The organism is Micromonospora sp. Llam0, from assembly GCF_003751085.1.
Taxonomy (GTDB): Bacteria; Actinomycetota; Actinomycetes; order Mycobacteriales; family Micromonosporaceae; genus Micromonospora_E.
Map to the genome: position 1 here is coordinate 3046245 of NZ_RJJY01000001.1, position 922746 is coordinate 3968990.

Consider the following 922746-nt stretch of genomic DNA (forward strand, 5'->3'; position numbering starts at 1 on the left):
CCCCGGCCGGCGTCGCCGGAGCGCCGTACCGACCTGGTCTTGTCGACCAGGACCACCGAGGCGCCCGCCTCGGCGGCCCGCACGGCCGCCACGCAGCCGGCGATTCCCCCACCGATGACGAGTACGTCGGACTCGATCACGTTGCCGTCCACCGGTGCCTCCCTCCTATCGTCGGTGACTCGCCGTAACCGGCGGCCACCAGAAATCGATCATGTCATCGTGCCTGGTCAGCGGGGTCCGACGAGCGGACCGGGTCATATCCACGGCGGCGGTGGCGCGACCACGGCACCGGCCGGCCGGACCGTCAAACGGTCCGCCGGCACTCGCCCGATCAGCCAGCCGAGCAGCTGCCAACCGGCTCCGGACAGCTCCACCGGCCGGACCGGTGCGGTATCACCGGACCCGGCCGTACCGGCCGTCGCCACGCTTCCCATGCCGGCGGTCGGCACGCTTCCCGTACCGCTGGTCGGCACGCTTCCCGTACCGGTCCGCCAGACCCGTGGCCGGTCAATCGCCCGCAGCTCGACCGCCGGGCCGGTGCCACGACCGGTGAAGGTGGCGGTCACCTCGTCGAGCAGCGCGTCGGTGAGCGGACCGGGCAGATCGGCCAGGGTGCCGCCGAGGTCGAGGTCGGCCTGGTGCACCCAGACCTCCCGGACCCGCAGCCAGAGCACCTGATCGGCGGGGACCTCGCGGCCCTGGCCGGTACGGACGGTGGCCGACCAGGCGTCGTCGGGCATCGCCCGGACCGCGTGGGCGAGCCGACCCGCCGCGCCGGCCAGATCGGCGCGCAGCTCGCTGGCGCCGCGCCCGGCGCCGGCGTCGATGTCCGCGCCGCGCTTGGCGGCGCTGGCGTACATCGGGGTGACCACCCCGGTCCGTGCCCAGGTCAACAGGTTCACCAGGGCGTCGGCGTTGCGGGCCAGGTGGGTGACCAGGTGGGCACGGGTCCAGCCGGGCAGCCGGCTCGGTGCCGCCGCGTCGGCGTCGGTGAGCTGGTCGACCAGTTCCCGGCACCGCTGTTCCCCGGCGGTCAGCCAGCCGCTGACAGCGTCGGCCCCCGCGCCGGTCACGGTCGCTCCGCCCGGCAGGTGTTGCGGCACTCGCCGACCCCACCGATCCGGGTGACCAGCACGTCACCGTCGGCCAGGTACCGGGGTGGTTTACGGGCGTGGCCCACTCCGCCGGGCGTCCCGGTGGCGATCACGTCGCCGGGACGCAGGGTGCAGATGGTGGACAGGTACGCCACCAGCCGGGGCGGGTCGAAGACCAGCTCGGTGCTGTCGGAACTCTGTACCACCTCGCCGTTGACCAGGCATTCGACGCTGAGCCCGGCGTCGAGGTCGAGTTCGTCCGGGGTGACCAGGCTGGGTCCGAGCGGGGTGGTCGCCTCGAAGGTCTTGCCGGCCAGCCACTGCGGGGTGCGGTACTGCCAGTCCCGGGCGGTGACGTCGTTGAGCACGGTGTAGCCGGCGATCGCGGCGGCGGCCTGATCGGGGTCGGCGTGCCGGACCGTGGTGCCGACGACGACCGCGAGTTCGGCCTCCCAGTCCATCGCGGTCGAGGCGGCCGGCAGTACGACCGGGTCGGTGGCCCCGATCAGCGCCGGCGGGTACTTGGCGAAGATCGTCGGGTGTTCCGGGAGCTGGCGGCCCATCTCCAGGATGTGCCGGCGGTAGTTCAGCCCGACGCAGATGATCTTCTCCGGTCGGCTGACCAGCGGAGCGTGGTCGAGTCCGTCGACCGGATGCCGGGTGCCGTCGGCGGTGGCGGCGCGCTGCGCCCAACCGGGGTCGGTGAGCAGCTCGCCGAGGTCGGCGGCACCGACCTCGACCGCCGCGTCGGCGTCGACCCGGACCGCGGCGGTCCGGTCGCCGGTACGGATGGTGGCCAGCCTCATGCCGGGTCACCCACCTGGTGCCGGTCCAGGTGCAGCGCCTGGTAGCTGGGTGCGTCGCTGAACCGGAACAGGTCAGCGCCGTCCGGTGACCGCAGGCTCACCGGGCACCAGGACGGTACGGCCAACAGATCGCCGGTGCCGACCTGGTGTTCCCGGCCGTCGAGCAGCACGGTGGCCTGCCCGCTGAAGACCTGCCACACCGAGGAGCCGACCTCCCGGCGGGTCGCCGTGGCGGCACCGGCGGCCAGCCGGTGCATCTCCAGGCGCAGCGTCGCCAGGGCGTCGCGGCCGGTGGTCGGGTTGACGAACCGTACCGCCGCGTGGCCGGGCTCGACGAGCGCCGGATGCCCTTCGTCGGCGAGCTCCAGCTGCGCGGTGAGCGCGGCGTCGGTGTGCGTCCAGCGGTACGCCGGCAGCGGCGAGTGGACGGTGTCCGCCTCGGCCGACAGCGGGCGCAGCCCGGGGTGGGCCCAGAGCCGTTCGCCCCGCGAGGCGGCCGGGGTCGACGTGTCGGTGAGCTGGTCCGGGCCGAACTCGAAGAACCCGGCGTCGAGTTGGGCGTTCAGCGGAATGTCGAGTCCGTCCAGCCAGACCATCGCGGTGTCGGCGGTGTTGTGGTGTTCGTGCCAGGCCCAGCCCGGGGTCAGCAGCAGGTCGCCCCGGCGCATGGCGACCGGGTCGCCGTCCACGACCGTCCAGACGCCTTCCCCGTCGAGCACGAAGCGGAACGCGTTCTGGCTGTGCCGGTGGGCCGGGGCGACCTCGCGGGGCCCCAGGTACTGCACCGCCGCCCAGAGGGTCGCGGTGGCGAACGGGTCGCCGGGCAGGCCGGGGTTGGCCAGGGCGATGGCCCGTCGTTCGCCGCCACGGCCGACCGGAACGAGGTCGCCGGCGCGGGCCGCGAGCGGCAGCAGCCGGTCCCACGGCCAGACGTGGGGCACCGCCCGGGGCGTCGGGGCGACCGGCATCAGCCCGTCCCGTACGGTCCACAGCGGTTTGAGTCCAGCGGTGTCGAAGTCGGTGTAGAGCTGCTGCAGAGCGCGGTCCTGCACCGTGCCGGCAGCGGCCTCGGAGTCCAGGTCAACCATGTCGCCAGGTTAGGAACCTTCTTTACGACGGAATGATCACGTGGTCATAATTCTCTGGTGCAGAACGCCGTGCCGTACCCCATCGAGTCCGTCGACAACGCCCTGCGCCTGATCCTGCTGCTGCGGGAGCGGTCCCGGCTCGGGGTGGCCGAGGCCGCCCGCCACCTCGGGGTGGCGCCGTCCACCGCGCACCGGCTGCTCGGCATGTTGAAGCACCACGGCTTCGCCGTCCAGGACGGCCGCCGGGCGTACCTGCCCGGACCGGTCTTCGCCGACCTGGGGCTGCTCGCCGGCCGGTCCGGCCCGGACCTGCGGACCGTGGTGCGGCCGCATCTGGAGCGGCTCAGCGGCGAACTGCAGGAGACGGTGCACCTGGCGGTGCTGCAGGGCACCGCGGTCCGGTTCCTCGACGGGGTGGAGGCCACCCACGGTCTGCGCGTCGGTTCCCGGGCCGGGATGTCGATGCCGGCGCACTGCACCTCGGGCGGCAAGGTGCTGCTCGCCCAGCTCAGCCCGGCGGAGTTGGAGGTGCTCTATCCCCGAGGGCTGCCGGCGGTGTACGGCCCTGCGGTCGAGGATCTGGCCACCCTGCGCCGCCAGTTGACCACCGCACGTCGCCTCGGCTACGCGGTGAACCGCGAGGAGAGCGAGCGGGGCATCACCGGGATCGGGGTCTGCCTGCGCGACTCGACGGGGCGGGTACGCGGCGCGTTGGCGGCCGGGATGCCCACCGCGCGCTGCCCGAACACCCGGATTCCCGAGGTCGCGGCGGCGCTGCGGACCGCCGCCGGGCTGATCGCCGCCGAGCTGGGCGGGAGCTGACCTTCGGCATCGGGCGGCAACATCGGCGCAACGTGCCGTTGACGAAGCAAGCGCTTTGTTGGTAGCTTCCTCGCCTACTCTCGCCGGCGCCGTGCCGTGCCGCACCGCTGGTAGAGCAACTGCCGCCTACCGAAGGTGGGACCGAAAAGTGAGATCCCTGCACCGCACACTCGCGCCGATGCTGGCGTTGTCCCTGCTGCCGCTCGCCGCTTGCAGCACCAGTTCCGACACCGACTCCGACACCACCGACGACAACGCCACCGCCGCGCCCGGCTGCCCGCCGGCGACGTCCAGCACGGTGGCCCACGACCCGACCGCGATCCTCAAGTACGGCAGCGTGCCGGCCAGCTCGCTCGACCCGATCCGGATGGTCGAGGCCAACGAGATCACCGTGCTGCAGACGATCTTCGACCCGCTGGTCAAGCTCGACGCCAACGACCTGCCCATCCCTGGCCTGGCCACCGAGTGGAGCGTCGTCGACGACGGGGTCATGGAGTTCAAACTCCGCGACGGCGTCGTCTTCTCCGACGGCACCCCGTTCGACGCCGAAGCGGTGCGCTTCAACATCGACCGGGCGATGAACGACGAGGAGTCGAACATCAAGGGCGACCTGGCCAACGTCCAGGCCGTCGAGGTGGTCGACGAGCACACCGTACGGTTCGAGCTGGATCCGCCGAACCCGGCTGCCTTCCCGATCGTCCTGTCCGACCGGCCCGGGCTGATGGCCTCACCCACTGCGGTACAGGCCGCCGGCTCCTCCACCGCGTTCAGCGACGCGCCGGTCGGTGCCGGCCCGTACGCTGTCGAAGGCCCCTGGTACGCCCGGGAGAAGGTCAGCGTCCGGGCCTGGGACGGCTACTGGAACGCGCAGGAGCGGCTGCTCGGCGGGATCGACTTCATCGAGACCTCCACCGACGCCAGCCTCGGCGCGCTGCAGGCCGGCGACCTGGACGTGCAGTACATCGAGGACGACAAGGTCGCCGCGGCCTGCGCCGACGACCGGCTGCGGGTGATGTCCTCGTCGACCAACGAGGTCCGCGCGTTGCTGATCAACCAGGCGATGGAGCCGTTCGACGATGTGCGGGTCCGGCAGGCCCTGCAGTACGCCCTGAACCGCGAGGCGATCACCGAGGCGCTGACCGACGGCCGGTCCGAGGCGGCGACCCAGTGGTTCCCGGAGGGATCGGTGCCGTACTCACCCGAGCTGGCCGACGCCTACCCGTACGACCCGGATCGGGCCCGGGAGCTGCTGGCCGAGGCCGGCTACCCGGACGGGGTCACCTTCACCGCCGAGATCGGCGGCACCTTCACCGCGTACGTCCGGATGGGTGAGCTGGTGCAGGCGCAGCTGGAGCAGGCCGGGTTCACCATGGACCTGCAGCTGATCGACCCGGCGCAGATGCTGGCCCGACTGTACGGCACCGCCGACTCGCCGCCGCAGATCGCGGCCGCGCCGCTGGCCATGGCACCGGCCCGGTCACCGTCCAGCCGGTTCCGGGAACGGTTCTTCGAGGACGGCCGGTACAACCCGTCCGGCGAGACCATCCCCGGCCTGCGGGACCTGGTCGTCCAGGCGGACGCCGCCGTCGACCCCGACGAGCGGGCCGACCTGCTGCGCCAGGCGGCCACCCTGGTCTCCGAGGAGGCCGCCGCCGGAGTGCCGCTGTTCTTCGTCGCCGGGCACACCGCGATGGGTGCCCACGTCGGTGGGGGGCAACGCGGCTCCACCCGCTCGAACATGATCTTCGACGGGTTGTACATCACCGAGGGCCGGGTGCCGGTCGGCTGACCACCCGGACCGCCCCGCGCGGGCGGACGCACACTGCGGCGCCGCAGGATCCGTCCGACGGATCCTGCGGCGCCGCGGGTGTGCCGGCGGCACGGATGCGTGCGGGGCCGAGACGGGCGGCCGGTCAGGCCAGCGCGCCGCCGTCGGCGCGCAGCACGCTGCCGGCGACGAACGACGCGTCCGGCGAGGCCAGGAACGCGATGGTACGGGCGATCTCGGCCGGTTCGGCCCGCCGACCGGTCGGCCGCGTCGGGGCCGGGCCGGTGGCCGCACCGCAGGTCGACGCGACGTCGCCAGCGCTCAGCGCGGCCCGCATCCCGTCGGCCAGCCGGGTCCGCACCGCGCCGGGGCAGAGGACGTTGATCCGTACGCCGGCCGGGCCGTACTCGGCTGCCAGCGAGCGCATCAGCGCGATCAGCCCGCCCTTGGACGCCGCGTACACCGCACTGCCGGACCAGCCGCGCAGCCCGGCCACCGAGGAGACCGCCACGACGGTGCCACCGGTGGCCACCAGGTGCGGCATCGCGGCCTGGGCCAGCAGGAACGGTGCCCGCAGGTTGACGTCGAGCACCCGGTCCCAGTCGGCGACGGTGACCGCGTCGGACGGTCCGGCCTGACCCACCCCGGCGACCAGGGCGAGCACGTCGATCCGGCCGTACCGGCGCAGGCAGGTCTCGACGACGGTGGCCGCCGCCGCAGGCCCGGCCAGGTCGGCGGTGAGCGTCCCGACCCGGCCACCAGCGGCTCCCACCTGCTCGCGCAGCGCGGCCAGGCCGTCGGGGTCGACGTCCACCCCGAGTACGGTGTCGCCGAGCGCGGCGAGGTGCTCGGCGGTGGCCCGGCCGATGCCGGCGGCGGCCCCGGTGACCACCGCGACCCGTGGCTCAGCCATTCAGCACCGCCCGCAGCACGGCGAACGCCTGCGCGGTCGCTGTCCGGCCGGTGTCCAGCAGGTGCCACTGGGTGAAGAAGCCATGCGCCACCCCGGGATGGCTGGCCAGGGTCACCGAGACCCCGGCGGCACGCAGCCGGGCGGCGTACGCCTCGTTCTCGCTGCGCAGCGGGCAGTGCTCGGCGGTGACCAGGTAGGTCGGCGGCAGGCCGGCCAGGTCGCCGGCGCGCAGCGGGCAGGCCGCCGGCTGGTCCGGGTCGGCGTCGCCCAGGTACTGGTGCCAGTACCAGCGCAGGTGGTCGACGGTTACCGCGTACCCGTGACCGTTGCGGCGGTAGGAATCGGTGTCGAACCGGTGGTCGAGCATCGGGTAGACCAGCAACTGGTACGCCAGGGCCGGGCCGCCGCGTGCGACGGCGAGCTGGGCGGTGACCGCGGCGAGGTTCCCGCCGGCGCTGTCACCGGCCACCGCGATGCGCGCCGGGTCGACACCCAGCGCGGCGGCGTTGCCGGCGGTCCAGGCGGTCGCGGCGTAGGCGTCCTCGGCGGCGGCCGGGAACCGGTGCTCGGGGGCGAGCCGGTAGTCGACCGACACCACCACCGCTCCGCTGTCCCGGGCCATCAGCCGGCACAGCCCGTCGTGGGTGTCCAGCGAGCAGAACGTGAAGCCGCCGCCGTGGCAGAACACCACCGCCGGCTGCGGCCGCCCGGTCGGCGCCGGGTGGTAGACCCGTACCCGTGGACCAGCCGGACCGGCGCGGTGCTCGGCGATCCGGTGCACCGGCGGGCCGGCCGGCGGGTCACCCGGGCGGGTGGCGAGGATCCGCCGCGCCTCGGCGGCGTCGTGCACCTCGGTGCCGAGCGCCGGCATCCGCCGGGCGGCCGCCGCCACCACGGCGGCGGACTGCGGATCGAGTGCCATGGGTCAGACCACCGGGTCGCTGACCGGGTACGGGTCGGGTGCCGGGTCGTCGAAGCGCAGGCCCGGGTAGCCGGCCGCGGCGATCTCGTCGCACCGCCGCCGGTAGCGGTCCAGCCCGCCGACGTACGGCAGGAAGACCCGGGGTTTGCCGGGCACGTTCGCGCCGATGAACCACGAGTCGGCCTGCGGGTAGAGGGTGGCCTCGGCGAGGTCGGCGACGTGCGCCACCCACGCGTCCTGGTGGCACGGGTCGGCCTCCACCTGGGTCACTCCCCGGTCGCGCAGGTGCCCGAGCAGGTCGGCGAGCCATTCGACATGCTGCTCGATCGCCATGATCACGTTGACCAGGACCGACGGGCTGCCCGGCCCGGTGACGGTGAACATGTTCGGAAAACCGGCCACGGCCAGCCCGAGGTAGCTGCGCGGCCCGTCGGCCCACACCTGGCGCAGCGACCGCCCGCCCCGGCCCCGGATGTCGATGCGGGTCAGCGCTCCGGTCATCGCGTCGTAGCCGGTGGCGAAGACGACCGCGTCGGCCGGGTACTCCCGGCGGTTGGTCCGCACGCCATCCGGGGTCAGTTCGACGATCGGCTCGGACCGTACGTCGACCAGGGTGACGTCGTCCCGGTTGAAGGTCTCGAAGTATCCGGTGTCGCGGCAGATTCGCTTCGTCCCGATCGGGTGGCCCTGCGGGCAGAGCAGTTCGGCGGTGACCGGGTCGGTCACCGTGGCCCGGATCTTCTCCCGGACGAAGTCGGCCACCGCACGGTTGGCGTCGGCGTCGGTCAGCACGTCGGTGAACGCGGTCAGGAAGGACACCTCACCGTCGCGCCAGCGCTGTTCCAGCTCGGCCCGGCGGACCTGCTCGGGGACCTGGAGCACCCCCTTGCCGGTCCGCCGGTGCAGCGCCCGCGGATTCTCCCGCATCATCGCCCGGATCTGCGGGTATCTGGCCTTGACGTCGGCCTGTTCGCCGGGCAGCAGCGGCCGGTTGCGGGCCGGCAGGCTGAAGTTGGCGGTCCGTTGGAAGACCGTCAGGTGTGCCGCCTGCTCGGCGATCGGCGGGATCACCTGGATGCCCGACGAACCGGTGCCGACGACCGCGACCCGCTGGTCGGTGAAGTCGACCTCGTGGTGCGGCCACTGTCCGGTGTGGTAGATCGGGCCGGTGAAGTCGTGCTGGCCGGGCCAGTCCGGGGTCCGGGCGGCGGACAGGCATCCGACGGCGGTGATCAGGAACCGGCCGACGAAGGTACGCCCGCCATCGGCGCGCAGCCGCCACAGTCCAGCCTGTTCGTCGAAGTCGGCGGTCCGGATCCGGGTGTCGAAGGTGATGTTACGGCGCAGGCCGAACCGGTCGGCGACGTGTTCGGCGTACCGCAGGATCTCCGGCTGGGCGGCGAACCGCTCGGTCCATTCCCACTCCTGTTGCAGCGGCTCGGAGAACGAGTAGGAGTACTCCAGGCTCGCCACGTCGCAGCGGGCACCGGGGTACCGGTTCCAGTACCAGGTGCCGCCGACGCCACCGGCCGCCTCGACCGCGTGCACGGTGAAGCCGAGCGTGCGCAGCTTGTGGATCAGGTACATGCCGGCGAACCCGGCCCCGACGACCAGCACGTCGTACCGGTCCGCCGTACCGGCGGGGTCGTCGACCGCGGTGTCCGTCGTCATCCCGGCCGACGCTAGCCAACCGAGCGCTTGCTCGTCAACGCGTTCCCCGTGCCGATATACGGGCGGCCGGACGGACACCCGGGCACCGGTCGACATCGCTCGGCGCCGCCGAGCGTTGACGAACAAGCGCTCGTTAGGTACCTTGCCCGGACAGTCAGATGCTGGTCAGCCAGCGTTCCGGCGGCCAAAGGATCACCCACGAATGGTCACCCTCGTCCTCCGGCGCCTCCTGTCGGCGATCCCGCTCCTGCTGATCGTCTCGCTGGGCGCGTTCTCCCTGGTCGCGTTGCTCCCCGGCGACCAGGCGATGGCGATCGCCGGCGAACACGCCACCCCGGAGCAGCTGGCCGCACTGCGTCAACAGCTACGCCTCGACGATCCCTTCCTGGTCCGCTACGCGCACTGGCTCGGCGGCATCCTGCAGGGCGACCTGGGCGACTCGCTGGTCACCGGCCGGGCGATCAGCGACGAGATCCTGCGCCGCGCACCGCTGACCGCGAGCATCGCCCTGGGCACCCTCCTCGTCGTGCTGCTGATCGGCGTACCGACCGGCATCCTGCAGGGCGTCTACGCCGGCCGCGCCGTCGACCGGCTCGGCCTGCTCGGCAGCGCCGCCGGCCTGGCCGTCCCGAACTTCTGGCTGGCGACCATGCTGATCACCATCTTCGCGGTGCAGCTGCGCTGGCTGCCGGCCACCGGCTACACCCCGCTCAGCGAGGGCGTGCTGCCCTGGGCTCAGCACCTGATCATGCCGTCGATCACCCTCGGCGTGTTCACCGCCGCCGAGATGGCCCGCCAACTACGCACCGGCTTCCTCCACGCGTACTCCCAGCCCTACATCCGTACCGCCTGGTCCAAGGGGTTGCCGGCGCGCACCGTCATCGGCAAACACGCGCTCAAGAACGCGGCGGCGCCGGCGATCACCGTGCTCGGCATCCGGCTCGGGCACCTGCTGTCCGGCGCGGTGATCGTCGAATCCATCTTCGGCATGCCAGGGCTCGGCAAGTTCGCCATCGACGCCATCCTCAACCGGGACTTCACCGTCGTACAGGCCGTCGTCCTGGTCTCCGCGGTGGTCGTGCTCACCGCGAACCTGCTCGTCGACATCGCCTACGGACTCCTCAACCCGAAGGTGCGGATCTCATGAGCCGACCAGTGCGCACCGACGACGCCGCGTCCACCGCCGCGCCCGACGACACCGCCGGGCCCGGCACCGGGCCGGAGCCGGACGGGCTCGACCGCCGCGACCGCGGGGACACCCTCGTCGCCCGGATCCGCAGCCAGCCGATGACCATGGTCGCCCTCGGCTACCTGGTGCTGCTCAGCCTGTTGGCGGTCGCCGCACCGCTGGTCAGCCCGTACGACCCGTACGCCACCGACTTCCGGGCGATCCTCGACCCGCCGTCGGCCGCGCACTGGCTCGGCACCGACGACCTCGGTCGGGACATGCTCAGCCGGCTGCTGTACGCCTCCCGGTCCTCACTGCTGGCCTGTCTGCAGGCCGTCGGACTCGGCCTGCTCGGCGGGGTCCTGCTCGGGGTGACCGCCGGCTACTTCGGCGGCTGGGTGGACCGGCTGGTGATGACGCTGATCGACGCCGTGCTCAGCGTCCCCGGCCTGCTGCTGGCGATGTCCATCGTCGGCGTGCTCGGGCCCGGGTTGCGCAACGCCATGTTCGCCCTCGCGGTCATCTTCGTGCCGATCTTCGCCCGGCTGAGCCGGATCCAGGCACTGGCGGTACGCGAGGAGACCTACCTGGAGGCGGCCCGCTCGATCGGAGTCTCCCACCTACGGTCGGTGCTGCGGCACGTGCTGCCCAACATCGCCGGTCCGCTGGTCGTCCAGGTCTTCATCACGATGGCCGTGGCGATCGTCGCCGAAGGCGCGATGAGCTACCTCGGGCTCAGCATCCAGCCGCCGGAGGCGAGCTGGGGCAACCTGCTGCAACGGGCGTTCTCGTCGGTCGCCTCGGCCCCCTGGTTGATCTTCATCCCCGGCCTCACCATCACCCTGACGGTCGTCGCCTTCCAGGTGCTCGGCGACGGACTCAGCCAGGCCCTGTCCGGCGGGCACCAGCAGAAAGCGGGCAACCGATGACCGTCGCGAGCACCACGACCCGACCACTACTGGAGGTCGACGGCCTGACCGTCAGCGTCGGGTCCGGACGTGACCCGGTGCACCTGGTCGAGCAGGTCGATCTGAGCGTCGCCGCCGGCGAGACCCTCGGTCTGGTCGGCGAGAGCGGCTCCGGCAAGAGCATCACCTGTCTCGCCCTGGCCGGGCTGCTGCCGCCCGGGGCCCGGATCACCGGCGGTTCGATCCGTCTCGCCGGGCAGGAGCTCACCGGCCGCTCCCCCGCCGAACTGACCCGGTTCCGCGGCAACCGGGTGGGCGTGGTCTTCCAGGAGGCGTTGAGCAGCCTGAACCCGGCGTTCACCGTCGGCAACCAGATCGTCGAGAGCCTGCTGCGACACACCGGTATGAACCGCCGGCAGGCCCGGGCCCGCGCGGTGGAACTGCTCGACCTGGTCCGGATCCCGGACCCGCAGCAGCGGGTGGCCAGCTATCCGCACGAGCTGTCCGGCGGGATGGCCCAACGGGCGCTGATCGCGATGGCCATCGCCGGCGAACCGGAGCTGCTGATCGCCGACGAACCGACGACCGCCCTGGACGTGACGGTCCAACTGCAGATCCTGCAGCTGCTCGGCGACCTGCGTGACGCGCTGGGGATGTCGTTGCTGCTGGTGTCGCACGATCTCGGCGTCATCGCCACCATGGCGCAACGGCTCAGCGTCATGTATGCCGGCCAGGTCGTCGAGTCCGGCCCGGTCCGCGACGTGTTCGCCGCACCCCGGCACCCGTACACCTCGGCGCTGATCTCGTCCAGCGCGGAGGTCGCCGAGAAGGCCACCCGGCTGCCGGTCATCCCCGGCCAGGTGCCCCGCCCGGGCCACTTCCCCGCCACCGGCTGCCGGTTCGCCAACCGGTGCGCCCACGCCACGCCGGAGTGGACCCGCACGGACCCGCCGTGGACCGTGCTGGACGGCGGCGACCGGGGCACCAGGTGCGGCCGGCACGCCGAGCTGGAGCTGCCCGGCACCGGCCCGGCACCCGCCACCGGTGTCGAGGACCTGGCCACGGGCGAGGACCTGGCCACGGGCGAGGCGGCCGTCGAGGATGCCGGCACCGGTGATCCGACCGACGACGGTGCTGCAGCCGATGCCGGGGACGGGGCCGTGCTGCGACTGCGCGGCCTCGGCAAACAGTTCCCGGTCCGGCGCGGGGTGCTCGGCCTGCGCCGGGTGGTGGTGCACGCGGTCGACGGCGTCGACCTGACGGTGGCCCGTGGCCGGACCCTCGGCCTGGTCGGCGAGAGCGGATCCGGCAAGTCGACCGTCGGCCGGCTCGCCCTGCGGTTGATCGAACCCAGCAGCGGGGAGGTCTCCTTCCTCGGTCGGGACCTCGCCGCGATGAGCCGGGGCGAGCTGCGGTCACACCGACGCGGCATGCAGATGGTGTTCCAGGACCCGTACGCCTCGCTGGACCCGTCGATGACGGTCGGGCAGAGCATCGCCGAACCGCTGGTGGTGCACTCCCGGCTCACCCCGGCCGAGCGCCGCCGCCGGATCGGCCAGCTGCTGGAACGGGTCGGTCTGAATCCGGCGCTGGCCCGCCGGTCGCCGCGGGCGCTGTCCGGCGGCCAACGACAGCGGATCTCGTTCGCCCGCGCGCTGGCGCTCGAACCTCAGCTGATCATCTGTGACGAGCCGGTGAGCGCGCTGGACGTCTCCACCCGGTCGCAGATCGTCAACCTGGTCCAGGACATCCAGGACGCCGAGGGCATCGCCTTCCTGTTCATCGCCCACGACCTCGCGCTGGTCCACCATGTCAGCCACGAGCTGGCGGTGATGTACCTGGGCCGGGTGGTGGAGAGCGGTCCCGCCAGCCGGGTGTACGCCAGCCCTGCCCACCCGTACACCCGGGCGTTGCTGGCCTCGATGCTGACCCCGGCCAGTCACGGGCTCGCCGGCCGGAGCACCCCGACCGGAGAGATCCCCAGCCCGATCGACCCGCCGTCGGGTTGCCGGTTCCGCACCCGCTGCCCGCACGCGATGTCGGTGTGCGCCGAGGTGACCCCGCAGCCGGTGCCGGTCGCCGGCGGCGGCTGGTCCGCCTGTCACCTCACCGGCTGAGCCGGCGAACCGGGGCCGGGCCATCGCCGGGGGTCACCGCGACCGCCGGGCCGCTTCCTCGCCGGCGACCAGTCCGAAGACCGCCGCCTCGAGCAACCCGCCCGCGTATCCGGCGCGCGGGCCGCCGTGCAGCCCGCCCATGGTCGCGCCGGCCGCGTACAGCCCGCCGATCGGCTGGCCGGCGGCGTCGCGCAGCCGAGCCCGGCCGTCGACCCACAGCCCGCCGAGCGCGAACGTGACCCCGGCCACCAGCGGCACCGCCCGCAGCGGCGGTACGGCCAGCCGCAGTCGGCCGGTGCGCGGCGGCCACGCGTTCTCCGGCGCCGCCCGCAACTGCGCCACTGTGGCGGACAACCCGGCCGGGTCGATGCCAGCTCGTGCCGCCAGGTCCGCCGGACCGGTTCCGGTCAGCACGGTGGCGCCGCAATCGAGCAGGTACGGGTTGGGGGCCGGGTCGCCGATCCGACCTTCGGTGCGCCACCCGTCGTCGTCGACGATCAGCCAGCAGCCGTCCGGCGCCGGGCCGTGGGCCACCGCGTTGGTCGTGGTCACCCCGTGATGGCTCTCGTCAACCAGCCGCCGACCGTCCGGGCCGACGACGATCCCGACCGCCGCCAACGGGTCCAGGATCGGGTACGGCCACAGTCGATGGTCCTGTCGCGCCTCACGGACCAGCAGGTGGCCGTAGAACCCGGCGTCCGGGACCAGCGCCGCGCCGGCCGAGCGGCCCATCCGCAGGCCGTCGCCGGTCGCGGTGCCGGCGCCGCGCAGCAGCACCCGGTCGGTGGCCAGCAGGTCGCGACGTAGGCCCGGGTCGGCCTGGAACCCACCGTCGGCGAGGACCACGGCCCGGCTGGTGATCCACTCGGTGGCACCGCCCGGCAGGTCCAGCCCGACCTGCCAGGCGGCACCGGGCGCGGGCCGCAGCCGTCGGGCCCGGGCCGGCTGACGCAGTGTGCCGCCGGCGGCGGTGAACTCGTCGGCGAGCCCGCGCAGGAAGGCCCAGACGCCGAAGCCGGCGTACCGCCGGCCCGGCTCGGTGCGGCGCACCGGGGCGAACACCCGCGCCCGGTGCGCGGCGTCGCCGTCGGTGACCAGTCGGGCACCGTGTTCGACGAGCCAGTCCAAGGTGGGCAGCAGGCGTTCGCTCCAGGTACGCAGCACCGCCTCGTCGGCCCGGCCGTCGGTCAACTCCCGCACCTGATCCCGCAACTGGTCCGGCGAGGTCCTCGGATCGCGCAGCGCGGCGTGCAGGGCACCGCCGGACAGCACCGAGTTGCCCCAGCCGGGGCGCCGGCGGGACCGTTCGACGACGACCACCGACGCGCCCGCCTGCTGGGCGCGGGCCGCCGCGCACCAGCCGGCCAGGCCGGCACCGACCACCAGCACGTCGACCGGCGGTTCGGAGCTATCGCCGGTCGGCGGCGGACAGCGCGGATCCACACCGGGCTCCTTCCAGCACGGCGTGCGTCAGCCGGCGTGGCGCCAACGCGTCGCCGACCACCTGACATTCGAGGTCCGCCGGCAGCGCGGCGCGCAGGCCGTCGTTCGCGGTACGGCCGTGCGCGAGAACCACCGCACCGGCGTCGAGGATCGACCGGTGCCCGGTGAACAACTGCTCCACCTCGACGGCCCCGCCGGACCACCGGTGCACCCTGCTCATCGGGGCGAACCCCACCGCCCGGCCGTACAGCCGACGCAGCACCGCCGGCCTGGTCCGCTGATCCAGATCAGGTCCGATGTCGACGCATTCGGTGCACACCTGGACCGGCCAGCCCTCCCCGGCCAGCAGGTCGGCGGCGAGCAGCGGCTCGAGGTGCCGCTCGGCCCCGCCGACCACCAGCACCGGTGTGCCCGGCGGCGGCCGACGACCGGCCATCAGATCCATCGTGGTCAGTACCGGTCGGTCGACGGGGAAGCCGACCGGGCCGGGCCGGCCGCCGGTGGCGAGCACCACCAGGTCCGCGCCGATCAGATCAGGATGGTCGGCGGTGGCGGTGGTGCCGGTACGCAGGACCACCCGCCCGCCGGCGGGAGACGGCCGGTCCAGCAGCGGGGCCAGCCGCTGCTCGAGCCGGTGCAGCAGCGGCGCCCAGTCGGCGAGCAGCGGCGTGCCGACCAGGTGGCGCAGTGCCCCGCCGACCGCGTCGGCGGCTTCGATCAGGGTCACCTCGGCTCCGGCCGCCGCGGCACCGACCGCCACCTCCACCCCGGCCGGACCGGCGCCGACGACGGCGATCCGCCGACGGGCCCGCCGGTGCCGGACGGGAGCCGGCCCGGCGGGCGGCGCAGCTGGCCGGGGGTCGAACTCGGCTTCCCGACCGGCGGCCGGGTTCGCCGGGCAGGAGAACGGCACCCGTACGCACTCGTTGCAGGCGACGCAGCGGACGATGCCGGCGTCGTCCCCGCTGACCGCGCGCCGGGGGAAAGTGGGGTCCGCGATCAGCGCCCGGGCCAGTCCCACCAGGTCGGCGGCGCCGTCGGCGACCAGGTTACGGGCGATCGTCGGGTCGGTGATCCGGCCGGAAACCAGGACCGGCACGTCGACCACGGCGCGGACCTGTCGGGCGGTCTGCGCCGCCGGCGCCGGCGGCACCAGCCAGGATCCGGTGTACGCGGTCGCCGGCCGGCCGTCGCGCAGCCCGTCGTGGTTGCCCAGCGACAGGTTGACGTAGTCGACGAGATCGGCGATGCCGGCGGCGATCCCGGCCGCCCCGGCGGCGTCGATGCCGGCCGGCACCTCCTCGCCGGCGGTGAGCCGGACACCGAGCAGCGACCGGTCCCCCAGCTCGGCGCGCGCCACGCGCAGGATCCGGCGGATCAGCCGCAGCCGGCCGGCCGGGGAGCCGCCGTACCGGTCCGTACGCCGGTTGTAGTGCGGGGACAGGAACCGGTTCAGCAGGTATCCGTGGCCGGCGTGCAGTTCGACACCGTCGAACCCGGCGGCGACGATCGCCGTGGCGGTGGCGAGGTAGCCGGTCACCAGGTCGTCGATCTCGGCGGCGGTGAGCGCGTGCGGGACGGCTCCGGTGTCGTCGCCCCGTACCTGCGACGGGGCGAGGGCCGGTTGGAAGTTGTCCCAGCCGCGTTCGGCGCCCGGGTGGTGGATCTGGCCGACGGCGAGCGCTCCGCCGCCGTGCGCCGCGTCCGCGAGCCCGACCAGGTGCTCGTGAGCCGCCGCGAGCAGCACCCGGCGGTGCCGGGGGTCGCGGACGTGAAACGAGACCGCGTCGGGGTCGGCGTAGCCGTCCGGGTCACCGGGGCAGGCGTACAGCGGGTAGACCGGGTTGGCGTACACCCCCTGGCCGGCGGGCAGCACGATCATCGCCACCCCGCCGTCGGCGCGCTCGGCCACGTACCGCCGCAGCCGTCGGGGCGGCAGCCGGCCGAGGTGCGGGGTCATCACCATCCGGTTGCGCAGCCGGTGCCGGCCGACGGTCAGCGGTGCGGCCAGCGGATCACCGCCCGGCCCGCCGGTCATGCCGGCAGCAGGGTCTGCAACGCGACGCCCAGCCCGCCGTCGACGGCGATCACCTGACCCGTGACGTAGCGGGCGGCGTCGCCGAGCAGGAAGACCACGACCGGGGCGATGTCCGTCGCGGACCCGGTGCGACCCAGCGGTACGGCGGCACCGCGGCGCTGGGCGGCCTGCGGGTCGCGGCTGCTGGCCGAGAAGTTGGTGCCGCTGACGATGCCCGGCGCGACGGCGTTCGCCCGGATGCCGTCCGGACCCCATTCCAGCGCCATCTGCCGGGTCAGTGCGATCACCGCAGCCTTGGCGGCGTTGTAGGCGCCGGCGCCGGGAGCGACGTGGATGCCGCACAGCGACGAGATGTTGACGATCGCGCCGCCCGACGTCATCGCGGGCAGTGCGGCCTGGCTGCAGTAGAGCGCGCTGGCGCAGTCGATCCGCATGATCGCGTCCCAGTCGTCCGGGCTGACCGACCGCAGTGCTCCGCCGCGTACCACGCCGACGTTGTTGACCAGACCGGTGAGCCGGCCGAGCCGGTTGACGGCGGCGGCCACCACGGTTGCGGCGGCCCGTGGATCGGCCACGTCCCCGGCGACGGGGTAGGCGGTGCCGCCGACGGCGACGACCGTGTCGGCGGTGACCTGGGCGGCGGCCGGGTCGAGGTCGTTGACGGCGACCGCCGCGCCGGCCGCCGCGACCTGTAGTGCGGTCGCCGCCCCGATCCCCGATCCGGCACCGGTGACCAGCACCGCTCCGTCCACCAGTGGTGTCATCCCGACCCCTCTTTCTCCGCCGCCCGACGGTCCGCCGGACGGACTCATTCGTCGATCGCCAGCAGTACGTTCTTGACCCGGCTGAACTCCAGCAGTCCGGCGAGCCCGCCGACCTTGCCGTAGCCGCTCTGTTTCACCCCGCCGAACGGCGCGAACGGCCCGGCGGGCGCGCCGGCCCCGTTGACCCCGACGTTGCCGACGGCCAGCGCCGAGGCGACCCGCATCGCCCGGTCGACGTCGCGGGTGTGCACGTAGCCGGCGAGCCCGTACCGGCTGGCGTTGGCCGCCTCGACCGCCTCGGCTTCGCCGTCGAACCGGCAGACCGACAGCACCGGGCCGAAGATCTCCTCGGTGGCGAGTTCGCTGTGCGGGTCGACGTCGGAGAAGACGGTCGGGGCGACGTAGTAGCCGTCGGCCAGCTCACCGCCCAGCCGGTGCCCGCCGAGTACCAGGTCACCGGTGTTGTTCTCCCGGGCCCGGTCGATGGTCCCGACGACCCGCTCGCAGGCGGCCGCGTCGATCAGCGGTCCCATCCGGGCGGCCGGGTCGAACGGGTCGCCGACGGTGACCGCCCGCAGGCCGTCCAGCAGCCGGCCGAGCACCTCGTCGTACACGTCGTCGTGGACGAACATCCGGGTCGGGATGGTGCAGCCCTGGCCGCTGTTGGCGGTGATCAGCAGCGCGAACCGGCAGGCCCGGTCGAGGTCGGCGTCCGGGAAGACCAGTGACGCGCTCTTGCCGCCGAGCTCCAGCAGCAGCGGCTTGAGCGTCGGGGCGGCCGCCGCCTGGATCCGACTCGCCGTCGCCGGACCGCCGACGAACCCGATCTTGTCCACCTCGGGGTGGCGGACCAGGGCGTCGCCGACCGCCGGGCCGCCGGGCAGGACGTTCACCACGCCGGGCGGTAGTCCGGCCTCGACGCAGAGTCGACCGAACCGCAACGCCGCGAACGGGGCCTGCTCCGGTGGTTTGACGATGACCGTGCACCCGGCGGCCAGCGCCGGGGCGACGGTGGTCTGGATGTTTGCCAGCGGGTGGTTCCAGGTGAGGATCGCGCCGACCACGCCGACCGGTTCCAGCAGGGTCAGGTCCAACGCCCCGGGCATCCGCAGTGCGTCGCCGGCGGCCTTGTCCAGCCAGCCGGCGTAGTAGTCGAAGAAGGTCTGGCCGGTGGTGTAGCGGCCGTACGACAGGGCCGCCGGGGTGCCGACCTCGAGCGCGTTGATCGCGGCGAGGTCGGCGGCGTTGGCCCGGATCAGGTCGCCGAGGCGGGACAGCACCTGACGACGCCGGTCGGTGGGCCAGTTGCGCCAGCCGGGGGCGGCGGCCCGGGCGGCGGCGACCGCCTCGTCCACCTCGGCGGCCCCGGCCAGGGCGAAGCTCTGCTGGACGCGGCCGGTGCCCGGGTCGACGTGGTCGCGTCGACCGCCGGTGCCGGTGTCGCGCCACTGTCCGTCGATCAGAATGCCGGGGCGTAGCAGGCCGGTCGGGTCGGCCGGTCGGTTGATCACCGTCATCGACGGCCGCCGGGGGCCGGGATCGGCGTCGGGTCGGCTGACAGCATCACGATCACCTCACAAGCGCTTGCTTGGTGGCCCACACTACCGCATCCCGCACCGCCGCGAAACCCGTGCTCAGGCCACAGGTAGACCCACGGTCAGGTCACCGGCCGGTACGCCGTAACGCCGTCCACCCGGTGCGCCGCCACCCGGCCCTGCTCGGCCAGCAGGTCGAGATGCAACGCCGTCTCGTTGACCGCCAGCATCCGGTGGTACGGCGGCAGATCGTCGAGCGCCCGGCGACGTCGTGTCCAGGGCAGGGTCAGCGCCACCTGGTACGCGGTCCGTGCGCCGGCACCGACCGCAACCGCCATCTCGGCCAACCGGTCCCGGTGGTGGGCCAGCAGTTCGTCCACCCGTCGGTGGACGCTGTCGCCCACCGGCCCGTGCGCCGGCAGCAGCAGCGCGTCCGGCAACGCCCGTACCGCCCGCAGCGACTCCAGGTACCGGCCCAGCGGGCGGTGCGCCGCCACCGCCTCGAAGCCGACCGACGGGGTGATACCCGGCAACACGTGGTCACCGGCGAAGAGCAGCCCGGCCTGCGGGTCGCGGAAGACGTAGTGCCCGGCGGTGTGGCCCGGTGTCGGCAACGCCCGCAACCGGCGGCCGGACAACGCCACCTCCCGCTCGCCGGACAGCCACTCGTCCGGCGGTTGCCAGTCGAGTTCCGGCTGCTCCGCGTCGGAGGTCAGCCGCTTCACCTGGTCGGCGAGGTCGGCGGCACCGGCGGCGCGCAACTGGGCCAGCGGGGCGGCGTACGGCTCGTCGGTGCCGGCCGCCATGAACTCCAGGCTCGGCTGCTCTCCCGCCCCGAGCGCGATCGACACCCCGGTCTCCCGCCGGATCGCGACCGCCTGCGAATAGTGGTCCTGGTGAAGGTGAGTGACCAGGAAACGGCGGATCGCGGCGAGGTCGTGCCCACGGTCACCGAGCGCTGCCTCGAGAGCCTTACGGGCGGCCGGCACCGCCCAACCGGCGTCGACCAACACCAGCCCGGCGTCGTCCTCGATCGCGTAGACGTTGACCGCCCGCAGCGCGTCGCCGGGCATCGGCAGCGGAATCCGGTACACCCCGTCCGCGACCGGGTGCGCCCCCGGCGTCATCCAGTCCGACCCCGTCGCCATCGGGCACCCCCTCGTGCTGGCCAACCAGCCACCGAACATACCGGTCGCTTGCTTGGCTGCCGGTGGTACCGCTCACCCGCAGCCGGTGATCGTCCACACATCGCGCGGGCACAACGGGTCAGTAGCCGCGCCACGCCGCCCGACTGTAGGTGAGCACCCGGGGATCCAGCAGCGTCGACGGCTCGACCGGCACCGGGCCCCGGTCCGGTGGAAAGACCTGTGCCGCCCGCAGCACCTCGGGGCCCAGGAAGCGCAGCGCGGGCGCCTCCGCAGATAGCTGCGGCGTCGGCACCGGCCCGTCCCCGTCACCCTCGGCGACCGCGAGCAGGAAACCCCAGTCACCGAACGACGGAACATCGACGTGGTACGGCCGGGTCGTCCAGCCGGCATGCCGCACCGACGCCTCGATGCACCAGAAGGCACGCGGCGCGAAGTACGGGGACCCGGCCTGCACCACCATCCTGCCCTGCGGACCGAGGGCCTGCCGGACCAGCGAGTAGAACTCCACCGAGTAGAGCTTCGCCGTCGCGGTCTGGTCCGGGTCCGGCAGATCGACGACGACCGCGTCGAACACCCCTGGTGCACCGCGCAGCCAGGCGAACGCGTCGGCGTGCACCAGGCGTACCCGCGGATCGTCGAAGGCCGCGCCGTTGAGCGCCCGGATGTCCGGCTCGGCCCGGGCCAACGCGACCACCGCCGGGTCCAGCTCGACGACCGTCACCGAGGCGACGTCGGGGTAGCGCAGCACCTCGCGCAGGGCCAGCCCGTCCCCCCCACCGAGCAGCAGCACCCGGTCCCGCCGCCCGGCCAGCGCCGGATGGACCAACGCCTCGTGGTAGCGGTACTCGTCCACCGAGCTGAACTGCAGATCCCCGTCGAGGTACAGCCGCAGGTCGGAGCCGTCGGCGACCGGCGACACCGCCCGGGTCAGGACGATCTCCTGGTAGCGGCTGCGTTCGGCGTGCACCACCGGATCCCGGTAGAGCTGCTGGCGCGCGGTCACCTCGAAGTCCGCCGCCACCAGATAGGCACCGGCCAGCGTCGCCATCACCACCGTGGCCGCGAGGGCGACCCCGGCCCGGCCCCGGCGGCCGAGATCGCCCCGGAAAACCGTGCCGACCAGCAGGATTCCGGCCAGCGCGTTCACCGCGCCGACCAGCAGCGCCCCACGCAACTGGCCGAAGAACGGGATCAGCAGGAACGGGAAGGCCAGACCGCCCAGCAGGGCACCGACGTAGTCGGCCGCGAACAGGTCGGCGACCGCGCTACCCGCCGCCTGCGCCCGGATCCGCTGCAGCAGGACCATCAGCAGCGGAATCTCCGCCCCGATCAGCAGCCCCAGCACGAACGCGGTCGCCACCAGCGCGGGCGCGTAGAGGTCCAGCCAGGCGAAGGCGGCGTACAGGCCCAGCACCGACAACCCGCCGAGCAGCGCCAGGATGAGCTCGACCGCGGCGAAGGCCACTACCGCGCGGTGCTGCAGCGGCTTGGCCGCCAACGCACCGACGCCCATCGCGAAGACCATCACGCCCAGCACGATCGACGCCTGACCGACGGTGTCACCGATCAGGTAGCTGCCCAGGGCGACCAGCGCCAGCTCGTACACCAGGCCGCAGGCCGCACAGACGAAGACCGCGGCCAGGACCGCCGGCCGGGCCAGCCGGGCGTACCGGCGGCCGGTGCCGGCACCGTCGCCCGGCGTCGGCACCACGACCGCCGACATCAACCGACCGCCGACATCAACTGATCGCCGCCGCAACGATGGCACCGGTGGCAAGGTGGATGGTGGCGCTGACCCAGACCGCCGGGTGCGGCTCCCGGTCCACCAGGATGTCCCCGAGGCGGCCCGGCGTGACCGCGTCCAGCAGCACGAACGAAACCGCCATCACGAGCAGGCCGAGCAGTCCGTACCCGGCGGTGCCGACCAGTCCGGTGACGAAGCTGTTCTCCCCGGCGGCGATCGCGGCCACCACGATGGTGCCCACCGCGAACAGGTTCGAGGCGAGCAGCACGGTCGCGTTGCGGTTGCGCTGCGCCCAGATGAGTTCGTGCAGCTTGCCCGGGGTCACCAGGTCGACCAGCAGGTAGCCGAGCGCCATCAGGACCAGACCGACCCCGGCGTACGCCAGGGTGAGCAGCAGATCAACGAACAGAGTGCGGAACATGTGCCAACTCCAGGTGGTGGGATGGGGGTGGTTACTTGCCGGTGCCGGGACCGCCGCCCCGGATCGTGCTGCCGCGCTGCCAGTTCCACGAGTTACCGACGACGGAGCGGTACCGGGGGTACGCGGTCGTCATACGTTCCAGCAGGATCAGCGAGCCGGCGGCGATCGGCAGGATGACCACCGAGTCGTCGCCGTAGCGCAGGTAGTGGCGGTCACCGACGGTGTACTGGTCGGCCGGGCTGAACGCCCGGGTGAGTTGCTGCGCCACCTGGCGCGGCGGCAGATCGGAGCGGTAACCCTCGGCGTCGGAGCCGATGTCGTCGACCACTGAGCGGGCATAGCTGCGCTCGACGTAGCCGCGGGCGGAGAAGGTGCCGGCGGCCAGCCCACAGCACGACACGATCACGCCCACCAGAGCGAGGACCACGCCACCGACGATCCATTTGCGGGAAGTCACCGTACTGTCACCACCGTCTCGGTCTCGACCAACTCGGCTGTCTGCGGGTACGCATGCCAGGTGCGCCAACTGATCCGCGCACCATCGATCCGGGCGTGCAGCGCGGTGAGCGCGTCCGGGCTGCCCGGAAAGACGCCGACCAGAGCGTGCGGGTCAACGGTCAACTGCCGGCGGAGGCGGTCGGCCCGCCCGGCGAGTTCGCCGGCCGACAGCCGAAGCGCCCGCGCGGCGAACCGGTAGCCGTCATCGGCGTCCACCACCGCCGGCAGGTCGGGCGGGTGACCGGGCAGGCAGGCGAGCGTCTCGACCAGGTCATGGCCGGCGGTACGCAGCACGACCTGGTGTGAGGCCCCGAGCAACCGCAGCCGCAGCAGCCCTGCCGGCTGCGGACCGGGCGGCGGCGGATTGGACCGGGCGCCGCCGCTGGCGCCCGGCAGGGGCAGCTCGAGCACGTGCAGGGCGGGTCGCTCGGCCAGACCGAGCGCGAAGCTGAGCTCCGCCGCACTCGTGTCGACGTACGGTGCGTCCAGGGCGACCAGCATGTCAGGCCTTCCCGGCAGTCGGTGCCTCACCGGCGGAGGGGTAGATCATCACCTCGGCGCGGTGCAGCACCTCGCCGAAGCCGACCTCCCAGCGGCCCGAGTCGCCGAAGCCTTCGAAGGACAGCCGGGCGTTGTCCGGGGCGGTGTAGTCGAAGTAGCGCACGAAGCCGCTGGGGGTCAGCCCGGTCGCCCCGACGCTGGTGAACCGGGCCTGGCCGGACTCGTCGAGCCGGTAACGGCGCCCGGCGACATCCACCGCCGGCGGGCCGGGCTGCAGGTGTTGCAGGTCAGGCCCGGCCGCCCGCCACAGCACCAGCTCCAGGTCGGGATCGGACTCGACAGAGAGCCACAGCTTGTCGCCCCGCGCGTCGTCGAGGAAGTGCTCGCTCCAGGTCCAACTGCCCTCGGCGAAGTGCAGGCTGCCGCGGACCGCGTACGACTGTGCCCGGATCTCCACGATGTCGCCGGGGCCGAGGCGACGCGGATCGCCACGCAACGCGTCGGTGTCACCGGTGTGGAACGGGTCGACCGGTCCCCCACCGGGCCTCTTCCGAGACCCACCGGTCCGGGTCCGGGTCTGCCACACGGCGATCGCCGCCACCACCACACCAGCCGTCGCGATCAGGCATCCCAGCCCGGTCACCAGGTAAGCAATGGTCCCGTTCATCATCGCCGCGTCCTCCGTACGTCGCACCGGTCGACGACCGTAACAAGTGCGCGCACGTCACTCGCAGCTAACGCGACTAAGTGACGGGTCAGCGACGCAACGCAGCGACTTTCACCGCAGATGCGTGTCGAACCAGCCGGCGGCGTCGGCGGCGACCCGGTCCAGCGCGCCCGGCTCGGCGAACAGGTGACCGGCGCCCGGCACCACCCGCAAATCGTGCGGTGCCCGCAGGGCGGCCGCAGCCGCCGCGTTGAGCTCCGCGACCTGCGGATCAAGCTCCCCGACCAGCAGCAGGGTCGGTGCCCGTACCTCGGCCAGGACGGTCCCGGCCAGGTCCGGCCGGCCGCCCCGGGACACCACGGCACCGACCCGTTCCGGCCGGGAGGCGGCGGCACTCAGCGCCGCCGCCGCGCCGGTGCTGGCGCCGAACAGCCCCACCGGCAGTCCGTCGAGTTCCGGCTGCTCGACGACCCAGTCCACCACTGCGGTCAACCGCCGGCTGAGCAGGGCGATGTCGAAGCGCAGTTGGGCGGTGGTCGCGTCGATCTGCTCCTCCTCCTTGGTCAGCAGATCGGCCAGGACGGTCGCCAGGCCGGTCGCGTGCAGCCGGCCGGCCACCGTCCGGTTGCGGGGACTGAGCCGGGAGCTGCCGCTGCCGTGGGCGAACAGCACCACCGCCCGGGTGCGGGCGGGCACCATCACGTCCGCGTCGAGCGCGACGTCGATGGCGGGGACGCGGGTCACTGTGTCCTGGGCCACCGAAGCCGGGTACCCGGCCGACGACCGGTCATGCCTGCGACTGACGCTCAGCCGTGGGCCGGCGGATCGCCCTGGCTGCCGGGGTCCAGCTCACCTGGTCACCGGACCGACCTGGTGGCCGACCGGTACGCGACGAGCAGCGCCCGCGCCTTGAGCATCGTCTCGTCGTACTCGTCGGCCGGGTCGGAGTCCAGCACGATGGCACCGCCGGTGCCGACGGTGAATCCGTCGCCGGTCAGCACCGCGGTGCGGATCACGATGCTGAGGTCGGCACCGCCGCCGAGGCCGAAGTAGCCGAGGGCACCGGAGTAGATCCCCCGAGCCCGCTGCTCCAACCGGTCGATGATCTCCATGGTGCGCAGCTTCGGCGCACCGGTCATCGACCCGCCCGGGAAACACGACCGTACGCAGTCGACCGCGCTGGTCGACGGGCGCAGCCGCCCTTCTACGGTGGACACCAGTTGGTGCAGGGTGGGATAGGTCTCGGTGGCCAGGAACCGGGGGACGCGCACCGAGCCGACCTCGCAGACCCGGCCGAGATCGTTGCGGAGCAGGTCGACGATCATCAGGTTCTCGGCCCGGGTCTTGGGTGAGCTGGCCAGCGTACGACGTAGCCGGTCGTCCTCGTCGGCGTCGTCCGCGCGGGCCGCGGTGCCCTTCACCGGACGGCTGTCGACCCGGCCGTCCGGGCGGATGCGCAGGAACCGTTCCGGTGAGGAGCTGGCCACGACGACGTCGTCCAGCCGCAGGTACGCGGCGTAGGGCGCGGGGTTGATCCGACGCAGCGTCCGGTAGTAGGCCAGCGGATCCGCGACCGGTGGTAGCCACAACTGGTTGGTCAGGCAGATCTCGTAGCTCTCGCCGCGTCGCAGCTGAGTGCGGGCCGCGTCGACGTCGGCGAGGTAGTGGCTGCGGTCGCGGGCGGACGTCACCCACCGCCGCAGGTCCGTCCCGGCGTCCGGTGCCGCCGGCTTCCCGGACGGCCCGGGCCGCGCCGACGACGACATCGCCCGCAGCCGGGTCGCCGTCGCCGCCAGCCAGTCCCGGGCGGCGCGCTGCCCGGCGTCGTCGACGCTCAGCGCCACCAGGTAGGTGCGCCGGTGTAAATGGTCGACGGCGACCAGCCGGTCGGCGAAGATCCAGACCGCGTCGGGGGTGTCGGCCCGGCGGGCGGTGGTGGGCGCGCAGTCGGCCTTCATCTCGTAGCCGAGATAGCCGACGTAGCCGCCGGCGAAGTCGAACGGCAGCCCGGCTGGGGGCAGCCGCCGCCGCGCCAACCGGTGGCGCAGCACGTCGAGTATGCCGCCGGGTTCCTGCCCGACCGGACGGTCCGGCCGGCGCACCTCGACCCGGCCACTGCCGACCCGGTACCTGAGCACCTCGGCCAGCGGTCCGTCGGCGTCACCGAGGAAGGAGAACCGGGAACGCCCGGCCGCGACGTCGGCGCCGTCGAGCCAGTACGCGTACTGTGCGTCGGCGTACAGCTCCAGGAAGGCCGCCTCGGTGTCGATCTCCGCGTCGACGACCGTCACGTCGCGCCGCCAGCCAGGGTCGGGGGCCGCAGGGTCAGGGGCCGGCTGCCGGGTTGTCACCGACGCGGTGGCGGCGCGGCGCGGCCCGGCGGCCACCGGACGGACGGTGGCGGTGGCGGTATCAGTGGCGGTGGCGGGCCCGACGGCCCGGGCCAGGGCCAGGAAGTTGCCGACCAACCGGGCGCCGTGTTCGGTGCCGATCGACTCCGGATGGAACTGCACACCCCAGCGGGGCAACCGACGGTGCGTCACCGCCATCACCGTGCCGTCGGCGGCCCTCGCGCTCACCGTGAGGTCCGCCGGCACCGGCTCGGTCACCTGCAGCGAGTGGTACCGGACCGCCGCGAAACCCTGAGGTATGCCGGCGAACAGTCCGGCACCGGTGTGCCGCACCCGGTCGATCTGGCCGTGCCGGGCCCGCCGCTGGTCGACCCGCGCGCCGGCGTGCAACGCGATCGCCTGGTGACCGAGGCACACCCCGAGCACCGGCAGATCACGCCGGCGGTCGAGCAGTTCCCACCCCCAGCCGAGGTCGGTCACCCGGTGCGGCCGACCTGGGCCGGGCGAGATCACCACGCACTGCGCGGCGATCTGGTCGACGGCGGCGAGCCGGGGGTCGTCGTTGGCCAGCACGGTCGGCTCGCTGCCGGCGACCGCCGCGAGCAGCTGGAAGAGGTTGTACGTGTAGGAGTCGTAGTTGTCGACCAGCAGGATCCGCACCCGCCACCTCCCACCGCGTCACGGCACCGGCCGATTGTCCACCATCTGCCGGGGGCGTGTTTCGCGGTCGCCGACGGCCGCCGGCGTCAGCAGGAACCGGCACGGCTCACCTGTCGGCCTCCGGGGCGGTCTCACCGACCAGTCGTTCGACGGTCGACGGCGCGTACACCCGGGCACGGCCGACCAGCGCGACGATCAGCGGAGCGAGGACCGCGGCGAGGCCGAGGACCGCGGTCTGTTGTGCCTCGGTGAGCGGCAGACCGAACGCGGTCACCACGCCCAGCAGCGCGGTGACCGCGGCGGTGACGCCGCCCACCGACCACAGCGGTTCGGAACTGCCCGGATTGGGGGTGACGGTCACGGGAACCTCCTGGTCGAGCGGATACCGCCAAGACGCGGGACCGGGCCGGGAGGTTGACCGGGGCTGGTCAGATCGCGGTGACACTGAACTCTGCGGTCCGCACCACCTGACCGTGCTGGAATTCGAAGAACAGCTGGTAGGTGCCGGGCGACGGGACCTGGACGGCAAACGCCACCACCGAGCTCGGGCCGGTCGCCGGGGCCGGATGCACGTGCAGGTAGCCGAGGTCGCCGTGGCGCAGCGCGACGAGGTGGCCGTACGAGCCGAGATACGGCTCCAGGTCCGGCACCGGCTCGCCGTCGCGGCCGAGCCAGACCAGTACCTGGGAGGCCTGACCTGGGCGCAGTCCGCCGTCCAGGGTGACTGTGTAGCCGTCGACCAGGACGGTCGCCTCGTCCACCGGGGCGGCCGGGCGGATCGTGTACCCGCCGGTGACCAGCAGGTCCGCGCCGAGCGTCAGCGACGTGTCGGCGCCGGCCGGGACGAAGTCGGCGATCATCCGGTAGGCGCCGCCGCCGGGCAGGGTGATGCCCACCCGCCAGGTGCCGGCCGGGTCCCGCTGCGGGTGCAGATGCTGGTAGCCGGCGAAGTCCCGGCCGACCACGACCAGGTGCAGATCCCGCTCGTGGTTACGCCGGTAGCCGGTCACCGGCGCGCCGTCCGGGCCGAGGATCCGAAAGGCCAGCTCGGCGGCGACACCGGCGGTGGTCGGAGCATCCAGCAGGTCCAGCCGGTATCCGTCCTGGCTGACGCCGAGACCGCCGACCACATGTCCGGCATGGGCGGCGGTGGACCCGCCGACCGTCGGCGTACCGGCAGCCGGGCCGGTCGCCCGGCCGGCGACGAATCCGGCGGCGGCGACCAGCAGGGTCAGCGTCGCGGCCGTGACGATCCGGCCGGTCGGTCGGCGTCCGGTCGGTGCCGGGGCAGCAGCCGGCGACCCCGCCGGCGCGGCGGCCGGCGGGGTCGTGTGTCGGGTGGCGGAGGTCGTCATCAGGCCGGAATCCGGCGGTCGACGGTCACCGGCCGGTCCGCGGCCGACGTGACGGCCGGCAGGTTCGGCCGGAGCACGAACAGCCCTTGCTCGATGCCGCTGACCACCACGGTTCCGCTGGCGAAGTACGGGTACACGCTCCACGCCCCGTTCATCGAGGCGGAGTCGCTCGACGGGTAGACGTCGAAGTACCCGGCCTCGGTCAGCGTCCCGGCGGCGATGCCGCTCAGGTCGAGGATGCGCAGTCCGGCCCGGTAGTTGGCCTGGTAGCTGTAGTTGCCCTTGACGTACTGGTTGTGGTCGGTGGCCGCCGCCGAGGAGATGTGGGTACCGATGTGCCGGGGCGCGTCAAGGTCGTACAGGTCGAAGACGAAGGTCTTCGTCCCGCCACCGGCGCGGGTCTCGTCCAGCTCGTCGTCGAGGACGAAGTACCGGTGGTTGTCGGTGAGCCAGCCCTGATGGGTGTACTGCCGGCCGGAGTACGCGGCCCGGACGATCTGTCGAGGGCTGGCCTTGCTGGTCACATCGACGATGGTGACGGTGTCCTCGTTGGAGCTGACGCAGATCTCCCGGCCGGTGTAGGCGCTGTCCGGGCCCTGGTAGACGACGCACTGGGTGTCGTGGGTGTAGCCGTCCTGGTTGACGCATCCGGCGTAGGCCCAATGCTGTTAACTTAGTGTGGGTGGGGTTATGATCGCTGGTCGTGGCGAGGGTTGCGCGGAGGAGTCGGCGGTTCGGTTGCCGGATCTGGTGGGTGTGGGGGTGTTGACCGCGGCGTTTCCGCCGGAGGTGGTCGATCTGGTGGTGGAGCGGTGGGACGCGCGGGAGCAGCGGTCTCGGTTGTTGCCTGCTCGGTTGGTCGTCTACTACGTGATCGCGTGTGTGTTGTTCATGGACAGCGCGTACGTGGAGGTGTGGAACAGGCTGTTGTCGGGGTTGTCGTGGGCTGGGCGGTACCGGACGCGTCGTGAGGTGGGGATGCAGCCGACGGCGGCGGCGTTGACGAAGGCTCGGGGGCGGTTGGGTCCGGAGGTGCTGGAAGGGGTGTTGGAGACCTCGTTCGGCGGGTCGGTGGTGGGGCCGGAGCGGGCGCCGTGGGGGTACTTCCACGGGTTGCGGAAGGTGGCTGTCGACGGGTTCTGTCTGAACGTGGCGAGGACGCCGGAGAACGTGGCCGCGTTCGGGTCGCCGTCCAACGGGCAGGGACCGGTGGGGTATCCGCAGGTACGGGTGGTGGCGTTGGCCGAGACGGGTACCCGTTGCCTGCGGGGGGTGGCGCTCGGTGGTCTGGGTGAGGGCGAGCAGCCGCTGGCCCGGACGCTGTGGCGGCTGCTCGGGTCCACCGATGTGGTGGTCGGTGACCGTAACTTCCTGTCGTACGAGGACCTGGGGGCGATCGCCGCGACCGGCGCGCACGCGGTGTTTCGGGTCAAGGCGGGGGTGGACCTGCCGGTGTTGCGCCGGCTGGCGGATGGCTCCTGGATCTCGCGGATCGCCGATCCGGTCGCGGCGCGCCGGCTACGGCGGCGGAAGGTGCCGGCCGCGGAGATTCCCGGTATCGAGGTACGGGTGATCGAGTACACCGTCGAGACCGAACCCGACCAGCACGGCGAGTACGAGGTCAGCGAACTGTTCTGCCTGGTCACGACCCTGCTCGATGAGCGGGCCTATCCGCTGGGGGACTTTCCCGACCTCTACCGCGACCGGTGGCGGATCGAGACCGCCATCGGGGAGGTGGAGACCCGGCTGCGCGGTGGAGCCGACGTCGTGCTCCGTTCCCGTAAACCCGACCTCGTCCGCCAGGAGGTGTACGGGTTGCTCTGTCTCTACCAGGCCATCCGACATCTGATCGTGGCCGGCGCGGAACAGGCCGGCCTGGACCCGGACCGGATATCGTTCACCCGCGCCCGCGATGCCGTCGCCCGTCACGTCAGTGACGACGCGGCGTTTTCCCCCCGAACGACTGGTTGAGCTCGTCCACGACGTCATCTACGAGATCACCGACCCGCGTAACCTGCTTCCCGCCGAACGCCGGCCACGCAGCTTCGCCCGCGAGCAGCGCCAACCCGGCCGCCGCTACCCACGCCAGAAAGACGAGTACAAGAAGCCGCTACCACCCCGCACGAAGATCAGGCTCTGGGTCACCACCAGCCAAGACCCGTAAAGTTAACAGCATTGGGCGTAGGCCGGAGACGTAGGCGTCCTGATGTCGATCATGTGCAGGCCGCCCCGGCAGGTGTTCGACCCCACCGCGTACGCGTATCCGGTCTGCTCGTTGATCGCGATGTTGTGCGAGTTGCCGAACCGGTTGTAGTGCGCGTCCGCGGTGAAGGTCTGTGGGCTGCCCACGCTGCGCAGCCGGGTCAGGTCGAACACCTGCATGCCGTGTCCACGGACGTCGGCCACGACGAAGGCGTGGTTGCGGTAGACCTTGATGTCGCGCCAGATCGCGGTCCGGTTCTGGTAGGCCGGCAGGTTGCCGAGATATATCGGCGCGGTGGGATCGGAGATGTCGACGAACGAGGTGCCGTTGCGGCGCCCGACGATCGCGTACTCCCGGCCGGTGCCCGGGTCCGTCCAGCCCCAGATGTCGTTGGCCTGGCTGCCGCCGATCTGGCTCAGCGGCAAAAAGGACAGCAGGTCGACGTTGCGGCACGGGTAGCCGCCGGCCTGACCGTTGCTGCAGCTCACCTGCGCCAGCGCGGTGAGTTGCTGGGTCGGCTCACGCTGAGCCATGAAGGCCACGGCCGAGGACCGGCCGGCGGGTGTGTCGGGGTCGTGCGCCGACGACGCCCCAGGTAGTCCGGCGAGCAGCCCGCCGACCAGAGCCAGTGTGATAGCGGCTGTCGTCCATCGGGTTCGCATCCGGGCCTCCCCTGCCGTCGCTGCGACCGCCGCCGTCGGACGCCCGTCAGGCGGCTCCTGGCCGGCCTTCGGACGCCGGCGCTCGGCTCCTGCGCCAAGCGTGCGGCGTCCGAAGTGTCCGGTCAAGAGCCGGAGAGGATACCGAACCGCTCATACCGGATCGGTTATCCGACGCGGGCCATCCCGCCATAGCCGAGCTGCCGGGACGGAGTCTGTGCGTCCACGTCGAGGCCCGGGTCGGGCCGCCAGTCCGCCATCAGGGTCACGCCGGGCTCGACCAGTTCCATTCCGTCGAACCAGGAGGTGATGGTGGCCTTGTCCCGGACGTAGAGGTTCGCGCCGACGCCGGCCTGGTAGGCGGCGACCATCCGGTCCACCTGCCCGCGGGTTTCCTCGTCCGCCGTGTCCGCGCTGAGGTGCGACATCGCGATGTAGCTGCCCGGTGCCAGCGCGTCCCGGTAGGCAGCGACGAGCCCGGCCGGATCCTCGTCGTCCTGAACGAAGACGAGCAGCCCGCCGAGCACGATGCCCACCGGCTGCGACAGGTCGATCAGCTCGCGAACCGCCGGATGCGACCACACCTGGTCGGGGTACCTGCCGTCGACCTCGGCCATCGCCACCAGCGGCTCCGTGGCGAGGATGTCCTCACCGTGGACGACAGCCGAGTGGTCGTTGTCCACGTAGACCACCCGGGCCTGGGCGTCAAGGGCGTGCGCCACCTCGTGCGTGTTGCCGACCGTCGGCAGCCCCGAGGCGATGTCGATGAACTGCCGCACGCCCTCACCGACCAGGTAGCGCACCGAACGGCGCAGCCAGTCCCGGTTGCCTCGGGCAAGCAGGTCGACACTGGGCAACATCAGCTTGATGCGTTCGGCCCGCTCGCGATCGATCGCGAAGTTGTAGAGTCCACCAAGGTAATAGTCGTAGATCCGCGCGATGTTGGCATTCTCCACATCGGCTCGCACATCGCCCGATTGTCCGATAGTTGCCGTCATTCTAACGACCCTCCAGCGAGATGACGGACACACCGGATAGGCGCGTCCGCGAACACGAACGGTGGCACGGCAACTATAAATGGGATGATCGAGTCCAGACAGTGCCACGGGCCTGATACTCCAACACCTCTTCGGCGCGGACCGCGATGTCGGCGCTGACCTTCCGCCGTACCAGGTGCAGCGCCGTTGTGCGTGGTGCACGGACGCGGCCATTCCGGGTTTTCCGGTACGTATCCAGATGCCAGCCGGCCGGGCCGCAGTCGTTCCACGCCACCGGTGACGGCCGGTCGCGCGCGGCGCTGGCCCGCAACGCGTTGATCTACCTGCACCAGGCCCACGAGTCGGCGTGGCGGCGGCGCCGCTACCACTAACCGGCGCGGCGGGATCCCGGTCAGCGGAGATCGGCGGTGAGCACCAGCAGCAGCTCGAACCGCCGGTCCGGGTCGTCCAAATCGCCGCCGAGCAGCGTCCGCAGCCGCTTGAGCCGGTAGCTGACGGTCTGCGGATGGACGAACAGCTCGGCGGCGACCGCCGACCGGGATCCCCAGTGCCGCAGCCAGCTGTGCAGCGTACGCAGCAGTCCGTCGCGCTGGGCAGGCGGCAGCGCGGCGAACGGCGCCAGCCGGCGGCCGGTCAGCACCACCAGCGCGTCGGGCTGGCCGTGCAGCGCCAGCACGGTGAGGTGGTCCTCGGCGAAGACGGCGGTGCGGTCGACGGGACCGCCCTGGTCGCCTCCGCCGGTCCGGGCGACGGTCGCCGCGAGCTCGGCAAGTCGTACCGCCTGGGGCACCTGCGGCCATGGCAACGCCGGACCCACCGTGGCCCGCCAGCCGTGCAGCGCGTCGGCCAGCACCGGTCGGGTGGTCCGGGGGCCGGCGCGCAGCAGCAGCACGGCGTCGCGGCCCCGGTCGACCACGATCCCGTCGGTACCGAACCGGAACCGTGCGTCGCGGGCCTGCCGGGCCGGCAGCACGACCGGCAGCACGGTGGCCAGATCCCGCCAGCCGGCCCGGGCGGCGGCCGCCGTCACGGTGCCGGCGCCGGCACCGCCGACCAGCAGCAGTTCGCCCAGCTGCCGGCGGGCCCGGTCGCCCTCGCCGGACTGTTCGCGCAACTGGCGGGCGAACCCGTCGGTGCCGGCCGCAGCCAGCTCGTCGACGAAACCGGTGACCGCGTCGGCGCAGTCGGCGAGGGCCTCGGCGTCGACCGGGCGCACCGTGGCGAGCGCCTGACCGACCTGACGCAGCAGCAGTCGCCCGGCCACCCGCAGGGCGGCGAGTAGTGCCTGGGGGCCACGGTCCTCCCGGGCCTCGGCCGCGCCGAGCGCCACGAAGACCTCCCGCACCCGGGGCGGCAACGCCGGCTCGGTGGTGCCGACCAGGTCCAGGAAACGCTGGAGGGCCACGTCGACCGCGGTCCGGACGTCGGCCCGGAACTTCGGGTCGTCGATCCCGACGAACTCAGGGGTCAGTTCGGTCACCGCGGCGGCCACCGTGTCGACCACCGCCGCGAGCCGGGGCCGCATCACCGGGGCCAGCTCGGCGGGCAGCCGCTGCCAGGGGGTGACCGTCACCGGGCGGGCGTGCACCCCGCCATCCTGTCACGTGGTGACAATCTGGTCGGGAGATCCGGCCCAGGGCGGCGGGTCGACGGCGGCGGGCGGAGCCCGAAGTTGTCACGTGGTGACAATCCGGTCGCTGTTTTCCGCTGCCGGCGGGACGGTGTCCCAGCGCCGGTCGGCAACGAGGATAGGTTTCTCGCCGCGTACCCGGAGGACCGGAGGACCCGCCATGGACCACCGCACTTCCCGCCGGCACGTCGTCGACATGTGTCGAACCATGCTGGACCGGGGTTATCTGAAGGCCACCGAGGGCAACGTGTCGGTCCGGGTTCCGGGGCACCGGCTGTACGCCGTCACACCGAGCAACTACGACTACGACCGGATGCGGATCGAGGACATCTGCCTGGTCGACTTCGACGGTACGCACGTACCCGACGGCACCGGCGGTGACCTCGCGCCGTCGATCGAGGCCGGGATGCACGCCAACATCTACCGGCAGCGGCCCGACGTCAACGCGATCGTGCACACCCACCAGCCGTACGCCTCGGCCCTGGCGTTCCTGCGCCGGCCGATCCCGGCGCTCACCGACGAGCAGGTGCGCTTCCTCGGCCGCGCGGTGGCGATCGTCGACTACGCCCCGTCCGGCACCGGGATGCTGGCCCGCAACGTGCAGAAGAAGGTGGCCAGCGGCGACAACGCGTTCATCATCGCCAACCATGGGGTCGTCGCGCTGGGCACCGATCCGGACCGCGCGGTGTTCAACATGGCGCTGCTGGAGAAGGTGTCGATCGCCTATCTCCTGGCGTTGACCAGCGAAGCCGGCAAGGTCTACACCATTCCGACCGCGATCCGGGAGATCGCGTACACCAAGCTGCGCGCCGACGAGAAGCGGATCGCCGCGCAGCTCACCGAGGCGGTCCCGCCGGTGCGGGTGCCCGCCGATGAACAACTGCCCAGCGCGGACGCGGTGGCGGCGGCGATCGCCGCCGCCGGGCCGCCGACCGCCGACACCACCACCGGGCAGACCCCGGGCAGCGAGTCCGCGCGACTCGGCTACGCGATCACCGAGTACCTCGACGTCGACGACACGATGCGCCGGCTCAAGGCCCTGGTCGCCCAGCCGGTACGCGGGCTGCGCCACGACGCGATGCTCGACGTGCTCGGCTACTTCAACGACCGGTGCCGGGCCAGCAAGGAGATCACCGACCGGGCGAAACGCCGCATTCCCGGCGGGGTGCAACACAACCTGGCCTTCAACTACCCGTTCCCGTTGGCGATCGACGCGGCCGACGGCGCCCACCTGACCGACCGCGACGGCAACACCTACATCGACTTCCTGCAGGCCGGTGGCCCGACGATCCTGGGCAGCAACTACGGCCCGGTCAACGAGCAGGTCGCCGCGGTGGTCAAAGAGTCGGGGCCGGTGACCGGGCTGTTCCACGAGTACGAGCTGAAGCTCGCCGAGATCATCCACCGGTTCCTGCCGCACATCGAGATGTACCGGTCGCTCGGCTCGGGCACCGAGGCGGTGATGGCAGCGGTACGTGGTGCCCGTGCATTCACCGGCAGGCACATGGTGATCAAGGTCGGCGGCGCGTACCACGGCTGGTCCGACACGATGGTGTACGGGCTGCGGGTGCCCGGCACGTACCGGATGAACGCCAGGGGCATCCCGTTCGGCGCCACCGCCAACACCCGGGAGACGTTCCCGCACGATCTCCGAGCGTTGCGTCGCAAACTGATCGAGAACCGGGCACGCGGCGGCACGGCGGCGGTGATCGTCGAACCGCTCGGCCCGGAGTCCGGCACCCGCCCGGTGCCGCGCGACTTCAACGCCAGGGTCCGCGCGTTGTGCGACGAGTTCGGCGCGCTGCTGATCTTCGACGAGGTGGTCACCGGGTTCCGGGTCGGCCTCGGCGGGGCGGCCGGCTACTTCGGCGTCACCCCCGACCTGACCGTGTTCGGCAAGGCGGTCTCCGGCGGCTACCCGATGGCCGGCGGCGTCGGCGGGCGGGCCGAGGTGATGGCCGTCTTCGGTGCCGGGCTCGACGGGCGCGGCGGGACGCACATCCAGGTCGGCGGCACCCTGTCGGCGAATCCGCTGTCCTGCGCGGCCGGCTACTTCGCGATCGCCGAGATGGCCCGGACCAACGCCCCGGTGATCGCCGGCCGGGCCGGGGACCGGCTCACCCGGGGACTGCAGCGGCTGATCGACCGGTACGGGCTGCCATACGTCGCGTACAACCAGGGGTCGATCGTGCATCTGGAGTGCAGTGGCGTCATGCTGCTCGACATGCGCAACCCGATCAAGCTGCTCAGGGAGAACAAGGCCCGCAAGCGGCTGATGGAGCAGATGGGTGCGGCGTACACCGCGCACGGCGTCGTCACCCTGGCTGGCTCCCGGATGTACACCTCGATGGCCGACACCGACGAGGTGATCGACACCGCACTGGACCGGTTCGACCGGGTGTTCGCGCAGGTGGAAGGGGTCTGACCCGGTGTCGGCCGTCCCACCGCAGGTGCTGGCGATCGACCTGGGCACCTCCGGAATGAAGGCCGCGCTGGTCGCCGCCGACGGTACGGTGACCGGCTGGGCGCAGCGGCCGGTGCCGCTGCTGGTGCTGCCCGGCGGCGGCGCCGAACAGGACCCACAGGCCTGGTGGACGGCGCTCGCCGAGGTGGTCGCCGACCTCGGCCGGGCCCACCCGGAGCACCTGGGGGCGGTCGCCACGGTCTGTTCGTCCACCCAGGGCGAGGGGACCATCGCGGTGGACGCCGCCGGAGAGCCGTTGACCCGCTGCATCAGCTGGCTGGACATGCGCGGCGCGGCCCACCTGCGGCGGCAGTTCGGCGGCTTTCCGGCGTACGGCGGGATGTCGGTCCGCCGGATCCTGCGCTGGCTGCGACTGACCGGCGGGATGCCGTCCACCACCGGCAAGGACCCGGCCGCGCACATGCTGCTGGTCCGCGACACCATGCCCGAGGTGTACGCGCGGACCGCGACCTTTCTCAACGCGCTGGACTGGATCAACCTCAAGCTCACCGGCCGTACGGTGGCCACGGTCGACTCGATCCTCACCTCGTGGGTGACGGACAACCGCCGACCCGACCGGGTCCGCTACTCTCCCGCCCTGGTCGCCGACTGCGGCATCGACGGGGACAAACTGCCGCCGATCGTGGCCTGCACCGAGGTGATCGGCACGTTGCACCCGGACGCCGCCGCCCACCTCGGTCTGCCGCCGACCGTCCAGGTGGTGGCGGGGGCGATCGACACCACGGCGGCGGCGATCGGCGCCGGCACCACCGCCGACAACGACCCGCACCTGTACCTGGGCACCTCGTCGTGGATCGCGGCGCACGTGCGCCGCAAGAAGACCGACCCGGTCGCGCAGATCGCCGCCGTGCCGTGCGCGATCGGCGACCGGTACCTGATGACCGCGCTGCAGGCCACCGCCGGGGCGAACCTGACCTGGCTGAAGGACAAGATCGTCGAGTACGACGACCCGCTGGTCGGCGCCGGCCACCTCGCGACCGACGAGACGTCGATCTTCGACGCGTTCGACGCGATCCTGCCGACCGTGCCGGCCGGCGCCAACGGGGTGCTCTACCTGCCGTGGCTGTACGGCGAACGCGCCCCGGTCGACGACCCGGACCTGCGCGCCGCGTTCGTCAACATCTCGCTCGACACCAACCGGTCCGATCTGTTGCGGGCCGTCTTCGAAGGCGTCGCGTTGAACACCCGGTGGCTGTCGGCGGCGGTCGACCGGTTCCTCGGCACCCCGGTGACCTCGTTGACCGTCACCGGTGGCGGCGCCCGGTCGACGGCCTGGTGCCAGATCTTCGCCGACGTGCTCGGCGTCGAGGTGCGTCGGGACCCGGACCCGGTCGCGGTCAACGCCCGCGGCGCCGGCTGGATCGGCGCGGTCGGCACCGGGCAGCTGACGTTCGGGCAGATCCCGGCGCTGCTGCGGACCGACCGGGTGTTCGCCCCGACGGCGGCGCACCGCGTCCGCTACGACGAACTCTTCGGCGTCTACCGGGAGCTGCACCGCCGACTCGCCCCGGTGTACCGGCGAATGCCCGGTGGTGCACATCGGACCGATCAGCGAAGATAGCGGGATGGCCCGATCTGTTCCCGCCGCCCGGCACGCGGTCGTCATCGGCGGCAGTCTCGCCGGGCTGTGCGCGGCCCGCGCACTCGCCGAACACGTCGACCGGGTGACCGTGGTCGACCGTGACCGGTTCCCCGAAGCGCCGCAGGTGCGCGCCGGCGTCCCGCAGGCGCACCACCTGCACGTGCTGATCACCGCCGGGCAGCGTGCACTCGATCAGCTTTTCCCCGGTCTGATCGCCGAGCTGCACGCCGCCGGCGCGGTCCGGGTCGACGCGCCGACCGACATCCTGTACCTGGCGCCGACCGGGTGGCGGGAACGGTTCCCGGCGACCCACCAGCTGGTCGGGACCAGCCGGGAGCTGCTCGACTGGACGGTCCGCCAGCGGCTGGCCGCCGATCCACGGATCCGGTTCGAGCCGGCCCACGACGTGGTCGGGCTGCTCGGCGCCGACGGCCGCGACGCGGTCACCGGCGTACGGATGCGTCCCCGCGCGGCGGGCGGCGCCGTCCGGAGCCTGCCGGCCGACCTGGTGGTGGACGCCAGCGGCCGCGGCTCGCACGCGCCGGACTGGTTGGCCGAGCTCGGCTACGGCCGCCCCGACGAGACCCGGGTCGACTCCGGTCTCGGCTACGCGAGTCGGCGCTACCTGCTGCCGCCGGGGGCCAGTGACGGGTGGAAGAACATCGTGGTGATGCCGCAGCCGCCACGGTCGGGGCGGGGCGGGGTGATCTACCCGATCGAGAACGGACGGTGGATGGTGACCCTCGGCGGCCTCGGCGGCGACCACCCGCCGACCGACGAGGCCGGTTTCCTCGATTTCGCCCGTGGGCTGCGCAGCCCGTTGATCCACGAGGCGATCCGCGACGCCACGCCCGACTCACCGATCCACGGGTTCCGCAACACCGCCAACCACCGCCGCCGATACGAGGCGATGCCACGTTGGCCGGACGGGTTCGCGGTGGTCGGCGACGCCTCGTGCACCTTCAATCCGGTCTACGGCCAGGGGATGGCGGTGGCCGCCCGGACGGCGGTGGTGCTGGCCGAACAGCTGCGCGACAGCGGGGGCACGCTGGGCCGCGCGGCGCAGGCCCGGGTGGCCGGCTGCAGCGAGACCGCCTGGCTGATCGCCACCGGTGCCGACCTGCGGTACCCGACGACCGTCGGGCCACGGCCCCGACGCGGCGGCGCGCTGTCCCGCTGGTACCTGGACCGGGCGGCCGACGTCGCCAACCGCGATCCGTACGTGCAGCGCGCCCTGACCGACGTGTTCCACCTGGTCGCGCCGTTGTCCGCGGTGGTCCGCCCAGCCGTCGCGCTGCGGGTGCTGCGCGGTCGCCCCGGCCCGCAACTGGTCGCACCGCCGTCGAGCTGACGCTGCCGACGCGGATGAGACTCCTACGGAGCCGGTGGACGGTGCCGGCCACGGTACTGGTGTGGCTGGTCACCCGGGCCGCACTGATGGCGGTCTACGCACAGGTCGTTCCCGGGTTGGACGCCGGTGAGGTGTTCGCCGACGTCGACCTGTACCGACGGTGGAGCGGGCAGCTGCGCGACGGCCGGGTGCCGGGCACCGACCCGATGTGGCAGTACCCGCCGGGCGCGGCGGCGTTGTTCGTCGCGGTCGGCTGGGTCGCCGAGTCGACGCGGACCGGCTACACCACGGTCTTCGTCATGTTCGCCCTCGGCGCGGACCTGGTGGTCCTGCTGGCGCTGATCCGGCTGTCCCGGGGCGGCAACCGGATCGGCGGCGCGCTGTGCTGGGCGCTCGCCGTGCCGCTGCTGAGCCTGCTGACCTACGCCCGGTACGACGTCTTCGTCACCGCGCCGGCGGTGCTCGCGCTGGCCGCCACGGTCCGTCGGCCGGCGCTGGCCGGTGCGATGCTGGCGGTCGGTGCGCTGGCCAAGGTCTGGCCGGCGATATTGTTGATCACCGCCCGGCCGCTGCGCGGGCTGCGCCCGATGTCGATCGGCTTCGTGACCGCGGCGGCTGTGCTGGGCGCCGTGCTGACGGTCTCCTACGCCGATGCCTGGTCGGGCTTCTCGGACAACCAGGCGGACCGTGGGCTCCAGGTCGAGTCGGTCGCCGCCACCCCGCTGGTCCTGGCCCGGGTCGCCGATCCGGCGATCGTGGTGGAGTACCGCTACGGCGCGATGGAGTTCAGCCACCCGGTCGCCACCTCGGTCGCCGCCGTGCTGCCCGGGTCGACCCTCGCCGGCCTGGGCCTGCTCGGCTGGTGGTGGCTTTTCCGGGGGCGCCGGATCGACTGGACCCCGACGGTCGGCTTCGACCTGGCGCTGCTGGCCGTCGGGGTGGCGGTGGTGACCAGCCGGGTGCTCTCCCCGCAGTACCTGCTCTGGCTGCTCGGACTGGCCGCGGTCTGTCTGACCCGCCGGGACACCACACAACGGGCGCCGGCCCTGCTGATCGTCGTGGCGACCGTACTGACCAGCGCCTACTTCCCGTGGTTCTATCCGGACGTGATCGGCACGCCGGGCTGGCCGGGGGCCGTGCTGCTGGCCGCCCGTAACGCGGTCCTGGTGGCCGCCACCGTGATCGGTCTGCGCCGGCTGCTGGTCGGACACCGGGTCGTGCCGCAGGTGCGCACGGCGACGGTCGGCCACCGGCAGCCGGTCGGCGGGACCGTCGGCCTTGGCAGAACCCGGACATCCGGTTAGGTTAGGCTCACCTCATCGACTAAGGGAGTGGAATGAGCCTCGACCACACGACGGACGCCAGCGCCGCGCGCCACCGGGTGGTGCTCACCGACCAGGTACAGATCGACGATCTCGCGAAGGTGTACCGCCAGGTGCACGCCAAGGACCTGCACCTGACCGACCACACCGAGCCGTCGGTGGAGCAACGGCTGGAGTGGACGGCGCAGGCACCCGGATTCGCCGCCACCGTCGGCTACGTCGGCGACCAGCTGGTCGGGACGGTGATGGGTTGTCCGCTGCCGCCGGAGACACTCTGGTGGCGCGACCTGCGGTCGGCCGCCGACCCGGACCTCGCCCGGGAGTGGCCGGGCCGGACCTTCGCCGTCTGCGAAGCGTTCGTGCTGCCCGAGTTCCAACGCCAGCAGGTCGGCGTGCCGTTGTTCTCCCAGCTGCTCGCCAGCCGCACCGAGGAGCGGGTGTCACTGGCGGTCGCCGATTCCAACACCCGGGTGCTGCGCAGCATGCGGGTGCTGGGCTGGCAGCACGTCGGCGACCTGGTGCCCTTCCCCGGCTGGCGCCAGCACGCCATGTTCGTCCGACCGTTGCCCTGGTGACCCGGTCGGTTCCGGAAACGGCGCCGGGCCGGTCGCCGGCCGGAACCGGCGCTGGTGGCGGACGCCGACGGCGACGCCAGCGAGGATCAGTACGATCGCGGCCACCGCGACCGCCGGGTAGCCGACCCGGGCCGCCGCCGTCAGGCCGAGCGCCGCGGCCAGGTAGGAGCAGACCAGCCCGAACGACGACAGCACCGTGAAATCCGTACCCCCGGTACCCGGCCGGGAGTAGTCCATGTTCACCGTGTACAGCGCGACGTTCGCCACCGTGTACGCGGCCATGAAGCAGCACAACGCGACCGTGGTGAAGCCACCGACGGCCCGTCCGGTGAGCATCGGCAGCAGCAGCACCGTGGCGACGGCCAGCGACCCGCCACCGGCCACCAGCACCCCGGCCCGGCCGATCCGGTCGACCAGACCACCGGCCACCAGCCCGGCGACGACGGCCGGGACACTGGTGACGATCCCGGTCACGAAGCCGATCCGCTGCAACGACCAGCCGGCGTCGACCAGGGCTGGTGACACCAGCCCGTAGGCCGCCCCGGCACCCATGTAGAGCAGCGGCACCACGCCGAGCGCCCAGCGGCGGCAGCCGGGCTGGCCGAGGACGGACAGCAGCGCGCCGTACGCCTGACGCGCCCCGGCCGGCCGGGCGATCCGCTCGGGCTCGCGGAACCGCCACACCACCAGCAGCCCGGTCGCGGTGAGCGCGGCGAGCAGGCCGACCGCCGCCTGCCAGCCGAGCCGGTCGTAGACCACCACGCAGACGCCGCCGCCCAGGATGTTGCCGACGTAGCTCGCCGCCACCTGGATCCCGTTGCCGGTGCCCCGGACCGAGTCGGCCAGCATCCGCACCGCGACCGCGTCGGCGGCGATGTCCTGGGTGGCGGACAGGAACACGAACAGCGCGCAGATCAGCACGATCGGGCCGAGTCGCCCGGTCGCCGGGTCGGCGGCGAGCAGGGCCAGCAGGGCCAGCACCATGCCGCTCTGCAGCACCAGCAGCCAGGAACGGTAGTGGCCGCCACGCCGTGGGCCGTACCGGTCCAGGATCGGTGCCCAGAGGAACTTGACCGGCCAGATCAGACCGATCAGGTTGAGCAGCGCGAGAGTATCCAGCGAGGTGCCGCCGGACCGCAGGATGCTGGCCAGCCCGACGGTGATGAAACCGAATCCCAGGTACTGGGTGACGTACAGCGCGGCCAGGGTCGGCATGGTCCGCCCACGGGCGGCGACCGTGACGGTCATCGGGCCGCCCTCCTGCCGACGCCGAGCGGCCACACCGGAATCCACCGGCTAATCCACCTGGTGGGACGCAGGTCACAAGCGTCCGCTCGGCCTCCGCCGACGGCATGAATCCGCTGGTCACGACGCACGATAGCGGTCCCGCCGAGGAGCGCGGGGCGCGCCTGCCGGCCCCGTGCCCCGTGGAGAAGGGGTGCTGCCCAGTTCCGTTTCACCGGCCCTCCCAGTAGCCTCGCCTAAGTTAGGTTAGGTTACCCTTATGGAGGCGGTGTTGGAGAGACCAATGTACCCGCATCTGTTCGGCCGGCACACGGTGGACACCTACGTGTCCAGCATCGACCGGACCGCAGCGGTTCTCGCCGACCGCGTACGGGCGGTCCGCCAGCCGTACTCCGGCGACGCCGTGGCACCACTGCAGGCCAAGGTCGACGGCGTCGACCTGGACGCGCCGCTCGGCACCACCGACGCCGCGCTGGACGAGATCGCCGGCCTCTACCTGGACCACGCGGTGTGGTTCCACGAACCCACCTACCTGGCCCACCTGAACTGCCCGGTGGCGATCCCCGCGCTCAACGCCGAGCTGCTGCTCGCCGCCGTCAACACCTCGGTCGACACCTGGGACCAGAGCACCACCGGCACGCTGATCGAGCGGCGGCTGATCGCCTGGACGGCCGAGCGGATCGGGTTCGGTCCGACCGCCGACGGCGTCTTCACCAGCGGCGGCACCCAGTCGAACCTGCACGGCCTGCTACTGGCCCGGGAGGACCGCCTGGCCCGCGCCGACACCGACCGGGCCACGACGCTGCCCCGGCTGCGGGTGCTGGCCACGGCGGAGAGCCACTTCAGCGTCGGCAAGTCCGCCGGTCTGCTCGGACTCGCCGCCGACGCGGTCGTCCCGGTCGCCACCGACAGCACCGGCCGGATGGACCCGGTGGCGCTCGACGCCGAGATCGACCGGCTGCTCGACCAGGACTTGGTGCCGATGGCGGTCGTCGCCACCGCCGGCACCACCGACCGGGGCTGCGTCGACCCGCTCGCCGCGATCGGCACCATCTGCCGCGACCGGGCGGTATGGCTGCACGTCGACGCGGCGTACGGCTGCGGTCTGCTGGTCTCCACCCGCCACCGGCACCTGCTCGACGGCATCGCCGCCGCCGACTCGGTGACCGTCGACTTCCACAAGAGCTTCTTCCAGCCGATCAGCTCCAGCGCCATCATCGTCCGGAACGCGCCGACCATGCGGCGGGTCGCGGTGCACGCCGACTACCTGAACCCACGAACCGCGACCGTGCCGAACCAGGTCGACAAGAGCCTGCAGACCACCCGCCGGCTGGACGCGCTGAAGCTGTGGATGACGTTGCGGGCGATCGGCGCCGACCAGCTCGGCGAGATGTTCGACCGGGTCGTCGACCTGGCCCAGCAGGCCCACGGCCTGCTCCGCGAACTCGACGACTTCGAACTGGTCATGCGGCCGGTGCTGAGCACCGTGCTGTTCCGGTACCGGCCGGACTGGCTACCGGTGCAGGACTGCGACCGGTTGCTGCCCCGGCTACGGGCCCGGCTGTTCGCCGACGGCACCGCGATCATCGCCGGCACCGTCGTCGACGGGCACTACTGGCTCAAGTTCACCCTGCTCAACCCGAACACCACCGTCGAAGACCTGCGTATCGTGATCGAGCTGATCCGCCGCGCCGGCCAGGACCTGCTCGACGCCGAATGGGATCCGGCGCTGATCGCCCCGGAGCCGGTCACCCCGGAGGTGTGCGCCAATGCGAACGTATGACTTCGTCGCCGTCGGGCTCGGGCCGTTCAACCTCGGCCTGGCCTGCCTGACCGCGCCGCTCGACGAGTTGGACGGGCTGTTCCTGGAGCAGCGTGACGAGTTCGCCTGGCATCCCGGACTGATGATCGAAGGGGTCACCATCCAGGTGCCGTTCCTGGCCGACCTGGTGACGATGGCCGACCCGACGTCGCCGTACTCGTTCCTCAACTATCTGAAGCAGACCGGCCGGCTGTACCGCTTCTACATCCGGGAGAACTTCTACCCGCTGCGCGCCGAGTACGACGCGTACTGCCGCTGGGCGGCGGCCCAGTTGCCCAACGTCCGGTTCGGCAGCCGGGTCGACCGGGTCGAGCACGACGCCACGACCGGCGACTACCTGGTACGGGTCACCCGGTCCGACGCCGAGGCGACCACGACGCTACGGACCCGGCGGCTGGTGCTCGGCATCGGCACCGTGCCGTACCGCCCGGCGGTGGTCCGGGACCTGCCCGGCCCGGCCGTGCACAGCGCCGACTATCTGGCGAACAAGGCCCGACTGCAGCGCCTCGGGTCGGTCACCGTGGTCGGCAGCGGGCAGAGCGCCGCGGAGATCTACCTCGACCTGCTGGCGGAGATCGACACCCACGGCTACCAGCTCAACTGGATCACCCGGTCACCCCGGTTCTTCCCGATGGAGTACACCAAGCTCACCCTGGAGATGACCTCACCGGAGTACGTCCGCTACTTCCACGGGCTGCCGGCGGCCAGCCGGGACCGGCTCAACCGGGACCAACGCAGCCTCTACAAGGGCATCAGCGGCGACCTGGTGGACACCATCTTCGACACGCTCTACCGCAAGGACGTCGCCGGCCCGGTACCGACCACCATGCTCACCGGCACCGCGCTGACCGGCGCCGACTGGGACCCCGACGCCGGACGGTACCGGCTCGGCCTGCACCACCAGGAGCAGGACCGCGATTTCACCATGGACACCGACGGCCTGGTGCTGGCCACCGGCTACCGGCCGGCCGTGCCGGCGTTCCTGGACCCGGTCCGCGACCGGATCCGGTGGGACGAGCAGGGCCGGTTCGACGTAGCGCTCGGCTACACCGTCGACCACGGCGACCGGGAGATCTTCGTGCAGAACGCCGAGGAGCACACCCACAGCCTCACCGCACCCGACCTGGGCATGGGCCCCTACCGCAACTCGGTGATCATCGCCAACATGCTCGGCCGCGAGGTCTACCCGATCGAGCAGCAGATCGCCTTCCAGCAATTCGGCGCGCCGCCGGACAGCGACGTACCACAGGCACCATCGGCGCCGTCGGCCGCGACCGGTCCGGTGGCCACGCAGCGGCAGGAGGCGCTGATCCGGTGACCGCCGCCACGACGACCATGTTCACCATCGACGACCCGCTCGGCCGGATGACCGTCGAACCGCTCGACGTCGCCGGTCACGCCGACCTGCTGCACGCCTGGATCACCCACCCCCGGTCGGTGTTCTGGGGGATGCCCGACGCCGACCTCGACACCGTACGGCGCGAGTACCAGCGCATCGACGCCAACCCGCACCATCACGCGTGGCTCGGCCGGCTCGACGGCGTACCGCTGTTCCTCACCGAGACCTACGAACCCGCGCACAGCGAACTCGCCGACCACTACCCCGTACAGCCCGGTGACGTCGGGATGCACGTGCTGGTCGCGCCGCCGGGCGGCGAGCCCCGGCACGGGGTGACGTCGGCGGTGATGCGGACGGTGATGACCTTCGTCTTCGCCGACCCGGCGCACCACCGGGTCGTCGTCGAACCCGACGTCCGCAACGAGGCGATCGCCGCGAAGAACGCCGAGGCCGGCTTCGTCGTCGACCGGCTGATCCAACTGTCCGACAAGCAGGCCCGGCTCAGCTTCTGTTCCCGGTCCGCGTTCAGTGCCAGCCGGCTGGGCGGTGCCGGCGGATCCGCTGTGGAGAGCCCGATGACGCCCCCCGCCCACCTCGCGCCGGGCCCGATCGCGGCCGCCCACCGCCAGCTGGTCGCCAAGGCCATCGCCGAGTTCAGCCACGAACGGCTGATCCAGCCCCGACCCGACGGCACGCTCCCGCCCGGTCCCGGCGGCGACGGTTACCGGCTGACGACCGGCGACCGGGTCGCGTACCGGTTCCGGGCCCGCCGGTACGCCCTCGACCACTGGCTGATCGACGCCGCGTCGCTGACCCGCGAGGTCGACGGCGGCCCGGCGGAGCTGGACGCCCTCGACCTGGTCGTCGAGCTGCGGGAGACGCTGGGCATCCCGGCGAAGCTGCTCGGCACCTACCTGGAGGAGATCAGCGCCACCCTGGCCGGTGCCGCCTGGAAGTACCACCACCGGCGGGAACGCGCCGCCGACCTGGTGCACGCCGACTTCCAGACCATCGAGTCGGCGATGACCGAGGGGCACCCGCTGTTCGTCGCCAACAACGGCCGGATCGGCTTCGGCCTGACCGACCACGCGGCCTACGCGCCAGAGGCCGGCGCCCCGGTACGGCTGGTCTGGCTGGCGGTCCGCCGGGACCTGAGCACCTTCACCGCCGGGCGGGGCGTCGACGAGCAGACGCACTACCTGGCCGAGTTGGGCGCAGACACGCTGCACCGGTTCGCCGACCGGCTGTGCGACCTCGGCCTCGACCCGAGCGGCTACCGGTATCTGCCGGTGCACCCGTGGCAGTGGGAACACAAGGTCGGCATCACCTTCGCCGCCGACGTGGCGTCCCGGGCCATCGTCCCGGTCGGCACCGGCCCGGACCGGTACCGGGCGCAACAGTCGATCCGTACCTTCTTCAACCTCGACGCGCCGCACCGGCACTACGTCAAGACCGCGCTGTCCATCCAGAACATGGGCTTCATGCGCGGGCTGTCGCCGGCGTACATGCGGGCCACCCCGCCGATCAACGACTGGGTCGCCGACCTGGTCGCCGCCGACGACACGCTGCGCGACTGCGGGTTCGAGGTGCTACGGGAACTGGCGTCGGTCGGCTACACCGGCGACGCGTACCACCGCAGTGGGGCACCGGTCTCGGCGTACCAGCGGATGCTCGCCGCGTTGTGGCGGGAAAGCCCGGCGCCTCGGATCGCGCCCGGGCAGCGGCTGGCCACCATGGCCAGCCTGCTGCACCGCGACCGCGACGGCGCGCACCTGGCCACCGCGCTGATCGCGGCGTCCGGCCTGCCGGCCGCCGACTGGCTGGCCCGCTACCTGCGGGCCTACCTGCGCCCGCTGCTGCACTGCCTGCTCGGCCACGACCTGGCGTTCATGCCGCACGGGGAGAACCTGATCCTCGTGCTGGAGGATCACGTACCGGTCCGGGTGTTCATGAAGGACATCGGCGAGGAGGTCGTCGCCATGCACGACCGGGAGCTGCCGGCCACGGTCGAGCGGATCCGAATGCCGGTCGACGACGATTTCCGGGTGCTGGCCGTCTTCACCGACGTCTTCGACGGTTTCCTGCGCTTCCTGGCGGCGATCCTGGACGCCGACGACGTGCTGCCGGCGGACCGGTTCTGGCAGCTGGTCGCCGCGTGCGTCCGTCAACACGGCGGCGACCACCCGCAGCTGCGGGACCGGTTGGACCTCTTCGCGCCCACCTTCCGGCACTCCTGCCTGAACCGGTTGCAGCTGCGCAACACGCTGCAGATGGTCGACCTGACCGACCAGGCCGGGTCGTTGATCTTCGTCGGGGTGCAGGACAACCCGATCGCCGCCGTCGCGGCCCCGGCCCCGTGACGGCCCGGTACGCCGTCGGCCGGTCCGGGCGGGTGCACCGGGACGGGTACGGCGTACCGCACCTGTGGGCGGCCGACGTCGACGACCTCGCCTACCTGCAGGGGCACACCGCCGCCACCGACCGGGCCTGGCAGATCGAGGTCGAACGGTGGCGCTCGGAGGGCGCGCTGGCCAGCCGGCTCGGCCCGGCCGAGGTCGGCTGGGACCGGTTCGCCCGCCGGGTCCGGCTCGACGACACCGCCGAACGCTGCTTTCACCGGCTGGACCCGGCGACCCGCCGCTGGGTGGGCGCGTACGTCGACGGCGTCAACCACGGTCTCGCCGAGGGCGCCGGCGCGGCACCCGAGTTCGCCGCCACCGGCACCACCGCCGGCAGCTGGCAGCCGTGGACCCCGCTCGGCGTGTTCCTGGTGCAGCACGTGCTGTTCGGCACCTTCGGCAGCAAGCTGTGGCGGGCGCACGTCACCGCCACCCTCGGCCCGGCCGCGGTCGACCTGTTCGCCATGGAACCGCCCGCGTCGTCGGGCAGCAACGCCTGGGCGGTGACCGGACGGCACAGCGGCACCGGCTCCCCGGTCATCGCCGGCGACCCGCACCGGATCCTGGAGCTGCCCAACGTCTACCAGCAGGTGCAGCTGACCTGCCCCGAGTTCGACGTCTTCGGGTTCGCCTTCCCCGGCGTACCGGGGCTGCCGCACTTCGGCCACGCCGGCGAGGTCGCCTGGGCGATCACCAACGCCATGGCCGACTACCAGGACCTGTACCGCGAACAGCTGCGCCGGGTCGACGGGCAGGTCCTGGTCCGTCAGGCCGACGGCTGGGCCCCGGTGCCGGCGCACACCGAGCTGATCGAGGTACGCGACGCCGACCCGGTGCCGGTCGAGGTGATCGAGACCCCGCGCGGGCCGGTGATCGACGTCGACCGGCGCACTGGTGAGGCGATCAGCCTGCGTACGCCGAGCCGGGTCGGCGGGGCGCTGGGCTTCGACGCGCTGCTTCCGCTGCTGCGCGCCCGCCGGGTCGGCGACGTCGAACGGGCACTGCGGCACTGGGTGGAGCCGGTCAACAGTGTGCTGGTCGCCGACCGCTCCGGCGCGGTGCGCCGGCTGGTCGCTGGCCGGGTGCCGGTGCGCGACGACCGGTGCCGGCAGGTGCCGGTGCCCGGCTGGGCACCCCGGTACACCTGGCGACCCGGCTACACCGCCCTGCCCGCCGCCGAGGTGTCCGATCTGGTGGTCAACGCCAACGACCGGCGCGGCGGCGACACCGCTGACCTCGGCGTCGACTTCGCCCCACCACACCGGGCCCGGCGGATCCGCCAGCTGCTCGACAGCGGGGCCGCACCCGAGTCGGTGCACATGGACACCCTGGTGCCGACGGCCGGGCTGCGCCGGTTGCTGCGCGGCCTGGACCTGACCGACCAGCCCGGGCCGGTCCGGCAGCTACGCGAGAAACTGCTCGGCTGGGACGGCCGGATGGCGGCCGACAGCGCCGACGCCGGTCTGTTCGCCGCCTGGCGGGCCGCGCTGGTCCACCGGCTGTCCGCCGAGCCCTGCCTGCGACCACTGCACGCCGAACCCGGCTTCGACGAACTGTTCGCCCCGTGGACCGACCCGGTGGGTCGGATCGGGCTGGCGCTGGACCGGCTGATCGACGGGCTGCCCCGGCTGGGTGGCGACCCGGGCCGCTGCGCGGTGGCCGCGCTGGTCGAGGTGGCCGACGGGCCGCCGCCGGGTCGGTGGGGCGACCGGCACCTGCTGCACCCGGTACGGGTGCTACCCGGCGCCGCCGACCCGGCCACCGACGCGCTGGGCGGACCGGTCCCGCTCGACGGCGACACCGGCAGCGTCCTGGCCACCTCCAGCGTGCCCGGTGTTTCCGACGTGTGCTGGCGCGGGCCGGTGGCCCGCTACGTGTGGGACCTCGCCGACCCGGCGGCGAGCCGCTGGGTGGTGCCGTTCGGCGCCTCGGGACGGCCCGGTGACCGGCATTTCGCCGACCAGTTGCCCCGCTGGACGGCCGGCCAACTGGTCCCGGTCTCCCCGGTGCAGTGGACCTCCGGCCCTGGCGGGACGGCACGGCCGAGCGTGTACGTCGAGCAACTGCCCGGCATCGGCCGGTTCAGCCTGCTGGTGCTGGACCCCACCGAGGATCTCGACCTGCTGTACGGCTGGGTCACCGAGCCACGGGCCCGGTTCTGGGGAATGACCGGGCACACCCGGGAGCAGGTGGGCGATGTCTACCGGTTCCTCGACGGTCTGGACTCGCACCACGCGTACCTGATGACCGTCGACGACGAGCCGGTCGGCATCTTCCAGACCTACCTGCCGGCCGAGGACCCGCTCGGCGAGCACTACCCGGTACGCGACGGTGACATCGGGATCCATCTGTTCCTCGCTCCGGCCCGGCGGCCGGTCGCCGGGTTCACCGGCGCGGTGGCGGCCGCGTTCACCCGCTACCTGTTCGCCGATCCGGGCCGGCGACGGATCGTCATCGAGCCGGACGTACGCAACGACCGGGCGCTGCGCCGCTGGAAGCGACTGGGCTTCGAGTTCGACGTGGAGCTGACGTTGGCCGACAAGCGCGCCCAGTTGGCGTTCCTGACCCGGGCGGCGTTCACCGTCAGGCAAGCCACCGGCGGCGTACCATCGACCGGTGACCGCCGCTGACCAGCCACGCACCGCGGTGCCGTCCCGGGTGCTGGCCGCCGATCCGCAGCTCGCCGGGCTGCGCCGGTCACTGGAGTTCTACTACGGCGATCCGGGCCGGGACGCCGCGATGGACCTGCTCTACCGGCGCTTCGTCGCGCCGGACGATCTGGTGTTCGACATCGGCGCGCACGTCGGCGACCGGGTGGGCAGCTTCCGGCGGTTGGGCGCACGGGTGGTGGCGGTGGAGCCGCAGCCGTTGTGCGCCCGCGCGGTGCGGCTCGTCTACGCCGACGATCCGGCGGTGACCGTGCTGCCGGCGGCGTGCGGTGACACCGCCGGCCCGGTACGGATGTACATCAACTCGGCCAACCCCACGGTCTCCACCGCGTCGGCCGATTTCGTCGGCGCCGCCGACGGTGCCGACGGCTGGTCGGACCAGGTCTGGGACGGCGAGATCGAGGTGCCGGCGACGACTCTCGACCAACTGGTCGCCGAGTACGGCCGACCGGCGTTCGTCAAGATCGACGTCGAGGGGTTCGAGGAAACCGTACTCGCCGGACTGTCCGGGCCGCTGCCGGCGCTGTCCTTCGAGTTCACCACCATCCAGCGGGACACGGCGCTGCGCTGCCTGCGGCGGTTGGCCGGGCTCGGCGACTACCGGTTCGACGTCGCGCTGGGTGAGAGCCAACGGCTGACCTTCGGCCGGTGGGTGTCGGGTGCGGAGATGGCCGATCATCTGCGGGCGCTGCCACACGCGGCCAACTCCGGCGACGTCTACGCGGTGCTGCCGGGCGGATCAGCCGGCTAGCTCCGCCCGCCACCGGTCGACCTGCGGTTCGCGGCCGCGCCACAGCCAGTGCACATCCCTGCCGAACGACCAGAGCAACGCGGCCAGCACGCCGGCGACCAACGCGGTGACCAGCACCGGCGACGCGATCCCGGCGGCGGCGAGCACCAGCACGGCACCCTGGGTGGCGGCCACCGTCTTGCGGCTGAACCGGGGCGGCAACGGCGCCCGCAGCCAGGGCAGCAACCGGGCGGCGGCGCCGAACACGTAGCGGAACACCCCGATCGCCAGCACCCACCAGCCGACCGACGCGGCCACGAACACGCTGAGCACCAGGACCAACGCCGAGTCGGTCTCCATGTCGAACCGGGCGCCGAGCCGCGAACAGGTGCCGGTACGGCGGGCCACCTGCCCGTCGATGCCGTCGAGCAGCAGGGCCACCGCGGCCAGGACCACCAGCAGCGCGACCGGGGCCGGGCCGACGAACGAGTCGGCCACCAGCGCGGTCACCGCGCCGACCAGGGTCCCCCGGGCCAGGGTGACGCTGTCCGCCGGACCCCAGCCGGTCACCTCGGGCTGCTGCATCGCCCGGGTGAGCAGCGCCCAGGTCGCCAGTCCGTAGGCCAGGCCGGCCGACCAACCGGCCACGCCGAGGCCACTGGTCGCCGCCAGGATCAGCAGGACCGCGATCTGGGCGAGCAGCCCGATGCTCGGCGCATGTACCGACCGAACAGCTTCACTACGTGCACTTACCGTCACTTTTCCTCCGTCACCGAATGGCCACCGGCGTGGTACGCCCCGGTGCCCATATCCCCACCAACGGCGATTCGGTGCGAAGGGTTCACTGGCCGGGCCGGAATTTCAAGTCGGCATCCGGACACCGTGACGACCGACGCAGCCAACCAGCATTTCGTGACGATCAGTAGCCGGTCCAGACGGCTTTTGCCCCCGAGTCGCCGGCCCGCACCACGAAGTAGAGGCTTACCCCGGCCGCGACGACGACCAGACCCTTCACGACCAGGACCAGCATCCCGTTGCCGCGCGCACCGCCGGCGGTCGCGCTGTGCGCGGCGGCGGCGACCCGGGGGCCGACCAGGTACACCAGGGCCAGGGTGGCCAGCGCCAGCACGATCGACGCGAGCAGCGTCAGGTTCCCCAACTGTTCGTGCTCCTCGATCACCGGCCGGAAGCTCTCGGTGATCCGACCGGCCGTGTCCATCCGGTTGAGGAACGCGTCGCCGGACAGCTTGGTGACCAGCGCGGCGATCGGCGTGACGACGGCCAGCACGGCCAGCACCCACCGGGTGTGCGCCCGGATGAGCGGGACCAGGGCGTACCCGACCGCCAGCAGCGCCAGCAGCGGGACGAAGACCACCGCCGCGTGCAGCAGCAGTGGATGGGCGGGGATTCCCGCGACTTCCTCGAACATGTCTACGCCTCCTCGGCGGTTCCACGGCAGTCATGGCGACCAGGGATCGGAGGCTAACCCACCAGGAACCGGTACGGCAGCAGCCACCCGGCGACCGCCGGGCGTCGCGGTACAGCGGAGTCGATCAGGAGTCGTCGCCCTCGTCCGCCGATGGAAGCCGCCACCGTCGTTCCTGCGGACCACGTTGCGCGCCGAGGGTGTTCTCCGGTTCGGTGGTCTGCTCGAAACTGGGCCGACGGACCTGTTCCGGCCGGGGCACCTGGACGGCCCGGGCACCGGACACCGGGTCCGGCACGAAAGTGGCGACGTCGGTCGGCCCCTGCGCCGGACCGCGCGGGACGATCCGGTGGGCGGCCGGGTCACGGTGCAGTTCGTCGACGAGGTGCTGCGGCGGCTCGGTGTCCCGCTGCGGCAGGTCCCGACCGAGGTCCGCGACGAACAGGCCGTACTTGGCCTCGAAGGCCGGGCGTTCGGACCTGATCCGGGGCAACCGGTCGAAGTTGCGCAACGGCGGCGGGCAGGTGGTTGCCCACTCCAGCGAGTTGCCGAACCCCCATGGGTCGTGCACGCTCACCTGCTCGCCGAACCGGTACGACTTCCACACGTTCCAGATGAAGAACAGCGTGGACGCCCCGAGGATGAACGATCCGATGGTGGCGATGGTGTTCAGGACGGTGAACCCGTCGGTCGGCAGATAGTCGGCGTACCGGCGGGGAAAGCCCTCGTTGCCGAGCCAGTGCTGGACCAGAAAGGTGGCATGGAAGCCGATGAACATTGTCCAGAAGTGCGCCTTGCCGAGCGCTTCGTCGAGCAGTCGGCCGGTCATCTTCGGGAACCAGAAATAGATGCCGGCGAACGCCGCGAAAACGATCGTACCGAACAGCACGTAGTGGAAGTGGGCCACGACGAAGTAGCTGTCGGTGACGTGGAAGTCGACCGGTGGACTGGCCAGCAGCACCCCGGTCAGCCCGCCGAGCAGGAAGGTCACCAGGAAGCCGACCGCGAACAGCATCGGCGTATCGAAGGTCAACTGCCCCTTCCACATGGTGCCGAGCCAGTTGAAGAACTTGATCCCGGTGGGCACCGCGATCAGGAAGCTGAGCATGGCGAAGAACGGCAGCAGCACCTGGCCGGTGCCGTACATGTGGTGCGCCCACACGCTCATCGACAGCGCGGCGATCGCGATCGTCGCGGCCACCAGGCCCTTGTAGCCGAAGATCGGCTTGCGGGCGAAAACCGGAATGACCTCGCTGATGATGCCGAAGAACGGCAGCGCGACGATGTACACCTCGGGATGGCCGAAGAACCAGAACAGATGCTGCCACAGCATCGGGCCGCCGGTCTGTGGCGCGTACACGTGCGCGCCGAGCAGCCGGTCCGCCAGCAGCGCCAGCAGCGCCGCCGCCAGCAGCGGGAACACCAGGACCACCAGCAGTGCGGTGATCAGGATGTTCCAGGTGAAGATCGGCATCCGGAACATGGTCATACCTGGTGCGCGCAGGGTGATGATGGTGGCGATCAGGTTGACCGAGCCGAGGATGGTACCGAGGCCGGAGACGACCAGGCCGACGATCCACATGTTGGCGCCGATGCCCGGAGTGTGCTCCATCCGGCTCAACGGGGTGTAGGCGAACCAGCCGAAGTCGGGAGCACCGCCGGGCGTCAGGAATCCCCCCATGACCAGCAGCCCACCGAGCAGATAGAGCCAGTACGCCAGCGCGTTGAGCCGGGGGAACGACACGTCCGGGGCACCGATCTGCAACGGCACCAGATAGTTGGCGAACCCGAACACCAGCGGGGTGGCGAACAGCAGCATCATGATCGTGCCGTGCATGGTGAACAGCTGGTTGTACTGCTCCGGCGAGAGAAGCTGCATGCCGGGCCGGGCCAACTCGGCACGCATCAGCAGGGCCATGACGCCGCCCGCTATGAAATAGCCGAAGGACGTGCCGAGGTACAACAGGCCGATCTGCTTGGCGTCGGTGGTCCGCAGCAGCCGGGTCAGCGAGTTGCCCGGGACCGCCGGGCGGACCGGGCCAGGGGTGGCGCCGTCGGTCCCCAGCGCCACCGGGCGCGGCGGGGCCGTCGGTGGCGTACCCACCGTCGTGGTCTGCTCCGTCATGGCCGCCTCCCGCCCAGCACGTCAACCGACGGTAACTTGATAAATCGTCGGTTGAGGCGGTAAATCTGGATCAGTCGGGTCAAAGCCTGGCTGACCTCTCGACCGGGACGCGGTCCGGCTGCCGTAGCGCTGGCCGGCTGCCGTAGCGCGCCACGGCAGCCGGACCGACAGCTCTTTCGCCGTAGGTCCGGCTGCGACAGGATGGACCTGTCCACCGACCGTCGGACGGGAGCCGCGTGCCATCGACAATGATCGACCAGTCTGGTGACCCGCCGGTCACGGTCATCGACTCCCATCTGCACCTGTGGGACCCACGACTACTCGACTACCCGTGGCTGGCGCAGGTCCCCCGGCTACGGCGCAGCTACCTGCCAGCGGACCTCTCGACCGCCACCGCCGGGCTCGGATCGGGCGGATTCCACCTCGAAGCGGTGGTGTTCGTCGAGGCCGGCCGGGCCGACGCGGACGCCGACGCCGAGGTCGACTGGGTCGAACAGCTCTCCGCCGGATGGCCGATGATCCGGGCGGTGGTGGCCCATGTGCCGCTGGAGCGGGGCGCCGACGCCAGCGCAAGGATCGCCGCGCTACGCCGCCACCGCTTGGTCACCGGGGTGCGCCGCAACCTTCAGGACGAGGCCGACGGCTTCACCGCCACCGACGACTTCGTCGCCGGAGTCCGGCTGCTGGGCGATGCCGGGCTCAGCTTCGACCTCTGCGTGCGGCACCACCAACTGCCCGAGGTGACTGCACTGGCGGCCCGGGTGCCGGAGGTCACCTTCGTCCTGGACCATCTCGGAAAACCACCGGTGGCCGTCGGCGACACCGAGCCATGGCGCGACGACCTGGCCCGCATCGCGCAGTTGCCGAACGTGGTCTGCAAGCTCTCCGGGCTGGCCACCGAGTCGTCCCGCGGCTGGCTCGGTCACGACCTGCTGCCCTACCTCGACCACGCGCTACGCCAATTTGGGCCGGACCGGTGCCTGTTCGGCGGGGACTGGCCGGTGGCCACCCTGGCCACCGGTTACCGTCGCTGGCTCGGGGTGGTCCGGGCCGCCTGCGCCGGCTTGCCCGGACCGCATCAGCAGGCGGTCTTCGCCGACACCGCCCGGCGGGTCTACCGGATCGACTGACCGCGCGGGCCGGCGGGCGGGCGGCCGCCGACCGTGCGGTGACGTCACCGCACGGCGTGGCGCGACGTCACCGCACCGCCCGCCGGGCGAAGGCCCGCAACGCGGCGGCGGTCGCCGCCGCCGCGACCCCCGACAGCACCAGCAGGCACAGACCGATCGGCAGGTGGGTGACGTGTGGCGCCATCGCCGCGCGGAGTGCTTCTGCGGCGTACGTCATCGGGTTCGCCGCGGTGGCCACCTGGAACCATGGCATCTCGGCCAGCCGCTGCCACGGATAGTGCACGCACCCGGTCCAGATGATCGGGGTGACGAACAGCGAGAAGGTGGCCTGGATGCGCTGCAACGGCAGCACCGTCGCCAGGGTCATGCCCAGGGCCGCGCCGACCCAGCCGGCCAGCAGCACCACCACCAGCGACAGCGGCAGCGCCGACCAGCCGCCCGGTGCGGACCCGACGACCAGCGCGCCGAGCGGGTAGACCACGGCCGCCGCGAACAGGCCACGGAGCGTGGCGACCATCAGCTTGCCGACCGCCACCAGCGCCGTCGGTAGCGGCGACAGCAGCCGGTCCTCGATCTCCCGGGTGAAGCCGAACTCCTTGACCAGTGGCACCGCCACACTCTGCAGCGCGGTGGTGAAGGTGGCGAGGGCGACCGTACCGGGCAGCAGGATGTCGGCGAACCCGGCGCCGACGATGCCCTGCATGGTCAGCACCTGGGTGAAGATGAACAGCATGAACAGCGGGGTCATCAGCACCTGCGCGAGGACGAACCAGATGTCCTTGCCGGCGACGAACAGGTCCCGCCACAGGATCGCGCCGAAGGCCCGCGCCACCGGTGGTCGCGGTGGCGCGGCCGGTGCCGACGGTGCGGTGGCGTCCGACGACGGTACGGGGGTGACCTCGGCCAGGCTCAACGGATCTCCTTACCGGTCAGGCTCAGGAAGATGTCCTCCAGGCCGGGCTTGCCGATGTGCACGTCGGTCAGCTGGGCCGCGCGGCCGGTCAGCACCGTCAACGCCGGGCCGAGCACGGCGGCGGGGTCGGCGTCGAGGTGTAGCCGCAGCCGGATCTCGCCCGCCGGTCCGTCGGCCGCGGCGGCCGGTGCGGCGGCGAACAGCGCGGCGAACCGTGGATCGTTGCGGGCCGCGGCGAGCTTCGCGGCCTTCCGGGGATCGGACCTGGCGGCGGCGATCCGGGCCGCGATCCGCGGATCGGCGGCCAGCCCGGCCGGCCCTGGACCGCCGCGACCCGCCGGCCCGGGGGCCCCGGCACCGCCGGCGGTGACCTCCCCGCTACGGACACCGTCGAGCGCGGTGAGCGCGGCGAGCAGATCCGTCGCCCCGTCACCCGGCCCGGGGCGCAGGGACAGATCCAGCACCGCCCGGCCGGCCACCCCGCGTACCAGGTTCGCCGGGGTGTCCAGGGTGAGCAGCCGGCCGTGGTCGACGATCGCCACCCGGTCGGCCAGCTCCGCCACCTCGGTCATCTCGTGGCTGGTCAGCACGACGGTCACCCCACGCTCGCGCAACTGCCGGATCCGGGTGCGGATCAGCAGCCGGGCCTGCGGCTCCAGCCCGTTGGTCGGTTCGTCGAGGAAGACCACCCGGGGGTCGTGCATCAGCGCGCGGGCGATCATCAGGCGCTGGGACATGCCGCCGGAGAAGAAGTCGACCCGCGAGTCGGCCTGCTTGTCCAGGCCGAACTCGGTCAGTAGCCGGTCGGCCCGGCGGCGCCGCTCGGCCCGGGGCACCCCGTGGTACGCGGCGTGGCTGAGCAGGTTCTGCCGGGGAGTCAACGACCGGTCGAGGTTGTTGTACTGCGGCACCACGGCGAACCGGGTCCGGGCCGCCACCGGGTGCCGGACGACGTCGACGCCGTCCACCCGCGCCGTGCCCGAGCTGGCCCGGATCGTCGTGGTGAGCACGCCCACCGTGGTCGACTTGCCGGCACCGTTGGGTCCGAGCAGACCGAAGACCTCACCGGGTCGGACCGCGAACGACAGCGAGTCGATTGCGTTGCGCTCCTGGCCCGGGTACCGCTTGACCAGGTCGACGACCTCGACCGCCGGACCGGAGCCGGGCGGGGCGGCCGGTGCCGGGGCGGCCGATGCCGCGTCGGCGGCCGGACCGTCGACCAACGGGTGGGTGCCGGTACTGGACATCTGCTCTCCTGCTCAGGCGGGTCTGGGATGCGCGGCGAAGAACTGCCAGCTGGTCGCGGTGGCGTCCAGTTCGGTGGCGGGCGGGTCCAGGCCGAGCAGCCGGCCTGCGGCGGTCGTCTCGGAGCCGGGCCACTGGTGCCCGGCACCGTCGATGGTGATGAGGGTGACGCCGCGACCCGCGGCGCAGTCCGCCACCGAGGTGGTGACACTCCCCTCAGTGGCGGTCCGCGCGGCACCGCACTCGTCGACCTGCCGCCACCGGCCGACCAGGTCCGGCGCAGCGGGGCCGTCCGCCTTGTCCGGCACCCGGCCGTTACCGGTGCCGTCGCGGCGACCCGGGCCGCCGGTGTACGGGATCGTCTCGTCGGCGGTGCCGTGGATGTGCAGCACGGAGATCGGCTCCGGGGCCGGGCAGTCGCCGAGCATGGTCGTCGCCACCCCGGTCACCGCAGCGAACGTCGAACTGTCGCAGGCGATCCGGTAGGCGAGCATACCGCCGTTGGACATGCCGACGAGGTAGTGACGGTCGGGGTCGAAGGAGAGCCGCTGCCCGAGCGACTCCACCAGGGTGAGGACGAACCCCACGTCGTCGACACCGTCGCGCGCCGAAGCACCGCAGCACTCCTCGGTCACCGCCCAGGCCCGGTTACGGGAGTCCGGGTAGACCACGACGAAGCCGTGCTGGTCGGCGACGGCGTTCCAGCCGTACCAGGATTCGGCCTGCCGGCCGCTGCCGAGCAGACCGTGCAGCATGACGACGACCGGCACCGGCGTCGTCTCGGCGACCCCGGCCGGGCGGTACACCCGGTAGGTCCGCTCGTAGCCGTCGACGGTGATCGACCCGGCCGACGAGCCGACCGGCGGGGTGTCGACCGGAGCGACCACCCCGCCGTCCGTGGCCGGCGGGGTGGTGCCCGATGTCGGCGGTGCCGGGTCCGGCGCCGACGTGCAGCCTGCGACGAGTGCCCCGAGGACTCCCGTGACAATCAGAACCGCCGACCGGCGCCGGAACCGCGACATCGCTCACCTGCTTCTCTTAGTGGTGGTGGTGTTTCGGAGTCAATTTGATCAACTCCCAGCCGCCCTCAGGGACGTCATCTGTTGGATCTGTCCGCAGATTCATCGGGTTGGCCATACCGAGGTATACCGTGGACCCGTCCACCACCATGCTACGGACGCCGTAATTGAGGTAGTTCCCGAGCCCGGCGTTGTCCACCTTCTTGGCCGACCGGTGCGGCGACTCGAAGACCCAGAGGTCGGCACCGAAGGCCAGGTCCTCTTCCTCATCGTCGTCGTCACCACTGCGGGCGGCATCGGCCGGCGGCACCGGCTCCTCCTGCTGCAGCTCCTTCGCCAGGTAGCTCCAGTCCATCGTGCCGACGTAGAGCCGGCCACCGGCGACGACCATCTTCCAGGTGTAGTTGAGCGTCGGGTTGTCGAACCCGGACGCCCCGTACAGCGGGGTGTACCCGGTCGACGTGCTGGCCCAGACGCCGGCCGCCGGGTCGTAGGCCGGTAGCTCACTGGCACCGTAGAGCAGGTCGACGCGGTCGCCGTGGCCGCCACCACGCTGGCCGTGGCCGTGATGATGGCCGTGGCCGAAGCTGCCCCGGAAGATGCCAATGGCGCGCTGGGTGTTGCGTACCGAGTCCCGGACCCCCTGCTCGTCGGCCGGCGGGTACGCCGCCAGGTGCACCGTCGTCGCCTTGAAGGGCACGTGCATGGTCCCCCAGTAGAGGTAGCCACCGTAGGACGCGAGCCCGCCCAGCCCGTAGGTACGGGCGACGACCGGATCCGGCTCGTACTCCAGCACGCTCCATACCCGGGTCCACCCGTCGGCGTCGCGGCTGTCCAGGCCCGGCCCGTTGTCGGACAGTTTCGGGCTCATCCAGACCCCGGCGACGTTCGGCGGGCTCGGATCGTCAGCCGTCGGCATGTCGGCGATGTCCGCGGAGGGTGACGCCGGACCGGCCGTAGTGGCAACGTCGGCCTCCACACCGACCCAGGTGGTAACGAAAACTCGACCCTGGTGGACCGTCAGGTCCACCGCCTGCGCCGGCAGGTTCGCCACCGGCAGGAAACTGAACGGGTCCGACTTGCTGCCTGTCCAGCGCAGCACGAGGCCGCGTTCACCGCCATTGGGGCCCACCCCGACGCCGGTGTAGAGCTCGCCGTCGGCGACTAGGAAATGCCGGATGTTGCCGTACTCGGTGAAGTTGCGCGAGCCGAGGAAGGCACCCGTGTCAGCGTCGAACGCAAACAGGTTGAGCGTGGCACCGAGCGCGGGACCGCCGAGCAGCACTACGCCGCGGTGGTTACCGGCCGCCCGGATACCGGCGGTGGTGGTCAGCCGGTTCGCGTCGTCCGCCGAGGCGGCGCGGACCGCATCGGTGCGCTCGATCATCTGTCGGCTCTTCGTGTCATACGTGTAGAGCCGGGGAGTGCGGTGGTCGCCGAGGGTCGGTGGCAACTGCGGGTTGCGGCGGGCAATCTCGCTCTGACCGTACTCGCAAACCCAGTCGTCGTTGCGTGTCGGCTCCGTGTTGCGCAGATTGTTGCCGCTGGTCATACAGTTGATGTTGGCGCCGGTGCCGAACCACAGCCGGTGCTTGTACCGGGTGAGCCCCCAGACGTACGACTGGTTGACCTTGGGCTGGCCGGCCTCACACGGCGGCCCGGCCGGGTAGTCGACACCGATGTCGACGAAACACTCGTCGGCCGGTGCCTTGGCCAACAGGGTGCTCTGGTAGCGGGTCCCGCCGTGGTGTCCACCGTGCCTGCCGTCGGTGGTGGCTGCCGATTCGGTACCGGCCACCGGTGCGGCGGCGGCCGGACCGGCAGCCAGAAGCAGCCCGGCGAGCACGGCGGCGGCGACCGGCCGGCTCGCGGATGGGCGCAACCTACGCATCAAACACTCTCTCCCTCTACTGTGGTTTGCTGGTGCGGGATGGCTCCGGGTCACACGGCGGCGGTCTGCCGTACCGCGCCACCCTTGCCCACCCGGCCGGCGACCTGTAGGGCCCAGCCGGACGGGTCGTCGAACTCCAGGAACTCACCGAGCCGGGTCAGCTGCGGCTCCGGGTCGGCGACCAGGTCCTCATAGGTCATGGTGAGCAGGTGCGCCGGCGGATTGTCGGCGAGCGCCTGCTCCGCCTGCGCCGCCATGAACGCGCAGAGCCCGAGGTAGCGGGTGCTGTCCTCGCCCCGCTCGCGCAACAGGTCGGCGGTGATCCGGCCGGGCAGCAGGTGCTCGAGCTCCGCCGGCACCTGCTGGTCCGGGCCCATCCGGAACGGGTCCACGCCGCATCGGGAAACGAACTCCAGCCGCAGCTGGATGAGCTGGAACGACGAGTGCCGGCTCATCGACCGCGCGGTGTCCGCCCAGTTGCGGGTCAGATAGACGATCCGGGTGTCCGGGAACGACCGCAGCAGATGCGGGGCGATCTGGCTGGACCCGCCGGACCGCTCCACCCAGCGTTGCTTGCCGGTCGACCGGGTGAGCAGGTCCAGGAACATCCGGTGATGGTCGACGAAGGGCTGCTCGGGAAAGCTCGGCACCTGCCCGGCGAGCTGGTCGAACAGGCCGTCCGGGTCGTCGGTGAGCTTCGGCAGGGTGATCGCCAGCAACTGCGGCAGCTCGGTCAGGTTACCGGCCCATCTGCCGTCCGCCGGGTAACGCACCTCCTTCGGCGGCAGGCCGATGGCGAACAGGGTGGCAAGCTCCGGCTTCGGGCTGCTCAGCACCTGCCAGTACGCCGCCCCGGTGATCGGCTCGCTGGCCTTCGCCCACGACGGGGTGGCCATGAAGAACTCCTGGACGGACAGGGTCGCCGGCTCCTCGACGATCAGGTCGGACAGCAGGGTGGAACCACACCGCCCGCTGCTGATGATGATCGCCCGTCCGGGCGCCTCGAACTGCATCGAAACCTCCTGGTGAAATCGACGACGTCAGCCGCGCAGGGCGGGCTGACCGGTGTCGGCGAGTTGGCGGGCGAGCCAGGGCAACACCTGGTGCCGGACCTGGTCGCGGGCGGTGACCAGCACCGCGTGCCGGTGCCCGGGGACGACCACCAGCTCGGTCTGCGGCAGCAGTTCCACCAGCGCCGGTGCCAGATCGGCGGCGGACGAGTCACCACCGAAGACGCCGAGCACTGGGCAGGTGATCGCCCGTATCGCAGCCGGGTCAGCGGGTGTGCTGGCTGGCAGGTCCCGGCCGGCGGTGGTGGTGGCGACGAGCCGGCGGACCGCCGCGGTATACCGGGCGCCCCGCTCACCGCCACGGGTGGCCAACAGCGAATCACCGTCGCCGTCCGGCTGCGCGGCCCGGACCAGTTGACGGCCCACCCGGGCGAGCCACTGGGCGGTGGCCGGTGCCGACTCCACCGCGACCAGCGAGGCGACCCGGTCCGGATGCCGGGCCGCGTACCCGAAGGCGATGGAACCGCCCAGCGAGTTGCCCAGCAGATGCACCGGTACGTCGACGCCGAGCCGGTCCAGCAGCGCGGCCAGGTCGTCGACCAGGTCCTCCATCCGGTATCCGGTCGGCGGCCGCTCGGTCCGTCCGTGGCCCCGCAGGTCGTACATGATCACCCGGAACCCGACGTCGGCCAGTGGATGCGCCAGGCTGAGGTACCAGCTGGCCAGGCTGTCCGGCCCGATACCGTGGACCAGAACCGCGACCGGCCGGTCGGCCGAAGACTCGGCCGCCGGGCCGGCGGCCGGCTCGCCGCCTGGGCCGGTACCCGCAGCGGTGGCCACTCCCCCGCCGGCCGACTCGGCGGCCACCGGTGGGAGTTCCTGGACATGCGTCACCAGGCCGTTGACCTGGAGCATCGTCACTGGCCGGCCACCTGCGCCACGCTGGCCGGCGGGCTGTCCAGCGCGGCGGAGATGTGCTCGACCAGTTCGCCGACCCGCAGCGCGCGCAGCGAGTCCACGTCGAGCCCTGCGACGAACTGGGCAAAATTGACCGAGTCGCCGTACCGGGCCTGCAGCCGCCCGGCAAGCGAGATGACGTCGATGCTCTCCATCTCCAGGTCGTCACGGAAGCTGGTGTCCATCGTGATCTCCTCGTCCGGATCGATGCCGGGCAGCACCGCGCGCAGCATCTGCGAGATCTCCGTCAGGATGGTGTCGTGGTCGGCGGGCATGATGCGGGTCTCCTTGTCAGGACGTCGATCGGCTTTTCTCGGCAGGTCGACCGGGCCGGATTCGGGGCTTAGCGGGCGGGTTCCGGACCCCAGGTCCAGCCAACGACGTAGCGCCGCTGCGGCAGGTCGGGCGGGTTCTCCAGGCTCCGGCAAGTGACCCGGTAGGACCTACCCGACGGGACCTCGACCAGCAGGGTGCCGGCGTCAACGGCGACCACCCGTAGCCGGCGGGGCGCTCCGTCCAGCCCGGTCCCCTCTGCCTTGCCGGCGGCCTCCTTGGCCGCCCAGAAACAGGCGAACCAGAACCACCGGTCACTGCCGGCGCTGATTTGGTCGAGCAACGCGACCTCCGCACCGGACAGGGCGTAGTCGACCGTGCTGTCCGGCCGGTCGGTGACCTCGACGATGTCGATACCGACTCCGGGACCGTCCGGCGTCGACCGGCCCGGGCCGGCGATCGCCACGGCGGCCTCGGCGGCATGTGCCAGGGACAGGTCGCACTCCCGCAGGTCCCGGCCGGGCCGCAGGTCGACCCGCGGCCGACCGTTCGGGTCGTTGGCGATGGTCAGCTCGATCGGGTACACGTCGGTGTGCCCGGCGTCCCACTGCCGGAACCTGACCGCGTCCTTCGCCGCGATCCGACCGAGCAGCCACTGCTTGCGGGTCTTCCCCGGCTGCCGCTCGTAGTCGGTGGACGCGGCGGTGCCGAGGATGCCCCGGGCGGCCATCGACTGGGTGACCAGATCGGTCCAGCAGTCGAACACCGCGGTCCAACCTTCCGGCTGACGGATCGACATCGGGTGACGTTCCGGGAACCGTTCAGCCGGCCGCGCCTGCGGATGGCTGTCGAACCGACGGTCGACCGCGCCGTCGATCTGCGCCCAGACCCGGCCGCCGACGGACAGCTGGGTGTCCGCGACCAGTTGAGCGTCGTCGATCGACCGGACCCGGGCGACGCACTCGAACGCTGTGCCGGGCGCGGGCGGCGGGCCGAAGAACCGGACGTGGCCGAGACCCACCGGCAGCGCCACGGTACGCATCGGCTGGGTGGTGATGAGCCAGTTCCCGATCAGCTGCAGGGCATTGTCCAGCAGGGCACCCGGCGGAACGGGCGCGGTGACCACCCCGCGTACGTGCATCTCGCCGAGGGCGTGCACCGTGGTCACCCCGTGGAACTGGGGACCGTGGAACATCAGCCGCTCCGCGTACATCTCCTCGGCGCTGATCCGGGGCGGCGTCTCGGTCGCCGGGTCGTGGGTCCACGGTTCGCTCACCGGGGCCGGATAGTCGGTGGCCACGTCGACCGTCGCCCGGGCGAAGCTACCGAAGTTCACCGCGTACGAGTCCGGACCGGCTGACCGGACGACGATCTCGACGTCCTGCGCCGGCGCCGCGATGGTCCACCGGTTGAACCGGGCGTCGCGCACGCCGATCACCCGCAGACCGGGGACGGCCTGCGCGACCGCGTCCATCATGTGTTGGACGACGGTCGTCGCCGGCACCACCGGCCACCGGTCCTCCGGGTTCGGCCAGTCGTCCGGCTGCACGAAGAAGCAGTGGTCGAGCAGGTACGGCATGGTCTGCACGGAGACCCGCAACGTGGTCCGGGCGATCTCGGTGCGCGGCGGCGGGACGGTCTTCGACGTCGGCGCCGGCGCCGACGTGGTCAGCCCGATTGCGGCCGGTACGGTGACCGGCCGGGCTGTCGGGGCCGGGGACACCGGGGCCGGGGACACCGGGGCCGGGCCTGCGGGTCGGGTGGCGGCGTCCAGCACGGTCACCGCGCCGTCCGCGGTGTCCCGCAGCAGCGCGGCGAGTTCGGCGGCGGCCTTGGACCGGCCGGCGAGCCGGTGCAACGCGGTGAGCGAACCGTCCGACGGCTCGGATTCTGCCGGCGGCTGGGCGACGGCCGACGGCTCGGATTCTGCCGGCGATTCGGTGGCGGCCGGTGGCCGGGGTGCAGCCGGCGACGCGGGTGCGTCCTGCGCCGCGGCGGCGGTGGCCGACGGTTGGGCCTCGACGACCGGCGGACCGGACGGCCGGTGCGACGGCAGGTCGGCCAGACCGAGCAGGGTGTCGGCACCCGGCCCGAGGCGCACCAACGGTCCACCCAGGTCCAGCTGGATCTTCGGCCCCCGGCGCGGTGGTGCCGCCGGGGCGGCCGGTGCCGGGGCGGCCGGTGCGGCGGCCGCAGCGGGTGGCCGCAGCGCCCGCAGGTCCGGTGCCGCGCCCTCCACCCACAGCGCGGTGGCGACTCGGCGCAACTGGTCGAGACCGGTACGGTGACCCACGTTGACCGGCATGGCGAGGTGTTCCCGACCCCGCAGGTTGTCGCTGACCAACGATGCCAGCTGTCCTGCGCCGACCTGCAGGAAGACCCGGAAACCGGCGTCGTACATCGCGGCGGTCAACTGTCGAAACCAGACCGGTTCCATCATGTGCCGGACGAAGATCTGGTTGACCTCCTGCTCGTCGGCGGGGAACGGGGCCGCCAGGGTCGCCGACCAGACCGGGACCGTGGTCGGGTGCACCCGCCAGGACTGCAGGGCGACGCCGATCGACCGCAAACCGTCGGCGAACGCCGGGGTGTGGAAGGCCGACCGGAACGGCAACTTCTGGCACAGCACGTTACGCCGACGCAGTTCGTCGACTAGCCGGTCGACCTGCTCCTCCGGGCCGTTGACCACCGACTGCGCGGGCGCGTTGTCGTGGGACAGGACGACTCCGGGATAGTTGTCGAGCACCGGCGTCACCTGGTCGGCGCCGGCACCGACGGCGGCGAAGACGTAGCCGGAGACCGCCACTGAGTCGGCGTCGAACAGCTTCAGGAAACCGTCCATGTCGGTGGTGCTGACCTGCCCGGTCACCGCCGCGGCGGACCACTCACCGATGCTGTGCCCGGCGACCGCGTCCGGGCGGATGCCGATCCGGCCGAGCACCTCGTCGAGAAACCTGCCCACCTCGATCAAGCCGGCACCGTGCCGGCCCAGGTCGGCGGCGGACCACTCCCGGTCCGCCAGCCCGAAGTGCGCGGCCAGATCCTTGGTACGCGGCGTGAACTCGGCCTCCAGCCCGGGGAAGACGAACGCCAGCTTCCCGCCGGCGGTCAGCAGCGGAGCCGTGGTGAACCAGATGTCCCGGGCACCCCGCCAGGGCTCCCCCCGACTCACCGCGCGCCGGGCGGTGGCCAGCCGCTTGTCGGTCGGATCGACCACACCGATCCGGCACGGCGGCGCGGCGTGGGCCTGCGGGCCGTCAGCGAACGCGGCACCCTCGCGCCGTACCAGCGAATCGTCGCGGTCCAGCAGCGCGGCGAGGCCGGCCGGTTCGTCGGCGGCAAGCCACAGCACCTGGTCCGGTTCCTCGACCTCGACGCTGGCCGAGCGGGCCGGCTGCCCGGCCGCGCCGTTCGGCACGGCCGCCCAGGCGGACGGGGCGGACGGCGGCTGTTCGATGATCAGGTGTGCGTTGATCCCACCGAAGCCGAACGCGTTGACCCCGGCCCGGCGTGGTCCGTCGCTCTCCCACGGCTGGGCGGCGGCGATCGGTGCGAACCGGGTCGCGGCCATTTCCTCCCGGGGCTGCCCGCAGTGCAGGGTGGGCGGCAGGACGCCGCGGTGCACGGCGAGGGTCGCCTTGATCAGGCCGGCGATCCCGGCCGCCGGCATGGTGTGCCCGATCATCGACTTGACCGAGCCGATCACCGGCCGTGGCCCGCCCTGGTAGCCACCGAACACCTCGGCGACGGTGACCAGTTCGGCGGCATCCCCGGTCGGCGTGCCGGTGCCGTGCGCCTCCAGCAGGCCGAGCGCGTCCGGCGCGGTCGGATCCAGGCCGGCGGCCTGCCAGGCCCGTCGGATGGCCAGCGACTGTCCGCTGCTCGCCGGGTTGAACATGCTCGCCGACCGGCCGTCGCTGGACACGCCGCTGCCACGGATGACTGCGTACACCCGGTCACCGGCGTCCAGCGCGTCGGCCAGTCGTTTCAGCACCACGATCCCGGTGCCCTCGCCGATCAGCAGGCCGTCCGCCGATGAGTCGAACGGACGGATCTCACCCTGCCGGGACAAGGCCCGGAGCTGGCTGAACACCGACCAGAAGCTGATGTCGTGCACGTGGTGCACCCCACCGGCGAGCACCGCGTCCAACCGGCCGGCCCGCAGTTCGGTCATGCCCTGGTCGACCGCGATCAGCGACGAGGCACATGCGGCGTCGATGGTGTACGACGGACCGCGCAGGTTCAACCGGTTCGCCACCCGGGAGGCGGCGAGGTTGGGCACCAGCCCGATCGTGCCTTCGGGCTGCTGCGGGCCGAGTCGTTCGTCGAACTTGCGCCGGACCCGGTCGAGGCTCTCCGGCGGCAGATCCGGGATCAGCTCCTTGAGGATGCCGATGACCTGGCTGGACATCCGGACCCGCTGGGCGTAGCGCGCCTGGGCCGGGCTCAGGATCCCGCCCCGGCCGAGCAGGACGCCGATCCGGTCCCGGTCCGGCAGCCGGTCCTGGCCACCGGCGTCGTCGATGGCGGCGGCCGCGACCTGCAGGGTGATCAGCTGGTCCGGCTCGATGTCACCGATCGAGGTCGGCATGATGCCGAAGCGCAGTGGCTCGAAGCTCGCGTGGTCGTCGACGAACCCACCACGCCGGCAGTACATCCGGTCGGGGCGGTGCGCCTGGTCGGGATCGTAGAACTCCTCGTCCCAGCGGTGCGCCGGCACGTCGGTGATGGCGTCGACGCCGTCGACCAGGTTGCGCCAGTAGGCGTCCAGGTCGGGGGCACCGGGCATCAGCGCCGCCATGCCGACGATGGCGATCGTCTGGTGTGGGTCGCTCAGGTCCGACATCTGGTTCACCATCCCGAGGCGGTGTAGACCACGGAGGTGACCGCCGGGTCGCCCCAGGCGAGCTCGCGTAGCAGACTCAGCGCGCCCTCCTCGGGATCGATCAGGTCGATCCCCCGGCGGGCGTACTCCCGGCTCAGTTCGGCGCTGACCATCCCGCCGTGCACCGAGCCCGGCGCCCACGGCCCCCAGTGCACGGTCAGGCAGCGCACCCCGGTGCCGGCCGCCCACCGGCCGCCGATCCGGTCGAGCGCGTCGTTGGCGGCGGCGTAGTCGCTCTGACCCCGGTTGCCGTACGCGGCCGCGATGCTGCCGAACAGCACCACGAAGCGCGGATCGGCGCCGTCGCGCAGTGCGTCGAGTACCGTCACCGCGCCGTGCACCTTCGTCTGAAACACCCGGTCGAACGACGCCGGGTCCTTCTCGGCGATCAGCTTGTCCTCGATCCGGCCGGCCGCGTAGACCAGACCGTCGATCCGTCCGTACTCGCCCTGGATCTCCTTGAGCAGTTGCCGGGTGGCGTCGGCGTCGGTGACGTCGAGGCTGTGGTAGCGCACCTGGCTGCCGAGTTCCCGCAGCTCGTCCAGGGTCGCGCGGACCTCGCGGGCGGCCAGGATCGCGGTGGCCGTGCGGTCGATCTCCGCCGGTGCGCGCATCCCCTGGGCGACCAGCGCGGCTCGCAACGCCGGCTTGTCCGCCGCGGCGGCCAGCGCCGGGGACTCCGCCTCCTGCGGCAGCGGGGTACGGCCGACCAGCTCGATGCGGCATCGGCTGGCGGCGGCCAGGGTACGGGCGAACCACGGGGTGATGCCCCGGGCACCACCGACGAGCACCACCACCGAGTCCTGGTCCAGACCGATCGCCTGGGTCTCGGCGACACCGTCACCGGCCGGTCCGGCACCGCCTGCGGCGAGCGGGCCGAGATCGACCGCGGCCAGGTCGATGGTCTGCCGGCCGGTCGTCGACCAGGTGACGATCGGGGTCTGTCCGCCACTGAGCAGTTCGGTGACCAGGCCGGTGGCAAGCTGGTTGTGGTCGGCGCCGGCCGGTACCTCCAGGTAGGTCACCGAGACCTGCGGGTACTCGCGTTGGATGGTCCGGAACAGGCCGGCGAATCCGTCGGTACGCGGACCGGCAGTGCCGGCGGCGATCAGCCACCGCACGCCCGCCGCGAGGGCCTGCTGGATGAACGGGAAGATGCCGGGCAGCAGCGGTCCGCCGCTGTCACTCAGCCCGTCCAGGATGATCACGCCGTCGTAGCCGGCCGCTTGGTCCGACGCACCGGCGTGGATCGAGCCGGTGGCGCCTGCCGCGCCGTGCTGGGCGAGCTGCTCGGCCAGCGGTGCCAGGGCCGGCGACCCGCCGGTGATCAGGAACCGGGCGCCGGCGAGCGCCTCCGGCGCGACGACCGCGCCGGTGGCGGGAACCGGCCGGCCGACGAGTCGACGTGGGGCCGTGCCGGACCCGGCAGGCTGTGCCGGAGACGCCGGTGCCGCCTCGGGTGCCTGATCGGCCGCCATCTTCTCGGCCAACCACGACACCATCGTGCGCACCGTCCGCGCCCGAACCAACTCCTCCAACTCCGACTCGTCACCATCCACCGACAACCGCAACCGGGTCGCCACCTCACCAGCAACCTCAGCCCGCTTGATCGAATCAATACTCAGATCCGCCTCAAGATCCAGATCCAACTCGATCAAATCCACCGGATACCCGGTCCGCTCACTCAACACCTCCAGGATCGCCTCCTGGAACTGCGCCACCCCCACCGACACAGCCGCCGACACAGCCGCCGACCCGGCGGCCGAAGACGCTGCGGACACCGCAGGCGCGGACGGGGGCGACGCGACGGCCGCTGGGGGTACGGCGGGTGCTGCGGCCGGTGCCGCCTCGGGTGCCTGATCGGCCGCCATCTTCTCGGCCAACCACGACACCATCGTGCGCACCGTCCGCGCCCGAACCAACTCCTCCAACTCCGACTCGTCACCATCCACCGACAACCGCAACCGGGTCGCCACCTCACCAGCAACCTCAGCCCGCTTGATCGAATCAATACTCAGATCCGCCTCAAGATCCAGATCCAACTCGATCAAATCCACCGGATACCCGGTCCGCTCACTCAACACCTCCAGGATCGCCTCCTGGAACTGCGCCGCCCCCACCGATCCGGCAGCCGGGGACGACGCGGGCACAGCAGGCGTCGCAGTAGCAGGCGCGGACGCCGCGGTCGCCGTGACGGCAGGCACCGGGCTCGGGGCGGTCACCGACGCGGCCGGTTCGACGGTCGCGGGGGCGGCCGCCATCTTCTCGGCCAACCACGCCACCATCGTGCGCACCGTCCGCGCCCGAACCAACTCCTCCAACTCCGACTCGTCACCATCCACCGACAACCGCAACCGGGTCGCCACCTCACCAGCAACCTCAGCCCGCTTGATCGAATCAATACTCAGATCCGCCTCAAGATCCAGATCCAACTCGATCAGATCCACCGGATACCCGGTCCGCTCACTCAACACCTCCAGGATCGCCTCCTGGAACTGCGCCGCCCCCACCGACACAGCCGCCGGCCGCACCGCGACCGTCGCGGTCACCGACGCCGCCGTCGACACGGGACCTGCGAGGGCTGGTACCGACGTGGCGGCTGCGGCCGGTGCGGCGGCTTCGTGAACCGTCGTTTCCACTGCCACCTGTTCACGCCTCACCGGTTCGGGCTGGGCAGCCGGAGCCGCCTGGGCAGCCGGAGCAGCCGGTGCCGTCGCCTCGGTGGGCGACGCCGGGATGGCCGCGACGTCGGTCACCGGAGGTGCGCTGTTCGGCACGACCGCCTCCGGGTAGTTGCTCGGCCCGGTGATCGCCGGCTGGGTCACCACCGACGGGTACGCTGCGGGCCCGACCCACCCGTTGCCGGCCGGCGGCCGCTCCCCGAAGTACGCCAACATCACGTCCCGCTGGGAGGCGATCAATTCCCGACTCGTCCGCAGGAACTCGCTGATCAGTTCGTCGCGCCCGTCCCGATAGCCGGCCGCAGGGACGTGCCGGACACTGGCCCCGGCAGCCGGAGGGTGGCCGATCCCGTGGCCGTTGCCGGACGCATGTGCTGCGCCGTTGCCGTGGACATGGCCATGACCGTTGCCGGACACGTGCGCCACGCCGTTGCCGTTGCCGTTGCCGGACACGTGCGCCACGCCGTTGCCGGGACCATGCCCGTTGCCGTTGCCGGACACGTTGCCGTTGCCGGACACGTTGCCGAGACCATGACCGTTTCCGGCCTCGGTGGATGCACTCATCGACAGCTCCTTGATTTGTCGGGGAGGCGTCATGCCGCCGGGCAGCGGCCGGCCATGCTGGTCGCGTACCAGCTGACCGTCGACCGTCCAGACCGGGCGGGACGACGGCGGAGCGGGCGCGATCTCGGCGACTCGCCGGCCGCGGTAGAGCCAGTCGGTCTGCACCGGGACCCCGGCGCAGGCCAGTTCGGCGACGGCGGAGAGGAAACCACGCAGTCCGTCCGCCCGCCGACCGTCGCAGGCGACCGCCACGTGCGGGCGCTCCCCCAGGACGGCGTCAACCAGCCGGGTGAGTACCTGGCCGGGACCGGCTTCGACGAAGACGCGGGCCCCGGCGGCATACATCGCTTCGATCTGGTCGACGAACCGCACCGGGGCGCCGATCTGCGCGGCGAGTTCGTCGCGGATCTGGTCCGCACCACCCGGGTAGGGCTGGGCGGTGCGGTTGGACCAGACGGGGACGCTGGGGGCGGCCACCGGATGGCCGTCGAGGGTGGATCTGAAGGCGGTGACACCGTCGGCGACCACCGGGCTGTGGAAGGCACAGGCCACCGCGATCGGCCGGGCAGACAGACCCTTCTCCTTGAGTACGGAGACCGCGCGTCGCACCGCCGGGGTCGGGCCGGAGATCACCACCTGCCGCGGGCCGTTGTGGTTGGCGAGCACCACCTCACCGGCCAGCCCGGCCCCGGACAGCACCTCACCGATCTGCTCGGCGGTAGCCGCCACTGCGGCCATCGTGCCGGGGTCGTCGCCAGCAGCCGCCAGGATGGCGTCGGCGCGCTGGCGGCTCAGCTCGAGCAGTGTCCGGTCCTCGAAGGCGCCGGCGACGCACAGCGCCACCAGTTCGCCGTAGCTGTGCCCGCCGGCCAGGTCCGGTCGGACGTTCAGCCGACCGAGCAGGTGGTGCACGGCGAGCCCTCCGATGCCGAGCACCGGCTGGGCGATCCGGGTGTCCCGGACCCGGTCCTGTTGACTCCGGTCGTACTCGGTGTCGAACGCGGCCGGCGGGAAGAGCGGCTCGACGTAGTCGCGGCCGATGTCCAGGAACCGCCGCAGCTCGGGAAAACTGACGAACAGGTCGGCCAGCGCGCCCGGGCGCTGGCTGCCCTGGCCCGGGAAGAGGAAGGCGACCTTGCCGTCCGCGCTCGGCGGCTCAGCCGGCTGGAACAGCCCGCGCGCCGGATCGTGCTCACCGGCGATCGCCCGGCGCAGCAGTCCGGCCAGGTCGTCGAGGTCACTGGCGACGATGGCGACCTGCACCGGGCCGGACCGCTTCTCGGCCTGGCGGGACTGGGCGGCGGCGAGGTCGCGTAACCGCCAGCGCCGGCCCAGCGCGTCGCGGGTGTCGATGGTGTCCAGCAGCGCCCGCATCGCCTGATGCGTGCCGGCCCGGTCGCCGGCCCGGAAGCAGAACAGCTCGGCCGGCCATTCGTCGCGGGCGTGTCGCGGTTCGGGTGCGTCGGCGTAGGCGCTGAGCACCGCGTGGAAATTGGTGCCGCCGAACCCGAAGGCGCTGACCCCGGCGACGCGTTCGCTGGCCGGTGCCGCCCACGGCCGCGCCGAGGTCTCGAAGGCGAACGGGCTCCGGTCGGGGTGCCAGGCCGGGTTGGGCCGGGTCACGTGCAGGGTGGGCGGCCGGACCCCGGTGTACAGCGCGAGCGTGGCCTTGATCAGACCGGCCAGACCGGCCACGCACTTGGTGTGCCCGATCTGCGACTTGACCGACCCGAGGGTGCAGCTGCCGGGCGTGGCACCCGCCTCGCTGAACACCGTGGTCAGCGTCTCCAGCTCGGTACGGTCGCCGACCACCGTGCCGGTACCGTGTGCTTCGATCAGGCCGACCTGCGCCGGCGACACCCCGGCCTGCCGGTACGCCCGGTCCAGGGCCCGCCGCTGGCCGGCCGCTCGGGGTGCGGTCAGGCCCAGGGCCCGTCCGTCGCTGGACCCGCCGAGTCCTTTGATCACCGCGTAGACGCGGTCGCCGTCGCGCTGCGCGTCGGACAGTCGCTTGAGTACGACGGCGGCGACGCCCTCGCCGAGCGCGATCCCGTCACCGGCGCTGTCGAACGAACGGCACCGCCCGGTCGGGGACAGCGCGTGCGCCGAGGTGAACATGAGGTAGTCGTTGATGCCGTTGTGCAGGTCGGCGCCACCGCAGATCATCAGGTCGCTGCCGCCGCTGGCGAGTTCCTTGCAGGCGGCGTCCATGGCGGCCAGCGACGAGGCGCAGGCCGCGTCGACGGTGTAGTTGGGGCCGCCCAGGTCGAGCCGGTTGGCGACCCGACCGGCGATGACGTTGGCCAGGATGCCGGGGAACGAGTCCTCGGTGACGGTCGGCAGCTGCTCGTCCAGCTCTCCGGGAACCTCCGGCAGGTAGGCCGGCAGCATGGTCCGCAGCGTCTGTGCGTGCCCCATGTCGCTGCCGGCCTCGGCCCCGAAGATCACCCCGGTACGGGAGTGGTCCACCCCGTCGCGGCCGGGGGTGTACCCGGCGTCGACGAGGGCCCGCTGGGAGACCTCCAGGGCCAGCAGCTGGGTGGGGTCGATGCTGGCCAGGGCGGACGGTGGAATCCCGTACCCGATGGCGTCGAACGGCACCTCGGCGAGGAAGCCGCCCCACTTCGAGACGCTGTACCGGCCGGTCTGACCGGGACCGACCTCGGGCGCGTAGTAGATCTCCGGGTTCCACCGGTGCGGTGGCACCTCGGTGACAGCGTCGGCGCCGTCCAGCACGGTACGCCAGAACCCGGCGAGGTCCGGTGAGTTCGGCAGCATGCACGCCATGCCGACGATGGCGATGTCCAGCGGCTCCGCCGACTCCTCCAGCTCGGCCGGGGTCCAGTCGGACCGCAGCCGCTCGGACCGGGCCGCGTGGAAGGCTACCGCCTGGTCGGTGACCGTACCGTGCAGCGCCGCGACGGTGGTCTCCTGCTCCCGCAGCACCGCGACCTGGCCGGCCATGAACATGCCCTCGCTGAGCTGGGCCGCCTCGTCGACGTCCACCAACGCGTCGCCGTCGCGCCGCTTGCCCTTGCTGGCGATCCGCAGCCGGCCCACGTTGAGCAGTTCGAGGTGTTCCCACACCTGGCGGTTTTCCAGGCCGGCGGACTCGAGTTCGGCCCGCAGCGCGTGGAAGTCGTCCACGAAGTCGCTCTGCAGGCACCGGGTCACGTGCCCCGGTGCGGTCTCCAGCAACGCGGTCCGGGTCGCTTCCCGGGCCATCCGGGCGAAGGTGGGTTGGATCGCGCCGTGCGCGACGGCTTCTGCGGTGAACAGGTAGGCGGTGCCCATCAGCACCCCGACCCGTACGCCTCGCCGGGTCAGCGGGGCGACCATCGCGGCGATCATGGCCGCCGACCGGTCGTCGTGGATGCCGCCGGCGAAGAAGACCTGGATCTCGGCCGCCTCCTCCGGCGTCGCGCCGGCGAGGTGCTCGGCCAGTACGGCGAGCTGCGCCTCCCACAGCGGGAAACTGGCCCGGGGGCCGATGTGGCCGCCGCACTCGGCGCCTTCGAAGATGAACCGGCGGGCACCGGAGCGCAGGAACTGGCGCAGCAGCCCCGGTGACGGCACGTGCAGGAAGGTCCGGATCCCTTCCCGTTCCAGTTCCTTGGCCTGCGGGGGGCGGCCGCCGGCGATGATGGCGAAGTCCGGGCGGATCCGTCGGATCACGTCGAGCTGGGCGGCGCGGATCTCCTCGGGCGCGAAGCCGAGCACACCGACGCCCCAGGGCCGTCCGTCGATGCGGGCGGCGGTGTCGGTGAGCATCTCCTCGGTGCGTTCGGCGGTGGCCAGTGCCAGCGCGATGAACGGCAGCGCCCCGTCGGCGGCGACTGCTGCGGCGAAGCCGGCCTCGTCGCTGACCCGGGTCATCGGGCCCTGCGCGACCGGCACCCGCAGGCCGAGGTCCCGGGCCAACGGACCGCCGGGGCGCAGTACCTCGGCCGCAGCGCCGTCGGTGGCCGCGTCGACGATCGCCTCGCGGATGCCACGGACCGCGGCTGCGGCGTCGGACCAGCGGCCGGCGAACTCGGCGGCCAGCCAGCCGTCCTGGCCGACCGGCAGCAGGTCGGCGCGGGCGGGGGCGCCGGCCGCGCCCGGCCGGCGTGGAGCCCGTGGGATTCCCCGGTATCCGTCGACCAGGACGCTCTCCGAGCCGTCCATCCGCCGGATCGCGGTCAGTACGTCGGCCGGCAGGTCCGACTCGGGCATCAGGGCGAGCTGGTTGTCCAGCACCACACCGGCGGCACCGCCCAGCACACAGGCGGCCGCCGTGTACGGCCCGATCCCACCCAGCGCCCAGACCGGAAGCCTCAGGTCGGCGGAGGTGAGTTGCTGGACGAGGACGAAGGTGCTCAGCTCGCCGACCTCGCCGCCGGACTCCATGCCGCGGGCGATCAGCCCGTGCACGCCCGCCGCCGCCGCGGTCCGGGCCGTGGCGAGGCTGGTCACCTCGGCGAGTACGCGGTACCGGGGCACCAGTTCGGACAGGTTCCACGGCAGCTCGCCGGTGACGACCACCAGCTCCACCCGGCCGGGGGCCAGCCGTTCGACGTCGTCCACCGAGGCCGGACAGCTCGCCGGGACGCGGACCGCGATCGGCCCGTCGGACCAGGCGGCCAGCTGCTCCACGGCGCCCAGGACCTTGGGCCGGGTACCGGCCAGGTCGAGCACGCCGGTGCCGCCGCCCCGGCGAACCGCGCTGGCGATGCGTGGGCTCGGCTCGACCTCGCCGCAAGGGGTGTAGGCGATCACCAGGTCACGCATGTCGACTGCAGTACTCATCAGACTCCCGCTTCGTGAGCAGTGGTCCCGGATTCGATGCTGACCGCCGGAGGATCCACCGTTGCGGCAGCTCAGAGCGAATATTCTGCATCAATCGATGTCACTCTTCGGAGAAACTTAGCGGCAACCAGTTACGGCCGTGTGAACTCTGTCGACCAATAACGCCAACCTGGTGCGGGCAGAACCAGGTCAGCTGCCCGGCTTCCGACGGCAACCGGCAACAATGCCAGTTCCGCCGGAAACAATCTGGTGAGTCAGGTCACATCGGACGGACAGACAGTGGATCCGTACGCTTGGATCCGAACTCCCCGACGTTGCCGGCACCCCGGGGCCGGGTGGACCGGCGGCACCCGGCAGCATGGCGAGGTGGCCCAGCCTTCCCTCCTCGTCGGTGTCCGCGACAACGCGGCCGCCATGCGTGCCGGCGGCGACCTCGCCGGCGCGTGCGAATACCTGCTGCGGGCGCTGGACTCGGCCCGTGGCGCCTTCGGTGTGGACGAACCGGAGGTTTTGTGGACCGCGCACCTGCTGGCCCGGCTCCGACGCGAGGCCGGCGACCCGGCAGCCGCCCGGCGGCTGTTGGAGGAGTCGCTGGCCGCAGGCGAACTGCGGTTGGGTGACCGCGACCCGGTCATGCTGGCCATCGCGTACGAACTCGCGACGCTCGCCGAAGAACTGGGCAACCGGCATGAGGCCCGCCGCAACTTCGCCCGGGTCGCCGCCGCCGGCCCAGCGCAGCTCGGCGACGACCACTGGCAGGTCCGGGCGGCCCGGGAGTACCTGGGCGGCTCACCGGTCACCCCGGTCGATCCGGCTCCCACCGCTACCCAGCGCGAGCCCGACCTGCCGACCCGGCCGGCACCATCCACCCAACCGGCACCATCCACCCAGCCGGCACCATCCACCCAGCCGGCACCACCGGCACTGGCAGCCCCGGTTTCCGGTCACGAGGTAACGACCGCCGCCAATCGGCCGTCACCGCTACCCGTCGCCATGACCGGACCGGCCGCCAGCGTTGCGGCACCGTCGCGGTCCCTACCGGTCGTCGTCGCGGTCGGCGCCGCGGCCGCCGCGGTCATCGCCGCCGTGGTCGTGGTCATCGTGGGCGTCACCGTCCTACTCGACGGACGAACCACCACACCGACCGGACCGGGGCGTCCGGGGTCCGACCCTGCTGCGGCCGGCGACCCGCCGACCGGCCTGCGGCTGACCGACGACACCACGGCCGTGACGCTGGCCTGGTCCGACCCGACCGCGGGAACGGTGCCGTTCATCGTCGCTAGTGGCCGCAGCGGACAACAACTCGGCGCACTCGCCACGGTCAATCCCGGCCAGACCGTATTCACGGTGAACGGGTTGAATCCCGAACTCGACTACTGTTTCGCGGTGCTCGCCGTCTACTCCGCCGACGAGTACGTCCCCTCGGACCAGGTCTGCACCGACCGTCGGACAGCCGACCCGGACTAGGCGACAAACTCCGTGTTGATCAGCGGAAACATGAATTCTCGAGCAGTTCTTCTGGAATCCCGTCCGACGTTGTCCACAGGGGCTGCCAGAGCAGTTTCCCGTCAGCCTGACGGCCCCATAGGATGGCCTCCGGCCGCACGTCGGGGGCGACCCCGGCCGGCGACGATCGACGATACGGATGACGGGCACCATACGACCGACGGGCGGAAGGCGACCTACTGTGGTCACCACGGGCGACGGCAACACAGCTGACGGCGGCACAGGCGACGGCGGCACCCGGCAGGGCACCGGCCCCGACGGCCGACGACGACGCGGCCGCGGCACGCTGGTGACCGTCGGCACGGTCACCGCGCTCGTCGTCGGCATGGGGCTGACCGTGCTCGGGCTCGGCGCGGCCGACCACGCGGCGGCCGGCTACGACGCGAGTTCGTGGTTGTGGAGCTCCGCCCGGAGCGAGCTGGCCAGGGTCAACGGTCTCACCGGGCGGGTCGACACCAGGGTCGAGGTCGCCGACGCCCAGGGCCGCCAGACCCAGGTGGTGCAGACGGACCAGTTCCTGATCCTGCGCGAGCTGGCCACCGGCAAGGTCAGCTCGCTCGATCTCGCCACGTTGCAGGTCGGCGCGACCGTCCGGAGCACGACCGGGCTCGGGGTGAGCGTGGCGATGCAAGGCGACGCGGCCTTCGTCATCGACGCCGTCCAGGGCGTGGTTCGCCAGATCGACCCCAGGTCACTGCAGCCCGTCGGCGACCCGGTGCGCTACCCGCCGGGGATCGCCGGTGGACACTTCGACGGCGCCGGTCGGCTGTGGATCGCAGTGCCGAGTGAGGGCACCGTCTCGGCGATCACCGCCGCGCCGCTGCCGAGCGACCCGGCGCAGGGCGCGGCGGAGGCCGTCTTCGACTCGTCGATCCCGCAGCCGGCCGCCACCGAGCCGGATGCGGGCGCCACCGACGGCACCGCCGGGCCGACCCGGGTCCGGACCGTGGCGGTCGCCCCGCCCAGCAACGAGTTGACCATCTCCGCGCTCGACGACGGCGTCGCGGTGCTCAACCGGACGGCCGGCGCGCTGACCCTGCTGCGCGGCGGGGACCGCCGTGAGGTGCCGCTCGACCTGGACGGTCCGGGCGTCCTGCCGACCCGCACGACCGGCAGCCTGCTCGCGGTCACCGTTCCCGAACGGCGACGCATCGTCCTGGTCGACGACGACGGGGTCCGGCAACTGTCGGTGCCGGGCAGCGGATCCGCGCTACGTCCCGCCGTCAGCTGGGCGGGCCGGGTCTACTGCGCCGACGAACGCAGCCGGGAGATCTTCGCGTTCGACGGGGCGGGGGCGCTGCTCCCGTCGATCGACGTCACCGAGACCACCGGCCCGCTCGACCTGGAGGTCCGGGAGAACCACCTGTTCATCAACGCACCCGACGCGGCCACCGCCCGGGTCGTCACCGACGCCCACGAGGTACGGCAGGTGGACAAGTACGCCAACGACATCCTCGGCGGTGACCCACCGCCGGAGCCGCCACCGCCGCCACCGCCGCCGCCGGAGCCGACGGTCGGCCGGCCGGGTGCGCCACGCGCGGTCAGCGCGGCAGCCGGCGACACCACCGTTCGGGTGAGCTGGCAGGCGGCGGCGGACAACGGCGCGAGCATCCAGCGATACGTGGTCACCGGCGACGGCCGCAGCTTCGAGGTGGGAGCCAACCAGCGGTCGTTCGAGGTCACCGAGCTGGTCAACGGCGACACGTACCGCTTCTCGGTCCACGCGGTCAACGCCGAGGGTGCGGGGCCGAAGCGGGAGTCCAACCCGGTCGTTCCCACCGCCGAGGTGCCCGACGCCCCAGCGAACGTCACCGCGCGGGCCCGCCCGGACGGCTCGGTCGCGGTAAGCTGGCCGGCCGCCGACGGCCAGGGCAACGTCATCGCCGGCTACACGGTCACCGCTGTCTCGGCCGAAGCCACCGCCCCGGTCGGCGACGTCTCCGACACCGAGCTGGTCCTCGCGCCCGGGTCGCTCGACTACGGCAGACAGTACGCATTCACCGTCGTCGCGGTCAGCGACCAGGGAGCCAACTCGACAGCATCGCCGTTGAGCAACTCGGTGGTGCCCTATACGGCCCCGGGCGAGCCGGCGGCGGTCGAGGCGACCACCGTGGCCGACCAGCGGGGAGCGCTGCGGGTCGGCTGGTCGCCGGCGCCGGACAACGGGCGGCCGGTCACCGGGTACGTGGTGACCGCCGGTGACCAGCGCACCGAAGTGTCCAACGGCACCGCCGTCACCCTGACCGGGCTGGGCAACGGTGCCGACGTGACGGTCGCGGTGCATGCGGTCAACGAGGCCGGTGACGGCCCGGCGGTGACCACGACGGCCCGTACCGTCGCCGAGCCGAAGGTCACCGTCACCGGCGCCACCGCCGGCACCAACGCGGTCACCCTGAGCTTCTCGGTGGACGCCGGCGGCGGGAACGTCACCTGCAGCGCGGCGACCGACGGCGCGCCGGCCGTCACCGGCGGCTGCGACAGCATCCGGGTCGGCGGCCTCTACCCGGGACGGTCCTACCGGTTCACCGTCCGGGCCAGCAACGCGGCCGGCACCGGCACCGCCACCCACAGCCGGGCGACCGCGGACCTGTACGGCATCGCCACCTGCGTCAACGGCCCGGACGGCGAGCAACGCACCTACTGCGACGACGACGTTCCCGGTCGCAACGGCAACGAGATCTTCTCCGTACCGGAGCAGGACAACAGCAGCCAGGTCGGCTGGGTGCCCGACGGCACCCGGCTCACCGCGCTGTGCCGCCGCCAGGGCGGGCACGTCGACGCCTGGATCTACAACGGCGGCAAGGCCAGCACCTGGTGGATCCGGGTGGAGTACAGCGGGAAGAACTACATCCCGTGGGCCTGGTTGAACCTGGCCGGCGGCGACGACCTGAACCAGCTGCCCACCTGCTGACACCCGCCCACCCGGGCAGCCACCGATCCACCCCGGCGAGGAGACCAGCCGCAGTGACCACGACCACCCAGTTGACGCCCCACGAGGTGACCGGCTTCGCCTCGACCGCCGCCCGACTGGCCGGGGAGATCTCCACCGTGGTGCTGGGCAAGCCGCAGGTGGTGCGACTGACCCTGACGGCCCTGTTCGCGCAGGGCCACGTCCTGCTGGAGGACGTGCCGGGGGTGGGCAAGACCACCCTGGCCCGGGCCGTCGCCGCGACGGTGCACGGCCACTGGCGTCGAATCCAGTTCACCCCCGACCTGTTACCCGCCGACGTGTCCGGGGTGACCATCTTCAACCAGTCCACCCAGGGTTTCGAGTTCCATCCCGGCCCGGTGTTCGCCAACATCGTCATCGCCGACGAGATCAACCGCGCCTCGCCCAAGACCCAGTCGGCGCTGCTGGAGGTGATGGAGGAACGCACGGTCACGGTGGACGGCGTCCGGCATCCGGTGCCCCGGCCGTTCCTGGTGGTGGCCACCCAGAACCCGGTCGAGATGGACGGCACCTACCGGCTTCCGGAGGCCCAGCTGGACCGGTTCCTGGTCCGGCTGTCGGTCGGCTACCCCGATGAGCAGACCGAGATCGAAGTGCTGCGCGGGGCGACCCTGCGGTCCCCCGAGGCGCTCGACCCGGTAACCGACACAGCCACCGTCGGCCAGCTCATCCAACTGGCGCAGCGGGTGCACATCGCCGACCCGCTGTACGGGTACGCGGTGCGGCTGGCGGCCGGGACCAGGACACACCCGCAGATCCGGGTCGGGGTCAGTCCACGCGGGGTGATCGCGCTGACCCGGGCGGCCTGCGCGTACGCGCTGATCGGCGGCCGGGGGTTCGTGCTGCCCGAGGACCTGAAAGCCCTGCTGGAGCCGGTCTTCGCGCACCGGCTGCTGCTCACCGCGGACGCCCAACTGCGCGGCGTCACCGCGGCCGAGGTGCTCGCCGACGTGGTCCGGTCGGTCCCGGTGCCGCTGCCGGCCGGCCAGCCGGCAGCCGCCGGGGTCTGAGCCGACCGACGATGAACGTCACCGCCCGTTGTCTCGGCCTCGGCATAACCGCCGCGCTGCTCACCGCCGTCGGGTCCGTGCTCGGCTATCCGGAGCTCGCGCTGCTCGGCACCGCCGGTCTGACGGTGGTCGGCTACGCGGCCGGCTACGCGCTGTGGCAGCCCCGGCTGTCGGTACGCCGTACCGTCGAACCCGACCGGGTGAACCGCGGCGACCTGTGCACCGTGACGCTGCAGGTCGGCAACCTGCGGCGGTGGGGCGCGGCGAGCGTCCTCGCCGAGGAGCGGTGCGGCCGGCGGTGGATTCCGGTGCCGCTGGCCCGGTTGCACTCCGGTGCCACGACCACGGTGCGCTATCCGGTACCCACCGATCGCCGGGGCGTGCTCCCGGTCGGCCCGTTGCGGGTGCTCCGCCGCGACCCGTTCGGCCTGGTCGCCGTCGCGCGCGCGGACGGCGAACCGGTCCGGGTGTGGGTCCGGCCGCAGGTGCATCCGCTGCGCGCGGTGCCCGCCGGGATCGCCCGGAGTTTGGACGGCCAGATCGACCGGGTACCGCACGGCAGCATCACCTTCGACTCGTTGCGGGAGTACGTCGTCGGCGACGAACTGCGCCGGGTGCACTGGCGCACCAGCGCCCGGATCGGCCAGCTGATGGTGCGGGAACACGTCGACACCAGTCTGCCCCGGATGGTGGTGCTGCTGGACAACCGGACGGTCGCGTACCAGGACCACGCCGACGGGGCGTCAGCGACGTTCGAGTCGGCTTGTGAGGCGGCGGCATCGGTGGTCGACGCGGCGACCCGGGCCGACCTTCCGCTGCTGCTGCGGATGGTCGTCGAACAGCCGCCGCCGGACGGCACACCGAGTCGGCACCCGCTGGACCGGCTGGCCGAGGTCTCGCTGGCCGGTACCGACCGGCTGACCGGCGGGGACCCGGTCCGACAGGTCTGCGACCAGCTGCGCCAGCAACGACCCGGCGACACGCTGGTCTATCTGGCCGGCACCGGTGATCCGGACGCCGTCACCCGCATCGGTGCGCTGCGCACAGTCTTCGCGACCGTCCTGGTCGGCCGGATCACCGGCGCCGTCGACCCGTCGGCAGGCGGGGCACCGGCGATGGGCGCCCCGACCGGGCTGGCCGGCGTGCTGTTCGTCGAGGCGGCCGACGGTGTCGGCTTCGCCGCCGGGTGGGATGCGGCAGGTGACCGGTGACCAGTGACCGGACGACCGAGCTGGCGCGTCTCGGTGCGGTGGCGGCGGCGCTGATCGCGATGACCGGGTCAGCCGCGGTCCTGCTCGGCCGGATCTACGACGGGTCGGCGGCCGGCTGGCTGACCGCCGGTGCCGGCGCGGCGGCGGTGCTGGTCGGCACGTGCGCCCGGCGGCTGCCGAACTGGCAGGTGGCTCCGCTGTCCGTCCTGCTGATGGGTGGCTACCTGCTGGCGGCCGGATGGTGGGCGGCGGACCGGGCGGAGGTGGCCGGCCCAGTGCCCCGGCTGCTCGCCGACGCCGCCGCGAACGGAGTTCCCCGGCTGCTGACCGCGATGATCCCGATGGAGGCGGTGCCGGACACTGTGGTGGTTCCGGTCGTGGCCAGCTGGCTCGCCGGCTTCACCGCGACCGAGCTCGCGGTACGGGCCCGGCGTATGCTGCTCGGCTGCCTACCGCCGTTGCTGCTGTTCGGCGCGGCGGCGTTCGTGGTCGGGCCGAACGCCGAGCCGGCCCGGTGGCCGGCGCTGCTGTTCGTCGCGGCGGCGGCGGTCGGGCTGCTGGTCACCGCGGCACCGGCGACCGCTGCCCGGCCGGGCCAGCCGGCGGCAACGGTCGACCAACCGGCCAGGCCGGACGACGGTGGCGCTGGCGCGCTGGCGGCGGTACGGCTGCGGACGGCGGCGGTGTCATTGGCCGGCGCGGCCACCGTACTGCTGCTGGTGGCGGTGAGCGCACCGTGGGTGGTGGCCCGGATCGCGACGACCGACGTCGACCCACGCCGCTACGTCGCGCCACCACAGGTGGAGATTCTCGACGAGAATCCCCTGATCAGGATCTCCGGTTGGGCGCTCAATCCCGACCAGCCGCTGTTCGACCTGCGGGTCGGCGCGTCACCGGTCTCGACGGTGGACGGGCGGCGAGCTGCTGGGGCCGGCCCGCGTCCGACCGGAGACGGCGCGCGGCGGTTGACCCTGGCCGTGCTGCACGACTACGACGGCGTCACCTGGCGGGTCGGCGGGACCTATCGCAACGCCGGCCGGGTGCTGCCACCGGCCGAGGACGCTGCGGCGTCCCCGACCGACGCGTCGTCGACGGACGCCGTACGTCAAGAGATCACCGTGGCCGAGCTGTCCGGACGGCTGCTGCCCGCGATCACCGCCCCGGTACGGGTCGACGGCGTCCGGGTGGCGTACGACCGGGCCAGCAGCACCTTGCTGCACCCCGAGGGTCTCACTCCCGGCGTCACGTACGCCGTCGACTCGGTGCCGCGTCGACCACCGCTGAACGCACTGACCACCGCAGACGTACCGGCCGGGGAGTCGGTGGCCCGGACGCTGCGGGTGGCCGACGGGGTGCCGGCGGAGATCCGTCGGCTCGCCCAGCAGCTCGCCCGGGACAACGGTGCGCCGTACCAGCGGGCGCTGGCCGTCGAGCAGTTCCTCGCCGACCACTACCAACTTGTCGCCGACGCGCCGAGCGGCCACGCGTACCCGAACCTGGGATTCTTCCTCTTCGGGCCGCGCGAGGCCGGCGGCCAGCGGGGCACCTCCGAGCAGTTCGCCGCCGCCTACGCGCTGCTCGGCCGGCTGATGGGGCTGCCCACCCGGGTGGTCGTCGGGTTCGTCGTGCCGTCCGGTGACGCGACGGTGCACGGCAGGCACGCGGTGGCCTGGCCGGAGGTGCTCTTCTCCGATGTCGGTTGGGTGCCGTTCGATCCGCTGCCCCGACCGGACAGCACGCCGCGCCCGATCGAGGAGGAGTTCCGGCCGGCGCCGGACGAGCCGACGCCGCCGGCCGAGCCGTCCGCGCTGCCGACGGTCGACCCGCCGCCGTCGACACCGCCCTCGGCGGCCTCCGCACCGCCGGGTGGTCGGCCGTCCGGCTGGCTGCTCGGTGTCGTCGCGGTGACGGTGACCGGGGCCGGCACCGCCGGATGGGCCGGCGTCGTCCTGCTGCTGCGTCGCCGGCTACGCGACCGGCGGCTCGACGGCGGCCCGCCCGCGCAACGGATCTGCGGGGCCTGGCTCGAGGTGGTCGACGCGCTCCGGCTGGCCGGCCACCCGGCCGGGGCGCACCTGTCCGCCAGTGAGGTGGCCGGACACTGCCGGGCCCTGCCGGACGGCGCGGCGCTGCCCCGGCTCGACCCGCTGGCCGAGCTGGTCAACCTCGCCAGCTTCGCCCCGGGGCAGGCCGACGACGGGCAGGCCCGGCGCGCCGGTGGTTACGCCACCGTCTGGGTGGCGGCGCTACGTGCCCGGCGGCCGTGGTGGCAGCGGCTGATCTGGTCGCTGCACCCCGGCCCGCTGCGCTGGGCCGGTCGCCGCCGGGGCATGGCCGCCACCGCCGACACCACGGGAAGCGGTTAGCCTTACCTAAGGACGGCGGCGGGAGGCGGACGGTGACCGGAACATCGGGCGACACCCAGACGGAGTCACTCGCGCAGCTGCTCGGCGGGCGTCGAGGTGCCGTTGACGCCACGCTGCCGGCGGTGGCGTTCGGCGTCGGATGGGTGGCCGGCGGGGAGTCGATCTGGATCGGCGTGTACTGCGCGGTCGCGGTCGGCGTGGTGATCGCCGGAGTACGCCTGTGGCGTAACGATCGGCCCCGGTCGGTGCTGATCGGGTTGCTCGCCGTCTGCGTCGCCGCGGTGATCGCGCTGCGCACCGGGCGGGCCAGCGACTTCTTCCTGCTGCAGTTGCTGTCCAACGCGGCGAGCGCGCTGGCCTGGATGCTCAGCATCGTCGTCCGGTGGCCGTTGCTCGGCGTGGTCGTGGGAGCGGTGCTGGGCCAACGTACCCGGTGGCGCCGGGACCCGGCGCTGCTGCGGGCGTACGGCCGGGCCAGCTGGGTCTGGGTTGGGCAGTACGTCACCCGGGTAGCCGTCTTCGTCCCGCTCTACCTCGCCGACCAGGTGATAGCGCTGGCCGCCCTCCGGGTCGCGCTGGCCTGGCCGCTGGTCGCCGCCTGCCTGGCGGTGAGCTGGTGGGTGCTCCGCCGGTCGCTTCCGGCCGGGCACCCGGGGATACGCCATCCGGTACCGGCCGACCTGCGGTGACGAATCGGCCTCCCGTACGACCCGGGCCGGTGCGGATGTGACTAGAGTGACACGCTGTCCCGACCGCATCCGCACAAGGAGGCAGGCGTTCCCGTGGCCGAGAAACCTGCTGACTCCGCTCGCGGCACCAGACGCAGCGACTCCGCTGCTGACGGTGCCCTCACGCAGCCGACCGTCGAGCTGAACGCCCTGCCTGGCGGTCGGCCGCCGGGCCCGAGGGTTCCGGACGCACCGACGGTCGAGCAGCCGATCGTCGAGCAGCCAACGGTCGAGCAGCCGATCGTCCAGCCGTCGACCGCTGCGGCCCGCCGGAGCCGTCGGGCCGCGAACCGCTCGGCCGACGTGTTCGACGAACCGACGGTCGAGCAGCCGGTGGTCCGCCCTGCGGCCGTCCGTCCCGACACCGCCGACGCGAACCTGCCCGCCGGACCGGCACAACCACCAGCGGGACCAGCCGGCACCGCAGCGGGACCGGCACAACCACCAGCGGGACCGGCAGCGACCGCACCGGGGCCGGCCCGGACCGCGCCACCGGACGAGCCGGACCGGTTCATCGCGCTGGCCCGCCGGTACGGCTGGGTGGTGGCCGCCGGTTCGGTCGCCGCGGTGGCGCTGCTGTGCTCGGCGCCGTTCGTCTCCGGCAACGGACTGTTGTGGAATCCAGCGAGTTCGACCGGCTCGCCGGTCACCCCCACCGTGACGGCGGACAGCGCCCCGACCGCGACGGTCACGCCCGAGGTCACCGACACCTCGCCGGCCGCCGGCAACAGCGGGGAGTCACCCGAGGTGCGCCAGGCCGACCCGCCGGCGGCGCCCCCCGAGCAGCCCGCCTCCGACCCGGCCCCTCCCCCGCCCCCGTCGGAGGACCCGCCGGCATCCAGCGCCGCCCCGCCGGGCGGCGGCGAGCCGGTGCTGCTCGGCCCGGACAACAGCGACGACCTCCGAGGCATGCTGGACAGCTACTGCAAGCAGGAGCACGGCGGCGAGTGGATGGCGTGGCCCCGCGAGTGGCCGGGCAACGGCACCGACTGGGAATGCGTCCGGCCGTGGACCCATCATGACCGGGACCTCGACGTCCGACGCGCCTGCGCCAGTCGGTACGGCGAGCCGGTCATCGCCGAGGCCGGCAGTCGTCGGGACGCGTACAGCTGGCGGTGCTACCGGGGCTGACGTCAGCCGACGAACACAAGGGTGTGGTGGGCCGACCGGGATCGCTGCGTTGGCCAATCCCGGCCGACCCACCACGGGCGGGCCTGACCGTGGGTATCAGGCCGTCTGCGGTGGTTCGGCACCGTCAGGCGGTGCCGAACCGTTTGGTGGGACGGGTGGTACGTCGGTGTCGGTTCAGGTGATGGATCGTGGTGAAGGTGTCCGGGTGGGCGGGGCCGGCCGCCCACCCGGACACCGGTCTCAGTTGTCCGGGAACAGGTGACCGAAGTCGGCGTAGGCCATCGCCAGGTCAGCCTGTGCCCAGAACCGGTGGTAGCGGAACTCCGGCTCCGGCCCACCGTTGAGGTACGCCTCGACCTTCGGCCAGTCCGGGTCGTCCAGGTAGAACGACCGGATGTCCAGGAAGCTCGCGCCCGGCTCGATCACGTCGCCGTTGGGCATGGTGCCCGACCAGCCATTCGGGATGTACAGACCCTGCCCGGTGGAGGCGTCGTAGACGTCGTCGAAGCGACGGTAGTCGCCCCGCGCCTCCACCGTGGAGGAGCCCTGCGCGTCGGCGTTGGCGTACAACGCGTCCAGCAGGCCCTTGGCGGTGTCGCGGGCCTCGGTGTCACCGGAGGCGGCCGCGTACCACATCAGGGTCCGGGCGTAGGCCGAGGCCACGCCGACGTCCTGGCCGGTGCCGACGACCTCGACGTGCAGGTTGTTGTTGGCACCGGGGTTGCTCGCGTTCCAGGTGTCCGGCGCGCCGGTCCACTCCATGGTCGACGGGATCGAGAAGTCCCCGCCGGTGCCGATCTCGGTGTGCGAGATGGCCCACGGCACCCACTTGTCGAGGATCTGCTTGGCCCGGGCGTCACCGGTCACGTAGTAGACCTCGGCCACCCGCTGCAGCGACCAGACCTGCATACCGAACCACTCGTTGCTGCCCGGGTCGTGGTAGACCGGGTGCTCCGTGTAGTACATGCCGTAGAAGGTCGGGGTGCCCGACGGCGGCTGGGCGTAGGAGCCGTTCCAGCTGTTGGTGGCACCGCCGGCGATGGCGCCCTCAGCGGACTGCAGCCACTGGTAGAACTCCATCTGCCGGTCGAAGCTCTCGGTCCAGTCCTGCACGGCGGTGGCACCACTCGGCTGCAGCTCGGGCACGTTGGTCAGCGCCCAGGCCGCGAACGGGTTCTGGTAGCCCATGTGGTTGTGGCTGGAGCCGATCCGCCACGACCAGGCCGCCGAGGTGTCGGTGGCGCCACCCCAGGCGTAGTACCAGGACATCAGGTAGTGCGCGGAGTCCTTGCCGGTACCGGCCGGGCAGCTGGACGCGCCGACGCAGTTGCCGATCCGCTTGAAGTACTTGTCGAACATCGCGTAGCGCAGGTAGTCACCCATCCGGGCGGCCTTCGCGACGGTGGCCGCGACCTCGCTCTCCTTGCCCTGCTCCTCGGCCCAGACCAGCGCCCAGTAGGCCGCCTGGATGGCGCGGGCGTCGGCGTCCGGCGCGTTGGTGTACTTCCACTGCGACGCCGGTGCGTTGTCCTCGGCCACGAACAGGTCGAGGTAGCCGTTCGGGCCGCCGTGTGCCTTGGTGTCGCAGGACGGCTGCGGGACGGTCTCCCAGACCGACTCCTGCGGGCCCCGCTGGAAGGTGTTGATGTACGCGGGACGGGTGGTGCCGTCACCGCAGTGGCCGTAGCCGTAGACGTTGTCCACGTCGAGCAGCCAGTGCATGCCGTAGATCTCGCCGGTGCCGTACGCCGACTGCAGCTCGTTGCGCAGCGGGTCGGTGCCGACCGGGACGTTCTGGTCCAGCCGCGACGGGTACTGGCTGGGTTGCAGGTACTCGGCTGCGTACTGCGGGGTGCCGGCGACGCCGGCCGTGGGCTGGTCGGCGGTGCCCGGGATGATGTACTGCTCCATCACGGTCCACGCGTTGTTGAACGGTGCCCAGTTCTCGGTGACCCGACCGTAGTTGGCCTCCAGCCAGATCCAGAAGCTGAACGCCTCCGAGGTGGTCTCGTGACCGTGGTCCGGGGCCTCCACGATCAGCGTCTCGATGGAGTGGTAGGGCACGCCCTCGGGGCTGAAGTAGCCCGAGTTCTTGATCTTGCCGTACTGCTCCAGGAAGCGCTCGATGTACTCGTTGTCACCGCCGGTCGAGTCGTTGTCGATCTCGGTGACCACGATGGCCAGTGGTGCCAGACCACTCGCCGTGGCGGTGATCGTGGCCGTACCGCTGACCGTGTCGCTGTCCTCGGCGGCGGCGACGGTGACCGTCGCGCCGGTGTTCCAGTTGCTCGGGGTGAGGGTGACCGACGACGGCGACCGGGTGATGCTGTCGTCGCCGGAGATCGCCAGGCTGACCGGCACGTTGCCGGTCGGCTCTTCGCTCAGCCGGAGGTTGAAGGTGTTGCTGCCGCCTTCTTCGACGCTCACCGAGGAGGGCGTGGCGACCAGCGCCGGGCCGGGGTTGGCCTCGTCGACGCTGAACGACCGCTCGGCGGTGGCGCTGGCACCGGCGTTGTCGTACGCCCGGGCCTGCACCGTGTAGTCGCCGGCCGGCAGGTCCTCCATGACGTACTGGTACGGGCTGGTCGTGTCGGTGTTGACCAGCAGCCCGTTGCGGTAGAACTCGACCCGGTCGACGGTGCCGTCGGCGTCGCTGGCGGTCGCGGTCAGCGGGACGTCGGCCGGCGCGATGAACGGCCCCGACGGTACCGTCAGACCGACCGTCGGCGGCTGGTTCTCCACCGCGCCGTTGCAGGTCACACCGTTGATGGAGAACGAGGTAGGCCGGGGGTTCGAGCCGGTGTGCGAGCCGTTGAAGCCGATGTTGGTGGACTGACCGGTGGCCAGGTTGCCGTTCCATGCGGCGTTGGTCGCGGTCACCACGTTGCCGGACTGGGTCCAGTTGGCCGACCAGCCCTGGGTGACCCGCTGGCCGCCCGGGAACTCGAAGCGCAGGGTCCACCCGGTGAGCGGATCACCGAGGTTCTCGATGGTCACGTTGGCGGTGAAGCCGTTGTTCCAGTCGTTGGTCGAATAGACGACGTCGCAGGCGGTGGCCGCGTTGGCGACGCCGGGGACGGCGGCGACACCTCCGACGACCATCACGCCAGCGGCGAGCATTGCCAGCCGCTGTCTCGTCGCGGTCAATCTCATGTGCGGGGTTCTCCTCGCGAACCAGGCCGAGGCAGTGCGGTACACCTCGGCTTGGCGCCTTGGGCGCGGTGGGCGATGTCGTGGAGCAGCGCGTCGGACGCCAGGCGCCGGATGGGTGTGACCCGTCCCGGACCGGGGTCTGCATACGACGGAGGGCGCCGGACCGGCGGCTCCGGTTCACTGCGTGGCGCCGTACCGACACGGAGTCGGATGCCCTCGGCTGCCGCTGTCGCGTGGTCTGCTGGCTCCCACCTGCGATGGTCGACAGTGTTACATGGGAGCGCTCCCGCAGCAAGTGGCAACCTTCGACGACCCACCGGAAAACCCAGACGAACCCACGTTGAGCAGGTGATTCACCGAGGAAGGTCGGGCACGGCCGGACTCACTCACGCCACCAACATGTTTCGATCTCGTTTTGGGTCTTTCACAAACCCGTGACGGAGACTACAGTCCAGAACCAACGTCGATGGGAGCGCTTCCATCGATAGATGTGGCAACAAGTGAGAGTACACCGTACCTGCGGTGCTCCGCCGCCCCGGTGGAGCGCACCACTACCGGTCGTACAGCTGGCGGCGGGCCAGCCCGGACTCCGCCGGCAGTTGCAGACACCACCTGGGAGAGGAGGTGGATCCAGAGCCACTCGCGTGGCCCGGCTCCCGCGCGTCACGCACGATCTGGACGCCAAACCGCTCGTGCGTGAAAGCAACTGATGGTGGGGACGGGGGTTGCCCTCCCCGTCCCCACACTACTTCCCCGCACCCGGCAGGAAATCGGTCGACCCGGCACCCCGTCCGGCCGTCCGGCCGACGCGACCCGGTTCCACCACCCCGATCCCCCATCCGCGCCACCTGACCGGCGTGTCCGCGCGCCCGTGCCGCACCGCAGTGGATCGGACACCACTGTCAGGAGAGCCCGATGGCCGTACTGTCCCGCCGGCACCTGCACCGCCGGGCCGAGCGTTCCGCCGTCCGCGCCGCGAGCGGCGATCCAGGCCGCGCCACCGGCACCGGCCGCACCAGCGGCGCCGACCCCGGCCGAGCCACGGCCGAGCCGGCCGACGCGACCGGGCCCGACCGGGCAGGCGATGGTTCCGCGACCCCGGCCGTCCGCCACCGCACCGATCCCGAACGTCCGATCGGTCTGCACTTTCCCAACAACTTCCGCTGGGGCGCGGCGACCTCCGCGTACCAGATCGAAGGTGCCGCCAAAGAGGACGGCCGGGGTGAATCGGTGTGGGACACCTTCAGCCACACCCCCGGTCGCACCCGCGGCGGCGACACCGGCGACGTCGCGGCCGACCACTACCATCGGTACGGTCACGACCTCGACCTGATGCGTGAGCTCGGACTGCACAGCTACCGGTTCTCCATCTCCTGGCCACGGATCCAGCCCGACGGCACCGGTCGGCCCAACCGACGCGGGCTGGACTTCTACCGCCGGCTGGTCGGCGGGCTCCTGGAGCGGGGCATCGAGCCGATGGCCACCCTGTTCCACTGGGACCTGCCCCAGGCGCTGCAGGACCTCGGCGGTTGGGAGCAGCGCGACGTGGCGTACCGCTTCGCCGAGTACGCCCAGATCATGTTCCGCGCCCTCGGCAGCGAGGTCCCGATCTGGCTGACGATCAACGAGCCGAAGACCGTGGTGCAGAACGGCTACCTCAGTGGGCATCACGCACCGGGCCGGCCGGACGCGGACGCGGCGTACCTGGTGGCCCACCACCTCCAACTCGCGCACGGCCTGGCCGTACAGGCGCTGCGCGCCGAGCGGGCCGCGTGCCGGATCGGACCGGCGCTCAACCTGCATCCCTGCTACCCCGCCGACGGCAGCCCGGCAGCCGCCGCTGCGGCCCGGCTGTACGACGGCTACGAGAACCGGCTGTACCTGGACCCGATCTTCCTCGCCAGCTACCCGGCGGACGTCCTCGCCGATCTCGGCCCGGCCAGCCGGCTGGCCGGTGGGATCCACGACGGTGACCTGGATGTCATCGCCGAGCCGATCGATCTGCTCGCCGTCCAGTACTACACCCCGTTCTACGTCGCCGCAGACGGCAGCACGGTCCCACGCTGGCCGACCTCGGAGGCGGACTGGCAGCAGATCCACCCGGACGGCATGTTCGACGTCCTCACCCGGGTGCACCGGGAGTACGGCACCGTGCCGATCACGATCACCGAGAACGGCCTGCCCACCCCGGACCGGTTGGCGGCGGACGGTTCGGTGGACGACCCCGGCCGGGTCGCCTTCCTGCGGGATCACCTCGCCGCCGTGCATCGGGCGATCAGCACCGGTGTCAACGTGGAGAGCTACCACGTCTGGTCGCTGCTGGACAACTTCGAATGGGCCGAGGGATACCAGCAGCGCTGGGGGCTGATCTACGTCGACTACCCGACGCAACAGCGGATCTTCAAGCGGAGCGCACACTGGTACCGGCGGGTGATCGCGGAGAACGCCATTTGACCCGGGCCGTGCCGGGCGGAAACCACCGGGATTACATCCTCCGGTGGAACCTACCGTCAGTAACCAGGAAACCACACCACACCGAGCGCGCGCCAGGACAGACTGTGGCCATGGTGTTCGGTCCTGGGTTGCGTCTCGACCGGAGATACGTACTGGTCGACCGGATCGGGCTGGGTGGCATGTCCGAGGTGTGGCGGGCCAGCGACGAACTGCTCGACCGGCCGGTCGCCGTGAAGGCGCTCACGCCGCCGATCGCGCCAGCGGTCCGGGCCGCCTGTCGGCAGGAGGCCCGGGCTGCGGCCCGGATCACCCATCCGCACGTCACCCAGGTGTACGACTACGGCGAGGCGGCGATCACCGAGACCGACGTGCTGCCGTTTCTGGTCCTCGAACTTGTCGACGGAGAGAACCTCGCCGCCCGACTGGCCGGCGGGCCGCTGCCCTGGCAGGCTGCGGTCTGGTTGACCGCACAGGTGGCCAGCGGCCTGGCCGCCGCCCACCGGATCGGGGTGGTGCACCGGGACATCAAGCCGGGCAACGTCATGCTCACCGCCAGTGGCGCCAAGATCCTGGACTTCGGCATCGCCGCGCTGGCCGACGGTCGACCCGCACCCGACGCCGGCTGGTTGCTCGGCACCCCGGCGTACGCCGCACCGGAACGGCTGCGCCACTGGCCGGCCCATCCGGCCGCCGACGTCTACGCCCTCGGCGCGCTCTGCTACGAGATGCTGACCGGGACGCCACCCATGCCGGCCGGCAGTTGGCGGGAGGCGGCCGTCCGGCTGCAGCGGCCGGACCCGCCGGCGCGACCCCGCGCCGACGGACTGCCCGCCCCGGCCGCCGACCTCTGCCTCGCCTGTCTGAGCCGGGATCCGGCGCAACGGCCGACCGCCGGTGAGGTCGCCGACGCCCTGCATGCGGTGCTCGGCGTGATGGTCGAGTTCCCGTTGCCCGGCCCGCGCCCGGTCGGCGCTTCGCCCGGCGGCCGGACCTTGGTGGAGCGGCTGCCGACGGCCCGGCCGGCCGGGCCGGTGGGGCGGCGGGCCGCGATGGCGGCACAGCCGGACCAATCAGCACCGCGACGGACCGCGATGGTGGCGCGGCCGGCTGTCCCAGCGGGCACGGCGGACCCGGCCGGCGCGCGACCGCCCACCGACCGGGCCCGGTTGTCCCCGACTGCCGTCGGTCTTGCCGGGGCCGGCGCGGCGGCACTGCTGGCCTTCGCGGTCGTGGCGGCCGCGGTACTCGGCACACCTTTGCCGGCCGCCGAACACGCGGCGGCACCCTCGCCGGTGGCGACCGGGCCGGACGACACACCGCCGGAGCTGCTGGCCACGGCGGCGCGGGTGGTGGAGCAGTTCGATCTGCTCGTGGCCGACGGCTCCACCGACGGACGGATCCGTGCGGATGCCGCAGCTGACCTACGCGACGCGGCCGACCAGTTGCGCGTCTCGGTGGCGGAAGGTGCCACGCCTGAGCAGCTACGGCACCGGGCCGGCGAGCTGAGGTCGAGACTCGCCGGACACCGACAAGAGGGCACAGTGGACAGCAATATCTCCATCCAGCTCGACCTCATGCTCACCGCGCTCATGATGGACGTCGCCGACTGAGAGTTCAGCGCGGCAGCGCCTGCTGCAGTTCGGCGCGCAGCGCCGGAGTCAGCATCTCACCGGCCTGCTTGGCCAACCGCGCCATCTCGTAGCCGACGACACCGATGTCCGCGTCGCTTGCGGCGAGCGTGGCGAGGATCGAACCGTCCCGGATGTTCATGATCAGGAAGTAGCCGCGGCCCATCTCGACCACGGTCTGCTTCACCACGTCGTTGTCGAACATCTGGGCCGCGCCGCTGGTGATGCTCATCAGCCCGGAGGTCACCGCCGACAGCTTGTCGGCGTGGTCCCGGGGCAGATGATCCGAGACCGCGACCAGCAGACCGTCCGACGACACCACGATGGCATGCGCGACACCCGGCACGCGCTCCGCGAACGCGCTCACCAACCAGCTGAGGTCGCGGGCCTCCTTGCTCAAGGTCTTCACTCTTGCTCCTCCTCACCACGGCGGCCGGCCGGCGCCAGGGTCATCTCGCTGGTGTCCTCGGACTCAGCCCGCCGCACACCGCCGTAGAAGCGGGACAGCACGCTGCTGACCGCATCCGGATCCGGCTCGTCGACCGGCGCCGGAACGGGAGCTGCGGGAGATTCGGCGGAAACGGGCAACGAAGCCATCGGCACCCGTACCGGTAGTCCCTTGCTGCTGGTCCCGGCGGTCACCGGAACCACCGGCGGCGCTGGTGTCGGTGGCAGCGGAGCCACCGGTCCGCGCTGCCGTTCCCACCAGACGCTGCCGCCCCCGGCCGCGGCGCCGCCGGCCGAGGCGCCACGGGACGCGGCCCCGCCGGCCGAGGCGAGGATGTCCTCGGCCCGCGTCGGTGTGGGTCGGCGGCCGCCGCGCCGGACCGCCACGGCCCGGTCACCGGCGGCCGGCCCGGCCGGCAGCGCGGTCATCGGACGCAGCGCCAGTACCGCACGCGGCTGCGCGATCACAGCTGGTTGCGCAGGCGCAACCGGACCCGGTTCCTCCGCCGGAGTCGATGGACGAGCGGCCGGGACCGACGGACGAGCGGCCGGCGGGGCGAACGCCGGCCCACGACCAGCCAGCGCGGCCGGTGGCTGGCCGGCCACCGGGTCACCGGCGCTGGCCCGCACCGCCGCTCCGACGGCACGCATCTCCCTGGTCGGGTAGTCGGTGGGACTGCGGCCGGCCGACGCGACGTACGGCGCGTCCTCGTCCGGCGCGGCGAGCACCGTGCCGGGCAGCCACACGTTGGCCACCAGCCCACGTTCGGCCGGCCGCAACTGCACCCGTACCCCGAGTCGGGCGGCCAGGTGGCTGACGACGAACAGCCCCATCCGCTCGGAGGCGGCGACGTCGGCGGCGGGCGGTTCGGCCAGGGTCACGTTGGCCTGCTCGATCGCCTCGGCGGACATCCCCATCCCCTCGTCGGTGATCTCGATGAGAACCGACTGGGGCGCGTACTCGTGTCCGGTGACGTGCACGTTGGTGTACGGCGGGGAGAAGGCGGTGGCGTTCTCCAGCAACTCGGCGAGCAGATGCACCAGGTCGCCGACGGCGTGCCCGACGATGTGCAGCTTGTCCTCGACGTCGTGGCGGATCCGCGGGTACTGCTCGATCTCGGCAGCGGCGGCCAGGGTCACCGCCGACAGCGCCACCGGACGGCTCCACCGGCGGCTCGCCTCGGTGCCGGCCAGCACCAGCAGGCTCTCGTCGTTGCGGCGCATCCGGGCGGCCAGGTGGTCGAGCTTGAACAGGTTATCCAGCTGGTCCGGGTCACCCTCGTCGCGTTCCAGCTCGTCAAGCAGCTCAAGTTGCCGTTCGACCAGCACCTGGCTGCGGCGGGCCAGGTTGACGAACATCGCATTGACGTTGCGGCGCATCACCGCCTGCTCCACCGCGACGGTCACCGCGCTACGGTGCACCGCGACAAACGCCTCGGCGACCTCACCGACCTCGTCGCGGGTGCGTACCGCCGCCGGAGGGATCTCGATCTGCGGGACCCCGGACTCCACCGAACGGAGCCGTTGCAGGGTGTCCGGCAGGTCGAGCTGGGCGACCTGCAACGCCTGGCTCCGCAGGACGCGCAGCGATCGGGCGATCGACCGTCCGATCGCCACCGAGGTGAACAACGCGATGAACAGCACGCCGAGCACCGCCCCGGCGACCAGCACGGTCCGTTGCAGCTGCTGGTCGCTGCGGGCCTCGGCGAGGCTCACCGCGCTGCCCAGCACGCTCGACTCGACCTGGCGCAGCAGCTGGTGCCGGTCCTGGCTGGCGGCCCACCAGGCGTCCGGTTCCAGCACCGCCGGGCTGGCGGCGCCGCCGACGATGGTGGTTTCCTCCAGTTCCACCGCGGCGACGAACCGGGGGTCGGCGGCGGCCTGGCTGTACCGGGCGATCTGGTTGCCGGTCGCGGTCACCCGAAACTCGGCGAGCGCGGTCAGTTGCTGCGCCCGCAGGTCGGTCAGACTGACCTGATCTTCGGGGCCGTACCGGCCGGCCCGGGCGGCGGCGTACAGCTGCGCCCGGATCCGGGAGCCGAGTTCCTTGACCCGGGCCAGCTGGACGCTGCGCAGCACCGCCTGGGTCAGCTCCGGTCGGTCCTGACCCGGCGACGGTTCGGCGAGCAGGTCCAGCAGAGCGTCGATGGCCCGGGTGTAGTTGCCGAACACGGTGTCGGCACCGACCGCGCCGCCGGAGATGGACTCGCGCAGCGGTGGCAGCTGGTCCAGTGACTCGAGCACCCGGCTGTAGGCGGTCTGCCAGGCCGCGTCCCCGCCGGACTGCGGGCCGGCGGCGGCCAGGAAGTCGGCGATCCGGCGGTCGACCGCGTCGTAGTGCGGCTGCAGCACCTCGACGCTGCGCTCCGGGTCGAACCCGACGCCGGCCTGCCGGACCGCGAGTTCGCCGGCGGAGCGGTCGCGCTCCTGCTGCAGCTCGTGTACCAGGGCGGTGACCTGCTCGCCGATCTGGACCTGCCGGGCGAACTCGTTCAGTGCCGTCGCCTGGCCGACCAGTGAGCCGGTCTGCACCGAGGCGACCACCAGGAACGCCACCGACGGGACGACCAGAACCGCGGCGAGCTTCGCGCCCATCCGCCAGTCCCGGGGACGCAGCCGGAGCCGACGACGGTGTGGCGTCACCCCGTCGTCGTCGGTCAGACGGCGGCGGGGGTACGGCACCGCGTTGTCGTACGGGCCACCGGGAGCAACCACCACGCCTCCTCGCAGTTTCCCCGACACCGGCCAAGCCGAGGAGCGGAGTCCATCCAACCAGCCCACGTTCCGCTGTCAACGCGGCGACCTGCGGGAAGACTCACGAAGGATACAGTGGCTGACTGGCCGGTAGCTTACCCGCCGACTCGCCATCGTCCGTCCGGCCGATGTCGCGGGCCGGCCCCGGCCCGTCGAGCCGGCCGAGCGCGACCAGCGCGGCCCCGGTGGCACCGACCTCGGGCTCGGCCATGTAACGCACCTGACGCGGGGCGAGCACCGCGCCGAACGCCCTGCGCCACCAATCGGACGCGGAGAGTGCGCCACCGCCGAGAACGACCTCGGTCACCGGGCCGTCCATCGTCGATTCGATCTCGTCCAGGTCACCGGCCACCTGCCGGCAGACGCCCTCCATCAGCCCGGCGAATATGTCGACCGCCGTGGTGCCGAATCCCAGTCCGCGCAGCTCACCGGAGCCGGCCGGGGCCCGGCCCGGCGGGCGGTCGCCGCCGAACCGGGGATCCGCCGGTACGCCCTCACCCGGCTCGATCAGCTCCAGCGCCCGTTCCAGCTCGGCGCCCTGCGGCAGGCGCAGTTCCCGGTTCGCCCAGCTGTAGAGGTTGCCGCCGGCGGAGTAGGCTCGGCCGGTGACGATCCGGGTGTGGTCGACCCGGTAGCGCCACAGCTGCGCCGGCAACGGCGGCAACGGGACGCCCGGCGCGGCCAGCTGGACCACCCGTACCGCAGCTGAGGTGCCGACGGTGACCGCGGCCCGGCTGGGATCCAGGCATCCGGAGCCGATGTTGGAGGCGGCGCCGTCGCCGATCGTCGGGGTCCACGGCACGCCGGCCAACGCCGGCCAACGCCGGGCGAACTCGGCCCGCAGCTGCCCACGCCAGTCCGCCGGGGCCAGCTCGGGAAGCTCACCGGGCCGCACCCCGGCCAACCGCACGGCCTCGGGGTCCCACTGCATGGTCACCAGGTCGAGCATGCCGGTGCCGGACGCCTGGGACACCGACATCGGCGCAGGCCCGAGCAGACCGGTCAGCACATACTCCGGCAGGCCGACGAAGCGCGCCGGCCGGCCGCCGCAGTGGCGGCGCAGCCACGGCAGTCGCACCGTCCAGTAGAAGCGGTGCCACCAGGTTCCGGTGCGCTCGTGGAAGTCGGCCTCGTCGACGGGCGCGGTCGCACCGGGCAACGCGGCCGGCCGGGTGTCCAACCAGGTCATCAGGGGGCCGATCGGGGCACCGGCGGGATCCAGCGGCAACACCGAGTGCCACTGGGCGGCGGAGGCGACCAGCTCGACACCGTCGAGCCGGCCGGCCGAGTCGAGCTCGTCGACGCAGTCGATGAGTGCGGCCAGGTAGTCGGCCGGGTCGAGGGTGGCGGCGCCGTCCCGGTCGACCGCCAGCGCCACCTTGCGGCGGGCCAACGCGTCCTGCTGCGGCACGGCCGCGTTGTCGAGGACCAGGCCGCGCACCGACGAGGTGCCGAGATCGAGGGCGAGGATGCTCATCGTCGATCACCGTACCCAGCCACGGGCCTGGACCGGTATGCTGTCGCCATGCTCGCGCTCACTCGTTGCTGGTGGCCCGCTGACCTGGCGGCCCCGCCGCGCGTCTAGCGCGCAACCATCCGGCCGCCCGTCGAGGCGGCCACCGGGTTCCCACCCGGGCAGTTCCTCGCCGGGCCGCCCGAAGCCCGAGGGGACCCGATGACCGACCACCTGTCCAGCCTGCTGCGCGCCGTGCACGACGGCGTCGACCCAGGTCCGTTCGCGCTGCTGCGTCGCGACGGCGCCGACGTCGTCGAACTGCTCCGCGGCACACCGCACCGCGCCGACCGGCTGGCGGACATCCCGCTGCCGGCCGGACCGGCCAACCAGCCGGCGACGCTGGCGGTGGTCCCGTACCGGCAGATCGCCGAACGCGGATTCGCCCACGTCGACGACGGGCTTCCGCTGGAATGCATCCGGGTGTCGACCTACCGGCAGGTGCCGGTCGCGACGGCGATTCGCGACCTGCCCGGCACGCCGGTGACGACCGACGGCGGCGGCTTCGACATCGCCGACGACGAGTACGCCGACCTGGTGGCCCAGGTGCTGCGGGACGAGATCGGCAACGGTGCCGGCGCCAACTTCGTGCTGCACCGCACCTACCGTGCCCGGCTGGTGGCACCGGGCGGGTCCGCCGCCGACCGGGTGGCCCGCTCGGCGGCGCTGGTCGCCGGGTTGAGCGCACTTCGCCGGCTGCTGCGCGACGAACGCGGCGCCTACTGGACGTTCCTGGTCTACACCGGCGAGCGGGTGCTGGTCGGCGCGACACCGGAACGGCACGTCAGCGTCAGCGACGGACTGGCCATGATGAACCCGATCAGCGGCACCCTGCGGCATCCGCGGGGCGAGCCGGATCTCGCCACCGTACTGTCGTTCCTCGACGATCCGAAGGAGGTCGAGGAGCTCTACATGGTGCTCGACGAGGAGCTCAAGATGATGGCGACGGTCGCCGAGCACGGTGGCCAGGTGATCGGCCCCTACCTGAAGCGGATGTCCCGGCTGAGCCACACCGAGTACCTGCTCGCCGGACGCAACTGCCACGACGTGCGGGAGGTGCTCCGGCAGACGATGTTCGCGCCGACCGTCACCGGCAGCCCGATCGAGAGCGCCTGCCGGGTGATCGCCCGGTACAGCCCCGGTGGACGCCGCTACTACGCCGGGGTGCTCGCACTGCTCGGCCACGACAGCGACGGCGCGCAGACGCTGGACGCCCCGATCCTGATCCGGGCCGCCGAGATCGATCTGACCGGGGAGATCCGGGTGCCGGTCGGCGCGACCCTGGTGCGTCACTCCACACCGTCCGGTGAGGTGGCCGAGACGCACGCGAAGGCGTCGGCGGTCCTCGCGTCGCTCGGGCTCGCGTCCGGGCCGGTATCCGGACCCACCTCCGGGCCGGTCCCCGGGCTCACCTCCGGACCGGCGGTGCCGTCGGACCGGTCGGCGGCCGACGGGGCCGCCAGCTGCGGAACCGGGCTGCCGGCCGGGACGCCCGGCACCGGCGTCGCCGCCGCGCTCGCCCACCCCGAACACCCTGCGGTGGTACGCGCGTTGGGCGCCCGCAACGACCGGCTGGCCCGCTTCTGGTTGGAGCAGCGGGTTCCCGGTGCGGTGGCCGAGTCCCAGTTGACCGGTCTGGACGTGCTGGTGGTGGACGCCGAGGACAGCTTCACCGGCATGCTCGCCCACCTGCTGCGGGCGCTCGGCGCGGCGGTCCGGCAGGTCCGCTGGGACCAGACCGCGACGGTCGACCCGGCCACCGCGGACGTCCTGGTCGCCGGGCCCGGCCCGGGTGACCCGACCGACCCGGCGCAGCCCCGGATGGCGGTGCTGCGCCGGGTCGTGGACGCCGCGCTGCACCGTGGGCAGCCGCTGCTCGGCATCTGTCTGGGCCACCAGGTGCTGGCCGACCGGCTCGGCCTGGCGGTGACCCGCCGGCCGCTGCCCAGCCAGGGACTGCAGCGGGAGATCGACTTCTTCGGTATCCCGCGCCGGGTCGGCTTCTACTCAAGTTTCACCGCCCGCTGCGACACCGCGAGCCTGCCCACCGCGTACGGGCAGGTCCGGCTGTGCCGCGACGAGACCGACGGCGCGGTGCACGCGCTGGTCGGCCCCCGGTTCGCCGGGGTGCAGTTCCACCCCGAGTCGGTACTCAGCCCGGACGGCCTGGACGTGCTGCGGGACCTGCTGGTCGATCTGGTCGCGGTCAACCGGCGGCCAGACCGCGTTTGACCGCCGCGGCGATATCGACCACCCGCCGGGCGGTCAGGGCGGTCGCGGTCAGCGCCGCCTCGTCCGGCGGGATCTCGCCGTTGTTGCTGGTGTGCGAGGCGCCGTACGGGTTGCCGCCGACGAACTGGCTCGGCTCCACGTAGCCGGGGGTGACCACGATGCCACCCCAGTGGTAGACGACGTTGTACAGCGACAGCAGCGTGGCCTCCTGGCCGCCGTGCGCGGTCGCGGTCGAGCAGAATCCGGAGAACACCTTGTTGACCAGGACGCCCTTGGCCCACAACGGTCCACTGCCGTCGATGAACTGCTTCAGCTGCGCGGCCATCACCCCGTACCGGGTCGGGGTGCCGAAGATGACCGCGTCCGACCAGGCCAGGTCGTCGATCTCGGCCTCCATCACGTCCTCGGTCTCCAGCCGGTGCGCGTGCCAGCCGGAGTTGGACCGGATCGCCTCCTCGGGGGCGAGCTCGCGGACCTTGCGGAGCCGCACCTGCGCGCCGGCCTTCTCCGCGGCCTCCACGGCGGCCTGCGCCATCTTGTAGGTGGTCCCGGTGGCGCTGTAGTAGATCACCGACAGGTTGATCGGGTCGTCCATCGATAGCTCCTTCGGTTCGGCTCGGATCTGCCCCGGTACCGCGCTACCCGTTCGTTGCGCCGGCAAACACCGGTGCCGGCATCGGCTCCGACGGTGCCCGCCGATCCGTCCGACATCGGGAGTGCGGCGCTCGCGCCGCCGGCCCGGCTCACAACACTGGATCCGGGATTGTGAACGAACGGACCCTGGGCGACACGTGAACGGGGTAGGTAGCTTTCGTTACGACTCGGTCGCCGCCGCCGCCGACCCGCTCTTCCCGCCGGTACGCCCGCCGGCAGCCCGGTACGTCCGCCGGCAGCCCGGCGGGCCCCGCCGTCGATCCTTGAGGAGGTCCTGATGCGTGACCGTCAGGCGCTCGCGTTGGCGTTCGATGTCCCGGGCCTGCCGCCACTGAAGAACCAGACACTGTCCATCTTCACCGCCGGCAACCGCCAGGCGGCGCGGGTCCGTACCCTGCTGACCGCGGCGTGCGACGCGGCGCAGCGCAGCGGCTGGACGCCGCTGACCGAGCCGGTTGCGCTGGAGGTCGTGGTACGCCGCCCGAGCGGGCACCAGTTCGGCTATGCGACGAACTTCCTCGGCGGCATCGGCGACGTACTGCAGGACAAGCGCCACGAACCGGTCGGCACCGTCGCCCACCTCGGCGTCCTCGTCGACGTGGCGCTGTTCGTCACCGACCGGCAGATCCAGCGGATCTGCTACCGCGAGGAGTACGCCGACGAACCGTCGTACCAGGTGACGGTCGCCGCGCTCGACCAGCCCGACGTCTGAGGCCGGCCCGACGTCTTGAGCCAGCGCGGCACTGTCACGCCGCTTCGCTGACCAGCGACGCTACTTCGTCGGCACAGCCCCAGCTCAGCGTCACGCCGGCACCGCCGTGGCCGTAGCAGTGGATCAGCCGGGTGACCCCGGCCGGCGGCGCGGGATCAGCCTCCACCCGGGCACCGCCGTGCCGCCCGGGCCGCAGCCCGACCCGCTGGGCGAGGACCGCCGCACCGGCCAGCTCGGGAACGAGGGCGGCGCAGCGGGCCCGGATCGCCCGGCTCGTCGCCGGATCGGGCAGTTCGCCGTCGACGCCCGGCTCGAACGTGCCGCCGAGCACGACGTCGCGCCGCCGGGGGTGCACGTACGTGGAGCCGTCGGGGTGGTGTTCGTCGCGTACCGAGGTGGCGATGCCGGGATTGGCCACCAGCACCACCTGGCCGCGGATCGGATGCACCGCAGGATCGGCGGCCAGCCGACCGGCGGCCAGGCCGGTGGCGTTCACCACCACCGGCGCCAGCTGGCCCGCCTCGGCCAGATCGGACAGGTCACGCTGGCGCAGCACGCCGCCGGCGGAGACGAACCGTCGGGTGAGCCAGTCCAGGTACGGCCGCATCTCCACGGTGGGCACCGTGCACCGCCACTCGGCCACCACCCCACCGGCCGGAGCGGCGCCGGTGGCCGGCACCACCGGGGTGACCGGGCAGTAACGCAGGTCGGGAACGGCCGCTGCCCACCACGGTGGATCGTCGACCGGGGCACGCAGCAGCATCCGGGTCGGTCGCATCACCACCCCCGGCACCGGCTGCCGGGCCTGGTCGGCCAGTTCGTCGAAGGTGCGACGGGCCCAGTCGAGCACCCGGGACGTACCGTCGGTCCGGGTCGGGTACCAGACCGCGGCGGCCACCGCCGACACGGTCTGCTCGACGGGGTGGGCGGTGACCACGGTCACCCGTAGTCCCCGTTGCTGCAGCCGGACGGCACAGCTGAGCCCGATGATGCCGGCTCCGACCACCACCGCGTCAGACACCGTCTCTCCTGTCCGTCCCGTCCGTTCGGCCGGCCCGCTCCGGGCGGTACCCGTACCCGCCGGGCCACATCCTGCCGGACCGGGTCACGGTCCGTGCGACGGCCCCAGCCGCAGCGGTCCCCGCGCCGGTCCCAACCGCAGAGGGTCGGTGGTCAGTACCCGACATCGACGGCGACGACGAACCGGTCGCCGAGGCCGACCTCGGCGACCCGTACCGGCGGCGGCTGGTCCGGCCCGCCGGCCGGGTCGATACCGAGACCGTAGGTGACCCGGCCCTCGTAGTCGCCGGCGAACCCGTAGCCACGCAGGCTGCCCAGCCGCAGCTGCGGGCCCGGCGATCGCTGGACCGACATCCGGCCGTACGCGTCGTGGGCCTGCGCGGAGACGAACCGGATCTGCAGAAAGCAGTCGCCAGCCAGGTCGACCGGCTCGCCGGTGCCGTCGAAGACGATCCGCGGCTGGTAACCGACCTCGTAGGACGGGAATCCGGACCGGAACACGAACGAGATCCGGCTGTACGCCGGGTCGGTGTCGACGTGGTCGGTGGCCTCGATCTCCACCAGGTACGGCAGTGGCGGAGCCGGCCGAGGTGCGACCGGCGGACGGACGTCGTTGCGGATGACGACGGTCTGCGACGGCACCGCCCAGTCGTAGCGCACCCGGTGATCACCCGAGCCGGGGCCATCGGTTCCGTCCGGTCCCCCCGGTCCGCTCCGGCCTGGGTCCACCACCACGGGTGACTCCCGCTGGCCGGCACCGGTTCCCACCGGGTCGGTCGCGGTGCAGCCGGCGGCGGCCAGGAGCATGGCGAGGCTGACGATCGTCGGTACGCGCAGATGGGTCATACCGGACTGACGCGCAGCTGACCACCGGGGTTTACCAGTGGCCGGACCCCGCCCGCGCCGACGGTCCGGTCAGGACCGCCACTTGATCGAGCAGCCCATGCTTGGCTGGTGCGGCTCTGGCACCGGGTGCCCGGCCAGCACCAGTTCGATCGCGGCCCGCAGCGCGGCACCGGTGACCGGCTTGCCGTTGCCCGGGGTGGAGTCGTCGAACGCGCCCCGGTAGGCCAGGGTGCGGTCGGCGCCGTACAGGAAGAAGTCCGGAGTGCACACCGCCTGGTAGGCACGGCCGACCTGCTGGGTGGCGTCGACGAGGTACGGGAAGCTCCAGCCGGCCCGCTGTGCCTGGGCGGCGAGTTGCGCGGGGGCGTCGTCGGGGTACGCCTCGGCGTCGTTGGTGCAGATGCCGACGACGGCCAGGGTCGGAAACTCGGCGAGCACCTTGGCCAGTCCGACCTCGACGTGTTTCACGTACGGGCAGTGGTTGCAGATGAAGGCGACGAGCAGTGCCGGGGCGTCGGCGAAGTCGTCGCGGCGGACCACGTGACCGGTGACGTCCGCCAACGCGAAGTCGGGCGCGGGGGTGCCCAGCGGCACCATCTCTGAGGTGACAGCCATGCCCGCCACCCTACCCGCGCGCTCGGCCAGGGCAGTGGGATGCGACCGCTGGCTACCCTCGGCGCCATGCCGTCACGCGCCGTCGCACTGGACCGGCTGTTGACCGGGTTCGGCCTGGCGATGATCGGCGGCGCAGCGCTGTGGCTGCTCGCCACCGGGCGTACCGAGGTGACGACCTCGGCGGACGTCGAGGCGTCCCCGGTGACGATCCCCACGGTCGTGGTGCCGTTGGTCGCCGGGATGCTGCTGGCCAGGCTGGTGCCGCCGCAGCTGCCGGCGTTGCGCCCGGCGGACGCCGACGCGCGGTCGGCCCTCACCCGGCAGGTGGTCGGCCTGGGCACGGTCGCGGTGGCGTTCGCCGTGCTGGCGTTGCTCCTCGGGCCGGGAAGCGTCTGGTACGGCCCGGTGAAGGTCGCGCTGCTTCTCGGTGGCGCCTGGTGGGTGCTGCGGAACTGGCCGGCGCCACCGCCCGACGGCCGGGAGCATCGGCGGGCGGTCCCGGGGCGGTGGTACTGGCTGGGTCCGCTGCCGGCGGTCGTCGGCTGGGCCTGGCTGGCGTACTACAGCCCGCTGACCGGACCGTCCGACCTGTCCGGCTACCGGGCCTACGAGCCGATGGTCCTGCTCGGGGCGATGCTGCTGACCTTCCTTACCGCGAGTGTGCTGGAGGAGGTCTTCTACCGAGTGCTGCTGCAGACGCGGTTGGAGGCGCTGCTCGGCCGCTGGCCCGCGATCACCGCGACCGCGCTGCTGTACGCGGCGATGCACACCCACCGGATCGGCACCGGCCCGCTGGCCGACATGGTCGCGGTGGTGCTGATGTTCAACGGCGGGCTCGGCCTGTTCCTCGGCTACCTGTGGTCGCGGTACCGCAACGGGTGGGCGATCGTCGCCGTGCACGGCGCGGTCAACTCACTCACTCTGCTGCCGCTGCTCGTCGGCTGACCCGCCCGCGTTCAGTCGGGCGGTGTGGTTGCCCACACCGGTCCGATGGGTCGGACGGATCGCCGCAGTCGCGCTATCGTCGATTTATTCAACGCGTAATGAAATCGATGGAGGTGGTCGTGATGGGCGTTGACACCGCCGACTGTGTGGTCTCCGGTGGTGGACCGGCCGGCATGATGCTCGGCCTGCTGCTGGCCCGCGCCGGGGTGCGGGTGGTCGTCTGTGAGAAGCACGAGGACTTCCTGCGGGACTTCCGTGGCGACACCGTGCACCCGTCGACGTTGCGGCTGCTCGACGAGCTCGGCCTCGGCGACCAGTTCGCCGCTCTGCCGCAGACCCGGATCCACGAGGTCGCCTTTCCGACCGGCGAGGACCGGCAGATCGTCGTCGGGGACCTGCGCCGGTTGCACACCCCGCACCCGTACATCGCGATGGTGCCGCAGTGGGACCTGCTCAACCTGCTGGCCAAGGCGGCGTCGGCCGAACCGACGTTCACCCTGCGGACGGGGACCGAGGTGACCGGCCTGCTGCACGACGGCGACCGGGTCGCCGGGGTGCGCTACCGGACCACGGACGGTGTCACCGGCGAGATCCGGGCGGCGCTGACCGTGGCCTGCGACGGGCGCTGGTCGACCGTGCGACGGGCGGCCGGGCTGCGGCCCCGCGAGTTCCCGGTGCCGATCGACGCCTGGTGGTTCCGGCTGCCCCGGCGCGACACCGACGACCTGCCGGGCCTGGTGCCGGCCGCCGGCCACGGCGCGATGGTCGTGGTGTTTCCCCGGGAGGGCCACCTGCAGGTCGCCTACATCGCCCGCAAGGGGACCGACGCCGAGTTGCGCAGCCGCGGGCTGGCGGCGTTCCAGCGCCAGGTGGCCACCGTCGCACCCCGGCTCGCCGACCGGCTCGACGCGCTGACCAGCATGGACGACGTCAAACATCTGGACGTACGGGTGAACCGGCTGCGCCGCTGGCACCGCGACGGTCTGCTCTGCATCGGCGACGCCGCGCACGCGATGAGCCCGGTGGGCGGGGTCGGCATCAACCTCGCCGTCGCCGATGCCGTCGCGGCGGCGACCCGGCTGGCCGGGCCGCTGCGCCGGGGCCGGATCACCCCGGCGGAGCTGGCCACGGTACGGGCCCGCCGGGCCCTGCCGACCGTCGTGGTGCAGACCCTGCAGCAGAACCTGCACCGCACCATCGTCCAGCCGATCCTGGACGGTCGGCGGGTCGGCCCACCGGCCCCGCTGCTGACCCTGATGCGCCGGTTCCCACCGGCGTCGCTGCTACCCGCCTACCTGATCGGCATCGGACCGCGTCCCGAGCACGCACCGGAGTACGCCCGCCGGCGGGGTCAGCCGGGCTGACCCCGCCGGTCGGCCCGCACGGTCAGGATCAGATCGGCGACCAGCGCCGTCCAGCCGGTCTGGTGCCAGGCGCCCAGGCCGGCGCCGTTGTCGCCGTGGAAGTACTCCGGGAAGGCGATCAGATCCCGCCAGTCGGGGTGCTGCTGGAACGTCTCGGCGGCGCCGTAGATCGGCCGCCGGCCGTACCCGTCGCGCAGGAACAGCGAGATCAGCCGGTGCGACAGGTCGTCGGCGATCGCGTTGAGGGTGCGCTTGGAGCCGGACCGGGTCGGGTACTCGATCAGCAGGTCGTCGCCGAAGAAGGTGGCGAAGTCACGCAACGCGCAGACCAGCAGGTAGTTGGTCGGCATCCAGATCGGGCCCCGCCAGTTGGAGTTACCGCCGAACAGCCCGCTGGCCGACTCGGCCGGCTCGTAGCCGACGGTGAAGTCCTGCCCGCCGAGGGAGACGGTGAACGGCTCGTCGAGGTGCCGCCGGGACAGGGTGCGCAGCCCGTACGGGGAGAGGAACTCGTCCTCGTCGAGCATCGGGGCGAGGATCCGCACGATCTGCTCCGGGCCGACCATGGACAGCAGCCGGTGCTGCCGGCCGTCGCCGGCCAGCCGGCGGGCGCCGATCACGTCGGCGTACTCCGGTTTGTTGGTCAGGAACCAGCGCAGCCGGGCCGCCAGCTCCGGCAGCCGGGCCAGGGTGCCGGAGTGCAGCGTGGTGGTGGCCGCCAGCGGCAGCAGGCCGACCACCGACCGCACCTTCAGCGGCAGCGTGTCACCGTCGGGCAGCCGCAGCTGGTCGTAGAAGAACGAGTCCTCCTCGTCCCACAGCCCCTGGTCGTAGGCGGCGGCGGCGATGTAGGCGAAGTGTTCCAGGAACTTGGTGGCGATGTCGGTGTAGGTGTGGTCGTGCACCGCCAGGGTCAACGCCATGTCCAGCATGTTCAGCGCGTACGTCGCCATCCACCCGGTACCGTCGGACTGTTCCAGCACCCCGGCCACCGGCAGCGCGGCGGACCGGTCGAACGGGCCGACGTTGTCCAGCCCGAGGAAGCCGCCCTCGAAGACGTTGTTGCCGTTGATGTCCTTGCGGTTGACCCACCAGGTGAAGTTGAGCAGCAGCTTGTGCATGATCCGGGCGAGGAACTCGAAGTCGCGCCGGCCGTCGATGTCGAACACCCGCAGCGCCGCCCAGGCGTGCACCGGCGGGTTGACGTCGGCGAACGCCCACTCGTACGCCGGGATCTGCCCGTTGGGGTGCATGTACCACTCGCGTAGCAGCAACAGCAGCTGGTCCTTGGCGAACTGCGGGTCGACCCGGGCCAGCGTGGAGCAGTGGAACGCCAGGTCCCAGGCGGCGTACCAGGGGTATTCCCACGGGTCCGGCATGGAGATGACGTCGAAGCTGTTCATGTGCCACCAGGCGGCGTTGCGGCCGTGGCCACGCCCGTTCGGCGGTGGCGGGCTGGCCGGGTCGCCGGTCAGCCACTGGGCGACGTCGAAGTGGTAGAACTGCTTGCCCCAGAGCACGCCGGCGAATGCCCGGCGGGCGACGAGGCGTTCGTCGTCGGTGGCGGCGGCCGGGATGACGGTGTCGTAGTAGCGGTCCGCCTCGGCGTGCCGGGCGGCCAGCGTCGCCGCGTGCCCGGCGCCGAGGTTGAGCCGGGGCGGCGGGGTGTTGCCCGGCGGCGACGCGGTCAACGTCAGCCGGAGCCGGATCCGGTCCTCGCCGCCGGCCGGCACGTTCAGCACGTAGTGCAGCGCGCCCTTGGTGCCGGTCAGCTCCGGGTTGACCGTGTCGGCGCCGTCGACGACGTGGTCGTTGATGCCGTCCTTCGGGTACGGGGTGCGCGACGGCTGGTCCCAGAGCCGCTCGGCGTTGCTGTCGTTGTCGCAGAGCAGCGGGGTGGGGTCACCGTCGCCCTGCAGCACCAGCTGCCCGAGCACCCAGTGGTGGCCGACCAGGCGGTCGCCGTCGCCGGTGAGCACCGGGATCTGGTCGCGGCCGGGCAGCCCCCACGCCCAGGTGTTGCGGAACCACAGGCTGGGTAGGACGTGCAGTCGGGCATCGGTGTCGCCCCGGTTGGCCACGGTGATCTCGATGCACATGTCGGTCGGCCCCGCCTTGGCGTAGTCGACGGTTACCGCCCAGTACCGGTCGTCGTCGAAGATGCCGGTGTCGACCAGTTCATACTCGGTCTCGTCGCGGCCGCGCATACCGTTGACCGCGACGAGATCGTCGTACGGAAAGGCGGCCTGCGGATAGTGGTAGCGCCAACGCATCCAGGAGTGGGTGGGCGTGGAATCCTCGTACCACCAGTAGTCCTTCGCGTCCTCGCCGTGGTTGCCGCCGTCGCCGCCCAGGCCGAACATGCGCTCCTTGAGGATCGGGTCCTCGCCGTTCCACAGCGCCAGGCCGAAGCAGAACGTCTGCCGGTCGTCACAGACGCCGGCCATGCCATCCTCGTTCCAGCGGTACGCCCGCGATCGGGCATGATCATGCGGGAAGTAGTCCCACGCCGTACCGTGCTCGCTGTAGTCCTCCCGTACCGTGCCCCATGCCCGCTCTGACACGTAGGGCCCCCATGCCCGCCACGGCTGCTCACCCGCGTCGGCTTCCGCCAACCGGGTGCGCTCCGGATCACGATACGTCCGCCTGGAGTTGACCATGACGGTCATTCTTCCTGGGACGTGTTTCCGGCACTTGTCGGACCGTCACCTTGCCGGCACACCAGCGCCGTTTCGCCGGCCAGCCCGGCTCCGTCACCGCCCAGCACCGCCATCGACACCCCACCGCCACGTCCCGCCACCGGCCCGCAGCCCTCTCGCCGGTCGACCAGCCATGGAGGAACATTGCTCGACATCAGCTTCGGACCGCAGGTCTGCGGCGACCTGGCCGCCGGAGCCAGCCGGGAGTGGCTGGTCACCGACGGCCGGGGCGGCTACGCGATGGGCACGGTCAGCGGTCTACGTACCCGGCGTTACCACGGCCTGCTGGTGGTCGCCGGCACCACCTCGGCGGCCCGGCGGGTCGGGCTGGTCAGCCTGGACCCGGCGGTCACCCTGCCGTCCGGCGCGCAGGTCCGCCTCGGCGTGCACGAATGGTCGTCCGGCGTGGTCGACCCGCCCGGCCACACCCTGCTGGAACGGTTCGACCTGACCGACGGGGTGCCGCGCTGGCGGTGGCGGATCGGCGACGTGGTGATCGAACGGGAGATCGCGATGACGCACGGCTCGCCGTGCGTGGCGGTCACCCACCGGCTGGTCAGCGGCGGGCCGGTCACCCTCACCCTGGCCGCGGTGACCACCTGGCGGGACGCGCACGGCGAACGGGACAGGCAGGCTCCCCCGCCGCGGATGGACAACGTCGACGGCGGGACGGTGATCGAGGGCGCGTTCCGGGTGCACGGCCCGGACTGGGTGCCGGCGGGCAACTGGTGGGACGGCGTGTATCACCGCGAGGAGGCGGCGCGTGGGCTGCGGGCCGAGGAGGACCTGTGGTACGCGGGCAGCTTCACCGCCACCCTCGACGGCCCCGGCGCGGTGGCCGAGGTGACCGCGTGGGCGGAACAGCTGGAACAGGTGCCGGCACCGGCGGCCACGATCGTCGCCGCCGCCCGGGCCCGTAACCGGGCGGTGGTGGCGGCCGCGAAACCGGCCGACGCCGTCGACGCCACGCTGGCCCTGGCCGCCGACGCGTTCGTGGTGCGCACCGGTTCCGGGCCGGACGTGGTGGCCGGCTACCCGTGGTTCGGGGCGTGGTCGCGGGACACGATGACGTCGTACGAAGGGCTGTTCCTGGCGACCGGGCGGGCCGACGAGGGCCGTGAGCTGCTGCGCGGCTACGCGGCGACGCTGTCCGATGGGATGCTGGCGAACACCGCCGACACCGGGCACGTGGAGTACAACACCGTCGACGGCACCCTGTGGTTCCTGCACGCGGTGGACCGGCACGTCACCGCGACCAGCGACATCGACCTGGCGGCCGAGCTGCTGCCGGCGCTGCGCGAGGTGGTCGCCGCCCATCTGCGCGGCACCCGGTACGGCATCCGGGTGGACGAGGGCGACGGGCTGCTCACCGGCGGTGCCGGCGGTGAGGCACTGACCTGGATGGACGCCCGGGTGTACGGGGTGCCGATCACCTCCCGGGAAGGCAAGCCGGTCGAGGTGAACGCCCTGTGGGTCAACGGGCTGGCGGCGGTGAGCGAGCTGGCGCAGCTGGTGGACGGTGACCCGGGGGCGGCGACGAGCGTGTACCCGAAGGCGCAGGAGTCGTTCCGGGCCCGCTACCCGGCCCCGTCGGGCTGGCTCTACGACGTGCTGGACACCCCGGCGCAGTACCCGCTGGGCGGGGATCCGCACGCCGACGACGACGCGCTGCGCCCGAACCAGCTGCTCGCCTGGTCGCTGCCGTACGCCCCGTTGGAGCCGGACCCGGCTCCGTTGCGGGCGATCGGCGCGGCGCTGCTGACCCCGCTGGGTCTGCGCAGCCTGGCCCCGGACTCGGCCGGCTACCTCGGGCAGCACCGGGGCGGCCCGGCCCGCCGCGACGGCGCCTACCACCAGGGCACGGTCTGGCCGTGGCTGATCGGACCGTACGTGTCGGCGGCCCGGCGGGCCGGTCTGGACATCTCCGACGTGTTCCTCGGGCTGACCGCCCACCTGAGCGAGTACGGGCTCGGCTCGGTCAGCGAAACGGCTGACGGGGATCCGCCGCACGGCGCCACCGGCTGCCCGTTCCAGGCGTGGTCGGTGGCCGAACTACTCCGGGTCCGACAAGTCTGATCAGTTCCTGTTACATCAGCGCAACGCGAATGTCTTCCCTGGTTATCCCGTTGCCGGCAGTATCGTCGGCAACCCAAAGACGCGTCAGCACCCGCAATAGGTGTCTGATCGCGCATGTCCGGTGCCGATTTGAATTGAGGGGGGTCTGCCGATGTCACCTGCCGCCGACGTGATCGACATCCGCGCACCACGGTCGCAGCGGATTCTGATGCTGTCCTGGGAGTACCCACCCGTCGTGGTGGGCGGACTGGGCCGACACGTGCACGCCCTCTCCGTCGCCCTGGCCAACGCCGGCCACGAGGTCACCGTCGTCACCCGCCACGCCCCCGGCGCCCCCCTCGAGGAATACGCCGACGGCGTCCGCATCATCCGCGCCGCCGAGGACCCACCCCTGTTCCCCCTCGCCACCCCCAGCCTCCTCGCCTGGACCATGGCCTTCAACCACACCCTCACCCGCGCCGCCCTGCGCGCCACCCAGACCGCCGAATACGACGTCATCCACGCCCACGACTGGCTCGTCACCCACACCGCCGTCACCCTCAAGGAACACCTCGACATCCCCCTCGTCGCCACCATCCACGCCACCGAGGCCGGCCGCCACCAGGGCTGGCTCCCCGACGAGATGAACAAGTCCATCCACTCCATCGAACACTGGCTCGGCCACGAGTCGTGCCGGGTGATCGCCTGCTCCGGCTACATGCGCTGGGAGGTCAGCCACCTGTTGGAGCTGCCGGCGTCGCGGGTGGACGTGATCGCCAACGGGGTGAACGACCGGGTGTGGCGATCGTCGACGCGGGCGGTGGCGGCGGCCCGCGAGCGGTACGCCGCCGACGGGCCGCTGATCGGCTTCGCCGGTCGGTTGGTCTACGAGAAGGGCGTCCAGCACCTGATCGCCGCGCTGCCGTGGCTGCGTCAGCGCCATCCCGGGCTGCGGGTGATCGTCGCCGGCGACGGGCCGTACCGGGGTGAACTGCAGGCGCAGGCCGCGCGGCTCGGCGTCGCCGACCTGATCGACTTCGCCGGGTTCATGACCGAGTCGCAGCTGCCGGCGGTGCTGGGCGCGACCGACGCGACCGTGGTGCCGAGCCTCTACGAGCCGTTCGGCATGGTGGCGTTGGAGGCGGCGGCGGCCGGCGCGCCGCTGGCCGTGTCGGCCACCGGCGGGCTCGCCGAGATCGTCGAGAACGGCGTGACCGGTACGACGTTCCGGCCGCAGGATCCGCACGGGCTGGCCCAGGCGGTGCACACGCTGCTCTCCGACGAGCTGTTCGCCCGGCGGGTGGCCCGGTCGGCCCGGCAGCTGGTGACCCGGCGGTACGGCTGGGCGACGATCGCGGCGCAGACCGCCGCCACGTACGCCGCCGCCGTGCGCGAGGCGCCGGGCTTCAACACCCGGCGGGCGGCCGCGCAGCTGGCCGGCGGCGCGGGCAAACTCGTCGTGCCGGACGGCAACCTGCTCGCGGCGGTCGGCGGCGCCGTCTCGTAGACGGCTTCAGCTGCTCGTCGGCACCCTCGGCTGCCCGTTAATGTACTCGGCTGTTAGGTCACCCGGGGCAGCGAAACGGTGGATGATGGCCGCTTCTCCAGCTGATCCGGCATCGTCAGCCCACGACTACTGTATGCAGTCGTGGGCTGACGATGGGAGACGGTGATCGTGTCACCGCAGCTGATCGCGGACCGCTACCGGCTCGTACGTCCGGTCGGCAGCGGCGGGATGGGGCGGGTCTGGCTGGCCCGCGATGAGGTCCTGCACCGCGACGTCGCGGTCAAGGAGGTGCTGCCCCCGGACTGGATGAACGGCGCCGAACGCGAGGCGCTGCGCCGCCGGACGCTGCGGGAGGCGCGCAGCGCCGCCCGGCTCAACCACCCCAACGTGGTCCGCATCTACGACGTACGGCACGTCGCCGGCAGCCCGTTGATCGTGATGGAGTACGTGCGTTCTCGCTCGCTGCACCAGGTCGTCGCCGAGGACGGCCCGCTGCCGCCGGTGCGGGTCGCGGCGATCGGCCGGCGGGTGCTGGCCGCGCTGCGGGCCGCGCACGGCCACGGGGTCCTGCACCGCGACGTCAAGCCGCACAACGTGCTGATCGGCGACCGGGGCCGGGTGGTACTGACCGATTTCGGACTCGCCACCCTGGACGGCGACGGCGCGCTCACCCGGACCGGGATGGTGATCGGCTCGCCGCAGTACATCGCGCCGGAACGCGCCCGGGACGGGGTGTCCACCGTGGCAGCCGACCTGTGGTCGTTCGGCGCCACGCTGTACGCCGCCGTCCAGGGCCGTTCCCCGTACGCCCGGTCGACCCCGATGGCGACGCTGACCGCGCTGGCCACCGCGCCACCGGACCCGGCGACCCGGGCCGGGCCGCTGCGGCCGGTGCTCGCCGGTCTGCTGCGCCGCGACCCGAGACGACGGCTCGACGTGGACGAGACCGACCGGATGCTGCGCCGGGTGACCGCCGGCGCCCCGGCCGGCACCACCGCCGTGACCTGGCCCCGACTGCGCGACGTGGCCGCACGGTTACGGGTCCCCGGCGCCCTGACCCGGTAGGGTCGGCCGCGACGATCATTCACACCCTGGAGTACGCATGGACGCGTCCGCCCTCGCCAGCGCGCCCGGCCTGGGCATCTACCCGGGCGACCCGACGACGCCCCTGCTGACCTGCTACGACGACGCCACCGGCGAGCGGACCGAACTCTCCGCGACCGCGCTGGGTGCCTGGGCGGCCCGGACCGCGGCGGTGCTGCGCGACGGCTGCGGGCTGGTCACCGGCGACCGGGCGGCGATCCTGCTGCCGCCGCACTGGCAGACCGCCGCCGTACTGCTGGGTGCCTGGTCGATCGGGGTGTCGGTGTCGATCCGGCTGGCCGCCACCGCCGGCCTACCGGTGATCGAGCCGGGTGGCGACGAGCCGTTGGACGCGGTGTTCGCCGCCCGTGGCCGGATCGACGACTGGTTGGAGGACGTGCCCGGGGCGCGGCACCGCTTCATGCTCGACATCGGTGCCCGGGCCGCTGCGGGCACCCCGCCGCCGGAGGGCTACCGGGACTTCCTCGCCGAGGCGTGCCGGTACCCCGGTCAGCCACCGGCGTACGGGCTGGTCCGGCCGGGTGATCTGGCCAGCGTGGACGGGACCAGCTACGCCGAGTGGGGTTCGCTGGCGCTGGAGATCGCCGCGCAGCAGGACGTCACCGCCGGCGACCGGGTGCTGGTCGACGGCGGCCAGCACGAGCACCCGCTGTTCTGGCTGCTCGCCCCGCTCGCCGTCGGCGCGAGCGTGGTGCTCTGCGTCAACCTGGACCCGGACCGGCTCGACCCCAGGGTGGACAGCGAAGGAGTCACCCGGGTGCTCTGACCGCCGTACCGGTGTGGACGGTGCCACCACCATCTGACAGAGTGACCTCCGCCGAGAAGTTGACCTTGGAGGAAGCTCGACCATGATGGGTCCGTCCCACGCGCTCTCCGGCGCCGCCGTGTGGCTCGCCGGTTCCTGGGCGCTCGATCAGTTCGCCGGCTACGAGCAGTCGCCACTGATGATCGCGGTCGGCACCGCCGTCTGCGCCGGCGGCGCGCTCTTCCCGGACCTGGACCTGTCCGGCAAGGTCACTCGCAACCAGGGCGGCGCCACCGTCGCCCGGACCTTCGGGGTGGTGTCGCTGTTCGTCGCCGAGGTCATCGAGAAGATCTCCCTCGGCGTCTACCACGCGACGAAGCTCAGCAAGGATCCGAACCGCAAGAACGGGCACCGGACCCTCACCCACACCATCCCGTTCACCGTGCTGGTCGGCTGGGGCACCACCGCGCTGTGCGCCGCGTACGGCAAATGGGCGGTGATCGCCATCCTGTTCTTCATGATCGGCCTGGCGTTGCGGGGCCTGTTCGACGAGTGGGCCAAACGCGCCGGCTGGGTGATCGTCACCCTGCTGTCATTGGGCGCCGCCTACTTCACCTACCTGCATCTGCCCGGTGACCGGGGCTACCCGATGCTCGGCCTGGCGATGGGGGTCGGCTGCTTCGTCCACATTCTCGGTGACCTGATCACCCGGGCCGGCGTACCGATCCTGTGGCCGATCCCGATCGACCGGCGGATGTGGCGGATGATCGGCCCGTCGGACCGGTTCTCCATCAGGGCCGGCAGCAAGTTCGAGGTGGTCGTGCTCCGCGGTGTGTTCAGCGTCGTGTCGGTGCTGGCCATCATCGGGCTGGCCATCCCGGCGGTGCACCGGCACTTCACCGACAGCTGAGCCACCCGTCAGGTTAGAGCGAGCCGCGGGTCGGGTCACGCCGGGGTGCGCTGCACCGGCACCGCCAGCCCCCACGCCGCGACCGACTCCGGGGTGTTCACCTGCCCGCCTTCGGCGACCCCGTCACAGGAGATGTCGATCACCTCGCCGGTGTGCGCGAGCAGGTACGGCCGGGCACCGCCGTCGGCGTTGGCCAGGGTCGCGATCGCCGCCCAGTGCCGCCGGCCGAACACCATCGGGTAGCTGCGCGTGCCGGCGTAGGTGGCGCAGACCAGCACCTCCGGGTACGGCAGCGCGGTCACCCGGCGCAGCGCGTCGGCGGTGATCCCCGGCATGTTGACCGGGAACACCACCACCGCCTCGGCGTCGGAGTCCTTCAACGCGTCCAGGCCGACCCGCAGCGACGAGCCCAGCCCGGTCCCCCAGGCCCGGTTGACCACCACGGTGGCGCCGGTCAGGTCGGCGGTGTCGCGTACCTGGTCGGCGGCGGCACCGAGGACCACCACGACCGGATCACAGCCGGTCTCCCCCACGATCCGCAACGCCCGTTCGACCAGCAGTTGGTCGCCGCGGTACAGCAGGGCCTCCGGCCCGCCGATCCGCCGACCCCCACCGGCCGCGATGATCATCCCCGCGATCCGACTCAGCTGAGCCACCCCCGCAACGTCTGCCCGGCCGGTCCAGCCCGGCCGGCGGTCACAGCGCCCGCCAAACGCTGCCCGATCCGATGGAACGCACAACGGGCCCAACGATCAGGTGGCGATCAGGTGGCGTCCGCGTAGCAGGTGACGGTGGACACCTCGAGCGGCACCCGGACCGGGGTGTCGCCGAACAGCACCGTGGTGGCCCGGCCGGCGCACTCCCGCACGGCGACGGCCACCGCCGCCGCCTGCGTCGCCGGACAGTGCACCACCACCTCGTCGTGCTGGAAGAAGACCAGCTCGGCGGCGGTGCCGGCGATCGCCTGACGAACGGTGGCCAGCAGGATCAGCGCCCACTCGGCGGCGGTCGCCTGGGCGACGAAGTTGCGGGTGAACCGCCCCCGGGCCGGGGTGCCGACGTCCGACGGTGGACAGGTCCGGCCGAGCCAGGAGCGCACCAGGCCACCGGTCTCCCCGGTCCGGGCCGCCGACTCCAGGTACTCGAACGCGACCGGGTAGCTGCGGCGCAGCACGGCGAGGGCCGGCACGGCGGCGCCGCCGGTCTGCCCGTACATGGCGCCGAGCAGCGCCACCTTCGCCCGGGCCCGGTCACCGCCGAACGAGTCGCGGGCCAGCGCGGCGTACAGGTCACCGGCACCGCCGGCGGCGGCCAGCCGGCGGTCACCGGACATCGCGGCGAGCACCCGTGGCTCCAGCTGGGCGGCGTCGGCCACCACGAAGCACCAGCCGGGGTCGGCGACCACCGCCCGGCGGACCGCCTTGGGGATCTGCAGCGCCCCGCCGCCCCGGGTGGCCCACCGGCCGGACACCACCCCGCCCGGCACGTACTCGGGGCGGAACCGGCCGTCGCGTACCCATGCCTGCCGCCACGCCCAGCCGTGCGCGGTCCAGATCCGGTGCAGTTCCTTGTACTCGATGAGCAGCGGAACTGCGGGGTGGTCCACGCCGCGCAGCACCCAGGCCCGGGTGTTCGGCAGGCTGATCCCGACCCGGGCGAAGGCCCGCAGCACCTCGGCCGGTGAGTCGGCGTGCAGCTGCCGGACTCCGAACGCGGCGGCGATCCGGCCGGCGAGCTCGGCCAGGCGGCGCGGCGGCCCGCCGACCGGCGACGGCGCGCCGAGCAGCTCGGTGAGCAGCGCGTCGTGCAGGTCGGCCCGCAACGGCAGCCCGGCGGCACCCATCTCGGCGGCGACCAGCGCGCCGGCGGACTCGGCGGCGACCAGCAGCCGGAACCGTTCCGGCCGGGCGGTGCCCGCGATGCGGCGCTGCTGGTCGGCGTACACCCGGGTGAGCGCGTCGATCGGATCGGCGACCGTCGCCGGGGCCGGCACGTCGTCGAACAGCGCGGTCTGACCGTGCCCGGGCGGCGCGGCACCGGGCGCGGGCGGGTCGGGTGGCACCGGCGCGCCGGTCAGCCGGGCGTACGCGGCGGCGAGCGACCGGGGCTCGCCCCAGCGTCCGTCGTAGCCGAGCAGCAGCGCCTCGGTCAGCTCGACGTCGTGGCACCGCTCGACCCGCACGCCGGCCCGCAGCAGGGCCGGGTAGATCGCCGCGGTCGTCGCCCACAGCCAGCGTGGCTCGGGTACTGGTCGCGCCGCCGGTGGCTGCGACGGTGGCAGCCCAGCCGCCGGTGCCTGCGACGGTGGCGGCCGGTCGACGGCCGCCGCCAGGTCGGGCACGGCCTCGACCGGGCCGGCGGGCCGCCCATCGGCGTGCAGCAGCCGGCGCACCCCGCCGCCGCCCGGACCCGCCGCCACCGCCACCAGCACCCGCTCATTGTCGCCCCGGCGTACGACACCGGACCGGTCTCCCGGTCATTCGGTGCGACAGCCGGCTACCCGGCCGACCCCGCCCTGCGGGCCTGACGCATGTGCTCTCCAGGTCTGATGCATGTGTGGCATCGCGATGCCACACATGCATCAGACCTGCGAACACCAGGTGGGCAACCGTGTCGACGGGCAGTGGTCAGGGTCAGGTCAAGAACGCAGAAATGCGTATGTCGAGAACATGGTGAAACATTTCTGAGAGCCGATCGGTCGGTTAGATTCGAGATCCGCCTCAATCATCGGGAGGACGATTATGAAAGCACTACGCCGTACGCTCGTCGCGTTCAGCGCAATCATCGCCGTCATGTTGCCGGCGAATGCCGCCGAGGCGGCGGTGAGCAACTACATGCGCAACCCCATCGGTGGGGTCCTGTACCAGACGAACTGGTGGTACGCCAGCAGCACCGCGTCCGGCACCGCGCCGGCCGGCGCGCTGATCACCACCGTGCACTGGTCGTACAGCCTGAGCAACCACTCAGGGGTCGAGGCGTACCTGTGCATTCCGGCCGGCTGCTCGAAGCTGCCCGGAGCGTCCGGCGTCACCACCGACTTCGTCAACCAGCCCGCGTCGCAGAGCTGGACGTTCTACTTCGCGGTGCCCGCGTCGACCACCCATCTGCTGTCGCCGCCCCGTACCGGGGGCGCGCACATGGTGGACGTCACCTACGTGTACTGACCGCCGCCGGCTGCCTGGAGATGCTGGCTATTTGGAGACGCTGCCGGTGAGGCCGGACTGCACCTGCCGCTGGAAGACGATGTAGACCAGCAGCACCGGCAGCATCGCCATGGTCACCCCGGCGAACAGGCCCGACCAGTCGGACTTGTAGCCCTGGTTCACCGACAGGTCGATCAGGCCCTGGGCGATCACCTGGTTCTTCGCCTCACCGCCGCTGGGCTGCATCAGCAGGTACGGCAGGTACCACTGGTTCCACTGGCCGATCACGTTGAAGATGCCGATGCTGATCAGCCCTGGTTTCGACATCGGCAGCATCACCCGGAAGAACAGCGTGCTGTGCGAGGCGCCGTCCACCATCGCCGCCTCGGCGACCGTGGACGGCAGCGTCTTGAAGAACGAGTGCATGAAGAAGACCGTGAACGCCAGCGACCAGGCCACGTAGACGAGGATCAGCATCACGTGGCTGTTCGGGCCGAGCAGCGGGATGAACACGCCGGTGTTGTAGACACCCTTGTACAGCGGCACCGCGGCCATGAACACCGGCAGGGTCAGCCCGGACAGGAACATGTAGTAGATGACCCGGTTTCCGGGGAACTCGTACCGGGCCAGCACGTAGGCGGCCATCGAGCCGAGCAGCATGGTCAGGAAGACCCCGCCGCCGACGATGAGGATGGTGTTGACGAAGAAGTCGCCGATGCCGCCGTCGACCCAGGCCCGGGCGAAGTTCTCCCAGTGCAGCTGGTCCGGGATCAGCGACAGCGGCTCCCGGATGATCTGCGCGTCGTCCTTGAACGACGACATGACCACCCACAGCAGCGGCAGCACCACCATCGCGCCCCAGATCAGCAGGAACAGGTGGGAGAAGCCGTTGAAGAAGGAGTCGCTGACCGCGCCGGCCCGCCGGGGCGGCCGCGCCCGGGCGGTACGCCGACCGCCGGCGGTCTTCGACGGCGGTGGCGGCGGGCTGGCCGCGCTGGTCGGTGGGTTGGTGACAGTGCTCATCGCGCGGCCCTCCCTAGAATTCGATCCGCTCACGGCGGGTGATCCGCAACTGCACCGCGGCGAGCAGCAGCGTGAAGATGGCCAGCGCGACCCCGATGGCGCAGGCGTAGCCGAACTGGCCCTTGTTGAAGGCGGTGAAGTTGATGACCGAGGCGAACACCTCACTGGCGTGGTCGGGGCCGCCCTGGTTGGGGGTCATCACGAAGACCAGCGCGTACATGTCCAGGGCGATGAAGCCGAGGTAGACCCAGGCGACCGAGATGCTGTCGCGCAGCAGCGGCAGGGTGATCCGCAGGAAGCTGGTCACCCGGCTGGCCCCGTCGAGCATCGCCGCCTCGAAGATGTCCTTCGGGATCGACTGCATGGCGGCGGAGAACAGCACCATGTAGAAACCGACCCCGCCCCAGACGGCGATCAGCAGCAGCCACCACAGCACCGCCGGTACGCCGAGGAACGGCGTCGGGTCGGAGACGAACTTCAGCGGCTGCTCCGCGTCGACCAGACCGATCCTGATCAGGATGCCGTTGAGCAGCCCCTGACTGTCGCCCCGGTAGATGGCGCCCCACATGATGGCGACCAGCACCAGGGACAGCACCTGCGGGAAGAAGAAGATCACCTTGTAGACGCCGGAGCCGCGTACCCCCCGCACGCCGGCCCTGTCCCCGCGCCCTCCCACATTGAGCAGGAAGGCGAGGAACAGGGCCAGCGCGATGGTGAACAACGGCAGGGTGACCAGGAAGAAGACGTTGTGCCAGAACGCCGTACGGATCAGCTCGTCGCCGAACATCCGGACGTAGTTGGCCAGCCCGACGAACTCCTGGGTGTCGGAGTAGCCGCCCCAGTTGGTCAGCGAGTAGCCGGCCGCCTGGGCGTACGGCCAGACGACGTAGAACACGTACAGCGCCACCGGCAGTGCCAGGAAGCCCGTCACGAACCGGGCCTTTCCGTGCTGCATCGTCAGGTCACTTTCTGCTCGGTCGGGTCAGCGGAGCGACGACTCAGGACCGGGTGAACTTGTTCACCGCGTCGTCCGCCGCGATCTCGTCGGCCGCCTGCTGCAGGGTGTCCTGGAACTCCTTGGCGGTCATCCGGCCGGCCATCAGCTCGCCGATCGCGTTCTGCTCCACCTTGTCCAGGTCGGCGTACCAGTCGGGGTGACGGAACGAGACCAGGTCGCCGGGGGCGTTGGTCATCAGCTCGTTGGCCGAGGTCAGCGCGGTGGAGGTGGTGACGTTGTCGCCGGAGCCCTTGACCGAGGCGAGCGAGCTGGTCAGCTCGGCGAACTTGCCGGCGCCCTCCTTGGAGAGCATGGCCCGCAGGAACTCCATGCCGCCGGGGGCGTTGGCGGCCTTCTTCGGCACGATCCAGCCTTCACCGGAGCCGGCCTGCACGGTGCCGTACGGGGCGGCGTCGGTGGCGCCGACGTTCCACACCGGGGCGATCTTCATCTGGAAGCCGCCCGGGATGGTGGCCCGCATCTCGTTCTCCAGCCAGGTGCCGCAGGGCAGGAACGCCGCCTTGCCGTCCAGCCATGCCTGCTGCGACTCGGTGTGGGTCAGGGTGTCGCTGCCGGTGAGGGTGTAGCCGTCGGCGACCATCTTCTCGACGGCGCTCATCGCGGCGGTGACCGCGTCGGTCTGCCAGGCGCCTTCGGCGAGGTTGTCGATGTCGACGACCGCCTGGCGGCCGCCGGCCAGCCAGATCCAGGTCATGATCGGCCAGCGCATGTAGTACGGGTACTTGCCGGCGAAGGCGAACGGTGCGACACCGGCCGCCTTGATCTGCGGGGCGAGGGTGAAGAACTCGTCGAAGCTGGTCGGCACCGCCCACCCGTTGCGGTCGAACAACGCCTGGTCGAACCAGAGACCGAACACCGTGTACGCGTAGTTGAGCTGGAAGAACTCGCCGTCGAACGTACCGTCGTCGACGGTGCCGGGCAGCAGCGTGTCGCGGACCTTGACGGCCGGGTCGTCCCAGCTCGGCGCGTCCAGCAGCGGGGTCAGCTCGGTCAGCGCGCCCTCGTTGATCAGGGTGTCGATCGCCATCAGGTCGGCACCCGAGTTGTTGATCAGGTCGGCCGGGGTGGTGGAGAACTTGGGCTGCTGCTCGGTCTTGATCTTCTGGGTGGAGCTGAGGTTGACCGTGACGCTGTCGTGCTTGGCCACGAACAGCGTCTTGTCGAACTCCGGGTACTCGTCACCGAGGCCGCCGTTGAACACGACGACGTCGACGCTGCTGCCGTCGGCGACACCGAACGGGTTGTCGGCGCTCTTGGTGCCGGTCTCCGTACCCGTGCCGGGGTCGCTGCCGGCGCAGGCGGAGAGCAGGCCGGCCGCCGGACCGGCCAGCAGCCCGGCGGCGGCCGCGCGGCGCAGCAGGGTCCGCCGACGCACCGAGGCGCCGGCGACGGCGGACGGGATCCGCACGGAATCGGGGTAGATCGACATGATGTGTGCTCCTCAGCTGGGGGTTTCGGCGGGGCGGATCGTGCTCCGGTCGACGGCCTTGTGACCGTCGACGGCTCGGGCGGTGCGGCGGAACGCCGCGTGCGCGCGGTCGTGGGTCCGCTGCGCGACGGCGACGTAGAGCAGGTCGAGGACGACGAGCTGGGGGTGCCGGGCGGAGAGCGCGTCCGGCCGGAAGGTGGTCGCCTGGGGGGCGGTGAGCAGGACGATGTCGGCCAGGTCGGCCAGGGTGGAGCGGGGGAAACTGGTGAGCGCGACGGTGGTCGCGCCGTGGCTGCCGGCCTCGGCGACCATCTCGATGGTCTCCCGGGTCTGGCCGGTGTGTGAGATGCCGAGGGCCACATCGCCGTCGCGCATCAGCGCCGCGCTGGCCAGGCCGTTGTGCAGGTCGGTCCAGGCCCAGGCGGGTACGCCGATGCGGTGCAGGCTGAACTGCATCTCCTCGCCGACCAGGGCGCTGCCGCTGGCGCCGAAGATGTTGACCCGGCTGGCGGCGGCGACCGCGTCGGCGGCCTGCTCGACCTGGGTGAGGTCGAGCAGGGCGGCGGTGTCGTGCATGGCCTGGGTGTCGGCGGCCATGATCTGGCCGAGCACCCGGTCGAGCGGGTCGCCGGGCTGGATCTCCCGGCCGATGTCGACGGTCCAGCCGGCGGCGCGGGCCCGGCCGGTCTCGGCGGCGATGCCGAGCCGCAGGTCGGCGTAGCCGTCGAAGCCGAGCGCCCGGCAGAACCGGGTGACCGTCGCCGGTGAGGTACCGCTGCGTTCGGCCAGCTCGACGATGGTGGCGCGGGCGGCCGCGGCCGGGTCGGTCAACACCTGGTCGGCGACCCGGCGCAGCGCACCGGTGAACTCGGTGAGCCGGATCCGGGCGAGCACCGTGTCGGCCGGCCCCGGGGCGTCGACCACCGCGGTCCCCGCGGGGATCTCCACCTCGCTGTCAGCCATCGGCGTCGACCTTTCGGGAAGGACTGTTAACTGTTAGTGGTAAAAGTTCTTACTAACACCCCCTCCGTGTCAAGACCGTGGGCGAAGTTTTCAAACCGTTACCGGCTGGGAGCGCTACCACCTGGCCAAACCCCTCGATCATGATCAGGACCGCGGCATCGATGCCGCTATGCTCCGGCGGTGGCACACGCACGACTCTGGTTCGGCCAGTACGACACCGAGTCCGTCTTCGCCTCGGCCCTGCGCGCCGTCCGTCACTCGGTCCGCGACACCGACAGCCATTCCGGTTCTGCCGGACCAGGGACGGCATCCGACTCGCCTACACCGTCACCGGCGCCGGTCCCCCGCTGATCTCCACCGCCAACTGGCTGACCCACCTCGGTCTGGACCGACGCGATCCGATGTGGATCCACTGGTACCGGGACCTGATGCGCAACAGCCGACGGGGGCTGCGCTACGACGAGCGGGGCTGCGGGCTGTCCGACTGGTGCCCGCCGTCGGCCTCACCGCAGGTGTGGGTCGAGGACCTCGACACCGTCGCCGACGCCGCCGGATACGGCACCTTCGCGATCATCGGTACGGCGCAGGCCGCCGCCACCGCGATCGCCTACGCGGCGCTGCGCCCGGACCGGGTCACCCGGATGGTCCTGATCAGCAGCCACGCCCGGGGCCGGCAGGCCCGCGCCCGCACCGATCTGGACCGCCGGGTCGCCGACGTCGACCTGGACCTGGCCACGGTCGCCTGGCAGTCCGCCGACCCGAGCTTCCTGCGCGCCTACGCCGCCCAGTTCCTGCCCAACGCCGCCCCGGCCGAGCTGGACGCGTACATCGCCTTCACCCGACGCACCACGTCGCTGGAGAACCTGGTCCGCTTCTTCCAGATGATCACCACTATGGACGTGTTCCCGCTGACGGGGCAGGTCCGCTGCCCCACGCTGATCCTGCACGCCCGCAACGACCCCCGGGTCCCCGCCTCGGACGCCACGGAACTCGCCGCGCTGATCGACGACAGCCGGTTGGTGCTGCTCGACAGCGCCAACCACCTGTTCACCGCGACCGAACCCGCCTGGGCCGAACTGGTCCGCCACGTCGACGACTTCCTCGACGACTGATCCAGCGACACCGGCCGACGGTCACCGGGTGGAGGTCTACTGGGAGCCTCCGCCGACAACCGAAGGTTGAGCAGGGTGGCTCCGGTAGGTGGTGGGGCGGCGACGCACCGGCCCACCACCTACCGGACAGTTCACTGCCGGGCGAGGGCGCCGGCCACGAAGGACCGCCACGCGGTCGGACCGAACGTCAGCACCGGACCATCCTGATCCTTCGAGTCCCGCACCAGCACCCGACCAGGCAGGTTGTCGGCAACCTCCACACAGTCACCGCCCTGGCCGTTGCTACGGCTGGACTTGCGCCAGCGGGGTGCGTCGATCAACTCCACGACTCTGCTACCTCCATGATCAGATCAAGGGATGACCCTCTGGGCAGAGCGTAGCCTCGGACCGCCTCCCAGAGCTCCTCCAGCAGCGCGACATCATCGGGATCCTCGATCACCTGACCGCCCAGCGGTCCGTCCAGGATTGCGACGGTGCGGCCGTCTACGGTTCCGATAGCCACCGGACCATTCAAGCCGGGGTACGACCCTGTCGAAGATGGCACTACCGCTACCTCGACGTTGGACTGCGAGCAAGCCTTGACGATCGTCTGGAGCTGCTCGCGCATTACCGCCGGCCCACCAATCGGGCGTCGTAACACGGTCTCGTCCAGGACAGCGAACAACCGGCATGGAGTGTCGGTGCGGTGGAGTACGTCCGACCGCGCCAAGCGCCCAGCCACCGCCGACTCGATATCCGACACGCGGGTCCCCCCGTCGGACAGGATGGCGCGGGCGTACTCCTCGGTCTGTAGCAGGCCTGGCACGACCAGTGGTTGGAACGAACGGATCATGGTGGCGTTGCGTTCGTGCTCCAGCCACGGCCGGACCCAGATCGGCTGGCCGAAGTTGGCGCGGGCCTCCGCCGCCAACTCCCGGAACATGTCGCCCGAGTCAAAGAGCGCGTCCAGCCGGCGCGCGGTGTCCGGCTTTGGAATGAGTCGGCTGGTCTCGAACTTCGCGATCAGGGACGACGAGACGTTGAGCCGTGCCGCCAACTGCTCCTGCGTCATACCGGCCTGATTCCGAGCGAATTTCAGGATCCGCGCCAGCGCGCTGTAGCCACTCATCTTTCCTCATCCTTCCCCTCAGGTTAGAAGAACAGTCCGATTCGCTGCCCGCTGTCAATCTTTCATAATCCTGCGTCGACGTCCAGGGTGGATCATGACAGGCATGAACGTCCCCGCCGCAAGGGAGATCCACTGTGTTGCGCAACGACGGTATCGGCGGCACGCCACGACTTGCCCGCTACACCTCGATCGGTACGCCGCCGCACTCCGAACCCACCCCGAACCGGCCGCCGCTGCCCCGGCGTACCCCCGGTCAAAACGACGTCGACTCCGACCGCCGGTTCCGCCTGGCCACGGCGCGCGGGGCCGGCGAAGCACCAACCGGCGCACGCGCCGACGCGACCGCCGCGCCCCGCAGCCCGGCCGCCCAGCGGGCACTCACCCGGGCGCTCGACGTGCTCAACGTGCATCTGCCCAGCCGGCTCGGCGAATGCCGCCGGTGCGACGTCGCGGCACCCTGCAAGCCTTTCCTCCGCGCGCTGGTGATCGTGCAACGCTGGGATCCGGCCAAGGCCCGCCGGGTACGGGCCGTCCTGCACCTGTCCGGTCTGTGGTCGCCGGGACAGCAGCCCCGCGAGGACGACGCCAGCGCCTGACGAACTCTTGCGCGTCGGAGACAACCTCCGTCTCGGCAAAGCCGACTGGGTGTACGGCGACCGCGCCATACGGGTCCGCGTCTCCGACATCCGGTACGGCCACGACGACCCGAACTCCCCCGTCATCGGCATCCTGGCGACCGTCACCGGAGCCGGCCGCGACGGCCGGATGGTGTCGATCGCCGTCTACAAGAGCACGCTCACCCGACCAGGTGTCCGCGAACCCCACCGTCGGTCCGCCAACAGTGTCGATCCCGAAATTTGAGCCGCCCGGCACACGTAGGACCCGACCGCCCGGGGCGGGCTGGCCGTCGCAGGTCCCTGCGATGGCCAGCCCGCTCCGGTAGCGACCACCCTGCAAACCACCAGGCGGCTTCACCATCGACCCAGCCTCGGCAAAGAGCAGTTTCTCAAGCTGCGACCCGCATCTACGAGCCGCTGACGCACTCCCCGCTGCCTCAATGAAGGGCAGCTCCCGAGGGAGCTGCGACCGACAACAAGATCCGGCCGCCACCGCATCGGCGTGGAGCCTCAATGAAGGGCAGCTCCCGAGGGAGCTGCGACCGTCGCCGTCAGACAACCTGGCCTACCTGACCCTCACGCCTCAATGAAGGGCAGCTCCCGAGGGAGCTGCGACCTGTCGAACAAGCTCTCGGCGCTGGCCAAGAAGGTCAAGCCTCAATGAAGGGCAGCTCCCGAGGGAGCTGCGACTGGACGTCCGCCACACCAACTGGCTTGGCCGGCTCCTCATGCCTCAATGAAGGGCAGCTCCCGAGGGAGCTGCGACCTTGTCGTCCGGGGTCTCCGCCCGTTCCAGCACGGGCCTCAATGAAGGGCAGCTCCCGAGGGAGCTGCGACCTTGTCGTCCGGGGTCTCCGCCCGTTCCAGCACGGGCCTCAATGAAGGGCAGCTCCCGAGGGAGCTGCGACCATCGCCGCTGTTGCCCTGGTCGCATTCTTGGTCATCAAGCCTCAATGAAGGGCAGCTCCCGAGGGAGCTGCGACCATCGGGATCCAGCGTCGGCACGTCGCCCGGGTCGAAGCCTCAATGAAGGGCAGCTCCCGAGGGAGCTGCGACCCATCGGTGCCACCACCCACCGGCGGCTTGGTCCGGCCTCAATGAAGGGCAGCTCCCGAGGGAGCTGCGACCAAGACGAAGGTGATGCCACGGCCGTTCGTGGCAGGCCTCAATGAAGGGCAGCTCCCGAGGGAGCTGCGACCAGGTGCCGCCGAGCATGGCGTTGATCCAGGCGTGCGCCTCAATGAAGGGCAGCTCCCGAGGGAGCTGCGACACGTGGCGCGCGTGGCGAGGCTGACCGAACAACAGCCTCAATGAAGGGCAGCTCCCGAGGGAGCTGCGACGGACTAGCGGCCCGCCTCGGCACATCGCGCGCCAGCCCGGGCCTCAATGAAGGGCAGCTCCCGAGGGAGCTGCGACTCCGGCCCAACCAGTGAGGAATCAGATGAACCCCCGACAAGCCTCAATGAAGGGCAGCTCCCGAGGGAGCTGCGACCAAGAGCCTGCAGGCGCCGCTGGTGACCGGGGACGAGCCTCAATGAAGGGCAGCTCCCGAGGGAGCTGCGACCTCGAAGAGCGAATGCAGCGCCGCCACGACGTGGGCTAGCCTCAATGAAGGGCAGCTCCCGAGGGAGCTGCGACCGTGACGAGCATGTCGATGTGCGTCTTGCTGACGATGCCTCAATGAAGGGCAGCTCCCGAGGGAGCTGCGACCGTACACCCCTAGTAGCGCCTCGTTGACCTGGCCCGTGCCTCAATGAAGGGCAGCTCCCGAGGGAGCTGCGACCTCAGCCTCGTTCAGCCCGCCGGTGGTCACCTGGCCTCAATGAAGGGCAGCTCCCGAGGGAGCTGCGACGTACGGGGTTCGTGACTCCCACCGCGCCAGGTGGGGCAGCCTCAATGAAGGGCAGCTCCCGAGGGAGCTGCGACAAACCCGCCAAGCACTCGTCGCCGAGGTGCAGACGCCTCAATGAAGGGCAGCTCCCGAGGGAGCTGCGACTCGACGATCGACCGGGCGGTCGACGTTTTGCCGGTGCCGGCGCCTCAATGAAGGGCAGCTCCCGAGGGAGCTGCGACGATCGGCGGCGACGGCAAGACGTACGGGCCGAAGCAGCCTCAATGAAGGGCAGCTCCCGAGGGAGCTGCGACATTGAGCGCTACGGCGAGCAGATTCAGGCCCGACTGGGTGCCTCAATGAAGGGCAGCTCCCGAGGGAGCTGCGACTCCGGCCCGCCTGCCGGGTCGGCGACCGCCGACCTGATGCGCCTCAATGAAGGGCAGCTCCCGAGGGAGCTGCGACTCTATACTCCGCCTACCGGAAATCGCAGAGAAAAGAAGCCTCAATGAAGGGCAGCTCCCGAGGGAGCTGCGACAGGGTCAAAATTTTACCCCTCCTGACCTGCGCCGGAGCGACCGGTCCGCGAAGGGTCCGCCGGCAGAGGGTCTTGCGACGGCCCCACAGCCATCATCGTCCACTACGGAACAGGTGCTGAGCAGGGAAAACAGCTCCGCGAAGGGTCCGCGCTCACGGCCGTCATGACGGACCCTTCGCGGCGGGCGGCGATTGGGCTACCGGATTTGCCAGAGCACGGCTGGCGATCGAGCCACTACAGCCGATCACATCGAGAGACCGACTGGTGCCCTTCCGGTAGCGTACCGAGGTTGCCGGACAAGGATGATCCCTGCCGCCCGCTGTCGTCAGCCCCCGCCACTGCCGAGGTACGGCAGCCGTTGCTCGAGGTCGCGTACATGCGGCAACGCCCATCCCTCCACGACCGCCTTCTTCTCCAGCCGTTCGTTCGCGACGAACCACTCGTAGCTTTCGGCCTGCGGCCGGCGGGTCATCCGGGGGTAGTGCACCTGCTCGGTGACGGGCCTGGCGGCGGCCAGGTACGACTCGGTGGCCTCGCGCAGCACCTCGTTGCCCTTCGCTATCGTGGCGAATCGGTCTGCGAGTTCGGTCAGCCGAGCCGCCTCGACCGGATCGGGGCGGGTCAGCCGCAGCCAGCCGGCCTGGACTCCGGCGGCATCCCACAGTCGCGTCCGGTGCCCGTCGAGCTGGACGTCGACGACACCGAAGCCGTACGGCTTGCCGGCGCCAAGCCGCAACGGCGTGTCGCCGCCACGGGTGACCAGCCACAGCAGGGCACCGAGTTCGGCCTCCGGCGCAGCGTCGAGGAACAGCTCGACCTGGAAGGTCACGCCGGGTCGCACCCAACCTCGGTGACGGGCCAGCTGCGTGGCGTGATCCGTGCGCTGCCTGGGCAGGGCCAGGTAGCCAGGGTCGGGAACGGTGCGGTCGCGGCCGGGCTCCCAGTGGTCCGGGGCTTCCGCCCGCCAGCGGTACATCTTGCGGCCGCGTAGCCCGCCGTCGGCGGAATACCCGTCGGCTTTGCGCACCCCTCGCCGAAGAGGTGTCCCGGCGTTGTCGGAAGCGGCGTAGAAGCGGGACTGGGTGGGTTTGGGGGTGCTCAGCGGAGCGAGGACGACCCCGTCCGGCGGGAACCCGGCGGGTTTCCAGTCGGGGGTGACGCAGGTGACCGACCGGACGCGCAGCCGGCCCCGGTAGCCCGACGCGCCGTCGTTGGCCCCGGAACCGTCGTCGCCGCCACCGGACGGCACCCACCCGAACAAACGGTCCGCCGGGGAGAGCTGAGCGCGGTCCTGCGCCGGGCGCAGGCTGGGATGCAGCAGATCGTCGGGCGCGGCGGCGAACGGCAGCCGACCGATCATGACCGGGTGGACCTCGGTGATCTCGTTCCGCGACTGGTCGTACCTGACATAGACGAGGGTGCCCACCGGGAGTTCCCGCAGCTCTGGGTTGCTGGGTACGTGCCAGGACCGTTCGATGCTCCCGGCTGTCACCGGGTCACGGCGGTAGGTGGCCTGCGGGTCGTTGTACCCGTTGGCCAGGTCGTAGGCCCGCAGCACGGACTGCCAGTAGCGTTTGTGGTCGTCGGTGATCGGCACGTCGAGACCGGGGGTCTCCACGAACAGCCGTTCGTACCGCTTTGTCTTGATGGATTTCCCGGTCGCGGAGAGCCAGCCCCACACGATCCGGTGCCGCCCGTCGGTGGCACGATCCGACGTGACGCCCTGCTCTGCCAGGCCCGCGAGCAGCTCCTTCTCGGTGCGGGCCAGGTGGGTTACCCGCCAGGCACTGGCACCACCCTCGCCGTCGCGCCCGAGGACGACCCGGGCGTGGACCTCGGCTCCGTGGTGCACCGTCAACGGTTTGCCGGCCAGGTCACCGAGGAGGCCGGCGGGTCGGCTGCCGTAGGCGGGCACCAGGGCCGCGTACTGGGTCTGGTTTCCGCTGGTCCGCGCCCAGCCGGTGGCTCCCCGACACAGCCGGAAGGCAGTGGTTCCGTCGGCGAGCTGGTGGACCCGCGCCGGGGTGAGATTCAACGCGGCGTCGGTGGTGGCCCGGTGGGCGAGCCGCTCCTGATGGCCGAAGAAGACCCCGTACCGGCTGGCGGTGACCGTCTCCACGGCACTGCGCAGGGCACCCTTGACGGAGGCGCAGTGGATCAGTGGCAGACCGTCCGGGTCGACCCGGACATCGAAGGTACGGATGCCGTCAGCGGGCTGCGTCGCTGCGCGCACCGGCAGTAGCAGCGGGGTGACGGTCGTCAAGGTCAAGGTCAGGGTGCCGCTGAACTGTCCGTCCGTGTGAAAGGCGTGGCTGGGCGGCGCGGCGTCGTCGAGGCCGGTGTCGGCCAGGCGGGTGCCGTCCCGGTCCGTCCGGGGCAGGGTCGGCACGAACGTGTACGGGTTGACGAAGCCGCCCACGGAGTCGAGCCGCTTTGTCCGATCCGGGTCGGTGGTGACCCTCGCCAGCGGGGCGACACCGACGAGCTGGGCCGTCCGCTTCCCGTTGGCGGCCAGATCGGTGACGACGGTGACGGTGACGGTGTCGCCCTCGGCCATGGTGGCCACATGTTCGGTGAGGGCACCGTCCCACTCGGCCGGGCCGAGGCGTTTCGGCTTTGCCGCCTTGCCTCTACCGCTGCTGTCGATCACCCCTTCGAGGTGGCCGTCCCGCTTGGTCAGCTCGGCCTGGACCCTGCGCTTCAGCTTGTCGTTCGACGTACTCATGCCGTCGTCCTTCCCTGCTCGCGCGCGGCCCTGGCGTCCGCGACCGCGCCCCGCAGCGCGACCGTACGGACGTCGGCGACGTCGAGGTTGCCGTGGATGTCCTCGACGAGGTATTCGACGGTCTCCACGGTGAGCGCCCTGGCACCGACCGCCGTCACCGGCAGGTGCGCGGCGGCGTACCGGTCGCTGGCCAGCGTGGTCCAGCCGGCTCTGGGATGCTGCTGCGGGATTCCGGCCAGCAGCCGCCGGTGGGTGTCACCGCGTCGCGGTGCCGGCTCAGCGGTGACCGGCCGGCCGGGCGGCAGGTGGTCCGGGTCCTCGCCGAGGGCGACCGTGGTGCCGCGTCCATCGGGTTCGCGCAGCCAGCGCAGTTCCCGTTCACCGTCGAACAGCAGCAGCTCGTACGCTTCGGCGAGGACGTCGTCGGCCTCGCTGACATGTTCGACAGCTCCGTCGGGGCCGATCGACAGCCAGGTGGCGGCGCCAGCGGAGAAGGTGTAGCCGAGGGTTTGGCCCGCCCCTGCCGGGCGGGCGGTGAACCAGCTGACCGCGTCGGCGGCGGTGAGCGGGGTGGCGGCACGAACGGCGTGCAGGGTCACGCCGAGGGCGGTTTCTCTCACGCTGGATTCTCCTGGAACTGGTTCTCCCACCTGGCCATCGCGTCGACGATGTCCGTGGGTGGGTCGGCGAGGATGGCGTCGAGGGTGCGGCCGGCCAGCGACTGCCACGCACCGACCAGACCGGCACCCTCGAAGGTCACATCGGTGACCTCGATCTGGCCTCGGCCCCGGGTGCTGCCGTAGCCGAGGGTCAACCAGCCGTCCCGCAGGTCGCGCAGGACGAGCAGCAGCAGCGGCAGCGCGGCCGTGGCAGACGCGTGCCGGGGGTCGGACCGGTCGAGCCGGGCGAAGCGAGCGAGCCGGGCGACGTCGACCTCGATGCGGATCGGCTCCCACCGGACGGTGGGGCCCGGCTCCAGGACGCTGAACAGTCGGTGGTCGCTGGCTCCCCCGGTCCACCGGTCGATGGCGACATGGTCGCTGATCTGGAAGGGCACCTCCGGCGAAATGTCGCCGAGCAGGCCGTACAGCCGGGTGCGGGCCTGGTCGCGGTCGCTGTTGCGGTCCGCGCGTTCCTGGCGGGGCTCGGTGCCCGGTGTCGTCCGGGCGGTCGCGGCCCGCGCCTTCGGACTGACGGTGACCACGCTGTTCCAGCTCTGTGCGCTGAGCTGGCCGAGGCTGTGGCAGTCGGCCACGCTCACCGCGCCCCGCCAGCCGGTGGTGTCCTGGCTGCCGGGTCGGCCCTGCCGGTGCCCATCCGGTGCCGCCCCGAACAGCACGTCGACGCCGACCGGTGGTCGGCGCAGCGTCTCCCCGAAGCTGTCGCCGTCAGCATGGTCAGGGGCGTCCTGTTGCAGCAGGGTACGCATGATCCGTTCGGCGTGGGACCGCACGACACCACGGATCGACGAGCCGGGCAGCAGCAGCCGCACGGTGCCGTCCACATCGGTCGCGGTCAACGGCAGCGTGTCGACCACCGTTCCGCTGAGTGAATCGCGTACCAGGACCGGGGTGGTCGGCCGCCAGGCGACGGTGATCCGCAGCCGGCCGTCCTGCGGCGGCAGCTCCGGGACCAGCGGCCGGGTGGGTTCGGCGGTTCCGGTCAGCCAGGCGACCAGGCCGGCCGGTTCGGACAGGTCGGCGTGCCGGACGGTGACGTCGCGCAGCTGCACCCGCCCGTGGCCACGGCCCCGACCGGCACCGATCGGGACCCGGCCGTGGCTAAGGCCGGCGATGACGGTCTCGACCGCGTCGTGGACCAGCGCCGGCCACCCGCCGGGGTACCCGGGTTCGGGCGCGGTGGTCGGGGTGTCCGCGACCAGACGCAGCGCGAAGGCGGTGCCGGCCGGGAGCACTTCCCGCGTGTAGAGGTAGGCCGCTGCGGCGCTTGCCGACCGGCGGTCGATACCCACACCGTCGCGGACCGCAGGGGTGACCGTTTCGCCGGTCAGCGGGGCGTCGTCGATCCGGATCCAGGACGGTGATCCACTGTGCGAGTACGGCGTGACGTACCCGAAGAGCGCATCCAGCGGCGCGGTTGGTCCCTCGCCACCCGACCGGTCGCCACCGAACCGGTCGACGCTGGCGAGGTACGCCCGGAGGGCTCCGGCGATGGAGGACCCGGGGAGGAAGGGCCGGTCGGTGCCGTCCCGGGCGATACTCAGGTCCGCCAGGGCGGTGGTGTCCCAGCCGCCGACGTGGACCGGGCCGAGGCAGGTCAGGGTCCCGCGCACCTCGATACGGGTGCCGAGCGACTGTCCCATCAGGAAAGCTCCTTCCCAGTGGTGGCGCGGGTGCCGGCGGCCGCCGTGGACCTGGTCCGGCCGAGTGAACGCAGGGCGGTGGTGACCGCAGTCAGCAGCGCCTCCGTGTGCAACTGTTCCCGCAGCGTGTTTTCCCGCCCGGGGGCGAGGACCAGGGCGGGTTGGGCACTGGCCAGCCCGAGCCGCTCCCAGACGAGTCCACGGTCGGTGAGCAGCAACGCGGAGAGGTCATCCAGGACGGGCTCGGTCCAGGTCTCGCGGCGGGCCCGGACCGCCCGGGTGCCCGCCAGCCAGTCGCGGACCATGTCCGCCCCGCCGGTGAGGGTCAGCCGTTCCAGTTGGGCGCGCAGCGACCCGAGCTGTGCCCGCTGGCCGGCCAGCCGGTCGATGCCCTTGATGACCTCTTCTGGCCGCAGCTCGGCGCTGGACCGTCGGATCGCCCGCCGCCACGCCTGGAGTTCGATCGGATGGGCCGGCTCCGCCAGCCCATCCGATCCATCGGACCCGGTCGGCGTGGCCCGCGTCGGCGTGGCCCGCGTCGGCGTGGCCCGCGTCGTCGCGGTCCGCGTCGTCGCGGTCCGCGTCGTCGACGGTGTGGCTCCGGTCGTGAAGTCGACGTCGGGTACGGCGGTCGACAGCTCCGGCGGGTTGAACCGGATCCGGCCGTACCCCTCAACGGTGCGTTCGCCGATGCCGTCGCGTTCCAGCCGGCTGAGCACGGCCGGGTCCAGCTGGCCGGTCACGGTGAGGCGCACGACGCTGCCGGCCCGCAACGCCACCTGGCTGGACCGGGGCCGTCCCCAGGCGACGGCGAATCCTTCCCGCCGAGCCGCATCGGTAGTCGGCCGCCCGGTCACCTCGACCGACGCCGGCGCCAATGCCGCAGACAATGCCCGGGCCAGCCCCTGTGGTGACGGGTCGGGGGCCAGCCGTTCGTCACGCAGCAGGACGTCGGAGACGCACCACACCAGCAGCTGCCCGTCGGTGAGGGTCGGCGGTGGTGGGGTCGGCAGCGGGTCGATCACCCGGACGACCTCGACCAGGCCGAAGTCGTCCTTTCGGGAGCGGCCGAACCGCAACTGCTCTCCCGGCTCCAGTCGCAGCCGCGCCTGCTCCGGCAGCACGATGTCGCTGCAGAGCAGGGTTCCGGCCGCGATGCCGAGATTGGTGAACAGACCACCGCTGGCGACGGTCGGGCGGCGCTGCGCGTCGTCGACGACGGCGTGGGTCGACACCGTCTTCGCCGGGTCGGCCGACCGCCATCCGGTTCCGGCGGGTGCCACCCACCCGGACATGCGTTTGGCCTGTTCCTCCGGTGCCGGTTCACCACAGAGGACGTTGCGGACGGTGCCGCCCCGACCTTTCCCGCTGCGGCGCCACACCGTCGGCACCGGGCGGGCGGGGACCACCGAGGCAGGATCGCCGGGGTCCTCGACCGCCGGTACCGCGTCGCCGACCCGCACGTCGGCCAGGCCGATCCGGGCACGCCCACCACCGTCAGCCGATGGTCCGGGCTGCGTCCGCCGCAGGACCGTGCCGAGCAGCATCGTGCCGGGGATGCTGTCATGGCCACTGATGACGTTTCCCAGCACATCGGCGACGGCCACCACCGGGGTACGGACCCGCAGCACGACCCGCACGACCCGGTGCCGGTCCGGGTGCAGCCGGTCGTACAGGTGCACCTCGACCAGCGGACCGGCCGGCGGTGGCGGTGGCGGGGCGGCGCGCACCCCACCGGCCAGCAGCTCGACCAGCTGGCTGTCGGTCACCGTCGCGTGCGGACCGTCGCCGTCCACCCCGGCACCGGGCAGGAGGAAGGCCGCCCGCCCACCGCCACGGTTGCGTCTGCCGCCGACCGCTTCCACGAGCCGGGCGCCGGCGCGCAACAGCAGCTCCGCCGGCGCGGGAAGCCGATCGGGATCACCTGGGATCGCGGCGGCGACGCTGACCTGGGCGTGTAGCCGCATGCCGCGCAGCGCCCGTTCCTCGACCCGGAGGAACCGGTCGGCCGCCGTACCGGTCTCGTCGTCGATCTTCACCCCGGGACGGAGTACGACAGCGGCCTGCGCCAGCGTCGGCTGACCCCTGACTCCGTCGCGAAGCCAGGCCGGGGCCTGGGCGGGGGTGACCCGCAGGACCGCCGGCGTCGGCTCCTTCCCGGTACGGGCAGAGTCACCTTCCTCGGCCGGTGGGTGGGTACCGAACAGCCAGTCCACCCAGGCCCGCCAGGCCGCCGGCCGGTCGCCGCCCCGGTCGAAGGTGTCCGCCACCGTTTCGCAGGCGTCCCGCCAGATCCCGACGATGGTCTTGGCCGGCACGAACGGCAGGTGGTCGCTGTCGCGGCGGATCTCGGCGTCGATGCTGCCCAACCGGCCCTGGCCGGTGCCGATGTGCCAGTCGCTGAGGAATATCAGGGTGATCTCGAACGTCATGGGCAGCGTCATCGGATGCCTCCCTTGGACGCGGACCGGTCGGTCGACGGGGCCGGGACGAAGGTGTCCAGGCGCAGGCCGTGCAGGTGCATCGCGTCGAACAGCCGCAGGAACGGCGCATCGGTGCCGTCCGTCGGAGGCTGCCGCCCGGTGTCGGTGCCCAGGGTGGGCGGCTGGACGTCGAGAAGGGTGCCGGCCCGGTCCGGGTCGGGTGCGCGGGGCACTGTCAGACCCACCTGGTGGCGGTACTCGGCCAGGCTCCGGTCAGCGGCCTCACGCAGGGCGTGGGCCTGCGCAGTCGATAACCAGCCGGCCCGGTCGAGCCAGCCGTGCACCTCGTCGAGCAGCTCCACACTGCGGTGACGCAGCTCGACGGGCAGGTCCTCGACCGCACCGAGCAGGTAGGGGCCGGCGTAGCGGGCCACCTGTGGGCCGCACTTCGCGGCCGGTTCGGTGTGCTCCCGCAGCAGTGTCAGATCCTGCAGGGTGGCGGCGTGCGCCACGTGCAGGTCGAATGCGGCCAGTGACCGGCCCTGCGGCCTGCGCCGGGTCTCGTCCGCTGATCCGTCCGCTGATCCGTCCGCTGACCGGAACCGTTTGGCTGACACGGTGAGCGCCTCGGCCAGCTCGTACGCGGCCCCGAAGGGGTGATGCGGCTTCACCACCGCCACCCCGGCGGAGGCGGTGAGACCGCCATGGCCGGTGGCCTGCCGGGCGATCGCCGACAGCCTCGGCTGCGCGGCGGTATGCCGGGCGAACCCCTCGGCGAAGGCCCGCACGAACGGCACCGCGAGCGCCGCGTCGCAGATCAGTGTCACGTCGTCTCCGCCGACGACGATCGGCAGCAGCCGCCCGGTCAGCTCCTCCCCCGCCCGCTGGTCCCGCAGGGCGGCGACCGCATCCCGTACCGCGTCCCAGGTCGCCGTCTCCAGCTCCGCGGACACCAACCGCTGGTAGCGCAGATGGGTGGCCAGGTCGACCGGGCCGGTGCCCGCGACCGCCGTGACATGGTCGATGAAGCCACGGAACAGGCCACCGACGCCGTTGCCGTCGGCGTGTACGACCGCCGCCCACCCGCTCTGCCGCAGTACGTCCGTGTTGGCCGGTACGACATCACCGAGTTCGCCGGGCAGCTGCTCCAGGAGCCGCCTGCGGGCCCGATGTCTGGCATCGGATCGGGCCAGCACCCCGGCCGAGGCCGCCACGAGTTCGTCCTCGCCGTACCGTTCCTCGTCGGCGGCCGGTTGGCCACTGTCCCGGCAGAGTCGGTGCCAGGGAAACACCCGGTCCCGCTGCAGGGGATCCCGGCGGGCCGCCCGCACCTCGGCGTGCAGCTCGTACGTCTCACGCCGCGCCGGCTCGTGCGCGGTCGGGTCGGCCGCGTCGAACGGCGGGCCGACCACCCCGGTCACCTGCAGACCGGGGGCCTCCCGCAGCGCCCGGCAGCTGACCTCCCGGATGACGGCCCTGCCGGCGTCGAGCGTGCCGACCAGCAGCAGGGCTTTGCCGGAGGCGGTCATCACCACGGTGGCGTCGGGATCATCGAGTCGCCCGACCGCAGTCGGCACCCACTCGGTGCCGACCTCGTGGACGAGCTGGGACGCCCCGACGACGTGCCGCAGCCGGTTGCTGCCGAAGATGTACCGCTGGTTGCCACCCGTCTCGATCAGCACCCAGTGCCGGCGGCCGGTGTGTTCGGTCGGAGATGGTTCGCCGTTCATGTCCAGAGTCTCGCCATTCGTTCGGTGAAGGGCTGGAAGGTGCGGGTCGCTACCCGCTGGTGCCGTGGCTGGCGATGGCGGCGAGTGTCGTGTGCCAGTCGTGCCACTGGGTGAGCGGCAACCCGCCCACCCACTGATTACTCGGCGTCCGGTCTGCCGACGCCGCTGCGGCGGTGACCCGGTCGAGCAGCGCCACCGCCGCAGCGGCGTCGCGGGGATCCACGGTGCTGCCGTTGGCGGCGGCCACGCACAGCGCCCGCGCCACCACCTGTGCGGTCGAGGCGGACGCCTGCGGCGAGTCACGGCGCACCGTCAGGTCGGACAGCACCGTCCGGGCGTGCCGGACCGCCGTGCCGCAGGCTCGCGCCCGGGCTGTGCGTTCCCGGTCGGGTGTGGCCAGGGCGAGGTCGGTGGCGATCCGGGCCGCGAGCTGGTGGCTGGAGCGGGAGGCGACGGCCTTGGCGGCGTATCCGGCCGTTTCCCGGCGGACGACCTCCGTACGCACCGCCGCCACCCGTTCCTGCACGGCGAGGGCCTGACGAAGGTCGCCACGCCGGCCGGTGCGGGACCGCCAGTCCGCGTAGTGGTGCAGGTGGAACACCTGGGCCTCGCTGAGAGAGTCGATCACGGCGGCCAGATCCGTGTCCGGGTCGATCCCCCGTGCTGTCAACGTGGCCGACCACCACGACCGCATCATCGACGCGGGGACCAGGGCCACAGGCATCTCGGTCCGGTCCACCGGGGAGTCCGGGTCGGGCAGCGCCGCAGGCGGGGAGGTAGCGCCGAGCAGCGCGGTGATGCCGATCTCCAGCAGGTACGCCGCCGCGCCGGGGTCCAGCCGACCGGACCGCCAGGACTCGACGACGTGCTGCTGTGAGGCGATCAGCCGCCGCGCGGAGGACACCCGGTGGGGATCCGGGTCGGCGTCAGGGCCGGGCAGGTCGCGGGTCGAATCCCACACGTCGAGGTAGGCGCCGTAAGCGCGAAGCAGCAACGCCACCGGGTCCGTGGGACCGAGCACCTCGCCACTGCGTACGACGGCGAGGGCGACCAGCTCCCGGGTCTGGTGCCGCAGGTCCGGTCGGGTCGTCAGGAGTTCGTCGCGGTAGCGGAGGTAGTTGGTGGCCACGTGGGCGACCAGCAGGTGGGCGCGGCGGTGCGACAGCGGAAGGCCGGCCAGTTCACCGGCGTCGGGCAACGTCGGCAGCGTCGGTGCCGGGGCGTGGCCGACGCGGGTCACGCCGCCCAGGGTGGCTGCCACGAACGGAGCGACGACGGCACCGACCCGCACCATGGCCTGGACGTGACGGGAGCCCCGGTCGTCCTCGGTCAGCCACACCACTCCCCTGCCGGGCCGCCCGACGTCAAGCAGCCGGTGGCACCAGGCCGAGGCGATGTCGTCGAGCGTCTCCGGGGGCACCGCCGCAGCGCCACCGGCCGGGTCGCCGGACCTGTCCACGGTGAGCCCGATCGCCGGAAGTGTCGCGTCGACCAGATCGAACGACGTCGGCCGCCAGCGGGCGTCGGCCCGCTCCGCGCCGGTGTCGCCGGTGGGCTGCGGTGCCCACGGACGGATCTCCGACGGGGCGTCGTCACCTGCGGCCACCCGTGCCCGGTCGACCTGTCTGCCCCACCGGGCCGACAGCGACCGCTGCACCTGGCGGGCCTGAACCGCCGCGACGACCAGGGCCGGCTGTGCCCGATAGACCTCAAGGACCAGACCCGCCCACACCGCCAAGCGGATCTCACGATCACAGTCGCCGGAGTCGAGCCACTGGGCGGCAGCAGCGACGGCGGCCGTCGCACCACGCAGCAGCCGGTTGGCGGCCGCCAACACCGCTGCTGCCTTGGTGTCAGGGCCGTACCGGTTCAGCGTGGCGTTGCTCAAGCCGCCAGGCAGGGGTGCCTGCGGCGGTGCCCAGACCGCCCGGCCCACCCACGACCAGTCCCGGTCGCCGTCGGTGGCCGGCTCGGCGAACGTGGCCGCGTCCAGACCGGACCGTTGCGCCTTGTCCGGGGCAGGCGCGCCGCGCCCGATCTCGGCCAACGACAGGGTGGTGTAGTCGCACACCCAGGACCGCTGGAACGGGGGGAGGTCTCCGTCCACCCCGAACAGCGAGGCGACCTTGCGGGCCACCCGCACCTCCACCACGTCGGCGCGGCGGGCCTCGGCTGCCGGGATCTCGGCGGGGAAGACGCGCACGGCCGACACCGTACACACAACTACTCTGATCGTTCAACTACTAAAGTAGTTCACGACTCGATACGACTGCGCTGTTCGAGGAGTGTCTGGACAGCAATCCGACACTCCGTGGCGACCCGACCCGTTGTCTTCCACAATGGCCCCATGCGCCTGCTGGTTCACATCACCGGGGAAGCGGACCTCCTTCTTCGCTCGGACGGCCCCACCCCCAAGACCGTCCGCGCCGACCGGGTCCGAGATCGCCGCCGACAACTCACCGCAGCAGCAGCCGGCCCCACCGGGCCGTCCGCAGCCCGGCGACTACTCACCGACGGCACCTGGGAGGACGACCACCCCCGTACTGCCGCACCCAGCCCGCTGCTCGGTGCCTTGACCAGACTCACCGAGACCTCGGACCTCGACGTGATGTTGATCGGCACCCAGCAGCAGCCACCCGACGACCTGGACACGGCGCCGATCGCCCAGACCCTCGCCGAGGTGCTGCACACCGCGGTCGGCGAGGCGGCAACCGTCCACGCCACCACAGCGGCCACGATCAAAGGTCTGGCGGAAGCGGACGTCATCCGCGCCGTCGCCGCCCACCTCGACCGCTCCCCGCGCTACACCGCTGCCATGGTGACCTGGGGTTCCGGTTCCACCACCCTGGCCATGGGCGTGCTCACCGCGCTGTCCCAGGCGGGGCTCCCCTGGCGGCTGATCAACACCAGCGGCCGGAACGCGTACGAAATCGTCGACCCACTGGACGGACTCGACCGTGACCCGGTCGCCGGCGTCCTGGTCCGCTGGCGCATGTTCCCGGCCCTCGCCGACCTCGCCCGCGCCGACCCGCCCATGGTCCAGCTCACCGACGACGGACACGACCTCGTCCGCCGAGCCGCCGAGCGCCACGACCGAGGGTTCACCGCGTACGACACCGAGTCGCTGCGCGCGGTGCTCGCCGACGCCGTCGTCCGCCGCGACGGCACCGCCAGCCTCGCCGTCCGCCGCTACGTCGTCAGCCGCTACGAAGAACTGCTCCGCCACGACCAGATCGACTACTCCTGGGCCGAGGACCTTCTCCACAAGTACGAGGACGGCCGGCGAAGCCTCGGAGTGAAGCTCGGCGTGGTCGCTCACAGCCGCCACGACGACCCGATGATCTGCGCCTCCGTCGACCTGCCGTCCTACCGATGGCTGTACGGATCCGAGGTCGCTTCGCTGCAGAACATCGGAAAGGGCAGTCACAACCTCCGCCCGCCCACCGCCTGCGACGCCACCTTCATCGGTGACTACCTCACCCAGTTCGCCGTCGACGTCGACGGTTGGAGCGACGCCGGCCTGCCTCAGCCGCCGGTCGCCCCGGCAGACACCGTGCTGGCAGTCTGGCAAGCCGGGGTCCCGCGCGGCGGCGGCACCGAAAAGTCCGTCGGAGACCAGCTCAGCAGTGGCATCCCCGTAGCGGTGCGGGACTTCCTCGGCATGCACGAAAACCGGCTGCGCGCCGTCATCCTCGCTGTCGACGACGGCCGAGGCAGCCACGACGTCGCCACGGCCGACGCCGAATCGATCACCAAGATCACGCACCACGTCACGGGCTCGGCCAGAGGCGAAAGCTGGGTCGAGCCGATCACCTTGGCCGACATCGACGAAGCCGCCATCGAGCGCGCCGTCGAGGCCCGACTCACCCGCGAGACCGGCGCGCTGCTGCTCATCCCCACCGGCCACAAGCCGGTGGTCCTCGCCCTGATCCGCGCCATGCGCCTCATCGGTGCCCGACACGGCATCCCGCTGTTCGTCCGGGAAAACGCCGCCCCCGTCGGCCCCGACGGCTACCGCAACGTCCACCTGTGGCCCGCCATCACCGGCGGGGACCTGCCACTGCTCATCGCCGCCGAACGGGCACTGCGGTCGCTTGAACTGGACGTCGCCTGGCGACTGCTGGCCGCATCGGCGATCGGCGGGAACGTCACCGATCAGGCACGACGACTGGCCGACGCCTTCGCGAGCCGACAGCCACCTGACGGCCGCCGACACACTCCGCCCAGCGCCACCGACGCCAGCTGGACCAAGGGACTGGCCGTCCAGCGGCTGGAGCTCGTCCACGCGGCCCTCGACGAGGCGACGACACAGGCTGCCCGCATTCGCCTGCTGGTCCTCGCCGCCGACGCCCTGGAGGCGTCCATCGCCGCCACCAATCCGAAAGACAACAAGGGCGGGACGTACCGAAAGTTCCGCGAGGATCTGCGAGACAACAAGATCAAGGACCGGGACATGGCGCAGGCATGGCCAGCGCACATCCTTCTGCTGCTCAACAGAGCCCGTGATCGCGCTCCGATCACCCACGGCACCGAGACCACCGCAGACGCGGTCACCGCCGAGGCTGCCGACGCGCACGCCCAGGAGCGCGAGCTGAGTACGGCCGACGCCGCGCTGCTTCCCCGCACCCTCCCCGAGCTGCTACGCCAATCCGTCGAGGCAGCCGCCGCCCTGGGCGGGTTGGGCAAGGCAGGTCAAACCGACAGCCTGCTGCACCGTCATCGCCAACTCCATGGCGAGGTCAGCGGTTGCATCCGCAGCCGGCCGCAGCCCACCCGCTGACCGTCCACTACCGCTCAGGGCGTTCGGCGGTTGCGGTGAACCAGTCCTTTCGGCTGCTGACGTCCAGCTGCGTGACGCGCAGCCCCACCTTGCGGCAGAGCACCGCGAAATCGGTCGGCTCGTAGTAACTGAACCAGCGCGGGGCCGGAAAGTCGTCGGTGCTGCGCCACCCGTCACGACCCCCGTACTTCATGCTGATCAGCGCCTTGCCGCCCGGCCGCAGAACCCGACGGATGTTGTCCAACGCGGTGACCGTGTACTGCCGGGGCAGGTGCAGCAGGACCCCGCTGGCGATCACGCCCGCGAAGGTCGCGGAACGCAGCGGCAGGGCGAGCGCGTCGCAGCAGACGGCAGCGTCGACGGCGATCCGTACGGTGGTCGCGCGCAGCAGCTCCGGAGTGACATCGGCGAGGACGACGGCCCGGCCGGTGCCGGCGACCAGGTCGGCGTCGCGACCCGCGCCGCAGCCGAGGTCGAGCACCGGCCCCGGCCCGAGCTCAGCGAGGAAGTCCGTCAACTCCTGCCGCAGCCCAGGAAACCGACGGTAGTCGGCAGTCATCTCCGTGTAATGCTCGACCAGGGCCGCGTAGGAGTGGCGCACCTGGGCGGTGCCGGGCCAGCCGGCGTCGACGGTGGTCACCGGGTCGGGGTCCCGGGAGTGCCGCCCCCGGTGACGAGGGTGCTGATGTCGGTGCTCTGGTGTTTCCAGGCGACGCCGGGCAGGTCGGTTCTGGTGCCGTCGCGGGTGAGCAGGCTGATGCCGTCCTCGGGTGGGGTGGCGCGGCCGATGACGTCGAAGGTGAGGCCGTTGCGGTCGAACGCGTCGCGGCAGGCGTCGAGCCGGTCGTCGGGCACCGTGAAGGCGAGCTGGAAATCGGCAGACGCGCTCATCGCGAGAGTGACATCGTCGGTGCCGGCGAGTTTGGCGACCGCGCTGACGGCCGGGTGGACGGCGATGTCGTCGGCGGTGACGGTGAAGCCGACACCGCTGGCGGCGGCGAGCTGCTCGATGGTGGCGCGCAGGCCGTCGGAGGTGTCCTGGCAGGCGGTGGCGTAGCCGCCGGTCGACAGCAGCCGGCCTTCGGCGACCCGGGCGCGGGGCCGGCGCCAACTGTCGAGCAGGTCGGCTTCGACGCTGTCGGGCAGGGCCCAGCCGTTGACGGCACGCTTCGGGAAGTAGGCGACGGCTGCGCCGAGAACTCCGCAGTGGCCGGTGACGCACAGGTGATCGCCGGGTCGCGCGCCGCGGCGGGTCAGGGCGGTGCCGGTACGGCAGATGCCGATCGCGGACGCGGAGAGCACGATGCGTTCGGCGTTGCCGATGTCGCCGCCGACGTTGACGGTGCCGAAGTCGGTGCAGGCCTGATGGATGCCGGCCATGATGTCGAGGAATCCGGTGTCGTCGAGGTCGTTTGGGTAGCGCACGACGGTCAGTACGCCGATCGGCGCGGCACCCATCGCGGCGATGTCGCTGACGTTGGCGGCGACCACGTAGTAGCCGATGTCGACGTTGGTCAGCAGGCCGTGTTCGTAGAGGGCGAACTTGGGGCCGCGTACGTAGTCGGATCCGACGACGAGGGTGACCGGCCCGTCGAGGTCGTAGACGGCGCAGTCGTCGCGGGTGTCGGCACCGGCGGTGAGGGTGGCGTACGGGCCGTGGCTGTCGCCGAGGACCGAGCCGGACTGGCCGGAGAGGAAGCCGCCGACGAGCGCGGCGACCCGGGTCGGTTCATCGGAGTAGCTGGCGGGCGAGGTCATCGGCGCGCTCCCAGATGGTGTACGACTGCCCGCAGCACGGCAACTGCCGGCAGAAACGTGGTGTCCAGTACCAGGCCGTGTGGCTGGCGGGCGACGTGTTCGCGGATGGTGTCGTCGAGCCGGGTGGGCGGTCCGACGTGGACGGCACGGCCCGGCTGCGCCCGGTGCTGGGCGCGGCGGCGTTCCCGCCGGATCGCGTCGGCTGCGGTGAGGAAGATGTGGCAGTCGGCGTCTGTCATGATCGTCGTCGCGCAGTCGCGGCCGACCGCGATCATCCGCTCGTGGCCTTCGACGATCGTGCGATGGTATTCGGTGATGTCGTGGCGCCATGCCGGGTCGGCCGACACAGCCCGTAGGTGCTGTTCCACTTCCGACGACCAGAGATCGTCGATGATGCTCTCTCGGTGGTAAACGACCGTCGGGGAGACCGGTCGCGTCCCCGGCGTGGCCGGCTCGTGCCGCAGCACCTCGAACAGTTGCCGGCCGGGCGACACCGGCCCGCGCGAGGCGGCGTAGGCGACGGCGCGGTAGGTGAGCCCGGTGTCGAGTACGCGCATGTCCAGCCGCGCCGCGAGCGCGTACGCGAGACTTGTTTTGCCGCTGGCGGTAGGACCGTCGATGGAGATCGCGAGTTGCTTGCGCATCGGCGAGGGTGGCCTTCTGTCGAAGCGGGACTGTCTTCACCATAGATCATTCACGCGAGCACGCACGGACACGTTGGACCCGTCGCGGTGATCAGGGGTGGTGAGTTGCTCCTGCCAGCCAGCAGTGGCGATCATCGTCGCCCGCAGCAGGTGCCTGCGGACCACCAGCGACCAGTCCCATTCGGGTTCCGCGATGCCGAGCAGTGTGCCGGCCACCGAACGCAGATACTGAGAGCGGATGCGACGGTGCGCCTCGAATGCGACATGGTTGTCGCCGTCGGCGCAGTAGAAGTAGGGCTGGTCGGCCTCGGCGAAACGCCGCAGCGCGGTGAGATCGGGCAGTCGGATGGCCGACAGCCCGTCGCGGGTGATCATTTCCGCCAGTTGTGATCCATTTACCGGCAGGATATGCCAGTGGGCGTGGGTGATACACCCGGACGGCGTTGTCGTGGAAGATCCATGCTCCATGATGGCCATCTGGCCGAAAGTGGCGACATAGCGCGTCCGCAACCGCCCGACGACGTCCCGGACCTGACCGATCAGCCCGGCGTCAAAGTGACCGAAGCTGAGATGGTGGCGCTCCGGCAACAGGAGCAGATGCCCCACGACCAGCGGGGAAAGGTCAGCGACGAGCCGCAGCCCCGACAGGGACGCGATCGTCCGACTCGGCGGATCTCCCCGGTATACGGCGGCGAAGCTGCCGCCACCGCCCGGACGGAACTCGTCGCACAGCTCGTCACCATCACACGCCGACAACCGGGCCATACCGACCTCCACGCTGGATGGTGAAGCGTAGACGTTCACGGTATCAGAGACTCGACAGACGTCACTGCCGACAGATTGATCGACACTGTGGAGGTGGCATTACGACTTACCGTTGAGGCATGCGGCCGCTCACGGCAAAGTTCCTTGATCGCACCATCATGCTGACCGCAACTTGCGTACTGGTTGCGGAGCAGTATTCGGTGCCGTCGGCGATGTTCTGGGACGGATTCGCGGGCGGTCGCGGCCACATCGTCGGCGTCGCCGTGACAGCCATCGCGACGTTCGGCGCGCTCACACCGGCCCAGCTGTGGGCGGAGCGGTCCCAGGTGGCCCGCCGCACCGCCGTACGACAGCAGGTCTTGCACCACCTCGGCCGGCTGCTGACGATAGCCGCCAGGACGGCGCCGCCGCTGCCCGCAGCCGATCTCGGCCTGCACGTGTGGCGGGTCTCCTGGTCGCTACGCCGCCCCCACCGCCGGCTGGTCCGGGTGGGCACGTACCGGCTGGGCAGCACACCGACCACCCGGGCGTTCGCGCCAGGGTGCGGCGTCGGAGTCGTCGGGCTCTGCTGGAAACGCAACGAGGAGGTCGCCGTCAACGTCGAGGCTCTCGCCGCGGAGCTGCCGACACAGGCCGCGTACGAGGCGTACGAGGCGTCGCACGGCGGCGATGCGGTCATGAATCTGAGCTGGCTGGACTTCCTCCGGGTCCGCCACCGGGGCGCCGTGTTCGCCAGCCCGATCCGTGACGGCGAGGGCGAGTTCGTCGGCTGCGTCAGCGTGGACAGCAGCCGTGGCTTCGCCACCCTCGTCGGCGACGACCTGTGGCACGAGATCAACTCGCTCTGCGTCCTGCTCGGCGACGACGGCCTGGCCCACGTCTGACCCGGCACGCTGCTGATCCGGCCCAGGCGCAGGTGCGCCGCTCAGCGCAGCAGCGGACCGGGCCGGCCGAGCGCTTCGGCCGTCGCGGCCGCCCAGGTCTGCGGATCGCAGTTCGGCAGAATCTGTCGGATGCCGCCGGCCGGGTCCTCGACGTCGCCGAACCAGCGCGGAATCACATGAATGTGCAGGTGGTCGACGCTGCGCCCGGCCGCGCGACCCTCGTTGACCCCGATCGTGTACCCATCCGGCCGCAGCCTCCCGGTCAGATCGTTGCGCACCATCAAGATCAGCTCGTACGTGTCCTGCAGCTCCTGCGGGGTGAGGTCGAAGAACGACTCGACGTGGCGCTTCGGCACGATCTCGGTGTGCCCTTCCGCCGCCGGGAAGTTGTCCAGCCGGGCGAAACAGGTCGCGTTCTCGTGCGAGATGCGGTTGAGCTGCCCATCATCGCGCCGGCAGAACAGGCAGTCGGCCGGCACGTCCTCGTGAAGATCCATCTTGCCGCCTTCCGTTCGCCCTACCTTCCACCGCCGACCGCAGCCTACGTGCGCCCTCCTGGCTTTCACCCATCCCATCACAACCTCCGTCGAATTCACCATTGTCGCGGCCTGCGTTTCCCTCCCCGATAAGGCAGAATCTGTCGCGTACGCCGGGGTCTGTCTCCACTGTGACGTGGCGATCCGGCGAGCGGCCCGACCAGGTGTTTCATTTTGAAACATTGGCTCGGGTGGTGATTTGTCGCGTGAGAGAGAGGTGAAGCGATGCCGGTCACCGGACCGACTGTGGTGCGCCGCCAGCTGGGGCGGCGGCTGCGCCGGCTACGGCAGGAGGCGGCCCGCACCGAGCAGGAGGTGGAGCGGGCGAAGGTCTGCTCGCGTACGACGTTGTGGCGCATCGAGAACGGCAAGTTCCCGGTCAAGATGAACACGGTACGGGGTCTGTGCTGGTTCTACGGTGCCGACCCGGAGACGACGGATGCGCTGACCCGGCTCGCCGGGGCGTGTGACGAGCAGGGTTGGTGGGAGTCGCACGGCGACGCCGTACCAGATTGGTTCCGCTTGTACCTAGGCCTCGAAGCCGCCGCCACCGAGATCCAGCTATACGATCCGGAGCTGATCCACGGTCTACTCCAGACGCCTGACTACATGCGCGCCGTGTTCCGAGCCGCCAACCGGCAGGCATCCGAGCAGCAGATCGAGCGCCTGGTGTCGCTGCGACTGGACCGGCAGATCTCCTACTACGACCGAGATGAGCCGGCCCGGATCGTCGCGGTCCTCGGAGCCGGCGCCCTCGCCCGTGAGGTGGGCGGCCCGGCGGTGATGGCCGAGCAGCGCGCCCACCTGGCCAACGTCGGTCGACGGGTGCGGGTGGAGATCCGGGTTCTCCCCTGGTCCGCCGGTGCCCACGCCGCCATGGTCAGCCCGTTCATTCTGCTCGACTTCGCCGACCCGGACGACCCCGACATCGCCTACGTCGAGTCCCATGTGGGTGCTCGTTACCTGGAGCGTCCCGAAGAGTTAGCGGAGTACCGTCGGATTTTCCGAGAGGTCCGCGAGCAGTCGATCCCGATCGAGGAGCACCTGCGATGAAGCCCGACACCCCCTGGTTCACCTCCAGCCGCAGCGGCGGCAACGGCGGAGCGTGCGTCGAGGCCCGCCGTTACGCCGGCCGAGCCGAGGTACGCGACAGCAAGGACCGCACCGGCCCCACCCTGACCTTCAGCACCGCCCAGTGGGGCACCTTCACCACCGCCCTGCAGACCTGCGCCCTCCCCCACTGACAACCCAACCCACGGCGGTGGGGGCTGCCTCGGTACACGAGGCAGCCCCCACCGCCCTGCCGACCTGGAGCGGTATCCCGACTGGCCTCAATGAAGGGCAGCTCCCGAGAGAGCTGCGACCCCTTCACCATGACCCGGCCGGCGAGTCGGCTCTGGTGAAGCCTCAATGAAGGGCAGCTCCCGAGAGAGCTGCGACTGGGTGGCCCACACGAACCAGGAGCGGATGGCGCCGTGGCCTCAATGAAGGGCAGCTCCCGAGAGAGCTGCGACCCGGCATCCGCCAGCACCCCGCCCTCCAGCGGCCAGCCTCCATGAAGGGCAGCTCCCGAGAGAGCTGCGACCCGCCCACCACGTCACAGAGGTTCACAACGCGTTCGGCAAGCCTCAATGAAGGGCAGCTCCCGAGAGAGCTGCGACCTCGTCCTCGGTCGGCATCACGGGCGGCCCCCTTCCGCCTCAATGAAGGGCAGCTCCCGAGAGAGCTGCGACTCGTTCCCGGAGGGCTGGAGAATCCGAGAGGCGGCGCCTCAATGAAGGGCAGCTCCCGAGAGAGCTGCGACTTCGCGTCGCCACATTCGCGCCTACCGCCGATGGTGAGAGCCTCAATGAAGGGCAGCTCCCGAGAGAGCTGCGACCCCTGCCGGTACCGGCGGACCGCGGCGGCATATGCCTCAATGAAGGGCAGCTCCCGAGAGAGCTGCGACCTTCCGCCCGGCAACCAGGTCTCGGATGCGCCAGTGCGCCTCAATGAAGGGCAGCTCCCGAGAGAGCTGCGACCGGCTGTCCGACCGATTGCGCCGCCGCAGAATGTGTGGCCTCAATGAAGGGCAGCTCCCGAGAGAGCTGCGACCCGTACGGTCAAGAGCTGTTCATCCGGCGCGGTATCGAGCCTCAATGAAGGGCAGCTCCCGAGAGAGCTGCGACTGGACATCATGTCCCGGTGACCTCCCGGCCTTACCGCCTCAATGAAGGGCAGCTCCCGAGAGAGCTGCGACGTGTCGAATGTGGGCACCAGGCCGGGAGAACCCCCGAAGCCTCAATGAAGGGCAGCTCCCGAGAGAGCTGCGACGAAGAAGATATCCGGGATCGTGATCTGCATCGGGCCTCAATGAAGGGCAGCTCCCGAGAGAGCTGCGACTGTGAGCCAAATGAGCAATCTCGCAATCGACATCATGGCGCCTCAATGAAGGGCAGCTCCCGAGAGAGCTGCGACTACCACGCGCCGAAGCGCACAGAATCCGGAGAGTGAAGCCTCAATGAAGGGCAGCTCCCGAGAGAGCTGCGACCAAATCCAGTTTCATCCTTCACTTTGCTCGGGCCTATGCCTCAATGAAGGGCAGCTCCCGAGAGAGCTGCGACCCCGTAGGCGCGGCCATCGTCACGGCCGGACTCGACCACGCCTCAATGAAGGGCAGCTCCCGAGAGAGCTGCGACCCCGCTGTGACCTGCGGTGGAAACAAACTTCGCGAGGCCTCAATGAAGGGCAGCTCCCGAGAGAGCTGCGACCGGCTCGGGCTCGGGCGGCGAGGGTGCGCCAGCGGCCGATGCCTCAATGAAGGGCAGCTCCCGAGAGAGCTGCGACTAGGGCGCATGCCGGCACGCTCGGCCAGCTCGCGTTGAGCCTCAATGAAGGGCAGCTCCCGAGAGAGCTGCGACCCGTAGGTCCACAGCGACACCCCACCGCTGCCGGCGGTGCCTCAATGAAGGGCAGCTCCCGAGAGAGCTGCGACGACGCCGAGATGTTCGGCTGGGTTGCCAGCAGCAGGCCTCAATGAAGGGCAGCTCCCGAGAGAGCTGCGACTAGGTTGAGCATTCCGGCGCCGTCGACTGTGGCAGCCTCAATGAAGGGCAGCTCCCGAGAGAGCTGCGACTGGGTCCGAATCTTACCCCTCCCGACCTGCGGTGGAGCGAGGGGTCCGCGAAGGGTCCGTCGACGGAGGGCCTCGCGACGCCCCGACAGCCGCTTTTATCCACTATAGAATGGCATCTGAACAGGTAAAACAGCTCCGCGAAGGGTCCGCGCTCACGGCCGTCACGACGGACCCTTCGCGGCGGGTGACGGGCGGGGCTACAGAATCGCGGGGCCGTGGCCGGTGATCGGCCGACCCTGGCCGATCACGTCGAGGGATCGGCTGGCGCGCTCTCGCAGCGTACCCAGGTCGCAGAACAGGATCGAATCCGTACCCTGGTTGATCATGTCGGTCAGCTCGGCCCGTAGCCGCAGGATCTTCGCCGGACGGGCATCCACGACAAACACGCTGTACTGGACGCGGTCGCCGTACGATTCGAGCTTCTTGGCCACCCGCGTGCGGCGGACGTCGTCGGAAACGTCGTAGGCGATCAAATAACGCCGTACGTCGTCCAGGCTCATCGGATCTTGATCCCCTCGTATCGGGGCTGCGTCCCGTCGATCACGCCGAGCACCAGGCGCGCCTGGATCTCCATCGCGCGCCGCCAGCTCACCTCGTAGCCGAAGATCGGGTGGCGGAACGTGCCGGTAACCCGGCGTTCGTAACCGGCGATGAGCGCTTTCCGTCCGTTCGCGCTGATCCGGGTGGTGCCGAGCACCGTTGTGAAGTCCCGGACGCGGAGCTCGCCGTTGTTGAACGCGGTGATGACGACCGAGTCGGCGACGGCTGCCCGGAACTCCTCGACCAGGTCGAGAGCCAACGCCGGCTTGTTGCGGCCGGAGCTGTGCAGGAAGCCAGCGTGCGGGTCGAGCCCGCAGGCGACGACGGCCCGTAGGATGTCGGCGGTCAGCAGCCCGTAGCAGAGGTTCAACGCGGCGTTGATCGGATCGCGGGCTGGGCGTCGGGTCCGTACGGAGAAGGTCAGCTGCTCGGCCTCGACGACCTTCGGCCGGAACATAGTGAGGAACTGGGCGAAGTAACTGGCGGCGGCCTCACCTTCGATGCCGAACAGGTCCGTCAACGACAGCGCGTCGAGGGCTGCGCGTTGTAGCTCGCGCAGCCGGGTCACCGTGTCCGGGGCGTTGCCGTGCCGGCGCAGCAACGTCGCCTGGTTGGCGATCTTCGCGGTGACGAACTGTCGGGCCAGGTCGATGCGCCCGTTGTGGGAGGCGACGTGCTGCAGCAGCCGCGGGCCGCCGTTGGGCCCCTGCGCCGGCCGCGCCCAGCCGGTAACCCGGCCGGTGCTGGTGCACCACACCACGGACAGGCTGCGCCACAGCACCTCCCTGATCAGGCCGCTGGACAGGTCGACGTTGCCGTGCACCACCAGGCCCTGCACGCGTTCGATCGGAAACGACCCAAGCTTCTCGCCGCTCTTGCTGACCTCGATCCGGCCTCGCTCGACGTACGCACGCGACCCCGGCGTGGTCAGGTGCAGGACCTGGGTGTCCGGGTCGGCGACGACGATCCGGCGGGTCACCGGCGCGAGCGGGCGTTCGTCGGGCAGGCAGACGCTGATGTGTGAGCAGCGGGAGCAGCGTCGGTCGTTCTCCAGCGGCGGCGGGGCCTGCTCGGCGTCCAGCGTACGCGCGGTTGCCGCCACCATCTCCCGGGCGGCCGCCACATCGGCCGGCGACAGGGTGATGTCGACCCGTACCCGGTGGTTGGTGAAGTAGACCGCCTGCCCGGCCACCGGGTAACCCATGTCTGCCAGCGCCCGAGCCTGGAGGGCGACCTGGATCCGCATCGGTTCGGTGACTTCCGGCCGGCGGCGCACCGGGGTGGCCTTGTGTTCGACGACGGTCATCGCGGCGTCGTCGTCGAGCTCGACGGTGTCGCAGCGGCCGTACACCCCGAGGTCGTGACTGACCACGTCGACGGCCCGGTAGCGCCGGGACCGCGACCCGGTCGGGTCGTCGGCCGGGGTGTGGGCCTGGACGCCGACCTGCACCTGATGGGTGTCGGTCGACTCGCCGGCTGCTTCCAGCCAGGCCCGGCGTGGGCAGAACGCCTGGTGCGCCACCAGGCTGATCGGAAGCAGTTCCGGCGTCGTCATCGTCATCGTCTCGCGACGAGTGGCTTGTCGATCTTGATCGGCTCGCCGCGCATGGCACGGCGTTCGGGGGCGCTGTCGCTGCCGAACCGCTGCACCGGGAAGCGGATGACAGCGGTGACGCCCCGGGCGGCCAACCATCCTCGGGCGGGCTCGCCATCGACCGGTTTACTCTCCGATGGCATGCCGGGCGCCTTCGGCGACAGTCCGGCCGCCGCGAACCGGGCCAGCTGCCCGCTGGCGAGGACCGTCCGGTGCCGGGCCGTGCGCCACCGCCCGGTCCACACGGGTACGCAGAACCAGCCGCCCGTTGCCCGTCCGAGGTGGCCGGTGGTGGTGGCGGTCGCGTTGACCCGCTGTGCGATCGGAAACTGCGAGATGCCCCAGAGCGCGCACCAGGCCACCGCGTTGTCGGTCGGGCTGGGGGCGGCGAAGCCGGTCGGCGTACGGCTGTCGGGTTTGTCTTTGGCGATCTCGTCGCGGACCCGGCGGCCAGCCAGCCCGTCGGCGACCTCTTCGGCGGTACGGGCGGCGACCGCTGCGGCGAGGGGCCGGAGTCGGTTGCCGACGAACTCGGAGCCCTGGTTGCGGGGCTGCATTTCCAGCCGGCTGGCACCGTCGTCCTGCAGCCGGTCGCCTTTGCCGTTGCGGCTCCAGTAGGCCGGTTCGCCGAGTGCGGCGATCAGCTGCAGGTCGAGCATCGCCCGTGCGTCGGTGAGCTGGTCGAGCACCTGATGCCGGCGGTGCTGCAGGTCACGCCAGCCGTCCCCGGTGGTGATGACGCTGATCCGAGGGCTCATCAGGGCTCGCTGTTCGCCGGCGCGCAGCTGCCGGCTGGGCCAGGCGTCCGGGTCGTCGTGGCGGGCGGCGTGCCGGCGGACGATCTCGCCGATCGCCTCCAGGCTGGCCTCCGGTGCGCTGAGCACCGGGCGAGAGTTCATGCCGGGCGTCCAGGAGAGCCGGACGTCGTCGAGGCCGGCGTCCTCGGCGATGGCGGCGAACCCGTACAGCGTCATGTGCGACAACATCGTGTACGGGTCGGCGTGTGACAGTACGAAGTCGGTCATGATCCCTCCGCGGAGACCTGCCCGTCGGCGGCACGGAGCAGCGCTTCCAGGTAGGCGCAGCCCCACACCCCCCAACGGCGATGGGTGCGTTCGATCAGTTCGTCCCACCGGCCCTCGTCGAACAGGTCCTCGGCGGTAGCGTCGACAGCGCCGACGAGCTGCCCGGCGGTGTGCGGGAAGCCGTGCCGGCCGTGTCCGTGGCTGGTGCCGACCAGCCGGACGATCAGCTCCCGACTTGCATCGTCCTGTGTCGACAGCTGCAGCCATGCTCGGACCACGGAGAGCTGTTCGTGGCGCCATCCGGTCGGCAGTCCTGATTCCTTCAGCAGCTTCCGGTCCCGTCGCGCGTCCCGTAGCGGCTCGGCCGGGTCGGCGTTGAGCCGCCTTTGGAAGCGTTCATCCGATTTGCCGTCGTCGTGGTGCAGGCCGGCCAGCCTCAGCACCGCCACCAGCTCGGCGGGAAGGCCGAGCCGGTCGGCGACTGTTTCGGCGCGGTCGGCGACGGCGTCGGCGTGCCGATGCAACAGCACCCTGCGACGGCGCGGGGTCCAGCTCTGGCGCAACTCGTCGTCATCGGTGGCCTTCCGCAGGTCGACGACGATGAGTCGGGCAAGTTCCGGCTTGCCGTCGTCGGATTCCTGCCAGTGCGGAATCACCTCGGCCCCGGCCCGTTCGGTCTCCGGCCGATCGAGCAGGGCCGCCGCCGCGACCACCATCGGCTGCGGTGTCAGCTTGTCGCGGTGTACCCGCAGCAGCTGGGCGATCTCCGTCGGTTCCAGTTCGGCGGCACCTGGAGTGTCCGGGTCGTCCTGGTCGACGACGGTGGCGGCGACGGCGTCGAGGAACCGGCGGTGCCCGGCGGTGTCCCCTTCGATCCGGAGTACCACCTCGCCGGCTTTCGGCTCGCCGAGGGCGTCGAGCACGTCGTCGACCCGTTCGGTGCCGGCCGGGTCGACGACCTTGGAGGTGAACAGCGCAGTGGTGTCGTCGAGGACGAGTATGTCGCCGGGGCGAATCCGGTCGTCGACGGTCAGCGGGCGCGGCGCGGGATCCGTGGGTCGGACCAGCATCGGTACGGGCACCGGGTCCGGACCGGCCTTGGCCGCTGCCTCCGCCAGTTCCTTCAGCCGGTCCCAGATCCTGGTCGCCAGCCTGATCGACACCGGGAAGACCTCGTGCGGGCGGGGCGGCAGCGCCTCGATCAGCTTGACGGCGTCGGCGGTGTCGGCCGGCAGCGCCCGCCGGACGACGATGCCGAACTCGTGGTCGGCTGCGTCGAGGTCGTCGGAGAGCCACAGGTCGAGGTCGTCCTGCGCGGCGGCAGCGAGGTCGTCGCTGGTCCGAGCAAGGTGCCACGCTTGCGCCAGCTCCAGCCGTTGCAGCAGGTCCCGCCGCAGCGCCGGGGCCGGCGGCCGGGGGTCGCGCAGCGCCCACGGGGCGAGGCCCGCCGGGTCTACGGCCCGCCCGGCCAGCCAGGCGAGCGCCGCCGACAGGTCGTCCCGCTGGTACGGCCCGTACTGGGCCGCGTCGGGCAACTCGTCGGCCGGCACCAGCACGCTGATCTCGGTGACGGGACGGACGCCGAGCCGGTTGACCCGGCCGGCTCGCTGGGCGAGCGCCCCACCGGGTGCCAGCTCGGTCACGGCCGCCGCCAGATCCAGGTCTACACCGACTTCGAGACTCTGGGTGCTGACCAGGACGTCGACCTTCGGATCGCCGCCGAGGCTGAGCAGGTTCGACGCGGGCGGCCGCAACCGGTCCACGTCGTACGGCCGCAGCCGGCCGCAGATCAACTCGACGGTCAGGTCCCGGGCGCGCAGTTCGGCGGCGACGGCGGCGGCGACCGCGACGGTGTTGACGAAACAGCCGACTGTCGTGCCGTACGCGTCACCCGACCGTACTGCCTCACGTAGCCGTACCGCCTCGTCGGCCAGCGCCGCGACGCCCGCCTTGAAGGCCGGGCCGCTGCGTGGGATCGGCCAGGCCGGGATCGGCCGCAGGGTCACCGGCTTCGGGCTGGTCAGCCGCTGCCGCAGCGGCGCGTCCACGGCCAGGTCGTCGGTTTCGACGCCGACGGCCACCCCGGCGTCGGCGTGCGGCGTGGCGGTGGTCTCGACGACCTGCAGCACCGGTACGCCGAGTGGTTCGTCGGTGACGGCGGCCAGTTCGGCGACCCGCCGGGCGGTGGTCACCAACTGCCGGGACAGGTGTGCCTCGTCGACGACGGCGACCGTGTCGTATGCGAGCAGCCCGGCTTCCCGTGGCCGGGCCTGTGCCCGCGATCCGTAGCCGGCGAGCAGCAGCCGTGACCCCCACATGTCGGGGGTGGCACAGAGCACCGCCGCACCGACCGGTTCGTCCAGCCAGGACCGCGACGGTGGCGCGCCGCCGCGCAGCAACGCCACCGTCAGCGGGCTCGCCGCCGGGTCACCGCCCCGCCCGCCGCGCCCGGTGGCCCCGGTACGCAGCGAGTCGAGCGCGGCGGCGACCCGGGCCAGCACGGTCCGGCTGTCGCCTCGGGCGGCCGCCAGCAGCCCGGCGATCGCCGTCGCGTGTTGGTGCTGGTCGTCGACGAGTGCCCGGCGGTCGACGACCAGCGCGAGCCGGCGCGGTACCCGTACCGGGTGGCCGGCGGCCATCATCGCCACCGCGAACACGTGCACGTCGATGACGCTGGTCTTGCCGGCCCCGGTCGGCGCGACCAGCTGGTCCGGCCAGCGGCCGGTGGCCAGCAGGTGGTCGAGCAGCCGCTCCTGCCAGCGGAACGGCTGCTGTCCGGTGCGGACGGCGGCGAAGAAGGCGCCGAAGTCGGCGCGCTCGACGCTCACCGGGCCAGCCGGCGGGCGATGGACTCCGGCAGGTCCCGGGGCACCAGCAGGCCGCCGCCGAGGTGCCGGCTCTGCCCAATGGCGGCGATCGTCCGAGGCCCGGTGAGGTTGCCCAGGTTGAGCACCGCCCGGTACGGCTGGATCAGCGTGTCACTGTGGACCTTGTGCACGTACCGGCCGACGTCGCCGTCCATCACCCGTACCGCTGATTCGACCCGGACCCCGCGCGCGGACGCCGCCCGCGCCAACGCCTGGTAGCGGGCCTCGCCCCGCTCCGGCACCTTCTCGAACTCGTCGCGCCACACCAAAGCGACCGACAACGCTGCGGCGTCGGCGAGGGACCAGTCGCGGACGCGGACGCGCGGCGGCCGGCTGTCGGGTACGGCGACCGGGTCGGTCTGCCACCACCGCTGGGTGCCGGCGGCCGGCTCGGGCCAGAACTCGTCGGCCGCGACCTCGACCGGCGGTTTGACACCGAACGGGCCGGCGGAGACCTTGACCTGCCGCAGGTGGTGCGCGGCCATCCGGATCAGGGTCAGGTCGATGTCGTCGGCGTCGCGGGGCAGCAGCAGCGCCATCGCGCTGCCGTCGACGTGCGGCGCGTCCGGGCCGAGGAACTGGATGGCGCACCGGTTCGCCGGCTGCGGCACGTTGTCGCCGTACGCGCCGGTGAGGATCGCGGGCGCGCCGTCGCCGACGAGCGAGACCAACGCCCGGTGTACGGCGACCGCGTACCGCACCCGCAGCTGTGGCGGGACCGGCCCGGCCATACCGAACAGCAGCACCGACGTCCATGGTGTCGGTGGGGGCGGCTCCTCCGCGCGGGCGTACCGGCCGAGTTCGACGCCGGCGGTCACGATCGGCGGCGCGACCGTCTTCTCGCTGGAGCGGTGCGCGTCGGACTTGAGCGGCGGCACGGCCGTCGACTCCCGGTGCGCCGCTTCCAGAGCGTCGGACCGGCCGGCGACGGCTACCGCCAGGTCGAGGCCGTCGCCGGTGAACAGGTCGGCGTCGGGGTCGAGGCGGTGCGTCGGATCGGCCTCGGCGACGACGAGCCGCACCGGTGACTCGGTCGTGCCGAGGTAGGGCACCTCGGGGCAGAGCGCGGTCAGCGCGGCGGCGACCGGCTCCGGCGGCGGCTGCTCCCACGTCCATGCGTACCGTCCGGTCACCGCGACACCGGTCACCGCCGGCTTGCCGACCAGCTTGTCCGACAGCGGGCCGCGGCCTTCCTTGACGATCAAACCCTCCTGCCGGTACGCCGTCGCGCCACCGCCGTTGGGCAGCGTCTGTGGCACGGCGATGCCGTCCGGCGGGTTGGCCTCCAGCCAGCGCAGCGCCTCCCGGTCGATGTCGCAGGGCTGCAGGCTGTCGCCGTCGGGGACCGCCCGCACGCCTTGGGCGGCAGCGCAGAGCAGGGCGGCGTGCAGCCGGGCCGGCGACGGCAGCGGGTCGAGCTCACCGCTGCCGACGTGCCCCTTGTAGACGCCGAGGACCGGTTCGGCGACGATCGCGAAGCTCACTGGTCGTCACCCGTTTCGAGCGCGCCGGAGACGATGTCCGGGTTGCCGTCGACCCGCATCGCCAGCCCTGACCAGGTGATGTCGGCGACCTTCTCGGCGTGTGCGAGGGCTTCGCCGAGCAGCAGGTCGGCGGCGTCGATGCTCAGCGGCTCGACGTCGGCGAACGATCCGCCGCGCTGGTCGAGCCGGACCTTCGGCTGCTCGGCTTCGACCAGGTCGCAGTTGGCCCGCAGGCACAGTTCGGCGTCGGAGCGGGCGAGGGCGTTGAGCGCCAACGCGGCCAGCAGTGCCCGGCAGGCGGCGTCGCCGTCGACGCCGGCGCCGAAGCGCATCTGCCGCAGCGTCGCGAAGGACAACACATGCGTACGGATGATGGTGTCGCAGGCGACGCCGGCCAGCTGGTCCAACGTCGGCGGGATGCCGCCGAGGCCGAGCGCGGACGCCGACTCCGCGGTGCCGGCCTTGATCGCATTGGCCGCCTTGAGGATCTTGCTATGCGTGGCTGGGCTCAACTCGGCCTGCTGCCGGTTCGCTGTCTCGGTCATCGTCTTCTTGTCGAGGTTGATCTGCATGCCGACCGGGTCGACCCGCGCTCCGCCGCGCAGCGCGGGCCGTGGTGCGCTCAACAAGCCGGTCTCGTCCCGGCTTGCCGCGACGAAACCGACGATCTCCCCGACCAGTGCGCTGCGCCAGCGGCCCTGCCGGCTGCGCCGGCTCGAATCCCAGCCGCCGAGGACCAGGGTCACCGGGCTGGTTTCCAGTAGCGCCCGCGCGTTCGCCGGGCTCGCGTCCCGCACCGCCCGGTACTCGGGAGTCTGCGTGGTCGGCACCCCGTCGATCGTCCCGGCGCGGATGTGACCGTCGAAGACCCGGTGCGGCAGCGTCAGGTCGTAGTAGCGCTCGACCGCGCCGTCTCGCTCGTAGGTGACCTGCACGTGCGGCACCCGCGACAGCAGCGAATGTCCGTCCTCGATGGCCTGAGCGAGGGCCTGCTCGGCCCGGTTGAGCTGGGATTGCTTGCTATCGATGATCGCGGCGTACCGGCTCTCGTCGCCAAGGAACCGCTGCTCGTACGCGTACACCGACCCCTTCCCGCGCTCGGGGGCGAACTTGGCCGGGGCGACCGACGTGTGCCGGCCACCGGCCGGCTCCAAGGTGGTCGTCGACGTCAGGCAACTCGACCCGCCCGGCGACCCGGCGGCCAGCAACACATCAAGATCCAATGAACGCACTCAGAATTCCTTTCGCATTTGCATCGGCGCGGGGGCAGCACTCACCGAGGACGGAAGTACTGAAGCGCCGATAGGGGATTGCTTGGCGGGCGACACCCTATCGTCCGGTGGCGACATTCTTTGGCTGGGTGCGGGCGAGGACGTCTTCGGCGGTCAGTGGGCTGGCCGGGTGGTGGCTGAGGCAGAGCGGCGTACGGGCCTTGCGGAACGGCTGCCCCTCGACCGCGACGTAGAACTGTCCGCTGGTCAGCCGGGAGATGTCCGGCACGTCGCCGCCCTTGAAGCGGGCCATCTCACGGGCCGCCTCGATGTGTACCGGCGCGTTGAGCAGCCCGAAGAACTGCGTCGCCGCGTTGCCGGGGATCTGACTGTGCAGGCCCTTCGGCGCCTGGGTGGCGAAGACCAGGCCGAGCCCGTACTTACGGGCCTGGGAGGCGAGCATCAACGTACTGCGGGTGCAGGGTGTGATCGGCCCGGAGGGCGCGAGGGTCTGCGCCTCGTCCATCACCAGCAGCCCGCCCAGCGGCCGGTCCCCCGCCGGGTTCCGCTTGATCCAACCGAAGAGGGCCAGTTGCAGCTGATTCACGAACCCCTGCCGCTTCTCCTCCCCCGGCAGTCCGACGAAGCTGATCACCGAGACGCGGGCGCGTTTACCCGGGGCCGGGGTCAGCAGCGTGCCCGGGTCGGCCGACTCGCCCGTACCGCCGAACAGCGGGTCGTTGATCCGCGCCGCTTCCAGGTTTTCGGCCAGGTCGGCGGCGATCGCCGCCGCTCCGGCCAGCTCGCTCACCCCGTCGGGCAGATCGCGGAGCAGGGCGATCAGCCCGGCCAGGGTGGCCGTGTCGCTGTGCCGGCCGTAGTGGCGTAACGCCTGCCGCAGGACGGCCTGGCCGCGCATCGCCTTCGCGGTGGTGGCGGCCACCTTGGCGCGTGGGGCCAACGCGTCGACCGCGCTGTCCACCGCCTGGGTGAACTCGTCCGGATCGTCGCGTACGCCGGAGAAGTCCGGCAGCGGCTGGAACGTCAACGGCCGGCCGCCCTCCCGTCCGGGCGTCCACACCACGACGTCGGTCGCGGCGAGGTAGTCGGCGGCGGCCCGCGCGTCGCCGTCGCCCCATGCCGTCGGCGGCTGCGGCCACGGGTCACCGAGCCGGGCCAGGTCGTTGTTGGGGTCCAGCACGATCGCGGACACGCCGAGCAGCGCGCACTCCTCGACCAGTCGCCGGATCAGGACGGTCTTGCCGGATCCGGAGCCGGCGAAGATCGCGACGTGTTTGCGCAGCGCTGCCAGCTCCACCCGTACCGGATCGCCGTTGTCGAACTCGGTGCCGACCCGCAGGTACGGTCCGGGGCCGTCGGCGGCGGCCGACTCGCGACCGGGTCGGTCGGGTGCGGCCGGTTCGCGGGAGACGTCGACGAGCGCGGCCGACAACAACACGGTACGCGAGGCGGGACGCCGGTCGGCCAGCCAGGCCTGCAGTCCGTCCGGTTCCTCGGCGAGCAGTGTCCGCAGCGCGACCAGGCTGCGCAGGTCGTCGTCAGTGACCGGCAGTGTCCGCCCGCCGGCGGCGACGAAATCGTCCGCCGCCTTGCGCACGGCAGGAGTTTGCGGCCACTCGTCGTTGCGCAGGATGAACAGTCGCCGGTCGGCGACGCCGTGGGACAGCCCGGCGGCCACGCAGGCGTTGCGCAGCCGGGCCAGCTCGGCGTTGTAGTGCTGCGCGGCGATGGCCCGGAACGCCCAGTGCGCCTCGTCGCCGGTCGTGTCGTCGAGGGTGCGGCGCAGCCTGGCGTGCAGGGCTGGCCGGCGGGCCGGGATCGTGTCCTGGTCGAAGTCGGTGTCCGCGCTTTCCCACGTCCACGCGCGCAGCCCGGCGGCGAGCAGCTGCGGCACCTGGGTGTCCTCGTTGGCCGGGTCGAGCAGCCCGGCTACCTGGGCCGCAGCGCGCAGTTCGGCGTACCGCTGATCAAGGGTGCCCAACGACGAGCCGGCAGCGGCCGGCGTCGGTGTCCGGATTGACGACGTCTGCGTCGGTGTCGGTGTCGCTTGGGCGGTCGGTGTCGCTTGGGCGGTCGGTGTCGCCTCGGCGGTCGGCTTCTCGGCGGCGGCCGTGGTGAGCGTGGTCATCTCGGTGACCTGGCCGTCGCGGACGCACGCGCGGATGTGTTTCTCGACGTTGATCAGCAGCTGCCGTGGGGTGAAATCGGCGGCGTCGGCGAACGCTTCGGGCCGCACCGGCCAGCTCGGGTACGGCGGCACGAAGCCGACCTCGGCGTAGTGCGCCGCGAGCCGGCGCTCGACCAGTGCCCGGCCGAGGTCGGCGTCGGGGATCGATTCGAGCGGGGCGGTTTCCCGGAACCGGTCCTGGGCGGTGTCGACCGCGTGGCTCTTGATCAACGCCCAGGAGACGGGCAGCAGCGACAGTACGGTCAGCGTCCCCTGGGTCAGTTCCCGCAGCTCCATCAGGCCACTGGCGACCTGGTCGATCGAGACGGCCGCCCGCCAGCCGTCCTCCGCTGCCCCGGTGCTGGGCGGCCCGGAGACGTGGCTGCGGTTGGCGACCTGCGCGATCAGGCCGTCGACCTGGTCGACCGCGATCACCGACGGGCCGGTCAGCGCCAGCAGCCGCGACACGTCGGAGACGATCTCCTGCGGCAGCCGCCGGGCCGGCCGGATGCCCCAGGCGAGGCGTTCACCGGGCTCGGCCTCGTCGCTGGCGAGCAGCCACGAGTTGGCGACGTCCTGTGCTCGCGGGTCGATGCCGGCGAGCAGGGCCAGCGCGCGGGCGGTGTCCCGGCAGCCGATCCCGATCCGGCGGTTCGACCAGCTCAGGGCGGCCACGAACTCGTTGAGCCGGTCCACGGTCATCGGGGCCCGGCCGGTCACCGCCATCCGGGTCACCACGGACAGTTCGAGGCCATCGACGAGCCGGTGCAGGAACATCTGCAGCTGGGTGGTGCCGTCGTCGTCCACCGGCTGGTGCAGGCCGTCGACCATGGACACGGCGACGCTGTGCCAGAAGGCGTTGGCGTCGAGCAGGTTGATCAGGAAGAAGTAGCCGCCGTCGAGCTGGGTCAACTCGCGGACCCGGCTGAGCAGGTGGGTCTTGCCCGCGCCGCGTTGGCCCTGCACGGCGACGCCGATGGGGCTGGTGTCCGGGTTCTTCTTCGCCAGTGCCAGGCCGTCGAGGATGCTCCGGAGCGCGTCGGTGTGCAGCCCGTCGACGTGGGACGCCGCCCGCCGCCAGACGTCGTTCATCGTCGGGGTGTAGCTGAACTGCAGGTGGGTGAGTGCCTTCAGCGCCGCTTCGGTCATGACGCCGCCATGGTGATCATGTGCTTGGGCTGGTCGCCGACCACAACGGCGGCGGCCCGGGTCCGTGGGTCGATGGCCTTCTGGTTGGCTTCCGGCACGAGGGTGACGCCGGGTCGGCGGTGCAGCCGGCGCAGGGCCGCGTCGATGTCGGCCCGGTCGAGGTCGTCGACCAGGTCGCGCAGGTCGGCAAGGTCGACCAGATCGCCGGCCTGGCGGGCGAGTTCGTGGTACGCCGCCCGCACCCGTTCCTCGACGGCCGCCTCGTCCGGCCTGTACCCGGTGCCGGCTACCGGCTCCTCGACCGGCGTTTCGTTGCCGCGCTCCTTGGAGGCGTTCATGAAATCAGCGAGGCTGAGTCCCTGCGCGTTCAGGAAGCGATCCAACCTCAGCAGTACGGCGTAGAGCGCACCGCCCAGGGACCCTGAGCGTGGTGGCGGCGACCCGGCGGCGAACTCGGCGCGGCAGCGCACCCAGCCCGCGTCGCTCAACCGCAGCACGATCCGCCGAGGAGCGCCTTCCACCTCGATCAGTTTCAACCTTTCCAGTTTCTCCCGGGATCTCTTCTCCAGCTTGCAGCCATGCTCCTGGGTCATCTTCACGTTCGACAGTTCGCCGTCCTCGGCGAAGAGGATGAGCAGAGCAGCCGTCTCGACCATGGTCAGCTTCTCGTCCGACATGTTCAAAGGCCTTTCCCGGTGCGTCGACGGTTGGTGAGGAACTGCTGCAGGAGTACGAGCACGTTGTCGATGTCGTCGAGCACCTGCGCGTTGGTGAAGCGGAGTACGGCGTACCCGTTGAGCTGGAGCATCACGTCGCGGTGCCGGTCCTCGGTGAACTTGGCCGGCGTACGGTGGTCGTCTCCGTCGATCTCGACGACGCACCGTTCCCGTTTCCACAGCAGGTCGACCCGGACGGGGTTGACCAGCGGACCGGGCCGGACGGTGTGGTTCCAGGCGCGGCCGGCCGCCCAGGTCCGCCGGGCCAGGGCGGCTTCGAGCGTCACTTCGGCGCGACTGGTCGGGTGCGGCTTGCCGGCGACGCTCGGCGTCCGTCGGGTGCTGACGCGCGGCTGACGGCGCGGGCGGGCCGGCGGTGACGCTGCGACGCGCGGCGGCTCCGTCGCTCGCGGCCGGCTCTCGACGCCGTACGGCGAATCGCTGTCGATCCACACGGTCAGCCGGCCGTGGTCGACCAGCCACTGCGCCGCCTGGGCCAGCGCCAACGTCGCCGCCTCGTCGAGGTGATCGGGCGGCCGCAGCACCAGCGCGCACGCCGGTCGACCGAAGCTGGCCGCGATGACCCGGGCCAGCCCGCGCGCCCGCACCTCGGGCTGGTGCCGGCGGGTGTATGCGGTCGACCCGGTCAGGGCGGCGGCCGCCAGGTCGGCGAGGAACGGGCCGGACTGCGCGGTGGCGGCGGCGTGGGCGACGGCGAGCCTGCGTACGGCGATCGGCGCGGCCCCGGCCGATGTTGTGATCCCTTCGGCTCCCGGCAGCCAGGCGGGGAACAGCTGGCCGGCGGTCGTTTCCATCTCGTCGAGGACGGCGGCGACGGTCGCCTGCTGGCTCGACGACCCGGCGGTACGGTGCACGACGACGGCCGGTGCGTCCGGCGACGTCGCTACCACTCGGTCCCAGTCGCCCATGCGAAGGTGCCTGATCCACACCACCTGACCAGTCGGCATCTGCGAGAGCGAATAGACCAACGACCCGCCTAACGTGAGAAGTCGGCACCCATCCTGGCGAAGCGTTGATCGAATCGGCAATCAGCCGAACGTCGGTGTATCGCCACCGCCCGGCACCCGTCATCAGCTGATCAACGGGTGCCCGAATCAACCCATCGCTCGGATCGATCTTGAGTACGTCGCGGAGTGCCTGCCGGTGTCGTTGCGGGACCGCGATCAGGACGGGGGTGGCCGTGCGCAGCTCTAGCCACCAGTTGACGGCGGCCGCTACCGTTCGAGATGAACCCGTTCCCGACGTTCGGAAGGGACCGTTCGCATGGGGTCGTCGCACTACAGTCGACCACGTTACAAGGTCGGATTCCGGGAGGCCGCAGCCGAGACCGGGGTCCTGGGCTACCTGGGCGGATTTTGCGTCGGCGGCCACTTCTTGATCTTTTTCATGCACTTCACTGATTGGCCTCTGCTGCCGGCCGTCCTCGTGCTGATCGGGTCCGTCCTGGGCGGCTTTCTCATCGGCACGTTCATGGGGATAGAAGCCGACGACGAAGATCACACCCCTTGGAGATCGAGTTCGACGGCGAGCACGGCCACGTCCTGGTCGAGCCTGCCCCCTGCCAGGCCGCAGCTCGTCGACGACGTGCCGTCGCTGCCTTCTGCGTCGTCTCCATCCTCGACGTTCGCCGACGGCGGCGGGTGCGACGGCGGATCAGGCGACTGACGACCTCCCGCCGGCACGGCAGGCTCATGGACTCGTCCCACCACATCCTCTCGCCACCTCCGTCGAATTCACCGTTGTCGCGAACCCCGTCTCCCGCTCCGGTAAGGCAGAATCCATCGCGTACGCCGACTCCGTCCCGAGTGGACGTGGCGATTTCGGCGGCCGACCCGGCACGGTGTTTCATTTTGAAACATTGGCATAGGTGGTGGGTGTGTCAGATGAGAGGAAGGTGAAGCGATGCCGGTCACCGGACCGACTGTGGTGCGCCGTCAGCTGGGGCGGCGGCTGCACCGGCTGCGCGAGGAGGCGGCCCGCACCGAGCAGGAGGTGGAGCGGGCCAAGGTCTGTTCGCGTACGACGTTGTGGCGCATCGAGAACGGCAAGTTCCCGGTCAAGATGAACACCGTTCGCGGTCTCTGCTGGTTCTACGGCGCCGACCCGGAGACGACGGACGCGCTGACCCGACTCGCCGCCGCGTGTGACGAGCAGGGCTGGTGGGAGTCGCACGGCGACGCCGTACCGGATTGGTTTCAGCTGTATGTCGGCCTCGAAGCCGCCGCCACTGAGATCCACAACTACAACCCGGAGTTGGTCCACGGTCTCTTGCAGACCCCGGACTACATGCGGGCGGTGTTCCGTGCCGCCGACCCGCAGGCGTCCGAGCGGCAGGTCGAGCGGCTGGTGTCGCTGCGGCTGGATCGGCAGATCTCCTACTACGACCGAGCCGAGCCGGCCCGGATCGTCGCCGTCCTCGGTGAGGGCGCCCTCGTCCGCGAGGTTGGCGGCCCGGCGGTGATGGCCGAGCAGCGCGCCCACCTGGCCAGCGTCGGTCGACGAGTACGGGTGGAGATTCGAGTCCTACCCTGGTCCGCCGGTGCCCACGCTGCGTTCGCAGGCGCTTTCACCGTCCTGGACTTCGCCGACCCCGACGATCCGGACGTGGTCTACGTCGAGTCCCATATGGGCGCTCGCTACCTGGAACGTCCGGTAGAGCTGGCGGAGTACCGTCGAGTTTTCCGACTGATCCGCCAACAGCCGGTCCCGATCGAGGAGCACCTGCGATGAAGCCCGACACCCCCTGGTTCACCTCCAGCCGCAGCGCCGGCAACGGCGGCGAGTGCGTCGAGGCCCGCCGGTACGCCGGCCGCGCCGAGGTACGCGACAGCAAGGACCGCACCGGCCCCACCTTGACGTTCAGCACTGCCCAGTGGGGCACCTTCACCACCGCCCTGCAGACCGGCGCTCTCCCCCACTGACCCCAAGCCGTGGGGGTGTGGGCCACCGGGTACCCCGGGTAGCCCACACCCCCTGCCTGCACGTCAATCAACGGCAGCTTTCGACCAGGAAGCGTGGACGCTGGTCGGGTAGTACCTGTGGAACCGGCACGGCATCTCCCTATATGCCACCACCCAACATCCGCCCGCCCAGCCAGAATGCCCCTCCCACAGGGCGGGAGTTCATCGCCGTTTCGAAGACCGCCGTCTCCGCCCTCCCTTGATCACTGCAACGAACACACCTACGCACGCAACCGAGCACACTCCCATGGCGACTGCCGCAGACTGACTTTTCTGGTCCACGAAAATCGCGATCGACGCAATTCCAAACATGAAGGCGAGAGCCGGAAAAAAGGTAAGTGCCACGCGACGATGGTGACGCCGATTATGCTCGGCCTCAATACGGCACTCCTCGTCAGTGAGCTCCTTTGCCCACGGCGTACCGAAGGGCCAGTTGGCCATCCAAATAAGGGCAGCCAGTCCCGCAATAATAAATAGCACCGTGACGATGACCACGCCCCCACCCTCTCCCCGATGGCCCCGACATCGCCTACGTCGATTCCCACTTGGCGCTCGCCACCTTGAGCTCTCTCAGTATTTGTCAGTTTGCAGTCGTGTCTTCCGACAGCTCAGCAAGCAGCCGCTCCCAATCGAAGAGCACCATCGACGAGGCCCCTGTTAACCATTGCCTCCGGAGGCGGGAAGCGCGGGGCCCATCTCAAAGCAATCGGCGGCCACAAGGCACGTTGATCGAGGCTCAGGAATTCCGCCCCTCGGCAAGAGCAGCCAAATAGGTTTCGATCTTTTCATGGATCAGTTTCACAAAGGCGGCACCCAGCAGGCGACGTCCTCGAAAGGTGTATACGCGACCGCTGCCCGCATCCACGACAGCAGGTTGAGCCATAGCCGCAAACCCAGAAGTCCCGAGGCGAAAGGATCGCGACATCATTCCGGGTATCTCCTCTCCGATGACAGGCGCCACCAGTATCGGCATCACCAGTACGCCCGACTGGAGGCCGTTCCTCAAGTTCATACTGTCGGCCACCGTCAAGACCTCGAGGGTGAAACCCCGGACATCTTCCTCAGTTGCCACCGCCCTGTCCACCGTAGCAACGAGTACGTGCACTCGACACAGCCATCTCCACTCCGACTTATAGCCGAGCGTGATGGTCTCATCATCGACCTCTTCTTTGAGCACCTCACAGCCGTCGGCAAGCAGCCGCTGCTCAATCAACTCACTGATACGTACCATATGCACACTCCCGACAGCGTAGATGTCTTTGCCGCGACCGACGCCGTCCGCCCAACCAACCGTGGGTGGCTGGCCAAGCAGGGAGCCGTTCGCCATCAGCTCAACTCAGCCGCCGGCTCCGGCAGGTACGCCTCGTACGACTGCTTGATCAGTGAGTTGAACGCGTAGCCCCACAACCGGGTTCCCCGGAAGGTCCACACCCGGCCAGCGGTCACGTCCACCACCGCGGGTTGGGCCATCACCGCGAAGCCGTTGAGGTTCAGCCGGTACGCCTTCTGGGTCAGCGCAGCAGCGGCCGGGTCCACCGCCTCGGCCACCAGGATGGGCAGCACGATCACGCCCGACTGCATGCCGCGCCACTGACCCTTACGCCCCAATCCGAGGTTGACCACATCGTCGACGTACCCGCGCAGGCTCTCCTCGTCGACCCGCTCCACCTTCGCCACTACCGCGAAGCTGTGCATCCTCGTCAATAGTCGAACCTTTGCCCGGTATCCGACGACCACCGGCAACAGACCGATGGCCTCCTCGGTCACCGCACACCCAGCGGCAACGAATCGCCGCCGGACAGCTCCCAAATATTCGTCCGCCGAAATCATGTCAGGCCCTCCCCTTCCCACCTCGCCACTTATCAAGCAATAGAAAATAGGTCGGGGCCCCCACAGACACCCGAAGCAAATAGAGCAAAGACATCAAGATAAAGAAAACACCTAACACTCTACTAAAGATCTGGAAGACTCCGTAGAGCAGCTCCAGTACGCGAGAAACCGGTTTGCCGTACGCGCATTCGTTTTGCCCCGGATCACGGCACGCCTCACGAATAGTGACGACCCTCCCCAGCTCCTTCGGAGTAACGACGGAGCCGCCGACGACCGCCTCGACCGTCCGCCCATTGTCGCGCTCGATCAGGAGCCGGCAGACCCACCAGTACCCCAACCCCTGGTCACTGACAGGGCCTACCCGGCGACACTCTTCGACCTTCACTTGGACCGACTGCTCGATCGGGCCGTACGGACGAACCACGCCGGTGCCCGGGTAGAGAGAAATCACCGTTAAATACAGGAATAAAAACACCGATGCAACAGCAAGAGTCAATATCATGAAAAACAATTGGCGGAGCCGATACAGCACGGGACCATATCTCCGCCAGGCTAGAATCTCGCGTGACCGATAGTCACGCGAGATTCTGTCCGAATTCAACCGACCAGTCAGTCGAAACCCCCTCCCAACAAGCCGCCAACAATCTGCGGCCCTGCGGTTGCCGGGTTGAAGGAGTACCTTCCGCTCCAAAGCTGTACCAGGTCATCCCACGTCGTTGGAGCTACGGCCCCAACAACTCCAGCCCCAAGACCATTCGGTGACACAGTACCTTGTACCATCATACGACCCGTGTCCAAGGCAACCGCTGCATGTCCTCTGAAACCTCCACCAGCTGCGTGCACGTCCGCAGCCCAATGATGGCGACTGCCGGCTATGAACGTGCCGAGGTTGTTGTTCGATGATCCCCCGATCGCCCGGCTCACCGCCGCTGGCGTGCCTTGACGCGCGGCCGTGACCGTACCACGGCCTAATCCGGCGATGGCAGTCCAAGCGCCAGGTAGGAAGCCCCGCACGCCTCCTCCGGCAAGGCCACCGAAGGCACCGCCGAGAGCAGCACCGGCGGCGCCACCCGCAAGTCCCAGGATGGCACCGACGCCTGCGTCTCGAGCGAGACTACCTGCCGAACATCGACTCTTGTGACCACCCGCGCACTTTAGCCCGCCGGTGACGAGCCCAGAGACCGCGCCGCCGAGCGCACCACACAGGAGCGCCCCGCTGCCGCCGGTCACCACCGTGCAGGTGAGCCCGACAGCCACGCCCGCGATCACGCCCACCACATCGGCGTTCTGCACTACGGTATCTACGAGACCCGAGCCGAAGTCCTTGGCTCGTTGACTGTTGCGGCACCAGAAGCTGGCCTGGCATTCGCGATGTTTGCGTTCCGCTTCGACGCGTTCGTCGATCGCCCTGTGAACCGCCTCGCGTCGTTGCTGGCATTCACCGGTGCAGGCAGGCGGCACGTACTTCTTGACGATCTTGGTCGTGCCGTTGGACATGACGTAGCCGCGGTCGCCGGTGTCGTCGCTGTTCTCCGTGTAGTACATGCCGGTCGGATCGGCGTTGTCGACCGGGTTGTTGCCGCCGTACTGGTATGCGTTGTACTGGTCCGGATCGTCGGCGACGAGGACCGGGTCCACGGAGATGAACCGGCCCAACGTCTGGTCGTACTGCCGGGCACCGATGTTGGTCAGACCGGTGGGGTCGATGTCCCCGCCGACGAAACCCTTGTTGTTGGCCCAGGTCGGGCTCGCGCCGCGCGGTACCCCGTACGGGGTCTGTCGACGCACGGATACGGCCTGGGTGCCGGCGTTCACCGCGATCTGCTGCGTGCCCTGATGATCGTTGAACAGCCAGGTCAGGTTGGTAGCCGCCGATCCGCCCGTACGGGAGGCGCAGACGGTGCCGGCGAAGCTGTAGTAGCGGGTGCCGGTGTTGACGCCGCCCTCGCGGCGGATCTCCTGCCCGGGCAGGTAGACAGTGGTGCCGCTGCTGTCGCGGCGGATGATCCTGACCCCGTTGGCGTCGTAGATGTTGGTTTCGATGGTCTGGCCGCCGGCCGAGACCGTGGCCAGCTTGCCCTCGGCGTCCCAGCCCAGGGTCTGACTGTTGGTACCGGTGCCGCAGTTGTTGGCGGCGGTGCCGGTCGGCCGGCAGGTCGTGTTACCGGCCGCGTCGTAGGCGTAGGCGTTGACGACGCCGCTCTGACCTGGTGCCTGGGTGGTCATCGCGGTGACGGCGTGCGGGCGTACCACACCCTGGCCACCCGTCGGCACCGTGTAGCTGCGGGTGGTGTCGCCGCCGGCGGTGTGGCTGGTCTCGGTCAGCCGGGAGCCCGTGGAGTCGAACGTCCAGTCGTGCCAGTACGGGGCCGGACCGCCCAGGTTCGCCACCGTCGGATCGGTCTGGCAGGCCACCCCGGTCTGCGGGGTCCAGGCGCTGGCGAGCCGGCCCAACGGATCCTGCCGGAAGCACTGGGTGTCGGCCTGACCAATCTGCGGCTTCTCCTCGATGGAGGTGATGTTACCGCTGTGGTCGTAGGTGTAGTTGCGGTCGGAGACCGTACCAGCGATGGTCTCCCGCCCCACAGTCGTGCGGGTGATCCGGCGGGTGGCCTCGTCCCGGTAGACGGCGCCCTGGGTCCAGGTGCCGCCGGGCATCTTGTAGATCGCACCGCTGCGTTCGCCGTACGCCGTGTAGGTGCCGGTGGCCATCGTGCCGACGGAACCGGTGATACTGGTGTCCAGCCGGACGGGCATCCCGGTGGTGGCGTCGTAGTCGGTGGTGACTTGCTCGGTGACGAGGCCACCACCTTCCGGATACGAGATGGACGTCGGAGCACCGGTCGCCGGCGCGTATGCGTAGGCGTAGATGTAGGTCCCGCTCAGGCCGGTCTCGCTGCTGGGGATGACGTAGTTGACGCCCTTGGGCTGGTAGCGGTCGTCGAAGCTACGTACCTGCCACCGGTAGGCGTTGCTGCTACCGGCCGGTTCGTAGCGGATCGCCTGGGTGAGCTGGCCCTTGAATCCGCTTTGCCCGGTGTAAAGGGTGTCGTACCTCCACTCGGCGCGCAGTGGCCCGGTTTCGGAATCGTCCCGCAGTTCCTTCTTCCGGCCCAGCGCGTCGTAGCCGTACCACAGCACCTCGCCTCGGGCGTCCGTCGTCTGGACCAGGTCGTTCTCGTCGTTGAAGGTGCTGGTCGTCGCACCTTTGTCGGGGTCCGTCGTGCGCCAGAGGCGGCCCTTGGCATCGTACTCGTTGACCCACCGGTTCCCGGCCGGGTCGAGAGTCCGGACCAGTTGGCCCTTGCGGTTGTAGACGTACTCGGTCTCCTGGTAGGCCCCGTCGACTCCGGCTGTGGTGGTGTGCTGACGTAGCTGGACGACGCGGCCCTCGATGTCGGTCACCGTGGTGGTCGCGGTGCCGCCCTGCGGTGGAGTGACCTTGGTCAGATCGCCCTCGTGATCGGTAACCGTGCGCCACTTCTCGACCAGGTTGGTCACTCCGTCACCGGAAAGAAAGATCGTGTTCGTGGGGCGTGACGCCCGGTCGAATACGGTCTTGGAGACGGCGGGGACGGACCATTCCGGCTCCCACCACAATGTGCCGGACGCGGCCCCGGGTTCGGCGTGTGCCCCGTAGGAAACCGCGGCGCGGCCGAAGCTGTCGTAGATCGTGTCGGTGACCACCCGGTCCCCGGTTCCGTTCACTGCTGGGGTCTGGGTCTGTCGGGGGCGCAGCAACCCGTCGAGGATCTCGTACGAGGTGACGTAGTTTCCGTCTGCGTTGAGCGTCTGTGCCCTGACAGACGGATAGGCGTCCCGGCCCGGGGCGAACGTGTATGTGTACTGGGCCGATGGGGTGGTCGGGTTGGCGGCCTTGGTCCAGCCCAGCCCCCACACCTTGCTGACGCGTCCGAGCGCGTCGTACTCGACGTCCGAGATCGCCCGGTTGTTGGGGTCGATCGCCCTGACCGTGGAGCCCCAGTAGGGGTTGGTGTCGACGGACGACGTCCAGTTGAACGGCGCCGGGCCGGTCGTGGTCACCTTTGTGACCGGGCCGCCGACAGCCGGCGTGTACGCGGTCGTGGTGACGTTGCCTTTGATGTCGGTGGTGCTCACCGGCCGGCCGGTGTGGTCGTAGCCGCCCTGCGACACGACCTGCCAGACGGTGCCGGTACCGGCCACCCAGTCCTTGAGCTGCTCGGTCTTCGTCACCGATCCGAAGGTCGGTGCCGTGTCGACGCTGCCGGCGCCGTCGTAGTAGGTCCGCGCGTCTGAGATCACGTCGTCGACCGTGGACGGGTTCGTGCCGCAGGCCAGCGCGGTGGTGGTGGTCCGCTTCACCGTGGTCGTGAGGTTCTTGACGGTGTTGCGGTTATACTGGTAGGTGATGCACTTTTCATCGCCGGGGACGCTGATGTCGCCGTCGTCCTGCGACCAGTTGACCGTGCCGTACGTGTGATCCAGGTTCTTCCTGCCCCGCGAGGTCCGCCAGCCGCGGCTGCCGTCGACGCCCAGAGCAGTCGCCGTATAGGTGGCCTGGGTCTCGACGAACCGGGCGTCGACGGTGTCACCGTTGATCGTCCGGCTCGCGGTCGGATTCGATCGCCACGGTACGTTGACCGTCTTCGACACCGGTTTGATGTCCACCCCGTTGTAGACGACCTGCTCCCGCACCTGGCCGGCGAACTGGTCCTGGTCGTAGACCGTCTCGGAGCCCAACGAGGCCGGGACCGTCACGCTGCGGGTGCCTCCGCTCGGGCTGGCCTTGTCGCCGTGCATCCCCCGCATGAAGGTGGTGACCGCGAGGGTCCGGGTCGCCGAGTCGTCACCGACCCGGGTCTTGACCTGGGCGTAGCCACGCCATTGGGACCACGTCTTGCGTTCGGGCCGGGTCAGACCGTCGTCGTCGGCGTAGTGCCACGCCGGCGTGCCCACGTACTCGTACCAGGTGTGCTTCGACGGTGCCTGGTGTCCGTCAGTGAGTTGCACGTCGTCCTCGGCCACGTGCTCGACCCGGTGTTTGTGCCACCATTCGGTGATTAGCTGCTGGCCGGTCGGGTCGGCCGGGTCCGGCACCCGTACCGGGTAACACCGTTTGGTGTTCGTGTGCGGGTTCAGGTTCTGGACCATCGCCTCGGTGCACTCCGGCTCCGCATAGTCCACCTTGATCCGGGATCCGGTCTCCGTCACGATGCTGGAGATCCGCAGCCAGTTGTCGGTCGTGCCGTGCGCGGTCAACACCCGGTTGGGCAGCGACACGGCCTCGAACGTGACCGGCGGCAGGTTGATGGTGCCGCCGACGTGCCCCGCGTGATCGATCCTGTCCAACCACAGACCGGTGTGCGTGGAGTCCGCCGTCGCCGCGAACGTGTGCGACAGGGTCCATGACTCGACGTTTTGCCAGGCCGGGGTGGTCTTGGTGGTGTCCCACACCCTGGTGGTGATCTTCTTCAACCGCTTCGTCGTCCAGAACGTGGGCGAGTACTGCTGCGGACACGATGTGGCCGACGCCTCGCACTCTTGGTCCCAGGGAGTGTCCTTCCACGACTCCTCGACCGGATTAGACTCGGTGCCGCAGCTCGAGAAGCACCGCATGTCCGTCTCGAACACCACCTGCGCGTACGGGTTGACGCTGCGCTCGGCGACGCCGTGCGTCGCCAACGTACGGTCGTAGGTGCCGTAGTCGATCCGGGTCAGGTATCCCCCACGATCGTAGGAGACGTCGTCGGAATCGGTGTCGTTGCGGGCGTACTTGTTGGTCTCCTTGCCGTACCACAGCGACATGGTGTTGCCGCGCACGTCGACGATGTAGTCGAGGTTCCACCGCCACGCCTGGTGGCAGTCGGAGTTGGCGAACGTCGTGGCGTGGCAGGGCTCGTTGGCGTGGTTGCCGAACACCGGCACGGCCAACGTCGAGTTGGTCTTCGAGGTGTGGCCCGGCAACGAGTGCAAGCCGAAGAAGTACTGCGTGCCGTCGCTGGTCGTCACCTTCCAGTGCTCGCCGTTGTCGTCACCGTTACCCGTCGCACCGGTCAGCTTCTCGATCTTGGAACCGTCTTCGGAACGCGGATGCCAGCCCTTGCCGTTCTCGAACACGAGCTCGGTGCTACGGCCATTGAGGCTCATCGTCGCGTTGTCCGAGCGCCAGCACTGGTCGCCGCTGTCCTGGGCGTTGTTCGCGCCGGCGACCTTTCGGTCCTCGGCACACGGCACGTACCGGCGCTCGATGAAGCCGGGCGAGTAGTCGAAGCCTTCCCCGATCCACGACGGTTGGTTGTTCGTCACCTCCGATCGGCCGTCGACGGAGGACGAGGAGTAGGCGAGGCCGATCGAAGGCTCCGGACCGGCAGCTGGCAGGGTTCGCAGCGGATAGCTCCACGAGAAGTCACCCGAGGAGCCGCCTGCCGTCCAGGTCGACGACGGGGCCAGCGTGGTCGCGGTGAAGTCGCCGTCCGCACCCGAACCGGCAGCCGCCAGGACGAGGTAGGAGCCGCTCGACCGAGCCGCCACATCGCCCGGCTGCCGACCCCGCTCGGGCAGCGCTGCGGTCGTGGCGGCGACGGGCACCTCGGCGGTGACCACTCCCGCGCCGAGATCGTTCGTCGTGGGAAGTGGCACCGATCGGCAAGCTGGTATCTCGCGTGTGGACAGCATGCAGGCCGGGACTTGCCAGAGGCGCAGCCGCGATGCCCAGGACCCGCCCACGGCGTACCGGAACGAGCTGTAATCCACCGTCACCTTCGCCGTGCCGGCTGCGGCTCCGGCCGGTGCCGCGACCTTGAGCACCAGACCGTCACGCCAGCTTGACGGCAGCGATCCCCGGGCCACCACCTGTACGTTCACGCTGGTGGCCCGGATGCCACCCGGACCGTCGCCGCGGGTGACCCACACCGGCAACGTACCCGCCCTGGTGCCCCGGCCAGCCGGGTTCGGCGAGTCGAGCTCCACCCGAGCGGTGCCGGCCGCCGGCCACAGCGGCTTGGGAACCGGCGATTCCCGTACCAGGTTCTGTGTCCACGCCCGCCCGGTGACCGGACCGCCATGCGAGTCCAGCTTCTCCGCCTGGGGCGGCGCCGGCTCTGCCGCCGGTGCGGCGGCCTGAGCCGGCACTCCGACCAGCAGCGACGCCGCCACGGGCACCACCGTCAGGCCCGCGATCCACCGGCGTAGGCGGCTCGCCCGCTGAGACTTCCGTCGTCGCTGCCACGGAGCTCGGGCAGATTGTGCAGACATCATGTGTTCTCCCCCGGAAGGACAGCCGCACGGCGCAGTGGAGTAGATCGGTCACATCGACATGTACAAGATCCAGCAAGATTCAGGCCTTGCGGCCTAATCCGATCGATGCGGCCGGTCAAGACGGTCGACAGAGGTCGAGACCGGGCCGTGACTCTGGCCACGAACGGGAACTACGACTCGTACAGCATGGACACCGCCGTGTCCGTCAGCGCCCCTTGGAACACGGCGACTTCGTCGATGCCGCCGGTCCATTGATCCATCAGCTCGTCCTTCCACAGAGTGTGACCCACGAGTAGCGGGCCGGTCGAGACCATCGGGGTAAACGAAATGTTCTGCGTAACCCCTTCAAGTTCACCGTTGACATAGAGGCGAATCTGGTTCCGCTCTGCGTCGTAGACCCCGACAAGGTGAGTCCACACGCCCTCCTCAGCAGCCGACGTCGACCTGATGCTGGCCGTCGACGTGGTGATGACATCTTCGTCACTGATGGCAAACTGCCACTTGCCCACATCCGAGCTGTACTTGAGCCAGCCGGCGCTCTCATGTACCCCCCGCTGGGACACCGCTGTCCGCATGCCATCGAGTCGATCGAGCATCACCCAGGCCGACATCGTGAACGACTGGTCAGTACGCAGGACTGCCCGGTCCTGCCACTGGGTGAACTCCAGACCATCGGTGTCCGGCGGCGTGGTGCCCGCCTTCTCCGCACTCCTGGCGTACTCCGCAGTGCTCTCGGTGTAGCCTTCATCTGGGAAGTACTCGTAGTCGAGCCACAGTCCGGAGCCGTTGGCGGAGTAGCCTGTTCCCACGGCAGACCCCCGTGTCAACGCCAGCCACCGGCCCCAGGCCGTCACCGTGTCAGGGGCCTCGCAGGTGTCCTTCAAATCTGCCAGATAGCAGGGGGTCGCAGCCTCGAAGTCCCAGTTTCCTACCTGCACTGGTGTCAGGATCCCGGGCTCATGGAATCCGCTCGACATCGGGTCGTGCGCGAGCATGCCGGTAAAGTCGTGCGGCACCAGCACCCTGTCGAATACCTGGACGTCGGCGATCTCACCGGACCAGAAGTTGACGGGGGAGCCTTTCCAGAGCTCCCGACCAATTACAATCCGTTGTCGGTTCGGCCAAGGCTGCATACCTGTGGCCGCCGCCGAGGTCGGCGCTTGTCCGTTTACATATATCGTCGACGTCCTGCTGGTCGCAGCATACACGCCGGCTAAATGCGTCCAGGAGCCCATGACAACCGGCGATGGAGAATTTACCAAGCCGAACGTCGTCGTCGTTGCAGTATCGTCGCTGTGCATCCACATGGACCACTTCTGGGTGCCTGCGTGATATCCCAGCACGAAGCTGCCGTTCAAGGCTCCGTCCTGGGTCACCCCGATCCGGTTCACGGTGGGAAGGGTGTCACCGGCATTCCCCAGCTTTACCCAGGCGGAGACGGAGAACGAAGCTGCCGGGTCGACAATTGGATCAGTCGTGAACGCATGACTCGATGTGCCGTTGAACGAGGAGGTTTGGCCACCGATGATGCGGACATCGTCGGTCCAGCTGACGTCGGAGGTGCCCAGGCTGGTCTCGCCTGCCAGGCTGGGTTGCTGGTCGGCGAGCGCCTCGGTCTGATCCACGCCCGGGTACTGCTCCAAACCCCATTTGGCGACGGCCGGTGCGGAGCGGGGAGCGGTGAAGGTGGCGGATCCGATGTTGCCGAGGTTGCCCGTTGCGTCGATGCCGCGCACCCAGAAGGTGTTCTGGCCAAAGCTCGGCACGGTGACGTTGACCGTCGCCGTCTTCGGGTTGGTGCCGCTGGCGGCGACCTCGGTCGTCGGCGGGTTGGACCAGCCATAGCGGAACTTGGTCACGTCCGTCGTGGTCGTGCTGAGCGCGAAGGTCATGGTCCTACCCGGCTCCCCCGCTGCACCTGGGGTGATGGTGGGCACTGGCGGCGCGGTGGTGTCCGGGATGAACTGACACCACGACGACCACGGGCCGGTGATCGAGTAGGGGGGTTTGTCGGTTCCCTTGGCCCGGAACGCGTACGTGCGGCCGGATGTGATCGCCACGGCGGAACTCGTGGCACGACTATTCGGGGTGATTCCCGTCTTCGCTGGCGGCGGGCTCTTGCGGGCCGGGGTCGTGTCGGTCACCGCGCCTATGCCCCCAGCCGGTACCTCGATCCATTCGAAGGCGCCGGTCAACGAGTCGCTGCTGTCGCCATCGGGGAAGACCGCAGAGAACGTCGGGCTCAGCGTACCTATCCTCAGCACGCTGGAGCCACAGCTCACACCCGCGACCTGCAAGGTGTGCGGAGCACCGGGCTTGGTGTCGTAGTCGACGAACAGCTTCGCGTTGTTGGGGAAGAACCGCTTCCATCGATCCTGCGTCGACTCCCCCGACCCGTTGGCTGCCCGCGCCGTGAACCCCACGGTGATCGAGTTCCAATTCTTGTTCGCTGCAGCCTGTACCTGGTTGGTGGTGCCTGACCCGCTGAAGTTCATGATCATGTCCGGCTGGATCGACGAACATCCACCTGCCTCATTCGCGTTACCGGTCGCCGAACTCATGAACGATGTCAGCGTCATCGCCGACCAACTCGCCTTCGGCGTCGCGTTGATCGCCGGAGTCAGGTACATCGACGCCACTGTCGGCCCACATGACCACGAGTGGTCCAGCTTCATCTGGACGTACGCGGACTCGATGTGCTTGCCCTTGAGCGACACCCCGTTGGCCGTCGTCGGGAACTGGAAGTATGAGCGGTACAGATCACCGGTGTCTGGCCTACGCCCCACCCGCGCGGCGCTCAGGTCCGAGTTCGACGACCCGTTGTTCGTCCCGTACGCCCACTTGTTCTTGAAGACCGACCACGCCGGGTCCACAAACAGCGGGTACACCGCGTCCGGATCGTCCAGCAGCGTCACATCCGGGCGAAGCACCAGATTGCCCTCGGAAACCTCGACGTCGACCGAGCCGATCCGAGCCGCGTCTCCGGCCTCCGTCGCCGTCGACTGCGTGCTCTCCGCCTGCAGTCCCCGGGCTGAAAGGTCGCCCGGGAGATCCACTCGGGAATCCCACATCACCGCTGGCTCCGCCGAGGCAACTACAACCGACCCCGCCATCGCCCGCAGTCCTCCGTCCTGCCCCGGAACAACATCCACGTCGCCGCCGATTCGGAACCGCGCCGCACGTACGTCCGCAAGCTGCGCGGCCGCTGGGGTCTTCACCACCAGGACGTGTGTGAAACCTGTCCGCGTCGCCCGCACCACTAGGTCCACGTCGTCCAGTACGTTCGGGTACGTCAACGAGTCGTCCGACACCGTCGGTGGGGGCAGTGTCTGCGGCCACGACAGCGTGACCGTTCGCCCGTCCCGCACCAGCGTCACCATCGCGCCGTCACCGCCGTTCGAAAAGGCGACATCCGCGACCGACACCTCGGGCCGCCACAGCCCGTCCCCACCTTGAGCAAGTTCGAGGTCGATGTCGGCCCAGATGCCGCCCCTGCGCGTGCGCTGCGGCACGACCGCCGAAACGAACCGCAACCGACCGTCCGGTAACGCGGTTACCTCGGCGAGCTCTGTTCGCGACCCGTCCACCACAACCGGCTGGCCGCACGCAACCGCGAGCGTTGTCGCCTCGACCTCAGAGCCGGCCACGTCCACGCACTCTGGCGTCTGTGCGGCGACCTGCTCCGGTGTTGGAACAGCGATGATCCCGACAGCGACCAGAGCCGTCACCCCAGCGGACAAACCACGCCGCCACCGAACCCTCAACACACACCCCCCGTGGATAGAGCTATCAGTGGCGGCGACTGTACGGCCCCGAACCGATCTGGGTTACCCCCGCTGCAGCATGACGGAACCGCGAATCTCACAACTGATCTATGTTCATCGATATTGAAGACCTTGGACATGGATCGATCACTCGCGGTAGCAACCATTTGATCGACGTTCATGGATTATGATTTGGATCACATCCGGCGCGATTGCGTCGGCATGCGCCGGTTCCCGACGCGCCGCCGACTCGCCTCGCGATCCTGAAGGCGGCAGCTCTGATACGTAGCAACTTCCCGTAGAGCGGGGCGCTCGCCCCCTGCGTCCCAGCTACTCACCGCGACGCACTCGGACGCCATGACCAACGCGGATGCGCTGACCGTCATCGATCTCGACGACTGCGGGTACGGCTACTACCTCTACGATTTCGGGGCCGCGTTGACGTTCTACGAGCATCGTGCGGAGGCCCGCGAGATGGCGGCGCGGTGGCTGGCCGGCTATCAGGAGCACGTACCGCTGCGCACCGCCGACCTCGACGTGGCCTGCGCCCTGTCGATGCTGCGCCGGCTCACCATGCTGGGCTGGGCCACCACCCATCGCGAGGACGCGTTGCCGGCGGATCTCTGGGCGGAGAACCAGCCCGGCACGGTGGAGGTCGCCGCCCGCTATCTCGCCGACCCGCTGTGGCTGGTACGTCCCCGACGACGGCCCGTCCCGCGCGCAATGTGGGCCGCCCGGTCCGGTGACCCGGTCGGGCGGCCCACAGCCTGGCCACGGCTTGCGGCTCAGCCGATCGCCACGGCGTCACCGAGGATGACGGTCTTGGTCTCCAGGTACGCCCGGATGCCTTCCCGGACGCCCTCCCGCCCGATACCGGATTGCTTGAAGCCGCCGAAGGCGATGCCGAAGTCGGGCTTGAAGCCGTTCTGCCCGACGGTGCCGCTGCGCAACTGCCGGGCCACGGCGAGGGCCCGGTCTGTGTCCGGGGTGAACACGGCGGCGTTGAGGCCGTACATGGAGTCGTTCGCCAGCCGTACGGCGTCCTTCTCGTCCTGCGCCGGGATCACGCTGAGGACCGGCCCGAAGATCTCCTCCTGGGCGATCACCGACGAGTTGTCGACGTTGCCGAACACCGTCGGTTCGACGAACCAGCCACGGTCGAGTTCTTCGGCCGGCCGCCGCCAGCGGCGAGGGTCGCCCCGCTCGCGACGCCCTTGGCGACGTACCCCTCGACCCGCTCCCGCTGCGCGGCGGACGCCAGCGGCCCCATCTGCGTCTGCGGGTCGAACGGCGACCCGACCCGGACCTCCCGGAACACGGCGGCGATGGCCTCGACCATCTCGTCGTGCCGGCTGCGCGGCACGATGATCCGGGTCAGTGAGGCGCACACCTGGCCGGACTGGAAGCATTCGATGCCGGCGAGCGACCGGGCGGCGCCCGCGACGTCGGCGTCGGCGAGGATGACGGCGGCCGACTTGCCGCCGAGTTCCAGGGTCACCCGGGCGACCCGCTGGCCGCCGAGCGCGGCGATCCGCCGGCCCGCCGTGGTCGAGCCGGTGAACGTGATCTTGTCGACCCGAGGGTCGGTGACGAGTTGCTCGCCGACGGTCCGGTCCGCCGTCACGATGTTGAGGACCCCAGGTGGCAGGCCGATCTCGTCGGCGATCTCGGCGACGAGGTACGCCTCGCCCGGGGCCTGGGACGGTGACTTCAACACGACCGTGCAGCCGGCGAGCAGCGCCGGGCCGGCCTTGTGCACGATGTACTCAAGCGCGCCGTTCCACGGGTAGATCGCCCCGACCACGCCGACCGGCTCCCGGATCAGCATCCCGGAGCCGCCCCACATACTGGGCAGCCCCGGTTCCTCGAAGGCGAACGTCTCGGCCAGGTCCGCGTAACCGTTCAGACTGTGCTCGGCCATCGCGCCGATCCGTACGGCGAAGTTGTAGAGCACGCCTGTCTCCCGCGCCCACATGCCTGCGAAGTCCTCGGTCCGGGCCTTGATGCCGGTGGCGAGCTTGCGGAGGTAGTCCGCCCGCTCCCGGTGTGACAGGCGGGGCCAGGGGCCCTCGTCGAACGCCCGGCGGGCGGCGGCGATCGCCCGGTCCATGTCCGGCTGCTGCGCCGCCGCGACCCGGAGGAACGGCTCCTCGGTCCGCCGAGTCGATCACTTCGATCATGGCGTCAGAGCTGGGTTCGACCCACCTGCCGTCGATGTAGAAGCGGTCGTGGACCCGGACGGTCTCTGCTGGTTCGGCCATCACACTCTCCCTGGGTTGCCGATCTTTCGTTAGCTAGCGTCATACATGTCAGCCGCTGACACGAACCGCAGTACATGACAGCTCCAGGTAGGTGCTCTGGTCGACGTGCCACGGCCCAAGGCCCCTGCGTCCCAGCGTTGGGCCCGCCCGGTCGGTTGCTGTGGCCCAGCTGCCGCCGATGGGAACAGCTAGAGCCGGGCACTCGACCGCGCCGGTCTCGGCCCACCGTGGGGCGGGCTGGGAAGGGCCCCCGAGAGAAGGCCCGGCGACGCGCACAAGAGCCGCAATCATCCACCATCGAATTCCGTCTGATCAGAAAATTGCTTTGTGAGGGTCCGCGCTCACGGGCGTCATGACGGAGCCTCTGCGGCGGGCAGCGGCAAGGCTGCAAGCTCGCTGCACCATAGCCGGGTAGCTGACAGCCCTGGCCGATCACGTCAGCCGTAGGATCTTCGGTGCGCGACATTCAGGCGACACGGTACCTAGCCGCGCTCAGAGGTGGTCGAAGTAGCGCGTGAACCACGTGGCCGGGTATGTCGGGTATGCGCGCCGCAAGGCATCGCTCGTGCCGTCGTAGGGACGCGACAAGGCGTCCTCTAACAGGACCACATAGCCATGATTAGTCAGGACTTCCAGGACCTTTCGCCAGTCTGCATATGCGATGAGAATTCGGGTCTCCTCATCGTCGTAGACCCCGGGACGTTCGGCACCGAGCAGAGCCAGCCCACCGAAGTTGCTCACCCGAACGAAGATCTCGGTTTCCGTGGCCGTCGCCGACGCCGGGATCTCCAACTGCCCGAGATAGCTGGCGTCTTGGACATTCATGCCGGCGTCGACCGTGCAGACACAACCGAAGCGAGCCCCCACATCGGCGACGAGCGCCGCGAACCGAGCCTGCTCAGCCGCGTAGTCAAACCCGGCCGGCCGCTCCAGCTGCACCGGATCATCCAGCTGCCATAGCAGCGAATCGATCTCGCCCCGACCGCTCAACGTCATGTCCTCACCCCGCCGGACAGTCACCGTTGCTCCAACCCGCCTGACACCAGGCCACCCCTTCACCTCTCGCCATTTATCAAGCAACAGAAAGTAAGTCGGGGCGCCCACAAAAGCCCGGAACAAGTAAAGTGCAGCCACTACCAGAAAGAAGGCACCAACCGTCCTACCAAAAATTTGAAAGCATCCATAGAGAAGTTCGAGTACGCGAGGGACCGACTTACCGTAGCCGCATTCGGTTCCGTCCGGGTCATGGCATGCCTCTTTAAGGGTGACAACTTTTCCAATCTGCCCCGGATTTGCAATGGATCCTCCGACAACCGCCTCGGCCCCTTGCCCGCCCTCTCGCTCGACCGAGATCCGGCAGACCCACCAGTAGCCCAGTCCATGGTCGCTGACCGGACCTATCCGACGACACTCCTCGACGGCAGCTTGGACGGGCCGCTCGGTCGGGCCGTACGGACGAATTACACCGGTTCCCGGGTAGAAGGAAAGCGCCGTCAGGTAAATGAGCGAAAACACGTACGCCACCGCCAGGGTGACGACCGCGAAGAACAGCAGGCGGAGCCGGTACAGCACCGGTCCGTACCGCTGCCAGATCAAGATCTCGCGTGATCGAGCATCACGTTCGGCCTTGTCCAGATCCTGTCTGTTGCTCAGCGCAAGCCCTCTGTCCGGTCTACTGTCCACGGGTCCGGAGTTGGCCCTGGCTTCGTAGGTGCTCCGCGAACGCCGCCTGGCCGCCCAGTGCGAGGTAGATCGCGTTGCGGTAGGCGACCGAAGCCCACAGGTGCAGCTCGACGTCGTCGATACTGCCGAACGGCTCGGCCAGTGCCTTGCGTTGCCGCCGGTTGAGCACCCGCTCCGGGCGGTCGAGCAGGTCGCCGGTGCGGCGGAGCCTGGCGAGGAAGACGTCCACCGCCGCCACGTAACCGCCGCCGAGCAGGCCGAACTCGAAGACGTGCAGCGCCGCCTCGGACTGCCAGTAGCCGGGCGGTCTGACGGGGCCGACAGGTACGGTGTGGACGTTCATCGTGTGGCGGGCCTCGAACAACAGCAGGACGCCGCGCCCGCGACGGCTCAACGGCGCACTCCCGGTCGGCAACCGCAGCGTACGGATCGGTTCGCCGGACGCCACGTCGAAGGACCCGCCGGAGGTCGGAAACCGGCCCGTCGTCGGCTCGGGGACCAGGCACGCGAAGCGGTGATACCGCTGCCCGGCCAGGGTGGCACCGCTCTGCTTGCGGCCTGCGGCGGCCAGCAGGTCGAGCAGCGTGCTGGTGCCGCAGCGCGAGGACCATCACGTCCGACAGCGGCAGGGCAAGTGGGCAGCGGTCCAGGAACGCCCGGGTCGTCTCGGTCTCGGCTCGCCCGCCGGCGACCTCGTCGACGGCGTCACGCCAGTCCCGGGCCACGCTCAGCCGGGCCGCGACGTCGCGAACGGCCGCCGCCGGGTCGGGATACCGCTGCTGTACTGCCAGCGGCAGCGGGTCGACCATCGCGAGTGGGTCGACGGCCGCGACCGGGTCGTCGGCATCGGCCGGTTGGGACGGTCTCCGGTGGTTGGCGCAGTCGGCGGCCGTGTGCGGGTCACCGTCGGCGGCGTGGCAGTCGCCGGCCCAGCTGGTCGACGGGTCCCACGAGCGCCGGCCGAACGCCAGCGACGGCAGCCGTCCGGTGGACAGCACCGCCTCATACTGGGACTTGGACCGGGCGAGGCGCTGCGCGTCGAGCGGCAGCACCGGTGCCAGCCGCGCGACGCCGTCAATGATCGCGCAGTGCGGGCAGGCCGGCCCGGCCGGGTCAACGACCTGGTAGCGGCGGGGGTGGTCGACGCCCGGCTGCTCCCACTGCACCCAGACCTGGCCGCCGGGCTCCAGGTTGAAGTAGAGGTGGGTGGACGCGTCACGTTGCCGGGTGACCGGGATCAGTTCGTCGAAGAACTCAGCAGTGGTGACCGTGCGTGCGTGCCCCGCCGTCGGCCATCCGATCGCCTCTCACAGCGGCTCATAGGTGAAGCCACATGCTATCGGTGATCGTCAACCCAGGGCGGGGCCAGCGGGTCGGTCAGGTCTGGGTGGGGAAGCCGAGGTTGACACCACCGTGGCGGGGGTCGAGCCAGCGGCTGGTCACCACCTTGCCCCGGGTGAAGAAGTGTACCCCGTCGCGGCCGTGGGCGTGGCTGTCGCCGAACAGTGACGCCTTCCAACCGCCGAACGAGTAGTACGCCATCGGCACCGGGATCGGCACGTTGATGCCGACCATGCCGACCTCCACCTCGTGCTGGAAGCGCCGGGCGGCACCGCCGTCGTTGGTGAAGATCGCCGTACCGTTGCCGTAGGGGTTGGCGTTGACCAGCTCCAACGCGGCGTCGTACGACTCGACCCGCAGCACCGACAGCACCGGGCCGAAGATCTCGTCGGTATAGACGGACATCTGCGGCGTCACCTGGTCCAGTAGGGTGGGGCCGAGCCAGAAACCGGCGGCGTCGCCGTCGACCGGCACGCCCCGGCCGTCGACGACGATCTTGGCGCCGTCGGCGGCACCGGCGGCGACGTAGCCGGCGACCCGGTCGCGGTGCGCGGCAGTGATCAGCGGACCCATGTCGCAGCCGGGCCGGCGGCCGTCGCCGGTGCGGATCCGGCCGAGCCGTTCGACGATCCGGGCGACCAGGTCGTCGCCGACCGGTTCGACCGCCACCAGGGCGGAGATCGCCATGCACCGCTCCCCCGCCGAGCCGAAGCCGGCGTTGACCGCCGCGTCGGCGGCCAGGTCGAGATCGGCGTCGGGCAGCACCACCATGTGGTTCTTCGCCCCGCCGAGGGCCTGGACGCGTTTGCCGGCGGCGGTGCCCCGCTGGTAGACGTGCCGGGCCACCGGGGTCGAGCCGACGAACGACACCGCCCGTACGCCCGGATGGTCCAGCAGTGCGTCGACGGCCTCGCAGTCGCCGTGCACCACGTTGCAGACCCCGGGCGGCAGGCCGGCCTCGGTGAACCACTGCGCGAGCAGCACCGCCGCCGACGGGTCCTTCTCGGACGGTTTGACCACGACCGCGTTGCCGCAGGCGACGGCGATCGGCACGAACCACAGCGGCACCATCGCCGGAAAGTTGAACGGCGAGATGACCGCGACCACGCCGAGCGGCTGACGCAGACTGTACGAGTCGACCTCGGTGGAGACGTTCTCGCTGAAACCGCCGGTGAGCAGCGTGGGGATGCCGCAGGCGTACTCGACGACCTCCAGGCCGCGTTGCACCTCGCCGGCGGCGTCGGCGAGGACCTTGCCGTGCTCGGCGGTGATCACGGCGGCGAGTTCGTCGCGCCGGGCGTTGATGATCTCCCGGAAGGCGAACAGCACGCTGGCGCGCCGGGACAGCGACACGTCCCGCCAGTCGCGGGCGGCCCGCGCCGCCACCTGCACGACGGCGTCGACCTGCGCGGCCGAGGCGAAGCCGACGGTGGCGGCGACCTGGCCGGTCGCCGGGTCGAACACCTCACCGTGCCGACCGTCGCCGCCGGCTTCGATCACAGTGGTACGGGCACCGTCGACGAAGTGCGGGATCCGGTTCATGCCGCACCCCCGACGACAGTGGCCGACACCGAGGCGATCGCGTCGACCAGGATGGTCAGACCTTCGCGGGCCTCGTCCTCGGTGAGGGTCAACGGTGGCCCCATCCGTAGCACGTTGCCGTACAACCCGCCCTTGCCGACCAGCAGGCCGCCGGCCCGGCAGGCCTCGAACACGGCGGTGGTCGCGGCCGGGTCCGGGTCGCGGGTGCCGGGCCGGACGAACTCGACGGCCAGCATCAAACCTTTGCCACGCACCTCGGCGACGATCGGATGCCGCGATGCCGCCTCGGTCAGCCCGCTGCGCAGCAGCGCGCCGGTGCGGGCGGCGTTGGCCTGCAGGTCGTGGTCGCGCAGGTAGTCGAGGACGGCGACCCCGGCGGCGGTGCTGACCGGATTGCCGCCGAAGGTGGAGAACGAGATCGCCGGTACGCAGTTGAGCACGTCGGCGCGGCCGACGACACCGGCCAGGGCGAAGCCGTTGCCGATGCCCTTGGCGAAGGTCAGCAGGTCCGGGACGACGCCGTGGGCCTGGTAGCCCCAGAAGTGTTCGCCGGTGCGGCCCCAGCCGGTCTGCACCTCGTCGGAGATCAGCAGGATGCCGGACTCGTCGAGGACCTTCTTCCATTCGCCGAGCAGCCCGTCGGGGCCGTGCACGAAGCCGCCGACGCCCTGGATCGGTTCGGCGATCAGGCAGGCGACGTCACCGGCGGTCTGGGTGGCGAGGACTTCGCGCAGGTCTTCGACGGCGGCGTCGAGTTGCTCGTCGGGGCCGAGCCGGGCCAGCAGGCCGCGCAGCCGGTCACCGGAGTGCAGCCAGGAGACCTGCAGCGGGTTGAGGGCGCTGGCCGACCAGCTGCGGTGCCCGGTGATGCCCATCGTGGCGTACGACCGGCCGTGGTAGCTGTTGCGGACGGCGAGGATCTGGTGCGATCGGCGGTGGTTGGTGGCGGCCAGCAGTGCCGCCTCGTTCGCTTCGGTGCCGGAGTTGGTGAAGAAGACCCGGGCGTCGGCGATGCCCGACAGTGCGGCGATCCGCTCGGCCAGCTCCACCTGGTGGCGGATCAGGTACAGCGTCGAGGTGTGCACGACGCCGGTGGCGAGTTGGCGTTGCACCGCGTCGCGGATCTCCGGGATGTCGTAGCCGATCATGTTTGTCAGCACGCCGCCGAAGAAGTCGAGGTAGCTGCGCCCGTCGGCGCCGGTGACCCGCCGGCCGGAGCCGGAGACGATCTCCAGGGGTTCGCTGTAGTAGATCGGCATCCAGTCGGGCATCACGGCCCGGTGTCGGGCCAGCAGGTCGTCGGCGGTCATCGGCGGCGCCACCCTTCCCCGGGGTAAGTCGGTGCTTGCACCCTCCCACCGTGTCCGGGTGATGGGCAACTGCCAGCGTGTAGCGGCCGACCCGGCCCGACCTGACACTCCGTCGCAGGCGTCCTACCGGTGCGGTGGGGCCGCCAGTTCGGGGTCGGCGGAAAGGATGCGACGGTGCAGGTCCTGTAGTTGCGGGGTGGGATCCGCGCCGAGCTCCGCGGAGAGGACCTCGCGGACTCGTTGGTAGGCCAAGAGGGCCTCCGCCGAGCGACCGCTGCGGTGCAGCGCGAGCATCAACTGCCACCAGACACGCTCGCATTCCGGCTGCTCGGTTGCCAACGCCCTCAGCTCGGCGATGAGTTCGACGTGTCGACCCAGTAGTAGATCAGCGTCGATTCGATCACTGACGGCCGTTCGGCGCTGCTCCTCCAGACGTGCGCACTCCGCCGCGATGATCGGGGTCACGGGTACACCGGCGAGCGGATCGCCACGCCACAACTCCAACGCCTCACTCAGGTATGCCGCCACGTCCGCGGTACGTCCCAGCCCATCTGCTGCACGAGCCTCTGCAACGAGTCGCCGGAAACGGTGCGCATCCACCTGCTCCGCAGCGATGGCGAGCAGGTAGCCGGATGTATGGCGAGTAAGGACTGGCCCGTCTGCACAGAAAGGCAGGTTTCGCCGGATTCGAGAGATCAGCGAATGCAGCGTCCGCGCGGCCGTCGGCGGGGGCTCGTCCCCCCAGACAGTACGGATCAACTGCCGGTCCGAGACGACCCTGTTGGCCTGGAGTAACAGCCGAGCCAGAACGGCACGCTGCTTCCCGGCATTGATTGATATCAACTGGTCATGCCGCGCCACCAGGAATGGACCCAGCAGGCCGAATCGGATACAGGACATGGCAACTCTCCCCCGCCGAACACAGACCTCGCGCTCAAAGTAGCCACGCCCAGCAACCACCGCGCCCGGACACAGGACGCCTTCCCCGCTCTGCTGGCGCAACCATCACGCAACCGGTACGCACCAAGCCGGGTCTAGCGTGGTCCCTGATCGACTCGACAGTCGTTCGACACACCTGACTGGAGGATGAAATGCGACGAGGCAACACGGGGGAAGGACACCGGGGTCCACGGTGGCGAAATCTGCCGCACTGGGGTCAACTGGTGGCGACACTGTCGGTCGCGATGCTGGTGATTGTCGGCGGATTCGCCGCGCCAGCGAACGCTATCATCGGCGGCGAGACAGTCAGCGGCAGTTCGTACCCTTGGATGGTGGCATTTGTCCGACACAACAACGGTACGCCCGTCGAGCAACGATTCTACTGCTCCGGGGTCCTCATCAAGCCCCAGTGGGTACTTACCGCCGCCCATTGCATGCAAGGATATCGCAGCAATGACACGGTCGTCATCGGCCGAAGTGTTCTTCGTAGCGGCGGTGGCGAGACCCGCTCGATCGCTTATGTTCGGTCGTTGTGGAACAACTCCACCTACTGCCCGTCCGGCCGAACGGACTACTGCGACGCGGCACTGGTCCGGCTGACTACGCCATCCACCCATCCCGATATCGACCTGGCGGACCCAAACGAAGCATCGCAGTGGGGAGTGGGGACCGCAGCGCGAGCATACGGCTACGGCCGGCGGGCAGCATCGAACTCCACTGCTGTGGGGACCCTGAAGCGGGCCCACCTTCAAGTCACCAGTCTCCGGGAAAACCACTACACGATGTTCGCGAGGGACACGACCAGTCCGATCACCGACGCCGTCTGCTTCGGCGACAGCGGCGGACCGCTGATCGTCAGCACCTCGAATGGAGCGCGCGTGGTGGGGATCGTTCGCGCGCCGACGAATCACGACCCCAGCCCTTCTGGCTGCAACCCGGGGTCTGACCAGTCCTACGTGAAGGTGGGGTACCGCGGCGGATCGGTCGACAACCGACCGGTGTTCCGCTGGATCGTCGCGACCGTCTGACCGGTCTGTTCCATAATGATCCCCTGGGAGGTTCGGAACCTCTCAGGGGATCACCTAGCGATCAGTAAGTTTCGGCCCAGGCGGCGAGCCGGTTGCCGGCCTGGTCGGTAGGCCTACCCTCAGTCGCCCGAGCCGCCCGCATCTGCCCCCGCCTCCGACGGCGCCTCCCCGTCAGAGTCCGTGCCGCCGGAGCGTCGCCGTGTCGAACGTCCCCACAGCCAGACACCGGTCAGGGCGCTTACCACGGCGGCGAAGGTGACCACCGACCCCGTCGCCCACGGGATGTCGCTGAACGGCGAGATCCGCTGCACAACCAGCCCGGCGAAAGCGACGGCGAACAGCAGACAGGCGATTACCCGGTCACGAAACATGCCGTCCTATATAGCACCGGTGCCCGGTGTCGTGGTGGCCGGCACTGCGGAGTTGCCGGGTGCGGCGTCCCGGTCGGGTGCGGTGTCGTGGACGGCGGCGGCGAAGACCTCGGAGCGGTGTTCGAAGTTGCGGAAGTGCCCGTAGCTGGGGGCGGCCGGGGACAGCAGCACCACCCCGTCGGCCGGGGTCAGCTCGCGGGCGAGCCGGACCGCCGCCGGGACGTCGGCGGCGCAGGCCGTGCGGACACCGGGCAGCCCGGCCAGGGTGTCGAGGATCCGGGGCCCACTGTCCGGCACGCCGATCACCGTCAACTCCAGGTCGGCGACGTGCTCGCGCAGCGGCGTGTAGTCCAGCCCCCGGTCGGTGCCGCCGACGATGACGGTCAGCGGGCGGCCGACGTACGCGTCGATCGCGTGCATCGCCGAGTACGGGCTGGTGGAGATGCTGTCGTCGACGAAGGTTAGCCCGGACGGGTCGGGGATCTCGGCGAGCCGGTGCGGCAGGCCGGCGAAACCGGCGACGGCGTCGGCGACCGCGTCCCGGTCGGCGACGCAGTCGACGCCGAGTGCTTCGAGCACCGCCAACGCCACGCACAGGTTGCTCTCGTTGTGCCGGCCGGCCAGCGGCAGCACCGCGCGGGCGAACAGCGGCTCGGCGGCCCGGTGCAGGTACGGCCGGCCGGCCGGGCCGGGCGCGACGTGGTAGCCGTCGGGCAGGCCGGCGGCGGTCGCTTCCACGCCGAGCAGCCGCCGCGCGAGCCGGGGATCCGTACCGTTGTAAATAATCGTTTCCGGACCGTGGGCGATGATGTTGAGCTTGTCGGCGTAGTAGCGTTCCTCGCTGCCGTGCGAGTCCAGGTGCTCCGGGAACAGTGAGGTCAGGACGGCGATCCGGGGCGAGTCGGTCAGGTCGCTGCACTGGTACGAGGAGAGCTCCAGCACGTACAGGTCCGCCTCGGGCATCGCCAGCAGCGGTACGCCGATGTTGCCACCGAACGCGTTGGGCCGCCCGAGCGCGGTCAACAGGTGGCTGATCAGGCTGGACGTGGTCGACTTGCCCTTGCTGCCGGTGACGCCGACGGTCCGGGCCGCGTGGTCGGCCATCCACAGCGCAGTGCCGCCGGTGATCGGCACACCGCGTTCGCGCAGCCGCACCACCCACGGGTGGGTCTGCGGCACCCCGGGTGAGCGGACCACGACGTCGGCGGCGGTCAGTCGGGCGAAGCCGTCCTCGCCGGTGTACAGCGGCGCGGTGTCGGTGTCCCAGTCGGCCGGGACGGTCGTCGCACTGTCGTCGACGGCGACCAGCGCGGCCGGGGACTGGGCGGCGATCGCGGTCACCGCGGCCCGTCCCTCGCGGCCGGTGCCCCACACCGCGACGGATCGGCCACGCAGGTCAGCCAGGCGCACCGGTCATCTCCTTCACTGCGAAAGCATGTCATCGGGCGCCGGATCGGGGGCGCAAACCGGGACTAGTATGTCTGGTCGGTGATCAGTGGAGGAGGTACGGGTGACCCGTGACGAGCTAGGACGTTTCACCGTGTTCACCTTCCCCACGCTGGAGTTCGACCCGGTGACCGGGGTGGCCGAGCTGGGCTACGCACTCACCGGCGACGACGGCGCCGAGTTGACTTTCGTCGAGCGGGTCACCTTCCCGATGCCCGACGGCGGCACCCCGCCGCCGAACGGGCCCGGGTCGACGTTCCGCCGGGTGCTGGAGCTGCTGCACCTGGTCGCCGGGGTCAGCTACTTCAAGGCGGCGGCCCCACCGGCGCTGGTGGCGCCGGCACCGCTGGGGGCTGAGGCGGTCGCGCTGGTCACCGCCGTCTACACCAAGGGCCTGGCCGAGTACGCGTACCGCAACGATCTGCCGCACGTGCTCGACCTGGCACCGACCGTGCCGGACGGGGTGCCGGCGCCGCCGGAGCCGGTGGACACCGCCGACCGGCGGCCGTTGTCGGCGGTCGGCGGCGGCAAGGATTCGATCGTCACCCTGGAGGCGCTGCGCCGGGCCGGGTTCGACCCGGTGCCGTTCTCGGTCAACCCGAACCCGGTGATCGTCGCGGTCAACGCGGCCTCCGGGTTGCCGGCGCTGGCCGCCCGCCGGGCGTTGGACCCGCGGCTGTTCGAGCTCAACGCGGCCGGTGCGTACAACGGGCACATTCCGGTGACCGCGATCAACTCGCTGATCGCGGTCGGTACGGCGGTGCTGCACGGCCTCGGCCCGGTGGTGATGTCCAACGAACGCTCGGCCTCGGATCCGAACCTGATCTGGAACGGACACGAGATCAACCACCAGTGGTCCAAGGGTGTCGAGGCCGAGGGGATGCTGCGGGCCACGCTGCGCGGCCACGCCGGGCTGACCGAGCCGTACTTCTCGCTGCTGCGCACCCTGTCCGAGCTGCACATCGCCAAGCTGTACGCCCGCTCGACCGGCTACGACCCGGTGGTGACCAGCTGCAACGCGGCGTTCAAGCTGCGGGACCGCAGCGAACGCTGGTGCGGGGCGTGCCCGAAGTGCCGGTTCGTGTTCCTGGCGTTCGCACCGTTCATGGACCGCGACCGGCTGGTCGGAATCTTCGGCGTCGACCTGCTCGCCGACCCGGCCCAGCTGGCCGGCTACCGGGAACTGCTCGGCGTCGACGGACACAAGCCGTTCGAGTGTGTCGGCGAGGTCGAGGAGTCCCTCGTCGCGTTGCGGATGCTGGCGCAGTCACCGCAGTGGCGCGACGCCCCGCTGGTACGCGAGCTGATGGCGGCGGTGCCGGAGCAGGCCTGGCCGGCGGTCGACGCCTCCGATGTGTTGCTGCCCGGCGGTCCGCACCACGTGCCGGCGGCGTACGCGAAGGTCCTCACCGCGTTGGCCTGAGGTCCGGTTCGCGACGGCGCCGCATGCACGATGGGCAACCGCGCCCGGAACGTACAAGGATGTCGCATTTCGCGGACGGCTGCCGATTCACGATCTTCTTCCTTAACCTTAACAACAGCCGAGCATTGCTCCAGAAGGGACCGGGCATGATCAGGTTCATCCGGAACGCTGTTGTCGTCATGGTGCTGGCCGTCTCCTCCAGTCTCGTCGCCGCCGCACCGGCCCAGGCCTATTTCCCCGCCCCACCGGTCGGTTCGCTGATCGACGTCACCTTCTGGACGAACTCCGGTCATACCACCGAGGTCGGCCGCTGGCTCTACGGAATCTGCGACGGCACCTACACGGACGAGCTCTGGGGCCAACGGACCAAGTACTACAGCTGGCGAGAGTATCCCTGCCACTGATCCCATCGGTTGCCCATACCCGCCTACATGTGGCGGTCGTCGACCAGGTGCGGCTGCCAGCAGCCGGTGCCGCAGCTTCCGGTGTGTACGGCGAGGATCCGCAGGCCGGGCAGCACGTCGGCGAGCCGGTCGGCGGCTCGACGCAGCTGATCGTGGTGCTCGGCCTCGCTGACCGGGTTGCCGGCGCAGTCGGCGTGCCCGGCCAGCACCAGAGTGCCGCTGCCATGCGCGGTCCGGGAGACGCCCACCGCGTCCAGCAGCCGGGTCAGTTCCGCCGGGTCGGCGGTGGCCAGCACCCGGTCCGCGCCCGGCTCGGTGATCAGGTCGAGGTGGTCGACGCCGAGCCGGTCGCGGACCCACTGCCCGAGCGGCCCGTGAATCCGGCCGTCGATGCAGGTCACCACGGTGGCGAACCGGTCCGGCACTTCAGTACACCTCCTGCGGCAGGCGCGGCGGCGCCTCGGCGGCGGCTAACGGCCCACCCAGGGCGTCGACCGCGCCGGCCACCTCCGCGTGCAGCTGGCCGGCTTCCCGCATCGTCGGCCACAGGCCGGAACGGGTGAGCAGGTCCCGGACCGGTCCCCTGACGGTGGACAGGTGCAGCGCGACACCCCGGCTGGCCAGCCGCTCCCGGGCCTGGGCGAGGGCGTGCGCGCCGTCGGCGTCGGCGTCGCCGATCGCGCTGGCGTCGACCACCACCGCCCGTAGCGCTTCGCGGGTCTCGGCCAGCGTCAGCAGCCGGTCGGCGAGGTACTGCGCGTTGGCGAAGTACAGCGGCCCGTCGATGCGCAGCACCACCACCTGCGGATCGGTGACCAGCCCCTGGTAGCGGGCCAGGTTGCGGAAGGTCGAGGTGCCGGGCACCCGGCCCAGTTCGGCGGTGTGCGGACGGGCGGACCGGCGCAGGAACACCGCGAGGCTGAACACCACCCCGGCGGCCAGGCCCGGCTCCACCCCGGCGACCAGGGTGACCGCGAAGGTCAGGGCCAGGGTCAGCCCGTCGACCCGGCGAAGACGCCAGGCCGTCCAGGCGCCCCGGTAGTCGACCAACCCGAGTACGGCGACCACTACGATCGCCCCGAGTACCGCCTTGGGCAGGTAGTGGAAAGCCGGGGTGAGCAGCAACGCGGTCAGCCCCACCACGCCGGCGGTGACCACCGACGCCACCGGGGTACGGGCCCCGGCGGAAAAGTTGACCGCGCTGCGGGAGAACCCGCCGGCCACCGGGAAGGCGTGGAAGGCACCGGCGGCGGCGTTCGCCGCGCCGACCGCGACGAGTTCGGCGTTCGGGTCGACGTGCTGGCGGGACCGGGCGGCCAGCGACTTGGCCACCGCGATGCCCTCCATGTAGGCGACCAGGGCGATGGCGATCGCGGCTGGCAGCAGGGCCGCTACGTCGGCCAGGGCGATCGCCGGCAGGTCCGGGGTGGGCAGCCCGCTCGGCACCTCCCGCAGGATCGGTACGCCGCGGTCGCCGAGGGCCAGCACGGCGCTGACCGTGGTGACGGCGGCGACGACCAGCAGCGCACCGGGCACCTTCGGGGCGTACCGGCGCAGCAGGACCAGCCCGGCGATGCTGGCGGCGGCGACCGCCACGGTCAGCGGGTGGATCGTGGCGGCGCCGTGCCACAGGCTGGCCAGGATGCCGGGCAGGTTCTCGGCCCGCTCGACGCGCATCCCGAGCAGGTCCTTGACCTGGCTGGCGGCGATGACGAGGGCGGCGGCCGAGGTGAACCCGGACAGCACCGAGTGGGACAGGAAGTTGACCAGCGCGCCGAGGCGCAGCACCCCCATCAGGATCTGGATGGCGCCGACCAGCAGGGCGAGCAGGCCAGCGAGGGCGGCGTACCGGCCGGGGTCGCCGTCGGCGAGCGGGGCAAGCGCGGTGGCGGTCATCAGCGCGGTGATCGCCACCGGGCCGACGGCGAGCGAACCGGAGGTGCCGAGCAGGGCGTACACCAGCACCGGCACGATCGCGGCGTACAGGCCGGTGACCGGTGGCATGCCGGCCAGGGCGGCGTACGCCATGCTCTGCGGCACCAGCATCACCGCGACGGTGAGACCGGCGATCAGGTCGTGGCGCAGCACGTGCCGGTCGTAGCCGCGCCGCCAGCCGAGGATGGGCAGGACCCGCGCCGGGCCGGTGCGCTCCTGGCGTGGGTACGCGGTGGTGGTCATTTCGCCGCGCCGGCCCGGCTGATCCGGGTCAGCGAGGTGTTGACGTCACATCCGGCGCCCTGGTTGTACGGCAGGCGGGCCAGCAGCATGCCCATGGCACAGGTGTTGGTGAGCGCCGCGACGGTCAGCCCGGCGCCGATGAGGCCGGCGACGTACCGGGCCGGCGGGTACCAGATGCTGGCCAGCACCGAGACCAGCACGATCGCGCCGGCGACCAGCCGCACCTGACGTTCCAGGCTCCAGCGTTGCCGGCCCCGGTTGACCGGGGCGCCGGCGGAGATCCAGGCGTTCATTCCGCCGTCGAGTACGGTCGCGTCGGCCAGGCCGGCACCGGCGAGTTTCGCGCAGGCCTGGTTGGCCCGGTTGCCGGACTGGCAGATCAGCAGGATCCGCCCACCGGCGTCGGCGACGATCCGGTTGAGGTGCGCGTCGACCTGGTCCAGTGGCAGGTTGATCGCCCCGTCGATGTGGGCGGTCTCGAACTCGGCCGGGGTGCGCACGTCGACGACCAGGGTGTCGGGGTTGTCGGCCAACAGGGCTCGGGCGGCGGGCACCTGGATGTTCGGGTTGGTGGTGGGGGGCATGTCGTTCCTCCGGGCGGTGGTGGTCAGACGTCGTGCGGTGGTGGTCAGGATTTGGTGGCCAGGTCGGCGACGCCGGCACCGTTGAGTACGGCGGGCCGGTGGCCGGCGCGGACCAGCAGGCTGGCGGCGATGGCGGCCCGCCGACCGCTGCCGCAGGCGACCAGGACCGGTCGCTGCGGGTCGAGTTCGGCGGGGATGCCGTCGGTGACCAGGTCGGCGAGGAAGCGTTCGACCGCACCCGGCCAGCGCACCTGTGCCCGCTCGCTCGGCATCCGAACGTCGAGCAGTTGCGCGTCGGGCTGGGCCAGCCGCCGCCGGAAGCTGTCCAGGTCGAGCAGTTCGTAGCCGGGGCCGAGCTGGTCGGTGGTGGTCGGCCGGTGGACGCCCTGGACGGTGTCGAGGCCGATGCGGGCCAGCTGGACGACGGCCTCGGTGACGTCCTGGTCGGGGCCGGCGATCAGCACGACGGGTGCGCCGTACGGCAGCAGCCAGCCGGCCCAGCTGCCGAAGTCGTCGGTGAGTTCGATGCCGACGGAGCCGGGCAGCAGACCGGCGGCCTGGACCGGCCGGGGTCGGATGTCCAGCAGCTGGGTGTCGTCGCTGGCCGGCAGGTCGGCGGCGGTGATCTCCGGGACCTCGACGGCCGGCATCGGCTCGCCGCCACGGATGTTGGCCGGGCCCATGTACTGGTAGAAGGCCGGGATCGGCATCGGCTCGGCGAGCAGCCGGTCGGCGAACGTCTCCGGGTCGCCGATGCCGAGCAGCGGGTTGGTGTCGACCTCGTCGCCGATGGTCGAGGTGAACCGGCCGGCGCCGGTGGCGGTGCAGAACGAGCCTTCGCCGTGGGTCGGGTAGAGCTCGACGGCCCGGGGCAGACCGGCGAGGCGGTGCAGCGAGCCGTGCTGCAGCCGGGCCAGGGTGCGGGCCCGGTCGGGGCCGAGCAGGTCGGGTCGGCCGGCGGAGGCGACGAGCAGGCTGCCGCCGGAGAAGACGGCGACCGGCTCGCCGTCGATCAGCACCAGGTAGCTGGTGTGTTCCGGGGTGTGGCCGGGGGTGTGCACGGGGCGCAGGGTGAGGTTGTCGGCCTTGATGTCCTCGAGGTGGAAGGCGGGGGTGTGCCGGTAGGTGGGTGCCGCGCCAGCCGGCAGGACCAGTTCGGCGCCGGTGCGCCGGGCGAGCTGCGGCCCGCCGGAGACGTAGTCGTTGTGCAGGTGGGTCTCCAGGACGAACCGCAGGTCGACGTCGCGTTCGGCGGCGGCGTCGAGAAACCGGTCGATGTCGCGCTGCGGGTCGACGAGCACCCCCTTGCCCTCGTGGACCAGCAGGTAGGACTGGTCGCCGAGGCCGGGGGTACGGAATGAGATGAGTTCCACGGGTGCTCCTCCGCTCTCGCGTATACCCCTGGGGGTATCTACGAGCCCAGTATGTTCGAATGAACGTACATCTGCAAGTGATACCCCCGGGTGTATCGTGTAAACCCAGTTGGGCAGGCCCGGAAAGCACCAGCGGGAGACCCCGGACCAGGAGGAACTCGCCATGCAGGTCGAGGAGAACACCACGGCGGACGTGGTCAAGCGGCTACGCCGGGCCGAAGGGCAGATCCGCGGCATCATCGCGATGTTGGAGTCCGGCCGGGACTGCGCCGAGGTGGTCACCCAGCTCGCCGCCGTCTCCCGGGCGCTCGACCGGGCCGGCTTCAAGGTCATCGCCAGCGGGCTCGAACAGTGCGTGAGCCCCGACGCCGACGTCACCGAGCGCAAGGCCAACCTGGAGCAGATGGAGAAGCTGTTCCTCTCCCTGGCCTGACACCGGAGCCCGACGGATCGGCCCGACGCCGGGACGCGACGATCCGCCGGGGCCCGGTGGGTCGCCGGGCCCCGGGCAGGGTCGTGCAGTCAGCTCCGGTCCGGTCGGGTGGCCAGGTACCAGTCGGTCAGCTTGACCGTGTCGTCGGCCAGCCGCGCGTCCAGGTCGGCCTCGGTACGCGGCGCACCGAGCACCACGTCGTCACCGGGTCGCCAGTTCGCCGGACAGGACACCCCGTCGCGGTCCGCGGTCTGCAGCGCGTCGACCAGCCGCAGGATCTCCGGGATCATCCGGCCGGCGTTCATCGGGTAGTACAGCACCGCCCGGACGATCTGCTCGGCATCGATGACGAACACGGCCCGTACCGCCGCCGTGCCGGACGTGTTCGGGTGCAGCATCCCGTACGCGTGCGACACCGCCATGTCCAGGTCGGCGATGATCGGGAACGGGATCCGCACGCCGAGCTTGTCGTGGATCGACCGGGTCCAGGCCAGGTGGCTGAAGACCGAGTCCACCGAGTTGCCCAGCAACGCCACGTCGCGCGCGGCGAACTCGTCGGCCAGTTCGGCGAAGCCGACGAACTCGGTGGTGCAGACCGGGGTGAAGTCGGCCGGGTGGCTGAACAGCACCAGCCAGCGGCCGGCGTAGTCGGCCAGCCGGACCGGGCCGTGGGTGCTCTCCGCCGCGAAGTCGGGTGCCCGGTCGCCGATCAGCGGCAGCCGCGCGGCCGGCGCCGACGCTGCGGCCGGTGCCGCTACGGTGGCAGTCTCGCTCATGGTCGTCGATACTCCTTCACTGGTAGGTGGGGGGATGGCCAAGGGCTCAGGCGGTGCCGACCGGCTGCCGCAGGGCACGCCAGGCCTGGTAACCGCCGAGCAGGTCGGAGACGTCCGGGTGGCCGTTGGCTCGCAGCAGGCTGGCAGCGACCGACGAGCGGTAACCGCCGGCGCAGTGCACCACCACCGGCCGGTCGGTCGGCACCTCGGCGATCCGCCGGGACAGTTCGGCCAGCGGGATGTGCAGCGCACCGGCGATGACCCCGGACTCGCGCTCGCCGTCGATGACCCCGGCGGCACGCTCGCCGGCGTTGCGCACGTCGAGCACCACCGGCGGCCGCTCGCCGTCGAGCGCGGCGGCCAACTGCGCCACGGTCAGCCGGCTGGCCCGGGTCAACTGGTCGATCATGTGCAGGAACGCCTGCTCCGGCTCACGCAGGTAGCCGGCGACGGTGTCGAAGCCGATCCGGGCCAGCCGGGTGACGATCTCCTCCTCGCGGTCCTGCGGGGCGACCACCAGGATCTGCGTACCGGGGGCCAGCACGCTGCCGGCGGTCTCGGCGAACCGGCCGTCGGCGGGGACGTTCAGCGCGCCCCGTAGGTGGCCGGCGGCGTACTCCTGCGGGTCGCGGGCGTCGACCACGACGGCGCCGGCGGCCTGCCGGGCGGCGAACTCCGCCGGGCTCAGCGGCGTGGGCGCGGCGGTGACGTCGAACAGGGCGTGGTCGCGGCGGTTGAGCACCGCGTCGTAGCCGAAGTACGCCGGGGCGGCCGGCTGGCCGGCGGTGACGATCGCCAGGAACTGGTCGACGTCCATCGGGGCGCAGGCGTAGTTGGTGGCCCGCTGCTCGCCGATGGTCGACGAGCGCTCGGTGGACAGGTTCTTGCCGCAGGCCGATCCGGCACCGTGGGCCGGGAAGACCCGCACCGGGTCGGGCAGCGTCATCAGCTTGTGCTGCACGCTGTCGTAGAGCATCCGGCCGAGTTCGTCGGCGGTGACGCCGAGCGAGGCGAGCAGATCGGGCCGGCCGACGTCGCCGATGAACAGCGCGTCGCCGGTGAGTACGCCGTACGCGACCGGGTCGTCGGCGTGTTCGTAGACCAGGATGCTGATCGACTCCGGGGTGTGCCCGGGGGTCTCCATGATCTCCAGGGTCACGTCGCCGAGGCTGATCCGGTCCCCGTCGGCCAGCTTGCGGATCGGGTAGTCGGCCTCGGCCCGCCGGCCGTAGCCGATCCACGCGCCGGTGCGCGCGGCCAGTTCGAGGTGGCCGGCGATGAAGTCGGCGTGGAAGTGAGTGTTGACGACGCCTTCGATGGTGAGGCCGTGCGCCTGCGCGTCGGCCAGGTACTCGGTGACGTCGCGACGCGGGTCGACCACGACGGCGCGTTTCGTGGTCTCGTCGGCGATCAGATAGGACGCCTGGGACAGGCAGTCCAGGTAGTACTGGGCGAAGAACATGCCCGGGACCTCCTTCGGCGGTGGTTCACGGCTGCCGGATTCAGTCCCAACATACCCCCGGGGGTATTAACAGATGGCGGCTCAAGGTCCCGAAGATTCAGGACCTTCGACCCGGTAGGGCGCACGCCCCGGCCTGCCTGGTGGGCGGTCAGGCCAGCGGGCGGGCCCGTACCTCGTCCAACGCCAGCACCGCGACGTGCAGCGACAGGCACGCCTGCACCGAGTCCAGGTCGACGCCGAGAATCCGCCCCAACCGGGTCAACCGCTCGTAGAACGCCGGCCGGGACAGGTGCACCGCTGCGGCCGCCGCCGACTTGTTGCGGCCGTGCTCCAGGTACGCCCGCAGCGTGGCCAGCATCCGCTCCCGGGGATGACGCGCCTCGTACGCCAGCAGCGCACCCAGCTCACGCTCGACGAAGACCTGCAACCGGGGCTCCTCCCGCAGCAGGTGCAGCAGTCCGGCCAGGCCGACGTCCGGCAGCCGCAGCACCTGATCGGCGCGGCGATCCCGACGGCCGGCCTCGGCCACCTGGCGGGCCTCGACCAGCGTCCGCCGGGCCTCCCGGACACTGTCCACCCCGCTGCCGGCGGCGACCACCACCGGCACCGGCTCGGATCGGCGCAACCGGTGCAGTGCGGCCAGCAGACCGTCCAGCGCCGGGTCCGCCGCCGCGGCGTCACGGACCGCCAGCAGTACGCCGACCGCGTACTCGTCCAACGGGCTGGCCAGGCCGGTCAACCCGGCTTCCCGCAACGCCAGGCCGACCGTCTCGGCAAGGTCGCGCAGCCGACCCTGGACCGCCTCGGCACTGTCAGCCGCCGGCACCGCGACAGCCGACCCGGCCCCGGCGGCCCCGGCGGCCGCACCGGACTCGGTGTCGGAACCGACGTCCCGGAACCGGACCGCAACGCCGACCAGATGCCGACGGTCCAGACCGACACCGAGCGCCCGGGCCCGCATCGCCACCTCGTCGACCGGCTGCGACCCGTCCAGCAACGCGGTCAGCAGCGTCCGGTGGATCTGCCGCTCCAGCCCTTCGGCATCGCGGCGGATCAGCCGGCCCAACGCCAGGGTTGACGCGGCCCGTTCGAGCAGGATCGACCACCGCAGCGGCGGACCACCCGACCCGGTGGACCCGCTGGACCCACCGGAGACACCCGACCCGCCCGAGCCGCTGAGCGCGGCAGCCGGGCAGCGCAGCAGCAGCCGACCCCAGTCCTGGCCTCGGGCACCGACCATGGTCACCAGCCAACCGGTGTCCGCGTGGTACGCGGTACGCCCGGTCGGCTGGATCCGGCGCGAATGCTGCTCCCAGCCGTCCAGCAGCAGCCGGGGATTCTCTCCGACGGTGTGGTAGGCCAGCACCCGACGGGACAGGTTCTCCAGCACCACCGGTGCACCGGCCAGCTCGGCCGCCTGGCGTACCACCTCGGTGGCCTCCGCGCCCTCCACGGACAGCTCGGTGAACCGCTGGTGGATCTCCTCGGTGGCCCGCAGCTCGGCCAGCTGGGCGTCCACGATCAGGGCGTGCACTGCCTCGGTGACCAGCACGAACGGGGTCTCCCGGCGCAACTCCACCAGCGGCAGGCCGTGCCGGTGCGCCGCCGCGGCCATCGCCTTCGGCACCCCGCCGTGGTAGCGGCGGCCGAGCTCCACCACCAGACCGGCGACACCCACCTCGGCCAGGTCGGCGATGAAGGCCCGCACACCGGCGTCGTCGCCGGGCAGCCCGATCCCGGTGGTCAGCACCAGCTCACCGCCGCGCAGCAAGCTGGCGATGTCCGGCACCTCGGTGACATGCACCCAGCGGACCGGCCGGTCCAGGCCCTCCTCGGCGGCGACCACCCGGGGTCCGCCGTTCCGCACCGGGTCGAGCGCCAGCACCTCACGGACGGTCGGGAACACCCGCAGAACGCTACCCCGGCGACCGGCACAATGCCCGGTGTGCCAACAACGGAGATCATGGACCCGGACGACGAGCGGATCGCCGACTACCGGGCGCTGACCGACGTCGAGCTGCGGACCCGGTGGGAGCCGCCGAACGGTCTGTTCATCGCCGAGGGCGAGCTGGTCATCGGGCGGGCCCTGCGGGCCGGCTACCGGCTACGGTCGGTGCTGGTCGACGCCAAACGGGTCGACCAGCTCGCCGACCTGCCGCCGGACGCGACGGTCTACGCGGCGACCCCGGCGGTGCTGGAGTCGATCACCGGATTCCACGTGCACCGGGGGGTGCTCGCCTCGTTCCACCGCCGGGCCCTGCCGACCCTGGACGAGGTGCTCGACCGGGCCCGCCGACTGGTCGTCTGTGAAGGGATCAACACGCACACCAACCTGGGTGCGCTGTTCCGCAGCGCGGCGGCGCTCGGCATGGACGCCGTGGTCCTCTCCCCCACCTGCGCGGATCCCCTGTACCGGCGGTCGGTGCGGGTCAGCATGGGCGAGGTGTTCGCGGTGCCGTACGCCCGGGCGGCGGCCTGGCCGGCGGCGCTGGCCACCATCCGTACCGCCGGGTTCCGGCTGCTCGCGATGACCCCGGCCCCGGACGCGGTGCCGGTGCAGCGGCTGGACGCCACCGCCCGGGCCCGGCCGGCGCTGCTGCTCGGCGCCGAAGGGCCGGGGCTGAGCACTGCGGCGGTCCAGGCCGCCGACGTACGGGTGGCGGTGCCGATGCGGCGCGGCGTCGACTCGCTCAACGTAGCGACGGCGGCGGCGGTCGCCTTCTGGGAGCTGTGCCGCGACGACCCGGCCTAACGGGAGCCGAGCCAGCCTGGTGGAAGCCGACCCGGCCTAATGGGAGTCGGCCGGGGCGCTCGCCGACACGTGGACGCTGGGCACCATCCGGCCGGCGGACCAGGCCAGACCGATCCCGGCGGTCAGGGTGAGGACCGCGCCGACGGTCTGCAGCGGCCCGGAGAGCAGCCCGACGAGCCCGAGCAGCGGGGACGCGACGATCAGCAGCCAGCCGTCGAGCCGGTTGAACAGCTCCGAGCGCAGCACCGCGGCACCGGCGAGCAGCCAGCCGAAGCTGTACAGGGCGGCGCCGACCAGGGCGATCGACCGGGCCGACGTACCGTAGATCGTCGTGCCGTCGGGCAGCCCGACGAACGGCACCGTCAGCGCCGTACCGGCCAGGCCGACCAGCAGTGCCGAAACGGCGGTGCCCCGGCTGCGGGCGGCGGCGTGGATCCCGGCGATCGCCACCAGCGCGACCAGCCCCAGCCAGCTGGCGATCACCCAGGAGACCAGGTACGCCGGCCGACCGTCGACCAGGTCGGGTGCCGGGCCGCCGCCGCGCAGCCCGCTCAGGCTGCCGATGCCGAAGGCGATCGCGTACAGCGGCAACGTCCAGATGGCGACCCGGCTGAACCGACGGATCGACCATGCCCAGGCGGCGTTGGTGGCCGGGCCGGCCGGGGTGTTCTCCGGCGCGGCGGCGGCCACCACGGCGACCCCGGCGTCGCTCCGCGAGACCACCCGCACCGGGCCGGACCGGCCGGCGTTGGACGCGGTCGTCCGGGGCCGGGTGTTCCTGACGGCACGCGTCACGGTCTCGCCTCCCGCGCTGCGGGGCCGCACCGGGCCCCCGTCGGCTGTGCTCACTGACCGACCGATCGTGACAGCCGACGGCGGCGGTACGCGCGGGTTCCTCGGATTTCCACCGGTCGGGTCAGCTGACCCACGGCCGGGACCGGCGGCCCGGTGCCGGGCCGGATCGGGCCGGATCGGGTCCCGTCCCGGCTGCGGGTCAGCCGCGTTCGGCCTGCGGGCGCTGCTGCTCGGCGTTCAGCTCGCCGAGCAGCTCGGACGCGGGCACCGGCTCGGGCGCCGGCAGCCCGGCCGGCCGGGCCTTGGCGCCGCCGGCCGCCGTACCGCCGCTGGTCACCTGCTCGGCGGCCCGCACCTCGTCGTTGACCCGCTGCGCCTCGGCGGCGGCGGCCTCGGCCGCCTCGGCCGCCTCCCGTTCCACGGCGCTGGAGTCGACCTGCTGCGACGGCGCGTCACCGACCATCTGGCTGAGCCCGCCGAGCGCCCCGCCCAGACCTTCGAGGGCCTTGGTCAGCTCGGCCGGGACGATCCACATCTTGTTGGACTGGCCGTTGGCGATCTGCGGCAGCGCCTGCAGGTACTGGTAGGCGAGCACCTTCTGGCTCGGGTTGGCCTGGTGGATGGCGTCGAAGACGGTCCGGATCGCCTTGGCCTGGCCTTCGGCCTGCAGGATCCGGGCCTGCCGGTCGCCGTCGGCGCGCAGCACCGCGGCCTGCTTCTCGCCCTCGGCGCCGAGGATCTGCGACTGCTTGTGCCCTTCGGCGGTGAGGATCGCGGCGCGGCGGTCCCGCTCGGCGCGCATCTGCTTCTCCATCGAATCGCGGATGCTCGGCGGCGGCTCGATCGCCTTGATCTCCACCCGGGTCACCTTGATGCCCCACCGGCCGGTGGTCTCGTCCAGCACGCCGGACAGGTGCTGGTTGATCTCCTCGCGGCTGGTCAGCGCGCGCTCCAGGTCGAGCGACCCAATGACGTTACGCAGCGTGGTGACGGTGAGCTGCTCGATCGCCTGCAGGAAGTTGGCGATCTCGTAGGTGGCGGCCCGGGGATCGACGACCTTGAAGTAGAGGACGGTGTCGATCGACACCACCAGGTTGTCCGAGGTGATCACCGGTTGGGGCGGAAAGCTGACCACCTGTTCCCGCATGTCGACCTTGGCCCGTACGGTGTCGACGAACGGGACGAGCAGGTTGAGACCGGGAGTCAGGGTGCGCTGGTACCGGCCGAGCCGCTCGACCAGGTCCATCCGCTGCTGCGGGACGATCCGCACCGCCCGGATCAGGGTTAGCACCGTGATCAGGGCGACCGCCCCGACCAGCACAGCGATCACTAAGTCCATCGTCGTTCACCTTCTCGGCTCGGGATGTTGATGCCGGCCCGGGGTGTTCATGCCGGTCCGCCGCCGGTGACGTCGTCCCGCCAGACCAGCGCGGTGACGCCCTTGACCTGGATCACCTGTACCCGTTCGCCGGGGGCGAAGACCTGGGTGCCGTCGTACGAGCGGGCGCTCCACAATTCGCCGTCGATCTTGACTTGGCCGCTGTCGGCGTCCACCCGCTCCAGCACCAGCGCCGAGGCGCCCTCGATCGCCTGCACGCCGAACGGTTCTTCGCCGCCGCTGAGCGCGGACTGCCGGTGCCGCTGGATGACCGGCCGGACGGCGACCACGGTCAGCGCCGAGACGGCGGCGAAGACCAGGGCCTGGGCGGCCACCGGGGCGCCGAGAGCGGCGGCGATCGCCGCGGCGAACGCGCCGGCGGCGAACATGACGAGGAACAGCGTCGCGGTGAACAATTCCGCGACCGCCAGCACGACGCCCAATACGATCCACAGGACGGGTTCCACACACCGATCGTGACATGTATGCGCACCACCGGCGACCCTCAACCCGACAAATCGGGCAGCTATCCGCGAGTCGGAATGACTCGACCACCCTGAGTCAGGATTCCACCCACCTGAGTCACGAGCAAGGAGCATGTACGCGTGTCCGCACCCCTGTCCCCCGACACCATCAGCATGATCGACACCGCGGTCGCCGAGACCCAGTCGTACGGCCGGGCGCCCTCCGTCGTCCTCGGCGTGCTCCTGGACCGGCGGCTGGTACACGTCGCGTCCGCCGGGGACCACCCGTCACCCCACCCCGACCTGCAGTACCGGATCGGCTCGATCACCAAGACCTTCACCGCCACCCTGGTGCTGCGGCTACGCGACGCCGGCCGGCTCGACCTCGACGACCGGCTCCGCGACCACCTGCCCGACGCCCCGTTCGAGCGGATCACCCTGCGCCAGCTCCTCGGCCACGCCGCCGGTCTGCAACGCGAACCGGACGGCGACGCCTGGTGGGAACGCAGCACCGGCACCGACGTCGGCACCCTGCTGGCCGGACTCGGACCGGACAAGGTCGCCTTCCCGCCGCACCGCACGTACCACTACTCGAACCTGGCGTACGGGCTGCTCGGCGCCGCCCTGCAGCGGATCACCGGCACGCCGTGGGCCGAACTGGTCGCCACCGACCTGCTCGACCCGCTCGGCATGACCCGCACCACCTACCACCCCACCGCCCCGTACGCCGCCGGCTACGTGGTGCACCCGTGGCACGGCACGCTGCGCGACGAGCCGCGTACCGACACCCGGGCGATGGCCCCCGCCGGCCAGCTCTGGTCCACCGTCACCGACCTGAGCCGATGGGCGGCGTTCCTCGCCGACCCGGACCCGGCGGTGCTGGACCCCGACACGATGGCGGAGATGTGCCTGCCGGTGGCGATCAACGACCCGCAGCGGTGGACCGGCGGCCACGGGCTCGGCCCCGAGCTGTACCGGGTCGGGGAGCGGGTCTTCGCCGGCCACGGCGGCTCCATGCCCGGCTACGTCGCGCTGCTCGCCGTGCACCGCGACACCGGCAGCGCCGTGGTGGCCTTCGCCAACTCGTACGGCTTCGCCCGGGGCACCATCCGCGAGCTGGGGTTACGGGTGCTGGCCGGGGTGCTCGACCGGGAACCGGCCGCGCCGCGTCCGTGGCGGCCGGGCACCCTGCCGCCGCCGGAGATCGACGCGATCTGCGGCCGGTGGTGGTGGATGGGACGGGAGATGCAGGTCTCCTGGGACGCCGACGCCGCCGAACTGGTCCTCACCCTGCTCGGGCCGGTACAGCCGGTGACGTCGCGGTTCGCCGCGGCGGGCGCGGACCGCTGGCAGGGCCGCAGCGGCGCCCAGCAGGGCGAGTTCCTCACCGTACGGCGTGGACCGACCGGCACCCCGACGGCGCTGGACCTGGCCACCTTCGTCCTCACCCGCGACCCGGACGACCTCGGCTGACCGGCCGCCAGCGCACCCCACTGCGGCGGCACGGTCGGCTCACTGCGACGGTGCGGTCAGCTCACTGCGGCGGCACGGTGACGAAGTCGATCAGCCGCTCCATCGCGTTGATCAGCGGCGTCTCCACGTCCTGGTAGCTGTGCACACTGGACAGGATCCGGCGCCACAGCTGCGCCGGATCGGCCACGCCGACCGCCGCGCAGACGCCTTCCTTCCACGGCTGTCCGGGCGGGATCCGGGGCCACTGCCGCAACCCGATCCGGTCCGGTCTGACCGCCTGCCACACGTCCACGTACGGATGCCCGGTGACCAGCACGTACGGCGAGGTGACCGTGGCGACGACCCGACTCTCCTTGGACCCGGGGACCAGGTGGTCGACCAGCACGCCGAGCCGGCGCTGCGGGCCGGGCGCGAAACCGGCCACCGCGGCGGCCAGCCCGTCGATGCCGTCCAACGGTTCGACGACGACGCCCTCGACGCGCAGGTCGTCGCCCCAGATCCGCTCGATGAGCGCGGCGTCGTGCACCCCCTCCACCCAGATCCGGCTGGCCTGGGCGACCCGGGCCGGCCGCTGGCCGACCGCGACCGACCCGGAGGCGGTGCGCTGCCGCTGCAGGGGCGCCGTCGGTGCCCGGGGCGGCCGGCGCAGCGTCACCGGCTGGCCGTCGAGCAGGAAACCGGCCGGAACCAGCGGGAAGTGCCGCCGGCGGCCGTGCCGGTCCTCCAGGGTGACCGCGCCGGACTCGAAGCCGACGACCGCGCCGCAGAAACCGGAGTCGGCGTCCTCCACCACCAGGTCCGGCTCGGCGTCGACCTCCGGCACCACCCGACGGCGGCGCCAGTTGCCCGCCAACACGTCGTCGCCGTACCGCCGGTCACCGCCCACGTCGGGCAGGCTAGCCGCACCGGCCGGCGGTGGCCCGCCGACGCGCCGACCGGACACCCCCGACGGTGACCTGCCGCCCGGTGTCGAGACAACCGGCAGCGCGGCACGTACCCTAGCGTGCATGTCCCCCGCAGCAGGCGCGGCGACCCTCGCGACGCGCCGCTCCAGCCGGTTCGTGGCCTGGGTGCGCGCGTGGCGCGCCGGCCTGGTGCCGTACGACGAGATAGCCGACGAGATAGCCGGCGACGAGGAGCATCTGGTCGCCGACGCACCCGGTGCCTGGACCGACCTGCCGTTGCGCGACGCGCTGTCCTGCTTCGCGAAGTTGCCGCCGGACGAGATCCGGCTGGCGTTGCCGGCCCCCGGCGACCCGCGTGGCCTGCCCGGTCCGGGTGAGTTCACCGGTGCCGCGCTGCTGGCCGGCGAGGCGGTGGTGGCGCGCGGGCTGGGCGTCATCCCCGAGGTGCGCTCGCACACGTCCGGGTCCGGGGTCACCTTCGAGACGGTGCTGTGGCGGATCTACCCGCTGCCGCAGGAGCTGCCCGCCGCCGGGCACGCCGGGCCGAGCGCCGCCGAGGCCGAGGCCGAGTTGTCCACCGCGCTGGCCGAGACGACCACGGCGCTGACCCGGCTGGACGTCGCTCACTGGCGGCCGGAGCTGGCCGGGGCGTTGGCCGCGCTGCGCCGCCCGGACGGCGGGATGGACCTGCCGCCCGGTTTCGACCCGCGGGCCCGCCGGCTGTTCGCCCGGGCCAGTGTGCTGGACCAGGTGCTGGCGCTCGCCGAGCACGTCGCCCCCGGCGGTGCCGTCAACGGCTACGAGGCCCAGCAGCGCGACGCCGCGCTGCGGCCGCTCACCACCGCCTGCCGCCGGGCGCTGGTCGCCGCCTGCAACGCCCCGCTGCGGCCCTGACTCCCGATCGCGGCCCTCATGGCACCGGCGTGGCGGTGGCGTCAGATCTCGTCGATCAGGTCGGCCACCGACGGGACGATCCGCGACGGCCGGTACGGGTAGCGGTCGATGTCGGTGCGGCTGCTGATCCCGGTGAGCACCAGGATCGTCTGCAGCCCCGCCTCCAGCCCGCAGAGCACGTCGGTGTCCATCCGGTCACCGATCATCGCGGTACTCTCCGAGTGCGCGTCGATCGTGTTCAACGCCGACCGCATCATCATCGGGTTCGGCTTGCCGACGAAGTACGGCTCCACCCCGGTCGCCTTCGAGATCATCGCCGCGACCGAACCCGCCGCCGGCAGCGCGCCCTCGGTCGACGGCCCGGTCGGGTCCGGGTTGGTGCAGATGAACCGGGCGCCGCCGTTGATCAGCCGGACGGCCTTGGTGATCGCCTCGAAGCTGTAGGTGCGGGTCTCCCCCAGCACCACGTAGTCCGGGGCGTAGTCGGACAGGATGTAGCCGACCGCGTGCATCGCCGTGGTCAGCCCGGCCTCACCGATGACGTACGCGGTGCCACCCGGCCGCTGGTCGGCGAGAAACTGCGCGGTGGCCAGCGCCGCCGTCCAGATCGCCTGCTCCGGCACGTCGAAACCCATCCGGGTGAGCCGGGCCTGCAGGTCGCGGGGGGTGTAGATGGAGTTGTTGGTCAACACCAGGAACGGTTTGCCGGAGGAGCGCAGCCGGTTGATGAACTCCGGCGCCCCGGGGACCGGTTGGCCCTCGTGCACCAGCACACCGTCCATGTCGGTCAGCCAACTCTCGACGGGCTTACGGTCGGTCACGAGGATCTCCGGGGGGTGGAAGAGGCAATGCAGCAGTTCACCGGGCAGGTGTCCCAGACCGGCAGCGTACCGAGCCGCGCCCGGGTGAGGGCGCCGTCCGGGCGCAGCCGCTCCGACACCAGGTCCCGGACCATCGACACGAAGGCCGAGTGGGTGCCGGGGCTGGCCGCCCGGGTGTACGCCAGACCGAGCTCCTTGGCGGTCGCCGCCGCCTCGGTGTCCAGGTCCCAGACCACTTCGAGGTGGTCGGAGACGAAGCCGATCGGGCTGACCACCACCGCGTCGACCCCTTGACCGGCGAGTTCACGCAGGTGGTCGTTGACGTCCGGCTCCAGCCAGGGCACCTGCGGTGGGCCGGACCGGCTCTGCCAGACCAGGTCGTACGGCAGGTCCGGCGCGGCGTCGGCGGCGACCAGCCGGGCGGTCTCGGCCAGCTGGGCCTGGTAGCGCCCGCCCTCCGGGCCGGCGGCGGCCGCCGCGCTGGTCGGGACCGAATGGGCGGTGAACACCAGCCGGGTACGCCGACGCAGCGCCGGGTCGAGGGTGCCCAGCGCGGCCCGGACCGCTTCGACGTGCGGGCCGACGAACCCGGGATGGTCGTGGAACTGCCGCAGCTTGTCGATCACCGGGGCGTCCTGGCCAACCGTGGCCCGCGCCGCCGCGATGTCCTCCTGGTACTGCCGGCACGACGAGTAGCCGCCGTAGGCGCTGGTGGCGAAGGCGAGGGCGCGGCGGACCCCGTCGTCGCGCATCCGGGCCACCGTGTCGGCCAGCATCGGATGCCAGTTGCGGTTGCCCCAGTAGACCGGCAGGTCGATTCCGTGGGCGGCGAAGTCGGCGCGGATCGCGGCGAGCAGCTCCCGGCACTGCTGGTTGATCGGCGACACGCCGCCGAAGTGCTGGTAGTGCTCGGCGACCTCGGCCAGCCGCTCCGGCGGCACGTTGCGGCCCCGGGTCACGTTGCGCAGGAAGGGCAGCACGTCCTGCGGACCTTCCGGGCCGCCGAACGACAGCAGAACCAGTGCGTCGTACGCCATGGGCCCTATTGTTCCTGGTCGGGCCGGGCCGGGCGGCGGCGCATCCCGAAGATCAGGCGCCGATGGCGTGGAAGCCGCCGTCGACGTGCACGATCTCACCGGTGGTCGCCGGGAACCAGTCCGACAGCAGCGCCAGGCAGGCCCGCGCCGCCGGCTCCTGGTCGGTCAGCTGCCAGCCCAGCGGCGCCCGCTCGGTCCAGGCCTGCTCGAAGGCCTCGAAGCCGGGGATCGACTTGGCCGCCATGGTGCGCAGCGGGCCGGCGGAGACCAGGTTGCTGCGGATGCCCTTCGGCCCCAGGTGCAGCGCCAGGTAGCGGGACGCGGACTCCAGACCGGCCTTGGCGACCCCCATCCAGTCGTAGACCGGCCAGGCCAGGGTGGCGTCGAAGGTCAGCCCGACGACCGCGCCGCCGGGACGCATCAGCGGCAGCGCCGCCATCGCCAGCGACTTGTACGAGAAGGTGGAGATGTGCAGCGCGGTGGCCACGTCGTCCCAGGGCGCGTCGAGGAACCCGCCACCGAGGCAGCTCTGCGGGGCGAACCCGATCGAGTGCACCACCCCGTCGAGGCCGTCGACGTGACCGGAGACCTTGTCGGCCAGCCCGGCCAGATGCTCCGGGTTGGTCACATCGAGCTCGATCACCGGCGCCTCGGCCGGCAGCCGCTTGGCGATCCGCTCCACCAGCGACATCCGGCCGAACCCGGTGAGCACCACGGTGGCGCCGTTCTCCTGGGCGAGCTTCGCCACCGAGAAGGCGATCGACTGGTCGGTGATGACGCCGGTGACGAGCAGCCGCTTACCGGCCAGCAGTGCGGACACAGATTTTCTCCGTTCGGTCTTCGATTGCCAGGTCGGGTGCGGTCAGTGCCCCATGCCGAGGCCGCCGTCGACGGGAATGACCGCCCCGCAGATGTAACCGGCGGAGTCGCCGGCGAGCCACGTCACCGCCGCGGCCACCTCGTCGGCGGTGGCGAACCGGCCGGCCGGGATCGCCTTGCGGTACTCGGCCTTGCGCTCCTCGGGCAGCGCCGCCGTCATGTCGGTCTCCACGTAGCCGGGGGCGACGACGTTCGCGGTGATGTTGCGTCCACCGAGTTCGCGGGTGATCGAGCGGGCCATGCCGACCAGGCCGGCCTTGCTCGCCGCGTAGTTGACCTGGCCCGGTGAGCCGAGCAGGCCGACCACCGACGAGATGAAGATGAGCCGGCCCCAGCGGGCCCGCAGCATCTTCGTCGAAGCGCGCTTGGCGCAGCGGTACGCACCGGTCAGGTTGGTGTCCAGCACCGAGGTGAACTGCTCCTCGGACATCCGCAGCAGCAGCGTGTCGTCGGTGACGCCGGCGTTGGCGACCAGCACCTCGACCGGCCCGAGCTCGGCTTCGACCGCACCGAAGGCCTGGTCGACCGAGTCGGCGTCGGTGACGTCGCAGCGTACGCCGAACAGGCCGGCCTGCTCGTCGAAGCCGGACCGGTAGGTGACCGCGACCCGGTCGCCCTGCTTCGCGAACGCCTGCGCGATCGCCAGACCGATGCCCCGGTTACCGCCGGTGACCAGTACGGTGCGGGCCACGTTCCCCCCTCGTCATTGATGATCCGGCTTTGGAGACTAGGTGCTACCGCCGGGTAAGCAGTAACCCGGGGGTACTACCCCGGTGGTGTCCTGACACCAGGTCGGTCCGGTCGTAGCCGCACAGTGGTGAACGGCGGCACGGTCCAACAGGTGCGGCAGGCGCTGCGGTGACGGGTCGTCGGGCCGAACTTCCCGACCCGCCGGCCCGGGTGTACGCTCTTGCCCGGTTCAACGGCCGGACGACCTGTGGAGGTGATCGCTGTGCGAGATAGCGATCCTCCTAGTCGTCGCCGGGCCACCGGTCGAGCGCGCTGAGGTCGGCGCGGCTCCCGGTGCGCCCGCGCGATCTGCCCGTGTCGCCCCGTCAGCCCGCCCGCCGGTCACCCTGATCCACAGGTGGCCGGCCCGTCGCCGGAGTCCACCCTCGATGAACCGTTACGTCGCACCGCTGGGGTTCACCCTGGCCGCCGTCTGGATCGCCGTCATCTTCGTACTGGCCAGCGGCGCACGGTGACGGGTCCCGGGCCGGCGGGTATCCGTCACCCGCCGGCCCGGGACCCGCCACCTACCGACCGTCGCCCACTGCCCGACCCGGCACCTGCTGGTCCGGCCGGGCCGTCTCACGGCAGCCGCGAGGTCCACAACAGACTGAGCACCGCCGCGCCCAACGCGAGCAGCAACGCCAGGGCCGCGTACCACTGGGTTATCTCCCGGGGCACGGTCCGCTGCCCGATCGACGAGCCCATGTCCTCGTACACCTGGTTGAGCTCGCCCACCGACGCCGCCTCGTAGAAGAAGCCGTTGGTCGCCTCGGCCAGCTCGGCCAGCGCGAACCGGTCCACCGGCACCCGCTGCACCTGGTTGCCGATCTGCACCTGGCCGTCGTCGGTGCCGAACGCGATCGTCGACACCGGTACGTTGGCCGCCGACGCCGCCGCGGCGGCCTCCTCGACCGACCGGCCCGAGGTGCGGTAGCCGTCCGACAACAGCACGATCCGGGCCGGCGGCGGGCCCTGCGCGCCGTCGGTCGGCACCAGCCGGATCGCCTCCAACGAGGTGAACACGGCCTCGCCGGTGGCGGTCGCCTCGGCCAGCACCAGACCGTCGATCGCCTGGGACACCGCGGCCCGGTCCTTGGTCGGCGAGACCAGCACGTTCGCCGACTTGGCGAACGCGACCAACCCGATGTTGTAGCCCTCCGGCAGCTCCGCGACGAACTCCTTCGCCGCCTGCTGGGCCGCCTCGATCCGGCTGGGCGGCACGTCGTCGGCCTCCATCGACAGCGACACGTCGATGGCGAGCATGACGGTGGCCCGCTCCAGCGACTCCTCGGTGTCGATCGACGGCCGGGCCAGCGCCGACGCCAGCACCAGCAGGCTGAGCAGGAACGCCCCGGCGGCCAGGTGACGGCGCCAGCCGAGACCACGCGGGGCCAGCGTGCGCAGCAGGTCCACATTGGTGAACCGGACCGCGTACGCCTTACGACGGAACTGACGCCAGACGTACATCCCGGCGATCGCCAGGACCGGTAGCAGGGCGAGCAGCCACCAGGGCTGCAGGAAACGGATCATCGAGCTTCGCTTTCCGGGCGCGGGGTGGGGGCCGGGCGGGCGATGCCCCGGGTACGGGCGTGCCGCTGCCCGGCAACGAACCGGACGATGTCCAGCAGCCAGTCCGAGTCGGTCCGCAGCCGCAGGTGGGCCGCGCCGGCACCGCGCAGGGTCTGCGCGATCGCCGCCCGCTGGGCCCCGGCCGCCTCGGCGTACCGCCGGCGCAGCCGTGGATCGGCGGTCTGCACCTCGTGCAGCGTGCCGGTCTCCGGGTCGGCCAGGGTCAGCACGCCGGCGTCGGGCAGCTCCAGCTCACGCGGATCGACCACCTCGACGGCGAGGACGTCGTGGCGGACGGCGAGTTTGCGGACCTGCCGGCCCCACTGCTGCGGCGGGGCCAGGAAATCGGAGATCACCACGGCGACGCCACGGCGACGCGGCGGCCGGTTCAGCATGTCGATCAGGGCGCCGAGGTCGCTGCGGCCGGGCCGGGACTGGGTGCCGGCGATCGCCCGCAGCAGCCCGTGCGCCTCCTTGCGGCCGGTCCGCGCCGGCAGCCGGGTGAGGACGCCGCCCAGCGCCGGATCACCGGTGCCGATCACCGCGCCGACCCGGTTACCGCCCCGCGCGGTCAGGTGCACCATCGCCGCCGCCGCCGAGACGGCCAGATCCCGCTTGAGACAGCGGGCGGTGCCGAAGTCCAGACTGGCCGACAGGTCCACCGCCACCCAGGCTTCCAGCTCCCGGTCGGCCACGGTACGCCGTACGTGCGGCACGGTGGTCCGGGCCGTCACCGGCCAGTCCATCCGGCGTACGTCGTCACCGGGCCGGTACTCGGTCGACTCACCGGCCTCGCTGCCCGGACCGGGCAGCAGCCCCACGTAGTCGCCCTGCAGCAGGCCGTCGAGTTTGCGGGTGACGGTCAGGTAGAGCCGGGACAGCACCGCCTCCGCCCGGCCCGAACTCGGCACCGCAGCGGTCACTGCGACTGCCCGGGCCAGCCGGCGCCGCCGCCGGGCGGGCCGGGCACCGCGGCGGCCGGCGCGGCATGTCCCATCGGTCCCACCGGCTGCGGCGTCGCGTTCTGCCGGGGAGCGACCGACGGCAGCGGCACCGTCTGCATGATCCGCCCGACGACGTGGTCGGCGGGCACGTCGTCGGCGAGCGCGTCGTAGCTGAGCACCAGCCGGTGACGCAGGATGTCCGGGGCGATGTCCTGCACGTCCTGCGGCAACGCGTAGTCGCGTCCACGCAGCAGCGCCAACGCCCGGGTGGCCCGCACGATGCCCAGCGAGGCGCGCGGGCTGGCACCGTACTGGATCAGCTGCGCGACGTCCGGCATGCCGTGCTCGGCCGGTGCCCGGGTGGCCAGCACCAGCCGTACGGTGTAGTCGACCAACGCGTTGTGCACGAACACCCTGTCCGCCTTGCGCTGCAGGTCGACCAGGTCGGTGGGTTTGAAGATGACGCTCGGCTGCGGCGCCTCCACCCCCATCCGGTAGACGATCTCCCGCTCCTCCGCGTCGGTCGGATAGCCCACCACGATCTTCATCAGGAACCGGTCGCGCTGGGCCTCCGGCAGTGGGTAGACGCCCTCCTGCTCGATCGGGTTCTGGGTGGCCATCACCAGGAACGGATCCGGTACCGGGTGTGTCTGCCCGCCCAGCGACACCTGCCGCTCGCTCATCACCTCGAGCAGCGCCGACTGCACCTTGGCCGGCGCGCGGTTGATCTCGTCGGCGAGCAGGAAGTTGACGAACACCGGCCCGAGTTCGATGTCGAACTTCTCGCTGGACTGCCGGTAGATCCGGGTGCCCACCAGGTCGGCGGGGACCAGGTCAGGGGTGAACTGGATCCGGGCGAACGAACCACCCACGACGGTGGCGAGGGTCTCCACGGCGAGTGTCTTCGCCACCCCGGGGACGCCTTCCAGGAGGCAGTGCCCCCGGGCGAGCAGCGCGACGAACATCCGCTCGACCATCCGGTCCTGACCGACGATGACCCGTTTCACCTCGAACATCGCCCGCTCGAGCAGGGTCGCGTCGGTGGCCGGTGTCGCCTCGGGGGGCGACGGCGGCGCGGCGGTCGGTGTCGACGATTCGGGCGTGGTCGGCTGGGCCACCGGTCCTCCACAGCGTGGTTCTGGCGCCGTCAGGGTTCTGGCGTCGTCGGTTGAAAAGGTCGTGCCGCACTAAGCGTCGCACGCCGGTCCGAACCGGCGGGCAGGGGCCGAGAAAGCACCGCCAGGTGGGTAGACACGAGGGGGATCGGCGTGTGTACGATTCAGCCGTCGCCGGGCGGCTTCCCCCGTGGCCGCCCGGCGCTCACACCCTCGGCTCGTGCCGCCTCTGGCCTGGTACCGACCTAGACTCGTGCCGTGGCCACGCCCCCCGATTCCGCCGACACCGCACCGGGTGAGCAGTTGATCTGCTCAGCCAAAGGCTGCCGTGCCCCGGCGATCTGGGCGCTCAACTGGAACAATCCCCGGCTGCACCAGCCCGAACGCCGCAAGACCTGGCTGGCCTGCGCCGACCACCGGGAGCGGCTCGGCGACTTCCTGCACGTACGCGGATTCCTCCGCGACGTGGCACCGCTTGGCTGATCGCCTACGCTCGTAAGGGTGACCGAACAGTCCGCCGCACCGGCAGCCCCGCTCAGCCCGTTGGAGCCCTGGCCGGAGACGGTGCAGTGGCAGCCCGTCTCCCGTGACCTGGTCTGGGTGGAGCTGATCCGGCTCGCCATCGGGATGAGTTTCCTGCTCGTCGGCCTCGGCATCGGCTGGGCGATCACCGGCTTCTGGTTCGTCGGCGTCGGCTTCGCCGCCGCCGTGCTGCTCACCGTGCTGCGGGTGGTGGCGACGGTGCGGGCCGTCTACGCCTGGGGGTACGCCGAGCGCGACGACGACCTGCTGGTGCGACACGGACTGCTGGTACGCCGGCTGTCGATCGTCCCGTACGCCCGGATGCAGTTCGTCGACGTCTCCGCCGGCCCGCTGGAACGGGCCTTCGACCTGGCGACCGTGCAGCTGCACACGGCCGCAGCGGCCAGCGACGCCCGGGTGCCCGGGCTACGACCCGCCGAGGCGTCCCGGCTACGGGACCGGCTCACCGCGCTCGGCGAGATCCGGGCGGAGGGCCTGTGAGCCAGCCGCACGAGCCGGTCCCACCGCCAGTCCCGCCGGCCCAGCCCGGGCCGCCGCCCGGCCAGCCGCCGCCCGGGGCCCCGGCGCCGTACCCGCCGCCCGGCCAGGCCTACCCACTGCCCGGCCAGCCGTACCCGCCGTACCCGCCGTACCCGCCGCACGGTCCGGTCGAGGAGCCCCGCCAGCGGCTGCACCCGCTGAGCCCGATCCTCAAGGGCAGCAGGGCCCTCGTGGTGATCATCGCCGGCCTGTCCTGGCAGACGCTCGGCCGGGTCGGTTTCGGCCGCTTCGCGCTGCTGGTCGTGCTGTGCCTGCTCGGCTACCTGGCGGTGGCGGTGATCAGCTGGTACAACACCGGCTACCACGTGGTCGGCCGTGAGCTGCGAATTCACGAGGGACTGCTGTGGCGGCGGACCCGTGCCATCCCGCTGGAGCGGCTGCAGGCCGTCGAAGTGGTCCGGCCACTGCTTGCCCAGCTGACCGGCCTGGCCGAGCTGCGGCTCGAAGTGGTCGGCGGTGGCCAGACCGAGGCACCGCTGGCGTACTTGACCGTCGCCGACGCCGCCGCGCTGCGGGCCCGGCTGCTGGCGCTCGCCGGCCGCGCCGGCCGCACCGGGGCGGCACCGGACGCGACGGCCCCCGACGGGACGGCACCGCCCGACGGCACCCCGGCCGGCCTGCCCGACCCGTCTGCGCCGCCACCCGGCCGGCTGCTGCACACCGTGGTCAACCGGGACCTGCTGATCAGCCAGCTGCTCACCCCGCAGACCATGTTCCTGCCGTTCGGCGCCGCGTTCGTGATCGCCCAGTTCGCGATGGACGCCACCTGGTCGTTCGTGGCGGTCGCCAGCACCCTGACCGCCACCGCCGGCATCATCCTGCAGCCGATCCGACGGGTGCTCAGCGACTGGAACTTCCGGCTGGCCCGCGACGAGGTGGGGCTGCGGGTCCGGCACGGGCTGACCGAGACCCGGTCGCAGACCGTACCGCTGCACCGGATCCAGGCGATCGGGGTTACCTGGCCGCTGCTGTGGCGGGGGAAGAAGTGGCTGCAGATGCGGCTGCACGTCGCCGGCTACGCCGCACCGGACGGGCAGGGCGGCGGCACCCAGTCCGACCAGTTGCTGCCGGTCGGCGTACTGCCGACCGCGAACCACATCCTCGCTGACGTGCTGCCCGGCATCGCGCTCGACGCGCTGCGAATGACGCCGCCGCCGCGCCGGGCCCGCTGGCTCAACCCGCTGGTGCAGCCGAAGCTCGGCGCCGGGCTGGCCGACGACGTGTTCAGCGTGCGCAGCGGGCTGCTGACCCGGCAAATGATGGTCGTGCCGTACGCGCGGATGCAGAGCGTACGGGTGGTGCGCGGGCCGTTGCAGCGGCTGCTCGGATTGGCCACCGTGTACGCCGACACCGCCGGTGGGCCGAGCGCCGCCGCCAAGGATCGGGACGTAGCCGAGGCGTGGTGGCTGGCGGCGCAGCTCAGCGACCGGGCCCGCGCCGCCCGCAGCACAGCCGATCCGACCTCGCCGCAGCCGTCGATCTAGAAGGATTATGGTCGATATACCGGCCAAATCCTTCTAGATCAACTGGTGGACGAGGGCGGGCAGCACCGTACCGATGGGTTCGCGCAGCACCGCGTCGGCGATCGGGTCGTACGGCGTCGCGGCCTTCAGGATGCCGCCGCACAAGCGGCAGTCCGGGTCGTCCTCACCGGCCGCCACCCGGGCCAGCGCCTCGTCCATGCCGGTCCGGTCGTCGCAGCTTAGGCACTCGACCTCGGACATGGTGCCGTGGATCTCGATCACCTTGTCCGGACTGTTGCCGGCACGCTGGTGCAGGCCGTCGATGTTCTGGGTGACGATCGCGGCCAGCCGACCGGACCGCTCCAGCTCCACCAGACTCGCGTGGCCCTCGTTCGGCTGCGCGGACCAGGCCGGATGATCCCGCCGGCCGAGCCAGGACCGCCGCCGCACCGCCGGGTCGGCGACGTACGCGTCGAGGGTGAACAGCTTGGCGGCCTGCGGGTCCCTCGTCCAGACGCCGTTGGGCCCACTGCGCCACCTCGTCGACAGGTGCCACACTCGATCGGTCGGACATGTCCCCGACGGTAACCGCCGTTCGCGGCGTCGGCCGCCGCGATCCCGGCGGGCGAGGCGAGCCGCGTCCACCGCAGGTGCCGGTCGCCGGGTCACCCGTCACCGTCGTCGTCCGGCTCGCCGGCCGGCATCAGCCCGGACAGGTGCAGCACAGCCCGGATGCGCCGGGTGGAGCTCGCGTCCCATCGGTCCAGAATGGTGAGTGCCCGCAGGAACGGTCGACACGGTGCCGGGATGCCGCCGCACCGGTGACACTCCCCGGTGGTGCGGTTCGGGATGTGGGTCCGGGCGGTGGAGTTCGCATCATGGACGGCTCGGACCAGCTCCGGTGACCAGGTAGGGTCGCCGCCTCGCGCCGGGTCGTCCAGGGCGCCAGCGGGAGTTGGCGCCATGCCGCATCCCCCGGCGAGCTGGAAACGGTCGTCCTGGTCCGGGTCTGTCTCCCCCGGGTTGCGCTTCGGCAGCGGCGGCCGGCCCGGTGTCGGATCGACGTTTCGCGGTGTGCCGATCGAGGTGTAGCGGGCCAGCCTCGGCGTCCCACCGATCCCGTCGTTTCTGATCATCATTACCCCCTCGGATCGATTACGAACAGCGTGTATCTTTCTGCTGAGTTCCAGCCTGGATCGCTGACCATGCTCAATGGAAGAAGGCGTTAAGCCCAGGGAATGTACATGCCGTCCAGGCCAGCAAAAGATCAACAACTTCGAGTGATTTGGGGGATGTGAAGGTCTATGGCTGGGAGCGATTATCTGATATCGGAGCTACGCCGGCTGCGCGAGTCGTTCGGGTTGACCCAGGAAGCGTGGGCCGACCGGATCCACTTCTCGGCGAAGCACGTGGGTGCCATCGAGCGCGGCGAACGGCCCGCGCTGCCGGACTACCTGAAGGCCGTCGACAAGGTGTTCGGCACCGCCCTGGTCAGGTTCTATCGGGAGTTCGTCCGGGGCGACTGGACACCCGTGTGGTACCGGCCGTTCGTCGAGTACGAAGGTCGGGCGACCCTGCTGCGGGTCTACCATCCGACGCTGATCCCCGGACTGCTGCAAACCGAGGCGTACGCACGCGCTCTCCTGCCGGCGATGAACGTCCCGGCCGAGGACGTCGAACAGACGCTCGCGGCAAGGCTGGACCGGCAAGAGATCATCAGCCGAACCACCAGCCCATGCCGCCTGGTCGTGATCCTCGACGAAATGGCGATCCGCCGCACCGTCGGCGGGCCGGAAGTGATGCGCGAGCAACTCAAAGCGCTGACGGAGGTAGGCGATCGGCCGAATGTACAGATCCACGTGGTGCCACTGGCCACCCCGGCGTATGTCGGGATGTACGGCCCGATCGTCCTGGCCTCGGTTGAGGGTCGCACAGTCGGCTTCCTCGAAGGCCACCAGGAGGGCCGAGTGGTGGAGTCACCCGACCGCACCGCGAGCCTGGAGAGCGACTGGGAGTCGATCCGGCAGTACGCTCTACCCTGCGCGCAGTCGCTCGAATTGATCACGAAGGCGGGAGAGACATGGACCTGACCAAGCCTCGTTGGCGTAAGAGCACCAAGTCCGACACAGGGGCCTGCGTCGAGGTGGCCGACAACGTCGCCGGGCGCGTCCTCGTACGGGACACCAAGGACCGCGACGGCGCGATGCTGACCTTCGGACCGACCGCGTGGCAGTCCTTCGTGTCGACGGCTGCCACCCTGAAGCCTTGAGCCATCGGACAGCACCAAGTCAGCCGTAGGCCGGATCGCCCAGCCCCGGCTCCGCTCTCGCGGTTGGAGCCGAGGCTGGGCCGTCCTATTGGGCTGCGGTGCTCTCGATCTCCGGCAGCCGGTACGTTGTCCGCAGCGGCGACAGCAGGGCCGGCAGGAAGGCGGCGGTCATCCCGGCCGTACCGATCCACAGTACGGCCGACGCCCCGAACAGGCCGCCGAGCGTACCGCCGAGCAGCGCCGCGACCGGCATGCTGCCCCACTGGACGAAGCGGACAGTGGCGCTCATCCGGCCCAGCAGCCGGTCCGGGGTGACCCGCTGCTGCAGGCCCGCCTGCGCGATCAGCCGGACCACGCCGCCGAAGGACAGCAGGGCCAACCCGCAGCGATCCTGCTGTTCGCCTCGACCAGGTGGTCCCGGCCGACCAGCGCCGGGATGTAGCTCGTGTAACCGACCTCGAAGAGCACGGTCAGCAGTCCGTGGCCGAGGGCGATCGCGTACAGCAGCCAGATCGTCAGCGCGTCGGCCCACCAGGCCAGCGAAACCGTCATCAGCAGCGCCGCCCGCAGCAGATCGGTGTTGACCAGCACTGGGCGCTTGCGCCACCGGTCGACCCACGCACCCGCAGGCAGCCCGATCAGCAGCGACCCGGCCGTGGTCATCGCGGTCAGCACGCCGACCGCGAACTCGTCCGCGTCCAGCCAGAGGATCGCCACCAGCGGCAGCGCGAGGTAGACGAACCGGTCGGCGAGCTGCCCGGCGACGGTCGCGCCGAAGAACCGCCGGAAGTCTGGCTCCCGGAACAGGCCGAGTCGGACCATCATCGAATCCGATCCTCGCTGTCCACAAGGACCGTGGATACGCAGGAGGCATCTGATCATGGCTACGCGGCCGTCGTATGTGGTCACTGGAGGTGCCCGGGGCATCGGCCGGGCGATCGCCGAACGCCTGACCCGCGACGGTCAGGTCGTCGTCGTGGATGTCACCGGTGAACTCGGCTGGCAGCACGAACGCGTCATTCTGATCACCGGCGACGCTCGTGATGCCAAGACAGTGCGGCGGGCAGCGGCCACCGCCGAGTCCGCTGGTCCGCTGCTCGGCTGGGTCAACAACGCAGCGGTTTTCGGCGACGCAGGGATGGACGACGCGTCGGCGGCCCAGATCCTGGACCTGATCTCCACGAACCTCGCCCTGGCGGTCACCGGCTGCCACGTCGCGGTCAACCACTTCCTGGCACACGGGCGCGGCGGGGCCATCGTCAACGTCTCGTCCCACCAGGCGCAGCGCCCGGTCCGCGGAGCGCTGCCCTACGCGACCGCGAAGGCTGCTGTCGAGGGTCTGACCCGGGCAATGGCGGTGGGTCACGGGCCGGCCGGCATCCGTACCAATGCTGTCGCGCTCGGCTCGATCGCTACCGACCGATTCGAGAGCTACCGTGCCCAGCACCCCGAGGTGGACGCCGAGATGGCCGCGCTGCATCCGCTTGGTCGAGTCGGGACCCCAGGTGAGGTGGCCGACGCTGTCACCTTCCTGCTGTTTCCCGCCGCCGGATTCGTCAACGGCGTCGTCCTCGCCGTCGACGGCGGACGAGCAGTCAACGGACCCGACCCCGAAGCCACCCGGGCCCCAGGTCGGACCCAGCTGGAAGGCCTCCAGCAGCGCGGTGGTTCGTTCGGCGCGACGCCGGGCGTGGGGATGTTCGCCGACGGCGCTGGTTCGTCGCGGCCGTAGCCGGAAACGACCGGTAGTACCGGCGGACCGGCTACGGTCTCCTGCCTCGGCTACCCGTCAGCACGCGGTCACGGGGCCCAGGCGGGGCCGACCTGCCAGGTGGAGTCCGCCGCCCAGCTGGTCGGCGAGTTCCAGCTGGGGCCGTCCGCGCCGTCGCTGAGCCAGATCTCGGCCGCGTAGTGGCGCAGGAACGAACCCGGATAGTTGTACGACTCCAGCGACACACCGCTGCCGGTCAGCCCGCGCCGCGCGCACCAGGTGGCGTCGGCGCGCAGCAGCGCGGTGCCGTCGTCGGGCGAGTTGCGGACCCGGGAGTTGGCGTGCCGCAGGTACTGGCCGGGGAAGTTGACCGACTCGAACGAGAAGCAGTCCGGGTCGGCCAGACCGGGCCGGATCACGTACGTCGCGTCGTCCCTGAGCAGTTGCGGGCTGTCGGCGGTGACCACGTCGGTGTAGGCCAGGCTGTCGCGGTGCCGCAGGTAGCGGTCGGTGAAGCCGGGGGTGGTGACCCGCAGCGACCGGCGGGCGTCCAGCGGCAGGGCGACCGGTGTACGCGACGGCAGCGCCCGGGAGGTGGCGATCAGCGCCAGGTTGGCCGCCCGGACCCGGGCCTCGTCCATCTTGGCCACCTGCCGGTCGTAGGTGAGGAAGCCGTTCAGCTCGCCCTCGACGTCGGTGATCTCGGTGTAGACGGCGGCGCTGAGCCCTCGGCCGATCATCAGGTTGGTGGTGCCCTGGATCAGGCCCACGTAGCGGTCGGTCAACGCGGCCGGGGTCGGCTGCCACTCGTACGCCTGGAAGTTGCCGTTCGGGCTGTATTCGTGGCCCGGCACCCGCAGTCCGGGGCCGCCGAACTCGCCCAGCACGGAGATCCGCCCGCCGGTCGGCGCCGGCGCGCCGGGCCCGACGTAGACGTGCCAGTCGTCCATGTCGCCGTTGCCGGGGTTGCCCAGCGACTGGCAGCAGTTGTATCCGCTGTGGGTGTCGACCAGCCGGGTCGGGTCGAGGTCCTTGACGGCCTGGCCGACCCGGATCGTGTCGGCCAGGGCACGCTCGCCCCAGCCTTCGTTGTAGACGACGTAGGCGACCACCGACGGCGAGTTGCGGTGTTCGGCGACGATCTGGCGCGCCTCGGCCTCGAACTGGGCCTGCTGCGCGTCGGTGGGGTCGATGTCCTGGGCGGTCATCGACGGGATGTCCTGCCACACCAGCAGGCCGAGCCGGTCGGCGTGGTAGAACCAGCGCTGCGGTTCGACCTTGATGTGCTTGCGCACCATGTTGAACCCGAGGCTCTTGTGCTTGCGCAGGTCGAAGGCGAGCGCTTCGTCGGTCGGCGCGGTGTACCCGCCGTCGGGCCAGTAGCCCTGGTCGAGGGTGCCGAGCTGGAAGACGAACTCGCCGTTGAGGGTCGGTCGCGGCACCCCGTCGAGCATCCGTACGCCGATCTCCCGCATGCCGAAGTAGTGGGTGGTCCGGTCGACGACCCGGCCGCGCCGGTCGCGCAGGGTGACCCGCAGGTCGTACAGGTACGGGTCGTCCGGTGACCAGCGGCGGGCGTTCGGCACCGGTACGGCGAACTCGGTGAAGCCGCCGGTGGCGGTGCCGACGACGGTGGCTCCGGCGAGGGCCTCGGCGCGGACGGTGTGGCCGGCAGCGTTGCCTCGTATTGCTGCCCGGACTCGGATGGTGTCGCTGGCCAGGTCGGGGCGCAGGTCGACGTCGCTGATCGAGGTGGCCGGGGTGGGTTCCAGCCAGACGGTCTGCCAGATACCCGAGGCCGGGGTGTAGAAGATCCCGCCCGGGGTCTTGGTCTGTTTGCCGATCGGTGGCAGGCTGCCGTGCTGGCGGCTGTCGGTCGGGTCCCAGGCGGTGACGATCAGTTCGTTGGGGCCGCGACGCAGCGCACTGGTGATGTCGAAGCTGAAGGCGTCGTAGCCGCCGGTGTGGCCGCCGACCCGCCGGCCGTTGACCCAGACGGTGGCCTGCCAGTCGACGGCGCCGAAGTGCAGCTGCACCCGCCGCCCGGCCCAGTTGGCCGGGACGGTGAAGGTGCGCCGGTAGGTCAGGTGGTGCCGGTTGTCGTCGGCGGCCCGGCCGATGCCGGACAGCGCCGACTCGACCGGGAACGGGACGTTGACCCGTTCGGGCAGGTCGACGCCGAACTGTGGGGGGTCGTCGGTGGTGGACTGCCGCAGCTGCCATTCGCCGTTGAGGTTGCGCCAGTCGGGGCGGGTCATCTGCGGCCTGGGGTATTCGGGCAGCGGGGTGCCGGTGAGCGCCTGGGCGGTCCACGGGGTGGTCAGCGGCGCGGGGCGAGCGGGCACCGCGACGGCGGCCGGGGGCGCGACGAGCAGGCCGGCGGCTGCGGTCGCGGTCGCTGCCGCAACAGCGGTCCAACGGGTACGGGGTGATCGCATGTCGTCTCCATCGGTGGACGGGCCGGGGACGGGATCGGATGTGAGCGCATCGAGGTACGTCGAGATTATCTATAACGTTATAAACCTCTGGTCGACCGTCGTCAATCTCCACCCGTCGATGTATGTCAGGATCGACGGATGGGTGCCAGTCTGCGGAGCATCGCCGAGCGCGCGGGCGTCTCACTGGCCACGGTCTCCAACGTGGTCAACGGCTACCGGCCGGTCGCCGAACCCACCCGACGCCGGGTGCAGCAGGCCATCGACGAACTTGGCTACACCCCGAACCTCAGCGCCCGGCACCTGCGGCGCGGCCGGACCGGACTGATCGCGCTGGCCATCCCCGAGCTGACCAACCCGTACTTCGCCGAGCTGGCCGAGATGGCGATCCGGGAGGCCGCAGCGCTCGGTTACACCCTGGTGATGGAGAGCACCGACGCCGACGCCGACATGGAGCTGGCGCTGCTCGGCGGCTCCCGCCGGCACGTGGTCGACGGGCTGATCCTCAGCCCGGTGCGGATCGGCCGCACCGAGGTGCTCGCCCGCCGCGACGCGCTGCCGCTGGTCCTCATCGGCGAGGGCGTCTCCGACGTACCGCATGATCACATCGCCATCGACAACGTCGCGGCCAGCCGCGCGGCGGTGGCGCACCTGGTCGCGCTCGGCCGCCGCCGGATCGCCTTCATCGGGGCCCGGGGCCACGACGACCGACAGTCGGCGCAGCTGCGGCTGCGCGGTTTCCGGGCGGGCATCGCCGCCGCCGGGCTGCCCGACCGACCGGAACTGACCGTGGTCACCGACCGGTTCGGCCGGGCCGACGGCTCGGCCGCGATGCGACGACTGCTCACCCTCGCCGAGCCACCGGACGCGGTCTTCGCGTACAACGACCTGATCGCACTCGGTGCGATGCGCGCCGCCACCGACGCCGGCCGGCGGATCCCGCAGGACGTCGCGGTCGTCGGGATCGACGACATCGAGGAGGGACGGTACGCCAACCCGAGCCTGACCAGCATCTCCCCTGACAAGGCGGAGATCGCCCGGCTGGCGGTCCGACGGCTGGTCGACCGGATCGAAGGGCGTCCGCCCCGGCCGCCGTACGACGTGCAGACCCCGTTCACCATGGCGGTCCGGCAGAGCACCGCCGGCGCGCGGTCCGGCTTTCGTGGTCCGACGCAGGTCGAGCACCTAGGCTGATTGGTCATGGGACAGACGCCGGAGAACAGCTTCCGCCCGGGTGCCACCGCCCGGGTCGAGCTGACCGTGACCGATTCCGACACCGCCCAGGCGGTCGGCTCGGGCGACGTACCGGTCCTCGGTACCCCGCGGCTACTCGCGCTGGCCGAGGCGGCGACGGTCGCCGCCACCGCCACCGGGCTGCCACCCGGCATGACCACCGTCGGCACCCGGGTCGAGCTGGACCACCGGGCGGCGACCCCGGTCGGCCGCACGGTGGCCGCGATGGCCCGGCTGAGCGAGGTCGACGGGCGGCGGCTGGTCTTCGAGGTGGTGGTGTTCGAGGGGAGCACGACCATCGCGCAGGGCCGCATCGAGCGGGCCCTGGTCGACCGGCACCGGTTCGTCGAGCGGGCCTTCGACCGCACGCCGGCGCCACGTGTCGGCGACGACCCCACCGGTGAGCGGGCCGTCTCCGGATGAGCGCCCGGTTCGTCGAGGTCGGCGACCGGGTGTACGTGCTGCGCCGACCGCGGCTCGACGTCAACTCGACGCTGGTCGTCGGCGCGGCCGCCGCCGTGCTCGTCGACACCGGCAGTACCCCGGCCGAGGCCGCCGAGCTGGTCGAGGCGGCCCGGCGGATCACCCACCTGCCATGGTCGGTGGTCAACACCCACCACCACTTCGACCACTGCTTCGGCAACCAGGTGGCCGCCGGGGACCCACCCGCGCCGGTATGGGCCCATCAGGAGGCGGCCCGGCTGCTGGCCCGCCCGGTCGAGGTGGTCCGCGACGAGGCGTACCGCGAAATGATCGGCCACGACCCGCAGCTGGCCGAGCAGCTCAGCCACGCGGTGGTCCACCCACCGGACCGTACGGTGACCCGCGCCGCGACGCTCGACCTCGGCGGCCGGGCGGTCGAGCTGTGGCATCCCGGGCGCGGGCACACCATCGGCGACCTGGTGGTGCACGTCCCGGACGCGGACCTGCTGGTCGCCGGTGACCTGGTCGAGCAGGGTGCCCCACCGTCGTTCGACGACGCCTACCCGCTGGAGTGGCCGGACACCCTCGCGGCGGTGCTGCGGCGGCTCGGGCCGGCCAGTGTCGTGGTCCCCGGCCACGGCGCCTGCGTCGGTGTCGACTTCGTCCGGGCCCAGCACGCCGACCTGGTGGCGTTGGAGTGGCTGATCCGCGACGGGCACGCCGACGGCGCGCCGCCGGCACGGGTGGCCGCGCGGGCGCCGTTCGGGCCGCAGGCGGCGGGCACCGCGGTCGTCCGCGGCTACGCCGAACTGTCCAACCGGGCCTGACTGGCCTCGGCGCGCCTGTCGAGGGCCGGCGACGGTTCTCCAAGGTCGATGGTGAGCAGTGCGGGCAGTGGACCGGTGTCGGCGTCGACGAGGTCACCGAGACGGACCTCGTCGAGCGCGGCGAGGAAGGCCGCCCGGGCCCGGCGCAGCTCGACCCGCAACCGGCAGCCGGCGAGCAGCGGGCAGGCCGGCTGTTCGCAGGAGACGACCTCACCGTCGCCTTCGAAGGCCCGTACCACCTGGGCCACGGTCATCTCGGCGGCGTCCGGGGCGAACGCGCTGCCGCCTGCCCGGCCCCGGACCGTGGCCAGGACGCCGAGCCGCTGCAGCCGCTGCACGACCTTGGCGACGTGGCTGCGCGGCAGGGCGAGCCGGTCGGCCAGGTCGTCCACCGTGGTCCGGGTGCGAGACGCGGCGGTGAGCATGGCGATCCGTAACGCCATGTCCGTGGACCGGTTGAGCTTCACGTCCCGACCTTAACCAGCCACGGCAGGCCGGCACCGGCCCAGCCGCGTTCGGCGCGGCCGGCGCGGCGCGGCGTGAACGCGGCTCGGGACCAATGGCCCTAAAAGAGGAGTCGCAGATTCCTGTTTAGTGACGACGTACCGTCCCGATCCCCTAAGGAGTGACCGTGCTCTCGAAGTCCTCAGCGGCGGTGGTGACCGCGACCCTGCCCGCCGTACAGGCCCACGGCGAGGCCATCACCAGCCGGTTCTACCAGCGGATGTTCGCCGCCCATCCGGAGCTGCTGGAGCTGTTCAACCGAGGCAACCAGGCGACCGGCCGCCAGCAGGCGGCGCTGGCCGCCGCGGTGGTCGCCTACGCCGAGCACCTGACCGGGCGGAGCACAGTGCCCTGGGCGCCGATCCTGGACCGGATCGCGCACAAGCACGCCTCGCTCGGCATCACCGCCACCCAGTATCCGATCGTCGGACGGCATCTGCTCGCCGCCGTCGGTGAGGTGCTCGGCGACGCCGTGACGTCCGAGGTGGCGGCGGCGTGGGACGAGGTCTACTGGCTGCTGGCCTGCGAGCTCATCGCCCGGGAGGCCCGGCTGTACACCGTCGCCGGACTCCCCCTGCAGGCCGACGCCGGCTGGCGGCCCTGGCGGGTCGTCGAAAAGAACCCGGAGACCGCCGACGTCGTGTCGCTGATCCTGGCCCCGGCCGACGGCGACCCGGCCCCCACCTTCACCCCCGGCCAGTACGTCTCGGTCGCAGTCGATCTCTCCGGCGGCCAGGGCCGGCAGATCCGCCAGTACAGTCTGTCCGGCCGGCCCGGTGCCGCCACCTGGCGGATCACCGTCAAACGGCTCCGGGGCAGGGCCGGGTCGCCGGCGCCGGACGGGACAGTCTCCAGCCAGCTGCACGACCGGACCGCCGTCGGTGACGTCCTGCGGCTGAGCCCGGCGTTCGGCGAGGTCAGCTCCATCGGCGAGCTCGGCGTGCCGCTGCTGCTGGTCAGCGCCGGGATCGGCGTCACCCCGGCGATGGCCGCCCTCGCCCAGCTGAGCACGGTCGCGCCGGCCCGCGAGGTGGTGCTGGTACACGCCAACCGGTCCGCGGCCGCGCACCCGTTGCGCCACGAGTTGCCGGAGCTCCAGCAGCGGATGCCCAACCTGTCGGTGCACCTGTGGTACGAAAACGCCACCGACGGCGAACTCCCCGATCTGAAGGCGACGATCCACTCCGGATGGGTCGATCCGGCACGGATCCCGTTCGCGCCGGACACGTACGCGCACCTGTGCGGGCCGGTGCCGTTCATGGCCCAGGTCCGTGGCGAGCTGCTGCTCCGGGGCCTGCCCGCCGAGCGGATCGTCTACGAGGTGTTCGGGCCAGGGATGCTGGCGGGCTGAGCCGCCGACAAGCCGAACCCGGCCCCGCAGCACCAGCAGGGTCGCCTCACCCGGGCTGGCGTGTTCGGCGAGCGCGTGTCCGCCGGTCAGCGCGAGCAGCGTGTGTCGCAGCGACGTACCGGGGCCACCGTGTACGGTCTTGGCGCTGCGCCCGTTGTCGCTGGCCTGGGCCACGGCGAGTTGCTCGTCGGCCAGCGCACGCAGCGAGGACACCGACATGGGACACCTCCGGGACGGTCGGATCGGATGAGGCGGTCGATGCGGATACCTGTCCCGCCTCTCACTCAGCGTCGCCGCTACGCGACCCGATCACCAGGGACGTTGGTCCCGACCCAACCGGGTCACGCCGCTCACCCGAGAGCCGATCACCCCGAGAGCCGCCGCTCAACCCGAGACAAGAGCCGGCAGGACCGTACCGATCGGCCCGCGCACCACCGCGTCGGCGATCGCGTCGTACGGTGTCGGCGCGGCGTTGATGATCACGACGCGGGCGCCGGACTCGGCGGCGATCTCCACCAGCCCGGCAGCCGGCTGCACCGTCAGCGAGGTGCCGACGGCGAGCATCAGGTCGCAGTCGGCGGCGGCCCGCGCCGCCCGCCGCAGGGTCGGTCCGTGCAGCGACTGGCCGAACGAGATCGTCGCCGTCTTGAGGATGCCGGCGCAGTACCGGCAAGCCGGGTCGTCCTCGCCGGCGGCCACCCGGTCCAGGACCTCCTGGATGCCGGTACGGTCGGCGCAGCCGAGGCACTCGACCTCGTACAACGTGCCGTGGATCTCGATCACGGTGTCCGGTGAGTTGCCGGCCCGCTGGTGCAGCCCGTCGATGTTCTGGGTGACGATCGCGGCCAGCCTGCCGGCGCGCTCCAACGCGACCAACGCGGCGTGGCCGACGTTGGGTTCGGCCGTCCAGGCGGCGTGGTCACGGCGTCCCTGCCAGGCCCGGCGGCGGATGGCCGGATCGGCGACGTACGCGTCGAGGGTGAACAGTTTCGCCGCCTCGGGGTCGCGGGTCCAGACGCCGTTCGGTCCCCGGAAGTCGGGTATGCCGGAGTCGGTGGAGATGCCGGCTCCGGTCAGCGCCACGATCCGGCGGGCGTCGGCGACCCAACCGGTGACCTGCCGGATGTCGACGTCGTCGCGTACACCGCTCATGCCTGCGACGGTAGCCGGCGTCACCGCCGGACGACGACTCCCGGCGCACACACCAAGCGCCCCACGACCACCGCCGACTGTGTAAGACCGATGGGCGGTACCCCGTCCCTCGCCGTTGATTCGGGTCGGCTGTGGTCGGCGAAGCAGAAAACTCAACCCGTGAGGGTCGAATCTCCCTGCTTCAGCAGGGAGATGTCAACCAGACACGTCACGGGCGACGGTACGGGGCGGCCCGGAAGACTGGGCCGCCCAGTACCGCAGAGGGACAGACGTCAGGTCTAGCCGCAGGAATGAGCCTCGTACGGCACGTCCAACGTCACCGACACCAGTTCACCGTCGACCTTCGCCGACGCGGTCACCGTCGCCACACCAGCCGGCACGGTCGCCGTCTCCGTCGGGAACGTCCGCACCTTGCTCGTCCCCGGCTGCACGCCGTACTCCTTGGTCCCGTAGTCCGTCGCCACCGACCCGGTGATCCGGGCCGACGCGTCGTTGGTGACGTCGACGACCAGCTGGGCGTTACGCCCGAAGCATCGGACGCTGCCGGTCGCCGAGACCGCCAGGTCCCGCGCGAACGCCCAGGCGTCCAGCTCGAACAGGTCCTCCCCGGCCGGTCCGGCGTAGGTGAAGTACACGTCGTGCACCCCGGTGACGCCGTCCAGGGACGCGGTCACCTCGGTCCACTCGCCCAGCGGCGCGTCGACCGGGATCGTCGCCACCACCGGCGCGGTGACGTCGCCGAGCCGCAGCTCGATCGTCGCGCCGGCCACCAGCGGACGAACCTTCGCCGTCAGGCTCCGCGCACCGGCACCGAAGTCCACCGAGGACAGCGCCGTCCAGTCGCCGTTGTCGACGTCGCGCACCACCAGGTTGGGAGCCGCGTCACCGAACTGTGGGGAACCGCCGTCGACCTTCGCGGTCGCGACCCCCTTGCTCCAGCCGAACGTTTCGGCCTCGAAGACACGGTACGGGTCGAAGTCGCGGACCTGCTCCACGCCGGCGTAGGTGCCGACGACCTGCTGGATGGTGCCGTCGGAGTTGAAGGTCAGTTCCTGGATGTGCGGGCTGCGGTAGCCCTGGGTGGTGTTGCCGTTGATCCGCTTGTTCAGCGTCGGGGCGTGGTAGGTGAAGTAGTACCTGCCCTCGTACTCGAACACGGACTGGTGGTTGTTGCCGCCGGTGCCGGCGCCGAAGAACTGCGACTGGTTGGGGAACAGCACGCCCGCGTACGTCTCCTTCGGCCACGACATCGGGTCGTCGGAGATCAGGTAGCCGATCTGGCCGCCGCCCGGGTAGCCGGGCAGTGGCGTCTGGTCGCCGCCGAAGTCCGGCCCACCGAAGTGCGACGAGTACGACAGGTAGTACTTGCCGTCACGCTTGAACACCTGGGCCGCCTCGAAGGCCACCGGGGCGTCCACCACAGCGGCTGTGCCCTCGGTCGACACCATGTCCGAGCCGAGTTCGATCGCCCGCAGGTTCTTGGGGTTGTTGAACCGCTCCTCCGGCGGCATGCTGGTCGACGCGGGACCGCCACCGAAGTAGAGGTACTCCTCGCCGTCGTCGTCGACGAACGGCGCCGGGTCGAACTTCCAGGCGACGTCCTCGGCGCCGGGGGTACGGCCGTCGATCAGGGTGCTCGTCCGCTCGCTGACCCACGGACCGATCGGCGACGCACCGGTGATCACGTTGCTCGACCCCCCGCCGTTGGCGTAGTAGAGGAAGAACTTCTCCTCACCGTCGACCACCTTGCGGGCCATGCCGGGTGCCCACGAGTTGTTGGTGAACGGCGCGACACCGTCCGGGCCGGCGACCTGGATCTCGCCGTGGTCGGTCCAGTTGACCATGTCGGTCGTCGAGATCACCGTGATCTGGTTGATGTCACCGTAGTTGATGCCGGGCGAAACACCGGTGTTCGGGTCGGGGGCGTACCCCTGGGTGTCGTTGGTCAGGTACAGGTATACCCGGCCGTCGTGGACGAAGCCGTACCCGTCGGCACCGAACTTGTGCCCAATCAACGGGTTGTGCTCGCCGGGCAGCTTGCCGACGACCTCGATGGTCCTCGACGGTGCCGGGGGCGGCGGGGCGCCGACCACCGACACGTCGTCCAGGGTGAAGTCCATCAGGTGCAGGTCCGGGTCCGCCGACGGGTTCGACGTCCACGGCGTCTCGAAGAACAGCCGTGCCGTCGCGACGTTCTGGCTGGCCGGGATCGTGAAGGTCCCGTTGAACTGCGCCCACTGGCCCTTGGTCGCGGTCACGCTGACCAGGTTGGTGTACGTCGCCCCGCCGTAGTGCATCGTGGCGAAGAACTGCTTGGTCGCCGGCGAGGCCTCGTTCTCGTACTTGATCCGGGCGGTCAGGCTGTAGGTCTGACCGGCCTGCACCTTGCCGGACAGGTTCTGCATCGGACCGGATCCGGTCGTCGCCCGGTCGGTGACGAGCACCGCGCTCGCCCCCGAGTAGGCGTCGTCGGTCGGCGTCAGCGTCGCGCTGTCGGTGGCGTTGCCATTGTTGGCGAACCAGCCGTCCAGTCCGGCTTCGAACCCGCCGTTGACGATGAGGTCGGAGTCGGCGGCGTACACCGGCGAGGTCGGGGCGACGAGCCCGGCGGCCGCCAGGGCGCCGACCGCCGCGAGCGCGCCGACCCGTCGCCGGGCCGTCGCTGTCACGTGTCGTCTCACGAGCATCCTCTCTGAGTGGTTCCGGTCGGTGGGTGGAAATTCGGTCACTGGCAGACGCGGGCCTCGTACGGCACCGTCACGGTCGTGCTGACCGGCGTCCCGTCGATGCGTGCCGTGGCGGTCACCGTCACCTCGCCGGCCGGCATCGACGCCGCGCCGGTCGGGAAGGTGCGCACCTTGCTGGCGTCCGGCTGCACCCCGTACTCCTTGGTCCCGTACGGCGAGGTCACCGTGCCGGTCGCCCGCGACGACGCGACACCGGTCAACTCGACGACGAGCTGGACCTTCTTGGCCAGGCAGCGGCTCGACGTGTCGACCGACACCAGCGCCGGCGCGTCGAGCCGGAGCACGCCGAGCCGGGCCAGTTGGTAGCTGAGTGCCCGCTCCGGAGCGTCGATCTGGTTCTGGGTGCCGAACTGGCCGGCCCGCGCGGCCACCGCGTCGTCGAGGGCGGCCCGCATCGCGGCCCAGGCGTCCGCCGGGTAGTCGGCCGCGCGCAGCGTCGCCGCGTACGCGATGGCTGCGTCGAGGTCGGCGGTACGCAGCGGCTGGGCCTGCGCAGTCAGCGTGTCGCTGAGCAGGTAGTGGTCGAAGTCGACGTGTCCGCCGGTGCTCTGGGTGGCGTAGGTGAACAACCCGACCCGGTGACCCATGAAGTGGGCGAGGGAGCCGTCGAGGGTCTGCGGGCCGACCCGGTCCCCGAGTGGGGTCCAGCTGAGCCCGTCGAGGCTGTAGTGGAAGGTGGTCCAGAGCTGCCCGGTCGGCGAAGCGAAGTCCAGGTCGGCCTTGAGGTGGACGTCGGTGGCGTCACCCAGCGACACGGTCGTCCCCGGCAGAAAGCTCTCCAGCGTGGCCTGGTCAAGGTCGACGGTGAACGGCTGGCCCCGGTTCACCACGCCGAGGGTGTTGACTCCGTCGACGCGCTTGACCGCCGCGTACGAGAATCCGCGGTTGTAGGCGGCGAGGCCGGCGACGTCGCCGTCGCGCATCGCGGATATGTCCATCTTGGTCTCGGCCGATTGGCGGGGACCGAACGTCCGCTGCGACAGGGTGTTGCGGGCTTCCTCGAACCAGGCGAGCTCGGCCCGGTTGGACAGCTTTGTGTAGACGTAGTCGCCGGTGACGACCTTGCCGTTGGTCAGGCGCAGCCAGCCGTCCCGGTCGGTGAGCGACCAGTAGCGGTTGTCCGGGGCGTGGTTCCACTCCCAGGCCATGTCGAGCCGGGAGCCGTTGGGGGCGATCTCGGCCTCGGTCGGGTGTTCGATGGTCGACGGCTGCCCGACGATCGACACGTCGTCGAGCAGGTACTCGACGCTCGACGACGGTGGCTGCGGGTTGGCCCACGGTGTCTCGACGGCGAACTTGTAGTTCGCCAGGTTGGCCGAGGCCGGCACGGTGTAGCGGCCGGTGACGGTGGTCCACCGGCCGGCCGGCACGTCATCGGCGGCCATCACCTGCACGCCGCCGCCCCAGTCGGCGACCAGGTTGAACCGCACGCTGGCCGGCCCCGAAGTGTATTTGACCTTCGCCGAGACGGTGTAGGTGACACCGTGCTGCATCTTGCCGTTGAGGAACTGGTTCGGGCCGGACCCGTTGAGGGTCCGGTTGCTCACCCGCAGCGCCGCCGACCCGCTGGCCGGGTCGGTGGAGTCCAGGCTGAGCGTGGCACCGTACTGCGCGCCCCACGGGGTGAGCGTGCCGGATTCGAAGCCGGCGTTGTCGAGCAGTTCGACGCCGATCAGCGAGTCGTCGATGTCGGGCGGCGTCGGGATCGTCCACTGTTCGTCCTGGTACGCCTTGTGCGGGGCGTCGTTGGCGAAGTCGTCGGAGGCCACGATGCTCTTCTGCCGCTGGAACAGTTCCTCGGCCGGGCTGAGCCGGATCGGCTTGTCGAACACCCCGCCGACCGGCACGACGCCGTTGGTGCCGAAGACCGGCCAGCCGTCGGACCAGGTGGCCGGGATCAGCGCCGGGATGCGGCCGATCGGGAACGTGTCGCGGAAGAACATGCCGTGCCAGTCGGTGCCGCCGTCGGCGGCGGCGATCGGTATCAGGCTGCCCTGGGCGAAGCCGTTGGAGTTGAGCACGCCACGGGCTTCGTAGGTGTTGACGCCGCCGGCCGAGGTGTGGCGGCCGAGCAGTTCCGTCGAGCGGAACATGACGACCTGCCGGCCCTGACCGGACGGCCAGGTGATGATCACCGCGTAGTAGTAGCCGTCGATGTAGTAGATCTGGGCGCCCTCGAACAGTCCGCCGATGAACGGCTCGCCGGCGTAGTCGGCGGCGGTGAAGATGTTCGGGTAGTCCTGCTCGATGGCGGTCAGGTCGGCGTTGAGCCGCACCGCGCTGGTGCCACCGGATCCGTAGAAGATGTACGGGGTGCCGTCGACGTCGAAGAACAGCGACGGGTCGTGCAGCCCGCGGCCGAGCGCGGTCCGCTGCCAGGCGCCGTCGTCGATATCATCGGTACGGTAGACGTACGCGCCGCCGAGGTTGTTGGTGTTGAACGCGACGTAGAACGTGCCGTCGTGGTAGCGCAGCGACGACGCCCACTGGCCCTGGCCGTACGAGTTCTCTCCGTTGCGCAGCGAGAACGAGTCGCCGATGTTCGCCCGGTCGAACACGTAGTTGACGATCTCCCAGTTGACCAGGTCGTAGGACTTCATGATCGGCGCACCAGGGCTGAGGTGCATCGTGGTGCTGATCATGTAGTAGATGTCCCGGCCCTCGTCGTTCTCGGCGGCCGGGACCCGCTCGACGCTGATGTCCGGCACGTCGGAGCGCAGCAGCGGTACGGAGTATGTGCCGTCGCCGTTGTCGGTCGATGTGTACGACGAGCGCGGGGACCAGGTCTCGGCGGCGTGCGCCGTCCCGCCGACCGGTGCCAGTACGCCACAGAGGAGCACGCCGGCCGTGACGTACGCGAGGCGGCGTCGAAGGCCGGCTCGGTGAGCGCTAACCATCGCCGGGATCCGGGCCATCGCCGCAACGCACCGTCTGACAATTCTGGCGAGGCGGACCGGTACGAGCCCGGTCCGGACAGGATTGGGCCTGCGTGTGGATGAGCTACGGGGAACGTGGCGGCCGATGGACGCTTGCATGCGAGCTCCAGACGCGAACGTGACGGGAGCCTCATCCTGTTAGCGCTCACATACACCGGTCAAGGTTTCCAGCGATACTCGTCTGAAATGTCCGCGAAACCTGGGTCCCACGTGGATTCCCACCTGGATGGAGCCGACCGTCACCGAGGTCGCCGACCGGGTGCACGTGCTGCGCCAACCCGGTCTCGACGCCAACGTCAGCGACGACCAGGTCAGCCGGGCGCAAAAGGTCAGCCGAAACGTTCGGCGACGGCCGCCCGGGTGGGCATGGAGACCGCACCGCCCGGTGACTCGCACACCAGCCCCGCCACCTGCAGGGCGAAACCGACCCGGGCGGCCCAGCCGGCGGCGTCGGCCGGCAGCCCGGTGTCGAGCAGTTCGGCGATCAGGGCGGCCATCACCGAGTCGCCGGCGCCGGTGGCGTCGATTGCGGCGACCGTCGGGGCGGCCACGGTCAGCACCTCGCGGCCGGCGCTGACCAGGGCGCCGTCCGCACCCCGGGTGACCACCACCGCACCGGCGCCGAGATCGTGCAGCAGCGCGGCGGCGGTCACCGGGTCGGCGCCGTCGTAGAGCACCCCGGCGTCGGCGGCGCTGAGCTTGACCAGATCGGCGGTTGCCGCGAAGCCGGCGACGACCTGCCGGTACGCGGCCAGCGACGCGGCGTCGGGCAGCAGCCGGGGCCGGACGTTGGGGTCGAAGACCCGCAGCCCGCCGGTGCCCGCCCAGGCCTGCCGGGCGGCGGCCAGGGTCGGCTCGCACAGCAGCGCGATGGAGCCGCAGCAGAGCACGGCGGCGTCGCCGACCAGTTTCCCGTCGAGGCTGGCCGGTTCGAGCAGCCCGTACGACGGCGGGTCGCCGTAGAAGCGGAAGTCCGGCTCGGCGCCGGTGAAGGTGGCCACCGCCAGGGTGGTGGGCGCGGGCACGGTGACCATGGCCCGGTCGCCGACCCCGGCGGTACGCAGGAAGTCGCGGATCCGGTCGGCGAGCGGATCGTCGCCGAGGGTCCCGGCGAACTCGACCGCGCCGCCGAGCCGGGCGACGCCGACCGCGACGTTCAGTGGTGCCCCGCCGATCACCTGGCGGTAGACCGGTTGACCGGCGCATTCGCCGTCGAGCAGGTCGATCAGTGCCTCGCCGAGCACCACCGCGTACCGCATGGATCTCCTCCCACCTGCAGTTTTGCCGCTGCGAAGTCTGCCAGGTCGGTGCCGGGACGCCGGTCGCCACCCCGCACCCCGCACCGCACATCGAGAAGCGACTATTGCGCTTCCGATCGATGTATGGTGGGATATCGATTACCAGGACAGTGTGGGGGCAACTCGCTGTCCTTCGGACTCGCCGGGAGCTGCGCGAGCGCGCTAGACGTCCATCGGACGGCACGTCGGTACGCCGTACCTGCGGCACGATCGACCGGTCGCCGTTCCTCCTCATGTTTCCTGACGTTCCGCCATGTCGGAACCCATCGCCCTGTCCACCGGCCCGGGTCCGTCCCGCGCCGTGGACCGGTTCACGAAGGAGTCTCGGTGAAAGCTCTACGCAGAGTGGCGGTAGTCGCCGCCGCTTCCGCGCTCACCGCCGGCCTGCTCACGGTGGTGACCCCCAACGCGGCTTCCGCGCACGGTGCCGCCATGACGCCGGGCAGCCGCACCTACCTCTGCTGGGTCGACGGTCTGACGCAGACCGGCCAGATCATCCCGCAGAACCCGGCCTGCTCGGCCGCCGTCGCCCAGAGCGGCGCCAACTCGCTGTACAACTGGTTCAGCGTGCTGCGCTCCGACGCGGGCGGCCGCACCACCGGCTTCATCCCCGACGGACAGCTGTGCAGCGGCGGCAACTCCGGCTTCTCCGGCTACAACCTGGCCCGCAACGACTGGCCGCTGACCCACCTGACCGCCGGTGCCCGGATGGAGTTCAAGTACAGCAACTGGGCCCACCACCCTGGCACGTTCTACTTCTACGTGACCAAGGACAGCTGGAGCCCGAACCGGGCGCTGGCCTGGAACGACCTGGAGGCGACGCCGTTCCTGACGGTGACCAACCCGCCGCAGCGCGGCGCGGTCGGCACCAACGACGGCCACTACTACTTCAGCGGCAACCTGCCCAGCAACAAGAGCGGCCGGCACATCATCTACTCGCGCTGGGTGCGCTCGGACAGCCAGGAGAACTTCTTCGGCTGCTCGGACGTGACGTTCGACGGTGGTAACGGTGAGGTCACCGGGATCGGCGGAGACAACCCGCCCCCGCCGCCCACCACCGCTCCGCCGCCGCCCACCACGGCTCCCCCGCCCACCACGGCCCCGCCGACCACCGCGCCGCCGACCAGCAACCCGCCGACCGGCGGCTGCTCGGCCGCCTACCGGACCACCAGCTCCTGGTCCGGTGGATTCCAGGGCGAGGTGACGGTCACCAACAACAGTTCCGCGAGCATCGGCGGCTGGACCACGACCCTGAACTTCGGCAGCGGGGTCACCATCAACAGCCTGTGGAGCGGCACCCACACGGTGAGCGGATCGAGTGTCACCGTCCGCAACGCGGACTGGAACGGGTCGCTGTCGCCAAGCGGATCGACCACGTTCGGCTTCGTCGCCAACGGCAGCCCCGGCACACCGTCGACGGCCTGCTCGGCGAGCTGATCCACCGCCACACACGGCAGATTCCCACCTGACCGGGCCCGGCAGCGCGAAACGCTGCCGGGCCCGTTCCGTGCGTGGCTGGGTAGTCCCGGCGACGCGTGACCGCGGTGGGTCAGGCGACCATCGACCCGACCACCGGCTTGGTGAGCAGCGCCGACTGGTTGCGCCGGATGCCGGGATCGAGCGAACGCTCCACGAAGATCGCGTGCCAGATGCAGAACACCAGCACCGTCCACACCTTGCGGGAGTGGTCGGCCTCCTCACGCTTGTGCTCGTCCAGCAGCCGCATCGCGTACGACAGGTCGAGCAGGTCGCCGGCGCCCGAGGTGGCGAAGATGTGCCGGGCCCACTCGTACATCTCACCGCGCAGCCACACCCGGGTCGGGGTCGGGAAGCCCAGCTTGCGGCGGTTCACGATGGCCGGCGGCACCACGCCCTGCAGGGCCTGGCGCATCGCGTACTTGGTGGCGTCGGAACGCGGCGGCAGCCGCAGCTCCACCGGGATCTTCGCGGCGACGTCGAAGACCTCCTTGTCGAGGAACGGCACCCGCACCTCCAGCGAATGCGCCATCGAGATCCGGTCCGCCTTGACCAGAATGTCGCCGCGCAGCCAGGTGTACAGGTCGACGTACTGCATCTTGGTGACGTCGTCGAGCTCGGCGCACTCGGCGTAGATCGGCGCGGTCACGTCGGTGTAGCGCACCGACGGGTCGTAGCGGCGCAGCAGGTGCCGCTTCTCCTCCTCGGTGAACATCCGCGCGTTGCCGTAGTAGCGCTCCTCGATCGGGGTGGTGCCCCGTTCCAGGAAACTCTTGCCCTTGACCCCCTGCGGGATCACCTTGGAGACGGCGCGCAGCCCTTTCTGCATCGGGTCCGGCAGTCCGTGCACCGCGCCCAGCGACAACGGCTCCCGGTAGATGGTGTAGCCGCCGAAGAACTCGTCCGCGCCCTCGCCGGAGAGCACGACGGTGACGTGTTCGGCGGCTTTCTGCGCCACGAAGTACAGCGGCACCAGCGCCGGGTCGGCCACCGGGTCGTCCAGGTGCCAGACGATGCGCGGCAGCGCCTCCATCATGTCCTGCGGCCCGATCTTCGTCGGGATGGTGGTCACGTTCAGGTGCCGGGCCGAGTCCTGGGCCACCTCGATCTCCGAGTAGCCCGACACGTCGTACCCGACGGTGAAGGTCAGGATGTTCGGGTTGAACTCGCGGGCCAGCGCCACCACTGCGGTCGAGTCGATGCCGCTGGACAGGAACGCTCCGACCGGCACGTCGGCCCGCATGTGCATGCGTACGCTCTCCCGCAGCGTTTCGCGGATCTCGTCGTAGAGGCGCTGCGGGTCCGGCGTCGGCGTCGGCCGGAAGATCGGCTGGTACCAGCGTCGGACCTGCACCCCACCGGCCGGGTCCGGTGCCGGACCGCCGGTCGTCGGGTCCAGCGCCGGGGGCGACCAGGTCAGGCACTCCCCGGAGCCGATCCGGCTGATCCCGGAGTGCAGGGTGCGCGGCTCCGGCACATACTGCAGGGTCAGGTAGTGCGACAGGTTCGCGGTGTCCACCCCGGCGTCGCCGGCGCCGGCGGCGGCGGAGAATGGCAGCAGCGCCTTCTTCTCCGAGGCCAGGTAGATGCCGTCCGGGGTCTGCAGGTAGTGCAGCGGCTTGATCCCGAAGTAGTCCCGGGCGCCGAACGCGCGACGCCGCTGCCGGTCCCAGATCACGAAGGCGAACATGCCGCGCAGCTTGTGCAGCACCTTCTCGCCCCAGTAGTGGTACCCGGCGACGATCACCTCACCGTCACCGGCGGTGGCGAACTGCGCGCCGAACTCCCGGACCAGCTGGTCCCGCAGCTCGATGTAGTTGTAGATCTCGCCGTTGAAGGTGAGCAGGTAGCGGCCGTCGGCGTAGGCGAGCGGCTCCTGGCTGGACGCCACGTCGATGATGGCCAGCCGCTTGTGCGCGAACACCGCGTCCGCCCACCGGCCGGTCGGGTCGCCGATCACCTCCACGCCGGTCTCGTCCGGGCCACGGTGGTGCAGGCATTCCAACGCGTGGGCGATCGCGTCGCGGTGTGCGCCGGCGTCGCCGCGGGCGCTGAAAAAGGCCAGGAGTCCGCACATGGCAGACATCTTTTCACGTGCCGGTCACGCGGTACCGTCGAGTACGCCCAACCGTGGGGAGGACGCATGACACACGATCAGACCGAGGGCCCGGTGCCGGACCGGGCCGGAGCCGCCGGCACCGAGATGACCGCCGAGGGCACCGAGACGGCCGCCGAGGGCACCGAGACGGCCGCCGAGGTCGCCGCCGAGCAGCCGCGCACCGAGTCGCACGACCCGGACTTCCCGGAGAAGCTCCTGGAGTTCATGCGCACCGGCTGGCGCGACGACACGTTGCCGCTCGCCCCGCGCGCCGAGGTGCCGAACCACGCCCGCCGCCGCGCCGCCCTCGCCGACGCCTTCCCCGGCGAGACCCTGGTGGTGCCGACCGGCACCGAGAAGACCCGGGCCAACGACACCGACTACCCGTTCCGGCCGGGCAGCGACTTCGTCTATCTGACCGGTGACCACGATCCGGACAGCGTGCTGGTGCTGCACCCGAGCGGGGACGGACACGACGCGGTGCTCTACACCCGGCAGCGGTCGTCGCGGGAGACCGACGAGTTCTTCCGCAGCCGCGACGGCGAGCTGTGGGTGGGCCGGCGGCGCACCCTGGCGGAGAAGTCCGCCGAGCTGGGCCTGCGCACGGCGCCGCTGAGTGAGCTGCCGCAGGCGTTGGCCGGGTGCGCGCCGGCCCGGACCCGGGTGCTGCGCGGCTTCGACCCGCGGGTGGACGCGGCGGTGCTGCCGTACGACAGCGGCGACGACGCCGGGGCCCGCGACCGCGAGCTGGCCACGGCGATCGCCGAGGCGAAGCTGGTCAAGGACGAGTGGGAGGTCGCCCAGCTGCAGGCGGCGATCGACGCGACGGTCCGCGGCTTCGAGGACGTGGCCCGGGTGCTGCCGGCCGACCGGCCGGTCGCCGAACGGCTGCTGGAGGGGATCTTCGCGCTGCGGGCCCGGCACGACGGCAACGACGTCGGTTACGGTTCGATCGTCGGTGCGGGCGCGCACGCGACGATCCTGCACTGGGTACGCAACGACGGCGTCACCCGTCCGGGTGACCTGCTGCTGATGGACATGGGCGTGGAGGGGCACCATCTCTACACCGCCGACGTGACCCGGACCCTGCCGGTGTCCGGCCGGTTCACCGCCCTGCAGCGGCAGGTCTACGACATCGTGTACGCCGCACAGCAGGCCGGCATGGACTACATCAAGCCGGGGGTGAAGTTCAGCGACGTGCACCAGACCTGCATGCGGGTGCTCGCCGAAGGCCTGGCCGAGCTGGGGGTGCTGCCGGTCAGCGTGGACGAGGCGATGGACAAGGAGTCGACCGTCTACCGCCGGTGGACGCTGCACGGCTTCGGCCACATGCTCGGCATCGACGTGCACGACTGCTCGTACGCCCGTAAGGAACGCTACCGCGACGGCGAGCTCGGCGAGGGGTACGTGCTGACCGTCGAGCCCGGCCTGTACTTCCAGCCGGAGGACGAGCTGGTGCCCGAGGAACTGCGCGGCGTCGGCATCCGGATCGAGGACGACGTGCTGGTCACCGCCGCCGGGGCGGTGAACCTGTCGGCCGGGCTGCCCCGGCAGGCCGACGAGGTCGAGGCCTGGCTGGCGGCGCAGCGCGACGCCGGCCCCCGGCTGCCCTGACCCCGACGGCCCGACGTGGTTCACCTGACCCCGGTGCCGATCCGGTGAGGCCGTCAGGTCGGCTGGACGAAGACCGCCACGGTACGCGGCGGCACGGTGAACGTGCCGGTGGCGGTGTCGAAGCCGGCCTGCCGGCTCACCGGGTCGGCCGAGTCGCGCAGCACCGGGTGCAGCTCGACGGTGGCCCGGCGCAGCTCGGGCAGCCGCTGCCGGGCAGTCTGCGGAGTCGCGTTGAAGATCACCGTCACCGACCGCCACCGCCGGTCCAGGCCGGCGGAGCGCAGCCGCATGGTGATCACGCCGGGGGTCTCGGCCGGCCCGGCCAGCGGGAAGCTGACCCGCTGCTGCACCTCGCGGGCGGTGGACAGGGCGAACACCGGTGACGAGGCACGGATCCGCAGCAGTTCGGCGTACCGGGCGGCGGTCAGGCCGATCGTCGCGCAGTCCGGCACCAGGGCCGGGTCGGCGAGCAGCGGCCCGGCGTACGGCCACTTGTCGGCGTTGTCTTCCGCCGGCGGCAGACCGGCGCCGAAGCCGTTGCCGTCGGCGCAGTCCCAACGGATCTGGTTGAACCAGTCCCCCGAGTTGTACGAGTTGCGGTCCAACGACTTGGACCGCAGCCGTTCGCTGCCGGCGGTGACGAACCCGGTGCCCTGGGCAAAGATCACTGTCGACAGGGCGAGCAGCTGGGCCCGGGACCGGTCGGCGGTCGACGTGCCGGCCGGCAGCTTGTACGCCAGCGCGTCGTAGAGGATCTCGTTGTCGTGGGCGTCGACGTAGGTCACCGCCTCCCCGGGTGCCGCCGTGTAGCCGGCCGGTGAACCGTTGTAGTCGACGTCGGCACCGGTCACCCGGTCGCCGCTGGCAGCGGTGAACGTGTAGGCGGCCAGGTTGCCGGTCAGCCCGACCTTGATCAGGTCCTGCTGGTGGCGCAGCCGGGTCTGCTGCTCGGCGCGGCTGCCGTTGACCGGATCCCCGTTCGGGTCGGTGAACAGGCCGGTGGCGAAGCCCTGCACCCGGGGGTTGGCGTCGAACGGGCCGCCGCCGCGTACCGCGTCGCGCAGCCGGTCGGTGAACGTGCCGACCCCGGTGCCGGCCATGTTGGCCTGGGTGGCCTGGACGAAGCGGGCGTCGCCGGCGACCTCGCCGAAGTCCCAGCCCTCGCCGTAGAGCAGGATCGACCGGCCGTCCACCCCGTCCCGGGCCACGGTCAGCCGGTCCAGCGCCGCCCGGACCGCCAGGATGTTGGCCTTCGGGTGGTGACCCATCAGGTCGAACCGGAAACCGTCCACCTTGTACGCCTTGGCCCAGCTGACCACCGAGTCGACGACCAGCCGGCCCATCATGGCGTGTTCCGGTGCGGTGTTGGCGCAGCAGGTGGAGGTGGCCACGCTGCCGTCGTCGAGCAGCCGGTGGTAGTAGCCGGGAACGATCTGGTCCAGCACCGAGTGCCGGTTCACGCCGGACGCCGACGTGTGGTTGTAGACCACGTCGAGCACCACCCGCAGCCCGGCGGCGTTGAGCCCGGCGACCATCGCGCGGAACTCGCCGGTGCGGGCGGCACCGTCCGGGTCGGTGGCGTAGCCGCCCTCGGGCACCGTGTAGTGCAGCGGGTCATAGCCCCAGTTGTAGCCGTCACGGTCGGCGACGGCGGCGACACACTCCTGCTGGCGGGGTGAGTCGGCCGGCAGCGCGGCCAGGTCGCAGTCCGGCTCGGCCTGCTCGGCGCGGCGTTCCGGGATGGTGGCGAAGTCGAAGGTCGGCAGCAGGTGCAGGTGGGTGACGCCGGCGTCGGCCAGCGACCGCAACTGCCGCATCCCGGTGCTGTCCGGGTCGGTGAACGCCAGGTAGGTGCCGCGCCGGGCAGCGGGGACGCTGTCGTCGGCGATGGAGAAGTCGCGGACGGACACCTCCTGGATCTGGGTCCGGCCGGCCGGCACCGCCGCCGGTTTGCGCAGCCGCGCCCAGCCGTCCGGCGCCAGCGCCGGGTCGTCGAGGTCGACGATCAGGCTGTGCGTGGAGTCGGCGGCCAGCGCCACCGCATACGGGTCGGTGACCGAGGCGGTCACCATCCGCCCGGCGGCCGGTTGCCAGGCGTCGACCCGGTAGCGGTAGTAGCGGCCGGTCCAGGACGGTTCACCGCGTACCGACCAGACGCCGGTGCGGTCGTCGCGGCGCATCGTCACGGTCCGCGGCTCGGCGGTCGGCGTGTCGAACAGCTCCAACGCGACGGTCCGGGCGGTCGGTGCCCAGACCGACAGGGTCGGTCGCCGGCCGGCGAAGGTGACCCCGAGCGGGGCTTTCGTCGCGGCGGCGTACAGGTCGTCGAGCACGCCGGGCGACTGCACGCCGGTGACCGCGAGCAGGTTGCCCTCGTGGTCGCGTTCGGTGACCGCGAGCTGGCCGCGCAGCGCGGCGGCGAGCGTCGCCCGGTCCCGCACGTCGACGGTGAAGGCGCTGTGCGCCCACAGGTGCGGGAACGCGGCCCGCTGGGCCTCGGTGAGCCCGTTGCGCCGCGCGGTCAGCGGGATCGACCGGTGGTCGCCGACGAGGTCGTCACCGTCGACCCGCAGCCCGCCGTCGGGTGCCCAGACCAGGTCGTAGCGTCTGCCGTCGGTCGGTCCGGTGGCCCAGGCCACGGTGGACCGGTCGATCCAGTGGGCCCGCTGAGCGGTCAGGTCGAGATCGCGGCCGGCGGCGGCGGGTGCCGGTGGCAGCAGCCGCTGCGGGTCACCGGCGAGCAGCCATACCTCGCGGCCGACGGCGTCGAAGTCGAGCCGCTGGTCGGTCGGCAGGTCCTTGTCGTCTCCCCGGTGGACGATGTAGCTCAGCCCGGTCGCGTCGTCGGTCAGCGGCACCCGGAAGGTGACGCCGTAGCCGTTCCGGTCGGCGGGCGGCAGCGGGTCGGCCCATTCGGTGGGGGTGGCAGCGCCGTCCCAGACGTGCAGCCCCCAGCCGGTGTAGTCGCCGTCGGCGCGGCGGTAGTGCAGCAGCGCGACACCGTCGTCGGCCGGTGGATCGTCCTCGCCGGTGGCGGCGCGGCGGGTCGGGTAGAGCGCCGGGTCGCCCTGCTTGACCCACACCTCGCCGGTGGCGCTCACGTCGACGGTCCGGTCGACGTCGACGTCCTTCGTGCCGTCGGCGTCGACGACGAGGAAGCCGACCGACTTCGCGCCGGGGGCGAGCTTCACCCAGGCGAACCGGCCGTAGCTGTCCTCACCGGCGAACGGTTGGCCGGTCGGCCACGGGGTCTGCCAGTCGGGGTCGATGTCGCCCCAGGTGTACAGGCCCCAGTCGGGGTAGTCGCCGTCGGGTCGCTGGTAGTGCACGACCAGCCAGTCGCGGGCGTCACCGGACGGCGGGGTGCCGACCACGGCGGTGGTCCTCGCGGTGGCGGTCCGGTGTCTGCTGTCGCGCACCACCGCCTGGTACTCGATCCGGGTCCCACCGGCCAACCCGGCGAGGTCGTGGTGCACCTGGTACGGCGCGTGCCCGGCCCGGCCGAGCACGGTCCACTTGCCGCCGGCGACCCGGGCGGCGACGGTGACCTCGGCCAGCGGGTCACCGGTCACCTCGGCGGTGACGGCGGCCCGGGTGGCGACGGCGGCACCGTCGGCCGGGGCGGTGATCGAGATCGACGGTACGCCGGTCGACGTCGGGATCGGGGTGCCGGCCCGGTGCACCAGCGAGGACAGCGCCGGCACGGTGACCGTGATCCGCCCGGCGGCGTCGGCGTGGACCGGCCGGTGCCCGCCGTACACGCCGGTGAACGTGGCACCGGGTGACCAGGTGTCGACGGTGACCTGCTGGGCGGTGGTGGCGTTGTTGACGGCGACGACGTACTCGACGCGCTCGGCAGGGTCGACGCGGGAGAAGGCGAACACCCCGGGGCCGTCGGCGGCGTACCGGGTGACCTGGATGCCGTCGCGCAACGCCGGGTGGGCGGCGCGCAGCGCGCCGAGCGCGGCGATGCCCCGGTAGAGCGGGTGGTCGCGGTCGAACTGGTCGTCGGCGTGGGTGCGGTCGGTGCCGAGCAGGTCGTCGTCGAGGTAGTCGGCGACCCGGGAGCCGAACATGGTCTGCCGGGCGTCCTTGTCGCCGCCGGCGCCGGTAAAGCCCTGTTCGTCGCCGGAGTAGATCACCGGCTGGCCCCGGGTGAGGAACATCAGTTCGTGGGCGAGCAGGTCGCGACGCAGGTGGCTGGCCGGGTCGGTGCCACCGTCGGCGACGAAGGTGCCGATCCGACCCATGTCGTGGTTGCCGAGGAAGGTGGGCAGCCGGCCGGCGTCGGTGTCCCGGGCGGTGTACAGCGGGTCGGCGGCGTACAGCTCGGCCAGGGCGGTCGCGGGCCCGCCGTCGGCGACGTACGACCGAGCCGCCTCCTGGAAGCCGAAGTCCAGGGTGGCCGGTAGCCCACCCCGGCGGACGTAGGTCGAGGTGACCTCGGGGTCGGCGGAGTACACCTCGCCGAACATGAAGAAGTCGGGGCGCCCGGCGCGCCGGGCGGCGGCGTCGATGCCCCGGCTGAACTGCGGCCAGAAGTCGAGGTTGACGTGTTTGACGGTGTCGAGCCGGTAGCCGTCCACCCCGGTGGCACGGATCCAGTCGGCGAAGATCTTCGTCATGCCGCGGACCACCTCCGGCCGTTCGGTCCACAGGTCGTCGAGGCCGAAGAAGTCACCGTACTCGCTGTTCTCGCCGACGAAGGTGCTGTCGCCCCGGTTGTGGTACATCGTCGGGTCGTTCAGCCAGGCCGGGACCTTGACCCGCGCGTCGGCGGGGTCGACAACCGGGGTGTACGGGAACGCGTCGGTGTCGACGTCGGGGAAGGCGCGGCTGCCGTCGGCGTGGTTGCGGTCGTCGAACGGCCGGCCAGCGGCGTCGCGGTACGGCTCGGTGGCCTTGTCGACGTAGCTGTAGCTGTCCTCGGCGTAGGAGATGACGTCGGCGGTGTGGTTGACGATGACGTCGAGATAGATCTTGATGCCGCGCCGGTGGGCGAGGTCAACGAGCCGTTTGAGGTCGGCGGTGCTACCGAAGTGCGGATCGACCTGGGTGAAGTCGGTGACCCAGTATCCGTGGTAGCCGGCCGACACGTCGTCGCCGCTGCCCTGCACCGGTCGGTTGACGAAGACCGGGGCGAGCCAGATGGCGGTGGTGCCCAGGCCCTGGATGTAGTCCAGGTTGTCGATCACACCCTGCAGGTCGCCGCCCTGGTAGAAGCCCTTGTCGGTGGGGTCGTGACCGGTGGTGAGCCGGTCGCCGGTCAGCCCGCCCCGGTCGTTGCCCGGGTCGCCGTTGGCGAACCGGTCCGGCAGCAGGAAGTAGAACTGTTCGGCGCGGCTGGCGGTCCCGGTGGGTACGGTCCCGGTGGGCGCGGCACCGGCCGCCGGTGCCGGGACGCCGGCCAGGGTGGCGGCGAGGAGGGCGGCGAGGGCGTACGGCGCCAGGCGGGTCGCGCGGATGCGGGCGGGTGCGGCTTCCATCGACAGCCTTCCGTTGACGATGAGCGCACGCTAACCCCTGCTGCAAGATTCTGCAATATCTTGCAGGCGTGGTCAGTCCAGGTCGCAGGGTGCGCCGTTGGCCAGGCACCGCTGCGGGGTGGTGCCGCGACCGTGGCGTTCGAAGTGAAACCGCAACGGCACCGACGAACGTGCCCCGACCGGCACCGAACTGGTGAAGACATACTCCCGGCCGGACCGGCGCATGGTCGCCTGCGGCGCGCCTTCCACCCAGGCCGCGTACAGCCGGCCGACGTTGTCCGGGAACCGGACGGTGATGGTCCAGTCACGATCGCGCCGCGAGGTGTTCACCACCAGCACCTCGGCGATGAACCCGTCGCCGAACTGCTGGAGCACCCGGTAGCGGCCGACCACGTCGGGATCGGCCGGCGGCGCCGGGGTGCGGGGCGGTGCGGGCGTGGTAGCGCGCGGCGGCTCGACCGGCTCGTGGGCCGGGCCGGACGGCGACGGCGGCATGGCAGCCGGAGTGGACGGTGCCGGCGAGGAGGGGGCGGGCCGCAGGACCGCCTCGCCGGACGGCGGCGGGGCGGCGGCGACCAACTGGCCGCCGGTGTTCACCGCCGGTGGGGTCGCGGCGACCCGTGGCTCGGGCTCGGGAACGACGGTCGGCGGCGGCTCACCGATCGCCCGGGTCTGCACGGGTACGCAGCCGGCGGCCACCAGAAAGATGACCACCATGACGGCAAGTCCACTCAGGACGACCACCCACGGTGCCAGGACGATCACGGTGGAGGGGGTCCAGGCGGTGCGCGCGGCGTGTCTGCCGTCCACGTTGGCCCCCTTTTTCGCACCGGCGTCCCGCGGAAGAGTAGCGATTCCGACCCGCAGTGCAAAAGGCCCAGTTACTGACTAGTTAGTCGAGTGGGGTAACAGTACAGATACGCACCGCGTCGCGACCGAGCCGCAGCAGATAGTGGAATCGCTGACCGGGCACCGACCGCCCGTACGCGTCGAGGTACTCCCACTCCACCTCGACCGCTACCAACGCCGCGCTCACCTGCTGGACCCGGTGGAAGCGGGCGTGCGACGCGACGATCCGCCGTTGGGCGTAGTCGGGCGCGGCGCCGACGAAGGACAGCGCCACCGCCGCCGGTGAGGAGAACGCGAAGCTGTAGGCATCGGCGACGACCATCGCCGGCGACGCGAAGCAGTCCGCGATACCGGGTACATCGCCGGCGGTGATCGCCGCGCCGTACCGGTCAAAGAAGCCGGCGAGCGTGTCGAGGTCGGTCGAGGTGTCCACCCCGACCGCAGTGCCCGGTGACACCGCTCGGCAAACCCGTCCCGGGAGCCGGTACCCGGGTTGCGACAATAGCAAGACGGACGTACGGTTTTGTTGCGAGCCGCGCTCCGGGTAAGTGTTACCTCACCCCCACACCGCGGTAATCCGTACGAAAGACTGCCAGGACGACCAGGGACACAGCGGTAAGGAGTCCGACGTGGCGAGCCTCGACACCTTCGGTGCGAAGAGCCAGCTGCGCGTCGCCGACGCGAGCTACGAGATTTTCAAGATCAACACAGTGGCGGGTCACGAGCACCTGCCGTACAGCCTGAAGATCCTGCTGGAGAACCTGCTCCGCACCGAGGACGGGGCCAACGTCACCGCCGAGCAGATCCGCGCGCTCGGTTCCTGGGACCCGACCGCCGAGCCGAGCGTCGAGATCCAGTTCACCCCGGCCCGGGTCCTCATGCAGGACTTCACCGGCGTACCGTGCGTGGTCGACCTGGCCACCATGCGGGAGGCCGTCCGCGAGCTCGGCGGCGACCCGACCAAGGTCAACCCGCTCGCCCCGGCCGAGCTGGTCATCGACCACTCGGTCATCGCCGACCTGTTCGGCCGCGAGGACGCCTTCGCCCGCAACGTCGAGCTGGAGTACGGCCGCAACAAGGAGCGCTACCAGTTCCTACGCTGGGGGCAGACCGCGTTCAACGAGTTCAAGGTCGTCCCGCCCGGCACCGGCATCGTCCACCAGGTCAACATCGAGTACCTGGCCCGGACGATCATGGAACGCAACGGGCAGGCCTACCCGGACACCGTCGTCGGCACCGACTCGCACACCACGATGGTCAACGGGCTGGGCGTCGTGGGCTGGGGCGTCGGCGGCATCGAGGCCGAGGCCGCCATGCTCGGCCAGCCGGTCAGCATGCTGATCCCCCGGGTCGTCGGGTTCAAGCTCTCCGGCGAGGCGCCCGCCGGCACCACCGCCACCGACCTGGTGCTCACCATCACCGAGATGCTGCGCCAGCACGGCGTGGTCGGCAAGTTCGTCGAGTTCTACGGACCCGGCGTCAGCGCCGTGCCGCTGGCCAACCGGGCCACCATCGGCAACATGTCGCCCGAGTACGGCTCCACAGTCGCGATCTTCCCGATCGACGCGGAGACCATCAACTACCTGCGGCTCACCGGCCGCGACGACGCCCAGGTCGCGCTGGTCGAGGCGTACGCCAAGGAACAGGGCCTGTGGCACGACCCGGCCGCCGAACCGCACTACTCGGAGCGGCTCGAGCTCGACCTGTCCACCATCGAGCCGTCGCTGGCCGGACCGAAGCGCCCGCAGGACCGGGTCCCGCTGGGCAGCGCCAAGACCATGTTCCGCTCCGCGCTGACCGACTACGTAGCCGACGACCCGACCCCGTCCGTTGCCGGCCCGGCCGACGAGGCCAGCGTCGAGTCCTTCCCGGCCAGCGACCCGCCGGCCGCCGACGGCGCCGACGACCCGGCCGACAAGCCGCACGAGCTGATCAGCGCCTCGATCGGCGCCGGTGGGCGGGCCAGCAAGCCGGTGCAGGTGACCGGTGCCGACGGCGCCCGGTTCGAACTGGACCACGGAGCGGTGGTAATCGCGGCGATCACCTCCTGCACCAACACCTCCAACCCGCAGGTGATGCTCGGTGCCGCGCTGCTGGCCCGCAACGCCGTCGATCGAGGGCTGACCCGCAAGCCGTGGGTGAAGACCACCCTGGCACCGGGTTCCAAGGTCGTCATGGACTACTACGAGCGTGCCGGGCTCACCCCGTACCTGGAAAAGCTCGGCTTCCACCTGGTCGGCTACGGCTGCACCACCTGCATCGGCAACTCCGGCCCGCTGCCCGAGGAAGTCTCCGCGGCGGTCAACGAACACGACCTGACCGTGGTGTCGGTGCTGTCCGGCAACCGCAACTTCGAGGGCCGGATCAACCCGGACGTCAAGATGAACTACCTGGCCTCGCCGCCGCTGGTCGTCGCGTACGCCCTCGCCGGCACGATGGACATCGACCTGGCCAACGAGCCGCTGGGCACCGGATCCGACGGTCGACCGGTGTTCCTGCGCGACATCTGGCCCAGCAACGCGGAGATCGAGCAGGTGCGGGCCAGTGCCATCGGCGCCGCCGGGTTCGGCGCGGCGTACGCCGACGTGTTCGCCGGCGACGAGCGGTGGCAGTCGCTGCCCACCCCGACCGGCGACACGTTCACCTGGGCCGACGAGTCGACCTACGTGCGCAAGCCCCCGTACTTCGAGGGCATGGCACCGACGCCGCGGCCGGTGACCGACATCGCCGGCGCCCGGGTGCTGGCCAAGCTCGGTGACTCGGTGACCACCGACCACATCTCGCCGGCCGGTGCGATCAAGCCCGACTCCCCCGCCGGGCGCTACCTCAGCGAACACGGCGTCCCCCGGCACGAGTTCAACTCGTACGGGTCCCGGCGCGGCAACCACGAGGTGATGATCCGCGGCACCTTCGCCAACATCCGGCTGCGCAACCAGCTGGTGCCGGGCGTCGAGGGCGGCTTCACCGTCAACCATCTGACCGGCGAGCAGACCAGCATCTACGACGCGTCGGTGGGGTACGCGCAGGCCGGCGTGCCGCTGGTGGTGCTGGCCGGCAAGGAGTACGGCTCCGGTTCGTCGCGGGACTGGGCGGCGAAGGGCACCATGCTGCTCGGCGTACGGGCCGTCATCGCCGAATCGTACGAGCGGATCCACCGCTCCAACCTGATCGGCATGGGGGTGCTGCCGTTGCAGTACCCGGCCGGGCAGGACGCCGCCTCCCTCGGGCTCACCGGCACCGAGACGATCGACATCGTCGGGGTGACCGCGCTCAACGACGGCGCCACTCCGCGTACGGTGACCGTGCGCACCGACACCGGTGTCGAGTTCGAGGCCGTGGTCCGGATCGACACGCCGGGCGAGGCCGACTACTACCGGCACGGCGGCATCCTGCAGTTCGTGCTGCGCAAGATGCTGTCCAGCTGACCCAGGTCCGGATGAACGGCGGCGGTGGGTGGTGACCGGTCCGGTCACCACCCACCGCCGTGTTGTGCCAAGCTCGGAACCATGGACGACAGGACCCTGCTGGCCCGGATTCAGGAACTGGTCGACGAGGAGCACGAGCTGCGTGGCAGGTTCGCCGCCGGGCAGCTCTCCGCGGACGAGGAGCACGCCCGACTGGGTGCGCTGGAAGAGGCGCTCGACCAGTGCTGGGACCTGCTGCGTCGCCGCCGGGCCGCCCGGGACGTCGGCGGCGACCCGGACGCCGTCCAGCCACGGCCCACCGGCGAGGTGGAGGGTTACCTGCAGTAGTCGGGATCCTCAGGTCAGCCGGCGAGCACCGCGGCCACGGCCGGGATCACGCCGGACGCTTCCCGGGTCGGCGCGTACCGCTCGTCCAGCCAGTTGCGGCCCCGGTGCAGCCAGACGCTGGGCAGTCCGGTTGCGGCGGCCCCGCCGATGTCGGCCTCCGGGCTGTCACCGACCATCCAGGCGCCGCGTAGCCGCATCCGGACGCTCTGCGCCGCCAACGCGAAGATCCTCGGGTTGGGTTTGCTGACCCCGGCCGCCTCCGATATCACCCAGTCGGCCACGTACCGGTCCAGGCCGGTCCGGCGGATCTTCGCCTCCTGCTGGCGGGCCGTCCCGTTGGTGACTATCACCGGCACCCAGCCGGCGTCCCGGGCGATCGCCAACGAACAGGCGACCAGTGGGTCCAGTCGGGTGTGCCGCACGACGCCGTCGTGCAGCTCCTCGACCAGGTCGACCGACGAAGACCGGAGCCGGTACCGCTCCCGGAGCGCGTCGGCAAGATCCCACCGGTCGGTCAGCCCGTCGGCGTCGACGGAGACCAGCCAGTCGATGTCGTCTCGGGGGGCACCGACCGAGTCCAGGAATTCCTGACCCCACACACGGAACGCCCCCGCCCGGTCGAGCAGGGTGTTGTCCAGATCCAGGAGCAGGAGTGGCACGGGCGCACCTTACGCGACACCGTATGGCGGGGAACAGTCCCAGAATGTAAACGAGTGCCGGTAGCAAGCCGTACGTACGGCTTGCTACCGGTCTGCCCACCTGACACGATCACATCATGCCCCGGGTGAGCCAGATCCAGCTCGACGCACGCCGCCAGGAGATCCTCGCCGCCGCCCGGGTCTGCTTCGCCCGGCACGGGTACGAAGGTGCCACCGTCCGCCGGCTGGAGGAGGCGACCGGCCTGTCCCGGGGAGCCATCTTTCACCATTTCCGGGACAAGGACTCCCTGTTCCTCGCCGTGGCCGAGGACGACGCCGCCGCGATGGTCGAGACGGTGGCCCGCAACGGCCTGGTCCAGGTGATGCGCGACCTGCTCACCCGGGCCGATTCCCCGGACACCGCCGGCTGGCTGGGCAGCCAGCTCGAAGTGTCCCGGCGGCTGCGTACCGACCCAGACTTCGCCCGGCGCTGGGCCGCCCGGTCCTCGGCGATCGCCGAGGCGACCCGGGAGCGGCTCCGCCGCCAACGCGACGCCGGCGTGCTGCGCGACGACGTACCGATCGACGTCCTGGCGCGGTTCCTGGAGCTGGCCTACGACGGGCTGGTGCTGCAGCTGGCGATGGGGCGGCCGGGCAGCGACCTCGGCGCCGTGCTCGACATCGTCGAGGAGGCGGTACGTCGACCTCCGCCACGCTGACCGGTGGCACGGCCGTCCCACAATAGGGACCACCGTCAGCGCGGGACCGTCGGCGACCGACGTCCGCCCAGCAACCAGGAGACCCCATGACGCCCGGTGAAACCTGGGGCATCCCCGGCCCCACCTTCCTCGCCGTCTTCGGACTGACCGCACTGGTGCTCCTCGTCGCCAACCTCGGCTACCGGCGGATCGCGCTCGCCGGGCACGACGGCCGCACCGGATCTCTCGGCGGCGCCGAGGTCGCGTACCTCAACGGCGGGGGCCGGTTGGCTGTGTACGCCAGCCTGGCGGCGTTGCGCTCGGCAGGCAGCGTCGACGTCGGCAGCCGCGGCACGTTGCGGGCGGCCGGTCCACTGCCGGCCGGTGCCGGGCAGCTCGACCAGGCGGTCCACCACGCCGCGCAGCGCCAGGTACGGGTCCGCGACCTGCAGACCGACCAGTGGGTCGTCGACGCGCTGCACCGGATGCGCGACGGGCTGGTCTCCGCCGGCCTGGCCATCGGTGACGGCCAACGCCGTACCGCCCGGCTGCTCGCCGGCACGGTCGGGATCCTCGCCGCCGTCGGTGTGCTGCGGGTGTTCGCCGGCGCCGCGAACAACCGGCCGGTCGGCTACCTGGTGCTGATGCTCGCGGTCACCGTACCGGTGGCACTGGTGCTGTTCTTCTCGGTGCCGCGCCGTACCCGGGCCGCGAAACGCCTCCTCACCGAACTGCGCAGCCAGTACCGTCACCTCTCGCCGACCCTGCGGCCGGCCCCCGCGACGTACGGTGTCGCCGGCGCTGCGATGGGGGTCGGCGTTTTCGGAGCGGCGTCCTTGTGGGCCATGGACCCGGCGTTCGCGGGGACCGCGGAGATCCAGCGGGTGAGCGCCGGCACCGGGTCCTCCGGTTGGGGCGGTGACAGCGGCGGGGGCGGCGGTGACGGAGGCGGCGGCTGCGGCGGCGGCGGCGGCTGCGGCGGCGGCTGCGGCGGATGAGCCCGATGTCCGCCACCGTCTGGCCGCCCAACCCCGACGGTGGCCTCGGGGTCGGCCTCGGCTGGCGGCCGGAGATCTCCGGCTTCGTCGATGAATTGCCCGGATTGCGCTTCTGCGAGGTGATCGCCGAGTCCGTCGACCCCGGCCGGCCACTGGACGACGGGCTTCGCCGGCTCCGTGAGCGGGGGGTGACCGTCGTGCCACACGGCGTACGGCTGTCCCTCGGCAGTGCCGAGCCTGTCGAGCCGGACCGGGTCGATCGGCTCGCGGGCGTCGCCGAGCTGCTGGACGCGCCCCTGGTCAGCGAACACATCGCTTTCGTCCGGGCCGGCGGGGTCGAGGCCGGGCATCTGCTGCCGCTGCCCCGCACCTGGGCGGCGGTCGACACGGTCGTCGGTAACGTCCGGCGGGTGTCCGCTGAGCTGCCGGTGCCGATCGCGCTCGAACCGATCGCCGCAGTGTTCGACTGGCCCGACGACGAGCTCGACGAAGCCGACTTCGTCAGCGAGATCATCGAACGCTCCGGTGCGCTGCTGCTGTTGGATGTCGCGAACGTCTACGCCAACGCCCGCAACCGGGGCGACGACCCGGTCGCTCTGCTCGACCGGCTGCCGCTGGAACGCATCGCGTACGTGCACGTCGCCGGCGGTGCTGCCGACCGGGACGGGATCTACCACGACACGCACACCGACCCGGTCCCGGCCGAGGTGCTGCAGCTGCTCGCCGAGCTGTGCGCCCGGCGGCGGCCACCAGCGGTGCTGCTGGAGCGGGACGGGCACTATCCGCCGGGCGAGGTGCTGCGCGCCGAGTTGGACTCCATCGCGGCGGCTGCCGGGCTGGACCGGATCACGTGACCGGGCGGGTGTCGTCCGGCGCTGGTTCCGACCTCCGTGCCGAGCTCGCCGCCGCCCGACGGGCGGAGCTCGCCGCTGCCCAGCGTGCACTGGTCGCATCTCTCGTCGACGGCGCCGATCCGCCACCCGGATTCGACCAGCACCGGCTGGCGGTCGCCCGTACCGCGTTGGCCCGCAAGCGGGCCGGCGAGGTGGCCCGGCACTGGCCGCTGCTGGCCGCCTCACTGGGTGACGCCTGGCCGGCCGCGTTCGTCCGCTGGGCAACCGGCCGGCGACCGGCGGGCGGGCTGCGTGACGGTTGGGAGTTCGCCCGGGCGCTGGCCGCCGACAACCGTCTGCCTGGCCTGGCCATCGCGGAGCTGGCCGGCCGGGAGGTCGGCTGGTGCTACGACGGGGCGTCGGTTCCCCGCCGACGCCGGCTTCCGGCGGTACGCCGGCTGCCCGGCGGGTGGACGGTCCAGGTCGCCGGTCGGGTACGGACGTTCGGCGGCGTCGCGGCATACGGCAGGATCGGGCCATGGATCTAGGCCTCGAAAACCGGGTGTACGTGCTCACCGGCGCGTCCCGTGGACTCGGCTACGCCACCGCCGCCTGTCTGGTCGCCGACGGGGCGCGGGTGGTGCTCGCAGCCCGGGACGCCGCCGGTCTGACGGCGGCGGCGCAACGCCTCGGCGGCCCACAGCACGCGGTCGCGGTCAGCGCCGACCTGGGCGAGCCGGACTGCGCGGCACGCCTGGTCGCGACGGCCCAGGAGCACTTCGGCCGGCTCGACGGGGCGTTGATCTCGGTCGGCGGGCCGAAACCCGGTCCCAGCCACGCGGTCAGTGACGAACAGTGGCGGGCGGCGTTCGACACGGTTTTCGTCGGCACGGTACGGGCGGTGCGGACCGTCGCCGATGCGCTACCCGCCGGCGGGGCGGTCGCCGTGGTGCTGTCGACGTCGGCCCGGATGCCGCTGCCTGGACTGGGCATCTCGAACGGCCTGCGGCCCGGGCTCGCCGCGGTCGCCAAGGAGCTCGCCGACGGCTACGCCGGCCGGGGCGTTCGAGTGGTCAGTCTGCTGCCCGGCCGGATCATGACCGACCGCAACGTGGAACTCTTCGCCGCGACCGATGATCCGCAACAGGCCCGGGCCGAGGCCGAGGCGGACATCCCGCTCGGCCGGCTGGGCGAGCCGGCGGAGTTCGGCCGGGTGGCGGCGTTCGTGCTGTCCCCGGCGGCGAGCTACCTGACCGGCATCACGCTGCCCGTCGACGGCGGCGCGCTGCCCTGCCCCTGAACGGTTCCCCGGCGTGTCCACCGACCGGGTCACGATGGCGCAGCTGCTGGCCGGCGCTGTCGGCCGTACCCTGCCCGACGTCGTCGGACCCGACCTCGACGTGCTGTTCTGCGGGATCAATCCGAGCCTGTACTCCGCTGCCGTCGGCCACCACTTCGCCCGCCCGGGCAACCGGTTCTGGCCGACACTGCACCGGTCCGGCTTCACGCCCCGGCGGCTCGACCCAAGCGAGGACCATCTGCTGCCCAGGTTCGGGCTGGGTGTGACGAACCTGGTCGCCAGGGCGACGGCGCGGGCCGACGAACTCACGCCGCCGGAGCTGGTCGTCGCAGGCGCGCGGCTCGCCCGGTTGGCCGCCGCGTGCCGACCCCGGTGGATCGCCGTGGTCGGGGTGACCGCGTACCGGCTGGCGTTCGACCAGCCACGGGCGGTCGTCGGGCCCCGACCCGAGGACCTCGGTGGTGCGAGGCTCTGGGTGCTGCCCAACCCGAGCGGGCTCAATGCCCACTACCAGCTCGACCGGCTCGCCGCCGAGTTCGACCGGCTGCGGCAGGCGGTGACGGCCGAACCGCCACAATAGGCGGTTACTGGTGGCGGGCCATCCGCTCGCGGATCAGCTGACCGAACAGGCCAGCCGGTTGTCCGCAGTCGAGACACTGAAGACCTTCGTCGAGACGCGGCCCCCCGCACTGGGCGCACCGGCCCCGGTCGCGGGGATCGTGGTACGACCGCAGGGCGGCGCAGAGCGCCGCAGCCACCGACTCGGTCAGTACGACAGGGTCGGCGTCGCCGGCGCGAACCGCCACGCCAGCCGACCGGGCCGGTGCCGGATCGAGCGGGGCCAGCCGCTGCGCGAACTCGCGCAGTGCCGCCGCGACCGTGGCCTCCGGTTCCATCGGCCCAGCCTAGTCGACGGCGGCGGGACCGCTATCCGGCGGCGCCGCCCGGCGGCAGGGGCAGGTCCTGGTCGGTCGGGAAGGCGCGACCCGACCCGGCCGTCACCGGGTCCAGCCCGGTGTCGTCGAGGTACGGGGTCGGCGAGTCGGCCACCGCGAACTGGGTGCGGTACAGCTCGGCGTACAGCCCGCCGGCGGCGATCAGCTCGGTGTGCCGGCCGCGCTCGACGATCCGGCCCTCGTCGAGCACGAGGATCTGGTCCGCGTCGCGTACCGTCGACAGCCGGTGCGCGATGACCAGGGCGGTACGGCCGGTCAGCGCGACCGACAGGGCGCGCTGCACCGCCGCCTCGGACTCCGAATCGAGGTGGGCGGTGGCCTCGTCGAGGATGACGATCGACGGTGCCTTGAGCAGCAGCCGGGCGATGGCGATCCGCTGTTTCTCACCGCCGGAGAAGCGGTAGCCGCGCTCCCCGACCACCGTGTCCAGCCCGTCCGGCAGAGCCCGGACCAGCTCCTCGACCTGTGCGCCGCGCAGCGCCGCCCACAGTTCGTCGTCGGTGGCGTCCGGCCGGGCGTACCGCAGGTTCTCCGCGATCGTCTCGTGGAACAGATGGGAGTCCTGGGTGACCACCCCGATGGTGTCGCGCAGCGAGTCGAGTGTCGCGTCGCGCACGTCCACCCCGCCCACCCGGATCTCGCCGTCGGTCACGTCGTACACCCGGGAGACCAGCATCGCGGTGGTGCTCTTGCCGGCGCCGGACGGGCCGACCAGGGCGACCAGCTGCCCCGGCTCCACGGCGAACGACACCCCGCGCAGCACCGGTTCGGAGACGGTCCGGTCGAGCGTCGCGACGTCCTCCAGTGAGGCCAGCGAGATCTCGGCGGCGCTGGGGTACCGGAACCGCACGTCGCGAAACTCCAGCCGGCTCGAGCCGGGCGGCACGACGACGGCGTCCGGGCGCTCGGCGATCGACGGGGCGAGATCGAGCACCTCGAACACCCGGTCGAAGGAGACCAACGCGCTCATCACGTCGACCCGTACGTTGCTCAACGCGGTCAGCGGCCCGTAGAGGCGGGTCAGCAGCAGGGCCAGGGTCACCACGGTGCCGGCGCTGACCGCGCCGGTGACCGCCAGCCAGCCGCCGAGTCCGTAGGTGAGCGCCTGGGCCAGCGAGGCCACCAGCAGCATCGCCACGAAGAAGGTACGCGAGTACATTGCCGACTGGATGCCGATCTCCCGGACCCGGTCGGCCCGCTCAGCGAACCGGCGTGCCTCGACCTCAGGCTGGCCGAAAAGCTTGACCAGCAGCGCGCCGGCTACCCCGAACCGCTCGGTCATCGTGGCGTTCATCTTGGCGTCGAGGTCGTACGACTCTCGGGTGATCTCCGCGAGCCGCTTGCCGACCCGGCGGGCCGGCACGATGAAGATCGGCAGTAGCACCAGGGACAGTGCGGTGATCTGCCAGGACAGGGTGAACATCACCGCGGCGGTGAGCACCAGTTGGATGACGTTGCTGACCACACCGGACAGTGTCGAGGTGAAGGCCCGCTGGGCGCCGATCACGTCGTTGTTGAGCCGGCTGACCAGAGCGCCGGTCTGGGTCCGGGTGAAGAACTGCAACGGCATCCGCTGCACGTGGTCGTAGACCCGGGTCCGCAGGTCCAGGATGATGCCCTCACCGATCCGGGCGGCGTACCAGCGTTGGGCCAGGGAGAGCAGGGCGTCCACCACGGCGAGCCCGGCGATCAGCAGAGCCAGCCGGACCACGGTCGCGCCGGCGTCGGCGCGACCGGCGGTGATCGTGTTCACCACGTCGCCGGCGAGGACCGGGGTGGCGACACCGATGCCGGCCGCCAGCACGACGGTGATCAGGAAGACGGTGATGTCCCGCCGGTACGGGCGGGCGAAGGCGACGATCCGCCGGGTGGTTCCCCGGCTGACCCGGTGGGTACGCAGCTGGTCGCCGTCGCGCATCGAACGCAGCATGCCCCAGCCGGCCCCCATGCCACCCATCCCACCGGATCCAGCCATCGGCACCCGCCACCTTCGTCTCGCCGCCGTCGCGGGTACCAGTGTCCCGGACACCTACGACAACAGTTCAGGTAACTGGCGTCTTCCCATTGGGGCCTTACCGCCCGAGCTGGCGGTTACTCGCCGGCTCCGGTCAGATCCCGGATCCGTCGGGTCTGTGCCTCCCGCTCGGCGCGTAGCTGGGCGGCGGGGGTGCGGTCGGTTGCACCGGTGAGCAGGGCCTTGATCTCGACGACCGCGTCGCGGGGCCCGGCCAGCACGGCCGCGACCAGGTCGGCGACGGCCGGGGCCAGCTCCGTCGCGGGCACCACCAGGTTGGCCAGCCCGAGCCGATCGGCCTCGGCTGCGTCGAGCCAGCGACCGGTGACACAGATTTCCAGGGCCCGGGCGTAGCCGACCAGGTCGACGAGTCGCCGGGTGCCGCCGAGGTCCGGCACCAGGCCGAGGGTCACCTCGGCCATCCGCAGCCGGGCGTCGTCGGCCAGGACTCGCAGGTCGCAGCCGAGGGCCAGCTGGAATCCGGCGCCGACGGCCGGCCCGTGCACGGCCGCGACGCTGATCAGGTCGGGACGCGTCAGCCAGGTGAAGGCTTCCTGGTACTCGGCGATCCGGGCAGCGCACTCGTCCGGCGGCAGGGCGGCCAACGGCGGCGCGGCCAGGTGATCCGCCGCGCTGGGGTCGAGCAGTGCCTGGATCGCGCCCCGGTCGAGGCCGGCGGAGAAGGCCCGACCGGCGCCGCGGACCACCACGACGCGAACGTCGCCGCGCAGCTCCCGGCCGATGCCGCGCAGCGCCCGCCACATCTGCGGGGTTTGGGCGTTGAGCACGTCGGGCCGGTCCAACGTCACCGTCGCGACCGGCCCGTCGTAGTCGAGTCGTACGCCACCGGACACGGTCAACGAGGGCTCTGACCGTGGCAGCAGGGTACGGGGCGCGACCGGATGGTCATCCCTTCTTGCGACGCCGAGCGCCGCCACGCTGGCGCAGTTGCACGCCGGACTCGGTGAGCACCCGGTGGACGAACCCGTACGAGCGGCCGGTGGAGGCCGCAAGGGCGCGGATGCTCTCGCCGGATGTGTACCGCTTGACCAGGTCCTTGGCCAGGGTCTGACGCTCGGCTCCGACGATCCGGCGACCCTTCTCGGTGGTGGCGGCTGTGCCGGTGGCTGCCATGTTGATTCCTCACGTCCCAGACTGTGCGGTTCGATGCGGTCCCACCTATTAGACCGCCTCCAACGATCATGCGCCAGATATCAACTGTTCGCCAACCGACACGCACGGCCCTGTCAGTTACCCGATACGGTGCCGCCGAGGAATCCCACCGGCATGCCGGCAGCCCTTCGTCGACCCTCACCGGTGCGCCTTGTTCATACAATTCACGCTATCCGATAATGACGTTCACCGATGCGGCATCGCTCCGAGCCGGGGTGTCGAGCGGACCGCACCCTCATGCAAGTTCCACGAGTTCGAGCAGGTCGTCGCTCCACGCATCCTCGTCTCCGTCGGGCAGGAGAATCGCCCGGTCCGGTTTGAGAGCCAGCACCGCACCCGGATCATGGGTCACCAGGACGATGGCTCCGGGATACCGGGCGATGGCATCGAGAACCTGTTCACGGCTGACCGGATCCAGGTTGTTGGTCGGCTCGTCGAGCAGCAATACGTTCGCCCCCGAACAGACCAGCGTGGCCAACGCGAGCCGCGTCTTCTCCCCACCCGAGAGCACCCCGGCCGGCTTGTTCACGTCCTCACCGCTGAACAGGAACGCACCGAGAATCTTTCGCAGGTCGGTGTCCGCCTGGTCGATCGCCGCACTGCGCATGTGGTCGAGCACCGAACGCTCCACGTCAAGGGTCTCGTGCTCCTGCGCGTAGTAGCCGATCCGCAGCCCGTGCCCGGGCCGCACCGCCCCGGAATCCGGCTCGACCAGGCCACCGAGAATCCGCAGCAACGTCGTCTTGCCGGCGCCGTTCAGCCCGAGGATCGCCACCCGGGAGCCACGGTCGACCGCCACGTCGACCCCGGAGAAGATCTCCAACGATCCGTACGCCTTCGACAGCCCCGCCGCGGTCAACGGCGTCTTTCCGCACGGGGCCGGGCTGGGGAACCGGACCTTGGCCACCTTGTCGGCGACCCGCTCGTCCTCCAGACCGGCGAGCAACTTCTCCGCCCGCCGGGCCATGTTCTGCGCCGCCACCGTCTTGGTGGCCTTGGCCCGCATCTTGTCGGCCTGGGCGAGCAGCGCACCGGCCTTCTTCTCCGCGTTCGCCCGTTCCCGGCGGCGGCGCCGCTCGTCGGTCTCCCGCTGCTGCTGGTACGCCGCCCAGCCGACGTTGTAGACGTCCACCACCGATCGGGTGGCGTCGAGGAACCAGACCTTGTTGACCACAGCCTCCAGCAGGTCCACGTCGTGGCTGATCACCACCAGGCCGCCCTTGTGCCCGGCGAGGAAGCCACGCAGCCAGGTGATCGAGTCGGCGTCCAGGTGGTTGGTCGGCTCGTCGAGCAGCAGGATGCCGCCGCCGTTCTCGGCCGCGTCGCGGAACAGAATCCTGGCCAGCTCGATGCGGCGACGCTGACCGCCGGAGAGCGTCCCGATCGGCTGACTCAGCACCCGGTCCGGCAGACCCAGGTTGGCGCAGATCCGGGCCGCCTCCGCCTCTGCGGCGTACCCGCCGAGGGAGGCGAACTGGTCCTCCAGCGTGCCGTAGCGGCGGACCAGGCGCTCGTCGGTGCCGCCCTGCGCCAACTGCTGCTCGAGTTCGTTCATCTGGGACATCAGCCGGTCCAGGCCGCGAGCCGACAGCACCCGGTCGCGGGCGGTCACGGTCAAATCGCCGGTACGCGGATCCTGCGGGAGGTAACCGACCGCGCTACGCCGGTCGATCTGTCCGGCGTACGGCAGGCCCTCGCCGGCCAGCACCTTCAGGGTGGTGGTCTTGCCGGCACCGTTGCGGCCGACCAGGCCGATCCGGTCGCCGGGCTGCACCCGCAGGGTGGTGTCGGACAGCAGGATCCGCGAGCCCGCACGCAGTTCCAGGCCGGTAGCGGTGATCATTGGTAGCTCACTCCTGAGATCGGAAGCTGACTCGCGGACACGACAAAACGCCGACCGGACGTCCTGTCCGTCGGCGTGGGGCGGTTCAGCCTTCGCAGAGCAGCACGGCCCCATACTACCGGCGGTCGGCGCCGGCACCCAGCCGGTTACCGGGCCAAGATCATCGATAGCGACGGGTGCACCGACAGCATCCGGTGATCCATCCCCGACGGTGTCGCGGGACGCCGGCTGACCAAGCGGTACGCGGCGCACCGCCGGCCCGGTGAACCGGCCTGACCGAATCGGGGAACTTGTCCGCCAACGGGGTGATGCACCGCGTCGACCAGGGATGTTAGGCACATCAGGCGCGCGTAACGCTCACTTGACTCCCTGGAGACGACACTCATGCTGCCCGGTGGGATGATGCCCATAACCCAGCTGATCGCGATGGTCCGCAGCACTTCGCCGCGACAGGCTGTCGGGCTGCTGGCAGCCATGCCGGCCGACCGTATCCCGGTGGCAGTCGCCGAGCTGACGACCTCCGACCTGGTCCGGCTGCTCCCGGCCGCCGGCGACGACCTGCGGTCCCGGTTGATGGGTCTGCTCAGCACCGATCAGCTGGCCGACCTGGCCCGAGCCATGCCGACCGCCGAGGCGGTGGCCATGCTCAGTCGGCTTCCGGCCGAGCAGGTGCACGCGGTGGCCGACCGGCTGCCGCAACCCACCGTCGCTGCCCTGCTCACCGCGATGCCGGCGGACCGGCAGGCCGACCTGCTGTCGGTGATGCGTCCGCAACAGGCACAGGCGGCCTGGGCCGGCACCTACCAACGGGAGGTGGCCGAGGCGCTCGCCCGGGCCAACGCCGAGGTGAGTATCCCGGCGAACGCCCCACCCGGAATCGTGCTGGTCCAGATCTTCGGCTGGCAGATCACCGTGGCCGCCCGCCGCGACGACGACGGACGGGTAGCGGTACGCGACGCCGAGGACGCGGCATACCGGATGCGTGCCAACGCGGCGCTCGCGGTGACCGACTACCAGCCGGCCACCGACGTGCTGGACTACTGCGACGAGGCCCGCCGGCAGGGACGCCCGATCAGCGCGGTCAGCTGGGTCGACGACCGGCACGACGGTTTCCTCAAACGGGCCCTGGTCAGCCTGGTGCACTGACCCGCCACGCCGCCGCCCGAGTTCGCCGCGCCCCCCGAGTTCGCCGCGATCTAGAAGAATCATGGTCGATATACCGGCCAGATCCTTCTAGATCACGGCTAGAGCTGGACGGGCGGCGCGGGTGTGCCGTCAGACGTTGAAGCCGAGCGCCCGCAACTGGTCCCGGCCCTCGTCGGTGATCTTGTCGGGCCCCCACGGCGGCATCCACACCCAGTTGATCCGGATGTCGGACACGAGTCCGCCACCCGGCCCAGTGGTCAACGCGGTACGGGCCTGCTCCTCGATCACGTCGGTCAGCGGGCAGGCCGCGCTGGTCAACGTCATGTCCAGGGTGGCGATGTTGTCATCGTCGACGTGTACGCCGTACACCAGGCCGAGATCGACCACGTTGATGCCCAGCTCCGGGTCGACGACGTCCTTCATCGCCTCCTCGATGTCGGCGATCGCCGGCTGGCCGACGGTCGCCGAGGCGGCCGTACCGCCATCGGTGGGCTCCGTCGCCTGCGTCGCCCCGGTCATGGTCTCTTCGGCACTCACTGCTTCACCTCCGGGCTCGCACCCACACCGGCGCGCGCCGCGGCGTCCTTGAAGGCCATCCACGGCAGCAGCGCACACTTCACCCGGGCCGGATAGCGCGCCACACCGGCGAACGCCACCCCGTCACCGAGCACATCCTCGTCCGGCTCGACCTCGCCGCGGCCGGACACCAGCGCGACGAAGGCGCCGTGCACCGCGAACGCCTCGTCCACCGACCGACCGTCGACCAGCTCGTACAGCACACTTGCCGAGGCCTGGCTGATCGAACAGCCCTGACCGTCGTGCGACACCCCGAGCCGGTTGTCCTCACCCAGACTCACCCGTACGGTGATCTCGTCGCCGCAGGTCGGGTTGACGTGGTGCGCCTCCGCCGCGTACGGCTCGCGCAGACCACGCCCCTGCGGACGCTTGTAGTGGTCCAGGATGATCTCCTGGTACAGCTGGTCGAGCTCCATCAGCCGAAGACCTTCCGCGCCTTCTCCAGACCGCGCACCAGCGCGTCGACCTCGCCGGTCGTGGTGTAGAGGTAGAACGAGGCCCGAGTGGTCGCCGGGACGCCGTAGCGCACGCAGACCGGCCGGGCGCAGTGGTGGCCGACCCTCACCTGCACGCCCTGGGCGTCCAGGATCTGACCCACGTCGTGCGGGTGAATCCCGTCCACCGCGAACGAGACCGTGCCGCCCCGCCCGTGTGGTCCGGGCGGGCCGACGATCCGTAGGCCCGGCACGGTGGCCAGAGCCTCCAGGGCGTACCCGGTGATCCGCTGCTCGTGCGCGGCGACCGCCGGCATGCCGAGCCCGGTGAGATAGTCGACGGCGGTGCCCAGGCCGACCGCCTGGGCGATCGGCGGGGTACCGGCCTCGAACCGGGCCGGCGGGGCGGCGAACGTGGACCCGCTCATCGCCACCGTCTCGATCATCGAGCCGCCGCCGAGCACCGGAGGCATCGCCGCGAGCAGCGCGGCGCGACCCCACAGCACCCCGATCCCGGTCGGTCCGCACATCTTGTGCCCGGTGAAGACGATGAAGTCGGCATCCAGCGCGGCGACGTCGACCGGGCGGTGCGGCACCGACTGCGAGCAGTCCAGCAGCAGCAGCGCACCGACCTCGCGGACCCGCCGGGTGATCGCGGTGAGGTCGTTGACCGTGCCGAGGATGTTCGACATGTGCACCAGGGAGACCAGTTTGGTCCGCTCGGTGACCAGTTCGTTCAGCTGCGACTCGTCCAGCCGACCGTCCTCGGTCAGCCCGAACCAGCGCAGCGTGGCACCGGTGCGTTCGCAGAGCAGCTGCCACGGCACGATGTTCGAGTGGTGCTCCATCTCGGAGATCACCACCTCGTCGCCGGGGCCAAGCCGGAACCGGGGGTCGGCCCCGATCGCGGCACCCGTCGAGGCGTTGGAGAACGCGTACGCGACCAGGTTGATCGCCTCGGTGGAGTTCTTGGTGAAGACCACCTCGTCCGGGCTGCCCGCGTTGACGAACGCGGCCAGCTTGGCCCGGGCACCCTCGTATGCCTCGGTGGACTCGGTGCCGAGGGTGTGCACCGAGCGGGCGACGTTGGCGTTGTGCGACTGGTAGTAGTCGGTCAGCGCGTCGAGCACCTGGCGCGGCTTTTGCGAGGTGTTGGCGCTGTCCAGGTAGACCAGCGGCTGCCCGTTGACTTCCCGACCGAGGATCGGAAAGTCGGCCCGGACGGCCTCGACGTCCAGAGCGGACGGACCGCCCGGCGCCGGCGTGTCCCGGGGGATGGCTATGGTGCTCATCGGCTCGACGCCGCCCTTCTGCACACAGGGTGATAGTGGATCTCAGGCCTAGGCCGCGCCGGCGGCCGCGACGTACCGCTCGTAACCTTCGGCTTCCAGCTTCTCCGCCAGCTCCGGACCGCCTTCCTCGACGATGCGTCCGCCGACGAAGACATGCACGAAGTCCGGCTTGATGTAGCGCAGGATCCGGGTGTAGTGGGTGATCAGCAGCAGACCGGTCTCCCCGGTGGAGCGAACCCGGTTGACTCCTTCGCTGACCACTCGCAGGGCGTCGATGTCCAGACCCGAGTCGGTCTCGTCCAGGATGGCCACCTTCGGCTTGAGCAGCTCCAGCTGCACGATCTCGTGCCGCTTCTTCTCGCCACCGGAGAAGCCCTCGTTGACGTTGCGCTGCGCGAACGCCGGGTCCATCTGCAGCCGCTCCATGGCACCACGCAGCTCGCCGGCCCAGGTCCGCAGCTTCGGCGCGGCGCCGTCGACGGCGGTCTTGGCGGTACGCAGGAAGTTCGCCACCGAGACGCCGGGCACCTCCACCGGGTACTGCATGGCGAGGAACAGCCCGGCGCGGGCCCGCTCGTCGACCGACATGGCCAGTACGTCCTCGCCGTCGAGCAGCACCTCCCCGCCGGTGATCTCGTACTTGGGGTGCCCGGCGATCGAGTACGCCAGCGTCGACTTGCCGGAGCCGTTCGGGCCCATGATGGCGTGTGTCTCCCCCGACCGGATGGTCAGCGTCACCCCGGCCAGGATCGGCTTGAGCTCGCCTTCCGGCAGCTTGACCGAAACCTGCAGGTCACGGATATCCAGAACGCTCATGGTGCGGTCACTCCATTGCTCGGCGTCAGACTGACGTAGATGTCGCCGTCGCGGATCTCGACGGGGAAGACGGGTACGGGTTCGGTGGCGGGCAGCCCGGTCGGCTCGCCGGTGCGCAGGTCGAAGCGCGAACCGTGCAGCCAGCACTCCAACGTGCAGCCGTCCACCTCGCCTTCGGAGAGGGCGACCGCGGCGTGCGAGCACTCGTCGTACACCGCGTGGAAGGAGTCCTCGTCGGTATGCACCAGGGCGATCTGCGTACCGTCGATGTCGGCGCTGACCGCCGTACCCTTCGGGATCTCGGCGGTGGCGCAGACCCGGATCAGGTCGGACATGCTCAGCGGGTCCCCTCGGTGACCACGCCGGGCTGGCCGGGCACGGTCGGCGGCACCGCCGCGGCGGCGGTGCGCGGCGCGCCCGCGACGGCCTCGACGCGGCGCAGCCGCTGCTCGATCGCGTCGCCGAGCCGGTCGCGCAGCTCCGCCACCGGGATCTTGTCGACCAACTCCGCGAAGAACCCACGGACCACCAGCTTGCGCGCCTCGGCCTCCGGGATGCCCCGGGCCATCAGGTAGAACAGCTGCTCGTCGTCGAACCGGCCAGTGGCGCTGGCGTGCCCGGCCCCGGCCACCTCGCCGGTCTCGATCTCCAGGTTGGGCACCGAGTCGGCGCGGGCGCCGTCGGTCAGCACCAGGTTCCGGTTGATCTCGTACGTGTCGGTGCCGGTGGCCTCGGCGCGGATCAGTACGTCGCCGACCCAGACCGTGTGCGCGCTGTCGCCCTGCAGCGCCCCCCGGTAGCCGACGTTGCTGCGGCAGTCCGGCACGGTGTGGTCCACCAGCTGCCGGTGCTCCAGGTGCTGGCCGGCGTCGGCGAAGTAGAGCCCGAACAGCTCGGCGTCGCCGCCCCGGCCGGTGTACTCGACGCTGGTGAACTGGCGTACCAGGTCGCCGCCGAGGGTGACCTGGATGTGCGTGACCCGGGCGTCACGGCCGAGCCGGAACTTCAGATGCTGCGCCTGCACCGCGTCGGGTGCCCAGTCGGCGACGGTGACCAGGGTCAGCGTTGCGCCGTCGCCGACGATCACCTCGACGTTGTCGGCCAGAGTGGTCGAGCCGACCTGGTCGAACACCAGGGTCACCTCGGCGAACCGGCCGACGTCGACCAGGGTGTGCCCGTACGCGATCTGGTCCGCCCCGGCGCCGAGCACCCGGACCACCGCCGGCTCGGCCGGGGTGGCTTCCGGTGCCACCTCCACCAGCAGGACCTCGGCGCACCCGGTGTAGGCCAGGGCGCTGATCCGGTCGAACGGGGTCAGCACGCCACCCACCCGTCGGTCGGTGCGGTCGACCTGGCCCGCCGTCACCCCGGCGGGCAGGTCGGCGTACTCGTACCGGACCGAGCCGTTGGCCGCCGGAGTCCCAGTGGCCAGTCCCCGCATTCGCTTGAGCGGGGTGAAGCGCCACTCCTCCTCCAGGCCGGTCAGGGCCGGGAAGTCGGCGACATCGTACGAGCGCAACGCCTGCGACTTGGTCTTCGGCGGCGCGGAGGCCTGAATAGTCATCTCTTCCTGTTCTCGGCGGTGTCGGTGGGGCGGTGTCTCGGGCGGGTCAGCCAACCGCGCCCTCCATCTGCAGCTCGATCAGCCGGTTCAGCTCGAGGGCGTACTCCATCGGGAGTTCCTTGGCGATCGGCTCGATGAAGCCCCGGACGATCATGGCCATCGCCTCGTCCTCGCTCAGACCCCGGCTCATCAGGTAGAACAGCTGGTCGTCGCTGACCTTGGAGACGGTCGCCTCGTGCCCCATGGTGACGTCGTCCTCGCGGATGTCGACGTAGGGGTAGGTGTCCGACCGGGAGACCGCGTCGACCAGCAGCGCGTCGCACTTCACCGTCGACCGGCTGTGCTGCGAGCCCTCCAGCACCTGGACCAGCCCGCGGTAGGAGGTCCGGCCACCGCCACGGGCGATCGACTTGGAGACGATCGTCGAGGAGGTGTGCGGTGCCGCGTGCACCATCTTCGCGCCGGCGTCCTGGTGCTGCCCCTCGCCGGCCATCGCCACCGAGAGCACCTCGCCCTTGGCGTGCTCACCGGTCATGAACACGGCCGGGTACTTCATGGTGACCTTGGAACCGATGTTGCCGTCGACCCACTCCATGGTGGCGCCGGCGTGGCAGACGGCCCGCTTGGTGACCAGGTTGTAGACGTTGTTCGACCAGTTCTGGATGGTCGTGTAGCGGCACCGGGCGTTCTTCTTCACCACGATCTCGACCACCGCGCTGTGCAGCGAGTCGGAGGAGTAGATCGGCGCGGTGCAGCCCTCGACGTAGTGCACGTAGGCACCCTCGTCGACGATGATCAGCGTCCGCTCGAACTGGCCCATGTTCTCCGTGTTGATCCGGAAGTAGGCCTGCAGCGGGATCTCCACGTGCACGCCCTTCGGCACGTAGATGAACGATCCACCGGACCAGACCGAGGTGTTCAGTGCGGCGAACTTGTTGTCGCCGACCGGGATCACCGTGCCGAAGTACTCCTTGAACAGGTCCTCGTGCTCGCGCAGCGCGGTGTCGGTGTCGAGGAACACCACGCCCTGCTCCTCCAGGTCCTCCCGGATCTTGTGGTAGACCACCTCGGACTCGTACTGGGCCGCGACGCCGGCGATCAGCCGCTGCTTCTCCGCCTCCGGGATGCCCAGCTTGTCGTAGGTGTTCTTGATCTCCTCGGGCAGGTCCTCCCAGCTGGCGGCCTGCTTCTCGGTGGAGCGGACGAAGTACTTGATGTTGTCGAAGTCGATCCCGGTGAGGTCGGCACCCCAGGCCGGCATGGGCTTGCGGCCGAACAGCCGCAGCCCTTTGAGCCGCAGGTCGAGCATCCACTGCGGCTCGTTCTTCTTGGCGGAGATGTCACGCACCACCGCCTCGTTGAGCCCGCGCTGGGCGGCAGCGCCGGCCACGTCGCGGTCGGCCCAGCCGTACTCGTACCGGCCGAGGGCCGCGAGGTGCTCCTCCTGGGAGATGGGCGCGACGGTCTGCTCGGTCATCTATCTGTCCTCACAGTGCTGGTGACGTGGTCGGTGGAAACATTGGTGGCAACGGTCGAGGCGGCGTCGGCCCGTCTCGGGTCCGGAATGTGGGTGGTGCACACCCCGTCGCCGTGGGCGATGGTGGCCAGCCGCTGGACGTGGGTGCCGATCAGCCGGGAGATCACCGCAGTCTCAGCCTCGCACAACTGCGGAAACTCGGCAGCCACATGAGCCACGGGACAGTGGTGCTGGCACAACTGCCCCCCGGACGCGATCGTGGACGCGTTGGCAGCGTAGCCCTCGGCGCTGAGTGCGGCGGCGAGGGCTTCGGCGCGGGCGATCGGGTCCGCACCGGCACCGTCGATCGCCGTCCGGCACCGCGTCTCCAGCCCGGCGACCTGAGCCGCCGCGAACGCCTCCAGCTCCGCCTCGCCGCCGTGGCCAGCGATCCAGCGCAGCGCGGCAGCGGCCATGCTGTCGTAGCGGTAGCGCCCGTGCCGGGACCGGGCGTCGTCGCTGAGCCGGAAGACCTTGGCCGGCCGGCCGCGTCGCCGACGGGCCCGGGTGACCGCGTCCCGGGTCACCACGTCGCCGTCGGCGAGCATCGCGTCCAGGTGTCGGCGGATCGCCGCCGGGCTCAGCCCGAGCTCGTCACCGAGCTGAGCGGCGGTCGCCGCCCCCCGCTCCAGCAGCAGCGCGACCAGCCGGTCCCGGGTACGCCCGTCCGGGCCGGCGGCGACCGCACCGGTCGCCGACCCGCCCTCTGAAAGGCCCACCCTGTTTTTCACAACGCCAACGTTACGTATTTCAGCGGCCGGCCGCAAACGCGCCCCCGGGTGATCCGCCGCACCGAGCGTGACCGCCACCGCGACCAGCACGGCGAGGACTTCGCCGCAGCCGGCCGGCGACGCCGCACGGCTGTGGCACCGGCGGCACCGCACGGCTGTGGTATCCGCCATATCGGTACGATTGCCGCCGTGCCCGTCTCCCCGTCCGGTCGGCTGACCGCCGGCCCTGCCCTGCTCCGGCGGCTCACGCTCGCCTCACTGGTGGCCAACGTCGCGATCGTGCTGACCGGGGGCGGCGTGCGGCTCACCGGATCCGGGCTCGGCTGCCCGACCTGGCCCCGCTGCACCGACGAGTCGTACGTCACCACGCCGGAGATGGGCGTGCTCGGCATCATCGAGTTCGGCAACCGGGTGCTCGGCATCCTGGTCGGCCTGATCGCGCTCGCCACCCTGCTCGCGGTGCTGCGGTCCCGGCCACGCCGGTCGGACCTGCGCGGACTGGCACTCGGCGTACTGGGTCTGGTGGTCCTGCAGGGTCTGATCGGCGGGGCCAGCGTCCGGGTACAGCTCAACCCCTGGGTGGTGGCGCTGCACTTCATGCTGTCGATGGTCGCCCTCGCGGTGGCGTACGGGTTGTGGCGACGGGTACGCGCCGGCGGCCGCACCACCCGCGACGTGGTGGCCCGGCCGCTGCGCCGGCTGGCCCTCGTGATCACCGCCGTGAGCTTCGGGGTGCTGGTGCTCGGCACCGTGGTGACCGGCAGCGGCCCGCACGCCGGCGACCCGGACGCCGGTCGCACCGGGCTGAACCCGCAGGCCATGTCCCAGCTGCACGCCGACTCGGTCGCCCTGCTGATCGGGTTGTCGGTCGCCTGGTGGTTCGCGTTGCGCGCGGTCGGCGCGCCTCGACCGGCAGTACGCGCGGCGGCCGTGCTCGTCGTCGTGGAGCTCGCCCAGGGACTGATCGGCGTGGTCCAGTACCTCACCGACCTGCCGGTCGCGCTGGTCAGCGCGCACATGCTCGGCGCCTGCCTGGTGTGGCTGGCCACCCTCAGCATGCTCTGGTCCACCCGGACCCGGGAGCCGGCCGGGCCGGAATCGGGCACCACCGAGCCGGGATCGGACGCGGCCGGACCGGATTCAGGCGCCACCAGGCCGGTCTCCGACGACGGCGTCGAGCGACCCCTGGTCCGAGCGCAACCGTAAGGTCACCGACCGTTGAAGACGGTTGAAAACGGCAGACCTATCCCAATAGCGGAGAGTACCGGTGAGGCTACGCCTGTGCCGGGGCACAACCACCGGCACGACGAACCGGGCGCGGCAGTGACGGTCCCCCCGTGCCGTGGCTGCCGCGCCCCTGGTCGGTTCCCTGCCTGGACCAGACCCGCGTAGCGGCACCCCGGACGATCCTCCGTCACCGCACGCGTACTCCTGCGTTTTCCTGACTGACCCACTTTCGGAGCTCCCGCGTGTCTACCTTCCGTACGAGCCGGTCCGGCACCGTCGCCGCGACGTTGGCCCGGTCCCGCCTGGGCGTACCCCAGGTGTTGTTCTTCGTTCTCGCCGCCGCCGCGCCGCTGACCGTGGTCGCCGGCGGCGCCAGCACCGGCTACGCCGTCACCGGTACCACCGCGGTGCCGGTCGCCTATCTGCTCATCGCGGTGGTGATGGCGGTCTTCGCCGTCGGTTACGTGGCGATGAGCCGGCACGTCGTCAACGCCGGCGCGATGTACAGCTACGTCGCGCACGGTCTCGGCCGGATCCCCGGCATCGCGTCGGCGTTCGTCGCCGTCGTCGCCTACAACGCGATGCAGATCGGGCTGTACGGCGCCTTCGGCGTGGTTGCCGCCGAGGTGCTCGCCGTCGCCGGTGCCACCGTGCCGTGGTGGCTCTGCGCGCTGGCCGGCTGGGCCCTGGTGACCGTGCTCGGCCTGGCCCGCGTCGACCTCAACGGCCGGATCCTGGCCGGCCTGCTGCTGGCCGAGCTCGCTGTCATCATCGGTTACAGCATCGTCATGGTCGGCCATCCCGTCGACGGCGCCGCCGCAGCGGGTCTCGATCCCCGCCAGCTGCTCACCCCGGGGGTGGCGGCGATGCTGGTCGGCGGCATAGCCGGTTTCGTCGGTGTCGAGGCCGGCACGGTGTTCGCCGAGGAGACCCGGGATCCGCGTCGTACCGTCGCCCGGGCCACCTACCTGGCGGTGGCGATCGCCGGAGTCTGCTACGCGGGCTCCGCCTGGGCGATGTCGGTGGCGGCCGGCCCGAACGACGTCGTCGCCCAGGCCCGCGAGCACGGCACCGAACTGATGTTCGTACTGGTCGGCCCGCACGTCGGCACGACGCTCGTGGACGCCGGCCGATTGTTGTTCCTGACCAGCCTGTTCGCCGCGCTGCTCGCGTTCCACAACACCGTTGCCCGGTACCTGTTCGCTCTCGGACGGGAACGGGTGCTGCCGGCGGCGCTCGGCCGGACGAACCGGCGGACCGGCGCGCCGAAGCTGGGCTCGCTGGTGCAGAGCGGACTGGCCGTCGCGGTGATCGTGGCGTACGCGGCGACCGGTCTGGATCCCATCACCCACCTGTTCTTCTGGGTGACCGTCACCGGTGGGCTCGGCGTGCTGATCCTGATGACCGTGACCTCGCTCGCGGTGATCGGCTACTTCCGCCACGACCCGCGTGGCGAGTCGGCCTGGCGGCGACTGGTCGCGCCGGGCGCGGCCACCGGCGCGCTCGGGCTGATCCTCGTCGGCACCGTCACCAGCTTCGGTGACCTGCTCGGCATCGGCGCGTCCCCGCTGCGCTGGTGGTTCCCGGCCGGGTACGCCCTGGCCGCGCTGGCCGGCGTCGGTTGGGCGCTCTGGCTGCGCGCCAGGCGTCCGCAGACGTACCGGACGATCGGCTGGGGCGCCGACAGCGGCACCGCGCTACCGGTGCCACCGGCACCCGTGCGGCCGCCGGCCCACGTCTAGCCGCCGAACAGCCGGACGTCCAGCCACGGTTGCGGCGGCGGACAACGAGTGAGACCCGGGCTTCGCCCGGGTCTCACTCGGCTCTATTTCTCCAGCTGACGGACCGCTCGTCCAGTCACGCAACTGGTCGTCGTTCGTTGTGCAGGACGGGAACGGGCTGGTCAGCGCGCCAGACTGCGACGCGACATCGACCGCCACAGGTCGTTGCTGGGCCGCATCTGATCCATCAGCTCCCGCTCCCACTCATTCTCGATCTCGACCCCCGCCTTGAGGCAGGCGGCGCGGGCCACGTCGGTGCCGTCAGCGAACTGGTCGCCCCAGGCGCCGTCCTCCCCCACCAGGACGATCCGTGCGCCACGCTTGCCGACATACTCGATGACCGCCTTCGCGCCGCCGTGGCCAGCGGCGAAGGACCGGATGCCGGCGACCAGACCAGAGGGGGCGTCCCCCGGGACGGATTCGGTCGCCAGCGTCGTATCGGAACCATCTGCCATACGCGAAGCGTAAGCAGAGCGACGACGTTTCGCCGATCGGATGTCGGCTTTTTGTGACTCCAATCATCCGTGGGTTTAAGAAGTCCCACAGATGATTGATGGTGATTTCAGCCCCCAAAAAGGGACAAATTTCAACACGAAAAACGGCAAAACCCGACAGAAGTTCGGAGACCTGGACGTGGCCGGGACCCGGCGTCAGATCAGCGCGTCCAACGCCACGGCGACGAAGAGCACCGTGAGGTAGGTCGTCGACCAGTGGAACAGCCGCATCGGCTGGACCGGCAGCCCACGCCCGGACCGACGCTGCAGCCGGTGGGCCTCCAACAGGAAGACGACCCCGACCACGATCGCCGGGACCGCGTAGATCAACGACATGCCCAACAGCCAGACCAGCACCGACGACCCGACCGTCAACCAGCTGAACAGCACGATCTCCACGCCCACCCGACGTTCGGAGGCCACCACCGGCAGCATCGGAATCCCGGCCCGCGCGTAGTCCACCTTGTACCTGATCGCCAACGCGTAGAAGTGCGGCAGCTGCCAGAAGAACACCACGGCGAACAGTGCCCAGGCCACCGGCGCCAGGCCACCGGTCACCGCAGCCCAGCCGATCAGCACCGGGGCGGCGCCGCAGATGCCACCCCAGAACGTGTTCTGCGGCGTCGTGCGCTTCAACCACAGCGTGTAGACGAGGTCGTAGTAGGCGATCGCCGCGAGGGTCAGCCCGGTGGCGAGCCAGTTGGTGAAGACCGCCATCAGGGCCACCGAGCCCACCGCGAGCACCAACCCGAAGATCAGCGCGTGCCTGGGGCTGACCACGTGGTTCGGCAGCGGCCGGCGCTTCGTCCGGCGCATCAGCTGGTCGATGTCCCGGTCGATGAAGCAGTTCAACGCGTTCGCCGCACCAGCGGCCAGGGTACCGCCGACCAGCACCACCGCCACCAGCCCCAACGACGGCAGACCACCGGCCGCGACCATCATCGTCGGTACGGTCGTGACCAGCAGCAGCTCGATGATCCGCGGCTTGGTGAGCGACACGTACGCCCGGACCACGGCCAGCAGGTCGGGGGCGGCCGCCGGTCCCGGATCCACCGCCGCTGTGCCGGGCACCCGGTCCGCTTCGGCGACGGACCTGACCCGCGCCCGGTCATGGGCGGGGCGCTCGGTGACCATGCTCACGGGCTGCACCTTCCGGCGTCGGCGGCGGGTGACCTTCAACTGGCGGCGACCTGCGGGCCGACGCGCCTCCGACAGCGTACGCGCAGGTATTTTGCCTGCCCGGCCGACCCGTCACCGGTGCCCGTCGTCACACCCGGCAGGCTTTTCACCGGCCACGATGCGTATCCCCCGGTGGTCGGTCATCGGGTCCGACGACCGACCACGACCCTGGACGACCATCCGGTTGTCGAGATCGGCGGGCGCACGTTCAACCCTGCTCGATAGGGTCGTGACGAGGGTTCCGCCTACCTGCTGGACGAGGAGCACACCCACCGTGGCTGCAACACCAACCGATGCCCCCCTGAACTGGTCCGACCTCGACCGCCGCGCGGTCGACACCGCACGCGTGCTGGCCGCCGACGCCGTGGAGAAATCCGGCAACGGCCATCCGGGCACCGCGATGAGCCTCGCTCCCGCGGCGTACCTGCTGTTCAACCGGATCATGCGGCACGACCCGAGCGACCCGGACTGGGCCGGCCGGGACCGGTTCGTCCTCTCCGCCGGGCACTCCAGTCTCACCCTGTACATCCAACTCTTCTTCTCCGGTTACGGGCTGAGCCTGGAAGACCTCAAGGCGTTGCGGCAGTGGGGATCGCTGACCCCCGGGCACCCGGAGCACGGCCACACCTGGGGTGTGGAGACCACCACCGGGCCGCTCGGCCAAGGGCTGGCCAACGGGGTCGGCATGGCGATGGCCGCCCGCCGGGAGCGCGGCCTGCTCGACCCGGACGCCGCGCCCGGCGAGTCGGTCTTCGACCACAACATCTGGGTGATCGCCTCCGACGGTGACATCGAAGAGGGCATCACCCACGAGGCCAGCGCCCTGGCCGGGCACCAGAAACTCGGCAACCTGACCGTCGTCTACGACGACAACCAGATCTCCATCGAAGACGACACCCGGATCGCGCTCAGCGAGGACGTCGCCGCCCGCTACGCCGCGTACGGCTGGCACGTGCAGACCGTCGACTGGCGGGCCGGCGCGGCCGGCGACGGCGAGTACCACGAGGACGTCGAGGCGCTGTACGCGGCGCTGACCGCCGCCCGTGCCGAGACCGACCGCCCGTCGTTCATCGCGCTACGCACCATCATCGGCTGGCCGGCGCCGAAGAAGCAGAACACCGGCAAGATCCACGGCTCGGCACTCGGCGCCGACGAGGTCGCCGCCACCAAGGAGGTCCTCGGCTTCGACCCGAACCAGCACTTCGCGGTCGACGACAAGGTCTTCGCCCACATCCGCGAGGTGCTCGACCGGGGTCGGCAGGCGCACGCCAAGTGGACCGAGAAGTACGAGGCGTGGGCGCAGGCCAACCCGGAGCGCAAGGCGCTGCACGACCGGCTCGTCACCCGTACCCTGCCGACCGGCTGGACCGACGCGCTGCCGGACTGGCCGGCGGACCCCAAGGGGGTCGCCACCCGGGCCGCCTCCGGCAAGGTGCTGACCGCGCTCGCCGCCGAGCTGCCGGAGCTGTGGGGCGGCTCGGCCGACCTGGCGGAGAGCAACAACACCACGATGAAGGGCGAGCCGTCGTTCGTCCCGGCCGAGTACGCCACCAAGGAGTTCCCCGGCCACGAGTACGGTCGCACCCTGCACTTCGGCATCCGCGAGCACGCCATGGGGGCGATCCTCAACGGCATCGCGCTGCACGGCGGCACCCGCCCGTACGGCGGCACGTTCCTGGTGTTCAGCGACTACATGCGTCCGGCGGTGCGGCTGGCCGCGCTGATGAAACTGCCGGTGATCTACGTCTGGACGCACGACTCGATCGGTCTCGGCGAGGACGGCCCCACCCACCAGCCGATCGAGCACCTGTCGGCGCTGCGGGCCATCCCCGGCCTGGACGTGGTCCGCCCGGCCGACGCCAACGAGACCGCCTGGGCCTGGCGGGTCGCCCTGGAACACACCGACCGGCCGGCCGCGCTGGCGCTGACCCGGCAGGCGGTGCCGGTCATCGACCGGGACGTCTACGCCTCGGCCGACGGGGTCCGCAAGGGCGGCTACGTGCTGGCCGACGCCGGCAACGCCCAACCGCAGGTGATCCTGATGGGCTCCGGCTCCGAGGTGCAGCTGCTGCTCACCGCCCGGGAACGACTCGAAGCCGAAGGAACCGCCACCCGGGTCGTCTCGATGCCGTGCCAGGAGTGGTTCACCGAGCAGGACGAGGCGTACCGCGAGTCGGTGCTGCCGCGCGGGGTCAAGGCCCGGGTCAGCGTCGAGGCGGGCATCGGCATGTCCTGGCGCGGTCTGGTCGGCGACTGCGGCGAATCGGTCAGCATTGAACACTACGGGGCCAGCGCCCCGTACCAGGTGCTGTTCGAGCAGTTCGGCTTCACCGCCGACGCGGTGGTCGCGGCGGCGCACGCGTCGCTGACCCGGGTCGGCGCCATCACCGGCACCACCACCGGAAACTGAGGAGGCTCCAGATGACGGACCGATTGGGTGAACTCACCGCCGCCGGCGTGGCGGTCTGGCTCGACGACCTGTCCCGGCAACGGCTCAGCACCGGCAACCTGGACCAGCTGCGCCGGGAGAAGCACGTCGCCGGCGTGACCACCAACCCGACCATCTTCGCCGCCGCGCTCGCCGACGCCGACGAGTACAACTGGCAGCTGCGTGACCTGGCCGCCCGGGGCGTCAGCGTGGACGAGGCGGTCCGCATGCTCACCACCTACGACGTGCGGTGGGGCTGCGACGTGATGCGGCCGGCGTACGAGACCAGCGGTGGCGTCGACGGCCGGGTGTCGATCGAGGTCGACCCGCGGCTGGCGTATCGCACCGCGGAGACCGTCGCCGAGGCGAAGGCGCTGTGGTGGCTGGTCGACCGGCCGAACCTGTTCATCAAGATCCCGGCGACCGAGGCCGGGCTGCCGGCGATCACCGCCACCCTGGCCGAGGGAATCAGCGTCAACGTGACCCTGATCTTCTCGCTGGACCGCTACAGCGCGGTGATGGACGCCTTCCTCGCCGGCCTGGAGCAGGCCAAGGCCAACGGCCACGACCTGACCACCATCGGCTCGGTCGCGTCGTTCTTCGTCTCCCGGGTGGACACCGAGATCGACAAGCGGCTCGACAAGATCGGCAGCGACCAGGCCAAGGCGCTCAAGGGCAAGGCCGCCGTCGCGAACGCGCAGCTGGCGTACGAGCGGTACGCGGAGGTCTTCTCCTCGGAGCGCTGGCAGGCCCTGGCCGACGCCGGCGCCCACCCGCAGCGCCCGCTGTGGGCCTCCACCTCGACGAAGAACCCGGCCTACCGGGACGTCATCTACGTCGAGGAGCTGATCGCCCCCGGCACGGTCAACACCATGCCGGAGTCGGTGGTGCACGCCTACGCCGACCACGGCGAGACCCGGGGCGACACGGTCACCGGCTCGTACCCGGCCGCCCGGCAGGTACTCGACGACCTGATCGCCGTCGGCGTCGACCTCGACGACGTGGTCAAGACCCTGGAGTCCGAGGGGGTGAGCAAGTTCGAGGCCAGCTGGCAGGAGCTGCTCGACGGGGTGCGCTCGTCGCTGGACGCGGCGGCGGCCGGTGCCGGTGAGCCGAACGCGGCGGCCAGCGGGCACGCCGCCGCAGCCAAGCAGGCCGGAGGTAACGCATGAGCGACTTCTTCGACGGCGGGGTCGAGGCGGCGGCCGGGCTGAGCGTGTACGGGGCCGAGGCGGTCGACGCCTCGGCCGCCTCGTCGACCCGGGGCGCGCTGGTCGGCGACGGGGTACCCGGCTCGCTCGCCCGCAAGGACCCCACGCTGTGGGGCCCGGACGCCGAGGCCGAGGCGAAGATCCGGCTCGGCTGGCTGGACACCTTCGCCCGCAGCCGGGAACTGCTGCCGCAGCTCGCCGAGCTGCGGGCCGAGCTGGGCGACCTGGACCACGTGGTGCTGGCCGGAATGGGCGGGTCGTCGCTGGCGCCCGAGGTCATCTCGCTCACCGTCGGCAAGCCGGTCACCGTGCTGGACACCACCGACCCGCACCAGGTGCGGGCGGCGCTCGGCGACCGGCTGGACCGTACCGTCGTGGTGGTGGCCAGCAAGTCCGGCGGCACCGTGGAGACCGACAGTCACCGGCGGGCGTACTGGCAGGCGTTCCTCGACTCGGGGCTGAGCGAGGCCGAGGCCGGCCGGCGGTTCGTGATCGTCACCGACCCCGGCTCGCCGCTGGCCACCACCGCCGAGGAGATGGGCGCCACCGTGGTGCTCGCCGACCCGGAGGTCGGCGGACGCTACTCGGCGCTGACCGCGTTCGGTCTGGTCCCGTCGGCGATGGCCGGCGTGGACGTGGTCGAACTGCTCGACCAGGCCGAGCAGCTGTCCACCGCGCTCGGCGGCGACCGGGACAACCCGGGGCTGGCGCTCGGCGCGGCGCTCGGCGCGGCGGCCACCACCGGCCGGGACAAGGTCGCGCTGGTCTCCGACGGCACCGGCATCGAAGGGCTCGGCGACTGGATCGAGCAGCTCATCGCCGAGTCGACCGGCAAGGACGGCATCGGCATCCTGCCGGTGGTCGTCGAGGCACCGGACGCCCCCGGCGCGTCCGGCCCGGACGTGCTCACCGTCACCTACGGCGGCGCCGGCCAGCCGGGCGGGGTGCCCGGCGGCGGGGTCCGCCCCGACCTGGCGGTCAACGGCCCGCTCGGCGCGCAGTTCCTGGTCTGGGAGTACGCCACGGCGATCGCCGGCCGGGTGCTCGGCATCGATCCGTTCAACCAGCCCAACGTCACCGAGTCGAAGGAGAACACCAACCGGATCCTGGCGTCCGGGCCGCCGACCGAGGCGGCGTCGTTCGTCGACGGATCCATCGAGGTGTACGGGCCGGAGGGCGTACCGGGTGAGCTGGCCGGCGCGCTGCGCTGGCTGATCGACGGCGTCGGCACCGACGGCTACCTCGCGGTGATGGCCTACCTGGACCGGTTCGGCGACGCCGACGCCGCCGGGGTACGCCCGCTGCTGGCCGCCACCAGTGGCCGACCGGTCACCTTCGGCTGGGGGCCCCGGTTCCTGCACTCCACCGGGCAGTACCACAAGGGCGGGCCGCAGGTCGGCGCGTTCCTGCAGATCACCGGCGCGGTCACCGACGACCTGCCGGTGCCCGGTCGCCCGTACAGCTTCGGTGAGCTGCAGGCGGCGCAGGCCGCCGGTGACCGCGAGGCGCTCGCCGGACGGGGCCGGCCGTTGCTGCGGCTGCACCTGACCGATCGGGCCGCCGGCGTCGCCCAACTCCTGGACACGATTCGAAACCTGCCCAGCTGACAATTGGTCCGGAGAGAAACGGACTGAGGAGGCGACGTGAACCCCCTGCGCGACCCGCAGGACCGGCGGCTGCCGCGCATCCCGGAGCCCTGCGCTCTGGTGATCTTCGGTGTCACCGGTGATCTGGCTCGCAAGAAACTACTCCCCGGCATCTACGACCTGGCCAACCGGGGGCTGCTGCCGCCCGGCTTCGTGGTGCTCGGCTTCGCCCGGCGGGACTGGACCGACGGCGACTTCGAGTCACTTGCCCACGACTCGGCCAAGGAGTACGCGCGTACCCCGTGGCGTGAGGAGGTCTGGTCCCGACTGGCCGGCAACATCAAGTTCGTCGGCGGCTCGTTCGACGACGACGACGCGTTCGACAAGCTGTCGGCCTGCCTGGACGGGCTGCGCGAATCGCACGGCATCCACGGCAACGCCGCGTTCTACTTCTCCATCCCGCCGTCGGCGTTCCCACAGGTGCTCAAGCAGCTGGCCCGCACCGGGATGGCCGACAACGAGCGGTGCGGCGGCTGGCGCCGGGTGGTGGTGGAGAAGCCGTTCGGCTACGACCTGCCGTCGGCGAAGTCGCTCAACGACCTGGTCGACGACGTGTTCACCCGCGACGACGTGTTCCGCATCGACCACTACCTGGGCAAGGAGACCGTCCAGAACATCATGGCGCTGCGGTTCGCCAACAACCTGTTCGAGCCGCTGTGGAACTCCAAGTACGTCGACTCGGTGCAGATCACCATGGCCGAGGATGTCGGCATCGGCAGCCGGGCCGGCTTCTACGACGCCACCGGCGCCGCCCGTGACGTGGTACAGAACCACCTGCTGCAACTGCTGGCCCTGGTCACCATGGAGGAGCCGACCAGCTTCGACGCCACCGAGATCCGGGCGGAGAAGCTGAAGGTGCTGCGGGCGATCAGCCTGCCCGACGACGTGGCCGCCGGCACCGTACGCGGTCAGTACCTGAAGGGCTGGGTGGCCGGGCAGCGGGCCGTCGGCTACCTGGAGGAGCCGAACGTGCCGGCCGACTCGACCACCGAGACGTACGTGGCGATGCGGCTGGGCATCCAGAACCGCCGGTGGGCCGGGGTGCCGTTCTACCTGCGTGCCGGAAAGCGGTTGCCGCGTCGGGTGACCGAGGTGGCGGTGATGTTCAAGACCGCACCGCACCTGCCGTTCAACCGCACAGACGTGGAGATGCTCAGCAGCAACCAGCTGGTCATCCGGGTGCAGCCCGACGAGGGCGTGGTGCTCAAGTTCGGCGCCAAGGTGCCGGGCACCACGATGGAGGTCCGCGACATCGCCATGGACTTCCAGTACGGCGAGGCGTTCACCGAGGCCAGCCCGGAGGCGTACGAGCGGTTGGTGCTCGACGTGCTGATCGGTGACCGCACCCTGTTCCCCGACGCCGCCGAGGTGGAGCAGAGCTGGCGGGTGATCGACCCTCTCGAAGAGGCCTGGGAGGGCACCCGGCCGGAGCCGTACCGGTCCGGCGAGTGGGGTCCGCGGGCCGCCGACGAGATGCTGGCCCGCGAGGGCCGGTCCTGGAGGAGAGCATGATCAGCCTGTGGGACACCACCGGCAACGAGGTGGTCAAGGCCCTGGCCGCGGAGCGGCGCAGCGCCGGCGGCGTGGCCAGCGGAATGGCGCTGACCCTGATCGTGGTGGTCGGCGAGAAGCGGGTACGCGAGGCGGAGGCGGCGGCCACCATCGCCGCCGCCGCCCACCCGTGCCGACTGCTCGTGGTGGTCCGCTCCGACATCGACCGAAAGGTCAGCCGGCTCGACGCCGAAGTGGTCGTCGGCGGCCGGCTCGGACCGTGCGAGGCGGTCGTGATGCGTACCTCGGGTCGGCTGGCGCTGCACGCCGAGTCCGTGGTGATGCCACTGCTGGTGCCGGACGTACCGGTGGTGACCTGGTGGCACGGCGAGCCGCCGGAGCAGATCGCCAACGACTACCTGGGGGTGGTCGCCGACCGGCGGATCACCGACTCGGCGCAGGCCCCCAACCCGGTGCAGGCGCTGCTGCAGCGGGCGGTCGACTACGCGTCGGGCGACACCGACCTGGCGTGGACCCGGATCACCCCGTGGCGCACCCTGGTCGCCGGGGCGTTCGACACCACCGACGCGCAGATCACCGGCGCCACGGTGACCGCGCCCCGGGCCGACCCGACGGCCGCCTTGATGATCAGCTGGCTGGCGGCCCGGCTCGGCATCACCCCGCGCTGGGAGGAGACCAGCGCGTTCCCCCGGATGCGGTCGGTGGAGCTGCGCTGCGCAAACGGTGACGGGCTGAGCCTGGTCCGCGAGGACAGCTCGGCGATGTTCACCCGGACCGGGCAGCCGGAGCGGCAGATGCCGCTGGTGCGTCGGCCGCTCGGCGAAGAGCTCGCCGAGGAGCTGCGGCGGCTCGACGCCGACCAGGTCTACTCCGAGGCGCTGGGCACCCTGGCCGGGCTGCCGGACCTGTCGGCCCGGCCCGCCAAGCGGGTGCACATCTGGAAGGACCCGGCGAAGGCCACCGAGCCGGCCGTCGGCGGGGACCCGGCGGTCGTCGCGGCCGGGCCGGCGCGGAGCGGCTCGTGAGCGGCCCCGGCATGCTCGTCGTGCATCCGGACGCCACCGTGCTGGCCAGCGCGGTGGCGTCCCGGCTCGTCGTCCGGCTGATCGACGCCCAGGCCGAGCGGGGCGAGGCGGCGGTGGTGCTGACCGGCGGGCGGGTCGCGGCGGCCGTGCTGCGCGCGGTCGGTGACCTGCCGGCCCGGTACGCGGTCGACTGGTCCCGGGTGGACGTCTGGTGGGGTGACGAGCGGTTCCTGCCCGCCGGCGACCCGGACCGTAACGAGACCCAGGCCCGCGAGGCGCTGCTCGACGTACTGCCGCTGGATCCGCAGCGGGTGCACGCGATGCCCGCGTCGGACGGACCGGACGGCGACGACCCGGAGGCGGCCGCCGCCCGGTACGCCGCCGTCCTCGACCGGGTCGCCGGCCCGGGCACCGCCCCGCTGCCCCGGTTCGACGTGCTGATGCTCGGCGTCGGCGAGGACGGGCACGTGGCGTCGGTGTTCCCGGGGCATCCGGTCACCGGCGAGACCCGCCCGGTGGCGGCGGTACGGGACAGCCCGAAGCCGCCGCCGACCCGGATCACGCTGACCCTGTCCACCATCAACACCGCCGACGAGGTGTGGCTGGTCGCCGCCGGGGCGGACAAGGCGGCGGCGGTCGGCGGGGCGTACGGCGGCAGCGACCCGGTCGCGGTGCCGGCCTGCGGCGTACGCGGCGTGCGCCGCACCTGGTGGCTGCTCGACCAGGCAGCGGCCGCCGAGTTGGTCACCGCGCCGAGCTCAGCCGGCTGATCTCGGTGACCCTGTGACGTGGTGGCCGCCGGACGTTCCCGTCCGGCGGCCACTTCTGTTCAGTGCGAGTTGACGGTGGCGAGCAGCCGGGCGAGGGGCTGCGGCAGGGTGTTCCGGGCGACGGCCGCCTCGACGAGCAGCCGGGCGTAGCGCGATTTCCGGCGCGAGCCGCTGCCCATGAACCGGCGCAGCTGCGCTGCGGGTGGCCGGCCGCGCCAGGCGGGCTGACCCTGCAACGTCCGGAACGACCCGAGGTCGCCCTGCGAGTCCAGGACGGTCTTCACCGTCTCGACTCCCAGGGCACGGATCAGTTCGTCCTCCAGGTCGTCGACGCAGACGAAGAACCCGAGCTCGGCGAGGTCGGCCTGAGTCAGTGGCACGCCGACCCCGGCGGCGGCCAGTCCCCGCCGGACGATGTCCACCTCGGCCAGGTCGCACAGCCCGGCGAGCCGCACCTGTGGGTGCAGTGATCCGAGGCTGACCAGGAACCGGCCGATCGCGTGTGCTCCACCGATCGGCACGACCGCCACCCGTTCCGCGTCGAGGTCCCGACCGCGACCCGCTGCGGCCGTCTCCACCGCGATCTGGTCGCTGACGCCCTCGACGAGCACCAGGACGACGGCACGGTCGATCTTCGTCAGGGCGCGGGCGGTCGCCTGGACCGGGGCGTCGGGTCCGCTCGCGTAGCCGTCGAGCACCCGGCGGGCAAGCGCACGGCGACGGGCGGCATCCATCGGCCGTTCGCCCGTCGCCATGACGGCCATCGTCGGTGACGCCCGACCCGGCCGGCAACTGGATATCGACGCCTGCCCCTCAGGTCACCACATCGCCGTACATCTATTGACAAACAGTGTTAACAGTAAGACTCTTCTCGGAGAGCGCTCTCTCACCGTCCGACCGCCGTCCGATCCCGACCAGAGGAGTCCCTCGTGGTTGTCCGAAGAAAGCTGCTGGCCGTCGCAGCCGCCCTGCTCACCGCCGTCCCGACCGGCCTCGTCGCCGCCACGCCCGCCCAGGCCGTCGGCCCGGCACTGCTGCCGGTCACCGTCACCAACAGCACCGGCCGGGCCGGATCCGTCCACCTGTACGTGATCGGCGTGCAGCTCTCCTCCGGCCGCCTCGGGTACGTCAACCAGGCCGGCACGTTCATCCCCTGGTCCGGCGGGCAGATCCCACCGTCACCCGCCCCCGACGCCTCGATCGCCGGACCGGCCAACGGCGCCAGCGCGACGATCCGCTTCCCGCGCGGCTTCTCCGGCCGGGTCTACTTCTCCTTCGGCGAGAAACTGAAGTTCTTCCTCACGCCGACCGGCCTGGTGCAGCCCGCTCCCTGGGCCGGCGGCGACCCCAACCGCGACATCCTGTTCGACTGGAGCGAGTTCACCTACCACGACGCCGGCCTGTGGCTCAACAGCTCCCAGGTGGACATGTTCGCGGTGCCGCACGCGGTCACCGTGACCGGTGCCAACGGCGTCACCAAGCGGACCGGCGACGTCGTCGCGGGCGGCCGCAACGCGATCATCAACGGCGTCCGCGCCCAGTCCGGCTGGGCCAACACCGCGCAGACCCGGGGCGACGGCACCGTGCTGCGGGTGCTCGCACCGGGCAAGGCGGCCGGCGCCGGCCTGTTCAGCCCCACCTACCTGGACTCCTACATCACCTCGGCGTGGAACGCGTACACCAACCGGACGCTCACCGTCGTACCGTTCGGCGACCGCCCCGACATCCGCTACTTCGGCCGGACCTCGGGCCGGGTGATGACCTTCACCAACAGCGCCGGCCAGGTCGTCGCCTCGTTCAACCGACCCTCGTCGGCGAGCGTGTGGGGCTGCGACGGTGACCTGCCCGCCCCCAACGACCAGGTGGTCGGGCCGATCTCCCGTACGCTGTGCGCCGCGCTGAACCGGGGCACCCTCGGCGCCATCCACACCCAGCCCAGCACCAACGCCGCCGACTTCTACCGCAGCAACCCCACCAACCAGTACGCCCGGATCATCCACGCCAACATGCGCGACGGGAAGGCGTACGCGTTCGCCTTCGACGACGTCGGCGCGTTCGAGTCCCTCGTCCACGACGGCGACCCCCGCGCCGCCGGAATGGTACTCAGCCCGTTCTGACCGGCCCTTCCTCACCTCGGTACGGGTGCGCCGGCACGCCACCGGCGCACCCGTCCGGGCCGACGCCGTCGACGGGTCGTCGTGATCCACTGCGCGGCTTGATCCACTGCGCGCCATCGACACGACACGCCGACGGCATGTCCGACCACGCGCATCCGAAAATCTCACTTGTATCGTGGAGGCCTACCGTGAGGATCCGCGTCGCCGGGTACGTCATCCGGACCACCGCCAGCGGTGCGCAGCTCCTGGTCTTCGACCAGATCGATCACCCCGACGCCGGCACTCAGGTGCCTGCTGGAGGCGTTGAGCCCGACGAGGAGCTGTACGACGCGGTACTGCGCGAAGTCGCCGAGGAAACCGGCCTGGTCGACATCACCGTGATCCGCGAAATCGGAACGGAGGACAAGCCGCACCCCGAGACCGCTCAGCCCCGCCGCACCACCTACTTTCATCTGCAGGCCCCCACGCACACACCCGATGCCTGGCACCACACGGCGACGGGTTCCGGGGTGGACAGTGAGTTGCGGGTTGCCTGCCGCTTCGTTCCGCTACCGCTGCTGTCTCACCTGGCCGACGACCAAGACGCCCTACTCGGCAGCATCGACCACCAATGGATGACCCGATCGACCCTGCCCAGCGTCTAGCCCAGGTGACCAAGCCGGTTGAGCTCTGTCTGAAGGCCCGGCAAACACAGCTACGTCCACTATCGTGACTCGCTGTGGACCACGTCGAGGTCGAGGTCACCGTAGAGCTGGTCCGAGGGCTGCTCCGCGATCAGTGTCCCGACCTCGCCGACCGGCCGGTCCGGCTGGGCGCGCGGGGCTGGGACAACCAGATGTGGCGCCTCGGTGACGATCTCGCCGTCCGGCTGCCGTGGGCAACCGGGTCGGCGGACGCGCTGCTGTACAAGGAGTACGCCTGGCTGCCCGGCTTGGCACCGCACCTCCCGTTGCCGGTCCCCGTACCGCAGCGACTCGGCGAGCCGTCCGCACTGCTCCCCCGCCCGTGGCTCGTCACCATCTGGGTCCTGGGTACCCCCGCCGACCGTGCCCCGGTCACCCGAGCCCGCGAGGCAGCTCAGTCCCTGGCGGCGTTCCTGACCGCGCTGCACCGGCCCGCTCCCGACGGCGCCCCCACGGGCAGCGGCAGCGGCCGGGGCGGGCCGTTGACCGACCACGCCGATCGGTTCACTCGCGGACTCGCCGAGGTCACCGGGCGCGGGCTGGTCGACGACCCGGACGCCGTCCACGCTGTCTGGCGAGACGTGGTCAGCGCACCCGGATGGTCAGGCCCGGCGCGGTGGCTGCACGCCGACCTGCATCCGGCCAACGTCCTCACCGCCGACGGCACCATCTGCGGTGTCATCGATTTCGGTGACCTCTGCGTGGGCGATCCGGCGTACGACCTCGCCGCCGGGTGGATGCTACTTCCGGACGACACCATCGACCACTTCTACGCGGCGTACCAGCCGATTCTGGACGCCGCGACGAAGCGCCGCGCTCGTGGCTGGGCGGTGGCCCGCGCCCTCGGCGGCATCCTGATCGGCGACGCCGGGGTCCACGGCCGCCCCGGCGGCAAGCCGACCTGGGGTCCACCGGCTCACGCCGCGCTACGACGCCTCATCGCCACGATCGACTGACCGCAGGTCAATCCTGGCGCAGCAGGGCGTAGGCGATGGCGCGGTCGGGCGCGCTGTGCCACGCCGTGGCACCGGACCCGGACTCCCAGAGCAGGTCCTGCAGGACGCGACCGAGCGTCCAACCGACCGCCCGTTGCCGGTCGACGCCCAGCACCTCGGTCATCAGGTCGAAGCGTCGCCGGACCCCGCGCGGCACATCGCCGGCGGCGATCACGTCGTCCCAGCGGTTGTGCAGGGCGGGAAGCAGCTCGAAGCAGGGATCTCCGGCGAGTGGCTTCGGGTCGATCGCCAGCCACGGCTCCCGACCGTCGGACGCGGGCGGGTCGGCCCGGGACGCGAGGACGTTGTCGTAGTGCAGATCCCAGTGCAGCAGCCGGTCACCGGCCTCCGGCAACAGCTCCTCGACGGCCGCCGCGCACCGCCGGATCAACGGATGGTCGGCTGCCGGTAGCCGTATCAGCGCCTGCGGCACCCGGTCGAGCATGCCGGCGGCCATGTCGGCCAGGCGGCGTACGTCGGGCGGGGCAGCCACCGAGGTCAGCCGGGCGAGCAGCTGACTGAGAATCCGTAGCGCGGCCAGGTCGTCGGGGACGACCGCGAGGGTACGGTCGGCGTCGAGTCGTTCCAGCAGCATCGCGCCGGAGCGCGCGTCGTGCCGTAGGAGTCGGACCGCGCCGTCGCCGCCCCAGGCACGCAGCGCCGCCGGCTCGCCGACGGTCTCCTCGTCGATCGGCTGCAGCTTCAGCATCGCCGGTGGCCCGTCGGCCTGCAGGACGGGTAGCAGCAGGGCGATCGCGCCGCAGCTCGCCGGCCCGTCGGAGCGGAGCCCCCACCGGTCCATGATGGCCGTGGCCAATGGCGGCAGCGCCGCTATCCAGGCCCGCCCGGCTTCGCCGAAGTAGGTGGCGTGGGATGCCGCCAGCTCCGCCGGGATCTCCAGGCCAGCGCCGCTGGCGGTCACGCTCACCGCCGGTCAGCGGGGGTCGGCGGCCTTGAGGGTGGTGAGGAAGCCGGTCCAGGCGGCCTGGTCGAAGGCGAGCGCCGGGCCGCTGCGGTCCTTGGAGTCGCGTACGCCGATGGTGTCTGTGCTGAGGCGGACCTCGACGCAGGCGGCGTTGTTCGCGCTGCGGGAGGACGTGAACCAGCCGCGTGCGGGGGTGTGTTCCGTCATGTCATCTCCTGGGCCACCTGGCGGATCAGGGCGAGGGACTCGTCGAAGCTTAACGCCCGCTCCAGGGTTTCCCCGAAGGTGATCGTGTAGTCGGCGACCCGGGTGGACTGGTCGATGATGTCGCTGGAGGTCAGCACCTCCTGCCAGACCAGGTCCGGCACCCGGGTCGACGGGAACGACAGGATCTGGAACGGCGCACCGAGCGCCGGGTACGCGCCGGCCGAGAACGGGACGATGTGGATCTGGAACTGCTCCGGCTGCCGGGTCATCAGGTCGGCCAGGTGGTCGAGCTGGGCGCGCATCACCGCCGGGCCGCCGACCTGCTGGCGGATCGTGCCCTCGCCGAAGATCGCGGTGATCCGCAGCGGCGGGTCCTCGGCGAGCCGGCGCTGCCGGGCCATCCGTACCTCGATGCGCTGCTCGGTCTCGGTCAGTCGGACGTAGGTGTTGCCGCCGCGCAGGATCGCGCGGGCATACGCCTCGGTCTGCAGCAGGCCGTCGATCAGCTCGCTCTGGTAGGTGCGGACGTGGTCGGCACCGGCCTCGTAGCCGAGGAAGCGCAGGAACTCGGCGGGAAAGAGCTGCTTGTACGTGTGCCACCAGGCGCGGGCCATCGCACCGACCCGCAGCGCTTCCAGCTCGGCGGCCTCCTGGTCGTCGATCTCGTAGATCTTGACGAGTTGGGCGAGTCGGTCGGCGGGGAGTTTGACCTTGCCGATCTCCACTCCGGAGACGTACGCCTGGGTGATGCCGCTGCTGCGGCCGACGCCGACGGCGGTCATGCCGAGCTCCTCGCGGCGCTCGCGCAGCCGGATGCCGAGCTCCATGGCCTGCACGGTGGGCGACATGGCGGGGTTGGCGGGTGCCTTGCGGGTCCTCGGTGCACGTGCCATCGATGGTCTCCCTCGCGATTGGATGGTGATTTGCACATCACACCAGGTGATCATGAACGACACAAGGGGTTGATATAAGCGAGTTTTAGCGCGATGCTTGCTCCATGAACACCGGACAGTTGATCAAGGAGGACACAGTGGCCGGAGAACTGGCGTGGGTGGACGGTGAGCAGCCCGAACGGCACGGATTCTCGCTGTGCCGAGTGGTCGACCCCGGCACCGCCGACGAGCGCTACGACCTGCTCGGCGTTATCGAGGTCCCGCTGGACCCGCGCCACCCCGACCGCGTCGCCGACCAGCTCCACTCGTGGGCGGTCGCCACCCTGCGGACCGGCGGGTACGGCTTCGGCAGCTACCTCGCCGAGCTGACCGGCCTCGACTGCAACGGCGAACCGTGGCACCACATCCGGAACGAGCACATCAGCTGGTCCGGCACCACCGTGCTGGTGCCCGCCCCGACTGATCTCACGCCGCACGGGACGACGCCACCTTCCGCGTGAGAAACGGTAGCGGGAGAATGGAGTCCGCGACGAAGGGATTTCGCCATGGATGAGGATCGGGAGCGGACAGCACCGTCGGCGGACGACGAATTCGATCGGCTGCGGCGCGCCAGGTTCGGCGAGCTACCGGCCCGGGTGGCACCGGAGGACATGTTCGGCGCGGTCGAGGCCGATCCCGGCCATGATGAGCCGGGTCAGCCTCAGGTGCGCCGGGAGTGGGGTTAGGCGCCGGTCAGGACTCGCCGCGTCGGGCGCGGACCGCCGCGAGCGCCTCGGCGAGGATCGCCTCGGCGTCGGCGTCGCTGCGACGCTCCTTGACGTACGCCAGGTGCGACTTGTACGGCTCGGTCCGTGGCCGGGCCGGCGGGTTGTGCCGGTCCTGCCCGGCGGGCAGCCCACAGCGTGGGCACTCCCAGGTCTCCGGGGCCGCCGCGTCCACGGCGAGGCTGATCTCCACCGCGTGCGCATTGGCGCACCAGTAGGTGGTCTGTCGGCGGGGTGCGGGCTCGGCCCGCTCGGTGGGCCGGGCCGCGCTGGCACCGACCCGGCTGCCCCGGATCGTGTTTGCACTCGCCATGTTTGTCGCTCCTGTCGTCGGGGAGGGGGTGTCACCACCGGCACGAGGCGGTGGTGCGACGCCGGTGAAGCGGGCGTACCGAAAAGAAATGCGCGGCCCGTATCAACGGGCCGCGCGAAATCTTACGACGGAATGCGACGGATCACACACCCGCACTCATCGCGACCTTCAGCCACAGGCCGAGGCCGACGATGCAGGCGAACCACACGATGCCGGTCAGCACGGTGTAGCGGTCGAGGTTCTTCTCGGCCACCGAGGATCCGGCCAGGCTGGTGCTCACGCCACCACCGAACATGCTGGACATGCCGCCACCCTTGCCCTTGTGCAGCAGGATCAGCATGGTGAGTATGACGCTCGTGATCACCAGCAAGACGATCAATACGTAGGCGAACTCGATCGGCATGGCAGTGGTCAGTCCTCTCATCACGGTCGCCGGCTCGCGAAGCGGGGCGAACCGGACAAACCCGAGTGGGCCGGCACCCGGGCCACCCCAGGATAGCGGGCCGGCTCGATCCATGCCGACCGGCTCCGACGGTCTCCGCGGCCACCCACCCGTATGGTCCGCCGCGAGAAGGGTAGCCGACCGGATGAGACGACAGGGACAGCCCGCCGAACGGATCCGGGGCCGGCCCACCGGCGTCGGCCGGACGTCGGACCGGGCAGCCGAACAGGTCAGCGACGACCTGCGCCTCGCCGACACACCGACACTACGGCGACGGCGGTGGTCGGCCGGGCTGACCCTGCTCGCGGTCGGCGCCTACGCGGTGGTCGCGACCTACCAGTACGGCCTGGTGCGACACCTGCCGGAGCCGGCGCTGCCCTGGCTGGACGCCGACCGGGTGGACGCCAGCGGCGAAGCGTACGCCGCTGGACACACCCCGGACACCGCGCTCGCGCTGGCCAACGCCGGCGTCACCCTCGCCCTGATCGGGACGGGCGACGCTGACCGGGCGACCCACCAACCGTGGCGGTCACTGCTCGCCACCGGCAAGGCGACCGGTGACGCGGCCGCCGGGGCCTGGCTGTTCGCCGAGCAGCTCAGCCGGCACCGCCGGATCTGCGGCTGGTGCACCCTGGCCGCCGCCGCCACGACCGTGGCGGCGGCGCTCACCGTACCGGAAGCCACCCAGGCGTGGCGCCACCTCCGTGGCCGCCCGGAATGACGGCCCGGCAGCGGCGCACCCGCCGGGTCGTGGTCGTCGGTGGCGGCCACAACGGCCTGGTCGCCGCCTGCTACCTGGCCCGCAGCGGCTGGCAGACGCAGGTGCTGGAGCAGTCCGACAAGCTGGGCGGCGGCGCCCGGACCGAGGAACTGCTGCCGGGCCACCGCTTCAACACCCACTCCGCCGCGCACAACATCATCAACGCCACCGACATCGTCGAGGACCTGCGGCTGCGGGACGCCGGGCTGGTCTACCGCGAAATGGACCCGTTCTCCGTCGCGGCGTTCCGCGACGGCACGATCGTCCGGTTCCACCGCAGCGTCGCGGCCACCGTCGAGTCGATCGCCGAGGTCGACCGGCGGGCCGCGCGACGGTACGCGGCCTGGATGCGCCAGGCGTGGCCGGTCGTCTCCGCGATGCGGACCATGCTGGACCCCGGCACCGGCGTGACGCAGCGACTGCGGCGAATGCCGGGCCTGGTCGCGGCGGGTGGCCGGGCGTTGGCCCGCAACGGCGGGCCGGTCGGGCTGGCCCGTACCCTGCTGGCACCGTACGGGCGGGTGCTGCGGGAACAGTTCGACACCGAGCTGGTCCGGGCGCCGGTGGCGGCGTTCGCCGCGCACGCCTCCGCGTCACCACAGCAGGTCGGCGGGGCCACCTTCGCGTTGTGGCAGGCGTTCTACCACCAGGTCGGTCAGTGGCATCCGGTCGGCGGGTCGCAGGCGTTGACCGACGCGCTCGCCACCCGGCTGGCCAGCTACGGCGGCAGTTGGCGGGTGAACACGCCGGTGGCCCGGATCCTGCGCACCGGCACCGGCACCGACCGGGTCGCCGGGGTCGAGCTGGCCGACGGTACCCGGATCGCCGCCGACGCGGTGCTCACCGCCATCGACCCGCGCAGCGCCCTGCTCGACCTGCTGGATCCGCCGCTGACCGGCCCGGTCGCCGACCGGCTGCGGGCCGCCGGGCGCGGCAACGCCGTACAGAGCCTGGTCCTGCTGGCCACCACCGGGTTGCCCGGCTACCCGCAGGCCCGGCCCGGCGACTGGAACGGACTGCAGTCGTACGTGGACAGCCTCGACTCGCTGTCCGCAGGGTTCGCCCAGGCCGAAGCCCGTCACCTGCCGGACGATCCGGTGCCGACGTACGCGTTCACGCCGACCGCGCTCGACGACAGCCTCGCGCCGCCCGGCCGGCACACCGTCTACCTGGCCTGCCCCTGCGCCCCGTACGAGGTGCGGGGCGGATGGGACGCCGCCCGGGAGGAGTTCGCCGACCGGATGGTCGCCACCGTCGAGGCCCGGGCACCCGGGTTCGCCGCCAGTGTCGTCGACCGGGTGACGCACACCCCGGCCGACATGGCCCGGCAACTGCGCTGGCCGGGCGCGCACCCGATGCACCTGGATATCAGCCTGGACCAGCTGGCGATGCTGCGCCCGACCCCGGACCTGGCCGGCCACCGCACCCCGCTGACCGGGCTGGTGGTGTCCGGGGCGGGCACCGCCCCGGTCGGCGGCATCGCCGGACTGCCGGGCCGCGACGCGGCGTACGCGTTGATCACCCGGCCGCCCGCGCGGGGCGGGCCCGCCGGCCGCCGATGGCCGTGACGAACTGGGCGGCGGCCAGCTGGATCCCGTACGACCAGGTGGGGTAGGCGTGGGTGGCCTGGGCGAGGCGGCCGGCGAACATGCCGGTGGCCATCGCCAGCGCCGGTTCATGGATCATCTCGCCGGCCCGGCCGGCGACGACGGTGGCCCCGAGGATCCGGCCGCCGCCGAGGTTGCCCAGCAGCCGGCGCGGCCCGGCGACCAGGGTGACGAACCCGTCGGTGGCGCCGGCGGTCACCGCCCGGTCCATCTCCGTCATCGGCAGGTACGCCACCCGGCCGCCCCGGCCGACCGACTGCGCCTCGGTCAGCCCGACCCGGGCCACCTCCGGGTCGGTGAAGACCACCCACGGCGTGGCGGTTGGGTCGTAGCGCTGCCGCCGACGCGACAGCGCGTTGCCGGCGGCGATCCGTCCCATGGCGAACGCGGCGTGGGTGAACGGCATCCGGCCGGTGACGTCGCCGGCGGCGTACCCGCCGGGCGCGGTCGTGGCCAGGTGGGCGTCGGTGACCACGTACCCCCGGTCGTCGACGGCGATCCCGGCGGCCGGCAGGTCGAGCCCGTCGGTGGTCGGCCCGCGGCCGGTCGCGACCAGCAGCCGGTCGGCGTGGACCCGGCTGCCGTCGGCCAGCCGCAGCGTCACCCCGCCGGTGGTAGTGGCCGCTTCGACGACCTGCGCGCCCAGGCACAAGGTGATCCCTTCGTGGGCGAACACGTCGGCGATCACCGCCGAGACCGCCGGCTCGTGGCCGGGCAGCAGCCGGCCGGCGGTCTCGACGACGGTCACCCGGGTACCGACGGGACCGCCGGGGCGGCTCCGGTGCCGTCGACGTCGATCCGGACCGGCGCGACGAACCGGGCCCGGCCACGGCGTACCTCGATGCCCTCGGCCCGCAGGGCGGCGGCGTCCTCGGTGGCGGCGATCCGCGCGATCACCGATCGCATCCGTCGTACGGCGTCGTCGAACGCCAGCCCTCGGGCGGCCGCCTCGATCAGCGTCTTCGACGGGACGCAGCCGGTGAACGTGCAGTCGCCGCCGGGCGGCCCGTCGGTGACCAGCAACACCCGGGCACCGGCTCCGGCGGCGGCGCGGGCCGCGCCGAGACCGGCGGCACCGCCACCGATCACCACCAGGTCGTGTCCGCCGGTCACGGTCTGACCGCCACCAGCAGGCCGTAGCCGATGATCTGCTCGGCGATCGCCGCGCGGGCGGCGGCCAGCACCGCCGGTGCCCGGGCGAAGTCCAGCCCGGCCGCCTCGGCCCGGTCGCGGGCGGTCATCCGGACCAGCGTCAGCCGGGCCTCGATCTGGTCGAGCATGGCGGCGACCGCGGCGTCGTGGCGTTCGGTGTACGTCACCCGCAGCCCGGCTGCGGCCAGCAGCTCGGCGTACTCGGCCAGCGGACGGGCGTCGGCGACGCAGGCGATCCAGCCGCCGAGCCCGGCGAGTTCGGCCGGCAGCCGGGCCTGGTCGACGGTGACGTCGGTGAGGCCGAGCCGCCCGCCGGGCCGCAGCACCCGGGCGAACTCGGCGGCGGCGGTGACCTTGTCGGGGAAGGTGCAGAAGGCGCATTCGCAGACCACCGCGTCGAACGCCGCGTCGGGCACCGGCAGCCGCTCGGCGTCGCCGAGCCGGAACCGCACCGAGCCGCAGGCGCCGGCCGTCCCGGTCGCAGTGCCCGCCTGCGTCGCGGCGGACACGTTGGCCGCCGACAGGTCGACGCCGGTGACGTCGGCTTTGTACGACCGGGCCAGCAGCAGCGCGGTGGCGCCGCGCCCGCTTGCCACGTCGAGCACGGCCGCGCCGGGCCGCAACGCGAGCCGGTCGGCGAGCCGCCGGGTCAACGCCAGACCGCCCGGGTGGTACGACTCGCCGAGCAGCAACGCGACGACGTCGGAGCCGTACGCGGCGGCGCAGCACGCCTTCGCATCAGTCGTTGCGTCAGTCTCCGCGTCGGCGGAGACAGTGGGACCGTCCACCGGCCAGGCCCGGCCGGTCACCGGACCCGCCGGCCGACGTTGGTGGTGTCCGGGGCGATCCGACCGGTGCCGGCACGTCCACCGGGCCGGGCCACTTTCGATCCGTACGGTGAATCGGTGAGCACCGGCTGCAGCGGCAGCGCGTTGGGCACCACGTCGGCCACCGCGACACCGGACAGCTGCTCGCGGACCTGTTCCCGGTAGCCGACCGAGTTGTACGCGCAGAACGGAATCATCCGCCCGTCCGGGGTGATCTCCTCGACGCAGCATTTCATCAGCTGTTTGACGTTGAGCGTGTACGGGTCCTGGAAGTCCTGAATGACGATCATGAAAGCCCGGTCGGTGATGTCGGCGATCGCCGCCGGCAGGTTGATCCCGCAGGCGTCGGCGCAGTCCAGCGCCGTCGCGGCGGCCGCCAACTGCTCGCTGGTGGTGCCGGTGCCCATGAACGCCGACGCCGACCACAGCTTCTCCAACGCCTCGCGGATCGCCAGGTCCGGCAGCACCCGGTTGGCGACGTAGTCGAGGTAGTCGGCGACGTTGAGCAGCCGCGGGATCGGCACCACCCCGAAGCCGGGTTCGCCGGGGGTGCCCTCACTCAGCAGGTAGGTGATGGACCGGCAGGTCGGGAAGCAGCACGGCACCGGGAAGAAGTCCGACGCGGTGAACCAGTCGGGGCGCTGCGCCACGATGCCGTGGATGATGTCGGAGTTGGTCAGCCGGTGCAACGGGTCGAACTCGACGTGCCGTCCGGCGTGGGTGACCGGCTGAAACGACACCGACCGTACGGCGGGGTGCGTCAGCCCGTACTCGATGATCGCGCCGAGTTCGTGGTCGTTGAGCCCGCGCTCCACGGCGGCGACCAGGGTGACGGTCAGTCCGGCGTCGGCGCAGTTGTCCAACGCCCGCCGCTTGATCTCGCGCAGGTCGCGGCCGCGGATCTCCCGGTGGGTACGCTCGTCGAAGCCGTCGAACTGCAGGTAGATGTTGATCGCCCGGTCCGGGCTGTGCCGCCGGCCGAGTTCGGCGACGAACCGCCGGTCGGAGGCGAGCCGGATGCCGTTGGTGTTGAGGTTGACCGCCTTGATCGGGCGGGCCTGCGCGGCGTCGACGAACTCCAGGATCTGCTTGTGGATGGTGGGTTCCCCGCCGGAGAACATCACCACCTCGGGTTCGCCCTCGGCGGCGACGAGCGTGTCGAGCATCCGTTCGCACTGGTCGAGGGTGATCGAGTAGCCGTCGGGTTGGTGGCCCGAGTCGGCGAAGCAGATCGGGCAGTCCAGGTTGCAGCCGGTGTTGACCTCGATGATGCCGAGGCAGGCATGCTGTTTGTGCTCGGGGCAGAGCCCGCAGTCGCTGGGGCAGCCGTCGACCACGTCGGTCTGGAACGCCAGCGGGATCGTGCCGGGCTTGTTGAACCGGGCCGAGTCCAGGTACATCTGCGCGTCGCCGTAGACCAACGCCTCGAACTGCCCGTGCTCGCGGCAGCGTTTGCGCAGGAAGACCTTGTCGTCGCGGATGTTTACCTGAGCGTCGACGACGACCTTGCACACCGGGCAGATCGACTTGGTGTACTCGATGAAGATTTCGTCGCGATCCTGTTTGGCGGTCATCCAGCTCCTCGGCGGCGCGGTGGAACCCCAGGGCGACCAGTCCACCATCACCGACCGTGGCCCGGCAAGCACCGAAGCCGCAGGCCGCAGGCCGCAGCCGGCAACGGGCGACGGGCAACGGACGACAGCATGATGCCGCAGAGGCGTGATCGTGCCTCTGCGGCATCAGGGCCCGCGACGGTACACGTGTCGCGGCCGGAACCTCGACGGTGCCGACCGGTCAGCGCTTGACGTGCTCCGGGAACCGGGCGATCTGGGCGAACTCGTCGGCGTCCAGGCTGGCGCCGCCGATCAACGCGCCGTCGACGTCGACCTCGGCCATGATCGCGGCGATGTTCGCCGCCTTGACCGAACCGCCGTACAGGATCCGGGTCTGGTCGGCGGTGGCCTGGTCGTACGACTCGGCCAGCCGGGCCCGGATCGCCCCGCACACCTCCTGCGCGTCGGCCGGGGTGGCGGTCTTGCCGGTGCCGATCGCCCAGACCGGCTCGTACGCGATGACGACCTTGACCACCTGCTCGGCGGTCAACCCGGCCAACGCGGCGTCGACCTGGTCGCGGCAGTGCGCGACGTGGCCGCCGGCCTCCCGCACGTCCAGACCTTCACCGACGCACAGGATCGGGGTGATCCCGTTGGCCAGCGCGGCGGCCACCTTGGCCTTGACCACCGCGTCGTCCTCGTTGTGGTACGCCCGCCGCTCCGAGTGGCCGACGGTGACGTACTGGCAGCCCAGCTTCGCCAGCATCGCCCCGGAGATGTCACCGGTGTAGGCGCCGGAGGCGTGCGGCGACAGGTCCTGCGCGCCGTATCCGATCACCAGCTTGTCGCCGTCGATCAGCGTCTGCACGCTGCGCAGCGCGGTGAACGGCGGCAGCACCGCCACCTCGACGTCGGTCAGCTGCTGCTCGTTCAGGCTGAACGCCAGCTTCTGGACCAGCGCGATGGCTTCCAGGTGGTTGAGGTTCATCTTCCAGTTGCCGGCCATCAGCGGCCGGCGGGCAACGGTCTCAGGCACTGCTCTCACTTCTCCAGGGCGGCGATGCCGGGCAGGGTCTTGCCCTCCAGGTACTCCAGCGAGGCGCCCCCGCCGGTCGAGATGTGCCCGAAGGCGGACTCGTCGAGGCCGAGGGTGCGCACCGCGGCCGCCGAGTCACCGCCGCCGACGACGGTGAAGCCGTCGACCTTGGTGATCGCCTCGGCGACACCCCGGGTGCCGGCGGCGAACGGCGCCAGCTCGAACACGCCCATCGGGCCGTTCCAGAACACCGTCCGCGCCCCGGCGAGGGCCTCGGCGAACGCGGCGACGCTGCGCGGGCCGATGTCCAGGCCGAGCCGGTCGGCCGGGATCGCGGCGGCGTCGACCACGTCGTGGTCGGCGTCGGCGGCGAACGCGGTGGCGGCCACCACGTCCACCGGCAGCACGATCTTGCCGGCACCCCGCTCCAGCAGCTCGCGGCAGGTGTCGACCATCTCGGTCTCCAGCAGCGACTTGCCGACCTCGTGGCCCTGGGCCTTGAGGAAGGTGAAGCACATGCCGCCGCCGACCAGCAGCTTGTCGACGGTCGGCAGCAGCGCCTCGATGACGGCGAGCTTGTCGGAGACCTTCGACCCGCCGAGCACCACCACGTACGGCCGCTCCGGTGCGCCGGTCAGCTTGCCGAGCACCTCGACCTCGCGGTGCACCAGCTTGCCGGCGACGTGCGGCAGCCGCGCCGGCACGTCGTACACGCTGGCGTGCTTGCGGTGCACGGCGCCGAACGCGTCGTCGACGTACGCGTCGGCGAACGCCGCCAGCTGGTCGGCGAAGGCACCCCGCTCGTCGGCGTCCTTGCTGGTCTCCCCCGGGTTGAACCGCAGGTTCTCCAGCAGTGCGACCTGCCCGCCGGTCAGGCCGGCGACGGTGGCCTGCGCCGAGGCACCGACGGTGTCGGTGGCGAACGCGACCGGCGTGCCGAGCAGTTCGCCGAGCCGGGCGGCGACCGGGGCCAGGGTGTACTTCGGGTCCGGGGCGCCCTTGGGCCGGCCCAGGTGGGAGCAGACCACCACGGCCGCGCCGGCGTCACGCAGCGCGGTCAGGGTGGGCAGCACCGCCCGGATCCGGCCGTCGTCGGCGATGACCCCCGGGTTGTCCTTCTCGAACGGGACGTTCAGGTCGGCGCGCAGCAGCACGCGCCGACCCGACACACCCTCGGCGAGAAGGTCGTCGAGAGTGGTTACCTGGCTCACAGGGACGCGCCCACCAGCTTGACCAGGTCCACCAGGCGGTTGGAGTAGCCCCACTCGTTGTCGTACCAGCCGACGACCTTGACCTGGTCGCCGATCACCTTGGTCAGGCCGGCGTCGAAGACGCACGACGCCGGGTCGGTGACGATGTCGGCCGACACGATCGGGTCCTCGGTGTAGGTGAGGACGCCGGCCAGCGGGCCCTGCGCGGCGGCCTTGACCGCGGCGTTGACCTCTTCGACGGTGGTCTCCCGGCCGACGGTGACGGTCAGGTCGGTGGCCGAGCCGGTCGGGATCGGCACCCGCAGCGCGTAGCCGTCCAGCTTGCCCTTGAGCTCCGGCAGCACCAGGCCGATCGCCTTGGCGGCGCCGGTCGAGGTCGGCACGATGTTCAGCGCCGCGGCGCGGGCCCGGCGCAGGTCGGAGTGCGGGCCGTCCTGCAGGTTCTGGTCCTGGGTGTACGCGTGGATGGTGGTCATCAGGCCACGCTCGATGCCGAACGTGTCCTGCAGCACCTTCGCCATCGGGGCGAGGCAGTTGGTGGTGCAGGAGGCGTTCGAGATGATCGTGTGCTTCGCCGGGTCGTACTGGCCGTCGTTGACGCCGAGCACGACGGTGAAGTCCTCGTTCTTGGCCGGAGCCGAGATGATCACCTTCTTGGCGCCGCCGTCGACGTGCGCCTTGGCCTTGGTGGCGTCGGTGAAGAAGCCGGTCGACTCGATCACCACGTCGGCGCCGAGCTCACCCCACGGCAGCTTGGCCGGGTCGCGCTCGGCGAGCGCCTTGATGGTCTGCCCGCCGACGGTGATCTCGTCGCCGCTGGCCTTCACCTCGTGCGGCAGCCGGCCCAGGATGCTGTCGTACTTGAGCAGGTGCGCGGTGGTCGCGGTGTCGCCCAGGTCGTTGAACGCGACGATCTGGATGTCCGCGCCGGAGGCGAGCACCGCCCGCGTGAAGTTACGGCCGATACGGCCGAAGCCGTTGATGCCAACCCGGATGGTCACAGGTCCCATCTCCTTGCTTCTCGCCCGTCCGGGCCGGAGCCGGACGGATTGGTGTGCGCCGACCGCGTGGCGGGCCGGGCGCCGATCAGATGATCCGGCTGGTCACGCCGCAGCCATACGTGGCTCGGGCGGGACACCCGAGGCGGTGGTCGCGGCGGGAGAGCCGGGTGCCGGCCCCGTCGCCGTACACTGCGACCCTATCCGAGAAGCCCGTGCCGTGTTGCGCCGGGGCGTCCGGTCACCCTGGTTCACAACTGGTGTTCACCCGACGAGCATCTCCGCCGTCACCGCATCCTCGGTGTCCGGAATGCCGAGATCGCGGGCCCGCTTGTCGGCCAGCGCCAACAGCCGCCGGATCCGCCCGGCGATCGCGTCCTTGGTCAGCGGTGGATCGGCCAGGGCGCCCAGCTCCTCCAGCGACGCCTGGCGGTGCTCCAGCCGCAGCCGGCCCGCCGACGTCAGATGCCGCGGCGCGTCGTCGGCGAGGATCTCCAACGCCCGGGTCACCCGGGCGGCGGCGGCCACCGCAGCCCGGGCCGAGCGGCGCAGGTTGGCGTCGTCGAAGTTGGCCAGCCGGTTCGCGGTCGCCCGCACCTCCCGGCGTACCCGCCGCTCCTCCCAGGTCAACACGCTGGAGTGCGCACCGATCCGGGTGAGCAGCGCGGCGATCGCGTCACCGTCCTTGACCACCACCCGGTCGACGCCACGCACCTCGCGCGCCTTGGCGGCGATCCCCAGCCGCCGGGCGGCACCGACCAGCGCCAGCGCCGACTCCGGCCCCGGGCAGGTGATCTCCAACGCGCTGGACCGGCCCGGCTCGGTCAACGACCCGTGCGACATGAACGCGCCCCGCCAGGCCGACACGGCGCAGCAGACGTTCGCCGACACCAGGTGCGGGGGCAGGCCACGCACCGGTCGGCCCCGAACGTCCAGCAGGCCGGTCTGCCGGGCCAACGCCTCACCGTCCTTGACCACCCGGATGATGAAGTGGTTGCCCTTGCGCAGCCCGCTCGGGCTCAGCACGTGGATCTCGCTCGAGTAGCCGTAGACGTCGGCCACCTCCCGGCGCAGCCGCCGGGCGACCGCGTTGGTGTCCAGCTCGGCTTCGACGACGACCCGGCCGGCGACGATGTGCAGCCCGCCGGAGAAGCGCAGCAACGCGGCCATCTCGGCGCGACGGCAGCACGGCTTGGGCACGTCGACCCGGCTCAGCTCGTCCTTGACGGCAGCGGTCATCGCCATAGTCATTCACCTCACGGGGGCCGGTTAGACGGCGGGTACCGATACGTACGTGCTTAACGAGCGGACCCCAGGACAGGCACCAGGGCGGCACCCAACGCGACGGGATCGTGCCGGGGGCTGCCGTCGGCGACCGCCAACGGGGCGAGCGTCAAACGCGCACCCAGCGATTCTGCCGCACGCGCCGCCGGGTCGGGATCGCCGACCGCCGTACCGTCGGCGAGCACCGTGTCGACCTGCAGCTGCGGCAGGTACCAGCTGAGCGCGGCGAGGTGGTCGGCGACCGACAGGCCGAGGGTCTCCTTCTCCGCCGCCAGGTTCAGGGTGACCAGCCGGCGGGCCGGGCTGGCGACGATCGCGGCGGCCAGGTCCGGCACCAGCAGATGCGGGATGACGCTGGTGTACCAGCTGCCCGGCCCGAAGATCAGCCAGTCGGCGTCGCGTACCGCCGCCAGCACCGGCCGGCAGGCGGCCGGCGCTTTCGGCTGCAGCCGCACCGACTCGACCCGGCCCCGGGTGACCGCCACCGCGTGCTGGCCCCGGACGGTGACCACGTCGGTCGGTCGACGCGGGTCGCCGCCGCGCACGTCGGCTTCGATCGACACCGGCTCGCAGGACATCGGCAGCACCCGGCCGGTCACGCCGAGCAGCCGGCCGACGTGGTCGAGGGCGGCGACCGGGTCGCCGAGCAGCTCCATCAGCCCGCAGAGCACCAGGTTGCCGACCGCGTGCCCGGTGAGCGGGTCGGGACGGTCGGTGGCCGGTGCCTCCCCCGGCACCGGCACGAACCGATGCTGGAACAACTCGGCGGTCAACTGGTCGGCCGGTGCCGGCCCGGCCAGCGCGGCGAGCGCCTGGCGCAGGTCGCCGGGGGGCAGCGCGCCCCGGTCGGCCCGCAGCCGACCACTCGACCCACCGTCGTCACCGACCGTGACCACCGCGGTGAGGTCCAACGCCAGCTCGGCACCGGCGTGGCGCAGGCCACGCAGTGAGGCGGCCAGCCCGTGCCCGCCACCGAAGGCCACCACCCGCAGTACGCTCACTCGCGCCCCAGGTCACGGTGCTGGGCGTTGACCGACAGCCGGGCCTGACGCAGCCGTACGGCGAGCTCCTCGGCGATCGCCACGCTGCGGTGCTGGCCGCCGGTGCAGCCGACCGCCACGGTCAGATAGCGTTTGCCCTCCCGCTCGAACCCGGCGGTGGTGGCGTTGACCAGCTCGGCGTAGTTGCGGACGAAGTCGTCGGCGCCTTCCTGGCTGAGCACGTACCCGCTGACCGACGCCTCCCGGCCGGTGTACTCGCGCAGGTCCGGGACCCAGTACGGGTTGGGCAGGAACCGCGCGTCGATGACGAAGTCGGCGTCCGGCGGCAGCCCGTACTTGAAGCCGAACGACAGCACGGTGATCCGCAGCCGGCGGGCGTCCTCGCCGCCGAACAGCTCCTCGACCCGGCGCCGGAGCTGGTTCTCGTTCAGATGGCTGGTGTCGATGATCACATCGGCCTGGTCGCGGGCCTCGGCGAGCAGGTCCCGCTCGGCGGCGATGCCGTCGGCCAGCCGGCCGTCACCCTGCAGCGGATGCGAGCGCCGGACACTTTCGAACCGGCGGATCAGCACGTCGGCGGCGGCGTCGACGAAGACCACCTGGGGCTGGTAGCCGCGCTCCTTGAGGGCGCGGATCGCGCCGACCAGGTCGGTGGAGAAGGCGCGGCTACGCACGTCCAGCACCATCGCGGTCCGCCGGGCCGCCCCACCGGCCCGCATCGCCAGCTCGGCCATGTCGAGCAGCAGCGCCTGCGGCAGGTTGTCCACCACGTAGTAGCCGACGTTCTCCAGGGCCCGGGCCACCGTGCTGCGTCCGCCCCCGGACACCCCGGTCACGACGACCAGCCGGGCCTCGTTCTGGTCGGCCGAGGTGCCGGTCGGTTCGCCGTCGTGCACGGCGCTGCTGGCCAGGTCGTCGACCGAGGCCACGGCCGGTGTGTCGTCGGTCGGCCCGGTGATGTCGTCGCCCGGGTTCAGGCTGTTCTGCCTCACGGTCCTCCTGCCTCGGGTACGCGGCGCGCCAGGTGCGCGCAGGTCGGCACCACAGATGGGATTCTAGGTGCGATCCGCGCCGACATCCGGCGACCCGGCGAGCGCAGCGACGATCGTCTCCGCGGTCCGCCGCCCGATGCCGGGCACCTCGGTGATCTCCTCGACGGTCGCCGAGGCGATCCGCCGGACCGAGCCGAAGTGCCGCAGCAGCGCCTTGCGGCGGGTCTCGCCGAGACCGGGCACCTGGTCCAGCCCGGAGGCGGTCATCCGCTTCGACCGGCGCTGCCGGTGAAAGGTGATCGCGAACCGGTGCGCCTCGTCGCGGATCCGCTGCAGCAGGTAGAGCCCTTCGGAGGTGCGCGGCAGAATCACCGGGTAGTCGTCACCCGGCAGCCACACCTCCTCCAGCCGCTTGGCCAGCCCGCACAGCGCCACGTCGTCGACGCCGAGCTCGGCCAGCACCGTCGCGGCGGCCTGCACCTGCGGCGCACCGCCGTCGACCACGACCAACTGCGGCGGGTACGCGAACCGGCGCGGCCGCCCGGTCTGCGGGTCGACACCCGCCGGCGGCTGCCCCACGTCCACCGGCGGCGGCGCCGGCACGTCGTCAGCGGGCCCCAGCGGCGGCGGTTCGTCGGCGGGCTGGCGGTGGCGGGCGAAGCGTCTGCGCAGCACCTCGCTCATCGCGGACAGGTCGTCGGTCGCGCCCCGGACCGCGAACCGGCGGTACTCGGCCTTGCGGGGCAGCCCGTCCTCGAACACCACCAGGCTGGCGACCACGTCGGTGCCCTGGATCTGCGACACGTCGAAACACTCGATGCGCAGCGGCGCGGCGGCCAGCCCGAGCGCCTCGGCGATCTCCTCCAACGCCTGGCTGCGGGTGGTCAGGTCACTGGCCCGGCGCAGCTTGTGCCGGGTCAACGCCTCGCCGGCGTTACGGGCGACGGTCTCCATCAGGGCACGCTTGTCGCCGCGTTGCGGCACCCGCAGGGTCACCCGGCTGCCCCGGCGGACGGTCAGCCAGTCGGCGAGCGCCGGCGCGTCCGCCGGCAGCTCGGGTACCAGCAGCTCCCGGGGCACGTCGGTCTCGCCCTGCTCGGGGCCGTACACCTGGGTGCAGAAGTGGTGCACCAGGTCGGCGGTGGTCAGCTGCTCGACCTTTTCCACCACCCAGCCGCGCTGGCCGCGCACCCGGCCACCGCGGACGTGGAACACCTGCACAGCGGCTTCGAGCGGGTCCTCGGCGAAGGCGACCACGTCGGCGTCGGTGCCGTCACCGAGCACGACGGTCTGTTTCTCCATCGCCTTGCGCAGCGCGGCGACGTCGTCACGCAGCCGGGCGGCCCGTTCGAACTCCAACGCCTCGGCGGCGTCGTGCATGTCCCGCTCCAGCCGGCGCACCATGGTGTCGGTGCGCCCGGCCATGAAGTCGCAGAACTCGTCGACGATCGCCCGGTGCCCGGCGGCGTCGACCCGGCCGACGCACGGCGCCGAACACTTGCCGATGTCGCCGAGCAGACACGGCCGCCCGACCTGGCCGGCCTGCCGGAACACCCCGGCCGAGCAGGTCCGCGCCGGGAAGACCCGCAGCAGCAGGTCGAGGGTCTCGCGGATCGCCCAGGCGTGCGAGTACGGCCCGAAGTAGCGCACCCCTTTGCGTTTCGCCCCGCGCATCACCTGCAGCCGGGGGAACTCCTCGTCCAGCGTCACCGCCAGGTACGGGTAGGACTTGTCGTCCCGGTAGCGGACGTTGAACCGGGGGTCGTACTCCTTGATCCAGAGGTACTCCAGCTGCAGCGCCTCGACCTCGCTGCCGACGGTGACCCAGTCGACCGACGCGGCGGTGGTGACCATCTGCTGGGTCCGCTGGTGCAGCTGCCACAGGTCGCCGAAGTAGGAGTTGAGCCGGCTGCGCAGGCTCTTGGCCTTGCCGACGTAGATGACCCGCCCGGTGGGATCACGGAACCGGTAGACCCCCGGCGAGTCTGGGATCGTGCCGGGGGCGGGGCGGTAGCTGGACGGATCTGGCATCGCCTTGAGCGTAGTCGAGGGCTGTGACAGCTCCGGTCGTCCGCGTCCGCGTGGGCTGCACGCACCCGGCGGACGCGGACGACCGGGTCGTCAGGCCACCGAGATGGTCTCGCCGTCGACGGTGACGGTCTTCTCCTCCAGCGGCGACGGCGCCGGGCCGGAGACCACCGAGCCGTCGGAGATGGAGAAGCTGCTGAAGTGGCAGGTGCAGTTGATGGTGCCGCCGTCGAGGTTGGCCACCGGGCAGCCCCGGTGGGTGCAGACGTTGCTGAACGCCTTGAACTCACCCTCGGCGGGCTGGGTGACCACGACCCCCTGGGCGGCGAGGATGACGCCGCTGCCGACCGGCACCTGGCTGGTGGTGAGCCCGTCGCCGCCGGATCCGGTGTCGCCGCCGTCGTCCGTACCGCCGTCCGTGCCGGCGGACTGGCCAGCGTCGATCGGCGCGTTGGCGCCGTCGCCCAGGTTGTCGTCGGTGCCGGTGCCGCAGGCGGCGAGCGCCACGGTCGCTCCGACCCCGCCCGCGCCGATCAGCAGCGCCCGGCGGCTGGTCGGACCGACGTCGGTCGTCGTCTGGTGCTCAGTCATTCAGCTTGCCTCCTGTCAGTTGCCACGGCTGGTCGTCCGTGGCCACGCCAGTAGAAACGGCGACGCGTCACGAACGGTTCATCCCGTTATGACGGCAGGACCATGATTCATGCGCGGCCGTAGACGCCGCTGTACGGTCGCTGGGTCAATGCTGTGCGACCGCTTCGGCCGCCCGTCGCCCGCCGGAGCCACGCTTGGCCCGGGTCGTCGGGCTGTTCGTCCGGGCGGGCACGCCGTTGGCCTTCGCGGCCCGCGCGGACGCGGCGGCGGCTCCACCGGCGTCGCCGGTGCGGCCCAGGACCGGGCGCAGGAAGGCCCCGGTGTGGCTCTCGGCGACCTCGGCGACCTCCTCCGGTGTGCCGGCGGCGACCACGGTGCCGCCCCGGTGCCCGCCCTCCGGCCCCATGTCGATCAGCCAGTCGGCGGTCTTGATCACGTCGAGGTTGTGCTCGATGACCACCACCGTGTTGCCCTTGTCGACCAGGCCGGCCAGCACGGTCAGCAGCTTGCGGATGTCCTCGAAGTGCAGCCCGGTGGTCGGCTCGTCGAGCACGTAGACGGTCCGGCCCGTGGAGCGCTTCTGCAGCTCGGAGGCGAGCTTGACGCGCTGCGCCTCGCCGCCGGACAGGGTCGGCGCCGGCTGCCCCAGCCGTACGTAGCCCAGACCCACGTCGACCAGGGTCTTCAGGTGCCGGTGGATCGCCGGGATGGCCTCGAAGAAGCCGGCCGCCTCCTCGATCGGCATCTGCAGGATCTCGGCGATGGTCCGGCCCTTGTAGTGGACCTCGAGGGTCTCCCGGTTGTACCGGTCGCCCTTGCAGACCTCGCACGGCACGTAGACGTCCGGCAGGAAGTTCATCTCGATCTTGATCGTGCCGTCGCCCGAGCACGCCTCGCACCGGCCGCCCTTGACGTTGAACGAGAACCGCCCCGGACCGTAGCCGCGCACTTTGGCCTCGGTCGTCTCGGCGAACAACCGGCGGACGTGGTCGAACACCCCGGTGTACGTCGCCGGGTTCGACCGTGGGGTACGGCCGATCGGCGACTGGTCGACACCGACGACCTTGTCCACGTGGTCCAGCCCGGTGATCCGGGTGTGCCGGCCGGGCACCAGCCGGGCGTTGTTGATCTGGTTGGCCAGCACGGTGTAGAGGATGTCGTTGACCAGCGTCGACTTGCCGGAGCCGCTGACCCCGGTGACCGCGATCAGCTGACCGAGCGGGAACGTGACGGTCAGGTTGCGCAGGTTGTGCTCGCGGGCACCGTGCACCACCAGCTCGCGGCCGGGCGTCGCCGGCCGCCGGGTGGCCGGCACCGGAATGACCTTGCGACCGGACAGGTACGCCCCGGTCAACGATTCGTCGCTGGTCAACAGCTCGTCGACCGGCCCGCTGTGCACGATCCGGCCGCCGTGCTCACCGGCGCCCGGGCCGATGTCGACGATCCAGTCGGCGGTCCGGATGGTGTCCTCGTCGTGCTCGACCACGATCAGCGTGTTGCCCAGCCCGCGCAGTCGCACCAGGGTCTCGATCAGCCGGTGGTTGTCCCGCTGGTGCAGCCCGATCGACGGCTCGTCCAGCACGTACAGCACCCCGACCAGGCCGGAGCCGATCTGGGTGGCGAGCCGGATCCGCTGCGCCTCGCCGCCGGAGAGGGTGCCGGCCGGGCGGTCCAGCGACAGGTAGTCCAGGCCGACGTCGACCAGGAACCGCAGCCGGGCGTTGATCTCCTTGAGCACCCGCTCGGCGATCATCTTCTGCCGGTCGGTGAGCACCAGCCCACCCAGCAGGTCGGCGCACTCACCGACGGACAGCCCGGTCACCTCGGCGATGTTGCGTCCGGCCACGGTGACCGCGAGCACCTCGGGCTTGAGCCGGGCGCCGCCGCACGACCCGCACGGCACGTCCCGCATGTAGCCCTCGTACTTCTCCCGGGACCACTCCGACTCGGTGTCGGTGTGCCGCCGCTCGATCCACTGCACCACGCCCTCGAAGCCGGTGTAGTAGGACCGCTCCCGGCCGTACTTGTTGCGGTAGCGGACGTGCACCTGGTCGTCGGAGCCGTACAGAATGGTCTTCTGCGCCCGGCTGGGCAGCTTGCGCCACGGGGTGTCCAGGTCGAAGTGCTCCGCCTCGCCGAGCGCGGCGAGCAGCCGGGCGAAGTACTCCTGGGTCTGCCCGCCGGACCACGGCTGGATGGCGCCGTCGCGCAGCGACCGCTCCTCGTCCGGGACGACCAGCTCCGCGTCGACCTCCTTCTTGGTCCCCAGACCGACACACTCCGGGCAGGCGCCGTACGGCGCGTTGAACGAGAAGACCCGCGGCTCCAGGTCCTCGATCGCCAGCGGATGGTCGTTCGGGCAGGCCAGGTGCTCGGAGAAGCGCCGCTCGCGGGCCGGGTCGTCCTCAGCGAGGTCGACGAAGTCGAGCAGCACGATGCCACCGGTGAGGCCGAGCGCCGACTCCACCGAGTCGGTCAGCCGGCGCCGGGCGCTCTGCTTGACGGTGAGCCGGTCGACGACCACCTCGATGGTGTGCTTCTCCTGCTTCTTGAGCTTCGGCGGCTCGGTCAACGGGTGCACCACCCCATCGACCCGGGCCCGGGCGTACCCCTTGGCCTGCAGATCGGCGAAGAGGTCGAGGTACTCGCCCTTGCGGCCGCGCACCACCGGGGCGAGCACCATGAACCGGGTGCCCTCGGGCATGGCCAGCACCCGGTCGACGATCTGCTGCGGGGTCTGCCGGGAGATCCGTTCGCCGCAGACCGGGCAGTGCGGCTCGCCGACCCGGGCGAAGAGCAGCCGCAGGTAGTCGTAGACCTCGGTGATCGTGCCGACGGTCGACCGTGGGTTGCGCGAGGTGGACTTCTGGTCGATGGAGACCGCCGGCGACAACCCCTCGATGAAGTCGACGTCCGGTTTGTCCATCTGGCCGAGAAACTGCCGGGCGTACGACGACAGTGACTCGACGTACCGTCGCTGTCCCTCGGCGAAGATGGTGTCGAACGCGAGGCTCGACTTGCCCGAGCCGGACAGCCCGGTGAACACGATGAGCGCGTCACGCGGCAGGTCGAGGCTGACGTCGCGGAGGTTGTGCTCACGCGCGCCACGGATGATCAATCGGTCGGCCACGGTCCGCCTGCTCCCGTAGAGGCTCACAAAGGTGTGCGTTATCGGCTGTCTGAATCGTCACGTTTATCGCTTCCGGCCAGTGGTCTGTAGCTGACCTGGCCGACGCCCCGGCAACTGTAGCCCTAGGCTCCGACAACTCTGCCCGACACACGTCGTCACCCGATCGGGGTATCCCGGCACCGGTCCCGCCAATACCGCCCGGAGGCGCCGGATCACCCGGCATACTGCACATACTGGTCAAGTCACCCATTGACCTGGCGTGGAGCAGGGGGTTCCTCCACGTGTCAGCGGGCCGGCCCGTCCGATCGGGGGGTGGGACGGGTCGGCCCCCGCTGCCATCCGGCCGGCAGGACCGACCAAGCCGGCAATGTCGGGCCGGCCAGCGGCGACGTAGCCTCTGATCCCATGTCCGACGCGGTCTCCGACCCGATGGTCGAAGCGAACGCCACACCCGAAGCACCCACACCCGACGACACCGCCGGGTCACCACCCGCTGGTACCGCCGCGTCACCATCCGGGAAGGTCGCGGGGCCGCCACCGGCGAGTGCGGGGCAGCCGACCACCCGCCGCCGCGGTGGCCGCTGGCTGCGTCTCGCGCTGCTCGTCGTAGGGCTGTCGCTGCTCCTGGTGGTCGGCGGTACCGCCACCGCCGGATGGCTGTACGCCCGATCCGTCGAGTCGCACGTCGACAAGGTGGAGATCTTCACCGCACTGCCCGAGGCGCAACGCCCCGTCAAGGCCGTCGAGCAGGCGAGGAACTTCCTGATCGTCGGCAGCGACTCGCGGGATCCGGACACCTCCGGTTCCCGCACCGACACGATCATCCTGGCGCACCTGCCGGCCGACCGCAGCGCCGTACAGATGATCTCCATCCCCCGGGACACCTGGGTCCGGGTGCCGGACCCGGACGGCGGCGACGGCCGTCAGGACAAGATCAACTCCGCGTACGCCACCGGCGGGACGCCGCTGCTGGTGCAGACCGTGGAGGCGTTCACCGGGGTCCGGATCGACCACGTGGTGCTCATCGACTTCGCCGGCTTCGCCGAGATCATCGACGCCGTCGGCGGAATCGAACTCGCCGTCGACGAGTCGTTCACCTCGGTCCACCCGCCGTACCGGCAGTTCACCGCCGGGCTGCAGCAGATGGACGGCGACACCGCGCTGGACTACGCCCGGCAGCGCAAGCAGTTCGCCGACGGCGACTTCACCCGGGTACGGCACCAGCAGGAGATCATCGCGGCGGTGCTGGACCAGGCCAGCGGCAGCGGCCTGCTCACCAGCCCGGGCCGGCTCGACGACTTCCTGCGCGCCACCGCCGACGCGGTCACCGTGGACGAGGGCACCTCGGTGTTCGACACGGTGTGGACGCTGCGGCAGCTGCGCAGCACCGACCTGACCATGCTCACCTCGCCGTCGGCGGGCACCGGTCAGCAGGCCGGGCAGAGTGTCGTCTTCCCCGACGACGCGGCCGCGGCCGACCTGTACGCGGCGGTCCGCGCCGACACCGTCGACGACTGGCTGCGCGAACACCCGACCGGCAGCTGACCCGGCGCGTCACCGCTGCCGGTAACGTGCCCGGTTCTCCTTCGAGATCCGCTTCCACTTGGCCCGCTCGGCGGCGGCCAGCCGCGCGTCCCGGCGACGCATCTCGTGCGCGACCTCCCGCTGCAGGCGCTGCCAGCTCTCCCAGCGGCGCACCGGCAGGTCGCCCGACTCGATGGCGGCCCGCACCGCGCAGCCCGGCTCGCCGCTGTGCGCGCAGTCGGCGAACCGGCAGGCGGCGGCGAGCTCGGCCACGTCGGAGAACGCCTCGTCCAGGCCGTCGGCGGAATCCAGCAGACCCACCGCCCGTACCCCCGGGGTGTCCAGCACCGCACCGCCGCCGGGAATCGGGATCAGCGCCCGGTAGGTGGTGGTGTGCCGGCCCTTGCCGTCGACCCGGCGGATGGCCTGCACCCCCATCACCTCGGCGCCGGCGAGCGCGTTGACCAGCGTCGACTTGCCCGCCCCGGACTGCCCCAGCAGCCCCAGGGTGCGGCCGGGCGCCGCGAGCCGGGACACCTCGTCGATGCCGTCACCGCGTTGCGCGCTGACCGTGATCACCGGTACGCCCGGCGCCACGGCGGACACCTGGTCGGCCACCGCCGCCGGGTCGGCCACCGCGTCGCACTTGGTCAGCAGGACCACCGGCTCGGCGCCGGACTCCCAGGCCAACGCCAGGAAACGTTCGATGCGGCCCAGCTCGGGTGCCGGGTGCATCGGTTCGACGACGGCGGCCGTGTCGACGTTGGCGGCGAGCACCTGCCCGGTGGAGTCCTTGTCGGCGGTACGGCGCACCAGCGCGGTCCGCCGGGGCAGCACCTGCTCGACGGTGGTCCGCTCGTCCGGCCAGGTCCGCACCGTCACCCAGTCGCCGGCGCAGGGCAGGGCCACCGGGTCGGCCGCGGCGGCGGTGAGGACCGCGCCGGCGACACTGGCCCGCACCGGTCCGTCGGCCACCAGTACGGTGCACACCCCGCGGTCCACCCGGGCCACCCGGCCGGGCTGATGATCGGTGTCGAGAGCCGGCAGGGCACGGTCGTGGAAGGCGTCCCAGCCGAGGGACGCGAGATCGTACGTCATTGAGAACCCTTGTCAGGTCGTGGGGCGTCCGCCGGCCGGACCGGCCGGACGACCCCGGTGGGAAGGAGAGGCGGACGAACCGCAGCGGACAGTCACGGTTGTCACCACCTCCCTTCCGGAGAGCTCTGCCTGACGCGTCACGGCAACGGTAGCCTTCTCCCGGCAACCGGGGAAAGCCAATTCCGCCCAGCCGCGACCAGCAGGAGGTTCCCGTGCCCTACCAGGGAGATGTCACCGTCGGTGGCGCGCCGGACGTCCGGGAGCTGACCGGGCTGACCATCACCAAGGTCGCGGTCGGGCCGATGGACAACAATGCCTACCTGCTGCGCTGCACCAGCACCGGCGAGCAGGTGCTGATCGACGCGGCGAACGAGGCACCCCGGCTGCTGGAGCTGATCGGTCCGGCCGGCCTCGCCGCCGTGGTCACCACCCACCAGCACATGGACCACTGGGTGGCGCTGGAGGAGGTGGCCGCCGCGACCGGGGCCGCCGCGCTCGCCCACCCGGCCGACGCCGACGGACTGCCGCTGGTCACCGCCACCATCACCGACGGCGACCGGGTCGCGGTCGGCAACTGTGAGCTGGAGGTCGTCCACCTGGTCGGGCACACGCCCGGCTCGGTCGCCCTGCTCTACCGGGACCCGCACGGGGTGGCGCACCTGTTCACCGGCGACGCGCTGTTTCCCGGCGGGGTCGGCAACACCCGCGGCGACCGGCGCAACTTCTTGTCATTGATCGACGATGTCGAACGCAAGCTGTTCGACCGGCTCCCCGACGACACCTGGTTCTACCCCGGTCACGGAAAGGACTCCACGCTCGGTGCCGAGCGTCCGGCGCTGCCACAGTGGCGGGCCCGCGGTTGGTGACCCGTCACCGGCGACGCGGCGACGGTCAGATCGTGCGGCGACCGCCGGTCACGGCGAGCACCTCGCCGGTCGTGTAGCTGGACTCCTGCGAGGCGAAGAAGACGAACGACGGGGCCAGCTCCGCCGGCTGCGCCGGCCGGCCGATCGGCGAGGTGGTGCCGAACTTGCCCACCGCCTCCGGCGGCATGGTCGCCGGGATCAACGGCGTCCAGACCGGTCCGGGCGCCACCGAGTTGACCCGGATCCCCTGGTCGACCAGGTTCGCCGCGAGCCCTTTGGTGAAGTTGACGATGCCCGCTTTGGTGGTCGCGTAGTCCAGCAACGACGGCGACGGATCGAACGCCTGGATCGACGACGTGTTGATGATGCTGGACCCCGGCGGCATGTGCGGCACGGCCGCCTTGCAGATCCAGAACAACGCGTACAGGTTGGTCTTCAGCACCCGGTCGAACTGCTCGGTGGAGATCTCCGCGATCCCCTTCTCCTGCGCCATCTGGTACCCGGCGTTGTTGACCAGGATGTCGATGCCGCCGAGCTCCTCGACAGCGCGTCGCACCAGCTCGACGCACTGATGCTCGGTGGTGATGTCGCCGGGCACCGGCACCGCCCGCCGGCCGGCCGACTCGACCAGCCGGACCGTCTCCCGGGCGTCGCGCTCCTCCTGCGGCAGGTACGACAGGACGACGTCGGCGCCTTCCCGGGCGAACGCGAGCGCCACCGCGCGGCCGATCCCCGAGTCCCCGCCGGTGATCACCGCCCGCCGGTCGGTCAACCTGCCGGAGCCGCGGTAACTCTCCTCGCCGTGGTCCGGCGGCGGATCCATCCTGGCGCCGGTGCCCGGCGGTGGCTGCTTCTGCACCGGCTGGCCCCGCCGCTGACCGTACTGCTCCGTCGGATCCTGCCGGATGTGCTGGTCGGCCATGATCGTTCGCTCCTCACGGTACGGGCGCAACGGGTGTGAACGCCGCAGCCGTACCCACACCACCCCGGACCGAAACCGGGCGCCGGGCGCCGGGCGCCGGGCAGGTTTGAACCAGCCGGCACCGGGCAGCCTCGCAGGGCATCACCAGACCCGGCACTTCGCGGCCGGCCGGGACAGGACGGGCGGCGGGACTGATGGGCACACGGGACGACGGGACGGACACCGTCGGCGCTTCCCGGGCAGCCGTCGGGCTCGGGCCGCCCCGGCTGTGGCCGCTGGCCGTGCTGACCGTCGGGGCGACCCTGCTGGCGGCCACCGGCGCGCTGCCCCGCTGGCCCGGCCTCGCCCACCTGGTCGCCCTGCCCCCGGTCGACCTGTACACCGACCTGCGGTTGCTGCTGACCAGGGCACCGTCCCGGCCGTGGTTCGCCGCCGGGCTGATCGGGGCGCTGGCGGTACGGGTGAGCGTGCTGGCGCTGATGCTCGGCGGGCTGGACCGGCGACGGTTACGCCTGGCCGCCACCGTCTACCTAACCGTGCTGCCGGTCCTGCTGTTCGCGGCCGAGGCCACCTACATCGCCGCCGCCGTCCTCTACTCCCGGCTGTTCTGGGCCGGCCTCGGGTTGATGGCGCTCGTCGTGGTCGTCGTCGTTGCACTGCCGTGGCAGGGCGCGACGCAGCTGCGCCGGGCATGGCCGCGCGCCTGGCGTCACGGACTGCGGGTCGAGGTGACCGTGCCGTACGCGGCCGCCCTGATCGGCCTCGGCGTGCTCGCCGAACAGTTCCCGGCGCTGCGGCTGGTCGCCGTACCGGTCTCCGGGGCGTTGACCGCGGTCGCGGTCCGGCTGCTCGCCCGCCCGGCCCCGGCGTACCCCCGGCTGCGGCTCGCCGGCGCCACCACGCTGTTCCTGGTCGCGACCGCCGTGTTCATCGCCACCAGGTCGGTGCCGGCCACCGATCCGGCCGCCCCGCGCGCCGGCTCCATCCTGCTGATGAGCGGAATCAACTCCGCCTCCGGCCGGGGCACCATCTTCGGCACCCGCACCGACGTCCTCGGCTACACCTGCGCGCAGACGTTCTACTTCTCCTACGCCGGCCCCGGCGGCGGTCAGCCGCAGGGCCGGGCCCGCTGCCCGATCCGCACCGGTGCCCCGTACGACCGGGCGGACACCCAGCGGCCGTTCGCCGAGCAGGTCGCCATCTTCACCGACCAGGTCCGGGACCTGCCCCGCCCGCTGGTGGTCGCCGCCCACTCGCACGCGGTGTGGGTGGCCTGGGAGGCGTTGACCGGCGGAGCCACCACCCAGGTGGACGAGCTGATCCTGATCGGGCCGTTCCCGGACAGCCCGGCCGGCTACCTCCCACCGGGTCGCGACGGGCCCGGACGGGTCGGCAGCGACCTGTTCCGGCTGCTGGTGCCGATCTCCGACTGGGTGGACTTCCACTTCGAACCGGACGCCCCGGCCGCCCGGGAACTGCTCGCCCCGGCCAACGGCGGGGCCACTGTGCTGACCGATCCGCTGCCACCGCCGGTGCGGGCGGTGGCGGTCACCTCGGCGACCGACCTGCCGCTGATGCCGCACGGCTGGCGGCTGCCGGTCGCCCGCAACGTCTGCCCGGTCCGCGAGGCGCACCCCTACCTGCCGGACACCCCGGCGTTCTACCACGAGGTCAACCGGTTCCTCGACGACGAACCGCCGCTGCCCTGCCCACCGTGGCGGGACTGGGGCCGGCCGATGGCGCTGCCGTTCGGCGTACCCCCGATGACCTGACCCCAGCCCACCGAGACCGGGAGGAAACCCGTGGCCAGACACCTCGACGACAAAGTCGTCGTCGTCACCGGCGCGTCCAGCGGAACCGGCCGCGCCTGCACCCGCCGCTTCGCCGACGCCGGCGCCACCCTGGTGCTGCTGGCCCGCCGCCGGGACGCGCTGGAGACGGTGGCCACCGAATGCCGCGGGCGGGGCGGACAGGTGCTGGTGGTTCCGCTCGACGTGACCGACGCCGACGCCGTCGCCGACGCCGCCCGGCAGACCGTCGCCCGGTTCGGCCGGATCGACGTCTGGGTCAACAACGCGGGGGTGAACCTGTACGGCGCGGTCGAGGAAACCCCCGCGCAGCTGTGGCATCAGGTGGTGCGGACCAACCTGTACGGCACCTACCACGGCATCCGTGCCGCGCTGCCGTGGTTGCGGGACCAGGGACACGGGACCCTGATCACCGTCTCATCGGTGCACGGCTGGGCACCGACGCCGCAGCAGAGCGCGTACGCGGCGAGCGCGCACGCCGTCCGGGCGCTGAGCGACTGCACCCGGCAGGAGGTCCGCGACGTGCCCGGGATCGCGGTCTGCACGGTGCTGGCGGGGCCGGTGGACACCCCGATGTGGCGCAGCGCCGCCAACTGGACCGGCCGGCGGGTGGTGCCGCCGGCCCACCCCTGCCACCCCGACGAGGTGGCCATGGCCGTCGTCAAGCTGGTCCGCAGCCCTCGGCGGGAGGTGCACGTCGGGCCCGGTGCCCGGCTCGGGGTGCTCGCCGCCCGGCTGCTGCCGGCGCTGACCGGGCGGGCCCGCGCCCGGGCCGCGCGGCGGACCCAGGTCGCCGACGTCCCCGTCGGCTACACCGCCGGCAACCTGCTGCGACCCATGCCGCTCGGTGCCCGGGTCGACAGCGGCCGGAGTACGGCGTACCCCGCCTCGCGTGGTGCCCGATGAGTCCGCTGCTGACGCCGTCGCCGCCCGGCTCGCCGACGCCGCAGCCGGCCACCCGGCGGGTCGAGGTGCCGGCCCCGCCGAGCTGGCGGGTCCGGGCCGGCACGCCCTCGGACACCGGGTGGACGATCACCAGCCTGTGCTGGGACCGATCGGTGGTGCCGGCGACGCAGAGCCCGGACCGGCCGCCGATCGTGCTGGTGCACGGGCTCGGAGTCGCCGCCGGACTCTGCGTACCGGTGGCGGGCCGACTCGCCGCCACCGGCACCGTCCTGGCCCCGGACCTGCCCGGCTGCGGCCGCAGCAGCAAGCCGGAGCCGGTGCCGGGCGTCGCCGAACTCGGCACCGCCGTGGCCAGTTGGCTGCCCGCCGTGGTCACCGCCCCGGCCGTACTGGTCGGTGTGTCGCTCGGGTGCCAGGTGGTGCTGGAGGCGGCCGTCCAGGCCCCCGACTGGGTGTCGGCGGTGGTGCTGGCCAGCCCTACTGTGGATCGGGGTCGACGCGCGTGGCGCAGCCAGCTGTGGCGCTGGCAGGTCGAGCAGACCACCCAGTCCGGCCGGCTCAAACGGATCCAGCTGACCGACTACCGCCGGGCGGGCGTGGGGCGGGTACTGCGGACCTTCTCGGCGGCGCTGGCCGACCGGCCCGAGGACAGGATCCGCCGGGTCGGCGCGCCGGTGCTGGTGTGCCGGGGCAGCCGCGACCCGCTGGTGTCCGACCGGTGGGTGGCCGACCTGCGCCGGCAGGCTCCCGACGGCCGGCTGCGCCGGCTGCCCGGCGTGGTGCACGCGATGAGCCACGACAACCCGCTCGAGTTCGCCCGGGTGATCCACGGCTTCCTCGACGAGCTCGCGACGACCGGTGGAGGTGTCGACGGTGCCCGCGCCCACGTTCCTGGCTAGCTTCGACTCGGCCTCGGCGATGCTGCTGGCCACCGCCGCGTACCTACGGGGTGAGTCCTTTCCCGCGCTGGGGCGGTCGACACTGTTGAAGCCGCTGGTGAAGGCGACCGACCTGCTGCCGGGCCGGACCAGGGAGAAGGCGTTCATCGTCGGCGGGCTGACCGAGGCGGTACGGGCCGCGAAAATGGGCCGCATCGACGTGGCGGAGGTTTCCCGGTGGGTGACGCGGGAGTACCCGCAGCGCCGCTATCCGGCGGTGGCGGTCGGTTCGTCCAGCGGCGCGCTGGTGCACCTGTGGGCGGCGTTGGGGGTGCCGTGGCTGCCGCAGACCTTCTTCATCCCGGTCGCCCAGCGGGTGCATCCGGACGATCCGACGACCGCGTTGCGTAAAGGCCTGAAGCCGGGTCGGGCGCTGCTCGACGCCAACCCGGACATCCAGCTGCACCACATGCACGACGCCAACCAGGACCGGCTGATGGTGCGGGCGCTGACCTACTTCCGGTTCAAGCGGCGCACCCTGGGCGCGGAGTACGAGGCGTTCCTCCGGGATCGGCTGGCGCCCGGCGGGACGATCATCATCGCCGACTGCCGCAAGCGGTGGCGGACCACCGCCGTCGGTGAGCGGCAGGTGTTCCAGCACGGTGCGGTCGGCGGTGCCACCCAGAACGAGTTCCACCGGGGTGGCCCCCGGGTGGCGGCGTACCTGCACCGCTACGACTCCCCGGTACGCCAATGGGTCGGCCCGGAACCGGACAGCGTCAGCCCGGAGGCGGAGTGGGGCTTCGCCCCGGAACTGGCCGAAGACATCGACCGGTTCGCCGCCGAGAACGGCTACCAGGTCCGACGGATCGTGTTCGACCGGCCGTCGGCGCCGTCGCCGATGGTCGCCGACCTCTATCAGTGGTGGTACCGGCAGCGGCGCATCCCGGCGCGCCGGCTGCTGATCGAATCGTTCATCGTGCTCGACCCGTGGTGGACGTTGCGGACCGGCTCGGTGCCCTACTGGATGACGTTCACCATGGACCCGAGCCTGCATGACGTCGAACGCTACCTCGACGAGCGGGAACCGTACGCCGACATCCATTTGGCGCTGTTCCAGAACGGTGTCCCGGACGCGGTGGGCTGGCCGCCGCCCGAGCGGTGGCAGGCGGTGCTCGACCGGGCCACCCGCAGCGGGCGCTACCTTGGCCGGAACCTGGCGGACTTCCCCTGTGAGATGTCGCTGTACGCGCGTTACGACGAGGCGTTGCGGGCGATCCCGGCTCGGTATCCGATGCCGGGTCAGCTGACCCTGGCCCAGTTCGACGACTTCTGGCGACAGTCCGCCGGGTACCCGGGCGTCAGCTGGGAGTCCTTGACACCGGCAGGATGAGGCCTGGCCCGCACCGGCCCGGCCCGGACCGCTCAGTTCTGCAGGAAGCCCTGGGCGACCCGGGCCTCGGCCAGCAACCGCGAGCAGGCGGCCGGATCGGACTCGGTGATGGTGGGCACCTCGTCCTCGCCGCTGAGGCTGCGCAGATAGGCGAGTTCGGCGGGCCCGATGTGCCGGACCTTGCCGCTGTCGTGCACGACGTAGATCGGGTTCGGGGTCTGGATGGTGCACTGCACGAGGTACATGACGGTGTCTCCCGGGTCGTCGAGGTCGTCGATAATCCATCGTGGTCGGGGTGGTGCCGGCGGTCGGATCGCGGTGACGATCTGCGCCGCCCGGGCGACGATCGTCGGCTTCTGAGCGACGATCGCCGGGCCGGGACACTGGCTGTGTCCCCAGTCGAAGCCGTTCTCGGCACCCATGCTGTGATGGCCGAGACCGCGTTCGCGCGGGCTGTTCGCGTTGCGCACCGGCACGCCGTGTTCGAGGTGTGATCGGGCCAGCAGTTGGGCGTTCGCCTCCAGTTGCGGTGCGGTGAGCCGGTCCGGCAGGAACCCCTCGTTCTCGATACTGAGCCAGGTGCGGTTGCCGGCCCGCTGTGTCCACGCCCGGATCTCGGTGTCGACCATCTGCGCGATGCGTCCGTCCTTGGCCACGACGAAGTGCGACGACACCCGCGACGCGGGGTTACGCTGCCAGGCGATGGTGCCCTCGAAGTACCCGGCGGCGATGTGCACCACGATGCCGTGGTGGGCGTCAAGGCGGTCCTCCGGCTCGTTCAACGCACCGGTGCCGTTGCCGCTGTTCACGGTGGGACCCCGCCAGGTAGCGAGATCGGTCCAGATTCCCATGTGGTGGTGCCTCCTTTCCCAGCCGGCGGATGGGTAGATGGATCGATCCTGGTCGGGGCCGCCGGCTGTTCGGGTCCGGCCGGACCCGGCCGGCGGGCCGGCCCGACCAGGTGTGATCGACCGGTATCGGGCCGATCGGCGGTCAGCGTCGGAGGGATGTGGGACCGTGGACCGGCTCGGCCGCCGCCTGCCGGGTGGCCCCGCTCACCGAGGTGGTTCCGCTCACCAGTGCGGGCGCCGCCGCGCCACCAGGTCCACTGTGTGCACCGACTGGCCGGGCCGGTGACTCACCTCGACTGGCACGTCCGGCGACAGCTCGACCCCGGTCCTCCCGGTGTCGTCAGTCTTGGTGACCGACGTCCTCCCGACGGTGCCATGTATCGAGAATAGCGTGACCGACAAGCTTCTGACCAGGGCAAATAACTCTGAGTATTGGTCACAGTGCGACTGGCAGCCAGACCACCGACGGCCGCTGCGGATCGTGGAAGATCCACCGTTGGCTGCTCCGTAGCCGGGCGGCGGTACCCAGCGGCTCGCCGGAGCCCGGGTTCCTCGCCCACCGCGGATGCGCGCCACCGCTGACCTGCACCCGTAACCGTTCCCCCGCCGACAGCCGGCAGGCAGTCGGCCAGAGGGTCACCGGCACCCGGACCGCCTCGCCGTCCGTCGCACCATCCACGCGGGACAGTCCATCGCAGATGTTCCAGGACCTGCCGCGCCGGTCGACCCGGCACAGCCGCACGAACACGTCGAAGTACGCGACGCTGCAGCGGACGTACACCTCGGCCGTCACCGGGCCGATCAGCTCCACCGGCCGGTCCAGTGGCCCGCTCGTGTAGGTCAGCACATCCGGGCGGGCCTCCAACTGCCGATTGTCGCGCACCCCGGCGTGCTGGGCGATCAGCATCGGCCCGCCCACCGCCGGCGTCGGTGCCGCCGGGTCGTAGCGGTGCCGGTCCGGCGCCGACCGGGGCGGTACCGCCCGGTCCAACCGAGCGCCGGGCCACAGGTACCACCCGGTGGTCGTCACCGGCGGCGGCCAGTCGGCGAGGTCACGCCAGCCGGCCCCGGCGACGTGCACCCGTACCGGCCGGTGCCCGGACGGCCCACCGCTGCCCCGCGTCGGCGCCCCGGACGCGCCGGGTCCGCCGGACCCGCCGGGCCCCGCGCCGAAACGGGCCGCGAAGAACGCCGCCGCCTCCCGGTACGCCGTGACGAACAGCCCGGGGCTGCCGTGCGTCCACGGCCCGACGGTGAGTCGGGGCCGCCGGCCCGCCGCCCGCAACGCCGCGTAGTCGGCCAGCTGAGCCGGCAGGAAGATGTCATGCCAACCGGTCACCATCGACACCGGGGCCCGGACCTGAGCGACCTCCCGGTGGAAGGTACGGGGCAACCAGTAGGGTGCCGCCGGACGGTGCTGGGTGAGCCACTCCTGGAAGAACGGCACGGTGGCGCCGGTCGCGACCCGGTCGGCCTCGGCCAGTGGCAGGTGCGCCAGGCCGGCGGTCAGCCGGGGCAGGCCACGACGTAGCTCACGCTGGCGGGTCAGCCACGGCACCTGCTGGGCCGACATCAGCTCCGCCCAGGTCAGCACCGTGTCCAGCGAAAACCCCCCGCCGGCGTACGTGGAGTCGCGGGTCTGCGCGGCGGTGACCACCGCGACCATCGCCCGCAGGTCGTCGCCGGCGTGGGCGGCCGTGGCCCACTGCCCGAAGCCCTGATATGAGATGCCGAAGGTGCCGAGCCGCCCGTCGTACCAGGGTTGCCGGCGCAGCCACTCCAGCGTGTCCAGCCCATCGGCCCGCTCGTGCAGCAGCGGCTCGAAGTCGCCGTCGGATCCGAACGTGCCCCGGCAGGACTGGACGACGCAGTGCCAGCCACGGCGGGCGAACAGCAGACCGAGCAGCCGGACCGGACCGCCCCGACCGTACGGGGTCCGGATCAGCACGGTCGGCGCGGTGCCCGCGCCCACCGGCCGATAGTGGTCGGTCCGCAGCCGCAGCCCGTCGCGGGTCCGCACGGCGAGGTCGCGCCGGATCCGGACCCGCCACGGACCCCCGGCGCCGAGCCGCCGCAGGACTGGGACCCCCAACCACCGCAGGCCTGGAGCCCCGAACCGCCGGTCGGGCCGGCCGCCGGGTACGCCGTCAGCGCCCACGGCCGCCGTCCCGGGCGGCGGCGCGCACCTCGTCGCGGTGCGCCCGGGTGGACTCGCCCATCGCGACCAGGAACCGGCGGACCGTCTCCAACTCGTCGTCGGTGAAGTCGGCCATCACGGCGTCGGTACGCCGGCCCAGCGGGGCGAAGAACTCACGGGCCAGGGCGGCGCCCTCGGCCGCGTACCGCAGCCGGACCTTGCGCCGGTCGTCCGGGTCCCGGTCGCGGTACAGGTGTCCGGCCCGCTCCAGCCGGTCCACCAGTGCGGTGACCGAGCCGGACGTCAGGTTGAGGTGTGCGCCCAGGCCGCCCGGGGTGATCGGAACCCCGGTCTGCTCGGCGTCCATCACCGCGATCAGCGCCTGCAGGTCGGTGGCGTGCAGGTCGTGCAGTGCGGCGAAGGCGTGACCGACGTGGCCGGCGTCGACGGTGTAGCTGCGCAGCTGGCGGATGATCTCCGCCACCACCGCTGACCGACCGCTCGGCCGGGTCCCCCATACACCGGCGCCCACCGTGTGCCCTCCGATCCGTGCCCTGACATGACCCTATCCCAGCCTGGCTATAGTCTTGATGAACGAGATACTGGATAGTCGTGAGATTCTGCCCCCGCCCAACCGGCGACGAACGAGGTGCACACATGCCCACACCGCTCGGCACCCGGCTGACCGCGATCATCTGCGGCCGGTGGACCGCCTGGCTGGTCCTGCTCGCCGCGGCGTCCTTCTCCGCCCTGGTCATCGGCTTCGCTGGCGACCCCCGCACCGGCGACGACCCCACCGGGGCGCTGCCCGAGGCCGCCGAGTCCGTCCAGGTCGCCGAACTGCGCCGGCAACTACCCGGCGGGCAGCTCAACCCGGCCCTCGTCGTCTACTCCCGCGACGGCGTCCCGCTGACCGCCGCCGACGACGCCGCGATCACCGCCGACCGCGCGGCCTTCGCCCGCGACGCCGTCGGCGACGTCGGTCCACCGGTGTACGCCCCGGACCGCACCGCCGCCCTGGTCGCCGTCCCACTACCCGCCGAGATCGACATCGAACGCCTCGGCGAGATCGTCGACCGGCTCCGCACCGAAGCCCGGGACGGACTGCCCGCCGGCGCCACCGCCGAACTCACCGGCGGCGCCGGCTTCACCGCCGACGTCGCCGCCGCCTTCGACGGCGCCAACGTCACCCTGCTCGCCGCCACCGTCGCCGTCGTCGCCGCCCTGCTGCTGATCACCTACCGCAGCCCCTGGCTCTGGCTGGTGCCGCTCGCCGTGGTCGGCACCGCCGACGTCGTCAGCAACGGACTCATCGCCATCGTCAGCCGCGCCGTCGACCTGCGGATCGACCCCTCCACCACCGGCATCGTCGACGTGCTCGTCTTCGGCGCCGGCACCAACTACGCCCTGCTGCTGATCGCCCGCTACCGCGAGGAACTGCGCCGCGAAGCCGACCGCCGCCGAGCCCTGCGCCGGGCGCTGGGCTCCGCCGGGCCGGCGATCACCGCCAGCGCCCTGACCGTCGTGCTCAGCCTGCTCACCCTGCTCGCCGCCGTACTCGCCAACGACCGGGCGATCGGCGTCGCCGGCGCCGTCGGCATCACCACCGCCATGCTGTACGGCCTGATCGTGCTGCCCGCCGCCCTGTCCGTCTGCGGACGTGGCCTGTTCTGGCCGTTCGTCCCCCGCCCAGGACAGCCCGACCCCACCCGCAGCGGCATCTGGGCCCGGGCCGGCGCGCTGGTCAGCCGCCGGCCGCGCACCGTGCTCGCCGGATCCCTGCTACTGCTCGCCGTGCTGGCCACCGGCCTGCTCGACGCCCGGATCGGGCTGAGCAAGACCGAACAGTTCCGGGTCAGCGCCGAATCCATCGACGGGCTGGCCACCCTGTCCCGGTCCTTCCCACCCGGCGCCGCCGACCCGGTGATCGTCGTCGCCGACGCCGCCCGGGCCCCGGCGGTGCTCGCCGCCGTCGAAACGGTCGACGGAGTCGCCAGCGCCCGACCCGCTGGCGGCACCGACGACCTCGCCGTCGTCGAGGTGGTGCTACGCGCCGAACCGGACAGCGCGGAAAGCTACCGCGTCATCCGGGACCTGCGGGCCACGCTCGGCTCCGTGCCGGAGGCCGACGCCCTCGTCGGCGGCTCGGTGGCCGAGAACCTGGACACCCGCGACGCCGCCCTGCGTGACCTGCGGGTCGTCGTCCCACTCGTGCTGGTGATGGTGCTGGCGGTGCTGATCGTGCTGCTGCGCTCCATCGTCGCGCCACTGATCCTGGTCGGTACGGTCGTCGCCACCTTCTTCGCCGCCCTCGGCGCGGCCACCACCCTGTTCACCCAGGTGCTCGGCTACCCGGCGCTGGACACCAGCGTGCCGCTGCTGGCGTTCCTGTTCCTGGTCGCCCTCGGCGTCGACTACAACATCTTCCTGACCACCCGGGCCCGGGAGGAGGCGGCGGTCGACGGCACCCGGCAGGGCATGCGGACCGCGCTCGCCGTCACCGGCGGGGTGATCACCAGCGCCGGCGTCCTGCTCGCCGCGGTCTTCACCGTCCTCGGCGTGCTGCCGCTGGTCACCCTGACCGAGATCGGGGTGATCGTCGGGTTCGGCGTACTGCTCGACACGTTGCTGGTCCGGACCCTGCTGGTGCCGGCGATCGCGATGGTCCTCGGCCGGCGGTTCTGGTGGCCCAGCGCGCTCGCCCGCCGCCGCGTCCCGGAGCCGGCACCGGTGCCGGTCGGGGCCGACCCGATGCCGGGCCGGCACGCCGATGCCGGAGGATAGGAGCATGCAGACCCGCTCCGATCTCCGCAACGTGGCCATCATCGCGCATGTCGACCACGGCAAGACCACGCTGGTGGACGCGATGCTGCGCCAAGGCGGCCAGCTGCACACCCGCGCCGAACTGCCCGACCGGGCGCTGGACTCCATGGACCTGGAGCGCGAAAAGGGCATCACCATCCTGGCCAAGAACACCGCGATCAGCTACCTGCCCGACCAGGGCGACCCGGTCGTCATCAACATCATCGACACTCCGGGGCACGCCGACTTCGGCGGCGAGGTGGAACGCGGCCTCACCATGGTCGACGGCGTGGTGCTGCTGGTCGACGCCAGCGAGGGGCCACTGCCGCAGACCCGGTTCGTGCTGCGCAAGGCGCTGCAGGCCCGGCTGCCGATCATCCTGGTGATCAACAAGGTGGACCGGCCGGACGCGCGGATCAAAGAGGTCGTCGACGACACGTACGAACTCTTCCTCGACCTCGACGCTGACGAGACCCAGATCGACTTCCCGATCGTGTACGCCTGCGCCCGCGACGGTGTCGCCTCGCTCACCCAGCCGGCCGGCGGTGCGGTGCCGGACGACAGCGACAATCTGGAACCGCTGTTCCGGACCCTGCTGGAGACGATCCCGGCGCCGGCCTTCGACCCGGACGCACCGCTGCAGGCGCACGTGACGAACCTCGACGCGTCGCCGTTCCTGGGCCGGCTGGCGCTGTGCCGGGTCCGGCAGGGCACCATCCGCAAGGGCCAGACCGTCGCCTGGTGCCGCACCGACGGCAGCCTGCAGAAGGTCCGCATCTCCGAGCTTCTGATGACCGAAGGCCTGGAACGCAAGCCCGCCGAGGCCGCCGGCCCGGGCGACATCATGGCGGTGGCCGGCATCCCGGACATCATGATCGGCGAGACCCTGGCCGACGCGGACGACCCGCGCCCGCTGCCGTTGATCACCGTCGACGAGCCGGCGATCTCGATGACCCTGGGCACCAACACCTCACCGTTGGCCGGCAAGGTCAAGGGGTCGAAGGTGACCGCCCGGCTGGTCAAGGACCGGCTGGACCGGGAACTGATTGGCAACGTGTCGCTGCGGGTGCTGCCCACCGAGCGCCCGGACGCCTGGGAGGTGCAGGGCCGCGGCGAGCTGGCGCTGGCCATCCTGGTCGAGCAGATGCGCCGCGAGCAGTACGAGCTGACCGTCGGCAAACCACAGGTGGTCACCCGGGAGATCGACGGACGGGTCTGCGAGCCGGTGGAGCGGCTGACCATCGACGCCCCCGACGAGTACCTGGGCGCGATCACCCAGCTGCTGGCCACCCGCAAGGGCCGGATGGAGCAGCTGGTCAACCACGGCACCGGCTGGATCCGGATGGAGTGGCTGGTCCCGGCCCGCGCGCTGATCGGATTCCGGACCGAGTTCCTCACCGAGACCCGCGGTACCGGCATCCTGCACCACGTCTTCGAGTCCTACGAGCCGTGGTTCGGCGAGCTGCGGACCCGGCCCACCGGGTCGCTGGTCGCCGACCGCACCGGCGTGGCGACCAGCTTCGCCATGTTCAACCTGCAGGAACGCGGCTCGCTGTTCGTCGAACCGGGCACCCCGGTGTACGAGGGCATGCTGGTCGGCGAGAACTCCCGCGCCGACGACATGGACGTCAACATCACCAAAGAGAAGAAGTTGACCAACATGCGCTCGTCGACCGCCGACGAGTTGGAGCGGCTGGTGCCGCCCCGCAAGCTCTCCCTGGAGCAGGCGCTGGAGTTCTGCCGCGAGGACGAGTGCGTCGAGGTCACCCCCGAGGCGGTACGGCTGCGCAAGGTGGTCCTCGACCAGACCGCCCGGGCTCGGGCGGCGTCCCGCCGCAAGCACCAGAACTGAACCCGCCGCCGATGGGAGGCCCCGCTTGTGGGCTCCCACCGGCGGCGCCGGTCACTTGACGATCTCGGCGAGCTCCCGCTTACGGTCCCGGGACGACTTGACCAGGCTGGCCACCGTGGTGACCAGCAGGGTCACGAAGATGACGGTCAGCGACAGCCAGATCGGGATGTGCGGTGCCCAGCCGACCGGATCGCCACCGTTGACGAAGAACAGGGTGTTGTCGGCCAACGCCTCCAGCACCAGCTTCACCCCGATGAAGCCCAGCACCACCGCCAGGCCGAAGCTGAGGTAGACCAGCCGGTCGAGCAGGCCGCCGAGCAGGAAGTAGAGCTGCCGCAGCCCCATCAACGCGAAAACGTTGGCGGTGAAGACCAGGTACGGCTCCTGGGTGATGCCGAAGATCGCCGGGATCGAGTCCAGCGCGAAGATCAGGTCGGTGACGCCGATCGCGATCATGACGATCAGCATCGGCGTGAACATCCGCCGGCCGGCCTCGGTCACCGTGGTCAGCCGACCACCGTCGTAGGCGCCGGAGACCGGCAGCACCCGCCGGCTCCACCGGACCAGCGCGTTCTCAGAGAACTCGTCGGTCGCCTCGGGCTGGCGTAGCTGACCGATCGCCGTGTAGATGAGGAAGGCGCCGAAAATGTAGAACACCCAGGAGAACTGGGAGATCAGCACGGCGCCCGCCGCGATGAACCCGCCGCGCAGCACCAGCGCCAGCACGACGCCGACCAGCAGCACCTTCTGCTGGTACTTCCGGGGCACCACGAACCGGCCCATGATGATCACGAACACGAAGAGGTTGTCGACGGAGAGGCTCTTCTCCGTGACGTAGCCGGCGAAGAACTCGCCCGCGTACCGCCCGCCGGACGTGGCCCACACGCCGAGGCCGAAGAGCACCGCGAGCACGACGTAGAAGACGGTCCAGCCGGCTGACTCGCGCATGCTCGGTTCATGCGGCCGCCGGACGATGATCAACAGGTCGGCGATCAGCACCGCGGTCAGTACGACCAGGCTGACCAGCCAAACCCAGGCTGGGATGTTCACTCGGACCTCCGGCAGACACAGGGCACCGCCGACCGGAACCGGGACAGGACCGCCCCGGCCTTCGTGGAGATGCGCACAGCAGTGACTGACGGAGGTCTCTTCCGCCATCGTCCACCGAACTGTCTGCCTCGGGGACGACGACCGCAGGTGCCGGGTCGGTCCAATATGCGGGCCAACCGTGCTGACGACACCAACGCGAGGGAATACTCCCCTCCTCTTGCGTCATTGTTGCGCAACCACCGGGCAAACGACACACCGGGGCGGGTCACCGGTGACGACAAGCACAACTTCCAGGCGCGTCCTAGGAGGCTAGATAGTCGTCGGGAGCCGCCGGTACGCCGCCCGACGTCGGCCCGCAGCCGGCCCCCTGGGCCGGTCCGGGCGCGGCCGTGTGGCAGGCTTCCGCCATGGTGCTTGAGATCGCGCTGGTCGATGTCCAGCCCGGCCGGGAAGCCGACTTCGCCGCAGCGTACGCCGCCGGCCGCCACCTGCTCGCCACCACCGACGGCTGCCGGTCGGTGCGGATGACCCGGGGGGTGGAGAGCCCCAGCCGGTTCGTGCTGCTGGTCGAATGGGACTCCGTCGACGCACACCAGCAGAACTTCCGCGCCACCGACCGGTACCTGCGGTGGCGGGAACTGATCGGTCCGTACTTCGCCGCGCCGCCGGTGGTCGAACACTTCGTCGACCTGCCGACGTGACCCGGACCCTGCCGGTGTCCGGCCGGTTCGGACCGAGCCGGAGCCCACGGTGCGGGTAGAGATCGTGACCGCCGGCAGTCGGGGCGACGTCGCACCGTACACCGGGCTGGGACAGGCCCTGCGCACCGCCGGCCACCGGGTCACCGTGACCACCCACGGCACCTTCGAAGCCCTGGTGACCGGCAGTGGTCTCGCCTTCCGTCCGCTGCCCGGTGACCCGTACGCCGCCCAACGCACCCCCGGCGGGCGGCGGCTGCACCGGCTCGGCGGCGGGCTGCGCGGCACCGCCGAGTTCGTCCGGCAGGGCCGGCGCTACCTCGACGATCTCGCAACCGGCCTGGTCGACGTCGGCACCGACGCCGACGTACTGCTGCTGGCCACCACGACCGCGCCGCTGGGCTACTCGGTGGCGCAGCGATACGGGATCCCGAGCATCGGGGTCTTTCTGCAACCGGTCGCACCGACCGGCGACTTCCCGCCGGTGCTGCTCGGCGACCGGTCCTTCGGGCCGGTCGGCAACCGGGCGCTGGGGCGCGGCGCCGAGGCGGCCAGCGCCCGGGCGTACGACCACTCCTCCCGGCGGCTACGCCACCGGCTCGGTCTGCCGCCGGTCCCGCTGGCCGCCCTGCTGCGGCAGGCCAGGCGCTCAGGCTGGCCGGTGCTGCACGGGTTCAGCCCCAGCGTGCTGCCCCGACCGGCCGACTGGCGCCCCGGGCTGGAGGTCATCGGCTACTGGTGGCCGGCCACCGACCCGCACTGGACTCCCCCGCCGGACCTGACCGGATTCCTCAACGCCGGACCGCCGCCGGTGCTGATCACCTTCGGCAGCATGGCGGTGCTCGACGCGTCACTGCCGACGCTGATCGGTACGGCGCTGCGCCGGGCCGGCGTACGCGCGATCGTGCAGGCCGGTTGGGGCGGGCTGCGGGTCGGCGACGAAGGCGTCCTCGCGGTCGGCGACGTACCGCACGACTGGCTGCTGCCCCGGGTGGCGGCGGTGGTCCACCACGCGGGAGCCGGCACCACCGCCGCCGGGCTGCGGGCCGGGGTGCCGGCGGTGACCGTGCCGCTCATCGCCGACCAGCCATTCTGGGCCGCCCGACTGGCGCGGCTCGGGGTCGCCGCCGAACCGCTGCCGGCCCGGCGGCTCACCGCCGACCGACTGGCGCACGCCATCCGCGCGGTGCTCGACCGCCCGACGTACGCCGAACGGGCCCGGCACCTCGCGGCCCGGATCGCCGCCGAGGACGGGCACGCCGCCGTGCTGCGCGCCGTCGACCGGGTCATCCGCCGCTGACCGGATCCGCAGCGGCGGCCGGACCGGCCGCCGCTGCGACCTCCGACGCCGTATCGGGGAAGGCGTGCGGGATGCGTTCCAGGACGCCGCCGGCGAAGACGTCGTACAGCGGCAGTTCCCGCAGATGCACGTAGCCGATGTGGCAGTCGCACGAGACCAGTGGGCAGGGGCGCGGGCGCAGTGCGGCCCGGTAGGAGCCGTCGTAGAGGTTGCCCAGCGGTTCGGCGACGAAGTGGCACCGGCGTACCGTGCCGGACCCGTCGACCGAGACCACCGACTCCCCGGTGCGGCACGACCGCCCGGCCGACGGATGCGGGTGCACGCTGTAGTCGAACAGCGGGTCGAGCTCGGTCCACGCCCCCTGCTGGGCGGCGTCGTAGCGGTGCCCGTCGGCGGCGTTGACCCACAAATAGACCTCGGCCGGCAGCGCGGCCCGCAGCGACCGGGCGGCCGCCAGGTGCTCGGGCAGGCCGACAACCCCCACCGAGAACCGTACCCCGACGGTACGCAGCGTGCCGCAGCGGCGCAGGAAGACCTCCCGGTCGACCTGCCCCGGGTGGTACGTGGCCCAGAACGCCAGCCGACGACGCTGGTCGGTGTCGGCGTCGGCCAGAAAGTCGAGCCGGGCGGCCAGGTTGGTCTGGATCGCCACCCGGCCCACCTGCGGCAGCCCGGCCAGCCGCAGCAGCGCCCGCCGGTACCAGGACCTGGTCAGCGCCTCGCCCCACGGGGTGAACAGCACCGAGATCCGGTCACCGTGCGGATTACGCACGGCCCAGTCGACGAACCGGTCAAGCGCCACCCGGTCGGTGCGCAGCGCCGCCGGGTCGTCGCGGCGCTTGGCGAACGGGCAGTACGGGCAGTCGTAGTTGCAGCTGGCCAGCGGACCCCGGTAGAGGATGCTCAGGTCCATCCGGCTCACCGGGCCGGTAGGCCGGCCATCGCCGCCCGGACCACGGTCGAGACCAGCCACGGGCCGATCGCGTCGCTTCGGGCCAGGCCGGCCGCGGTCAGCGCCAGCCGGTCCGCCGTGACCGCCAACCAGCCCCGATCGACCAGCGTCGCCAGTTGCGGGAAGTCGTCGACGATCCGGGTGGCGAACCGCGCCGCGTACGCCGCCTGGTCGCATCCGTCGGCGCGCAGCAGCGAGGTGATCAGCCAGCGCCGACGCTGTTCGTCGCGGTCCAGCCGGAAACCCACCTCGGCGACGTCGAAGTCGGACTCCGGCCGGCGCAGATAGTCGTCGATGATCGCCCGCACCTGCCCGACGGAGACCGCGTAGTCGAACGAGTAGTGCAGGTCGCTGGTGTAGGAGCGGGCACCGCAGCCCAGGCCGACCATCCCGTCCTCCTGGCAGGAGTATTCCGGGGCGTCGACGACCGGCAGCGACGCGCGGCGGAAGTGCCGCATCGACAGTTGCCGGTAGCCGGCGGCGAGCAGCCGGTCGACGCCGTGCCGGTACAGCACCTGCCGTTGGGCGTCCCACTGTGGATCAGGCAGGTCGGCCGGGGCGCGGCGGGCCAGGCCGGTCAGCGGGCGGACGTAGAGCGGGTAGAGGTAGATCTCCGCCGGCTCCCAGCGCAGCGCCGCGTCGAGCGACTGCGCCCAGGTGGCGTCGGTCTGGCCGGGGATGCCGTAGATCAGGTCGATGTTCAGCTCCGGAATCGGCTGGTCCCGGATGGCTGCCAGGGCACGCTCGACCTCGACGCGACGCTGCGGCCGGCCGGCGGCCCGCGCCTCGGCGTCGAGGAAGCTCTGCACACCGATGCTGATCCGGGTGGTGCCGCGGGCGGCGAGCACCGCCAGCCGGTCCGGCGTGGCGGTGGCCGGTGAGGTCTCCACCGCCGTCGGTACGCCCGCCGGCCGGAACCGGTCGATCAGGTCGAACATCGTCGACAGCTCGTCCGGGTCCAGGTAGGTGGGGGTGCCGCCGCCGACGGCGACCCGGGCGAACCGGGCGTCGTCGCCGAGCGCGGCGGCCACCCGGACCGCCTGGCGGCTCAGCTGGTCGAGGTAGGCGGCCACCTGCCCGGCCGGCGGGTTGGCCCGGGTGAACAGGTTGCAGAAGCCGCAGCGCATCTCGCAGAACGGCAGGTGCAGGTAGCAGAACAGGTCCGTGCGGCGCTGCCCGGACCAGACGTCGGCCAGCGCGGGGCGCGGCCGCAGCGGCCGGTACGCCGTCTTGTGCGGATACCCGTACAGATAGCCCTGGTACGGCGAGGCGTCCAGGGCCGCGACGGTCACGCCGGGTCCGGCGTCGCGGCGTCGGACCAGTCGCCGGGGGCGATCACGAAATCGGCGTACGGGACCGTCCACACCACTTCGTGGCCGACCCGGTGCCCGCTGTGCCCGTCCTCGCCGTACGCGGTGCCGTGGTCGGCGCAGATGATCGTCAGGCAGGGCCGGCCCCGGGAACTGGCCAGCGCGAACAGCCGGCCGATGTGCCGGTCGACGTACTCCAGTGCGGCGGCGTGGCTGTCCCGGTTGTCGCGTTCGGTACCCGGCAGGTAGTGCCGGTTCGGCTGGTGCATCGCGGCCACGTTGACGAACAGAAACAGCGGCTGGTCGGCGGGGACGGCCGGGACGACCTCGGCGATCCGATCCAGCTGGGCCTCGAAGCAGCCCGGCGCGGTCACCCCGAACGCCGACTCCCAGTGCGCCTCGGCGAACAGCCCCGGCAGGGTCGCACCCAACGGCGAGGACCGGTTGAAAAAGCCGACACCGCCCACACACACCGTGTGGTAGCCCTCCTTGCGCAGCGCGGTGACCAGGTCGGGTGCGTCGAAGACCCAGGTGTGCTCGTCGGTGGTGGCGCTGCCGGGGAACGCCGCGGCGAACATCCGGGGATGACGGCCCGGCTCGGCCGGAGTGGGCAGGAAGCCGGTGAAGAACGCCTGATGTGCGGCGTACGTGAAGCTGGCCGGGCTGTGCCGGCGCTGCCACTGCCCGTCCGGCAGCGCGCGGGCCAACTGCGGTGTCCGACCGGCGGCGAGTAGCTCCGCCGCCACGTCGTAGCGCAACGTGTCGAGCGTGACGAACAGCAGGTCGTGGCTGCCGATCAGGTCCTTCATGCCGACCTCCCCATCGCGGCCCTGGTCCGCCAGGCGGCGAATCGGCCGGTACGTATGGCATGCAGTTGGGCAGCGTAGCTGTCCCGCCCGGCGGCGTCGCACACCCCGGGGAGCAGATCCCCGAAGGCGTTCACCTCCGCCACGGCGTGCCGCCGCCAGTCACTGCCGATCATCAGGTCCACTCCGACGTGCAGGCTGCCGGTGAAGCAGCGCGCCGCGCGCACGCAGTCGGCCAGCGCCGCCGCCCACCGGCGCGGGCCGAACGCCGCCCGCACCGCCGCCGGGTCACCACGCCGGTTGCCCAGGTGCAGGTTGGTCAGCGGGCCGTCGCTGCTGCGCCCCACGACGTGGCCCGGCTCACCGGCGATCACCAGCACCCGCACGTCGACGACCCGGCCAAGCAGGCCGGCCTTCGGGAACCAGCGCTGCACCAGCAACCCGTCCGGCGCCAACCGGTCCACGATAGAGGCAACCTCCCGCTCGGTACGGTAGGTGCGCACCCGCAACGAGTTGAACAGCCGCCCGTCGCCGGCCAGCTCGACCGAGGTGACCGCCTGCACCCGCCGGCCGTGCACGTGCAGGGCGAGCACCCCGGACGCCGACGACCCGTGCACCGGCTTGACGAAGACCCGGGCCCAGCCGACGTCGGACAGAGCGGTACGCAGCTGCGCCCAGTCACCGGGCACGGTGTCCAGGATGGCCGGTTGCGCCACCCGGGCGGCGGCCAGCCGCCGATGCCCGGCACGTTTGTCGAACAGTACGGCGATGTCGGCCGGGTCGTTGAGCAGGGTCGCGCCGGCCCGCCGGGCGGCGGCGGTGAGCCGGCCCAGGGCGGTACGCAGTCCGGCGTACCAGGCGGCGCCGCCGCTGATCTCGCCGTGGTCGAGTGGCCGGCCGGCGCCGCGCAGCAGCCGGTCCACCTCGGAGTCCTCGCCCGGCGAGTCGATCCGTACCGTCGCCCCGCCGGGCAGGGCGACCTCCTCCCCGGCGGCGAGTTCCCGCCAGGGCAGCACCCGAACCCGCAGGCCAGCGGCGTGCGCGGCGGTGCGGAACGCCCCGACCCGCCGGTTGCCCGGGTTGCCGACCACGACCAGCGGCGTGGTGTGGCTCATCGGGTGAGGTTAACAACCGGTCATTCGCCGACCGAGACGTACCGCCCCCGGTGCGGGTCGACCTGCTGCTGGTCGCTCAGGTCGACGTCGACGCCGGGCAGCGCGGCCGGCAACCGGACCATCATCGCGTCGGACAGGTAGTGCCGGTGCAGGTCGAGACGGCGCAGGTGGGTCAGCGGCTGCCCGGCGAGCAGGGCGGTGGCCCCGTCGTCGCCGAGGGTGCCCAACGACAGGTCGATGGTTTCCAGGCGGGGCACCACCGCCGCGGCGGTCAGCGCGGCGGCGACCGCGTCGGCGATCTCGGCGTTGCGCAACCCGAGGGTACGCAGCGCGGGCAGCCGGGTGCCGTCGAGGATCGGCGCCAGGTCGTCCACTGAGGTGTCACCTTCGTAGTCGGGGGTGCCCAGCCACAGTTCCAGATGGGTGCAGGCCGGCAGGTCGCTGGCGGCCACGGCGCGGGTGAGGGCGGCCGGCAGCCCGCCGGACTCGATGGCGAACTCCCGCAGCCCGGTGTGCCGGACCGGCTGCAACAGCAGCGACATCGCACCGCGTACCCGCAGCACCTGCAGCGCCGGGTAGGCGGCCAGCAGCGGGGTGACGTCGGGTTGCAGGATCCAGGAGATCTCGCACTCGTCGAAGGTCATCTCGCCGAGAAAGACGGCCCGCAGGCTGGTCAGCCGGGGTGCGGCGTCGACCAGCAGCTCCAGCGGGAACGCGACGTCCCACGGTTCGCCCCAGTCGCCGGTCACCAGCGCCTCGACGCTCGCCGGGTCGACGGTGTCCAGCCAGGTGGCGAAGAGCTGGGCGAATTCGACCTCGTCCTCCTCCGACGCGCTGAGTCGCCAGGCGACCGGGGAGCCGGTGTGCTGCGCCGCCGTCTGCGGGTCGAAGTCGACCACCGGCAGTCCGGCGAAGTGGGTGATGTGCTCGTTGATGGTCATCGACGGTGCTCCGGGGAGGGCGTGGGGCTGCGGACCCGGCACGATAGCAACCCGGTGCGACGCCGCGCTGCCCGTCGCGCCCTACTGCGGCGACCGCAGTTCACTTGATTGCCCGGAGTCGGCCATTGCTGGAAGGGCGGCGGCGATGCAGTCGAGAACCCCCTGAAGTCCGTCTCGGAACTGGTCGTCGCGGCTCAGGTGTGGCTGACGCGCCTGCGTTACGATCTTGGTGAAGATCGGGTACTCGCCACTTTTCACCAGCTGGTCGACGTACGGGTGGCTCCGCGCCATCCACTCCGACTCACTGAGCCCGCTGCGGCGCAGCTCCTTGGCTGAGCCGATCTCCTCGCGGACGGTGCCCTCGATGTAGCCGCTCAGCATGGCTATGAGGCCGAGGTTCTCGTCGATGGGGATGACGTCATCGAGCACGCCCATCAGCCGTTCGATCAGGAACAGCTGGTTAGGGCCGAAGCTGGGCAGTGACCGCTGCACGGTGGCCATCCAGGGATGCCTCAGCCACATGGCCCGAAGCCCGTCGGCGTAGCGCGTCAGGTCCGTGCGCCAGTCGCCCGAAGGCATCCCCGCGACGTCGATCTCGCCCGTCACCTGGTCGGCCATGAGATCGACAAGATTGTCGCGACTCGGGACGTACCGGTAGAGGGACATCGCACCGGCGCCGATCTCGGCGGCGATCCGTCGCATGGTGGCGGCCTCCAGCCCTTCGGCGTCGGCGATCCGGATCGCCGCCTCGGTGATCTGCGCACGGCTGTAGCCCGGTTTCGGCCCGTAGGCCGGGCGCTCGGGTCGCATCAAGATGTTCACGTACTCGCCGTCGGTCACCGTATCCACCCTCTCGTTGCGTACATAGTACCCAGTCTTTTAGAGTGGCACCATGACCGCGTACAACGTACCCAGTAAGGCGACAGGGACGGATCCGATCGTTGTCGCCGACGGGCTGCGCAAGTCCTTCGGCACCGTCCCTGCGCTGCGAGGTCTGAACCTGAGCATTCCGAGGGGAACGGTGTGCGGCGTGCTAGGGCCCAACGGGGCAGGGAAGACGTCGTCCGCGAGGCCGGCAGGGTACGCGAGCGGATCGGGCTCGCAGGCCAGTACGCCGCCGTGGACGAGAAGCTCACCGGCCGTGGCAACCTGCGCATGTTCGGACGCCTCTACCGCCTGTCCCGCCGCGAGGCGCACCGGCGGGCCGACGAACTGCTCGACCGCTTCGACCTGACGCACGCCGCCGACCGCCCGGTCGCCGGCTACTCCGGTGGCATGCGCCGCCGGCTGGACCTGACCACCAGCATCATCCTGCGCCCCGAGGTGCTCTTCCTGGACGAACCGACCACCGGCCTGGACCCACATAGCCGCGTCGAGATCTGGGACAGCATCCGCGAGCTGGTGGCCGAAGGCACCACCGTGCTGCTCACCACGCAGTACCTGGACGAGGCCGATCAGCTGGCCGACGACATCGCCGTCATCGACCACGGACAGGTGATCGCCACCGGCACGCCGGACGAGCTGAAGGCCACAATCGGGGACCGCCTCGACGTCACCGTCGAAGACCCCGCCGCGTTACCTGCGGCGGCGACGGTTCTGACCATCCTGACCGGCGCCGAAACCACGACGGCCGGAGTCGACCGGCTCAGCGTCGCACTGCCCGCCACCGGCCTGCGCCTCGCCGACATCGTGCGCGAGCTCGACCACGCCGGAGTCGCCGCCGCCGACGTGAGCCTGCGCCGCCCCACCCTCGACGAGGTGTTCCTGCGCCTCACCGACCACACGGAGCCCGTCCGATGACCGCCACCAGCACACCACTGGGTCGCCTGGGCTGGACGCTCACCGACGGACTGACCCTGATCGGCCGCGAGCTCGCACGGCTACGGCAGGAGCCCGGCCAGATCATCGCGGCGCTGGTCTTCCCCGCCGTCATGGTGGTGCTGTTCGGCTACGTCTTCGGCAGCGCGATCCAGGTGCCGGGTAGCGGTGACTACCGCGAGTACCTCATGCCCGGCCTGTTCGCGATGGTGACCTTCTCCGCATGGCTGGGGGTCATGACGCGCACGGCCAGCGACGCCACCCGCGGCGTGATGGACCGATTCCGCTCCATGCCGATGGCACGCCTGGCAGTGCCGTTCGGACAGACCGGCGCCGACCTGCTGACCGGCCTGTTGATGCTGACCATCATGGTAGGTGCGGGACTGCTGGTGGGCTGGCAGCCCCACCGTGGCCTGATCCCCACGATTCAGGCGTTCCTGCTGATGATCGTGCTGCGGTACGCGCTGAGCTGGGTCGGCGTCTATGTGGGCCTGGCGGTCAAGAACGACCAGGCCGCCGACGCGATGGTGCCGCTTGGCCTGCCGTTCACGATGCTGTCGAACGCGTTCGTCCCGACCGACGGCATGCCGGGCTGGTTGCGCTTCCTGGCGGACTGGAACCCGGTGAGCGCGCTCACCGCCGCCTCCCGGGAGCTGTTCGGCAATCCGGGCGCCCCCTCGGGAAACGCGGCCTGGCCACTCGCGCATCCGGTGACCACCGTCCTGCTCTGGACGGCCGCCCTGCTGGTGACCTTCGTCCCGCTGTCGTTGCGCGCCTTCACGCGCCGAGGACGTTGAAGGCTCCTGGTTTCCTTATTCTTCTGACGCCAGGCGGGGCGGCTCGTCAGAGTGCGCCCAGCGGCGGTGCCAGCGGGCCGGCGGCCCGCTGCCGGAGCAGACGCCCGGCCTCGATCAGCAGGTCGACGAGGCTCACCGCGACGATGACGGCGACCCAGAACTTGGCTGTACGGTCGGCTTCCGGGCTCAGGTAGACCGGTCCGGCGAACAGCACCCAGGTCAGCACGGCGCAGATGGCCAGTCCGAGGAGCACTCCGGCGGTACGGGTGACCGGCCGCCACCGGCCGTGGATGGTGACCAGGAGGTGGTGCACCAGTGTGGCGATCAGCAGGGCGAGCACGAGTGGGCCACGGAGCTGGGCGAACTCACGGTCGAAGGTGAGGGCCTGCACGGCCTGCGGCGCGGCCCCGAGCTGATCCAGCAGCCAGGCCGCGTTGACCAGCACGACCGTACCGGCGACGTAGAAGGCGAAGGCGGCGATCCGGCCGGACCGGACGACGAAGCCGGCGGCCGACCTGCGCGGCCGCCAGGCGAAGCGGTCCGGCCACCGACGCCGCGCCCAGCCGGCGAGGCCGAACGCCACGACGAGGAACCCGGGCCACCAGAATGCCGGCAGCCCGTACGTCCAGTACCAGTCAACGACGTCGGTCGCGGCGGCCACGCCGAGCAGCCAGATCACCAGCACACCGGCGACGCTGAGCCGGACGAAGCGGCGGGTGTCGGCCGGGTCGACGGCGATCGGCGGCTGCCCGTACCGGGCCGCCACCTCGGCGGGGCGGCCGAAGGCCCGCAGCCGGGCCACCGGATCGTCGCTGTCGGCCAGTTCGTCGCGCAACAACGTCGTCAGTTCGAGAGCCACGTCCCTACGCTGTCGGCGGGGCAGCAACCGCGCCACGTCGGCGACGTACGCATCGATCAGTTCCTCGGTGGTCAGCATCTACCTGTCACCTTTCAGCAGCTGGCCCATGGCCTCGTTCATCCCATGCCACGAGTCCCTGAGCCGGTCGTACAGCTCTTCGCCGGCGGGGCTGCGGCGGTAGTAGCGGCGTGGCTGCCCTTCGGTACGCCACTGGCTGACCAGGACGCCCTGGCTCTCCAGCCGCCGCAGCAGCGGGTAGAGCGTCCCCTCCTCGATCGGCAGGCCGTTGTCGGACAGCGACTGGCGCAGCTCGTAGCCGTAGCGGAACTCGCCCAGCTGTGACAGCACCGCCAGGACGACCACGCCCCGGCGCAGCTCAAGCTCCAGCCTGTCGCCAACCATGTGCCACACAGTACTGTGCGCCACACAGCCCGTCCAGTGCGGGACCGGAGAGGATCGCCTGGGCCTCCGGAGGGTGACACCATTTTTGGGCGTGATCCCCCTGCGGGATCATGATCCCGCAGGGGGATCACGCCCAAACGGAGTTCGGGTTCCGGCCGTCCGCCGTCGATACGACGATTTCCGACGCGTCTCGCCGCGTAGCGTCAGCCGTACAGGCCGTGTACGAAGGAGCGCCAGGCTGCCTAACTGTGGCTGCTCGTACACCACCGCGACAGCTAGCTCCTCAACGGCCTAGTAAACCTGGACGCAGGTTGATCCAAAGCGATGTCGCTGATGGGTCGCAGGGTGCCGAAGCTGTTCGGTCAGCCGCGCAGGCCGTCCACGAAGGAGCGCCAAGCGGTGGCAGGGAAGGCCAACCGTGGACCGGTCGGGTCGGTGGAGTCGCGGACCGCGACCAGTCCGCCGGCCGGGGCGACCTCGACACAGTCGCCGTTGGCGTTGCTGCGGCTGCTCTTGCGCCAGCCCAGGTCGATTTGAGTCGGCTCCACGGCATACTCCCTTCCTGCAGATGATTTGCTCATCTCTCTGCCACCAGCTTAGCCAGCAGATCCCGACTTTCATCGACCGGCAGCGCCGCCTGCTGAAGCCAGCGGCCGATCCGGGCGTAGAGGATCGCGTCTTCGTCGTCGGTGAGGTAGATGTCGCTGGTCAGCGTCTCCAGCACCACGGTGCGGGGATCGGCCGGATCAGGAAACGAGTAGAGCGAGAAGCTCGTGTGCGGCACGAACGAATCGTGCACGACCGCGTCGAGCGGCAGCACCTGGATAGTGACGTTGTCCAGCGCGCTGAGCGCGGTCAGGTGGCGCAGTTGGCCACGCCGGGTCTCGGGCGGCACGCTGGCCCGCAGCAGTGCGCTCTCGTCGATGACCGCCTCGTAGTGCGGCGGGTGCTCGCGGCGCAGCACTTCCTGCCGAGCGGCGCGAGCCAGAGTGTCGGCGTTGACATCAAGGTCGCCGTAGACGTCGCGACCGGAGCGCACCCGCAGCCGGGCGTACTCCGGGGTCTGCAGCAGCCCAGGCACCAGCAGTTGCTGGTACTGAAAGATGGTGGCTGCGCTGGCTTCGAGTTCGGTGTAGCCGCGCTGGCGCTGACCCATCGCGCCGAGCGCCTTCCACCAGCCTCGGGTGGCGGCGGCGTCGCGGGCGATGATGACCAGCTTCTCCCGCTCGGCCGGCACGACGTGGTAGACGTCGAGCAGGTCCAGGATGTCGGCCAGGTCGGGTCGGCTCTGACCGAGCTCCAGCCGGGACAACTTCGACGTTGACGCCCAGCCGAGCTGGTCACAGACCTGCTCCAGGGTCATCGCGGCCGAGCGGCGGAGCCGACGCAGCTCGCCACCGAGCCGCTGCCGTCTGATCGTGGGACTTGCAGGCATCGCCACTTCCGACTCCCTCCGTTCGCGACTGAGGGTAAGCAGAGGTTAGCGAGATTTCAAGACTTGAATGTCCGCCAGTCACCGCCGAACATGGGATTCCCACAGTTTACAACTTGGAGGAACAGTGAAAGTAATTTCACCGCCCGCGCAGTTCGTGCTGATCGAGCCGGTCGACCCAGTGGACGGGGCACCGGAGTTTCCGGCCGTCGGCTGGGGTCTGGAGTACGCCGACGAGGCACTGGTCTACTTCCGGCACCCGCAGCGGGAGATCCGCGAGGTCGGCATCTTCCGCACCGTCGAGGACGCCTGGACGTTCTACCTGCAATGGGGTGAGCTGGAGCTGGTCCGCCCCGGCGAGCCGGGCTGGCCGGCATCGCCGCCGTCACCACCGACCGGCCAAGTCACAACCGACCGGCAAGGCGACGACGAGACAGGACTCGACGACACCTGGGGGCTGCTGTGGCGGGCCAGTCAGCGCCCCGGTGCCGAGCTGGCCCAGCTCTACCCCGGTGATCGGCTCAGCTGACGCCTGCGACGTCCATCGCCCGCAGCTCCTTCTTCAGCTCGGAGATCTCGTCGCGGATCCGGGCGGCCAGCTCGAACTGCAGCTCGCGGGCGGCGTTCAGCATCTGGTCGTTGAGCTCCTGGATCAGTTGGGCCAGGTCGGCGCGGGCCATGCCGGCGCTCGACGGGGTGGCGGTGCCCCGGCCCTTGCTGCGGGTCTCCGGCACCGGGCCCTTACCGCGTGACATCTGCCGGCCGGAGCCGCCGACCGACCGGCCGGCGAGCGCGCCGTCGGTGTCGTCGGCCTCCCGGTAGATGTCGTCGAGGATGTCGTGGATCTTCTTGCGCAGCGGCTCCGGGGAGATGCCGTTGGCCTCGTTGTACGCCACCTGCTTGGCCCGGCGGCGGTTGGTCTCGTCGATCGCGTCCGCCATCGACGGGGTCATCTTGTCGGCGTACATGTGGACCTCGCCGGAGACGTTACGGGCGGCCCGGCCGATGGTCTGGATCAACGACCGGCCGCTGCGCAGGAAGCCCTCCTTGTCGGCGTCGAGGATCGCGACGAGCGACACCTCGGGCAGGTCCAGGCCTTCGCGGAGCAGGTTGATGCCGACCAGTACGTCGTAGTCGCCCTTACGCAGCTCGCGCAGCAGCTCCACCCGGCGCAGCGTGTCGACCTCGGAGTGCAGGTAGCGGACCCGGATGCCGTGCTCCAGCAGGTAGTCGGTGAGGTCCTCGGCCATCTTCTTGGTCAGCGTGGTGACCAGCACCCGCTCGTCGCGGTCGGTGCGCAGCCGGATCTCGTGCATCAGGTCGTCGATCTGGCCCTTGGTCGGCTTGACCTTGACCTGCGGGTCGACCAGGCCGGTGGGGCGGATCACCTGCTCGACGAACTCGCCGGCCGCCTGCTCCAGCTCCCACGGCCCGGGGGTGGCGGACAGGAACACCATCTGGCCGACCCGTTCCAGGAACTCGTCGAAGCGCAGCGGCCGGTTGTCGGCGGCGCTGGGCAGCCGGAACCCGTGGTCGATCAGCATCCGCTTGCGGGAGGCGTCGCCCTCGAACATGCCGCCGATCTGAGGGATCGTCACGTGCGACTCGTCGACGACGGTGACGAAGTCGTCCGGGAAGTAGTCGAGCAGGGTGTGCGGCGGACTGCCGTAGTCGCGGCCGTCGATGTGCATCGAGTAGTTCTCGATGCCGGAACAGAAGCCGACCTGGCGCATCATCTCGATGTCGTACGTGGTGCGCATCCGCAGCCGCTGCGCCTCGAGGAGCTTGCCCTGCCGGTCCAGCTCGGCGAGCCGGTCGGTCAGCTCGGCCTCGATGTCGCGGATCGCCCGCTCCATCCGCGCCGGCCCGGCGGCGTAGTGGGTGGCCGGGAAGATCAGCAGCTGGTCGACCTCGCGCACCACGTCACCGGTCAACGGGTGCAGGTAGTAGAGCCGCTCGATCTCGTCACCGAAGAACTCGATCCGGACCGCCAGCTCCTCGTACGCCGGAATGATCTCCAGGGTGTCGCCGCGGACCCGGAACGTGCCCCGGCTGAACGACAGGTCGTTGCGGGCGTACTGGATGTCGACCAGGCGGCGCAGCAGCGAGTCACGGTCCTGCTCGGCGCCGGCGGTGACCTTGACCGCGCGTTCGAGGTACTCCTGTGGGGTGCCCAGGCCGTAGATCGCCGAGACGGTGGCGACCACGATCACGTCGCGGCGGGTCAGCAGCGACATGGTCGCCGAGTGCCGCAGCCGCTCCACCTCCTCGTTGATCGAGGAGTCCTTCTCGATGTAGGTGTCGGTCTGCGGGATGTACGCCTCGGGCTGGTAGTAGTCGTAGTAGGAGACGAAGTACTCCACCGCGTTGTGCGGCATCAGCTCGCGGAACTCCTTGGCCAGCTGGGCGCAGAGCGTCTTGTTGGGGGCCATCACCAGGGTGGGCCGCTGCAGCCGCTCGACGAGCCAGGCGGTGGTGGCGCTCTTGCCGGTGCCGGTCGCGCCGAGCAGCACCGAATGCCGGTCGCCGCGACGCACCCGACGCTCAAGCTCGTCGATGGCCGCCGGCTGGTCGCCGGCCGGCGAGTAGTCGCTGACGACCTGGAAGCGGCCGTCGAGTCGCGGGATGTCGAGCGCCATGACCCCAACCTACGCCGCAGGTCCGACAGAGTGCCGCCGGTCGCCGATCGGCATCGATATTGTCATTGTGTGGGTTGCCTCACCCGCGATACCGTTGCAGGGTAGGCCGCTCGCGGCGGCCGCGCGGACCACCGGCAGCGCCCATCGCGGCGCGCCACGGGTCCGGGTGTTCGGGTAGCTGCCCTGGCGCCAGCCGGTGAGCGCACCCGGAGTTGTCACGCCCCGCGTGACCCGGCCGCCGCGAGCGCCCCACCTCCCGCCTTCCACCTCCCAGCGGTTGATCCAATTCGCCGCATCGACGCGACACCCCGCAGCGCCGTCCGACGACACGCATCCGATCGTCATTCGCCGGTACGACGGCGCCGGGTACCGGCGACCTGTCACGGCTGCCAGCCGGTCTCCTCGATCCGCCGGAGCAGGCGCGGCCAGACCTGGTCGAACCACGGCTCCTTGGCTTCGGCGTACTCCCGGGTGGTCGGCGCGGTCGCCGCGATCCGCCGCTTGACAGCCAGGTAGCCGGCCCGCTCACCCGGATCGGCGCGCAGCAGGTCCCGGAACGCCAACGCGTAGCGCCAGCCCGGCGAGTCGGCGACCCGCACGTGCAGGTTGACCGGCCGGCCCGGGTCGGCGTTGCCGTGCAGCCGCTTCGGCCACCGCTCACCCGGCCGGCCGGTCGCCGGATCGGGGCGCGGGTTGTCCCACCAGTCGCCGGGAAACCGGGGGAACCCGGCGGCGGCGAGCGCGTCCGCGTAACCGTCGGCATCGTCCAGCGACTCGACGGTGAGCTGAATGTCGATGACGTCCTTGGCCGGCAGACCGGGCACCGAAGTGGAGCCGATGTGGTCGACCCGCCGGTCGGCGCCGACTGCCCGCCGTACCCGGGCGGCCAGCCGGTCGAACTGCTCCGGCCAGGTCGAATCGGGTTCGGCGAGCACCGCCAGCGGCGGACACGGCGCGGGCCGACCGGCCCGCAGGTTCGCCTCGTACGGCACCAGCCGGTCGTGCCAGAGCCGGTCGACGGCGTCGGCGAGGTCGTCGCGGCTGCCGTCGTTGGACAGCAGCACGTCGGCGGCGGCGCGGCGTTGCGCGTCGTCGGCCTGGGCGCGGATCCGGGCCCACGCGTCGTCGGGTGTCATCCCCCGGTCGCGGGTCAGCCGTTCGACGCGCAGTGCCTCGGCCGCCGACACCACGACCACCAGGTGGTACGTGGCGGCCAGCCCGGTCTCCACCAGCAGCGGTACGTCGTTGACCACGACCGAGTCGGCCGGGGCGGCGGCGGTGAGTTCGGCGGTACGGGCCCGGACCAGCGGGTGCACGATCTCCTCCAGCCGGAGCCGGGCGGCCGGGTCGGCGAAGACCCGGGCGCCCAGGGCCGGCCGGTCCAGGGCACCGTCGGCGGCGACGACGTCCGGCCCGAAGGCCGCGACGACCCGGGCCAGCCCGTCGGTGCCAGGTGCCACCACCTCCCGGGCCAGCCGGTCGGCGTCGACGATCACCGCGCCGTGTGTGGCGAGTCGGTTGGCGACGGCACTCTTGCCGGCACCGATGCCGCCGGTGAGACCTACCCTCAGCATGCCGCCCAGTGAACCGGATCGGCTGCCCGGCCGGTCCGCCGGGGGGCTCGTGTCCGCCGGCTCGGGTCAGTGGGTGGTCCCACAGGGTCGGGCCGCACAGTGGGCGCGACAGACAGTGGTAGGCCACGACAGACAGCGGTCCCGCCGGGCAGGATGCCCGGCGGGACCGCTGTCTGTGTCAACCGGTGTTGCTATGGGGCCTCAGCTCTTGCCGCCGGCCAGCTTCTCCCGCAGCGCGGCGAGCGCCTCGTCGGTGGCGAGGGTGCCGGCCGGCTCCTCGCTGGCCCGCGACGGGGTCGAGCTGGAGGTCGCCCCACCGCCACCGCCGCCGCCGCTGCCGCCCGTGGGGGCGGCGACCGGCGGAGCCGGGTTGGCTGCGGCGTCCGCGTCGGCGGCCCGGGCGGTCTGCACCTGCCTGGTGTGCGCTTCCCAGCGGTTGCGGGCCTCGGCGTACTGCTGCTCCCAGGTCTCCCGCTGCTTGTCGAAGCCTTCCAGCCACTCCCCGGTCTCCGGGTCGAAGCCTTCGGGGTAGATGTAGTTGCCCTCGTTGTCGTACGTGGCGGCCATGCCGTAGAGGGTCGGGTCGAAGTGCTCCTCGCCCTCGACGAAGCCCTCGTTGGCCTGCTTGAGCGACAGCGAGATCCGGCGACGCTCCAGGTCGATGTCGATGACCTTGACCATGACGTCGGAGCCGACCTGGACGACCTGCTCGGGGATCTCGACGTGCCGCTCGGCGAGCTCGGAGATGTGCACCAGGCCCTCGATGCCGTCGTCGACACGGACGAACGCACCGAACGGCACCAGCTTGGTCACCTTGCCGGGCACGATCTGCTGGATCGCGTGGGTCCGGGCGAACTGACGCCACGGGTCTTCCTGGGTGGCCTTGAGCGACAGCGAGACCCGCTCGCGGTCCAGGTCGACGTCGAGCACCTCGACCTCGACCTCCTGGCCGACCTCGACCACCTCGGACGGGTGGTCGATGTGCTTCCAGGACAGCTCGGAGACGTGCACCAGGCCGTCCACCCCGCCGAGGTCGACGAAGGCGCCGAAGTTGACGATCGAGGAGACGACGCCCTTGCGGACCTGCCCCTTCTGCAGCTTGTTGAGGAACTCGGTGCGCACCTCGGACTGCGTCTGCTCCAGCCAGGCCCGGCGGGACAGGACCACGTTGTTGCGGTTCTTGTCCAGCTCGATGATCTTGGCTTCGAGCTCGCGGCCGACGTACGGCTGCAGGTCACGGACCCGGCGCATCTCCACCAGCGACGCGGGCAGGAAGCCACGCAGCCCGATGTCCAGGATCAGACCGCCCTTGACCACCTCGATGACCGAGCCGCGGACGACCCCGTCCTCGTCCTTGATCTTCTCGATCGTGCCCCACGCGCGCTCGTACTGGGCGCGCTTCTTCGACAGGATCAGCCGGCCTTCCTTGTCCTCCTTCTGCAGGACAAGGGCTTCGATGTGGTCGCCCACCGAGACAACGTCGGCTGGGTCCACGTCGTGCTTGATCGACAACTCGCGCGAGGGGATGACACCCTCGGTCTTGTAGCCGATGTCGAGCAGGACCTCGTCCCGATCGACCTTGACGACGGTACCTTCCACGATGTCGCCGTCGTTGAAGTACTTGATGGTCTCGTCGATCGCCGCGAGGAAGGCTTCCTCGGTGCCGAGGTCGTCGACGGTGACCTTGGGGGCGCTCGAGGTGGCCTCGATGCTGCTCGTCATGTGGGCGGTTGCTCCGGATCGGATGGGTGTCACTGCTGGCTTGTCGTTGCGGTGACCTGGCGTGGCTCACGGATCCGCCGGCGGGCACACCGCGACGATGACGTCTTCGTCACCGACCGTGACCGAGGGGATCATCGACCGCCGCTGCCATCATCGGATGTAACCGCCGACCGCGGACCTGCTCCCTGCCGAGGCACACGATCCGCGAGCGCATCGACTAGCCTACCGGTTGCATTACCACAGCGTGCAAGCCCTCCCGGGAGCTATCCGGGCGCGCAGGTCGGTGGTTGGGAAAAATCGGACCCACAGGCGGGGATTCCCGCGCTTTCGGAGGCTAGCTGTGACGGAGATCACATCGGTTTCGCGGGCCGACAAGCGTAGCACGCCGGGCCGGTAACGCTCCCACGCGGCGCTGCCCGTACCGTCTGCGCCGTGACCACCGCACCGCCCGCACCCGCCGACGGGCCCGACGTCGGCCCGGATCCAGACCAGCTCCCGGATCCCGACCAACTCAGAGTGACCAGGAACGAGGTCACCGATCAGCAGGCCCGGCAGGCCAACCGACGCTGGTGGGACGCTGACGCCGACGCCTACCAGGCCGAGCACGGCGGGTTCCTCGGCGACGCCGACCTGCGCTGGTGCCCGGAAGGGCTGCGGGAGGCCGACACCGGGCTGCTCGGCGACGTCGCCGGGCGGCGGGTGCTCGAACTGGGCTGCGGGGCCGCCGCCGGCAGCCGGTGGCTCGCCGGGCAGGGTGCCCGCGCCGTCGCGCTGGACCTGTCGGCGGGCATGCTGCGCCAGGCCGTCGCCGGCGCCGACCGCACCGGCGTACGGGTGCCGCTGGTGCAGGCCGACGCGCTGACGCTGCCGTTCGTCGACGCCGCGTTCGACACCGTCTGGACCGCGTTCGGCGCGGTGCCGTTCGTCGCCGACTCGGCGGCCGTGATGCGCGAGGTGCACCGGGTGCTGCGCCCCGGCGGACGCTGGGTCTTCGCCGTCACCCACCCGATGCGCTGGATCTTCCTCGACGACCCCGGCGAGCGCGGCCTGGTCGCGGTGCACTCCTACTTCGACCGGCGACCGTACGTGGAGACCGACGACGACGGCACACCCAGCTACGTCGAGCAGCACCGCACGGTCGGCGACCGGGTCCGGGAGCTCGTCGCCGCCGGGTTCCGGCTGCTCGACGTCGTCGAACCGCCGTGGCCGGACGGGCACGAGCAGATCTGGGGGCAGTGGAGTCCGCTGCGCGGGCGGCTCTTCCCCGGCACCGCGATCTTCGTCGCGGACCGGCCGCCAACGACCGGCTGAGACGGCCGTCGCGCACCGCGCCGGCCCGCCGACGCGCCGCCGGCCCTCGCCAGCACCCCGACGGCGGTACGCTGACCGGGTGGGCGCCGAGCCGATCCATCCTGCCGCAGCGTCCGGCGGGGCGTGGACCGCACCGTGGCAGCCGGACCCGGTCCGGCAGCAGCTGGCTGACTACAGCATCGAAGACGTCCTCGCCCTGCCCGCCGACGCCCCCCGCGTCGAACTCCTCGACGGAGTCCTCACCGTGGTTCCCTCCCCCACTTTCGGTCACCAGAGCATCACGAGCCTGCTGTGGTTGTGGCTACACCGGCACGCGCCGGACGGCTACCGGGCCACCCAGGCGGTCGGGGTCGCTGTCGGGCCACGCAACACCTACGAGCCCGACGTGCTGCTGCACCGCGCCGAGGGCAGCCGCGACCGGCACTACCTGACCCCCGACGAGGTACTGCTGGTCGTCGAGGTGGTCTCCCCGGCGACCCACCGCCGGGACCGGTTCCACCGGCCCGCCGGGTACGCCGCCGTCGGCATTGGTCACTACTGGCGGGTCGAGCAGGACCCGGTGCGGATCTACGCCTACCAGCTCGGCGACCGGCCGGGCGCCAGCGGCGAGCGGGAGTACGCCCTCGTCGCCGAGTCGGCCGACCTGCTCGAACTCGACGCCCCGTTCCCGGTGAAGCTGCCGATCTCCGAGATCACCCCGTAGACCCGGTTCGGGACGGGATTGCCGGCCCGGTCGGTGGGTACCCGGCCGCCATGGCGAGGAACAAACGCCCCCGCGAGGGCGACCGGCCCGATCAGCGGCCCGGCCGACCGGTCGAGCATCCCCGACCCGGCGACCGGGTCAACTGGCGCAGCCACGGGGTGACCGTGCCGGGCACCGTCGAAGAGGAGATCACCACCCGACGGGAGGCCGCCGGCCGTACCGTGGTCGCCGATTCGGAACATCCGCAGTACCGGGTCCGCAGCGACAAGTCCGGCCGCGACGCGGTGCACAAGCCGGAGGCGTTGCGCCGTGCCGAGTGACCGCACCCGCACCGCCGGGCACCGCCCGACCCGCACCGCCGGGCACCGCCCGGGCCGGACCGACGAGTCCGATGGCGCGGCCGCGTACCGGGCGTTCGTCGAAGCGGTCAACATGAGCCCGGGTGAGCTGGAGAAGTGGCTGCGTACCCCGGAGTCGACCGCCGCCGGGCAGCACCACGACGGCGGCGAGTCGGTCGGGCACGCCTCCGGCCGCCGGATCGTGGACCTGCTGCGGACCAAGCGGGAGGCGCTGTCCGACGACGACTACGCGCACATGCGCAAGGTGGTCGGGTACGTGCACCGGCACCTGGCCCAGCGCCCGTCCGGCGACGTCAGCGACACCCGGTGGCGGCACTCACTGATGAACTGGGGCCACGACCCGCTGAAGGCGTGACCGGAGCACTGAAGGCGTGACCCGGCGGACCGGCTGTCGGGTCGGCGGCCGGTCAGTGCCCGGCGGTGTGCCAGTCGGTGCCGACCCCGACGGAGACCTCCAGCGGCACCGACAGGGGGTGGGCGCCGCCCATCTCGCGGCGGACCAGGCTCTCCAGCTCGGCCCGCTCCCCCGGCGCCACCTCGAAGACCAGTTCGTCGTGCACCTGCAGCAGCATCCGTGACCGCAGCGACGAGGTGCGCAGTGCAGTGTCGACGTGCAGCATCGCCACCTTGATCAGGTCGGCGGCGGAGCCCTGGATGGGCGCGTTGAGCGCCATCCGCTCGGCCATCTCCCGGCGCTGCCGGTTGTCGCTGACCAGGTCGGGCAGGTACCGACGGCGGCCGAGGATGGTGGAGGTGTAGCCGTCCTGACGGGCCTGGCCGACCAGCGCCTGCAGGTAGTCACGGACCCCACCGAACCGGCGGAAGTACTCCTCCATCAGCGCCTTCGCCTCGTCGGTGGCGATGCCGAGCTGCTGGGACAGGCCGAAGGCGCTCAGCCCGTACGCCAGCCCGTAGTTCATCGCCTTGATCCGGCGGCGCTGCTCGGCGTCGACCGACTCCAACGGCACCTGGAACACCGACGCCGCGGTGACGGCGTGGAAGTCCTCGCCGGAGTTGAACGCGTCGATCAGCGCCTCGTCGCCGGAAAGGTGCGCCATGATCCGCATCTCGATCTGGCTGTAGTCGGCGGTCAGCAACGACTCGTAGCCGGCCCCGACGACGAACGCCCGCCGGATCCGGCGGCCCTCCTCGGTGCGGATCGGGATGTTCTGCAGGTTGGGGTCGGTGGAGGAGAGCCGGCCGGTGGCGGCCACCGTCTGGTTGAAGGTGGTGTGGATCCGGCCGTCGTCGGAGATCGACTTGAGCAGCCCGTCGACGGTCGACTTGAGCCGGGCCACGTCGCGGTGGCGCAGCAGGTGGGCCAGCAGCGGATGCTCGGTCTGGGCGAACAGCCACTGCAGCGCGTCGGCGTCGGTGGTGTAGCCGGTCTTGATCTTCTTCGTCTTGGGCAGGCCCAGGTCGGTGAAGAGGATCTCCTGCAGCTGCTTGGGCGAGCCGAGGTTGAACTCGCGGCCGATCACCCCGTAGGCGGCCTGGGCGGCGGCCTTGACCTCGGCGGCGAACTGCGCCTCCAGCTCGGTCAGGTACTCGGTGTCGGCGGCGATGCCGGCCTGCTCCATGGCGGCGAGGACCTCGACCAGCGGCAGCTCGACGTCGGCGAGCAGCCGGGTCGAGGCGTCCCCGTCGCGGGCCAGCTCGGCGTCGATCGCCGCCGCCAGGTCGAGGGTGGCCCGGGCGCGCAGCATCAGGTTCTGCTCGACCTCGCTCTGCGGGCCGAGCCCGTCGAGGGTGAGCTGGCCGTCGTCCGGGGCGTCGACCCGCAGCTCCCGGTGCAGGTAGCGCAGGGCCAGGTCGACCAGGTCGTAGGAGCGCTGGTCCGGCCGGGCCAGGTAGGCGGCTAGCGCGGTGTCGCGGTCGATGCCGTCCAGCGACCAGCCGTGGGCGGCGAACGCCAGCCGGGCCGGTTTGCTGTCGTGCAGCACCTTGCGCCGCCGGTCGTCGGCGAGCCAGCCGGCGACCGCCGCCTCATCGGCGGCGTCCAGCGCGGCCGGGTCGAACCACCCGGCGGCTCCGGCGGCGGTGGCCACCGCGATCGCGGTCAGGGCGCCGGTGCCCCGGCCGAAGCTGCCGGCGACCGCGACGCCGACGCTGGCGCCGGCCAGGGCGTGCGCGGCCAGCCAGGGGGCGACCGCCCCGGCGCCGAGCACCTCGCCGGCCAGGTCGAAACCGGCTTCGGCCTCCGGCTCGACAGCGTCGAGGTACTGGTAGAGCCGGTCGCGCAGGATCCGGAACTGCAGGGTGTCGAAGACCTGGTGGACGGCTTCCCGGTCCCACCCGGTCCACCGGGATTCGGCCGGAGTGAGCGGCAGCTCCAGATCGGCCACCAGGCAGTTGAGCTCGTAGTTGCGGATCACGTCGGCGAGCCGTTCCCGCAGGCTCTCCCCCGCCTTGCCTTTGATCTTGTCGGCCTGGGCGATCACCCCGTCCAGGCCGCCGTACTGGCTGATCCACTTGGCGGCGGTCTTCGGACCGACGCCGGGCACCCCGGGCAGGTTGTCGCTGGACTCGCCGACCAGCGCGGCCAGGTCGCGGTAGTGCCCCGGACCGACGCCGTAGCGGGCGGTGATCGCCGGCGGATCCATCCGGGCCAGGTCCGACACGCCCTTACGCGGGTAGAGCACGGTGGTCCGGTCGTCGACCAGCTGGAAGGCGTCCCGGTCGCCGGTGCAGATCAGCACCTGCATGCCGGCGTCGCGTCCCTGGCCGGCCAGGGTGGCGATGACGTCATCGGCCTCGTAGTTGTCCTTGCTGACGTACGGGATACGCAGCGCGGCCAGGACCTCCTGGACCAGGCTGACCTGGCCGGCGAAGTCGGCCGGGCTCTCCGATCGGCCGGCCTTGTACTCGGCGTACCGCTCGGTGCGAAACGACCGACGGGAGACGTCGAAGGCGACCACGATGTGGGTCGGCCGCTCATCGCGCAGCACGTTGATCAGCATCGAGGTGAAGCCGTAGACCGCGTTGGTCGGCTGGCCGGTGCTGGTGGAGAAGTTCTCCACGGGCAGCGCGAAGAACGCCCGGTAGGCCAGCGAATGGCCGTCGAGCAGCAGCAGGCGGGGCGCGTCGTCGGTCACGTCAAGCGACTCTAGTCGTGGGGTACGACACCGTGCCGGGCGGCTCGCGCCGGGCGCGGCGCGGGGTCACAGCACCTTGCTGAGGAAGGCCCGGGTCCGGTCGTGCCGCGGATCGGCCAGGACCTGCCGGGGTACGCCCGACTCGACCACCACCCCGCCGTCCATGAAGACCAGCGAGTCACCGACCTCCCGGGCGAAACCGATCTCGTGGGTCACCACGATCATCGTCATCCCGTCCCGGGCCAGGTCCCGCATCACGTCCAGCACCTCGCCGACGAGCTCCGGGTCCAGCGCGCTGGTCGGCTCGTCGAACAGCATCAGCTTGGGCCGCATGGCCAGCGCTCGGGCGATCGCCACCCGCTGCTGCTGCCCGCCGGACAGCTGCCCCGGGTAGGCGCCCGCGCGGTCCGCCAGACCCACCCGGTCCAGCAGCGCCGCCGCCAGCTCACGGACCGCCGGCCGGGGCTGGCGGCGGACCCGCAGCGGCGCCTCCATCACGTTGTCCAGCGCGGTCATGTGCGGGAACAGGTTGAACCGTTGGAACACCATGCCGATCTGCTGGCGCTGCGCGGCCACCTCCCGGGCCGGCAGCTCGTGCAGTTTGCCGCGCCGCTGCCGGTAGCCGACCAGTTCCCCGTCCACCCGGATCCGCCCGGCGTCGATCTTCTCCAGGTGGTTGATGCAGCGCAGAAAGGTCGACTTGCCGGAGCCGGACGGCCCGATCACGCAGCACACCTCACCGGGCCGGACCGCCAGGTCCACCCCGGTGAGCACGTCAACCGGGCCGAACGACTTGTGCACGTTCTCGGCGTGCACCATCAGGGTGTCCGACCCGGCGGGCGGCTCGGTCATCAGCGGGTCCCTTTCGCGGCGACGGTGCCGAAGCCGCGGGAGAACCGCCGTTCGACGAAGGACTGGCCGACCATCAGCACACTGGTCAGCGCCAGATACCACAGGCAGGCGGCGACCAGCATCGGGAAGACCTGGAAGGTCCGCGAGCCGACCGCCGACAGTTGGAAGAACAGCTCGTTGGTGACCGGCACGAAGGCCAGCAGCGAGGTGTCCTTGAGCATCGCGATGGTCTCGTTGCCGGTCGGTGGCACGATCACCCGCATCGCCTGGGGCAGCACCACCCGGCGCAGGGTCAGGCCCTGGCTCATACCGAGTGCGGCGCAGGCCTCGGCCTGGCCGGGGTCGACCGAGCCGATGCCGGCGCGGACGATCTCCGCCATGTAGGCGGCCTCGGACAGCGCCAGCCCGAGCAGCCCGGCGACGAAACCACTGATCGCGGTCCGGGCGTCGAAGCCCCAGATCCGGGCCTCGAAGTCGGTGACGCCGAACAGCACGCCGAGTTGCCGGTCGAACGGCAGCCCGAACTCCAGCCGCTCCCAGAGGATGCCGAGGTTGCCGAAGAGCACCAGCAGCACCACCCGGGGCACCGCCCGGAAGAACCAGGTGTAGAGCCAGGCGACCCCGGCCAGGACCGGGTTTCCGGACAGCCGCATCACCGCGACCAGCACCCCGAGCGCGACGCCGATCACCATCGCGAGCAGGGTCATCGTGATGGTGGTCCGCACGCCTTCGACGATCGGCGGCCGGAACATGTTGTCGATCATGAAAGTCCACTGGAACCGGTCGTTGGTGACCAGCAGGTGGACGAACATCGCGGCGAGTACGGCGAGCACACCGACCGCCAACCAGCGGCCCGGGCGGCGCACCGGCACCGCCCGGATCGGCTCGGGTCGGCCACGCGCCGGCTCCGGCGGTCTGGCCCCCGTCGCAGCTGGGGGTGCCTCCCCGGACGGCGTCACGCCGTCCGGGGAGGAAGGGTTGTCCGCAGACATCGGCAGCCGGGGCTCAGGGGTTGACGGCCGGGTCGGTGATTCCGCCCGCCTCGACGCCCCAGTTGCTCAGCGCCTGCTCGTAGCCGCCGTCGGCGATGATCGCGTCGAGCGCCTCGGCCAACGCGTCGGCGAACCCGGCCTGGTCCTGGGCGACCACGTAGCCGTACGGCGCCGAGTCGTAGATGTCACCGGACAGTTCCAGCTCGCCGTTGGTCTGCTGGACCGCGTACGCGCAGACCGGCGAGTCGGCCAGCATCGCGTCGTTCTTGCCGGAGACCACCGAGGTGGTCGCCTGATCCTGCCCCTGGAACTGTTCGATGACGATCTCCGGGTCGCCGGCGTCGACGCACGCCGCCGAGCGTGCCTCGATGTCCTCCACCTGCACGGTGCCGGCCTGCACCGCCACCCGCTTGCCGCAGGCGTCGTCCGGGTCGACCGGTTCCCCGGCCCGTGACGCCCACTGGGTGCCGGCCGAGAAGTAGGACACCATGTCGACCTGGGCCTTGCGCTCCTCGTTAATGGTGAACGAGGAGACCCCGATCTCGTACTTGCCGGACATCACCCCGGGGATGATGTCGTCGAACTGGCTGGGCACGTACTCGGAGGTCAGGCCGAGCTTGCCCGCGACGGTGTTGAACAGGTCGACGTCGAACCCGATGACCGTGCTGCCGTCGGTGTCGAGGAACTCCGCCGGGGCGTAGGTCGCGTCGACGCCGACCAGGATCTTGCCGTCGGCCTTGATCTCGTCCGGGACGAGCGCGGCCAGTTCGTCGTCGGCCGACGCGCTCGGCGCGTCGCCGCCGGGCTGTTCGACGCTGTCCTGCTCACCGCATCCGGTGACGGCCAGCAGCAGAGCGAGCGCCCCGGCGGCGCCGGCGGCGGCCCGCCGGATCCGGTGGTGTGAGGTGGTCACGTTTCCTCCGAGGGGGTGGTCGGGTCGTACCGGTGCGCCGGGTCAGGCGACACCGAGGTACGCCTCCTTGACGGCCGGGTCGTGCAGCAGGTCCGCGCCGGTGCCGGACTTGACGATCCGGCCGGTCTCCAGCACGTACGCGCGGTGCGCCCGGGACAGTGCCTGTTGGGCGTTCTGCTCGACCAGCAGGACGGTGGTGCCCTGCTGGTTGATCTCCACGATGATGTCGAAGATCTGCTGGATCAGCATCGGGGCGAGCCCCATCGACGGCTCGTCGAGCAGCAGCAGCTTCGGCCGGCTCATCAGCGCGCGGCCCACGGCGAGCATCTGCTGCTCGCCGCCGGACAGCGTGCCGCCGTGCTGCCTGCGGCGCTCGGCCAACCGGGGAAACAGGCCCAGCACCCGGTCCAGGTCGGCGGCGATACCGGCGCGGTCGCGTCGGGTGTACGCCCCCATGTCGAGGTTCTCCAGCACCGTCATGCCGGGGAAGATGCCCCGGCCCTCCGGCGCCTGGCACAGTCCGCGCCGGACCCGCAGGTCGGCCCGGAGCTTGGAGATGTCCTCGCCGTCGAAGGTGATCCGCCCGGCGGCGATCGGCCGGATGCCGGAGATCGCCCGCATGGTGGTGGACTTGCCGGCACCGTTGGCGCCGATCAGGGCGACGATCTCGCCCTCGTTCACCGTCAGGCTGATGCCGTGCAGCGCCTGGATCCGCCCGTACAGCAGGCTGACGTCCTCGATCTCAAGCAGCATCGTCCGGCACTCCCAGGTAGGCGGCGATCACCCGGTGGTCGTCCCGCACCTCGGCGGGGAGACCTTCGGCGATCTTCTTTCCGAACTCCAGCACCACGATCCGGTCGGTGACCCCCATGACCAGGCGCATGTCGTGCTCGATCAGCAGCACGGTGACGCCCCGGTCGCGGATCTGCCGGATCAGCTGCAGCAGCTCCTCCTTCTCCGCCGGGTTGAACCCGGCCGCCGGCTCGTCGAGGCAGAGCAGCACCGGACTGGTGGCCAGCGCCCGGGCGATCTCCAGCCGCCGCTGTTCGCCGTACGACAGGTTGCGGGCCATCTCGTTGATCCGGTGGCCAATGCCGACGAAGTCCAGCAGCTCGCGGGCCTTCTCCCGGCCGTCACGCTCCTCGCGCCAGTGCCGCGGCAGCCGCAGCATCGCCGACAGGACGCTGGTCTTGTGGTGGGCGTCCGCGCCGACCTGGACGTTTTCCAGGGCGGTCATCTCGGGGAACAGCCGGATGTTCTGGAACGTCCGGGCCATGCCCATCTTGGTGATCTGGTGGCGCTTCTTGCCAGTGATCCGCTCGCCACGAAACCGGATCTCGCCCTCAGTGGGCCGGTAGATGCCGGTCATCGCGTTGAAGCAGGTCGTCTTGCCGGCCCCGTTCGGGCCGATCAGACCGAGGATCTCGCCCTTGTAGAGGGTGAAGTCCACGTCGTCCAGGGCGACCACGCCGCCGAAGCGCAGCGTGACGTGGTCGACCTCGAGCAGGGGTTCGCGGGTCGCGGCGGTCGGGCCGGTCCCGGTCGCTTCGGTGTCAGCCACCGACGGCCACCTCCTTACGGCGGTCCTTGAACTCGGCGGCTCGTCGCCGGTTGGCGATCAGGCCCTGCGGCCGGAAGATCATCATGACGACGAGGGTCAGACCGAAGACCAGGAACCGGTACTCGTAGAGTTCGATGCCGAACAGCTCGATGCCCCGGAAGCGTTCGATCAGGTACGCCACCAGGCCGCCGCCGACGATCGCGCCGACGATGTTGCCGGAGCCGCCGAGGATCACCGCCGCCAGGATGATGATCGAGTTGAGCAGCTCGAAGTTCTGTGAGCTGACGAAGTTCTGCTTGCCGGCGAACAACGCGCCGGCCAGCCCACCGATCGCCGCGCCCATGGCGAACGCCCACAGCTTGAACTTGAAGGTGGGCACCCCCATCAGCTGGGCGGCGTCCTCGTCCTCCCGGATCGAGACCCAGGCCCGGCCGACCCGGCTGCGGTTGAGGTTGCTGACCAGGATCACCACCACGATGATCAGGGTGAGCACCAGCCAGTAGTACGGGCGGGCGTCCAGCACGCCGAAGACGGGTTTGCCGTCGGCGTACTCGCCGGGCGGGTGCGGGATCTGGTTGAGCCCGCGCTGGCCCTTGAGGAACTCGGAGCTGACGGCGGCGATCCGGATCATCTCGGCGAAGCCGAGGGTGACGATCGCCAGGTAGTCGCCGCGCAGCCGCAGCGTCGGGGTGCCGAGCATCAGGCCGGAGATCATCGTGATGCCGATCGCCAGCGGCAAGGCCGCCAACCACGGCCAGAGCGTCTTGAGGTCGCTGCTGGGCGAGGTGAGCACCGCGACCGTGTACGCCCCGACGGCGAAGAAGCCGAAGTAGCCGAGGTCGAGCAGGCCGGCGAAGCCGACCACGATGTTCAGCCCGATTGCCAGCAGCACGTAGATGGAGACGGTGAACAGGACCTGACCGAAGTTGGACTCGGTGGTCGGGATCGGCCCGAGGTGCTGGTAGAAGCCTTCGTTGGGCAGGGCGTAGAAGAACACCACCACGGCGGCGATCAGCACCCAGCGGGTCCACTTGGGCATGTGGTGCCAGCGGTCGGAGAACTGTTCGCGTGCGTCGTGCAGCTTGGTCAACAGACTGGTCATACCCGCGCCCTCCCCAGGGATTCGCCGAGCAGGCCGGTCGGTCGGAACATCAGCAGGACGACCAGCACGGCGAAGGCCACGAAGTCCTTCCACTGCGTACCGAACAGGCCGGAGGCGTAGTTCTCGACCACGCCGAGCAGGAAGCCGCCGAGCAGCGCGCCGCGCAGGTTGCCGATTCCGCCGAGCACGGCCGCGGTGAACGCCTTGAGCCCGAGCAGGAAGCCGACGCTGTAGGTGAGCACCCCGATGCGGACGTTGTAGAGCAGGCCGGCGACGCCGGCCATCAGGCCGCCCATCACGAAGATGATCATGATGATCCGGTCCTTGTTGACCCCCATCAGCGCGGCGGTGTTCGGGTCCTGGGCGACCGCCCGCACGCCCCGGCCCATCCGGCTGCGGTTGATGAAGAAGTCGAGTCCGATCATCATGCCCAGCGCCGCGACGACGGTCAGCACCTGCACGATGCTGACCGGCACGCCGGCGATGGTGAACCACGGCTCGTTGCTGACGATGGTCGGCAGGCCCTGCGGCAACCGCCGGGTGTAGATCCCGAACGCTTCGGCCATCACGATGGACGCGCCGATGGCGGTGATCAGGAAGGCCAGCGGCGGTGCGTTGCGCTTGCGCAACGGCCGGTACGCGACCCGTTCGACCAGGGTCGCGGTCGCTGCCGACGCCAGCGCCGCGGCGACCATCGCGATCAGGAAGTAGAAGACGATCTGGCCCACTCCGCTGACCACCGAGTCCTGGGTCAGGCCGAGCGCGCCCCAGGTCCACAGCGCGGCGAACGCGCCGGCGATGAAGACCTCGGAGTGGGCGAAGTTGATGAGTCTGAGCACGCCGTAGACCAGCGTGTAGCCCAGCGCGACCAGGGCATAGATGGCGCCCTGTGTCAAGCCGGTCGTGGTGAGCTCTCCGAAGTTCGAGAGCAGTCCGTTGACGTCCAAGGAGGGTGCTCCATCGAGGGCTGGGAAAAGAGTCGGGTGCGGCCGGGAGCGTGCTCCCGGCCGCACCCGCTAGACAGCTGATCTCGCCGATCGGGCAGATCAGGGCTTGGGGATCTCCTGGTCCGCCACGACCTCGCCGTCAACGACCTTGAACGCCCAGACGACGACCTGGTTGACGTCCATCTCGCCCTTGTCGTCGAACTTGTAGCTGGCCGCGACGCCCTCACCCTCGTAGCCACGCACCCACTCGAGCAGCGCCTCGCGGGTGGTGTTGCCCTCCTTGATGCCCTCGAGCATGATGTTCGCCGCGTCGTAGGCGGTGTCGCTGTAGGTGCCCGGCGGGCTGCCGTGCAGCGCCTCGTAGTCGGCGGCGAAGCTGCCGCGCGCCTCGGTGGCCGGCTGGCAGGGGCAGGTGAGGATGGTGCCCTCGGCCGCGGCCGCACCGGCCGACTCGACGAACGCCGGGTCGTTGACGCCGTCACCGGCGACCATCGTCGCGGTGATGCCCGCGTCGGTGAGCTGCTTACGGATCAGGCCGGCCTCCTGGTAGTAGCCACCGAAGAAGACCGCGTCCGCCTCCGAGGAACGCACCTTGGTGACGGTCGCGGAGAAGTCGACCTGCTTGCCCTCGCCCTGGACCTTGTCGGAGTCGACGACCAGTTCACCGAGGACGTTCTTGACCTCGTCGGCCAGCCCGGCGCCGTACGCCGACTGGTCGTCGATGACGAAGACCTTCTCCGCGTTCAGCACGTCACGGATGTAGACACCGGCGGCCGGACCCTGGCTCAGGTCGTTGCCGACGCCCCGGAAGAAGGTCGGCCAGTCCTGGTCGGCCAGGCTCGGCCGGGTCGCCGACGGGGTGATGGTGACCAGACCGGCCTCGGCGAACAGCGGACCGGCCGCCTCCGACTCACCGGAGTACGCCGGACCGACGATGCCGAGCATCTTCTCATCGTCGATGGCCCGCTGGGCCAGACCCGGCGCCTGGTCCGGGCTGCCCTGCGAGTCCAGGCCAACCAGCTCGACCTTGCAGTCCGAGTTCTCCTCGTTGTACTGCTCGACCGCGAGCGCCGCGCCGTTGTTCTCGTTGATGCCGAGCGCCGCCGAGGGGCCGGTCAGCGCCCCGAAAAAGGCGATCTTGTAACCACACGCATCGCCGCCAGCTTCCGTAGTGTCGCCGTCGCCGCCGCCGCAGGCAGCGCCGCCCGCGACGAGCGCCATCATGGCGACGCCGCCGAGCACGCGGACAAGATTACGCTTCAAGGCTCGAAACCCTCCTAGATCCAATTGGCCCGAACCACCCACTGCCGATTGGCTCTTGCGGGAAGCACGCACCCAGCCGTTATCCCGGCCTTGGGGCGGGACGCTATCCCACCTGCCGGGCACGCCGTAAGGTTCAGGAAGGGCCGTTGACAAAAACGTTACGTAGCGTGGCCTGACTGCCCGTATGGCTGTAACACGAGCCGACCGTCATCCCCCGACGTCGATGCCGGGGCAGCGCCTCACAGCTACTGCCGGCGTCGCCGCACTGCGGCTGACTGGCGGCCTCGGCTCACTGCTGCTGGCTGGCGGCCTCACCAGGCGTCTCGGCCAGGATCCGGTCGGCCACGTCGCGCATGGTCATCCGGTGGTCCATCGCCATCCGCTGGATCCACTTGAACGCCTGCGGCTCGGTCATGCCGTACGAGGTCATCAACATGCCCTTGGCCCGCTCGACGACCTTGCGGGTCTCCAGCCGGTCGGTCAGGCCGGCGACCTCGGACTCCAGCGCGGCCACCTCGGAGTAGCGGGACAGGGCGATCTCGATCGCCGGCACCAGGTCGCTCTTCTGGAACGGCTTCACCAGGTACGCCATCGCACCCGCCGCCCGGGCCCGCTCCACCAGGTCCCGCTGGCTGAAGGCGGTGAGGATGACCACCGGGGCGATCCGGCCACCGGCGATCCGCTCGGCCGCCGCCAACCCGTCCATGATCGGCATTTTGATGTCAAGGATGACCAGGTCGGGCTTGAGCTCCTCGGCGAGCCGGACGGCCGTCTCGCCGTCCCCGGCCTCGCCGACCACGTCGTAGCCCTCCTCCAGGAGCATCTCCGCCAGATCGAGGCGGATCAACGCCTCATCCTCCGCGATCAGCACCCGCCTGCGCTCGGCACCCGCCTGCGTGTCGGCCACGTACCCCTACCCCCAACGCTTGCCACCCGACACCCACCGGGTTGGGTGTCGCCGCCTTCAGCGTAGTAGGTAGGCTTGGCATAGCCGGGCCCCAGACCCGACAAAGGTCCCCGTACTCCAACCGGTAGAGAGACGGAGCTCAAACCTCCGACAGTGTGGGTTCGAATCCCACCGGGGGCACCACCCGACCGGCCGGGCCGCCGCAGTTGACCCGCCGGCCGCTGCGGATGTCCAAGACGACGGTCACCGAGCACACCGAGGGCGTAGGCTCGGCTGGTTATGGAACTGGTAATCGCGCTCTTTTGCATGATTTCGCTGGTGGTGCTGATCTTCGCCGGGTACGGCGTAGCGGTGTACAACGGACTGATCACCGCCCGTAACGCGTTTCGGAACGCGTTCGCCCAGATCGACGTACAGCTGACCCGACGTCACGATCTCGTCCCCAACCTCGTCGAGGTCGCCAAGGGGTACATGAGACACGAGCGTGAGGCGCTCGAAGCGGTGATCGCCGCCCGCAGCGGTGCGGTGCAGGCGCAGGGTGCCGCCACCGGCAAGCCGGGCGATCCGGCCGCCATGCAGCAGCTCGCCGGCGCGGAGAACCTGCTGACCCAGAGCCTGGGCCGGTTGTTCGCGCTCTCCGAGGCGTACCCGGACCTCAAGGCCAACCAGAACATGATGCAGCTGACCGAGGAGCTGACCTCCACCGAGAACCGGGTGGCCTTCGCCCGCCAGGCCTACAACGACGCGGTGATGGGTTACAACAACAAGCGGGAACGCTTCCCCGGCAGCATCGTGGCGAACATGTTCTCGTTCGGCCCGGCCGCCCCCTTCGAGGTCGACGATCCGCAGCAGCGGCAGCCCCCCCGGGTGACCTTCTGACGGGCATGAACTTCTTCGAGCGCCAGCGTCAGGTCCGGCGGGTCTCCGCCCGGCTGGTCGCGCTGTTCGTACTCGCCGTGGTCGGCATCGTCGCCGTGGTCGACCTCGCCGTGTTCGTCGTCTTCGACGGCGTGTCCCGGCAACCGGCCGCGCTCCTCGGGATGCTGGCGGTGACCAGCCTGGCGACCGTCGCGGTGATCGGCCTGGCGGCGCTGGTCCGCACCGTCGCGCTACGCGGCGGCGGCGGACGGGTGGCCCGGGACCTCGGCGGCGTCCCAGTGCCGCCGGACACCACCGACCCGCAGCTGCGCCGACTGCGCAACGTGGTGGAGGAGATCGCCATCGCGTCGAGCGTGCCGGTGCCGGAGATCTACCTGCTGCCGCGCGAGGAGGGGATCAACGCGTTCGCCGCCGGCTGGTCGACCTCGGACGCGGCGATCGCGGTCACCCGGGGCACGCTGGAGCGGCTCAACCGCGACGAACTGCAGGGCGTCATCGCGCACGAGTTCAGCCACGTCGTCAACGGCGACATGCGACTGAACATCCGGCTGATGGGACTGCTGTTCGGCATCCTGTTCCTGGCGGTAATCGGCCGTGGCCTGCTGCGCACCGGATTCGTCAGCGGCGGCCGCTCCCGCAGCGACAACCGGGGCGGCAACCCGCTGCCGCTGATCGGGCTGGCGATGGTCGCCGCCGGGTACGTCGGTGTGCTGGTCGGCCGGCTGATCAAAGCGTCGGTGTCCCGGCAACGCGAGTACCTGGCCGACGCGTCGGCGGTGCAGTTCACCCGGCAGACCGCCGGGCTGGCCGGTGCGCTCAAGAAGATCGCCGGGCTGCCGGCCGGTTCGAAGCTGGCGAACCCGAAGTCCGAAGAGGTCGGTCACATGCTCTTCGGCTCCGGAGCACGGTTGTCGGCGCTGTTCGCCACCCACCCGCCGCTACCGGAGCGGATCAAGGCACTCGACCCCAGCTTCGACCCCGCCGAGTTGGCCGCACTGTCTCAGCGCTGGGCGGCGGCCCCGCCGTCCGGCCTGGCCGAGGACCAAGCCCTCGGGCTCACCGAAAACCGGGCACCCCGAGCCACCGCAGACGGCCCGACCGGCAACGGTGACCTACCCGACGCCGACGCCCGGGTCCGGGTCGATCCGGCGGAGGTGCTCGACCGGATCGGCGCCGCACCGCCGGCTTCCTACCTGCACGCCACCGACCTGCTCGCCCGGATCCCGTCGGAGCTGCTGGACCAGGCGCGCCGGCCGGACACCGTGGTCCCGTTGATCCTCGGGCTGCTCTTGTCGGCCGATCCACAGGTGCGCGCCCGGCAGCACGCGGAGATCTTCGAACGGCACGGCAAGGCGCTCGCCGACGCGACCTGGCAGGCCGGTCACGCCACCGCCGGGCTGCATCCGCTGCTGCGACTGCCGCTGGCCGAGGTCGCGTTCCCGGCGTTGACTCGCCGCCCGCCGGCTGAGCGGGACGCGGTCGCCGACGCGATGGCCACCCTGGTCAGGGCCGACGGACGGATCAGCGTCTTCGAATACTGCCTGTCCCGGCTCGTCGGCGACGAGCTTCGCGAGTCACTCACGCCATCGTCGCGGTCGGGCAACGGCCGGGGTACGTTGCGCGGCGCGCCACGGGCGGTGGGGACGCTGTTCAGCGTCCTGGCCCAGGCCGGGCACCCGGACCCGGCCACCGCCGAGCGGGCCTTCGCCGCCGGTACGGCGCAGACCCTCCCCCAGTCCGACGTGCGGTTCTCCGCGCCGGCCAACGGTGTGCTGGAGTTGGAGTCGGCCTGGCCGCAGCTCGACGGGCTACGGCCGGCGGAGAAGGCCCGGCTGGTCGCCGGTGCCGTCGCGGTGATCAGCCACGACGGCGTGATGACCGTCCCGGAGATCGAACTGCTGCGGACCATCTGCCTGATCCTGCACAGCCCACTGCCACCACTGCCGGTACCGGCCTGACCAGTGGGTGACTGCTCCCCGCCTTAGAGCTACCGGGCGATTGAGCATTCCGACGGCGGCGCAGTGTCCTGGGTGCCGCGATTGTCGACGCTTTGCGATGAGCCAGGCAGGACCGCCTCTCGGGTGACCCGGTATTCCAGGATCGCTACAACAGCGTCCGTCCTGAGGCCGCCAGCCGTTCGGCGAGCGCGATGACACGGTCGCGGAGTTCGTCCGGGCGTTCGATGACGAAGGGCAGGTCGAGCGCGGCGAGCACGGCGGGCAGCCACTCGAGACTTTCGGCCTGGATCTCCACGGACTGCCAGCCTTCGTCCTCGTCCTGTCGCACCTCGGCGATGCTGGCCGGTAGCCGTGTGCGGATCTGCTCGAGTGTTCCTTGCATCCGCAGCGTCACGGTATGCCGGTGCGGAGCTTGTGCCATTGAGGTGAGAAGGCGCCTTGCGGGATCGTTTCCGGCGGGCGGCGGCTCGAAGGAGCCAGGAAGTGTTCTCGCGTCCGCGATGCGGTCGAGCCGGAAGGTCCGATCCTCGCCGACCTCCGGATCGGCTCCGGTGACGTACCACCGGCCGGCATGGTTGACCAGCCCGAACGGATGCAGCACGCGAGCGCTCCGCCGGCCGTCACGCGAGGTGTATTGGAGCGAGATCGGCCGGTGATGGCGGACCGCGTCGGCGACGGTGAGCAGTACACCTGTCTGCGGTGCGGGGAATTCGCCGGGTTCGGCGGTGAAGGCGAGGGAGTTGAGTACGGCGTCCAGCCGGTCCGCGATCCGTGGCGGCAGGACGCGACGGATCTTCGCGGCGGCCGTCTCGCCCGCCGTACCCGTTGCCGTCGCCAACCCAGCGCGTCGGCCGGCAACCAGGCCGAGCAGGACGGCTAGGGCTTCGTCGTCGCTGAGCATCAGCGGCGGCAGACGATATCCGGCGGCGAGCCGATATCCACCGTAGCGACCTCGCACCGATTCGACCGGCACCTCGAGGTCGACCAAATGACCCACGTAGCGCCGCACCGTGCGCGGTTCGACACCAAGGCGCTCGGCAAGTTCGGCCATCGTCCGGACGCCGCCGGCCTGAAGGAGCTCCAGCAGTGTGAGCACCTGAGCTGTTGGTCGTGCCACGGCCTGGACTTTATCAGCAAATACTGGACTAGTTCTGTCCAGTATTTGTTCTAGCGTGAGTCTCGCCTCTGACACGATCCGTACTGAGCAGGGAGAAGACATGGACTTCGTCTCGATCCGCATCATCACCGGCGACATCGACCGGCTCGTCGGCTTCTACGAGAACATCACAGGCGTGCAGGCGGCCTGGGGCAACGAGGACTTCGCCGAGTTGCGCACCACCCACGGCACGCTGGCGATCGGCAGCACCCGCACGGTCGCGCTGTTCGCACCGGGCTCGGCCCGCCCGGCCGACAACCACACCGTGATCATCGAGTTCCTCGTGGACGACGTGGACATGATCTACGAGAAGCTGAAGGACGCGGTAGAGGACTTCGTGAACGAACCCACGACCATGCCCTGGGGTAACCGCGCCCTGCTCTTCCGCGACCCCGACGGCAATATGGTCAACTTCTTCACCCCGGTGACCCCCGAGGCAATCGAGAAGTTCAGCCGCTGACCGGCGCCCCACCGCTATGCCCGATACGCCGACGCTGCGGCCGGGTCGACCGACCACCCATGGCCGCAGCACTCGACGTCAGGTGAACCATGTCCGTCGCCACTGCATCGAGGAACTCCGGTCGGGTGTCACCAGTTGTGCATGCTGCCGTCGGTGAGGCGGTTGACCGGCAGCGACGCCGGCTGGTACGGGTAGCGCGCCGCCGCGGACTCGTCGATGTCGACGCCGAGTCCGGGTTCCTCGCCGGGGTGCAGGTAGCCGTCGGCGAAGTGGTACGAGTGCGGGAAGACCGCGTCGGTGGCCTCGGTGTGCCGCATGTATTCCTGCAGGCCGAAGTTGGGGATGCTCAGGTCGACGTGCAGCGCGGCGGCCATGCAGACCGGCGACAGGTCGGTGGCACCGTGCGATCCGCTGCGGACGTGGTGCAGCGCGGCCAGGTCGAAGATCCGGCGCAGGTGGCTGATCCCGCCGGCTCGCACCACCGTGGTGCGGACGTAGTCGATCAACTGCTCGGTGATCAGCTGCTGGCAGTCGAAGATGGTGTTGAAGACCTCGCCGACGGCTATCGGGGTGGTGGTGTGCCGGCGGATCAGCCGGAAGCCCTCCTGCAGCTCGGCCGGGACCGGGTCCTCCAGCCAGGTCAGCCGGTACGGTTCCAGGTCCTTGCCGAGCCGGGCCGCCTCGATCGGGGTGAGCCGGTGGTGGGCGTCGTGCAGCAGCTTCAGATGCGGGCCGAACTCGTCGCGTACCGCCGCGAAGACCTGCGGGGTGTGCACCAGGTAGCGCTCGGTGGACCAGGTGGCCTCGGTGGGGATCGCGGCATCGGCCGGCTCGTAGAACATCCGGTCCTTGCCGACCCCGTACGTCGCCGGCAGGCCGGGTACGGCGGTCTGCACCCGCACCGCCCGGTAGCCGAGGTCGACGTAGCGGGCCACCTCGGCGAGCACCTCGGGGACCGTCTCGGCGTTGGCGTGGCCGTAGACGGTGACCCCGTCGCGGCAGCGCCCGCCGAGCAGCTGGTAGACCGGCAGCCCGGCGACCTTGCCCTTGATGTCCCACAGTGCGGTGTCCACCGCGGCGATGGCGCTCATCGTGACCGGTCCACGCCGCCAGTACGCGCCCCGGTACAGGTACTGCCAGGTGTCCTCGATCCGGCTCGCGTCCCGCCCGATCAGCGTCGGCACCACGTGGTCGTTGAGGTAGCTGGCGACGGCCAGCTCGCGGCCGTTGAGGGTGGCGTCGCCGACGCCGGTCACGCCGTCGGAGGTGACGATCTTCAGGGTGACGAAGTTGCGGCCCGGGCAGGTCACGATCACCCGGGCGTCCACGATCCGCATCGACCAGTCTCCTCGCCTGCGCGGCCGGCTGCCGCTCGCCGCCGAGGTTAGCCGAACCGACGACGCGGGGAGATCCGGGCGGCGGGAAGATCCGGGCGGGTCCCCGGGTTGGGCAGGGTTGTGATCGACGTACCGCTCTCCGTTCTCGACGTGGCCCCAGTCGCCGCCGGCAGATCCGCCGGTGAAGCGCTGCGGCACACCACCGAGCTGGCCCGCCGGGTCGAGCAGCTCGGCTACCACCGGTTCTGGGTGGCCGAACACCACAACATGCCCGCCATCGCCAGTTCGGCCCCGGCGGTGCTGCTCGCCCACCTGGCGGCGGCCACCTCGACGATCCGGGTCGGCTCCGGCGGGGTGATGCTGCCCAACCATCCGCCGCTGGTGGTCGCCGAGCAGTTCGGCACATTGGAGGCGCTGCACCCGGGCCGGGTGGATCTCGGCATCGGCCGGGCACCCGGCACCGACCAGGCCACCGCGCTGGCGCTGCGGCGCACCATGGCCGGGCTGGGCGCCGAGACGTTCCCACAGGAGCTGGCGACCCTGATCGGCTACCTGCGCGGCGACGCCGGGCCGATCGCCGCGACCCCGCACGGCGGGCAGTCACCGGCGATCTGGCTGCTCGGTTCCAGCGGATTCAGCGCCCAGCTCGCCGGCACCCTGGGCCTGCCGTTCTCCTTCGCCCACCATTTCAGTGCGGCCAACACGCTGCCGGCGCTCGCGCTGTACCGGCAGCATTTCCGCCCGTCGGCGTGGTTGGACCGGCCGTACGCGATGGTGGCGGTCAACGTCGTCTGCGCCGAGTCGGACGAGCGGGCCGAGTGGCTGTCCGGCCCGGCCGCGCTGGCGTTCCTGCGGCTACGCGCCGGGCGGCCGGAGGCACTGGTCAGCCCGGAGGAGGCGGCCGCCTATCCGTACACGGATCTCGAGTTGGAGTTCGTCCGCCAACGCAACGACGGGCAGGCGGTCGGCTCCCCCGACACGGTCCGGCGGGCGCTGCGCGAGCTGCGTGAGCGCACCGGCGCCGACGAGCTGATGCTGACCACGATGGTGTACGACGTCGCCGACCGGATGCGCTCGTTCGAGCTGGTGGCCGGTGACCCGGGTCACCCCACGGACGGCGATCAATAGCCGGAAACAGGAGCTTCATCAGCTGGTCACCGCCGCGCGACGGTCCGCTGGCTATTGTCTTCCGCAGGTGATGGTTCGACGCACGAGATCACGCGTGGGGTGGATGTCGTCGCGTCCGCCAACGGGGGACCGGGTTCCGGTCCCCCGTTGGCGCGTCTACGGCCAGCGGCTCGCTCGCTCAGTCCGCCGCCGGACTCACCAGTTCCGCCGCAGACAGACCTTCCGCCGCAGACAGACCTTCCGCCGCAGACAGACCTTCCGCCGCAGACAGACCTTCCGCCGCAGACAGACCTTCCGCCGCAGACAGACGTTCAGCGCAGGTAGACGTTCGGCGTCGGTGGTGCCGGCATGTTGGCACCGATGAAGAACGACGGGTGTGGCGGCTGGTTGTAGGCGGTGTTCTGCCAGGCGACCGCCACCCGGTACTGCGGGTCGTGCATCAGGGTGTGGATTCGTCGGTCGGTGGTGTGCGGTGTGGCGTAGATCCGCAACGCGCGGGAGTCGCTGGTCCGCCAGATGACCTCCTCCCGCCAGTCGCCGAACAGGTCGGCCGACAACGCCGGGGTCGCCTTGGTGCCGTTGTTGGACGCCACCCCGGAACCGGTCAGCAGCCGGGTGTCGCCGGAGGTGCCGTACTTGTCGATCCGGGTCTGGTCGAGCAACTCCCGGACCGGGTCGCCGTCCCACCAGCTGAGGAAGTTGGCCGACGACGGCTTGCGTCCCACGTTGCCACCGGTCGGTGAGCGCAGCCCGTCCACCGCCGACGACCAGGACTCGGCACCGGCGCTGCCGGCCCAGATGTCCGCCGACACGCCCCGGCCGTTGTCCCCGCCGGTCGGGGTCTGCCAGATGATCTGCCCGGTGCGGGCGTCGATCAGCGCCGACGACGGCTTCGAGCCGTCCTCCTGGACCTTGAAGTACTCCAGTCCGGCCCGGCCCGGGTCGAGGTCACCGACGTGGCCGGCGTCGCCGTGGTTGAGGGCGGTGTTCCACAGCCCTCGGCCGTTGTCGTCGATGGTGGCACCGCCGAAGACGATCTCGTCGCGGCCGTCGCGGTCGACGTCGGCGATGGACAGCGAGTGGTTGCCCTGCCCGGCGTAGCTGCCGTTGCCCGACGAGTTGGAGTCGAAGACCCACCGTTGGGTGAGGCTGCCGTTGCGGAAGTCCCAGGCGGCGATGACGGTGCGGGTGTAGTAGCCGCGTGACATGATCAGCGACGGCCGCTGGCCGTCCAGGTAGGCGGTGCCGGCGAGGAACCGGTCCACCCGGTTGCCGTACGAGTCGCCCCAGGACGACACGTTGCCCCGGGCCGGTACGTAGTTGACGGTGGACATCGCCGCACCGGTCTGGCCGTTGAACATGGTCAGGAACTCCGGACCGGACAGCACGTAACCGGACGAGTTGCGGTAGTCGGCGCCGGAGTTGCCGATCACGGTGCCCCGGCCGTCGCGGGTGCCGTCGGCGGTCTTCATCGCCACCTCGGCCCGGCCGTCGCCGTCGTAGTCGTACACCTGGAACTGGGTGTAGTGGGCCCCGGCCCGGATGTTGCGGCCCAGGTCGACGCGCCACAGCCGGGTCCCGTCGAGCTGGTACGCGTCGACGTAGACGTTTCCGGTGTAGCCGGACTGGGAGTTGTCCTTGGCGTTGGACGGGTCCCACTTGAGCACGATCTCGTACTGTCCGTCACCGTCGAGGTCGCCGACGCTGGCGTCGTTCGCCGAGTAGCTGTACCACTCCCCGGACGGGGTGGTGCCGCCCGGCGGCACCTGCAGCGGCACGTCCAGGTAGCCGTCGGCGAAGGTCAGCGACGCCGGGGACGCGGGCTGCTCGACGCCGCCGACCACCGCCCGAACCGTGTAGCTGGCGTTGGACGCGGCACCGGCGTCGTAGTAGTTGGTCGACGCGGTGACCGGTGACGAGGTGATCCGGGTGGAGCCACGGTAGACGTGGAAGCCGGTGTCGGCGGCCTCGGTACCGAGCAGCCGCCAGGAGACCAGGTTGCCGGATCCGGACCGGACGCTGATCAGCCCACGGTCGAGGTCCTCCATCTGCTTGGCGCCGGGCCCCGGCGTCGGGGGCGGCGTGGTGGGCGGCGGTGCCGTGGTCGGCGGGGGTCCGGTGGTCGGGGGCGGCGCGGTGGTCGGGGCGACGCCGCCGGTGCAGGTGGTCCCGTTGAGCGCGAAGGTCGCCGGGACCGGATTGCCGCTGTTGTTCCAGGATCCGTTGAAGCCGAACTCGGTGCTGGCGTTGGTGGCCAGGTTCCCGTTGTAGCCGACGTTGTCGGCGGCGACCTGGGCACCGCTCTGCATCACCGCCGCGTTCCACGCCTGGGTGATTGTCTGCCCGGCGCCGAACGACCAGGTCAGCTGCCAGGAGGTGACGGGGTCACCGAGGTTGGTCACGGACACGCTGGCGCCGAAGCCACCGGGCCACTGGCTGGTGACGCGGTAGTCGACCGTACAACCAGCGGCTGCGGCGGCCGGCAACGCGAGGATCGTGGTGGCCACGCCGGCACCGGCCGCGGTGGCCACTGCGGTCGCGACGGCGAGCAGGGCTCGGCGGGGGTTCCCGGGCTGGGGCCGGGAGCTGCTGGGAGGGACATTGCGCATGAGGGTCTCCGGGAGCAGAGGGCGGGCGGCGCCGTACGGACGGCTACGGCCCCGGCTGCCCGGCCGGGGGCGTACGCCCGGTGACGCTGCGCTGGATCGGTCGACCGCGGTGCGGCGGTCGTCGTTCGGCTCCCGTGCAGGCCAATGCTAGCCCGCCGGATGGTCCGGCTCCCGCAGCACCAGCAGCCCGCCCGGCGGAACCCGAACCCGACGAGCGCCCCGGCCACGTCCCGGTGTGCCGGAGACACCAGCCGGGCCGACCGGCCATCGGCCGGTCGGCCGGCCGGAGCCGGGCGTACCGGCGCCGACCGCCAGCAGGATTTCGCCAGCGGGCAGGGCGTCGCCGGCCACCAGGATCTCCCCGGACGGCAGGACAGCGCCGCAGACCAGCACCTCACCGGTGGCCGCCACCACCGTCTCCTCCCGGCCGTGGTTGAACAGGAACAGCCACCGGGTGGTGCCGTCCACCCGGCGTACCGCCTCCACCCCGGCGGACGCGGCGGGCAGCACCGGCGCCACCCCGGCCTCGGCGGCGACCACCGCCAGCAGCTCCCGGTAGCCGTCGTCGTCCAGTCTGGTGGACAGGTACCAGGCGGCCCCGGCACCGACCGACCGGCGGGTCACCGCCGGGTGACCGGCCAGCACCCCGCCGGCGTAGTCGAGCACCGGCTCGGCGCCGCGGGCTTCCACCCGTTCCCGCCACAGCCGGCCGGTGCGCCCGCCGGACAGCGGCTCGGTGCCGTCCGGACCGAGTGGCAGGAACTCCTCACTGCGTACGCCGAGCAACTCGCGCAGGGCACCCGGATACCCGCCCAGCCGGACCCGGGCGTCGGGGTCGGCGACCCCGGACAGGTAGCTGACCACCAGATGACCGCCGGCCCGTACCCAGTCGCCGAGGGTGTCCGCGACGGCGTCGTCCATCAGGTACAGCGCGGGCAGCACCAGCATCCGGTAGCCGGTCAGGTCCAGCGGCCCGGCCGCCGGGCAGACGAAGTCGGTGGTGATCCCGCACCGCCACAGCGCCCGGTGCGCGGCGGCCACCTCGTCGGCGTACGAGATGTGCTCCGACGGCAGCCCGGGATGCTGCAGCGCCCACCCGCTGGCGGCGTCCCAGCCGATCGCGGCCCGGGCCGCCACCGTGGCGGTGTCGGTCGCGGCGAGCAGCCGCAGCGCCTCGCCGAGCTGTACCGCCGACCGGAAGGTCCGGGAGTCGGCACCGGCGTGCGGCACCATCGCCGAGTGGAACGCCTCGGCACCGCCGCGCGGCGCCCGCCACTGGAAGAACATCGCGCCCCGGGAGCCGCGTGCGACGTGGGCGACGCTGTGCCGCAGCATCCGGCCGGGCTCCTTGGCGTAGGCGGTCCCCTCGGCGTACCGGTAGATCAGGTTGGGCGCGCTCTCCATCAGCAGCCAGGGCCGGAGCCGTCCGGCCGGTGGCTGCGCCCCGTCCCCGTCGACCGGGCGTGACCAGGACCGGGCGAGGTCGGCGGCGAGCGCGGTCTGTTCCTCGGCCCGGCCGTCGATTTCGGTCGGGTAGTGGTCGACGGCGACCAGGTCGGCCTCCCGCGCCCACCGGGCGTGGTCCACCGGAACCCAGTCGCCGAACACGTAGTTGGTGGTGACCGGCACGTCCGGGGTGTGCTCGCGGAGCAGGTCGCGCTGGTCGCGGTAGGCGGCGAGCAGTTCGTCGGACCAGAACCGGCGGAAGTCCAGCACCTGCGTAGGGTTGGACAGGTACTGGGTGGCGCGCGGCGGGTCGATCTGCGTCCAGTCGGAGTAGCCCTGGCTCCAGAACGCGCCGGTCCACGCCTCGTTGAGCCGGTCCAGGTCACCGTAGCGCTGCCGCAGCCACCGCCGGAACGCGTCGGCCGCGTGCGGGCAGTGGCAGACCGTGCCGTACTCGTTGTGCACGTGCCACATCGCCAGCGCCGGATGGTCGCGGTAGCGGTCGGCGAGCATCGCGGCGATCCGCCGGGCCGCGGCGCGGTACGCGGGGGCCGCCGCGCAGTAGGTGTCCCGGCTGCCGTGCCGCAGCCGTACCCCGTCGGCGGTGACCGGCAGGGCGTCGGGGTGGGCGAGGGAGAACCACGGCGGCGGCGAGGCGGTCGGGGTGGCCAGGACGACCCGGATCCCGCCCCGGTGCAGCAGGTCGAGCGCCCGGTCGAGCCAGTCGACAGTGTACTCGCCGGGGCGCGGCTCGAGCCGGGACCAGGCGAACACCCCGACGGTGACCAGGTTGACCCGGGCGCGGCGCATCAGCTCGACGTCCTCGACCCAGGTCGTCTCCGGCCACTGCTCGGGGTTGTAGTCCCCGCCGTAGCAGAGCCCGTCGAGTCCTTTCGGCCAGCGCATCGGCGCTCCCTCCGACGTTGACAGTTTGTTGGGTTAGCAAAGAAACTAATTTAGTCGCCCCCAGGCCGCTGGTTCCACCAGGGAGCGTCGAGCGCCGGACCCGACGGGGGTCGAGCGCCGGACCCGACGAGGAGATCCCATGCCGTACCGTCCGCCCCTGGTCCCCCATGAGACGTTCGTGGCCGACCCGCCCGACCTGCCGGTCCGCGCGCCCGGCGAGGAGGGGCTGTCCGCGCTGGTCCGCGCCGAGCTGCTGGGCACCGACGCGGCCGGGATCACCTGCAAGGGCGGCACCGCCGACGGCGAGACGCTGACGGTAACGGTCAGCGCCGCCGGAGAGGGGGTGATCCGGGTCCGGCTGAGCGCCACACCCGACGCCCGCAGCCGGTCGGCCCGGGCGCTGCCGCTGGTCGATCCGCGCCCGTACCCGGCCACGGTCACCGTGGCCGGCGACACGGTACGCGTCGACGCCGGGACGGTCGTCGCCGAGCTGCGGCTCGACCCCTGGCATCTGCGCTTCCTCGACCGACAGGGCCGGGTGCTGCTCAACCAGAACCGGGGCGAGCGCGACATCAGCGGCCGGCTGCGCACCCTGCCGTTCGGCCGGTCCCTGGTCGACGGGTCCGTCGCCGCGTACCACGAAAGCTTCGACGCGCCCGGCGACGAACGCTTCGTCGGGCTCGGCGAGAAGTTCACCCGGCTGGACAAGCGCGGCCAGCGGGCGCTGATGTGGAACTTCGACGCCTTCGGCAGCGAATCGGACCGGTCGCACAAGAACGTCCCGCTGTACCTGTCCGACCGTGGCTACGGGGTGCTGGTCGACAGCGGCATGCCGGTGGAGTTCGACATCTGCTCCTCCACGCACAGCTGCGTGCAGATCCTGGTGCCGGACGACCTGATCGACTACTACGTGATCGCCGGCCCCAGCCCCGCCGAGATCCTGGACCGCTACGACGGGCTGACCGGCCGACCGGTGCTGCCACCGAAGTGGGCGTTCGGCACCTGGATCTCGTCCGGCTTCTTCGTGGACAGCCAGGAGAAGGTCCTGGACCGGGCCCGGCGGATCCGTGCCGACGGCATCCCCTGCGACGTGCTGCACCTGGACTGCTACTGGCAGGCCGACGGCGCCTGGTCCGACCTGGCCTGGGACGCCACCAACTTCCCCGACCCGGCCGGCATGCTGGCCACTCTCGCCGAGCAGGGGTTCAAGGTGAGCCTCTGGATGAACCCGTACATCATGACCGGCAGCCCGGTCTTCGCGCAGGCCGACGCGGCCGGCTACTTCCTGCGCCGCCCGGACGGCTCCACCTACATCGCCGACGTCTGGCACGGCTCCTACCCGGTCTGCGGGATCGTCGACTTCACCAACCCGGCGGCCACCGAGTGGTTCACCGGTCTGCTGCGCGACCTGCTGCGACAGGGCGCGATGGTGTTCAAGACCGACTTCGCCGAAGGGGTGCCGGCCGACGCGGTGGCGCACAACGGGATGACCGGCGTCGAGCTGCACAACGTCTACACGCTGTTGTTCAACGACGCGGTCGCGGCGGTCACCCGGGAGGTCGCCGGGCACGGCATGGTGTGGGCCCGGTCGTCGTTCCTCGGCGGGCAGCGGCATCCGGCACAGTGGAGCGGCGACGTCAACGCCACGTACCCGGGGATGGCCAGCACGTTGCGTGGCGGGCTGTCGCACGGGCTGTCCGGCGTACCGTTCTGGAGTCACGACGCCGGTGGCTTCCACGGCACCCCGACCCCGGACCTGTACGTGCGGTGGGCGCAGTTCGGGGCGTTCTCGCCGCTGGTGCGCTTCCACGGCACCACCAGCCGGCTGCCGTGGGACTTCCCCGACGACGCCGCGCGCGACGCGGTCGAGGCGATCCGGCTGCGCTACCGGATGATGCCCTACCTCTACTCGGCGGCGGTCACCGCCGCCCGCACCGGTGCCCCGATGATGCGGGCGCTGCTGGTCGACTCGCCGGACGATCCGGCCGCGTGGGGCGCCGAGTTGGAGTACCGGCTCGGCACCGACCTGCTGGTCGCGCCGATGGTCAACCCGGACGGGCGGCGGCACGTCTACCTGCCGGCCGGTGACTGGGTCGACCACTGGACCGGACGGACCCACGTCGGCGGACGGCACCTGCCGGTCGAGACGCCGCTGGACCGGATCCCGTTGTTCGTCCGGCACGGCGCGCTGATCCCGACGACCGAACCGCAGGACACCGTCGGCGACGGTCCGTTCACCGACGTGACCCTGGTCAGTTGGGGCGGCGTCAGCGCCGAGACGGTCGTCTGTGACGTCGACGGTGACACCACGGTCCGGGCGGTACGCGACGGCGACACGTTGCGGGTCGACGTCGACGGGCCGCTGCCGGTCCGCCGGGTCGAGGTCGTCGCGGTGACCGGCACCGAGCCACCGGCCACCGTGCTGCTCGACGGCGTACCGCTCTGACCAGCGGTGCCGGCCGGTCAACCCTTGATCGCGCCGGTGATGACGCCCTTGGTGAAGTGCCGCTGCACGAACGGGAAGATCACCACCGCCGGCAGTACGGTGATCACCACCACCGCCATCTTGACCGCCAGGGTCGGCGGGTACGCGGTGACCCCGGGGATGTTCACCGGCGCGCCGGTGACCGACGGCGACTGGCCGGCCAGGATGTAGCTCTGCAGCACCCGCTGGATCGGCCACTTGTCGTTGTCGTCGATGTAGAGCACCGCGTTGAAGTACGCGTTCCAGTAGCCGACGGCGTAGAACAGGCCGACGACGGCGATCACCGCCCGGGACAGCGGCAGCATGATCCGCCACAGGATCCGGAACTCCCCGGCGCCGTCGATGCGGGCCGCGTCGATCAGCTCGGCCGGCACGTTCATGAAGAACGCCCGGATCACCACCAGGTTGAACACGCTGATCGCGGTGGGCAGGATCAGCGCCCACAGGCTGTTCTTCAGGCCCAGCCCGGTCACCACCAGGTAGCTCGGCACCATGCCGGGGTAGATCAGGAAGGTGAGCAGGAACAGGAACAGCAGCGGGCGGTGCGCGAGCGAGTCCTTGCGGGACAGCCCGTACGCCGCCAGCACCGTCAGCACCAGGCTGAACGTCGTGCCGACCACGGTGACCAGGGTGCTGACCCACACCGCCCGGCTGATCTGACCGCCGGAGAAGATGTTCACGTACGCCGACAGGTCGATCTCCCGGGGGATCACCACCATGCCGCCGGTGGCGTTGATGGTCTCCCGCGACGCCAGGCTGGTCACCAGGACCGACCACAGCGGGAAGATCACGGCCAGCACCATCGTGGCGAGGACGAGCCCTTTCACGCCCTGGCCGACCGGGCTCGGCGGCTCCTCCCAGACCGGCCGGCCGACGCCGGGGCGCCGCCCTCGGGGCGGCTGGTTCACCGGGTCGAGCCGGGGTCGCCGCCCGGCGGTCAGCGTACGTGCGATGCTCACCTGGAATACACTCCCTGCTCGCCGAGGCGGTGGGCGAACTTGTTCGCGGCGATGATCAGCACCAGCCCGATGACGCCCTTGAACAGGCCGGCGGCGGCACCCATCCCCCACTGCTGCGGGATGATCGCCTGGTAGTAGACGTAGGTGTCGAGCACTTCGGCGGCCTGCCGGCCGACCGCCTCACGTTGCAGGATGAACTGCTCGAACCCGACGGTGAGCGCGTCACCGAGCCGCAGGATGAGCAGTAGGACGATCACCGGACGCAGCCCGGGCAGGGTGATGTGCCACAGCCGCCGCCAGCGCCCGGCGCCGTCGGCCGCCGCCGCCTCGTAGAGGTTCTGGTCGATGGCGCTGAGCGCGGCCAGGAAGATGATCGCGCCCCAGCCGACGTCCTTCCACACGGACTCGGCGGTGACCAGCACGATGAACGTGTCCGGGTTGCCCATCACGTTGAGCGGGTCGAGCCCGGCGTCGCGCATCCGCTGGGCGAGCAGGCCGGCCCCGCCGAGCATCTGCATGAAGAAGGTGACCACCAGCACCCAGCTGAAGAAGTGCGGCAGGTAGACGACGCTCTGGATGAACCCGCGCACCCGGGTCGACATTATGCTGTGCAGCAGGATCGCCAGCAGGATCGGCAGCGGGAAGAAGAAGACCAACTGGAACGCGGTGATGGTCAGGGTGTTGACCACCGCGTCCCAGAACCCCGGGTCACGGAACAGAGTCTCGAAGTTGCCGAATCCGATCCATTCGCTGTAGACGAACGCCTCGAACGCGTTGTCACCGACCCACGGGTTGTAGTCCTGGAAGGCGATCACGTTGCCCAGGGTGGGCAGGTAGTGGAAGACCAGCAGCAGCAGCGCGGCCGGCGCGGCCATCGCCAGCAGCGGCCAGTCGCGGCGCAGCCGGGCCCGCAACGGCACGGTCCGTCGGCGGGTGCGCCGGCCATCCGGGGTACGGCGTGACCGGCGGTCGCCGTCCGGGGTGGGCTGGTCCGGCGACCGCCGGCTCCGGTCGTCACCGGATCCGGCGGTCACGGACGTCTCGACCGAGGTCATCGATCGTTGTCTTCGAGCGCCTTGAGGAAGAAGTCGCGCCCCTCGTCACCGCCGCCGCTGCGCCACTCCTGCGTGATCTGCTCGAGGTCGCTGGTCGGCCGCCGACCGCGCAGCACGTCGAGGATCTTGTCCTCGGTCGGCTGCTGCACCCGCGACAGGTTGGCCGGCAGCTCGAACTTGATCCCGGCCCACGGGTTCGGCTCCAGGTACTTCACCGTCTCGTTGGAGTAGCCGAGCAGGGCCTCGACGAAGCCGGGGACGTCGGCGGTCTGCACGATGGTCGGGTAACGCCCGACGATGAAGGTGTACTGGTCGGCGATCTCCTGCCGGCCCAGCTCGGTCAGCTCCGGGCTGCCGTCGGCGCTGACCGTGTGGTGCTGGTCGACGACGCCGTACTGGCGCAGGTGGTACTCCTCGGTGCCCAACGGCGCGGCGCACCAGTCGAGCACCCGCAGAATCTCCTCGACGCGCTCCTTGCCCAGCCCTTTCTTGATGAACGTGTAGAAGATCGGCTTTTCCTCGCCCCAGGCGGCCGGGGTGCTCTGCCCGTCGGCGGAGAAGATCGGCACCGGCCGCATGTCGAACGTCGGGGTGATCTGCCGCTGCTCCGAGTACATCCCGCGCCAGGCGCCGACGCCGTCCTCGTAGCAGACCATCTTGCCGCTGTTGAACAGCTGCTTGGCGTCGGCGGCGCCCTTGCTCTCCACGATGTCCGGGTGCACCAGCCCTTCGGCGAACAGCTTGGTGGTGAACTCCAGGGCCGCCCGGTACTCCTCGGTCTCGTACTTGAACTCCAGACCGCCGCCGTCGGTGCGGCGCCAGCCGCCCTGCGAACCGGGTACGCCGTAGAACATCTGCACCATGTTGAAGATCGAGCCGAAGGCCCAGACGCCGTTGGCCGGATCGGTCATCGCCTTACCGAACTCGTACAGCTCGTCGATGTTCTTCGGAGCCTGCACGCCGGCGGTGTCGGTGAGGTCCTTGCGGTAGAACAGCGCGTACGGGAACGGGCCGTCGGTCGGCCACGGCACCGCCGCCAGCCGGCCGCCCCAGACCGCGTACTGCCAGGCCCCGGTCGGGAAGCTGGCCAGATGCGGATAGGCCAGCGCGGCGTCACCGGCCAGATGGTCGGTCAGGTCCTCGAACAGCGCCGAGACCGCGTCGGAGAACCTCGGAATCTTGTCGATCTCCCAGTTCGGCGCGCAGAGCAGGTCCGGCACGTCGCGGGCACCGAGGATGGCGCTCAGCTTGTCGGCGTACGTGTTGCCGTCCTGGACGCTGAAGTCGATCGGCACGCCGAGCCGCTCGTTGACCGCCTGCAGGTAGGCGTTGCGGTCGATGCCGGGCGGGGTCGGCCCCCACCAGGGAGTCATCGCGGTGAGCGGTTCACCGCTGCTGCCGGGCGTCTCGGTGACCGCCCTGACCAGGTCGGTCGGGTACGTCAGGTAGCCGTCGGCGATCGGGCGTACCCCGGCGATGTCCGGGGTGATCAGCTCGACCGGCTGGTATCTGGGCAGGACCGCGCTTACCGCGTCGACGTCGGTCGCCGTGCCCTGGGTGCCGGCCGGCCGGCTGCAGCCGGAGACAAAACCGCCGCCGGCCATCGCGGTGGCACCCAGGCCGACCAGGCCCAGGAACCGACGTCGATTGGTGGCCGCGCCCGCGAGGGATCGATCCACGGCGCGCTCCCTTCGTATCGGCGAGCCAGGCATCCCGGTGACGGTGGGACGAACCAGCTCGAAATGGGGGTGTGGGGGTACGGTTTGCACGCTAGAGTTAGTTCGTCTGGTGACTAAACAAAGTAGCCGACGGTGACAGGTGCCACAAGGGAGGCCGACATGACGCGAACCGCCGGTGGCGGCCCAGCCCGCGGTGACCGCCGCGGCACGCCGGCCCGCCGGGCATCCGGCCCGAGCCACCCGGCCGGGACCCGGGGCGTAACGTGATCACCATGCGGAGCGGCCCGCAGCCAGCGGACCTGACCGACGTACGCGCCACCAACCTCGCGGTCGTGCTGCGCTACGTCCGGGCCAACGTGCCCTGCTCCCGGGCGGACATCGCCGGTGCCACCGGGCTCAACAAGGCCACCGTCTCCAGCCTGGTCGCCGACCTGATCGACCGCCGGCTGATCCGGGAGACCGGCCTCACCGAACACCGCATCGGACGCCCGGCCACCATGCTGGTCGTCGACGGTGACGCGTACGCCGCGATCGGCATCGAGATCAGCGCCGACCACCTGACCGCGGTCGCGCTCGACCTGGCCGGCGGCGAACTGCTGTCCTGGCGACGCGCCTTCACCGGGCTGGCCGCCACCCCGGGCAGGGCGGCCAGCACGGTGGCCGCACTGGCCGGCCGGGCGGTGACCCGGGTGACCCGGCAGGGGCGGGAGGTGCTCGGGCTGACCGTCGGGGTACCCGGCCTGGTCGACCAGCAGGGCCGGGTCAGCCTCTCCCCCGAGCTGGGCTGGCGCGACGTCGACCTGCACGCCGACCTTCTCCGGGCGCTGCGCGGGCCGGCGTACGAGGTGGTGGTGGACAACGACGCCCAGCTGGCCGCGCTCGCCGAGCACCGGCACGGGCCGTACGCCGGTACCGCGAACCTGGCGCACCTGACCGGCGGCGCCGGCATCGGCGCGGGGCTGGTGGTGGACGGGCGGCTGCTGCACGGCGCCCGCGGGTTCACCGGCGAGGTCGGGCACATCCAACTGGATCCGCAGGGTCCGCCGTGCCGCTGCGGGGCGAACGGCTGCCTGGAGGCGTTGGCCGCCGTACCGGCGCTGATCCGCCGGGTGCTGCCGGACGCCGAGGTCGACGGGCCGGTCACCGACTTCGCGCCGGAGATCGACCGGGTACGGGCGGCGGCTCGCGCCGGGGATCCGGCGGCGCTCGACGCGCTCGCCGAGGTCGGCCGGCACCTCGGCACCGGAGTGTCCATCCTGGCCAACCTGATCAACCCCGAGGTGGTGCTGCTCGGCGGCTACTACGTCCCGCTCGCCCAGTGGCTGCTGCCGGCGGCCCGGCAACAGCTCGCCGACCGTACGGTGGCTCCGGCGGCCGGCGGCACCGAGCTGGCGGCCTCCGACCTGGCCGGCGGCGCGGCGGCGATCGGCGGCGCGGCCCGGGCGATCGCCGCGATCGACAACGGCCGGATGCCGGTCCGTCCGGCCGGCTGACCGCACCGCCGGGTCTACGGCGGGGCGACCGACCCCACCGCCGGCGGCCCCGGGTGCCTGCCGGCCCGACCATCCGTGCCGGCTGGCACCCGGGTCGCACACTGGGAGGCATGCCCGCCACGACGACCGGGTCCGACCAGGCCGCCGACGCGCCGCCCACGCTGCCGGTGATGGAGACGTACGTGCTGCTCGACGGCACGTTCCGCGACTCGGGGCGGGCGCTGGCCGCCGCCGTTTTCGAGCTCGCGCAGCAGGGCCGGCTGCGCATCGACGCGGACCCGGACGCCCGGACGGTCACCCTGACCCGGACCGCGGCGCCCGGTGCCGAGCTGCCAGTCGGGCAGCAGGACGTGCTGGTGGCGGTCTTCACCGAGCTGGACTGTCCCGGCGAGCAGTTGACCGTCAGTTCCCGGGGCGAGTGGCCGGTCGCTCCGGTGGTGATGGCCCGGGCCCGGACGAGGTTGCTGGCGCAGGGCCGGGTGTCGCCGGTACGGCCCCGGACGGTCCGTCGCGTGGTAGCCGCCGCGCTGGCCGGGCTCGGGCTGCTCGGCCTGGGGGCGGTCGCGCTGGTCACCCGGGCGGCGGGGCCGGTGTTCTACACCGGCTGCCTGCTGCTCGCCGCCGCCGTGGTGCTGCCGGGCCTGGACGTGACCCGACGCCGCCAGGTGGTACGCACCCGTGCGGGCCGGGCCGCGGTACGTCGGGCCCGCCGGATCCGGCGGCGTTGCCGGGGAACGAGAGGTCCACGCCGACGCGCCGGGGTGCCGTCCGTCGAGCTCGCCCACGAGCTGCTCTGGTCGACCGTGCCGGGCCACGGGCTGCCCAGCGTCCGAGGCATGCGCGAGCGGCCGTCCTGGTGGGAGGGACAGTGGCCGGACGTGGCGGTGCCCGGTTCGTCGTTCCACCGGGCGTACCGGACCCTCGGCCGGGCGCTCGCGCCGAGCCCGCAGGACCTCGCCGCGCTGCGGGCCGGCCCGGCCCCGGCCGACCGGGACCGGGAGCTGCCGGACGATCTGATCGACCCGATCGCCTGGTGGGGGCTGGTGCAGGACGTTCGGTCGCTGGACCTCAGCGACTGGGGCGGCGGCAGCGGGGAGGGCAGTGGCGACGGGGACGGCGACGGGGACGGGGACGGGGACGGCGGCTGACATCAATTTGTGGCGGGCAGACCCTTGACCGTCCGTACTGATGGATGTCAACCTCAAAGGGCTCCACGGTTAACACGGTTGAAATCGTGTCGACAGTGGAGCGTTTTTGGGACGGTCGTCGAAGCGCTTCGAGCCAGCGCTTCCCGGGCTGGCGGCCAACCTCCACCGCGTACCGACGCCTGCCCGTGATCCGGTGACCGCGGCGGTGCCCGCACCGCCGCGGCGACCCACACGGGTGCCCTTGCCGATCCCGGAAGGCGATCCACGTTATGAGCGACAGCACGTTCCGCGACCCCGACCAGCCCGTGGCCGCCCGGGTCACCGACCTGCTCCGCCGGCTCACCCTCGACGAGAAGATCGCCCTGTTGCACCAGCATCAGCCCGCGGTGCCCCGACTCGGCCTGCCCGCCTTCCGCACCGGGACCGAGGCGCTGCACGGAGTGGCGTGGCTCGGCCCGGCGACCGTCTTCCCGCAGGCGATCGGGCTGGGTTCCAGCTGGAACCCGGACCTGCTGCGGCGGATCGGCGAAGCGGTCGGCGACGAGGTACGCGCGTTCCACCACAAGGACCCTGTCGGCGTCGGACTGAATGTGTGGGCGCCGGTGGTCAACCCGCTGCGGGATCCACGGTGGGGCCGCAACGAGGAGGGCTACGCCGAGGACCCGTGGCTGACCGGGGTGCTGGCCACCGGGTACGCCAGTGGGCTGCGCGGCGACCATCCCTACTACCTGCGGACCGCGCCGACCCTGAAACACTTCCTCGGCTACAACAACGAGACCGACCGGGCCACCACCAGCAGCAACCTGCCGCCCCGGGTACTGCACGAGTACGAACTACCGGCGTTTCGCGCCCCGATCGCCGCCGGTGCCGCAGTTGCGGTGATGGCCGCGTACAACCTGGTCAACGGCCGGCCGGCGCACCTGAGCCCGCTGATCGACGAACAGTTGCGCCGGTGGACCGACGGTGACGTCCTGGTCGTCGGCGACGCGGGAGCGGCCACCAACATCGCCGGTGTCCAGGGCTACCACCCGGACCACGTCACAGGCTACGCGGCGGCGCTGCACGCCGGAATCGACAGCTTCACCGAGGACGACACCGACTCGCTGCCGACCGTCGCGCGGATCACCGAGGCGGTGGCGCGCGGGCTGCTCACCGAACCGGACATCGACCGCGCGGTACGCCGGATCCTCTCCGTCCGGATCCGGCTCGGTGAGCTGGATCCGCCGGAACGCAACCCGTTCGCGACGACCGGCACCGACGTGATCAACTGCCCGGCCCACCAGGACCTGGCCCGGATCGCGGTACGCGAGTCGGTGGTGCTGCTGCGCAACGAACCGACGGAGTCCGGATCCGACCCGGTGCTGCCGCTGAACCCGGACCGGATCCGGCGGGTCGCGGTGCTCGGCCCGCTCGCCGACACCGTCCACACCGACTGGTACGCCGGATCGATGCCGTACGCGGTCACCGCCCGCGCCGGGCTGACCGCACGGCTGCCGACGGCGGCCGTGACCCACCACGAGGGAGTGGACCGGATCGCGTTGCGACTCGGCACATCGGCGACCTACCTGCGGGCCAGCGGCGCGGCCGCCGGTGGACCGCTGCAGGCCGACAGCACCGCGGGCGGACCGCCGCGCGCCACCGCGCCGGAGGCGGCGCCGCAGTGCTGCTTCGACGTGTTCGACTGGGGCGACGGGGTGGTCGCGCTGCGCAGCGTCGCCAACGGCCGCTACCTGGCCGCTGGCGACGACGGGGTGCTGGTCAACGACCGGTCCGGCCCGGGCGGTTGGGTGGTGAACGAGACCTTCCGGCTGGTCCGCGCCGCCGACGGCCGCACGGCACTGCACCACCTGGCCCGGGACCGTTACGTCACCGTCGGCCCGGACGGGCTGCTGCGGGCCGAGGCCGCCAGCCTCGACACCGCCGCCAGGTTCGCCGTCGAGCTGGTCACCGATGGCGCCCGGGAAGCGGCGGCGCTGGCCCGCGACACCGACGTGGCGGTGGTGGTGCTCGGCAACCATCCGATGGTGTGCGGGCGGGAGACCGAGGACCGGGTCGACCTGGCGCTGCCCACCGCCCAGGCAGCGCTGCTGCGGGCGGTACGGGCCGCGAATCCGCGCACCGTGCTGGTGCTGGCCAGCAGCTACCCGTACGCGGTGGAGTGGGCCGACCGGCACGTCCCGGCGATCGTCTGGTCCGCGCACGGCGGCCAGGAGTACGGCACCGGGCTGGCCGAGGTGCTCTGCGGGGACGCCGATCCGGGCGGCCGGCTCACCCAGACCTGGTACCGGCGTACCGCTGACCTGCCCGACCTGTTCGACTACGACGTGATCGCCTCGGACGCGACCTACCTCTACTTCCGGGGGGAACCGCTGTACCCGTTCGGCCACGGCCTGAGCTACACCTCCTTCGACTACCGCGACCTGCGGTTGTCGGCCACCGAGGTGGGTGCCGACGGCACGGTCGAGGCCAGCGTCACGGTGCGTAACAGCGGGGCGCGGGCCGGGACCGAGGTGGTGCAGCTCTACACCCGCCAGCGGCACTCCCGGGTCAAGCAGCCGCTGCGCCAACTGCGCGACTTCCGCAAGATCAGGCTCGCGGCGGGGGCGCAGACCACACTCCGGTTCCGCCTGGCCGCCGCCGACCTGGCGACCTGGGACGTCACCCGGGACCGGCCGGTGGTGGAGAGCGCCCGGCACACCGTGTCGGTCGGCCGGTCCAGCGCCGACCTGGTGGCGACCGCCACCCTGACCGTACGCGGTGAACGGATCGGGCCCCGCGATCCGCTGGCCGGACCGTTGTGGGCCGCTGACAACGACGACTACGCCGGTACGGCACCGGCCGACCATCCCGAGGGCCGGGACGCGGTGGGCGCGGCGGAGGACGGCGGTTGGATCGCGTTCACCGACGTCGACTTCGACTCCGAACCCACCGCGGTCACCGCCCGCGTCACCCACCGGCCGCTCCCGGAGAGAGCCGGGGCCGACCCAGGCACCGTCGGCCGGCCGGCGGACGGGTCGACGGTCACCCTGCGGCTGGACGATCCGCTGGCCGGCCCGGTCGCCGGTAGGCTTCCGGTACCGGCGACCGGCGGCCGCGACGACTGGGCCGAGGTACGGACGGAGCTGCACGGACTGTCCGGAACCCGAGACCTGTATCTGCTTTTCAGTACGGCAGGCGCTACGGTGAGCTACCTGAGTTTTGCCGGGACCGCCACTGACGGTCCAGCCAGGGACATGGATGGAGGAGCCTAGTGTCAACTCCGTCACAGCCGACCGGCACCGGGCCGGACCCCGCCGGGCCCGGCCCGGCGCGGGACCGGGCCGGGAAGCGGGCCGACATGGTGACGATCGCCGACGTGGCCCGGCACGCCGGCGTCGCGGTCAGCACGGTGTCCTATGTGCTCAGCGGCAAGCGGGCGATCTCGGCGACCACCCGGGAGCGCGTCCTGGCCAGCATCCACGCCCTCGGCTACCACCCGCACGCCGGCGCCCGGGCGCTGGCCAGCCGCCGGGCGAACGTGATCGCGCTGGTGCTGCCGCTGCGCTCCGGGATGCACCTGCCGGTGCTGATGCAGTTCGCCACCAGCGTGGTCACCACCGCCCGGCAGTTCGACCACGACGTACTGCTGGTCACCGCCGATGAGGGGCCGGCCGGGCTGCGCCGGATCGCGGTCAGCGCCATGGTCGACGGCATCGTGGTGATGGACGTCGAGATGCACGACCCACGGGTACCGCTGCTGCGTGAGCTCGAACGGCCCAGCGTGCTGATCGGTTTTCCGGCCGAGTCCGCCGGTCTGACCTGCGTCGACCTCGACTTCTACCGGGCCGGCGAGGCCTGCGTCGAACATCTCGTCACGCTCGGCCACCGGCAGCTCGCGCTGCTCGGTGCCCCGGCGGTGGTCTACGAACGGGAGACCGGCTTCGCCCACCGGACCCGGGCCGGCTTCACCGAGACGGCGGCCCGCTGCGGCGTCACGGCGGTCGCCCAGCCGTGCGAGGAGAACTACGACGCGGTACGCCGCGAACTGGCCGGGCTGCTGCACCGGCACCCGGGGCTCACCGCGCTGGTGGTGCACAACGAGGCGGCGGTCGGGCACGTGCTGGCCGCGTTGCCGACCCTGGGCCGACGGGTTCCCGATGACATCTCGGTGGTGGCGATCTGCCCGGACGAGGTCGCCGAGCGGTCCGGTCCGGCGCTGACCTCGGTGCTGATTCCGGCCGAGGAGGTCGGCCGGCAGGCGGTCAGTCTGCTGATGCGCAAGGTCCAGGGCGACGCGGTGCCGGCCGCCACGCTGCTCGACCCGCGGTTGACCGTCCGGGCCAGCACCGCAACCGGCCCCGCCGGTGCCGGGCACGGAGCCGAGGCCGGTGCCGCTGGCGTCGGAGGCAGCGGGCCGGAGGCGATGGTGGCGCTTGCCCGCCGTACCGATTCCTGATCAACTCGGCCGCATGGCAGGCGACGCATCCGCGCCGGGCGCCACGCCCGGCGCAGACACCACCACCGGCGCAGACCCCACGGCCGGCGGGCACATGTCGGCGGACGAATTCCGCCGGGCCGGGCACGCGGTGGTCGACTGGATCGCCGACTACTGGCAGACGCTGGAGAAACATCCGGTACGGCCGTCGAGCCCGCCCGGCGCGGTGGCCCGGGCGCTGCCGGTGACGCCACCGGAGCACGGCGAGCCGTTCGACCGGATCCTCACCGACCTGGACCGGGTGGTCGTCGGCGGGCTCACCCACTGGCAGCACCCCGGCTTCTTCGGCTACTTCCCGGCCAACACCTCGGCGCCGAGCGTGCTCGGCGACCTGGTCAGCGCCGGCCTCGGCGTCCAGGGCATGCTCTGGGCCACCAGTCCGGCCTGCACCGAGGTGGAGACCGTGATGCTCGACTGGCTGGCCCAGCTGCTCGACCTGCCGCAACGGTTCCGGTCGGGGTCCACCGGTGGCGGCGTCATCCAGGACTCGGCGTCGTCGGCGACGCTGGTGGCCACCCTGGTGGCGCTGCACCGGGCCAGTGGCGGTGCCTGGCGCACGGCGGGCACCGGCGCCGGCTACACCGTCTACACCTCGACCGAGGGCCATTCGTCGATCGAGAAGGCGGCCCGGATCGCCGGGGTCGGTGATCAGGGCGTCCGGCTGGTCGACGTCGATCCGGTCACGCTGGCGATGCGGCCGGACGCGTTGCGCCGGGCCCTCGACGACGATCTGGCCGCCGGGCGGCGACCGGCGATCGTGGTCGCGACCGTGGGCACCACCTCGACCACCGCCGTCGATCCGGTCGAACAGATCGGCGCGATCTGCGCCGAGTACGGGGTGTGGCTGCACGTGGACGCCGCGTACGCCGGCGCGGCGGCGGTCTGCCCGGAGCTGCGCTGGACGCACGCCGGGCTGGAACGGGCCGACTCGTACTGCTTCGACCCGCACAAGTGGCTGCTGACCGGGTTCGACTGCGACGCGTTCTGGGTAGCGGACCGGGCCGAGCTGGTCGAGGCGTTGACGGTGATGCCGGAGTACCTGCGCAACGCGCTCAGCGACGCGGGCACGGTGATCGACTACCGGGACTGGCAGGTGCCGCTGGGTCGCCGGTTCCGGGCGCTGAAGCTGTGGTTCGTGCTGCGCTGGTACGGCGCACAGGGGCTGCGGGCGCACGTCCGTTCGGCGGTGGCGCACGCGGCCTGGTTCGCCGACCAGGTACGCGCCGACGACCGGTTCGAGATCGTCACGCCGGGGCCGTTCTCACTGGTCTGTTTCCGGTTGCGCGGGCAGCCCGACGAGGTCAACTCCGCTCTGCTGGCCGGGGTGAACGCCAGCGGTACGGTGCTGCTGACCCACACCCGGGTGGCGGGCCGGTTCACCTTGCGGCTGGCGGTCGGCGCGCCGCGTACCGAGCGACGGCACGTCGCCGCCGCCTGGGAGCTGATCGCGGACACCGCCACCGGTCTGCTCGCCGACCAGCGCTGACCGCCGCTGGGCAGGTGGCGGTCAGGTCCAGGCGCGCGGGTTGGCGGCGAGATCCCGGACCCGCTCGGGGAGTTTGCCGGTGGCGACGTCGGCCACGGTGACCGACTCGAGGATCTCCCGCTCACTGGCCCGCAACGCGATCCAGACGTCCTGCAGCGCGACCGCCGCACCCTGGTAGCCGAGCTCCTCCGGCCGGTGGCCCCGCACGTGGGCGAGCGGGCCGTCGATGACCCGGATGAGCTCCGCGAGGCTGATCTGCTCGGCGGGCCGGGCCAGCCAGTAGCCGCCGTCCGGGCCGCGCTGGGCCTGCACCACGCCGGCCCGGCGCAACTGCAGCAGGATGCCTTCGAGGAACTTCGGCGGGATGCCCTGGGCCCGGGCCACCTGCTCGGCGGTCAGCACGACCCGCGCCGACGCCGCGGCCGCGACCGCCAGCTCGGCAGCGGCCCGCAGTGCGTAGTCGACCCGGGCAGAGAGACGCATACCTCTCAGGTTACGGCACTGTTTCCATTATCGGACCGGCCGACCGACGTCGGTCATCGACCTTGATCGCGGCCGCCCGAGCGCCGGCCAGAAAGTCGGCCCCGCAGCCGGCCCGGTCACCCGCCGACCCGCCGGACCAGTCCTTCCTGTACAGCGCTGGCGATGTGCCGGCCGTCGCGGGTGAACATCCGGCCGGTGGCCAGCCCGCGCCCGCCGGCGGCCGACGGACTCCAGCAGTCGTAGAGGAACCATTCGTCGGCCCGGAACGGCCGGTGGAACCACAACGCGTGGTCCAGGCTGGCCCCGATCACCCCGCCCGGACCCCAGACCTCGCCGTGCACGGACAGCACTGAGTCGAGCAACGTCAGGTCGGAGGCGTAGGTGAGTACGCAGGCGTGCAGCAGCGGATCGTCGGGCAGCTTGCCGTCGGCGCGGATCCAGACCCGCTGGTACGGGTCGGCCGGCCGGTCCCCGGGGGCGACCAGACCCGGTTCGCCGACGTACCGCACGTCCATCGGCCGGGGGATCACCGCCCAGACACCGAGCCGCTCCGGATAGCGGGCAAGCCGCTCCACCATGGTCGGCACCGCGTCCGGCGGCGGGACGTCCGGTGGCTGCGGGGCCTGGTGGTCCAGCCCGTCCTCGGGCCGGTGAAACGACGCCGACATGAAAAAGATCGGTTTGCCGTGCTGGTACGCCACCGAACGGCGGACCGAGAAGGACCGGCCGTCGCGGATGTTCTCCACCTCGTAGTCGATCGGCTCGGCACCGTCGCCGGGGCGGACGAAGTAGCCGTGCAGCGAGTGCACCAGCCGCTGCGGGTCGACGGTCCGCCCGGCGGCGACCAGCGCCTGACCGGCGACCTGGCCGCCGAAGACCCGCTGCGGCCCCACCTTGGGGCTCATCCCACGGAACGCCGACGGCCCGGTCCGGCTCAGGTCGAGCACCTCAAGCAGCTGGTCGACGGCGGCCTGCCCGCCGACCGGATCACCGGTCACTGCAACGCCCGGGCCGCTGCGGCGTCGACGAGGCTGCCGAGCTGGTGCACCCGCAGCGTGTTGGTGGAGCCCGGGGTGCCGACCGGGCTACCGGCGACGATCACCACGTACTCGCCGGGGTTAGCCCGGCCGAGGCCGAGCAGCGCCTGGTCGACCTGGCGGAACATGTCGTCGGTGTGCTGCACGAACGGCATCAGGAAGGTCTCCACCCCCCAGGAGAGGGCGAGCTGGTCGCGTACCTCGGCGACCGGGGTGAAGGCGAGCAGCGGCAGCTCGCACTGCAACCGGGAAAGCCGGCGCACGGTGTCACCGGTCTGGGTGAAGGCGACCATCGCCTTGGCGCCGATCGCCCGGGCGATCTGCGACGCGGCCGAGGTGAGCGCACCGCCGTGGGTACGGGGGTCGTGCTGCAACCGGGGCACCGAGATCGAGCCCTGCTCGGTCGTCACGACGATCTTGGCCATGGTGCTGACCGTCAGCACTGGGTACTTGCCGACGCTGGTCTCGCCGGAGAGCATCACCGCGTCGGTGCCGTCGAGCACCGCGTTGGCCACGTCGGAGGCCTCCGCACGGGTCGGCCGCGAATTCTCGATCATCGAGTCGAGCATCTGGGTGGCGACGATGACCGGCTTGGCGTTCTCCCGGCACAACTGCACCGCCCGCTTCTGCACCAGCGGCACCTCGTCGAGCGGCAGCTCGACGCCGAGGTCGCCCCGGGCCACCATCACCCCGTCGAAGGCGTCGACGATCGCCTCCAGGTGGGTGACCGCCTCCGGCTTCTCGACCTTGGCCAGGACGGGTCGGCGGATCCCCTCCTCGTCCATGATCGCGTGGACCAGCTTGATGTCCTCGGGCGACCGGACGAACGACAGGGCGACGAAGTCGGCGCCCAGGCCGAGCGCGAACCGCAGGTCGTCGATGTCCTTGTCCGACAGGGCCGGGACGCTGACCGCGACGTTCGGCAGCGAGATGCCCTTGTTGTTGGAGACCGGCCCGCCCTCGACGACCAGCACCCGGATGTCGTTGCCGTCCACCGCGCTGACCTCGACGGCCACCTTGCCGTCGTCAATCAGCAGCCGGTCCCCGGGGCGAACCTCCTGGGGCAGCTTGCGGTAGGTGCAGGAGACCCGTTCCCGGCTGCCGAGGATGTCGTCGCTGGTGATGACGACCGAGTCGCCGGTGCGCCACTCGTGCGGCCCGTCGGCGAACCGGCCGAGACGGATCTTGGGGCCCTGCAGGTCGGCCAGCACGGCGACCGCCCGGCCGGAAGCCTGGGCTGCCTCCCGGACCAGCTGGTACACCTGCTGGTGGTCCTCGTGGCTGCCGTGGCTGAAGTTCAGCCGGGCCACGTCCATGCCCGCCTCGACGAGCCCACGGATACGCTCCGGGGACGCGGTCGCGGGGCCAAGCGTACAAACGATCTTTGCGCGGCGTGTCACGCCCATGAGGCTAGTCTCTCCCCTGAACCGGCCGATCGGCCGACCCTGTCTGATGTCCGAACGGAAGTGCCCACCAGCGCTCGGCGCTCCGCGAGACATCGTACTGGTGGGTGGAACCGTGACGGTGAACCGGCGGGCATCGACGACCGCGCCCTCAGGGTAGCGCGGTAGTTGACCATCGCGGTACGCCCGGACGGCCGACGCCCGGACGTTCGGAGATCATTCGCCGAACCGTCACATAGATCCGGTTAACTGGTCACCACACGACCGGAGGGTGGCACGGTGACACAGCGGGTACGGACACGAACAGTGACCGCTCTGATGGCGATGATCGCCACCGGTCTGGCGGCAGGCCTGGCACCCGGGACGGCGACGGCTGGCGGCCCACCGGCCGGTGGGCACGGCGGCGTCCGGTTCGCCACCTTCAACGCCTCGCTCAACCGGGGCGTCGACGGCGGCCTGGTGGCCGACCTGTCCACCCTGGGCGACCGGCAGGCCGCCAACGTCGCCGAGATCATCCAGCGGGTCCGCCCCGACGTGCTGCTGATCAACGAGTTCGACCACGACGCCGAGGGGCGGGCCGTCGAGCTGTTCCAGCGCAACTACCTGTCCCGCGGCCAGGGCGGGGCCAGGCCGATCCACTACCCGTACCGGTTCAGCGCCCCGTCGAACACCGGCGTGCCGTCCGGGCACGACCTCAACCGCGACGGTACGGTCGGCGGCCCGGACGACGCGTACGGCTTCGGGCTGTTCCCCGGCCAGTACGGCATGGCGGTCTACTCGCGTCACCCGATCGACCGGCGATCGCTGCGCACCTTCCAGACGTTCCGCTGGCGCGACATGCCGGGGGCGCTGCTGCCGGACGACCCGGACACCCCGGAGCCCGCCGACTGGTACTCCCCCGAGGCCCTCGCGGACGTCCGGCTGTCGTCGAAGAGCCACTGGGACGTGCCGGTGCGGATCGGCCGGCACACCGTGCATCTGCTGGCCAGCCACCCCACGCCGCCGGTGTTCGACGGCCCGGAGGACCGCAACGGCCGGCGCAACCACGACGAGATCCGGTTCTGGGCCGACTACGTCTCGCCGGCCCGGTCCGGCTACATCTACGACGACCGGGGCCGCCGTGGCGGGCTGCGCCCGGGTGCCCGGTTCGTCATCGCCGGTGACCTCAACTCCGACCCGTACGACGGCGACAGCATCCCGGGATCGGCCCAGCAGGTCACCGGGCATCCGTTGGTCGACGACCGGCGGCCGCCGACCAGCGCCGGCGGGCCGGCGGCCAGCCAGCGCCAGGGCGGGGCGAACCTGACCCACGAGAGCGACCCCCGCTACGACACCGCCGACTTCGCCGACGGTACGCCCGGCAACCTGCGGGTCGACTACCTGCTGCCCAGCCGCCGACTGCGCACGGCGGGCAGCGGGGTGTTCTGGCCGACGCCGGACGATCCACTGTTCCGGCTGGTCGGCGACTACGACCCGACGCTGCCCGGCGGGTTCCCGACCTCGGACCACCGGCTGGTCTGGCTCGATTTGCGCTGCTGAGCGGGCGGTTCCACACGATCAGTCGGTGCCGGTGGCGGCGAGCGATCCCGGTGGGCGGGCGTCGCGGGAGGCGGTCGCGTTCATTGGGATCTGCGCCGAGCGCACCCCCATGTCGAGCCGGGCCACCTGGTAGAACTGCGCCCGGGCACGGCGGTAGTCGGCGAACCCGGCCCGCCAGGTCTGTTCGTCGACCGGTTCGTCACCGGTGGCAAAGGCCTCAAGCCTCCACAACGTCTCCGTGAGGGCCTGCGCGGCAGCGATGGTCGGCCCGTCGGCGGATGGTCGGCAGGTGTTCCAGCAGAGACATCGCACTCTCCGTCGCATGGCCGGACTTCAGGGTAGGAAGCCGTCACAAGGCCGCCTGCCGGCCCCACGCCCCGGTCCCCCGACAACCTCCGCTTGCCCCACCTTACGCCGTAAGTTAACCTGCCTTACAGCGTAAGACTGCCGGTCGCGGCTACGGACGCCCGGAGGACAAGGAGTGGAATTCTCATGAGCGATCTGGTCCGCGCGGCGCGACTGACCGGCGTGTTCTACCTGGGTCTCGCAACAACCGCCATGCTCGGCTTTCTGATCGTCCGACCCCAGCTGTTCATCGCTGGCGACCCCGCAGCGACACAGGGCAACCTGGTCGGACACGAAACACTCGCCCGCGTCGGCGTCGCGCTCGAGTTGGGCGTTGTCGTCACCCAGGCGCTCGCCGCCGTCTGGTTCTACCGCCTCTTCCGTACCGCCGACCCGCTCGCCGCCGGCAGCATCGGCGCGTTCGGTCTCGTCAACGCGGTGGCGATCATGGGCAGCGCGGCGATGCTCGCCACGGCGGTCGAGGTCGCGGGCGAGCCGGGCGGCGACGTCGCGGCCACCGTCCAGACCCTCTACCTGGTCAGCGGCAACCTGTGGGGGTGGGCAACCTGTTCTTCGGGCTGTGGCTCATCCCGATGGGCACCTGTGTGCTCCGGTCACGTTTGATGCCCCGACCGCTCGGCTGGGTGCTCGTCGTCGGCGGCATCTGCTACCTCGCCAGCGGCTTCCTGCTCTACCTCGCGCCCGACGCCCAGGTCGTCGCCGACCTGCTCGTGGTGCCGGCCACCGTCGGCGAGCTCTGGATGATCGGCTACCTGCTGACCGTCGGCGTCCGCCAGGACCTGTCCCGCACCACCCCGACGACGTCCGGCACCTCCACCGCCGCTGCCTGAAGGCTTGGCACCGCAGGCCCGGCAACCCCACTCCAGCGAAGGGCCGGGCAGGGCCGTACTTGAAATCGATTCATCACTGTCCCTTGTAAGGGCCGACGGACGGTCGATAGACTGCGGACTATCCGGTGTGGTTACCGCACAAGCGACCGGAACACGACGGCCGGCGGGCCACTCAAGACACTTGAGCCTCCGGGAGACAGCCATGAAGAAGCGACTCTCGGGCACCCGACGCGGCCTCCTCGCGCTCGCCACAGCCGCTACGGTCGGCCTCGCGTCGGTTGCCACCACCAGCGCGCCTGCGGCTGCGGCACCGATGCGCGCAGACCGCACCGGCGAGGCGGTGGCGCTGGTGGAACGCCTCGGTGACCGATCCGCTGGCGCCTACCTCGACCCGGCGAGTGGACGGGTGGTGGTGGCGGTGACCGACGAGGCGTCCGCAGCCCGGGTCCGCGCCGTCGGCGCGCTGCCGAAACTGGTGCGCTACAGCACGGCGGAACTGAAGGCGGTAGAGACCGGACTCGTCGACCGTGCCTTGGTGCCGGGCAGCGCGGTCTCCGTCGATCCGGTCACCAACCAGGTCGTGATCGAGATCGACACCGGCGTCACCGGTGCCCGGCTGGCGCAGGTCCGCAGCGCCGTCGCACGAGCCGGCGCCGCGGCCCGGATCGAACGGCTGTCCGGCCCGCTCACCACCTACGATCTGCGCGGCGGCGAGCGGATCAGCGCCGGCAGCAGCTACTGCTCCGCCGGGATCATGATGGCCGACTACTTCACCGGTGATCAGCACGTGGTCACCGCAGGTCACTGCACTGCCGCAGCCTCCACCTGGTCGGTCGGCGGCTCGCCGCTCGGGACCTCCTGGGGGACCCACTATCCGGGCGACGACTTCGGCTTCATCCGAAGCAGCGGCACCGTGCCGCTGGTCGGTGAGATAAAGGTGCATTCCGGCACGGCAGACGTGCAAAACATCGGGTCGGTGAGCCAGCTACTGCTGAACTCGTACATCAACCGCAGCGGGGCCACCACCGGCGCGAGGCAGGGCCGGCTCACCGCCGTGAACGTCAGCGTTCGATACACCAGCGGACACGTCATGACCGGCATGTTCAAGACGACAGCCTGCGCCGAACCGGGCGACAGTGGCGGACCGTTCTACGTGTCGATCCCGTTCATCGGCACCACCGCCTACGGCCTGACCTCCGGCGGCTCCGGCAACTGCAGCTCCGGCGGGGTGACCTACGCGCAGCCGCTGGACGAGGTGCGCGACAGCTACCCCAACCTGTACGTCATTTGACATCCTCGCCGCCCTAATCGGCGGCGATTCCAGCCACGCTGCGCGTGACACGCGCAGTGTTCTGGTGGGTTACCGTTTCACCGCGCGGTGCCGGGACGGGTCCCGGTCCTACCCGCGCTCCACGGTCGTTGAAGTCCGCCTGCCCGGCGGCCTTGATGTTGATCGCCGCGTTGACGTCCCGGTCGTGGAGACCGCCACACGGACACACCCACGACCGCACGTCCAGCGCCATCTTCTCGTTGATCCGGCCGCAGTCCGAGCACATCCGGGTGGACGGGAGCCACCGGTCCACCCGGGCGAACGTGCGCCCGTACCTCGCCGATTTGTACTCCAGCATGGCGACGAACGACGACCATCCGGCGTCGTGCACGGACTTCGCCAGCCGGGTCCGGCCGAGACCGGCGACACACAGGTCCTCGACGTACACCGCTTGATTCTCGCGGATGATCGTCGTGGACAGCTTGTGCTGCCAGTCCCGCCGGGTGTCGGCCACCCGGGCGTGCGCCCTGGCGACCTTCACGACAGCCTTCCCGCGGCGGTTGCTGCCCCGCTGTTTACGCGACAGGGCCTGCTGCAGCCGCTTGAGCCTGCGGGCCGCGCGGCGCAGGAACCTCGGCGCGGCCACCTTCGTGCCGTCCGACATGACCGCGAAGTGCGTCAGCCCCAGATCGATCCCCACCTCGGCGTCGGTCGGCGGCAACGGCTCGTCCTCGCTGGTCTGCACGACGAACGAGGCGAAGTACCGACCGGCCGCGTCCCGGATGACCGTCACGGACGACGGGTCCGACGGCAACGACCGGGACCAGCGGACCGTGAGGTCGCCGATCTTCGGCAGCCGCAGACGGCCGTTGTCCAGCACCGTGAACCGGGAGTTACGGGTGAAACGGATGGCCTGCCGGTTGTCCTTACGGGACCGGAACCTCGGCGGCGCCACCGTGCGGCCTTCACGCCCGCCCGTGATCGAGGCGAAGAAGTTGCGGTACGCGGTGTTCAGGTCCGCGAGGGCCTGCTGCAACACCACCGCCGACACCTCGCCCAGCCACGCCCGCTCCGGAGTCGTCCTGGCCCGCGTGATGACCCGCCTGGACAGCTCGGCGTCCGACACGTACGGCAGACCCTGCTCGTGGGCGGTCTGCCGGAGGCGCAGCCCGTCGTTGAACACCACCCGGGCGCATCCGAACGCCTTCGCCAGCTCGATCTGCTGGCCGGGTGTCGGATAGACCCGGAACTGGTACCGGAGCTGCACGAACCACACGATATCACGTTGGTCTATGGCAAAACTCGAGGTTATCCGTACCGACAGGCACTGCGTCTTCGCGATGCACGTCCACTTGGTTTTCGTGACGAAGTTCCGGCACACGGTGTTCGACGACCGGCACCTGACCCGCATGGAACCCATCATGCGGGACGTGCGCCGCGACTTCGAGGCCGAACTGGTCGAGTTCAACGGCGGCCACGACCACGTCCACCTGCTGGTCGACCACCCACCCAAAGTCGCCGTTTCCCGCCTGGTCAACTCACTCAAGGGCGTCTCGTCGCGCCGCCTGCGGCAGGAATTTCCCGACCTCGCACGCCACTACCACCGGGCCAACAAACTCTGGTCGGGCTCGTACTTCGCCGGCTCCGTCGGCGGCGCGCCACTGAGCATCGTGAAGCAGTACATCGAACAGGAAACCGGCCAGGTTAGAGCACTGCTCGGGCCCTGGCGGCCTCCCAGCGCGGGTCTTCACCCCCGGGCCTGAAGGCCGGAGCACTGGCGCGCATTCCGGTAGCGGCGACGGCGCCCCGACCCGGCGTCCGCGCCGCGCCGCGCTCCGGACGTTTCCGCGCCAACGGCAGGGGTATGCGAAGTCGCGGCGGTCCGCCCGATCGGGTGGACCGCCGCGACCGCTCGTAGCCATGCGGAAGGAACCAGGTATGAACCGGAGCTACCTGCGGCTGGGCGCCGCGTTGATGCTGAGTTTCGTGGTGATGCTGCTGCTGACGTACTCGATGATCTGGACCATCGACGATTTCTACCTCAACCTCAGCAACACCTACATGGCGTTGATGATGGTCGCCCCGATGGGGGCGATCATGCTCGGGGTGATGTGGATGATGTTCGGCAACCGTACGCTGAACGTGATCCTGGCGGTCGGGTTCGTCGTCCTGTTCGGGGTGGCGTTCTACTTCGGCCGGCAGGAGAGCTTCATCGGCAACGAACAGTTCCTCAAGTCGATGATCCCGCACCACTCGCGGGCGATCCTGGTCTGCGAGCGGTCGGACATCACCGACCCGGAGATCATCGAGCTGTGTGGACAGATTGTCGAGACGCAGCAGGAGGAGATCGACCAGATGAAGCAGATCCTACAGCGGTACGAATGAGTCACCTCCGCGCGGCGCTCGGCGTCGTCCTCGCTGTCGTCGCCATCGGGACGGGCACCCTGGCGGCCTGCACCGCCGACCCGCCGGAAGCCGGCACCGGCCCGCCCGCCACCAGCGCCGACCCGGTCGACCAGCGGTCAGCGGCACCGCCGCCGGTCGCGCCCGCTCCGACGATCGCGCCGCTGCCCGGCCCAATGGCCGATGCCCGGCCCGTCGCCTCGGTGGCCGCCACCAGCGGCCCGGTGTCGGTCGGCACGGTCGAGGTCCCGCCCGGCCGGTTGTCGGTCAGCCTCGATTGCATCAGCGGCGGCCGTGGGGATGCCGCCGCCGCCAGCGGCGCTGCCGACCTCGCGGTGTTCCTCGACCCGGGGATGCGGTTCGAGTTGCAGTGCCCCGCCGACGAGGTGACGATGACCCGCAACGTCGACCGGGACCACCCGGGCGGCCCGGTCACCATCCGGGTCGAGGCCGGCGCGGACGTGCGGTGGAACCTGCTGGTCGAGCATCAGCCGGGCTAGGCTGCGCCGGTGAACGGGTGCGTGTTCTGCCGGATCATCGCCGGGGAGTCCCCCGCGTGGCGGGTCGCCGACTCCCCCGCCGGGGTGGCCTTCCTGGACACCCGGCCGGTGTTCCCGGGCCACGTGCTGATCAGCCCGCGCCCGCATGTGGTCACCCTGACCGACCTGCCGCCGGCCGACCTGGCCGGGTACTTCTCACTGGTGCAGCGGGTCGCGGCGGCGGTCGAGGCCGGGCTCGACGCGGGCGGCACCTTCGTCGCGATCAACAACCGGGTGTCCCAGTCGGTGCCGCACCTGCACACCCATGTGGTGCCCCGGACCAGGGGCGACGGGCTGCGCGGCTTCTTCTGGCCGCGTCGGCGCTACGCCGACGACGTCGAGGCCCGACGGCACGCCGAACGGGTCGCCGCCGCGTTACCTCCCGAGCCCGATCTGCCGTGAAAACAAATTGATAGACAAAAGTCAGTGACATGATAGCTACTGTCGGCATCAGCAGCTACCGTCAGCAACGATGGCTCGACTGAATGGTCCCTACCGGCTGGCACCGGTGGCGCTCGCACTCGCCGTACTTGTCGGCGGGTGCGGCGGTGGATCGTCCCTGCCGGAGCTGTCACCCCCGGCGTTCCGGACGACAACGGCCGAGCCGACGCCGACGCCGACCGGTCCCCGGTACGGCGCCGACGGCCTCGACCTGTGCCAACTGGTCGATCTCGACCCGCTGGCGGCCCTCGCCGTCACCGTGGAGTCCACGGATCCCACGCCACCACGGGCGACACCCGGCGCGGCGTGCCTGTTCAAGCTCGTCACCCGCAGTGGGCACCTCGGCAGCCTGCGGGTGGAGGCGGCGACGCCGGCGACAGTGGCCGATGCCGAGAGGCTGTACCGCGACCGGGGTGAGTTCACCGTCATGTTGCCGGAGGGCGGTGTGCCGGGCCTCGGCGACCAGGCGGCGGCGTTCGCCCGGCGGACGGAGCCGGGCTTCAAGTACGCCGAGTACATGATCCACGTGCGGCTCGCCAACCTGATGCTCCTGGTCTGGCTGGCCGTCGGTGGAAACGAGTTCGTCCCCACCGACCAGCTCGCGGCCCCGGCCAGGACCATCGCCGGGGCGGCATTGGCCCTGGTACCGCACACCTGACCAGCTGGCGCACCGGTGACCCGGCTGCCGCCCGTCCGCCGACGGCTAACTGTTGCGTACCGCCTGCGGCCACGAGCCGTTCGGCAGCCGCGAATGGTCACCGGCCTGGGCGGCAAGGTCGCGTTTCTCGCCGATCGATCCGACGAACCGCTCCCCGATCGCCAGCAGGTTGTCCAGACTGGCGGTCACCAGGTCGCCGACCGCCCCGGCGAGCGCGTCGATCGCCCACGGGATATTGATGACGGCCGCCGTGTCGACCGCAGCCTGGGCCAGATGGCCAGCGAGTTCCGTAACGACCCGCGCCAGCTCGACGGCGTACTCGATGTTCGACCGCGCCACGCCGAACAGCCACTGGCTGACAAACTCGGTCTTGACCACCGTCTCGTCGACAGCCCGCTGCTGGTGGCCGAGCTTGGACTGGTAGGCGGTCGCCGCCTCACCCGTCCAGCGGTGCAGGTTCTGGTCGAGCGGATCGACCACCTGGAAGGACAGCTCGGACACCGGGGTCCGGACCTCGTCGAGCCACCGGAAACTGGTGGAGATGAGCGACAGTACCGGCAGTTGGTGGTCGACGGCGTGATCAACTCTGTCGAGGATCGTCTCGAGGTGTCCCCGGACCTGCTGCGACCGGTCGTGGATCCACCACTGCGCGCCGGCGCCGAGCATCCACTGCCAGCGGTTGATGTTGTCCATTGTCTCGTTGAACTTCTCCACCGCGATCTCGACGCCGGAGTGGATCTGCTCGAACGCCTCGTTGAACGGCGGGCCGTACTCCTGGTCCGGCGGTGGCATGGCCGGCTCTCCTCCCTGGCCGGCTACCGGCGGTAGACGTCGTTGAGGTCAAGTGCGATGACCGCGTCGGCCTCGTCGTAGCGGTCGGCCAAATCGCGCAGCACCGCGCCGATCTCATCGAACTCGGTAGCGGCTTCGCCGAGCACCTTGGTCAGGAAGGCATGGAATTCGTCGTACGCGACGGAGTGCACGTCGCCGCTGACCTGGCCGATGTAGAACGCGGTCGGAGCGAGCGTCAACCGCTCGGCGGCGAGCTTGACACTCATCATGCTGTCGGACAGACGGTGCCACTTGCGGCTCTCGACCCGCAGCGCGTCGGTGACAACGTTCAGCTCGTCGGCCATTTCGCTCTCCTCATCCGCTGAGGTGATGGGGATGCCCGGCGAGACCGGCGGCCCGCATCGCGGCCAGGGCTTCGCCGCGTAGTTGCGCGGCGTCGGCACCGGCGACGCGTCGCACGTCGCCGATGACGCCGACGAGGCCACGGCCACGCAGCCGCAGGGTCAGATAGCCGTGCGGGCCCGGCACGCCACGTTCGTCCGCGGCGGGCGGCGTTTGCCTGCGGGACAGCCGCCGCAGTGCCGCGCCGTTGCGGTCCAGGGTCGCCCGCAGCCTGCCGGACCAGCCGGGATCGTCCGAAGTCGGCGGCGGCTCGTCCGAAGCCGGCATTGGATCGTCCAGCGCTGGCTCGTTGCGTCTGCGGTGGCCGGCGTCGACACGCAACGCGGCGAGCGCGGCGGATTCGAACGACGCCCGCACCGCACTGACGTACGCCTCGTACAACGCCGCCGCGAAAGCCGATGGCGGCAGGCGTTCGCGCCAACGGCGGGCGACCGTGACGTCGAGGACCCGTGCGCGGTCGTCAACCGTCACGCTGACCGTGCCGGTCGTGTCCGTGGCGTGGTGCGGCCCAATGGACCGGTGGTCGTGGTCGGCGGTGAGTGCGAACGCCTCGGCGCGCTCGCGCAGCCCGTCGGGGTCCGCGACGCCGACGAGGTGGGCAAGCCGGCGTCGGCCAGGTCCGCTGGGGGCCATCGGCACCCTCCTTGGCCCGGACCACGTAGGGCGCGGTCCGTACTCGGGTAGTCGCCGCCATCAACGACGATACGCAGAGTCAGCCAGATTGGGTGTCAGATAACATACAGCAGCATCAATTACATCGGGTCGGTGCGCGGACCTGCGGCTCAGCCGCGGACCTGTGGTGGGATCCAGTCGGACCGTCCGGCCCCCGCACCCGTGGTGTGGGGGCCGGACGGCGGATCGTCACCAGAGAGCGGTTATCCGGACCACCGTGTACGGCAGCACCGGGTCGGTCGCCCCGTACTGGAAGTTGACCACCAGCAGGTCGCGGCCGTCGAACGCGGCCGTCGACGGGCCGTGCAGCCGGGGGTCGGTGACCCGGGCCAGCAGCGTGGCCCGGGTGGCCTGGCGGTGCAGCCGCAGCACATTGACCGTGTCGCCGTTACCGTCGACGTTGCTGACCGCGTACAGCAGGCCGCCCCGGATCAGCAGACCGTCGCCGTGTACCGCCACGCCGCCCAGGTCGATCGCGGAGACGGTACGCCGCCGCAGGTCGACGCGGTGCAGCGCGCCGTCGTTGTAGTCCGCGACGATCAGATACCGCTGGTCCGGGGTGACCACCAGTCCGTTGAGGTTGAACCCGTCGTCGTAGTCGATGCCGGTGCCCCGCAGGTCGACGAACGGCCGCAGCGGTGCGGTCGCCCCGACGCCGCCACGCAGCTGCCCGGCAGGGATCCGGTACAGAGTTGGCTGGAACGAGTCGGTCACGTAGACGTCGCCATTGGCGGCCAGCGCGACGTCGTTGAGCATCGAGTTCGGGATGCCGGTGGCGAAGCGGTGCAGCAGGTCGCCGCTGCGGGTGTCGTACACCCAGACGTAGCCGGTGCCGCCGCCGGCAACGATCAGCCGGCCTGCCCGGTCGACCTTCATGCCACCGGCGGTGGTCCGGCCGTCGGCGGCGTTGCCGGGCAGCCAGACGGTGGTACGTGGGGAGCGGACGTCGCCCCGGTAGATCCGCCCGTCGGTGAGGCTGCTGACGTAGAAGTACGGGCCGCGTGGGTCGCGGGCGATGCCTTCCGGGTAGGCGTCGTCGCCGGCCAGCACGTAGCTGCCCGGCCGCTGGTGGTGCTGGTGGTGGTGCGCCTGTGCTGAGGCGGCGTGGAACGCGATCGGCGCGGCCACAGCGGGAGCCGCCGGTGCCGCCGGCCCAGCGGCGAGTACGCCGGACGTCGCGGCGACGGCGGCCACGACGAGCAGTCGAGATGTGTGCACTGTGTCCCTTCCGGTGGTGGGTCGATTCGAGCCTGACCGGCGGGAACGACCCACAACAAGATCACCTGGGTATGTCGGGATACCGTGCCGGTATGTCGGTCGATCTGCGCGTCATGCGGTACGTCGTCGCCGTCGCCGAGGAGGGCAGCTTCGAGGGCGCGGCGCGCCGGCTGCACATGGCGCAGCCGCCGCTGAGCCGGCAGATCCGTGACCTGGAGCGGCAGCTCGGCGTACCACTGTTCGAGCGGCGGCCGACCAGGCTGACCGACGCGGGCGTGGCGTTCGTGGCGTCCGCCCGGCGGCTGCTCGACGACGCCGACTCGGTGGTCCGGGCGGCCAGGGCCGCCGGGCAGGGTCGGACCGGCACGGTACGGATCGGGTTGGTCGCCAGCGCCGCCGCCGAGGTGCTGCCGCGTCTGCTGGCGGCAGTACGGGCGGCCCATCCGCAGATCACCGTACGGACACGGGAGGCGTGGCCGGCCGAGCTGGACGCCGGGCTGCGGGCCGGCCATTTCGACCTGGTGCTGTCCCGGGGGATGCCGGTCCACCCGGACCTGGACCGGCAGACGGTACGCCGGGAGCCGCTGGTCGCGGTGGTCGACGCCGGGCATCCGCTGGCCGGGCGTACCGCTATCGGATCGAACGCGGTCGGGTCGGACGCGGTCGGGTCGGACGCGGTCGGGTTGGCCGACCTGGCCGGCGGCCGGCTGAGTCTGCCGCCGGAGGAACTGACGCCCGGCTACCGGTCGGCGATCCTGGCCGCCTGCGCCCGCGCCGGGGTGGCCGTCGAGGTGGTCGACTGCGAGCAGGTGGGGTGGCGCCGGATCGGGCTGGCCGACGTCGACGGTTTCGCCCTGGTGCCCCGCTCACTCGCCCATCTGCCAACAATGGATGGAGTGGTGCTCCGGCTGACCGACGAGCTGCCCGCCCCCGATCTGGAGCTGGTGTGGCGGCGGGACGCGACGTCACCGGCCGGGCTGGCCGTCGCCCGGGTCGCAGGACGACTCACTCACGACCGGCGCCGGTGAGCCCACACCAAGGACGTCACCCGGCAACAGCCTCAAGTTCGTCGACGAAACGTTTCCACCTCCATCGATCGATGCTCTCCTATTTCAGGAAGGTTTCCGGTCATCCTGTGAGGAGTGAACCGATGGTGTCGACACGAGCAGGAGTGCTGGTGGCGGCGACGCTGCTGGCCCTGACCCCGGCTGCCCCGGCGGCGGCCGCCGTACCCGAGGCGACGGTGCACGACGTCGGCGGCCCGACCGCCGTCGCCGACTCGTACATCGTCGTGCTGGCCGAAACGGCGGCCACCGCCGACACGGTCGAACGCACCGCGTACGCGGTCGCCGGCCGGCACGGCGGCGACGTCGCCCAAGTCTACCGGCACGCCCTGCACGGCTTCGAGGTCCGCCTGTCACTACGCCAGGCCCGCCGGCTGGCCGCCGACCCACGGGTGGCGTCGGTGACCCAGAACCACACCGTGACGGCGGCAGACATCCAGACCCCGGTGCCGTCCTGGGGCCTGGACCGCATCGACCAGCGGACCCGGCCGCTCGACGACAGCTACACCTACCCGGACGTCGACCCGGTCGTGCAGGCGTACATCATCGACACCGGCGTGCGGCTGACCCATCAGGAGTTCGCCGGGCGGGTACGCGCCGGGCGGGACATCATCGACAACGACGCCGACCCGAGCGACTGCCGGGGGCACGGCACCCATGTCGCCGGCACGGTCAGCGGCACCACGTACGGCGTGGCCAAGAACGTGGAACTGGTCGCCGTCCGGGTGCTCAACTGCGACGGCCAGGGCACCGTCGCGAACGTGGTCGGCGGCATCGACTGGGTCACCGCCGACCACCGCCCCGGCGTACCGGCGGTCGCCAACGTCAGCCTCGGCGGCAGCGGCAGCATCCCGATCGACCAGGCCGTGGCCAACTCCACCGCCGACGGCGTCACCTACATCGTCTCCGCCGGCAACGGTAGCGGCGCCGACGCCTGCGCCAACTCCCCCGCCCGATCCCCGCACGCGATCACCGTCGCCGCCACCGGCCCCGACGACGCCCGCGCGCCCTTCTCCAACGTTGGCAAATGCGTCGATATCTTCGCCCCCGGCGTCGACATCGTGTCGGCCGGCATCGCCGACGACACCGCACAAGCACCGGCGAGCGGCACCTCGATGGCCGCCCCGCACGTCACCGGCGCAGCCGCACTGATCCTCGCCGCACACCCCGACTACACGCCGGCCCAGGTCACCGACGCGTTGCTCACCGAGGCGACCCCCGACATCGTCACCGACGCCGGGGTCGGGCCGAACCGGCTGCTGTACGTCGACGCCGGCACCCCCGCCGACGACTTCTCGCTCACCGTCGGCCCGGCCGACGCCACCGCCCCGGCCGGTGACACCGTCACCATCACTGTCACGTCGACGGTCACCGCCGGCGGCACGCAGTCCGTGGCCCTGTCCGCCGTCGGGCTGCCGACCGGCGCGACCGCCACCTTCACCCCGTCAACGATCGGCGCGGACGGCGGCACCAGCACCTTGACCGTCACCACCGCCACCCTGACCACCCCCGGCACGTACTCTTTGCTGATCCTCGGCACCGGCGCGAGCGCCACCCGGGCGGTACGGTTCGCCCTGACCGTCGAGGCGGCACCGGGCTGCGTCGGCGTCAACGACAACGACGCGCCGCTGCCGTTGAGCACCACCGTCGACATCCCGATCACGGTGTCCGGCTGCGCGGGCAACGCCGCCGCCAACAGCACCATCCGGGTCGTGCTCGACCACACCGCGATCGCCGACCTCACGGTGGACCTGATCGCCCCCGACGGCACCCGCTACTTCCTGATCTACCGCACCGGGCACGGGGCGGACAGCCACGTCGACTACACCTTCACCCACGACCTGTCCGACAAGGTCGCCGACGGGATCTGGAACCTGCGGATCCGCGACAACGGCCCGGTCGGCACCGGGTTCTTCGACTCGTGGACGCTGGACCTGGCCGGCACCGAGCTGCCCGTCGGGGTCTGCGGCGGTCGGGCCACCACCGACCTGCCGATCGGTGACCGGGAAACCGTCGAGAGCCCGATCACGGTGGCCGGCTGTGACCGGGCCCCGGGCCGCAGCGTCGTCGTGGAGATCCGGGTCGTGCACCCGTGGTCACGCCACCTCAGCTTCGACCTGGTCGCCCCGGATGGCCGCAGGTTCGTACTGCAGGGCGTCAACGGGATGGGCCTGCCGAACATGTTCCGGACCTTCGTCGTCGACCTCTCCGGCTACGGCGATCCGAACGGCACCTGGAAGCTGCGGGTCGAGGACCACTTCTGGGGTGGCTCCGGGCCGGCGTACATCGACCATTGGAAGCTGACCCTCTGATCCGGGCCACCGCCTGAGGTACGCGGGCTGCGGTGGTCACCGGATCAGCGGCGGAAGATCGTCATCGAGTGGCCGACCTGGTCGATCGGCTCACTGCTGTCGATCAGCTCACGCAACTCACCGCCGGTGGTCGCCACCCAGGTGTTCGACACCACCAGCAGACCGCGTACCTCCTCGGGCGGCACCTCGCGCGGATCGGTGGCGGTGATGCCGTAGTACTCCGGCACGCCGGCACCCTTGTAGGCCAGCCACACCCGCTCGTCCGGGTACCGCTCCCGCAGCCGGTCGGCCAGCCGGCCCAGGTCCTGTCCCCAGTCCACGTTCGAGTCGTGCAGGTGGTGGTAGGTGCGGGCCGGGCCGCCGAACGCCTCGTTGGCGTACGGCAGGTAGAACGGGAACGCGCGGGCCGAGCTGACCGCGACCAGCGCGACCAGCGCCACCGCGGCCGGCCGGGCGTACCGGGCGGCGGCGGCCGGCCACCGTACGACGGTCACGGCCGCCGCCGCCACGGCCAGGAAGATCGGGACGACGATCGCGTACCGCACGCCGAGGTCGCGGGAACCGGTCATCGCGACGGCCAGCAGTACGCCTGCCGGCAGCAGCAGGTACCCGGCGGCCGGGCGCAGCCGGGGCACCGACAGCATCGCTGCCGCGCCGACCAGCCACAGCACCAGCGCTCCGATCGGCGTCTTCACCAGCAACGCGGCCGGCAGGTAGTACCACCGGTGGCCGGAGTACGTCTCCCCGAACAGGTACCCGCCCCATTTCCAGTCCTCGAAGCCGAACTGGATCCGCATGCCGTCGCGGAACGACTCCGGAAACGGCAGCCAGTCGATCGCTGTCCCGCGTAGCCCGTCGATCGCCGGCACCGAGCCAGCCGGCACCGTCTGCAGCCGCGGGTCGACGACGAGGTAGCTGACCCACACGGTCAGCAACGCGAGGAGTCCGATCGCGGTCGCGGCCCCACCGGCGACGACGAACCGCCGGGCCCGGGGCGACGACGGCCGGGCCGGCCAGGCCGGACGGGCGTGCCAGACCGACCAGGCGGCCAGCGGCAGCAGCACCGGGACCGCCGCCAACGCGCTCATCTTGGTGGCCAGCGCCGCGCCGAGCGCCAGGCCGGCCAACGGCAGGTAGACCCACAGCCGCCGCCGGGCCCGCCACAGCAGCCAGGCCGAGGTCAGCAGGAACCCGGCGGCGGGTAGGTCCAGAGTGGCCAAAGAGCCGTGCGCGATCACGTCGGGCGTGAACGCGTACACCGCCAGAGCGATCAGGGCGCCGGCCGGTCCGGTGATGTCGCGGGCGAACGCGAGGACCACCAGCCCGAACGCGAGAGTCAGCAGGATCATCGGCAACCGGGCCAGCAACAGCAGCCGGTCGGCGTCGTTGCCCGCTTCGTACAGCACGTGCCGCCCGAGGTCCGTCTGGTTGCCCTGGAAGGACGGCTGGATGTCCGGGTCGGCGAACGCCAGGCCGGCCCCGATGATCAGTTTGCCCAGCGGCGGATGTTCCGGGTTGACCTGCAGACCGCCGCCCTGCAGGTAGAGCGCCGCCGCACCTACGTACACCGGCTCGTCGATGGTCGGCGCCTGCGCCACCGCGGTGGTGACCATCGCGACCGCCATCTGCCCCAGCAGCAACGCCACGACCAGCGGATACCACCAACGCCGGTGCCGTCGCAGCCAGCCGGGCCGATCCGATTTCTCCGTCACCGTGCTCGGATGGTCATCCGAGGTGACGGGTACATCCCGGTCGAGGACTCCCGACTTGCGCAAAAGGCTCACGGGCCGGCAGCCTACCCCGTCGCCCGGCTGCGACCGTCACCTCGCTTGGGTGATGCGCCGTAGATTCGGCATCGCCCCGATCGGCCAGCGCAGGAACATGCGCTCCTCGCCGTCAACTGACCGGCGGTCCAGCAGCTCGGCGCCCAACAGCAGGTACGGACGCAGCCGCCGACGGTCTGAGGTGACGCTGAGGAAAACATGAGGGATCCCTGGTGGGCCGCAGGTGGCGGATGCCTCCTGCGGCCCATCGGTTCGGTTCGTTCGGTGAGACTGGTCGGCTCCGCCGGCCCCGGGGTCACCGTGGCCGTCGGGTCAGGCGCAGATCGCCTGGATCGCCAGACCATCGGTGGGCACACCGGTCAGCGTGAGGTTGACGGTGCTGAGACCGGCGTTCGGGTAGAGCGAGCTCAGGAAGGTCTGCCCGGAGGCGCCGGGTCCGGTGGCCGCGCCGACCGAGTGCACGTCCTCGCCGGACGGGCAGGAGTCACTGGCCGAGGCGACCCCGGTCTGCACCGACCCTTCGGCCGCCGCCCCCACCGGGTTCGCGCAGATGGCGTACGCGGTGACCCGCCAGTTGCCCGAGTAGGCGCCGTCCTCGGCGGCGGCGGCCCGGGCGATGTCCAACGGCCCGGAGGCACGGGACATCTGCAGGCCGACGTTGCCGAATCCGCCTCCGGTGACGCTCGCCCCGGTGCCGATCACCCGCTGGCTGCCCGAGCAGCCCGCAGCGGTGCTGCGGGTCGGCGACGAGGAGTAGGTGGAGTTGCCGGGGACGATGATGTAGCCGGGCACCGAGCCCGCCGGTGCGCAGATGGCGTACCCCTCCAGCGCCCAGTTGCCGCTGACGCCGCCCGGCGGTTCGTCCGCCCACACTTCGTACCGGTCGGTCTGGCCGGGGCCGCTGACCGGCTGTAGGGCGCTGAGTCGGATCGACCCGGCGGCCGGGCCGGTCACCCGGGCCCCGCCACCGATCACCCGGGTGTCGCCCGGGCACTCGGCGGCCCGGAACTTCGGTGACTGTGAGTTCGTCGCGGTGGCCAGGTGGGTGGTCCGGAACAGGCCGCTGACCGCAGCCGCCGGCGCGGTCGCGACGAGTTGGGCGGCCGCACCGATGGTCAGGGTGGCGAGCAGCGCCGCCACGCGCAGACCGGTGCGACGGTGTTTCGTGTTCATCGCTCCTCTTTTCGGATTGATCGGGATGACTGGCGTGTGCCGTCGATCCAGACAGTGACCGGTGGACCTTCGGAGATGTTTCGGCAGTCGTTAAATAGGCTGCTCAGCCGCGAAACGCGGAGCATCCTGCAGAGGTGGACACTGCGCGGGTGCGAGTCGAGCTGCTGGTCCTCGGTGAGGTGACGGTGCGGGTCGACGGGGTCGACCTCGACCTGGGGCACGCCCGGCAGCGCTGCGTGCTGGCCGCGCTGCTGGTCGACGCGAACCGGCTGGTGCCCACCGACCGGCTGCTGGACCGGGTCTGGGGCGACCGGCAACCGCAGCGGGCCCGCAACGCGCTCGCCGGCTACCTGTCCCGGCTGCGGCAGGTGCTGGCCCCGGCCGAGCCGGTGCGGATCGTCCGCCGGTCCGGCGGCTACCTGCTGCAGGTCGACCCGGCCCTGGTCGATCTGCAGCTGTTCGGTCAGCTGGTCCGGCGGGCCAGGGCCGGCACGACCGCCGCGCGGACCGGCGGGACGTCGGCGACCGTCGACGATCCGACGGCGCTGCTGGCCCGGGCGTTGTCGCTGTGGCGCGGTACGCCGTTCGGCACCTTGGAGTCGGCCTGGCTCGACACGGTACGCACCGCGCTGGCCGCCGACCGGCTCGCCGCCCGACTGGACCTGGTCGACCTGCGGTTGGCCGCCGGTGGGCACGGCGATCTGCTCGGCGAGTTGACCTCGCTGGCCGCCGAGCATCCGCTGGACGAGCGGATCGCCGGTCAGTTGATGCGGGCGCTGTACGGGGCCGGCCGGCAGGCCGAGGCGCTGCGGCACTACCAGGTGGTCCGTACTCGGCTCGCCGATGAACTGGGCACCGACCCGGCGGCGGCGCTGCGGCAGACGTACCACCGGATCCTGACCGCGGACCCGGCACTGGGGACGGCGGCCGCACTCCCGGAGGCCGCCGCACCCCCGGAGGCGGCTCTGACTCCGGCCCCGCGCGCAGCGCCGGCGGCGGCCGACGTACCGCGTCAACTGCCGGCCGCACCGATTGCCTTCACCGGCCGGGTCGCCGCGCTGGTCGAGTTGGACGCGTTGCCGGTCGACGACCCGGGTCAGCCGCCGCTGGCGGTGGTGTCCGGCACCGCCGGGGTCGGCAAGAGCAGCCTGGTGCTGCACTGGGCGCGCCGCAGCGTCGACCGGTTCCCCGATGGACAGTTGTACGTGAATCTGCGCGGCTTCGATCCGGCCGGCGCGGCGCTAGACCCCGCCGAGGTGGTACGCGGGTTCCTGGCCACGCTCGGGGTCGCGCCGCAGCGGGTGCCGATCGGGCTGGCCGCGCAGACCGCCCACTACCGCAGCCTGGTCGCCGGCCGGCGGATGCTGATCGTGTTGGACAACGCCCGCGACGCCGAACAGGTCCGCCCGTTGCTGCCCGGCGCGCCGGGCTGCGTCACCGTGGTGACCAGCCGGGGCCAGCTGGGCGGTCTGGTCGCCGTGGACGGGGCCCGGCCGGTCGCCCTCGACCTGTTCACCGACGCCGAGGCGCGGCGGTTCCTCGCCCGGCGGCTGGGGCCGGCGAGGGTGCGGGCGGAGCCGGCCGCCGCACAGCAGATCGTCGACCGGTGTGCCCGGCTGCCGCTGGCACTGGCGGTCGCGGCGGCGCGGGTGGTGGTGAACCGGACGGTCACCCTCACCGACCTGGCCGGTGAGCTGACCGAGGTTGGTGCCGGACTCGACGCGTTCGACGGTGGCGACCCGGCGGCCGACGTACGGGCGGTGTTCTCCTGGTCGTACCGGGCGCTCGACCCGGCCGCCGCCGGACTGTTCCGGCTGATCGGGCTGCATCCCGGGCCGGAGCTGACGGTGCCGGCGGTGGCGAGCCTGGCCGGTGAAACGGTGCCTGCCGCCCGGCGGCTGCTGGCCGTGCTGACCCGCGCCAGCCTGGTCAGCGAGCACTCGCCGGGACGGTACGTGCTGCACGACCTGCTGCGGGCGTACGCTGCCGAGCTGGCCGAGGCGCAGGAGCCGGCGGCGCGGCGGCGGGCCGCGACCCGGCGGCTGCTCGACCACCTGCTGCACACCGCGTACGCCGCCGACCGGCTGCTCTACCCGCACCGGGACCCGATCCTGCTGGACTGCCCGGTGTCCGGGGTGGTGGTGCCGGCGTTGGCCGACGGCGCGGCGGCGATGCGGTGGCTGGTGGCCGAGCACCGGGTACTGCTCGGTGCGGTCGATCTGGCGGCCTGCGAGCGCTGGGACCGGCACGCCTGGGAGCTGGCCTGGAGCCTGACCAGCTACGTCAACCTGCGGGCGCTGTGGCACGACCAGCTGACCGTGCAGGGTGCCGCGTTGCCGTCGGCGGTGCGACTGGGCGACCGGGCGGCGCAGGCGCATCTGCACCGCAACCTGGGTCGGGCGTTGACCCAGTTGGACCGCACCGGCGAGGCCGCCGGGCACCTGACGCAGGCCCTGGAGCTGTTCGTCGCCGTCGGGGACCGGGCCAACCAGGCGCAGACCAACGTCAACTTCGCCCGGGTACGGGAGCGGCAGGGCCGCGACGCCGACGCCCTCGACTACGATCTGCGGTCGCTGGAGCTGTACCGGCAGGCCGGTCACCTGACCGGGCAGGCGCGGGCGATGAACAACATCGCCTGGACCCGGATCCGGCTCGGCGAGCCCGACCAGGCCCGCGAGCTGTGCCGGCAGGCCCTGGCCATCAACACCGAGCTCGGCAACCGGCACGGGGCGGCCACCAACTGGCGTACCGCCGGTTGCGCCGAGGCGGCGGCGGCTGAGCATCGCGCGGCGGTCGACTGCCACGAGCGGGCGTTGCGGCTGTTCCGCGCGATCGGTGACCGGGGCGGTGAGGCGGAGACCCTGGTCGGCCTCGGCGACGCCCGGTACGCCTGCGGCGAGGTCGACGCGGCCCGGGGCGACTGGGCGGCGGCACTGGTGCTGTTGGAGCGGGCCGGCCACCCGGACGCCGCCGCCGTCCGCACCCGGCTGGCGCATCCGGCAACGTCGCTGCGCTGAACCGCAGGGACGGGTGCGCCCGCCATCGCTCCGCACGAAGCGGGTCGTTGACACCGGGCTGCCGCGAAAGTTAGCGTTAACAACGATCTGTTTCGATGGAATATCGGCGGCCGGGGCAACGTGCCCGAGGCCAACCGCCCGGTACGGACCCCTCTGGAGAACCGCGATGTCTGAAGTGACCAGACGAAAACTCCTCACCGCCGGAGCGGCCGGTGCGGGTGCCGTCCTGTTGCCCGCCGGGTGGACCGCCATCGCCCGCGCCCAACCGGCGACGCCACCGCAGGTCTTCGCAGCCGACGACATGGCGCTCTGGTACGACGAACCCGCCGGCACCGACTGGCTGCGCGCGTTGCCGGTGGGCAACGGCCGACTCGGTGCCATGGTCTTCGGCAACGTCGACACCGACCGGCTCCAGCTCAACGAGGACACCGTCTGGGCCGGCGGCCCCTACGACTCCGCCAACCCGCGCGGCGCCGGCGCGCTGGCCGAGATCCGCCGGCTGGTCTTCGCCGAGCAGTGGAGCCAGGCGCAGAACCTGATCAACCAGACGATGATGGGCTCGCCGGGCGGACAGCTGGCCTACCAGCCGGTCGGCAACCTGCGGCTCGCCTTCGGCTCGGCCAGCGGCATGTCCCAGTACGACCGTACGCTCGACCTCACCACGGCCACCGTCACCACCACGTACCTGCTGGGTGGCGTGCGGTACCGACGGGAGGTGTTCGCCAGCGCACCGGACCAGGTGATCGTGGTACGGCTGACCGCCGACCGGGCCAACGCGATCACGTTCGACGCCACCTTCGACAGCCCGCAGCGCAGCTCCGTCTCCAGCCCGAACGCGACGACGATCGCGCTCGACGGCATCTCCGGCAACATGGAGGGGGTCACCGGCTCGGTGCGTTTCCTCGCCCTGACCACCGCCGTCGCCACCGGCGGCACGGTCAGCAGCTCCGGGGGCACCCTGCGGGTGTCCGGCGCGACCAGCGTCACGCTGCTGATCTCGATCGGATCCAGTTACGTCGACTTCCGCTCCGTCGACGGCGACTATCAGGGCATCGCCCGCCGCCACCTCGACGCCGCCCGTACCGTCGGTTTCGATCAGCTGCGCAGCCGGCACCTGGCCGACTACCAGGCGCTGTTCGACCGGGTGTCGATCGACCTGGGCCGCACGGCGGCGGCGGACCAGCCGACCGACGTGCGGATCGCCCAGCACGCGAGCGTCGACGACCCGCAGTTCTCCGCGCTGCTGTTCCAGTACGGCCGCTACCTGCTGATCTCGTCGTCGCGGCCGGGCAGTCAGCCGGCGAACCTGCAGGGCGTCTGGAACGACTCGATGACCCCGCCGTGGGACTCGAAGTACACGATCAACGCCAACCTGCCGATGAACTACTGGCCGGCCGACACGACGAACCTCTCCGAGTGTTTCCTGCCGGTCTTCGACATGGTCCGGGACCTGGCGGTCAGCGGCGCGCGGACCGCGCAGGCCCAGTACGGCGCGGGTGGCTGGGTGACGCACCACAACACCGACGGGTGGCGGGGCTCCTCGGTGGTCGACGGCGCGTTCTGGGGCATGTGGCCCACCGGTGGCGCGTGGCTGGCCACCCTCGTCTGGGAGCACTACCGGTTCACCGGCGACGTCACGTTCCTGCAGACCAACTACCCGGCGATGAAGGGTGCCGCCCAGTTCTTCCTCGACACCCTGGTCACCCATCCGAACCTGGGTTACCTGGTCACCAACCCGTCGAACTCCCCCGAGATCGCCCACCACGGCGACGCCAGCGTCTGCGCCGGACCCACCATGGACAATCAGATCCTGCGGGACCTGTTCGAGGGGGTCGCCCGGGCCAGCGAGGTCCTCGGCGTGGATCCGAGTCTGCGGACCCAGGTCCGGGCGGCCCGCGACCGGCTGGCGCCGATGCGGATCGGCTCCCGGGGCAACGTCCAGGAGTGGCTGGCCGACTGGGTCGAGCCGGAGCGCAACCACCGGCACGTCTCGCACCTCTACGGACTGCACCCCAGCAACCAGATCACCCGGCGGGACACACCCCAGTTGTTCGAGGCCGCCCGCCGGACCCTGGAGATCCGGGGCGACGACGGCACCGGCTGGTCACTGGCCTGGAAAATCAACTTCTGGGCCCGGTTGGAGGACGCCGCCCGCGCCCACAAGCTGCTGCGCGACCTGGTCCGCACCGACCGGCTGGCGCCGAACATGTTCGACCTGCACCCGCCGTTCCAGATCGACGGGAACTTCGGCGCCACCTCCGGGATCGCCGAGATGCTGCTGCAGAGCCACAACGGGGAGCTGTACCTGCTGCCGGCGCTGCCCACCGCCTGGCCGACCGGGCAGGTCACCGGGCTGCGGGGTCGCGGCGGCTACACCGTGGCGATGGTGTGGCGCGACGGCCGGGCCGACGAGTTCCACGTCCGTGCAGACCGCGACGGCACCGTACGGCTGCGGGCCCGGCTGTTCACCGGCAGCTTCACCGTCACCGACGTCGACGACGGCAGCACGCCGGGCACCACCCGGCCGGAGACCGACGTCGTCCAGTTCGCCGGCCGCGCCGGACGCACCTACCGCCTCGCCCGTCCCGGCGTGTCGCCGACACCGACACCGACCCTGTCGGCCAGCCCGTCCCCGTCGATCTCGCCGACTCCGACCCTGTCCCCGACCCCGAGTCCGAGCAGTTCTCCCCCGCCGTCCGGGGCCCGGGCGACCTACGCGGTCACCGGGTCGTGGCCCGGCGGTTTCCAGGGCGAGGTGACCGTGACCGCCGGCGCCGCGCCGATCCAGGGCTGGACCGTCACCTGGACCTTCCCCAACGGTCAGGTCATCAACCAGATGTGGAGCGGCGCCCACACCCAGAGCGGAGCGGCCGTACGGGTCACCAACGTGTCCTACAACGGATCGCTGCCGGCCGGCGGCTCGACCACCTTCGGGTTCCTCGCCAGCGTCGGCGGGACGAACAACCCACCGACCGACCTGGTCTGCACGACCACCTGAGGTCATCCGCCGGTGCGTCGCCAGGTGCGCCTGGCGACGCACCGGGCGGCCATGCCGGTCAGCGCAGCGGCTGGGCGCCGATGACGGACAACAGGTGCAGCTTGTCGTGGCTTTCGCTGCCGGGGATGGCGGTGTAGACCAGCAGCGAGTGGGCCTGGCCGGGGTCGACCAGCCGTGCCGAGCGCTGGGGCATCACCAGCAACCTGTCCCACCCCGGGGTGGCCCCGACCAGCCTGCTCGCCGCCCGCCCGGAGGTCGGTCGCAGCAAGGACACCCCGCAGGTACGGCTGATCCGTGCCCTGTCGGCCCGGGGCGTCCTGCTCGGCACCGTCGAGACGGCGGCCCTGCCGGCGCTGCTCGCGGCGACGGCCCCGGACGCGAAAGGCGGTGTGCTGTACGGGCCCAGCGGCCCGGGCAACCTGGTCGGCCCGCCGGTCGAGCACCGGACCTTCACCCCGCTGCTCACCGAGGACGCCGCCCGGGTGTGGCAGGTCTCGGAGCAGCTCACCCGGACCTCGATCCCGGCCGACAGTCTGACGTGAATCCTCAGATCGAAGCTGGTCGGTCAGAGTTCGTCGGTGGTGATCAGCCCGTCCTGCAGGGCCCGGGCCACCAGGGCGGCCTTGGTCGGCGCGTCCCGGCCGACGTTGGCGTACTTGACGCGGACCCGTTCCAGGCAGGAGTTGACCCGGTGCACGGTCAGGCGCAGCCGGTTGGCGACCATCTCCTTGGACTCGGAGTGAAACCACTCGATCAGCACCTGCTGCTCACGCGGGGACAGCCGGGGACGTTGGGAACCCTCGTCGGTGCCGAAGGCGCCGGCCAGGGCCGGCGGGGTGTACGGCGTACCGGCCGCGGCGGCGGTGATCGCGGCCACCAGGTGTTCCTCGCCCTCGGCCTTGGTCAGATAGGTGAAAGCACCGACGTCGAGGGCGGTGAGGGCGCTGTCCCGGTCGTCACGCATGCTGTAGACGACGACCTGACGGCCCGCGTCGACGAGCCGCTTGAGATCGCCGTAGGCCGGGCCGGTGACGTCGAGCTGCAGGTCAAGGACGACGACGTCGGCGCTCGCCCCTGGGTCGAGCCAGGCGACGGCGACGGTCGGGCCGGCGGCGACGACCGTGATCGGCGGATCGGCCAGGGCACACCAGGCGCGCACCCCGGCGACGACGACGGGGTGGTCGTCTACGACTACCGCAGTGATCATCGCTCTCCTTGCCAGATGGCTTGAACCCACAGCCGACCACCGGAGACCACGGTGGACTGCCGGACCCCGTCGCCGTCCGGCACCGGCGGCGGTGGCTGGCAGGCTGCGACGAGGCTGACGGTCACCGTCCCGCCGGTGCTGACGACCGTCAGCCGGGCCTTGCCGCTGGCCGTGGCGAGGGCGGCGATCGCCGGCTCGACGAGCCGCCGGCGCACCGGCGGCGACAGCTCGGGCCGGGTGCCACGCTCGGCGAAGGAGACCGTGACGCCGTTGCGCTCGGCCAGCTCGATGCAGGCCCGCAGCTCGTGGGACAGGGAATCGGCGGTGCCGGCGTCCTCGGCGATGAGCCGGCGCATCCGGGCCGCCTCGGCCGCGCACGACCGGCGTACCGCCTCGTCGCCGGGGTCCAGCTCGCCGCTGGCCAGACCCTCCAGCAGCGGTACGGTGGTGGCCGCCAGCGCCGACATCCGGTCGGCCCGGTCGGCGTGCAGGTGCCGGGCGACCGCCTCGGCGGTGCGTACCCGCTCGGCGGCGCCCATCGCCCGGGCCGACGACGTCGCCATCTGGCGCAGTACGGCGGCGATCATCGCGATCGCGAACTGGAAGGCGAGCACCGCCCAGCTGGCGCTCACCGCGCCGGCGACGCTCAACGCCGCCTCACCGGCGACGGCGGCCGGGCCGAACGTCATCAGGTACTGGGCGACGAGGACGGCCGCGAAGGCGGCGATCCGGGCGTCCATCATGAGCAGGACGACCTGCCAGCCGGCGTCGCCCTCCGACCAGTGCGCCGGGCCGAGCAGGTACTCCGGCCGCATCGACGAGGTCGCCAGGGCGGACAGCCCGAAGACCAGCGCGAGCAGCGGCAGCCGCCATCGGCCGAGCCGGCGGTCGCGCCAGGCGGCGACGCCCACGGCGAGAGTCACCGCCAGCAGGCCGGACCAGGCGACGAGCTGCGGCCAGAGCGAGGTGTACGCCTCGCGGCTGGTCAGCAGCCGGGCCAGGTCGAGCAGCAGCAGGATCGCCAGGCTCAGCACGACGACGGCCCAGCGCAGGCCCCGCTGGAACGAGGCCGCGATGACGCCCTGGTCGCTGCCGGTGACCTCGGGAACGGCCCGGGGGCAGGTCAGGGTGACGGTGGTGCCGTGGCCGGGCCGGCTGTCGATCCGGGCCTGACCGCCGACGCGGATCATCCGCTCGACCAGCGAGCGGGTCACCCCGTACCGCCCGGTGCCGACCTGTGCCGCGTCGAAGCCGACGCCGCGGTCGGTGATCGTCACCGTGACCTGCTCGTCGTCGTACGTCACCCGGATCTCGGCGGCGACGGTCCCGGCGTGCCGGGCCACGTTGGTCACCGCCTCGCGGACGCCGCGGCTGAGGGCCATCGCGTCGGCGGCCGGCAGCGGCAGTCTGTCGGGGGTGTGCCAGGTGAGGTGCAGGGCGTCGGCGGTGCCGGCGGCGTCACGCAGCAGCGCGACAAGGTCGGTCTCGCCCTGGGCGGCCTCGGCGGACCGGTGCAGTTCCCGCAGATCCCGGCGGGCCTGCTCGGCGAGCCACGGCTCGTGGCGGGCCAGCACGCCGCCGCCGACCATCAGCAGGGTCGCGGCGGCGGTGTCGTGCAGCGCCGCGAGGTACTCCCGTTCGTCACGCCGCCGGGCCGCCGCGACCGCCGCCGCCCGCCGCAGCTGCGCGGCCCGCTCGACGGCCCGGTCGGCGGCGCGGGCACCGCGCCGGACGAACCGGTACAGCCCCCAGGAGAGCGCCGCCTGCGCGGCCGTCCACGGCCCGATAGCCGGGTCGGCAAGCCAGCCGCCCGGGTCGGCCAGGGTCGCGCCGACGAAGTACGCGGTCACGATCGCGGCGGTGGCCCCGGTGAGCAGCGGCCAGTCGATCTGCCACGGGTAGGTGACGACGACCAGGTTGACGACGACGAGGATCCAGGTCGACCCCCCGCGCGGGTCCGACACGACGGTCCAGCTCTGGGTCAGGCAGGCTCCGCACACCGCCGCGACGTCGACCAGCGGCAGCCAGCGGCGGGTACGCCGGGAGCCCCGCGCCAGGGCGACGGCGTAGCCCAGGCTCCACGCGTTGAACACCACCACGACCACCATGGCGACCGTCCGGTCGGGTGCGGTGCCGAGGACCAGATAGACCGAGCTGGACAGTCCGATCACGACGGTACGCAGGCCGAGCGCGTACCGCAGCCCCTGGCGGAGAAGTCGCTGTTCCACCGCGCCCGGCACGGAGCTGATCGTATCGAGGCCGCGCCACGTCCCGGGCCCACGATGGGGGTCAAACGACCATCACCGGGCCCCCACCAGCGCCGATACGCTCGATCACGCAGACGGGACGGTGGGTAGGTCTCATGGGGGTGCCATGGCAACGCGCGTGCTGCGCTGGGCTGCCGCGACGGGCGTCACGGCCGCGCTGATCGCGCTCGCGGCGGTCGTCGGCGTCCAGGCGGGGCAGATCGACCAACTGCGGGAGGATCTGGCCGGGGCGCAGCGCAGCCAGCAGGAGGCCGCCGACGGCACCGATCAGCGCCTGGACAGCCTGGACGGCCGGCTCGCCGCGGTCGAGGACGACGCTGAGCAGGCCTTCGACCCGCCGGCGGTGGCGGCCGCCGTCCTGCCCAGCGTCTTCCAGGTGATCGCGGACGACTTCTCGGGCAGTGCGTTCGCCGTCACGATGTCCGGCGACAGTCCCTCCGACGGGACCAGACGCACCAACGTGCTGACCGCCTTCCATGTGGTCGAGGCGGTCTGGACGAGCGACGGCAGGTCGGTGCAGCTGGAACGGGACGGCAAGCGGTACACGGCGGTGATCGCCGACGTGGACCAGTCGCGGGACATCGCCCTGCTGAAGGTCGACACCGGGTTCGCCGGCCTGCCCGCCGCCGCAGATCCCCCCGGCGCCGGCGAGAGCGTCCTGGTCGTCGGCGCGCCGCTCGGGCTCACCCAGACGATCACGACCGGCGTGGTCAGCGCGGTCCGGGACCGGACCGACGGCCCCGGATCGGTGATCCAGTTCGACGCGCCTGTCAACCCCGGCAACTCCGGCGGCCCGGTGATCAACACGCGTAAGGAGGTCGTGGGGATCGCCAACGCGAAGGCGCGGGACGCGGAGGGCATCGGGCTCGCGGTACCGATCCAGACCGCCTGCGAGACCTTCCACGTCTGCTGATCGATCTCATCGGAGGAACCATGTCGTACCCGTACGGGTCGGAGGACGCCCAGTACCGTCCCCCAGCGACCCCGACCCCGACCCCGACCCCGACCCCGGCCCCTGCCCCTGCTCCGGCCCCACCGATCTCCGGCCCACCGACTCAGGCCTTCCCGGCGCAGCCGGCGTACGGGCCGCCGCCGTACCCGCCGACATCGCCGCCGTACCCACCGACATCGCCGCCCGCGTCGGGCTACCCGCCGCCGACCGGATCGCCACCGGCTGCCTCGCCACCGACGCCGCCGGCCGCCCCGAATGGGCGCGCCACCGTCGTGCTCGCCGTCGTGTCGGTGCTGCTGCTCGCCCTCGGCGCGGTCGGCTTCGGCCTGTACTTCAACGAACGCGGCGAACTGCGCGAGACCCGGTCCGACCTCACCAGCCAGCTGCAGGAACAACGCGACATCGTCACCGAACGGGACGAGAAGATCACCGAGACCGAGACGCGGGTCGGCGAACTGACCAGCGAACTCGACACCACCAAGGAGAACCTGGCCGGCGTCACCGAGGAACGCGACGTCCTGCTGCCCTGCATGCGGCGGGCGCAGGAGATGTTCGACGCCGCCCGCGCCGGCGACGAGGACAAGTTGGACACCGCGCTGCGTCAGGCCGACACCGCCTGCAGCAGGGCCCAGGCCGGAGTGGACTCCTGAGCGACGACCATGGGTGAACGGCGTCGTTCGCCGGTGACGGTCGGCGGCGTCCGCCACACCGGGTGAGGAGGCGACAACCGGCAGAACCATGGCTGCGCGCTGACTAGTCGGACACCTTAGGCCGATTCCTAGGCTAGCCGGCTGCACATCGGCTGGCCCGGTACGTTGTCGACGGCAGATCCCCGAACCACTCCGGAGTCCAGTCGTGAACCTGCGTCCCGTTGCCGTCCGTCTCGCCGTCGGTGCCGTGTTCGTCGCCGCCGCTGCCGTCGCCACGGCCGCTGGTGCAGCCAGCTCCGATGTCGCCCTGCCGCCGGTCGACGCCCGGTTCGACTACCAGATCGGCGAGCCGTACGCGCCACCTGACGGCGTCACGGTGGTCAGCCGCGACCGTGAGGCAACCCCGGCCGCCGGGCTCTACAACATCTGCTACGTCAACGCCTTCCAGGTCCAGCCGCACGAGGTCACCTGGTGGCAGCGCAACCACGACGACCTGCTGCTGCGCGACGCCGACGGCGAGTACGTCGTCGACGGCGACTGGAACGAGATCCTGCTCGACATCTCCACCGCCGCGAAACGCACCGCGATCGCCGACATCGTCAACGACTGGATCGACGGCTGTGCCGCCGACGGCTTCCAGGCCGTCGAGCCCGACAACATCGACTCGTACGACCGCTCCGACGACCTGCTCACCCTCGACGACGCCGTCGAATACCTGAAACTGCTGGCCCCGCACGCGCACGCCGCCGGGCTGGCGATCGGCCAGAAGAACACCACCGAACTCGGCACCCGGGGCAGAGCCGCCGGCCTCGACTTCGCCATCGCCGAGGAATGCGGCCGCTACGACGAATGCGGCGACTACACCAGGGTGTACGGCGACCACGTCATCGACATCGAGTACACCGACAACGCTTACACCAAGGCGTGCGCGGCAGTCGGCGCGGACGTGTCCGTGGTCCGCCGCGACGTCGACGTCACCGCGCCCGGCAGTCGCACCTACGTCTACCGGGCCTGCTAGCCGGACCGGGAGTCCCGGGTGCCGGCAGCGGTGGCCGGGCGGGCGGCGCTGCGGGTGACGCGGCGGCGGCGGGTCGGCAGCCGCAGCGTCGGGTTGGCGACGCCCCAGGCGGCACCCTTGCAGACCAGTTCCTTGTAGCCGGCGGCGAGCCGTCCGGTCAGCACGGCCGGTTTGGCGCGGTCGTCGGCGGTGACGTACTGGATCAGGCCCTCGCGGCGGCCCAGCGAGATGCACTGGTTGACGTAGCGCAGCGGCGCGTTCGGCAGTTTCCCGCCGGTCAGCCGGGCCGCGATCGAGTCGGCTGCCTGCCACGCCATCGGGGTGCCCGAGGCGCACGACATCCGCAGCGGCCTGCCGCCGGGGCCGATCGCCCGGGCCGCGTCGCCGACGGCGTACACGTCCGGATGCGACACCGAGCGCATGGTGCCGTCGACGACGATCTGGCCGCTGTCGGCAAGCTCCAATCCGGTGGTACGGGCGATCGGGTGGACGGCGAACCCGGCGGTCCAGACGGTGACCGCGGCCGGGACGGTGTCGCCGTCGGCGGTGGTGACCCGGTCGGCGGCGACGGCGGTGACGGCGGTGTGCTCGTACACGGCGATGTTGAGCCCGGCGAGGACCTTGCGCAGATGGGCACGACCCTTCGGCGAGAGGGTGTCGCCGAGGCCGTCGCGGACGGCGAGGGCGACGTCGAGATCCGGGCGGGCCTCGGCGATCTCGGTCGCGGCCTCCAGTCCGGTCAGGCCGCCGCCGACCACGACGACCGGCTGCCCGGCGGCGAGGCGGGCAAGGCGGTCCCGCAGCCGCCGTGCTCCGGGCCGGCTGGCGATCTCGTCGGCGTGTTCGACGACGCCGGGGACGGCACCGGGGTTCCAGCCGCTGCCGAGGGCGTAGACGAGCGTGTCGTAGCCGAGCACCTCGGTGCCGTCGCCCGCGACTCCGCTCCCGGCCGCGTCCGCGACCGTGACCGTCTTGGCGTCGACGTCGACACCGGTGACCGTGGCGATCCGCAGCTCGACGCCGGTGCCGGCGAACATGTCGCGCAGCGGCCGGGGCTTGAGGTCCTGGCCGGTCGCCAGCTGGTGCATCCGTACGCGTTCGACGAAGTCGGGTTCGGCGTTGACGACGGTGATGGCGACGTCTGCGGGGTCGAGCCGCCGGGCGAGGCGGCCGGCGGCGGTGGCTCCGGCGTAGCCGGCGCCGAGGACGATGATGCGGTGCCGCATGTCCTGCTCCTGTCTGTCTGCACGGGGTGTGATGCCACTTGAACCGGGCAGCCCCGCGGTTGCTGACGCGACAGCGACGTGAAGCAGCTCACACAGTGTGGTCAGAAGACGGTGAACAGCGGTTCCCCGTGCTCGGCAGCGGCCCAGGACGCGGTGGCCCGGTGCAGCTTGTCGGGGTTGACCTGGCTGCGGATCACGGCGACGCCGTCGGCGGTGACCTGCAGACACATGACGCCGATGACCCGACCGTCGATGACGACCACGACCGCCGGGTCACCGTTGGCGGTCCAGACGTACAGCTCTGCTGAGCCGCCGAGCAGGGCGCGTTTGGCCGCACCGGGGGTGAACAGGCCGCGTAGGAACTTCGCGACCGCGACGGCACCGACGACCGGCGTGACGCGGGCCGGGACGTGTCCGCCGCCGTCGCCGATCGACACGGCGTCGCCGGTGAGCAGGCGTACCAGCGGTTCGATCCGACCGCTGGTCGCGGCGGACAGGAACTCTTCGACGACCCGGCGGGCGGCGGCCCGGTCGACCTCGGTACGGGCCCGGCCGTCGGCGAGGTGCCGCCGGGCCCGGTGCAGGAGCTGCTGGCTGGCGGCCTCGGAGACGCCGAGGATGCCGGCGATGTCGCGGTGCGGGTAGTCGAACGCCTCCCGCAGGACGTAGACGGCCCGCTCCTGCGGCGTCAGGCGTTCCATCAGGGCGAGGACGGCGTACGACACGGATTCGCGCTGTTCGGCGGTGTCGGCCGGGCCGAGCATCGGGTCGCCGGCCAGCAGCGGCTCGGGCAGCCACTGACCGACGTACGTCTCCCGGCGGGCCCGCGCGGAGGTCAACTGGGTGAGGCACAGGTTGGTGAGGACCTTGGTCAGCCACGCCTCGGGGACCTCGATCCGGTCGACGTCGGCGGCCTGCCAGCGCAGGAACGTCTCCTGTACGGCGTCCTCAGCTTCGCTGGCCGAGCCGAGCAGGCGGTAGGCGATCGCCGCCAGGCGCGGCCTGGCCGCCTCGAACCGGTCGACGTCGTCCGCCGTCAAAGCCATGACCCCGATGGTAAGCATGGCGGGACCCGAGTCGGGTCCCGCCTGGCCAGCACCTCCCGTCTGGGCTATCGACCTGCGTCGACCAGGAACAGGCTCGCCGGGTCGACGCCGGGTGCGGTGCGGAGAGTCAGCAGCTCCGCGTCGGAAAACCCGCTCATCTCAAGACCGACCCTGGACAGCGCCAGAGCGCTGGCGACCGACTGTCCCTCGGCCAGGGCGGCGTAGAAGCGGGCGGCGAACGCGATCGCTGCTTTGTCGCTGATCCGATCGCTCATCCCGACGGCGGCGGAGACCACCGTCGTCAGCACCTCCAGTTGTGCCGCCGAGTGGCACGAGTTCAGCACCACCAGGCGGGGCGGCCGGTCGACGGCGTTCAGCGCGTTCAGGAACGTCCCGGCGCTCATCGCCGAGCTGGAGGCAGGCGAGCCGCTGCCGCCGTCGAATTCCAGCATGGATCTGCTGCCATGTCCGGAGAAGTGGACGACGTGCGGGCGACAGCGCGCCAGCCCGTCCAGCAGATCGGTACCGGTGGCGGCGGTCATCGGTTCGACGGCGACCATTTCCCGGTACGTGGCTGCCCGCACCGCTTCCCGGACGATCCGGAGGTCCTGGTCCACCCGCAGGTCGCCGTGCGGGGCAGCGGTCAGGTACAGGATTCGGAGCGATCCGGCCGCTTGTGGGACACCGGTCGTGGGCACTGCGTCGATCGGCGCGGACGGTGCCTGGCCGTCGCCGGATGGTGCGTTCTTTTCGGCCTTCGCCGCGCTTCTTTCGGCCTTCGCGTTGTTGCCGATGGCCACCGCCGACTCGTCGACGTTCATGTTGCTGATGTTGAAGTTGTCACCGCCCATTGTTCGGCCACACCTCTCAGTTGCTTGCCGACGATTGAGAGCCGACAGCCACCGCACTGTTGACGAACGTGCTCTCCGAGATCGTCGTACTGTTGTTCTGGATGTAGGTCATCCGGGTCCGATACTCGGAGGTGTCGACGTGGTGTTCCTCGAGGTAGTCGATCAGGGCCTCGGACACCGCCTTCTCGACCAGCTTCAGGTACTTCTCGGCGTCCAGGGACTGGAGGAACTTCTGTGGGGTCTCCTCGCTCGCCAGTTCCCGCACGCTGACCCGCGCACCGTAGTCGTGGATGAGGTTCTGCTGGCTGTCCTCACGTGCCCGGTCCATCCGGTTCGACAGCGTCATGATCTGCCAGAGTGACCGCGCCGCGTGCAGTGGCGCCTTGATGGTGTCCGGCCAGAGTTTCACCGCGCTCGACACCGCCTCGCCGAGGCGCAGTGCCGCCGACTTCCGCAGGCGGTCGGCGATGTGGTACTCCTCGACGATCGGCGGCAACATCATGCCGAGAAACTCGGCGTACAGTCGGCCACCTTCGACCGCCACATGCACGAAGGCGGATATGACGACTTCCTGGTTCTGCGCCGGCAGCACCAGGCGTCCGTCGCCGGTGACGACCGGTTTGCCCTCGACGCCGATGGTGATGCGCTGGTAGTAGCGCAGCCCTCCCTGCGGGTGGCGGATGATCGCGGCGATGGCTTCGGGTGAGGCCACCGAGTGCGGCCGGCGGGCCGGGTCCAGGAGCGGGTCGCCCTCGCGGCGCTCGCCGTCGGCGACGATGTGGTCCGCTACCCGTACGCCGGGCACCCGCTGGTGCTCGGGCAGCGCGGAATCGGTGAGCGCCCAGACCCGCTTGCGGATCGCGACGTGGATCTCGTACGGGTCGACCGAGTCGTGGACGCTGACGCGCGGCTGGGGCGTCGAATCCGTAGGGGGCAGCAGGGTCGGGTCGGACCGTAGGCTCAGGGCCATCGTCCACGAGGCGTTGCCGACCGAGGCGCCCGCTCCGAGTAGCGGGTTGCGGGCGTGCACGGTGACGTTGCCGTTCTGCGTCCCGCGTACCCAGTGCAGCCGCTGGGCGATCCGCTCGTTGGGCAGCTGCGGAGCGCTGCCCGGCACATCCGCGCCGAACGCCTGCAGAATCGTCCGGAAGGCCATCATCCGGTGCACGGCGAGAGCAGCCAGGGTGCCGACCGCGAACGTCAGCGGCAGGGCCAGCGCGAACGTGAAGAACGCATCGATCACCGGCAGGGCACCACTCAACGGGTCATCGCCGGCCAGCCCCGTCGGATCGTTGTTTTCGGGCGCCAAACTGGCGAACAGGAGCAGGAGCGGCGAATAGATGCCGAGGCAGCAGAAGACGATGGCCGCTGCGACGAAGTACGCCGTGCCACGAGGCCCCCTCGTGTACTTGGGGGCTCCGCGGTACTTACTCCGGTGGAGGAGCCCCGCCGCCACCAGAATCCAGGCGAGCGTCACGAACGGGAAGGTGATGAGGCCGATCAGCAGCAGCCCGGTCAGGACGGAATCCCTGATGACCAGCATCTTCCGGGCCTGGAAGGAGTGCCGGACCACCGGATCGAGGTCGAAGTCGACGGAGTTCGCGACGGCGCGTTGCTCGTCTCCGACCACCTCGTCGATGACGGTACGGGCGAAGTCGTTGTTGAGATAGGCCGCGCTGCACAGCATGCGGGTGATCGGGCTGTACGTGGGCGGAGGCTGGAGAGGCGGTGGCGTGTAGAAGAACGGGACAGGCTGCTCTCCCGGCTTCGATCCATCGGTCTCCGTACTATCGATCATGAAAGCGTCCCAAGGTTGGTGACTACACGAAGGACGGTCAGATTAGAGCCGAGTGCGACACCTCAGGATCAAGAGATCAGGCGCAGTTGTCGTCCACTCGGGAAGATCGACTTGGCCGAAGGTACCAGGATGCCATGATCCGGTCCGATCCACTTCGATCTCGAACGTGCGCGCTTCAAGGTCCAACTCGCCAGCCATCAGGCATAATCGTCACCCATCGATCAGTTCACGTTCCGACAACATGGCGATGCTCTATCAGCTTTCCGACAAGGACAAATCAAGATCATAAAGACGCGCCCTCACCCGTCAGGACACGGAAAGCCTCAAGGCGTACCGTGGCGTTAGACTCGCCGGCCATGGGCCTGCTCACCTTCAGCTTCAACGTCACCCTGGACGGTTGCGTCGACCACCAGGAAGGTATCGCCGACGATGAGACGCGCGCCCTCTTCACCCGTCTCATGGACGCCAGCGGGGCGATGCTGTGGGGTCGCGTCACCTACGAGATGATGGAGAGCTACTGGCCGGCCGTCGCCCGCGGCGACCAGGCCGCGCCGCCGGCCATGCGCGAGTGGGCGGCCAAGCTGGAGGCCAAACCCAAGTACGTGGTGTCGTCGACGCGCACCGACTTCCCGTGGACCAACAGCCGCCACATCGCCGGCGATCTGCGTGAGGGCGTGCAGAAGCTCAAGGACGCGACCCCTGCCGGGGTCCTGCTCGGCAGCGGCACGCTCGCAACCGAGCTCGACCGGCTGGACCTGATCGACGAGTACCAGCTCCTCGTCCATCCCAGGATCGCCGGCCACGGGCCGACGCTGTACCAGGGCGGGCTGCCCGGCACCCGTCAGCTCGAACTGCTGTCGGCGCAGCCGCTGCGCAACGGCGCGGTGGCCGTGCACTACCGCCGCACGCGCTGAATCACCGGGTACGGTATCGACGACAATGTGGTTGATCGACCGATCAGGGCGACGCCGCCACTGGTCCGATCATCGCCGAAGACGAGGTGGTCCACCTGTTCGAGCCGTTCTTCCGCGGTGCCGAGCGGACCGGCCAGACCGACGGAGCGGGCCTCGGGCTGTCCATCATCTGAGCCATCGCAACGTCGCATGGTGGCCGGATCGCCGCCCGCCCGCTGAGCGCCGGCGGCCTCGTGGTCGAGGTATGGCCTTCCCACACGGATTCAACCGTCCGACCCTGCGCTTGTGCGGGCGGGGTGAGGGGTTTGGGGCCGTCACACCCGGTCGGTGCTGCCGTCGTGGTTGGCGCGGGCCAGCCCGGTCTGATAGGCGATGACAACGAGTTGCGCGCGGTCGCGTGCCTCGAGCTTGGTCATGGCGCGCTGCACGTGGGCGCGGACGGTGAAGGGGCTGAGGTACATCCGGTCAGCGATCTCCAGGTTGGACAGACCGGTTGCCACCAGAGCGACCATCTCGCGTTCGCGCGGGGTGAGTGCGGCGAGTTGTTGCGGATGGCGTGGTGGGGTTTCGGCCGGTGTGGCGAGGAAACGGGCGACCAGAGAGCGGGTCGCGGCTGGGGATAAGAGGGTGTCACCGGCGGCTATCGTGCGTACGGCGTTCAGCAGGTCCGGTGCCTCGATGCCCTTGCCGATGAAGCCGCTGGCCCCGGCGCGCAGGGCTTGAGCGATGTACTCGTCGGTCTCGTAAGTGGTGAGAATCAGTACGCGGGTGGCACGCAGGTCCGGGTCGGCGCAAATCATCAAGGTGGCGGTAAGGCCGTCCATGGCGGGCATCCGGATGTCCATGATCACGACGTCTGGGCGTAGCTCGTGGGTCAGGGCTACCGCCTGCCGGCCGTGGCTTGCCTCGCCAACCACGGTGATGTCGTCGGCGCTGTCGAGGAGGGTGCGGAAAGCACCGCGTAGCAGCGCCTGGTCATCGGCGAGGAGGACCCGGAGCGGCACCGCGCGTCCCTGGCCTGGTGCGTCGTGGATCATCGGCCCGCACTCTTGGCTGCCGCTTCAGCCGTCCGTGCTGTGTTCTCAGCAGATCGAAGAGGTAGGTCGGCGGAGACCAGGAAGCCTCCCTGGGGGCGCGCGCCCGCGGTGAGGGTTCCGCCGACCGCAGTTGCCCGTTCATGCATGCCGATCAGACCGTAACCGGGTGGGCGCCTCGGCGTAGCGGAGCCCTTGCCGTCGTCGGTGACGGTGATGGTCAGGTGGTCGCGGTGCCAGGTGAGGCGTACCTGGGCGCTACCGGTGGGTGCGTGCTTGGTCACGTTGGTCAGGGCTTCCTGGATGATGCGGTAGGCGGTGAGGTCCATTGCCGGTGGTAGTGGCCTGGCTGTGCCGTCCTCGTGCATCCACACTTCCAGGCCCGCGCGGCGGAAGGCGTTCAGCAGGGCGGAGACCTGCGATAGCCCGGGGGCTGGATCGGTGGGCGTGGATGTGTCGTCGGGCTGGCGCAGCAGGCCGACTGTAGCCCGCAGGTCGTCGAGGGCGTGGCGGGTGGTCTTGACCAGTTCCTCCAGGCTGACGCGGGTCTGCTCTGGGCGGGTGTCGAAGAGGTGGGCGGCGACGGCGGCCTGCGCGTTGGCCAGGGTGATCTGGTGGGCTACCAGGTCGTGCAGTTCGCGGGCGATGCGGACCCGTTCCTCGGCTACCTTCCGGCGGGCCTCGCTGTCCCGGGTTTCCTCGGCCCGGCGTGCCCGCTCCTGCACGACCGTCAGGTAGGCCCGCCGGTGCTGCGCCGAGCGGCCGAACACGGCGGCTATGAGCGGGGACGCGGCCACGGTCACCAGCCTGCTTGTGTCCTCCCACGAGAAGTCGGTCTCGAAAAACGGGGTGAAGGCGACCAGCAGCGCGGCCGATGGGAGCAGGATCGCGACCATTACCCGCAGTTCGCTGCGTACGGCGAGCGAGTAAGCGCTGATGAGTGCTGGGGCAATGACGAGTGGGCTGGGCAACAGGCCCAAGGGCGCCACAAGCATGCCGCACACGGTCGTGGCCATCATGGTGGCCACGGGCACGCGGTGCCGCGCCAGGAGCATCGCCGACGACACCGCGGCGATGAGGTAGGTCGGCGCCTGCGGCGGCGCCAACGTGTCGTCGTCGTGCAGCAAACCTCCGAGCAGGCAGAGCACGAACGCCACCGCGACGACCGCTGCCTCCCGCCACCACCGCGTGCCGGGTCGTCTCGCCCGCGATGTCCACTTACGCGACACACGGTCAGGCTACGGGACGTCCACCCCCGGACACGGGCCATGCGTGTAGTGCATCTGCACCAGAAGCGGTTCCGGTCTGGTCCGCGCGCACCAGGCGGAGACGGTGTGGGCAAACGATGTGCGGCGCCGCGGTGGACGGCAGGTTGGGTACTGAATCGTCCGGCACCGGGCCGGACGGCTGTCCGGCGGGAAGAAGTGTTGGATAACACCGGAGACACCACTGATGCGGTGCGGCTGACGGTTGTGCGCAAGGTCTACGGACGGCGCGACAATCAGGTGGTGGCGCTCGATGGCGTGACGACGCGGTTCGTTCGAGGAACGTTTACGGCGATCATGGGGCCTTCGGGCTCCGGCAAAAGCACTCTGCTGCAGTGCGCGGCCGGGTTGGATCAGCCGACGTCGGGTTCGGTTCTGATCGAGGAGCATGAGCTCAGCGAGATGAACGAGAGCGAGTTGACGAAGCTGCGGCGGGACCGGATCGGCTTCGTCTTCCAGGCGTTCAACCTGCTGCCGGTCCTGACCGTGCGGCAGAACGTGACGTTGCCGCTGCGGCTCGCCGGCCGCAAGCCGGCTCGGGGCCGGGTTTCGAACATCCTGGAACAGGTTGGCCTGGCTGATCGAAGCAACCACCGTCCGGCGGAGCTGTCCGGTGGGCAGCAGCAGCGGGTCGCCATCGCTCGGGCGTTGGTCAGTGACCCCGCGGTCATCTTCGCCGACGAGCCGACCGGCGCGCTGGACACCAGGACCGCACGCGACATTCTCACGCTGCTGCGGCAGGCGTCGCAGACGGCCGGCCAGACGATCGTGATGGTGACCCACGATCCGGTCGCCGCGTCGTACGCCGATCGTGTCCTGTTTCTCGCCGACGGGCGCCTGGCCGGTGAGCTGCGCTCGCCGACACCTCAATCCGTGGCCGACCGGATGACCCACCTGGGTGCGTTCGCCGACGAAGACCCCCTCCCGCGGTTGGCTATGAGCCGAGGAGGGCAGCGCTGATGCTGGCGTTCGCATTGCGCACCCTGCGGTTTCGCGCGGGCATGTTCGTGGCGGCGTTTTTGGCCATGTTCCTCGCGGCGGCCATCATGATGGCTTGTGGCGGCCTGATCGAGACCAGCATTCGCACAGCTGTTCCTCCGCGACAGCTGGCCTCGGCCGACGTCGTCGTCGCCGGCGACCAGGAGTACCACGACTCCGGTGGCGACCCCGACGAACCTCCGATCCTGCCCGAGCGGGTCCGTATCGACGCGGGGCTGGCGGACACGATCGCGGCGCTGCCTGGTGTGCGAAAGACCGAGAGATTCGTCTTCGAGGGTGTCCCGCGGGCGGGCACGGTCGACGCGATCGGTGTGGTGGCCGATCCGGGAGTGGACATCAGCGAGCTCCGGAAGCGGATCGACGCCGAGTTGGATGCCACGACCGTCACCCTGGTTGGTGACCAACGGGGGCAGGCCGAACTACGCGAGGCCAGGGAGAGCGGCGTCACGGTGATGGGCCTGGCCGGAATCCTCACCGCCTTCGCGATCCTGGTGTCCATCTTCGGGGTGGCTTCCATGCTCGCCCTCTCGATCGCCCAGCGCCAGCAGGACCTGGCGCTGCTGCGAGCCGTGGGCGCGACACCTCGCCAACTGCGCCGGCTGATCCTTCGCGAGACGCTGCTGCTGTCCCTACTCGCCACCGCACTAGCCTCCTTCCCAGGCCGGTTCCTGGGCGAGTTCGTGTTCCAGCAGCTCGCTGAGCGCGGGATCGCCGCGGACGGCGTGGCCTTCCACCAGGGCTGGATCCCCACCGTGGCCGCCATGGCGGTGGCGATCCTCGCGGCCGTGGCCGGTGCCTTGGGTGCCGGCAGAAGGGCGTCGCGCGTCAAGCCGACCCAGGCGCTCGCGGAGGTCTCTGTCGAAGGCAAGCTGATCGGCACCGGACGCTTGCTGCTGGCGGTGATCGTCCTCGCCGGTGGGATGGCCCTGACCATCGTGACAATCGCCGTGATGAGTGGACCGCTCTCGCCGGCCACCGCCGCACCTGCCGTGATCCTGCTCGCTGTCGGGTTCGCGTTACTGGCACCCGTGCTGACGAAGGTCACGACCTTTGCCGTGCAGTGGCCCGTGCGGGCGTTGGGTGGTGTGACCGGCCAGCTCGCTGTGCTCAACGCACGTGGGCGCAGCGGCCGGCTGGCGGCCGTCATGGGGCCGGTCATCCTGCTCACCGCGGTGTCGACCGGCATGCTGTACCTCCAGGCGACGAACGACGAGGCTGATCGGCAGAGTTTCGCCGACAACCTGGTCGCCGACGCCGTGGTGATCGCTCAGGACCGCTTCGACGCGGGTCTGCTGGAACGGATCAGCGACCTGCCGAGCGTCGCCGACGCCTCGGAGTACATCGACAGTGTCGGCTTCATCGAGAGTCCGAAGGACCGCTCGCCGATGAACGAGGGCTGGACCCTGCAGGGCGTCACCGCCGCTGGCGCCGACGCCACCACGCCGGTCAAGGTCACCGCGGGCCGCATCTCCGACCTGCACGACGAAACGATCGCGATCGAGGACCAGCACGCCGACAAGCTCGGCGTCGACGTCGGCGACACGATCAAGTTGCGGATGGGCGACAACACCGCTCTCGACCTGCGGGTGGCCGCGCTGTTCTCCGCCCCGGACGACTACGACACCCTGTTGCTCCCCGCCGACACCCTGGCCGCCCACACCACCGAGGGACACGCGTCGCGCATCCTGGTCAAATCTGACGGGAACATCACCCCCGAGCAGTTGGTGGCGGAGCTGACCGAGGTGGCCTCCGCCGAGGCGGGACTGGCCGTGGCTGGCCGCGACGTCCTGTTGACGGAGTTTGACGAGCAGAAGAAGACCGCCAACTTCGCGATCTACATCATGGTGCTCATGATCGCGGGGTACGCGGCGATCACGGTGATCAACACTTTGGTGTCGAGTACGGCGGCGAGGCGGCGGGAGTTCGGGCTGCAGCGGCTCGCCGGCTCGACTCGTGGCCAGGTGATGCGGATGGTCGGCCTGGAGGGCGCGATCCTGGCCGTCGGCGGCATCGCGCTGGGCACCGCTGCCGTGACCGTGATCCTGGTGCCGGTCAGCCTCAAGCGCCTCGACTCCGCCCTACCCGCCGGATCCCCGTGGATCTACCTGTCGACAGCCACACTTGCCGCACTGCTGACGCTCGGAGCCATGCTCCTGCCCGCATGGCAGGTGACGCGTAACCGGCCAGCCGAGGCGGCACTCGCCCTCGAATAGTCCTCGGTGGAGCGGTTCGTATCAGCGATCGTTGTACCCGAACGCCATGGATTATGGTTTCTCTTATCTGAGATAGCTCTCCTATTCGATATGTAACTCAGGATGTCATTGTTGCCGCTACGTACAGCGTGCTGATGGCTCCGGGCTGGGATCGCCCTATGGTTCGGCCCCCCCTCGCAGGGCTTATGTGAAATGTCCTCTCAACTAAGATCTGTCCCTCATTATTTGACAGGGAGTCGGCAGTGGCTGGGGCAACAGGTAGACCGCGGCACGGCGGACCGGCTGGCACCGTACAGCCGCGCCATCTTGATAGAGCAACGGATTCCCGACGCCCGACTGCGTTCGATCGAGGGTGGGCGACACCCGATCGCGCTGGAGTTCCCGGACACGATCGCCCTCTGGGTGCGCGAGTTCCTCGAAATGGCCTCACGGTGAGCAGCGCGACGCATGCCCACGGCCGGCGGGCCTTGCTGTCAGGCGCGTGCGGGCGATGACTGACGTCGTCCGCGAGGTCGCGAGCCGGATGGCCGAGGCGGCCCAGGCGTGGCTGGACTCCTTGGACGCGGATCAGCGCATGGTGGCGGTCGGACCGGTGCCGGGCGCTGACGGCGTGGCCGAGGCTGAACGTACCCGCTGGTTCTACACGCCCACCGATCACGGCGGGCTCACCTTCCACCAGCAGCACCCCGTCCAGCACCGGCTGGTGATGCAGCTTGTCGCGAGTGGATTGTCCGAAGCCGGATACACCACCGTCGCCACCGTGCTCGGCCTGGAGAACGTACTCGACCGCGTCGAGGGCTTCTCGGTGAACTGGGGCCGGGAACGCACCCGCGACCCGGGCATGTACTACCTGCGGGTCTTCGGCGAGCCCGGCGGAACCCAACCGTGGGGATGGCGGTTCGGCGGCCACCACGTCTCGCTCAACTACCTCGTGGTCGACGGGCGCGTCGTCGCGACCACGCCGTGCTTCCTCGGTGCCGACCCGGCCGTTTCCCCGCTCCTGGGCGGGGCGACGCTGCGTCCGCTGGGGACGGCCGAGGACCTGGCCCGCGAGCTGGTCCGCTCCCTGCGCCCCGACCACGCCCGCGCGGTGCTGCTGGCGCGCGCCCCGAACGATGTCGTGGCGGGCAACAGCACCCGGATCGGCGACCACGTGGTGAAGCGCCGCGAACTCTGGCGCCCCGGCCAGCACGTCCCGGACCGTGCCGACGAACCGACCACCGGCCTCGAGGATGCCGACCAGAGGGCGCTGTCCATCACCCCCACGCCCAAGGGCGTGCCGGGCGCCGAGCTCGACACCGCTCAGCGAGGACTGTTGCGGGCACTGCTCGGCACGTACCTCGATCGCGTCCAGAACGGGGTCTCGCCATTGTCCCGCTACGACGCCCCGGGGGCGTTGGACGCCGTGCACCTCGCCTGGGCCGGCTCGACCACGGCGGGCCAGCCGCACTACTACCGCCTGCAGGGCCCGCGGCTCCTCATCGAGTGGACCAACGTCCATCGCGGGGTCAACCACGCGCACGCGGTGTGGCGGGACCCGGAGACAGACTTCGGCGGCGACGTCCTGGCCGCCCATCACGCCGCCCACCACGCGCGATGAGGAACGGTAGGTGACGGAGATGGCCGACAAGACCCGGCCCACGCTGCGGGGATCCTTCGGCATGTGCGCGTCGACGCACTGGCTGGCCTCCGCCACGGCCCAGTCCGTGCTGGAGCGGGGCGGCAATGCGTTCGACGCGGCGACCGCTGGCGCCTTCGTGCTGCACGTGGCCGAACCCCATCTCAACGGGCCGGGCGGCGATCTCGTCGCCGTCTTCGCAACCGCGGCGGGAACGTCCCCGCTGGTGCTGGCCGGACAGGGCCACGCTCCGCGGGCAGCGACGATAGAGCACTTCCGGGCCGAAGGACTCGACCATGTCCCGGGCGCGGGCGCCCTGGCCGCCGCAGTCCCGGGCGCCGTCGACTCCTGGCTGTGGCTGCTCGCCGAGTTCGGTACCTGGGAGTTCACCGACATCCTGGCCTACGCGATCGACTACGCGGAGCACGGAGTTCCGGTCGTACCCCAATTGGCACGCGTCCTGGCCACAGTCGAGGATCTTTTCCGGACGCACTGGCCGACGTCGTACGCGCTGTGGATGCCCGAAGGGCGAGTCCCGCAACCGCACGATAGTGTCGTCAACCCGGTCTACGCACGGACCCTGCGCCGGCTTTGCGCAGAGGGCGCCGGCGACACCCGGACCGCCCGGATCGACGCCGCCCGGCGCGCCTGGCGAACCGGCTTCGTGGCCACCACCGTGGCCGAGTTCGCGGCGACGCCGCATCGGCACTCCTCGGGCACCGACCACGCCGGCGTGCTCAGCGCCGCCGACTTCGCCGACTTCAAGCCGTCGGTCGAGCCCCCGGTCACCGCACAGTTCCGGGGTGTCACGGTGGCGAAGGCCGGTCTGTGGTCCCAGGGTCCCGTGCTGCTGCAGGCCCTCACCATTCTCGACCACTTCGACGACGCACAGATCGATCCGTCGACCGCCGGAGGGGTCCACACGATCATCGAGGCTTTGAAGCTGGCGATGGCTGACCGGGAGGCGTTCTACGGGCATCGGGATCCGGCGGAAGCGGAGGCCGTGGCGCGCCGGCTGCTGTCCTCCCGGTACAGCCAGGAGCGCGCCGGCCTGATCGGCCCGGCCGCATCGACCGCGTTCCGGCCCGGTGACATCGGCGTCACACCGTACGCTCCGCCGTTGATCGCCCGGCAGCCCTCGGTCCGGACCGAGGGCGTGGGCGAACCGACCGTGCAGGAGACCGGCGAGACCCGCGGCGACACCTGTCACATCGACATCGTCGACCGCTGGGGCAACATCATCTCCGCCACCCCGTCGGGCGGGTGGCTGCAGTCCTCCCCGGCGGTGCCGGAACTCGGTTTCGCGCTCGGCACGCGGCTCCAGATGACATGGCTGGACCCGGCCGCCCCGGCGCGCCTGGCGCCGGGTCGGCGGCCGCGGACGACCCTGTCGCCGACGCTGCTGCTGCGGGACGGCAGTCCCGTCGCCGCGCTCGGCACACCGGGCGGCGACCAGCAGGACCAATGGCAACTGCTCTACCTCGTACGCACCCTCGCCCTGGGGATGGACCCGCAGGAGGCGATCGACGCGCCCGCGTTCCACACCACCGCGATGCCGAGCTCGTTCTGGCCGCGGACCTGGACGCCGGGCGGACTGGTGATCGAGGAGCGAGCGGGCCGAGCGGTCATCGACGCACTGCGCGAACGCGGCCACGACGTGACCGTCTCCGGACCGTGGAGCCTCGGCCGGCTGTCCGTGGTCACCCGTGATCCGCACAGCGGCCTCCTGCAGGCAGGGGCGAACCCGCGCGGCGCCCAGGGTTACGCGGCGGGCCGATGAGACGGCTCGTCACGCCGGTGGGCCTGATGCTCGCCCTCACCTTCGCGACCGGCGTCGTCGACGCGGTCGGGCGCCTGAGCGCCGGCGCGGCGCTGTGCCAGCTGCACGAAGGCCTCGCGGTGGCCGCCGCAGCGCTGGTCGTGCTGGCGGTGACCGTCCTCGGCCACGCCTCCGCCGGCCACCCGACCAGCACGACCGGGCTGGCTGTCCCGGGCCTCGCCGCGATCACGGCCGACATCCCCCGAAAGAAGGCAGGACGTCCATGACCGCACCCGCAGCTCCTCCGATTCGCATCGTCGGCAACTCCGCCGTCGCTGCCGTAGGTATCCTCGCTGGCGCCCTCGGCACGCTGGAATCGGTGGTGTCACCGACGCTGCCGCTGTTGCAGCGCGAACTGTCGATCGATCCCGCCCAGGGCGCACTGCTGAGCATCGCGATGCTCATCACCGGCGCCCTCACCGCGCCCATCGCCGGCGTCCTCGGCGACCGCCACGGCGGAAAACGGGTGTTGATCTGGCTGATGGTGGTGGTGACGGCCGGCGGTCTGGTGTCCTCGCTGGCGCCGAACCTCCTGGTGCTGCTGCTCGGACAGGGCCTGGAGGGCGCGATGGTGGGCGCGATGCCGCTCTCCTTCATCCTGATGCGCAAGCTCCTCCCGGCCGACAGGTCCCCGGTGGCCATCGGCGTGGTCAGCGGATTCTTCGTCGGCGGCGGCATGCTGGGGACGCTGATCGCCGGTCCCATCGCCGAAGGGCTGTCGCGGCACTGGATGTTCGCGATCCCGACCATGGCGATCGTCGCAGCGACCGTACTCGTCCACCGGCTGTTGCCGGACGATCGACCGAGCCGTACCGACGCCAGGATCGACTGGCCCGGCATGCTGCTGCTGAGCGGCATCGTGCTGACGTTCATGGCCGGGCTCGCGACGGCGCCCGACATGGGCTCCCAGCCCCTCCTGCTCGTCGGCGTCGTCGTGCTCCTGGCCGTCTTCGTGACCGGCTGGGTTGCCGTGGAGCGCCGCGCGGCCACGCCGATGTTCGACCTGCGCCTGCTGGCCCGGCCGGCGATCTGGCGATCCTATGTGGTCACCTTCGCCGCCTGTATCGGCGCCGCGCTGTCAATCTACCTGGTTCCGCAGCTGTTCGCGGTGTCCGGCGACGGGTACGGCTTCGGAGCCAGTCCCACCGACATCGGGCGATACCTATTGCCCGCCGCCGCGATGGCGGCGATCAGCGGACCCCTGGGCGGGCTCGGGGTGCGGCGCTTCGGCTCGACCGCCGTGGTCGCCGCTGGCATCGTGCTTATGACGGCCGGCCTGATCGGCATGGCCCTCGTCCACACCGAGGTCTGGCATCTGGTCGTCGGCAAGGCGCTGATCAGCCTGGCCAACGGCGTCTGCATCACGGCGCTGGTCATCAAGACCGCCACCTCGGTCGACCAGGGCAACACCGGCACCGCCACCAGCATGGTTCTGGTCATCCGGGTGCTCGGCTTCGCCACCGGCGCACAGATCGGCGGCGCCGTCCTCACCGCCGGAACTTCGGCCGGGTCGGACATCCCGGCCGAGTCGGCTTACGTCACCGCCCTGGTCATCGCCAGCGTCGTGACGACACTGTCCCTGCTTGCCCTCCGCACCATGAGCAAAGGAGCCAGAAATTGATTCCTGCTGAGCCGACCAGCGGTACCAGCACCACGTCGAAACGCACGGTGCTGATATCCGGAGCCAGCGTCGCGGGGCCCGCCCTCGCGTTCTGGCTGAACCGCTACGGGTATGCGGTCACGGTGGTGGAGAAGGCGGGCACGGTCCGCAGCGGTGGTTATCCCATCGACGTCCGCGGCACCGCGCTGGAGGTCGTCCGCCGGATGGGCCTCCTCGATCGCCTGCAAGAGGCGCACATCGACGTGCGCCGGTTGACCTTCCTGGACGGAGACGGCAGCGAGGTGGTCTCGCTGCACCCGCATGCCGTCACCGGCGGTGTCGGGGGACGAGATCTGGAGGTACGGCGGGGCGATCTCACCGACGCCCTCTACGCAGCGGTCCGGGATGATGTGGAGTTCCTGTTCGGCGACTCCATCGACACCCTCGACGAACACGCCCACGGCGTCGATGTCACCTTCCGCGCACGCGGCCGGCGGACCTTCGACGTCGTGGTCGGGGCCGACGGTGTGCATTCACACACCCGGCAGTTGGTCCTCGGCCCCGAACAACAGTTCCACCGCTACCTCGGCTACTGCTTCGCCGTGTTCACCATGCCCAACACCTTCGGGCTCTGCGACGAGACGGTGATGTGGAACAGCCCCGGCCGGGCCGCCGCGCTCTACGCCGCCGGCGACGGTGACGTGCACGCCTTCCTGAACTTCGCCCGGCCGGAACCACCGTTCGAGGCCTTCTCCGACCCGGATACCCAGCGGAAGCTGCTCACCTCGGTCTTCGCCGACGCCGGATGGGAGGTCCCCGGCATGCTGGCCGCCATGCACAAGGCCGACGACGTGTTCTTCGACGGGGTCAGCCAGATCCACCTGCCCCGCTGGTCCAACGGCCGGGTGGCTTTGCTGGGCGATGCGGCGTACGCGCCCTCGTTCCTCACCGGGCAGGGCACCAGCCTCGCGCTCGTCGGCGCCTACATGCTCGCAGCGTCTCTGGCCGACCGGGATCACGCCGCCGGCTTCGCCGCCTACGAGCGCGACACCCGTGACTTCGTAACCGCGAACCAAGGGCTAGCCGGCCGGGGCGGCGCCACTCTCTTCCCGACCACCACCGAGGAACTGCGGCAGCGCAACAACCGACTGCGCAGTCTCAGCGTCATGCCCCCCGCGGGCGGACGACCGGCGCATTCGGCGCTCACGCTGCCCGAGGTCATGCCCTTGAGGTGAATCGGTGGTGTTGGAATGCGCCCTGCGGGCGCACATCATCGCGCCGGAGTTCGCGGTACGACACCGATCGCGCGCGGGCCGTAGCGACCGTCTTCGGTTGCTTCGGATCTCTCGGGTCCGCCGGTGCGTTGCAGGAACGGGTGTGTGAGTCGGTCACGGCGACAGCACGGATTTCGTCGGGACTGCGGCTCACCGAGATCGAGAAACTCAAGCCCAACTGATCTAGCCGCAATTTCCCGTGAGCACCGGTGGGCAGCGCTCGCGGCTCCTCGGTTGGTCGGAGATCGGAGTGATACGCGTACTCGCCCGGGTCAGCGGCCGGGCTGCACGGTCACCTTGATCGATCCCGGTGCCGCAGGCGACCAGGGCGACCAGCGTGATCTGGGGGTAGCCGCTGGCCTGGGTGTACTGGTTGGAGCGTTTGCCGAGCCCGGTGCGGGTGGCCGGGTTGTCGGGCACGTCCAGGCAGGTGCCGTCGATCTCGACGACCAGCAGGCCCGCCCAGCGGGCACCGGCGGTGCGGATCGCGGCGGTGTGCCCCCGCAGCAGATCGCCAGACCGCGAGCCCGTCGGCGACAGCGATCTGGCGGGTGATGGCAGTCTGAAGGGACAGCGGAGCTCCCTCGGCAACGGATGTCTTTGGTCGGACAACCCGTTTCTACCGGAGCTCCGCTTCCTACATGCATGGGGCATACACCAGGTCAGACCGGATGTTGACGACCAGCCCGTACGCCTAACTTCACGGCCTTGGCCTTCAGCTCCGCGAAGGTGGCCGGTGGATCGCCGCGTCATCCAGCCGCCTAGCGTCGCCCGAAGGGGTCAGACGCCGTGGGTCCAGAACTCCTCGGCCGAGCCCGTGAACGCCCCTGGATCGCCGGCGAGGAAGAATTCGTCCCACGTCGGTCCGTCGGAGAGCTCCCAGTGCTCGACGGCCACGCCGTCCTTGAAGCGCCACGCGCCCATGCCGACGCGGGTCCATTTCCAGTCGCCGCGCGACGTGCGGAACGTCCCGTGGACGACGCCGTAGTGGTCGTCGGCGAGGATCTGGTCGAACTCGAGGGGTTCGACGTTGGCGTCGGCCAGGCTCGCTCGCCGCTTGGTGTAGCGGCGCATGAATTCCATGCCGCCGGTCGCCGCCAAGCGTACGCCACCGGTGTGGATCACGAAGTCTGGTGACATCCGCTCCATCACTTCCTTGACATGCTCCTGTTGCCGCCGGAGACGCTCGTCCTCGCTCAGGCTCCGGTCGGAGGTGATCGCCGCGCCTCCCCGATAGAGATCGGCCAGCCACAGGGCATTGGGATGGGTGTCGGACAGCACGAGGGCTCCTCCCGGGTGATGAACCCGATCTCGTTGGGTTCTCTCATATGAGAGTCTCATATCGGTGAGGTACTTGTACATGGGCATGGCAACCGGTCGGTAGTTGTCGAGTCAAATTGAGACGGTTTGTGCCTGCTGGGTTTGGCTGGTTGATCCAGGCCCGGTCGGGCAGTTTCGGTGCGCGCGGCCGGTGGTTGAACCGGTCCGGGTGGGCGGCTTCGACACCAGGTCGGCCATGCTGCCGGAGGTCGGTTGCTTGCCGGATGAGGTGGACACGTACACAAGGATCTCCGATCCCCGTCCTCAGGTCAGCGCCCCACTCGGGTGTCTCACACCATCTTGACCAAGAGGGTGCTACGGTGGGAACATATGAGAGACATATCTTACTTAAGATCGGAATCTATCGTGTTCATCGGTACAGCAACCGACAGCGTGCGCATCGCTCCGTCCTGGGAGCGCGTGGCAGAGGCGGAGTCCCACCGTCTGAGGGAGGCGCCGGCGGCCAACGTCGGCGACGCGCTCCAGCGGATGACCGTCATGGACGGCGGCATCCGGCTGTTCACCGAGGGCGCCACGCTTCTGGGGAACGCGCTGACGGTGGACGTCCGGTCAGGTGACAACCTGGCCATCCACCGGGCGCTCGACGAGGCCCGCCCGGGTGACGTCCTGGTCATCAACGGCCACGGGGACATGACCCGTGCGCTGATAGGCGACCTCATCGGCGAGATCATGGTGAACACCGGCGTGGTCGGCGCGGTGATCGACGGCGCCGTCCGCGACGTCCAGGCGCTGTCCGGGATGAGCCTGGCCGTCTACGCGCGTGCGGTCACCCCGGCCGGGCCCTTCAAGGACGGGCCCGGCGCCATCGGTGTCCCCGTGGCGGTCGGCGGCGTGGTCGTAGCCCCGGGTGACGTGCTCGTCGGCGACGCCGACGGTGTTGTCGTCGTTCCTCAGCACCGCGTCCACGAGGTCGTGGACGCGGTCGACCGGATCAGCGAGAAGGAGAACCGGCTCCGGCAGCGCATCCTTTCGGCGCGCACCGGCAGTCCGACGGTGAACCGATGACCACCATGCCGCCCGCCTTCCGGATCGCGGAGCTGCGCCGCTGCTCGCGACGTCCGGCCCTCGCACCGGCGCCGCCGGGCGCCGTATCGCTGGCCATGGGTGAGCCGGATCTCCCGACGCCGGCACCGGTGATCGAGGCCGCGGCGGCCGCCTTGCGCCGGGGGGAGACCCACTACGCCGACCAGCGGGGCCTGCGGCAGCTGCGCGCCGCGCTCGCTTCCCGGCTGCCGGCGCGTCCGGGCCGGCCGTGGACCGCGGAGGACGTCGTGGTCACCCATGGCGCCACCGCGGCGCTGGCGGCCGTCGTGCTGGCGATGATCGGCCCCGGCGACCGCGTCGTCATACCGGAGCCTGCCTACTCTCTCTACGCCGACCTGGTCGTCCTTGCCGGGGGAACCGTGGATTTCGTCCCGCTTGCCCCGGACCTCCATTGGGACCTAGACGCGCTGGCCTCCGCACTTCCCGGCGCCGCGATGATCATCTTCTCGAATCCGTCCAACCCGACCGGCATCGTGCACCGCGAGGATGAGCTCGATGCCCTCGGGAAGCTCCTCGACGGCTCCGACACCCTGGTCGTCAGCGACGAGGCGTACCACCGGCTGGTCTACCCCGCGCATGCGCAGACCTCCGCGCTGGAGATCGCCTCGCTGCGGGACCGGACGGCGTACGTGCAGACGTTCTCCAAGACGTACGCGATGACGGGCTGGCGGGTGGGGTACCTGGCGGGGCCGCGGGAGGTGGTGGACGCGGCGGCGCACGTGCACCGCACCTTCAACGGCTCGGTGAACACGGCGGTCCAGCATGCGGCCCTCGCCGCACTCGAGCTGCCCGACACCGTCGTCGATGCCATGGTCAACACGTACGGGCGGCGCCGCGAGACCGTGGTGGCGAAGCTCTCTGGCGTTCCCGGCGTGCACCTGGTTCCGCCGGAGGGAGCGTTCTACGGGTTCCTCCGCTACGACGCCGACCTGCCCTCCGAGGTGGTCGCCCGGGAGCTCGCTGAGCGGAAGGTGATGGTGCGGGCCGGCGCCGAGTACGGCCCGTCGGGCGAGGGGTACGTCCGGATCTCGTTCGCGGCATCCGATGACGACCTGCGAACCGGGCTGGACCGTATCGTCTCCCATCTCCGCGGTGCGTGCTTCTGAAGGCGACGTCAGGTGAGGGTAATGTGTACCGCGTCGGCACATGCGGCGTCATCCGGGTCGCTGAGGGGGCGATATCCTTCGGCTGTTCTTGCACAGGGCGGAGGGGGCCGATGTCCGATCAGCAGGTCTCGCCACGTGGGGGACGCAAGCCACGGAGTGACACCCGCCGCAACCATCGGCAGCTGCTGAAGGCCGTCGGTGAGCTTGCCCGGGAGGCTCCCGATCAGCTCACCATGCAGGCCGTCGCATCCCGGGCGGAGATCGGGCCGGCCACCGCCTACCGCTACTACTCCTCGCTGGACGACGTGCTCGCGGCTTACGTACTCAGCGTCGTCGAGCAGCTCCGCGACTTCAGCGCGACGTCGACGGCGAAAGGGCGGCCGCTGTTCGACTCGGTCGTGAACAAGTGGGTGGATCTGCTGGCCGAGCACGGCCCGGCGTTGGTGCAGCTTCGGTCCCGGCTGGGCTACCTGGAGCGGCTCAGGAGCGGGAACGCGATCATCGTGGCCCTGCGGGATGCCTGGAGTGAGCCGGTGCGGGGGCTGCTCGACGACATCGGCCTCCCGGACACGATGGTCGAATACGCGCTGTTTCTGGCCAACATGATGTTCGATCCGCGGGAGATCCAGGACCTGCTGCGGCAGACGGAGATGTCGCGCCAGGAAATCATCACGCGGCTGACCGAGGCGTACGGCGGCGCCGTACGCGGGTGGGCGCGCGCGGGCTGATGCCTCCCGGGCGGCCGGCGGTTGCCGGCCCGGATCGACGAATTCGGCGCATCGATCGTGCGGAGCTCAGCATTGGCATCAGCGCGAGACAGCCCGTAACGCCGCCGACCGTGCCACAGGGCCACACGGTCGCCGAGAACGGCACGCTCTCCTCGACCGGCATCACTCGGCCATGGTGGCAGTCTGCCCGCCGCCACGCCCGCCCCCCGAGTTGACGGGGCAGCGGCAGCAGGGTTGGTAGTTGCCGAGCGGCCTCACGCCGCAGCGTCCGGTGCCGGGTCCGCGGCTGGAGTCAGCAGAACTCGACCGGGTCACCGGAGCGGATGACGCCGAACTCCAGCGGGCGCGCGTACACCCCGGCGCACGGCAGAAAGCCGACGTCCGCCAAATGCAGACGGTTGTGCCGGCTCAGCACCCGCAGCAGCGCGACATCCGGCTCGACGTCACCATGCCGCAACGCCGGCACCACACACCGTGGGGTCGAGATGACGACCTCGGCGACCACCTCGGAGCCGATCCGCAGCCGCCGCCCCGGCCAGAGGTTCTCGACGAAGCCGGCACCCGGGTCGGGCACCTCGACGACGATGTTGGGCCGGAAGCGCTGGCCGTCGACCGGCCGTCCCGTGTGGGCCGCGAGGCCGGCCAGCGTCGCGGTCGTGATCAGGTGCAGAGGCGCGAAGTCGAAGAACGTGCCGGGCGGGGAGCCGGCAGCCAACATGGATTCGGCGGTCTCCGCGATGCGCAGGTCGTCGTCGGTGCGTACCTGGTCCGGGTCCATCCGTTCGATGCTCGCGCCCGGCGCGGCCCGGTCGAGCAGGCGCACGTCCCGGCCCAGCAGCGTGGACAGCGCCGGATCGGCGTGGCCGGTGACCGTCACGGTCCCGGTCGTACCGTCCGCCATGGTCAGCCGGACCGCCGGGGCGCCGTCGGAGCCAGGGGACGTCAGCGTGGACCGGACGGTCAGCATGTCCCGCCACAGGCGCGGGTTCTTGGCGCTGGCCACCTTGCCGGTGACACAGTCGAGCACCGCGAAGGACCGGTCCCCGGCGATGCCCGCCTCGTCCACGTACGCCTGGTCCAGCTCCTCTCCCAGCATCGACTTGACCGGGTAGCGCGACAGCTGCCGAACCCTGCCCACCTGACGATCGTGACCCACGCCCAGGGAACCTAGCTGACGCTACGGTGGTCCGGTGCAGGCGGAGGCGGCCCAGCGGGCGACGCAGGCGGCCGTGTCGATCGCCGCATCGCTCGGCTTGACCGTCGACGACGCCGCCGTCCTGCACAACTCGAACAAGCTCACCCTGCGGCTGCAGCCCTGCGACGTGCTGGCGCAGGTGGCACCGGCGGCGCACCAGTGCGCCCAGCGTGAAGTGGATGTCGCTCAGCGCCTGTTCGAGGTCGGCAGCCCGGTGGCCGCACTGACAACGCCCGAGGTCTTCACCTGGGACGACCACGTGGTCACGCTATGGACCTACTACGAACCGATAACTGAGGCGATCTCACCTGCGGACTACGCCGACGCGCTCGGACGGCTGCACGCCGGAATGCGCCGGGTCGACCTGCCCACCCCGCACCTCACGGACCGGGTCTCCGAGGCCCAGGCACTCGTGGCGGACCACGACCGGACCCTGATGCTGGCCGACGCGGACCGGATCTTCCTGGCTGGCACGTTGGACCGGCTGCGCCGAGTGGTCTGCGACAGCGGCCGGCCCGAACAGCTCCTGCACGGCGAGCCGCACCTGGGCAACCTGCTCTCCACCCCGACCGGCCTGCTCTTCATCGACTTTGAGACGTGCTGCCGGGGGCCGGTCGAGTTCGACCTGGCCCACGCGCCCGACGAGGTCGCAGACCGGTACCCGGGCGTCGATCACCACCTGCTCCGAGATTGCCGGGCCCTCGTCCTGGCGATGATCACGACGTGGCGCTGGGATCGCGACGACCAGTTCCCCGACGGCCACCGGCTCGGCGTCGAGTGGCTGAGCCGACTCCGGACGTCCTGACGCCCGCCGGTTGTCTGCGCGACTTCCCCTACCAGGTGAAGCCGACCGTGAACGGGGTGTTGACCGGGGTGCCGACGCTGTTCACACAGGTCACGCCGACCGTCATGTCGGCGGCCCCGACCGGGTGCCAGTACTGCACGTGGCAGTGCGCGTCCTGGTAGCCCAGCGCGTACGCCACGGCGTGCCCGGAGTAGTCGATGATCTGTGGGAAGTGCACCGCGTACCGTCCGGTCCCGGTGCGGGTCACGGCGTAGTCGCCGCTCACCGAGCTGTCGTTGGTCCAGGTGATCGCCGGTGCCGGCCCACCCGACGGGTAGGTGTCGCCGACCGTCGCCAGCGCCGTCGGCGCGATCTGCTGCAGCAGGTTGTGCACGGTCCAGGTGATGGTGAACCGGGAGTCGACGAAGGCTCCGGAGGCGTTGCGGCACCGTACCCGGGCGATCCCGTCGGCGAGGTACGAGTCCACCTTGCACTTCACGGCCGCCGACGTGTAGGCGGTGATCTGATAGAACGTGGTCTGCGTCTGGGCGGCCGAGGCGGGCAGCTCCACCGCGTACGAGCCGGGCGCGTCCCGCGCCACCCACGGTGAGCCGCCGCCGGAGTCGAAGCGGTACCAGGCGCTCGGGGTGTACATCGGCGAGGTCGGGTTGTTCGACCAGAGGTACGACACGCCGTCGGCGGCGAGCGTGGAGCCGCTGGCCTCGACGAAGTTCGCCACGAAGGTCGCGTCCTGCCGGGCGCCGCTGGCCCCGAAGCAGTAGACGTTGACCAGCAGATCGGTGCCGGACGGATACCAGGAGCCGACGGTGCAGAACCGGGCCGCCGCGCCGTACGCCTGGGCGTGCACCACTCCCCCGCCGCCGGAGACCAGCGACCCGAGCCCGCCGAACCGCACCTGGTAGATGCCGGCACCGGACCGGGTCACGGTGATCGGCCCGCCGCCGGGATTCTTGGCGTACGAGTAGTAGGTGTGGCCGCCGGCGGTCCACATCGGCACCGTGTGACTGGCGGCGGTGGGGTTGCTGGCCCACACGTAGCTGGTGACGGCCGGGGTGACGGCCGCCGCAGCCGGCGCTGCCGCCGTGACGACGGCGGCGGCCAGGCCGACCGCCGCAGCACCGAGGACGGCCGAGATCCGCCGAAGAAGCCTGCTGGTCATGCGCCGACGCTAACCACCGCCGTCAACCGTACGCTCCGGCTACGTCGCCTACGACGAGTTCCCGGATCACCCGTCGCGGCGGTGCACTCTCGACTGTCAGCCGGTCGGCCCATACCGGGCTGCGCCGCTTGCCGAGCAAGATGACCGGGTGAAGGCGTTCGTGGGGGTCACCGACGGCGAGTGGCGCAGCTTCCTCGCCGCCCGGCCGCAGATCAACGAGGTCAACTTCTGGCGTCCCGGCGGCGGCAGCTTCAAGACCCTCACCCCGGGCGAGCCGTTCTTCTTCAAGAGCCGCTACCCGCACAACCGGATTGTCGGCGGCGGCTTCTTCAGCGGGTTCGCGAAGCTGCGGCTCTCGGAAGCGTGGGGGCTGTTCGGGGAGGCCAACGGGGCGGGTTCCCTCGTCGACATGGCCCGCGACATCGGCAAGTACCGCAGGGATCCGATCGGCCCCGGCGAGGACCCGGTGATCGGCTGCATCTTCATCCGCGACACCGTCTTCTTCCCCGACGGCCGGCAGCCGGAGCCGCCGCCGGAGTTCCCGTCGAACCTCACCCAGGGCAAGACCTACGACCTGTCGTCGGGCACGCACTTCGACTACTTCGAGCAGTTGACGAAACTGCTGCTCGGCGGCGAGGTGCGGGTCGACCCGGAAGGCACCTGGCACCGACCGGGTCCGGTGTTCGGCGACCCCCGGCTCCGGCCGCAGCGCCTCGGGCAGCAGTCGTTCAAGGCGGTCGTGCTCGACACGTACTCCCGGCGCTGCGCGATCACCGACAGCAAGCTCCGGCCGGCGCTACAGGCCGCGCACATCCGCCCGGTGGCCGCCGGCGGCGAGCACCGCATCCACAACGGCATGCTGCTACGGGCCGACGTACACATCCTCTTCGACCAGGGCTACCTGGGCGTCGACCCGAAGTACCGGCTGCTGGTCAGCCGACGCCTGCGCGACGACTTCGGCAACGGCGAACAGTTCTACGCCCGCGCCGGCACCCAGATCGCCGTACCCGAGCAGAAGGCCCGCCGCCCCGATCACGACCTGCTCGAATGGCACACCGACGCGGTCTTCAAGCGCTGACGGTCAGGTGCGCATGGCGTCGGTTCGTTGGCACGTCGAGCTACTCAGCAGCCGCCGCTACTGACCGTCGAAGTCGGTCACAGCGCTGTGTCGTCGACCTTGCGCATCGGCTAGGCCGTTCCTAGGCCAACCAGCTTCGCACCGGCTGGCCCGGTACGGTATCGACGACAATGTGGTTGATCGACCGATCAGGGGCGACGCCACTGCACATCGGATCAGTGTGACCGTCAGCAACCATCGAGGCGGGCAGATCCCGAGCCACACCGGAGTCCAGCCGTGGTCCTGCGTAACGTTGCCGTCCATCTCGCCGCCGGTGCGGTGCTCGTCGCCGCCACCATCGGCTTCGGCACGGCCATGGCCGCCGAAGGAGACGCCACCCCAGGCCCGACGCCGACGGCCGCCGACGGAGATGCCACGACCGCAGCCACAGGTGCGCCCGCTGGCACAGCCAGCGCCGCGGTCACCCTGCCGCCGGTCGACGCCCGGTTCGACTACCAGATCGGCCAGGCGTACGCCCCGCCGAGCGGCGTCACAGTGGTCAGCCGTGACCGCGAGGCAGCCCCGGCCGCCGGCCTCTACAACATCTGCTACGTCAACGCCTTCCAGGTGCAGCCTCACGAGGTCACCTGGTGGCAGCGCAACCACGACGACCTGCTGCTGCGCGACGCCGACGGCGAGTACGTCGTCGACGGCGACTGGAACGAGATCCTGCTCGACATCTCCACCGCCGCGAAGCGCACCGCGATCGCCGGCATCGTCAACGACTGGATCGACGGCTGCGCCGCCGACGGCTTCCAGGCGGTCGAGCCCGACAACATCGACTCGTACTACCGCTCCGACGACCTGCTCACCCTCGACGACGCCGTCGAATACCTGAAACTGCTCGCCCCGCACACGCACGCAGCCGGGCTAGCCATCGGCCAGAAGAACACCACCGAACTCGGCACGCGAGGCAAAGCCGCCGGCCTCGACTTCGCGATCGCCGAGGAATGCGGCCGCTACGACGAATGCGGCGACTACACCAGGGTGTACGGCGACAACGTCATCGACATCGAGTACACCGACGACGCCTACACCAAGGCGTGCGCGGCAGTCGGCGCGAGAGTCTCCGTGGTCCGCCGCGACGTCGATGTCACCGCGCCTGGCAGTCGCACCTACGTCTACCGGGCCTGCTGAGCACGCCCGGAGACCCTTTGGGTGAAAGGTCGACGACAGTCAGAACTGCGGTTGTACGGGTGGCCGGCCCTTCAGCTCGTGAAAGCCGGACACCGTGGCGACGAGCACGACCCCGTCCCAGAGCCGGCCGGCCTCCTCGCCACGCGGGATCCGGGAGATCACCGGCCCGAAGAAGGCGAACCGGTTGCCGGCACCGTCGTCGGTGACGACGATCGGGGTGCCGACGTGCTCACCGACGAGCCGGATGCCGGCGGCGTGCGAGGCCCGTACCGCCTCGTCGTACTCCGCCGTCTCGGCCGCCGCAGCCAACTCCGTGGGCAGTCCGGCGTCCGCCAGGACCTCACCGAAGGGCACCCACTCGCCGCCTTCGTGGACCCGCCGACCGTACGCGGTGAAGAACCGCTCCAGCCCGGACTGGCCGTACCGCTGCTCGACCGCGACACACACGCGGACCGGGCCCCACAGGTATCCCTGCGTGTCACCTTCGGGGTCGACCTCACGATGCTCGTTGAGGACCGACAGGCTCAGCACGTGCCAGCGGATGTCGAGCGGCCGTACCGTCGCGGCCTCGACCATCCACCGCGACGTCACCCACGTGTACGGGCAACTCGGGTCGAACCAGAAGTCCACTGTCCGCGCCATCGGCCGGCCTACCCTCCCTCTTCGCTTCGTACGCTACGCCCGAGTGTCGGCCACCGGGCCGGTAGCGGTGCCGGGTCGGCAGGAGAGGTACTGGGCAGACCATCGCGACGGCCCCGCGAGATCGGTAGAACAAGGCTGAGGCCGTCACGCGGAGGTGAGCAACCAGACCTCGGCGAGGACAAGCAGGCCGATACCGTACAGGTCCAACCTGATCCGCCGCCGCCGCCGGGACCAGCCGTCGATGCCCAGCATCACCTTCAGGGGCGACGAGTCCGCCGGCTCGATGATGCTCAGCCGATAGAAGATGTCGTTCACGAGGAACACCTGTAGCGCGATCGCGAGCAGGCCTAGGCTCATGCGCGCCGACGGCGGCCAGCCGGGCCCGACAACGCCGGTCAAGACCAGCCCATCGATCGCCAGCAGACCGAGACAAAGTAGATAGCAGATCAGCTTCTCGCCGAGGAACAGTGCCTTGAGCGCGTCCCTGACGAAGATGTAGCCGGCAACGTAGATGACCGCAAGCTGGGAGACGACCAGCGACAACCAACCCGTCCACGCCATAGCGGCCTCCCACCTGGTCCTATGCGGAACATGGTGTCAGAGGGAGCCCTCCCAAGCAACGAGTGTCGACTATGAGTGATCATTCCGTGCGGCCATATCGAGCGGGAGTGGGACCGGGGGCCGTCAGGTCAGGTAGTCGACCGTACGGCCTGCCAGCGGGGCGGCCAGGCGCACCAGGACAACCGATTCCACGGCGATGGCCGGGCATTCCTGGTCGGCTGCCTCCGGCAGCAGGCCCACCCGGATCCGGACCCGGACCGCCGTCTCGCTCTCCGCCACCTCCGGCTCGGCGCCGTAGCAGGCGGGGGGCCCGGCGGTCAGCACGGTCTTCGTCCGGGTGCCGTTACGGGAGTTCCCGGTGCCCTTGCCGGCCGGGTCGTGCTTGTCGTAGCCGACGTGGTCGGTGATCTCGCCCTCCAGAGCGGACTCCAGGACCCGCTTGGTCAGCTGCTGCAGCAGACCGCCCTCACCGGTCAGCTTCAGCCCGTCACCGCGTGCCCGGTCCACCAGCAGCGCGATCAACTGCTCATCCGTGGTCGTACCCACCGACCCGCCTGCGGGCTCCTGCTCGATGGTGGTCTCGGTCGTCATCTGGCGCATCTCCCTTGATCAGCAGATCCGCCGTTAGTTGTACACACCCAGCACCGGCAGACACGCGTTGATGAGCTCTACGCCACGGCGAACTTCGTGTGGTGAATTGCCGTGGTCATGGTTCTCCGTTCGTCAGGTCGGGGTGAGGGTGCCGCGTTGCCGGCGGGTGCGGCGGAGCGCGACGACCACGAGAGTGGCCAGCAGGATTGCCGGCAACCCCGCGACCGACCAGCTCAACGCCAGCGGCGGCCCGGGCTGGGCGAGAACCGGAAGACCCGCGAGCGAGCCCTTCCCTTCACCTGCGGGACCGTTCACGGTGAAGTGGAAGGTCCAGGTGCCCTCGGCCGGCAGGGCTTGGATGTTGAGACCCCAGACGTCGAGTTTGCGAGGGTGCCGGGCGAGGTCCCAGCGATCTTCGTCGGATCTGGGCCGCCCGGGCAGTTCTGCGTCGACGTGTCCGGACTTTCCCGCGTACCCGCCGTCGATGTCGAAGGTGAAGTCGAGCGACTGCATGGCCCGCATCGGCCATCGGCTGAAGCCGACCGTCATCGCGTACGGCCCGATCGTCACCCGCTCGGTGTGCACGATCGTCACCGGCTCGTACGCGACCGCCGGGGCCATGGTGACGACCTGCACGACGCCTATCGTCAGCAGCAGTGCCAACAGCCGCCTCATGCCGCCACCCCCAGAGTCGACGTGTCCAGCAACCTCAGCATCAGCCCCACGCGCCGGGCGAGGATCCCGGTGGCCGCCCCCACCGCTGCGGCGACCAGGACGGTCGGGGTGATGTAGACGACGATCTCCACGAAGCCCGGCAGCTGGACACCGTAGAGAACGGCCTGTTGCAAGGGGATCAGGACGGCCAGTAGACCGGCTCCGACCGCCGCGAAGAGCGGAATCACCGGCTTGGCCGACACACTGCGGGCCCGGGCGATCAGCCACGCCAGCTCCACCAGCAGCGCTGCGCCCACGGTGCTCAGCGGTATCCAGCTGGGCATGACCGGCTGCGGCGACGTGAAGTCGCGCATCGGCAGTCCGACCGCGTCGGCGTAGGTGCTCGTCGCCCACGGGGTGATCAACCACAGCAGCGACTGGATCGCGGCCAGGGTCACCGCGACCATCAGGGCCGCCCCCGGCCGCCGCGTCAGGACCGTGGCCGTGATCAGCGTCAGCACGGTGAGGCAGGCGATGCACACCGCTACGAGGTCGACCGGGCCGCTGGCCTGCTGGAAGGCATCGGCCAGTACGGGTGCGAAGGCGACCAGCATCGCCAGTGAGATGTACACACCGGCCCGGCCCCAACGCTCGTGCCGGGCGGCGGCGAACGTCACCATCGAGCCGATGATGGTCGCGAAGTTGCCCTGCAACAGCCCGATGTGCGGCGGCGAGTTGAGTTGGGCGTCGAACCCGTACAGGCTGTGCCACCACTGGTCCCAGAGCCCGTAGAGCAGGAACGTTGCGGTGGCCAGCCCGACGATCAGGTATCCGAGGGGTGCCGCGAACGCGCCGCGGAGCACCCGGACGGATCGGCCGCCGACGGCCGGATCGATCGGTCGGCCGGATCGCTGGGCCGCGGTGGTGCGAAGAACGACGACCAGCGCAGTGATACCGCACAGCGCGCTGCCGCTGTACAGCAAAAGATGCGGCAGGGTGAAGAAGGTGTCCGGGCCGACATCGTTGTGCCACTGGATGTCCCAGCTCCAGCCGACCAGGGACAGCATCGCTCCGGCCAGGACCAGCCCGGCGGGCAACAACGCCGCCGATCCGGCTCGCGGTTCCTCGGTATGTGTCCGGGTCATCGTCCGTCCCTTCGGGGTCATGTCACTCACGGTGTTACGGAGAACGGGAGTACGGCCCGTTCCGTCCCGGCGTCGTCGTCGACGACGACGGTCAGCTCCCAGCGGCCGGCCATGTCGAAGTGCGTCTCGGCGCGATACCGGCCGGTCCCTCGGTCGACGGCGGTGGCGGTCAGCGGCGGGTAGGCGTGGCCCATTTCGGTCATCGCGGGTTCCAGCCGCACCTCGGTCACCCCGGCCGGATCGCTCAGCTGGATCTCCACGCTCCGGTCGCCGACCGTCGCAGTGACAACGACTTCGACGTCGCGGTGCCCTGCCGTCCCCCGCAAGGCGGTCTGCTCGTCCGACCCGGTGGTGCGGGCGAACCAGACGGTGGAGATGATCACCACTGCGGCGACGGCCAATGTGACCAGTGCTTGCCGCCGAGGGCTCATCGGGGTGCTCCGACATCGAGCATCACCGGCACGGTGATCAGCGTGTAGTTGCGCTGGACCTGCATCCATAGCTGGTAGCGGCCGGGCAACGGAAAGGTGTGGGTGAAGGACACTTCGGGCCCCAGGTCGGCCACCGACTCGTCCGGTGGCTGGGCGCCGATGTCCGGTCGCGGCCCCATCGCGTGGACGTGGGCCCACACCTGCGCATCCTGCACCGCCGTTGCCGGGGCGTCGGGCGGGAGCGGGCCGACGGCGATGAGGTGCCCCACCATGCCCAGCCACGGTTGCAGGTCGGCCTCGCCGAAGTTCGCGACGATCGTGGTCGGTTCGCCGGCCCTGCGGCCCGAGATCGTCACCGGCACCGGAGCCTGCGCGGTGTTCGACACCCGAGCCTGCGCGGTGTCCGGGACGGTCGCCACAGCGGACCCGGCGACCTCGAAGCCGACCGGTGAGCGGAGGAGCTGTGGGCCTCCTCCGCTGCGGGCGACCTCGGCGGTGAGCGTGTAGTGACCGGGCCGGGGCGTGGCCAGGTGGACCTCGTACTCGCCGGGTCGGGTCCGCACCGGATGGACGTGGCGCAAGGTCCGGTCAGGCGTGACCACCAGCAGATGTACGAAGGCCGCGTCGTGGACGACCAGGTCGTCGACGGGCCGGCCGCTGGCACTGTCGGTGAAGGAGAGCTGTACGAGGGTCACGCCGTCGCCGGCGGGCTCGGAGGAGGTCAGCAGGGTGACCGGTGGCCTGGGGACCGGCGCCGGCGCCGGGACCGGCCTGGAGAGCGTGGCCGCGGTGACGGCGACCCCGAGTGCCGCTGCGAGGCCGGACGTCGCGACGTGGGCCGGCCAGGCCCGGCGGGCGAGCAGGCTCGCGCCCAGCGCACCGAGAAGCAGCAGGCCGGCCGCCGCGAAGCCGTAGTAGGTGAGGGTCTCGGCGGTGGTGAGCACGACCGCCGGCACGACGAACGGGATCGAGGCGACGGTCGACCCGTCGTCGAGCAGCAGTTCCTGCGTACCCGGGCGATCGACCCGTAGGGTGGCTCCATAGGTCCCCGGGGTGGCGCCCAGCCGGACGGTGGCCACGCCTGTCCCCAGGCGGAGTGTCAGCGTGCCCGCAGGGCTGCCGGCGTGCGTCACCACGTCCACCCGCAGGGGCCCCGGGACGACGTCGACCCGGCGCAGGACCACGGTGAGCTCCCGCTCGCCGAGGCTCTGGGAGACGTGGATGTCGGTGCCGGCCGGAGCGCCGTCCGCGTGCGCAGGGGAGGCACCCAGAGCCAGCAGCGTCACCACGGCGGCAAGAAGCGTCGCGATCCACCTGATGTCCCGCACTGGCAAGCCCCCGTCTCGTCAGTCGTATACAACGTACTCGACTGGTCGAGTACACCGTACACGACGCATATGATCTGACCAACGAGAGGAACTCAGTGACACAGTCAGAACCCCGGCCGGTGATCTGGGCCCGTCTCTCCGGACAGGGCCGGGGACCGGCACGCACCCTGGACCACGAGACGATCACCAACGCCGCGATCGCGATCGCCGACGCGGACGGCCTCGACGCGGTGACCATGCGCGCGGTGGCCGGCAAGGTCGGGCACAGCCCGATGGCGCTCTACCGGCACGTCGGCGGACGGGACGACCTGACCGAGCTCATGTACGACGCGGTTCTCGGCGAGCTCGAGCTGACCCGCGCGCCCTCCGGTGACTGGCGCGCCGGCCTGACCGGGCTCGCCCGCAGCACCCGTCGCCTGCAGCACCGTCATCCGTGGGCGACCCGCCTCGGCCACCGGCCGACGCTGGGTCCCAACTACATCCGGATGATGGAGTATGCGATGGCCTGCGTGGACGCTCCCGGCCGGCCGATCGACGAGATGCTCGACATGGTGGGCACGGTTCTGCAGTTCACGAACGGATTCGTCCGCGAGGAGCTGGGCGTCGCCGAAGCGCACCGGCGCACCGGGCTGGACCGGGCCGGCTGGCAGCAGCACATGACGCCGTTCGTCACCGAGTTGCTCGGCACGGGCGATCATCCTTACCTGGCCAAGATAATTCTCGACGCGGACGACTCTCCCGACCACGACACCGTCTTCGAACGACGACTCGGCATGGTCCTGGCCGGGCTGGCGACGGCGACGGATCGGGACGCCTGACCTGCCCGCCGCGTATGCCCCTCCGTCGGTCAGCAGGCCCCAAGACACTCACTCGGGTGGAGACGTACGGGCAGCTCGGGTCGAACCAGAAGTCCACGCACCATCGACCGGCCTCCCACTCCCCCCAATTGACTCGCACGTCACGCGCGAGTGGCGACCCCCGAGCCGGGTGTGGTGACATCTCACCAGGTGAAGCCGACCGTGAACGGGGTGTTGACCAGGCTGCCGGCGCTGTTCACACAGGTCACGCCGACCTCCATGTCGGCGCTGCCGACCGGGTGCCAGAACTGCACGTGACAGTGCGCCTCCTGATAGCCCGACGCGTGGGCCACGGCGTGGCCGGAGTAGTCGATGATCTGCGGGGAACACCATCTCGTACCGCCCGGTGCCGGTCCGGGTCACGGCGTAGTCGCCGCTCACCGAGCTGCCGTTGGTCCAGGTGATCGCCGGTGCCGACCCACCCGACGGGTACGTGTCGCCGACCGTCGCCAACGCCGTCGGCGCGATCTGCTGCAACAGGTTGTGCACCGTCCAGGTGATCGTGAACCGGGAGTCGACGAAGGCCCCGGAAGCGTCCCGGCACCGCACCCGGGCGATCCCGCCCGCCAGGTACGAGTCCACCTTGCACTTCACAGCCGCCGACGTGTAGGCGGTGATCTGGTAGAACGTGGTCTGCGTCTGGGCGGCCGAGGCGGGCAGCTCCACCGCGTACGAACCGGGCGCGTCCCGCGCCACCCACGGTGAGCCGCCGCCGGAGTCGAAGCGGTACCAGGCGCGCCCGCTGGCGTGGTCGTCATCGACGAGCAGGCCAGCTGGGGCGGCAGCCTGATCCAACCGCGCACGCCCCGCGCCGGCAAGGTGCACTCTCGACTGTCAGCCGGTCGGCGTCTCTACGTCAGCTTCATGATGTGGTCAGTTCCCAACGATCAATTGCCGGAACGAAGTGCGGGTAGGCACGCCTGAGCAGGCGGAACATCCAAAATCTGCGCACTCGCCCATCCTGTGTCCGAAATATCAATTACGAAGTTCCCTCGACGTTGACTCGACAGACCGCCGGCATCTAGAGTCCAAGGTGGCCTCAGCGTTTCCCGAGGCCGCGCAGTCCCGATCTGAGAGAATGTCATGCGTACAACCACGAGTCGGCCCAAGTCACGCCTACGCGTACAACTCGCGCAAGCAGCGGTGTTGGGAGTGCTCGCCGCCGGAGCGATCGGTCTCACCGTCGGTCCTGCATCAGCAGCAGGCACGTCCAGCAAGGCCGGAAACTGTTACACCCAGTGGTGGAACACCGCGTGGGCACAGAAGTGCGATCCCCCGTCCGGAGCTTCCTACAGCACGATCTACCAGTCGGTGATGGAATGTAGTTTCCAGGGCCTCAGGTCACTTCCCGTCTACCGCACGCAGGGCAACATGACGACTCACAGTGGCGCTGACTGCACTTTCAGCGCAGTCAGGGGAACGATCAACGTTCACTGACAAACCAGATCAATGGCGGGGAGTGCGTTGATTCGCACTCCCCGCCTTAGTGGGGTTAAGGATCTACATATTGTGACTACGGTTCTCGATTCACTGGTGCAGGGGTATGACAGGAAGACCGTCATCGACAGCCTTGACCTGACACTACGACCGGGTATAACAGCCCTACTCGGCCCGAACGGTGCCGGAAAGACGACCTTGCTCCGGACCCTCGCGACCATCATGCCACCGCGCTCGGGAACCATCCGCATCGACGAAGTCCTGATCGACTCCGAACGAACGGCCCGCACCGTCCGTGATCGAATTGGGTACCTGCCTCAGGACTTTGGTTTCGATCCTCAGATGACCGTCACTGATTTTGTGACCTATGCTGCGTGGCTTCGCGGTGTTTCCACAACTGATCTACGCCGACATGTTGATCAAGCGCTAGCACAGGTTGACCTGACCGACCAGCGGCGGAGCCGGATGCGAAAACTGTCGGGTGGGATGCGACAGCGGGCCGGCATCGCATGGGCAATCGTCGGGCAACCACGCCTTGTTTTGCTCGACGAGCCCACCGTCGGACTCGACCCACGCCAACGGTTGCACTTCAGAAAGATCATCACCGGACTTAGCAATACCATCGTGCTACTGAGCACTCATCTGATTGATGACGTTGCCGCAACGGCCGACCGAGTTGTCGTGCTCTATGCCGGGGCAGCCAGGTTCGATGGCACAGTTGCCGAACTCGAACGTATGGACTGTGCGGATCTCCCAGGACATACCGCGCTTGAACGCGCATACATACACCTGCTGCCAGAGGGAGAGCAGCGGATATGAGAATCCTGTGGCTCCATATTCGCAACTCACCGATCCGGGTGGCTATGCCCATTCTGATTGCACTAGACCTGGCGGTGCTGTTTCTGCGTAGCAACTTCTGGATTGGCTCCTGGCCGGAGACCGGCGCCGCAGCACAGGTGCCCGCTTATCTCGTCGGCATACTTGGCGCAGGTGCCGCAGCATGGGCAGCGAGCGCAACGAACAGGCACGGGCTAGACGAACAAATTTCGACCGCTTCAGTTCGCACCCATAGGTTGGAGGCATACCGACTTGGATCGACCACGATCATCCTGCTAACCCCCTATTTAACCGGGCAGGCAGTTGCATTTGCAATAACCGCCCGATCATTTCCACCTGGCGTACAAGTCTGGGCCGGATACTTCCTTCTTGGCGTTTTCGTCACCCTGTTTGCCACAGCGATAGGCTGGCTGATCGGCAAGCTCTTCACCCCAGTCTTCGCAGCCATGACCGCCTCTGTTGGTTTCCTGTTCCTTCTCGCCCTGTTGGATCGAGCGGGCGGCTTCATCGTGGTAAGCGGGCATCCGAATACCATGATCGACCCCCTCGGTATCACATTTCGGATGCTGACCATAGCAGCACTCATTGTTGGGTTGGCCTGGATTCCAACCAAGCCTTCCCGCACTCGCCTTCCCGTCGCCGCAGCACTACTCACCACAATTCTTATGGTCATCGGCGTGGCAGCAGCAAGACCGTTGGTTGTCGACCGCGAGCCGATAGGGAGGAACGCCCTCTGCACCAACGGAACGGTCACGATATGCATCTGGCCCGAACACAGGAAGTATTTATCATCGATTACTGATATCAGCGCTAGAATCGATCAGTTGCCGGCGGAGTTTGAGCGACCGGAACGTATCATCCAATTCGGGGTGGAGCGCACAGTCCGCATCGACGACGGAGTGATATACGAAATCGAGGAGGCTTCGCCCCACTTCTACATACTCGAAGGCAGCCCGTGGTCATATGCAAGCGACATCGCAAATGCCATCGTCACGGCCACTTTCCCGGGCCACTCCGGGGCAGCCTGCATCTGGGACTCATTGACCTCCGCAGACCAGGCCCGCCTCTCCACTCTGAACGCCTGGCTGGAAACCTACCTAGCAGGAAACGGACAGCCCGATTATCAAACCAACGCCCCTGACCACATGCAGGAGGCATTCGCGGCCGGACGCGCGATCGCTAACGATCTCAGACAGGATCAGCAGTTCGACTGGGCTCGGCGGGAGGTAGGTGAAATCCATGGAAGATACTGCGACAAGAGTTCGTGAAAAATTCACGACCGCAGCACCTGAACGCGCTTTCCTCGCCGCTCGACGTCTCAGCCATGTCCTTACAGCTACGACGATACTAGCCGCACTTGCTGCTACTTTCGGCGACTACGAGACAGCGCTACCAACGGCCACGCGGGATGGAAGCATCACCGTACCGATTTGGCGTTTCTTGGCCATGGCAGCCGCGACACTTCCCGTTCTCGGCCTGCATAGCCACCTCTCCACGCTAGAAGCGGTCGCGACCAGACGCTTTCGGCGCTGGCAGCGCGGATATCTCTGCGGCACCACGATCACATGCGCAATTGCCTATCTTGGGATCTCAGCACTGACGACAAGCCCAGTCGTTCTACTGATGATCGCACGGTCCTGGCTCGCCTGGACCGGCCTGGCCCTTCTATCCGGCTTGTGGCTCGGCTGGCGGTTGGCATGGACAGGGCCGGCGCTGGTAGCCGTAATCCTCTTCTACTGGGGCACCTCCCGGCAGGGCGAGTACTTCTGGTGGGAGTTCACCGCACGCCCAGGAGATGACCTTGCATCGCTCCTACTCAGCGCGGCCATACTCGCCATCGGGTTGGGAGCCTACGCGGCGACGCCGTGGCGGCGGCGGCTGAACTCGTGGCGACGGTCCCGGTGATACCCGAAGGCGTCACGTTTCGTGTGCTATGTCCGGGTGTCGACGGCCGAACCGGCTGTAGCACCGTAGCTTGTGACGCGTCGGCGATGAGTCGCAACCGGTCTCTGTGGTCCGCCGCGACCTCGACGTCACCGCGCTCGGCTGTCGCACCTACGTCTACCGGGCCTGCTACAACGCCCCGGGCTCACCGAACCGTTCGGTGCCCGGGTGGCGGGGGTGCCGTCGTCGCCGCCGAGCTCGGCCGCCGAGCCGCAGTCGCTCACCGCAACCATCGGCCCCGACCAGCAGCAAACTGCCAGTCGAGGCGACTATCGCATCAGCATCGACCCAGGTTACCGGTCCCCGTTGGCGGCCTGCGCTTCATGAGGACCGCGTGCCGAAGGACAGCGTATCGATGGACGGCGTGTGGGTGCTTGCTGCGGTCTACAACCGACGATGCGTGGACCGCCTCGGTTTCTGCCTCACGGCATGGCGCACTACGCCCTGGTGCCGCGCTACGCCACGATCTGACGGACGAGTTCGGCGAGGCCGGCCGCGACTGCGCCACCGGCGAGGACCACCACCGCGCAGCCGCTGTTGCGCGTCGCCGACGCGGCCCTGGCCTGCCGTTCGCGGAGCTCCGCCATGTCGACCTGGTGTACGTACGGCTCGTTCCAACTCCGGTCCCGCGCCACGAACGTCTGGTGGTACTGGGTGTCGGTCAGCTCGTACTTGCGCCAGGACCCGTGCCACTCGGGTCGGGACTGTCGACCTACTTTGGCCCGTTCGGCCGCGATCCGTTGGGCGACCTGCTCACCGGCCTGGTCAGCAAAGAGCCCGGTCGCGCGTTTCGCGGCCTCGTCTTCCAACAGCTTGCGAGCATGCTCAGGCGCAAGAACGTCGACACCGGCCGCAGCCGGCTTCGCCAGCCGAGGATCGTCAGCCAGCGGGTCGTCGCAGACGACCAGGCGTACCGTCTTGGTGAAGCTGACAGCGGCCTTCGCACCGTGCTCCACGGCGTAGTCGATCACCTCGGTAACGGCGGGCGAGTCGCCGACCGGCAGGATCCGCCAGCCCTTGAGCGGACCGTTGGCCCTGGCCCGATTGGCGGCTGCCGCTTCCTCCAGGTCGCTGATCAGGTGCGACGATGCGAGTTCCCGACCAGCCCGCTGCAGTTCCCGGAGCTCCGCCGGGGTGACCACGCCGTCGGCCTCGGCTCGGGCTCGGGCGTCCGACAGGAACTCCTCGTGCACCTGGCGGGCGGTGGTCTGGGTCAGTCCGGCGTTGGTGGCCGCGACCGCCAGTTGGTTGGCTTCCTCCCCAACGATCCGACCATCGGCCAGGGCGTGGCCGAGCAACGCCCGATAGTCGGCCAGTCCGCCCGGCCGGGGCTGCGGCGGGTACGCCATGCGCGGCAGTCGCGCGGTGAGGGTGGCCAGCCATCCTTCGGTGCCTCTGCGCAGCCCGGCAGCTCTGGGTGCGACGATGCCGGTGCGGGGTAGCGCCGGAATCGGTGCGGGTTGCGGCCCGATCCAGGAGAGCCGCTGCGGCGCCTCGTTGATGAACTTCGTCAGGGTCACGGCAAGTGCCCTTGCGTCGCCGAGCGCCGAGTGCACCGCGTCGAGCCACTCCCCCGTGACCAGATGGTGCACGTTCTCGAGCTTGTAGCCCCAACTGTCAATCTGGGTCCGGGCGGTGACCAACGAACACAGCCCGGGAAGACCACTGAGGTTGACGCCGAGCCGCCCGAACTCGGCGATCAGGAACTTCTCCTCGTGGTCGAGGTTGTGACTGACCACGACGGCGTCGCGAAGGTAGGCCAGCACGTCGCCGGCGGCCTGTTGAAAGGTAGGAGCATGTTTGACGTCGGCGTTGGTTATGCCGTGGTACTCGTCGTTGTTGATCCGCATGCCTGGGTTGATCAGGGTCGAGTACTCGTCGAGGACGACGCCGTCGCCCCGCATCCGCACGATCGCCAGCTCGCACACGCGGGATCCCTTGTTGGGGTGCAGCCCGGTGGTCTCCAGGTCGATGACGGCGTACGTCAGGGCACGCGGGTCGGCGCCACTTCGGCGAGTTAGTTCACCACGAGTGAACATAAATACGACCTCCATCAAAATCATGTCGATAGCGTCTGCCTCCGCGTGATCAGCAGAGGACGGCGTTTCCGAGCCGACGCACGGCGATTCACAACCTCAGCCGACCGGCGAGCACGGATCAGGTCCAAGGCGGTCGAAACACTTCTCTGTGGATCACTTCCACTGGCTCAGACCGGCACCTTACGTCACTGGATTCCGCGTCTGGTTCCACCGAAGGGTTCATGTTCACGGTCTATGGTTCAGCCGCAGTCAGCCGGAGAAGTTCCTTCCAACGCCATGCGGGCTGTCCATCCGGCAAGATCGTTTCCCGAGGATCGTTCGCGAAGCCAACAGTATGAAGCCGACCGATCAACTACCTCATCCGGTACGGTCGAAGCTACTGCGATTGTCCGATGGGGAGGATGTCGGCGTGAGTTCGGTTGAAGAGGTCAAGGCGGGCGTCGCTCGTTTCGGGCACGAGGTCGGCCAGCAGGTCGGCGCGATCCGGGCCAGCACGGAAGCCCTCGACCGCAGTACGGCGGCGCTGCGCGGCATCACCAGCGGGTCCAGCCACTCGCAGGTGTCCGAGACGATCGCCAAGGTCGAGCAGGCGAAGCAGAAGCTGGCAGAGGCGGCGGCGCTTACGCAGAGCGCGATCGAGTCCAGCCGTGGCTACGCGGCGAGCTTCTGACCGGCTGGGAGGATCACCTGATGTCGACTGTGATCGTGCCCGCCGGGCTGAGCATGGGTCCCCGCTACTGGTACGTCCGCCCGCCGGACCCGACGCCGGAGTGCTACGAGGTGCATCTCGGTGACGACCTGGTCGAGCTGACCGAAACCGAGGCCGCCGTCTGGGCCGCCGCCTTCCTCTACCCGGACCAGCACGCGAAGCTCACAGTCACCCGCGATTCCCTGGTACGGATGCTGGAAACCGCGCCGAAGCCAGAGCCGCACGCCGCACGCTACGTCGACGACCTCATCGCCCGTGGCCTGCTCGTCGAGTTCGACCCCGACGGCGACCTGCAACCAGTCTTCAGCCGCCACAAGCTGCTCCCCCTCGCCCAGGGCCTCGGCACCACGCCCGAGGAACCCGACCTGCACCGGATCGGCATCGGCGACAAGGCGGCGGTCGCGGTACCCATCCAGGTCTACACCCAGTGGTCGTACGCCTTCCTGCACGCCAACTTGTGGGACGCGTGCGCCTTCTACGCCGACCAGTCGGAGGAGGAAGCCGCCGGCGAGAAGCTCCTGGAGCTGACGGCGGCGGGGGTAGCCCGCGACATCGCAATCAACCTCCCAATGATGGTCGTCACCGGATGCGCATTCTTTGACCCGGTCGTCCAGACATGAGGTACGGCCGGAAACAGCGCAAAGGTCAGCAGCAGGCCGAGACCTTCGGCCAGCAGTTCCGCCGGGAGCTGTCGAAGGAATCACTCGGCAAGTTAGCCGAGCTGGGCGGAGCCGCCGTCGGCATGCTGCTCGGGTTGGCGTCGACGAAGGCCGGTCTTCCCGTGCCGCCGTCGACAGCAGCGACCGGAGGTGCGATAGCGGGCGCAATGCTCGGCGTGGTGGGCAAGTCAGCCGCCGGTACGGCCGTCGACCGCTTGATGAGCCGGAAGCCCGGTGGTGGCGGGCAGGAGCCATCGGATGGCAAGCCCCCAGTGGCGATCCCGAGTACCGGTGAGCCAAAGCCGGTGCTTCGGGCGGTCGATCCGACGAGACGGGAACCGCGACGAGCGCCACCACACCGGCCACGCCGGCTCACCCAGTCCCGAGCTGGATCGGCGACAGGGTCAACCGGTGGGTACATCGGAAGGCTCCAGCAGATCCTCGACGAGATTGAGACCCAGCAGGCCAAACTGGCGAACGTGGCCAACGCGATGCGGGCGAGCCAGCTCGGCCTAGCGCAGCTGCTTGCCGGCGGCCGGCAGGACCGTACGCAGGAGATCTACACCTGGGCCGAACTGTCCCGCGCCAACATCGAAGACGCCGCCATCCTCACCCACCAAGCCATGCAGAGCCTCAAGGCATACCTGTCTAACCTGTAACTTGCTGGACCGAGCAGTGCTCCGAGCACGGCAAATCTATGGCAACTCATGGCAATATCAGCAGAGAGGAGCCCCAGGTGGAGGCAGCCGATCTCATGCGTGGGTAAACTCGCGATGTGGCTTCCAATGATCTCCCAGAGTGGTCAGCACTGGTTGCAGCCGGCCTAGCGAGAGTGGACGAGATCCCAGAATGGGAGGGGCTGGGAATATCGCCAGCTGCATTCAGGAGAATCAACCGCACAGTCGGCACCGCCATGCCAACCCCCGCCCGCTGCAAAGAATGGATCGAAGCGGGAATACCAGCAGAACACATTCGGGTATACGAGTACGCCCAGGCGTCGCCAGCAGCCATCGCGCCACACGGTTCACAGTTGGCCGATCACAATCCATGGGAAATCGTTAGGGCGCTGGGCCTCTTGGCCGACTCCGAGGCACAAGTGCCAATTGAAATTATTGCCAGATACGTGGAGGACGGCTATCCGCCATGCTCTCCAGTTTATCTGGAAGGCGACCGATACCCAATGACCGAGTTAGCGCTACGTCGGGCGGTCGATTCGCCCCACGCTCGCTTTGAAAAAGTAACCGCTCCGCCAATCTCATGGCCGGTCGCGGCGGCGGTTATCCGATCTGGCCGATCCACTGACTCACTCTTCACACTGCCGTCCCTCCTCGCCGCTCCCAATGCGCCAGTGATGGGTGCATGTCACAATCGACAACGTATCAATCGACTTCTCGCAAAGACGCCCCCCGGCCATGACGAGGCAGGAATTCCCTGGCACGTCGGCGCCCTCTACCCAGCACCCTACGATCCAGTCTACGACTATGACGAATTGATTGGCATTGTAACACAAGAGGGACACGTCGCGTGTCTAATGCCGGGATATTTCTACCTCAGATCGCTCATTGAGGCACTAACCGACAATGGCATTTACTTCGTCGTGCCGATTGTCGGTGAATCTGACCTTCGCTCTGACCTCGATTCAGAACCCGATCTTGGCGTCCGGTTTCATCGATACCGCGAGCTCAAACCGCTGCTCGAAAACTCGACACCACCCGGGATCAATTGGAGGTGGCCCGCGTGGCGCGGCCGTCGATGATGGTTGCCGCCGCATCGATACTCAACCCCGCTTGAGTATCGTCCGAGCTATGCACGGACAGCAGATGCGGATGCGCTGACCAACCTGCTACACATCTCAGTTGAAGGGTCCGTTAGCGCGCGCTTTCCAAAGCTCCTGGCGTGCTTCCTTGGTATCCAAGGACTCTAGTCCGCGAACCGCCCAGGAGCGCAGCGAAGGATCATCCCCATACATCTGATCCACCAGGATCGGCAACGCCTTCGCCGATCGCGCCTGCCCTATAAGCTCCAAGAGCCAACATCGCAAACCATGATCATCCCGCTCGGCCACAAACTCAGCGATCAACTCGTCGACATGCTCAGCAGCGTGCTGCAGGAGAAGATGGAAGCCCTCTTCCCGAGCCTGCGGATCGCGACGACGCATCAACCGCATCGCCTGGCGAAATCGAGCCGTCACGCACTGAAGACTATCGCCTACCGGCTTTCGGAGCGGGCGGCTCACTCGTGGCAGACCTCCACGCAGGAAGCGTTCGTTCCGGTCGGTGACGAAGACACAACGCCGGGCACGCCGACGACCAGGCCCCCGGCCTGAGCGCGATCATGGCGTTGCGGACGACGTTCGCCGATACGTTGTGCTCAGGGCAGAGCTGCGACGTCGACGGCAGCTCGGCGGCAGGTCGCCGGGCGCAATCAGCCTGCGGGTGTGGGCGACAAGCTCGACCCACCTGGCGCTCGGCGGCACCGTCGATACCCCCTAATCAGCACTGTCGCCAACTCGGCTCAGGTACCGGACGCACAACCTGGTGTCGGGCCGCGTAGAGGACTTGGCCGACCCAGGGTGCGCGCTCCTTCCTCGGCAGGAGCAGGAGCGACAGGCTTATAGCAGGCCAAAGATCAGGCCTCTTCCGATCGGCCTGCGACGAACACGCCGAGGCCCTGCCTGCCGACGAGTTCGCCGCACTCGATCATCGAGTCGACGGCACGGCGCACGGTTGCCGAGGTCGTCGAGTGTTGCTCCATCAGCTTCCGGGTGGTCGGAATCCGGTCGCCCGGCTTCAACTGCCCTGCCTTGACCTGCGCACGGAGGTCATCACGGATCGATTTCCAAAGTGGCACGGCGTAAGGCATGATCCGAGGTCACCACTCCAAGCACCTGAGTAGATGGGCAACGAACCCAGCGTAGCCAAGACCACGGCCAGTCGAGCCGTTCGCAGGTACAAAAATGCAAGCTTCCACCTACGACCCACCGGTGGCCTCGTTGGCGTCGACGACGAAGACGCCGACACCGGGCACGCCGACGACCAGGCCTTCGGCCTTGAGCGCGATCATCACGTTGCGGACGACAATCGCCGACACGTTGTGCTCGGCGCAGAGCTGCGACGTGGATGGCAACTTCGCGCCGGGCGACAGCTCGCCGGTCGCGATCTGCTTGCGGATGTGGGCGGCGAGTTCCATCCACTTGGCGCTCGGCGGCATCGCCGGCCCTCCCCCCTGATCAGCGAGCGGCTGACTCGCCAGGTCACCGTCAATGTCCGCCGAGCCACCAGGGCGTCCGAACGTCTACCCTGCCGGCCAGCAGGGGTTCAGCCCTGCTGGTCGTTTGGGTCGACGACAAACACGCCGACGCCCTGCACGCCCTCGATCAGCCCTTCGGTCCGCAGCTTGAAGATGGCTTGGCGCACGACGATCGCTGACACGTCGTGCTCCTTGCACAGCTGTGCGGTGGACGGAAGCTTGTCGCCTGGTGCCAGCTCACCGGAGACGATCTGGCTCCGGAGGTGGTCGGCGATCTTCTCCCACTTGGGCTTGGCGGGCATGGGCGGCTCCCTGATCTGCGCACCCATTTGATCACGCGCCAGCTTTGTATGGCAAGAAATCGGCGCTCATGGGTTGCTTCGTATGGGCGCATATGTAAAGCTGTCTCCGCGCCGCTCCCTGGTCTGCAAACCGGAGTGGTTGCCCCGCAAGGAGCCCGGTCGGCCGACGCCGCCTGTCGGTCGACCGGGTGCGTCAACCTGCCCGCCACCTGCGACAACAGTCGCATCAGCGGCGGGTGCCATCTCCACGCGTACGGGAGGCAACGTCCGGTGACACCCGACCCCCGCCCCACCCCGACCGTCCCACCACCACCCACCCGGCTGCGCCCGGCCGGCGACCAGCGCTCCGCGACCTCCTACACCCGGTACGCCCGTGCACGTGTCGTCGAGGCGCAACGGACCATCGACAGTCACACCACCTCGGCGTACACCGGCTGTTGTCTCGGCTGTGGACGGCCCGGACCGTGCGCGGACCTTACCGAAGCCGAAACGACGATGCACCGCTACCACCGACTGCCGTTCCGCCGGCCCGGCGCGACCCTGCTCGACCCGAGCCGGGTCGCCGACGCCCCCGACCGGCCCCGCTTCTCCTGGCTGAGCAGGTCGGCATGAGCACCCGGGAGTACGCCGCCGACGCCGCAGCCCTGCAGGTCGCCGCCGACACGATCGGCGCGCTGCGGGCGGTCTGCCTGGCCCTGGAGACCGCCGTCACCCACGTCACCGAGCAGCTCGGCGACGCCCACACGCTCGCCCCGGACGCCCGGCTCGCCGTCGACCGCTACGAGGAAGCCCTGCACCAGGCGTGGGAGGCGTACGGCGAAGTCTTCGACGCCGTCACCGTCGCCCGGCCGCAGCTGCCGGGCAGCCGCCCGGTCGGCGTCGCCGCCATCATGCGGGGCCTGCGGATCGCCCGCGAGCACGCCGTCCACGCCGCCGGCGCCACCGGCGACGCCCGGCCCCGGGTGCTGGCCGCCGCCGACCGCCTGGCCCGCAGCGACGACCCGTACGCCCAGGTCGCCGCCGCCCGGCTGCGCACCGCCCTGGCCCGCCTCGACCAGCTCGGCGGCAGCCTCGGCGTCGGCACCGGCGCCCTCGACCGCTACTTCAACGCCCTCGCCAACGGCGACGACCCGCCGCAGCAGCGGCTACGCCGGCTGGCCGCCCGACGCCCACTCACCCGCACCCGACCGGCCACCGCCGACACCGACGACGGCGATCCGCCCGGCGACGGTGCCAGCTCCCCCGGGCATCAGCCACTGACCGAGGTACGCGGCCTCGCCGCCCGTACCGCCGCGTCCCTGGTCGCCGCCGGCCGGCACCACGTCAGGTTCCGCACCTTCTGGCAGCTCGTCCGCCACCACATCTGGGAAGACGCCTTTCGCACCTGGAGGAGCCGGTGACCAGCGCACCCACCGCCGCCCTGACCTACCTGGTCGCCGGGCAGACCGGCGCACACGAACGCCAGCTCGCCCGCTTCGACGACGACCAGTGGCAGGAATACCTCGACCTGCTCAGCGGACTGTTCGTGCTCACCGTGGACCGACGCTTCCGGCCCGGCGAACCGGCCGCGGTGATCCGCTTCGTGGCCAGCGTCCGGGAACGTTTCGACCCCGCCGGCACCGCCATCGACCCGACCGTGGCGGAAACCCTGATGTACGCCGCCCTCGGCCAGCACGACACCCTGCCCGCCACCGCCGAGACCATCACCGCGCAGACCCTGCTGGTCGTCGCCCTGGTCACCGACGAAGGGCTCAGCCCGGCCGGCCTGACCGACCTGATCGACGACACCACCACGATGATCGCCCTGCACTCCGAACCGGCCGAGCTGGAGAAACCGCCGGAGGCCGCCGACCCCGCGCCCGTCGAGGAAGCCGATCTGCCGGCACCCGACACCACAGCAGACGACGACCGCGCAGCACAGCAGTGACCCGTCGCGGGCGCAGTAGGCGGCCAGCTGGCCGCCTACTGCGCTTTGCCCTAAATTTACTAGTGAAAACCTAGGCGACGCTTGAAACCGACGGCGACGACCGAGCCGATATCGTCGACCACGGAAGCTGCCAACCATTTTTCGCATCAATCTTCGACCGAATCGGATTCCCCGCAACCACGGCACGTGACCGCGCCGGAGCCATACGCAATCATGGCCTCGCTCCAAAAGGGCCGCACCCGAAGCGCGTGGCATCATGTCGGCATGCAGGCGCTACTCGTGGACAGCCCCCGGTCTGATGACGTTCGATTGCAAGTCACCGACCGATTCCACCCGGCAACGATTCTGACCGCGCTGTGCGTCATACTGGGCGTCCTATACAGATTCTTTGCACTGTTGTGGAGTTCGCCGCCCACCAATAGCGATGAAGCGATCATGGGATTGGCCGCGATCCACATATCGAAGGCCGAGAACTTTCCGGCATTCTTTTACGGACAAGACTACATGGGGGTGCTCGAAGCCTACCTAGCCGCGCCGATCTTTGCGCTATTCGGCCCCTCGGTAATTGCGCTGCGAATCCCGAACCTGCTACTCTTCGGCGCTTTCATTGTTATTATGTGGCGACTCGTCAGCGAGCTGTACGACAGCCGTTGGTTTACGCTACTGGTGGTCGGGATTCTAGCCCTCGGCTCGGACCGGTTGATGCAAAATCAAATGGTGTCCAATGGCGGCTACCCCGAGATGAATCCGGCGGGCGCCGGGTTGATGTTGCTTGCGGTTGGGCTCGGGGCAAATCGGTACCGCAATCGCGGCGTCGCCTTCGCGGCATGGGGACTGATCGCCGGAGTGATGATCTGGGTCGACCAGCTTGTCCTGCCATATGTTCTTTGCGCAGGCGTCGTCCTGGCTGTCTTCACAAGGAAGGAGCTCATCGGGAGATCCGGGGCACTTCTCGTTGGCGGCACCCTCGTAGGCGCAGCGCCCCTCATTGCGCACTCGATTGCCTTCCGCATCAACCCAATTTCCGTGCTGCTTAATCTGAGCAGAGGCAGCGAGGCAGCGCCATGGACGGATCACCTGTATGGCGGCCTGATTTTCGGCGTCCCGATGGGTATGGGATTTTGTGCGCCTGGTGATTGTGCGCCGTGGCAGCTCTGGTGGGGGTTTGCTTTTCCGCTACTTCTCCTGGTTGGGGCAGTAACTGCATTGGCTTCGATTCGGCAACAGGAGGGTAACTGGAGGGTCGCCTCGGTAGCGCACCTTGGCTTGCTGATCGGCGCAGCATTGACGGTTGTCGCCTATGTTCGCAGTAGCGCCGCAGCGAACACCCCAGTCGAGTGCTCCAGGTACCTCTCGTGTCTACTCATTTCCCTGCCAGCCGCGTTGTGGCCACTTTGGCAATTGCCGCAACATCGCGCAGGAGTCTGGCGCATGACAGCAGCCACCGTTCTCGCCGCCACGGCGACATCGGCTTTTGTTGCCACTGCCAGTTTCGTAGCGGCTGCCCCTGACATGAGGGATCTTGCCCGACAACGGGATAACATGAATGCACAGCTCGACCAGCTCGGCGTAACCCATGTTTATAGCGAGTACTGGACATGCAACAACATCACCTTCGCAACAAACGAGCGCATCAAGTGCGCCGTCATCGACGAGGGCGACCTGCGACCGCGCGTCAACCGATACTTGCCGTATCTGGAGGCGGTGCAGGCTTCGAGCGATCCAGCATATGTCCTTCCTGTCGAGTCTGCTGCTAATCCGCTAGTTTTTGAACTCCTGTCGACGAGTCAAACCGCACCCACTGTCGTGAGCATACCCGGCTACCGCATCTACTTGCCGGGCAGCTGAGCCGTTCATACCGTACTCGACCATCTGGCCGGACCGTCCGGAATCCGCACGCCGAACCGGTCAGCCTCAATCCGTCAGAGGGTGTTGATCCCTGGTAGTCCGGTTCGACTGACCGTTCAGCCCCGCCGGGCTGGCCGACCTGATCAGGGCGGCGAGCGACGATTCGACGGCGGCGGTGTCCAGCGGCTCACCGATGGCGAAGTGTTGCAGCAGGACACCGTCGACGAAGACGGCGACCGCGTACGCCGCGCGGTCGCCGGTCAGCGGCGTCAGGATCTCGCAGAGACGGTCCCGCCAGGCGCGGGCCAGTGGCCGCAGCTCGGGGCTGCGGGCTGCGGCCAGGTAGAGCTCCAACTCGGTCAGCGCCCGGCCCTGGTCGGCCAGGTACTCGCCGATCAGCCCGGTGAGCCGGGCTGGCAGGTCGGTGCCGTCGCCGAACTGCTCGGCCCAGCGGCGCAGCTCGGCCTCGACGTCCGTCTGCGCCTGCCGCAGCCCGGCCACGATCAGATCGGCCAAGGTCGGAAAGTAGTAGGTCGTCGCCCCGAGCGGGACACCGGCGCGGGCGGCGACCGCCCGGTGCGTGGTCCGCCCGATCCCGACCTCGGCGACCACCTCCAGGGTGGCGGCGGCCAACGCCCGGCGGCGGCCCTCCGGATCCCGGGGCCGCGCTGGACGGCGGTCCCGGCCGCTGGCCGCGCTGCCCGGGTCGGCGGTCAATGGGCACCGCCCAGGTTGAGCACCACCACGCCGGCGATGACCAGTCCGATCCCGGTCACCTTCGCCAGAGTCAACGGCTCACCCAGGAACGTCGCGCCGATCGCGGCGATGGCCGCCGTGCCGAGCCCGGCCCACAGCGCGTACGCGACACCGACCGGGATCGTCTTCACCGCCTGGGCGAGGCAGGCGAACGCGGTGACGTACGCCGCGACCAGGGCGAGCGTCGGCCACAGCCGGGTGAACCCGTGGGTCGACTTGAGCAGACTCGTCCCGATCACCTCAGCGGTGATCGCGGCAGCGAGGAACACGTACGCCATGATCGTCTCCGTTCTTGTACAAACGTACATGTACAAGCGTACAAGAAACGGTCTGGGCCGGCAGCGGATATCCCCGGCCGACCACCGGGTGAGTAGCCGCCGTACGGATTTGAGCGCCACGCTACTCACGCCAACCTCCGGGATCCGGTGCTGGACTGTGCCTGGTTTCGCCACCTTCAGCCCCACGAGGATGATCGATGTTCACCACTGCGTTAGCCCGAATCCGGAGCCTGCTGGCCGCCGGGATCGTCACCGGAGTGATCGCGACGGCGGGTACGGTGACCCTCGCGGCACCGCCGGCCACCGCAGGCGGCCCCACCCTGGTCCCGCTCGTCACCTTCTTCAGCCCCGCCCGGGGCGACTACTTCACCACCAGCCAGTCGGCGTGGACCTGCAAGTACTTCCGCCTCGCCGGCTGCGCGCCCGACCCGCTCTACCACAGCGTCGGCATCCAAGGGCACGTCTTCAACCCCGACAACCCCCGGCCGGCCGGCACCACCCCGCTCTACCACTGGTGGAGCCCCGACCGCGCGGACAACTTCCTCACCACCGACCCCAACTGGGCCGGCAACGTCGGCGACCGCAAGACATCCGGCCACGAGTACACGCTGTTCCGGATCGAGGGGTACGTGCCGATCGCGCTGCCAGCCGGCGGCGGGATGGCCTTCTACAGCTACTGGAACCCGGCCACCGAGGACAACGCCGCCCTGGCGACGTGGAACCGCGTCACGGGTTACAGCTCGCCCGCAGCCGGTTGGGGCCTGTACCGCCGCGAAACCGGCTACCTGCTGCCCCCGGAGTCGTCGACCCTGCGGAGATGCCAGCCGCCCATGACCACGCCGAACCACACGTCCGACCCCTGGTCCGCCGCCGGCAACCACGTGACCCCCTGGTTGGCGGAGCATGGCCTGGAGGACGGCGACGCCCTGCGCGTCGACGCGACCGGTGAGATCAGGACCGACTTCTGGGGCAACGTCAAGCCGGTGCACGGGTACTCCTGGCAGCACGCCGTACCCGGCTACCCGGCACCCGGCGAGCCTCCCTATTCGCTGATCGGCTCGGTGACGGCCGGCGCGACCTTCGTCAGCGGGCGCGGATGGTACGAGGCCGGCAGCTGGTTCCCGATCGTCGGCACCCGGGACACCGGCACGCCGTCGACCTCGCCGTGCCTGCTCTACGAAGCAGCCGGGCTGGTCGGCGGCAGGTTCCAGGTCACCATCAACGACAACAACCTCAGCGACAACGGCGGGGCCGCGACCGTGACCGTACGCCAGTGGTGGTGAGCCGCTGCTGGTGAGCATCCTCGACGTAGTGGGCGGCCAACTCGGCCGCCCGATCAGGCGATCAGCGGCGGCTGACCGGTGGCCTCCAGGACCGACAGCCACAGGTCGCCGTACGGGTCGACCTGGTTACGGGCGCTCACCGCCAGCGGCATCGGCACATGCACGAACCTGCCCCGCCAACGACCCACCACCAGGTCCGTCCGACCGGCCATCGCCGCGTGCACCGCCGCGTGCGCCAGCCGAATACAGTAGACACTGTCGTACGGGTTCGCCGGCACGCCACGGATCGTGTAGCTCGGGTCGATGTACTTCGCGTGCCCCCGGTCGGCGACCCGCCGGCGCAGGTGCGCCAGGAAACCACCCGGGCCGTCCAGGGCGATCGGCACCTCAGGCACCAGGACGAAATCGGCGTCGTGGGTGGCCAAGGCCGCGTAGCAGGCGATGAAGCCGCTGTGCCGGCCCATCAGTTGTACGAGCCCGATCCCGCCGGGGAACGCGGTGGCTTCCACATGGGCGGCCGGGGTCAACGGCACCACCGGATGGCCGTGCCGGGCGACCAGCCCTTGATAGCCGTTGCCTAAGCCGCGGCGAGTCGAACAGACACCCGCCCAGCGTCCGGATCTCCAGTCGTACCGGCTCGTCGACCATTCACCCATGGTCCCGGCCGTACGGCGACCGCGTACGCCGCGCGGTCGCCGGTCAGCGGCGTCAGGAACAACTCCAGCTCGGTCAGCGCCCCGCCCCGGTCGGCCAGGTACTCCCTGATCAAGAAACGGGACGAGTCGGCAACGAATGTCCCAGGCCGAGCAGCCCCCACGGATTTGAGCGCCACGCTACTCACGCCAACCTCCGGGATCCGGTGCTGGACTGTGCCTGGCTCGCCACCCGCAGCCCACGAGGATGATCGATGTTCACCACAGCGTTAGCCCGGATGAAAAGCCGGCTGGCCGCCGGGATTGTCACCGGAGTGATCGCGACGGCGGGTACGTGACACTTCCTCTCCGCCGACTTGCACACCCGGGCCCCGACCGGCTGACACCCGCACCCCACCACCACGTCGCCGCCGCACCCAGCCACGCCGACCACCAGTATGCCCACGAGACCTGGGATTACCTACGATCTGAGGGCGTATGACATCATCTGGGCATGGCAGCGCTCACCGTGGACAGTGCCCGGTCGGATGACGCTCGATCGCGAGCCATCGGTAGATTTCACCCAGCAACGATTTTGACCGCCCTGTGTGTCACACTTGGCGTCCTATACAGATTCCTTGCACTGCTGTGGAGTGTACCGCCCACCAATAGCGATGAAGCGACTATGGGACTGGCCGCGATCCACATATCGAAGGCCGAAAACTTCCCGGCATTCTTCTATGGGCAGAACTACATGGGGACACTCGAAGCCTACTTGGCTGCGCCGATATTTGCACTATTCGGACCATCGGTTATTTCACTGCGAATCCCGAACCTGCTCCTCTTTGGCTCCTTTCTGGTCATAATGTGGCGGCTCATCGACCAGCTTTACCGCAGCTGTTGGTTTACTTTGCTGGTAGTCGGAATTCTGGCCCTCGGCTCGGACCGGATACTGAAGAATCAAATGATTTCCGGTGGCGGCTATCCTGAAATCAATCCGGCGGGCGCCGGGTTGATGTTGCTCGCAGTTGGGCTCGCAGCAAACCGGTATCGCCATCGCAGCGCCGCCTTCGCAGCATGGGGATTCATCGCGGGATTGATGATCTGGGTTGATCCACTCGTCCTGCCATATATTCTTTGCGCAGGTGCGGTCCTAGCTATCTTTGCAAAGAAGGAGATTATCTGGAGCGGTGGCGCCCTTCTCGCTGGGGGCACCCTCATAGGCGCAGCACCCCTCATCGCGCACTCAATCAGCTCACGCATCAATCCGATCTCCGTGCTGCTGAATTTGAGCGGAAGCAGTGAGGCATCACCATGGGTGGACCATCTATATGGCGGTGTAATATTCGGTATCCCAATGGGGATGGGATTCTGCGCGCCAAGCGAGTGCACGCCGTGGCAGCTCTGGTGGGGACTTTCTTTTCCGCTGCTTCTCCTAGTTGCCGCAATAGCCACATTGGCTTCGATTCGACACCAGGAGGGAATTCAAAAAGTCGCCTCCGTAGCCCACCTAGGTTTATTGATCGGCGCGGCGTTGACGATTCTCGCGTATGTTCGGAGTAGTGCCGCAGCAGACACTCCAGTCGAAAGTGCCAGGTACCTCTCGTGCCTACTAATCTCGCTACCAGCCGCGTTGTGGCCACTTTGGCAATCACTGCAGCGTCGCGCGATAGTTTGGCGCGTAGCATCAGCAACCATTCTCGCCGCCACTGCAATATCGACCTTGGTCGCCACTGCTGGTGTCGTGGCGATTGCGCCCGACATGAGAGATCTTGCCCAACAACGGGATAACATGATTGCACAACTCGAACAACTCGATGTAACCCACGTGTATAGCGAGTACTGGACGTGTAATAACATCACCTTCGCGACAAACGAGAACATCGTGTGTGCCGTCATTGACGAGGGCAACTTGAGTCCAGGCTTAAACCGATATTTGCCGCATCTGGAGGCGGTGCAGGATTCGAGCGATCCAGCATATGTTCTCCCTGTCGATTCACCCGCCAATCCGCTAGTTACCCAACTCATGTCAACGAGTCAAGCCGTACCAACTGTTGTAAACGTACCCGGCTATCACATCTACTTGTCGAGTAACTGAGTCGTGTCGACATCCCACCCGGACCAGCAAGGAAGGACCCGGAGCGTGACGCTCCGAATCCTTCCGACCTCCTATCGGGACAAATCTCAGGCCCGCCCGCCCCAACTCGAAACCGCCTCGGTTCCGCTCGGGCAGTAGGCCCATGCGCCATTCCGGTCACCGAACCAGGGAGTGCTGGAACTCTTGTACACTCCGCTGTTGCTGCAAAGAATGTAGATTGCGTAGCGCTGCGGACCAGTGCCATCGCACCAACCCCAAGCGCTCGTGCTGTATGTGTTCGTCTGGCAGTACCCGTTCCAGTCGTTCGGAACCACCACTGCGTCGCCAGATGCTGGCGGGGCGGCCATTGCGGATGGCGCTACTGCCACTGCGGACATCAACGCGAACGCCGCTCCCACCACCCCAGCTCGCCCAATCAAGCGGCGAATCCACGAATTCGAGAACATCTGCGCCTCCTGTAGCTCTACACGAGGGCGAAACAATTGTTATTCATCGCCTTCCCCTCGTATGCATGGCGATGACACCATCAAGGATGGCACTTGCAGTCGTCGATGTCCATATCCGTTCGGGGTCGACTCTTCGCCGATTCTCGGTCCCAACAGCGCTATCTTCATGACGAGTTAATAGTCTTTTCGCTACGTCGCGAGCGTTCGCAAACGCTTCGAAACGGCCGGCATCGGCAAGCACTGGACGACCACGGTGCTATGCGCCTCGCTCAGTTGGCATGCGGGGCCATCAGGACATCGACGGCAAGCTCGATGCCGGTCAACAGCCCGGGGATGCGCTCGCCGTGCAGATACTAGGCCCGCGTCCGGTAGCCGGTCGAGATGGGCCCGGAGATCCTGGATCATCGTCTCGTCGGCGACCTCGACCACGAGCAGCACATCGGCGGCGCCCCAGAGCGACAACCGCGATCCGACCGTCCCGATCGGACCAGCATCGACCCGGCGCACCCGACAGTCCGGGTCGGGAAGCGACTCGCCGGTCGGCAGGGTCGCGGTCGTCACCCACACCCCGTCTCACGGCAGCATCGCCAGCAACTGGCCCGGACACTCAGAACTCGTCGAGCTGGAGGAAGACCAGCAGCAGGAGCATCGAGGCGGCGGCACCGGCGAAGCTGATCAGGAACCCCAGCTTCGGGAACCGGGGGCCGCCGTCGGTTTCCAGCCGGGCGGTGCCCCACTTGCTGATCACGAAGTACGCGGCGAAGAAGCCGGTCGCCGGGAAGCCGGCGCAGGACCAGATCCACTTGGTGCTGTAGTCGACGCCGGCGGTCACCGGGTTCAGGAAGAACCCGAACTGCAGGACGGCGACGGCGACGGCGAACCCCAGGTAGACGGTGACCGCCCGGGCCAGCGGTGACCAGCCGGGCAGCAGCGGCGGGCGGCCGGCGGCCTGCTCGGCCTCGGTGGCGGCGGCGTCGGCCTCGTCGAGCTGTCGGCGGGCCGCTTCCAGCTCCTGCTCCGCGTCCGGCGGGAACCCGCCTGCCGCAGCCGGGTCACCGGAGACCGGGGCACCGGACATCGGGGCGGCCGAGACCGGGCCGGCCGCGCCCGCGCCGCCGCCGTACGGCTGCAACGAACCGGCCTGGGAAGGCGGCCCGGAAGCCCCGGCGGGCAGCGGCACCGGCTGCTCGCCGGTGGCCAGCTCGGGGCGGCGTGGCGGTGGCGGAAGCCCGACCGGCCCCGGCATCGCCTGACCCGGCATCGCCCGGCCCGGCGGTGGCGGTGGCGGCGGTGGCCACGGGACACCGGCCGGCGAGGCGCCGTACCCGCCGGACTGTTGCTGGCCCGGTGCGCTGCCGGCGGCCGGGGTCGCGGCGATCGGTGGCGGCGCGGTCGGTGCCGGCACACCGGCGGCCTGGGCGATCGCCGCCAGCCGCTGCCACTGGGCGTGCAGCCGCTGGCCGAGCTGGTCGGCGTAGCCGGTGAGCCGCTGCCGGCGCGTCTGGTGCTGCGCCGCACCGGCCTGGCCGGTGCGGTGCAGGTCGTGCAGGTGCCGGGCCAGGGCGGCGTACTCGTCGAACCCGTCGCTCACCGCGCTCAGCCCTCCTCGTCCAGCTCGCGGCCGGGCAACGCGAACGGCACGATCAGCCGGGTCCGCTGGTCGTGCCGGTCGATCAGCAGCGCCCGGTTCGGCCGCGGCCGGTACGCCACGTCGTGGGTGCCCAGGTAGGAGCCCAGCTCGCCGCCGGGCACGTTCATCGCCACCAGGCAGGCCAGGTCGTCGCGGTTGTGTGAGCCGCCCAGGTCGTCGGCGAGCCGGCGCAGCCCACGCCACCAACCCAACAGGTGTACGCCGTGGCCGGGCCCCTGGCGCAGCACCACCTGCAGGTCGTCCAGCCCGGACCGGAACATGTCGTCCTTCGCGCCGAGCACCCCGGCGGCGGCGTCCATCCCGAACACCACCAGGTACGTCCGCCCGCCGTCGGCCGGCGTCGCCGCGTCCGGGGTGGCCAGTCGGCGCAGCTCCTCGCGCAGCTCGGCGGCGGTCAACCGGGTGATCGAATGCCCGAAGGCGTGCAGCGCCTCAGCGGTTTCATCGGCGACCTCGTCGGCGGAGGCGACCAGCGGGGCGAACAGGAACCGGGCGTGGCCGGGCGGCTCCTGCCGGGCCAGGCTGACCGTGGCGGCGTGCAGCACGTCGGCGGCGTGGCCGGTGGTGCCGACCACCGCGATGTGCCGGCCCGGGGTGGCGTCCAGCGGAAACACCGCCGACGTCAGATCCACGTCGACCTGCCGGCCGACCAGCGCCAGCGGGCGCCGTCCGCCGGGGGCCAGTGAGCGGTACGTCGGGTCGCCGTCGAGGTGCGCCGCCTCGTACCCCTTGAAGATCGCCGGTGGCCGGGAGCCGGCGGCGCGGGCCTGCCACAGCTCGTGGCGCAGCGCGGCGATCCGGCGGGCCCCGCCGTGCGCGTCCGGGAACCGGACGACCGTGTTGGCGCCGGCGATGCCGGCCGAGGCGTTGACGATCGCCTGCCCGACCGGCAGCCCACCGGCGGTGTGGTTGAGCGGGTCGAGGACGCCGTTGCCGCCGGGCAGCGCCACCCGCAGCGGGAACTGACCGAAGATCGAGTCGGTCTTGCCGTACAGCGCTTCGATGCCGGACATGCTCTGGCTGGCCAGGACCAGGTGTACGCCGTACGACCGGCCTTTGCGGGCCAGCTCCTCCAGCAGGGCGGCGGCTTCCCGGGCGACGGAGTCGTTGCCGTCGAACAGTACGTGGAACTCGTCGACCACGGCGACGGTACGCGGCGTCGGGTTGCCGTCGCGGGGCAGGTCGGCGAGTTTCGTCACGCCGTGGCGTTTCATCGCCGCCGCCCGCCGGTTCAGCTCGCGGCGCAGCTCGCGCAGCACGGCGACGCCGTACTCCCGGTCGGATTCGATGCCGACCGCGCGGGCGTGCGGGATCCACGACGGGTCGCGGCCGGTCGGCACGAACTCGGTGAAGCTGACGCCTTCCTTGAAGTCGAGCAGGTAGAGCGCCAACTCGTCGGGTGGGTAGCGGGCGGCGAGGCCGTACAGCAGGTCGAGCAGGAAGACGGTCTTGCCGGAGCCGGTGCGCCCGCCGACCAGCCAGTGCGGCGTGACGTCGTCGAAGGCGAGGATCGCCGGCTCCCGGCCGGCCCGGCCGACGACGGTGTGCAGGCCGGTACCGGCGGTCTCGGTCCAGATCCGGGACGGCAGCAGATCGGCGAAGTCGAGTGCGGAGCCGCGCCGGTGGATCTCGCCGAGCCGGTCGGCGAGGGCCTGCACGACCCGGGCCGGTGGGTCGCCGTCGAGAGCGACCGGTACGGCCAGCCCGGTGCCGTCGGAGCTGAACGGCTGGCCGGGCGGGTCACCGACCCAGCCCCGGTTGCCGTCGAGTCGCAGCTGAGTGGCCGGGCCGAGCGTCGGCGGCTGCGCTCCGGTGCCGGTCGGCGGGTAGCCGGCGACGATCACGCAGACCCGGGCGGCGGTGCCGGCGTGGGTGAGCGCGGCGAGGCGCATCAGCTCGGCGCGGCTGTCCGGCAGCGCCGCCGCGACCACCACCAGCAGCTCCCCCGGCTGCCCGCCGGTGCGGGCCTGGGCGGCGCGCACGTGCTGGTCGGCGTCGTCGAGGCGCTCCTTGGCTTCGGCGTCGGTGGCGGCCGGTGCCGCCAGCACGCCGGCTTCGACCAGCGGGCGCAGCGGCAGGAAGGTGGCGCCCATCGAGGTCGTGTCCAGCGCGGTGACCCGTACCGTGCCGGGTGGGGCGGCGGCGAGCAGTCGCACGACGAGGCTGCGCAGCAGGGCGGCGATCCGTGGCTGGCGGGCGTCGGCGTCGATGGCCAGGTGGGTGCCGGCGCCGAGCGGCACCAGCGCGGGGAACTCGACCGGGTCGCCGGTGCCGGCCAGCCCGACCGGCCGGGCCATGCCGACCCGCACCGGGGCGGGGCCGACGGCCAGGTCCTGGGTGGCGCTGGTCGCGCCGGTGGTGAGGGTTTCGCCGACGTGGCGCAGCCGTTCGGTGACGTCGCCGAGGTCCGGCGGCGGCGGGGCGGGGCTGTCCGCTATGGCCGATCGGGCGGTGGTCAGATGGGTCACGGCCTGCCGGTGGGCGGCGACCGCCCGACGGTACGCGGCACCGAAGCTCATCCCACCCCCACCTGCCACTCGGGTAGCCATCGGAACACTATCCGAATCGGGCAGCCACTGTTAACCCGGCCATCGCGGCCGGGCCGACACTCCGGACCGGGCGATAGTGGCGACTGGACACCCGAAATGCACCTAATATTCGTAATCGGAGTGTCCCCGACCACCGTCGGAAGTGCGATCGATGCAACCTGGCGACAACGACGGCACCGACGACGGCACCGAAGGCCGCGAGACCGGGCACGAATCCCGCGACGAGACCGAGCACGACGAGACGGAACGCGACGAGATGTTGCGCCGGTTCGCCGACCGCCTCGACAAGCCGCTCGGTGTCCTCGGTGTGCTGTTCCTGCTGCTGGTGATCGGCCAGTTCGTCACCACCCATCCGCCGACGGCCGCCGTGCTGGGCGCGGCCAGCTGGGCGTTGTGGGTGGTCTTCGTCGCCGAGTTCTCGCTGCGGGCCTGGTTGGGCCGGCAACACCCGGGCCGGTTCTGGCGGCGCAACTGGTGGCAGCTGCTGTTCCTGGCCGTGCCGGTGCTGCGGTTCGCCCGAGTGGCGTTGGCGCTGCGTACCGCCCGCGCCGGTGCGGCGATCACCGCCGCCGTACGGGGTTCGCGCTCCGCCGGCCGGTTGCTCACCGACCGGATCGCCTGGCTCTTCGCGGTGACGGTGAGCCTCATCCTCGCCGCCGGCCAACTGCTGATGGTTTCCGGCTCCTATTCGAGCTACGCGCAGGCGCTGCACGACGTCACGCTCACCACGATCACCGGTCAGCGGATGGCCGCGCGGGACCCGTTCGCCCAGGGTCTGGAGCTGATTCTGGCCGCGTACTCGGTCGTCGTCTTCGGCACCCTGGCCGGCGCGCTCGGTGCCTACTTCCTCAGCAACCGGCCGACTCCCGGCGACGACCGCGGTGGCGACGACGACCGGGACCGGGCGGCCACGTGACGGGCGGCCCGGTCCCCGTGGTGCGGGCGGGGACCGGACCGCCAGGTACGCGACGCCGTCAGGTGGGCGACGCTGCCAGGTACGACGCTGTCAGCCGGTGACCGTGTTGAGCGCGGCCAGGTAGCCGTCGCGGTAGCCGGCGGCGTTCGGGTGGTACGCGGCGATCAACGCGGAGAAGTCGTTGATCCACGGGCTGCCGGCGCAGACGCCGTGCCCGGCGAACTGCGACCGGGTGTCCACGAAGGTGGCGCCGGCGGCCGACGCGCGGGCGGCGGTGACGTCGGCGAGCAGGTCCGCCGCGTCGTTGATGATGGACCGTTTGGTCAGGCTCATGCTGAACAGGCCGCAGTAGCGGACCTCGTCGAACAGTCGTGGGTAGCCGAGCACGATCAGCTGCGCGTTCGGTGCCCGTTGCCGGATCGCGGCGTAGGTGGCGTCGAGCCGGCCGGGCAGTTCGGTGGTGGCGAACCGTTCGGCCCGGTCGACCGCGCTGGCGCAGGCGGATTCGCCGCCCAGCCGGCAGTTGAGCACGACGTCGACGAACCCGGCGTCGTTGCCGCCGATGGTGATGGTGACCATCGTGGTGCCGGCGTCGAGTGCGGACAGTTGTCTGTCGAGCACGTCGTCGGTGACCGCGCCGCCGCAGGCGACGAAGCGGAAGCTGGCCGGCGAGTTGGCCGCCGCCCACAGCGGCGCGTACGAGCGGTCGCTGCGCAGACAGGTCGTTTCGTACGGGCCGGCGCCGACGCCGGAGGAGAACGAGTCGCCGAGGGCGACGTAGTGCACGGCGGCGGGTGCGGCGTGTGCCGGGACGGTGGCCGCGACGACGCCGACGCCGGTGGCACCGGCGGTGACGGCCAGCGCGAGGGCGGCGCGGGCCAGGGGACGAAGGAGCATGGACGGACCTCACAAGGATGGGGGGATCCTCGTGGCCGCGCGCGTGGCCGTGGGGAGTAACGGTTGTTACTAGCCGGTAATACTATCGAAACATCTGCATCCCCGAAAGAGGTGCGGGCACCTGTGCCGTTCCAGCCTTGATGCCACAGGTGCATCAAGATGCACCTGTGGCATCAAGGCTGCCGAGTGAGCCTGACCCCGGGCGGACTACCCAGAGTCACCGTCCGCGCCGACAACGGGCAGCGCCGGATCAGCGGGCAGCGGGCAGCGCCGGGTCAGCGGGCGGCGAGCGGTTGCGCCGTCGGCACCACCGGCGCCGGCAGCTCCCCCACCCCACCGAGGTACGAGTGGATGGCGGCCGCCGCCGCCCGCCCCTCGGCGATCGCCCACACGATCAGCGACGCCCCCCGGTGCATGTCGCCAGCGACGAAGACCCCCTTGGTAGCGGTCTGCCAGTCACCGTCGGAGTCGATCGCCCCGCGCCGGTTGCGGACCAGCCGCAGCTGTTCCAGCAACGGCTGCTGCTCGGTGCCCTCGAACCCGATCGCCAGCAGCACCAGGTCCGCCGGCAGATCCCGCTCGGTGCCCGGCACCACGGTCAGGATCCGCTCGCCGTCACGCTTGGTGACCGTCACCTCGGCGATCCGGACCGCCCGGACCGCGCCGGTGCCGTCGTCGACGAACTCCTGCACCGCGACGGCGAAGACCCGCTCGCCGCCCTCCTCGTGCGCCGGGTACTCGCGCAGCACCCACGGCCAGGTCGGCCACGGGTCCCGTGCCTCGTCGCGGGCGCTCGGCGGCTCCGGGTAGAGGTCCAGCTGGTACACCCCGGCCGCGCCCTGCCGGTGCGCCACCCCGAGGCAGTCGGCGGCGGTGTCACCACCGCCGATGATCACCACGTGCCGGCCGGCCGCGTCGATCGCCGGCCGGTCCACCGGTACGCCGTCCACGTGCGACGACCCGGACTCCGACGGCGGCTCGACGGCCACCACCCCGGCCGCCTCGGCCGTGCGGGCGTGCGCCGCCGCGGCCGCCACCACCCGGTTCGACTCGACCAGGTGCTCCATCGCCAGGTGCACCCCGCGCAGCGCCCGGCCCGGCGTCGCCGGGGTGTCCCGCCCGGCCAGCGCCCCGCAGGCCAGCAGTACCGCGTCGTGGTCGGCGCGCAACTGTTCGGCGGTCACGTCGACGCCGACGTTCACCCCGGTGCGGAACTGCACACCCTCGGCCGCCAACTGGGCCAACCGCAGGTCGATGTGCTCCTTCTCCAACTTGAAGTCGGGAATGCCGTACCGCATCAGGCCGCCGATCGCGTCGTCACGTTCGAAGACGGTGACCGCGTGCCCGGCGCGGGCCAGCTGCTGGGCAGCGGCCAGCCCGGCCGGGCCGGAACCGACCACCGCGACCCGCCGGCCGGACGGCTCCGGCACCACCTGCGGGGTGATCAGCCCGGCGCCGACCGCCCGGTTGATGATCTCCACCTCGACCTGCTTGATGGTGACCGGTGCGCCACCGGCGATGCCCAGCACGCAGGCCGCCTCGCACGGCGCCGGGCAGAGCCGCCCGGTGAACTCCGGGAAGTTGTTGGTGGCGTGCAGCGACTCGATCGCCGCCGCCCAACCACCCGTACGGACCAGGTCGTTCCAGTCCGGGATCCGGTTGCCCAGCGGGCAGCCGTCATGGCAGAACGGGATCCCGCAGTCCATGCAGCGGGTCGCCTGCTCGCGGATCAGCTCGTCGGTGGCCGGCGGATAGACCTCCCGCCAGTCCATGATCCGCACCGGCACGGGTCGGCGGTGCGGCAGCCGCCGGTCGATCCGCAGGAATCCGGTCGGGTCAGGCACGAGCCACCTCCATGACGGCCTCATCCACGTCACGGCCGGCGGCTTCGGCGGCCCTCATCGTCTCCAACACCCGGCGGTAGTCGCGCGGGACCACCACGGTGAACTCCTCCACCGCCTCCGGCCAGCGCTTGAGCAGCGCCTCGGCCACCGCCGAGTCGGTCTCGGCGAAGTGCCGCTCGACCAGCTCACGCAGCATCGGCTCGGCGTCGGCGGCCACCGGCTCCAGATCCACCAGCTCCCGGTTGACCAGCTGCTCGTCGAGGCGCCACAGGTACGCCGTACCGCCGGACATGCCGGCGGCGAAGTTGCGCCCGGTCGGGCCGAGCACCACGACCGTACCGCCGGTCATGTACTCGCAACCGTGGTCGCCGACGCCCTCGACGACGGTGACCGCACCCGAGTTGCGCACCGCGAACCGTTCGCCGACCCGCCCGCGCAGGAACAGCTCACCGGCGGTCGCCCCGTACAGGATGGTGTTGCCAGCGATGATCTGCTCCTCGGCGCCGACGCCACCGGGCGCGGCGAACGGGGCCGCCGGGTCCGGGCGGACGATCAGCCGGCCGCCGGACAGGCCCTTGCCGACGTAGTCGTTGGCGTCGCCGACCAGCCGAAGCGTCACCCCGCGCGGCAGGAACGCGCCGAACGACTGCCCGGCGGTGCCGGTCAGGGTGAACTCGATGGTGTCGTCGGGCAGCCCGGCCCCGCCGACCCGGCGGGTCACCTCACCGCCGAGCATCGCGCCGACGCTGCGGTGCTCGTTGCGTACCGGCACCGACGCCCGCACCGGGGTCCGGTCGGTCAACGCCGGCCCGGCCAGGGTGATCAGCTCGTTGTCGAGCGCCTTGTCCAGGCCGTGGTCCTGGGCGCGGACGCCGCGCAGCGACGCCCCGGCCGGCAGCGCCGGCACGTGCAGCACCGCGGACAGGTCCAGGCCCTTGGCCTTCCAGTGGTCCACGGCCGGCGTGGTGTCCAGCAGGTCGGCCCGGCCGATCGCCTCGTCGATCGACCGGAAGCCCAGCTCGGCCAGGTAGCCGCGGACCTCCTCGGCGAGGAACAGGAAGAAGTTCTCCACGAACTCCGGCTTGCCGGTGAAGCGTTCCCGCAGCACCGGGTTCTGGGTGGCGATGCCGACCGGGCAGGTGTCCAGGTGGCAGACTCGCATCATCACGCAGCCGGAGACGATCAGCGGGGCGGTGGCGAAGCCGTACTCCTCGGCGCCGAGCAGCGCCGCGATCAGCACGTCGCGGCCGGTCTTGAGCTGGCCGTCGACCTGGACGGTGACCCGGTCGCGCAGCTTGTTCAGCAGCAGCGTCTGCTGGGTCTCGGCCAGGCCCAGCTCCCACGGGGTGCCGGCGTGCTTGAGCGAGTTCAGCGGGGACGCGCCGGTGCCGCCGTCGTGCCCGGAGATCAGGATGACGTCGGCCTTGAGCTTGGCGACCCCGGCGGCGACGGTGCCGACGCCGATCTCGCTGACCAGCTTGACGTGCACCCGGGCGGCCGGGTTGACGCACTTGAGGTCGTGCACCAGCTGGGCGAGGTCCTCGATCGAGTAGATGTCGTGGTGCGGCGGCGGGGAGATCAGCCCGACGCCGGGGGTGGCGTGCCGGGTCTTGGCGATCCACGGCCACACCTTGTTGCCGGGCAGCTGGCCGCCCTCACCCGGCTTGGCCCCCTGCGCCATCTTGATCTGCAGGTCGTCGGCGTTGACCAGGTATTCGCTGGTGACGCCGAACCGTCCGGAGGCGATCTGCTTGACCGCCGAGCGGCGGGCCGGGTCGTAGAGCCGGTCGACGTCCTCGCCGCCCTCGCCGGTGTTGGACCGCCCACCGAGGCGGTTCATCGCGACGGCGAGGGTCTCATGCGACTCGGCGGAGATCGACCCGTAGCTCATCGCGCCGGTGGAGAACCGCTTGACGATCTCGCTGGCCGGCTCGACCTCGTCGATCGGCACCGGCTCGCGGACCCCGTCGCGCAGGGTGAACAGCCCGCGCAGCGAGCCGGCCTCGGCGGCGAGGCCGTCGACGGTGGCGGTGTAGCGGCGGAACACGTCGTACTGCCCGGAGCGGGTGGCGTGCTGCAGCAGGAACACCGTCTCCGGGTTGAACAGGTGCAGTTCGCCTTCGCGCCGCCACTGGTACTCGCCGCCGACGTCGAGGCGGCGGTGCGAGCGTTCGGCGCTGTTCGACGGGTACGCGCGGGCGTGCCGGGCGGCGACCTCGGCGTGGATGCCGGACAGCCCGACCCCGCCGACGGTGCCCGGGGTGCCGGCGAAGTAGCGCTCGACCAGCCGGGGGTCCAGGCCGACCGCTTCGAAGACCTGGGCCCCGCAGTACGAGGAGACCGTCGAGATGCCCATCTTCGACATGATCTTGAGCACGCCCTTGCCGAGCGCCTTGACGTAGTTGCGGACCGCCTCGGTGGAGGTGATGCCGGCCAGCGCGCCGGTGGCGATCAGATCCTCGACCGACTCGAAGGCCAGGTACGGGTTGACCGCGGCGGCGCCGTAGCCGATCAGCACGGCGGCGTGGTGCACCTCGCGGCAGTCACCGGACTCGACGACCAGCGCCACCTGGGTACGGGTCTGCTCGCGCACCAGATGCTGGTGCACGGCGGCGGTGAGCAGCAGCGACGGGATCGGCGCCAGGTCGACGGTCGAGTCCCGGTCCGACAGCACGAAGATCCGTACGCCGTCCTCGATCGCTTCGGACACGTGCCGGCAGATCTCGGTGAGCCGGGCCTTGATGCCGCCGGCGCCGTCGCGCAGCGGGTACAGGCCGGAGACCCGGACCGCCTTGAAGCCGGGCAGGTCGCCGTCCTCGTCGATGGACAGGATCTTGGCCAGCTCGTCGTTGTCGATGATCGGGTACGGCAGCACGATCTGCCGGCAGGACGCCGGACCCGGGTCGAGCAGGTTGGCTTCCGGGCCGATGGTGGACTGCAGGCTGGTCACCATCTCCTCCCGGATGGCGTCCAGCGGCGGGTTGGTGACCTGGGCGAACAGCTGGTGGAAGTAGTCGAACAGCAGCCGGGGCCGGGTGGACAGCGGCGAGATCGGGGTGTCGGTGCCCATCGACCCGATCGGCTCGACGCCCTTGCGGGCCATCGGCGCGATCAGGATCTTCAGCTCCTCCTCGGTGTAGCCGAAGGTCTGCTGGCGGCGCTGCACCGAGTCGTGCGCGTAGACGATGTGGTCCCGCTCCGGCAGGTCCCGCAGGTCGATCAGGCCGGCGTGCAGCCAGTCGCCGTACGGGTGGGCGGCGGCCAGCTCGGCCTTGATCTCCTCGTCTTCGACGATGCGCCCGGCGGCGGTGTCGACCAGGAACATCCGGCCCGGCCGCAGCCGGCCCTTGGCGACCACGGTCGCCGGGTCGAGGTCGAGCACGCCGGCTTCGCTGCCCAGCACCACCAGGCCGTCGCTGGTACGCCACCAGCGGCCCGGCCGCAGCCCGTTGCGGTCCAGCACCGCGCCGACCAGCTCACCGTCGGTGAAGGCGACCGAGGCGGGGCCGTCCCACGGCTCCATCAGGCTGGCGTGGAAGCGGTAGAAGTCACGCTTCGCCGGCTCCATCCCGGGGTCGTTCTCCCAGGCCTCCGGGATCATCATCAGTACGGCGTGCGGCAGGCTGCGCCCGGCCAGGTGCAGCAGTTCGAGCACCTCGTCGAAGTTGGCCGAGTCGGACGCCTGCGGGGTGCAGACCGGGAACAGCCGGCGGATGTTGCCCGGGATGCCCGGCGTGGCGAGCAGCGCCTCGCGGGCGTTCATCCAGTTCTTGTTGCCCCGGATCGTGTTGATCTCGCCGTTGTGCGCGATGAACCGGTACGGGTGCGACAGGGGCCAGGACGGGAACGTGTTGGTGGAGAACCGGGAGTGCACCAGGGCGATCGCGCTGGCCACCCGCTCGTCGCGCAGGTCGGGGTAGAACTCGGGCAGCTGGTCGGGGGTGAGCATGCCCTTGTAGACCATGGTCCGGCCGGACAGCGACGGGAAGTAGGCGGTCACGCCGCGCTCGGCGCTCTCCCGCTCGGCCTGCTTGCGTACGCAGAACGCCACCCGGTCCAGGTCCAGCCCGGTCAACGGGGTGCCGGCCGGGCCGGCCGCCGAGTCGGTCAGTCGGTGCGCGGACAGGAAGAGCTGCGCGATCCGGGGCCGGGCGGCGTCGGCGGTCTCGCCGAGCCCGTCCGGCTGCACCGGCACGTCCCGCCAGCCGAGCACGTCGGCGCCCTCGACCAGGGCGTACTTTTCGACGATCCGGCGGACCCGGGCCTCGTCGGCCGGGTCGGCGGGCAGGAACACCAGGCCGGTGGCGTACTGCCCGGCCGGCGGCAGGTCGAAGTCGACGACGGCCCGCAGGAACGCGTCCGGGACCTGGATCATGATGCCGGCGCCGTCGCCGGTGTTCTGCTCCGCACCCCGCGCACCACGGTGGTCGAGCCGGCACAGCGCAGCCAGGCCCTTGGCCACCACGTCGTGCGAACGGCGGCCGTTGAGGTCCGCCACGAAAGAGACACCACACGCGTCGTGCTCGTGGGCGGGGTCGTAGAGACCCTGCGCCGGCGGCTGGGATGCCTGCGGCGGGCAGGGGTGCGGTCCCTGCGGGTACGGAAGAACCACCGGGCCTCCTGTCGTCACTCGCGCATGAACAGATTTCGGGACGACGTCGGCCCTGGAGAGTTTTCTGAGTCTACGTGAGGGGCCACCGGACATCACCAGTGCGAATTGATCACACGTCCATTGTATGGGACGTGTAGTCTCACAAGGTGGCCAACCAGGAGAACGCACTCCTCGATCGGCTGGACCGGTTCTGCGACGCCGTACCGCGTGCTGCCGCCCGCCCCGAAGAGCTGGGTGACTATGTACTTTTCGTGCGGAAGGAGGAGGCGGGTTGGCCGTTCTACGCCCGCCCCCGGGTAGGCGTGACCGCGCCGCCGGCCGCCGCCGACATCACCACCGTACGCGCCCGGCAGCGCGAACTGGGCCTCCCCGAGTCCTTCGAATGGATCCACGAGATCAACCCGGACCTGCTGGCGGTGGCCCGGTCAGCCGGGCTCGGCGTGCGACAGGCACCGCTGATGGTGCTCGACCCGGCCGCTCTGCCCCCGGTTGACCGGTTCGCCGACCGGCCGGTGCGGCTGCTCGACCCGGACTCACCCGACTTCGCGGCCGATCTCACCACCTGGTTCACCATCGCCCAGGCCGCGTTCGCCCCGTCCGGGGGCGCCGGCACCGGGCTGCCGACCGTCGGCGCCGACGCCCCCGAGATTGTTACAGTGACATTTCCCACTGTCGACAATGGCGGTCCCGGCGGTGTCGCGTCGGACCCGGCCGGGCAGTCCGCGCCGGCCTCCGGCGGGCTCGCCACCGCCGCCCCGACCGCCCCGCTGGTCACCGACGAACCGCTGGTCACGACAGGCCCGATGACCCCACCGGTCGCGGCCGCCGTCGACGATCCGGCGCTGCCGGACGCCCTGGTCGACCACGAACGGTCGGCGATCGCCGCCGGCAGCCACACCATCGCCCTGGCCGGGCTGCCCTCGGCTGAGCTGCCCGCCGGCGGGCAGCCGGCCGCCGTCGGATCGCTCAACCGGGTCGACGACGTCGCCGAGATCGTCGGCGTCGGCACCGTGGCACCGGCCCGCCGCCAGGGCCTGGCGTCGGCGGTCACCGCCGCGCTGGCCCGGCACGCGCTGGCCGCCGGCGTCGACCTGATCTTCCTGGCCGCCGGCGACGACGACGTGGCGATGCTCTACCACCGACTCGGCTTCCGCCGGGTGGGCACCTCCTGCATCGCCGAACCCACCGCCCACCCCGGCGGCTGACCGGCCCACTCAGCCGGGCGACCGGCCCACTCGCCGCAGGCGACGGTCAGGACGGCGGCGGCTGCCACTGCGCGGCGGTGGCGGCCACACTGCCCATCAGCCGCGGGCTGATCGTGCCGAGCGTGGCGTCCCGGGCCCGCAGCGCCAGCCGGCCCCGCGCCGACAGCACCGCCGCCATCCGCCGGGTCTGGCGCACCATCGCCACCGCCCGGGGCCGACGCAACCGGCTGTACGACTCGACCGCCGCGACCAGCGCCGGCCCCGGCACGGTGTCCCGGACCAGGGCGCACAGCGTCGCCGCATCCTCGAACGCCAGGCACGCGCCCTGCCCGAGATGGTGCGGCATGGCGTGCGCCGCGTCACCGAGCAGCACCACACCGCCCGGCCCGACCGGGAACCCGTACGCCGGGGGCAGCGGCCGCAGCTCGCGGACCTCCTGCTGGACCAGGTCGGCCGGCTCGGTGGCGGCGAGCAGCTCGCCCACCGGGGCCGGCCAGCCGGCGAACCAACGGCGCAGCAGGGTCAGCTGGGTCGCCGGCGGCTCCGGGCGGGAGGCCCCGGCGGCGGTCGCCACCCAGTAGATACCGCCCCGGCTGGAGCCACCGGCCGAGCCCCGTTCACCCAGCGACGCCGAGACGAACCGGTAGCCGGCACCGAGGATCTCGCCGCCGACCTGGCCGGCGGCCAGCTGCGGCGCCCGGTACCAGGGGATCACCGCCCGCCAGGCCGAGCACCCGGAGCTGACCACCGAACTGCCCGGGGCCAGCGCCGGACGCAGCGCGCTGTACACGCCGTCCGCCGCCACCACCAGATCGGCCTCGACGACGCCCCGGCCGATGGTCACCGCCGGCCGGTCCGCCGCCGGCCGGTCCACCGCCGGGCGCAGACCCTTGACGGTCACCCCGGTACGGATCTCCGCCTGCTCGCCGAGACCGGCGATCAACGCGTCGTGCAGATCCTCCCGGTGCACCACCACCGGGGCACGGTCCTCCGGCTGCGGCCGGGGCTGCACCAGCCACTGCCCATCAGGGCGGCGCACCCCGGTGTGCGACACCGGGGTGGCGATCGCCTCCAGCCCGGCGCCGAGGCCCAACGCCCGCAACGCGCGTACACCATTGGGCCAGAGCACCAGGGCGGTGCCGTCGGACCGGACCCGGTCCTCGCGTTCCAGCAGGGTGACCCGCCAACCGGTGCGGGCCAGGGCACCGGCGACCGCCAGACCGCCGATGCCCGCCCCCACCACGACCGCAGTACGCATCCCGCCCCCTCTCCCCCGGTCGGTCGGCGCCCGCCGACCGGCGGTCAGCTTCCGGTCTTGCCGGTGCCGGCACCGGTCTCGGCGTCGGTCCCGGCGTCGGTCCCGGCGTCGGCGACACCGTCGGCACCGGCGCCGGTGGTGGTGCTGCTGCCAGTGTCGGTCTCGGCGGTGGTCCCGGCCGGCAGCTCACCGGTGCTCTCGTACCGCCGGAACTGCTCCTCGGTGACCACCCGGTAGCCGGCGGCCAACTCGGCGGAGGGTTTCTTGCCCGAGACATCGATCTGGGACACCCCACCGGTCGGCTCGGCAGTGCCCGACCCGGTCTCGCCCGACCCGCCGTCGGTCGGCGTCGGCGCGCCGACGGGCGGCAGCGGCCGACCCTCGGCGTCCAACGGCACGAGGAACTGCTGCGGGCCGCGTACCCGGACGAGATAGACCAGCGCGGCCAGGAAGACCACCGCCGAGGTCCACACGTTCAGCCGGACACCGAGGATCTCATTGGCCTCGTCGGTACGCATCATCTCGATCCAGAACCGGCCGGCGGTGTAGCCCGCCACGTACACCGCGAACGCCCGACCGGCACCGAGCTTCCAACGGCGTTCGGCGAGCAGCACCAGTGCGGCGACACCGACGTTCCAGACCGCCTCGTACAGGAACGTCGGATGGTAGAGCCCCGGCTCCAACACCGGGTTGCCCTCCGGGTCGCGCAGCGCCTGACCGGGATTGCTGCGGTCCATCTGGTGCACCTGCAGGCCCCACGGCAACGTGGTCGGGCCGCCGTACAGCTCGTTGTTGAACCAGTTGCCGAACCGGCCGACGGCCTGGGCGAGCGGCAGGCCGGGGGCGAGCGCGTCGGCGACCACGCTGAGCGGGATGCCCAGCTGTCGGCCGGCCAGCCAGGCGCCGACAGCGCCACCGGCGACGGCGCCCCAGATACCGAGACCGCCCTGCCAGATGTAGAACGCCTCGATCGGGTTGCCGTTGGCGCCGAAGTACGCCTGCGGTGAGGAGACGACGTGATAGAGCCGGGCACCGAGAATACCGAAAGGCACCGCCCAGATGGCGATGTCCAGCACCGCCCACGGCCGGACCCCGCGCTGGCGGAGCCGGTACTCGGTGACCGCGCTGGCCACCACGATGCCGAGGACTATGCAGAGCGCGTACGCCCGGATGGGAATCGGACCAAGTTGCCAGACAGCGGTGGCCGGGCTGGGGATCGCGGCGAGTGTCACGGGTGCACACGCTACCGTCGTGACCCCCGAACCAGGGACCCCCGGTCAGCCAGCGTCAGGCGTGTCGCCGGTTCACCTGGTCACGGCGCCTACGCCAGCGGCGAGTTCGCCGCTGAGCGAACGCAGCGCGGCCAGCCCGGCGGGCAGATCGGCCGCGTCCAGCAGACACCGGATCAACGCGCTGCCGACGATCACCCCGTCGGCGAACGAACCGACCTCGGCCGCCTGTGCGCCGTTGCCCACCCCGAGGCCGACACCGACCGGCAGGTCGGTGACCCCACGCAGCCGACCGACCAGGGTCGGTGCCGCGCCGGAGGACTGCTCGCGGGCCCCGGTGACACCCATCAGCGCGGTGGCGTAGACGAAGCCCCGGCAGTGCCGCACGGTCATCGCCAGCCGGGCGTCGGTCGACGACGGCGAGACGAGGAAGGTCCGGTCCAGGCCGTACGCGTCCGAGGCGGCCAGCCACTCGTCCGCCTCGTCCGGAATCAGGTCCGGGGTGATCAGCCCGGTGCCGCCGGCCGCCGCCAGATCGCGGGCGAAGGCGTCAACGCCGTACCGCTCGATCGGGTTCCAGTAGGTCATGGTGACCACCGGCGCTCCGGTCGCGGCGACCGCCTCGATGATCCGCAGCGCGTCGGCGGTGCGGACCCCACCGGCCAGGGCGATGTCGCTGGCCCGCTGGATCACCGGGCCGTCCATCACCGGATCGGAGTAGGGCAGCTCGACCTCGATGACGTCGACCCCGGCGTCGACCATCGCCCGCATCGCGACGATGCTGTCGTCGACGCTGGGAAAACCGGCCGGCATGCAGCCGACCAGCACGGCGCGGCCTTCGGCCCGGGCCTTGTCGAACGCCACCGAGATGCTCATCGGTCCTGCCCGTCGAGTTGGTCCTGCCCGTCGAGGATGCCGAAGTACGCGCCGGCGGTGTGCACGTCCTTGTCGCCGCGGCCGGAGAGGCTGACCACGATGGTCGGCTCGCGGCCCAGCTCGGCGGTGAGCTCCGGGATGATCCGCAGCGTGCCGGCGAGCGCGTGCGCGCTCTCGATCGCCGGGATGATCCCCTCGGTGCGGCAGAGCAGCTGGAAGGCCGCCATCGCCTCGGCATCGGTGACCGGCTGGTAGCGGGCCCGGCCGGCGTCGTGCAGCCAGGCGTGCTCCGGCCCGACCGCCGGGTAGTCCAGCCCGGCCGAGATCGAGTGCGAGTCCATCGTCTGCCCGTCGGCGTCCTGCAGCAGGTAGGTTCGGGCGCCGTGCAGCACCCCGGCGGCACCGCCGGTGATGCTGGCCGCGTGCCGACCGGTGGCCACCCCGTCACCGCCGGCCTCGAAGCCGTACAGCCGGACCTGGTCGTCGCCGACGAAGGCGTGGAAGATGCCGATGGCGTTGGAGCCGCCGCCGACGCAGGCGGTGACCGCGTCCGGTAGCCCGCCGAGGCTGTCCAGGCACTGCTGACGGGCCTCGTCACCGATACCGCGCACGAAGTCGCGGACCATCGCTGGGAACGGGTGCGGCCCGGCGGCGGTGCCGATCAGATAGTGGGTGTGGTCGACGCTGGCCACCCAGTCGCGCAGCGCCTCGTTGAGCGCGTCCTTGAGGGTGCGCGACCCGGTGGTCACCGGCACCACGGTGGCACCGAGCATCCGCATCCGGGCCACGTTGAGCGCCTGCCGTTCGGTGTCCACCTCGCCCATGTAGACCACGCACTCGAGGTCCAGCAGGGCGGCGGCGGTGGCGCTGGCCACGCCGTGCTGACCGGCGCCGGTCTCGGCGATGATCCGCGGCTTGCCCATCCGCCGGGTCAGCAACGCCTGGCCGAGCACGTTGCGCACCTTGTGCGCGCCGGTGTGGTTGAGGTCCTCCCGTTTGAGCAGCACCGTCGCACCGACCTGCGCGGACAGCCGCTCGGCCCGGTAGAGCAGCGACGGGGTGCCGGCGTAGTCGCGCAGCAGCCCGTCGAAGTCGGCCCGGAAGCCGTCGTCGGCCATCGCCTGCCGGTACGCGACGTCCAGCTCGTCGAGGGCTGCGATCAGCGCCTCGGGGACGAACCGTCCGCCGTAGCGGCCGAAGTGGCCGGTGTCGTCGGGCAGCGCGGCGGGCCGCGCGCCGGTGCCGGACGCGGTGGCACCGGTGGCGTTCGGGGCGCTCATCGGACCGGCCTCGGCGTCGCCGGGTGGTTGCCGGCGTTGACCAACTCGGCGACCGCGTCCCGAGGGCTCTTCTGGGTCACCAGGCCCTCGCCGACCAGCACGGCGTCGGCACCGGCCGACGCGTACCGGATCAGGTCGTGCGGCCCGCGCACCCCCGACTCGGCGATCTTGACGACGCTGTTCGGCAGCCCCGGCGCGATCCGCTCGAACACCGACCGGTCCACCTCCAGGGTGCGCAGGTCACGGGCGTTGACCCCGATGACCTGGGCACCGGCTTCGAGGGCCCGGTCGGCCTCCTCCTCGGTGTGCACCTCGACCAGCGCGGTCATGCCCAGCGACTCGATCCGCTCCAGCAGACCGACCAGCACGTTCTGCTCCAGCGCGACCACCATCAGCAGGACCAGGTCGGCGCCGTAGGCGCGGGCCTCGTGCACCTGGTAGCTGGAGACGATGAAGTCCTTGCGCAGCACCGGCACCTCGACGGCGGCCCGCACGGCGGTGAGGTCATCCAGTGAGCCGCCGAACCACCGCTGCTCGGTCAGCACGCTGATGCAGCGGGCACCACCGGCGGCGTACTCCGAGGCCAGGTCGGCCGGGTCCGGGATGTCGGCCAGCGCTCCCTTGGACGGCGAGGCCCGCTTGACCTCGGCGATCACCCCGACCCCCGGCTTGCGCAGCGCCGCGCAGGCGTCGATCGGTGGTGGCGCGGCGGCGGCGAGCTCACGGATCCGGCTCAGCGGGACCAGCCCTTCGCGGCGTTGAACCTCGGCCCGGACGCCGGCGATGATCTCGTCGAGCACTCCGAGCGTCGGCGCCGACGGTCCGGCGCTGTCCTCCTGGTCAGCAGTCACCAACGGACTCCCCTCTCCGGGTGTCATGCGCCCGATGCTAGGTGGCGGCGCAGGTGAGCCGGAGTCGGGGGTATGGCGCGCCTCACCATCTGGGCTGGGGCATAATGCCCAACTTTTGTGAGAAGGGCGTCACCCACCGTGCCAACGGCCACCCGCGGGCCGGGCCACCCGGGCAGCACCGGACCCCATCGACGCTGATCATATCGTGTCGGCCGCGCCGGCTCCGCTGTGGTGCGGATCAACACCGGCGGTACGGGTGCCACCCGCCCCGTTGGGCGATAGTTGACCTGCGGGTCACCGCCGTGAAACAGCCCCCGGTCAGCATGGGGTTCGGGCAGACTGGTCGGCGGTAGCCGCCGGCCGCGCAACCACCTGGGGGACGCAATGAGCAGCACGCCACGGGACGCCAACGTCGACCTGATCGCCATCCCCCGGGCCGTGGTCTCGCTGGCCGCCGAGGTCGTGCACACCATGGAACGCGCCGTGATCGGCGATCACCGGGTACGTACCGCCAAGGGCAATGCCTGGGAGGCGATCTGCGCTGACCGGGCCCGTGCCCACCAGCGGGACGAGATCCGCCGGCTGGTGGCCACGCTCACCGCCGCCCGGTCCGTCGAGGTACCCGACACGGCTGATGAAGCAACCGCGACCGCCGCCGCTGAAGCCTCCACCACCGCTGAAGCCGCCGCCACAGCCGTCACCGGTCGGCGCCCGGGTCGTCCGCGGTCGGGTCCTCGCCCCGGTCCAAAGCGTTCCACGCGTCCAGCGTCGACCGGCTAGACCGGTCGCCGCCGGACCCGTCACCACCGGGCCGGCTCCGCTCGTACCGGGCGCCCATCGCCGGCCAGTGTCGGGAACGCAGCGCGGTGACCAGCCCGCCGGCGACGAGCAGCACCGCACCGATCACCGTCAACGCCGGCCACTGCGGGGCCGACACGGTGCTGTCCGTCGTCGGACCGGCCGGACCGGCGCCAGCGAGCAGCACCGTCAGCCCGCCGGCCGCCAGCGCCACGCCGAGGGCCGCGAGCAGCGCGCCGACCAGCCGCCGGGCCAGCCCTCGGGTAGCCAGCACCGCGCCGGTGCCGGCCAGTCCGACCAGGGCGACGGCCGGCAGCCACGGCAGCACGTCGGCACCGGCGCGGGCCACCTCGACGGCCGGCAGCGGCGCCGGACGCCCGGTCACCTCGACCGCCCAGTCCCGCCCGGCGGCGTACAGCACCAGGCCGGCTCCGGCCAGGCAGGTGACGGCGGCGCCGGCCAGCGCCCGCCCCGGCGCGGCCGACCGGCCCGGACCGGTCACCGGGCCGGACGCAGCGTCTCGGCGGCGGCGATCGCGACCAGCACCGCCGCCGCCTTGCTCTGCGTCTCCCGTTCCTCGGCGGCCGGATCCGAGTCCGCCACGATCCCCGCGCCGGCCTGCACGTAGGCCCGGCCCCGGCGGATCAGCGCGGTCCGGATCGCGATCGCCATGTCCAGGTCACCGCCGAACCCGAAGTAGCCGACGGTGCCGCCGTACAGACCACGGCGGGTCGGCTCCAGCTCCTCGATGATCTCCATCGCCCGGACCTTCGGCGCGCCCGACAGGGTGCCGGCCGGGAAGGTGGCCGCCAGCGCGTCGAACGCGGTCCGGTCCTCGCGCAGCTCGCCCACCACCGTCGACACGATGTGCATCACGTGGCTGTACCGCTCGACGGTGGCGAACTCGGGCACCTCGACGGTGCCCGGCCGGCAGACCCGGCCGAGGTCGTTGCGGCCCAGGTCGACCAGCATCACATGCTCGGCCCGTTCCTTCGGGTCGTTGAGCAGCTCGGTGGCGAGGGCGGCGTCGGCCTGCGGGGTGGCCCCCCGCCGCCGGGTGCCGGCGATCGGGTGCAGCATCGCCCGCCGGGTGCCGCCGGCGGTGACGGTGACCTTGAGGTGCGCCTCCGGTGACGAACCCACCACGTCGAAGTCGTCGAACCGCAGCAGGTACATGTACGGGCTGGGGTTGGTCGCCCGCAGCACCCGGTAGACGTCCAGCGGGTCGGCGGTGGTGTCCCGCTCGAACCGCTGGGCCAGCACGATCTGGAAACACTCACCGGCCCGGATCGCCTCCTTGGCCTCCTCGACCGCCTTGGGGTACGCGCCCGCTGCGGTCCGGCTACGGGCCGCCGGCCCGGGCGCGGCAGGCGCATCCATCGTCGACACCATCGGTGGGTTGGGCCGGGACAGGGCGGTCGTCATCGCGTCGAGCCGGCCGATCGCGTGGTGGTAGGCGGCCGCCGCGGTGACCGGGTCGGCCGCCGCCGGTAGGACCGCGTTGGCGACCAGGATCGCCGTACCGTCGAAGTGGTCGAGCACCACCAGGTCGGTGGCGAGCAACAACCCGAACTCGGGTAGCCCGAGATCGTCCTCGGTGTGCTCGGGGATCCGCTCCAACCGGCGGACGAAGTCGTAGCTGAGGTAGCCGACCAGGCCGCTGGTCAGCGGAGGCAGGCCGCCTCCGACGGGGTCGGAGTCCGGGGCCGGCCCGGTCAACGCGGCGACGGTCGCCCGCAGCACCTCGACCGGGTCGCCTCCGGTGGGCACCCCGTCGGGCGGGTCACCGAGCCAGCGCGCACCGCCACCGGACTCGGTCAGCGTCGCCGCGCTGCGTACCCCGATGAACGAGTAGCGCGACCAGGCGGTGCCGGCCGACCCGGCGCCCTGTTCGGCGGACTCCAGCAGGAAGGTGCCGGGTCCGCCGGCGAGCTTGCGGTACACCCCGACCGGGGTCTCGCCGTCGGCCAGCAGCCGCCGGGTCACCGGCACCACCCGACGCTGCCGGGCCAGGGTCTGAAAGGTCGGCTCGTCCGGGCTGACCGTACCGGTGATCATTGAAACTCCTCGGAGTCGGCGATGGTGCCGGTCACCGGCAGCTCGTCGAAGAAGCAGTTACCGGCCCCGGTGTGGCAGGCGGCACCGACCTGCTCGACCGTAACCAGTACCGCGTCGCCGTCGCAGTCCAGCCGCACCGACCGCACGTACTGGTGATGCCCGGAGGTGGCGCCCTTGACCCAGTATTCCTGCCGGCTGCGCGACCAGTAGGTGGCCCGGCCGGTGGTGAGGGTACGGTGCAGCGCCTCGTCGTCCATCCACGCCATCATCAGCACCTCGCCGCTGCCGTGCCGCTGCACGACGGCGGCGACCAGGCCGTCGGCGGTGCGGCGCAGCCGGGCGGCGATCGCCGGGTCGAGGGCGGACGCACGCGCGGGGTCGCCGTCGGCGCGCCGCCCCCGGGTGGTCGCGGGGTCGGCGGGCGGTTCATCTGGTACGGGCACAGTGACCGATTGTTCCGTACGGCCGAACTGGGATGCGGCGGCCTCCGGCGTTCTCAGCGTCCGGCGGTGTGACCGCACCCGCAGGGTCCGCCGGGAAGCTCCCCGCGTCTGCTCACAGACACTTCGACACGGCGAACTGGAGGGCCTGAACCTGCGCCTTCTCCGCATCGGTCGACCGGGTCTGGTGGTAGGTGCCGAGTGCTTCGAGGATGCGGTACTTGGTGTCGGAGTCGGTCAGCCGGTGCCGGTTCGCGTCGACGAACGCCTCCACACCGGCGAACTCGCCGTCCGTCGTGCGCGCACCGGTGAACTCCCCGGCCTTCGCCTGGTCGAGCGCTTCCAGCAGATCTACCAGGAAGTCCCGGTTCTGGACCTCGCCCGCCGTCCCGTCGGTGACGTGCGCGGTCTCGGCGTCCACCAGCTCGGCCAGCACCGCGGTGTCTTCGCCACGCTCATGCAACTGCCCGACCGTCTCCAGCAGGATGTTCGGTCTGTCCATCGCCGGTGTGGCGACGTATCCGTGCACCGTATCCGGCAGGCCGAGACGCCGCAGCCGGACATCGGGCCGCAGCAGCCGCACCGCGGGCACGTTCGGCACCCGCTCGCCCATCCCGGTGACCCGATCCAGGAAGTCGTCGGACGTGACGAGCTCCGGCCGGTCGTTCATCAGTTCCCGCTGCCGCTGCGGATTCTCCTCGAGCAAGACCTCGAGAACCGGCTCCGGCGCCTTGTCCACCACGGTCGGCCGCGCCTGCGCGACCGCGGAGTGGTGTGCCCGCGCATCGATCCCGACGTACGTCGCTCCCGGCTGCCCGGTGCGACCCCGAGAGCCCGGCCGACGGAGCCGGAAGCCACCACCCGAATCCGCCCCGCCCCCGGAGGCCGCATGCCACGCCGCCGCGCCGTATCTGTCCAACATCTGGGCGGTGTCCGGGTCGATCGCACCACGGGTCGCCACCACCGGCAGTACCCCTGCCTGGGCAAACAGCTCCAACGTGTGATTCAGCCCCCGGACGTCCGCCTCCGTGGCCCTGCCGCCATGTTCGGTCACCGGCAAATGCAGGGCCGGGACGTCCGGCGTCGCCGCCAGCGCCTGCGCCAGACCGGCATCGATCAGCTCCGCGACGTCCCGTCCGAGCGAGCCGACCCGCGCCGGATCCGCGCCGGCCGGGGAGTAGAAATTCGGTACGGCTGGGTCCGGCCGGTGCAGCCCGGCCGCGAAGACCTCGTACGCTCCGGGACGCACCGACGCGTCGAACGCGGGCGCCCCGCCGGTGAGGAAGTCGGTGAGCGACACGGCGGCCGGTTCGGCGGGAGCCCGCTCACTCATCGGCCGCGCGAGCGGATCGTCGTGCGGCGGAGGCGGTGGCATCTCGGCGTCGGTCAGGTGACCGTCGTGGATACCGAGGTGCTCGGCGAGGGGACGGCCCTGCCGGTTGGCCAGGCTCTGGGCGAGCGAGTCGACGTCCCGGTGACCGTTGAAGCTCCGGCTCATGTCCGGGAAGATCACCGGATCGAAACCCGCGTCGATCATCAGACGATGCAGCAACAGGTCGACGTTCACCCGGGCATTGCCGTCTGTGTGGAAATGGCCGATGTGCAGGGCGACGACCGTCTCGCTGATGGCGCGCAGCCTCTCGAACGGTTCCGTCGCCGCCGCCATCGCGGCGTAGTGCCGGTCCAGGATCCGGTCGACCAGGACCGGTGCCTCGTCGGCCGAGTAGTTGGACGCGAACACCGGCTCCTGACGCGTGTCCAGCAGGACGATCGGATTCGCCGCCTCGTCGGTGGACACCAGCGGCCGTCCGTCGATCCGCAACTCCCGTACGGAGGCGGCGAGCGGTCCGTACACCGGCGAGAGGATCGGGCTCGGCACGCCGTCCGGGCCGGGCTGGCCGGTCCACTCCGAACCGCCCGGCAGGTGCCGCACCACCGCCGTGTGCATCTCGTGGTATCTCACCGAATCGATCCGGCCGAGCGGCGCCCCCAGCCGCCCTCGGAGCTCCTGCAACGCCGCGGCGGCCGGCACATCATCCAATGTGACGGCAGGGTCAAGCCGATCGATGATCTGATCGAGTAGCAGCCAGTGATCACCGAACGCCTGCTGCGTCGCGGCGAAACCGAGATCACCTAGCTGGCGGTCCACTTCAACACGATCCGTAGCCGAAACCAGCGTGTCCCAATGCGGCCGCGTACCGGTCCGATCCAGCACATCAGCCAGCACAGGTCCGGCCCGATCCAGCGAGGCTCGCAAGTCGTCATACCGCGAGGTGAGCTCACCAACCGAACCAGGCAGCGACGGCCGGAATCCAGCCGAAGCATTCACCTTCACCGGGTAGGTCGACGGACCAGCATTCGAACCATAATAGCCGCCGCCGAATTCACCCTGCTGGTACGGGTACTCCTGATCGTCGTAGTCCTCGTAGTCCTCGTACTGGAATTCACCTTCGGCCACGTCGGTCCGACCGAGACCGGAGGGAGGATGGTCCTGCGCCCAGCCCTCCGACGACTCATGGAAGAGGTCGGGATTGGGTTGCCATTCGCTGGCAGCGGTCGCACTCATGCCATACGCAGACAACTCCATCCGATCTGCAGCGGAATCGTTGTTCCGGGCGTACTCGAGGCTGCCGTAGTCGACATCTGAGACATCCTCTGGAGCAACCGCCTGCCGCTCCGGAGGATTTTCGTCCAGCTCCCGCATCCGATCCCAGTCGATGTACCGCTCAGCGACCTGCGTCCAGTCGTAACCGTCGGCGAAGTACGCATCGATTTGCCCATAGCGATGCACAGCCGGGACGGTTAGATCCTCTGCGGTCGTAATCGTGGTCTGACGCGTCCAGGGATCGTAGATCACCGACTCAGGCTGGAGGGTCGGACCGACATGAACTCCATAATGATCGAATGTGCTCGCGCCATGCTCGGATACTCCGTAGTCGATCAGCGAGAGCTGGTCACCCGAGCCGGCGCGCCCGGCAGGAGACAGCAACTGATTCAACCGGACCCTCGCATCAGCCGCAAGAGTTCCACAGGCCCACTCTTCATAATGGCGCGCCAGAAGAGCCTGTCGGGCGTCGTCAATCTTGAGCTTTTGTCCATCGCTATAGCGCTTGCCGGTTACCGGATCCGGATCATTAAGCGAAGCGCATACGTCTTCGTCGTCGATCCGGCTTTCATAACGGAAAGTAGCCCGACGATTCTGAGTCTCGTACCTGTCGCGAGTATTCTGTGCGACAAAACCGCTCTGCTCACTCGCCACAATGCGAACAATATTGGTGCGCGCCCGCCGAAGCTTCGCCTCGGCATCCGGAAGCCGCTTCACGAAGCGCCTCATATCGGGAAGGTGCCTGTTGATGCGATCGCGATCCGTGCGATCACGATCCCTATCCCCCGCGATCCTCTTCGGATTCTTCCGCGCATGATCCGCCAGAGTTCTGAACTGCCTACCCAACTCGCGATAGATCGGCAGATAGTCCCGATAATTAGAGTTGAAGAACTCCTTCTGCTGGTCCGTCTCCAGATTGGCGTAACCCAAACGCCCCGAAGCAAGGATCCAGTAAGCATCGACAGCCCTCTGGAACGAATCTATCTTCCCCTGGCTGTCACCACTCCGTTGACGACGAGAAGTCGAATCATCAAAAACTCGGGTCGCGGTCTCCATGATATTTGACAAGAACTGGAGAAGTTCCTGACGACCTGCAAGAAGTTCTCCCTGCCTCCTCCTCAAATCGTGCACAGAAACGGCATGCTCGCCGGTCGCCCAGTCCAGGGTAGCCACATTCACCGACTGATTGACATCAGCGTCCCGCACCGGCACGAAGTAGGCAGGCGGTAAGGTGTCCTCGATCGGCGGCAACGGGTGAGCGGCGATCTTGTCGAGGCCCGCCAGCCGGTTATGAACACTCTCGTAGGCACCGAAGACCTGTTCCGGATGAGCACTCCTGTCGAAAGTAGACCCATCGTAGGAAAGCAACGACGTCATGAAGCTGTTCCACCCGGCCATCGCGTCCGCATACGCCGACTCACTCGCATGCGGCGCCAGTGCGTCGCGTACCCGGGCACCGTACTCCACCGCGACGGCCCGCAACCCAGCCAGCAGGCCCGCCACGATCTCGCTGTCGACACCCGCCCGCAACACCATCGCCGGCCTCGGAGGCCGCGCCGGCTCCGCCACGGACGGCAGAGGTGCGTGCCGGATGGCTGCGAACCGGCGGGGGAACGGCGCCGCGCCGATCTTACCGGCCGTTTCCTGCAGCACGGCCGGGCCCTTGGGACCGCTAATTGCCAGTGCCGTGTATGTGTCGACGCCGTCGCCCGAGATGACCTGCACGATGGTCCGGCTACCGACCGGCAACGAATTGAGATGGCCCAGCAGCTCCGGATAACCGCCTGCGGTCCGCGTCGGCGCCGCCGGCGCCGGGATGGCGGACACCACCGAGTGCCGTTCGTTCACCAACCCCGCAGGAAGACCGAGGCGCACCATCTCGCCCTGAACACGCAACTGACCCGGGAACTGTCCCTCGAATGGCAGCACCGAGGGATCCCGCACACCAGGATCGCGGTCCAGGAGGTGCACCTCTGGCACGATCCGCACCCCGGTAGCCCGGTCAACCGGGACGATGCGATGGCGATCGTCGATCGGCAACACCCGATCGTCCGAGGGGTCCAGCAGGTCCGTCCGGCCCGGCAGATCCAGGTCAAGATGGTGCTTTCCGGTCCGCTCCTCGGCGGCGGCCCGCGTAATGACCCGCACCTCGTCATCGCTCGGGCTGTCGACCCACCGATCGAGCGTGGCCAGGTTACTCAACAGCGTGTCGGTGAGGCTGAGGGAACCCAGTGCATCATGATCAAAGTACACCCGGACGATCCCCGGAATACGCGGCGCGTCACGCACCCACCCCGGAACCTCAGCATTCGGATCCGGCGAAACGAACGCGCCGCTTTCGACCACGGAGGGGTAGCACGACATCAAAACACTCCTACGAATCGGCCTACTGGGCGCAGTTTGAGATGCGGTCCCTGAGCCTGTTGACGTCTTGTTCGGCCGGCCGGAACGGTTTCGCCATGTGCTTGATCATGTAGTACCAGGCCACGCGGTCCTCGCCGGTCAGGCAGTCGATCGCATCGAGGAGCTGCTCCGCCCCGGTGTGGCCGGCCTGGTCGGGAAAGAGAATGCCCAGGAAGTTCTCGGCGATGACCGCATGCGCCCGCAGCTGCTCCGGCTGCCCCGGGGTCCGCGCCGCCCGTTCGCCGTCCAGCTCGCCCTTCGCCCTGATCACCGACAGCCCGTCCGGCCCGGTGATGCCGGTGGCCGCACTGAGCATGGCCTGCATCATCTCGCGGAGCCAGAGCAGACCGGTCAGGTACTCGCCCACCGGGCTGGACAGGTTCAGCGGGCGGTCGGTGAGGTAGCCGAACAACAGGTTCTCGTCCGCGCGCTGAGTGTGTGGCTCGATCTCGTCGAGGAGCCATGGTTTGCGGGGCTCGATCGACGGCTTCGAGTCGTCGCCGGCGTTCACCGCGGTCTTCAGCACCGTCGCGAACGCGGGGGTGCTGACGTCCGGCACGAAGAACGTGCTGTCCCGGATGAGACCGTCGCCGAGCCGGTCCCTGCCCGAGCTGATTTCGGTGTACTGCCGGACCAGCCGGACCACCTCGGCCGCGGCGTCGGGGGTGCGCAACCGGTCGATGCGGTCGCGGAAGAACGCCTCGGCGTCCCTCCAGGTGGCGGACGCCAGCAGGGCCCGGACCTCGGGCATCGTGGTGTCGGGCAGGGGATCCGCCAGCGTTGTCGCGCGCCGCAGTGCGTCCGAGGGGTCGCTGTACCGTTCCGTCTGTCCGTCCGGCCCGGTGGCGACCCACAGCCTCTTCCAGCCCTCGTCCATCGGATGCACCGACGCCCGTTGGTGTCGCTGGGTGGTCAGCCAGGTCAGTTGGTCGTTCGCCTCGGTGGCCACCACGACCCGGATGCCACGGTTGTTCTCCAACGTCGTGTGCAGCGCGTCCGCGATAGCGGGTTCAAGAGTGGACAGCCCGTCGCGGGGCTGCCCGCGCCGGACGTTCAGCGGGACGTTCAGCTGGTCCGACGAATCGGCGACCTGGCGGATCTCCTGCTGCTTCGGGCCGACGAAGTCGTCGTCCCACGGCCCGATGAGGATCGAGTTGCCCGACGCCCGGCTGCGGACCGACAGGTGCAGGGTGCTCCGGACAGGCTCGGAGACGACCGCCGGTGGCTCGGGAGGCGCGACTGCGGCCCCGTCCGGTCCGAGCAGAAGTACGGTGGTCTGCGGCTGCTCCAGCAACCTGGTCCGCAGGTCCGCCGAGCCGTCCCGGTCGACCTTCGGCGTGCCCTCGACCCCCCAACGCACGGCGCCGTCGCGGTCCCGGTACAGCCACCGAACCTGCGGCTCGGTGGCGCCGGGCGGCCAGCCGTGCACCAGGGCGGCCACGGCTCGCCCGCTCGCCAGCTCGTTCACCACCGTCGACGGAGCCAGCCCGGTGAGCTGGCCGTCGACAACCCGCCGGACGTCGGCCAGCGACACCCGCCCCGGTGACCCGAGAAGGGTGGGCAGGTCGAGACCTGGCCGGTCGCCGAAGAGCGCGTGCGGCACGCCGAGCAACGCGGAGTGGTCGGCGGTCGGATCTGGTCCGTCGGTCAGGCCGGGCGGCGCCTGCTCAAGGTAGCGGGCCAGCTTGTCCGGGCCGGCCGGCGCCGAGTCGGCCGCCAGCGTCCGCAACGCCTGCCGCTGCTCGATCGTCGAGACCGGAGCGAGGCGGCGCAGGGAGTCGTCGACCTGTACGACATCGCCGGCGGCGGCATCCGGCACGGCCATCGTCGGCGGCAGGTTGATGTCCGCACCGAGGGAGTTCCGCGCCGCGTCGAGCTCCGCGAAGTCGTCCACCAGGGTGGACCGCTGCGGGTCGAAGACCGTCACCGTGGGATGCAGGTCTTTGTCCAGCTCGCGACGCAGAAAGTCCCGTACGTCCGGACTCTGCACGTCGGTGGCGGACACGAAGAGGACCGTCGTGCGCGGCGGCGCCGTGCTGCCGCCGAAGAGGTCGAGCAACTTGCGACCGACGGCGTCCGGGGCTGACCCGGGCAGGAACAACGCCTTGCCCGCATCGATCACGAAGTCCGCGCAGTTGCCCTTCCCGGCCACGTCAGCTTCTCCTCACGATGGATACGACGGACCACAGTGTCCTCCGTGCCCGGGGGACAACCCCACGTCCCTCTTCGGCGCACAGCGCTCCTTTCCCGGGATCCGTGAACCGGCACGGTCCCGAACCCGTTCCAGGGCCGGTACCCGCGCGGGTGGGAGGGCGTATGGAGGAACCGTGTATCAGGTAGCGATCGTCGCGGACCAGCCGATCTCCCGGGCCGGTGTGGAGAAGCTCGCCACCGACGTCGCGGGGACGCGGGTCGCGGCAGCCGTCGCCTCGGTGGCGGAGCTGCACCCCCTCGCCGGGGCGTACGACGCGATCGTGCTCGATCTACCACGCTTCACAGTGGCCGCAATGGACACGGTGGCGAAGGTGTCGGCGATCGGGCCGCCCCTGGTGTTCTCCGTGTGGGACGGCTCGCCGTCGCTACTGGCCACCATCCGGGCCGGCGCGCGGGGCTGTATCAGCCGTTCCGCCGAGCAGCACGACGCCCGGGACGCCATCCGGGTCATCGTGCAGGGCGGCTTCTACGTGTGCCCGCACCTGGTCGACCGGTTCCAGTCGGAGGTCTGCGGCCGGGTCGATGAGAAGCCCGGCGGGCTCGCCCCTCGCGAGGTCGAGACCTTGCGGTGGATCGCCTCGGGTTTCACCCACGCGCAGGTAGCCACCCGGATGGGGCTCTCCCGGGCGACCATCAACACGTACGCGAAGAGGATCCGCGCGAAACTCAACGTGAGCAACAAGGCCGAACTGACCAGGATGGCCATTGAGATGGGCCATCTCTCCGAAGCGCGCCGGAGCAGCCCGGCGGCGTGATGAACCGCGAAGGCGTCTGCTCCGTCCTCAGAGCATGGAATTCGGGGTTTACAGCATCGGGGACCGCACGCCTGACCCGCTGACCGGACAGGCGCCGAGCGAGCACGAACGGCTCACCTCGATGGTGGCGATCGCCCGGCACGCCGAAGAGGCAGGCTTCGAGGTGTTCGCGGCCGGCGAGCACCACCAGCCGCCCTACGTATCCTCGGCCCCCGCGATGCTGCTCGCGCACATCGCCGCAGTCACCGAGACCTTGACCTTGAGCACGGCAACCACGTTGATCACCACCAACGATCCGGTACGCGTCGCCGAGGAGTACGCGCTGTTGCAGCACCTGTCGGGCGGACGGGCCGACCTCATGCTCGGCAAGGGCAATGTGGGGCGGGCGTTCGGCTGGTTCGGTCGCGACTCCGCCGACGGCACCGCCCTGGCAGCGGAGAACTACGCTCTGCTGCGCCGGCTGTGGCGGGAGGAGTCGGTGGACTTCGACGGCAAGTTCCGTACGCCGTTGGCGTCCTTCACCTCGGTTCCGCGACCGCTGAACGGCCGGCCGCCGCTGGTCTGGCACGCGGCGGTGACCAGCAAGGAGGCCGCGGAGCTGGCCGCCGAACACGGTGACGCCCTTTTCGCGAACCACATCTTCTGGCCGCCCGAGCACACCCGCCGGATGGTGGCGCACTACCGGGAACGGTATACGGCGGCCGGGCACGGCCCCGCCGAGCAGGCGACGGTCGGGCTGGGCGGACAGGTGTTCGTCCGTCCCCGCTCACAGGACGCGATCCGCGAGTTCCGCCCCTACTTCGACCGGGCTCCCCTGTACGGCCGGGGACCCTCGCTGGAGGAGTACTGCAGCAGCACACCGTTGACGGTCGGCAGCCCTCAGCAGGTGATCGACCGGGTCCTCGGCTTCGGCGAGTACGCCGGCCCGTACCAGCGGCAGCTGTTCCTCATCGACCACGCCGGGCTCCCTCTCGGCACCGTGCTGGACCAGCTCGACCTGCTGGGCACCGAGGTGCTGCCCGTCCTGCGCCGCGAGAGCGCCCCTATTGGCACCGCATGACGGCTGCGGCGATCTCCGCGGCTGTCGCCTTCTCCGCGTCCGTCCGCCGGGTCGCCTGGTAGGCGCCGATCGCATCGAGGAAGGCGAGTTTGACGTCCGGTTCCAGGGGTTCGGGGGTGAAATCCCTCGTGCGGGCCTCGACAGAGTTCGGGTCGGTCGTGTCCGCCGCCTCGGCCGCTACCGGGGCGGCAGCGGTGAGCTGCCCGGTGCTTGCCTCCCACGGGGTGACGCCGTACTCCGCGAGCGCCCGGGCCGCTGCGGCGTCGAGCTCATCCGTCATCAGGACGGCCGGCAGCACACCGGTCTGGGCGGACAGCTCCAGCAGGTGGTTCAGCTCGCCGACCTCCTCGGCGTCCAGACTGCCGCCCAGCAGCAGGACCGGGACGTCGGGTGCCTGCGCCAACTGCTCCCGCCAGCCGGCGTCGAGAAGTCGCCGCGCCTCGTCCCGGAGCGAGGCTGAGCGTGCCGAGTCGACGCGGGTGGCGAAGTAGTACAGGTTGGGCACGTTCTCGTCCGGCCGACCGAGCCGCGCCGTGAAGGCCAGCAACTCCACGCCTTCGCCTAAGGTGACCGACGGCACCGGCGGGACCTGCTCCTCGTCGGCGTGGGAGCCGAGATCGCCCGGGTCCCCCGCTTCATCCCGCAGCCGCGTCGCCGGCTGCCCAGACGGCGGCTCGGCATGGTCCGGAGTCTCGGTACGCGTGTGCGGCATGACGTCGCGGAACTCGGCCGGGCGCGGCGCAGGCGACCGGGTGAGGTCGGCCGGGGCACGCGCGAGCGGGTCCTTCGCCGGCTGGAGGCTCGCCCGCGCGGCGTCGCTCTGGGTAGTGCGGGCGGTGCCACCGTCCTGCGCCGAGACCGTCTCCGGCAACACCGTCTCCGGCGACGGGGCAGCCGCACCTTGGGCCTCGGTCGTCCCGGGCCGGACGCCGTCCCCGGCACGGCTCCCCTCGCCGCCCCGGGTGCCCTCGCCAACCCGGGTGCCCTCGCCAACCCGGGTGCCCTCCCCTGCACGGGTCTGGGTCTCCGACTGGCGGGCGCTGCCGGTCTCGCCGCGCTGAGACGGCTCAGTCCGCCCGGCGGTGTCGCCGGAACGCGTACCACCCTCGGCTGTCTGCGCAGCCACGGCACCGCCGCCCAGGACACCGGTGACCGGACCGGTCCGTCCGGATCCGCCGGCGCCGTTCTGATCCGCCGCCTGCCCACCGTTCTGGTCAGCGATCTCGCCGGCGGCCGGAGCGCCGTTCATCTCCCCGTCGACGACCGACGCTTCGGGCTGCCCGTTGGCGGTACGGAAGGCGTCCGTACCGGCCGGACCACCGCCGATCTGGCTGTTGACAGAACCGACGGAACCGATGGAGCTGTCCTCGCCGTCGACCCGGCCGCCGGCGTCGACCGGTGAGACCAGGTCACCGAGCGAACTGGTGACCGGTACCCCGCCGGCCCGATCGTCGCCGCCCGAAGCCGGCGTGTCCGCCGCCCCACGGCCAGCGCCCACCCCGTCGACAGCCCCGACGCTCCCCTGCCCGGCGAACCCTTGCTGCTGGGCCTGGAGTCTGCCGCCAAACCCGACCAGACCAGGCACTCCGCTACTCGGCAGGATGTTGGCCGCTGCGTAGTCGAGGAGCCGGTCGTCCTCGTCGTCGGTTGCCCAGTCCTGGGAGTCGTCGTCAGACCAGATGCTCGATCCGTCGTCGCCGAGCAACCGTTGCTCGGTGACGTCCCCGATCCAGGTGGTGTCCTCGTCATCGCCGACGACGCCGTCATCGCCAATGACGCTGTCGTCGTCGGCGACCACCGTCGCGTCGTCACTGACCACGCTGCCGTCGTCGCCGATCACCGTCGCGTCGTCGCTGACCACGCTGCCGTCGTCGGCGATCACACCGTCGTCGTCGGACAGCGGCCGGAAGGCGCGGTCCCATCCGGTGACCGACGGCAGGTTCACCGACTCCTTGAGCTCGGTGGGGGTCGCCGCGTTCGACTCGTGCATACCGCTCACGAAGGCACTGGTGGCGGTCCCCCACCGCACCTCGATCGGCGCACCGACCGCGGCCTGCCCAGCCAACTCGGCGGGAATCGCGACCGCCCCCTGGGCACCGCCCTTGGTGGCGATCGCCCCAGCGCGGAACGTCCAGTGGTTCTTGATGAACACGGTGCCGTCGGGCAGCGCCCGATCGACCCTCGCCCATCTCCCCGCGCCCCACCGGACCAGCGACTGGGCACCGAAGTTGGTCACACCGGCCGCACCGGCCTGAATGATCGTCTGAATGGTCGCGTCGCGGATCGCATCCCAGTTGATGCCCTCGCGGTAGTCCCGGTGCTCCTGGATCGCCTGGATCAGCAGCATCAGCAGCGGCTCCTGCGCCAGCTCCTGCGCCACCTCGACGAAGATCTGACGGAGGATCGCGGTGACGATCGCCCGCGTCCCGGCGATGGCCGCCGGGATGGCGAGCGCCCCCCACAGCGAGGCGATCAGCCACGCCAACTGTATCGCCAGCAGCGCCAACTGAATGACGACCATCGCCTTGGCCTCACCAAGGTCGGCCGCGCCGTTCTTCAGGTCCTTACGCATCTCCTCGACCGTGTCACGCAGACTGTCGATGTTCTCAATGACATTCCCGAGTGACTCGTCGACCCCGTCCGCGAAGCTACCGGACAGCACATCCGGAACTGCGGACCGCTGCTGCACGACCTTTTCGCGGGCCGTGTCCAATGCATTACGCAGAGATTCCCACTCGGCGGAGTGGGCCCGCAAACCGCCTTCACTCCCGACCGGCCACCGCTGACCGACGAGGAACTCCAAAATGCCATTCAGCCAGGACGGAATCTGGACATCCACGATGGGTCACTTCCCACTTCCGGCACCACCGCCCCGGGATCTCGGTCCCCGCCGCCGACGCGTCCTGGTGCCGGCGGACCACGCGGAGACCCCCGCGTTCACCTTGGCCATCGAGTCAGCGTACGCGAGCCCGGACGGCGTGATGAGACTCCTCCGCTCGTCCGCGCTGCTGGCTTCGCCAGGCCCCGATCTGTCCGTTCCGGCGGGTGTTCCTCCTCGCCACCAGCAGAACCTTCCACGGTCGCCGGATGGGAACGGACGGGCCACCTTCACCGACGCCGATGTCAGGGGTTTCCCCCCGCTAGATGATCGATTCCAAGGGATACGGGGTAGCAAGCGGACGCGAGGGCATCCATGATCAACGTTGCCTAGGCAGCGAAACCATGGAGGCCACGTGCACGTCGATCTGGACACCCTCGCGACCGCACTGTACGTCAGGATCGACGACGAACTGAAGGCGTCCCCGCACCTCAACCGGTGGCGTCCAGCGGTCGGCATCACCGCCCGGATCACCGACGCCGAACTCATCACGGTGTCAGTGATGCAGGCACTACTCGGCTACCACAACGAGACCCGCTGGATCCGCTACGCCCGCAAATCCATCATCCACCTGTTCCCCCACCTGCCCAAACAGCCCGGCTACAACAAACGGCTGCGAGCGCTGACCACCCAACTGGCCCACTTCATCACGGTGCTCGCCACCGACACCGACCCGTGGCGGCACCCGATCCGGATCGCCGACTCCACACCCGTGCCCTGCGGCACATCCCGCGAGACGGTGCAGCGTTCCGACCTGGCCGGCTGGGCCGGCTACGGCTACTGCGCCTCCCACTCCCGGCTGTTCTGGGGACTACGCCTGCACCTGGTCACCACGGTCCACGGACTGCCGGTCGCGTTCGCCCTCACCAACGCCAAGACCGACGAACGTGAAGTCCTCATCGACCTGGTCACCCTGCAACCCGGCATGTTCCACCACCCCGACGGGGTGATCCTGGTCGTGGACAAGGGCTACCGCGACCGCGACACCGAAATCTGGCTCAACGACAACGATGTCACCGTCGTACGCCCCGCGTACCGCACCGAACCCGCACGACCCGGCCGGGGCCTGCTCCGCGCCGTCCGGCAGACCATCGAATCAGTCAACCAGACCTTCAAAAGCCAACTCGACCTCGAACAGCACGGCGGCCGGACCATCACCGGCGTCGCCGTCCGGGTCCTGCAACGCGTCCTCGCCCTGACCGCCGCGATCTGGCACAACTGGCACACCGGCCAACCGACCCTGCGCTCCCTGACCGCATTCGACCACTGACCCCTTGGAATCGATCATCTAGTCCCACTAGCCGCGTATGTGGACACAGCAGCGCCATCAACTGTTCGTCCGTGGCCGCGCCTACCGACCCGTCTTGCCTTCTCCTGCTAAACAGTGGTCTCGGCCGTCAACTGGCGCATCCCCCTTGATCTGCAGCTCCGCCGTTGGTTGTACAACACCTGACATCCCCGTCGGCCGGAAACGACAGTTCGGGGGCTGTGCCGGTACGGCATCCGGAGTACCTTGGCTGTGCGCCGCCACGGTCCAGGTCCGCGGGCACATCCACTGCTCGGCGGATCCCGGCCCCGGTGCCCGTTGATCGCACCCTCCGCTCGGGTCCCGCACCTGGGCCGGTGAGGTGTGTCGCCGGGCCTGTCGACCGTGGCCGGCGCAGCGAGTCGGCGCACCACCCCAGCACCACGCCCGTGCGGACGGCTCCGGTCACACCGGGACCGGGTCGCTGCCCGCCGAAGCGGACGGAGGATCAGCAATGCAGCCCACCCCCACCCCTGCACACGCCGGGCCGGTGAAGCCGGAGGAGGCCGGCACAGGTTCGGGTCCCGTGCACGGCACCCCGGTGCCGACGCCCCGGCCCGGCTTCGACGACAACCCGATCAACGAGGCGACGACGGAGATCCCGATGATCGTGCCGAAGCCGGCCGACCGTAACGGTCCGAGTCCGTTGCCGCCGATCGCCACGCAGCTGCTCGGCGGCGGCGCGGCCGTCCCCGGCGCACCCGAGCAGCAGCAGTCGGCTCAGCAGGACCCGGCGGAGTCCGCGGCGGCGAAGTCCGCCGGGGCGGAGGGAGACCCCGACGGCACGGCTGGCGACTCGGCCGACGGCGGGAACGGCGACCGGGACACGCCGGCCGCTGCGACGGCGGTGACCCAGGACGAGCAGCCGGCACCAGTATCCGGCCAGCCGGACGACGGTCCGACGTCCGGGCAACGGGCGGAGACCGATGCCGACCCGGACGGACAGGATTCCGGGTCGGTCGAGCCGGACGCCGCAGCCGCCGATCAGGAGGGGAACGGCGACGGGGATCCGAGCGCCGGCCCGGACGGGGACGCCGCGCCAGCCGGCGACCGGGCCGACCCCGATGCCCCGGCGGACGAGGCGGACGGACCGGCGGCAGCGCAGGCGGACCCGGATGACGACCAGCAGCCGGGCCCGACAGCAGTCGAGTCGGACGACAGCCCGGCGGACGACGAGGAGACCGTCACCGCGCACGGCGACGCCGGCGATCTGTTCTACGCCGCAGACGACGGCTTCGACGAGGACGACGACGAGGAGTTCGACGACGCAGACGACGACACAGACGACAACGAAGACGACGAAGATCCGGATGACGACGAGGACGACGAGGAGCAGGCTGCCATGCTGACCACAGTCGAGGAGCCGACCGGGCCGGCGGCCGGGCACGACGAGGAGCCGGCGGTGACCCGGCCGGCCCGGCCAGGCGACGTGACGCTGCCGCCGATCACCATCTGGACCGAGGACGCCGCCGACGAGTTGCGCGGCGAGTGGCACGAGATCAAGGCCCGGTTCGTCGACGAGCCGGAGGCCGCCCTGGCGCAGGCTCAGTCGCTGGTCGGGCACGCCGTCCGTACGCTGGCCGAGCGGCTGCTCGCCGAGCAGGTCGAGCTCGACCCGCACCGGCACAGCGAGACGCCGGACACCGAGTCGATGCGGATGGCGTTGCGGCAGTACCGGGAGTTCCTGGACCGGTTGCTGGCGATCTGACCCCTGCGGGCGGTGCGGGGCGGGGCCGGACCGCCCGTTCCGCACCGCCCGCAGGTTCGACGTCTGCGCACCACCGTGGCGGTCGGCGTTACGGCGTGGCCGTGCGCCGCATCTCCTTGCGGTACGCGTCGATCTTGTAGTCCAGGACGGCAAGGTCCTCCCGCAGTTCGTCGATTCGGGCAAGCACCCGGGCGCGGTGCTGCTCGAACAGGGCGACTCGGTCCGGCAGTGTCCCGTCGCCCTGCCTGGCGAGTTCCGCGTACCGGCGCATGTCCCGCACCGGCATGCCGGTGCGCCGCAGCCGGGTCAGCAGTATCAACCAGCCGATGTCGTTGTCGGTGTAGCGGCGACGGCCGGCGGAATCCCGGCCGACCGGCTCGACCAGACCTTCCTGCTCGTACCAGCGCAGTGTGTGCGCGGTGAGCCCGACCCGCCCGGCGGCCTCGCTGACAGTCACCGTGCGTTCCATTGACGATTCCACGCGGTCCAGGATCGCAGCCGCCGGCATCGGCGGCTAGAACCTGGTGGCCGCCGGCTGTGGACCTGCCGAGATAATTCAACTATCGTTGATTTCGACAGTTGATGAATTTCTCCGGAGGCAGCCATGGACCCCGTCGTCGAGGTCACCGACCTCGTGGTCGACCGCGGCCGACACCGCGTGCTGCACGGCATCTCGTGCACCGTGGGCAGCGGCAGCGTCACCGGCCTGCTGGGGCCGAGCGGCAGCGGCAAGACGACCCTGATGCGCGCGGTCGTCGGGGTGCAGACAGTCCGATCCGGGCAGGTACGCGTCCTCGGACGGCCCGCCGGGGCCCCCGCGTTGCGGCGTACCGTCGGCTATCTGACCCAGGCGCCGAGCGTCTACTCCGACCTCACCGTCGCGGAGAACGCCCGGTACTTCGCCGCGCTGTACGGCCTGCCCCGGGCCGACGCCGATCAGGCCGTCACGGACGTCGGGCTCGCCCCCGCCGCCGGGCAGCTCGTCGGGAACCTGTCCGGCGGCCAGCGCAGCCGCGCCTCGCTGGCCTGCGCGCTGCTCGGCCGCCCGGAACTGGTCGTGCTCGACGAGCCGACCGTCGGCCAGGACCCGGTGCTGCGGGCCGAGTTGTGGGCCCGGTTCCACGCCCTCGCCGCCGCCGGCACCACCCTGCTGGTCTCCAGCCACGTGATGGACGAGGCCGGCCGGTGCGACCGGCTGCTGCTGATCCGCGACGGTCGGCTGGTCGCCGACGACACCCCGGCGGCGATCCGCGCCGCCGCCGGCACCGACGACCTGGACGAGGCCTTCCTGCGGCTGATCCGCGATCGCCAGCCGACCGACCCGAGCCGAGGAGCAGACCGGTGAACCCGAGGATTCTGGCCGCCACGGTCGGCCGTGTGCTGCGCCAGCTGCGCCACGACCGGCGTACCGTCGCGCTGCTGGTCGTCGTACCGGCACTGCTGCTGACCCTGCTCTACTACATGTACGGCGACCAGCCGGCCACCGGCGGGCAGCCGGCACGCTTCGACCGGGTCGCCCTGGTCATGCTCGGCGTCTTTCCGTTCGTGATCATGTTCCTGGTGACCAGCATCGCGATGCTGCGCGAACGCACCAGCGGCACCCTGGAACGGCTGCTCACCACCCCGCTGGGCAAGCTGGATCTGCTGTTCGGCTACGGCATCGCGTTCGGGCTCGCGGCAGCGGTGCAGGCCATCGTGGCCAGCGCCGTGGCGTACTGGCTGTTCGACCTGTCCACCGCCGGCAGCCCGGCGCTGGTGATCGCGATCGCGGTGCTCGACGCCCTGCTCGGGGTGGCGCTCGGCCTACTGTGCAGCGCCTTCGCCCGCACCGAGTTCCAGGCCGTACAGTTCATGCCGGTGGTGGTGATCCCACAGCTGCTGCTCTGCGGCCTGTTCGTCGCCCGCGGCGAGATGGCCGGCTGGCTGGAGGCGGTCAGCAACGTCCTGCCGCTGTCCTACGCCGTGTCGGCGTTGACCGAGGTCGGGGCGCATCCGGAGCCGACCGCGACGCTCTGGCGTGACCTGACCGTGGTCGCCGGGGCGGTGGTGGCCGCGTTGGTGCTCGCCGCCGCGACGCTGCGCCGCCGCAGCGGCTGACCCGACGCGACAGGAAGCGGTACCGATGGCACGACGCACCGGGCGCCGACCGGGCAACCCGGACACCCGCGAGGCGATCCTGACCGCCGCCCGACAGGTCTTCGGCGAACGTGGCTTCGACCAGGCGTCGGTGCGCGCCATCGCCGCGGCGGCCGGTGTCGACCCGGCGCTGGTGCACCACTACTTCGGCACCAAGGAGAAGCTCTTCCTCACCACCATGAACGCGCCGGTGGATCCCGGCGACCTGCTTCCGCAGGCATTCGCTGGCGGCCCCGAGGAGGTCGGCGAACGGATGGTCCGGCTGGTCCTGGGGGTCTGGGACTCGCCGGCCGGGGTGGCGGCCCTGGCGCTGCTACGGTCGGCGTTGACCAACGACTGGACCGCCCGGCTGATGCGTGAGTTCGTCACCACGCAGATCATCCGGCGGGTGCTCGGCCAGCTCGACATCGAACCGGCGGAGCTGCCGATCCGGTCAGCTCTGGTCGCCTCACAGATGGCCGGCCTGCTGGTGGTCCGGTACGTCCTGCGGTTGGCGCCGCTGTCCACCATGGCGGCCGACGAGGTGGCCGGGGCGGTCGGTCCGACGATCCAGCGCTACCTGACGGGGCCGCTGACCGCAGCGGCCGGGGCGGCCGAGTCGCCGCCGCGCTGAGTCCGCTGCCCCGCGTCAGGCGGCGGCCGGTGGAGCGCACCGCCGGCAGAGCACCGGGTGCAGCAGGCGGGCGAGTTCGGCGCGGTCACGTACCGGGGCCGGGAAGGCCAACCGGGCGCGCGGCCCGTGCGGGCCGAGCGCGACCACGAAACCGTACCGGTCCATCCGGACGACCTGCGGATCCCCGGCCAGCGACCGGTGCCCGGCGTCGCGCAGCTGCCGGCGGATGAACGCGGTCATCTCGGCCCGGTGGTGGTCGGCGAGGTCGACGAGCAGCTCCGACTCGATGGCGCCGATCGGGTCGGGCTCGGCGGCGGCGTACTCGTCCGGGTCGACGTCGATGGTGACGCCGCAGCGTTCCAGCCGGACCTCGGCCACCTCCATCCGGAAGATGGTCGCACCCCGGCCGACATCGAGCAGGTCGGGGCAGGCGTGCACGTCGGCGAAGTCCAGCGCGGCCATCCGGGCGGGGGCGCCGTCGAGTGGGCCGACCCAGCCGGACACCCAGACCCGGCCGTGCGTCGGCGAACCGGCTACCGGCGGTACGTCGGCCACTTCCAGCACCACGGCGGTGTCGTCGGTGCCGGCGACGGGTCGCAGCGCGCCGTCGAGCAGGTCGGGCCCGGCGGCGAGCAGCAGGATCCGCCCCATCGGGTCGGTCGCGTGCCGTACGGCGTGTGGTCCGGGGCGGCAGGCGACATGCGCCATGCCGGGCAGCCGGCCGGATGCCATCGTCCGGGCGATCTCCGCGGGACTGGGCTGCATGACACGGACCTCCGAGATCAGTTAGGCTCACCTTAGTGAGGGCAGGCTAACCTACTGAACCCGGAGACGTCCACGTGAACCACCCACGACCCAAGGCGCGAATCTCCCGCGCCCTCGGCATCCCGCTGACCCGCAAGTGCACCCGGTACTTCGAGCGGCGCCCGTACCCGCCCGGCGTGCACGGCCGCGCCCGCCGCAAGCCCTCCGACTACCAGGTACGGCTGCTGGAAAAGCAGCGGCTACGGCACCAGTACAACGTCAGCGAGACCCAACTGCGGCGCGCCTTCGACGACGCGGTACGCGGCACCGGCAAGACCGGCGAGGCCCTGGTCACGTTGCTGGAGCGACGCCTCGACGCGATCGTGCACCGGGCCGGCCTGGCCCGCACCATCTACCAGGCACGGCAGCTCGTCGCCCACGGTCACTTCACCGTGGACGGTCACAAGGTGGACCGGCCGTCGTACCGGCTGCGCCCGGGTCAGACAGTCCAGGTCCGGGAACGCAGCCGGACCAAACCGCCGTTCCAGATCGCCGCCGCCGGAGCGCACGCCGGCGAGGGGCCGGGCGCACCGTACCTGTCGGTCAGCCTCACCGAACTGACCGCGACCCTGGTTCGCGAGCCCGCCCGCCGCGAGGTGCCGATCATCTGCGACGAGCAGCTGGTCGTCGAGTTCTACTCCCGCTGACCCCGGCCGCCGTACCCGCCGTACCCGGTGACCTGCCCCGGCGGGTACGGCGAGGAGCCGGCGGTCACCGGGTCTGCTCCAGCCAGGAGGCGAAGAGCCGACCGTAGACCGACTCCGGATCGGCGAGCAGTTCCTCGTGCGGGCCCCGCTGCACCACCCGGCCACGGTCCACGACGATCACCTCGTCGGCCGCCTGGGCGGTGGACAGCCGGTGCGCGATCGCCACCGTGGTCCGGCCCCGGGTCACCGCCTCCAGGGTCCGCTGCAGCCGCACCTCGGTCGCCGGGTCCACCGCGCTGGTCGCCTCGTCGAGCACCAGCAGATCCGGATCCGCCACGTAGGCCCGGACCAGCGCCACCAGTTGCCGCTCACCGACGCTGAGCGCCTCGCCCCGCTCACCCACCGGGGTGTGCACCCCGTCCGGCAGGCCGGTCACCCAGTCGGCCAGCCCCAGCTCCACGAAGGCGGCGGTGAGCTGCCCGTCGGTGAGCTCCGGGCGGGCGAACCGGACGTTCTCGGCGACTGTCGCGTCGAACAGGAAACCGTCCTGCGGGACCATCACCACCCTGGACCGCAGCGATTCGAACCGGACCCGGTCCAACGGTACGCCGGAGAGCTTCACCTGCCCGGACACCGGATCCATCAGCCGGGTGAGCAGCTTCGCGAAGGTCGTCTTGCCGCTGCCGGTCTCGCCGACCACCGCCACCCGGGTCTTCGCCGGGATCTCCAGGGTCACCTCGGAGAGCACCTGCGGCCCGCCCGGGTAGGCGAAGCAGACCTGCTCGAACCGCACGTCCAGCGGCCCGCCCGGCAGGTGCACCCCGTCGTCGCCCGGGTCGGCCACATCCGGGGCGACGTCCAGCACGTCGAGCACCCGCCGCCAGCCGGCGATCGCGTTCTGCGCCTCGTTGAGCACCTCGGTGGCGATCTGGACCGGCTGGATGAACAGGGTCACCAGGAACAGGAACGCGGTGAGCTGGCCGACGGTCAGCCCGCCGTCCACCCCCATCCGGACGCCGACCACCACCACCCCGGCCAGCGCCAGACCGGCGGCGATCTCCCCGGTGGAGAAGCTGACGACGCTGGTCCGCAACGCGCGTTGCTGGGCATGGCGCTGCCCTTCGATCGCCTCATCCAGCCGACCGGCGGTGCGTCGGGACACGCCGTACGCCCGGATCACGGCCGCGCCGACCACGCTCTCCGCGACCGCGGCGAGCAGCGCGCCGGTGCGCTGACGGACCACGCCGTACGCGGCCGCGAGCCGGCGCTGGAACGCCCGGATGATCAGCAGCGCGGGAACGAACGCGGCGAGGACCACCAGGGTCAGCTGCCACGAGTAGACCGCCATCACGACCGCGGTCACCACCACCTGACCCATGCTGATCAGCAGGATGACCCCACCCCACTGCAGGAACTGGGTGATCTGGTCGACGTCGCTGGTGACCCGGCTGACCAGCGAACCGCGCCGCTCGGACTGCTGGTGCAGCATGGACAGGTCGTGCACGTGCCGGAACGCACGGGTCCGCACGGCGGCGAGAGCGGTCTCACTGACCGTGAACAGCCGGCGCACCATGAAGTAGCCGCAGACGGTCGTCACGACCAGCACGGCGGCGGTGACCGAGACAATCGTGCCCACCACTTCGAGATCGGGGCCGCCCGGCGCGCGCAGGCCGTTGTCGATGGCCTGCTGCACCGCGACCGGGATGGCGGCCCGGCCGATCATCGACACCAACGCCAGCAGCAGGGTGCCGGCCAGCCCGGTCCGCAGCTCCGGGGAGAGCGCCAGCCCGCGGCGCATCGTCTGCCAGGTCGACTCGGACCTGCCCGCCAGCGGGCCGACCGCCGGCCCGCCCGGCTGGTCGGCGGGATCGGGCCGACGCTCGCCGCCGGACCGGTCGACGGTGGGCGCACTCACGCGACCACCTCCGCCGCCCGCGCCGGACCGCCACCGGGATCGCCGCCGCCGCTGTCGCCGGTGCCGGTGCCGGACCGGGTCCGCTCGCGCTCCGCTTCCGCCTGCTCGTACGCGGTGACCAGGTCGTTGTAGCCGGGGCAGCGGGCCAGTAGCTCCTGATGCGTGCCGTGGTCCACCACCCGGCCCTGGTCGAGGTAGACCACCTCGTCGGCGAGGGCGATGGTGGCCCGCCGGTACGCGACGATCAGGATCGACGTGGCGATCTCCGAGTTGCGCAGTGCGGCCAGGATCGCCGCCTCCACCCGGGGGTCGACGGCGCTGGTCGCGTCGTCGAGCACCAGCAGCCGGGGCTGCCCGGCCAACGCGCGGGCCAGGGTGAGCCGCTGCCGCTGGCCGCCGGAGAGCGTGGTGCCGCGCTCACCGACGACGGTGTCCAGCCCGTCGTCGAGCGCCGCGACGAACCCGTCCGCCTCGGCCAGCCGCAGCGCCGACCAGGCCACCTCGTCGGTCAGCCCGGGCCGGTCCAGGGTGACGTTCGCCCGGACCGTGTCGTCGAAGGCGAACGGCACCTGGGCGACCAGGGAGACCGTGCGGGCCAGCGAGCCGGCGGTCAGCCGGGGCAGTTCGACGTCGTCCAGCACGACCCGGCCTGCGGTCGGATCGACCAGCCGGGCGGCCAACGCGGCGATGGTCGACTTGCCGGCTCCGGTCGGCCCGACCAGTGCCACGGTCCGCCCGGCGGGCACGGTGAACGAGACGTCGCGTAGCACCGGCGGCAGCGCGGTGTTGGCGCCGGGCACGCCGACCGCGGTCGGGTCGACGGACTGGTCGGCCGTGGCCGGCGCGGCCGGCTCGCCGACCGGGGGTCGGTAGCTGAACCAGACCCGGTCGAAGACCAGGCTCGCCGGAGTAGCGGCGGCGGGCAGTTCGGTGTCGCCGTACGGCATCTCGCCGGTGGCGGTGAGCACGTGCCGCACCCGATCCCAGCCGGCGACGCTGCGCGGCAGCTCGGCCAGCACCCAGCCGATCGCCCGGACCGGGAAGGCCAGCACGGTGAACAGGAACGCGACGCTGACCAGGTCGGCCACGCTGACCGCACCCTGCCGCAGCCGGGCGGCACCGACCAGCAGTACGGCGAGGGTGCCGAGGCTGGGCAGGGTCTCCAGCAACGGGTCGAACAGCCCGCGCAGCCGGCCCACGGAGATCAGCGCGTCGCGCAGTTCGACCGCCCGGCCGGCGAACCGGGCGGTCTCCTGGGCCTCCCGCCCCATGGTCTTGACCACCAGGGCACCGTCGAAGCTCTCGTGCGCGATCCCGCTGACCTCGGCCCGCAACTGCTGCGCCCGGACCTGCCGGGGCGCCATCCGGCGCGAGTAGACCACGTTGAGGGCGAACAGCGCCGGGAACACCGCCAGCCCGACCAGTGCGAGCACCCAGTCGGTGGCGAACAGCGCGGCGATCGCCGTGACCAGCATCACCACCGTGCCGACGGCGAACGGCAGCGGGGCGACCGGGAACCAGGTCGCCTCGACGTCGGAGTTCGCGTTCGACAGCAGGGTGCCGGTGGGGTGCCGCTGGTGCCAGGACATCGGCAGGTCGAGGTAGCGGCGGGTGACCCGGCGGCGGTAGCTGGCCTGCAGGCGGTACTGCATGAAGCCGGCGCCGAGCCGCCGGCCGAAGATGCCCACCACCTTGACCACGCTCACCGCCAGCAGGGCCGCCGCGCCGGCGCCGAGCAGGCCGGTCTCCACCCGCCCGGACTCGATCGACGGGACCACCACCTCGCCCACGATCGCCCCGACCACGTACGCGCTGGCGATGGTCAGCAGCCCGAACACGACGCTGCCGCCGACACCGACGGTGAACAGCCCCGGTTGCTCACGGATGCCCTGGCCGAGCACCCACAGGCCGCGGAGCAGGACGTCACGGCTCGTTCGATTGGCCACGCTACCCCCGACTGTAAGTCCTGATCATCAAATCTCGTCCTTACCGACCCACGATGCCAGCGGGGTACGACGACTGTGGCCACCGCCACAGCACGTCCCCGGTCCCGGCACCCGACCCGGTACCGCGACGTCGACTCGCTCGGCGCGCCGGCCGTCGCCCGCCTAGGATCGGGTCATGGCGCGGTTCGCACAGATGGAACGTCATGCCCTGGCCGACCTGTTCCTTGCCGTTGGTCCGGATGCCCCGACGGTGAACGACGGGTGGACCACCCGGGACCTCGCCGCGCACCTGGTCGTCCGGGAGCAGCGGCCCGACGCGGCAGCCGGCATCTGGTTGCCGGTGCTGCGCGGCTACAGCGAACGGGTCCGGCTCGAACTGGCCGCCCGCCCCTTCCCCGACCTGGTACGGATGGTCCGGCAGCCACCGGCGTGGAGTCCGCTGAGCAACCGGATCACCGACGAGGTGGTCAACCTGATGGAGTTCTTCATCCATCACGAGGACGTCCGCCGCGCCCAGCCGGACTGGCAACCCCGGGACCTGCCGCCCGGCGAGCAGGCCGCGCTGTGGAAACGCGTCTCGGCGCTGGCCAAGCTGCGGCTGCGCCGGTTCCCCGGCACGGTCACCGTCGTCGCCGACGGCTACGGGGACGTGGCGACCGGGACCGGCGGGGACCGGGTGTCGATCAGCGCCCCACCCGGGGAGCTGGTGCTCTTCCTGACCGGCCGGCAGCGGGTGGCCCGGGTCCAGATGGACTGCACCGCTGCGGTCGAAGAACGATTGCGTAACGCCCGCTTCGGCTTCTAGCGGTGATCCTCGTCGCGGCCGGTTTGGACCGCGATGATGATCATACCGGTACGCCATCCCTCCCCTCGGCGGCCGGCTGGAGGCCGCATGCGCGCGTTCGCACCGACGTCCGTGGTCGCCCCACCGTTCCGACCCCGCGCCAACCCGTACCGGTCGACGCTCGCCCTGGCGTCGGCGGACTGGGCGGACCGGCACGGGCTGACCGCCGATCCGCGGCGTGCCGCCCGACTGCGCCGCGCCAACGCCGCCGAGCTGGCAGCCCGGGCCGCGCCCGACGCGGACATCGACCGCGTGCAGCTGCTCAGCGACCTGATCACCTGGCTGTTCGCACTGGACGACCGCTGCGACGAGGACGGGCTCGGCACCGACCCGGGCCGGGTCGCGCCGGTGATCAGCCAGCTGATGCGAACACTCGACGGACCCGGCGCGACGCCACCGACCGACCCGGGCGGCCCGGCCGACCGGTCGCCACTGGCGCTGACCCTCGCGGATCTGTGCCACCGGGTCCGCCGGCTGGGCCGGCCCGGGGTCCTGCTGCGGTTCACCGCTTCGCTGCACCAGTACCTCTTCGCGCTGCTCTGGGAGGCCGGCAACCGCCAGCAGGGCCGGGTGCCGGCGGTCGCCGAGTACATCCAGATGCGCCGGCACGCCGGCGCGGTACTGCCCAGTTTCGCGCTCACCGACCTCGCCGAAAGCGGACTGCCGCATTCCCGTCACCGGGTTGACCCGAAGCTCGCCAGACTGAACACTGTGGCGGCGGATCTGGTCTGCTGGTGCAACGACCTGTTCTCGTACGGCAAGGAACATGGCCAGGATCCCCACAACCTGGCCACCGTGATCGCCCACGAGACCGGCCACGGTCCGGCGGCGGCCCTGGCCGCCGCCGCCGAACGGTTCAACGACGGTCTCGCGCTGTTCCTCCGACTGCAGGACGAGGTGCTGACCGACGCGCCACCGCCGGTGGCCCGCCTGGTCGCGACGCGACGAAACTGGATTCGTGGCACCTACGACTGGTCGGTGAACTCCAGCCGGTACCAGTGACCGGGCGTCGCACCGCCGGTGTCGACGGAGTTCAGCCGGGAATCAGTCGTCCAGCTCCCAGCCGATCTCCGGCTGGTCACCGACGCATACCGCGTCGACCTCGTACTCCCCCGCCGGCCCGACGAAGCTCACCTCGACGTCGTCGTCCGGCCCCCGGTCCACGTCGGTCGCCGTTTGACATCCTCGCCGCCCTAAACCGCGGCGTTCTGGTGGGTTACCGTTTCACCGCGCGGTGCCGGAACGGGTCCCGGTCCTACCCGCGCTCCACGGTCGTTGAAGTCCGCCTGCCCGGCGGCCTTGATGTTGATCGCGGCGTTGACATCCCGATCGTGGAGACCGCCGCACGGACAGACCCACGACCGCACGTTCAGCGCCATCCGCTCGTTGATCCGCCCGCAGTCCGAACACATCCGGGTGGACGGGAGCCACCGGTCCACCCGGGCGAACGTACGCCCGTATCTCGCCGCCTTGTACTCCAGCATGGCGACGAACGACGACCATCCGGCGTCGTGCACGGACCTGGCGAGCCGGGTCCGGCCGAGACCGACGGCACACAGGTCCTCGACGTACACCGCTTGGTTCTCGCGGATGATCGTCGTGGACAGCTTGTGCTGCCAGTCCCGCCGGGTGTCGGCCACCCGGGCGTGCGCCCTGGCGACCTTCACGACGGCCTTCCCACGGCGGTTGCTGCCCCGCCGCTTGCGGGACAGGGCCTGCTGCAGCCGTTTGAGCCTGCGGGCCGCGCGGCGCAGGAACCTGGGTGCGGCCACCTTCGTGCCGTCCGACATGACCGCGAAGTGCGTCAGACCCAGATCGATCCCCACCTCGGCGTCGGTCGGCGGCAACGGCTCGTCCGTGGCCCGCACGACGAACGAGGCGAAGTACCGCCCGGCCGCGTCCCGGATGACCGTCACGGACGACGGGTCCGACGGCAGGGTCCGGGACCAGCGGACCGCGAGGTCGCCGATCTTCGGCAGCCGCAGACGGCCGTTGTCCAGGACCGTGAACCGGGAGTTGCGGGTGAAGCGGATGGCCTGCCGGTTGTCCTTGCGGGACCGGAACCTCGGCGGGGCCACCTTCGTACCCTTGCGTCTGCCGGTGATCGAGGCGAAGAAGTTGCGGTAGGCGGTGTTGAGGTCCGCGAGGGCCTGCTGCAACACCACCGCGGACACCTCGCCGAGCCACGCCCGTTCCGGTGTCGTCTTGGCCCGCGTGATGACCCGCTTCGACAGTTCGGCGTCCGAGATGTACGGCAGGCCCTGCTCGTGGGCGGTCTGCCGTGCGCGCAGCCCGTCGTTGAACACCACCCGGGCGCACCCGAACGCCCGGGCCAGCGCGATCTGCTGGCCGGGTGTCGGGTAGACCCGGAACTGGTACCGGAGCTGCACGAACCACACGATATCATGTTGGTCTATGGCAGAAGTTGAGGGTATCCGTACCGGTAGACACTGTGTCTTCGCGATGCATGTTCATTTGCTTTTCGTGACGAAGTTCCGGCACACGGTGTTCGCCGACCGGCACCTGACCCGCATGGAGGCGATCATGCGGGACGTATGCCGCGACTTCGAGGCCGAACTGGTCGAGTTCAACGGCGGCCACAACCATGTCCACCTGCTGGTCGACCACCCACCCAAAGTCGCCGTTTCCCGCCTGGTCAACTCACTCAAGGGCGTCTCGTCGCGCCGCCCGCGGCAGGAGTTCCCCGACCTCGCACGCCACTACCACCGGGCCAACAAGCTCTGGTCGGGCTCGTACTTCGCGGGCTCCGTCGGCGGCGCGCCACTGAGCATCGTGAAGCAGTACATCGAGCAGCAGAACCGGCCAGGTTAGAGCACTGCTCGGGCCCTGGCGGCCCTCCCAGCGCGGGCCTTCACCCCCGGCCTGAAGGCCGGAGCACTGGCCCGCATTCCGGTAGCCCGACGACAGGAGGTTCGACATGGCCAGTAGACCGATGATCGTGATGATCGGGGTGGGTGCGGTCGCCGCGCTCGCCGTCGCGGGCACCGCGCTCGGCGCGGCGGCCCAGGACGTGACCGGCGGCGCCGGGTCGCCCAGCCCGACCGTGGTCGCCAGCGAGTCGGGACAGGAACCGACGGCGGTGCCGCGTACCGGCACGGACGGGGCCGGTGACGACGGGCCGAGCGGCGACGACGGGCCGGGCGGTAAGGCCACCACTGGCGGTGGGTCCGCCGACCAGGTCACCCTGGACCGGGCGGCCCGGATCGCGGTCGACGAGGTGGGCGGTAGTCGGGTCGCCGAGATCGAGCGGGACCACACGGACGGCCGGCCGATCTGGGAGGTCGAGGTCGTCGCCGACGGCGTCGAGTGGGACCTCGACATCCACCGGGTGACCGGCGACGTCGTCAAGGTCGACCGCGACGACGACCGCCGGGATCGCTGATCGGCGGCGGCCCGTCGTGCCGGCCGCCGGGACGGGGTGATGCCCGTCCCGGCGGCCGGACCAGGTCAGCCGATCGGTGCGGGCAGCAGCGGCGGACGCTGGGTCAGCGTCGGGACCGCGGTCAACGTCGGGCGTGGGGTGAGGGTCGGGCGCGGGGTGAAGGTCGGGATCGCGGTCAGCGACGGAGCCACGGTCGGACGCGGCGAGAACGTGGGCCGTGGGGTGAAGGTCGGGATCACGGTCGGATTGACGGTCAGCGTCGGTACCGGGGTGATGACGTTACGGAACAGGACGTAGAGCAGCAGATTCGGCGAGCCGGGCCCGGGGTTGACCACCACGTTCGGCGTGGCGATCCGCAGGATGAACGCGGACACCTGCGCCGGGGTGTAGTTCGGGTACGCCTGCAGCACCATGGCGGCCGCTCCGGCCACGTGCGGTGCGGCCATCGAGGTGCCGCTGATCGTGTTGGTCGCGGTCGGGCTGGTGTGCCAGGCCGAGGTGATCTGCGATCCGGGCGCGAACAGGTCCAGGCAGCGTCCCCAGTTGGAGTAGGGGGCCCGGTTGTCGTTGCGGTCGGTGGCCCCGACGGTCAGTGCGGTCGGGACCCGGGCCGGTGAGAAGTTGCAGGCGTCGGCGTTGGAGTTACCGGCCGCCACCGCGTAGCTGACGCCGGAGGCGATCGAGGCGGTCACCGCGCTGTCCAACGTGGCGCTGGCCCCGCCACCGAGGCTCATGTTCGCCACCGCCGGGCGGCCTGCGGCGTTGGTGGTGACCCAGTTGACGCCGGCGAGGACTCCGGCGACGGTGCCGCTGCCGCCGCAGTTGAGCACCCGGACGGCGACCAGCCGGACCTTCTTGGCCACTCCGAACTTGGTGCCGCCGACCGTACCGGCGACGTGGGTGCCGTGCCCGTTGCAGTCTGCCGAGGTGCCACCGAACGCGTCGTACCCGGGGACGGCCCGGGGGGAAAGGTCGGTGTGGTCGAACCGGATGCCGGTGTCGATGATGTACGCGGTAACCGTCGAGCCGGTGTTCGGGTAGGTGTAGGAGCGGTCCAGCGGCAGGTAGCGCTGGTCGATCCGGTCCAGGCCCCAGGACGGCGGGTTGACCTGGGTCCCGGCCAGCGAGACGGTGTGGTTCTGCTCCACGTACGCGACGGACGAGTGTGCCGCCAGGCGGCGGGCGGCGGCTTCGGAGAGGTTGATCTCGAAACCGGTGAAGGCGGTCTCGTACAGTCGGTTGACCACGCCGCCGTAGGTCCCGGCGAGGTCGGCGGCGCGGGTCGCGATCCGGGCGGTCCGCATGGTGCGGGAGCCGCTCACCGCGCTGGCCTTCAACGCGACAATGTAGCTGCCCGCCACCGCGGTGGCGCCACCCGCCTGGCGGATCTCGCCGGTGGGTGCGGCCGCGGCCGGCGGGGTGACCGTCGTGGTGGCGACGGCCGCCGCCACGACCAGCACCAGGGCGCGCCGGACGTGCGTGCGCAAGGGTGTCATCTCCGTCCTTCCTTCGGTCTTTTGTCCGCAGTAGATCGACTACTGCGGACAGATGGACGATCGACGATGCCGATCGGACCGATCGTAGGGCGGAGCCGATTGACAGCTTCCTATATCTCTTGGGTCATATCACTGGTGGTATGCAAACGGTTACCCTATGCGCCGCCGCTGGGGCGGGGTGCGGCCCCCGGACGCTGGGGTGTCCGGGGGCCGCGCGCTGCTCGACCCGTCGGGTCGATCAGCTGATCACCGAATCAGTTGACCACGAAGAGCAGACGGTTCGGTGAGCCGGAGCCGGCGCCCGACACCACGCCGGTGGTGGCGTTGCTGACCAGGTAGCTGGTCACCTGGGCCGGGCTGTAGGAGGGGAACCGGCCGAGCACCAGAGCGGCGGCACCCGCAGCGTGCGGGGAGGCCATCGAGGTACCGCTGATGGTCCGGGTGGCGGTGTTGCTGTTGTACCACGGCGCGGTGATCGACGAGCCCGGCGCGAAGATGTCCAGGCAGCTGCCGTAGTTGGAGTACGACGCACGGGCGTCGCTGCTGGTGGTGGCGCCGACGGTGATCGCGCTGGAGACCCGGGCCGGCGAGTAGTTGCAGGCGTTGGCGTTCGAGTTGCCGGCCGCCACCGCGTAGCTGACGCCGGAGGAGATGGAGTTCGCCACCGCGCTGTCCAGCGTGCTGCTGGCCCCGCCACCGAGGCTCATGTTCGCCACCGCCGGCTTGACCGCGTTGGCGGTGACCCAGTTGACCCCGGCGACGACCCCGGCGATGGTGCCGCTGCCGGAGCAGTTCAGCACCCGCACGGCGACCAGCCGGACGCCCTTGGCCACCCCGTACGAGCTGCCGCCGACCGTACCGGCGACGTGGGTGCCGTGCCCGTTGCAGTCCGCCGACGTACCGCCGAACGCGTCGTAGCCGGCGCGGGCCCGCCCACCGAAGTCGTTGTGCGTGGTGCGGATGCCGGTGTCGATGATGTACGCGGTGACGTTGCTGGCCGTCGTGGGGTAGGTGTAGGCGTTGTTCAGCGGCCGGTTGCGCTGGTCGATCCGGTCCAGACCCCAGGACGGCGGGTTGGTCTGGGTGGCGGCGAGCGACACGGTGTGGTTCTGCTCCACGTACGCCACGGACGAGTGCGCGGCGAGCCGACGGGCGGCCGACGCCGACAGCCGCGCCTCGAAGCCGTTGACCGCAGCGCCGAAGACACGGTTGACGGCACCGCCGTACTGGGCGGCGAGGCTGCCGGCCCGGTCTGCGACGGCGGCCGCGCGGGCCGCGTCGCCCCGGGCCGCGACGGCGGCGTCGGTGAGCACCACGATGTAGCTGCCCGCGACCGCGGTGGCCCCGCCGGCGAGCTTGATCTCCCCGGCCGGAGCGGCGGCCGCCGGGTTGCCGACCAGCGCGGTGGCGACCGCGGCGGCGCAGCCGGCCAGCAGCAGCCGGCGGCCGGTGGTACGGAGAACGGTCATCCCTGTTCCTTCCTGGATGCGGACACCCGCGTCGGCTTGTGGCCGTCTCGGTCGCGGGCGGGCGATCGGGATATCGATCGATGGGATCGTATGCGGGAGCGTAGGCAGGTTTATATATCGATATACCTATACCGCCGACGCATGGTTTCGGCGCCGGGAACCGGAGGGGGGTTGCCGACCCGGAGCCGGCACCGTCGGCGAACACCGCCGGGTACGGGACGAAAACTGCCCTTGACGAGGAACACCGCCGCGAGGCCTGGCCGGGTTTGCCCCGCTGGGCGATGCTTGGGGCTAGCCGAACGCGCAACCCTGGCACTACTGTTCGGTAACACGAAATTTACGTGACGGCGCTCACTATCACATATGCGGAGGCGACGGACCCAATGGCTCTCGACGTCCCATACCGGTCGATTCCTGACATGTTTCTGCAGCGGGTGGCTGCCACGCCGGACCGGAACGCGATCGCCGGCCCCGCCCCGGGCGACTCCGGCCTGACCTGGTTGACCTGGAGCGAGGTCGCCGACCGGACCAGGGCGATCGCCGCCGGCCTGTACGCACTGGGCGTCGGCAACGAGGACCGGGTGGCCATCCTGGCCAACACCAGGATCGAGTGGGTGCTGGCCGACCTGGGCATCATGTGCGCCGCCGGCGCGACGACCACGGTCTACCCCACCACCGAGCCGGCCGACGCGGCGTTCATCGTCGGCGACTCCGGCTCGAAGATCCTGATCGCGGAGAACCGCGCCCAGGCCGACAAGATGGCCGGCGCGGACCTGCCCGCGCTCACCCACGTGGTGCTGATCGACGGAGCGGCCGACTCCGCCGCGACGGTCCCCCAGCTCACCCTGGCCGAGTTGGAGGAGCGCGGCGCCCAGGCCCTTGCCGAGGAACCCGGCCTGATCGAACGGATCGCCACCACCATCGAGCCGGAGCACCTGGCCACCCTGATCTACACCTCCGGCACCACCGGCCGGCCCAAGGGTGTCGAACTGCTGCACCGGGGCTGGTGCTGGGAGGCCGTCGCCCAGTCCCAGCTGGGCATCATGAACCCCGACGACCTGCAGTACCTCTGGCTGCCGCTGTCCCACTCGTTCGGCAAGACCCTGCTGTGCAGTATCATCCACGTCGGACTGCCGACCTACGTGGACGGCCGGGTGGACAAGCTGGTCGACATGCTGTCGGTGGTCCGGCCCACGCTGATGTGCGCCGCCCCGCGGATCTTCGAGAAGGTCTACAACAAGGCGGTCACCACGGCTCAGGAGGCCGGCGGCGCCAAGGCCCGGATCTTCGACTGGGCGGTCGGCGTCGGTCGCCAGCGGGTGGCCCTGCAACAGGCCGGCCGGCCGGTGCCGGGTGGGCTGAAGCTCAAGTACGCGATCGCCCAGAAGCTGGTCTTCAGCAAGCTCCAGGCCCGCCTCGGCGGGCACATCAACGCGCTGGTCTCCGGTTCGGCACCGCTGAGCCCGGACATCGCCGAGTTCTTCGCCGCCGCCAACCTGCCGATCTGCGAGGGCTACGGGCTGACCGAGGCGAGCGCCGCCAACTTCGTCAACCGGCCGGTCAAGATCAAGATCGGCACCGTCGGACAGGCGCTGGGTGACCTGGAGTGCCGCATCGACGACGACGGCGAGGTGCTGCTGCGCGGCGCGCCGGTGATGCGCGGCTACCACAACCTGCCGGCCGAGACCGCCGAGGCGTTCACCGCCGACGGGTTCTTCCGCACCGGCGACATCGGCAACCTCGACGACGAGGGCTTCCTCACCATCACCGACCGCAAGAAGGACCTGGTCAAGACCTCCGGCGGCAAGTACGTGGCGCCGTCGCACATCGAGGGCCTGTTCAAGGCGGTCTGCCCGTACACCTCACAGGCGGTGGTGATCGGCCAGGCCCGCAACTACTGCACCATGCTGGTCACCCTGGACCCGGACGCCATCACCGGCTGGGCCGCCGACGGTCCGCTGGCCGGCCGCCCGTACGCCGAGATCGTCGCCTCGCCCGAGGTGCAGGCTCTGGTGGCGGGCTACGTCGCCGAACTCAACGGCAAGCTGAACCGGTGGGAGACAATCAAGAAGTTCGCTATCCTCAGTCGGGACCTGACCATCGAGGACGGCGAGATGACGCCGTCGCTGAAGATCAAACGCCGGATCGTGGAGAACAACTTCGCCGCCGAGATCGACCGGATGTACGCCGGTCAGCTCGCCGAGATCTGACCGTGGGGTCGGGCACCAGCCGCCGTCAGGCGATCATGGCGGGCTCCCGCCACTGGCGGCGGCTGGTGCGGTCAAGGTCGTAGCGCACGGCGGCGATCCGCCGTACCGCGTCGGTCAGCACCGGCACCGGCAGGGTGAACGGCAACCGCAGGAACCGCTCCAGGGTGCCGTCGATGCCGAACCGGGGACCGGGGGCCAGCCGCACCCCGGACTCCTCGGCCGCTCGGGCGAGCGCGCTGGAGATCGGGCCGTCCAGCTCCGCCCAGAGGGTCACCCCGCCGTGCGGCACGGTGACCCGCCACTCGGGCAGCACGTTGGCCAACTCGGCGAGCAACGCGTCCCGCTGGGCGGTGAGCTGCGCCAACCGGGCCGGCACGATGGTGTCCGCGGCGGCCAGCAGGTGGACCCCGACCAGCTGGTCGAGCACCGGACCGGCCATGTCCACCCCGACCCGCAGGGCGGCCAGCCGCTGCACCAACGGCGCCGAGGCCCGCACCCAGCCGATCCGCAGCCCACCCCAGTAGGGCTTGCTCATCCCACCGATGGAGATCACCCGGGAGTGCCGGTCGAAGACCGCAGTCGGCGGCGGCACCGGGGTGCCGTCCAGCGGCAGATCCACGAACGACTCGTCGACCACCAGGTCGGTGCCGCTGGCGTGGGCCGCCGCGACCACCCGTTCCCGCAGCTCGACCGACATCAGGTGACCGGTCGGGTTCTGGAACTCGGGGATCAGGTAGGCCAGCCGGGGCCGGTCCTGCCGGATCGCGCCGAGCAGCAGGTCGGCGTCCCAACCGTCGCCAGCGGTGGTCGCCAGTCCGTGGGTGGCGATCCGGGCCCGACGGGCGGCGAGCGCGGCGAGCGCGTTCGGGTAGGTGGGCGACTCGACCAGTACCGGCGCACCGGCCGGCAGCAGCAGCCGCAGCACCAGGTCGAGGGCGTGCTGGGTGCCGCTGGTCACCATGATCTGCTCCGCGCTGGTGGGCAGACCACGCCGGGTGTAGCCGTGGGCGACCGCGGCCCGCAGCTCGGCCAGCCCGGTCGGGTAGTAGCCGGCGTGCTGCAGGAAGCGGGGCAGATCCTCGGCGGCGGCCCGGGCCGCCGGTACCAGCTCGGGTGGGGCGGCCAGCGCCGCGTACCCCAGGTCGATCATGTCGGGAGCGGTCTCCGCGGTCCACAGCCCGGAGCTGGCCACCTGGTGTCCGGTGGGCAACGTGGTCCAGCTGCCGGCCCCCCGGCGGCTGGTCAGGTGGCCGGTCTCCCGCAGGCTGCGGTACGCGGCGGTGACGGTGGTCCGACTGACCCGCAGCGCCTCGGCAAGTTCCCGCTCGGCCGGCAGCCGTACGCCGAGCGGCAGCCGCCCGTCGGCGAGCAGTCCGCGGACCGCCCCGGCCAGCGCGGCGTAGTCCGGGTTGCGCCGCCGGCCGGGCAGGGCATGCCACTGGCCGAGCAGCCGGGCCAATTGGCTGCCACGCACGATCACCGCCATATCCAGTTGCCTCCGATTGGTCGTATCGCGATCGCCGATTGGCCTTCAGAGTGGCATGCATGACCAGAATTGGCAACGGCGGTGGCCTCCTCCGCAGATCGGACCCCGACCCCGGTCACCATCCCGGCGACCGCACCGGCCGACACCCGGGTCGGCGGCTGCCCCGCCGGCTCGGGCAGCTCTACGCCGGCCTCGCCCTGTACGGCGTCAGCATGTCGCTGATGATCGAGTCGGATCTCGGGCTGAACCCGTGGGACGTCTTCCACCAGGGGCTGACCCAGCTGACCGGGCTAAGCTTCGGGACCGTCACGGTGCTCGTCGGCGGGGCCGTGCTGCTGCTGTGGATACCGCTGCGGCAGCGACCGGGCCTCGGCACGGTCAGCAACGTGGTGGTGATCGGCGTCGCGGTGGACGCCGGCCTCGCGCTACTGCCCGCACCGACGCAACTGCCGGTCCGGGGCGTGTTCCTGGTCGCCGGGATCGTGCTCAACGGTCTGGCCACCGGCCTGTACATCGGAGCGCGGATGGGCCCCGGCCCCCGGGACGGGCTGATGACCGGCTGGGTCACACGGCACCCGCGCAGCTCGGTCCGGCTGGTCCGCACCGTGATCGAGCTGACCGTGCTCGGGTGCGGCTGGCTGCTCGGCGGCACCGCCGGAGTGGGCACCGTGCTCTACGCGGTCGGCATCGGACCGCTGGTGCAGTTCTTCCTGCCGCTGTGCACCGTACCCACCGACGCGACCGGACCCGATGCGGCCGCGCCCGTCGCGGCCGCGCCCGAGCCGGTCCCGGCGGTCAGTCGTCCGGCGGACGGTAGCTGACGCCGACCCGGTCCAGCCGGCGCAACTGCCCGGTCAGCCGGCCCCGGAACTCCGCCCACACCCCGGACGGCACCGCGCCGGTGTCGTCGGTCGGCACCGGTCCGGACCAGCCCACCTCGGCCAACGCGGCCAGCCGGGGGAAGGCCCGCCACCACACCCGCTGCTCGGTGGGCAGGTACTCGCTCCACAACTGCCCCTGCACCCCGAGCACGTCGCCGGGCTGGAACCCGTACACCGTGCGCAGCGGCAGCACCCCGGCGATGGCCAACGGCTCGGCCGGATCGTCGGACTCGGCCCAGTCGAAGTACGTGTGGCTGTACGGCGCGGCGACCACCGGCAGGCCGGCGGCCCGGGCCAGGTCGATCCGGTCGGTGCCCCGCCAGGCGAAGACGGTGGCCCCGGCCGGCGCCCCCCGGTCGAGCAGTTCGTCCCAGACCGCGGTCCGCCGGCCGTGGCCGGCCAGATGCTCGGCCAGCCGTCCGGTCCACCAGCCCTGCAGGTCGGCCACCCGGGGCAGGCCGAGCTCGGTGGCCCGGGCGACGGCCGCCGGGTTCGCCGCCCACTCGGCGGTCGGCACCTCGTCCCCGCCGACGTGCACGTACCCGAACGGGAAGACCTCGACCACCTCGTCGAGGATGTGGTGCACGGCAGCCAGGGTGGCCGGTTCCAGGTTGAGTACGTGGGTGGAGATCCCCCAGGTCGTCCCGACGGCCAACCGGCGGGTCGGATCGTTGCCGAACTCCGGATAGGCCGCGATCGCCGCCTGGGCGTGCCCGGGCAGGTCGATCTCCGGCATGATCCGCACCCCGCGCCGGGCCGCGTACGCCACCAGGTCACGCAGCTGCGCCTGCCGGTACCAGCCGCCGTGCGGCACCCCGTCGCTGCGGCCGTCCCGGGCATGACCGGCCGGCGACGCCGCCCGGAAACCGCCCACCTCGGTCAACCGGGGGTACCGCCGCACCTCGAACCGCCAACCCTGGTCGTCGGTCAGATGCAGGTGCAGGGTGTTGAGCTTGTGCATGGCCAGCACATCGACGTAGCGGTAGAGCAGCGGCAGCGGGTGACACCAGCGGGCCACGTCGAGCAGCGATCCCCGCCACGGGTACGCCGGCACGTCGACGATCTCCACCGTCGGCAGCCGCCACGGCACCCCACGGACCGGCCCGGCCGCGTACACCTGGTCGGGCAGCAACTGGCGCAGGGTCTGCACCGCCCAGCGCAGCCCGGCCTCGGCGGCGGCCACCGCCCGGACCCCGGACCGGTCGACCCGCAGCCGGTAGCCCTCGGCGCCGAGCGCGGGATCGTCGCGCACCAGCAGGCTGATCACGCCGTCGCCGGGCGCCCCGACCGTCGGCAACGGCAGCCCGGTCGCCGGGGAGAGCAGTTCGCGCAGCAGGTCGGCGACGCCGGCCGGCGCGAACACGCCGGTCGTCGCGTCGAGGGCGAAATGCCCGGCCTCACGGATCAGACGGGTGGGACGCGGCAAAAGCATGTCCACAGCCAAGCACAGGAGTTCCGCCCGCGCGCCCGGCGCGGCATCATGGGCAGATGATGGACGAGGGGTGGGCTTGGTCGGACGCGTGGATCTTCGTCTCGACGGTCATCGCCGGCAAGGTGGGTCGGCACCGCAGGTCGCCGCTGAGCCGCCGACCCGAAGGGGTACGCCTGGTCGACGTGCTCGCCACCGCCGAACACCTCAACCAGGCGATCCCCACCCGGGAGGAGATCGAGACCGGGGTACGCCGACTGCTCGGTGCCGGGCTGATCTCGGTCAGCGACGGCTGGTTCCAGGTGACCGAGGCCGGAGAACAGCTGTGGCGGGACCGGCCACGCAGCGGCCTGACCACCACGGTGGACAGTGTGCACGGGGTGCTCGACCAGCGGTACGCCGCCACCGAGGCCGAGTGGCGGCTGGACGACCAGGACCACGCCGCCGCGATGCTCGAATACACCGGGCGTTTCCTGCCGCCGGTGCCCCGGCGTTCGGTGGAGAACTCCGCCGCCGCCCAGCAGGGCCGGGCCTGACCACCGGCCGGGCCTGACCTCGGGCGGGTCGACGGAGTCGGCTACGGCGGTCAGCGCACCGGGTGGCCGGCGTCGCGCAGCTCCTGTTTGACCGCGCCGATGGTCAGCTCGCCGAAGTGGAACACGCTCGCGGCGAGGACCGCGTCGGCCCCGGCGGCAACCGCCGGCGGGAAGTGCGCGGTGGCACCGGCCCCGCCGCTGGCGATCACCGGAATGTCGACCACCGCCCGCACCGCCGCGATGAGCTCGACGTCGAAACCGCTCTTGGTGCCGTCGGCGTCCATCGAGTTCAGCAGGATCTCGCCGGCACCCAGCTCGGCGCCGCGCCGGGCCCAGGCCACCGCGTCGATCGCGGTCCCCCGCCGACCGCCGTGGGTGGTCACCTCGAAACCGCTGGGCGTGTCACCGCTGGCAACCGTCTGCGGCCCGGCACGGCGCACGTCCAGGGACAGCACCAGCACCTGCCGGCCGAACCGGTCGGCGATCTCGGCGATCAGATCGGGTCGGGCGATCGCCGCAGTGTTCACCCCGACCTTGTCCGCTCCGGCGCGCAGCAACGTGTCCACGTTCTCCGCCGACCGCACCCCGCCACCGACGGTGAGCGGAATGAACACCGACTCGGCGGTCCGGCGGACCACGTCCAGCATGGTGCCCCGGGCGTCGGAGGAGGCGGTGACGTCGAGGAAGGTCAACTCGTCCGCGCCGGCCGCGTCGTAGGCGGCGGCCAGCTCGACCGGGTCCCCGGCGTCGCGCAGGTCGACGAAGTTGACCCCCTTGACCACCCGGCCCGCGTCCACGTCGAGGCAGGGGATCACCCGGACCGCGACGCTCACCCGGAAACCTCCGAGCGGCCGGCGTCGCGCAGCGCGGCGAGCGCCTGCGCGACGCTGAACGCGCCGGCGTACAGCGCCTTGCCGGCGATCACTCCCTCCACCCCGGCCGACTCCAGAGTGGCGAGCGCCCGCAGATCATCCAGGGTGGACACGCCGCCGGAGGCGATCACCGGCGCGTCGGTCCGGGAGCACACCTCACGGAGCAGGTCCAGGTTCGGTCCCCGCATGGTGCCGTCCTTGGTGATGTCGGTGACCACGTACCGCGCGGCCCCGGCCTTGTCCAGCCGTTCGAGGATCTCGAACAGGTCACCGCCGTCGCGGGTCCAGCCCCGGGCGGCCAGCGTACGGCCACGCACGTCCAGGCCGATCGCCACCCGGTCACCGAACTCGGCGACGATCCGGTCGCACCAGACCGGGTCCTCCAACGCGGCGGTGCCGATGTTGACCCGGGCCGCGCCGGTGCCCAGCGCGGCGGCGAGCGACTCGTCGTCGCGGATCCCGCCGGACAACTCCACCGCCACGTCGATCTGCCGGACCACCTCGGCGAGCAGATGGGCGTTGCTGCCCCGGCCGAAGGCGGCGTCGAGGTCGACCAGGTGGATCCACTCCGCCCCGTCACGCTGCCAGGCGAGCGCCGCCTCCAGCGGATCACCGTAGGAGGTTTCGCTACCGGCCGCGCCCTGGACCAGGCGGACGGCCTGGCCGTCGGCGACATCGACAGCGGGAAGCAGGGTCAGGGTCACGGATCGTCTCCTCGAGGATGGTGGGTATCAGGTCCGTCGGCCGAGCGCGATGACCACGACGGCGGGTGCCACGAGCAGCAGTACGGCGATCAGCAACAGGCGCAGCGCCATGTCGGGCACGGCCAGCCAGACGACCGCCAGCGCCGCCACGGTCAGCACCGCGATCCCGGCGCGCTCGGTGCGGCTACGCCGGATGAACAACCGCCCGGTGCGCCCGCCCGGCCGACGCGGGGTGAGCCGGCGCAGCGCGGACCGACGCCGCTGCCGGCGGGCGCTGGTCCGGGCCCGGGCGGCCCGCTCGCGTTCCGCCTCGGCCAGCCGGGCGGCCCGGCGGCGGGCCCGTTCCTTGCTCACCGGTCGCCTCCTACCTCGGTGGCCACCGGGGTGAGCGTGGCCAGCCAGTTGCCCAGCAGGGTGGCCCCGGTCTGGGCGGACTTCTCCGGATGGAACTGCGTCGCCGACAGCGCGCCACGTTCGGCGGCAGCCACGAAACCGGCCCCATGTTCGGTGGTGGTGACCAGGACGTCGGCGGCGGTCAGCTGGTCGACGGCGAGCGCCGCGTACGAGTGCACGAAGTAGAACCGGGCGTCGCCGGGCAGACCAGCGAACAGGGTGCTGCCGGCCGGCGCGGCCACGGTGTTCCAGCCCATGTGCGGCACCCGCTCGGCGGGCAGCCGGCGAACCCCGCCGGGCAGCAGGCCGAGCCCTTTGGTGACCACCCCGTGCTCCTCGCCGTACTCGAAGAGGATCTGCATGCCGACGCAGATGCCGAGCACCGGGCGTCCCTCGGCGACCCGCCGCGCGATCACCGGTGCCGCGCCGAGCTCGTCGATGCCGGACATGCAGGCCGCGTACGCGCCGACGCCCGGCACCACCAGCCCGGCGGCGGCGTCGGCCGTCGCCAGGTCGGCGGTCACGGTCACCTCGGCACCGGCCCGGGCCAGCGCGCGTTCGGCGGAGCGCAGATTGCCGGAGCCGTAGTCGAGCACCACGACGGCCGGCGGTGGCGTGGCCATCAGTCACCTCCGGGTAGCAGCCAGAACACGCCGGCGGCGACCGCCAACACGGCGAGGCCGGCGGCCAGGCCGACGGCACCCCGTCCGGCGCCCTGGCGGTGCAGCGACCAGGCGCCACCGACCAGCACCCCGGCCAGCGCGAACAGCGCCACCGGCAGGAAGCTGTCCACGTTACAGCGCGCCTTTGGTGCTGGGCACCGAGCCGGCCGACCGGGGATCGATCGCCACCGCCTCGCGCAGCGCCCGGGAGACCGCCTTGAACTGGGCCTCGACCACGTGGTGCGCGTCCGGGTGGCCGCCGTCGCGGGCGGCCCGCAGCACCGACACGTGCAGCGTGATCATGGCCGAGTGGCCGAGCGACTCCCAGATGTGCCGGGTCATGCTGGTCGGGTAGACCGGCCCGATGTAGGGCGCCAGCGCCGGCTCGTCGTGCACCACGTACGGCCGGCCGGACAGGTCGACCGCCGCCCGTACCAGCACCTCGTCCATCGGGATGGTGGCCGAGCCGTACCGGCGGATACCCGCCTTGTCGCCCAACGCCTGGCGCAACGCCGTACCCAGCGCGATCGCCGTGTCCTCCATCGTGTGGTGCGCGTCGATCTCCAGGTCACCGACCGTCTGTACGGTCAGGTCGAAGCCGCCGTGCCGGGCGATCTGGTGCAGCATGTGGTCGTAGAAGCCGACACCGGTGCCGATGTCGGCGGTGCCGGTGCCGTCTAGGTCCAGCTCCACCAGCACCTTGGTCTCGGCCGTGGTGCGTTCGACCCGCGCGGTGCGGTTCATCAGATTCCTTCCGTGGATGCTCCGGCCCGCAGGCCAGGGAGGAAATTGGACCCGGTGACCAGTTCCGTCATCGCGTCGAGGAACGCGTCGGTCTCCTGCGGCGTCCCGGCGGTCACCCGCAGCCAGCCGGCCAGTCCGACGTCACGGACCAGCACCCCACGCTCCAGCAACGCCTGCCAGACGGCCCGCTGGTCGCCACCGTTGACGCCGTCGCCACCGTTGACGCCGTCGCCACCGTTGACGCCGTTGACGCCGTTGACGCCTTCGACGCCGAACAGCACGAAGTTCGCGTCGCTGTCCGCCACGGTGAGCCCGAGCCGACGCAACTCGGCGACGATCCGGTCCCGCTGTCGCATGATCACCCGTACCGTACCGAGCAGGGTGTCCCGGTGCGCCAGCGCCGCCCGGGCCGCCGCCTGGGTCAACGCCGACAGATGGTAGGGCAGGCGGACCAGTTGGACCGCGTCGACCACCGCCGGATGCGCGGCCAGATAGCCCAGCCGACCGCCGGCGAAACCGAACGCCTTGCTCATCGTCCGGGTCACCACCAGCCGTGGATGCGTCGACAGCAGCCGCACCGCGCTGGCCGCGCCCGGGCGGGCGAACTCGGCGTACGCCTCGTCGACGACGACCATGCCCGGCGCGGCGGCCAGCACCGCCCGCACCACCGCCGGGTCCAGGGCGGTCCCGGTCGGGTTGTTCGGGGAGCAGAGGAAGACCAGGTCCGGCTGGTGCTCGACCACCTGGCCGGCCGCGTCGTCGGCGGACAGGTCGAAGTCGGGTCCGCGCCGGCCGTCGACCCACCGGGTGCCGGTGCCCACCGCCAGCAGCGGATGCATCGAGTACGCCGGGGTGAAGCCGAGCGCCACCCGGCCGGGACCGGCGAACGCCTGCAGCAACTGCTGCTGGATCTCGTTGGAGCCGTTGGCCGCCCACACTTGTGCCGTGGTCAGCCCGTGGCCGAGATAGCCGGCCAGGTCGGCCCGCAGCGCGACCGCGTCCCGGTCCGGGTAGCGGTTGAGTTGCCGCAGCTCCGCAGTGACCGCTTCGGCGATCGCCTCGACCACGACGTCCGGCAGCGGGTAGGAGTTCTCGTTGGTGTTGAGCCGCACCGGCACGTCCAGCTGCGGTGCCCCGTACGGGCTGCGCCCGCGCAGATCGTCGCGGATCGGCAGGTCGTCCAGGGTGATCGGGCCGGTCATCTGGTCACCGCCGGTCCACCCGCGGTCGGGGAAACGGCCGGTGAGTCCGCCGCCGGGGCGGCGATGCCGGTCGGGTCGGCGAACCGGGCCCGGACCGCCTGCCCGTGCGCCGGCAGGTCCTCGGCCTCGGCCAGGGTGACCACGTGGTCGGCGACGTCGCGCAACGCGTCCGCGTCGTACTCGACGAGGTGGATGCCGCGCAGGAAGGACTGCACCGACAGACCCGAGGAGTGCCGGGCGCAGCCGCCGGTGGGCAGTACGTGGTTGGAGCCGGCGCAGTAGTCGCCCAGCGACACCGGGGCGTACGCGCCGACGAAGACCGCCCCGGCGTTGCGGACCCGCAGCGCCCACTGCCGGGCGTCCCGGGTCTGGATCTCCAGGTGCTCGGCGGCGTACGCGTCGACCACGGCCAGACCGGTGTCGAGGTCGTCGACCAGGACGGTGCCGGACTGCTCGCCGCCGAGCGCGGTGGCGATCCGGTCGGCGTGCCGGGTGGCCGGCACCTGCCGGGCCAGTTCCCGGTCGACCGCGTCGGCCAGCCCGGTCGACGGGGTGACCAGCACGCTGGCCGCCAACGGATCGTGCTCGGCCTGACTGATCAGGTCGGCGGCGACGTGCACCGGGTCCGCGGTGTCGTCGGCGAGGATGGCGATCTCGGTCGGGCCGGCCTCGGCGTCGATGCCGACCACCCCGCGCAGCAGCCGCTTGGCGGCGGTGACCCAGATGTTGCCCGGCCCGGTGATCACGTCGACCGGGGCGCACCGGTCGGTCCCGTCCGGGTCGACCGCGGCGCCGTAGCCGAGCATCGCGACGGCCTGCGCGCCGCCGACCGCGTACACCTCGTCGACGCCGAGCAGGGCGCAGGCGGCCAGTACCCGCGAATCGGGCAGCCCGTCGTTGTCGCGCTGCGGCGGACTGGTCACCACCAGTGACGCCACCCCGGCGACCTGGGCGGGGACCACGTTCATCACCACGGTCGACGGGTACACCGCCAACCCGCCGGGCACGTACAGCCCGACCCGGCCGACCGGCACCCAGCGTTCGGTGACGGTCCCGCCGGGCACCACCTGGGTGGTGACGTCGGTCCGGCGCTGGTCGGCGTGCACCCGCCGGGCCCGGTCGATGCATTCCAGCAGCGCGGCCCGGACCCCGGGGTCGAGGTCGCGCTCGGCCGCGGCGAGCGCCTCGGTGGGCACCCGCAGCCGGTGCGGGCTGACCCCGTCGAACCGCTCGGCCGCCTCCCGGATCGCCAGGTAGCCATGGTCACGGACCGCCTCCACCAGCGGGCGGATCCGCTCGACCGCCACGGAGACGTCGAGCTGGGCACGGGGCAGCAGGCCACGCGGGTCGGGTGACCCGCCTCGCAGGTCGATCCGGTTCAGCACGCTTGCGAGTCTAGGCGTCCTCCCACTGGCCGGACGCCGGCCGTCCAGCGGACGGGACAGTGAGCGTGACCACGCTAGGCTCGACCGGTGGGTCAGCGGCTACCGGTCTTTCCGCTCGGGACGGTGCTCTTCCCCGGGTTGGTGCTGCCTCTGCACATCTTCGAGGAGCGTTACCGGGCGCTGGTCCGGCATCTGACCAGCCTGCCTGACGGCGTCACCCGGGAGTTCGGGGTGGTGGCGATCCGGCGGGGCTGGGAGGTGCTGCCGACCGCCGGGCCGCCGGGCGCGCCGGCACCGACCTCGGTGAGCCTGCACGAGATCGGCTGCACCGCTCAGCTGCGGCAGGTCACCGAGCTGCCGAACGGGCGGTACGACATCGTGACGGTCGGCCGGCGCCGGTTCCGGATCACCGACCTGGCCACCGAAGGTACGCCGTACCTCACCGCGTCGGTGCAGTGGCTGCCTGAGCCGACCGGGTCCGAGGAGCTGGCGGACCTGCTGGCCCCGCAGGTGCTCGCGGTGTTCCGGCAGTATCTCGACCTGGTCCGGACCGACTCGGCCGAGATCACCGAACAGCTGCCGGAGCAGCCGACCGTGCTGTCCCATCTGGTGGCGGCGACCGCCGCGTTGCACATCAGTGAGCGGCAGGCGCTGCTGGCGGAGCTGGACACCGCCCGGCGGCTGCGGGCCGAGCTGCGGATGCTCAATCGGGAGGTGGCGCTGCTGCGCCGGGTGCGGGCGGTGCCGGTCCCGTTGCCCGAGTTGGCGGTTCCGGCGAGTCCGAACTGATTCGCGGATCGGCGGCGACGTCCGGGGCCGAGTCCGGGCGCAGGTCCGGGGCCGCTGGGAGGGCTGGGAGGTCAGGCCCGGCTTCGACCCGGTCCGGCTCCGGACGCAGGTCCGGGTGGCTGGACCAGCCGGCCAGCATGGTGTACGCCAGCACCGCGCCGAGCGCCGGAGCGCCGAACGCGCCGGTGACCGTCGGCAGTACGCCGAACCACAGGTCGAAGTCGCCGGCCTGCAGGTCCGGTGGCCGCTCCAACTGGGCGCCGAGCGCCGCCGCCTCCAGTGCCCGCTGGTAGCCGGCCAGGCCGATCTGCCGGCCGAGGGCCCAGGCCAGCGCTGCCGCGCCGAGCCCGCCGACGGTGACGGCGACCAGCCCGTACGGTCCACGGGACCGGGGTAGCGACGCCCAGACGATGATCCCGGCGAGGATCCCGTAGCCGACGCCGAGCATCGCGAACCAGCCGTCGGCGGCGACGAAGTGCTCCGGGTCGCCGCCGCGTACCGCCGCGCCCTGCTCGGTTTTGACCACCGGGATCCAGGGGGCCAGCATCGACCAGGCGACGCCGAGCGGGGCACCGCCCACGGTGATCGCGGCGGCGACGGACAACCCTGGCCGTCGCCAGATCCGGCGCCGGCCGGTGTCGGGCGGGGTTACCGGCGACGCCCCGGACGGGCCGGTCGGGTCGCCGGGTGGGCCGGCGTCGGCGGTGGAACTCACCCGTCGATCCTCTCGCAGGTCTCAGCCGGCGACGGCGGTGGGGCCGAGGAGTGCCTTGAGGTCGGCCATCAACGCGGTGGTCGGGGCGACCCGGTGCGGGCCGAGGCGCAGCAGGGTGGCGCGGCCGCCGTTGACGAGTTTGACGTGCACCTCGGCCGATCCGGGGTGGCTGGTCAGCACGTCGCGGAGGCTGTCGACCAGGGGCGGGGTGCAGCGGGCCGGGGACAGCGCGATCACGATGGGCTTGATCTCGTCGGCGGCGGTGATCTCCGGTACGGACAGGTCCATCGCCATCAGCCGGGGCTGGTCGTCGCGGCGGTCGATCCGGCCCTTGACCACGACGATGGCGTCCTCGGCGATGTACTGGCCGACGAGTTCGTAGGTGTTCGGGAAGAACAGCACCTCGACGGCGCCGCCCAGGTCCTCCAGGGTGGCCGAGGCCCACGCGCGGCCCTGCTTGGTGATCCGCCGCTGCACCCCGGAGAGGATGCCGGCCAGGTTGACCACGGTGCCGTCGGCGACCGCGCCGTCCTCGGACAGGGCGGCGATGGACATGTCGGCGGCGTTGGCGAGGACGTGCTCGACACCGAACAGCGGGTGGTCGGAGACGTACAGGCCGAGCATCTCCCGTTCGAAGGTGAGCAGGTCGGTCTTGTCCCACTCGCCGTCCGGGATCGGCGGGGTGACCACCATCGGGCCCGCGCCGCCGCCGGCCGGGTCGGCGGCGCCGAACGCGTCGCCGAACAGGTCGTACTGGCCGACCGCTTCGTTGCGTTTGAGGTCCATGAACGAGTCGATCGCGTCGGCGTGCACGGTCAGCAGGCCCCGGCGGGTGTGTCCGAGGGAGTCGAACGCGCCCGCTTTGATCAAGGACTCGACGGTGCGTTTGTTGCAGGCCACCGGGTCGACCTTGCGCAGGAAGTCGTAGAAGTCGGTGTAGGCGCCCTTGTCCTTGCGGCACCGGGCGATCGCGTCGACGACGTTCGTGCCCACGTTACGCACGGCGGCCAGGCCGAACCGGATGTCGGCGCCGACGGCGGTGAACCGGGCTCCGGAGGCGTTGACGTCCGGCGGCAGCACCTTGATCTTCATCCGCCGGCATTCGGCCAGGTAGACGGCGGCCTTGTCCTTGTCGTCGCCGACGCTGGTCAGCAACGCGGCCATGTACTCGGCCGGGTAGTTGGCCTTCAGGTACGCGGTCCAGTAGGACACCAGGCCGTAGCCGGCGGTGTGCGCCTTGTTGAACGCGTAGTCGGAGAACGGGACCAGGATGTCCCACAGCGTCTTGATCGCCTCGTCGGAGTAGCCGTTGTCCCGCATGCCCTGCGAGAACGGCACGTACTCCTTGTCCAGGATCTCCTTCTTCTTCTTGCCCATCGCCCGGCGCAGCAGGTCCGCGGCGCCGAGCGTGTAGCCGGCCAACTGCTGGGCGATCGCCATGACCTGCTCCTGGTAGACGATCAACCCGTAGGTGTCGCCCAGGATGTCGGCGAGCGGCTCGGCCAGCTCGGGGTGGATCGGCACCACCGGTTTACGGTTGTTCTTGCGGTCGGCGTACTCGTTGTGCGCGTTGGCGCCCATCGGACCCGGCCGGTACAGGGCGAGGACGGCGGAGATGTCCTCGAAGTTGTCCGGCACCATCGACCGCAGCAGCGACCGCATCGGCCCGCCGTCGAGCTGGAACACCCCGAGCGTGTCACCACGGGCGAGCAGCTCGTAGGCGCGCTTGTCGTCCAGCGGCAGATCCTCCAGGACCAGGTTGAGGTTCTGGTTGTCGGCGATCCCGGCCAGGCAGTCGTCCATCACGGTCAGGTTGCGCAGCCCGAGGAAGTCCATCTTCAGCAGGCCGATGGACTCACACGCGCCCATGTCCCACTGGGTGATGATCGCCCCGTCCTGCTCCCGCTTCTGGATCGGCAGCACGTCGACGAGCGGGTCCCGGGACAGGATCACCCCGGCGGCGTGCACCCCCCACTGCCGCTTCAGCCCCTCCAGGCCCTTGGCCGTGTCGACGATCTTGCGGACCTCGCCGTCGGACTCGTACAGCGACCGGAACTCCACCGCCTCCGGGTAGCGCGGGTGCTTCGGGTCGAAGATGCCGGTCAGCGGGATGTCCTTGCCCATCACCGGCGGCGGCATCGCCTTGGTGATCCGGTCACCCATCGCGAACGGGTAGCCGAGCACCCTGGCCGCGTCCTTGATCGCGGCCTTCGCCTTGATCGTGCCGTAGGTGATGATCTGGGCGACCCGTTCCTCGCCGTACCGCTCGGTCGCGTAGCGGATCATGTCACCGCGGCGACGCTCGTCGAAGTCCATGTCGATGTCCGGCATCGACACCCGGTCCGGATTCAGGAACCGCTCGAACAGCAGGCCGTGCGGGATCGGGTCCAGCTCGGTGATGCCCAGGGCGTACGCGATCAGCGCCCCGGCCGCCGAACCACGACCCGGACCGACCCGGATCCCTTCCCGCTTCGCGTAGTGCACCAGGTCCGCGGTCACCAGGAAGTAACCCGGGAAACCCATCTTGAGGATCACGTCGAGCTCGTACTCGGCCTGCCGGCGGTGCCCGTCGGGCACCCCACCCGGGAACCGGCGCCCCAGCCCCCGCAGCACCTCGGCCCGCAGGAACGACTCCTCGGTCTCCCCGGCCGGCACCGGGAACTGCGGCATCAGGTCCCGGGACGCGAACAACGCCGAATAGTCGCCGATCTTCTCGGCGATCTCGAGGGTGTTGTCACACGCCCCCGGCACCTCCGCGTCCCACAGTTTCCGCATCTCCGAAGCGGACTTGAGATAGAAATCCCGCGCGTCGAACTTGAACCGCTTCGGGTCCGCCATCGTCGAACCGGACTGGACACACAGCAGCACCTCGTGCGCGTCCGCGTCCCGTTCATGCGTGTAGTGCAGATCATTGGTCGCGACCGGTTTGAGATTCAACCGCTTACCGAGCCGGATCAGATCATCCCGGACCCGGGTCTCGATACCCAGTCCGTGGTCCATCAACTCCAGGTAGAAATTGTCGGCACCGAAGATGTCACGGAATTCGGCCGCCGACGCGCACGCCTTCTCGAAGTCACCGATCCGCAACCAGGTCTGGACCTCACCGGACGGGCACCCCGTCGTCGCGATGATCCCCTTGCCGTACTCGTTCAGCAGCTCCCGGTCCGCACGCGGCTTGTAGAAGTACCCCTCCAGGCTCGCCCGCGAACCCAACCGGAACAGGTTACGCAGACCGTCCGCGTCCGCCGCCAGCATCGTCATGTGCGTGTACGCGCCACCACCGGAGACGTCGTTCTCCCCACCCTCGGCCCACCGCACCCTCGTCCGATCCCGACGATCCGTCCCAGGTGTGAGATACGCCTCCAAGCCGATGATCGGTTTCACCCCGGCGCCGGTCGCCTGCTTGAAAAAGTCGTACGCGCCGAAAAGATTGCCGTGGTCGGTCATCGCCAGGGCCGGCATTTCCAGACGGTTGGCCTCGGCGAACAGTTCCTTCAACCGGGCCGCTCCATCGAGCATCGAATACTCTGTGTGCACGTGCAGGTGCACAAAACTATCGGACACCGACCCGGCCCCCTTCTCCCGTCCCGGCACGACCAGCGAACCCTATCGTGTCGCCACCGACGCCGCACCGAGGCGCGCGGAGTCCGCAGCCGCACGGCCCAGCACTACTTTCACTCGCCGCGACTCGCGACACTCCCGGCAGACCACGAGCTCCACCCGACAACACCGTCAGTGAGGGTTTACCGTCTCTGTGTGAGCACAGCCAGACAGAGACCCACATTTCGCTCCAGGTTGGCCGGCATCGGCGTCGAGGCGCTGGTCAGCATCGGCGCCGCGTTCGGGTTCCTGGCCTGGAGCAAAGACATAAATGTCGATCCGCTGGACCGGAAAGGCCAGGTGAGCGGCCTGGCCGCACTCCAGCTTCGGTTCGCGGTGCTGGCCGGCGTGCTGGTCGTCGCGATGGTGCTGACGCACCGGCTGCTCGCCCCGGCGCACCGGCCGTACGTCGTCCGGGCCGGCTGCGCCGCGGTCGCCGGGCTCGCCACCGGGCTCGTCGCCGGTGGGATCGGGGTGGCGCTGCGCGGCACCCAGCTGCCGCTGTGGGCCGGCGGCGGCGACTACCAGTGGATCCTCGAATGGACCGCCGCGCTGTGGTCCGGGCAGGAGATCTCCGACCACTACCCACCAGCCGTCTTCTGGACGATCGGAGCCTGGGCCCGGCTGACCGACCAGCCGCACGTCCTCGCCCTCAAGGACCTCCAGTTGGCCGGTACCGCCCTGTTCGGCCCGGCCGCCTACCTGGCCTGGCGACTGGTGCTGCGTCCGCTCTGGGCGGTGACCGTCGGGGTGCTGGCGATGCTGCCGATGATCGAACCGGTCAAGCCGTACCCGCAGATCACCCTGGTGATGCTGATCCCGGTGCTGGTGAAGTTCCTGTCGACGGTCCGCCGGGCGGACCGGATGACCGCCCGGCTGGCGCTGCTGGCCGGCACGCTGGCCGGGGTCGGCCTCGGGCTGCTCTTCCTGCTCTACTCCGGATGGTTCGTCTGGTGCGCCGGCGGCATGCTGGTGGCCGTCGCGCTGACCGCACCGTGGCGGACCGGCTGGCGGCTGGTCCTACTGCTCGGCGGGGCGACCGTGGTCAGCTTCGTGCTGGTCGGCTGGGTACATCTGCGCGGCCTGCTCGCCCCGACCGGCGGCACCTCCGACGACTACTTCTACTTCGACACCGACACCGAGCCGGCGTACATCGCGATGTGGCGCAACGACCGGCCGGCCGACGTCGGCCCGGTCTGGCCGCCGGTCGGCGAACTCGGCGGGGTCGGGCTGTTCACCCTGCTGCTCGCCGCCGGGCTCGGGCTGGCCCTCGCGCTGGCCTGGCGGCGCAGCATCGTGATCGCCCTCGGCGCGTGCGCGGCCAGCGCCTGGTTCCTGCGGATGTGGCTGGCCAGCGAACAGTGGGAGACCCAGACCGTACGGCTGTATCCGCGGACCACCGCCGTGGTGCTCTACTGCCTGCTGATTCTCACCGGATTCGGTGTGCTGCTCGCCGTCCAACGCTGGCGCGGCCGCACCGGCACCGCCGGACCGGCCAGCCGGGAGCCGACCGCACCGGTCGGGCTGCTGCTCGTGCCGCTGCTTTTCGTGCTCGCCTCCGCCGGGTCAGCCACCGTCGACCGGTACATGCCCGACGAACGGACCAACCACGCCGGCTACTTCGCCTGGATCGCGCACACCACGCCCTACCCGGACGGCCGATGCTCCCGCTGGGGGGTGGCGCACGGCTGCCAGCCGACGGCCGACCGGGTGCCAGCCGACTGAACCGGGCTCAGCCGACCGACCCGGTCTCAACCAACGAAAACCGGCTCAGCGGACGAACGGCTCCAGCATCATCGCGGCCGCCTGCAGCCACGCCTGCCGCGTCTCCGGCTGCAACTGCACGTACTCGATCGACGACCCGGTCTCCAGGGCCGGGTCGTAGGGCACCACGGCCACCGCCCGGGTCCGGGTGGCGAAGTGCCGGCGCAGGTCGTCGAGCAGCGGCATCGGCCCCGGACTCGGACAGGACAGCAACGTCACCGCGTTACGCACCAGGTCGCCCATGCCGACGTCGTCCAGCAGGTCCAGCATCCAGTCCGCGGTGAACGCCGCGTCCTCCCGGGGCACGCAGGTGACCACCAGCTGATCGGCGGCCTGCAGGACGGTCTGCCAGTTGGCGCTCTCCACGTTGTTGCCGGTGTCCACACAGATCACGTCGTGGGTCCGGCGGAGCAGCTCCAGCACCCGCCGGACGGTGTGCGGATCGAGACGCTGCGCGAACCGAGGGCTCTCCTCACCGGCGAGTACGTCGTACGAGCCGTCGGAGGCATGCCTGAGGTAGTCGTCGAGCCGGTCGGTCAACTCGTAGCCGTGCGAGCCCTCGATCTCCACCAGATCGGAGATCAGATGGCGGATGGTCCGGGCATGACGGGCGCTGCCGGCCCGCAGCCCGAGCGTACCGCGCAGCTCGTTGTCGTCCCAGGCGAGCACCCCACGGCCACGGACGCTACCGATCGTCGCCGCAGCGAGGACGGTCGCCGTCGTCTTGTGCACCCCACCCTTCGGATTCGCGAACGCCAGTACCCGCGGTATGCCGAGGTTGCGGCGCAGGATGCCGGTGGCGCGGTCGACCTCCGCGTCGGGCCGGCTCTCCCGCCACTCGATCCGCGCCGGGTATCCGCCGCCGCCGTCCTGGCCCGGCGGGTACCCCGGCCCGGGCCCGCCCCGGCGGGGCGGCTCGGCGACCGGCGGATAGCCGCCGACCTCGGGGCCGCCGGCAAAGCCCTGCTCGGCAGGTGGCGGCACACTCGGACGCACCGGGCGGGCGCCCCGGTCCGGAGGGCGGCCGGGCAGCACCGGATAGCTGGGTGCGTAGCCACCCGGGGCGACCGGATCCGGCGGCGGTGCCAGGGCGGCGTACCGACCGGCGGCCGGCGCCGGCGGCCCCGGGTCGGCCGGATAGCCAGGATCAACGGGATAGCCAGGACCGGCCGAATGGCCGGGATCAACGGGATAGCCAGGATCAGCGGGGTGGCCGAGGGTCGAAGGGTGACCGGGACCGGCCGGATGACCGGAGTCGCCCATCCAACTAGAACCGGCGGAATGCCCCGGCTCCGGGTGGTGACCCGGCACCTGCGCGATGCCGTTGGGCACCTGGGCGGTGCCGCGACCGTTCTCCCGCGACCGGGGCGCCGCCCCGTTGCGGTCCGCCGCCCCGTTGCGGTCCGCCACCTCGGGCTGCTCACCGGTACGGCCACCGAGGCGAGCCCGGTCGAGCAGCGCACGCCAGCGCGGCGCTGGTTCGGCAGGCCGGCCCCAGCCGGACTCGGTGCCCTCCACGGCTCGCCCTCCCAGCGCTATCGGTCCCCGCCTGACAGGCTACGAAGCTAGACCTGTTCAGGCCACACCGCCAAAGGCCCGTTGTTCGCCCCGACCGGCCAACTCTGCCGGACTCCCCCGGTCCGGTCACTGCAGCCGTCACCTGACGAGGATCGTGGCGGCACCGGGGGTAGCGTACGGAACCGGGACACCGGTGGTCGATACCGGCCCGCTACCAAGGTTCACCGCTAGGGTTCGCCGGGCAGCCCGACGGTCCGACGGTGGCCGGCGACGCACCGGTCGGCGACTCGGTACAGCCGGCCGGCGTACCAGCCGTCGCGGCCGGACGCCCCGCCCCGTTGGTCGACCGGCCCGGCGGGGCCGTGGTCGGGCTCCCCGAGCCGGCCGTCGACGTGTCGGCGCCGTCCCGGGTGCCGTCGTCCGCGTCCGGGGCGGAATCGGCGCTGCCCGGGGCGGAATCATGGTCGGGTGCGGACCCGGTCCGCACGCCTGACCCCGCGTCCGGGTCGCCGTCGGTCGCCGGAGCGACACTGGTCGGACCGCCGCCGACCGCGCTGTCGGCCGCGCCGCCCGGCTCAGCGGCTGGCACGTCGAACGGCAACCCGCTGCTGGTGAGCGCGGCGTCGCCGACCGGCACCACCTCGTCGTACTCCGGCAGCGGAGGCAGGAACACCGCCCGGTCCAGGCGACGGACCTCTGGCGCGGGATCGACGGCCCGGATCTCGGCCAGCCGGGCCAGCCTGCGCAGGTCGACCGGGACGCCCTGGACCACCGCCGCGAACACGCAGGCACAGTGGTCGCGGTAGGCAGCGGCCTCGGCGGTGGCCACCCGGGCACCCTTGTCGTAGGCCAGCCACTGGTCCAGGTCGGCTGCCCGGCCGAGCTCGGCGACCCGGCGGCGGTAGTCGGTCGCCTGCCTGCTCTTGCGCTCGGCGACCTGTTCCATCCCGGTCAGCACGTCCTCGGGCAACCGGAAGGCCGGCATCCGGATCACCTGGGTCTTCTCCCGCCCCAGCGGAACCCGGGTGTACACCTCCACGACGGACACTCCGGGCAGGACAGCGGCGAGCCGGTCGGGGGCCAGATACCCGTTGAAGGTCACCAACGCGTAGTTGTCGCCGGTCGACCCGGCCGGTGCCGGATCCTCCGGCAGGGTGGCCAGCTCGCCACTTACCGCCCGGAGGTAGTCCGGTATGGACTCGCCCTCGGCTACTCCCACCTGCACGACGTCGTCCACCGCGCGGACGGCGCCGTCGTCGTGATCCACCGCCCAGACGGCGGCGGCCAGCACCGCGCTGATCGACACCCCGGCCACCCCGACGAGCAGTTGGGGACGGACCGGTCGTTGCGCGAGCCGGACGGCGGCGTCCACCAGGATCGGCAGCAGCCGTCGGTCGATTCGCCGCAACAGGTCGCCGGCACGCACGGGCGACTCCCCTTCCCCGATGGCGGGTGGACGCTGAGTGACCGCGTGTTCGCCGGCTCTCAATCGCCGAGCACGGCCAGGGCACGCTTCAAGTCGTCAGGGTAGTCGCTGTGGAAGCGAACTTCCTCCGCCGTACGGGGGTGTACGAAACTGAGCGCACGGGCATGCAACCACTGGCGGGTCAGCCCGAGTCGGGCGGCGAGTGTCGGATCCGCACCGTACGTCAGGTCACCTACGCACGGGTGCCGCAGCGCGGAGAAGTGCACCCGGATCTGGTGGGTACGGCCGGTCTCCAGGCGGATGTCGACCAGACTGGCAGCTGGAAAAGCCTCCACCGTCTCGTAGTGGGTGACGCTCGGTTTGCCGCCCGAGACCACCGCCCACCGGTAGTCGTGGGTGGGATGGCGGTCGATCGGGGCGTCGATGGTCCCGCGCAGCGGGTCGAGGTGCCCCTGCACGACGGCGTGGTAGCGCTTGTCCACCTCGCGTTCCTTGAACGCGCGTTTGAGCACCGAGTACGCGTGCTCGCTCTTGGCCACCACCATCAGCCCGCTGGTGCCGACGTCGAGCCGGTGCACGATGCCCTGGCGTTCGGCCGCGCCACTGGTCGCGATGGTGTGACCGGCCGCCGCCAGACCGGCCAGCACCGTCGGGCCGGTCCACCCGGGGCTCGGGTGCGCCGCCACGCCCACCGGCTTGTCCACCACCACGATGTCCTCGTCGGCGTACTCGACCCGCAGTCCGTCGACCGGTTGGGCGATCACCACCGGAGCCGCGACCGGCGCCGGCAGGACCACCTCCAGCCAGGCGCCGGCGGTCACCCGGTCGGACTTGTGCCGGGTGACCCCGTCCACCGCGGCGTCGCCGGACTCCACCAGCGCGGCGGCCGCGGTGCGGGACAGTCCGAACAGCCGGGAGACAGCCTGATCGAGCCGGGTGCCGTCGAGCCCGTCGGGCACCGGCAGCGACCGTCGCTCCCCTTGGCGGGCGGGTGTGGTCAACGGTCCACCTTTCCGGACAGCCGGTGGCCGTCGCGCTGTCGGCCGGTCAGTTCCAGCAGTACGGCGAGGAGTACGCCGACGACCAACGCGCTGTCGGCCACGTTGAAGATCGGGAAGACCTGGCCGTACGGGTGGAAGACGCTGAACATGTCCACCACCTGGCCGAGGAGGGGCCCGGGTGCGCGGAACATCCGGTCCAGGAAGTTGCCGAGCGCCCCGCCGAGGATCAGCCCGAGCGCCACCGCCCAGGGCAGCGACCGCAGCCCTCTGGTCAACCAGCCGATCCAGCCGACGACCGCCACGGTGACGAGCGGGAATATCCAGGTGTAGTCGGATCCGAGGCTGAACGCCGCACCGCTGTTACGGATCAGCGTCAGGTAGAGGGCACCGCCCAGCAGGCGGACCGGTTCCCGGTCGGTGAGGGCGCTGATCGCCCACTGCTTCGTGCCGAGGTCGACGAGCAGTGCCGCCGCCGCGACCAGGGCGAAGGTCCACAGCGCAGGTCGGCCGGCCCCCGTCACCGGCGGGCCGGTGACGGGTCTGCCATCGCCCACTTCAGGTGCTGGCGGGGCGTCGCCACCGGCGTTGGGAACGTCCGGGCGCGGATCGCCGTCGGCGGACAGACGCCTCTCCCTTCTCAGTGGAGCGGCTCGCCCGCGTCGGGCCCGTCACCGCTCGGCTAGCGCCGCTCCTCGATCTGCTTGCAGGACACGCATAGGGTGGCCGAGGGGAAGGCGGCGAGCCGCTCGACCGGGATGTCCGTGCCGCACCGCTCACACCAGCCGTAGTTGCCCTCGGCCAGCCGCTCCAGCGCCCGCTCCACCTGGTTGATGCGGTCCAGGATGCTCTTGGCGAGGGAGATCTCCTGCTCCCGCTCGAACGTCTTGGTACCGGTGTCGGCCTGGTCGTCGCCGGCCGAGTCGGTCAGCCGTTCCCGCTGCAGCTCGGTGATCTCGCTCAACGTCTGATCATACTCGGCTCGCAACTCGTCCCGACGGGCCTGCAGGGCAATCTGGATCTTGGTGGTCTCGGCCGCGCTGCGCGGTGCCCGGGCCGCTCGCCCGCGGGCGGCGGTCTTCGTGTCGGCTGGCTTCGCCATCGTCGCTCCCTCGGCCGCGTCACCCGCGGCGATCGGCAGTGCCTGTACGGGATCCTCCGGCGTCGGCAGGCCGGACGGTGCGCGGCGCGGCGCCGTGGACGGGGTCACCCGACCCGTCCGGCGCCTCGCTTCCGTCAGCTCGGCCATGCTGCCCCCAAAGCACAAAACGGGCGTACAACGGGTCCGTTGCACACTCCGGAGATTCGCAAGGATACGGAACGTGAAGACATCCGACAACAATGGCACAGCTTTCGTCCGGTGATGCACCGATTTGACTGGCAAGATCGAGCAGAAGGGGGACAGCGGCGCGGCGCGGGCCGACATATCACCCAAGAAGGACAGTCGCCGCGTCTCGTCGAGGAACGCGCGACGTGGTCGAGGTGTCGGCGGTCGGCCGCTTCACCCGTCCCGCAGCCGCCGCAGCCGGGCGTCCAACACCTCGGCCTCGTCGGTGGTCACGGTGTCCACCCTGAACAGCTTGTCCCGACTGGCGGCACCGGCCCGTAGCGTGACCCGCCGGGTCGGCACCTCGAGCGCCGCGGCGAGCGCATGCCGGGCCGCCTCCGTCGCACGGCCGTCCACCGCCGGGGCGGTGACCGCGATGATCAGCGCGGGCCCCAGCGAGCCTGGGTGACAACCGCCGACCCGGGCGCGGGACGCACCGGGCTTGACCCGGACGGCGACCACCAGGTCGATCTCCGGACGCCCGCCGGCACCGGTGGCCGGCCGGGCGGGCCGGCGGCTGCTCCGACGGGACAAGAAAGACGCCGCCTGTTCAGACGCGGCCGGACTCGGCCAGCAGGGTCCGGTTCGGCTGGCAGAGCCCGCACGGGGTGAATCCGAGTTCCAGGGCCTCGCGCACCGGCAGCGGCTCACCGTCCCTGGCCACCAGATGCAGGCAACTCGCCCGGTGGTAGCGGGGCCGTCCGTCGACCACGATCACGTCGGCATCGAGCCCGGCGAGCCGGGCGTGATCGGTCTCACCCGTCTCCTCGACCGCCGGCTCGTCGGGCGGGTCGTCGTCGGCCGGGCCGCCGCCGAGCTGGTCGTCGGCCGGGCCGGTCGGCTGCCGGCCGACCGGCGCGGCGGATGACCGCTGACCGGCCCGCTGGTCCGGATCGGGGTCCACGCCGAACTCCGGACGGGAAACCGGCTCCGGGTCGAACGGGCCGGAGCGCACGTCCCCTGCTCGGGCCGCAGCGGCCTGCCGGGCACCGACCACGAGAGCCACCGCCGCGAGCAGACTGGCGACGATCGAGCCGACCAGCAGCAGGCTGGACCCGCTCGCCAGGCCGAGCACGAGCAGCGTGACGGCGACGAGGATGAGCACCAGACTTGCCACTATCACGGCTCACCCCCGCCGCATCGTTGCTGACGTACCCCCCGCGAGAGGCTCGGCCTCAGCGGCCGGCCTCCAGCGCACCGGACCGGCCACCGCCGTAGGAGCTGGCCAGGCCGGCGGTCGCCAGACCACCACCGCCCGAAGCGGAGCGGCCGCCCTCGACCCGCCCCATCTCGGCCTCGAGGCCCTGCCCGCGACCGTCCAGGTCGCGCAGCTGGCTCTCCAGGTACGCCTTGAGCCGGGTGCGGTACTCCCGCTCGAACTGCTTGAGCTCCTCGATGTGCTTCTGCAGCGCGGTGCGCTTGGCGTCCAGGCCACCCATCGCCTCCTGGTGGCGCTGCCGCGCGTCCCGCTCCAGCGCGTCGGCCTTGGCCCGCGCCTCGCGGGTGACCTCCTCGGCCTTGGTGCGGGCGTCGGTGAGCAGCTTGTCCGCCTCCCGGCGGGCGTCGGAGACGTGGTCGTCCGCCGTCCGCTGGGCCATCATCAGCACCCGCAGCGCCTGCTGCTCGCCGTCGCCGCCGGCACCGACGACCGGGCCACCGGCCGACCTGACCTGCTCCAGCTCGGCCTGCATGGCACGGGCGGCCTGCTCGGCGGCGGCCTTGTCCCGCTGTACGCGGTCGAGCTGGGCCTTCATGTCGTTGAGCTCCGCCGCGAGACGCGGGTCGGCGCCCGGGCCCGCCGGCCCGCCCCGACCTCCGCGCTCAACCTGGGCGCGCAGCTCGTTGTTCTCCTCGATCAGACGGGCGAGCTCACGCTCGACCTCGTCCAGGAAGGCGTCGACCTCCTCCTCGTCGTACCCCCGCTTGCCGATCGGAGGCTTTTTGAAGGCGACGTTGTGGACGTCGGCCGGGGTTAGCGGCATCGAAACTCCTCGGGTCAGTTGCGGCCGCGTAGCGCGCCGGTCAGTTGGTTGCCCTGATCAGCGGCTCCACCACGAACGTGATCAGCACGAACAGGATAACCAGGAGCACAAGGGAGGCCAGGTCGAAGCTCACGGTACCAATTCGCAGTGGTGGGATCACCCGCCTCAACGCCTTAAGGGGGGGATCAGTGACGCTCCACACCGATTCCAATCCGGCTGCGGCACCCCGACCGGGTTGCCAGCGTCGACCGTACTGAAGCACCGCACTCAGGACAAACCTCGCCAACAGGGTGAGCAGAAAGACGTACAGCAGCAGATACAGGACTTGGAACAAGATCGACAACACGGCAGGCGAGGTCCTCAGGTCAGGGCTAGCCCAGGCTGAAAAATCCACCCTCGGCTATCTTGGCCTTGTCCTCCGCGGTGACCTGGACGTTGGCCGGTGAGAGCAGAAACACCCGGTTGGTGACGCGTTCGATCGTACCGCGCAGACCGAACGCCAGACCGGCAGCGAAATCAACCAGACGGCGGGCGTCGGCCTCATCCATCTCGGTGAGGTTGATGATCACCGGCGTGCCGTCGCGGAAGTGTTCCCCGATCGTCCGGGCCTCCCGGTAGGTGGTCGGGTGCAGGGTGGTGATCTGGTACCGCTGCTCCTCCTCGGCGACGACCATCCGCTCCCGCACCACAGGCTGCGGTGCCAGAGCCAGATTGTCCCTGGTCGGATAGCTGGCCGACGCGGCCTCGGCACCGGCCCGGGTGATCGATCGCACACTGGCGCGCTCGCCCCGGTCGGGATCCGCCCCCCGGTGCTCCCGCTCGGCGGCCCGGGCCTGCAGCCGCTCCGACGGACGCAGCCGCTCCACCGGTGGCCGCGCACGTGGTGGCGGATCGTCCGGCTCCTCGTCGTCGGCGAATTCGTCAGCATACCTGTTGTCACGATATCGTGACTCTCGGTAGCCACCCTTGTCGTAGCCGTCGTCGTAGCCCTGGTCGTCGTCCTCCTCGACCAGGCCTAGCCAGACCCCCGCTTTGCGCAGTGCACCCATGCCGCGCCCCTCCGTCCGCCGTGCGGCACGCGCCCCCGCCGTGCCACTGTCGCGCGTGAACACTGCAGTGCCCACCGGTCCGAGCCGGCTCCCCGCCATGACCGGTGCGCGGTCACGGACGTCGACCCCCGACGACGGGGAGTCCGGCTCAAACAACACTGATGTAGTTTGGTATCCGCCGCCAGGCTACCGTAGCGTTGGGCGCTTTCCGAGCAACGCACTTCCGACACGGACATGTGTCGCTCCGGCGGCCACCGCCGCCTCCAGGTCGGCGCTCATCCCGGCCGAGACCATCCATGCCTCCGGCGCGGCAACTCTGAGCTGGGCAGACACCTCCGCCAGCCGGGCGAACGCCGGCTCCGGCGGCTGGTCGAGCGGAGCCACCGCCATCACCCCGGCGAGTCGCAGATCGGACTGGCCCAGGACACACTCGACCACCGGCCAGAAGCCGGTCACCGCATCCGCCGAGTCCGGCAGCGCGCCGCCGCGCCCCACCACGCCGTCCAGACTGACCTGGACCAGCACGTCGAGCGGCCGACCGCGCCGACCGGCAGCGGCGGCCAGGGCCCGGGCCAGGGGCACCCGGTCGACCGAGTGCACCAGGTCCGCGTAGCCGACCACCGAGCGGCACTTGTTGCGCTGCAGCTGGCCGACGAAGTGCCAGCGCAGCCCTGGCCCACCGGACGGTCCGGAGGCCAGCTCGGCGGCCTTGGCCGCCGCCTCCTGGTCCCGGTTCTCGCCGACGTCGGTGACCCCGAGCTCGGCCAGCAGCCGCACGTCGGCGGCCGGATAGGTCTTGGTCACCGCGATCAGAGTGACGCTGTCCACCGGCCGACCCGCCGCCGCCGTGGCCGCGGCGAGCCGGGACCGTACGGCGGTCAGCCGGTCGGCCAGTTCCGCACGTCGCCGTTCGGTGTCGACGGTCATGAACCGTTTTTGAGGAAGTCCGGCACGTCGACGTCGTCGAAGAGCACCCGGCGGGTCTGCTGGGTCGGCGTCTGAGGCGCCGGGGCGACAGCCGGACCGGTAGGCGCGGCCGGCGAGACCGGTGCCGCCGGGACCTTACGCGGACCCTCGGCCGGCTTGTACGCGGGAGCGCCGCCGTCGAAGCCGGCGGCGATGACGGTGACCCGTACCTCGTCGCCCAGCGCGTCGTCGATGACCGCCCCGAAGATGATGTTGGCGTCGGCATGCGCGGCGTCGGTGACCAGCTGCGCCGCGTCGTTGATCTCGAACAGGCCGAGATCGGATCCACCGGCGATGGAGAGCAGCACCCCCCGGGCACCGTCCATGCTCTGCTCCAGCAGTGGGCTGGAGATCGCCGCCTCGGCCGCCTCGACCGCCCGGTTCTCGCCCCGGGCGCTGCCGATCCCCATCAGCGCGCTGCCGGCCCCGCTCATCACGCTCTTGACGTCGGCGAAGTCCAGGTTGATCAGGCCGGGCGTGGTGATCAGGTCGGTGATGCCCTGGACACCGGAGAGCAGCACCTGGTCGGCCTGCCGGAAGGCGTCCATCATGCTGATCCCCCGGTCGCCGAGGGCCAGCAGCCGATCGTTCGGGATGACGATCAGCGTGTCGCACTGGTTGCGCAACTCCTCGATACCGGCCTCGGCCTGCACCTGGCGTCGCTTGCCTTCGAAGGAGAACGGCCGGGTGACCACGCCGATCGTCAGGGCGCCGAGTTTGCGGGCGATGTTGGCCACCACCGGCGCCCCGCCGGTGCCGGTGCCGCCGCCCTCACCGCAGGTGACGAAGACCATGTCGGCGCCCTTGAGCACCTCCTCGATCTCGTCGCGGTGGTCCTCGGCGGCGTTCTTGCCGACGTCCGGGTTCGCCCCGGCGCCGAGGCCCCTGGTCAGCTCCCGACCGACGTCGAGCTTGACGTCCGCGTCGCTCATCAGCAACGCCTGGGCGTCGGTGTTGATCGCGATGAACTCGACGCCCTTGAGGCCAACCTCGATCATCCGGTTGACGGCGTTGACTCCGCCTCCGCCGATGCCGACGACCTTGATGACCGCCAGGTAGTTGTGCGGAGGTGTCATCGGGGTGCCTTCCCTTCGAGAGTGGCGGGCGCCGGCCTGACCCGGCCCACTGGGACCACGGAGGACAGACCCGTCGGTACACGAGAGCGGGACGAACCCTCACCCTCTACTAGAGGCTTAGGGTTATGTCAACCACTGAACCTCTCCGGGCAACGTATGCGCACGTACCGCGTGATCCAAGGACCATGCTGGGCGTGTCGCCGGCCGCGCCGGGCCGAGCCAGTCTCGGCAGACCGTAATGTACCGTCTACACCGAGCCGTCCTGAAATCACCCAGACGACATGCCGGGTCAGCGGATGGTCACCACGTCCGGCGCGCTGACGTCGATCACGCTGCCGTCCTGGACCAGCAACGCGTCGGCGACCCGGGCCTTGACCGCGTTCTCCGTGGCGTCACCCCAGATCACCACCCGGTCGTCGGCGATCCGCAGCTCGATCCCGGCCGGGCCGCTGACCACGATCTCCGCCAGCACCTCGCGCAGTTGCGCGGTCAGCGAGTCGAGCACCGCGACCGCGTCACGGACCAGCGCCTGGTCGAACTCGGCCGTTTCCAGCCGGACGACCGCCAGGTCGTCCGGGCGCGCGGCCAGCGTCCGGAAGGCCACCCCGGCCCCGTCGACCACCACGAACGCGTCGCCCCGGGGCACCACGGCGGCCGGCACCCGCTCCACCACGGTGATCACTACCGTACCCGGCCAGTCCCGGCTCGCCACCGCCCGCTCCACCGCGGCCAGGCCGGAGACCCGGCCGGCCACCGCGGCCAGGTCCACCCGGGCCAGCGGGGTCCCCGGCGGAATCTGCGCGGCCTGCCGTACGTCCGATTCGGTCACCAGCGCCGCCCCCGCGACCCGGACCTGGTCCACGCCGAACACCGAGGTCGCCGAGACCACCCACCAGCCGACCGCAGCCAGGGCCGCCAGGCAACCGGCCACCGCCCAGGGCAGCGCGGCCCGCAACCGGCGGCGCCGGGCCCGGCGCATGAACCGCCGGACCGACGGCGGCACCGCCTCCCGGCTCGCCCGGACCAGCCGCCAGCGGCCCGTCGACCCGTCCGGGCCGCCCGGCTGGCGCCGGGTGTGCCCGGTGTCCGCTCCCGCCGGCCCGGACCGGGCGGCGGGCACCCCGGCCCGACCGGTCCGACCTGCCGGCCGGACATCGCCCACCCGACCGGCGCCGGAGCGGCTGGAACCGGTGCGACCCGAGCCCGGCCGGGGCGAGCGACCAGGCGGGGTCATCCTGCGTCAGCCGCCGGATCGGCGAGTGCGGACAGCAGTTCGTCGCCCAACATCGAAATCGGCGGAGCGCCCATCGTGACCACCAGGTCACCCGGCCGGCAGCGGCGGACCACCTCCGAGGGGACATCCTCCCAGGACGGTATGAACACCTTGCGGTCGTCCGGCAATGGGACGTCCGCTGTCAGCGCCACCCCGCCCTCGCCCGGCTCCCGCAGCTCACCCGGCCCGAACACCTCCATCACGATCACCTCGTCGGCGATCGCCAGGGCGGCGGCCAGCTCGGCCTGCAAGTCCCGGGTCCGGTAGACCCGGTAGGGCTGGAACACCACCACCAGCCGGCCGGCTCCGGCGACCTCCCGCATGGTGTGCAGCGCCGCAGTCATCGACGTCGGGTGGTAGGCGTACTCGTCATAGACGGTGACGCCGCCGGCCGAGCCCTTGCGTTCGAACCGGCGCCGGACCCCGGGGAACGCGCCCAGCGCGGCGACCGCGTCACTCAACGGCAGCCCGAGGCGCAGCGCGGTCAGCACCGCGGCGGCGCTGTTGAGCCCGAGATGCCGGCCGGGTACCGGCAGGGCGATCTCGCCGAGCGGCGCGCCGTCCAGGGTGGCCAGGTAGCGGACCCCGGCCGCGGACGACGTGATCTCGGACAGCCGCAGATCGGCGTCGGCGGACTCGCCGTAGGTGTGGACGGTCCGGCCCTCGTCGCGCAGCGCCTCGGTCAACTGCCGGGTCCCGGGGTTGTCCGCGCAGGTCACCACGAACCCGTCCGGATCGGTCAGCCCGGCGAACTCGGCGAAACCCGCGGCGAGCCCGGCCAGGTCACCGTACGTGTTCAGGTGGTCCGCGTCGATGTTGGTGATGATCGACACGAACGGGCGGTAGAGCAGGAACGAACGGTCACTCTCGTCGGCCTCGACGACGAAGTACTCGCCCGTACCGTGGTGGGCGTTCGAACCCACCTCGGAGATCTCGCCACCAATGACGAACGACGGGTCCTCGCCGGCCCGCTGCAGGGTCAGGGTCACCATCGAGGTGGTCGTGGTCTTGCCGTGGGTACCGGCGACCGCGATGGTCCGCCGACCGGTCATCGCCGCCGCGAGGGCCTCCGACCGGTGCAGCACCCGCAGCCCGCGCCGACGGGCCGCCGCCAGCTCCACGTGGTCGGCCGGGATGGCGGTGGAGTAGACCACCGTGTCCGCCCCGTCGAGGTTGGCCTCCTCGTGGCTCATGTGGATGGTGCCGCCGAGCGCCCGCAGCACCGCCAGCGCCGGCCAGTCCCGCAACTCGCTGCCGGTCACCGGGATCCCCCGGGTCAGCAGCAGGCGGGCCAGGCCGCTCATCCCGACCCCGCCGATACCGATCAGATGTACGGTCCCCAACTCCTCGGCGGCGAGCGTGCCGGTGGGGGCGAACTCGGTGATGTTCACGTGGTCACCTTCCCGTGCGGGTCATCGGGACACCGCCTCGTAGACGAAGTCGAGCAGCGCCTCGTCGCCGTCGCGGCGACCGTACCCCGCCGCCGCCGAGCCCATCGCGGCCAGCCGTTGCGGGTCACGGGCCAACGGGACCACGACCTGCTCCACCCAGGCCGGAGTCAGTTCGGCGTCGTCGACGAGCAGACCACCGCCGGCCTCGACCACCGGCAGCGCGTTGCGCTTCTGCTCCTGGTTGCTGTGCGGATAGGGCACGTAGACCGCAGGCAGTCCGATCGCGGCGACCTCGGCGCAGGTCATCGCACCCCCCCGGCAGACCATCAGGTCGGCCGCGGCGTACCCGAGCTCCATCTCCGACAGGTACGGCAGCGTCACGTACGGCACCGGCAGGTCACTCGGCACCGAGACCGGCTCGTTGCGGGCACCGATCGCGTGCAGCACCTGGACACCGGCCCGGGCCAGCTCCTTGGCCGCCCCGGAGACCGCCAGGTTGATCGACCGGGCGCCCTGGGACCCGCCGGAGACGAAGACCGTCGGCAGATCCGGCCGCAGCCCGAAGTGCGCTCGGGCGGCTTCCCGGGCGGCCACCCGGTCCAGCCCGGTGATCGACCGGCGCAGCGGCACCCCGACCACCCGGGCGTCGCGCAGCGACTCGGCCTGGACCGGCTGGTGCGGGAAGCCCACCGCGACGTGCTTGGTGAACTTCATGCCCATCCGGTTCGCCACGCCCGGCGGCACGTTCACCTCGTGCACCACGATCGGCATCTCGCGACGCCACGCCGCCAGGTAGGCCGGCACGGACACGTACCCGCCGAAGCCCACCACCACGTCGGCCCGCACCTCGTCGATGACCTTGCCGGCGGCGCGGGCGGCCTTGAACATCCGGTCTGGCGTACGCACGAGGTCCATGTTGACCGACCGGGGCAGCTGATGTGCGGGGATCAACCGCAGATCGTACCCTTTCGGCGGAATCAGCTCATTTTCCAGCCCTTTCGGGGTACCGAGACAGGTGATCTGCACGCTCGGGTCGTGCCGGCGCAGACAGTCGGCGAACGCCAACAGCGGGTAGATGTGCCCACCGGTCCCCCCACCTGCCAGCACCACCGATCGCAGCGGACCCATCAGCATCTCCTCTCGCTCGACTCGGTGGCCGCGCGGCGGACCCGGCGGACCGCCGACGGCCCACGCGGCACGCCGGGCGGTGCGTACGGGGCCCACCGGCCCGGATGCGCGCTTCGCGGGGGTACGTTAACGCCCGTCCCGTCGCCTCGGCACACGGGGCGTCGCCGACCGGCCGCCACCGCCGTCGGGGGTGGTCGATCGGCTGGGCTGCCCGGTGCCGGCCGGTCTCGGTCCGACGCCGGTCATCCGCGGCTTGGCAGGATGACGCTTGCGGGGCATCGGCGGCAGCGGAGCCCAGACCAGCCGTACCCAGCGGGCCGGCGGACGGGCGTTGAGCGCCCGTGCGGCGTCGGGTTCGGCCCGGGCGAACGACGCCAGCATGCCGATCGCGGCGAGCGTCACCACCAGCGCGCTGCCGCCGGCGGAGATGAACGGCAGCGGAATGCCGGTGATCGGCAGCAGCCCGATCACCCCGGAAATGTTGATCACCGCCTGGCTGATCAGCCAGCTGGCCGCCGCCGCGGCGGCGAGTCGCCGGAACGGGTCGTCCACCCGACGGGCGATCCGCAACGCGGTGTACGCGAGGACCGCGAACAGGGCCAGCACCACGACGCAGCCGACCACCCCGAGTTCCTCGGCGACGATGGCGAAGATGAAGTCGTCCTCGGCCTGCGGCAGGTAGCCCCACTTCAACCGGCTGGAGCCGAGCCCTTCACCGAACCATCCCCCGTTGGCGATCGCGTACCTCGCCTGCAGCGCCTGGTAGCAGTCGTCGACGCACTGGTCCGGTGGGGTGAAGAACGACGTCAGCCGGGCCAGCCGGTAGTTGTCCGCGTCCTGGGCACCGGAACCGGCGCCCTGCCAGGCGGCGGCGATCAGCAGGCCGATACCGACCAGCCCGACCGCGCCCAACGTGGCGAAGATCCGCAGCGGTACGCCGGCCGCCCAGAGCAGCCCGACGACCAGGGCCAGGATGCACAGCATGGTGCCCAGGTCGTTGTAGCCGACCAGGAGGAACAGCAGGCCGACGGCGGGAAACAGCGGGATGGCCAGCTCCCGCCAGTGGCCCAGCTCGGCGCCCTTGCGGGCGATGACGTCGGCACCCCACAGCACCAGGCCCAGCTTGGCCAGCTCGGAGGGTTGCAGCTGGAAGGAACCGAAGTAGAGCCAGAGCAGCTCCGCCTCGACCGGACCGACCCGGGCGACCTGCCAGCCCGCCAGCGTGGACACCAGCAGCAGCCCGTTGAGCAGCAGCAGCAGGGCGACCGCCACGCCGAGCACCACGATGCCCAGGGCACGGAACGTCGCCGCCGGCAGCCGTTGACAGATCCAGAACGCGACCAGGCCGATCACCGCGAAGGTCGCCTGGCGGCCCAGCACGCTGAACGCGCTGCCGTCGTCGATGTACGCCTTGATGCTGGTCGCGGAGAAGACCATGGTCAGGCCGATCATCAGCAGCAGTCCGCTGCTGAAGATCAGCAGATAGTACGAGGCGAGCGGCCGGGCCAGCAGACCACGCAACGCGGCCAGTCCGCTGATCGGATCCAGCCGGGCGGCGGGGCCGTGCCGATCCGGCACAGGCCGCCCCGGAGCGGGGCGGTCCGGGACAGGCCGGTCCGGAGCCGGGCGATCCGCAGCAACCCGGTCCGAATCCGGCCGATCCGCAGCAGTGACGGGCCGATCCGTGACGGGCCGGCCCGGGTCAGCGCTCATCCGGGCCGCCACCTGTCGTCGCCATCGGTCCATCATCGGCGCTGCCGCCCTCGGCGGCCGGGCATCGACACCGCACCGGCGTGTCGGGCCGGCCGCCGCACAGCGGGCGCGGGCTGGTCCGGGCTAGCCCATCACCGCGAGGAACTCGCTGTAGAACAGGCCGAGGCCGATCGCCACGCCGATCCCGGCGATGATCCAGAACCGGACGACGATGTTGACCTCGCTCCACCCGGCCAGTTCGAAGTGGTGCTGCAGTGGCGACATCCGGAACACCCGCCTGCCGGTGGTGCGGAACGAGATGATCTGGATCACCACCGACATGGTGATGATGACGAAGAGCCCACCGATGATCAGCAGCAGCAGCATGGTCCGGGTGGCCATCGCCATCCCGGCGATCAGCCCACCGAGCCCGAGCGCGCCGGTGTCACCCATGAAGATCCGCGCCGGCGAGGTGTTCCACCAGAGGAAGCCGACGCAGGCGCCGGCGGCCGCCCCAGCGATCAGCGCGATCTCCAACGGGTCGCGCACCTGGTAGCAGTACTCGGCGGTGTAGTTCGGGTCGGCGCACCAGTGCCGGTACTGCCAGAAGGCGATCAACGCGTAGGTGCCGAGCACCATCACCGACGCGCCGGTGGCCAGACCGTCCAGCCCGTCGGTCAGGTTGACGCCGTTGGTCGTGGCCATCACCACCAGGATGAAGATGACCACCGACGCGGCCTTGCCGACGTCGAGGGCGTCGATGTCGCGGATGAACGACAGCGTGGTGCTGCCGACCGTCTCGGTGTTGGTCGCGTCGCCGGTGGTGTCCACCATCGTGCTCGGGAAGTACAGCGCGATCACCCCGAACACCGCGCCGACCAGGATCTGGCCGAGCAGCTTGCCCCGCTTGTTCAGCCCGGCGCTGTTGCGCTTGCGGACCTTGAGGAAGTCGTCGACGAAGCCGACCGCACCGGAGAAGACCAGCAGGCCGAGCAGGACGAGCGCGGTGATGGTCGGCCCGACCTGGGCGATCTGCTGGGCCGGCAGGGTGGTCAGGGCGAGGTGACCGGCGACGTACGCGATCACCGTCGCCACGATGAAGACCACCCCGCCCATCGTCGGCGTGCCCTTCTTGCCCTGGTGCATGACCGGGCCCTCGGCCCGGATCGGCTGGCCGGCCTTGAGCCTGGTGAAGACCTTGATCGCCACCGGGGTGCCGAACAGCGACACCAGGAAGGCCACGGCCGCCGCGACGATGACCGCTCTCACGCCGTCGCCTCCCCGGCCCCGGTGACCGGCGTACCGTCGCAGGCCGATCCGTCGCGCAGCGCGTCGGCGACCTCCCAGGTGCGGTACCGCGAGCCCTTCACCAGCACCACGTCCCCGTCGGTGAGCTCCCGCCGGAGCAGGTCGATCGCCGCCTGTTGATCGGTGACCAGCACCGACTCCCCTTCCCACGTCGCAACCGCCGCCGCCGCGTGCCGGATCGGCGCGGCCTGTTCACCCACCACCAGCACCCGGTGCACGCCGAGCTCTGCGGCCAACCGGCCGACCTCGGCGTGCCCCTGCTCCTCGTACTCGCCGAGTTCGGCCAGGTAGCCGAGCACCGCGAAGGTCCGCCGACCCGCGCCGAGATCGACCAACGCCCGCAGCGCCGCCGCCGTGGAGGCAGGGTTGGCGTTGTAGGAGTCGTCGATGACGGTGATCCCGTCCGCCCGGTCGAACACGTCCATCCGACGGGTCGAGACCAGCCGGAGCCGGCCGAGCGCGGCGGCCAGCTCCGCCGGGTCGGTCAGCCCCAGCTCGATCGCCACTGCCGCAGCGAGCAAGCTGTTGCCGACCTGATGCCGGCCGCTGACCGCGAGCCGCACCGGCGCCCACCCGGCCGGAGTGACCAGCTGGTACGCGGCGCGTCCCCGGGCGTCCACGGTGACCTGCTCGGCACGTACCGTCGCCGCGGGGTCCTCCCCGGCCAGCACCACCCGCCCGGCGGTGCGTTCGGCCATCCGCCGCACCCGGGGGTCGTCGGCGTTGAGCACCGCGACGCCGTCGGCCGGCAACGCCTCGACCAGCTCACCCTTTGCGGTGGCGATGGCGTCGACCGAACCGAACTCCCCGATGTGCGCGACCCCGACGTTGATCACCACGCCGATCCGGGGCGGCGCGATCTCGCACAGGTGCCGGATGTGGCCGATTCCCCGGGCGCCCATCTCCAGCACCAGGAACCGGGTCTCGGCGTCGGCCTGCAGCACGGTGTACGGGTGGCCGAGCTCGTTGTTGAACGAGCCGGCCGGCGCCACCGTCGGGCCGAGCCCGGCGGCGAGCTGCGCGATCAGATCCTTGGTCGTGGTCTTGCCCGACGATCCGGTCAGGCCGATCACGGTCAGTTGGGGCAGTCGGTCCAGGACCGCCCGGGCCAACCGGGCCATCGCGTCGAGCGGGTCGTCGACGAGCACCATCGGCACCGAAGTGGCACCGCCGTCAACGGCGATCGGGCGGGTGCCGAGCACCGCGACGGCTCCGGCGTCGAGCGCCGCGCCGGCGAAGTCGTGCCCGTCGACCCGCTCGCCAGCGAAGGCGACGAACAACCCGCCGGGCCCGATCTTGCGGGAGTCGAACTCCACCCCGCCGGTGACCCGACCGGTCGGGTCGGCGTCGGACAGCCGCCCACCGACCGCCTCGGCCACCTCGGCCAGCGTCATCGTGATCATGCCTGCCTCACCAGTGCCGGGAACCGGGCGGTCAGCGACGCCGCGAGCTCGATCCGGTCGTCGAACGGCTGGACGTCGCCGTCGATCTCCTGTCCCTGCTCGTGGCCCTTGCCGAGCAGCGCGACCACGTCGGTGGGACCGGCCAGCCGAACCGCCTCGTCGATCGCCGCCCGCCGGCCGGCGACCTCCACCACCTCGGCCCCGGCGACGCCGTCGGCCCCCTGGCGTACCTCGGCCCGGATCGCCGCCGGGTCCTCGGTCCGTGGGTTGTCGTCGGTGACGATCACCAGGTCGGCACCGCGGGCGGCGGCGGCGCCCATCGTCGGACGTTTGCCCCGGTCCCGGTCGCCCCCGGCCCCGATGACGCAGATCAGCCGGCCTTGCCGGGAGTCGGCGAGGCCGCGCAGCGCGGTCAGCACGGCGACGATGGCGTCCGGTTTGTGCGCGTAGTCCACCACGCCGAGCACCGGTCCGGGGGCGGCGACCTGTTCCAGCCGGCCGGGTACGCCGGGGCAGTCGGCCACTCCGGCGGCGGCCGTGACCGGGTCGACGCCGAGCGCGACCAGGGTCGCGATGGCCAGCAGCGCGTTCGCCACGTTGTGCCGCCCCGGCAGCCCGACGGCGGCCTCGATGGAGATCCCGTCCGGACCCAGGGCGATGAAGTGCTGCCGGTAGCCGTCGTCGCTGACCGCCGCGGCCCGCCAGGTGGCGGCGGCGTCCCCGGCGGCCGAGTAGGTGACCGTGTGCGGACGACGCAGCGGCTCCAGGGCCGGGTCGTCGTGGTTGAGCACCTCGACCGCGCAGCGGCCGTCGAAGAGCCGGGCCTTGGCGGCGAAGTAGTCGGCGGCGTCGGCGTGGAAGTCGAGGTGGTCCGATCCGAAGTTGGTGTAGCCGCCGACCGCGAACCGCACACCACCGACCCGGTCCAGGGCCAGCGCGTGGCTCGACACCTCCATCACCACGCTGGCCACGCCGTGCTCCCGGGCCACGGCCAACATCGCGTGCAGGTCGGTCGCCTCGGGGGTGGTCCGCACGCTGGGCACGATCAGTTCGCCGAGGCGGGTCTCGACCGTGCCGATCAACCCGGTCGACTGGCCGGCGGCCCGCAGCCCCGACTCGACCAGGTACGCGGTGGAGGTCTTGCCGGCGGTGCCGGTCAACCCGACCATGGCCAGGTGCCGGGTCGGCTCACCGTAGACCACCGCCGCCACCCGGCCCAGTACCGTCCTCGGCTCGGGGACCACCAGGGCGGGCAGCCCGGCTTGCGCAGCCGCCGGGGCACCGGCCGGATCGGTGAGCACGGCCACCGCGCCACGGGCACCGGCGTCGGCGACGAACTCGGCGCCGTGCCGGCGGGCCCCGGGCAGGGCCGCGTACAGGTCACCGGGCCGGACGTCGCCGCTGGCGTGGGTGATTCCGCTGATCAGCGGGGCCGGGGCGGTCGGTGGCGGCACCGCCAGCGACGCGGCGAGCTCCGCGAACGGAATCGGACGATTGGTGCGGGGTCGTGGATTGCCGGGCACGGCGCTAGACCCTACCCGGTCCGCGGTCCGGGCCCGCGCAGCGGCGTACCGGTCGCTCCGCATCGCGCGGCGTTTCGTCCGTACGGGTGAGTCCAGCAGGTCGCCCGGGCACGGACCGTCACGGGTGCACCACGAACTCGGGTGGCTCGGTGCCGCTCGGCGGGACCCGGTAGTGCAGCAGGGTGAAGCGCATCATGTCGCGGAACGCCGGGGCGGCGACGTCCCCGCACCCGCCACCGGGGGTGTGCGACACCACGGCGATCACGTAGCGCGGGTCGTCGGCCGGCGCCATGCCGATGAACGACGTCACCTCACCGGGGGCGACGGAGCCGTTGACGATCCGCCGACCGGTGCCGGTCTTGCCGGCCACCCGGTAGCCCGGCACCGCGGCCGCGGTGCCGGTGGCACCGGGGATGGTGGTGACCCCTTCCATGATCGTCCGCAGCGCGGCGGCGTTGTCGGCGCTGAGCACCCGACGGGTGGCCGGCTCCGCGGTTGGGCTGCGCTGTCCGTGCTCGTCGACGATCTCCCGGACCAGTCGCGGCGGTACGTAGACGCCGTCGTTGGCGATCGCCGCGTACGCGGCGGCCATCTGCAGCGGGGTGGCGTCGACGCTGTGCCCGAGCGGCACCGATCCGTACGACGAGGCGCTCCACTCGTCCAGCGGCAGCACCCGGCCGCTGGCCTCGCCGGGCAGTCCGACACCGGTCGGGCTGCCCAGACCGAACGCCTGCTGGTACGCGTGCAGCCGGTCCGGCCCGAGCTGGTCGGCGATCTTGATCGTGCCGACGTTCGACGAGTAGGCCAGCATGCCGGCGAGGCTGGTCGCGACACCCGCCTCGATCGGGCGGGTGTCGCGGAAGGTGGTGTCGCCCTTGCGGATCGTCGGTCCGAGGTCGAGCGTGGTGTCCGGCTCGATCAGCCCTTCCTCCAGGGCCGCGCCGAGCACCAGCGGCTTGTGCACCGAGCCGGGTTCGGCGGTGAACGTGGTGGCGATGTCCTGCCGGTCGGACGGGTCGCTGGACCACGCGTCGGCGGCGTTGTAGGTGGGCTCACTGGCCTGGGCGAGCACCTCCCCGGTACGCGCGTCCAGTACCACTGCGGCGGCCACGCTCACGGTGCACTGCTCCAGCGTCGCGCTGAGGATGCGTTGCACCTCGTACTGCAGGTCCCGGTCGATGGTGAGCACCAGCGAACTGCCGGGCTGCGGCTCGGTCTCCTGCCGGTAACCGCCGGGGATCTCGGCCAACCGCAGGTCGCGGTTGCCCTGCTCGGCGATCCGCTGCCCGTTCACCCCGCGCAGCACCTCGTCGTAGCGCGCCTCGAGTCCTTCCAGCCCGTTCATGTCCAGGCCGACGAAGCCGAGCAGGTTCGCGGCCAGGTCGTTGCCGGGCACCTCGCGCCGTTCGTCGTAGTCCACCCCGATACCGGCCAGTTCAAGGTCCATCACCTGGTCGGCGAGTTCGACGTCCACCCCACGGGCCAGGAACTCGAACCGCGATTCCTGCCCGTCCGGGCGGGTCTGCGGGACCAGCCGCTCCAGCAGCGTGGAGCGGGGGATGCCGAGCAGCGGTGACAGCGCCTCCGCCGTCGCCTGCGGATCCTCGACCAGACCCGGGTCGGAGTAGACGAACCGGGCGGCGACGCTGTGTGCCAGCACCGCACCGGTGCGGTCGTAGATGCTGCCCCGGGGGGCGGGCACGACGACCGGCGAGCCGACCCGGTCCCACACGCCGCCGTCGGCGTACGCCGGGGCGTCGACGACCTGCAGCACGATCAGCCGGATCCCGATCACCACGAACATGGTCAGGGTGAGAAAGGTGCCCAGCCGCAGCCGGCGCCGGGGGTCGGCCAGCCGGGGCAGGGTGGCGGGCCGCCGTGGGCGGCCTCGAGTGCCCTGTCGGGCCGGGCCCGGGGCACGCCGGGCGGAGCCGGACGACGCCTGCCGGGACTTGCCGGCCGACCCGGCACGGCCGGTGGTCGACCGGCGGCGGTCGGAGTCGGCTCCGCGCCGCGCTGCCCGGTCCGGGTCGACGTCGCGCCGTGCCCTCCGGTCCGGGTCGACGTCGCGGCGCGACGTGCTCCGCCGGTCGGCGTCGCGACGCGGTCCGGTACCCGCTTCGGTGCCCCGGTCGCCGGGGTCCGCCGAGCCGGTCCGGGCCGGCGGCCGACCGCTGGTGGCCCGACCCCCGTCGAGCACCTGCAGCGCGGGCCGGAACGGATCCCGGCTGCGTTCGGCACGGCCGGCACGGCGTTGCTCGGCCGACTCGCGCACCGTCCGACCCCGGGGGGTGTAGGCACGGGCGTCGGCGATCCCGCCGATCGGGCCGGGTTCACCGACGCCGCCGCGCCGGGATCCACGTGGATCCCGGCGCGGCGGATCGGAACGGTCAGCCACCCGGCCTACTCCCCCGCCCCCTGCTGCGAGCTGGTGATGGCCGGCTCACCGGTGGCCGGCTGCGGTACACCGATGATCCGTCCGTCCGGCAGCCGGATGAACGCCGGCGGACCGGACTCGACCAGGCCGAGCTTGCGTGCCTGAGCGGCCAGGTTGTTCGGCGCCTCGTACTGCGCGATCTCCTTCTCCAGCTGCTGCTCCTGCAGATCCAGGTTCGACTGCTGCTGCTGCAGCGTGCCGATCCGCACCGCGTTCTCGTTGATCTTGGTGTTGACCAGCAGCACACCGAGCACCCCACCGACGACGACCACCAGGATCATCGCGATGAACGGTGCCCGGGGCACCGACACCGGTGCCGGCGGTGCGACCCGCAGTCGCGGCGGCGCCGGCTCCGCCGAGCTGTCCCAGACCCGGACCGAGTCCTGAGTCGTGGGCTGCTCCTGCAGCGCCGCGCTGCCCTGGGTCACGTAGCCCCCTGACGGGTTGCTGCGCCGCGCCGCGGTCCGGCCCCCCGACCGCGGTGCGCCCACCCGGGCGCCGCGCTGACCGACCTGCCCCGAGCGGTCGCGCTTCTCGACGTTCATCTCCCCTCCCCCTACTCCTTCTCGTCACGACCCCGATCGTGACGTCTCCGCCGGCCGGCTATCCCGTCCGGTGTGGATGGCCCGGACGCCGCCGCGTCGGGCCGGTGTGGTGCTGTCCCCGGGTGGGGCCGTTCGCGGGCGGCCCCACCCTTTCCCCGCCCGGCGGTGCCGGCACTGCGCACCGCCGCCTGTCCTCCGACGTGCTCCGCCGCCGGTCCGATGTGCTCCGCCGCGCGCAGCCGTACCGACGCCGCCCGCGGGTTGGCCGCGATCTCCGCCTCGCCGGCCTGCTCGGCACCCCGGCCGAGCAGCCGCAGCGTCGGGCCGGTGCCCGGCAGCTCGACCGGCAGCTCCACCGGCGCGGTGCTGCGCGCCCGGCCAGCCAACGTCTGCTTGGTGATCCGGTCCTCCAACGAGTGGTAGGACAGCACCACCATGCGGCCGCCGACGTGCAACGCGTCCAGCGCGGCCGGCAGCGCCCTGCGCAGCACCGCCAGCTCCTCGTTTACCTCGATACGTAACGCCTGAAACGTCCTCTTCGCGGGGTTTCCCCCAGTTCGTCGAGTAGCCGCCGGCACCGCCGACTCGACCAGCTCGGCCAACCGCGTCGACGAGGTGATCGGCTGCCGCTGCCGCTCCCGCACGATCGCCGAGACGATCCGGCTGGCGAACCGCTCCTCGCCGTACTCCCGCAGCACCCGGACCAGGTCCCCCGGGGGGTAGCCGTTGACGATCTCCTCGGCCGTGGTCCCCCGCCCCTGGTCCATCCGCATGTCCAGGGCGACGTCCCGGGAGTAGGCGAACCCGCGCTCGGGCGCGTCGAGCTGCAGTGAGGACACCCCCAGATCGAACAACACGCTGTCCACCCCGGACAGCTCCAGCTGGTCGAGGACCTCGGGCAACTCGTCGTAGACCGCGTGGACCAGATGGACCCGGTCGGCGAACCCGGCCAACCTCGCCCGGGCGTGCGCCAACGCCTCCCGGTCACGATCCAGCCCCACCAGGGTGACCAGCGGGAAGGCCGCCAGCACCGCATGGGCGTGACCGCCCAGGCCGAGGGTCGCGTCGACGTGCACGGCCGGCCGGTCACCGCGGTCCAGCGCGGGGGCGAGCAGCTCGAGACACCGCTCGAGCAGCACCGGTACGTGCGTACCGCGAAGCTCCCCCATGTCGACCCCCAGTGACCTGTCTGCCGTGTCGTGCCCGGTTGCTGCGTTACCGCTCGTCGTACCGCCAGATCCCCATCCGCTCTACTCCCGCCCACCGCCCGTGCCGGACCGGTGCTCGAAGACACGCGCCTGGCGCCGGGGAAGTGGCGCCAGGTGCGGGAGCGGCTGGAGATCTCGCAGTACGTCGGACGACCGGTGCCGACCGGCGGCTCTCGCGTCAGCCACCGACACCCGACGAGACGCCGGGCGGTCGACCATCCGTTGCCCTACAGTCCGCCGGGCAGCACCCCCTCTTCGATGTCCGCGAAGTCGTCCTCGCTATCGGAGAGGTATGTCTCCCATGCCTGCTTGTCCCAGATCTCCACCCGGCTGCTCGCCCCGATCACCACGAGGTCGCGGCCGAGCCCGGCGTACTCCCGCAGATGCGCCGGGATCGTCACCCGGCCCTGCTTGTCGGGCACCTCGTCATGCGCACTGGCGAAGAAGACCCGGCTGTAGGCCCGCGCCGCCTTGTGCGTCATCGGTTGCTCGCGCAACTGCTCGGCGATCCGCTGGAACTCCGGCGTCGGGAACACGTACAGACAGCGTTCCTGCCCCTTGGTGATCACGACACCTCCCGCCAGCTCGTCCCGAAACTTGGCTGGAAGGATCAACCGGCCCTTTTCGTCCAGGCGCGGAGTATGGGTGCCGAGAAACACGGCCCAACCCCCCCTTGCCCTTGTACGGCATTCGCGGTGCCGCATCCCCCGGGGCCGGCGGGCCCTCCCGGCCCCGCCATCGCGCCCCACTCTACTCCACTTCCCTCCACCTGCAACCAGAATCGCGACCGAAACACGCCCAATTCACCGACAAAACCGCACGTCAGTGGGGGTGGTGCCGAGTGGAGGGGCGCGAGCGCCCACCCCGGTCCACTTTCCGACAGCCGCGCCCGGAATCAGGTACGCATCCGGCCGAATCGCGCTCAGCGCCAGCGCCGCAGCGGCTGTCCGCTGCCGATGACGGCCCGCTACCCGGCGAGGATCTCCAGCGCCGCCCGCACCGGATCACCGTTCCAGCGGGAGGCGAAAGCGTCGACCAACGCCCAACCGGCCCGGCGCAACGCCCGCTGCCGCGCCAGGTGCGCTTGCGGACCGTCCGGATGGACTACGCAGTTGAGGCCGACGGCGTCGGCGCCGACACCGAGACAGATGTCCACCGTCCACCGTCCGACCGGGTAGTCGAACCGCACCGCGCCGCCGATCTCGGTCAGCCGGGCGCCGAGCTGTGCAGCCCAACAACTGACTCCGGCGGTGGTCACCACGCCCCCGGACGGCACCGCTGGCGGCGGTTGGCGCGCGTACCGCAGAAACTCCCCCACCAGGCCGTCGGCGGCGGTCAGCGAGGTCACCACCACCAACTGCCGCCGGGCCCGCGTGATCAGGACGTTGAACAGATGCGGATCGGCCAGGAAACGTAACCTGGCCGGCGGATCGTCGTCGGTCACCGCGAACGACGCCACCACCGTCTCGGCTTCGCCGCCCTGGATCGCGTGCACGGTGCCGACCCGCAGCCCCAGCTCCTCGATCCGCTCCACCGGAAACTCCGCGACCAGTGCAGCCTCCAGCGCGTCGGCCTGCGCGCGGAACGGAGTGACCACGCTGATCTGCGACTGGCCGGAAGTGGCGAGTTCCCGCACCACCTCGACGGTGGCGGTCACCTCCGCCTGATTCACCCCGTCCACCGTGGCCGCCGACACCACCTGGCGCACCGCGATCACGTCGATCGACTCGTTCGCCGGGTGGCGGGTGGTGACCGCGAACCGGTCGGCGTAGAACCGCCGGGCCGAGAACTCGATCAGCTGCGGTACGCAGCGGAAGTGCTCGTCGAGCCAGGTCACCGGTGCGCTGGCAGCGGCGAGATCGAAGGCGCTGACCCGGCGGACGTCGAGCCGGTCGTCCAGACCGTATCGGTCGAGCGTGTCGGCCACGTCCACGTCCGCGACGAAGGAAACGAAGCGCAACTGTCGTGGGTCACCGACGACCAGCGCCCGACGGGCCCTGGCCAGCGCCGGGGCAGCCCGGATCTGGTCGCTGTGCGAGGCCTCGTCGAGGATGACCAGGTCGAACAGACCGGGCGACGGCGGCAACAGCTCGGCTACGTCGGTCACCGTGCCGATCCACAACGGCAACGCCCGGACCAGGGCCGGACCGTCCAAGGCTGTCAGCAGCTCCCGGCGCCGGTTGCGCCCCGCCCGCAACGCGCTCGCCAACGCCCCGGCGTTGCGCCGGGCCGGCGGATCCCATCGACGCTCGCTGCCGGCGCGGTCCCGCATCGCGGTCGCGACCCGTTCGGCGAGCTCCCGGTCGGCCTCATCGAGCCGGTCCCAGTACGCCGCCAGATCAGTGCCGCCCGCAGCGGCGAGCCGAGCCCGAGCCGCCACCGCCCGGGCCGCCTCGACGGCATCGGCGACCTGGTCCAGCGCACCGTCGGTGTTCCCGGCGAGGTCGACGGCGACACCGAGCCGACGCCGCAGCCAGCGACGGGCGGCCCGCCGACGCCACCTCGCCCACCAGTTCCCGCCACCCGGGGCACACGCCAGCCGGACCGCACGCGTGGCACCGGACAGGTCGGCCCCGGGTACGAACGCGCCCGGTGCGGTCAGTGACAGCGCACCGAGCAGCGGCTCCCACCCGGTCGCGGCGGCGGCCAGCCGCTCGGTCTCCAGGGCGAGCCGGATCAGTCCGGTCTCCCGAGCAACCCGGCGGCGGGCCGCCGCCACCGCGTCCTCGGCGGCGGACACCCACGCCGCCGGGACACCCGAACCGGCACCGGCGGCGAGAGTGGCGGCGACCTCCGCCCGTCGTTGGGCGTCGCCGAACAGCACCGGTGTCGGCCCCCGGTAGCGGGCCAGGAGATCAACCAGTACGTCTGCGGCATGCGGCGACTGGGTCACCACCAGGACGCTGCCGCCCCGATCGACCGTGTCCAGGGCCGCGGCCACCACGGCGTGGCTCTTGCCGTTGCCCGGCGGACCAGACACGACGGTGAGCCGTTCCCGCCGGACCCGCCGGACCACGTCCGACTGGGCGGCGGTCAGCGGCAACGGCGACTCGACCGCGGCGGCGTCGAACCGGGCGCCGGGCGTGGCGGCGTCCCCCGCCACTGTTTCGCCGGCACCGCCGTCAGTGCCGGTCGGCGTCGGCTGGTAGACCTCCGCCAGCGCGGTGCCGGTCAGGTCCCGGCCGGCCCAGGCCCGTAGTCCGTCGGCGAGCGCCACCCCGTAGACATCCCGGACAGTGAACAGCACCGCGGCCAGATAGCCGGTCAGCCCGCTCGCCGGCAGCCGGGGACGCCGACCGGTCGGTGCCGGCCGTACCTCGGTCAACGGCAGCCCGGCGGCCGCGGCGGCGGTCCGCAGCCATGCCTGCGTCCCGGTCGCCGTCAGCCAACCCGGCCCGCCCAGACCCGGCACCGATTCCAGGTTCGCCGCCGCGGCGCGATCCGTGACCAGGGAGGTCAGCTCCAACTCCCCGGCCGACACCACCCGGTAACCACGCAGCGCACGCTCCAACCGGACCGGTTCGGACAGCAACGGCAGCCGGACCCGGCGGCGGACCCCGTCCCGTTCGACGGTGCCGACGACCAGACCCAGGCCGCGTCGCAGGATCCGCTCGTCGCGGTGCAACAGGTCGACCGCGGCCAACCGGTCGGTGGCGGCATCACGCTGGTGCCGGTCCGGATCGGCGAGCCAGAGCAGCGGCTGGCCGCCCCGGGTCACGTCCAACATCCGCTCGGGTGCGGCGGGCGCCAGCTCGGCCAACGCCCGCAGCACGGTAGCGACCATTGAGCTACTCATCGGTCGTCGACCGTACCAACGCGTCCGTGCGGCGATCGGCGCCAGGCAGGGTCCGGTAGCCTCGCTCGGGTGACGGACGCGAAGATGCCCTTGCGGGCGAAGGTGGCAAGCTCGGTGTCCCGCACCGCTGCGGCGCTGTCGCGGGCCGCCGGACGGGGCGACGGGTCGGTGATCGGCGGTTGGATCGGTCTCAAGATCGATCCGGAGCTGCTGGCGCATCTCGCCGCCGGGCGGGCCGTCGCGCTGGTCTCCGGCACCAACGGCAAGACCACCACGACCCGGCTCGCCGCGGCGGCGGTCGGCGTGCTCGGCCGGGTGGCGACGAACTCGTACGGCGCGAACATGCCGACCGGGCACACCTCCGCGCTGGCCAAGGCCGGCACCACGCCGTACGCGGTGCTCGAAGTGGACGAGCACTACCTGGCTCAGGTGCTCGAGGCCACCAGCCCCCGGGTGGTCGCCCTGCTGAACCTCTCCCGCGACCAGCTGGACCGGGCCAAGGAGGTGGCGATGATGGCCCAGCTGTGGCAGGTGGCGCTGGCCGAGCATCCCGAGGTCAAGGTGGTGGCCAACGCCGACGACCCGATGGTGGTGTGGGCGGCCGCGACCGCCGGCGCGGTCTCCTGGTTCAGTGCCGGGCAGCGCTGGCACGACGACTCGTGGGTCTGCCCGGAGTGCGGTTCGGCGATCGAACGCTCCGAGGACCAGTGGTGGTGTGCCGGCTGCCCGCTGCGCCGGCCCGAACCGGAGTGGGTGGTCGACGAGGACGGCGTCATCGACCCGACCGGCGCCTGGCACAAGGTGACGCTGCAACTGCCTGGCCAGGTCAACGTCGGCAACGCGGCCACCGCGCTGGCGGTGGCCGCCGAGTTCGGCGTACGCCCGGTGGACGCGGTGTCCCGGCTGGCGGTGGTCACCTCGGTGGCCGGCCGGTACGCGCAGGTGGTGCGCAACGGGCGGACCATCCGGCTGCTGCTGGCCAAGAACCCGGCCAGTTGGCTGGAGGCGTTCGACATGGCCGAACAGGCACCGACGCTGCTGTCGATCAACGCCCGCGACCCCGACGGGTTGGACACCTCCTGGCTGTTCGACGTCGACTTCTCGCCGTTGCGCGGCCGCCAGGTGCTGATCACCGGCGAACGCGCGTTCGACCTCGCCGTCCGACTGGAGGTCAACGACGTGCCGTTCCTGCACGTCCCGTCGCTCAACGCGGCGATCTCCTCGGTGCCGCCCGGCCGGCTGGAGGTCATCGCGAACTACACCGCATTCCAGGACATCCGAGCGGAGCTGGACCGTGTCAACTGAGTCGTTCCCGGCCATCGGCCCGTCGATCGGCGGGCCCAGCGTGCTCCGCCTGGTCTGGATCTACCCTGACCTGCTGTCCACCTACGGCGACCGGGGCAACCTGCTGATCCTGGCCCGTCGGGCCCAGCAGCGCGGCATCCCGGTGGAGCTCACCGAGATCCGCTCCGACCAGCCGGTGCCGCAGTCGGCCGACATCTACCTGATCGGCGGCGGCGAGGACGGCCCGCAGGCGCTGGCCGCCCAGCGGCTACGGGCCGACACCGGGCTGCACCGCGCGGTCGACCAGGGCTCAGTGATCTTCGCGGTCTGCGCCGGCTACCAGTTGCTGGGCACCTCGTTCTTCGCCAAGGGCGCCCAGTGCACCGGCCTGGAACTACTGGACCTGCAATCCGACCGGGGACCGAGCCGGGCGGTCGGCGAACTGGCCGGCGACATCGACCCGCGGCTCGGCGTACCGCCGCTGAGCGGTTTCGAGAACCACGGCGGGCGCACTCACCTCGGCAACGGCGTCTCGCCGCTGGCCCGGGTCACCGCCGGGGTCGGCAACGACGGGACCAGCGAGGGCGCCTGGCGGGGCAACATCCTCGGCACCTACGCGCACGGCCCGGCGCTGGCCCGCAACCCGGCGCTGGCGGATCTGCTGCTGCGCTGGGCGATCGGCGCAGCCAGCCTGCCACCGCTCAACGACCTGTGGGCCGACCGGCTGCGGGCCGAACGGATGGCCGCGATCCGCACGTGAGGCGGCTGGGCCGGGCGCTGCGCGAACCGGCGGTGGCCCGGTTCGCGGCCCTGCTCGCGCTGATCGGTGGCTGCGCCCTGCTGGTGCTGCTGGTCCCCCGGCCCGACCGGGCGGCCCTGACCGGGCTGCCCGACCGACTCGGAGCGGCCGGGCCGGTGCTGGCCGTTGTCGGCGGCGCGCTGCTGTTGACCGTGCTGGTCCCCCGTACGTTCCTGACCCTGACCTGGGGGGCGCTGTTCGGCCCGGTGGCGGGTGCCGGCTACAGCCTCGCCGCGGCCGCGCTGGCGGCGCTGATCGGCTTCGGCGTCGGACGCCGGCTAGGCCGGGAGTACGTCGTCAGCCGCACCTCGATGGCGGCACCGCCGGGCGGCCTGGCCGGGCGGACCGACCGGATCCGGTTGCGGCTGGCCCGGCTGGACCGCTGGTTCGCCACCCAGAGCGTGCTGGGCGTGATCATGGTCCGGCTGCTGCCGATCAGCGGGTTCGGCATGGTCAGCTACGGCTACGGCACCACCGGCGTACGGCTGGCCCCGTTCCTGATCGGCAGCGTACTGGCGTCGGCGCCGACGGCGGTCGGCTACGCGGTGATCGGCGCGGCGGTGGTCGCCCCCGGCGAGGTCAACTGGCTGGCCGCCGCGCCCGCCGGGCTGGGTGCGGCGGCCACCGTCGTGCTGCTGCTGCGCTGGCGCCGCGCGGTCCGGGCGGACCGCGCGGCGCTACGGGTCACGGCACCACGCTGACCATCCGGCCCGGGACCACGATCACCTTGCGCGGCGTACGGCCGGCCAGGTGCTCGGCGACGGCGGCCAGCGCGGCGGCCCGTACCTCGTCCTCGGCGGCCTCGGCCGGCACCTCGACGCGGCCCCGGACCTTGCCGGCCACCTGCACCGGGTAGGTCACCGACGCGGCCCGCAGCAGCGCCGGGTCGGCCACCGGGAAATCGACGTAGGTCAGCGAACCGGTGTGGCCGAGCCGCTGCCACAGCTCCTCGGCGACGTGCGGGGCGAACGGGGCCAGCATCAGCACCAGCGGTTCGGCCACCTCACGGGGGGTGGCCGGCAGCCGGGTCAACGCGTTGGTCAGCTCGATCAGCTTGGCGATCGCGGTGTTGAACCGCAGCCCGTCCATGTCCGACCGGACGCCGTCGATCACCCGGTGCGTCAGCCGGCGCAGCTCGTCGTCGGCCGGGTCGTCGGTCACCCGGGACGCCCCGGTGCGCTCGTCGACCAGGGCCCGCCAGACCCGCTGCAGGAACCGGTACGAACCGACCACCGCCCGGGTCTCCCAGGGGCGGGACACCTCCAGCGGGCCCATCGACATCTCGTACACCCGGAACGTGTCGGCGCCGTACGCCTCGCACATCTCGTCCGGGGTGACCACGTTGCGCAGGCTCTTGCCCATCTTGCCGTACTCGCGGTCGACCGCGACGTCGCCGTGGAACCAGCCGCCGTCGCGCTCGGTCACCGCCGCCGCGTCGACGTACGCGCCGCGCGCGTCGGTGTACGCGTACGCCTGGATGTAGCCCTGGTTGAACAGCCGGCGGAACGGCTCGACGCTGGACACGTGCCCCAGGTCGAACAGCACCTTGTGCCAGAACCGGGCGTACAGCAGGTGCAGCACGGCGTGCTCGACGCCGCCGACGTACAGGTCGACACCGCCGCAGTCGGTCGTCGACGCCGGACCCATCCAGTACCGCTCGTTGGCCGGGTCGACGAACGCGTCGCTGTTGGCCGGGTCGGCGTAGCGCAGCTCGTACCAGCAGGAGCCGGCCCACTGCGGCATCGTGTTGGTCTCCCGGCGGTAGCGCTGCCGGCCGGCCGGTGCACCCGGCACCCCGGTCAGGTCCAGCTCCACCTCGACCCAGTCGGCGGCCCGCGACAGCGGGGTCTCCGGGTCGGATGCGGCGTCGTCGGGGTCGAAGGTACGCGGCGAGAAGTCGTCGATCTCGGGCAGCTCCAGCGGCAGCATCTCCTCCGGCAGCGGGATCGGCAGCCCGGTGGTGTCGTAGACGATCGGGAACGGCTCGCCCCAGTAGCGCTGCCGGCTGAACAGCCAGTCCCGCAGCCGGTAGGTGACCGCGCCCCGACCGTGGCCGCCCGCCTCCAGCCAGGCGATGATCCGCTCCTTGGCCTCGGTCACGCCCAGACCGTTCAGGAAGTCGCTGTTCATCGCCGGGCCGTCACCGGTGTACGCCTTGCCGGTGAAGTCCTCCGGCGGCGTCACCGTCCGCACGATCGGCAGGTCGAACACCTCGGCGAAGTCCCAGTCCCGCTCGTCCTGCGCCGGCACCGCCATGATCGCCCCGGTGCCGTAGCCGGCCAGCACGTAGTCGGCGATGAAGATCGGCAGCCGGGCGCCGTTGACCGGGTTGGTGGCGTACGCGCCGACGAAGACGCCGGACTTGTCGCGGGTCTCGGCCTGCCGTTCGGCGTCGGTGCGCCCGGCGGCCTGCTTGCGGTACGCCTCGACCGCCTCGGCCGGGGTGGCGTGCCCGCCGGTCCACGCCGGCCGGGTGCCCGCCGGCCAGGCGGTCGGCACCAGGTCGTCGACCAGGGCGTGCTCCGGGGCCAGCACCATGTAGGTGGCGCCGAAGACGGTGTCCGGTCGGGTGGTGAAGACCTCGATCGGCGCGGCGCCGGTCGGGAAGGTGATGTGCGCGCCGGTGGACCGGCCGATCCAGTTGCGCTGCATCAGCTTGATCGGCTCGGGCCAGTCCAGCAGGTCCAGGTCGGACAGCAGCCGGTCGGCGTAGGTGGTGATCCGCATCATCCACTGCCGCAGGCTGCGCTTGAAGACCGGGAAGTTGCCCCGCTCGGACCGGCCGTCGGCGGTGACCTCCTCGTTGGCCAGCACGGTGCCCAGGCCGGGGCACCAGTTGACCGGCGCCTCGGAGACGTACGCCAGCCGGTGCGCGTCGACCAGCTCGCGGCGTTCCCGGTCGCTCAGCTCGGACCAGGCGCGCCCGTCCGGGGTGGCCCGCCGACCCGACTCGTACGCGGCGATCAGTTCACTGACCGGCCGGGCCTTACCGGCCTCGGTGTCGTACCACGAGTTGAAGACCTGCAGGAAGATCCACTGGGTCCAGCGGTAGAACTCCACGTCGGTGGTGGCCACCGACCGCCGGTCGTCGTGGGCCAGCCCCAGCATCCGCAGCTGGGCCCGGTACCGCTCGATGTTGGCCTCGGTGGTGGTCCGCGGGTGCTGGCCGGTCTGCACCGCGTACTGCTCGGCGGGCAGGCCGAAGGCGTCGAAGCCCATCGCGTGCAGCACATTGCGGCCGGCCATCCGCTGGTAGCGGCCGTAGCAGTCGGTGCCGATGAAGCCCAGCGGGTGGCCGACGTGCAGGCCCGCGCCGGACGGGTACGGGAACATGTCCAGCAGGAAGAGCTTCTCGGCGTCGGCGCGCGGGTGGGCCGGGTCGGCCAGTGGGCCGACCGGGTTGGGCGCGTGGAAGGTGCCGTCACGTTCCCACCGCTGCTGCCACTGTCGCTCGATCTCGCCGGCCATCGCGGCGGTGTACCGGAACGGTGGGGTGTCCGCCGCGGTCTCGACTGCCTCGCTCATCGTCGGTCGCCACCTCAGGGTCGGTTGTGGGCTGTGAGTGTCGGTCGTGGGCATGAAAAAACCCCTCCACAGGAGGGGTCGCCGTGCTGCCGCCGCCGGACGGCCGCTGCGCCGGTCAGGCGGCCTGGTGGGTCAGCACGGCCGGAGAAGGAGCAGGAAGGCGCCGGCCATGGCGTCAGTGTACTCCGGGTCGGCGAACCAGGTGGACCGCCCTCACCGCCGGCTCCGGCGACGGCTACGCCCGGCCGGCCTCCCCCGATCCCCGCTGCGCCGGGCCGGGCCCTGACCGGTCGGCAGCCGGCACCTCCGGCGGTGGGCCGCCCCGCTCGGCGAGGGCGTCGAACCTGCTCTGCGGGCTCATCGGCGCACCGGACAGGTAGGCCGCCCTCGCCAGCGCGTACCCGCCGACCGGCGCGGTGACCACCTGCAGCAGTACGGCCAGGGTCACCACCGCCGCGGTCCGTGGGCTGGGCAACAGGGTCAGCACGCCGAGCAGGATGAGCACCAGGCCCAGGCTGGCCGCCTTCGCCACCGCGTTCATCCGGTTGTAGACGTCGGGCAGCCGTAGCATGCCGAGCCCGGTGATCCCGATCAGCAGGGTGCCCGCGCCGAGCAGCGTCCCGGCGAGCACGTCCCAGCCGGTCACCGGCTCCTCCGATGCACCAGGCGGGCGAGCGCGACCGTGGCGAGGAAACCGACCAGGGTCGCGGTCAGCACGATGTCGAGTAGTTCGGCGATCCGCAGCCGGGCGGCGAGGACCGCCACCCCGGCGATGAAGACGAAGAAGCCGAAGTCGACGGCGGCGGCACGGTCGGCGTCGGTCGGGCCGATCACCAGGCGGATGATCGCCGCCGCCATCGCCAGGGCCAGGACGGCGAGAACGAGGTCGAGTCCGGTCACCGGCGCGCTCCCTCCGACTGGTCGGGCCGGTCGGCCCGGTCAGGCTGGTCGACCCGGTCAGGCTGGTCGACCGGGTCTACCGGGCGCGCGGCGGGCAGCAGGTGGTCCTGCAGCCGGGCGAGTTCGGCGCGGAACCGCTCCGGGTCCTCGGCGTGCATGCCGTGCACGAACAGGGTCGGCGGCTGCGGCCGGACCGCCACGGTGAGTGTGCCCGGAGTCAGCCCGACGGCCAGCGCCATCAGCACCATCTCGGTGCTGGTCCGGGTCCGCAGCGGGAACTCGACGATCCCTGGCGACAGCCCGCTGCCCGGCGTGACGATCTCCCGGGCGACGACGACGTTCGCCACCACCAGGCGACCGGTGAAGTAGCCGACGAAGCTCAGCACCCGGCCGGCCCGGCGCAGCGTCCGGACCGGCCAGCGCAGCAGCGCCCGGACCGGCCGCCGGCGCGGCCCGCCGGCCCGGCCACCGTCAGCTCCCCGGCCGGTACGGGTCTCATCCGTCCGTCGCGTTCGTCTGGTCAACGTCTGGTCACCGCCTCCACATAGGCACTCGGGTCGATCAATCCGTCGGCTGCGGTCGCCGCCAGGCCGAGCAGGGGCTGCGCGGCCGGCCCCAGCAGCAGGGTGAGGGCCGCGAGCAGCACCGCCGGCCCGGTCAGCCAGCTGGCGATCCGCGGCGGTACGTCGGCGGCGGTACGGGCGGGCGGGTGACCGGCCGGGTCCGCGGAAGCCGACGGGCGGCCACCATGGTCCGCCGGTGCGGGCGCGGGGTCGCCCCAGAACGCCAGATCCCAGATCTTGATCATCGAGATGAGTGTCCCGAGGCTGACCAGCACCGCGACCGCGAAGATCAGATAGTTGCCGTCGGCGACCGCGGCCCGCAGCAGCAGGAACTTGGCCAGGAACCCGGAGAACGGCGGCATCCCAGCCAGCGACAGCCCTGCGCCGATGAAAGCCGCGGCGAGCAGCCGGTGCACCGTGGCCAGCCCGCCGAGCCGGTCCAGCCGATCGGTGCCGTAGCCGACCACCACCGCCCCGGCGCAGAGGAACAACGCCGCCTTGACCAGGATGTACTGCACCAGAAAGAAGATCGCCGCAGTGAGCGCGGCCGGGCTGAACACCGCCAGCCCGATCAGCAGGTAGCCGATCTGGCTGACCATGTGGAATGCGAGCACTGAACGCATGGTGGTCTCGCCGAGCGCCCCGAGGACGCCGATCACCATGGTCACGGCGGCGGCCAGCCCGATCACCCACCGGTAGTCGACCGCGCCGTCGTAGACCACCGCCACGATCCGGACGATCGCGTACCCGCCGACCTTGGTGAGGATGCCGGAGAACAGCGCGGTGACCACCGGTGGCGCGTACGGATAGCTGCGGGGCAGCCAGCCGTGCAGCGGTACCACCGCGGCCTTCACCGCCAGGGCGAGCAGCACCACGGTGCCGGCCAGGGCCAGCGCGCCGTCGCTGCCGGCCGACCCGGCCAGCTCCCCGAGATCGACGGTGCCGGCGACGGCGTAGACCAGCCCCACCCCGGCCAGCAGGATCGTGGAGGCGAGCAGGTTGACGGTCACGTAGATCCGCCCGGCCACCGTCCGCTCCCGGCCGGCACCGGCGGTCAGCAGCACGTACGACGGCACCAGCATGACCTCGATCAGCACGAACAGGTTGAACAGGTCGGCGGTCAGGAACGCCCCGAACGCACCGGCGCTCGTCATCAGCGCCAGCGGGACCAGGTACGGCCGTCGGTCGTCACCGGAACCGATGGCGAAGACCCCGCACAGCAGCACGACCAGCGCCACGACCGTAACCATCAGCGCGCTGAAGGTGTCCGCCGCCAGGGTGATCGCGAAGCCGGCCGGCCAGCCACCGATCCGCTCGGTCAGCACCTCGCCACTGCGGGTCGCGGCCAGCAGTGTGCCGCCCTGGGCCAGCACTGCCACGCCGGTGCCCAACCAGCCGATCCGGTGCAGCGTCAACCGACGCGGTACGGCCACCAGCACCCCGGCCACGACCAGTGGCAGCACGATCGGGCAGACCAGCGGCAGCGGCGCGTTCATCGGGGCAGCTCCCCGGTGTCGCCGCCGGCCGCCGTCCGACCGTGTTCGGCGACCTGCTCGGACATCGACCGTGGCTCGGTCAGCACCGGCTCCGGGCCAGGTCCCGGCTTGGGGCCCGCCGCGCTGTCCGGAGCCGCCGTACCGTCCGGACCGGCCTCGCCCAGCTCCAGGTCGGGTCGGCCCGGTCGCGGCCGGTCGACCACCGCGAGCGCGAGCAGGAAGATCGTGATGCCGAAAGTGATCACGATGGCGGTGAGCGCGAAGGCCTGGGGCAGCGGATCGGCCGTCGCCGCCGGGTCGACGTCGCCGAACGGCGGCTGCCGGCGCCACAGCCCGCCCGAGGCGAGCAGCAGGATGTTGACGGCGTGGCCGAGCAGGACGAAGCCGATGACGACCCGGATCAGGCCGCGGTGCAGGATCAGATAGACGCCGGCCGCGGTGAGCAGGCCGATCACCAACGCGACGGTCATGGTGCCCGCACCCTCGCCGCGTCAGAGGGGCCCGCCACGCCCGGCGGGACCGCCACGCCCGGCGGCTCCGCCGCGCCGAGCCGCCGTACCGCCGCGGTGATCAGGCCCAGCACCATCAGATAGACACCGAGGTCGAAGAAGGTCACCGGCGACACCGAGAAGCCGAGCACCGACAGTTTCAGTCCGGGCGACGGCGTCAGGAACGGCTCACCGGCCAGCAGCGCGGACAGGCCGACCCCGAGACAGGTCAGCAGCCCTGCGGCGAGTAGCGGCCTGGGCCGCAGCCGGCCGGCCGCCGTCGGTGGGCGTCCGGCGTACGCCAGTTGGCCGAGCCCGGCCGCGATCCCGGCCACCAGCGCGGCGACGAAGCCGCCGCCGGGCTCGTCGTGGCCGCGCAGGAACAGCCACGCCGAGACCACCAGCATCACCGGGGTGAGCAGTCGGTGCGCGAACCGGAGCACCGGGTCCGGTGCGGCCGGACCGCCGGTGCGGCCGCGCCCGCCGGTGCCGACGCCCGGCCCGGTAGTGGCGACCTCGCGCCCGGTGGTCCGGAACAGCCCGACCAGCCCGAGCGCCACGGCGACGAGGACGGTCGCCTCACCGAGGGTGTCGAACGCCCGGAACTCGACCAGGATCACGTTGACCACGTTGCCGCCGCCGGTCGCCGGTTCCGCGGTCCGCAGGAAGTAGGCCCCCGGGGCGGACAGGTCGCGACGACCGGTGAGCCCGACCGTCGCGGCCACCGCGACGGCACCGGCGGCGACCGCGAGGGCGGCGGCGAAGAAGCTGACCGGCTGGCGCCCGGCACCCGGCAGCCGGGCCGGCAGCCGGCGCAGGACGAGCATCGCGACGACCGCGGTCAGTACCTCGACGAGCATCAGGGTCAGCGCCACGTCCGGCGCGCCGGCGAGCAGGAACCAGGTGGCCACCAGCAGACCGACCAGGCTCAGCAGCCCGACCGCCGCGAGTGCCGACCTGGCCAGCACGATCCCGGCCAGGGCCACCGCCAGCAGCACCAGCAGCGGCCAGTCGCCGGCCGCCGCGCTCGCCGCCGGCCAGGGCGGCATCGACCCCAGCGCGGCGCTGCCGGCTGCCCCGATCAGCACCAGCAGCAGCACTGGCCGGAACAGATGGGCGGCCGGCGAGTCGTAGCGGGTCGGCCGGCCGACGATCTCACCCAGTCTCAGCAGCGCGCCGTAGCAACGGTCGAAGGTGACCGCCCCGGCCGGCGGCAGCCGGACCGACTGCACCAGCCGGTCGACCCGGCCGCGGGCGATGAACAGGGCCGTACCCGCCAGTACAGTGAGCATCGACAGCGCCAGCGCCGGGGTGAAGCCGTGCCAGAACGCCACGTACGGCGGATCGCCCCCGGGGGACGCGTCCTCGGTCGCCTGGTCGATCAACGGGCCGAGCAGCGACGCCGCCGGGCCGAGCAGCAGGCTCAGCAGCGCGGCGATCGCCGCCGGGGCGAGAAACATCCACGCCGGTTCGTACAGCTCCGGCTGCTGCGGCGGTCCGGCGAAGGTCTCGTAGACGATCCGGGCGCCGTACGCGAAGGTGAGGGCGGACGCCGACACGGCCAGTACCTCGGCCGACGGGCTGAGCCACGGATCGACCCCGGTCTTGATCAGCGCGTCGAAGATCGCCTCCTTGCTGACGAAGCCGAGCAGCGGCGGCAGGCCGGCCATCGACATCGCGGCCAGCCCGGTCAGGGTGGCGGTCACCGGCATCACGTGGCGCAGGCCGGAGAGCTGTCGGATGTCCCGGCTGCCGGCTTCCCGGTCGATGATGCCGACGAGCATGAACAGGGTGGCCTTGAACAGCGCGTGCGCGACGGTGTGCAGCACTACGGCGGCCAGCGCCGCCGGGGTGCCGACCCCGATCACCCCGACCAGCAGCCCGAGCTGGCTGACCGTCGAGTACGCCAGCATGGCTTTCAGGTCGTGCTGGCGCAGCGCGAGGAACGCACCCGCCAGCGCGGTACCGAGTCCCCCGAGGACCAGCACGACGGTCCAGGCAGCCTGGTCGGCGTAGATCGGCGAGAACCGGATCAGCAGGTAGATCCCGGCCTTGACCATCGTCGCGGCGTGCAGGTAGGCGCTGACCGGGGTGATCGCCACCATCGCGCTGGGCAGCCAGAAGTGAAACGGGAACTGCGCGGACTTGGTGAACGCCGCGACGATCAGCAGCCCGCCGACCACCCAGGCGACCGGCGAGCCGAGCAGCCGGTCGGGGTAGGCCAGGATGGTGGTCAGGTCGCTGGTGCCCAGCTGGACCGTCATCACCACGACGGCTGCCAGCAGCGCCAGGCCGCCACCGGCGGTGACCAGCAACGCCCGGGTGGCGGGGCGGGCCGCCGCCGGACTGGCCTGACCGATCAGGAAGAACGAGCAGACCGTGGTCAGCTCCCAGAACAGGAACAGCAGCACCGTGTCGGCGGCGAAGACCAGGCCGAGCATCGCCACGGTGAACAGGGTCAGCAGCGTGTAGAGCGCGGTGCACCGGCGGTGCGGGGCGAGGTAGCGCGGGCAGTACATCATGATCAGCGCGCCGACCCCGAGCACCAGCAGCCCGAAGACCATCGCCAGGCCGTCGAGCCGCAGCGCGAACGCGATGTCCAGCGACGGCAGCCAGCGCACCGAGACCGCGACCGCGCCGTCGTCCAGCACCACCGGCAGCCGGGAGGCGAGCAGCCCGCAACCGATCAGGTAGCCGACCGCGAGTGGGTAGCCGGTGTCGCGGCCGAGCGAGCGGGTGAGCAGTGGTACGGCGGCGGCGAGCCCGGTCAGCAGGGCCAGCACCGCGACCATCGTCAACGGGCACCCCTCGGTGCGGCGGTGATCCAGGCGTACGGACCGGCCCGGCACCGGCCGACGGTCGCCGGGCGCACCTCAACCGTCCTCGCTGGCGGCCAGCAGCACCGGCCGGGTGGCGTCCCGGACCACCTGGTCGGCGACGCTGCCGAGCAGCCGGTTGGACAGTCCACGGCCCCGCCGCCCGACCACGATCATGTCCACGTCGCGGGCCTGCGCGACGTCCAGCAGGGCTCGGGCGGGTCGGCCGGTGACGATCTCGATGCTGCTCGGCAGCGGCGGTCCGGCGGCGTGGCGCAGTCGGGCGGCCCGGTCGGTGAGCAGTTCCCGCGCCCGGTCCAGCTGGTCGGTCTCCTCGGCGGTGCGTTCGCCCCGCTCGACCGCGGCGACGTCGACCACGGTGGTCAGGATCAGCTCGCCGACCCGACCGGCCAGCACCCGGTGCGCCGTACGCAGGGCGTGCTCGGAGTCGGCGGAGCCGTCCAGCCCGACCAGTACCCGGGGCCCGGCACCGGGTGCGCTCGGCCCGGTGCCGGCCGCCGGTACCGGTGTGGTCTCCAACCGCCCGGTGGGTCGCGATCCGCGTTCCATCGCGATCGGGATGAAGAGCAGGCCGAGCACGGCGCCCAACGGATACCAGTACCAGGCGCGGTGGCCCCGCCGGGCGATGAACACCGCGACCGCCACGATCCCGGAGAGCACCCAGACGGCGACGACGGTCACGATGTAGCCGGCTGTGGACATCCAGCTCCCTCCGGTTCGACGTACCGGTCGACCCGGCCCGACGATCTGACCTGGTCACCGCTGGTGTCGCCGACTACCCGGGAAACGCCCGGCGTACCAGCTCACCCGACGGTTCACCCCGCCGGGTGGTGTCGGCCGGGGGCGGTGACAATCGGTCCGGCCGGGCACTTGAACCGGGCCGGTCACCGGCCCGTACCCCCGGTGGGGAGCGGGTGCCGCCCTGCCCGCTCCCGCGCGGTGCCCGGACCGTCCGTCTACGACCGGGTTGCCCACGGTGAGCATGGGCGGGTGAGCAGACCACGCCATCCCGTGGATGGCGGACATGCGAAAGATGGATAGCCTGAGAGGCATGTGGGGTCCCTGCGGCGGGAGACGACGGTCCCCCACCTGACCGACGGCGGGCGGCCGGACCGACCGACCCGCGTGACGCCGTACGACGAGGAGGAGGATCGTGACCCAAGACAGCTGGGACGATCTGGGTGCTCCGATGCCCCATGACGAGTTCCGCGCCGTGTCCGACGCCATCGTGGCCAACATAGAGCAGGTCATAGAGGGCAAAACCGCCACGGTTCGGCTGGCACTCGCCGTCCTGCTCGCGGAGGGGCACCTGCTGATCGAGGACGTTCCCGGGGTCGGCAAGACCAAACTCGCCAAGACGTTGGCCAGGTCGATCGACTGCTCCGTGCGCCGGATCCAGTTCACCCCGGACCTGCTGCCCAGCGATGTGACCGGGGTCAGCGTCTACAACCAGGACAACCACGACTTCGAGTTCAAGCCGGGCGCGGTCTTCGCCAACCTGGTGGTCGGCGACGAGATCAACCGGGCGTCGCCGAAGACCCAGGCCGCGCTGCTCGAATGCATGGAGGAGCGGCAGGTCACCGTCGACGGCACCACCTACGAGCTGCGGACGCCGTTCATGGTGATCGCCACCCAGAACCCGATCGAGATGGAAGGCACCTACCCGCTGCCGGAGGCGCAGCGGGACCGGTTCACCGCCCGGATCGCGATGGGCTACCCCGATCCGAGCGCCGAGCTGGCGATGCTCGACGGGCACGGCGCGGCGGACCCGGTGCACCAGCTGCAGCCGGTCTCCGACGCGGCCGGGGTACGGCGGTTGATCGCCACCGTCCGGGAGGTGCACGTCGCCGACCCGGTCAAGCAGTACGCGGTGGACCTGGTGACCGCGACCCGCGAGTCCCCGGAGCTGCGGCTCGGTGCCTCGCCCCGGTCGACCCTGCAGCTGCTGCGCACCGCCCGCGCGGTCGCCGCACTGGAGGGCCGCGACTACGTGCTCCCGGACGATCTGCAGGCGCTCGCCGTTCCGGTGCTGGCCCACCGGCTGATCCCGACCGCCGAGGCCCAGCTGGCCCGGCGGACCACCGACGCGATCATCGCCGAGCTGGTGCACCGGATGCCGTTGCCCCACGAACGGCAACGGCCGGCCGCTGCGGCGTACGACGGCCGCCAGTTCGGCCCGGCCGACGGCGCGGTGGCGGCGGTCCCCTTCGAGCCGCGAGGGCGTTGACCGATGCGGGCGGCGCTGCGCGGCCTCACCACCCGCGGCCGGTCGTTCCTGGCCGCCGGCGCGGCGGCGGTCGTCTCGGCGCTGGTCCTCGGCGAGAAGGACCTGCTGCGGGTCGCCATCCTGCTGGCCGTCCTGCCGCTGCTGGCCGCCCTGTACGTGGGCCGCAGCCGGTACAAGCTGGCCTGCACCCGCTCGCTGGAGCCGCACCGCGTCCCGGTCGGCTCCAACGCCCGGGTGGTGCTGCGGCTGCAGAACCTGTCCCGGCTACCCACCGGCACCCTGCTGCTGGAGGACCGGCTGCCGTACGCGCTGGGCAGCCGGCCCCGGGTGGTGCTGGAGCGGCTCGGTGCCCAGCAGGCCAGTTCGGTGGCGTACACGGTGCGGGCCGAGGTCCGTGGCCGCTACGAGGTCGGCCCGCTGGTGGTCCGGCTCACCGACCCGTTCGGCCTGTGCGAGCTGACCCGGGCCTTCCCCAGCGTCGACCGGCTCACGGTCATCCCGCAGGTCACCGCGCTGCCGTCGGTCCGACTCGCCGGCGAGTACGCCGGATCCGGGGACAGCCGGGCCCGGTCGGTGGCGGTGCACGGCGACGACGACTCCGCCACCCGCGAGTACCGCCGCGGTGACGACCTGCGCCGGGTGCACTGGAAGTCGACCGCCCGCACCGGTGAGCTGATGGTGCGCAGGGAAGAGCAGCCGTGGGAGACCCGGGCGACCGTGGTGCTCGACACCCGGGCGTACGCGCACCGTGGCGAGGGCCCGACGGCGAGCTTCGAGTGGGCGGTGGCGGCGGCGGCGAGCATCGCCGTGCACTTCCGGTCGAACGGCTACCGGCTGCGGCTGGTCACCGACACCGGCATCGACGCCGACGCCACCGAGGCCGACGGGGACGGACTGCTGCTCGACCGGCTGGCCGACGTCACCGCCAGCCAGCGCAGCGACATCGCCACCCTGGTCGATCAGGTACGCCGCCGCTCGGACAGTTCACTGGTGGTGGCGTTGTTCGGGGCGCTCACCCCGACCGAGGCGGAGCTGCTGGCCGGGCTACGGGGCAACCGGTCGACCTGCGTCGGCCTGCTGATCGACAGCTCGACCTGGATGAATCTGAGCCCGGACGAGCGGGCCGAGGCCGACCGGGCGCACGGTGCCGCCGCGTTGTCGCTGCTGCAGAGCGGCTGGCGGGTGATCGGAGTGAACCACGGTGACCAGTTGCCGTCGCTGTGGCCGCAGCTCGCCCGGGGTTCCCAGGGCTTCGCCTGGCGGGCCGCGCTGGCCGAGACGATAGCCGGAGGAGTGAATTGACCACCCGCAGACACCTCGGTCTGGTCGCGGCGGCAGCCACCCTGATGGCGGCCGCGCCGATGGCCACCATCTTCCAGGACTGGACCTGGCTGGTGCAGTGCGCCATCACCGTGACCATGATCGGTGGCGCCGGGATGCTGGTCCGGTCGTTGCGGGCTCCCGGATGGCTGCACCCGGTGGCCATGATCGGCGCGCTGCTCCTCGCCCTGACCTGGCTGTTCCCCAGCGGCGACGAGTTCCTCGCGGTACTGCCGTCGCCGGCGACGATCGGCCACTTCGGTGCGCTGCTGGCCCAGTCGGCGCAGGACGTGCACACGTACGGCGTACCGGTGCCCGACGGCGACGCGCTGCTGTTCATCACCGCGCTGGGGATCGGTTCGGTCGCGGTCGTCGTCGACGTGCTCACGGTGACCCTGCGCCGGCCGGCGCTGGCCGGCCTGCCGATGCTGGCGATCTACTCGGTGCCGGTGGCGATCTACGTCGACAGCGTCCCGGCGGCGCCGTTCGTGGTCGGCGCGGTCGGCTACCTGTGGCTGCTGATGGCCGACAACGTCGACCGGGTCCGCCGGTTCGGCCGCCGGTTCACCGGCGACGGCCGGGACGTCGACGTGTGGGAGCCGTCGCCGCTGGCCGCCGCCGGTCGCCGGCTCGCCGTGCTCGGGGTGGTCATCGCGGTGCTGATCCCGCTGACCATCCCCGGCATGACGTCCGGGCTGCTGACCAACCTCAGCGGCGGCGGGACCGGCGGCACCGGGCTGGGCAACGGGCCCGGTCAGGTGAACCTGTTCGCGGCGTTGAGCGGCCAGCTCAACCAGAGCGAGGTCACCGAGATGATCCGGGTGACGACCAACGACCCGAGCCCGGCGTACCTGCGGATCGGCATCGCCGACGAACTGCGCGAGGACGGTTTCGCCAGTCGTCCGCCACGGGGGCGGCCGGACTCGGCCCGGTCGCTGCCCGACCCGCGGACCGACCCGGACATCCGCAACACCGGGGTCAGCCACGACGCGTACCAGGCGACCGTCGAGGTCACCGGGAACTTCAACATGGCGTTGCTGCCGACCTACGCGGTGCCGGTGCAGATGCGCGACGTGGACGGCAACTGGGCGTACGACCGCACCGCGCAGATCGTCTTCTCCGGCCGGTCCCGGGCCCGCAACATGACCTACGGATTCGAGTACGTCCGCACCAGCTACACCCCGGGGGCGCTGCGCCGGTCCCAGCCGCTGCCGGCCGACGACGACCTCCGGCAGGCGTTCACCGCGGTGCCGCAGGTGCCGCAGGTGACCCAGCTGGTCGGGGAGCTGACCGCTGGCGCGCGCAGCGACTACGACCGGGTGCTGGCCATCTACGAGCACTTCTCCCGGGACAACGGTTTCACCTACAGCCTGGCCACCGAGGGCGGCACGGCCAGCCAGGACATCGTCAACTTCCTCGACAACAGGGTCGGTTTCTGCCAGCAGTACGCCGCCGCGATGGCGTGGCTGGTCCGCGCGGCGGACGTGCCGGCCCGGGTGGCGTTCGGTTTCACCAACGGCTCCCGGCGGCAGGAGAACACGTACACACTGACCAACCTGAACCTGCACGCGTGGACCGAGGTCTACTTCGACGGGCTCGGCTGGGTGCCGTTCGACCCGACCCCGGCGGCGAGCATCCCCGGCTCGGTGCGCTCCGAGTGGGCACCGGACGTGGACGCCCCGCCGGATGCCGGGCCGAGCGCCGGGCCGAGCGCGGCTCCGTCCGCCGCGCCGTCGGCGGGGCCGCTGCCGCAGACCGGGCCGGACCAGCTCGACCCGGGTGCGCTGGGTGCCGGATCCGCCGCCGACTCCACCGCCGGGCCCCGTTGGCCGTGGTGGACCCTCGCTGGTGTGATCGCGGTGCTCGTGCTGGCGGCCCTGCCGGCGGCCCGGCGCGCGACGGTACGCCGTCGGCGGCTGGCCCGTGTGGTGGCTCCGCTGACCCCGGCGGGCACCGACCCGACGGACGCGTCGGGTGCCGGCTCCCCCGCCGCGAGCGGGGCCACTGCCGGTGCCGCCCCGCTGATGACGGTCACCGGTGCCGACGCCGGGGCCGCCCGGCAGCATGCGCACGCCGTCTGGAGCGAACTGGTCGACACCCTGGTCGACCTGCGGATGCCGGTCGACCGGTCGGAGACGCCGCGGGCGACGGCGGGGCGGCTGGCCGCTCTGGAGTCGGTCCACGGTGCGGCGGCCGACGCGGTCCAGCTGCTCAGCCAGGCGGAGGAGCGGGCCCGGTACGCCCGTCAGCCGGTGCCGGGCGAGCCGCTGGTCGAGGCGTTGGGGCGGGTACGGGCGGCGTTGGCGGCCGGGGTGGGTCGGCGTACCCGGTTGGCGGCCCGGCTGCTGCCGCTGTCGGTGCTGCTGCGCTGGCGGGACGCGGTCGTCGAGGCGTACAGCCGGGTGTTCTCGGTCGTCGGCCGGTGGCGCGACGCGGCGGCGCGGTTGAGCCCGCGCCGGCTGTTGGCCAACCGGGCGGGTCGCTGACCCGTCCCGGTTCTGCGGACAGACCGGTCTGTCGAGGCACCGACCGGTCTGTCGAGTCACACCGACCGGGGTTTCCGCGAAACCGCCACCTCGGGCCGACACAGCGGGCATAATCGCCCACGTGCCGGGACGCACGATCGCAGCGCGGTCAGTCAAGCAGCACGGTCGGTCGACGAGATCCGCGGCCGGCCGCCGCTGTCCGGCGTGGCGGGCCGGCAGGTGGGCACGACGCGACCGCCCGGTCATGCCAGACCGGGCGGCTGATGCCCGCCGGCTAGGTCAGCGGTGGCCCTCCGGCCGCTGGCGCCAGCGCTCGTCCAGCCGGTCGATCAGCGATGACCGTCGCCCGCTGCGGGTCTTCCGACGCGTGGTCCCGCCGACCACCCGCAGATCGGGCGAGTTCGACTTGCGCTGGGACTGCATGGCGAACGCCGCTGCCCCGAGCATGACCACGAAGCCGGCCACACCGAGCAGCGGCACTTTGCTCACTGTGCCGTAAACGACCAGGGCAAGGCCAATGATGATCACACCGGCAGCGACGAGCAGGCGACGCCGCGCGTGGAAACGCGGGTCGCTGGCGCGCACGGCCGAGGCGAATTTGGGGTCCTCGGCAAGCGACCGCTCGATCTGCTCGAACAGCCGCTGCTCGTGCTCCGAGAGCGGCACGGCACTCCTCCCCGGTCACGTTGGTCAGCCCGGTCGGACCGACAGACCGTGGCAGCCAACCGGCTGCTTACCCGCAAGTCTACGAGGGGGGTCGCGGGTCGGAAAGCCGGACGACGGACCGCCTAGGTTGATTTTCCGTCCGGCGGACGTCATCACCTGGTAACAGAGTAGCCGCCCAACCGGACAGCGCACCGCTACCCGGCCCTCGTCACACCAGGAACTCGATCTTTCTCGCCCGCCGCACCACGAGTTTCACTCCTATAGCCCACCCAACTGGGCAAATCACTCGGGGTCCGCGCCGGTGGCGATCAGCAGCGGAACGGCCATCTCGACCTCGGTCACTCCACCATGGAAGCCGACCAGCGCGGAGCCGACCGGGTCGGTCCCGGTAGCCACCACGACGAACCGTTGCTGACAGATCACCACGACGTCACCGATCCGGCCCAGATGATCTGGTGGCACCGGGCCGAACCAGCCTTCGGCGATCAGCTCGTCCCGCTCGGCCACCCGGGCCGCCGGACCGAGGACGGCCCGCCATCCGGCAAGCACGTCGCCCACCGCACCCGGCACCGGGTGCAGGTAGCGAGCGCGAGGCTCCCCGGCGACCACCCGTACGCCGGCTAGCAGCCGGGGATCGGTGTCCAGGTCGAACCGGTGTCCCGGGCCGGCCGGAACGTTCAACTGGCCGTGGTCGGCGGTCACCAGCAGCGCCGCGTCCCGGGGCAGACCGGCCAGCACCCGGTCCAGCAGCCGGTCCAGGTCGGCGGCGGCGGCCCGCCAGGGCAGGGAACCGACCCCGGACAGATGGCCGTGCCGGTCCAGGTCGGGGTGGTAGCCGGAGACCAGCACCGGAGCGTCGTCGGCGGTGACCGCGTCGAGCAGCCCGGCGGCGAGAGCGTCGACGTCGGCCGCACCCCGGTACCCGCCGCCCCGGTTGGCGGCGACCGTCAGCCCGCTGCCGGCGAACTCGGGTCGGCTGACCACGGTGACCGTCACCCCGGCGGCCGCCGCCCGCTCCAGCTGGGTCGGCACCGGCTGCCACCGTCGCGGATCCGGGTCGTCACGCCAGTCGACGTGGTTGAGCACCCGGTCGGTGCCGGGCACCAGGCTGCGGAAGCCAAGCACGCCGTGCGCCCCGGGTGCGGCACCGGTGCCGAAGCTGACCAGACTCGTCGGCGTGGTGGACGGGAAACCGGTGGTGAGCCGACGGGCGTACCGGCCGGCGGAGAGCGCGGCCAGCGTCGGGGCGCACTCACCGGCCGCCGGCAACTGGTGCCAGCCGAGCCCGTCGACCAGCAGCACGACGACGCGCCGCACCCCGGTGAGCGGCCCGGCGAGGCCGAGCACGTCACTCGCGCCGGGCACCCCGAGCACCGCCAGGACGCTGGGCAGCACGTCAGCGAGGCTGGCGACGCCGTACTCCGGACGCACCGGGCGCAGCAGCTCCGCAGCCGGCTGGTCCGCCGCTGTCACAGCGGACGCCGGGCGAACAGGTGCAGCTGGGTGGCGAGGTCCCGGTACGGCGGCTGGGCGGCGACGGCGAGCTCCAGGGCGAGCAGGGCCTGCGGGTCGCCCTCGGCGACGGCCGCCGGCAGCAGGTCGGACAGGACCCGTACCCCGTGGGTCTGCTCGACCCGCAGCCCGGCGGCGGTGAGCAGGTCGACGGCGCGGTCGGCGTCGTAGCGGCGGCGCAACGTGTCCCGCGCGCCGGCGGTGCCCTGCGGGTCGGCGAGCAGCGCGGCGGCGAGGTCGAGATGCCCGTTGACCGCGCGGGCCAGCACCGCCGCGGCGCGGCCGGCCACCAGTACGCTGGCCGCCCCGCCCGGGCGCAGCACCGTGGCCAGCGACTCCACCACCCGGGCCGGCTCGTCGACCACCTCCAGCACCGCGTGGCAGAGCACCAGGTCGGCGCTGGCCGGCGCGATCAGCTCGCCGAGCGCGTCCCCGTCGCCCTGGGCGGCGGTGATCCGGTCGCCGACCCCGGCGTCGGCGGCCCGGCGGGTGAGCGCGGCCAGCGCGTCGGGGCTGGCGTCGACCACGGTCACCTGGTGTCCGGCCTCGGCCAACGGCACCGCGAAGCCACCGGTGCCGCCGCCGACGTCGACGACGGTGAGGCTGCGGTCGGGCTGCCGGTCCAGTTCGTGGCGCAGTACGGACCAGACCACGGCGGTTCGCGGGCCGGCTGCCTGGCCGGCCGGAATGTGTGTCAGTTCCACCCGCGCGAGCCTATCGGCCCGGTCCGGTCCCACTCGGCCCGGTGCGACCCGGCCTGGTCCGGTGCGGCCAGATCCGGGCGCGCCGGTCGTCGGGTGGTACTCCGTGATTGACGGTATATCGCATTGCGAAGTAGTCTGCGAAGCGTGGATACCACCCAGCTTCTCAAAGGGGTGCTCGACCTCGCCGTCCTCGCGGTGCTGCAGCACGAGGACGGCTACGGCTACGACATCCTGCGGCGGCTCCGCACCGCCGGGCTGACCGAGGTCGGCGACGCCTCGGTGTACGGCACGCTGCGCCGACTGTTCCAGGCCGGCCTGCTCACCACCTACGTGGTCCCGTCCGAGGAGGGCCCGCACCGCAAGTACTACTCGCTCAACGGTGCCGGGCGTGACCAGTTGACCCGCTCCGGCAAGACCTGGCGCAGCTTCGCCACGACGATGGACAACCTACTTGACGATCGGGGGGTGGCGGCGTGAACGCCGCGACGCAGGCTGAGATCACGCACTACGTCGAGCAGGTCCGGTCCGCGCTGGCCGACCTGCCCGGCCCGGTCCGCGACGAACTGCTGGAAGACCTGCCCGAGCACCTCGCCGAGGTGCTCGCCGAAGGCGACGGCACGCTGGTCGACCGGCTCGGCGACCCGACAGAGTACGCCGCCGAACTGCGCGCCAGCGCCGCACTGGACGCCCCGGCGTCGCCGCCGGGGGTCGGCCACCGGGCAGCTGCCGCCTGGCAGGCCACCCGCGACCGGCTGGGCCGGGTCGACCGCCGGGTCGGGCCGGTCCTCGGCTACGGCACCGCCAGCGAGTTCCTGCGGTCGCTGCGCCCCGCCTGGTGGGTGCTGCGCGGCTATCTGGCGACGGCGCTGTTCGCGTACCTCGCCTCCGGCGAGCTGGTCGGGCCACTGCCCGCCCCCGGCGGCAGCGTCGCGGCCGGGGTGCTGGTGCTCACCGTCTTGACGATCGGCTCCGTCTGGCTCGGCCGCCGTGGACCGCAGCTGTCCCGGTGGCCCCAGCGGGTGACTATGGTGGCCAGTGCCCTGGTGGTGCTGTGTTCAGCCGCGTTCGTACTCTTCGCGCCGGCAGCAGAAGGTCCACTCGTCGTGATGGAGTCGAACGGTGGTGCGGCGTACCTCAGTCCCCCGTTACCGTCTGCAACATCTCCACTGTCACCACTGGACGTCTACGTCTACGACAGTCAGGGACAGTTGGTGGAAGGCGCTCGGCTGTTCGACGAGAACGGCGAGCCGATCCTCATCGGTTTTCCCGGCTGGTGCGACGACACCGACCGGCAGCCGTTGCGACTCGGGCAAGTCCTCACACGGCTACACGACCCGAACGTGGAGTACATCTACCCGCTCTGTCCCGAGCGGAACCCGTTCCAGCTGCCCGCGCTGACTCCGAGCCCCGCCACCACCCCGGCCCCCGGCCCGTCGGTACCCGGCCCGTCGCCGAGCTGATCTGCGGCATCGGCTGTGTATTCAGCGGAAGTCCCGGGACGCCGGACTGACCGGGGTGATGACCGCGTCCAGCCGGTCGGCGACCAGGTTGATCACCCCTTCGGCCTTCTCCAGCCGACCCCGCACCAGCAGGGCGGCGCTGGACCGGGCCACCGTCCGGTAGCGCTGCCACAGCCCGGGTGAGCAGGTCACATTGAGCATCCCGGTCTCGTCCTCCAGGTTGACGAACGTCACCCCACCGGCGGTCGCCGGGCGCTGCCGGTGGGTGACGATACCGCCGACCCGGACCCGGGTGCCGGCGTCGATCCGGCCCAGGTCGGCGATCGGCACCGCCCCGGCGGCGGCCAGCCGCTCCCGGACGAACCGCACCGGATGGTTCTCCGGCGACAGCCCGGTGGCCCACACGTCGGCCATCAGCGCGTCGACCTCGTCCAGACCGGGCAGGGTCGGCGCGGCGACCCCGACGGCCACCCCGGGCAGCCGGTCGGCACGTTCCTGGGCGGCGGCCCCGGCCCCCCACAGCGCCTGCCGACGGGTCAGCCCGAAACAGGCGAACGCGTCGGCGGTGGCCAGGGCCTCCAGCTGGGCGGCGGTCAGCCCGATCCGGCGGGCCAGGTCCGACATGTCCCGGTACGGCCCGTGCGCGGCCCGCTCGGCCTCGATCCGTTCGGCCAGGTCGTCACCGATGCCACGGACCGCCGACAGGCCGAGCCGCACCTGCGGGCCGCCGACCCCCCACCGGTGCGGCGGCTCCCCCGGCGCGCCGCCCCAGCGGGTACGGGCGTCGACGACCAGGGTGGCCGCCGCGCCGCTGGCGTTGACGTCCGGGCGGTGCACCCGTACCCCGTGCCGGCGGGCGTCGTCGACCAGGGTCTGCGGCGAGTAGAACCCCATCGGCTGGGCGTTGAGCAGCGCGGCCAGGAACGGCGCCGGGTGGTAACGCTTGAGCCAGGCACTGGCGTACACCAGGTAGGCGAAGCTCATCGCGTGGCTCTCCGGGAAGCCGAAGCTGGCGAACGCGCTCAACTTCAGGTAGAGGTCGTCGGCCAGCTCACCGGTGATGCCCCGGCCGGCCATCCCGGCGTACAGCCGGTCGCGGATCGCGGCCATCCGAGACGCCGACCGTTTCGACCCCATCGCCCGGCGCAACTGGTCGGCACCGGCGGCGTCGAAGCCGGCCAGGTCGATCGCCAACTGCATCAGCTGCTCCTGGAACAGCGGTACGCCGAGGGTCTTCTCCAACGCGTTGCGCATCAGCGGATGCGGGTAGGTCACCGGGTCCTGCCCGTTGCGCCGGCGGATGTACGGGTGCACCGAGCCGCCCTGGATCGGGCCGGGCCGGATCAACGCCACCTCGACGACCAGGTCGTAGAAGCAGGTCGGTTTCAGCCGGGGCAGGGTGGCCATCTGCGCGCGGCTCTCCACCTGGAACACCCCGACCGAGTCGGCCCGGCACAGCATCGCGTACACCTCGGGGTCGTCCAACGACATGGCACTCAGGTCCAGTTCGGAGCCGATCAGGTCGTGCGCGTCGTGCAACGCGGTCAGCATGCCCAGCCCGAGCAGGTCGAACTTGACCAGCCCGACGCTGGCGCAGTCGTCCTTGTCCCACTGCAGCACGGTGCGCCCCGGCATCCGGGCCCACTCCACCGGGCAGACCTCGATCACCGGCCGGTCGCAGATCACCATCCCGCCGGGGTGGATGCCCAGGTGCCGAGGGAAGGTCTGCAGCTCGTCGGCGTACGCCACCACCTGCGCCGGGATGTCCTCGCCGGCCGCCGCCACCGCGCCGTAGTGGTCGATCTGCTTGCTCCAGGCGTCCAGCTGGCCGGGTGAGAAGCCGAACGCGCGGGCCACGTCGCGCACCGCCGACCGGGGCCGGTACGAGATCACGTTGGCCACCTGGGCGGTGTGTTCCCGGCCGTAGCGGCGGTACACGTACTGGATGACCTCCTCGCGGCGGCCGGACTCGATGTCGACGTCGATGTCCGGCGGGCCGTCGCGTTCCGGAGCGAGGAACCGTTCGAACAGCAGCTGGTGGCGGACCGCGTCGACGTTGGTGATCCGCAGCGCGTAGCAGACCGCCGAGTTGGCCGCCGACCCCCGCCCCTGGCAGTAGATGTCCTGCTCGCGGCAGAACGCCACGATGTCGTGCACGACCAGGAAGTAGCCGGGGAAGTCCAGCCGCTCGATCATGTCGAGCTCGTGGTCGAGCTGCCGGTACGCCTCCGGGTGGGCCTCGCGCGGGCCGTACCGGTCCAGCGCGCCCCGCCAGGTCAGCTCCCGCAGCCAGCTCATCTCGGTGTGCCCGGCCGGCACCGGATGGTCGGGCAGCCGGGGGGCGACCAGCTGCAGGTCGAAGGCGAGCTCGGCGCCGTACGCGGCGGCCCGGGCCACCGCACCCGGGTAGTCGGCGAACCGGGCCGCCATCTCGGCACCGGAGCGCAGGTGGGCGGCGCCGGCGGCGGGCAGCCAGCCGTCGATGTCGTCCAGGCCGCGCCGGGCCCGGATCGCGGCCAGCACGGCGGCCATCCGGTGCCGGGCCGGCGTGGCGTAGTGCACGTTGCCGCTGGCCACCGTCGGCAGCCTGCGGGCGCGGGCCAGCGCGGCGAGGGCGTCGTTGCGGTCGCCGTCGTCCGGATGCCCGTGGTCGGTCAGCTCGACCGCGACGCCGTCCGCGCCGAACAGCGCCACCAGCCGGTCCAGCTCCGCGTCGGCGGCGGCCACCCCGCCGGTACGCAGCGCCGCCGGCACGGTGCCCTTGCGGCAGCCGGTCAGCACCAGTACGTGGTCGCGCAGCTCGGCGGCGACCTGCTCCAGGGTGCCGTAGTCGGGCCGGCCCTTCTCCCCGCCGCGCAGCTGCGCCCGGGAGATGACGCGGGCCAGCCGGGCGTACCCGGCCGGGCCACGGGCCAACGCCAGCAGGTGCCGCCCGGCCGGATCCGGCTCCCCGGTGCGCGGGGCCGCCCGCCGGTCTGCGGCGTCCACGGCGCTGAGGGACAGTTCGGCGCCGAACACGGTCGGCAGCCCGTACGCGGCGGCCGCCTCGGCGAAGCGGACCACCCCGTAGCAGCCGTCGTGGTCGGTGACGGCCAGCGCGGTCAACCCCAGTCGGACCGCCTCCTCGACCAGTTCCTCCGGGTGGCTGGCCCCGTCGAGGAAACTGAAGTTGCTGTGGCAGTGCAGTTCGGCGTACGGCGTGACCGGCCCGCCCCCGGCGGTGACCAGCGGCGCGGCCGACGGCGCGGCCAGCCCCGGCGGCGGTGTGTACGGTGCCCGTTTGCGGGTCCAGCCCGGGGCGTCGCCGCCGTCACCGTCCACCGCGAGCGGGTCGACCACCATCGGGTCGTCAGTCATAGACGGCCTCCACCACCCAGCGCCCGTCGGTGCGGGCGATCAGCAGGGCGCTGCCGTCGGCGAGCGCGACCTGGAACCGGGCCCGGCGGCGCGCCTCGGCCGGTGCCCACCAGCGTTCGTCGAGCGGCCACGGGCCGGTCCAGCCGGTGACGTCGACCGCAGGGCCCGTACCGACGGCGAGCCGGGCCGGTGCGGCGCTGACCACCAGCCGGGCGCTGACGGTGACCGGTTCGCCTGCCGCGTCGTACACCTCGGCCGGCAGCGGGGCGGGCAGCACGACCGCCGGTGCCGGCGGCGGCAGCCGGCCGGGCCACGGCGGCTGACCGGGCCGGGCCGGTGCCCGTTCGTCGCCCCACGGCACCAGTCGGACCTGGTCGACCGGGGACCGGCCGCCACCGAGCACGGCGGTGACCACCGCGTCCGGCCCGAGCAGCCCCTGCACCCGGGTCAACGCCCGGCGGGCCCGGGCGTCCTCCGCGCCGATCTCCCCCCACAGCCCGGGTTGCAGGGCGGCCCGGGCGAGCACCCCGTCCGGGACGAGCCGCAGCCGGACAATCCCGGCGGTGGGTGCCGGCGGTGACGCGGCGTCACCGGCACCCGGCCGGCGGGCGGCGGCGCCGGTGAGCCAGCCGTCGAGCTGCCAGCGCAGCCGGTCGGTGATCGCCGCTGCGGTGAGCATGCCGTCGTGTCGCCAGGTGCGGTGCAGTTCCTGGCCGTGCGCGGTGACCGCTTCGATGCCGACCCGGGTGCAGGCCAGTCCGTACCCGCTGAGCTGGTCGTGCAGCTGCTCGGCCAGGGCGCGGGCGGCGAACGCGGCCGCGTCGACCCGGTCGAGCGGTTCGTCGTAGTCGGCGGTGACGGACAGTTCGGGCGGCGGCTGTCGGGGGGTGAACGGCTGTTCGTCGCGCCCGGCGGCCAGCCGGTGGGCCAGCGCCGCGTCGGGGCCGAACCGGGCGAGCACGTCACGCGCCGGCAGCGCGGCGAAATCCCCGAGGGTACGCAGGCCGAGCCGGCGCAGCAGGCCGGCCAGGTCGGGCCGGCCGAGCACCCGCAGCGGCAGCCCGGCCAGGAACGTACGGCTGTCGCCGGGCGGGACGATCCGGCCGGTACGGGCGGCCAGCCCGGCGGCGAAGAACCCGTCGGCGACACCCACCTGGCTTTCGACTTCGCAGACCTGCGCGACGTGTTCGACGATCTGCTCGGCGGCGGCCTCCTCGCCGCCGAAGTAGCGGGCCGGACCTCGGGCGGCGACGGCGCACGCCCCGGGGCGGTGCACCTCAACCCCGGCGACGATCTGTTCGATCGCGGCGACGACCGGCTCGAACGCCCGGGCGTCGCGGGCCGGGTCGTGGTCGAGCACGGTGAGCCCGGGGCAGCGGCTCTGCGCCTCCCGTCGGCGCAACCCGGGGTGTACGCCGTCGGCGCGGGCCGCTGCGGTGCAGGCGACCACCCGGTTGGTGTGCAGAACGGCCACCGGCCCGGTGGCCGGCACGCCGTCGATGATCTCGGCGGCCGTCACCGGCCAGTCGGGGCACCAGACGACCAGCGCCCGGGTGGGCAGGCCGGGCCGGCCGGCCGGGGTGACCGCGTTCATCCGGGCCGCACCAGGGTTGGCCGCACCAGGGTCAGCTCAGTGCGGCTCATCCTCGCCGCACCAAGGTCAGCTCGGCACGGCGGGTCCGGCGGGTGATGCCGCCGGTCGGCGTGGCGGCTGCCGGGGGCGGGCCGCCGGGCAGCCAGATCCGGATCTCCCGGGGCCGGGTCAGCGCTCCCCGGCCCCGGGCGGAGACGACCATTTCCCGGCGACGAAGCCGGCCCCGGCCCGCCCCGAGCCCTTCCCAACGGCCGTTCACCACCTGCAGGGTGACGTCGGGGGCGTCCCACCGGCCGCAGGGCACCAGCACGCAGCCCCGCTGCCGGGCCCGGGCGGCGAGCCTGCCGGTCACCTGCGCTGTCACGGCGGCGGGGGCGGCGACGACCACCACGTCCACCCCGTCGATCAGCGCGGCGACCACCGCCGGCCAGTCCGGTCCGGGATTGGGCACCAGGGCCAGCCGGTCCAGGACGATGCCCAGCTCGGCGGCGGCGGTCACGCCCAGCGCCGGCACTCCGACGACGGCGCACCACAGCCCGGCCCGGGACGCCTCGGCGAGCAGAGCGAGCAGCAGCGAGGTGGCGCCGAGCCGGGCCGACCGGTGGGGCAGCACGTTGACGGTGGAGCCGCGGCGCAGCCCTCGCCCGGGGAGCAGGCCGGTGAGCATGGTCGGGACGGGAAGCACCCGGTCGATGCCGGCCGAACCGGGCAGGCCGGTCGGGTCCGGCGTACCGGCCGTCGCCGCTGAGCCGGCACCGCCGGCGAGCGCACTGGCCGGGCGGACCAGGCTGGCGGCGGCGGCTGCGGACAGTGCCGCCGTGCCGGCCACCATTCGCCCCGCCATCCTGCTTCTCTCCCCCGGGTTTCGCTCACTGGTGTTGGTCTTGGTGTTGGTGCGCGCGTGGTCGCCGCCGGCACCACGAGTGCCGGCGGCGACAGAGGTCACGCCGGTGCGGGTCACCGGGCAGTGAGTCACCCGGACAGCGGACCGGGTGGTTGGTCAGGCAGCGGCCAGGCCGTCGAGAGCCGGGTCGAGAGCAGGTTGGTGGGCCAGCCCGAGGGTGTCCTCGACCAGGGAGACGAACTGCCCGGCGGCACGCAGCAGGTCGTCGGCTTCCCGGGCGGTGACCACCCGGGGGATGCCGGCTTCGGCGGCGGCCCGTTTGCTGGCACCGGCGGCGAAGAAGGTGGCCCACTCGGCCATCTCGGGAGCGACCATCATCAGCAGGGCCCAGACGCTGGTGACCCGGTTGCGGCGGGCCGGGGCGGGCCGGGCGCGGGCGGCGAGCATCGCGGCGGCGGCGCGCAGAGCGGACAGGTGGGCCGCCGCGTACCGCAGCCCGTCGGGGCGGGTGCTGCCCGCTTCGGTCAGCCCGTGCCGGGCGAGGACGAGCAACTGGGCCGGGGTGCGGTTGGGCAGCAGGTGCGCCGGCACCGTGGGTGCCTGGGCCGGGACTGCGGTCGTGGCCTGGGCCGGTGCCGAATGAGCCGGTGCCGAAGTGGTCGGCATGGATCCTCCTCCGCGCGTTTCACCTGTTCGGGTGCCCGCCCACGGAGGAAGACGTCGGCGGGGCGTCGTCGGTGCGGATGCGGATGCTTCCCCACACCGCATCCGCACCGACGATGCTGGCGGGGTCCGCCGCCCGCCGCCCGGGGGTCGGGGGCGGCGGGCAGCGGTCCTGCCTGGTGGCGCTGGACCCGCGAAAGTCCAGTGCCGGGGCGTGCGGCTCGCGGCGCCGCACTGCCGGGACTCGCGCCGCGAATCGCTCCTCCCGGCGGCCAGTACGGGTGTCGACTCCGGTGGTGCCGTTGCTGACCGGCGGACCCAACCAGCAGAGCTACCTGTTATCGAACACCCGTTCTAACCTCTGCTTCACAGTACACCCTGCCACCGACGAAAATGCAACGTCAGGCACGCCAAACGCCGCTGGCCGGGTCCCCGCGCAGGGGACCCGGCCAGCGCACCTGTCATCGATCAGGCGGAGTAGCCGCGCTTGGCGGTCCAGTCGGCCAGCACGTCGAGGTCCATCCAGTACTCCTGACCCTCGAAGTACGGGTCAGCGATCTTCACCGTGTCACCACCATCCCGGTAACCCGTCACCGTCAGGTAATGCCCACCCTCATACGAGTGCGCCACCCCGTCGACGTCCGACGCCGTACCCATGATGTTCGCCACCACCGCCCGGTCGTCGTCCACCGCCTCACGCACATCCGCCCGCAACTTCTCCACATGCTCCGGCTTCGCCGCGGCCGCACCGATCGACACCGTCTCGTACTCGGCCTCACCGGTCACCTCGTTCAGCACCCGGGTCGTCTCCTCCGCCGAATCCGTACCGGCCTCGGTCGTCCCCAACTTGCCCGCCACCTCATCCTGCGACGGAGCATGACCCTGCGCCGTCAACGCGATCCGCGTCGCCGCCGGCCCGCAGTAGTAGAAATTCGGCTGCGCCTCGTACTGCACCCGCACCTCACGCGCACCACCATCGGCGGCACCCGGACCAGCGGCCTGCGCCGCCACCGCAGGAGCGGCCACCACACCACCAGCGGTCAACAGACCAGCAACCGACAGAGCAGACTTACGGAAAATCGTGTTCATAGCAGAATCTCCGTTCCGAGGGGAATGAACCGGACACCGGACCCACCGGATCGATGACCGGTCACGAACGGGACAGAACAGAACACGCACAAAGACAGAACACGCACCAGAAAGTCGAACTGACTGACGCCCTCCGACCCGCGCACACCCACCGGTCCAGGCGGGAGGCGGTCTCACCGGCGCACCAGATACAACCACCCGGGGGTGCCCGGCATTCCGCACCCGGCGGGGCCGCAGAACCGGCCGTACCCGCGCCGGGCGACAGATCAGGCGGACCAGGCCCGACAGATCAGCCGGGCCGCTCGCCTACTCGGTCCAACGCCAGGATCCAACGCCGCCCGCCCGCCCGATGTTCCGCCCGAGCCTGGATGCCTCGGCCACCTACCCGCTGCGCCGCACCGAACCTCGCAAACGGGACGTCACCGGCCCGGTCAGTCGCCCGGCTTCTTCCACAGCACGTACTCCAGCTGCAGCGGGCCTTCCTCGCCGTCGACCGACGTGCGCTGGGTGAGGGTGCCGTACCGCCCGTCACTGGTCCGAATGCAGTAGACCGGAAACAGCCGCCGCCACCGGTTGCCGCTGAACATGCCCTGGACGACCTCCTCGTCGTTCCAGGCCGAGTCGGGCAATGACGAGCAGCCGCCGAGGGTGGGCGTACCTTCGTCCCAGTCTGCGGCCTGTGCGCCGTTACGCAGCGCAGCCTGGCCGCCGGTCAGCGAACTCCAGGTGCCGGCGAACCGGGGCTCCACCAGATCCACCGCCGCGGCGAACTCCGGATCCTGCTCCGGGTCGCCGAACCGCCCGGTGTCCAGGTCGTAGTGCAGGTCGTCACCGTCGAAGACGAGCCGGTCACCGGCGTACACCGGTTCGCTGTCCAGCGCGTCGGTGATCACGAGCGTGGAGTCGACGGTCGGGTCGGCGGTGATGGTGATCCGGTTCTGTTCGATCTCGGTGACGAACCGCCCGTCCATGTCGATCCGCAGCTTGCGGGTGGTGTCGATCCGGAAGACGCTGACCCGCTGCGTACCGTCGATCGTCTGGTTGATCAACAGGTAGGTGGCGTCCTGGTCGGCCGCCTGCTCACGGGCCGCCTCCTCGGTGGCGTAGATGCCTACCTCGGCGACGATCCGGTACGGCGCTGGCAACGCCGCCACCGACTCCTTGGCGATCTCGACGACGATCGGCATGACCGCCTCCTCGAAGGCGGCCATCCGTTCGTCGTCGCCACAGCCGGCGACGGCGGTCACCGTGACGACGGACGCGACGAGCCCGGCCACCGCCCGGACCCACCGGCCCGACCCGTCACCTCCGTACGACCGCGATCGTCCCGTTCGCTGCACGCGCACCTACCGCCTCTCCGACCACACCGGCACCGACCTGCCGGTTGCTGATCATGGTGAGGTGGCCGCGCAAGGTCAACGCCCGGTCAGCTCAGCCGGCCCACCATCGCGATGTCGAGGGCCGCCGACCGCACGTCGGGCACCGGGTGGCGGCGCAGCCGGTGCAGCGGCGACCGCCACGGCGGCGACCAGCCGTACCGGTCACCGGCCCGGACCAGCGCCACCGCGAACAGCCCGGCGGCCAGGTCACCCCGCTCGGCGAGCGCCCCGGCGACGGCGGTCAGCACCGCCGGGTCCCAGCTGCCGTCGGCGCGGCGTACCTGGTCGGTCAGCGTCTCGGCGAGCCGACCGGCGAGCACCGGGAGCAGTTCGGCGGTGGGGTGCGGCACCGGATGATCGTCTCAGCCGTCGGCAACCGGATGTCCGCTCCCGCCGACGAGCCGGGCGACGAACCGGCGCGACACCGTCCAGCGGTCGAGCAGGTAGCCGCTGACAGTCGTCGCGACGGCCACCAGGATGCCGGACATCGCCACCGTCATCGCCCAGCGACCTGTGCTGCGGTCGGCCGGTAGTGGGCCGTACCAGCCTTTCTGGTCCACCCACATGGTCAACTGGTCACCGTCGCGGCGTACCCCGATGTCGTGCCGGTACTGCCAGCCGAGGTCCGCTCCGGTGTCCGACCGCGACAACCGGTACCGCTCGGTTTCGCTGCCGCGCCAGGTGTCGGTCACGACGACCGGTGTCGGTTCACCCGTGAGGTGCAGATAGACCGGGCCGAGCCCCACGAAGACCGCCCAGCCGAGCAGCGCGACGGCGACGAGCGCGACCCGTGACGGCCCCGGGATCCGAGGACGGATGGCCCGGACGACGAGCAGTCCCAGTCCGAGACTGCCGCCGACGAGGGCCGCGCCGACGTAGATCCCCCAGTACTGGCCATTGTGGTAAAGCGAGCCGCTGTAGGCGCACAGGAGCAGCCAGCACAGTACAGCGACGAACGCACTCACCCGCTGGGCGACCAGTCGTCTCCGGGACACCCGGCCGACGGTAGCGCCCGCCCGCATCCGTGCCGGCGCACCGCACCACGGCTCGATCCACTTCGCGTCAGCGGACAGCGGTACGGCGTGTCGTGTCGATGAGCCGAAGTGGATCACCCCGGTGCCGGTGGCAGATGTGTCCGGGCGGGACATCGGCGCACCCCGGGCGGTTGTCTGAAACCTGTCTACCGGTTTGCTGCGGCTGACCGGTCGGGTCGGATATGTTTGCCGGCTGCCCTCGACGCAGCGGTGGGCCGTTCCCGAGGTCCGCCTGTCCGTCGGTGTCCAGTACAGGCGCCAAGACGACAGAGGGGTACTGATGAACAGCCAGTCTCCAGCGAGCGGCACACGTCGGCACTGGGTGGTAATAGAGACCGGCGCCAATCAGGCGTACGTGTTCGCCAGCAACAAACAGGCGGTGAACGTCGGGGCCAGCGAATTGATCTTTCAGGCCGGCACCGAGTGGGTGAAGACCGCCGTCGACAAGATCAACGATGGGCGCGCGGAACCCGTCGTCGAGATCGTGGTGGCCGCCTCCGGCAAGGCGCTGCTGCTTGCCGACAAGGCGGACGCCGGCAGGACGATCATCCGGGCAGTGACCCGTCGTGCACTCGACGAGGCACCAGGGTTGGAAATCTGGGGCACAGTGGATCCGGATCCGGTCACCGACGACACCGACCTGGCGGATGGGCTGACCCGGGCGTACCGGCGGCAGGCGGCATGGCGCAGCCGCCGCCCGTCGCCACTGCTGCGGCACCCGACCCTGCCGTTCACCCGGCCCTGCCACTACTCGGGACAGCCGTCGACCGAGATAGAAGAGGAGGGCGGCACCCCGTACCCGAGGGCCGCCAGCGTCGACGCGGCCTGGCGGCGACGCAACGCCGGCCGGGACCGGATGGCCAGGCAACTCGGCAACGACGCGGTCGTCGATGCCGCGAAGCTGGCCGACGGGGTCAGCAACGCCGGCTGGATTGCGGTGATGCACGCCGACGGCAACGGCATCGGCGACGTGTTCCGCAAGATCAGCACGACGTACAGCGGTCAGGATTTCCTCACCAAGCTGGGTGCCTTCAGCCAGGCGCTCGACAAGGTGACGGTCGCCGCGCTGCGGTACGCCGTCGAGCAGGTCAACGACCGGACCGGTTGGCTGCTGCCGCTGGTCGTCGGCGGCGACGACGTGACCGTGATGATGGACGCCCGGCCCGCGTTCGAGGTGACCGCGACCTTCGTCGAGCAGTTCGCGCGGACCGCCGCCGCGCACCCGGGTATCGCGCGCGTGCTGGCCGATGTCGGGCACCCGGGGCTGACCGCGTGCGCCGGGATCGCCTACGTCAAACCGCACTACCCGTTCAGCCAGGCGTACGAGTTGGCCGAGGAGTTGTGCAGCTCCGCCAAGCAAATCAAGCGGGTCGACGAGCGCTGTGGCGCGCTGGACTTCCACGTGCTGCATGACTCGGTCGGGCAGCGCCTGGAACGGATCCGTACCCCGCTGACCGTGCGCGACGGCGGCACCGGCGAACTGCGGCTGTGGCCCGGCCCGGTGGTGGTCGGCGAGCCGGAGGAGGGCGGCTGGGCGGCGGCCCGCGACGTCACGCTGCTACGGACGGCGGTGAAGGAGTTGGGCAAGCGGTCGAGCGAGGACGATCCGCCGGTGTTGCCCCGCAGCGCTCTGCACCGGTTGCGGCAGGCGCTGCTCGCCGGCCGGACCGAAACGTACCGGGCCCGCGACCAGGCCACCGTCTGGGCGCCCAACCGTGCGAAGGCGGAAGCGTTCCTGCGGGACCATCTGCTGGTCGATGAACCGCCATCGGGTTCCGGCGTCACGTTCAGCCGGATCCTCGGCGCGATCGACCTGATCGACATGGCAACTGGAACCGCTCCGCACACCGCGGCGGAACCGGCCGACACCCGCACGACGCAGCCGTCCCGGGAGGCTGCCTGATGACCAACGCCAAGCCAACAGTTGGCAACACGGGCCTGCGCAACGGCCAGCCGTTCACCGTCGACGTGGAGTTCCTCAGCGACTGGGCGTGCGGCACCGGCACCGGCCGGCACGGCGCGGTGGACCGGGAGGTGCAGCGCGACGCCGACGGCCTGCCGATGCTGCGCGGCAAGGCACTCGCGGCGGTGCTGCGCGACGCGGCGGAGACCGTCGCCACCGGTTTGGACGGAGGCGTCACCGGCACCTGGCACGACTGGGTGGAGGCGGTCTTCGGCAGCCAGCCCGGTGCGTCGTCCCGGCAACGGCTCGGTCCTGGCAAGGCCGGCGAGCCGCGACCGCAGCCACGCTCGACGCCGGTTCCGGCAGCGCTGCAGGCCCGGCCGCTGCGCCTGCCAGAAGAGGTGCGACGCGCGGTCGCCGCATTCGACGACCGTGACCGCGTCCTGGCCCGGGAGGCGGCTGTGCTGCTGCGCCCCGGAGTGCAGATCGACCAGTATCGGCACACCGCGGCCGACGACATGTTCCGCGTCGAGGAACGGGCAGCGGTCGGGTTGACGGTGACCACCGACTGGCAGCTGTCCTTCGCCGGGCTCGCCGTCGGCGAACTGGTGCCGTGGGAGGCCGAACTGCTGCTGCTGGCCGCCGCCCGGCTGGTCGACGCCGTCGGCGGCAAGCGTCGACGCGGTGCCGGACGATGCCGCGTCACCATCGCCGGTGACGGAGCCAGCGGCACTGGCGACGGGACTCGGTTGGCCGATCTGCTGCGCAGAATCGATCAGGCGAAGACCCCGGCCGAGGCGATGCCGACAACCGTCGCTGAGACGGCCGACACGCAGACGGCCGAGACGCAGACGGCCGACACGATGCTCGGCGCGAAGGCAAAGGCCGCGCCTGAGCACCGCCACGACCTGCGGATCACCGCGCTCACTCCATTGATGGTGGCCCGTGGCGTGCTCGGCAACCTGGTGTTGTCCGAACGATTCGTGCCCGGTACGTCGCTGCTGCCGATGGTGGCCAAGGCGCTCGGCGACCGCGCCACCGAGCTGATCACCAGCGGTCAGGTGGTGGTCACCAACGCCACCGTCGAGGTCGACGGCAAGCGGTCGCTGCCGCTGCCCCGTGCCCTGCACCAGTTCAAGGACGCCGACCCCGAACAGTCGGACGAACCACCGGTCCTGGTGAACCTGCTGAAGCCCCGTACCGACGACGGCCAACGGCTGCGAACAATGCCCGGTTTCTGCATCCGCGATACCGCCGGCGGCGGCGGTATCCGCATCGCCGAGGCGGATCTGGTGACGCAGGCACACGCCGTCATCGACGACGCGTCACAGCGGCCGACCGAGGATTCCGGTGGCCTGTTCATCCACGAGGCGATCGCTGCCGGCACCGTGCTGCGCTGCGAGCTGTGGCTGCCCGCCGACACGAGGCTGGACACCGAGTGGCTCAACCGCGAGCACGCGATCGGGCGGTCCCGCAAGGACGACTACGGCCACGTCAGGGTCGAGGTCATCGACCGACCCGGCGAGCCGGCGCTGACCAGCCGTAGCGAAGATCCAGCCAACGGCGAACTGGTCGTCTGGCTGCTGTCGGACCTGCTGCTGCGCGGCCCCGCCGGTGCGCCGGTGACCAGTTTGGACCAGCTGGGAACCGTGCTCGGCGCGGCGCTGGGCATCGACCTGACGCTGCCGGAGCAGGAGCCGGGACAACCACCGGCGGAGTTCGTCACCACCCGGCGGGTCGAGTCGTGGCAGCGCCGTTGGTCGATGCCGCGCCCGTCGCTGACCGGGATCGCAGCCGGCAGTGTCGTGCGGTTCCAGATGAGCGGGGTGCCCGACGACGGGGCGCTGCGCCGGGTCGAGGCCACCGGGCTCGGGGAGCGCACCGCCGAAGGCTACGGCCGGCTGGCGTTGCAGCCCTGGCTGCTCGGCGAAGAGACGGTTCGGCTATCCGCACCCGACGACCAGAGCAAGGGCGGCAGCAACGGCAGCAGGGGCGGTGAGGGCACGGCCCGCCGGTGGCTCGCGGATGACGTACCGGCGTTGGCGGTCGAACTGCTGCGGCGTGGCTGGCGGCGGGAACTGCACCGGACGGCAGCGGTCCGGGCAGCCGACGACGCCCTGCGCGATCTGCTCGTGCCGGGCAACGCGACCGCAGCACAGCTGGGCGTCCTGCGCACGTTGGCCGACCGGCTCACCGCCGGTGACGGCCCGGCGCAGTTGCGGGGCTGGATCGCGGCGACCCGGCGCAACCCGCCACGCATGCAGGTGTGGGGCGAGCGGCGGCTCGATCAGTTGGCGCTGCTGGCCGGCGGCCACGAGGAGTTGTGGACGCATCTGGGTGTACGCCCGCCGGAACCCGTCGCGGGCGAGTTGCACCGGCAGGCAGCCGGTTGGCTGCTCACCGAGGTGGCACGGGCCGAGGTCGAGCGACGCCGCAACCCGACGACAGACGACGACCAGCTGGCCGGTCCGCAAGCCGATCGCAACGAGGAGGTGCCAGCATGAGCCGCCAGGTGACCAGCAGGTGGGAGCTGACCGGCGTCCTCGTCGCACAGGCGGCGGTGCACATCGGTGGTCTCGACGCCGGGCCGGCGCAGCTGGTCCAGGCCCGCGACGGTGCCGGCCGGCCGCTGCTGCCCGGCACCGCGCTGGCCGGGGTGATCCGCTCCGCGCTGCGCGGGGCGGGGAACCCCGACAGCGCCCTCTGGGGCCTGCCGTCCGATTCGGACGGCGACGGCGGGCAGGCTTCCTGGGTACGGATCGACGACGCCCCCGCGCTCGACAGCCCGCACGTCGAGGTACGCGACCACGTGTCGATCGACCGGTTCCACGGTGCGGCGGCCAAGGGGCACCTGTTCAGCCGGGAGGTGCTGGCCGCCGGCACCCGATTCGCCTTCCGCATGGTGGTCGACGCCCCCGCAGACGGCGACGCGGCGGCGGCGCGGACTCTGGTCGAAGCGGTCGCGGCTCAGCTACGCGGCCCCGGCATCGGCGTCGGCGCGGCCACCACCCGTGGGCTCGGCCTGGTCCGGCTGACGGACGCCGTACTGCGGAAATCGGATCTGGCGACCCGGGCCGGCATGCTCGCCGCGCTGCGCACCGGCGGGGAGCCGGTCGACCTGCCCACCGCGGACCCGGACCAGGTGCCGGCCGGTGTGCTGCGGATCGTCGTGCCGTGGCGACCGCACGGTCCGCTGGCGGTGCAGGTCAGCTCGGACGGCGACGTAGTCAGCGCCTTCCCGTTGACCGGACGGAACAAGGCTGGCATCCACCTGGAGTTGCCGGGCAGCTCGATCAAAGGTGTGCTGCGCAGCCACGCCGAGCGGATCACCCGTACGGTGACCGGCAAGTCCGCTTCCGAGGACTTTTTGGACCAGATGCGGGCCGACGGGCTCGGCTCGGTGGCGGCGCTGTTCGGCACCGCCGCCGCCCGCGACAGCAGCGACCGGGATCTGCCGACCGGTCGGCGCGGCGCGTTGCAGGTGGCCACCTGCATCAGCCGGGCGACCTTGCCGGCGGCCCAGTGGGACGCGGTGCGCCTGCTGCAGCAGCGCCTCGGCGACAGTGCGGGTGGTGGTGGTGGTGCTGAGACCGGCAAGAAGCCCGACAACAGACGATCAAGAAGACCAAAGAAGCATCCGCAGGCGGCCGGCAGCACCACGAATGCGGCCAGCATGGACGGTGCCGAGCAGGAAGTAGACGTGCACCGGGCCGCGTTGGGCCGACTGCAGCTCGCCGTCGACGAACTGAACCGTGGCGTCAAGGGCATCAAGTTCATGATCGCGCACCACGTGGCGGTGGACCGGTGGACCGGCGGTGCTGCGGACGCGCTGCTGTTCGCCACCCTGGAACCGCACGCCACTGACGACAAGGCGGGCAAGGCCGACAAGGCGTGGCACCCGATCACCCTCGATCTGCGGGTCAACGAACTCGGGCCGGCGCCGTCGGAGCCGGGCACCGAATCCGAGCAGGACGGGCAGTTCGCCCCGCCGCCAGAACAGCTTGCCGCGCTGGCGTTGCTGCTGCTGGTGCTGCGGGACCTGTGCGACGGCTGGCTCGGCTTCGGCCACGGCACCACCCGTGGCGCCGGTGGCGTGCGGGTCGACGCCGACCAGGTCTGCTTCACTGCCGGCTCGATGACCGGCTGGTTCAGCTGCCTCGACGGCCGGTCGCTGGCCCAGGTGCTGGCCGACCAGGAGCTGACGGAGTCGCTGACCACCGCCTGGCTGGCCACGGCTGAAGGAGCACAGGTATGAGCACAATCGTGCGTACCGTTCGATCGGTCCACGCGGGCCCGGCGGGCGCGGCGCTGGCGGCCTTCGCCGATGGCACGTCGGGGATCGGGTTCTGCTACCGGCCGGCGGACGTCCGCTGGTTCCGGTTCGCCTCCGACGGGGTGGCCCGGGGCGCTGACGGGTCGGCGCTCGACCTGACCGGCGTGTTCGAGCTCCGTGCGTTCACCGGCGAGGCCGAGCTGCGCTGGCTGCATGACAGCGGCGGGACGGGCACCGCTCACTGGGTCGGCGAGTCCGACACCGACCGCAGCCAACCGGGCATGCCGTGGCGGCTGCGGCACAAGCCGTACGAGCGGCTGCTGTGGGGTGCCGTGGTCGGCCAACGCAACGACCACGGCTGGGTGACGCTGCACGACGGGCGGATCGGCACGCTGCCGGTGCCGGTCGACGGGCCGGCGGCGGAAGGCTCCCTGGTGTGGCTGCAGGCGGTCGAATACGCCGAGACCGACGAGCACGGCAACGTGGCCGTCGTGGATGAACGCCTGGTCGGGCTGGTGGCCAAGCCGTTTCCGACGCCGAAGGACCCGAAGCCGAAGAACAAGGGGGCCGCACGATGACGATCGCACCGGTGCCGAGCGAGGCACCCGAGCCGTTGCCGCTCGGCAACGGGTTCCTCAACCCGTACGCCTTCGTGTCGATCCCGGACCGGGCCGACCTGCCGGAGCCGCTGTGGGACGGCAGGCCCGCCGGTCATGACCGTTACCACGCCGACCGGTGGACCGGGACGATCGGCGTCACCATCACCACCCGTACCCCGATGTTGATCCCCGACCATGGGCGACGCGCGGCCACCAGCCCGAACGCCGACGAGCCGTTGGAGGTGCGGGTGGACCACAAGGGCCGTCCGATGCTGTCCGGGTCGGCGGTCAAAGGCGCGCTGCGCTCGGCGTACGAGATGATCACGAACTCGCGGTTCGGGGTGTTCCAGCAGGACAAACAGTTGGCGATCCGGTCGGTGGTCGACGAAAACCTCGCCGACCTGCGACCGGCGGTGGTGCTGGAGACCGGCGACGACACCGCCACCCTGCAGGTGGTCGAGTCCCTCACGCCACGCAACTGGCAGGGCAAGAAGTTGGAAAATCCGGTGCAGACGGCGGTGTGGTCGAAAATGACACTGCGCTGCGAGTGCGCCGGCCGCTGCAGCGGCAAGATCGGGCACGGCACGGACGGCACCGACGACCCGCCGCGCAGCCCTGACCTGGAGGCGTGGATCTACTTCGCCAGGCTCGGCAGGTTCCCGCTGTGGCGGGTCGCCACCGTCGCCGAGCCGGGCAGGCTGTGCGACAAGTCGACGGCACGACGACGGCGCGACGAGGACATCGGGTACGAAAAGAAGCGCAAACGCGGGTTGACGATCGAGGCGCAACATGACCTGGTGAAGGTACGGGGACGGCTGCACCGCACCGGCAGCACTTTTCCGGCCGGCGGTGACCGGAAACGCTACGAACGTTTCGTGGTGACCCAGGTGCTCGAAGGCCCCGTCGAGTTGAAGCTGACCAAGGTCACCGTCGGCAAGCAACTGCTCGACGGCTGGCAGGCCACGATCGACTCGTACCACTGGGCGCATCACCGGGAGAAGGAGACGAACACCCGCTACGGCCAGTACGTGTGGCAGCCGCAGCGGTGGCGGCAACTGCGCCCGCACGACACCCTCTACGCCAGGATCACCCCGGCCGATTCCGCAGCCGGTCAGCAGATCCAGGTCGACCGGCTGTTCCCGGCGATGGTCGGGCGGGTGCCGTTCGCCGGCACACCGAAGCAGAGCCTGCCGGAGGCACACCGTCCAGCGAAGAATCACTCGGAGCTGTCGCCAGCCGACCGGGTGTTCGGCTGGGTGGGGCAGGACGGCCGCCGAGGTGACGAAGGACCCGCATACCGGGGGCATCTGCGGGTGCTGCCGCCGCACGAGTCGCAGGCACCGGACCCGAGCAGCGTGCAGCGGATCGGCGGAGGGCTGCAACTGGTCGCCCTCAACTCCCCCAAGCCGTCGCAGTTCCGCTTCTACCTGGGTGACCGCGACGGTAAACCGCTCAACGGGGTGGCGAAGGACGCCGACGAGGGCTACCCAACCGAGCCGGGCCAGCGCCGCTTGCGCGGACGCAAGGTCTACCTGACCCACGCCGAGGTGCTGCCCGGCCAGAACGCCGTCGAGTACTGGAAACCACCGGCTGGTGACGGCACCGGCCCGCCGAAACCAGGGCTCGTGAACGTCAAAGCCGGCCCGCGCTACCGCGAGTACGCCCGGTCGCCGGTCCGGGAAGGCGACAAGGACAACGTGGACGTCGTCACGTCGGTGTCGCAGTGGGTGAAGCAGGGCACGAAGTTCCGGCTGACGCTGCAGGTCGACAACCTCACCGACACCGAACTCGGTGCCCTGCTGTGGCTGCTGTGGCTGCCCGAAGGTGCCTGCCTCAAGCTCGGGCTCGGCAAGCCGCTCGGGTTCGGCGCGGTGCGGGCCGAGGTGGACTGGGGCGACACCAGGCTGTTCCACGGCGACCGGCTGCGGGACCGCTACCGCCTGCTGTCGCGCTCGCCGGAGCCGGTCGACGTGTCCACCGTCCGGCAGCTGATCGACGACTACGACGCCCTGCTGCGCGAACATCTACCGACCGTCCGGACGGAGTTCCTGAACGCCGCATACGGTTTCCGCAACGCGCCGGTGCACTACCCCCGGGCCGCGGACACCGACAAGGAGCACACGCCACCGCGGCCGGGCCAGCCGTCGACGCCGCGCAACACCACATTCGACTGGTGGGTGACCAACGACGCCATCGGCGAGAAGGACAACCGGCCGAAGGACCGACGGCTGGCGCTGGGCGAGCTGTCCAACCCGGAAAACCTCGTCCTGCCGTACCACCCGAAGAAGAAGGAACGCAACGCTGGTGGCAAGAACGGGGGCAACGGGGGCAACGGCGGTGGCAGCGCCAAGAAGCGCGGCGGCGGCCGGAAGTAGCTCGGCGCCGCGGTGAGCCGGCCGGGCTCCGGTGGAGGTCCCGCTACCGGAGCCCGGCACCGGCCTGGCCGGCCCGATCGGCGCGCCAGGCCAGCTCGGTGTGTTCGGCGTCGCGCAGCCGGCGTACGTCGGTGCGCAGCTCAGCGAGCAGGTCGGCCAGCCGGGGTCCGCCGCCGGGGCGGTCGCCGAAGGTGGCGCGGGCGGCGTCGGCCATCGCGCTGAGCAGCCCGCTGACGGTGCGCTGCGCTCCCCCGGTGCGTTCCACGATCAGCGGTTCCAGGTTGCGTGGCTCCGGGTTCAGCGGCTGCGGGGTGTCGCCGTCGATGTGGCCGTGGCCGTGGGTGATCGGCAGCCGGTTGCGGATCTCGTACAGCGGTCGCAGCACCTGCCGCCGGGTGGCTTCCTTGAGCCGGTTGGCGTCGATGGAGTGTTCGGTGCTGGCGCAGGCGCCGATGATGGCGCGCATGCCGGTGGCGGCGTCCCGGTCGACGTCGGGCAGCGCGGCCCACACGTCGATCCGTTCGCCGATCATCCGGAAGGTGCAGTCCTCGGTGGTGGTGACGTCGGCCTGCACCGGCACCGGCCAGCGGCGCAGCCGCCGGGTGGCGCAGCGCAGCGCGTCGGACAGGCTCACCGCGCGGGCGCTCAGCGGCTGCCCGGCGGCGAGGGTGCCGAGCAGCCGGGCGGCGGTGTCGAGCTCGGCGATGTCGAGGGCGTGGCTGGCGGCAGCCAGGATGGCCAGGTCGGTGCCGAAGCGCAGCGGCAGCCGGTGGGTGCCGGCGTCGAGCACGCTCCGGTCGCGGCTGACGAGCTGGCGCAGGAACAGCGGGATTCCCCGTACGGCGGCAGCCTGCTGCCCGGCGGCGAGCAGGGTCAGCACATGCTCCTTCGGCCCGGTGGGGATCAGCACGATCGCCCCGGTGTCCGGGCCGACGCGCTGGCGCAGCAGCTCGGCGGCTGCCGGTTCGGTGAACGCCGCCGGGGCGTCGACGGCGACGCCGAGGTCGGCGATCGGGGCGGCGACGGCGGTGTGCCCGGCGGCCCGCAGCCGGTCGGCGGCCTGGCGGGCGTGCGGATAGGTGCCGGCGGCGGTGCCGAGGATCAACGCCTTGACCGGCACCGGCTGGCCGGCCGGCACCCCGAGGTAGGTGCGGACCGCCGGGTCGAGGTCGTCGCGCCGGTCGGGGTCGGCGGCGGCCTCGACGACCTGTTCGACGATGTACGGGCTGCCGTCGCGCGACGGGTTGCCGACGACGCTGAGGTACCAGACGGTGTCGCCGGGCACCAGGGGCAGCGGCCCGAGCCCGGCCGGCGCGTCGTCGCCGGCCGCTGTCGTGGCCGGGACGCCGTCGTGTTGGCGCAGGTGTCGGCGCAGCGCGTCGAGCATCGGCGGGTCCGGTGGTTTGAGTTCGTGGGCGCTGGCTTTGCCCATCTCGTTGAGCTGGTGCACGATCTGCGAGGCGAGCCACCGGCCGCTGGGCGCGGCTTTCGCCGCCCGTACCGCCGGGTTGGCGTGCCCGGCGCGTTGCTCGCGGATGACCCGCAGCATCGCCCCGAGGGTGACCGGGGATCGTTTGGCCTGCTGTTCGGCCCAGGTGAGCAGGTCCACCGGGGAGCCGTCGGCGGCGCGCAGCTCACGGTAGCGCTGGGCGACGTAGGCGCGGACGGTGAAGCCGCTGCTGCCGTCACCGCGCATCAACGCGGCGGCCATCACGGCCCGCATCCGGTCGGCGTTCGGCTCGACGTACGCCTGCCCGTAGTGCTCGGCTTCGGCGTCGACGACCCGCCGCTGCTCGACGGTCAGGCTGAGCTGACCCGCGTCGGCGAGAGCCCGCAGCAGATCGTGGTAACGCCAGCGACGCAGCAACGGCACCACCGGGTCGACCGGCAACCCGGCCGTCGGGTCGTAGACGGCGTGCCGGGGCGGCACGGTCGGCCCGATCCGGATCAACGACCACGGCAGCCCGGACGTGATGACGGCGTCGAGTGCGCCGAGGACGGTCTGGGTTGCTCCGACGCCCCAGTTCATGCAGATCCGGTCGGCACCAGGATTTGCCTGGGCGACGAGGACGCGAGCGACGCCGGTGGCGATGTCGATCTCGTCGAGGCTGTCAGCGTGCACCACGGTAACGGCGGCGATGGTGCCGCCGTACAGGTCGGGCAGGCGGCGGAGGGCGCGTCGGATTGCGGCAGCGATAGAAGCAACCGGGGTGGTGGTCACAACAATCAGGTGTACGGCGGTGTCGGAGTCGGCGCGTAAAGCAGCGAGCGCGGCGGCCAGCGGCGCCATGCCGCCGGTGATCTGCGCCGGGGTGCGTAGCCGCAGGATCCGCCGGGTCTGGTCATCGTCGTCAGGCCGCTCGTCAAGCAGCTGTAACAAGGTGGCGGCACCGGCGCTGTCAGGTACGGGTACGCCGAGGTCAGCGTGCCCGGCGGGGTGTACCAGGAAGCAGGTCTGCAACTGACCCGTCCGATCAAGGTGTAGGGGTCGATGTGGTTAGCCGAACTACGTTACTGCGATCAGGGGGACCCGCAACCCATCTGTCGACAAGGCGATCTACTGCCTCATCGGGCTCTCTACAGTGGCCGCCACCACCGATGATGGTCTGATGCGACGCGAGGACTCTTCATGTTCGCCCCTGGACGACCAGTTCGCGGTAGTGTGCCATCCGCTCGGGTCAGGCTTTACCGGGAGAGCCGGCTGGCTGCACGAACCGCAGGGGCCAGACCGTGACTGCTAGATGGTTCCTCGCTCTGGACGGCGACGACATCGGCCGCCGCCTCGAACTCTACATGCTGACCGAGAACCTGCACGACCTGCAGACCTTCGCCAGAGATTTTAGTCAGACGGTGTCCCGGGTCGTACAGTCACTGCAGCTGACACCCGATGTTGACATCATCCTCGGGAGCGGCGACAGCATCCTCGCCCGCCTGCCACAACGAGAGATCGAGCGTTCGATCTCACTTGTCAAGCAGGCAACCGCGAACACTGGATTCAGCTTTTCTGGCGGCTACGCCGAGACCATGCAAGGAGCCTATTTAGCACTGAAAGTAGCTAAATCCACCGGCAAGAACAGGATAATTCCCGCACCCCAGAGGCCGGGGATCGAGACGTGAAGCGCGCACTCATCTTCATGCAGTCAGGGAAACCTGAAACGTACATAAACGTACTATCAGTCCTCCATGACCAATACGGAATTGATCATTTCACCTTCGTGGCAGTCACCTCTGGCTCGATGGACAGCGCCTCACCCAATTTGGTACTCGACAATATGCAAGGAAGACTAAGAGAGCTCTCCCAAGGCACCTATACCTACGAGCAAAAGACAGTATCTCTACCCGAGAGCGCACGCAAGGCATACGGGGCGATAGCAAGCAAGATCCAGACGAATAGCGATATCCGTAGTGAGAAGGTCGACGAGATTCCGCGACTCCTGGACGAATACAAGAAAGTTGACACCGTTGCACCAACGGTCGATATCACAGGACTGTCGAAAGTTCCAGCCATAAAAGTAACTATACTTGGCCTAAGGCATCACAAAGAGTTCTACACATACGAACTGCAGCAGCAGAATGCCGGGAATCCTGGATCCAGGGCACCTTTCTATTACGAAGATGGCGCCAGCTATAGCTACACCCCGATAACCCGCGATACAGGGATATACAACAACCTCAAGGGATACGTTCCACGAGAACGAATCACCATCACAGCAGCAGCATTACTGCTAATTGGATTCAGCACACTCACCATCACCCTAATCGTCGACCCTCAACATATCGCATTGTCGCTCGTCAGCCTTCTTGCCAATATTCTTGGAAGTCTTGCTGCCGCCTATCAGTTCATTTCTCATGACTGACAAACCAGCCACCGAAGACGCGGAGGCGACAGGTAGTCGGGACTCATCGCAGACTGGGTCCGCACCGAGCTTGCCGACGCGACCGGCTGGCAGCGGTCGCGATGCCTGTGTCGGGGATCCGATGGCGACCTTGCCCCGGTGGCGGGTTCCACAGTAGCGCGGCCGGCGTCGATGATGGCACGGTGACGGACGATCGGTGGGACGGACCGGGGTTGACGGTATTCGGCTCGGCGACCGGTGGCGGCCGGGCGGGTCGGGCCGGCGGCGGGTCGGGCGGTGACCGGGGCGGCTGGGCGGGCGGGCTGCGGGCGGCGTTGTCGGACGGGACGGCGGCGGTGGCGGTCGGCGGCGCGCTGGCCGGCGGGTTCGGTGTCGAGGCGGCCAAGTCGGTGATGGTCGGTGAGGCGGCCGGCCGGTGGTGGTTCGTGGTGGGCTGCCTGGCCGGGGTGGCACTGCTGGTGGCCGGGTTCGGGCTGCGGGAGCGGGCGCACCGGCAGGTGCAGGTGGGGATCGTGGTGACCGCGCGCGACGTCGGGCGTGGGCTGGCCAAGGCCCGGCAGTACGAGCAGCAGGCCGAGGAGTTCAGCCGGTCGACGTGTGCGGTGACGGTGGCGACGGCGGTCACCTTGTCCGGCGATCCGGTGGTGGACAAGTCTCGGGTCGAGAAGTTGGCGGATGAGACGTTCAACGCGTTGATGCTGGCGCAGCGGCTGACGCCGGAGGCGACCCGGGTCGATCTGATCCCGACGATGCCGCTGCATCTGGCGTTCTGGTTCGGGGCCCGGCTGGGTCACACCCATTCGCGTGAGGTGCGGGTCCACGCCGTCCGCCAGGCCGACGGGTCTCCCCCGTATTTCGCGGCGACGGCGTTGCGGGCCACCGAGTCGGCGGCGGCTCCGCTGTCGGCGAGCTTGGAGACCGTCGAGGGCGGGGATCCGTCGCGGGCGGCGCTCGCGCTGGATCTGCAAGGTTTCGGGCAGCATTTCGCCGATCCGGTACGGGAGACCTGCCGACAACACGGCATCGGTCACCTGCTGGTGCTGCGCAGCGCGGGTTCGTTGCTGGCCGAGGACGCGGCCACCTATACCGGGGTGGTGGAGCAGGCCCGACGGGAGTGGCTGGCCGCCGCGTTGCCGAGTGCCGCCCGCACCGGCCGGTACGCGGTGTTCCTCAGCGGCTCGGTGGCGATCTCGTTGGCGTTGGGCGCCCGCCTGGCGGCACCGGATCCGGGGCGGTGGACGGTCTTTTCGTTCGACCGGGACACCCACTCGTACCAACCGTTTCCCTTGCCGGAGCCGACCCGGTGAGCGACAATTTCCACATCGGCATGTCGGCGACTACCGGACGGGAGGTGAGACGGCCACGCCGAGCCCAGCGGCCTCCATCGAGGACGGACAGCACATCGATATACGCAAGATTAGGTGCCGGAGTTGCAGTGAAATGTCGATTGCGGCAACCCTCGACACGCCCGGGATCCGGGGGAGGTTGGCGGAAAGATCCCAAAGTACGCCCGACCTGCGAAAACTCACCTTACAGAGATCAGCTAAGCCGTCACCAAGATCATGATGATCATGAGGTTGCCTTCGGAGCCACCTGTTTGCCCAGCTCAATCCGCCCGGCATTTCGGACACGGTCCCCGGACAAACGAAAACCGCACCGGATTGAAACCCTTGATCGCCGCGAGGCTGGAGCTGAACAGTTCCGTGTCCCCGGACACACGAAAACCGCACCAGATTGAAACGGCCCCAAGACGCGAGGAACGAGAAGCTCCGAGCCGAATTTGGGGCTGGGTGTCAGCGTGACGGCGGTGGGGTGGTGGTCAGCTCACCGCACTTGGGGCACCAGCGGCTCTTTACTCGGAACGAGAACAGGCCGGCGAGGAAGCCGAGCAACGCGGCGCTCGTCAACGCGCAGATGTCCATGATCCTCTGCCTTCTCTACGAATGAGGATGGTGGGGTCGGGCCGGTGGTTGCCGCCACCGGCCCGACCCCCGAGGGTCCGCAGGGTCGCCCAAGCGGAACGGAAGGCCCGGAGCGCGCGCGGCCGTACGATGCCCGTCGGCGTTGGCGTTGGGCACCAGTGACCGGCCATGGAGCCGGGGCACCGTACGACGTAACCGCCCGAGCCGGTTCCGGCCACCTGACCCACACGGAGGACGGAACGCCCGACCAGAATTGGCCGGGTTCGGTCACTCCCGGCAGTAGTACGACTCGTACTCGTACAGCGCCGCCCGGCCCTCCCCACGGTCGCACTCGGAGAGGGTCAGCAGCTTCACGGGAACCTTGACGTGCTGCCCCGTCGCGCCGGAACCCGCGTCACACCACACCTCCACCGTGTCCGTCTTCGGCAGCTCACGCGGGCCGATCACCAGGATCGTCACGACGTACGCCCTCCGCCCGAATCGGTGGGATCGAACCGGGCGAGCACGGCGGCCCGCTCCCGGCGAGACAGCTCCGGAGTGTGTGCCCACATGGACAGCAGCCGTTCGGCGCTGGGCCGGTCGATGGCCTCGAACGCCCGGAGCGCGTTCTCCACCCGGTCGATGACAGGGCTCTTGCCGGGCGGGTAGAGCGCCATCAGCCGGGCGGGTGCGAGTTCGTCCGGTGGGGCGGGGAAACTATTCATCGGGTCGGACCTCCCGTGTCCGATCAAGGCCCCGGGTTGGCGTGTCCGCGCCGCTCGGGGCCGCCTTGTCTGGCCAGGGGTGGGTACGTGGATCGTCCAGCGAACTCCGGGGCTCACCACCGACCCCCGTTCCGGGCTTGCCGACCGGGCTCCGGATCACCCGATGCCGGCGGCGGGTCGTCGAACCGGCAGCCGATGTGCCGTTGCCGCCACTGCCGCAGTCCTTCCCGGAGCCGTTCGGACTCGGTCCGAGCGGCATCGCTCTGTCGGACCAGCCGATCCAGCTCGTCGGCGAGAAGCCCCAGATAGACGTACACCTCGTCGGGGTCCAGCCCACGCCACCGCGACCCGAACCGGACCGCCCTGACCTGGTGCGGTTCGACCTGATGCCTCACGCCCTCGATCACTGCGCAACCCCGATCCCGCGTCTCCCGATCCCTGCTGGCACACGCGAATCATGAGCCACATTTGCGGGAGTAGTCAATAGGGTAGGCCCAATTGGGTAGACCCGAAGATGCCTACCGTTCGGCTCATGACCGGAGGACCGGGCGAGTTGATGGGTCCGTACGAGATCGCCGAGTACCTCGGCGTGTCTCGGCAGCGGTTCCAACAGATCGCTCGCCGACCCGGCTTTCCGAAGCCCTACCAGGAGCTACGCGGCATGAAGGTGTACCTCGCTGCCGAGATCACCGAGTGGGCGAAGCACAACCGGCCGCCGCGCCCGGACGCCGACGAGTAGCCTTCTCCGCCCTCCGAGTCGGCAGCGCGGACCCGGCCGGCTCGGGCGATGTGCTGATCTACGTCCTTCCATGTACGTCGTAACCTGGGACGGCGCGCGCCGACACGTCACACGCTCGGCATTCGGCCAACCCGCTCGGCATGTGCTCGGCGACGGCCTCCCGCGCCTGGGCCAGCACATCCGCGTCCGGCCGGTTCCGCATCGCCGCCGCCACACCATCCAAGGGCGCCCGCTGCGGATCACGTCAGGTGCCGCCGACAAACCACGCGCGGCCAGCAACCTACCCCTGTCTGGCGGGCAGGCTGTGGAGCAACGAGGCGAACGACGTACGGCTGAAGTCGAGAATCGGACCCGCCGGGCCGGCCTTACTGTCCCGCACGCCCACCCGATCACCCGTCACGTTCACCTCGACGCAGTTGTCGTCGCCACCGGACCGCGTGGACTTGCTCCAACCTGCGGCTGGAAAGCTGCTCATGGCCTCGATTCTCCTCACCGACCCGCCCCAGCCACAGCTTGAACTTCACGAGGTTCGACCCCGAGCGATTCCAGCGCCGCTGACAACGCGACGAACTGTCCCTCGGCACGGGATCGGGCGATCACCGCAGCGTCCTTGCTGTCCCTGAATGCTTCGTACTCTTCCCACTCGTCGATCCCGACCAGTACAGCCACCGGCCTCTCGTACGTGGTGATGACGACCGGCTCACCGGTGCGCCCGACCGACTCCAGCGCCCTGCCCGCGTCATCGCGGAACTCCCGCAGCGTGATCCGCTCCACACGGGAACCGTACCGCGCGGTGCCTTGCCAGCCGCCTTGGCGGGGATGACGGCGCGGGCCAGGTCGGGCCGGGCGGCCGGCTCTCCCGTTGCCGGCCGGCAGCTTGCCCCGCTGCGGCGTGTTGAGCAGCGGATGGGTCCAGTCCGCGTTGGGCGGCTCGGGCCAGCCGTGTTCGCCGTCGAACACCCAGCCGAGCATGCTGAACCCGGCGTCGAACGTGGTGATCTGCGTCTTGTCCGAGTGCAGCCGCAGGTTGAGCGCGGCCAGCTCGGCACCGATCTGCCGGGCGCCGTTGACCGCCGCGTCGAGGTCGAGGCAGAACAGCGCCAAGTCGTCGGCGTAACGCACCAGCCGGCCGTGCCGGCCGTCGACCCGGGCGTCGAATTCACGCAGGTAGAGATTGGCCAGGGTCGGACTGATCGGCGCGCCTTCGGGAACACCCCGGCCCCGGGTACGCAGACCGGCGGCGGTCAGCATCGGCGCGGTGAACCAGCCGCGTACGATCCGGCTGACCGCCGGGTCGGCGAGACTGCCGCTGACCATCTCGTGCAGGAGTTGGTGGTCGACGCTGGCGAAGAAATCGGCGATGTCCGCGCGGACCACATAGCGCAACCCCTTGTCCCGGTACGCGAGAGCCATCGTCAGCGCGTTCACCCAGGAACGACCCCGCTGGTACGCGAAACTGACCTCGGCGCGGCGGGTCTCCCACCGGTCGCCGGCGACGTGCAGGAAAGCGCGCTTAGCGACCCGGTCGGCGACGGTCGGAATGCCCCGGTCGCGGCGCTCGCCACCACGGGTGACGGTCATCAATCGAAGGGGTTGCGGAGTGTATTCGCCGCTGCGCAGCAGCGCGGACAGCGACTCCAGTCGTGGGCCGAGGTGGTGGGCGAACTCGGCGACGGTCACGCCGTCCGCTCCGGCGAGTGCGGTGCCGGCGGCGACCAGCGACCACGCGGCCCACAACGTCGGCTGGTCAGACATCCGACTCAACAGCCGGGATGGAGAGGTGTTCATGCCGAGATCGGACGGACGAACTCCGATAGAATCGGAGGCATCGACGTCATCACCGAGATCAACGGGAGCTTATGTCCGAAAATGCCCCTTGCGACAACCCCCGACACGCCCGGGATCCCGGGTAGGTTGGCGGAAAGATCCCAAGTGAACCTCGAAACCCGCACCGGATTGAGACCCGGCGTAGTCGAGCGCACCCTCACCGCCGAACACGGCGACGGCCCCCGAACACACGAAACCCGCACCGGATTGACGCCACCTTGTTTTATCAGGAGGGCAATCGGCCTGCAGCTCTACTCGCTGGACACAAGGTGAAGATCGCTTATCTGATTCTTGCGACGTCGGCTGGTCTTGTCGGTGCCGTGTTCGGTTCGTGGTTGGGTTGGCAGACAGCAGGGCCGAACACCGACACGGCGGCAGCCCGACAGGTGGCCGCTGTCGCGTTTCCCAGCGTCGAGGCGGGTGCGCCGACCCAGAACGGTGACCGGCACGGGTTTCCGCCGGCTGTCGACGGCGCCTGGACCCTGCTCGTCGGAGGTGACGGCTACGTCGCCGGGACCGTCAGGGTGCCGTTGCCGTTCGGTCCGGCGTCGACCTCCGACGGCCGTCTGGTCAGCGAGGCGGTCGACCGGCTCACGGCTGCCGGTTGGGATGCCGAACGATTCCGCGCCAACGGCGACTACGACGCTTTCACGGCGACCCGGGACGGTGTCGCCGTGCGTCTGTCTGCGCGGGACGCCACGAGCTTCGTGATCGACGTTGGCCGCGCGCGGCCGTGGTGGGTCTGGCCGCTGGCGGTCACCGGATTCCTCGTCGCCCTGATCATCACGTTGCTTGCCCTTCGGCAGCTCGATGCGCACACCAGCGGACGCGCCTGGGTCCGGGTCGTCACCGTCTCCTTGCTCGGAGCTGCCGCCGTCTTGAGCCTGCCCGCTCTGGCGGTGGGTGGGCTGGCCACCAGCCATGCAGCGATCACCGGCGGCGACCCGTGGGCGCCGCCGTGGCTCGGCTTCACGATGGTCGGCCTGCGCCCGATGGCGTGGCTGGCCGGGCTGCTCACCGTCACGGCGGTCCTCGTCGTCGCTGTGCCACCGACGCGAACGCCGGCGACCGCCCGGACATCCGGCCGAGGGCGCCGTACCGCAGAAGGGTCTGATCCTGCTGCGGCATAGTTGTGCCGCAGCAGGCATCAGCCACATTCAGGGTTCAGGGTTCGCGGTTGAACAGCCGCCTCGACCAGAGGTATCCACCGAGCGCGATGGCCGCGCACCAGGCGAGCGCGATCCACCCGTTGCTGCCGACCGGCTCGGCCATCAGCAGTCCGCGCAGGGTTTCGATGATCGGGGTGAACGGCTGGTACTCGGCGAACCAGCGCAGCCCGGCCGGCATCGAGTCGGTGGGGACGAACCCGCTGCCGAGCAACGGCAGCAGGATCAGCGGCATCGGCAGGTTGCTGGCGGTCTCGACGCTGCGGCTCACCTGGCCGAGCGCGACGGACAGCCAGACGAGCGCGAAGGTCACCACCAGCAGGAAACCGGCGGCACCCAGCCACCCGACCGGCCCGGCGGTGGGCCGGAAGCCGACCAGCAGCGCGACGCCGACGACGACCGCCACGCTGACCATCGCCTGGATCATGCTGCCCAGGACGTGTCCGGTGAGCACCGAGACACGGGCGATGTGCATCGTACGGAATCGGCCGATGATGCCTTCGGTCATGTCCATGGCGATCGAGATCGCGGTCCCCTGGACGGTGGTCGTCACGGTCATCAGGATGATCGCCGGTGCCACGTAGTTGACGTACGCGGCGCGCCCGCCGGCCCCGCCGCCGGGGAGCGTCCCGCCGGACATCGTCGCGCCGAGTTCGCCGAGCCCGGCGCCGAGGGTGCCGCCGAACACGTAGACGAACAGCAGCAGGAAGACGACGGGCATCCCGACGAGCGTGACGGTCATCGACGGGTAGCGCAGCATGCGTCTGAGGTTGCGGCGCAGCATCGTCACCGAGTCGCGCAGCGGGTGGATACGCAGGCCAGCGGCGGCGGTGGCCGGGCCGGTCAGGGCGTGGGCGCTCATCGGGTGGTCACCTTGTCGTTGTCGGTTGGGTCGCCGGTCAGGGCGAGGAAGACGTCGTCGAGGTCGGGTGTGTGTACGGACAGTTCGTCGACTTCGACGGCGTGGTCGTCGAGCCGGCTGATCAGGGTCTTCAGCGCCTGCAGGCTGCCGTCGCTGGGCACCCGCAGAGCGAGCGGGTCGGGGTCACGGGGTGTCTGGCCGAGTACGCGGGTGGCCGCGTCGAGGCGTCGCTGGTCGGCGAAGTGCAGCCGGATGTGGCCGCCGGGGATGCGGCGTTTGAGTTCCTCGGCGGTCCCCTCGGCGACCACCCGCCCGTGGTCGAGCAGCGCGATCCGGTCGGCCAGTTCGTCGGCTTCGGCCAGGTACTGGGTGGTCAGGAAGATGGTGACGCCGTCGGCGACCAGGTCCCGGATGATCTGCCACATGGTGCGTCGGCTGCGCGGGTCGAGCCCGGTGGTCGGCTCGTCGAGGAAGATCACTCGCGGGTCGCCGACCAGGGTCATCGCCAGGTCGAGCCGCCGCCGCATGCCGCCGGAGTAGGTCGACACCGGCTTGCCGGCCGCCTCGGTCAGGTCGAACTGGTCGAGCAGTCCGGCGACGCGCCGCCGCCGGTCGGCCCGGCCGAGGTGGTGCAGGTCGGCCATCAGCCGCAGGTTCTCCGCGCCGGTGAGCAGGTTGTCCACCGCCGAGAACTGGCCGGTGACGCCGATCGCGGCGCGGACCGCGTCGGGGTCGCGGGTGAGGTCGTGCCCGGCGACCCGGGCGTCCCCGGCGTCCGGTCGGATCAGCGTGGACAGGATCTTGACCGTGGTGGTCTTCCCTGCGCCGTTCGCGCCGAGCAGCGAGAAGACCGTTCCCGCCGGTACGTGCAGGTCGATGCCGTCGAGCACGACGTGATCGCCGTACGCCTTGCGGAGGCCGGTGGCGGCGATCGCCGGCCGGGGCTGCGTGGAGTGCATGGTCGCCCTCTCTTCGAGCCAGCAGTGGGTCAGGAGCGGCGGATGGTGATGTCGCCGTAGGAGACGCGGCCGCGTACCTCGACGGTCTCGTCGGCGTCGTCGGGCCGGGTGGCGGTCTCCAGCAGGTTGTGGACCTTCCCGAAGTCGGTCTTCACTTCCAACCAGGCGGCGATGCCCTCGGCGATGCCGACGTCCAGGCTGCCCATGGCGGTGCCGAGCACGACCGAGCCGCGCACCACCTCGCCGAGGCGGATGCTGCCGTTGGACGTCTTCGCGTCGACGCCGGCGCCGGCCCGTTCGACGCGGATGTCACCGCTGGCCGCGCGCACCCGTACCTCGCCGGTGACCGCGTCGATCGTGGTCTCGCCGTTGGAGTTCTTGACCACGGCGGTGCCGTCGATCTCGCCGATCTGGATCTTTCCGGAGCCGGTGGTGATCCGGGCGTCGCCGGTGACGCCGTCGACGGTGATGTGGCCGGCCGAGGTGTCCACGCGCAGCGGGCCGGTCAGTTCCAGCCAGGCGTTTCCGGCGGCGGTCCTGACCCGGCACTGCCCGAGCCGTCCGGTGCAGCGGACGTCGCCCAACTGCGTCTCGGCGGAGACCTGGGAGCCGCTGGGCAGTTGGATGGACACCTCGACGGACCTGGTCCGACGGGAGAAGTCGAAGGCGGGTGACTTCGGGCCGGTGATCCGCAGTGTGCCGTTGGCGTAGTCGACGCGTACCCGGGCGGCGGCGGCCACGTCGGAGTCGTCGGCTGTGTCGCTCGGGCGGACCTCGACGACGGTGTCGGTGCGCTGGGTCGCGGCGATCTGTACGTTGCCGCTGCCGAGTTCGACGGTGACGGAGATCGGTTCGGGTGTGTCGAAAGTAGGCATGGTTGTCCCCGCATCATGGGTTGGTGGGCCGTCCCCGCAGGTCGGGGACGTGAGGTGTGGAGAGTAGACGGTAAGTGGGAGGGGGCGGTGCGGCTAGCGCACCCAGCCGGTGAAGGTCTGCGTGCTGCGTTTCCCGGTGCCGCGTTCGTCGCGGCGCCGGTCCCGGTCGGACCGCTGCAGACCAGCGGCTGCCGCCCGGACCAGCCAGGCGTTGACCGAGCGCCCCTCCTTGGCGGCGGCCTCCTCGACCGCGGCCTTGAGCTGCTCGGGCAGGCGTACGTTGATCCGCGCGACCGGGCCGTCCTCGGTGATCAGCAGGTCGTTGTCGGGTGGGCCGTCGGCCGTCGCTGCGGCGTCGCCGGTGGTGGTGGGCCCGGTCGGTTCGGCCGGTGGCGTGGTGACGACGAAGTGCGGGTCGCGGCCGCGTAGCCGCAACTCCACCGAGCCGGGTGCCAGGTCGCGGGTGATCTCGTCGGCGGCGGCCGACAGCGCGTCCAGCAGGGTCATCCGGATCGCCGACTCGAGCGACCCGGTCAGGCGCTCGACCAGTGCCCGCGCCTCGTCTCCGCCGGTTTCGGCGAGGGTGGCGAACTCCCGCCCGAGGTTGCTCACGTACGACGTCAAGTCCATGACGCCATCATGGCACAGGATGGCACCATCAACAAGTCATCTTGGCATCACAGTGATGCCATCCTGGCACCTCGCGGCACGCTGATCCGAAGGAGTGACACTACGGCCGACAGACGAAAGCTGCGCGGCACCCACCAACTGGTGGGCGCCGCGCAGCCTCGTTGATCAGCTGGCGGTGCAGCTCAGCGAAGACACGTTGTCTCCGCTGTTGCCCGAGCCGATGAAGCCGAACGTCGTACTGGCTCCGGCACCGAGCGACCCGTTGTAGGAGACGTTGCGTGCGGTCACGTCGGCGCCGCTCGACGTGACGGTGGCGCTCCAGGACTGGCTGACGGTCTGTCCGCCGTTGAATGTCCAGGTGACCGTCCAGCCGCTGATCGACGTTGATCCGGCGGTGACCCGTACCTCACCCTGGAAGCCACCTTGCCACTGCCCGATCACCGAGTACTCCGCCGAACACGACGGCCCAGTGGGCGGCGCGGTCGTCGGCGGTGCCGTGGTCGGTGGCGCGGTGGTGGGCGGGGCCGTGGTCGGCGGCGCGGTCGTCGGAGGTGCGGTCGTCGGTGGCGCCGTGGTGGGCGGAGCCGTGGTCGGTGGCGCCGTCGTCGGCGGCGGTGTCGTGCCACCACTGCGGAAGGTGAACTCGTCGACGTCGAACAGGTAGCTGGAGCCGCCGGTGAAGACGAGGAACAGGTTCTGCGTACCGCTGGGTGGGGTGAGCGTGCCGGTGACGGTGGTCCAGGTCTCCCAGTCACCGGTCGGGCTGACGGTGGCCGTACCGATGACCGGTCCCGACGCCGAGCCGGTCCGCAGCGAGATGGTGCCGCCGGAGCCGGCGGAGGCGACCCGGGCGGTGAACGACGTGGCCCCGGCCAGGTTGTACGGGGTGAACGAAATCCAGTCGCCGTTCTCGATGTAGCCGACCGCGCTGCCGCCGTTGGCGGAGGGCTTCTCCACCAGGGTGGTGCCCTGCTGGTCACCGTAGTGCTCGGCCTGGCGGGTCCTGGGCTGCAGCACCGTCTGCGTCGAGGTCACCGGGATGGTCTCGCCCGCCGGGGTGTACTCGGCGATCATGACTCCGAAGATGTTCGCGTTCGGGTCGTGTTCGCCGTCCTCGGTGGTCTGCAGGGTGCCCGAGCAGCCGGTGGCGCTGGAGATGCCATGGGCGTGGCTGTCGTGCCCGAGCAGATAGTTGACCTTCACCCGGCTGCAGTCGATGGTCGACGCGTCCGGGTCGGTGACCGTCACCTCGAACGGGATGGCGTCACCGAACTCGAACAGCCGGCCGTTGCGCGGTAGGTCGAGGGTGACCGTCGGCCGGCCCACCCCGATCACCACGCTCGCGGTGGCGCTGCGGCCGGTGCTGTCGCGCACCGTGAGCGTCGCCGTGAACTCGCCGTTGCTGGTGTACGTGTACGACGGGTTCGGCTGCGTCGAGTCGGTGCTGCCATCCGTGGTGAAGTCCCACGCGTACGTGATGGCGTCCCCGTCCGGGTCGCTGGTCCCGGCCGAACTGAACTGTACGGTCAGTGGCGCGTTGCCGGTGGTCGGGTCGGCGGACGCGGCGGCGATCGGCGATCGGCCGCCGCCGGAGCTGTACTCGATGCGGTACACCGCCGAGCTGGCGTCCCCACTGCCCCAGCCGGTGCCGTAGTCGAGCACGTAGAGGGCGCCGTCCGGGCCGAACTCCAGGTCCATCACCTGGGTGCCGGTGTAGTCCGGGAACGGGTCGATCGAGCCCACCCCGCCGGAGCCGGTGACCGTGACCGTCTTGATCCACCGCCGGCCGAACTCGCCGATGAACACCTTGCCGTCCATCGACGCCGGGAACTTCACGTCGGAGGCGAGCGAGGGGTCGTAGTTGTAGACCACGGCGTCCATCGGTGACAGGCTGCCGCAGCACAGCTCCGGCGGGTTCTGCTCGCCACCGTACGGCAGCCAGGCCCGCTGCGACGGCGGCAGCTGGGTGATGCCGGAGTTGTTCGGGGAGTTGTTCACCGGCCCGCCGGAGCAGTTGAACGGGGCACCGGAGGGGCCGGACGGGAACGTGTAGTCGATGTACGGCGTGTTGTAGTTCGAGCAGTACGGCCAGCCGTAGAAGCCGGGCTGGGCGATGCGTTCGAACGCGACGTGGTTTGCCGGCCCGCGGTTGGGGTTGGCGGTGCTGGCGTCCGGCCCGTACTCGCCGAGGTAGACGACGCCGGTCGCCTTGTCCACGGACATCCGGAACGGGTTGCGGAAGCCCATCGCGTAGATCTCCGGCTTGGTGTTCGCCGTGCCGGCCGGGAACATGTTGCCGGCCGGGATGGTGTACCCGCCGTTGGCGGTCGGCCGGATCCGCAGCACCTTGCCCCGCAGGTCGTTGCTGTTGCCGGCGGTACGCTGCGCGTCGTACGCCGGGTTGCGGTTGGACCGTTCGTCGATCGGCGTGTAGCCACTGGAGTCGAACGGGTTCGTGTCGTCGCCGGTCGACAGGTAGAGGTTGCCGTCCGCGTCGAAGTCGATGTCACCGCCGACGTGGCAGCACATGCCCCGACTGGTCGGGACCTGCAGGACCGTCACCTCCGACGACCGGTCCAGGGTGTGGTCGGCGTTGACCGTGAAGCGGGACAGCCGGTTGTGTCCGTTGAACGGCGCGAACTGCGCCGCCGAGCCGGTCGACGGCGCGTCGCCGCCCGGAGTGTTCAGTGGCGGCGAATAGTACACGTACACCCAGCGGTTGGTGGCGAAGTTCGGGTCCGCCTCGATGCTCTGCAGCCCTTCCTCGTCGTGGGTGTACACCGGGATGGTCAGCGCCACCTTGGTGTTGCCGGCCGCGTCGGTGTAGCGGATGGTGCCTTCGCGGGAGGTGTGCAGCACGCCCCGGTTCGGCAGCACCGTCATGCCCATCGGCTCGCCGACCTCGGCCACCCCCTTGGCCAGGGTGACCTCGCTGTAGCCGGGGGGTGTCTGGCTGGTCGAGCAGTTGCCGGCGCCCTGTGCGGCGTACTGGATGCCGCCCAGCACGTGGCTGCGGAAGTTCGCGTCGCTGAAGCTTTCGTTGGTGTGGCCCATGCCGGTGTACCAGGAGCGGCCACCGTCGTAGCCTCGGCACCAGGCGATCGGGTGGTCACTGCCCATCGTGCCGCCGGTGTACGTACTCTCGTCCACGGTGGCCAGGATGTGGTTGTCCGAGCGTGGGTTGGTCCGGTAGTTGTACCACTCGTCGTAGCGGTTCCACGCGGTCGGCAGCCCGGCGGTCGAGGGGTGCGAGCTGTCCTCGATCCGTACGGTGGCGTTCTGGTTCGCCGGGTGGCTGGCGAAGTACGCGCCGACCAGGTTGCCGTACCACTGCCAGTCGTATTCGGTGTCGGCCGCCGCGTGGATGCCGGCGTAGCCGCCGCCGCCTCGGATGAAGCTTTCGAACGCCGACTGCTGGCTGGCGTTGAGGACGTCTCCGGTGGTCGACAGCCAGATGACCGCCTGGAACCGGGACAGGTTGGCGGTGGTGAACTGGCCGGCGTCCTCGGTGGTCTCGACGGTGAAGTTGTGCTGCGCGCCGAGCTGCTCGATCGCGGCGATGCCGGCTGGGATCGAGTCGTGTCGGAACCCGGCGGTCTTGCTGAAGACCAGGACGGTGAAGTCCGCCTGGGCCTGGGCCGGCACGGCGCTGAAGCTGATCGTGGCCAACACCATGACCAGGCAGAGGGCCAATCTTCGGAACATGATTCGGGAGCTCGCTTTCTGTCGTGAGGTGCGGACAGGCGTGCGCCGAATCACGCCGCAGGGGGATCGACTGGAGCGGGGACGCTGGCTGGCGATGCTCGAGCCACGCGCGCACAACGGGCGGGCCCGCCAGGGCGACCCTGCTCACCTTCGCCCGGGGCGAACACGATGCCGGCTCCAGGTCACCGCGTCGCTATCGAAGGCCGTCGTTGCGACCCTACGGGAGCCACAAAATGGAAGTCAATGGATCTGTCGCAGCCAGACACGCGCCCCGGCGGTGCGCCCACCGGGATCACGTCCTTCCATTACGACCTTGGTACGTCGTAATCTCTGTCGATGGAAGCGCTCCCACGCCTGCCCGACCCACGACAGGAGAACCCCTAAATGCCGTCGATACGGACACGGTGGGCCGCCACAGCGGCGGCCGGCCTGCTGCTCGGGGCGGTCGCCGCCGTCCCGAGCGCCCCCGCCACGGCAGCCGCCGCCCCACCGGCTGCCCTCACCGGCACGTCAGCCACCGCACCAGCCGCAACCGCAGCCGCTCAGGCCGTGCCGGAAAACGACTGGCTGCACACCGACGGGAACACGATCGTCGACGAGGCCGGCAACCAGGTGTGGCTCACCGGGGCCAACTGGTTCGGCTACAACGCCACCGAGCGGGTCTTCCACGGCCTGTGGTCGGCCAACATCGAGGCGGTCACCCGCGCGATGGCGCAGCGCGGCATCAACATTGTTCGGGTGCCGATCTCGACCCAGCTGCTGCTGGAATGGAAGGCCGGCCAGCCGCTGGCCCGACCCAACATCAACGCGTACGTCAACCCGGAGCTGGACGGGCTGAACAACCTGCAGATCTTCGACTACTGGCTCGACCTGTGCGAAAAGTACGGCCTGAAGGTCATGCTGGACGTGCACAGCGCCGAGGCCGACAACTCCGGCCACCTCTACCCGGTGTGGTGGAAGGGCTCGATCACCACCGAGGACTTCTACCAGGGCTGGGAGTGGGTCACCGAGCGCTACCGCGACAACGACACGATCGTCGCGATGGACGTCGAGAACGAGCCGCACGGCACCCCGAACGACCCGCAGCGGGCCAAGTGGGACTCCTCGACCGACCAGGACAACTTCAAGCACGCCTGTGAGACGGCCGGCCGGCGGATCCTGGCGTTCAACCCCGACCTGCTGATCCTCTGCGAAGGCATCGAGGTCTACCCGCGCCCGCACGCCGACTGGGACTCCCCCAACACCAACCCGGACCTCAGCCCCAACTACTTCTACAACTGGTGGGGCGGCAACCTGCGGGGCGTCGCCGAGCACCCGGTCGACCTGGGCGCCAACCAGGACCAGCTGGTCTACTCCCCGCACGACTACGGCCCGCTGGTCTACGAGCAGCCGTGGTTCCAGGGTGAGTTCGACAAGGCGTCGCTGACCGAGGACGTGTGGCGGCCCAACTGGCTCTACGTCCACGAGGACGACACCGCGCCGCTGCTGATCGGCGAGTGGGGCGGCCGGTACGGCCAGGACGCCCGGCAGGACAAGTGGCTGCACGCCCTGCGCGACCTGATGATCGACTACGGCATCCACCACACGTTCTGGTCGTTGAACCCCAACTCCGGTGACACCGGTGGCCTGCTGCTCGACGACTGGACCAGCTGGGACGAGGTCAAGTACAACCAGGTGCTCAAGCCGGCGTTGTGGCAGCACGACGGCAAGTTCGTCGGCCTCGACCATCAGATGCCGCTCGGCGGGGCCAACTCGACCACCGGGATCAGCCTCGGCCAGCGGTACAGCGACGGCGGCGGGGACGACGACGTGACCGCGCCGACCGCGCCCGGCCAGCCGACCGCCAGCGACGTCACCGCCGACTCGGTGACGCTGAGCTGGGCGGCGGCGACCGACAACGTCGGCGTCACCTCGTACCAGGTGCTGCAGTCGACCGGCGATGGCCCGGCCAGCCCGGGCGCCACGGTCTCCGGCACCACGTACACCGTCTCCGGCCTCACCGCCCAGACCAGCTACACGTTCACGGTGCGGGCCCGCGACGCCGCCGGCAACGTCTCGTCCGCCTCACCGGCGCGGACGGTCACCACCGCAGCCGACGACGGTGGCCCCGGCGACGACGGCTGCACCGCGACGTACACGGTGACCAGCAGCTGGCAGGGCGGCTTCCAGGGCGGCATCGAGGTACGCAACACCGGCACCTCGGCGATCTCCGGCTGGACGGTTACCTGGACCAATCCGAGCGGCACGTCGATCGGGTCGCTGTGGAACGGCCAGTTGACCACGTCCGGCGGGGTCAACACGGTACGCAACGAGCCGTACAACGGGACCCTCGCACCGGACGCCGCGACCACGATCGGGTTCGTCGGCTCCGGGTCCGGCGCGACGCCGACCGACCTGGCCTGCACCGCGTCCTGACCCCGCACCGTGTCGGGACCGAACCCCGACACGATCCGCTGCCCGACCCCGACCGGGGTCGGGCAGCGGATCCCCCGGCCCGCTGGCGCCGGTCTGATTGAGTGGGGTGCACCCACCGACCACACCAGACCGAGAGGGTACGCCGGCCCGATGCCCACCCAGATCGTTGTCTCCCTGGTGCCGACCGCCGCCACGGCGGTCCCGCCACCGCACACCGGCCCGGCCGTCTACGCCGCGTTCCTCAAAGCGATCCGCGCCGTCGACCCGGAGCTGTCCACGATGCTGCACGACAGCCCCCGGTACAAGCCGTTCACCCTCAGCCCGGTCCTCGACGAGCAGGGCCGGACACCGTCGACACCGGGGCAGCCGGCCCGGATCGTGGTCGGCCTGCTGATCGACGCGTACGCCGCCCCGGTGCTCGCCGCGCTGCATCACGCCGCCGGGCATCAGATCGCGCAGACCCGGTACCGCACCGTCGACGTCGCCGTGCACGCCGTGTCGTACGCCGAGCTGGCCACCGGCGCCGACCCGACGGCGACTACCTGGGCGTACGACCTGCTGACGCCGGTCGGGTTCGCCACCGGGCGCGGGGACGGTGCCCGCCGCCAGCGCCCCTGGCCGGACGCGGAGCGGGTGTTCACCAACCTGACCCGGCGCTGGGACGCGTTCGCCGGCGAGGTGGCGTTGCCGTCGTCGGCGGAGCCGGCGGTCGTCGACCATCTGGAGGTGGTCGACGCCCAGCTGCGGATGGCCACGCACCTGGTGGAGCCGGGGCAGCGTAACCCGGAGCACCGGTTCCGTCGGGGCACGGTCGGCTCGGTGACCTTCCAGTTGGCGGAGGCGTCGGGGGTGCCCGGCGACGCGCGGCGGGCGGTCGACGCCCTGGCGGGGTTCGCCAGCTACGCCGGCTTCGGTGACCGGACCGCGATGGGCATGGGCCACATCCGGCGCAGGCACAACCCGCCCCCGTACTGAATCGATACGCCGTCGCCAATCCGACCAGCGACGGATCGTGGCGAATCCGGTGCTGTTGACGCCCAATGGCACGCTGAATCGTATGGTCGACGACCGATATTTCGCGTCGAGTGCGTACGGCCATCGTGACCGCGATGGCGGGCCGGCCAACCGGCCGGCTGGTTGGTGGAACCCGGTGGAGGAAGAGTGGACCATTCAGGTGCCCAGCAGGTCGGGCAGTACCGCCCAGGTCGACCTCCCTGACCTGCTCCGACGCGCTCAGGGCTGCCCGTTCTGCCCTCCGGCGCCTGAGGTTCCGGTCGCCGGTTACGACGTGCTGCTCATCCCCAGCAAATACCCATTGGTGGAATCTCTACCGGATGGCGACGGCCTGATCTCCGGATGCCACGATGTCTTCCTCTACACCGACGACCACGCGGGACGGCTGGTTGATCAGTCGCGGGACCGCGTCGCTGGCCTTCTTGCGGCGCTGGCCGCCCGGACCGAACAGATGTTGGCTGATCCGCTCGTCCGAGCGGTGTTCGGCTTCGAGTGCCAGGGGGATCATTTCGGGCCGACCGTGGCACACCCACACGGTCAACTGATCGGATTTCCCTTCGTGCCGAGACGGCTGAGCGTCGCGGGCCCGGACTGCCTGATGTGTACCATCCGCCACGAGGCACCACATCTGGTCGTCCATGGCGGGCAGTCGTCCGTCGTCGCCGTTCCACCGTACGCCCGATTTCCGTTCGAGATGGTGGTCGCTCCGACGCGGCATGTTCCGACACTGTCCCAGCTCGCCGAGGCCGAGCTGACCGAGTTGGCCGGTAGCGTCCTGGCAGCACTGCGGGCATGCCTCGACGATGAGGCCGCAATGCCGCAGCACCTGCTGACGGTCATGCAGGCAGCGAAGGGGCATCAGGAACGGCACCATCTCCGGTTTGAGCTGCTACCGCTGCATCGGCCGGGCGGCGGGATCAAACGGCCCGGCGGAGTGGAGATCGGCGCCGGGGTCTATCTCAACTCCCTGCCGCCGTCGCAGGCCGCCACGCTGCTGCGGGAGCGGCTGCGGGAGCGGTCACCACGCGAGTTCAGGTCGTCGGCACCCAGCGGTCCGGTTCCAACATGCTCCGGCTGATGTTGGCGCAGCTTGGGGTCTTCGCTCCACCGTCAACCCATTTGATCGACGACTTCCGGCCGATGCTGGCCAGGTACGCCCCGCTGCACAGCGCCAACAATCTGTCCCGGCTGGTCCACGACGTGCTGGCGATGCTCGACGTCAACGTTCTGACCTGGCCGGCCGGGCCGCCAACGGGCGCTGAGGTGCTGGCCCGCTGCCAGCACGACCGGACGATGAGCCTCGGCAGCGTTCTCCGCGCTGTCTACGATGCGGGTGCCGCAGCTGCCGGTTCGACGATCTGGGCGTGCAAGGACCTGGAGAATCTGCATGCCCGTTGCGGGTCAACGCCCGCAGGGCATGCGCGGTGGGTAGCGGGTGTGGGTCCCGGCCGGCGCCGAGGATGAACTCCCACCCCCGGGGATCCCGGCCGCAGTCCAGGAGCCGGGTGCTGATCTGCGTCTTGAGGTCGTCGCACTCGGCGAGCCCGTTCGAAACGAAAGTGAGCGCGTACAGTGTCTCGGCCTGTTTGATGGTGTTGACGCTGTCATGGCGCAGGCGCTCCACGGTCACCGCCTGAGCCTGGCTGTCGTCGCCGGCTGCGGCGAGTTCGACGGACTCACGGTCTCTCAGTTGACATCCTCTCCGCCCTAAACTGAAGGACGGAGATTCCCTCCACGCTGCGCGTGGAACACGCAGCGTCCGGGTGGGTTACCGCTTCACTGCGCACCGCCGGGACAAGTCCCGGTCTTACGTGCGCTCGACGGTCGTTGAAGTCCGCCTGTCCGGCGGCCTTGATGTTGATGGCGGCGTTGATGTCCCGGTCGTGGTGACTGCCGCACGGGCAGTCCCACTCCCGGACGTTCAACGCGATCTTCTCGTTGATCCGGCCGCAGTCGCAGCACATCCGGGTGGACGGGAGCCACCGGTCCACCCGGGCGAACGCGCGCCCGTACCGCTTCGCCTTGTACTCCAGCATGCCGGTGAAGGCGGCCCAGCCCGCATCGTGCACGGACTTCGCCAGCCGAGTCCGGCCGAGACCAACAACGCACAGGTCCTCGACGTACACCGCTTGGTTCTCGCGGATGATCGCCGTGGACAGCTTGTGCTGCCAGTCCCGCCGGGTGTCGGCTACCCGCGCGTGAGCGCGGGCCACCTCGATCACGGCCTTCTTGCGGCGGTTGCTGCCCCTCTGCTTGCGTGAGAGTGCCTGCTGCAACCGCTTGAGCTTGCGGGCCGCGCGGCGCAGGAACTTCGGTGCGGTCACCTTCGTGCCGTCGGACATGACCGCGAAGTGGGTCAGGCCCAGATCGATGCCGATCTCGGAGTCGACCGGCGGCAGCGTCTCGTCCTCGCCGATCCGCACGACGAACGAGGCGAAGTACCGGCCCGCTGTGTCCTTGATCACGGTGACCGAGGTGGGATCCGACGGCAGGCCGCGCGACCAGCGCACCGGAACGTCGCCGATCCTCGGCAGCCGCAGGCGGCCGTTGTCACAGACCTTGAACCGGGAGTTCTCCGTGAACCGGATCGCCTGCCGGTTGTCCTTACGGGACCGGTACCGGGGCGGGGCCACCTTGCGGCCCCGGCGTTTGCCGGACAGCGAGTTGAAGAAGTTGCGGTACGCGGTGTTCAGATCGGCGAGGGCCTGCTGCAACACCACGGCCGACACCTCACCCAGCCAGGCCCGGTCCTCGCTGGCCTTGGCCGCTGTGATGACCAACTTCGACAGGTCGCCGTCGGAGATGTACTTCTCGCCCGCCTCGCGGGCCTGCTGACGCAGCCTGAGTCCGTCGTTGAAAACCACCCGGGCACACCCGAACGCCTGCGCCAGCGCGGTGCGCTGGGCGGCGTCCGGGGTGATCCGGTAGTTGTAACGGAGCTGCACGGCCATCACTGTATCATGTTGGTTTATGGTCGAACTTCAAGGCGTCCGCACCGGCAGGCACTGCACCTTCGCGATGCATGTCCACTTGGTTTTCGTGACGAAGTTCCGGCACAACGTGTTCGCCGACCGGCACCTGACCCGGATGGAGGCGATCATGCGAGACGTGTGCGCCGACTTCGAGGCCGAACTGGTCGAGTTCAACGGCGAGAACAACCACGTCCACCTGCTGGTCAACTTCCCGCCCAAGGTCGCCATGGCCAGGCTGGTCAACAGCCTCAAAGGGGTCTCCTCGCGCCGCCTCCGGCAGGAGTTCCCCGACCTGGTGCGCCACTACTACCGGGCCAACAAACTCTGGTCCGGCTCGTACTTCGCCGGGTCTGTCGGCGGCGCACCCTTGAGCGTCATCAAGCAGTACATCGAGCAGCAGAACCGTCCCGGTCAAGGCACTGCTCGGGCCTGGCGGCCCTCCCAGCGCGGGCCTTCACCCCCGGCCTGAAGGCCGGAGCACTGGCCCGCATTCCGGTAGCGGACGATTCCGCCGGTCACGGTACGGACGAGGTCGCTGTTGGGATGCCCGGCGCTGACCACGCGCAGGGCGGCTGCGGTCCCGTGCAATCCGCGTTGAGTCCGGTCCGGCAGGTCGAAGTACTGGCCAGCGGCGTTGACCTCGGCCGGCAGGACCATACGGCGGGCACCGGTCATGCATTCGTTGAGGAACTTGTCGCGGATCGCCGACTGGCAGGGCTGCATGTCCACCCTGCTGAGGAAGTCACCGGTCACGCCCGTGCCCTTCGACGGCCCGCAGCCGGTCTCTCGTGTCGAGCATGTGCTGCTCGAACCCGAAGCCGGCGTAGTCCCACTCGTCCGGTCTGCCGAGCTGCGCGGCGACGTGACGCCGGAAGAACTGCCGCCGGTGGACGTCTTGGCCGACGTGGATCGTGCCGGCCTGGTCGGAGTGCAGCAGGTACGGCTCGCTGCGGTAACTGCCGGCATCAGCGAGGAAGCCAGCCAGGTCGGCGAAGTGCGCGGTGCAGTCGGCGAGCCGCAGGGTTACCCGGTCGGCGGCGGCCCACAGATGCAGGTGGGCGTGTTCGACGCAGGAGGATGCACGGTCACCTGGGGCGCAGCCGCCGTGTTCGAACAGCACCACCGTCCCGAACTGCCGTTCAAGTGCGGCGGTCGCCGTGGCAACGAGAGCGAGGAAGGACGCGATGGCGTCCGGCGGTATCGCGGCGAGGGACGGAACGTGCGCCTGCGGACAGACAAGCAGGTATCCGGGTACGATAGCTCCGACTCCGAGGAGGGTCAGACCGACGCCGTCGACGCGGTGCACCGGTACGTCGTACCAGGGCAGGCTACTGGACGCCTCTGACGCGGCGGTGCAGATGAAGCATCGCGGATCCACCAGAGCCGTTCCTTTGATCGAAAGTCTTAACGGGAGACGGCGCGACGGGCGACGAAAGCACAGGCGGCTGGACGCAGCGATGGAATCAGGTTGAGACCCAGCAGTTTGTCTATCGGTATCCAGCACAGGTCACCAAGGTAGTCGTCGTGGGTTTGCCCATCTGTCGTCAACTGTCCGACAGTCGCTTGACACTCGCGGGCGACCGCGACGACCTGCACCTGATCATCGGAGGCGTCGCCATTCATGATCCACTGCCAGATGTAGAACGGCTCCCCGGGCACCACCTCCAGACCGGTTTCTTCGCGCACCTCGCGGCGAATGTGCGCATCGACATCCTCGCCGAAGATCATTCGACCGCCGGGAACCTCCCAGCACTCCGGATTGTTCGGATCATCAACGGTCTTCTGGGCCACCAGCACATGATCGCCTCGAAAGATGAACGCCTTTTGGGCAAACTGATGAACCTTCATGGCAAGCTACGACCTTCCATGATCAGCCGACTGACGTGATCAGCGAACAGGTTTGCTTCAAGGCCAACAGTGTGCCAGCAGGGTCGATTCGACAGAAGTCCCCCAAACGGCAGTCCATGCGAATGTCCAGTCAGCCGACGACCGTTGGCCGGGTCTGCCGCGTACGCGGCAGACCCGGCCAACATGGTCAGGACGAGGTCAGGACGTCAGTGCGAGTAGCCGCGCGTGGCGATCCAGTGCGCCAGGGTCTCGGTGCTCACCCAGTAGTGTTCGGCACCCAGGAACGCCGGGTCGGCGATCTTGACAGCGTCGCCGCCCTCGCCGTAGCCGACCACGGTCACGTAGTGCCCGCCCGGGTACGAGTGGGTACGGCCGTCGACGTCGCTCACCGTACCGATGATGTTGGCCACCACGGCCCGGCCGTCGTCCACGGTCGCGCGCACGTCGGCACGCAGCTGGTCGATCTGCACCTGACTCGCCTTGGACGCCTCGATCGCGGTGGTCCGGTACTCGTCGTCGCCGGTGAACTCGTTGAGCACCCGGGTGGTGTCCTCGGCCGAGTCGGTGCCCGCCATGGTGGTGCCCAGCCTGCTGGCCACCTCGTACTGCGACAGTTCGCGGCCCTGCGCGGTCAGCGCGATCCGGGTCGCGGCCGGCCCGCAGTAGTAGAAGTTCGGCTGCCGCTCGTAGCGGGTGTTCAGCAGCCGGCCCTCGCTGGACCACCCGCCGCGGTCGGAACTGGCGGCATCGGCGGCGGACCTGGCGGTGTCCGAGGCTGCGGCGGCCTGGGCTGCGGCGGCCGGACCGGCCACCACACCGCCGGCGGCCACCCCACCGGCGGCCACCAGCCCGGCGACGGACAGTGCGGTTCGATGAAGAACAGTGGTCATCTGCGGATCTCCGTTCCGGGAGGTGCGGAAGATCCGGGCACCAATCGTCAGTCAGCAGCCCGGACCCCCGCGAACGGGACATACGGTCAGTCTGTACCCAGCGCGGCGGTCAGGGCTGGTGCGACGCCCATTCCCGGCTACGCGGAACGCCCCGCGTGCGGTAATCACAACGACGCGTACGCACGGGACGCACCGGGTAACAACCGCAGCGGGGCGGCCGACATTCCGCCGTCCCGCCAATCAACCGGAGATCAACCGCCGATCGCCGGTCTCTCGGCCACGTCGTTGAAGATCTGGTCCTCGAACGCGAGCAGCGTCGAGCCGACAGCCTTGATGAATGCGAAGTTCAGCCCCCCGCCGACCACCGCCCCGACGATCGGCACCGCCTTGCCCAGAGTGCGCGCCGTGAGCCGTTTGAGCAGTTCCTGCGCGACCCGCAGGGCGAGGAACTCGACGCCCTTGATGCCCAGTTCCACCCCGATCGAAAGTCCGACGATCTTCATGAACTCGGGGAAGCTGACCGCGTACCGCCCGGTCCGGTGGTAGATCACCGCGAGGGTGACCCGGAACTGCTGGGCGATGGTGTTGGCGAGGTCGGCGGGGATGCCCAGCGCCAGCGTCACACCGCCGCCGAGCCCGGCGGCGGCGCCGGTGCCGGCGGCCAGACCGGCACAGTAGTTGATGTAGCCGTTGATCCCCATCGAGTCGACTTTTTCCTTGATCTTGAAACCGTCGAGGTTCTTGTGGACAAACTGGAAGGACTTCGCCATCGCACCGGCAGAATTTGTGTTCACTGTGACCACCTGACCCGGAAATCGTGTCGTCAGACCATCGGAATGCCGATTGACCGATCGGATGCCGACCGAATCGATCGGCACCTCGACGGTATTCGACGACAGAGTCCAGCGGCGAGAGCAGTACGTACAAGCACGACAGTCAGCCGTACCGGCGGAACCGCCGGACCGGACAGGTCAGCCCGGCGAAGGGCCATTGTCGACGAACTCAAAGAGCGTCGTCAGCGTCGCGTCGCCCAGCTCTTCGAGGATCAGGCCCCGGGTGGCGGAGTGCTGCAGGTACGCCGAGGCGCTGCTGATCGCGTACGACGGTTCCCCACCGTCCCGTTCCACGACGCTGATCGAGAACCGCTGCCGTGGCTCGGACGCCACGCAGTCCGCCGCGACGACGGTCAACGGGTCCGCCCCCGACGACCGGACCTGCCAGCACGCGTCCGAGCCGTCCGGGTTCGGTTCGGCGGCACGGATCCGGAAGGTGTCCGCCCCGGCCGGTTCGATGACGAACAGCCGCCGGCCCTCGGTCCCGTCGACCTCGCCCAGCGGGCCGTCGTCGCGCAGCGACACCGCCGACTCGAACGCGTCGGTACGCACGATCGCCACCTGGCGGTCCCCGGACAGCAGCGGATCGTCCCCGACGGAGGCCGGCGCCCCGGTCGGGGCCCCAGTCGGCGATCCAGTCGGCGCCCCGGTCGGGGTGCCGGTCGGTGATCCGGACGGCACGCTCACCGTCGGGCCGGCCGGTCCGACCGGCAGCTGCGGTGCGGCGGTCACCGACTGGATCGCAGCGACGCCCGCGCCGACGGCTCCGATCAGCGTCACCGCCAGCGCGGCGGTGGTGGCACGTCGGCGTCGGCGCAGCGTCTCGCCGCGCCGCCGGATGTCCGCCGCCGGGGCGAGCCGGCCGGTCTGCCCGGCCCGCCGGGCCACGTCGCGTAGCGTCTCGTCGAATCGGTCGTCAGATGGCACGGCTCCTCCCTTCGTCGCCGCTGGTGGTCAGGTGTACGGCCAACGCCTTGCGGCCCCGGGCCAGCCAGGTCTTGATCGTGTTCGGGCTGGTGCCGGTCTCCGCGGCGATCTCGGCGACGCTCAGGCCGACCAGGTGGTGCAGCACGACGGCCCGGCGCTGGTCGACGCCGAGCCGGCGCAACGCGTCGACGATCGCGACGTGGTCGGCCGACACCTCGTCGACCTGGTGGCCGTTGGCGTCGCGGCGGTGGGCGCGCAGCCGGTTCACCGCCTTACGCCAGGAACTCACCGCGATCCGGTACGCGACCGTGCGTACCCAGGCTTCGGGGCTGTCACAGTCGCGCACGGACCGCCACCGGTCCCACGCGCGGGCGTACGCCTCGGCGACCGCGTCCTCGGCGTCGGCCCGGTTGCCGAGCACCACGGACAGGTGTCCGAGCACCCGTTGGGCGGACCCGGCGTAGAAGGCGTCGAACTCGTCGGCGTCACGCATCCGTCGTGCTCCACCCGTCACCTGATCGTTCCTCCGGCGGTCAGCTGGTCGGTGCCGGCCCGTTGTCGTTGAACCGGAACCCGTCCGGGGTCGGCGAACCGTCACCCTGCTCCTCCAGGATCAGCCCGGAGCGGGATGAGTGGCGCAGGTACGCCGAGCTGTTGCTGATCATGAATATGTCGTCGGCGCCGGTGCCGCCCGCGACGATATCGAACCGCTGCCGGGGGTCCCCGGCGTCGCAGGCCGCACCCTCGACCGACAGCGATCCCCCGTCTCCCGGGTCGCGCACCCGCCAGCAGACCGGGCCACCGGCACCGGCGCCGCCACCGGTCCCCTGGTACGACTCGATCAGGAACAGCCGCCCCTGCAACGGGACCGCGACGAACAACTGCCGGCCCTCGTCGCCGTCGACCTCGGCCAACCGTCCGTCGTCGGTGATCGACAGCCCGGACTCGAACCCCTCAGCCCGCACGATGGTGACCTGCCGGGTGCCGGACAGCACCTGCGGCAGACCGCCCGCGGGTGCCGTCGGCTCCGGCGGCGGCGCCAGGCTGCCGGTCGGGGTCCCGGTCACCGTCGTCGGGTCCGGGTCGGACGTCGGCGTCGCGTCACCGGCCGGTGCGGTCGTGCCGCACGCCGCCACCGCGCCGGCCAGCACGGCGATTCCCAGACCCGTGATCCATCGGCTCGTCACCACGTCCTCACCCTCATCCGCCTGTCGGTGACCCGGCGGCGACGGCTACCCGCCCACCGCTGCCGGGGGTCCCGGTCGATGTTTCCGATTCGACCGACATCCCCCAGACGTGTGGCGGAGGCACCCGGTTTCAGCGGTGCCGGAAAACTTCCCGGCAGGCGCGGTCGGCCAGGCGGGTCGTCTCCGGCAGCCGGTAGTGGGGCGTCAGGCGCAGGGTGACCCCGGTCGTCTGGGTGATGTCGATGAGATGCCCGGCCGACACGTACACCGGTTTGACGCCGGTGCGGGTGCGCAGCGCCCGGCCGACCACCTCACCGCCGTCGACCAGGTCGGCCCAGCCGCCACGCTCGGGCGGCACCTCGCCGTGGGTGCTGACGAACGCCGTCTTGGCCACGCCGAACGCCGGGATGCCGGTGACCACGCCCAGGTGGCTGGCCAGGCCGCAGCGGCGCGGATGCGCGACGCCGTACCCGTCGCAGACCAGCAGGTCCGGGCGGACGGCGAGCTGGTCGAGGGCGGTGAGCAGGACCGGAACCTCGCGGAACGCGAGCAGGCCGGGAACGTACGGGAAGTCGCAGACGCCGGTCGCGGTCGCGCTGGCCACGACGGACAGGTCGTCGGCCAGGTCGAGCACGACGACGGCGCCGGCGAGTCGGCCCGCCGCCGCCGAGTCCGATTCGTACGCGACGTCGACGCCGGCGACGAACCTCGGCGGATCGGCCATCGGCTGGTCGACCCGTACCCGGCGGGCCAGCTCGCGCTGGATCTCGACGGCCTCCCGCTCGGTACGCGGTGTCGCCGCCGTCATCGCGGCCCCGTCCCGTGCGTGGCCGGCGGAAACGGCAGCATCGCGCCGAGCGCCCCGGTCGTGTCGACGTCGTCGGACGGCCGCAGCCCGCTGCCGTCCTGGTGGGTGCCGCGTCCCCACTCGTCGCGGGCGTCGAGCCACGACGCGTACAGCTCGATGGTGGGTGCGATCAGCTCAGGCACGTCGGCAGACTACGCGGCATGGCAATCCGTATCCGCCCCGTCGATCGGCACGACACGGCCCGGCTCGTCGTCCTGCTGGATCAGCTCGGCTACCCCACCGATGACGCCGATGTCCACGAACGTCTGACCTACTGGCTGCACGACCAGGCCAGCGTGCTGCTCGGCGCCGATGACGCCGGCGAGCTGATCGGAGTCGCCGCCCTGCATGTGTGTCCGATATTGGAGAGGACCGGCAGGTTCGGCCGGGTCGTCGCCTTGGTCGTCGACGACCGATACCGGGGGCAGGGCGTCGGGCGTTCGCTGCTGACCGAGGTCGAGCGTCGGGCCCGAGCCGCCGGTTGCATCATGATGGAGGTGACCAGCAGCGTTCATCGGGACGCGGCGCACCGGTTCTACGCGGGTCTCGGGTATGAGGACACGGTGGACAGGTCTCGACGATTCATCAAGCCCCTACCACCTGCCGGGGAGAGCCCGCGCAGGTAGCCCGTCCGGCGACCCGGAAACAGGTCCAGGCCGAGGGCACCGAGCAGCAGGTACGCGGTCGTCGGCTCGCCCACCGCCTCTCCCTGCCCTGTCGTTGTGCCACCCGACCAGCTTGACCGCAGGGCTCAGACCCTCGGCGGTGGCGGGGTGGTGGTCAGTTCGCCGCACTTGGGGCACCAGCGGCTCTTGACCCGGAACGAGAACAGCCCGGCCAGGTAGCCGAGCACCGCAGCGCTGGTCAACGCGCAGACATCCATATCCTGTTCCTTCTCTCCAGGGCGGGCAAGACATGACTCCGGTCGGCAGCGACGGCTCGGCTCACCCGGCCGGGGGCGGCGTCGGGTCGGCAGCCCGTCGCCGACGGTCGATCCAGGAGGCACGCAGCGACAGCCAGCTCGACGGGCCTCGGGCGTACACCTCGGTCAGCAGGGATGCGAAGACCTCGCGCCGCCGGTCGGCCGGCAGACGGGGCCGGGCCAGCTGTGGTTGCCGGGCGGCGGCCCGGTCCCACATCAGGGTTTCGGCGTGCAGGGCGTCGATCTCGTTGCGGCACGCACCGGTGCACCGGTAGACGCGGGTGGCGGCACGGACGGCCGGGGTCATCGGGGTTCGGCAGTCCGCGCAGTGGATCAGTGCGGCCAGTGGGTATCCGGCCGGGTCGGGGTAGTCGACCATCATCAGCCGCCGCCCGGTCAGCCACGGTGGGCGGCAACGGTGCGACCGAGTGCCGCGCGGGTCTGCCGGGCCAGGTCGACGATCGGCGGCCAGCCGTGGCCGACGAGGGTGCGCAGGTCGTCGTAGGCGTGCGGCGGCGCACCGTTGAGGATGTGCCGGTCGAGGCCGCAGGCCCAGGTCAATGCCGCCAGACCCTGATCGGTGACGTGGAGGCGGCGGCGGGTGCGCAGCGCGGTGGCCAGCCGGACGGCGGGCCAGCCGGCGGTGTTCATGTCGGTGGGCACCCACCGTTCGCCGCGCTCGACGAGGCGACGGCGGGTCACTTCCCGGCGTACGTGGCCGGCGCGGGCCAGTCGGGTGGCGACCTGCCGGACCGCGGTTTCGCTGAGCAGACCGACCCAGGTCTTCACCGGTTGCGGGGTCGGCGCGGCGCTGATCTGGGCGAGGATGCCGTGCACCAGGTCGTCGGGCGGGGCGACGGTCGCGCCGACGACGACCAGGCCGCGGCGCACGGCGATCCGCTGCGGGTAGAGCAGTTCGGCCAGCAACGCGGCGGCCAGGCCGTGGCTGAGCGCGCGGGGGTGCAGCAACGGTCGGCCGTGCAACCGGTGGTGGGCCATCCGGAACAGGTCGTCGGCCAGCGGGTACGTGGACATTCGGCAGACTCCTCGGCAACGTGCTCAGATAAGGGGGCGTGGAACGCCGCCCGCCGCCACGCCCACCTCGGCAGCGACGACGGGCGGCGGCTCAGGTGCGCCAGACGATCAGCAGGTCGTCGGCGTCGGCACCGACGTACACCTGATCGATGGCCTCGCCGATCACTTCGGCGTCGGTGCGAGGCGGCGACACAGCGGCCAGGTCGGGGCGGCGGCGGGCGACGGACAGGCCGACGAGGCGCTCGACCCGGCCCGCGTCGACCGGGCCCAGCCGGCACCCACACGGCCCCCGGTACGCCCGACCGCCGTCAGCGGTCCGCAACGGCTGCAGCCGCCGCCCACACGCCGCGCACACCAGGACCCCACGCAGCGGCCACCGGTCGGACGTGTCGCCGCGCTCGGGTTCCCCGACCGGTTGGCCGTCTTCGGGCAGGTCAGAGCGCAGCGAAGGCATCGAAGGACTCCTACGGGTGCACGAGGTTGACCGGCGACGGAACGGGTGCCACCGGCACAGAGGACTGAAAATCACAGATCGTCGCGATCCAGTAACTCGCTTGGATCGACAGTGGCACGCCGAATCTGGTCCGTCAATTCTTCCATGGAAAAATCTTGAGACCATCTCGATCGGTCGGCCTTAATGATCAAAATGAATCGCGCTAGCCTGGTTGCGCTGACAGGCATGGATGGTCCAAGATGGCGGAATCCACCTCACCCACTGTGGAGGCAGACGTGCCCAAGGTCGTCGGTCCAACCATCCCGCGCTGGCAGCTCGGCGAGGAGCTCACCCGCCTACGCCGCGCCGCCAACCTCACCGAGGCAGTCGTCGCCGACAAACTCGGCTGCTCCGAGTCGAAGATCAAGAAGGTCGAAGCCGGCTACGTCGGCACCAACCGCGCCGAGCTGATGGTCATGCTCGACATGTACGGCGTCACAGACGAGGCCGCCCGCAACGACATGATCGAGTTGCAGAAGCGCGGCAAGGAACGCGGCTGGTGGTCCAAGTTCGGCATGGTGCCCCAGCAGTTCGCGACCTTCCTCAGCCTGGAGTCCTCGGCGACCAGCATCCGCGTCTTCGAGCCGCTGATCGTCCACGGGCTCCTGCAGACCGAGGACTACACCCGAGCGATCGTCTCGACGCATCTGCCGAACGCGACCGCCGAGGAAGTCGAACGGCAGGTGCAGATCCGCCGCGCCCGCCAGGAGCGGATCTTCGCGGACCCGCCGCAGACCTGGATCATCCTCGACGAGGCGGTCCTGCACCGCCGGGTCGGCGGCACCGGCGTGCTGAGCGTCCAGCTGGCCCACATCCTCGACACCGTCAAGGCTGCTCCGTGGCTCACCCTCCAGGTCGTCCCGTACAGCCACGGCAGCTACCCCGGTGAGCTCGGCGCGTTCACGATCTTCGACTTCGAGGAGGACATCCACTCCCCCGTCGTCTACGTGGAAGGCCAGGCCGGCGGCCTCTATCTCGAACGTGACGCGGACCTGCGTCGGTGTAACCTGGCGTACAACCACATCACGGCCGCCGCGCTCAGCCCACCCGAGAGCGCCAAGCTGATCACCGCCCTGACCCGCGCCACGGGTTGACCGACGAGGAGCAGCACGTGACCCCCGACCTCGACCTCAGCACTGCTGTCTGGCGCAAGAGCAGGAAGTCATCCGCGAACGGCGGCTGCGTCGAGGTCGCCAACCTGGGTCAGGCGTACGCGCTCCGCGACTCGAAGAACCCGGACGGCCCGGTCCTCATCTTCACCCCCGAGGAGTGGGACTGCTTCCTCGACGGCGCAGAAAAGGGCGAGTTCCGCCAACTCTGACCGCGACCTGCGGACGAACTACCCGCAGTGGCAGACACCGTGCCGGCGAGCCGGCTGCACCACCGGCCAGCCCGTACGCGTCAGCGTCGCCAATGATCATCCGCCGCGCACAGCTCAGCGACGTCGACGTCATCATGAGCTGGCGACGCGAACGGGAGGCGTGGCTCGCAGCCCGGGCAGAAGACCAGTGGTCGATCCCACTACCCCGGTCCGCCGTCGCCGCGACCGTGTCCGCAGGTCAGACCTGGATGGTCTTCGACGGTGAAACCCCGGCCGCGACCATCACCCTCACCGCCTACGTTGACGTCGACGGGCTCTGGAAACCGGACCGCGACCCCGAAGCCCTCTGGTACCCCGAGGACGACCCAGCAGACGCGCTCTACGCCGCGAAGATGATGCTCCCGCTTGAACGAGCCGGCGACGGCATCGGCACCGAACTGCTCGATTGGGCCGCCGGCCGAGCATACGACGCCGGCCTCACCTGGCTACGCCTCGACGCATGGACCACAAACCCACGACTACACAGCTACTACCGGCGACGGGGATTCCGACACGTCCGCACCATCTCCACCCGCGTCAGCGGAGCCTGCTTCCAACGCCCCGCCCAGCCTTACGAACCCGGCCGCCGACTCAAACTCGACACTGGATGAGATGATTCGCCAGGAAACCGGACGCCATCGCACTAGCACTTTGATATAGCGCAAGACGTTGAAGGGCACCATCTATCGAACTTGAGCAATTAAGCTCGCAATTCTTTCACGAACACCTTCGCCCGTCGCCCAAAATTTCGCAAACGAAGGAACTCCGCCGTTTAATAGATTCCATACATCTGTTGCGTAGACCATCGCTGAATCACCAGCGAGCCAGTAGGAATGAAGCCCGGAAGCCTCCGACACAATCTCCAGTCCCAGCCCTTCTTCGGCGCGGAGCACCTCTATAGCCATCAGCGCAGTTCCGCTATTCAAATAGAGTTGACCCTCGAGACCTAGCGCATCAGCAACCGAGAACATCGCATCACATTCGATCAGACAGTCAAGGCCACCGAACTCCTTCACCCCAGAAGAATCCAAACCAACCTCGACTGCTCCATCGATCTTGACGGAAGCACCAACCGGGCTTCCCGTTTCTACCGCGTACGATATCTCCAGCTCCTCATCCACGTCTCCAGGGTCACAAGATGGGGCAAAAATGACATCAGACTGGAAAAACCCACTTGCATAGGAGAGGCCGCCGTACCGCGCCTGCAAGCGATCCAACAGATCCACTATCGCGTCATTCGAGTCGCCATAGATCTTCACAATTTCTCGCCGAAGAATCTCTCCGGTCAACCCTCTTTCAAAGTCAACCCGTCGCGACAACGTCCGAAGAAAACGGGCCGCGCGCCCAGAGAGCCCTGCAGGCGAGTCAACAATATAAGCGCTTACCGTCGCACTCATGGCGCACCTCTCGATTTTGATGCCAAGCGCCGAAAGAAGGCGACTGCATGACTGGCAGGGTGCCATAACCTGCCCATGCGATGTTGCACCAATGCGTTTGGACTGAATGCCGACGGTGGTCACAGACTCGGGAACGGCGCCAAGCCCCATCAGCTTGGCTGCACCACTCACCTCGCTACAGCCACCATGCGCGTGTCCACAGGCAGTCAGCGCCGACATCAAGCCTCCGGGGATCGGTCCAGGCGTACCAGAGGTCGTATGAACTGCGACCAGGAGTCCGGACGGACGGACACCGACACTCTCACTCACCGTTCCAGGCCGCTGACGCTTGGGGGTACTGTTTCGGATGTCATCCGCAATAGCGCTGAGGCGATCTTCAGCCCCATCACCGCAGTTGTGGACGAGGACGGGGTGGTCGTCGGCGAGTACATGGTACGTGTGGGTGTGGGCGACTGTCAGGTCGCGCATCTCCCGTTGGTCGCGGCGTGTCTCGACTGACACGACGGTGACCTCGCCACGGCCGGCCACCCGCAGCTTGGCACCCGCCTTGAGGTCGCCGGCGTCGGTCTGCCGTTCGGTGACCACGTTGTCGTCGGCGTCGTAGCCGTAGTGGGTGGTGCGCTTCAGCCCGTCCGGGTCGACGGTGGTCGACGTCTGCCGGCCGGCGGCGTCGTAGGCGTACGTGACGACGGTCGCGCCGTCGTCGGTGACCTCGCGGACCAGGTTGCCGGCCGCGTCGTACTCGTTCGACTCGATGACGAACGACGAGCTGCCGTTGGTGCGGGTGACGTCGGCGATCAGCCCGTTGTCGGTGTACGTGTACTCGGTGATCCAGCCCATCGGATCGGTCTCGGCGGCCAGCCGCCCGGCCGGGTCGTACGACTTCGCCGAGATCAGCACGTCGGTGGCGGGCTGCGGGTCGTCCGGGTCGCCGGTGAAGCCGAGCACCGTCGTGGTCAGCAGGTTGCCTTCGTCGTCGTACGTGTTGGTGGTGACGCCGCCGTCGTGGTCGGTCTCGGTGACCACCCGGCCGTACGCGTCGTAGCCGAGGGTGGTGACCGTGCCGCCCGCGGTGGTCGAGGTGGCCTGCTGGCCGTACTGGTTGTAGGTGTGCTGCTCGGTGCGCGGCGCGTCGCCGCCGGTCAGGTCGGCGACGGTTTCGGTGAGCACGTTGCCGTCGTCGTCGTAGGTGTAGGTGGTGCGGGCGGTGTGCACCGCGCCGGTGACCCGGTTGGTGACCGCCGGCCCGGTCTCGGTCGCCACCCGCCCGGCGGCGTCGTACGTGTAGGTGGTGGTCAGCCCGGCCGGGAAGGTGTCGCTGAGCTCCGTCTCGGTCAGGGTGCGACCCAACCCGTCGTACGTGAACCGGTCGATCTTGCCGCTCGGGTCGGTGACCTGGGCGACGTCGCCGTTGGCGTGGTAGTCGACGGTCTGCACCGCGCCGCCCGGGGTGGTGACCCGGGTCGGCAGGCCGGCCGGGGCGATCCCACCGCCGTACGCGGCGGTGCTGGTGCCGTCGGTGTAGCCGGTGGTGGTGACCCGGCCCAGCGGGTCGGTGATGGTGGTCTGGTTGCCACTGGCGTCGTAGCCGTACGACGTACGGTAGGTGTCGTCGGTCTCCGACGCCGACCGCCCGTCGCGGACGGTGAGCAGCAGGTCGTTGCGGGCGTCCGGGGTCAGCGTCGTGGTCGTCGCGTCCGGGTAGTAGGTGTAGTAGACCGACGAGCACTTGTTGGCGGACTGGTCCTGGCAGCTGACGCTCTGCTTGGTGTTGCCGCGCACGTCCTGGAACGTCTGCGTCCACACCCCACGCGGGTCGTATACCAGGCTGCTGTAGCCGCCGACGTCGTAGCCGAACTTGGTGACGTTGTCGAGCGCGTCGGTCTGCGCCACCGGCCGGCCGCCGTTGACCAGGTCGTAGCTGTAGGAGAGGGTCTCGCCGGTGGGGCCGGTGACGGCGACCTGCGACACCGGCATCGGGATCGCGGTGGCCACCCCGGAGATCATCGTGACGGCGACCGGCGCGGTCTGCTGCGACGCGGTGTAGTGGGCGGTGACCTGCGCCTGGCTAAGTTCGCTGGTGAAGAACGCCGCTTCGGCGATCTCCCCTGGGAAGTAGCTGACCGCACCCGGCGTCGACGGCCAGCTGCCCATGGCGAATCCGGCACCGAGGTACGCATAGGCGACCGGGGTGGCCTCACCGCCCTGGTTGAGGGTGCCGACCAGCTCGCCGTCAAGGTACATCCGCTGGCTGCTGCCGGACAGCGTGAGCGCGACGTGGTGCCACTGGCCGTCAGTGACCGTGCCTGCGGTGGTGACCGGTGGATTCGTGCCCGCGCACCAGCACCACTTGCCACGGAGCTTGCCGTCGACGCCCACGTACAGCGCGGGGATCCGCTCACCGACAACAGGCGTACTGGTGATCGGGTTGGTCTGGAAGCCGTAGAGGACGCCGCCGGTTGTACTGCCGGACGGCATCTTGAACCACATCGACACCGAGGCTGGATCGGTGCCGCCGACCCGTTCCGGCGGCAGCTCGACGTAGGAGTTGGTGCCGTTGAAGGAGGCGGCGGTGGCACCGGCGAACGGGCCGTCCGCGCCGAGGGTCACCTGGTTGTAGGTGGCGACGCCGCCGTCGACCTGGTTGACCGCCTCGGTCACCGCCACCTCGCCGAGACGCCAGTAGTCGGCCGGCTTCGCGCCGAGCACCGAGGCGGCGTACACGTCGGCGCTGCCGGCGACGGTCGGGGTGCCCATCGTCCAGACGCCGCCGTTCTCGTCGGTGACGGTGGCGACCCGGCCGGTGGTGCCCTGGTAGGTGACCTGCGCGGTGACACCGCCGGTCGGCCGGGTCACCGTCGACAGCACCGGATGGGTACGGGTGCCGGCGGCGTGCAGGGCGGCGACGGTGGCCGCCGGCAACGCCTGGTTGTGGAACGCCACGTCGGAGATCGAGCCGGAGAAGTAGCTCGCCGCCGCCGGGCTGACCCCGCTGTTCTGGTGGCCGGGCCAGTTGCCGCCGATGAAGCCGGCACCGACGTGGATATTGTCGGCGTTGTCGGGCAGCTGCATGATGATGCCGCCGAGGCTGCCCTGGGCGACGCCGTCGAGGTAGAGGGTCTGCGTGCTGCCGGCCCCGGCGAGCGCCACGTGGTGCCAGTCGCCGTCGTTGACCGGCGCGGCGGTGGTGATCGCGGCGGCGGCGTTGCCCTGCCAGAACTGGCCGCGCAGCTTGCCGTCGCTGCCGACGTACAGCGCCGGCACGTAGGTGGTGGGTGTGGTGCCGGCGGTGACCGGCGCGGCGCTGTAGCCGAACAGCACGCCGTTGACGGCGGTGGTGCGGAACCACATGCTGACCGTCTGGTACTGGCCGTCGGCCACCAGGTCGCCCGGCAGCTGCAGGTACGACGAGGCACCGTCGAAGGCGGCGACGGTGGCGGTCGAGCCGGGGCGGGCCGCCGCCTGGCCGAGGGTCACTGCGGCGTACCGGGCGTTGTCGATGCCGGCGTTGGTGAGCACCGCGCTGCGGGCCACTGTCTCCCCGGACGACTCCGACAGCGGCCAGTACGAGTACGGCCCGGTGTCCAGCACAGTGTTGGCGTACGGGGAGATGGTGGTGTGGCTGTAGCCGTGGCAGGCGCTCGGGCCGGTCGGCGGGCAGATCGGCGGGCAGACCTGCGTCAGGGTGTCGTCCGGGCCGTACGCGTACTGCCAGGTCTCGGCGCTGGCCGGGGTGCCCGGATCGGCCGGGTCGGTGGCGACGGTGGTGACGTGCGGGTGGGCCGACCCGGTCGGTGTGTCCCAGGTCAGCCACAGCGACCGGCCGGATGCGCTGGTGATCCGGCTGGCCAGCCCGCCCGTGTAGTCGACGGTCAGGGTGCGGCCGTTGGCGTCGGTGACCGCGGTCAGCCGGAACACGCCGCCGCCGGCGGACTGCCCGAACGTGTAGACGGAGGCGTCCTTGTCGGTCAGCGTGTAGCCGGTCAGGGTGGCGCCGCTGCGGGTCTCGGTGAAGGTGGCGAACCGGCCGGACGGGGCAGTGAACGTGCCGTCGGCGTTGCGGCCGAACGCGATGTCCTGCCCGGTCGGATAGGTGACCAGCACCGACTGGACGCTGCCGGTGGCGTCCGGCACGGCGGTGGCCCGGACGTCGAGCAGGCTCGACCAGCCGGCGCCGAACGCCGACGTACGCCGGGTGTCCAGACTGTTGTAGCTGCGGGTGATGGTCAGTGACGGGCCGACGGTGGCGACCGTCGCGTCGGTCGCCGAGGTGGTGTAGTTGCCGATGCCCGGGTCGTAGCCCTTGCCGGCGTTCTGGCTGAGGTGCCGGCCAGGGTCGGTTGCGGCACGCCGATGGTGAACGCGTACGCCGGGTAGACGGCGCTGTAGCTCACCTGGTCGTGCACCCGGACCGTGTAGAGGTAGGTCTTGTTCCAGGCCAGGGTGCCGGTCGGTACCCGCCACGACGGGCTGGTCACCCAGCCGGAGTTGGCCACGACGGTGGTGCCGGTGCTGTCGTGGACGACGTACTGGTGGCGCAGCCCCTGGTTGGGCCAGGCGTCCGGGTCCTTGGACCGGACCAGCAGTTCCGGGGTCAGCGTCGGAGTCACCGCGTTGTTCGCCGGGTAGCGGACGTTGACCTGCGGCGCGACGTTGTCGGTGTAGGTCAGTTCGACGTACGGCTTGTAGGCACCGCCGCCGTAGTTGGCCGAGGTGAACCGCTTCCAGCCGTTGGAGTCGGTCTCCGAGGCGGTCAGCGCCAGGCCGTGGTTGGTCCCGCCGGTGGACCAGTCGTTGAAGGTGGCGACGTTCAGCGGCACGGTCACCCATTTGCCGACGCTGCGGTTGCCGGAGGTGTTCTGGCAGGACGGATAGTTGTCGGTGACGGTCAGTGAGCCGATCGAGCTGGAGATGTCCGGGCCGGGGTGGTTGGCGGTGGACAGGTTCGCCACCGTCCACGCCTGGTTGACCCGGTGCACGGCGAAGGCCCGATGCTCGGAGCAGCTGTAGGCCCAGGTCAGGTAGAGCTTCAGTTTGGCGGCGGTGATCCGCTTGCCGATGAACCCGTCGTCGTCGAACTCGTCGAAGTGGATGAACGAGCGGGCCTTCACGCCGCCGCCGTCGTAGGTGCCGACCGGCAGGTTGTCACCGTTGTGGTTGGTGGTCAGGGTGTCACTGTCGACGTACACGTCGCCGGTGGTGCCGGTGGTGGCGGTCGGGTCCACCCGGACGGGGTAGACCCGGGCCGGGTCGTCCAGCCAGGCCCGGTCGGCGGTGACCTTCAGCGCCTGGCCGCCGCCGGGCTGGTCGACCAGCTCGAAGTCGACGTCGGGTGACTGGGCCGGCGCGCCGGAGTGGGGGTCAACGTTACTGTCCTCCATGAACCCGCGCGGGAACCAGACCCGGGCGGTGCCGTCGGCGTCGACCAGCTCCACCCAGCCTTCGGCGGTGAGCCGGGGCGTCAGCCCGGTCAGGTCGAGCGGGAACGTCCAGGTCGACGGGGCCTGCGGTGAATGCCGGCCGGCACCACCACGGTCAGTCCGAAGAGCAGCAGCGTCAGGGTCGCGATCCGGCGGGACGCACGACTGATGGCACGGCGCATGGCCGCCCTCCCCCGTGTACTGAAGACTGTCCGACGTTGATCACGCCGACATCGGACAGTCTCCGACCGCACGAGCGGAGCGCACAAGCGTCCGTACGGAGGGTTGACTTAGATCAACCCTCAGCGATTTAATCCCGGGCTCAGTCGTCGGCCGGGTCACCGACCGCTGCGGCGACCAGGTCGCGTACCCGCTGCTGGACAGCGGCCGGACCGGTGTCTGACACCACGGTCACGTTGCCGGCGTCGCCCGCCGACTGGCCCTCGGCGACGAGTACGAAGTCGACCTGCGGGTAGCGGGTGGCGTCCCCGGCCGTCGCGGCGGTCGGCGCCTCGCCGACGGCCAAGACCAGCTGACACTGGCTGCCAGCCAGGCTGGCGAGATATCCGGCGGCGTTGTCGGCGGTCTGCGGCCCGTTGACTTCGAGGAACTGCACCCTGGCCCGGGTCTGCAGCGAGGCGTCCTGCATGCCGGCCCAGACCGGTGCGGCGGCCGGGTCGGTCACCCCGGCGGATCCGGTCAGCAGGCAGGCGGTGACGTCACGGTACTCGCGGGCGCGGGGCTCCTCGGGATCGTCCGGCCACAGCACCACCGTCAGCAGCACCGCCACGACGACGACCAGCCCGGCACCGCCGGTCAGCAGGGCGATCCGCTTGCGCCGCTGTCCATCCTGGTGGTCCTGCGTCCGCTGGCCGTCCCGACCGCCCTTACGCTTCGTCACGGTCGCACCCTACCCGCACCGGGACACGTCGGGGGGTGCCGTCCACACTGATCCGCACCGTCGGTCAGCTGTCGGCGCCGGGTCCGCCGATGGTCGGGCCGGCCGGCCAGAGCGCCGTCAGGTCGGCCGGGGCCAGCGGGCCACGGTACGCGGCCCGCAGCACCGCCGCACGGGTCTGTGGGTCGCCCCGGTCGGCGAGCGCCACGAACCAGTCGATGCCGGCCGGGTACGCCCACAGGTACGACCGCAGTTGCGGGTCGACGCCACGGTCGGTCAGCGAGTCGCCGATCTCCTCGTCGGACCAGAACGGCACCCGCTGCCGGGCCCACGCCACGCAGTCGGCGACCGGCACGCCGTCGTTGATCGCCCGGTGCAGCCCGGCCCGGACCAGCTGGGTGTAGTGCGCCAACCGCACCCGCGCCACCGCCACCGCGTCGTCGCCGATGACGAACAGCGGCAGCGCCTGCGCCAAGCCTTCCAGCAGCACCTGGGTGTTCGTGTGCACCGCCAGCAGGCGTACCGCGCCGTCGTCCACAGTTGACCATCGGGCGTACCAGCTGGCCGACTGCAGGGCGTGGCCGAGCACCTCGTGCAGCGCGAACACCCGGGCCTGCGTCTCGGTGAACTCGGCGCGCTGCCGGTTCAGTCGCAGCCGGGCGGCGGTACCGGCGCCGTCGAGCCAGTACGACCAGTAGGCGTCGACGTCGACCCGTTCGATCGTCAACTGGTACGGCGCGGTGGTGCCGGTCGCCGCCCGTACCAGCGGTTCCAGGTCGGCCGCCGCCTGCTCGATGGCGTCCGGAACGTCCTGGCGGCGCAGAATGCCTTCGGCGCGGGCCAGCTGGCCGGGGAGTCGTTCGTCCCAGTCGACGCCGAGGTCGGCCAGGCTGGCCCGGGCCCGGTCGCCGACCTCCGTCAGGTGGTCGTCCGGCCAGCCCGCCGCGCCGCAGCCCTGGGTCCGCCGGATGTAGCCGGTCAGTGGCCGCCGCTCACCGAGCATGGCCCGCAGGTAGGTGATGTCCGCGTCGACTCGGGCCCGCAGCCGGTCGTCGGCCCGGCAGTCCGGCTCGTCGGCGACGGCCGCCAGCTCGGCCAGTACGGCGAACCGGCTGGTCGCGGGGGTGGGCGGTGGGGCGGCCGGGTCGAGCGGCGCGCAGTCGTAGTCGATCACCGGGGTGGCGCCACGTCGGCGCTCGTAGCCGTCCCACGCCCGCAGCGCCGCCTCGACCCTGTCCCGTACCGGCATCGTCGTCACGTTCCCCATCCTGGCGTACCGGCTGGCACAGCCAACTCCCAGCTGGGTTCCAGCGGGCTGCGGGCAACGGTGGTGAGGGTTGGTCGCAGATCCGCACGACACCTGACAGTGAGCTATCTTCACGAACGGAGAAACGGATGCGACGCGACTCCCGCCGGGACACCACCCCGCGTTACCAGGGCCGCCCGTTGCCCAGGCCGGACGAGGAACTCGTCGACCAGGGCCTCGGCTTCGACCTCGGCACCCTGCTGGGCCGCCGGCAGGTGCTGCGGGCGTTCGGTCTGGGGGCCGCGACCCTCGGCCTCGCCGCCTGCAGTGCGAACACCGCCGCCAGCGGCGGCACCTCGGCGGCGGCCGCGACCGCTGCGGCGACCGGCGAGATCCCGGACGAGACCGCCGGACCGTACCCCGGTGACGGCTCCAACGGACCCGACGTCCTCGACCAGAGCGGCGTCGTCCGCAGCGACATCCGCTCCAGCTTCGGCGAGTCCAGCGGAACCGCCGACGGCGTACCACAGACCCTCGAACTCACCATCACCGACCTCGCCAACGGCGGCACCCCGTTCACCGGCGTCGCCGTCTACGTCTGGCACTGCGACCGCGAAGGCCGCTACTCCATGTACTCCGAAGGCGTCACCGACCAGAACTACCTCCGCGGCGTCCAGATCGCCGACGCCGACGGCAAGGTCACCTTCACCACCATCTTCCCCGGCTGCTACACCGGCCGCTGGCCACACATCCACTTCGAGGTCTACCCCGACGAGGCCAGCATCACCGACGCCGGCAACGCCATCGCCACCTCCCAGGTCGCCCTCCCCCAGGATGTCTGCGACACCGTGTACGCCGAACCCGGCTACGAATCATCGGTCACCAACCTCGCCCAGCTCAGCCTGGACACCGACAACGTATTCGGCGACGACGGCGGGGCGAGCCAGCTGGCCACCGTGACCGGGGACGTCTCGGCAGGCTACGCGGCGACGTTGGTGGTGCCGGTCGACACCACGACGGAGCCGGCCGGTGGTGGGCCCGGCGGTACGCCGCCGAGCGGCATGCCGTCCTGACCTGCCACCCACTTGCCGCCGGGTCAGCCGCCCCCACCACCACCGTCGCCCCCGCCACCACCACCGCCGGTGCCGCCGGTGCCACCACCACCGTCACCGCCGCCGTCGCCTCCACCGGCACCATCGCCACCACCGGCACCGTCACCGGATCCACCGCCGCCCTCCGCCGCGCACCAGTCGGTGAAGTGCAGGGTGGACCGGTCCACCTCGGTGAGCCCCCAGGCGGCCGGGTCGAACAGGTCGGTGTCGATCTCGCGGTCTCGTACGGTCCGTCGGCCGGCGCTGATCGCGAGCAGCTCGGCCCGGGGTGGGGCGAGCGCCTGGCCGAGGATGGTGAACGCCGCCCGCAGCGCGTCGGCGACCGGCCCGGCATCCGGCCGGTGGTCGTGCCACCACCTGGGCCGGGTCACCGGCGCGCTGGGCAGGTCCCGCTGGGAGCCGGCGAGCCAGAGCAGTTCGTAGGGTAGGCCGGCGGCGGCCGGAGCACGGCCCCGGCGGCGGCGACCGTACCGACGGTAGTGGCGACGGGCACGGCGCTGCTGTGCGGAGGCGGCCCGGCCGGTCCCGGTGCGGATGACCTGCTTCGGCAGCGCGTACCGCACCAGCCCGAGCAAACTCCCGCCGAGCACCATGACCAGGACGGAGAACACCAGCGCGGCGAAGTTTCCGGTGCCTTCGAAGACCTGGACGAGGGCGAACAGGCACAGCAGCAGGTAGCCGACCTTGAGGAGGCGGAAGATCTCGTGGGGTTTGACCGCTGACAGGTATCCGGTCTGGGTGAGTCGGGCTCGCGCGGTCCCCACTATCAGCGGCGCGACCGGACGGTCTCCCGGTTGGTCCAGGGTCAGCTCCCGACCGGCTCCGTCCAGTTGTCCAAACAAGGTGGTCAGGATGTTGCGTTGCCCGGTCGGCAAACCGTCGCCGGATCTGGTCGAGCGGACCAGGGCGACCGGTGCCCCGGACCGGCCCGCGTGGACGTCGAGGTAGCCGGCCTCGGCCAGCTCGACGATCGCCGCCGCCAACGCCGCGCCGCTGTGCAGCACGGTGCCGTCCAGCAGGACGTACATGTCCAGCAGCGGTGGCGGTCCGGGCGGCTCCGTTTCGATGCCGGCGCGGCCGGCTCGCTTCGTGACGTCAGCCATGGCACCGATTGTGATGACCCCGCGCCACCGAGTAGCCACCGAGACAGCTCGGTGGCGCGTCGCCCTGCCCCGTCGACCGTCGGACCGGCGTTGCGGACGCCGGTCCGACGTCGGCGGCGGCCAGGGTCAGCTACGCAGGTTCCACTGCTGGTTGGTGCCGGTGTGGCAGGCCCAGAGGATCATCTTCGTGCCGTTGGCCGTTGCGGCGCCGTTGGCGTCGAGGCAGAGCCCGGACTGTACGCCGCTGATGGTGCCGTTGGCGTTGAGGTTCCACTGTTGGTTGGTCTGCCCGTTGCAGTCCCAGATGATGACCGTGGTGCCGTTGGTGGTGCCCTGGCCGTTCGCGTCCAGGCACTTGTCGCCGTAGACCATGAGCTGCCCGCTGGAGGTGTGGGTCCACCGCTGGTTGGCGGCGCCGGTGCAGTCCCACAGCTGGGTCTGGGTGCCGCTGGTGGTGCTCGAATCCGGCACCTCCAGGCAGCGTCCGGACTGGACTCCGACGAGCTGCCCGGTCTGTTCGTCACCGCCGCCGGTGCGGGGTCCGGCGGCGGCCATCACCGCGCGGGCGCCGGCCGGCCAGTTACCGTTGGTGACGGTGGTGTTGTTGTTGACGACGTTGCCCCGGTCGCCGTTCGTCACGTTGGTACTGCCGTTTGTCGACCAGTTGTTGGTGACGGTGAAGTTGCCCATGTTCTCGGCGAACCAGTAGTTGGCGGTCGCCCAGGTGCCGGTGTTCGAGAAGACGTTGTTCCTGGCGGCCCAGTACCGGGATCCTTCGTCGAAGTAGACCCCGAAGTAGCCGTTGGTCCGCAGACAGTAGTTGTCGCTGATCAGCCCGCCCTGGTTCGCCGACAGCGTGTAGATGCATCCGCCGTCGTTCATCTGCTGCATCACGTCGTGTACGTAGTTGCCGATGAGCCGGTTGTTCGACGCGGTGGTGGGCGTCGAGTACCGCGGCTGGTAGTTGTACAGGCCGCGGTCGGCGTAGTGGTTGCTGCCGCCCGCGTCGTTGGCGCCCCAGCCGTACCCCATCGACATGCCGGTGTACGGCATGTTGTAGACCTCGTTGTAGGAGATCGTGGCGTTGGTGACGTAGGTGGTCAGCACAGAGACGATCCCCCGGTGTTCGACCCCGATGTCGTGAATCCGGTTGTCGCTGATGGTGATGTCCCGGTTCACCATCCGCTGGTCGCTGGGGTGGTGTGCGTCGGCACGCACCCCGCCGACCACGATGCCACCGGCCGACGTACGGGCGATCTCGGACTTTTCGATCGTGATGTTGCTGGCGCCGAGTCCGACGCCGCTGGCGTGGGCGTTGGCGTCGTTGCCGATACCGAGCGCAGTCTGGCCCAGGTTGAAAAACCGCGAGTCGGTGATCGTGATGTCGTTGGCGGCGGATATCTGCACGGCGGCGGGCGACTGGTACCAGTTCGGGCGGGCGGCCTCGAACTGCGGGCAGCCGTTGTGGCAGGAGGAGAAGCCGGGCCAGTTCCAGTTGCCGGCGATGTAGGCGCCGGTCTGCTGGTCCACGTAGCCCTGGTTGCTGCTGGGCCCGAGCCAACTGGTGCCGGTGAACGTGATTCCGCTGAATGTCACGTCGTGCACGGGGGTGTCGTAGGTGCCGCCCAGGTTCACCAGCGACTGCAACGTCGGCAGTTCGACGCTGATGTTGCTCATGTTCTGGCCGGCGGGCGGAATGTAGTGCAGGTCGCCGGTGGTCCGGTTGAGGTACCACTCCCCCGCCGTGTCCAGGAACTCGTACGCGTTGGTCAGATAGAGCGGGCCGGCGCGGTGCGGGCTGGTGAAGGTGTCGTACCCGAAGTTGTTGTTGTTCCACGCCGGTTGCGCCATGGTGATGAGGTTCCCGGCGATGCTCTGCACCGGAGAGTACCGGTCCGTGAAGGAGCCGACGCTTTCCATTTCGATCCGGTTCTGGTTGGCCAGATTGTTCAGGTAGCCGAGCGCGGGGTTGCTGAACCTCATGCCGGCGCTGCTGGGTGTGAAGTCGGCGCGGTTGACCTGGGTCCGTGCTCTGGTGGCGATGGCACCGTCGACATACAATTGCCGGGTTTCGGTCCCGGCTCCTACGTTCGCCCGCCAGATGTTGCGTCCGGAGTCGGCAAGCGACCAGCCGGTGACCGCCCGCGCGCCGCTGATCACCGGGCTCGCCGACGGCGCCGCCTGCCAGAGCACCCGGTAGCCGTTGTTGCCCGAGTCCGCCGCGGTGAATCGCAGCGGTGCCGACAACCGGTACACCCCGTCGGCCAGCTGCACGACGATGTCACCGGACATTCCACCGTTGAGCGAGCGCACCGCCGACTGGGCGGAGGTCAGTGAGCAGGGCTGGGCGGCGGAGCAACTGGTGCCGGTGCCGGACGGGGACGCGTGGAGGGTGGTGGTGGCCGCCATCGCGGGAGTCGCCGCGACGACGGTCACCGCGGCTACGGCGGTCAACGCCGCGACTCCTCCGGCCAACACCCGACTTCGCGTCGAGGAGGATGCGGATCTGGACACGGTGGATCTCCTTACCCTTGGGACGGTGCGGATGCGCGAACAGGACGGTTGTTAGCGCTAACAGGAGCCTTGCCTGGCGGACCCTGCGGAAAATAGAGCATACGTCATACGTTGATTAGCGTCAATGTTGTCGAACTGTTTCGCGGTTTGCTACGAATCGTATGAACATGGCTCCGGTCGCTCCGCCGCAAATAGCACCGGCACCCGATCGGAAACCGTCACCGGTCGTCACCGGCCGACCGACCGCCGCCGGTCAGCCCAGCCGCCCGCAGCGCCGGCCAGAGCTCGCCCGGAGCCTCGATGTCCGCCCGCCGCAAGGTCTCGGTCACCTGATGGCTGTTGCGCATGCCGACCACCGTCGAGACCACCGCGGGATGCGATCGGACGAAGGCGAGTGCCGCCTGCGGAAGCGTGACACCGTGCCGCTCGCAGATCGTCGCGATCCGCCGGGCCCGCTCAATCAGCTCCGGTGCGGCCCGGCGATAGTCGTAGAGCGCGTCGTCCGGTGGCCGCTCGCGCGACAACAGCCCCGAGTTGTAGACACCGGCGATCACCACACCGACCGCGCGCTCCTGCGCGGCGGGCATCAGATCGGCCAGCGCGCCCTGGTCGAGCAGGGTGTACCGGCCGGCGCACATCACCAGGTCGACGTCGGACTCCCGGACGAACCGGGCAAGCAGCCGCGACTGGTTCATGCCGACCCCGACCGCGCGCAGGACGCCCTGGTCACGGAGCTCGGTCAGGGCGGGCAGCGCCTCGGCCACGGCCCGCTCCCAGTGGTCGTCGGGGTCGTGCAGGTAGGCGATGTCGATCCGGTCCAGACCCATCCGCTCCAGACTCGCCTCCAGGCAACGGCGCACACCGTCGCGGCTGAAGTCCCAGACCCGGCGGTGGCTCGCGGCGACGTCGAACCCCTCTGGGTCGCGCGAACCGGCGGTCTCCGGCGACGGGACGAGAATCCGTCCGACCTTCGTCGACACCACGTACTCGTCGCGCGGTCTGGACCGCAGAGCCGCCCCGAGCCGCCGCTCGGACAGCCCCAGCCCGTAATGCGGCGCGGTGTCGAAGTACCGGACACCGCCGTCCCACGCGGTGTCGATCGCGGCGGCGAACTCCTCGTCGGTCGTCACCCGGTACAGGTTGCCGCCCTGGGACGCACCGAAGCCGATACCGGTCAGGCGTACCGCCGGTCGACGCGGCAGCGACCGGTCCGCCGCCGGGTGCTCCGCACCGCCCATCATCTGCCCAGCCAACCGCCGTCGACCGGCAGGACGATCCCGTTGACGTAGTCCGACGCCGCCGACGCCAGGAACACGGTGGCACCGCCGATATCGTCGGCTTGCCCCCAGCGGCCCGCCGGAATCCGCGTCAGGATGGCCTGGTTCCGGTCCGGATCGTCGCGCAGCGCCCGGGTGTTCTCCGTGGCGATGTAGCCCGGAGCGATCGCATTGACGTTCACCCCGTACGTTGCCCACTCGTTCGCCAGCGCCCTGGTGAGCCCGGCCAGGCCGGACTTCGACGCCGCGTAGCCCGCGACGTTGACGCCGCCCTGGAAACTCAACAGCGAGGCGGTGAAAATGATCTTCCCGTACCCTCTGTCGACCATCAGCCGACCGATTTCGCGGCTCAGCACGAACTGGCTGGTCAGGTTCACCTCGATGATGTGGTCCCAGCTCTCGTCGGGATGCTCGACGGCCGGGGCACGGGCGATCGTGCCCCCGTTGTTCACCAGGATGTCCGGCGGACCGGCAGCGGTGAGATCGTCGGCCAGCTGACGCACGGCCGCCCGGTCGGCCAGGTCGGCCCGCAGCGCGGTGAACCGTCGGCCGGCGGCGCGTACCCGCCGCTCCACCTCGCTACCGTGCGGCTCGAGGCGGGCGGAGACACCGACGATGTCGGCACCGGCCCGGGCGAGCGCCTCGGCCATGGCCAGGCCGATGCCACGCCGCGCGCCGGTGACGACCGCGGTCCGCCCGGTCAGGTCGAACGGAGTGTTCACCGGGCCGCCACCTGCCAGTCGAGCAGCACTTTCAGCACGCCGTCGCCGTTCTCCAGCGCCGCGAAGGCGGCGTCGACCGATGCGAACGGCACGACCCGCGAGATGAGCGCACGCGTCGGGATGGCCCCCGAGCCCACCAGCCGGATCGCCTCCACCATGTCGTCACGCTGGTACAGGCGGGCGCCGAGGAGCTCCAGCTCACGCCAGAAGAACCGGTGCAGGTCGACGGTCCGGGGCCGGGCGTGGATCGCCACCATCACCAGGCGGCCGTGGGTGGTGAGGACGTCGACCGCCGTGGCGACGCCCCCGGCTGAACCGGACACCTCGAAGGCGATGTCCGCGCCCGCGCCGTCGGTCCACTCGTTCACCACCGCCACCGGATCCGTCACCTGCGGATCGACCACCGCGAACCCGATCTCACCGGCGACGGACCGCCGGAACGGATCCGGTTCGACGAGCAGGACCCGCGCGCCGTGCAGCTGGGCGACGGTGGCGATGAGAACACCGACCGGTCCGCCGCCGACCACCACGACCTGGTCGCCAGGGGTCACCTTTGCCCGCCGCACGTCGTGCACGGCGACCGCGACCGGTTCGACGAGCGCCGCGTGGTCGAGTGGCACCCCTTCCGGCAGCGGCAGGACCAGCTCCGCCGGCACCGTCCAGTACGACTGCATGGCACCCGGCGAGTCGATGCCGAGGAAGTCCATCGCGTGGCAGACGTGGGAACTTCCGCGCCGGCAGGCGACACACCGCCCGCACGACCGGGTGGGCATGACCGTGACGGCCTGGCCGACGGACCAGCCGTCGACGCCCGGTCCGACGTCGGCGACGCGTCCGGACATCTCGTGCCCGAGCACGGCCGGCGCGCCGACGCGGGCGTCCATGTCCCCGTGATAGATGTGCAGATCTGTGCCGCAGATCCCGGTGTAGGCCACCGCGATGCTCACCTCGCCGGGACCCGGCGGCCGCGCGGCACGAGCCTCGACCTCGAGGTGACGAGCGGTACGGTAGACCACTGCCTGCATCGGTCCTCCATCTCGATGGTCGGTGCTCCGGGGTCGCCTTCAGGCGCGCGGGACGGTCAGCTCGCAGCGGTGGGGAACACCTCGTCACGGCTGCGGGAAGGGCCGAGCGGTCGGTGGTCGGCGGAGTGCCGTGGTCCGGCCGGGGCACCGTCCACCGCCCCCAGCAGCTGTCGTCCGGCGCGTTCCGGCCGGATGTGCGGACCGACGGTGGTCGGCGGGTGCGGGCCCGAGGACGTGATCGCCGGCTCGTCGAGCCGGACCCCCAGTCCCGGGGCGTCGCCCAGGACGAAGGCACCGCCCTCGACGTACAGGTCGAGGCTGATCCCGAGCGGCAGGTGCAGATCCTGCAGCTCGCTGGCCAGGTGGTTGGGCACCGATGTCGCGGCATGCAGCAGCCCGACCGGGCTGTTGCCGATCGGGCTGACCGGCAGGTCGTGGGCGTGCGCCAGGGCACTGACCCGGAGGAAATGGGTCACCCCCCAGACCGCGGACGTCTGGACCACGTCGACCGCTCCCGCCGCGATCAGCGGCCGGAACTGTTCGAGGCCGGTGAGGTTCTCCCCGGTGGCCACCGACGCGCGGATCCCCCGACCGACGGCGGCGAGACCTTCCGCGTCCCACCGTCGGACCGGCTCCTCGATCCAGATGAGATCGAGGGTGCGCTCGAGTTCACCGACGTGCCGGACGGCCTGCTTGCGGGTCCACGCCTCGTTCACGTCGAGCATCAGCCCCGGCCGCAGCCCGTGCGCCGCCTCGGTCAGGACGTCGCGGACCAGGCACAGACGATGCCGGTCCCGCTCGATGTCGAGACCGCCCTTGAGCTTGGCTGCCCGCAGGCCGTGGGAGGCGTAGACCGCGTACTCCGCGGCAAGTTCGTCGTCGGTCAGGGCGATGTCCAGGCCGGAGGCGTACGCCGGGACCCGCCGGTCGCGCCCGCCGAGCAACCGCCACAGTGGCTCGCCGGCCGCCTGGGCCTTGATGTCCCACAGCGCGGTGTCGAGAGCACCGATGGTGCCGAAGACCGGGCCGGCGTGGCCCGCCTTGAACGCCTGGCGCAGCATCCGGTCGTACAGGGCCGTCACCGCGCGTGGATCCTCGTTGTCGAGGGCCGGGAAGATCCGCTCGATGTCGAGGTGCGGCCCCATGCCCACCCCGGAGATCCCCTCGTCGGTCTCCACGACGACGATCGGCACCGAGGTGACGCCGTCGGCGAAGACGCCGTTGGCGTCGCCGACCGGTCGGCCCCATTCCTGGACCGTCGTCAGGGTCCGATACCCGGTGATCCGCATGTCAACCCTTCGTGGAACCGGCGGCGACGCCGTCGGCTATCTGACGCTGGAGAAAGAGATAGACGACCAGTACGGGAACGGCAGCGATCAGCACCCCCGAGGCGAAGGTCGGGATGTCGTCGGAGTACTGGCCACGCAGCGAGGTGACTCCCACCATGAGGGTCCGGTTCTCGGCCGACGGCATCATCAGCAAGGAGATGAGGACATCGTTCCAGCAGAACAGTGCGTCGAGGATGCCGACCGACAACAGCGCCGGTGTGCCGAGCGGCAGCATGATCCGCCGGTACACGCCGTACACGCTGTTTCCGTCGATCCGGGCGGCGTCCACGATCTCCGGTGGGATCGTCCGGTAGTAGCTAGTCATGAGAAAGACGGTGAACGGAAGGAACTGCGCGACGTAGGCGAGAATCAGACCCGGGTAGGTGTCGATCAGACCGCTGTCGGCCATGGTCCGGGCAAGCGGCACCATGATCACCTGGAACGGTACGAACAGTGCCGCCAGACAGCCCAGGAAGATCATCGAAGACCCGCGGAACCGCAGCTGGCTCAGCGCGAACCCGGCCATCGACCCGATCAGCAGGAGCAGCACCACCGAGAACGTCACGACGATGAGCGAGTTGACGAAGTACCGGCCCATCCCGACGGAACTCCACGCTGTGTGAAGATTTTCCACGCGTACGGCCTCGGCCAGCGAGAAGCGGTCCAGGATGTACTCGCGCCGGGTCTTCGAGGCGACGTTCGCGGTGAAGACGAGCGGGTAGATCGTCGCCAGGGCGAGCAGTGCCATCGGTACGGCGACCACCCATCTGGCCAGCCGGAAGCGGGACATCAGTCCTCCCTCCCCGCCCGCCGGAGCAGGCTGATCTGCAGCATCCCCACCACGAGCATGATGAGGAAGAGAACCGTCGACGCGGCCGACGCGAGCGCCGGCCGGTTCATCTGTCCCTGCTGAATCCAGATGTAGTACTCCGGCAGATACGTCGAGCCCTCCGGACCACCGCTGGTCATCACGTACAGCAGTCCGAACATGGAGGTCAGCATCCCGACCATCGTGGTCACGAAGACGAACTGGATGGTACGGATGAGGCTGGGCACGATCACATGCCAGATGGTCTGGGGAAGCGATGCCCCGTCCACCCGGGCCGCGTCCAGTAGTGCTGCGTCCAGGGTGGCGAACCCGGCGAGGAACACCACCAGGGCCATTCCGAAGGTCGCCCAGACGTGCACCCCGACGACGGTGAACATGGCGACGTCCGGGTCACCGAGCCAGTCGATCCGGCCGATGCCGACCGCCGCCAGGGCCGCGTTGACCGGGCCGTCGAAGGCGAGCAGAAGGTTGAAGATCGCACCGACGATGACCGGGGAGAGCACCGCCGGGAAGAAGTAGACGCTGCGGTAGAGCCGGTGCCCGGGCACCCGCAGGTAGATGAACGTCGCGATCAGGCCGGGAATCGCCACGGCGACCGGAAGGAGCAACACCAGCAGTGCCACGTTACCGAGCGCACCCTGGAACAGGGGATCACGAAACAACTCAAGGTAGTTGTCGACGCCGACCGCGGTCCCGTCGCGCTCGCCGTCGCCGGTGAACGAGAAGTTGACGCCGAGCAGGAGAGGCCACAGCCGCAGTACGACGATGGTCAGCACAGCCGGCGCCACCAGGACGTACGGGGCGAGCCGTTCGCCCCGACGCGCGGCGGGTGTCGCCACGGGCTCAGCCCGCTTGATCGGAGTCAGCCAACTGCCGCACCGCCTCGTCGACGGTCACCGAGCCGCTGAGGAGCTGCTGGGACAGTCGGCCCATCAGTTCCAGGGTCTGCGAGGAGAGCGCCACGTGCAGGGCGGGTTTGCCGGAACTTAGCTCCGGCACCATCGCGGCGACGGCCGGCCCGGCCTGCGACACGTCGATCGTGGTGTCCGAGGCGATCGCACCGGCCTCGGCGTAGAAGGCATTCAGCGCTTCGGTCGAGGTCAGGGACCGGACCAGGGCTGCCGCAGCCGCCGGATCCGTCGTCCACTTCGCCACCCCGTAGCCGATGCCACCGTCGTAGGGCAGACTCGGAACGGCTCCAGCGGTGGCCACCGGGGCGGCCATCACGCCGAGCTCGTCGGCGGGCAGGAACTCGCCGAAGTCCTTCCAGTGCCCGACGTCGGACATCAACCCGATCACGTGGGCGGCCTTCCCGGACTGGAAGAGCGCGAAGGAGTCGTTGAACATCGCCGTCGAGTTGGCGCCCTCGTTGTTGAGCCCCTTGTCACCGGCTTCCTTCCACAGTTGGAAGATCCGTTTGACGTTGGCGGACTCCCAGTCACGCTTCCCGTCGATCCAGGCGTCGTACTCGTCGGGGGTCAGGATTCCTGACGCCAGGCCCGACATGAAGAACTGGATGCCGTAGCCTTCCTTGTTTCCAAGCGCGAGACAGTCGGCACCGGTCGTCTCGATGATCGCCGCGCAGTCGTCGACGAACTCGTTCCAGGTCGTGGCCGGACTGTCCGGGTCGAGCCCCGCGTCCGCGTAGAGCGCCTTGTTGTAGTAGATCGGATGCCCCTGCAGGGTCACCGGTGCGGCGTAGGTCCGGCCGTCGCTGGTGAACGCCTCCCACCCGGCCAGCCGCTGCCGGTCATCGGCCACGTACTCGTCGAGCGGTAGGAGCGCGTCGACCCGGTCGCGGATCTGACCGCCGCCGTTGAACAGAACGACGTCGGGCCCCTTGCCGGCCTGGATGGCCGCACCGAGCAGGGTGTAGTACTGGTCGAAAGGTTGGGCGACGAACTCGACGGTGACGTCCGGGTGTTTGCTGGCGAAGTCCGCCTTCGCCTTGTCGATGTAGGCGGCGGCGCTCGCGTCGCCGGACTTCCAGTCCCAGACCACCAGTTTGCCGTTCGGGTCACCAGACGAGGATTGCGATCCGGTGGCGCTCCCGCAGCCCGCCAGGGCCAGGCCCGCGACAAGAATGGCCGACACCACTGCTCGGTGCTTCATCGCTGCTCGCTTTCGGAGAGGGGGGCCGGGTGGAACCGGTCATCGGGCGCGAAACATGAACGTAACTCGTATGACGTCTGACGTCAAGAGTGAGACGTACACTGACCACGGAGGTCGTGGCACGGCGGCCACCCCGGAGGGAACGATGACGGCAACGCAGCACACCGCCTTGAACGCTTCGACGCCTCCGGCCTGGACACGACGGCCGGCCAACCTCGCCACGGCGGTCACCGCTGAGCTCGTGCAACGAATCGTGCGCGGGGTGCACCCGTCAGGCACGACGCTGCCGGCCGAACCGGTCCTCTGCGAGACCTTCTCGGTGAGCCGGACGGTCGTCCGGGAAGCCGTGAAGATCCTCCAGGAAAAAGGGCTGGTGCAGATCCGCCAGGGCAGCGGAACCATCGTCACGCCGACGTCGATGTGGGACATGCTCGACGAGCACGTCCTCGGGGCGACCATCGCCGAGGACGACAGCCTGGCGATCCTCGACGACCTCGTCGTGACCCGGCGCGTGCTGGAGTCGGACATGGCCAACGTCGCCGCCCGCCTGGCCGACCAGGACACCATCGACCGGCTGCACGCCCTGGTCGAACGGATGGACGAACTCGTCGACGACCACGTCACGTACCACGAGCATGACCGGGCCTTCCACGACACGGTCATGCAGGCATCCGGGAACCGCATCGCCCGAGGCGTCATCCGCGCGTTGGAGAGCCAGGTCGTCAACACGGCCCGGTACATGGGCCGGACCGAGCGGGCCCTGTGCGTGGCATCCAACCGCGGCCACCGGCGAATCTACGAACGCATCGCCGCCCACGACCCGGAAGGCGCCGCGGCGGCGATGTTCACGCACATCACCGAAGCCTGGCTCGTCCGCCGCAGCGGACCAGGCGAGCCCGTCCGGCTGCAACGGTAGGGCCAGTCCCCCGACACGCCGTTGGCCGGGTTCCCGTACGGAACCCGGCCAGCGCACCTGTCATCGATCAGGCGGAGTAGCCGCGCTTGGCGGTCCAGTCGGCCAGCACGTCGAGGTCCATCCAGTACTCCTGACCCTCGAAGTACGGGTCAGCGATCTTCACCGTGTCACCACCATCCCGGTAACCCGTCACCGTCAGGTAATGCCCACCCTCATACGAGTGCGCCACCCCGTCGACGTCCGACGCCGTACCCATGATGTTCGCCACCACCGCCCGGTCGTCGTCCACCGCCTCACGCACATCCGCCCGCAACTTCTCCACATGCTCCGGCTTCGCCGCGGCCGCACCGATCGACACCGTCTCGTACTCGGCCTCACCGGTCACCTCGTTCAGCACCCGGGTCGTCTCCTCCGCCGAATCCGTACCGGCCTCGGTCGTCCCCAACTTGCCCGCCACCTCATCCTGCGACGGAGCATGACCCTGCGCCGTCAACGCGATCCGCGTCGCCGCCGGCCCGCAGTAGTAGAAATTCGGCTGCGCCTCGTACTGCACCCGCACCTCACGCGCACCACCATCGGCGGCACCCGGACCAGCGGCCTGCGCCGCCACCGCAGGAGCGGCCACCACACCACCAGCGGTCAACAGACCAGCAACCGACAGAGCAGACTTACGGAAAATCGTGTTCATAGCAGAATCTCCGTTCCGAGGGGAATGAACCGGACACCGGACCCACCGGATCGATGACCGGTCACGAACGGGACAGAACAGAACACGCACAAAGACAGAACACGCACCAGAAAGTCGAACTGACTGACGCCCTCCGACCCGCGCACACCCACCGGTCCAGGCGGGAGGCGGTCTCACCGGCGCACCAGATACAACCACCCGGGGGTGCCCGGCATTCCGCACCCGGCGGGGCCGCAGAACCGGCCGTACCCGCGCCGGGCGACAGATCAGGCGGACCAGGCCCGACAGATCAGCCGGGCCGCTCGCCTACTCGGTCCAACGCCAGGATCCAACGCCGCCCGCCCGCCCGATGTTCCGCCGGCCAGACCACCCGCGAACCTCGCATCATGCCGCAAGCCACCCAAAAGGTAGCCTTGATCTACTTCGCGTCAGCGAACAGCCGTACGGCGTGTCGCGTGGCTCAACCGAAGTGGATCAAAGACTGCGACGGGCCTGGACTGGCCTCAGCTTCCGTTCACGGCGATGATCCGGTCGATCAGGCCGCCGCCGGGGAAGTCGAGCATCATCATGCCGGTACGGCGTACCGGCGGGTGCACCTGCGGCCCTTCGTCGAGGTATACCAGCAGGAACGGGTTGACGCCCTGGACGCCGAGCGCACCGCCAGCCACCGCCGCCGGGGTGGCGAAGACGCTGGAACCGCTGGCGAAGTTGACGTACAGCTTGGTCGGGTCGCCGGAGCTGGTGGCGTCGAGGTGCCGGCGGACCTGGTCGCGTTTGGTGGCGATCGCCCCGACGTTGGGCACGTTGTACTCGTCCTGCACATACGTGGACGAGCCATGCCCCCAGTCGGTGAACTGGGCGAGCCCGTACTGGCCGTACCGGCCGCCGCGCGGACCGTGCGCCACGGCGAGGACGATCTTGCCGCGCACCGCACCGAGCGTCGGGGTGGCCGCAGCCGCCGAGCGGTTCACCGACGACGCCCAGAACAGCCCCGGTCGGGCGCCCCGGTAGCGGTCGAAGATGTCCGGGAAGGCGAGTTGGCCGCCCGCGTCCGAGCAGGAGCCGAGTTCACCGGTGCATTCATGCTTGAGCCGCATGATCACGATCTCGGACGGTCGCCCGGTGAGGAAGTCGGCCAGCACCCGTAGCACGTCGTCGAAGTTGGCCCGCTGGTAGACCGCGCCGTGGTGGACGGTGAACGTGTTGCCGGCGTTGATCCGCACCCGGATGTCGACCACCCGGATGCCGGCGTCGAGCTGGGCGGCGAGCGTCGCGGCACTGTCGCCGTGGTCCTCCTGGGTCTGCGTCCAGGCACCGCCGTGGATCGACAGACTCTGGTGGGTGCCGGGCAGCGACAGCGACGCCAGGTTGGTGCCGTCCGGCATCTGCCGCAACCAGTCCGGGTTACTGGCGGTACGCAGCGAGCGGTAGCTGGCGTCGGCGGCGAGTGCCGGCGCGGGTAGGGCGACGAGGGCCGTGGCTGCGGCGCACAGGGCGACGGCCAAGCCGGCGACGACCCGTCGCCACGAACGAACCCGAGGCAACATATCGGCAAATCTAGATCAAGCGGTACGTCGACACTACTGGTCGTTCACTAGTTTCCAGCGGACTCGTAGCGGCGTAGACCGGCCCGGAAGATCAGCGCCGCCACGGCGACGCAGTAGGCGGCGACCAGCGGGGTGAGCCAGCCCAGCCAGGTCGGACCGACCCCGGCGCGGACAGCGTCGTCGCCACCGGCACCGAGCACCGCGCTGGCCGGGAAGAATCCGACGAAGGCGAACGGCAGCCCGACCACCAGCACCAGCCGCACCCCGAACGTATAGACCGACACCGGTTGACATCCTCGCAGCCCTAAACGGCGGCGGTTCCAGCCACGCCGCGCGTGACACGCGCGGCGTTCTAGTGGGTTACCGTTTCACCGCGCGGTGCCGGAACGGGTCCCGGTCCTACCCGCGCTCCACGGTCGTTGAAGTCCGCCTGCCCGGCGGCCTTGATGTTGATCGCCGCGTTGACATCCCGATCGTGGAGACCGCCACACGGACACACCCACGACCGCACGTTCAACGCCATCCTGTCGTTGATCCGGCCGCAGTCCGAACACATCCGGGTGGACGGGAGCCACCGGTCCACCCGGGCGAACGTACGCCCGTACCTCGCCGCCTTGCACTCCAGCATGCCGACGAACGACGACCATCCCGCGTCGTGCACCGACCTCGCCAGCCGGGTCCGGCCGAGACCGACGACACACAGGTCCTCGACGTACACCGCTTGGTTCTCACGGATGATCGTCGTGGACAGCTTGTGCTGCCAGTCCCGCCGGGTGTCGGCCACCCGGGCGTGCGCCCTGGCGACCTTCACGACGGCCTTCCCACGGCGGTTGCCGCCCCGCCGCTTGCGCGACAGGGCCTGCTGCAGCCCTTTGAGCCTGCGGGCCGCGCGGCGCAGGAACCTGGGTGCGGCCACCTTCGTGCCGTCCGACATGACCGCGAAGTGCGTCAGACCCAGATCGATCCCCACCTCGGCGTCGGTCGGCGGCAACGGCTCGTCCGTGGCCCGCACGACGAACGAGGCGAAGTACCGCCCGGCCGCGTCCCGGATGACCGTCACGGACGACGGGTCCGACGGCAGGGTCCGGGACCAGCGGACCGCGAGGTCGCCGATCTTCGGCAACCGCAGACGACCGTTGTCCAGCACCGTGAACCGGGAATCGCGGGTGAAACGGATGGCCTGCCGGTTGTCCTTACGGGACCGGAACCTCGGCGGCGCCACCATGCGGCCTTCACGCCCGCCCGTGATCGAGGCGAAGAAGTTGCGGTACGCGGTGTTCAGGTCCGCGAGGGCCCGCTGCAACACCACCGCCGACACCCCGCCCAGCCACGCCCGCTCCGGAGTCGTCCTGGCCCGCGTGATGACCCGCTTCGACAACTCGGCGTCCGACACGTACGGCAGACCCTGCTCGTGGGCCGTCTGCCGGAGGCGCAGCCCGTCGTTGAACACCACCCGGGCGCATCCGAACGCCTTCGCCAGCTCGATCTGCTGGCCGGGTGTCGGATAGACCCGGAACTGGTACCGGAGCTGCACGAACCACACGATATCACGTTGGTCTATGGCAAAACTCGAGGTTATCCGTACCGACAGGCACTGCGTCTTCGCGATGCACGTCCACTTGGTTTTCGTGACGAAGTTCCGGCACACGGTGTTCGACGACCGGCACCTGACCCGCATGGAACCCATCATGCGGGACGTGCGCCGCGACTTCGAGGCCGAACTGGTCGAGTTCAACGGCGGCCACAACCACGTCCACCTGCTGGTCGACCACCCACCCAAAGTCGCCGTTTCCCGCCTGGTCAACTCACTCAAGGGCGTCCCGTCGCGCCGCCCGCGGCAGGAATTCCCCGACCTCGCACGCCACTACCACCGGGCCAACAAACTCTGGTCGGGCTCGTACTTCGCCGGCTCCGTCGCCGGCGCGCCACTGAGCATCGTCAAGCAGTACATCGAGCAGCAAAACCGGCCAGGTTAGAGCACTGCTCGGGCCCTGGCGGCCTCCCAGCGCGGGCCTTCACCCCCGGCCTGAAGGCCGGAGCACTGGCCCACATTCTGGGTAGCGGGCCAGGTCACCGATCTGGTGCACCTCGTACGCAAAGATCGAATGCGGACTCTGCAGCCAGAACGCCGACGAGTTGGCGGCCAGGCTGATCGACAGCTTGACCGCCATGCCGCTGGCGAACAGCCGAGTCAGCGCTGATTCGGCGACCAGGATCCAGAAGTCCGCCTCGTACTCCAGGGTGGACCGCAGGTGAGCACCGAGGCTGACGGCGAACCGGTCGAACCGGACGGTGAACTCGCCCGGCGTCGCGCCGGCGGCGACCTGCGCGCTGCCGCCGATGGCGGCGGCGACCGTGTCCAGTGGCACCGGATCGGCCAGGTGCAGGTGCATCGAGCGGTGCCGGGCGAACTGGTCCTTCACCCCGGTCAGCGGGCCGTCGTAGATGATCCGCCCCTGGTCGATGATCACGATCCGCTGGCAGACGTCCTCGATGTCGCCGAGGTCGTGGGTGGTCAGGATCAGCGTGGTGCCGTCGGCGCGCAGCTCCCGCAGGAACGCCCGGACCCGGTCCTTGACCGCGATGTCCAGCCCGATGGTCGGCTCGTCGAGGTAGACCACCCGGGGCCGGTGCAGCAGCGCGGCAGCCAGGTCGGCCCGCATCCGCTGGCCGAGGGAGAGCTTGCGGGCCACCACCGGCAGCAGCTCACCGAGCCCGAGTACGTCGTCGAAGCGCTCCAGCTGCTCCCGGTAGGTGGTCTTGTCGACGTCGTACAGGTCACGCAGCAGGGCCAGGGACTCGCGGACCGGCAGGTCCCACCACAGCTGGGTACGTTGGCCGAACAGCACACCGATCTGTCGGGCGTTGGCGACCCGCTGCCGGTGCGGCACCACCCCGCCGACCCGGACCTGCCCGGCGGTCGGCACCAGGATGCCGGCGAGCAGCTTCACCGTGGTCGACTTGCCGGCGCCGTTCGGCCCGACGTACGCCACCGCCTCGCCCGCCTCGACCCGCAGATCGACGCCGTCGACCGCGACGTGGTCGGCGAACCGGCGTACCACCAGGTGTTTCAACGCGCCACGCAGACCCGGGTCCTTCACCGGCCGGCGGAACCGTTTGGTCAACCCATCAGCTTCGATGAAGGCCATGCCCGGATGGTGCCGTAGTCGGGGCGTCGCCGCCCACCGAATTTCCGGCCGGTGGACCACCATGCGGTAAGGGCCGATATCGGGTACGGCACTGACAGCAGCGACGGTAGCCTCACCGCCGTGACGACTGCGTTCGCCCGCCGACCGCTGCTCGGCCTGGCCATGGTGGTCGGGGCCAGCGCGCTGTTCGCGATCAACGGCACCGTGTCCAAGCTGGTGCTGCGAGCCGGGCTGGACGCCCCGCAGCTGACCGTGCTGCGGGCGGTCGGCACCTTCACCGGGCTACTGGTGCTCAGCGTCGTGCTGCGGCCCGGTGCCCGCCGGCTGCGGCTGCGCCGCCGCGAGGTTCCGCTGCTCGTCGCGTACGGGCTGACCGGCTTCTTCCTGGTCCCGATGCTCTACTTCGTGGCGATCTCCCGGCTGCCGGTCGGCATCGCGCTGCTGTTCGAGTACACCGCGCCGCTGATGGTGGCGGTCTGGGCCTGGTCCGTGCAGCGCCAGCAGGTGCGCTCCCGGCTGTGGGCCGGGCTGGCGTTGAGCCTGCTCGGGCTGGCCTGCGTGGCGCAGGTGTGGGGTGGGCTGACCCTCGACCCGTTGGGGGTTGCCGCCGGGCTGGGCGCGGCGGTGATGCTCGCCGCGTACTTCCTGATCGGCGCTCAGGGCGTGCAGGATCGCGACGCGCTGTCTTTGACCACCTTGGCGTTCGGCGCGTCGGCGGTCGCCGGGCTGCTCCTGCGCGGGGGCACCGCCGGCGCGGACGGCTGGCAGCCGCTGCTCACCCGTACCGACGGTGGGGTGCCGGTCGCGTTGCTCTGCTGCTATGTGGTGGTCCTCGGCTCGATCGTGCCGTACCTGATGATCACCGCCGCGTTGCGGCACCTGCCGGCGACCAGCGTCGGCATCGTCGGCATGGTCGAGCCGGTGTTCGCCGCCACGGTGGCCTGGGTGGTGCTGGGCTCGGGTGAGGCGTTGACCCCGGTGCAACTGGCCGGCGGCGCGTTGGTGCTGACCGGGGTGGTGTTGGCCGAGACGGCCCGGACCGGCACCGGTGCGCCGCCCGCCGTACCGCCGGCACCCGACGGTCCGCTGCCACCGGGACCGTCACGGCCGGAGGGCCCGCCCCCGGCAGCCGGCGTAGTGGCCGGTGCCGGCGGGTAAGACCTGCGGTATGAGTGCACCGAAGCGGGTCGCCGTCGTCACGCACCGCAAGAAGACCCTCGGCGGCGGCCTTGACGAGTTGCGTGCGGCGATCGCCGGGTACGGTGCCGAGAACATTGACTGGTCCGAGGTGCCGAAGAGCCGCAAGGCGCCGAAGAAGGCCCGGCGGGCCGTCGAGCGGGGCGCCGAGCTGGTCTTCGTGTGGGGCGGCGACGGCATGGTGCAGCGCTGTCTGGACGCGCTGGCCGGTCGCGACGCCACCGTGGCGATCGTCCCGGCCGGCACGGCGAACCTGCTGGCGAACAACCTCGGCGTACCGGAGGACCTCGGCGAGGCGGTACGGATCGGTTTCGAGGGCGAACGTCGCCGGCTCGACCTGGGCAGGATCAACGGCGAGCATTTCGCGGTGATGGCCGGGGCCGGTTTCGACGGGCGGCTGATCCGCGACGCCGACCGGGACCTGAAGGACCGGGCCGGCAAGCTCGCGTACGTCTGGACCGGTCTGCGCCACGTCGGCGGCGTCACGCCGAGGACCCGGATCAAGGTCGACGGCACGACCTGGTTCGACGAACCGGCCAGCTGCGTCCTCGTCGGCAACGTCGGCCGGATCACCGGCGGCATCCACGCCTTCGACGACGCCCGGCCCGACGACGGCTGGCTGGAGGTCGGGGTGACCACCGCGCAGGGGGCGGCCGAGTGGGCGCGCACGCTGGGTCGAATGGCGGTCGGGCGCTCGGAGCGCTCCCCGTTCGTTCGGATGACCCGGGCCAGGCGGGTCGACATCCGGCTGGCCGAGCCGATGACGTACGAACTCGACGGCGGCGCCCGGGGTCAGGCCAAGAAAATGAGGGTACGGGTGGTCCCCGCCGCGATCACCGTCTGCGTCCCGGCCTGATTCCGCCCGCCGGATTGACGGGCTGCCGGGCTCAGCGGGCTCAGCGGGCTCAGCGGGCTCAGCGGGCTCAGCGGGCTCAGCGAGTGACGGTCAGCCCGGTCACAAAGGCTGACCAGGCGGCCGGGCCGAAGGCGAGCACCGGGCCGGTGACGTCTTTGCTGTCGCGGACCAGTACCCGGCCGGGGAGATTGTCGGCGACCTCCACACAGGTGTTGCCGCCGTTGCCGGACCGGGTCGAGGTACGCCACCGTGGTGCCACACTCGTACCGCTCATAGTTCCTTCACCAGACCTTCGATCAGTTCACGTGATGCTCGGCCTCGGTCGACATCCACCAGCCGATCCGATCAGGAAAGAATGATCGAATCAATACTCTGTGGAGTTCCCGGAAGGGCAGCCGGTCGGTGCGGCCATCGTGGTCAGTGTGCGCGCGGCGGGGCCTGGATCCGGAAGAGCGCGTGACGGCGCACCGGGCTGTCGGGCACGTTCGGGTGGTCGAAGTCGCCGTCCGGGTCGCGGGACATCCCGATCCGCCGCATCACCGCCTGCGAGCGCAGGTTGCCGACGGCGGTCAACGCGACGATCTCCGGCCGACCGAGGGTGTCGAAGCCGTACGCCAGGCAGGCGCGGGCCGCTTCGGTCGCGTACCCGTTGCCCCATGCATCGCGGCGCAGCCGCCAGCCGACCTCGACCCCGTCGAACGGCATGTTGGCCTCCACCGGGCTCAGGCCGGTCATGCCGATGAGTTCGCCGGTCGCCGCCACCTCGACCGCCCACCAGCCCCAGCCACGCTGGTCCAGGCCGGCCTGGCAGCGGGCCATGGTAGCGGCGCTCTGCTCGCGGGTCGCCAGGCCCGGGAAGAACTCCCGCACCTGAGGGTCGGCGTTCATCGCCACCCACGGCTCCAGGTCGGACCCGCGCCAGTGCCGCAGCACCAGGCGCGGCGTGGTCAACTCCGCCATGGCAGCACTGTAGCGCCGGCAGGGTACGTCGCCGCGCCGCCGGCAGATGCCGCTACCTGCAGCGGACGCAGCGTCACCCTCGTCGGTCGGGGGTACCGGTCAAGCTTGATGCCACAGGTGCATCTTGATGCACCTATGGCATCAAGCCCGCGGAGGCACCTTGGGTCCCCGGGAGCCGGCACGGGGCACTCCCCTGGCGCGGGCCGGGCGGGCCAGGAGGGGCGGAAGGTGGAAGCCGAGCGGGCCGGGCGGGTGAGGGTGAGGGTGAGCGGCTGGGTTCAGTGGCGGAGCAGGCCGCGTACCGGGACCGGGGTGACGTGGCCGCTCGGCGGACGGGTGCGGTCGAGCTCCAGACCGACGTCGACGATCACCGCTCGGGTCAGCTGCGGCACCTGCGACAGCGGCACCCACTGCGCCAGGTCGGTGGAGCCGCCGACCTCGGGCCGCAGCGCGCCGCCGACGACCCGTACCCGGTAGAAGACCCCCAGGTTGTGCCGTTCGCCGCGGCCGGGCAGCCGGCGCTGCGCGGGCACCGTACGGGAGTCGACGCCGAGCAGCGACTCCACCTCGACCTGGTAGCCGGTCTCCTCGGCCGCCTCGCGGACCACCGCGTCGACCGGGTCCTCGGCGTGTTCGACCTTGCCGCCGGGCAGCGTCCAGTGCCGCCGGGAGCCGCCCGGCGAGACGTAGCGGGCCAGCAGCAGCTGCCCCTGGTCGACACAGACCGCGTAGGCGGCCACCCGAAGCCGGTGGGCAGTCATGCTCGCATTCCTCCGCGCTAGATCCGCCACAAGGAGCATAACCCTCCCAAATAGGGTGTAAATGATCCGGGCGGCGGCGCGATCCGGGTCACGAGCAAGATAGAGGCCATGCAGACACATCCGAACGTGCGGGCGGTGCAGGACGCGTTGAACACCGCCGACGCCCGGGACGGCTCCGGCGCCAGCTGCCGGGTGCGGCTGCTGCCGGACGCGGTGCACACCGCCGCCGCAGCGGCGGCCGCCCTGGGCATCGAGGTGGGGCAGATCGCCAACTCGTTGATCTTCGACGCGGACGGTGAGCCGCTGCTGGTGCTCACCTCGGGCGCACACCGGGTGGACACCGCGAAGGTCGCCGCCGACCTCGGCGTCGACGCGCTGCGCCGGGCCACCCCGGAGTTCGTCCGGGAACACACCGGGCAGCCGATCGGCGGGGTCGCGCCGCTGGGCCACCCCAAGCCGGTCCGCACCCTGGTCGACGTCGCCCTGCAGCAGTACCCGGAGATCTGGGCGGCCGGCGGCGTACCCCGGGCGGTCTTCCCGACCACCAACGCCGAACTGCTGCGGATCACCGCCGGCACCGCCGCCGAGGTGGCGTGAACGACCCCGTCGACCGCACGGCACCGGTCCCCGACCACGCGGCCCCGGTGCCCGGGCTGGTCACGCTGCACGTCTGGCGGGTCCCCCGCCGACGGCTGCCGCGCGTGCTGGCCCGGATGGCCGTCGACGCCGGCCGGCTGCGGCGCGTCGACGGCGTACGGTTCGCCAAACTGCTCGGCACCGGGACCGGCACCGGATTCGGGCCCACCGACGTCGACCCGACCCGGTGGGCGGCGCTGGTGGTGTGGGACGACCCGGCGACGGCTGCCGGGTTCGACACCTCGCCGGTCGGACGGTCGTGGCGGCGGATCGCCGACACGCGGGTCCGCGTCGACCTGCGGCCGCTGCACAGTCGGGGCCGCTGGTCCGGCGTCGCCCCGTTCGGTGAGCCGGGCGGTCAGCCGGGCGGTCAGCCGGGCGGCGGGCAGCCCGGTGCCGGGCGACCGGTGCTGGCGTTGACCCGGGCGCGGCTGCGACCGGCGAAGGCGGTCACCTTCTGGCGGGCGGTGCCGCCGGTCGCCGCCGCCCTGGCCGACGCCGACGGGCTGCACTGCCGGTTCGGTGTCGGCGAGGCGCCGCTGGGCTGGCAGGGCACCGTCAGCGTGTGGCGGGACACGGCGGATCTCACCCGGTTCGCGTACCGTCACCCGCAGCACCGGGCGGCCATCACCCGGACCCCGGTGACACAGTGGTACGCCGAGGAACTCTTCGCCCGGTTCGAGGTGCTCGGTGTCACCGGCGACCGGGCCGTGCTGGGCTGGGCCGGAGAGGGCTGGGCCGGGAAGGACGAGGATGGGACATGCGGTGCTGGCGGCGGATGAGAGGCGGACCCCGATGAGGTTGGTGCCGTGGCTGCCGGACGACCTGCTGCGGCGGCTCGACGACGTGGTCACCGTGTACGGCGAGGCGATGAACTACCGGGCCGAGCTGCTGGAGGTACGCCGCGGCTACATCGCCACCCACGTACGGCGCCCCGGGTTCCGGGCGGTCGCCACCCTCACCGCCGAAGGCGCGCTCGCCGGGTTCGGCTACGGCTACCGGTCGGCCGCCGGGCAGTGGTGGCACGACCAGGTACGCGGCGCGCTGCCGAAACCCGCCCGCGGCACCTGGCTCACCGACTGCTTCGAAGTGGTGGAGCTGCACGTGCACCCGCAGGCGCAGGGGCACGGGATCGGCGCGCACCAGCTGCGTACCCTGCTCGGGATGGCCGCCGGAGCGACCACCCTGTTGTCCACCCCGGAGGCCGACGAGCAGCGGTCCCGGGCCTGGCGGCTGTACCGACGGTTCGGCTACGTCGACGTGCTGCGCGACTTCCACTTCCCCGGCGACGAACGGGCCTTCGCAGTGCTCGGCCGTACCCTCCCGCTGCCCCACCCGCAGGCAGCACCGGCTGCGGGGGCCGGACCGACGACGGACCCGCAGCCGCGCCGGTCATGAGCGCACGACGGGTGCTGCCCTGGGCGATGTTGGCGCTGCTGGTGCTGGCCCAGATCGGCTACCCGCTGACCGGCGGCGGCACCCGGACCGGATTGACCATCGCCACCGTGGCGATCGGCTTCGTCCTGTCGGTCGGCCACGCCGTGCTCAGCCGGGGGCCGCGCAGCGCCGCCGCGCTGGTGCTGGTCACCACCGGCGGCGGGCTGGCGGTCGAAGCCTGCGGGGTGGCGACCGGGGTCCCGTTCGGCGGCTACGACTACGCCGGCACGCTCGGGCCGAAGCTGCTCGGCGTACCGGTGGTCATCCCGCTGGCCTGGACCTGGATGGCCTGGCCGGCGTGGCTGGTCGCGGTGCGGCTGGTCCGCCCGGCGGTGGCCCGGATCGCCGTCGGCGCGGTAGCGCTGGCCGCCTGGGATCTCTTCCTCGACCCGCAGATGGTCGCCGAAGGCCACTGGACCTGGCTGGACACCGACCCGGCGCTGCCCGGGGTGCCGGACGTCCCGGTCGGCAACTACCTGGGCTGGTTGGCCGTGGCGGCGGTGATGATGACGCTGCTGCGGCTCACCGCCGGGGTCGACGCCCGCCGGGTCGACGGGCCGGCCGACGCCCCGATGTACGCGCTGTACCTGTGGACGTACGCGTCGAGTCTGCTCGCCCACGCGGTGTTCCTCGGGCTGCCCGCCTCGGCCGGCTGGGGCGGGCTCGGCATGGGGCTGGTGGCGGTGCCGTTCGCGGTGACGCTGATCCGGTCGCGTCGGGCGACACGGCCCGGCGGACAGCAGCGGCGACGGGCGACATGACCGGGTGGGCGGCATGACCGGGTGGACGGCGGCGGCGACGGGCGCCCTCGGCATCGTCGCGGTGCTGCTGGCGCTGACCGCGGCGACGCTGGTCAACACGCTGCGCTGGCTGCGCCGGCCCGGCCCGGCGGCCCCGGTGACCGAGCCGGTGTCGATCCTGCTGCCACTGCGTGACGAGGCCGACCGGGTGACGCCGTGCCTGCGGGCGCTGCTCGCCCAACGGCAGCTGACCGACTGGCGGATCGTGGTGCTCGACGACGGGTCGACCGACGGCACCGCCGAGGTGGTCGCCGAGGTCGCCGGCGACGATCCCCGGGTACGGCTGATCGCCGGTGCGCCGCTGCCGCCCGGTTGGCTGGGCAAGCCGCACGCCTGCCAGCAGCTCGCCGACGCGGTCCCCGCCGCACCGGCCGGGGTGCTGGTCTTCGTGGACGCCGACGTGGTCCTCGCCCCCGGGGCGGTCGCCGCCGCCGTCGGCACCCTGCGGTCGGTGCCGGCGCAGCTGCTCAGCCCGTACCCGCGGATCGTCGCCGGGTCGGCAGGCGAGCGACTGGTCCAGCCGCTGCTGCAGTGGAGCTGGCTGACGTTCCTGCCGCTGCGCGCGATGGAACGCTCGCCGCGTACCTCGCTGGCCGCCGCCGGCGGGCAGTTCCTGCTGGTCGACCGGGACGCGTACCGGCGGGCCGGCGGGCACGCCGCCGTGCGGGACCAGGTACTGGAGGACATCGGGCTGGCCCGTGCGGTGAAGCGGGCCGGTGGGCGGATCGCCCTGGCCGACGGTTCGGCGTTGGCGACCTGCCGGATGTACGGGTCCTGGCGGGAGCTGTCCGCCGGCTACACCAAGTCGCTGTGGGCGTCGCTGCCGTCGCCGGCCGGCGCGGCCGCCGTCGTGGCCGGACTGTTGATGTTGTACGCGGCCCCGCCGGTGCTCGGCGTCGTCGGGCTGGCCGGGCTGGCCGCCGGGGCCGGTCCGGCGGCGGCGGCGCTGGTCACGGCCGGTGCCGTCGGGTACGGGCTCGGGGTGACCGGGCGGGCGCTCACCGCCCGGGCCACCGGCGGCCGGGCGATGCCGGACGGATTGGCACATCCGGTCTCGGTCGCGCTGCTCGGCTGGCTCGTGATCCGGTCCTACTATCTGCGCAAGCGACGGCGCCTCGCCTGGCGCGGTCGCCCGGTGGCCCTGCCCTGATCGGCGTGCCGTGCGGTCGCGCCGGAGCCGAACAGCTGCGAGGAGGAGCACCGATGAGCCGGGTGGCGGTGATCGGCGCCGGGGTCGGCGGGTTGGCCGCCGCGATTCGGCTGGCCCACGGCGGGCACGACGTCACCGTCATCGAACAGGCCGATACCGTCGGCGGGAAACTGGCCCGCTGGACCCGACAGACCCCCGACGGCGCGTTCACCTTCGACACCGGGCCGAGCCTGCTGACCCTGCCGCAGGTCTTCGCCGACCTGTTCGACGGCACCGGCGAGCCGCTGGAGAAGGTGCTCGACCTGGTCGAGCTGGATCCGATCGTGCGGCACCGATTCCCGACCGGGCCCGGCGGGTCGGGAGGCCGGGTCGACCCACGCCGTGTCGACCCACGCCGTGTCGACTCGTGCTGGCTCGACTCGTGCGCCGACCCGGCGGCGTTCACCGAACGGGTCGCGGTGGCCTTCGGCGACGGGGCCGCCGACGACTGGCAGCGGGTGTGGCGCCGGGCCCGGCGGATCTGGGACGCCTCCTGGCGGGACGTGCTGCGCCGGGAGGTCGGCTCGCCGCTGGCGATGGCGCGGATGGCGTACCGGCTCGGCGACCTGGCGGCGGTCGCCCCCGGCCGCAGCCTGCGCGGGGTGCTGCGCCGCGAGGTGCGCGACCCGCGACTACGGACCCTGCTGGAGCGGTACGCCACGTACACCGGCGCGGACCCTCGGCGGGCTCCGGCGGCGCTGCTCGCCGTGCCGTACGCCGAGTTGACCTTCGGCGGCTGGTACGTGCGGGGCGGGCTGGGGGCGCTCGCCGACGCGCTACTGTCCCGCTGCCTGGACCTGGGCGTGGTGGTGCGGACCGGGTCGATGGTCACCGCGATCGACGCGGCCGGTGGCCGGGTGCACGGCGTCCGGGTGGCCGGTGAGGCCCGTCCGGTGCCGGCCGACGTGGTGGTGGCCAATGTGGACGCGTCCCGGGTCTACCGGGAGCTGCTGCCGCACGCCCGGCGGCTGACCCGACTGACCGACCGCAGCCTCGGCGGTTTCGTGCTGCTGCTCGGCGTGCGCGGCCGGACCCCGGAGCTGGCCCACCACACGGCGTTCTTCCCGCGCGACTACGACGCCGAGTTCGACGCGGTGTTCGGTGACCCGGGGCGGGGTCGGCCGGCTCGGCCGGCCACCGATCCGACGATCTTCGTGACGGTCGCCGACGATCCGGCGGCCCGGCCGGACGGCCACGAGGCGTGGTTCGTGCTGGTCAACGCGGCCCGGCAGGACCTGTCACTGGCCGGGGTGGACTGGCGCCGGCCGGGTCTGGCCGACGCGTACGCCGATCAGGTGCTGCGGGTGCTGGCCGACCGGGGGGTGGACGTGCGGGACCGGCTGCTGTTCCGCGAGGTACGCACGCCGGCGGACCTGGCCACGGCGACCGGCACGCCGGGCGGGTCGATCTACGGTACGGCCGGCGGGCTGCTGCGCCCGGCGAACCGGGCACCGGCGGCCGGGCTGTTCCTGGTCGGCGGGTCGGTGCATCCCGGTGGCGGGCTGCCGATGGTGACCCTGTCAGCGCAGATCGTCGCCGACCAGATCGGCCCGGCCGGCCGCTGAGCCAACGCCCAGGACCGTCAGGCCAGGGCGCGGCGGACCGCGGTGAACAGTTGGCTGAGCCCGAACAGGCCGAGCAGCACCCAGACTGCGGTGGCCAGGGTGAGCACCCCGGCGGCGAGGTCCGGCGCGATCAGCCCGGCGGCACCGGCCAACAGCAGGCCGACCAGGGCGATGCTGACCCGGGTCGGTCGTTCCCCGACCGTCACCGCGCCGATCTCCCGCATGCCGGCCGCCGCCGCCCGGGCCCGCAGGTACTCGTGCAGCCAGGACAGCGTGCCGGCGGCGACGACCAGCGGGCCGGGGGCACCGGCCAGCCAGAAGCCGAGCAGCCAGAACGCCTCACCCGCTCGGTCGGCGAGCGAATCGTAGACGTAGCCCAGCCGGGTGGTCCGGCCGGTGACCACGGCCAACGCGCCGTCGACGGTGTCGGCGACCGCGGCCAGCAGCACCAGGCCGGCGGCGGCGAGCAGGCCGGGACCGCCGCGCGGGGCAAGCACCGGCACCCCGAGGCAGAGCAGCACACCGGCGACGGTGACCGCAGTCGGGCCGACCTTGGCCCGGCCGAGCAGGTCGGCGACGGCGTGCGCGGCGCGCAGCCAGTACCGCACCACCGGGGTGGCGGTGCGGGGGTCGAAACCGCCGTGCAGCCGCGCCCAGGTGACGGCGTAGTCCTGCCAGTTGAGCCGGGTCTCCACGACAGCTCAACCGCTGCGGGACGGCTCGGGTGGCGGGCCGGTCACGCCCGGGCGCCGGCGGCGACGTTGAGCCACACCTCACGGGTGGCCGTCGACCGGTTCATGGTGATGAAGTGCAGACCGGGCACGCCCTCGTCGATCAGCCGCTGGCAGAGCTGGTTGGCCTGGTCGATGCCGAGCCGACGGACCGCTTCGGCGTCGTCGGCGACCCGGGCGAACTGGGCGGCCAGCGCCGGCGGGAACGGAGCCCCGGACAGCTGCTCGGAGCGCTCGATGGTGGCCAGTTTGGTGACCGGCATCACGCCGGGCAGGATCGGGGTGTCGCAGCCGGCCGCCGCGACCCGGTCCCGCAGCCGCAGGTAGTCGTCGGCGTCGAAGACCATCTGGGTGATCGCGAAATCCGCACCGGCCCGGCATTTGCGGATGAAGTACCGGGTATCGGTGGCGATGTCCGGCGAGCGCGGGTGCTTGTACGGGAAGGCGGCCACGCCGACGCTGAAGTCGCCCGACTCGCGGACCAGCCGGACCAGGTCCTCGGCGTAGCGCACCCCCTGCGGGTGGGCTACCCACTCCCCGGTCGGGTCACCGGGCGGGTCACCGCGCACGGCGAGCACGTTACGCACCCCGGCACCGGCCAGCCGGCCGATGACGTTGCGCAGCTCGGCGACCGAATGGTCGACGGCGGTCAGGTGCGCCATCGGCAGCAGGGTCGTCTCGGTGGCGATCCGTTCGGTGACGTCGACCGTGGTGTCCCGGGTGGTGCCACCGGCGCCGTAGGTGATCGACACGAACGACGGCCGCAGCGGCTCCAGCTCGCGGATCGCCTGCCAGAGCAGCCGCTCACCGGCGGGGGTCTTGGGCGGGAAGAACTCGAACGAGAAGGTCGGCTGGCCGGCGCGGATCAGCTCCCCGATCGACGGCTGCGAGCCGGGGAGTACGGACGGTAGACCGAGAGCCACGCAGCCGACTGTACCGGGTGGCTTGCGGGCGGCGCATCGACCAGCCGATAGCGTCAGGGAGTGGCAGACAGCATCACGGTGGCGCCGACCGACCGGGCAGACCTGCGTCGACGTGTCGACCAGGCGTTGGCCGACTTCCTCCAGGGCCGGCGACGCTGGCTGGGCGACATCGACGAGGCGCTGCTGCCGGTGGCCGCGGCGATCGAGGACTTCGTGCTCGGCGGCGGCAAACGGCTGAGGCCGGCGTTCGGCTACTGGGGTTACCGGGGAGCCGGCGGCGGCGACTCACCCGAGGTGGTCACGGCCCTGGCCGCGCTGGAGTTCGTGCAGGCCAGCGCCCTGATTCACGATGATCTGATGGACGGTTCGGACACCCGGCGCGGCGAGCCGTCGATCCACCGGCGGTTCGCCGCACACCACCGGCGCAGCGGGTGGCGCGGGCCGGCGGACGGCTTCGGTGCCTCGGCGGCGGTGCTGCTGGGCGACCTGTGCCTGGTCTGGTCCGACGAGCTGCTGCACGGTGCCGGGCTGACCGACGAGATGCTGCGCAGGGGCCGGCCGGTCTTCGACGAGATGCGCACCGAGGTCACCGTCGGGCAGTACCTGGATGTGCTCACCCAGTTCACCGGCGACACCTCGGTGCACCGGGCCACCCAGGTGGCCCGGCTCAAGTCGGCGAAGTACACCGTGGAGCGGCCGCTGCTGCTGGGCGCGGCGTTGGCCGACGCGCCGGCCGCCGTCGCCGCCGGCTACTCCGGGTACGGGATGCCGCTCGGGGAGGCGTTCCAGCTGCGCGACGACGTACTCGGGGTGTTCGGTGACCCGGCGCTCACCGGCAAGCCGGCCGGCGACGACCTGCGGGAGGGCAAACGTACCTTCCTGGTGGCGTCGGCGTACCAGACGACGTCGCCGGCCGGGCGGGCGTTGCTGGACGACCGGCTCGGTGACCCGACGCTCGACGCCGACGGGATCGAACGGCTGCGCGAGGTGATCGTCGCCAGTGGCGCGTTGGCCGTCACCGAGGCGCGGATCACCGAGCTGACCGAGCGGGCGTTGACCGCGCTGGGGCCGGTGCCGGTCGATCCCGAGGCCGGGCAGGTGCTCCGGGAGCTGGCGGTGGCGGCGACCACCCGTACCGGCTGACCGCCGCCCACCCCAGAACGGCTCAGCTCAGCCGGTAACTGTTGGCGAAGTTGTTCGGGCTGCAGACGTTGAGCTGGCTGCGTACCTGGTCGTAGCTGAACCCGGTCGGCACCCGGCAGGCCCACATCCCGACCACCGGCACCCGGATCCGGTAGCTGTTGGCGAAGTTGTTCGGGCTGCACGTGTTGAGCCGGCTGGTCACCAGGTCGTAGGTGTACCCGGACGGGACGGTACAGGTGGAGATGTTGTCCCTGGGCAGCCGCAGCCGGTAGCTGTTGGCGAAGTTGTTCGGGCTGCAGACGTTGAGCCGGCTGACCACCAGATCGTAGGTGTACCCCGACGGCACCGAGCAGGCGTAGGTGCCGTCCAGGTTCTGCCCGACCGTCCAGCTGAAGGCGGTCGCGGCGGTCCGGTTGGCGGCGTCGCGGGCGGTCACCGTCACGCTGTACGTCCGGACGGTCGTCGGCGTCCCCGTGATCAGCCCGGTCGAGGAGCTGATCGACAGCCCGGCCGGCAGCCCGGTCGCCGACCAGGTGTACGGCGCGGTACCACCGGAGGCGGTCATCCGCAGGCTGACCGGAACGCCTCGCGGCGTGTTCTGCGCGCCCGGGTTGTCGACGGCCGGCCCGCCCGGCGTACCGCCGCCGGTGTTGACGAACAGCAGCCGGTTCGGCGAGCCGCTCCCCGCGTTGGTGATCTTGTTGGGGGTGGCGATGGTGGACATCGCGGTCGCGACCTGGGCGGGGGTCAGGTTCGGGCTGGCGCCCAGTAGCAGCGCCGCACCGCCGGCGACGTGCGGTGCCGCCATCGACGTGCCGCTGATGGTGTTCGTGGCGGTGTTGCCGGTGTGCCAGGCCGAGGTGATGCTGACCCCGGGCGCGAAGATGTCGGTGCAGCTTCCGTAGTTGGAGAAGGAGGCCCGGGCGTCGTTGCTGGCGCTGGCGTTGACGGTGATCGCCTGGCTGACCCGGGCCGGGGTGAAGTTGCAGGCGTTGGCGCTGGAGTTGCCGGAGGCGATCGCGTAGACCACGCCGTCGGCGATGGAGTTGCGTACCGCGTTCTCCAGGGTGGTGTTGCTGCCCTGGCCGCCCAGGCTCATGTTGGCCACCGCCGGACCGGAGGTGTGGTGGCCGGTCACCCAGTCGACCCCGGCCGTCACCGCGGCGAACGAGCCGCTGCCCGCGCAGTCGAGCACTTTCACGGCGACCAGGCGGACCGCCTTGGCCACCCCGTACGAGGTGCCGCCGACGGTGCCGGCGACGTGGGTGCCGTGCCCGTTGCAGTCGGAGTTGCTGCCGCCCACCGTGTTGACGCCCCACACCGCCCGGCCGCCGAAGTCGTTGTGCGTGGTGCGGATGCCGGTGTCGATGATGTACGCGGTGACGCCGGACGCGGTGTTCGGGTAGGTGTAGGCGTTGTCCAGTGGCAGATTCCGCTGGTCGATCCGGTTCAGGCCCCAGGACGGCGGGTTGGTCTGGGTGGCGGTGGTCCGCACCTCGCCGTTCTGCTCGACGTAGGCCACGTCGGGGTGGGCGGCCAGCCGGCGGGCGGTCCGCTCGCTGAGCCGGCCGGCGAAGCCGCGCAGCGCGTGCCGGTAGGTGTAGTCGACCCGGGCACCGTACCGGCCGGCCAACGTGCTGGTGAGTTCGTCCACCCGGCGGGCGGACGCGCCACGGTCGGCGAAGACGACGAGGTAGCTGTCCTTGATCGCGGTCGGGTTGGCGGTGCCGAGGATCTCACCGGCGGCCTGCGCGGGTGCCGCGGCGACGGTGCTGAACGCCAGCAGCGCCGCCAGTGCCGCGCCGACGGCGGCGAGCCGCCCGCCACGAACATGTCGAACCTTTCCCATGACAGAATGTCCCCTTCGAGAAAGAACAGAACGGGGTAGGTAGGTTCGCGCGACCGTGGTACGGACACTAAACGATCAGATGACGCAGATCAATGCATCACATCACGGCGAACTTTGCCGTAAACAAATCGGTGCGAATTCATAGCAGTTTCTGGTCAACGGTCGTCTCCGCCGGCGTCCCCGGGCTGGCGCCCGGACGGCGCCGCAGCCGGGCGAGCAGCCAGTCGCCCTCGCCGGCGACCGGGGTGCGCTGCACGCCGCGTCGCCCCAGCCACACCCACACCGACAGGGTGAACAGCACCATCGCGAAGCCGAACAGCAGATCCTCGACCGGCGCGTACGCGATCCGCAGCCCGACGATGGCCGCCGGGTCGTAACGCACGATGTCGCGGCCGGTCAGGATCCCGTTGGACAGCAACTGGAAGCCGACGATGATCGGGTAGGTCGCCCAGAAGACCGCCCGCAGCACCAGCCGGGTGCGCAGCGCCACGAGGTCGACCAGCACGGCGGCCACCACCCCGAGCAGCGCGGCGACGGTGTAGCTCACCGGACCCGCCGCCGGTCGGCATCGGCCTCGTCGCCCGCCGGCCGGTGGTCGGCCTCGTCGCCCGCCGACCAGCGGTCGTCGGGGCGGCGTGGGCGGCCGGGCGGGGTACGCACCGCGCGGACCGCCTCGAACCCCAGCACCGTGCAGATCGGCACGACCACGAAGAACAGCAGTTCGTCCAGTGGCAGCCGGCCGGGCAGCAGCACCCCGGTCGTCTGGGCGGGGTCGAAACTCCAGTGTCCGACGGCGATCGCGGCCAGGTCCCAGGCGACGAAGACCGCCACCACCGCCAGCAGGGTCAGCGCCAGCCGACGCCACCGGCGGAGCACGTTGACCCGCAGCGCCGGCTCCAACCAGATCGCGGCGAACAGGCAGCCGGCCAGCACCGCCAGGTAGCTGAGCTGACCCATGCCGGTCAGAAACCCTCGGCCTGTGCCCGACGTTTCACCTCGCGGGCGCGGTCCCCGCCGAGCGCCGTCGCGGGCGTGCCGGGCAGCGAGTCGTCCGGCCGGTACAGCCAGCCCAGCATCTCCTCGTCGGAGAAGCCGGCGTCGTGCAGCAGGGTCAGGATGCCGGGCAGGTGCTTGCGTACGGTGTGGTTGGCCACCAACTCGGCCGGCACCCGGCGGACCCCGTCGCGCCGGACGGCGAGCAGCTCCCGGTCCCGGACCATCTGGTGGACCTTGCTGATCGTCACGTCGAGGCGTTCGGCGACATCGGGCAGGGTCAGCCAACCGGCCGGCTCCCCGGCGGTCACCGGCCCGGACCCGCCGGGGGCCGGCGGCGCTGGGGTCGAGGCGGGATCTGTCACGTCACCACCCTGCCACGCACCACCCCCGCCGGCACCACTGACCCCGTCCGGAGGCACGCCCGGGTGATCCCGTCCGGTTCCTCCCTGGCTCCTCCCTGCCTGGGTCGTCGGGTGGTCGCCGTACGCTGCCGGCAGGTAACGGTTTGGCCCGGTTCGGTGGACCCGGCCTGATCGGAGTTCTGCCCTCCCCCTGCGGCCGCATAGACTGCCAGCCGATGGACACACAGGTCGCCGACTCGCTGCTGGGCTCGTTGATCGACGGGCGGTACCGGATCCGTGCCCGGGTGGCACGGGGTGGCATGGCGACCGTGTACACGGCGACCGACGAACGGCTCGAGCGCACCGTCGCGCTGAAGATCATCCATCCGACGCAGCTCAACGACGTGCAGGGCCGCGACGCCGGGTTCCTCGACCGGTTCACCGACGAGGCCAAGACCATCGCCCGGCTGACCCACCCCAACGTGGTCGCCGTCTACGACCAGGGCACCCATCTCGGGCTGCCGTACCTGGTGATGGAGTACGTCCGGGGCCGGACGCTGCGCGACGTGCTGGCCGAGCGACGGCGGCTCAACCCGGGCGAGGCGCTGGCGATCCTGGAGCAGATGCTGGCGGCGATCGGTGCCGCCCACCGGGCCGGCCTGGTGCACCGCGACGTCAAACCCGAGAACGTGCTGGTCGCCGAGGCGCCGACCGGTGGCGCCGGGAACCTGATCGACAGCGTCGTGAAGGTCGCCGACTTCGGTCTCGCCCAGGCGGTGCAGGCCAGCGCCGAGGCCGGCGGCGGCCAGTTGATGGCCACCGTGGCGTACGTGGCACCGGAGCTCGTCACCCAGGGCCGGGCCGATCCGCGTACCGACGTCTACTCGGCGGGCATCGTGCTGTTCGAGATGCTCACCGGTCGGGTGCCCTACGACGGCGACCGCCCGGCGGAGGTCGCCTGGCAGCACGTCGACCAGGACGTGCCACCGCCGTCGCAGTCGGTGCCGGGTGTCCCGGCGATGGTCGACGACCTGGTCGTCCGGGCCACCCGCCGGGATCCGGGTCAGCGCCCCACCGACGCCGGAGCGCTGCTGTCCGACGTCCAGGTGGTCCGCGACGATCTCGGCAACGCGAGCGCCAACACGGCGGTGCTGCGCCAACTGGCGCAGCCGACGATGGCGGTCTCGCCGGTGCCGGAGGCCGAGCGCCCGTCCTGGGCCCGACTGCCGGAGCCGAAGGACCGGCGCGACCGGTCGGCACCGCGCCGCCGGGCCGCCTCCAGCACCGTGGTCCGCTCGGCCGCCGCCGGTGGGCCTCCGGTGATCGCCAGCGGCGGGGCCGACCCGGCGCCCGCCCGCCGGCGCGGCGTCGAACGGAGCCGGGCGAAGAGCACCGAGCCGCCCGGCGGCGCAGGCCCTGGCGGGCTGCGGGACCGGCTGGCGGAGGACCCGCGGGCCCGGCTGGCGGCGATCGCCGGGGCGCTGGTGTTCCTGCTGCTGCTCGGGGTCGGCGGCTGGTGGCTCGGGGCCGGCCGGTACACCGTCGCGCCCAGCATGGTCGGCCTCGACCAGGCACAGGCGCAGGCACTGGCCGCGCAGCGCGGCCTCACGATCAGCGTCGCCGACCCCCGGCACGACGAGACCATCGCCCGGGATCTGGTGCTGGCCCAGGATCCGCCCGGCAACGGCCGGGTCGTCCGCGGCGGCGAGATCGTACTGACCTTCTCCCTCGGCCCGGAGCGCTACGAGGTGCCGGACGTGGTCGGCAAGACGCTCGACCTGGCCCGGGTCGACCTGGAAAAGGCGCAACTGGTGTTGGAGCAGGCGGCCGACCGGTACGACGACAACCTGCCCGCCGGCGTGGTGGCCGCCGTCGACCCGCCGGTCGGCACCGAGGTGCAGGCCGGCGACGTGGTGAAGGTGACGGTCAGCAAGGGCCGGGCCCCGATCACCGTGCCCAACGTGGTGGGGCTCAACGTCGACGAGGCACGCCGGATGCTGGAGGAGCTCAAGCTCGAGCCGCTGGTCGCCTCCGAGGAGTCGGACAAGCCGAAGGACCAGGTCATCAGTCAGGAGCCGGCGGACGGCGCCGGGGTGGAAGAGGGTACGGAGATCAAGCTCAGGGTGAGCGAGGGCCCGCCGGCAATCGTGGTGCCGAGGATGATCGACCGGCCGTGTCAGGAGGCGCTGGCCGAGCTGCAGGGCCTGGGCTTCCCGGTCCGGGTCGACTTCAACCCCAACGGCACGGTCCGCTACCAGACCCCGAACGACGGGTCCGAGGTGCCGCCGGGCACCGAGATCGTGATCGGCTGTCTCTGAGATGCCGGTCGACGGTTCCGCCGGGCACCGGCCGGTCGGCTCGCACACGCCCACCTCGGGCGGGCTGGCCCGGGCCGCGCTGCCGTACGCCGCCGCGGCCGCCTCCGAGGTGGTGCAGGTGTACGTCGGCAACTCGCGCGGCTGGGCAATGCCCGCCGGTGACCCGGCGCAGGACGTGGCGTTCCGCGACGGCTGCGCCGAACGTGGGCTGCGCGCGTACATCCACGCCTCGCTGCTGGTGAACCTCGGCTCGCCGACCGCCGCCACGGTGGAACGCTCCGCCGCGACCCTGGCGCACGCGCTGCGCCGGGGCCGGGCGATCGGCGCCGAGGCAGTTGTCTTCCACGCCGGCAGCGCCGTCGACGACGGCTACGCCGACACCGCGATGCGTCAGGTACGCGAGGCGCTGCTGCCGTTGCTGGACGACGCCGAGGCCGCCAACGGGCCGACGCTGCTGGTGGAGCCGAGCGCCGGCGGCGGCCGGTCGCTGGCGTCCCGGGTGGAGCATCTGCGGCCGTACCTCGCCGCGGTGGACTGGCATCCCCGGATGGGGGTCTGCTTCGACACCTGCCACGCGTGGGCCGCCGGGCACGACGTGGCCACCCCGGGTGGCATGACCGCGACGGTCGACGCGCTGGTCGACGCCGTCGGGACGGACCGGCTGCGGCTGGTGCACGCCAACGACTCCCGCGACGGTTGCGGGTCCACCCGGGACCGGCACGAGACGATCGGCGCGGGCATGATCGGCGAGGCGGCGTTCGCCGAGTTGATGCGGCATCCGGCCACCGCCGGCGTGCCGGTGCTGGTCGAGACGCCGAGCGAGAAGCACGTCGGGCACGCCGCCGACATCGCCACGCTGCGTCGCCTGGCCGAGGTGGCGGACGGCCCGGCCGGGCTGGTGGCCGTCCGCCAACCGTCGTCAGCGCGCTGACCCGAGGTCAGGTGCGGAGCTTGCGGTAGGCCCGCGCGGCGAGCGGGGCGAAAATCGCGGTGATCAGCAGTGGCCAGCCGATCGCGAGCCACACCGCGCCGTCGACCAGCGGACCGTCGGTGACCCCGGTCGGGTTGCCGAACAGTTGCCGGGCGGCGGTGGCGGTGGCCGACAGCGGGTTCCAGGCGGCGATCGTGCCGAGCCAGCCGGGCATGGTCTCGGCGGACACGATCGCGGTGGAGAGGAACCCGACCGGCCAGACCAGGACCTGCACGGCCATCGTCGCGCCTTCGCCGCGCAGCAGCAGGCCGAGGTAGATGCCGAGCCACAGCAGGGCGAAGCGCAGCCACAGCAGCAGCCCGACGGCCAGGGCGATCGACGCCGGGCCGGCGTCGATCCGCCAGCCGACGGCCAGCCCGCCGCCGATCAGTACGAGCAGTTCGACCGCCGAGGTGGACAGGTCGGCGCCGACCCGGCCGAGCGAGACCGCCGCGCCACCGATCGGCATCGAACGGAACCGGTCGGTAATCCCCTTGCGGGCGTCCTGTGCCATCGCGATGCTGGTCGCCTCGACGCCGAACATCATGGTCAGGGCGAGCATGCCGGGGAGCAGGAACGCCAGGTAGTCGCCGCCGCCGGGGACGGTGATCGCCCCGCCGAACAGGAACCCGAAGATCAGCAGCAGCATGATCGTGAAGAGCAGGTTGAAGATCGGGGTCCACGGTTGGCGTGCCCAGTGGGCCAGGTCCCGTTGGGTGATGATCCATCCGGCGCGCAGGGTGGTCACCGTCCGGCCTCCTTGTCGGTCAGCGCGAGGAACACCTCGTCGAGCGTCGGGCGGCGCAGTTGCAGGTCTTCCGGGGTGATTCCCAGGTCGTCGAGGGTGCGCACGACGGCGGCCAGCCCGGTGACGGCGGCGCCGACCTCGACGGTCACCCGGCGTGCATCGTCGTCGACGGTCACCGGCGCGCCGACCGCACGGCGCAGTCGATCGGCGAGTGGCTCGAGGGGTTCGCCCGCGGCCAGGGCGAGGCTGACCCGGTCGCCGCCGATCTGGCGCTTCAACGCGTCCGGGGTACCGCTGGCGGCGACCCGGCCGTGGTGCAGCACGGTGATCCCGGTGGCCAGTTGGTCCGCCTCGTCGAGGTACTGGGTGGTCAGCAGTACCGTGGTGCCCTGCTCGGCGACGCCCCGGACACTGCGCCACACCTCGTTGCGGGCGCGGGGGTCCAGGCCGGTGGTCGGCTCGTCGAGGAACAGCACCGCCGGTGCGACGATCATCCCGGCGGCGATGTCCAGCCGGCGACGCATGCCGCCGGAGTAGGTGGCCACCGCCCGGTCGGCGGCGGCGGTGAGGTCGAACTGGGCGAGCAGCGTATCGGCGCGCCGCCGTGCGTCGATCTTGCTGAGCCCGTAGAGCCGGCCGAACATCACCAGGTTCTGCCGGCCGCCGAGGATCTCGTCGACGGCGGGGTTCTGACCCACCACGCCGATCCGTTCGCGGACCCGTCGGGCCTGGGTGCGTACGTCGAGTCCGGCCACCCGCACCGCACCGGCGTCGAAGTCGATCAGGGTGGCCATGGCCTTGACTGCGGTGCTCTTGCCTGCGCCGTTGGGACCGAGCAGACCGTGGATGCCTCCGGCGGGGACCTGCAGGTCCACACCGTCGAGGGCGGGCAGGTCGGCGTACCGCTTGCGGAGGCCGTGGGCTGTCAGGGCGTGTTCCGTCGTCACTCGCGCTCCTAACTCCGTATGGGTTACGGAATATACCGCCGCAACACCGTACACCACACGGGATATCCTTCGCAGATGGCTGATCAGGACGTCGACCGCACCCTGACGCTGCTCTGGCGCCGCGCCCTGGGCACCCCGCAGGGCACCCGCGGGCCGAAACAGCGGGTCAGCGTGGACGAGGTGATACAGGCGGCGATCCAGGTGGCCGACGACGGAGGCCTGTCCGCCTTCTCCCTGCGCAAGGTGGCGGACCGGCTCGGCCTGAAACTGATGTCGATCTACACCTACGTGCCGGGCCGGTCCGAGCTGATCGGCCTGATGGTGGACGAGGTGATGGGCGAGCAGCCGCTACCGCCGCACTCCGGCGACCTGCGGCAGCGCCTGCACTCGGTGGCCCGCCACCAGTGGGACGAGGCGCACCGCCACCCGTGGCTGCTGCACGTCGACAACAGCCGGCCGTGGATCGGGCCAAACGGATCGGACCGCTACGAGTGGCAACTGGCCGCGATCGAGGGCGCCGGATTCACCGACCTGGAGATGGATCAGGTCGTCACCCTGATCAGCGGATTCACCGCCAGCGCAGCCAAGGCCTCCATCGAGGCGCGACAGGCCCTCAGCCAGTCGGGGATCACCGACGCCCAGTGGTGGGAGATCAACGCGCCGATTCTGGAACGGGTCATGCCGCCCGACGCCTACCCGATCTCGTCGCGGGTCGGCACCGCCGCCGGCCAGGAGTACAACGCTATCGGCGACCCGCACCGGTCGTTCCTGTTCGGGCTCGACCGGATCATCGACGGGCTGCAGCGGCTACTGGAGCGCTAGCGGCGCAGAATGGCGCCGAGCACCTCGCCCGCCCGGTCCACCGCCGCGTCGTCGACGTCCAGGTGGGTGACCAGCCGGGCGGCGGTCGGCCCGACCACCGACACCAGCACCCCGTCGGCCCTAGCCGCCTCGGCCAACGCCGGGGCGGCCAGCGGGGTCTTGGTCAGGTCGAGACCGACGATGTTGCTGCGCACCTGGTCCGAGCGCACCACACCGTACGGCTCCAGTGTCCGCGCCAGCCGGGCCGCCCGCACATGATCGTCGGCGAGCCGGTCCACGTGGTGCGCCAGGGCGTACCGCCCGGCGGCGGCGAGCACCCCGGCCTGACGCATCCCCCCACCCATCCGCTTACGCAGGACGCGGGCGGCCGCGACCCGCTCGGCGCTGCCGACCAGCACCGAACCGACCGGCGCGCCAAGCCCTTTGGACAGGCACACCGACAGAGTGTCGAACAACGCGCCGTACTCGGCCAACGGCACACCGTCGGCGACGTGGGCGTGCCAGATCCGCGCCCCGTCGCAGTGCAGCGCCACCCCCACCGCCGCGGTCACCTCACGCAGTCGGCGCAGCACGTCCAGCCCGATGATCTGTCCGCCGGAGCGGTTGTGGGTCTGTTCGACGGCGACCGCCCGGGTCGGGACCGCGCCGTACCCGGCCGGGCGGATCATCGCCGCGGCCAGGTCGGGGTCGAGGTCGCCGCCGGCGGCCGGCCAGGTCCGCGAGGAGATTCCGCCGTACGCGGCGGCGGCGCCGACCTCGTAGGTGACCACGTGGGCGTCGGCGTCGCAGAGCAGTTCGCCACCCGGCGGCACCAGGGTCTGCAGGGCGACCTGGTTGGCCATCGAACCGGTCGGGGCGAACAGTCCGGCCTCGTGGCCGAACATCGCCGCGACCTGCGCCTCCAGTGCGTTGACCGTCGGGTCCTCGCCGTACACGTCGTCGCCGACCTCGGCCGCGGCCATCGCCGCCCGCATCCCCGGCGTCGGTCGGGTGACGGTGTCCGACCGCAGGTCGATCACCGGCCCGGTGGCGCTGCCGGCCAGGGCCGGCTCAGCCACGGAGCATCTCCGCGACCAGGAAGGCCAGCTCCAGGGACTGCTGGGTGTTGAGCCGCGGGTCGCAGGCGGTCTCGTACCGGTCCGGCAGGTGGATGTCCTCGATCGCCTGGGCACCGCCGAGGCACTCGGTGACGTCCTCGCCGGTCAACTCGACGTGCAGACCGCCGGGGTGGGTCTGCAGGCCCCGGTGCACCTCGAAGTAGCCGAGCACCTCGTCGACGATCCGGTCGAAGTGGCGGGTCTTGTAGCCGTTGGACGACTCGTGGGTGTTGCCGTGCATCGGGTCGCACTGCCACACCACCCGCGCACCGGCGGCGGTGACCTTCTCCACGATCGGCGGCAACGCGTCGCGGACCTTGTGGTTGCCCATCCGGCTGATCAGCGTGAGCCGGCCGGGAATGTTGTCCGGGTTGAGCTTCTCGCACAGCTCGAGGGCCTGCTCGGGGCTGGTGCCCGGGCCGAGCTTGACGCCGATCGGGTTGGCGATGCGAGAAATGAAGTCGATGTGCGCGCCGTCGATCTGCCGGGTCCGCTCGCCGACCCACAGGAAATGCCCGGACAGTCCGTAGGGGCGGTCGCCGGAGATCCGGGTCAGCGCCCGGTCGTACTCCAGCGCGAGCGCCTCGTGCGAGCAGTAGAGGGTGACGGTGCGCAACGCCTCGTCGTCGGTCATCCCGCAGGCCTGGATGAACGCCAACGCCCGGTCGATCTCCCGGGCGATCGCCTCGTAGCGTTCGCCGGCCGGGGACCGCTTGACGAACCCCTTGTTCCAGTCGTGCACCGCGTGCAGGTCGGCCAACCCACCGGCGAGGTAGGCGCGGAGCATGTTCATCGCGGCGGCGGAGTTGGCGTACGCCCGGATCATCCGCTGCGGGTCGGCGACCCGGGCCTGTGCCGTGGTGTCCAGCGAGTTGATCATGTCGCCGCGGTACGCGGGCAACCCGAGCGCGTCAGTCGGCGACGAGCGGGGCTTGGTGTACTGGCCGGCGACCCGGGCAACCTTGACCACCGGCAGCGACGCGCCGTACGTCAGCACCACCGCCATCTGCAGGATGGTGCGGGCGTTGGCCAGCAGGTGGCTCTCGGTGTTGTCGGTGAAGGTCTCAGCGCAGTCGCCGCCCTGCAGCAGGAAGGCCTTGCCGTCACAGACCAGCGCCAGCCGATCCCGCAACTGGTCGACCTCGTACGGGGCGACCACCGACGGGACGTTGCCCAGCACCTGGCACACCTCGTCGACCACGGCCGGATCCGGCCAGGGCGGTGTCTGTGCCCGGGGCAGGCCACGCCACCGGTCCAGCCCGAACGCCTCGTCCTCGACCGAGTCGGCGGCGGGACGGCTGGTCTGCAGGCTCGGGTGCCCGACCGACGGATAGCGCAACTGATGCCATTCTTGGCCCATGGCCAAAGCCTAGTCCGGCGGCGCGGCGGCGCCCCGGCCGGCCGGGGCGGTACCCGGCGCACCTGCCGGATCGGCGTCAGCGGCGGCGTCGCCCGGATCGGCGTCAGCGTCGGTGTCGCCCGGATCGGTGTCGCTGGGCTGGTCCGGCGTGGCGGTCTCGTCGTGGATGCACCAGCCGCCGTCGCCACTGCCGGCCGGCGTCACGGTGAACACGAGACTGACCCGGACCGTCTCCGCCCCGGCCCGGAGCGTGATGGATCCGACGGCGGCGGTGACGGTGGCGGTGACCTCGTGGCCGACCGGGACCGGCCGGGAATCCACGATCTCCGCCCGCTCCACCAACAACGATTCGGCGAAGTCGCCGTTGGGGCCGGTGGCGCTCGCGTCGAAGATCTCCTGTGTCGCGGTGCAGAGCTGGGCGCGCCCTTTATCGACGTCCTTGGTGGCCATCGCATCGAGGTAGTCCTGCACGAGCCGCCGGGACTCTTCGGCACCAACGGGCCCGTCCGTTCCGGTCGGCCCCGGTCCCGGTTGTGGTTGCGGACTGCCGGTGCAGCCGGTGGCCGTCAATGTCAGCAGGGCCAGGGCACCGACGGCCACACTGCGGGCTGGTAGCGCCCGGGTCCGCATCCGTAGCGCACTGGTCCGCATCCCGTGCCTCCCGTACCGCTGGCCGACGTCGCCGCTGGCCGCCATCACCAGCCGCCGAGTCTACGACCGGGCCGGCGGTAACTGATCCGTCGAGGGATTGACATGCCGTCGACACAGTCGTAGCTTCCTTGTCGAATCGCTTCGTCGAAGCGTTTCGACAACCGAAGTCGGCTCCCCTCTCCACCAATCAGCCGCGCTCGAGAGCCCGCCGTCAGCAGGCGACCTCACCGCGGTCCGTGACCTTCACCCGACCCCTGTCCCGTGGCGGCGCCTGCACCGCGCCGCCACTGCGGCACACCCGCGAGGAGGCTGGAAGTGTTCCGTCAACCGAGAACAAGCACCCGCACCCTGATAGCCGCCGTACTCACCGCCACCGCCCTGACCTTGTCGGCCTGCGGCGCCGACGCCGACGACAGCGGCGACGGCAGCACCCTTCGCCTGTGGCACTACGAAGGCGCCAACAGCGCCATGGGCATCGCCTGGGCCGAAGCCATCAAACAGTTCGAGGCCAGCCATCCGGGCGTCACCGTGGTCTACGAGGAGAAGGGCTTCGAGCAGATCCGGCAGAACGCCGGCATGATCCTCAACTCCGATCAGGGCCCGGACATCCTGGAGTACAACAAGGGCAACGCCACCGCCGGCCTGCTGTCCAAGCAGGGGCTGCTCACCGACCTCAGCGACGTGGTGGCCGAACGCGGCTGGGACGAGATGATCTCGCCGAGCGTCGCCACCACCTGCCAGTACGACGCCAACGGGGTGATGGGCGGCGATACCTGGTACGGCATCCCCAACTACGGCGAATTCGTCATGGTCTACTACAACAAGGACATGTTCGCCGAGTACGACCTGTCGGTGCCCACCACCTTCGCCGAGTTCGAGGGCGTGCTGGACACCTTCGTCGACAACGGCGTCACCCCCATCTCGGTCGGCGGCGCCGAGTACCCGGCCCAGCAGATCCTCTACGAGTTGGCGTTGACCCAGGCCGACCGGTCCTTCGTCGACGACTTCCAGCTGTACGCCAACCCGGTCGACTTCCACGGGCCGGAGTTCAGCTACGCGGCCACCACATTCGCCGAGTGGGTCGACAAGGGCTACATCGGCGCCGACTCCGCCGGCATCAAGGCCGAGGACATGGGCGTCGCCTTCACCCAGGGCAGCTTCCCGATCATGATCTCCGGCAGCTGGTGGTACGGCCGGATGAGCGACGAGATCACCGGCTTCGAGTGGGGCACCTTCCTCTTCCCCGGCAGCGACCTGCACCCCGGCTCCGGCGGAAACATCTGGGTGGTGCCGAGCAACGCCAAGAACAAGGACCTCGCCTACGACTTCATCGACATCACGATGCAGCCGGACATCCAGAACCTGCTCGGCGAGTCCGGCGGGGTCCCGCTGGCCGCTGACCCGGCGGCGATCAGCAACCCGAAGGCCAAGGAGCTGATCGAGAACTTCAACACGCTCAACGACTCGGACGGGTTGGCCTTCTACCCGGACTGGCCGGCACCGGGCTACTACGACGTCCTGGTCGCCGGGATCCAGCAGCTGATCAACGGCAGCAAGTCGCCGGACGAGGTGCTCGACGAGATCGCCAAGCCGTACAACGACAACCTGGCCAGCATCGGCGAGTGAGCGACGACCGTGCGCCGGGGACGCCGGTCCCCGGCGCCCGGTCTGCTCCGGGAGGTTCCATGGTCAAGCCGCTCACCCGCCCCCACCCCGGTACCCGCGTCGGCGCCCGGAAAGCGGACTACGGATACGTAGCCTTCCTGCTGCCCGGGATCGTGCTGTTCCTCGCCGTGATCGTCGTGCCGCTGCTGATGAACATCGGGATCAGCTTCACCCGGTGGTCCGGCGTCGGGACGCCGGAGTGGATCGGGTTCGACAACTACGACCGGTTGCTGCACGACACCAACTTCTGGATCTCGTTCCGCAACATCGGCTTCATCATCCTCGCGATGGCGGTGCTGCCGACGCTGCTCGGCCTGTTTCTCGCCGCGGTCCTGTTCGACTACGTGGCCAAACGGATCGGCCCACGTACGGCGAGCGTGTTCCGGTCCGGGCTGTACCTGCCGCAGGTGCTGCCGGTCGCGGTGACCGGCATCGTCTGGGGCTGGATCCTGCACCCCAGTTACGGTGCGCTGAACTCGATCCTGGAGCGTGTCGGCCTGGGCGCCCTCGCCCAGAACTGGCTCGGCGACCCGGCGTACGCCCTGCTCAGCGTCATGGCGGTGATGGTCTGGTTCCAGCTCGGCTACCCGGTCGTGATGTTCATGGCCGGACTGCAACGGGTCGATCCGGAGCTCTACGAGGCGGCCGACCTCGACGGAGCCGGCTGGTTCCAGCGCTTCACCCGGATCGCGGTGCACCAGATCAAGCCGGAGATCTACGTCGTGCTGGTCACCACCACCATCGCCGCGCTGAAGATCTTCGGGCAGATCTTCGTGCTGACCCGGGGTGGCCCGGGCAACGCCACCCTGGTGCCGTCGTACTTCGCCTACCAGAACTTCTTCGAGAAGGCCGACGCCGGATACGGCTCGGCGATCGCCACCGTACTGACCGCCATCATCGTCGTGCTGACCTACCTGTTCCTACGGATCCAGACCCGCGACGAGCGCCTGGAAGGGAGCTGAGATGGTCGCCGCCACAGCTGCCCGGCGCGGCCGGCCCGGCCGGCTGACCGCCTCGACCGTCCTGATCGGCCTGACCGTGCTCACCCTGCTGGTGCTGGCGCCGTTCCTGGTCGTGGCGCTCAACGCGGTGAAGGCGCCGGCCGAGTACGCCGCCAACGGTCCGCTCTCCCTACCCGGCGAGCTCTACCTGCGCGGCATCGTCGACTTCTGGTTCCGGGTCGACTTCGGCGAGAAGCTGTGGAACAGCTTCCTGATCAGCGCCACGGTCGCCGTCGGCGCGGTGGTGATCTCGGTGCTCAACGCGTACGCGATCGGCATCGGCCGGATGCGCGGACGACTCGCCTTCCTGATGTTCTTCCTGCTGGCCAACCTGCTGCCGCAGGAGGCGCTGGTCTACCCGCTGTACTACCTGTCCAAACAGGTCGGGCTCTACAACAGCCGGATCGCGGTCATCATCATCTTCACCGCGATCCAGGCCGCGTTCGGCACCTACCTGCTCTCCTCGGTGTTCCGCGACTTCCCGCGACAGCTGCTGGAGGCCGCCGCGATGGACGGGGCGGGCAAGTGGCGGGTGCTGTGGAAGGTGGTGGTGCCGACCAGTTGGCCGACGCTGTCGGTGCTGTTCACCTTCTTCTTCATCTGGACCTGGAACGAGTTCTTCCTGCCGCTGATCTTCCTCATCTCCAACGACAAGCAGACGGTGCCGGTCGCGCTCGGCGTGCTGCAGGGAGACCGGATGATGGACGCCACCACCACCAGCGCGTCGGCGCTGCTCGGCATCGTGCCGGCGGTGCTGTTCTTCCTCATCTTCCAGCGCACCCTGACCCGGGGCGTGCTGGCCGGCGCGGTCAAGTAGGACCTGACCCCGAGAGAGGTTCGATGAAATTCAGCAACGGCTACTGGCGGATGCGCGACGGCGTACGGCCGCTCTATCCCGCGCAGGTGCACGACGTCGAGGTCGAGCCGGCGGCACTGACCGTGTACGCCCCGACCCGGCGGATCACCGGTCGCGGCGACACCCTCAACCAGCCGCTGCTCACCGTACGCTGCACTTCCCCCGCCCCCGACGTGATCTCCGTCCAGGTGGGGCACTTTCTCGGCCGGCGGCGCCGGCATCCGGACTTCGCCCTGACCACCGAGCCGGGCACCGAGGTCCAGGTGACCGACGACGCCGAGTACGCCAGCATCACCTCGGGCGGGCTGACCGCCCGGTTCACCCGGGGCGACAGCTGGCAGCTGGAGTTCGTGGCCGCCGACCGGGTGCTCACCGGCAGCGGCTACAAGAGCATGGCCGCGCTGGACACCGACGACGGGTCGTACGTGCGGGAACAGCTCAGCCTCGGCGTCGGCGAGACGGTGTACGGGCTCGGTGAGCGGTTCGGTCCGCTGGTCCGCAACGGCCAGGTGGTCGACATCTGGCAGGAGGACGGCGGCACCAGCAGCGAGCAGGCGTACAAGAACGTCCCGTTCTATCTCACCACCGGCGGGTACGGGGTGTTCGTCAACCACCCCGGGCTGGTCTCGTTCGAGGTCGGCTCCGAGGTGGTCTCCCGGGTGTCGTTCAGCGTCGCCGGGCAGAGCCTGGAGTACCTGGTCATCTACGGTCCGACGCCGCGCGAGATCCTGCGCAAGTACACCGCCCTGACCGGCCGCCCGGCCCTGCCGCCGGCCTGGTCGTTCGGGCTGTGGTTGAGCACCTCGTTCACCACCTCCTACGACGAGCAGACGGTGAGTTCGTTCATCGACACCATGGCGGAGCTGGAGCTGCCGCTGTCGGTGTTCCACTTCGACTGTTTCTGGATGCGCGAGTTCCACTGGTCGAACTTCGAATGGGATCCGCGGGTCTTCCCCGAGCCCGAGCTGATGTTGGAGCGGCTACGCAAGCGGGACCTGAAGGTCTGCGTGTGGATCAACCCGTACATCGCGCAGCGGTCGGCGCTGTTCGCCGAGGGGGCGGCGCGGGGCTACCTGGTCCGCACCGCCGACGGCGACGTCTGGCAGTGCGACCTCTGGCAGGCCGGGATGGGTCTGGTCGACTTCACCAACCCGGACGCCCGGCGCTGGTACGCCGACAAGTTGCGGGCGTTGCTGGACATGGGCGTCGACGCGTTCAAGACCGACTTCGGTGAGCGGATTCCGACCGACGTGGTCTGGCACGACGGCGCCGACCCCGAACGGATGCACAACTACTACACGCACCTGTACAACCGGACGGTGTTCGACCTGCTCCGGGAGCACCGCGGCGAGGGCGATGCGGTGCTGTTCGCCCGGTCGGCGACCGCCGGCGGGCAGCAGTTCCCAGTGCACTGGGGCGGTGACTGCGAGTCCACCTTCGAGTCGATGGCGGAGAGCCTGCGCGGCGGGCTGTCGCTGGCGATGTCCGGGTTCGGTTTCTGGAGCCACGACATCGGCGGTTTCGAGGGCCGGCCGGCACCGGAGGTGTTCAAACGCTGGATCCCGTTCGGGCTGCTCTCCTCGCACAGCCGGTTGCACGGCAGCCAGACCTACCGGGTGCCGTGGACATTCGACGAAGAGGCGGTCGACGTGCTGCGGATCTTCACCCGGCTCAAGGCGCGGCTGATGCCGTACCTGTTCGGTCAGGCGGTACTGGCCCACCGGGATGGGATCCCGGTGATGCGTCCACTGGTCGCCGACTTCCCGGACGACCCGGCGGTGACCCACCTGGAGCGGCAGTACCTGCTCGGGGACAGCCTGCTGGTGGCGCCGGTGTTCCGGGCCGACGGGCAGGTCGACTTCTACCTGCCGGCCGGCACCTGGACCCACCTGCAGACCGGGGAGGAGGTCACCGGCCCGGGCTGGGTACGCCGGACGGTCGGGTTCGACCAGGTGCCGGTGCTGGTGCGCCCCGGCACGGTGCTGCCGCTCGGGGCGAACTCGGACCGACCGGACTACCCGTACGCCGACGGGGTGACCCTGGCGGTGTACCAGCTCGCCGACGGGCAGCGGGTGCAGGTGTCGGTGCCGGCGCTGGACGGGTCCGAGGCCGCCCGGTTCGTGGTGACCCGGGACGGCACGGCGGTCACCGCGGACCGGGTCGCCGGGCCGGCCCTGCCGTGGCGGGTGCAGCTGGTCGGCCACGGCGAGGTCCGAGAGGTGGCGGCCGACATCAGCCGGTGGCAGGGGGAGCTGACGGACCGGTAGCCGGGTTGGCCGCCAGGTCGGTTGCCGCCCCGGCGGTGAGGGCGGCGGCGACTGAGGCAGCCAGCCGGGCGACGTAGCCGCGCGGCAGCGGGGTACGGGCCACCGCGAGCCGCCAGTAGAGCGGGCCGACCATCAGGTCGACGACGAAGTCGGGATCGGTGTCGGCGGGCAGTTCGCCCCGCCGCACCGCCCGGTTCGTCACCAGGGTGCCGATCCCCCGCTGGTTGTCGCGCAGGGCTGCCTGCAGGGTCTGCGCGATCGCCGGGTTGCGGGCCGCCTCGGCGAGCAGGTCCGGCACGATCTGCCCGGCCAACGGATGACGCAACGCCCGGGCCGCGATGGTCAGCACCAGCTCGAGGTCACCGCGCAAGGTGCCGGTGTCCGGCACGGCGGTCACCCCGAGGGCGACCTCGGAGACGATCCCGATGACCATCTCCAGTTTCGAACCCCACCGCCGGTAGACGGCGGTCTTGCCGACCCCGGCGCGGCGGGCGACCGCTTCGATGGACATCCTGCCGTAGCCGACCGCGGCCAGTTCCTGCAACGCGGCAGCCCGGATCGCCTGCGTCACGTCCTCCCGCAGCACCGCCGCGCCGGCCGGTGGTCGCTTTCCGTCGCCCTGCATTCGAGCCAGTGTAACCGCACGACGGTACGGTTGCGTATCGTCGTCGCCTCCCCTACCGTTTCCGTCAGGACGCGACGGTATCGTTCCGTGCCATCGGACATGAAGGTGAGCAGCCGGGCATGAACCGGCCTCACCGGTCCGGCACCACCCGTGCCAGCGGGTCGCGCGGCACCGTCGTCGCGACGTCCGGGACGAGAGGTACCCGTCGGAGAGGGGCGCGGGTGTGCACGAGCGGCAGCGTTGGCTGATGGAAGGACAGATCGGATGCGGCAGCCAACCAGTGGCACGACCGTGACGCTGGAACCGGACAGCGGGCCCACCCTCGCCGAGCTGGCCCGACAACACGGCCTGGCGGTGAGCGGTGCCCGCCCGTCGCTGGGTGCCTACGTCAAGCAGTTGTGGTCCCGGCGGCACTTCATCTGGGCGTACTCCAACGCCCGGCTGATCGCCATGTACACCAACGCCCGGCTGGGCCAGATCTGGCAGGTGATCACCCCGCTGGCCAACGCCGGGGTCTACTTCCTGGTCTTCGGGCTGCTGCTGGGCACCGACCGCGGCATCGACAACTACATCGCGTACCTCTGCACCGGGATCTTCATCTTCACCTTCACCCAGCAGGCGGTGACCACCTCGGCCCGGTCGATCGGCGACAACATGAACCTGATCCGGGCGGTGCACTTTCCCCGGGCCAGCCTGCCGCTGACCTCGGTGCTGGTGCAGTTGCAGCAACTCGCCCCGTCGATGACCGTGCTGGCGGTCATCATGCTGGCCACCGGTGAGGGGATCGACCTCAGCTGGCTGCTGCTGATCCCGGCGCTGCTGCTGCAGACGCTGTTCAGCGGTGGGCTGGCCATGATGGTGGCCCGCTGGGCGGCGCGCACCAGTGACCTTTCCCAGCTGCTGCCGTTCGTGATGCGGACCTGGCTGTACTCATCCGGCGTGTTCTACAGCATCGACCGGTTCACCGGCGACCTGCCCGGCTGGGTGGTCACCGTGCTGCAGTTCAACCCGATGGCGGTCTACATCGACCTGGTCCGCTACGCGTTGATGGACTCGATGGGCAGTCCGCCCGGGTACCTGTGGCCAGCGGCCGGCGGTTGGGCCCTGCTGATGGGTGTGGCGGGTTTCATCTACTTCTGGCGTGCGGAGGAGGAGTACGGCCGTGGCTGACCTGCTGGACGCACCGGCTTCCGGGACCGACACCCGGGTGCCCACCGTGATCGTCGACAACCTGCACGTCGTCTACCGGATCAACACCGGCGGCGGCGGGCGCAACAGCCCGGTCGCGGCGCTGCGGCGGATCGCGACCCGCAAACGCGCCCCGACGGTACGCGAGGTGCACGCCATTCGCGGCGTCAGCTTCGTGGCGCACCGTGGTGAGGCGATCGGGCTGATCGGCAGCAACGGCTCCGGCAAGTCGACCCTGCTGCGTGCGGTGGCCGGCCTGCTGCCACCGCGCCGGGGCAAGGTCTACACCCAGGGCCAGCCGTCCCTGCTCGGGGTGAACGCCGCCCTGATGAACGACCTGACCGGCGAGCGCAACGTGGTGCTCGGCTGCCTGGCGATGGGGATGAGCCCGGCGGAGGTGCGGGCGAAGTACGACGGGATCGTACAGTTCTCCGGCATCAATGAGCGGGACGATTTCGCGTCGCTGCCGATGCGGACCTACTCGTCGGGTATGGCGGCCCGGCTGCGCTTCTCGATCGCCGCGGCGAAGAGCCACGATGTGCTGATGATCGACGAGGCGCTGGCCACCGGCGACGCCGCGTTCCAGCGGCGCAGCGAGGAACGGGTCCGTGAGCTGCGGGCCGAGGCCGGGACCGTCTTCCTGGTCAGTCACAGCAACAAGTCGATCCTGGACACCTGTGAGCGCAGTATCTGGCTGGAGTCCGGCGTGATCCGCATGGACGGGCCAAGCACCGAGGTGGTCAAGGCCTACCAGGAGTACGCCAACCGCAGGTGACCCGCACGGGTGTCCGGGGGCGGCGTACCCGCCGCCCCCGGACACCCGTGCGGGTGGTGGTTTCAGCGTCAGCCGAGACCGTTGCGGATCGCGGTGACCAGTTCACCGTTGCCGGTGTCGCCGGACAACTCCCAGAAGAACGCCCCGCCGAGCCCCTGCCCCTTGGCGTAGTTCATCTTGCCGCCGATGGTGGCCGGGGTGTCGTAGCTCCACCAGTTGTTGCCGCACTTGGCGTACGCGGTGCCGCCGACGGTGCCGGTCGCCGGGCAGGTGTTCTTGAGCACCTTGTAGTCCTCGATGCCCTGCTCGTAGGTGCCCGGCGCCGGACCGGTGGCGGTGCCACCCGGAGCGCTCTGGCTGACGCCGCTCCAGCCCCGACCGTAGAAGCCGATGCCGAGCAGCAGCTTGTTCGCCGGGATGCCCTTGCTCTTCAGCTTCTGGATCGCCGCGTCCGACCAGAAGCCCTGCTGTGGGATTCCCGGGTACGAGGTCAGTGGCGAGTGTGGGGCGGTCGGTCCCTGCGCGTTGAAGGCGCCGAAGTAGTCGTACGTCATCGGCATGATCCAGTTCAGGTCGCCGACGGCCCCGGCGTAGTCGGCCGCGTCGATCTTGCCGCCGTTGCTGCCGTCCGCGGTGATCGCCGCGGTCACCAGCGCGCTCGATCCGAACCGGTCACGTAGTGCCGAGATCAGGTTCCGGAACGCCGCAGGACCGCTGGAGTCGCAGGTCAGACCGCAGGCGTTGGGGTACTCCCAGTCGATGTCGATACCGTCGAACACGTCCGCCCAGCGTGGGTCCTCGACCAGGTTGTAGCAGGATTCGGCGAACGCGGCCGGGTTCTGCGCGGCCTGGGTGAAGCCGCCGGACCAGGTCCAGCCGCCGAACGACCAGATCACCTTCAGGTGCGGGTACATCGCCTTGAGCTTGCGCAGCTGGTTGAAGTTGCCGCGCAGCGGCTGGTCCCAGGTGTCGGCGACCCCGTCGACACTGTCTGCGGCGGTGTACGCCTTCTCGTAGTCGGCGTAGCTGTCCCCGATGGCGCAGCGCCCACCGGTGGTGTTGCCGAAGGCGTACATGATGTGGGTCATCTTCGACGCCGACCCGCTCGTGTGGATGTTGCGCACGTGGTAGTTGCGGGCGTAGACCCCCCACTGGGTGAAGTAGCCGACCACCTTCTGCCCGCCGGGCGGGGGTGGCGGAGTCGTCGGCGGTGGCGTGGTGGGCGGCGCGGTGGTGGGCGGCGCCGTCGTCGGGGGCGGCGCGGTGGTCGGTGCCGGGCCGCCGGTGCAGGAGACCCCGTTGATGGTGCAGTTCTGCGGTGCCCGGAAGGCGCCGGTGCCGATGTATCCCCAGCTGAACGAGGCTCCCGGCGCGAGGCCACCGGCCCAGCTCTTCTTCACCGCGGTGTACCGGTTGCCGCTGCGCGTCACATCGGCGTCCCAGAAGCTGCTGATGGTGGTGCCGGCCGGCAGGTCGAACTCGATCCGCCAGGTGCCGACGGTGGCGTCGGAGCCGTTGGCGACCGTCACCCGGACCTCGTGCCCGGTACCCCAGTCGGAGCTGGCGACGAAGCTGGCGGAGATGGTGCCGGCGCCGAACGCCGCGGTGACCGGCACCGCCGCCGCGGCCGTCACCACGGCCAGCGCCCCGGCCCAGACGGCGCGGCGCAGTGATCTTCTCATCAGGCGTCTCCCCATTTAGTTAGGAAACTTTCCATAAAGTGCCTGAGACGCTACTCACACATCGGCCGGTTCGTCAAGATGTCGATATCTCGATGGCTGCGGTACCCGACCAAGCGTCGTCCGGCACCACCGGGGACCGCGCGGACGAACCCGGGGCTCAGATCCGGCGTCGGCCGGAGAACCCACACTCCAGGCGGTGGTACCAGCGGATCTCGCCGTCGCCTTCCAGCCAGCACCACAGGACCGGACGGTCGTCCAGCTCGCCCGGGAAGTCGAGCAGCACCGGGGCGACGCCCTTGACCTGGATCTCCTGCTCATTCAGCTCGTCGAGAATCCCGTAGATCCGCGCTTCCAGCCCCTTCACCTCGGCCAGACCGCCGTGCGGGCTGTCCGATCCGGCCGCCAGGTCCGCCCGCAACTCAGCCAGGTCCGCGCGGAGCAGGACCAGCTCGTCGATCCGTGGACGGAGGGTTGCCATCAGGTGGCGGGCCTGGGCGAGGGTGAACACGTTCGCCAGTATGGTCCATCACCACCCGTCGTGGGTCGACCGGTCGCCGGAGAACTGCGGCCGACCGTCACGCGAGACCGCTGGACTGCGGCCGCTGACCCGGACGGCTGCCCCGGGCCGCCGCCGGTCGCCGTGCGCCGGCGGCGGCACTGGGCGCGTCGGCGGAACGCGCCCGGCAGCCGGCCGTAGGGGGGCAGCCAGGGCCGGCTGTCGACGTCGCCGCAGGGGAAGTCACGACACGACGCCGGTGCGGCGGTCGCCCAGCTCCGGCGGATTTCGTTCCCGTCGAGCCAGCTACAACCACCTATGTCGCAAACGGTAGCCACACCAACACGTTCGGCGGAAGAGGGTGAGCGTGAATGAATACCTCAGCCGTGCTGCGCGGCCAGCTCCCGGGCGCGGTCACGGGCCGCTTCCAGGGCAGCGAGCAGCGCCGCCCGGACCCCGTGGTTCTCCAGCTCGCGGATGGCCGAGATGGTGGTGCCGGCCGGCGAGGTGACGGCCTCGCGCAGCTTGACCGGATGCTCGCCGGAGTCCCGCAGCATCACCGCCGAACCGATCGCCGTCTGCACGATCAGGTCGTGCGCCACCTGGCGGGGCAGCCCGAGCAGAATTCCGGCGTCGATCATCGCCTCGACCAGCAGATAGAAGTAGGCCGGGCCGGAGCCGGACAACGCGGTGACCGCGTCCTGCTGGGTCTCCGGCACCCGGATCGTGACACCGAGCGGCTGGAACATCTCCTCGGCGAGGGCCAGATGATCGGCGGTGGCGTGCCGGCCGGCGGAGATGGCGGTCATCGCCTGGTCCACCAGCGCCGGGGTGTTGGTCATCACCCGGACCACCGGGGTGCCGTCCAGCAGACGGCGGGCGAAGAAGTCGGTCGGCAGTCCCGCGCAGAGCGAGACGACCAGCTTGTCCGCCGGCACCTTGGGGCCGATCTGGTCCAGCAGGGTGGCGGCGTCCTGCGGCTTGACCGCCACGGCAAGCACCTCTGCCTCGGCTACCGCGGTGTGGTTGTCCACCACCGACACGCCGTAGCGCACCGCGATGTCCTCGGCCCGCTCCCGCCGCCGAGTCGTCGCCAGCAGTTGATCGGCCGGCCAGCCGGCCCGCAACAGGCCGGAGAGGACCAGCTCGCCGATCTTGCCGGCGCCGATAACGGCCACCTTGTGCGCGCCGGGAGGCATCCGTACGTCATCCTCTCTCGAACCCAACCGAAGCTGAACCGGGACCGGCGACGAACCGGGACCGGCGACGGACCGGACCGTGACGGACCGGGCGGAGCGGCGCCCTGGCGGGAGCCGCCCATCCCGGCCCGGAACCGGTGGTCAGCTGCCGAAGAAGACCTCGGCCTCGGTGTAACGCTCCAGCGGTACGGTCTTGAGCTCCCGGGTCGCCTCGGCCAGCGGCACCCGGACGATGTCGGTACCCCGGATACCGACCATCTTGCCCCAGTCGCCGTCGTTGGCGGCGTCGATCGCGTGCAGGCCGAGCCGGGTGGCGAGCACCCGGTCGAAGGCGGTGGGGGTGCCGCCGCGCTGGATGTGCCCCAGCACCACGGTCCGGGCCTCCTTGCCCGTCTTGGCCTCCAGCTGCTCGGCGAGCCACTGGCCGATGCCGCCGAGCCGGACGTGGCCGAACGAGTCGAGCTCCTGGTTCTGCAGGACCATCTGGCCCTGCATCGGCTGGGCGCCCTCGGCGACCACCACGATCGGGGCGTACTGCTTCTGGAAGCGCTTCTCGACGTAGGTGGCGACCTGCTCCACGTCGAACTCGCGCTCCGGCAGCAGGATCACGTTCGCCCCGCCGGCGAGTCCGGCGTGCAGCGCGATCCAGCCGGCGTGCCGGCCCATCACCTCGACGACCAGGGTGCGGTGGTGGCTCTCGGCGGTGGTGTGCAGCCGGTCGATGGCCTCCATCGCGATGTTGACCGCGGTGTCGAAGCCGAAGGTGTAGTCGGTGGCGCCGAGGTCGTTGTCGATCGTCTTCGGCACGCCGACCACCTGTACGCCGAGTTCGTGCAGCCTGGTGGCGACGCCGAGGGTGTCCTCGCCGCCGATCGCGACCAGGGCGTCCACGCCCTGGGACGCCAGGTTCTCCTTGATCCGCTCGACCCCGCCGTCGATCTTGAACGGGTTGGTCCGGGACGAACCCAGGATGGTGCCGCCCCGGGGCAGGATGCCCCGCACCTCGTCGATACCGAGAGGCCGGCTCAGCCCCTCCAACGGTCCGCGCCAGCCGTCGCGGAATCCGATGAACTCGTGACCGTAGCTGGCGACGCCCTTGCGCACCACCGCCCTGATCACTGCGTTCAGGCCGGGGCAGTCGCCGCCGCCGGTGAGCACGCCGATACGCATGATCCGCTCATCCTCCAGGAAACTGTGCGGTAGACCCACTCGAGCCCCAGGAACGAAGTCCGGTCAGACCGTCGGCATCGTTGCCGGCCCGGGGCGGGCCGTCAGTGCGCACTTTATCGGCCCGGCCGGCGACCGGGCGAGCAGACCCCGAGGATCACCGGACCGTCGGTGGCCCGGTCACCGCCGGTACGCCCGGCTGATCACCTGCCAGCGGGCAAGATTGTGGCGTGCGTCGACCAGCGCGTCGTGCCGGTCGGCGGCCGACGCCGGCAGATCCGGCCGACCGGCGTCGTCCCACCGCTGCCGCAGGTCCTTGGTGAACCGGGGGATCTCCCGGGGCAGCGCCGGCATGGCCCCCCACAGCTGGGCCAGCGCCACATGGTCGTACGCGGCGTACCAGGCCCACAGCTCCAGCTCGGTGGCCGAACCGTCGCGCAGCGGCGCGACCAGGAAGGCGTACAGGTCGTCGCGGATCCGTGACCGGGACCGCCAGGCCGGATCGGCCGGTGACGGCAGCTTGTCGAGCACGTGGCGACGCACCCACGGCACCGCCCGGGCACCGTCGAACTCGGTGGAGACCGCGTAGAACTCCCGGCCGTGCTCGTCGACGACACCGATCGAAACCAGGTCGACGAGGCGCCCGTCCTCGATGAACTCGCAGTCGTAGAAGTAGCGGTAGATCATTACCGCCATCCTCGCCGATACCGGAAATAGACCCCCATCGGGGTACCGGCCGGAGCGTCGCCGTCGACCGGCTCGCTCCGACCGGTACCGCTTCCCCACGGCCGGATCCGCCGGGCCCCCGTGTCGGCCCCCACCCGCCGGTGGATCTGGCCGCTAGCCTGCCGGTTTGTCGGGCACAGGACTGTCACAGAAATGATTGTGGGGGTGTACACCACGCGACACGGCAGCCATGATCTGATGTTGACACCGTTCTCCGAACGGTATCTATTTCATGTTCGCCTGGGTCGGGTGATGCACCCCGGACGGGCACGATGGTGCCCCCGGTGGGATGGTGCCCTTGGTGGGGAGGGGTTGGACCGTGGAGATGCGCCTGCCGGAGCCGGGTGACGCGCTCACCGGCGTGGACATGTTCGCCGGGCTCGAACCCGAGGTCCGGCAACGGGTCATCGCTGCCGCCGTGCCCCGCACCTACCGCAGGGGTCAGTTGCTCTTCGTCGAGAACGACCCGGGCGAGTCGCTCATCGTACTCAAAAGGGGCGCCGTCGCGGTCTTCCGCACCGCGCCGACCGGTGAACGGGCGGTGCTGTCCGTCGTCCGCCCGCCCGACGTGCTCGGCGAGGTGTCGCTGCTGGACGCGTCGACCCGATCGGCGTCCGCGGAGGCCATCGAGGACTGCACCGCGCTGGCGTTGTCCCGCGGCGCGTTCATGGATCTGGTGCACTCCAACCCGCGCATCCTCGACGCGGTGATGCGCTCGCTCGGTGCGCTGATCCGCCGGCTCACCGAGCAGAACGCCGATCACGTCTTCCTCGATCTGCCCGGTCGGGTGGCCAAGACGCTGGTCCGGCTGGCCGGGGAGAGCCAGGCCCCGATGATCACCATCGAGCTGAACCAGAGCCAGCTGGCGGAGATGGCCGGTGGCTCCCGGCAGAGCGTCAACCAGGCGATCGGATCGTTCAGCAACCGGGGCTGGCTGCGGACCGAGGGTCGACGGATCGTGGTGACCGACGTGGCCGCGCTGCGCCGCCGGGCCGGGATGGCCGACCGCTGAGGACGACCCCGGCGGTACGCGCGTGGCGCGCGTACCGCCGGGTCTGACGTCTGCCGCCGTCAGGGCTGGGTGCTGGTCGGGCCGATCCAGTTGGTGCCGACCTTCTCCCCGGTCGGGCCGATCCACTCCTCGGCCACGACCCCCTCCTCCTGCAACTTCGCCAGCGTGCCGGCGTCGAGATCGATCATCTCCCCCGCGCCGTGGCTGACCCCGGACGGGTCCGTCCAGTCCTTCTCCAACTTGACGTACACCATGTCAGGACTCCCCTGCTCGGTCTGATCTGGCCAGATGAATGTATCCCGGTACCACCGGTAGATGGACTGTCCATTAGCCAACAGCCCGGTTATGGACAGTTGACCGCACCGGCGATACTCGGCCTGACGCACCCGTCGTGACCTGCGAGTCCGGCCACCCCGGCAGGTCGGGTCCGGCACCGCCACGCCCGGCCGGGCATAGCCGCTGGCCAGGGCAGGTGGCCAGATGCGACAGTAGGCTCCCGACTCGACGTTCCCGCGAGGAGGCTGGCATCGCTGCCCCGTGCGAAAAGTGTGGCCGGACCGCAGCCGACGACGACCGCTACTGCGGCGGCTGCGGTACGGCGCTCATCCCTGTCTGCGCGCACTGCGACCGCCCGCTGGCGGCCGACGCGAGCTTCTGCACCTCCTGCGGGCAGCCGCAGGGCGGCCGACGGCCGACCGAGCCGAGTCAGGAGGACAGACGTCGGGTCAGCGTCCTGTTCATCGACCTGATCAACTTCACGCCGTACGTGGAACGGGTCGATCCCGAGCAGGTCCGGCGGATGCAGACAAACTTCTTCTCCATCGCACGCCGGGTCGTCGGCCAGTACGGCGGGGTGGTGGAGAAGTACATCGGCGACGCGGTGATGGCGCTGTTCGGTGCGCCGGTGGCCACCGAGAGCGACGCCCTGCGCTGCGTCCGGGCCGGGCTCGACCTGCGCCGCGCCCTGACCGAGTTCACCGCGACGGCCGGCGAAGGACTCCGGTTCCGCATCGGTGTGGCCACCGGCGAGGCACTGGTCGACACCGGCGCGGCCCGCGACGGCGGCCAGGCGTTCCTGGCCGGCGACGTGGTCAACACCGCGTCCCGGATGCAGTCGGTGGCACCGGCCGACGGATTGCTGGTGTGCGGCGTCACGCACGGGCTGACCAAGGAGGCGATCCGCTACGACCCGCAGCCGGCGGTGACGCTGCGCGGACGGTCGTCGCCGACCGAGGTGTGGCTGGCGCTGGCCCCGTTGCGTCCGGTGCCGGCCGACCGGCAGACCGACGCGACCCCGCTGATCGACCGCGAACACGAGCTGGGGCTGCTGGTCAACGCGCTGTACCGGTCGATCCGCGACCAGCGGCCCCAGGTGCTCACCGTGCTCGGGCAGGCCGGCATCGGCAAGAGCCGGCTGGTCCGGGAGCTGCTGCGGCACACCGAACGGCTGGTCGACCAGCCGGTCACCTGGCGAATCGGACGGTGCCCGCCGTTCGGGGAGAACGTCACGTTCGCCGCGCTCGCCGACATCGTCAAGGCCGAGGCCGGCATCCTCGACACCGACCTGGCCACCGTCGCCGAGCAGAAGTTGGCCGCCGGGGTCCAGACCCTGGTCGGGCCGGAGGCGGACCGGCTGGTCGACGCGCTGCGCCCACTGGTCGGGCTGCCGCACCGCAACCTGCCGGCCGAGGAGACCGAGTCGGCGTGGCGGCGGTTCCTGCTCGCCCTGGCCGCCCGGCAGCCGACCGTGCTGGTCTTCGAGGACCTGCACTGGGCCGACGACGCGATGCTGCGCTTCGTCGAGCTGCTCGGCGCCTCCGCCCGGCAGGTGCCGCTGCTGCTGCTGTGCACCGCCCGGCCCGAACTGATCAGCCGTGAACCGGCCTGGGCGGGCACCACCCCGGGCGCGCTGACCGTCACCCTGCCGCCGCTGCGCGACACCGGGGTGGCCGCGCTGTACGCGCACATGTTCGGCGCCGCGCCGTTCTCGGCCGATCTGCTCGGCCCGTTGATCGAGGTGGCCGACGGCAACCCGCTCTACGCCCACGAGTACGTGCGGATGCTGATGGAGCAGGGGGCGTTGCGGCGCAGCGGCCGTGGTTGGGCGTTGACCCGCAGCGGCCGGCTGCCGATCCCGGACAGTGTGCACGGGGTGATCGCCAACCGGATGGACCTGCTGGACGCCACCGACCGGGCGGTGCTGCTCGCCGCCGCCGTGGTCGGCGTGCAGTTCTGGCCCGGCGCGGTCGCCGCCGCCCTCGGCCAGCCGGTGGAGCTGGTCGACCGGGCGCTACGCCGGTTGGAGCAGCGCGACTTCGTCCACGAACAGCCGGATTCGGCGATGGCGCAGCAACCCGAGTTCCGGTTCCGCCACGTGCTGGTCCGCGACGTCTGCTACCAGCGGCTGCCCCGCAACGAACGGGTCGCCCGGCACGCCCGGACCGCCGACTGGCTGGACACCCTCGCCGGCGACCGGGACACCGACCTGGCCGAGGTGCTGGCCCACCACCGGTGGGCGGCGCACGAGATCGCGCACACGCTGGGTCTGGAGACCCACGGGTACGCCGGTGCCGCCCGCGACGCCCTGCACCGGGCGGCCCGGCGGGCGTACGCCCTGCACGCGCTGGACGTGGCGAGCGGGCACGTGGAACGCGCGCTGCGCCTGGTGACCGTCGCCGGCGGCGACGGGCTGGGTGAGCGGTTGCAGCTCGAACTGCTCGGTGCCGAGCTCGCGTTCCTGCGCGACGGCCCGGGCTTCCTCGCCGACGGCGGCACCGACCGGCTGAGGGCGCTCGCCGACCAGCTGGCCGACGTCGACGACCAGGGGTGCGCGGCCCGGGCCTGGACCCTGCTCGGGCGGGCCGCCTGGCTGCGGACCGACCGGGACGAGGCGCTGCGCTGCCTCGACCGGGCGGTGGAGCTGTTCGACGCGCTGCCCGACACCGATCAGAAGGCCGACGCGTACGCCGAGTTGGGTCGGCTGCACATGCTCAACCTGGAACGGGATCCGGCGGTCGCGGCGGCCGGCGCGGCGGCCGAGATCGCCGATCGGCTGGGGCTGACCGAGACGCTGGTCAACGCCCGGATCACCGTTGCCATGGCCCGGTACCAGTCCGGTGACCGGTCCGGGCTTGACGAGCTGCGGGCGGCCACCGCGATGTGTCGCGAGCACCAGTTGCTCGCGCTACCCCGGGCGCTGCAGAACCTGTCGTACGCGTTGTGCGAGGAGGGCGACTGGTCCGGCGCCCAGGAGCTGATGTCCGGTGCCGCGTCCGGCTCCGGGCTGAGCACCGGATACTCCGGCGAAGCCATGCGTGCCTACTTCGCCGGGGACTTCGCCGCCTTCCTCGCCGCGGCCGACGCCTTCGTCGCGACGCCCAGTGGCCGGTGGGACATCCAGGTACGGGGCCTACGGGCGTGTCTGCGGGTGCTGCGCGGCGATCCGGTGCCCATGGCCGACCAGAGCGGGGTCGACGACGTCGCCGACGCGGTCCGCGCGGCCCGGGACAGCGGCTTCCGCCGGCCGTACTGGAACAGTCTCGGGTTGGGCGCACTGTGCCGCGCGCTGCAGGGGCGGGGTGCGGAGGCCGCGACGCTGCTCGACGAGCTGGACCGGTCCTGGTCGAAGGTGCCCGCGTTGGCCAGCGGCGAGTGGATCGCGGCTGCCGCGTTCGCCGCCGCGGTCGCCGGGCGTGGCGCGGCGGTGCAGGTACGGGCGATGCTCGACCGGGTGCAGCATCGAACCCCGTGGGCCGAGGCCGCGCTGCGGACGGTGACGGCGGCGGTGGCGGCGGCCGACGGCGAAGACCGCCGGGCAGGTGAGCTTTATGCCGCCGCGGCGGCCGGTTTCGCCGACATCGACGCGACCACCGATCGGATGATCGCGTTGGGGTTGGCCGTCGCGGCGTGGCGGCGTGGCGGCGACCGCGACGCCGACGCGGCGGCGCTGGCCGAGGTGCGAAGCTTCGCGCTGCGTAACAAGGCGCCCGGGCTACTGCACCTCGGCGACCGGGGCACGGACGGCTACCGCTGGTCTCCGACCCTGGCGTCGTGACCACCGGCGGCGGAATCGACGGGCACGGCACCGCACAACGCACTCCCACAACCACCTACCGGCGTGTCACGATTCAAGGGCACGGCACGCCCCCGGCCGGGGGCCCGCCGGCGGACAGGGCGCGACGGCGGCCGGTGAGGAGTTGATTCGGTGTCTGCGGGTGGCGCGCGTCGGGGGCGGCGGGACAACGGCCTCGACGCATCCGAGTACGCCGTGGCCGGCGACGTCGACCCGCGGGTCGGCGAACACCTGCTCGACGTGCTCGCCGCCGGTGGGATCGCGGCCTACCTGCAGCCGTCGTCGGACGTCAATCCGGTCACCCGCACGACCACCGTACCGGCCCGGCCGGTGGACCGGCTCTTCGTCGACCGGGCGCACCTGGACACCGCCCGGGGCTACCTGGTGCAGTTGGCCGAGGACGGTCCGGTCGCACCGGGCAGCAGCCCCGGTACCCCGGCCACCGGGTCCGGGCAGATCACCTCGCCGGCGTCGGATCCGACTGTTCCGACCGGCGCGGGGCAGCAGGCCGGTCGGGACGCCGACGTCGACGCCGTCTGGGCCGGCATCATCGCCAACTACCACGCTCCGGCTCCGGCGGACCCCACCGCCGCACCCTGGCCGGCCGCCGAGAACCTGCCCCCGGTAGACAGCCTGCCGCCGGTCGAGGGCATGCCGCCGGTCGAGGGCCGGTCTACCGGGCCGGATCCGCGCGTCGGCGGTCCGCACCGGGACGGGGCCGGGGGCGACGGCGACAGCGGCGACAGCCGGGACAGCGACAGCCGGACCGGCGACGACGGTCGCGGCCGCGCCGAGCCGGAGTCCACGGCCACCGCCACGCCGGACCCGTTGCCGTGGGCGGTCGGCTACACCAACATCTCCGTCGGACGGCGGGACGACGAACCGTCCCTGCTGGACGGACTGGACACCTTCGGTACCCGGTTGCCGGACGAGCCGGAGGAGGGTTACACGCCTCCTCTGCCGCCCCCGTTGCCCCGGTTGTCGTCGGCTGCGGTCCTCGGGGTACTGGCGATCATCGCCGGCTTCATCCTCTTCGTCTTCCCGACGGTGCTTCCGGTGGATCGTGGACTGGCCATCCTGCTCGGTTTCGCTGGCGTGGTCGGTGGGTTTGTCACGCTGATCTGGCGGCTACGGCCGGATCACGACGAGGATGACGACCTGGACGACGGCGCGGTCGTCTGAAACTGACCAACGGATGGCGAAAATCCGGATTCATTGACGGCTGTGGTCACTCTGTAACACTCGCGTAACTTGGTCTCAGTAGGAATAATTCTCGTAGCCGATCCCCCACGAGTTCGTGATCACTCGCCATGCGCGGCAACCGCCGCAGCGAAACGAGGTCCCCTCATGCGTCAGAGTTCTCTCGTCGTGGTGGCGAACCGACTGCCGGTGGACGACAGCGTCGCGCGCGACGGCGCGTGCGAATGGCGTCGCAGCCCCGGTGGTCTGGTCAGCGCCCTGCACCCGATCCTGCAGCACACCCCGGCCACCTGGGTCGGCTGGGCCGGTGGCACCGGCCCGGCACCGAGCCTGCCGGACATCGACGGCGTACGGATGCACACCGTCGCGTTGTCCCATGAGGACATCAGAGACCACTACGAGGGGTTCGCCAACGCCACACTCTGGCCGCTGTACCACGACTCCGTCGAGCAGCCGGCGTACCACCGCAGGTGGTGGGAGGCGTACCAGCGGGTGAACCAGCGGTTCGCCGAGGCGGCAGCCGCCGCCGCCGAGCCGGGCGCACTGGTCTGGGTGCAGGACTACCACCTGCAACTGGTACCCGGAATGCTCCGGGCGCTGCGGCCCGACCTGCTGATCGGCTTCTTCCTGCACGTTCCGTTCCCGCCGCCGGAGCTGTTCATGCAGCTGCCCCGCCGGGCCGAGCTGATGCTCGGTATGCTCGGCGCCGACCTGGTGGGGTTCCAGCGCGCCCAGGCCGCGCACAACTTCGCCCAGCTGGCGACGAAGGTCCTCAAGGTGCCCGCCACCGACCGGCGGATCGCCATCGACGACCGGGTGGTACGCATCGGCGCCTTCCCGGTGTCGATCAACATGTCCGAGATGGAGTCCCTCGCCGCCCGGCCGGACGTGCTGGAACGGGCCCGTCAGCTGCGGTCCGACCTCGGTGACCCGCAGCACGTCATCCTCAGTGTGGACCGGATGGACTACACCAAGGGCATCGAGCAACGGCTCAAGGCGTACAGCGAACTGATCGCCGACGGGCACATCAAGGTCCGCGACACGGTGATGGTCCAGGTCGCGGTGCCCAGTCGGGAGCGGGTCGAGCAGTACCGCATCCTGCGCGACCGGGTGGAACGCGAGGTCGGGCGGATCAACGGCGAGTTCGGCCGGGTCGGCGAACCAGCGATCCACTACCTCAACCAGTCGTTCAGCCGGGCCGACCTGGCGGCGCTGTACCGGGTCGCCGACATCATGGCGGTCACCCCGCTGCGGGACGGGATGAACCTGGTCGCCAAGGAGTACGTGGCCGCAAGGGTCGACGACGACGGCGCGCTGCTGCTCAGCGAGTTCGCCGGTGCCGCCGCCGAGTTCCAGCAGGCGTATCTGGTCAACCCGCACGATCTCGATGGCCTCAAGTTGACGCTGATGCACGCGCTGGAGGCGTCGCCCACCGACGTGGCGGACCGGATGCGCTCGATGCGCGGGCATCTGCGCACCCACGACATCCGGGCCTGGGTGCACGGCTACCTCACCGCGCTGGACCGCACCGGTTCCCTGGCCGCCCGGCTCACCGCCTGATCCCACCGGCTGATCGTCAGCGGTCAGCCGGCGCCCTTGTCCAGCCAGTCGAGGATCGCGTCGACCGGCTCCGTCCAGCGGGCGTCGAGCATCAGATCGTGGCCCATCCCCGGGAACAGCAACGGTGCGCCACCGTACCGCCGGGCCGCGCGGTCCAACGCCGCAGCCGGCACCACCCGGTCGTCCGGGCTGCCGAGGACCAGCACCGGTGGATCGCCGACCGGCGGCTCGACCCGCTGGCGGGCCAGCAACTGCCACTGGGCCCGAGCCGACGCTCGCCCCAGACGATCTACGTAGGACAGCGCGGCGGCCTCCGGAAGCTCCCGGCTGAACAGTTGACCGGCGCGCAGCCGCAACGCCCCGCCGAAGACGGCCGGCAGGGTACCGAACGGATTACGCCGCAACGCCGCGCCGAGCAGTGGCCAGCCGCCGAGCACGGGGGCGGCCAGCACCGCGGCCCGCGCCGGATAGCGGGCCAAGGCGTGACCGACCACCAACGCCCCGGCGCCGTGCCCGATCAGCACCGCCTGCCGGGGCAGGCCGGCCGCGGCCTGCACCACGTCGTGCACATACGCCCGCAGGTCGGCCCGCGGTGCCACCGCGCTGTCACCGTGCCCGCGCAGACTGACCGCGTACGCCGGGAACCCGCGCTCGGCGGCCCGCTCCAGCCAATGCTCGGCGAACACCCACGCGCCGTGCCCGAACCCGGGCACGAACAGCAGCGGCGGCCGGCCCTCGTCGCGCGACACGTCGGCGTGCAGCACCTCGCGACGCACCGCCGGTACCGGTCTGGCCCATTCCCGGGTACGGACGATGCGGGGGGCCGCAAGGATACGACTCATCGGGCCGCCACCTCCAGACTGTCCAGGGTCTCCTGCAGCGCGCGCAGGTAGGTGACGTGGCTGACCTCGAACCAGCGCCGGGCCGGGTCGGTCACCTTGGCGTCGTGCCAGGGCCGTCCCGCGCCGGCCTCGATCCGGGCGGCGAGGGCCGCGGTGGCCGCCGGGTCCGCCGACCGGGCGCGCAGCCACCGGGCGACCAGCACGCTCTGCCAGTGGACCAGCGGGAAGACCCCGAACTCCGCCTGCACCAGCCCGACCACCGACAGCGTCGGGTGGCCCGGGGCGAAGGCGTGCAGGTGCAGGCGGGGCCGACCGTCCGCGTCGACGCCGAGCACCCGCGGGTCGAGGAAGTCGAACTGGGGCTGGTAACCGGTGGCGAGGACGACGAGGTCGGGATCCACTTCGGTGCCATCGGCGAGCTCCACGGTGTGCCGGCGGAACCTGGCCACGTCGGGCACCGGGCGGACCGTACCGTGCCCGATGTGCAGGACGAGTTGGCTGTTGACCACCGGATGCGCGTCGAACACCCGGTGCTCCGGAGCCGGTAGCCCGAACCGGGTCTGGTCCCCGACGACCAACCGGAGCAGCCGGTGGAGAACTCCCTGGCGCAGCCAACGCGGCAGACGCCGGGCGAGCAGGCCCGCGTTGACCTGGTCACTCGGCCGGCCGAACAGGTACTTCGGGGTGTACCAGTAGCCCCTGCGGGTGGAGTGCCAGCAGCGGGCCGCCTGTTGCCCGGCCTCGACCGCGATGTCGCAGCCGGTGTTGCCGCCACCCACCACCAGTACCCGCCGGCCGCGCAGCTGGGTCGCGTCGTGGTAGGCCGACGCGTGGATCACCTGCCCGGTGAAATCGGACAGTCCATCGTAGTTGGGCAGCCGGGGTGCCCAGTTGTGTCCGTTGGCGACGATCACGGCGGCGTAGCGTTGGGTGCGTTGGGCACCGTTGCCGCCGGCGCTGCGGGTCGTCACGTCCCACCGGTCCCCCGGCGCCGGTTCGACCCGTACCACCTCGGTGCCGAACCAGATGTGCCGGCGCAGATCGAAATGGTCGGCGTAGCGTTCCAGATAGGCCAGCAGCTGGCTGTGGTGCGGGTAGTCGGGCCAACTGTCCGGCAGTGGGAAGTCGGGGTACTGGCTGAACGGCTTCGACGAGATCAGATGGGTGCTGGCGTAGACCGGGCTGCGGTCGTGGCGCCAGTTCCAGGCACCGCCGACACCCGTCTCCCGCTCGTAACAGTCGACCCCGAACCCCTGTTCGCGCAGGTTCTTGACCGCGCACAAACCGCTCGCCCCGGCACCGATGACGCAGACGTTCTCACCCTGTTCGGAGATCGGGCGGTCGTCCCGCCACCGGTCGGCACCGGCGGTGGGGCTGTCGTAGTCAGCGGAAGTAGACACCGGCAATCTCCTTCGTACGGCTGCGAAATCGTGCCGGCTAGCCGCCCCGCTTGTCCAGTCCCGGTGCCGGATCGGTGAGCACCAGATCGGCAACGACCGGCAGATGGTCGCTCGCCCGCCGCGCCGCCGGGGTGTCCACCACCCGGCAGCCGGCCACCTCGATCCGCGGATCGACGAAGATCGCGTCGATCCGTCGGCGCGGGTCGCGGCCCGGGAACGTGCCGGCCAGGCCGGCCCCGGCGGCGGCAGCGGCGTCGGTGAACCCGGCGGCGGCCAACTGCCACGCCTCGCCGGTGTCGCCCGGCCCCGGGGTGTCGGTGCCGGGCGCAAGCCGGGTGTCGGTGCCGGGCGACGGCGGATCGTCGGAGTTCGCCGGCTGGTCGTTGACATCCAGGCCGAGGATCACCGGCCCGTCGACGTCGGCGCAGGCCTGGCGCAGCAGCCGGGCCTGTGCCGGCCGCTCCGTCGGATCAGTGGCCAGATGCGATCCGACCACCACGAAGCGGGCCGGGCCGACCGCGCAGCGGGCGAACACCGCGCCGCGCAGGTGCCGGCCGGGCGTCAGCGGGAACCGGACCGACCAGGTGCCCGTCACCCGTACCCGCAGGGTGGTCAGCACCAGGTTGCCCAACGGCGGTGGTCCACCGGCTCCGACGACCATGTCGAACGCGTTCGCCAACGCGGCGGACCTGGCACGCCACCGCCACCGGCGCGGTGCCTCCTGCAGAATCGCCACGTCCGGTGCGATCTGGCGGACCACCTCGGCCAGCGCGGCCCGGTCGTCACGCTGGCCGTGGATGTTGTACGTGAGCACCCGCAGCCGCACACCGGGCCGCTGCGGCGCGGTCGTCTGGTCAGCCGTCACGGTCTCCTTCTCCTCCTCGGCCCGATGTGAAAGGGGGCTCAGATCCGCCGGGCGAGGTCGGCCGCACCGACCACACCGGCGGCGTTACCCAGTTCGGCCGGCCGCACCTCGGCCACCGGGATGCGGACCCGTTGGGCCAACGCGTCGGTGTACGCCCGTTGAGCGGGGCCGAGCAGCAACTCACCCGCGTCGACCACGCCGCCGCCGATCACCATCACCTCGGGGTCGAGAATCTGCGCCAGGTCGGCCAGGCCGATGCCGAGCCAACGTCCGATCTGCGCGAACGCCTCGCAGGAGACCGGGTCACCGGAGCGGGCCGCGGTGGTGACCATCGGCCCGGTGACCGCCTCGGCGTCGCCGCCGGCCAGGGCGAGCAGTTTGGTCGCCCGGTCCGGTTCCTGCCGGGCGCCGGCGCGGGCGAACCGGACCAGGGCGTTGCCGCTGGCGTACTGCTCGATGCAGCCCTGCCGGCCGCAGCCGCACTGGTGTCCGTCCGGAACCGCCAGCATGTGGCCGAGTTCCGCGGCGATGCCGTGCGCACCGCGGACGAGTTCGCCGCCGTACACGATGCCGCCGCCGATGCCGGTGCCCACGGTGAACATCACCATCGAGTCGGCGGCGTCCCGGCCGGCGCCGTGCCGGAACTCTGCCCAGGCCGCGACGTTGGCGTCGTTCTCGACGATCACCGGCAGGTCGATCGCCGCGCTCACGTAGTCCCGCAGCGGTTCGTCGCGCCAGGCGAGGTTCGGGGCGAACAGCACAGTTGAGCGACCTGCGTCGATCCACCCGGCGGCCCCGATACCGACCGCGTCGACCGGGTGGTTCGCCGCCAGCTCGAGCACCACCTCGACGATCACGTCCCGGGTCTTGGCCACGTCGTCGGCCGGCGTCTCGTGCCGGGTCCGGGCCAGGACCTTCCCGTCCGGATCGACGACCCCGCCGGCGACCTTGGTGCCACCGATGTCGACTCCGATGGTCAGCGTCACCGCTGCCGCTCCCCTCTGCTGTGCTCTTCGCGCGCCGGCGTCCGCACCGGGTCCGGTCCGGCGGCTGTCCACCGCCGGGCAGTCGTCCGGCCGAACGGTGCCGGATCAGGCCGGATCAGGTCCCGGCCGGCCGTGGTCCGGCCGGGTGGCGCCCGACCGGTCCGGCTCCGCCCCGGCGGCATCCGCACCGGGTGTCACCGGGGCGGTCACCGCCGGACCGCCGGGGCGGCCCTGGGCTGGTGGTGTGCCTGTCCCGGCGACATCGACGGGGGCGTTCGTCGCGGCCGACCAGACGTCCCGATCACCCGCTGAGTCCGAATCATCCATGGTCCAGGTGGCCTGGCGCCAGGCCTCGTCGTCCGAGGTCATCCGGCCGCTCGGCGGATCGTGCCGGTCCGGCGGCGGGCCGGCGGGGTCCGCAGCCGGCGAACCGGCCGAAGGCTCCGGCGGCGTGGGATCGGCCGGACGCTCCGGCGGCGTGGGGTCGGCCGGACGCTCCGGGGCCAGGGCACGCAGCAGGCTGGCGACTCCGGCGGCGAAGTCCCCGGCACCGGCGGCCAGCCGGTCGGCCAGCTCCGGGCTGGGGTCACGCAGTGCCGTGATGGCCCGGCAGACCGGGCAGACGCAGCAGGCCGGGTCGCCGGTGGCGACCGGACCGGTGCCGCCCAGCAGATCACGCAGCAGGCCGAGGCCGCCGGCAGCGCCGGCGCCGAGCCGCTGGCCGCGCGCCGCCAGCTGCGCCATCGCCAACGCGGTCGCCACCAACCGTTCCGCCTCCGCCCGCGCCGAGCGAGGATCCGTTCCCACCGTCGGCCCGCCCCCTAGTCTGTCTCCGTCGCACCGAGCTGTTCCACTCGGTTCTTGAGCTGTGTCAGGGCAGCATCCATGATCATTTTTTCGGCCTTGCGGCGGAACATCCCGAGCATCCCGACGGAGAGCTCCACCTCCAGCGTGTAGGTCACCGTGGTGGTTCCGTCCCCGTTGTCCTCGATGTCGTACGCACCGTCCTGCCGGCGCTGCATCCGGGACGGCTCAGCCAGCCGCCACTCGATCCGGGACAGATCCTCGGAGTACTCGTAGATCAACGTGTACTCGTCGGCGAGCACTCCGGCGTCCAGCACGAAGCGGACCTCACGGGCGTATCCGTCCTCGTACTCCTGGCGCACCTCGACCCGGTCCAGCGCCTCGGTCCACTCGGGGTAGCGCACGAAGTCGCAGATCACCGCCGTCACCCGGGACGCGGGTGCGGCGACGACAATCGACTTGGTGGAGGACTCCGCCATGTGGGGCAGGCTACCCGGTGCCGGGCCAAGATCAAGCCAGTGGCCGACAACCGTCCGGCCGCCACCGGCAGCGGGCTGACCGCGCAGGTCATCGGTCGCCCGGTAGGTTGCGGGTAGCCGGACGTGCACCGCCGGTCCGGTCCGCCTCAGCCCGCGAGCGCAAGGAGTGCAGGTGCGCGAGTTCTCCGTACCACCGGTCGTCACGGTCGGTGATGCCGCCACCCTGACCGATCCGGTCTGGGACAACGCCGAGACCGCACCGGACGCGGTGCAGTTCACCCGACCCGGACCGGGCGGGCAGCAGGAGGTGACCTGCCGGGAGTTCCGCGACGAGGTGGTGGCGGTCGCCTGCGGCCTGATCGGCGCGGGAATCAACGCTGGCGACCGGGTCGGTCTGATGAGCCGGACGCGGTACGAGTGGACGCTGCTCGACTACGCGATCTGGTCGATCGGCGCGGTGACCGTGCCGGTGTACGAGACGTCCAGCGCCGAGCAGGTCGCCTGGATCCTGGCCGACTCCGGGGCGGTCGCCTGCGTGCTGGAGACCAACGGGCACGCGATCACCCTGGCCTCGGTCCGCGACCGGCTGCCTGCGCTACGCGAGGTGTGGCAGTTGGAAACCGGTGGTCTCGACGAGATCCTCGCCCGCGGCGGAACCGTCGACGCCGCCCAGGTTCAGCTCCGCCGCCAGCAGCTGACCTCCACCGACATCGCCACGATCATCTACACCAGTGGGACCACCGGACGGCCGAAGGGCTGCGTGCTCAGCCACCGGAACATGTACGCCGACATCGCCAACGCGGTGCCCGGGCTGCCGAACCTGTTCCACGAGGGTGCCGCCACCCTGCTGTTCCTGCCGCTGGCGCACTCGTTCGCCCGGCTGATCCAGATCGGCGCGGTGCACGCCCGGGCCACCATGACCCACGCGGCCGACCCGAAGAACCTGGTCGACGACCTGGCCAGCGTCCGCCCGACTTTCGTGTTGTCCGTACCCCGGGTGTTCGAGAAGGTCTACAACGCGGCCCGGCAGCGCGCGTACGACGGCGGCAAGGGCGCCATCTTCGACCGGGCCGACCAGGTCGCCGTCGCCTACAGCGAGGCGCTGGACACTCCCGGCGGGCCGGGACTCGGGCTGCGTGCCCGGCACGCGGTGTTCGACCGGCTGGTCTACCGGAAGCTGCGGGCCGCGCTCGGCGGTCGGTGCCGCACCGCGATCTCCGGTGGCGCCCCGCTGGGTGCCCGGTTGGCGCACTTCTTCCGCGGCGTCGGGGTGACCGTCTACGAGGGGTACGGGCTGACCGAGACCTCCCCGGCGGTGTCGGTCAACCTGCAGCACGCGATCCGGATCGGCACCGTCGGCCGGCCGCTGCCCGGCGTCAGCGTCCGGATCGCCGACGACGGCGAGGTGCTGATCAGCGGCGACCTGGTGTTCCAGGGGTACTGGAACAACCGGCAACAGACCGATGAGGTGCTCACCGACGACGGCTGGTTCCGCAGTGGCGACCTCGGCCGGCTCGACGACGACGGATTCCTGACCATCACCGGCCGCAAGAAGGAGCTGATCGTCACCGCCGGCGGCAAGAACGTCGCGCCCGCCGTACTGGAGGACCAGTTGCGCGCCCACCCACTGGTCAGCCAGTGCGTGGTGGTCGGCGACCGACGGCCGTTCATCGCCGCGCTGCTCACCGTCGACGAGGACGCCTGGCCGGGCTGGCTGGAACGCAACGGTCACCCGACCGGTCGCACCGTCGCCGAACTGCGCGACGATCCGACGTTGCTGGCCGAACTCCAGCAGGCCGTGGACGAGGCGAACCGCGCCGTCTCGGCCGCCGAATCGATCCGACGGTTCCGGGTGCTGGCCCGGGACTTCACCGAGGCGAGCGGCGAGTTGACCCCGTCGCTGAAGGTGAAACGGGCGGTGGTGCACGCCAACCACGAAGCCGAGATCGCCGAAATCTACGGGGGCTGACTACCATCCGTCACGTGTCCGCACCGACATCCGACGCGCCCCGTCCGCATCCACTCGCCGCGGTGGCGCGCCTGGTCATGCTCGCGCTGGTCGCGGTGCTGACCCTGGTCACCACCCGGGACCTCGGCGAACTTCGCTGGGTGGCACTGCTGGCGGTCGCCGGCGCTCCGGCGGTGCTCGTCCCCCGCCACCCGGTCATCGCCATGCTCGGCCGCCTCGCCGAGGTCGTCATCGTCGGCCTGGCCACGAGCGAGGTGGCCGCCGCCGCCAACCTGCGCGGCTCCATCGGTGCCGGGCTTGGCGCGTCGGCGATGCTGCCGTACCTGTCGGTGCCGTTGACGGTGGCGGTGCTGCAACGGCGGACCCGCGAGGCGACCGCGCTGCTCGGCGTCACCGCGCTCACCCTGGCCCTCAGCGGGTTGTTCACCACGATCGACGGCCGACCGCAGCTGGCCCAGGTCGGCTACGTCGCGGTCTGTACGCAGTGGCTGATCCTGGCCAGCCTCGGCATCCTGGCCGCCGGCACGCTGCAGCAGGTGATGCAGGCCCGTGGGGAGAGCAAGCCGGCCCCGTACGCGGAGGCCACCCGGCTGCTCACCCAGCTGCGCAGCGTCGCGCGGCAGCTGCCCGGGGCCACGCTCGACCCCGGCAGCATCTCGGAGCATCTGATCGAGGAGCTGCGGGCGGTGGCGCCGACCGGACGCACCGCGGTGCTCTCCGGCAGCGGTGGGGGGCGGCTGGTGGTGCTCGCCCAGGCCGGTCTGGACCGGGTCGACTGGGAGACGACCCTGGACGCCGATTCGGCCATCGCCGACGCCTGGGCCAGCCAGCTGCCGCAGACCGCGGCCCGCTCGCAGGCCCGGTCGCATCCCGGCGGTGACGTGTCGGCGCTGGTGGTGCCGCTGGTCGCCGGGGTGCGCACGGTCGGTCTGGTGATTCTGGAGACGGACAGCGCCAACGCCTATCCGCCGCCGGTGGTCGGCCGGATCACCGCGTTGACCCGCCCGGCTGCGCTGCGGTTGGAGGCCGCGCTGCTGTTCGACGAGGTCCGGTCGCTGGCCACCAACGAGGAACGGCAACGGCTGGCCCGGGAGATCCACGACGGGGTCGCCCAGGAGTTGGTGATGGTCGGCTACGGCATCGACAACGCCCTGGCCACCCTGCCGGCGGGCAGTGACGAGACCGCCGAGGACCTACGGACACTGCGCGGCGAGGTCACCCGGGTGATCACCGAGCTGCGGCTGAGCCTGTTCGAGCTGCGCAGTGAGGTGGACCGGCACGGCGGGCTGGCGGCGGCGATCGCCGAGTACGCCCGTACCGTCGGATCGTCCGGCCGGTTGCGGGTGCACCTGTCGCTGGACGAGTCCGGGGCCCGGCTGCCGGCGGCCACCGAGGCGGAACTGCTGCGCATCGCGCAGGAGGCGATTACCAATGCGCGCAAGCATGCCGGCGCCGCGAATCTGTGGGTCACGTGCGACATTGACCCGCCGTACGCGCAAATAGAAGTGTCGGATGACGGTCAGGGGATCGCCGACCAGCGTCCAGACGGGCGGTACGGTCTTGCGATCATGGCAGAGAGAGCGGAACGTATCCGGGGCCGGTTGGAGATCAGGCCACGACACCCGAGCGGAACGACCGTGGCAGTGGTGCTCGGAACCTCGCCCCGGCGCGATAGCGTGCGCGATAGCGTGACAGCACCAGAAGGGGAGTAGCCACAGCATGACCACCAGCCCCACACCGACCACCCGGACCAAGGTCCTGCTTGTCGATGATCACGACCTCATCCGGAAGGGCCTGCGGCACGCTTTCGAGCGCGACCGCCAGTTCGAGGTCGTCGGTGAGGCCGCAACGGCGGCCGAGGGTGTACGCCAGGCGGGCGCCCTGCAACCAGATGTTGTGATCATGGACCTGCGGCTGCCGGACGGCAGCGGCCTCGAAGCGACCCGGGCGCTGCGCAAGTCCAGCTCCACGATGGGCATCGTGGTGTTGACCATGTACGCCGGCGACGACCAGCTGTTCGGCGCTCTCGAGGCCGGGGCCAGCGCGTTCGTACCGAAGACCGCACCGGCGGACGAGGTGGTCGCGGCGGCCCGGCACGCGGCCTCCTCGCCGAGCGCGTTCACCGCGGCTGACCTGGCCGAGGCGATGAAACGACGGCTCGCGCCGTCCGGGCCGCAACTGTCTCCCCGGGAGGGCCAGGTGCTGCGCCTGCTCGCCGACGGGATGAGCGTGGCCGGGATCGCCAAGCAGTTGTTCGTCAGCGAGTCGACGGCGAAGACGCATATTTCCAAGTTGTACGAGAAGCTCGGCGCGGCGAACCGGGCCCAGGCGCTGATGACAGCGCTGCGCCTCGGTCTGCTGGAGGCGCCGGACGCTCCGAAATTCTGACCTGGTCACGTGGTGCCGGCGACGGGTGGGCCGGCCCACGTCGACCGTGGCGACTCTGATCGGCGCGGGCGGGAACCTCGCGGTTCGGACGCTCTGGATGCCCGGGCACGCAGCGGGCACAATGGCTAGCGCCACCAGCCAGCCAGCAAACGGCCAGACAGGGACAGAAGGGGCGCAAATGGATCGGCCGCACTGGGCACCGGAGAGCATCGACGTCGAGCGGCCGAGTGTCGCCCGGATGTACGACTACTACCTCGGCGGCTCACACAACTTCGCCGCCGATCGGGCCGCCGCCCAGGCGATGATCACGGCCGTTCCCGATGCCCCGTTGATGGCCCAGGCGAACCGGGCCTTCATGCGCCGCGTCGTGCAATTCCTCGTCGAGTCGGGAATCCGGCAGTTCCTTGACATCGGCTCCGGGATCCCCACGGTGGGCAACGTGCACGAGATCGCCCAACGGCTGGCACCGGAATCGAAGGTCGCCTACGTGGACGTCGATCCGGTCGCCGTCGCACACAGCCGGGAGATCCTCGCCGGCAACGACCGGACCACCATCCTGCAGGAGGACCTGCGCAACCCGGAACGGATCCTGCACGATCCTCAGGTGCGCAAGCTACTCGACTTCGACCAGCCGGTCGCGGTGCTGATCGTCGCGGTCCTGCATTTCGTGCCGGACTCCGACGACCCCGCCGGGATCCTGGCCGAGCTGCGCGCCGCCCTCGCGCCCGGCAGCCATCTGGTCCTGTCCCAGGCCAGCGACGACGGCCGCAGCGACGAGGAACGCCGCGAGGCGGACCAGATCTACCGGCGCACCGACAACCCGCTCAACATCCGGTCCCGGGCCGCGCTGACCAGCTTCTTCGACGGGTTCGACCTGCTACCGCCGGGCGTGGTCTGGGTGCCGCAGTGGCGCCCCGAGTCGCCCGAGGCGGCCGAGGACGCCGAGCGTGCCGTCTTCATGGGCGGAGTAGGCCGACTCGGTGGTTGAGCAGTCCGAGCCGGCCGCCGATCCGCCCGGTGGACGGCCACCGGGCGTCGCCGCCGTCGCCCGGGCCTGGGCCAAGGCGGTAACCGGGACCAGCTACCTGCCGCTGGCCCAGGACCAGTTGGAGGCGTTTCTCGGCGACCTGACCGTACGGCTCGTCACGGCGCTGCGCGCCGAGCCGTTCACCGTCCGGGTCGGCTACCAGGTCGGGTCGGACCTGGTCGCCGCGCACATCGCCTCGGCGGAAGGACTCGGCCGCACCATCGAGGTGCTCGACCTGCGACTGCTGCGCGACCTGGACATCGACGACCCTGACATGCCGGACCGGATGGCACGGCTGCTCGGCGGTATCGCCACCGGCTACACCCGGGCGCTACGCGACCGCACCCTGGACGAGCAGGAGACCATCCGCCGCGCGGCGTTGGTCGCCCGGGAGCAGGCCGAGATCGCGCTGCGGGAAAGCGAGGCCCGGTACCGGCACCGGGCCACCCACGACCCGCTCACCGACCTGCCCAACCGGAGCCTGTTCACCCAGCGGCTGGACGACGTGTTCAGCACGGCCGGGCGTACCGGCGGAGAGGGCCGCCGACTCGGCGTCTGCTTCGTCGACCTCGACGGTTTCAAGATCGTCAACGACACTCTCGGCCACCACATCGGGGACCTGCTGCTGGTCTCCGTCGCCGAGCGGCTGCGCCGTGGCGTCGGCGAACACCTGGTGGCACGCATCGGTGGCGACGAATTCGTCATCCTGGTCGCCGACACCACCTGCACCGACGACGTGCTCAAGGTCGCCGAGGCCACGATCGCCGCGATCGGCGAACCGGTCGTCGTCGACGGCCACGAACTGACCGTGACCGCCAGCATCGGCATCGTGGAGCGCACGGTCGCCGGCACCACGCCGAGCGAGGTGATGCGGGCAGCCGACGTCACCCTGCACTGGGCGAAATCGGCGGGCAAGGGCCGGTGGGCGCTGTTCGATCCGGTGCGCAACGACCACCAGCTGGCCCGGTACGCGCTGTCGGCGGCGATGCCCGCCGCTCTCGACCGGGGCGAGTTCTTCCTGGACTACCAGCCGCTGGTCGCGCTCGCCGGCGGCGCGCTGCTCGGCGTCGAGGCGCTGGTCCGCTGGCGGCACCCGACGATGGGGGTACTCGGGCCGGACCGGTTCATCTCCCTCGCTGAGGACTCCGGGCTGATCGTCCGGCTCGGATCATGGGTGCTGGCCGAAGCCTGCCGGGAGGCCCGGCGCTGGCTTGACCGCAGCGCGCACGCCCCGTTCGTCAGTGTCAACCTGGCTGTCCGGCAGGTCAACGACCCCGGTCTGGTGCGGTACGTGACCGACGTGCTCGCCGACACCCGGCTACCGGCCGACCGGCTGCAGCTGGAGATCACCGAGAGCGCCCTGATGAGCACCGCCGACGGACCGGTCCGCACCCTGCGCGAGCTGGCCGATCTGGGCGTACGGATCGCCATCGACGACTTCGGGACGGGCTATTCCAACCTGTCCTACCTCCGCTCGCTGCCGGTGCAGGAACTGAAGCTGGCCGGCAAGTTCGTCGAGGGGCTCCGTGCCCCGGCGGGCACCGACCGGACCGACGAAAGCATCCTGCTCACCCTGGTGACGCTGGCCCACACGCTGCGGCTGACGGTCACCGCCGAAGGAGTGGAGACCGCCGGTCAGGCCGAGCGGCTCCGGGCGATCGGCTGCGACGCGGCCCAGGGCTGGCATTTCGGCCGGCCCGGACCAGCCGACGGGATCACCGAACGACTAACGTGACGCCGCCGGGGTCAGGCCGCTCAGCCGGCCAGCAGCGACGCCATCCGCTGCGCCTGGGTGTCCCAGCGCCACTCACGCTCCACCCAGGCCCGACCGGCGGCCCCCATCCGCCGGGCCAGCTCCCGGTCGGCCAGCAGGCCCGCCAGCCGGTCGGCCAGCTGGCCCGGGTCTCGGCCGTTCACGACGTACCCGGTCTCGCCGTCGCGGACCGCATCCGGCGCGCCGCCGGAATCCCCGGCCACCACCGGCAGCCCGGTCGCCGATCCTTCCAGGTAGACGATGCCCAGACCTTCCACGTCGAGCCCGCCACGACGGGTGCGGCAGGGCATCGCGTACACGTCCCCGGCGGCGTAGTGCGCCGGCAGCTCCGCCCAGGGCACCGCCCCGGTGAAGGTGACGTCGTCGGCCACCCCGGCGCGCCGGGCGAGTCGATGCAACCGGCTGCGGTCCGGGCCGCCGCCGACGATCAGCAACGCGGCGCCCGGCACCCGACGCCGTACCAGCGGCCAGGCCCGGATCAACGCGTCCTGGCCCTTGCGCGGCACCAGCCGGGACACGCAGACCACCACCGGCCGGTCCGACAACCGGTGCCGGCGGCGCACCTCGCCGCCGTCGACGCCCGGATGGTACGCATCGGTGTCCACACCCGGGGCGAGCCGACGCAGCTCGGTCAGCCCGCCCACCGCGCGGTCCAGCCGGACCCGGGTGTACTCCCCCAGGTAGGTCACCACGTCGGTGGCGCGGGCGATCCGCCGCAGCATCGACCTCGCGCCGGGCAGCGCGGCCCACCCCACCTCGTGCCCGTGGGTCAGGGCCACCGCCCGGCTGACCCCGGCCCGTCGGCGCAGGCCGTCGGCGAGCAGTCCGAGCGGCGCGGCCGCGCCGAACCAGACGGTGTCGCAGCCCCGGGCCCGCGCCAGGGCGGCGGTCTGCCGGGCCACCGCCGGCGTGGGCAGCAGCATGCCGGTCGGGTTACGGACCACCTCGAACGGCTGGTCGGCGTCGAACCGCTCGGCGCCGTCGTAGCTGGACGCGTATACCACGATGCTCTGCGCGGGCTGCCGCAGCGCCAGATTGTGCACGAACGACTGGATGCCGCCGGGCCGTGGCGGGAAGTCGTTGGTGACCAGCAGGGTGCGGTTCATCGGCCCACCTGGTCGGCGTACCTGCGGGCCGCCGCGATTCGTTCCACGGTCGACGGGTGCGTGGCGGAGTAGAGGTACTCCCAGCGGGGCGGATCCGGATCGGCGAGATTGATCGCGGACAGCCGGCGGTGCACCGCCGCGTACGCCGCCGGGTCGCCGTGCAGCGCCAGCGCGTGCGTGTCGGCGCGGGCCTCGATCCGGCGCGACACCAGCGCCTGCACCGGTGTCGCGACCAGGCCGACCAGCGTGACCACGGCCAGCAGCAGGGCGATCGCCCGCGGCTCGGCGATGTCGGCGACGCCGGCCGCCCGCAGCATCGGCCGCCAGCCGCCGAACAGGTACAGCCCGACCACGGCCGCTGCGGCGCCGAGCGCGCCCAACCCGGTGCCGGTCAGCACGTCCCGCGCGCGGGCATGGCCCAGCTCGTGGGCGACCACGGCGGCCAGCTCCGCCGGGGGCGCCTCGCGCAGCAGATTGTCGTAGACGACGATCCGCCGGGTGGGGCCGAACCCGGACACGTAGGCGTTGACCGCGCGGGTACGCCGGGACGCGTCGGCCACCAGCACGTCCCGCACCGGGACGCCGTCGCGCTCGGCCAGCTCCAGCAGCTGCGTGCGCACCGGACCGTCCGGCATCGGGGTGAACTTGTTGAACACCGGCTCGACCAGCACCGGCAGGACGAACGACAGCAGCACCACCAGGGCGGCCGCGCCGGTCGCGGCCAGCGCCCACCACCAGCGGGGGGCGAGCCGGACGACGGTGTAGAAGCCGAGCAGGGCCACCGTCGCGATGACCGCGCCGACCGCGTACGACCGGACCAGGTCCAGTCCCCAGCCGGCCCAGCCCTGGGTGGCCAGCCCGTGCTCGGTCAGGATCCGGTGCCGCCAGGCGGCGAACGGCAGGGTCAGCAGGTCGGCCAGGAACACCACGAGCAGCCCGCCGAGCAACGCCTGGGCGGCCCAGTGGCCGCCGAACGGCCGGCCGGCGACCTCCACCAGCCGGGCACCGACCGGGGTGAACCCGAGCAGCAGCGCCACCAGCAGGCCGGCCAGCACCGCGCCGTAGCGACCCGGGCGCAGCGCCGCCCGCAGGGCCCGCCCCCGCTCGACCTGGTCGACGGGCAGCTCACGCAGGGCGGCGAGCTGGTCGGCGCGGGGCACCGGTGGCCGGTGCCACGGCACCAGCACGGCCGCCGCGACGACGACCGCCGCCACCAGGACGACGAAGGTGACCAGCGCCCATGCGCGAGGCGTCATCAGGCTCCTCTCGCCAGCCGGTCGCCCGACCATCCTAGGTGCGCCGGCGCGGTCCCGGCCCGCGCTCGGGCGACAGACCGGATCCTCTCAGGCGGACCGGTCGATCGCTCAGGCGACCTGTCTTCGGGACCGGGGCCGGCGCGGCCGGCGGCCACGCGGCGCGGCCGGCGACCCGCCAAGCACCTCGACGTCGAACCCGGCGCGTGCGAACACCTCGATCGCGTACCGCTCGCCGGCGTCCAGGTTGGCCACCGCGTCCGGGCTGTCGATCAGGGCACTGACCAGGCAACCCCGGCAGCTCGGGCCGCGCCCGACGGCGCAGGTGTCGCAGTCGATCAGCATGGTCGTCTCCTCACGTGGCGGTACGGTCGGCCGGTCGGCCGGCGGTGACCGGCCCCCGTACGACGCAGCATCGCCGACCGACCACCGCCAGTGACATCGACGATAGGCGTCAGGTACGACAGTTCCGCGCGACCGGGTGTCGGCTCAGGAACGAGCCAGTCGACGCAGCAGCGAGTCGGCGCCCATCGGGTACGCGCCGTGCCGCCGGACCCCGTCGGCCACCTCCCGGTCGGAGGAGACCACCACGATCACCCGGCCGGACGGCTCGGCCCGAACCAACCGACGGATGAGCTCGTCGGCCGTCTCCCCTTTGCGGGAGAACAGCACCCGCACGCCGCGTGGGGCCGGCGGCAACCCGTGCATCCGCTCGGCGCCGTCGAAGACCACGGTCACCTCGTCCCCGGTCTGCGCGGCGATCCCACCGAGCCCGGTGATCAACCGCTTGCGTTGCTGCTCCAGCGGCATCTCGCCGAAGCCCCGCTTGGTCACGTTGTAGCCGTCGACGACGAGGTGCGCCCGGGGCAGGGCGAGCAGGTCGTCCAGCCGGGCCGGGTCGTCGGTGTCGCGGGCCCGGGTCGACGTCGCCGCCGCCGGTCGGTCGGTGAACGCGTCGGCGACGTAGTCGGCCGGCAACCGGTCGGCCGGGTCCAGGGCAAGCTCCCGCCGCAGCCCCTGGGCCGCTTGCCCGATCGTCTCCAGCAGCAGCCACAGCCGGGCGTCGTCGACCGCCCGGGCCTCCTTCGCCGACTGCCGGGCGGTCCCGGCGGTCAGCTCCGCGTCGGCGAGCTTGGCGCGCAGCCGCCGCAGCTCCGCGTCGTGGTCGGCGGCGGCCCGCGCGGCGCGGCCGCGTTCGGTGGCGAGCAGCTCGTTGGCCCGCCGCTGCTGCGACTGTGCCTCACGCAGCGTGCGGGACAGCTGCCGGGACTCCTCGCGGAGCTGGCCCAGCTCCTCGCGTACCCGGGCCAGCTCGTCGCGGAGCTTCTCCACCTCGACCCGGGCGACGGTGCGGTCGTGTTCGGCCCGATTGGCGCGGGCCTCGGCATCGCGGATCAACTCGGCGACGGCGGCCCGGTCGGCCTCGGCCCGGACCGCCGCACCGGCGGCGTCGACCAGCTCACGCCAGCCCGCCGGCCGCATCAGGTACGCCAGGGCGGCGACCTCGACCGGGTCCGCCGCCGCGGGTGAGACCCCTTTGCTGACCGCCGTACCCAGCTCACCGGCCTCGACCAGCGCTCGGGCGGCCACCCGCTGCCGCAGCGACGGATCGTTGGTGAGCGCCGCCGCGATCGCCGCGGCGCCGTAGCGGGCCCGCCGGTTCGGCGCGAACTTGGCGACCTTGCGCAGCTGGGGTGGCATCTCGTCGGTCGGGATCTCGGGCAGCGCGGCGGCGGCGATCACGACGATGCGCGACCGCACCGGCTCCGGCAGCACCGGCTCGGCGGGTGGACCACCGGCCGGCTGGTCGGCGGACGGGGGCAGGGCGCCGGTCGTCGGCGCCGCCCCCTCGGGACGAGCGTCGGTCGGATCCGGTGCGGCCATGCACCCCAGTCTCCCACCGGGTGGCCGCCGCGTGCCCGACAGGAAGAATGATCTCGCAGAGTCGATCGGATCGTTACCGATGGTACCCATGGGACGGCTGTGTCGCACCCAGGCCTTATCGTCTGCGCCGTGGCACCGCCTGACCCCGCACCTCGACCGGCCTACACCCAGGGCTCGATCGACTCGCTGCTGTCAGCCGGGCATGGCCAGCCGCTGTCGACCGGCGCGGACCGGTCGCTACGGGAGACCACCTTCGTCGTGCTGGATCTGGAGACCACCGGCGGCGCGCCGGACGGCGGCGGCATCACCGAGATCGGCGCGGTCAAGGTGCGCGGCGGCGAGGAGCTCGGCGTCTTCGCCACGCTGGTCAACCCGGGTCGACCGGTGCCGCCGTTCATCACCGTGCTCACCGGCATCACCGAGGCGATGCTCGTACCCGCGCCGCCGATCGAGCAGGTGCTGCCCAGCCTGCTGGAGTTTCTCGGCGACGCGGTGCTGGTGGCCCACAACGCGCCGTACGACGTGGGTTTTCTCAAGGCGGCGTGCGCCCGGCACGGCTACTCCTGGCCGTCGCCGACGGTGCTGGACACCGCGGCCCTCGCCCGCCGGGTGCTGACCCGCGACGAGGTGCCCAACCGCAAGCTCGGCACCCTCGCCGGCTACTTCCGTACCCCTCGGCGCCCCACCCACCGGGCGCTGGCCGACGCCCAGGCCACCGTGGACGTGCTGCACGGGCTGATCGCCCGACTCGGCGGGCACCAGGTGACGAGCATCGGTGACGCGGTCGAATTCAGCCGGGCGGTCAGCGACGTCCAGCGACGCAAGCGGCACCTCGCCGACGGATTGCCCCGCTCCCCCGGGGTGTACATCTTCCGGGCGGCCGACGACCGACCGCTCTACGTCGGCACCTCGGGCGACGTCGCCACCCGGGTACGCAGCTACTTCACCGCTGCCGAGCGGCGGGCGCGGATGTCCGAGATGCTGGCCGCGGCGGTGCGGGTCGACGCGGTCGAATGCGCCCACCGGCTGGAGGCCGAGGTACGTGAGCTGCGGCTGATCGCCGCCCACGCGCCGCCGTACAACCGCAGGTCGAAGTTTCCGGAGCGGATGGTCTGGTTGAAGGTCACCGACGAGGTCTATCCACGGCTGTCCACGGTCCGGGCGATCTCACCGGCCGACACCACCGTGCTCGGTCCGTTCGCCTCCCGCCGGGCGGCCGAGCTGGCCGCCGCCGGCATCCACGAGGCGCTGCCGCTGCGTCAGTGCACCCACCGGTTGTCCACCCGGACCCGGACCCCGGCCTGCGCGCTGGCCGAGCTGGGTCGTTGTCCGGCACCGTGCGAGCACCGGGTCGACCCGCAGCAGTACGCCGACCTGGCCGTCACCCCGCTGCGTACGGCCCTCGACACCGACCCGCAGCCGCTGGTCGACACATTGCTCGCCCGGATCGACCGGCTCGCCGCCGGGCAGCGGTTCGAGGAGGCGGCGGTGGTGCGGGGCCGGTTGGCCGCGTTCCTGCGGGCGACCGTGAGGATGCAGCGGTTGTCCGCGCTGACCCGGATCGCCGAGCTGGTCGCGGCACGACGGGCCGGGCACGGTGGCTGGGAGCTGGCGATCGTCCGGCACGGCCGGCTCGCCGCCGCCGGTGTGTCGCCCCCACGGCAGCACCCTCGGGCCACCATCGAACTGCTGTGCGCCACCGCTGAGACGGTGCCGGCCGGGCACGGTCCGGTGCCCCGGGCCAGCGCGGCCGAGAGCGAGCGGATTCTGTCCTGGTTGGAGCCGGAACAGACCCGGCTGGTCAGGGTGAGCGGGGACTGGTCCTCACCGGTCCGCGGTGCCGGCCGATTCCACCATCTGCTGGTCAAGGCCGAGGAGGCCGCCCGGACGACGGCCGGGGTCGACGAAGCGGACCAAAGACTCGACCGATCGATCACCCGCAAGTAGCCGATCGTACTACGCTCGCTCGCTTAGGCTGTTAGAGAAGTGCAGTCCTGTCAGCCAACGCCCGATTCGTGGCGTGCGTCCGGGCGGTCGACCGGCCGGGCGATGGGTGAGGAGGTGTCTCCGCGTGGACGTCGACGCCGGTCCCGGCGCCGCCATCGGACGTTTCCTGCCCACCGCGACACCCCTGTCCGCCCGCCTGCGGGCCTGGCTGTCCTGGTCTCCCGGCACACCGGAGCCGGTCGCCGAGCTGATCCGCGTCCACCGGTCGGTCCACCCGTCGGCGGACCCGGCGGTGCTGCGCCGCGGCTACCAGATCGCCGACAGCATGCACGCCGGTCAGTACCGCAAGAGCGGCGAGCCGTACATCACCCACCCGTTGGCCGTCGCGGAGATCTGCGCCGGGCTCGGCATGGACACCACCACCCTGGTGGCCGCACTGCTGCACGACACCGTCGAGGACACCACGTACGACCTGCCGACACTGGCCGCGGACTTCGGTGACGAGGTCGCCCACCTGGTCGACGGGGTGACCAAGTTCGACAAGGCGTTCTACGGCAAGGCCGCCGAGGCGGAGACCATCCGAAAGATGATCATCGCTGCGGCGAAGGACGTCCGGGTGCTGGTCATCAAACTCGCCGACCGGCTGCACAACATGCGGACTCTCGGTGTGCGCTCCCCTGCCTCCCGGGCCCGGATCGCCAAGGCGACCCTGGACGTGCTGGTCCCGCTCTGCGACCGGCTCGGCATCCAGAAACTCAAACGGGAGCTCGACGACATCGTCCTGTTCCACCTGGAGCCGGAGGCCTACCAGCAGATCGAAGAGCACCTGGCCAACCGGCCCGGCTGGGCGACGTACCTGGACACCGTCTGCGGACAGGCGCGGGTGACGCTGCGTCGGGAGAAGGTCACTGCCCGGGTCGCGCCACGGCCCCGGCACCGCTACTCGATCTGGAAGGACACCGTCGCCGGCGGCCACCGGGCCCCGTTCGACCTGCCCCGGATCGAGGTCGTGGTGGCCGGCCCGGACACCGACTGTTACGCGGCGCTCGGCGCGATCCACTGCCGTTGGCGACCGGTGCCGGGCAGGTTCAAGGACTTCATCGCGGCACCGAAGAACAACCTCTACCGCTCGCTGCACACCACCGTCATCGGCCCGGACGAGCGTCCACTCGAGGTGCTGATCCGGACCGACGCGATGCACCGCTCCGCCGAGTTCGGCATCGCCGCGCCGTACCACTTCCCCAAACCCGGCCGCAGTCGCGCCGCCGCCCGCGCCGACGAGCTGGCCTGGCTCCGCAGGGCAATCGACTGGTCGCAGGAGAACATCGACGCTGATCAGTTCGTCCATTCGCTGCGCTGCGACCTGGTGGACGCGCAGATCCAGGTCTTCACCGAAGGCCGCCCCATCGTGCTGCCGGCCGGGTCGACGCCGGTCGACCTCGCATACGAGCTGGATTCACGCAAAGGCGCACACTGTCTCGCCGTACGGATCAACGGCCGACTGGCACCACTGGCCTCCGAGCTGACCGACGGCGACGTGGTCGAGATCTTCACCGAGAGCGACGATCAGCCGGCCGGGACGGCACCGACGTCGGCCGGGCCGCGCAAGGAGTGGCTGGGTTTCGTCAAATCGCCGCAGGCACAGATGCAGATCAACCGCTGGTTCGCCGAACACTCCGAACCGGGGATCAGCATCAGCGACAAGGTACGCCTCGGCCGCGCCACCGTCAGCCTGATCCTGCGCAAACACGACCGGGCATTGTCCAACGACAAACCACTGCGCCAGCTCGCGGAGAACCTCAAGTACCCGGACATGGAGACCCTGCTGGTCGCGGTGGTGGACCGGACCATCGAGCCCGAGGCCGTCGTCGACCAGCTCATCGCCCTGGTCGACCAGCCGGGCTGACCTGACCCGGCGCTGGCGACCGGCTACCTCTAGCCTGAACGTATGATCATCCGCCGATCCCCCGCACGCGCGCTGCTGTACGGCGTGTTCTACCGGTTGCCGCACCCGGTCCGTCGGCGGTTGGTCCGGCTCGCCGTGCAGAGGTACATCGTCGGTGCCGTGACGCTGGTGACCGACTCCGAAGTCGATCCGCCGGCACCCGCCCGACTCCTGCTGCTGCGCCAGCCGCCCGGCCGGGGCTGGACACTGCCCGCCGGTCTGCTGCGACACCGCGAGGCGCCGGTGGTCGGCGCGGCCCGGGAGCTCGCCGAGGAGACCGGCATCCGGCTGGCCCCGGACCAGCTGCGCCCGGCGGTGCCGAACGCCGTGGTGCACGCCAAGGGCTGGGTGGACGTGGTCTTCGAAGCCTCGGTGGCGGCCTCACGGACCCAACTGGTGGTCGACGGGGCCGAGGTGTACGAAGCCGCCTGGCACCGGCTCGACGACCTGCCCCGACTGACCCCGGCGACCGCCCGGCTGCTGGCGCACTACGGCATCGGACCGCTCGTCGTGCCAGCGGTGGAGGAACCGGGATGAGCGCACCGGCGGCCGGACCGGACCGGATCTGCGCGGTGATCCTCGCCGCCGGTGAAGGCCGCCGGTTGCGGCCGCTGACCGGCCTCGTCCCGAAGGCGCTCTGCCCGGTCGGGAACGTACCGCTGCTGGACCGGGCCCTCGCCCGGGTCGGCGCGCTCGGTTTCACCGGGCCGGCGGCGGTCGCGGTCAACGCCTGCTACCTCGGCCGGCAGGTGGTGACGCATGTCGGAGACCGGGCACAGCTGTCCGTGGAGCCGGGAGACCCGTTGGGCACCTCCGGCGGCATCGGCCGGCTACGGGACTGGATCGACGGCCGGGGCGTGCTGGTCGGCAACGTCGACGGCTATCTCGCCCATCCGGATCTGGCTCCCGGGCCGGACATCGCGGCGCTGCTCGACGGCTGGGACGGTGAGACGGTCCGGCTGCTGGGCAAGCGGTTCACCGACCCGGCCGCCCGGGGCGGCTTCGACGGGCACCGGTTCGCCGGCTTCTCGCTGCTGCCGTGGCGCTACGTCAGCGGACTACCGGCCACCCCCGGCGAGTTGGTCCGTACCGTCTGGCGGCCGGCGGAGGCGGCCGGCGCGCTGCAGGTGATCAACTTTCCGGGAACCTACCTGGACACCGGGACACCACCGGACTACCTCGCGGCCAATCTGCACGCGGCAGCTGGTCGGAGCCTTGTCGACCCGTCGGCCACGGTGACCGGCCCGGTCGACCGTTCCGTGGTCGGCGCCGGGGCGGTGGTGCGGGGGACGCTGGTCCGCTCGGTGGTGTGGCCCGGCGCACAGGTGCCGGCCGGGGAACAGCTGACCGACGCGATCCGGGTGGGCAGTGATCTGACGGTGTCCGCCAGCTGAGCACTCGGGTCTTGAGTAACATCGGCGGCGGACGCCGGTGAGAGACGGAGGACCCGCGTGATCACTGCCATCGTGCTGATCGACTGCTCCACGGACTCGATCCCGGAGGTGGCCGAGGCGCTCGCCGGTCTCACCGGGGTGAGCGAGGTCTACTCGGTGGCCGGGCACGTCGACCTGATCGCCATCGTCCGGGTACGGGAGTTCGACCAGATCGCCGACGTGATCGCCGGGCGGATCTCGAAGGTGCCGGGCGTGCTCAACACCGAGTCGCACATCGCCTTCCGCGCCTACTCGCAGCACGATCTGGAGGCGGCCTTCGCCATCGGCCTGGCCGACGCTGACTGACCGCTGAGCTGACTGACCGCTGGCTGGCGGCGGCGTTGATCTTGCCGCAGAGCCGGTTGATCTGGCCGCAGAGCCGACAGTCGTCCGCGCCCGCCGGCAAGGGGCGACGGGCACGGACGACTGTCGTGGGTACGGGCCGATCAGCGGCTGCCGCTGCTGATCTCCTCCCGGTCGGCCGGCTTCTTGTCCTTGTCGGCCGGCGGCAGATCGGCCGGCTGTTCCTCGGCCGGGTCGATCGCCACATGCGTCGGCGGTGGAACCTGCGCCGGCTTCTCGATCGGGAAGAAGAAGCCCTTGACGGCCGGGCCGAGCGCGCCGAGCCGGTTCATCTTCTTCGGCACCACCCAGCCGACGTACTCCAGCTTGCCGTGGCCGTGCTCGTCGGTCGGTCCCAGCGGCTGGTGCACCTCGACGAAGCGGCCGTCGGGCAGCCGTCGGATGACGCCGGTCTCGACGCCGTGCGCCAGCACCTCCCGGTCGTGCTGCTGCAGACCGAGACAGATCCGGTAGGTGACGTAGTAGGCCAACGGTGGGAGCAGGATCAATCCGATCCGGCCGGCCCAGGTCATCGCGTTCAGGCTGATGAAGAACTTGTCGGCGAACACGTCGTTGCCGCCGGAGATGGTCAGCACGATGAAGAAGGTGACGGCCATGGCACCGACGGCGGTGCGGGCCGGCACGTCCCGGGGTCGCTGCAGCAGGTTGTGGCTGGCCTTGTCCTTCGTGTACCGCGCTTCGAGGAACGGGTACGCCAGGGAGAGCATGACCAGGATGCCGGGCAGCACCACGGTCGGCCAGAACAGCGGCGGGATCACGTACCCGTCGCCGATCGGGATGGTCAGCTCCCAGGCTGGCATCAACCGGGTGGAGCCGTCCAGGAACATGACGTACCAGTCGGGTTGGCTCGCCGCCGAGACGACGGCGGCCTCGTACGGGCCGAACAGCCACACCGGGTTGATCTGGAAGATACCCGCCATCAGGGCGACCACCCCGAAGACGATCATGAAGAAGCCACCCTGTTTGATCGCGTAGCGGGGGAACATCCGCTCGCCGACCACGTTGTCGTTGGTCCGTCCCGGACCGGCCCACTGGGTGTGCTTCTGCTTGAAGACCAGGCCGAGGTGTGCGCTGATCAGCGCCACCAGCAGCCCGGGGATCAGCAGTACGTGGGCGATGTAGAACCGGCTGATGATGATCGTGCCCGGGAACTCGCCGCCGAAGATCGACGAGGTGACCCAGGACCCGATCACCGGGATGGACAGCATGATCGCCGACGCGATCCGCAGCCCGGTGCCGGACAGGCCGTCGTCGGGCAGCGAGTAGCCGGTGAAGCCGGCGAGGAAGCCGACCCAGAACAGCAGCGAGCCGATGATCCAGTTGGCCTCACGCGGCTTGCGGAACGCGCCGGTGAAGAACACCCGCAGCATGTGCACCACGATCGACGCCATGAACAGCAGCGCCCCCCAGTGGTGCATCTGCCGCATGATCAGGCCGCCCCGGACGTCGAACGAGATGTCCAGCGTCGACGCGTACGCCGCCGACATGGGGATCCCGCGCAGCGGGGCGTAACTGCCGTCGTAGACGACCTCCTCCATCGACGGGTCGAAGAAGAAGGTCAGGTAGACACCGGTGAGCAGGACGACGACGAACGAGAAGAGCGCGATCTCGCCGAGCAGGAACGACCAGTGGTCCGGGAAGACCTTGTTCAACAGCTTGCGCAGCGGGGTAGCTGCCTGGAACCGGTCGTCGAGCTGCCCGGCGGCCTTGCCGGGCAGCGCCCGGGCGTCGAACTTACGGCGTTTCATGGCCGCTCCCAGAAGTCGGGTCCGACGATCTCGGTGTAGTCGGAGGTGGCGACGAAGAAGCCCTCGTCGTCGACGGAGATGGGCAGCTGCGGCAGCCGACGGCTGGCCGGGCCGAAGACCGGCTTGGCGTTGTCGGTGATCAGGAACTGCGACTGGTGGCAGGGGCAGAGCAGCCGGTTGGTCTGCTGCTCGTACAGGCTCGCCGGACAGCCCGCGTGGGTGCAGATCTTCGAGTACGCGATGTAGTTGCCCCACATGTAGTCGGGCTTGCCCGCCGACTCGTTGTTCTCCCGGGCGGTCCGGGCGTCGTCCAGCCGCAGGTGGATCAGCAGGGTCGGCGAGTCGGCGTACCGGTTGGTGTGTCCGCCGGGAATCCCGGGGAAGACCGTCATCTGACCACCGACGCTGACGTCGGCGGGCCGGATCGGCGAGCCGTCCTCCCTGGTCAGCCGGACCAGCTCGGTGCCGCCACCGACCGTCTCGACCGGCTCCCAGCCGGTGGTGGCCATCTGGTTGTCGGTGTGCGGATCCCGGATCAGGCCGCCGACCAGCGGAGCGGCCGCGACCGCAGCGACCGGAGCCAACCCGGCCAGCAGCGACACCCCGAGCAGCGGGCGGCGCTTCACCCCGAGCTCGTCCACCATGTAGGTGAGCGTGCCGCCGGTGATCTTGCGGTCGTCCGGGCTGGACGGGCCGTCGTGCCGGTCCTGGATCGCCACCTCGTGGGGCAGCAGCTTCTTGCCCCAGGTGAGGATGCCGACGCCGATGGCCAGCAAGGTCAGCCCGAGGCTGACGCCGAGCAGCGGAGTGTAGAACTTGCTGATCCCGGTGCCGAGTTCGTACTCCCAGGGCCACCAGATGAAGACCACCAGGAACGCGGTCGCGGTGAGCCCGGCGAGCAGGAACAGCCCGGCGACGAACCGGCTGATCCGCCGTTCCGCCCTGGTGCCGGGCACCGGGAACGGGGGCTCGTAGTGGACGATCTCGATGTCGTCGCGCCGGGCGCCCTCGCTCAGCACGTCGAATGACGTCAGCCGGGGGTCGTCCAGGCTGACCTGCGCTGGCTGGCGGTGCTGCTGGGTGGTGTCGATGTCGGTGCTCATGACTTCCCCGCAATCCACAGGCTGGCGAAGACCAGCGCGGTGATGCCGACCAGGAAGATGGCGATGCCCTCGGTCACCGGACCGTACCGGCCGAGGTTGGCCAGCCCGCCCGGGTCACCGTCGGTCTTCAGCCCTTCCTGCACGAAGGCGATGATGTCCCGCTTCTGTTCGGGGGTGAGCTGGTTGTCCCCGAAGACCGGCATGTTCTGCGGACCGGTCAGCATGGCGGCGTACAGCTGCCGGTCGGTGGCCGGCTCCAGGCTCGGTGCGTACTTGCCGGAGGACAGCGCGCCGCCGCCGCCGCTGAACGCGTGGCAGGACGAACAGTTGATCCGGTAGAGATGGCCGCCGACGGCGATGTCACCACCGGTGCGCAGCATCTCGCCGTCCGGCATCTGCGGGCCGCCGCCCAGCTCCTGGATGTACTGGCCGAGCTGGCGGATCTCATCCTCGGTGAAGACCACCGGCTTGCGCTCGGCCTGGGCCTCCTGCCGGGCCATCGGCATCCGGCCCGTGCCGACCTGGAACTCCACCGACGCCGATCCGACACCGATCAGGCTGGGGCCGCGTCCCTCGACGCCCTGGGCGTTGCGCCCATGGCAGGAGATGCAGCTCTGGTCGAACAGCGCCTTGCCGTCCTCGGCCGCCTGGGACAGCTGCGGGGTGTCCTGCGCCTGCAGGCCCGGGGCGAAGACGGTGTACGCACCGCCGGCCAGGAACAGCGCGGCGAGCAACCGGACCGCGGTGCCCAGCCGGCGGCGGCCCCGGCCTCGCGGCGTGGCCCGCCCGCTGCGCAGCCGGGCGAGGAGACCGCGTCCGCGGTCGGCTCGCCGGTCGGCGGGGGTGTCAGATGTCATTGACCTGAATCCTTGTCGGTTTTGCGACCTGCCTGGTCGGCACGACGCCGCACCATCACGGTGAGTGACCGCTTGATGATCATTGCAGCCAGTAGATCATGAAGTAGAGGCCGATCCAGACCACGTCGACGAAGTGCCAGTAGTACGACACGACGATGGCCGAGGTCGCCTGCGCCGGGGTGAACCGCCCCATCGTGGTACGGACCATGTAGATCAGGAAGGCGACCAGGCCGCCCGCCACGTGCAGGCCGTGGAAGCCGGTGGTGAGGTAGAACACCGAGCCGTACCCGTCGCCGTTGATCTTGATGCCGTGGTGGACCAGTTCCCGGTACTCGTTGATCTGGCCGAGCAGGAAGATCAGGCCCATCACGAAGGTGATCGTGAACCACCGCCGCAGCGCGTGCACGTCTCCCCGCTCCGCGGCGAACACCCCGATCTGGCAGGTGACCGAGGAGGCCACCAGGATCGCGGTGAAGACCGTCGCGTACGGGATGTTCAGCTGTGGGGTGTGCTCCTCCCACATGCTGTAGTCCGCCGCGCGGATGGAGAAGTACATCGCGAACAGCGCCGCGAAGAACATCAGTTCGCTGGAGAGCCACACGATCGTCCCGACGCTGACCATGTTCGGTCGGGTCAGCGAGTGGATCCGGCTCTTGTCAATCGCTGGGGCCGCAGTCACGCGGTCATTATTGCTGCCGGTCAGTGCCCACGGACGGCGGGGTGGCAAACCCGACCCGCTGGAGGGCCGGATAACGTCGACCGAGGCCGCTGGCCTAGCCTCGTCACGTGGCAGATGTCGCTGCGATCGCCGTCCCGCCGTTCACGGTCTCGGCCCTGTTCACCGAGATCCAGCTGACCAACTGGCTGGCGCTGGTGCTCGTCGTGGCCGCCGGCCTCTATCTGTACGGGGTGCACCGGCTACGACTGCGCGGTGACCGCTGGCCGGTGTCACGCACCGTACTGTTCATCGGCCCCGGGCTGGGGGGCATCGCCGCCGTCACGGTGAGCGGGCTGGGCGCGTACGACACCACTCTGCTGTCGGTGCACATGGTCCAGCACATGGTGCTGTCGATGATCGCGCCGATCTTCCTCGCCCTGGGCGCACCGGTCACCCTGGCGCTGCGCACCCTGCCCGGCACCCCGCGACGCCGCCTGCTCGCCGTCCTGCACAGCCGGTACGTCCGAGTGGTCACCTTCCCGCTGGTCGCCTTCGGCCTGTTCGTCATCAACCCGTTTGTGCTGTATTTCACTGATTTGTACAGGTTGACCCTGGAAAGCAGCCTCGCCCACGAGTTCGTCCACGCCCACTTCATCATGACCGGCTGCCTGTTCTTCTGGCCGCTGGTCGGGCTCGACCCGCTGCCCGGCCGCTGGCCGTACCCGGCCCGGGCGCTGCTGATGGTGCTCTCCGTGCCGTTCCACACCGTGCTCGGGCTCACCGTCATGCAGAGCAGCACCCTGTTCGGCGACGACTGGTACCCGTCGCTCGGGCTGACCTGGGCGGACCCGTGGGCCGACCAGGAGGTGGCCGGCGGCATCCTGTGGGCCGGTGGGGAGTTCGTCAGCGTCACCATGCTCGCCGTGCTGGTGGTGCAATGGATGCGCCAGTCCGAGCGGGAAGCCCGACGCATCGACCGGGAACTCGACCGTCAGGAGGCGCGACAGGCCCGCGCGGTGGCCGCCGCCGACTGACCCGCTCGCCGGACGCGACCCGGACGGACGGTACGATCAGCGCGCAGCTACGAGGTGGGAGTCGAGCGAGAAGATGACCGAGCGCGTGCACACCGTCCTGCTCTACAGCGACGACCCGCAGGTACGGGACCGGATGCGGCTGGCCGTCGGCACCCGCCCCGCCACCGACCTGACCGTCGAGTTCGTCGAGGCGTCCGACTACGCCGGGTGCGTCCGGCTGGTCGACGAGTACGAGATCGACCTGATGCTGCTCGACGGTGAGGCCACTCCCGGCGGCGGGCTCGGCATCGCCCGGCAGATCAAGGACGACCGCGCCGACGCGCCGCCGACCTGCGTGGTGATCGCCCGCGCCGCCGACCGCTGGCTGGCCTCGTTCGCCGAGGTCGACGGCACCCTGATGCACCCGCTCGACCCGGTAACCACCGGCCAGACCGTCGCGGGCATGCTGCGCGGCCGGTCCGGCAAGCTGCCCGCCGCCTGACCCGCGCGCCACGGCACCGGCACCGGCTGCATCGCATCACGGCACCACCCACGCCCCCACCGCACCGCCCCATCGCATCTGGGAGAGGCCCCATGGGTGAACGGTCCTGGCCGAATCTGCTCAACGCGCTGCTCGCCGGCGAGCAGCTCTCCACCGCCGACACCACCTGGGCGATGGGCGAGATCATGACGGGCTCCGCCACACCCGCGCAGATCGCCGGCTTCGCCGTTGCGCTGCGGGCCAAGGGTGAGACGTCAGCCGAACTGGTCGGGCTGGTGGAGGCGATGATCGCCAACGCGGTGCCGGTCGGTCTGCCGGTCGGCCTGCGCGCGGAGACGGTGGACGTGGTCGGCACCGGCGGGGACCGGGCCCACACGGTGAACATCTCCACCATGGCCGCGATCGTCACGGCGGCCGCCGGTGCCCGGGTGGTCAAGCACGGCAACCGGGCGGCCTCGTCCTCGTGCGGCGCCGCCGACCTGCTGGAGCACTTCGGTATCCCGCTCGATCTGGGGCCCGAAGGGGTGGCCCGGTGCGTGGCCGAGGTCGGCATCGGGTTCTGCTTCGCCGCCCGGTACCACCCGGGGATGCGGCACACCGGGACGACCCGGCGGGAGATCGGCGTACCGACCGTATTCAACTTCCTCGGCCCGCTGACCAACCCGGCCCGGCCCCGGGCCGGGGCGATCGGCTGTTTCGACACCCGGATGGCGCCGGTGATGGCCGAGGTGTTCGCCAGCCGGGGCGACACCGCGCTGGTGATGCGGGGTGAGGACGGCCTCGACGAGCTCAGCACCGCAGCCCCGACCAGGGTCTGGTTCGCCGCCGACGGCGTGGTCCGCGCGATGGTCGTGGACGCCGCCGAGGACCTGGGGGTCGCCCGCAGCGCCCCCGGTGATCTCCGTGGCGGGGACGCCGCCTTCAACGCCGACGTCACCCGCCGGCTGCTCGACGGCCAGGCCGGTCCGGTCCGGGACGCGGTGCTGGTCAATGCCGCAGCGGCGCTGACCGCTCAGGCGGTACAGACCGGCGCCGCGCCGGGCGCCGAGTTGCTGGAGACGATGCGGGGGCAGTTGAGCCGGGCCGCCGAGGCGGTGGACAGCGGCGCGGCCGCCGCGCTGCTGGACCGGTGGGTGCAGGTAGCCAAGTCGGCGGGTGCCACTACCGGGTGACCGCCGGCTGAGACTTCTGGGGCCGGTGAGATCTTTGGGGCACTCTCACAGCCAGCTACTAGTATATTCCCGGCTTTGCCCCTTTTATCCGCAGATTTGATGACGTAGCGTAATCACTGACCGCAAGGGTGCGGCGTCCCCCGCCCCCTCCCCCCTTTGAGGTCAGCGATGTTGCGGATCTTCCTCACCGCACTGGTCGTCCTCGGCGGTGTCTTCCTCGTCTCCCTGCTGGTCGCGTTCGGCTACGGTCTGCTGCGCCCGGAACGGGTCCACCGCGCCGCCCGGGCACGCGGCGCCAACCACCCCCGGTACGGCCCGGTACGGCACGATCAGGTGGCCATCCTCGTCGCCTGCCGCAACGGTGCCGGCACCATCGGCGCCGCGGTGGCCGCAGCGCTCCGTACCGGGGCACCGGTTTTCGTCGTCTCCGACGCCTCGACCGACGACACCGCCCGCCGCGCGGCCGAGGCCGGCGCCGACGTGCTGGACCTGGCCACCAACGTCGGCAAGCCGGCCGCCTTGCACGCCGGGTACCGGCACTTCCAGCTCGGCGCACGGTTCCGGGCGGTGGCGATCCTCGACGACGACGTGATCATCGCCGAGAACTTCGTCACCGAGGCGCTGGCCACAATGACCGACCAGGTGGCGATCGCGGTCGGCCACAACGTCACCTGGTGGCCACGTGAGCACCGGTGGAATCCGTGGCTGGCCAAGCGGGCCTACAGCTACTGGAACTACCAGCTGTTCCTGCGCCGGATCCAGAGCCACTTCAACGTGATGAACTGCATCTCCGGCTCGAACTCGCTGTACCGGGTGGAGCTGCTCGACCGGGTGCTGCCGCAGCAGCCGCCGTACATCGTCGACGACACCTACTGGGTGCTGGAGACCCACCGCCGCGACCTGGGCCGGGTCGTCTACGCGCCCCGGGCAACCGCGCTGTTGCAGGACCCGACCTCACTACGCGACTGGTACAAGCAGAATCTGCGCTGGCTCTGGGGCACCTTCCAGGGCATCCTCGGTCACCGGGTGGGCCGGCAGGTCAGCACCTTCGACTACGCGTACCTGCTGCTGATCCTGCACTGGGTGCTGTACGTGGCGGGTGCCCCGCTCACCATCTGGGTGCTGGCCACCGCCGGACCAGGGCTGCTGACCGGGCTGCTGATACTGGCCGCCGGCCAGGGTGTCTGGGTGGCACTGGCCGCCTGGCGGCTACGCCACCCGCAGTTGCTGCTCCTACTCCCGCTGATCATGGTCGCCGACCTGATCTACCGGGTGATCTTCGTCCACGCGGCGGTCAAGGCCATCCGCCGGCCCACCGTCGACCGCTGTGTCTGGTCCTCGCCGGAGCGGATCGGCACCCCGACAGCCGCCGCCAGCACCACGTGAACCAGTCAGCACAGCTCGAACCATCTTGAACGCCTCAGGAGGCACAATGTCCGCGAGTCAGGACCTTCCGGTCACCGGAGCACCGGCCGCAGCCATCGGGCTGGTCGGCGCGATCTCCCTCGCCATCGGTACGGCGCTGGTCGCCGTCGCCGGCTGGGGTGCGAAGCTGCGCCGCCGCAACAACCGGTGACGGTCGGTCGGCTCAGCCGAAGCCGGCGACGAACCGGCTCAGTGCTCGGCCCGGCTCAGTGCTCGGCGGTACGCCGGGTGCCGGTGTAGTACTCGAACAGCAGGCCGGCCGCGGTGGCGATCACCGAGAGCAGCCCGAAGATGAGCAGCCACCACTGCCAGAACACCAGGCCGAGACCGGCGACGGTCGCGGCCAGCGCCACCCCGAACGGCCAGTAGCTGCCCGGGCTGAAGAAGCCGACCTCGCCCGCTCCGTCGGAGATCTCAGCGTCCGGCCGGTCCTCGGGGCGCAGATCGATCCGGCGCGACACGAACCAGAAGAAGCCGCCACACATCGTGCAGAGCAGGAAGGACAGGATCAGCGCCGTGGTACCGATCCACTCGACGTGCCCGAGCTGCCCGTAGGTCCACGCCGGGTAGACACCGGACACGACGAGCAGGAACGCCGCGACGATGCCGAACAGTCGCCACTCGGTCTTCATGACCGGCCCTCAGCTTCCCGCGCCCTGGGCGCTCGCGTTACCGAAGTTCTGCGCGTCCCGCTTGGTATCGAACGGGAAGGTCGTCACCGCGTACGGCTCCTCCCCGATCGCGGCCAGCGCGTCCGGCGTCGAGCTACCGGCCTGCTTCGCCGCGATGAACTGGTCGTACTGCTCCGGGTCGACCACCCGCATCTCGAAGTTCATCATCGAGTGGTACGTGCCACACAGCTCGGCGCACCGGCCGACGTAGGCACCGTTCTGTTCGATGGTCACCTCGAACTGGTTGCGGATGCTGCCCGGGAAGACGTCCCGCTTGAACAGCAGCTCCGGCACCCAGAACGAGTGGATCACGTCGGTGCTGGTCTCCTCGAACCGGATGGTCCGCTCCGACGGCACCACCAGCACCGGGATGATGTCGGACGAACCGACCGTCGACGCCACCGTGTTGGCGTCCTCGCCGACCCCGTCACGGTAGTTGAACTGCCAGTTCCACTTGAACGCGACGACCTCGACGGTGACGTCCGGGTCCTCGCTGAGCCGGTCGACGTCGGTCTGCACCACGGCCGTGTAGTAGAACAGCACCGACACGATCAGGATCGGCGCGATGGTGTAGAGGAACTCCATCGGCATGTTGAACCGGGTCTGCACCGGCAGCTGGTCACCGCGCTTGCGGTACCGGATGATGCACCAGAAGATCAGGCCCCAGACGAAGACGCCGACCGCGAGCGCCGCGATCACCGAGGCGATCCACAGGTCGTACATCCGGTGGGCCTGCGGGGTGATGCCCTGCGGCCAGCCGAAGCCACCGAACGCCGCCCCGACGTCGCAGCCAGTGAGCAGGGTGAGCAGTGCCGCGCCGCCGATACCGAGCCCGACGGCCCGCAACCGGAGCTGACGCCGCCCGGACGCGGGCCACGCCCGCGTCGGTTGCCGGCCGGCAACCGACGACTGCCCTGCTGAATCGCTTGCGACCACCTGGTCCTGCCTCCCTCGCGGTGCCACCGATGCCACCTGTGGCAACCGGATCGACCTGGCCACGCGTGACGACATCGGCGATCAAAGGCGTCACCGACGGTCGCAGATTACTCGACCCGACCGGTCACCATCGGCGTGGGGTCTGGTTTGTCACCCGCCACGACCACCGGCGGCCCAGCCCACGGCCGGTACCGTCGGTGGCTGTGGACTATCTCGACGCCGCGACCGCCGCACCGCTGCACCCGGTCGCCCGCGAGGCACTGTCGGCGGCGCTGACCGACGGCTGGGCCGACCCGGCCAAGCTGTACGCCCGCGCCCGCCGGGCCGGTCAGCTTCTCGACGCGGCCCGGGAGGTCACCGCCGACGTGCTGCGGGTCCGCGCCGACGAGATCTCCTTCACACCCAGCGGTACGGTCGCCGCGCACGCCGCCGTACTCGGCGGTCTCGCCGGGCGGCGTCGGGTCGGGCGCACCCTGGTGCACTCGGCGATCGAGCATTCGGCGGTACTGCACGCCGGGCAGCGGCACACCGCCGACGGCGGCGAGGCGGTGCCGGTGCCGGTGGACCGGCTCGGCCGGATCGATCTGGCCGCCTGGTCGGCGGCGGTGGCCCGGCCGGGTGTGGCGTTCGCCGCACTGATCAGCGCCAGCCACGAGGTGGGTACGGTCCAACCGGTCGCCGAGGCGGCCCGGGTGTGCGCCGCGCACGAGGTGCCGCTGTACGTAGACGCCGCCCAGTCGGTGGGCCGGGTGCCGGTGCCGGACGGCTGGTCGGTGCTGACGGCCAGCGCCCACAAGTGGGGCGGGCTGCCGGGCGTCGGGGTGCTGGTGGTCCGCAAGGGCACCCGGTGGGAGTCGCCCTACCCGGCCGACGAGCGCGAGTTCGGCCGTACGCCCGGAGCGGTGAACCTGCCGGCGGTGGTCGCGTCGGCGGCGGCGCTGCGCGCGGTGGCCGCCGAGGCGCACGCGCAGGCCGCCCGGTTGTCGGCGCTGGTGGACCGGATCCGCGCGACGGTGGCCGCGACGGTGCCGGACGTCGAGGTGGTCGGTGACCCGACCGACCGGCTGCCGCACCTGGTCACCTTCTCCTGCCTGTACGTCGACGGCGAGGCGCTGCTACACGCGCTGGACCGGCGCGGCTTCGCCGTCTCCTCCGGCTCGTCGTGTACGTCGTCGACGCTGCGCCCGTCACACGTGCTGGAGGCGATGGGGGTGCTGTCGCACGGCAACGTCCGGGTGTCGCTGCACCGGGACACCACCGACGCGGAGGTGGACCGGTTCCTGGCCGAGCTGCCGCAGGTGGTGGCCGACCTGCGGGCCGAGGCCGGGGTGGTCGGGCTGTGACCGGCGACGACGCAGTGGCTCAGCCCCCTGGCGGCGAGGTGGCGGAGACTCTCGACTGCCTGGGCCAACGCTGCCCGCTGCCGGTGATCGCGCTGGCCCGGCGGTTGCCGCAGCTGCCGGTCGGGTCAGTGGTCCGGGTGCTGGCCGACGATCCGGCGGCCGCCCTGGACATCCCGGCCTGGTGCCGGATCCGCGGTCAGGAGTTCGTCGCCGCGTCGACCGTCGCCGGCTCCCCCGCCTTCGACGTCCGCCGCACCAGCTGAACTGTCCGCCGCACCCACTGCGCGGATGGTGGCGCCACCGATGTGAGGCTGAGATACCTAATCTGCTCGTTGATACGTATCTCAGCCTCACATCGGCGTGGCCTCGATAGCCGGTTGAGACACCTCTTCGAGATACACCTCAACCGCCTCCCGGCGGAGCGCACGTCTTTGGCCGGTTCGGCCAGGCCTGTTGGTCCACGGCGCCAGGCCCAGCCGGATACTGGCGTGCGAGGATGGCGGGCGTGGGCACGCAGAACGGGTGGAGCAAGCTGTTGGAGTCCAACCCTGGGCACTCACAGTGGTACGTCGACCGGTTCCGGTCGCTGGCCCGCGACGGGGCCGACCTCGACGGTGAGGCCCGGCTGGTCGACGCGATGCTGCCCCGTACGGCGCGAGTACTGGACGCCGGCTGCGGTCCCGGCCGGGTCGGCGCGGCGCTGGCCGCCGCCGGTCACGACGTCGTCGGCGTCGACCTGGACCCGGTGCTGATCGACGCCGCCCGGCAGGACCACCCGGGCCCGCGGTGGCTGGTCGGCGACCTGGCCGAGTTGGACCTGCCCGCACAGGGCATCACCGACGGCTTCGACGCGATCGTCAGCGCCGGCAACGTCATGACGTTCCTGGCTCCGGACACCCGTCAGGAGGTGCTGCGCCGGATGCGGCTGCACCTGCGCGACGGTGGCCGGATCGTGGTCGGGTTCGGCACTGACCGGGGCTATCCGGTCACCGACTTCCTGGCCGACATGCACGCCGCCGATCTGGTCGAGGACCTGCTGCTGGCGACCTGGGACCTGCGCCCGTACCGCGACGACTCCGATTTCCTGGTCGCGGTGCTGCGGCCGGCCTGACCTCCGCCGGTCAGGTCAGCCGGCGACCGTCGGGCGGGTCGACCCACACCAGTCGTACGGGGTGGACCATCCCGTACAGCCGCAGTGCTGCCTTGACACCACTGAACGGGTTGGGCAGGCCGCCGTTGGTCGGTACGACCACGGCTTCGTCGTCGAACGCCAGCCCCCAGCCGAGCACTCCGCCGTCCTCGCCGGCCTCGGTCTCCGCACAGATGGCGAAGCGCGCCGGCACCTGCTCGGACGCCTGCTCTGTCATCATCTGCCGGACACCCTCAGGCGTCTCCGACTGACGTCCTACCTCGTCGAGCCCCATAGCAGCCTCCTTCGAACGTTTATGGATACGTATAGGTTAGCGGCTACGGATGTGCTCGGCTAGACTTATCTGGGTACGAGAATCGGGAGACGGTGATGGACACTCAGGTGGATCCACTTGCGCTACGTTGGCTGCTCGGCGTGGAACTGAGTCGGCACCGGCGAGCGGTGCAGCTCAGCCTCAGCGAACTCGCCGCCACAACCGGGATCGGCAAACCCAAGCTCGGACACATGGAATCCGGTCGCTACCATCAGGCACCGGACGACGTGCAGGTTGTCCTGCATGCCTGCGGAGTACCGGCGACAACCGTCCAGCAACTGGTGACGCTGGCCGCTGCACGGGCGGACGCCAAGTCCTGGCTGAGTCGCTGGACGGACCTGATTCCGGGCTTCCTCCGGACGTACGTAGGGTTGCTCGACATGGCCGAGCGACTCTTCACGTTCGAGCCGATGGTGGTGCCTGGGCTACTCCAGTCCCGCGACTACGCTCAAGCACTGACCTCGGCCAACCGCTTCTACCGGCCCGATCAGGCACAGTCGTTCGCCGAGTTCCGGCAAGTGCGGGCAAGCAGGCTGGCTGCCCGGCATGATCTGACCTTCCAGACCGTGATCGGCGAAGCTGCCATCCGCACACCCGTGGGCGAGCCGTCGATCCGCCAGGCACAGCTGGAGCATCTGATAGACGTGGCTCGCGGCGGACGAGTCACCTTACAGTTGCTGCGGCCCGAGGACGGCCCGCATCAGGCCAGCGCCATTGGGCAGTTCGCACTACTCGAGTTCGGTCACGGCATCCGGCCGGTGGCATACACGGAGCTTCTCGACGACGCCATATTCGTACATGACCTCGATCGGGTCCGCACGTACCAGTGGGTCGCCGACAACCTTCGCGAGCTCGCACTCCCACCCGCCGAGACGCTCACCCATCTACAAGCGGAGCTGACCCGGTAGGCCCCCGATCAACGTGAGCTTGCCCAGGACCGAAGATCAGCGGGCCGGCCGAGTCAGGCCGGCAGGTGGGCGCGGACGTCGTCGGCGACGGCGTCGCCGTACGAGTCGGCGAGCCGCTTGACGAAGATGTCCGGCTTGACGGCGTACTCCTGTGGTCCGGTGGTCTCCAGCACCAGCGCGGCGAGCAGGCAGCCGACCTGCGCGGCCCGTTCCAGACCGAGGCCCCAGCCGAGGGCGGCGAAGAAGCCGGCACGGAAGCCGTCACCGACACCGGTCGGGTCGTCGGCGACCACGTCACGGGCCACCGGTACGTGGATCCGCTCGATGCCCCGGCCAGTGATCTCCACCCCGTCAGCACCGAGCGTGGTGACCCGTACCGTCACCAGGTCGAGCACCTGGTCGCCGGTGAGGCCGACCTTGCTCTCCAGCAGCGACCGCTCGTACTCGTTGGTCAGCAGATACTCCGCCCCGTCGATGAGCTGCCGGACGTCCTCACCGCTCATCCGGGCCAGCTGCTGCGACGGGTCGGCGGCGAACCGGTAGCCCCGGGCCCGGCACTCGGCCGAGTGGCGCAGCATCGCCTCGGGGTCGTTGGCGCTGACCAGCACCAGTTCGAGGCCACCCACCCGGGCGGCGACCGGTGCCAGCTCGATGTTGCGGGCCTCGCTCATCGCACCGGCGTAGAAGGACGCGATCTGGCACAGGTCGTCGTCGGTGGTGCAGACGAAGCGGGCGGTGTGCGCCAACTCGCTGACGTGCACCGAGTCGCAGTCGACGCCGTGGCGTTCCAGCCAGGAACGGTAGTCGGCGAAGTCGGCGCCGACCGCGCCGAGCAGCACCGGGCGCAGACCGAGCTGGGCCATCCCGAAGGCGATGTTCGCCGCCACCCCGCCCCGGCGGACGACCAGGTCGTCGACGAGGAACGACAGGGACACCTTGTCCAACTGGTCCGCGATGAGCTGACCCGCGAACCGGCCGGGGAAGTGCATCAGATGGTCGGTGGCGATCGAGCCGGTGACGGCGATCTTCATGTCGGCCCTCGGGTGTCGGGGTGGGGAATCGTGCGCGGGCCAGCTTACCGGTACGGGGACCGTCAGAACCCGTACCGTTCTCGAATCGGCACGATCACCACGCCGTCAGCCGACGTCCGAGTCGGGGTATCCCCGGCCCCGGACGTGGCTGCGGACACGTACGCCCGGCGGCTCAGTGGAAGGAGTCGCCGCAGGCACAGGAGTTCTGCGCGTTCGGGTTGTCGATGGTGAAACCCTGGGCGTCGATCCGGTCCGCGAAGTCGATCTTCGCGCCGGTCAGGTACGGGGCGCTCATCCGGTCCACCACGACCTCGACGCCGCCGAAGTCGTCGACGATGTCCCCGTCCAGCGACCGCTCGTCGAAGAACAGCTGGTACCGCAGGCCGGAGCAGCCACCGGGCTGTACGGCGACCCGAAGCCGCAGGTCGTCGCGGCCTTCCTGGTCGAGCAGTGCCTTGACCTTCTCGGCCGCCAGGTCGGTGAGGACGACGGTGGTCGAGGCGGCGGTCTCGGCCGTTTCGGACTGCGCTGATGTGCTCACGTGAAGGTCTCCCCTGCGACGGTGCGAATTCGTCCGTATCAGGTAACGCTAACCGGCCGGGCCACGATTCCCAATCCGGGTGGCCACAATCCGTACGTGATCCGCCGCGCATCCCACCATCCGGAAGATCACCGGAAACTCACCGCCCCGTGGCCGTCGGCACGCCGTCAGCGGCTCCACTGGCCGGCCAGCCGGGCGGCGATCCCGCGCAGCCCTTCCGCCGGCCGGGCCAGCGCCTGAGCCAGCCCACCGCCGGTCTCGCCGCCGAAGTGGTCCACCAGGGCGTACGCCTCGGTGACGCCGGCCGCGGCCGACTCCCGCCGGCCGGTGGACACCTGGCCGGCGAGCACCACGCAGGGCAGTCCCCGGTCCCGGGCCGCGCCGGCCACCCCGGCGACCACCTTGCCGCGCAGCGACTGGTGGTCGAACGACCCTTCGCCGGTGATCACCAGGTCGGCGGCGTCCAGCGCGGCGGGCAGCCCGATCAGCGCGGTGACCAGGTCGATGCCGGACTCGCACCGCCCGCCGAGGGCGAGCAGCGCGGCGCCGATGCCACCGGCGGCCCCGGCCCCGGGCAGCGCGGCCAGCTGCGGCGGGCAGCCGGGCAGGCCCGCGACCAGGGTGCCGGCGAACCGCTGCAGCGCGGCGTCGAGCAGCAGTACGTCGGCCCGGTCGGCACCCTTCTGCGGCCCGTACACGTTGCTGGCCCCGTGCAGCCCGGTCAGCGGGTTGTCGACGTCGGTCGCGGCGACCAGCTCGACCCCGCGCAGCCGGGGTACGCCGTCGAGGCGGTCGACCCCGGCGAGGGCCACGCCGCCGTACGGCAGGGCGTAGCCGGCGGCGTCGAGCGGGGTGACCCCCAGCGCGGTGAGCATGCCGGCTCCGGCGTCGTTGGTGGCCGACCCGCCGAGCCCGACGACCACCCGACGGGCACCGTGTTCGACCGCCGCGACCAGCAGCAGCCCGAGGCCGTACGAGGTGGTGTGTTTCGGGTCACGTTCGGCTTCGGTGAGCAGGTGCAGGCCGCACGCCTGGGCGCTCTCCACGTACGCGGTCGGGCCGGCGGTCGCGCTCCCGCCGGCCCCCGGGCCGTCGACCAGCAGAATCTCACCGCCGACCGGCCGGCCGAGCGGGTCGACCGTCGGTACCGGGACCCGCCGGCCGGCGGTCGACTCGGCCAGCACCTCGACGAATCCCGGACCACCGTCGGACAACGGGCGCAGCACCAGCTCGTCGGTGGGCGCCCGGTCCCGCCACCCGGTGGCGACGGCGGCGGCCACCTCGGCGGCGGTCAGGGTGCCGGCGAACTTGTCCGGACAGATCAGGACCCGCATGGTCTGGCAGTGTGGCAGGCCACACTTGGGCTGGTCGCAGGCGGGCGGACCTGTGCGAGCATGGATCTCGTGACTTCGACGTGGGTTGAGCCTTCCAGCACCGCGACCGCCCTGTTGCTGCTCGGCCGGGGCAGCGACCCGGCCAGCGAGCGCGGCGTCGACTGTCCAGGGGAGCTCCCGGCACCCAGCGACCCGGACCTGGTCGCCCGGGCCACCGCCGCCAAGGCCGCGCTCGGCGACCGGGTCTTCGTGCTCGGTCACCACTACCAGCGCGACGAGGTCATCCAGTTCGCCGATGTCACCGGCGACTCGTTCAAGCTGGCCCGGGAGGCCGCCGCACGGCCGTCGGCCGAGTTCATCGTCTTCTGCGGTGTGCACTTCATGGCGGAGAGCGCCGACATCCTGACCGGCGACGCCCAGCGGGTGATCCTGCCGGATCTGGCCGCCGGCTGTTCGATGGCGGACATGGCGGCTCTCGGCCAGGTGGAGACCGCCTGGGAGGCGCTGGCCGACGCGGGCGCGGCCGGCTCGACGGTGCCGGTGACGTACATGAACTCGTCGGCGGACATCAAGGGCTTCGTCGGCCGCAACGGCGGGGTGGTCTGCACCTCGTCGAACGCCAAGCGCGCGTTGACCTGGGCGTTCGAGCGCGGTCAGCGGGTGCTGTTCCTGCCGGACCAGCATCTGGGCCGCAACACGGCGGTGCTGGAGATGGGACTGGACGCCGACGACTGCGTGCTCTACGACCCGCACAAGCCCGGTGGTGGGCTGACCGCGCAGCAGTTGCGCGAGGCGAAGATGGTGCTCTGGCGGGGGCACTGTTCGGTGCACGGCCGGTTCACCCGCAGCAGCGTCGACGAGGTACGGATGCGGGTGCCCGGGGTCAACGTGCTGGTCCACCCGGAGTGCCGCTACGAGGTGGTCACCACCGCCGACCAGATCGGCTCGACGGAGTACATCATCCGGACCATCGAGGCCGCCCCGGCCGGATCGGCGTGGGCCGTGGGCACGGAGCTGAACCTGGTCCGCCGGTTGGCGCTGGCCCACCCGGACAAGCAGGTCATGTTCCTGGACCGGACGGTCTGCTACTGCTCGACGATGAACCGGATCGACCTGCCGCACCTGGTGTGGGCGTTGGAGGAGCTGGTCGCCGGCCGGGTGCCGAACCAGATCACGGTCGAGCCGCGTACGGCGCATTTCGCGCGGGTCGCGCTGGACCAGATGCTGGCACTGCCCTGATCGGACAGCCACCTGATCGGATAGCTGACACCGCACCGTCAGGTCACCCAACGTAGTCTAGGTCCTACGTATACGTGCCGTCGTTCCCGAATTCGTGCCAATCGCAGCCGCTGCGGGATCCCACTTTCATCACGGAGCGCTATGCTGCCTCAGGCGACGAACGGGCAGCGCGGATCTTCGATGCTCCCCGGTGACAGACGGTAACCGGATGTCACTCGAGGTCCACCGACCGCCGGCTCCGTACGCGGGTCGTCCGGTTTCACCCACCGCCGGCCGGGACATGTTCATCCCATCTCGCCGGGCCAGCTCCACCCCACAAGACGGCAGCATCGACGCGCTGGAGGTTCCCTTGACCGACGACGTCCTGATCGTGCATGGCGGCACCCCCCTGCACGGGCAGATCCGGGTCCGAGGCGCCAAGAATCTCGTCTCCAAGGCGATGGTGGCCGCACTGCTCGGCGATGAGCCGAGCAGGTTGTACGACGTACCGCGGATCCGCGACGTCGAGATCGTCCGTGGCCTGCTCGAACTGCACGGGGTCAAGGTCAGCGACGGTGCCGAGGACGGCGAACTGGTGCTCGATCCGGCCAATGTGGAGAGCGCCTCGTTCGACCAGATCAACGTACACGCCGGCTCCAGCCGGATCCCGATCCTGTTCTGCGGCCCGCTGCTGCACCGGCTCGGCCACGCGTTCATCCCGGACCTCGGCGGTTGCCACATCGGTCCCCGGCCGATCGACTTCCACATGCAGGCGCTGCGCGAGTTCGGCGCGGTCGTCGAGAAGACCCCGCAAGGGCTGCACCTGACCGCGCCCAACGGTCTGCACGGCACCAAGTTCGAGCTGCCGTACCCGAGCGTCGGCGCCACCGAGCAGGTGCTGCTGACCGCCGTGCTCGCCGACGGGGTGACCGAGCTGCGCAACGCCGCGGTCGAGCCGGAGATCGTCGACCTGATCTGCGTCATGCAGAAGATGGGCGCGATCATCAAAGTGCACACCGACCGGGTGATCGAGATCCACGGCGTTCCCCGGCTCGGCGGCTACTCGCACCGGCCGATCCCGGACCGGATCGAGGCGGCCAGCTGGGCGGCGGCGGCGCTGGCCACCGGCGGCGACGTCAACGTGCTCGGCGCGCAGCAGGCCGACATGATGACCTTCCTGAACGTGTTCCGGTCGGTCGGCGGCGCGTACCAGGTCACCGACGCCCGCCCACCGCGCGTCGGCAGCGCCGGCCAGGAGGGCGGCATCCGGTTCTGGCACCCGGGCAACGAGCTGCGCGCGGTGGCCCTGGAGACCGACGTGCACCCGGGCTTCATGACCGACTGGCAGCAGCCGCTGGTCGTCGCGTTGACCCAGGCCCGTGGGCTGTCGATCGTCCACGAGACGGTGTACGAGCAGCGGCTGGGCTACACCGAGGCGCTCAACACGATGGGCGCGACGATCCAGGTCTACCGGGAGTGCCTGGGCGGGACCCCGTGCCGCTTCGGTCGCCGCAACTTCAAGCACTCGGCGGTGATCGCCGGGCCGAGCAAGCTGCACGCCGCCGACCTGGTCATCCCGGACCTGCGGGCCGGGTTCAGCCACCTGATCGCGGCGCTCGCCGCCGAGGGCACCTCCCGGGTGTACGGCGTCGACCTGATCAACCGGGGGTACGAGGACTTCGAGGCCAAGCTGGCCGACCTCGGCGCCCACGTGGAACGCCCCTGATCCGACGCGACCCGTCGCTGATCCGACGCGTCCACGCCCGGATCCGACGTACCCGTGCCCGGTTCGTGCCCTCGCGGCCCGAACCGGGCCGGGCGTCCGGTGCCCTCGCCCGCCGGCCGGCGGGCGACGACCGGGTGCGAGGTGCGGATGACGCACCTGGTTGGCTACCCTTCACGCGTGCCGTCGCTGTTTCGCCGCAAGTCCGCCGATGTCGTGGAAGCCGATCTGCCGGAGGACGATGTTCCCCCGTCGCAGGAGGATGCCGCGTCCGTCCGTGCCCGCCGGCACACGCCGAGCAAGAAGGAGCTCGGTGTGGTCACCCCGAAGCGGCCGGCTGCCGGCCGCCGACCGGCGGCGAACGCCAAGCCGCTGACCAAGCAGGAGGCCCGCGAGCAGCGGCGGGCCCGGCGGTCGGCGATCTCGGAGGAGTTCCGGCGCGAGGGCGGGCCCCGCGACCGGGCCCCGGAACGCGGACTCGCTCGCGACGTGGTGGATTCCCGGCGTACGGTCGGCACCTGGTTCTTCGGCGGCGCGCTGCTCGTGCTGATCGGGTCCGGGCCGACGATGCCACCGGTGGTGCAGTTGGCGTCGAACCTGCTCTGGGTGACGCTGGCGGTGCTGGTGGTCCTCGACTCGGTGCTGATCTCCCGCCGGATTCGTAAACTGGTCCGGGAGCGGTTCCCGAAGGCGGACCAGCGGATGGGCGGCCTGTACTTCTACGCCATCATGCGCGCGATGACATTCCGCCGGATGCGCACCCCGATCCCCCGGGTGGAGCTCGGCGACAAGATCTGACCTGCCCGGCAGGCGCGGAAAAGACACTGTTTCGATTCAGTACGGGCGGTTCGGTGGCGTCGACCGAGCCTGCGCGGCTACCCTCCATCCGCAACCACGCCGCCACTGGGCCGGGGGGACCCGATCGGGTTGCCACGGTCACTCAGCGAGTATTCGACGAGGTGACACGCCGTGAGCGAGCCACACGGACCGCTGACACGGTTCTCGCCTGCCCGGCGGGCCGCCCGTAACGACACCCGCGGCGAGGTGCCGGCGTGACCGAGGGGTACTTCGACCGCCGTTGGCAATCCTGGCAGTGGGAGGACGACGGCGCACCGGACCGTTCGGCCGACGGACATCGTGACGTCGGCTGGGACGACGACGACCGGTGGGAAGCGATGCGCCGGGCGCGGGACCACCGGCCGCAGGAGCCGGGCTGGGTCACCGATCCGACCAACGAATGGGTGCCGCTGCCGGGTCAGCGGTACCCCGGCGACAACGGCGCGGGTCGGTCGGTCCGGCGGGAGCCGACCAGCCGCGGTGTCAGCCGTGGGCGAGCCAACGTCTACCAGTCCGGTTCCGGATCCGGGCGGGCACCTGTCAGCGACCGGACAGACCAGCCCCCGGCCCGCAGGCCGCAGTTTGACGCCGACCGGGCCCGGCGGGATGGTCACCGCGAGGCGCCACGCCCGAACGAGCCTGCGCCGGAGGCCGCCGGGGCCGCCGGCTGGTTCGCCGAGGGCGGCCAGCAACAGCCGTCCCAGACCGACGGGACCGGCCGTCGGCAGCACCCCGACGACGTGTTCCACCAACGCCGCCGGCATCCGGACGATGTCTTCCACGAGCGCCCGTACCCACCGGAGCGACGCCGTGGCGGGCCACCCGCCGAGCGGGACCGGCCCCAGTGGCAGCCGGCTGAGCCGTTCGACCGGGACCGGCCGCAGCCTCGTGATCAACGGCCGCCGGTGCGGCCGGACGGCCCGGCGTCCCGGTGGGACCAGCACCACCGGGGAGGCCCACCGGACGGCCCTCGCCGGGACGGACAGCAGCCCTCGGACGCCGACCCGCGCCGCGCACCGCAGCGCTGGCACGCGCCGCCACCACCGGCACCCGCACCACCGGAGGCACCGGCGCCGGATCGCCCGGCTGCCGGCCGCCCGCCCGCCCGGCAGCCGGGACCGGACGAGGTGTACCGGGTCAAGCCCGCCGCCCAGGCGTCCCCGCCGGCACCCACGCCGGCACCCACGTCTCCGGCGGCACCGCCCCGGCCAGCCGATCCGGTCGCCCCGTCCCGTCCGGCAGCGTCCCAGGAGCGTCCAGCAGCGCCTCCGGCGCGTCCGATCTCCGGCGCGGTCCCGCCACCGCCGGGTCGGATGCCTGCGGGAGGGCCGGGCACCGACGGCCGGGGCCACCGACCGGATCCGGGTCAGACCGGCGAGCAACTGCCGATTCCGGTCTCCGCCCCGGCCGGGCCGCCCCCGGAGTTCCGGGTACAGACGCCGACCGGCGAGCACCCGCAGATCCGGCCGGTCCCCCGAGGAGAGGATGCTGCCGAACCGGAGTACGTGGTACGGGCCAAGGCCGAGCCGCGGCACGCCCCGCCGCCGTACATCGTGCGCCCGCAGCCGGACCAGCCAGCACCGCCACGACCGGTGCAGGTCTCCCCGGCGGTGCCCGTGGCTGCCCCGCCGACGCCGGTCTCTCCCACCGCCACACCGTCCGGTCGGGTTCCATCGGAGGCCCCGGCTCCGGTCCCACCAGAGGCCCCGGCCCCAGCCGACATCCCGGCCCCGGCCGACATCCCGGCCCCGGCCGACATCCCGGTGTCACCGGCCGCCGCGCTGGTACGGCCGGACCCAGCGCCCGCTGCGGAAACCTCCACTGCTGCGGACGGCGACGGCGGACCGCCGTCGCTGCCCGATCCGGCCGGCACCGACCCGGCCGGCACCGACCCGGCTGCCGGACTCACCGACGATCCGACCGGTACCGCCCCGGACGACAACGGTGGCGGGTCCCGCTCCGGCCCTGCCGGGCCGCCGGCGAGTCCGGACACCGTCCTACCGGTCACCGGGACCGCCGCCGGTTCGGCCACGGCGCTCGGCGCACCCACCATGCTGGCCCCGCTCGTACAACCGGACCAGCCGACCGACGAACCCGACCCGGCGCCGGATCCCGAGACCGCAGCGGACGAGACCGAGTCCCAACTCAGCGACCCCGAACAGCTGTTGTCGTCGTACCACTGGCGGTTCCACCACGAGACGCTGCGTGAGCTGGTGGACAATCCCGACGAGTTCCGGGCCATCCGGGACCGGCTCACCGAGAAGATCGAACCGGCGACTGACAACGCCACCCGGGCTCGGCTGTTGAGCCTGCGGGCGGTCGTCTCCCGGATTCTCGGCGACCTCGGCAAGGCACTGGCCGACGCCAAACTGGCGCTGGCGCACGCCGAGGCGACCGGGGAGCTACGCCGGGTCGCGATCGCTCAGGCGCGGCTGGCCCACGTGCTGCAGTGGCGGGGTGACTTCGCCGAGGCGGACCGGTTGTTCGAGGAGGCCAACTCGGCCGAGCTACCGGACCGGCTCCGGGCCACGATGCACGAGCACGCCGGTCGGTCCTGCTACGACCAGGGCCGCTACATGGAGGCGTGCAACCACTTCGAGCGTGCGCTGGAGCTGCGCAAGGTCGAGGATCCGGACCTGATCGCGCGTACCGAGCTGGCGCTGGACGCGGTGTTCGCCAAGGTCGCCGAGAACGGTTGGGGGCCGTACCCCCGGGACCGGGAGGAGATTCTGCGGCTGCACCGGCCGCCGCGACCGACCTTCAGCGACCGGGCCCAGCAATGGGGGTACGCGGGGGTCGACGGTGAGCTGGTGATCGCTCCCGGCTACGCCGACGTCCAGCCGTTCCACGAGGGGGTGGCCTGGGTCCGCCGGCCGGAGGCCAAATGGTGGGAGCTGATCGACGAGTCGGGGACGACGGTGATCGCGCCGACCGCCGGCTACATCGGGGTCGGCTCGTTCTCCGACGGACTCGCCTGGGTCACCGCCGACGGCACCGGCAGCTGGATCGCCATCGACCGGAACAACACCGTGGTGATCGGGACCGGCTTCGAGGACGTACGCCCGTTCCGGCGCGGCGTCGCGGTGGTCCGGCGCGGCGGCTGGGGCGCGGTCGACAAGACCGGCCGGATGCTGCTCCCGCCCCGGTTCGGCGGCTTCCCGACCGCGCTCACCGACGGCCGCTACATCGACGGCTTCACCGACGAGGGTTTGGCGATCATCGACTCGGGTGGGCGCAAGGGCGTGGTCGACCGGTCCGGACGGATGGTCGTACCACCGGTGCATCCGGCGATGGCGATCCATCCGGTGGCGTTCCTGGTCGCGGCCCCCGACGGGCACTGGGGGGCGTTGGACCGGCGCGGGGAACCGCTGATCGACCCGGTGCTGCCCAGCCGCGCGGACGTGATGGACGAGATCGACCGGCTGCTGGCCGACACCAAACCGCTGCTGTGACGCTGCGGTACTCGGCGCCCGTACCGGACAACCGGTCCGTCGGCACCATCGCGAGATCGATTTACCGCTGTACGCAAGCTCATGCCGAACGCCCCGGCGGGCCGACCGACGACTAGGGTTGGGGCATGGAATTCCGACACCTAGGCCGCTCCGGCATGCTCGTCAGCGAGATCTCCTACGGAAACTGGATCACCCACGGATCGCAGGTGGAGGAAGAAGCAGCCAACGCCTGCGTACGCGCCGCGCTGGACGTCGGCATCACCACCTTCGACACCGCCGACACGTACGCCGGCACCCGGGCCGAGGAGGTGCTCGGCCGGGCGCTGCGTGGCGAACGCCGGGAAGGGCTGGAGATCCTGACCAAGGTCTTCTGGCCGACCGGCGAGGGACGCAACGACCGGGGACTGTCCCGCAAGCACATCATGGAGTCGATCAACGGCTCGCTGCGCCGGCTGCAGACCGACTACGTCGACCTTTACCAGGCGCACCGGTTCGACTACGCCACTCCGCTGGAGGAGACGATGGAGGCCTTCGCCGACATCGTGCATTCCGGCAAGGCCCACTACATCGGGGTCTCGGAGTGGAACGCCTCGCAGATCCGTCAGGGCCACGCGCTGGCCCGTGAGCTGAAGATCCCACTGGTGTCCAACCAGCCGCAGTACTCGATGCTGTGGCGGGTCATCGAGACCGAGGTGATCCCGGCCAGCGAGGAACTCGGTGTCGGGCAGATCGTCTTCTCGCCGCTGGGTCAGGGTGTGCTCACCGGCAAGTACCAGCCTGGCCAGCCACCGCCGGCCGGCTCCCGGGCCACCGACCAGTCCGGGGGCGCGACGTTCATCGCCCGGTTCATGACCGACCAGACGCTGAGCACCGTGGCGCAGCTCAAGCCGCTGGCCGAGCAGGCCGGCCTGTCGATGGCCCAGCTGGCCCTAGCCTGGGTGCTGCAGAACCCCAACGTGTCGTCGGCCATCATCGGTGCCACCCGGCCCGAGCAGGTGCGGGACAACGTCAAGGCCAGCGGGGTCCAGCTGGACGGCGGTCTGATGAAGGCCATCGACGAGATCCTGGAGCCGATCGTCGAGCGGGACCCGGGCCGAACCGTCAGCCCGGCCAGTCGGCCGTAGCCGGCACCGGGCGAGATCATGCCGCTGCGGCGGGGTGCCGCAGCGGCATGACACCGGCCGACGCGCCCGGCCCGGGTGGACCGCCGCCACGCCAGGCAGCGTCAGGACCAGAAACGGATCAGCGCCAGACCGTAGCTGTAGAGCGGGGTGGGCAGCCCGAGCAGGTCGCCGAGCCAGAACACGGCCTGGAAGAACGCGCCACCGATCTGGTCGTCCCACAGCAACGCGAACAGGCCGATGAACCCGAACGGCGCGAGCACCTGGTAGCCGCGCTGCCAGGCCGGCGGCAGCCACGGTTGGATCATGTTGCCGCCGTCCAGTCCGGGGACCGGCAGCAGGTTGAGCACACTGGCGGTCAGCTGCAGGAAGCCCAGCAGGGCGATGCCCGCCCAGAACTCCTGTCGGCCGCCCGGATCCACGCCGACGAGGAACGGCACCGCGAGTGCCACCGCGAGGGCCACGTTGACCGCCGGGCCGGCGAGGCTGACCAGGGTGTGCCGGAGCCGGCCCGGAATCCGGTGCCGGTCCACCCAGACCGCGCCGCCGGGCAGGCCGATCCCGCCGAGCAGGACCACCAGCACCGGCAGCGCGACGGACAGCAGCGGATGGGTGTACCTGAACGGATTGAGCGTCAGGTAGCCCCGGTGCGCCACGCTGCGGTCACCGAACCGGTAGGCGACCAGCGCGTGCGCGTACTCGTGCAGGCAGAGTGAGACCAGCCAGCCGCTGACCACCAGCACGAAGACGGCCAACCGGGCGTACCGCTCACTTGACCAGGCGAGTGCGCCGCTGCCGGCCACGAGGGCGACCAGCACGAGGAAGACCGGACTGGGCCGCCAGCTCGTCGCCGGCCGACCGGCCAGCGGGCCACCCGACGGCCCGTCGGACGGCACCGGCCGCATCTCACTTGCCTGCCGGCAGCAGACTCATCCGGTACTCGGTGCGGTCGTCCTCCAGCAGCTCGACCGAGGCGACGCCCGCCGCAGCCAACTCCCGCCAGGCCTGGCCGATCCAGGACTCGGCGTCGGCCTGGGTGCCGAACGTCTCGGTCGGCCCCTGCGCGGGCTGACCCTCCGCGTCCACGTACCGCCAACTCCATGGCATATCGCTGCTCCCGTTAGCTTTCAGTGCGCTTCGACCCAGTGCGTGTCGACCCAGTGCGCTTCAACCCTCGGCGATGGATGCACGCAAGCCTAGCCGCGACCGGTGACATCCCACCGCACCGGAGCACCGCCGGCACCGCCCCGGCAGGGCACGGCCGGCCGTGCCCGCCGTAAGGTACGGGCATGTCCGTTGGCGGGTGGCAGTCCATTCTCGTGCTCGGTGGGATCCGGTCCGGCAAGTCCGACTACGCCGAATCACTGGTCACCGGGGATCCGGTGGTGCGTTACGTGGCGACGGGCGCGGCCGATCCGGCCGACGCCGAGTGGCTCGCCCGGATCGAGAAGCACCGGGCCCGCCGGCCGGCCGACTGGCAGACCGACGAGGTCACCGGGGATCCGGGCCGGCTGATCGAGACGATCTCGTCGGCCCGCGCGGACGAGACGCTGCTCGTCGACGACCTTGGCGGCTGGGTCGCCGCGCTGCTCGATCCGGCCCGACAACCGGCCGACGACCGGGCCACCATCGCTGAGCTCACCGCCGCGGTGCGGTCCTGCCCGGCCCGGTTGGTGCTGGTCAGCCCGGAGGTCGGCCTGGCGCTGGTGCCGTCCACCCCGGTCGGCCGGGCCTTCGCCGACGCGCTCGGCCTGACCAACCAACTGCTGGCCGAGGTGTCCGACACGGTGGTGCTGGTCGTCGCCGGACAGCCGGTGCAGCTCAAGTCGACCGGTCCGGCCGCGACCGCCACGGTGACCAGCGGGGACCCGGGCGAGCCGACCGAGCCGACCGAGCCGAAGCAGACCGCCACGGTGACCGGGCCGGAGCCGGGCGAGCCGACCGGGCCGGAGCCGCCGGCGGCGGCGAACGGATCCAACACGGCGGCGCAGATCACCGCCGGGATGACTCTGCCGATGCCGGCGGAGCGGACCCGGACCGCCGGCGTCGCCCGACTGGGTCGGCTGGACCTGCCCGGCGCCGGGTTCGGTGCGCTCGAGAACGTCATCGGGTTCGCCGCCGGTACCCAGGACGAGGCCAGCCCGCGACCGTGGGACCAGGTCCAGGTGGTGCTGATCCACGGCGACCACGACGGTGGAGTCGCCGCCGGCGACAGCCCACAGGACTCGGCGCGCCGGGCCGACCAGGCCGGCGCCGGCGACGGGGCGCTGGCGCGGCTGGCCGCCACCGCCGGCGCCGTCGTCGACGTCGTCGCCGCCCCCGGCGCCGCCCCGATCGAACACCGGCCGGCACTCACCGCCGCCGAGGTGGACAGCGCGTTGGCCACCGGGTGGGAGGTGGCGCAGCGGGCCGGCCGGGCCGGTGTGGCGGCGATCGTCATCGCCGCCTGCGGCGCGGGCGCGGCCGGTGCGGCGGCCGCCGTCGTCGCGGCGACCACCGGCGCGGAGCCGGCGGCGCTGCTCGGCCGGGTGCCCGCAGCGGGCGGGAAGGTCGACGACGCCGCGTGGATGTCGCGGTGCGCCGCGGTACGGGACGCGCTGCACCGCACCCGGCGCGGCACCCATGGTGCCCGGGAGGTGCTGGCGGAGTACGCCGGCGGGGACATCGCGGTGGCCACCGGGGTGCTGCTCGGCGCGACCGCCAACCGGATCCCGGTGCTGCTGGACGGCCCGGTCGGGGTGGCCGCCGCGCTGGTCAGCCGGGATCTCGCCGGCCAGGCCCGGCACTGGTGCCTGCTGCCCGACCATGGTCGGCAGCCGACCGTGCGGCACGCGGCGGACGTACTCGGCCTGACCCCGCTGCTGGACCTGCGGCTCGACCTGGGTGAGGGCGCCACCGCGCTGGCCGCGCTGCCGCTGCTGCGTTCGGCGCTCACCCTGGCCGACACGCTCGGCGAACACCCGACGTTCGCCGAACCGGAGCCGGCCGGTCCCGGTCCGGCCGCCGCCGGTCCGGCCGCCGCCGACCCGGTGCGGTGACCGGCGACCGGCCCACCGGTGCGGGGGACACCGTCTCCGCTGGCGTCCGGCTCGCCGTCACCACCTTCACCGTGTTTCCGCTGCGGCCCGGTCCGGTGCACCGGCCGGCGGCGGCCGTGGCGATGGCGGTCGCCCCGGTGGTCGGCCTCGGTCTCGGCGTACTCCTCGCAATGGCCCTGCTCGCGCTCTCGGCCGCCGGAACCCCGGCGCTGGTCGCCGCTGCGGTGGTGACGGGCCTGGCCGCAGCGTCGACCCGGGGACTGCACCTGGACGGACTCGCCGACACCGTCGACGCGCTCGGCTCACACCGGCCCGCTGACGGCGCGCTGGCGGTGATGCGCCGGCCGGACATCGGCCCGTTCGGCGTGGTGGCCCTGGTCGTCGTGCTGCTGGCGCAGACGGCGTCGCTCGGGTCGCTACCGGCCGGACGGTCGTGGCCGGCGGTCCTGGCGACGGTCGCCGCCGCGGTCGCGGCAGGCCGGCTCGCGGTCACCTGGGCCTGCCGCCAGGCCGTGCCGGCCGCCCGGCCGGACGGGCTCGGCGCGCTGGTGGCCGGCACCCAGCGGTGGCCGCTGCTGGCGGCCGGCACGGTCCTGGTCGCCGCCGTGGCGGTCGCCGCCGTACCCGGCCGCCCCTGGCAGGGGCCGCTGGTCGTGCTGGGCGCGGTGCTGCTGTGGCTGACCTGGCTGCGCCATCTGGTACGCCGGTTCGGCGGAATCACCGGTGATGTGCTGGGCGCCGGGGTCGAATTCACCAGCACCGCCGTCTACCTGGGCCTGGTGACCGTGCGGTGACCCGGTGAGCGGCGGCGCCGGCCGTACCCCGACCACACCCCGATCGTGCGCCGGCCGTGCGCCGGCAGCGGGCCACGGCGATCGGCAACCACGGCCGCCACGGGTCCGGTGCGGGTAGCGTTCACCTCGCCAGCGACGCACGACCCGGGGAGCAGGGAGCACCTATGGCCGCCAGTTCGGACGACCTGCTGCTGCCGGTGCCGGTCCCGGAGTCGCTGGCCGCCACCTACCTGGTCCCGGTGGTACCGCCGGACGCGGCCGTACCGGACGCGGTGGACGCGGTGGACTGGCTCGGTGACCGGCTGTCCCGGCCGGTGCGTGACCTGACCCGGCAGATGCTCGGCAGCCCGCTGATGACCGTGCAGACCCGCCCGGTCGACCGGCTGCCGGAGCTGCCGCCGGACCTGCTGGCCGCGTTCGGTGCTACCGGTGGCCAGCTGGCCCGGCTCCGCACCGCGCAGCGTTGCGTGGTGGTGCAGGCCAACTACCGGCCGGGTTGGCCGCCAGCGCACGAATGGGCAGCGCGGGCGGTCGGCGCGGCGCTGGCCGACGCGCTCGACGTCGATCTGATCGACCTGTTCGGGCTGCAGTTCCTCGACCCGGCGGGTGCGTTGCGGTCACTGCCCGACGCCGACGGACGGATCCGCCTGGTCGACTGGATCCTGGTGCCCTACTCCCCCGACGATGACGGGCTCTGGTTCACCACGAAAGGGCTGCGTCGGTTCGGGCTGCTGGAGTTGCAGGCGCAGCAGGTGCCGCCGAGGTTCGTCCGGGCCTGGGGGGCGATCATGACCGGGACCGCCCGACGGCTGCTGCGGATCTGGACCGAGGCGTTGGCCGAACCGGAGCCGCCGGCCTTCGTCCAGTTGCCGGTGAACCTGCCGGTGTCCGGCCACGACATCGCCGTCGCGTACGGCAACCAGGACCGGCACGACTCGGCGGGTTCGGCGCTGCTGCGGATCGTGCTGGACCCGTCGACCGATCCGGAGGCCGACTCCTTCCTCACTCTCCGTCCGCCGCCGCAGGTCGCCGACAGCGACGCCGGGGACTATTTCGCCCAGGTCTGCGGCGAGCTCTTCGGCGCCGGGCAGCCGGAGATCCACTACGCCCGGCGCAGCGACGCGATGGCGCAGGCGATCACCACCGCCCGCCGGTCGCTGGGCGAGGTCCGGGCCCGGTTCCTCGCCCGCACGCTCGGCGGTCAGCTGCTGGTCAAGTACGGTCTCGCCGCGCCGGACGGCCACGAGTACGTGTGGGCCAGCGTCACCGGCTGGCCGCACCCCGGCCGGATCCACGCGGCCAGCACGGTCGACGCGGTCTGCGACCCGACCGTACGGGTCGGCAGCCCGGTCGAGGTGGACGTCGCGGACCTGGTCGACTGGGCTCTGATCAGCGAGGGCCGGATGGTGGAGGGCGGTTGGACCGAGTCGGTGCTCGATCACGGCGACCGAGGTGCGGCCGGGCGCTGAGCCGCGCCCGCCGTCAGCGCAGCTGGCAGTCAGCGCACCGACGACGGCACGAACGGCGGGGTCACCACCCGCATCGGCGTGTGCCGGCCGCGCACGTCGACCTGCACCTCGACACCGTCCGTCGGCACCGCGGCGGTGTCCAGCAGGGCCAGCCCGACACCGGCCTTGCGGGTCGGCGAGAACGTGCCGCTGGTCACCGCGCCGACGGGCGCTCCGTCGAGCAGCACCGCCATGCCCGGTCGCGGAATGGCCCGCTGCACGGCCTGCAGACCGCGCAGCAGCCGGGCCGGCCCGGCCGCCTTCTCCGCCAGCAGTACGGTCCGACCCCAGAAGTCCGGTTTGCGCCAGCCAACCGCCCAGCCGAGCCGGGCCTGCACCGGGGTGACCGCTACCGTCAGGTCCTGACCGTGCAGCGCGTACCCCATCTCGGTGCGCAGCGTGTCCCGCGCGCCCAACCCGCAGGCCCGCGCGGCGACCGGAGTCTCGGCGGCCAGCAGCAGGTCCCACACCCGGCCCGCCGCCTCGGCCGGCACCACCAGTTCGTAGCCGTGCTCGCCGGTGTACCCGGTCCGGCAGACGACCAGTTCGGTGCCGGCCAGCCGACCGGCGACGAAACTCATGTACGCATGCCCGGTGGGCAGCCCCAGCCCGGCGAGGAGTCCGGCCGAGGCCGGTCCCTGCACCGCCAGTACGGCGTACCCGGTGTGCTCGTCGGTCACCGTGACCCCGCCCGGCGCCGCCGCCCGCAGCCGGCCGACCACCTCGCCGGTGTTGGCCGCGTTGGGTACCAGGAACATGTGGTCGTCGGCGTACCGGTAGGCGATGATGTCGTCGACGACGCCGCCGGTGGCGTCGTCGCAGCAGAGCGTGTACTGGGCCGAGCCGACGGTGATCCGGTCCAGGTCGTTGCTCAGGCAGGAGTTGACGAACGCCGCCGCGCCGGGTCCGGTGACCCGGGCCTTGCCGAGGTGCGACACGTCGAACACGCCGACCGCGCTACGCACCGACTCGTGCTCGCGCAGCACGCCGCCGCCGGCGTACTCCAGCGGCATCTGCCAGCCACCGAAGGCCGCGAACTTCGCGCCGAGCGCGACATGCCGGTCGTGCAGCGGGGATCTGCGCAACGTGCCGTCCCCGGTCATGGTCACCTCGGTCATGGGAGGCAACTTACCGGCGGACCCGCAGGTGGCTAGCATCGGCGGGGCACCACCCCGTCCGGCGGAGCAAGTTGCGCCGGAGACCAACCCGCCGGTCGCCCACAAGGCGACCGGCCCAGCTGCCGGAGACGCCGAGTGACATCAACCACCACAACCCTGGACCTGGTCGACACCGACCCCGCTGAGCTGGCCGTCGACGCGCTGGTGATCGGCGTACACAGTCAGGACCAGCCGGACGCAGACCAGGCAGCGGCGGACGGTGCGTCGGGCACGACGCCCGCCCTGTTGCTGGCGACCGGGGCGGAGAGCATCGCCGTCGCGTTCGAGGGTCGACTGACCGAGGCCCTCAGCCTGCTCGGCGCGACCGGAGCCGCCGGCGAGGTGATCAAGCTGGCCACACTCGGTACGGTCGGGCCGCCGCTGCTGGTCGCGGTCGGGCTGGGTCCGGAGCCGACCGGCGCGGCGCCCGCCCCGGAGACGCTGCGCCGGGCGACCGGCGCGGCGGTACGGGCACTCGCCGGCACCTCGCGGGTCGCCGTGGCGTTGCCGGTCCCGGATGACGCGGACGGACCGGCGGTGCTGCGCGCGGTCGCCGAGGGCGCGCTGCTCGGTAGCTACCGGTTCGCCGGCTACAAGACCCGTCCGCAGCCGGGCCGACGGGCACCGGTCGCCTCGATCGCGCTGCACGTGACCGACGCCGCCGACCCCGCGGTGCAGGCCGAGGTGGCCCGGGCGGAGGCGGTCGCCGCGGCGGTGATCGCCTGCCGGGACTGGGTGAACACCCCGCCGAACGAGCTGCGGCCACCGGCGTTCGCCGATTCGGTACGGGACGCGGCGGTCGCCGCCGGGCTGACCGTGCAGGTGCTGGACGAGCAGGCGCTGGTCGACGGGGGCTACGGCGGGATCCTCGCCGTGGGCGGCGGCTCGGCCGCTCCGCCCCGGCTGGTGATCGTCTCCTACACGCCGCCGGAGGCGGCCCCGGACGCCCCACGGGTCGCGCTGGTCGGCAAGGGCATCACCTTCGACACCGGCGGCGTGTCGATCAAGCCGGCGCAGGGCATGTGGGAGATGAAGTCGGACATGGCCGGCGCGGCCGCCGTCGGGGCGGCGATGCTGGCGATCGCGGCGCTGCGGCCGTCGGTGCCGGTCACCGCCTACCTGCCGATGGCGGAGAACATGCCGTCGGGTACCGCGTACCGGCCCGGCGATGTGGTGACCATGTTCGACGGCAAGCGGGTGGAGGTGCTCAACACCGACGCCGAGGGCCGGATGGTGCTCGCCGACGCGATGGCCCGGGCCTGCGCGGACGGCTGCGACTACCTGCTGGAGACCTCGACGCTGACCGGCGGGCAGGTGGTCGCGCTGGGCAAACGGATGGCCGGGGTGATGGGCAGCGACGAGCTGTGTGCCCGGGTACGGGCCGGCGGGGACACGGTGGGCGAGCCGGCCTGGCCGATGCCGCTGCCCGACGACGTCCGCAAGGGCATGGAGTCGGAGGTGGCGGACATCTGCCAGGTGAACTCGGCGATGGACCGGGCCGGCCACATGCTGCAGGGCGGGGTGTTCCTCCGCGAGTTCGTCAGCGAGGGGGTCGCCTGGGCGCACCTCGACGTCGCCGGCCCGGCCTACCACGCCGGCGAGCCGTTCGGCTACTGGAGCAAGGGCGGCACCGGCGTCCCGGTGCGCACACTGGTGCACCTGGTGCAGGACATCGCGGCCAACGGCTGACCCGTCGCAGCCCGACGTGGGGCCGGGTGCCGGTCGGCACCCGGCCCCACGTCGGTGAGGTCAGCCCCGGTCGGCCCGGTCGGCCCGCTTGCGCCGTTCGTTGAAGTCCCGCATCCGCTGTGGGTAGCCGACCAGCGCCACGTCGTAGATCGGGATGGCCATCTTGTGCGCGAAGCGACGGGCGATGTCCGGGCCGTCGACCCGACGGCGGGTCCACTCACCGTCGAACGCGATGAGCATCACCGTCGTCTCGGTGACCGTGGTCCGGGGCTCGATGAACGCCTCGACCCCTCGGCGGCTGCGGACGAATTCCTCGAGATGGTCGAGATCCGCCCGGTTCGCCGGCCGGCCTCCCGGTGCCCCGCTCGACTGCTTGCGCCGACGAAACCACGCCACCGGCGTTCCCCTCCCCCAACTGACAGACCGCGCAGGTGCCGGCCGGGCGGCCTGGTGCGGTCGGGCCGGGCCCGGCTGTCCGACGCCCGCGCGCATAGACGGACAGGGCAAGCCTACGTTGCGGCCACGTGTCCTTGGGCACCTCGTTGAGCGTTCAGACACTACAAGTGACAAGATGACCGGGGAAAGTCTGCCCGTTCCATGGGACGACGCAGGGGACGGCCCTCCTGTGCAGCGACGTGACCTGGGAGTGAACTGTGAGTGAGCCGAACGGCGGGACCTTCGACCTGGTCATCCTCGGCGGCGGTAGTGGAGGCTACGCGGCTGCCCTGCGCGCCGTACAACTCGATCTGTCGGTAGCCCTGATCGAGAAGGACAAGGTCGGCGGCACCTGCCTGCACCGTGGCTGCATCCCCACCAAGGCGCTGCTGCACGCCGCCGAGGTGGCCGACAACGCGCGCGAGTCCGAGCAGTTCGGCGTCAAGGCGGACCTGGTCGGCATCGACATGGCCGGGGTGAACAGTTACAAGGACGGCGTGGTCAGCCGGCTGTACAAGGGCCTGCAGGGCATGATCAAGTCTTCGAAGATCACCTACGTGGCGGGCACCGGCCGGCTGGTCGGCCCGGACACCGTCGAGGTCGACGGCGCCCGGTACACCGGCCGCAACGTGATCCTGGCCACCGGGTCCTACTCGCGCAGCCTGCCCGGCATCGAGGTCGACGGCGAGCGGATCCTGACCAGCGAGCACGCGCTGGAGCTGGACCGGGTGCCGTCGTCGGCGATCGTGCTCGGCGGCGGGGTGATCGGTGTCGAGTTCGCCAGCGTCTGGCGCTCCTTCGGCGTCGACGTGACGATCGTCGAGGCGCTGCCCCGGCTGGTCGCCGCCGAGGACGAGGAGTCGTCCAAGGCGCTGGAGCGGGCGTTCCGCAAGCGCGGCATCGGGTTCAAGACCGGCAAGCCGTTCGAGAAGGTCGAACGCACCGAGTCCGGCGTCCGGATGACGATCGCCGGTGGCGAGACCCTGGAGGCCGAGCTGCTGCTGGTCGCCGTCGGGCGCGGGCCGGTGACCGCCGACCTCGGGTACGAAGAGCAGGGTCTGAAGATGGACCGTGGCTTCGTGCTGACCGACGAGCGACTGCGGACCAACCTGCCGAACGTCTACGCCGTGGGCGACATCGTGCCCGGCCTGCAGCTGGCCCACCGCGGTTTCCAGCAGGGCATCTTCGTCGCCGAGGAGATCGCCGGCCGCAACCCTGCGGTGATCGACGAGAGCGGCATCCCCCGGGTCACCTACTCGGACCCGGAGCTCGCGTCGGTCGGGCTGACCGAGGCGAAGGCCAAGGAGCAGTACGGGGCCGACAAGGTCAAGACCTACAACTACAACCTCGGCGGCAACGGCAAGAGCCAGATCCTCAAGACCACCGGCTTCGTCAAGCTCGTCCGGGTCGTCGACGGCCCGGTCGTGGGACTGCACCTGGTCGGTGCCCGGGTCGGCGAGCTGATCGGCGAGGCACAGTTGATCTACAACTGGGAGGCCGACCCGGCCGACGTCGCACCACTCGTACACGCCCACCCGACCCAGGGCGAGGCGCTGGGCGAGGCCCACCTGGCCCTGGCCGGCAAGCCGCTGCACGCACACGCCTGACTAGAGGAGTCTTGTAGATATGCCGGTATCGGTCACCATGCCCCGGCTCGGCGAGAGCGTCACCGAGGGCACCGTCACCCGCTGGTTGAAGCAGGAAGGCGACCGGGTCGAGGTCGACGAACCGCTGCTGGAGGTCTCCACCGACAAGGTCGACACCGAGATCCCGTCACCGGCGGCCGGGGTGCTCACCCGGATCGTGGTGAGCGAGGACGAGACCGCCGAGGTGGGCAGCGAACTCGCGGTCATCTCCGGCGGCCAGGACGACGGTGGGCAGCAGGACGACGGTGGGCAGACCGCCCCCGCCGAGCCCGCCGCGAGCGCGCCCCAGGAACGGCCCGCCGAGCCGGAGCCGGCCGCAGCGCCGGAGCCGGCCCAGCCGGCCGCCGACAGCGCGCCGCCGACGGCCGGCGGCGACGCCACCGCGGTCCGGATGCCGGCTCTCGGCGAGAGCGTCACCGAGGGCACCGTCACCCGCTGGCTCAAGCAGGTCGGTGAGTCCGTCGAGGTCGACGAACCGCTGCTGGAGGTCTCCACCGACAAGGTCGACACCGAGATCCCGTCGCCGGTCGCGGGGACGCTGCTGGAGATCAAGGTGCCGGAGGACGACACCGCCGACGTCGGTGCCGAGCTGGCGCTGGTCGGCAGCCCCGGTGGGGCTTCGGCTCCAGCGGCATCAGAGCCGGCCGCTGCGTCGGAGCCGGCCGCCGCGCCGCAGGCCCAACCCGCCCAACCGACGCCGGCGGCCCAGCCGGAGCCGGCCGCCGCGCCGCAGGCCGAACCGGCCCAGCCGGAGCCGGCCGCTCCCGCGCCGGCCCAGCCGGGTGCCTCGTACGCCAGCCCGGCCCCGGCCGCCGAGTCCGCCGCTCCGGCGCAGGCCACGCAGGCCGCAGCACCGGCACAGCAGAGCGCACCGGCGGCCCCGCCGGCCAGCGCCGACGGTGACGGCGGTTACGTCACCCCACTGGTCCGCAAGCTCGCCGCCGAGCAGGGGGTCGACCTGGCCTCGGTACGCGGCACCGGGGTCGGCGGGCGGATCCGCAAGCAGGACGTGCTGACCGCGGCCGAGCAGGCGCGGGCCGCCGCCGAGCGGGCCAAGGCCGAACAGGCCAAGCCGGCGACACCGGCTGCGGCACCGACGGCCGCCAAGGCGCAACCCAGCCCGCTGCGGGGCCGGACCGAGAAGATGAGCCGGACCCGGACGGTCATCGCCAAGCGGATGCACGAGTCGCTGCAGAGCTCGGCCCAGCTGACCACGGTCGTAGAGGTCGACGTGACCAAGATCGCCCGGTTGCGGGCCCGGGTCAAGGGCGACTTCCACGCCAAGCACGGCGTCAAACTGTCGTTCCTGCCGTTCTTCGCGCTGGCGGCGGTGGAGGCACTGCGTACCTACCCGGTGGTCAACGCCTCCATCGACATGCAGGCCGGCACGATCACCTATCCCGACGGGGAGCACCTCGGCGTCGCGGTGGACACCGAACGGGGGCTGTTGGTGCCGGTGATCCGCGACGCCGGCGATCTCAACCTCGGTGGGCTGGCGCGGCGGATCGCCGACGTGGCCGAGCGGACCCGGACCAACAAGATCGGGCCGGACGAGTTGTCCGGTGCCACCTTCACACTGACCAACACCGGTAGCCGGGGGGCGCTGTTCGACACCCCGATCGTGCCGTTGCCGCAGGCCGCCATCCTCGGCACCGGAGCGGTGGTGAAACGCGCCGCCGTGGTCAACGACCCGGAGCTCGGCGAGATCATCGCACCACGCTCGATGGTCTTCCTGGCGCTGTCCTACGACCACCGGCTGGTTGACGGCGCGGACGCCGCCCGGTTCCTCAGCGCGGTCAAGGAGCGGCTGGAGGCCGGTGCGTTCGAAGGCGAACTCGGCCTGTCCTGACGGCGTTCGACGACCAGGCGACCCCGGTCGCCGTAGCGGTGGGTGCCGGCCGATCCCGGCCGGCACCCACCGCCGTTTTGTGCCGGATGGCGGTGGTCCGCATCCGACACCATCGCAATCAGCGAAGATGTCGGCATGCGCATCCTGCTGGCCGGCGCGTCCGGCTTCCTCGGCACCAGACTGACCGACCACTTGCACAGCTGCGGACACGAGACCGTACAGCTGGTCCGCCGGCCGGCGCGCGGGCCGGCGGAGGTCAGCTGGTCGCCGTCGGCCGGGCAACTCGACCCGGCGGTGTTCACCGGGATCGACGCGGTGATCAACCTGGCCGGTGCCGGGGTCGGCGACAAGCGCTGGACCGACGGCTACAAGGCGTTGATCCGGTCCAGCCGGGTCGACAGCACCACCACGCTGGCCACCGCGATGTCCGGTGTCGCGGCGGCGGACCGGCCGGCGGTGCTGCTGAACTCGTCGGCGGTCGGCTGGTACGGCGACACCGGCGACCAGCCGGTCGAGGAGAACGCCCCGGCCGGTGAGGGTTTCCTGGCCGACGTCGCCCGGGTCTGGGAGGCGGCCACCGGGCCGGCCGAGACCGCCGGCGTACGGGTGGTCCGGCTGCGCACCGGTCTGCCGTTGCACCGCGACGGCGGCCTGCTCAAACCGCAGCTGCTGCCGTTCCGGCTCGGCCTGGGCGGCAAGCTCGGCAGCGGGCGGCAGTGGGTGCCGTGGATCGCCATGCAGGACTGGCTGCGGGCGGTGACCTTCCTGCTGGACCACGACGACATCTCCGGCCCGGTCAACGTGGTCGGGCCGGCACCGGTGACCAACGCGGCGTTCGGCAAGGCGCTCGGCGCGGCGGTGCACCGACCGGCGGTGATGCCGATCCCGGCGTTCGCGTTGCACGTGGCGCTGGGCGAGTTCGCCACCGAGGCGCTGCACTCCTCCCGGGTGTTGCCCGGGGCGCTGACCGAGGCCGGGTTCACCTACCGGTACCCGGACCTGCCGGACGCGCTGCACGCCGCCCTGACGCAGGCGTGATCCCGTACCGAATGGCTTTCCGACCGGTCAGGGCAGGGCCGGAAGCAGATCGGCGCCGATGGCGGTGATCAGTTCGCCGGTGCCGGCCGGACCGACGCCCTCGACCATCAGCACCAGCCGGTGGGCGCCGACGGTCGCCGCGCTGGCGGCCAGTCGCGCGGCGCACTCCTGGGCGTCGCCCATCGGATGCACCCGCAGCAGGTGCTCGGCGTAGGCGTCGAGGTCCCGGTGGGCCGGCGCCGAACCGTCGATCCGGACGTACTCCCGGGTGGTGGCCAGCCAGGGCGGCAGGGTCCGGCGCAGCGCCCGCTCGGCGGCGGCCCGGGAGTCGGCGAGCCCGATCAGATGCACCGAGGCGTGCGGCACGGCGGCCGGATCGTGTCCGTGGGCGGCGGCGACATCGGCGTACCGGGCCAGCGTGGCGGCCTTCGCCGCGTCGTCGTCGTGCACCCCGAGCAGCAGGGGAAGCCCCCGACTGGCTGCGAGGTCGACCGTGGCCGGCGAGGTCGCCGCCACCCAGACCGGAATCGGACCGGCCGGTCGGGGCACCACCGGCACGTCGCGGAACGCGAAGAACCCGCCGTCGGCGCCGACCGTTTCCGCGCCGGAGAGCCAGCGGCCCAGCAGGTCCAACGATTCGGCGAAGCCGTCCCGGTACCGGTCCAGGCCGGTACCGAAGACCTCCAGGTCCACCCAGGGACCGCCACGGGCGACACCGAGCCGGAACCGGCCGGCGGAGACCGCGTCCAGCAGGACCGTCTCCTCGGCGAGCGCGACCGGATGCCGGTTGGACAGTACGGCCGCTGCGGTGCCGACGGCGATCCGACGGGTGGCGCCGAGCAGGTAGCCGGCGAGGGTGGTGGCGGACGGGCACTGCCCGTACGAGACGAAGTGGTGTTCGGCCAGCCACACGCCGCCGAGGCCGGCTGCCTCGGCGGCGCGCGCGTAGCCGACGGTGGCCGGCAGACCGTGTGCCGCCAGCAGGAACAGGTCCACTGCCGGCCGGTTCAGGTCGCCGGCCACCGGCGCGGTGGTCGGATCAGCAGTCACGCAGCTCGGGTGACTGGTTGCGCAGCTGGGCCACCGGAGAGATGAACTCCTGGTAGATCTCGCCGCCGACGGCGGAGAGTTTGAAGGCGGCCACCCGGTGGCAGTTCTGGAAGGCGAACTTCACGCCGAAGTGCCGCTCCAGGCCGCCCCGGATCGCGTCGCTGGCCAGCGCCCGCAGCAGCTGGCCACGCTCGGCCTCGCTGGGTGGCGGCACCGCGTGGTCGGCGAACTCGGCCGTGCCGCTCTGGGCCTCGGCGGCCACCTGGGACACCACCGACCAGGCGTACGGCAGGGACTGGCGTACGCAGTCGACGAACTCGGCGTCGTCGACCCGGCCGGCTTCGGCCCGCTCCAGCAGGGCGGCGGGTACGTCGAGGGACATGCTTTCTCCTCACGCTGACGGTCAGCGGACCAGCAGCTCTGGTCCGAGTACGAACTCCGGATCGACCTGGTCGGCGAGGTTCTCGCCGACCCGGTCGTTGGCCCAGGCGGCGGCGTTGCGCAGGTGGAACTCCACCGCCTGCCGGGTGTAGCTGGCCCAGTCCTTGCCACAAGCATCGACGGTTGTACGCATCGCGTCCAGAGCGTCACGGTTCGCCGGCTCCATCGCGGTGATCGGCTGGTGCCGGCCCCGCTCGGCCGCCTTGACGAAGGCCGACCGGCCGATCCAGGTCAGCAGATCAGCGCCGACGTGCTCGCGCAGGAACTCCACGTCCGACTCGTCGTCGATCTTGTTGCCGATCACGTGCACCCGTACGCCGTAGTCGCGGGCGTATCCGACGTACTGCCGGTAGACGCCGACGCTGCGCACCGTCGGCTCGCAGACCAGGAAGGTGGCGTCGAACCGGGTGAACAGCCCGGAGGCGAACGAGTCCGCCCCGGCGGTCATGTCGACGACCACGTACTCGCCCGGGCCGTCGACCAGGTGGTTGAGCAGCAGCTCGACCGCGCCGACCTTGGAGTGGTAGCAGGCGACGCCAAGATCGTCGGTGGCGAACGGCCCGGTCACGGCGAGCCGGATGCCGGCCACCTCGCGGACCAGCGCGTCGTAGATCGGGTTGGCCCCGGCGACGGTGAGCAGCCGCGAGCCACGCCCGGGCGGGGTGGTCTTGACCATCGCCGCGGCCGAGCTGATCCGGGGATTGTCGCCGCGCAGGTACTCCTTGATGTCGGCCAGGTGGTCGCCCAGCGCCGGCAGCAGCACCGCCTCGTCGTCGCTGGCACCCAGGGCGGCGGCGAGATGCTGGTTGATGTCGGCGTCGACCGCCAGCAGCGGCGGCGGCCCGCCGTCGACGCCGGCCGGGGTGGCCGCCAGGTGGCGGGCGAACAGGGCCGCCAGGGTGGTCTTGCCACTGCCACCCTTACCGACAAAACAGATCTTCACCGTGGATCTCTCCCAAACAGCTCAACAGGTACGCATACATTGGAAGTCATTTCCAATAACTTCGTCAAGCCTAGGTACGGCACGGGCGTGTCGGGCGAAATTGGTACTCTCCGCCGGTGCCGACCGCTCCGTCCCCACTGCCCGACAGCGCCGCGACCGACCGGCCGGTGACCAGCGGCCGTCCCCGGGGCCGGGTCGGCGGCCCGACCGGGTGGCGCGCCGACCTGGTCGTCGCGGCGGTCGCGGTGGCCCTCGCCGGCTGGGTCACCAGCGGCCTGTGGGCCGGGCCGAACAGCCGGGCGATCACCGTCAACTCCAGCGACCAGGCGCTGTTCGAATGGCTGCTGGGCTACGGCGGGTACGCGCTGACCCACGGCGAGAACCCGCTGTTCACCTACCTGCTCAACGCCCCGGACGGGGTGAACCTCGCGGTCAACACCTCGATCACCGTGTACGCGGTGCTGTTCGCGCCGCTGACCTTCCTGATCGGGCCACCGGCGACCTTCCTGGTGATCCTCACCCTCAACCTGGCCGGCACCGGGTTCGCCTGGTACTGGCTGCTGTGCCGGCTACCCACCGGCGACGGCGGCGCGCCGTTCGTGCCGTCCCGGCTGGCCGCCGCCGTCGGCGGGCTGTTCTGCGGGTTCGCGCCGGCCATGGTGTCGCACGCCAACGCCCACCTCAACTGGACCGCCGGCTGGCTGGTGCCGATCATCGTCTGGCGGGTGCTCGCGCTGCGCGGGCGCCCCGGGGCCCGGCCGCTGACCCGGGGCGGCTGGGCGCGCAACGGCCTGATCCTCGGCGTGGCCGTCTCAGCGGCCTTCTCGATCGCCGCCGAGGGCCTGTTCTTCACCGCCCTGGCCTGCGGCGTGTTCCTCGGCGTCTGGGCGCTGGACCGCAGCCGCGCCGCCGAGGTCCGCGACGCGCTCCCCCGCCTGCTACGCGCCCTGGCGGTGACCGCGGTGGTCGCCACCACACTGTTGGCGTACCCGTTGTGGTTGCACTTCTTCGGCCCGCAGGTGTTCCACGGCACCGGGTTCGACGCCCGGGTGCACAGCGAGGACGTCCTCGCCTACGGGGCGTTCCCGGAACGATCGCTGGCCGGCGTCGCCGGGCTGGGCACCGGGCTGGCGCCGAACGAGACCGAGGAGAACAGCTTCTTCGGCGTACCGCTGCTGGTGTTGACCGTCGGCTGCCTGATGCTGCTCTGGCGGGCCGCCGATCCCGGCCGGCGGGCCACGCTGCGGGCCCTCGCGGTCACCGCCGCCGTGTTCGCGGTGCTCTCCCTCGGCCCCCGGCTGAAGATCGGCGGGACGATCACCGACGTCCCGCTGCCGTACGCCCCGCTGGCCGGCGCGCCGGTGTTCAACGCCGCGCTGCCGGCCCGGCTGGCCATGGTGGTCACCCCGGTCATCGGCATCCTGCTGGCGCTGACGCTGAGCCTGCTGCTCACCCGCCGGGCCGCCGGGCGGGCGCGGTACGGCCGGTGGTGGGCCGCTGCGTTCGTCGCGGCGCTGCTGCCGCTGGCCCCGGCCAGCCTGCTCACCGTCGAACGGGAGCCGATCCCGGACTTCATCACCTCGGGCGCCTGGCGCGACCACGTCAGCCAGGGTGGGGTGCTCGCCCCGGTACCGTTCACCCTCGACGTGCTCCCCGACGGTCAGCGCTGGCAGGCGTACGCGTTCGCGCACCGGCAGGGCGAGTTCGCCATCCCGTCCGGTTTCTTCCTCGGCCCCGGCGGGCCGGACGGCCGGGGCCGGATCGGGCCGGTCCCCCGGGCCACCAACGCGCTGCTGCACGAGGTCGCCCGCACCGGCGTGGTGCCGCCGATCACCGACGCCGACCGGGCCGCCGCCCGCGCCGACCTGCGTTACTGGGACGCCGAGGCGGTGGTGCTCGCCGACCGGGTGCACGGCGCGAAGTTCCCGGTCGACGCCGAGGCCCTGCTGACCGCGACCACCGAGTTGCTCGGCCCGCCGCAGCGGATCGCCGACGTCTGGCTCTGGCCGGCCCCCGAGGGCGGCTGGTGAGCCGGCCGCCCCGGCGTCCGCCGTGGTGAGCCGGGCCACGGAACGACCCGACCGACCGGTAACGGACTAGGCTGGACGACGTGACCAGCACCGTTTCCCGCCTGCGCGGAGTCCGAGCCGGAGTCGTCGACTACCAGACCGCCTGGCAGGAGCAGCGTCGACTGCACGCCGCCGTGGTCGCCGGCGAGGAGCCGGACACCGTGCTGCTGCTGGAGCACCCGAGTGTGTACACGGCCGGCAAGCGCACCGAGCCGTGGGACCGCCCGGTCGACGGCACCCCGGTGGTGGACGTCGACCGAGGCGGCAAGATCACCTGGCACGGCCCGGGGCAGCTGGTCGGCTACCCCATCGTCCGGTTGCCGGAGCCGATCGACGTGGTCGCCTACGTACGCCGGGTCGAACAGCTGCTGATCGACGTCTGCGCCGAGTTCGGGCTGGCCGCCACCCGCCTCGACGGGCCGAACCACAGTGGAGTCTGGGTGCCGGCCGACGACCGTGGACCGGCGCGCAAGGTGGCGGCGATCGGCATCCGGGTGGCCCGGAAGGTCACCCAGCACGGTTTCGCGATCAACTGCGACCCGGACCTGACGGCGTACGACCGGATCGTGCCGTGCGGTCTGCGCGACGTCGGTGTCACCTCGCTGAGCGCCGAGCTCGGCCGGCCGGTGACCGTCGCCGAAGTGCTGCCGATCGTCGAGCGGCACCTGCCAACTCTCGGGTGAGCCAACTCACCCGGTGAGCGGTGGCTGCGCGGTCGCCGGGCCGCCCGAGCGGGCACCGGCCGGCGTAGGCTGACAAGGGTGACCATTGCTCCGGAGGGACGACGCCTGCTGCGCCTGGAGGTCCGCAACGCCGAGACCCCGATCGAGCGGAAACCCCCGTGGATCAAGGTCAAGGCCCGGATGGGGCCGGAGTTCACCGAGCTGCGCGGGCTGGTGCAGCGGGAAGGGCTGCACACCGTCTGCCAGGAGGCCGGCTGCCCCAACATCTACGAATGTTGGGAGGACCGGGAGGCGACCTTCCTGATCGGCGGGGACCAGTGCACCCGGCGCTGCGACTTCTGTCAGATCGACACCGGCAAGCCGGCCGAGTTCGACGCCGACGAGCCCCGCCGGGTCGGCGAGTCGGTCGCGGCGATGGGTCTGCGTTACGCCACGGTCACCGGGGTGGCCCGCGACGACCTGCCCGACGGGGGTGCCTGGCTGTACGCCGAGACCGTCCGGCAGATCCACACGCTGCAGCCCGGCTGCGGCGTCGAGTTGCTGATCCCGGACTTCAACGGCGACGCCGGTCAGCTCGACGAGGTGTTCGCCGCCCGACCGGAGGTGCTCGCCCACAACGTCGAGACGGTGCCCCGGATCTTCAAGAGGATCCGGCCGGCCTTCCGGTACGAACGCTCGCTCGACGTGCTCACCCGGGCCCGCACGGCCGGCCTGGTGGCCAAGTCCAATCTGATCCTCGGCCTCGGCGAGGAACGCTCCGAGGTGTCGCAGGCGCTGCGCGACCTGCACGCCGCCGGGTGCGAGCTGATCACCATCACCCAGTATCTACGCCCGACGCCGCGGCACCACCCGGTGCAGCGCTGGGTCAAGCCGGAGGAGTTCGTCGAGCTGCGCGAGGAGGCCGAGCAGATCGGCTTCTCCGGGGTGATGAGCGGCCCGCTGGTGCGTTCGTCGTACCGCGCCGGCCGGCTCTACCAGCAGGCGTTGCACCAGCGCGAGGCCCAGCCGCTGGCCGGCTGACCGCCCGGTGAACGGCTTCGCCCCCGGCAACTAGACTCCCTCGCATGGCGAAACCCCAGGAGAAGGTGTCGTTCGGCCAGCGGCTGAAGCAGATCGGCATGGTGTTCTCGTTCACCGCCAAGCGCGACAAGTGGTTCGTCCCGCTGGCGGTGGCCGCCGTCGTGCTGCCGCTGGCGATCACCGTGCCGGTGTCGCTGGCCCTGGGGTGGATGTGGCTACCGGTCGGCATCCTGGTGGCGCTGCTCGCCGTGCTGATCGTGCTGAACCTGCGGTCGAACACGGCGATGATGAACGTCGCCGAGGGCCAGCCGGGTGCGGCGGCCTCGCTGCTGGAGAACATGCGCGGTGACTGGCGGGTGACGCCGGCGGTCAGTTCGACCACCCAGATGGACATGGTCCATCTGGTGATCGGGCGGCCCGGGGTGATCCTGCTCGCCGAGGGCAACCCGCAGCGGGTCCGCGGGCTGCTCGGTCAGGAGAAGCGGCGGCTGGCCAAGGTGATCGGCAGCGCGCCGCTGTACGACTACGTGATCGGCACCGACGAGGGCGAGTTGTCGATCCGCAAGATGCGGACGACGTTGATGCGGTTGCCACGCAACCTGACCGGCAAGGACGTCAACGCGTTGGACAAGCGGCTGACCGCGTTGTCGGCCCGGCCGCAGCTGCCCAAGGGTGCCATTCCGAAGAACATGCGCCCGCCGAAGGGTGCCTTCCGGCAGACCCGGGGCCGCTGACCGCCGGTCGCCGCCATTCCGGCCCGGGTGGCGAGTCGGCGGCGAGTCGTGGGTCAGCTGGGGACGGCGACGACGACCGATCCGGCGGCCCGGTCGTGCAGGCCGCGCCGCCGTTCGTCCATCACCAGGGGCGGGATCACCAGAGCCAGCAGCAGTCCGCGCAGCAGTGCCCGGGGTACGCCGATCCGGCCGCCGTCGGCGTCCGAGACGCACCGGATCCGGGCCAGCCACATTCCCGGGGTCTGGGCGAACAGCCCGAGGAAGATGCCGTACTCGGCGATCAGCACCACCACCGGTGGCCAGCCGGACCGGACCGGGTCGGCAAAGAGGCTGGAGATCAGCACACAGAGTAGCCAGTCAATCACTAGGGCACCGGTGCGGCGAAGCAGGCTGGGCGCCTCGGCGCCCGACCCCGCCGGGCCGTCCGTCGCTCCACCCGCAGCCGCGTTTGCGCTTGCCGCCACGCTGCTCCCCCTTCCGATACCCACGAACGGCCAGACTAGTCTGGGCCGTCTGCCGTATCCTGCGGGGGACGATTGGTCGGGATCACGCTCCGCACGGGACGTAACACGGCGGAAACATTAGAGACACGGTGGGGCAACCCTGCGGCCATAGCGTCGCGACCAGCATAGCCATCAGTGCGACGTGCCAGGAGGACGTGTGTTCGCCAATCCCGAGGAACTACTGCGGTACCTCAAAGACGAGGGCGTGAAATTCGTCGACGTACGCTTCTGTGACCTGCCCGGCGTGATGCAGCACTTCAACTTGCCGGTCGAGTCGGTCGACGAGGACATTTTCACCACCGGCCTCGCCTTCGACGGGTCTTCGATCCGTGGTTTCCAGGCGATCCACGAGTCGGACATGCTGCTGCTGCCGGATGTCGCCACCGCCTTCATCGACCCGTTCCGGATCGAGAAGACGCTGGCGCTCAACTTCTTCATCCACGACCCGTTCACCCGGGAGCCGTACTCCCGGGACCCGCGCAACGTGGCCAAGAAGGCGGAGGCCTACCTGGCGGCGAGCGGCATCGCCGACACCGCCTACTTCGGCCCCGAGGCGGAGTTCTACATCTTCGACTCGATCCGCCACGAGACCTCCGCGAACCAGGCCTACTACTACATCGACTCGATCGAGGGCTGGTGGAACAGCGGTCGCGAGGAAGAAGGCGGCAACCGCGGGTACAAGACCAACTACAAGGGCGGCTACTTCCCGGTGCCGCCGGTCGACCACTACGCCGACCTGCGTGACAAGATCGTCCGCAAGCTGATCGACACCGGCTTCACCGTGGAGCGGTCGCACCACGAGGTCGGCACCGCCGGCCAGGCCGAGATCAACTACAAGTTCTCCACCCTGCTGCACGCCGGCGACCAGCTGCAGCTGTTCAAGTACATCGTGAAGAACACCGCCTGGACCAGCGGCAAGACGGCGACCTTCATGCCGAAGCCGCTGTTCGGCGACAACGGCTCCGGCATGCACACCCACCAGAGCCTGTGGCTCAACGGTGAGCCGCTGTTCTACGACGAGACCGGCTACGCCGGTCTGTCGGACACCGCCCGCTGGTACATCGGCGGTCTGCTGCACCACGCGCCGTCGCTGCTGGCCTTCACCAACCCGACGGTCAACTCGTACCGCCGGCTGGTGCCCGGCTTCGAGGCACCGGTCAACCTGGTGTACTCGCAGCGCAACCGGTCCGCCTGCACCCGTATCCCGGTCACCGGCAGCAACGCCAAGGCCAAGCGGGTCGAGTTCCGGGTGCCGGACCCGTCGGCCAACGTCTACCTGGCCTTCTCCGCCATGCTGATGGCCGGTCTGGACGGCATCAAGAGCAAGATCGAGCCGCCGGAGCCGATCGACAAGGACCTGTACGACCTGCCGCCGGAGGAGTGGGGCAACGTCAAGCAGGTGCCGGGTTCGCTGCCGGCCGTGCTGGACTCGCTGGAGGCCGACCACGACTTCCTGCTCGAGGGTGGGGTCTTCACGCCGGACCTCATCTCCACCTGGATCGACTGGAAGCGGTCCAACGAGGTCGACCCGGTCCGTCTGCGGCCGACCCCGCACGAGTTCGCGATGTACTTCGACTGCTGAGACTGATCAAGGCGCTGACCTGGATCAACAGGATTGCCACTGATCCTGGGTCCAGGTTGGGTACAACCTCACGGAACGGCGGTCATGCCGGCTCACAGCCGGCGTGACCGCCGTTCCGCGTTGGCCGAGCGCGTTGTCAACGAGCAGCCGGGTTCGGTTGAGCACGTCCGGAGTCCGGGTATCCGCCACCGGGCCGGCAGACCGACCGCTCCCGAGCGGTCGCCCACATCCGGGAGAAGGTCGCCGCGTTGACAGGCTCGCCACCGACACCCGAGAACAGCAGGCGTGCGGCCCGGCCGCCGACGGTCCGCATCGTCATCAACGTCGACCGCGTCGCAGCCGCCGGCCAGGTGTGGACCGCTTCACGAAAGCGGGGGACCTCACGGGCTGGATGGCTTTGCTACGTGGGCGAGGCGGATGAGGCCGGCTCGTATTCGTTGTTCGCCGAGTTCCGGCAGGAGTGCGGCTACGTGTTCGGCGCCCAGGGCGGCGAGCAGGGCGTGGGCGGTGTGTTCGGGGTCGGGCGTGCCGTCTAGCAAGATCGCTGTGTGGCGGTGCCAGAACCGGTAGGCACCAATCCGGTACCGGGCACCCGGTACCGCCGTCTCCGACATCCTGATCAGGGCCAGGTGTTCCAGCAGGTAGTCGAGGTAGGCGTTGATGAACGCGGCCAGGCGCTCGCCGGCCGATGCGCCGGGGCCGATGGGCGGTGGGCCGTGCAGGATCGCCTCCTGCAGCACACACTCCCGGTTGTCCAGGAGCGCGGCGGCCAGCCCGGACTTGTCACCGAAGCGCCGGAACAGTGTGCCCTTGCCGACGCCGGCGGCTGCCGCCACCTGGTCCATGGATACCGCTTCGACGCCGTGTTCGGCGAAGAGTCTGCCTGCCGCCTCCAGCACAGCGGCGCGGTTGCGTGCCGCGTCTGCTCGCTCCTTGGGCGGTGGGGTGCGCAGGAGTTCCAACGACGTTGCAGAACCGGACTGCGGTCCGTTAACATGGCGAGACACAAGCGGACTATAGTCCAATTCTCTCGGAGGTAGTGGCATGACCGCACTCATCACCCGCGACGAGCTGAAGACAGCGATCGATGCGGGCACCGTGACCGTGCTGGACACGCTGGGCGGCGAGTACTACGCCAAGCAGCATCTGCCCGGCGCCATCGAACTGGTCCTGGCCGACCTGGAAGCCCAGGCGCCCGACCTGCTCCCCGACCGCGACGCCGCGATCGTCACCTACTGCTCCAACCCGGCCTGCCCGAACAGCGGACAGGTCGCCGACCGGCTCACCGCTCTCGGCTACACCAACGTCCGCAAGTACCGCGAGGGCATCCAGGACTGGGCAGAGGCCGGCCTCCCCACCGAGTCCGCCTGACCGCTTCGAAGGGGAAGGCAACGCCAGCACCTTGCCTTCCCCTTGGCGGTCCCAGGCGATCGTGCCGGATCGAGAATCCGCCAAGCACCCAGCAGAGGCACAGACAGCATGGACGGCGTCGACCGGCTTTGGCCCCGCCACCGGCTGTCAGCTCGCGCCGGATCGCCGGGCGGACCGGACCGCCCGCACCACCAGCACGACGATCAGCGCGCACATGGCTACCGTGCCCGGTGCCTTGGTGAGCGCGGCGACTCCCGAGCCGTCCGGCAGGACCAGGAAACCGGCGACCGCCACCGGCAGCAGGAACCACCGGGTGCGGTACGCGGCAGCGGCCAGCAACGCCAACGGCCAGCTGAGGTACCACGGGTAGACGACCGGCGCGGCGAGCACCGTGGCGGCCAGCGCCAGCCCTGCGCCGAACACCACGGTCCCCCGCTCCCAGGTCGCCGGTGTGCCGGTGGGCTCCGCCACCGGCACCGCCCGGCCGGCGGGTTCCACCGGCACCGCCCGGCCGTCCGGACCTCGCCAGCCGGCCAACGGACCACCGCCGCGCCACACCCGCCACCACAGCCACAGCAGGAAACCGGCGAGCAGCGCCAGGCCCACCACGCGGACCGCCCCCACCGCGTCCAGTCGCACCCCGACCAGCCGCCCCAGGTAGTCGATCAGCAGCCCGACGGCGGTCGGCGGCGAGGTCCACTGCCGCGAGTCGCCGCTGCGGGCCAGCCCGGCCACCCAGCCCAGGCCGAGCCCGGACAGCGCGGTGGTCGCCGCGACCGCGCCGACCACCCCCGCCACCACCAGCGCCCCGGCCCGGACCAGGGCGGCCGGCCGGCGCGGCCCGGCCACCGCGAGTACCGCCGCGAACGGCACGACCACCAGGGCCGTCGCCTTCACCGCGACGGCCAGCCCGAGCAGCAGCCCGCCGGCGACGGCCGCCACCGACGCACCACCGGTGCCGCCGGTCCCTGGTCTGGTCACGCGGGCCGATCCGGCGGCGATCACCCACAGCGCCGCGACCAGCAGACCGACCATCAACGCGTCGTTGTGCGCACCCGAGACCAGGTGGATCAGCACCACCGGGCAGCCGACGGTCAGCCACAGCGCCCGGCCGGCCGGCAGACCGCACCTGGCGGCCAGACCGGGCAGCGCCACCGCAACCAGCACCAGCCCGGCCACGGCGGTCAACCGCAACGCCAGCAGGGTGCCGGTCAGGCCGGCACCGACCGCGACCGCCAGCCCGGCGAGCCAGACGAACAGCGGCCCGTACGGGGCCGGGGTGTCGCGCCACAGCGGGGCGACCGCGTCGACCCAGGGACAGCCCTGACCGGCCACCCCGGAGTACGGGTCGCCACCGTCGCGCAGGATCCAGCCCTGGCAGGCGTACGAGTAGACGTCCCGGCTGCCCAGCGGCGGCGCCACCAGCAGCGGCACCACCCAGAGGCCGACGGTGGTCGACGCCCACCGTACCGACGGCACACCGTGCCGCGCCGACCACCAGGCCCACATCATCGCGCCGCTGCCGGCGGCCCAGGCGAGCACGCTGAGCACGCCGGTGCCGCTGGTGAAGACCGCCCAGCCGGCGGGCGGCGGGTCTGGCAGCGCACCGCCCAGACCGGCGGCGACCGCGAGGGCGACCGCGCCGGCCAGACCGACGTAGCGGATGAGGTGGTACCGCGTCCGGGGGTCGCCGCAGCGGTCAGGCACCGAGGACCCGCTCCGCCGCAGCCCGGCAGCGGCGGGCGGTCCGCAGGTAGTCGTCGAGGAACTGGCCGGGGTCGGTGCCGCCGAGCAACCGGACCACGCCGGCCAGCTCGGCACCGTGCCGGGGCAGCTGGTCGGTGGCCCGGCCCCGGACCAGCATCAACGCGTCCCGGACCCGGGAGGCGAGGACCCATCCGGCACGCAACGCGGCCGCGTCGGCCCGGTCGACCAGGCCGGCGTCGCGGGCTGCCGCCAGCGCGACCAGGGTACGGGTGTCGCGCAGCGCCGGCACCGCGTGCCCGTGCCGCAGCTGGGTCAGCTGCACCGCCCATTCGACGTCGGCGAGCCCGCCCCGGCCGAGCTTGGTGTGGGTGGCCGGGTCGGCGCCGCGCGGCAGTCGTTCGGTCTCCACCCGGGCCTTGATCCGGCGAATCTCGACGATCTGCTCCCGGCTCAACCCGCCGGCCGGGTAGCGAACCGGATCGGCGACGGCGACGAACTCCTCGCCCAGCGACGGGTCGCCGCAGACGAACCGGGCCCGCAGCAGCGCCTGCGCCTCCCACACCTTCGCCCACCGGGCGTAGTACTGGGCGTACGCCGCGAGGCTGCGCACCAGCGGCCCCTGTCGGCCCTCGGGGCGCAGGTCGGCGTCCACCCCGAGCGGCGGGTCGGGGGCCGGCATCCCGAGCAGCCGGCGCAGCTCCTCGGCGACCGCGCGGGCGGCGGCGCTGGCCTCGTCGTCGGCGAGGCCGGGCGGCGGGTCGTAGACGAAGAGCACGTCGGCGTCGGAGGAGTAGCTCATCTCGTACCCGCCGAGGCGGCCCATGCCGATGACCGCGAACCGCAGCCCGTCCGGTGGCGGCACGGTCTCGACCGCGACCCGCAGCGCGGCGGCGAGCGTTGCGTCGGCCACCGCGGACAGCCCGGCGCCGACGGCGGCCACGTCGAGCCGGCCCCGGGCCTCCCGGGCCGGGGCCAGCGCGCCGGCCCGGTTGAGCACGTCGGCGCAGGCCAGCCGGAGCAGTTCGCGCCGGCGCAGGGCCCGTACCGCGCGGACCGCCTGGACCGGGTCGGGCGGCTCGCCGCCGCCGCCGCTGCCGAGGTGGCGGGCCGCCGCGGCGTCGAAGCCGGCGCGCAGCACCGCCGCGTCGCGCGGGGTGAGCTCGGCGTCGGAGGCCAGCATCCGCAGTGCCTCGGGCTCGCGGGCCAGCAGGTCGGCGGCGTACCGGGACAGCCCGAGGGTCCGGGCGAGCCGGCCGGCGACCAGGCCTTCGTCGCGCAGCAGTCGCAGATACCAGGGGGTGCTGCCGAGCTTGTCGGAGACCTGCCGGTAGCTCAGCAGCCCTCGGTCCGGCTGGGGTGCGTCGGCGAACTCCTGCAGCAGCACCGGCAACAGGGTGCGCTGGATGGCGGCGGTCCGGGAGACACCGCCGGTGAGGGCTTCCAGGTGCCGCAGCGCCCCGGCCGGGTCGGCGAAGCCCAGCACCTCGAGCCGGCGTCGGGCGGCCTGCGGGGTCATCCGCAGCGACTCGGCCGGCACCCGGGCGACGGATTCGAGCAGCGGCCGGTAGAGCAGCTTGGCGTGCAGCCGGCGTACCTCGGTGGCGTGGCTGACCCAGTCGGCCCGGAACGCCTCGACGACGTCGGTGCCGGGGGTCGAGGCGTAGCCGAGGGCCTGGGCGAGCCGGCGCAGCGCCACCGGGTCGGCCGGCACGGTGTGGGTACGGCGCAGCCCTTGCAACTGCAGCCGGTGCTCGACACCGCGCAGGAACCGGTAGCCGCGCAGCAGCGCCTCGCCGTCGGCGCGGCCGACGTACCCGCCGGCGACCAGGGCCCGCAGGGTGGGCAGCGTGCCGGGGGCCCGCAGCGTCTCGTCGACCCGACCGTGTACCAGCTGCAGCAGCTGGACGGCGAACTCGATGTCGCGCAGCCCGCCGGGGCCGCGTTTGATCTCGCGTTCCAGCTCGCGGGGCGGGACGTTCTCGATGATCCGGCGGCGCATGGCGCGCACGTCCTCGACCGCCTCCGGACGCTCGGCGGCGTGCCAGACCAGCGGCGACAGCAGCCGGATCCACTCCTGCGCGAGGTCGTGGTCGCCGGCCGCCGGCCGGGCCTTGAGCAACGCCTGGAACTCCCAGGTCCGGGCCCACCGCTGGTAGTAGGCGAGGTGGCTGGTGAGGGTACGGACCAGCGGCCCGCGGTTGCCTTCCGGGCGCAGCGCGGCGTCCACCGGCCAGGCCACCAACCCGCAGATGTGGATCAGCCGGGTGGCGACGGTGGTGGCGACCGTCAGGTCGGCGTCGTCGGCGGCGACGAAGATGACGTCCACGTCGGAGACGTAGTTCAGCTCGTTGCCGCCGCACTTGCCCATCGCCACCACGGCGAGGCCGGGCGGACCGCTGCCGTCGGGCAGCTCGGCGACGGCGATGTCGTACGCGGCGGACAGGGTCGCGTCGGCCAGCGCGGACAACGCCGCCATGGTCTGTTCCAGACACCGCCCGCCGGTCAGGTCGGCCGCCGCGATCCGCAGCAGGGCGAGCCGGTACGCCCGGCGCAGCGCGGTGATCGCCGCCGCGCCGACCGGCGGGGTCGACGCAGCGTCGGCGTCGGCGTCGGCGTCGAGGGCACCGTCGGCGGTGGGGGCCACCCCGTTCTCGGTGGCGAGCACCGACCACTGGTCCGGGTTGGCGACCAGATGGTCGCCGAGACTGGACGAGGCACCGAGGACGGCGATCAGCCGTCGACGCAGCCCCGGGTCGGCGTGCAGGGCGTCGAGCACCGGCGACCCACCGGTACCGGAGCCGCCGGCACCGGAGCCACCGGTGCCGTTGCCGGTGCCGGCGTCGCGCCGCTGCGCCTCGACGAGCCGGTGCAGCTGACGCAGCGCCAGATCGGGGTCGGCGGCCCGGGACAGCGCGGTCAGCAGTTCGGCGGCCGGCGGGTCGACCGGCTGCTGCGCCTGCACCTGCCACAGCCCGAGCCCGTCGGGGCCGAGCAGGTCGGCGGCCCGGACGGTGTCCGTACCGCTGACGTCGAAGCCGTACCGGGCGAGCCGGCCGGTGGCACTGGTCGGTCTGGTCATCGGGAGCCTAACTGCCGAGCAGCGGAAGGGTCCGGGGGATGTCCGAGTCGGGCAGCTGGCCGAGGGCGAGCGCGGCGAACCGGACGGCGAACGGTTGCCAGACCTCCTCGATGTCACCGAGCACCTCGACGCAGGCATCGACGACCACGTCGGCGGGCAGGCGCAGCTCGGTCAGGATGGTCGACCCGGCCGCCCAGGTGCTGACCATGTCCCGGTCGCATTCGATGTGGAACTGCAGCCCCCAGGCCCGGTCACCGAGACGGAACGCCTGGTGGGGGTAGTGCGTCGAGGCGGCGAGCAGCACCGCGCCGTGCGGCAGTTCGGTGATCTCGTCGACGTGCCACTGCAGCACGTCGGGCGCGAGTGGCACGTACCGGAACAGCGGATCGGTGGCGGCGGCGTCGCGCTTGCCGACCAGCGCGGGCCCGATCTCCGGGCCGGCGGCGCTGCGTTCGACGGTGCCGGCGTGCGCGGTGGCGAGCAGGTGGGCACCGAGCCCGATGCCGAGGGTCGGGATCCGCTGGCGGACGGCCTTGCGCAGCAGCCCTTCGACCGCGGGAAGCCAGCCGGCGGCCGGGTCCGGACCGACGGCGGACGGACGGCCGCCGAGGACGATCACCGCCGGTCGGCCGGCCAGGTCGGCCGGGACCGGATCGTCGGCGTACGGGCGGCACACCTCGGTCGGCAGGCCGGCCTCGGCGAGCCACTCCCCCAGCCGTCGCAGGTCGTCGGTCGGGTCGTTCTCGATCACCAGAGCGCTGCCCACGTGTCGAGGCTATCCAATCGGCTGCGGCGGGGACCGTAGGTGGTGCCTGCGTGCTCACGGTTGCGTACTCGTAAAATCTGCTCGCTCGGACCGGAACCGAATCTGCTCGTTCGGACCGGCAACCTCGCGTAGTCTCGCGCCGGTGACCGACCCGCGACCGGCCGACCGCCGAGGCGGCGAGCCACCTTGCCCAGCCGCTGAGCCGGTCCCACCCGGTGCGCTGACGTTGCACCCGCCCGCGCTGCGGCCCGGTGACGAGGTCCGGATCGTGGCCCCGGGTGGGCCGGTGGCCGCCGAGCCGGTCGAGCGGGGAATGGCCGTGCTGGCCGGCTGGGGCCTGCGTCCCAGGTTGGGCCGGCACGCGCTGGGCCGGCACGGTTTCCTGGCCGGCACCGACCGGCAGCGGGCCGCCGATCTCGCCGAGGCGTTCGCCGACCCGGCGGTACGCGGCATCGTCTGCGCCCGGGGCGGCTACGGCACCCAGCGGGTGGTGGACCTGCTGGACATGGCGGCGGTACGCCGGGATCCGAAGGTGGTGTGCGGCTACTCCGACATCACCGCGCTGCACCTGGCGCTGTGGCGGGGCGCCCGGTTGGCGACGGTGCACGGGCCGGTGGCGGCCTGGGACGACGAGCGGACCCCGGCGGTGTCCGCCGGGTCGCTGCGCCGGACGCTGATGGAGCCGGTGCCGACGGTGGTCACCCGGTCGCCGGATGAGGCCGGCGCGGCGGTGCTGGTGCCGGGTCGGGCCGACGGCACCCTGCTCGGTGGCAACCTGACCGTGCTCGCGGCCTCGGTGGGCACCGCCGACCTGCCGGACCTGACCGGGGCGATCCTGCTGATCGAGGAGATCGGCGAGCCGCCGTACCGGGTGGACCGGCTGCTCACCCAACTGCGCCGGGCCGGCGCGCTGGAGCACCTGGCCGGGGTCGCGGTCGGCCAGTTCACCGGCTGCGCCGACCGGCACGGGGTGGACGTCGCCGAGGTGCTCGCCGAACGACTGGGTGATCTCGGCGTACCGGTGCTGGGCGGGCTGCCGCTCGGGCACGGGCAGACCCCACGCACCGTCGGCCTCGGCGTACCGGCCACCGTCGACGCCGCCGCCGGCACCCTCACGGTCTCCCCCGCCGTGCGCTGACCTGAGCCGGCCGGATTCTCAGCCCGTTGACAGCTTCGGCATGGGTTGCGTTGAGGGCAGCCGGGCACCGTCGGTCAGGTCACCGCACCACACCGAGACGACATCCGGAGGTCGACTTGTCCAGACGGATCACGAGGAAGCGGGCGCTCGCGGGCCTGGCTGCGGCGGGCGTGCTCAGCGTCGGGATCGCGGCGCCGACCATCGCCTTCGCGCAGGAGGGCGCCGAGCCGAGTGCCAGTGCCAGTGCCAGTGCCGATGGATCGACCGGCGAGGAGCGCCGGGCGGCGAAGATGACCGAGCTGGCCGAGGCGCTGGCCGCGGAACTTGGCGTCTCCGCCGACGACGTCACCGCCGCGCTGGAGAAAGTCCGTGAGGAGGGGGCCGGCGACCGGCCCGAACGCGGAGAGCGGCCGGAGGGGACGGCCGACCGGCAGGCGGCGCTGCAGGAGCGGCTCGACGCGGCGGTCGCCGACGGAAAGCTCACCCGGGCCGAGGCCGACGCGGTCCTCAAGGCCTACGAGGAAGGGGTACTCGCCGGCTCCGGACGCGGCGGCGGTCCGGGCCGTGGCGGCCCGATGGGCGGTACGGACGAGGAGCCGGAGGCCGCCCAGTCGCCGGACGGCACCTGACCCGACCCCGCCCCCGAAAGGTCCTGGCGCCGGAGCGCCCCTCGCGGGGTTGCTCCGGCGCCAGGACCGTCTTCGCGCCGGCCGGCAGCGGGCCGCCGATCTCGCCGAGGCGTTCGCCGACCCGGCTCAGGCGATGCAGGCTCAGGCGATGCAGGCGCAGACGATCAGGGCGGCGCCGAAGTGCGACGCGGCGCTGACCCGGGCGGCGGGGTGTGGCTCGTCGGAGCAGATCACCGCGCCGAGCCGGCCGGGGGTCAGCCAGTCGAGCACGGCGAAGGCCAACGCCATGATGCCCAGCCCGATCAGTCCGAAGAGGACCGTCGAGGCGAGCCCCTTGGTGAACGACGGGTAGCTCGTCAGGATCGCGGTGAAGACGATGCCGGCGACGCCGAGCTGGTTGGCGGCGAGCAGCAGCGCCGCGTTGCCGTTGCGCTGCACCCAGATCAGCTCGCGCAACTTCCCAGGGGTGAGCCAGTCGACCACCACGAAGCCGGCCGCCATCAGAGCGACGCCGACCGCTCCGAAGACGATGCTCTGCCAAGCTCCGGTGAGCAGATCCTCCAGCACGCACGTTCCTCCCGATCGGGTCGCCGCGGGGGCGGCGAGTGTCGGGAGGGACGATAGCGTGGCGGCGCCAGCCCGCTCAGAGCGCGCCGAGGTAGCGGCGACGCTCGTACGGGGTGACCTCGCGGCGGTACTGCTCCCACTCGGAGCGCTTGTTGCGCAGGAAGAAGTCGAAGACGTGCTCGCCGAGCACCTCGGCGATCAGCTCCGAGCTGGCCATCACCTCGATGGCCTCGGAGAGGTTCTCCGGCAGCGACTCGTACCCCATCGCCTTGCGCTCGGCGGCGGACAGCGCCGACACGTCGTCCTCGGAGCCCGGCGGCAGCTCGTAGCCCTCCTCGATGCCCTTGAGGCCGGCGCCGAGCATCACCGCGAAGGCCAGGTACGGGTTGGTCGCCGAGTCCAACGAGCGGACCTCGACCCGGGCCGAGTTCGGCTTGCCGTACGCGGGGACGCGCACCAGCGCGGACCGGTTGAGGTGCCCCCAGCACACGTACGCCGGGGACTCGGTGATCCGGTCCGGCAGCGCCTGCGGGAACAGCCGCTTGTAGGAGTTGACCCACTGGTTGGTGACCGCGGTGTACTCGCGGGCGTGCACCAGCAGCCCGGCGATGAACGCCTTCGCGACCTTGGAGATCTTCATCGGATCGCCGGCGTCGTGGAAGGCGTTGCGCTCGCCCTCGAACAGCGACAGGTGGGTGTGCATCCCGCTGCCCGGCTGGTCGGTGAAGGGCTTGGGCATGAAGGTCGCCGCGACGCCGTGCGACAGGGCGACCTCCTTGACCACGTGCCGGAAGGTCATGATGTTGTCGGCGGTGGTCAGCGCGTCGGCGTAGCGCAGGTCGATCTCCTGCTGACCGGGGGCGACCTCGTGGTGGCTGAACTCGACCGAGATGCCGATCCGTTCCAGGGCGAGCACCGCCTGGCGGCGGAAGTCACGGGCCACCGCGTGGGTGGTGTGGTCGAAGTAGCCGCCGGAGTCGACCGGCACCGGGGTGGACCCGTCGGCCGGGCTGTTCTCCAGCAGGAAGAACTCGATCTCGGGATGGGTGTAGAAGGTGAAGCCCTTGTCGGCGGCCCGGGACAACGCCCGGCGCAGCACATGCCGGGGATCGGCCCAGGACGGTGTGCCGTCGGGCAGCAGGATGTCGCAGAACATCCGGGCGCTCTCGCCGCTGACGCCGCCCTCGAACGGGAACACCTGGAATGTGGTGGGATCCGGCATGGCGACCATGTCGGACTCGAAGACCCGGGCGAACCCTTCGATGGCGGATCCATCGAAGCCGATGCCTTCCTCGAATGCTGCCTCAAGCTCAGCCGGCGCGACCGAGACGCTCTTGAGCGTGCCGAGCACGTCGGTGAACCACAAGCGAACGAAACGGATGTCGCGCTCTTCCAGAGTACGGAGCACGAACTCCTGCTGACGGTCCACGTCTACCCCTCGTGACACTGGTCTGCCCGGACCGGTTCCATTCTCCGCGCTGCTGCCCTCCAGCGCAGGACCAGGTGCTGTCGGCTCCCACCTGAGCTGCCCAGTCTTTACCGACCTCGTTACACCGACGTTACGGGACCGCTCCGGTCGCGCACCTGTCGGGGTTAGCCGACAATCCACACCATTTCGGCGTTTTACCACCAACCATTACGAAGGGGATATTAGACCACGATCACCGGAGCGCACCGGAGCATGTCCGCACAGTCACCTGACCGGTCCCCTTCGCGACCGTCGGCGACCGGCGGGTTGGTCGGGGTTGCGCTGGGGGAAGATAACGACATGCCGACGCTGCGCATCGCCCTCGCCCAGGTCAACCCCACCGTTGGCGATCTACCGGGCAACGCCCGGCTGGTCCGCGACTTCACCCGTACGGCGGTGGACGCCGGCGGGCAACTGGTCGTGTTCCCGGAGATGATGCTCACCGGCTACCCGGTGGAGGACCTGGTGTTCCGGGAGTCGTTCGTCGCCGCCGCCCGGTCCGGCGTCGGGCAACTCGCCGCCGACCTGGCCGCCGACGGGTTCGGCGACGTACCCGTGCTGGTCGGCTACCTCGACGCCGACGGGCCGGCCGCGATCAGCGCCGAAGCCGACCCGGGCCGGGGTCCGCGCAACGCCCTCGCCGTGCTGCACGGCGGCACCGTGGCGGCCACCTACTTCAAACACCACCTGCCCAACTACGGTGTCTTCGACGAGGACCGCTACTTCGTGTCGGGCACCTCGTTGACCGTCGTGCGCGTCGGCGGGGTCGACGTGGCGCTGACCATCTGCGAGGACCTGTGGCAGGCCGGCGGGCCGTTCACCACCGCCCGCCGCGCCGGCGTCGGCCTGGTCGTCACGGTCAACGGGTCGCCGTACGAGTTGGACAAGGACGACGCCCGGCTGCCACTGGTGCGGCGGCGGGCCGCCGAGGCCGGCGCCACCGTGGCGTACGTCAACCTGGTCGGCGGCCAGGACGAACTGGTCTTCGACGGCGACTCGATGATCGTCGCCGCGGACGGCACGCTGCTGGCCCGCGCGCCGCAGTTCGTCGAGCATCTGCTGCTGCACGACCTGACGCTGCCGGACGCGGACGCCCCGGCGCAGGACAGCGCCGCGACCCCGGAGGCCGCCGACGCGACGGCCACCCCGGAGACCCCGGACGGCCCGGACCGGATGACCGTCGACCGGGTGGTGGTCGGTGACCGGTTGGCCGACCCGGCGGGCGGGCCGGTCAGCGGCGGGGTCGCCGAGCCGCTGCCGGCCGAGGCGGAGATCTGGTCGGCGCTGGTGCTCGGGCTGCGCGACTACGTCCGCAAGAACGGCTTCTCCTCGGTGGTGCTGGGGTTGTCCGGCGGGATCGACTCGGCGGTGGTGGCCGCGATCGCGGTGGACGCGCTCGGCCCGGACCGGGTCGTCGGCGTCTCGCTGCCCAGTCAGTTCTCCTCCGAACACTCCCGGGCCGACGCCGCCGAGCTGGCCAAACGGACCGGCCTGGACTACCGGATCGAGCCGATCCAGCCGATGGTCGACCCGTTCCTGGCCAACATCTCGCTCTCCGGGCTGGCCGTGGAGAACCTGCAGGCGCGGGTACGCGGGGTGATCCTGATGGCGCTGTCCAACCAGGAGGGCCACCTGGTGCTGACCACCGGCAACAAGAGCGAACTGGCGGTCGGCTACTCCACCCTGTACGGCGACTCGGTCGGCGGCTTCAACCCGATCAAAGATGTCTGGAAGTCGCTGGTGTGGTCGCTGGCCCGGTGGCGCAACGACGACGCCGTCCGGCGCGGCGACGAGTCGCCGATCCCGGAGAACTCGATCGCCAAACCACCCAGCGCGGAGCTGCGTCCTGGTCAGCTCGACACCGACTCGCTACCCGACTACGCGCTCCTCGACGGGGTGCTGACCGGCTACATCGACGGCGATGCCGGCCGCGACGACCTGGTCGCCGCCGGGCACGATCCGGAGCTGGTCGACCGGGTGCTGCGAATGGTGGACCTCGCCGAGTACAAGCGGCGACAGTCGGCGCCCGGCACCAAGATATCGATCAAGGCTTTCGGTCGTGATCGACGGCTGCCGATCACCAACCGGTGGCGGGAGCCCGGCGACGGCTGAGACCCGTCGGGTGACCGGGTGAGGTGTGAATTCCTGCACTGAAGCCTCTCCGCGCCGGTGCCGCCGGTGGCACCATCGGGACGTACCCCGGGGACCGCGACCGCGGCCACGAGGGTGAGAGGAGACGACGATGTCCCGATCCACGCCGGGCGCCGGGCCCAGCCAGTCAGCCACGCCCACCGAGCCCGCCACGCCGGCCGAGGCCGTCGCGCTGTACGGCGGACCGGTCAGCCGCCGGGTCCGCACCCGTGACCTGATCGCCGCCAAGGAACGCGGCGAACGGTGGGCGATGCTCACCTCGTACGACCAGTACACCGCCGCGATCTTCGACCAGGCCGGCATACCGGTGCTGCTGGTCGGCGACTCCGCGGCGAACAACGTGTTCGGCCACGAGACCACCGTGCCGGTCACCGTCGACGAACTGCTGCCGCTGGTCCGGGCCGTGGTCCGGGCCACCCGGGGTGCCCTGGTCGTCGGTGACCTGCCGTTCGGCTCCTACGAGGAGGGGCCGACGCAGGCGCTGCGGACCGCCGTACGGTTCATGAAGGAAGGCGGCTGCGGCGCGGTCAAACTCGAAGGCGGTCGGCGGGTCGCCGACCAGATCGCCGCGCTGACCGGGGCCGGCATCCCGGTGATGGCGCACGTCGGCTTCACTCCGCAGCGGGAGCACACCATCGGCGGCTACCGGGTGCAGGGCCGCGGCGACGCCGCCGACGAGGTGATCGCCGACGCCCACGCGGTCGCCGAGGCCGGCGCGTTCGCCGTGGTGCTGGAGATGGTGCCGGGGGTGGTCGCCAAGCGGATCACCCACGACCTGCCGGTGCCGACGATCGGCATCGGTGCCGGCCCGGAGACCGACGCGCAGGTGCTGGTCTGGCAGGACATGTCCGGCATGCGGTCCGGCCCGACCCCACGGTTCGTGAAGCCCTACGCCGACCTCGCCGGGGTGCTCGCCGACGCGACCCGCCGGTACGCCGACGACGTCCGTGACGGCCGGTTCCCGACCGCCGAGCACACTTTCTGACCGACCGTCGTCACCGTCCGGTCCCGGCGGTTCGCGAGACCCCCGGGACCGGGCGGAGCTCACAGATCGGTGACCCGTACCCCGGAATGCGCCTTGTACCGGCGGTTGATGGCGATCAGGTTGGCGGTGAACGCCTCGATCTGGTGCGCGTTGCGCAACCGACCGGCGTAGATTCCCCGCATGTCCGGGATCCGGGCGGCGAGCGCGGCGACGACCGCCGCCGCCTCCCGGTCCTCGGCGCAGATCAGTACGTCCAGGTCGATCCGCTCAATTTTCGGGTCGGCCAGCAACGGCGCGCTCAGGTGGTTGAAGGCGGCGCAGACCCGCGAATCGGGCAGCAGCGCCGCGGCCTGCTGCGCGGCGCTGCCCTGCGCCACCGGCAACGGGTACGGGCCCTGCTTGTCGAAGCCGAGCGGGTTCACGCAGTCGACCACGATCTTGCCGGCGAGCGGGTCGCGCAGCGCGGCGACGGTCGCCTCGTGACCGTCCCACGGCACCGCGACGATCACCAGGTCGGACCCGCCGGCCACCTCGTCGTTGCCGCCGCCGCTGATCACCCCGGCCACCACCCCGGGCAGCGCGGCGATCTCCTCGGCGGCGGCGGCGGCCCGGGCACCGTCGCGGGACCCGATGCGGACCGGCTGGCCGGCGCGGGCGAGCCGGTACGCCAGGCCCCGTCCCTGGTCGCCGGTGCCGCCGATGATGCCGACCGTCAGGCCGGAAACGTCGGGCAGTGTGCTGGCGTCATATCCCATCCGCTTATCCTCACCCACCGGACGGCTGCCCGGGACCGGACCGTGACGTCGACCACCACCCGGTTCCGCACCGGCCACCACCTGCTCCGACCTGCGGTCAGCCGCCGTTCGCGGCGGGGACCGGCTCGGGCTCGGCGGCCGGGTAGCGGAAGATCACCCGCCGGCTGGCCGGGTCGGCGGTGATCAGCCGGACCCGGACCCGCTCGCCGACCGGTGGAGCGCCGGTGCAGCGGGCGATCACCGCCGGCTCGTCGAGGGCGACGGTGCCACGCGGCGCCCGCTTCGCGGTGCCCGGGTCGGCATCCAGTACCGCGACGTCGAACTCCGCACCGACCCGGTTGGTCAGCAGCACCGCCTCGGTCAGGTCGATCGCGGCCCGGGCCGCCGCGCTGGCGGTCCGGTCGGTCCCGGCCATCACCTCCGGCAGCCGGGGCAGCGCCTCGGCGACCGACGGCGGTACCTCCCGGCCAGCGGTCACCGCCAGGCAGACCTCCGTGGCGTACCGGTCGGCCAGCCGCCGCAACGGCGCGGTGACGTGCGCGTACGGGGCACCGACCCCGCCGTGGCCGGCTTCCGTCGGCGGCTGGCCGGCGAACGCGGTGTACCGGGCACCGCGCAGCAGCTCGGCGGCGTGGTCCAGGAACGCGGCGCCGCGCGGCTGTGCCGCGTCGACTCCGGCGGTGACCTCACCGACGGCCGCGCCCGGCGGCCACCAGACGCCCAGGGCACGGGCCGCCGCCCGCAGCCGGGTCACCGCCGCCGGTTGCGGTGCCGGCATGGTACGCAGCAGACCGACGCCGGCCGCAGCATGATGTCGGCGGCGGCCATCCCGGTGAGCAGCGAGATCTGGGCGTTGTGCTCCTCGACCGGCAGCGGTGGACGCAGCACCAGCCGCCAGCCGTCGCCGGCTGGTTCGACGTCCTGGTCGGGCAGCGGGAGCGCGACCGCGCCCCGCGCGGCCGCCCGCGCGCTCAGCAGCCCGCCGATGCGCGGCAGCCGGGCGATCGGCTCGGCGAGTTCGGCGAGCCGGCCGGCGGCCAGTGCGGCGTGCACGGTCGGATAGTCGAGCTGTGCCCGGCTGCGGACCCGGGCGCGTTCCAGCCGGGTGTCGACGAGCGCGCCGTCGGCGGCCAGGTCGAGCGTCCACACGACGGCCGGTCGGACGGCATCGGAGCAGACTGGCGGCGTTCTCGCTGAGGCTGGGCGGGTGCAGCGGGATGGTTCCGTCGGGCAGGTAGATGGTCTGTCCAGGGCGCCAGGTCTCGGCCTGCAGCGGGCCGCCGTCAGTGACGAACCGGGCGACGTCGGCGATCGCGTACCGGATCCGGAAGCCGCCGCCGGGCCGGTCGGTCAGGCACATCGCCTGGTCCAGGTCGCGTGACCCGGGTGGGTCGAGGGTGACGAACGGGACGTCGGTGAGGTCGGCCTCCGGCGGCGGTACGTGCGACGCCGCCTCGGCCGCCTCGCGTTGCGCCGCGGGCGGGAACGCGGTGGGCAGTTCCAGCTCGCGGCGCAACGCGCCGAAGTCGATCCGGGGCGCGGTCAGGCGTGGCAACGGCACGGACCATTCCTAGCAGCCGGCCGCCACGGGACGCTTCGGTGGTACGGCGGCGGCCGGCCGGCCACGGTGTGCCGGTGCGGTTGCCGGTGCGCCCCGGGTCAGCGGCCCGCCTTGCGGGCGGTCTGGGTCCCCGCCTTCTTGGTGGTCTTCTTCGCGGTCTTGCGGGTGGCCGCCGCCTTCTTGGCGGTACCCCGCTGGGCGGGGGTGGCGTTCCTCGGTGAGGTGGCCCGCTGCACCCGGCCAGCGGTGCGTTTCGTCGCGGCGGCGACCTTCTTCCCGGCCCGGCCGGTGGTGCCCTTGGCCGGCGTGGACCTGGTCGGGCTCGTCGTCGCCGTGCTCTTCGCGGCCGTGCTCTTGCCGGCGGTCGCGGTCCTCTTCGCCGGACTGGTCTTCCTCGCTGGGCTGGTCTTCGTCGCCGCCGGGCTGGTCTTGCGCGCCGTGGTCGTCGTCCGCTTCGCCGCCGGGCTGCTCCTCTTGGCCGCTGTCTTCTTCGCCGTCGGGCTCGTCTTGCGCGCGGTCGGGCTGGTCTTCTTCGTGGCGGGTGCCTTCGCCGTCGCGGACGCCTTCCGCGCGGACGTCTTCTTCGCCGCCGAACTCGTCTTGCGCGCCGCCGGGCTCGTCTTACCCGCCGCTGTCTTCGTGGTGGCGGTGCTCGACGCCCGCCGGGTGGCGGGACGGGTCGCGGCTTTGGTGCCAGCAACCATGGCTTTTTCCTCCTCGCGGACTTTCAGTGGATTTGTCCCCCATGGAGACAATGGAGTCTCCGGAATCCGACCCAGGTGGGCCGGACCGGCCTAGCCCTGCTCCCCGGTCCAGCGGGCGTCCTCGGTCTCCCACTCCTCGTTGCGCTCCGACACCCGCTGCAGCGCCTGCTCAGCTTCGGCCTTTGAGGTGTAGGGACCGAGCCGGTACTTGGCGGCACACAGGTCCGCCCCGGACTCCACGCGCTGATGACGGAGGCACCAGAAGTACTCGCCACCAGGTCCGCTGTCGCTCATGAGAACACTGTGCACGGAAAAACGGCAAAGCGCCACCGTTTCGCCCAAAATGTCGCCGCTTTTCCATAATAGACGAGCGCCATTGCGACCACTCCTCCGCCGGCAATTCGCGGCTCGACACAGAAGGCCGCTAACGGTTCGCGCGGCGGGGCGGCCGGAGTCCATCCTGGGCGGCCAGGTCGAGTGCCGCCCGGGAAGCCGAGCCAGGTCAACCGGTCGCGAACGCGGTTTCGATCAGGCGCCGCAGCCCGTGGCCATCGTCGACGGTCACGTCCGGCACCCCGTCGGGCTGGCCGCGTTCTCTACCGGTGCGGGCTGAGACCATCAGTACCGCGGCACCGGCGCCGGCCCGCCGGGCGCACGGGATGTCCCGGGCCGGGCTGTCCCCGACGAACCAGCAGTCCGCCACCGGTACGCCGAGTGCCCGCGCCGCGAGCCAGGCGACCTCAGGGTTGGGTTTACGCACCCCGGCCTCGTCGCTGTAGATCTGCACGGCGAACCGGTCGCCGAGATCGACGACGTCCAGGAAGTCGCGGTGCGCGGCACCGCACAACGTGTTGCTGACGATCGCCAGCGGCAGACCGGCGTCGGCGGCGACGTCCAACGCGGTACGGATACCGGGGCGTACCGCCCAGTCCGCACGCCGGGTCCACGCGTAGCTCAACGCGGTCGCCTCGCGCAGCACCGCGTCGCGGGCCGGGGCCGGCCAGCCGGGTGTGATGAACTCCCGCCAAACTTGTTCGTGGCCGTACTCCCGGGGGCGGTCCTGCTCGCCGATCCGGTCCCGCCAGGCGGCGTACTCGCGCTGCCCGTCGATCAGTGACCGGGTGATCCGTTCGGCGGACAACGCGTCGCCGACGAGTGCGCGAAGCCGGTCGACCAGGTGGGTCGGCTGCGGTGACATCGACGGGGCGTCGACGAGGACTCCGCCGAAGTCGAGCAGCAGGGCGCGAGGGGTGGGCAGCATCCGACCATCATCCCCGGCGCGCGGGTGTGTCGGCGCCCCTGGGACTCGGCATGTTTACGCAAACACGGCGAGCACTGCTAGTGTCAGCGCGGCTACCGGCGCGCCCGGCGCCGAGGCGTCGACGACGCCCGAAGAGAAAGGAGTCGACGCCCGTTGAGCTCGACCGCACCCGACCCGCCGGGGCGTCGCCGACGCCGGGTGTCGATGGCCGACGTGGCCCGGCTTGCCGGGGTCTCCACCCAGACCGTCTCCCGGGTGTCCACCGGGCATCCCGGTGTCGTCCCCAGCACCCGCCAGCAGGTCGTCGCCGCGATGCAGCAGCTCGGCTACCGACCCAACAGCGCCGCCCGGGCACTCAAGTACGGCGAGTTCCGCACCATCGGCGTGATCACCTTCACCCTGTCCACCACCGGCAACAGCCACACCGTGGAGGCGATCGCCACCCACGCCGCGGCCGAGGGTTACGTGATCACGCTGATCCCGGTCGCCGCTCCCACCCAGGACCGGGTGCTCGGCGCCTTCACCCGGCTCGGTGAACTCGCCGTCGACGCGGTCATCGTGATCATGGAGGTGCACCTGCTCGACGCCAGCACCGTGCTGCTGCCTCCCGACGTGCACCTCGTCGTGGTCGACTCCGACGCCGGCGACCGCTACCGGGTGGTCGACACCAACCAGGCCGACGGCGCCCGGCAGGCCGTCCGGCACCTGCTCGACCTCGGCCACCGTACGGTGTGGCACGTCGCCGGTCCGCCCGAGTCGTACGCCGGCGAACGGCGCGCGGCCGCCTGGCGTACCACCTTGTCGCAGGCCGGCCGGCTGGTGCCGGCGCTGCGCCGCGGCGACTGGTCGGCCGAGGCCGGCTACCGGGCCGGCCTCGAACTGGCCGACGAACCGGACTGCACCGCGATCTTCGTCGCCAACGACCAGATGGCGCTCGGGGTGCTGCGGGCCATGCACGAACGCGGCCGGGTGGTGCCGCGTGACGTCAGCGTGGTGGGCTTCGACGACATCGCCGAGGCCGGGTCGTTCATCCCGCCGCTGACCACCGTCCACCAGGACTTCGCCGAGGTCGGCCGGCGCTGCGTGGAGGCGGTGCTGCACCAGGTGCGCACCGGCACCGCGCAGACCGGCACCACCCTGGTGCCGACCCGCCTGGTGGTCCGGGCCAGTACCGCCGCCCCGCCGACGGCACGCTGACCCAGCGGTGCCGACGGCACGCTGACCGGATCCCACGGCCGGTCAGTGCGCCGTCGGCACCGCCCGTACCGAGACCCCCCGGGCCGGCAACGTCTCGGCCGGCCCGACCAGCGGTACGCCCGCCACGTCGGCCAACGACACCGGCTCGTCGGTCCGGTTGATCAGGAACCAGTGCTCGCCCCGGACGGCCGACTCGACCCGGCCGCGCAGCCGCTGCGGCAGGTCGCTGGTCACCCCGGCGGCCGCCGCGAACCCCGCCAGCACACCGGCCAGATCGGACACCCCGAGCCGGGTGGAGACGTAGCCGGCGGAACCGGCACCGACCGTACGGCGGGTGACCGCCGGCCGGCCGGCGTACTCGCCGGTGCGGTAGGACGCCAGCACCTCGACCTGCGGATCGGTCACCGTGACACGGTCGGTCCACAGCTGGCCGGACGCACCGGTGTCCAGCAGCACCTGTGCGCCGTCGGGCAACGGGCCGAACTCCTCGATCCGAATCCCGAGCAGGTCCCGCAGCGCCCCCGGGTAGCCGCCGAGCCAGATGTGGTCGTGCTCGTCGACGATGCCGGAGAAGTAGGTGGTCACCAGGTGGCCGCCAGCGGCGACGTGACCGCGCAGCCGGTCGGCGAGCGCCGCCGGCACCAGATGCAGGATCGGGGCGACCACCAGGCGGTACCCGGAGAGGTCGGCGGCGACCGGCAGCACGTCGGCCCGGATGCCGAGCGCGAGGAACGCCGAGTACCAGTCGAGCGCCTCCTGCTTGTAGCGCAGCCGCGACGTCGGATGGGAGTCCTGCTCGCAGGCCCACCACGACTCCCAGTCGAACAGGATCGCCGCCGGTGCCGGCGTGCGCCCGGTGCCGGCGACACCGGCCAGGTCGGACAGCGTACGGCCGAGCGCGGCGACCGAACGGAACAGGTCGCTGTCGGCCCCGGCGTGCGGCAGCATCGCCGAGTGGTACTTCTCCGCCCCGGCCGCCGACTGGCGCCACTGGAAGAAGCAGACCGCGTCGGCGCCGTGCGCCACATGGGTCAACGAGTCACGGGCCAGTTCCCCGGCGCGTTTGGGCAGGTTCACCGGCTGCCAGTTGACGGCGCTGGTCGAGTGCTCCATCAGGAACCACGGCCGTCCGCCGGCCAGGTTGCCGGTCAGGTTCGCCGAGAAGGACAGTTCGTCGAGGGCCTGCGGACCCGGGTGCACGTAGTGGTCGTTGGCGACGAAGTCGACCTCACCCGCCCAGTCGGCGTAGTTCATCCCGGACGACTCCCCCATCACCATGAAGTTGGTGGTGACCGGCACGTCCGGGGTGACCTCGCGCAGCACGTCGCGTTCGGCGCGCAGATGCGCGCGCAGCGCGTCGGAGGAGAACCGCTTGAAGTCCAGCTGCTGGGTCGGGTTCGGGTAGGAGGCGGCCTGCCGGGGCGGCAGGATCTGGGCGAAGTCGGTGTAGCGCTGCGACCAGAACGCCGTACCCCAGGCGTGGTTGAGCGTGTCGATGTCGCCGTAGCGGTCCCGCAGCCAGGTCCGGAACGCGGCGGCGGCGTCGTCGGAGAAGTCGTAGACGTTGTGGCAGCCGAGTTCGTTGGAGACGTGCCAGGCGGCCAGCGCCGGGTGGTCACGGTAGCGCTCGGCGATCGCCCGGACCAGACGCAACGCGTACGCCCGGAAGATCGGCGAGGTGGGCCGCCAGTGTTGCCGGGCACCGGGCCAGACGGTGGCGCCGTGCCGGTCGACCGGCAGGATCTGCGGGTGGGCGGTGGTCAGCCACGGCGGCGGCGAAGCGGTCGCGGTGGCCAGATCGACGGCGATGCCGTTGGCGTGCAGCAGGTCCACCACGTCGTCGAGCCAGACGAAGTCGAACTCGTCCGGGCCGGGCTGCAGCCGCGCCCAGGAGAAGATGGCCAGCGAGACGATGTTCACCCCGGCGGCGCGCATCGCCGCCACGTCGTCGTCCCAGACCGACCGGGGCCACTGCTCGGGGTTGTAGTCGGCCCCGTAGCCGATCCGGGGGCCGCCGTTGCCCGGCCAGCGCAGCCAGCGGTAGTCGTCACCGAACGCCACGTACGTCTCCTCGCTCCTGAGGGGGTGGGTGCGCTGGCCCGGCACCGGCCGTCGCGGCGGTGCCGGGCTGCGCCGGGTCAGCTGACGGTGAAGCCCTGGTCGGTGCCGTAGCTGACACAGGTGTCCCGCCAGGCGGTCAGCGCGTCGGTCAGCGGGGTGTCCGACACGTACGCCTGCCCGACGGTGTCGTTGAACACGCTGTTGGCGTACACCTGGAACGGAAGGTAGGACCAGCCGTCGACGACGTCGCCGGCCGACTCGGCGAAGATCTCGTTGGCCCGCTGCCCGCCGAAGTACGCGAACTCGGCACCGAGGAACTCCGGCGACTGCAGCTGCGCGGTGGTGGCCGGGAAGGCGCCGCCGTCGACCCGGATCTGCACCCCGTCGCCAGCGTTGGCGTACTCGATGAAGCCGTACGCGAGGGCCCTGTTCGCCGCGGCCGACGGGACCGCCAGCGAGCTGCCGCCGTTCTCGGCGCTGGCGGTGCCGCCGGCGTCCCACTGCGGCAGCGGGGCGACCCGCCACTTGCCGGCACCGTCGGCGACGCCGGAGATCAGGTTGGCCGGCATCCAGGCGCCGGTGGCGAGGCTGGCGATGGTCCCGTCGGCCAGCCCCTGGTACCACTGGTCGCTCCACGAGCTGACCGGGGCGAGCAGGTCCTCACTGATCAGTTGCTGCCAGGTGTCGGCGAACCGGGCCGAGCCGTCATCGGTGAAGTCGATGCTCACCTCGGTGCCGTCGACCTGGAACGGCTGACCGCCGGACTGCCAGATCAGGCTGGTGGTGAAGCCGGCGTCGCCGACGTCGTTGGTGATGTACACCTGCGGGTCGGCCCGGTGCAGGTCGCGGGCGGCGTCGACGTACTCCGCCCAGGTGGCCGGCACGTCGATGCCGTGCTCGTCGAAGACCTCCTGGTTGTAGAACAGCGCCATCGGGCCGGAGTCCATCGGCAGGCCGTGGACGCCGCCGCCGGTGTTCACCGACGACCAGGGTCCGGGGGTGAAGGTGTCGGCCAGGTCGCCGGCGCCGTAGCCGGTGAGGTCGGTGACCGATCCGGCGAGGGCGAACTGCGGCAGCGCGTAGTACTCGATCTGGGCGACGTCGGGCAGCCCGTCACCGGCGGCGATCGCGTTCTGCAGGGCGGTGTACTGGTCGTCGCCGGTGCCGGCGTTGACCAGCTCCACGGTGACGTTGGGGTAGGCGGCCTGGAAGCCGGTGACGACCTCGGCGAGGGTCGGCTCCCAGGCCCAGACGGTCAACTCGCCGCCGGCCTGCAGGGCGGCCCGTACGTCGGCGGCGGAGATCTGCTCGTCACCGGCGGCGTCGGTCGGGTCGTCGCCGGAGCCGCAGCCGGCCAGCGCCAGGGTGGCCGCCGCGGCGACCGCGACCGCCCGCGAAATGGTGCCGTTCATGGGGTGTCCCTTCGGTGATGGGTGGTCACTCCTTGACGCCGCCGGCGGCCAGCCCCGACTGCCAGTAGCGCTGCAGGAGCAGAAAGGCCGCCAGCAGCGGCAGGATGGTCAGCAGCGAACCGGTGATGACCAGGTGGAAGACCGGCTGGCCGCCGGCGGTGGCGGCCTGCGCGTTCCAGGCGTCCAGGCCGAGGGTCAGCGGGTACCAGTCCGGGTCCTTCAGCATGATCAGCGGCAGGAAGTAGTTGTTCCAGGTGGCGACCATGCTGAACAGCAGCACCGTGACGATGCCGGGAGCCAGCAACGGCAGGCAGATCTGGAACAGGGTGCGCATCTCGCTCGCCCCGTCGCACCGCGCCGCCTCCAGCAGTTCGTCGGGGATCGCCTCGGCGGCGAAGACCCACATCAGGTAGAGCCCGAACGGCGTGATCAGCGACGGGATGATCACCGCCCACGGGGTGTTGGTCAGCCCGAGACGGCTGAACATCAGGAAGGTCGGCACGGCCAGTGCGGTGCCGGGTACGGCGACCGCGCCGATGACGATCGCGAAGACCGCCCGGCGGCCGACGAAGTCGAACTTGGCCAGGCCGTATCCGCCGAGGGTGGCGAGCAGGGTGGCGCCGCCGGCACCGGCGAGCACGTACAGCAGGGTGTTGCCCAGCCAGCGGAGGAAGATCCCGTCGTCGTAGCGCAGCGTCTCGACGACGTTGTCCCACAGCGCGAAGTCGCCGGCGAACCACAGCCCGAACGAGGAGAACAGACCCTGCTGCGATTTGGTGGCGTTGACCAGCAGCCAGATCAGCGGGACGAGGCTGTAGACGAGGACGATCCCGGTCAGCGCGGTCAGGGTCAGACTGCGGCCGGGCCGACGCACCCGGGTGGGGCCGGGCCGGCGCATCGGGGAGGAAGTCAACGTTCCTCCCGGATGCCGCGCAGCTGGACGAGGTACGCGATCGCCATGGTCACCAGGCCCATCACGATGGCGACGGTGGCCGAGTAGTTGTACTGCTGCCCGGAGAACGACAGCGAGTACGCGTACAGGTTGGGGGTGAAGTAGGTGGTGATCGCGTTGGGTGCCAGGTGCTGCAGGATGCTCGGTTCGTTGAACAGCTGGAAGCTGCCGATGATGGAGAAGATGGTGGCGATGACCAGCGCCCCCCGGATGGCCGGCAGTTTGATGGCGCGGATGACCCGCAGCTGACCGGCGCCGTCGACCTCGGCCGCCTCGTACAGCGAGGTCGGCACCACGCGCAGCGCCGAATAGAAGATGACCATGTTGTAGCCGACGAACTCCCAGGTGACGATGTTGCCGATGGACAGCAGCACCAGGTCGGGGTGCAGCGGGTCGGGCAGCGTCACGCCGAGCGCGTCGTTGATGTTGCCGACCAGCCCGAACCGGGTGCCGTACATGAAGCCCCACATCAGGGTGGCGACGACGGCCGGGACCGCGTACGGCAGGAAGACCGCTACCCGGAAGAAGCTCCTGCCGTACAGCCGGCCGCTGTCGATGGCCAGCGCTACCAGCAGCGCGAGGAACAGCATGATCGGCACCTGGACGGCGAGGAAGGCGGCCACCCGGCCGAGCGCCGACCAGAACTGGGGGTCGGTCAGCGCCCGCTGGTAGTTGTCCAGCCCGACGAAGGAGTTGCCGCCGATCAGTTGCCGTCGGTAGAGGCTGAGGTGGATCGCGTAGCCGATCGGCGCGATGAAGACGAGCGCGAAGACCAGCATGAACGGCGCGACGAACTGCCAGCCGGCCAGCGAGCGCCGACGCGGCAGCCGGCGGGGTCGCGCCTGCGGTGCGGTCAACACGTCCAACCTTCGATAGCTGAGGGGTTGCGGAGCCGACGAGCCGATGTTTGCGCAAACATCGACCGCAGCCAGGTGATGTTTGCGCAAACGTCGGGCTCTGATGTTTGCACCGGCCCGGCGCCGCGTCAACCCCGGCCCGTCAACCCGTTCAGCTGGGCACGGACCGGCTCGGCGTCGGGATGCCGCAGACTGTCCAGGATGCGCACCGCCGCGCCCCAACACGCCTCGGCCGCCGCCAGATCCCCGGTGTCGGACCCGACCTCGCCCAGGCTGCTCAGCACCAGCGCCTCCAGGTGCCGGTCACCGAGCCGACGGAACAGCTCCAGCGCCTCCTGGTAGCAGACGGCGGCCTCGTCCGGGTCACCGAGATGCTGGTACGCGTACCCCAGGCTGTGCCAGGTGCTCGCCTGCCCGGGTCCGTCCCCGAGCTCGCGCAGCAGCTGCAACGCCCGACCGCAACAGTTCAGCGTCTCGGCGTACTCGCCGAGCCGGGCGTGCTGCCAGCCGACCACGTTGAGCGCCTTGCCCTCCCCCCGTCGGTCACCGGCCGCCGCGTAGAACTCGTACGCCGTCCGCCCGTGTGCCAACGCGTCGCGATGACGTTCCTGTCTCTCCCGCAGCAACGACAGGTTCAGGTGGGTGAGCCCCTGCCGGGCCAGGTCACCCCGGCCCCGCTCCAGCTCCAAGGCGGCACCGAGGTGCCCGTCGGCCTCGGCGTACCGGCTGGTCCGGGTGTACGCACGGGCAAGGTGGCGGTGCGCAACCGCCTCCGCGGCGACGTCGCCGACCCGCCGGGCCAGCTGCAAGGCGGACCGCTGCAGGACGGTCAACGCCGACCAGTGCCCGCGTCGGTCCAGATAGGTGTACGTCACCTGGGTCAGATGCAGCGCTTCGGCTCCCAGCCCGGCGGCGACGGCCGCGTCGAACACCGCCTCCAGCACGGTGTGCTCGGCGGCGAACCAGGTCAGCGCCGCCTGGCTGTCCGTCGGAATCTCGGTGACGACACCGGGGCGGGCCGCACCGGGCACCGTCGGCGCCGGGTTCGGCTGCAGGGTCTGGTCGGCCTGGTACGCGCTGCGGACGTAGTGGTCGACCAGCCGGCGCAGGGCCGCGTCACACGCCGACCCGGGCTCCAGCTCCCGGGCCTGTTCCGCAGCGTAGACCCGCAGCAGGTCGTGCAGACCGTAACGCCCACCGGGGTACGCGTTCAACAGATTCGCCCGGACCAGCTCGGCCAGCAGCGGCCGTACCCGCGTCACCGGCAGCCCGGCGAGACTCGCCGCCGCCGGGGCCGACACGGTCGGACCGGGGTGGATGCCGAGCAGCCGGAACAGCTGCGCCGCCGACGGGCTCAGCGCCTGGTAGGACCAGGAGAAGACGGCGCGTACCCCGAGCTGCGGGTCGTCCGGTGCCAGCGCGTCGAGGCGGTGCCGGGCGACCCGCAGCTCGGTGGCGAGCGCCGCCAACGGCATCTGCGGTGCGATGACGGCACGCGCCGCGACCACCGCCAACGCCAACGGCAGGCCGGCGCACCGGGCGACGATCTCGTCCACCGCCGCCGGTTCGGCGGCGCACCGCCGCTGGCCGACCCGCCGCCGCAACAGCTCCGCCGCATCCGCCGGGTGCAGCAGGTCGAGGGTCAACGGCTGGGCACCGTGCGCGGCGATCAGGCCGGTGAGCTGGTTGCGGCTGGTCACCACGACCAGGCACTGCGGCGAGCTGGGCAGCAGCATCCGTACGTGAGCGCTGTCACGGGCGTTGTCCAGCACGATCAGCAGCCGACGACCGGCCAACGTGGTGCGCAGGTCGGTCGGCACCTGGGCCGGCGGTACGCCGAGCGCGTCGAGCAGCAGCCGCAGCGCGGTGGCCGGCTCGGTCACCGAACCGTCCGGGTCGAAGCCGCGCAGGTTCAGGTAGAGCTGTCCGTCGGGGAACCGGTCGGCGACCTGGTGCGCCCACTGCACGACGAGGGTCGTCTTGCCGACCCCGGCGGTGCCGCTGACCGCCACGATCCGGACCGTACCCGCCGGGGTGATCTGCCGCGCCGGATCGGTGGCCGGCGCGAGCCGGGCGAGCTGCGCCAACTCCGCCCGGCGGCCGCTGAAGTGCCCGAGCGCCGGTGGCAACTGCCGGGGCACCGCCCGGACGACCGGGTCGGCCGGCACGACCGCCGGGTCCGTCGGCACGGTGACGCGACGCCGCTCGTCGACCCGGTCCCGGGCGCTGGCCAGCACACCCCGCTCGACCGGACTGGCGCCGAGCAACCCGACCAGCACGTCGAACCGGTCCGTCGGCGGCAGCGTCTTCCCGGTGAGGTACTCCGCCACCGCCGTGTGCGACCAGCCGGCGCGGGTGGCCAGCACCCGGTAGGACAGCACCCGCTGACCCTCGCGGCGGGCGTGCCGCCGCCGCAGCGCCCGCAGCAACGCGGCGAGGTCGTCCACTGTCCGCGCCCCGGCGGCGTCGCGCACCAGCCGGTCGGGCGGCCGCGTGTCCACTCCGTGCACCATCGCGACTCTCACGACCTTCACCGGTCAGACGTCACTGTGGCGAACCGCCGTGCGGCGACCCGCTCCACAGCGGATGTTAGTCGATGTACGCCGATGTACGGAGATGATCGTGATCACCGTCCCGCCACCGGTCGACACCGCACCCTGGACGCGTACCGATGCACACCGGACAGAGAGGATGCCGACCGATGTACTGGTCCACGCGGGTTCGCGGGTAGCGGAGACTCACTACGGTCAGGCGGCGGGTGACCGGACGGGGCCCCGGTCACCCGCGTGTTCGTTCCCGGCGTACCGCCCACCGCCGGGCCCGCCGGCCGGCAGACTGGCCTGGTGGACGACGAGCCGACCGCCGGACGCCGGACGCCGCGCTGGCTGGCCTGGGCACCGCGCTGGCGGATCTGGGCACCGCTGGCGGCGCTGACCGCCGTGGTGCTGGCCGGCGGGGTGCTGCGGCTCGCCGGTGCCGGCCCGGTCGCCGACGGGGTGTGGGCGGCTGCCACGGTCGCGGCGCTGCTGCCGGCGCTGCGCTGGATGGGCCAGTCGCTGCGACGGCGGCGGATCGGCGTCGACGTCATCGCCGTACTCGCCCTGGTCGGCGCGCTGCTGGCCGCCGAGTACCTGGCCGGCGCGGTGGTGGCGCTGATGCTGGCCAGCGGGCACACCCTGGAGACGTACGCGCAGCGACGGGCCGGCCGGGACCTGCAGGCACTCGTCGCGCACGCACCGCGCACCGCCCGGCGGCGGGCCGCCGACGACACCGTCGCCACGGTCGACGTGGGTGAGATCGCCACCGGGGACCGGCTGGTCGTCGGCCCCGGCGACGTGGTGCCGGTCGACGGCGTCGCCGAGGAGCCGGCCACCCTCGACGAGTCGGTGGTGACCGGCGAGTCACGGCCGGTGGAGCGGGCCGCCGGGGACCGCGTCGCCAGCGGCGTGGTCAACGCCGGGACCGCGTTCGGGCTGCGCGCCGTCGAGACCGCGCAGGACAGCACGTACGCCGGGATCGTCCGACTGGCCACCGAGGCCGGCGCCGGCAAGGCACCGACGGTACGCCTGGCCGACCGGTACGCCGCCGCGTTCGTCCCGTTCACCCTGGTGCTGGCCGGGGCCGGCTGGATCGTCTCCGGCGAGTTCGTCCGCGCGGTCGCCGTGCTGGTCGTCGCCACCCCCTGCCCGTTGCTGCTGGCCACCCCGATCGCGATCGTCGCCGGGCTGTCCCGCGCCGCCCGCTGCGGCGTGCTGGTCCGCGACGGCGGCGCGCTGGAACAGCTCGGCCACGCCCGTACCCTGCTGGTGGACAAGACCGGGACGTTGACCACCGGCCGGCCGGAGACCGCCGACGTGGTCACCGGCGACGGGGCCGACCCGGCCGAACTGCTGCGGCTGGCCGCGTCGGTGGAGCAGCTCTCGCCGCACGTGCTGGCCGGCGCGGTGGTCCGGGCGGCCGGCGACCGGGGCCTGCGGCTGGCCGCCCCGGCCGAGGTGACCGAGGATCCCGGCCGGGGCGTCCGTGGCCGGGTCGACGGCCGTACGGTGCGGGTCGGCCAGCCGGACGGACCGCTGCCGGAGTGGGCGGTCCGGGTCCGGGACCGGGCCGAAGCCGACGGGCTGTCGGCGGTGTGGGTCGGCGTGGACGGCGTACCCGCCGGGGCGATCCTGCTGCGCGACGCGGTGCGGCCCGACGCCGCCGGCACGGTGCGGCGGCTGCGGCAGGCCGGGTTCACCCGGCTGGTCATGCTGACCGGCGACCGGCGGGAGGTGGCCGAGCGGGTCGCCGCGCAGGTCGAGGTGGACGACATCGTGGCGCGCTGCCCACCGCAGGAGAAGACCGCCCGGGTACGCGACGAGTCGGCCCGCGCGGTGACGGTGATGGTCGGCGACGGGGTGAACGACGCCCCGGCGTTGGCCGCCGCCGACGTGGGCGTGGCGGTCGGCGGCACCGGGACCAGCGCCGCGGCCGGGGTCGCCGACGCGGTGCTGACCGGCGACCGGCTGGACCGGCTCGCCGACGCGGTCGACATCGCCCACCGGTCCCGGCGGATCGCGGTACAGAGCGCCTCGGTCGGCATGGGCCTGGCGGTGGTGGCGATGGCGGTCGCCGCGTTCGGCCTGCTGCCGCCGGTGGCCGGCGCGTTCACCCAGGAGGGCATCGACGTCGCGGTGATCCTCAACGCGCTGCGCGCGCTGCGCCCCGGCCGCCGCCCGACCCGCCAAACATGAACCCGTTCAGGTGCGCGATGTTCGCGAGCGTCACCAGGTCCTAGTCGATCAGCCGCAGCACCGTCAGTCCGACCGACTCGACGGCTCGGACCGCTGTCGCGATCGCGTCCGCGATGGTGGCCGCCTCCCGGTCGAACTCCGCGACGGGCAGTCCGCCGTCGACGCCGAAGGCCGCGTCGTCACATCCAGCGGTGAACAGGGCGTCAATCTCGTCGTCGGTCGGACTTCGATCGAGCACGAGAGTGAAAGTACGGATGGCAACCGTCACACCACGCAATCTATGTGGTGCAGTCGTCGGTGCCGCGCCGGCCGGCTTCGACTTCGGTGGCGTGGCGGCGCTAGCCTCCTGGCGCGTGGACGACCGGCCCACGCCCGAGCAGGTGACCACCGGCGGAGCGAAGGACCTGGCGCAGCTGGCATCGTGGTGCTTTCCAGGCATCTGACCGGTTTCTGGCACAAGATCGCGGGGCACATCCGCCGTACGGTCCGATGCCGATCAACGTGCTGTCGCCGACAGCCACCCGTTGTCGAGAGGAATGAGCCCTCCATGCGTGTTGCCCGAACCGCCGCCGTGGCCTGTCTGATCCCCGCCGCGCTGACCCTCGCCGCCTGCGGCGACGCCGCACCCGATACGGAGCCGGCTACCGACACGTCGCCGACCGCCAGCGCAGCACCGACTGCCGCTGCCGACCCGTCCGGCCCCGGATCCGACGCGCCGGGTGACGGCGGCCCGGCCGCCTGCGCCAGTACCGACCTGGCCGTCGACGTGATCTTCCAGCAGGCCGGGGTGGCGATGCTGGCGCTGACCAACGACTCAGCGGCACCGTGTCAGCTCGACGGTTGGGTGACACTGGCCTTCGAGCGCGCCGACCGCAGCCCGGTCGACGTCGCCCAGCGACAGGTGGAGCAGCCGGGGCCGCCGGTCGCGGCCGACCTGGATCCGGGTGAGTCCGCGTTCGCCGGGGTCAAGTGGGCCACCTGCGACCCGGCGTCGACCGACTGCGCGGTGGCGACCACGGTACGGGTCGGCGCGCCCGGTGACAGCACGACGGTGGTCGCCCGGACCGTCGGCCTCGACGGCGAAGAGGCAGTCGGCGAGCTGCCGATCGCCGACGTGCAGATCGGCTCGATCCAGCCGTCCACCCAGGGCGTCGTGGCCTGGTAGACCGAGTTCGGGTCCCCGCTACCCGCCGACGCTTGCGCGGATCGAGTCACGGGAGGCGGTCACCGTACGGCGCAGATCGTCGATGTCGACGTCGACCAGCCGCCCGGCCGCCTTACGGATCCGGCCACCGACCACGACCGTGTCGATGTTGCGGGCGTCGGCACCGAGCACCAAGGTGCCGACCGCGTCGTTGAGCGGCATCGTGTTGACGTCGTCAGCCCGGACCACCAGCAGGTCCGCCTGCTTGCCGGGGCTGATCGACCCGGTCACGTCGCCGAGTCCGTTGGTCCGCGCGCCCTGAGCGGTGGCGAAGTCCAGCACGTCACGGGTGGTGATCCGGTGCCCCACCGGCTTGTCCGTGCCGTACGCGCAGTGCACCGCGCGCATCCGTTGGATCGCGTGCAGCGCCCGCATCTGGGTGAACATGTCGCTGGCCAGCGCCACTTCGACGTCGATGCTGAGCCCGGGTCGGACGCCGACGGCCAACGCCTCGTCGATCGCCGGCACCGCCGTCTCCAGCCCGATCTGCGCCTCCGACGTCGGGGCCAGCGACACGGTGGTCCCGGTAGCACCGATCGTCTTCCAGGCCTGGCTGGTGAGCCCGGTGGCGTGGATCAGGGTCACGGCCGGGCCGAGCAGGCCGTCGGTCGCCCAGCGCTCGATCGCCGCCGACGACGACTCGCCGAACACGGCGTCGATACTGACGCCGATGCCGATATCGCGGGCGACCGCCGCCAGCTCCGGCCCGTATGCCAGCGCCGGGCCGGCTATCTCGTCGGTGGCCAGCGCCGCCAGCCGTACGGTGACCAGATCGCCGTTGGCGCCGTGGAACTTCTCCCGCAGCCGGACCAGGTCGGCGGGCCACTGGCGGTCCCAGTCGCCGAAGTGCGGACCCATCGAGGCGTGCACGCCCCGGATGCCGGTGTCGATCAGCGCCTGCACCGCCGCGTCGGAGTGCGCCGCCGAGCGGGAGTTGTGCGAGAAGTCGAGCATCGTGGTGATGCCGGCGTCGAGGGCGGTGAGCGCCGCGAGCCGGGTGCCGACGTACATGTCGTGCGGGGTGTACGCGGGTGCGACGCCGGCCAGCGTGGACATCACGTACTCGCCGAGGTCGTTGACATCGGGGATGCTGCGGCGCAGCTGCGCCTGCCAGGCGTGCCGGTGGGTGTCGACGAATCCGGGGCAGACGATGCCGCCGGTGGTGTCGACGACAGTCGCGCCGGCCGCGTCCGGGTGCGACCGCAGGTCCGGGCCGACGGCGACGATCCGGTCGCCGCGTATCAGCACGTCACCGGAGTCCAGGTCGCCGATCGTCGGGTCCATCGTGACGACGGCGCCGCCGCTGAACAACATCATTGTCTGCTCCTTGTCCTGATCGGTGTGTCGTGGTCGGGGTTCACCGGCGGTGGAACACGTAGCCGGCGTGGTGCAGCACGCCGGCCACGAACTGGCCGTACGCCCAAAAGCCCAGGTCGTCGCGGTAGACGATCCGGTCGCCATCGATCCAGAACGACCCCTGGTACGCGTGCGGTCGGCCGCCGCGCGTCTCGTCGTAGCGGAAGTCGGCGGTGAGCTCCTGGTGGATGAAGCCGGTCTCGTCGATCCACATACCGAGGTACGGGCTGTCGACCGCCCGAGGGCTGCTGCGGTCCGGCTCGACCGGGGTAGGCCGCCGCCGCTCGCCGTTGAACAGGGCGATCTCGCCGTCGACGACAACTGCGGCGGCCTGCTCCGGCCGCCAGATGATTTTCTCCAGCGTGACGCTGCCCGGGATCACGGCGAAGGTCGCGGGGTTACCCGGCGTCAGGGTGCCGACCCGGTCGGCGGGGCCGGCCCGCAGCCCGGCGACGGCGACACCGTCGACGACCGCCGGCACGATGGTCAGGCCGGTGCAGTCGACGACGATCGCCCCGTCATCCTCAGCCGCAGTGTGCAGGCCGGGGCCGACCGCGACGATCACGTCGCCGCCGAGCAGCAGGTCGGCGGCGGCGAAGTCACCGATCATCGTGTCCAGGGTGTGGATGGCGGCGTTGACGAACATCAGCGGTCGACGATGATCGCCAGCGTTGGCGGCGATCACGGCGAGGACGGTGTCGTCGAGAATCGGGGTTTTCACGGGCACCTCCGGGCGGTGGTCTCGGGGTAGGACCTCTCCACCGTGCGGGCTGGTGCGACGGGCATCCAGGCCGGGCGTAACCAGGGTGCGGCGCACCCTGGCTGGCCGGAGCAGGGCTGGCTACCGTGGGCTCCATGCCCACCACCGCGCTCGGTGCCTTCCTGGTGGCCCGCCGGGCCCAGCTCACGCCGGGCGATGTCGGGCTGACCGCCAGCGGCACCCGGCGGGTCGCCGGCCTGCGCCGCGAGGAGGTCGCCGTGCTGGCCGGGGTGAGCGTCGACTACTACACCCGGCTGGAACAGGGCCGGGAGCGCAACCCGTCGGCCTCGGTGCTCGACGCCGTGGCCCGGGCGCTCGACCTGGACGCCGATGCCCGGGACCATCTGTTCCGGCTGGCCGACGTGGCACCCGGCAGCGGGCCGACGCCGCCGACCCGCCCGCAGGTCGACCAGGGTCTGCGGGAGCTGCTCGACGCCTGGCCGGACACCCCTGCGATCGTGATCGACCGACGGCTCGACCTGCTGGCCGGCAACGCACTCGCCGACGCGTTCTACTCCGACTTCACCGAGCCGGACAACCTCGTACGGATGACGTTCCTGGACCCGGCCGGCGGCACCTTCTTCGTCGACTGGCGACGGGGTGCCGAGACGTGCGTGGCGAATCTGCGTCTCGCCCTCGGCCACGACCCGCACGACCGGCGGGCCCACGAACTGGTCGAGGAGTTGAGCGCGGCCAGCCCGGAGTTCCGTCGGCTGTGGCAGCGCAACGACGTGCGGGGCAAGACCCACGAGCCGAAGACGTTCCGGCACAGCGTGGTGGGCGAGTTGACGTTGACGTACCACGCCTTCGACGTGCGCGGAGCCGCTGGTCAGCAGCTGATCGTGTACCGCGCGGAGCCGAGCAGCCGCAGCTCCGAGGCGCTGCGACTGCTTGGCAGCCTGGCCGTGAGCCACTGGCTGTCCTGACGGAAAGTGTCCAGGTGAGGCCAAGCTCCCTCGCGTCGTCCACGCCCAGCCGGACGCGGCTCGGGGGAAGGGACACTGTTTCCAGTGTGATCCCGTTAGGGGATCAAAATCCCCCAGGGGATCAGGCTAGAACAGAAGACGCTGCCTCACCGGCCGACGCCGGAGGACCGCAGGGCCCGCTTTTATCCGGACCCTCGCCGCGCCGACGAGGCCGGTCAGGTCGAGCGGCGCGGCGGTGGATGGTCGGCCGGTGGGAACCAGTCGACCAGATCGGCGAGGGCGACCATGGCTTTGATGCCGTACCCCTGCCGCCAGGCCCGGTCCGCGAGCTGGCAGATGATCTCGTGGAACTCGCGCTCCCCCGGGGTGTAGTCACCGGCCCAGCCGGCGGGTGGGCCGGCCGGGCCGACCCACCCGCCGCCGTCGCTGGTGCTCACCGCTGTCTCCGACGGATCTGCCGTAGCCCGTCGCGTTGCACGAAGATCTCCCTCCGCTCGACGGCCGCGCCGTCGCGGTCCAGCACGTAGCCGCCCAACCAGACCCAGCCGGCGTAGGTCCAGCGTTTGTCGACGGCGACGACCCGGAACCGGAAACCCCGGTCACCGGCGAACTGGACGCTGGCGGCGGCCCCGATCAGCAGCACGTCACCCGGCTCAGGTGCCGGGGTCGATGTCGAGTTCACCGACGTACGGCAGCCGGGCCTGATCGCTCTGCCAGTCCCGCAGCGCCTGCTTGAGCAGCGACAACTCGTCGGACAACCGAGCGATGCTCTGGTCACGGCGGCGCAACTCGGCGGCGACCTGGGCGACGTACGCCGCGACGTGCCGTGGGTCCAGGCCCCGCCAGCGGGTACGGAAGCGCACCCGCGTCACCTGTTCGGCGGTCAGCGGCACCGGCGCGACGTCCCCCTCGTACGTCTCGCCATTGACCCGGACCACCGGCGGCCGGTGCCGGCCCAACGAGCCGTCGGATGCCCAGCTCACCGGGCTTCTCCCTCCGACGGCGGCGGTCCGGGCCAGGTCAGCCGGCCGCACCAGGGACACCATCTGACTTTGACTTTGAAGGCGAACAGCCCGGCCAGGAATCCCAGCAGGACCGCGCAGATCAGCGCACCGATTTCCACGAGGACCTTCCCCCTCTTCGGTCGGGGCACCGGCCGGCCTCCTTGCCACGACGCCGGCCGGCGCCCAGGTGGGTGGGGATGTGCGTCCCCGCAGCCACGCTCGGATCTCCAGAGCACTGGCTGCAGGTCGGTAGATCGACACTCCATGATGCGACCACCGGGTGTCATACTGCCTCAGCACGGATCGCGTATGCAAGACTTGCTTTCAAGAGTCTTGAAGATGCCCTGATGTTGTCCCGCCGACGCGGGACCCGCACACTGAGAGGGAGTGAGGGGAGCATGGACGTGGCCGCGCGCAAGCACCTGCCGACTGTTCGCCTGCGCCGCCTGGCATACCAGCTGCGCGGGATGCGCAGCGACGCAGGGCTCACCCGCGAAGACGCCGCCGAGAAGACCCACATGAACAGCGCGACCCTGTGGCGGATCGAGACCGGCAAGGTTCGACCACAGAAGCGGACCGTCCTCGCCCTGCTCGACCTCTACGGCGTCAGGGACCAGCAACAGCGCACAGAGATGCTGGACCTACTCAAGGACTCGACCCAACTCGGCTGGCTCCAGGCGTACGAAGAGGTCCTGTCGGACGAGTACAGCGCCTACATCAGCTTCGAAGCCGAGGCCCGCAGCGTCCGCAACTACGAGCCGCTGTTCGTACCGGGCCTGCTGCAGACCGAGGAGTACGCCCGAGCTGTCACCGCAGGGGTGCTGCCCGAGTGCAGCGAATCCGACGTGGCGCACCGCGTCGAGGCCCGGATGAGACGCCAGGAGTCGATAGGCAAGGACGCGCCGTTGAAGCTCTGGGCGATCATCGACGAGGGCGTGATCCACCGCCAGGTCGGCGGGGTTGACGTGATGCGCGGCCAGCTACGCCACCTCGCCGACATGACCAAGCAACCCCACATCACCCTCCAGGTGCTGCCGTACGAGGTTGGCGCACACGCTGGCATGCACGGCGCGTTCGCGCTGATGGACTTCCCCGACCCGTACGACCCGGAGCTCGTCTACATCGAGAACCGGGTCAACGCGATGTTCCTGGAGAGTCCATCTGAGATCGCCAGCTACAGCTCGCTGTTCGAGTACCTCCGGGCAGCGGCGGTCGACCCGGCTGGGTCGGTCAGGATGATCAAGAAGTCCATCGAACGCATGGACGAGAAGGGAAGATGACGATGAAGAACTGGCAACTGGAGAACGCTGAGTGGCGCACGAGCAGCCGATCCGGCGGCAACGGCAACTGCGTTGAGGTCGCCGACAACCTAGCGGCCGTCATCGCGGTACGGGACAGCAAGGACCGTTCCGGCCCTGTGCTCGCGTTCTCCCCCACGGCGTGGACATCCTTCACCGCGTCGCTCAGGAGCGAGTGAGACCAGCCCGGATTTGCGGATGCGTGACCGCGCCGAGTATCCGGCGCGGTCACGCCACGCCAGTCATAGGTCACTGCTCCGTAGGCCACAGCAACCTTTGCCGCCGTCAGAGCTTTCCGCAGACCAGAAGGAGGAGCGCGATGGATCTCACCCGCGCCGTGTGGATCAAGAGCAGCCGCAGCGACTCAAACAGCCAGTGCGTCGAGGTCGCCCGGAACCTGCCGGGAATCGTCGCCACCCGCGACAGCAAGGACCCGACCGGCCCGGCGCTGACCTTCGCCCCCTCTGCCTGGACCACCTTCACCACCGCGCTCAAGTCGTCCCAGCTCTCCGCGTAACCGCTCCTCGCCCACTCAAAGGAGGCACCACCGACCTGACCGACGCTACCCGGCGCACCAGCAGCTACTCCGGCGGCAACGGCAACTGCGTCGAAGCCGCCGGATCCCCTGTCCGCCGCCGGTTGCAGAGCCGGTGCATCTGTGCCGAGAGTCGAGAACGCCCGAGATTCAGAGCTCCCAACTAGGACGAATCAAAAGATCAAAAGAGGGTCGGATCCGTTGCCTCCTTAGTCGGCAATTTTTTTGCCGACTTCTTTATCAACTTCTCCTCCATCGATTCTTCAAAATCTGGAGAATAGACCCATTCTGCCCGTCGAAGCTTGTCCATTTCAGCTTGATTCTTCCAGAACGGGGTGATGACCTGGTTGAGGCGCTGCCGAGCCACCGATGCAAGGTCAATCATTACCACAACCGTCTTAACACCTCTCCATGTTGCGGTGTTCGGGACCGCCGTTGTGATCCGATGCAGAAGCCGAAGATTCTGCAACTGCTGCACTTCGGCCCCCCAAGCAGTTTCACTCAATTCCTCTTGGCGAAACAGAACAAATTGAGTTTCGTTCGAGCGAGCAAACTTCTGAATATGCTGCCATCGGGCACGGAGTGCGTTATGATTCTCGCGAGCATCAATGGTGAGGTCCTCTTCCTCCTTTTTGTTCAAACGATTTCGAGCTGCCTGCATGATATCCTCGGTGCCGATACGAAACCGCGCTGCCTCCTCCTGGTTCTTTTTCTGCACTTGCTGAAGAGCGATATCGAGCGCGTCATCGATCAGATTAATATAGTCACGCGCCACCGCACCACCACTTGCCAGAATTATTCGCTCCCTCGCAATCTCCGACAGGATGTCAGTGATCTTGAAGTCGAGCGGAGCCAGAATTCCTTCGACCACCCGCTCAAGAAAGCGTTTGGCGGTCACGAAGTTCTCAAGCGTGACATCTAGGCCCAAACGGAAGATATCGTTTCCTGGCTCCATTCCAACCGGCGGATTGCTATCAATATAAGGCTTCAGTCGAGAGCCAACTCCACAAATCTTGATCCAAACCGAGGTTCCTTTACAAACTTGATGCAGATAGTCAAGAACATACGGTTGATCGGCAGTGTTTATGTAATAGAAGTCGTCCACGAAGATGATTGAACGCTGCGCGGTGGTCTCGGAGACGAGGCGGGCGAGCAGCCCGCTCAGGCGGGGCGCTAGGTCTCGGAGGCGTTCAATTTTAGTGAACTCAACAGAGCCCTCCTCAGCCCAAGACCGCGAAGAACCACGCCCAACGCTGGCATCGAGCCCAATATTGGGGTTTATAGCAGCCTTTACAGAGCCCGCACCTGACGTCTTCCGATCAGCAGCACGCATCATCGCCCTACTAATAGCATCTGGATCTTCAAGAATTTGGCGGAGCGCCCTGATGATTTTGTCAAACTCGCGCCTAGCACTTCGCCTATTACCAAAAATTGCCCATCGCGGAACCTGAGGTTGAAGGCCATTCAGCACATCTATTAAGAGCTCAACAAGGACGTCCGGGTACTTCCGATGCTTATGTTTCTCCATATCCACGAAAGCAACCGGTATACCCTCCTCAAGGGCTTGACGACGCAGCACTTGAAGGATCGTACTCTTACCGGTGCCCCGTCGACCCTCGATCAGGTGATGCGCTTCGGCCATCAGCTGATCAAGGAGGCCAACACGCGGCTCAATAAAGCGCTGGATTACCGCATCACTGACGCCTTCAGTCGTCCGGTACGCAGCAGTTAACACCTTCTTGATCTGACCCACATCATCAACGCCGATCTGCGCGGATCTTGATCGACTTTCAGGCAAATCGGCCTCGCTCTGATACACGCGTCATTGCTGACGACACCGTAGCAACCGTTCTCCCGACCGACTATACACCAGACCACACCTATCACGAAGAATCACCTCGCGATAGAGGCACTGCAAGGTCAGATTCTTGACAGACGTGCCGATCGAAGGCTGACCGCAAACTCGTTGGCCGAGCGCGACTGACCCGACGATGGTCCACCGCCCGTTGACTTCCACTAGTCGGGGCTGGTACGTAACCGGCGAGATAGGGGTGCCCATGCAGTAGAGACGGACCGGGCGCTTTGCCGAACACCGCATGCATCGAGCACGCGGCTGGTCCTTCCCGATTAGCCGTAGTGCTCGCTGTGATGGCTCAGCTCGATGCCGGCCGACGGATGCGCGCCCGGCCGGCTTGTACCGGACCTCGTCAGCGGTCAGGGTGACCGCAACTGCTCCCCTCGCCAGCACAGGCTGAACGCCTTCTCCGACAGCCGCGCAGGTCGAAGCCCAGCACTCACTGTCGTCGTGCAGTCCGTCGAACCCGGCCACCAACGTAATCCGGGCCCGGCCAACGCCGCCAGGTACACCCGCCGGTGGTCCTGTCGCCAAGGTCCGCCAAGTCGTGCAGCACCAACTCGGCAAACAGGTCGTACGTGAGGTCCAGGTGACCGACCTCGGCGGTGATCTCGCCTCGTCCGGCGCAGCCACCTACCCAGCACCGATGCGGGTGGCGAAGTCTCTGATGCCCGGCAGGTTGTTGCGCGTGTCGGTGGTGAGCAGGTCGTTGGTGAGGCTCTGCGCCCAGGGCCGGTAGCGGACCTCCTGCGGAGTATCGGCTTCCGCCGCGAGGAGTGCCTGGTACGCGGCTGCGGGTCTGCCTCGGCCGTGCAGGGCGAGGGCGGTGTCCTGCCAGTAGCGGGCGCGGCGCTCCAGCGAGGTGATGTGGGCAGGTTTGACATGCTTAGCGTACTCGACGGCGGTGCCGTAGTCGCCGAGCACCCGCGCGACGCTGATCTTGTATACGGCAAGGTCGAGCGAGGTGATCGGGCTACCTTCGGCGCCCCCTACTCGGCCAAGGGCGTCGTCCGCTTCGGCCAGCAGATGCCACGCGGTGTCTCGGTGTTCCCGCATGGCGGCGGTGTAGGCGGCAACAGCAAGAAGCTGCCCGTACATGGCGGCGTGGCGACCGTCGGTCAGACCAGTGTCGGTGTCGAGTTGTTGAGCGGCGTTCAGGACGATGCGTTGGGCACCCTCCCCATGGCGGCTGCGGCGGAGCACTGTTGCGGCGAGTCGCGTTGCTTCCGCGATGACCAGCGGATCTCCACTGACGCGTGCCGCCTGCAGCGCCCGGTCCGACGTGGACCCGGCCATGCCGTCATCGTGCAACTTGATCAACAGTTGCGTGGCGACGCTGTACGCCTGGGCCACCCAGCTCGATGCCAGTGCGGTCTTACCGACCGGGGCCTGATCACGTACCGCCGTAGCTTGGGCGAGCAGGCGCGGCAACCGTCGGGCAAGTTGGCTGTAGCGGCAGGCCCGAAAGTCCGCTGCGGCAGCGGCAAGCTGTGCCCGGAGCTGGTGTTCGGGGATCGCTGGGGCGGTGACCCGCCCGAAGATCACGTCTTCAACGGTGGCGGTAATGGCGTGAGCCGACGTCGGCAGCAGGGCAGCGCCCGTGCTCAGGCCGAGCGTGCCGGCGATCAAGTCACGTCGACGCATCGAATCACCACCACCGTCGTCGGGGTCCTCGACCACACTAACTGCGCTACTCCGTGTTGGCGCGGATGACGCGGCCAGCCCGAACAGTCGCGGTGGTATTCCGTACACCTGTGCCAGCCGGCGCAGTTCGGCGATGCTCCACTCTCGCCTCCGGCCGTTCTCCCAACGCGACATGGTGGCTGCGGAGCAGCCGGCACGTCGCCCGGCTTCCTCAAGGGTGAGCCCGGCCGCTGTCCGCGCGATGCGCAGCAGCTTGCCCACATCGCCAACAGCGATGGCAGCGTCGGCTGTTGGCATCGCTGTCCAGGCAGGCTCGGTCGGCACAGCTGTCTCCTCGCACCGATGAAGTTATTCGAGCGTGACCGATGCTTCGCGGATCACGCAAGACGGTTGCAACTAATGCGTCACGGTCTCGGACTACGCGCTTTCTCACGATGCACTGGGGCACATGACCCGTCCGGTTCGGGCGTTGGTCGAATCCCGCTACCTGCAGGAGTGAAGCTGATGCATGCAATTTCCACAATCGGAGTGACTGCTGCCGTGACAGACCTGGTTCGAGCTGGGCTGTTGGAGATCGGCGACGGCTGCCAGATCCACCCGACCGCCGTGTTCATGACGGCTGACCTGCTCGGCACGCTGCGCCCCATCGTTCTTGGTGCCAGGGTCACGATTGGCGCGTTCGCCGTGGTCCACGGTGGTACCCGCGTTGGCGCCGATGCCCGCCTCGGCCATCGGGTGATCGTCGGCGAGCCGGAGCACGGCTACGCGATGCGGCAGATTTACCAGGGATCCGGCGGCACCACCGAGATCGGCTCCGGGGTCGTCCTGCGGGCCGGTGCGATCCTCTACGCGGGTGTCCGAGTCGGAGAGGGCAGCACCATCGGCCACCACGCGCTGCTTCGCACCAACGTTGTCGTCGGGTCTGGTAGCCAGCTGGCGGCCAACCTGACTGTGGAGCGCGGTTCCCGGATCGGCGACGGAGTGCGCTGCTCGCCGGGCACGCACCTCACGGCCGACACGGTCGTTGCCGACCGCGTGTTCATCGGCGCGGGCGTTCGCACGATCAACGACAAGCGGCTGACCTGGCGTGACCCGGACAACGAGCAGCCGCTCGACCCGCCGGTGTTCGAGTACGGGTGCAAGGTCGGCTCTGGGGTATGCGTAATGGCTGGAATCACCATCGGCGCTCACGCGCTCATCGGCAGCGGCTCAGTGGTCACCCGCGACGTATCGGCCAACACCATCGCGTACGGCGTCCCCGCCCGATCGCGCGGCCAGGTGACATCGTGACCGCCGCTCTGGTCTGGCTGGAGCCACTACGCTGCAGCATTCCGGAGATCGATGGGAAGGCGTGGGACGACCTCGAAATCCTCTCCGACGTGCTCGCCCGGCGGGTGCCCACCGCGCCGCGTCCCGGCGAGCCGGCCCGCGCCCAGTGGCTGCTGGACCTTCGTCGCGACCTGGCCTGCGACGATCGCCAGGAGCCCGCTGGTCCCGGCGGACTGGTACGGCAGGCACTCGCGCAGTTCTGCGCCGGCACGTACGACCTGGATCTACGCGATGTAACCGGCGCCGGTCATGGGGCGATGATCCTTGCTGACGCCGCTGCGACGGTCCGGAACACCTGGCGGACCCGGCTCGGCCGAGGCGACCTGGTGGGAATCGCCGCGACCGAACGGCACGGCGGCTCCCGCCTGCAGGAGATCACCACCCAGGCGAGGCCGGACCGCGACGGTCGCTGGCGCATAAGCGGAGAGAAGTGCTGGGTGTCCCGGATCGTCGAGTCGGCCGGCTTCGTGGTCTTCTTCCGGGACCCGGATGGCCGGATCACCGCTACGATCATCGATGCCGCAGCGCAGGGTCTGGAGCGTGAGACGCTGAAGCCGTCCGGTCTGGGTGGCTGGTCGTGGGGGGTGTTGCGGCTGCACGAGGTGTCAATCGATCCTGCCGCAGACCTGCTTGGGCAGGCCGGAGGCGGCATGGAGGTGTTCCGCCGGCACTTCGCCCGGTTCCGGCCACTGGTCACCGCGACCGCGCTGGGGACCGCAGCCGGTGTCCACACCTTCGTCGCTGAAACACTCGCCGCTCGGCGGAAGGTAGGTGTGGTGCCACGAGTCCGCGACAACGCGCTGATCACCCTCGGGCGCACCCACGCCGAGATTGTCGCCGCGCTACTCGCCGCCATCACCACCATCAGGCTCGCTGCGTCAGGACATCCGCACGCGGACCTCTTCGCGCGCGTCGGCAAGGCCGCCGGAGTCGACACCGCACACCGGGCGGTCACCGATCTGGCTCCGCTGCTCGGGGCGTACGGATTCCAACAGTCCAGCCCTGTCGCGAAAGCGCGAACCGACCTCACCGGCATGCTCTACGCCGACGGCGTCCATGACAGCCTCTACCGATCGGGCGGCGCGACGTTGCTCCGCGCGCCCTACGGTCCCCCCACCTGATTTCCGTCCTCAAGGTAGACAGTCCCGCCGTCCGTTGCCGCTTCCAGCGCGGCGGCGGCCCGCCTGGCCAGCAGCGGCGAGAGCCGCTGCTGCGCCTGCGGCAAGGTCGACCACGCCCAGCTGCGCAACTCCTGCGGCGGAAGCCGAATCGCGTCGGTCTGCGACGCGTCCAGGACACCGCCGTCGTACACGAACATCACTCCTTCGGTGCGGCCGGGGCGAGGCGGCACCCAGTCGACCACCAGCAGCCGGCCGGGAGTAACCGCCAGGCCGAGTTCTTCGGCCAGCTCACGGATCGCCGCGTCGTACGGCGACTCATCGGCGTCCACCGCCCCACCTGGCAGCTCCCAGTAGTCCTTGTACGTCGGCTCGACGAGCAGGATCCGTCCGTCACGGTCCCGCAGCAGCACGGCCGAACCCATCCGCTTTCGCGGCAACGTCGCGGTGTAATCGTCAGGCGGGGAGCTCACCACAGGAGGTTATCCGCCTAAATGTCCAGTTGACGGCAACTTCCGCCGGTCAGGGCCCGTGACGCTGGGCCGCCTGTACCGATCAGGAATCGAGAAGCACCGGCCGTCGCAGCACGGCTAGCGTGACCCTCGGTCACACCCGACAACGACAAGGAGCGACATAGTGAGCAAGGCAGGCACAAACGGTTTCTCCGAGGGCGAGCGCGCCGCCATGAAGGAACGCGCCGCAGAGCTCAAGAAGGAGACGACCCGCGGTCGTGGTGGCAAGGCAGCCGCCGAGGAGCTCGACGTTCTGTCGAAGATCGCCCAGATGGAACCGTCGGACCGCGCACTGGCCGAGCGCATCCACGCCATCGTCACCACCAACGCCCCCGACCTGTCCCCGAAGCTCTGGTACGGCCAGCCGGCCTACGCGAGGAAGGGCAAGGTCGTGTGCTTCTTCCGTAGCGGAAACGCGGACAAGGAGCCCTACTGCACCTTTGGCTTCACCGCTGCGGCCAACCTCGCCGACGACAGCGGGCTGTGGCCGACGTCCTTCGCCGTTACCCAGCTCAGCGAGCAGGCCGCCGAGAACATCGCCGCCCTTGTCAAAAGGGCCGTGAGGTGACGTGCTGGTACGCCTTCGGCCTACGGCTGAGCGCCGATAGCGGGTGGGTTGCGCTACGATCGCTGCGCCGTGCATGACTGCTGCCCGAGGAGGTGAGTCCAATCAACGCTGTGACAGGTCGGGACTCCCTCCCCCGCATGGTCTAGGGAGCGCCCGCACAGGGACTCTCGAAAGGCGCGTACGCGCATGCACAACATCCAGGAAGAACACTTCGCCGTCGACGGTGTACCCGCTGTGCTCTGGACCTCAGCCGGCAGCGACGCCGACCGCCCGCCGCTGATCGTCATCGGCCACGGCGGCGGCCAGCACAAGACCGCTCCCGGCGTCCTGCACCGCGCCCACCGTTTCGTGTCCAGCGGCTTCGCGGCCGTCTGCATGGACGCTCCGAACCACGGCGACCGTCCGACCGACGAGCGCTACCAACACATCGCCACCGAGATCCAGGCCGCCGCCAGCTCCGGCGGTGACCTGGCCGCGCTGCTCGCCGACTTCCATGCCCTGGTCGCCCGGCAGACCGTCCCCGAGTGGCAGGCCGTCCTCGACCATCTCGACGCCGGGCCGGTCGGCTACTGGGGAGTCTCGCTGGGCTGCGGGCTCGGCGTACCGTTCGTCGCCGCCGAGCCGCGCGTGCGCGTGGCGGTCCTCGGCCTCGGCGGAGCAGCCGCCGCATCCACGCTGGACGCTGCGGCCAGCATCACCGTGCCGGTCGAGTTTCTGATCCAGTGGGACGACGAACGGGTGCCCCGGGAGCAGAGCCTCGCCCTGTTCGACGCATTCGGCTCGACCGAGAAGACGCTGCACGCCAACCCGGGCCGGCACGCCGACCGGCTCCCGGACCACGAACTGGACAGCACGGTACGGTTCTTCACCCGGCACCTCATGCCGCACTGACCAGCACTGATCGAAGCTGGCATCCGTCCGGATCGGCTCGGGCTCAGCAGACCCGGTTGCCGTCCTCGAGATAGCGAGTCCCGCCGTCGTCGGCTGCCTCGACAGCGACGGTGGCCCGCCGGGCCAGCAGCGGTGACAACCGCTGCTGCGCCTGGGCCAGGGTCGACCACGCCCAGCTGCGTAACTCCTGCGGCGGCAGCCGGATCGCGTCGGTCCGCGCGGTATCCAGGACCCCGCCGTCGTAGACGAACATGACGCCTTCGGTGCGACCGGTACGCGGTGGCACCCAGTCCACGACCAGCAACCGGCCCGGAGCAACGGTCAGGCCGAGTTCCTCCGTCAGCTCGCGGACCGCTGCTTCGTACGGCGACTCGTCGGCCTCCACCACCCCACCTGGCAGTTCCCAGTAGTCCTTGTACGTAGGCTCGACGATCAGGATCCGTCCAGCATGATCCCGGAAGAGCACCCCCGAACCCATCCGCTTGCGCGGCAACGTCGCGGTGTAGTCGTCCGCCGATGGAGTCACCAGGGCAGGCAGCCGCTCACGGCGGTTTTCAGTCATCCGCCGTCGCCTTCGGCTCGTTTCGGCACCGGCTGCGCGATCTCCGTCACCGCCCTACCACCGTCGAGAAGCACGGAGGGCTGCGGCTAAACCCACGGCGCATCTCGTGGATCTCGGCGAGCACGGCCGCGTCGTCGGCACCCAGATCAAGCGTTCGTAGATCAACTCATGTCCTAATGTCGCTAAGTCAAAGACATCCCACCACTGGGAGTCTGATGTCTCTATGTAAGAGACATCGGGACATTGCCGCTGGCATTGGCGACGGGACGATGCCCAGTCAGAGAGTCTGACCATGCGACACCATCAAACGGCGGACAGGCTGGCTGTGTGGTTGCCTGCCCAGACCTCCGTAACCGACCAGAGGCATCCCGACGCTACCGCCGTTCGCCTGACCGACGCTGGTCGGCGTCTCGGATGGCGTGCCGGACAGCAAGGCGGATGACCCAGTAGAGGACGACGAACCCGACCGCGTAGATGACGAGGGCACCAACGGGGACGGCGAGGGAGCCGATCTGCAGGACGTCAGACACGGCACCGACGATAGCGGGTTGGCGCCAACGTCAATGCCCGCTGTGCTGACGTCGCCACCGGTACGCGCGTGGCGCACTCTATCCCTGAACTGGGGTGGGACGGACGAGTCGACCTGTACGCCGGATTCTCGCACCCGTACCAGCGCTGAGCTGCACGAACACCCCCACGAAGGCCCCTCAGGGCGTCTGCAGGGCGTCCGGGTCATCGGAGCCGTCCCCGCCGCCGTCCCCGTCCCCGCCGTCGTCGCCCTGCCCGGCGTCGTCACCGAACAGTGCGTCGATCGCCCGCCGGGTGCGCTCCTCGCCGGCCGGCATCAGATGCGTGTACACCCGCAGCGTGAACCCCGGGTCAGCGTGACCGAGGTACGTCGCCAGCGTCTTGACGCTCTCCCCCGCGTCGAGCAGAACCGAGGCGTAGAAGTGCCGTAGCGCGTGCATCCCCGTCGCCCTGGTCGGCACGATGCCCGCCGCCTCGACCGCCGGCTGCCAGTTCTTGCCATCGAACGTCGCCCGGTTCAGCGCGTTGCCTCGCGTCGTGGTGAACACCAGCGGCACCGTCACCGGGTCGCCCTTGAACGGGTCTTCCCACGGCAAGGTGATCGTGACCGGCTTGAAGACGGCCAGGTGCTCCCGCAGCACCCGGACAGCCGAGGACGACAGCGGCACCCGACGATCCCGATCGTTCTTCGGAAGTCCGAACACCAGCCGGGACCGGACCCGCTTGACCTGGCGTACGACATGCACCCAGCCGGCATCCAGGTCGAGATCATCGACGCCGATGCCGAAGATCTCGCCCTGCCGCAACCCGCACCCGGCACCGAGGTTGACCATCGGCCGGTAGCGCGGTGCGAGACCGGACCGGATTGCCGAAACCTGGTCGGCGGTCCACGGAACCACCCGCCGCTCAGCGGGCCGAGGTGCCTTGACCGAGCGCGCCGAGCACGGATTCTTGGCGATCCGCTCGTCATCCACCGCCGCGCCGAGGATGGTACGCAGGTGCGCGAAGACGACCGACCTGGTCGTGACCGCAATCTTGCCGACCAGGCTGGCATCCCAGGCCCGCACGTGCCCCGGCATGATCGACGCCAACGACCGGTGCCCGAAGTACGGCAGGATGTGCTTGCGCACCCGGATCTCAGTGCTCTCCCGCGTCGACTCGTCAAACGACCGCGTCCGCAACCACTCCTCGGCGTACTCCCGGAACGTGATCCGACCGGCGGACGGGTCGACGTACGCCCCGCGCAGCTTGTCTGACTCGGTCGAGACCAGGAACGCCTCAGCTTCGCGCTTCGCCCGGTCGGGAAACGACTTCTTGCGCTCCCGCCCGTCCGGGCCGACGTAGCGGACGCGGTACCTCAGCCCTTTGCCGAACAGTTTCGACTTGACCCGCTCGGTACGGCCGCCGGGATGCTTGATCGTCATGTGCCAGCGATCTTCGATGTGCGCCACGGCTACGCCGCCGCCTGCGAGCGGAACCACTCGCGTACGTCTGCCGGGTCGTACCGCAGATGCCGGCCGATCCGGGCAGCCGGCGGACCGCACTTGTGCTTACGCCACCGGTACAAGGTCTCCACCGGCACCCGCAGGAACTCCGAGACGTCCTCAACCGACCACAGTTCCACGTGCTTCGCCACCCTGTGCCCCTCCCCCATCACGCCGCCGTCTCAGTTGCCGAAAGGTCTTGGCTCACCTCCTGTGCCGCGCGGTCTTTCGCGGCGAGGAGTTGGGAGCGCCAGCGGGCGCGTTCGGAGATGGAGCGCAGGAGCCGATGCCCGAGCGGGGTGACGTCCGGGTCGTCGGGCCGGGCCAGCTCCCACGCGTGCCGGGACGAGCCCGCGCTTTCGGTGCCGTTGGCCTGGTCGACGCCGGCCAGGTCGGTGGTAGCGCCGAGCACTGCCCGGACCCAGGCGCGTGCGTCGTGTTTGTGGTCGGTCAGGGTTTTGCCGGACCAGTCGCGGGAGATGAGGATGCGCCGGCCGCCGATGCCGAGGGTGGCGCGTTGGTGGACTTTGCCCCGGCAGCGTCCCGGCCGCAGCTTCGCCGACGCGTTCTTGGGCTGTACGCCGTAGAGGAGCCAGTTCGCGCAGCGGTCGGTGCAGGGGGTGACCTGCAGTTGTCGCCAGAACCGTTCGAGGTGTTGGCGTTGCCGGCCGCTGGTGGTGGTGTGGCAGTCGGCGGCGTGTTTGGTGATGTACTTCGTGATGTAGCGGATGGTCCGTTCCGCGTCGGTGGTGCCGGGCATGACGCCGCGTGCGTCGACCTGGGTGCCGAAGCGGACGACGTGGACCGGTTCGGCGTCCGGATCGGCGTCGACCGCGTCGAGGGCTTCCGCCCAGCCGGTCAGCGGCTCGCGGGTGTCCGGGTCGACCCAAGCGCCCTGGTCGACATCCCAGACGGGCAGGTGTTCCCCGCCGTAGTGCTGGACGTCGACCGCCGGCCACCACACCTGGTGATAGGTCGCGGCCGCCACGGTCCGCAGCGTCTGCCGAGAGATCGTGCCGCGGATCGCGAAGTGCGCGTGAGGCGCCAGACGCCGTTGTGGTTCGACGCATCCGGCGTACTGGACGTTCCAGCCTTCACACCGGCGCAGGTTCTGCCAGAACCGGTCAAGCAGCCGAGGGAAGTGGACCGCGTCCCACGCCGCCCGGCGGTAGTCGTACCGGTCGGGGTTGACCGGGGTGCCGTCCGGGCGTACGGGCCCGTAGGAGTCGAGAGTGACCGTGAGCCACATCGACGGCCGATACTGGTTGCCGTCGGGTGCGGTGTAGGTCTTGCCGACGGTGCGCGCCTCGACCGGCTTGCGGGGTAGGTCGGGTGTGTCCTGCCGCCGCCTGGTCGACCGCTTCCGCCGCTTGCCGTTGTCCTGCGCGTCGCCCTGGTCGACACCATCGCCGTCGGTGGTGTGGGGTGGTGCGACCCGGCCGCGCAGTTCCTCAGCCGTAATCGCGTCTTCAACCTCGGTGATGGCCTCGTCGAGGTCGGTGACCTGCTTCCAGTCGGCTTCCCGTACGGCGGCGTCGCGTTCGAACTCGAAGTGCGCCCGCAGCACGATCAGCGCCTTCTGCTCATCGGAGGCGGGTTCGGGTGGGGGTAGTGGTTCGTCGTCGCGGTGCCAGCCGTCACGGATCTGCGCCTGCCGCAGTCGCCGGTTCCGCTTCGCACACGGCGGGCACTTGTCCTCACGGGTCGCCCCGCAGGGCAGGTCGATCACCTCGGTACGGCCGGTGTCGAGATCGGTCCGCCGCATCGCGAGCGGACGGATACACACGCCGAACTCAGTGGCGACGTCCCGCAAGACATCGACCGACCGGGGCAGACCCATCCGCGCCGCACGGGAACCGGGCCGAGGTTGCTCGACGGTCGCCGGCTGGTCGGTGACGGGTGTGTCGAGTCCGGGGAGGGTGGTGGGGGCGGTCATCGGCCGACCACCATCCCGTTTGCCCGTCGCGGCTGGACGACCCCGAGCGGCGGCAGCACCGACGCGTGTCCGGCGATGCGTGCCGGTTCGACGACCGCAGGCCGCTCGACGTGATCCGGTTCCGGGTCGGTGTCGGCGGTCAGGACCTGGTCGACGGTGTCCGCTTGGTCGACGCGCACTCGGTCAGCCGGACCAGCAGGACCAGTCGGGTTGGCAGCCGTGGTCGACGCCGCCGGAACGGCCGGGACAGCCGGTGCGCTGGACAGCACGACCTTGACCAGGGCCAGGAACGCCAGCGACGGGACAGCCGCCACGATCCACCCCCACACGGACGGTTCGGCCTCGGCGACCTGTGCGGCCAACGACAGGAGCGCGAAGCCGACGAGGAGGATGGCGACGAACCCGACGGGTCGACCGGCCCGGCGTCGTGCCCGGATCTCCAGGCCGAGGTAGATGGCCATGAGTTCGACGGCGACGGCGTTGGCCCAGCCGATCCAGTGGGGTTGGCCGTGGGCGACGGACAGGTCATGGACGTGGGTGAACGCGGCCGCGCCGGCCATCGAGCCGATGGCGAGCAGGATCACCAGCCGCAGCACGGTTTCCGTGCGTTGCCAGGTCATGCGCGGTCCTTGTCGTCGGTGATGGTGAGGTCGATGCGGATACGTCGGCCGGGTCGTCCGTGTCGGTGCAGGAACGTGCTCAGCCCGGTGAGGAAGGAGGCGAGTTGATCGGCGGGGCCGGTCGCGGTGATGCGGATCGGCCGGTGCAGGAGTCGGGCCAGCCACGGCAGCCGGACGAGGAGCCAGGAGGGGCGGTTGAGGGATGGCATCGGGGGTTACCTCCCGGTCGGGTGGATGGTGGTGCGGATGTGGTCGGGTGGGTCGCCGAGGGAGGCGACCGCCTCAGACAGGCAGCGCCACAGCGCCCACGCCTCACCGGGGGTCAGGTAGACCCGGCGTCGGCCGGAGCCGATGGCGACATACAGCGGGTAGGGGTCGGGCCGGTCGGTGTCGACCCGCACGGATACCGCTGTTCCGCGTCCGCCGTCGGCGGTGGGGGTCCGCAGCCGGTAGAAGCGCCGCCCCGTTGTCGATGTCTGTGTCATCGGGAACCACCCCCGTTGTTCGGGGTGTCGGTGTCGCACTGGTCGTGCCGGAGGATGTTGAGTAGCGAGTCAGGCAGCAGCGGCCCGGAAGGCTTACGGGGCAACGGAATCCGCCGGGTCGACGCGGCAGTCTGTTCCGGTTCGGGTGCGGTTTCCCGGCCGACCTGGGCGAGGATGTCCGCAGCGGCCACCGGAGCGGCGTACTCGGCGGCCATGGTTTTGATGTCGGTGTCGGTGAGGTAGGAGAACCGGACCCGCACCGGGTCGGGGGTGCCGTCCAGCAGGACGTAGCCGACGCCTTTGGCCCATGAGGGCATCTGGTCCGCCAACGCGCCTCGGTTGCGTGCGCCGTCGCCCAACACCATGTCCACCTGCGATGCCTCGGTCAGCCCGAGCGCGATGCGGGTGGGGAACAGGTCCCGGAACGGCAGCACCTCCTTACGCGGGTCCTGGAGCGCGGCCACGACGAGGACGCCGACGCCGGCACCTTGGGACAGCAGCAGCCCCAACGAGGCGGCGATGCGCTTGCGCAGGTCGACGTCTTGCAGGTAGGCGGTCAGGGCCGCCATTTCGTCGATCACCACCACGACGAGGGGGTCATCGGTCGTGGGTGTGTGGACCCGGACCGTGCCGGCAAGGCGTGCCTGCCGTTCCCGCAGCACCTGCACGGCTTCATCGAGGAGATCGGCCATGGCGTCGAAGGAGGTGGAGGCGAACCGGGCGAACATCGGCCGGCCGAACGCGAATTCCATCCCGCCCTTGGGGTCGATCACCCACAGCCGGACCAGCCCGGACGCCACCCCACCAGCGAGGGAGCGGACGAGGGACCAGAGGACGGAGCCTTTCCCGCGTCGGGTCGCCCCACCGATCAGCACATGCGTCGCCAACAGGTGGAGGTGCCACGTGCGGAGGTCTTCCCGCACCGCGAGGGGCAGCGCGGTGAAGTCCGGCACGGTCGGCACCGGGAACGGCGGAACGGTCCGGCGTAGGGCGTCGGTGCGGACCAGGACGATGTAGACGACGTCGGGCCGGTCGCGGAACCGGTAGGCGTCGACCTGGCGCAGCAGCCAGCCCACCCAGCCGCCGCCACGCACGGGAAGTTCGTCGGGGCGTTCGGTGTAGACCCGTGCGTGCCGTCGGCCGAACGCGTACGCCAGCTGTTCGGTCGCGTGTTGGAAGTCGGCGGGGGTCTGCCCGCGCAGCATCCGCACCGACAACACGTCAAGGGTCTGGTCACAGTGCACGGCCAGGAGTTGCGGTAACACGGTCTGGTGCTGGTAGACCCGCGACAGGTCGCACATGGTCATCGCTTCACGCCACACCCGCCGATAGACGACTGTGTGCCGCCACCGGCCGAGCACAGGCCCGGCGCACCACGCCCACCAGGACGTTTCGTGCCGCCACCGCCACACCGCCGAACCCAACCCGGCCAGCACAACCGGGGTGACCAGTCCGGCAATGCCGTAGTCGAGGTACACGGCGACCGTGATCACGGAGACGGTGAGGATGCGGGGGTGCTTGAGGCACCACCACAGGCCCCGACCGGTCCAGCGGGCCAGCAGCCCGAGGAGGACCGCCCACCAGGGCAGCCGCAGCCGGCGGGGCCGGACCACGAGCAGGTCACCGGAGACGGTGGTGACGACCTCACCACGGGGACGCCCGATCATCGGCCACCACCGACGACGGGCAGGAATCGGCCGCGAGCGTCGCGCAGCCGGGGGAACGGCAACACCAGCTGACCGGCGCACAGCCCGCACCGGGCCGCATCCCCGCCAGCCGTCGCGGCGTTGTCGGTGTCGCCCTGGACGTCGGGGGTGGGGGTGGGGGTGAACATGTTCTTGCAGTCGCTACAGCGGATCCGCGCCCGATCCGGGGCGCGCTTAACCTGGGACACGTCGGAACCTCACCGAATCTGAGAAGAAGAGGAGTGGGGGAAGACACCAGGGGTGGGGCTGCCGTCCGCCAAGACCAGACAGCCCCACCCCGAACCGAGTGCTACGAGCCGGAACCCGTAGCCGTGCGCGCCTTACCGGTGCCGTTGCTGGCGACGCCGGCCGGGGCGCGCATCCCCGACGCCCGCAACGAGTACGCCATCCGGCCGTTGCTCGCCACGTACGGCGTGACCGTCATGTCGTCGAACTCCACCGCCTCAAACGGCGTACCCGTCGGCGGAACCGGCTGGTGGTCCGCCGAGATCTTCACCGTGGTCTCCCGCGACCGCTTGCCCAACTCCGGGTCCAGGTCCATCACCCGGACCTGCCACACCCGCTGACCCGTCAGCTTGTCCTTCGCCGGCGACCGCCGACCCGTCTTCTCGTCGTAGTCCTCGACCTCACCCAACGACTCGGGCACCAACGCGCACCCCGCCGGGAACACGTCCGAACACCGGACCGAGAACCTCGTTCCGCCTCGCAGAGCCACTGCTCTACCTCCACTCGTAGACCTGGCCGGCTTGACTAGCCAGGTGCTGTGGATCAAAGGTAGGCCGACTTGGCTAGCCATGTCAACACTTGGACACGGGACATCTAGCCTGGCTAGTCAACAGGTATGGTCCGGGCATGGCACTTGACCCCGACGACCCCCGGACCCCGTCCCAGCAGATTGCCGCCGCCCTGCGCGCGGAGATCAAGACCGGCAAGTTCGCCCCCGGCGAGAAGCTGCCCAGCCAAAACGACCTGGTCGAACGCTTCTCCGTGGCACGCGAGACGATCAAGGCCGCCCTGCGCAGGCTCCAGGACGAGCGGCTGATCGTGACGCGTCAGGGCAGCGGCACGTTCGTGCGCGCCAACACCGAACGCCCCGTGGGTCTACGCCCGCACATCGAACGCGCCTTCGAGGCCACCCACGTAGCGATCGACTTCGCCGGCTTCTCCGGCGAGACCCTCTACAACGCCATCCAGGAGACGTTGGACAAGGTCCGCATCGGCCGCCTCACCCCGGAGTCGATCCGCATCCGGATCCTGATCTCGGACATGAACGCCCCGATGGCGATCCCGTGCAGGGCCGAGGACCGCGCCGACGACCCCCGCGTCCGCGCCCGGTCGGCCCGCATCACCAACCGGTCGATCCACGCCATCGTCGACGCCGTCCAGGAGCTGGCAGATCTCGACCTGGTGAAGGTCGCCACCACCGAGGTACGCGTCCACGGCGCGGCCCCGCTGTTCAAGCTGTTCGTCATCAACGACGAAGAAGCGTTCTTCGGCTTCTACCCGGTCGTTGAGCACACCGTCAGCGTCGACGGCCAGCCCTTGGCCATCTACGACGCCATGGGGAAGGACGCGGTCCTGTTCCCGTTCACCCCCAGCGACGACGACGCATCCCACGACGGCCTGTACGTGCAGCAGGCCGGCGCCTGGTTCAACAGCATGTGGACCACCATCGCCCGCGAGTACACCTCATGAACGCCGAACTCGCCGCCGTCATCGACCGCGCCCGGTTCCTGCTGCTCGACTTCGACGGACCCGTCTGCAAGGTCTTCGCCAACCACCCCGCACCCCAGGTCGCCGCCACCCTGCGCCGGCTGCTCGTCGACCAGGGCGTCACCATCCCCCCGGACCTGCTGGACGAACCCGACCCGCTCACCGTGTTGCGCTGGACAGCCGCCCTGAACCGGCCCGCCATCGTCCGCCGGGTCGACGACGCACTCAGGGCCGCTGAGGTGGACGCCGTCACGGTCGCCGAACCCACCCCGTACGCGCGGGAGGTCATCGTGGCCGCCCACCACGCCCGACGCGGCATCGCGGTCGTATCCAACAACAGCGCCGACGCCGTCACTCAGTACCTGATCGCCCGACGCCTCGCCGCCTACATCCACCCCGTCATCGGTCGCCCCCACGCCGACCCCGCCGGGATGAAACCGAACCCGGCACCAGTGCTCGCCGCCATCCGCGAACTCCACACCCATCCCGAGGAATGCGTACTCATTGGCGACTCGCCCACCGACATCGAAGCCGCCCAAGCCGTCGGCGTGGCCACCATCGGCTACGCCAACAAACCCCGCAAGTACCACAGCCTCACCAAAGCAGACGCCATCATCGGCAGCATGGCCGAAATCGTCACCGCCCTCCACCCCGACGAACTCTAACCACCAACAACCCGGCACACCGACGCCCCGGACCGCACTACGCGGAAACCGGGGCGTCACTCATTCCATGCCGCCACGAGATCAGCCGACCTCACCCGACCACGGCGACGCCGAATCCCACACCCGATCAAGCCCCGCCACATAGTGGTCGAACAGGTTCCCGCCCTGCACACGGCGGAAATGAAACGTCGGACTCGCGTTCCCCGACTCCCCGAACACATGCGGGGTCACCACCACCTCATCATCGAACCGCAGCACACTCGCGTGATGCGTCACCGCATGCAACCGCACCTCGCAGCCCTCCACCCCGACCAGGCCCCGGTAGTGCGTCAACGAGCTACGGACGATCGCACCCAACGTCCCTACCAGGCAATCCTCACGATCCCGCACCGCCACCGCCTCACCGGATGGGTCAGCGAAACACAACCGCACCCGCACACCCGCACCCGCCCGGTCCGCCAACACCCGCCCGATACGCGGCTGCACCTGCGACAGAAACGCGCCCGCCAACACCAGCACGTCAACCCGTTCCCGTGCCTCACCCAGCAGTCGTAACCACACATCACGAGGCACCGACGCTCGATCCGGAAACACCTCGATCAACTCCGCTCGCGACGCCTCCGGACGACGATCATTCACTTCCGCGATCTGTGGCCACAGATACGCCTCTTCCGCGCCCAACCGACGCGCCGCGACCCACCGATGCCGTCGATGCGGAACACGTCCCGAACTGATCCACCGCTCCACCGTCTTCGGATCCACCTCACACTCAGCCGCAAGATCCTCAACCGGCACACCACGACGAACCATCACCGTCCGGAGACGTTCATTCATACCCACTATTAGACGGACAACCAGCAGGACGTTTCAACCCCGTCCCCCGACGTTTCGCAGAATACGAAGACGTCCCCCACCAGTCCCGCACCGTGGATGCGACGACACGCCAATCCCTATTCACTACCCCAGTCGCGCGAAAACCCCTGCCGGCGTGCAGCCCTCCATAGCCGCGCCGGCCGGTGAGCACGACGCCACACCGGTCGGGGACCGGGACAGGACCCCACCCAACCTGGCCCCCGACCGGCCCTCTCCACACCCGCACCCACCGGAGGTTCCCCACCATGACCAACGGCCAGCACCCCACCAACCAGCCATCCGCCCACTACTTCACCCCCGTACCCCCACCCCGACCAACCACCCCCGCCGACACCACTGACCTAAACTTTGGCCGTTTTGCTGGCTTTGGGTAGGTCGGTCTGGGTGATGGTTATCTCGTAGGTGACGTCGCGGGTGCGTTGTGTTCGTCGTTGTCGTTTGGTGCGGGGGCCGGTGCGGGTGCGGGTGTGTCGGTTGTGGGGTTGGGCGGCGATCGCGGTGAGCAGGGTGGTGGTGGGGTCGGGGTCGTCGTGTCCGCAGTTGACGCAGGGTGCGGGGTCCTGGCTTGCGAGGTGTGCGCGGGTCAGGGCGAGGACGGTGGCGAAGCTGACCGCGTCGGGGTCGATGTTCAGGTCGACGGCGGTGGTCACGGCGAGTCGGACGAGGGCGTTGTAGACGGTCAGTAGCGCCCAGAGTTCCTGGTAGGCGAGTTCGGGGGTGTGTCCGCGTGGTCGGGTGCGGGGTCCCCGCAGGGTGGTCTTCAGTCGTCCGTAGGTGAGTTCGATCTGCCATCGTTCGGCGTAGAGCGCGGCGAGTGTGGTGGCGGGGTGACGGTGGTGGTCGAGCAGGGTGGTCAGGACGCGGTAGCGGCTGTGGGTGGTGCGGCCGGCGCGGTCGCGGGTGGTGACGGTGAACTCGACCAGACGGGCGAGTGTCGGACGGAGTCGGGGCAGGGTGCGGTCGGCGCGGGTGGTGCGGCGGCGGGACAGCATCGCGTCGGACTCGGCGAGTTGCACGAGCGCGGAGCCGTCGGGGAGGACCTCGACCAGTCGGGCGGGCAGGCTCCGGGCGCCGTTCTTGACCCGCCACAGCAGGTGCGCCCCGGTGGCGGCCGCCCGCGTCCAGCGGTCCATGGAGAAGAAGCCCCGGTCGGCGAGGTTGATGGTGCCGGGTTGGAGTTCGCCGATCAGGTCGTCGGCGAGGGCCTGTTCGCTGGTCCCGGAGGAGGCGATGCGGGCGGCGAGGATCCAGCGGGTGCCGCAGGCGACCAGGGCGACCATCCGGGCCTGGGGGAACCGGCCGCCGGTCGGGGTGGTGAACCCGGCCCGTGTCCGTGTCGTGTCGGCCAGGTCGAACACGGTGCCGTCGATCGCGGTGACCAGCAGACCGAACGCGTACGACTCGGGCCCGAACGTCGGTGTGGACCGGGCGGCGTCGGTGAACACCCGCTGGTGCACCGCTGCGGGGAGTCTGCCCCGGGCTTTCGACACCGCCGCGGCGGTCGGTGCGCCCTCCACCCGGGTCCGGGGGAGCCGTGAGGTCACCCGTGCGGTCACCACCGATGTGCTCTCCCGCCGGAACAGGCACAGCCCGAGCACGATCATCACCGTGACCGCTCCGGTCAGCACCCGCCGCCGGGCGTCGACGTGCCCGACCGTGGCCCGCGCCCGTTCGATCAGTGCGGCATCGGCCAGGAGTGGCCACAACCGGCCGGTCACCTGCTCGTCGAGGGTCCCGACACCGGCGGGCCCGGCGATCACCGCTGCCCGCAGCGTCTCCCGCTGATCGGCGGCCTGTCGCACCGCGCTGGCGGACAGCATGGCAGAATTCGACACCGAAGCTCCTGGTTGGAACATGTTGATCTAGTCAATCCATGTCCTACCAGGAGCTTCTTCACGTCCCGCACCCGACCCACACCCACCCCGAAACCGGCGCTATTACCCACAAAACGACCAAAGTTTAGGTCAGTGCCGCCGACACCGACGAACAACCCCGCTACGTCATCCACATCCCCATCCACGCACGCGACCTCACCACCGCCATCGAGATGGCACACACCATCGCCGTCACCCTCGCCGACTTCCGCACCTACCTACGCGGACTCGACTACCCCGAAACCACCGTCACCATCGAAGGCGACCAGGAGCAGCACCACCGCGTCATCTGCAACCTCCAACAACCCGACGGCACCCGCTGCGAACAACTCAACGCCCACGAAGCACCCTGCGCCCGCTAGTAGGTTGCGAAGCCAGACGTCAACAGCGGCCAGAACAGGACTTGGACCTGCCCGCCGCCACACTGGCATCCAATGTGTCCTGACGAAACGCTCTCGACTAGCGCCCAGACTTGGGGTAGAACTAGCAGCCAGGGCGACAGACAGGGAGCTAAGCGCAATGAGTGTCATCGCAGCCGAGGCAGCACGCGCAGTTGCCCATTCAAGGAGAATCATTACCGAATACGAAAGGCTAAGAAGCAGGATCGAAATCGGAGACATTCAGCAGTACATGTACACCGAGATCCTAGAGTTCGTGAACATGAGAGTGGAAACCGCCGACTCTTGTCTAATACTCATAGAGAATCGTCGGATCGCCGATTGCCTCGGACTTTGTCGCGCACTACTAGAAAATTACTTGCTGTTAATGCTCATGTGTCGAGGGAGCAAGTTCTTTAAGATACAACCCTTAGAGCCCGACATCAAAGCCAAAGATGCATTGCAGGAGGAGCAGGCAAAGCTTGCGGCAGCCCATCAAGAAGGAAGGGAGAAATTTCGCGTTGAAGTAAAGCTGCATCCTCGATTCAAGAAGCAGGCGTTGATGCATATCTTTGAAGGACTAAGAGGAAAGGATGAGCCAGACTTCGTAGTACCCTGGCACTACTTTGTACACCAAGAGTTCGATCCCGATATAATGCGACTAAAGATCGACAACTACTTCTCCCACCTCCACCCCAGCTTGAACGAGCCCTCCGCCGACAAGGAGGGGAGGAAGGAGGCGAGCGACCTCTACCGGTATTTTTTGTCATACAGCGCACTTATCGACTGCCTCACTCTGAATGGGATTCTAGACAAGGAATCCGAGGCTCGCCTCGAAGCACACTACACATTCCTTGGGAAGTATCTGCACCCCACACACGGGGCCGCACGTCAATTGCATGAACAGAATAACCAGTACTTCTTCCACACAGGAGTCGGACTGAGTCAGAGCTACTCAGAGTTGGCCACCCTACTCGCGGCGACCTACGTCGCGTACTGTTTGACGGGAGTCATAGAAGAAGCTGTCAAGCTTCTCGACAACGCCCCAAAGAGGTATATTGCGAACCCTGGCACCTCAACTCTACACAACTTGATCGAAGCCACACCAATAGGATTTTCCTACTTTTGGTTTGTTTTCAACGATGCCCCGCTTTGGGACAAGTTCAAATATGCAACCTATCGCGCCACCAACGAGGAGCTGACCCAGTTTGGCCACTACAGCAAGATTCCGAGTGATCGAATAAAGTTTGACAATGACATTCTTGGCCATCTATCAGATAGTTTAGGCAACGCGTACAGCGCAAGATGCGGACAATACGTCTCACCCATCGGCCCGAATTGACAGTGACACACTTTGCTAAAACAAAAGTCCTATTGCTAATAAGAATAGCTTCTAGCTTCCCTGAACCTGCCCTGCGCTTCGGAGCTCGCCAACGTGCCAACGCCCGGTTCCGTTGCCGAATTGGTCTGTATTGGATCAAGACGCCGCGCCCAGCGCGGCGCGCGGGCGGAACACCGCCCGGCGGCAAGCCGCCCCGGACCGCTACGCGGCCGGGGCGGTGCACCACCGTCACCGCCGGGCAGCCGCCCGCGCGCGCCCTGGGTGGCTGCCAGATGGTCACCACAACTCGTCAATCTCGGCGACCCTTGCTCTAAACCGACGAGCGTCCCGCGCCGGCAGCACGTGAGCCGCAGCTTCAAGGATCTGACGAACCTCTCGCGGGTCCGGGCAACACTCCATGACGCCACAGCCGTACTGCGGATCCCACAGCCGGTGCCACGGGTCCTGGACAAAGTCTGCCCACGCCCGAAGCGCCCGTGCGACGGCGCCCTCCGTGAAGCGGGAGTGTTCCAGGTACGCGATGGCCTGAAGTCCTCGGAACGAGAGGCCGGCTACGTCAGACGTGTGGCTACCGAGGGGTCGGGAACGAAGCTTGGAAGCTCGCACCTGCGTCGGGCGTCTACGCGGCATGGTCCCTTGGGATGATCTGCATACCTCGACCATCCCACGAGCATGCGGCGGTACGGAAGCCGGCGGGGTTGGCCGCCGTCGTGGTCGGGGCTTCCGGCTGCCGCGCCAGTCCACAACCCGGACTGGCTTGCCACTGACACCTATCGCGCCGGGTCCGTACCACGCGCGGGTACGTCCCCGGCCGCCGTCGGCACCGCCCGGACCGTCCAAGATCAGGGCGTCCCCAGGGCGTCAGGGCGTCTCCAGGGCGTCAGATGACGACCAAAGTTGACCATGAACGACCATCGACCACGGAGAGTCCGCGCAGCTCAGCGCCTTGATCAACGCGCTGATCTGGGGTGGAACGGACGAGTCGACCTGTACGCCGGATTCTGTCCCGTACGCGCCGGTTGCCCGGTCGCGCAGCGGTGGCGGCCATCCATCTAGGCCTACCGTCGCCGGCAGGCTCCAGCGGCCTACCCGCAGACTCGGGCGGGCAGCCCTCGAACGCCTGCGCAGGTCGGCGTCTCGCGACACCGGCCCTCTTGGCCTTGCTCCGGGTGGGGTTTACCGAGCCATCCCGGTCACCCGGGATGCTGGTGGGCTCTTACCCCACCGTTTCACCCTTACCGGGCGTTTCACCGCCCGGCGGTCTGTTTTCTGTGGCACTGTCCCGCGGGTCGCCCCGGGTTGCCGTTAGCAACCACCCTGCCCTGTGGAGTCCGGACGTTCCTCGGCAACAGGGGACGTATCCCCCGCTGACGCGGCCGCCCGGTCGACTCGTCCGTCCGAGGATCAATCGTACGCAGCCCACGATCATTCCCCGCCCGCAGGCTCGGCGGGCCACCACGACCAGCCCAGAACAGTGATCTAGAAGGATTATGGTCGATATACCGGCCAAATCCTTCTAGATCCACCGCATGACCTACGCCCACAGCCAGGCAACAGCCAGGCGGCTCAGGTCAGCAACTCCACCGGTGGCTGGCCCCGCTCGCCCGGCGGCAGGTGGCCGATGTCGTTGAAGCTCACCAGGGTCGGCGGAGCGTCGCTGCGCTGCGACCCCAGGCAGGAAGGCGACGATCTCCTCGGCGGTCTGCACGGCCCGCGCCGCCGGATCGTGGTGGACGGCATCCCGGCCGCCGTCGCCGTCAGTGGGCCCAGGCGCACGAGTTGGCGCACGAGTTGAAGGTCAGCGACCTTACAACGGGCAGATAAGGTATCTGGCCTTCAACTCGAGCACGGATCCGGCGGAGTGGCGATCAGCGTGGGCAGGAGAAAGCGGACAGGAGAAGGGCAGACCCGGCGGGCAGGAGAAGCAGACAGGAGAAGGCAGGCCCGGCGGTCAGCGCACCGAGAGCGGGTCAGCGCAGGGCACGGGCCAGCAGCAGGACGCCGATACCGACGCCGAAGACGACGATGCCGAAGCGCAGCACGGTCGGCGGCAGCTTGCGCACCACCCGGGCGCCCACGTAGCCGCCGACGATGGTGGCCGGGGCGACCGTCACCGCCGCGACCCAGTCGACCGGGCCGAAGATGGCGAAGACGGCGACGGTGGTCACCCCGACCGCCGCCGACAGCAGGTTCTTCAACGCGACGACGCCGTTGAGCGCCTCGTCGAGCACCAGGGCCAGGCCGGCGACCAGCATCACCCCGAGCGCGGCACCGAAGTATCCGCCGTACGCGGCGCAGAAGAAGGTCATCGCCTGCAGTGACATCTGTTCGCGCCCGGCTCGCAGGTCGCGGGGTTCGCCGACGAGGCGCCGCAGCTGGTTCTGGAAGCCGAGCACCGCCGCCGCGCTGATCACCAGGAACGGCACGATCAGCTCGAAGGCCCGGGGCGGGGTGATCAGAAGCAGGACGCAGCCGAGGACCGCCCCGGCGACGGCGGTCGGGACGAGGCGCCACAGTCCGCGGCGGCGCGGCAGGTCGTCGCGACTGCCGACGGTGCTGGCCACGTAGCCGGGGCAGACCGCGATCGCGTTGGTGACGTTCGCCGACACCGGCGGGAGCCCGACGGCGATCAGCGCCGGGAAGGTGATCAGCGAGCCGCCGCCGGCCGCCGCGTTGACGGTGCCGGCCGCCAGCCCGGCCCCGACCAGCAACGCGAACGCGGGAAGATCCATCCTGCGAGGCTAACGGCGCACCGGCCGCCCGGGTCAGGCGGTGGCGATGCCGTCGAGGTCAGGGGGTGGCGATCCCGGCGAGGTGGGCGGTGTCGTTGACGGTACGCACCGCTACGCCGCCGTCCGGCCAGGTGTCGATCACCGAGATGCCGGTCGGGTCGAGATAGAGCCGGTGCAGCAGCGCGTCCCCGGCGCCCAGCGCGTCCCGCAGCATGATCTTCAGCGGGGAGACGTGCGAGACCACCACGACGGTCTTTCCCCGGTACGCGGTGAGCAGTTCCCGCACCACCCGGCGGACCCGGCCGGCGACCTGGGCGAACGACTCCCCGCCGGGCGGGGACAGCTCGGTGGAGGCGAGCCAGGCGGTCAGCTCGGCCGGCCAGCGTTCCCGCACCTCGGCGAAGGTGCGGCCCTCCCATTCGCCGAAGTCGCACTCGATCAGGTCGGCTTCGGCGCGTACCGGCGGGTCGCCGACCTCGGCGGCGATCGCCCGCGCCGTGTCGACGCAGCGCGACAGCGGCGAGCAGACGATGACGTCGACCTTCGCCCGGATCACCGCGATCCGCGCGGCGGCGGCGGTGGCCTGCGCCGCGCCCTGCTCGGACAGCGGCACGTCGCCGCGCCCGGAGTAGCGGCTCTGCTTGTTCAGCCCGGTCTCGCCGTGCCGGACCAGGATGAGCCGGGTGGCGGTGGCGGTGGTCGGCGGCTCCCACGACGCGGCCGGGGCGTCGCCGGCCCCGGCGACGGCGAACATCGACGGCTGGACCTCGGCGACCGGCACGGCAGGCGCACCAGGCACGGCAGGAGTAGCCGAAGCGGCCGGTGCTGTCGTTGCCTTGGTGGCCTTGGCCGGTTTGCCGGCGGCCTGGTCCATCGCCTGGTTGGCCAGGGCGTCGGCGCGCTTGTTCTGCTCCCGGGGGATCCAGCTGAACCTGACCGAGTCGAACTCGCGGACCAGTGTCGCGGCCTGCGCGGCGAGCGGCCGCAGCCCCGGGTTCTTGATCTGCCACCGACCGCACATCTGCTCGACGACCAGCTTCGAGTCCATCCGTACGTCGACCGAGGTGGCGCCGATCTCGGCGGCTGCCCGCAGCCCGGCGATCAGCCCCTGGTACTCGGCGACGTTGTTGGTGGCGACGCCGAGCGCCTCGCCCCGTTCGGCGAGCACCGTGCCAGTGTCGGCGTCGAGCACCACGGCCCCGTACCCGGCGGGCCCGGGGTTGCCCCGGGCACCGCCGTCGGCTTCGACGACGACCTTCATGGCGGCGCTCACAGGCCCGACTCGGCGGTGCGCACCATGATTCTGCGGCAGTCCTCGCAGCGAACCACCTCGGCCGGGTCGGCCGCTTTGATCCGGCCCCGTTCGGTGGCGGACAGTTCGAGGCGGCAGCCGCCGCAGCGGCCGGCGCGCAGCAGCGCGGCGGCCAGCCCACCCGAGTTCTCCCGGATCTTGTCGTAGAGGGCGACCAGGTCGGCCGGCAGGTCGTTGGCCAACGGGGCGCGGGCGGAGGTCTTGAACTGTTCCTCGCTGGCGATCTCGGCGAGGGTGCGTTCCCGGGTCTGTTCGACCTCGGCACGCCGTTGCCGGGTGCTGTCGATCCGGCCGGTGACCTGGTCGAGCGCGGCCTGCGCGGTCTCCCGCTGTTCCATCAGCTCCAGCTCGGCGTCCTCCAGCTCGGTCTGCCGGCGGGTCAGCGACGCGAGTTCGTGCTGCAGCGCCTCCAGTTCCCGGGCCGGGCCGGATCCGGCGGTGAGCCGGTCCTGGTCCTTGTCCTTGCGGGCGCGGACCTGGTCGATGTCGCGTTCCAGCCGGGCGATGTCGCGGTCCAGGTCGTCGACGGCGACCTGGGCGCGGACCCGCTCGTCCTCCAACGCTGACAGTTCCCGCGCCAGGGTGTCCAGCTCGGCGTGCTCGGGCAGGGTCCGTCGCCGGTGGGCGAGCTGGGCGAGCGCGGTGTCGATCGCCTGCAGGTCGAGCAGGCGGCGCTGGGCTTGCGGGTCTGCCTTCACGGATGGGGCTCCTCATGGGTGGATGCGGCGGGCGCGGAACGGGCGGGTGCCGTAGGCGTAGGGCCGGTGGGTGCCGCGCGGGTGGGGGTGGCGCTGGTCGCCACGCGGGGGCGGCCGGCGGACGGCGTGTGCAGGGTCCACGGGTCGGTGTCGAGGTCGGAGACGGTGGCGTCGACCCCGAGTTCGCCGGTGAGGTACGCGGCGAGGTCGTCCAGCCAGGGGCGTTCGGTAGCCCAGTGGGCGGCGTCGAGCAGCGCCGGGCCGCCGCTGGCGGTCTGTTCACTGACCGGGTGGTGGCGCAGGTCGGCGGTCAGGTAGGCGTCGACGCCGGCGGCGGTCGCGGCGGCCAGGTAGGCGTCACCGGCACCGCCGCAGACCGCCACCGTGGCGACGAGGCGTCCCGGGTCGCCGGCGGCCCGTACCCCCCAGGCGGTGGCCGGCAGCACCTCCGCGGCGTGCCGGGTGAGTGCGGCGAGGGTGAGCGGCTGGCGCAGCGCGCCGATCCGGCCGGCGCCCTGGCCGGCGACGGCGGCGGCCGGGCTGCCGGGTGCCGCCGGCACCAGTGGCCGCAGGTCGGTCAGGCCGAGCCGGGCGGCGAGTGCGTCGGAGACGCCGGGTCGGGCCACGTCGGCGTTGGTGTGCGCGGCGTACAGCGCGACGCCGGCCCGGATCAGGTCGTGGACGATCCGCCCCTTGTACGTGGTGGGGGCGACCGAGGAGACGCCGCGCAGCAGCAGCGGGTGATGGGCGATGATCATGTCGGCGCCGGCGTCGACCGCCTCGGCGACGGTCTCCGGTACGCAGTCGACGACGCACCACACGTGCCGCACCGGGGCGTCCGGTTCGCCGAGGACCAGGCCGACGCGGTCCCACTGCTCAGCCCAGGCCGGCGGGTAGCGCCGCTCGACGGCGGCGGTCACGTCGGCGACCCGTACCGGTGATGCTGCAGTTGTGTCCACGGCGGCCCAGCTTACCCATCCACCCGCCGCGCTCCGGACGTTCAGGCGCGGCGGCGTCCGTTCGGTCGTGGGCGTCGCGCCCGTCGGGCGCGGCGGCGTCCCAATCAGCCGTGGGTGGTGCCGGCGGACAGCTGCTCGTCGAGGGCCTCAAGGGTGAGGTGCCACGGGATCCGGTCGATGATCTGCTCCCCCTCACCGGGCGGCTGTAGCGGCAGCACGTCGTCACCGAGCAGCACCCGCACTCCCCAGCCGCGCAGCCGGGCGACGCTCTCCTGGAACGCCGGGTGCCCGGCGAGCGCGGTGTTGGTGAACGGCAGCGTGACGATCGGCAGGCCCTTGCCCTGTGCTTCGACGATCAGCCCGAGGGCGAGGGTGTCGGTGATCCCGGCGGCCCACTTGTTGATCGTGTTGGCGGTGGCCGGGGCGACGATCATCGCGTCGGCGGGGGGTAGCACGTCCGGGTCGCCGGGATTCTTGTAGTCGACCCGTACCGGGTGGCCGGTCTGTGCGGCCAGCGCCGGCAGGTCGACGAACTTGCGTCCGTCCGGGGTGACCACCACGCAGACCGACCAGCCGCGTTGTCGGGCCAGCGTGACCAGCCTCCCGACCTGACGGGAGGCTGGACTGCCGCAGGCGATCACGTAGAGAATCCGGGCACCGGCCGGGGTCACACCGTCACCTCTCCGTCGATGGGTACGTGGCTGTTGCTCGGGTGTCGGGTCACACGCCGACCCCCATGTGTTCGGCGAGTTCGGCGACCGGCGCCGACGGCGTGCCCCGGGTGCGGCGCAGCACGTCGGACATGACGGCGTGGGCCACCGGCCGGCAGCGGATCTCCGCTGGGGCGAGCCGGTCGCCCTCCAGCAGCATCTCGGTGGCCTTTTCCAGTTCGCCGGACTGAGCGTAGCCGCGGGCGATGTCGAGCAGGTGGTGCGCCCGCCGTTCCGGCAGCAGGGCGCTGAATCCCGGATCCTCCATGATCGCCTGGTGGGTCTCGACCGCCGCTCGGCCCTCGCCGAGCTCGACGGCGGCCGCCGCCCGGTGCAGTTGCACATTGGTCGGGCCGAAGCAGGTCCAGTAGTGGTTGCGGTTCTCGCCGAGCGCCCGCGCCGCGTCGTCGGCGCCGTTGACCAGGTCCCGGACGGTGGCGCTGTCGCCGAGCCGGGCGGCTGCCATCGCCCCCTGCAGCAGCAGCAGGCCGTAGACGGAAAGTTGCTCCGGGGTGCTGCTGCGGCTGTCCGCCGGGGCGAGCCGGTTGGCGATGTTCACGTTCACTTCAAGGGCCGCACGGGATCGGCCGAGGGCCAGTAGCGCGTTGCCGACCCGGCAGGTCGCCACTCCGGTCAGCAGCCGGTCGCCGGCCCGGTGCGACACCGCGATCGACCGGTCGGCGGCCAGCCAGGCGAGATCGTGCTCACCGAGCTTGCGCAGCGTGGACGAGGCGATCTGGTAGAGCTGGCCGAGCAGACTCGCCGCCTGCTGCGCGTCGTCGTCACCGGTGTAGTGGGCGTCGGCGGCCTGCGCGTCGCGCAGCAGCCGGGGCAGCGCCCGGGCCAGCACCCCGTACTTGGCGTGCTGGAAGGTCAGCCAGGCGTGGTTGGTGGCCTTGTGCATCTCGGCGAGCTGCGGCGGGCTGTTCGTGGGTCGGAAGAACGTGCTGATCGAGTCGTAGCGTTCCAGTGCGGCCCGGATCTCCTCCACCTCCACCTGGTCTATGCAGGTGACGCTCTCCGGCCGCCGCTCCGGGTCCTTGCCGAGCAGCAGCTGCGCGTCGAGCTGCAGCACGTCGGCGATCTCGTGGATCACCGAGAACTTGTCCAGTCGGCGCACCCCCCGTTCGACCTTGTCCACCCAGCTCTTGGATTTGCCGAGCCGGTCGGCGAACACCTGTTGGGACATTTTGCGCCGGCCACGCCAGTAGGCGACCCGCCGACCGATGGGTAACTCCTCCACGCTCATGTTCCCCCTCGCGGTGCCGGGCACCACATAGCCCGGTAAACGTGCTGGTCGATGCGGCATCCCCCCGGACACCGGGACCACTGACCGTGCTCATCGCACAGGCAGTGCGTTAGGTCCATCACAGATGGTCGTAGTTTTCGATGCAACTTGCAAAGGGTTGGCAGCCGAAAAGTTCCGGCGTGTCGCCGGGGTGTTCCCCACCCCGGCCACGCCGGTTCCGGCTGCCCTGATCCGACCGGCCGGACCCGGCGAGTGGTCCGGCCGGCACCCAGATGTCTTGGAGGAATCTCGATCATGCGGTGGACGGTCCAACCGCCTTTCGTCCGCCTGCGGCTCCGCCGCGGCGCGCTGCGCTACGCCAGGCACGGCTGGCCGGTGACGCCAGGGGCGTACCTGTACCAGGGGCGCTTCCGGTGCGACCGCCCCGGCTGTCCCACCACGGGCTGCCACCCGGCGTTACAGCACTGGCAACGGGACGCCAGCGACCAGCGCGACCAGGTCGGCTCGTGGTGGCGCCAGCAGCCGCACACCGTCCTGCTGGCCACCGGACACGCGTTCGACGTGCTCGACGTGCCGGCCCGGCTCGGCCTGCGGACGCTGTGCACGCTACGGCTGCGCGGCGGTGCCGCAGCACCCGGCCGGGGCCAGCTGCGCGGGCCGGTCGCGGTCACCCCGACCGGGCGGTGGATGTTCCTGGTACGCCCGGGTGACGCGCTGCGCCCGGAGCTGGCCGATTCGCTGGACGTCATCCAGCACGGGTCGGGTTCCTGGATTCCCGCCCCACCGACGGTGCTCCCGCAGGGGCCGGTCCGCTGGGCGGTCGATCCGGACGAGGTCGGCTGGCGGCTACCTGACTCGTACGCCGTACAGCGGATCATCGTCGACGCCCGGGAAACCGCCGCCGCGCCACCACGGCTGCCGCAGCCCCGCAGCGCGCCGGTCGGGCCGCTGCCGGGTGCCGTACCGCTCACCGTCCCGCTCGCTCCGGCGGCCACGGTCTTCGTCCCCCGGCAGACGTCCACCCTGCGCCGGGCGTTGTGACCTGCCCAGAGGTCACCTGCGGGTGACTCCACCGGCCCGGGGGCTCACCCGGGTAGGCGGATCTTCCCGGCTGCCGCCGGTCCGGGACCCTCAGGTCCCGGGCCGGCGGCCGTCCTGTTTGCCGGTTGAGGCGCAAGCTGCGGGACCGGGCTGCGTGAGCGGCGGGCGATTGGGTAATGCCCCGATGGCCGTTTGCTACGCGCCGTTCGGTACTGATTTGCGTTACCGCGCCTCGCCACCACGGCACAGCCGTCGGGACGTTCGGAGGGAAGGCACGCCATGCTCAGCAGGGAGGATCAACGCCGGTTCGACCAGATCGCCCGCCATCTGCGGACGACCGATCCGGACTTCGTCGCCCGCCTGGGCGATCAGGCCGCCAACCGGCGGAACCGGGCGGCGATCATCGCCAGTGTGCTGCTCTGGGCGGTGGTGCCGCTGCTCGCCCTGTTCGGCGGCTGGATCGCCGCGTCGATCTGCACGGTGGCACTCACCGCCGCCGGTCTCCTCGCGCTACGGGCCCGCCGCTGGTAGCCGCGTCGGTTGTCGGCAGCCGGCAGAGCAGCGCCGCACCGGCCGCGCCGGCAGCCCGCGTCAGTCGTCGGCCGGCGCGGGTTCGGCGAACCGTCGGTAGGCCCGGCCCAGCACCGTCGCCAGGCCCGGGCCGCCGATCGCCGGTGACGGCGCACCGAGCTGGCGCAGCAGCAGGTCGGCGCGGGCCGGCAGGACCGGCTCGCGGTCCGGCAGCGGTACCGGCGCACGCCAGAATCCGGTGTCCGACGCGGCGCCGGGTTCGGACAGGCCGGCCAGCGCCGGGCCGGCACCGACCGGGGACGTCACCGGCTGCGCATCGGAGTCGGTGGACGGCGAGACAGCGTCGACGGACGGCGAGACAGCGTCGACGGACGGCGCACCGTCACCGCCACGGGCGAGCCGCAGCTGACGCAGCAGGGTGGCCCGGTCCCGTCCCCGCCAGTGCAAGATCTGGAACGGGTCGGCGTCGAACTCCTCGGCGAGCAGGTAGCAGGTGGCGGCCAGATGTTTGCACGGCACCGCCGCATCGGGGCAGCTGCAGCTCATCGCCAGCTCGTCGACCCCGGCCGGGAAAAGTGGTGCCCCGGCGGCGACGAACACCTGCTCCAGCTCTGGCGGCAGGTCGCCGGCTAGCAGCCGGGCACTGTACAGCGCCTGGCCGGCCAGGGTGCCTTCGATCCGCCGCCACACCGCGTCGCCGTAGCGCCGCAGCCCGATCCGCGCCTGGTACGGCCGGGGCCGGGAGCCCTGCACCTGGGCGGTCACCATGCCGGGTGCCACGGTCAGGGCGAGCACCTGCCCGGCTCGGGCGTAGGAGCGGCCCCGGGTCAGCCGGGTGCCCAACGCGAACGACTCCAGCACGTCGATGAAGCGGCGCGACCACCAGGACTGCCCGATCGCGCCCCGGGTGCTGCGGGCGCGCAGCCCGCCGTCGACCCGCCGGGGCCGGCCGTAGTCTTCGAACCGGCTCATTCGACCACCGCCCCGGCCTCCAACGTGAACAGCTCCCGCAGCTGCGCGGTCGACAGCTCGGTCAGCCACTGCTCACCGCTACCGACGACGGTCGCGGCGAGGCCACGCTTGTCCGCCACCATCGCCGCGATCTTCTCCTCCACCGTGCCGGCGCAGACGAACTTGCGGACCTGCACCGCCCGCCGCTGGCCGATTCGGAACGCCCGGTCGGTGGCCTGGTCCTCCACCGCCGGGTTCCACCACCGGTCCACATGCACCACGTGGTTGGCGGCGGTCAGGGTCAGCCCGGTGCCGCCGGCCTTCAACGACAGGACGAACAGCGGCGGCCCGGCCCGCCCGTGGCCGTCGGCGTGGCCGCCGGCCTGGAACCGGGCCACCAGGCCGTCGCGGTCCGCCTTGGCCAGACCGCCGTGCAGGAACAGCACTTCCCGGCCGGTGTACGCCGACAGGTACCCGCGCAGCATCGCGCCGAACTCGGCGTACTGGGTGAACAGCAGCGCCTTCTCCCCCGCCGCCAGCACCTCGTCGAGGATCCCGGTGAGCCGGTCGAGTTTGCCGGAACGCCCGGTCAGGTGCGAGCCGTCGCGCAGGAACTGCGCCGGGTGGTTGCAGATCTGCTTGAGCTTGGTCATGGTGGCCAGCACCAGGCCGCGCCGTTCGACGCCGTCGCTGGTCTCGATCCGGCCCAGCATGTCGTCGACCACCGCCTGGTAGAGCGACGCCTGTTCGGCGGTGAGGTGGCACAGCACCTCCATCTCCAGCTTCTCCGGCAGGTCGGAGATGATCGACGTGTCGGTCTTGAGCCGGCGCAGCACGAACGGGCCGGTGATCCGGCGCAGCCGCCCGGCGGCGTCGGCGTCGCCGTGGCGTTCCACCGGTTCGGCGTACCGGCGGCGGAAGCTGGCCGCGCCGCCGAGCAGCCCCGGATTCGCGAACTCCATGATCGACCACAGGTCGGCGAGGCGGTTCTCCACCGGCGTACCGGTGATCGCGACCCGGTGCCGGGCGGGCAGCGACCGGACCGCGACGGCCTGCCGGGTCGCCGCGTTCTTGATCGCCTGCGCCTCGTCGACCATGATCCGGTGCCAGCCGACCTCGGCCAGGTCGGCGGCGTCCCGGGCGGCCACCGCGTAGGTGGTGACCACCAGGCGGGCGTCGGTCACCGCAGCGGCGAATTCCGCGCCCCGTGGCCGGTCTGCGCCGTGGTGCACGTGCACGGTCAGCTCCGGCACGAACCGGGCCGCCTCCCGCTGCCAGTTGCCGACCAGTGACATCGGACAGACCAGCAGGGTCGGTCCGGCGTCGGGTGCGTCGGCGGCGAGCAACGCGAGCAGCTGTACGGTCTTGCCGAGCCCCATGTCGTCGGCGAGCACGCCGCCGAGCCCCAGCGAGTCGAGGAACCGCAGCCAGGCCAGACCCCGCCGCTGGTACGGGCGCAGCCGCCCCTGGAAGCCGGCCGGCTCGGCCACCGGGGCGAGCCGGCGCTCCACCTCACCGCTGAGCAGGTCACCGAGCGCCCCGGTGGCCTCGATGCCGAGCACCGGCAGCGGCACCGCGTCGTCGTCGGCGCCGAGGGCGACCCGCAGCAGGTCGGTGACGGTCAGCTCGCCGCCGGAGCGCAGCAGCTTCAGTCCGGCGGCGATCCGCTTCGGGTCGACCTCCACCCACTCGCCGCGCAGCCGTACCAGCGGGGTCTTGGCCCGGGCCAGGTCCCGCAGCTCCTGCTCGGTCAGCGGCTGGTCGCCGAGGGCAACCTCCCAGCGGTAGTCGACCAGGGCGGACGTGCCGAAATCACGGGCGACGGCGACGGCGCCCGGGGCGGTGCGGCTACTCGCCCGCAGCCGGGCCCCGAGTCGGGCGGCGGGCCGCCGCCACCACGACGGCAACAGGACACCGAACCCGGCGGCGTGCAGGGCCGGCGCGCCGTCGCGCAGGAACCGGTGGGCGGCGGCGACGTCCAGGTCCATCCCGTCGGGGGTGGCGGTGCGCAGCGCGTCGTCGATCGCCGGCCAGAGCCGGCTGGCCCGACCCAGCTCGGCCAGCAGCGTCTCCTGTGGGTCGGCGGTGTGCCCGGTGAGCGGCTGGAGCTGCCGGCCGCCGCGCCAGATCGCAGCGGCGTCGACCAGCAGGCTCGGTTCGGCGGTGGCCTGCACCGCGAACTCCAACCGCCAGCCGGCGGTGCCGTCACCGTCGGCGGCGGGATCGTGGTCGGGGTCGGGTTCGCGCAGCCGGAACAGGGCCCGTACCGGGCCGCCGGCCGCGTCCCGCTGCCAGTGCTCCAGCTCGGCGACGAGCGTGTCGAGCGCCGCAACCGGGGCGGTGAAGTCCCGCCGGTGCCCGGTCAACGCGGTCAGCCAGGCGTCGCGGGCGGCCAACGGCCCGGACCGGGCCCGGCCCTCGGCCAGCCGTACGCCGTGCAGCGCGGCGCGGGCGGCGGCGTCGGTCAGCGCGTCCAGCGCCTCGGCGACACGCCGGTGTCCGGTGCCGGGCGCCCCGGCGGCCAGCGCCGCCGCCGGGGTGGCCAACGCCAGCGACCGGGCCCACCGCTGGTCGGCACCGGTCAGCAGCGGCAGCCAGCAGGCGGTGGCCGACCCGGGTGCCGGGCCGGGTCGGACGGCGGGCAGCACCCGGCCCCGGGTGACTAGTTCGGCGGCGAACCCGGCGAGCAGCGCCAGGTGGCGCACTCCGGCGCCGATCACCAGCCCGTCCGGCAGACCGCCGCCGGGCATTCCGTCGCCCGGCGCGACGTCGGCCGCCGGATCGACGTCGTGCAGGGTGCAGAGCACCGACAACGCCTCGTCGGCGTCGAACTCCAGGGTGGACACCAGCCAGTCGGCGTGGCCGCCGTCGCGGGCCAGCCCGGTGGTCGGCGCGTCGGACTGGGTACGGACCAGCTCCGGTGACTCGACCGGAGCGCCGGCGGCGGTCGGCAGCCGGACCGCCGTACTGCCGGTGACCGCCTTGACCGCCACCGGCCCGAGCAGCGGGCTCAGCGCGGCGACCAGGGTCTCGTGTCCGGCGGCGAACGGGTGCGGTCGGCGGCGCGGCGGTCGCCCCGGCCGCCGTGGCGGCGCCGACGGCAACGCCGAGTCCTCGGCCCAGACGGCGAGCCGACCGTCGGGGCCGAGCAGCCCCTGCACCACCAGCACAGCCACTCCTTCGCCATCGGCACCTGCGCCGATGGTACGGGTGGTCCGACTGGCACGGCCGACGCCACCGCCGGCGGCGGTCAGCCGTGCCAGGAGCGCCACAGCGCGGCGTACGCGCCGTCGGCGGCGATCAACTCGTCGTGGCTGCCCTGCTCGGTGATCCGGCCCTGGTCCAGCACCGCCACCCGGTCGGCGTCGTGGGCCGAGTTCAACCGGTGCGCGATGGCGATGACGGTCCGCCCGGCCAGCACCGCCGCCAAGGACTGCTCGGTCCGGCGGGCGGTGGTCGGATCCAGGGCGGCGGTCGCCTCGTCCAGGATCAGGATGTCCGGGTCGGCGAGCACCAGCCGGGCGAGCGCCACCTGCTGGGCGTGCGCGGCCGACAGGTCGAGCGCGCCGTCACCGAGCGGCGTGTCCAGGCCGTCGGGCAGCTCGGCGTACCAGTCGGCACCGACGGTGTCCAACGCGGACCGCAACGCCTCGTCGGACGCCTCGGGGGCGGCGAACCGCAGGTTGTCGCGCAGCGTGCCGATGAAGACGTGGTGTTCCTGGGTGACCAGGGCGATCCGGCGGCGCCGCTGTGCCGGGTCGAGGTCGGTGACCGGGCAGCCACCGAGGCGCACCGCGCCGTCGCGGGGCATCTCGATGCCGGCGATCAGCCGGGCCAGGGTGGACTTGCCGGCCCCGGAGGGGCCGACGATCGCCAGCCGCTGCCCGGCGGCCACCGTCAGGTCGATGCCGCGCAGCACGTCGACGCCGACGCCGTAGCCGAAGGTCAGCCCGGTCACCCGCACCTCGCGGCCGGTCGGTGTGGCGCCCCGGCCGCGCGGCTCCGGCGGCACCTGCCCGACGCCGAGCACCCGGGCGTACGACGCCAGTCCACGCTGGGCCTGTTCGATCCACTGCAGGATGGTGTCCAACGGCTCGACGGCCTGCTGCAGGTAGAGCGCGGCGGCGACCACCGCGCCGAGGGTGACGGTCTCCCGGTGCAGCAGCAGCCCGCCGACCAGCAACGCGGCACCGATCGGCAGCGCGACACTGGCCTCGGCGACCGGGAAGTACACCGAACGAAGGGCGAGGGTGGCCCGCCGGGCGGCCCACAGGTCGGCGATCCGGGTCCGGCCCGCGCGGATCCGTTCGTCGCCCAACCGCAGCGCCTCCACCGTGCGGGCACCGTCGGCGGTGGTGGTCAACGTGTCGGTCAACGCGGCCATCGCCGCGCCCTCGGTCAGGTAGGCCGGCCGGGCCCGGCGCAGGTACCACCGGGTCACCGCCACGATCGACGGCAGGCCGATCAGGCCGGCCAGCCCCAGCAGCGGATGCAGCCAGAACACCGCGCCGAACAGCAGGACCAGCTGCGCGGTGGCGATCACCACCACCGGCACCACATCGCGGACCATGGTGCCGACCGTGGCGACGTCGCTGGAGCTGCGGGTGGCGAGGTCGCCGGTGCCGGCCCGTTCGACCACCGACACCGGTAGCCCGAGGACACGGTGCACGAAGTCCTCGCGGAGCCGGGCGACCGCCCGTTCGCCGAAGCGCAGCCCGACGTACCGGGCGAAGCGGGTGAGCAGCCCCTGCAGCAGGACGAAGCCGATCAGCGCCGCCGCCAACCGGTCCACGGCGGCCACCGACGCGCCGGCGGTGACGATGTCGACGATCCGGCCGAGCAGCCACGGCCCGGCCAGGCCGGCCAGGGCCGCGCCGACGTGCAGCACCAGGATGCCGGCGACCACCCAGCGTTGCTGGCCGAGCAGTTCACCGGTCGCCCGCCGGACGGTGCGTGGATCGGCCACCGGCAACCGGCCGGCCGACGGTCCGGTTGCTGCCGACGGTCCGGTTGTTGCCGGCGCGCCCGCCGGCCCGGTCGCGCTCACGGCTGCCCCGGCACGGGCGTCGCCCCGGCGGCCGGGCCCGTGCCCGGTCCGGCCGCGTCGGCCAGTTCACCGCCCCGGGCGACCAGCGCCCGGTAGCCCGGGTCGCCGGCCAGCAGCTCCGCGTGGCCGCCGAGCCCGACGACCCGACCGCCACGCAGGTACGCCACCGTGTCGGTGGCCGCGAGCAGCAGCGGGGACGTGGTGACCAGCACCGTGGTCCGGCCGGCCCGCGCGGTGCGCAGCCGGTCGGCGACCCGGGCCTCGGTGTGCGCGTCGACCGCCGAGGTCGGCTCGATCAGGACCAGCACCTCCGGCTCCACCAGCAGCGCCCGGGCCAGCCGGACCCGCTGGCGCTGGCCGCCGGAGAGGGTACGGGCGCGACTGCCGATCGGGGTCGCCAGGCCGTCCGGCAGCGACGTCACCACGTCGTCGGCGGACGCGACCCGGACCGCCGCCCGGACCCGTCGGTCACCGGCCGCGTCCGGCTCGTCCGCCCGCGCACCCTGCAGGATCTGCCGCAGCGTGCCGGCGAACAGGTACGCGTCGTGGTCGGCGACCAGGATCCGGGCCCGCACCTCGTCGAGCGCGACCGCGCCCAGCGGCACCGCACCCCAGGTCACCGCGGACCGGCGGAACCGGCCCAGCCGGTCGGCCAGGGCCTGCCCGTCGCCCGGGTCGGCGGCCGCCACCCCGATCATCCGGCCGGCCGGCACGGTCAACCCGCTGTCGGGGTCGTGCAGGTCGGCCGGCCGAGGTGGAGCGGCAGCGGTGTGCCGCGCCGGCCGGTCGGTCACCGGGTCGGGGGCGAGCCGCAGCAGGGCCACGATCCGGCGGGCCGCGACCCGGCCCCGGATGAACTGGTAGCTGCCCTCCTGCAGGAACCAGACCGGGACGGTCAGCGCGGCGACGTACCCGTAGACGGCGACCAGCTCCCCGATGGTGATCTCGTCGGCGACCGCCATCCGGGCGGAGAGCCACACCACGGCGGCGAGGAACAGCCCGGGGACGGTGACGGTGAGCGCCTCGATCCAGCTGTTCACCGCCGCGACCCGGTAGCCGTGCCCACGCAGCCGCTGCGAGTGGGCCACGTAGCGGTCGGCGAACAGGGCTCGACCGCCGACTCCGGCCAGCACCCGGAGCCCGGCGACGATGTCACCGGCCCGGGCGGTGAGCTGGCCCTGTTCCCGCCGGTAGGTCTGCTCGGCCCGGTCCAACCGGCGCAGCAGCGGGCCGAGCAGCGCCGCGACCACCGGCACGCCGATCAGGATGACCGCCGCGAGCACCGGCGAGACCGTCCAGAGCAGGACCGCGACCACCAGGTACGCCAGCACCGCGCCGACGCCCGGCCCGGCCAGGGTGAGCACGTGCGAGGTGTGGGTGATGTCGGTGCCGCCGACGGTGGCCACCTCGCCGGTGGCGAGCCGGCTCGGCAGGACCGCGCCGATCCGCGCCAGCTGCCGCGACAGCACCCCGGCGGACCGGGCGGTGGCGTCCTCGCGGATGTAGGTCATCGTGCGGTGCCGAAACACACCGACCACGGAGATCAGCACCCCGGCGGCCAGGACGGCGCCGACCCACCACGTCAGTACGGCCCACCGGCCGGGGCGCAGTCCGTCGTCGATCGCCCGGGCCACCAGGTACGGCCGGCCGGCCAGGCCGACCATCCACACCGTACTGAGCAGGGCGCCGCGCAGCACCCGCCACGGTTGGCGGCACACCAGCCACCACAGGTAGCGCACCGGCCCCCGGGTATCGGGAACGCCCGGATCGGGATGCGGGATCAGCGGCGGCACCCGCCCAGGCTAAATCGTCCCAACTCACGCCGCCGACACATTTCCCCCTCGCCCGGCGGCGTGCCGTCCGTCACAGGTAACGACGCGGTGATCCGACGTCGATGGGTGGTGGTCGTGGGCATTCGGGTGAAGATGTTGGGCACCCAGGCGGCCCGGGAGTTCGACCGGGCCCTGCGGACCGGTGATCCACGACGGTTCCGGACCGCCGCCTGGCTGGCCGGCTCCGCGCTGGCGCTGGCCACGGCGCAGGATCCGCAGGCCGGACCGTTGCACCTGCTCCGCGGAGCAGCCCTGCTGTACGGATTCGAGTACACCGGTGACCTGGCCGACCTCGACGAGGCGGTCCGGTGCGGGCAAGCGGCACTGCGGGTCGTGGAGCCCGATGGCGTCGCCCTGCACGCGCTGGCCCGGCTGCACCTGGCGACCGCGCTGCGCCGCCGGTACGAGATCACCGGCAACGACGACGACCTGACCGGGGCGCACCACCACGCCCGAACCGCGGTGGACAGCGCCGAAGGCCCCATGGCGATTCTGCTCGACCAGCTCGGGGTGATCCTGCGCCTGCGGTACGAACGCACCGGGTCGACCACCGACCTGGACGAGGCCGTCGAGCGGGGTGCGGCGGCGCTGCGTACCGCACCGGCCGACGACCCGGACCGGTGGAGCTACCTGACCAACCTGGCCGCGACGCGGTGGGCCCGGTTCCGTGGCAGCGACGCGACCGCCGACCTCGACGAAGCGATCCGCTGCGGCCGGCAGGCCGAACGGTTGGTGCCCGCCGGCCACCGGGAGCGGCCAGCGGTGCTGGTCAACCTCGGCATCGCGCTGCGCACCAGAGCCGAACGCACCGGTTCGGACGACGATCTCAACGACGCGGTACGGATCCTCGACGAAGCGTCCGCCGTGTTGCCGGCGACCAGCCCGCAGCGGGGACGGCTGCTGGCCAACCGGGCGTCCGCCTGGCAGAGCCGCTTCGCCCGGCACGGTCGCGACACCGACCTGGACGCCGCGATCGCCGCGACCGAGACGGCGTCGTCGGCCGGACCCGACACCCCGGACAGCGTCGGCATGCTGATCAACCTCGCGGGGTTCCGGGCGGCCCGGTTCGCCCGCAGCGGCGCGCTCGACGACCTCGACGCGGCGGTCCGCCTCGCCGAGCAGGCGCACGGCCGGCTGGACGAGGCACACCCGACACGGCCCAGCCTCGACGCGACCCTCGGCTCCCTGCTGCTCGCCCGCTACGAACGGCTGGGCACCCGGGTCGACGTCGACCGCTCGATCTCGCTGCAGCGGGCCGCCGTCGAACGCGCCCCCGGCACGGACCGGGAGCGGGCCGGCTGGCTCAGCAACCTCAGCACCGCGTACCGCCGACGGGCCGAGCGGTTCGGCGACCCGCCGGATCTCACCGCCGCCGTCACCTGCGCGGCGGAGGCGGTACGCGGATGCGCGGTGGACGATCCGCGTCGGCTCGCCGCGCTCACCACCCTCGGCACCGCCCACCTGGCGCGCTACGAGCAGGGCGGCGACCAGGCAGACCTTCGGGCGAGCGTCACGGCGGTGTCCGAGGCACTCGCCCGTACCACGGTGGAGGGTCCGAGCCACGCGCTGCGGTTGGCGGTGCTGGGCAGCGCGCTGGCCGCGCGGTACGCCGTACAACGCCGTCCACAGGACCGGGACCGGGCCGTCGACCTGTGGCGGACGGCGGCGGGACTACCCAGCTCGACGCTGTCCGACCGGATCGACGCCGCCTGGCGGTGGGGTCAGTCAGCGGCGACCGAGGGCGATTGGGCGGTAGCAGCCGACGGATACCGGGCGGCGGTAGGTCTGCTGCCGCTGCTGGCCTGGCGCGGCGGCAGCGACGACGACCGCCGGCACCAGCTGTCCCGGTGGCCCGATCTCACCGGCGAAGCGGCGGCCTGCCTGCTGCGTTCGGCTCTTCCGGCCCCCGACGAGGCAGTGGCCGACGAGGCAGCCCCCGACAAAGCGGCGACCGACGAAGCGGTGGCCGTTCTGGAACAGGGCCGGGCGGTGCTCTGGTCGCAGCAGTTGGAGCTGCGGGTTGATCTGGGCCGTCGGTACCCGCGACTGCCGGCCGAGCTGGCCCGACGGCTGGTACGGGCCCGCACCGTCCTCGACGGGCCGGCCTGAGCCGTTCGCCGGCCCACCGAGTGTGTCGTCGGTCACCGGGCACCGCTGAGCTGGGCCGCGCCACGACCGGGCAGCTGGCACCGGTCGTGCAGAATCGGCGGCAGTCCGACGACTCGATCATGGGGGGGCGACCATGGGATGGTCCTGGCTGGTGTGGCCGGTCGGGGCCGCCGTGCTGGTGGCCGCCGGATACGTCACGGCGACGCTGCCCCGACGACGGGCGCACCAGCACGCCCGGCGCGTCTCCTGGTCGACGGCGAGGTCCGCGATCGACGCCGCCACGGTCAGCCGCGACGCCGCGCCCCGGACGGTCGCCGAGGCGGAGCAGCTGCTCACCCGGGCGCAGACCCTCGCCGCCGACCGGGGTGGGCCGGCGGCGGCCCGCGCCGCCACCGACTACGCCCGGCGCGCCGACGAGCTGTGGCGTACCGCCGCCGGGCCGGAGGGTCCGGCGTGAGGCGCGCCGTCGGCACCGAGGTGGTGCGCTGGGGCGCCTTGACGGCGGCCGTCGCCGCCCTGGTGGTCTTTCTGCTGGCGCAGCGGCAGGACATCGACGTCAGCTACGGGCAGTCGCCGGCCCACGCGACGATCGCCGAGGGCAGCGCCGGCGAGCTGAGCGACGCCGGCGTGCCGTCGGTCGAGGAGATGACCGCGCTGGTCGCGGCCGACCCGGTGGTCCGCCTTCCCGGGGCGGTCGCCGACTGGGACGACGATCGGGTGGCCGCCGTCATCGGCGACGCCGACGTGCGGATCCTGGTCGCCCCGCCCGGCCTGGACGAAGCGGAACGCGAGCGGGTCCGCGAGGTCGACAACGCCACCGTACGGATCATCGGCACCCAGGTCAGCGGCGGCTTCTACCAGGCGTACTCCACCGATCTGGACAGCTGGCGCGGGCATTTCGCCACCGGCGACGTCACCGGCCTGCTGACCGTCCTGATCGCCACGCTCACCGACCAGCCCGAGCCGCCGGACGAGGAGGGGTTCGCCTGGCGGGACCCGACCCCGGCGGAACTCGACGTGGTCGTCGGCGACCTGCGTACCGCCGGACGGCACGTCGCCGACGGCGCGACCCTGGCCGACGCGCCGCGACCGGGTGCGGCGGACGCCTTCCCCGACGGCACGGTGCGCTACGTCGCCCTGCCCCGGCAGCCGTTCGGCGAGCCGGTGCCGAACTACGGCCCGGCGCTGGCCGAGGTCTTCCCCGGCGACCCGGTCGTGGTGCAGTACGGCAACTGGGTCGAGTACCACGGGCCGGCCGCCGACGAGTTCGCCGAGGTGGCCGCGGCCAGTTTCTACGGTCAGTTCAGCGACCGGCTGAGCCGCTACGACTACCCGCAGACCAACGTGCTCGACGCGTACCTGAGCCGGGTCACCGACGTGCGGTACGCCGGACTGTTCGACCGGCCGTTGCCGTACCAGCCGGTGGATCCGCTCCGGGTGGCGTTGCCGGCGCTGCCGTGGCTGTTCGCCGGCTGCGTGATGCTGTTCCTCGTGCTGTCGGTGCGGTCGGTGCTGCGCGCCGGCAACCCGGCCGGGCAGCGGCGCAGCGTGCGTGGCCACAGCACGGTCCCGGCCCGGCTGGCCGGGTTGACCGCGCTGGCCGTGGAGATGTCCGCAGTGCCCGGCGGTGCCAGCGACGCGCCGCTGACCAGGGGAATCGGCAGGCTGGGGGCGGCCCGCGCCGCGCTCGACGACGACCTGCCCGACCGGCACGTGCACAATCTGCTCGACGAGGCGGAGGACGAGTTGGACAGCGCCGCCCGGCTGCTGGGCTTCGACGGTTACCGCCCGGACGTCTACCTGCGGAGCAGGCTCGGATGAGCCGGCTGACGCGGTTCATCGGTACGCCGTTCGGCCTGGCCACGCTGGCCTGCCTGGCGCTGGCCGGCTGGGCGTTGTGGTCCGGTGGTGTCCTGGACGGCCCGATCGCCCGCGAGGTGCGCACCTCCTCGGTGTACGCCGCCCCCGGGGTGGAGCTCGACGAGCCGGCAGCCGAGCAGGTGATCGGCAACCGGCGGCTGGTGGTGCTCTTCCTGGAGCCCGGCGCCGATCTGCGTGACGGCTGCCGGGCGACGGAACGGGCGGCGGACGGGACGCTGGTGCTGGCGTTGAGCCGGGAGGTCGACGACGACGGCTACGACACGTACGGCTGCGCCTGGCTGCCCGGCCGCGACGACGCGAACTTCGGCCGGGCGGCGGTCGCCGAGACGACCATCGGCCGGGGTGCCGACCAGTTCCCCGACGAGCCGGTCGAGGCGGTCAAGGTGATCGTGGTCAACTACGACCTGCTGGTACGGGCCGACATCGTTCCCGACGGTGCCCGCACCATCAGCCCGTCGCTGCCGCGCTACCTGGTCGCGGCCGCCGCGGTCACAGCGGTCGGCGTCGGCGCGGCGAGCATCTGGCTGGCCGCCCGGCGGGCCGGGCGGCTCGCGGACCGGCGGCGGGCCCGCCGGCAGCAGTTGGCGGACAGCCGCAGCCGGTTGTCGGCCGCCGCTGCCGTGCTCGGCCAGCAGATCATCGACCTGGACCGCCGGTACGCGCGGGCGGAACGAGGCGCGGCCAGCGGCAAAGCGGCCAGCGGCAAACAAGACGCGGCCGGCGGCACCGGCGAGCGAGGTGACTTCGTCCGGCGGTACCGTCAGCTCACCATGGACTACACCGACCTGCTTGCCAACATCGTCGCCGCAGACCGGGCCGACCGGGCCGACGTCGACCGGCTCACCGAGCGGCTGGAGCGGTTGATCGGACGCGGCCGCGAGCTGGCTGGCTCGCCCGCCGTACCGGGGAGCTGAGCGCGTGCGCGGCGCGCGGCCGGCGGCCGGCGGCGGCCGGTGGGTGGAGATCTCCCCGGAGCGTCTGCGGGGCTGGCTGGACGGCTTCTACGGCCGGCACGACGGCGCCACCGAGGACGGGCTGGCCCTGACCGGGGCCAGCAACGGCGACACGGCGACGCTGCATCCGCCGCCCGGCGTCGACGGGGTCAGCGACGTCGACGGTCTGCTCACCGCGCTGATCCGGCCGCCACGCATCGGTCTGCTGCTGGCACGTAAGGGCGCGGTGGCGGTCGGTGTCGTCGATGGCACTGCCATCATCGCGTCCAAGGTGGAGCGGCACTACGTGCAGGGGCGCACCGCCGCCGGCGGGCAGTCACAGCAGCGGTACGCCCGGCGGCGCGACAACCAGGCGACGGCGGCGGCCGGCCGGGCCGCCGACATCGTGGCCCGGGTGCTGCTGCCGCACACCCCCGGGGCTGCTGAGTCCACCGGAGCCGAGGAGCCGATCCGGGCGCTGGTCTGCGGTGGGGACCGCCTGATGGTCGACGCGGTGCTCGCCGACCGACGGCTGGCACCGCTGCTGCCGATGCGCCACCCACACCTGCTGGACTGCCCGGAGCCCCGGCTCGCCGTCCTGCAGGACGCGGCGGTCGCCGCCCGCCGCGTCCGCATCCACCTGGTGCCCTGACTCAGGTGTGTCCTTCCGCCGCCCGGCGATCAGGCCGCCTGGTCGGCCGCCAGTTCCGCAGTCAGCCGACGGGCGATCGCCCGCTTGCGGCGGTTGACGACGCCAGCGAAATTGACCAGGAAACCCAGGTAGACGACAGTCCCCGAGGCCCACATGTCCACCCGGGTACCGCCGCCTGGCAGAGGCTCGATGTCGATCGACATCGTGATACCGCCACGGACTCCACGCCGGCGCATGTTGATCGTCCCCGGCCCACCGGTGAGGCTTATTCACAGGCGATCCTGTAGAACTGCAGACCGATGACACAGGAGATAGTTTCTCTGAAGGTTCCGAGGGGTCTGCGGTAGTCGGTGTGCAGGATCCGCCAGGTCTTCAGATTCGCGATGACCTGCTCGACGACCCAGCGGATCTTGTTGACCTGCCGGTTGTATTCCTTCTGCCACTCCGTGAGTTCGCCGCCCTTGGGCTTTTTGTACGGGGTGATCATGCCGTTTCCGACGTAACCCTTGTCACCGATCCAGTCTCCAGGGTTGAGGGTGACGAGGACCTCGGCGTCGTTGATCGCGTACGAGTCGTGGCGGTTGCCGGCGACTGGGTCGGAGATCCAGGCGAGTGCACCGTCGAGAGTGCATGCGACCTGAACGCTCATGCCCGTGGTCTTGTGTTTGCCGGAGAACAGACAGCGGTCCGTGCGCCATGACCAGCAAGGGAGCAGCGTGCCGTCGACGAGGTACTGGACGCTGGGGCTGAGCTCGTCGGCGGTCGGCACGAATCCTGTGAGCACGCGCTTAAGTACGGGAGTGACGCCGGTGATCGCTCGGGAGATTGTCGCCTGCGAGACGCTGTGCGCCTCGGCGATTTCCGCTTGGACGCGGTTTCGGCGCAGGTACGTCAACGCGACGACGACCGCGCGGTAGAGGACCGCGCGGTAGAGACCGAGGATCGGCGGCCAGGGTTCCACTTCCAGGTCCTGGCATTCGGTGCGGATGAGCGCGCAGAGGTCGCGGATCTGGTCGGTAGTAAAGCCGGTGGTATGATACATGTTCGGCGGTCCGTTTTTCTACTTGGGTGTTGTGTGGTAACTCCATCCTATAGGGGTGCGGCTCTTCTGGAGTGAGGCGGTGATTGCCTATGGTCGCGGAGTGGTTGCGGGGAGTGGTCGCGGGGGTGTTTGGGTCGGTTGGAAGGTTGAAGGGCTCCTTCTCGTAGGTTGATGGGTGGTCTAGATCCACAACCGAAGAAGGAGCCCGGGTGTCAGGGTACGTGGTGGCGGGGGCGTTCGACCGGTCGCGGGAGTGTTTCGAGGAGTTGGTGGAGGGGTTGGCCGGCTCGGACAGTGACGGGTTGACGCACGCCGAGTTGGAGGACCGCCTCGCGGTGCGGGGTCGTGAGCTGCTGCGGTTGTTGTTGCAGGACCATGTGGATCTGCGGGCGGCGCGGGAGGTGCGCCGGGAACGGGTGGTCGGTGCCGATGAGGTGGTCCGTTCCCGGGTGGAGGTGGGGCATGGTCGGGGGCTGGGCACGGTGTTCGGTGCGGTGACGGTGACCAGGATGGCGTACCGGGCGTCGGGAGTGGCCAACCTGTATCCGGCGGACGCGGTGTTGAACCTGCCGGTGGAGAGGCATTCGCACGGGCTGCGCCGGTTGGCGGCGGTGGAGTCGGTACGGGGATCGTTCGACGACGCGGTCGCCGCGATCGACCGGTCGTGCGGGGTGGGTGTGGGGAAACGGCAGGTGCAGGAGTTGGCGGTGGCCGCCGCTGTGGACGTGGCCGCGTTCTACGACACCCGATCGCACCGGCCGGTCGGCGATGGCTGGCTGCTGGTGCTGTCGTTCGACGGTAAGGGTGTCGTGATGATCCCGTCCGCGTTACGGGACGCCACCGCGAAGGCCGCCGCCCGGACAGGCCGTAGGTTGACCACCCGGCTGTCGCCGGGAGAGAAACGTGGCCGTAAACGGATGGCGGAGTTGGCGGTGGTCTACGACGCGGCGCCGGTGCCGCGTACCCCGTCCGAGATCATCACCGGTGACGACGGCCGGCGTCGGCGGGGTCCGGTCGCCCAGGCCAGGTGGTTGACGGCGTCCGTGGTCGACGACATCGCCCCGGTCGTCGCCGCCGGGTTCGACGAGGCGTGTCGCCGTGACCCGCGGCAGGCGCGGACCTGGGTCGTGCTCGTTGACGGTAACCGTGCCCAGATCGACGCGGTCCGGGCCGAGGCGGACCGCCGCCAGGTGAAGGTCCACATCGTGCTGGACTTCGTCCACGTGCTCGAGTACGTGTGGAAAGCGGCGTGGGCGTTCTTCTACACCGGTGACCCCGCCGCCGAGGCGTGGGTCGGCGAGCAGGCGGTCAAGATCCTGTCCGGCAAGGCCGGGCAGGTCGCGGCCGGGATCCGTCGGCGGGCCACCCGGTACGGATACTCGGCCAGGGAACGCGCCGGCGCCGACGAGTGCGCCGACTACCTGACCCGCCACCAGCCCTACCTGGACTACCACACCGCGTTGGCTGCGGGGTGGCCGATCGCCACCGGCGTGATCGAGGGCGCCTGCCGGCATCTGGTCAAGGACCGCATGGACATCACCGGCGCCCGCTGGGGACTGGACACCGCCGAAGCCATCCTCAAGCTACGCGCCGTATCCGCCAACGGCGACTTCAACGCCTACTGGGCCTTCCACCTGCAACAAGAACACCAACGCATACACCAGAACAGATACCAGCAACAACGGGAGGGCTACACCCTCGCCGGATGACCAGCCATCACTCCAAAAGAGCCGCACCCATCCTATAGAGAGGCGGACCGTCACTTTCCGTTGGGGTCCACTGTGGCTTACTGAAGCTTTGCTGAATAAGCCTCGGTGGTGGCCCACAGGACGGCGCGCGGGCCGGCGAACGCGTCACGGACGATCTGCGCCACCTGAGCCGAATTGTACGGCGAATCGACGGTCGTCGTAGCGACAGCCTGCCGGGTCTCGTAGAAATGCCAGCCGATGATGACGATCGGCGTGACAAAGACAGCGAAACAGAGGAAGCTTTCCATGATCTTCTCCCATCTTCATAATGTCGAAATGACTGATTCACAGCTGCGGCGGCCAGCCGTGCTCCTCGCGTAGCTGCCTGAGGCGCGTCATCTCAAGGGCGGTCAGCGCCACGCTCGGCGGCAGGCCCCGGGAGAGTTTGAACCGAATCCCGGCGTCGATCAGCGGCAAGGCTGCGGGCATTCGAAACGCTTCACTGCTGTACATCTCCCACGCCAACCTCGCCGCCCCGTACGTCGCGAACCCGCCCCGGTCCCGTTGCACAAGGGCCAGCAACCCGCCGAGAAAACCGTCAGGATCGCTAGTCGCGTGACCGTACAGCGCTCCTAGCCGGTTTACGGTCTCGTCGACGTCGACCCCACTGCCCTGCGGGTCGAGCGAGAAGCGCCCGAAACGGTCGAGCCACCGCAGCATGTCGGCGGGAAACGGGGAGCGCGGAGCGCGGCTAAACAGTCCCACGCCGGCCACTGACGGACAGGACGGCGATCGCGGTCCTGGTGTCCGTCAGGTCCCTGGGAGCAGTCACGCCGCTCAGGTGGACGATCGGTTGGAGGTCAGCGCACGTGAGTCGACGCCCGCCACGCACCTCCTACGGTTACCTGGCACCCGTCGGGGCACAGGTGAAGGGCTGGGAGTGCAACAACGAAGGCTGCGGCACCGGAGACGAGCCGGCGCCGAAATCCTGGCCGTACCCGTGTCGGGTCTGCGGGAGGCCGACCGACCCCACGTTTCGGGAGCCCTGGGGCCACGAGGCTCGGCGGTACAAGATCGTGCGGAACCTGGCCAGCCCGGATCCGTTTTGGCGGCAGTTCGCTCAGCTCGAGCAGCATGTCTGGGCGTACAAGGACGCTTTGCTCCGCGACGACCGCGCCGCGGCTGCCGCCGCCTGGCTGACGTACCGCGCCGAGCGGCAGCACCAGGCGCGCAGGGGCGACTACAGTTCGACGGTCTCGACGTCGGCGCATGAGATGGTCCTGCTCGCCGCCAGGTTCGGCGACTTCGAGCACGCGATACCCCAGCTGATGGCGGACTACCCATTCATCGACACGCGCGACGCCGAGACCGACAACGGCCGCCGAACGGTCGCCCGTGGATTCGTGTCGATGTGCATCCAGGTGCTCAGTCAGGAATCGTCCGTCGGGCATCCGCAGGCGGACGAGCTGCATACCGCGATGCGCGATGTCGCCGATCGGCTCGGCGACCTCCTCGTTGTCGACCATCACCGTGGGCTCAAGCGAGTCAGCGAGGTCCGCGCTCAGCACCGGGCTCGGACCGCCATCTCCCGGCAACGGCGATCCGTCGCCACCGCCGCCGAGGGCCTGCCGCCCGTCTCGTGGCCGCCGCCCCCCGCACGAATGCTGCGGTGGCGAGCCATCCCGAGCGCACGACGCCTGGTCGACCTGCTCGTGTCGGACACCCGGCTCGCGTTGACGCTCGTCGACCGGCTCCTCGACAACGCTGACCTGCATGACGACGTCGGTCCGCTCGACGAGCTGATTCGCCACCTTGCCGCAACAGGGACCTCCCCTGCCCTCACCCGGTTGCTGCACGCCAGACGCCAGGTGGTAGTCGGTGACCTGCCAGCGGCGATCAAGCATCTGGAGCTCGGAGCAAACGAGTCCGGCCCGCTCGCTCGACGGCTGCGGCCGCAGATCCTCGCCACCCACGGGCTGCTCCTGGCACGCCACGCGCCACAGCGCGTCGAGGACGCGGTACGCAGTTGTCAGCGCGGCAGACAGGCCGGGCTGCGCTGGCGACGTAGCACCGCCGCCGACGCGGCCCTGGCGAGACTGTTGCTGTGGCGACGCGGGCCAGGATCCGACGACGTACACCACGCGGTCCGGCTGATCCGACGTCGATGCCGCCTCTGGCGCAGGCCCGGAGTTGACGACCAGATCCTGCTCCAGGAGGTGCTCGCGGCACACGACGCCGTGACCGGCCGCGCCGACGACGTACGTCGTCATCTGGCCTGGCGCGGCACGCTGAACCGGTCGGGCCGCACCGCCGAGCAGGCGAGGATAGCGGCGGCCTGGGCCGAGTGGGCGGTCGGCACGGGCAGCGCGGAGCTCGCGGCTGACGCGTACGAACGGCTCGTCGTCCTGGCCGCGCGAGACGCCGTCGAACGCTCCGGCACCTGGGCGAGACGTCGGGTGCTCACTGCCGCGCAGGAGTACGCCGAGGACGCCGGCTACTGGCTCGCGCGTACCGGCAGGTATCGGAAAGCCGTACTCGCCCTGGAAACCGGCCGGGCCGTCGATCTCACCGACGCTCTCGGCCGCCACGACACCACCCGGCCCGATCTGAGCTACAACGACATCCTCACCCAAACCGGTGACGGCGCGATCGTGTTCGTCAGCGCGGCGGCGGCCGGCGGCTACGCCCTGGTCGTCGCCGCAGACCACGATCCGCAGTACGTCGACCTGCCTCGCCTCGACCGGGCCCGAGTCACCCACCTCGTCGATCGGACGTTGTCCACCGCCGGCAGCCGTTCGTCCGCCGACAATCAATCGACGGGCTTCGCGCCGCTGGCGACCGTCGGCACCGCGAGGGGCGGAGTAGGCGTGCTCGGGCCGGGCAGATTACGCGAGTTCCCGCCGGACGGGGAAACCAGGGCCGATCCGCTGACCGACGCTCTTCGGGCGCTGTGGGACGACGGAGTCAAATATCTCGTTTTCGCCGCCGGCGGTCAGGTGGTGACCTTGATCCCGGTCGGGTTGCTGAGTTTGCTGCCACTGCATGCGGCCGGCGCACCCAGGTGGGACCGGCCGACCGAGTGGCACCACGTCGGGAACTACTCGGCCATCCGGTACGCGCCGAACACTCGTAGTCTGCGCTGGTGTCGGGAGGCGGCCCGGGAGCTTGGTCGCAGGCAAGCCCTGCTCGCGGTCGACGTGCCGGCCGGGCACGGGGTCCGCTCCGCAGCCAAGCTGCGCTACGTGTCGCGGGAGACGACCGAGGTCACGCGACGTTGGACCGGCAATCCGACCCGGCTGGTGCACGAGTGCACCTGGGAGGAGTTCCGCGCGACGGCGGAGCGGCAGACGGTCTGGCACCTCGCCATGCACGGCTTCGCGGACCCGCGACGCATCCTGGACAGCCGTCTGTACTTCACCGACCGGCAGATCACTCTAGCGGAGATGCGCCAAGCATTGCCGGTCGGACGACGGCGGCTGGCCGTGCTGTCTGCCTGCCACACCAACCTCACCGGCGCGGACCTGCCGAATGAGATCGTCGGCCTTCCGGCGGCTCTCATCGAGCTCGGATTCGCCGGCGTCATCGCCTCCGCGTGGGCGGTCGACGACCTGGCCACGACCTATCTGATGACCGCCTTCTACGAGCGGTGGTGCCGACACGGCGACGAGCCGGCGATCGCCCTTCACCGCGCTCAGGGCTGGCTTCGTACCGCATCCACGGAGGACCTCGTGACACTGCTGCCAGGAGTCACCCCGGCGGGACGGCACGGGGAACACCCCTACGCGGATCCAAGGTACTGGGCGGCCTTCGCCTACACCGGCGCCTGAAACGACCCAGGAGACTTACTAGAGTCGGTGGAATCCGTCATGGCCCGCAACAAATCGCAACCAGGATGAAGCGACGAGCCTACGACGGAGGGTCTGCTGACTGATGGCTGTCACGAACCGACCGACGACCGCGCCGACGACCGCCGGCCCGGACCAAACCGGCCGGACCGACTGGCGCGGGTTCATCCGGCTGGCCCGGCTGCGTTTCCTGCTCTACAACCTGCTCCCGGTCGGCCTGGCAGTGGCGGTCTCGGTGCACCAGGGCTATCCGCTGCACCTCGGCTGGTACGTCCTGGCGCAACTGTTCGCCTGGACGGTCCACCTGATGACGCACTACTGCAACGAGTACTTCGACCTGCCGGCGGACCGGGCCAACGTCTACTTCACCCCGTGGACCGGCGGCAGCCGGGCCCTCGTCGACGGCCTGGTGCCGCCGGTGGTGGCGCTGGGCACCGCGTTCGTCCTGGCCGCCGTGGCACAGTTGATGATCGTCGCGATGCCGGACTGGCCGACCCGGTTGGCCGCCACCGCCGCCGTCGTGCTGGCCTGGTTCTACACCGCGCCGCCCGGCCGGTTCAACTACCGCGGCCTGGGTGAGGTGACCGTCGCGGCGATCCTCAACGGGCTGTGGCCGATGGTCGCGGTGCTGCTGCAGACCGGCACCGTGCCGGTCCTGCTGCTGGCGATCCTCGCCCCGACCGCGCTGCTGCAGACCGTACGAATGATGGTGATGAACCTCGGCGACCGCCGCTCCGACGAGCAGGTCGGCAAGCGCACTGTCCCGGTCATCATCGGCTACGACCGGGCGGTACGGGTCATCGTCACCGCCCAGCCGGTCGCGTACGCCGCGCTGACCGGATTCGCACTCGCCGGCTGGGTGCCCTGGCTGGTCTGGGCGCCGATGATGGCGACCGCGGCGATCTCCGTCTGGCTGGTACTGCGGCTACGCCGGGGCGACATGCGCGACCTCGACCAGCGGCGGATGACCCCGGTGGTCTTCTGGGCCTCCAACCACGTCTCGCTGATCGTCGGCGCGGCGATGCTCGGTGTACTGCTCGACGCGGCCCGCACCGGCGCCGACGGCGGGGCGCTCACCCTGCTCGGCGCGGTGCTCGCCGGATACCTGGGCCTGTTCGCCCACCGGCTGTGGCTGGCCGGGCGGACCCGCCCGACCAGCGCACCGGTCGACGGACGCTGATCAGATCGGCTGCGGCACCAGCTGGTCCGGCACCGCCGTCGGTGCCGGACCGGCGCCGTCAGCCGCCGTCGCGCTGCCGTCGGCCGCCACCGGCTCGGTGGGCGACTTGGCGGCCAGCAGTTCGTTGAGCACCTGAATGGCGCCGGTGATCCGCAACAGGGTCTGCTGGATGTCGGCCCGCCGGGCCTCCACCTCGGCGAGCATCTGCTGGCCGGCCCGCAACTCGGCCTCCAGCTCAGCGACCCGCTGCGCCAATTGCTCCCGCATATCTTGATCCGTCCCGTCGAGGGTTGTCTGTCACTGATCGTCGATTTCGAACTGCCAGAAGGTCTTCGTGTGCGAGGCCACCGGCTGCCCCGGGATCCAGGTCAGGGCGTACCGGTACTGGGTGTCGCCACGCTTCTGGCCACTGTCCCAGATGTAGCTGTCGTAGTAGGTGTTCCGCAGCTTGCAGACCAGCTCGTTGTCGGCCAGCTTCTTCAGGATCTTCAGCTCACGCTCACCGATGGTGACGTCACCGATTCGCACCGTCTTCGCGTTCACCTGCCCGGCGTGGATACCGCGATACTCGTCGTTGCCGGTCTTGAAGTGGAACCCGGCCGGGTCCACTTCGAGCTGGTACGCGTACCGGCTGCCGTGGTGGAACCGGATGGCGAGCGTCGTGGCCGGCACAGTCGGCGGGGACGCATCAGCCTGCAGCAGTTCCAGGAAGACGAGCTTTCGTCCCGGCTCGACCTCCTGCGCGTCCCGTCGCAACAGCAGATGACGATGTTCGGCCCGCACCGCGAACTGGTACCCACCGGTGGCCTCGGTGCCGACCCCGACCTGACCGGCCGGGTTGATGGTGAGCCGGGCGGCCTGGTTGGTGACCAGCGTCAGCGGGCTCGTCGTGCCGGTGCCCACGATCATCCCCGCCGGCGCACCGAACATCCCGGTGTCGTGCGCCATCACCCGGCCGTCCACCTTCGCCGTGCGTACCGACAGCTTGGTGGTCGCCGTACCGACCACATCGACCACCCGCCCCCACCCGTCGGCACCGGACAGATCGGTGGTGCCGATGCCGACGTGGCCGTTCGCGCCGACGAAGAGCCGGGTCGTGCCGTCCGGCTCCGAGTCGTGGGTGCGCACGTGCAGGCCGCGTCCGGCAGCCGACCGTCCGTCGTACTCCACGGAGAAGCCCTGGTTGGCCGCGCCGGCCCAGAACCGGATCCCGCCGCGACGCTGATCGTCGTCGGCGAACCGGAACGTCAGATGCCGGTCCTGCGGGTCGAAGTCGCCCACGTCCAGACCGCCACCGACGGCAGCGGTGCCGATCCCGATACCGCCCGCCATCGACAGGCTGGACCGGTGGGCGGCGGTCGGGTCGACCGTGATGTCGCCGTTGTCGGTCACCGTGAGCCGGCCGAGCAGCACCGTCGGCCCGTCCAGTTCGGGCGGGGCCTCGGCGGGGGCGACCGCGGTCGCGCCGTTCGGGGCGACCGCCACGACCTTCGGCCGCTCCTCCCAGCGCCGGGCGCCCACCCCGCCGTCCCCGGTCTGCCCCACGTCCGTCGGGGACTCCTGGTAGGCCAGGTGCACCTCGACGTTCTGCTGGTTGGCGAATCCCGAACCCAGCGGCAGATCGGTGCCGGCGGCCAGGATGAGGTGCCGGCCCAGGGCGTCGACCGCCATCCCGGCGGACACGGTGACCGTGGACGGCTCGTCCGCCGCAGCCAGGGTCAGGCCCTCGCTGACGCCGGTGAACCGCAGCAGCCGGCTCTGCCGGCGCTCGCGGTCCAGGTGGAACTTCTGCTCGTCGATGAAGTCCTGGTCCTCCAGGAACTGCCCGTCGAAGAAGCGGACACGCTTCGATACGACGTCAGGTTGGGTGTAGTCCGCCATCGGACCTCCTCCGGTTTCAGGTCGAGTCGCGCGTGCCGAGCAACGTGTTGCGGTTGAGCACGAGCCGCTCCGGCTTGCCGCCTTCGCGTTCCTTCAGCTCCTCGGAGACCAGCCGCATCGTGGGCACCACGACCTTGAGCGCGTAGAACGTGTGGGCCGGCTTCTCCCGGTCGATGATCGCCCGGGCGGTCTCCTGCACCCTGCGCAGCTCGTCGCGGTCGGCGGCGCCCAGAGTCAACTGGACCTGGAAGTAGTGGGCGGGAGTGTCGTAATCGTCGAGGACCACCACGTCCTCCCGGGTCACCTGGTCGGCCAGTGGCCGCAGGTAGATCTCCAGCATCCGGCGCAGCCCGGCCAGGGTCCCCCGCTGCCGGTACAGCGGCACGACCTCCCGGATGAAGCCACGCTTAGTGGCCGTGTCCCAGTCCGCGCGTAGGCTCAGCGCCACCCACCCGGCCAGCCACGGCAGGAAGTCCTCACCGGTGTGCACCGGGTCGATGTAGTCGGCGGACCCTTCGATGGCCTGTTCCAGACCTTCGACGTCGTCGCGGCCGGTCAGGATCGCCTCGAAGGCCAGCAGGAAACGGCCGGCGAACGGGTCCTCCCGGAACATCGCCGGCAGGTGGTCGAGGTACCGACTCATGACGCGTCCTCCCCACTCGGCAGGTGGGTGCGGCCGTACGTGTCGTAGCCGACCAGGTCCAGCCGGGCCAACCGGGGCAGCTGGTGCACATCGAACTCGATGCTGGCCGCCGCACCGCCCCCGCCGCCGCCGCCGGCGGCACCATCCGCGTCGACCAGGGTGAGTTGGACGTTCTCGAGGTAGTCGAGCAGCGGTGACTGCTCGAGTACGGCGTACACCTCGGACGGGCGGATCCCCTGTCCGAAGGGCCAGCCGGTGCCGGCGGTGCCACCGGTGAGCGGGTCGTAGAACCGGTGCAGCCGGGCCTGTGCGTCGGCGAGGGCGTCGGCCGGCGGGGCGTCCTCGCGCAGCGCCAGGTCGGCGGAGATGCCGATGTCGACGTACTGCGGGCCGACGACGTGGTGGCGTACGGTCAGCAGCCGCCGCGGCTCGAGAAAGTCGTGCAGCTCGGTGGTCAGCGCCTCGGTGGGCACCGGATGGGTGTCGGTCGCCGCGCCCGGTTCGGGGACGACGACGACGCTGACGTGCGCCGGTGCGGTCGCGGCCGGATCGGGGCCGGTGAGGTCGCGGCCCGCGACGCACCGGACCCGCCGGACCGGGGCCGGCCCGGCGGGCTGGCGTTGCGCCGGCCAGAGGGTGCCGACCAGGTACTCGTAGTCGTCTGCGGTCGCGGCCCGGTAGCGTTCGTACAGGTCGGCCAGGCTCTGCCGGACGGCGGCGTCGAGCCCGCCGGTCGCCGGCGGAGTCCACTCAGGGCCGTTGAGCAGCTGCAGGAAGTTGCGGATGTGGCTCGGTGGGATCTGGTTGACCTGGTACAGCTGCATCTCGGTCAGCCAGGCCAGCATCTCGACCAGGATGATGCCGGGGTCGCTGGGGTTGTGGTCGGTCCACTCCGGCAGCAGGACCGGGATCAGCGACCGCGCCTCGCCGACGAGGTCGTCGTAGTCGCGGTCGTCGAGGTTCGGCAACGGAATCGGCACGGCGGTCCTCACGCTGGAAGGGTCACGGTGATCTGGTGCCGCCCGGAGTAGGCCAGCGCCCGCGCCAGCCACCGGGTCAGGTCCGCGGCCACCGGCTCGGCCGCGCCCTGCGCGAGCGAGCGGTCCAGGACCGCCGCCAGCCGCTCACCGAGCGCCTCGGACTCGGCCACCTGCGCCACCGCGAGCTCGCGGACATGGTCGACCCCGTCGACGGCGGTGACCGCCGCGTACAGGTCCGAGCGGTGCGGCTTGCGGCCGAACGCCCAGCCGGTGCCGTCCGGTCCGCCGGTCAGGGGATGCAGGAAGCGGTCCAGGGTCTGCTCGACCCGCGCCCGGACCAGCCCGGCGGACTCGGGCGTGGTGGCCACCACCGTGGCGGTGACGGTCACCTCGATCCACTCCGGTCCGGCGACCCAGAGGCCGACGGTCGGCGCGCACCGGGCCCGCAGGTGCTGATCCACCTGGCGCAGCAATCCCAGGCTGGGCGCTGGACGGGCGGCGACGGAGACCGGAACCACGATGACCCCGATCCCGCCGACGTCGGCCTGCCGATGTTCGCCGCCCGGCTGCTCGTCCGGATCGAGCCACAGGTTGAACGGGTCGAACCCGCTGGGCGGCACCGCCTGGGCCCGGGCCACCTCCGCAGAGGACTCGAACGCGAGGTCCACGAAGTCGTCGACCGTGACCGCCCGGTCACGGTGGCGCAGCGCCTTCGGTCCCCGGGCCCGCACCCGGTCCAGCGGCTCCCAGCCGGCACCGCCGGAAGCCGGCTCGTGGTTGGTCACCGAGTCCAGGTAGGGCACGGCAGATTTCAGGGTGACGACGGTGCCCGCCGGACGGTTCCCCTGCTCACCGCCGCCGGTGCGGTAGGTGATCCGGACGTTGTTCTGCCCCAGCGGCACCACCCGCCCAGCCTGGCCGTCACCGAACCCGATCTCGCCGGTGGCGGCGTCGATGGTGTAGTGGCGGTCACCCGGCCCGGAGCGGTGGAAATCCGTCACCTCGTGCCAGCGGACCCAGATCTGCTCGGCGTCGTCGCTGACCGTGACCGCGCCCGAGCCGTCGGCCTCGACGAGCGCGGCCTCCTCCACCGGCGACGGCCGCTGCGGCTCGCGCACGACGAGCTGCTGGCCGGCCAGCACCGGCGTCTGCGCGATGGTCAGTCGTTGGCCGGCCTCGGCGACGCCCGATCCGAGGATCTCCTCGGTGATGGTCGTCGTCTGCGTCGCCCAGGTCGTGTTGGGTGCGACCCGGCGCAGCCGGGGCGGGATCGCGAAGCTGCCACGCCGGTGCCGTAGGCGCAGCCAGCACCGGTGCTGACCGAAACGTTCCCGGGCGGTCAGGTCCGGCGGGCCGACGAAGCGGACCACGCCACGGTCGCCCAGCGTCCCGGTCTCGTCGATCGCGGCCAATGGCCGCCAGCCGTCGACGCCGCTGTACTCCCACACCAGGTCGGCCCGGTCGGTCAGGTCGGCCCCGGCGAGCCGGTCGGCGGCCACCTCTTCCGGCGCCGGTGGCTCGACCTGGAGGTAGAGCGTGACCGGGCGGTTGCCGAACGGCTGGTCGAAGCCGAGGTAGAGGGCAGGCTCGCGGCTCGGATTGGGGACGAACGGGGTGACGTCCCACGGCTCGTCGCCGTCGCGGTGGTGGGTGACGAGGCGGAAGTCGTTCTCGGTCGCGCAGGCCTGTGCCGGGACCGCGGCGGCGAGACCAGCGCGGGACCGCCACGACAACGTGGTGACGACCGGCGGCGCGAAGGTCGCGTCGACCAGTTCGTAGCCGCCGTCGTCGTTGCGCGTGTAGTGGGCCGCGGCCCCGTAGTCGCCACCGATCAGCCGGACCCGCACCCAGTACTCCTCGACCCCGTTGACCTCGGTGGGCGCGAAGCCGACCGGCGGGGTGAGCGTCACGGTGGCGCTGTCGGTGAACGCGTACTCCGGATCGTCGACGGTCACCGTACGCCAGGCCGTGCCGTCCCAGGCCTCCCAGACGAGCCGTGGGTGACCCTCGGTACGTACCGGCGGCACCGCGGGACCGGCCGGGTCGTCCGGGTCCGCCGGGTCGGCCGGCCCGTTGGTCAGCGTCACCTCGACGACGAGCTCCGCGCCCGGCCAGACCAGGTTCGCCGGACAGGCCAGGTAGCAGGTGTCGTTGAACCGGGGCTGCTCGCCGAAGGGACGGAAGTCCTTGGTCACGTCGATCGGGCTGGTGTTGCTGACGGCGTGCGGCAGCGCCACCGGGTCCGGCGCCGTCTGCATCCATACGTCGATGGCGGTGATGACGGGCAGCTCCCAGTCATAGCCGACGGTCACCGCCGCCAGCTGGGGCAGGGTGGCGTACGTCGCCCCGTCGTCGACGATCTCGGCCCGCAGCCAGTGGCCGGACCGTCCCTGGAACAGCTCGGCCGGCCACTCGGCCGGCATCCGGAAGCTGATGTCGCCGTCGCGGGTCAGCGCCTGCGTACCGTCGCGCAGCCCGGCGGGGTTGCTGAATCCGGACGCCACCTGCGCCGTGCTGGACTGGCCCAGCGGCTGCCATTCGTCGCCCACCTTGTACGACCACACCACCTGCACCCTGGTGTCCGGGACGGCCGTTGCCGGTCGGGCAAGGGTGACGGTCAGTCGGACGACGGCACCGGGAAAAGCCGTCGCCGTCGGGACGCTGAGGTAGCACCGCCGGACCTGGCTGCTCTCACCGAACGGGAAGACCCCCGCGACGTCACCCTGCGGGGTGCGCTGACCGGCCGCGACGGCGTCGAGGGCCAGCCCGGTAACCGGGTGCGGCAGCGGCATGTCGAGCTGCGCGCGTAACCATCCGGCGGTGGTGCCGTTCACGTCGTACGCGGGCAGGGGCGGCAGGCCGGCGAGGGTCACCACCAACGCGGTGTCCGCCATCACCGTGTCGGCGTCGACCGGCTGCCACCGGGCGCCGTCCCAGTACGCCCAGGAGATCGGCCAACCGCCGAGCACCGCGACGTCCGTGGTGGTCAACCGTACGGTGACGGTCTTGGTCCCCTCGGTGGCGAGGACCGGGTCGCAGGCCAGGTAGAACCGGTGCGGCACCGGCTGGTCACCGGTGAAGGCAGCGAACGACTCGTCGCGCTGGCCGGTACCCGCGGCGCTGCGGTCGGCGTAACTGTCGTGCGGCGCGTCGTCCACAAGCACGGCCTGCAGCTGGGCCGGGGTGACCACCAGGTCGGTCGCGGTCTCGAAGACGACCTCGTCGTCCTCGCCGTCGCGCGGGGTGGCCGCGACCTGGGTGCCGGCCGGGACCACCGCTTCGGTGCGGCTGCCCGGGGCCAGGGCGAAGGTAAGCGGTACGCGGGCCGGTCGCGGCGGCACCGGTCGGGTCCCGATCAGGTTGAGGAACGCGAGGTAGTCGCGTTCGGGCACCTGGTTCAGCCGCTGCACCACCAGTTCGGCGTAGCGGGCGAAGATGCCGATCAGCGCCTGGCCGGCGTCCGGTCGCCCGTCGGCGGGCGGCTGCCAGTCGCTGTACCGGGTCGCCAGCGCGGCGGTCTGCACGGCCAGCGCTGCCCGGTCGCGGGGATCGATGGGTGGGGGCTGTCCGGTCATGCGATGTAGAAGGGGTAGACGAGGTTGAACCGGCTGTTGGTCGAGCGCACCTGGTAGTTGATCTCGATGAGCAGTCGGCGCCGGTCGGTGGGGTCGGGTGCGGCGTAGACGTCCAGCACGTCGATCCGGGGTTCCCAGCGGGCCAGTGCTTCCCGTATCGACCGGCTGACTCGACCGGCGGTGCCGATGTCGTTGACGTCGAAGACGATGTCGTGGATGCCGCAGCCGAAGTCCGGCCGCATCACCCGCTCACCGGGCGCGGTGCCGAGGATGAGTCCGATCGACTGCCGGATCAGCGCCGCGCCGTCGTCGCTGAGCCGGATGCCCTGCGCCGGCTGGTGGCCGACCGGGAACGCCCAACCGGTGCCGAGAAATCCCTGTTTCACCGTGCCGGTCACCCGATCGTCACCGTGCCCGTGGCCAGCACCGTGCCGCTCGGCAGGTCCTGGGGATCGTTGCAGGTCGACGCGAGGTCGCCGGACCTGATCGCCGGCTTTCCGTTGATCTTCACGGTCGCGCTGCCGCCTTCGAGGGTGGCCGTGTTCGACGGCTGCTTCTGGAACGACGTGCCGGGCGCGGTGGGAACGTGCGCCGGGGTGTTCTCGGCGGTGGAGCCGGCCACCGCCGCCGGCTTACCCATGATCTTGACATCGGCGCTCAGCCCGCCGTTGATGATCCCGGTGAAGGGATGCGGCAACGGTGTCGGTGTCGGCGCGGGTGCCCCGGGCACCATGACGATGTGGATGTCGGTCGCGGTGACCCGGTCACCCTGCTTGGCCGCGAACTGCCCCATGAGAACTCACCCCCCATTCAGTTGATGTTGACTTGACTGCCCTTGATGTCCAGCTGCCCGCTGGACTTCACCGCGAGCGCGGACTTCGCCTCGACCTTGACGTCGGCAGTGGAGGTGATCTCGACGCCGGCGCCGGCCAGCCGCAGCCGTCCACCGGCGGAGATCACCACGTCTGCGTCCGCGGTGACGGTGATCTGGTTGTCCTTCGTACTGATCACGATGCTGTTCTTGCCGCTGCCGTCGACGATCTCGATCCGCTCGTCCTGCTTGGTGTCGACCAGGCGGATCACGTGCTTGCTGCGGGAGACCATCACCCGTACGTCGTTGTTTCCGTCGCCGTTGGTGACCGGTGGGGCATCCTTGCCGTTCCACAGCGCACCGACGACGTAGGGGACCTCCGGATTGCCGTGTTCGAAGGCGACCAGGACCTCGTCGCCGACCTCCGGTAGGAAATAGCAGCCACGGCCGGGGCCGGCCATCGGCGAGGCCACCCGCGCCCAGTCGGTCTCGACATCGTCGGCCAGCCAGGGCAGCGCCACCTTGACCCGGGCCAGACCGTCCGGGTCGTTGTTGTTGGTGACGATGCCGATCACCACCCCGTGGTACCGCCCGTCCGGGTGGGCCGGCTCGCCACCCGCCAACTGGTGGTAGACGTCCGTCACGCCGCGTTCCTCCGTACTTCGAAGCTGGACCGGTAACCGGCCGCTGCGGTCACCGAGTGTTCGACGGAGACGACGTAGTACTCACCGCTGAAGGTCTCACCCGCTCCCTCGATCCGCACCACCTCGCCGGCGTGCAGGCGAGGCTGCCCGCCGCACTCGGCCTCGCCGGTGATGTAGCTCAACGCCAGGTCGTCGAACTGTCCCCGGGCAAGCTGGTCGGCACGGTCCTGGTTCGGCACCGGCAGGTCCACCCTGGTCGATCTGGTTCGGCCGAAGACCCGGCCGACCTCGCGGGGTCCGGTGACGGCACCCATCGCCGTGGACTCGGATCCGGAGCCGAACGTGGCGACGACGGCCTTCTTGGCGGCCACGTCCCAGCCCCGTACGGAGTGTTCGGCAGCCTGGCCCATGGTCCGCAGCCGGGGGGTGAACTGGGAGATGTCGTCGCCGACGCGCAGCTTCGCCGCCGGCACCCGGCCGTGCTGCGGCGGCCGGAAGGACAGCACCTTGTCCCGTACGTGAATCTCGTACCCGAGCAGGCCCGCCCGCCGCTGCAGGAACTCCAGATCGGTCTGGTTGTTCTGCAGTACGTAGTCGAGGTCGGTGCGGGTGTCGGGTACGTCGGCGCGCAGACCCGCTTCCTTGGCCAACTGCCGGGCGATGGTGCTGTCCCTGGTGCGGGTGAAGGTCCTGGTCCGCTGCCGGCGGGCCAGCCGGTGTCGCAGGTCGTAGCCGCGGACGGTCAGCGTCGGCGGACGACCTTCCACGAACGACGGCTCCAGGCTGGTGATCTCCCCGGTGATCGCCAGGTGCAGGTTCTTCACGTACCCGAGGGAGATCCGCACCTCGGTGCCGACCGCGAACAGCGTGGAGTCCGACCAGGTGACCCTGAGCCGCTTCGCGTCCCAGTTCTTCAACGTCACGGTGAACATGCTCAGCGCGTTCAGATCCTCCAGCACGGTCACCGACTCGACGTCGGAGTGGGCGTCCGGCGGCAGGCGCCGGCCACCACACCGGATCTCGAAGTCCGGCCCCGAGTCAGCGGTTTCCATCGCCTGATCCTCCGCTCAACTCAGCCGCGGGACGGTCAGCACCGTGCCGGGACGCAGGTCACGGGGGTTGACGATGCCGTTGGCCGAGGCGATGTGCCGCCACAGGCGCGGATCCCGGTACTCGGCGGCGGCGATGCTGTGCAGCGTGTCGTTGCGCCGCACCACCCACGTCTTGTGCACGTCGGACGAGTGCAGCTCGCGCTCCTTGAGCTGCGCGTCGGTGAGCGACTCCACGAAGCTGCACGAAACGGTCGCCCGGACCGGCGTGCCGTCGGGCAGGAACATGGTGAACCGTTCGCTGATCTGGGTGAGCACGCCGGTGAAGATGTCGGCGAAGGCCCCCCAGGACAGGGTGCACAGCGGTGGCCGGTGCAGTTCCTTGTCGAACTCGGCCAGTCGGGACACCCGGCTGGTCAGCGCGGTGACGTCGGTCGCGTCGCCGGTCTGGAACGGATTGGGGGGTGTCACGAGTGAGGTGGCCCGGGCCCACATGGACGCCTCTGCCCTCGACTCGTAGGTGTCGAAGAACAGCTCGAGCGACAACGTCGCTGGCTGCATGGCCGCGAACTCCTGCTGCAACCCGCTCCACGTCCAGGCGCTGCCCTTGCCGGCGCTTTCGTGCGCGTGCCAGTTGACCGACCGCGACCGGGTGATCTCGTGCGGGTTGAACAGCGCCTCGATCGGGCCGTTGCGATCAAAGTCCGTGCCGTCGTGGGCAATGGTCAGTTTCTGCAACCCACCGCCGCCGGGGCCGAACCCGAGCGCGGCGCTGGCCAGGCCCGCCTTGTTGAGACTCACCGCCGCACCCCCCGACGCTCGGCCTCGACCGCCAGCTGGCGCATGATCCGGCCGTGCACCTGCTCGGTGACCTGCCCGACGTCGACCTGCGGGGCCGGCTGAGCAGGCGGCTGCGGCACACCACGGTCGGCACGGGCCGGTGCGGTCCCGAACCCACCGGGCAGGGGTCCGGCACCGTCACGCGAGCCGAATCCACGGCCGCCGAGGAAGGTCGCACCATGCCCGGTCGCACCATGGCCGGTCGCACCATGCCCGGGGCCGCCGGAGGCCGCCCGCATCGGGCCCGCACCGGCCGGGTGCTGCGGTACGCCGGCCGCCGACGGTGCGGCCAGCGGAAGCTGCGGCGCCGGTCGGGCCGCCCGAGGCCGCGCCGTGACCACCTGGGACGGGGTCGCGGCGGGCGAGCGCTGCCCGACGGTGGACGGCACACCCGCAGCGGGCCAGCCGGCCTGATCTGCCGTGGGTGGCGTGCGGAAGACCAGGTGGGGCCCGCTGGCCATCCGGCCCGGGTCGCCGATCAGCCCGGCCCAGTCGGCGGGGCCGGCTGCCGTCGGAGCCGCAGCCGTGGGAGTCAACGGCCCGGCGGCGACCGGGGCACCCGTCGGCACCGCCGGCCTGGTGGCCGACGTCCCAGCGGACGTCGGCGCTTCGGCCGGGCGGGCCGGCGATGGCGCGGAACCCGGTTCGGCGGGCGCAGCCACCTTGCGTTGGATGGTCAGCGGCCGGCCGGCGGCCGGCCGGGGCGTCACCGGCTGCGTGGAACGGCCGGCGACCCCGGGACCGGTGGCGGCCCACACCGGGCTCAACTCGGCAACGGGACGGGCCGGGCGCGCCGGCACCACCGGGCCGGACGCGGCGGTCGGCGATCCGCCGGCCGGGTCGGCGGCCGGGCGGCGGGCGGACGCGACCGGCCCGGGGTGCGCCGGGGCTGGTGGCCCGGCGCTCGCCGGGGCGGCGGCCGGGCTGGTCGGCAGAGCACCGGCCGGGGCAGCGTGTCCGGCGGGCGGCGGCGGTGCGGGTCGCGCGTACACGATGGGTGTCGTAGGCCCGGCGCGCTGCTGCGTGGCCAGGTCGACGTAACGCGAAGCGACCTCGGCCAGCGGCAGACCCGCCGGCATGGTGTGGTGGCGGGTGAGCGCGGACCGGGCCTGGCCCAGGTCGATCAGGCCGGGCCGCCGGGCCGGCCGGGACAGCCGGTGGACCAGCGCCGGGTCGAAGGTCGTGTCGTCGTCGTTCATCCCAGGCTCCCGGTCAGCCGACCATGCCGGCCACGCCGTGCGCCAGCGCGGCGGCCTGGCCGAGCAGCGGCTTGGTCAGGCCCTCGTGCACCAGCTCCAGCGACTCGAAGCCGACATCGTCGCCGCTCGCGCTGAACGTCGGGCCGGTCCAGCGCACCGGCAACGCGTTGCGGAAGTTCCACCACATCACCGGGATCTGCCGCCGGTCGAGCAGCACGATCGTGCCGCTGCGGCGCTGGATGACGCCCCGGGTGGTGTTGTCGTACCAGCCCCACAGACCGCTGAGCGGGCTCAGCCCCTGCCGCAGCACCAGGTGCGCGGGAGTGGCCGCGCCGGGCAGCTGATGAACGAAGCCGTTGACCCCGCCCTCCCGGTAGGACTCCATCTCGATCTGGCTTTCCAGGCCGCTGACCTCGTTGAACCCGGCCAGCAGCAGGCCCTCGATCTCCACCGCGAAGTTGAAGGTCTGGAACGGGTCCGGCAGCCGCAGGCCGGTCCAGTTGCCCACGGCGGCAGGTGCCCAGCTGAGCCCGAGCGGAATCCCGGTCGACGTCATCTCCGTGCCCCTCCCTGTTCATTGAGTCGCTCGTTGATCCGCGCGACCTCCGCGACCCAGCGCTGCCGCTCCCGGTGGTCCAGCTGCATGATCTCGTGATAAGGCCAGTGAAAGTGATAGGCCAGGTACGCTACTTCCTCGTGCAGCCGGTCCGGGGAGTAGCGCGTCATCCCCCCAGGCTGGGCGGCTCCACTTCGAACGATCCGCTGCAGTGTGGGCAGTCGACCTGCAGCCGGGCGTGCCCGTTGAGGTTGATCCGCTGGTAGAAGTCCTGCAGGTAGGCGAGATCGGCGGAGTAGAGGTTCTCGACCACGTTGGTGTTGATGTACTCCAGTCCGCCCAGCCGGGTGATCACCCGGGCCAGCAGGATGATCACCAGGTAGCCCGGGTTCGACCGTACCCGGGGATCCTTGATCGGCTCGATCTCGTCGAGCGCGGTGGCCATCCGCATGGTTCCCTCGCGGTGAACCGTGCCGTCCGGCGCGACCAGGCCGTGCGGCAGGGTGAACGGGAACTCGGTACGGCGGGCCTCGGCGACGCCGGTCAGCTCCACTGGTCGACCTCGATGCGTTCACAGGCGAGGATGAGTTGCTCCACGGCGATCTCGTCGCTGGTCGCGCTGAGGCTGGGTCCGCTCCACGACTTGGGCCAGCAGTCGAACAGGTTCCAGGTCACCTTCGGGTTGCCCTGCTGGTCGAGCAGGGTGATCGACACGTTGTGCCGTTCCACGGTGCCCTTCATCACCTTCTGCCGCCATTCCCACAGCTTGCTGTCGCTGGTGAGGCCACGGCTGAGCGTGATGTCACCGTAGCTGTTCAGCCCGGGAATCTTGCGCGGCGCCAGGTTCCGGTCCGTACCCTCCCGGTACTCGGCGGCGTTCTGGCTGGTCTCCAGCCCGGAAGCCTCCCGGAATCCGGCCCGGGTGATGCCGTCGAGCTCCACCGCGAAGTTGTACCCGAAGTATGGGTCGAGTCTGTCCACAACCGCACCTCACTGTTTGTCCGCACCGGTCACGCCACGCCGACCGTCACCCCGCTCGCGCCGTGGATGACGCGGACGGTGATGAACTCGGCCGGCGCGGTCGGTGCCACTCCGATGTGTGTCACTACCACCCCGGCCTCGATGGCCGCGGGTGGGTTCGTCTCGTGGTCGCACTTGACGTAGAACGCCTCGGCGGGCGTGCGGCCCTGCAGGGCACCGCGCTGGAACAGCCCGTCGAGGTACGCGGTGAGTTCCCGCATGATCCGCACCCACAGCCGGACGTCGTTGGGCTCGTGGACCAGGCCGGTCATGAACCGTTCGATCCACCGGCCGATCGTGCTCACCAGGCGGCGGGCGGTCACGTCCTGCCAGGCCGGGTCGGCACCGAGGGTACGCGCGCCCCAGACCCGTACGCCCCGGCCGGGCAACGCCCGCAGGCAGTTGACCCGCTGCCCGTACAGCGTGCCGACCTCGGCAGCGGTGAGCTGCACCTGCAGGTCGACAATGCCCTCGACCACTGTGTTCGCCGGTGCCTTGTGGACGCCGACCCGTTGGTCGGCGGTGGAGTACACGCCGGCCACGTGCCCGGACGGTGGCAGGTGACGCAGCCGTCCGTCGGCGCCGGACGCGCCCAACCAGGGGTAGTACAGCGCACCGAATGCACCGTCGGCCCCGGTCAGCGCCGCGCACTGCTCGGCGACCTTCGCCGGGTCGACGGCCGGGACGCCGTCGAGCAGCGCGAACCGGTCACCGTGCTGCCGGCAGTGCCGCAGCATCGCCTGCTGTGCCTGCACGACCGGGGCGAGATCCTTGTCGACCGGCCACGACGCAGCGGCCACGATGTCGGGGGCACAGACCAGGTCGACATCGTCCAGGTCGTCCAGCGTCGCCAGTCCCTCCTGCACCGCCTCGACGGGCGACAGCGCCCTGGGCACCCGGACGACGTGACACAGCGTCCCGCCGTTGTCGAAGAACCCCCGGACCGCGTCGGCCAGGAAGCCGTCCGGGGCGTCGCCGGAGGTCGCACCGCCGAAGACCGCCTCGAACTGCGGCCACAGGGTCAGCCGCTGCGGGGTGTACGGGCCGGCGGCGGCCCGGCCGAGGAAGGCGGGCACCCCGGTGAGCTGGGTCGGTGCCGGCGGCGGGAACACATCCTGCCGGTGCACACCGGGTGTCAGCTGCTGGGTCACGGTCTGGTCCGGCTGTCCACTACTGCACCCCGCCGGCCCACTGGCTGATCCGGAACACCACGAACTCGGCCGGACGTACCATCGCCACCCCGATCTCGACCACCAGCTGGCCGGCGTCGCGGACCGCGGCCGGGTTGACGGTCTCGTCGCAGCGTACGTAGAACGCCTGCTCCGGGGTGTTGCCCAGCAGCGCACCGGAGGCCCACACGGTGGTCAGGAAAGCACTGACGTTACGCCGGATCTTCGACCACAGCTCCGGCGCGTTCGGCTCGAAGACCACCCACTGGGTGCCTTCGTCGATCGACTCGCGCAGGAAGTTGAACAGCCGCCGGGAGGAGATGTAGCGCCACTCGGCCTGCTCCTTCCCGGCGAGGGTACGGGCACCCCAGATCGTGATGTTGCCGCCGAACTTGCGGATCACGTTGATGTCGTCCGGGTTGAGCCCAGCCTGCTGCTGCTTGCTGACCAGCGCCTCGACGCCCAGCGCACCCCGGATCACCTCGTTGGCCGGTGCCTTGTGCACGCCGCGCTCGGTGTCCACCCGGGCGTACACCCCGGCGATGTGCCCGCTCGGCGGCTGGTACACCTTGTTGCCGTCGGCGTCGGTGGCGCCCACGTCGATCCACGGGTAGTAGATCGCGCCGTAGCTGCTGTCCCGGACGTCGCCCTGGATCGCTTCCTTGGTCAACGTGGTGGTCTGCCGGCCGTCGAGGATCGCGAACCGGTCCTGCAGGTACTGGTTCTCGCAGTGGTCGAGCAGCGCGGTCTGCACCGCGTCGCTCACCGCGCCGGGGATCGCGACCAAGGCGATCTCGTCGATCGCGGCGAAGGTCGCCAACGCGTCGATCAGGTCGTCGTCCGACGATGCGATGTCGGCGGCAGCGACAGCCTCGGCAGCGGGGGCAGTGTCGGCGTCGTCGGCGTCATCGTCGGCGTCATCGTCGGCGTCATCGGCAGCGTCGTCGTCGGCGGGTGCGGAGGGGGCGGGTGCGGCGACCCGGGTGATCCAGCAGCGGCCGCCACCGTTGTTGAAGAAGCCGTAGACGGCGTGGGCGAGGGTGCGGTTGCCGGGCTGGATGTCGCCGAAAAGGTTCTTGAACGTCTCCCAGCCGTCGACGAGCTGAGCCTCGCCGGCAGGCGCCACCACGTGGAAGTCGGCCGGTACGGGGTTGCCGTCCGCCGTCACGCCGACGCGACCGGGCAGCAGCGGCATTGTGACGTCGTCTGCGACGACACCGACGAACCCGGCGGTGCTGGTCCCTACTCCGGCGATCGGCTTGATCGCCGAGGGGACCTCCTCGACGTAGACGCCCGGCGCTAGTGCAGCCCCGCAGAAGTTCTTGACGGGTTGTGCGGGCAGCGAATCTAGTCGTCTTCGTCGATGGGCTTGTCGGCGATGCCGGTGAGGTGAAGGCGTACAGCGCAGTCGAGGGCATCCTGCGGGCTGCCTTCGGGCTGTCCGTCGGGTAACAGGCTGTCGGTATAGGTGTCGGTCGCCGGGTCGTGGAGCGCGAAACCCCAGACGTCGTCGAACCCGAGGTACTCCAGGCGACACACGGGTACACCCTCGTCCTCGCTGGTCCAGGCGGTGACGTAGCCGTAGCCGCCGCGCCAGCGCACGGTGACTTCCTCCAGCCCGGGCCAGACGAGCGAGGCGTGATGGTCGAGATCGGCGGCGAGGCCGTCCTTGACACGCTTTCCGGGTACGGACACGACGTCCAGTGTGATCAAGTCCGGGTGTGTCGTCACGCGCCGACACACCCGAACCACGGCATCGTCCATGACCGCCACCTCTTGTCGATCATGGAATGGGGGGATTCGGTCATGTCCCGGCCGACCAGCACCGACCCGGTACGGCTGACCCGGCGCCGCCGCAGGGCCCTGACCCGCATCAGCCAACAGACCAGCGGACAGTTCCGGCGGGTCCGCCGCGCCCGGATCCTGCTCGCCGCAGCCGCCAAGGTCACGAACGCGCAGATCGCCCTACAGGTCGGCTGCACCCCGGCCACCGTCCGCAAGGTCCGAGCCGACTACCACACCCGCGGGATGCGGGCACTCGATGACCGTCCCCGGCAGGGACGCCCACCGGTCTACGACATCGACGTGCACCTGCTGATCATCGCGACCGCGACCAGCGAACCACCCGAGACCGACGCCCAGTGGACCCACCGGCTGATCGCCGAACACATCCGGCGGCACCACGGTGTTGCGATCTCACCGAGCCAGACCGGGCGGATCCTGGCCGCCGCCGACATCAAACCCCACCGGGTCCAGGGCTGGCTCAACCGCCCCGACGACCCCGGCTTCTTCACCCGCGCCGCCCAGATCTGCGCCCTCTACCAGGCGATACCCGCCGACACGGTCCTGCTGAGCGTGGACGAGAAGACCGGCGTCCAGGCCAGGTCCCGCAGATACGGCACCCGCCGCGCCGGACCGGGGCGTCCGGAACGCCGCGAGTTCGAGTACCGCCGCCACGGCACCGTCTCCCTGATAGCGGCGCTCAACGTCGCCGACGGCACGGTCCGGCCGAAGATCATCGACCGCAACGACTCGGAGACGTTCCTCGCGTTCCTCACCGACATCGACCGGGACACGCCCGACCACCTGCGTGTCCACCTGGTCCTGGACAACGGTTCCAGCCACACCTCGAAAGCCACCCGGGCCTGGCTGGCCGCGCACCCGCGCTTCACCGTGACCTACACCCCGAAACACGCATCCTGGCTGAATATGGTGGTGCGACACGCAAGTCGCATGAGTACAGCGACACTCATCGAAGGGGGTGCGGCGTGACGTCGCGGATGTAGTGTCCGGTCCCGTGCGCAAGGACCGTCCCCGCCTCGGCGTGCGTCGCGGGTAACCGCGGGGTGCGAAGCCCGGGGAAGGGCCCAAGGACTCCTGTTCCATCCAGAGGTTACCGGCTGGGGAAGACCGGACGGGTGAACGCAAGTGAACCCTCGATGACGCCTCGTCATAGGCACTTCCGCTCGATGGGACGCGCCAGCGGGAGACAGGGGCCAGCCGTTGCAAGGCGGCAGGTGCCGCTCGGAGGAATCTAGCCGGGCGGGAGCGCACCACCGTCCCCGGGGTTCAGAGGGCGCCCTACCCGGTCGTATCTGTCTCATGCGGAACGTGACAACCCCGATGGGGTCCAGACGGACAGTGATTCGGCTGGTAGGCCGCCTGTGAGGGCGGACGATGTCCCAGCGGGCGCAGGACGACCCGAGAAGCGAATGCCGGTGGCCGAAAGGCAGCGGGAAACCGGCGGCGGTGATGCTGGCTCCTCCGCCAGCGGTCGCCGGATAACCGGCCGGATAAGGGCATGTGCCCTGGCCTGAAAGGGCGCTGACGCGGGTCGGGTGAGCCTGCGGAGCTACTGCTGACCACAGCTTCGGAACCGAAGGGCAAGTTAGACACGATGACAGCTCATGCCTTCGCTTTGGCGATGGCGGCTCTCGACGTGAACGGACCGGAGGACGATCCTGCTGGCTGGGACGCCATCGACTGGCGGACCTGCGAGGACAACGTACGGCGGCTACGGCAGCGGATCTTCGCGGCGTCGCGGGACGGGGACCTGAAGAAGGTCCGGAACTTGCAGAAGTTGATGCTCCGCTCGCGCAGCAACGCCGTGGTGGCGGTGCGGCGGGTGACGGAGCGCAATGCTGGTCGCAGGACGGCCGGGGTGGACCGGCAGGTCGTGGTGACTGGGGAGCAGAAGGCCGAACTGGCCGACTGGATCCAGAACGACGCCAAGCCGTGGACTCCCCTGCCGGTCAAGCGCGTGTATGTGCCCAAGAGCAACGGCCGCCGTCGCGGCCTCGGGATTCCCGTGATCGCTGACCGGGCGCTGCAAGCCCTGACGGTGAACGCGTTGGAGCCCGAATGGGAGGCCCGGTTCGAGCCGAAATCCTACGGCTTCCGACCGGGTCGTGGCTGCCACGACGCCATCGTGGCCATCCACACGACGTCGAGCCGCACCGACGCCAAACGGCTGTGGGTGCTCGACGCCGACCTGGCGGCGGCGTTCGACCGGCTCGACCACGACCACATTTGCCGGTCGCTGGGCTGGTTCCCCGGACGGGGACTGGTCCGGCAGTGGCTGAAAGCGGGCGTGGTCGAGGACGGCCGGTTCACCCCCACCGGGGAGGGCGCTCCCCAGGGCGGGGTGATCAGTCCGTTGCTCATGAACGTTGCTCTGCACGGCATGGAGGTTGCGGCCGGGGTCCGCTACCACGTCACCGGCACCCGTGCCGGGAAGACGATGGACGGTTGCCCGGTCGTGGTCCGCTACGCCGACGATCTGATCGCCTTGTGTCACTCCCGTGAGCAGGCCGAACAGGTCAAGGCGGCACTGGCCGGATGGCTGGCGCCCAGGGGTCTGGTCTTCAACGAGGACAAGACCCGGATCACGCACCTGACCGAGGGCGTGGACTTCCTGGGGTTCAACATCCGCCGCTACCCCAACGGCAAGCTGCTGACCAAGCCGAGTAACGACGCGGTGCGACGGATCCGCAGACGCCTGTCCGTGGAGGTGCGGGCCCTGCGCGGGTCCAACGCCGACGCGATGATCGGCAAGCTCAACCCGATCATCAACGGATGGTGCGCCTACTACCGGATCGGGGTGTCCAAACGCGTGTTCAACGCGCTGGACGCCCACGCGTGGAAACTGGTCTACAAGTGGGCCAGGTTCACCCACGCGAACAAGCCGAGACGCTGGGTGGTAGCCCGGTACTTCGGCGAGTTCAACTCGTCCCGGCGTGACAGGTGGGTATTCGGGAGCCGGGAAACCGGCTACTACCTGCGCAAGTTCGCCTGGACTCCGATTGTCCGGCACCGGATGGTCGCAGGGACGGCGTCACCCGACGACCCGACCCTGACCGACTACTGGACCCGGCGGCGTCGCCGCAGCAATCTCCCGGTGGACATCACCACGCAACGGCTCCTGCGAGCCCAGCACGGCCGGTGTCCGATCTGCCGAGACCTGCTGCTGCACGCCGACCACGAGCCGCGAAGCCCACGTGAGTGGGAACAATGGCTCACCGCCACCCGCAGAGCGGTCCGCAGACACGCGGTCACCGTCTGGGGAGCGGGAACACCGGACGAACGCGTCGCCAACCGCCTCATACACACCCACTGCCACCGCCGGACCACCAGCAACGGCAGCCCAGCACTTCCGCCCACCCGCGAGCCTCCAGGGCTTGCTTGAGCCGGTTGCCCGGAAAGCGGGCATGGCCGGTTCTGAGGGGGCCCCGGCGCAGCAATGCGCCGGGGCTACCCGACGAACTGGTCTTTTCGATCCTGACCCGGCGACTGCTACGCCGGGGAGAGTTCACCTCCCGCGAGCACCTCGCCAACAAGATCATCAAGTACTTCACCCACTACAACCGGACCGCGAAGCCCTTCCGCTGGACCTACGACGGCCGCCCTCTCAAGGCAGCATGACCCATCAAGAACTTTTGCGGGGCTGCACTAGATACTGCGGCATCTGTGGGTACTCCCCCTCGTCAGGACTCGTGGGTCACGCCCTGGCCGACCTGGATGACCGTCCCGGTCACCTCGGGCCCGACCGGCGTGGATTCGAACACGTCGACGCTGAGCGTGACGCTGTAGTGCAGAACCGCCTTGGGTCGACCGCCCATGGCCTGCCAGAACTCGCCGATGCCCTGCAGTCGGCTCTCGGCGGTGACCATCGCGCGCAGCGGTGGCTGCTGGCCGGCCAGGTCGCCCCGCAGGTAGTCGGCGGGGATCTCCCGGTGGCGCAGTAGCACCCGCAGTACGTCGCCGAGCAGCCGGTGCTCGTCCTGCGCCGGGTTGGGCGCGCTGTCGTTGGGCCACGCGGTGACCAGATAGGAGCAGTCGACCCGGGCCGGCACCCGTCGGCGGGTGATCATCCCGGACTCCTGCCGGGTGTTCTCCCACTGGTTGGTCCGCAGCTCGTGGTTTTCCCGGACGTCGTAGAGGAAGAACGCGATCGCGGGCAGCGTGACGCCCGACGGCGGGAACTGGTCGTCCGGTGTGGCGAAGCTGACGGTGATGCCGGGCAACGCCAGCTCGCCCTGTACGAGGGCGGCGAGCGACGCGTCCAGATCGTGAAACACTGCCCTGTCCCGCCGAGTAGCCCGGGGGATCTCACCCCCGGGCCCTCACAGAACCGTACGTAACAGTCTCCCGTTATACGGCTCTTGTCGCTCTTGTCACCAGACCGTAGGCGCGTGGGTGACCCACGCCCAGTGGGCGAAGGCCCTCGGGCGTTTCTGGACGGCTCTGTTCCATGCCGAACGGGCTTTCCTCTTGCCCCGCAACCGTTTGTACTTCCGACGGACCCACCGCAACAGGTAGGCGTTGATGCGTTCCAGGAGGGGATACAGGGATGATCGATAGAACGCCCCGTAGTAGTTCATCCACCCCCGCACAATGGGGTTTATCCATTGCGCGAGTTCCGCTTCGGTAAGGCTGGTGCGATGGTGCAGTCGCCATGACCGCACCTGGGAACCGATCTTCTTCAGAGCCTGGTTACTGATCGCCGGGAGGAACGACAGAAACATCACTCCTTCCTTTGTTCTCGCGGATCGCCTCCGAAACCCGTAGCCGAGAAACACAAAGTCGGTGTGTTCGTACGATCCACGCCGATTGTCGTCCTGGCAGTAGACGATCCGGGTCTTTTCCGGATGCAGAGCAAGCCCGACCTCGGTCATCCGTTTCGTGATCTCGGCCAGCACGTAACGCGCCTGCCGTTCACTGACGCAATGCACGACCACGTCATCCACGTACCGCTCGAACCGGACGACGGGGAATACCTTTGTCATCCACGCGTCGAACGCGTAATGGAGGAACAGATTAGCCAGGACCGGTGAAATCGCGGACCCTTGCGGAGTGCCTCGATCTCTTTCTTGAAGAACGCCGTCGGGTAGTTGCAGCGGAGCCTTCAGCCAGCGCTCCACGTACAACCAAACCCAGGGCTTGTCGGTATGCGCAGCGACCGCTTTCAGCAGCAGCTCCCACGAGACCGTGTCGAAGAACTTCCGGATGTCCAAATCGATCACCCAGTCGTTCTGCCAGCACCGCCTCCGGCAGGCAGCTACCGCGTCGGTCGCCGACCGCCCAGGCCGGTAGCCGTACGAGTCCGGATGGAAGATCGGTTCGACCCGCGCTTCCACCTCCCGCGCCGCCACCGTCTGCGCGATCCTGTCCCCGACCGTGGGAACACCGAGCGTTCGCACGCCTCCCCCAGTCTTCGGGATCTCGACCGCCCGCACCGGAGGAGGAAAATACGTCCCTGACGACATCCGATTCCAGATCTTGTAGAGATTGTTTTTCAGATCCTTCTCGAACTCCGCCAAAGACACCGCATCCACCCCCGGCGCCCCCTTGTTCGCTTTCACCTTCTCGTACGCCTCCCAGACAGCCCGCTTCGAAACAACGAACGGCTTGCCTGGTGCTTTCAACTCATCCACACGACTCCTCCCAGCAATCGCCGGTTGATCGGGTAAACCAGCCACGAACGACCCGACCCCTTCGCTCCACCCCTATTACAGGAGCTTCGCCACTACTACGAGTCGGTCCGCCAGCGCGATCGGCAACGGTACTCAATCCCTCACGGCTTCGGGCCGCCCGGAACGCTCCCTCTCACCCGCCCCAGCAGCGGCGGGTAGTTTCCTCACACGCCTTCTCCCGTTCCGCACGAAAGCCGCAGGTCGGGCTCGCGTCGCCTGTATGCCGGACACCGCCTGGCCAGTAAACTGGTCCCCGCCAGACTCATCCCGGGATCGCATTGACACCCCGGTTTCGATGTCGCCTTCTAATTTTCGACACGTCATCAGCGATTCGCTTTCGCTCGCCTTCCCGACCCCCACCTGACATCTCGAATGGATGCCTTTCCCCATCGTTCACCACAACAGTCTTCAGCTAATGCAGCATGAGGTGGTTTGAAGCCTCCCCCAGCAGAGCGACTCCGAAGGGCCAAACCTTCATCTTCCGTACAGCATCGCCGCAAGACAGATATTCCTACATATTCCTGTCCTTTCGCGTTCGGGACACAACAATGCCACGTAGCCTAAGTTGATCTTGGGTTTGACCTGCGGGTTTGATGTGGACTCCTGGGCGGTGCGGCGTGGCGGGACGACCACGGCTCGGCTGACTGTTTTGATCACGGGTCATGTCGGTGGATGTGGTGGACCGTCCAGTGGTACGGCCGGATCAGGTGACGCTCGGGGTGCTGATCTCGCAGGTGTCGCGGGAGGAGGTCGACGCCGCGATCGAGGTGTGCGGGGTGCGGGAGCAGCGGTCGGACGGGAAACTGCCGGCGCACGTGAGCACCTACCTGACGTTGGGGTTGGCGTTGTTCCCCGACGATGACTACACCGAGGTCGCGACCAGGGTCACCGGGTCGTTGGACCGGTTCGGGTGCTGGGACGCGGCGTGGAGCGTGCCGACCTCGAGTGCCATCAGCCAGGCGCGGAAACGGTTGGGCCGCCGGGTGTTCGCCGAGCTGTTCGAGCGCACGTGCGGGCCGGTCGCGGGCGAGGCGGGCCCGACAGCGCCGGCGGGCGCGTTGGGCACCGCGCGGGGGTCGTTCCTACGCCGGTGGCGGCTGCTGGCGATCGACGGGTTCACCGTCGATGTGCCCGACAGCACGGCCAACGCGGCCGAGTTCGGCTACGCCGGGTCAGGGGGCAACCGTTCCGCGTTTCCGAAGGCCCGGGTCGTGGCCCTCGCGGAGTGCGGCACCCACGCCTTCGTCGCCGCCGAGATCGGCGCCTACCCGGAAGGGGAGAAGACCCTCGCGCAGCGGCTGTACCCACGGCTACGGTCCGACGAACTACTCACCGCCGACCGGGGGTTCTACTCCTGGCAGGCGTGGGACACCGCCGCCGCGACCGGCGCCGCGCTGCTGTGGCGGGCCCCGACCCAGCTCGACCTGCCCGTGGTCAAGATCCTGTCCGACGGCACCTATCTCACCGTCCTGATCAAACCGACCGTCCGTGGCGGTCGACGGGAACGACTGCTCGCGGCCGCCCGCGCCGGAGCTGACCTGACCGACATCAACAGCGTTCCCGACGCGTTCGACGACCGGGGCCTGCCGGTCGTCCACCTCGCCCGGGTGGTCGAGTACGACATTCCCGACCGCGTCGGCGACGGCACCGGCGAGTTGATCGCCCTGATCACCACCATCGTCGACCCCGCCGACGCCCACGCCGACGAACTAGCTGGCGGCTACCACGAGCGGTGGGAGGAGGAAACCGCCAACGACCAGCTCAAAACCCACCTCCGTGGTCCCGGACGGGTGCTGCGGTCCCGTCTGCCGGACCTGGCCCATCAGGAGATCTGGGCCTACCTGATCGTCCACCACGCGATCAGCGCGCTGACAGCGAAAGCGTCCGCCGCCGCCGACCTCGATCCGGACAGGATCTCCTTCACCAGAGCCCTGCGCCTGATCCGCCGCACCGCCACCGGCACGGCGGACATTCCCCCCTCAGGACTGGGCTGACCAGCTACCGACCCACCTCGCCCGGATCGCCGCTCTCCTGATCCCCACCCGACGCGAACGCACCTGCCCCCGCGCGGTCAAACGCGCCCGCCACAACCAGTACCGGGTCAAGAAACCCCACGAACCGGCCAGCATCCGCCACCAGCGTCCACCGACCATCCACATCCATCGGGTCCAGCCACCATCAAGATCAACCTAGTACGGCAGCCGCCATTTGCTAGTTGACCAGGGCGTATTCGTGGTTGAGGCGGGTACGTTGGTGGTGCCAGCGGGCGCGGGCCTGGTGTCGGCGTCGCCAGGTGAGCCAGTTGAGGGCGTGGTCGGGTGGTTGTGGGTGGTGGAGTGCGTTGGCGAGGAGTCGTCCGATCTCGGGAACGGTCAGTGGGATCAGTCCGGGTTCGGCCGGTGGTGGCTGGTCGGGTGTGGTCGGCGGGGGTGCCTGGCTGTCGGTGCGGTGGCGTAGCTGTGCGGCGGTGACCGCGCAGACCGCGAGGGCGGCCATGACCAGCACGGTGTGCCGGGCGATCGCGTCGTGGAGGCGGGCCTGGCACTGGTCCAGGCCGAAGTGGTCCTTGCCGAACTCGAAGCATTCCTCGACCGGCCACCGCAGGCCGGCGGCGCGGACCAGCCGCGACACGACCGCCGGCTGCCCCTCGGGCACGAAGCAGTAGTGGAACGCCAGTTCACCGGTGGCCAGGTGACGGCGGACGAGGAGATGGTGTCGGGGTGAGGCGGTGGCGATCCACGCCCACGCGTACCAGCGGTGTCCCTTCGACCCCGCGCCGGCCGAGCGGACCTGCCAGCCCCGACCGGCCCCACCGACCAGCAGGTCAACGGCTTGCGCGCAGGTCAGCCGGTCACCGGACGGCGTCCGGACCATGAATGTCGAGGCGACCCGCAGCACGTACGCCTGCCCACGGGCTTCGAGGAACTCCCTCAGTTCGGTGCAGTTGCCGTACACCTCGTCACCGCGGATCACGTCGAAGGTCAGCTCGTCGGCGTACGCCTGGGTGCACAGGTCGATCGCGAGTTGGCCCTTCGTACGGAACTCCGCGTCCGACGGCAGCCCCGTCCGTCCGGCGGTGGCCGGGTCGGTGACCTGCTCGGCGGGGATCCACTGCCGGGCGGCGATCAGGGCGTGGCCGGTCCGTTCCCGCACGTAGGCCAGGTGCACGGTGTTGATGCCGTTGGCGACCCGACCGGCGCAGCCCATGTACTGCCGTTTCACCCCGGCCGTCCCGGTGCCCTGCTTCGGCTGTCCGGTCTCGTCCAACGCCCCGACCGCCAGCCCACGCCGCCGCCGGACGGCCGCAGCGGTGTCCAACCCGGCGGCCGCGTACCGCCGCACCCGGCTCGCCACGCCCTCGGTGTCCCACACCGCCCGGTTCAACAACCGCTGGGTCCGGTCCGGCGTGGCGTCCCCGACGTGCTCGGCGATGGTCCAGCCGTTGCGTTTCGGCATCCTGCTGACCAGCGCCGACATGTACCGGCCGGCGTGCAGCCACGTCCGCGTCTGGACGAAACACGACCGCACCCGCTCCAACAGGTTGCCCTGTGCGCGCGCCGCCCGGTCAGCCGCTACCCTGGCAGCAGCAGCCGCCTTCGATCTTGTAGTTCTCACAAACACATGATCAACAGGCGGCTGCGCCCATGTTGCACCACCCCCGCCAACGCGTCCTACCTGGTCACAGCCCTAATGGCGGCTGCCGTACTAGGCTACGTGGCATTGCCGCCTGGCCCCAAGTCCAGTTCGGTCGCAAGGGCTGAGGTTCCGACTACGCTCGTTGGCAGGTAGGTATGCCCGAGTTGGACAGGCCTGCCGTCGGCAAGGTACCTGTTCTCTCGAAGAACGACGGCGTCGCCCAGGTCCAGGGAGAGCATGGCGGCTACGTCGCGCGGCGCTTGCTTCCGGGATACGGCGCGGCATTCGACCCGTGGTGCGCGTCCCTGCATGGTTGCCTCGACAGCGAACGGTGTCAAGTGCTGTTGCCGTACGGAGGAGTTCGCGTATCGGACTGGTCCGAGGCGCATGAGCGGTGGCCGGCTACGCACGAAGACGTCGTAGAGCATCGTCGCGACTTGCGCCCATTGGGATACGCTGACAGGCGCTGGTCCGCCCAGCTGCGCTGGCCACGTCGAGCGCGTACGCCATGCTTCGACGTCGCGGTCCGGGCCGTCCCCTGACGCTGCGGATCGGAAAGGGAACTCGCGTTCCTGGCCATCGGGACCGGTGGTCACGAGTCGCGTGAGCTGACCTTCGGCGTTGAGGCAGGCGTCCAGCGCTTTGGCGAGGTGCAGGCTGGGCGGTTTCTTGCCGTTCTCCACCTCACACAGGTAGGAACGCGAGAAGTACGCTTTCTTTGCCAGATCCCGGAACGACATCCCGTGTTCCTGTCGAAGTCTGCGCATCAGTCGGACGAAGTCCGAGTCAACGACCACCATTCCGGTTCCTTCCGAGTGGCAGGGGATCAGAGACCTTGCTCCGTTGAGGTCGGCGCTGCACCAGCGCGACGCCCGCCAGGACCAGGAGCATCCCGAGGACCATGGATGCTGTCATCTGCTCGTTGACGACCAGAAAGCCGAGTACGACCGCGACGACCGGCAGCAGGTACGTGACCGTGGATGCGAGGGTAGGGCCGTCGTCGGTGATGAGCCGGTAGTTGAGCACGTAGGCGACCCCGGTGCCGAGGACACCCAGGATCAGCAGGCTGATCACCGCGTCGAAGCGCAGGTCTGGCACGGTCAGGCCGCCGAGGGTCAGGGCCAGGACCATCAGGATCGTTCCGGCAGTGAGCTGTGCGGCTGACAGCATGATCGGCGGGATTCCCCGGTTGGTCAGGAACTTGCCCATGTAGACGTAGGAAATTCCGTAGCTGGCGGATGCGGCCAGGATCGCCAGCCCTCCCCAACTGGCGACCTCGCTGGCCGACTTCCACGGCGTGAAGATGACCATTGCGCCGACGAAGCCGAGGGTCAGTCCTGCTCCCCGCGACCACGTCGCTGTGCGGTCAGTCCCGACCACGAAGGCGATCAGCGCTGTCCACAGCGGCGTGGTCGCGTTGAGAACCCCGGCGACACCGGAATCAACGGTCTGCTCCCCGATGCCGAACAGGGTGTACGGGATCGCGTTGGCGACCAGCGCCGCGACGAACAGATGCCCCCACGTTGCCCGGTCGACCGGGAACCGCAGCCCTCGGTGCAGGGCGATTGGGATGAGCACCAGCGCACCGAGGGCCAGGCGGACAAGAACGATCTGCACCGGCGTGAAGCCGCGTAGCGCCAGTTTGATCCAGAGGAATCCTGACCCCCAGAGCAACGCGAGCATCACCAGCCGTACGAGACTGCCTCGACTCATCAGGCGATCCTGTCAGTCCTCTACGGGCATGTCGTAGTCCAGTCCGTTCAGGTCGCCGCGCATCACGAATCTGGTGACCTCGAATGGTTTGTGCTGCTCGTCGAAGCTGGTGTGCAGCACCTCGATGACCGGGACGCCGGGCGGCATCCCCAACCCGGTGACCTCGTCGTGGTACGGCATCCGGGCCGAGATCTCTTCCCTGATGCGGGTGATCCGGTGGCCGAGTTCTTCGAACCTCGCGTAGATGCTGCCCTCGCCGAGGGTCCGCTCAGTCGCCAGCGGCGATCCATCGGCGACGTCGGCGGGGATGTACGTCACGCCGACCTGTACCGGCTCGTCATCGGCGAAGTACCAGTTCTCCCGCCGGATGACGGTCGCGGCGTTCGCGTCGATGCCGAGGCGCTCGGCGACGTCCGGCGGCGGGGTGTCACGGGTGACCGACCGGCATTCAGTCCTGGGCACGCGGCCCTGTTTCGTGACTTCGATGCGGAACGGCGACAGTCCCGTTTCGTTGCGCAGCTGTCGGGAGTAGCGGTTGGCACCGAGGCGCATCAGGGGTCGGCTGGTCCGGACGTAGACGCCGCGCCCGTGCTGCGCGACGACCAGGCCCTCCCCTTGCAGGATGCTGATCGCTTCCCTGGCGGTGTTGCGTGCCGTGCCGTACCGGGCGGCAAGGTCCCGCTCAGAAGGCAGCTTGTCTCCGGGTGCCAACTCCCCCGCCTGGATGCTCAGGCGCAGGTCATCGGCTATCCGACGGCTGGGTGGTCGCTTGTCTGTGCTGGTCGGCTCGTCCATGTCTGCCCGCCTGTCCCTGGGGGGTCAACAGCACGCTCCATGTTACCTCAACTGGCTCAAGCCAGTAGCTGGCGACTGTTCGCTGCGCGCCCGGAACTAGCTCAAGCCAGCAGGCAGCTTGAGCCGGCCGCTCTCATTCGGCGGCTTAGGAGCACAAGCGTCCACTGGCGACCATCGTCGCGGGCGAGGAAGTGAGACGACACAGGGCACCGGGCATCCGGTGCCCTGTTCGCGTGCTGGTCAGAGTGTGGGCGCGGCAGGTTTCGAACCTGCGACCCCTCGCTTGTAAGATTCACTCCCGGTCGTCCGCCCTGGTCCGGCACCGCCCGCGACCAGGACCACGACTGAGCCGAAGACCTCGCCGGACCGCCCCGAACAGCGGTGAACGAGACTGAAACTGAGACTGCCGGGTGGCAGCTCGCCGCAGCCGTCGGCACCGTTGTTCCCTCCGTCTTTGACGCTGCCCTGACGTCCGGACCCGTTGCTGTCACCGCTGCTGTCGACAGCAACCGGGCTCCTGGCAGTCCGCCCATGTCCTCTGTAGCTGAGAGGAGTGGCCACCTTGTCAGATCAGGACGTACGAGGTGTACGTCCGATCAAGTTGCCATCAAACCACTGGACCAACGTGACCGCCAGAGACACGGCTACCTGAGCTTCGCCTATCGATACATTCCCTGGCACCGCAGGCTGTCCGCCGTGACGATCATGCTGGCCATGCCACAACATCCGTAGCATGCCAATCGCGACCTGGAACGAAGGAGCGGAGTTATGCTCGCGCTCCATCGGCAGCCTCCAGTCCCCTTGATCCTCAAGTTGTCTAAGCACTGTTCCCAGTGTCGCTCTTGAGTGGCCGGGCGAAACCACGGGTATGGCAGCGTCCTCAACTGCCAGAATTGCCAACCAATACGCCTCGCTAGCATTGGGGCTGATGCCATACAGCTCCTCCCATGCCTTCGCTAACCGCGTTCCCGCTCGCCCGACTCGCGCCATCACAGTGTCGGCAGCAACCTACACACCCGCCGGTACGCGGCGCGACAGGCCTGAACGACCACCTCGTTTGCCGATCTCATATGCCGACTTTGCTACAGACGAGTACAGCAGCTAGTGCCTCGTCATGCAGCCTTGAACGGGTAATCCGGGTGGCGGATCTTGGAGCCGCGAATCGGGTCTGTAAGAACAACTTGACAGACCCACGCTACGCAGGAGTCCCGGACGCCGAGACGTCCAGGACTCCTGTCCTGAAGTAGCTACTGCAAAAGAGGTCGAGTCCAGGAAAGCGTGTGCGCTACTGGCCTGTAGCGGGGGATTGGCTGATTCCGTCACTGGGCGACCCGCCCGACCCTTCGCCACGGAAGGCACCAAAGGCGATCGCCCCGCCAATATAGACAGCAACTAGGGCCACTACGACCGCAAGCACGCCTACGATCACCTTGTTTCCACGGGTCCGCTGCGGCCTGCCCTCTGCGTTGCCAGTCATGACACCCTCTCTTTCCTCAAATTCTCGACCACTATTCAATTCTAGATGCTTTCAATGACAGTGTACTGACCGTAGCCGTTCCAACTCAGCTTGCGAACCATGGTGTCGGTCGAAAGGCATGACCCCCACACAATATTCCAGTACGGGCAATGGACTCCAGTCGTCCTGACGTGCCATTCGCTCCAACCCACGCCATAACTTTGAGTGTCCGAGCAACCCATAGCCTCGTAGGTGGGATAGCCGCCGTCAAATTGCGAACATTGCGTGGACGTTGAGCTGATCCAGGTATTGTCGGCGCAGTAGAACACGTTCTGCCGGGTATAGAGGTCGAGGTAGGTTCCGTCCGGATTGGCACCGAACCAATAGTACATGTCCCAGCAGACGACCGCAGCCGGCGACACCCGGTCACTCGCAGGCCGCTTGACCGGTGCGGCCCCAGGATTGTCGACAAACTTCGGTGGGATGACCAAGATGTTTGTGCCTGGCTTGGCGATCCCACGGGCAACGATCTCCTCGGGCGATACCGCTCGAGCTACGATGGTCGTTCCATCCGGCAACACGGTCGTCGTCCATGCCAGAGCTGCCGCCATGGCCTCAGGCGACTTCGCTGCGGAAGCAGCAAGGGCTGCATCCACCTCGACACGCACAGGTGCCGCAGTCGCAGGTGCGCCGATCAACGCCACCCCTAACCCTACCAGGGCGACGATGCCGATACTGGCGATGCGGTCGATCTGGCGCCATCCCATACTGAGGTGAGTCCTCATGTTCCTCCTCCACCGGTTTGACGGGGACTCGTGGCTGCGGTGCTTCAACACCCGCAGCCGCAATTTGCATCCTGCAATCTCGATCAACACTTTGCTGTACGAGGTTGCACAACAAGTTTATCGTTGAACTTCCATATGCGGATACCACGAACATGACTCGCAGTTGCGCAGACGATGACCGCATCATCGCTATCGGTAGCACATAAGCCCCATATAGACATATGTGGCTGAGGACGACTCCCAACTAGCGGCTACGCAGCAATGAATCCATCACGGCGTGTATTGATAACGATCTGGGAACAGGTTCAAGTCTCGGCCGGGTGCGGGTCTGTCAAGTTGTTCTTACAGACCCCAATGACGGCTACTGGCACGTAAGTAGTCCCAAGTCTCGTGGGTGACGCGGATAGGTGGGCATACCGACGGCCGGCGCGGCCGGTTGTGGTGACGGCGCCGTTGTGGTGGTGGTGGTGGTGGTGGGTGTCAGCCGGTCGGTGGTGGCTGGGCCCAGGTGTGCAGGTCGGCGGGAGACGCGGTCCAGGGTAGGAATCGTTCCAGGTCCGGGCCGGTCAATGGTGTGCCGCCGTGGTGGCCGCAGGCGTCGAGGTAGGCGGTGAGGTAGGTCAGCGGGTTGAGGCCGGCCTGTTCGGCGGTCGCGGTGACGGTCCAGACGGTGGCCGCGAGGCGGGCGGCGTCGTCGGTGCGGGAGCCGTAGGCGTTCTTGCGGGTCACGACCGGTCTGCGGAGCGCGCGTTCGCTGGCGTTGTTGTCCAGGCTGATCATGGGGTGGTCGCGGTGGGCGGTCAGGCCGTCCCATTCTCGGTCCAGGGTGGCCAGGGCCTTCTTCGCCGGCTGTTGCAGCCCGGGGCTGGCCATCTGTGCCTGCCGGGCGGTGTCGATCGCGTCCAGAGCGGTGTCCCAGGCGGTGTACGCGTCAGCCAGCCGCGTGGCGGCTTCGGTCGCGGCGCGTCCGGGCGTGGCGGCCGTGGACGCGTTCCACGCGTCGGTCAGTTCGTCGTGGGCGTGGTAGAGGGCCTTGATCCGGTCCAGCCAGTCGCGGGTCCAGTACCCGAGTTGGGTCGGGTTCGCGTCCCCGGCGCGCACGAAGTACCGGCGGATGTGCGCCCAGCAGTACAGGTTGGTCAGACCGTCGGTCCTACGCCCGGCCGAGGCGTAGACGGTGTAGAAGTCACTGGAGACGACCAGCCCGCGCGGCCCGCCGTCGTCGTGCGGGGTCAACTGCCCGGTGTCGGGGTCGATCCCGGCGTGCCGGGCCAGCACCACCCCGGCGCGGGTCGGGTCCATCACGAAACAGGTGGTGTCCGCGCCGATGAACACCCACAGCCACCAGCGGGCCGGCCCGTCACCGGTATCGGGGGTGAACACGTGCCACGAGGTTTCATCAGCGTGCAGATGCCACGAATCACGGTTACGGGCGACGATCGCCTCTTGCAGCGGCGCGAGCAGCGCCCCGGCCGCCGTGCAGGTCCCGACCAGCGTCGACCCGCTGACGTCAGCCCCGTGACGGGCCAGCCCGGCGATCAGGGAGTTCTGGGAACGCCCGGCCACATACCGTTCGACCAGCAGCATCGCGATGAAGCCGTTACCGAACCGGCCCTTCCCGACCGCTTTCGGCGGCCCGGGTGCGGTCACCGTCCTCGCTCCCGCACACCGGCAACGCCGCCGGTACCGGCGGCGGCGGTGTACCACCACCCGCACCGTCACCCGCCAATCGACCTGCTCGAAGGCGTGATCACCGAACGCCTCGAACGGCGACGAACAATCCGGGCAGCAGTACCCGCCCCCGGTGAAGTCCCACAGCACCTCCACCCGCGGCAGGTGCGAGTAGTCCCTACGGCCGGCCCGGCCACCCGGCCCCCGCCGCGTCGCCTTCCCCGACTGCCGCCCGTCAGATTGACCGCCATGTCCACCCTGGCCGTCACCGTCACCGTCGACCGGCGACGACGGCCGGACCCGCTCCGACGAACGGCCGAACACCAGCCGCTGCAACACCGCCAGCTCCGCCGACAACCGCTCGTTCTCCGCCCGAAGCCGCCCATTCTCCGCCCGCAACTCAGCGTCCTCGGCCCGCAACTGCCCAGCCAACCGCTCCCACCGCTCGTTGGCCTCCACCACCCGAGCCAGCACATCCCGCAACCCGGCGTCAGCATCCGCCTCCACCGCAGCACCCACCGAAACCGTCACAGCCACCAACCAACACCATCACAGCCGCCCGACCACGCACCAACTGTCCGACTTACACACAGTCACCCACGGGACTTGGGACTACTTACACTGGCACGGCCGGGTCACCGTCGGAGTCAAGGACAACGGTCGCCCGGACCGCCGCCACGTGTCCGCCAAGACCGAAGCCGAGGTCATCCGCAAGGTTCGCGCGCTGGAACGGGAACGCGACGGTGGTGCCGTCCGCAAGACCGGCCAACGCTGGACGGTAGAGAAGTGGCTGACTCACTGGGTGGAGACGATTGCCGCGCCGTCGGTGAGGGAAACGACGACGGTCGGCTACCGGGCCGCTGTGTACAAGCACCTGATTCCCGGCATCGGCGCTCACCGGCTTGACCGCCTGGAGCCGGAGCACCTGGAAAAGCTGTACGCGAAGATGATCCGGTCCGGGAGCGCACCGGGCACCGCTCACCAGGCACACCGGACAATCAAGACCGCGCTGAACGTCGCCCTACGGCGCGGTCATGTCGCGCGCAACGTCGCCCAGCTCGCCAAGGCACCCCGAGTTGATGAGCAGGAGATCGAGCCGTTCACCGTCAAGGAAGCGCAGAGCATCCTGACCGCCGCCGCGAACCAGCGCAACGGGGTCCGCTTCGCCCTGGCCCTGGCGCTCGGTCTACGCAAGGGGGAAGCGCTCGGACTCAAATGGCGACGGATCGACCTTGACCGGGGACTGCTCCGTACCCCGCGTCAGCTACAGCGGCACAAGTGGCTGCACGGATGCGACGACCCGCACGAGTGCGGGAAGCGACTACACAAGGTCGACCCTTGCCCGCCGGACTGTCGACGGCACAGGCAGCCGTGCCCGCCGCTCTGCCCGGCCGGTTGCACGCGGCACGCTAGCAAATGTCCGAAGCGCCACGGTGGCGGGTTGAAAGAGGTCGACGTGAAGTCGCGTGCCGGACGGCGTGCGGTCGGCATTCCCCGGCCGTTGTTGGACGCGCTCAAACAGCACAAGGCGATGCAGGAGAAGGAACGTAAGGTGGCCGCGCAGCTCTGGCAGGAAGGCGGCTGGGTGTTCACCCAGCCGAACGGCAGGCCGATCGACCCGCGAGCGGATCACGAATCGTGGAAGGCGCTACTGAGGGAGGCGAACGTACGGGACGCGCGGTTGCACGACGCACGGCATACCGCCGCAACGATTCTGTTGGTCCTCGGCGTGCCGACCCGCGCGGTCATGGAAGTGATGGGCTGGTCTCAGATGGCGATGACGACCCGCTATCAGCATCTGGCACCGGGCGTGGTATCCGGCATCGCCGACCAGGTGGCCGGGCTGCTCTGGGAGCCGAATGAGACGACAGACGACTAACTGAGACTGAAACTGAGACGACACAGGGCACCGGGCATCCGGTGCCCTGTTCGCGTGCTGGTCAGATGGTGGGCGCGGCAGGTTTCGAACCTGCGACCCCTCGCTTGTAAGGCGAGTGCTCTCCCACTGAGCTACGCGCCCGGGCATCACAAGAATCGCCGGCCCGGCGGCGGCCAGTTTACCCTGCCGCTTCCGGCACGGCGCGACGGAGTTCCCTGCGGTCGACGACCGTACCGCCGGAAACGGTCCCGTCCCGGCCTGCAGGGCCCGCTGGACGGTAGCGGGTCCCGCAAGCCGGACGCTGGTCAGTCGGCCAGGTCGGCCAGCGCCTTACGCCATACGGCCTGGTCACGGGCCTGGCCCGGCCCGTTCATCTCGGCGAAGCGGACCACGCCGGTCTTGTCGATCACGAACGTGCCCCGGTTGGCGATCCCGGCGGCGTCGTTGAACACCCCGTACGCCTGGGCGACCGCGCCGTGCGGCCAGAAGTCGGCGAGCAGCGGGAACTGGAAACCTTCCTGCTCCGCCCAGATCTTGTGGGTGTAGACGGAGTCCACGCTGACGGTGAGCGTCTGCACGTCGTCGTTGACGTAGGCGTCGATGTTGTCCCGGACCTCCTGCAGCTCGCCCTGGCAGGTGCCGGTGAACGCGAGCGGGTAGAAGATCAGCAGGACCGCCTGCCGACCCCGGAAGTCGGCCAACCGCACCTCCTGGTTGTTCTGGTTCTTGAGGGTGAACTCCGGTGCCGGCGTGCCGACCTCGACGGGCATGTGCGCTCCTTCACTCACTTCTTGGCCTTGGCCCCACGGCGCAGCACCAGCCGGGCGGCACTCCAGTCCTTGCCGGCGTTGACCATGGAAGTCTGTTGCAGTCCGGCGCTGGGCGCGGACTCGCTGATGTCACTCGGCTCGACGTGGCCGTCACGCCCGGCCTTGGGCGTCAGCAGCCACACCACCCCGTTGTCGGCCAGCGGGCCGAGCGAGTCGACGAGCAACTCGAACAGGTCTCCGTCACCGTCGCGGTACCACAGCAGTACCGCGTCGACGACCTCGTCGGTGTCCTCGTCGACCAACTCGCCACAGCGGTCGGTCAGGGCGTCGCGGAGATCCTGGTCGACGTCGTCGTCGTAACCCATCTCCATGACCACCATGCCCGGCTCGATGCCGAACCGGTCCGCCAGGCTCCGTACGCCGTCGGCGGCCTGACCAGCGGTCGCGCTCACTGTTACTTGCCTCCTCGTCTTGAGCTGCCGGTATCCGTCGGACACCGATAGCGGGTAGTTCACACAGTTGTGCCGCCCGGCGCAAGTGGCGCACCGAGTTCACCGGAATTTACCGTGCCAGCAGCGCTCGGGCACCCTGGGTGATGGCATCTTCGCCGACCAGCACCTGGTTGGCGGCCGGGCCGAGCGGGACGTAGGTGTCCAATGCCGCGATCCGGGCGGCGGCTCCGACGTACCCGGCTTCGACCAGCGCTGCCAGCACCCCCTCACCGACGCCGCCGGATCGGCGGGTCTCGTCGACCACCAGTACCCGGCCGGTGGCCGTCGCCTCGCGGATGATGTCGGCCACCGGCAGCGGCGCGAGCCAGCGCAGGTCGACGACCCGGCAGCCGGCCCCTTCGGCAGCCAGCCGGGCCGCGACCCGCAACGACATCCGTACGCCGTTGCCGAAGGTGATCACCGTCAGGTCCTCGCCGCTGCCGATGGAGTAGCTGCGGGCCCGGCCGACCGGGATGTGCCGGGCACCCCACTCCCCTGGCGGGGTGTACGGCGCCAGCCACAGTCCGTCGTCCGGACTGTGCAGGTCACGAGTCTCGTAGAGGGCGACGGGCTCCAGGAAGACGCACACACTGCCGTCGACCGCCGCGCTGGCCAGGCAGGACCGCAGCAGCCCGGCGGCGTCGTCGGCCCGGGCCGGCACGGCCAGCACCAGGCCGGGTACGTCCCGCAGCACCGCCAACGAGTTGTCATTGTGGACGTGCCCGCTGAGGCTCTCCTGGTAGGCGAGACCGGGCACGCGCAGCACCATCGGGTTGCGGTAGCCGCCCCGGGAGAGGAACTGCAGCGCGGCGGCCTCGCCGCGCAGCTGGTCCTCGGCGCTGTGCAGGTAACTCAGGTACTGGATCTCCGGCACCGGCAGCTGGCCGGCCAGTCCGGCGCCGAGTCCGATGCCGAGGACCGTGGTGCCGTCGCCGGTGGTGTCGAAGACGCGTTGGACGCCGAACCGGTCCTGCAGCCCGGCGGTGACGCCGTGCACGCCGCCCTTGGCGGCGACGTCGGCACCGAACACGGTCATCGCCGGGTACGCCAGCAGACCGTCGGCGAGCGCCGCGGTGATCGTCTGGGCCAGGGTCATCGGCCCGCGTTCCTCGGGCAGCCGGGTGCCGAGGGTGGTGGCGCGGGTGGTGGCCGCCGCTCCGGCCGCGCGGGCACCGGTGTCGGCGACCACCCGGGCGACCCGGATCGGCCGGCGCGGGGCGATGGTGGCCACGACCTGTCCGGCGGTGTCGAGCTTGGCCTCCCCGATGACCTCCTCGGCGACCTTGCGCACCTGCCAGCCGACTTCGTCGTACCGGGAAATGATCTCGTCGGGACTGGCCAGGCCGGCGGCGACCAGCAGCCGCGCGGTGCCGACCAGCGGGTCTCGGGCGACGTCGCGGTCGATCTCCTCGGCCGACCGGTACGCCGATTCGACGTCGGCGCCGCTGTGCCCCATCAGCCGGACGGTGGACAGGTGCAGCACCGCCGGCCGGCGGTGCTCGCGGACCCAGGCGGCGGCCTCGGCGCCGACGTCGTAGGTGGCCGCCAGGTCGCACCCGTCGGCGGCGAAGTACCGCAGCCCTGGTCGGGAGCGCAGCGTCTCGGCGACCCAGCCGTCCGGCGACCGTACGCTGCCACCCAGTCCGTTGTCCTCACAGACGAACAGCACCGGCGTGGACAGCCCCGCGTGGTCGGCCCAGCCAGCGGTGTTGAACGCCGCCGTAGCAGCGGCATGGTTGACTGCCGCGTCGCCGAAGCTGCAGACCACGATGGCGTCGTCCGGCCAGGGCAGCCGGGGTTCCAGGTACGGCCGGCCGGCTGCGGCGGACCGGGCCAGCCCTGGTTGACGTTGCCGGACGGTCGGCAGCATCCGGCGCATCCGGTCGATGCCGAGCGCGGTCCCGACCGCCCGGGGCAGGTGCCCGCCGACGGTGCCGGAGGTGGGCACGATGTTGATGGCGGTGTTGCCGAACACCTTGCCCCGGCCGCCGGTGGTCGGGTCGGCGGCGGAGGCGACGGCACCGCGCAGCACGTCCCGGGCGGCGTCGGTGACCGGGTCGGCGCCGGGCTCACCGACGTCGACGCCGGATCCGGGGTCGGCCCCGCCGGGGCGAAGGCCCGGCTCGACGCCGGGCTCGTGGCCGTCGGCGAGACCGGCCTGGGCGAGCCGGGCGCAGTAGAAGCCCCCGGACCGGTAGTGCAGTAGCGCCGGGTCGGTCACCCGGACGGCGGCGGCCAGCGCCGCGTTGCCCTCGTGGCCCGACGAGCCGAGCGTGTAGAAGCCTTCTCCGAAGCTGCGCAGCCAGCGTTTGGCCAGGTCGAGATGGCGGCTGGTGAGTTGGGCGTCGAACAGCGCCAGCGCGGACTGCCCGGTGAGCAGGGTGCCGTCGCGTACCGGCTGTTCGGGTGCCCGTCGGTCCGGCGCGGTGTCCATCGCGGCGACCGCGGTGCGGAACCGTTCGTCGAGGTCCTGCGGGGTGGTCACGTCGGACAGCATTACCGACGCCCGCCAGGCGCGGCCACCGGGCGGCGAGCGGGCCGCCGCTGGGCCGGGTCGGGGCAGACTGCAGCGCCGCTGGTGGCCGGGGAGGTCATGGTCGCGATGCTACGCGGCAGCCCGGCAAACGGCAGCGCAGCCGCGCCGCCAGGCGCGGCTTGGACGGCAGCGCCGCCACGCCGCCAGGCGGGGTCACTTGCGGGCAGCGGATAGCATAAGGTTCGGTACGTTCTGAACGTTCATAACACCCATTGATCGTCACAGACGTCGATCGTCGCGCGCTTCGAGGCGGAGCGCCGTCAGACTCAAACCGAGGAGGCGAGGTCCGATGGCTGACCCGGCCATCCGTACCGAGCAGTTGATCAAGACGTACGGCCGCAACCGCGGCCTCACCGGCCTCGACCTTCAGGTCGAGACCGCCGAGGTGTACGGGTTCCTCGGCCCCAACGGAGCCGGCAAGTCCACCACCATCCGGCTGCTGCTGGATCTGATCCGGCCGACCAGCGGCACCGTCCGGGTGCTGGGGCTCGACCCGCGCGCCGACGGCATCCCGCTCCGCCGACGGATCGGCTACCTGGCCGGCGACTTCATCGTTGACGGCCGGCAGACCGGCCATGAACTCCTCACCTATCTGGGTAACCTGCGCGGCGGTGTGCCGAAGGCGCGGATCACCGAGCTGGCCGACCGACTCGACCTCGACCTCGGCCGGCGGATCAAAGGGCTGTCCAAGGGCAACCGGCAGAAGGTCGGGGTCGTGCAGGCCTTCATGCACTCCCCCGAGCTGCTCATCCTCGACGAACCGACCAGCGGACTGGACCCCTTCCTGCAGCAGGAGTTCGTCGCGATGGTCCGCGAGGCGAAGGCCGCCGGGCAGACCGTCTTCATGTCCTCGCACGTGATGAGCGAGGTGCAGCAGACCGCCGACCGGGTCGGCATCATCCGCGACGGCCGGCTGGTCACCGTCGAACGGGTCGAGGACCTGCGGGAACGGGCGGTACGCCGGATCGAGATCGTCTTCGACGCCCCGGTGCCGGCCGACGAGTTCGCGACGGTCCCCGGGCTCAGCGACGTGGTCGTGCACGACACCCGGCTCAGTTGCCGGCTCGACGGGCGGGCCGATCCGCTGATCAAGGCGGCGAGCCGGCACACCGTCGTCAGCTTCCTGGCCGAGGAGCCCGACCTGGAGGACCTCTTCTTCACCTACTACGAGCGGACGGAGACCGACGGTGTTGCTGCGTAACCCGTTCACCAAGGCGCTGCGCGACAACCGCCGGTCCATGCTGGGCTGGGCGGTGTCGATCGCAGCCGTCGGCACCATGTACGCCGCTTTCTGGCCGACCATGCAGACACCGGAGATGGCCGAGGCGATGTCGGCCTACCCGGAAGGGATGCTGGAGGCGTTCAACTTCAACGACGTCACCAGTCCCGCCGGCTATCTCGGCAGCGCCGTCTACGGGCTGCTCATCCCCCTGCTCGTGGCGGTGTTCGGGATCGCCGCCGGGGCCCGGACGATCGCCGGTGACGAGGAGACCGGTTCGCTGGACCTGCTGCTCGCCCACCCGGTCAGCCGGGTCCGCGCCGCGCTGCAGCGGTTCGCCGCGCTGGTGGTCGGGCTGGTGGTCACCGGGGCGCTGCTCTGGCTGGCCCTGGTCGCGATCCGTGGTCCGGCCGAGTTCACCGCCGTCGGGGTCGGTGCGCTGGCCGCGATGACCCTGCATCTGGTGCTGTTCGGCACCGCGTTCGCCGCCCTGGCGTACGGCGTGGGGGCCGCGACCGGCAGCCGGGCGACGGCGCTCGGCGTCGGCGCGGCGGTCGCCGTGCTCGGCTACCTCGCGAATGCCGTCCTGCCCCAGGTCGACGCGTTGGCGTGGGCCCGCGACATCTCTCCGTTCCACTGGTACCTCGCCGGCGATCCGCTGGTGAACGGGGTGCAGTTCGGCGGCGTACTGCTGCTCGCCGGCTTCGCCGCGGTCTGCGTCGCCGCCGGCACCTGGCGCTTCACCCGCCGCGACATCGCCGTGTGAGGAATCCGGCCGGCCCGGCTGCCACACTGGCAGGCATGGACTCCGACGTGATCTCCATCCGGACCGGCTCCCGACCCGTGGTGCGTGACATCACCGCCGAGGCGGGACGGTTCGTCGCCGGACGTGGCGACGGGCTGCTGCACGTGTTCGTACCGCACGCCACCGCCGGTATCGCGATCATCGAGACCGGTGCCGGCTCCGACGACGATCTGCTCACCGCCCTGGACCAACTGCTGCCCACCGACGACCGCTGGCAGCACCGGCACGGCTCCCCCGGGCACGGCCGGGACCATGTGCTGCCGGCGTTCGTCGCCCCGTACGCCACCCTGCCCGTGCTCGACGGCCGGCTCGCTCTCGGCACCTGGCAGTCGGTCTGCCTGGTCGACCCGAACGGGGACAACGCCGACCGCAAGGTCCGGTTCTCCTTCCTCGCCGGTTGACGGCGGCCGACTCGCTGGTCGAGACGGCCGGCCGGGCGGTCGGAGCCGGGGCCGGAGCCGGCCGGAAGTTACCGTCTGGTACCTGTGTCCCAGATCGCCTCTATGGCGACCGCGCGTGACGCAACCGGCCTCCAGGGGGCAGGATGGTCAGTAGAGACCTATCCCACACACAACTGAGGGAACGCCTGTGGCCACGGAACGCAAGCGCCCGGTGATCAGCGACGGCCTGCCGAGCCAGCTTCCGGACATCGACCCTGAAGAAACCAGCGAATGGGTCGAGTCACTCGACGGAGTGATCGACGAACGCGGCGCCAAACGCGCCCGCTACGTCATGCTGCGCCTGCTCGAACGGGCTCGGGAGCGCCAGGTCGGGGTGCCGCCACTGACCACCACCGACTACATCAACACGATTCCGCCGGAACGCGAACCCTGGTTCCCGGGCGACGAGATGATCGAGCGGCGGATCCGCGCGTACATCCGGTGGAACGCCGCGGTGCTGGTGCACCGCGCGCAGCGGCCGGAGATCGGCGTCGGTGGCCACATCTCCACCTACGCCAGCGCGGCATCCCTCTACGAAGTGGGGATGAACCACTTTTTCCGTGGCAAGCAGCACCCCGGCGGCGGTGACCACATCTTCTTCCAGGGGCACGCCTCCCCCGGCATGTACGCCCGCGCCTTCGTCGAGGGCCGGCTGTCGGAGCAGCGCCTCGACGGCTTCCGGCAGGAGTTGTCGCACGCCGGGCTCGGCGGCGGGCTGCCGTCGTACCCGCACCCGCGGCTGATGCCGGACTTCTGGGAGTTCCCCACCGTCTCGATGGGCCTCGGCGCGATCAACGCGATCTACCAGGCCCGGTTCAACCGGTACCTGCAGCACCGGGGTATCAAGGACACCTCCGACCAGCATGTGTGGGCGTTCCTCGGCGACGGTGAGATGGACGAGCCGGAGTCGCTCGGCGCGATCGGGGTGGCCGCCCGCGAGGAGCTGGACAACCTCACCTTCGTGATCAACTGCAACCTGCAGCGGCTGGACGGCCCGGTGCGCGGCAACGGCAAGGTCATGCAGGAGCTGGAGGCGTTCTTCCGGGGTGCCGGCTGGAACGTGATCAAGGTCGTCTGGGGTCGGGAGTGGGATCCGCTGCTCGCCGCGGACACCGACGGCGCGCTGGTCAACCTGATGAACACCACGCCGGACGGCGACTACCAGACCTACAAGGCCGAGTCCGGCGCGTACGTGCGGGAGCACTTCTTCGGCCGCGACCCGCGTACCCGCAAGATGGTCGAGAGTCTGTCCGACGACGAGATCTGGAACCTCAAGCGCGGCGGTCACGACTACCGCAAGCTGTACGCGGCGTACAAGGCGGCCACCGAGCACACCGGCCAGCCGACGGTGATCCTGGCCAAGACGATCAAGGGCTGGACGCTCGGCGAGCACTTCGAGGGCCGCAACGCCACCCACCAGATGAAGAAGCTGACCCTGGACGACCTGAAGACCTTCCGGGACCGGCTCTACCTGGACGTGCCGGACGAGCAGTTGGAGGCCAACCCGTACCTCCCGCCGTACCTGCGCCCGGCCGACGACTCCCCGGAGATGACCTACCTGCAGGAGCGCCGCAAGGCCCTCGGCGGGTACGTGCCGACCCGGCGGACCGCCGCCCGCCCGCTGGCGGTGCCGGGCAGTGAGCGGTTCGGTGACGTCAAACGCGGCTCCGGCAAGCAGAAGGTCGCCACCACGATGGCCTTCGTCCGGCTGCTCAAGGACATCATGAAGGACCGCGAGTTCGGCAAGCGGTGGGTGCCGATCATCCCGGACGAGGCGCGGACCTTCGGCATGGACTCGCTGTTCCCGACGCAGAAGATCTACTCACCGCACGGGCAGAAGTACACCGCGGTGGACCGGGAGCTGTTCCTGTCGTACAAGGAGTCGACCGCCGGGCAGATCCTGCACGAGGGGATCAACGAGGCCGGCTCGGTGGCGTCGTTCACGGCCGCCGGCACGTCGTACGCCACCCACGACGAGCCGATGATCCCGCTGTACATCTTCTACTCGATGTTCGGGTTCCAGCGCACCGGCGACGCGTTCTGGGCGGCGGCCGACCAGATGGCCCGCG

The 922746-nt window shown here is 71.1% G+C and carries 783 protein-coding genes, 2 tRNA genes, 1 other RNA gene, 14 pseudogenes and 2 CRISPR repeat arrays (2 of these 802 running past the window's edge); of the genes and pseudogenes, 316 read left to right on the plus strand and 484 right to left on the minus strand.

Annotated elements, in window-relative coordinates:
• The 4 genes from EDC02_RS13345 to EDC02_RS13360 all read right to left on the minus strand — a co-directional run.
• Window positions 1-152: the beginning of an FAD-dependent oxidoreductase gene (locus tag EDC02_RS13345; RefSeq protein ID WP_123602231.1), read on the minus strand. Its footprint begins 1612 nt before the window's first position; only the first 152 of its 1764 coding nucleotides appear in the window; it begins with the start codon at window positions 150-152; its stop codon lies beyond the left edge, outside the window.
• A gap of 102 nt (window positions 153-254) precedes the next feature.
• On the minus strand, window positions 255-1073 hold the full coding sequence (locus EDC02_RS13350; RefSeq protein ID WP_233605899.1) for a maleylpyruvate isomerase N-terminal domain-containing protein: 819 nt from the start codon (window positions 1071-1073) through the stop codon (window positions 255-257).
• Window positions 1070-1900 carry a fumarylacetoacetate hydrolase family protein gene (locus EDC02_RS13355; protein ID WP_123602232.1) on the minus strand — a complete coding sequence of 277 codons (831 nt, stop codon included), beginning with the start codon at window positions 1898-1900 and terminating at the stop codon, window positions 1070-1072. Before EDC02_RS13355 ends, EDC02_RS13350 begins: the two co-directional genes overlap by 4 nt.
• The gene (locus EDC02_RS13360; protein ID WP_123602233.1) at window positions 1897-2988 is read right to left on the minus strand and encodes a cupin domain-containing protein; all 1092 of its coding nucleotides are present in this window, start codon (window positions 2986-2988) and stop codon (window positions 1897-1899) included. Before EDC02_RS13360 ends, EDC02_RS13355 begins: the two co-directional genes overlap by 4 nt.
• A 57-nt stretch (window positions 2989-3045) precedes the next feature.
• Here EDC02_RS13360 and EDC02_RS13365 point away from each other — a divergent pair, with 57 nt between their 5' ends.
• Window positions 3046-3810, plus strand: a complete 765-nt coding sequence (locus EDC02_RS13365; protein ID WP_123602234.1) for an IclR family transcriptional regulator — start codon at window positions 3046-3048, stop codon at window positions 3808-3810.
• 178 nt (window positions 3811-3988) lie between these two features.
• Window positions 3989-5599 carry an ABC transporter substrate-binding protein gene (locus EDC02_RS13370; protein ID WP_123602235.1) on the plus strand — a complete coding sequence of 537 codons (1611 nt, stop codon included), beginning with the start codon at window positions 3989-3991 and terminating at the stop codon, window positions 5597-5599.
• A 124-nt stretch (window positions 5600-5723) separates the two neighbouring features.
• On the opposite strand, the gene EDC02_RS13375 is transcribed toward EDC02_RS13370, so the two are convergent.
• From EDC02_RS13375 to EDC02_RS13385, 3 genes are read right to left on the minus strand one after another with little or no spacing between them, the layout of a single operon-like run.
• Complete coding sequence (locus tag EDC02_RS13375; RefSeq protein WP_123602236.1) at window positions 5724-6491, minus strand: SDR family NAD(P)-dependent oxidoreductase; 768 nt, start codon at window positions 6489-6491, stop codon at window positions 5724-5726.
• Complete coding sequence (locus EDC02_RS13380) at window positions 6484-7413, minus strand: alpha/beta hydrolase (protein WP_123602237.1); 930 nt, start codon at window positions 7411-7413, stop codon at window positions 6484-6486. Before EDC02_RS13380 ends, EDC02_RS13375 begins: the two co-directional genes overlap by 8 nt.
• A gap of 3 nt (window positions 7414-7416) precedes the next feature.
• Window positions 7417-9084, minus strand: coding sequence for an NAD(P)/FAD-dependent oxidoreductase (locus EDC02_RS13385; RefSeq protein ID WP_123602238.1), 1668 nt, complete (start codon window positions 9082-9084; stop codon window positions 7417-7419).
• 202 nt (window positions 9085-9286) lie between these two features.
• On the opposite strand from EDC02_RS13385, the gene EDC02_RS13390 reads away from it, so the two are divergent.
• From EDC02_RS13390 to EDC02_RS13400, 3 genes are read left to right on the plus strand one after another with little or no spacing between them, the layout of a single operon-like run.
• Window positions 9287-10231 carry an ABC transporter permease gene (locus EDC02_RS13390; RefSeq protein ID WP_158632188.1) on the plus strand — a complete coding sequence of 315 codons (945 nt, stop codon included), beginning with the start codon at window positions 9287-9289 and terminating at the stop codon, window positions 10229-10231.
• Window positions 10228-11181 carry an ABC transporter permease gene (locus EDC02_RS13395; RefSeq protein WP_123602240.1) on the plus strand — a complete coding sequence of 318 codons (954 nt, stop codon included), beginning with the start codon at window positions 10228-10230 and terminating at the stop codon, window positions 11179-11181. Before EDC02_RS13390 ends, EDC02_RS13395 begins: the two co-directional genes overlap by 4 nt.
• Window positions 11178-13277: a dipeptide ABC transporter ATP-binding protein gene (locus EDC02_RS13400; protein ID WP_123602241.1), complete on the plus strand. Its 2100-nt coding sequence runs from the start codon at window positions 11178-11180 to the stop codon at window positions 13275-13277. The genes EDC02_RS13395 and EDC02_RS13400 overlap by 4 nt, the downstream gene beginning before the upstream one ends.
• 33 nt (window positions 13278-13310) lie before the next feature.
• Here the strand turns inward: EDC02_RS13400 and EDC02_RS13405 are convergent, their stop codons facing one another.
• From EDC02_RS13405 to EDC02_RS13475, 15 genes and pseudogenes are all read right to left on the minus strand, one after another.
• A complete protein-coding gene (locus EDC02_RS13405) occupies window positions 13311-14720 on the minus strand; it encodes an FAD-dependent oxidoreductase (RefSeq protein WP_123602242.1) in 1410 nt (469 codons plus the stop codon).
• Complete coding sequence (locus tag EDC02_RS13410; RefSeq protein ID WP_123602243.1) at window positions 14686-16758, minus strand: FAD-dependent oxidoreductase; 2073 nt, start codon at window positions 16756-16758, stop codon at window positions 14686-14688. Before EDC02_RS13410 ends, EDC02_RS13405 begins: the two co-directional genes overlap by 35 nt.
• On the minus strand, window positions 16755-17522 hold the full coding sequence (locus tag EDC02_RS13415) for an SDR family NAD(P)-dependent oxidoreductase (protein WP_158632189.1): 768 nt from the start codon (window positions 17520-17522) through the stop codon (window positions 16755-16757). Before EDC02_RS13415 ends, EDC02_RS13410 begins: the two co-directional genes overlap by 4 nt.
• Window positions 17523-17566: 44 nt before the next feature.
• Complete coding sequence (locus EDC02_RS13420; RefSeq protein WP_123602245.1) at window positions 17567-19039, minus strand: aldehyde dehydrogenase; 1473 nt, start codon at window positions 19037-19039, stop codon at window positions 17567-17569.
• Window positions 19040-19179: 140 nt separating this feature from the next.
• Window positions 19180-20205, minus strand: a complete 1026-nt coding sequence (locus EDC02_RS13425; protein WP_123602246.1) for an MBL fold metallo-hydrolase — start codon at window positions 20203-20205, stop codon at window positions 19180-19182.
• Window positions 20206-20323: 118 nt separating this feature from the next.
• The gene (locus EDC02_RS13430; RefSeq protein WP_123602247.1) at window positions 20324-21928 is read right to left on the minus strand and encodes a polyamine aminopropyltransferase; all 1605 of its coding nucleotides are present in this window, start codon (window positions 21926-21928) and stop codon (window positions 20324-20326) included.
• 16 nt (window positions 21929-21944) lie between these two features.
• Window positions 21945-22370, minus strand: coding sequence for a DUF350 domain-containing protein (locus EDC02_RS13435; protein WP_123602248.1), 426 nt, complete (start codon window positions 22368-22370; stop codon window positions 21945-21947).
• Window positions 22371-22401: 31 nt separating this feature from the next.
• Window positions 22402-22827, minus strand: a complete 426-nt coding sequence (locus EDC02_RS13440) for a DUF4247 domain-containing protein (protein ID WP_123602249.1) — start codon at window positions 22825-22827, stop codon at window positions 22402-22404.
• A complete protein-coding gene (locus tag EDC02_RS13445; protein WP_123602250.1) occupies window positions 22824-23369 on the minus strand; it encodes a DUF2617 family protein in 546 nt (181 codons plus the stop codon). The genes EDC02_RS13440 and EDC02_RS13445 overlap by 4 nt, the downstream gene beginning before the upstream one ends.
• A 1-nt stretch (window position 23370) precedes the next feature.
• Window positions 23371-24036 carry a DUF4178 domain-containing protein gene (locus tag EDC02_RS13450; RefSeq protein ID WP_123604754.1) on the minus strand — a complete coding sequence of 222 codons (666 nt, stop codon included), beginning with the start codon at window positions 24034-24036 and terminating at the stop codon, window positions 23371-23373.
• Window positions 24037-24147: 111 nt separating this feature from the next.
• A complete protein-coding gene (locus EDC02_RS13455; protein WP_123604755.1) occupies window positions 24148-24735 on the minus strand; it encodes a dienelactone hydrolase family protein in 588 nt (195 codons plus the stop codon).
• A gap of 158 nt (window positions 24736-24893) precedes the next feature.
• Window positions 24894-27047, minus strand: coding sequence for an aminodeoxychorismate synthase component I (gene pabB / locus EDC02_RS13460; RefSeq protein ID WP_123602251.1), 2154 nt, complete (start codon window positions 27045-27047; stop codon window positions 24894-24896).
• A 106-nt stretch (window positions 27048-27153) separates the two neighbouring features.
• The gene (locus EDC02_RS13465; protein ID WP_123602252.1) at window positions 27154-27408 is read right to left on the minus strand and encodes a hypothetical protein; all 255 of its coding nucleotides are present in this window, start codon (window positions 27406-27408) and stop codon (window positions 27154-27156) included.
• A 67-nt stretch (window positions 27409-27475) separates the two neighbouring features.
• Window positions 27476-28402, minus strand: coding sequence for a hypothetical protein (locus tag EDC02_RS13470; RefSeq protein WP_123602253.1), 927 nt, complete (start codon window positions 28400-28402; stop codon window positions 27476-27478).
• A pseudogene (locus tag EDC02_RS13475) lies at window positions 28402-29049 on the minus strand (choice-of-anchor B family protein); the annotation flags it as partial. The gene EDC02_RS13470 and the pseudogene EDC02_RS13475, both read right to left, overlap by 1 nt.
• 43 nt (window positions 29050-29092) lie before the next feature.
• Here EDC02_RS13475 and EDC02_RS13480 point away from each other — a divergent pair.
• Both EDC02_RS13480 and EDC02_RS13485 read left to right on the plus strand, forming a co-directional pair.
• Window positions 29093-30373 (plus strand): IS4 family transposase, encoded by a 1281-nt coding sequence (locus EDC02_RS13480; RefSeq protein WP_123602254.1) that lies wholly within the window; start codon window positions 29093-29095, stop codon window positions 30371-30373.
• A complete protein-coding gene (locus tag EDC02_RS13485; RefSeq protein WP_123602255.1) occupies window positions 30336-30566 on the plus strand; it encodes a hypothetical protein in 231 nt (76 codons plus the stop codon). The genes EDC02_RS13480 and EDC02_RS13485 overlap by 38 nt, the downstream gene beginning before the upstream one ends.
• Before the next feature lie 2 nt (window positions 30567-30568).
• Here EDC02_RS13485 and EDC02_RS13490 read toward each other — a convergent pair whose 3' ends face one another.
• Together EDC02_RS13490 and EDC02_RS13495 are read right to left on the minus strand one after the other, a co-directional pair.
• Complete coding sequence (locus EDC02_RS13490; RefSeq protein ID WP_123602256.1) at window positions 30569-31267, minus strand: choice-of-anchor B family protein; 699 nt, start codon at window positions 31265-31267, stop codon at window positions 30569-30571.
• 164 nt (window positions 31268-31431) lie between these two features.
• Window positions 31432-32232 carry an SAM-dependent methyltransferase gene (locus tag EDC02_RS13495; RefSeq protein WP_158632190.1) on the minus strand — a complete coding sequence of 267 codons (801 nt, stop codon included), beginning with the start codon at window positions 32230-32232 and terminating at the stop codon, window positions 31432-31434.
• Window positions 32233-32450: 218 nt separating this feature from the next.
• On the opposite strand from EDC02_RS13495, the gene EDC02_RS13500 reads away from it, so the two are divergent.
• On the plus strand, window positions 32451-32633 hold the full coding sequence (locus EDC02_RS13500) for a hypothetical protein (RefSeq protein ID WP_123602258.1): 183 nt from the start codon (window positions 32451-32453) through the stop codon (window positions 32631-32633).
• A gap of 20 nt (window positions 32634-32653) precedes the next feature.
• Here EDC02_RS13500 and EDC02_RS13505 read toward each other — a convergent pair whose 3' ends face one another.
• The gene (locus EDC02_RS13505; protein ID WP_233605900.1) at window positions 32654-33850 is read right to left on the minus strand and encodes a CdaR family transcriptional regulator; all 1197 of its coding nucleotides are present in this window, start codon (window positions 33848-33850) and stop codon (window positions 32654-32656) included.
• Between the two features lie 202 nt (window positions 33851-34052).
• On the opposite strand from EDC02_RS13505, the gene EDC02_RS13510 reads away from it, so the two are divergent.
• From EDC02_RS13510 to EDC02_RS13530, 5 genes and pseudogenes are all read left to right on the plus strand, one after another.
• Window positions 34053-36317, plus strand: a complete 2265-nt coding sequence (locus tag EDC02_RS13510) for an aminotransferase class III-fold pyridoxal phosphate-dependent enzyme (protein WP_123602259.1) — start codon at window positions 34053-34055, stop codon at window positions 36315-36317.
• A 4-nt stretch (window positions 36318-36321) separates the two neighbouring features.
• Window positions 36322-37938: an FGGY-family carbohydrate kinase gene (locus EDC02_RS13515; RefSeq protein WP_123602260.1), complete on the plus strand. Its 1617-nt coding sequence runs from the start codon at window positions 36322-36324 to the stop codon at window positions 37936-37938.
• Window positions 37939-37942: 4 nt separating this feature from the next.
• Window positions 37943-39310, plus strand: a complete 1368-nt coding sequence (locus tag EDC02_RS13520; protein WP_123602261.1) for an NAD(P)/FAD-dependent oxidoreductase — start codon at window positions 37943-37945, stop codon at window positions 39308-39310.
• 14 nt (window positions 39311-39324) lie between these two features.
• Entirely contained in the window at window positions 39325-40614 is a 1290-nt protein-coding gene (locus EDC02_RS13525; protein ID WP_123602262.1) for a glycosyltransferase family 87 protein, read from the plus strand.
• A 32-nt stretch (window positions 40615-40646) separates the two neighbouring features.
• Window positions 40647-41069, plus strand: a pseudogene (locus tag EDC02_RS13530) (N-acetyltransferase); the annotation flags it as partial.
• A gap of 3 nt (window positions 41070-41072) precedes the next feature.
• Here EDC02_RS13530 and EDC02_RS13535 read toward each other — a convergent pair.
• A complete protein-coding gene (locus tag EDC02_RS13535) occupies window positions 41073-42455 on the minus strand; it encodes an MFS transporter (protein WP_233605901.1) in 1383 nt (460 codons plus the stop codon).
• A 265-nt stretch (window positions 42456-42720) separates the two neighbouring features.
• Here EDC02_RS13535 and EDC02_RS13540 point away from each other — a divergent pair, with 265 nt between their 5' ends.
• The 6 genes and pseudogenes from EDC02_RS13540 (at window position 42721) to EDC02_RS13560 (ending at window position 51432) form a co-directional block, all read left to right on the plus strand.
• Complete coding sequence (locus tag EDC02_RS13540) at window positions 42721-44235, plus strand: aspartate aminotransferase family protein (protein WP_233605902.1); 1515 nt, start codon at window positions 42721-42723, stop codon at window positions 44233-44235.
• Entirely contained in the window at window positions 44222-45592 is a 1371-nt protein-coding gene (locus EDC02_RS13545) for a lysine N(6)-hydroxylase/L-ornithine N(5)-oxygenase family protein (RefSeq protein WP_123602265.1), read from the plus strand. The genes EDC02_RS13540 and EDC02_RS13545 overlap by 14 nt, the downstream gene beginning before the upstream one ends.
• Window positions 45593-45639: 47 nt before the next feature.
• Window positions 45640-47973 carry a GNAT family N-acetyltransferase gene (locus EDC02_RS13550; protein ID WP_123604757.1) on the plus strand — a complete coding sequence of 778 codons (2334 nt, stop codon included), beginning with the start codon at window positions 45640-45642 and terminating at the stop codon, window positions 47971-47973.
• Window positions 47974-48005: 32 nt separating this feature from the next.
• A pseudogene (locus EDC02_RS13555) lies at window positions 48006-50012 on the plus strand (penicillin acylase family protein); the annotation flags it as partial.
• A 48-nt stretch (window positions 50013-50060) separates the two neighbouring features.
• On the plus strand, window positions 50061-50642 hold the full coding sequence (locus EDC02_RS41600) for a GNAT family N-acetyltransferase (protein ID WP_233606390.1): 582 nt from the start codon (window positions 50061-50063) through the stop codon (window positions 50640-50642).
• A complete protein-coding gene (locus tag EDC02_RS13560; protein ID WP_370461447.1) occupies window positions 50629-51432 on the plus strand; it encodes an FkbM family methyltransferase in 804 nt (267 codons plus the stop codon). The genes EDC02_RS41600 and EDC02_RS13560 overlap by 14 nt, the downstream gene beginning before the upstream one ends.
• Here EDC02_RS13560 and EDC02_RS13565 read toward each other — a convergent pair.
• From EDC02_RS13565 to ctaD, 3 genes are all read right to left on the minus strand, one after another.
• A complete protein-coding gene (locus EDC02_RS13565; protein ID WP_123602266.1) occupies window positions 51421-52170 on the minus strand; it encodes a CDP-alcohol phosphatidyltransferase family protein in 750 nt (249 codons plus the stop codon). The two genes, EDC02_RS13560 and EDC02_RS13565, sit on opposite strands and share 12 nt — an antisense overlap.
• Before the next feature lie 160 nt (window positions 52171-52330).
• Window positions 52331-52840, minus strand: coding sequence for a hypothetical protein (locus EDC02_RS13570; protein WP_123602267.1), 510 nt, complete (start codon window positions 52838-52840; stop codon window positions 52331-52333).
• 124 nt (window positions 52841-52964) lie between these two features.
• Entirely contained in the window at window positions 52965-54962 is a 1998-nt protein-coding gene (ctaD, locus tag EDC02_RS13575) for a cytochrome c oxidase subunit I (protein ID WP_123602268.1), read from the minus strand.
• 236 nt (window positions 54963-55198) lie between these two features.
• Here ctaD and EDC02_RS13580 point away from each other — a divergent pair, with 236 nt between their 5' ends.
• Window positions 55199-56092 (plus strand): amidohydrolase, encoded by an 894-nt coding sequence (locus tag EDC02_RS13580; protein ID WP_148083449.1) that lies wholly within the window; start codon window positions 55199-55201, stop codon window positions 56090-56092.
• Between the two features lie 67 nt (window positions 56093-56159).
• Here the strand turns inward: EDC02_RS13580 and EDC02_RS13585 are convergent, their stop codons facing one another.
• From EDC02_RS13585 to EDC02_RS41605, 9 genes are all read right to left on the minus strand, one after another.
• Entirely contained in the window at window positions 56160-57005 is an 846-nt protein-coding gene (locus EDC02_RS13585) for an ABC transporter permease (protein ID WP_233605903.1), read from the minus strand.
• Window positions 57002-58252, minus strand: coding sequence for an ABC transporter ATP-binding protein (locus tag EDC02_RS13590; RefSeq protein ID WP_123602270.1), 1251 nt, complete (start codon window positions 58250-58252; stop codon window positions 57002-57004). The genes EDC02_RS13585 and EDC02_RS13590 overlap by 4 nt, the downstream gene beginning before the upstream one ends.
• A 12-nt stretch (window positions 58253-58264) precedes the next feature.
• Window positions 58265-59272 (minus strand): PHB depolymerase family esterase, encoded by a 1008-nt coding sequence (locus EDC02_RS13595; protein WP_123602271.1) that lies wholly within the window; start codon window positions 59270-59272, stop codon window positions 58265-58267.
• A 16-nt stretch (window positions 59273-59288) separates the two neighbouring features.
• Window positions 59289-61160: a hypothetical protein gene (locus EDC02_RS13600; RefSeq protein WP_123602272.1), complete on the minus strand. Its 1872-nt coding sequence runs from the start codon at window positions 61158-61160 to the stop codon at window positions 59289-59291.
• Between the two features lie 50 nt (window positions 61161-61210).
• Window positions 61211-62173 (minus strand): sulfotransferase domain-containing protein, encoded by a 963-nt coding sequence (locus EDC02_RS13605; RefSeq protein ID WP_123602273.1) that lies wholly within the window; start codon window positions 62171-62173, stop codon window positions 61211-61213.
• A 27-nt stretch (window positions 62174-62200) separates the two neighbouring features.
• A complete protein-coding gene (locus EDC02_RS13610) occupies window positions 62201-63085 on the minus strand; it encodes an alpha/beta fold hydrolase (RefSeq protein WP_233606392.1) in 885 nt (294 codons plus the stop codon).
• 2 nt (window positions 63086-63087) lie between these two features.
• Window positions 63088-63402 (minus strand): acyl carrier protein, encoded by a 315-nt coding sequence (locus tag EDC02_RS13615; RefSeq protein WP_123602275.1) that lies wholly within the window; start codon window positions 63400-63402, stop codon window positions 63088-63090.
• Window positions 63403-63470: 68 nt separating this feature from the next.
• Window positions 63471-68246 carry a type I polyketide synthase gene (locus tag EDC02_RS13620; protein WP_148083450.1) on the minus strand — a complete coding sequence of 1592 codons (4776 nt, stop codon included), beginning with the start codon at window positions 68244-68246 and terminating at the stop codon, window positions 63471-63473.
• A 5-nt stretch (window positions 68247-68251) separates the two neighbouring features.
• Window positions 68252-76318: a type I polyketide synthase gene (locus EDC02_RS41605; RefSeq protein WP_233605904.1), complete on the minus strand. Its 8067-nt coding sequence runs from the start codon at window positions 76316-76318 to the stop codon at window positions 68252-68254.
• Between the two features lie 366 nt (window positions 76319-76684).
• On the opposite strand from EDC02_RS41605, the gene EDC02_RS13635 reads away from it, so the two are divergent.
• The 7 genes from EDC02_RS13635 (at window position 76685) to EDC02_RS13665 (ending at window position 87220) form a co-directional block, all read left to right on the plus strand.
• Window positions 76685-77785, plus strand: a complete 1101-nt coding sequence (locus EDC02_RS13635) for a tetratricopeptide repeat protein (RefSeq protein ID WP_370461448.1) — start codon at window positions 76685-76687, stop codon at window positions 77783-77785.
• A 328-nt stretch (window positions 77786-78113) separates the two neighbouring features.
• Window positions 78114-80735 carry a fibronectin type III domain-containing protein gene (locus tag EDC02_RS13640; protein WP_233606393.1) on the plus strand — a complete coding sequence of 874 codons (2622 nt, stop codon included), beginning with the start codon at window positions 78114-78116 and terminating at the stop codon, window positions 80733-80735.
• A 53-nt stretch (window positions 80736-80788) separates the two neighbouring features.
• Window positions 80789-81784: a MoxR family ATPase gene (locus EDC02_RS13645; RefSeq protein ID WP_123602278.1), complete on the plus strand. Its 996-nt coding sequence runs from the start codon at window positions 80789-80791 to the stop codon at window positions 81782-81784.
• 11 nt (window positions 81785-81795) lie between these two features.
• Window positions 81796-82995: a DUF58 domain-containing protein gene (locus EDC02_RS13650; protein ID WP_123602279.1), complete on the plus strand. Its 1200-nt coding sequence runs from the start codon at window positions 81796-81798 to the stop codon at window positions 82993-82995.
• Window positions 82992-85361, plus strand: coding sequence for a transglutaminase domain-containing protein (locus tag EDC02_RS13655; RefSeq protein WP_233605905.1), 2370 nt, complete (start codon window positions 82992-82994; stop codon window positions 85359-85361). The genes EDC02_RS13650 and EDC02_RS13655 overlap by 4 nt, the downstream gene beginning before the upstream one ends.
• Before the next feature lie 32 nt (window positions 85362-85393).
• Window positions 85394-86050 carry a DUF3159 domain-containing protein gene (locus tag EDC02_RS13660; RefSeq protein ID WP_233605906.1) on the plus strand — a complete coding sequence of 219 codons (657 nt, stop codon included), beginning with the start codon at window positions 85394-85396 and terminating at the stop codon, window positions 86048-86050.
• 93 nt (window positions 86051-86143) lie between these two features.
• Complete coding sequence (locus tag EDC02_RS13665; RefSeq protein WP_123602280.1) at window positions 86144-87220, plus strand: hypothetical protein; 1077 nt, start codon at window positions 86144-86146, stop codon at window positions 87218-87220.
• A gap of 240 nt (window positions 87221-87460) precedes the next feature.
• On the opposite strand, the gene EDC02_RS13670 is transcribed toward EDC02_RS13665, so the two are convergent.
• Complete coding sequence (locus EDC02_RS13670; protein WP_123602281.1) at window positions 87461-90373, minus strand: glycoside hydrolase family 48 protein; 2913 nt, start codon at window positions 90371-90373, stop codon at window positions 87461-87463.
• Between the two features lie 915 nt (window positions 90374-91288).
• On the opposite strand from EDC02_RS13670, the gene EDC02_RS13675 reads away from it, so the two are divergent.
• Together EDC02_RS13675 and EDC02_RS13680 are read left to right on the plus strand one after the other, a co-directional pair.
• Complete coding sequence (locus tag EDC02_RS13675; protein WP_123602282.1) at window positions 91289-92827, plus strand: GH1 family beta-glucosidase; 1539 nt, start codon at window positions 91289-91291, stop codon at window positions 92825-92827.
• Window positions 92828-92937: 110 nt separating this feature from the next.
• Window positions 92938-94437 (plus strand): serine/threonine-protein kinase, encoded by a 1500-nt coding sequence (locus EDC02_RS13680; protein WP_123602283.1) that lies wholly within the window; start codon window positions 92938-92940, stop codon window positions 94435-94437.
• A 4-nt stretch (window positions 94438-94441) separates the two neighbouring features.
• Here the strand turns inward: EDC02_RS13680 and EDC02_RS13685 are convergent, their stop codons facing one another.
• The 3 genes from EDC02_RS13685 to EDC02_RS13695 all read right to left on the minus strand — a co-directional run bounded on the left by EDC02_RS13685 (window position 94442) and on the right by EDC02_RS13695 (window position 99133).
• Window positions 94442-94855, minus strand: a complete 414-nt coding sequence (locus EDC02_RS13685; RefSeq protein WP_199757848.1) for a roadblock/LC7 domain-containing protein — start codon at window positions 94853-94855, stop codon at window positions 94442-94444.
• A gap of 5 nt (window positions 94856-94860) precedes the next feature.
• Complete coding sequence (locus EDC02_RS13690; protein ID WP_233605907.1) at window positions 94861-97617, minus strand: nitrate- and nitrite sensing domain-containing protein; 2757 nt, start codon at window positions 97615-97617, stop codon at window positions 94861-94863.
• A gap of 100 nt (window positions 97618-97717) precedes the next feature.
• The gene (locus EDC02_RS13695) at window positions 97718-99133 is read right to left on the minus strand and encodes an FGGY family carbohydrate kinase (RefSeq protein ID WP_123602285.1); all 1416 of its coding nucleotides are present in this window, start codon (window positions 99131-99133) and stop codon (window positions 97718-97720) included.
• 198 nt (window positions 99134-99331) lie between these two features.
• Between EDC02_RS13695 and EDC02_RS13700 the strand changes: the two genes are divergently transcribed.
• A complete protein-coding gene (locus tag EDC02_RS13700; RefSeq protein WP_123602286.1) occupies window positions 99332-101401 on the plus strand; it encodes an anthranilate synthase family protein in 2070 nt (689 codons plus the stop codon).
• On the opposite strand, the gene wrbA is transcribed toward EDC02_RS13700, so the two are convergent.
• Window positions 101376-101996, minus strand: a complete 621-nt coding sequence (gene wrbA, locus EDC02_RS13705; RefSeq protein WP_123602287.1) for an NAD(P)H:quinone oxidoreductase — start codon at window positions 101994-101996, stop codon at window positions 101376-101378. The genes EDC02_RS13700 and wrbA overlap by 26 nt on opposite strands.
• A gap of 336 nt (window positions 101997-102332) precedes the next feature.
• Between wrbA and EDC02_RS13710 the strand changes: the two genes are divergently transcribed.
• Window positions 102333-102767, plus strand: coding sequence for a hypothetical protein (locus EDC02_RS13710; RefSeq protein WP_123602288.1), 435 nt, complete (start codon window positions 102333-102335; stop codon window positions 102765-102767).
• A 34-nt stretch (window positions 102768-102801) separates the two neighbouring features.
• Here EDC02_RS13710 and EDC02_RS13715 read toward each other — a convergent pair whose 3' ends face one another.
• The 3 genes from EDC02_RS13715 to EDC02_RS13725 form a co-directional block, all read right to left on the minus strand.
• Window positions 102802-103788, minus strand: coding sequence for an FAD-dependent oxidoreductase (locus tag EDC02_RS13715; RefSeq protein WP_123602289.1), 987 nt, complete (start codon window positions 103786-103788; stop codon window positions 102802-102804).
• A 152-nt stretch (window positions 103789-103940) separates the two neighbouring features.
• Entirely contained in the window at window positions 103941-104633 is a 693-nt protein-coding gene (locus tag EDC02_RS13720; RefSeq protein ID WP_123602290.1) for a hypothetical protein, read from the minus strand.
• 69 nt (window positions 104634-104702) lie between these two features.
• The gene (locus EDC02_RS13725) at window positions 104703-105248 is read right to left on the minus strand and encodes a thioredoxin family protein (protein WP_123602291.1); all 546 of its coding nucleotides are present in this window, start codon (window positions 105246-105248) and stop codon (window positions 104703-104705) included.
• Between the two features lie 66 nt (window positions 105249-105314).
• On the opposite strand from EDC02_RS13725, the gene EDC02_RS13730 reads away from it, so the two are divergent.
• Both EDC02_RS13730 and EDC02_RS13735 read left to right on the plus strand, forming a co-directional pair.
• Entirely contained in the window at window positions 105315-106193 is an 879-nt protein-coding gene (locus EDC02_RS13730; protein WP_158632191.1) for a CPBP family intramembrane glutamic endopeptidase, read from the plus strand.
• Between the two features lie 122 nt (window positions 106194-106315).
• On the plus strand, window positions 106316-107557 hold the full coding sequence (locus EDC02_RS13735; RefSeq protein ID WP_123604766.1) for an FAD-dependent oxidoreductase: 1242 nt from the start codon (window positions 106316-106318) through the stop codon (window positions 107555-107557).
• Here the strand turns inward: EDC02_RS13735 and EDC02_RS13740 are convergent.
• Window positions 107545-110217, minus strand: coding sequence for a glucosidase (locus EDC02_RS13740; RefSeq protein ID WP_123604767.1), 2673 nt, complete (start codon window positions 110215-110217; stop codon window positions 107545-107547). The two genes, EDC02_RS13735 and EDC02_RS13740, sit on opposite strands and share 13 nt — an antisense overlap.
• A 183-nt stretch (window positions 110218-110400) precedes the next feature.
• Between EDC02_RS13740 and EDC02_RS13745 the strand changes: the two genes are divergently transcribed.
• The 5 genes and pseudogenes from EDC02_RS13745 (at window position 110401) to EDC02_RS13765 (ending at window position 116577) form a co-directional block, all read left to right on the plus strand.
• Entirely contained in the window at window positions 110401-112332 is a 1932-nt protein-coding gene (locus EDC02_RS13745) for an amylo-alpha-1,6-glucosidase (RefSeq protein WP_123602293.1), read from the plus strand.
• 151 nt (window positions 112333-112483) lie between these two features.
• Complete coding sequence (locus EDC02_RS13750) at window positions 112484-113818, plus strand: glycosyltransferase family 4 protein (protein ID WP_123602294.1); 1335 nt, start codon at window positions 112484-112486, stop codon at window positions 113816-113818.
• Window positions 113819-113980: 162 nt separating this feature from the next.
• Window positions 113981-114784 (plus strand): annotated as a pseudogene (locus EDC02_RS13755) (serine/threonine-protein kinase); the annotation flags it as partial.
• A gap of 136 nt (window positions 114785-114920) precedes the next feature.
• Complete coding sequence (locus EDC02_RS13760; RefSeq protein WP_123602296.1) at window positions 114921-115688, plus strand: TIGR03089 family protein; 768 nt, start codon at window positions 114921-114923, stop codon at window positions 115686-115688.
• 82 nt (window positions 115689-115770) lie between these two features.
• The gene (locus tag EDC02_RS13765) at window positions 115771-116577 is read left to right on the plus strand and encodes a metal-dependent hydrolase (RefSeq protein WP_123602297.1); all 807 of its coding nucleotides are present in this window, start codon (window positions 115771-115773) and stop codon (window positions 116575-116577) included.
• Between the two features lie 35 nt (window positions 116578-116612).
• Here the strand turns inward: EDC02_RS13765 and EDC02_RS13770 are convergent, their stop codons facing one another.
• Window positions 116613-117206, minus strand: a complete 594-nt coding sequence (locus EDC02_RS13770; RefSeq protein ID WP_123602298.1) for an NTP transferase domain-containing protein — start codon at window positions 117204-117206, stop codon at window positions 116613-116615.
• A gap of 134 nt (window positions 117207-117340) precedes the next feature.
• A complete protein-coding gene (locus tag EDC02_RS13775; RefSeq protein WP_123602299.1) occupies window positions 117341-119008 on the minus strand; it encodes a bifunctional 3'-5' exonuclease/DNA polymerase in 1668 nt (555 codons plus the stop codon).
• A 310-nt stretch (window positions 119009-119318) separates the two neighbouring features.
• Between EDC02_RS13775 and EDC02_RS13780 the strand changes: the two genes are divergently transcribed.
• Complete coding sequence (locus tag EDC02_RS13780; protein WP_123602300.1) at window positions 119319-119741, plus strand: flagellar protein FlhE; 423 nt, start codon at window positions 119319-119321, stop codon at window positions 119739-119741.
• Window positions 119742-119768: 27 nt separating this feature from the next.
• Here EDC02_RS13780 and EDC02_RS13785 read toward each other — a convergent pair whose 3' ends face one another.
• The 4 genes from EDC02_RS13785 to EDC02_RS13800 are packed head-to-tail and all read right to left on the minus strand — an operon-like array spanning window position 119769 to window position 124153.
• The gene (locus tag EDC02_RS13785; RefSeq protein ID WP_123602301.1) at window positions 119769-120743 is read right to left on the minus strand and encodes a carbohydrate ABC transporter permease; all 975 of its coding nucleotides are present in this window, start codon (window positions 120741-120743) and stop codon (window positions 119769-119771) included.
• 13 nt (window positions 120744-120756) lie between these two features.
• Window positions 120757-121698: a carbohydrate ABC transporter permease gene (locus tag EDC02_RS13790; protein WP_123602302.1), complete on the minus strand. Its 942-nt coding sequence runs from the start codon at window positions 121696-121698 to the stop codon at window positions 120757-120759.
• A gap of 43 nt (window positions 121699-121741) precedes the next feature.
• The gene (ngcE, locus tag EDC02_RS13795; RefSeq protein WP_123602303.1) at window positions 121742-123190 is read right to left on the minus strand and encodes an N-acetylglucosamine/diacetylchitobiose ABC transporter substrate-binding protein; all 1449 of its coding nucleotides are present in this window, start codon (window positions 123188-123190) and stop codon (window positions 121742-121744) included.
• A 12-nt stretch (window positions 123191-123202) separates the two neighbouring features.
• Complete coding sequence (locus tag EDC02_RS13800; protein WP_123602304.1) at window positions 123203-124153, minus strand: MurR/RpiR family transcriptional regulator; 951 nt, start codon at window positions 124151-124153, stop codon at window positions 123203-123205.
• 401 nt (window positions 124154-124554) lie between these two features.
• Between EDC02_RS13800 and EDC02_RS13805 the strand changes: the two genes are divergently transcribed.
• The gene (locus EDC02_RS13805) at window positions 124555-125265 is read left to right on the plus strand and encodes an alpha/beta fold hydrolase (RefSeq protein ID WP_255500284.1); all 711 of its coding nucleotides are present in this window, start codon (window positions 124555-124557) and stop codon (window positions 125263-125265) included.
• A gap of 131 nt (window positions 125266-125396) precedes the next feature.
• Here the strand turns inward: EDC02_RS13805 and EDC02_RS13810 are convergent, their stop codons facing one another.
• Both EDC02_RS13810 and EDC02_RS13815 read right to left on the minus strand, forming a co-directional pair.
• Entirely contained in the window at window positions 125397-125591 is a 195-nt protein-coding gene (locus EDC02_RS13810) for a DUF397 domain-containing protein (protein WP_123602306.1), read from the minus strand.
• The gene (locus EDC02_RS13815; protein WP_123602307.1) at window positions 125582-126373 is read right to left on the minus strand and encodes a helix-turn-helix transcriptional regulator; all 792 of its coding nucleotides are present in this window, start codon (window positions 126371-126373) and stop codon (window positions 125582-125584) included. Before EDC02_RS13815 ends, EDC02_RS13810 begins: the two co-directional genes overlap by 10 nt.
• A 134-nt stretch (window positions 126374-126507) precedes the next feature.
• Here EDC02_RS13815 and EDC02_RS13820 point away from each other — a divergent pair, with 134 nt between their 5' ends.
• Window positions 126508-126969 carry a hypothetical protein gene (locus EDC02_RS13820; protein ID WP_123602308.1) on the plus strand — a complete coding sequence of 154 codons (462 nt, stop codon included), beginning with the start codon at window positions 126508-126510 and terminating at the stop codon, window positions 126967-126969.
• Between the two features lie 49 nt (window positions 126970-127018).
• A complete protein-coding gene (locus tag EDC02_RS13825; protein WP_148083451.1) occupies window positions 127019-127234 on the plus strand; it encodes a hypothetical protein in 216 nt (71 codons plus the stop codon).
• A 190-nt stretch (window positions 127235-127424) separates the two neighbouring features.
• A CRISPR array of direct repeats spans window positions 127425-129359; the repeat unit is 36 nt; unit sequence GCCTCAATGAAGGGCAGCTCCCGAGGGAGCTGCGAC.
• Between the two features lie 325 nt (window positions 129360-129684).
• Here EDC02_RS13825 and EDC02_RS13830 read toward each other — a convergent pair.
• The 6 genes from EDC02_RS13830 to EDC02_RS13855 are packed head-to-tail and all read right to left on the minus strand — an operon-like array spanning window position 129685 to window position 140763.
• Window positions 129685-132084 (minus strand): TIGR03986 family CRISPR-associated RAMP protein, encoded by a 2400-nt coding sequence (locus EDC02_RS13830; protein WP_123602310.1) that lies wholly within the window; start codon window positions 132082-132084, stop codon window positions 129685-129687.
• On the minus strand, window positions 132081-132704 hold the full coding sequence (gene csx19, locus EDC02_RS13835) for a CRISPR-associated protein Csx19 (protein ID WP_148083452.1): 624 nt from the start codon (window positions 132702-132704) through the stop codon (window positions 132081-132083). The genes EDC02_RS13830 and csx19 (EDC02_RS13835) overlap by 4 nt, the downstream gene beginning before the upstream one ends.
• Window positions 132701-134407 carry an RAMP superfamily CRISPR-associated protein gene (locus tag EDC02_RS13840; protein WP_123602312.1) on the minus strand — a complete coding sequence of 569 codons (1707 nt, stop codon included), beginning with the start codon at window positions 134405-134407 and terminating at the stop codon, window positions 132701-132703. Before EDC02_RS13840 ends, csx19 (EDC02_RS13835) begins: the two co-directional genes overlap by 4 nt.
• Window positions 134407-136851, minus strand: a complete 2445-nt coding sequence (locus EDC02_RS13845) for an RAMP superfamily CRISPR-associated protein (protein WP_123602313.1) — start codon at window positions 136849-136851, stop codon at window positions 134407-134409. Before EDC02_RS13845 ends, EDC02_RS13840 begins: the two co-directional genes overlap by 1 nt.
• Complete coding sequence (locus EDC02_RS13850; RefSeq protein WP_123602314.1) at window positions 136848-138560, minus strand: hypothetical protein; 1713 nt, start codon at window positions 138558-138560, stop codon at window positions 136848-136850. Before EDC02_RS13850 ends, EDC02_RS13845 begins: the two co-directional genes overlap by 4 nt.
• Window positions 138561-138609: 49 nt before the next feature.
• Window positions 138610-140763 (minus strand): hypothetical protein, encoded by a 2154-nt coding sequence (locus EDC02_RS13855; RefSeq protein WP_148083453.1) that lies wholly within the window; start codon window positions 140761-140763, stop codon window positions 138610-138612.
• A 144-nt stretch (window positions 140764-140907) separates the two neighbouring features.
• Here EDC02_RS13855 and EDC02_RS13860 point away from each other — a divergent pair, with 144 nt between their 5' ends.
• Window positions 140908-143340: a hypothetical protein gene (locus EDC02_RS13860; RefSeq protein ID WP_123602316.1), complete on the plus strand. Its 2433-nt coding sequence runs from the start codon at window positions 140908-140910 to the stop codon at window positions 143338-143340.
• Window positions 143341-143347: 7 nt separating this feature from the next.
• Here the strand turns inward: EDC02_RS13860 and EDC02_RS13865 are convergent, their stop codons facing one another.
• The 4 genes from EDC02_RS13865 to EDC02_RS13880 are packed head-to-tail and all read right to left on the minus strand — an operon-like array spanning window position 143348 to window position 146507.
• A complete protein-coding gene (locus EDC02_RS13865; RefSeq protein ID WP_123602317.1) occupies window positions 143348-143980 on the minus strand; it encodes a class I SAM-dependent methyltransferase in 633 nt (210 codons plus the stop codon).
• On the minus strand, window positions 143977-145098 hold the full coding sequence (gene thiL, locus EDC02_RS13870; RefSeq protein ID WP_123602318.1) for a thiamine-phosphate kinase: 1122 nt from the start codon (window positions 145096-145098) through the stop codon (window positions 143977-143979). The genes EDC02_RS13865 and thiL overlap by 4 nt, the downstream gene beginning before the upstream one ends.
• A complete protein-coding gene (locus EDC02_RS13875; protein ID WP_123602319.1) occupies window positions 145095-145742 on the minus strand; it encodes a (d)CMP kinase in 648 nt (215 codons plus the stop codon). The genes thiL and EDC02_RS13875 overlap by 4 nt, the downstream gene beginning before the upstream one ends.
• Window positions 145743-145778: 36 nt before the next feature.
• Window positions 145779-146507, minus strand: coding sequence for an HIT family protein (locus EDC02_RS13880; protein ID WP_148083454.1), 729 nt, complete (start codon window positions 146505-146507; stop codon window positions 145779-145781).
• A gap of 119 nt (window positions 146508-146626) precedes the next feature.
• Here EDC02_RS13880 and EDC02_RS13885 point away from each other — a divergent pair, with 119 nt between their 5' ends.
• On the plus strand, window positions 146627-147391 hold the full coding sequence (locus EDC02_RS13885; RefSeq protein ID WP_123602321.1) for a hypothetical protein: 765 nt from the start codon (window positions 146627-146629) through the stop codon (window positions 147389-147391).
• A gap of 41 nt (window positions 147392-147432) precedes the next feature.
• Here EDC02_RS13885 and EDC02_RS13890 read toward each other — a convergent pair whose 3' ends face one another.
• On the minus strand, window positions 147433-147888 hold the full coding sequence (locus tag EDC02_RS13890) for an HIT family protein (RefSeq protein WP_123602322.1): 456 nt from the start codon (window positions 147886-147888) through the stop codon (window positions 147433-147435).
• A gap of 264 nt (window positions 147889-148152) precedes the next feature.
• Here EDC02_RS13890 and EDC02_RS13895 point away from each other — a divergent pair, with 264 nt between their 5' ends.
• Both EDC02_RS13895 and EDC02_RS13900 read left to right on the plus strand, forming a co-directional pair.
• Entirely contained in the window at window positions 148153-148980 is an 828-nt protein-coding gene (locus EDC02_RS13895; protein WP_123602323.1) for a DUF5753 domain-containing protein, read from the plus strand.
• Complete coding sequence (locus EDC02_RS13900) at window positions 148977-149171, plus strand: DUF397 domain-containing protein (protein WP_123602324.1); 195 nt, start codon at window positions 148977-148979, stop codon at window positions 149169-149171. The genes EDC02_RS13895 and EDC02_RS13900 overlap by 4 nt, the downstream gene beginning before the upstream one ends.
• Before the next feature lie 84 nt (window positions 149172-149255).
• Window positions 149256-151042: a CRISPR direct-repeat array (repeat unit 36 nt; unit sequence GCCTCAATGAAGGGCAGCTCCCGAGAGAGCTGCGAC).
• Window positions 151043-151239: 197 nt separating this feature from the next.
• On the opposite strand, the gene cas2 is transcribed toward EDC02_RS13900, so the two are convergent.
• The 9 genes from cas2 to EDC02_RS13945 all read right to left on the minus strand — a co-directional run bounded on the left by cas2 (window position 151240) and on the right by EDC02_RS13945 (window position 164745).
• Window positions 151240-151542, minus strand: coding sequence for a CRISPR-associated endonuclease Cas2 (gene cas2 / locus EDC02_RS13905; RefSeq protein ID WP_123602325.1), 303 nt, complete (start codon window positions 151540-151542; stop codon window positions 151240-151242).
• Entirely contained in the window at window positions 151539-153137 is a 1599-nt protein-coding gene (cas1, locus tag EDC02_RS13910) for a CRISPR-associated endonuclease Cas1 (protein WP_123602326.1), read from the minus strand. Before cas1 ends, cas2 begins: the two co-directional genes overlap by 4 nt.
• 2 nt (window positions 153138-153139) lie before the next feature.
• Complete coding sequence (locus EDC02_RS13915) at window positions 153140-154201, minus strand: hypothetical protein (protein ID WP_123602327.1); 1062 nt, start codon at window positions 154199-154201, stop codon at window positions 153140-153142.
• Window positions 154198-157029: a type I-U CRISPR-associated helicase/endonuclease Cas3 gene (gene cas3u, locus EDC02_RS13920; RefSeq protein WP_123602328.1), complete on the minus strand. Its 2832-nt coding sequence runs from the start codon at window positions 157027-157029 to the stop codon at window positions 154198-154200. Before cas3u ends, EDC02_RS13915 begins: the two co-directional genes overlap by 4 nt.
• The gene (gene csb2 / locus EDC02_RS13925) at window positions 157026-158552 is read right to left on the minus strand and encodes a type I-U CRISPR-associated protein Csb2 (protein ID WP_123602329.1); all 1527 of its coding nucleotides are present in this window, start codon (window positions 158550-158552) and stop codon (window positions 157026-157028) included. The genes cas3u and csb2 overlap by 4 nt, the downstream gene beginning before the upstream one ends.
• Window positions 158549-159784: a type I-U CRISPR-associated RAMP protein Csb1/Cas7u gene (gene cas7u, locus EDC02_RS13930; RefSeq protein ID WP_123602330.1), complete on the minus strand. Its 1236-nt coding sequence runs from the start codon at window positions 159782-159784 to the stop codon at window positions 158549-158551. The genes csb2 and cas7u overlap by 4 nt, the downstream gene beginning before the upstream one ends.
• A 97-nt stretch (window positions 159785-159881) precedes the next feature.
• The gene (locus EDC02_RS13935; RefSeq protein ID WP_123602331.1) at window positions 159882-163100 is read right to left on the minus strand and encodes an ATP-binding protein; all 3219 of its coding nucleotides are present in this window, start codon (window positions 163098-163100) and stop codon (window positions 159882-159884) included.
• Window positions 163097-163777: a hypothetical protein gene (locus EDC02_RS13940; protein WP_123602332.1), complete on the minus strand. Its 681-nt coding sequence runs from the start codon at window positions 163775-163777 to the stop codon at window positions 163097-163099. The genes EDC02_RS13935 and EDC02_RS13940 overlap by 4 nt, the downstream gene beginning before the upstream one ends.
• Before the next feature lie 2 nt (window positions 163778-163779).
• Window positions 163780-164745: an endonuclease domain-containing protein gene (locus EDC02_RS13945; protein WP_123602333.1), complete on the minus strand. Its 966-nt coding sequence runs from the start codon at window positions 164743-164745 to the stop codon at window positions 163780-163782.
• Window positions 164746-165100: 355 nt separating this feature from the next.
• Between EDC02_RS13945 and EDC02_RS13950 the strand changes: the two genes are divergently transcribed.
• The 3 genes from EDC02_RS13950 to EDC02_RS13960 all read left to right on the plus strand — a co-directional run bounded on the left by EDC02_RS13950 (window position 165101) and on the right by EDC02_RS13960 (window position 166758).
• The gene (locus EDC02_RS13950; RefSeq protein ID WP_123602334.1) at window positions 165101-165502 is read left to right on the plus strand and encodes a hypothetical protein; all 402 of its coding nucleotides are present in this window, start codon (window positions 165101-165103) and stop codon (window positions 165500-165502) included.
• 237 nt (window positions 165503-165739) lie between these two features.
• Window positions 165740-166567, plus strand: coding sequence for a helix-turn-helix transcriptional regulator (locus EDC02_RS13955; RefSeq protein ID WP_123602335.1), 828 nt, complete (start codon window positions 165740-165742; stop codon window positions 166565-166567).
• The gene (locus EDC02_RS13960) at window positions 166564-166758 is read left to right on the plus strand and encodes a DUF397 domain-containing protein (protein WP_123602336.1); all 195 of its coding nucleotides are present in this window, start codon (window positions 166564-166566) and stop codon (window positions 166756-166758) included. The genes EDC02_RS13955 and EDC02_RS13960 overlap by 4 nt, the downstream gene beginning before the upstream one ends.
• Before the next feature lie 201 nt (window positions 166759-166959).
• Here EDC02_RS13960 and EDC02_RS39535 read toward each other — a convergent pair whose 3' ends face one another.
• From EDC02_RS39535 to EDC02_RS14020, 12 genes and pseudogenes are all read right to left on the minus strand, one after another.
• The gene (locus EDC02_RS39535) at window positions 166960-167292 is read right to left on the minus strand and encodes a hypothetical protein (protein ID WP_148083455.1); all 333 of its coding nucleotides are present in this window, start codon (window positions 167290-167292) and stop codon (window positions 166960-166962) included.
• Between the two features lie 241 nt (window positions 167293-167533).
• On the minus strand, window positions 167534-168124 hold the full coding sequence (locus EDC02_RS13965) for a hypothetical protein (protein ID WP_123602337.1): 591 nt from the start codon (window positions 168122-168124) through the stop codon (window positions 167534-167536).
• Window positions 168124-168627, minus strand: coding sequence for a hypothetical protein (locus EDC02_RS13970; RefSeq protein ID WP_123602338.1), 504 nt, complete (start codon window positions 168625-168627; stop codon window positions 168124-168126). Before EDC02_RS13970 ends, EDC02_RS13965 begins: the two co-directional genes overlap by 1 nt.
• A 1-nt stretch (window position 168628) precedes the next feature.
• Window positions 168629-169159: a DUF6346 domain-containing protein gene (locus EDC02_RS13975; RefSeq protein ID WP_148083456.1), complete on the minus strand. Its 531-nt coding sequence runs from the start codon at window positions 169157-169159 to the stop codon at window positions 168629-168631.
• Between the two features lie 77 nt (window positions 169160-169236).
• Window positions 169237-175764: an RHS repeat-associated core domain-containing protein gene (locus EDC02_RS13980; RefSeq protein WP_233605908.1), complete on the minus strand. Its 6528-nt coding sequence runs from the start codon at window positions 175762-175764 to the stop codon at window positions 169237-169239.
• A 272-nt stretch (window positions 175765-176036) separates the two neighbouring features.
• On the minus strand, window positions 176037-179630 hold the full coding sequence (locus EDC02_RS13985) for a LamG-like jellyroll fold domain-containing protein (RefSeq protein WP_123604769.1): 3594 nt from the start codon (window positions 179628-179630) through the stop codon (window positions 176037-176039).
• A 785-nt stretch (window positions 179631-180415) separates the two neighbouring features.
• Window positions 180416-181740 (minus strand): annotated as a pseudogene (locus EDC02_RS13990) (aldehyde dehydrogenase).
• Window positions 181741-182383: 643 nt separating this feature from the next.
• Window positions 182384-183574, minus strand: a complete 1191-nt coding sequence (locus EDC02_RS39540; protein ID WP_148083457.1) for a DUF6346 domain-containing protein — start codon at window positions 183572-183574, stop codon at window positions 182384-182386.
• Window positions 183564-183968 (minus strand): hypothetical protein, encoded by a 405-nt coding sequence (locus EDC02_RS14000; RefSeq protein WP_148083458.1) that lies wholly within the window; start codon window positions 183966-183968, stop codon window positions 183564-183566. The genes EDC02_RS39540 and EDC02_RS14000 overlap by 11 nt, the downstream gene beginning before the upstream one ends.
• A gap of 983 nt (window positions 183969-184951) precedes the next feature.
• On the minus strand, window positions 184952-186457 hold the full coding sequence (locus tag EDC02_RS14010) for a CoA-acylating methylmalonate-semialdehyde dehydrogenase (protein WP_123602343.1): 1506 nt from the start codon (window positions 186455-186457) through the stop codon (window positions 184952-184954).
• Window positions 186454-187767, minus strand: a complete 1314-nt coding sequence (locus EDC02_RS14015) for an aspartate aminotransferase family protein (RefSeq protein WP_123602344.1) — start codon at window positions 187765-187767, stop codon at window positions 186454-186456. Before EDC02_RS14015 ends, EDC02_RS14010 begins: the two co-directional genes overlap by 4 nt.
• A 123-nt stretch (window positions 187768-187890) precedes the next feature.
• Window positions 187891-188667: an AfsR/SARP family transcriptional regulator gene (locus EDC02_RS14020; RefSeq protein WP_123602345.1), complete on the minus strand. Its 777-nt coding sequence runs from the start codon at window positions 188665-188667 to the stop codon at window positions 187891-187893.
• Between the two features lie 263 nt (window positions 188668-188930).
• Between EDC02_RS14020 and EDC02_RS14025 the strand changes: the two genes are divergently transcribed.
• Window positions 188931-189734 carry a trypsin-like serine protease gene (locus tag EDC02_RS14025; RefSeq protein WP_158632193.1) on the plus strand — a complete coding sequence of 268 codons (804 nt, stop codon included), beginning with the start codon at window positions 188931-188933 and terminating at the stop codon, window positions 189732-189734.
• 119 nt (window positions 189735-189853) lie between these two features.
• Here EDC02_RS14025 and EDC02_RS14030 read toward each other — a convergent pair whose 3' ends face one another.
• On the minus strand, window positions 189854-190105 hold the full coding sequence (locus tag EDC02_RS14030; RefSeq protein WP_123602347.1) for a hypothetical protein: 252 nt from the start codon (window positions 190103-190105) through the stop codon (window positions 189854-189856).
• Between the two features lie 6 nt (window positions 190106-190111).
• Entirely contained in the window at window positions 190112-191515 is a 1404-nt protein-coding gene (gene murD / locus EDC02_RS14035; protein WP_123602348.1) for a UDP-N-acetylmuramoyl-L-alanine--D-glutamate ligase, read from the minus strand.
• Window positions 191516-191615: 100 nt separating this feature from the next.
• Between murD and EDC02_RS14040 the strand changes: the two genes are divergently transcribed.
• Together EDC02_RS14040 and EDC02_RS14045 are read left to right on the plus strand one after the other, a co-directional pair.
• Entirely contained in the window at window positions 191616-192974 is a 1359-nt protein-coding gene (locus EDC02_RS14040; RefSeq protein ID WP_123604770.1) for a hypothetical protein, read from the plus strand.
• A gap of 59 nt (window positions 192975-193033) precedes the next feature.
• Complete coding sequence (locus tag EDC02_RS14045) at window positions 193034-193378, plus strand: hypothetical protein (RefSeq protein ID WP_148083459.1); 345 nt, start codon at window positions 193034-193036, stop codon at window positions 193376-193378.
• Window positions 193379-193401: 23 nt separating this feature from the next.
• Here EDC02_RS14045 and EDC02_RS14050 read toward each other — a convergent pair whose 3' ends face one another.
• Genes EDC02_RS14050 through EDC02_RS14065 form a run of 4 tightly spaced genes read right to left on the minus strand, consistent with a single transcriptional unit; the run spans window position 193402 to window position 197513 of the window.
• Window positions 193402-193803, minus strand: coding sequence for a carbonic anhydrase (locus tag EDC02_RS14050; protein WP_123602350.1), 402 nt, complete (start codon window positions 193801-193803; stop codon window positions 193402-193404).
• A gap of 1 nt (window position 193804) precedes the next feature.
• Entirely contained in the window at window positions 193805-195556 is a 1752-nt protein-coding gene (locus EDC02_RS14055; protein ID WP_123602351.1) for a SulP family inorganic anion transporter, read from the minus strand.
• Window positions 195553-196140: a rhodanese-like domain-containing protein gene (locus EDC02_RS14060; RefSeq protein WP_123602352.1), complete on the minus strand. Its 588-nt coding sequence runs from the start codon at window positions 196138-196140 to the stop codon at window positions 195553-195555. Before EDC02_RS14060 ends, EDC02_RS14055 begins: the two co-directional genes overlap by 4 nt.
• 44 nt (window positions 196141-196184) lie before the next feature.
• On the minus strand, window positions 196185-197513 hold the full coding sequence (locus EDC02_RS14065; protein WP_123602353.1) for a rhodanese-like domain-containing protein: 1329 nt from the start codon (window positions 197511-197513) through the stop codon (window positions 196185-196187).
• 163 nt (window positions 197514-197676) lie between these two features.
• Between EDC02_RS14065 and EDC02_RS14070 the strand changes: the two genes are divergently transcribed.
• Window positions 197677-197946: a metal-sensitive transcriptional regulator gene (locus EDC02_RS14070; protein ID WP_123604771.1), complete on the plus strand. Its 270-nt coding sequence runs from the start codon at window positions 197677-197679 to the stop codon at window positions 197944-197946.
• 89 nt (window positions 197947-198035) lie between these two features.
• On the opposite strand, the gene EDC02_RS14075 is transcribed toward EDC02_RS14070, so the two are convergent.
• The 3 genes from EDC02_RS14075 to EDC02_RS14085 all read right to left on the minus strand — a co-directional run bounded on the left by EDC02_RS14075 (window position 198036) and on the right by EDC02_RS14085 (window position 202096).
• Entirely contained in the window at window positions 198036-198722 is a 687-nt protein-coding gene (locus EDC02_RS14075; RefSeq protein ID WP_123602354.1) for a peroxiredoxin, read from the minus strand.
• Window positions 198723-198768: 46 nt separating this feature from the next.
• Entirely contained in the window at window positions 198769-200184 is a 1416-nt protein-coding gene (locus EDC02_RS14080) for a rhodanese-like domain-containing protein (protein WP_123602355.1), read from the minus strand.
• Window positions 200185-200332: 148 nt separating this feature from the next.
• Window positions 200333-202096, minus strand: a complete 1764-nt coding sequence (locus EDC02_RS14085) for a PucR family transcriptional regulator (RefSeq protein WP_370461534.1) — start codon at window positions 202094-202096, stop codon at window positions 200333-200335.
• Between EDC02_RS14085 and EDC02_RS14090 the strand changes: the two genes are divergently transcribed.
• Window positions 201983-202936 carry a TrmH family RNA methyltransferase gene (locus EDC02_RS14090; RefSeq protein WP_370461449.1) on the plus strand — a complete coding sequence of 318 codons (954 nt, stop codon included), beginning with the start codon at window positions 201983-201985 and terminating at the stop codon, window positions 202934-202936. The two genes, EDC02_RS14085 and EDC02_RS14090, sit on opposite strands and share 114 nt — an antisense overlap.
• A 36-nt stretch (window positions 202937-202972) precedes the next feature.
• Here the strand turns inward: EDC02_RS14090 and EDC02_RS40240 are convergent, their stop codons facing one another.
• From EDC02_RS40240 to EDC02_RS14110, 3 genes are all read right to left on the minus strand, one after another.
• A complete protein-coding gene (locus tag EDC02_RS40240) occupies window positions 202973-203731 on the minus strand; it encodes a hypothetical protein (protein ID WP_158632194.1) in 759 nt (252 codons plus the stop codon).
• 199 nt (window positions 203732-203930) lie between these two features.
• Window positions 203931-205070, minus strand: coding sequence for an SPFH domain-containing protein (locus EDC02_RS14105; RefSeq protein WP_123602360.1), 1140 nt, complete (start codon window positions 205068-205070; stop codon window positions 203931-203933).
• A gap of 47 nt (window positions 205071-205117) precedes the next feature.
• Window positions 205118-205576 carry an NfeD family protein gene (locus tag EDC02_RS14110; RefSeq protein WP_123602361.1) on the minus strand — a complete coding sequence of 153 codons (459 nt, stop codon included), beginning with the start codon at window positions 205574-205576 and terminating at the stop codon, window positions 205118-205120.
• Window positions 205577-205747: 171 nt separating this feature from the next.
• Between EDC02_RS14110 and EDC02_RS14115 the strand changes: the two genes are divergently transcribed.
• Entirely contained in the window at window positions 205748-207046 is a 1299-nt protein-coding gene (locus tag EDC02_RS14115) for a serine hydrolase (protein WP_123604772.1), read from the plus strand.
• Window positions 207047-207107: 61 nt separating this feature from the next.
• Here EDC02_RS14115 and EDC02_RS14120 read toward each other — a convergent pair whose 3' ends face one another.
• Entirely contained in the window at window positions 207108-207932 is an 825-nt protein-coding gene (locus EDC02_RS14120) for a DUF3097 domain-containing protein (RefSeq protein WP_233605909.1), read from the minus strand.
• Between the two features lie 121 nt (window positions 207933-208053).
• Between EDC02_RS14120 and EDC02_RS14125 the strand changes: the two genes are divergently transcribed.
• Window positions 208054-208845, plus strand: a complete 792-nt coding sequence (locus tag EDC02_RS14125) for a hypothetical protein (protein ID WP_123602363.1) — start codon at window positions 208054-208056, stop codon at window positions 208843-208845.
• A gap of 41 nt (window positions 208846-208886) precedes the next feature.
• Here the strand turns inward: EDC02_RS14125 and EDC02_RS14130 are convergent, their stop codons facing one another.
• The 7 genes from EDC02_RS14130 to EDC02_RS14160 all read right to left on the minus strand — a co-directional run bounded on the left by EDC02_RS14130 (window position 208887) and on the right by EDC02_RS14160 (window position 215945).
• A complete protein-coding gene (locus EDC02_RS14130; protein WP_370461535.1) occupies window positions 208887-209723 on the minus strand; it encodes an HAD-IIA family hydrolase in 837 nt (278 codons plus the stop codon).
• The gene (locus tag EDC02_RS14135) at window positions 209663-210703 is read right to left on the minus strand and encodes a ferrochelatase (RefSeq protein WP_123602365.1); all 1041 of its coding nucleotides are present in this window, start codon (window positions 210701-210703) and stop codon (window positions 209663-209665) included. Before EDC02_RS14135 ends, EDC02_RS14130 begins: the two co-directional genes overlap by 61 nt.
• A 52-nt stretch (window positions 210704-210755) precedes the next feature.
• Entirely contained in the window at window positions 210756-211523 is a 768-nt protein-coding gene (gene fabI, locus EDC02_RS14140) for an enoyl-ACP reductase FabI (RefSeq protein WP_123602366.1), read from the minus strand.
• 42 nt (window positions 211524-211565) lie between these two features.
• The gene (locus tag EDC02_RS14145) at window positions 211566-212273 is read right to left on the minus strand and encodes a beta-ketoacyl-ACP reductase (protein WP_123602367.1); all 708 of its coding nucleotides are present in this window, start codon (window positions 212271-212273) and stop codon (window positions 211566-211568) included.
• A 620-nt stretch (window positions 212274-212893) separates the two neighbouring features.
• Window positions 212894-213844, minus strand: a complete 951-nt coding sequence (locus EDC02_RS14150) for a VWA domain-containing protein (protein WP_123602368.1) — start codon at window positions 213842-213844, stop codon at window positions 212894-212896.
• Window positions 213841-214824 carry a DUF58 domain-containing protein gene (locus EDC02_RS14155; RefSeq protein ID WP_123602369.1) on the minus strand — a complete coding sequence of 328 codons (984 nt, stop codon included), beginning with the start codon at window positions 214822-214824 and terminating at the stop codon, window positions 213841-213843. The genes EDC02_RS14150 and EDC02_RS14155 overlap by 4 nt, the downstream gene beginning before the upstream one ends.
• Entirely contained in the window at window positions 214803-215945 is a 1143-nt protein-coding gene (locus EDC02_RS14160; RefSeq protein ID WP_123602370.1) for a MoxR family ATPase, read from the minus strand. The genes EDC02_RS14155 and EDC02_RS14160 overlap by 22 nt, the downstream gene beginning before the upstream one ends.
• Window positions 215946-216200: 255 nt before the next feature.
• Here EDC02_RS14160 and EDC02_RS14165 point away from each other — a divergent pair, with 255 nt between their 5' ends.
• The 3 genes from EDC02_RS14165 to EDC02_RS14175 are packed head-to-tail and all read left to right on the plus strand — an operon-like array spanning window position 216201 to window position 218509.
• Window positions 216201-216425, plus strand: a complete 225-nt coding sequence (locus EDC02_RS14165) for a hypothetical protein (RefSeq protein WP_123602371.1) — start codon at window positions 216201-216203, stop codon at window positions 216423-216425.
• A gap of 18 nt (window positions 216426-216443) precedes the next feature.
• On the plus strand, window positions 216444-216965 hold the full coding sequence (locus EDC02_RS14170) for a PH domain-containing protein (protein ID WP_233605910.1): 522 nt from the start codon (window positions 216444-216446) through the stop codon (window positions 216963-216965).
• A complete protein-coding gene (locus EDC02_RS14175; RefSeq protein WP_123602372.1) occupies window positions 216962-218509 on the plus strand; it encodes a PH domain-containing protein in 1548 nt (515 codons plus the stop codon). Before EDC02_RS14170 ends, EDC02_RS14175 begins: the two co-directional genes overlap by 4 nt.
• A 33-nt stretch (window positions 218510-218542) precedes the next feature.
• Here EDC02_RS14175 and EDC02_RS14180 read toward each other — a convergent pair whose 3' ends face one another.
• The gene (locus EDC02_RS14180; protein WP_123602373.1) at window positions 218543-219046 is read right to left on the minus strand and encodes a Sir2 family NAD-dependent protein deacetylase; all 504 of its coding nucleotides are present in this window, start codon (window positions 219044-219046) and stop codon (window positions 218543-218545) included.
• A gap of 107 nt (window positions 219047-219153) precedes the next feature.
• Entirely contained in the window at window positions 219154-219624 is a 471-nt protein-coding gene (locus tag EDC02_RS14185) for a hypothetical protein (RefSeq protein ID WP_148083460.1), read from the minus strand.
• 168 nt (window positions 219625-219792) lie between these two features.
• Between EDC02_RS14185 and EDC02_RS14190 the strand changes: the two genes are divergently transcribed.
• Window positions 219793-220578, plus strand: a complete 786-nt coding sequence (locus tag EDC02_RS14190; RefSeq protein ID WP_123602375.1) for a helix-turn-helix transcriptional regulator — start codon at window positions 219793-219795, stop codon at window positions 220576-220578.
• On the plus strand, window positions 220569-220757 hold the full coding sequence (locus EDC02_RS14195) for a DUF397 domain-containing protein (RefSeq protein WP_123602376.1): 189 nt from the start codon (window positions 220569-220571) through the stop codon (window positions 220755-220757). Before EDC02_RS14190 ends, EDC02_RS14195 begins: the two co-directional genes overlap by 10 nt.
• A gap of 85 nt (window positions 220758-220842) precedes the next feature.
• On the opposite strand, the pseudogene EDC02_RS14200 reads toward EDC02_RS14195, so the two are convergent.
• Window positions 220843-221582 (minus strand): annotated as a pseudogene (locus EDC02_RS14200) (hypothetical protein).
• 55 nt (window positions 221583-221637) lie between these two features.
• Between EDC02_RS14200 and EDC02_RS14205 the strand changes: the two are divergent.
• Entirely contained in the window at window positions 221638-222489 is an 852-nt protein-coding gene (locus EDC02_RS14205) for an SDR family NAD(P)-dependent oxidoreductase (protein ID WP_123602377.1), read from the plus strand.
• Window positions 222490-222557: 68 nt separating this feature from the next.
• On the opposite strand, the gene EDC02_RS14210 is transcribed toward EDC02_RS14205, so the two are convergent.
• A complete protein-coding gene (locus EDC02_RS14210) occupies window positions 222558-224906 on the minus strand; it encodes an AbfB domain-containing protein (protein WP_123602378.1) in 2349 nt (782 codons plus the stop codon).
• 138 nt (window positions 224907-225044) lie between these two features.
• Here EDC02_RS14210 and EDC02_RS14215 point away from each other — a divergent pair, with 138 nt between their 5' ends.
• Genes EDC02_RS14215 through EDC02_RS14225 form a run of 3 tightly spaced genes read left to right on the plus strand, consistent with a single transcriptional unit; the run spans window position 225045 to window position 227386 of the window.
• Window positions 225045-226097, plus strand: coding sequence for a LacI family DNA-binding transcriptional regulator (locus tag EDC02_RS14215; protein ID WP_123602379.1), 1053 nt, complete (start codon window positions 225045-225047; stop codon window positions 226095-226097).
• A 6-nt stretch (window positions 226098-226103) separates the two neighbouring features.
• On the plus strand, window positions 226104-226559 hold the full coding sequence (locus EDC02_RS14220) for a thioesterase family protein (RefSeq protein WP_123602380.1): 456 nt from the start codon (window positions 226104-226106) through the stop codon (window positions 226557-226559).
• Window positions 226556-227386, plus strand: coding sequence for an MBL fold metallo-hydrolase (locus tag EDC02_RS14225; protein WP_123602381.1), 831 nt, complete (start codon window positions 226556-226558; stop codon window positions 227384-227386). The genes EDC02_RS14220 and EDC02_RS14225 overlap by 4 nt, the downstream gene beginning before the upstream one ends.
• Here EDC02_RS14225 and EDC02_RS14230 read toward each other — a convergent pair.
• Window positions 227359-227853 (minus strand): Rrf2 family transcriptional regulator, encoded by a 495-nt coding sequence (locus EDC02_RS14230; protein WP_123602382.1) that lies wholly within the window; start codon window positions 227851-227853, stop codon window positions 227359-227361. The two genes, EDC02_RS14225 and EDC02_RS14230, sit on opposite strands and share 28 nt — an antisense overlap.
• 158 nt (window positions 227854-228011) lie before the next feature.
• Here EDC02_RS14230 and EDC02_RS14235 point away from each other — a divergent pair, with 158 nt between their 5' ends.
• Window positions 228012-229241, plus strand: a complete 1230-nt coding sequence (locus EDC02_RS14235) for a globin domain-containing protein (RefSeq protein ID WP_123602383.1) — start codon at window positions 228012-228014, stop codon at window positions 229239-229241.
• A gap of 384 nt (window positions 229242-229625) precedes the next feature.
• On the opposite strand, the gene EDC02_RS14240 is transcribed toward EDC02_RS14235, so the two are convergent.
• The 4 genes from EDC02_RS14240 to EDC02_RS14255 form a co-directional block, all read right to left on the minus strand.
• Window positions 229626-230393 (minus strand): Sir2 family NAD-dependent protein deacetylase, encoded by a 768-nt coding sequence (locus EDC02_RS14240; RefSeq protein ID WP_123602384.1) that lies wholly within the window; start codon window positions 230391-230393, stop codon window positions 229626-229628.
• A gap of 278 nt (window positions 230394-230671) precedes the next feature.
• Complete coding sequence (locus EDC02_RS14245) at window positions 230672-233080, minus strand: family 43 glycosylhydrolase (protein WP_123602385.1); 2409 nt, start codon at window positions 233078-233080, stop codon at window positions 230672-230674.
• 38 nt (window positions 233081-233118) lie between these two features.
• Complete coding sequence (locus EDC02_RS14250; RefSeq protein ID WP_123604774.1) at window positions 233119-236037, minus strand: family 43 glycosylhydrolase; 2919 nt, start codon at window positions 236035-236037, stop codon at window positions 233119-233121.
• A gap of 368 nt (window positions 236038-236405) precedes the next feature.
• Window positions 236406-237335 carry a carbohydrate kinase gene (locus tag EDC02_RS14255; protein WP_123602386.1) on the minus strand — a complete coding sequence of 310 codons (930 nt, stop codon included), beginning with the start codon at window positions 237333-237335 and terminating at the stop codon, window positions 236406-236408.
• A 366-nt stretch (window positions 237336-237701) separates the two neighbouring features.
• Between EDC02_RS14255 and EDC02_RS14260 the strand changes: the two genes are divergently transcribed.
• On the plus strand, window positions 237702-238811 hold the full coding sequence (locus EDC02_RS14260; protein WP_370461450.1) for a lytic polysaccharide monooxygenase: 1110 nt from the start codon (window positions 237702-237704) through the stop codon (window positions 238809-238811).
• Window positions 238812-238923: 112 nt separating this feature from the next.
• Here EDC02_RS14260 and asnB read toward each other — a convergent pair whose 3' ends face one another.
• Window positions 238924-240927, minus strand: a complete 2004-nt coding sequence (asnB, locus tag EDC02_RS14265; protein ID WP_123602388.1) for an asparagine synthase (glutamine-hydrolyzing) — start codon at window positions 240925-240927, stop codon at window positions 238924-238926.
• A 66-nt stretch (window positions 240928-240993) separates the two neighbouring features.
• Between asnB and EDC02_RS14270 the strand changes: the two genes are divergently transcribed.
• Entirely contained in the window at window positions 240994-242562 is a 1569-nt protein-coding gene (locus tag EDC02_RS14270) for an aminopeptidase P family protein (protein WP_370461451.1), read from the plus strand.
• A gap of 53 nt (window positions 242563-242615) precedes the next feature.
• Here EDC02_RS14270 and pulA read toward each other — a convergent pair whose 3' ends face one another.
• The 3 genes from pulA to EDC02_RS14285 form a co-directional block, all read right to left on the minus strand.
• Window positions 242616-248048 (minus strand): pullulanase-type alpha-1,6-glucosidase, encoded by a 5433-nt coding sequence (gene pulA / locus EDC02_RS14275; RefSeq protein ID WP_123602389.1) that lies wholly within the window; start codon window positions 248046-248048, stop codon window positions 242616-242618.
• 72 nt (window positions 248049-248120) lie between these two features.
• Window positions 248121-248858, minus strand: coding sequence for a cellulose binding domain-containing protein (locus EDC02_RS14280; RefSeq protein WP_123602390.1), 738 nt, complete (start codon window positions 248856-248858; stop codon window positions 248121-248123).
• Between the two features lie 82 nt (window positions 248859-248940).
• Window positions 248941-249330, minus strand: coding sequence for a hypothetical protein (locus EDC02_RS14285; RefSeq protein WP_123604776.1), 390 nt, complete (start codon window positions 249328-249330; stop codon window positions 248941-248943).
• 196 nt (window positions 249331-249526) lie between these two features.
• Between EDC02_RS14285 and EDC02_RS14290 the strand changes: the two genes are divergently transcribed.
• Both EDC02_RS14290 and EDC02_RS14295 read left to right on the plus strand, forming a co-directional pair.
• Entirely contained in the window at window positions 249527-252322 is a 2796-nt protein-coding gene (locus tag EDC02_RS14290; protein ID WP_123602391.1) for an aconitate hydratase, read from the plus strand.
• Window positions 252323-252403: 81 nt separating this feature from the next.
• Window positions 252404-252649: a DUF2630 family protein gene (locus tag EDC02_RS14295; protein WP_123604777.1), complete on the plus strand. Its 246-nt coding sequence runs from the start codon at window positions 252404-252406 to the stop codon at window positions 252647-252649.
• 14 nt (window positions 252650-252663) lie between these two features.
• On the opposite strand, the gene EDC02_RS14300 is transcribed toward EDC02_RS14295, so the two are convergent.
• The gene (locus EDC02_RS14300; RefSeq protein WP_123602392.1) at window positions 252664-253308 is read right to left on the minus strand and encodes an HAD family hydrolase; all 645 of its coding nucleotides are present in this window, start codon (window positions 253306-253308) and stop codon (window positions 252664-252666) included.
• A gap of 116 nt (window positions 253309-253424) precedes the next feature.
• Between EDC02_RS14300 and EDC02_RS14305 the strand changes: the two genes are divergently transcribed.
• The 6 genes from EDC02_RS14305 (at window position 253425) to mug (ending at window position 257696) form a co-directional block, all read left to right on the plus strand.
• A complete protein-coding gene (locus EDC02_RS14305) occupies window positions 253425-254006 on the plus strand; it encodes a TetR/AcrR family transcriptional regulator (protein ID WP_123602393.1) in 582 nt (193 codons plus the stop codon).
• Between the two features lie 86 nt (window positions 254007-254092).
• Window positions 254093-254983 carry a TIGR04222 domain-containing membrane protein gene (locus EDC02_RS14310; RefSeq protein ID WP_123602394.1) on the plus strand — a complete coding sequence of 297 codons (891 nt, stop codon included), beginning with the start codon at window positions 254093-254095 and terminating at the stop codon, window positions 254981-254983.
• A gap of 5 nt (window positions 254984-254988) precedes the next feature.
• Window positions 254989-255837 (plus strand): DUF692 domain-containing protein, encoded by an 849-nt coding sequence (locus tag EDC02_RS14315; protein WP_123602395.1) that lies wholly within the window; start codon window positions 254989-254991, stop codon window positions 255835-255837.
• A complete protein-coding gene (locus EDC02_RS14320) occupies window positions 255834-256364 on the plus strand; it encodes a hypothetical protein (RefSeq protein WP_233605914.1) in 531 nt (176 codons plus the stop codon). The genes EDC02_RS14315 and EDC02_RS14320 overlap by 4 nt, the downstream gene beginning before the upstream one ends.
• Complete coding sequence (locus tag EDC02_RS14325; RefSeq protein ID WP_123602396.1) at window positions 256355-257116, plus strand: SDR family oxidoreductase; 762 nt, start codon at window positions 256355-256357, stop codon at window positions 257114-257116. The genes EDC02_RS14320 and EDC02_RS14325 overlap by 10 nt, the downstream gene beginning before the upstream one ends.
• 34 nt (window positions 257117-257150) lie before the next feature.
• On the plus strand, window positions 257151-257696 hold the full coding sequence (gene mug / locus EDC02_RS14330) for a G/U mismatch-specific DNA glycosylase (protein WP_123604779.1): 546 nt from the start codon (window positions 257151-257153) through the stop codon (window positions 257694-257696).
• A gap of 4 nt (window positions 257697-257700) precedes the next feature.
• Here mug and EDC02_RS14335 read toward each other — a convergent pair whose 3' ends face one another.
• From EDC02_RS14335 to EDC02_RS14355, 5 genes are all read right to left on the minus strand, one after another.
• The gene (locus EDC02_RS14335) at window positions 257701-258012 is read right to left on the minus strand and encodes a hypothetical protein (RefSeq protein ID WP_123602397.1); all 312 of its coding nucleotides are present in this window, start codon (window positions 258010-258012) and stop codon (window positions 257701-257703) included.
• 31 nt (window positions 258013-258043) lie between these two features.
• Window positions 258044-260047, minus strand: a complete 2004-nt coding sequence (locus EDC02_RS14340) for an ABC transporter ATP-binding protein (protein ID WP_123604780.1) — start codon at window positions 260045-260047, stop codon at window positions 258044-258046.
• A 116-nt stretch (window positions 260048-260163) separates the two neighbouring features.
• On the minus strand, window positions 260164-260946 hold the full coding sequence (locus EDC02_RS14345; protein WP_123602398.1) for an enoyl-CoA hydratase/isomerase family protein: 783 nt from the start codon (window positions 260944-260946) through the stop codon (window positions 260164-260166).
• A gap of 46 nt (window positions 260947-260992) precedes the next feature.
• Complete coding sequence (locus tag EDC02_RS14350; protein WP_123602399.1) at window positions 260993-261220, minus strand: helix-turn-helix domain-containing protein; 228 nt, start codon at window positions 261218-261220, stop codon at window positions 260993-260995.
• Between the two features lie 274 nt (window positions 261221-261494).
• Window positions 261495-263102, minus strand: a complete 1608-nt coding sequence (locus EDC02_RS14355) for an ABC-F family ATP-binding cassette domain-containing protein (RefSeq protein WP_123602400.1) — start codon at window positions 263100-263102, stop codon at window positions 261495-261497.
• 399 nt (window positions 263103-263501) lie between these two features.
• Between EDC02_RS14355 and EDC02_RS14360 the strand changes: the two genes are divergently transcribed.
• Window positions 263502-264248 carry a magnesium transporter MgtE N-terminal domain-containing protein gene (locus tag EDC02_RS14360; RefSeq protein ID WP_158632195.1) on the plus strand — a complete coding sequence of 249 codons (747 nt, stop codon included), beginning with the start codon at window positions 263502-263504 and terminating at the stop codon, window positions 264246-264248.
• 129 nt (window positions 264249-264377) lie between these two features.
• Here EDC02_RS14360 and EDC02_RS14365 read toward each other — a convergent pair whose 3' ends face one another.
• Genes EDC02_RS14365 through EDC02_RS14400 form a run of 8 tightly spaced genes read right to left on the minus strand, consistent with a single transcriptional unit; the run spans window position 264378 to window position 271177 of the window.
• Complete coding sequence (locus tag EDC02_RS14365; RefSeq protein ID WP_123604781.1) at window positions 264378-264767, minus strand: metal-sulfur cluster assembly factor; 390 nt, start codon at window positions 264765-264767, stop codon at window positions 264378-264380.
• Between the two features lie 14 nt (window positions 264768-264781).
• Window positions 264782-265240, minus strand: a complete 459-nt coding sequence (sufU, locus tag EDC02_RS14370) for a Fe-S cluster assembly sulfur transfer protein SufU (RefSeq protein ID WP_123602402.1) — start codon at window positions 265238-265240, stop codon at window positions 264782-264784.
• A complete protein-coding gene (locus EDC02_RS14375) occupies window positions 265240-266550 on the minus strand; it encodes a cysteine desulfurase (protein WP_123604782.1) in 1311 nt (436 codons plus the stop codon). The genes sufU and EDC02_RS14375 overlap by 1 nt, the downstream gene beginning before the upstream one ends.
• 48 nt (window positions 266551-266598) lie before the next feature.
• Window positions 266599-267366, minus strand: coding sequence for a Fe-S cluster assembly ATPase SufC (gene sufC, locus EDC02_RS14380; RefSeq protein ID WP_123602403.1), 768 nt, complete (start codon window positions 267364-267366; stop codon window positions 266599-266601).
• On the minus strand, window positions 267363-267692 hold the full coding sequence (locus EDC02_RS14385; RefSeq protein ID WP_123604783.1) for a non-heme iron oxygenase ferredoxin subunit: 330 nt from the start codon (window positions 267690-267692) through the stop codon (window positions 267363-267365). Before EDC02_RS14385 ends, sufC begins: the two co-directional genes overlap by 4 nt.
• Window positions 267693-267703: 11 nt before the next feature.
• Complete coding sequence (gene sufD / locus EDC02_RS14390) at window positions 267704-268930, minus strand: Fe-S cluster assembly protein SufD (RefSeq protein WP_123602404.1); 1227 nt, start codon at window positions 268928-268930, stop codon at window positions 267704-267706.
• Between the two features lie 46 nt (window positions 268931-268976).
• On the minus strand, window positions 268977-270407 hold the full coding sequence (sufB, locus tag EDC02_RS14395; RefSeq protein WP_123602405.1) for a Fe-S cluster assembly protein SufB: 1431 nt from the start codon (window positions 270405-270407) through the stop codon (window positions 268977-268979).
• Window positions 270404-271177 carry a helix-turn-helix transcriptional regulator gene (locus EDC02_RS14400; protein WP_370461452.1) on the minus strand — a complete coding sequence of 258 codons (774 nt, stop codon included), beginning with the start codon at window positions 271175-271177 and terminating at the stop codon, window positions 270404-270406. The genes sufB and EDC02_RS14400 overlap by 4 nt, the downstream gene beginning before the upstream one ends.
• A 189-nt stretch (window positions 271178-271366) precedes the next feature.
• Between EDC02_RS14400 and EDC02_RS14405 the strand changes: the two genes are divergently transcribed.
• Window positions 271367-272383 (plus strand): heme A synthase, encoded by a 1017-nt coding sequence (locus EDC02_RS14405; RefSeq protein ID WP_233605916.1) that lies wholly within the window; start codon window positions 271367-271369, stop codon window positions 272381-272383.
• A gap of 263 nt (window positions 272384-272646) precedes the next feature.
• A complete protein-coding gene (locus EDC02_RS14410) occupies window positions 272647-274146 on the plus strand; it encodes an APC family permease (RefSeq protein ID WP_233605917.1) in 1500 nt (499 codons plus the stop codon).
• 161 nt (window positions 274147-274307) lie between these two features.
• Here the strand turns inward: EDC02_RS14410 and EDC02_RS14415 are convergent, their stop codons facing one another.
• Together EDC02_RS14415 and EDC02_RS14420 are read right to left on the minus strand one after the other, a co-directional pair.
• The gene (locus EDC02_RS14415; protein ID WP_123602407.1) at window positions 274308-274640 is read right to left on the minus strand and encodes a hypothetical protein; all 333 of its coding nucleotides are present in this window, start codon (window positions 274638-274640) and stop codon (window positions 274308-274310) included.
• 195 nt (window positions 274641-274835) lie between these two features.
• Window positions 274836-275819, minus strand: a complete 984-nt coding sequence (locus EDC02_RS14420; protein ID WP_199757634.1) for a heme o synthase — start codon at window positions 275817-275819, stop codon at window positions 274836-274838.
• A 313-nt stretch (window positions 275820-276132) separates the two neighbouring features.
• On the opposite strand from EDC02_RS14420, the gene tkt reads away from it, so the two are divergent.
• Genes tkt through pgl form a run of 6 tightly spaced genes read left to right on the plus strand, consistent with a single transcriptional unit; the run spans window position 276133 to window position 284450 of the window.
• Complete coding sequence (gene tkt, locus EDC02_RS14430; protein ID WP_123602410.1) at window positions 276133-278268, plus strand: transketolase; 2136 nt, start codon at window positions 276133-276135, stop codon at window positions 278266-278268.
• Between the two features lie 11 nt (window positions 278269-278279).
• A complete protein-coding gene (tal, locus tag EDC02_RS14435; protein WP_123602411.1) occupies window positions 278280-279458 on the plus strand; it encodes a transaldolase in 1179 nt (392 codons plus the stop codon).
• Window positions 279455-281104, plus strand: a complete 1650-nt coding sequence (locus EDC02_RS14440) for a glucose-6-phosphate isomerase (protein WP_123602412.1) — start codon at window positions 279455-279457, stop codon at window positions 281102-281104. Before tal ends, EDC02_RS14440 begins: the two co-directional genes overlap by 4 nt.
• 36 nt (window positions 281105-281140) lie before the next feature.
• Complete coding sequence (zwf, locus tag EDC02_RS14445) at window positions 281141-282655, plus strand: glucose-6-phosphate dehydrogenase (RefSeq protein WP_123602413.1); 1515 nt, start codon at window positions 281141-281143, stop codon at window positions 282653-282655.
• Window positions 282652-283680 (plus strand): glucose-6-phosphate dehydrogenase assembly protein OpcA, encoded by a 1029-nt coding sequence (locus EDC02_RS14450; RefSeq protein WP_123602414.1) that lies wholly within the window; start codon window positions 282652-282654, stop codon window positions 283678-283680. Before zwf ends, EDC02_RS14450 begins: the two co-directional genes overlap by 4 nt.
• Window positions 283681-283691: 11 nt before the next feature.
• Window positions 283692-284450, plus strand: coding sequence for a 6-phosphogluconolactonase (pgl, locus tag EDC02_RS14455; protein ID WP_123604786.1), 759 nt, complete (start codon window positions 283692-283694; stop codon window positions 284448-284450).
• Between the two features lie 59 nt (window positions 284451-284509).
• Here the strand turns inward: pgl and EDC02_RS14460 are convergent, their stop codons facing one another.
• On the minus strand, window positions 284510-285205 hold the full coding sequence (locus EDC02_RS14460; RefSeq protein ID WP_233605918.1) for a TOPRIM nucleotidyl transferase/hydrolase domain-containing protein: 696 nt from the start codon (window positions 285203-285205) through the stop codon (window positions 284510-284512).
• Between the two features lie 174 nt (window positions 285206-285379).
• Here EDC02_RS14460 and EDC02_RS14465 point away from each other — a divergent pair, with 174 nt between their 5' ends.
• The 3 genes from EDC02_RS14465 (at window position 285380) to EDC02_RS14475 (ending at window position 288206) form a co-directional block, all read left to right on the plus strand.
• Entirely contained in the window at window positions 285380-286567 is a 1188-nt protein-coding gene (locus EDC02_RS14465; RefSeq protein WP_233605919.1) for a beta-1,3-glucanase family protein, read from the plus strand.
• A 188-nt stretch (window positions 286568-286755) separates the two neighbouring features.
• The gene (locus tag EDC02_RS14470) at window positions 286756-287211 is read left to right on the plus strand and encodes an NUDIX domain-containing protein (RefSeq protein ID WP_199757635.1); all 456 of its coding nucleotides are present in this window, start codon (window positions 286756-286758) and stop codon (window positions 287209-287211) included.
• A 74-nt stretch (window positions 287212-287285) separates the two neighbouring features.
• On the plus strand, window positions 287286-288206 hold the full coding sequence (locus EDC02_RS14475; RefSeq protein ID WP_123602416.1) for an aminoglycoside phosphotransferase family protein: 921 nt from the start codon (window positions 287286-287288) through the stop codon (window positions 288204-288206).
• A 7-nt stretch (window positions 288207-288213) separates the two neighbouring features.
• Here EDC02_RS14475 and EDC02_RS14480 read toward each other — a convergent pair whose 3' ends face one another.
• From EDC02_RS14480 to EDC02_RS14490, 3 genes are read right to left on the minus strand one after another with little or no spacing between them, the layout of a single operon-like run.
• Window positions 288214-289167 carry an aminoglycoside phosphotransferase family protein gene (locus EDC02_RS14480; RefSeq protein WP_370461536.1) on the minus strand — a complete coding sequence of 318 codons (954 nt, stop codon included), beginning with the start codon at window positions 289165-289167 and terminating at the stop codon, window positions 288214-288216.
• A gap of 12 nt (window positions 289168-289179) precedes the next feature.
• Window positions 289180-289377 (minus strand): DUF397 domain-containing protein, encoded by a 198-nt coding sequence (locus EDC02_RS14485; RefSeq protein WP_123602417.1) that lies wholly within the window; start codon window positions 289375-289377, stop codon window positions 289180-289182.
• Entirely contained in the window at window positions 289374-290270 is an 897-nt protein-coding gene (locus EDC02_RS14490; protein WP_199757637.1) for a helix-turn-helix transcriptional regulator, read from the minus strand. The genes EDC02_RS14485 and EDC02_RS14490 overlap by 4 nt, the downstream gene beginning before the upstream one ends.
• A 104-nt stretch (window positions 290271-290374) precedes the next feature.
• On the opposite strand from EDC02_RS14490, the gene EDC02_RS14495 reads away from it, so the two are divergent.
• Window positions 290375-290770 (plus strand): hypothetical protein, encoded by a 396-nt coding sequence (locus EDC02_RS14495; protein WP_123602419.1) that lies wholly within the window; start codon window positions 290375-290377, stop codon window positions 290768-290770.
• Between the two features lie 45 nt (window positions 290771-290815).
• Complete coding sequence (locus tag EDC02_RS14500; RefSeq protein WP_123602420.1) at window positions 290816-290995, plus strand: hypothetical protein; 180 nt, start codon at window positions 290816-290818, stop codon at window positions 290993-290995.
• 7 nt (window positions 290996-291002) lie between these two features.
• Here EDC02_RS14500 and EDC02_RS14505 read toward each other — a convergent pair whose 3' ends face one another.
• Both EDC02_RS14505 and secG read right to left on the minus strand, forming a co-directional pair.
• Window positions 291003-291347 carry an RNA polymerase-binding protein RbpA gene (locus EDC02_RS14505; protein WP_123602421.1) on the minus strand — a complete coding sequence of 115 codons (345 nt, stop codon included), beginning with the start codon at window positions 291345-291347 and terminating at the stop codon, window positions 291003-291005.
• Window positions 291348-291489: 142 nt separating this feature from the next.
• Window positions 291490-291750, minus strand: a complete 261-nt coding sequence (secG, locus tag EDC02_RS14510; RefSeq protein ID WP_123602422.1) for a preprotein translocase subunit SecG — start codon at window positions 291748-291750, stop codon at window positions 291490-291492.
• A 184-nt stretch (window positions 291751-291934) separates the two neighbouring features.
• Between secG and EDC02_RS14515 the strand changes: the two genes are divergently transcribed.
• Together EDC02_RS14515 and EDC02_RS14520 are read left to right on the plus strand one after the other, a co-directional pair.
• The gene (locus EDC02_RS14515) at window positions 291935-292510 is read left to right on the plus strand and encodes a vitamin K epoxide reductase family protein (RefSeq protein WP_158632196.1); all 576 of its coding nucleotides are present in this window, start codon (window positions 291935-291937) and stop codon (window positions 292508-292510) included.
• The gene (locus tag EDC02_RS14520; RefSeq protein ID WP_123602424.1) at window positions 292507-294117 is read left to right on the plus strand and encodes an NAD(P)/FAD-dependent oxidoreductase; all 1611 of its coding nucleotides are present in this window, start codon (window positions 292507-292509) and stop codon (window positions 294115-294117) included. The genes EDC02_RS14515 and EDC02_RS14520 overlap by 4 nt, the downstream gene beginning before the upstream one ends.
• On the opposite strand, the gene EDC02_RS14525 is transcribed toward EDC02_RS14520, so the two are convergent.
• From EDC02_RS14525 to uvrA, 13 genes are all read right to left on the minus strand, one after another.
• A complete protein-coding gene (locus tag EDC02_RS14525; RefSeq protein WP_233605920.1) occupies window positions 294068-294904 on the minus strand; it encodes an FAD-dependent oxidoreductase in 837 nt (278 codons plus the stop codon). The two genes, EDC02_RS14520 and EDC02_RS14525, sit on opposite strands and share 50 nt — an antisense overlap.
• Window positions 294901-295269 carry an FAD-dependent oxidoreductase gene (locus EDC02_RS41615; protein WP_233605921.1) on the minus strand — a complete coding sequence of 123 codons (369 nt, stop codon included), beginning with the start codon at window positions 295267-295269 and terminating at the stop codon, window positions 294901-294903. The genes EDC02_RS14525 and EDC02_RS41615 overlap by 4 nt, the downstream gene beginning before the upstream one ends.
• On the minus strand, window positions 295266-296096 hold the full coding sequence (locus tag EDC02_RS14530) for a class I SAM-dependent methyltransferase (protein WP_123604791.1): 831 nt from the start codon (window positions 296094-296096) through the stop codon (window positions 295266-295268). The genes EDC02_RS41615 and EDC02_RS14530 overlap by 4 nt, the downstream gene beginning before the upstream one ends.
• Before the next feature lie 17 nt (window positions 296097-296113).
• Window positions 296114-297709, minus strand: coding sequence for a radical SAM protein (locus tag EDC02_RS14535; RefSeq protein ID WP_123604790.1), 1596 nt, complete (start codon window positions 297707-297709; stop codon window positions 296114-296116).
• Between the two features lie 220 nt (window positions 297710-297929).
• A complete protein-coding gene (tpiA, locus tag EDC02_RS14540) occupies window positions 297930-298694 on the minus strand; it encodes a triose-phosphate isomerase (protein WP_123602425.1) in 765 nt (254 codons plus the stop codon).
• Window positions 298695-298729: 35 nt separating this feature from the next.
• Entirely contained in the window at window positions 298730-299935 is a 1206-nt protein-coding gene (gene pgk / locus EDC02_RS14545) for a phosphoglycerate kinase (protein ID WP_123602426.1), read from the minus strand.
• Window positions 299932-300936, minus strand: coding sequence for a type I glyceraldehyde-3-phosphate dehydrogenase (gene gap, locus EDC02_RS14550; RefSeq protein WP_123602427.1), 1005 nt, complete (start codon window positions 300934-300936; stop codon window positions 299932-299934). The genes pgk and gap overlap by 4 nt, the downstream gene beginning before the upstream one ends.
• Window positions 300937-301197: 261 nt before the next feature.
• Window positions 301198-302178, minus strand: a complete 981-nt coding sequence (gene whiA / locus EDC02_RS14555) for a DNA-binding protein WhiA (RefSeq protein WP_123602428.1) — start codon at window positions 302176-302178, stop codon at window positions 301198-301200.
• 53 nt (window positions 302179-302231) lie between these two features.
• Window positions 302232-303218 carry a uridine diphosphate-N-acetylglucosamine-binding protein YvcK gene (gene yvcK, locus EDC02_RS14560; protein ID WP_123602429.1) on the minus strand — a complete coding sequence of 329 codons (987 nt, stop codon included), beginning with the start codon at window positions 303216-303218 and terminating at the stop codon, window positions 302232-302234.
• Window positions 303215-304114, minus strand: a complete 900-nt coding sequence (gene rapZ / locus EDC02_RS14565; protein WP_123604792.1) for an RNase adapter RapZ — start codon at window positions 304112-304114, stop codon at window positions 303215-303217. The genes yvcK and rapZ overlap by 4 nt, the downstream gene beginning before the upstream one ends.
• Before the next feature lie 159 nt (window positions 304115-304273).
• Window positions 304274-306241 (minus strand): excinuclease ABC subunit UvrC, encoded by a 1968-nt coding sequence (uvrC, locus tag EDC02_RS14570; protein WP_123602430.1) that lies wholly within the window; start codon window positions 306239-306241, stop codon window positions 304274-304276.
• Between the two features lie 90 nt (window positions 306242-306331).
• Entirely contained in the window at window positions 306332-306829 is a 498-nt protein-coding gene (locus tag EDC02_RS14575) for a Rieske (2Fe-2S) protein (protein WP_123602431.1), read from the minus strand.
• A gap of 145 nt (window positions 306830-306974) precedes the next feature.
• Window positions 306975-309959 (minus strand): excinuclease ABC subunit UvrA, encoded by a 2985-nt coding sequence (uvrA, locus tag EDC02_RS14580; protein WP_123604793.1) that lies wholly within the window; start codon window positions 309957-309959, stop codon window positions 306975-306977.
• Between the two features lie 405 nt (window positions 309960-310364).
• On the opposite strand from uvrA, the gene EDC02_RS14585 reads away from it, so the two are divergent.
• Entirely contained in the window at window positions 310365-311504 is a 1140-nt protein-coding gene (locus tag EDC02_RS14585) for an LCP family protein (protein WP_233605922.1), read from the plus strand.
• Here EDC02_RS14585 and rsgA read toward each other — a convergent pair.
• Window positions 311501-312581, minus strand: a pseudogene (gene rsgA, locus EDC02_RS14590) (ribosome small subunit-dependent GTPase A); the annotation flags it as partial. The gene EDC02_RS14585 and the pseudogene rsgA overlap by 4 nt on opposite strands.
• Window positions 312582-312793: 212 nt before the next feature.
• Here rsgA and EDC02_RS14595 point away from each other — a divergent pair.
• Entirely contained in the window at window positions 312794-313447 is a 654-nt protein-coding gene (locus EDC02_RS14595) for an MBL fold metallo-hydrolase (RefSeq protein WP_123602433.1), read from the plus strand.
• 25 nt (window positions 313448-313472) lie between these two features.
• Here EDC02_RS14595 and EDC02_RS14600 read toward each other — a convergent pair whose 3' ends face one another.
• The gene (locus tag EDC02_RS14600) at window positions 313473-314369 is read right to left on the minus strand and encodes an SDR family oxidoreductase (protein ID WP_123602434.1); all 897 of its coding nucleotides are present in this window, start codon (window positions 314367-314369) and stop codon (window positions 313473-313475) included.
• A gap of 194 nt (window positions 314370-314563) precedes the next feature.
• Here EDC02_RS14600 and EDC02_RS14605 point away from each other — a divergent pair, with 194 nt between their 5' ends.
• Genes EDC02_RS14605 through EDC02_RS14620 form a run of 4 tightly spaced genes read left to right on the plus strand, consistent with a single transcriptional unit; the run spans window position 314564 to window position 319354 of the window.
• Window positions 314564-316141 (plus strand): hypothetical protein, encoded by a 1578-nt coding sequence (locus tag EDC02_RS14605; protein WP_199757638.1) that lies wholly within the window; start codon window positions 314564-314566, stop codon window positions 316139-316141.
• A 30-nt stretch (window positions 316142-316171) separates the two neighbouring features.
• Window positions 316172-317083 carry an SDR family oxidoreductase gene (locus tag EDC02_RS14610; RefSeq protein ID WP_123602435.1) on the plus strand — a complete coding sequence of 304 codons (912 nt, stop codon included), beginning with the start codon at window positions 316172-316174 and terminating at the stop codon, window positions 317081-317083.
• Entirely contained in the window at window positions 317080-317982 is a 903-nt protein-coding gene (locus tag EDC02_RS14615; RefSeq protein WP_123602436.1) for an alpha/beta fold hydrolase, read from the plus strand. Before EDC02_RS14610 ends, EDC02_RS14615 begins: the two co-directional genes overlap by 4 nt.
• Window positions 317957-319354, plus strand: a complete 1398-nt coding sequence (locus EDC02_RS14620) for a hypothetical protein (protein ID WP_199757639.1) — start codon at window positions 317957-317959, stop codon at window positions 319352-319354. Before EDC02_RS14615 ends, EDC02_RS14620 begins: the two co-directional genes overlap by 26 nt.
• Before the next feature lie 32 nt (window positions 319355-319386).
• Here the strand turns inward: EDC02_RS14620 and EDC02_RS14625 are convergent, their stop codons facing one another.
• The 3 genes from EDC02_RS14625 to EDC02_RS14635 all read right to left on the minus strand — a co-directional run bounded on the left by EDC02_RS14625 (window position 319387) and on the right by EDC02_RS14635 (window position 322874).
• Window positions 319387-320205 carry an N-acetylmuramoyl-L-alanine amidase gene (locus tag EDC02_RS14625; protein WP_123602437.1) on the minus strand — a complete coding sequence of 273 codons (819 nt, stop codon included), beginning with the start codon at window positions 320203-320205 and terminating at the stop codon, window positions 319387-319389.
• 436 nt (window positions 320206-320641) lie between these two features.
• Window positions 320642-322306: a CocE/NonD family hydrolase gene (locus tag EDC02_RS14630; RefSeq protein ID WP_123604797.1), complete on the minus strand. Its 1665-nt coding sequence runs from the start codon at window positions 322304-322306 to the stop codon at window positions 320642-320644.
• Between the two features lie 46 nt (window positions 322307-322352).
• Window positions 322353-322874 (minus strand): MarR family winged helix-turn-helix transcriptional regulator, encoded by a 522-nt coding sequence (locus EDC02_RS14635; RefSeq protein WP_123602438.1) that lies wholly within the window; start codon window positions 322872-322874, stop codon window positions 322353-322355.
• A 125-nt stretch (window positions 322875-322999) separates the two neighbouring features.
• On the opposite strand from EDC02_RS14635, the gene EDC02_RS14640 reads away from it, so the two are divergent.
• On the plus strand, window positions 323000-325126 hold the full coding sequence (locus tag EDC02_RS14640) for an MMPL family transporter (RefSeq protein WP_123602439.1): 2127 nt from the start codon (window positions 323000-323002) through the stop codon (window positions 325124-325126).
• A gap of 4 nt (window positions 325127-325130) precedes the next feature.
• Window positions 325131-326996: a translational GTPase TypA gene (gene typA / locus EDC02_RS14645; RefSeq protein ID WP_123602440.1), complete on the plus strand. Its 1866-nt coding sequence runs from the start codon at window positions 325131-325133 to the stop codon at window positions 326994-326996.
• Window positions 326997-327047: 51 nt separating this feature from the next.
• Here typA and EDC02_RS14650 read toward each other — a convergent pair whose 3' ends face one another.
• Window positions 327048-328046: a TerC family protein gene (locus EDC02_RS14650; RefSeq protein ID WP_123602441.1), complete on the minus strand. Its 999-nt coding sequence runs from the start codon at window positions 328044-328046 to the stop codon at window positions 327048-327050.
• Between the two features lie 407 nt (window positions 328047-328453).
• Between EDC02_RS14650 and EDC02_RS14655 the strand changes: the two genes are divergently transcribed.
• Window positions 328454-328747: an antibiotic biosynthesis monooxygenase gene (locus tag EDC02_RS14655; protein WP_123602442.1), complete on the plus strand. Its 294-nt coding sequence runs from the start codon at window positions 328454-328456 to the stop codon at window positions 328745-328747.
• Between the two features lie 49 nt (window positions 328748-328796).
• Window positions 328797-330044 (plus strand): glycosyltransferase, encoded by a 1248-nt coding sequence (locus EDC02_RS14660; protein ID WP_123602443.1) that lies wholly within the window; start codon window positions 328797-328799, stop codon window positions 330042-330044.
• On the opposite strand, the gene EDC02_RS14665 is transcribed toward EDC02_RS14660, so the two are convergent.
• The 6 genes from EDC02_RS14665 to EDC02_RS14690 all read right to left on the minus strand — a co-directional run bounded on the left by EDC02_RS14665 (window position 330031) and on the right by EDC02_RS14690 (window position 336008).
• Window positions 330031-330957 (minus strand): STM4011 family radical SAM protein, encoded by a 927-nt coding sequence (locus tag EDC02_RS14665; protein ID WP_199757640.1) that lies wholly within the window; start codon window positions 330955-330957, stop codon window positions 330031-330033. The two genes, EDC02_RS14660 and EDC02_RS14665, sit on opposite strands and share 14 nt — an antisense overlap.
• 5 nt (window positions 330958-330962) lie before the next feature.
• Window positions 330963-332288 carry an STM4012 family radical SAM protein gene (locus EDC02_RS14670; protein ID WP_123602444.1) on the minus strand — a complete coding sequence of 442 codons (1326 nt, stop codon included), beginning with the start codon at window positions 332286-332288 and terminating at the stop codon, window positions 330963-330965.
• Window positions 332285-333115, minus strand: a complete 831-nt coding sequence (locus EDC02_RS14675; protein ID WP_123602445.1) for an STM4013/SEN3800 family hydrolase — start codon at window positions 333113-333115, stop codon at window positions 332285-332287. The genes EDC02_RS14670 and EDC02_RS14675 overlap by 4 nt, the downstream gene beginning before the upstream one ends.
• On the minus strand, window positions 333112-334227 hold the full coding sequence (locus EDC02_RS14680; protein ID WP_123602446.1) for an STM4014 family protein: 1116 nt from the start codon (window positions 334225-334227) through the stop codon (window positions 333112-333114). Before EDC02_RS14680 ends, EDC02_RS14675 begins: the two co-directional genes overlap by 4 nt.
• Window positions 334228-334247: 20 nt before the next feature.
• Window positions 334248-335168, minus strand: a complete 921-nt coding sequence (locus EDC02_RS14685) for an STM4015 family protein (protein ID WP_123602447.1) — start codon at window positions 335166-335168, stop codon at window positions 334248-334250.
• A gap of 81 nt (window positions 335169-335249) precedes the next feature.
• Complete coding sequence (locus EDC02_RS14690; protein ID WP_123602448.1) at window positions 335250-336008, minus strand: TetR/AcrR family transcriptional regulator; 759 nt, start codon at window positions 336006-336008, stop codon at window positions 335250-335252.
• Window positions 336009-336191: 183 nt separating this feature from the next.
• On the opposite strand from EDC02_RS14690, the gene EDC02_RS14695 reads away from it, so the two are divergent.
• Together EDC02_RS14695 and EDC02_RS14700 are read left to right on the plus strand one after the other, a co-directional pair.
• Window positions 336192-336968 carry an ATP-binding cassette domain-containing protein gene (locus EDC02_RS14695; protein ID WP_370461454.1) on the plus strand — a complete coding sequence of 259 codons (777 nt, stop codon included), beginning with the start codon at window positions 336192-336194 and terminating at the stop codon, window positions 336966-336968.
• Window positions 336965-337783 (plus strand): ABC transporter permease, encoded by an 819-nt coding sequence (locus EDC02_RS14700; protein ID WP_123602449.1) that lies wholly within the window; start codon window positions 336965-336967, stop codon window positions 337781-337783. The genes EDC02_RS14695 and EDC02_RS14700 overlap by 4 nt, the downstream gene beginning before the upstream one ends.
• 46 nt (window positions 337784-337829) lie before the next feature.
• Here the strand turns inward: EDC02_RS14700 and EDC02_RS14705 are convergent, their stop codons facing one another.
• The 4 genes from EDC02_RS14705 to EDC02_RS14720 all read right to left on the minus strand — a co-directional run bounded on the left by EDC02_RS14705 (window position 337830) and on the right by EDC02_RS14720 (window position 340485).
• Entirely contained in the window at window positions 337830-338720 is an 891-nt protein-coding gene (locus EDC02_RS14705; RefSeq protein WP_123602450.1) for a hypothetical protein, read from the minus strand.
• Window positions 338721-339044: a PadR family transcriptional regulator gene (locus EDC02_RS14710; RefSeq protein ID WP_123604798.1), complete on the minus strand. Its 324-nt coding sequence runs from the start codon at window positions 339042-339044 to the stop codon at window positions 338721-338723.
• Window positions 339045-339406: 362 nt separating this feature from the next.
• Entirely contained in the window at window positions 339407-339592 is a 186-nt protein-coding gene (locus tag EDC02_RS14715) for a DUF397 domain-containing protein (protein WP_233605924.1), read from the minus strand.
• A gap of 29 nt (window positions 339593-339621) precedes the next feature.
• Window positions 339622-340485: a helix-turn-helix transcriptional regulator gene (locus tag EDC02_RS14720; protein ID WP_123602452.1), complete on the minus strand. Its 864-nt coding sequence runs from the start codon at window positions 340483-340485 to the stop codon at window positions 339622-339624.
• A gap of 118 nt (window positions 340486-340603) precedes the next feature.
• On the opposite strand from EDC02_RS14720, the gene EDC02_RS14725 reads away from it, so the two are divergent.
• Window positions 340604-341005: a hypothetical protein gene (locus EDC02_RS14725; RefSeq protein ID WP_148083461.1), complete on the plus strand. Its 402-nt coding sequence runs from the start codon at window positions 340604-340606 to the stop codon at window positions 341003-341005.
• Here the strand turns inward: EDC02_RS14725 and uvrB are convergent.
• The 3 genes from uvrB to rpsA form a co-directional block, all read right to left on the minus strand.
• Window positions 340998-343115 (minus strand): excinuclease ABC subunit UvrB, encoded by a 2118-nt coding sequence (uvrB, locus tag EDC02_RS14730; RefSeq protein ID WP_123602454.1) that lies wholly within the window; start codon window positions 343113-343115, stop codon window positions 340998-341000. The two genes, EDC02_RS14725 and uvrB, sit on opposite strands and share 8 nt — an antisense overlap.
• A gap of 380 nt (window positions 343116-343495) precedes the next feature.
• Window positions 343496-344689: a dephospho-CoA kinase gene (gene coaE, locus EDC02_RS14735; protein ID WP_123602455.1), complete on the minus strand. Its 1194-nt coding sequence runs from the start codon at window positions 344687-344689 to the stop codon at window positions 343496-343498.
• 201 nt (window positions 344690-344890) lie between these two features.
• A complete protein-coding gene (gene rpsA, locus EDC02_RS14740) occupies window positions 344891-346411 on the minus strand; it encodes a 30S ribosomal protein S1 (protein ID WP_123602456.1) in 1521 nt (506 codons plus the stop codon).
• Window positions 346412-346843: 432 nt separating this feature from the next.
• Between rpsA and EDC02_RS14745 the strand changes: the two genes are divergently transcribed.
• The 4 genes and pseudogenes from EDC02_RS14745 to EDC02_RS14760 form a co-directional block, all read left to right on the plus strand.
• Window positions 346844-347722, plus strand: a complete 879-nt coding sequence (locus EDC02_RS14745; RefSeq protein WP_123602457.1) for a class I SAM-dependent methyltransferase — start codon at window positions 346844-346846, stop codon at window positions 347720-347722.
• Between the two features lie 79 nt (window positions 347723-347801).
• Window positions 347802-348425: a Uma2 family endonuclease gene (locus EDC02_RS14750; protein ID WP_233605926.1), complete on the plus strand. Its 624-nt coding sequence runs from the start codon at window positions 347802-347804 to the stop codon at window positions 348423-348425.
• 50 nt (window positions 348426-348475) lie between these two features.
• The gene (locus EDC02_RS14755; RefSeq protein ID WP_123602458.1) at window positions 348476-348745 is read left to right on the plus strand and encodes a DUF2945 domain-containing protein; all 270 of its coding nucleotides are present in this window, start codon (window positions 348476-348478) and stop codon (window positions 348743-348745) included.
• A gap of 67 nt (window positions 348746-348812) precedes the next feature.
• Window positions 348813-349133, plus strand: a pseudogene (locus EDC02_RS14760) (DUF3140 domain-containing protein); the annotation flags it as partial.
• A gap of 58 nt (window positions 349134-349191) precedes the next feature.
• Here EDC02_RS14760 and polA read toward each other — a convergent pair.
• The 10 genes from polA to EDC02_RS14810 form a co-directional block, all read right to left on the minus strand.
• Window positions 349192-351879: a DNA polymerase I gene (gene polA, locus EDC02_RS14765; RefSeq protein WP_123602459.1), complete on the minus strand. Its 2688-nt coding sequence runs from the start codon at window positions 351877-351879 to the stop codon at window positions 349192-349194.
• Window positions 351880-351945: 66 nt separating this feature from the next.
• A complete protein-coding gene (locus EDC02_RS14770; protein WP_123602460.1) occupies window positions 351946-352731 on the minus strand; it encodes an amino acid ABC transporter ATP-binding protein in 786 nt (261 codons plus the stop codon).
• Entirely contained in the window at window positions 352731-353603 is an 873-nt protein-coding gene (locus tag EDC02_RS14775; protein ID WP_233605928.1) for an amino acid ABC transporter permease, read from the minus strand. The genes EDC02_RS14770 and EDC02_RS14775 overlap by 1 nt, the downstream gene beginning before the upstream one ends.
• 133 nt (window positions 353604-353736) lie before the next feature.
• Window positions 353737-354636, minus strand: a complete 900-nt coding sequence (locus EDC02_RS14780; protein WP_233605929.1) for an ABC transporter substrate-binding protein — start codon at window positions 354634-354636, stop codon at window positions 353737-353739.
• A 42-nt stretch (window positions 354637-354678) separates the two neighbouring features.
• Window positions 354679-355389: an ABC transporter ATP-binding protein gene (locus tag EDC02_RS14785; protein WP_123602462.1), complete on the minus strand. Its 711-nt coding sequence runs from the start codon at window positions 355387-355389 to the stop codon at window positions 354679-354681.
• Window positions 355379-356197: an ABC transporter ATP-binding protein gene (locus EDC02_RS14790; RefSeq protein ID WP_123602463.1), complete on the minus strand. Its 819-nt coding sequence runs from the start codon at window positions 356195-356197 to the stop codon at window positions 355379-355381. The genes EDC02_RS14785 and EDC02_RS14790 overlap by 11 nt, the downstream gene beginning before the upstream one ends.
• A complete protein-coding gene (locus EDC02_RS14795) occupies window positions 356190-357299 on the minus strand; it encodes a branched-chain amino acid ABC transporter permease (protein ID WP_123602464.1) in 1110 nt (369 codons plus the stop codon). The genes EDC02_RS14790 and EDC02_RS14795 overlap by 8 nt, the downstream gene beginning before the upstream one ends.
• Window positions 357296-358246, minus strand: coding sequence for a branched-chain amino acid ABC transporter permease (locus EDC02_RS14800; RefSeq protein WP_123602465.1), 951 nt, complete (start codon window positions 358244-358246; stop codon window positions 357296-357298). Before EDC02_RS14800 ends, EDC02_RS14795 begins: the two co-directional genes overlap by 4 nt.
• Window positions 358247-358345: 99 nt before the next feature.
• Window positions 358346-359470 carry a branched-chain amino acid ABC transporter substrate-binding protein gene (locus EDC02_RS14805; RefSeq protein WP_370461537.1) on the minus strand — a complete coding sequence of 375 codons (1125 nt, stop codon included), beginning with the start codon at window positions 359468-359470 and terminating at the stop codon, window positions 358346-358348.
• Window positions 359471-359798: 328 nt separating this feature from the next.
• Window positions 359799-360416 (minus strand): ANTAR domain-containing response regulator, encoded by a 618-nt coding sequence (locus EDC02_RS14810; protein ID WP_123602467.1) that lies wholly within the window; start codon window positions 360414-360416, stop codon window positions 359799-359801.
• 106 nt (window positions 360417-360522) lie between these two features.
• Here EDC02_RS14810 and EDC02_RS14815 point away from each other — a divergent pair.
• The 3 genes from EDC02_RS14815 (at window position 360523) to EDC02_RS14825 (ending at window position 363253) form a co-directional block, all read left to right on the plus strand.
• Window positions 360523-360599, plus strand: a tRNA-Leu gene (locus tag EDC02_RS14815).
• 123 nt (window positions 360600-360722) lie between these two features.
• The gene (locus EDC02_RS14820) at window positions 360723-361295 is read left to right on the plus strand and encodes a LemA family protein (protein ID WP_233605930.1); all 573 of its coding nucleotides are present in this window, start codon (window positions 360723-360725) and stop codon (window positions 361293-361295) included.
• Window positions 361296-361300: 5 nt separating this feature from the next.
• Window positions 361301-363253, plus strand: a complete 1953-nt coding sequence (locus EDC02_RS14825) for a M48 family metallopeptidase (RefSeq protein WP_123602469.1) — start codon at window positions 361301-361303, stop codon at window positions 363251-363253.
• A gap of 145 nt (window positions 363254-363398) precedes the next feature.
• Here the strand turns inward: EDC02_RS14825 and EDC02_RS14830 are convergent, their stop codons facing one another.
• A complete protein-coding gene (locus EDC02_RS14830; protein WP_233605931.1) occupies window positions 363399-364445 on the minus strand; it encodes a YafY family protein in 1047 nt (348 codons plus the stop codon).
• A gap of 25 nt (window positions 364446-364470) precedes the next feature.
• Here EDC02_RS14830 and EDC02_RS14835 point away from each other — a divergent pair, with 25 nt between their 5' ends.
• Window positions 364471-364869: a VOC family protein gene (locus tag EDC02_RS14835; protein WP_123602471.1), complete on the plus strand. Its 399-nt coding sequence runs from the start codon at window positions 364471-364473 to the stop codon at window positions 364867-364869.
• Between the two features lie 128 nt (window positions 364870-364997).
• On the opposite strand, the gene manD is transcribed toward EDC02_RS14835, so the two are convergent.
• A complete protein-coding gene (manD, locus tag EDC02_RS14840; protein WP_123602472.1) occupies window positions 364998-366206 on the minus strand; it encodes a D-mannonate dehydratase ManD in 1209 nt (402 codons plus the stop codon).
• A gap of 120 nt (window positions 366207-366326) precedes the next feature.
• Here manD and EDC02_RS14845 point away from each other — a divergent pair, with 120 nt between their 5' ends.
• A complete protein-coding gene (locus EDC02_RS14845; protein ID WP_233605932.1) occupies window positions 366327-367334 on the plus strand; it encodes an LLM class flavin-dependent oxidoreductase in 1008 nt (335 codons plus the stop codon).
• Window positions 367335-367645: 311 nt separating this feature from the next.
• Here EDC02_RS14845 and EDC02_RS14850 read toward each other — a convergent pair whose 3' ends face one another.
• Window positions 367646-369943 carry a cellulose binding domain-containing protein gene (locus EDC02_RS14850; protein WP_123602474.1) on the minus strand — a complete coding sequence of 766 codons (2298 nt, stop codon included), beginning with the start codon at window positions 369941-369943 and terminating at the stop codon, window positions 367646-367648.
• Window positions 369944-370090: 147 nt separating this feature from the next.
• Window positions 370091-372295, minus strand: a complete 2205-nt coding sequence (locus EDC02_RS14855; RefSeq protein WP_123602475.1) for a beta-galactosidase — start codon at window positions 372293-372295, stop codon at window positions 370091-370093.
• A 139-nt stretch (window positions 372296-372434) separates the two neighbouring features.
• Between EDC02_RS14855 and EDC02_RS14860 the strand changes: the two genes are divergently transcribed.
• Window positions 372435-374741: a TIM-barrel domain-containing protein gene (locus EDC02_RS14860; protein ID WP_123602476.1), complete on the plus strand. Its 2307-nt coding sequence runs from the start codon at window positions 372435-372437 to the stop codon at window positions 374739-374741.
• Window positions 374742-374758: 17 nt separating this feature from the next.
• On the opposite strand, the gene EDC02_RS14865 is transcribed toward EDC02_RS14860, so the two are convergent.
• The 3 genes from EDC02_RS14865 to EDC02_RS14875 are packed head-to-tail and all read right to left on the minus strand — an operon-like array spanning window position 374759 to window position 378473.
• Window positions 374759-375739, minus strand: coding sequence for a carbohydrate ABC transporter permease (locus EDC02_RS14865; protein WP_233605933.1), 981 nt, complete (start codon window positions 375737-375739; stop codon window positions 374759-374761).
• The gene (locus tag EDC02_RS14870) at window positions 375736-376794 is read right to left on the minus strand and encodes a sugar ABC transporter permease (RefSeq protein ID WP_123602477.1); all 1059 of its coding nucleotides are present in this window, start codon (window positions 376792-376794) and stop codon (window positions 375736-375738) included. Before EDC02_RS14870 ends, EDC02_RS14865 begins: the two co-directional genes overlap by 4 nt.
• Window positions 376791-378473 (minus strand): extracellular solute-binding protein, encoded by a 1683-nt coding sequence (locus EDC02_RS14875; RefSeq protein WP_233605935.1) that lies wholly within the window; start codon window positions 378471-378473, stop codon window positions 376791-376793. The genes EDC02_RS14870 and EDC02_RS14875 overlap by 4 nt, the downstream gene beginning before the upstream one ends.
• Before the next feature lie 272 nt (window positions 378474-378745).
• Between EDC02_RS14875 and EDC02_RS14880 the strand changes: the two genes are divergently transcribed.
• From EDC02_RS14880 to EDC02_RS14900, 5 genes are all read left to right on the plus strand, one after another.
• Window positions 378746-379966, plus strand: a complete 1221-nt coding sequence (locus tag EDC02_RS14880) for an ROK family transcriptional regulator (protein WP_123604803.1) — start codon at window positions 378746-378748, stop codon at window positions 379964-379966.
• A gap of 110 nt (window positions 379967-380076) precedes the next feature.
• The gene (locus tag EDC02_RS14885) at window positions 380077-381114 is read left to right on the plus strand and encodes a hypothetical protein (protein WP_123602479.1); all 1038 of its coding nucleotides are present in this window, start codon (window positions 380077-380079) and stop codon (window positions 381112-381114) included.
• A gap of 269 nt (window positions 381115-381383) precedes the next feature.
• Window positions 381384-384365 carry a glycoside hydrolase family 3 C-terminal domain-containing protein gene (locus EDC02_RS14890; RefSeq protein ID WP_123602480.1) on the plus strand — a complete coding sequence of 994 codons (2982 nt, stop codon included), beginning with the start codon at window positions 381384-381386 and terminating at the stop codon, window positions 384363-384365.
• An 86-nt stretch (window positions 384366-384451) separates the two neighbouring features.
• A complete protein-coding gene (locus EDC02_RS14895) occupies window positions 384452-385549 on the plus strand; it encodes a LacI family DNA-binding transcriptional regulator (RefSeq protein ID WP_123604804.1) in 1098 nt (365 codons plus the stop codon).
• A gap of 13 nt (window positions 385550-385562) precedes the next feature.
• Complete coding sequence (locus tag EDC02_RS14900; protein ID WP_233605937.1) at window positions 385563-387074, plus strand: pyridoxal-dependent decarboxylase; 1512 nt, start codon at window positions 385563-385565, stop codon at window positions 387072-387074.
• A gap of 21 nt (window positions 387075-387095) precedes the next feature.
• On the opposite strand, the gene EDC02_RS14905 is transcribed toward EDC02_RS14900, so the two are convergent.
• The 3 genes from EDC02_RS14905 to pyk all read right to left on the minus strand — a co-directional run bounded on the left by EDC02_RS14905 (window position 387096) and on the right by pyk (window position 390000).
• The gene (locus EDC02_RS14905) at window positions 387096-387557 is read right to left on the minus strand and encodes an Rrf2 family transcriptional regulator (RefSeq protein ID WP_123602481.1); all 462 of its coding nucleotides are present in this window, start codon (window positions 387555-387557) and stop codon (window positions 387096-387098) included.
• Between the two features lie 116 nt (window positions 387558-387673).
• A complete protein-coding gene (locus EDC02_RS14910) occupies window positions 387674-388555 on the minus strand; it encodes an acyl-CoA thioesterase II (protein WP_123602482.1) in 882 nt (293 codons plus the stop codon).
• Window positions 388552-390000, minus strand: a complete 1449-nt coding sequence (gene pyk, locus EDC02_RS14915) for a pyruvate kinase (protein ID WP_123602483.1) — start codon at window positions 389998-390000, stop codon at window positions 388552-388554. The genes EDC02_RS14910 and pyk overlap by 4 nt, the downstream gene beginning before the upstream one ends.
• Before the next feature lie 303 nt (window positions 390001-390303).
• On the opposite strand from pyk, the gene EDC02_RS14920 reads away from it, so the two are divergent.
• Window positions 390304-391536, plus strand: coding sequence for an endonuclease/exonuclease/phosphatase family protein (locus tag EDC02_RS14920; RefSeq protein ID WP_233605938.1), 1233 nt, complete (start codon window positions 390304-390306; stop codon window positions 391534-391536).
• A gap of 18 nt (window positions 391537-391554) precedes the next feature.
• On the opposite strand, the gene EDC02_RS14925 is transcribed toward EDC02_RS14920, so the two are convergent.
• Window positions 391555-391767 (minus strand): hypothetical protein, encoded by a 213-nt coding sequence (locus EDC02_RS14925; protein ID WP_148083462.1) that lies wholly within the window; start codon window positions 391765-391767, stop codon window positions 391555-391557.
• Window positions 391768-392094: 327 nt separating this feature from the next.
• Between EDC02_RS14925 and EDC02_RS14930 the strand changes: the two are divergent.
• Window positions 392095-392732 (plus strand): annotated as a pseudogene (locus tag EDC02_RS14930) (DUF4386 domain-containing protein).
• 202 nt (window positions 392733-392934) lie between these two features.
• Window positions 392935-394023 carry a S1 family peptidase gene (locus tag EDC02_RS14935; protein WP_123602486.1) on the plus strand — a complete coding sequence of 363 codons (1089 nt, stop codon included), beginning with the start codon at window positions 392935-392937 and terminating at the stop codon, window positions 394021-394023.
• Window positions 394024-394036: 13 nt separating this feature from the next.
• Here the strand turns inward: EDC02_RS14935 and EDC02_RS14940 are convergent, their stop codons facing one another.
• Window positions 394037-395269: an RNA-guided endonuclease TnpB family protein gene (locus EDC02_RS14940; RefSeq protein WP_123604806.1), complete on the minus strand. Its 1233-nt coding sequence runs from the start codon at window positions 395267-395269 to the stop codon at window positions 394037-394039.
• Between the two features lie 25 nt (window positions 395270-395294).
• On the opposite strand from EDC02_RS14940, the gene tnpA (EDC02_RS14945) reads away from it, so the two are divergent.
• The 5 genes from tnpA (EDC02_RS14945) to EDC02_RS14965 all read left to right on the plus strand — a co-directional run bounded on the left by tnpA (EDC02_RS14945) (window position 395295) and on the right by EDC02_RS14965 (window position 398043).
• Complete coding sequence (gene tnpA / locus EDC02_RS14945) at window positions 395295-395765, plus strand: IS200/IS605 family transposase (protein ID WP_123602487.1); 471 nt, start codon at window positions 395295-395297, stop codon at window positions 395763-395765.
• Window positions 395766-395940: 175 nt separating this feature from the next.
• Window positions 395941-396387 (plus strand): DUF305 domain-containing protein, encoded by a 447-nt coding sequence (locus tag EDC02_RS14950; protein ID WP_123602488.1) that lies wholly within the window; start codon window positions 395941-395943, stop codon window positions 396385-396387.
• A complete protein-coding gene (locus tag EDC02_RS14955; RefSeq protein WP_123602489.1) occupies window positions 396384-396905 on the plus strand; it encodes a hypothetical protein in 522 nt (173 codons plus the stop codon). Before EDC02_RS14950 ends, EDC02_RS14955 begins: the two co-directional genes overlap by 4 nt.
• A gap of 9 nt (window positions 396906-396914) precedes the next feature.
• Entirely contained in the window at window positions 396915-397346 is a 432-nt protein-coding gene (locus EDC02_RS14960) for an HIT family protein (RefSeq protein WP_123602490.1), read from the plus strand.
• Between the two features lie 70 nt (window positions 397347-397416).
• Window positions 397417-398043: a hypothetical protein gene (locus EDC02_RS14965; RefSeq protein ID WP_148083463.1), complete on the plus strand. Its 627-nt coding sequence runs from the start codon at window positions 397417-397419 to the stop codon at window positions 398041-398043.
• 45 nt (window positions 398044-398088) lie between these two features.
• Here EDC02_RS14965 and EDC02_RS14970 read toward each other — a convergent pair whose 3' ends face one another.
• From EDC02_RS14970 to EDC02_RS14985, 4 genes are all read right to left on the minus strand, one after another.
• Window positions 398089-398835: a hypothetical protein gene (locus tag EDC02_RS14970; RefSeq protein WP_123602492.1), complete on the minus strand. Its 747-nt coding sequence runs from the start codon at window positions 398833-398835 to the stop codon at window positions 398089-398091.
• Between the two features lie 23 nt (window positions 398836-398858).
• Window positions 398859-399179: a type VII secretion target gene (locus tag EDC02_RS14975; protein ID WP_123602493.1), complete on the minus strand. Its 321-nt coding sequence runs from the start codon at window positions 399177-399179 to the stop codon at window positions 398859-398861.
• Window positions 399180-399189: 10 nt separating this feature from the next.
• Complete coding sequence (locus tag EDC02_RS14980; protein WP_148083464.1) at window positions 399190-399870, minus strand: hypothetical protein; 681 nt, start codon at window positions 399868-399870, stop codon at window positions 399190-399192.
• A gap of 228 nt (window positions 399871-400098) precedes the next feature.
• Window positions 400099-401127 (minus strand): SMP-30/gluconolactonase/LRE family protein, encoded by a 1029-nt coding sequence (locus EDC02_RS14985; RefSeq protein ID WP_199757641.1) that lies wholly within the window; start codon window positions 401125-401127, stop codon window positions 400099-400101.
• 92 nt (window positions 401128-401219) lie between these two features.
• Here EDC02_RS14985 and EDC02_RS14990 point away from each other — a divergent pair, with 92 nt between their 5' ends.
• Both EDC02_RS14990 and EDC02_RS14995 read left to right on the plus strand, forming a co-directional pair.
• Window positions 401220-402155: a LysR family transcriptional regulator gene (locus EDC02_RS14990; RefSeq protein ID WP_158632197.1), complete on the plus strand. Its 936-nt coding sequence runs from the start codon at window positions 401220-401222 to the stop codon at window positions 402153-402155.
• Between the two features lie 122 nt (window positions 402156-402277).
• On the plus strand, window positions 402278-404503 hold the full coding sequence (locus tag EDC02_RS14995; RefSeq protein WP_233605939.1) for a S8 family peptidase: 2226 nt from the start codon (window positions 402278-402280) through the stop codon (window positions 404501-404503).
• A 44-nt stretch (window positions 404504-404547) separates the two neighbouring features.
• Here the strand turns inward: EDC02_RS14995 and EDC02_RS15000 are convergent, their stop codons facing one another.
• Both EDC02_RS15000 and EDC02_RS15005 read right to left on the minus strand, forming a co-directional pair.
• Entirely contained in the window at window positions 404548-406215 is a 1668-nt protein-coding gene (locus EDC02_RS15000; RefSeq protein ID WP_233605940.1) for a phospholipid carrier-dependent glycosyltransferase, read from the minus strand.
• Window positions 406216-406599: 384 nt separating this feature from the next.
• Window positions 406600-407460, minus strand: a complete 861-nt coding sequence (locus EDC02_RS15005) for a hypothetical protein (protein ID WP_123602496.1) — start codon at window positions 407458-407460, stop codon at window positions 406600-406602.
• Between the two features lie 134 nt (window positions 407461-407594).
• On the opposite strand from EDC02_RS15005, the gene EDC02_RS15010 reads away from it, so the two are divergent.
• Both EDC02_RS15010 and EDC02_RS15015 read left to right on the plus strand, forming a co-directional pair.
• Window positions 407595-410477, plus strand: a complete 2883-nt coding sequence (locus EDC02_RS15010; protein WP_199757642.1) for a BTAD domain-containing putative transcriptional regulator — start codon at window positions 407595-407597, stop codon at window positions 410475-410477.
• Between the two features lie 166 nt (window positions 410478-410643).
• On the plus strand, window positions 410644-413475 hold the full coding sequence (locus EDC02_RS15015) for a glycoside hydrolase N-terminal domain-containing protein (RefSeq protein ID WP_123602497.1): 2832 nt from the start codon (window positions 410644-410646) through the stop codon (window positions 413473-413475).
• A gap of 58 nt (window positions 413476-413533) precedes the next feature.
• On the opposite strand, the gene EDC02_RS42365 is transcribed toward EDC02_RS15015, so the two are convergent.
• Window positions 413534-413668, minus strand: a complete 135-nt coding sequence (locus EDC02_RS42365) for a hypothetical protein (protein WP_255500338.1) — start codon at window positions 413666-413668, stop codon at window positions 413534-413536.
• Window positions 413669-413693: 25 nt separating this feature from the next.
• On the opposite strand from EDC02_RS42365, the gene EDC02_RS15025 reads away from it, so the two are divergent.
• Window positions 413694-414017, plus strand: a complete 324-nt coding sequence (locus EDC02_RS15025; RefSeq protein ID WP_199757643.1) for a hypothetical protein — start codon at window positions 413694-413696, stop codon at window positions 414015-414017.
• A gap of 23 nt (window positions 414018-414040) precedes the next feature.
• On the opposite strand, the gene EDC02_RS15030 is transcribed toward EDC02_RS15025, so the two are convergent.
• A complete protein-coding gene (locus EDC02_RS15030) occupies window positions 414041-414682 on the minus strand; it encodes a response regulator (protein ID WP_123602498.1) in 642 nt (213 codons plus the stop codon).
• On the minus strand, window positions 414679-416922 hold the full coding sequence (locus EDC02_RS15035) for an ATP-binding protein (RefSeq protein WP_148083465.1): 2244 nt from the start codon (window positions 416920-416922) through the stop codon (window positions 414679-414681). Before EDC02_RS15035 ends, EDC02_RS15030 begins: the two co-directional genes overlap by 4 nt.
• 133 nt (window positions 416923-417055) lie before the next feature.
• Between EDC02_RS15035 and EDC02_RS15040 the strand changes: the two genes are divergently transcribed.
• The 3 genes from EDC02_RS15040 to EDC02_RS15050 all read left to right on the plus strand — a co-directional run bounded on the left by EDC02_RS15040 (window position 417056) and on the right by EDC02_RS15050 (window position 419569).
• Complete coding sequence (locus EDC02_RS15040; protein WP_123602500.1) at window positions 417056-417862, plus strand: S1C family serine protease; 807 nt, start codon at window positions 417056-417058, stop codon at window positions 417860-417862.
• A gap of 20 nt (window positions 417863-417882) precedes the next feature.
• Window positions 417883-418551 (plus strand): hypothetical protein, encoded by a 669-nt coding sequence (locus EDC02_RS39545; protein WP_148083466.1) that lies wholly within the window; start codon window positions 417883-417885, stop codon window positions 418549-418551.
• Between the two features lie 247 nt (window positions 418552-418798).
• Window positions 418799-419569 carry an endo alpha-1,4 polygalactosaminidase gene (locus EDC02_RS15050; RefSeq protein WP_233606398.1) on the plus strand — a complete coding sequence of 257 codons (771 nt, stop codon included), beginning with the start codon at window positions 418799-418801 and terminating at the stop codon, window positions 419567-419569.
• On the opposite strand, the gene EDC02_RS15055 is transcribed toward EDC02_RS15050, so the two are convergent.
• The 4 genes from EDC02_RS15055 to EDC02_RS15070 all read right to left on the minus strand — a co-directional run bounded on the left by EDC02_RS15055 (window position 419566) and on the right by EDC02_RS15070 (window position 424379).
• Window positions 419566-420795: an NAD(P)/FAD-dependent oxidoreductase gene (locus tag EDC02_RS15055; RefSeq protein WP_123602503.1), complete on the minus strand. Its 1230-nt coding sequence runs from the start codon at window positions 420793-420795 to the stop codon at window positions 419566-419568. The genes EDC02_RS15050 and EDC02_RS15055 overlap by 4 nt on opposite strands.
• Before the next feature lie 101 nt (window positions 420796-420896).
• Entirely contained in the window at window positions 420897-421841 is a 945-nt protein-coding gene (locus EDC02_RS15060; protein ID WP_123604811.1) for an RNA polymerase sigma-70 factor, read from the minus strand.
• A gap of 65 nt (window positions 421842-421906) precedes the next feature.
• Window positions 421907-422692, minus strand: coding sequence for a CHAT domain-containing protein (locus EDC02_RS15065; protein WP_123602504.1), 786 nt, complete (start codon window positions 422690-422692; stop codon window positions 421907-421909).
• A 16-nt stretch (window positions 422693-422708) separates the two neighbouring features.
• The gene (locus EDC02_RS15070; RefSeq protein ID WP_123602505.1) at window positions 422709-424379 is read right to left on the minus strand and encodes a hypothetical protein; all 1671 of its coding nucleotides are present in this window, start codon (window positions 424377-424379) and stop codon (window positions 422709-422711) included.
• A 467-nt stretch (window positions 424380-424846) separates the two neighbouring features.
• On the opposite strand from EDC02_RS15070, the gene EDC02_RS15075 reads away from it, so the two are divergent.
• Window positions 424847-425404, plus strand: coding sequence for a dihydrofolate reductase family protein (locus tag EDC02_RS15075; protein ID WP_123602506.1), 558 nt, complete (start codon window positions 424847-424849; stop codon window positions 425402-425404).
• A 314-nt stretch (window positions 425405-425718) separates the two neighbouring features.
• Here EDC02_RS15075 and EDC02_RS15085 read toward each other — a convergent pair whose 3' ends face one another.
• Complete coding sequence (locus EDC02_RS15085) at window positions 425719-426408, minus strand: response regulator transcription factor (protein WP_123602508.1); 690 nt, start codon at window positions 426406-426408, stop codon at window positions 425719-425721.
• A gap of 29 nt (window positions 426409-426437) precedes the next feature.
• Window positions 426438-427667 (minus strand): sensor histidine kinase, encoded by a 1230-nt coding sequence (locus EDC02_RS15090; protein ID WP_123602509.1) that lies wholly within the window; start codon window positions 427665-427667, stop codon window positions 426438-426440.
• A gap of 150 nt (window positions 427668-427817) precedes the next feature.
• Here EDC02_RS15090 and EDC02_RS15095 point away from each other — a divergent pair, with 150 nt between their 5' ends.
• From EDC02_RS15095 to EDC02_RS15135, 8 genes are all read left to right on the plus strand, one after another.
• Window positions 427818-428663, plus strand: coding sequence for an ABC transporter ATP-binding protein (locus tag EDC02_RS15095; protein ID WP_370461538.1), 846 nt, complete (start codon window positions 427818-427820; stop codon window positions 428661-428663).
• Window positions 428663-430915, plus strand: coding sequence for an ABC transporter permease (locus EDC02_RS15100; RefSeq protein WP_123602510.1), 2253 nt, complete (start codon window positions 428663-428665; stop codon window positions 430913-430915). The genes EDC02_RS15095 and EDC02_RS15100 overlap by 1 nt, the downstream gene beginning before the upstream one ends.
• A 306-nt stretch (window positions 430916-431221) precedes the next feature.
• Window positions 431222-431350 carry a hypothetical protein gene (locus EDC02_RS42370; RefSeq protein WP_255500339.1) on the plus strand — a complete coding sequence of 43 codons (129 nt, stop codon included), beginning with the start codon at window positions 431222-431224 and terminating at the stop codon, window positions 431348-431350.
• 55 nt (window positions 431351-431405) lie between these two features.
• Window positions 431406-432515, plus strand: coding sequence for a DUF3500 domain-containing protein (locus EDC02_RS15110; RefSeq protein ID WP_123604813.1), 1110 nt, complete (start codon window positions 431406-431408; stop codon window positions 432513-432515).
• Window positions 432516-432534: 19 nt separating this feature from the next.
• Complete coding sequence (locus EDC02_RS15115; protein ID WP_123602512.1) at window positions 432535-434313, plus strand: gamma-glutamyltransferase family protein; 1779 nt, start codon at window positions 432535-432537, stop codon at window positions 434311-434313.
• Complete coding sequence (locus tag EDC02_RS40835; RefSeq protein WP_199757645.1) at window positions 434310-434579, plus strand: hypothetical protein; 270 nt, start codon at window positions 434310-434312, stop codon at window positions 434577-434579. Before EDC02_RS15115 ends, EDC02_RS40835 begins: the two co-directional genes overlap by 4 nt.
• A complete protein-coding gene (locus tag EDC02_RS15130) occupies window positions 434576-435973 on the plus strand; it encodes an MFS transporter (RefSeq protein ID WP_123602513.1) in 1398 nt (465 codons plus the stop codon). The genes EDC02_RS40835 and EDC02_RS15130 overlap by 4 nt, the downstream gene beginning before the upstream one ends.
• Entirely contained in the window at window positions 435970-437187 is a 1218-nt protein-coding gene (locus EDC02_RS15135) for an FAD-dependent monooxygenase (RefSeq protein WP_233605941.1), read from the plus strand. The genes EDC02_RS15130 and EDC02_RS15135 overlap by 4 nt, the downstream gene beginning before the upstream one ends.
• Before the next feature lie 222 nt (window positions 437188-437409).
• Here EDC02_RS15135 and EDC02_RS15140 read toward each other — a convergent pair whose 3' ends face one another.
• Together EDC02_RS15140 and EDC02_RS15145 are read right to left on the minus strand one after the other, a co-directional pair.
• Window positions 437410-437817 carry a hypothetical protein gene (locus EDC02_RS15140; RefSeq protein ID WP_123602514.1) on the minus strand — a complete coding sequence of 136 codons (408 nt, stop codon included), beginning with the start codon at window positions 437815-437817 and terminating at the stop codon, window positions 437410-437412.
• Between the two features lie 189 nt (window positions 437818-438006).
• A complete protein-coding gene (locus EDC02_RS15145; RefSeq protein WP_123602515.1) occupies window positions 438007-438507 on the minus strand; it encodes a hypothetical protein in 501 nt (166 codons plus the stop codon).
• A 405-nt stretch (window positions 438508-438912) separates the two neighbouring features.
• Here EDC02_RS15145 and EDC02_RS15150 point away from each other — a divergent pair, with 405 nt between their 5' ends.
• From EDC02_RS15150 to EDC02_RS15160, 3 genes are all read left to right on the plus strand, one after another.
• On the plus strand, window positions 438913-439572 hold the full coding sequence (locus tag EDC02_RS15150; RefSeq protein WP_123602516.1) for an RraA family protein: 660 nt from the start codon (window positions 438913-438915) through the stop codon (window positions 439570-439572).
• Window positions 439569-440717 carry a pyridoxal phosphate-dependent aminotransferase gene (locus EDC02_RS15155; RefSeq protein ID WP_123602517.1) on the plus strand — a complete coding sequence of 383 codons (1149 nt, stop codon included), beginning with the start codon at window positions 439569-439571 and terminating at the stop codon, window positions 440715-440717. The genes EDC02_RS15150 and EDC02_RS15155 overlap by 4 nt, the downstream gene beginning before the upstream one ends.
• Before the next feature lie 110 nt (window positions 440718-440827).
• Window positions 440828-441445: a TetR/AcrR family transcriptional regulator gene (locus EDC02_RS15160; RefSeq protein WP_123602518.1), complete on the plus strand. Its 618-nt coding sequence runs from the start codon at window positions 440828-440830 to the stop codon at window positions 441443-441445.
• 292 nt (window positions 441446-441737) lie between these two features.
• On the opposite strand, the gene EDC02_RS15165 is transcribed toward EDC02_RS15160, so the two are convergent.
• Window positions 441738-442583: an MOSC domain-containing protein gene (locus EDC02_RS15165; protein WP_233605942.1), complete on the minus strand. Its 846-nt coding sequence runs from the start codon at window positions 442581-442583 to the stop codon at window positions 441738-441740.
• A 52-nt stretch (window positions 442584-442635) separates the two neighbouring features.
• On the opposite strand from EDC02_RS15165, the gene EDC02_RS15170 reads away from it, so the two are divergent.
• The gene (locus tag EDC02_RS15170) at window positions 442636-443445 is read left to right on the plus strand and encodes a phosphotransferase family protein (protein ID WP_123602519.1); all 810 of its coding nucleotides are present in this window, start codon (window positions 442636-442638) and stop codon (window positions 443443-443445) included.
• A 28-nt stretch (window positions 443446-443473) separates the two neighbouring features.
• Here the strand turns inward: EDC02_RS15170 and EDC02_RS15175 are convergent, their stop codons facing one another.
• On the minus strand, window positions 443474-444604 hold the full coding sequence (locus tag EDC02_RS15175) for a hypothetical protein (protein ID WP_123602520.1): 1131 nt from the start codon (window positions 444602-444604) through the stop codon (window positions 443474-443476).
• Window positions 444605-444752: 148 nt separating this feature from the next.
• Here EDC02_RS15175 and EDC02_RS15180 point away from each other — a divergent pair, with 148 nt between their 5' ends.
• Entirely contained in the window at window positions 444753-445682 is a 930-nt protein-coding gene (locus EDC02_RS15180; protein ID WP_123602521.1) for an HNH endonuclease, read from the plus strand.
• 354 nt (window positions 445683-446036) lie between these two features.
• Window positions 446037-446858, plus strand: coding sequence for an endo alpha-1,4 polygalactosaminidase (locus tag EDC02_RS15185; RefSeq protein ID WP_123604816.1), 822 nt, complete (start codon window positions 446037-446039; stop codon window positions 446856-446858).
• A 39-nt stretch (window positions 446859-446897) separates the two neighbouring features.
• On the opposite strand, the gene EDC02_RS15190 is transcribed toward EDC02_RS15185, so the two are convergent.
• The 7 genes and pseudogenes from EDC02_RS15190 to EDC02_RS15220 form a co-directional block, all read right to left on the minus strand.
• Entirely contained in the window at window positions 446898-447500 is a 603-nt protein-coding gene (locus EDC02_RS15190) for a disulfide bond formation protein DsbA (RefSeq protein WP_123602522.1), read from the minus strand.
• A gap of 144 nt (window positions 447501-447644) precedes the next feature.
• Window positions 447645-448043, minus strand: coding sequence for a hypothetical protein (locus EDC02_RS15195; protein ID WP_148083467.1), 399 nt, complete (start codon window positions 448041-448043; stop codon window positions 447645-447647).
• A gap of 324 nt (window positions 448044-448367) precedes the next feature.
• Window positions 448368-448607: pseudogene (locus tag EDC02_RS15200) on the minus strand (transposase); the annotation flags it as partial.
• A gap of 177 nt (window positions 448608-448784) precedes the next feature.
• The gene (locus EDC02_RS15205; RefSeq protein ID WP_123602524.1) at window positions 448785-449327 is read right to left on the minus strand and encodes a hypothetical protein; all 543 of its coding nucleotides are present in this window, start codon (window positions 449325-449327) and stop codon (window positions 448785-448787) included.
• On the minus strand, window positions 449324-450472 hold the full coding sequence (locus EDC02_RS15210) for a hypothetical protein (protein ID WP_123602525.1): 1149 nt from the start codon (window positions 450470-450472) through the stop codon (window positions 449324-449326). Before EDC02_RS15210 ends, EDC02_RS15205 begins: the two co-directional genes overlap by 4 nt.
• Window positions 450473-450477: 5 nt before the next feature.
• Window positions 450478-450882, minus strand: a complete 405-nt coding sequence (locus EDC02_RS15215; protein WP_158632198.1) for a FixH family protein — start codon at window positions 450880-450882, stop codon at window positions 450478-450480.
• Window positions 450879-452210, minus strand: a complete 1332-nt coding sequence (locus EDC02_RS15220; RefSeq protein WP_199757646.1) for a hypothetical protein — start codon at window positions 452208-452210, stop codon at window positions 450879-450881. The genes EDC02_RS15215 and EDC02_RS15220 overlap by 4 nt, the downstream gene beginning before the upstream one ends.
• Before the next feature lie 95 nt (window positions 452211-452305).
• Between EDC02_RS15220 and EDC02_RS15225 the strand changes: the two genes are divergently transcribed.
• Entirely contained in the window at window positions 452306-453028 is a 723-nt protein-coding gene (locus EDC02_RS15225; protein ID WP_123602527.1) for a TetR/AcrR family transcriptional regulator C-terminal domain-containing protein, read from the plus strand.
• 182 nt (window positions 453029-453210) lie between these two features.
• On the opposite strand, the gene EDC02_RS40245 is transcribed toward EDC02_RS15225, so the two are convergent.
• The gene (locus EDC02_RS40245) at window positions 453211-453360 is read right to left on the minus strand and encodes a hypothetical protein (protein ID WP_158632199.1); all 150 of its coding nucleotides are present in this window, start codon (window positions 453358-453360) and stop codon (window positions 453211-453213) included.
• 98 nt (window positions 453361-453458) lie between these two features.
• Here EDC02_RS40245 and EDC02_RS15230 point away from each other — a divergent pair, with 98 nt between their 5' ends.
• From EDC02_RS15230 to EDC02_RS15245, 4 genes are all read left to right on the plus strand, one after another.
• Window positions 453459-453677: a hypothetical protein gene (locus tag EDC02_RS15230; RefSeq protein WP_148083468.1), complete on the plus strand. Its 219-nt coding sequence runs from the start codon at window positions 453459-453461 to the stop codon at window positions 453675-453677.
• An 899-nt stretch (window positions 453678-454576) separates the two neighbouring features.
• Entirely contained in the window at window positions 454577-455323 is a 747-nt protein-coding gene (locus EDC02_RS15235; RefSeq protein ID WP_233605943.1) for an ATP-binding cassette domain-containing protein, read from the plus strand.
• A complete protein-coding gene (locus tag EDC02_RS15240) occupies window positions 455320-456609 on the plus strand; it encodes a hypothetical protein (RefSeq protein WP_123602530.1) in 1290 nt (429 codons plus the stop codon). The genes EDC02_RS15235 and EDC02_RS15240 overlap by 4 nt, the downstream gene beginning before the upstream one ends.
• 355 nt (window positions 456610-456964) lie before the next feature.
• On the plus strand, window positions 456965-457246 hold the full coding sequence (locus tag EDC02_RS15245; protein WP_123602531.1) for a hypothetical protein: 282 nt from the start codon (window positions 456965-456967) through the stop codon (window positions 457244-457246).
• A 494-nt stretch (window positions 457247-457740) separates the two neighbouring features.
• Here EDC02_RS15245 and EDC02_RS15250 read toward each other — a convergent pair whose 3' ends face one another.
• Window positions 457741-459348: a PolC-type DNA polymerase III gene (locus tag EDC02_RS15250; protein ID WP_199757647.1), complete on the minus strand. Its 1608-nt coding sequence runs from the start codon at window positions 459346-459348 to the stop codon at window positions 457741-457743.
• Window positions 459349-459733: 385 nt separating this feature from the next.
• Here EDC02_RS15250 and EDC02_RS15255 point away from each other — a divergent pair, with 385 nt between their 5' ends.
• From EDC02_RS15255 to EDC02_RS41620, 5 genes are all read left to right on the plus strand, one after another.
• Window positions 459734-459994 (plus strand): hypothetical protein, encoded by a 261-nt coding sequence (locus EDC02_RS15255; protein ID WP_148083469.1) that lies wholly within the window; start codon window positions 459734-459736, stop codon window positions 459992-459994.
• A gap of 20 nt (window positions 459995-460014) precedes the next feature.
• Entirely contained in the window at window positions 460015-460653 is a 639-nt protein-coding gene (locus EDC02_RS15260; RefSeq protein ID WP_123602534.1) for a hypothetical protein, read from the plus strand.
• Window positions 460650-461351, plus strand: a complete 702-nt coding sequence (locus EDC02_RS15265) for a hypothetical protein (RefSeq protein WP_123602535.1) — start codon at window positions 460650-460652, stop codon at window positions 461349-461351. The genes EDC02_RS15260 and EDC02_RS15265 overlap by 4 nt, the downstream gene beginning before the upstream one ends.
• 173 nt (window positions 461352-461524) lie before the next feature.
• The gene (locus tag EDC02_RS39550; protein WP_148083470.1) at window positions 461525-462448 is read left to right on the plus strand and encodes a hypothetical protein; all 924 of its coding nucleotides are present in this window, start codon (window positions 461525-461527) and stop codon (window positions 462446-462448) included.
• A gap of 288 nt (window positions 462449-462736) precedes the next feature.
• Window positions 462737-463018: a hypothetical protein gene (locus EDC02_RS41620; protein ID WP_233605944.1), complete on the plus strand. Its 282-nt coding sequence runs from the start codon at window positions 462737-462739 to the stop codon at window positions 463016-463018.
• A 302-nt stretch (window positions 463019-463320) separates the two neighbouring features.
• Here the strand turns inward: EDC02_RS41620 and EDC02_RS15280 are convergent, their stop codons facing one another.
• From EDC02_RS15280 to EDC02_RS15290, 3 genes are all read right to left on the minus strand, one after another.
• Window positions 463321-463554, minus strand: coding sequence for a GntR family transcriptional regulator (locus EDC02_RS15280; protein WP_123602536.1), 234 nt, complete (start codon window positions 463552-463554; stop codon window positions 463321-463323).
• Window positions 463555-463662: 108 nt separating this feature from the next.
• Complete coding sequence (locus EDC02_RS15285) at window positions 463663-463902, minus strand: winged helix-turn-helix domain-containing protein (protein ID WP_123602537.1); 240 nt, start codon at window positions 463900-463902, stop codon at window positions 463663-463665.
• 107 nt (window positions 463903-464009) lie between these two features.
• Entirely contained in the window at window positions 464010-464270 is a 261-nt protein-coding gene (locus EDC02_RS15290; RefSeq protein WP_123602538.1) for a winged helix-turn-helix domain-containing protein, read from the minus strand.
• Between the two features lie 243 nt (window positions 464271-464513).
• Here EDC02_RS15290 and EDC02_RS15295 point away from each other — a divergent pair, with 243 nt between their 5' ends.
• From EDC02_RS15295 to EDC02_RS15310, 4 genes are all read left to right on the plus strand, one after another.
• Window positions 464514-464855, plus strand: a complete 342-nt coding sequence (locus tag EDC02_RS15295) for a hypothetical protein (protein ID WP_123602539.1) — start codon at window positions 464514-464516, stop codon at window positions 464853-464855.
• Entirely contained in the window at window positions 464852-465643 is a 792-nt protein-coding gene (locus EDC02_RS15300; protein ID WP_123602540.1) for a hypothetical protein, read from the plus strand. The genes EDC02_RS15295 and EDC02_RS15300 overlap by 4 nt, the downstream gene beginning before the upstream one ends.
• Window positions 465640-466170, plus strand: coding sequence for a hypothetical protein (locus EDC02_RS15305; protein ID WP_123602541.1), 531 nt, complete (start codon window positions 465640-465642; stop codon window positions 466168-466170). The genes EDC02_RS15300 and EDC02_RS15305 overlap by 4 nt, the downstream gene beginning before the upstream one ends.
• A 264-nt stretch (window positions 466171-466434) precedes the next feature.
• Window positions 466435-468018, plus strand: a complete 1584-nt coding sequence (locus EDC02_RS15310; protein WP_148083471.1) for a glycosyltransferase family 39 protein — start codon at window positions 466435-466437, stop codon at window positions 468016-468018.
• Between the two features lie 66 nt (window positions 468019-468084).
• On the opposite strand, the gene EDC02_RS15315 is transcribed toward EDC02_RS15310, so the two are convergent.
• Both EDC02_RS15315 and EDC02_RS15320 read right to left on the minus strand, forming a co-directional pair.
• The gene (locus tag EDC02_RS15315) at window positions 468085-468735 is read right to left on the minus strand and encodes a TetR/AcrR family transcriptional regulator (RefSeq protein ID WP_123602543.1); all 651 of its coding nucleotides are present in this window, start codon (window positions 468733-468735) and stop codon (window positions 468085-468087) included.
• Complete coding sequence (locus EDC02_RS15320) at window positions 468732-469055, minus strand: multidrug efflux SMR transporter (RefSeq protein ID WP_353850380.1); 324 nt, start codon at window positions 469053-469055, stop codon at window positions 468732-468734. The genes EDC02_RS15315 and EDC02_RS15320 overlap by 4 nt, the downstream gene beginning before the upstream one ends.
• A 194-nt stretch (window positions 469056-469249) precedes the next feature.
• On the opposite strand from EDC02_RS15320, the gene EDC02_RS15325 reads away from it, so the two are divergent.
• Window positions 469250-470335, plus strand: a complete 1086-nt coding sequence (locus EDC02_RS15325; protein ID WP_123602545.1) for a hypothetical protein — start codon at window positions 469250-469252, stop codon at window positions 470333-470335.
• 53 nt (window positions 470336-470388) lie between these two features.
• On the opposite strand, the gene EDC02_RS15330 is transcribed toward EDC02_RS15325, so the two are convergent.
• Window positions 470389-470991 (minus strand): 6-phosphofructokinase, encoded by a 603-nt coding sequence (locus EDC02_RS15330; protein WP_233605945.1) that lies wholly within the window; start codon window positions 470989-470991, stop codon window positions 470389-470391.
• 490 nt (window positions 470992-471481) lie between these two features.
• On the opposite strand from EDC02_RS15330, the gene EDC02_RS15335 reads away from it, so the two are divergent.
• On the plus strand, window positions 471482-473065 hold the full coding sequence (locus EDC02_RS15335) for a hypothetical protein (protein WP_233605946.1): 1584 nt from the start codon (window positions 471482-471484) through the stop codon (window positions 473063-473065).
• A gap of 1053 nt (window positions 473066-474118) precedes the next feature.
• On the opposite strand, the gene EDC02_RS15340 is transcribed toward EDC02_RS15335, so the two are convergent.
• Both EDC02_RS15340 and EDC02_RS15345 read right to left on the minus strand, forming a co-directional pair.
• Window positions 474119-475102 carry a hypothetical protein gene (locus EDC02_RS15340; protein WP_123602546.1) on the minus strand — a complete coding sequence of 328 codons (984 nt, stop codon included), beginning with the start codon at window positions 475100-475102 and terminating at the stop codon, window positions 474119-474121.
• A 5-nt stretch (window positions 475103-475107) separates the two neighbouring features.
• On the minus strand, window positions 475108-477711 hold the full coding sequence (locus EDC02_RS15345; protein ID WP_123602547.1) for an FtsK/SpoIIIE domain-containing protein: 2604 nt from the start codon (window positions 477709-477711) through the stop codon (window positions 475108-475110).
• 151 nt (window positions 477712-477862) lie between these two features.
• On the opposite strand from EDC02_RS15345, the gene EDC02_RS15350 reads away from it, so the two are divergent.
• Window positions 477863-478627 carry a hypothetical protein gene (locus tag EDC02_RS15350; RefSeq protein WP_199757648.1) on the plus strand — a complete coding sequence of 255 codons (765 nt, stop codon included), beginning with the start codon at window positions 477863-477865 and terminating at the stop codon, window positions 478625-478627.
• Window positions 478628-478717: 90 nt separating this feature from the next.
• Here the strand turns inward: EDC02_RS15350 and EDC02_RS15355 are convergent, their stop codons facing one another.
• The 3 genes from EDC02_RS15355 to gltB all read right to left on the minus strand — a co-directional run bounded on the left by EDC02_RS15355 (window position 478718) and on the right by gltB (window position 485980).
• A complete protein-coding gene (locus EDC02_RS15355; RefSeq protein ID WP_123602548.1) occupies window positions 478718-479524 on the minus strand; it encodes an SGNH/GDSL hydrolase family protein in 807 nt (268 codons plus the stop codon).
• Window positions 479525-479799: 275 nt separating this feature from the next.
• The gene (locus tag EDC02_RS15360) at window positions 479800-481368 is read right to left on the minus strand and encodes a glutamate synthase subunit beta (protein ID WP_123602549.1); all 1569 of its coding nucleotides are present in this window, start codon (window positions 481366-481368) and stop codon (window positions 479800-479802) included.
• The gene (gene gltB / locus EDC02_RS15365; RefSeq protein ID WP_233605947.1) at window positions 481361-485980 is read right to left on the minus strand and encodes a glutamate synthase large subunit; all 4620 of its coding nucleotides are present in this window, start codon (window positions 485978-485980) and stop codon (window positions 481361-481363) included. The genes EDC02_RS15360 and gltB overlap by 8 nt, the downstream gene beginning before the upstream one ends.
• 146 nt (window positions 485981-486126) lie before the next feature.
• Between gltB and EDC02_RS41625 the strand changes: the two genes are divergently transcribed.
• Window positions 486127-487185 carry a GNAT family N-acetyltransferase gene (locus EDC02_RS41625; protein ID WP_233605948.1) on the plus strand — a complete coding sequence of 353 codons (1059 nt, stop codon included), beginning with the start codon at window positions 486127-486129 and terminating at the stop codon, window positions 487183-487185.
• 46 nt (window positions 487186-487231) lie between these two features.
• On the opposite strand, the gene EDC02_RS15375 is transcribed toward EDC02_RS41625, so the two are convergent.
• The 5 genes from EDC02_RS15375 to trpC form a co-directional block, all read right to left on the minus strand.
• Window positions 487232-488443 carry an NAD(P)/FAD-dependent oxidoreductase gene (locus tag EDC02_RS15375; RefSeq protein WP_123602551.1) on the minus strand — a complete coding sequence of 404 codons (1212 nt, stop codon included), beginning with the start codon at window positions 488441-488443 and terminating at the stop codon, window positions 487232-487234.
• Between the two features lie 44 nt (window positions 488444-488487).
• Window positions 488488-489675, minus strand: coding sequence for a prolipoprotein diacylglyceryl transferase (gene lgt, locus EDC02_RS15380; protein WP_233605949.1), 1188 nt, complete (start codon window positions 489673-489675; stop codon window positions 488488-488490).
• 72 nt (window positions 489676-489747) lie between these two features.
• Complete coding sequence (trpA, locus tag EDC02_RS15385; protein ID WP_123602552.1) at window positions 489748-490548, minus strand: tryptophan synthase subunit alpha; 801 nt, start codon at window positions 490546-490548, stop codon at window positions 489748-489750.
• Complete coding sequence (trpB, locus tag EDC02_RS15390; protein ID WP_123602553.1) at window positions 490545-491828, minus strand: tryptophan synthase subunit beta; 1284 nt, start codon at window positions 491826-491828, stop codon at window positions 490545-490547. Before trpB ends, trpA begins: the two co-directional genes overlap by 4 nt.
• Window positions 491825-492628: an indole-3-glycerol phosphate synthase TrpC gene (gene trpC / locus EDC02_RS15395; RefSeq protein ID WP_123604823.1), complete on the minus strand. Its 804-nt coding sequence runs from the start codon at window positions 492626-492628 to the stop codon at window positions 491825-491827. The genes trpB and trpC overlap by 4 nt, the downstream gene beginning before the upstream one ends.
• A 435-nt stretch (window positions 492629-493063) precedes the next feature.
• On the opposite strand from trpC, the pseudogene EDC02_RS15400 reads away from it, so the two are divergent.
• Window positions 493064-493306 (plus strand): annotated as a pseudogene (locus EDC02_RS15400) (hypothetical protein); the annotation flags it as partial.
• A gap of 70 nt (window positions 493307-493376) precedes the next feature.
• On the opposite strand, the gene EDC02_RS15405 reads toward EDC02_RS15400, so the two are convergent.
• The 5 genes from EDC02_RS15405 to EDC02_RS15430 all read right to left on the minus strand — a co-directional run bounded on the left by EDC02_RS15405 (window position 493377) and on the right by EDC02_RS15430 (window position 503135).
• Window positions 493377-493979 carry a Trp biosynthesis-associated membrane protein gene (locus EDC02_RS15405; RefSeq protein ID WP_123602554.1) on the minus strand — a complete coding sequence of 201 codons (603 nt, stop codon included), beginning with the start codon at window positions 493977-493979 and terminating at the stop codon, window positions 493377-493379.
• Window positions 493976-495535 (minus strand): anthranilate synthase component I, encoded by a 1560-nt coding sequence (locus EDC02_RS15410; protein ID WP_123602555.1) that lies wholly within the window; start codon window positions 495533-495535, stop codon window positions 493976-493978. The genes EDC02_RS15405 and EDC02_RS15410 overlap by 4 nt, the downstream gene beginning before the upstream one ends.
• Window positions 495532-495978, minus strand: coding sequence for a phosphoribosyl-AMP cyclohydrolase (gene hisI, locus EDC02_RS15415; protein ID WP_123602556.1), 447 nt, complete (start codon window positions 495976-495978; stop codon window positions 495532-495534). Before hisI ends, EDC02_RS15410 begins: the two co-directional genes overlap by 4 nt.
• A 112-nt stretch (window positions 495979-496090) precedes the next feature.
• Window positions 496091-500944, minus strand: coding sequence for a hypothetical protein (locus EDC02_RS39555; RefSeq protein ID WP_148083472.1), 4854 nt, complete (start codon window positions 500942-500944; stop codon window positions 496091-496093).
• Window positions 500945-500966: 22 nt separating this feature from the next.
• Window positions 500967-503135: a hypothetical protein gene (locus EDC02_RS15430; protein ID WP_158632200.1), complete on the minus strand. Its 2169-nt coding sequence runs from the start codon at window positions 503133-503135 to the stop codon at window positions 500967-500969.
• Between the two features lie 175 nt (window positions 503136-503310).
• Here EDC02_RS15430 and EDC02_RS40250 point away from each other — a divergent pair, with 175 nt between their 5' ends.
• Both EDC02_RS40250 and EDC02_RS15440 read left to right on the plus strand, forming a co-directional pair.
• Window positions 503311-503952, plus strand: a complete 642-nt coding sequence (locus EDC02_RS40250) for a response regulator transcription factor (RefSeq protein ID WP_158632201.1) — start codon at window positions 503311-503313, stop codon at window positions 503950-503952.
• A 34-nt stretch (window positions 503953-503986) separates the two neighbouring features.
• Window positions 503987-505012 carry a CE1758 family FMN-dependent luciferase-like monooxygenase gene (locus EDC02_RS15440; RefSeq protein ID WP_123602561.1) on the plus strand — a complete coding sequence of 342 codons (1026 nt, stop codon included), beginning with the start codon at window positions 503987-503989 and terminating at the stop codon, window positions 505010-505012.
• Here EDC02_RS15440 and EDC02_RS15445 read toward each other — a convergent pair.
• A complete protein-coding gene (locus tag EDC02_RS15445) occupies window positions 504996-507851 on the minus strand; it encodes a hypothetical protein (RefSeq protein WP_148083474.1) in 2856 nt (951 codons plus the stop codon). The two genes, EDC02_RS15440 and EDC02_RS15445, sit on opposite strands and share 17 nt — an antisense overlap.
• Before the next feature lie 394 nt (window positions 507852-508245).
• On the opposite strand from EDC02_RS15445, the gene EDC02_RS15450 reads away from it, so the two are divergent.
• Entirely contained in the window at window positions 508246-509160 is a 915-nt protein-coding gene (locus tag EDC02_RS15450; protein ID WP_123601185.1) for an IS982 family transposase, read from the plus strand.
• Window positions 509161-509650: 490 nt separating this feature from the next.
• On the plus strand, window positions 509651-510904 hold the full coding sequence (locus EDC02_RS15455; RefSeq protein WP_148083475.1) for a hypothetical protein: 1254 nt from the start codon (window positions 509651-509653) through the stop codon (window positions 510902-510904).
• An 88-nt stretch (window positions 510905-510992) separates the two neighbouring features.
• On the opposite strand, the gene EDC02_RS15460 is transcribed toward EDC02_RS15455, so the two are convergent.
• Window positions 510993-511361, minus strand: coding sequence for a MerR family transcriptional regulator (locus EDC02_RS15460; RefSeq protein WP_233605950.1), 369 nt, complete (start codon window positions 511359-511361; stop codon window positions 510993-510995).
• 147 nt (window positions 511362-511508) lie between these two features.
• Here EDC02_RS15460 and EDC02_RS15465 point away from each other — a divergent pair, with 147 nt between their 5' ends.
• The 3 genes from EDC02_RS15465 to EDC02_RS15475 are packed head-to-tail and all read left to right on the plus strand — an operon-like array spanning window position 511509 to window position 513653.
• A complete protein-coding gene (locus EDC02_RS15465; protein WP_123602565.1) occupies window positions 511509-512249 on the plus strand; it encodes an ABC transporter ATP-binding protein in 741 nt (246 codons plus the stop codon).
• Window positions 512246-513001 (plus strand): ABC transporter permease, encoded by a 756-nt coding sequence (locus tag EDC02_RS15470; RefSeq protein WP_123602566.1) that lies wholly within the window; start codon window positions 512246-512248, stop codon window positions 512999-513001. Before EDC02_RS15465 ends, EDC02_RS15470 begins: the two co-directional genes overlap by 4 nt.
• A gap of 25 nt (window positions 513002-513026) precedes the next feature.
• Window positions 513027-513653 (plus strand): TetR family transcriptional regulator, encoded by a 627-nt coding sequence (locus tag EDC02_RS15475; protein ID WP_123602567.1) that lies wholly within the window; start codon window positions 513027-513029, stop codon window positions 513651-513653.
• A 15-nt stretch (window positions 513654-513668) separates the two neighbouring features.
• Here the strand turns inward: EDC02_RS15475 and EDC02_RS15480 are convergent, their stop codons facing one another.
• Complete coding sequence (locus EDC02_RS15480; protein ID WP_123602568.1) at window positions 513669-514418, minus strand: DUF2470 domain-containing protein; 750 nt, start codon at window positions 514416-514418, stop codon at window positions 513669-513671.
• Window positions 514419-514492: 74 nt separating this feature from the next.
• On the opposite strand from EDC02_RS15480, the gene rpsD reads away from it, so the two are divergent.
• Window positions 514493-515104, plus strand: coding sequence for a 30S ribosomal protein S4 (rpsD, locus tag EDC02_RS15485; RefSeq protein ID WP_123602569.1), 612 nt, complete (start codon window positions 514493-514495; stop codon window positions 515102-515104).
• A 64-nt stretch (window positions 515105-515168) separates the two neighbouring features.
• Here the strand turns inward: rpsD and EDC02_RS15490 are convergent, their stop codons facing one another.
• A complete protein-coding gene (locus EDC02_RS15490) occupies window positions 515169-516902 on the minus strand; it encodes an ABC transporter ATP-binding protein (RefSeq protein WP_123604824.1) in 1734 nt (577 codons plus the stop codon).
• A 113-nt stretch (window positions 516903-517015) separates the two neighbouring features.
• Entirely contained in the window at window positions 517016-518965 is a 1950-nt protein-coding gene (locus EDC02_RS15495; RefSeq protein ID WP_123602570.1) for an ABC transporter ATP-binding protein, read from the minus strand.
• Window positions 518966-519140: 175 nt separating this feature from the next.
• Here EDC02_RS15495 and EDC02_RS15500 point away from each other — a divergent pair, with 175 nt between their 5' ends.
• Window positions 519141-519770, plus strand: a complete 630-nt coding sequence (locus EDC02_RS15500; RefSeq protein ID WP_123602571.1) for a TIGR03085 family metal-binding protein — start codon at window positions 519141-519143, stop codon at window positions 519768-519770.
• A gap of 87 nt (window positions 519771-519857) precedes the next feature.
• Window positions 519858-520811 carry a terpene synthase family protein gene (locus EDC02_RS15505; RefSeq protein WP_123602572.1) on the plus strand — a complete coding sequence of 318 codons (954 nt, stop codon included), beginning with the start codon at window positions 519858-519860 and terminating at the stop codon, window positions 520809-520811.
• 191 nt (window positions 520812-521002) lie between these two features.
• Here the strand turns inward: EDC02_RS15505 and EDC02_RS15515 are convergent, their stop codons facing one another.
• Window positions 521003-522199, minus strand: a complete 1197-nt coding sequence (locus EDC02_RS15515; RefSeq protein ID WP_123604825.1) for an RNA-guided endonuclease TnpB family protein — start codon at window positions 522197-522199, stop codon at window positions 521003-521005.
• A 25-nt stretch (window positions 522200-522224) separates the two neighbouring features.
• Between EDC02_RS15515 and tnpA (EDC02_RS15520) the strand changes: the two genes are divergently transcribed.
• Both tnpA (EDC02_RS15520) and EDC02_RS15525 read left to right on the plus strand, forming a co-directional pair.
• Complete coding sequence (tnpA, locus tag EDC02_RS15520) at window positions 522225-522641, plus strand: IS200/IS605 family transposase (RefSeq protein ID WP_123602573.1); 417 nt, start codon at window positions 522225-522227, stop codon at window positions 522639-522641.
• A gap of 106 nt (window positions 522642-522747) precedes the next feature.
• Window positions 522748-523212, plus strand: a complete 465-nt coding sequence (locus EDC02_RS15525; RefSeq protein WP_148083476.1) for a PepSY domain-containing protein — start codon at window positions 522748-522750, stop codon at window positions 523210-523212.
• Window positions 523213-523277: 65 nt separating this feature from the next.
• Here EDC02_RS15525 and EDC02_RS15530 read toward each other — a convergent pair whose 3' ends face one another.
• Window positions 523278-524708 carry a S8 family peptidase gene (locus tag EDC02_RS15530; protein WP_123602575.1) on the minus strand — a complete coding sequence of 477 codons (1431 nt, stop codon included), beginning with the start codon at window positions 524706-524708 and terminating at the stop codon, window positions 523278-523280.
• Between the two features lie 254 nt (window positions 524709-524962).
• Window positions 524963-526177 carry a S8 family peptidase gene (locus EDC02_RS15535; RefSeq protein WP_123602576.1) on the minus strand — a complete coding sequence of 405 codons (1215 nt, stop codon included), beginning with the start codon at window positions 526175-526177 and terminating at the stop codon, window positions 524963-524965.
• A gap of 383 nt (window positions 526178-526560) precedes the next feature.
• Between EDC02_RS15535 and EDC02_RS15540 the strand changes: the two genes are divergently transcribed.
• Window positions 526561-528387, plus strand: a complete 1827-nt coding sequence (locus EDC02_RS15540) for a long-chain fatty acid--CoA ligase (RefSeq protein WP_123602577.1) — start codon at window positions 526561-526563, stop codon at window positions 528385-528387.
• A 25-nt stretch (window positions 528388-528412) separates the two neighbouring features.
• Here EDC02_RS15540 and EDC02_RS15545 read toward each other — a convergent pair whose 3' ends face one another.
• Entirely contained in the window at window positions 528413-529873 is a 1461-nt protein-coding gene (locus EDC02_RS15545; RefSeq protein ID WP_123602578.1) for a PLP-dependent aminotransferase family protein, read from the minus strand.
• A 212-nt stretch (window positions 529874-530085) separates the two neighbouring features.
• Here EDC02_RS15545 and EDC02_RS15550 point away from each other — a divergent pair, with 212 nt between their 5' ends.
• Window positions 530086-530694 carry a YitT family protein gene (locus EDC02_RS15550; RefSeq protein WP_233606400.1) on the plus strand — a complete coding sequence of 203 codons (609 nt, stop codon included), beginning with the start codon at window positions 530086-530088 and terminating at the stop codon, window positions 530692-530694.
• On the opposite strand, the gene EDC02_RS15555 is transcribed toward EDC02_RS15550, so the two are convergent.
• Window positions 530669-532186 carry a beta-N-acetylhexosaminidase gene (locus EDC02_RS15555; RefSeq protein WP_123604826.1) on the minus strand — a complete coding sequence of 506 codons (1518 nt, stop codon included), beginning with the start codon at window positions 532184-532186 and terminating at the stop codon, window positions 530669-530671. The two genes, EDC02_RS15550 and EDC02_RS15555, sit on opposite strands and share 26 nt — an antisense overlap.
• A gap of 56 nt (window positions 532187-532242) precedes the next feature.
• On the opposite strand from EDC02_RS15555, the gene EDC02_RS15560 reads away from it, so the two are divergent.
• Entirely contained in the window at window positions 532243-532719 is a 477-nt protein-coding gene (locus EDC02_RS15560) for a hypothetical protein (protein ID WP_123602579.1), read from the plus strand.
• A gap of 50 nt (window positions 532720-532769) precedes the next feature.
• On the opposite strand, the gene hisF is transcribed toward EDC02_RS15560, so the two are convergent.
• From hisF to hisD, 8 genes and pseudogenes are all read right to left on the minus strand, one after another.
• Window positions 532770-533552 (minus strand): imidazole glycerol phosphate synthase subunit HisF, encoded by a 783-nt coding sequence (gene hisF, locus EDC02_RS15565; protein ID WP_123602580.1) that lies wholly within the window; start codon window positions 533550-533552, stop codon window positions 532770-532772.
• Window positions 533549-534295 (minus strand): bifunctional 1-(5-phosphoribosyl)-5-((5-phosphoribosylamino)methylideneamino)imidazole-4-carboxamide isomerase/phosphoribosylanthranilate isomerase PriA, encoded by a 747-nt coding sequence (priA, locus tag EDC02_RS15570; protein ID WP_123602581.1) that lies wholly within the window; start codon window positions 534293-534295, stop codon window positions 533549-533551. Before priA ends, hisF begins: the two co-directional genes overlap by 4 nt.
• 27 nt (window positions 534296-534322) lie before the next feature.
• A complete protein-coding gene (locus tag EDC02_RS15575) occupies window positions 534323-534649 on the minus strand; it encodes a hypothetical protein (protein ID WP_123602582.1) in 327 nt (108 codons plus the stop codon).
• Complete coding sequence (gene hisH / locus EDC02_RS15580) at window positions 534646-535311, minus strand: imidazole glycerol phosphate synthase subunit HisH (protein ID WP_123602583.1); 666 nt, start codon at window positions 535309-535311, stop codon at window positions 534646-534648. The genes EDC02_RS15575 and hisH overlap by 4 nt, the downstream gene beginning before the upstream one ends.
• On the minus strand, window positions 535311-535481 hold the full coding sequence (locus EDC02_RS40840; RefSeq protein WP_199757649.1) for a hypothetical protein: 171 nt from the start codon (window positions 535479-535481) through the stop codon (window positions 535311-535313). Before EDC02_RS40840 ends, hisH begins: the two co-directional genes overlap by 1 nt.
• Before the next feature lies 1 nt (window position 535482).
• The gene (hisB, locus tag EDC02_RS15585) at window positions 535483-536094 is read right to left on the minus strand and encodes an imidazoleglycerol-phosphate dehydratase HisB (RefSeq protein WP_123602584.1); all 612 of its coding nucleotides are present in this window, start codon (window positions 536092-536094) and stop codon (window positions 535483-535485) included.
• Window positions 536094-537296, minus strand: a complete 1203-nt coding sequence (locus EDC02_RS15590) for a histidinol-phosphate transaminase (RefSeq protein WP_123602585.1) — start codon at window positions 537294-537296, stop codon at window positions 536094-536096. The genes hisB and EDC02_RS15590 overlap by 1 nt, the downstream gene beginning before the upstream one ends.
• Window positions 537297-537376: 80 nt before the next feature.
• Window positions 537377-538681: pseudogene (hisD, locus tag EDC02_RS15595) on the minus strand (histidinol dehydrogenase); the annotation flags it as partial.
• Window positions 538682-538768: 87 nt separating this feature from the next.
• Between hisD and EDC02_RS15600 the strand changes: the two are divergent.
• On the plus strand, window positions 538769-539470 hold the full coding sequence (locus EDC02_RS15600) for an LON peptidase substrate-binding domain-containing protein (RefSeq protein ID WP_123602587.1): 702 nt from the start codon (window positions 538769-538771) through the stop codon (window positions 539468-539470).
• Here the strand turns inward: EDC02_RS15600 and EDC02_RS15605 are convergent.
• Window positions 539385-540185 (minus strand): DUF2567 domain-containing protein, encoded by an 801-nt coding sequence (locus EDC02_RS15605; RefSeq protein WP_123602588.1) that lies wholly within the window; start codon window positions 540183-540185, stop codon window positions 539385-539387. The two genes, EDC02_RS15600 and EDC02_RS15605, sit on opposite strands and share 86 nt — an antisense overlap.
• A gap of 21 nt (window positions 540186-540206) precedes the next feature.
• A complete protein-coding gene (dnaE, locus tag EDC02_RS15610) occupies window positions 540207-543749 on the minus strand; it encodes a DNA polymerase III subunit alpha (protein WP_123604827.1) in 3543 nt (1180 codons plus the stop codon).
• A gap of 192 nt (window positions 543750-543941) precedes the next feature.
• On the opposite strand from dnaE, the gene EDC02_RS15615 reads away from it, so the two are divergent.
• Complete coding sequence (locus tag EDC02_RS15615) at window positions 543942-545510, plus strand: hypothetical protein (protein ID WP_148083477.1); 1569 nt, start codon at window positions 543942-543944, stop codon at window positions 545508-545510.
• A gap of 45 nt (window positions 545511-545555) precedes the next feature.
• On the opposite strand, the gene EDC02_RS15620 is transcribed toward EDC02_RS15615, so the two are convergent.
• The 24 genes from EDC02_RS15620 to EDC02_RS15735 all read right to left on the minus strand — a co-directional run bounded on the left by EDC02_RS15620 (window position 545556) and on the right by EDC02_RS15735 (window position 573595).
• Window positions 545556-547067, minus strand: coding sequence for an AAA family ATPase (locus EDC02_RS15620; RefSeq protein ID WP_123602590.1), 1512 nt, complete (start codon window positions 547065-547067; stop codon window positions 545556-545558).
• A 211-nt stretch (window positions 547068-547278) separates the two neighbouring features.
• The gene (locus tag EDC02_RS15625; RefSeq protein WP_123602591.1) at window positions 547279-548493 is read right to left on the minus strand and encodes a hypothetical protein; all 1215 of its coding nucleotides are present in this window, start codon (window positions 548491-548493) and stop codon (window positions 547279-547281) included.
• 59 nt (window positions 548494-548552) lie between these two features.
• Window positions 548553-549494: an RluA family pseudouridine synthase gene (locus EDC02_RS15630; RefSeq protein ID WP_123602592.1), complete on the minus strand. Its 942-nt coding sequence runs from the start codon at window positions 549492-549494 to the stop codon at window positions 548553-548555.
• The gene (lspA, locus tag EDC02_RS15635; protein WP_233605951.1) at window positions 549491-550015 is read right to left on the minus strand and encodes a signal peptidase II; all 525 of its coding nucleotides are present in this window, start codon (window positions 550013-550015) and stop codon (window positions 549491-549493) included. The genes EDC02_RS15630 and lspA overlap by 4 nt, the downstream gene beginning before the upstream one ends.
• 158 nt (window positions 550016-550173) lie before the next feature.
• Complete coding sequence (locus EDC02_RS15640) at window positions 550174-550593, minus strand: TraR/DksA family transcriptional regulator (RefSeq protein ID WP_123604828.1); 420 nt, start codon at window positions 550591-550593, stop codon at window positions 550174-550176.
• Between the two features lie 399 nt (window positions 550594-550992).
• On the minus strand, window positions 550993-551289 hold the full coding sequence (locus tag EDC02_RS15645; protein ID WP_123604829.1) for a DUF167 domain-containing protein: 297 nt from the start codon (window positions 551287-551289) through the stop codon (window positions 550993-550995).
• Window positions 551290-551368: 79 nt separating this feature from the next.
• The gene (locus EDC02_RS15650) at window positions 551369-551941 is read right to left on the minus strand and encodes a hypothetical protein (protein WP_123602594.1); all 573 of its coding nucleotides are present in this window, start codon (window positions 551939-551941) and stop codon (window positions 551369-551371) included.
• Between the two features lie 52 nt (window positions 551942-551993).
• A complete protein-coding gene (locus tag EDC02_RS15655) occupies window positions 551994-552800 on the minus strand; it encodes a DivIVA domain-containing protein (RefSeq protein WP_123602595.1) in 807 nt (268 codons plus the stop codon).
• A 40-nt stretch (window positions 552801-552840) separates the two neighbouring features.
• A complete protein-coding gene (locus tag EDC02_RS15660; protein WP_123602596.1) occupies window positions 552841-553146 on the minus strand; it encodes a YggT family protein in 306 nt (101 codons plus the stop codon).
• Between the two features lie 25 nt (window positions 553147-553171).
• The gene (locus EDC02_RS15665) at window positions 553172-553849 is read right to left on the minus strand and encodes a cell division protein SepF (protein ID WP_123602597.1); all 678 of its coding nucleotides are present in this window, start codon (window positions 553847-553849) and stop codon (window positions 553172-553174) included.
• 186 nt (window positions 553850-554035) lie between these two features.
• On the minus strand, window positions 554036-554776 hold the full coding sequence (locus tag EDC02_RS15670; protein WP_123602598.1) for a YggS family pyridoxal phosphate-dependent enzyme: 741 nt from the start codon (window positions 554774-554776) through the stop codon (window positions 554036-554038).
• The gene (gene ftsZ, locus EDC02_RS15675; protein ID WP_123602599.1) at window positions 554773-555891 is read right to left on the minus strand and encodes a cell division protein FtsZ; all 1119 of its coding nucleotides are present in this window, start codon (window positions 555889-555891) and stop codon (window positions 554773-554775) included. Before ftsZ ends, EDC02_RS15670 begins: the two co-directional genes overlap by 4 nt.
• A gap of 289 nt (window positions 555892-556180) precedes the next feature.
• Complete coding sequence (locus EDC02_RS15680; protein ID WP_370461539.1) at window positions 556181-556918, minus strand: cell division protein FtsQ/DivIB; 738 nt, start codon at window positions 556916-556918, stop codon at window positions 556181-556183.
• A gap of 203 nt (window positions 556919-557121) precedes the next feature.
• A complete protein-coding gene (gene murC, locus EDC02_RS15685) occupies window positions 557122-558555 on the minus strand; it encodes a UDP-N-acetylmuramate--L-alanine ligase (RefSeq protein ID WP_123602600.1) in 1434 nt (477 codons plus the stop codon).
• 21 nt (window positions 558556-558576) lie between these two features.
• Window positions 558577-559683 carry an undecaprenyldiphospho-muramoylpentapeptide beta-N-acetylglucosaminyltransferase gene (gene murG, locus EDC02_RS15690; RefSeq protein WP_123604831.1) on the minus strand — a complete coding sequence of 369 codons (1107 nt, stop codon included), beginning with the start codon at window positions 559681-559683 and terminating at the stop codon, window positions 558577-558579.
• Window positions 559684-559809: 126 nt separating this feature from the next.
• Window positions 559810-561213 (minus strand): FtsW/RodA/SpoVE family cell cycle protein, encoded by a 1404-nt coding sequence (locus tag EDC02_RS15695; RefSeq protein WP_370461540.1) that lies wholly within the window; start codon window positions 561211-561213, stop codon window positions 559810-559812.
• Window positions 561214-561519: 306 nt separating this feature from the next.
• Window positions 561520-562644: a phospho-N-acetylmuramoyl-pentapeptide-transferase gene (gene mraY / locus EDC02_RS15700; protein ID WP_123602601.1), complete on the minus strand. Its 1125-nt coding sequence runs from the start codon at window positions 562642-562644 to the stop codon at window positions 561520-561522.
• On the minus strand, window positions 562641-564086 hold the full coding sequence (murF, locus tag EDC02_RS15705; RefSeq protein ID WP_123602602.1) for a UDP-N-acetylmuramoyl-tripeptide--D-alanyl-D-alanine ligase: 1446 nt from the start codon (window positions 564084-564086) through the stop codon (window positions 562641-562643). The genes mraY and murF overlap by 4 nt, the downstream gene beginning before the upstream one ends.
• On the minus strand, window positions 564083-565672 hold the full coding sequence (locus tag EDC02_RS15710; protein WP_123602603.1) for a UDP-N-acetylmuramoyl-L-alanyl-D-glutamate--2,6-diaminopimelate ligase: 1590 nt from the start codon (window positions 565670-565672) through the stop codon (window positions 564083-564085). The genes murF and EDC02_RS15710 overlap by 4 nt, the downstream gene beginning before the upstream one ends.
• A 55-nt stretch (window positions 565673-565727) precedes the next feature.
• Window positions 565728-567413, minus strand: a complete 1686-nt coding sequence (locus tag EDC02_RS15715; protein ID WP_370461541.1) for a peptidoglycan D,D-transpeptidase FtsI family protein — start codon at window positions 567411-567413, stop codon at window positions 565728-565730.
• Between the two features lie 599 nt (window positions 567414-568012).
• Window positions 568013-568591, minus strand: coding sequence for a hypothetical protein (locus tag EDC02_RS15720; protein WP_123602605.1), 579 nt, complete (start codon window positions 568589-568591; stop codon window positions 568013-568015).
• An 11-nt stretch (window positions 568592-568602) separates the two neighbouring features.
• Window positions 568603-569760 (minus strand): 16S rRNA (cytosine(1402)-N(4))-methyltransferase RsmH, encoded by a 1158-nt coding sequence (gene rsmH, locus EDC02_RS15725; RefSeq protein ID WP_123602606.1) that lies wholly within the window; start codon window positions 569758-569760, stop codon window positions 568603-568605.
• A 266-nt stretch (window positions 569761-570026) separates the two neighbouring features.
• A complete protein-coding gene (gene mraZ / locus EDC02_RS15730; protein ID WP_123602607.1) occupies window positions 570027-570458 on the minus strand; it encodes a division/cell wall cluster transcriptional repressor MraZ in 432 nt (143 codons plus the stop codon).
• Window positions 570459-570766: 308 nt separating this feature from the next.
• Window positions 570767-573595, minus strand: coding sequence for a DEAD/DEAH box helicase (locus EDC02_RS15735; RefSeq protein ID WP_233605954.1), 2829 nt, complete (start codon window positions 573593-573595; stop codon window positions 570767-570769).
• Between the two features lie 84 nt (window positions 573596-573679).
• Between EDC02_RS15735 and EDC02_RS15740 the strand changes: the two genes are divergently transcribed.
• Genes EDC02_RS15740 through EDC02_RS15750 form a run of 3 tightly spaced genes read left to right on the plus strand, consistent with a single transcriptional unit; the run spans window position 573680 to window position 576379 of the window.
• Window positions 573680-574900: a Mur ligase family protein gene (locus EDC02_RS15740; RefSeq protein WP_123604833.1), complete on the plus strand. Its 1221-nt coding sequence runs from the start codon at window positions 573680-573682 to the stop codon at window positions 574898-574900.
• 40 nt (window positions 574901-574940) lie between these two features.
• A complete protein-coding gene (locus EDC02_RS15745; protein WP_370461543.1) occupies window positions 574941-575639 on the plus strand; it encodes a type 1 glutamine amidotransferase in 699 nt (232 codons plus the stop codon).
• Window positions 575636-576379, plus strand: coding sequence for a TVP38/TMEM64 family protein (locus EDC02_RS15750; RefSeq protein WP_233605955.1), 744 nt, complete (start codon window positions 575636-575638; stop codon window positions 576377-576379). The genes EDC02_RS15745 and EDC02_RS15750 overlap by 4 nt, the downstream gene beginning before the upstream one ends.
• Here the strand turns inward: EDC02_RS15750 and leuS are convergent.
• The 8 genes from leuS to EDC02_RS15790 all read right to left on the minus strand — a co-directional run bounded on the left by leuS (window position 576363) and on the right by EDC02_RS15790 (window position 586189).
• Entirely contained in the window at window positions 576363-579203 is a 2841-nt protein-coding gene (gene leuS / locus EDC02_RS15755) for a leucine--tRNA ligase (RefSeq protein WP_123602609.1), read from the minus strand. The two genes, EDC02_RS15750 and leuS, sit on opposite strands and share 17 nt — an antisense overlap.
• A 235-nt stretch (window positions 579204-579438) precedes the next feature.
• Entirely contained in the window at window positions 579439-579849 is a 411-nt protein-coding gene (mnhG, locus tag EDC02_RS15760; protein ID WP_233605956.1) for a monovalent cation/H(+) antiporter subunit G, read from the minus strand.
• Window positions 579846-580061, minus strand: coding sequence for a monovalent cation/H+ antiporter complex subunit F (locus EDC02_RS15765; protein ID WP_370461544.1), 216 nt, complete (start codon window positions 580059-580061; stop codon window positions 579846-579848). Before EDC02_RS15765 ends, mnhG begins: the two co-directional genes overlap by 4 nt.
• Before the next feature lie 38 nt (window positions 580062-580099).
• Window positions 580100-580531, minus strand: coding sequence for a Na+/H+ antiporter subunit E (locus EDC02_RS15770; protein WP_123604837.1), 432 nt, complete (start codon window positions 580529-580531; stop codon window positions 580100-580102).
• A 92-nt stretch (window positions 580532-580623) separates the two neighbouring features.
• A complete protein-coding gene (locus EDC02_RS15775; protein ID WP_123602611.1) occupies window positions 580624-582162 on the minus strand; it encodes a monovalent cation/H+ antiporter subunit D family protein in 1539 nt (512 codons plus the stop codon).
• Window positions 582159-582632, minus strand: a complete 474-nt coding sequence (locus EDC02_RS15780; RefSeq protein WP_123602612.1) for a sodium:proton antiporter — start codon at window positions 582630-582632, stop codon at window positions 582159-582161. Before EDC02_RS15780 ends, EDC02_RS15775 begins: the two co-directional genes overlap by 4 nt.
• Window positions 582629-585448, minus strand: coding sequence for a hydrogen gas-evolving membrane-bound hydrogenase subunit E (gene mbhE, locus EDC02_RS15785; protein WP_370461545.1), 2820 nt, complete (start codon window positions 585446-585448; stop codon window positions 582629-582631). Before mbhE ends, EDC02_RS15780 begins: the two co-directional genes overlap by 4 nt.
• A 75-nt stretch (window positions 585449-585523) precedes the next feature.
• Window positions 585524-586189 carry a universal stress protein gene (locus EDC02_RS15790; protein WP_123602614.1) on the minus strand — a complete coding sequence of 222 codons (666 nt, stop codon included), beginning with the start codon at window positions 586187-586189 and terminating at the stop codon, window positions 585524-585526.
• A gap of 451 nt (window positions 586190-586640) precedes the next feature.
• Here EDC02_RS15790 and EDC02_RS15795 point away from each other — a divergent pair, with 451 nt between their 5' ends.
• Genes EDC02_RS15795 through EDC02_RS15805 form a run of 3 tightly spaced genes read left to right on the plus strand, consistent with a single transcriptional unit; the run spans window position 586641 to window position 591520 of the window.
• Window positions 586641-587714, plus strand: a complete 1074-nt coding sequence (locus EDC02_RS15795; RefSeq protein WP_123602615.1) for a MoxR family ATPase — start codon at window positions 586641-586643, stop codon at window positions 587712-587714.
• A gap of 3 nt (window positions 587715-587717) precedes the next feature.
• Window positions 587718-589016: a DUF58 domain-containing protein gene (locus EDC02_RS15800; protein ID WP_123602616.1), complete on the plus strand. Its 1299-nt coding sequence runs from the start codon at window positions 587718-587720 to the stop codon at window positions 589014-589016.
• Window positions 589013-591520, plus strand: a complete 2508-nt coding sequence (locus tag EDC02_RS15805) for a DUF3488 and transglutaminase-like domain-containing protein (protein ID WP_123602617.1) — start codon at window positions 589013-589015, stop codon at window positions 591518-591520. Before EDC02_RS15800 ends, EDC02_RS15805 begins: the two co-directional genes overlap by 4 nt.
• A gap of 279 nt (window positions 591521-591799) precedes the next feature.
• On the opposite strand, the gene EDC02_RS15810 is transcribed toward EDC02_RS15805, so the two are convergent.
• From EDC02_RS15810 to EDC02_RS15820, 3 genes are all read right to left on the minus strand, one after another.
• The gene (locus EDC02_RS15810) at window positions 591800-592186 is read right to left on the minus strand and encodes a DUF3040 domain-containing protein (RefSeq protein WP_123602618.1); all 387 of its coding nucleotides are present in this window, start codon (window positions 592184-592186) and stop codon (window positions 591800-591802) included.
• Window positions 592187-592468: 282 nt separating this feature from the next.
• Window positions 592469-593659, minus strand: a complete 1191-nt coding sequence (locus EDC02_RS15815) for an alkaline phosphatase family protein (RefSeq protein ID WP_123602619.1) — start codon at window positions 593657-593659, stop codon at window positions 592469-592471.
• Window positions 593656-594402 carry a methyltransferase domain-containing protein gene (locus tag EDC02_RS15820; RefSeq protein WP_123602620.1) on the minus strand — a complete coding sequence of 249 codons (747 nt, stop codon included), beginning with the start codon at window positions 594400-594402 and terminating at the stop codon, window positions 593656-593658. Before EDC02_RS15820 ends, EDC02_RS15815 begins: the two co-directional genes overlap by 4 nt.
• Before the next feature lie 144 nt (window positions 594403-594546).
• Here EDC02_RS15820 and EDC02_RS15825 point away from each other — a divergent pair, with 144 nt between their 5' ends.
• Both EDC02_RS15825 and EDC02_RS40255 read left to right on the plus strand, forming a co-directional pair.
• The gene (locus EDC02_RS15825; RefSeq protein ID WP_123602621.1) at window positions 594547-594879 is read left to right on the plus strand and encodes a PadR family transcriptional regulator; all 333 of its coding nucleotides are present in this window, start codon (window positions 594547-594549) and stop codon (window positions 594877-594879) included.
• On the plus strand, window positions 594876-595862 hold the full coding sequence (locus EDC02_RS40255) for a hypothetical protein (protein WP_158632202.1): 987 nt from the start codon (window positions 594876-594878) through the stop codon (window positions 595860-595862). Before EDC02_RS15825 ends, EDC02_RS40255 begins: the two co-directional genes overlap by 4 nt.
• Before the next feature lie 21 nt (window positions 595863-595883).
• Here EDC02_RS40255 and EDC02_RS15835 read toward each other — a convergent pair whose 3' ends face one another.
• The 8 genes from EDC02_RS15835 to EDC02_RS15870 all read right to left on the minus strand — a co-directional run bounded on the left by EDC02_RS15835 (window position 595884) and on the right by EDC02_RS15870 (window position 605936).
• The gene (locus tag EDC02_RS15835) at window positions 595884-599219 is read right to left on the minus strand and encodes an error-prone DNA polymerase (protein ID WP_123602622.1); all 3336 of its coding nucleotides are present in this window, start codon (window positions 599217-599219) and stop codon (window positions 595884-595886) included.
• Complete coding sequence (locus EDC02_RS15840) at window positions 599212-600813, minus strand: DNA polymerase Y family protein (RefSeq protein WP_123602623.1); 1602 nt, start codon at window positions 600811-600813, stop codon at window positions 599212-599214. The genes EDC02_RS15835 and EDC02_RS15840 overlap by 8 nt, the downstream gene beginning before the upstream one ends.
• Before the next feature lie 46 nt (window positions 600814-600859).
• Complete coding sequence (locus tag EDC02_RS15845) at window positions 600860-601657, minus strand: hypothetical protein (protein WP_370461455.1); 798 nt, start codon at window positions 601655-601657, stop codon at window positions 600860-600862.
• A 156-nt stretch (window positions 601658-601813) separates the two neighbouring features.
• A complete protein-coding gene (locus tag EDC02_RS15850; protein ID WP_123602624.1) occupies window positions 601814-602323 on the minus strand; it encodes an SAV_6107 family HEPN domain-containing protein in 510 nt (169 codons plus the stop codon).
• A gap of 465 nt (window positions 602324-602788) precedes the next feature.
• A complete protein-coding gene (locus EDC02_RS15855; RefSeq protein ID WP_123602625.1) occupies window positions 602789-603409 on the minus strand; it encodes a C39 family peptidase in 621 nt (206 codons plus the stop codon).
• A 431-nt stretch (window positions 603410-603840) separates the two neighbouring features.
• Complete coding sequence (locus EDC02_RS15860; RefSeq protein WP_123602626.1) at window positions 603841-604686, minus strand: hypothetical protein; 846 nt, start codon at window positions 604684-604686, stop codon at window positions 603841-603843.
• A 149-nt stretch (window positions 604687-604835) separates the two neighbouring features.
• Window positions 604836-605138, minus strand: a complete 303-nt coding sequence (locus EDC02_RS15865) for a hypothetical protein (RefSeq protein WP_123602627.1) — start codon at window positions 605136-605138, stop codon at window positions 604836-604838.
• A 12-nt stretch (window positions 605139-605150) separates the two neighbouring features.
• On the minus strand, window positions 605151-605936 hold the full coding sequence (locus EDC02_RS15870) for a hypothetical protein (protein ID WP_123602628.1): 786 nt from the start codon (window positions 605934-605936) through the stop codon (window positions 605151-605153).
• 166 nt (window positions 605937-606102) lie between these two features.
• On the opposite strand from EDC02_RS15870, the gene EDC02_RS15875 reads away from it, so the two are divergent.
• Genes EDC02_RS15875 through EDC02_RS15895 form a run of 5 tightly spaced genes read left to right on the plus strand, consistent with a single transcriptional unit; the run spans window position 606103 to window position 614972 of the window.
• Window positions 606103-607725 carry a hypothetical protein gene (locus EDC02_RS15875; RefSeq protein WP_148083478.1) on the plus strand — a complete coding sequence of 541 codons (1623 nt, stop codon included), beginning with the start codon at window positions 606103-606105 and terminating at the stop codon, window positions 607723-607725.
• Complete coding sequence (locus EDC02_RS15880) at window positions 607725-610229, plus strand: RAMP superfamily CRISPR-associated protein (protein ID WP_123602630.1); 2505 nt, start codon at window positions 607725-607727, stop codon at window positions 610227-610229. The genes EDC02_RS15875 and EDC02_RS15880 overlap by 1 nt, the downstream gene beginning before the upstream one ends.
• Window positions 610226-611980, plus strand: coding sequence for an RAMP superfamily CRISPR-associated protein (locus EDC02_RS15885; RefSeq protein ID WP_123602631.1), 1755 nt, complete (start codon window positions 610226-610228; stop codon window positions 611978-611980). Before EDC02_RS15880 ends, EDC02_RS15885 begins: the two co-directional genes overlap by 4 nt.
• Window positions 611977-612576 (plus strand): CRISPR-associated protein Csx19, encoded by a 600-nt coding sequence (gene csx19 / locus EDC02_RS15890; protein ID WP_123602632.1) that lies wholly within the window; start codon window positions 611977-611979, stop codon window positions 612574-612576. Before EDC02_RS15885 ends, csx19 (EDC02_RS15890) begins: the two co-directional genes overlap by 4 nt.
• Window positions 612573-614972: an RAMP superfamily CRISPR-associated protein gene (locus tag EDC02_RS15895; RefSeq protein ID WP_123602633.1), complete on the plus strand. Its 2400-nt coding sequence runs from the start codon at window positions 612573-612575 to the stop codon at window positions 614970-614972. Before csx19 (EDC02_RS15890) ends, EDC02_RS15895 begins: the two co-directional genes overlap by 4 nt.
• A gap of 43 nt (window positions 614973-615015) precedes the next feature.
• Here EDC02_RS15895 and EDC02_RS15900 read toward each other — a convergent pair whose 3' ends face one another.
• Entirely contained in the window at window positions 615016-617433 is a 2418-nt protein-coding gene (locus EDC02_RS15900) for a hypothetical protein (RefSeq protein WP_123602634.1), read from the minus strand.
• Window positions 617434-617702: 269 nt separating this feature from the next.
• Between EDC02_RS15900 and EDC02_RS15905 the strand changes: the two genes are divergently transcribed.
• From EDC02_RS15905 to EDC02_RS15910, 3 genes are all read left to right on the plus strand, one after another.
• Window positions 617703-618089 carry a mCpol domain-containing protein gene (locus EDC02_RS15905; protein WP_158632203.1) on the plus strand — a complete coding sequence of 129 codons (387 nt, stop codon included), beginning with the start codon at window positions 617703-617705 and terminating at the stop codon, window positions 618087-618089.
• Window positions 618086-618829 carry a hypothetical protein gene (locus EDC02_RS39560; protein WP_148083479.1) on the plus strand — a complete coding sequence of 248 codons (744 nt, stop codon included), beginning with the start codon at window positions 618086-618088 and terminating at the stop codon, window positions 618827-618829. Before EDC02_RS15905 ends, EDC02_RS39560 begins: the two co-directional genes overlap by 4 nt.
• Before the next feature lie 182 nt (window positions 618830-619011).
• Complete coding sequence (locus EDC02_RS15910; RefSeq protein WP_199757650.1) at window positions 619012-620136, plus strand: SAVED domain-containing protein; 1125 nt, start codon at window positions 619012-619014, stop codon at window positions 620134-620136.
• A 486-nt stretch (window positions 620137-620622) separates the two neighbouring features.
• Here the strand turns inward: EDC02_RS15910 and EDC02_RS42375 are convergent, their stop codons facing one another.
• From EDC02_RS42375 to EDC02_RS15925, 4 genes are all read right to left on the minus strand, one after another.
• Window positions 620623-620751 carry a hypothetical protein gene (locus tag EDC02_RS42375; RefSeq protein WP_255500381.1) on the minus strand — a complete coding sequence of 43 codons (129 nt, stop codon included), beginning with the start codon at window positions 620749-620751 and terminating at the stop codon, window positions 620623-620625.
• 267 nt (window positions 620752-621018) lie between these two features.
• The gene (locus EDC02_RS15915) at window positions 621019-621210 is read right to left on the minus strand and encodes a hypothetical protein (RefSeq protein ID WP_123602637.1); all 192 of its coding nucleotides are present in this window, start codon (window positions 621208-621210) and stop codon (window positions 621019-621021) included.
• On the minus strand, window positions 621207-621455 hold the full coding sequence (locus tag EDC02_RS15920; protein ID WP_123602638.1) for a hypothetical protein: 249 nt from the start codon (window positions 621453-621455) through the stop codon (window positions 621207-621209). The genes EDC02_RS15915 and EDC02_RS15920 overlap by 4 nt, the downstream gene beginning before the upstream one ends.
• A gap of 113 nt (window positions 621456-621568) precedes the next feature.
• Window positions 621569-621850, minus strand: a complete 282-nt coding sequence (locus tag EDC02_RS15925) for a DivIVA domain-containing protein (RefSeq protein ID WP_233605957.1) — start codon at window positions 621848-621850, stop codon at window positions 621569-621571.
• A gap of 137 nt (window positions 621851-621987) precedes the next feature.
• On the opposite strand from EDC02_RS15925, the gene EDC02_RS15930 reads away from it, so the two are divergent.
• Window positions 621988-622194: an AlpA family transcriptional regulator gene (locus tag EDC02_RS15930; protein WP_233605958.1), complete on the plus strand. Its 207-nt coding sequence runs from the start codon at window positions 621988-621990 to the stop codon at window positions 622192-622194.
• Between the two features lie 280 nt (window positions 622195-622474).
• Here the strand turns inward: EDC02_RS15930 and EDC02_RS15935 are convergent, their stop codons facing one another.
• The 3 genes and pseudogenes from EDC02_RS15935 to EDC02_RS41635 form a co-directional block, all read right to left on the minus strand.
• Window positions 622475-622669: a DUF397 domain-containing protein gene (locus EDC02_RS15935; protein ID WP_123602640.1), complete on the minus strand. Its 195-nt coding sequence runs from the start codon at window positions 622667-622669 to the stop codon at window positions 622475-622477.
• A 14-nt stretch (window positions 622670-622683) separates the two neighbouring features.
• Window positions 622684-622953, minus strand: coding sequence for a type II toxin-antitoxin system Phd/YefM family antitoxin (locus tag EDC02_RS41630; protein WP_233606401.1), 270 nt, complete (start codon window positions 622951-622953; stop codon window positions 622684-622686).
• 213 nt (window positions 622954-623166) lie between these two features.
• Window positions 623167-623982, minus strand: a pseudogene (locus EDC02_RS41635) (reverse transcriptase domain-containing protein); the annotation flags it as partial.
• A 425-nt stretch (window positions 623983-624407) separates the two neighbouring features.
• Here EDC02_RS41635 and EDC02_RS15945 point away from each other — a divergent pair.
• A complete protein-coding gene (locus tag EDC02_RS15945; protein WP_123602642.1) occupies window positions 624408-625151 on the plus strand; it encodes a hypothetical protein in 744 nt (247 codons plus the stop codon).
• Window positions 625152-625185: 34 nt separating this feature from the next.
• Here EDC02_RS15945 and EDC02_RS15950 read toward each other — a convergent pair whose 3' ends face one another.
• The 5 genes from EDC02_RS15950 to EDC02_RS15970 all read right to left on the minus strand — a co-directional run bounded on the left by EDC02_RS15950 (window position 625186) and on the right by EDC02_RS15970 (window position 632218).
• Window positions 625186-626049: an ABC transporter permease gene (locus EDC02_RS15950; protein WP_123602643.1), complete on the minus strand. Its 864-nt coding sequence runs from the start codon at window positions 626047-626049 to the stop codon at window positions 625186-625188.
• A complete protein-coding gene (locus EDC02_RS15955) occupies window positions 626046-627008 on the minus strand; it encodes an ATP-binding cassette domain-containing protein (RefSeq protein ID WP_123602644.1) in 963 nt (320 codons plus the stop codon). The genes EDC02_RS15950 and EDC02_RS15955 overlap by 4 nt, the downstream gene beginning before the upstream one ends.
• Window positions 627009-627037: 29 nt before the next feature.
• On the minus strand, window positions 627038-627883 hold the full coding sequence (locus EDC02_RS15960; protein WP_123602645.1) for a DUF4097 family beta strand repeat-containing protein: 846 nt from the start codon (window positions 627881-627883) through the stop codon (window positions 627038-627040).
• A gap of 93 nt (window positions 627884-627976) precedes the next feature.
• Entirely contained in the window at window positions 627977-628513 is a 537-nt protein-coding gene (locus EDC02_RS15965; RefSeq protein WP_123602646.1) for a YlcI/YnfO family protein, read from the minus strand.
• A gap of 165 nt (window positions 628514-628678) precedes the next feature.
• On the minus strand, window positions 628679-632218 hold the full coding sequence (locus EDC02_RS15970; protein WP_123602647.1) for a ThuA domain-containing protein: 3540 nt from the start codon (window positions 632216-632218) through the stop codon (window positions 628679-628681).
• A gap of 384 nt (window positions 632219-632602) precedes the next feature.
• On the opposite strand from EDC02_RS15970, the gene EDC02_RS15975 reads away from it, so the two are divergent.
• From EDC02_RS15975 to EDC02_RS15990, 4 genes are all read left to right on the plus strand, one after another.
• Entirely contained in the window at window positions 632603-634633 is a 2031-nt protein-coding gene (locus EDC02_RS15975; RefSeq protein WP_123602648.1) for a cellulase family glycosylhydrolase, read from the plus strand.
• A gap of 150 nt (window positions 634634-634783) precedes the next feature.
• Window positions 634784-635608, plus strand: coding sequence for a CRISPR system precrRNA processing endoribonuclease RAMP protein Cas6 (gene cas6 / locus EDC02_RS15980; RefSeq protein WP_123602649.1), 825 nt, complete (start codon window positions 634784-634786; stop codon window positions 635606-635608).
• Window positions 635547-636725 carry a hypothetical protein gene (locus tag EDC02_RS15985; protein WP_148083480.1) on the plus strand — a complete coding sequence of 393 codons (1179 nt, stop codon included), beginning with the start codon at window positions 635547-635549 and terminating at the stop codon, window positions 636723-636725. Before cas6 ends, EDC02_RS15985 begins: the two co-directional genes overlap by 62 nt.
• Window positions 636725-637111 (plus strand): hypothetical protein, encoded by a 387-nt coding sequence (locus EDC02_RS15990; RefSeq protein ID WP_148083481.1) that lies wholly within the window; start codon window positions 636725-636727, stop codon window positions 637109-637111. The genes EDC02_RS15985 and EDC02_RS15990 overlap by 1 nt, the downstream gene beginning before the upstream one ends.
• 212 nt (window positions 637112-637323) lie before the next feature.
• Here the strand turns inward: EDC02_RS15990 and EDC02_RS15995 are convergent, their stop codons facing one another.
• Window positions 637324-638598, minus strand: a complete 1275-nt coding sequence (locus EDC02_RS15995; protein WP_199757651.1) for an RNA-guided endonuclease TnpB family protein — start codon at window positions 638596-638598, stop codon at window positions 637324-637326.
• Window positions 638599-638617: 19 nt separating this feature from the next.
• On the opposite strand from EDC02_RS15995, the gene tnpA (EDC02_RS16000) reads away from it, so the two are divergent.
• The gene (gene tnpA, locus EDC02_RS16000; protein WP_123602652.1) at window positions 638618-639088 is read left to right on the plus strand and encodes an IS200/IS605 family transposase; all 471 of its coding nucleotides are present in this window, start codon (window positions 638618-638620) and stop codon (window positions 639086-639088) included.
• 273 nt (window positions 639089-639361) lie between these two features.
• On the opposite strand, the gene EDC02_RS16010 is transcribed toward tnpA (EDC02_RS16000), so the two are convergent.
• From EDC02_RS16010 to EDC02_RS16050, 9 genes are all read right to left on the minus strand, one after another.
• Window positions 639362-639997, minus strand: a complete 636-nt coding sequence (locus EDC02_RS16010; RefSeq protein ID WP_123602654.1) for an HIT domain-containing protein — start codon at window positions 639995-639997, stop codon at window positions 639362-639364.
• Window positions 639998-640023: 26 nt separating this feature from the next.
• Entirely contained in the window at window positions 640024-640467 is a 444-nt protein-coding gene (locus EDC02_RS16015; protein ID WP_123602655.1) for an NUDIX domain-containing protein, read from the minus strand.
• A 206-nt stretch (window positions 640468-640673) separates the two neighbouring features.
• Window positions 640674-641357, minus strand: coding sequence for a C39 family peptidase (locus EDC02_RS16020; protein ID WP_123602656.1), 684 nt, complete (start codon window positions 641355-641357; stop codon window positions 640674-640676).
• A gap of 251 nt (window positions 641358-641608) precedes the next feature.
• Window positions 641609-642151, minus strand: coding sequence for a hypothetical protein (locus EDC02_RS16025; RefSeq protein WP_148083482.1), 543 nt, complete (start codon window positions 642149-642151; stop codon window positions 641609-641611).
• A gap of 177 nt (window positions 642152-642328) precedes the next feature.
• The gene (locus tag EDC02_RS16030; protein WP_123602658.1) at window positions 642329-643117 is read right to left on the minus strand and encodes a hypothetical protein; all 789 of its coding nucleotides are present in this window, start codon (window positions 643115-643117) and stop codon (window positions 642329-642331) included.
• Window positions 643107-643610, minus strand: a complete 504-nt coding sequence (locus tag EDC02_RS16035) for a sigma-70 family RNA polymerase sigma factor (protein ID WP_123602659.1) — start codon at window positions 643608-643610, stop codon at window positions 643107-643109. Before EDC02_RS16035 ends, EDC02_RS16030 begins: the two co-directional genes overlap by 11 nt.
• A gap of 40 nt (window positions 643611-643650) precedes the next feature.
• Window positions 643651-644304 carry a hypothetical protein gene (locus tag EDC02_RS16040; RefSeq protein ID WP_233605959.1) on the minus strand — a complete coding sequence of 218 codons (654 nt, stop codon included), beginning with the start codon at window positions 644302-644304 and terminating at the stop codon, window positions 643651-643653.
• 130 nt (window positions 644305-644434) lie between these two features.
• Complete coding sequence (locus EDC02_RS16045; RefSeq protein ID WP_123602661.1) at window positions 644435-645112, minus strand: endonuclease V; 678 nt, start codon at window positions 645110-645112, stop codon at window positions 644435-644437.
• Window positions 645109-645294 (minus strand): hypothetical protein, encoded by a 186-nt coding sequence (locus tag EDC02_RS16050; RefSeq protein ID WP_123602662.1) that lies wholly within the window; start codon window positions 645292-645294, stop codon window positions 645109-645111. Before EDC02_RS16050 ends, EDC02_RS16045 begins: the two co-directional genes overlap by 4 nt.
• Window positions 645295-645312: 18 nt before the next feature.
• On the opposite strand from EDC02_RS16050, the gene EDC02_RS16055 reads away from it, so the two are divergent.
• Window positions 645313-645777: a GNAT family N-acetyltransferase gene (locus EDC02_RS16055; protein WP_123602663.1), complete on the plus strand. Its 465-nt coding sequence runs from the start codon at window positions 645313-645315 to the stop codon at window positions 645775-645777.
• A 125-nt stretch (window positions 645778-645902) separates the two neighbouring features.
• On the opposite strand, the gene EDC02_RS42380 is transcribed toward EDC02_RS16055, so the two are convergent.
• From EDC02_RS42380 to EDC02_RS16070, 4 genes are all read right to left on the minus strand, one after another.
• On the minus strand, window positions 645903-646034 hold the full coding sequence (locus EDC02_RS42380) for a hypothetical protein (RefSeq protein WP_255500391.1): 132 nt from the start codon (window positions 646032-646034) through the stop codon (window positions 645903-645905).
• A gap of 61 nt (window positions 646035-646095) precedes the next feature.
• Complete coding sequence (locus EDC02_RS16060; RefSeq protein ID WP_123602664.1) at window positions 646096-646455, minus strand: hypothetical protein; 360 nt, start codon at window positions 646453-646455, stop codon at window positions 646096-646098.
• 14 nt (window positions 646456-646469) lie between these two features.
• Complete coding sequence (locus EDC02_RS16065) at window positions 646470-647108, minus strand: GPP34 family phosphoprotein (protein ID WP_123602665.1); 639 nt, start codon at window positions 647106-647108, stop codon at window positions 646470-646472.
• 91 nt (window positions 647109-647199) lie between these two features.
• The gene (locus tag EDC02_RS16070; RefSeq protein ID WP_123602666.1) at window positions 647200-647562 is read right to left on the minus strand and encodes a zinc ribbon domain-containing protein; all 363 of its coding nucleotides are present in this window, start codon (window positions 647560-647562) and stop codon (window positions 647200-647202) included.
• 239 nt (window positions 647563-647801) lie between these two features.
• Between EDC02_RS16070 and EDC02_RS16075 the strand changes: the two genes are divergently transcribed.
• The 3 genes from EDC02_RS16075 to EDC02_RS16085 all read left to right on the plus strand — a co-directional run bounded on the left by EDC02_RS16075 (window position 647802) and on the right by EDC02_RS16085 (window position 649572).
• On the plus strand, window positions 647802-648695 hold the full coding sequence (locus tag EDC02_RS16075; RefSeq protein WP_233605960.1) for a helix-turn-helix transcriptional regulator: 894 nt from the start codon (window positions 647802-647804) through the stop codon (window positions 648693-648695).
• 17 nt (window positions 648696-648712) lie between these two features.
• Window positions 648713-648922 (plus strand): DUF397 domain-containing protein, encoded by a 210-nt coding sequence (locus EDC02_RS16080; protein WP_123604840.1) that lies wholly within the window; start codon window positions 648713-648715, stop codon window positions 648920-648922.
• 92 nt (window positions 648923-649014) lie between these two features.
• Window positions 649015-649572 carry a GNAT family N-acetyltransferase gene (locus EDC02_RS16085; protein ID WP_123602668.1) on the plus strand — a complete coding sequence of 186 codons (558 nt, stop codon included), beginning with the start codon at window positions 649015-649017 and terminating at the stop codon, window positions 649570-649572.
• 72 nt (window positions 649573-649644) lie between these two features.
• Here EDC02_RS16085 and EDC02_RS16090 read toward each other — a convergent pair whose 3' ends face one another.
• From EDC02_RS16090 to EDC02_RS16105, 4 genes are all read right to left on the minus strand, one after another.
• Window positions 649645-654645, minus strand: coding sequence for a LamG-like jellyroll fold domain-containing protein (locus EDC02_RS16090; RefSeq protein ID WP_233606402.1), 5001 nt, complete (start codon window positions 654643-654645; stop codon window positions 649645-649647).
• Window positions 654585-655793: a DNRLRE domain-containing protein gene (locus EDC02_RS41640; protein WP_123602670.1), complete on the minus strand. Its 1209-nt coding sequence runs from the start codon at window positions 655791-655793 to the stop codon at window positions 654585-654587. Before EDC02_RS41640 ends, EDC02_RS16090 begins: the two co-directional genes overlap by 61 nt.
• 307 nt (window positions 655794-656100) lie before the next feature.
• Window positions 656101-656679, minus strand: a complete 579-nt coding sequence (locus EDC02_RS16100; RefSeq protein WP_199757652.1) for a hypothetical protein — start codon at window positions 656677-656679, stop codon at window positions 656101-656103.
• A 64-nt stretch (window positions 656680-656743) separates the two neighbouring features.
• Window positions 656744-657934 (minus strand): hypothetical protein, encoded by a 1191-nt coding sequence (locus tag EDC02_RS16105; protein ID WP_199757653.1) that lies wholly within the window; start codon window positions 657932-657934, stop codon window positions 656744-656746.
• Between the two features lie 137 nt (window positions 657935-658071).
• On the opposite strand from EDC02_RS16105, the gene EDC02_RS16110 reads away from it, so the two are divergent.
• On the plus strand, window positions 658072-658995 hold the full coding sequence (locus EDC02_RS16110; protein ID WP_123602672.1) for an intradiol ring-cleavage dioxygenase: 924 nt from the start codon (window positions 658072-658074) through the stop codon (window positions 658993-658995).
• A gap of 23 nt (window positions 658996-659018) precedes the next feature.
• On the opposite strand, the gene EDC02_RS40845 is transcribed toward EDC02_RS16110, so the two are convergent.
• The 9 genes from EDC02_RS40845 to EDC02_RS16160 form a co-directional block, all read right to left on the minus strand.
• Window positions 659019-660137 carry a hypothetical protein gene (locus tag EDC02_RS40845; protein WP_199757654.1) on the minus strand — a complete coding sequence of 373 codons (1119 nt, stop codon included), beginning with the start codon at window positions 660135-660137 and terminating at the stop codon, window positions 659019-659021.
• Between the two features lie 126 nt (window positions 660138-660263).
• A complete protein-coding gene (locus EDC02_RS16120) occupies window positions 660264-662651 on the minus strand; it encodes an RICIN domain-containing protein (protein WP_199757655.1) in 2388 nt (795 codons plus the stop codon).
• 218 nt (window positions 662652-662869) lie between these two features.
• Window positions 662870-663892, minus strand: coding sequence for an aldo/keto reductase (locus EDC02_RS16130; protein WP_233605961.1), 1023 nt, complete (start codon window positions 663890-663892; stop codon window positions 662870-662872).
• On the minus strand, window positions 663889-664650 hold the full coding sequence (locus tag EDC02_RS16135; protein WP_123602676.1) for an SDR family oxidoreductase: 762 nt from the start codon (window positions 664648-664650) through the stop codon (window positions 663889-663891). The genes EDC02_RS16130 and EDC02_RS16135 overlap by 4 nt, the downstream gene beginning before the upstream one ends.
• Window positions 664647-665675, minus strand: a complete 1029-nt coding sequence (locus EDC02_RS16140; protein ID WP_123602677.1) for a zinc-binding dehydrogenase — start codon at window positions 665673-665675, stop codon at window positions 664647-664649. The genes EDC02_RS16135 and EDC02_RS16140 overlap by 4 nt, the downstream gene beginning before the upstream one ends.
• Window positions 665676-665731: 56 nt before the next feature.
• Window positions 665732-666964, minus strand: a complete 1233-nt coding sequence (locus EDC02_RS16145; protein ID WP_123602678.1) for a mandelate racemase/muconate lactonizing enzyme family protein — start codon at window positions 666962-666964, stop codon at window positions 665732-665734.
• Between the two features lies 1 nt (window position 666965).
• Window positions 666966-667793 (minus strand): carbohydrate ABC transporter permease, encoded by an 828-nt coding sequence (locus EDC02_RS16150; RefSeq protein ID WP_123602679.1) that lies wholly within the window; start codon window positions 667791-667793, stop codon window positions 666966-666968.
• Window positions 667793-668671, minus strand: coding sequence for a carbohydrate ABC transporter permease (locus EDC02_RS16155; protein ID WP_123602680.1), 879 nt, complete (start codon window positions 668669-668671; stop codon window positions 667793-667795). Before EDC02_RS16155 ends, EDC02_RS16150 begins: the two co-directional genes overlap by 1 nt.
• A gap of 4 nt (window positions 668672-668675) precedes the next feature.
• Entirely contained in the window at window positions 668676-669944 is a 1269-nt protein-coding gene (locus EDC02_RS16160) for an ABC transporter substrate-binding protein (RefSeq protein WP_123602681.1), read from the minus strand.
• A gap of 145 nt (window positions 669945-670089) precedes the next feature.
• Between EDC02_RS16160 and EDC02_RS16165 the strand changes: the two genes are divergently transcribed.
• The gene (locus EDC02_RS16165) at window positions 670090-670860 is read left to right on the plus strand and encodes a FadR/GntR family transcriptional regulator (RefSeq protein WP_123604841.1); all 771 of its coding nucleotides are present in this window, start codon (window positions 670090-670092) and stop codon (window positions 670858-670860) included.
• A gap of 67 nt (window positions 670861-670927) precedes the next feature.
• On the opposite strand, the gene EDC02_RS16170 is transcribed toward EDC02_RS16165, so the two are convergent.
• The 4 genes from EDC02_RS16170 to EDC02_RS16185 all read right to left on the minus strand — a co-directional run bounded on the left by EDC02_RS16170 (window position 670928) and on the right by EDC02_RS16185 (window position 674629).
• The gene (locus tag EDC02_RS16170; RefSeq protein WP_123602625.1) at window positions 670928-671548 is read right to left on the minus strand and encodes a C39 family peptidase; all 621 of its coding nucleotides are present in this window, start codon (window positions 671546-671548) and stop codon (window positions 670928-670930) included.
• A gap of 503 nt (window positions 671549-672051) precedes the next feature.
• A complete protein-coding gene (locus EDC02_RS16175) occupies window positions 672052-673095 on the minus strand; it encodes a phosphatidylinositol-specific phospholipase C (protein ID WP_123602682.1) in 1044 nt (347 codons plus the stop codon).
• Between the two features lie 47 nt (window positions 673096-673142).
• A complete protein-coding gene (locus tag EDC02_RS16180) occupies window positions 673143-673379 on the minus strand; it encodes an ABC-2 family transporter protein (RefSeq protein ID WP_233605962.1) in 237 nt (78 codons plus the stop codon).
• Window positions 673380-673447: 68 nt separating this feature from the next.
• The gene (locus EDC02_RS16185; RefSeq protein WP_123604842.1) at window positions 673448-674629 is read right to left on the minus strand and encodes an RNA-guided endonuclease TnpB family protein; all 1182 of its coding nucleotides are present in this window, start codon (window positions 674627-674629) and stop codon (window positions 673448-673450) included.
• Between the two features lie 25 nt (window positions 674630-674654).
• On the opposite strand from EDC02_RS16185, the gene tnpA (EDC02_RS16190) reads away from it, so the two are divergent.
• The gene (tnpA, locus tag EDC02_RS16190; RefSeq protein WP_123602684.1) at window positions 674655-675071 is read left to right on the plus strand and encodes an IS200/IS605 family transposase; all 417 of its coding nucleotides are present in this window, start codon (window positions 674655-674657) and stop codon (window positions 675069-675071) included.
• Between the two features lie 39 nt (window positions 675072-675110).
• On the opposite strand, the gene EDC02_RS16195 is transcribed toward tnpA (EDC02_RS16190), so the two are convergent.
• Window positions 675111-676244 (minus strand): ATP-binding cassette domain-containing protein, encoded by a 1134-nt coding sequence (locus EDC02_RS16195; RefSeq protein WP_123602685.1) that lies wholly within the window; start codon window positions 676242-676244, stop codon window positions 675111-675113.
• Window positions 676245-676364: 120 nt separating this feature from the next.
• Here EDC02_RS16195 and EDC02_RS16200 point away from each other — a divergent pair, with 120 nt between their 5' ends.
• The gene (locus EDC02_RS16200) at window positions 676365-677402 is read left to right on the plus strand and encodes a DMT family transporter (protein WP_199757656.1); all 1038 of its coding nucleotides are present in this window, start codon (window positions 676365-676367) and stop codon (window positions 677400-677402) included.
• 10 nt (window positions 677403-677412) lie between these two features.
• A complete protein-coding gene (locus EDC02_RS16205; protein ID WP_123602686.1) occupies window positions 677413-678297 on the plus strand; it encodes a diacylglycerol kinase family protein in 885 nt (294 codons plus the stop codon).
• A 76-nt stretch (window positions 678298-678373) separates the two neighbouring features.
• Here the strand turns inward: EDC02_RS16205 and EDC02_RS16210 are convergent, their stop codons facing one another.
• The 3 genes from EDC02_RS16210 to EDC02_RS16220 form a co-directional block, all read right to left on the minus strand.
• Window positions 678374-678571 carry a DUF397 domain-containing protein gene (locus EDC02_RS16210; protein ID WP_123602687.1) on the minus strand — a complete coding sequence of 66 codons (198 nt, stop codon included), beginning with the start codon at window positions 678569-678571 and terminating at the stop codon, window positions 678374-678376.
• A gap of 143 nt (window positions 678572-678714) precedes the next feature.
• A complete protein-coding gene (locus tag EDC02_RS16215) occupies window positions 678715-679257 on the minus strand; it encodes a GNAT family N-acetyltransferase (RefSeq protein WP_123602688.1) in 543 nt (180 codons plus the stop codon).
• A 278-nt stretch (window positions 679258-679535) separates the two neighbouring features.
• Complete coding sequence (locus EDC02_RS16220) at window positions 679536-680018, minus strand: NUDIX domain-containing protein (protein WP_123602689.1); 483 nt, start codon at window positions 680016-680018, stop codon at window positions 679536-679538.
• A gap of 108 nt (window positions 680019-680126) precedes the next feature.
• On the opposite strand from EDC02_RS16220, the gene EDC02_RS16225 reads away from it, so the two are divergent.
• The 6 genes from EDC02_RS16225 to EDC02_RS16250 are packed head-to-tail and all read left to right on the plus strand — an operon-like array spanning window position 680127 to window position 685645.
• Entirely contained in the window at window positions 680127-680615 is a 489-nt protein-coding gene (locus tag EDC02_RS16225) for a YbaK/EbsC family protein (RefSeq protein ID WP_123602690.1), read from the plus strand.
• Complete coding sequence (locus tag EDC02_RS16230; RefSeq protein WP_123602691.1) at window positions 680612-681436, plus strand: monooxygenase; 825 nt, start codon at window positions 680612-680614, stop codon at window positions 681434-681436. Before EDC02_RS16225 ends, EDC02_RS16230 begins: the two co-directional genes overlap by 4 nt.
• 13 nt (window positions 681437-681449) lie before the next feature.
• Window positions 681450-682052 (plus strand): N-acetyltransferase, encoded by a 603-nt coding sequence (locus EDC02_RS16235; protein WP_123602692.1) that lies wholly within the window; start codon window positions 681450-681452, stop codon window positions 682050-682052.
• Entirely contained in the window at window positions 682049-682852 is an 804-nt protein-coding gene (locus EDC02_RS16240; RefSeq protein WP_123602693.1) for a carotenoid biosynthesis protein, read from the plus strand. The genes EDC02_RS16235 and EDC02_RS16240 overlap by 4 nt, the downstream gene beginning before the upstream one ends.
• Window positions 682853-682865: 13 nt before the next feature.
• Window positions 682866-684041: a glycosyltransferase family 2 protein gene (locus tag EDC02_RS16245; protein WP_123604844.1), complete on the plus strand. Its 1176-nt coding sequence runs from the start codon at window positions 682866-682868 to the stop codon at window positions 684039-684041.
• A 53-nt stretch (window positions 684042-684094) separates the two neighbouring features.
• Window positions 684095-685645 carry an NAD(P)/FAD-dependent oxidoreductase gene (locus EDC02_RS16250; protein ID WP_123602694.1) on the plus strand — a complete coding sequence of 517 codons (1551 nt, stop codon included), beginning with the start codon at window positions 684095-684097 and terminating at the stop codon, window positions 685643-685645.
• 17 nt (window positions 685646-685662) lie between these two features.
• Here the strand turns inward: EDC02_RS16250 and EDC02_RS16255 are convergent, their stop codons facing one another.
• Together EDC02_RS16255 and metF are read right to left on the minus strand one after the other, a co-directional pair.
• Window positions 685663-686340, minus strand: a complete 678-nt coding sequence (locus tag EDC02_RS16255) for a CDP-alcohol phosphatidyltransferase family protein (RefSeq protein ID WP_123602695.1) — start codon at window positions 686338-686340, stop codon at window positions 685663-685665.
• Between the two features lie 41 nt (window positions 686341-686381).
• A complete protein-coding gene (gene metF / locus EDC02_RS16260) occupies window positions 686382-687299 on the minus strand; it encodes a methylenetetrahydrofolate reductase [NAD(P)H] (RefSeq protein ID WP_123602696.1) in 918 nt (305 codons plus the stop codon).
• A 60-nt stretch (window positions 687300-687359) separates the two neighbouring features.
• On the opposite strand from metF, the gene EDC02_RS16265 reads away from it, so the two are divergent.
• Entirely contained in the window at window positions 687360-688442 is a 1083-nt protein-coding gene (locus EDC02_RS16265; protein ID WP_233605963.1) for a polyprenyl synthetase family protein, read from the plus strand.
• Between the two features lie 22 nt (window positions 688443-688464).
• On the opposite strand, the gene EDC02_RS16270 is transcribed toward EDC02_RS16265, so the two are convergent.
• From EDC02_RS16270 to EDC02_RS16285, 4 genes are all read right to left on the minus strand, one after another.
• The gene (locus EDC02_RS16270; protein WP_123602697.1) at window positions 688465-690291 is read right to left on the minus strand and encodes a S8 family peptidase; all 1827 of its coding nucleotides are present in this window, start codon (window positions 690289-690291) and stop codon (window positions 688465-688467) included.
• A 139-nt stretch (window positions 690292-690430) separates the two neighbouring features.
• On the minus strand, window positions 690431-690838 hold the full coding sequence (locus tag EDC02_RS16275; protein WP_123602698.1) for a lycopene cyclase domain-containing protein: 408 nt from the start codon (window positions 690836-690838) through the stop codon (window positions 690431-690433).
• Window positions 690835-691248, minus strand: a complete 414-nt coding sequence (locus tag EDC02_RS16280) for a lycopene cyclase domain-containing protein (protein WP_123602699.1) — start codon at window positions 691246-691248, stop codon at window positions 690835-690837. Before EDC02_RS16280 ends, EDC02_RS16275 begins: the two co-directional genes overlap by 4 nt.
• 5 nt (window positions 691249-691253) lie before the next feature.
• Window positions 691254-691649, minus strand: coding sequence for an Rv2175c family DNA-binding protein (locus EDC02_RS16285; RefSeq protein WP_158632205.1), 396 nt, complete (start codon window positions 691647-691649; stop codon window positions 691254-691256).
• Window positions 691650-691864: 215 nt separating this feature from the next.
• On the opposite strand from EDC02_RS16285, the gene pknB reads away from it, so the two are divergent.
• Together pknB and EDC02_RS16295 are read left to right on the plus strand one after the other, a co-directional pair.
• Window positions 691865-693946 carry a Stk1 family PASTA domain-containing Ser/Thr kinase gene (pknB, locus tag EDC02_RS16290; RefSeq protein WP_123602701.1) on the plus strand — a complete coding sequence of 694 codons (2082 nt, stop codon included), beginning with the start codon at window positions 691865-691867 and terminating at the stop codon, window positions 693944-693946.
• A 1-nt stretch (window position 693947) separates the two neighbouring features.
• Entirely contained in the window at window positions 693948-694877 is a 930-nt protein-coding gene (locus EDC02_RS16295) for a deoxyribonuclease IV (protein WP_123602702.1), read from the plus strand.
• Window positions 694878-694884: 7 nt separating this feature from the next.
• Here the strand turns inward: EDC02_RS16295 and EDC02_RS16300 are convergent, their stop codons facing one another.
• Window positions 694885-695664, minus strand: coding sequence for an ABC transporter permease (locus tag EDC02_RS16300; protein ID WP_123602703.1), 780 nt, complete (start codon window positions 695662-695664; stop codon window positions 694885-694887).
• Complete coding sequence (locus EDC02_RS16305) at window positions 695661-696611, minus strand: ATP-binding cassette domain-containing protein (protein ID WP_123602704.1); 951 nt, start codon at window positions 696609-696611, stop codon at window positions 695661-695663. The genes EDC02_RS16300 and EDC02_RS16305 overlap by 4 nt, the downstream gene beginning before the upstream one ends.
• Before the next feature lie 75 nt (window positions 696612-696686).
• On the opposite strand from EDC02_RS16305, the gene EDC02_RS16310 reads away from it, so the two are divergent.
• Window positions 696687-697433 (plus strand): TetR/AcrR family transcriptional regulator, encoded by a 747-nt coding sequence (locus EDC02_RS16310; protein WP_123602705.1) that lies wholly within the window; start codon window positions 696687-696689, stop codon window positions 697431-697433.
• Here the strand turns inward: EDC02_RS16310 and EDC02_RS16315 are convergent.
• From EDC02_RS16315 to EDC02_RS16325, 3 genes are read right to left on the minus strand one after another with little or no spacing between them, the layout of a single operon-like run.
• A complete protein-coding gene (locus EDC02_RS16315; protein ID WP_123604846.1) occupies window positions 697430-698452 on the minus strand; it encodes a low specificity L-threonine aldolase in 1023 nt (340 codons plus the stop codon). The two genes, EDC02_RS16310 and EDC02_RS16315, sit on opposite strands and share 4 nt — an antisense overlap.
• Before the next feature lie 31 nt (window positions 698453-698483).
• Window positions 698484-699890, minus strand: a complete 1407-nt coding sequence (locus tag EDC02_RS16320) for a class II 3-deoxy-7-phosphoheptulonate synthase (RefSeq protein WP_123602706.1) — start codon at window positions 699888-699890, stop codon at window positions 698484-698486.
• A gap of 9 nt (window positions 699891-699899) precedes the next feature.
• Window positions 699900-700589 carry a hypothetical protein gene (locus EDC02_RS16325; protein ID WP_158632206.1) on the minus strand — a complete coding sequence of 230 codons (690 nt, stop codon included), beginning with the start codon at window positions 700587-700589 and terminating at the stop codon, window positions 699900-699902.
• A gap of 267 nt (window positions 700590-700856) precedes the next feature.
• On the opposite strand from EDC02_RS16325, the gene EDC02_RS16330 reads away from it, so the two are divergent.
• The 4 genes from EDC02_RS16330 to yicI are packed head-to-tail and all read left to right on the plus strand — an operon-like array spanning window position 700857 to window position 706330.
• Window positions 700857-702167, plus strand: coding sequence for an extracellular solute-binding protein (locus EDC02_RS16330; protein WP_199757657.1), 1311 nt, complete (start codon window positions 700857-700859; stop codon window positions 702165-702167).
• A gap of 59 nt (window positions 702168-702226) precedes the next feature.
• Window positions 702227-703168 carry a carbohydrate ABC transporter permease gene (locus tag EDC02_RS16335; RefSeq protein ID WP_123602708.1) on the plus strand — a complete coding sequence of 314 codons (942 nt, stop codon included), beginning with the start codon at window positions 702227-702229 and terminating at the stop codon, window positions 703166-703168.
• A 1-nt stretch (window position 703169) separates the two neighbouring features.
• Entirely contained in the window at window positions 703170-704024 is an 855-nt protein-coding gene (locus EDC02_RS16340; protein WP_123602709.1) for a carbohydrate ABC transporter permease, read from the plus strand.
• A gap of 23 nt (window positions 704025-704047) precedes the next feature.
• Window positions 704048-706330, plus strand: a complete 2283-nt coding sequence (yicI, locus tag EDC02_RS16345; RefSeq protein ID WP_123602710.1) for an alpha-xylosidase — start codon at window positions 704048-704050, stop codon at window positions 706328-706330.
• Here the strand turns inward: yicI and EDC02_RS16350 are convergent.
• The gene (locus tag EDC02_RS16350) at window positions 706296-706955 is read right to left on the minus strand and encodes a TetR/AcrR family transcriptional regulator (RefSeq protein ID WP_123602711.1); all 660 of its coding nucleotides are present in this window, start codon (window positions 706953-706955) and stop codon (window positions 706296-706298) included. The two genes, yicI and EDC02_RS16350, sit on opposite strands and share 35 nt — an antisense overlap.
• 264 nt (window positions 706956-707219) lie before the next feature.
• Here EDC02_RS16350 and EDC02_RS16355 point away from each other — a divergent pair, with 264 nt between their 5' ends.
• Window positions 707220-708125 (plus strand): ABC transporter permease, encoded by a 906-nt coding sequence (locus tag EDC02_RS16355; protein ID WP_123602712.1) that lies wholly within the window; start codon window positions 707220-707222, stop codon window positions 708123-708125.
• Entirely contained in the window at window positions 708118-708918 is an 801-nt protein-coding gene (locus tag EDC02_RS16360; protein ID WP_123602713.1) for an ABC transporter ATP-binding protein, read from the plus strand. The genes EDC02_RS16355 and EDC02_RS16360 overlap by 8 nt, the downstream gene beginning before the upstream one ends.
• A gap of 68 nt (window positions 708919-708986) precedes the next feature.
• On the opposite strand, the gene EDC02_RS16365 is transcribed toward EDC02_RS16360, so the two are convergent.
• From EDC02_RS16365 to EDC02_RS16385, 5 genes are all read right to left on the minus strand, one after another.
• Window positions 708987-710600, minus strand: a complete 1614-nt coding sequence (locus EDC02_RS16365) for a glycosyl hydrolase family 18 protein (RefSeq protein WP_123602714.1) — start codon at window positions 710598-710600, stop codon at window positions 708987-708989.
• A gap of 157 nt (window positions 710601-710757) precedes the next feature.
• Window positions 710758-711108: a DUF2203 domain-containing protein gene (locus tag EDC02_RS16370; protein WP_123602715.1), complete on the minus strand. Its 351-nt coding sequence runs from the start codon at window positions 711106-711108 to the stop codon at window positions 710758-710760.
• A gap of 368 nt (window positions 711109-711476) precedes the next feature.
• On the minus strand, window positions 711477-712295 hold the full coding sequence (proC, locus tag EDC02_RS16375) for a pyrroline-5-carboxylate reductase (RefSeq protein WP_123602716.1): 819 nt from the start codon (window positions 712293-712295) through the stop codon (window positions 711477-711479).
• Window positions 712296-712436: 141 nt separating this feature from the next.
• Window positions 712437-713465, minus strand: coding sequence for a 6-phosphofructokinase (locus EDC02_RS16380; protein ID WP_123604848.1), 1029 nt, complete (start codon window positions 713463-713465; stop codon window positions 712437-712439).
• 177 nt (window positions 713466-713642) lie between these two features.
• On the minus strand, window positions 713643-714149 hold the full coding sequence (locus EDC02_RS16385) for a polyadenylate-specific 3'-exoribonuclease AS (protein WP_123602717.1): 507 nt from the start codon (window positions 714147-714149) through the stop codon (window positions 713643-713645).
• Between the two features lie 358 nt (window positions 714150-714507).
• On the opposite strand from EDC02_RS16385, the gene EDC02_RS16390 reads away from it, so the two are divergent.
• Window positions 714508-715200, plus strand: a complete 693-nt coding sequence (locus EDC02_RS16390) for a Crp/Fnr family transcriptional regulator (protein WP_123602718.1) — start codon at window positions 714508-714510, stop codon at window positions 715198-715200.
• A 59-nt stretch (window positions 715201-715259) separates the two neighbouring features.
• On the opposite strand, the gene EDC02_RS16395 is transcribed toward EDC02_RS16390, so the two are convergent.
• Window positions 715260-715454, minus strand: coding sequence for a hypothetical protein (locus EDC02_RS16395; RefSeq protein ID WP_123602719.1), 195 nt, complete (start codon window positions 715452-715454; stop codon window positions 715260-715262).
• A 218-nt stretch (window positions 715455-715672) separates the two neighbouring features.
• Here EDC02_RS16395 and EDC02_RS16400 point away from each other — a divergent pair, with 218 nt between their 5' ends.
• The 3 genes from EDC02_RS16400 (at window position 715673) to EDC02_RS16410 (ending at window position 722032) form a co-directional block, all read left to right on the plus strand.
• The gene (locus EDC02_RS16400; protein ID WP_233605964.1) at window positions 715673-719254 is read left to right on the plus strand and encodes an adenylate/guanylate cyclase domain-containing protein; all 3582 of its coding nucleotides are present in this window, start codon (window positions 715673-715675) and stop codon (window positions 719252-719254) included.
• 150 nt (window positions 719255-719404) lie between these two features.
• Complete coding sequence (locus tag EDC02_RS16405; RefSeq protein WP_123602720.1) at window positions 719405-720454, plus strand: DUF308 domain-containing protein; 1050 nt, start codon at window positions 719405-719407, stop codon at window positions 720452-720454.
• Between the two features lie 165 nt (window positions 720455-720619).
• Window positions 720620-722032, plus strand: coding sequence for a trehalose-6-phosphate synthase (locus tag EDC02_RS16410; protein WP_123602721.1), 1413 nt, complete (start codon window positions 720620-720622; stop codon window positions 722030-722032).
• Window positions 722033-722055: 23 nt separating this feature from the next.
• Here EDC02_RS16410 and EDC02_RS16415 read toward each other — a convergent pair whose 3' ends face one another.
• The 6 genes from EDC02_RS16415 to EDC02_RS16440 all read right to left on the minus strand — a co-directional run bounded on the left by EDC02_RS16415 (window position 722056) and on the right by EDC02_RS16440 (window position 727408).
• Window positions 722056-722874 (minus strand): alpha/beta hydrolase, encoded by an 819-nt coding sequence (locus EDC02_RS16415; RefSeq protein ID WP_123602722.1) that lies wholly within the window; start codon window positions 722872-722874, stop codon window positions 722056-722058.
• Window positions 722871-724274, minus strand: a complete 1404-nt coding sequence (locus tag EDC02_RS16420) for an NAD(P)/FAD-dependent oxidoreductase (protein WP_123602723.1) — start codon at window positions 724272-724274, stop codon at window positions 722871-722873. Before EDC02_RS16420 ends, EDC02_RS16415 begins: the two co-directional genes overlap by 4 nt.
• A 37-nt stretch (window positions 724275-724311) precedes the next feature.
• Window positions 724312-725139, minus strand: a complete 828-nt coding sequence (locus EDC02_RS16425; RefSeq protein ID WP_233605965.1) for an endonuclease/exonuclease/phosphatase family protein — start codon at window positions 725137-725139, stop codon at window positions 724312-724314.
• Between the two features lie 38 nt (window positions 725140-725177).
• Window positions 725178-726125 carry an ROK family glucokinase gene (locus EDC02_RS16430; RefSeq protein WP_123602725.1) on the minus strand — a complete coding sequence of 316 codons (948 nt, stop codon included), beginning with the start codon at window positions 726123-726125 and terminating at the stop codon, window positions 725178-725180.
• 105 nt (window positions 726126-726230) lie between these two features.
• Window positions 726231-726932 (minus strand): hypothetical protein, encoded by a 702-nt coding sequence (locus EDC02_RS16435; RefSeq protein WP_148083484.1) that lies wholly within the window; start codon window positions 726930-726932, stop codon window positions 726231-726233.
• A 14-nt stretch (window positions 726933-726946) separates the two neighbouring features.
• Entirely contained in the window at window positions 726947-727408 is a 462-nt protein-coding gene (locus EDC02_RS16440; RefSeq protein ID WP_123602727.1) for an SRPBCC family protein, read from the minus strand.
• Window positions 727409-727580: 172 nt separating this feature from the next.
• On the opposite strand from EDC02_RS16440, the gene EDC02_RS16445 reads away from it, so the two are divergent.
• The 5 genes from EDC02_RS16445 to EDC02_RS16465 all read left to right on the plus strand — a co-directional run bounded on the left by EDC02_RS16445 (window position 727581) and on the right by EDC02_RS16465 (window position 734527).
• Entirely contained in the window at window positions 727581-729377 is a 1797-nt protein-coding gene (locus tag EDC02_RS16445; protein WP_123604850.1) for a long-chain fatty acid--CoA ligase, read from the plus strand.
• A 71-nt stretch (window positions 729378-729448) separates the two neighbouring features.
• The gene (locus EDC02_RS16450; RefSeq protein WP_199757860.1) at window positions 729449-731089 is read left to right on the plus strand and encodes a GAF domain-containing sensor histidine kinase; all 1641 of its coding nucleotides are present in this window, start codon (window positions 729449-729451) and stop codon (window positions 731087-731089) included.
• 7 nt (window positions 731090-731096) lie between these two features.
• Entirely contained in the window at window positions 731097-731765 is a 669-nt protein-coding gene (locus EDC02_RS16455; protein WP_123602728.1) for a response regulator transcription factor, read from the plus strand.
• Between the two features lie 178 nt (window positions 731766-731943).
• The gene (locus tag EDC02_RS16460; protein ID WP_123602729.1) at window positions 731944-732753 is read left to right on the plus strand and encodes an SAM-dependent methyltransferase; all 810 of its coding nucleotides are present in this window, start codon (window positions 731944-731946) and stop codon (window positions 732751-732753) included.
• The gene (locus EDC02_RS16465; protein WP_123602730.1) at window positions 732746-734527 is read left to right on the plus strand and encodes a bifunctional diguanylate cyclase/phosphodiesterase; all 1782 of its coding nucleotides are present in this window, start codon (window positions 732746-732748) and stop codon (window positions 734525-734527) included. The genes EDC02_RS16460 and EDC02_RS16465 overlap by 8 nt, the downstream gene beginning before the upstream one ends.
• Before the next feature lie 20 nt (window positions 734528-734547).
• Here EDC02_RS16465 and EDC02_RS16470 read toward each other — a convergent pair whose 3' ends face one another.
• The 4 genes from EDC02_RS16470 to EDC02_RS16485 all read right to left on the minus strand — a co-directional run bounded on the left by EDC02_RS16470 (window position 734548) and on the right by EDC02_RS16485 (window position 738809).
• Window positions 734548-735672, minus strand: a complete 1125-nt coding sequence (locus tag EDC02_RS16470; protein WP_123602731.1) for a glycosyltransferase family 4 protein — start codon at window positions 735670-735672, stop codon at window positions 734548-734550.
• Entirely contained in the window at window positions 735669-736928 is a 1260-nt protein-coding gene (locus EDC02_RS16475) for a M48 family metallopeptidase (protein WP_123602732.1), read from the minus strand. The genes EDC02_RS16470 and EDC02_RS16475 overlap by 4 nt, the downstream gene beginning before the upstream one ends.
• Before the next feature lie 108 nt (window positions 736929-737036).
• The gene (locus EDC02_RS16480) at window positions 737037-737270 is read right to left on the minus strand and encodes a hypothetical protein (protein ID WP_123602733.1); all 234 of its coding nucleotides are present in this window, start codon (window positions 737268-737270) and stop codon (window positions 737037-737039) included.
• A 144-nt stretch (window positions 737271-737414) separates the two neighbouring features.
• The gene (locus tag EDC02_RS16485; RefSeq protein ID WP_123602734.1) at window positions 737415-738809 is read right to left on the minus strand and encodes an NYN domain-containing protein; all 1395 of its coding nucleotides are present in this window, start codon (window positions 738807-738809) and stop codon (window positions 737415-737417) included.
• 177 nt (window positions 738810-738986) lie between these two features.
• On the opposite strand from EDC02_RS16485, the gene EDC02_RS16490 reads away from it, so the two are divergent.
• The 5 genes from EDC02_RS16490 to EDC02_RS16510 all read left to right on the plus strand — a co-directional run bounded on the left by EDC02_RS16490 (window position 738987) and on the right by EDC02_RS16510 (window position 744440).
• Window positions 738987-740756 (plus strand): DEDD exonuclease domain-containing protein, encoded by a 1770-nt coding sequence (locus EDC02_RS16490; protein ID WP_123604852.1) that lies wholly within the window; start codon window positions 738987-738989, stop codon window positions 740754-740756.
• Window positions 740757-740880: 124 nt separating this feature from the next.
• A complete protein-coding gene (locus tag EDC02_RS16495; protein WP_123602735.1) occupies window positions 740881-742662 on the plus strand; it encodes a bifunctional (p)ppGpp synthetase/guanosine-3',5'-bis(diphosphate) 3'-pyrophosphohydrolase in 1782 nt (593 codons plus the stop codon).
• 42 nt (window positions 742663-742704) lie between these two features.
• Entirely contained in the window at window positions 742705-743238 is a 534-nt protein-coding gene (locus tag EDC02_RS16500) for an NUDIX hydrolase (RefSeq protein WP_123602736.1), read from the plus strand.
• Complete coding sequence (locus EDC02_RS16505; protein WP_123602737.1) at window positions 743235-744095, plus strand: NTP transferase domain-containing protein; 861 nt, start codon at window positions 743235-743237, stop codon at window positions 744093-744095. The genes EDC02_RS16500 and EDC02_RS16505 overlap by 4 nt, the downstream gene beginning before the upstream one ends.
• A 57-nt stretch (window positions 744096-744152) precedes the next feature.
• Entirely contained in the window at window positions 744153-744440 is a 288-nt protein-coding gene (locus EDC02_RS16510; protein WP_123602738.1) for an Lrp/AsnC family transcriptional regulator, read from the plus strand.
• 140 nt (window positions 744441-744580) lie between these two features.
• On the opposite strand, the gene EDC02_RS16515 is transcribed toward EDC02_RS16510, so the two are convergent.
• The 4 genes from EDC02_RS16515 to EDC02_RS16530 all read right to left on the minus strand — a co-directional run bounded on the left by EDC02_RS16515 (window position 744581) and on the right by EDC02_RS16530 (window position 748884).
• The gene (locus EDC02_RS16515) at window positions 744581-746245 is read right to left on the minus strand and encodes a cytochrome bc complex cytochrome b subunit (RefSeq protein ID WP_123602739.1); all 1665 of its coding nucleotides are present in this window, start codon (window positions 746243-746245) and stop codon (window positions 744581-744583) included.
• Window positions 746242-747348, minus strand: coding sequence for a ubiquinol-cytochrome c reductase iron-sulfur subunit (locus EDC02_RS16520; RefSeq protein ID WP_123602740.1), 1107 nt, complete (start codon window positions 747346-747348; stop codon window positions 746242-746244). Before EDC02_RS16520 ends, EDC02_RS16515 begins: the two co-directional genes overlap by 4 nt.
• On the minus strand, window positions 747345-748205 hold the full coding sequence (locus EDC02_RS16525) for a cytochrome c (protein ID WP_123602741.1): 861 nt from the start codon (window positions 748203-748205) through the stop codon (window positions 747345-747347). The genes EDC02_RS16520 and EDC02_RS16525 overlap by 4 nt, the downstream gene beginning before the upstream one ends.
• Before the next feature lie 79 nt (window positions 748206-748284).
• Window positions 748285-748884 (minus strand): heme-copper oxidase subunit III, encoded by a 600-nt coding sequence (locus EDC02_RS16530; protein WP_123602742.1) that lies wholly within the window; start codon window positions 748882-748884, stop codon window positions 748285-748287.
• A 107-nt stretch (window positions 748885-748991) separates the two neighbouring features.
• On the opposite strand from EDC02_RS16530, the gene EDC02_RS16535 reads away from it, so the two are divergent.
• The 5 genes from EDC02_RS16535 to EDC02_RS40850 all read left to right on the plus strand — a co-directional run bounded on the left by EDC02_RS16535 (window position 748992) and on the right by EDC02_RS40850 (window position 753126).
• On the plus strand, window positions 748992-749897 hold the full coding sequence (locus EDC02_RS16535) for a cytochrome c oxidase assembly protein (protein WP_123602743.1): 906 nt from the start codon (window positions 748992-748994) through the stop codon (window positions 749895-749897).
• Window positions 749898-749970: 73 nt separating this feature from the next.
• Window positions 749971-750378, plus strand: a complete 408-nt coding sequence (locus tag EDC02_RS16540) for a hypothetical protein (protein WP_123602744.1) — start codon at window positions 749971-749973, stop codon at window positions 750376-750378.
• 92 nt (window positions 750379-750470) lie between these two features.
• Window positions 750471-751550: an anthranilate phosphoribosyltransferase gene (gene trpD, locus EDC02_RS16545; protein WP_123602745.1), complete on the plus strand. Its 1080-nt coding sequence runs from the start codon at window positions 750471-750473 to the stop codon at window positions 751548-751550.
• Window positions 751551-751718: 168 nt separating this feature from the next.
• Window positions 751719-752936 (plus strand): glycosyltransferase, encoded by a 1218-nt coding sequence (locus EDC02_RS16550; RefSeq protein WP_123602746.1) that lies wholly within the window; start codon window positions 751719-751721, stop codon window positions 752934-752936.
• A 46-nt stretch (window positions 752937-752982) separates the two neighbouring features.
• Window positions 752983-753126 (plus strand): hypothetical protein, encoded by a 144-nt coding sequence (locus tag EDC02_RS40850; protein ID WP_199757658.1) that lies wholly within the window; start codon window positions 752983-752985, stop codon window positions 753124-753126.
• Window positions 753127-753181: 55 nt separating this feature from the next.
• On the opposite strand, the gene EDC02_RS16555 is transcribed toward EDC02_RS40850, so the two are convergent.
• Both EDC02_RS16555 and coxB read right to left on the minus strand, forming a co-directional pair.
• The gene (locus EDC02_RS16555; RefSeq protein ID WP_123602747.1) at window positions 753182-753607 is read right to left on the minus strand and encodes a cytochrome c oxidase subunit 4; all 426 of its coding nucleotides are present in this window, start codon (window positions 753605-753607) and stop codon (window positions 753182-753184) included.
• 9 nt (window positions 753608-753616) lie between these two features.
• Complete coding sequence (gene coxB / locus EDC02_RS16560; RefSeq protein WP_370461456.1) at window positions 753617-754582, minus strand: cytochrome c oxidase subunit II; 966 nt, start codon at window positions 754580-754582, stop codon at window positions 753617-753619.
• 197 nt (window positions 754583-754779) lie between these two features.
• On the opposite strand from coxB, the gene EDC02_RS16565 reads away from it, so the two are divergent.
• The 3 genes from EDC02_RS16565 to EDC02_RS16575 all read left to right on the plus strand — a co-directional run bounded on the left by EDC02_RS16565 (window position 754780) and on the right by EDC02_RS16575 (window position 757036).
• Window positions 754780-755925, plus strand: a complete 1146-nt coding sequence (locus EDC02_RS16565; RefSeq protein ID WP_370461457.1) for a cysteine desulfurase family protein — start codon at window positions 754780-754782, stop codon at window positions 755923-755925.
• Between the two features lie 38 nt (window positions 755926-755963).
• A complete protein-coding gene (locus tag EDC02_RS16570; protein ID WP_123604854.1) occupies window positions 755964-756188 on the plus strand; it encodes a sulfurtransferase TusA family protein in 225 nt (74 codons plus the stop codon).
• A gap of 233 nt (window positions 756189-756421) precedes the next feature.
• Window positions 756422-757036: a class I SAM-dependent methyltransferase gene (locus EDC02_RS16575; protein ID WP_123602749.1), complete on the plus strand. Its 615-nt coding sequence runs from the start codon at window positions 756422-756424 to the stop codon at window positions 757034-757036.
• A gap of 10 nt (window positions 757037-757046) precedes the next feature.
• Here EDC02_RS16575 and EDC02_RS16580 read toward each other — a convergent pair whose 3' ends face one another.
• Window positions 757047-757295, minus strand: coding sequence for a hypothetical protein (locus EDC02_RS16580; protein ID WP_148083485.1), 249 nt, complete (start codon window positions 757293-757295; stop codon window positions 757047-757049).
• 149 nt (window positions 757296-757444) lie between these two features.
• Between EDC02_RS16580 and EDC02_RS16585 the strand changes: the two genes are divergently transcribed.
• Window positions 757445-758296, plus strand: a complete 852-nt coding sequence (locus EDC02_RS16585; RefSeq protein WP_123602751.1) for a helix-turn-helix transcriptional regulator — start codon at window positions 757445-757447, stop codon at window positions 758294-758296.
• Between the two features lie 53 nt (window positions 758297-758349).
• On the opposite strand, the gene EDC02_RS16590 is transcribed toward EDC02_RS16585, so the two are convergent.
• From EDC02_RS16590 to EDC02_RS16600, 3 genes are all read right to left on the minus strand, one after another.
• Window positions 758350-759327: a carbohydrate kinase family protein gene (locus EDC02_RS16590; RefSeq protein WP_123602752.1), complete on the minus strand. Its 978-nt coding sequence runs from the start codon at window positions 759325-759327 to the stop codon at window positions 758350-758352.
• Between the two features lie 172 nt (window positions 759328-759499).
• Window positions 759500-759868, minus strand: a complete 369-nt coding sequence (erpA, locus tag EDC02_RS16595) for an iron-sulfur cluster insertion protein ErpA (protein WP_123602753.1) — start codon at window positions 759866-759868, stop codon at window positions 759500-759502.
• A gap of 167 nt (window positions 759869-760035) precedes the next feature.
• On the minus strand, window positions 760036-761202 hold the full coding sequence (locus EDC02_RS16600) for a glycerate kinase (RefSeq protein WP_123602754.1): 1167 nt from the start codon (window positions 761200-761202) through the stop codon (window positions 760036-760038).
• Window positions 761203-761271: 69 nt separating this feature from the next.
• Between EDC02_RS16600 and nadA the strand changes: the two genes are divergently transcribed.
• From nadA to EDC02_RS16625, 5 genes are all read left to right on the plus strand, one after another.
• Window positions 761272-762441, plus strand: a complete 1170-nt coding sequence (gene nadA / locus EDC02_RS16605) for a quinolinate synthase NadA (protein ID WP_123604855.1) — start codon at window positions 761272-761274, stop codon at window positions 762439-762441.
• A gap of 280 nt (window positions 762442-762721) precedes the next feature.
• Window positions 762722-764146, plus strand: coding sequence for a UDP-N-acetylglucosamine 1-carboxyvinyltransferase (gene murA, locus EDC02_RS16610; protein ID WP_233606405.1), 1425 nt, complete (start codon window positions 762722-762724; stop codon window positions 764144-764146).
• A 147-nt stretch (window positions 764147-764293) separates the two neighbouring features.
• Complete coding sequence (locus tag EDC02_RS16615; protein ID WP_123602755.1) at window positions 764294-764941, plus strand: DUF3043 domain-containing protein; 648 nt, start codon at window positions 764294-764296, stop codon at window positions 764939-764941.
• 254 nt (window positions 764942-765195) lie between these two features.
• Window positions 765196-768432: a WG repeat-containing protein gene (locus EDC02_RS41645; protein WP_233605967.1), complete on the plus strand. Its 3237-nt coding sequence runs from the start codon at window positions 765196-765198 to the stop codon at window positions 768430-768432.
• A 125-nt stretch (window positions 768433-768557) separates the two neighbouring features.
• Window positions 768558-769556, plus strand: a complete 999-nt coding sequence (locus EDC02_RS16625; RefSeq protein WP_123602756.1) for an aldo/keto reductase family protein — start codon at window positions 768558-768560, stop codon at window positions 769554-769556.
• A 101-nt stretch (window positions 769557-769657) separates the two neighbouring features.
• Here the strand turns inward: EDC02_RS16625 and EDC02_RS16630 are convergent, their stop codons facing one another.
• Window positions 769658-770449 (minus strand): site-2 protease family protein, encoded by a 792-nt coding sequence (locus EDC02_RS16630; protein ID WP_370461546.1) that lies wholly within the window; start codon window positions 770447-770449, stop codon window positions 769658-769660.
• Window positions 770450-770459: 10 nt separating this feature from the next.
• Window positions 770460-770660 carry a hypothetical protein gene (locus EDC02_RS16635; protein WP_123602758.1) on the minus strand — a complete coding sequence of 67 codons (201 nt, stop codon included), beginning with the start codon at window positions 770658-770660 and terminating at the stop codon, window positions 770460-770462.
• A 182-nt stretch (window positions 770661-770842) separates the two neighbouring features.
• Here EDC02_RS16635 and EDC02_RS16640 point away from each other — a divergent pair, with 182 nt between their 5' ends.
• The 3 genes from EDC02_RS16640 (at window position 770843) to EDC02_RS16650 (ending at window position 774854) form a co-directional block, all read left to right on the plus strand.
• Window positions 770843-772591 carry a bifunctional adenosylcobinamide kinase/adenosylcobinamide-phosphate guanylyltransferase gene (locus EDC02_RS16640; protein WP_123602759.1) on the plus strand — a complete coding sequence of 583 codons (1749 nt, stop codon included), beginning with the start codon at window positions 770843-770845 and terminating at the stop codon, window positions 772589-772591.
• Complete coding sequence (locus EDC02_RS16645; RefSeq protein WP_123602760.1) at window positions 772588-773385, plus strand: adenosylcobinamide-GDP ribazoletransferase; 798 nt, start codon at window positions 772588-772590, stop codon at window positions 773383-773385. The genes EDC02_RS16640 and EDC02_RS16645 overlap by 4 nt, the downstream gene beginning before the upstream one ends.
• Window positions 773386-773549: 164 nt before the next feature.
• A complete protein-coding gene (locus tag EDC02_RS16650) occupies window positions 773550-774854 on the plus strand; it encodes a DUF2314 domain-containing protein (protein WP_123602761.1) in 1305 nt (434 codons plus the stop codon).
• Window positions 774855-774883: 29 nt separating this feature from the next.
• On the opposite strand, the gene gcvT is transcribed toward EDC02_RS16650, so the two are convergent.
• The gene (gcvT, locus tag EDC02_RS16655; protein WP_123602762.1) at window positions 774884-776011 is read right to left on the minus strand and encodes a glycine cleavage system aminomethyltransferase GcvT; all 1128 of its coding nucleotides are present in this window, start codon (window positions 776009-776011) and stop codon (window positions 774884-774886) included.
• Window positions 776012-776146: 135 nt separating this feature from the next.
• On the opposite strand from gcvT, the gene EDC02_RS16660 reads away from it, so the two are divergent.
• Window positions 776147-777739 (plus strand): leucyl aminopeptidase, encoded by a 1593-nt coding sequence (locus EDC02_RS16660; protein ID WP_123602763.1) that lies wholly within the window; start codon window positions 776147-776149, stop codon window positions 777737-777739.
• 60 nt (window positions 777740-777799) lie between these two features.
• Here the strand turns inward: EDC02_RS16660 and EDC02_RS16665 are convergent, their stop codons facing one another.
• Window positions 777800-778135, minus strand: coding sequence for a hypothetical protein (locus EDC02_RS16665; protein ID WP_123602764.1), 336 nt, complete (start codon window positions 778133-778135; stop codon window positions 777800-777802).
• A 257-nt stretch (window positions 778136-778392) separates the two neighbouring features.
• Between EDC02_RS16665 and lpdA the strand changes: the two genes are divergently transcribed.
• From lpdA to EDC02_RS16680, 3 genes are all read left to right on the plus strand, one after another.
• Window positions 778393-779781, plus strand: coding sequence for a dihydrolipoyl dehydrogenase (lpdA, locus tag EDC02_RS16670; RefSeq protein WP_123602765.1), 1389 nt, complete (start codon window positions 778393-778395; stop codon window positions 779779-779781).
• 19 nt (window positions 779782-779800) lie between these two features.
• Complete coding sequence (sucB, locus tag EDC02_RS16675) at window positions 779801-781669, plus strand: 2-oxoglutarate dehydrogenase, E2 component, dihydrolipoamide succinyltransferase (protein WP_123602766.1); 1869 nt, start codon at window positions 779801-779803, stop codon at window positions 781667-781669.
• Between the two features lie 135 nt (window positions 781670-781804).
• Window positions 781805-782707 carry a TIGR01777 family oxidoreductase gene (locus EDC02_RS16680; protein WP_123602767.1) on the plus strand — a complete coding sequence of 301 codons (903 nt, stop codon included), beginning with the start codon at window positions 781805-781807 and terminating at the stop codon, window positions 782705-782707.
• 27 nt (window positions 782708-782734) lie between these two features.
• On the opposite strand, the gene EDC02_RS16685 is transcribed toward EDC02_RS16680, so the two are convergent.
• From EDC02_RS16685 to EDC02_RS16695, 3 genes are read right to left on the minus strand one after another with little or no spacing between them, the layout of a single operon-like run.
• Entirely contained in the window at window positions 782735-783757 is a 1023-nt protein-coding gene (locus tag EDC02_RS16685) for an LLM class flavin-dependent oxidoreductase (RefSeq protein WP_233605968.1), read from the minus strand.
• Entirely contained in the window at window positions 783747-784139 is a 393-nt protein-coding gene (locus EDC02_RS16690; RefSeq protein ID WP_123602768.1) for an SCO5389 family protein, read from the minus strand. The genes EDC02_RS16685 and EDC02_RS16690 overlap by 11 nt, the downstream gene beginning before the upstream one ends.
• A gap of 21 nt (window positions 784140-784160) precedes the next feature.
• Entirely contained in the window at window positions 784161-785141 is a 981-nt protein-coding gene (locus EDC02_RS16695) for an ATP-binding protein (RefSeq protein WP_123602769.1), read from the minus strand.
• Window positions 785142-785257: 116 nt separating this feature from the next.
• On the opposite strand from EDC02_RS16695, the gene EDC02_RS16700 reads away from it, so the two are divergent.
• The 4 genes from EDC02_RS16700 to EDC02_RS16715 all read left to right on the plus strand — a co-directional run bounded on the left by EDC02_RS16700 (window position 785258) and on the right by EDC02_RS16715 (window position 789647).
• Window positions 785258-787171 carry a DUF2079 domain-containing protein gene (locus EDC02_RS16700; protein ID WP_370461458.1) on the plus strand — a complete coding sequence of 638 codons (1914 nt, stop codon included), beginning with the start codon at window positions 785258-785260 and terminating at the stop codon, window positions 787169-787171.
• Between the two features lie 80 nt (window positions 787172-787251).
• Complete coding sequence (lipB, locus tag EDC02_RS16705; RefSeq protein ID WP_123602770.1) at window positions 787252-787893, plus strand: lipoyl(octanoyl) transferase LipB; 642 nt, start codon at window positions 787252-787254, stop codon at window positions 787891-787893.
• 78 nt (window positions 787894-787971) lie between these two features.
• Window positions 787972-788913: a lipoyl synthase gene (lipA, locus tag EDC02_RS16710; RefSeq protein ID WP_123602771.1), complete on the plus strand. Its 942-nt coding sequence runs from the start codon at window positions 787972-787974 to the stop codon at window positions 788911-788913.
• A gap of 44 nt (window positions 788914-788957) precedes the next feature.
• Complete coding sequence (locus EDC02_RS16715) at window positions 788958-789647, plus strand: DUF4191 domain-containing protein (protein ID WP_123602772.1); 690 nt, start codon at window positions 788958-788960, stop codon at window positions 789645-789647.
• A 53-nt stretch (window positions 789648-789700) separates the two neighbouring features.
• On the opposite strand, the gene EDC02_RS16720 is transcribed toward EDC02_RS16715, so the two are convergent.
• A complete protein-coding gene (locus EDC02_RS16720; protein WP_199757861.1) occupies window positions 789701-790036 on the minus strand; it encodes an RDD family protein in 336 nt (111 codons plus the stop codon).
• 271 nt (window positions 790037-790307) lie between these two features.
• Between EDC02_RS16720 and glnA (EDC02_RS16725) the strand changes: the two genes are divergently transcribed.
• Complete coding sequence (gene glnA / locus EDC02_RS16725) at window positions 790308-791732, plus strand: type I glutamate--ammonia ligase (RefSeq protein WP_123602774.1); 1425 nt, start codon at window positions 790308-790310, stop codon at window positions 791730-791732.
• A 380-nt stretch (window positions 791733-792112) separates the two neighbouring features.
• On the opposite strand, the gene EDC02_RS16735 is transcribed toward glnA (EDC02_RS16725), so the two are convergent.
• Window positions 792113-792694: a TetR/AcrR family transcriptional regulator gene (locus EDC02_RS16735; RefSeq protein WP_123602776.1), complete on the minus strand. Its 582-nt coding sequence runs from the start codon at window positions 792692-792694 to the stop codon at window positions 792113-792115.
• An 82-nt stretch (window positions 792695-792776) separates the two neighbouring features.
• Here EDC02_RS16735 and EDC02_RS16740 point away from each other — a divergent pair, with 82 nt between their 5' ends.
• Window positions 792777-793103, plus strand: coding sequence for a rhodanese-like domain-containing protein (locus EDC02_RS16740; protein WP_123602777.1), 327 nt, complete (start codon window positions 792777-792779; stop codon window positions 793101-793103).
• 147 nt (window positions 793104-793250) lie between these two features.
• On the opposite strand, the gene mptB is transcribed toward EDC02_RS16740, so the two are convergent.
• Genes mptB through EDC02_RS16755 form a run of 3 tightly spaced genes read right to left on the minus strand, consistent with a single transcriptional unit; the run spans window position 793251 to window position 798655 of the window.
• Entirely contained in the window at window positions 793251-794810 is a 1560-nt protein-coding gene (gene mptB, locus EDC02_RS16745) for a polyprenol phosphomannose-dependent alpha 1,6 mannosyltransferase MptB (RefSeq protein ID WP_123604860.1), read from the minus strand.
• The gene (locus tag EDC02_RS16750; protein ID WP_123602778.1) at window positions 794803-797889 is read right to left on the minus strand and encodes a bifunctional [glutamine synthetase] adenylyltransferase/[glutamine synthetase]-adenylyl-L-tyrosine phosphorylase; all 3087 of its coding nucleotides are present in this window, start codon (window positions 797887-797889) and stop codon (window positions 794803-794805) included. Before EDC02_RS16750 ends, mptB begins: the two co-directional genes overlap by 8 nt.
• A 7-nt stretch (window positions 797890-797896) precedes the next feature.
• On the minus strand, window positions 797897-798655 hold the full coding sequence (locus tag EDC02_RS16755) for a type 1 glutamine amidotransferase (protein WP_123602779.1): 759 nt from the start codon (window positions 798653-798655) through the stop codon (window positions 797897-797899).
• 220 nt (window positions 798656-798875) lie between these two features.
• Between EDC02_RS16755 and EDC02_RS16760 the strand changes: the two genes are divergently transcribed.
• Together EDC02_RS16760 and EDC02_RS16765 are read left to right on the plus strand one after the other, a co-directional pair.
• Entirely contained in the window at window positions 798876-799793 is a 918-nt protein-coding gene (locus tag EDC02_RS16760) for an LD-carboxypeptidase (RefSeq protein ID WP_123604861.1), read from the plus strand.
• 116 nt (window positions 799794-799909) lie between these two features.
• Window positions 799910-800422, plus strand: a complete 513-nt coding sequence (locus tag EDC02_RS16765) for a hypothetical protein (protein WP_123602780.1) — start codon at window positions 799910-799912, stop codon at window positions 800420-800422.
• A 141-nt stretch (window positions 800423-800563) separates the two neighbouring features.
• Here EDC02_RS16765 and EDC02_RS16770 read toward each other — a convergent pair whose 3' ends face one another.
• Window positions 800564-800989 (minus strand): DUF350 domain-containing protein, encoded by a 426-nt coding sequence (locus tag EDC02_RS16770; protein ID WP_123602781.1) that lies wholly within the window; start codon window positions 800987-800989, stop codon window positions 800564-800566.
• Window positions 800990-801065: 76 nt separating this feature from the next.
• Window positions 801066-802418, minus strand: a complete 1353-nt coding sequence (gene glnA, locus EDC02_RS16775; protein WP_123602782.1) for a type I glutamate--ammonia ligase — start codon at window positions 802416-802418, stop codon at window positions 801066-801068.
• 339 nt (window positions 802419-802757) lie between these two features.
• On the opposite strand from glnA (EDC02_RS16775), the gene EDC02_RS16780 reads away from it, so the two are divergent.
• Together EDC02_RS16780 and panB are read left to right on the plus strand one after the other, a co-directional pair.
• Window positions 802758-804569, plus strand: coding sequence for an NAD+ synthase (locus EDC02_RS16780; RefSeq protein WP_123602783.1), 1812 nt, complete (start codon window positions 802758-802760; stop codon window positions 804567-804569).
• Window positions 804570-804699: 130 nt separating this feature from the next.
• Window positions 804700-805593, plus strand: a complete 894-nt coding sequence (gene panB / locus EDC02_RS16785; RefSeq protein WP_123602784.1) for a 3-methyl-2-oxobutanoate hydroxymethyltransferase — start codon at window positions 804700-804702, stop codon at window positions 805591-805593.
• Window positions 805594-805652: 59 nt separating this feature from the next.
• On the opposite strand, the gene npdG is transcribed toward panB, so the two are convergent.
• Window positions 805653-806348: an NADPH-dependent F420 reductase gene (gene npdG, locus EDC02_RS16790; RefSeq protein ID WP_123602785.1), complete on the minus strand. Its 696-nt coding sequence runs from the start codon at window positions 806346-806348 to the stop codon at window positions 805653-805655.
• Between the two features lie 97 nt (window positions 806349-806445).
• Window positions 806446-807909: pseudogene (locus tag EDC02_RS16795) on the minus strand (RNB domain-containing ribonuclease).
• A gap of 165 nt (window positions 807910-808074) precedes the next feature.
• Between EDC02_RS16795 and EDC02_RS16800 the strand changes: the two are divergent.
• Window positions 808075-808707 carry a hypothetical protein gene (locus tag EDC02_RS16800; protein WP_148083486.1) on the plus strand — a complete coding sequence of 211 codons (633 nt, stop codon included), beginning with the start codon at window positions 808075-808077 and terminating at the stop codon, window positions 808705-808707.
• On the opposite strand, the gene EDC02_RS16805 is transcribed toward EDC02_RS16800, so the two are convergent.
• Entirely contained in the window at window positions 808704-808907 is a 204-nt protein-coding gene (locus EDC02_RS16805; RefSeq protein WP_123604862.1) for an SPOR domain-containing protein, read from the minus strand. The two genes, EDC02_RS16800 and EDC02_RS16805, sit on opposite strands and share 4 nt — an antisense overlap.
• A gap of 208 nt (window positions 808908-809115) precedes the next feature.
• Window positions 809116-809874 (minus strand): HAD family hydrolase, encoded by a 759-nt coding sequence (locus EDC02_RS16810; RefSeq protein ID WP_123602787.1) that lies wholly within the window; start codon window positions 809872-809874, stop codon window positions 809116-809118.
• 153 nt (window positions 809875-810027) lie between these two features.
• On the opposite strand from EDC02_RS16810, the gene EDC02_RS16815 reads away from it, so the two are divergent.
• Window positions 810028-811071, plus strand: a complete 1044-nt coding sequence (locus EDC02_RS16815) for a LacI family DNA-binding transcriptional regulator (protein WP_233605969.1) — start codon at window positions 810028-810030, stop codon at window positions 811069-811071.
• Window positions 811072-811113: 42 nt separating this feature from the next.
• Here the strand turns inward: EDC02_RS16815 and EDC02_RS16820 are convergent, their stop codons facing one another.
• From EDC02_RS16820 to EDC02_RS16840, 5 genes are all read right to left on the minus strand, one after another.
• Window positions 811114-813132 (minus strand): beta-galactosidase, encoded by a 2019-nt coding sequence (locus EDC02_RS16820; protein ID WP_123602788.1) that lies wholly within the window; start codon window positions 813130-813132, stop codon window positions 811114-811116.
• Window positions 813133-813209: 77 nt separating this feature from the next.
• Window positions 813210-814544 carry an ABC transporter substrate-binding protein gene (locus EDC02_RS16825; protein ID WP_123602789.1) on the minus strand — a complete coding sequence of 445 codons (1335 nt, stop codon included), beginning with the start codon at window positions 814542-814544 and terminating at the stop codon, window positions 813210-813212.
• A gap of 25 nt (window positions 814545-814569) precedes the next feature.
• Window positions 814570-815442, minus strand: coding sequence for a carbohydrate ABC transporter permease (locus EDC02_RS16830; protein ID WP_123602790.1), 873 nt, complete (start codon window positions 815440-815442; stop codon window positions 814570-814572).
• Between the two features lie 11 nt (window positions 815443-815453).
• On the minus strand, window positions 815454-816353 hold the full coding sequence (locus EDC02_RS16835; RefSeq protein WP_370461459.1) for a carbohydrate ABC transporter permease: 900 nt from the start codon (window positions 816351-816353) through the stop codon (window positions 815454-815456).
• A 128-nt stretch (window positions 816354-816481) separates the two neighbouring features.
• Window positions 816482-818878 carry a tetratricopeptide repeat protein gene (locus EDC02_RS16840; protein WP_148083487.1) on the minus strand — a complete coding sequence of 799 codons (2397 nt, stop codon included), beginning with the start codon at window positions 818876-818878 and terminating at the stop codon, window positions 816482-816484.
• Between the two features lie 360 nt (window positions 818879-819238).
• Between EDC02_RS16840 and EDC02_RS16845 the strand changes: the two genes are divergently transcribed.
• Entirely contained in the window at window positions 819239-821086 is a 1848-nt protein-coding gene (locus EDC02_RS16845; protein ID WP_199757862.1) for a heavy metal translocating P-type ATPase, read from the plus strand.
• A 40-nt stretch (window positions 821087-821126) separates the two neighbouring features.
• Here EDC02_RS16845 and EDC02_RS16850 read toward each other — a convergent pair whose 3' ends face one another.
• Complete coding sequence (locus EDC02_RS16850) at window positions 821127-821354, minus strand: hypothetical protein (protein ID WP_123602792.1); 228 nt, start codon at window positions 821352-821354, stop codon at window positions 821127-821129.
• A gap of 279 nt (window positions 821355-821633) precedes the next feature.
• Between EDC02_RS16850 and EDC02_RS16855 the strand changes: the two genes are divergently transcribed.
• On the plus strand, window positions 821634-822251 hold the full coding sequence (locus tag EDC02_RS16855; RefSeq protein WP_158632207.1) for a DUF4232 domain-containing protein: 618 nt from the start codon (window positions 821634-821636) through the stop codon (window positions 822249-822251).
• Between the two features lie 18 nt (window positions 822252-822269).
• Here EDC02_RS16855 and EDC02_RS16860 read toward each other — a convergent pair whose 3' ends face one another.
• Together EDC02_RS16860 and EDC02_RS16865 are read right to left on the minus strand one after the other, a co-directional pair.
• Complete coding sequence (locus EDC02_RS16860; protein ID WP_123602794.1) at window positions 822270-823607, minus strand: amidohydrolase family protein; 1338 nt, start codon at window positions 823605-823607, stop codon at window positions 822270-822272.
• A 40-nt stretch (window positions 823608-823647) separates the two neighbouring features.
• Window positions 823648-824367: an Atu4866 domain-containing protein gene (locus tag EDC02_RS16865; protein WP_233605970.1), complete on the minus strand. Its 720-nt coding sequence runs from the start codon at window positions 824365-824367 to the stop codon at window positions 823648-823650.
• A gap of 134 nt (window positions 824368-824501) precedes the next feature.
• On the opposite strand from EDC02_RS16865, the gene EDC02_RS16870 reads away from it, so the two are divergent.
• A complete protein-coding gene (locus tag EDC02_RS16870; protein WP_123602795.1) occupies window positions 824502-825332 on the plus strand; it encodes a helix-turn-helix domain-containing protein in 831 nt (276 codons plus the stop codon).
• 215 nt (window positions 825333-825547) lie between these two features.
• Here EDC02_RS16870 and EDC02_RS16875 read toward each other — a convergent pair whose 3' ends face one another.
• The 3 genes from EDC02_RS16875 to EDC02_RS16885 are packed head-to-tail and all read right to left on the minus strand — an operon-like array spanning window position 825548 to window position 826315.
• Window positions 825548-825769, minus strand: a complete 222-nt coding sequence (locus EDC02_RS16875; protein ID WP_123602796.1) for a hypothetical protein — start codon at window positions 825767-825769, stop codon at window positions 825548-825550.
• Window positions 825766-826014, minus strand: coding sequence for a hypothetical protein (locus EDC02_RS16880; protein WP_123602797.1), 249 nt, complete (start codon window positions 826012-826014; stop codon window positions 825766-825768). Before EDC02_RS16880 ends, EDC02_RS16875 begins: the two co-directional genes overlap by 4 nt.
• A complete protein-coding gene (locus EDC02_RS16885) occupies window positions 825986-826315 on the minus strand; it encodes a DivIVA domain-containing protein (protein ID WP_233605971.1) in 330 nt (109 codons plus the stop codon). The genes EDC02_RS16880 and EDC02_RS16885 overlap by 29 nt, the downstream gene beginning before the upstream one ends.
• 419 nt (window positions 826316-826734) lie before the next feature.
• On the opposite strand from EDC02_RS16885, the gene EDC02_RS16890 reads away from it, so the two are divergent.
• The 3 genes from EDC02_RS16890 to EDC02_RS16900 all read left to right on the plus strand — a co-directional run bounded on the left by EDC02_RS16890 (window position 826735) and on the right by EDC02_RS16900 (window position 828151).
• On the plus strand, window positions 826735-827616 hold the full coding sequence (locus EDC02_RS16890; protein WP_123602799.1) for a helix-turn-helix transcriptional regulator: 882 nt from the start codon (window positions 826735-826737) through the stop codon (window positions 827614-827616).
• Window positions 827613-827813: a DUF397 domain-containing protein gene (locus EDC02_RS16895; protein WP_123602800.1), complete on the plus strand. Its 201-nt coding sequence runs from the start codon at window positions 827613-827615 to the stop codon at window positions 827811-827813. Before EDC02_RS16890 ends, EDC02_RS16895 begins: the two co-directional genes overlap by 4 nt.
• Window positions 827814-827953: 140 nt before the next feature.
• Window positions 827954-828151, plus strand: coding sequence for a DUF397 domain-containing protein (locus EDC02_RS16900; protein WP_123602801.1), 198 nt, complete (start codon window positions 827954-827956; stop codon window positions 828149-828151).
• A gap of 199 nt (window positions 828152-828350) precedes the next feature.
• Here EDC02_RS16900 and EDC02_RS39565 read toward each other — a convergent pair whose 3' ends face one another.
• Together EDC02_RS39565 and EDC02_RS16920 are read right to left on the minus strand one after the other, a co-directional pair.
• Window positions 828351-829988, minus strand: a complete 1638-nt coding sequence (locus tag EDC02_RS39565; RefSeq protein ID WP_148083488.1) for a hypothetical protein — start codon at window positions 829986-829988, stop codon at window positions 828351-828353.
• Between the two features lie 669 nt (window positions 829989-830657).
• The gene (locus tag EDC02_RS16920; protein ID WP_199757660.1) at window positions 830658-831992 is read right to left on the minus strand and encodes a helix-turn-helix domain-containing protein; all 1335 of its coding nucleotides are present in this window, start codon (window positions 831990-831992) and stop codon (window positions 830658-830660) included.
• A gap of 243 nt (window positions 831993-832235) precedes the next feature.
• On the opposite strand from EDC02_RS16920, the gene EDC02_RS16925 reads away from it, so the two are divergent.
• Together EDC02_RS16925 and EDC02_RS16930 are read left to right on the plus strand one after the other, a co-directional pair.
• The gene (locus tag EDC02_RS16925) at window positions 832236-832958 is read left to right on the plus strand and encodes a DapH/DapD/GlmU-related protein (RefSeq protein WP_233605972.1); all 723 of its coding nucleotides are present in this window, start codon (window positions 832236-832238) and stop codon (window positions 832956-832958) included.
• Complete coding sequence (locus tag EDC02_RS16930; protein ID WP_233605973.1) at window positions 832955-834118, plus strand: acyl-CoA dehydrogenase family protein; 1164 nt, start codon at window positions 832955-832957, stop codon at window positions 834116-834118. The genes EDC02_RS16925 and EDC02_RS16930 overlap by 4 nt, the downstream gene beginning before the upstream one ends.
• On the opposite strand, the gene EDC02_RS16935 is transcribed toward EDC02_RS16930, so the two are convergent.
• Window positions 834100-834588, minus strand: coding sequence for an NUDIX domain-containing protein (locus tag EDC02_RS16935; protein WP_370461460.1), 489 nt, complete (start codon window positions 834586-834588; stop codon window positions 834100-834102). The two genes, EDC02_RS16930 and EDC02_RS16935, sit on opposite strands and share 19 nt — an antisense overlap.
• Before the next feature lie 211 nt (window positions 834589-834799).
• On the opposite strand from EDC02_RS16935, the gene EDC02_RS16940 reads away from it, so the two are divergent.
• On the plus strand, window positions 834800-835195 hold the full coding sequence (locus tag EDC02_RS16940) for an iron chaperone (RefSeq protein WP_123602807.1): 396 nt from the start codon (window positions 834800-834802) through the stop codon (window positions 835193-835195).
• A gap of 186 nt (window positions 835196-835381) precedes the next feature.
• A complete protein-coding gene (locus tag EDC02_RS16945) occupies window positions 835382-836086 on the plus strand; it encodes a S9 family peptidase (RefSeq protein WP_123602808.1) in 705 nt (234 codons plus the stop codon).
• A 43-nt stretch (window positions 836087-836129) separates the two neighbouring features.
• Here EDC02_RS16945 and EDC02_RS16950 read toward each other — a convergent pair whose 3' ends face one another.
• From EDC02_RS16950 to EDC02_RS16990, 11 genes are all read right to left on the minus strand, one after another.
• Window positions 836130-836648, minus strand: coding sequence for an NUDIX domain-containing protein (locus EDC02_RS16950; protein WP_370461461.1), 519 nt, complete (start codon window positions 836646-836648; stop codon window positions 836130-836132).
• Between the two features lie 374 nt (window positions 836649-837022).
• Window positions 837023-837178 carry a hypothetical protein gene (locus tag EDC02_RS40260; protein WP_158632208.1) on the minus strand — a complete coding sequence of 52 codons (156 nt, stop codon included), beginning with the start codon at window positions 837176-837178 and terminating at the stop codon, window positions 837023-837025.
• Between the two features lie 177 nt (window positions 837179-837355).
• The gene (locus EDC02_RS16955) at window positions 837356-838600 is read right to left on the minus strand and encodes a site-specific integrase (RefSeq protein ID WP_233605974.1); all 1245 of its coding nucleotides are present in this window, start codon (window positions 838598-838600) and stop codon (window positions 837356-837358) included.
• Between the two features lie 29 nt (window positions 838601-838629).
• Complete coding sequence (locus tag EDC02_RS16960) at window positions 838630-838812, minus strand: helix-turn-helix domain-containing protein (protein WP_233605975.1); 183 nt, start codon at window positions 838810-838812, stop codon at window positions 838630-838632.
• Between the two features lie 17 nt (window positions 838813-838829).
• Window positions 838830-840596, minus strand: coding sequence for a replication initiator (locus EDC02_RS16965; RefSeq protein ID WP_123602810.1), 1767 nt, complete (start codon window positions 840594-840596; stop codon window positions 838830-838832).
• Window positions 840593-841216, minus strand: coding sequence for a DUF2637 domain-containing protein (locus EDC02_RS16970; RefSeq protein WP_123602811.1), 624 nt, complete (start codon window positions 841214-841216; stop codon window positions 840593-840595). The genes EDC02_RS16965 and EDC02_RS16970 overlap by 4 nt, the downstream gene beginning before the upstream one ends.
• Window positions 841213-841425 (minus strand): hypothetical protein, encoded by a 213-nt coding sequence (locus tag EDC02_RS16975; protein ID WP_123602812.1) that lies wholly within the window; start codon window positions 841423-841425, stop codon window positions 841213-841215. The genes EDC02_RS16970 and EDC02_RS16975 overlap by 4 nt, the downstream gene beginning before the upstream one ends.
• 6 nt (window positions 841426-841431) lie before the next feature.
• A complete protein-coding gene (locus EDC02_RS16980) occupies window positions 841432-841701 on the minus strand; it encodes a hypothetical protein (protein ID WP_123602813.1) in 270 nt (89 codons plus the stop codon).
• Entirely contained in the window at window positions 841698-843368 is a 1671-nt protein-coding gene (locus EDC02_RS16985) for an FtsK/SpoIIIE domain-containing protein (RefSeq protein WP_123602814.1), read from the minus strand. The genes EDC02_RS16980 and EDC02_RS16985 overlap by 4 nt, the downstream gene beginning before the upstream one ends.
• Entirely contained in the window at window positions 843365-843595 is a 231-nt protein-coding gene (locus EDC02_RS39570; RefSeq protein ID WP_148083489.1) for a hypothetical protein, read from the minus strand. Before EDC02_RS39570 ends, EDC02_RS16985 begins: the two co-directional genes overlap by 4 nt.
• Window positions 843596-843696: 101 nt before the next feature.
• The gene (locus tag EDC02_RS16990; protein ID WP_123602815.1) at window positions 843697-844122 is read right to left on the minus strand and encodes a transcriptional regulator; all 426 of its coding nucleotides are present in this window, start codon (window positions 844120-844122) and stop codon (window positions 843697-843699) included.
• A gap of 137 nt (window positions 844123-844259) precedes the next feature.
• Between EDC02_RS16990 and EDC02_RS16995 the strand changes: the two genes are divergently transcribed.
• Together EDC02_RS16995 and EDC02_RS17000 are read left to right on the plus strand one after the other, a co-directional pair.
• Complete coding sequence (locus EDC02_RS16995; RefSeq protein WP_123602816.1) at window positions 844260-845102, plus strand: GntR family transcriptional regulator; 843 nt, start codon at window positions 844260-844262, stop codon at window positions 845100-845102.
• A complete protein-coding gene (locus EDC02_RS17000; protein WP_123602817.1) occupies window positions 845099-845785 on the plus strand; it encodes an HAD family hydrolase in 687 nt (228 codons plus the stop codon). The genes EDC02_RS16995 and EDC02_RS17000 overlap by 4 nt, the downstream gene beginning before the upstream one ends.
• Before the next feature lie 81 nt (window positions 845786-845866).
• Here the strand turns inward: EDC02_RS17000 and EDC02_RS17005 are convergent, their stop codons facing one another.
• On the minus strand, window positions 845867-846547 hold the full coding sequence (locus EDC02_RS17005; RefSeq protein WP_233605976.1) for an XRE family transcriptional regulator: 681 nt from the start codon (window positions 846545-846547) through the stop codon (window positions 845867-845869).
• Between the two features lie 452 nt (window positions 846548-846999).
• Window positions 847000-848493, minus strand: coding sequence for an IS4 family transposase (locus tag EDC02_RS17010; RefSeq protein WP_158632025.1), 1494 nt, complete (start codon window positions 848491-848493; stop codon window positions 847000-847002).
• 212 nt (window positions 848494-848705) lie between these two features.
• Here EDC02_RS17010 and EDC02_RS17015 point away from each other — a divergent pair, with 212 nt between their 5' ends.
• Both EDC02_RS17015 and EDC02_RS39575 read left to right on the plus strand, forming a co-directional pair.
• Window positions 848706-848894: a hypothetical protein gene (locus EDC02_RS17015; protein WP_123602819.1), complete on the plus strand. Its 189-nt coding sequence runs from the start codon at window positions 848706-848708 to the stop codon at window positions 848892-848894.
• Window positions 848895-849051: 157 nt separating this feature from the next.
• Complete coding sequence (locus tag EDC02_RS39575) at window positions 849052-850251, plus strand: hypothetical protein (protein ID WP_148083490.1); 1200 nt, start codon at window positions 849052-849054, stop codon at window positions 850249-850251.
• A gap of 974 nt (window positions 850252-851225) precedes the next feature.
• Here the strand turns inward: EDC02_RS39575 and rnpB are convergent.
• Window positions 851226-851643, minus strand: an RNA gene (rnpB, locus tag EDC02_RS17020) — RNase P RNA component class A.
• 229 nt (window positions 851644-851872) lie between these two features.
• Here rnpB and EDC02_RS40265 point away from each other — a divergent pair.
• On the plus strand, window positions 851873-852046 hold the full coding sequence (locus tag EDC02_RS40265) for a hypothetical protein (protein WP_158632209.1): 174 nt from the start codon (window positions 851873-851875) through the stop codon (window positions 852044-852046).
• 175 nt (window positions 852047-852221) lie between these two features.
• On the opposite strand, the gene EDC02_RS17025 is transcribed toward EDC02_RS40265, so the two are convergent.
• The 6 genes from EDC02_RS17025 to EDC02_RS17050 form a co-directional block, all read right to left on the minus strand.
• Window positions 852222-852983, minus strand: coding sequence for a sulfite exporter TauE/SafE family protein (locus EDC02_RS17025; protein WP_123602820.1), 762 nt, complete (start codon window positions 852981-852983; stop codon window positions 852222-852224).
• A 58-nt stretch (window positions 852984-853041) separates the two neighbouring features.
• Window positions 853042-854244, minus strand: a complete 1203-nt coding sequence (locus EDC02_RS17030; RefSeq protein WP_123602821.1) for a bifunctional RNase H/acid phosphatase — start codon at window positions 854242-854244, stop codon at window positions 853042-853044.
• Between the two features lie 8 nt (window positions 854245-854252).
• Entirely contained in the window at window positions 854253-854993 is a 741-nt protein-coding gene (locus EDC02_RS17035) for a zinc ribbon domain-containing protein (RefSeq protein WP_123602822.1), read from the minus strand.
• Window positions 854990-855952 carry a Nif3-like dinuclear metal center hexameric protein gene (locus EDC02_RS17040; RefSeq protein ID WP_255500404.1) on the minus strand — a complete coding sequence of 321 codons (963 nt, stop codon included), beginning with the start codon at window positions 855950-855952 and terminating at the stop codon, window positions 854990-854992. The genes EDC02_RS17035 and EDC02_RS17040 overlap by 4 nt, the downstream gene beginning before the upstream one ends.
• 104 nt (window positions 855953-856056) lie before the next feature.
• Window positions 856057-856623: a flavoprotein gene (locus EDC02_RS17045; protein WP_233605977.1), complete on the minus strand. Its 567-nt coding sequence runs from the start codon at window positions 856621-856623 to the stop codon at window positions 856057-856059.
• Between the two features lie 49 nt (window positions 856624-856672).
• Entirely contained in the window at window positions 856673-857905 is a 1233-nt protein-coding gene (locus EDC02_RS17050) for a helix-turn-helix domain-containing protein (RefSeq protein ID WP_123604872.1), read from the minus strand.
• A 300-nt stretch (window positions 857906-858205) separates the two neighbouring features.
• On the opposite strand from EDC02_RS17050, the gene EDC02_RS17055 reads away from it, so the two are divergent.
• Together EDC02_RS17055 and EDC02_RS17060 are read left to right on the plus strand one after the other, a co-directional pair.
• Window positions 858206-858952 (plus strand): bifunctional DNA primase/polymerase, encoded by a 747-nt coding sequence (locus EDC02_RS17055; RefSeq protein WP_123602824.1) that lies wholly within the window; start codon window positions 858206-858208, stop codon window positions 858950-858952.
• A 279-nt stretch (window positions 858953-859231) separates the two neighbouring features.
• Window positions 859232-859483, plus strand: coding sequence for a DUF3040 domain-containing protein (locus EDC02_RS17060; RefSeq protein WP_123602825.1), 252 nt, complete (start codon window positions 859232-859234; stop codon window positions 859481-859483).
• A gap of 60 nt (window positions 859484-859543) precedes the next feature.
• Here the strand turns inward: EDC02_RS17060 and EDC02_RS17065 are convergent, their stop codons facing one another.
• The 4 genes from EDC02_RS17065 to EDC02_RS17080 all read right to left on the minus strand — a co-directional run bounded on the left by EDC02_RS17065 (window position 859544) and on the right by EDC02_RS17080 (window position 867274).
• Entirely contained in the window at window positions 859544-860455 is a 912-nt protein-coding gene (locus tag EDC02_RS17065; RefSeq protein WP_123602826.1) for an SWIM zinc finger family protein, read from the minus strand.
• Complete coding sequence (locus EDC02_RS17070) at window positions 860452-863604, minus strand: DEAD/DEAH box helicase (RefSeq protein WP_123604873.1); 3153 nt, start codon at window positions 863602-863604, stop codon at window positions 860452-860454. The genes EDC02_RS17065 and EDC02_RS17070 overlap by 4 nt, the downstream gene beginning before the upstream one ends.
• A gap of 80 nt (window positions 863605-863684) precedes the next feature.
• Window positions 863685-865400 carry an ABC transporter ATP-binding protein gene (locus EDC02_RS17075; RefSeq protein WP_233605978.1) on the minus strand — a complete coding sequence of 572 codons (1716 nt, stop codon included), beginning with the start codon at window positions 865398-865400 and terminating at the stop codon, window positions 863685-863687.
• Between the two features lie 77 nt (window positions 865401-865477).
• Window positions 865478-867274 (minus strand): ABC transporter ATP-binding protein, encoded by a 1797-nt coding sequence (locus EDC02_RS17080; protein WP_123602828.1) that lies wholly within the window; start codon window positions 867272-867274, stop codon window positions 865478-865480.
• Between the two features lie 87 nt (window positions 867275-867361).
• Between EDC02_RS17080 and EDC02_RS17085 the strand changes: the two genes are divergently transcribed.
• The 5 genes from EDC02_RS17085 (at window position 867362) to EDC02_RS17105 (ending at window position 872887) form a co-directional block, all read left to right on the plus strand.
• Window positions 867362-869422: a tetratricopeptide repeat protein gene (locus EDC02_RS17085; protein ID WP_148083491.1), complete on the plus strand. Its 2061-nt coding sequence runs from the start codon at window positions 867362-867364 to the stop codon at window positions 869420-869422.
• A gap of 133 nt (window positions 869423-869555) precedes the next feature.
• Window positions 869556-869879 (plus strand): DUF6403 family protein, encoded by a 324-nt coding sequence (locus EDC02_RS17090; protein ID WP_123602830.1) that lies wholly within the window; start codon window positions 869556-869558, stop codon window positions 869877-869879.
• Window positions 869876-871243 (plus strand): hypothetical protein, encoded by a 1368-nt coding sequence (locus tag EDC02_RS17095; RefSeq protein WP_123604874.1) that lies wholly within the window; start codon window positions 869876-869878, stop codon window positions 871241-871243. The genes EDC02_RS17090 and EDC02_RS17095 overlap by 4 nt, the downstream gene beginning before the upstream one ends.
• On the plus strand, window positions 871240-872217 hold the full coding sequence (locus EDC02_RS17100) for a hypothetical protein (protein ID WP_123602831.1): 978 nt from the start codon (window positions 871240-871242) through the stop codon (window positions 872215-872217). Before EDC02_RS17095 ends, EDC02_RS17100 begins: the two co-directional genes overlap by 4 nt.
• Before the next feature lie 4 nt (window positions 872218-872221).
• Window positions 872222-872887, plus strand: coding sequence for an acVLRF1 family peptidyl-tRNA hydrolase (locus tag EDC02_RS17105; RefSeq protein ID WP_123602832.1), 666 nt, complete (start codon window positions 872222-872224; stop codon window positions 872885-872887).
• Window positions 872888-872916: 29 nt separating this feature from the next.
• Here the strand turns inward: EDC02_RS17105 and EDC02_RS40270 are convergent, their stop codons facing one another.
• The gene (locus EDC02_RS40270; protein ID WP_158632210.1) at window positions 872917-873090 is read right to left on the minus strand and encodes a hypothetical protein; all 174 of its coding nucleotides are present in this window, start codon (window positions 873088-873090) and stop codon (window positions 872917-872919) included.
• Between the two features lie 62 nt (window positions 873091-873152).
• Window positions 873153-873929, minus strand: coding sequence for a transposase family protein (locus tag EDC02_RS17110; RefSeq protein ID WP_199757661.1), 777 nt, complete (start codon window positions 873927-873929; stop codon window positions 873153-873155).
• Window positions 873930-874150: 221 nt separating this feature from the next.
• Between EDC02_RS17110 and EDC02_RS17115 the strand changes: the two genes are divergently transcribed.
• A complete protein-coding gene (locus tag EDC02_RS17115) occupies window positions 874151-875638 on the plus strand; it encodes an ISKra4 family transposase (protein ID WP_370461507.1) in 1488 nt (495 codons plus the stop codon).
• 77 nt (window positions 875639-875715) lie between these two features.
• Here the strand turns inward: EDC02_RS17115 and EDC02_RS17120 are convergent, their stop codons facing one another.
• Together EDC02_RS17120 and EDC02_RS17125 are read right to left on the minus strand one after the other, a co-directional pair.
• Window positions 875716-875925 carry a hypothetical protein gene (locus tag EDC02_RS17120; protein ID WP_123602833.1) on the minus strand — a complete coding sequence of 70 codons (210 nt, stop codon included), beginning with the start codon at window positions 875923-875925 and terminating at the stop codon, window positions 875716-875718.
• A gap of 37 nt (window positions 875926-875962) precedes the next feature.
• Complete coding sequence (locus EDC02_RS17125) at window positions 875963-876391, minus strand: hypothetical protein (protein WP_148083492.1); 429 nt, start codon at window positions 876389-876391, stop codon at window positions 875963-875965.
• A gap of 95 nt (window positions 876392-876486) precedes the next feature.
• On the opposite strand from EDC02_RS17125, the gene EDC02_RS17130 reads away from it, so the two are divergent.
• Both EDC02_RS17130 and EDC02_RS17135 read left to right on the plus strand, forming a co-directional pair.
• The gene (locus EDC02_RS17130; RefSeq protein WP_148083493.1) at window positions 876487-879444 is read left to right on the plus strand and encodes a CHAT domain-containing protein; all 2958 of its coding nucleotides are present in this window, start codon (window positions 876487-876489) and stop codon (window positions 879442-879444) included.
• A 103-nt stretch (window positions 879445-879547) separates the two neighbouring features.
• Window positions 879548-880642 (plus strand): prenyltransferase, encoded by a 1095-nt coding sequence (locus EDC02_RS17135; RefSeq protein ID WP_123602836.1) that lies wholly within the window; start codon window positions 879548-879550, stop codon window positions 880640-880642.
• On the opposite strand, the gene EDC02_RS17140 is transcribed toward EDC02_RS17135, so the two are convergent.
• The 18 genes from EDC02_RS17140 to EDC02_RS17220 all read right to left on the minus strand — a co-directional run bounded on the left by EDC02_RS17140 (window position 880643) and on the right by EDC02_RS17220 (window position 896773).
• Complete coding sequence (locus EDC02_RS17140) at window positions 880643-880909, minus strand: hypothetical protein (RefSeq protein ID WP_123602837.1); 267 nt, start codon at window positions 880907-880909, stop codon at window positions 880643-880645. It lies immediately after the preceding gene.
• Window positions 880910-880939: 30 nt separating this feature from the next.
• Entirely contained in the window at window positions 880940-882523 is a 1584-nt protein-coding gene (locus tag EDC02_RS17145) for a hypothetical protein (protein ID WP_123602838.1), read from the minus strand.
• A gap of 16 nt (window positions 882524-882539) precedes the next feature.
• Window positions 882540-883166, minus strand: a complete 627-nt coding sequence (locus EDC02_RS17150; RefSeq protein ID WP_123602839.1) for a phage tail protein — start codon at window positions 883164-883166, stop codon at window positions 882540-882542.
• On the minus strand, window positions 883163-884158 hold the full coding sequence (locus EDC02_RS17155; protein WP_123602840.1) for a hypothetical protein: 996 nt from the start codon (window positions 884156-884158) through the stop codon (window positions 883163-883165). The genes EDC02_RS17150 and EDC02_RS17155 overlap by 4 nt, the downstream gene beginning before the upstream one ends.
• The gene (locus EDC02_RS17160) at window positions 884155-887721 is read right to left on the minus strand and encodes a putative baseplate assembly protein (protein WP_123602841.1); all 3567 of its coding nucleotides are present in this window, start codon (window positions 887719-887721) and stop codon (window positions 884155-884157) included. The genes EDC02_RS17155 and EDC02_RS17160 overlap by 4 nt, the downstream gene beginning before the upstream one ends.
• Complete coding sequence (locus EDC02_RS17165) at window positions 887718-888119, minus strand: GPW/gp25 family protein (RefSeq protein WP_233605979.1); 402 nt, start codon at window positions 888117-888119, stop codon at window positions 887718-887720. The genes EDC02_RS17160 and EDC02_RS17165 overlap by 4 nt, the downstream gene beginning before the upstream one ends.
• The gene (locus tag EDC02_RS17170; RefSeq protein ID WP_123602842.1) at window positions 888116-888514 is read right to left on the minus strand and encodes a PAAR domain-containing protein; all 399 of its coding nucleotides are present in this window, start codon (window positions 888512-888514) and stop codon (window positions 888116-888118) included. The genes EDC02_RS17165 and EDC02_RS17170 overlap by 4 nt, the downstream gene beginning before the upstream one ends.
• Before the next feature lie 17 nt (window positions 888515-888531).
• Entirely contained in the window at window positions 888532-889176 is a 645-nt protein-coding gene (locus tag EDC02_RS17175; protein ID WP_199757662.1) for a phage baseplate assembly protein V, read from the minus strand.
• Entirely contained in the window at window positions 889173-890228 is a 1056-nt protein-coding gene (locus tag EDC02_RS17180; RefSeq protein ID WP_123602843.1) for a phage late control D family protein, read from the minus strand. The genes EDC02_RS17175 and EDC02_RS17180 overlap by 4 nt, the downstream gene beginning before the upstream one ends.
• Window positions 890229-890243: 15 nt before the next feature.
• On the minus strand, window positions 890244-891026 hold the full coding sequence (locus tag EDC02_RS17185; RefSeq protein ID WP_123602844.1) for a LysM peptidoglycan-binding domain-containing protein: 783 nt from the start codon (window positions 891024-891026) through the stop codon (window positions 890244-890246).
• Entirely contained in the window at window positions 891023-892264 is a 1242-nt protein-coding gene (locus tag EDC02_RS40275; protein WP_158632211.1) for a hypothetical protein, read from the minus strand. The genes EDC02_RS17185 and EDC02_RS40275 overlap by 4 nt, the downstream gene beginning before the upstream one ends.
• Before the next feature lie 13 nt (window positions 892265-892277).
• Window positions 892278-892820 carry a phage tail protein gene (locus EDC02_RS17195; RefSeq protein ID WP_123602845.1) on the minus strand — a complete coding sequence of 181 codons (543 nt, stop codon included), beginning with the start codon at window positions 892818-892820 and terminating at the stop codon, window positions 892278-892280.
• On the minus strand, window positions 892817-892990 hold the full coding sequence (locus tag EDC02_RS40855; protein ID WP_199757663.1) for a DUF6760 family protein: 174 nt from the start codon (window positions 892988-892990) through the stop codon (window positions 892817-892819). The genes EDC02_RS17195 and EDC02_RS40855 overlap by 4 nt, the downstream gene beginning before the upstream one ends.
• Window positions 892987-893373, minus strand: a complete 387-nt coding sequence (locus EDC02_RS17200) for a hypothetical protein (protein ID WP_199757664.1) — start codon at window positions 893371-893373, stop codon at window positions 892987-892989. Before EDC02_RS17200 ends, EDC02_RS40855 begins: the two co-directional genes overlap by 4 nt.
• A complete protein-coding gene (locus EDC02_RS17205; protein ID WP_123602846.1) occupies window positions 893364-893801 on the minus strand; it encodes a phage tail protein in 438 nt (145 codons plus the stop codon). The genes EDC02_RS17200 and EDC02_RS17205 overlap by 10 nt, the downstream gene beginning before the upstream one ends.
• Before the next feature lie 29 nt (window positions 893802-893830).
• On the minus strand, window positions 893831-894991 hold the full coding sequence (locus EDC02_RS17210) for a phage tail sheath subtilisin-like domain-containing protein (RefSeq protein ID WP_123602847.1): 1161 nt from the start codon (window positions 894989-894991) through the stop codon (window positions 893831-893833).
• Window positions 894992-895010: 19 nt separating this feature from the next.
• Window positions 895011-896204 (minus strand): phage tail sheath subtilisin-like domain-containing protein, encoded by a 1194-nt coding sequence (locus tag EDC02_RS17215; protein WP_158632212.1) that lies wholly within the window; start codon window positions 896202-896204, stop codon window positions 895011-895013.
• Window positions 896205-896356: 152 nt separating this feature from the next.
• On the minus strand, window positions 896357-896773 hold the full coding sequence (locus EDC02_RS17220; RefSeq protein ID WP_123604480.1) for a hypothetical protein: 417 nt from the start codon (window positions 896771-896773) through the stop codon (window positions 896357-896359).
• Window positions 896774-896815: 42 nt separating this feature from the next.
• Here EDC02_RS17220 and EDC02_RS17225 point away from each other — a divergent pair, with 42 nt between their 5' ends.
• The 3 genes from EDC02_RS17225 to EDC02_RS17235 all read left to right on the plus strand — a co-directional run bounded on the left by EDC02_RS17225 (window position 896816) and on the right by EDC02_RS17235 (window position 900430).
• A complete protein-coding gene (locus EDC02_RS17225) occupies window positions 896816-897781 on the plus strand; it encodes an IS630 family transposase (RefSeq protein WP_233605725.1) in 966 nt (321 codons plus the stop codon).
• A 625-nt stretch (window positions 897782-898406) separates the two neighbouring features.
• A complete protein-coding gene (ltrA, locus tag EDC02_RS17230) occupies window positions 898407-900194 on the plus strand; it encodes a group II intron reverse transcriptase/maturase (RefSeq protein WP_123600919.1) in 1788 nt (595 codons plus the stop codon).
• The gene (locus EDC02_RS17235; protein ID WP_233605726.1) at window positions 900191-900430 is read left to right on the plus strand and encodes a hypothetical protein; all 240 of its coding nucleotides are present in this window, start codon (window positions 900191-900193) and stop codon (window positions 900428-900430) included. Before ltrA (EDC02_RS17230) ends, EDC02_RS17235 begins: the two co-directional genes overlap by 4 nt.
• A 62-nt stretch (window positions 900431-900492) precedes the next feature.
• Here EDC02_RS17235 and EDC02_RS17240 read toward each other — a convergent pair whose 3' ends face one another.
• Together EDC02_RS17240 and ltrA (EDC02_RS17245) are read right to left on the minus strand one after the other, a co-directional pair.
• On the minus strand, window positions 900493-901086 hold the full coding sequence (locus tag EDC02_RS17240; protein ID WP_123602848.1) for a DUF4255 domain-containing protein: 594 nt from the start codon (window positions 901084-901086) through the stop codon (window positions 900493-900495).
• 96 nt (window positions 901087-901182) lie between these two features.
• Window positions 901183-902442 (minus strand): group II intron reverse transcriptase/maturase, encoded by a 1260-nt coding sequence (gene ltrA, locus EDC02_RS17245; RefSeq protein WP_123601879.1) that lies wholly within the window; start codon window positions 902440-902442, stop codon window positions 901183-901185.
• Between the two features lie 716 nt (window positions 902443-903158).
• Here ltrA (EDC02_RS17245) and EDC02_RS17250 point away from each other — a divergent pair.
• On the plus strand, window positions 903159-904475 hold the full coding sequence (locus tag EDC02_RS17250) for an IS4 family transposase (protein ID WP_233605980.1): 1317 nt from the start codon (window positions 903159-903161) through the stop codon (window positions 904473-904475).
• 217 nt (window positions 904476-904692) lie between these two features.
• Here the strand turns inward: EDC02_RS17250 and EDC02_RS17255 are convergent, their stop codons facing one another.
• The 6 genes from EDC02_RS17255 to EDC02_RS17275 form a co-directional block, all read right to left on the minus strand.
• Entirely contained in the window at window positions 904693-906096 is a 1404-nt protein-coding gene (locus EDC02_RS17255) for an IS701 family transposase (RefSeq protein ID WP_233605981.1), read from the minus strand.
• Window positions 906097-906191: 95 nt separating this feature from the next.
• Window positions 906192-906917, minus strand: coding sequence for a helix-turn-helix domain-containing protein (locus EDC02_RS17260; protein ID WP_123602850.1), 726 nt, complete (start codon window positions 906915-906917; stop codon window positions 906192-906194).
• On the minus strand, window positions 906904-907830 hold the full coding sequence (locus EDC02_RS17265) for a DMT family transporter (RefSeq protein WP_123602851.1): 927 nt from the start codon (window positions 907828-907830) through the stop codon (window positions 906904-906906). The genes EDC02_RS17260 and EDC02_RS17265 overlap by 14 nt, the downstream gene beginning before the upstream one ends.
• Window positions 907831-907842: 12 nt before the next feature.
• Complete coding sequence (locus tag EDC02_RS17270; RefSeq protein ID WP_123602852.1) at window positions 907843-908625, minus strand: GntR family transcriptional regulator; 783 nt, start codon at window positions 908623-908625, stop codon at window positions 907843-907845.
• Window positions 908626-910143: 1518 nt separating this feature from the next.
• Window positions 910144-910866: a hypothetical protein gene (locus EDC02_RS39580; RefSeq protein WP_148083494.1), complete on the minus strand. Its 723-nt coding sequence runs from the start codon at window positions 910864-910866 to the stop codon at window positions 910144-910146.
• Window positions 910867-911346: 480 nt separating this feature from the next.
• Window positions 911347-913074: an IS66 family transposase gene (locus tag EDC02_RS17275; RefSeq protein ID WP_199757460.1), complete on the minus strand. Its 1728-nt coding sequence runs from the start codon at window positions 913072-913074 to the stop codon at window positions 911347-911349.
• Between the two features lie 142 nt (window positions 913075-913216).
• Here EDC02_RS17275 and EDC02_RS17280 point away from each other — a divergent pair, with 142 nt between their 5' ends.
• Window positions 913217-914416, plus strand: coding sequence for a site-specific integrase (locus EDC02_RS17280; protein WP_233605982.1), 1200 nt, complete (start codon window positions 913217-913219; stop codon window positions 914414-914416).
• 66 nt (window positions 914417-914482) lie between these two features.
• Here the strand turns inward: EDC02_RS17280 and EDC02_RS17285 are convergent.
• From EDC02_RS17285 to EDC02_RS17300, 4 genes are all read right to left on the minus strand, one after another.
• Window positions 914483-914557: transfer RNA gene (locus EDC02_RS17285), tRNA-Val, on the minus strand.
• 164 nt (window positions 914558-914721) lie between these two features.
• Entirely contained in the window at window positions 914722-915186 is a 465-nt protein-coding gene (locus EDC02_RS17290) for a peroxiredoxin (RefSeq protein ID WP_123602853.1), read from the minus strand.
• A 14-nt stretch (window positions 915187-915200) separates the two neighbouring features.
• Window positions 915201-915638, minus strand: coding sequence for a DUF3052 domain-containing protein (locus EDC02_RS17295; protein WP_123602854.1), 438 nt, complete (start codon window positions 915636-915638; stop codon window positions 915201-915203).
• A 109-nt stretch (window positions 915639-915747) separates the two neighbouring features.
• A complete protein-coding gene (locus tag EDC02_RS17300; protein ID WP_370461547.1) occupies window positions 915748-918111 on the minus strand; it encodes a transketolase C-terminal domain-containing protein in 2364 nt (787 codons plus the stop codon).
• 391 nt (window positions 918112-918502) lie between these two features.
• Between EDC02_RS17300 and EDC02_RS17305 the strand changes: the two genes are divergently transcribed.
• The 4 genes from EDC02_RS17305 to aceE all read left to right on the plus strand — a co-directional run.
• Window positions 918503-919414 carry an ABC transporter ATP-binding protein gene (locus EDC02_RS17305; protein ID WP_123602856.1) on the plus strand — a complete coding sequence of 304 codons (912 nt, stop codon included), beginning with the start codon at window positions 918503-918505 and terminating at the stop codon, window positions 919412-919414.
• Window positions 919401-920198, plus strand: a complete 798-nt coding sequence (locus EDC02_RS17310) for an ABC transporter permease subunit (RefSeq protein ID WP_233605983.1) — start codon at window positions 919401-919403, stop codon at window positions 920196-920198. The genes EDC02_RS17305 and EDC02_RS17310 overlap by 14 nt, the downstream gene beginning before the upstream one ends.
• Before the next feature lie 35 nt (window positions 920199-920233).
• A complete protein-coding gene (locus EDC02_RS17315) occupies window positions 920234-920638 on the plus strand; it encodes a YjbQ family protein (protein ID WP_199757666.1) in 405 nt (134 codons plus the stop codon).
• A 187-nt stretch (window positions 920639-920825) separates the two neighbouring features.
• On the plus strand, window positions 920826-922746 hold the 5' portion of the coding sequence (gene aceE, locus EDC02_RS17320) for a pyruvate dehydrogenase (acetyl-transferring), homodimeric type (protein ID WP_123602857.1). Its footprint extends 842 nt past the window's final position; only the first 1921 of its 2763 coding nucleotides appear in the window; its start codon is at window positions 920826-920828; its stop codon lies off the right edge, out of view.

Bases quoted from the DNA above. Each gene is read 5' to 3' on its own strand.
- EDC02_RS13355 (WP_123602232.1), bottom strand. From the start codon at position 1,900: ATGAGGCTGGCCACCATCCGTACCGGCGACCGGACCGCCGCGGTCCGG.
- EDC02_RS13360 (WP_123602233.1), bottom strand. From the start codon at position 2,988: ATGGTTGACCTGGACTCCGAGGCCGCTGCCGGCACGGTGCAGGACCGC.
- EDC02_RS13370 (WP_123602235.1), top strand. From the start codon at position 3,989: ATGCTGGCGTTGTCCCTGCTGCCGCTCGCCGCTTGCAGCACCAGTTCC.
- EDC02_RS13375 (WP_123602236.1), bottom strand. From the start codon at position 6,491: ATGGCTGAGCCACGGGTCGCGGTGGTCACCGGGGCCGCCGCCGGCATC.
- EDC02_RS13380 (WP_123602237.1), bottom strand. From the start codon at position 7,413: ATGGCACTCGATCCGCAGTCCGCCGCCGTGGTGGCGGCGGCCGCCCGG.
- EDC02_RS13385 (WP_123602238.1), bottom strand. From the start codon at position 9,084: ATGACGACGGACACCGCGGTCGACGACCCCGCCGGTACGGCGGACCGG.
- EDC02_RS13390 (WP_158632188.1), top strand. From the start codon at position 9,287: ATGGTCACCCTCGTCCTCCGGCGCCTCCTGTCGGCGATCCCGCTCCTG.
- EDC02_RS13395 (WP_123602240.1), top strand. From the start codon at position 10,228: ATGAGCCGACCAGTGCGCACCGACGACGCCGCGTCCACCGCCGCGCCC.
- EDC02_RS13400 (WP_123602241.1), top strand. From the start codon at position 11,178: ATGACCGTCGCGAGCACCACGACCCGACCACTACTGGAGGTCGACGGC.
- EDC02_RS13410 (WP_123602243.1), bottom strand. From the start codon at position 16,758: ATGACCGGCGGGCCGGGCGGTGATCCGCTGGCCGCACCGCTGACCGTC.
- EDC02_RS13415 (WP_158632189.1), bottom strand. From the start codon at position 17,522: ATGACACCACTGGTGGACGGAGCGGTGCTGGTCACCGGTGCCGGATCG.
- EDC02_RS13420 (WP_123602245.1), bottom strand. From the start codon at position 19,039: ATGACGGTGATCAACCGACCGGCCGACCCGACCGGCCTGCTACGCCCC.
- EDC02_RS13425 (WP_123602246.1), bottom strand. From the start codon at position 20,205: ATGGCGACGGGGTCGGACTGGATGACGCCGGGGGCGCACCCGGTCGCG.
- EDC02_RS13430 (WP_123602247.1), bottom strand. From the start codon at position 21,928: ATGTCGGCGGTCGTGGTGCCGACGCCGGGCGACGGTGCCGGCACCGGC.
- EDC02_RS13435 (WP_123602248.1), bottom strand. From the start codon at position 22,370: ATGTTCCGCACTCTGTTCGTTGATCTGCTGCTCACCCTGGCGTACGCC.
- EDC02_RS13445 (WP_123602250.1), bottom strand. From the start codon at position 23,369: ATGCTGGTCGCCCTGGACGCACCGTACGTCGACACGAGTGCGGCGGAG.
- EDC02_RS13450 (WP_123604754.1), bottom strand. From the start codon at position 24,036: ATGAACGGGACCATTGCTTACCTGGTGACCGGGCTGGGATGCCTGATC.
- EDC02_RS13455 (WP_123604755.1), bottom strand. From the start codon at position 24,735: ATGGTGCCCGCCCGCACCCGGGCGGTGGTGCTGTTCGCCCACGGCAGC.
- EDC02_RS13470 (WP_123602253.1), bottom strand. From the start codon at position 28,402: ATGACGACCTCCGCCACCCGACACACGACCCCGCCGGCCGCCGCGCCG.
- EDC02_RS13480 (WP_123602254.1), top strand. From the start codon at position 29,093: ATGATCGCTGGTCGTGGCGAGGGTTGCGCGGAGGAGTCGGCGGTTCGG.
- EDC02_RS13490 (WP_123602256.1), bottom strand. From the start codon at position 31,267: ATGCGAACCCGATGGACGACAGCCGCTATCACACTGGCTCTGGTCGGC.
- EDC02_RS13510 (WP_123602259.1), top strand. From the start codon at position 34,053: ATGGACCACCGCACTTCCCGCCGGCACGTCGTCGACATGTGTCGAACC.
- EDC02_RS13520 (WP_123602261.1), top strand. From the start codon at position 37,943: ATGGCCCGATCTGTTCCCGCCGCCCGGCACGCGGTCGTCATCGGCGGC.
- EDC02_RS13525 (WP_123602262.1), top strand. From the start codon at position 39,325: ATGAGACTCCTACGGAGCCGGTGGACGGTGCCGGCCACGGTACTGGTG.
- EDC02_RS13535 (WP_233605901.1), bottom strand. From the start codon at position 42,455: ATGACCGTCACGGTCGCCGCCCGTGGGCGGACCATGCCGACCCTGGCC.
- EDC02_RS13545 (WP_123602265.1), top strand. From the start codon at position 44,222: ATGCGAACGTATGACTTCGTCGCCGTCGGGCTCGGGCCGTTCAACCTC.
- EDC02_RS13550 (WP_123604757.1), top strand. From the start codon at position 45,640: ATGACCGTCGAACCGCTCGACGTCGCCGGTCACGCCGACCTGCTGCAC.
- EDC02_RS13570 (WP_123602267.1), bottom strand. From the start codon at position 52,840: ATGTTCGAGGAAGTCGCGGGAATCCCCGCCCATCCACTGCTGCTGCAC.
- ctaD (WP_123602268.1), bottom strand. From the start codon at position 54,962: ATGACGGAGCAGACCACGACGGTGGGTACGCCACCGACGGCCCCGCCG.
- EDC02_RS13590 (WP_123602270.1), bottom strand. From the start codon at position 58,252: ATGTCCAGTACCGGCACCCACCCGTTGGTCGACGGTCCGGCCGCCGAC.
- EDC02_RS13595 (WP_123602271.1), bottom strand. From the start codon at position 59,272: ATGTCGCGGTTCCGGCGCCGGTCGGCGGTTCTGATTGTCACGGGAGTC.
- EDC02_RS13600 (WP_123602272.1), bottom strand. From the start codon at position 61,160: ATGCGTAGGTTGCGCCCATCCGCGAGCCGGCCGGTCGCCGCCGCCGTG.
- EDC02_RS13605 (WP_123602273.1), bottom strand. From the start codon at position 62,173: ATGCAGTTCGAGGCGCCCGGACGGGCGATCATCATCAGCAGCGGGCGG.
- EDC02_RS13610 (WP_233606392.1), bottom strand. From the start codon at position 63,085: ATGCTCCAGGTCAACGGCCTGGTGACGCATGTCCAGGAACTCCCACCG.
- EDC02_RS13615 (WP_123602275.1), bottom strand. From the start codon at position 63,402: ATGCCCGCCGACCACGACACCATCCTGACGGAGATCTCGCAGATGCTG.
- EDC02_RS13620 (WP_148083450.1), bottom strand. From the start codon at position 68,246: ATGTCGGACCTGAGCGACCCACACCAGACGATCGCCATCGTCGGCATG.
- EDC02_RS41605 (WP_233605904.1), bottom strand. From the start codon at position 76,318: ATGAGTACTGCAGTCGACATGCGTGACCTGGTGATCGCCTACACCCCT.
- EDC02_RS13650 (WP_123602279.1), top strand. From the start codon at position 81,796: ATGAACGTCACCGCCCGTTGTCTCGGCCTCGGCATAACCGCCGCGCTG.
- EDC02_RS13670 (WP_123602281.1), bottom strand. From the start codon at position 90,373: ATGAGATTGACCGCGACGAGACAGCGGCTGGCAATGCTCGCCGCTGGC.
- EDC02_RS13675 (WP_123602282.1), top strand. From the start codon at position 91,289: ATGGCCGTACTGTCCCGCCGGCACCTGCACCGCCGGGCCGAGCGTTCC.
- EDC02_RS13680 (WP_123602283.1), top strand. From the start codon at position 92,938: ATGGTGTTCGGTCCTGGGTTGCGTCTCGACCGGAGATACGTACTGGTC.
- EDC02_RS13695 (WP_123602285.1), bottom strand. From the start codon at position 99,133: ATGAGCATCCTCGCCCTCGATCTCGGCACCTCGTCGGTGCGCGGCCTG.
- EDC02_RS13700 (WP_123602286.1), top strand. From the start codon at position 99,332: ATGACCGACCACCTGTCCAGCCTGCTGCGCGCCGTGCACGACGGCGTC.
- wrbA (WP_123602287.1), bottom strand. From the start codon at position 101,996: ATGGACGACCCGATCAACCTGTCGGTGATCTACTACAGCGCCACCGGG.
- EDC02_RS13710 (WP_123602288.1), top strand. From the start codon at position 102,333: ATGCGTGACCGTCAGGCGCTCGCGTTGGCGTTCGATGTCCCGGGCCTG.
- EDC02_RS13720 (WP_123602290.1), bottom strand. From the start codon at position 104,633: ATGACCCATCTGCGCGTACCGACGATCGTCAGCCTCGCCATGCTCCTG.
- EDC02_RS13725 (WP_123602291.1), bottom strand. From the start codon at position 105,248: ATGGCTGTCACCTCAGAGATGGTGCCGCTGGGCACCCCCGCGCCCGAC.
- EDC02_RS13730 (WP_158632191.1), top strand. From the start codon at position 105,315: ATGCCGTCACGCGCCGTCGCACTGGACCGGCTGTTGACCGGGTTCGGC.
- EDC02_RS13735 (WP_123604766.1), top strand. From the start codon at position 106,316: ATGGGCGTTGACACCGCCGACTGTGTGGTCTCCGGTGGTGGACCGGCC.
- EDC02_RS13740 (WP_123604767.1), bottom strand. From the start codon at position 110,217: ATGGTCAACTCCAGGCGGACGTATCGTGATCCGGAGCGCACCCGGTTG.
- EDC02_RS13750 (WP_123602294.1), top strand. From the start codon at position 112,484: ATGTCACCTGCCGCCGACGTGATCGACATCCGCGCACCACGGTCGCAG.
- EDC02_RS13760 (WP_123602296.1), top strand. From the start codon at position 114,921: ATGGACGCGTCCGCCCTCGCCAGCGCGCCCGGCCTGGGCATCTACCCG.
- EDC02_RS13765 (WP_123602297.1), top strand. From the start codon at position 115,771: ATGATGGGTCCGTCCCACGCGCTCTCCGGCGCCGCCGTGTGGCTCGCC.
- EDC02_RS13770 (WP_123602298.1), bottom strand. From the start codon at position 117,206: ATGATCATCGCGGCCGGTGGGGGTCGGCGGATCGGCGGGCCGGAGGCC.
- EDC02_RS13780 (WP_123602300.1), top strand. From the start codon at position 119,319: ATGAAAGCACTACGCCGTACGCTCGTCGCGTTCAGCGCAATCATCGCC.
- EDC02_RS13785 (WP_123602301.1), bottom strand. From the start codon at position 120,743: ATGAGCACTGTCACCAACCCACCGACCAGCGCGGCCAGCCCGCCGCCA.
- EDC02_RS13790 (WP_123602302.1), bottom strand. From the start codon at position 121,698: ATGCAGCACGGAAAGGCCCGGTTCGTGACGGGCTTCCTGGCACTGCCG.
- ngcE (WP_123602303.1), bottom strand. From the start codon at position 123,190: ATGTCGATCTACCCCGATTCCGTGCGGATCCCGTCCGCCGTCGCCGGC.
- EDC02_RS13800 (WP_123602304.1), bottom strand. From the start codon at position 124,153: ATGGCTGACAGCGAGGTGGAGATCCCCGCGGGGACCGCGGTGGTCGAC.
- EDC02_RS13805 (WP_255500284.1), top strand. From the start codon at position 124,555: ATGTGGATCCACTGGTACCGGGACCTGATGCGCAACAGCCGACGGGGG.
- EDC02_RS13815 (WP_123602307.1), bottom strand. From the start codon at position 126,373: ATGAGTGGCTACAGCGCGCTGGCGCGGATCCTGAAATTCGCTCGGAAT.
- EDC02_RS13830 (WP_123602310.1), bottom strand. From the start codon at position 132,084: ATGAGTACGTCGAACGACAAGCTGAAGCGCAGGGTCCAGGCCGAGCTG.
- EDC02_RS13840 (WP_123602312.1), bottom strand. From the start codon at position 134,407: ATGGGACAGTCGCTCGGCACCCGTATCGAGGTGCGCGGGACCCTGACC.
- EDC02_RS13845 (WP_123602313.1), bottom strand. From the start codon at position 136,851: ATGACGCTGCCCATGACGTTCGAGATCACCCTGATATTCCTCAGCGAC.
- EDC02_RS13850 (WP_123602314.1), bottom strand. From the start codon at position 138,560: ATGAACGGCGAACCATCTCCGACCGAACACACCGGCCGCCGGCACTGG.
- EDC02_RS13860 (WP_123602316.1), top strand. From the start codon at position 140,908: ATGCGCCTGCTGGTTCACATCACCGGGGAAGCGGACCTCCTTCTTCGC.
- thiL (WP_123602318.1), bottom strand. From the start codon at position 145,098: ATGACCTCGCCCGCCAGCTACTCCGATGAACCGACCCGGGTCGCCGCG.
- EDC02_RS13875 (WP_123602319.1), bottom strand. From the start codon at position 145,742: ATGCGCAAGCAACTCGCGATCTCCATCGACGGTCCTACCGCCAGCGGC.
- EDC02_RS13880 (WP_148083454.1), bottom strand. From the start codon at position 146,507: ATGGCCCGGTTGTCGGCGTGTGATGGTGACGAGCTGTGCGACGAGTTC.
- EDC02_RS13885 (WP_123602321.1), top strand. From the start codon at position 146,627: ATGCGGCCGCTCACGGCAAAGTTCCTTGATCGCACCATCATGCTGACC.
- EDC02_RS13890 (WP_123602322.1), bottom strand. From the start codon at position 147,888: ATGGATCTTCACGAGGACGTGCCGGCCGACTGCCTGTTCTGCCGGCGC.
- EDC02_RS13895 (WP_123602323.1), top strand. From the start codon at position 148,153: ATGCCGGTCACCGGACCGACTGTGGTGCGCCGCCAGCTGGGGCGGCGG.
- EDC02_RS13900 (WP_123602324.1), top strand. From the start codon at position 148,977: ATGAAGCCCGACACCCCCTGGTTCACCTCCAGCCGCAGCGGCGGCAAC.
- cas2 (WP_123602325.1), bottom strand. From the start codon at position 151,542: ATGAGCCTGGACGACGTACGGCGTTATTTGATCGCCTACGACGTTTCC.
- cas1 (WP_123602326.1), bottom strand. From the start codon at position 153,137: ATGACGACGCCGGAACTGCTTCCGATCAGCCTGGTGGCGCACCAGGCG.
- EDC02_RS13915 (WP_123602327.1), bottom strand. From the start codon at position 154,201: ATGACCGACTTCGTACTGTCACACGCCGACCCGTACACGATGTTGTCG.
- EDC02_RS13935 (WP_123602331.1), bottom strand. From the start codon at position 163,100: ATGACCGAAGCGGCGCTGAAGGCACTCACCCACCTGCAGTTCAGCTAC.
- EDC02_RS13940 (WP_123602332.1), bottom strand. From the start codon at position 163,777: ATGTCGGACGAGAAGCTGACCATGGTCGAGACGGCTGCTCTGCTCATC.
- EDC02_RS13945 (WP_123602333.1), bottom strand. From the start codon at position 164,745: ATGGGCGACTGGGACCGAGTGGTAGCGACGTCGCCGGACGCACCGGCC.
- EDC02_RS13950 (WP_123602334.1), top strand. From the start codon at position 165,101: ATGGGGTCGTCGCACTACAGTCGACCACGTTACAAGGTCGGATTCCGG.
- EDC02_RS13955 (WP_123602335.1), top strand. From the start codon at position 165,740: ATGCCGGTCACCGGACCGACTGTGGTGCGCCGTCAGCTGGGGCGGCGG.
- EDC02_RS13960 (WP_123602336.1), top strand. From the start codon at position 166,564: ATGAAGCCCGACACCCCCTGGTTCACCTCCAGCCGCAGCGCCGGCAAC.
- EDC02_RS13965 (WP_123602337.1), bottom strand. From the start codon at position 168,124: ATGGCGAACGGCTCCCTGCTTGGCCAGCCACCCACGGTTGGTTGGGCG.
- EDC02_RS13970 (WP_123602338.1), bottom strand. From the start codon at position 168,627: ATGATTTCGGCGGACGAATATTTGGGAGCTGTCCGGCGGCGATTCGTT.
- EDC02_RS14010 (WP_123602343.1), bottom strand. From the start codon at position 186,457: ATGAACCGGATCCCGCACTTCGTCGACGGTGCCCGTACCACTGTGATC.
- EDC02_RS14015 (WP_123602344.1), bottom strand. From the start codon at position 187,767: ATGACCGCCGACGACCTGCTGGCCCGACACCGGGCCGTGATGCCCGAC.
- EDC02_RS14020 (WP_123602345.1), bottom strand. From the start codon at position 188,667: ATGTCCTGTATCCGATTCGGCCTGCTGGGTCCATTCCTGGTGGCGCGG.
- EDC02_RS14030 (WP_123602347.1), bottom strand. From the start codon at position 190,105: ATGTTTCGTGACCGGGTAATCGCCTGTCTGCTGTTCGCCGTCGCTTTC.
- EDC02_RS14045 (WP_148083459.1), top strand. From the start codon at position 193,034: ATGTCGCATTTCGCGGACGGCTGCCGATTCACGATCTTCTTCCTTAAC.
- EDC02_RS14055 (WP_123602351.1), bottom strand. From the start codon at position 195,556: ATGACCACCACCGCGTACCCACGCCAGGAGCGCACCGGCCCGGCGCGG.
- EDC02_RS14060 (WP_123602352.1), bottom strand. From the start codon at position 196,140: ATGCCCCCCACCACCAACCCGAACATCCAGGTGCCCGCCGCCCGAGCC.
- EDC02_RS14070 (WP_123604771.1), top strand. From the start codon at position 197,677: ATGCAGGTCGAGGAGAACACCACGGCGGACGTGGTCAAGCGGCTACGC.
- EDC02_RS14075 (WP_123602354.1), bottom strand. From the start codon at position 198,722: ATGAGCGAGACTGCCACCGTAGCGGCACCGGCCGCAGCGTCGGCGCCG.
- EDC02_RS14080 (WP_123602355.1), bottom strand. From the start codon at position 200,184: ATGTTCTTCGCCCAGTACTACCTGGACTGCCTGTCCCAGGCGTCCTAT.
- EDC02_RS14090 (WP_370461449.1), top strand. From the start codon at position 201,983: ATGCACCCAGCGGACCGGCCGGTCCAGGCCCTCCTCGGCGGCGACCAC.
- EDC02_RS14105 (WP_123602360.1), bottom strand. From the start codon at position 205,070: ATGGACTTAGTGATCGCTGTGCTGGTCGGGGCGGTCGCCCTGATCACG.
- EDC02_RS14115 (WP_123604772.1), top strand. From the start codon at position 205,748: ATGATCGACACCGCGGTCGCCGAGACCCAGTCGTACGGCCGGGCGCCC.
- EDC02_RS14125 (WP_123602363.1), top strand. From the start codon at position 208,054: ATGTCCCCCGCAGCAGGCGCGGCGACCCTCGCGACGCGCCGCTCCAGC.
- EDC02_RS14135 (WP_123602365.1), bottom strand. From the start codon at position 210,703: ATGGCGTACGACGCACTGGTTCTGCTGTCGTTCGGCGGCCCGGAAGGT.
- EDC02_RS14150 (WP_123602368.1), bottom strand. From the start codon at position 213,844: ATGATCCGTTTCCTGCAGCCCTGGTGGCTGCTCGCCCTGCTACCGGTC.
- EDC02_RS14185 (WP_148083460.1), bottom strand. From the start codon at position 219,624: ATGATCAGAAACGACGGGATCGGTGGGACGCCGAGGCTGGCCCGCTAC.
- EDC02_RS14190 (WP_123602375.1), top strand. From the start codon at position 219,793: ATGGCTGGGAGCGATTATCTGATATCGGAGCTACGCCGGCTGCGCGAG.
- EDC02_RS14195 (WP_123602376.1), top strand. From the start codon at position 220,569: ATGGACCTGACCAAGCCTCGTTGGCGTAAGAGCACCAAGTCCGACACA.
- EDC02_RS14205 (WP_123602377.1), top strand. From the start codon at position 221,638: ATGGCTACGCGGCCGTCGTATGTGGTCACTGGAGGTGCCCGGGGCATC.
- EDC02_RS14210 (WP_123602378.1), bottom strand. From the start codon at position 224,906: ATGCGATCACCCCGTACCCGTTGGACCGCTGTTGCGGCAGCGACCGCG.
- EDC02_RS14215 (WP_123602379.1), top strand. From the start codon at position 225,045: ATGGGTGCCAGTCTGCGGAGCATCGCCGAGCGCGCGGGCGTCTCACTG.
- EDC02_RS14220 (WP_123602380.1), top strand. From the start codon at position 226,104: ATGGGACAGACGCCGGAGAACAGCTTCCGCCCGGGTGCCACCGCCCGG.
- EDC02_RS14225 (WP_123602381.1), top strand. From the start codon at position 226,556: ATGAGCGCCCGGTTCGTCGAGGTCGGCGACCGGGTGTACGTGCTGCGC.
- EDC02_RS14240 (WP_123602384.1), bottom strand. From the start codon at position 230,393: ATGAGCGGTGTACGCGACGACGTCGACATCCGGCAGGTCACCGGTTGG.
- EDC02_RS14245 (WP_123602385.1), bottom strand. From the start codon at position 233,080: ATGCTCGTGAGACGACACGTGACAGCGACGGCCCGGCGACGGGTCGGC.
- EDC02_RS14250 (WP_123604774.1), bottom strand. From the start codon at position 236,037: ATGGTTAGCGCTCACCGAGCCGGCCTTCGACGCCGCCTCGCGTACGTC.
- EDC02_RS14255 (WP_123602386.1), bottom strand. From the start codon at position 237,335: ATGCGGTACGCGGTGGTGCTCGGCGAGGCACTGATCGACCTGCTCGAC.
- asnB (WP_123602388.1), bottom strand. From the start codon at position 240,927: ATGTGCGGACTCCTGGCCTTTTTCAGCGCCCGCGGCGACGCCGGCGCA.
- EDC02_RS14270 (WP_370461451.1), top strand. From the start codon at position 240,994: ATGACACACGATCAGACCGAGGGCCCGGTGCCGGACCGGGCCGGAGCC.
- pulA (WP_123602389.1), bottom strand. From the start codon at position 248,048: ATGGAAGCCGCACCCGCCCGCATCCGCGCGACCCGCCTGGCGCCGTAC.
- EDC02_RS14295 (WP_123604777.1), top strand. From the start codon at position 252,404: ATGGACGACAGGACCCTGCTGGCCCGGATTCAGGAACTGGTCGACGAG.
- EDC02_RS14305 (WP_123602393.1), top strand. From the start codon at position 253,425: ATGCCCCGGGTGAGCCAGATCCAGCTCGACGCACGCCGCCAGGAGATC.
- EDC02_RS14310 (WP_123602394.1), top strand. From the start codon at position 254,093: ATGACGCCCGGTGAAACCTGGGGCATCCCCGGCCCCACCTTCCTCGCC.
- EDC02_RS14315 (WP_123602395.1), top strand. From the start codon at position 254,989: ATGTCCGCCACCGTCTGGCCGCCCAACCCCGACGGTGGCCTCGGGGTC.
- EDC02_RS14325 (WP_123602396.1), top strand. From the start codon at position 256,355: ATGGATCTAGGCCTCGAAAACCGGGTGTACGTGCTCACCGGCGCGTCC.
- mug (WP_123604779.1), top strand. From the start codon at position 257,151: ATGGCGCAGCTGCTGGCCGGCGCTGTCGGCCGTACCCTGCCCGACGTC.
- EDC02_RS14335 (WP_123602397.1), bottom strand. From the start codon at position 258,012: ATGGAACCGGAGGCCACGGTCGCGGCGGCACTGCGCGAGTTCGCGCAG.
- EDC02_RS14340 (WP_123604780.1), bottom strand. From the start codon at position 260,047: ATGGCTGGATCCGGTGGGATGGGTGGCATGGGGGCCGGCTGGGGCATG.
- EDC02_RS14350 (WP_123602399.1), bottom strand. From the start codon at position 261,220: ATGGCAGCCACCGGCACAGCCGCCACCACCGAGAAGGGTCGCCGGATC.
- EDC02_RS14355 (WP_123602400.1), bottom strand. From the start codon at position 263,102: ATGATCACCGCTACCGGCCTGGAACTGCGTGCGGGCTCGCGGATCCTG.
- EDC02_RS14360 (WP_158632195.1), top strand. From the start codon at position 263,502: ATGATGCCCATAACCCAGCTGATCGCGATGGTCCGCAGCACTTCGCCG.
- EDC02_RS14365 (WP_123604781.1), bottom strand. From the start codon at position 264,767: ATGACCGGGGCGACGCAGGCGACGGAGCCCACCGATGGCGGTACGGCC.
- sufU (WP_123602402.1), bottom strand. From the start codon at position 265,240: ATGGAGCTCGACCAGCTGTACCAGGAGATCATCCTGGACCACTACAAG.
- EDC02_RS14375 (WP_123604782.1), bottom strand. From the start codon at position 266,550: ATGAGCACCATAGCCATCCCCCGGGACACGCCGGCGCCGGGCGGTCCG.
- sufC (WP_123602403.1), bottom strand. From the start codon at position 267,366: ATGAGCGTTCTGGATATCCGTGACCTGCAGGTTTCGGTCAAGCTGCCG.
- sufD (WP_123602404.1), bottom strand. From the start codon at position 268,930: ATGACTATTCAGGCCTCCGCGCCGCCGAAGACCAAGTCGCAGGCGTTG.
- sufB (WP_123602405.1), bottom strand. From the start codon at position 270,407: ATGACCGAGCAGACCGTCGCGCCCATCTCCCAGGAGGAGCACCTCGCG.
- EDC02_RS14415 (WP_123602407.1), bottom strand. From the start codon at position 274,640: ATGGCAGATGGTTCCGATACGACGCTGGCGACCGAATCCGTCCCGGGG.
- tal (WP_123602411.1), top strand. From the start codon at position 278,280: ATGACGGACCGATTGGGTGAACTCACCGCCGCCGGCGTGGCGGTCTGG.
- EDC02_RS14440 (WP_123602412.1), top strand. From the start codon at position 279,455: ATGAGCGACTTCTTCGACGGCGGGGTCGAGGCGGCGGCCGGGCTGAGC.
- EDC02_RS14450 (WP_123602414.1), top strand. From the start codon at position 282,652: ATGATCAGCCTGTGGGACACCACCGGCAACGAGGTGGTCAAGGCCCTG.
- pgl (WP_123604786.1), top strand. From the start codon at position 283,692: ATGCTCGTCGTGCATCCGGACGCCACCGTGCTGGCCAGCGCGGTGGCG.
- EDC02_RS14460 (WP_233605918.1), bottom strand. From the start codon at position 285,205: ATGGCGACGGGCGAACGGCCGATGGATGCCGCCCGTCGCCGTGCGCTT.
- EDC02_RS14485 (WP_123602417.1), bottom strand. From the start codon at position 289,377: ATGACGGAACACACCCCCGCACGCGGCTGGTTCACGTCCTCCCGCAGC.
- EDC02_RS14490 (WP_199757637.1), bottom strand. From the start codon at position 290,270: ATGGCACGTGCACCGAGGACCCGCAAGGCACCCGCCAACCCCGCCATG.
- EDC02_RS14495 (WP_123602419.1), top strand. From the start codon at position 290,375: ATGAACACCGGACAGTTGATCAAGGAGGACACAGTGGCCGGAGAACTG.
- EDC02_RS14500 (WP_123602420.1), top strand. From the start codon at position 290,816: ATGGATGAGGATCGGGAGCGGACAGCACCGTCGGCGGACGACGAATTC.
- EDC02_RS14505 (WP_123602421.1), bottom strand. From the start codon at position 291,347: ATGGCGAGTGCAAACACGATCCGGGGCAGCCGGGTCGGTGCCAGCGCG.
- secG (WP_123602422.1), bottom strand. From the start codon at position 291,750: ATGCCGATCGAGTTCGCCTACGTATTGATCGTCTTGCTGGTGATCACG.
- EDC02_RS14515 (WP_158632196.1), top strand. From the start codon at position 291,935: ATGAGACGACAGGGACAGCCCGCCGAACGGATCCGGGGCCGGCCCACC.
- EDC02_RS14520 (WP_123602424.1), top strand. From the start codon at position 292,507: ATGACGGCCCGGCAGCGGCGCACCCGCCGGGTCGTGGTCGTCGGTGGC.
- EDC02_RS14535 (WP_123604790.1), bottom strand. From the start codon at position 297,709: ATGACCGCCAAACAGGATCGCGACGAAATCTTCATCGAGTACACCAAG.
- tpiA (WP_123602425.1), bottom strand. From the start codon at position 298,694: ATGGCCGGCAACTGGAAGATGAACCTCAACCACCTGGAAGCCATCGCG.
- whiA (WP_123602428.1), bottom strand. From the start codon at position 302,178: ATGGCGATGACCGCTGCCGTCAAGGACGAGCTGAGCCGGGTCGACGTG.
- uvrC (WP_123602430.1), bottom strand. From the start codon at position 306,241: ATGCCAGATCCGTCCAGCTACCGCCCCGCCCCCGGCACGATCCCAGAC.
- EDC02_RS14575 (WP_123602431.1), bottom strand. From the start codon at position 306,829: ATGACTGAGCACCAGACGACGACCGACGTCGGTCCGACCAGCCGCCGG.
- EDC02_RS14585 (WP_233605922.1), top strand. From the start codon at position 310,365: ATGTCCGACGCGGTCTCCGACCCGATGGTCGAAGCGAACGCCACACCC.
- EDC02_RS14600 (WP_123602434.1), bottom strand. From the start codon at position 314,369: ATGGCCGACCAGCACATCCGGCAGGATCCGACGGAGCAGTACGGTCAG.
- EDC02_RS14605 (WP_199757638.1), top strand. From the start codon at position 314,564: ATGGGCACACGGGACGACGGGACGGACACCGTCGGCGCTTCCCGGGCA.
- EDC02_RS14615 (WP_123602436.1), top strand. From the start codon at position 317,080: ATGAGTCCGCTGCTGACGCCGTCGCCGCCCGGCTCGCCGACGCCGCAG.
- EDC02_RS14625 (WP_123602437.1), bottom strand. From the start codon at position 320,205: ATGGGAATCTGGACCGATCTCGCTACCTGGCGGGGTCCCACCGTGAAC.
- EDC02_RS14640 (WP_123602439.1), top strand. From the start codon at position 323,000: ATGCCCACACCGCTCGGCACCCGGCTGACCGCGATCATCTGCGGCCGG.
- typA (WP_123602440.1), top strand. From the start codon at position 325,131: ATGCAGACCCGCTCCGATCTCCGCAACGTGGCCATCATCGCGCATGTC.
- EDC02_RS14655 (WP_123602442.1), top strand. From the start codon at position 328,454: ATGGTGCTTGAGATCGCGCTGGTCGATGTCCAGCCCGGCCGGGAAGCC.
- EDC02_RS14665 (WP_199757640.1), bottom strand. From the start codon at position 330,957: ATGGACCTGAGCATCCTCTACCGGGGTCCGCTGGCCAGCTGCAACTAC.
- EDC02_RS14675 (WP_123602445.1), bottom strand. From the start codon at position 333,115: ATGAAGGACCTGATCGGCAGCCACGACCTGCTGTTCGTCACGCTCGAC.
- EDC02_RS14680 (WP_123602446.1), bottom strand. From the start codon at position 334,227: ATGAGCCACACCACGCCGCTGGTCGTGGTCGGCAACCCGGGCAACCGG.
- EDC02_RS14685 (WP_123602447.1), bottom strand. From the start codon at position 335,168: ATGACCATCAACGAGCACATCACCCACTTCGCCGGACTGCCGGTGGTC.
- EDC02_RS14700 (WP_123602449.1), top strand. From the start codon at position 336,965: ATGACCGCCACCAGCACACCACTGGGTCGCCTGGGCTGGACGCTCACC.
- EDC02_RS14705 (WP_123602450.1), bottom strand. From the start codon at position 338,720: ATGCTGACCACCGAGGAACTGATCGATGCGTACGTCGCCGACGTGGCG.
- EDC02_RS14710 (WP_123604798.1), bottom strand. From the start codon at position 339,044: ATGGTTGGCGACAGGCTGGAGCTTGAGCTGCGCCGGGGCGTGGTCGTC.
- uvrB (WP_123602454.1), bottom strand. From the start codon at position 343,115: ATGGCGCTCGACATCCCGCGACTCGACGGCCGCTTCCAGGTCGTCAGC.
- coaE (WP_123602455.1), bottom strand. From the start codon at position 344,689: ATGCTGAGGGTAGGTCTCACCGGCGGCATCGGTGCCGGCAAGAGTGCC.
- rpsA (WP_123602456.1), bottom strand. From the start codon at position 346,411: ATGACGAGCAGCATCGAGGCCACCTCGAGCGCCCCCAAGGTCACCGTC.
- EDC02_RS14755 (WP_123602458.1), top strand. From the start codon at position 348,476: ATGGCGAGGAACAAACGCCCCCGCGAGGGCGACCGGCCCGATCAGCGG.
- EDC02_RS14770 (WP_123602460.1), bottom strand. From the start codon at position 352,731: ATGACCGAGCCGCCCGCCGGGTCGGACACCCTGATGGTGCACGCCGAG.
- EDC02_RS14785 (WP_123602462.1), bottom strand. From the start codon at position 355,389: ATGCTGCTTGAGATCGAGGACGTCAGCCTGCTGTACGGGCGGATCCAG.
- EDC02_RS14795 (WP_123602464.1), bottom strand. From the start codon at position 357,299: ATGACCAGTCTGTTGACCAAGCTGCACGACGCACGCGAACAGTTCTCC.
- EDC02_RS14805 (WP_370461537.1), bottom strand. From the start codon at position 359,470: ATGATGGCGCTCGTCGCGGGCGGCGCTGCCTGCGGCGGCGGCGACGGC.
- EDC02_RS14820 (WP_233605930.1), top strand. From the start codon at position 360,723: ATGATTTCGCTGGTGGTGCTGATCTTCGCCGGGTACGGCGTAGCGGTG.
- EDC02_RS14825 (WP_123602469.1), top strand. From the start codon at position 361,301: ATGAACTTCTTCGAGCGCCAGCGTCAGGTCCGGCGGGTCTCCGCCCGG.
- EDC02_RS14835 (WP_123602471.1), top strand. From the start codon at position 364,471: ATGGACTTCGTCTCGATCCGCATCATCACCGGCGACATCGACCGGCTC.
- manD (WP_123602472.1), bottom strand. From the start codon at position 366,206: ATGCGGATCGTGGACGCCCGGGTGATCGTGACCTGCCCGGGCCGCAAC.
- EDC02_RS14850 (WP_123602474.1), bottom strand. From the start codon at position 369,943: ATGCGCAATGTCCCTCCCAGCAGCTCCCGGCCCCAGCCCGGGAACCCC.
- EDC02_RS14855 (WP_123602475.1), bottom strand. From the start codon at position 372,295: ATGCGCTGGCCGAAAGGACTCGACGGGCTCTGCTACGGCGGGGACTAC.
- EDC02_RS14860 (WP_123602476.1), top strand. From the start codon at position 372,435: ATGCCGTACCGTCCGCCCCTGGTCCCCCATGAGACGTTCGTGGCCGAC.
- EDC02_RS14870 (WP_123602477.1), bottom strand. From the start codon at position 376,794: ATGACCTCGGTCGAGACGTCCGTGACCGCCGGATCCGGTGACGACCGG.
- EDC02_RS14880 (WP_123604803.1), top strand. From the start codon at position 378,746: ATGCGGAGCGGCCCGCAGCCAGCGGACCTGACCGACGTACGCGCCACC.
- EDC02_RS14885 (WP_123602479.1), top strand. From the start codon at position 380,077: ATGCCCGCCACGACGACCGGGTCCGACCAGGCCGCCGACGCGCCGCCC.
- EDC02_RS14890 (WP_123602480.1), top strand. From the start codon at position 381,384: ATGAGCGACAGCACGTTCCGCGACCCCGACCAGCCCGTGGCCGCCCGG.
- EDC02_RS14895 (WP_123604804.1), top strand. From the start codon at position 384,452: ATGGTGACGATCGCCGACGTGGCCCGGCACGCCGGCGTCGCGGTCAGC.
- EDC02_RS14900 (WP_233605937.1), top strand. From the start codon at position 385,563: ATGGCAGGCGACGCATCCGCGCCGGGCGCCACGCCCGGCGCAGACACC.
- EDC02_RS14905 (WP_123602481.1), bottom strand. From the start codon at position 387,557: ATGCGTCTCTCTGCCCGGGTCGACTACGCACTGCGGGCCGCTGCCGAG.
- pyk (WP_123602483.1), bottom strand. From the start codon at position 390,000: ATGGGCGTGACACGCCGCGCAAAGATCGTTTGTACGCTTGGCCCCGCG.
- EDC02_RS14935 (WP_123602486.1), top strand. From the start codon at position 392,935: ATGAAGAAGCGACTCTCGGGCACCCGACGCGGCCTCCTCGCGCTCGCC.
- tnpA (WP_123602487.1), top strand. From the start codon at position 395,295: ATGGCAAAACTCGAGGTTATCCGTACCGACAGGCACTGCGTCTTCGCG.
- EDC02_RS14950 (WP_123602488.1), top strand. From the start codon at position 395,941: ATGAACCGGAGCTACCTGCGGCTGGGCGCCGCGTTGATGCTGAGTTTC.
- EDC02_RS14955 (WP_123602489.1), top strand. From the start codon at position 396,384: ATGAGTCACCTCCGCGCGGCGCTCGGCGTCGTCCTCGCTGTCGTCGCC.
- EDC02_RS14965 (WP_148083463.1), top strand. From the start codon at position 397,417: ATGGCTCGACTGAATGGTCCCTACCGGCTGGCACCGGTGGCGCTCGCA.
- EDC02_RS14970 (WP_123602492.1), bottom strand. From the start codon at position 398,835: ATGCCACCGCCGGACCAGGAGTACGGCCCGCCGTTCAACGAGGCGTTC.
- EDC02_RS14975 (WP_123602493.1), bottom strand. From the start codon at position 399,179: ATGGCCGACGAGCTGAACGTTGTCACCGACGCGCTGCGGGTCGAGAGC.
- EDC02_RS14980 (WP_148083464.1), bottom strand. From the start codon at position 399,870: ATGGCCCCCAGCGGACCTGGCCGACGCCGGCTTGCCCACCTCGTCGGC.
- EDC02_RS14990 (WP_158632197.1), top strand. From the start codon at position 401,220: ATGTCGGTCGATCTGCGCGTCATGCGGTACGTCGTCGCCGTCGCCGAG.
- EDC02_RS14995 (WP_233605939.1), top strand. From the start codon at position 402,278: ATGGTGTCGACACGAGCAGGAGTGCTGGTGGCGGCGACGCTGCTGGCC.
- EDC02_RS15005 (WP_123602496.1), bottom strand. From the start codon at position 407,460: ATGAACACGAAACACCGTCGCACCGGTCTGCGCGTGGCGGCGCTGCTC.
- EDC02_RS15015 (WP_123602497.1), top strand. From the start codon at position 410,644: ATGTCTGAAGTGACCAGACGAAAACTCCTCACCGCCGGAGCGGCCGGT.
- EDC02_RS42365 (WP_255500338.1), bottom strand. From the start codon at position 413,668: ATGCCCCAGCGCTCGGCACGGCTGGTCGACCCCGGCCAGGCCCACTCG.
- EDC02_RS15030 (WP_123602498.1), bottom strand. From the start codon at position 414,682: ATGATCACTGCGGTAGTCGTAGACGACCACCCCGTCGTCGTCGCCGGG.
- EDC02_RS15040 (WP_123602500.1), top strand. From the start codon at position 417,056: ATGGCAACGCGCGTGCTGCGCTGGGCTGCCGCGACGGGCGTCACGGCC.
- EDC02_RS39545 (WP_148083466.1), top strand. From the start codon at position 417,883: ATGTCGTACCCGTACGGGTCGGAGGACGCCCAGTACCGTCCCCCAGCG.
- EDC02_RS15055 (WP_123602503.1), bottom strand. From the start codon at position 420,795: ATGCGGCACCGCATCATCGTCCTCGGCGCCGGCTACGCCGGAGCCACC.
- EDC02_RS15060 (WP_123604811.1), bottom strand. From the start codon at position 421,841: ATGGCTTTGACGGCGGACGACGTCGACCGGTTCGAGGCGGCCAGGCCG.
- EDC02_RS15065 (WP_123602504.1), bottom strand. From the start codon at position 422,692: ATGGGCGGTGACAACTTCAACATCAGCAACATGAACGTCGACGAGTCG.
- EDC02_RS15070 (WP_123602505.1), bottom strand. From the start codon at position 424,379: ATGCTGTGCAGCGCGGCCTATCTCAACAACGACTTCGCCCGTACCGTC.
- EDC02_RS15075 (WP_123602506.1), top strand. From the start codon at position 424,847: ATGGGCCTGCTCACCTTCAGCTTCAACGTCACCCTGGACGGTTGCGTC.
- EDC02_RS15100 (WP_123602510.1), top strand. From the start codon at position 428,663: ATGCTGGCGTTCGCATTGCGCACCCTGCGGTTTCGCGCGGGCATGTTC.
- EDC02_RS15110 (WP_123604813.1), top strand. From the start codon at position 431,406: ATGACTGACGTCGTCCGCGAGGTCGCGAGCCGGATGGCCGAGGCGGCC.
- EDC02_RS15115 (WP_123602512.1), top strand. From the start codon at position 432,535: ATGGCCGACAAGACCCGGCCCACGCTGCGGGGATCCTTCGGCATGTGC.
- EDC02_RS40835 (WP_199757645.1), top strand. From the start codon at position 434,310: ATGAGACGGCTCGTCACGCCGGTGGGCCTGATGCTCGCCCTCACCTTC.
- EDC02_RS15130 (WP_123602513.1), top strand. From the start codon at position 434,576: ATGACCGCACCCGCAGCTCCTCCGATTCGCATCGTCGGCAACTCCGCC.
- EDC02_RS15155 (WP_123602517.1), top strand. From the start codon at position 439,569: ATGACCACCATGCCGCCCGCCTTCCGGATCGCGGAGCTGCGCCGCTGC.
- EDC02_RS15160 (WP_123602518.1), top strand. From the start codon at position 440,828: ATGTCCGATCAGCAGGTCTCGCCACGTGGGGGACGCAAGCCACGGAGT.
- EDC02_RS15175 (WP_123602520.1), bottom strand. From the start codon at position 444,604: ATGACCAGCAGGCTTCTTCGGCGGATCTCGGCCGTCCTCGGTGCTGCG.
- EDC02_RS15185 (WP_123604816.1), top strand. From the start codon at position 446,037: ATGGCCGCCGAAGGAGACGCCACCCCAGGCCCGACGCCGACGGCCGCC.
- EDC02_RS15190 (WP_123602522.1), bottom strand. From the start codon at position 447,500: ATGGCGCGGACAGTGGACTTCTGGTTCGACCCGAGTTGCCCGTACACG.
- EDC02_RS15205 (WP_123602524.1), bottom strand. From the start codon at position 449,327: ATGAGGCGGCTGTTGGCACTGCTGCTGACGATAGGCGTCGTGCAGGTC.
- EDC02_RS15210 (WP_123602525.1), bottom strand. From the start codon at position 450,472: ATGACCCCGAAGGGACGGACGATGACCCGGACACATACCGAGGAACCG.
- EDC02_RS15215 (WP_158632198.1), bottom strand. From the start codon at position 450,882: ATGAGCCCTCGGCGGCAAGCACTGGTCACATTGGCCGTCGCCGCAGTG.
- EDC02_RS15240 (WP_123602530.1), top strand. From the start codon at position 455,320: ATGAGAATCCTGTGGCTCCATATTCGCAACTCACCGATCCGGGTGGCT.
- EDC02_RS15245 (WP_123602531.1), top strand. From the start codon at position 456,965: ATGATCGCACGGTCCTGGCTCGCCTGGACCGGCCTGGCCCTTCTATCC.
- EDC02_RS15250 (WP_199757647.1), bottom strand. From the start codon at position 459,348: ATGATTTTGATGGAGGTCGTATTTATGTTCACTCGTGGTGAACTAACT.
- EDC02_RS15260 (WP_123602534.1), top strand. From the start codon at position 460,015: ATGTCGACTGTGATCGTGCCCGCCGGGCTGAGCATGGGTCCCCGCTAC.
- EDC02_RS15265 (WP_123602535.1), top strand. From the start codon at position 460,650: ATGAGGTACGGCCGGAAACAGCGCAAAGGTCAGCAGCAGGCCGAGACC.
- EDC02_RS41620 (WP_233605944.1), top strand. From the start codon at position 462,737: ATGATCATCCCGCTCGGCCACAAACTCAGCGATCAACTCGTCGACATG.
- EDC02_RS15280 (WP_123602536.1), bottom strand. From the start codon at position 463,554: ATGCCTTACGCCGTGCCACTTTGGAAATCGATCCGTGATGACCTCCGT.
- EDC02_RS15285 (WP_123602537.1), bottom strand. From the start codon at position 463,902: ATGCCGCCGAGCGCCAAGTGGATGGAACTCGCCGCCCACATCCGCAAG.
- EDC02_RS15290 (WP_123602538.1), bottom strand. From the start codon at position 464,270: ATGGGTGCGCAGATCAGGGAGCCGCCCATGCCCGCCAAGCCCAAGTGG.
- EDC02_RS15300 (WP_123602540.1), top strand. From the start codon at position 464,852: ATGAGCACCCGGGAGTACGCCGCCGACGCCGCAGCCCTGCAGGTCGCC.
- EDC02_RS15310 (WP_148083471.1), top strand. From the start codon at position 466,435: ATGCAGGCGCTACTCGTGGACAGCCCCCGGTCTGATGACGTTCGATTG.
- EDC02_RS15325 (WP_123602545.1), top strand. From the start codon at position 469,250: ATGTTCACCACTGCGTTAGCCCGAATCCGGAGCCTGCTGGCCGCCGGG.
- EDC02_RS15330 (WP_233605945.1), bottom strand. From the start codon at position 470,991: ATGGGTGAATGGTCGACGAGCCGGTACGACTGGAGATCCGGACGCTGG.
- EDC02_RS15335 (WP_233605946.1), top strand. From the start codon at position 471,482: ATGGCAGCGCTCACCGTGGACAGTGCCCGGTCGGATGACGCTCGATCG.
- EDC02_RS15345 (WP_123602547.1), bottom strand. From the start codon at position 477,711: ATGGCTACCCGAGTGGCAGGTGGGGGTGGGATGAGCTTCGGTGCCGCG.
- EDC02_RS15350 (WP_199757648.1), top strand. From the start codon at position 477,863: ATGCAACCTGGCGACAACGACGGCACCGACGACGGCACCGAAGGCCGC.
- EDC02_RS15355 (WP_123602548.1), bottom strand. From the start codon at position 479,524: ATGCTCCTTCGTCCCCTGGCCCGCGCCGCCCTCGCGCTGGCCGTCACC.
- EDC02_RS15375 (WP_123602551.1), bottom strand. From the start codon at position 488,443: ATGCGTACTGCGGTCGTGGTGGGGGCGGGCATCGGCGGTCTGGCGGTC.
- trpA (WP_123602552.1), bottom strand. From the start codon at position 490,548: ATGAGCATCTCGGTGGCGTTCGACAAGGCCCGGGCCGAAGGCCGCGCC.
- trpB (WP_123602553.1), bottom strand. From the start codon at position 491,828: ATGAGCGCCCCGAACGCCACCGGTGCCACCGCGTCCGGCACCGGCGCG.
- EDC02_RS15410 (WP_123602555.1), bottom strand. From the start codon at position 495,535: ATGATCACCGGTACGGTCAGCCCGGACGAGCCGACCTTTCAGACCCTG.
- EDC02_RS39555 (WP_148083472.1), bottom strand. From the start codon at position 500,944: ATGTCGTGCTACCCCTCCGTGGTCGAAAGCGGCGCGTTCGTTTCGCCG.
- EDC02_RS15440 (WP_123602561.1), top strand. From the start codon at position 503,987: ATGGAATTCGGGGTTTACAGCATCGGGGACCGCACGCCTGACCCGCTG.
- EDC02_RS15455 (WP_148083475.1), top strand. From the start codon at position 509,651: ATGCAGCCCACCCCCACCCCTGCACACGCCGGGCCGGTGAAGCCGGAG.
- EDC02_RS15465 (WP_123602565.1), top strand. From the start codon at position 511,509: ATGGACCCCGTCGTCGAGGTCACCGACCTCGTGGTCGACCGCGGCCGA.
- EDC02_RS15475 (WP_123602567.1), top strand. From the start codon at position 513,027: ATGGCACGACGCACCGGGCGCCGACCGGGCAACCCGGACACCCGCGAG.
- EDC02_RS15480 (WP_123602568.1), bottom strand. From the start codon at position 514,418: ATGCAGCCCAGTCCCGCGGAGATCGCCCGGACGATGGCATCCGGCCGG.
- EDC02_RS15490 (WP_123604824.1), bottom strand. From the start codon at position 516,902: ATGCGCCGCGGGCTGGCGCTCTCCCCGGAGCTGCGGACCGGGCTGGCC.
- EDC02_RS15500 (WP_123602571.1), top strand. From the start codon at position 519,141: ATGGCGCGGTTCGCACAGATGGAACGTCATGCCCTGGCCGACCTGTTC.
- EDC02_RS15505 (WP_123602572.1), top strand. From the start codon at position 519,858: ATGCGCGCGTTCGCACCGACGTCCGTGGTCGCCCCACCGTTCCGACCC.
- tnpA (WP_123602573.1), top strand. From the start codon at position 522,225: ATGGCAGAAGTTGAGGGTATCCGTACCGGTAGACACTGTGTCTTCGCG.
- EDC02_RS15525 (WP_148083476.1), top strand. From the start codon at position 522,748: ATGGCCAGTAGACCGATGATCGTGATGATCGGGGTGGGTGCGGTCGCC.
- EDC02_RS15530 (WP_123602575.1), bottom strand. From the start codon at position 524,708: ATGACACCCTTGCGCACGCACGTCCGGCGCGCCCTGGTGCTGGTCGTG.
- EDC02_RS15535 (WP_123602576.1), bottom strand. From the start codon at position 526,177: ATGACCGTTCTCCGTACCACCGGCCGCCGGCTGCTGCTGGCCGGCTGC.
- EDC02_RS15540 (WP_123602577.1), top strand. From the start codon at position 526,561: ATGGCTCTCGACGTCCCATACCGGTCGATTCCTGACATGTTTCTGCAG.
- EDC02_RS15545 (WP_123602578.1), bottom strand. From the start codon at position 529,873: ATGGCGGTGATCGTGCGTGGCAGCCAATTGGCCCGGCTGCTCGGCCAG.
- EDC02_RS15550 (WP_233606400.1), top strand. From the start codon at position 530,086: ATGTCGCTGATGATCGAGTCGGATCTCGGGCTGAACCCGTGGGACGTC.
- EDC02_RS15555 (WP_123604826.1), bottom strand. From the start codon at position 532,186: ATGCTTTTGCCGCGTCCCACCCGTCTGATCCGTGAGGCCGGGCATTTC.
- EDC02_RS15560 (WP_123602579.1), top strand. From the start codon at position 532,243: ATGATGGACGAGGGGTGGGCTTGGTCGGACGCGTGGATCTTCGTCTCG.
- hisH (WP_123602583.1), bottom strand. From the start codon at position 535,311: ATGGCCACGCCACCGCCGGCCGTCGTGGTGCTCGACTACGGCTCCGGC.
- hisB (WP_123602584.1), bottom strand. From the start codon at position 536,094: ATGAACCGCACCGCGCGGGTCGAACGCACCACGGCCGAGACCAAGGTG.
- EDC02_RS15590 (WP_123602585.1), bottom strand. From the start codon at position 537,296: ATGACCGGCCCGATCACCCTGGACGACCTGCCGATCCGCGACGATCTG.
- EDC02_RS15640 (WP_123604828.1), bottom strand. From the start codon at position 550,593: ATGGCGAAGCCAGCCGACACGAAGACCGCCGCCCGCGGGCGAGCGGCC.
- EDC02_RS15655 (WP_123602595.1), bottom strand. From the start codon at position 552,800: ATGCCGCTAACCCCGGCCGACGTCCACAACGTCGCCTTCAAAAAGCCT.
- EDC02_RS15665 (WP_123602597.1), bottom strand. From the start codon at position 553,849: ATGGGTGCACTGCGCAAAGCGGGGGTCTGGCTAGGCCTGGTCGAGGAG.
- EDC02_RS15670 (WP_123602598.1), bottom strand. From the start codon at position 554,776: ATGACCGTCGACACCGAACGGCGACGTGCGGAACTGGCCGACCGGCTG.
- ftsZ (WP_123602599.1), bottom strand. From the start codon at position 555,891: ATGACACCTCCGCACAACTACCTGGCGGTCATCAAGGTCGTCGGCATC.
- murG (WP_123604831.1), bottom strand. From the start codon at position 559,683: ATGGGTCCGCTGCGATCGGTGGTGCTGGCAGGTGGGGGGACCGGTGGG.
- murF (WP_123602602.1), bottom strand. From the start codon at position 564,086: ATGATCACGATGACGCTGGCCGAGGTGGCCGAGGCGGTCGGTGGGCGG.
- EDC02_RS15710 (WP_123602603.1), bottom strand. From the start codon at position 565,672: ATGCGGAGCGACCGGTACGCCGCTGCGCGGGCCCGGACCGCGGACCGG.
- EDC02_RS15715 (WP_370461541.1), bottom strand. From the start codon at position 567,413: ATGTTCGTGGTGATCGGGATCCGGCTGATCGTGCTGCAGGTCGTCGAC.
- EDC02_RS15720 (WP_123602605.1), bottom strand. From the start codon at position 568,591: ATGAACGTCGAGAAGCGCGACCGCTCGGGGCAGGTCGGTCAGCGCGGC.
- rsmH (WP_123602606.1), bottom strand. From the start codon at position 569,760: ATGGGGGAGCTTCGCGGTACGCACGTACCGGTGCTGCTCGAGCGGTGT.
- EDC02_RS15735 (WP_233605954.1), bottom strand. From the start codon at position 573,595: ATGAGTAGCTCAATGGTCGCTACCGTGCTGCGGGCGTTGGCCGAGCTG.
- EDC02_RS15740 (WP_123604833.1), top strand. From the start codon at position 573,680: ATGCCCTTGCGGGCGAAGGTGGCAAGCTCGGTGTCCCGCACCGCTGCG.
- leuS (WP_123602609.1), bottom strand. From the start codon at position 579,203: ATGAGCGAGGCAGTCGAGACCGCGGCGGACACCCCACCGTTCCGGTAC.
- EDC02_RS15765 (WP_370461544.1), bottom strand. From the start codon at position 580,061: ATGGCGGCGGCGATCATCCGCCTGGTGATCGGCCCGACCGACGCCGAC.
- EDC02_RS15775 (WP_123602611.1), bottom strand. From the start codon at position 582,162: ATGAACGCGCCGCTGCCGCTGGTCTGCCCGATCGTGCTGCCACTGGTC.
- EDC02_RS15780 (WP_123602612.1), bottom strand. From the start codon at position 582,632: ATGACCGTCGCGTTGGTGATCGGCCTGCTCACCGCGGCCGGCGTCTAT.
- EDC02_RS15790 (WP_123602614.1), bottom strand. From the start codon at position 586,189: ATGTCCACAGCCGGCTACATCGTGACCGTCGTCGCCGTCTGGGTGCTC.
- EDC02_RS15800 (WP_123602616.1), top strand. From the start codon at position 587,718: ATGCGGGCGGCGCTGCGCGGCCTCACCACCCGCGGCCGGTCGTTCCTG.
- EDC02_RS15835 (WP_123602622.1), bottom strand. From the start codon at position 599,219: ATGACTGACGACCCGATGGTGGTCGACCCGCTCGCGGTGGACGGTGAC.
- EDC02_RS15840 (WP_123602623.1), bottom strand. From the start codon at position 600,813: ATGAACGCGGTCACCCCGGCCGGCCGGCCCGGCCTGCCCACCCGGGCG.
- EDC02_RS15845 (WP_370461455.1), bottom strand. From the start codon at position 601,657: ATGGCGGGGCGAATGGTGGCCGGCACGGCGGCACTGTCCGCAGCCGCC.
- EDC02_RS15850 (WP_123602624.1), bottom strand. From the start codon at position 602,323: ATGCCGACCACTTCGGCACCGGCTCATTCGGCACCGGCCCAGGCCACG.
- EDC02_RS15855 (WP_123602625.1), bottom strand. From the start codon at position 603,409: ATGAACACGATTTTCCGTAAGTCTGCTCTGTCGGTTGCTGGTCTGTTG.
- EDC02_RS15870 (WP_123602628.1), bottom strand. From the start codon at position 605,936: ATGTCCCGCCCGGACACATCTGCCACCGGCACCGGGGTGATCCACTTC.
- EDC02_RS15875 (WP_148083478.1), top strand. From the start codon at position 606,103: ATGAACAGCCAGTCTCCAGCGAGCGGCACACGTCGGCACTGGGTGGTA.
- EDC02_RS15880 (WP_123602630.1), top strand. From the start codon at position 607,725: ATGACCAACGCCAAGCCAACAGTTGGCAACACGGGCCTGCGCAACGGC.
- EDC02_RS15885 (WP_123602631.1), top strand. From the start codon at position 610,226: ATGAGCCGCCAGGTGACCAGCAGGTGGGAGCTGACCGGCGTCCTCGTC.
- csx19 (WP_123602632.1), top strand. From the start codon at position 611,977: ATGAGCACAATCGTGCGTACCGTTCGATCGGTCCACGCGGGCCCGGCG.
- EDC02_RS15895 (WP_123602633.1), top strand. From the start codon at position 612,573: ATGACGATCGCACCGGTGCCGAGCGAGGCACCCGAGCCGTTGCCGCTC.
- EDC02_RS42375 (WP_255500381.1), bottom strand. From the start codon at position 620,751: ATGGACATCTGCGCGTTGACGAGCGCCGCGTTGCTCGGCTTCCTCGCC.
- EDC02_RS15920 (WP_123602638.1), bottom strand. From the start codon at position 621,455: ATGAATAGTTTCCCCGCCCCACCGGACGAACTCGCACCCGCCCGGCTG.
- EDC02_RS15930 (WP_233605958.1), top strand. From the start codon at position 621,988: ATGACCGGAGGACCGGGCGAGTTGATGGGTCCGTACGAGATCGCCGAG.
- EDC02_RS15935 (WP_123602640.1), bottom strand. From the start codon at position 622,669: ATGAGCAGCTTTCCAGCCGCAGGTTGGAGCAAGTCCACGCGGTCCGGT.
- EDC02_RS15950 (WP_123602643.1), bottom strand. From the start codon at position 626,049: ATGAGCGCCCACGCCCTGACCGGCCCGGCCACCGCCGCCGCTGGCCTG.
- EDC02_RS15955 (WP_123602644.1), bottom strand. From the start codon at position 627,008: ATGCACTCCACGCAGCCCCGGCCGGCGATCGCCGCCACCGGCCTCCGC.
- EDC02_RS15960 (WP_123602645.1), bottom strand. From the start codon at position 627,883: ATGCCTACTTTCGACACACCCGAACCGATCTCCGTCACCGTCGAACTC.
- EDC02_RS15965 (WP_123602646.1), bottom strand. From the start codon at position 628,513: ATGGACTTGACGTCGTACGTGAGCAACCTCGGGCGGGAGTTCGCCACC.
- EDC02_RS15970 (WP_123602647.1), bottom strand. From the start codon at position 632,218: ATGTTCCGAAGATTGGCCCTCTGCCTGGTCATGGTGTTGGCCACGATC.
- EDC02_RS15975 (WP_123602648.1), top strand. From the start codon at position 632,603: ATGCCGTCGATACGGACACGGTGGGCCGCCACAGCGGCGGCCGGCCTG.
- cas6 (WP_123602649.1), top strand. From the start codon at position 634,784: ATGCCCACCCAGATCGTTGTCTCCCTGGTGCCGACCGCCGCCACGGCG.
- EDC02_RS15990 (WP_148083481.1), top strand. From the start codon at position 636,725: ATGTTGGCGCAGCTTGGGGTCTTCGCTCCACCGTCAACCCATTTGATC.
- EDC02_RS15995 (WP_199757651.1), bottom strand. From the start codon at position 638,598: ATGGCCGTGCAGCTCCGTTACAACTACCGGATCACCCCGGACGCCGCC.
- tnpA (WP_123602652.1), top strand. From the start codon at position 638,618: ATGGTCGAACTTCAAGGCGTCCGCACCGGCAGGCACTGCACCTTCGCG.
- EDC02_RS16015 (WP_123602655.1), bottom strand. From the start codon at position 640,467: ATGAAGGTTCATCAGTTTGCCCAAAAGGCGTTCATCTTTCGAGGCGAT.
- EDC02_RS16020 (WP_123602656.1), bottom strand. From the start codon at position 641,357: ATGACCACTGTTCTTCATCGAACCGCACTGTCCGTCGCCGGGCTGGTG.
- EDC02_RS16035 (WP_123602659.1), bottom strand. From the start codon at position 643,610: ATGCGTGACGCCGACGAGTTCGACGCCTTCTACGCCGGGTCCGCCCAA.
- EDC02_RS16045 (WP_123602661.1), bottom strand. From the start codon at position 645,112: ATGACGGCGGCGACACCGCGTACCGAGCGGGAGGCCGTCGAGATCCAG.
- EDC02_RS16055 (WP_123602663.1), top strand. From the start codon at position 645,313: ATGGCAATCCGTATCCGCCCCGTCGATCGGCACGACACGGCCCGGCTC.
- EDC02_RS42380 (WP_255500391.1), bottom strand. From the start codon at position 646,034: ATGGATGTCTGCGCGTTGACCAGCGCTGCGGTGCTCGGCTACCTGGCC.
- EDC02_RS16060 (WP_123602664.1), bottom strand. From the start codon at position 646,455: ATGATGGTCGACTACCCCGACCCGGCCGGATACCCACTGGCCGCACTG.
- EDC02_RS16065 (WP_123602665.1), bottom strand. From the start codon at position 647,108: ATGTCCACGTACCCGCTGGCCGACGACCTGTTCCGGATGGCCCACCAC.
- EDC02_RS16070 (WP_123602666.1), bottom strand. From the start codon at position 647,562: ATGCCTTCGCTGCGCTCTGACCTGCCCGAAGACGGCCAACCGGTCGGG.
- EDC02_RS16075 (WP_233605960.1), top strand. From the start codon at position 647,802: ATGGCGGAATCCACCTCACCCACTGTGGAGGCAGACGTGCCCAAGGTC.
- EDC02_RS16085 (WP_123602668.1), top strand. From the start codon at position 649,015: ATGATCATCCGCCGCGCACAGCTCAGCGACGTCGACGTCATCATGAGC.
- EDC02_RS16110 (WP_123602672.1), top strand. From the start codon at position 658,072: ATGCGACGCGACTCCCGCCGGGACACCACCCCGCGTTACCAGGGCCGC.
- EDC02_RS40845 (WP_199757654.1), bottom strand. From the start codon at position 660,137: ATGGCTGACGTCACGAAGCGAGCCGGCCGCGCCGGCATCGAAACGGAG.
- EDC02_RS16130 (WP_233605961.1), bottom strand. From the start codon at position 663,892: ATGATGGGCGGTGCGGAGCACCCGGCGGCGGACCGGTCGCTGCCGCGT.
- EDC02_RS16140 (WP_123602677.1), bottom strand. From the start codon at position 665,675: ATGCAGGCAGTGGTCTACCGTACCGCTCGTCACCTCGAGGTCGAGGCT.
- EDC02_RS16145 (WP_123602678.1), bottom strand. From the start codon at position 666,964: ATGCGGATCACCGGGTATCGGACCCTGACGACGGTCCAGGAATGGGGC.
- EDC02_RS16150 (WP_123602679.1), bottom strand. From the start codon at position 667,793: ATGTCCCGCTTCCGGCTGGCCAGATGGGTGGTCGCCGTACCGATGGCA.
- EDC02_RS16160 (WP_123602681.1), bottom strand. From the start codon at position 669,944: ATGAAGCACCGAGCAGTGGTGTCGGCCATTCTTGTCGCGGGCCTGGCC.
- EDC02_RS16165 (WP_123604841.1), top strand. From the start codon at position 670,090: ATGACGGCAACGCAGCACACCGCCTTGAACGCTTCGACGCCTCCGGCC.
- EDC02_RS16170 (WP_123602625.1), bottom strand. From the start codon at position 671,548: ATGAACACGATTTTCCGTAAGTCTGCTCTGTCGGTTGCTGGTCTGTTG.
- EDC02_RS16175 (WP_123602682.1), bottom strand. From the start codon at position 673,095: ATGTTGCCTCGGGTTCGTTCGTGGCGACGGGTCGTCGCCGGCTTGGCC.
- tnpA (WP_123602684.1), top strand. From the start codon at position 674,655: ATGGCAAAACTCGAGGTTATCCGTACCGACAGGCACTGCGTCTTCGCG.
- EDC02_RS16195 (WP_123602685.1), bottom strand. From the start codon at position 676,244: ATGGCCTTCATCGAAGCTGATGGGTTGACCAAACGGTTCCGCCGGCCG.
- EDC02_RS16205 (WP_123602686.1), top strand. From the start codon at position 677,413: ATGAGTGCACCGAAGCGGGTCGCCGTCGTCACGCACCGCAAGAAGACC.
- EDC02_RS16210 (WP_123602687.1), bottom strand. From the start codon at position 678,571: ATGAGCGGTACGAGTGTGGCACCACGGTGGCGTACCTCGACCCGGTCC.
- EDC02_RS16215 (WP_123602688.1), bottom strand. From the start codon at position 679,257: ATGGCGGAGTTGACCACGCCGCGCCTGGTGCTGCGGCACTGGCGCGGG.
- EDC02_RS16220 (WP_123602689.1), bottom strand. From the start codon at position 680,018: ATGACTGCCCACCGGCTTCGGGTGGCCGCCTACGCGGTCTGTGTCGAC.
- EDC02_RS16225 (WP_123602690.1), top strand. From the start codon at position 680,127: ATGCAGACACATCCGAACGTGCGGGCGGTGCAGGACGCGTTGAACACC.
- EDC02_RS16235 (WP_123602692.1), top strand. From the start codon at position 681,450: ATGAGGTTGGTGCCGTGGCTGCCGGACGACCTGCTGCGGCGGCTCGAC.
- EDC02_RS16240 (WP_123602693.1), top strand. From the start codon at position 682,049: ATGAGCGCACGACGGGTGCTGCCCTGGGCGATGTTGGCGCTGCTGGTG.
- EDC02_RS16245 (WP_123604844.1), top strand. From the start codon at position 682,866: ATGACCGGGTGGACGGCGGCGGCGACGGGCGCCCTCGGCATCGTCGCG.
- EDC02_RS16250 (WP_123602694.1), top strand. From the start codon at position 684,095: ATGAGCCGGGTGGCGGTGATCGGCGCCGGGGTCGGCGGGTTGGCCGCC.
- EDC02_RS16270 (WP_123602697.1), bottom strand. From the start codon at position 690,291: ATGGGAAAGGTTCGACATGTTCGTGGCGGGCGGCTCGCCGCCGTCGGC.
- EDC02_RS16280 (WP_123602699.1), bottom strand. From the start codon at position 691,248: ATGGGTCAGCTCAGCTACCTGGCGGTGCTGGCCGGCTGCCTGTTCGCC.
- pknB (WP_123602701.1), top strand. From the start codon at position 691,865: ATGGACACACAGGTCGCCGACTCGCTGCTGGGCTCGTTGATCGACGGG.
- EDC02_RS16295 (WP_123602702.1), top strand. From the start codon at position 693,948: ATGCCGGTCGACGGTTCCGCCGGGCACCGGCCGGTCGGCTCGCACACG.
- EDC02_RS16310 (WP_123602705.1), top strand. From the start codon at position 696,687: ATGGCTGATCAGGACGTCGACCGCACCCTGACGCTGCTCTGGCGCCGC.
- EDC02_RS16320 (WP_123602706.1), bottom strand. From the start codon at position 699,890: ATGGGCCAAGAATGGCATCAGTTGCGCTATCCGTCGGTCGGGCACCCG.
- EDC02_RS16335 (WP_123602708.1), top strand. From the start codon at position 702,227: ATGGTCAAGCCGCTCACCCGCCCCCACCCCGGTACCCGCGTCGGCGCC.
- EDC02_RS16340 (WP_123602709.1), top strand. From the start codon at position 703,170: ATGGTCGCCGCCACAGCTGCCCGGCGCGGCCGGCCCGGCCGGCTGACC.
- yicI (WP_123602710.1), top strand. From the start codon at position 704,048: ATGAAATTCAGCAACGGCTACTGGCGGATGCGCGACGGCGTACGGCCG.
- EDC02_RS16350 (WP_123602711.1), bottom strand. From the start codon at position 706,955: ATGCAGGGCGACGGAAAGCGACCACCGGCCGGCGCGGCGGTGCTGCGG.
- EDC02_RS16355 (WP_123602712.1), top strand. From the start codon at position 707,220: ATGCGGCAGCCAACCAGTGGCACGACCGTGACGCTGGAACCGGACAGC.
- EDC02_RS16365 (WP_123602714.1), bottom strand. From the start codon at position 710,600: ATGAGAAGATCACTGCGCCGCGCCGTCTGGGCCGGGGCGCTGGCCGTG.
- proC (WP_123602716.1), bottom strand. From the start codon at position 712,295: ATGCCTCCCGGCGCGCACAAGGTGGCCGTTATCGGCGCCGGCAAGATC.
- EDC02_RS16380 (WP_123604848.1), bottom strand. From the start codon at position 713,465: ATGCGTATCGGCGTGCTCACCGGCGGCGGCGACTGCCCCGGCCTGAAC.
- EDC02_RS16385 (WP_123602717.1), bottom strand. From the start codon at position 714,149: ATGATCTACCGCTACTTCTACGACTGCGAGTTCATCGAGGACGGGCGC.
- EDC02_RS16395 (WP_123602719.1), bottom strand. From the start codon at position 715,454: ATGGTGTACGTCAAGTTGGAGAAGGACTGGACGGACCCGTCCGGGGTC.
- EDC02_RS16410 (WP_123602721.1), top strand. From the start codon at position 720,620: ATGCGTCAGAGTTCTCTCGTCGTGGTGGCGAACCGACTGCCGGTGGAC.
- EDC02_RS16415 (WP_123602722.1), bottom strand. From the start codon at position 722,874: ATGAGTCGTATCCTTGCGGCCCCCCGCATCGTCCGTACCCGGGAATGG.
- EDC02_RS16440 (WP_123602727.1), bottom strand. From the start codon at position 727,408: ATGGCGGAGTCCTCCACCAAGTCGATTGTCGTCGCCGCACCCGCGTCC.
- EDC02_RS16455 (WP_123602728.1), top strand. From the start codon at position 731,097: ATGACCACCAGCCCCACACCGACCACCCGGACCAAGGTCCTGCTTGTC.
- EDC02_RS16460 (WP_123602729.1), top strand. From the start codon at position 731,944: ATGGATCGGCCGCACTGGGCACCGGAGAGCATCGACGTCGAGCGGCCG.
- EDC02_RS16470 (WP_123602731.1), bottom strand. From the start codon at position 735,672: ATGAACCGCACCCTGCTGGTCACCAACGACTTCCCGCCACGGCCCGGC.
- EDC02_RS16475 (WP_123602732.1), bottom strand. From the start codon at position 736,928: ATGACGCCTCGCGCATGGGCGCTGGTCACCTTCGTCGTCCTGGTGGCG.
- EDC02_RS16480 (WP_123602733.1), bottom strand. From the start codon at position 737,270: ATGCTGATCGACTGCGACACCTGCGCCGTCGGGCGCGGCCCGAGCTGC.
- EDC02_RS16485 (WP_123602734.1), bottom strand. From the start codon at position 738,809: ATGGCCGCACCGGATCCGACCGACGCTCGTCCCGAGGGGGCGGCGCCG.
- EDC02_RS16500 (WP_123602736.1), top strand. From the start codon at position 742,705: ATGATCATCCGCCGATCCCCCGCACGCGCGCTGCTGTACGGCGTGTTC.
- EDC02_RS16505 (WP_123602737.1), top strand. From the start codon at position 743,235: ATGAGCGCACCGGCGGCCGGACCGGACCGGATCTGCGCGGTGATCCTC.
- EDC02_RS16515 (WP_123602739.1), bottom strand. From the start codon at position 746,245: ATGAAACGCCGTAAGTTCGACGCCCGGGCGCTGCCCGGCAAGGCCGCC.
- EDC02_RS16520 (WP_123602740.1), bottom strand. From the start codon at position 747,348: ATGAGCACCGACATCGACACCACCCAGCAGCACCGCCAGCCAGCGCAG.
- EDC02_RS16525 (WP_123602741.1), bottom strand. From the start codon at position 748,205: ATGACATCTGACACCCCCGCCGACCGGCGAGCCGACCGCGGACGCGGT.
- EDC02_RS16540 (WP_123602744.1), top strand. From the start codon at position 749,971: ATGACCGAGCGCGTGCACACCGTCCTGCTCTACAGCGACGACCCGCAG.
- trpD (WP_123602745.1), top strand. From the start codon at position 750,471: ATGGGTGAACGGTCCTGGCCGAATCTGCTCAACGCGCTGCTCGCCGGC.
- EDC02_RS16550 (WP_123602746.1), top strand. From the start codon at position 751,719: ATGTTGCGGATCTTCCTCACCGCACTGGTCGTCCTCGGCGGTGTCTTC.
- EDC02_RS40850 (WP_199757658.1), top strand. From the start codon at position 752,983: ATGTCCGCGAGTCAGGACCTTCCGGTCACCGGAGCACCGGCCGCAGCC.
- EDC02_RS16555 (WP_123602747.1), bottom strand. From the start codon at position 753,607: ATGAAGACCGAGTGGCGACTGTTCGGCATCGTCGCGGCGTTCCTGCTC.
- EDC02_RS16575 (WP_123602749.1), top strand. From the start codon at position 756,422: ATGGCGGGCGTGGGCACGCAGAACGGGTGGAGCAAGCTGTTGGAGTCC.
- EDC02_RS16580 (WP_148083485.1), bottom strand. From the start codon at position 757,295: ATGATGACAGAGCAGGCGTCCGAGCAGGTGCCGGCGCGCTTCGCCATC.
- EDC02_RS16585 (WP_123602751.1), top strand. From the start codon at position 757,445: ATGGACACTCAGGTGGATCCACTTGCGCTACGTTGGCTGCTCGGCGTG.
- EDC02_RS16590 (WP_123602752.1), bottom strand. From the start codon at position 759,327: ATGAAGATCGCCGTCACCGGCTCGATCGCCACCGACCATCTGATGCAC.
- EDC02_RS16600 (WP_123602754.1), bottom strand. From the start codon at position 761,202: ATGCGGGTCCTGATCTGTCCGGACAAGTTCGCCGGCACCCTGACCGCC.
- murA (WP_233606405.1), top strand. From the start codon at position 762,722: ATGTTCATCCCATCTCGCCGGGCCAGCTCCACCCCACAAGACGGCAGC.
- EDC02_RS16615 (WP_123602755.1), top strand. From the start codon at position 764,294: ATGACGCACCTGGTTGGCTACCCTTCACGCGTGCCGTCGCTGTTTCGC.
- EDC02_RS16625 (WP_123602756.1), top strand. From the start codon at position 768,558: ATGGAATTCCGACACCTAGGCCGCTCCGGCATGCTCGTCAGCGAGATC.
- EDC02_RS16635 (WP_123602758.1), bottom strand. From the start codon at position 770,660: ATGCCATGGAGTTGGCGGTACGTGGACGCGGAGGGTCAGCCCGCGCAG.
- EDC02_RS16640 (WP_123602759.1), top strand. From the start codon at position 770,843: ATGTCCGTTGGCGGGTGGCAGTCCATTCTCGTGCTCGGTGGGATCCGG.
- EDC02_RS16650 (WP_123602761.1), top strand. From the start codon at position 773,550: ATGGCCGCCAGTTCGGACGACCTGCTGCTGCCGGTGCCGGTCCCGGAG.
- gcvT (WP_123602762.1), bottom strand. From the start codon at position 776,011: ATGACCGAGGTGACCATGACCGGGGACGGCACGTTGCGCAGATCCCCG.
- sucB (WP_123602766.1), top strand. From the start codon at position 779,801: ATGCCGGTATCGGTCACCATGCCCCGGCTCGGCGAGAGCGTCACCGAG.
- EDC02_RS16680 (WP_123602767.1), top strand. From the start codon at position 781,805: ATGCGCATCCTGCTGGCCGGCGCGTCCGGCTTCCTCGGCACCAGACTG.
- EDC02_RS16690 (WP_123602768.1), bottom strand. From the start codon at position 784,139: ATGTCCCTCGACGTACCCGCCGCCCTGCTGGAGCGGGCCGAAGCCGGC.
- EDC02_RS16715 (WP_123602772.1), top strand. From the start codon at position 788,958: ATGGCGAAACCCCAGGAGAAGGTGTCGTTCGGCCAGCGGCTGAAGCAG.
- EDC02_RS16740 (WP_123602777.1), top strand. From the start codon at position 792,777: ATGACCGCACTCATCACCCGCGACGAGCTGAAGACAGCGATCGATGCG.
- EDC02_RS16750 (WP_123602778.1), bottom strand. From the start codon at position 797,889: ATGACCAGACCGACCAGTGCCACCGGCCGGCTCGCCCGGTACGGCTTC.
- EDC02_RS16780 (WP_123602783.1), top strand. From the start codon at position 802,758: ATGCCGACGCTGCGCATCGCCCTCGCCCAGGTCAACCCCACCGTTGGC.
- panB (WP_123602784.1), top strand. From the start codon at position 804,700: ATGTCCCGATCCACGCCGGGCGCCGGGCCCAGCCAGTCAGCCACGCCC.
- npdG (WP_123602785.1), bottom strand. From the start codon at position 806,348: ATGGGATATGACGCCAGCACACTGCCCGACGTTTCCGGCCTGACGGTC.
- EDC02_RS16805 (WP_123604862.1), bottom strand. From the start codon at position 808,907: ATGAGCGACAGCGGACCTGGTGGCGAGTACTTCTGGTGCCTCCGTCAT.
- EDC02_RS16810 (WP_123602787.1), bottom strand. From the start codon at position 809,874: ATGCTGCCCACCCCTCGCGCCCTGCTGCTCGACTTCGGCGGAGTCCTC.
- EDC02_RS16825 (WP_123602789.1), bottom strand. From the start codon at position 814,544: ATGAACGGCACCATTTCGCGGGCGGTCGCGGTCGCCGCGGCGGCCACC.
- EDC02_RS16830 (WP_123602790.1), bottom strand. From the start codon at position 815,442: ATGCGCCGGCCCGGCCCCACCCGGGTGCGTCGGCCCGGCCGCAGTCTG.
- EDC02_RS16855 (WP_158632207.1), top strand. From the start codon at position 821,634: ATGCGTGTTGCCCGAACCGCCGCCGTGGCCTGTCTGATCCCCGCCGCG.
- EDC02_RS16860 (WP_123602794.1), bottom strand. From the start codon at position 823,607: ATGATGTTGTTCAGCGGCGGCGCCGTCGTCACGATGGACCCGACGATC.
- EDC02_RS16870 (WP_123602795.1), top strand. From the start codon at position 824,502: ATGCCCACCACCGCGCTCGGTGCCTTCCTGGTGGCCCGCCGGGCCCAG.
- EDC02_RS16890 (WP_123602799.1), top strand. From the start codon at position 826,735: ATGGACGTGGCCGCGCGCAAGCACCTGCCGACTGTTCGCCTGCGCCGC.
- EDC02_RS16895 (WP_123602800.1), top strand. From the start codon at position 827,613: ATGACGATGAAGAACTGGCAACTGGAGAACGCTGAGTGGCGCACGAGC.
- EDC02_RS16900 (WP_123602801.1), top strand. From the start codon at position 827,954: ATGGATCTCACCCGCGCCGTGTGGATCAAGAGCAGCCGCAGCGACTCA.
- EDC02_RS16940 (WP_123602807.1), top strand. From the start codon at position 834,800: ATGAAGGAACGCGCCGCAGAGCTCAAGAAGGAGACGACCCGCGGTCGT.
- EDC02_RS16945 (WP_123602808.1), top strand. From the start codon at position 835,382: ATGCACAACATCCAGGAAGAACACTTCGCCGTCGACGGTGTACCCGCT.
- EDC02_RS16950 (WP_370461461.1), bottom strand. From the start codon at position 836,648: ATGACTGAAAACCGCCGTGAGCGGCTGCCTGCCCTGGTGACTCCATCG.
- EDC02_RS16955 (WP_233605974.1), bottom strand. From the start codon at position 838,600: ATGACGATCAAGCATCCCGGCGGCCGTACCGAGCGGGTCAAGTCGAAA.
- EDC02_RS16965 (WP_123602810.1), bottom strand. From the start codon at position 840,596: ATGACCGCCCCCACCACCCTCCCCGGACTCGACACACCCGTCACCGAC.
- EDC02_RS16970 (WP_123602811.1), bottom strand. From the start codon at position 841,216: ATGACCTGGCAACGCACGGAAACCGTGCTGCGGCTGGTGATCCTGCTC.
- EDC02_RS16975 (WP_123602812.1), bottom strand. From the start codon at position 841,425: ATGCCATCCCTCAACCGCCCCTCCTGGCTCCTCGTCCGGCTGCCGTGG.
- EDC02_RS16980 (WP_123602813.1), bottom strand. From the start codon at position 841,701: ATGACACAGACATCGACAACGGGGCGGCGCTTCTACCGGCTGCGGACC.
- EDC02_RS16985 (WP_123602814.1), bottom strand. From the start codon at position 843,368: ATGATCGGGCGTCCCCGTGGTGAGGTCGTCACCACCGTCTCCGGTGAC.
- EDC02_RS16995 (WP_123602816.1), top strand. From the start codon at position 844,260: ATGGCACTTGACCCCGACGACCCCCGGACCCCGTCCCAGCAGATTGCC.
- EDC02_RS17000 (WP_123602817.1), top strand. From the start codon at position 845,099: ATGAACGCCGAACTCGCCGCCGTCATCGACCGCGCCCGGTTCCTGCTG.
- EDC02_RS17015 (WP_123602819.1), top strand. From the start codon at position 848,706: ATGGCACACACCATCGCCGTCACCCTCGCCGACTTCCGCACCTACCTA.
- EDC02_RS39575 (WP_148083490.1), top strand. From the start codon at position 849,052: ATGAGTGTCATCGCAGCCGAGGCAGCACGCGCAGTTGCCCATTCAAGG.
- EDC02_RS40265 (WP_158632209.1), top strand. From the start codon at position 851,873: ATGTCGTTGAAGCTCACCAGGGTCGGCGGAGCGTCGCTGCGCTGCGAC.
- EDC02_RS17025 (WP_123602820.1), bottom strand. From the start codon at position 852,983: ATGGATCTTCCCGCGTTCGCGTTGCTGGTCGGGGCCGGGCTGGCGGCC.
- EDC02_RS17030 (WP_123602821.1), bottom strand. From the start codon at position 854,244: ATGAAGGTCGTCGTCGAAGCCGACGGCGGTGCCCGGGGCAACCCCGGG.
- EDC02_RS17055 (WP_123602824.1), top strand. From the start codon at position 858,206: ATGCGGTGGACGGTCCAACCGCCTTTCGTCCGCCTGCGGCTCCGCCGC.
- EDC02_RS17060 (WP_123602825.1), top strand. From the start codon at position 859,232: ATGCTCAGCAGGGAGGATCAACGCCGGTTCGACCAGATCGCCCGCCAT.
- EDC02_RS17065 (WP_123602826.1), bottom strand. From the start codon at position 860,455: ATGAGCCGGTTCGAAGACTACGGCCGGCCCCGGCGGGTCGACGGCGGG.
- EDC02_RS17090 (WP_123602830.1), top strand. From the start codon at position 869,556: ATGGGATGGTCCTGGCTGGTGTGGCCGGTCGGGGCCGCCGTGCTGGTG.
- EDC02_RS17100 (WP_123602831.1), top strand. From the start codon at position 871,240: ATGAGCCGGCTGACGCGGTTCATCGGTACGCCGTTCGGCCTGGCCACG.
- EDC02_RS40270 (WP_158632210.1), bottom strand. From the start codon at position 873,090: ATGTCGATCGACATCGAGCCTCTGCCAGGCGGCGGTACCCGGGTGGAC.
- EDC02_RS17110 (WP_199757661.1), bottom strand. From the start codon at position 873,929: ATGTATCATACCACCGGCTTTACTACCGACCAGATCCGCGACCTCTGC.
- EDC02_RS17120 (WP_123602833.1), bottom strand. From the start codon at position 875,925: ATGGAAAGCTTCCTCTGTTTCGCTGTCTTTGTCACGCCGATCGTCATC.
- EDC02_RS17135 (WP_123602836.1), top strand. From the start codon at position 879,548: ATGGCTGTCACGAACCGACCGACGACCGCGCCGACGACCGCCGGCCCG.
- EDC02_RS17140 (WP_123602837.1), bottom strand. From the start codon at position 880,909: ATGCGGGAGCAATTGGCGCAGCGGGTCGCTGAGCTGGAGGCCGAGTTG.
- EDC02_RS17145 (WP_123602838.1), bottom strand. From the start codon at position 882,523: ATGGCGGACTACACCCAACCTGACGTCGTATCGAAGCGTGTCCGCTTC.
- EDC02_RS17150 (WP_123602839.1), bottom strand. From the start codon at position 883,166: ATGAGTCGGTACCTCGACCACCTGCCGGCGATGTTCCGGGAGGACCCG.
- EDC02_RS17160 (WP_123602841.1), bottom strand. From the start codon at position 887,721: ATGACCGGACAGCCCCCACCCATCGATCCCCGCGACCGGGCAGCGCTG.
- EDC02_RS17170 (WP_123602842.1), bottom strand. From the start codon at position 888,514: ATGGGGCAGTTCGCGGCCAAGCAGGGTGACCGGGTCACCGCGACCGAC.
- EDC02_RS17180 (WP_123602843.1), bottom strand. From the start codon at position 890,228: ATGGAAACCGCTGACTCGGGGCCGGACTTCGAGATCCGGTGTGGTGGC.
- EDC02_RS40275 (WP_158632211.1), bottom strand. From the start codon at position 892,264: ATGAACGACGACGACACGACCTTCGACCCGGCGCTGGTCCACCGGCTG.
- EDC02_RS17195 (WP_123602845.1), bottom strand. From the start codon at position 892,820: ATGACGTCGACCGGGATTCCGCTCGGGCTCAGCTGGGCACCTGCCGCC.
- EDC02_RS40855 (WP_199757663.1), bottom strand. From the start codon at position 892,990: ATGACGCGCTACTCCCCGGACCGGCTGCACGAGGAAGTAGCGTACCTG.
- EDC02_RS17215 (WP_158632212.1), bottom strand. From the start codon at position 896,204: ATGCCGCTGCTGCCCGGTCGCGTCGGCGTGACGGCGGACGGCAACCCC.
- EDC02_RS17220 (WP_123604480.1), bottom strand. From the start codon at position 896,773: ATGGACGATGCCGTGGTTCGGGTGTGTCGGCGCGTGACGACACACCCG.
- EDC02_RS17225 (WP_233605725.1), top strand. From the start codon at position 896,816: ATGTCCCGGCCGACCAGCACCGACCCGGTACGGCTGACCCGGCGCCGC.
- ltrA (WP_123600919.1), top strand. From the start codon at position 898,407: ATGACAGCTCATGCCTTCGCTTTGGCGATGGCGGCTCTCGACGTGAAC.
- EDC02_RS17260 (WP_123602850.1), bottom strand. From the start codon at position 906,917: ATGGTGGTCGTTGACTCGGACTTCGTCCGACTGATGCGCAGACTTCGA.
- EDC02_RS17265 (WP_123602851.1), bottom strand. From the start codon at position 907,830: ATGAGTCGAGGCAGTCTCGTACGGCTGGTGATGCTCGCGTTGCTCTGG.
- EDC02_RS17270 (WP_123602852.1), bottom strand. From the start codon at position 908,625: ATGGACGAGCCGACCAGCACAGACAAGCGACCACCCAGCCGTCGGATA.
- EDC02_RS39580 (WP_148083494.1), bottom strand. From the start codon at position 910,866: ATGAGGACTCACCTCAGTATGGGATGGCGCCAGATCGACCGCATCGCC.
- EDC02_RS17290 (WP_123602853.1), bottom strand. From the start codon at position 915,186: ATGCCCGTCGAGGTCGGCACGCCGGCACCGGAGTTCACCCTCAAGAAC.
- EDC02_RS17300 (WP_370461547.1), bottom strand. From the start codon at position 918,111: ATGGACACCGCGCCGGACCGACGGGCACCCGAACAGCCGGTACGCGAC.
- EDC02_RS17305 (WP_123602856.1), top strand. From the start codon at position 918,503: ATGGCTGACCCGGCCATCCGTACCGAGCAGTTGATCAAGACGTACGGC.
- EDC02_RS17315 (WP_199757666.1), top strand. From the start codon at position 920,234: ATGGACTCCGACGTGATCTCCATCCGGACCGGCTCCCGACCCGTGGTG.